Annotated in this window: 734 protein-coding genes, 5 tRNA genes, 12 pseudogenes and 1 riboswitch (1 of these 752 running past the window's edge); of the genes and pseudogenes, 317 read left to right on the top strand and 434 right to left on the bottom strand. The window is 65.6% G+C overall.

What is annotated here, in order from left to right; translation table 11 throughout:
* The 4 genes from AB4Z42_RS05460 to AB4Z42_RS05445 form a co-directional block, all read right to left on the bottom strand.
* Nucleotides 1-6,815 (bottom strand): amino acid adenylation domain-containing protein (locus AB4Z42_RS05460; protein ID WP_442008055.1); only part of this gene is annotated, 6,815 nt, incomplete at its 3' end.
* The gene (locus tag AB4Z42_RS05455; protein WP_442008054.1) at nucleotides 6,812-17,092 is read right to left on the bottom strand and encodes an amino acid adenylation domain-containing protein; all 10,281 of its coding nucleotides are present in this window, start codon (nucleotides 17,090-17,092) and stop codon (nucleotides 6,812-6,814) included. The genes AB4Z42_RS05460 and AB4Z42_RS05455, both read right to left, overlap by 4 nt.
* A gap of 25 nt (nucleotides 17,093-17,117) precedes the next feature.
* Nucleotides 17,118-17,348 (bottom strand): MbtH family protein, encoded by a 231-nt coding sequence (locus AB4Z42_RS05450; protein ID WP_442008132.1) that lies wholly within the window; start codon nucleotides 17,346-17,348, stop codon nucleotides 17,118-17,120.
* A 938-nt stretch (nucleotides 17,349-18,286) separates the two neighbouring features.
* Nucleotides 18,287-18,529 (bottom strand): hypothetical protein, encoded by a 243-nt coding sequence (locus AB4Z42_RS05445; RefSeq protein WP_442008053.1) that lies wholly within the window; start codon nucleotides 18,527-18,529, stop codon nucleotides 18,287-18,289.
* Between the two features lie 284 nt (nucleotides 18,530-18,813).
* On the opposite strand from AB4Z42_RS05445, the gene AB4Z42_RS05440 reads away from it, so the two are divergent.
* The 4 genes from AB4Z42_RS05440 (at nucleotide 18,814) to AB4Z42_RS05425 (ending at nucleotide 22,825) form a co-directional block, all read left to right on the top strand.
* Complete coding sequence (locus tag AB4Z42_RS05440; RefSeq protein WP_442008052.1) at nucleotides 18,814-20,076, top strand: glycosyltransferase; 1,263 nt, start codon at nucleotides 18,814-18,816, stop codon at nucleotides 20,074-20,076.
* A 273-nt stretch (nucleotides 20,077-20,349) separates the two neighbouring features.
* Nucleotides 20,350-21,297: an ATP-binding cassette domain-containing protein gene (locus AB4Z42_RS05435; RefSeq protein ID WP_442008051.1), complete on the top strand. Its 948-nt coding sequence runs from the start codon at nucleotides 20,350-20,352 to the stop codon at nucleotides 21,295-21,297.
* Nucleotides 21,294-22,037 carry an ABC transporter permease gene (locus tag AB4Z42_RS05430; protein ID WP_442008050.1) on the top strand — a complete coding sequence of 248 codons (744 nt, stop codon included), beginning with the start codon at nucleotides 21,294-21,296 and terminating at the stop codon, nucleotides 22,035-22,037. Before AB4Z42_RS05435 ends, AB4Z42_RS05430 begins: the two co-directional genes overlap by 4 nt.
* Nucleotides 22,037-22,825 carry an ABC transporter permease gene (locus AB4Z42_RS05425; protein ID WP_442008049.1) on the top strand — a complete coding sequence of 263 codons (789 nt, stop codon included), beginning with the start codon at nucleotides 22,037-22,039 and terminating at the stop codon, nucleotides 22,823-22,825. The genes AB4Z42_RS05430 and AB4Z42_RS05425 overlap by 1 nt, the downstream gene beginning before the upstream one ends.
* Before the next feature lie 60 nt (nucleotides 22,826-22,885).
* On the opposite strand, the gene AB4Z42_RS05420 is transcribed toward AB4Z42_RS05425, so the two are convergent.
* The 4 genes from AB4Z42_RS05420 to gmd all read right to left on the bottom strand — a co-directional run bounded on the left by AB4Z42_RS05420 (nucleotide 22,886) and on the right by gmd (nucleotide 26,598).
* On the bottom strand, nucleotides 22,886-23,710 hold the full coding sequence (locus tag AB4Z42_RS05420) for a glycosyltransferase family 2 protein (RefSeq protein WP_442008048.1): 825 nt from the start codon (nucleotides 23,708-23,710) through the stop codon (nucleotides 22,886-22,888).
* A gap of 89 nt (nucleotides 23,711-23,799) precedes the next feature.
* The gene (locus tag AB4Z42_RS05415) at nucleotides 23,800-24,531 is read right to left on the bottom strand and encodes an FkbM family methyltransferase (protein ID WP_442008047.1); all 732 of its coding nucleotides are present in this window, start codon (nucleotides 24,529-24,531) and stop codon (nucleotides 23,800-23,802) included.
* A 74-nt stretch (nucleotides 24,532-24,605) separates the two neighbouring features.
* Complete coding sequence (locus AB4Z42_RS05410) at nucleotides 24,606-25,568, bottom strand: GDP-L-fucose synthase family protein (RefSeq protein WP_442008046.1); 963 nt, start codon at nucleotides 25,566-25,568, stop codon at nucleotides 24,606-24,608.
* 7 nt (nucleotides 25,569-25,575) lie between these two features.
* Nucleotides 25,576-26,598, bottom strand: coding sequence for a GDP-mannose 4,6-dehydratase (gene gmd, locus AB4Z42_RS05405; RefSeq protein ID WP_442008045.1), 1,023 nt, complete (start codon nucleotides 26,596-26,598; stop codon nucleotides 25,576-25,578).
* A gap of 292 nt (nucleotides 26,599-26,890) precedes the next feature.
* Between gmd and AB4Z42_RS05400 the strand changes: the two genes are divergently transcribed.
* From AB4Z42_RS05400 to AB4Z42_RS05370, 7 genes are all read left to right on the top strand, one after another.
* Nucleotides 26,891-28,414 (top strand): glycosyltransferase family 87 protein, encoded by a 1,524-nt coding sequence (locus AB4Z42_RS05400; protein ID WP_442008044.1) that lies wholly within the window; start codon nucleotides 26,891-26,893, stop codon nucleotides 28,412-28,414.
* Nucleotides 28,415-28,420: 6 nt separating this feature from the next.
* Nucleotides 28,421-29,269, top strand: coding sequence for a methionyl-tRNA formyltransferase (locus AB4Z42_RS05395; protein ID WP_442008043.1), 849 nt, complete (start codon nucleotides 28,421-28,423; stop codon nucleotides 29,267-29,269).
* On the top strand, nucleotides 29,266-30,000 hold the full coding sequence (locus AB4Z42_RS05390; RefSeq protein WP_442008042.1) for a WbqC family protein: 735 nt from the start codon (nucleotides 29,266-29,268) through the stop codon (nucleotides 29,998-30,000). The genes AB4Z42_RS05395 and AB4Z42_RS05390 overlap by 4 nt, the downstream gene beginning before the upstream one ends.
* 67 nt (nucleotides 30,001-30,067) lie before the next feature.
* A complete protein-coding gene (locus tag AB4Z42_RS05385) occupies nucleotides 30,068-31,009 on the top strand; it encodes a glycosyltransferase family 2 protein (RefSeq protein WP_442008041.1) in 942 nt (313 codons plus the stop codon).
* 147 nt (nucleotides 31,010-31,156) lie between these two features.
* Nucleotides 31,157-32,308, top strand: a complete 1,152-nt coding sequence (gene rffA / locus AB4Z42_RS05380) for a dTDP-4-amino-4,6-dideoxygalactose transaminase (RefSeq protein WP_442008040.1) — start codon at nucleotides 31,157-31,159, stop codon at nucleotides 32,306-32,308.
* 11 nt (nucleotides 32,309-32,319) lie between these two features.
* Nucleotides 32,320-33,153: a methyltransferase domain-containing protein gene (locus AB4Z42_RS05375; protein WP_442008039.1), complete on the top strand. Its 834-nt coding sequence runs from the start codon at nucleotides 32,320-32,322 to the stop codon at nucleotides 33,151-33,153.
* Between the two features lie 80 nt (nucleotides 33,154-33,233).
* Nucleotides 33,234-33,782, top strand: coding sequence for a class I SAM-dependent methyltransferase (locus AB4Z42_RS05370; RefSeq protein WP_442008038.1), 549 nt, complete (start codon nucleotides 33,234-33,236; stop codon nucleotides 33,780-33,782).
* Between the two features lie 4 nt (nucleotides 33,783-33,786).
* Here the strand turns inward: AB4Z42_RS05370 and AB4Z42_RS05365 are convergent, their stop codons facing one another.
* The 11 genes from AB4Z42_RS05365 to AB4Z42_RS05315 form a co-directional block, all read right to left on the bottom strand.
* Nucleotides 33,787-35,961 carry an SGNH hydrolase domain-containing protein gene (locus tag AB4Z42_RS05365; protein WP_442008131.1) on the bottom strand — a complete coding sequence of 725 codons (2,175 nt, stop codon included), beginning with the start codon at nucleotides 35,959-35,961 and terminating at the stop codon, nucleotides 33,787-33,789.
* 159 nt (nucleotides 35,962-36,120) lie between these two features.
* Nucleotides 36,121-36,876, bottom strand: a complete 756-nt coding sequence (locus AB4Z42_RS05360; protein WP_442008130.1) for a TylF/MycF/NovP-related O-methyltransferase — start codon at nucleotides 36,874-36,876, stop codon at nucleotides 36,121-36,123.
* A 152-nt stretch (nucleotides 36,877-37,028) separates the two neighbouring features.
* Nucleotides 37,029-37,817 carry a TylF/MycF/NovP-related O-methyltransferase gene (locus AB4Z42_RS05355; RefSeq protein WP_442008037.1) on the bottom strand — a complete coding sequence of 263 codons (789 nt, stop codon included), beginning with the start codon at nucleotides 37,815-37,817 and terminating at the stop codon, nucleotides 37,029-37,031.
* 53 nt (nucleotides 37,818-37,870) lie between these two features.
* On the bottom strand, nucleotides 37,871-39,142 hold the full coding sequence (locus AB4Z42_RS05350) for a glycosyltransferase (protein ID WP_442008036.1): 1,272 nt from the start codon (nucleotides 39,140-39,142) through the stop codon (nucleotides 37,871-37,873).
* 305 nt (nucleotides 39,143-39,447) lie between these two features.
* Nucleotides 39,448-40,713, bottom strand: coding sequence for a glycosyltransferase (locus AB4Z42_RS05345; protein WP_442008035.1), 1,266 nt, complete (start codon nucleotides 40,711-40,713; stop codon nucleotides 39,448-39,450).
* Between the two features lie 59 nt (nucleotides 40,714-40,772).
* Nucleotides 40,773-41,576 (bottom strand): TylF/MycF/NovP-related O-methyltransferase, encoded by an 804-nt coding sequence (locus AB4Z42_RS05340; RefSeq protein WP_442008129.1) that lies wholly within the window; start codon nucleotides 41,574-41,576, stop codon nucleotides 40,773-40,775.
* Nucleotides 41,577-41,874: 298 nt separating this feature from the next.
* A complete protein-coding gene (locus tag AB4Z42_RS05335) occupies nucleotides 41,875-42,966 on the bottom strand; it encodes an acyltransferase family protein (RefSeq protein WP_442008034.1) in 1,092 nt (363 codons plus the stop codon).
* A 15-nt stretch (nucleotides 42,967-42,981) separates the two neighbouring features.
* Nucleotides 42,982-44,055 (bottom strand): NAD-dependent epimerase/dehydratase family protein, encoded by a 1,074-nt coding sequence (locus AB4Z42_RS05330; RefSeq protein ID WP_442008128.1) that lies wholly within the window; start codon nucleotides 44,053-44,055, stop codon nucleotides 42,982-42,984.
* Between the two features lie 106 nt (nucleotides 44,056-44,161).
* Nucleotides 44,162-47,140 carry an MMPL/RND family transporter gene (locus AB4Z42_RS05325; RefSeq protein ID WP_442008033.1) on the bottom strand — a complete coding sequence of 993 codons (2,979 nt, stop codon included), beginning with the start codon at nucleotides 47,138-47,140 and terminating at the stop codon, nucleotides 44,162-44,164.
* 7 nt (nucleotides 47,141-47,147) lie between these two features.
* Nucleotides 47,148-50,036, bottom strand: coding sequence for an MMPL/RND family transporter (locus AB4Z42_RS05320; RefSeq protein WP_442008032.1), 2,889 nt, complete (start codon nucleotides 50,034-50,036; stop codon nucleotides 47,148-47,150).
* Nucleotides 50,033-50,452, bottom strand: coding sequence for an MmpS family transport accessory protein (locus AB4Z42_RS05315; protein WP_442008127.1), 420 nt, complete (start codon nucleotides 50,450-50,452; stop codon nucleotides 50,033-50,035). The genes AB4Z42_RS05320 and AB4Z42_RS05315 overlap by 4 nt, the downstream gene beginning before the upstream one ends.
* A gap of 655 nt (nucleotides 50,453-51,107) precedes the next feature.
* On the opposite strand from AB4Z42_RS05315, the gene AB4Z42_RS05310 reads away from it, so the two are divergent.
* On the top strand, nucleotides 51,108-51,443 hold the full coding sequence (locus AB4Z42_RS05310; protein WP_442008031.1) for a hemophore-related protein: 336 nt from the start codon (nucleotides 51,108-51,110) through the stop codon (nucleotides 51,441-51,443).
* A gap of 90 nt (nucleotides 51,444-51,533) precedes the next feature.
* Here the strand turns inward: AB4Z42_RS05310 and AB4Z42_RS05305 are convergent, their stop codons facing one another.
* The gene (locus tag AB4Z42_RS05305; protein WP_442008126.1) at nucleotides 51,534-52,313 is read right to left on the bottom strand and encodes an alpha/beta fold hydrolase; all 780 of its coding nucleotides are present in this window, start codon (nucleotides 52,311-52,313) and stop codon (nucleotides 51,534-51,536) included.
* 349 nt (nucleotides 52,314-52,662) lie between these two features.
* On the opposite strand from AB4Z42_RS05305, the gene AB4Z42_RS05300 reads away from it, so the two are divergent.
* From AB4Z42_RS05300 to AB4Z42_RS05285, 4 genes are read left to right on the top strand one after another with little or no spacing between them, the layout of a single operon-like run.
* Nucleotides 52,663-53,958 (top strand): sensor histidine kinase, encoded by a 1,296-nt coding sequence (locus AB4Z42_RS05300; RefSeq protein ID WP_442008030.1) that lies wholly within the window; start codon nucleotides 52,663-52,665, stop codon nucleotides 53,956-53,958.
* Nucleotides 53,949-54,593: a response regulator transcription factor gene (locus AB4Z42_RS05295; protein WP_442008029.1), complete on the top strand. Its 645-nt coding sequence runs from the start codon at nucleotides 53,949-53,951 to the stop codon at nucleotides 54,591-54,593. Before AB4Z42_RS05300 ends, AB4Z42_RS05295 begins: the two co-directional genes overlap by 10 nt.
* Nucleotides 54,594-54,611: 18 nt before the next feature.
* A complete protein-coding gene (locus AB4Z42_RS05290) occupies nucleotides 54,612-55,109 on the top strand; it encodes a DUF6197 family protein (protein WP_442008028.1) in 498 nt (165 codons plus the stop codon).
* Nucleotides 55,106-55,612 (top strand): hypothetical protein, encoded by a 507-nt coding sequence (locus tag AB4Z42_RS05285; protein WP_442008027.1) that lies wholly within the window; start codon nucleotides 55,106-55,108, stop codon nucleotides 55,610-55,612. The genes AB4Z42_RS05290 and AB4Z42_RS05285 overlap by 4 nt, the downstream gene beginning before the upstream one ends.
* 105 nt (nucleotides 55,613-55,717) lie before the next feature.
* Here AB4Z42_RS05285 and AB4Z42_RS05280 read toward each other — a convergent pair whose 3' ends face one another.
* Nucleotides 55,718-55,963 carry a hypothetical protein gene (locus AB4Z42_RS05280; protein ID WP_442008026.1) on the bottom strand — a complete coding sequence of 82 codons (246 nt, stop codon included), beginning with the start codon at nucleotides 55,961-55,963 and terminating at the stop codon, nucleotides 55,718-55,720.
* A 130-nt stretch (nucleotides 55,964-56,093) separates the two neighbouring features.
* On the opposite strand from AB4Z42_RS05280, the gene AB4Z42_RS05275 reads away from it, so the two are divergent.
* Nucleotides 56,094-56,612: a hypothetical protein gene (locus tag AB4Z42_RS05275; RefSeq protein WP_442008025.1), complete on the top strand. Its 519-nt coding sequence runs from the start codon at nucleotides 56,094-56,096 to the stop codon at nucleotides 56,610-56,612.
* Nucleotides 56,613-56,684: 72 nt separating this feature from the next.
* Here AB4Z42_RS05275 and AB4Z42_RS05270 read toward each other — a convergent pair.
* The 3 genes from AB4Z42_RS05270 to AB4Z42_RS05260 all read right to left on the bottom strand — a co-directional run bounded on the left by AB4Z42_RS05270 (nucleotide 56,685) and on the right by AB4Z42_RS05260 (nucleotide 60,946).
* Nucleotides 56,685-56,758 (bottom strand) — tRNA-Met (locus AB4Z42_RS05270).
* Between the two features lie 63 nt (nucleotides 56,759-56,821).
* On the bottom strand, nucleotides 56,822-59,830 hold the full coding sequence (locus tag AB4Z42_RS05265; RefSeq protein WP_442008024.1) for a UPF0182 family protein: 3,009 nt from the start codon (nucleotides 59,828-59,830) through the stop codon (nucleotides 56,822-56,824).
* 93 nt (nucleotides 59,831-59,923) lie between these two features.
* Complete coding sequence (locus tag AB4Z42_RS05260) at nucleotides 59,924-60,946, bottom strand: YlbL family protein (RefSeq protein WP_442008023.1); 1,023 nt, start codon at nucleotides 60,944-60,946, stop codon at nucleotides 59,924-59,926.
* 94 nt (nucleotides 60,947-61,040) lie between these two features.
* On the opposite strand from AB4Z42_RS05260, the gene AB4Z42_RS05255 reads away from it, so the two are divergent.
* From AB4Z42_RS05255 to AB4Z42_RS05245, 3 genes are read left to right on the top strand one after another with little or no spacing between them, the layout of a single operon-like run.
* Complete coding sequence (locus tag AB4Z42_RS05255) at nucleotides 61,041-62,429, top strand: zinc-dependent metalloprotease (RefSeq protein WP_442008022.1); 1,389 nt, start codon at nucleotides 61,041-61,043, stop codon at nucleotides 62,427-62,429.
* Between the two features lie 57 nt (nucleotides 62,430-62,486).
* The gene (locus AB4Z42_RS05250) at nucleotides 62,487-63,314 is read left to right on the top strand and encodes a cyclodehydratase (protein ID WP_442008021.1); all 828 of its coding nucleotides are present in this window, start codon (nucleotides 62,487-62,489) and stop codon (nucleotides 63,312-63,314) included.
* 42 nt (nucleotides 63,315-63,356) lie between these two features.
* Complete coding sequence (locus AB4Z42_RS05245) at nucleotides 63,357-64,697, top strand: macrolide-binding ATPase MABP-1 (protein ID WP_442008020.1); 1,341 nt, start codon at nucleotides 63,357-63,359, stop codon at nucleotides 64,695-64,697.
* Nucleotides 64,698-64,718: 21 nt separating this feature from the next.
* On the opposite strand, the gene AB4Z42_RS05240 is transcribed toward AB4Z42_RS05245, so the two are convergent.
* The 3 genes from AB4Z42_RS05240 to AB4Z42_RS05230 form a co-directional block, all read right to left on the bottom strand.
* Complete coding sequence (locus AB4Z42_RS05240) at nucleotides 64,719-65,000, bottom strand: WhiB family transcriptional regulator (RefSeq protein WP_442008019.1); 282 nt, start codon at nucleotides 64,998-65,000, stop codon at nucleotides 64,719-64,721.
* Nucleotides 65,001-65,144: 144 nt separating this feature from the next.
* Nucleotides 65,145-65,336 (bottom strand): hypothetical protein, encoded by a 192-nt coding sequence (locus AB4Z42_RS05235; protein ID WP_442008018.1) that lies wholly within the window; start codon nucleotides 65,334-65,336, stop codon nucleotides 65,145-65,147.
* A 127-nt stretch (nucleotides 65,337-65,463) separates the two neighbouring features.
* A complete protein-coding gene (locus AB4Z42_RS05230; RefSeq protein ID WP_442008017.1) occupies nucleotides 65,464-67,566 on the bottom strand; it encodes an ATP-dependent DNA helicase UvrD2 in 2,103 nt (700 codons plus the stop codon).
* 81 nt (nucleotides 67,567-67,647) lie between these two features.
* On the opposite strand from AB4Z42_RS05230, the gene AB4Z42_RS05225 reads away from it, so the two are divergent.
* The gene (locus tag AB4Z42_RS05225) at nucleotides 67,648-67,890 is read left to right on the top strand and encodes a mycoredoxin (protein ID WP_442008016.1); all 243 of its coding nucleotides are present in this window, start codon (nucleotides 67,648-67,650) and stop codon (nucleotides 67,888-67,890) included.
* A 21-nt stretch (nucleotides 67,891-67,911) separates the two neighbouring features.
* Here the strand turns inward: AB4Z42_RS05225 and nudC are convergent, their stop codons facing one another.
* Together nudC and AB4Z42_RS05215 are read right to left on the bottom strand one after the other, a co-directional pair.
* Nucleotides 67,912-68,844, bottom strand: a complete 933-nt coding sequence (gene nudC / locus AB4Z42_RS05220) for an NAD(+) diphosphatase (protein ID WP_442008015.1) — start codon at nucleotides 68,842-68,844, stop codon at nucleotides 67,912-67,914.
* Nucleotides 68,845-69,019: 175 nt separating this feature from the next.
* Nucleotides 69,020-70,114 carry a potassium channel family protein gene (locus tag AB4Z42_RS05215; protein ID WP_442008014.1) on the bottom strand — a complete coding sequence of 365 codons (1,095 nt, stop codon included), beginning with the start codon at nucleotides 70,112-70,114 and terminating at the stop codon, nucleotides 69,020-69,022.
* A 46-nt stretch (nucleotides 70,115-70,160) separates the two neighbouring features.
* Here AB4Z42_RS05215 and AB4Z42_RS05210 point away from each other — a divergent pair, with 46 nt between their 5' ends.
* Entirely contained in the window at nucleotides 70,161-70,574 is a 414-nt protein-coding gene (locus AB4Z42_RS05210) for a DoxX family protein (RefSeq protein WP_442008013.1), read from the top strand.
* Here the strand turns inward: AB4Z42_RS05210 and AB4Z42_RS05205 are convergent.
* From AB4Z42_RS05205 to AB4Z42_RS05195, 3 genes are all read right to left on the bottom strand, one after another.
* On the bottom strand, nucleotides 70,561-73,818 hold the full coding sequence (locus tag AB4Z42_RS05205; RefSeq protein ID WP_442008012.1) for an ATP-dependent helicase: 3,258 nt from the start codon (nucleotides 73,816-73,818) through the stop codon (nucleotides 70,561-70,563). The two genes, AB4Z42_RS05210 and AB4Z42_RS05205, sit on opposite strands and share 14 nt — an antisense overlap.
* Complete coding sequence (locus AB4Z42_RS05200; protein ID WP_442008011.1) at nucleotides 73,815-76,955, bottom strand: ATP-dependent helicase; 3,141 nt, start codon at nucleotides 76,953-76,955, stop codon at nucleotides 73,815-73,817. The genes AB4Z42_RS05205 and AB4Z42_RS05200 overlap by 4 nt, the downstream gene beginning before the upstream one ends.
* Before the next feature lie 77 nt (nucleotides 76,956-77,032).
* Entirely contained in the window at nucleotides 77,033-77,401 is a 369-nt protein-coding gene (locus AB4Z42_RS05195; RefSeq protein WP_442008010.1) for a nuclear transport factor 2 family protein, read from the bottom strand.
* Nucleotides 77,402-77,504: 103 nt separating this feature from the next.
* Here AB4Z42_RS05195 and AB4Z42_RS05190 point away from each other — a divergent pair, with 103 nt between their 5' ends.
* Both AB4Z42_RS05190 and AB4Z42_RS05185 read left to right on the top strand, forming a co-directional pair.
* Nucleotides 77,505-78,266, top strand: coding sequence for an alpha/beta fold hydrolase (locus AB4Z42_RS05190; RefSeq protein ID WP_442008009.1), 762 nt, complete (start codon nucleotides 77,505-77,507; stop codon nucleotides 78,264-78,266).
* Nucleotides 78,267-78,563 (top strand): MGMT family protein, encoded by a 297-nt coding sequence (locus AB4Z42_RS05185; protein ID WP_442008008.1) that lies wholly within the window; start codon nucleotides 78,267-78,269, stop codon nucleotides 78,561-78,563.
* Between the two features lie 10 nt (nucleotides 78,564-78,573).
* On the opposite strand, the gene AB4Z42_RS05180 is transcribed toward AB4Z42_RS05185, so the two are convergent.
* From AB4Z42_RS05180 to AB4Z42_RS05170, 3 genes are all read right to left on the bottom strand, one after another.
* Nucleotides 78,574-79,428, bottom strand: coding sequence for a TIGR02569 family protein (locus AB4Z42_RS05180; protein ID WP_442008007.1), 855 nt, complete (start codon nucleotides 79,426-79,428; stop codon nucleotides 78,574-78,576).
* Nucleotides 79,429-79,464: 36 nt separating this feature from the next.
* Complete coding sequence (gene moeZ, locus AB4Z42_RS05175) at nucleotides 79,465-80,658, bottom strand: adenylyltransferase/sulfurtransferase MoeZ (RefSeq protein WP_442008006.1); 1,194 nt, start codon at nucleotides 80,656-80,658, stop codon at nucleotides 79,465-79,467.
* Nucleotides 80,659-80,766: 108 nt separating this feature from the next.
* Nucleotides 80,767-81,801 carry a DUF3152 domain-containing protein gene (locus AB4Z42_RS05170; protein ID WP_442008005.1) on the bottom strand — a complete coding sequence of 345 codons (1,035 nt, stop codon included), beginning with the start codon at nucleotides 81,799-81,801 and terminating at the stop codon, nucleotides 80,767-80,769.
* Between the two features lie 163 nt (nucleotides 81,802-81,964).
* On the opposite strand from AB4Z42_RS05170, the gene AB4Z42_RS05165 reads away from it, so the two are divergent.
* A complete protein-coding gene (locus AB4Z42_RS05165; RefSeq protein ID WP_442008004.1) occupies nucleotides 81,965-82,630 on the top strand; it encodes a TetR/AcrR family transcriptional regulator in 666 nt (221 codons plus the stop codon).
* On the opposite strand, the gene AB4Z42_RS05160 is transcribed toward AB4Z42_RS05165, so the two are convergent.
* Entirely contained in the window at nucleotides 82,617-82,868 is a 252-nt protein-coding gene (locus AB4Z42_RS05160) for a DUF3107 domain-containing protein (RefSeq protein WP_442008003.1), read from the bottom strand. The genes AB4Z42_RS05165 and AB4Z42_RS05160 overlap by 14 nt on opposite strands.
* A gap of 255 nt (nucleotides 82,869-83,123) precedes the next feature.
* Here AB4Z42_RS05160 and AB4Z42_RS05155 point away from each other — a divergent pair, with 255 nt between their 5' ends.
* The gene (locus tag AB4Z42_RS05155) at nucleotides 83,124-83,858 is read left to right on the top strand and encodes a hypothetical protein (RefSeq protein WP_442008002.1); all 735 of its coding nucleotides are present in this window, start codon (nucleotides 83,124-83,126) and stop codon (nucleotides 83,856-83,858) included.
* 10 nt (nucleotides 83,859-83,868) lie between these two features.
* On the opposite strand, the gene AB4Z42_RS05150 is transcribed toward AB4Z42_RS05155, so the two are convergent.
* Nucleotides 83,869-84,570: a ferritin-like fold-containing protein gene (locus tag AB4Z42_RS05150; RefSeq protein WP_442008125.1), complete on the bottom strand. Its 702-nt coding sequence runs from the start codon at nucleotides 84,568-84,570 to the stop codon at nucleotides 83,869-83,871.
* A 254-nt stretch (nucleotides 84,571-84,824) separates the two neighbouring features.
* Between AB4Z42_RS05150 and AB4Z42_RS05145 the strand changes: the two genes are divergently transcribed.
* Both AB4Z42_RS05145 and AB4Z42_RS05140 read left to right on the top strand, forming a co-directional pair.
* The gene (locus tag AB4Z42_RS05145) at nucleotides 84,825-86,276 is read left to right on the top strand and encodes a DEAD/DEAH box helicase (protein WP_442008001.1); all 1,452 of its coding nucleotides are present in this window, start codon (nucleotides 84,825-84,827) and stop codon (nucleotides 86,274-86,276) included.
* A 29-nt stretch (nucleotides 86,277-86,305) separates the two neighbouring features.
* A complete protein-coding gene (locus AB4Z42_RS05140; RefSeq protein ID WP_442008000.1) occupies nucleotides 86,306-87,520 on the top strand; it encodes an Rv3212 family protein in 1,215 nt (404 codons plus the stop codon).
* A gap of 54 nt (nucleotides 87,521-87,574) precedes the next feature.
* On the opposite strand, the gene AB4Z42_RS05135 is transcribed toward AB4Z42_RS05140, so the two are convergent.
* Entirely contained in the window at nucleotides 87,575-88,369 is a 795-nt protein-coding gene (locus AB4Z42_RS05135) for a ParA family protein (protein WP_442007999.1), read from the bottom strand.
* A gap of 58 nt (nucleotides 88,370-88,427) precedes the next feature.
* Between AB4Z42_RS05135 and AB4Z42_RS05130 the strand changes: the two genes are divergently transcribed.
* The 3 genes from AB4Z42_RS05130 to AB4Z42_RS05120 are packed head-to-tail and all read left to right on the top strand — an operon-like array spanning nucleotide 88,428 to nucleotide 90,624.
* On the top strand, nucleotides 88,428-89,039 hold the full coding sequence (locus AB4Z42_RS05130; protein ID WP_442007998.1) for an acid phosphatase: 612 nt from the start codon (nucleotides 88,428-88,430) through the stop codon (nucleotides 89,037-89,039).
* Nucleotides 89,036-90,133 (top strand): isochorismate synthase, encoded by a 1,098-nt coding sequence (locus AB4Z42_RS05125; RefSeq protein WP_442007997.1) that lies wholly within the window; start codon nucleotides 89,036-89,038, stop codon nucleotides 90,131-90,133. The genes AB4Z42_RS05130 and AB4Z42_RS05125 overlap by 4 nt, the downstream gene beginning before the upstream one ends.
* On the top strand, nucleotides 90,130-90,624 hold the full coding sequence (locus tag AB4Z42_RS05120; protein WP_442007996.1) for a GNAT family N-acetyltransferase: 495 nt from the start codon (nucleotides 90,130-90,132) through the stop codon (nucleotides 90,622-90,624). The genes AB4Z42_RS05125 and AB4Z42_RS05120 overlap by 4 nt, the downstream gene beginning before the upstream one ends.
* Here AB4Z42_RS05120 and AB4Z42_RS05115 read toward each other — a convergent pair.
* A complete protein-coding gene (locus tag AB4Z42_RS05115) occupies nucleotides 90,564-91,001 on the bottom strand; it encodes a hypothetical protein (protein ID WP_442007995.1) in 438 nt (145 codons plus the stop codon). The two genes, AB4Z42_RS05120 and AB4Z42_RS05115, sit on opposite strands and share 61 nt — an antisense overlap.
* Before the next feature lie 50 nt (nucleotides 91,002-91,051).
* Here AB4Z42_RS05115 and AB4Z42_RS05110 point away from each other — a divergent pair, with 50 nt between their 5' ends.
* The gene (locus AB4Z42_RS05110; protein ID WP_442007994.1) at nucleotides 91,052-92,005 is read left to right on the top strand and encodes a diacylglycerol/lipid kinase family protein; all 954 of its coding nucleotides are present in this window, start codon (nucleotides 91,052-91,054) and stop codon (nucleotides 92,003-92,005) included.
* Nucleotides 92,006-92,251: 246 nt separating this feature from the next.
* Nucleotides 92,252-92,506 (top strand): transcriptional regulator WhiB1, encoded by a 255-nt coding sequence (gene whiB1, locus AB4Z42_RS05105; RefSeq protein WP_014208822.1) that lies wholly within the window; start codon nucleotides 92,252-92,254, stop codon nucleotides 92,504-92,506.
* A gap of 118 nt (nucleotides 92,507-92,624) precedes the next feature.
* On the opposite strand, the gene AB4Z42_RS05100 is transcribed toward whiB1, so the two are convergent.
* Nucleotides 92,625-94,121: a sensor histidine kinase gene (locus AB4Z42_RS05100; protein ID WP_442007993.1), complete on the bottom strand. Its 1,497-nt coding sequence runs from the start codon at nucleotides 94,119-94,121 to the stop codon at nucleotides 92,625-92,627.
* 33 nt (nucleotides 94,122-94,154) lie between these two features.
* The gene (locus AB4Z42_RS05095) at nucleotides 94,155-94,370 is read right to left on the bottom strand and encodes a biotin/lipoyl-binding carrier protein (protein ID WP_006245864.1); all 216 of its coding nucleotides are present in this window, start codon (nucleotides 94,368-94,370) and stop codon (nucleotides 94,155-94,157) included.
* Nucleotides 94,371-94,509: 139 nt separating this feature from the next.
* Here AB4Z42_RS05095 and AB4Z42_RS05090 point away from each other — a divergent pair, with 139 nt between their 5' ends.
* Entirely contained in the window at nucleotides 94,510-94,605 is a 96-nt protein-coding gene (locus AB4Z42_RS05090) for a 50S ribosomal protein bL37 (RefSeq protein ID WP_006245863.1), read from the top strand.
* Here AB4Z42_RS05090 and rsrA read toward each other — a convergent pair whose 3' ends face one another.
* Both rsrA and AB4Z42_RS05080 read right to left on the bottom strand, forming a co-directional pair.
* Nucleotides 94,606-94,902 carry a mycothiol system anti-sigma-R factor gene (rsrA, locus tag AB4Z42_RS05085; RefSeq protein ID WP_442007992.1) on the bottom strand — a complete coding sequence of 99 codons (297 nt, stop codon included), beginning with the start codon at nucleotides 94,900-94,902 and terminating at the stop codon, nucleotides 94,606-94,608. It lies immediately after the preceding gene.
* Nucleotides 94,899-95,582 carry a sigma-70 family RNA polymerase sigma factor gene (locus tag AB4Z42_RS05080; RefSeq protein ID WP_442008124.1) on the bottom strand — a complete coding sequence of 228 codons (684 nt, stop codon included), beginning with the start codon at nucleotides 95,580-95,582 and terminating at the stop codon, nucleotides 94,899-94,901. The genes rsrA and AB4Z42_RS05080 overlap by 4 nt, the downstream gene beginning before the upstream one ends.
* Before the next feature lie 210 nt (nucleotides 95,583-95,792).
* Here AB4Z42_RS05080 and AB4Z42_RS05075 point away from each other — a divergent pair, with 210 nt between their 5' ends.
* Both AB4Z42_RS05075 and AB4Z42_RS05070 read left to right on the top strand, forming a co-directional pair.
* Entirely contained in the window at nucleotides 95,793-96,281 is a 489-nt protein-coding gene (locus AB4Z42_RS05075; RefSeq protein WP_442007991.1) for a YbaK/EbsC family protein, read from the top strand.
* A 102-nt stretch (nucleotides 96,282-96,383) separates the two neighbouring features.
* Nucleotides 96,384-97,232: an SDR family oxidoreductase gene (locus tag AB4Z42_RS05070; RefSeq protein ID WP_442007990.1), complete on the top strand. Its 849-nt coding sequence runs from the start codon at nucleotides 96,384-96,386 to the stop codon at nucleotides 97,230-97,232.
* Here AB4Z42_RS05070 and AB4Z42_RS05065 read toward each other — a convergent pair.
* Entirely contained in the window at nucleotides 97,217-98,404 is a 1,188-nt protein-coding gene (locus AB4Z42_RS05065) for an NDMA-dependent alcohol dehydrogenase (protein WP_442007989.1), read from the bottom strand. The two genes, AB4Z42_RS05070 and AB4Z42_RS05065, sit on opposite strands and share 16 nt — an antisense overlap.
* A gap of 58 nt (nucleotides 98,405-98,462) precedes the next feature.
* On the bottom strand, nucleotides 98,463-99,185 hold the full coding sequence (locus tag AB4Z42_RS05060; RefSeq protein WP_442008123.1) for a YqjF family protein: 723 nt from the start codon (nucleotides 99,183-99,185) through the stop codon (nucleotides 98,463-98,465).
* A gap of 34 nt (nucleotides 99,186-99,219) precedes the next feature.
* On the opposite strand from AB4Z42_RS05060, the gene AB4Z42_RS05055 reads away from it, so the two are divergent.
* Nucleotides 99,220-100,059, top strand: a complete 840-nt coding sequence (locus AB4Z42_RS05055) for a thioesterase family protein (RefSeq protein WP_442007988.1) — start codon at nucleotides 99,220-99,222, stop codon at nucleotides 100,057-100,059.
* Nucleotides 100,060-100,222: 163 nt separating this feature from the next.
* Nucleotides 100,223-100,456 (top strand): hypothetical protein, encoded by a 234-nt coding sequence (locus tag AB4Z42_RS05050; protein WP_442007987.1) that lies wholly within the window; start codon nucleotides 100,223-100,225, stop codon nucleotides 100,454-100,456.
* A 61-nt stretch (nucleotides 100,457-100,517) separates the two neighbouring features.
* Here AB4Z42_RS05050 and AB4Z42_RS05045 read toward each other — a convergent pair whose 3' ends face one another.
* From AB4Z42_RS05045 to AB4Z42_RS05030, 4 genes are all read right to left on the bottom strand, one after another.
* A complete protein-coding gene (locus tag AB4Z42_RS05045) occupies nucleotides 100,518-100,718 on the bottom strand; it encodes a hypothetical protein (RefSeq protein ID WP_442007986.1) in 201 nt (66 codons plus the stop codon).
* A gap of 43 nt (nucleotides 100,719-100,761) precedes the next feature.
* Nucleotides 100,762-101,625, bottom strand: coding sequence for an oxygenase MpaB family protein (locus tag AB4Z42_RS05040; RefSeq protein ID WP_442007985.1), 864 nt, complete (start codon nucleotides 101,623-101,625; stop codon nucleotides 100,762-100,764).
* A complete protein-coding gene (locus tag AB4Z42_RS05035) occupies nucleotides 101,622-101,843 on the bottom strand; it encodes a hypothetical protein (protein WP_442007984.1) in 222 nt (73 codons plus the stop codon). The genes AB4Z42_RS05040 and AB4Z42_RS05035 overlap by 4 nt, the downstream gene beginning before the upstream one ends.
* Before the next feature lie 78 nt (nucleotides 101,844-101,921).
* Nucleotides 101,922-102,695: an SOS response-associated peptidase gene (locus AB4Z42_RS05030; protein ID WP_442007983.1), complete on the bottom strand. Its 774-nt coding sequence runs from the start codon at nucleotides 102,693-102,695 to the stop codon at nucleotides 101,922-101,924.
* 68 nt (nucleotides 102,696-102,763) lie between these two features.
* Here AB4Z42_RS05030 and aroA point away from each other — a divergent pair, with 68 nt between their 5' ends.
* The 3 genes from aroA to AB4Z42_RS05015 all read left to right on the top strand — a co-directional run bounded on the left by aroA (nucleotide 102,764) and on the right by AB4Z42_RS05015 (nucleotide 106,980).
* A complete protein-coding gene (gene aroA / locus AB4Z42_RS05025; RefSeq protein ID WP_442008122.1) occupies nucleotides 102,764-104,017 on the top strand; it encodes a 3-phosphoshikimate 1-carboxyvinyltransferase in 1,254 nt (417 codons plus the stop codon).
* Entirely contained in the window at nucleotides 104,014-105,003 is a 990-nt protein-coding gene (gene rsgA / locus AB4Z42_RS05020) for a ribosome small subunit-dependent GTPase A (RefSeq protein ID WP_442007982.1), read from the top strand. The genes aroA and rsgA overlap by 4 nt, the downstream gene beginning before the upstream one ends.
* A 525-nt stretch (nucleotides 105,004-105,528) precedes the next feature.
* A complete protein-coding gene (locus AB4Z42_RS05015) occupies nucleotides 105,529-106,980 on the top strand; it encodes a diguanylate cyclase domain-containing protein (RefSeq protein WP_442007981.1) in 1,452 nt (483 codons plus the stop codon).
* A 101-nt stretch (nucleotides 106,981-107,081) separates the two neighbouring features.
* Here the strand turns inward: AB4Z42_RS05015 and AB4Z42_RS05010 are convergent.
* Nucleotides 107,082-107,230, bottom strand: a pseudogene (locus AB4Z42_RS05010) (fatty acid desaturase); the annotation flags it as partial.
* Between the two features lie 224 nt (nucleotides 107,231-107,454).
* On the opposite strand from AB4Z42_RS05010, the gene AB4Z42_RS05005 reads away from it, so the two are divergent.
* Nucleotides 107,455-108,081: a C39 family peptidase gene (locus tag AB4Z42_RS05005; RefSeq protein ID WP_442007980.1), complete on the top strand. Its 627-nt coding sequence runs from the start codon at nucleotides 107,455-107,457 to the stop codon at nucleotides 108,079-108,081.
* A 69-nt stretch (nucleotides 108,082-108,150) separates the two neighbouring features.
* Here the strand turns inward: AB4Z42_RS05005 and AB4Z42_RS05000 are convergent, their stop codons facing one another.
* The 5 genes from AB4Z42_RS05000 to AB4Z42_RS04980 all read right to left on the bottom strand — a co-directional run bounded on the left by AB4Z42_RS05000 (nucleotide 108,151) and on the right by AB4Z42_RS04980 (nucleotide 114,382).
* A complete protein-coding gene (locus tag AB4Z42_RS05000; protein ID WP_442007979.1) occupies nucleotides 108,151-109,395 on the bottom strand; it encodes a fatty acid desaturase family protein in 1,245 nt (414 codons plus the stop codon).
* A 68-nt stretch (nucleotides 109,396-109,463) separates the two neighbouring features.
* Nucleotides 109,464-110,621: a ferredoxin reductase gene (locus tag AB4Z42_RS04995; protein WP_442007978.1), complete on the bottom strand. Its 1,158-nt coding sequence runs from the start codon at nucleotides 110,619-110,621 to the stop codon at nucleotides 109,464-109,466.
* A gap of 52 nt (nucleotides 110,622-110,673) precedes the next feature.
* Nucleotides 110,674-111,171, bottom strand: coding sequence for a DUF6912 family protein (locus AB4Z42_RS04990; RefSeq protein ID WP_442007977.1), 498 nt, complete (start codon nucleotides 111,169-111,171; stop codon nucleotides 110,674-110,676).
* Nucleotides 111,172-111,180: 9 nt separating this feature from the next.
* Nucleotides 111,181-112,917, bottom strand: a complete 1,737-nt coding sequence (locus AB4Z42_RS04985) for a BCCT family transporter (protein WP_442007976.1) — start codon at nucleotides 112,915-112,917, stop codon at nucleotides 111,181-111,183.
* A gap of 55 nt (nucleotides 112,918-112,972) precedes the next feature.
* Nucleotides 112,973-114,382 carry a WS/DGAT/MGAT family O-acyltransferase gene (locus AB4Z42_RS04980; protein WP_442007975.1) on the bottom strand — a complete coding sequence of 470 codons (1,410 nt, stop codon included), beginning with the start codon at nucleotides 114,380-114,382 and terminating at the stop codon, nucleotides 112,973-112,975.
* 191 nt (nucleotides 114,383-114,573) lie between these two features.
* On the opposite strand from AB4Z42_RS04980, the gene AB4Z42_RS04975 reads away from it, so the two are divergent.
* A complete protein-coding gene (locus AB4Z42_RS04975; protein ID WP_442007974.1) occupies nucleotides 114,574-115,089 on the top strand; it encodes an Rv3235 family protein in 516 nt (171 codons plus the stop codon).
* 31 nt (nucleotides 115,090-115,120) lie between these two features.
* On the top strand, nucleotides 115,121-115,588 hold the full coding sequence (locus AB4Z42_RS04970; protein ID WP_442007973.1) for an SRPBCC family protein: 468 nt from the start codon (nucleotides 115,121-115,123) through the stop codon (nucleotides 115,586-115,588).
* Here AB4Z42_RS04970 and secA read toward each other — a convergent pair.
* From secA to AB4Z42_RS04955, 3 genes are all read right to left on the bottom strand, one after another.
* Nucleotides 115,585-118,425: a preprotein translocase subunit SecA gene (gene secA / locus AB4Z42_RS04965; protein ID WP_442007972.1), complete on the bottom strand. Its 2,841-nt coding sequence runs from the start codon at nucleotides 118,423-118,425 to the stop codon at nucleotides 115,585-115,587. The genes AB4Z42_RS04970 and secA overlap by 4 nt on opposite strands.
* A 100-nt stretch (nucleotides 118,426-118,525) precedes the next feature.
* On the bottom strand, nucleotides 118,526-119,212 hold the full coding sequence (hpf, locus tag AB4Z42_RS04960; protein WP_442007971.1) for a ribosome hibernation-promoting factor, HPF/YfiA family: 687 nt from the start codon (nucleotides 119,210-119,212) through the stop codon (nucleotides 118,526-118,528).
* Nucleotides 119,213-119,538: 326 nt separating this feature from the next.
* Nucleotides 119,539-120,177, bottom strand: a complete 639-nt coding sequence (locus AB4Z42_RS04955) for a ComF family protein (protein WP_442007970.1) — start codon at nucleotides 120,175-120,177, stop codon at nucleotides 119,539-119,541.
* Between the two features lie 81 nt (nucleotides 120,178-120,258).
* On the opposite strand from AB4Z42_RS04955, the gene AB4Z42_RS04950 reads away from it, so the two are divergent.
* On the top strand, nucleotides 120,259-121,566 hold the full coding sequence (locus AB4Z42_RS04950; RefSeq protein ID WP_442007969.1) for a DUF2252 domain-containing protein: 1,308 nt from the start codon (nucleotides 120,259-120,261) through the stop codon (nucleotides 121,564-121,566).
* A gap of 76 nt (nucleotides 121,567-121,642) precedes the next feature.
* On the opposite strand, the gene AB4Z42_RS04945 is transcribed toward AB4Z42_RS04950, so the two are convergent.
* From AB4Z42_RS04945 to AB4Z42_RS04895, 11 genes are all read right to left on the bottom strand, one after another.
* The gene (locus tag AB4Z42_RS04945; RefSeq protein ID WP_442007968.1) at nucleotides 121,643-122,098 is read right to left on the bottom strand and encodes a Rieske (2Fe-2S) protein; all 456 of its coding nucleotides are present in this window, start codon (nucleotides 122,096-122,098) and stop codon (nucleotides 121,643-121,645) included.
* 13 nt (nucleotides 122,099-122,111) lie between these two features.
* Entirely contained in the window at nucleotides 122,112-122,681 is a 570-nt protein-coding gene (locus tag AB4Z42_RS04940; RefSeq protein ID WP_442007967.1) for a DUF6529 family protein, read from the bottom strand.
* Nucleotides 122,674-123,318 carry a hypothetical protein gene (locus tag AB4Z42_RS04935; RefSeq protein ID WP_442007966.1) on the bottom strand — a complete coding sequence of 215 codons (645 nt, stop codon included), beginning with the start codon at nucleotides 123,316-123,318 and terminating at the stop codon, nucleotides 122,674-122,676. The genes AB4Z42_RS04940 and AB4Z42_RS04935 overlap by 8 nt, the downstream gene beginning before the upstream one ends.
* 102 nt (nucleotides 123,319-123,420) lie before the next feature.
* A complete protein-coding gene (gene lpqB, locus AB4Z42_RS04930) occupies nucleotides 123,421-125,163 on the bottom strand; it encodes an MtrAB system accessory lipoprotein LpqB (RefSeq protein ID WP_442008121.1) in 1,743 nt (580 codons plus the stop codon).
* An 8-nt stretch (nucleotides 125,164-125,171) separates the two neighbouring features.
* A complete protein-coding gene (gene mtrB / locus AB4Z42_RS04925) occupies nucleotides 125,172-126,806 on the bottom strand; it encodes an MtrAB system histidine kinase MtrB (RefSeq protein WP_442007965.1) in 1,635 nt (544 codons plus the stop codon).
* Between the two features lie 75 nt (nucleotides 126,807-126,881).
* Complete coding sequence (mtrA, locus tag AB4Z42_RS04920) at nucleotides 126,882-127,568, bottom strand: two-component system response regulator MtrA (RefSeq protein WP_442007964.1); 687 nt, start codon at nucleotides 127,566-127,568, stop codon at nucleotides 126,882-126,884.
* A gap of 149 nt (nucleotides 127,569-127,717) precedes the next feature.
* Nucleotides 127,718-128,407, bottom strand: coding sequence for a hypothetical protein (locus AB4Z42_RS04915; RefSeq protein ID WP_442007963.1), 690 nt, complete (start codon nucleotides 128,405-128,407; stop codon nucleotides 127,718-127,720).
* Nucleotides 128,408-128,512: 105 nt separating this feature from the next.
* Nucleotides 128,513-130,066, bottom strand: coding sequence for a serine/threonine-protein kinase (locus AB4Z42_RS04910; RefSeq protein WP_442007962.1), 1,554 nt, complete (start codon nucleotides 130,064-130,066; stop codon nucleotides 128,513-128,515).
* A 117-nt stretch (nucleotides 130,067-130,183) separates the two neighbouring features.
* Complete coding sequence (locus AB4Z42_RS04905; protein WP_442007961.1) at nucleotides 130,184-131,332, bottom strand: BTAD domain-containing putative transcriptional regulator; 1,149 nt, start codon at nucleotides 131,330-131,332, stop codon at nucleotides 130,184-130,186.
* Nucleotides 131,333-131,504: 172 nt separating this feature from the next.
* Nucleotides 131,505-132,608, bottom strand: a complete 1,104-nt coding sequence (locus AB4Z42_RS04900) for a hypothetical protein (RefSeq protein ID WP_442007960.1) — start codon at nucleotides 132,606-132,608, stop codon at nucleotides 131,505-131,507.
* 103 nt (nucleotides 132,609-132,711) lie between these two features.
* Nucleotides 132,712-133,338 carry a dTMP kinase gene (locus AB4Z42_RS04895; RefSeq protein ID WP_442007959.1) on the bottom strand — a complete coding sequence of 209 codons (627 nt, stop codon included), beginning with the start codon at nucleotides 133,336-133,338 and terminating at the stop codon, nucleotides 132,712-132,714.
* Between the two features lie 84 nt (nucleotides 133,339-133,422).
* On the opposite strand from AB4Z42_RS04895, the gene AB4Z42_RS04890 reads away from it, so the two are divergent.
* The gene (locus AB4Z42_RS04890) at nucleotides 133,423-134,109 is read left to right on the top strand and encodes a DUF899 domain-containing protein (RefSeq protein WP_442007958.1); all 687 of its coding nucleotides are present in this window, start codon (nucleotides 133,423-133,425) and stop codon (nucleotides 134,107-134,109) included.
* 112 nt (nucleotides 134,110-134,221) lie between these two features.
* Here AB4Z42_RS04890 and AB4Z42_RS04885 read toward each other — a convergent pair whose 3' ends face one another.
* Nucleotides 134,222-135,526: a lipase family protein gene (locus AB4Z42_RS04885; RefSeq protein ID WP_442007957.1), complete on the bottom strand. Its 1,305-nt coding sequence runs from the start codon at nucleotides 135,524-135,526 to the stop codon at nucleotides 134,222-134,224.
* 198 nt (nucleotides 135,527-135,724) lie between these two features.
* Here AB4Z42_RS04885 and AB4Z42_RS04880 point away from each other — a divergent pair, with 198 nt between their 5' ends.
* Nucleotides 135,725-136,090, top strand: a complete 366-nt coding sequence (locus AB4Z42_RS04880) for a heme-binding protein (protein WP_442007956.1) — start codon at nucleotides 135,725-135,727, stop codon at nucleotides 136,088-136,090.
* Nucleotides 136,091-136,235: 145 nt separating this feature from the next.
* Here AB4Z42_RS04880 and ahcY read toward each other — a convergent pair whose 3' ends face one another.
* From ahcY to AB4Z42_RS04850, 6 genes are all read right to left on the bottom strand, one after another.
* Nucleotides 136,236-137,696: an adenosylhomocysteinase gene (ahcY, locus tag AB4Z42_RS04875; protein ID WP_442007955.1), complete on the bottom strand. Its 1,461-nt coding sequence runs from the start codon at nucleotides 137,694-137,696 to the stop codon at nucleotides 136,236-136,238.
* A gap of 113 nt (nucleotides 137,697-137,809) precedes the next feature.
* The gene (gene alkX, locus AB4Z42_RS04870; RefSeq protein ID WP_442007954.1) at nucleotides 137,810-138,433 is read right to left on the bottom strand and encodes a TetR family transcriptional regulator AlkX; all 624 of its coding nucleotides are present in this window, start codon (nucleotides 138,431-138,433) and stop codon (nucleotides 137,810-137,812) included.
* A gap of 53 nt (nucleotides 138,434-138,486) precedes the next feature.
* The gene (locus AB4Z42_RS04865) at nucleotides 138,487-138,666 is read right to left on the bottom strand and encodes a rubredoxin (protein WP_442007953.1); all 180 of its coding nucleotides are present in this window, start codon (nucleotides 138,664-138,666) and stop codon (nucleotides 138,487-138,489) included.
* Between the two features lie 23 nt (nucleotides 138,667-138,689).
* A complete protein-coding gene (locus AB4Z42_RS04860) occupies nucleotides 138,690-138,851 on the bottom strand; it encodes a rubredoxin (RefSeq protein ID WP_442007952.1) in 162 nt (53 codons plus the stop codon).
* Complete coding sequence (locus AB4Z42_RS04855; protein ID WP_442007951.1) at nucleotides 138,848-140,062, bottom strand: alkane 1-monooxygenase; 1,215 nt, start codon at nucleotides 140,060-140,062, stop codon at nucleotides 138,848-138,850. The genes AB4Z42_RS04860 and AB4Z42_RS04855 overlap by 4 nt, the downstream gene beginning before the upstream one ends.
* 167 nt (nucleotides 140,063-140,229) lie before the next feature.
* The gene (locus tag AB4Z42_RS04850) at nucleotides 140,230-141,687 is read right to left on the bottom strand and encodes an amino acid permease (protein WP_442007950.1); all 1,458 of its coding nucleotides are present in this window, start codon (nucleotides 141,685-141,687) and stop codon (nucleotides 140,230-140,232) included.
* An 89-nt stretch (nucleotides 141,688-141,776) separates the two neighbouring features.
* On the opposite strand from AB4Z42_RS04850, the gene AB4Z42_RS04845 reads away from it, so the two are divergent.
* Nucleotides 141,777-143,153: an FAD-dependent oxidoreductase gene (locus AB4Z42_RS04845; RefSeq protein WP_442007949.1), complete on the top strand. Its 1,377-nt coding sequence runs from the start codon at nucleotides 141,777-141,779 to the stop codon at nucleotides 143,151-143,153.
* On the opposite strand, the gene manA is transcribed toward AB4Z42_RS04845, so the two are convergent.
* The 4 genes from manA to AB4Z42_RS04825 all read right to left on the bottom strand — a co-directional run bounded on the left by manA (nucleotide 143,150) and on the right by AB4Z42_RS04825 (nucleotide 147,382).
* Entirely contained in the window at nucleotides 143,150-144,376 is a 1,227-nt protein-coding gene (gene manA, locus AB4Z42_RS04840) for a mannose-6-phosphate isomerase, class I (RefSeq protein ID WP_442007948.1), read from the bottom strand. The genes AB4Z42_RS04845 and manA overlap by 4 nt on opposite strands.
* Before the next feature lie 4 nt (nucleotides 144,377-144,380).
* On the bottom strand, nucleotides 144,381-145,490 hold the full coding sequence (locus AB4Z42_RS04835; protein WP_442007947.1) for a TobH protein: 1,110 nt from the start codon (nucleotides 145,488-145,490) through the stop codon (nucleotides 144,381-144,383).
* The gene (locus tag AB4Z42_RS04830) at nucleotides 145,487-146,875 is read right to left on the bottom strand and encodes a phosphomannomutase/phosphoglucomutase (RefSeq protein WP_442007946.1); all 1,389 of its coding nucleotides are present in this window, start codon (nucleotides 146,873-146,875) and stop codon (nucleotides 145,487-145,489) included. Before AB4Z42_RS04830 ends, AB4Z42_RS04835 begins: the two co-directional genes overlap by 4 nt.
* 87 nt (nucleotides 146,876-146,962) lie before the next feature.
* Complete coding sequence (locus AB4Z42_RS04825) at nucleotides 146,963-147,382, bottom strand: DUF3499 domain-containing protein (protein ID WP_442007945.1); 420 nt, start codon at nucleotides 147,380-147,382, stop codon at nucleotides 146,963-146,965.
* A gap of 129 nt (nucleotides 147,383-147,511) precedes the next feature.
* Between AB4Z42_RS04825 and AB4Z42_RS04820 the strand changes: the two genes are divergently transcribed.
* The gene (locus tag AB4Z42_RS04820; protein ID WP_442008120.1) at nucleotides 147,512-147,934 is read left to right on the top strand and encodes a metallopeptidase family protein; all 423 of its coding nucleotides are present in this window, start codon (nucleotides 147,512-147,514) and stop codon (nucleotides 147,932-147,934) included.
* 9 nt (nucleotides 147,935-147,943) lie between these two features.
* On the opposite strand, the gene AB4Z42_RS04815 is transcribed toward AB4Z42_RS04820, so the two are convergent.
* On the bottom strand, nucleotides 147,944-148,360 hold the full coding sequence (locus AB4Z42_RS04815) for a WhiB family transcriptional regulator (protein WP_442007944.1): 417 nt from the start codon (nucleotides 148,358-148,360) through the stop codon (nucleotides 147,944-147,946).
* A 294-nt stretch (nucleotides 148,361-148,654) separates the two neighbouring features.
* Here AB4Z42_RS04815 and cofD point away from each other — a divergent pair, with 294 nt between their 5' ends.
* From cofD to AB4Z42_RS04800, 3 genes are read left to right on the top strand one after another with little or no spacing between them, the layout of a single operon-like run.
* Nucleotides 148,655-149,668, top strand: a complete 1,014-nt coding sequence (cofD, locus tag AB4Z42_RS04810; protein ID WP_442007943.1) for a 2-phospho-L-lactate transferase — start codon at nucleotides 148,655-148,657, stop codon at nucleotides 149,666-149,668.
* A complete protein-coding gene (locus tag AB4Z42_RS04805; RefSeq protein WP_442007942.1) occupies nucleotides 149,665-151,005 on the top strand; it encodes a coenzyme F420-0:L-glutamate ligase in 1,341 nt (446 codons plus the stop codon). The genes cofD and AB4Z42_RS04805 overlap by 4 nt, the downstream gene beginning before the upstream one ends.
* Nucleotides 151,002-151,538, top strand: coding sequence for an NUDIX hydrolase (locus tag AB4Z42_RS04800; protein ID WP_442007941.1), 537 nt, complete (start codon nucleotides 151,002-151,004; stop codon nucleotides 151,536-151,538). Before AB4Z42_RS04805 ends, AB4Z42_RS04800 begins: the two co-directional genes overlap by 4 nt.
* A 52-nt stretch (nucleotides 151,539-151,590) precedes the next feature.
* On the opposite strand, the gene AB4Z42_RS04795 is transcribed toward AB4Z42_RS04800, so the two are convergent.
* The 3 genes from AB4Z42_RS04795 to rfbD are packed head-to-tail and all read right to left on the bottom strand — an operon-like array spanning nucleotide 151,591 to nucleotide 154,463.
* Complete coding sequence (locus AB4Z42_RS04795; RefSeq protein WP_442007940.1) at nucleotides 151,591-152,667, bottom strand: sugar phosphate nucleotidyltransferase; 1,077 nt, start codon at nucleotides 152,665-152,667, stop codon at nucleotides 151,591-151,593.
* On the bottom strand, nucleotides 152,664-153,560 hold the full coding sequence (locus AB4Z42_RS04790; RefSeq protein WP_442007939.1) for a glycosyltransferase family 2 protein: 897 nt from the start codon (nucleotides 153,558-153,560) through the stop codon (nucleotides 152,664-152,666). Before AB4Z42_RS04790 ends, AB4Z42_RS04795 begins: the two co-directional genes overlap by 4 nt.
* Nucleotides 153,561-153,596: 36 nt before the next feature.
* A complete protein-coding gene (gene rfbD / locus AB4Z42_RS04785) occupies nucleotides 153,597-154,463 on the bottom strand; it encodes a dTDP-4-dehydrorhamnose reductase (RefSeq protein WP_442007938.1) in 867 nt (288 codons plus the stop codon).
* A gap of 67 nt (nucleotides 154,464-154,530) precedes the next feature.
* On the opposite strand from rfbD, the gene AB4Z42_RS04780 reads away from it, so the two are divergent.
* From AB4Z42_RS04780 to AB4Z42_RS04765, 4 genes are read left to right on the top strand one after another with little or no spacing between them, the layout of a single operon-like run.
* Nucleotides 154,531-156,000: an LCP family protein gene (locus tag AB4Z42_RS04780; RefSeq protein ID WP_442007937.1), complete on the top strand. Its 1,470-nt coding sequence runs from the start codon at nucleotides 154,531-154,533 to the stop codon at nucleotides 155,998-156,000.
* A 38-nt stretch (nucleotides 156,001-156,038) separates the two neighbouring features.
* On the top strand, nucleotides 156,039-156,713 hold the full coding sequence (locus tag AB4Z42_RS04775) for a TIGR03089 family protein (RefSeq protein WP_442008119.1): 675 nt from the start codon (nucleotides 156,039-156,041) through the stop codon (nucleotides 156,711-156,713).
* Nucleotides 156,710-157,363, top strand: coding sequence for a hypothetical protein (locus AB4Z42_RS04770; RefSeq protein WP_442007936.1), 654 nt, complete (start codon nucleotides 156,710-156,712; stop codon nucleotides 157,361-157,363). Before AB4Z42_RS04775 ends, AB4Z42_RS04770 begins: the two co-directional genes overlap by 4 nt.
* A gap of 49 nt (nucleotides 157,364-157,412) precedes the next feature.
* Nucleotides 157,413-158,810 carry a multicopper oxidase family protein gene (locus AB4Z42_RS04765; protein WP_442008118.1) on the top strand — a complete coding sequence of 466 codons (1,398 nt, stop codon included), beginning with the start codon at nucleotides 157,413-157,415 and terminating at the stop codon, nucleotides 158,808-158,810.
* Here AB4Z42_RS04765 and AB4Z42_RS04760 read toward each other — a convergent pair.
* The 3 genes from AB4Z42_RS04760 to AB4Z42_RS04750 all read right to left on the bottom strand — a co-directional run bounded on the left by AB4Z42_RS04760 (nucleotide 158,803) and on the right by AB4Z42_RS04750 (nucleotide 161,757).
* Nucleotides 158,803-159,966, bottom strand: a complete 1,164-nt coding sequence (locus tag AB4Z42_RS04760; protein WP_442007935.1) for an acyl-CoA dehydrogenase — start codon at nucleotides 159,964-159,966, stop codon at nucleotides 158,803-158,805. The two genes, AB4Z42_RS04765 and AB4Z42_RS04760, sit on opposite strands and share 8 nt — an antisense overlap.
* Before the next feature lie 65 nt (nucleotides 159,967-160,031).
* A complete protein-coding gene (gene purE, locus AB4Z42_RS04755) occupies nucleotides 160,032-160,544 on the bottom strand; it encodes a 5-(carboxyamino)imidazole ribonucleotide mutase (protein ID WP_442007934.1) in 513 nt (170 codons plus the stop codon).
* Nucleotides 160,537-161,757, bottom strand: coding sequence for a 5-(carboxyamino)imidazole ribonucleotide synthase (locus AB4Z42_RS04750; protein WP_442007933.1), 1,221 nt, complete (start codon nucleotides 161,755-161,757; stop codon nucleotides 160,537-160,539). Before AB4Z42_RS04750 ends, purE begins: the two co-directional genes overlap by 8 nt.
* A 93-nt stretch (nucleotides 161,758-161,850) precedes the next feature.
* Between AB4Z42_RS04750 and AB4Z42_RS04745 the strand changes: the two genes are divergently transcribed.
* Complete coding sequence (locus tag AB4Z42_RS04745; RefSeq protein ID WP_442007932.1) at nucleotides 161,851-162,534, top strand: GtrA family protein; 684 nt, start codon at nucleotides 161,851-161,853, stop codon at nucleotides 162,532-162,534.
* Here AB4Z42_RS04745 and AB4Z42_RS04740 read toward each other — a convergent pair.
* Together AB4Z42_RS04740 and AB4Z42_RS04735 are read right to left on the bottom strand one after the other, a co-directional pair.
* Nucleotides 162,489-163,007 (bottom strand): PH domain-containing protein, encoded by a 519-nt coding sequence (locus tag AB4Z42_RS04740; RefSeq protein ID WP_442007931.1) that lies wholly within the window; start codon nucleotides 163,005-163,007, stop codon nucleotides 162,489-162,491. The two genes, AB4Z42_RS04745 and AB4Z42_RS04740, sit on opposite strands and share 46 nt — an antisense overlap.
* Nucleotides 163,008-163,027: 20 nt before the next feature.
* Nucleotides 163,028-163,834 carry a biotin--[acetyl-CoA-carboxylase] ligase gene (locus AB4Z42_RS04735; protein WP_442007930.1) on the bottom strand — a complete coding sequence of 269 codons (807 nt, stop codon included), beginning with the start codon at nucleotides 163,832-163,834 and terminating at the stop codon, nucleotides 163,028-163,030.
* A 77-nt stretch (nucleotides 163,835-163,911) separates the two neighbouring features.
* Here AB4Z42_RS04735 and AB4Z42_RS04730 point away from each other — a divergent pair, with 77 nt between their 5' ends.
* The 6 genes from AB4Z42_RS04730 to AB4Z42_RS04705 all read left to right on the top strand — a co-directional run bounded on the left by AB4Z42_RS04730 (nucleotide 163,912) and on the right by AB4Z42_RS04705 (nucleotide 169,709).
* Nucleotides 163,912-165,552 carry an acyl-CoA carboxylase subunit beta gene (locus AB4Z42_RS04730; protein ID WP_442007929.1) on the top strand — a complete coding sequence of 547 codons (1,641 nt, stop codon included), beginning with the start codon at nucleotides 163,912-163,914 and terminating at the stop codon, nucleotides 165,550-165,552.
* A 14-nt stretch (nucleotides 165,553-165,566) separates the two neighbouring features.
* Nucleotides 165,567-165,800, top strand: a complete 234-nt coding sequence (locus tag AB4Z42_RS04725; RefSeq protein ID WP_442007928.1) for an acyl-CoA carboxylase subunit epsilon — start codon at nucleotides 165,567-165,569, stop codon at nucleotides 165,798-165,800.
* A complete protein-coding gene (locus AB4Z42_RS04720) occupies nucleotides 165,797-166,438 on the top strand; it encodes a nucleoside triphosphate pyrophosphatase (RefSeq protein WP_442007927.1) in 642 nt (213 codons plus the stop codon). Before AB4Z42_RS04725 ends, AB4Z42_RS04720 begins: the two co-directional genes overlap by 4 nt.
* A gap of 23 nt (nucleotides 166,439-166,461) precedes the next feature.
* Nucleotides 166,462-167,349 (top strand): sulfurtransferase, encoded by an 888-nt coding sequence (locus tag AB4Z42_RS04715; protein WP_442007926.1) that lies wholly within the window; start codon nucleotides 166,462-166,464, stop codon nucleotides 167,347-167,349.
* Nucleotides 167,350-167,377: 28 nt separating this feature from the next.
* Entirely contained in the window at nucleotides 167,378-167,788 is a 411-nt protein-coding gene (locus AB4Z42_RS04710) for a SufE family protein (RefSeq protein WP_442007925.1), read from the top strand.
* A 124-nt stretch (nucleotides 167,789-167,912) separates the two neighbouring features.
* Nucleotides 167,913-169,709: an acetyl/propionyl/methylcrotonyl-CoA carboxylase subunit alpha gene (locus AB4Z42_RS04705; RefSeq protein WP_442007924.1), complete on the top strand. Its 1,797-nt coding sequence runs from the start codon at nucleotides 167,913-167,915 to the stop codon at nucleotides 169,707-169,709.
* Nucleotides 169,710-169,715: 6 nt separating this feature from the next.
* On the opposite strand, the gene AB4Z42_RS04700 is transcribed toward AB4Z42_RS04705, so the two are convergent.
* A complete protein-coding gene (locus tag AB4Z42_RS04700; protein WP_442007923.1) occupies nucleotides 169,716-170,414 on the bottom strand; it encodes an SDR family oxidoreductase in 699 nt (232 codons plus the stop codon).
* Nucleotides 170,415-170,436: 22 nt separating this feature from the next.
* On the opposite strand from AB4Z42_RS04700, the gene AB4Z42_RS04695 reads away from it, so the two are divergent.
* Nucleotides 170,437-170,766, top strand: coding sequence for a hypothetical protein (locus tag AB4Z42_RS04695; RefSeq protein WP_442007922.1), 330 nt, complete (start codon nucleotides 170,437-170,439; stop codon nucleotides 170,764-170,766).
* A gap of 21 nt (nucleotides 170,767-170,787) precedes the next feature.
* Here AB4Z42_RS04695 and AB4Z42_RS04690 read toward each other — a convergent pair whose 3' ends face one another.
* Nucleotides 170,788-171,324 carry a nucleotidyltransferase family protein gene (locus tag AB4Z42_RS04690; RefSeq protein ID WP_442007921.1) on the bottom strand — a complete coding sequence of 179 codons (537 nt, stop codon included), beginning with the start codon at nucleotides 171,322-171,324 and terminating at the stop codon, nucleotides 170,788-170,790.
* 255 nt (nucleotides 171,325-171,579) lie between these two features.
* On the opposite strand from AB4Z42_RS04690, the gene AB4Z42_RS04685 reads away from it, so the two are divergent.
* Nucleotides 171,580-172,020: an STAS domain-containing protein gene (locus tag AB4Z42_RS04685; protein ID WP_442007920.1), complete on the top strand. Its 441-nt coding sequence runs from the start codon at nucleotides 171,580-171,582 to the stop codon at nucleotides 172,018-172,020.
* On the opposite strand, the gene AB4Z42_RS04680 is transcribed toward AB4Z42_RS04685, so the two are convergent.
* Together AB4Z42_RS04680 and AB4Z42_RS04675 are read right to left on the bottom strand one after the other, a co-directional pair.
* Nucleotides 171,991-172,713 (bottom strand): RNA polymerase sigma factor SigF, encoded by a 723-nt coding sequence (locus AB4Z42_RS04680; protein ID WP_442008117.1) that lies wholly within the window; start codon nucleotides 172,711-172,713, stop codon nucleotides 171,991-171,993. The genes AB4Z42_RS04685 and AB4Z42_RS04680 overlap by 30 nt on opposite strands.
* Nucleotides 172,714-172,775: 62 nt before the next feature.
* Complete coding sequence (locus tag AB4Z42_RS04675) at nucleotides 172,776-173,210, bottom strand: ATP-binding protein (RefSeq protein ID WP_442007919.1); 435 nt, start codon at nucleotides 173,208-173,210, stop codon at nucleotides 172,776-172,778.
* A gap of 121 nt (nucleotides 173,211-173,331) precedes the next feature.
* Between AB4Z42_RS04675 and AB4Z42_RS04670 the strand changes: the two genes are divergently transcribed.
* The 4 genes from AB4Z42_RS04670 (at nucleotide 173,332) to mbp1 (AB4Z42_RS04655) (ending at nucleotide 175,225) form a co-directional block, all read left to right on the top strand.
* Nucleotides 173,332-173,499, top strand: coding sequence for a hypothetical protein (locus tag AB4Z42_RS04670; RefSeq protein ID WP_442007918.1), 168 nt, complete (start codon nucleotides 173,332-173,334; stop codon nucleotides 173,497-173,499).
* Between the two features lie 81 nt (nucleotides 173,500-173,580).
* Entirely contained in the window at nucleotides 173,581-174,597 is a 1,017-nt protein-coding gene (locus tag AB4Z42_RS04665; RefSeq protein ID WP_442007917.1) for a DNA topoisomerase IB, read from the top strand.
* Between the two features lie 68 nt (nucleotides 174,598-174,665).
* A complete protein-coding gene (locus AB4Z42_RS04660) occupies nucleotides 174,666-174,869 on the top strand; it encodes a hypothetical protein (RefSeq protein ID WP_442007916.1) in 204 nt (67 codons plus the stop codon).
* Between the two features lie 116 nt (nucleotides 174,870-174,985).
* Nucleotides 174,986-175,225 carry a microaggregate-binding protein 1 gene (gene mbp1, locus AB4Z42_RS04655; RefSeq protein ID WP_442007915.1) on the top strand — a complete coding sequence of 80 codons (240 nt, stop codon included), beginning with the start codon at nucleotides 174,986-174,988 and terminating at the stop codon, nucleotides 175,223-175,225.
* A gap of 63 nt (nucleotides 175,226-175,288) precedes the next feature.
* On the opposite strand, the gene usfY is transcribed toward mbp1 (AB4Z42_RS04655), so the two are convergent.
* From usfY to AB4Z42_RS04635, 4 genes and pseudogenes are all read right to left on the bottom strand, one after another.
* Nucleotides 175,289-175,597: a protein UsfY gene (gene usfY, locus AB4Z42_RS04650; RefSeq protein WP_442007914.1), complete on the bottom strand. Its 309-nt coding sequence runs from the start codon at nucleotides 175,595-175,597 to the stop codon at nucleotides 175,289-175,291.
* Nucleotides 175,598-175,715: 118 nt separating this feature from the next.
* Nucleotides 175,716-175,808: pseudogene (locus AB4Z42_RS04645) on the bottom strand (flavodoxin); the annotation flags it as partial.
* Between the two features lie 21 nt (nucleotides 175,809-175,829).
* On the bottom strand, nucleotides 175,830-176,147 hold the full coding sequence (locus AB4Z42_RS04640) for a hypothetical protein (protein ID WP_442008116.1): 318 nt from the start codon (nucleotides 176,145-176,147) through the stop codon (nucleotides 175,830-175,832).
* A gap of 128 nt (nucleotides 176,148-176,275) precedes the next feature.
* Nucleotides 176,276-176,950 carry a PAS and ANTAR domain-containing protein gene (locus AB4Z42_RS04635; RefSeq protein WP_442007913.1) on the bottom strand — a complete coding sequence of 225 codons (675 nt, stop codon included), beginning with the start codon at nucleotides 176,948-176,950 and terminating at the stop codon, nucleotides 176,276-176,278.
* Between the two features lie 150 nt (nucleotides 176,951-177,100).
* Here AB4Z42_RS04635 and AB4Z42_RS04630 point away from each other — a divergent pair, with 150 nt between their 5' ends.
* Nucleotides 177,101-177,661, top strand: coding sequence for a restriction endonuclease (locus tag AB4Z42_RS04630; RefSeq protein ID WP_442007912.1), 561 nt, complete (start codon nucleotides 177,101-177,103; stop codon nucleotides 177,659-177,661).
* On the opposite strand, the gene lat is transcribed toward AB4Z42_RS04630, so the two are convergent.
* Both lat and AB4Z42_RS04620 read right to left on the bottom strand, forming a co-directional pair.
* The gene (gene lat / locus AB4Z42_RS04625) at nucleotides 177,658-178,995 is read right to left on the bottom strand and encodes an L-lysine 6-transaminase (RefSeq protein ID WP_442007911.1); all 1,338 of its coding nucleotides are present in this window, start codon (nucleotides 178,993-178,995) and stop codon (nucleotides 177,658-177,660) included. The genes AB4Z42_RS04630 and lat overlap by 4 nt on opposite strands.
* Before the next feature lie 52 nt (nucleotides 178,996-179,047).
* Nucleotides 179,048-179,500, bottom strand: a complete 453-nt coding sequence (locus AB4Z42_RS04620) for an Lrp/AsnC family transcriptional regulator (RefSeq protein ID WP_442007910.1) — start codon at nucleotides 179,498-179,500, stop codon at nucleotides 179,048-179,050.
* Between the two features lie 87 nt (nucleotides 179,501-179,587).
* Between AB4Z42_RS04620 and amaB the strand changes: the two genes are divergently transcribed.
* The 6 genes and pseudogenes from amaB to nei2 all read left to right on the top strand — a co-directional run bounded on the left by amaB (nucleotide 179,588) and on the right by nei2 (nucleotide 188,953).
* Nucleotides 179,588-181,132: an L-piperidine-6-carboxylate dehydrogenase gene (gene amaB / locus AB4Z42_RS04615; RefSeq protein WP_442007909.1), complete on the top strand. Its 1,545-nt coding sequence runs from the start codon at nucleotides 179,588-179,590 to the stop codon at nucleotides 181,130-181,132.
* Nucleotides 181,133-181,194: 62 nt separating this feature from the next.
* Nucleotides 181,195-181,887: pseudogene (locus AB4Z42_RS04610) on the top strand (NADPH-dependent F420 reductase); the annotation flags it as partial.
* A gap of 67 nt (nucleotides 181,888-181,954) precedes the next feature.
* On the top strand, nucleotides 181,955-182,596 hold the full coding sequence (locus tag AB4Z42_RS04605; RefSeq protein WP_442007908.1) for a TetR/AcrR family transcriptional regulator: 642 nt from the start codon (nucleotides 181,955-181,957) through the stop codon (nucleotides 182,594-182,596).
* A 32-nt stretch (nucleotides 182,597-182,628) separates the two neighbouring features.
* A complete protein-coding gene (locus AB4Z42_RS04600) occupies nucleotides 182,629-187,215 on the top strand; it encodes an ATP-dependent helicase (RefSeq protein ID WP_442007907.1) in 4,587 nt (1,528 codons plus the stop codon).
* 41 nt (nucleotides 187,216-187,256) lie between these two features.
* A complete protein-coding gene (locus AB4Z42_RS04595) occupies nucleotides 187,257-188,192 on the top strand; it encodes an SDR family NAD(P)-dependent oxidoreductase (RefSeq protein WP_442007906.1) in 936 nt (311 codons plus the stop codon).
* Between the two features lie 2 nt (nucleotides 188,193-188,194).
* Complete coding sequence (gene nei2 / locus AB4Z42_RS04590) at nucleotides 188,195-188,953, top strand: endonuclease VIII Nei2 (RefSeq protein ID WP_442007905.1); 759 nt, start codon at nucleotides 188,195-188,197, stop codon at nucleotides 188,951-188,953.
* Here nei2 and AB4Z42_RS04585 read toward each other — a convergent pair.
* On the bottom strand, nucleotides 188,900-190,051 hold the full coding sequence (locus AB4Z42_RS04585; RefSeq protein ID WP_442007904.1) for a fatty acid desaturase family protein: 1,152 nt from the start codon (nucleotides 190,049-190,051) through the stop codon (nucleotides 188,900-188,902). The two genes, nei2 and AB4Z42_RS04585, sit on opposite strands and share 54 nt — an antisense overlap.
* 28 nt (nucleotides 190,052-190,079) lie before the next feature.
* Nucleotides 190,080-191,132 carry a ferredoxin reductase gene (locus tag AB4Z42_RS04580; RefSeq protein WP_442007903.1) on the bottom strand — a complete coding sequence of 351 codons (1,053 nt, stop codon included), beginning with the start codon at nucleotides 191,130-191,132 and terminating at the stop codon, nucleotides 190,080-190,082.
* A gap of 69 nt (nucleotides 191,133-191,201) precedes the next feature.
* Between AB4Z42_RS04580 and AB4Z42_RS04575 the strand changes: the two genes are divergently transcribed.
* A complete protein-coding gene (locus AB4Z42_RS04575; protein ID WP_442007902.1) occupies nucleotides 191,202-191,885 on the top strand; it encodes a TetR family transcriptional regulator in 684 nt (227 codons plus the stop codon).
* Nucleotides 191,886-191,915: 30 nt separating this feature from the next.
* Nucleotides 191,916-192,701, top strand: a complete 786-nt coding sequence (locus tag AB4Z42_RS04570; RefSeq protein ID WP_442007901.1) for an enoyl-CoA hydratase/isomerase family protein — start codon at nucleotides 191,916-191,918, stop codon at nucleotides 192,699-192,701.
* On the opposite strand, the gene AB4Z42_RS04565 is transcribed toward AB4Z42_RS04570, so the two are convergent.
* Genes AB4Z42_RS04565 through AB4Z42_RS04555 form a run of 3 tightly spaced genes read right to left on the bottom strand, consistent with a single transcriptional unit; the run spans nucleotide 192,670 to nucleotide 194,707 of the window.
* Complete coding sequence (locus AB4Z42_RS04565; protein WP_442007900.1) at nucleotides 192,670-193,440, bottom strand: SDR family NAD(P)-dependent oxidoreductase; 771 nt, start codon at nucleotides 193,438-193,440, stop codon at nucleotides 192,670-192,672. The two genes, AB4Z42_RS04570 and AB4Z42_RS04565, sit on opposite strands and share 32 nt — an antisense overlap.
* A gap of 4 nt (nucleotides 193,441-193,444) precedes the next feature.
* On the bottom strand, nucleotides 193,445-194,341 hold the full coding sequence (locus AB4Z42_RS04560) for an NmrA family NAD(P)-binding protein (protein ID WP_442007899.1): 897 nt from the start codon (nucleotides 194,339-194,341) through the stop codon (nucleotides 193,445-193,447).
* A 15-nt stretch (nucleotides 194,342-194,356) separates the two neighbouring features.
* Nucleotides 194,357-194,707 carry an RNA-binding protein gene (locus AB4Z42_RS04555; RefSeq protein WP_442007898.1) on the bottom strand — a complete coding sequence of 117 codons (351 nt, stop codon included), beginning with the start codon at nucleotides 194,705-194,707 and terminating at the stop codon, nucleotides 194,357-194,359.
* A gap of 531 nt (nucleotides 194,708-195,238) precedes the next feature.
* Between AB4Z42_RS04555 and AB4Z42_RS04550 the strand changes: the two genes are divergently transcribed.
* Nucleotides 195,239-197,065 carry a glycoside hydrolase family 2 protein gene (locus tag AB4Z42_RS04550; RefSeq protein ID WP_442008115.1) on the top strand — a complete coding sequence of 609 codons (1,827 nt, stop codon included), beginning with the start codon at nucleotides 195,239-195,241 and terminating at the stop codon, nucleotides 197,063-197,065.
* A 3-nt stretch (nucleotides 197,066-197,068) separates the two neighbouring features.
* Here the strand turns inward: AB4Z42_RS04550 and AB4Z42_RS04545 are convergent, their stop codons facing one another.
* From AB4Z42_RS04545 to AB4Z42_RS04535, 3 genes are read right to left on the bottom strand one after another with little or no spacing between them, the layout of a single operon-like run.
* Nucleotides 197,069-197,911 (bottom strand): pseudouridine synthase, encoded by an 843-nt coding sequence (locus AB4Z42_RS04545; protein ID WP_442007897.1) that lies wholly within the window; start codon nucleotides 197,909-197,911, stop codon nucleotides 197,069-197,071.
* A gap of 59 nt (nucleotides 197,912-197,970) precedes the next feature.
* Nucleotides 197,971-199,710, bottom strand: coding sequence for a glycerol-3-phosphate dehydrogenase/oxidase (locus tag AB4Z42_RS04540; protein WP_442007896.1), 1,740 nt, complete (start codon nucleotides 199,708-199,710; stop codon nucleotides 197,971-197,973).
* A 57-nt stretch (nucleotides 199,711-199,767) separates the two neighbouring features.
* A complete protein-coding gene (locus AB4Z42_RS04535; protein ID WP_442007895.1) occupies nucleotides 199,768-201,180 on the bottom strand; it encodes an NAD(P)H-quinone dehydrogenase in 1,413 nt (470 codons plus the stop codon).
* Between the two features lie 92 nt (nucleotides 201,181-201,272).
* On the opposite strand from AB4Z42_RS04535, the gene AB4Z42_RS04530 reads away from it, so the two are divergent.
* Nucleotides 201,273-201,749 carry a gamma-glutamylcyclotransferase gene (locus tag AB4Z42_RS04530; RefSeq protein WP_442007894.1) on the top strand — a complete coding sequence of 159 codons (477 nt, stop codon included), beginning with the start codon at nucleotides 201,273-201,275 and terminating at the stop codon, nucleotides 201,747-201,749.
* A gap of 20 nt (nucleotides 201,750-201,769) precedes the next feature.
* Here AB4Z42_RS04530 and AB4Z42_RS04525 read toward each other — a convergent pair whose 3' ends face one another.
* Both AB4Z42_RS04525 and AB4Z42_RS04520 read right to left on the bottom strand, forming a co-directional pair.
* Nucleotides 201,770-202,939 (bottom strand): M20 family metallopeptidase, encoded by a 1,170-nt coding sequence (locus AB4Z42_RS04525; protein WP_442007893.1) that lies wholly within the window; start codon nucleotides 202,937-202,939, stop codon nucleotides 201,770-201,772.
* Nucleotides 202,936-204,117, bottom strand: a complete 1,182-nt coding sequence (locus tag AB4Z42_RS04520) for a M20 family metallopeptidase (RefSeq protein ID WP_442007892.1) — start codon at nucleotides 204,115-204,117, stop codon at nucleotides 202,936-202,938. The genes AB4Z42_RS04525 and AB4Z42_RS04520 overlap by 4 nt, the downstream gene beginning before the upstream one ends.
* 56 nt (nucleotides 204,118-204,173) lie before the next feature.
* On the opposite strand from AB4Z42_RS04520, the gene AB4Z42_RS04515 reads away from it, so the two are divergent.
* Nucleotides 204,174-204,968, top strand: coding sequence for a purine-nucleoside phosphorylase (locus AB4Z42_RS04515; protein WP_442007891.1), 795 nt, complete (start codon nucleotides 204,174-204,176; stop codon nucleotides 204,966-204,968).
* On the opposite strand, the gene AB4Z42_RS04510 is transcribed toward AB4Z42_RS04515, so the two are convergent.
* On the bottom strand, nucleotides 204,914-206,032 hold the full coding sequence (locus AB4Z42_RS04510) for an AbrB family transcriptional regulator (protein WP_442007890.1): 1,119 nt from the start codon (nucleotides 206,030-206,032) through the stop codon (nucleotides 204,914-204,916). The genes AB4Z42_RS04515 and AB4Z42_RS04510 overlap by 55 nt on opposite strands.
* Nucleotides 206,033-206,119: 87 nt before the next feature.
* Between AB4Z42_RS04510 and AB4Z42_RS04505 the strand changes: the two genes are divergently transcribed.
* Both AB4Z42_RS04505 and AB4Z42_RS04500 read left to right on the top strand, forming a co-directional pair.
* Complete coding sequence (locus AB4Z42_RS04505; RefSeq protein ID WP_442007889.1) at nucleotides 206,120-206,584, top strand: MarR family winged helix-turn-helix transcriptional regulator; 465 nt, start codon at nucleotides 206,120-206,122, stop codon at nucleotides 206,582-206,584.
* The gene (locus tag AB4Z42_RS04500; protein WP_442007888.1) at nucleotides 206,581-208,218 is read left to right on the top strand and encodes a phospho-sugar mutase; all 1,638 of its coding nucleotides are present in this window, start codon (nucleotides 206,581-206,583) and stop codon (nucleotides 208,216-208,218) included. The genes AB4Z42_RS04505 and AB4Z42_RS04500 overlap by 4 nt, the downstream gene beginning before the upstream one ends.
* A gap of 15 nt (nucleotides 208,219-208,233) precedes the next feature.
* Here AB4Z42_RS04500 and AB4Z42_RS04495 read toward each other — a convergent pair whose 3' ends face one another.
* The 4 genes from AB4Z42_RS04495 to AB4Z42_RS04480 form a co-directional block, all read right to left on the bottom strand.
* A complete protein-coding gene (locus tag AB4Z42_RS04495; protein ID WP_442007887.1) occupies nucleotides 208,234-209,112 on the bottom strand; it encodes an FAD-binding protein in 879 nt (292 codons plus the stop codon).
* 687 nt (nucleotides 209,113-209,799) lie between these two features.
* On the bottom strand, nucleotides 209,800-210,423 hold the full coding sequence (upp, locus tag AB4Z42_RS04490; protein ID WP_442007886.1) for a uracil phosphoribosyltransferase: 624 nt from the start codon (nucleotides 210,421-210,423) through the stop codon (nucleotides 209,800-209,802).
* An 80-nt stretch (nucleotides 210,424-210,503) separates the two neighbouring features.
* Complete coding sequence (locus tag AB4Z42_RS04485) at nucleotides 210,504-211,358, bottom strand: FAD-dependent oxidoreductase (RefSeq protein WP_442007885.1); 855 nt, start codon at nucleotides 211,356-211,358, stop codon at nucleotides 210,504-210,506.
* 24 nt (nucleotides 211,359-211,382) lie between these two features.
* The gene (locus tag AB4Z42_RS04480; protein WP_442007884.1) at nucleotides 211,383-212,573 is read right to left on the bottom strand and encodes a beta-ketoacyl synthase N-terminal-like domain-containing protein; all 1,191 of its coding nucleotides are present in this window, start codon (nucleotides 212,571-212,573) and stop codon (nucleotides 211,383-211,385) included.
* Nucleotides 212,574-213,441: 868 nt separating this feature from the next.
* On the opposite strand from AB4Z42_RS04480, the gene AB4Z42_RS04475 reads away from it, so the two are divergent.
* Nucleotides 213,442-213,738 carry a hypothetical protein gene (locus AB4Z42_RS04475; RefSeq protein WP_442007883.1) on the top strand — a complete coding sequence of 99 codons (297 nt, stop codon included), beginning with the start codon at nucleotides 213,442-213,444 and terminating at the stop codon, nucleotides 213,736-213,738.
* A 2-nt stretch (nucleotides 213,739-213,740) separates the two neighbouring features.
* A complete protein-coding gene (locus AB4Z42_RS04470; protein WP_442007882.1) occupies nucleotides 213,741-214,826 on the top strand; it encodes a C40 family peptidase in 1,086 nt (361 codons plus the stop codon).
* A gap of 5 nt (nucleotides 214,827-214,831) precedes the next feature.
* Here AB4Z42_RS04470 and AB4Z42_RS04465 read toward each other — a convergent pair whose 3' ends face one another.
* Nucleotides 214,832-215,281: an SRPBCC family protein gene (locus tag AB4Z42_RS04465; protein WP_442007881.1), complete on the bottom strand. Its 450-nt coding sequence runs from the start codon at nucleotides 215,279-215,281 to the stop codon at nucleotides 214,832-214,834.
* A gap of 228 nt (nucleotides 215,282-215,509) precedes the next feature.
* Between AB4Z42_RS04465 and satS the strand changes: the two genes are divergently transcribed.
* Entirely contained in the window at nucleotides 215,510-216,787 is a 1,278-nt protein-coding gene (gene satS / locus AB4Z42_RS04460) for a protein export chaperone SatS (protein WP_442007880.1), read from the top strand.
* 2 nt (nucleotides 216,788-216,789) lie between these two features.
* Here the strand turns inward: satS and AB4Z42_RS04455 are convergent, their stop codons facing one another.
* Nucleotides 216,790-217,137 carry a VOC family protein gene (locus tag AB4Z42_RS04455; protein WP_442007879.1) on the bottom strand — a complete coding sequence of 116 codons (348 nt, stop codon included), beginning with the start codon at nucleotides 217,135-217,137 and terminating at the stop codon, nucleotides 216,790-216,792.
* A gap of 54 nt (nucleotides 217,138-217,191) precedes the next feature.
* On the opposite strand from AB4Z42_RS04455, the gene AB4Z42_RS04450 reads away from it, so the two are divergent.
* Nucleotides 217,192-218,004 (top strand): alpha/beta fold hydrolase, encoded by an 813-nt coding sequence (locus AB4Z42_RS04450; protein WP_442007878.1) that lies wholly within the window; start codon nucleotides 217,192-217,194, stop codon nucleotides 218,002-218,004.
* Nucleotides 218,005-218,017: 13 nt separating this feature from the next.
* Here AB4Z42_RS04450 and AB4Z42_RS04445 read toward each other — a convergent pair whose 3' ends face one another.
* The 3 genes from AB4Z42_RS04445 to AB4Z42_RS04435 are packed head-to-tail and all read right to left on the bottom strand — an operon-like array spanning nucleotide 218,018 to nucleotide 220,854.
* Nucleotides 218,018-219,106: an adenosine deaminase gene (locus AB4Z42_RS04445; RefSeq protein WP_442007877.1), complete on the bottom strand. Its 1,089-nt coding sequence runs from the start codon at nucleotides 219,104-219,106 to the stop codon at nucleotides 218,018-218,020.
* Nucleotide 219,107: 1 nt separating this feature from the next.
* Nucleotides 219,108-220,424, bottom strand: coding sequence for a thymidine phosphorylase (locus AB4Z42_RS04440; RefSeq protein WP_442007876.1), 1,317 nt, complete (start codon nucleotides 220,422-220,424; stop codon nucleotides 219,108-219,110).
* A 7-nt stretch (nucleotides 220,425-220,431) separates the two neighbouring features.
* Nucleotides 220,432-220,854 carry a cytidine deaminase gene (locus AB4Z42_RS04435; RefSeq protein ID WP_442007875.1) on the bottom strand — a complete coding sequence of 141 codons (423 nt, stop codon included), beginning with the start codon at nucleotides 220,852-220,854 and terminating at the stop codon, nucleotides 220,432-220,434.
* Between the two features lie 232 nt (nucleotides 220,855-221,086).
* Here AB4Z42_RS04435 and sdhC point away from each other — a divergent pair, with 232 nt between their 5' ends.
* From sdhC to AB4Z42_RS04405, 6 genes are all read left to right on the top strand, one after another.
* Complete coding sequence (gene sdhC, locus AB4Z42_RS04430) at nucleotides 221,087-221,527, top strand: succinate dehydrogenase, cytochrome b556 subunit (protein WP_442007874.1); 441 nt, start codon at nucleotides 221,087-221,089, stop codon at nucleotides 221,525-221,527.
* 68 nt (nucleotides 221,528-221,595) lie between these two features.
* Nucleotides 221,596-222,015 (top strand): succinate dehydrogenase hydrophobic membrane anchor subunit, encoded by a 420-nt coding sequence (locus tag AB4Z42_RS04425; protein WP_442008114.1) that lies wholly within the window; start codon nucleotides 221,596-221,598, stop codon nucleotides 222,013-222,015.
* A 13-nt stretch (nucleotides 222,016-222,028) separates the two neighbouring features.
* Entirely contained in the window at nucleotides 222,029-223,783 is a 1,755-nt protein-coding gene (sdhA, locus tag AB4Z42_RS04420; protein ID WP_442007873.1) for a succinate dehydrogenase flavoprotein subunit, read from the top strand.
* A 2-nt stretch (nucleotides 223,784-223,785) separates the two neighbouring features.
* Nucleotides 223,786-224,565: a succinate dehydrogenase iron-sulfur subunit gene (locus AB4Z42_RS04415; RefSeq protein ID WP_442007872.1), complete on the top strand. Its 780-nt coding sequence runs from the start codon at nucleotides 223,786-223,788 to the stop codon at nucleotides 224,563-224,565.
* Nucleotides 224,566-224,622: 57 nt separating this feature from the next.
* Nucleotides 224,623-225,417 carry a hypothetical protein gene (locus AB4Z42_RS04410; protein WP_442007871.1) on the top strand — a complete coding sequence of 265 codons (795 nt, stop codon included), beginning with the start codon at nucleotides 224,623-224,625 and terminating at the stop codon, nucleotides 225,415-225,417.
* A gap of 153 nt (nucleotides 225,418-225,570) precedes the next feature.
* Entirely contained in the window at nucleotides 225,571-226,158 is a 588-nt protein-coding gene (locus AB4Z42_RS04405; RefSeq protein ID WP_442007870.1) for a carboxymuconolactone decarboxylase family protein, read from the top strand.
* On the opposite strand, the gene AB4Z42_RS04400 is transcribed toward AB4Z42_RS04405, so the two are convergent.
* Nucleotides 226,139-227,059 (bottom strand): sigma-70 family RNA polymerase sigma factor, encoded by a 921-nt coding sequence (locus AB4Z42_RS04400; protein ID WP_442007869.1) that lies wholly within the window; start codon nucleotides 227,057-227,059, stop codon nucleotides 226,139-226,141. The two genes, AB4Z42_RS04405 and AB4Z42_RS04400, sit on opposite strands and share 20 nt — an antisense overlap.
* Nucleotides 227,060-227,173: 114 nt before the next feature.
* Here AB4Z42_RS04400 and AB4Z42_RS04395 point away from each other — a divergent pair, with 114 nt between their 5' ends.
* On the top strand, nucleotides 227,174-228,682 hold the full coding sequence (locus AB4Z42_RS04395) for an APC family permease (RefSeq protein WP_442007868.1): 1,509 nt from the start codon (nucleotides 227,174-227,176) through the stop codon (nucleotides 228,680-228,682).
* Between the two features lie 8 nt (nucleotides 228,683-228,690).
* Nucleotides 228,691-229,551, top strand: coding sequence for a universal stress protein (locus AB4Z42_RS04390; protein ID WP_442007867.1), 861 nt, complete (start codon nucleotides 228,691-228,693; stop codon nucleotides 229,549-229,551).
* A gap of 35 nt (nucleotides 229,552-229,586) precedes the next feature.
* Here AB4Z42_RS04390 and AB4Z42_RS04385 read toward each other — a convergent pair.
* Nucleotides 229,587-230,945: pseudogene (locus AB4Z42_RS04385) on the bottom strand (amino acid permease); the annotation flags it as partial.
* A gap of 237 nt (nucleotides 230,946-231,182) precedes the next feature.
* On the opposite strand from AB4Z42_RS04385, the gene AB4Z42_RS04380 reads away from it, so the two are divergent.
* On the top strand, nucleotides 231,183-232,022 hold the full coding sequence (locus tag AB4Z42_RS04380) for an EamA family transporter (RefSeq protein WP_442007866.1): 840 nt from the start codon (nucleotides 231,183-231,185) through the stop codon (nucleotides 232,020-232,022).
* Nucleotides 232,023-232,035: 13 nt separating this feature from the next.
* Here AB4Z42_RS04380 and AB4Z42_RS04375 read toward each other — a convergent pair whose 3' ends face one another.
* Nucleotides 232,036-233,550: a gamma-aminobutyraldehyde dehydrogenase gene (locus AB4Z42_RS04375; RefSeq protein WP_442007865.1), complete on the bottom strand. Its 1,515-nt coding sequence runs from the start codon at nucleotides 233,548-233,550 to the stop codon at nucleotides 232,036-232,038.
* 122 nt (nucleotides 233,551-233,672) lie between these two features.
* Between AB4Z42_RS04375 and AB4Z42_RS04370 the strand changes: the two genes are divergently transcribed.
* From AB4Z42_RS04370 to AB4Z42_RS04355, 4 genes are all read left to right on the top strand, one after another.
* Nucleotides 233,673-234,182, top strand: coding sequence for an Lrp/AsnC family transcriptional regulator (locus AB4Z42_RS04370; RefSeq protein ID WP_442007864.1), 510 nt, complete (start codon nucleotides 233,673-233,675; stop codon nucleotides 234,180-234,182).
* The gene (locus AB4Z42_RS04365) at nucleotides 234,179-235,564 is read left to right on the top strand and encodes an aspartate aminotransferase family protein (protein WP_442007863.1); all 1,386 of its coding nucleotides are present in this window, start codon (nucleotides 234,179-234,181) and stop codon (nucleotides 235,562-235,564) included. Before AB4Z42_RS04370 ends, AB4Z42_RS04365 begins: the two co-directional genes overlap by 4 nt.
* A gap of 22 nt (nucleotides 235,565-235,586) precedes the next feature.
* Nucleotides 235,587-236,603: an SMP-30/gluconolactonase/LRE family protein gene (locus tag AB4Z42_RS04360; RefSeq protein ID WP_442007862.1), complete on the top strand. Its 1,017-nt coding sequence runs from the start codon at nucleotides 235,587-235,589 to the stop codon at nucleotides 236,601-236,603.
* A 103-nt stretch (nucleotides 236,604-236,706) separates the two neighbouring features.
* Nucleotides 236,707-237,939 (top strand): D-alanyl-D-alanine carboxypeptidase family protein, encoded by a 1,233-nt coding sequence (locus tag AB4Z42_RS04355; RefSeq protein WP_442007861.1) that lies wholly within the window; start codon nucleotides 236,707-236,709, stop codon nucleotides 237,937-237,939.
* Here AB4Z42_RS04355 and yhjD read toward each other — a convergent pair.
* Genes yhjD through AB4Z42_RS04335 form a run of 4 tightly spaced genes read right to left on the bottom strand, consistent with a single transcriptional unit; the run spans nucleotide 237,933 to nucleotide 241,636 of the window.
* On the bottom strand, nucleotides 237,933-238,967 hold the full coding sequence (gene yhjD, locus AB4Z42_RS04350; RefSeq protein WP_442007860.1) for an inner membrane protein YhjD: 1,035 nt from the start codon (nucleotides 238,965-238,967) through the stop codon (nucleotides 237,933-237,935). The two genes, AB4Z42_RS04355 and yhjD, sit on opposite strands and share 7 nt — an antisense overlap.
* Before the next feature lie 26 nt (nucleotides 238,968-238,993).
* Nucleotides 238,994-240,007, bottom strand: a complete 1,014-nt coding sequence (gene trpS, locus AB4Z42_RS04345) for a tryptophan--tRNA ligase (protein ID WP_442007859.1) — start codon at nucleotides 240,005-240,007, stop codon at nucleotides 238,994-238,996.
* 22 nt (nucleotides 240,008-240,029) lie between these two features.
* The gene (locus AB4Z42_RS04340) at nucleotides 240,030-241,385 is read right to left on the bottom strand and encodes an NAD(P)/FAD-dependent oxidoreductase (RefSeq protein WP_442007858.1); all 1,356 of its coding nucleotides are present in this window, start codon (nucleotides 241,383-241,385) and stop codon (nucleotides 240,030-240,032) included.
* Nucleotides 241,382-241,636, bottom strand: coding sequence for an endonuclease/exonuclease/phosphatase family protein (locus AB4Z42_RS04335; protein WP_442008113.1), 255 nt, complete (start codon nucleotides 241,634-241,636; stop codon nucleotides 241,382-241,384). Before AB4Z42_RS04335 ends, AB4Z42_RS04340 begins: the two co-directional genes overlap by 4 nt.
* A 45-nt stretch (nucleotides 241,637-241,681) precedes the next feature.
* On the opposite strand from AB4Z42_RS04335, the gene AB4Z42_RS04330 reads away from it, so the two are divergent.
* Entirely contained in the window at nucleotides 241,682-242,515 is an 834-nt protein-coding gene (locus AB4Z42_RS04330) for an alpha/beta fold hydrolase (protein WP_442007857.1), read from the top strand.
* On the opposite strand, the gene AB4Z42_RS04325 is transcribed toward AB4Z42_RS04330, so the two are convergent.
* Nucleotides 242,512-244,749, bottom strand: a complete 2,238-nt coding sequence (locus tag AB4Z42_RS04325) for an NADP-dependent isocitrate dehydrogenase (protein WP_442007856.1) — start codon at nucleotides 244,747-244,749, stop codon at nucleotides 242,512-242,514. The two genes, AB4Z42_RS04330 and AB4Z42_RS04325, sit on opposite strands and share 4 nt — an antisense overlap.
* Nucleotides 244,750-244,956: 207 nt before the next feature.
* A riboswitch (SAM riboswitch) is annotated at nucleotides 244,957-245,079 on the top strand.
* Between the two features lie 41 nt (nucleotides 245,080-245,120).
* Here AB4Z42_RS04325 and AB4Z42_RS04320 point away from each other — a divergent pair.
* The 3 genes from AB4Z42_RS04320 to AB4Z42_RS04310 are packed head-to-tail and all read left to right on the top strand — an operon-like array spanning nucleotide 245,121 to nucleotide 248,328.
* Nucleotides 245,121-246,467 (top strand): bifunctional o-acetylhomoserine/o-acetylserine sulfhydrylase, encoded by a 1,347-nt coding sequence (locus tag AB4Z42_RS04320; protein ID WP_442007855.1) that lies wholly within the window; start codon nucleotides 245,121-245,123, stop codon nucleotides 246,465-246,467.
* Nucleotides 246,467-247,603 (top strand): homoserine O-acetyltransferase MetX, encoded by a 1,137-nt coding sequence (gene metX / locus AB4Z42_RS04315; RefSeq protein WP_442007854.1) that lies wholly within the window; start codon nucleotides 246,467-246,469, stop codon nucleotides 247,601-247,603. The genes AB4Z42_RS04320 and metX overlap by 1 nt, the downstream gene beginning before the upstream one ends.
* The gene (locus AB4Z42_RS04310; protein WP_442007853.1) at nucleotides 247,600-248,328 is read left to right on the top strand and encodes a class I SAM-dependent methyltransferase; all 729 of its coding nucleotides are present in this window, start codon (nucleotides 247,600-247,602) and stop codon (nucleotides 248,326-248,328) included. Before metX ends, AB4Z42_RS04310 begins: the two co-directional genes overlap by 4 nt.
* Here AB4Z42_RS04310 and AB4Z42_RS04305 read toward each other — a convergent pair whose 3' ends face one another.
* The 5 genes and pseudogenes from AB4Z42_RS04305 to AB4Z42_RS04285 all read right to left on the bottom strand — a co-directional run bounded on the left by AB4Z42_RS04305 (nucleotide 248,329) and on the right by AB4Z42_RS04285 (nucleotide 252,107).
* Nucleotides 248,329-249,855: an FAD-dependent monooxygenase gene (locus tag AB4Z42_RS04305; protein WP_442007852.1), complete on the bottom strand. Its 1,527-nt coding sequence runs from the start codon at nucleotides 249,853-249,855 to the stop codon at nucleotides 248,329-248,331.
* Nucleotides 249,852-250,475, bottom strand: coding sequence for a TetR/AcrR family transcriptional regulator (locus tag AB4Z42_RS04300; RefSeq protein WP_442007851.1), 624 nt, complete (start codon nucleotides 250,473-250,475; stop codon nucleotides 249,852-249,854). Before AB4Z42_RS04300 ends, AB4Z42_RS04305 begins: the two co-directional genes overlap by 4 nt.
* 73 nt (nucleotides 250,476-250,548) lie before the next feature.
* Nucleotides 250,549-250,821, bottom strand: a pseudogene (locus AB4Z42_RS04295) (isochorismatase family protein); the annotation flags it as partial.
* A 138-nt stretch (nucleotides 250,822-250,959) separates the two neighbouring features.
* Complete coding sequence (locus AB4Z42_RS04290; protein WP_442007850.1) at nucleotides 250,960-251,253, bottom strand: DUF3017 domain-containing protein; 294 nt, start codon at nucleotides 251,251-251,253, stop codon at nucleotides 250,960-250,962.
* Nucleotides 251,250-252,107: a bifunctional methylenetetrahydrofolate dehydrogenase/methenyltetrahydrofolate cyclohydrolase gene (locus AB4Z42_RS04285; RefSeq protein WP_442007849.1), complete on the bottom strand. Its 858-nt coding sequence runs from the start codon at nucleotides 252,105-252,107 to the stop codon at nucleotides 251,250-251,252. The genes AB4Z42_RS04290 and AB4Z42_RS04285 overlap by 4 nt, the downstream gene beginning before the upstream one ends.
* Before the next feature lie 57 nt (nucleotides 252,108-252,164).
* Between AB4Z42_RS04285 and AB4Z42_RS04280 the strand changes: the two genes are divergently transcribed.
* The gene (locus AB4Z42_RS04280) at nucleotides 252,165-253,361 is read left to right on the top strand and encodes an NADH:flavin oxidoreductase (RefSeq protein WP_442007848.1); all 1,197 of its coding nucleotides are present in this window, start codon (nucleotides 252,165-252,167) and stop codon (nucleotides 253,359-253,361) included.
* Here AB4Z42_RS04280 and AB4Z42_RS04275 read toward each other — a convergent pair.
* Together AB4Z42_RS04275 and AB4Z42_RS04270 are read right to left on the bottom strand one after the other, a co-directional pair.
* Nucleotides 253,358-253,759 carry a hypothetical protein gene (locus AB4Z42_RS04275; RefSeq protein WP_442007847.1) on the bottom strand — a complete coding sequence of 134 codons (402 nt, stop codon included), beginning with the start codon at nucleotides 253,757-253,759 and terminating at the stop codon, nucleotides 253,358-253,360. The two genes, AB4Z42_RS04280 and AB4Z42_RS04275, sit on opposite strands and share 4 nt — an antisense overlap.
* A 101-nt stretch (nucleotides 253,760-253,860) precedes the next feature.
* On the bottom strand, nucleotides 253,861-254,436 hold the full coding sequence (locus AB4Z42_RS04270) for a TetR/AcrR family transcriptional regulator (protein WP_442007846.1): 576 nt from the start codon (nucleotides 254,434-254,436) through the stop codon (nucleotides 253,861-253,863).
* Between the two features lie 49 nt (nucleotides 254,437-254,485).
* Between AB4Z42_RS04270 and AB4Z42_RS04265 the strand changes: the two genes are divergently transcribed.
* The 3 genes from AB4Z42_RS04265 (at nucleotide 254,486) to AB4Z42_RS04255 (ending at nucleotide 258,478) form a co-directional block, all read left to right on the top strand.
* The gene (locus AB4Z42_RS04265; RefSeq protein ID WP_442007845.1) at nucleotides 254,486-254,893 is read left to right on the top strand and encodes a nuclear transport factor 2 family protein; all 408 of its coding nucleotides are present in this window, start codon (nucleotides 254,486-254,488) and stop codon (nucleotides 254,891-254,893) included.
* Nucleotides 254,894-254,957: 64 nt separating this feature from the next.
* Nucleotides 254,958-257,639 carry an FHA domain-containing protein gene (locus AB4Z42_RS04260; RefSeq protein ID WP_442007844.1) on the top strand — a complete coding sequence of 894 codons (2,682 nt, stop codon included), beginning with the start codon at nucleotides 254,958-254,960 and terminating at the stop codon, nucleotides 257,637-257,639.
* Between the two features lie 5 nt (nucleotides 257,640-257,644).
* Entirely contained in the window at nucleotides 257,645-258,478 is an 834-nt protein-coding gene (locus AB4Z42_RS04255) for a GNAT family N-acetyltransferase (protein ID WP_442008112.1), read from the top strand.
* On the opposite strand, the gene AB4Z42_RS04250 is transcribed toward AB4Z42_RS04255, so the two are convergent.
* Genes AB4Z42_RS04250 through AB4Z42_RS04215 form a run of 8 tightly spaced genes read right to left on the bottom strand, consistent with a single transcriptional unit; the run spans nucleotide 258,450 to nucleotide 265,703 of the window.
* A complete protein-coding gene (locus tag AB4Z42_RS04250; protein WP_442007843.1) occupies nucleotides 258,450-259,724 on the bottom strand; it encodes an amidohydrolase family protein in 1,275 nt (424 codons plus the stop codon). The two genes, AB4Z42_RS04255 and AB4Z42_RS04250, sit on opposite strands and share 29 nt — an antisense overlap.
* 50 nt (nucleotides 259,725-259,774) lie before the next feature.
* Nucleotides 259,775-260,131 carry a nuclear transport factor 2 family protein gene (locus AB4Z42_RS04245; protein ID WP_442007842.1) on the bottom strand — a complete coding sequence of 119 codons (357 nt, stop codon included), beginning with the start codon at nucleotides 260,129-260,131 and terminating at the stop codon, nucleotides 259,775-259,777.
* A gap of 17 nt (nucleotides 260,132-260,148) precedes the next feature.
* Nucleotides 260,149-261,015, bottom strand: a complete 867-nt coding sequence (locus tag AB4Z42_RS04240) for a pyridoxamine 5'-phosphate oxidase family protein (protein ID WP_442007841.1) — start codon at nucleotides 261,013-261,015, stop codon at nucleotides 260,149-260,151.
* Nucleotides 261,016-261,069: 54 nt separating this feature from the next.
* Nucleotides 261,070-261,672: a pentapeptide repeat-containing protein gene (locus tag AB4Z42_RS04235; protein ID WP_442007840.1), complete on the bottom strand. Its 603-nt coding sequence runs from the start codon at nucleotides 261,670-261,672 to the stop codon at nucleotides 261,070-261,072.
* The gene (locus AB4Z42_RS04230) at nucleotides 261,638-262,219 is read right to left on the bottom strand and encodes a GTP-binding protein (protein WP_442007839.1); all 582 of its coding nucleotides are present in this window, start codon (nucleotides 262,217-262,219) and stop codon (nucleotides 261,638-261,640) included. The genes AB4Z42_RS04235 and AB4Z42_RS04230 overlap by 35 nt, the downstream gene beginning before the upstream one ends.
* Nucleotides 262,200-262,556, bottom strand: coding sequence for a DUF742 domain-containing protein (locus AB4Z42_RS04225; protein WP_442007838.1), 357 nt, complete (start codon nucleotides 262,554-262,556; stop codon nucleotides 262,200-262,202). Before AB4Z42_RS04225 ends, AB4Z42_RS04230 begins: the two co-directional genes overlap by 20 nt.
* Before the next feature lie 7 nt (nucleotides 262,557-262,563).
* Nucleotides 262,564-262,983, bottom strand: coding sequence for a roadblock/LC7 domain-containing protein (locus AB4Z42_RS04220; protein ID WP_442007837.1), 420 nt, complete (start codon nucleotides 262,981-262,983; stop codon nucleotides 262,564-262,566).
* On the bottom strand, nucleotides 262,980-265,703 hold the full coding sequence (locus AB4Z42_RS04215) for a HAMP domain-containing sensor histidine kinase (RefSeq protein WP_442007836.1): 2,724 nt from the start codon (nucleotides 265,701-265,703) through the stop codon (nucleotides 262,980-262,982). The genes AB4Z42_RS04220 and AB4Z42_RS04215 overlap by 4 nt, the downstream gene beginning before the upstream one ends.
* A 322-nt stretch (nucleotides 265,704-266,025) precedes the next feature.
* On the opposite strand from AB4Z42_RS04215, the gene mbp1 (AB4Z42_RS04210) reads away from it, so the two are divergent.
* Both mbp1 (AB4Z42_RS04210) and AB4Z42_RS04205 read left to right on the top strand, forming a co-directional pair.
* Entirely contained in the window at nucleotides 266,026-266,268 is a 243-nt protein-coding gene (mbp1, locus tag AB4Z42_RS04210) for a microaggregate-binding protein 1 (protein ID WP_442007835.1), read from the top strand.
* Nucleotides 266,269-266,349: 81 nt separating this feature from the next.
* A complete protein-coding gene (locus AB4Z42_RS04205) occupies nucleotides 266,350-266,814 on the top strand; it encodes a tRNA (cytidine(34)-2'-O)-methyltransferase (protein ID WP_442007834.1) in 465 nt (154 codons plus the stop codon).
* Nucleotide 266,815: 1 nt separating this feature from the next.
* Here the strand turns inward: AB4Z42_RS04205 and AB4Z42_RS04200 are convergent, their stop codons facing one another.
* Nucleotides 266,816-267,454 (bottom strand): nitroreductase family protein, encoded by a 639-nt coding sequence (locus tag AB4Z42_RS04200; RefSeq protein WP_442007833.1) that lies wholly within the window; start codon nucleotides 267,452-267,454, stop codon nucleotides 266,816-266,818.
* Nucleotides 267,455-267,477: 23 nt separating this feature from the next.
* Between AB4Z42_RS04200 and AB4Z42_RS04195 the strand changes: the two genes are divergently transcribed.
* Nucleotides 267,478-267,894, top strand: coding sequence for a TIGR03667 family PPOX class F420-dependent oxidoreductase (locus tag AB4Z42_RS04195; RefSeq protein ID WP_442007832.1), 417 nt, complete (start codon nucleotides 267,478-267,480; stop codon nucleotides 267,892-267,894).
* Nucleotides 267,895-267,898: 4 nt separating this feature from the next.
* Here AB4Z42_RS04195 and AB4Z42_RS04190 read toward each other — a convergent pair whose 3' ends face one another.
* Entirely contained in the window at nucleotides 267,899-271,192 is a 3,294-nt protein-coding gene (locus AB4Z42_RS04190) for an error-prone DNA polymerase (protein ID WP_442007831.1), read from the bottom strand.
* A gap of 118 nt (nucleotides 271,193-271,310) precedes the next feature.
* Here AB4Z42_RS04190 and AB4Z42_RS04185 point away from each other — a divergent pair, with 118 nt between their 5' ends.
* The gene (locus AB4Z42_RS04185; protein ID WP_442007830.1) at nucleotides 271,311-271,997 is read left to right on the top strand and encodes a DUF899 domain-containing protein; all 687 of its coding nucleotides are present in this window, start codon (nucleotides 271,311-271,313) and stop codon (nucleotides 271,995-271,997) included.
* On the top strand, nucleotides 271,994-272,467 hold the full coding sequence (locus AB4Z42_RS04180; protein WP_442007829.1) for an ATPase: 474 nt from the start codon (nucleotides 271,994-271,996) through the stop codon (nucleotides 272,465-272,467). Before AB4Z42_RS04185 ends, AB4Z42_RS04180 begins: the two co-directional genes overlap by 4 nt.
* 17 nt (nucleotides 272,468-272,484) lie before the next feature.
* Here the strand turns inward: AB4Z42_RS04180 and AB4Z42_RS04175 are convergent, their stop codons facing one another.
* From AB4Z42_RS04175 to AB4Z42_RS04165, 3 genes are all read right to left on the bottom strand, one after another.
* Nucleotides 272,485-273,852: a 13E12 repeat family protein gene (locus AB4Z42_RS04175; protein ID WP_442007828.1), complete on the bottom strand. Its 1,368-nt coding sequence runs from the start codon at nucleotides 273,850-273,852 to the stop codon at nucleotides 272,485-272,487.
* A gap of 136 nt (nucleotides 273,853-273,988) precedes the next feature.
* Nucleotides 273,989-274,873, bottom strand: coding sequence for a universal stress protein (locus tag AB4Z42_RS04170; RefSeq protein ID WP_442007827.1), 885 nt, complete (start codon nucleotides 274,871-274,873; stop codon nucleotides 273,989-273,991).
* A gap of 55 nt (nucleotides 274,874-274,928) precedes the next feature.
* Entirely contained in the window at nucleotides 274,929-275,798 is an 870-nt protein-coding gene (locus AB4Z42_RS04165; protein WP_442007826.1) for a MaoC/PaaZ C-terminal domain-containing protein, read from the bottom strand.
* Nucleotides 275,799-275,873: 75 nt separating this feature from the next.
* On the opposite strand from AB4Z42_RS04165, the gene AB4Z42_RS04160 reads away from it, so the two are divergent.
* Both AB4Z42_RS04160 and AB4Z42_RS04155 read left to right on the top strand, forming a co-directional pair.
* Nucleotides 275,874-277,910: an SDR family oxidoreductase gene (locus tag AB4Z42_RS04160; protein ID WP_442007825.1), complete on the top strand. Its 2,037-nt coding sequence runs from the start codon at nucleotides 275,874-275,876 to the stop codon at nucleotides 277,908-277,910.
* A 25-nt stretch (nucleotides 277,911-277,935) separates the two neighbouring features.
* Entirely contained in the window at nucleotides 277,936-278,976 is a 1,041-nt protein-coding gene (locus AB4Z42_RS04155; RefSeq protein WP_442007824.1) for a nucleoside hydrolase, read from the top strand.
* Here AB4Z42_RS04155 and AB4Z42_RS04150 read toward each other — a convergent pair.
* Together AB4Z42_RS04150 and AB4Z42_RS04145 are read right to left on the bottom strand one after the other, a co-directional pair.
* Nucleotides 278,967-280,508, bottom strand: coding sequence for a DNA polymerase Y family protein (locus tag AB4Z42_RS04150; RefSeq protein ID WP_442007823.1), 1,542 nt, complete (start codon nucleotides 280,506-280,508; stop codon nucleotides 278,967-278,969). The genes AB4Z42_RS04155 and AB4Z42_RS04150 overlap by 10 nt on opposite strands.
* Before the next feature lie 49 nt (nucleotides 280,509-280,557).
* Nucleotides 280,558-281,250 (bottom strand): hypothetical protein, encoded by a 693-nt coding sequence (locus AB4Z42_RS04145; protein ID WP_442007822.1) that lies wholly within the window; start codon nucleotides 281,248-281,250, stop codon nucleotides 280,558-280,560.
* A gap of 168 nt (nucleotides 281,251-281,418) precedes the next feature.
* Here AB4Z42_RS04145 and AB4Z42_RS04140 point away from each other — a divergent pair, with 168 nt between their 5' ends.
* The 5 genes from AB4Z42_RS04140 to AB4Z42_RS04120 are packed head-to-tail and all read left to right on the top strand — an operon-like array spanning nucleotide 281,419 to nucleotide 286,605.
* Nucleotides 281,419-282,411: an alpha/beta hydrolase gene (locus AB4Z42_RS04140; protein ID WP_442007821.1), complete on the top strand. Its 993-nt coding sequence runs from the start codon at nucleotides 281,419-281,421 to the stop codon at nucleotides 282,409-282,411.
* Between the two features lie 5 nt (nucleotides 282,412-282,416).
* A complete protein-coding gene (locus AB4Z42_RS04135; RefSeq protein WP_442007820.1) occupies nucleotides 282,417-283,247 on the top strand; it encodes an SDR family NAD(P)-dependent oxidoreductase in 831 nt (276 codons plus the stop codon).
* A gap of 10 nt (nucleotides 283,248-283,257) precedes the next feature.
* Entirely contained in the window at nucleotides 283,258-284,178 is a 921-nt protein-coding gene (locus AB4Z42_RS04130) for a ferritin-like domain-containing protein (protein WP_442007819.1), read from the top strand.
* A 13-nt stretch (nucleotides 284,179-284,191) separates the two neighbouring features.
* Nucleotides 284,192-285,691: a flavin-containing monooxygenase gene (locus AB4Z42_RS04125; protein ID WP_442007818.1), complete on the top strand. Its 1,500-nt coding sequence runs from the start codon at nucleotides 284,192-284,194 to the stop codon at nucleotides 285,689-285,691.
* A complete protein-coding gene (locus AB4Z42_RS04120; RefSeq protein WP_442007817.1) occupies nucleotides 285,688-286,605 on the top strand; it encodes a MerR family transcriptional regulator in 918 nt (305 codons plus the stop codon). Before AB4Z42_RS04125 ends, AB4Z42_RS04120 begins: the two co-directional genes overlap by 4 nt.
* Here the strand turns inward: AB4Z42_RS04120 and guaA are convergent, their stop codons facing one another.
* On the bottom strand, nucleotides 286,606-288,165 hold the full coding sequence (gene guaA, locus AB4Z42_RS04115) for a glutamine-hydrolyzing GMP synthase (protein ID WP_442007816.1): 1,560 nt from the start codon (nucleotides 288,163-288,165) through the stop codon (nucleotides 286,606-286,608).
* A gap of 125 nt (nucleotides 288,166-288,290) precedes the next feature.
* Between guaA and AB4Z42_RS04110 the strand changes: the two genes are divergently transcribed.
* On the top strand, nucleotides 288,291-289,031 hold the full coding sequence (locus AB4Z42_RS04110; RefSeq protein WP_442007815.1) for a beta-phosphoglucomutase family hydrolase: 741 nt from the start codon (nucleotides 288,291-288,293) through the stop codon (nucleotides 289,029-289,031).
* The gene (locus tag AB4Z42_RS04105) at nucleotides 289,028-291,385 is read left to right on the top strand and encodes a glycoside hydrolase family 65 protein (RefSeq protein WP_442007814.1); all 2,358 of its coding nucleotides are present in this window, start codon (nucleotides 289,028-289,030) and stop codon (nucleotides 291,383-291,385) included. Before AB4Z42_RS04110 ends, AB4Z42_RS04105 begins: the two co-directional genes overlap by 4 nt.
* Here AB4Z42_RS04105 and phoU read toward each other — a convergent pair.
* The 4 genes from phoU to guaB all read right to left on the bottom strand — a co-directional run bounded on the left by phoU (nucleotide 291,382) and on the right by guaB (nucleotide 296,616).
* Entirely contained in the window at nucleotides 291,382-292,041 is a 660-nt protein-coding gene (gene phoU / locus AB4Z42_RS04100; protein ID WP_442007813.1) for a phosphate signaling complex protein PhoU, read from the bottom strand. The two genes, AB4Z42_RS04105 and phoU, sit on opposite strands and share 4 nt — an antisense overlap.
* Nucleotides 292,042-292,071: 30 nt before the next feature.
* Nucleotides 292,072-293,805, bottom strand: a complete 1,734-nt coding sequence (locus AB4Z42_RS04095; RefSeq protein WP_442007812.1) for a GMC family oxidoreductase N-terminal domain-containing protein — start codon at nucleotides 293,803-293,805, stop codon at nucleotides 292,072-292,074.
* 55 nt (nucleotides 293,806-293,860) lie between these two features.
* Nucleotides 293,861-294,982, bottom strand: coding sequence for a GuaB3 family IMP dehydrogenase-related protein (locus AB4Z42_RS04090; protein ID WP_442007811.1), 1,122 nt, complete (start codon nucleotides 294,980-294,982; stop codon nucleotides 293,861-293,863).
* Nucleotides 294,983-295,074: 92 nt separating this feature from the next.
* Nucleotides 295,075-296,616, bottom strand: a complete 1,542-nt coding sequence (gene guaB / locus AB4Z42_RS04085; protein ID WP_442007810.1) for an IMP dehydrogenase — start codon at nucleotides 296,614-296,616, stop codon at nucleotides 295,075-295,077.
* Between the two features lie 141 nt (nucleotides 296,617-296,757).
* Between guaB and AB4Z42_RS04080 the strand changes: the two genes are divergently transcribed.
* The gene (locus AB4Z42_RS04080; protein ID WP_014209027.1) at nucleotides 296,758-297,162 is read left to right on the top strand and encodes a DUF5319 domain-containing protein; all 405 of its coding nucleotides are present in this window, start codon (nucleotides 296,758-296,760) and stop codon (nucleotides 297,160-297,162) included.
* A 27-nt stretch (nucleotides 297,163-297,189) separates the two neighbouring features.
* Here AB4Z42_RS04080 and AB4Z42_RS04075 read toward each other — a convergent pair whose 3' ends face one another.
* The 3 genes from AB4Z42_RS04075 to AB4Z42_RS04065 form a co-directional block, all read right to left on the bottom strand.
* A complete protein-coding gene (locus tag AB4Z42_RS04075; protein WP_442007809.1) occupies nucleotides 297,190-298,371 on the bottom strand; it encodes an anti-sigma-D factor RsdA in 1,182 nt (393 codons plus the stop codon).
* Nucleotides 298,364-298,942 carry a sigma-70 family RNA polymerase sigma factor gene (locus AB4Z42_RS04070; protein WP_442007808.1) on the bottom strand — a complete coding sequence of 193 codons (579 nt, stop codon included), beginning with the start codon at nucleotides 298,940-298,942 and terminating at the stop codon, nucleotides 298,364-298,366. Before AB4Z42_RS04070 ends, AB4Z42_RS04075 begins: the two co-directional genes overlap by 8 nt.
* Before the next feature lie 92 nt (nucleotides 298,943-299,034).
* Nucleotides 299,035-299,823 (bottom strand): hypothetical protein, encoded by a 789-nt coding sequence (locus AB4Z42_RS04065; RefSeq protein WP_442007807.1) that lies wholly within the window; start codon nucleotides 299,821-299,823, stop codon nucleotides 299,035-299,037.
* A gap of 427 nt (nucleotides 299,824-300,250) precedes the next feature.
* Between AB4Z42_RS04065 and AB4Z42_RS04060 the strand changes: the two genes are divergently transcribed.
* Nucleotides 300,251-300,541, top strand: a complete 291-nt coding sequence (locus tag AB4Z42_RS04060; RefSeq protein WP_442007806.1) for a WhiB family transcriptional regulator — start codon at nucleotides 300,251-300,253, stop codon at nucleotides 300,539-300,541.
* Here AB4Z42_RS04060 and AB4Z42_RS04055 read toward each other — a convergent pair whose 3' ends face one another.
* The gene (locus AB4Z42_RS04055; protein WP_442007805.1) at nucleotides 300,542-300,850 is read right to left on the bottom strand and encodes a hypothetical protein; all 309 of its coding nucleotides are present in this window, start codon (nucleotides 300,848-300,850) and stop codon (nucleotides 300,542-300,544) included.
* Between AB4Z42_RS04055 and AB4Z42_RS04050 the strand changes: the two genes are divergently transcribed.
* Entirely contained in the window at nucleotides 300,747-301,082 is a 336-nt protein-coding gene (locus AB4Z42_RS04050) for a hypothetical protein (RefSeq protein WP_442007804.1), read from the top strand. The genes AB4Z42_RS04055 and AB4Z42_RS04050 overlap by 104 nt on opposite strands.
* On the opposite strand, the gene AB4Z42_RS04045 is transcribed toward AB4Z42_RS04050, so the two are convergent.
* From AB4Z42_RS04045 to pdxR, 5 genes are all read right to left on the bottom strand, one after another.
* A complete protein-coding gene (locus tag AB4Z42_RS04045; protein ID WP_442007803.1) occupies nucleotides 301,038-301,997 on the bottom strand; it encodes a DUF4349 domain-containing protein in 960 nt (319 codons plus the stop codon). The two genes, AB4Z42_RS04050 and AB4Z42_RS04045, sit on opposite strands and share 45 nt — an antisense overlap.
* Nucleotides 301,998-302,068: 71 nt before the next feature.
* Nucleotides 302,069-302,674 (bottom strand): HD domain-containing protein, encoded by a 606-nt coding sequence (locus tag AB4Z42_RS04040; protein ID WP_442007802.1) that lies wholly within the window; start codon nucleotides 302,672-302,674, stop codon nucleotides 302,069-302,071.
* Nucleotides 302,671-303,618: an NADP-dependent oxidoreductase gene (locus tag AB4Z42_RS04035; protein ID WP_442007801.1), complete on the bottom strand. Its 948-nt coding sequence runs from the start codon at nucleotides 303,616-303,618 to the stop codon at nucleotides 302,671-302,673. The genes AB4Z42_RS04040 and AB4Z42_RS04035 overlap by 4 nt, the downstream gene beginning before the upstream one ends.
* A gap of 5 nt (nucleotides 303,619-303,623) precedes the next feature.
* A complete protein-coding gene (locus AB4Z42_RS04030) occupies nucleotides 303,624-304,034 on the bottom strand; it encodes a cupin domain-containing protein (RefSeq protein ID WP_442007800.1) in 411 nt (136 codons plus the stop codon).
* A gap of 77 nt (nucleotides 304,035-304,111) precedes the next feature.
* A complete protein-coding gene (gene pdxR, locus AB4Z42_RS04025) occupies nucleotides 304,112-305,488 on the bottom strand; it encodes a MocR-like pyridoxine biosynthesis transcription factor PdxR (protein WP_442007799.1) in 1,377 nt (458 codons plus the stop codon).
* A 230-nt stretch (nucleotides 305,489-305,718) separates the two neighbouring features.
* On the opposite strand from pdxR, the pseudogene AB4Z42_RS04020 reads away from it, so the two are divergent.
* Nucleotides 305,719-305,808 (top strand): annotated as a pseudogene (locus AB4Z42_RS04020) (class I SAM-dependent methyltransferase); the annotation flags it as partial.
* 82 nt (nucleotides 305,809-305,890) lie between these two features.
* Here AB4Z42_RS04020 and AB4Z42_RS04015 read toward each other — a convergent pair.
* From AB4Z42_RS04015 to AB4Z42_RS04005, 3 genes are read right to left on the bottom strand one after another with little or no spacing between them, the layout of a single operon-like run.
* Nucleotides 305,891-306,289, bottom strand: a complete 399-nt coding sequence (locus AB4Z42_RS04015) for a hypothetical protein (protein WP_442007798.1) — start codon at nucleotides 306,287-306,289, stop codon at nucleotides 305,891-305,893.
* Between the two features lie 55 nt (nucleotides 306,290-306,344).
* Nucleotides 306,345-306,701, bottom strand: coding sequence for a hypothetical protein (locus AB4Z42_RS04010; RefSeq protein ID WP_442007797.1), 357 nt, complete (start codon nucleotides 306,699-306,701; stop codon nucleotides 306,345-306,347).
* An 11-nt stretch (nucleotides 306,702-306,712) separates the two neighbouring features.
* Nucleotides 306,713-307,384 (bottom strand): hypothetical protein, encoded by a 672-nt coding sequence (locus AB4Z42_RS04005; protein ID WP_442007796.1) that lies wholly within the window; start codon nucleotides 307,382-307,384, stop codon nucleotides 306,713-306,715.
* 155 nt (nucleotides 307,385-307,539) lie between these two features.
* On the opposite strand from AB4Z42_RS04005, the gene AB4Z42_RS04000 reads away from it, so the two are divergent.
* Both AB4Z42_RS04000 and AB4Z42_RS03995 read left to right on the top strand, forming a co-directional pair.
* A complete protein-coding gene (locus tag AB4Z42_RS04000) occupies nucleotides 307,540-308,049 on the top strand; it encodes a hypothetical protein (RefSeq protein WP_442007795.1) in 510 nt (169 codons plus the stop codon).
* A 29-nt stretch (nucleotides 308,050-308,078) separates the two neighbouring features.
* Nucleotides 308,079-308,720 carry a cutinase family protein gene (locus AB4Z42_RS03995; protein ID WP_442007794.1) on the top strand — a complete coding sequence of 214 codons (642 nt, stop codon included), beginning with the start codon at nucleotides 308,079-308,081 and terminating at the stop codon, nucleotides 308,718-308,720.
* Nucleotides 308,721-308,735: 15 nt separating this feature from the next.
* On the opposite strand, the gene AB4Z42_RS03990 is transcribed toward AB4Z42_RS03995, so the two are convergent.
* The 14 genes from AB4Z42_RS03990 to AB4Z42_RS03925 all read right to left on the bottom strand — a co-directional run bounded on the left by AB4Z42_RS03990 (nucleotide 308,736) and on the right by AB4Z42_RS03925 (nucleotide 321,242).
* Nucleotides 308,736-309,050: a hypothetical protein gene (locus tag AB4Z42_RS03990; protein WP_442007793.1), complete on the bottom strand. Its 315-nt coding sequence runs from the start codon at nucleotides 309,048-309,050 to the stop codon at nucleotides 308,736-308,738.
* Between the two features lie 290 nt (nucleotides 309,051-309,340).
* Nucleotides 309,341-309,820 carry a cupin domain-containing protein gene (locus AB4Z42_RS03985; RefSeq protein WP_442007792.1) on the bottom strand — a complete coding sequence of 160 codons (480 nt, stop codon included), beginning with the start codon at nucleotides 309,818-309,820 and terminating at the stop codon, nucleotides 309,341-309,343.
* Nucleotides 309,821-309,894: 74 nt separating this feature from the next.
* On the bottom strand, nucleotides 309,895-311,526 hold the full coding sequence (gene groL, locus AB4Z42_RS03980; protein ID WP_442007791.1) for a chaperonin GroEL: 1,632 nt from the start codon (nucleotides 311,524-311,526) through the stop codon (nucleotides 309,895-309,897).
* Nucleotides 311,527-311,607: 81 nt separating this feature from the next.
* Nucleotides 311,608-311,910, bottom strand: coding sequence for a co-chaperone GroES (groES, locus tag AB4Z42_RS03975; protein WP_046754122.1), 303 nt, complete (start codon nucleotides 311,908-311,910; stop codon nucleotides 311,608-311,610).
* A gap of 181 nt (nucleotides 311,911-312,091) precedes the next feature.
* Nucleotides 312,092-313,003, bottom strand: coding sequence for an alpha/beta fold hydrolase (locus AB4Z42_RS03970; RefSeq protein ID WP_442007790.1), 912 nt, complete (start codon nucleotides 313,001-313,003; stop codon nucleotides 312,092-312,094).
* Nucleotides 313,004-313,106: 103 nt separating this feature from the next.
* The gene (locus AB4Z42_RS03965; RefSeq protein WP_442007789.1) at nucleotides 313,107-313,586 is read right to left on the bottom strand and encodes a nuclear transport factor 2 family protein; all 480 of its coding nucleotides are present in this window, start codon (nucleotides 313,584-313,586) and stop codon (nucleotides 313,107-313,109) included.
* Complete coding sequence (tsaD, locus tag AB4Z42_RS03960; protein ID WP_442007788.1) at nucleotides 313,583-314,608, bottom strand: tRNA (adenosine(37)-N6)-threonylcarbamoyltransferase complex transferase subunit TsaD; 1,026 nt, start codon at nucleotides 314,606-314,608, stop codon at nucleotides 313,583-313,585. The genes AB4Z42_RS03965 and tsaD overlap by 4 nt, the downstream gene beginning before the upstream one ends.
* Nucleotides 314,605-315,057, bottom strand: a complete 453-nt coding sequence (rimI, locus tag AB4Z42_RS03955; protein WP_442007787.1) for a ribosomal protein S18-alanine N-acetyltransferase — start codon at nucleotides 315,055-315,057, stop codon at nucleotides 314,605-314,607. The genes tsaD and rimI overlap by 4 nt, the downstream gene beginning before the upstream one ends.
* Complete coding sequence (gene tsaB, locus AB4Z42_RS03950; RefSeq protein WP_442007786.1) at nucleotides 315,054-315,653, bottom strand: tRNA (adenosine(37)-N6)-threonylcarbamoyltransferase complex dimerization subunit type 1 TsaB; 600 nt, start codon at nucleotides 315,651-315,653, stop codon at nucleotides 315,054-315,056. Before tsaB ends, rimI begins: the two co-directional genes overlap by 4 nt.
* Nucleotides 315,650-316,117 carry a tRNA (adenosine(37)-N6)-threonylcarbamoyltransferase complex ATPase subunit type 1 TsaE gene (gene tsaE, locus AB4Z42_RS03945; RefSeq protein ID WP_442007785.1) on the bottom strand — a complete coding sequence of 156 codons (468 nt, stop codon included), beginning with the start codon at nucleotides 316,115-316,117 and terminating at the stop codon, nucleotides 315,650-315,652. Before tsaE ends, tsaB begins: the two co-directional genes overlap by 4 nt.
* A complete protein-coding gene (locus tag AB4Z42_RS03940; RefSeq protein ID WP_442007784.1) occupies nucleotides 316,110-317,201 on the bottom strand; it encodes an alpha/beta fold hydrolase in 1,092 nt (363 codons plus the stop codon). The genes tsaE and AB4Z42_RS03940 overlap by 8 nt, the downstream gene beginning before the upstream one ends.
* Complete coding sequence (gene alr, locus AB4Z42_RS03935) at nucleotides 317,198-318,355, bottom strand: alanine racemase (RefSeq protein ID WP_442007783.1); 1,158 nt, start codon at nucleotides 318,353-318,355, stop codon at nucleotides 317,198-317,200. Before alr ends, AB4Z42_RS03940 begins: the two co-directional genes overlap by 4 nt.
* A 59-nt stretch (nucleotides 318,356-318,414) precedes the next feature.
* Nucleotides 318,415-319,806, bottom strand: a complete 1,392-nt coding sequence (locus AB4Z42_RS03930; RefSeq protein WP_442007782.1) for a glutamate decarboxylase — start codon at nucleotides 319,804-319,806, stop codon at nucleotides 318,415-318,417.
* Nucleotides 319,807-319,820: 14 nt separating this feature from the next.
* A complete protein-coding gene (locus AB4Z42_RS03925) occupies nucleotides 319,821-321,242 on the bottom strand; it encodes an NAD(P)H-hydrate dehydratase (protein ID WP_442007781.1) in 1,422 nt (473 codons plus the stop codon).
* 77 nt (nucleotides 321,243-321,319) lie between these two features.
* On the opposite strand from AB4Z42_RS03925, the gene AB4Z42_RS03920 reads away from it, so the two are divergent.
* Nucleotides 321,320-321,946, top strand: coding sequence for a rhomboid-like protein (locus tag AB4Z42_RS03920; RefSeq protein ID WP_442007780.1), 627 nt, complete (start codon nucleotides 321,320-321,322; stop codon nucleotides 321,944-321,946).
* Here AB4Z42_RS03920 and glmS read toward each other — a convergent pair.
* Nucleotides 321,933-323,801 carry a glutamine--fructose-6-phosphate transaminase (isomerizing) gene (glmS, locus tag AB4Z42_RS03915; RefSeq protein ID WP_442007779.1) on the bottom strand — a complete coding sequence of 623 codons (1,869 nt, stop codon included), beginning with the start codon at nucleotides 323,799-323,801 and terminating at the stop codon, nucleotides 321,933-321,935. The two genes, AB4Z42_RS03920 and glmS, sit on opposite strands and share 14 nt — an antisense overlap.
* 55 nt (nucleotides 323,802-323,856) lie before the next feature.
* Here glmS and AB4Z42_RS03910 point away from each other — a divergent pair, with 55 nt between their 5' ends.
* The 4 genes from AB4Z42_RS03910 (at nucleotide 323,857) to AB4Z42_RS03895 (ending at nucleotide 328,770) form a co-directional block, all read left to right on the top strand.
* Nucleotides 323,857-324,702 carry a dienelactone hydrolase family protein gene (locus tag AB4Z42_RS03910; protein ID WP_442007778.1) on the top strand — a complete coding sequence of 282 codons (846 nt, stop codon included), beginning with the start codon at nucleotides 323,857-323,859 and terminating at the stop codon, nucleotides 324,700-324,702.
* Nucleotides 324,703-324,738: 36 nt separating this feature from the next.
* Nucleotides 324,739-325,779 (top strand): LLM class F420-dependent oxidoreductase, encoded by a 1,041-nt coding sequence (locus tag AB4Z42_RS03905; protein ID WP_442007777.1) that lies wholly within the window; start codon nucleotides 324,739-324,741, stop codon nucleotides 325,777-325,779.
* Between the two features lie 179 nt (nucleotides 325,780-325,958).
* Complete coding sequence (locus AB4Z42_RS03900) at nucleotides 325,959-327,242, top strand: DEAD/DEAH box helicase (RefSeq protein WP_442007776.1); 1,284 nt, start codon at nucleotides 325,959-325,961, stop codon at nucleotides 327,240-327,242.
* A gap of 76 nt (nucleotides 327,243-327,318) precedes the next feature.
* Complete coding sequence (locus AB4Z42_RS03895) at nucleotides 327,319-328,770, top strand: DUF222 domain-containing protein (RefSeq protein ID WP_442007775.1); 1,452 nt, start codon at nucleotides 327,319-327,321, stop codon at nucleotides 328,768-328,770.
* A gap of 9 nt (nucleotides 328,771-328,779) precedes the next feature.
* On the opposite strand, the gene AB4Z42_RS03890 is transcribed toward AB4Z42_RS03895, so the two are convergent.
* The 5 genes from AB4Z42_RS03890 to AB4Z42_RS03870 form a co-directional block, all read right to left on the bottom strand.
* Nucleotides 328,780-329,361 carry a diacylglycerol-binding protein gene (locus AB4Z42_RS03890; RefSeq protein ID WP_442007774.1) on the bottom strand — a complete coding sequence of 194 codons (582 nt, stop codon included), beginning with the start codon at nucleotides 329,359-329,361 and terminating at the stop codon, nucleotides 328,780-328,782.
* A 19-nt stretch (nucleotides 329,362-329,380) separates the two neighbouring features.
* The gene (locus AB4Z42_RS03885) at nucleotides 329,381-330,742 is read right to left on the bottom strand and encodes a hypothetical protein (RefSeq protein ID WP_442007773.1); all 1,362 of its coding nucleotides are present in this window, start codon (nucleotides 330,740-330,742) and stop codon (nucleotides 329,381-329,383) included.
* A 1-nt stretch (nucleotide 330,743) separates the two neighbouring features.
* Nucleotides 330,744-331,049 (bottom strand): type VII secretion target, encoded by a 306-nt coding sequence (locus tag AB4Z42_RS03880; protein ID WP_442007772.1) that lies wholly within the window; start codon nucleotides 331,047-331,049, stop codon nucleotides 330,744-330,746.
* Nucleotides 331,050-331,093: 44 nt separating this feature from the next.
* Entirely contained in the window at nucleotides 331,094-332,431 is a 1,338-nt protein-coding gene (glmM, locus tag AB4Z42_RS03875) for a phosphoglucosamine mutase (RefSeq protein WP_442007771.1), read from the bottom strand.
* A 142-nt stretch (nucleotides 332,432-332,573) separates the two neighbouring features.
* Entirely contained in the window at nucleotides 332,574-333,005 is a 432-nt protein-coding gene (locus tag AB4Z42_RS03870) for a hypothetical protein (RefSeq protein ID WP_442007770.1), read from the bottom strand.
* A 239-nt stretch (nucleotides 333,006-333,244) separates the two neighbouring features.
* On the opposite strand from AB4Z42_RS03870, the pseudogene AB4Z42_RS03865 reads away from it, so the two are divergent.
* Nucleotides 333,245-333,994 (top strand): annotated as a pseudogene (locus AB4Z42_RS03865) (AIM24 family protein); the annotation flags it as partial.
* A 53-nt stretch (nucleotides 333,995-334,047) separates the two neighbouring features.
* Here the strand turns inward: AB4Z42_RS03865 and rpsI are convergent.
* Together rpsI and rplM are read right to left on the bottom strand one after the other, a co-directional pair.
* On the bottom strand, nucleotides 334,048-334,551 hold the full coding sequence (rpsI, locus tag AB4Z42_RS03860) for a 30S ribosomal protein S9 (protein ID WP_442008111.1): 504 nt from the start codon (nucleotides 334,549-334,551) through the stop codon (nucleotides 334,048-334,050).
* A gap of 38 nt (nucleotides 334,552-334,589) precedes the next feature.
* Complete coding sequence (gene rplM, locus AB4Z42_RS03855; RefSeq protein ID WP_442007769.1) at nucleotides 334,590-335,033, bottom strand: 50S ribosomal protein L13; 444 nt, start codon at nucleotides 335,031-335,033, stop codon at nucleotides 334,590-334,592.
* A 332-nt stretch (nucleotides 335,034-335,365) separates the two neighbouring features.
* On the opposite strand from rplM, the gene AB4Z42_RS03850 reads away from it, so the two are divergent.
* Nucleotides 335,366-335,560, top strand: a complete 195-nt coding sequence (locus tag AB4Z42_RS03850; protein ID WP_442007768.1) for an excalibur calcium-binding domain-containing protein — start codon at nucleotides 335,366-335,368, stop codon at nucleotides 335,558-335,560.
* Nucleotides 335,561-335,678: 118 nt separating this feature from the next.
* Here AB4Z42_RS03850 and AB4Z42_RS03845 read toward each other — a convergent pair whose 3' ends face one another.
* The 4 genes from AB4Z42_RS03845 to eccCa all read right to left on the bottom strand — a co-directional run bounded on the left by AB4Z42_RS03845 (nucleotide 335,679) and on the right by eccCa (nucleotide 341,375).
* On the bottom strand, nucleotides 335,679-335,978 hold the full coding sequence (locus tag AB4Z42_RS03845) for a WXG100 family type VII secretion target (protein WP_442007767.1): 300 nt from the start codon (nucleotides 335,976-335,978) through the stop codon (nucleotides 335,679-335,681).
* Nucleotides 335,979-335,988: 10 nt separating this feature from the next.
* Entirely contained in the window at nucleotides 335,989-336,312 is a 324-nt protein-coding gene (locus tag AB4Z42_RS03840; RefSeq protein WP_442007766.1) for a WXG100 family type VII secretion target, read from the bottom strand.
* 78 nt (nucleotides 336,313-336,390) lie between these two features.
* On the bottom strand, nucleotides 336,391-337,578 hold the full coding sequence (locus AB4Z42_RS03835; RefSeq protein ID WP_442007765.1) for a type VII secretion-associated protein: 1,188 nt from the start codon (nucleotides 337,576-337,578) through the stop codon (nucleotides 336,391-336,393).
* Nucleotides 337,575-341,375, bottom strand: a complete 3,801-nt coding sequence (eccCa, locus tag AB4Z42_RS03830) for a type VII secretion protein EccCa (RefSeq protein ID WP_442007764.1) — start codon at nucleotides 341,373-341,375, stop codon at nucleotides 337,575-337,577. Before eccCa ends, AB4Z42_RS03835 begins: the two co-directional genes overlap by 4 nt.
* Before the next feature lie 116 nt (nucleotides 341,376-341,491).
* On the opposite strand from eccCa, the gene eccD reads away from it, so the two are divergent.
* Together eccD and mycP are read left to right on the top strand one after the other, a co-directional pair.
* On the top strand, nucleotides 341,492-342,829 hold the full coding sequence (eccD, locus tag AB4Z42_RS03825) for a type VII secretion integral membrane protein EccD (RefSeq protein ID WP_442007763.1): 1,338 nt from the start codon (nucleotides 341,492-341,494) through the stop codon (nucleotides 342,827-342,829).
* Between the two features lie 38 nt (nucleotides 342,830-342,867).
* The gene (mycP, locus tag AB4Z42_RS03820; RefSeq protein ID WP_442007762.1) at nucleotides 342,868-344,178 is read left to right on the top strand and encodes a type VII secretion-associated serine protease mycosin; all 1,311 of its coding nucleotides are present in this window, start codon (nucleotides 342,868-342,870) and stop codon (nucleotides 344,176-344,178) included.
* Here mycP and eccB read toward each other — a convergent pair.
* A complete protein-coding gene (gene eccB / locus AB4Z42_RS03815; RefSeq protein WP_442007761.1) occupies nucleotides 344,143-345,495 on the bottom strand; it encodes a type VII secretion protein EccB in 1,353 nt (450 codons plus the stop codon). The two genes, mycP and eccB, sit on opposite strands and share 36 nt — an antisense overlap.
* 53 nt (nucleotides 345,496-345,548) lie before the next feature.
* Nucleotides 345,549-346,100, bottom strand: a complete 552-nt coding sequence (locus AB4Z42_RS03810; RefSeq protein ID WP_442008110.1) for a CGNR zinc finger domain-containing protein — start codon at nucleotides 346,098-346,100, stop codon at nucleotides 345,549-345,551.
* A gap of 75 nt (nucleotides 346,101-346,175) precedes the next feature.
* Between AB4Z42_RS03810 and AB4Z42_RS03805 the strand changes: the two genes are divergently transcribed.
* Genes AB4Z42_RS03805 through AB4Z42_RS03790 form a run of 4 tightly spaced genes read left to right on the top strand, consistent with a single transcriptional unit; the run spans nucleotide 346,176 to nucleotide 349,372 of the window.
* Nucleotides 346,176-347,171 carry an EamA family transporter gene (locus tag AB4Z42_RS03805; protein WP_442007760.1) on the top strand — a complete coding sequence of 332 codons (996 nt, stop codon included), beginning with the start codon at nucleotides 346,176-346,178 and terminating at the stop codon, nucleotides 347,169-347,171.
* Between the two features lie 43 nt (nucleotides 347,172-347,214).
* Nucleotides 347,215-347,970 carry a cutinase family protein gene (locus AB4Z42_RS03800; protein ID WP_442007759.1) on the top strand — a complete coding sequence of 252 codons (756 nt, stop codon included), beginning with the start codon at nucleotides 347,215-347,217 and terminating at the stop codon, nucleotides 347,968-347,970.
* A 27-nt stretch (nucleotides 347,971-347,997) separates the two neighbouring features.
* Nucleotides 347,998-348,645: a cutinase family protein gene (locus AB4Z42_RS03795; RefSeq protein WP_442007758.1), complete on the top strand. Its 648-nt coding sequence runs from the start codon at nucleotides 347,998-348,000 to the stop codon at nucleotides 348,643-348,645.
* Nucleotides 348,646-348,694: 49 nt separating this feature from the next.
* Nucleotides 348,695-349,372: a cutinase family protein gene (locus tag AB4Z42_RS03790; protein ID WP_442008109.1), complete on the top strand. Its 678-nt coding sequence runs from the start codon at nucleotides 348,695-348,697 to the stop codon at nucleotides 349,370-349,372.
* Here AB4Z42_RS03790 and truA read toward each other — a convergent pair.
* The 8 genes from truA to infA form a co-directional block, all read right to left on the bottom strand.
* Nucleotides 349,369-350,238 carry a tRNA pseudouridine(38-40) synthase TruA gene (gene truA, locus AB4Z42_RS03785; protein WP_442007757.1) on the bottom strand — a complete coding sequence of 290 codons (870 nt, stop codon included), beginning with the start codon at nucleotides 350,236-350,238 and terminating at the stop codon, nucleotides 349,369-349,371. The genes AB4Z42_RS03790 and truA overlap by 4 nt on opposite strands.
* A 7-nt stretch (nucleotides 350,239-350,245) precedes the next feature.
* Entirely contained in the window at nucleotides 350,246-350,830 is a 585-nt protein-coding gene (rplQ, locus tag AB4Z42_RS03780; protein WP_442007756.1) for a 50S ribosomal protein L17, read from the bottom strand.
* 74 nt (nucleotides 350,831-350,904) lie between these two features.
* Nucleotides 350,905-351,957 carry a DNA-directed RNA polymerase subunit alpha gene (locus AB4Z42_RS03775; RefSeq protein WP_442007755.1) on the bottom strand — a complete coding sequence of 351 codons (1,053 nt, stop codon included), beginning with the start codon at nucleotides 351,955-351,957 and terminating at the stop codon, nucleotides 350,905-350,907.
* 96 nt (nucleotides 351,958-352,053) lie between these two features.
* Nucleotides 352,054-352,659, bottom strand: a complete 606-nt coding sequence (rpsD, locus tag AB4Z42_RS03770) for a 30S ribosomal protein S4 (RefSeq protein ID WP_442007754.1) — start codon at nucleotides 352,657-352,659, stop codon at nucleotides 352,054-352,056.
* Between the two features lie 14 nt (nucleotides 352,660-352,673).
* Nucleotides 352,674-353,093: a 30S ribosomal protein S11 gene (gene rpsK / locus AB4Z42_RS03765; protein WP_442007753.1), complete on the bottom strand. Its 420-nt coding sequence runs from the start codon at nucleotides 353,091-353,093 to the stop codon at nucleotides 352,674-352,676.
* Nucleotides 353,093-353,467, bottom strand: coding sequence for a 30S ribosomal protein S13 (rpsM, locus tag AB4Z42_RS03760; RefSeq protein ID WP_442007752.1), 375 nt, complete (start codon nucleotides 353,465-353,467; stop codon nucleotides 353,093-353,095). Before rpsM ends, rpsK begins: the two co-directional genes overlap by 1 nt.
* A 150-nt stretch (nucleotides 353,468-353,617) precedes the next feature.
* Nucleotides 353,618-353,731: a 50S ribosomal protein L36 gene (gene rpmJ, locus AB4Z42_RS03755; RefSeq protein ID WP_003879483.1), complete on the bottom strand. Its 114-nt coding sequence runs from the start codon at nucleotides 353,729-353,731 to the stop codon at nucleotides 353,618-353,620.
* A 28-nt stretch (nucleotides 353,732-353,759) separates the two neighbouring features.
* Nucleotides 353,760-353,981: a translation initiation factor IF-1 gene (gene infA, locus AB4Z42_RS03750; RefSeq protein WP_003418601.1), complete on the bottom strand. Its 222-nt coding sequence runs from the start codon at nucleotides 353,979-353,981 to the stop codon at nucleotides 353,760-353,762.
* Between the two features lie 283 nt (nucleotides 353,982-354,264).
* Between infA and AB4Z42_RS03745 the strand changes: the two genes are divergently transcribed.
* The 4 genes from AB4Z42_RS03745 to AB4Z42_RS03730 are packed head-to-tail and all read left to right on the top strand — an operon-like array spanning nucleotide 354,265 to nucleotide 359,261.
* Nucleotides 354,265-355,968 carry an FAD-dependent oxidoreductase gene (locus tag AB4Z42_RS03745; protein WP_442007751.1) on the top strand — a complete coding sequence of 568 codons (1,704 nt, stop codon included), beginning with the start codon at nucleotides 354,265-354,267 and terminating at the stop codon, nucleotides 355,966-355,968.
* 20 nt (nucleotides 355,969-355,988) lie between these two features.
* Nucleotides 355,989-357,494, top strand: coding sequence for an ATP-binding protein (locus tag AB4Z42_RS03740; RefSeq protein ID WP_442007750.1), 1,506 nt, complete (start codon nucleotides 355,989-355,991; stop codon nucleotides 357,492-357,494).
* 58 nt (nucleotides 357,495-357,552) lie between these two features.
* Nucleotides 357,553-358,398, top strand: a complete 846-nt coding sequence (locus AB4Z42_RS03735) for an LLM class F420-dependent oxidoreductase (RefSeq protein WP_442007749.1) — start codon at nucleotides 357,553-357,555, stop codon at nucleotides 358,396-358,398.
* 20 nt (nucleotides 358,399-358,418) lie between these two features.
* Nucleotides 358,419-359,261 carry an LLM class F420-dependent oxidoreductase gene (locus AB4Z42_RS03730; RefSeq protein WP_442007748.1) on the top strand — a complete coding sequence of 281 codons (843 nt, stop codon included), beginning with the start codon at nucleotides 358,419-358,421 and terminating at the stop codon, nucleotides 359,259-359,261.
* Here AB4Z42_RS03730 and AB4Z42_RS03725 read toward each other — a convergent pair.
* Nucleotides 359,258-360,286, bottom strand: coding sequence for a sulfotransferase family protein (locus tag AB4Z42_RS03725; RefSeq protein ID WP_442007747.1), 1,029 nt, complete (start codon nucleotides 360,284-360,286; stop codon nucleotides 359,258-359,260). The genes AB4Z42_RS03730 and AB4Z42_RS03725 overlap by 4 nt on opposite strands.
* 459 nt (nucleotides 360,287-360,745) lie before the next feature.
* Between AB4Z42_RS03725 and rfbB the strand changes: the two genes are divergently transcribed.
* The 5 genes from rfbB (at nucleotide 360,746) to mmsB (ending at nucleotide 366,015) form a co-directional block, all read left to right on the top strand.
* Nucleotides 360,746-361,732 carry a dTDP-glucose 4,6-dehydratase gene (gene rfbB, locus AB4Z42_RS03720; RefSeq protein WP_442007746.1) on the top strand — a complete coding sequence of 329 codons (987 nt, stop codon included), beginning with the start codon at nucleotides 360,746-360,748 and terminating at the stop codon, nucleotides 361,730-361,732.
* Complete coding sequence (rfbC, locus tag AB4Z42_RS03715) at nucleotides 361,729-362,337, top strand: dTDP-4-dehydrorhamnose 3,5-epimerase (protein WP_442007745.1); 609 nt, start codon at nucleotides 361,729-361,731, stop codon at nucleotides 362,335-362,337. The genes rfbB and rfbC overlap by 4 nt, the downstream gene beginning before the upstream one ends.
* Nucleotides 362,338-362,438: 101 nt before the next feature.
* Nucleotides 362,439-363,956 (top strand): CoA-acylating methylmalonate-semialdehyde dehydrogenase, encoded by a 1,518-nt coding sequence (locus AB4Z42_RS03710; protein WP_442007744.1) that lies wholly within the window; start codon nucleotides 362,439-362,441, stop codon nucleotides 363,954-363,956.
* Nucleotides 363,957-365,123, top strand: a complete 1,167-nt coding sequence (locus tag AB4Z42_RS03705; RefSeq protein ID WP_442007743.1) for an acyl-CoA dehydrogenase family protein — start codon at nucleotides 363,957-363,959, stop codon at nucleotides 365,121-365,123.
* Between the two features lie 16 nt (nucleotides 365,124-365,139).
* A complete protein-coding gene (gene mmsB, locus AB4Z42_RS03700; RefSeq protein WP_442007742.1) occupies nucleotides 365,140-366,015 on the top strand; it encodes a 3-hydroxyisobutyrate dehydrogenase in 876 nt (291 codons plus the stop codon).
* Here the strand turns inward: mmsB and AB4Z42_RS03695 are convergent.
* From AB4Z42_RS03695 to AB4Z42_RS03685, 3 genes are all read right to left on the bottom strand, one after another.
* Complete coding sequence (locus AB4Z42_RS03695; RefSeq protein ID WP_442007741.1) at nucleotides 366,012-367,205, bottom strand: serine hydrolase domain-containing protein; 1,194 nt, start codon at nucleotides 367,203-367,205, stop codon at nucleotides 366,012-366,014. The two genes, mmsB and AB4Z42_RS03695, sit on opposite strands and share 4 nt — an antisense overlap.
* A 15-nt stretch (nucleotides 367,206-367,220) precedes the next feature.
* Complete coding sequence (locus tag AB4Z42_RS03690; RefSeq protein ID WP_442007740.1) at nucleotides 367,221-368,462, bottom strand: serine hydrolase domain-containing protein; 1,242 nt, start codon at nucleotides 368,460-368,462, stop codon at nucleotides 367,221-367,223.
* A 98-nt stretch (nucleotides 368,463-368,560) separates the two neighbouring features.
* On the bottom strand, nucleotides 368,561-369,364 hold the full coding sequence (locus tag AB4Z42_RS03685) for an HAD-IA family hydrolase (RefSeq protein ID WP_442007739.1): 804 nt from the start codon (nucleotides 369,362-369,364) through the stop codon (nucleotides 368,561-368,563).
* A gap of 107 nt (nucleotides 369,365-369,471) precedes the next feature.
* On the opposite strand from AB4Z42_RS03685, the gene AB4Z42_RS03680 reads away from it, so the two are divergent.
* Together AB4Z42_RS03680 and AB4Z42_RS03675 are read left to right on the top strand one after the other, a co-directional pair.
* Nucleotides 369,472-370,137, top strand: coding sequence for a response regulator (locus tag AB4Z42_RS03680; RefSeq protein WP_442007738.1), 666 nt, complete (start codon nucleotides 369,472-369,474; stop codon nucleotides 370,135-370,137).
* A complete protein-coding gene (locus AB4Z42_RS03675; RefSeq protein WP_442007737.1) occupies nucleotides 370,134-371,369 on the top strand; it encodes a GAF domain-containing sensor histidine kinase in 1,236 nt (411 codons plus the stop codon). Before AB4Z42_RS03680 ends, AB4Z42_RS03675 begins: the two co-directional genes overlap by 4 nt.
* Here AB4Z42_RS03675 and AB4Z42_RS03670 read toward each other — a convergent pair.
* Nucleotides 371,355-371,867, bottom strand: coding sequence for a MarR family winged helix-turn-helix transcriptional regulator (locus AB4Z42_RS03670; RefSeq protein ID WP_442007736.1), 513 nt, complete (start codon nucleotides 371,865-371,867; stop codon nucleotides 371,355-371,357). The two genes, AB4Z42_RS03675 and AB4Z42_RS03670, sit on opposite strands and share 15 nt — an antisense overlap.
* Nucleotides 371,868-371,958: 91 nt before the next feature.
* On the opposite strand from AB4Z42_RS03670, the gene AB4Z42_RS03665 reads away from it, so the two are divergent.
* The gene (locus AB4Z42_RS03665; RefSeq protein WP_442007735.1) at nucleotides 371,959-372,312 is read left to right on the top strand and encodes a VOC family protein; all 354 of its coding nucleotides are present in this window, start codon (nucleotides 371,959-371,961) and stop codon (nucleotides 372,310-372,312) included.
* Nucleotides 372,313-372,322: 10 nt separating this feature from the next.
* On the opposite strand, the gene AB4Z42_RS03660 is transcribed toward AB4Z42_RS03665, so the two are convergent.
* The 9 genes from AB4Z42_RS03660 to secY all read right to left on the bottom strand — a co-directional run bounded on the left by AB4Z42_RS03660 (nucleotide 372,323) and on the right by secY (nucleotide 380,865).
* On the bottom strand, nucleotides 372,323-373,360 hold the full coding sequence (locus AB4Z42_RS03660; protein WP_442007734.1) for a pyridoxal phosphate-dependent aminotransferase: 1,038 nt from the start codon (nucleotides 373,358-373,360) through the stop codon (nucleotides 372,323-372,325).
* Nucleotides 373,360-374,370, bottom strand: a complete 1,011-nt coding sequence (locus tag AB4Z42_RS03655; RefSeq protein ID WP_442007733.1) for a 3-oxoacyl-ACP synthase III family protein — start codon at nucleotides 374,368-374,370, stop codon at nucleotides 373,360-373,362. Before AB4Z42_RS03655 ends, AB4Z42_RS03660 begins: the two co-directional genes overlap by 1 nt.
* 7 nt (nucleotides 374,371-374,377) lie before the next feature.
* Nucleotides 374,378-375,049, bottom strand: coding sequence for an SRPBCC family protein (locus tag AB4Z42_RS03650; RefSeq protein WP_442007732.1), 672 nt, complete (start codon nucleotides 375,047-375,049; stop codon nucleotides 374,378-374,380).
* On the bottom strand, nucleotides 375,030-376,760 hold the full coding sequence (locus tag AB4Z42_RS03645) for a thiamine pyrophosphate-binding protein (RefSeq protein WP_442007731.1): 1,731 nt from the start codon (nucleotides 376,758-376,760) through the stop codon (nucleotides 375,030-375,032). The genes AB4Z42_RS03650 and AB4Z42_RS03645 overlap by 20 nt, the downstream gene beginning before the upstream one ends.
* 79 nt (nucleotides 376,761-376,839) lie before the next feature.
* Nucleotides 376,840-377,568 carry an anti-sigma factor family protein gene (locus AB4Z42_RS03640; RefSeq protein ID WP_442007730.1) on the bottom strand — a complete coding sequence of 243 codons (729 nt, stop codon included), beginning with the start codon at nucleotides 377,566-377,568 and terminating at the stop codon, nucleotides 376,840-376,842.
* Nucleotides 377,565-378,089, bottom strand: a complete 525-nt coding sequence (locus tag AB4Z42_RS03635; RefSeq protein ID WP_442007729.1) for a sigma-70 family RNA polymerase sigma factor — start codon at nucleotides 378,087-378,089, stop codon at nucleotides 377,565-377,567. Before AB4Z42_RS03635 ends, AB4Z42_RS03640 begins: the two co-directional genes overlap by 4 nt.
* Nucleotides 378,090-378,167: 78 nt before the next feature.
* The gene (gene map / locus AB4Z42_RS03630; protein ID WP_442007728.1) at nucleotides 378,168-378,965 is read right to left on the bottom strand and encodes a type I methionyl aminopeptidase; all 798 of its coding nucleotides are present in this window, start codon (nucleotides 378,963-378,965) and stop codon (nucleotides 378,168-378,170) included.
* A gap of 17 nt (nucleotides 378,966-378,982) precedes the next feature.
* Nucleotides 378,983-379,531 carry an adenylate kinase gene (locus tag AB4Z42_RS03625; RefSeq protein ID WP_442007727.1) on the bottom strand — a complete coding sequence of 183 codons (549 nt, stop codon included), beginning with the start codon at nucleotides 379,529-379,531 and terminating at the stop codon, nucleotides 378,983-378,985.
* A complete protein-coding gene (gene secY / locus AB4Z42_RS03620; RefSeq protein ID WP_442007726.1) occupies nucleotides 379,528-380,865 on the bottom strand; it encodes a preprotein translocase subunit SecY in 1,338 nt (445 codons plus the stop codon). Before secY ends, AB4Z42_RS03625 begins: the two co-directional genes overlap by 4 nt.
* A 271-nt stretch (nucleotides 380,866-381,136) precedes the next feature.
* Between secY and AB4Z42_RS03615 the strand changes: the two genes are divergently transcribed.
* From AB4Z42_RS03615 to AB4Z42_RS03605, 3 genes are read left to right on the top strand one after another with little or no spacing between them, the layout of a single operon-like run.
* Nucleotides 381,137-382,069 carry a class I SAM-dependent methyltransferase gene (locus AB4Z42_RS03615; RefSeq protein WP_442007725.1) on the top strand — a complete coding sequence of 311 codons (933 nt, stop codon included), beginning with the start codon at nucleotides 381,137-381,139 and terminating at the stop codon, nucleotides 382,067-382,069.
* The gene (locus AB4Z42_RS03610; protein WP_442007724.1) at nucleotides 382,069-382,998 is read left to right on the top strand and encodes an SAM-dependent methyltransferase; all 930 of its coding nucleotides are present in this window, start codon (nucleotides 382,069-382,071) and stop codon (nucleotides 382,996-382,998) included. Before AB4Z42_RS03615 ends, AB4Z42_RS03610 begins: the two co-directional genes overlap by 1 nt.
* A gap of 6 nt (nucleotides 382,999-383,004) precedes the next feature.
* The gene (locus AB4Z42_RS03605; protein WP_442007723.1) at nucleotides 383,005-383,904 is read left to right on the top strand and encodes a class I SAM-dependent methyltransferase; all 900 of its coding nucleotides are present in this window, start codon (nucleotides 383,005-383,007) and stop codon (nucleotides 383,902-383,904) included.
* Here the strand turns inward: AB4Z42_RS03605 and AB4Z42_RS03600 are convergent.
* Nucleotides 383,901-385,238 (bottom strand): xylulokinase, encoded by a 1,338-nt coding sequence (locus AB4Z42_RS03600; RefSeq protein WP_442007722.1) that lies wholly within the window; start codon nucleotides 385,236-385,238, stop codon nucleotides 383,901-383,903. The two genes, AB4Z42_RS03605 and AB4Z42_RS03600, sit on opposite strands and share 4 nt — an antisense overlap.
* A 30-nt stretch (nucleotides 385,239-385,268) precedes the next feature.
* Here AB4Z42_RS03600 and AB4Z42_RS03595 point away from each other — a divergent pair, with 30 nt between their 5' ends.
* Nucleotides 385,269-386,246 carry an NAD(P)-dependent oxidoreductase gene (locus AB4Z42_RS03595; RefSeq protein WP_442007721.1) on the top strand — a complete coding sequence of 326 codons (978 nt, stop codon included), beginning with the start codon at nucleotides 385,269-385,271 and terminating at the stop codon, nucleotides 386,244-386,246.
* A complete protein-coding gene (locus tag AB4Z42_RS03590) occupies nucleotides 386,243-386,893 on the top strand; it encodes an L-fuculose-phosphate aldolase (RefSeq protein WP_442007720.1) in 651 nt (216 codons plus the stop codon). Before AB4Z42_RS03595 ends, AB4Z42_RS03590 begins: the two co-directional genes overlap by 4 nt.
* A gap of 12 nt (nucleotides 386,894-386,905) precedes the next feature.
* Here AB4Z42_RS03590 and sppA read toward each other — a convergent pair whose 3' ends face one another.
* From sppA to AB4Z42_RS03510, 16 genes are all read right to left on the bottom strand, one after another.
* Nucleotides 386,906-388,702 (bottom strand): signal peptide peptidase SppA, encoded by a 1,797-nt coding sequence (gene sppA, locus AB4Z42_RS03585; RefSeq protein ID WP_442007719.1) that lies wholly within the window; start codon nucleotides 388,700-388,702, stop codon nucleotides 386,906-386,908.
* 88 nt (nucleotides 388,703-388,790) lie between these two features.
* Nucleotides 388,791-389,138: a DUF732 domain-containing protein gene (locus AB4Z42_RS03580; RefSeq protein ID WP_442007718.1), complete on the bottom strand. Its 348-nt coding sequence runs from the start codon at nucleotides 389,136-389,138 to the stop codon at nucleotides 388,791-388,793.
* 120 nt (nucleotides 389,139-389,258) lie between these two features.
* Nucleotides 389,259-389,699 (bottom strand): 50S ribosomal protein L15, encoded by a 441-nt coding sequence (gene rplO / locus AB4Z42_RS03575; protein WP_442007717.1) that lies wholly within the window; start codon nucleotides 389,697-389,699, stop codon nucleotides 389,259-389,261.
* Nucleotides 389,696-389,881, bottom strand: a complete 186-nt coding sequence (gene rpmD, locus AB4Z42_RS03570; RefSeq protein ID WP_442007716.1) for a 50S ribosomal protein L30 — start codon at nucleotides 389,879-389,881, stop codon at nucleotides 389,696-389,698. The genes rplO and rpmD overlap by 4 nt, the downstream gene beginning before the upstream one ends.
* A 3-nt stretch (nucleotides 389,882-389,884) precedes the next feature.
* Complete coding sequence (gene rpsE / locus AB4Z42_RS03565; protein ID WP_442007715.1) at nucleotides 389,885-390,556, bottom strand: 30S ribosomal protein S5; 672 nt, start codon at nucleotides 390,554-390,556, stop codon at nucleotides 389,885-389,887.
* 25 nt (nucleotides 390,557-390,581) lie between these two features.
* Nucleotides 390,582-390,950, bottom strand: a complete 369-nt coding sequence (gene rplR / locus AB4Z42_RS03560; protein ID WP_442008108.1) for a 50S ribosomal protein L18 — start codon at nucleotides 390,948-390,950, stop codon at nucleotides 390,582-390,584.
* A gap of 47 nt (nucleotides 390,951-390,997) precedes the next feature.
* A complete protein-coding gene (gene rplF / locus AB4Z42_RS03555) occupies nucleotides 390,998-391,537 on the bottom strand; it encodes a 50S ribosomal protein L6 (RefSeq protein ID WP_442007714.1) in 540 nt (179 codons plus the stop codon).
* Between the two features lie 13 nt (nucleotides 391,538-391,550).
* Nucleotides 391,551-391,949: a 30S ribosomal protein S8 gene (rpsH, locus tag AB4Z42_RS03550; RefSeq protein ID WP_442007713.1), complete on the bottom strand. Its 399-nt coding sequence runs from the start codon at nucleotides 391,947-391,949 to the stop codon at nucleotides 391,551-391,553.
* Nucleotides 391,950-392,039: 90 nt separating this feature from the next.
* Nucleotides 392,040-392,225, bottom strand: a complete 186-nt coding sequence (locus AB4Z42_RS03545) for a type Z 30S ribosomal protein S14 (protein WP_006245130.1) — start codon at nucleotides 392,223-392,225, stop codon at nucleotides 392,040-392,042.
* A gap of 4 nt (nucleotides 392,226-392,229) precedes the next feature.
* Nucleotides 392,230-392,796: a 50S ribosomal protein L5 gene (rplE, locus tag AB4Z42_RS03540; protein ID WP_442007712.1), complete on the bottom strand. Its 567-nt coding sequence runs from the start codon at nucleotides 392,794-392,796 to the stop codon at nucleotides 392,230-392,232.
* Nucleotide 392,797: 1 nt separating this feature from the next.
* A complete protein-coding gene (gene rplX / locus AB4Z42_RS03535) occupies nucleotides 392,798-393,115 on the bottom strand; it encodes a 50S ribosomal protein L24 (RefSeq protein ID WP_442007711.1) in 318 nt (105 codons plus the stop codon).
* On the bottom strand, nucleotides 393,116-393,484 hold the full coding sequence (rplN, locus tag AB4Z42_RS03530; protein WP_014209128.1) for a 50S ribosomal protein L14: 369 nt from the start codon (nucleotides 393,482-393,484) through the stop codon (nucleotides 393,116-393,118).
* Between the two features lie 177 nt (nucleotides 393,485-393,661).
* A complete protein-coding gene (locus AB4Z42_RS03525; RefSeq protein ID WP_442007710.1) occupies nucleotides 393,662-394,552 on the bottom strand; it encodes a formylglycine-generating enzyme family protein in 891 nt (296 codons plus the stop codon).
* A 4-nt stretch (nucleotides 394,553-394,556) separates the two neighbouring features.
* Nucleotides 394,557-395,276 (bottom strand): hypothetical protein, encoded by a 720-nt coding sequence (locus AB4Z42_RS03520; RefSeq protein ID WP_442007709.1) that lies wholly within the window; start codon nucleotides 395,274-395,276, stop codon nucleotides 394,557-394,559.
* Nucleotides 395,277-395,283: 7 nt separating this feature from the next.
* Nucleotides 395,284-397,635, bottom strand: a complete 2,352-nt coding sequence (locus tag AB4Z42_RS03515) for an arylsulfatase (protein ID WP_442007708.1) — start codon at nucleotides 397,633-397,635, stop codon at nucleotides 395,284-395,286.
* Between the two features lie 11 nt (nucleotides 397,636-397,646).
* Nucleotides 397,647-398,327: a DUF2306 domain-containing protein gene (locus tag AB4Z42_RS03510; protein WP_442007707.1), complete on the bottom strand. Its 681-nt coding sequence runs from the start codon at nucleotides 398,325-398,327 to the stop codon at nucleotides 397,647-397,649.
* A 56-nt stretch (nucleotides 398,328-398,383) separates the two neighbouring features.
* Between AB4Z42_RS03510 and AB4Z42_RS03505 the strand changes: the two genes are divergently transcribed.
* On the top strand, nucleotides 398,384-399,085 hold the full coding sequence (locus AB4Z42_RS03505; protein ID WP_442007706.1) for a TetR/AcrR family transcriptional regulator: 702 nt from the start codon (nucleotides 398,384-398,386) through the stop codon (nucleotides 399,083-399,085).
* 64 nt (nucleotides 399,086-399,149) lie between these two features.
* Nucleotides 399,150-400,661, top strand: coding sequence for a glucose-6-phosphate dehydrogenase (gene zwf, locus AB4Z42_RS03500; protein ID WP_442007705.1), 1,512 nt, complete (start codon nucleotides 399,150-399,152; stop codon nucleotides 400,659-400,661).
* On the opposite strand, the gene AB4Z42_RS03495 is transcribed toward zwf, so the two are convergent.
* From AB4Z42_RS03495 to AB4Z42_RS03460, 8 genes are read right to left on the bottom strand one after another with little or no spacing between them, the layout of a single operon-like run.
* Nucleotides 400,658-401,977 carry an LLM class flavin-dependent oxidoreductase gene (locus AB4Z42_RS03495; RefSeq protein ID WP_442007704.1) on the bottom strand — a complete coding sequence of 440 codons (1,320 nt, stop codon included), beginning with the start codon at nucleotides 401,975-401,977 and terminating at the stop codon, nucleotides 400,658-400,660. The genes zwf and AB4Z42_RS03495 overlap by 4 nt on opposite strands.
* Nucleotides 401,974-402,321 carry a hypothetical protein gene (locus tag AB4Z42_RS03490; protein WP_442007703.1) on the bottom strand — a complete coding sequence of 116 codons (348 nt, stop codon included), beginning with the start codon at nucleotides 402,319-402,321 and terminating at the stop codon, nucleotides 401,974-401,976. Before AB4Z42_RS03490 ends, AB4Z42_RS03495 begins: the two co-directional genes overlap by 4 nt.
* Nucleotides 402,322-402,341: 20 nt before the next feature.
* Complete coding sequence (locus tag AB4Z42_RS03485; RefSeq protein WP_442007702.1) at nucleotides 402,342-403,907, bottom strand: sodium:solute symporter family protein; 1,566 nt, start codon at nucleotides 403,905-403,907, stop codon at nucleotides 402,342-402,344.
* Between the two features lie 45 nt (nucleotides 403,908-403,952).
* On the bottom strand, nucleotides 403,953-404,486 hold the full coding sequence (locus AB4Z42_RS03480; protein ID WP_442007701.1) for a methane monooxygenase: 534 nt from the start codon (nucleotides 404,484-404,486) through the stop codon (nucleotides 403,953-403,955).
* Complete coding sequence (locus AB4Z42_RS03475; RefSeq protein ID WP_442007700.1) at nucleotides 404,483-405,511, bottom strand: FAD-binding oxidoreductase; 1,029 nt, start codon at nucleotides 405,509-405,511, stop codon at nucleotides 404,483-404,485. The genes AB4Z42_RS03480 and AB4Z42_RS03475 overlap by 4 nt, the downstream gene beginning before the upstream one ends.
* Nucleotides 405,508-405,933, bottom strand: a complete 426-nt coding sequence (locus AB4Z42_RS03470) for an MmoB/DmpM family protein (protein ID WP_442007699.1) — start codon at nucleotides 405,931-405,933, stop codon at nucleotides 405,508-405,510. Before AB4Z42_RS03470 ends, AB4Z42_RS03475 begins: the two co-directional genes overlap by 4 nt.
* Nucleotides 405,930-407,093: a toluene hydroxylase gene (locus AB4Z42_RS03465; RefSeq protein WP_442007698.1), complete on the bottom strand. Its 1,164-nt coding sequence runs from the start codon at nucleotides 407,091-407,093 to the stop codon at nucleotides 405,930-405,932. The genes AB4Z42_RS03470 and AB4Z42_RS03465 overlap by 4 nt, the downstream gene beginning before the upstream one ends.
* A gap of 7 nt (nucleotides 407,094-407,100) precedes the next feature.
* Nucleotides 407,101-408,699, bottom strand: coding sequence for a methane monooxygenase (locus AB4Z42_RS03460; protein ID WP_442007697.1), 1,599 nt, complete (start codon nucleotides 408,697-408,699; stop codon nucleotides 407,101-407,103).
* A gap of 669 nt (nucleotides 408,700-409,368) precedes the next feature.
* Between AB4Z42_RS03460 and AB4Z42_RS03455 the strand changes: the two genes are divergently transcribed.
* The 4 genes from AB4Z42_RS03455 to AB4Z42_RS03440 all read left to right on the top strand — a co-directional run bounded on the left by AB4Z42_RS03455 (nucleotide 409,369) and on the right by AB4Z42_RS03440 (nucleotide 413,961).
* A complete protein-coding gene (locus AB4Z42_RS03455) occupies nucleotides 409,369-410,097 on the top strand; it encodes a GAF domain-containing protein (RefSeq protein ID WP_442008107.1) in 729 nt (242 codons plus the stop codon).
* A 122-nt stretch (nucleotides 410,098-410,219) separates the two neighbouring features.
* Nucleotides 410,220-411,761, top strand: a complete 1,542-nt coding sequence (locus AB4Z42_RS03450; protein ID WP_442007696.1) for a sugar transferase — start codon at nucleotides 410,220-410,222, stop codon at nucleotides 411,759-411,761.
* Nucleotides 411,762-411,903: 142 nt separating this feature from the next.
* Nucleotides 411,904-412,557 carry an undecaprenyl diphosphate synthase family protein gene (locus tag AB4Z42_RS03445; protein WP_442007695.1) on the top strand — a complete coding sequence of 218 codons (654 nt, stop codon included), beginning with the start codon at nucleotides 411,904-411,906 and terminating at the stop codon, nucleotides 412,555-412,557.
* 6 nt (nucleotides 412,558-412,563) lie between these two features.
* The gene (locus tag AB4Z42_RS03440; RefSeq protein WP_442007694.1) at nucleotides 412,564-413,961 is read left to right on the top strand and encodes an NAD(P)/FAD-dependent oxidoreductase; all 1,398 of its coding nucleotides are present in this window, start codon (nucleotides 412,564-412,566) and stop codon (nucleotides 413,959-413,961) included.
* A 10-nt stretch (nucleotides 413,962-413,971) separates the two neighbouring features.
* Here the strand turns inward: AB4Z42_RS03440 and AB4Z42_RS03435 are convergent, their stop codons facing one another.
* From AB4Z42_RS03435 to AB4Z42_RS03370, 14 genes are all read right to left on the bottom strand, one after another.
* The gene (locus AB4Z42_RS03435; RefSeq protein WP_442007693.1) at nucleotides 413,972-415,867 is read right to left on the bottom strand and encodes a hypothetical protein; all 1,896 of its coding nucleotides are present in this window, start codon (nucleotides 415,865-415,867) and stop codon (nucleotides 413,972-413,974) included.
* A gap of 198 nt (nucleotides 415,868-416,065) precedes the next feature.
* Nucleotides 416,066-416,389: a 30S ribosomal protein S17 gene (gene rpsQ / locus AB4Z42_RS03430; RefSeq protein WP_442007692.1), complete on the bottom strand. Its 324-nt coding sequence runs from the start codon at nucleotides 416,387-416,389 to the stop codon at nucleotides 416,066-416,068.
* On the bottom strand, nucleotides 416,389-416,622 hold the full coding sequence (gene rpmC / locus AB4Z42_RS03425; RefSeq protein WP_442007691.1) for a 50S ribosomal protein L29: 234 nt from the start codon (nucleotides 416,620-416,622) through the stop codon (nucleotides 416,389-416,391). The genes rpsQ and rpmC overlap by 1 nt, the downstream gene beginning before the upstream one ends.
* Nucleotides 416,622-417,038, bottom strand: coding sequence for a 50S ribosomal protein L16 (gene rplP / locus AB4Z42_RS03420; RefSeq protein WP_006245113.1), 417 nt, complete (start codon nucleotides 417,036-417,038; stop codon nucleotides 416,622-416,624). Before rplP ends, rpmC begins: the two co-directional genes overlap by 1 nt.
* 3 nt (nucleotides 417,039-417,041) lie before the next feature.
* The gene (gene rpsC / locus AB4Z42_RS03415) at nucleotides 417,042-417,908 is read right to left on the bottom strand and encodes a 30S ribosomal protein S3 (protein WP_442007690.1); all 867 of its coding nucleotides are present in this window, start codon (nucleotides 417,906-417,908) and stop codon (nucleotides 417,042-417,044) included.
* Nucleotides 417,908-418,543, bottom strand: a complete 636-nt coding sequence (gene rplV / locus AB4Z42_RS03410) for a 50S ribosomal protein L22 (protein WP_442007689.1) — start codon at nucleotides 418,541-418,543, stop codon at nucleotides 417,908-417,910. The genes rpsC and rplV overlap by 1 nt, the downstream gene beginning before the upstream one ends.
* Nucleotides 418,543-418,824: a 30S ribosomal protein S19 gene (rpsS, locus tag AB4Z42_RS03405; RefSeq protein WP_010908582.1), complete on the bottom strand. Its 282-nt coding sequence runs from the start codon at nucleotides 418,822-418,824 to the stop codon at nucleotides 418,543-418,545. Before rpsS ends, rplV begins: the two co-directional genes overlap by 1 nt.
* Nucleotides 418,825-418,836: 12 nt before the next feature.
* Nucleotides 418,837-419,676 (bottom strand): 50S ribosomal protein L2, encoded by an 840-nt coding sequence (gene rplB, locus AB4Z42_RS03400; RefSeq protein WP_442007688.1) that lies wholly within the window; start codon nucleotides 419,674-419,676, stop codon nucleotides 418,837-418,839.
* Between the two features lie 32 nt (nucleotides 419,677-419,708).
* Complete coding sequence (gene rplW / locus AB4Z42_RS03395) at nucleotides 419,709-420,011, bottom strand: 50S ribosomal protein L23 (protein WP_442007687.1); 303 nt, start codon at nucleotides 420,009-420,011, stop codon at nucleotides 419,709-419,711.
* On the bottom strand, nucleotides 420,011-420,688 hold the full coding sequence (rplD, locus tag AB4Z42_RS03390) for a 50S ribosomal protein L4 (RefSeq protein ID WP_442007686.1): 678 nt from the start codon (nucleotides 420,686-420,688) through the stop codon (nucleotides 420,011-420,013). Before rplD ends, rplW begins: the two co-directional genes overlap by 1 nt.
* The gene (gene rplC / locus AB4Z42_RS03385) at nucleotides 420,688-421,341 is read right to left on the bottom strand and encodes a 50S ribosomal protein L3 (protein ID WP_442007685.1); all 654 of its coding nucleotides are present in this window, start codon (nucleotides 421,339-421,341) and stop codon (nucleotides 420,688-420,690) included. The genes rplD and rplC overlap by 1 nt, the downstream gene beginning before the upstream one ends.
* 27 nt (nucleotides 421,342-421,368) lie before the next feature.
* Complete coding sequence (gene rpsJ, locus AB4Z42_RS03380; protein WP_003883485.1) at nucleotides 421,369-421,674, bottom strand: 30S ribosomal protein S10; 306 nt, start codon at nucleotides 421,672-421,674, stop codon at nucleotides 421,369-421,371.
* Between the two features lie 647 nt (nucleotides 421,675-422,321).
* Nucleotides 422,322-423,689 (bottom strand): WS/DGAT/MGAT family O-acyltransferase, encoded by a 1,368-nt coding sequence (locus AB4Z42_RS03375; RefSeq protein WP_442008106.1) that lies wholly within the window; start codon nucleotides 423,687-423,689, stop codon nucleotides 422,322-422,324.
* 91 nt (nucleotides 423,690-423,780) lie between these two features.
* Nucleotides 423,781-425,355 (bottom strand): carboxylesterase/lipase family protein, encoded by a 1,575-nt coding sequence (locus AB4Z42_RS03370; RefSeq protein ID WP_442008105.1) that lies wholly within the window; start codon nucleotides 425,353-425,355, stop codon nucleotides 423,781-423,783.
* Between the two features lie 122 nt (nucleotides 425,356-425,477).
* Between AB4Z42_RS03370 and AB4Z42_RS03365 the strand changes: the two genes are divergently transcribed.
* On the top strand, nucleotides 425,478-426,731 hold the full coding sequence (locus tag AB4Z42_RS03365) for a cytochrome P450 (RefSeq protein WP_442007684.1): 1,254 nt from the start codon (nucleotides 425,478-425,480) through the stop codon (nucleotides 426,729-426,731).
* Here AB4Z42_RS03365 and AB4Z42_RS03360 read toward each other — a convergent pair.
* Nucleotides 426,720-427,391, bottom strand: coding sequence for a TetR/AcrR family transcriptional regulator (locus tag AB4Z42_RS03360; RefSeq protein ID WP_442007683.1), 672 nt, complete (start codon nucleotides 427,389-427,391; stop codon nucleotides 426,720-426,722). The genes AB4Z42_RS03365 and AB4Z42_RS03360 overlap by 12 nt on opposite strands.
* Nucleotides 427,392-427,484: 93 nt before the next feature.
* Here AB4Z42_RS03360 and AB4Z42_RS03355 point away from each other — a divergent pair, with 93 nt between their 5' ends.
* Nucleotides 427,485-429,167, top strand: coding sequence for an MFS transporter (locus tag AB4Z42_RS03355; protein ID WP_442007682.1), 1,683 nt, complete (start codon nucleotides 427,485-427,487; stop codon nucleotides 429,165-429,167).
* On the opposite strand, the gene mftG is transcribed toward AB4Z42_RS03355, so the two are convergent.
* The 7 genes from mftG to mftA all read right to left on the bottom strand — a co-directional run bounded on the left by mftG (nucleotide 429,066) and on the right by mftA (nucleotide 435,600).
* Nucleotides 429,066-430,496 carry a mycofactocin dehydrogenase MftG gene (gene mftG / locus AB4Z42_RS03350; RefSeq protein WP_442007681.1) on the bottom strand — a complete coding sequence of 477 codons (1,431 nt, stop codon included), beginning with the start codon at nucleotides 430,494-430,496 and terminating at the stop codon, nucleotides 429,066-429,068. The two genes, AB4Z42_RS03355 and mftG, sit on opposite strands and share 102 nt — an antisense overlap.
* An 8-nt stretch (nucleotides 430,497-430,504) precedes the next feature.
* A complete protein-coding gene (gene mftF / locus AB4Z42_RS03345; protein WP_442007680.1) occupies nucleotides 430,505-431,917 on the bottom strand; it encodes a mycofactocin biosynthesis glycosyltransferase MftF in 1,413 nt (470 codons plus the stop codon).
* Nucleotides 431,914-432,657 (bottom strand): mycofactocin biosynthesis peptidyl-dipeptidase MftE, encoded by a 744-nt coding sequence (mftE, locus tag AB4Z42_RS03340; RefSeq protein ID WP_442007679.1) that lies wholly within the window; start codon nucleotides 432,655-432,657, stop codon nucleotides 431,914-431,916. The genes mftF and mftE overlap by 4 nt, the downstream gene beginning before the upstream one ends.
* Nucleotides 432,658-432,792: 135 nt before the next feature.
* On the bottom strand, nucleotides 432,793-433,986 hold the full coding sequence (gene mftD, locus AB4Z42_RS03335) for a pre-mycofactocin synthase MftD (RefSeq protein WP_442007678.1): 1,194 nt from the start codon (nucleotides 433,984-433,986) through the stop codon (nucleotides 432,793-432,795).
* Between the two features lie 2 nt (nucleotides 433,987-433,988).
* Entirely contained in the window at nucleotides 433,989-435,188 is a 1,200-nt protein-coding gene (gene mftC / locus AB4Z42_RS03330; protein WP_442007677.1) for a mycofactocin radical SAM maturase, read from the bottom strand.
* On the bottom strand, nucleotides 435,185-435,502 hold the full coding sequence (mftB, locus tag AB4Z42_RS03325) for a mycofactocin biosynthesis chaperone MftB (RefSeq protein WP_442007676.1): 318 nt from the start codon (nucleotides 435,500-435,502) through the stop codon (nucleotides 435,185-435,187). Before mftB ends, mftC begins: the two co-directional genes overlap by 4 nt.
* The gene (gene mftA, locus AB4Z42_RS03320; protein ID WP_442007675.1) at nucleotides 435,487-435,600 is read right to left on the bottom strand and encodes a mycofactocin precursor MftA; all 114 of its coding nucleotides are present in this window, start codon (nucleotides 435,598-435,600) and stop codon (nucleotides 435,487-435,489) included. The genes mftB and mftA overlap by 16 nt, the downstream gene beginning before the upstream one ends.
* A gap of 74 nt (nucleotides 435,601-435,674) precedes the next feature.
* On the opposite strand from mftA, the gene mftR reads away from it, so the two are divergent.
* From mftR to AB4Z42_RS03305, 3 genes are read left to right on the top strand one after another with little or no spacing between them, the layout of a single operon-like run.
* Complete coding sequence (gene mftR, locus AB4Z42_RS03315) at nucleotides 435,675-436,328, top strand: mycofactocin system transcriptional regulator (RefSeq protein WP_442007674.1); 654 nt, start codon at nucleotides 435,675-435,677, stop codon at nucleotides 436,326-436,328.
* 42 nt (nucleotides 436,329-436,370) lie between these two features.
* Entirely contained in the window at nucleotides 436,371-436,895 is a 525-nt protein-coding gene (locus AB4Z42_RS03310) for an RNA polymerase sigma factor (protein ID WP_442007673.1), read from the top strand.
* Nucleotides 436,892-438,169, top strand: coding sequence for a VOC family protein (locus tag AB4Z42_RS03305; protein WP_442007672.1), 1,278 nt, complete (start codon nucleotides 436,892-436,894; stop codon nucleotides 438,167-438,169). The genes AB4Z42_RS03310 and AB4Z42_RS03305 overlap by 4 nt, the downstream gene beginning before the upstream one ends.
* 7 nt (nucleotides 438,170-438,176) lie before the next feature.
* On the opposite strand, the gene AB4Z42_RS03300 is transcribed toward AB4Z42_RS03305, so the two are convergent.
* Nucleotides 438,177-439,355 carry an NAD(P)/FAD-dependent oxidoreductase gene (locus AB4Z42_RS03300; protein WP_442007671.1) on the bottom strand — a complete coding sequence of 393 codons (1,179 nt, stop codon included), beginning with the start codon at nucleotides 439,353-439,355 and terminating at the stop codon, nucleotides 438,177-438,179.
* Between the two features lie 45 nt (nucleotides 439,356-439,400).
* Nucleotides 439,401-439,847 carry an Lrp/AsnC family transcriptional regulator gene (locus tag AB4Z42_RS03295; protein WP_442007670.1) on the bottom strand — a complete coding sequence of 149 codons (447 nt, stop codon included), beginning with the start codon at nucleotides 439,845-439,847 and terminating at the stop codon, nucleotides 439,401-439,403.
* A 113-nt stretch (nucleotides 439,848-439,960) separates the two neighbouring features.
* Between AB4Z42_RS03295 and ddaH the strand changes: the two genes are divergently transcribed.
* Genes ddaH through AB4Z42_RS03275 form a run of 4 tightly spaced genes read left to right on the top strand, consistent with a single transcriptional unit; the run spans nucleotide 439,961 to nucleotide 444,511 of the window.
* Nucleotides 439,961-440,851: a dimethylargininase gene (ddaH, locus tag AB4Z42_RS03290; protein WP_442007669.1), complete on the top strand. Its 891-nt coding sequence runs from the start codon at nucleotides 439,961-439,963 to the stop codon at nucleotides 440,849-440,851.
* Nucleotides 440,824-442,074 carry an ornithine--oxo-acid transaminase gene (gene rocD / locus AB4Z42_RS03285; protein WP_442007668.1) on the top strand — a complete coding sequence of 417 codons (1,251 nt, stop codon included), beginning with the start codon at nucleotides 440,824-440,826 and terminating at the stop codon, nucleotides 442,072-442,074. The genes ddaH and rocD overlap by 28 nt, the downstream gene beginning before the upstream one ends.
* A 44-nt stretch (nucleotides 442,075-442,118) precedes the next feature.
* On the top strand, nucleotides 442,119-443,633 hold the full coding sequence (locus AB4Z42_RS03280) for an amino acid permease (protein ID WP_442007667.1): 1,515 nt from the start codon (nucleotides 442,119-442,121) through the stop codon (nucleotides 443,631-443,633).
* Nucleotides 443,630-444,511 (top strand): universal stress protein, encoded by an 882-nt coding sequence (locus tag AB4Z42_RS03275; protein WP_442007666.1) that lies wholly within the window; start codon nucleotides 443,630-443,632, stop codon nucleotides 444,509-444,511. Before AB4Z42_RS03280 ends, AB4Z42_RS03275 begins: the two co-directional genes overlap by 4 nt.
* On the opposite strand, the gene AB4Z42_RS03270 is transcribed toward AB4Z42_RS03275, so the two are convergent.
* From AB4Z42_RS03270 to AB4Z42_RS03250, 5 genes are all read right to left on the bottom strand, one after another.
* Nucleotides 444,508-445,359 (bottom strand): mycofactocin-coupled SDR family oxidoreductase, encoded by an 852-nt coding sequence (locus AB4Z42_RS03270; protein WP_442007665.1) that lies wholly within the window; start codon nucleotides 445,357-445,359, stop codon nucleotides 444,508-444,510. The two genes, AB4Z42_RS03275 and AB4Z42_RS03270, sit on opposite strands and share 4 nt — an antisense overlap.
* Nucleotides 445,360-445,449: 90 nt before the next feature.
* Nucleotides 445,450-446,694 carry an arginine deiminase gene (gene arcA / locus AB4Z42_RS03265; RefSeq protein ID WP_442007664.1) on the bottom strand — a complete coding sequence of 415 codons (1,245 nt, stop codon included), beginning with the start codon at nucleotides 446,692-446,694 and terminating at the stop codon, nucleotides 445,450-445,452.
* 22 nt (nucleotides 446,695-446,716) lie between these two features.
* Complete coding sequence (locus AB4Z42_RS03260; protein ID WP_442007663.1) at nucleotides 446,717-448,165, bottom strand: basic amino acid/polyamine antiporter; 1,449 nt, start codon at nucleotides 448,163-448,165, stop codon at nucleotides 446,717-446,719.
* A gap of 3 nt (nucleotides 448,166-448,168) precedes the next feature.
* On the bottom strand, nucleotides 448,169-449,020 hold the full coding sequence (locus tag AB4Z42_RS03255; protein ID WP_442007662.1) for an SHOCT domain-containing protein: 852 nt from the start codon (nucleotides 449,018-449,020) through the stop codon (nucleotides 448,169-448,171).
* 337 nt (nucleotides 449,021-449,357) lie between these two features.
* On the bottom strand, nucleotides 449,358-450,227 hold the full coding sequence (locus AB4Z42_RS03250) for a cutinase family protein (protein WP_442007661.1): 870 nt from the start codon (nucleotides 450,225-450,227) through the stop codon (nucleotides 449,358-449,360).
* Nucleotides 450,228-450,369: 142 nt separating this feature from the next.
* Between AB4Z42_RS03250 and AB4Z42_RS03245 the strand changes: the two genes are divergently transcribed.
* On the top strand, nucleotides 450,370-451,374 hold the full coding sequence (locus AB4Z42_RS03245; RefSeq protein WP_442008104.1) for an alcohol dehydrogenase: 1,005 nt from the start codon (nucleotides 450,370-450,372) through the stop codon (nucleotides 451,372-451,374).
* A gap of 59 nt (nucleotides 451,375-451,433) precedes the next feature.
* On the opposite strand, the gene tuf is transcribed toward AB4Z42_RS03245, so the two are convergent.
* From tuf to AB4Z42_RS03210, 7 genes are all read right to left on the bottom strand, one after another.
* A complete protein-coding gene (gene tuf / locus AB4Z42_RS03240; protein ID WP_442007660.1) occupies nucleotides 451,434-452,624 on the bottom strand; it encodes an elongation factor Tu in 1,191 nt (396 codons plus the stop codon).
* An 88-nt stretch (nucleotides 452,625-452,712) separates the two neighbouring features.
* On the bottom strand, nucleotides 452,713-454,818 hold the full coding sequence (gene fusA, locus AB4Z42_RS03235) for an elongation factor G (RefSeq protein ID WP_442007659.1): 2,106 nt from the start codon (nucleotides 454,816-454,818) through the stop codon (nucleotides 452,713-452,715).
* A gap of 78 nt (nucleotides 454,819-454,896) precedes the next feature.
* Entirely contained in the window at nucleotides 454,897-455,367 is a 471-nt protein-coding gene (gene rpsG / locus AB4Z42_RS03230; RefSeq protein WP_099037227.1) for a 30S ribosomal protein S7, read from the bottom strand.
* Nucleotides 455,367-455,741, bottom strand: a complete 375-nt coding sequence (gene rpsL, locus AB4Z42_RS03225) for a 30S ribosomal protein S12 (protein ID WP_353324097.1) — start codon at nucleotides 455,739-455,741, stop codon at nucleotides 455,367-455,369. Before rpsL ends, rpsG begins: the two co-directional genes overlap by 1 nt.
* 443 nt (nucleotides 455,742-456,184) lie before the next feature.
* Nucleotides 456,185-456,775, bottom strand: a complete 591-nt coding sequence (locus tag AB4Z42_RS03220; RefSeq protein ID WP_442007658.1) for a TetR/AcrR family transcriptional regulator — start codon at nucleotides 456,773-456,775, stop codon at nucleotides 456,185-456,187.
* A gap of 101 nt (nucleotides 456,776-456,876) precedes the next feature.
* Nucleotides 456,877-457,416: a DUF3558 domain-containing protein gene (locus AB4Z42_RS03215; RefSeq protein ID WP_442007657.1), complete on the bottom strand. Its 540-nt coding sequence runs from the start codon at nucleotides 457,414-457,416 to the stop codon at nucleotides 456,877-456,879.
* Nucleotides 457,416-457,955, bottom strand: coding sequence for a DUF3558 domain-containing protein (locus AB4Z42_RS03210; protein WP_442007656.1), 540 nt, complete (start codon nucleotides 457,953-457,955; stop codon nucleotides 457,416-457,418). Before AB4Z42_RS03210 ends, AB4Z42_RS03215 begins: the two co-directional genes overlap by 1 nt.
* An 88-nt stretch (nucleotides 457,956-458,043) precedes the next feature.
* Here AB4Z42_RS03210 and AB4Z42_RS03205 point away from each other — a divergent pair, with 88 nt between their 5' ends.
* Together AB4Z42_RS03205 and AB4Z42_RS03200 are read left to right on the top strand one after the other, a co-directional pair.
* Nucleotides 458,044-458,484 (top strand): DUF3060 domain-containing protein, encoded by a 441-nt coding sequence (locus AB4Z42_RS03205; protein WP_442007655.1) that lies wholly within the window; start codon nucleotides 458,044-458,046, stop codon nucleotides 458,482-458,484.
* Nucleotides 458,481-458,882 (top strand): DUF3060 domain-containing protein, encoded by a 402-nt coding sequence (locus AB4Z42_RS03200; protein WP_442007654.1) that lies wholly within the window; start codon nucleotides 458,481-458,483, stop codon nucleotides 458,880-458,882. The genes AB4Z42_RS03205 and AB4Z42_RS03200 overlap by 4 nt, the downstream gene beginning before the upstream one ends.
* A 5-nt stretch (nucleotides 458,883-458,887) precedes the next feature.
* Here AB4Z42_RS03200 and AB4Z42_RS03195 read toward each other — a convergent pair whose 3' ends face one another.
* The 16 genes from AB4Z42_RS03195 to AB4Z42_RS03120 form a co-directional block, all read right to left on the bottom strand.
* Nucleotides 458,888-459,601: a crotonase/enoyl-CoA hydratase family protein gene (locus AB4Z42_RS03195; RefSeq protein ID WP_442008103.1), complete on the bottom strand. Its 714-nt coding sequence runs from the start codon at nucleotides 459,599-459,601 to the stop codon at nucleotides 458,888-458,890.
* Nucleotides 459,602-459,732: 131 nt separating this feature from the next.
* Nucleotides 459,733-460,467, bottom strand: a complete 735-nt coding sequence (locus AB4Z42_RS03190; protein WP_442007653.1) for a PaaX family transcriptional regulator C-terminal domain-containing protein — start codon at nucleotides 460,465-460,467, stop codon at nucleotides 459,733-459,735.
* 3 nt (nucleotides 460,468-460,470) lie between these two features.
* Nucleotides 460,471-461,409, bottom strand: coding sequence for a crotonase/enoyl-CoA hydratase family protein (locus AB4Z42_RS03185; RefSeq protein ID WP_442007652.1), 939 nt, complete (start codon nucleotides 461,407-461,409; stop codon nucleotides 460,471-460,473).
* Nucleotides 461,406-463,034: an acyl-CoA dehydrogenase family protein gene (locus AB4Z42_RS03180; protein ID WP_442007651.1), complete on the bottom strand. Its 1,629-nt coding sequence runs from the start codon at nucleotides 463,032-463,034 to the stop codon at nucleotides 461,406-461,408. The genes AB4Z42_RS03185 and AB4Z42_RS03180 overlap by 4 nt, the downstream gene beginning before the upstream one ends.
* Nucleotides 463,035-463,082: 48 nt before the next feature.
* Entirely contained in the window at nucleotides 463,083-463,829 is a 747-nt protein-coding gene (locus tag AB4Z42_RS03175) for an alpha/beta fold hydrolase (protein ID WP_442007650.1), read from the bottom strand.
* Between the two features lie 12 nt (nucleotides 463,830-463,841).
* On the bottom strand, nucleotides 463,842-464,948 hold the full coding sequence (locus AB4Z42_RS03170) for a phosphatase PAP2 family protein (RefSeq protein ID WP_442007649.1): 1,107 nt from the start codon (nucleotides 464,946-464,948) through the stop codon (nucleotides 463,842-463,844).
* Between the two features lie 78 nt (nucleotides 464,949-465,026).
* On the bottom strand, nucleotides 465,027-465,779 hold the full coding sequence (locus AB4Z42_RS03165) for a deoxyribonuclease IV (RefSeq protein ID WP_442007648.1): 753 nt from the start codon (nucleotides 465,777-465,779) through the stop codon (nucleotides 465,027-465,029).
* 158 nt (nucleotides 465,780-465,937) lie between these two features.
* Nucleotides 465,938-469,891: a DNA-directed RNA polymerase subunit beta' gene (locus AB4Z42_RS03160; RefSeq protein ID WP_442007647.1), complete on the bottom strand. Its 3,954-nt coding sequence runs from the start codon at nucleotides 469,889-469,891 to the stop codon at nucleotides 465,938-465,940.
* Between the two features lie 66 nt (nucleotides 469,892-469,957).
* The gene (rpoB, locus tag AB4Z42_RS03155; RefSeq protein WP_442007646.1) at nucleotides 469,958-473,443 is read right to left on the bottom strand and encodes a DNA-directed RNA polymerase subunit beta; all 3,486 of its coding nucleotides are present in this window, start codon (nucleotides 473,441-473,443) and stop codon (nucleotides 469,958-469,960) included.
* Nucleotides 473,444-473,853: 410 nt separating this feature from the next.
* Entirely contained in the window at nucleotides 473,854-475,716 is a 1,863-nt protein-coding gene (locus AB4Z42_RS03150; protein ID WP_442007645.1) for an alpha/beta hydrolase, read from the bottom strand.
* A gap of 122 nt (nucleotides 475,717-475,838) precedes the next feature.
* Nucleotides 475,839-478,040 carry a molybdopterin-containing oxidoreductase family protein gene (locus AB4Z42_RS03145; RefSeq protein ID WP_442007644.1) on the bottom strand — a complete coding sequence of 734 codons (2,202 nt, stop codon included), beginning with the start codon at nucleotides 478,038-478,040 and terminating at the stop codon, nucleotides 475,839-475,841.
* Between the two features lie 20 nt (nucleotides 478,041-478,060).
* Entirely contained in the window at nucleotides 478,061-479,167 is a 1,107-nt protein-coding gene (locus AB4Z42_RS03140; RefSeq protein WP_442007643.1) for an ABC transporter ATP-binding protein, read from the bottom strand.
* Between the two features lie 436 nt (nucleotides 479,168-479,603).
* A complete protein-coding gene (gene rplL / locus AB4Z42_RS03135) occupies nucleotides 479,604-479,996 on the bottom strand; it encodes a 50S ribosomal protein L7/L12 (protein WP_442007642.1) in 393 nt (130 codons plus the stop codon).
* 46 nt (nucleotides 479,997-480,042) lie between these two features.
* Nucleotides 480,043-480,687 carry a 50S ribosomal protein L10 gene (gene rplJ / locus AB4Z42_RS03130; protein ID WP_442007641.1) on the bottom strand — a complete coding sequence of 215 codons (645 nt, stop codon included), beginning with the start codon at nucleotides 480,685-480,687 and terminating at the stop codon, nucleotides 480,043-480,045.
* A 277-nt stretch (nucleotides 480,688-480,964) separates the two neighbouring features.
* The gene (locus AB4Z42_RS03125) at nucleotides 480,965-481,825 is read right to left on the bottom strand and encodes an LLM class F420-dependent oxidoreductase (protein WP_442007640.1); all 861 of its coding nucleotides are present in this window, start codon (nucleotides 481,823-481,825) and stop codon (nucleotides 480,965-480,967) included.
* 26 nt (nucleotides 481,826-481,851) lie between these two features.
* Complete coding sequence (locus tag AB4Z42_RS03120) at nucleotides 481,852-482,280, bottom strand: anthrone oxygenase family protein (protein WP_442007639.1); 429 nt, start codon at nucleotides 482,278-482,280, stop codon at nucleotides 481,852-481,854.
* Between the two features lie 69 nt (nucleotides 482,281-482,349).
* Between AB4Z42_RS03120 and AB4Z42_RS03115 the strand changes: the two genes are divergently transcribed.
* On the top strand, nucleotides 482,350-482,685 hold the full coding sequence (locus tag AB4Z42_RS03115; RefSeq protein WP_442007638.1) for a winged helix-turn-helix transcriptional regulator: 336 nt from the start codon (nucleotides 482,350-482,352) through the stop codon (nucleotides 482,683-482,685).
* Nucleotides 482,686-482,729: 44 nt separating this feature from the next.
* On the opposite strand, the gene AB4Z42_RS03110 is transcribed toward AB4Z42_RS03115, so the two are convergent.
* From AB4Z42_RS03110 to AB4Z42_RS03095, 4 genes are read right to left on the bottom strand one after another with little or no spacing between them, the layout of a single operon-like run.
* The gene (locus AB4Z42_RS03110) at nucleotides 482,730-483,638 is read right to left on the bottom strand and encodes an ROK family protein (RefSeq protein WP_442007637.1); all 909 of its coding nucleotides are present in this window, start codon (nucleotides 483,636-483,638) and stop codon (nucleotides 482,730-482,732) included.
* Entirely contained in the window at nucleotides 483,638-484,276 is a 639-nt protein-coding gene (locus AB4Z42_RS03105) for a DUF7158 domain-containing protein (protein WP_442007636.1), read from the bottom strand. The genes AB4Z42_RS03110 and AB4Z42_RS03105 overlap by 1 nt, the downstream gene beginning before the upstream one ends.
* Nucleotides 484,183-488,364, bottom strand: a complete 4,182-nt coding sequence (locus AB4Z42_RS03100) for an NEW3 domain-containing protein (protein WP_442007635.1) — start codon at nucleotides 488,362-488,364, stop codon at nucleotides 484,183-484,185. Before AB4Z42_RS03100 ends, AB4Z42_RS03105 begins: the two co-directional genes overlap by 94 nt.
* 17 nt (nucleotides 488,365-488,381) lie before the next feature.
* Nucleotides 488,382-489,149, bottom strand: a complete 768-nt coding sequence (locus AB4Z42_RS03095) for an endonuclease/exonuclease/phosphatase family protein (RefSeq protein WP_442007634.1) — start codon at nucleotides 489,147-489,149, stop codon at nucleotides 488,382-488,384.
* 44 nt (nucleotides 489,150-489,193) lie between these two features.
* Here AB4Z42_RS03095 and AB4Z42_RS03090 point away from each other — a divergent pair, with 44 nt between their 5' ends.
* Nucleotides 489,194-489,745, top strand: coding sequence for a nucleotidyltransferase (locus AB4Z42_RS03090; RefSeq protein ID WP_442007633.1), 552 nt, complete (start codon nucleotides 489,194-489,196; stop codon nucleotides 489,743-489,745).
* A complete protein-coding gene (locus AB4Z42_RS03085) occupies nucleotides 489,742-490,560 on the top strand; it encodes a MerR family transcriptional regulator (protein WP_442007632.1) in 819 nt (272 codons plus the stop codon). Before AB4Z42_RS03090 ends, AB4Z42_RS03085 begins: the two co-directional genes overlap by 4 nt.
* A 3-nt stretch (nucleotides 490,561-490,563) precedes the next feature.
* Here AB4Z42_RS03085 and AB4Z42_RS03080 read toward each other — a convergent pair whose 3' ends face one another.
* From AB4Z42_RS03080 to AB4Z42_RS03070, 3 genes are read right to left on the bottom strand one after another with little or no spacing between them, the layout of a single operon-like run.
* Nucleotides 490,564-491,403, bottom strand: a complete 840-nt coding sequence (locus tag AB4Z42_RS03080) for an SDR family NAD(P)-dependent oxidoreductase (RefSeq protein WP_442007631.1) — start codon at nucleotides 491,401-491,403, stop codon at nucleotides 490,564-490,566.
* Between the two features lie 3 nt (nucleotides 491,404-491,406).
* Entirely contained in the window at nucleotides 491,407-491,619 is a 213-nt protein-coding gene (locus tag AB4Z42_RS03075; protein WP_442007630.1) for a hypothetical protein, read from the bottom strand.
* Nucleotides 491,616-492,605 carry a helix-turn-helix transcriptional regulator gene (locus AB4Z42_RS03070; protein ID WP_442007629.1) on the bottom strand — a complete coding sequence of 330 codons (990 nt, stop codon included), beginning with the start codon at nucleotides 492,603-492,605 and terminating at the stop codon, nucleotides 491,616-491,618. Before AB4Z42_RS03070 ends, AB4Z42_RS03075 begins: the two co-directional genes overlap by 4 nt.
* A 62-nt stretch (nucleotides 492,606-492,667) precedes the next feature.
* On the opposite strand from AB4Z42_RS03070, the gene AB4Z42_RS03065 reads away from it, so the two are divergent.
* The 3 genes from AB4Z42_RS03065 to AB4Z42_RS03055 are packed head-to-tail and all read left to right on the top strand — an operon-like array spanning nucleotide 492,668 to nucleotide 494,721.
* Entirely contained in the window at nucleotides 492,668-493,204 is a 537-nt protein-coding gene (locus AB4Z42_RS03065) for a DinB family protein (protein ID WP_442007628.1), read from the top strand.
* Between the two features lie 3 nt (nucleotides 493,205-493,207).
* The gene (locus AB4Z42_RS03060) at nucleotides 493,208-493,813 is read left to right on the top strand and encodes a DinB family protein (RefSeq protein ID WP_442007627.1); all 606 of its coding nucleotides are present in this window, start codon (nucleotides 493,208-493,210) and stop codon (nucleotides 493,811-493,813) included.
* Nucleotides 493,814-493,815: 2 nt separating this feature from the next.
* Nucleotides 493,816-494,721 (top strand): alpha/beta fold hydrolase, encoded by a 906-nt coding sequence (locus AB4Z42_RS03055; protein ID WP_442007626.1) that lies wholly within the window; start codon nucleotides 493,816-493,818, stop codon nucleotides 494,719-494,721.
* Here AB4Z42_RS03055 and AB4Z42_RS03050 read toward each other — a convergent pair.
* The 3 genes from AB4Z42_RS03050 to AB4Z42_RS03040 form a co-directional block, all read right to left on the bottom strand.
* Nucleotides 494,718-495,077 carry a hypothetical protein gene (locus AB4Z42_RS03050; protein WP_442007625.1) on the bottom strand — a complete coding sequence of 120 codons (360 nt, stop codon included), beginning with the start codon at nucleotides 495,075-495,077 and terminating at the stop codon, nucleotides 494,718-494,720. The genes AB4Z42_RS03055 and AB4Z42_RS03050 overlap by 4 nt on opposite strands.
* Before the next feature lie 237 nt (nucleotides 495,078-495,314).
* Complete coding sequence (locus AB4Z42_RS03045) at nucleotides 495,315-495,734, bottom strand: DUF6319 family protein (protein ID WP_442007624.1); 420 nt, start codon at nucleotides 495,732-495,734, stop codon at nucleotides 495,315-495,317.
* 27 nt (nucleotides 495,735-495,761) lie between these two features.
* Nucleotides 495,762-496,358, bottom strand: a complete 597-nt coding sequence (locus tag AB4Z42_RS03040; protein WP_442007623.1) for a TetR/AcrR family transcriptional regulator — start codon at nucleotides 496,356-496,358, stop codon at nucleotides 495,762-495,764.
* Between the two features lie 95 nt (nucleotides 496,359-496,453).
* Between AB4Z42_RS03040 and AB4Z42_RS03035 the strand changes: the two genes are divergently transcribed.
* A complete protein-coding gene (locus AB4Z42_RS03035; protein WP_442007622.1) occupies nucleotides 496,454-497,443 on the top strand; it encodes an oxygenase MpaB family protein in 990 nt (329 codons plus the stop codon).
* 22 nt (nucleotides 497,444-497,465) lie between these two features.
* Here AB4Z42_RS03035 and AB4Z42_RS03030 read toward each other — a convergent pair whose 3' ends face one another.
* On the bottom strand, nucleotides 497,466-497,759 hold the full coding sequence (locus AB4Z42_RS03030; protein ID WP_442007621.1) for a hypothetical protein: 294 nt from the start codon (nucleotides 497,757-497,759) through the stop codon (nucleotides 497,466-497,468).
* A gap of 201 nt (nucleotides 497,760-497,960) precedes the next feature.
* Between AB4Z42_RS03030 and AB4Z42_RS03025 the strand changes: the two genes are divergently transcribed.
* The 4 genes from AB4Z42_RS03025 (at nucleotide 497,961) to AB4Z42_RS03010 (ending at nucleotide 502,197) form a co-directional block, all read left to right on the top strand.
* Nucleotides 497,961-499,307, top strand: a complete 1,347-nt coding sequence (locus AB4Z42_RS03025) for an ABC1 kinase family protein (protein WP_442007620.1) — start codon at nucleotides 497,961-497,963, stop codon at nucleotides 499,305-499,307.
* A 1-nt stretch (nucleotide 499,308) separates the two neighbouring features.
* The gene (locus tag AB4Z42_RS03020; RefSeq protein ID WP_442007619.1) at nucleotides 499,309-500,211 is read left to right on the top strand and encodes an alpha/beta fold hydrolase; all 903 of its coding nucleotides are present in this window, start codon (nucleotides 499,309-499,311) and stop codon (nucleotides 500,209-500,211) included.
* Between the two features lie 140 nt (nucleotides 500,212-500,351).
* Nucleotides 500,352-501,221, top strand: coding sequence for a cyclopropane mycolic acid synthase family methyltransferase (locus AB4Z42_RS03015; protein ID WP_442007618.1), 870 nt, complete (start codon nucleotides 500,352-500,354; stop codon nucleotides 501,219-501,221).
* A gap of 79 nt (nucleotides 501,222-501,300) precedes the next feature.
* Nucleotides 501,301-502,197 (top strand): cyclopropane mycolic acid synthase family methyltransferase, encoded by an 897-nt coding sequence (locus AB4Z42_RS03010; RefSeq protein ID WP_442007617.1) that lies wholly within the window; start codon nucleotides 501,301-501,303, stop codon nucleotides 502,195-502,197.
* A 7-nt stretch (nucleotides 502,198-502,204) separates the two neighbouring features.
* Here AB4Z42_RS03010 and AB4Z42_RS03005 read toward each other — a convergent pair whose 3' ends face one another.
* Entirely contained in the window at nucleotides 502,205-503,932 is a 1,728-nt protein-coding gene (locus AB4Z42_RS03005; protein WP_442007616.1) for a PE-PPE domain-containing protein, read from the bottom strand.
* Between the two features lie 153 nt (nucleotides 503,933-504,085).
* On the opposite strand from AB4Z42_RS03005, the gene AB4Z42_RS03000 reads away from it, so the two are divergent.
* From AB4Z42_RS03000 to AB4Z42_RS02985, 4 genes are all read left to right on the top strand, one after another.
* On the top strand, nucleotides 504,086-504,787 hold the full coding sequence (locus tag AB4Z42_RS03000) for a YciI family protein (protein WP_442007615.1): 702 nt from the start codon (nucleotides 504,086-504,088) through the stop codon (nucleotides 504,785-504,787).
* A gap of 10 nt (nucleotides 504,788-504,797) precedes the next feature.
* A complete protein-coding gene (locus AB4Z42_RS02995) occupies nucleotides 504,798-506,045 on the top strand; it encodes an RNA polymerase sigma factor (RefSeq protein WP_442007614.1) in 1,248 nt (415 codons plus the stop codon).
* 46 nt (nucleotides 506,046-506,091) lie between these two features.
* Nucleotides 506,092-506,388, top strand: coding sequence for a hypothetical protein (locus AB4Z42_RS02990; RefSeq protein ID WP_442007613.1), 297 nt, complete (start codon nucleotides 506,092-506,094; stop codon nucleotides 506,386-506,388).
* Nucleotides 506,389-506,458: 70 nt separating this feature from the next.
* Complete coding sequence (locus AB4Z42_RS02985; protein WP_442007612.1) at nucleotides 506,459-509,203, top strand: AAA family ATPase; 2,745 nt, start codon at nucleotides 506,459-506,461, stop codon at nucleotides 509,201-509,203.
* Here AB4Z42_RS02985 and rplA read toward each other — a convergent pair whose 3' ends face one another.
* From rplA to AB4Z42_RS02930, 11 genes are all read right to left on the bottom strand, one after another.
* Entirely contained in the window at nucleotides 509,204-509,911 is a 708-nt protein-coding gene (gene rplA / locus AB4Z42_RS02980; protein WP_442007611.1) for a 50S ribosomal protein L1, read from the bottom strand.
* 98 nt (nucleotides 509,912-510,009) lie between these two features.
* Nucleotides 510,010-510,438, bottom strand: a complete 429-nt coding sequence (gene rplK / locus AB4Z42_RS02975) for a 50S ribosomal protein L11 (RefSeq protein ID WP_442007610.1) — start codon at nucleotides 510,436-510,438, stop codon at nucleotides 510,010-510,012.
* Nucleotides 510,439-510,472: 34 nt separating this feature from the next.
* Nucleotides 510,473-511,333 carry a transcription termination/antitermination protein NusG gene (gene nusG, locus AB4Z42_RS02970; protein WP_442007609.1) on the bottom strand — a complete coding sequence of 287 codons (861 nt, stop codon included), beginning with the start codon at nucleotides 511,331-511,333 and terminating at the stop codon, nucleotides 510,473-510,475.
* A 53-nt stretch (nucleotides 511,334-511,386) separates the two neighbouring features.
* Entirely contained in the window at nucleotides 511,387-511,812 is a 426-nt protein-coding gene (gene secE / locus AB4Z42_RS02965) for a preprotein translocase subunit SecE (protein ID WP_442007608.1), read from the bottom strand.
* Nucleotides 511,813-511,893: 81 nt separating this feature from the next.
* Nucleotides 511,894-511,966, bottom strand: a tRNA-Trp gene (locus tag AB4Z42_RS02960).
* Nucleotides 511,967-512,118: 152 nt separating this feature from the next.
* Nucleotides 512,119-512,658, bottom strand: a complete 540-nt coding sequence (gene hadC, locus AB4Z42_RS02955; RefSeq protein ID WP_442007607.1) for a (3R)-hydroxyacyl-ACP dehydratase subunit HadC — start codon at nucleotides 512,656-512,658, stop codon at nucleotides 512,119-512,121.
* A 3-nt stretch (nucleotides 512,659-512,661) separates the two neighbouring features.
* Nucleotides 512,662-513,090: a (3R)-hydroxyacyl-ACP dehydratase subunit HadB gene (gene hadB, locus AB4Z42_RS02950; protein ID WP_442007606.1), complete on the bottom strand. Its 429-nt coding sequence runs from the start codon at nucleotides 513,088-513,090 to the stop codon at nucleotides 512,662-512,664.
* Complete coding sequence (hadA, locus tag AB4Z42_RS02945; protein ID WP_442007605.1) at nucleotides 513,077-513,556, bottom strand: (3R)-hydroxyacyl-ACP dehydratase subunit HadA; 480 nt, start codon at nucleotides 513,554-513,556, stop codon at nucleotides 513,077-513,079. Before hadA ends, hadB begins: the two co-directional genes overlap by 14 nt.
* A gap of 18 nt (nucleotides 513,557-513,574) precedes the next feature.
* The gene (rpmG, locus tag AB4Z42_RS02940; RefSeq protein WP_006246868.1) at nucleotides 513,575-513,742 is read right to left on the bottom strand and encodes a 50S ribosomal protein L33; all 168 of its coding nucleotides are present in this window, start codon (nucleotides 513,740-513,742) and stop codon (nucleotides 513,575-513,577) included.
* Nucleotides 513,743-513,775: 33 nt separating this feature from the next.
* Nucleotides 513,776-513,849: transfer RNA gene (locus tag AB4Z42_RS02935), tRNA-Met, on the bottom strand.
* 36 nt (nucleotides 513,850-513,885) lie between these two features.
* A tRNA-Thr gene (locus tag AB4Z42_RS02930) sits at nucleotides 513,886-513,958 on the bottom strand.
* Between the two features lie 109 nt (nucleotides 513,959-514,067).
* Between AB4Z42_RS02930 and AB4Z42_RS02925 the strand changes: the two genes are divergently transcribed.
* From AB4Z42_RS02925 to AB4Z42_RS02880, 10 genes are all read left to right on the top strand, one after another.
* A complete protein-coding gene (locus AB4Z42_RS02925; protein WP_442007604.1) occupies nucleotides 514,068-514,934 on the top strand; it encodes an NYN domain-containing protein in 867 nt (288 codons plus the stop codon).
* Between the two features lie 13 nt (nucleotides 514,935-514,947).
* Entirely contained in the window at nucleotides 514,948-515,658 is a 711-nt protein-coding gene (locus AB4Z42_RS02920) for an MBL fold metallo-hydrolase (protein ID WP_442007603.1), read from the top strand.
* Between the two features lie 114 nt (nucleotides 515,659-515,772).
* Nucleotides 515,773-516,864 carry a DUF4352 domain-containing protein gene (locus tag AB4Z42_RS02915; RefSeq protein ID WP_442007602.1) on the top strand — a complete coding sequence of 364 codons (1,092 nt, stop codon included), beginning with the start codon at nucleotides 515,773-515,775 and terminating at the stop codon, nucleotides 516,862-516,864.
* A 134-nt stretch (nucleotides 516,865-516,998) separates the two neighbouring features.
* The gene (locus tag AB4Z42_RS02910; protein ID WP_442007601.1) at nucleotides 516,999-517,982 is read left to right on the top strand and encodes a hypothetical protein; all 984 of its coding nucleotides are present in this window, start codon (nucleotides 516,999-517,001) and stop codon (nucleotides 517,980-517,982) included.
* Between the two features lie 96 nt (nucleotides 517,983-518,078).
* On the top strand, nucleotides 518,079-518,777 hold the full coding sequence (locus AB4Z42_RS02905) for a crotonase/enoyl-CoA hydratase family protein (protein ID WP_442007600.1): 699 nt from the start codon (nucleotides 518,079-518,081) through the stop codon (nucleotides 518,775-518,777).
* A 9-nt stretch (nucleotides 518,778-518,786) separates the two neighbouring features.
* On the top strand, nucleotides 518,787-519,380 hold the full coding sequence (locus tag AB4Z42_RS02900) for a TetR/AcrR family transcriptional regulator (RefSeq protein ID WP_442007599.1): 594 nt from the start codon (nucleotides 518,787-518,789) through the stop codon (nucleotides 519,378-519,380).
* 138 nt (nucleotides 519,381-519,518) lie between these two features.
* Entirely contained in the window at nucleotides 519,519-520,256 is a 738-nt protein-coding gene (locus AB4Z42_RS02895) for a hypothetical protein (protein WP_442007598.1), read from the top strand.
* Nucleotides 520,257-520,287: 31 nt separating this feature from the next.
* On the top strand, nucleotides 520,288-521,856 hold the full coding sequence (locus AB4Z42_RS02890) for an HD domain-containing phosphohydrolase (RefSeq protein ID WP_442007597.1): 1,569 nt from the start codon (nucleotides 520,288-520,290) through the stop codon (nucleotides 521,854-521,856).
* A 48-nt stretch (nucleotides 521,857-521,904) separates the two neighbouring features.
* Nucleotides 521,905-522,654: a methanethiol S-methyltransferase gene (gene mddA, locus AB4Z42_RS02885; protein ID WP_442007596.1), complete on the top strand. Its 750-nt coding sequence runs from the start codon at nucleotides 521,905-521,907 to the stop codon at nucleotides 522,652-522,654.
* The gene (locus AB4Z42_RS02880) at nucleotides 522,651-523,640 is read left to right on the top strand and encodes a magnesium transporter CorA family protein (RefSeq protein ID WP_442007595.1); all 990 of its coding nucleotides are present in this window, start codon (nucleotides 522,651-522,653) and stop codon (nucleotides 523,638-523,640) included. The genes mddA and AB4Z42_RS02880 overlap by 4 nt, the downstream gene beginning before the upstream one ends.
* Here AB4Z42_RS02880 and AB4Z42_RS02875 read toward each other — a convergent pair whose 3' ends face one another.
* The 3 genes from AB4Z42_RS02875 to AB4Z42_RS02865 form a co-directional block, all read right to left on the bottom strand.
* Nucleotides 523,641-524,774, bottom strand: a complete 1,134-nt coding sequence (locus AB4Z42_RS02875; RefSeq protein WP_442007594.1) for an NAD(P)/FAD-dependent oxidoreductase — start codon at nucleotides 524,772-524,774, stop codon at nucleotides 523,641-523,643.
* Between the two features lie 61 nt (nucleotides 524,775-524,835).
* Complete coding sequence (locus AB4Z42_RS02870; protein WP_442007593.1) at nucleotides 524,836-525,204, bottom strand: VOC family protein; 369 nt, start codon at nucleotides 525,202-525,204, stop codon at nucleotides 524,836-524,838.
* Nucleotides 525,205-525,256: 52 nt separating this feature from the next.
* Complete coding sequence (locus tag AB4Z42_RS02865; RefSeq protein WP_442008102.1) at nucleotides 525,257-526,432, bottom strand: glycoside hydrolase family 3 N-terminal domain-containing protein; 1,176 nt, start codon at nucleotides 526,430-526,432, stop codon at nucleotides 525,257-525,259.
* A gap of 93 nt (nucleotides 526,433-526,525) precedes the next feature.
* On the opposite strand from AB4Z42_RS02865, the gene AB4Z42_RS02860 reads away from it, so the two are divergent.
* Genes AB4Z42_RS02860 through recD form a run of 5 tightly spaced genes read left to right on the top strand, consistent with a single transcriptional unit; the run spans nucleotide 526,526 to nucleotide 536,205 of the window.
* Nucleotides 526,526-527,311 (top strand): DUF3060 domain-containing protein, encoded by a 786-nt coding sequence (locus tag AB4Z42_RS02860; protein ID WP_442007592.1) that lies wholly within the window; start codon nucleotides 526,526-526,528, stop codon nucleotides 527,309-527,311.
* A 5-nt stretch (nucleotides 527,312-527,316) separates the two neighbouring features.
* Entirely contained in the window at nucleotides 527,317-527,934 is a 618-nt protein-coding gene (locus tag AB4Z42_RS02855) for an HD domain-containing protein (protein WP_442007591.1), read from the top strand.
* 47 nt (nucleotides 527,935-527,981) lie between these two features.
* Complete coding sequence (gene recC / locus AB4Z42_RS02850; protein WP_442007590.1) at nucleotides 527,982-531,230, top strand: exodeoxyribonuclease V subunit gamma; 3,249 nt, start codon at nucleotides 527,982-527,984, stop codon at nucleotides 531,228-531,230.
* A gap of 5 nt (nucleotides 531,231-531,235) precedes the next feature.
* Nucleotides 531,236-534,532, top strand: coding sequence for an exodeoxyribonuclease V subunit beta (gene recB / locus AB4Z42_RS02845; protein WP_442008101.1), 3,297 nt, complete (start codon nucleotides 531,236-531,238; stop codon nucleotides 534,530-534,532).
* Entirely contained in the window at nucleotides 534,529-536,205 is a 1,677-nt protein-coding gene (gene recD, locus AB4Z42_RS02840) for an exodeoxyribonuclease V subunit alpha (protein ID WP_442007589.1), read from the top strand. The genes recB and recD overlap by 4 nt, the downstream gene beginning before the upstream one ends.
* On the opposite strand, the gene AB4Z42_RS02835 is transcribed toward recD, so the two are convergent.
* Nucleotides 536,202-537,866: a purine-cytosine permease family protein gene (locus tag AB4Z42_RS02835; RefSeq protein ID WP_442007588.1), complete on the bottom strand. Its 1,665-nt coding sequence runs from the start codon at nucleotides 537,864-537,866 to the stop codon at nucleotides 536,202-536,204. The two genes, recD and AB4Z42_RS02835, sit on opposite strands and share 4 nt — an antisense overlap.
* A 148-nt stretch (nucleotides 537,867-538,014) precedes the next feature.
* Nucleotides 538,015-538,449, bottom strand: a complete 435-nt coding sequence (locus tag AB4Z42_RS02830; protein WP_442007587.1) for a nitroreductase family deazaflavin-dependent oxidoreductase — start codon at nucleotides 538,447-538,449, stop codon at nucleotides 538,015-538,017.
* A 56-nt stretch (nucleotides 538,450-538,505) separates the two neighbouring features.
* On the opposite strand from AB4Z42_RS02830, the gene AB4Z42_RS02825 reads away from it, so the two are divergent.
* The gene (locus AB4Z42_RS02825; RefSeq protein WP_442007586.1) at nucleotides 538,506-538,955 is read left to right on the top strand and encodes an SRPBCC family protein; all 450 of its coding nucleotides are present in this window, start codon (nucleotides 538,506-538,508) and stop codon (nucleotides 538,953-538,955) included.
* A complete protein-coding gene (locus tag AB4Z42_RS02820; RefSeq protein WP_442007585.1) occupies nucleotides 538,948-540,741 on the top strand; it encodes a sulfatase-like hydrolase/transferase in 1,794 nt (597 codons plus the stop codon). The genes AB4Z42_RS02825 and AB4Z42_RS02820 overlap by 8 nt, the downstream gene beginning before the upstream one ends.
* Before the next feature lie 9 nt (nucleotides 540,742-540,750).
* On the opposite strand, the gene AB4Z42_RS02815 is transcribed toward AB4Z42_RS02820, so the two are convergent.
* Nucleotides 540,751-541,692 carry an MBL fold metallo-hydrolase gene (locus AB4Z42_RS02815; protein ID WP_442007584.1) on the bottom strand — a complete coding sequence of 314 codons (942 nt, stop codon included), beginning with the start codon at nucleotides 541,690-541,692 and terminating at the stop codon, nucleotides 540,751-540,753.
* A 641-nt stretch (nucleotides 541,693-542,333) separates the two neighbouring features.
* On the opposite strand from AB4Z42_RS02815, the gene AB4Z42_RS02810 reads away from it, so the two are divergent.
* Both AB4Z42_RS02810 and AB4Z42_RS02805 read left to right on the top strand, forming a co-directional pair.
* Nucleotides 542,334-543,968, top strand: a complete 1,635-nt coding sequence (locus AB4Z42_RS02810; RefSeq protein WP_442007583.1) for a fatty acyl-AMP ligase — start codon at nucleotides 542,334-542,336, stop codon at nucleotides 543,966-543,968.
* 48 nt (nucleotides 543,969-544,016) lie between these two features.
* Nucleotides 544,017-544,817 carry a GAF and ANTAR domain-containing protein gene (locus AB4Z42_RS02805; RefSeq protein ID WP_442007582.1) on the top strand — a complete coding sequence of 267 codons (801 nt, stop codon included), beginning with the start codon at nucleotides 544,017-544,019 and terminating at the stop codon, nucleotides 544,815-544,817.
* Nucleotide 544,818: 1 nt separating this feature from the next.
* Here the strand turns inward: AB4Z42_RS02805 and AB4Z42_RS02800 are convergent, their stop codons facing one another.
* Genes AB4Z42_RS02800 through AB4Z42_RS02790 form a run of 3 tightly spaced genes read right to left on the bottom strand, consistent with a single transcriptional unit; the run spans nucleotide 544,819 to nucleotide 547,519 of the window.
* Nucleotides 544,819-545,574 carry a GAF and ANTAR domain-containing protein gene (locus AB4Z42_RS02800; protein WP_442007581.1) on the bottom strand — a complete coding sequence of 252 codons (756 nt, stop codon included), beginning with the start codon at nucleotides 545,572-545,574 and terminating at the stop codon, nucleotides 544,819-544,821.
* Nucleotides 545,575-545,601: 27 nt separating this feature from the next.
* A complete protein-coding gene (locus tag AB4Z42_RS02795) occupies nucleotides 545,602-546,309 on the bottom strand; it encodes a GAF and ANTAR domain-containing protein (protein ID WP_442007580.1) in 708 nt (235 codons plus the stop codon).
* 55 nt (nucleotides 546,310-546,364) lie between these two features.
* On the bottom strand, nucleotides 546,365-547,519 hold the full coding sequence (locus AB4Z42_RS02790) for a fatty acid desaturase family protein (protein WP_442007579.1): 1,155 nt from the start codon (nucleotides 547,517-547,519) through the stop codon (nucleotides 546,365-546,367).
* A 209-nt stretch (nucleotides 547,520-547,728) separates the two neighbouring features.
* Here AB4Z42_RS02790 and AB4Z42_RS02785 point away from each other — a divergent pair, with 209 nt between their 5' ends.
* Complete coding sequence (locus AB4Z42_RS02785; protein ID WP_442007578.1) at nucleotides 547,729-547,866, top strand: hypothetical protein; 138 nt, start codon at nucleotides 547,729-547,731, stop codon at nucleotides 547,864-547,866.
* Nucleotides 547,850-549,046 carry a N(5)-(carboxyethyl)ornithine synthase gene (locus AB4Z42_RS02780; protein WP_442007577.1) on the top strand — a complete coding sequence of 399 codons (1,197 nt, stop codon included), beginning with the start codon at nucleotides 547,850-547,852 and terminating at the stop codon, nucleotides 549,044-549,046. Before AB4Z42_RS02785 ends, AB4Z42_RS02780 begins: the two co-directional genes overlap by 17 nt.
* A 7-nt stretch (nucleotides 549,047-549,053) precedes the next feature.
* On the opposite strand, the gene AB4Z42_RS02775 is transcribed toward AB4Z42_RS02780, so the two are convergent.
* Complete coding sequence (locus AB4Z42_RS02775; protein WP_442008100.1) at nucleotides 549,054-550,190, bottom strand: glycosyltransferase; 1,137 nt, start codon at nucleotides 550,188-550,190, stop codon at nucleotides 549,054-549,056.
* 331 nt (nucleotides 550,191-550,521) lie between these two features.
* Between AB4Z42_RS02775 and AB4Z42_RS02770 the strand changes: the two genes are divergently transcribed.
* A complete protein-coding gene (locus AB4Z42_RS02770; protein ID WP_442007576.1) occupies nucleotides 550,522-552,126 on the top strand; it encodes an SLC13 family permease in 1,605 nt (534 codons plus the stop codon).
* Nucleotides 552,123-553,169 (top strand): tartrate dehydrogenase, encoded by a 1,047-nt coding sequence (locus AB4Z42_RS02765; protein ID WP_442007575.1) that lies wholly within the window; start codon nucleotides 552,123-552,125, stop codon nucleotides 553,167-553,169. Before AB4Z42_RS02770 ends, AB4Z42_RS02765 begins: the two co-directional genes overlap by 4 nt.
* A 13-nt stretch (nucleotides 553,170-553,182) precedes the next feature.
* On the opposite strand, the gene AB4Z42_RS02760 is transcribed toward AB4Z42_RS02765, so the two are convergent.
* Entirely contained in the window at nucleotides 553,183-553,977 is a 795-nt protein-coding gene (locus AB4Z42_RS02760; RefSeq protein ID WP_442007574.1) for a GAF and ANTAR domain-containing protein, read from the bottom strand.
* Nucleotides 553,978-554,236: 259 nt separating this feature from the next.
* Here AB4Z42_RS02760 and AB4Z42_RS02755 point away from each other — a divergent pair, with 259 nt between their 5' ends.
* Nucleotides 554,237-554,695: an STAS domain-containing protein gene (locus tag AB4Z42_RS02755; RefSeq protein WP_442007573.1), complete on the top strand. Its 459-nt coding sequence runs from the start codon at nucleotides 554,237-554,239 to the stop codon at nucleotides 554,693-554,695.
* Here the strand turns inward: AB4Z42_RS02755 and AB4Z42_RS02750 are convergent.
* The 8 genes and pseudogenes from AB4Z42_RS02750 to AB4Z42_RS02715 all read right to left on the bottom strand — a co-directional run.
* Nucleotides 554,598-555,092, bottom strand: a pseudogene (locus AB4Z42_RS02750) (fatty acid desaturase family protein); the annotation flags it as partial. The gene AB4Z42_RS02755 and the pseudogene AB4Z42_RS02750 sit on opposite strands and share 98 nt — an antisense overlap.
* A 117-nt stretch (nucleotides 555,093-555,209) precedes the next feature.
* Nucleotides 555,210-555,623 carry a hypothetical protein gene (locus tag AB4Z42_RS02745; protein WP_442007572.1) on the bottom strand — a complete coding sequence of 138 codons (414 nt, stop codon included), beginning with the start codon at nucleotides 555,621-555,623 and terminating at the stop codon, nucleotides 555,210-555,212.
* A gap of 54 nt (nucleotides 555,624-555,677) precedes the next feature.
* Nucleotides 555,678-557,156 carry a glycoside hydrolase family 130 protein gene (locus tag AB4Z42_RS02740; RefSeq protein ID WP_442007571.1) on the bottom strand — a complete coding sequence of 493 codons (1,479 nt, stop codon included), beginning with the start codon at nucleotides 557,154-557,156 and terminating at the stop codon, nucleotides 555,678-555,680.
* Nucleotides 557,153-558,175, bottom strand: a complete 1,023-nt coding sequence (locus AB4Z42_RS02735; protein ID WP_442007570.1) for a glycosyltransferase — start codon at nucleotides 558,173-558,175, stop codon at nucleotides 557,153-557,155. Before AB4Z42_RS02735 ends, AB4Z42_RS02740 begins: the two co-directional genes overlap by 4 nt.
* On the bottom strand, nucleotides 558,172-559,350 hold the full coding sequence (locus tag AB4Z42_RS02730; protein WP_442007569.1) for a glycosyltransferase: 1,179 nt from the start codon (nucleotides 559,348-559,350) through the stop codon (nucleotides 558,172-558,174). The genes AB4Z42_RS02735 and AB4Z42_RS02730 overlap by 4 nt, the downstream gene beginning before the upstream one ends.
* 400 nt (nucleotides 559,351-559,750) lie before the next feature.
* Complete coding sequence (locus tag AB4Z42_RS02725; protein WP_442007568.1) at nucleotides 559,751-559,912, bottom strand: DUF6307 family protein; 162 nt, start codon at nucleotides 559,910-559,912, stop codon at nucleotides 559,751-559,753.
* A 47-nt stretch (nucleotides 559,913-559,959) separates the two neighbouring features.
* Complete coding sequence (locus AB4Z42_RS02720) at nucleotides 559,960-560,163, bottom strand: cold-shock protein (protein WP_442007567.1); 204 nt, start codon at nucleotides 560,161-560,163, stop codon at nucleotides 559,960-559,962.
* Between the two features lie 80 nt (nucleotides 560,164-560,243).
* A complete protein-coding gene (locus tag AB4Z42_RS02715; protein ID WP_442007566.1) occupies nucleotides 560,244-560,693 on the bottom strand; it encodes a DUF5994 family protein in 450 nt (149 codons plus the stop codon).
* 310 nt (nucleotides 560,694-561,003) lie between these two features.
* Here AB4Z42_RS02715 and AB4Z42_RS02710 point away from each other — a divergent pair, with 310 nt between their 5' ends.
* Nucleotides 561,004-561,360, top strand: coding sequence for a hypothetical protein (locus AB4Z42_RS02710; RefSeq protein WP_442007565.1), 357 nt, complete (start codon nucleotides 561,004-561,006; stop codon nucleotides 561,358-561,360).
* 14 nt (nucleotides 561,361-561,374) lie between these two features.
* Here AB4Z42_RS02710 and AB4Z42_RS02705 read toward each other — a convergent pair.
* The 3 genes and pseudogenes from AB4Z42_RS02705 to AB4Z42_RS02695 all read right to left on the bottom strand — a co-directional run.
* Nucleotides 561,375-561,587: pseudogene (locus AB4Z42_RS02705) on the bottom strand (PAS domain S-box protein); the annotation flags it as partial.
* Nucleotides 561,588-561,670: 83 nt separating this feature from the next.
* Nucleotides 561,671-562,024, bottom strand: a complete 354-nt coding sequence (locus AB4Z42_RS02700) for a Fe-S protein (RefSeq protein ID WP_442007564.1) — start codon at nucleotides 562,022-562,024, stop codon at nucleotides 561,671-561,673.
* 152 nt (nucleotides 562,025-562,176) lie between these two features.
* Nucleotides 562,177-562,614, bottom strand: coding sequence for a DUF1942 domain-containing protein (locus tag AB4Z42_RS02695; protein WP_442007563.1), 438 nt, complete (start codon nucleotides 562,612-562,614; stop codon nucleotides 562,177-562,179).
* 112 nt (nucleotides 562,615-562,726) lie between these two features.
* Between AB4Z42_RS02695 and AB4Z42_RS02690 the strand changes: the two genes are divergently transcribed.
* The 5 genes from AB4Z42_RS02690 to AB4Z42_RS02670 all read left to right on the top strand — a co-directional run bounded on the left by AB4Z42_RS02690 (nucleotide 562,727) and on the right by AB4Z42_RS02670 (nucleotide 567,692).
* Nucleotides 562,727-563,743 carry a TIGR03617 family F420-dependent LLM class oxidoreductase gene (locus AB4Z42_RS02690; RefSeq protein ID WP_442007562.1) on the top strand — a complete coding sequence of 339 codons (1,017 nt, stop codon included), beginning with the start codon at nucleotides 562,727-562,729 and terminating at the stop codon, nucleotides 563,741-563,743.
* Nucleotides 563,744-563,868: 125 nt separating this feature from the next.
* The gene (locus tag AB4Z42_RS02685; RefSeq protein WP_442008099.1) at nucleotides 563,869-564,897 is read left to right on the top strand and encodes an esterase family protein; all 1,029 of its coding nucleotides are present in this window, start codon (nucleotides 563,869-563,871) and stop codon (nucleotides 564,895-564,897) included.
* 205 nt (nucleotides 564,898-565,102) lie between these two features.
* Nucleotides 565,103-566,482 (top strand): flavin monoamine oxidase family protein, encoded by a 1,380-nt coding sequence (locus AB4Z42_RS02680; RefSeq protein WP_442007561.1) that lies wholly within the window; start codon nucleotides 565,103-565,105, stop codon nucleotides 566,480-566,482.
* Between the two features lie 87 nt (nucleotides 566,483-566,569).
* Nucleotides 566,570-567,085: a hypothetical protein gene (locus AB4Z42_RS02675; protein ID WP_442007560.1), complete on the top strand. Its 516-nt coding sequence runs from the start codon at nucleotides 566,570-566,572 to the stop codon at nucleotides 567,083-567,085.
* The gene (locus tag AB4Z42_RS02670; RefSeq protein ID WP_442007559.1) at nucleotides 567,078-567,692 is read left to right on the top strand and encodes an RES family NAD+ phosphorylase; all 615 of its coding nucleotides are present in this window, start codon (nucleotides 567,078-567,080) and stop codon (nucleotides 567,690-567,692) included. Before AB4Z42_RS02675 ends, AB4Z42_RS02670 begins: the two co-directional genes overlap by 8 nt.
* A gap of 7 nt (nucleotides 567,693-567,699) precedes the next feature.
* Here AB4Z42_RS02670 and AB4Z42_RS02665 read toward each other — a convergent pair whose 3' ends face one another.
* Nucleotides 567,700-568,509: a DUF1206 domain-containing protein gene (locus AB4Z42_RS02665; RefSeq protein ID WP_442007558.1), complete on the bottom strand. Its 810-nt coding sequence runs from the start codon at nucleotides 568,507-568,509 to the stop codon at nucleotides 567,700-567,702.
* Between the two features lie 37 nt (nucleotides 568,510-568,546).
* Nucleotides 568,547-570,502 carry an MFS transporter gene (locus AB4Z42_RS02660; protein WP_442007557.1) on the bottom strand — a complete coding sequence of 652 codons (1,956 nt, stop codon included), beginning with the start codon at nucleotides 570,500-570,502 and terminating at the stop codon, nucleotides 568,547-568,549.
* A 269-nt stretch (nucleotides 570,503-570,771) separates the two neighbouring features.
* Between AB4Z42_RS02660 and AB4Z42_RS02655 the strand changes: the two genes are divergently transcribed.
* From AB4Z42_RS02655 to AB4Z42_RS02645, 3 genes are read left to right on the top strand one after another with little or no spacing between them, the layout of a single operon-like run.
* Nucleotides 570,772-571,737, top strand: a complete 966-nt coding sequence (locus tag AB4Z42_RS02655) for a metal-dependent hydrolase (protein WP_442007556.1) — start codon at nucleotides 570,772-570,774, stop codon at nucleotides 571,735-571,737.
* On the top strand, nucleotides 571,734-571,922 hold the full coding sequence (locus AB4Z42_RS02650) for a ferredoxin (RefSeq protein WP_442007555.1): 189 nt from the start codon (nucleotides 571,734-571,736) through the stop codon (nucleotides 571,920-571,922). Before AB4Z42_RS02655 ends, AB4Z42_RS02650 begins: the two co-directional genes overlap by 4 nt.
* Nucleotides 571,922-573,124 (top strand): NAD(P)/FAD-dependent oxidoreductase, encoded by a 1,203-nt coding sequence (locus tag AB4Z42_RS02645; RefSeq protein ID WP_442007554.1) that lies wholly within the window; start codon nucleotides 571,922-571,924, stop codon nucleotides 573,122-573,124. Before AB4Z42_RS02650 ends, AB4Z42_RS02645 begins: the two co-directional genes overlap by 1 nt.
* 3 nt (nucleotides 573,125-573,127) lie before the next feature.
* Here AB4Z42_RS02645 and AB4Z42_RS02640 read toward each other — a convergent pair whose 3' ends face one another.
* On the bottom strand, nucleotides 573,128-573,559 hold the full coding sequence (locus tag AB4Z42_RS02640; protein ID WP_442007553.1) for a hypothetical protein: 432 nt from the start codon (nucleotides 573,557-573,559) through the stop codon (nucleotides 573,128-573,130).
* Between the two features lie 123 nt (nucleotides 573,560-573,682).
* Between AB4Z42_RS02640 and AB4Z42_RS02635 the strand changes: the two genes are divergently transcribed.
* Entirely contained in the window at nucleotides 573,683-575,218 is a 1,536-nt protein-coding gene (locus AB4Z42_RS02635; protein WP_442007552.1) for an MFS transporter, read from the top strand.
* Between the two features lie 19 nt (nucleotides 575,219-575,237).
* Here AB4Z42_RS02635 and AB4Z42_RS02630 read toward each other — a convergent pair whose 3' ends face one another.
* Together AB4Z42_RS02630 and AB4Z42_RS02625 are read right to left on the bottom strand one after the other, a co-directional pair.
* Complete coding sequence (locus AB4Z42_RS02630) at nucleotides 575,238-576,098, bottom strand: transglutaminase-like domain-containing protein (protein ID WP_442007551.1); 861 nt, start codon at nucleotides 576,096-576,098, stop codon at nucleotides 575,238-575,240.
* A 127-nt stretch (nucleotides 576,099-576,225) separates the two neighbouring features.
* Nucleotides 576,226-576,441: a DUF3072 domain-containing protein gene (locus AB4Z42_RS02625; RefSeq protein WP_442007550.1), complete on the bottom strand. Its 216-nt coding sequence runs from the start codon at nucleotides 576,439-576,441 to the stop codon at nucleotides 576,226-576,228.
* 287 nt (nucleotides 576,442-576,728) lie between these two features.
* Between AB4Z42_RS02625 and AB4Z42_RS02620 the strand changes: the two genes are divergently transcribed.
* The 5 genes from AB4Z42_RS02620 to AB4Z42_RS02600 all read left to right on the top strand — a co-directional run bounded on the left by AB4Z42_RS02620 (nucleotide 576,729) and on the right by AB4Z42_RS02600 (nucleotide 583,182).
* Entirely contained in the window at nucleotides 576,729-577,052 is a 324-nt protein-coding gene (locus AB4Z42_RS02620) for a WXG100 family type VII secretion target (RefSeq protein WP_442007549.1), read from the top strand.
* 3 nt (nucleotides 577,053-577,055) lie between these two features.
* Nucleotides 577,056-579,341: a TPR repeat region-containing protein gene (locus AB4Z42_RS02615; RefSeq protein ID WP_442007548.1), complete on the top strand. Its 2,286-nt coding sequence runs from the start codon at nucleotides 577,056-577,058 to the stop codon at nucleotides 579,339-579,341.
* A gap of 134 nt (nucleotides 579,342-579,475) precedes the next feature.
* Nucleotides 579,476-581,392 (top strand): asparagine synthase (glutamine-hydrolyzing), encoded by a 1,917-nt coding sequence (gene asnB, locus AB4Z42_RS02610; RefSeq protein ID WP_442007547.1) that lies wholly within the window; start codon nucleotides 579,476-579,478, stop codon nucleotides 581,390-581,392.
* Nucleotides 581,393-581,443: 51 nt separating this feature from the next.
* Entirely contained in the window at nucleotides 581,444-582,988 is a 1,545-nt protein-coding gene (locus tag AB4Z42_RS02605) for a Na+/H+ antiporter (RefSeq protein WP_442007546.1), read from the top strand.
* A 41-nt stretch (nucleotides 582,989-583,029) separates the two neighbouring features.
* Nucleotides 583,030-583,182: a hypothetical protein gene (locus AB4Z42_RS02600; protein WP_442007545.1), complete on the top strand. Its 153-nt coding sequence runs from the start codon at nucleotides 583,030-583,032 to the stop codon at nucleotides 583,180-583,182.
* 1 nt (nucleotide 583,183) lies between these two features.
* Here AB4Z42_RS02600 and AB4Z42_RS02595 read toward each other — a convergent pair whose 3' ends face one another.
* Nucleotides 583,184-584,137, bottom strand: coding sequence for a PP2C family protein-serine/threonine phosphatase (locus AB4Z42_RS02595; RefSeq protein WP_442007544.1), 954 nt, complete (start codon nucleotides 584,135-584,137; stop codon nucleotides 583,184-583,186).
* Nucleotides 584,138-584,298: 161 nt separating this feature from the next.
* Here AB4Z42_RS02595 and AB4Z42_RS02590 point away from each other — a divergent pair, with 161 nt between their 5' ends.
* The 8 genes from AB4Z42_RS02590 to AB4Z42_RS02555 all read left to right on the top strand — a co-directional run bounded on the left by AB4Z42_RS02590 (nucleotide 584,299) and on the right by AB4Z42_RS02555 (nucleotide 591,059).
* Nucleotides 584,299-585,051 (top strand): phosphatase PAP2 family protein, encoded by a 753-nt coding sequence (locus AB4Z42_RS02590; protein ID WP_442007543.1) that lies wholly within the window; start codon nucleotides 584,299-584,301, stop codon nucleotides 585,049-585,051.
* A gap of 67 nt (nucleotides 585,052-585,118) precedes the next feature.
* Nucleotides 585,119-585,832, top strand: a complete 714-nt coding sequence (locus AB4Z42_RS02585) for a phosphatase PAP2 family protein (RefSeq protein ID WP_442007542.1) — start codon at nucleotides 585,119-585,121, stop codon at nucleotides 585,830-585,832.
* Entirely contained in the window at nucleotides 585,832-586,725 is an 894-nt protein-coding gene (locus AB4Z42_RS02580; RefSeq protein WP_442007541.1) for a diacylglycerol/lipid kinase family protein, read from the top strand. The genes AB4Z42_RS02585 and AB4Z42_RS02580 overlap by 1 nt, the downstream gene beginning before the upstream one ends.
* An 18-nt stretch (nucleotides 586,726-586,743) precedes the next feature.
* Nucleotides 586,744-587,775: a YihY/virulence factor BrkB family protein gene (locus AB4Z42_RS02575; RefSeq protein WP_442007540.1), complete on the top strand. Its 1,032-nt coding sequence runs from the start codon at nucleotides 586,744-586,746 to the stop codon at nucleotides 587,773-587,775.
* A 59-nt stretch (nucleotides 587,776-587,834) separates the two neighbouring features.
* The gene (locus tag AB4Z42_RS02570; protein ID WP_442007539.1) at nucleotides 587,835-588,449 is read left to right on the top strand and encodes a dihydrofolate reductase family protein; all 615 of its coding nucleotides are present in this window, start codon (nucleotides 587,835-587,837) and stop codon (nucleotides 588,447-588,449) included.
* 96 nt (nucleotides 588,450-588,545) lie between these two features.
* Nucleotides 588,546-588,863, top strand: a complete 318-nt coding sequence (locus AB4Z42_RS02565) for an ESX-1 secretion-associated protein (protein ID WP_442007538.1) — start codon at nucleotides 588,546-588,548, stop codon at nucleotides 588,861-588,863.
* Nucleotides 588,864-588,872: 9 nt separating this feature from the next.
* Nucleotides 588,873-590,216: a hypothetical protein gene (locus AB4Z42_RS02560; RefSeq protein ID WP_442007537.1), complete on the top strand. Its 1,344-nt coding sequence runs from the start codon at nucleotides 588,873-588,875 to the stop codon at nucleotides 590,214-590,216.
* 447 nt (nucleotides 590,217-590,663) lie between these two features.
* Complete coding sequence (locus tag AB4Z42_RS02555; RefSeq protein ID WP_442007536.1) at nucleotides 590,664-591,059, top strand: hypothetical protein; 396 nt, start codon at nucleotides 590,664-590,666, stop codon at nucleotides 591,057-591,059.
* Nucleotides 591,060-591,297: 238 nt separating this feature from the next.
* On the opposite strand, the gene AB4Z42_RS02550 is transcribed toward AB4Z42_RS02555, so the two are convergent.
* Nucleotides 591,298-591,852, bottom strand: a complete 555-nt coding sequence (locus AB4Z42_RS02550) for a TetR/AcrR family transcriptional regulator (RefSeq protein WP_442007535.1) — start codon at nucleotides 591,850-591,852, stop codon at nucleotides 591,298-591,300.
* Nucleotides 591,853-591,950: 98 nt separating this feature from the next.
* Here AB4Z42_RS02550 and AB4Z42_RS02545 point away from each other — a divergent pair, with 98 nt between their 5' ends.
* On the top strand, nucleotides 591,951-592,331 hold the full coding sequence (locus AB4Z42_RS02545) for a hypothetical protein (RefSeq protein ID WP_442007534.1): 381 nt from the start codon (nucleotides 591,951-591,953) through the stop codon (nucleotides 592,329-592,331).
* A 12-nt stretch (nucleotides 592,332-592,343) separates the two neighbouring features.
* Here AB4Z42_RS02545 and AB4Z42_RS02540 read toward each other — a convergent pair whose 3' ends face one another.
* From AB4Z42_RS02540 to AB4Z42_RS02510, 7 genes are all read right to left on the bottom strand, one after another.
* A complete protein-coding gene (locus AB4Z42_RS02540) occupies nucleotides 592,344-593,495 on the bottom strand; it encodes a serine hydrolase domain-containing protein (RefSeq protein WP_442007533.1) in 1,152 nt (383 codons plus the stop codon).
* Entirely contained in the window at nucleotides 593,485-593,835 is a 351-nt protein-coding gene (locus tag AB4Z42_RS02535; RefSeq protein ID WP_442007532.1) for a hypothetical protein, read from the bottom strand. Before AB4Z42_RS02535 ends, AB4Z42_RS02540 begins: the two co-directional genes overlap by 11 nt.
* Nucleotides 593,828-594,655: a slipin family protein gene (locus AB4Z42_RS02530; RefSeq protein WP_442007531.1), complete on the bottom strand. Its 828-nt coding sequence runs from the start codon at nucleotides 594,653-594,655 to the stop codon at nucleotides 593,828-593,830. Before AB4Z42_RS02530 ends, AB4Z42_RS02535 begins: the two co-directional genes overlap by 8 nt.
* Entirely contained in the window at nucleotides 594,655-595,287 is a 633-nt protein-coding gene (locus AB4Z42_RS02525; RefSeq protein WP_442007530.1) for a hypothetical protein, read from the bottom strand. Before AB4Z42_RS02525 ends, AB4Z42_RS02530 begins: the two co-directional genes overlap by 1 nt.
* The gene (locus AB4Z42_RS02520; RefSeq protein WP_442007529.1) at nucleotides 595,284-597,692 is read right to left on the bottom strand and encodes a nitric-oxide reductase large subunit; all 2,409 of its coding nucleotides are present in this window, start codon (nucleotides 597,690-597,692) and stop codon (nucleotides 595,284-595,286) included. Before AB4Z42_RS02520 ends, AB4Z42_RS02525 begins: the two co-directional genes overlap by 4 nt.
* Before the next feature lie 362 nt (nucleotides 597,693-598,054).
* A complete protein-coding gene (locus AB4Z42_RS02515; protein ID WP_442007528.1) occupies nucleotides 598,055-598,240 on the bottom strand; it encodes a hypothetical protein in 186 nt (61 codons plus the stop codon).
* Between the two features lie 111 nt (nucleotides 598,241-598,351).
* Nucleotides 598,352-598,525, bottom strand: a complete 174-nt coding sequence (locus tag AB4Z42_RS02510; protein WP_442007527.1) for a hypothetical protein — start codon at nucleotides 598,523-598,525, stop codon at nucleotides 598,352-598,354.
* 9 nt (nucleotides 598,526-598,534) lie between these two features.
* On the opposite strand from AB4Z42_RS02510, the gene AB4Z42_RS02505 reads away from it, so the two are divergent.
* The 5 genes from AB4Z42_RS02505 (at nucleotide 598,535) to AB4Z42_RS02485 (ending at nucleotide 602,447) form a co-directional block, all read left to right on the top strand.
* Nucleotides 598,535-599,311: an esterase gene (locus AB4Z42_RS02505; protein ID WP_442007526.1), complete on the top strand. Its 777-nt coding sequence runs from the start codon at nucleotides 598,535-598,537 to the stop codon at nucleotides 599,309-599,311.
* A 148-nt stretch (nucleotides 599,312-599,459) separates the two neighbouring features.
* Nucleotides 599,460-599,774, top strand: a complete 315-nt coding sequence (locus AB4Z42_RS02500; protein ID WP_442007525.1) for a type VII secretion target — start codon at nucleotides 599,460-599,462, stop codon at nucleotides 599,772-599,774.
* Nucleotides 599,775-599,783: 9 nt separating this feature from the next.
* Entirely contained in the window at nucleotides 599,784-601,586 is a 1,803-nt protein-coding gene (locus tag AB4Z42_RS02495; protein ID WP_442007524.1) for a hypothetical protein, read from the top strand.
* Nucleotides 601,587-601,588: 2 nt separating this feature from the next.
* Nucleotides 601,589-601,984 carry a hypothetical protein gene (locus tag AB4Z42_RS02490; RefSeq protein WP_442007523.1) on the top strand — a complete coding sequence of 132 codons (396 nt, stop codon included), beginning with the start codon at nucleotides 601,589-601,591 and terminating at the stop codon, nucleotides 601,982-601,984.
* A 169-nt stretch (nucleotides 601,985-602,153) separates the two neighbouring features.
* A complete protein-coding gene (locus AB4Z42_RS02485; protein WP_442008098.1) occupies nucleotides 602,154-602,447 on the top strand; it encodes a hypothetical protein in 294 nt (97 codons plus the stop codon).
* Between the two features lie 114 nt (nucleotides 602,448-602,561).
* Here the strand turns inward: AB4Z42_RS02485 and AB4Z42_RS02480 are convergent, their stop codons facing one another.
* Nucleotides 602,562-603,335 (bottom strand): SseB family protein, encoded by a 774-nt coding sequence (locus AB4Z42_RS02480; protein ID WP_442007522.1) that lies wholly within the window; start codon nucleotides 603,333-603,335, stop codon nucleotides 602,562-602,564.
* A gap of 375 nt (nucleotides 603,336-603,710) precedes the next feature.
* Here AB4Z42_RS02480 and AB4Z42_RS02475 point away from each other — a divergent pair, with 375 nt between their 5' ends.
* Both AB4Z42_RS02475 and AB4Z42_RS02470 read left to right on the top strand, forming a co-directional pair.
* Nucleotides 603,711-604,397 (top strand): sensor domain-containing protein, encoded by a 687-nt coding sequence (locus AB4Z42_RS02475; protein ID WP_442007521.1) that lies wholly within the window; start codon nucleotides 603,711-603,713, stop codon nucleotides 604,395-604,397.
* Between the two features lie 280 nt (nucleotides 604,398-604,677).
* On the top strand, nucleotides 604,678-606,303 hold the full coding sequence (locus tag AB4Z42_RS02470; RefSeq protein WP_442007520.1) for a peptide chain release factor 3: 1,626 nt from the start codon (nucleotides 604,678-604,680) through the stop codon (nucleotides 606,301-606,303).
* A gap of 102 nt (nucleotides 606,304-606,405) precedes the next feature.
* Here the strand turns inward: AB4Z42_RS02470 and AB4Z42_RS02465 are convergent, their stop codons facing one another.
* Together AB4Z42_RS02465 and AB4Z42_RS02460 are read right to left on the bottom strand one after the other, a co-directional pair.
* The gene (locus tag AB4Z42_RS02465; RefSeq protein ID WP_442008097.1) at nucleotides 606,406-607,152 is read right to left on the bottom strand and encodes an EcsC family protein; all 747 of its coding nucleotides are present in this window, start codon (nucleotides 607,150-607,152) and stop codon (nucleotides 606,406-606,408) included.
* Nucleotides 607,109-607,471, bottom strand: a complete 363-nt coding sequence (locus AB4Z42_RS02460; protein WP_442007519.1) for a hypothetical protein — start codon at nucleotides 607,469-607,471, stop codon at nucleotides 607,109-607,111. Before AB4Z42_RS02460 ends, AB4Z42_RS02465 begins: the two co-directional genes overlap by 44 nt.
* Before the next feature lie 101 nt (nucleotides 607,472-607,572).
* Here AB4Z42_RS02460 and AB4Z42_RS02455 point away from each other — a divergent pair, with 101 nt between their 5' ends.
* Complete coding sequence (locus tag AB4Z42_RS02455; protein WP_442007518.1) at nucleotides 607,573-609,363, top strand: GmrSD restriction endonuclease domain-containing protein; 1,791 nt, start codon at nucleotides 607,573-607,575, stop codon at nucleotides 609,361-609,363.
* Nucleotides 609,364-609,759: 396 nt separating this feature from the next.
* Here AB4Z42_RS02455 and AB4Z42_RS02450 read toward each other — a convergent pair whose 3' ends face one another.
* The 6 genes from AB4Z42_RS02450 to AB4Z42_RS02425 are packed head-to-tail and all read right to left on the bottom strand — an operon-like array spanning nucleotide 609,760 to nucleotide 627,721.
* Nucleotides 609,760-611,991, bottom strand: a complete 2,232-nt coding sequence (locus AB4Z42_RS02450) for a 3'-5' exonuclease (RefSeq protein WP_442007517.1) — start codon at nucleotides 611,989-611,991, stop codon at nucleotides 609,760-609,762.
* The gene (locus tag AB4Z42_RS02445; RefSeq protein ID WP_442007516.1) at nucleotides 611,992-618,294 is read right to left on the bottom strand and encodes a DEAD/DEAH box helicase; all 6,303 of its coding nucleotides are present in this window, start codon (nucleotides 618,292-618,294) and stop codon (nucleotides 611,992-611,994) included.
* Nucleotides 618,295-618,297: 3 nt separating this feature from the next.
* Nucleotides 618,298-618,990: a hypothetical protein gene (locus AB4Z42_RS02440; RefSeq protein WP_442007515.1), complete on the bottom strand. Its 693-nt coding sequence runs from the start codon at nucleotides 618,988-618,990 to the stop codon at nucleotides 618,298-618,300.
* 5 nt (nucleotides 618,991-618,995) lie between these two features.
* Nucleotides 618,996-623,588, bottom strand: coding sequence for an Eco57I restriction-modification methylase domain-containing protein (locus AB4Z42_RS02435; RefSeq protein WP_442007514.1), 4,593 nt, complete (start codon nucleotides 623,586-623,588; stop codon nucleotides 618,996-618,998).
* Between the two features lie 3 nt (nucleotides 623,589-623,591).
* Entirely contained in the window at nucleotides 623,592-626,807 is a 3,216-nt protein-coding gene (locus AB4Z42_RS02430; protein ID WP_442007513.1) for a helicase-related protein, read from the bottom strand.
* The gene (locus AB4Z42_RS02425; RefSeq protein WP_442007512.1) at nucleotides 626,699-627,721 is read right to left on the bottom strand and encodes a DUF1998 domain-containing protein; all 1,023 of its coding nucleotides are present in this window, start codon (nucleotides 627,719-627,721) and stop codon (nucleotides 626,699-626,701) included. The genes AB4Z42_RS02430 and AB4Z42_RS02425 overlap by 109 nt, the downstream gene beginning before the upstream one ends.
* Between AB4Z42_RS02425 and AB4Z42_RS02420 the strand changes: the two are divergent.
* The 4 genes and pseudogenes from AB4Z42_RS02420 to AB4Z42_RS02405 form a co-directional block, all read left to right on the top strand.
* Nucleotides 627,713-627,914: pseudogene (locus AB4Z42_RS02420) on the top strand (integrase core domain-containing protein); the annotation flags it as partial. The gene AB4Z42_RS02425 and the pseudogene AB4Z42_RS02420 overlap by 9 nt on opposite strands.
* A gap of 374 nt (nucleotides 627,915-628,288) precedes the next feature.
* Nucleotides 628,289-629,731, top strand: coding sequence for a DUF3375 domain-containing protein (locus AB4Z42_RS02415; protein WP_442007511.1), 1,443 nt, complete (start codon nucleotides 628,289-628,291; stop codon nucleotides 629,729-629,731).
* Complete coding sequence (locus tag AB4Z42_RS02410) at nucleotides 629,728-630,417, top strand: DUF4194 domain-containing protein (protein WP_442007510.1); 690 nt, start codon at nucleotides 629,728-629,730, stop codon at nucleotides 630,415-630,417. The genes AB4Z42_RS02415 and AB4Z42_RS02410 overlap by 4 nt, the downstream gene beginning before the upstream one ends.
* On the top strand, nucleotides 630,410-633,763 hold the full coding sequence (locus AB4Z42_RS02405; RefSeq protein WP_442007509.1) for an ATP-binding protein: 3,354 nt from the start codon (nucleotides 630,410-630,412) through the stop codon (nucleotides 633,761-633,763). The genes AB4Z42_RS02410 and AB4Z42_RS02405 overlap by 8 nt, the downstream gene beginning before the upstream one ends.
* A 2-nt stretch (nucleotides 633,764-633,765) precedes the next feature.
* Here the strand turns inward: AB4Z42_RS02405 and AB4Z42_RS02400 are convergent, their stop codons facing one another.
* Nucleotides 633,766-634,434, bottom strand: coding sequence for a DsbA family protein (locus AB4Z42_RS02400; protein ID WP_442007508.1), 669 nt, complete (start codon nucleotides 634,432-634,434; stop codon nucleotides 633,766-633,768).
* 161 nt (nucleotides 634,435-634,595) lie between these two features.
* Between AB4Z42_RS02400 and AB4Z42_RS02395 the strand changes: the two genes are divergently transcribed.
* On the top strand, nucleotides 634,596-635,576 hold the full coding sequence (locus tag AB4Z42_RS02395; RefSeq protein ID WP_442007507.1) for an alpha/beta fold hydrolase: 981 nt from the start codon (nucleotides 634,596-634,598) through the stop codon (nucleotides 635,574-635,576).
* Between the two features lie 57 nt (nucleotides 635,577-635,633).
* A complete protein-coding gene (locus tag AB4Z42_RS02390; protein WP_442007506.1) occupies nucleotides 635,634-637,109 on the top strand; it encodes a hypothetical protein in 1,476 nt (491 codons plus the stop codon).
* Between the two features lie 27 nt (nucleotides 637,110-637,136).
* Here AB4Z42_RS02390 and AB4Z42_RS02385 read toward each other — a convergent pair whose 3' ends face one another.
* Both AB4Z42_RS02385 and AB4Z42_RS02380 read right to left on the bottom strand, forming a co-directional pair.
* Nucleotides 637,137-637,688, bottom strand: a complete 552-nt coding sequence (locus tag AB4Z42_RS02385; protein ID WP_442007505.1) for a YceI family protein — start codon at nucleotides 637,686-637,688, stop codon at nucleotides 637,137-637,139.
* 48 nt (nucleotides 637,689-637,736) lie between these two features.
* A pseudogene (locus AB4Z42_RS02380) lies at nucleotides 637,737-637,820 on the bottom strand (GNAT family N-acetyltransferase); the annotation flags it as partial.
* Between the two features lie 77 nt (nucleotides 637,821-637,897).
* Between AB4Z42_RS02380 and AB4Z42_RS02375 the strand changes: the two are divergent.
* From AB4Z42_RS02375 to AB4Z42_RS02350, 6 genes are all read left to right on the top strand, one after another.
* Nucleotides 637,898-638,101 carry a hypothetical protein gene (locus AB4Z42_RS02375; protein WP_442008134.1) on the top strand — a complete coding sequence of 68 codons (204 nt, stop codon included), beginning with the start codon at nucleotides 637,898-637,900 and terminating at the stop codon, nucleotides 638,099-638,101.
* Entirely contained in the window at nucleotides 638,098-638,385 is a 288-nt protein-coding gene (locus tag AB4Z42_RS02370; protein WP_442007504.1) for a hypothetical protein, read from the top strand. Before AB4Z42_RS02375 ends, AB4Z42_RS02370 begins: the two co-directional genes overlap by 4 nt.
* 109 nt (nucleotides 638,386-638,494) lie before the next feature.
* On the top strand, nucleotides 638,495-638,686 hold the full coding sequence (locus tag AB4Z42_RS02365) for a hypothetical protein (RefSeq protein WP_442007503.1): 192 nt from the start codon (nucleotides 638,495-638,497) through the stop codon (nucleotides 638,684-638,686).
* A 7-nt stretch (nucleotides 638,687-638,693) separates the two neighbouring features.
* Nucleotides 638,694-639,902: a cupin domain-containing protein gene (locus AB4Z42_RS02360; protein WP_442008096.1), complete on the top strand. Its 1,209-nt coding sequence runs from the start codon at nucleotides 638,694-638,696 to the stop codon at nucleotides 639,900-639,902.
* Complete coding sequence (locus AB4Z42_RS02355) at nucleotides 639,899-640,783, top strand: sucrase ferredoxin (RefSeq protein ID WP_442007502.1); 885 nt, start codon at nucleotides 639,899-639,901, stop codon at nucleotides 640,781-640,783. The genes AB4Z42_RS02360 and AB4Z42_RS02355 overlap by 4 nt, the downstream gene beginning before the upstream one ends.
* 13 nt (nucleotides 640,784-640,796) lie before the next feature.
* The gene (locus AB4Z42_RS02350) at nucleotides 640,797-641,321 is read left to right on the top strand and encodes a hemerythrin domain-containing protein (protein ID WP_442007501.1); all 525 of its coding nucleotides are present in this window, start codon (nucleotides 640,797-640,799) and stop codon (nucleotides 641,319-641,321) included.
* Nucleotides 641,322-641,370: 49 nt separating this feature from the next.
* Here AB4Z42_RS02350 and AB4Z42_RS02345 read toward each other — a convergent pair whose 3' ends face one another.
* Complete coding sequence (locus AB4Z42_RS02345) at nucleotides 641,371-641,844, bottom strand: alpha/beta hydrolase (protein WP_442007500.1); 474 nt, start codon at nucleotides 641,842-641,844, stop codon at nucleotides 641,371-641,373.
* 413 nt (nucleotides 641,845-642,257) lie between these two features.
* Between AB4Z42_RS02345 and AB4Z42_RS02340 the strand changes: the two genes are divergently transcribed.
* Nucleotides 642,258-643,232, top strand: coding sequence for an AraC family transcriptional regulator (locus tag AB4Z42_RS02340; RefSeq protein ID WP_442008095.1), 975 nt, complete (start codon nucleotides 642,258-642,260; stop codon nucleotides 643,230-643,232).
* A gap of 188 nt (nucleotides 643,233-643,420) precedes the next feature.
* Here the strand turns inward: AB4Z42_RS02340 and AB4Z42_RS02335 are convergent, their stop codons facing one another.
* From AB4Z42_RS02335 to AB4Z42_RS02310, 6 genes are read right to left on the bottom strand one after another with little or no spacing between them, the layout of a single operon-like run.
* On the bottom strand, nucleotides 643,421-644,191 hold the full coding sequence (locus tag AB4Z42_RS02335; protein WP_442007499.1) for a TauD/TfdA dioxygenase family protein: 771 nt from the start codon (nucleotides 644,189-644,191) through the stop codon (nucleotides 643,421-643,423).
* Complete coding sequence (locus AB4Z42_RS02330) at nucleotides 644,188-645,204, bottom strand: D-alanine--D-alanine ligase family protein (protein WP_442007498.1); 1,017 nt, start codon at nucleotides 645,202-645,204, stop codon at nucleotides 644,188-644,190. Before AB4Z42_RS02330 ends, AB4Z42_RS02335 begins: the two co-directional genes overlap by 4 nt.
* Before the next feature lie 2 nt (nucleotides 645,205-645,206).
* Nucleotides 645,207-646,538 carry an ATP-grasp domain-containing protein gene (locus AB4Z42_RS02325; protein WP_442007497.1) on the bottom strand — a complete coding sequence of 444 codons (1,332 nt, stop codon included), beginning with the start codon at nucleotides 646,536-646,538 and terminating at the stop codon, nucleotides 645,207-645,209.
* A complete protein-coding gene (locus AB4Z42_RS02320; RefSeq protein WP_442007496.1) occupies nucleotides 646,535-647,359 on the bottom strand; it encodes an O-methyltransferase in 825 nt (274 codons plus the stop codon). Before AB4Z42_RS02320 ends, AB4Z42_RS02325 begins: the two co-directional genes overlap by 4 nt.
* Nucleotides 647,352-648,569, bottom strand: coding sequence for a sedoheptulose 7-phosphate cyclase (locus AB4Z42_RS02315; RefSeq protein WP_442008094.1), 1,218 nt, complete (start codon nucleotides 648,567-648,569; stop codon nucleotides 647,352-647,354). Before AB4Z42_RS02315 ends, AB4Z42_RS02320 begins: the two co-directional genes overlap by 8 nt.
* Nucleotides 648,570-648,604: 35 nt before the next feature.
* The gene (locus AB4Z42_RS02310; RefSeq protein ID WP_442007495.1) at nucleotides 648,605-649,270 is read right to left on the bottom strand and encodes an HAD-IA family hydrolase; all 666 of its coding nucleotides are present in this window, start codon (nucleotides 649,268-649,270) and stop codon (nucleotides 648,605-648,607) included.
* A 205-nt stretch (nucleotides 649,271-649,475) separates the two neighbouring features.
* Between AB4Z42_RS02310 and AB4Z42_RS02305 the strand changes: the two genes are divergently transcribed.
* Entirely contained in the window at nucleotides 649,476-650,063 is a 588-nt protein-coding gene (locus AB4Z42_RS02305) for a TetR/AcrR family transcriptional regulator (RefSeq protein ID WP_442007494.1), read from the top strand.
* A 25-nt stretch (nucleotides 650,064-650,088) separates the two neighbouring features.
* Here AB4Z42_RS02305 and AB4Z42_RS02300 read toward each other — a convergent pair whose 3' ends face one another.
* The gene (locus AB4Z42_RS02300) at nucleotides 650,089-651,297 is read right to left on the bottom strand and encodes an NAD(P)/FAD-dependent oxidoreductase (RefSeq protein ID WP_442007493.1); all 1,209 of its coding nucleotides are present in this window, start codon (nucleotides 651,295-651,297) and stop codon (nucleotides 650,089-650,091) included.
* Nucleotides 651,298-651,342: 45 nt separating this feature from the next.
* The gene (locus AB4Z42_RS02295) at nucleotides 651,343-652,158 is read right to left on the bottom strand and encodes a formate/nitrite transporter family protein (protein WP_442007492.1); all 816 of its coding nucleotides are present in this window, start codon (nucleotides 652,156-652,158) and stop codon (nucleotides 651,343-651,345) included.
* Between the two features lie 431 nt (nucleotides 652,159-652,589).
* On the opposite strand from AB4Z42_RS02295, the gene AB4Z42_RS02290 reads away from it, so the two are divergent.
* From AB4Z42_RS02290 to AB4Z42_RS02275, 4 genes are all read left to right on the top strand, one after another.
* Entirely contained in the window at nucleotides 652,590-653,036 is a 447-nt protein-coding gene (locus tag AB4Z42_RS02290; RefSeq protein ID WP_442007491.1) for an STAS domain-containing protein, read from the top strand.
* Between the two features lie 127 nt (nucleotides 653,037-653,163).
* The gene (locus tag AB4Z42_RS02285) at nucleotides 653,164-654,762 is read left to right on the top strand and encodes an aldehyde dehydrogenase (NADP(+)) (protein WP_442007490.1); all 1,599 of its coding nucleotides are present in this window, start codon (nucleotides 653,164-653,166) and stop codon (nucleotides 654,760-654,762) included.
* 32 nt (nucleotides 654,763-654,794) lie between these two features.
* Nucleotides 654,795-655,724 (top strand): 5-dehydro-4-deoxyglucarate dehydratase, encoded by a 930-nt coding sequence (locus tag AB4Z42_RS02280; RefSeq protein WP_442007489.1) that lies wholly within the window; start codon nucleotides 654,795-654,797, stop codon nucleotides 655,722-655,724.
* A gap of 2 nt (nucleotides 655,725-655,726) precedes the next feature.
* A complete protein-coding gene (locus tag AB4Z42_RS02275) occupies nucleotides 655,727-656,992 on the top strand; it encodes a glucarate dehydratase family protein (protein WP_442007488.1) in 1,266 nt (421 codons plus the stop codon).
* Between the two features lie 25 nt (nucleotides 656,993-657,017).
* Here AB4Z42_RS02275 and AB4Z42_RS02270 read toward each other — a convergent pair whose 3' ends face one another.
* The 3 genes from AB4Z42_RS02270 to AB4Z42_RS02260 form a co-directional block, all read right to left on the bottom strand.
* Nucleotides 657,018-658,487 (bottom strand): serine/threonine-protein kinase, encoded by a 1,470-nt coding sequence (locus AB4Z42_RS02270; protein ID WP_442007487.1) that lies wholly within the window; start codon nucleotides 658,485-658,487, stop codon nucleotides 657,018-657,020.
* 238 nt (nucleotides 658,488-658,725) lie between these two features.
* Complete coding sequence (locus AB4Z42_RS02265) at nucleotides 658,726-659,400, bottom strand: GNAT family N-acetyltransferase (protein WP_442007486.1); 675 nt, start codon at nucleotides 659,398-659,400, stop codon at nucleotides 658,726-658,728.
* A gap of 65 nt (nucleotides 659,401-659,465) precedes the next feature.
* On the bottom strand, nucleotides 659,466-659,849 hold the full coding sequence (locus tag AB4Z42_RS02260; protein WP_442007485.1) for a nuclear transport factor 2 family protein: 384 nt from the start codon (nucleotides 659,847-659,849) through the stop codon (nucleotides 659,466-659,468).
* A gap of 139 nt (nucleotides 659,850-659,988) precedes the next feature.
* Here AB4Z42_RS02260 and AB4Z42_RS02255 point away from each other — a divergent pair, with 139 nt between their 5' ends.
* The 3 genes from AB4Z42_RS02255 (at nucleotide 659,989) to AB4Z42_RS02245 (ending at nucleotide 662,415) form a co-directional block, all read left to right on the top strand.
* A complete protein-coding gene (locus tag AB4Z42_RS02255) occupies nucleotides 659,989-660,390 on the top strand; it encodes a lipoprotein LpqH (RefSeq protein WP_442007484.1) in 402 nt (133 codons plus the stop codon).
* A 131-nt stretch (nucleotides 660,391-660,521) separates the two neighbouring features.
* Nucleotides 660,522-661,751, top strand: a complete 1,230-nt coding sequence (locus AB4Z42_RS02250) for a cytochrome P450 (RefSeq protein WP_442007483.1) — start codon at nucleotides 660,522-660,524, stop codon at nucleotides 661,749-661,751.
* Nucleotides 661,744-662,415: a TetR/AcrR family transcriptional regulator gene (locus AB4Z42_RS02245; RefSeq protein ID WP_442007482.1), complete on the top strand. Its 672-nt coding sequence runs from the start codon at nucleotides 661,744-661,746 to the stop codon at nucleotides 662,413-662,415. Before AB4Z42_RS02250 ends, AB4Z42_RS02245 begins: the two co-directional genes overlap by 8 nt.
* A 1-nt stretch (nucleotide 662,416) precedes the next feature.
* Here AB4Z42_RS02245 and AB4Z42_RS02240 read toward each other — a convergent pair whose 3' ends face one another.
* Complete coding sequence (locus AB4Z42_RS02240; RefSeq protein ID WP_442007481.1) at nucleotides 662,417-663,178, bottom strand: CDP-diacylglycerol diphosphatase; 762 nt, start codon at nucleotides 663,176-663,178, stop codon at nucleotides 662,417-662,419.
* A gap of 92 nt (nucleotides 663,179-663,270) precedes the next feature.
* Between AB4Z42_RS02240 and AB4Z42_RS02235 the strand changes: the two genes are divergently transcribed.
* Nucleotides 663,271-664,197: a LysR substrate-binding domain-containing protein gene (locus tag AB4Z42_RS02235; RefSeq protein ID WP_442007480.1), complete on the top strand. Its 927-nt coding sequence runs from the start codon at nucleotides 663,271-663,273 to the stop codon at nucleotides 664,195-664,197.
* Here AB4Z42_RS02235 and AB4Z42_RS02230 read toward each other — a convergent pair.
* Nucleotides 664,133-665,071: a hypothetical protein gene (locus AB4Z42_RS02230; RefSeq protein WP_442007479.1), complete on the bottom strand. Its 939-nt coding sequence runs from the start codon at nucleotides 665,069-665,071 to the stop codon at nucleotides 664,133-664,135. The two genes, AB4Z42_RS02235 and AB4Z42_RS02230, sit on opposite strands and share 65 nt — an antisense overlap.
* A 57-nt stretch (nucleotides 665,072-665,128) precedes the next feature.
* Here AB4Z42_RS02230 and AB4Z42_RS02225 point away from each other — a divergent pair, with 57 nt between their 5' ends.
* Nucleotides 665,129-665,752 (top strand): TetR/AcrR family transcriptional regulator, encoded by a 624-nt coding sequence (locus tag AB4Z42_RS02225; protein WP_442007478.1) that lies wholly within the window; start codon nucleotides 665,129-665,131, stop codon nucleotides 665,750-665,752.
* A gap of 122 nt (nucleotides 665,753-665,874) precedes the next feature.
* Nucleotides 665,875-666,204, top strand: a complete 330-nt coding sequence (locus AB4Z42_RS02220; RefSeq protein ID WP_442007477.1) for a hemophore-related protein — start codon at nucleotides 665,875-665,877, stop codon at nucleotides 666,202-666,204.
* A 10-nt stretch (nucleotides 666,205-666,214) separates the two neighbouring features.
* On the opposite strand, the gene AB4Z42_RS02215 is transcribed toward AB4Z42_RS02220, so the two are convergent.
* On the bottom strand, nucleotides 666,215-667,585 hold the full coding sequence (locus AB4Z42_RS02215) for a serine/threonine-protein kinase (protein ID WP_442007476.1): 1,371 nt from the start codon (nucleotides 667,583-667,585) through the stop codon (nucleotides 666,215-666,217).
* 120 nt (nucleotides 667,586-667,705) lie between these two features.
* Entirely contained in the window at nucleotides 667,706-668,665 is a 960-nt protein-coding gene (locus AB4Z42_RS02210) for a 2-hydroxyacid dehydrogenase (protein WP_442007475.1), read from the bottom strand.
* Nucleotides 668,666-668,973: 308 nt separating this feature from the next.
* Between AB4Z42_RS02210 and AB4Z42_RS02205 the strand changes: the two genes are divergently transcribed.
* The 9 genes from AB4Z42_RS02205 to AB4Z42_RS02165 all read left to right on the top strand — a co-directional run bounded on the left by AB4Z42_RS02205 (nucleotide 668,974) and on the right by AB4Z42_RS02165 (nucleotide 678,416).
* Entirely contained in the window at nucleotides 668,974-670,554 is a 1,581-nt protein-coding gene (locus tag AB4Z42_RS02205) for an ABC transporter substrate-binding protein (protein ID WP_442007474.1), read from the top strand.
* Between the two features lie 21 nt (nucleotides 670,555-670,575).
* Nucleotides 670,576-671,505 (top strand): ABC transporter permease, encoded by a 930-nt coding sequence (locus AB4Z42_RS02200; protein ID WP_442007473.1) that lies wholly within the window; start codon nucleotides 670,576-670,578, stop codon nucleotides 671,503-671,505.
* 24 nt (nucleotides 671,506-671,529) lie between these two features.
* Nucleotides 671,530-672,519 (top strand): ABC transporter permease, encoded by a 990-nt coding sequence (locus AB4Z42_RS02195; RefSeq protein ID WP_442007472.1) that lies wholly within the window; start codon nucleotides 671,530-671,532, stop codon nucleotides 672,517-672,519.
* An 81-nt stretch (nucleotides 672,520-672,600) separates the two neighbouring features.
* Nucleotides 672,601-673,551, top strand: a complete 951-nt coding sequence (locus AB4Z42_RS02190; protein WP_442008093.1) for an ABC transporter ATP-binding protein — start codon at nucleotides 672,601-672,603, stop codon at nucleotides 673,549-673,551.
* Nucleotides 673,552-673,561: 10 nt separating this feature from the next.
* Entirely contained in the window at nucleotides 673,562-674,563 is a 1,002-nt protein-coding gene (locus tag AB4Z42_RS02185; protein ID WP_442007471.1) for an ABC transporter ATP-binding protein, read from the top strand.
* Entirely contained in the window at nucleotides 674,560-675,288 is a 729-nt protein-coding gene (locus tag AB4Z42_RS02180) for a sulfite exporter TauE/SafE family protein (protein ID WP_442007470.1), read from the top strand. The genes AB4Z42_RS02185 and AB4Z42_RS02180 overlap by 4 nt, the downstream gene beginning before the upstream one ends.
* A gap of 1 nt (nucleotide 675,289) precedes the next feature.
* On the top strand, nucleotides 675,290-676,108 hold the full coding sequence (locus tag AB4Z42_RS02175; protein ID WP_442007469.1) for an IclR family transcriptional regulator: 819 nt from the start codon (nucleotides 675,290-675,292) through the stop codon (nucleotides 676,106-676,108).
* Nucleotides 676,105-677,451, top strand: a complete 1,347-nt coding sequence (locus AB4Z42_RS02170; protein ID WP_442007468.1) for an enolase C-terminal domain-like protein — start codon at nucleotides 676,105-676,107, stop codon at nucleotides 677,449-677,451. Before AB4Z42_RS02175 ends, AB4Z42_RS02170 begins: the two co-directional genes overlap by 4 nt.
* Nucleotides 677,448-678,416 (top strand): 2-hydroxyacid dehydrogenase, encoded by a 969-nt coding sequence (locus AB4Z42_RS02165; RefSeq protein WP_442008092.1) that lies wholly within the window; start codon nucleotides 677,448-677,450, stop codon nucleotides 678,414-678,416. The genes AB4Z42_RS02170 and AB4Z42_RS02165 overlap by 4 nt, the downstream gene beginning before the upstream one ends.
* 115 nt (nucleotides 678,417-678,531) lie before the next feature.
* On the opposite strand, the gene AB4Z42_RS02160 is transcribed toward AB4Z42_RS02165, so the two are convergent.
* A complete protein-coding gene (locus AB4Z42_RS02160) occupies nucleotides 678,532-679,323 on the bottom strand; it encodes a bestrophin-like domain (RefSeq protein ID WP_442007467.1) in 792 nt (263 codons plus the stop codon).
* A gap of 169 nt (nucleotides 679,324-679,492) precedes the next feature.
* Between AB4Z42_RS02160 and AB4Z42_RS02155 the strand changes: the two genes are divergently transcribed.
* Nucleotides 679,493-679,960 carry a hypothetical protein gene (locus AB4Z42_RS02155; protein ID WP_442007466.1) on the top strand — a complete coding sequence of 156 codons (468 nt, stop codon included), beginning with the start codon at nucleotides 679,493-679,495 and terminating at the stop codon, nucleotides 679,958-679,960.
* A gap of 15 nt (nucleotides 679,961-679,975) precedes the next feature.
* On the opposite strand, the gene AB4Z42_RS02150 is transcribed toward AB4Z42_RS02155, so the two are convergent.
* From AB4Z42_RS02150 to AB4Z42_RS02135, 4 genes are all read right to left on the bottom strand, one after another.
* Nucleotides 679,976-680,437, bottom strand: a complete 462-nt coding sequence (locus tag AB4Z42_RS02150) for a cyclic nucleotide-binding domain-containing protein (protein ID WP_442007465.1) — start codon at nucleotides 680,435-680,437, stop codon at nucleotides 679,976-679,978.
* 349 nt (nucleotides 680,438-680,786) lie between these two features.
* Nucleotides 680,787-681,254: an RDD family protein gene (locus tag AB4Z42_RS02145; RefSeq protein WP_442007464.1), complete on the bottom strand. Its 468-nt coding sequence runs from the start codon at nucleotides 681,252-681,254 to the stop codon at nucleotides 680,787-680,789.
* On the bottom strand, nucleotides 681,251-681,772 hold the full coding sequence (locus AB4Z42_RS02140) for a hypothetical protein (protein ID WP_442007463.1): 522 nt from the start codon (nucleotides 681,770-681,772) through the stop codon (nucleotides 681,251-681,253). The genes AB4Z42_RS02145 and AB4Z42_RS02140 overlap by 4 nt, the downstream gene beginning before the upstream one ends.
* 63 nt (nucleotides 681,773-681,835) lie before the next feature.
* Entirely contained in the window at nucleotides 681,836-683,383 is a 1,548-nt protein-coding gene (locus AB4Z42_RS02135; protein ID WP_442007462.1) for a serine/threonine-protein kinase, read from the bottom strand.
* A 381-nt stretch (nucleotides 683,384-683,764) separates the two neighbouring features.
* Here AB4Z42_RS02135 and AB4Z42_RS02130 point away from each other — a divergent pair, with 381 nt between their 5' ends.
* Nucleotides 683,765-684,703 carry a cyclopropane mycolic acid synthase family methyltransferase gene (locus AB4Z42_RS02130; RefSeq protein ID WP_442007461.1) on the top strand — a complete coding sequence of 313 codons (939 nt, stop codon included), beginning with the start codon at nucleotides 683,765-683,767 and terminating at the stop codon, nucleotides 684,701-684,703.
* 35 nt (nucleotides 684,704-684,738) lie between these two features.
* On the top strand, nucleotides 684,739-685,614 hold the full coding sequence (locus AB4Z42_RS02125; RefSeq protein WP_442007460.1) for a cyclopropane mycolic acid synthase family methyltransferase: 876 nt from the start codon (nucleotides 684,739-684,741) through the stop codon (nucleotides 685,612-685,614).
* Between the two features lie 30 nt (nucleotides 685,615-685,644).
* On the opposite strand, the gene AB4Z42_RS02120 is transcribed toward AB4Z42_RS02125, so the two are convergent.
* From AB4Z42_RS02120 to AB4Z42_RS02110, 3 genes are all read right to left on the bottom strand, one after another.
* Nucleotides 685,645-686,895 (bottom strand): KasA/KasB family beta-ketoacyl-ACP synthase, encoded by a 1,251-nt coding sequence (locus AB4Z42_RS02120; RefSeq protein WP_442007459.1) that lies wholly within the window; start codon nucleotides 686,893-686,895, stop codon nucleotides 685,645-685,647.
* 222 nt (nucleotides 686,896-687,117) lie between these two features.
* Nucleotides 687,118-687,603: a DUF5994 family protein gene (locus AB4Z42_RS02115; RefSeq protein WP_442007458.1), complete on the bottom strand. Its 486-nt coding sequence runs from the start codon at nucleotides 687,601-687,603 to the stop codon at nucleotides 687,118-687,120.
* Between the two features lie 429 nt (nucleotides 687,604-688,032).
* Nucleotides 688,033-688,236 (bottom strand): cold-shock protein, encoded by a 204-nt coding sequence (locus AB4Z42_RS02110; RefSeq protein ID WP_014209407.1) that lies wholly within the window; start codon nucleotides 688,234-688,236, stop codon nucleotides 688,033-688,035.
* 334 nt (nucleotides 688,237-688,570) lie between these two features.
* Between AB4Z42_RS02110 and AB4Z42_RS02105 the strand changes: the two genes are divergently transcribed.
* Nucleotides 688,571-689,926: a DUF4185 domain-containing protein gene (locus tag AB4Z42_RS02105; RefSeq protein ID WP_442007457.1), complete on the top strand. Its 1,356-nt coding sequence runs from the start codon at nucleotides 688,571-688,573 to the stop codon at nucleotides 689,924-689,926.
* A gap of 30 nt (nucleotides 689,927-689,956) precedes the next feature.
* Nucleotides 689,957-690,652: a peptidoglycan recognition protein family protein gene (locus AB4Z42_RS02100; protein ID WP_442007456.1), complete on the top strand. Its 696-nt coding sequence runs from the start codon at nucleotides 689,957-689,959 to the stop codon at nucleotides 690,650-690,652.
* A 9-nt stretch (nucleotides 690,653-690,661) separates the two neighbouring features.
* Here the strand turns inward: AB4Z42_RS02100 and AB4Z42_RS02095 are convergent, their stop codons facing one another.
* On the bottom strand, nucleotides 690,662-691,360 hold the full coding sequence (locus tag AB4Z42_RS02095) for a DUF4333 domain-containing protein (protein ID WP_442007455.1): 699 nt from the start codon (nucleotides 691,358-691,360) through the stop codon (nucleotides 690,662-690,664).
* Nucleotides 691,357-692,727, bottom strand: a complete 1,371-nt coding sequence (locus AB4Z42_RS02090) for a peptidase (RefSeq protein ID WP_442008091.1) — start codon at nucleotides 692,725-692,727, stop codon at nucleotides 691,357-691,359. Before AB4Z42_RS02090 ends, AB4Z42_RS02095 begins: the two co-directional genes overlap by 4 nt.
* A gap of 235 nt (nucleotides 692,728-692,962) precedes the next feature.
* On the opposite strand from AB4Z42_RS02090, the gene AB4Z42_RS02085 reads away from it, so the two are divergent.
* A complete protein-coding gene (locus tag AB4Z42_RS02085) occupies nucleotides 692,963-694,522 on the top strand; it encodes a protein kinase domain-containing protein (RefSeq protein ID WP_442008090.1) in 1,560 nt (519 codons plus the stop codon).
* On the opposite strand, the gene AB4Z42_RS02080 is transcribed toward AB4Z42_RS02085, so the two are convergent.
* The 4 genes from AB4Z42_RS02080 to AB4Z42_RS02065 form a co-directional block, all read right to left on the bottom strand.
* Entirely contained in the window at nucleotides 694,519-695,478 is a 960-nt protein-coding gene (locus AB4Z42_RS02080) for a hypothetical protein (protein WP_442007454.1), read from the bottom strand. The two genes, AB4Z42_RS02085 and AB4Z42_RS02080, sit on opposite strands and share 4 nt — an antisense overlap.
* Nucleotides 695,479-695,585: 107 nt before the next feature.
* A complete protein-coding gene (locus AB4Z42_RS02075; RefSeq protein WP_442007453.1) occupies nucleotides 695,586-697,388 on the bottom strand; it encodes a bifunctional serine/threonine-protein kinase/transporter substrate-binding domain-containing protein in 1,803 nt (600 codons plus the stop codon).
* A 191-nt stretch (nucleotides 697,389-697,579) separates the two neighbouring features.
* On the bottom strand, nucleotides 697,580-698,926 hold the full coding sequence (locus AB4Z42_RS02070; RefSeq protein ID WP_442007452.1) for a cytochrome P450: 1,347 nt from the start codon (nucleotides 698,924-698,926) through the stop codon (nucleotides 697,580-697,582).
* A 39-nt stretch (nucleotides 698,927-698,965) separates the two neighbouring features.
* Nucleotides 698,966-700,468 (bottom strand): DUF4407 domain-containing protein, encoded by a 1,503-nt coding sequence (locus AB4Z42_RS02065; RefSeq protein ID WP_442008089.1) that lies wholly within the window; start codon nucleotides 700,466-700,468, stop codon nucleotides 698,966-698,968.
* Nucleotides 700,469-700,719: 251 nt separating this feature from the next.
* Here AB4Z42_RS02065 and AB4Z42_RS02060 point away from each other — a divergent pair, with 251 nt between their 5' ends.
* The 10 genes from AB4Z42_RS02060 to AB4Z42_RS02015 all read left to right on the top strand — a co-directional run bounded on the left by AB4Z42_RS02060 (nucleotide 700,720) and on the right by AB4Z42_RS02015 (nucleotide 713,452).
* Nucleotides 700,720-703,092 (top strand): lysylphosphatidylglycerol synthase domain-containing protein, encoded by a 2,373-nt coding sequence (locus tag AB4Z42_RS02060; protein ID WP_442007451.1) that lies wholly within the window; start codon nucleotides 700,720-700,722, stop codon nucleotides 703,090-703,092.
* A 92-nt stretch (nucleotides 703,093-703,184) separates the two neighbouring features.
* Nucleotides 703,185-703,571 carry a DUF2237 family protein gene (locus tag AB4Z42_RS02055; RefSeq protein ID WP_442007450.1) on the top strand — a complete coding sequence of 129 codons (387 nt, stop codon included), beginning with the start codon at nucleotides 703,185-703,187 and terminating at the stop codon, nucleotides 703,569-703,571.
* 46 nt (nucleotides 703,572-703,617) lie between these two features.
* Complete coding sequence (locus AB4Z42_RS02050; protein WP_442007449.1) at nucleotides 703,618-704,106, top strand: hypothetical protein; 489 nt, start codon at nucleotides 703,618-703,620, stop codon at nucleotides 704,104-704,106.
* Between the two features lie 6 nt (nucleotides 704,107-704,112).
* Nucleotides 704,113-704,910: an SDR family NAD(P)-dependent oxidoreductase gene (locus AB4Z42_RS02045; RefSeq protein WP_442007448.1), complete on the top strand. Its 798-nt coding sequence runs from the start codon at nucleotides 704,113-704,115 to the stop codon at nucleotides 704,908-704,910.
* A complete protein-coding gene (locus tag AB4Z42_RS02040; RefSeq protein WP_442007447.1) occupies nucleotides 704,907-706,532 on the top strand; it encodes a LuxR C-terminal-related transcriptional regulator in 1,626 nt (541 codons plus the stop codon). The genes AB4Z42_RS02045 and AB4Z42_RS02040 overlap by 4 nt, the downstream gene beginning before the upstream one ends.
* A gap of 144 nt (nucleotides 706,533-706,676) precedes the next feature.
* Complete coding sequence (locus AB4Z42_RS02035; protein ID WP_442007446.1) at nucleotides 706,677-708,269, top strand: MFS transporter; 1,593 nt, start codon at nucleotides 706,677-706,679, stop codon at nucleotides 708,267-708,269.
* Nucleotides 708,266-709,732 (top strand): APC family permease, encoded by a 1,467-nt coding sequence (locus AB4Z42_RS02030; RefSeq protein WP_442007445.1) that lies wholly within the window; start codon nucleotides 708,266-708,268, stop codon nucleotides 709,730-709,732. The genes AB4Z42_RS02035 and AB4Z42_RS02030 overlap by 4 nt, the downstream gene beginning before the upstream one ends.
* 15 nt (nucleotides 709,733-709,747) lie before the next feature.
* Nucleotides 709,748-711,103 (top strand): FAD-binding oxidoreductase, encoded by a 1,356-nt coding sequence (locus AB4Z42_RS02025; protein WP_442007444.1) that lies wholly within the window; start codon nucleotides 709,748-709,750, stop codon nucleotides 711,101-711,103.
* A complete protein-coding gene (locus AB4Z42_RS02020) occupies nucleotides 711,100-712,629 on the top strand; it encodes an APC family permease (RefSeq protein ID WP_442007443.1) in 1,530 nt (509 codons plus the stop codon). The genes AB4Z42_RS02025 and AB4Z42_RS02020 overlap by 4 nt, the downstream gene beginning before the upstream one ends.
* A 40-nt stretch (nucleotides 712,630-712,669) precedes the next feature.
* On the top strand, nucleotides 712,670-713,452 hold the full coding sequence (locus AB4Z42_RS02015; RefSeq protein WP_442007442.1) for a hypothetical protein: 783 nt from the start codon (nucleotides 712,670-712,672) through the stop codon (nucleotides 713,450-713,452).
* Nucleotides 713,453-713,476: 24 nt separating this feature from the next.
* Here AB4Z42_RS02015 and AB4Z42_RS02010 read toward each other — a convergent pair whose 3' ends face one another.
* Together AB4Z42_RS02010 and AB4Z42_RS02005 are read right to left on the bottom strand one after the other, a co-directional pair.
* Nucleotides 713,477-714,616 (bottom strand): class I SAM-dependent methyltransferase, encoded by a 1,140-nt coding sequence (locus AB4Z42_RS02010; protein ID WP_442007441.1) that lies wholly within the window; start codon nucleotides 714,614-714,616, stop codon nucleotides 713,477-713,479.
* An 85-nt stretch (nucleotides 714,617-714,701) separates the two neighbouring features.
* Entirely contained in the window at nucleotides 714,702-715,028 is a 327-nt protein-coding gene (locus tag AB4Z42_RS02005) for a hypothetical protein (RefSeq protein ID WP_442007440.1), read from the bottom strand.
* A gap of 222 nt (nucleotides 715,029-715,250) precedes the next feature.
* On the opposite strand from AB4Z42_RS02005, the gene AB4Z42_RS02000 reads away from it, so the two are divergent.
* From AB4Z42_RS02000 to AB4Z42_RS01990, 3 genes are all read left to right on the top strand, one after another.
* Nucleotides 715,251-716,498: a hypothetical protein gene (locus tag AB4Z42_RS02000; RefSeq protein WP_442007439.1), complete on the top strand. Its 1,248-nt coding sequence runs from the start codon at nucleotides 715,251-715,253 to the stop codon at nucleotides 716,496-716,498.
* 105 nt (nucleotides 716,499-716,603) lie between these two features.
* Entirely contained in the window at nucleotides 716,604-717,482 is an 879-nt protein-coding gene (locus AB4Z42_RS01995) for a DUF4344 domain-containing metallopeptidase (RefSeq protein WP_442007438.1), read from the top strand.
* Nucleotides 717,483-717,596: 114 nt separating this feature from the next.
* The gene (locus AB4Z42_RS01990; protein WP_442007437.1) at nucleotides 717,597-718,538 is read left to right on the top strand and encodes a DUF4436 domain-containing protein; all 942 of its coding nucleotides are present in this window, start codon (nucleotides 717,597-717,599) and stop codon (nucleotides 718,536-718,538) included.
* Between the two features lie 12 nt (nucleotides 718,539-718,550).
* Here AB4Z42_RS01990 and AB4Z42_RS01985 read toward each other — a convergent pair whose 3' ends face one another.
* The gene (locus AB4Z42_RS01985; protein WP_442007436.1) at nucleotides 718,551-719,696 is read right to left on the bottom strand and encodes a serine hydrolase domain-containing protein; all 1,146 of its coding nucleotides are present in this window, start codon (nucleotides 719,694-719,696) and stop codon (nucleotides 718,551-718,553) included.
* An 87-nt stretch (nucleotides 719,697-719,783) separates the two neighbouring features.
* Between AB4Z42_RS01985 and AB4Z42_RS01980 the strand changes: the two genes are divergently transcribed.
* From AB4Z42_RS01980 to AB4Z42_RS01970, 3 genes and pseudogenes are all read left to right on the top strand, one after another.
* The gene (locus tag AB4Z42_RS01980) at nucleotides 719,784-720,140 is read left to right on the top strand and encodes an aquaporin (protein WP_442007435.1); all 357 of its coding nucleotides are present in this window, start codon (nucleotides 719,784-719,786) and stop codon (nucleotides 720,138-720,140) included.
* Nucleotides 720,050-720,534, top strand: a pseudogene (locus AB4Z42_RS01975) (arsenate reductase ArsC); the annotation flags it as partial. The gene AB4Z42_RS01980 and the pseudogene AB4Z42_RS01975, both read left to right, overlap by 91 nt.
* Before the next feature lie 608 nt (nucleotides 720,535-721,142).
* Nucleotides 721,143-721,586, top strand: coding sequence for a hypothetical protein (locus AB4Z42_RS01970; RefSeq protein WP_442007434.1), 444 nt, complete (start codon nucleotides 721,143-721,145; stop codon nucleotides 721,584-721,586).
* 242 nt (nucleotides 721,587-721,828) lie between these two features.
* Here AB4Z42_RS01970 and AB4Z42_RS01965 read toward each other — a convergent pair whose 3' ends face one another.
* From AB4Z42_RS01965 to AB4Z42_RS01940, 6 genes are all read right to left on the bottom strand, one after another.
* The gene (locus AB4Z42_RS01965; RefSeq protein WP_442007433.1) at nucleotides 721,829-722,197 is read right to left on the bottom strand and encodes a nuclear transport factor 2 family protein; all 369 of its coding nucleotides are present in this window, start codon (nucleotides 722,195-722,197) and stop codon (nucleotides 721,829-721,831) included.
* Nucleotides 722,198-722,280: 83 nt separating this feature from the next.
* Nucleotides 722,281-722,607 carry a putative quinol monooxygenase gene (locus tag AB4Z42_RS01960; RefSeq protein ID WP_442007432.1) on the bottom strand — a complete coding sequence of 109 codons (327 nt, stop codon included), beginning with the start codon at nucleotides 722,605-722,607 and terminating at the stop codon, nucleotides 722,281-722,283.
* A gap of 10 nt (nucleotides 722,608-722,617) precedes the next feature.
* On the bottom strand, nucleotides 722,618-723,544 hold the full coding sequence (locus tag AB4Z42_RS01955) for an NAD-dependent epimerase/dehydratase family protein (protein WP_442007431.1): 927 nt from the start codon (nucleotides 723,542-723,544) through the stop codon (nucleotides 722,618-722,620).
* Between the two features lie 34 nt (nucleotides 723,545-723,578).
* Complete coding sequence (locus AB4Z42_RS01950) at nucleotides 723,579-724,076, bottom strand: nuclear transport factor 2 family protein (RefSeq protein WP_442007430.1); 498 nt, start codon at nucleotides 724,074-724,076, stop codon at nucleotides 723,579-723,581.
* Nucleotides 724,066-724,512: a VOC family protein gene (locus tag AB4Z42_RS01945; protein ID WP_442007429.1), complete on the bottom strand. Its 447-nt coding sequence runs from the start codon at nucleotides 724,510-724,512 to the stop codon at nucleotides 724,066-724,068. The genes AB4Z42_RS01950 and AB4Z42_RS01945 overlap by 11 nt, the downstream gene beginning before the upstream one ends.
* A gap of 116 nt (nucleotides 724,513-724,628) precedes the next feature.
* Nucleotides 724,629-725,276 (bottom strand): TetR/AcrR family transcriptional regulator C-terminal domain-containing protein, encoded by a 648-nt coding sequence (locus tag AB4Z42_RS01940; RefSeq protein ID WP_442007428.1) that lies wholly within the window; start codon nucleotides 725,274-725,276, stop codon nucleotides 724,629-724,631.
* A gap of 182 nt (nucleotides 725,277-725,458) precedes the next feature.
* Between AB4Z42_RS01940 and AB4Z42_RS01935 the strand changes: the two genes are divergently transcribed.
* The gene (locus AB4Z42_RS01935) at nucleotides 725,459-727,660 is read left to right on the top strand and encodes a molybdopterin-containing oxidoreductase family protein (protein ID WP_442007427.1); all 2,202 of its coding nucleotides are present in this window, start codon (nucleotides 725,459-725,461) and stop codon (nucleotides 727,658-727,660) included.
* 27 nt (nucleotides 727,661-727,687) lie between these two features.
* Here the strand turns inward: AB4Z42_RS01935 and AB4Z42_RS01930 are convergent, their stop codons facing one another.
* Nucleotides 727,688-728,491: an enoyl-CoA hydratase-related protein gene (locus AB4Z42_RS01930; protein ID WP_442007426.1), complete on the bottom strand. Its 804-nt coding sequence runs from the start codon at nucleotides 728,489-728,491 to the stop codon at nucleotides 727,688-727,690.
* A 424-nt stretch (nucleotides 728,492-728,915) separates the two neighbouring features.
* On the opposite strand from AB4Z42_RS01930, the gene AB4Z42_RS01925 reads away from it, so the two are divergent.
* The gene (locus tag AB4Z42_RS01925) at nucleotides 728,916-729,590 is read left to right on the top strand and encodes a hypothetical protein (protein WP_442007425.1); all 675 of its coding nucleotides are present in this window, start codon (nucleotides 728,916-728,918) and stop codon (nucleotides 729,588-729,590) included.
* Between the two features lie 98 nt (nucleotides 729,591-729,688).
* Here AB4Z42_RS01925 and AB4Z42_RS01920 read toward each other — a convergent pair whose 3' ends face one another.
* From AB4Z42_RS01920 to AB4Z42_RS01910, 3 genes are read right to left on the bottom strand one after another with little or no spacing between them, the layout of a single operon-like run.
* Nucleotides 729,689-730,114: a nuclear transport factor 2 family protein gene (locus AB4Z42_RS01920; protein ID WP_442007424.1), complete on the bottom strand. Its 426-nt coding sequence runs from the start codon at nucleotides 730,112-730,114 to the stop codon at nucleotides 729,689-729,691.
* 45 nt (nucleotides 730,115-730,159) lie between these two features.
* Nucleotides 730,160-731,098, bottom strand: a complete 939-nt coding sequence (locus tag AB4Z42_RS01915) for an SDR family oxidoreductase (RefSeq protein WP_442007423.1) — start codon at nucleotides 731,096-731,098, stop codon at nucleotides 730,160-730,162.
* A gap of 28 nt (nucleotides 731,099-731,126) precedes the next feature.
* Entirely contained in the window at nucleotides 731,127-731,777 is a 651-nt protein-coding gene (locus AB4Z42_RS01910; protein ID WP_442008088.1) for an NADPH-dependent F420 reductase, read from the bottom strand.
* A gap of 69 nt (nucleotides 731,778-731,846) precedes the next feature.
* Between AB4Z42_RS01910 and AB4Z42_RS01905 the strand changes: the two genes are divergently transcribed.
* The gene (locus AB4Z42_RS01905; protein ID WP_442007422.1) at nucleotides 731,847-732,329 is read left to right on the top strand and encodes a MarR family winged helix-turn-helix transcriptional regulator; all 483 of its coding nucleotides are present in this window, start codon (nucleotides 731,847-731,849) and stop codon (nucleotides 732,327-732,329) included.
* A gap of 124 nt (nucleotides 732,330-732,453) precedes the next feature.
* Here the strand turns inward: AB4Z42_RS01905 and AB4Z42_RS01900 are convergent, their stop codons facing one another.
* Nucleotides 732,454-733,059, bottom strand: a complete 606-nt coding sequence (locus AB4Z42_RS01900) for a TetR/AcrR family transcriptional regulator (RefSeq protein WP_442007421.1) — start codon at nucleotides 733,057-733,059, stop codon at nucleotides 732,454-732,456.
* A 128-nt stretch (nucleotides 733,060-733,187) separates the two neighbouring features.
* On the opposite strand from AB4Z42_RS01900, the gene AB4Z42_RS01895 reads away from it, so the two are divergent.
* On the top strand, nucleotides 733,188-733,922 hold the full coding sequence (locus tag AB4Z42_RS01895) for an SDR family NAD(P)-dependent oxidoreductase (protein ID WP_442007420.1): 735 nt from the start codon (nucleotides 733,188-733,190) through the stop codon (nucleotides 733,920-733,922).
* 50 nt (nucleotides 733,923-733,972) lie between these two features.
* Nucleotides 733,973-734,398 (top strand): nuclear transport factor 2 family protein, encoded by a 426-nt coding sequence (locus AB4Z42_RS01890; RefSeq protein ID WP_442007419.1) that lies wholly within the window; start codon nucleotides 733,973-733,975, stop codon nucleotides 734,396-734,398.
* Between the two features lie 461 nt (nucleotides 734,399-734,859).
* Here AB4Z42_RS01890 and AB4Z42_RS01885 read toward each other — a convergent pair.
* Nucleotides 734,860-734,942, bottom strand: a tRNA-Tyr gene (locus tag AB4Z42_RS01885).
* 105 nt (nucleotides 734,943-735,047) lie between these two features.
* On the opposite strand from AB4Z42_RS01885, the gene AB4Z42_RS01880 reads away from it, so the two are divergent.
* Nucleotides 735,048-735,539, top strand: coding sequence for a YajQ family cyclic di-GMP-binding protein (locus AB4Z42_RS01880; RefSeq protein ID WP_442007418.1), 492 nt, complete (start codon nucleotides 735,048-735,050; stop codon nucleotides 735,537-735,539).
* On the opposite strand, the gene AB4Z42_RS01875 is transcribed toward AB4Z42_RS01880, so the two are convergent.
* Nucleotides 735,536-736,339 (bottom strand): transglutaminase-like domain-containing protein, encoded by an 804-nt coding sequence (locus AB4Z42_RS01875; protein ID WP_442007417.1) that lies wholly within the window; start codon nucleotides 736,337-736,339, stop codon nucleotides 735,536-735,538. The genes AB4Z42_RS01880 and AB4Z42_RS01875 overlap by 4 nt on opposite strands.
* Nucleotides 736,340-736,500: 161 nt before the next feature.
* Between AB4Z42_RS01875 and AB4Z42_RS01870 the strand changes: the two genes are divergently transcribed.
* Nucleotides 736,501-737,526 (top strand): NAD(P)H-dependent glycerol-3-phosphate dehydrogenase, encoded by a 1,026-nt coding sequence (locus AB4Z42_RS01870; RefSeq protein ID WP_442007416.1) that lies wholly within the window; start codon nucleotides 736,501-736,503, stop codon nucleotides 737,524-737,526.
* A gap of 4 nt (nucleotides 737,527-737,530) precedes the next feature.
* On the opposite strand, the gene AB4Z42_RS01865 is transcribed toward AB4Z42_RS01870, so the two are convergent.
* The 3 genes from AB4Z42_RS01865 to grcC1 all read right to left on the bottom strand — a co-directional run bounded on the left by AB4Z42_RS01865 (nucleotide 737,531) and on the right by grcC1 (nucleotide 740,073).
* The gene (locus AB4Z42_RS01865) at nucleotides 737,531-738,055 is read right to left on the bottom strand and encodes a hypothetical protein (protein WP_442008087.1); all 525 of its coding nucleotides are present in this window, start codon (nucleotides 738,053-738,055) and stop codon (nucleotides 737,531-737,533) included.
* Nucleotides 738,056-738,145: 90 nt separating this feature from the next.
* The gene (htpX, locus tag AB4Z42_RS01860; RefSeq protein WP_442007415.1) at nucleotides 738,146-739,024 is read right to left on the bottom strand and encodes a zinc metalloprotease HtpX; all 879 of its coding nucleotides are present in this window, start codon (nucleotides 739,022-739,024) and stop codon (nucleotides 738,146-738,148) included.
* Between the two features lie 41 nt (nucleotides 739,025-739,065).
* On the bottom strand, nucleotides 739,066-740,073 hold the full coding sequence (gene grcC1, locus AB4Z42_RS01855) for a nonaprenyl/(2E,6E)-farnesyl/geranylgeranyl diphosphat synthase (protein WP_442007414.1): 1,008 nt from the start codon (nucleotides 740,071-740,073) through the stop codon (nucleotides 739,066-739,068).
* A gap of 21 nt (nucleotides 740,074-740,094) precedes the next feature.
* On the opposite strand from grcC1, the gene menJ reads away from it, so the two are divergent.
* On the top strand, nucleotides 740,095-741,315 hold the full coding sequence (gene menJ, locus AB4Z42_RS01850) for a menaquinone reductase (RefSeq protein WP_442007413.1): 1,221 nt from the start codon (nucleotides 740,095-740,097) through the stop codon (nucleotides 741,313-741,315).
* On the opposite strand, the gene AB4Z42_RS01845 is transcribed toward menJ, so the two are convergent.
* Nucleotides 741,312-741,779, bottom strand: a complete 468-nt coding sequence (locus tag AB4Z42_RS01845) for a hypothetical protein (RefSeq protein WP_442007412.1) — start codon at nucleotides 741,777-741,779, stop codon at nucleotides 741,312-741,314. The genes menJ and AB4Z42_RS01845 overlap by 4 nt on opposite strands.
* 21 nt (nucleotides 741,780-741,800) lie before the next feature.
* Between AB4Z42_RS01845 and AB4Z42_RS01840 the strand changes: the two genes are divergently transcribed.
* Nucleotides 741,801-742,235 carry a GAF domain-containing protein gene (locus AB4Z42_RS01840; RefSeq protein ID WP_442007411.1) on the top strand — a complete coding sequence of 145 codons (435 nt, stop codon included), beginning with the start codon at nucleotides 741,801-741,803 and terminating at the stop codon, nucleotides 742,233-742,235.
* Between the two features lie 125 nt (nucleotides 742,236-742,360).
* Entirely contained in the window at nucleotides 742,361-742,585 is a 225-nt protein-coding gene (locus AB4Z42_RS01835) for a hypothetical protein (RefSeq protein WP_442007410.1), read from the top strand.
* On the opposite strand, the gene AB4Z42_RS01830 is transcribed toward AB4Z42_RS01835, so the two are convergent.
* Nucleotides 742,582-743,640 (bottom strand): alpha/beta hydrolase, encoded by a 1,059-nt coding sequence (locus tag AB4Z42_RS01830; RefSeq protein ID WP_442007409.1) that lies wholly within the window; start codon nucleotides 743,638-743,640, stop codon nucleotides 742,582-742,584. The genes AB4Z42_RS01835 and AB4Z42_RS01830 overlap by 4 nt on opposite strands.
* 40 nt (nucleotides 743,641-743,680) lie before the next feature.
* Nucleotides 743,681-744,373 (bottom strand): demethylmenaquinone methyltransferase, encoded by a 693-nt coding sequence (locus AB4Z42_RS01825; protein WP_442007408.1) that lies wholly within the window; start codon nucleotides 744,371-744,373, stop codon nucleotides 743,681-743,683.
* Nucleotides 744,374-744,442: 69 nt separating this feature from the next.
* Here AB4Z42_RS01825 and AB4Z42_RS01820 point away from each other — a divergent pair, with 69 nt between their 5' ends.
* Nucleotides 744,443-745,267 carry an SDR family oxidoreductase gene (locus tag AB4Z42_RS01820; protein WP_442007407.1) on the top strand — a complete coding sequence of 275 codons (825 nt, stop codon included), beginning with the start codon at nucleotides 744,443-744,445 and terminating at the stop codon, nucleotides 745,265-745,267.
* Here the strand turns inward: AB4Z42_RS01820 and AB4Z42_RS01815 are convergent.
* On the bottom strand, nucleotides 745,264-746,391 hold the full coding sequence (locus tag AB4Z42_RS01815; protein WP_442007406.1) for a glycosyltransferase family 4 protein: 1,128 nt from the start codon (nucleotides 746,389-746,391) through the stop codon (nucleotides 745,264-745,266). The genes AB4Z42_RS01820 and AB4Z42_RS01815 overlap by 4 nt on opposite strands.
* A gap of 133 nt (nucleotides 746,392-746,524) precedes the next feature.
* Between AB4Z42_RS01815 and AB4Z42_RS01810 the strand changes: the two genes are divergently transcribed.
* Complete coding sequence (locus tag AB4Z42_RS01810; RefSeq protein ID WP_442007405.1) at nucleotides 746,525-747,202, top strand: DsbA family protein; 678 nt, start codon at nucleotides 746,525-746,527, stop codon at nucleotides 747,200-747,202.
* Between the two features lie 4 nt (nucleotides 747,203-747,206).
* Here AB4Z42_RS01810 and AB4Z42_RS01805 read toward each other — a convergent pair whose 3' ends face one another.
* The 7 genes from AB4Z42_RS01805 to AB4Z42_RS01775 form a co-directional block, all read right to left on the bottom strand.
* A complete protein-coding gene (locus tag AB4Z42_RS01805) occupies nucleotides 747,207-747,677 on the bottom strand; it encodes a DUF3592 domain-containing protein (protein ID WP_442008086.1) in 471 nt (156 codons plus the stop codon).
* Between the two features lie 41 nt (nucleotides 747,678-747,718).
* Nucleotides 747,719-749,371: a 2-succinyl-5-enolpyruvyl-6-hydroxy-3-cyclohexene-1-carboxylic-acid synthase gene (menD, locus tag AB4Z42_RS01800; RefSeq protein WP_442007404.1), complete on the bottom strand. Its 1,653-nt coding sequence runs from the start codon at nucleotides 749,369-749,371 to the stop codon at nucleotides 747,719-747,721.
* A 2-nt stretch (nucleotides 749,372-749,373) separates the two neighbouring features.
* Nucleotides 749,374-750,156 carry an alpha/beta fold hydrolase gene (locus AB4Z42_RS01795; protein ID WP_442007403.1) on the bottom strand — a complete coding sequence of 261 codons (783 nt, stop codon included), beginning with the start codon at nucleotides 750,154-750,156 and terminating at the stop codon, nucleotides 749,374-749,376.
* A 74-nt stretch (nucleotides 750,157-750,230) separates the two neighbouring features.
* Entirely contained in the window at nucleotides 750,231-750,731 is a 501-nt protein-coding gene (locus AB4Z42_RS01790; RefSeq protein WP_442007402.1) for a nitroreductase family deazaflavin-dependent oxidoreductase, read from the bottom strand.
* 57 nt (nucleotides 750,732-750,788) lie between these two features.
* Nucleotides 750,789-751,538 (bottom strand): DJ-1/PfpI family protein, encoded by a 750-nt coding sequence (locus AB4Z42_RS01785; protein WP_442007401.1) that lies wholly within the window; start codon nucleotides 751,536-751,538, stop codon nucleotides 750,789-750,791.
* 18 nt (nucleotides 751,539-751,556) lie between these two features.
* On the bottom strand, nucleotides 751,557-752,513 hold the full coding sequence (locus AB4Z42_RS01780; RefSeq protein WP_442008085.1) for a GlxA family transcriptional regulator: 957 nt from the start codon (nucleotides 752,511-752,513) through the stop codon (nucleotides 751,557-751,559).
* A gap of 62 nt (nucleotides 752,514-752,575) precedes the next feature.
* Nucleotides 752,576-753,538: an o-succinylbenzoate synthase gene (locus AB4Z42_RS01775; RefSeq protein ID WP_442007400.1), complete on the bottom strand. Its 963-nt coding sequence runs from the start codon at nucleotides 753,536-753,538 to the stop codon at nucleotides 752,576-752,578.
* 36 nt (nucleotides 753,539-753,574) lie between these two features.
* Between AB4Z42_RS01775 and AB4Z42_RS01770 the strand changes: the two genes are divergently transcribed.
* From AB4Z42_RS01770 to AB4Z42_RS01760, 3 genes are all read left to right on the top strand, one after another.
* A complete protein-coding gene (locus AB4Z42_RS01770; RefSeq protein WP_442007399.1) occupies nucleotides 753,575-754,066 on the top strand; it encodes a DUF427 domain-containing protein in 492 nt (163 codons plus the stop codon).
* Nucleotides 754,067-754,129: 63 nt separating this feature from the next.
* On the top strand, nucleotides 754,130-754,609 hold the full coding sequence (locus AB4Z42_RS01765; RefSeq protein ID WP_442007398.1) for a TspO/MBR family protein: 480 nt from the start codon (nucleotides 754,130-754,132) through the stop codon (nucleotides 754,607-754,609).
* The gene (locus tag AB4Z42_RS01760; protein ID WP_442007397.1) at nucleotides 754,609-755,235 is read left to right on the top strand and encodes an SOUL family heme-binding protein; all 627 of its coding nucleotides are present in this window, start codon (nucleotides 754,609-754,611) and stop codon (nucleotides 755,233-755,235) included. Before AB4Z42_RS01765 ends, AB4Z42_RS01760 begins: the two co-directional genes overlap by 1 nt.
* Before the next feature lie 11 nt (nucleotides 755,236-755,246).
* On the opposite strand, the gene AB4Z42_RS01755 is transcribed toward AB4Z42_RS01760, so the two are convergent.
* The 10 genes in view from AB4Z42_RS01755 to AB4Z42_RS01710 are tightly spaced (at most 45 nt apart) and all read right to left on the bottom strand, a layout consistent with a single transcriptional unit that may run on beyond the window.
* The gene (locus tag AB4Z42_RS01755) at nucleotides 755,247-756,791 is read right to left on the bottom strand and encodes a long-chain-fatty-acid--CoA ligase (protein ID WP_442007396.1); all 1,545 of its coding nucleotides are present in this window, start codon (nucleotides 756,789-756,791) and stop codon (nucleotides 755,247-755,249) included.
* A 30-nt stretch (nucleotides 756,792-756,821) separates the two neighbouring features.
* Entirely contained in the window at nucleotides 756,822-758,432 is a 1,611-nt protein-coding gene (locus tag AB4Z42_RS01750) for an amidohydrolase (RefSeq protein ID WP_442007395.1), read from the bottom strand.
* A 45-nt stretch (nucleotides 758,433-758,477) separates the two neighbouring features.
* The gene (locus tag AB4Z42_RS01745) at nucleotides 758,478-759,275 is read right to left on the bottom strand and encodes a mannan-binding protein (RefSeq protein WP_442008084.1); all 798 of its coding nucleotides are present in this window, start codon (nucleotides 759,273-759,275) and stop codon (nucleotides 758,478-758,480) included.
* Entirely contained in the window at nucleotides 759,275-759,907 is a 633-nt protein-coding gene (locus AB4Z42_RS01740; protein WP_442007394.1) for a DUF3329 domain-containing protein, read from the bottom strand. The genes AB4Z42_RS01745 and AB4Z42_RS01740 overlap by 1 nt, the downstream gene beginning before the upstream one ends.
* 15 nt (nucleotides 759,908-759,922) lie before the next feature.
* The gene (locus tag AB4Z42_RS01735) at nucleotides 759,923-761,173 is read right to left on the bottom strand and encodes an MlaD family protein (RefSeq protein WP_442007393.1); all 1,251 of its coding nucleotides are present in this window, start codon (nucleotides 761,171-761,173) and stop codon (nucleotides 759,923-759,925) included.
* Nucleotides 761,170-762,381: an MlaD family protein gene (locus tag AB4Z42_RS01730; RefSeq protein WP_442007392.1), complete on the bottom strand. Its 1,212-nt coding sequence runs from the start codon at nucleotides 762,379-762,381 to the stop codon at nucleotides 761,170-761,172. The genes AB4Z42_RS01735 and AB4Z42_RS01730 overlap by 4 nt, the downstream gene beginning before the upstream one ends.
* On the bottom strand, nucleotides 762,378-763,487 hold the full coding sequence (locus tag AB4Z42_RS01725) for an MCE family protein (RefSeq protein ID WP_442007391.1): 1,110 nt from the start codon (nucleotides 763,485-763,487) through the stop codon (nucleotides 762,378-762,380). Before AB4Z42_RS01725 ends, AB4Z42_RS01730 begins: the two co-directional genes overlap by 4 nt.
* Nucleotides 763,484-764,527 carry an MlaD family protein gene (locus tag AB4Z42_RS01720; protein ID WP_442007390.1) on the bottom strand — a complete coding sequence of 348 codons (1,044 nt, stop codon included), beginning with the start codon at nucleotides 764,525-764,527 and terminating at the stop codon, nucleotides 763,484-763,486. Before AB4Z42_RS01720 ends, AB4Z42_RS01725 begins: the two co-directional genes overlap by 4 nt.
* Nucleotides 764,520-765,575 carry an MCE family protein gene (locus tag AB4Z42_RS01715; RefSeq protein ID WP_442007389.1) on the bottom strand — a complete coding sequence of 352 codons (1,056 nt, stop codon included), beginning with the start codon at nucleotides 765,573-765,575 and terminating at the stop codon, nucleotides 764,520-764,522. The genes AB4Z42_RS01720 and AB4Z42_RS01715 overlap by 8 nt, the downstream gene beginning before the upstream one ends.
* A protein-coding gene (locus AB4Z42_RS01710; protein WP_442007388.1) for an MCE family protein crosses the window boundary here: on the bottom strand, nucleotides 765,572-766,272 show its final stretch. 895 nt of this gene lie beyond the right edge of the window; 701 of the gene's 1,596 nt are visible here — the last part of the coding sequence; its start codon lies off the right edge, out of view — the gene reads right to left on this strand; it ends in the stop codon at nucleotides 765,572-765,574. Before AB4Z42_RS01710 ends, AB4Z42_RS01715 begins: the two co-directional genes overlap by 4 nt.

Genomic DNA, 766,272 nt, shown 5'->3' with positions numbered 1-766,272 from the left:
GTGCCGACCACGTTGGGGCCGAACAACTCGCTGTAGGGCAGGACGCTGTTGACGAACGCCGCCGAGTCGATGATCAGATCCACGGACTCGGCCAGCCGCCGCCAGGTGTGCTCGTTGAGGCCCAGGTCGGCTTCGCCCTTGTCGCCGGCCACGACCTCCAGACGATCGGCGGCCAACTCCCGGAAACGGCGCAGCAGCTGCGCATCGCCGCTGTCGAAGGTCTTCTCCAGCCTCCGGTAGGCGTCCTCGTCGGACTTGGCGCGCACCAGGCAGACCAGCTTGCCGTCGACATGTTCCATCTGCTTGAGCAGGTCCAGCACCATGTAGCGGCCCAGGAACCCGGTCGCACCGGTCAGCAGCACCGTGCGGACCTCAGCGCTCGGGCCGGGCAGCGACGGCGCACCCGCCAGTGTCGGGGCATCGAGGAACTTGTCCAGCGTCAGATCGCGGGCATGCACCTCCGCGACGTCAGCGCCATGCACGAACGCAAAGCTCGGTCCGTGGGCCGCAGGCGCCTGCGCGTCGGCGTCCAACCGGTGGCTCAGGCCACTGACCGTCGGCGACTCGAATAAGGTGCGCACCGCAAGTTGGGCGTCGAGGCCTGTGTTGATCGCGGCGATCACGCGCATCGCAGAAATCGAATCCCCGCCGAGGTCGAAGAACGAGTCGTCGACCCCGACCCGGTCCACACCCGTCACCTGGGCGAAGATGCCGGCAAGGACCTCCTCGATCGCGTTCGACGGTGCCCGGTACTTCTGGGCGCTCTGGTACGCAGGCGCAGGGAGGGCGCGCCGGTCGAGCTTGCCGTTGACCGTCAACGGCATCGTCTCCAGGGCCATGACCGCGGCCGGAACCATGTAGGACGGCAGCCGCTTGCGCAATGCGCTGCGCGCCTCGGCCGGATCGGCGGTTCCGGTGATGTAGCCCACCAGACGCTTGTCGCCGGGGCGATCCTCGCGGGCGATCACCGCCGCCTGATCGACCCCGTCGAGTTCGGCCAGAGCGGCCTGGATTTCACCGAGTTCGATGCGATAGCCGCGGATCTTGACCTGATCGTCGACACGGCCCAGATACTGCAACTGACCGTCATCGCCCCAGCGCACGAGATCCCCCGTGCGATACATCCGGCCACCGGGGGCTCCGAAGGGGCACGCCACGAACCGCGAGGAACTCAGCCCGGCCCGATGCACATAGCCAAGGCCGACACCATGGCCCGCCAGGTAGAGCTCACCGACCACACCGGCGGCGACCGGCCGCAACCATTCGTCGAGGACGAACGTCGCACCGCCGGAGACCGGTGTGCCGATCGGGGCCACGTGCGAACCCGGCACCAACGGCGCGCTGATCGCGGCATAGATCGTGGTCTCGGTCGGGCCGTAAGCGTTGATCATCGTACGGCCGACGCCCCACCGGTCCACCAACTCGGTCGGGCAGGCCTCACCAGCCACCACCAGGGTCGTCTTCTCCAAGCCCTCCGGCGACAGCATTCCGGCCGCCGACGGGGTCTGATACAGGACGCTGACCTTTTCGGCGACCAACAGATCGTGAAGATCGCTCGGCGAGCCCGCTACTGCCTCGGGCACGATCACCAACCGCGCACCATGCAGCAGGGCACCCCAGATCTCCCACACCGACACGTCGAACACCAGCGAATGCCATTGCGACCAAACCTGTCCCGCGCCAGCGGGGATCTCGGCGCGCAGCGATTCGAGCACCTGGGTCACGTTGTGGTGGGTCACCGCAACACCCTTGGGCATACCGGTGGTTCCCGACGTGTAGATCGTGTACGCGATGTCGTCGGGCGCAGGCGTCAACAATGCGTTGCTCTGGACGTACACGGCAGCATCGTCGATCTCAACCACAGGAACATCGGACCCGTCCAGGCGCACGCGCAGATCAGCTGTCGTGAGCGCAGCGATCGGCTTGGCGTCGCCGAGCATGAACTCCAACCGCTCCTCCGGCACCGACGGATCGATCGGCAGGTACGCCGCACCGGTCTTGAGCACCGCGAGCATGCCGACGATCGCGTCGTCGGATCGGGGAACCAGCAGAGCCACGGATTCACCGGGGCCTGCGCCATACATGGCCAGCAGGTTCGCCATCCGGTTGCTGGCCTCGTCGAGCTCGCCGTAGGTCATCGATCGACCGTCGAAGGTCAGCGCCACCGCCCCCGGGTCGCGGTCGACCTGCGCTGCGAAGACCGCCGGAATGGACATGGGTGCCGTAGCCGCGTGGCTCAACACCACCCGGTTGGACCACACGTCCAGACGGGCGTGTTCGTCGATGTCGAGTACGTCCATCGACGACAGTCGCCGCGAGGGGTCGTCGATCATCGAAACCAGGAGCCGCTGGAATCGGTCGATCAACGATTCGATGCGGGCGACGTCAAAGACGGCGGAATCGAATTCGACGCGAAGCCCGATCTCGTGACCCGGCAGCACCATCACCGACAGCGGGTAGTGGTTGTACTCGCGGTTGTTGAACTCGGTGATCGCCAACTCGTGCACGCCCGCGAACGCGCTGGTGTCGATCGGGTAGCTCTCGTACAGGAACAAGGTGTCGAAGAGCTGATCGTGACCGGTGACATGGTGAATGTCGTTGAGCGCCAGATGCTCGTGCTCGATCGTGTCGTTGTGGTTACGTTGCAATTGACCCAGCAGGTCACCGACGGTGGTCGCGGCAGTCATGTCTGCGCGGACCGGCACGGTATTGATCAGCAGGCCGACGATCGAATCGGCGCCCGGCAGGTCGGCCGGTCGTCCCGACACCGCGGTACCGAACGCGACGTCGTGGTGGCCGGTCAGCGCCATCAGCAGCTGCGCCCAGGCAGCCTGCAGGACGGTGTTGACGGTCGTGTGGTGTGTGCGCGCCAGGTCCCCCAGCGAGCTGGTGAGTTCCGCCGACATCCGGTACGACTCCACGCCGCGCGGACCTGGAGGGGCCTGCGGGGCGACGAGGGTCGGAGTGTCGAAGCCGTCCAGCACCTGGCCCCACGCCACCCTCGCGGCGTCGCGGTCCTGGCTGTCCAGCCAGGTCACGAAGTTGCGATACGGCGCGGCGGCGGGCAGCCGCTGTCCGAAATAGCTGGCCAAGATCTCCTGCAGCAGTACCGGCAGCGACCAGCCGTCGATCACGATGTGGTGGAAGGTCAGGACGAACCGGTGTTGGTTGCCCGCGGTGCGGATCAACGCGGCACGAAAAGTCGGCCGGTCAGCGAGGTCGCACACCGCAATGCGCTCGGCAGCGCACAGCTGCTGAACCTCGGCGTCGGATTTGCGGTCGTCCCAGCGCAGATCCAGATAGCGCCATGCCATCACGGGATCGGCGGGAATGATCTGCACCGGCTCGCCGAATTGGTCGGAGAAGCGGGCCGCCAGGTTCGGATGACGGGTCACCACGTTCTGCACCGCGTCGCGGAAGCGGTGGGCGTCGAGCGCACCGGTCACGGTGATGTCCAGCTGCACCGCGTACAGGTCGTCGGCGATGCCCCGCGCGAAGGTGGAGTGGAACAGCAGTCCTTGCTGCAACGGGGTCAGCGGCAGCACGTCGCTGATGTCGTGTTGCTCTGTCAGCTCGTCGATCTGCCGTTGAGTCAGGCGCGCCGGCGCAAGGTCGGAGGGCGTGAGTCCGCCGCCACCGCCGCGCACGTGTGCACAGATGCCGGTCAGGGCCTCGAACCACAACTTGCTCAGCCGCCCGGCCTGCTCTTCGTCCAGCGCTGAGGGCGCCCATGTCCAGCTGGCCTGAAGCTGCGGACCGGCGTCGGTGTCGAGGGTGCCTGCGTTGAGTTCGACGGTGTGCATCAGCGGCATCGGCACCGCCGACGCCGCCGCGGCGACCGACAGACCGTCTTCGTTGATCCGCCAGAAGTCGTCGGCGAGGTCGCCCATTCCGGCACCGAGACGACCCAGGTAGTTGAAACCGATCGCCGGTTCGGTTCCGCCCAGATCGACCTCGGGGTTCAGGTAGCGCAGCAGGCCGTAAGTCAGCCCATCGGGCAACGCGCGCAGCTGCTCCTTGGCGGCCTTGACCACCGGGCCCAGCGCCGCGTCACCGGCCACGACCTGGTCCCAGGACAATCCACCGACGGTCAGGGACACGGGGTACTTGGTGGTGAACCAGCCCACCGTGCGCGACAGGTCGACATCGTCGGCGAGCTCCTCGTGGCGGCCGTGGCCCTCCACGTCGACGCCGATCGGCGTGTTGCCGGTGCCCAGGAACTCCGACCAGGCCAGCCCGAACGCGATCAGCATGATGTCCTGCACGCCGGCGTGGAAGGCGGCGGGTACCTCGCCGAGAAGCGGCCGCGTGGTGGCGGCGTCCAACGACACCGACAGTTCCTGCGCATTGATATAGGTATCCGTCGCGGGCTGCACCGCGGGAAGAATGATCGGGGCCGACGTCACCTGACGCCAGGTGTCGGCCAGCTCGAGGATCTCCGGTCGACGCGCATGCTCCTCGAGCAGCGCGGCCCAGCGCTGGAATGACGTCCCGCCGGTCGGCAGGTCCACCGGCTGGCCGCTGTGATGCTGGGCCCAAGCGATATTGAGGTCTTCGAGCAGAATCCGCCAAGACACGCCATCGACGGCGAGGTGGTGGATCATCAGCGCTAACTGGCCGGTCTCTTCGACCCACAGCGCGCTCAGCATCGCGCCGGCGCCCGGGTTCAGCCGCGACCGCGCAGCGATCAGCGCCTCATCCGAGAGTGAGTCGACAACCGACAGGCATGCACGGGCATCCACCGATCCCGGCTTGGGCACATGGAGTGACCATTCGCCTGCTCCGTCGTCCTCGACAAACAGCCGCAGTGTGGCGTGCCGATCCAGCAGCGCCTGCAGCACCGTCTGGACGTCGGCCTCGGTCACCCCGGCAGGAGCCTGCATCACGATCGTCTGGTTGAACTCGCCGACAGGACCGTCGACGCTCTGCAGCCACCGGATGACCGGGGTGGCCGACACGGCGCCGAGGCCCTCGTCGATGACCGCGGCCTCACCGCCGATCACCTTGGCCACGGACGCAAGGCGCGCCACGGTCTGCTCGACGAAGATGTCACGGGGGCGGCACAGCAGCCCGGCTGCGCGGGCGCGGGCGACCACCTGCATCGACAGGATGCTGTCGCCGCCGAGGTCGAAGAAGGAGTCGTCGACGCCGACCCGGTCGACGCCCAGGACCTGCGCGTAGATGGCGGTCAGGATCTCCTCGACGGGGGTGGCCGGGGCGCGGTATGTTGCGCCGTTACCGCGGAACTCCGGCGCCGGCAGGGCGCGTTTGTCCAGCTTGCCGTTGACCGTCAGCGGCAGCGACTCGAGCACCACCACCGCGACCGGGACCATGTACGCGGGGAGACGCGTGGCCAGCGCACTGCGCACCTCAGCCGGATCGGCGGTGCCGGTGAGATATCCCACCAGACGCTTGTCGCCGGGGCGATCCTCACGCGCGATGACCGCCGCGTGCTCGACTCCGTCCAGCCTGGCCAGTGCATCCTGGATCTCACCGAGTTCGATACGGTAGCCGCGGATCTTGACCTGCTCATCGGCGCGGCCCAGGTACTGCAGCTGGCCGTCATCGCCCCACCGCACCAGGTCGCCAGTGCGATACATCCGGGCACCGGGCGCACCGAACGGGCATGCCACAAATCGCGACGAACTCAAGCCAGCCCTGCGTAGATAGCCAGTCGCCACACCGGCACCGGCGATGTACAGCTCGCCGACAACACCTTCAGGCGCCGGCCGCAGCCACTTGTCAAGCACGATCAACGCCGCCTGCGGCACCGGCGAACCGATCGGGGCCACACCGGAGCCCGGCATCAACGGCGAGCTCATCGCCGCATAGATCGTGCCCTCGGTCGGGCCGTAGGCGTTGATCACGACTCGCTCAGTGGTCGCCCACCGGTCCACCAGCTCGGTCGGGCACGCCTCACCGGCCACGACCAGCGTCGTCGACTCCAGCCCCTCCGGCGAGAGCATCCCCGCCGCAGACGGGGTCTGGCAGAGGACGCTCACCTTTTCGGTAATCAGCAGATTGTGGAAGTCGATCGGCGAGCTCGCGACGGACTCTGGTACGACAACTAGTCGGCCGCCGTGCAGCAGGGCTCCCCAGATCTCCCAAACAGAAACGTCGAAGACCAGGGAGTGCCATTGCGACCACACCTGTCCCGGACCAGACGGCAGGTCGGCGTGCAGTTTCTCGACCAGCGATGTCACGTTCTGGTGAGTGACCGCGACTGCTTTGGGCACGCCGGTGGTGCCGGACGTGTAAGTCATGTACGCCAGGTCGTCGGGGGCCGGCGTCGAAAGTGCGGTATTGGGCTGGGCGGCAAGTGCGGGATCTTCGACGTCGATGACCGCGAGGTCCGATCCGTTCAGGCGCACGCGCAGGTCAGCCGTGGTGACCGCGGCGATCGGCGCAGCGTCACCCAGCATGAAGGCGATTCGCTCGTCAGGATGGGCGGGGTCGATCGGCAGATACGCCGCCCCGTTCTTGAGCACCGCAAGGATCGCGATGATGGCTTCCGCCGACCGAGGGATCAGCAGCGCAACAGATTCACCGGGGGCGGCGCCGTGGCTGGCCAGCAGGTTGGCCAGCCGGTTGGCGGCCTCGTCCAGCTCGCGATACGTCCACGTTTGCTCGCCACATACCAACGCCACCGCTTCAGGCGCCCGGACCACCTGCGCGGCAAACAGAACCGGAATCGACACCCGGGGGGCGGTCGAGTCGGTCAGCACCGACTGGTTACCCCACTCAGCTAACTGATCGTGCTCGTCGTCATCGAGAAGGTCGAACGACAAAAGTGTCCTGGTGGCGTCACCACTCATGACTTCCCCCTCGTGTCTACTGTCATCGCTTCCAGCACCCGTCGGAACCGGTCGACAAGCTTTCCGACCCGGGCGGTGGTGAACACGTCCATATCGAATTCGACGCGCAGGCCCAATTCGTTACCCGGCACGGCTTGCACCGAGAGCGGGTAGTGGTTGTACTCGCGGTTCGTGTACTTCGTGATCGCCATCTCGGGCACGTCCAACATGCCCGAGGTATCGATCGGATAGTTCTCGTATATGAAGACGGTGTCGAACAGTTGGTCGTGACCGGTGGCGCGGTGGATCTCGTTCAGCGCCAGATGTTGATGCTCTAACGTGTCAGTGTACGCGGTTTGTAGCTGGTTCAGCAAATCCGCAATCGTGGTCGTCGGAGTGACACTTGCCCGCACAGGAACGGTATTAATCAACAAACCGACCATTGATTCTGCGCCGGGCAAATCGGTCGGCCGTCCAGAAACGGCAGTTCCGAAGGCGACATCAGGTTGCCCAGTCAGCCACATCAGCATCTGCGCCCACGCTGCCTGAAGCACGGTGCTGATCGTTGTGTGGCATGAACGCGCCAACTCGCCGAGGGCCTGGGTGGTTTCGGCCGACACGTGGAACTCTTCGACGCCTCGCCGCCCGAGCGACAGCCGGCCGGGCGGACCCACCAAGGTGGGGGTGTCGAATCCCGCCAATGCCTTACGCCATGCGGCCTGTGCAGCTTCGCGGTCCTGTCGAGCCAACCAGCTGACGAACCTTCGGTACCCGACCGGTGCAGGTAACCGTGCGCCGAAGTAGCTGGCAAAGATCTCTTGCAGCAGGATCGGCTTCGACCAGCCGTCAAGCACGATGTGGTGGTTCGTGAGCACGAACCGGTACTGATCTGCTGCCGTCCGAATCAGGGCTGCCCGGAAAGGAGGCTGATCGGCGAGATCGCAGACCGCGGCGCGCTCAGCGGCGCTGAATTGATCGACCTGGGCCTCTACATCTGCGGCGTCACCGTCGAGCTCGACGTACTGCCATGTCAGCGGCGGATCATCCAGGATCACTTGCACGGGTTCACCGAAGTCTTCGCTGAACCGCACGACGAGGTTCGGATGGCGATTGACCATGGTCTGCACCGCATCGCGAAGGCGATCTGGATCGAGCTGACCGGTCACCGTGATGTCCAGCTGCACCGCATAGAGATCCTCGTTGCCCGGTGCGGCACCCGTGTGGAACAACAGGCCGGTCTGCAGCGGGGTCAGGGGCAGCACGTCGGCGAGCTGGAAGTGTTCCTGAAGCTCATCGATCTGCTGTTGGCTTACCCGGGCCGGCAGGACATCGGACGGGGTCAGCCCGCCGCCACCCTGACGCACATGCGCGCAGATGCCCGTCAGCGCGTCGAACCACAGCCGGCCGATCCGTCCGACCTGGTCTTCATCCAGGGCCGACAGCGCCCATGTCCACGTCGCGTGCAGATGCGGCCCGGTCTCGGTGTCCATCGTGCCCGCGTTGAGCTCGACCGTGTGCCCCAGCGGTGTGGGTACGGCCGTCGCGGCCGAGGTTATCGCCACACCGTCGTGGTCGATCCGCCACAACTCCTCGGAGAGGTCGGCCGCGGCCGCGCCCAACCGTCCCAAATAGTTGAAGCCGATCGCCGGGTCTGGCCCGGCCAAATCGACGTCGGGGTTCATGTAGCGCAGCACGCCGTAGGACAGACCGTCCGGCAGTCCGCGCAGCTGCTCCTTGGCGTCCTTGATGAGAGGACCGAGGGCGCCGTCGCCGGACACCACCTGATCCCAGGTCAATCCGCCGACGGTCAACGACACCGGGTACTTGGTGGTGAACCAGCCGACCGTGCGCGACAGGTCTACGTCGTTGGCCAGTTCCTCGTCGCGGCCGTGACCTTCAACGTCGATGCCGAGCGGTGCGCCGCCGGACCCCAGGTATTCCTGGAACGCCAACCCGAAAGCGATCAACATGATGTCCTGAACGCCCGCGTGGAACGCCGCGGGCACCTCACCGAGCAGCAGGCGGGTGATGTCGGTATCCAGCGACATCGAGAGCTGTCCGGCGTTGGCGTAGGTGTCGACGTCGGGTTGCACGGCAGGCAGTGCGGGCGGCACCGCCGCCACCTGCCGCCAGGCGTCGGCCAGCCCGACCACGGCGGGCACGCGTGCATGCTCATTCAGCACCGATGACCAGCGGGCGAACGATGTACCGCCTGTGGGCAGAGCCACGTCCTGCCCGCTGTGGTGCTGGGCCCAGGCAATGTTGATGTCTTCCAACAGGATTCGCCATGACACGGCGTCCACGGCCAGGTGGTGGACGATCAGCACCAGCCGGCTGGTGTCCTGCACCCACAGGGCGCTGAGCATCGTCCCGGCGTCGGGGTTCAGCCGCGAAAGTGCATCCTCCAGTGCGCCATCGGAGAAGGCATCAACGGATTGCAGGCAACTGCGCGCATCGACCGATCCGATATCGGGCACGCTGAACGCCCGCCCGCCTGCGCCGTCGTCATCGACGAGGAGCCGCAACATGCCGTGCCTGTCCAGCAGGGCCTGCAGCACGAGTGCCACATCGTCCTCGGTGACTCCCGCGGGGGCCTGCAACACCACCGTCTGGTTGAACTGATCGACGGGACCGTCGACACTGTCCAGCCATTGCATGATCGGGGTGGTGACCACCGGCCCGATACCCTCGTCGACCGTTGCATCGCCGTCGGCGAATACGGTCACCTGGGCCAGCCGGGCCACGGTCTGCTCAACGAAGATGTCGCGCGGCCGGCACACCAGCCCGGCCGCCCGTGCGCGAGCCACCACCTGCATCGACAGAATGCTGTCGCCGCCAAGGTCGAAGAACGAATCGTCGACACCGACCCGCTCGACGCCGAGGACTTCGGCGTAGATGCCGGCAAGGATCTCCTCGAACGCACCAGAGGGCGCGCGGTAGCTGTCGGCGTCGTTGAACTCCGGTGCCGGCAGGGCACGGGTGTCGAGTTTCCCGTTGACCGTCAACGGGAGTGCATCCAGCACCACCACGGCGGCGGGCACCATATAGGTCGGGAGGCGTTCGCCGAGCTTCGCGCGCGCCGCGATCGGGTCGACCGTCCCGGTGACGTAACCGACCAGGCGCTTGTCGCCGGGACGATCCTCGCGCACGATCACCGCGGCCTGATCCACCGCGTCCAATCCCGCCAGTGCAGCCTGGATCTCCCCCAGCTCGATGCGGTAGCCGCGGATCTTCACCTGCTTGTCGGCACGGCCTTCGTACCGCAGTTGCCCGTCCGCGCCCCAGCGCACCAGATCTCCGGTGCGATACATCCGCGCTCCAGGGCCGCCGAACGGGCACGCGACGAAACGCGTCGAGGTCAGGTCGGACCGACCCACGTAGCCAGATGCGAGTCCCGCGCCGGCCACATACAGCTCGCCGACGACACCCACCGGGACCTGACGCATCCACTCGTCCAAGACGAAGAAGGCGAGGTGCTCCAACGGCACACCGATGGGGCTGACATTCGTGTCGATGTCACCCTCGCCGATTTCCCGGAAAGAGGCGTGCACCGTGGTCTCGGTGATGCCGTACATGTTGATCATGCGCGGCAGTCCTGGATGGCTGTGCAGCCAGGTCGAAAGGCGCTGCGGCTCAAGGGCTTCCCCGCCGAAGACCACCGTCTGAAGCTTCAGCTGCTGTCCCAGCTCCGGCTGAAGCGCGTCAGCGGTCTGCAGCGCATAGAACGCCGACGGCGTCTGGCTCAGGACACTGACCTGTTCGGTGACCAACAGCGCGTGCAGGTCTTCTGGCGAACGGACGACCGAATCCGGCACGATCAGCAGACGGCCGCCGTACAGGAGCGCGCCCCAGATCTCCCAGACCGAGTAGTCGAAAGCCAACGAATGGCACTGCGTCCACACCTGTCCGAGCGAGAGCTCGACGTCGAGTGATTCCAGCAGCCTGGTGACGTTGCGGTGAGTGACCGCAACGCCTTTGGGCCTCCCGGTCGTGCCGGAGGTGTAGATGATGTACGCGATGTCGTCCGGAGTCGGCGCGACCAGGGCATCGCTGGGCTGCGGATCGACGGCCGGGTCGTTGACATCGACGAGGGGCACGCCGAACGGCTCCAGCCGCGAGCGCAGGTCCGCCGTGGTGATGGCGGCGATTGGCGCGGCGTCGCCGAGGACGAATTCGATTCGGGCATCGGGATGCGCGGGGTCGATCGGTAGATACGCCGCACCGGTCTTGAGCACCGCCAGGATCGCCGCGACGGCGTCGTCGGTACGGGGAAGAAGTAGCGCCACACGTTGTCCCGGGCCAGCGCCGCGGCCGGCGAGCAGATACGCCAATCGATTGGCGCTCTCGTCGAGCTCGCCGTAGGTCACCGACCGACCCTCGAAAGTGATCGCCACCGCCTCCGGGGAGCGGGAGACCTGCTCGTCGAACATCGCCATGATCGACACCGGCGTGGTGGCCGGACGGCGGAGCACCGCCCTGTTGCCCCATTCGTCGAGCTGGTCACGCTCGCCCGCAGCGAGCAGATCGATGGACGACAGCTGCGCGGTGGGATCGGCGACCATGGCCGCCAACACCTGGCTCAACCGGCTGATCAGAGTTTCGACCGCCGCGACTTCGAACATCTCGGTGTCGTATTCGACGCGAAGGATCAGCTCGTGACCCGGCGTCGCCACCACCGACAGCGGGTAGTGGTTGTACTCGCGGCTGCTGAACTCGGTGACGGCGAAGTCCTGCACGCCCAACAGCGCACCGGGATCGATCGGATAGTTCTCGTAGACCAACAGGGTGTCGAACAGTTGGTCTTGACCGACGGCCCGATGGATCTCGGCGAGCGCCAGATGCTCGTGGTCGAGGGTGTCGTTGTGGCTCCGTTGCAACTGGTCGAGCAGGTCGGCGACGGTGATCGCCGCAGTCATGTTGGCGCGCACAGGAACGGTGTTGATCAACAACCCGACCATGGAATCCGCGCCGGGCAGGTCGACCGGGCGCCCCGACACCGCGGTGCCGAAGGCGACATCCTGGTGGCCGGTCAGCCACATCAGCAGCTGCGCCCAAGCGGCCTGCAGCACGGTGTTCGCCGTCGTGTGCTGTGCGCGCGCCAATTCGCCCAGGGCCTTGGTGATTTCGGCGGAGAGCCGGTACGACTCCACACCGCGCGCACCGGCCTGAGTCGGCGGCGCCACCAGGGTGGGCGTCTCGAAACCGGCCAACACCTCGCGCCATGCCGCGCGGGCGGCCTCGCGATCCTGATCGTCGAGCCAGGTGACGAAGTTGCGATACGGCGCGGGCGCAGGCAGTCGGTGCCCGAAGTAGCCGGCGAAGATGTCCTGCAACAGGACCGGCAGCGACCAGCCGTCGATCACGATGTGGTGAATGCTCACCAGCAGTTGGTAATGGTTCTCGGGCGTGCGGATGAGCGAGGCCCGGAACAACGGCTTATCACCGGCGAGCTCGCAGACCGCGGCGCGTTCGCCGGCGCTTATCGCCTCGATCTGCGCATCGACATCGGTGCCCGCGTTCAATTCCACGTACTGCCAAGCAATCTCGGGATTCGCCGGGATGACCTGAACAGGCTCGTCGAACTGATCGGAGACGAAACGCGCCGCCAGGTTGGGATGGCGGCCGACCATGCCGTACACCGCGTCGCGCAAGCGATCGGGGTCGAGAGCACCGGTCATGGTGATGCTCAACTGCACCGCGTAGATGTCGTCGCTGGAACCCTCTACGAAGGAGGCTTGGAACAGCAGCCCCTGCTGCAGCGGGGTCAACGGCAGTACATCGGCGAACTGATACTGCTTGGCAAGCCCATCGATCTGCTGTTGATTCAAGCGGGCCGGCGCGAGATCCGACGGCGTCAACCCGCCGCCGCCGAGGCGCACGTGCGCACAGATACCGGCGAGAGCCTCGAACCACAACCGGCTCAGCCGGTCGATCTGATCGCCATCGACCGCCGAGGGTGCCCACGTCCAGTTGGCCTGCAATTGCGGTCCGGCTTCGGTATCGGCGGTGCCCGCGTTGAGTTCGACGGTGTGCGCCAGCGGCATCGGCACGGCCAGGGCCACATCGGTCGTCGACAGGCTGTCCGGGCTGATTCGCCACAGATCATCGGAGAGATCGCCCGCTCCTGCACCCAGCCGGCCCAGGTAGTTGAACCCGATCGTCGGATCGGCTCCGCCCAGGTCGACATCGGGGTTCAGGTAGCGCAGCAGACCATAGGTCAGTGGATCGGGAAGGGAGCGCAGCTGCTCCTTGGCGTTCTTGAGCACCGGCCCCAGCGCGGCGTCGCCGGCGACGATCTGCGCCCACGAGAGCCCACCGACGGCGAGAGCCACCGGGTACTTGGTGGTGAACCAGCCGACCGTTCGCGACAGATCGATATCGGGGCCCAGCTCCTCATGGCGGCCGTGGCCTTCCACGTCGAAACCGATCTGCGCCTTGGGCGTGCCCAGGAATTCCGCCCAGGCCAGCCCGAACGCAATCAAGAGGATGTCTTGCACCCCTGCGTGGAATGCCGCGGGCACCTCACCGAGCAGCGACCGCGTGGTGTCCACATCGATCGACACCGAGAGGCGGCCGGCATTGGCGTAGGTGTCGACGTCGTGTTGCACCGCAGGCAACGCGCTCGGAAGAGCCGCAATCTCGCGCCATGTCTCGGCCTGGTTCACGACCGCCGAACTGTGCGCGTGTTCTTCGAGCAGCGAGGCCCACCGCTGAAACGACGTCCCCCCCGTTGGCAGCTCCACCGGCTGACCGTTGTGATGCTGTGCCCACGCAATGTTGAGGTCTTCCAACAGGATTCGCCACGACACCCCGTCGACAGCCAGATGGTGAATCATCAACACCAGCTGGCTCGTCGGGGCCACCCACAACGCGCTGAGCATCAGACCGGCACCCGGGTTCAACCGCGACCGCGCCTCCACCAGTGCGTCATCGGTCAGCGCATCGACGACATGCACGCAACCTCCGGCGTCCACCGAACCGGGTTCGGGCACCGCCAGAGACCACCCGCCTGCGCCGTCATCGTCGGCGTGCAGCCGCAACGTGGCGTGCCGATCGAGCAGCGCCTGCAACACGATTTCGACGTCAGGCCGGCTCACCCCTTCCGGAGCCTGCAGCACAAGGGTCTGATTGAACTCCTCGACCGGACCATCGATGTCGTGCAGCCAACGCATGATCGGGGTGGGCACCACCGCGCCGATACCCTCATCGACCGTCGCGGCGTCGCCGCCGACGACAGTCGCTACGGCGGCCAATCGGGCCACGGTCTGCTCGACGAAGATGTCGCGGGGCCGGCACAGCACTCCTGCCGCCCTGGCCCGCGCCACCACCTGCATCGACAGGATGCTGTCGCCGCCCAGATCGAAAAACGAGTCATCGACCCCGATGCGGTCCGCACCCAATACCTGGGCATAGATGTCGGCGAGGATCTCCTCGATGGCGGTGGCCGGAGCACGATAGTCGGCTCCGAAGCCGCGGTACTCCGGGGCAGGCAAGCTGCGTGTGTCCAACTTGCCGTTGGCCGTCAGCGGCAGCTTCTCCAGCACCACGATGGCCGCGGGAACCATGTACGGCGGCAGCCGGTCGGCCATCCGGGTGCGGACTTCGGCCGGATCGGCGGATCCGGTGACGTAACCGACCAGACGCTTGTCGCCGGGGCGATCCTCGCGAACGATCACCGCCGCCTGGCTCACGCCATCCAGATCGGCCAGCGCGGACTGGATCTCGCCCAACTCAATGCGGTAGCCGCGGATCTTGACCTGCTCATCGGCGCGGCCCAGGTACTGCAGCTGTCCGTCGGGACCCCAAGACACCAGATCGCCGGTGCGATACATCCGCGTCCCCGGCTCGCCGAACGGGCATGCCACGAACCGCGACGACGTCAGGCCGGACCGACCGAGATAACCGTTCGTCACGCCCGAGCCGGCCACATACAACTCGCCGACGACTCCCGCAGGCACCGGCTTCATCCAGGTGTCCAGCACGAACAGTGCCGCCCCCGGTACCGGCCCACCGATCGGCGCCACACCCGACCCCGGCACCAGTGGTGCGCTGACCGCCGCACACACCGTGGTTTCGGTCGGACCGTAGCCGTTGACCATGATCCGGCCGGCCGTCGCCCACCGATCCACCAACTCGGTGGGAAGGGCCTCGCCGACCACCGCCAGCGCCATCGATTCCAGACCCTCCGGCGACAGCTGCGCCACCGCCGTGGGCGTCTGCGTCAAGACGGTGACGCGTTCCCTGATCAGCAGGTCGTGGAGATCCTCGGGTGAGGCTGCTACCGCCTCGGGCACGACCACCAGTCGTCCGCCGCGCAGCAACGGGCCCCAGATCTCCCACACCGACGCGTCGAAGGCCAACGAATGGCACAGCGTCCACGTGGCTGGATGCTGGAAGGAGGCATCCAGATTCCTCATCAGCTGGCCGGCGCTGTGATGCGTGACCGCAACACCTTTGGGAGTTCCGGTGGTTCCCGACGTGTAGATGATGTACGCGAGGTCATCGGGCGCCGGAGCCTGCAGCGCCGTGCTGGGCTTGCCGTCGATGGCAGGGTCGTCGACGTCGATGACCGCAACCCCGGACCCGTCCAGCCGCGACCGCAGGCCGGCGGTCGTCACCACCGCGACCGGCGCGGCGTCGCCGAGGATGAACTCCAGCCGCGCCGCAGGTACTGCAGCGTCGATCGGCACATATGCCGCTCCGGTCTTGAGCACCGCCAGAATCGCAATGACGGCTTCGGCGGAGCGAGGAACCAGGAGCGCCACGAACTTGCCGGGGCGTGCACCGCGGTCGACCAGTAGATGCGCGAACCGATTGGCGGCCTCATCCAATTCGCGGTAGGTCCATGACCGCTCACCGCACACCAGAGCCACCGTTTCCGGGGTGCTGTCGACATGTGTTGCGAACAACTCCGGAATCGAGAACCGGGCCGGTGGCGGTTCGGTCAACACCGCCCGGCTACCGATCTGATCCAGCCGGGCGTGCTCTTCGGCGTCCAGCGCGTCTAGCGACGACAGCGGTCGATCCGGATCGGCCGCCATCTCCACCACGATGCGCTGTAGGCGCTCCGCCAAGTTTGCGACTCCGAAGCCGGCGTACGGCTGCCCCGGACCGGCGGCGCCGAGGAACATCTGGTCACTGGCGCCGGAAAAGAACAAACCGAAGTGACCCATCGGACCGTGATTGGTGAAGGCCGCGGTCGCGGGAACACCGCCGAGGTCCAGCGTGAGCCGGGACGGTAGGAAGCTGATGGCGACCCGATCCGATGTCTGCCTGGGACCTCGAGACATTCCCTCGTCGTCGAGGCCGTGCACCGGAAATCGCTGATGCTGCAACAACTCTCGTATCCGAAGATCGACGTGCTTGCAGAACTCGCCAGCGGTGGCTTCCGGCGGGGCCGACAGCACCAGAGGCACCATTCCGGCGAGCATCCCGGGAATGATCTTCGATTCTTCGCCCACCCGCCTGCTGACCGGGAAATCCAGCGCGACCTCTGAGCCGTTTCCAGACCATGACCGCGCCAACAACGCCAGCGCCGCGGTCATCACCGTGTGCCGTCGAATACGCAGTGCCTTCGACAGCGATTTGATGCCGCCGATGGCGGCATCGCTCACCTGGACGTTCGCGGACGGCGCGTACGCGTCATGCCGGCTTGCCAGTTGGGATGCTCGCCGATCCAATCCACTCTCCGGCGGCCGATTGTTGCTCCAATAGGCCTGATCTTCGGCGAATTCAGCGGAGTTTACGTAGCCGGCCTCGAGGGCGACCAAATCTTGGAGTGAGCCGAAATATGCGGGCGGCACGGGGCTGCCCTTGGCCAGCGCCGTGTAAATCGATGCGATTCGGCGGCAGACCAGCGCCATGCCCACTCCGTCAACGGAAATGTGGTGGCCCAATCCGAACGCATAATATTGATCTGGCTGAGTTTTAAATAAGGCAAATGTCACCAGCCGGCCCGTGAGGGGCATCGGCGTGTGTTGAATTGAAGCCGCAATCTCGCGGACTTTTTCGTCGGGATCGGGCGAATCGCTGACGTCATAGAACGGTAACTCGAGATCCGAGTAATCCACCGGCTTCTGGACGACCTGGGCATCCTGCTCAAAAAAGGCGGCTCGAGCCGGTTCGGCTTCTTGCAGAGCCTGACGCATCGCCTGGTGCAGAAGATCCGGTTGAATTTCGCCGTCAACTCTTACCAAGAGGCCGAGCTGCCACTCGGTACCGACGAGGCCGCTTTCCTGGGAAAGCCAGATATCCAGCTGCCCACGCGAAAGCGGGAGTCCCCCGTCGTTAGGTTCCATGCCTCGACTTCCCCCGCCCAACCGGCTAGCCGTCAAGAGTCCCGCCCTGCGCCAACCTCTCGCGCAGGCTCTTCGGCCTTATGTCTGGCCAATGCTCCTCTACATACTCGAGGCACGCAGCGCGGTCGGCTTCGCCGTAGACCACCTGCCATCCTTCTGGCACGTCGGCAAAGCTCGGCCACAGGCTGTGTTGCTCCTCGTCATTGACCAAAACGAAGAAGCTGCCGTTGTCGTCGTCGAACGGATTCGTGCTCACGTCCCTCCAGGTTTTCGTCATGCGCCGCAAACTGTAAGTGAGCCTATCGCAAACCTACCGTTGGCCGCAGGGGTAGGCCAAACATTCTCACAAGGTTCCCAAGGTTGCCTATGCCAGCAAACAGTATCGAGCCAATCTTAAGAATTAACTCCGGCGTCAATAGACGCGGCTGTTCGCGCAGGTCACGCTTAGATCGTCAATCTATCTCTTTGTTGCGGAGATTGCGAGCTTGTGAGTCTTCTGTGGGCTCGCTAAGCCCAGCGGCGAATCCCGACGTGAAATCTGCCACAGAATACCGATTCTTCAGCAAACGAGCAGGCAAAAGCTTGGGGCGTAGCGCTGAAGTCGCTAAACCGGGGTGCCGAACGTCCTGGATTTTCCTCACGGCCGGGATGCAGCGGCGAGATGCGCAGCAACCGCGTACCGCGGCGACATGGGGTCGTCCATCATCGCCAATCGACCACAAAGTCTACAACACATGCCCTGGCAACAATCGTGCGAGCACCGTGCGTAAACGGCGTCCCCCATCGTGCATACGCAGGGGTGAGGCGCGCGGACGGCAAGATTTGTCGGCATCAAAATTCGCTAAATTCAAGACCGTGTTCCTTCTCACAACAGGGGCCGGGTACTCACTCACGCGAAGCGTCGCAGGGACACAACTTTCTGATGGCTTCGACCGTCGATTGCTAGCGCTTCATCTTCTTGTCGCGAAATTTGCATTCCGGACCGGCCGCCTCGAGCAATGCGATCGCTGTTCAGTCCTCCTTGTCCGCAGACCCGGTGGATGTGGCAAACAAAGGTACTTTCCGGGGCATCTGTTCCACAGGGTGACACGAATTTTTCACGCCCAAATACAGGAGGACTTGATTCGGTACCAGAACGTTGCCGAAAAGTAGCTCGATCAAATGGGAAATGGCTGGTCGGTAGACGAAAGGTTGCTATTCGCCCTGTTCCGAGCGCACATGTGTGCCCTCGATCGGAGACGAGCCGACCGGCAGAATGGCCACGAACACTGGGAGGGTCAGCTTCGCGCCGCCGGGGACCGGGACGCGGACCGTGAACGAGATGATCTCCAACTCGAGGCGCTTGCCTCGCCGGGTCTCCATCTCCATGCGACCCGGAATCCATCTGGGCGTCGACAGCCATGCAAGGCCGCGCTCGATCGACTCCACCAGACTCATGGACCCGACTATACCTGGCGGAACGGGTGGGCAAACACCGAAAGTCCCTGCACAGGGACATGTCATCGCCAGTCCCATTGCAATACAACGTACTTCGCAGAGTCTGCGGGACTTTGGCGCCTCATCCGCCGCGGGAGCAAATGTCTTACGCACGCAGTCGTATCGTTGCCCGCTGCGGGGCCTGGGCCACCTAGGTCAGCCGGTTCTACGCGACCAGAGATAATGACGCACACATCCATGACGATTCCCACCGTCACCACCAGCGAAAGGCTCGGACCCCCGCGATGAAATTCGTCCTGGCGTGCTGGGGAAGTCGCGGTGATGTCGAGCCTTCGCTCGCGGTCGGTGGCGAGCTGCTGCGCCGGGGCCACGAGGTGCACATGCCCGTGCCGCCCGATCTGACGGGTTTCGTCGAGGCGGCGGGGGTGGCCGCGGTGCCGTACGGCCCAGAGGTCGGCGCAATCCTCGACCAGGACTTCGTGCGCAATCTCTGGTCGAAGTTCTTCCGAAACCCGGTCGGACTGCTGCGCGAGATGTGGGCGGTGATCATCGACAACTGGGATGACGCCAGCACAACGCTGATGACGCTGGCAGACGGGGCCGATCTGCTGTCGACCACGCTCAATTTCGAGCAGGCCGCCGCCAATGTCGCCGAGTATTACGACATTCCGTTGATCGCGATGCACCACTTCCCGGTGCGGCCCAACGGCCAACTGATTCCGATGGTGCCATCGCCGCTGATCCGCTCGGTGAGCACGATCTCGGAGTGGCTGTTTTGGCGCGCGACGCGCACCGTCGAGGACGCCCAGCGCCGCGCGCTGGGCCTGCCCAAGGCCACCCACCGCTCACCACGGCGCATCGCCGAACACCGCTGGCTGGAAATTCAGCTGTACGACGCGGTGTGCGTGCCCGGCCTGGAAGCCGAATGGGCCAAGTGGGACGGCCGACGACCCTTCGTCGGCGCGCCGACCATGCAATTGAGCACCGCGGCCGATGATGAGGTCACGGCATGGATCGGCGCGGGAACGCCGCCGATCTGCTTCGCCACCGGCAGCATCCCCGTCGAATCGCCCGCCGACACGATGGCGATGATCAGCGACGCCTGCGCACAACTCGGCGAGCGAGGACTGGTCTGCGCCGGCGGAACCGATTACAGCGATGTGCCCCACCCCGATCACATCAAAGTGGTCGGCGCGGTCAACTACGCCGAGGTGTTTCCCACGTGCCGCGCCATCGTGCATCACGGTGGCGCAGGCACCACCGCGGCAAGCCTGCGCGCCGGGGTCCCCACGCTGATCCAGTGGAGCTCAGCCGATCAGCCGTATTGGGGCAACCAACTCAAACGACTGCACGTCGGCACCGCTCGGCGCCTGTCTGCCAACACCCCCGAATCGCTGGTGGCCGATCTGCGCAAGATCCTGGACCCCCAGTACGCCGTCCGCGCCGGTCGGCTCGCCAGCCAATTGACCACGCCCGCAAACAGCATCGCCCGCGCCGCGGATCTCTTCGAACACGCCGCGAGGACCACGCAGCCAAGCAAACGATGAATCCCGTCGCCAGAATGTGAAATTATTGCGGCGCATCGGCTTTCACTCGCCGTCTTCCTTCGATTTCGTCAAGGAATCGCCGGCGGGCAACTACCCTTGCAGCACAAAGCTTTACGCGATTTTATTGATTGCGGAATGGCGGGTATGACCCCGCGACCTGATCTTGATTGGCCGGCGGGAACGGAGATCACGTATTAGCTACCGAAAGACAAAATCTTTGCTCGACTACCCCGGACGGCAATCCGACGGTGCCCGCCATGAAATACTCCCCCAGTGAGCAATCTGGCGATCGACGTGGTCGACCTCACGAAGACGTTCGGGCGGGACACGCACGCATTGTCTGGGGTGAGCTTCTCGGTTCCGGCCGGGACGGTATGCGGAGTGCTCGGCCATAACGGCGCAGGCAAGACCACCACCATCAATATCTTGTCCACCCTCCTACGGCCCACTTCGGGCAGCGCCACCGTCGGTGGTTACGACATCGCACGCCAATCCGCCCGAGTTCGCGCCAGCATCTCGACGACCGGACAGTCCACTGCGCTTGACCCTTTCCTCACCGCACGAGAGAACCTTGTGCTGTTCGGAAGGCTGCGGGGACTGAATCGCCGCCAGGCAAAGGACCGCGCCGACGAGTTGATACACAGGTTCGACCTCGTCGAGGCTGCCGACCGGGGGATATCCACATACTCCGGAGGGATGCAGCGGCGGGTCGATATTGCCGCCGCACTGATGGTGCTGCCGAGAATTCTCTTCCTCGACGAGCCCACCGCGGGTCTGGACCCGCGTAGCCGTCGCGACGTGTGGGCGCTGGTGAGCTCGTTGACCGCGCAGGGTGTCACCGTGCTGCTGACGACGCAATACCTCGACGAGGCAGATGTGCTGAGCGACTCGATCGTGGTCATCGACCACGGAAGGGTGATCGCCAGCGGCACCGCCGAAGACCTCAAGCGCAGGGTGGACACGAGCTACTGCCAGGTGAGCCCGGCCAATCCGGCGGAGCTGTCTCGAGTCGCAGCGGCGCTGGCAGGCCTCCGCGGTGTGGACATCGACGTCGACACCAACTCGGTGTCGGTGTTCGCCCCCGACGGCGTGGCTACGTTGGCCACTGTCCTTCGCAGGGTGGACGCGCTCGGGATCGAACTCACCGATATCTCGTTGCGCAAACCATCGTTGGACGAGGCGTTCCTGCACCTCACCGACCGTACTGTCGCCCGACAGTGAGCGCTCTGGCCGCTCTGACCGAACGGTCGCTCATATCCGCCAGGCGCGATGGCGAACTGATCTTCGAAATCGTTTCTCCGATCGCGTATCTCGCGGGTTTCAGCGTGGCGCTGCAGGGCCTGATCGACACCGGCGAGGTGAGCTATTCGCAGTATCTCGTGCCCGCCGTGGTCGTGCAGTCGATGATCTATGTCGGGCTCGTCACCGCGGAACGCGCATTGCGTGACCGGGTGAGCGGATTCGGCAAGCGACTGCAGACGCTGCCGATCTCTGCGGCAGCCCCCGTGAGCGCCCGTATGGCCGCAACTCTTTTCCGGGCGGTGGGTGTCCTCACGGTGGCGATTCTCGGCGGGTTCGCCTTTGGATTTCGGATGACTGGCGGACCCCTTTTCGTCGTCGGCTTCGTGCTCTTAGCGCTGCTACTTTGCATGGCCGTAGCCCTGGGTGCCGACGCTCTCGGATCGAGCTCACGCAGCATCCACGGCGTTAGCTACCTTCTGTTTGTCGGTTCGCTGCTGCTGTTCATGCTGTCCACCGGAATCGCCCCCGTGAGCACCTTCCCCGATTGGTTACAGCCCTGGGTACGCAACCAGCCGGTGTCGCAAGTCGCCGAAACGCTGCGCGGACTGGGGAACGGTCACATAGACGTCGGCAATGTCACGTTGAGCCTGGCGTGGTGTGTGGGCATGGTGGTGGTTTTCGGAGCAATCACGGTGAAGCTGCAGAGGCGGGAACCGTAATGTCGCGCCATCGAATCCACGGGTCGCTGTCCACGGAGACCGTGTTACAAGCCGGCCGAATACTCACGCGGTGGCGACGTGACCGAGCCGTGCTTGTGGGTTCGCTGGCATTCCCGATCGGCCTTCTGATTCTTTACGACGTGGTGCTGGGCGAAAACGTACACAGGATCACAGGTAATGCCAGTGTTTACGGCCTGGTCCCGGTCTGCGCTGTGCTGTCAGCACTTTTCGGTTCCCTGGGCAACGCGATGAGCGTCACGATGGATCGCGAGTCGGGGATGCTCAGCCGAATGTGGGTGTTGCCGATTCACCGCGCAAGCGCGCTCACGGGACGGCTGACGGCCGAAGCCGCGCGCGCACTTATCGGGACTGTGCTGATCACCACCCTCGGGGTGATCATGGGACTGCGTTTTCAGAATGGCTGGGGCTGCGCACTCGTGTTTTTGCTGATTCCGTCGATAGTAGCGACCGCGTTCACGGCGCTGATCATGGCGTTCGCCGTGCGCACGAACGCCCGCACCATCATGATCCTGCTGGTGAATGTGACTGTCGCGCTGGCATTCGTCAATCCAGGATTCACTCCCATCGGGAATTTTCCGGAGTGGGTACAACCCTTCGTCCGTCTGCAGCCGATGGCGCCTCCGATCGAGGCGATGCGATCACTCGCCCTCGGCGGCCCGCTGCTGTTTCCCCTCGGCATGACGCTCGCCTGGGCGTTCGTGTTGGTCGCTGTGTTCGTCCCCTTGGCTGTACGCGGCTACCGGTCCGCCGCCGAAGCCGGCGCCTAAGCGCCATTGCCGAAGGTGGAATGACATGGTGCCCAACAGGTGTCGTGCAGGGTTCTGAACTTACTTACCCGGAATCGACGTCGACCCAGCTTCGGGGGCCTCGCCGCCGGCCAGCACCTTGCGCCTGATGAACACCTGACGGACGATCAACCGCCGGAGTTCCTTTTTCTTCAGATGCCCGAGCATTCTGCTGCTCGTCTCTCTGGCTCCGTGCCAGAAGTACATCGGTAGCCGCTTCCTGAATTCGGTGTCCGTGCCGGTCTTTCCGCTGAGTCCGGTCAGGTCGTTGTAGTTCGCGACAACCATGTCCATGTACCGGGTCACGAGTGCCGGATTGGAGAAGCAGCGGATATTGAAGTCCCAGTCGGCCCAGACGCGGTAGCGCAGATTGTAGGGGCCGATACCGGCGAAAAGTCCACGGCGGTAAAAGATCGCCTGATGGCAGATGTTCGTTTCGAACAGCAGACGATCAAGATCGAACTCGCCGGCATGGCGGGTGTTGGTTGAGCGGCGCATCACGTCGCCGTAGACGATGTCGCTGTGCTCGTGATCGCCGATGAACGCGGCCACCTGGGCGAGGGTGTCCGCTTCGCGCAGTGTGTCATCGGCTCCCAGGAACAGCACCCAGTCCCCCGTTGCCAGACCGACGCCACGGTTCATGGCGTCGTAGGGCCCGTCGTCAGGACCGCTGTGAATGACGAGACGATCACCGAGACTGGCAGCGAAGCTCTCCGCGACGTCGCGGGTTCCATCTGTCGAGTCTCCGTCGACCAGAACAAGTTCGAAGTCCGTGCAGGTTTGTCCGATGAGGCCATCGATGCAGGCACTCAAGGTCGCCGCCGCGTTGAACGTGGGGACGATGATCGAGAACATTGGCGTGGTCATGGCGAAAGTCACGTTAGCAGCGGTCGACCCGACGTACCGCTGTCATCGACCAATCTTCGAGCCGGGCGGTTATTCACCCGCAAACCGGGTCAATCGCCGTCACGGAGAAAAATGCCGTCGGCCTGCAACATCTGTCCATTGCGGGGATCCGTGAAACACGGCAGCATTCCCGTGAGCTTGAAGCCTTGGGAATACATGAGATCGACAGCTTCGGGAATGAGCATGGCGCCTTCGTACAGAGGCACGAACGACAGTTCGAGTTGCACGCCGGCGCACTTGTCTTTCACCGTGGATTCGCCACCGGCCAGCACCTGCTTCTCAAAGCCTTGAACATCGATTTTGAGGAAGGACACGTCGGCCGGTCCAATGATTTCGTGGGCGACCGTATCGAGTCTGCGAATCGGCACCACTTCGGTGGCGACGTAGTTTGCAGGCGGATAGGCATCCTGATGACGCTGCAGCATCGGAAGCACCGAGCTGCTCTCCCCGGAGTTGCCTGCGACGTTTATCGAGATGGTTCCGTCGGAATCTCCCAGCGCACCCTGCCGACATTCCCAGAGCGGATCGTTCGCTGCCCGGCCCTTCAGGGCAGAAAAGGGTTCCGACAGTGGCTCGAATGAGACGATGCGACCCTTGAATCCAGCCTTCCGGAGGCCGGCGCTGTACTGCCCTGAGTTGGCTCCGATATCGAGAACGACGTCGACATTGCGCGACTTCAGGTGCTGCACGAATTTGCGCTTGAAATCGCGCTCAGAATAGGAGCGCGACCCCTCCAACGCGGCGGCACGCGCCAGCAAACGGGCACGATCCAGCAAATGCATCGAGCAACACTAACACGCGAATACGTAAGGGGCACAGGGTCCTGCGCGCATCCGAGCCCGCTTCGCGCGGACATTCACATCCGCGCCGCGCTGACGTTTTCGCGGTACCACGCCACCGTTGATTCGATGCCGTCCCGCAGCGCGATCCGGGGCTGCCATCCCGTATCCCCAAGGAGCGTAACGTCCAGCAATTTTCGTGGTGTTCCGTCGGGTTTGTCTGAATCCCAACGGGTTTCACCGTCATAGCCCACCGCTTCGGCGACCATGCCCGCGATCTCGCCGATGGTGTGGTCCACTCCAGTGCCCACGTTGACGTGACCGGCACCGTCGAAGTGCTCGAGAAGGTAGAGAGACGCACTGGCCAGGTCGTCGACATGCAGCAACTCACGCCGCGGAGTTCCAGTCCCCCAGTTCGTCACGTCCGGCGCTCCGCCCGCCTTGGCTTCTTCATACCTGCGGATGAGCGCAGGCAGCAGGTGGGAGCCCTCCCGGGAGAAGTTGTCACCCGGTCCGTAGAGGTTGGTCGGCATCGCCGAGATCCACGACAGTCCATGTTGGCGCCTGACCGCCTGGACCTGCAGAATGCCTGCGATCTTGGCGATCGCATACGCATCGTTGGTCGGCTCCAGCGGGCCGGTGAGCAGCGCGCTCTCTGGAATGGGTTGCGGAGCGAACTTCGGATAGATGCAGGACGAACCGAGGAAGAGCAGTCTCGGCACCTTGGCGGCAACCGCCGCGTCCAGCAGGTTGACCTGAATCTGGAGGTTTTCGGAGAGGAAGTCAGCGGGGTAGGTGCTGTTGGCCATGATGCCGCCGACTCGGGCGGCAGCATCGATGACGACCGCAGGCCGTGACTCGTTGATGAAGTCGAACGTCGCCGCGCGGTCGGTCAGATCGAGTTCATCGTGTGACCGCACAAGAAGATTCGTGAACCCCTCGGCCTGGAGCTTGCGATACAACGCAGATCCGACAAGACCGCGGTGCCCGGCGATGTATACCGATGACTCCCGGTCAAGAGTGCCGACTGACGATGTCATCGAGCGCTCACGCCTGCTCGGACAGTATCGGCTTGTCGATCCACGGCCTGCCCTCGCACTCCAGCGCAGCGATGTCCGCGTCGACCATGATCCGTGCCAATTCCGCGGTGTGTATGGAGGCCTTCCACCCCAGTGCGTCGCCGGCCTTGCCCGCATCGCCTATCAGCGCATCCACCTCGGTGGGTCGCAGATAGCGCTCGTCGAATTTCACGAATTCCTGCCAGTCGAGACCCACGTGATCGAATGCGGACTGGGCGAACTCCCGCACCGTGTAGCCGCGGCCCGTGGCGAGCACGAAGTCGTCGGGTTCAGGCGCCTGCAGCATCCGCCACATCCCTTCGACGTACTCCGGCGCGTAGCCCCAGTCACGGACGGCGTCGAGATTACCCATGAACACATCCGACTGGATGCCGGCTTTGATCCGCGCGACGGCCCGTGTGAGCTTTCGGGTCACGAATGTCTCACCGCGCCGGGGTGATTCGTGATTGAACAAGATGCCGTTCACCGCGTACAGGCCGTACGCCTCTCGGTAGTTGCGGGTCGCCCAGTACGCGTAGACCTTTGCGGCACCGTACGGAGAACGCGGGTAGAAGGGCGTCAGTTCGTTCTGGGGTGGCGGAGACGCGCCGAACATCTCCGAGGACGACGCCTGATAAAACCGGCATTGGACTCTCGACAGTCGCACGGCTTCCAACAGCCGGACCGAGCCCATACCGGTGGTGTCGCCGGTGTGAACGGGTTCGTCGAAACTGACGCGCACATGCGACTGCGCGGCCAGGTTGTAGACCTCATCGGGTTCGATGGTGCTGAGCAGCGTCACCAATCGCGTGCCGTCGGTGAGATCGCCGTAGTGCAGGAATAAGTGCGCACCCGCTTCGTGCGGATCCACATAGAGATGATCGATCCGAGACGTGTTGAACGTCGAAGCCCGACGGATCAAGCCGTGGACTTCGTATCCCTTGGTCAGCAGGAGCTCAGCGAGATACGAGCCGTCCTGACCGGTGATCCCAAGTATGAGTGCTCGCTTCACTGGCTTCCCAATTCTTCCGGTGCACGCTCGTCACCACAGGTCATCAGTATCGCCCCCGGTTGAACGCCCCACCGTGCTTCCCGGGCGTCGATGTCGCTTCATAGTAAATGTCGAGTGCACGCCGACGTCGAACGACGGGCCCGGCATCCTCTGATCGCGGGTGAATTTCACCTGCCCGACCTCACAACACAGCGTTGCCGCGCCAGTCGGGTGTGCGACTACCAAAACCCTAAAGATCGCTCAGCAGCCGTAGGGCTCCTGCTAGCGTTTCACGCAAAATAGGGGGATACAGATGAATCGACGGCTTGATTCCCCGCGTCATGCGCGGTTTTCGACTTTCGCCGGCCAGTCTGAACGGACCATCCTCCTAGGCGCTGTCCTGCTCCTGTCGGCGTTTTCGGTCGCACTGTCCTACATCCTCACCCAGTTCTCGGTCGACGTGCTGTCCTCACTCCTCAATGTTCCCGAGGACTGCTGGCTCGATTGGCACATGAACATCGGCAGGCACTGCTTCAGCGACTACACGACAGTGGTGAGTGCCGGGCTACAGCCCAACCCCTGGACCTACGAAATGACGCTGCCCTGGGGGGATTACGCGCCGCTGAGGATCGGAGGCCCGGGCGCCGCATTTCTGCCACACCTCTTGTTCGGCTTTCCCGCGGCGTTGCTCGGCGTCCCGCGACTGGGTCTGATCGGCTACCTGCTCGCGCTGACGGTCGCCGTCCTTTCACCGGCGATCTGGGCGGCCAGAGGCGCGCGTGGTCTGGAGCGGGTGGTCGTGTTCGTCGCGCTGGGCGCCGCGGCAATCCCGGTGTGGGCGGTGATCGATCGAGGCAACTCGGCGGGGTTCATCGCGCCGATCGCGCTGGTTTTCCTGGTGTCGCTGCGCCGCAGGCATTGGCGGCTCGCCGCGATCATGGTGATCTTGGCGGCGCTGATCAAACTGTGGTTCGTCGTACTGCTTGTGCCGTTGCTCGCGGCTCGCCAATGGCGCGCGGGCACCCTGGCCCTCGGCGGCGTCGTCATCACCAATTTCGCGGCTTATCTACTGTGGCCGCGAGACTTTCCGCAGACGATCAAGCAGTCGATAGACAACCTCTCCAACATCAGCGGCTCATTCAACGATCTCGTCAGCCTGCGAAATGTGTCCTTCGGACGAGGGTTCGTGCTGCTTCCGGACACTTTCGAGTTCTTGCGTACGGGCGGAAAGATGGACGAGGGCTTTCTCGCAGCGCCACGATCTCTGTTCGGGTATGTCGTCCTGATCGTGGTCGTCGTGTGTGTTCTGGCGCTGGGGCGGCGGATCCCGCCCGTCATGGCCGGCATCGCCATGCTCGCCACCGCCACGCTCTTCCCGCCCCTGGCCTACTACTACTACCTCGTGTTCGTTCTGCCGATCGCGGCGCTCATCGTCCGTGACCCGGAAGGACCGCCCGGCTCTGGGATATTCGACGGGCTTTCATCGGATGGCGTCCGGCGTCGCGCGGTCGGCCTCTGGGTCAGTCTGGCCACGGCGCTCAGCATCGCGCAGATCGCGATTCCAGGTCTCGTGGTGAACGCCCCGATCTTCGGGCAGCTCGGAGAGAGAGGGGTCATCGGCACCACCCCGGTCGAATTCGTCACCTCGGTGATATTCCTGCCGTTCCTGTGGCTGATCGCATGCGCGGCGATCCTCATCTCGTACGCGCGAAAGCCTGTTCAATCCCACGAAGCTGACGAAGCGCCGCCTCGCGAGGACCCCCCCGACGCCGTGGTCAGCGCCACGCCGAGCACAATCGGGCCGACGACGCAGACTTCTCCGCAAGGAGAGCCGTAGGCGCTCATGCGAATCGTCTTGTTGGGCCTGACCGGCTATACGAACGAAGTTCTGCCGGCTATCCAGGCCGATGAGCGGCTGGAGTTGTGCGCAGTCTTCACGCGACGCTACGACAACCCCTATCCCTATTACTCGATCCCACAGGTGCACGAGGTGTGCGCCGAGCTCGGAATTCCGTGCCATACGAATCTCCGCGTCAGCTCCGGGCCCGGGTACGACCTGCTGCAGAGCAGCGAGCCGGACCTGATCCTCATGACGGGTTTCGACCAGATACTCAAACAGCCCGTTCTCGACCTGCCGAGGCTGGGCGTCGTCAACATGCACCCGGCGTTGTTGCCGCGGTTGCGCGGTGCCGACCCGATCCAGGCGGCCCTACTCGAAGAGGCACGTGAGACCGGAGTGACGTATCACTACGCCGTGCCCGAGATCGACGCCGGGAACGTCCTGGTCAGGGGGACGTATCCGATAGCTCTCGAAGAAACGAATGCGTCCTTGAGGCTTGGGCTCGCACGGCTGGCGGCAGATCTTCTTCCGCAGTTGATCGATCTGTTTGCCGACGGAACCCGGCCCGCAGGCACGCCGCAAGAAGGTTTGCCCACGTCCGCCGACCGGCGATTTGCCGAACGGGTGGCGCTGGATCAGTCGCTGGATCTACCCGAACTGCATAGAATCGTGCGGGCGGTGGTCCCGTACCCGGGCGCTACCGTTTCCGTTCAGGGCGTCGACCGCATCGTCGCGGGCTCCACTCTGATCGAACGGACCGCAGTCGCCGGCGCGGATGACCTTCCAATCGATGAGGAGCGCCAGATCGTCTGGGAAAAGAAAGGCGTGCGACTGATGCTCACACTCGGTTGAGCGCCAGTTCGGGGGCCACACAGATGATGAACTGCGTCATTCTTCAACCGTCGTACATTCCATGGCGCGGCTATTTCCATCAGATCCAAAAGGCCGACGTCTTCGTGTTCTACGACGATGTGCAGTACGACCGCGGAGGCTGGCGCAACCGCAACCGTGTCAAGACCGTCAACGGGCCGGTATGGGTGACGATCCCTGTCGCCAAGAAGGGTTCGGTCGACAGCGGCGCACCGATCAACACGATTCGGATCAACTGGGACCGGCCGTGGACGAAGTCACACTGGACGACGATCCAGCAGGCCTACAAGAAGGCACCGTACTTCGACACGTACCGCGAGGTCTTCGAAGACATCTTCAGCCGTCGGCCCGAGATGCTCGCAGATTTCACGATCGACACGACGATCGAGATCGCGGGACTTCTTGGGTTGGCCGACAAGCGATTTGTTCGTTCGTCGCAGTTGAACGCGGAGGGCACCAAGACGGACCGCCTGGTCTCGATCCTGAAGGAAGTCGAAGCCACGCACTACATCAGCGGGCCGTCGGCTCGCGACTATCTCGAAGAAGAGAAGCTTGCCGATGCGGGGATTTCGCTGGAGTACATGTCGTACGAGTACGAGCCTTACGACCAGCTGTATCCGCCGTTCGAACCGCAGGTGTCGATCATCGACCTACTCATGATGACCGGACCGGAAGCTCCGCGATTCATCTGGGGGAACGAGGGATTCCAATGACGGACCCGGTGGTCGTCGCTACGTTGCCGAGCCGTGGCACACTTCAGGTTGCCATTGGGGAGGTGCTGTGCAAAGTGTAAGTGTCGTCATTCCGGTTTACCGCGCAGCGGCCACTTTGCGAGAGCTGTACGGCCAGTTGAGCATTGCGATGCAGCAGATCGCTCCGACATTCGAGGTGATCTTCGTCGAGGACGGCGGCGGCGATGAATCATGGTCCATCATCGCCGAACTGGCCGCGGCGAACGAGCGTGTCCGCGGCATCCGCATGAGCCGCAACTACGGCCAGCACAATGCGCTGCTCTGTGGCATCCGGGCCGCACGATATGACGTCATCGTCACCATGGACGACGATCTGCAGCATCCGGTGAGCGAAATTGCACCGCTCCTGGACGCGCTTGGGCCCGATGTGGACGTTGTCTACGGCGCGCCCCGCGAGGAGCCACATGGCTTCCTGCGCAATCTTGCATCGCGCATGACGAAATGGGCGTTGGCGAGTGCGATGGGCGCCGAGACGGCACGCAGCGTGAGCGCGCTGCGCGCCTTCCGCACCCGCTTGCGGGATGGTTTCTGCGACTATCGCAGCCCGAACGTCTCCATCGATGTCCTGCTCACGTGGACGACATCTCGATTCGCTGTGGTCAGGGTGCGACACGATCCGCGGTCGGCCGGCGTCAGTGGCTATTCGATCCCGCGGCTCATTCGCCACGCGATCACCCTGATGACCGGCTTCAGTACGCTGCCGCTCCAGATCTCGAGCTTCATCGGGTTCGCTTTTGTGCTGTTCGGCGCCGCCATCTTCGCTTATGTCGCGATCAGCTTCCTGATCGACGGCAGCGCCGTCCCGGGTTTCGCATTCCTCGCCTCGATCATCGCCATCTTTTCCGGGGCCCAGCTGTTCGCGCTCGGAATCCTCGGCGAGTACCTCGCACGTATGCACTTCCGCATGATGGACCGGCCGACCTACCTGGTCAGCGAAACAGTGGCATCCGATGGTGCTGACGGCTCGTGACGAACCCATGAGCCGTGTCGGCTCAGGTTCGGCTACCAGGCAGCTTCGTCGCCGGGTTCGCCGCCCGCGGTTTGTCGAAGTGCGAAAGTATTGGGTACTGCCTGCGGCTGCCGACACCGCGGGTCGGATCTCGACAAGGAACGCTTGATGACCATCCGCATACCGTTCAACAAGCCCGCCGTGGTCGGGTCTGAGTTGACGTACGTCGGCCAGGCCGTCGCGGGTGGGCATGCCAGCGGCGACGGGCCCTTCACCAAACGGGCGCAGGCGATGCTGGAAAAGACATTCGACGCGAAGCGGGTATTGCTGACCACGTCGTGCACGTCCGCCCTGGAATTGGCGGCGCTCCTCTGCAATCTGCAGCCGGGCGACGAGGTGATCGTCCCCTCTTACACATTCGTGTCGACGGCCAACGCGTTTGTGCTGCGGGGGGCCAGGCCGGTGTTCGTCGATGTCAGGCCCGACACGCTCAACATCGACGAGCGGCTGATCGAGCAGGCAATCACCCCGCGCACCCGGGCAATCTTCCCGATCCACTACGCCGGGGTCGCGTGCGAGATGGACACGATCATGGACATCGCCAACCGCCATGGCCTTCTGGTCGTGGAGGATGCGGCGCAGGGCGTGTACGCACGGTACAAAGATCGGTGGCTGGGCACGATCGGGCACCTGGGCTGCTACAGCTTTCACGAAACAAAGAATCTTTCCTGCGGCGAGGGTGGGGCCCTCGTCGTCAACGATCCGACGATGGAACTCCGCGCCGAGATTCTGCGCGAAAAGGGCACCAACCGTAGCCAGTTCGCCCGCGGCAAGGTCGACAAATACACCTGGGTCGACGTGGGCTCGTCCTACCTCCCGTCCGATATGCTCGCCGCTTTTCTGCTTGGGCAGATCGAGAACGTCGAGAAGATCACCCGGCGGCGCGGCGAGATCTACCACCAGTACGCCGCCAATCTGGCACCGCTCGTTGAGCGCGGCCTGATTCAGATTCCGGTTGTGCCGCCGCACTGCGTCACCAACTACCACATGTTCTATCTGCTGACGTCAAACATCGAAGAACGTACGGCGCTCATCGCGCATCTACGTGACGTGGGCATCCTCGCCGTCTTTCACTACGTGCCGCTCCATTCGTCGCCCTACGCACAATCACTTGCCGTGCCGCATGTACACCTGCCGATCACCGAGGACCTGAGCGATCGGTTGTTAAGGCTGCCAATGTATTTCGATCTCACCGACCCCGAAGTGGAGGAGGTAACCAGTGCCGTGCTGGACTTCTATCGGACTCGTCACGACCAGTAGGCCTACGCCACATGACATTTGACCTCGCAAGTCTGGCCCCCAGTCTCGAACGCCACGACGACGGCATCTGGTTCGCGCGCGAGCAGGTCGCGGTGTCCTATCCCGAGCACGGCAACTCTGCGTGCCTGCAGATCGAGGATCAGTCGTTCTGGTTCCGCCACCGGAACCGCTGCATTGCCAGCGTGGTTCGCCGTTTCCTCCCGGAGGGCGCGCTGCTCGACATCGGCGGCGGAAACGGGTACGTCGCGAAGGGGTTGGCAGAGGCCGGAATTGCGTGCGCCCTGCTGGAACCCGGCATCGAGGGTGCTCTGGCGGCACGGGAGCGCGGGGTCGACCCAGTGATCTGCGCCCGGCTGGAGGACATCGACAAGGCGGCAGGCAGTGTCGACGCCGCCGGTATGTTCGACGTGCTCGAACACCTCGAGGACGAGGCCGGCGCCTTGAATCAGGTGCACGCCTTGTTGCGGCCGGGCGGGCGGCTCTTCCTGACCGTGCCCGCCTACGGCTTCCTGCACTCCGCCGACGATGTCATGGCGGGACATTTCCGGCGCTATACGCTGCGAAGCCTGAGGAAGGCCGTCGTCCGTAGTGGATTCAGGCCGGAATACGCCACATATCTGTTTGCGCCGCTGCCGCCGTTCGTATTTCTGCTGAGGACAATTCCCAGCCTGCTGCGGTTGCGGCGCCCCGCGGATGCCGAGGAACAATCCGCCGACGAGCTTTCACACCAAGGCATATCGACGCGTATCGTCGATCGACTGCTCGACACCGAGGCTCGTCGGATTGAGTCCGGTCGCACCATTCCATTCGGCACTAGCTGCCTTGCTGTCTGCATGAAGGATTGAGCACATTGGCCACGGAACGTAAACGCGGACTCTATGCGGCTCTCAGTCACCCGAAGTTGTACGAGACCGTGCAGCGCGTAATGGGAGCCGACCAACGGCGGCGCCACTTCGCGGACCTCTTCGTCCGCGCGCAGCCAGGGGATCGCGTGCTGGACATCGGGTGCGGGCCTGCGCAATTGCGCGCATACCTGCCTGACGTGGAATACATCGGCTGGGAGCCGAACGCCGCCTACGTGGAAAAGGCGCGCAATACCTATGGCGACCGCGGGTCTTTCAACGTCGGCCTTTTCGGACCGGAGCAGGCGGCCACGCTCGAGCCCGTCGATATCGCCATTGTCTCCGCGGTGCTGCACCATATGAGCGACGCCCAGGCGAACGAACTGTTCGTACTGCTACACCAGGTCCTCAAGCCCGGTGGACGCGTCGTCACGCTCGACAATGTGTTCATCGAGCGACAGAACCCCATCGCGCGGTTGCTGATCGGAATGGATCGTGGTCGGCACGTGCGATCGCCGGACGGCTACCAGGCATTGGCGAGCGACGTGTTCACCGGTGTGCACGGCACGGTCGTGCCTCAGGCGTTTCCCCCGTACACCTACTTCTATATGACGGCTGAGAAGGCGACGTAAGGCGTCACCCGTTGGCGAGCGTCCGGTCGATCAGAGTGCCGATCACCGGTCCGAGCAGCCGCGAGTATTCCAGCGTTAGGTGATACTCATCGAGGTACACCAGCGTGTTTCCCACGATGGGTGGGCATCGTTGCGCGGTGCAGAACAGCGAAGTGATGTCGGCGTACTGCCCGTCGCCCGCTTTGGTGGCAACAATCTCAGCTGCAATGCCGGATTCGTTCACCGCAACCGATCTCTGCGCCGTACAGGCCGCCACGTCATCGAGATGACCGGACAGGCAGACCGGCACCACGGAGCCCGGCTCCGGGATTGGCCCGAGCAGTAGCAACTCGGCACCGGTGCCACGCAACTGCTTCACAAGATGGGTCAGGGTTTCGATCCACCTCGGGTCGTATGACTCGAAGGTATCGCCGCGGTAGAGGCGGGAAAGGGCCAGCACGACGAGTTTCGGACGTTCGGCGTCTAAACGAGTGAGGATTTGATCGCGCCACTGATTGCACTCGGTGTAGTCCCGGCGAAGCGTGGGGTCGTAAATGGTCACGTCCAGCAGCGGGCAGCCGGCTTTGGCCATGGTCTCCAGCCGCCAGTGCCGCTGTTCGGCAACCTGCCGCAACGCCGGGTCCCACATCGCGGCGTTCGAATCGCCGACCAGGGCAATCGTCGTCGACGATGCGGTGTCACCCATCGCGCACTCAGGCTGTCCGACTTCCAAGACCGTCCGCATGCAGCCACCGAGAAGCATGGCGGTTTTCTCTGCTGCGGCGTCGGCCACCGGCGGCTCGAGATTCGACGGTACGGCCGTCAGGTCTGCAGATGCGGCGACTGCCGCCTCCACCTGGGCGAACGCACCTTGCACAGCGGTGTCGTAGACCTCGATGTTCTGACCGGGGGGAATCGGCGCGGCATTGACTGACACCGCAGGTGCTGCGGGTCCGCGGCCGACCGGGGCGGGCATCGTCACGAGCAGCACCACTGCCACGCATACCGCCACGGCGGTGGCGGCACCGCCGAGTGCAAGGCTCCAGCCAGCGGACCGTCGCACGCGCCCGGCGAAACGCAGAGGATTCTCGATGAGGCGCAGCGTGAGAACAGCCAAGACAGCGGACACGAGGACCGCCACCAGCCGCCACGGCAAGCTCAGCGGATGGCCCACCAGTATCGGTGCCAGCACCAGCACCGGCCAGTGCCAGAGATACCACGAGTACGACAACTCGCCGATCGCTCGCATCGGTCGCCACGACAGCACACGCCCGACCCCGCGGTCGGGTGCGGCACATCCCGCGCCGATCACCAGGGCGGTGCCCACCACGGGAATCAGTGCGGCTGTGCCAGGGAACAGCGTGGTTGCGCTGAATTGATAACAGGCGAACAGGACCGCCCCGATGCCTATCCATCCCACGATCGCCGCGACACGGAGGGGAATCCGACCCCATTGGCTGACAGTGAGGGCGACCAGGCCACCGAAGGCCAACTCCCAGGCACGGGTAGGCAAGAGGTAGAACGCCGCGGTAGGCCACAAGCGCGTGACGATCACCGACGCCGCCAGGGACGTCACCGCGATGAGCGATAGCACCACCAGGTACGGGGTCTTCGACGGAAGAGCGTGAGCGCCGCTGCGCCGTCGCATACGCCGGATCAGCCAAGCTGTGCAGATGATGACCAGGGGCCATACCAGGTAGAACTGCTCCTCCACGCCGAGTGACCAGTAATGCTGGAAAGGCGACGGGATGGTCTCGCTGGCGAAGTAGTCCGTGGCCTGCAGAAAAAACCAGAAGTTGCTGACGTACAGCGCGCTGGCGATGCCGTCGATGAGGAAGGTCTTGGCGAGCAGCGGTGGCACGAGGATGACCAAGGTGATCGCCGTGACAACACCCACGAAGGCCGACGCCGGCAGGAGCCGACGGGCCCTCGCTCCCCAGAACCCGCGCAGTCGGACGCTGTCGGTGCCCCCGACTTCACGCCACAGCAGGCCCGTGATGAGGAAACCTGAGATGACAAAGAAGACATCGACCCCGATGAAGCCGCCACCGATCCCCGGTATATCCGCATGAAAGAGAACGACAGCCAACACAGCGATAGCCCGCAGGCCCTCGATGTCTGTACGGAACCCGGGTTTGGCCAGGGGTGATCGGGGGGCAGCGGAGGGGTCCGGGATATTCGGGTCGTCACGGCTGGTCACCGGCGCGTCGGTCAAGTAGAGATCGTCCGTCCGCTACCCCTATGCCCCCACAGGACGCACGCAACTCAATGCGAGCGCGACGATGAATATAACTGAAGCAGTAGATGTACGCGAAGCCGATCGATCGGCTCGGCGCTGTCAGTCCGGGTTCTTCTCGGCTCAGCCCGGCGGCTTCATCAGCAAACCCTGACCGGTGGGCAACGTGCAGATCACCACACCCAATTCCCTGGCCACGTCGTCCATAGCCAGCCGCTGCTCGTCGCGGCCCCGTTGCGCATAATCGTCGAGGAGCACAAAAGCGCCGGGAACCAGCCGCGGCCAAAAGAAACGCAGGGCCGCAATCTCGGGCGGGGCACAGTTCATGTCGATATGGAGGTAGGCCACCTTCTGCGAGTCGACCTGATCCAGCGTCTCCGGCACCGTGCCGGCGATGATGCGCACGTTCTTCCACTCCGCGAAATTCTTGCGGACGCTGTCCACCGAATTCGCGTAGATACCGAAGTCCAGCGCCGCCTGGCTCTTGGCCAGCGACCCCGTCTCCCGTTCGACCTGCGTGACGAAGCGCGGATCCATCCCACCGAACGTGTCCAGTAGATAGAAGCACTTGCCCAGCCGGTCCCAGTCGAGGGTCTGCATCACCGCGCTGCTCAAAAACCCATGGCTGACACCGCACTCGACGAAATCACCCTCGAGCTTGCTGGCACTGACCGCTGCCCACAGCCCGACGTGGCACCGAAACTCCCAGTGATAGAAGTCCTCGCCACCCAGCGACTGCACGCCACGCTGGTAGGCGCGCCGAAACACCGGGTCATTCCGGAAATCGTCGCTGTTGAAACAGATCAACGCGTCATCGGAATAAACGTCGGGAAGGAAAGTACGGGGAATCGCATACCCCGTGCGCAGCGCAAGCCACATCAGGCGGAACTTGATTGGCCACTGTTTCGAAACCCCCACGCCGGTCACCATACAACTGGACGTAAGGCTGATGCGGTAAATACGACGGTTTTTCAGCAAACGCGAGTCTGTGACCCGAGTCGGCGCTTCTGCATTCGCGCAGAATGCGTTTTTCAGACAGCTGGCTTGATGATCAGTCCCTGCCCGGTGGGCAACATGGCGACGGAAACGCCCAATTCACTTGCCACTTCATCCATTGCCCGGCGCTGCTCGTCGCGGCCCCGGTTCGCATAGTCGTCCAGCAGCACGAAGGCCCCCGGCGTGAGCCGCGGCCAGAAGTAGCGCAGCGCCGCGACTTCTGGTGGAGCACAGTTCATGTCGATGTGCAGGTACGCCACCTTCTGCGCGTCGACCTCGTCCAGCGTCTCCGGCACCGCACCGACGATGATCCGCTGGTTCTTCCACTGCGCGAAGTTGGCGCGGACACTGTCCACCGAGCTCACGTACATTCCGGTGTCGACGTGATGCTTGCTGATTTCGAGCGCGCCTGCCTCGCGTTCGGCGGCCGTGACGAAGCGGGGATCGAGACCCGAGAACGTGTCGAGCAGATAGAACGTCTTGCCGAGCCGGTCCCAGTCGAGATACTCCATGATGGCACTGCTCAGAAAGCCGTAACTCACGCCGCACTCGACGAAATCACCCTCGAGCTTGCTGGCGTTGGATGCCGCCCACAACGCCAAATGCACCCGCCACTCCCACTGATACCAGTCCTCATCCCCGAGCGCCCGTGCGCCGCGCTTATAGGCACGCTGAAACGCCGGATCCTCCACGAACGCGTGGCTGTTGAAGCAAATCAGTGCATCGTTCGCGTACACGTTGGGTAGCAGAGTGCGCGCGAGCCAGTACTCGAAGCGCACCGCCTTGAGCCATATGCGCGTCTTAGCTGACAGTCCGGATGCCACGGCAGCAACCCTAACATCGGAGGAGGGCCGGTACCGGCTCGGTGGTGCGGTGGTTAGGCCAGACACCTCTTGCGGGCGAAGTCCTCGAGCAGATCGGCTGTGCGGCCTACGCTTTCGCTGGGCTTGGTCATCCGTGCGCCGAGGTCGCGTGCGTTCGCAGCGTATTCTTTTGTCAGAATCCGACGAAGGTCAGCGATCAACGTCTCGGGCGTCGTGCTCGAGAAGCGGCGACCGGAGCCCACTTTCAATTTCTTGAGCTGATTGGCGAAGAACGGTTGATCGCCCGCCGTCCACAAGATCAGTGTGGGCACCCCTGCGCGCAGACTGGCGGCCGTTGTGCCCGAGCCGCCGTGATGGACGATCGCGCGGCAAGCCGGGAAGACCCTCTCGTAATTTGCGGCGCCGACCACCAGGACGTGGTCGTAGTCCGGAACGCCGGTGAAGTCGGTCCACCCCGAGCAGATCAGCGCTCGCTCCCCCAGCTGCGCACAGACATCGGCGATCATCTTGACCGTGTCGGCGGGCGATTCCACCGGCATGCTGCCGAAACCGAAGCAGATCGGAGGTGTTCCCGAGGCGACCCACGAGGCGATGTCGTCATCGCGATCGGTGGTGAGCCCCATCGTCAACGCGCCGACAAACGGCCGCTGGCCATTCCACTTCGCCCACTCCCTCGCCAACCCCGGAAAGACCGCGTCGTCGTAGGCCTGAATCTCCAGGGATCCGCGCTCGGCGATCCGTGCCGGGGAAGCCTCTGTCGCCGCAGGCAATCCCAGTTCGCGGCGCTGTGCGTCCTCGGCTTTCTTGTTCATGCGCCAGCACATCCAGTCGTATGCCTTGAACCCCGTTCGGGCGAGAGGGGCCGGCACATACGGTATGAGGTGTCCGTTCGGCCGCATCGGAAAGTAGTGCAGCACCGCTAGCGGAATGTCGTAATACTCGCCGACATTGACGGCGAGATCTTGATAGAGCTGCCCGGTGAACAACAAGTCGGCCCCGTCGGCCAGTGCTGTCAGAGTCTTGCTCATGTCTGCCCAGTGCCGGAGGACCGGCTCCCAGGCTTCGCGCATCAACTTGATCGGTTCGCGGATGGTCCAGAAGTTGCGGTAAAACTTCGAAAACTTCAGGAGAATCTCGTCGTCCCAGAAATCGTGTGGCGGCGGGCCGTAGGGAACTGCCGTCAGCCCGACTTTGCCGGCGAGATCTATCAAATTGGGCGGGACGGCCATGCGCACTTCGTGCCCGCGGCCTTGCAGCTCGCGGCCCGCAGCAAGCAACGATTCGATATCGCCCCGCGTTCCGTACGCTGCCAGCACAAACTTCATCCGCGACCCCCATGCGCGCACCGTGCACGTACGCCGTATTTTATGGCCGACAGCTACGAATCACTTGTCTTCGCCCAGCGTCCATACCTTGCCGGAGTACCTCACCGCGAACGTAGCAGAACCAGGTCTACTTGGGGTGGGCAACCCTTCGAATTTTCCATTGTCAACGGCGGCCGAGCCGGTAGGCGCCGATGACCAGCCAAATCGGTCACCCCGCGTGCTCGAAGGCGCACCGACAATCTCGCCGACCACCATCACATGGGTGCCCTCTGAGCAAATATGCGGGATCGTCAATGAAGCGGCGGTTAAATTGCGGTGCGAGCTGCGAACTTCTCCACCAGATCGGCGGCGACGACGACATTTGCGGTGGGCTGGGTCATGCGGGCCGCGAGTTCGCGGGCCCGGCCGACGTATTCCGGCGTGAGGATGCGGCGTAGATCGGCGACCAGCGTTTCCCGCGTCGTGGTCGAAAAGCGCCGCGAGGTACCCACTTTCATTCGCTTGACCTGAGTCCCCCAGAGCGCCTGATTCGCATCCATCGAGAGGATCAGCGTGGGCACGCCCGCGCGCAGACTTGCCGCCGTGGTTCCCGAGCCACCGTGATGGACGACCGCGCGGCAGGCCGGGAAGACCGCCGCGTAGTTCACTCCGCCCACAACCTTGACGTGGTCGGCAAGCCGCACATCGCTGAAGTCGCTCCACCCGGCACACACCAGCGCACGTTCGCCCAGTTGCGCACAGGCCGAACTGATCATCTCGACCGCTTCAGCCGGCGACTCCACCGGCATACTGCCGAAACCGAAGCAGATCGGCGGCGATCCCGACGCGATCCACGACGTGACCTCCTCATCGACTTTGGTGCCGAGTTCCATCGTCAACGTGCCGACAAAGGGCCGAAGGCCATCCCACTTCGCCCATTCGGCCGCCAACCCGGGGAAAACCGCCTCGTCGTACGCCTGAATCTCCAGGGCGCCGCATTCGTCGATTCGCCGCGGCGAGGGTGCCGTGGCTTTCGGCAGTCCGAGTTCACGACGCTGCGCGTCCTCGACCTTCTTGTTCAAACGCCAGGAAAACCAGTCGAACACCGTCATCGCGGACCTGCGGACCGGTGGCGGCAGGAACGTGACGAGTTGGCTGTTGGGCCGCATCGGAATGTGATGCAGCGTCACCAACGGCACGTCGAGATGTTCTGCGACGTTGGCGGCGGTCTCCTGATAGGCCTGCCCGGCCAGGATCACATCAGCGCCCCGACCCAGCGACGTCAAGGTGGTGTTCATCTCCGCCCAGCACTCGTCGCTGACGTCCCACATCTGCCGCCACAACGCCCGCAGTTTCCGGACCTTCCAGAAGGTGTGGAAGGCGGACGCCCAGAAGTTGCGATAGATATCGAGCCATGTCCGTGTATCGAGTCCGTAGGCCACCGTGGGCAGACCGGCGCCCTCGGTGAAATCCATCAGGTCGGGCGCCACGGCCATACACACGTCGTGACCCCGGCGCTGCAACTCGCGGCCGATCACCAGGGAGGGCTCGACATCACCCCGAGTTCCGTAGCACGCCAGCACAAATCTCATTGCGAGCCAACACTATCGATTACGCCGAAGCGATGAACACGAAGAACGGACCGATCGTGTTAGGTCTTGCGCCAGTAGACGCCGGTTCCGTCCACTTCCACGATCTCTTCGGTGATTCCATGCTGCTCGCGGTAGTCCGTGACTGCCTTCTCGCATGCCGCGATCGCGCGGTAATCGTCGATGATGCAGAAGCCACCGGGAGACAGTCGCGGGTACAGCGCATCGAGCGCTTGGATCGTGGATTCGTACAGATCGCCGTCGAGGCGCAAGACCGCGATGCGCTCGATCGGCGCGTCGGCCAGGGTGTCTTTGAACCAGCCCGGGATGAAGCGGACCTGGTCATCCAGCAAATCGTAGCGCTCGAAGTTGGCCCGGACCTGTGCTTCGGAGACGGCCAGGGCCGCATACCGGTACAGCCGGTCGCCCTTGTCAGCCTTGTACTTTGCGGCGTCGGGGCGAGGTAGGCCCTCAAACGAATCGGCCAGCCAGACGGTTCGCTTCTCGTCGCCGTAGGCCGCCAGAATCGCGCGCATCAGAATGGACGCTCCACCGCGCCACACGCCACACTCGACCAGGTCGCCGGGAACATCGTCCTGGAGGACCGCCTCGACGCAGTGCTGCAGACTGGTGAGTCTCTGCATGCCGATCATGGTCAGCGCGTCGGCCGGCCAGTCGAGCCCCAGATCGCGAGCATGCTTGTCGAACGGACGCTTACGAACGAGCATCATGTTCTTCGTCTTGAACAGCGCGCGTCCCACGGTGTACCAGCCCACGGGCACGAGTTCGTCGGCTCCGTATCTGGTGAGGTCCCGTCGAAGCAGCTCCAGGTACGCAGATGTCGTATCGCGATCGGTCACGGTCAAGAAACGCCCCTGTCTGGCATCCGGCCTGCCCGCCGATTGGCGAGCGTTCATGAACTGACACTGTACCCGCTTCGCGGAGCGCGCTGTTGCTGGGCTCACGATGTGAGATGCCTCGATGCGGCTCATTTCCGGGCCGGAGGCTGGTCAGCACTGACGTCTTACTGGCATTCTGGCTGTATTCAGGCCCCTTGGAAGGTGACAGGTCTAACAATTTCGACCGTCGCGGCCGTTTGCCGGTCGCACTCGTTTCCTCGTGAAAAATGTTGGCTGCATCGAAGCTGCATCGAAAAGTTTGGACTCATGTCCGGCCTTCGTCCGTCTCCTCGAGCCGCGACTCCTGCGCGGCGGCTATATCCCTGCGCTTCAGTCGCGACTTCAGCGCCATCGCCCGCTTTTCCACCAGGAACCAGCTCAGCGCGGCGAGCGGCAGGGTGGCGACCGTTGAAACGATGAAGAAGACAACCGGAGTGAGAAAGGTGAGCCCGCAGATGGCCAGCAACTGCTGCACCGGGAATGCGTAAATGTAGACGCCGTAGGACAGATCCGTGCGCAGCCTCAGGCGCTTGTGCTGGATCAGCGCGCCCGCGACGATGACGGCATACGCCAGCGGCAGCGCGGCCACGACTCGATAGTCAGGCAGAAATACCGACGCCACAACGACGATGACCACGCTGACCGCGACAAACGACCACTTCGCAGGGATCTTGTCCCGCCACTGATAGATCACCGCCCCGGCCGCGAACATCATGGCGCAGCGCGCAAGCAGCTGAGGAGCGGTCCAAAGACCCGGAAATGTCAGCGGCGGCAACAACAACGCACCCACCACCGAGAGCGCCAGCAGCAGAGGCGAAATCCACCGACGCGCGGCGAGCCCGACGACGCCGAGAACGGCAACAGCGAAGTAACACAACACTTCCCAGAAGAGGGACCACAGCGAGGCATTCCAGTCTTCGGCGAATGGAACCCCTTGCGGCGTCCCACCGACGTCATGCCCGAGGTTGATCAATGCGATGTTTTTCAGGATGTACTCGATGGGCCCGGTGGACAGCAGCAGCTTCGCCACCGACCCGCCCTGAATCGCCACACCGATGGGGGCGATGACGAACGCCGTCACGATCAGACAAACGTAGAACCCGGGAAGGATACGGAGGGCTCGCGCAGTCAGATACTCGCGCAGGCGCGGGTTGGTGAGCCAACTCCTGGAGATGAGAAACCCTGAGATCGCGAAGAATCCGTCGACACCCACGGAGAAGAGAAGCTGGACGACGGCTGCGGGCGGCATCCGGCCCGTGACCGGAAACGAGTGGAAGAGAATCACTTCGGCCGCCAGCGCAAGCCTCAGGGCATTCAGAGCATTCTTCCGCGGATCGAAGACCTGCTCTAATTTCATTGCCGCACAGCCGTCCTAAGGCGACGCATCGGCATCAATTCGAGGCTGCTGGCCAATCCAGTCGAGCAACGCGCGCAGACCGTCGTCGAGTGTGAACTTCGGACGCCAGTTCAGCTCGTCTCTCGCCTGCTCTATCACGCAGCTCGCGGCGCGAACATCGCCGTCGCGGAATTTCGGTACGACTGCGGGTTCAGGGGCGCCACAGATTGCAGCGAGCTTTCGGGCCAGCTCGTGGATGGTTGTCCCTACTCCCGAGCCGATATCGAGGCAGCGCGACTCGGCCGCAGGCTTTTCCACCGCTGCGAGCAGCGCGTCGGCAACGTCGTCGATGAATACGAAATCCCGCACGATGTTGCCGTCTTCGTACACCTCCAAAGGCCGTTGCTCGCGCGCCAATCGTGCGAAGAGCGCGACTATCCCCGTGTACGAATTGGTCAGCGATTGGCCGGGTCCGAAAACGTTCTGCAGACGCAGGACACTGAGCTTCGTGTCATGGGCGGCCGTCCATGCCGCCAACATGTGCTCCTGCGCGAGTTTGGTCGCGGCGTAGATGTTGGTGGGTCGTGGCTCCGTCTGGTCCGCCCGGCTGGGAAGCGGCACCGCAGGCTCGTCCGTGGGCCCCTGGGGATCCCAGATGCCCGCCAGCAGTTGAGCATGGCTGCGGGGCCGCGGATAGAAGGTCTGCGCGCCGGCCCGCCAGGCGCCCTCACCGTAGACAGCCCTCGAGGACGCAATAACGAACTGGTCAGGAACCAGTCCTGCGCGAGTGAGGGCGTCGAGGAGCTGAGTGGTGCCCACCACGTTCACCGAACCGTGCCGCGTCGCTTCAGCGAGTGACTGACCCGTTCCCGTCTCGGCCGCCAAATGGACTATTTGGGTAGGACGGAACAACCGCAGCACAGCATCCAGGTCAGGCGCATGAGTGACATCGCCAGTGAATAACCGCACCGATTGCGGCAGATCGATCGGTTGATGTCCGGTGTGCACTTGCGGGTGCAGGACGTCCATCACGGCGACGTCGTTGCCGCCCTCGACCAGACGCCGCGAGAGCGCGGATCCGATGAATCCCGCGCCACCGGTGATGAGCACGGATGCTGACACGAACCGAAGCCTCTCATTCATCTGCGGGGGAAGCGCAACGCCCCCCGACAGCGTCGCCAGCGGTGCGGGTTGCACCGTATCGGCACTGGAAAACCTAGACGGACGGCCTCGGGATCTCGGTGGTGGGCGCGTCGTCGTCACCGTCGTAGCGGTCGTGTCCCGCACGACCCTCTCCCGACAGCAGGGACCGGACCATTGGACGGGTACCCAGCGGCTCGAGGAGTGCACTTGCGGGCCGGGGCCGCACAACTTGCGGCCACCAGAACCACCGTCCGAGAAGCGCGGCGATCGAAGGCGTCATGAATGCGCGCACCACCAGTGTGTCGAACATCAACCCCAAGGCGATGGTCGTGCCGATCTGGCCGATGATGCGCAGGTCACTGACCACCATCGCGGCCATGGTGACCGCGAACACGATGCCTGCCGTGGTGACGACCTTGCCGGTACCTCCCATGGCGCGGATGATGCCCGTGTTGATGCCCGCGCCGATCTCCTCTTTCATTCGGGATACCAGCAGCAGGTTGTAGTCGGACCCCACCGCCAACAGGATGATCACCGACATCATGAGCACCATCCAGTGCAGCTGGATGCCGAGGATGTACTGCCAGAGAAGCACGGAAACACCGAACGATGCGCCGAGCGAGAGTACGACGGTGCCGACGATCACCATCGAGGCAATGAAGCTTCGCGTGATGATGAGCATGATGGCGAAGACAAGGCAGATTGCGGCTATGCCGGCGATCAGCAGATCGTAAGTGGACCCGTCGTGCCAGTCCTTTGCCGTCGACGCGGCGCCGGCCATACTGATCTCGGCCTGCGACAACGGTGTGCCCTTGAGCGCTTCCTCCGCCGTCTCCCTTATCTGGGCGATCCGCGCAATGCCCTCCGGGGAAGCCGGGTCTCCCCGATGCGAAATGATGAATCGGGCGGCTTTGCCATCCGGGGACAGGAAGGAATTCATCGCTTTCTTGAAGTCTTCGTTCTTGAAGACGTCTGGCGGCAGGAAGAAAGAATCGTCGTTCGCGGCTGCGTCAAAGGCATTACCCATTGCCATGACGTTTCCGCTATTTGAGTCCATCTCGCCGAAATAGCCGGACATCGTGCTGTGCATGGTCAGCGACATCATCCGTAGGCTTTTCATGATCGTAATCAAGCGTGGCAACTGCTCGAGGATCTGCGGCAAGACCACATTCATTTTATCGAGGTTTTTCAACAGATCGTCCATTTTGAGGCTGATCGCATCTACACCGTCGAGGGTGTCGAAAATTCCCCTGACCGCCCAGCAGAGCGGGATGTTATAGCAGTGCGGTTCCCAATAGAGATAATTGCGGATCGGTCTGAAGAAATCGTCGAAGTTCGCGATCTTATCCCGCAGGTCGTCCAGGACATCTTTCAGTTGGTGCGTCTGATCGGTCATGGCAGCTGTGACTTTGACGATCTGCTGGAACAGCACATACTGCTCCGTCATGATGTTGATCATCTTCTGCATGTCTTCTGCTTGCGTGAGCATGTCGCCGATGCGCTTCTTCATGAATTCCATTTGCTGAACCTGGCCGGCGCTCTGAATGCTCATCAGGAACGGCAAAGAAGTACGTTCAATCGGCGTTCCCTCTGGCCGCGTTATTCCCTGCACTCGAGAAACTCCCGGAACGCGGAATACCGCCTTGGCCAGCTTGTTCAACGTGATGAAATCTGTCGGATTCCGCATATCATGATCGCTCTCGATCATGAGAATGTCCGGCATCAGCCGAGCCTGGGAGAAATGCTTCTCCGCGACGGTGAACCCCTCGTTCGCCGGAATGCTGTCAGGTACGTAGAGCCGATCGTTATAGCTCGTCTTGTAACCCGGCAATGCGAGCAGGCTGAGCAGGACGATGGCGCACGTCGCAGCCAGGATGGGCCCCGGCCACCGGACAATCGCAGCGCCGATTCCGCGCCACCGACGGACCTTCATCTTGCGCTTGGGTTCCAGCAGACCAAACCCGCTGGCCAGGGCGATTCCCGCCGGGACGACGGTCACGGCGACCGCTACCGCGACAACCATGCCTATCGCACACGGAATGCCCATCGTCTGGAAGTAGGGCAATCGGGCGAAGCTAAGACAGAAGAGTGCGCCTGCGATGGTCATACCGGACGCCAGAACCACCGGCGCGACACTGCGATACATCGTGTAATAGGCGGTTTCGCGATCTTCGCCGGCTTGCCGTGCCTCTTGATATCGGCCGAAGAAAAATATGCCGTAATCGGTTCCGGCCGCGATCGCGAGGAAGACCAACATATTGACGGCGAATGTGGAAAGGACGATCAAGTTATTGTGACCGAGGAGCGCGACGAATCCGCGAGCAGCCAACAATTCAACAGCGACCATGATCAGCAAAATGATGACGGTGGCGAATGAACGGTAGACAAAGAGAAGCACCGTGAAGATGATCACGGCGGTCACCGCGGTGATCCGCAGAATGGAGTGGTCGCCGGCGCGTTGCATGTCTGACGCCAACGGCGCAGCGCCGGTCAGATAAACCTTGACGCCGGCAGGCGGAGGAGTCCGGTCCACGATCGTACGCACCGCGTTCACCGATGCTTCGCCGGCGGCCGTGCCCTGGTTGCCGACCAGACTCAATTGAACATATGTGGCCTTGCCGTCCGGGCTTTCGACGCTCGACGATGTGAGTCGATCACCCCACAGATCCTGCACATGCTCCACATGCTCCGGATCGTCTCGCAGCTTCTGAATCAAGACGTCGTAGTACTGATGCGCATCCTCGCCGAGCTGTTCTTGGCCCTCCAACACGATCATCGCGGAACTGTCCGAGTCGGATTCCTTGAAGACCTTGCCCATGCGGGTCATGGCCTGCACCGACGGCGCATCCGACGGCATCACGGAAACGGAATGCTCCCGCCCGACCTTCTCCAGCGCAGGGATGAACGACCGCCAGCTCCCACTGACAGCGGCCAGAGTGGTGATCAGAATCAACGCCACCCAGACCAGGATGATGATCGCCGGGATGGCGCGGATGGTCCGCGCAACCCGGGGTCGGCGACGTTGTTCGTTGCTCACGCGATCGTTAATCATGCGACCGCTAGTCGTTCCTCAACAGCAAGGAACGCACCAGGGGACGGGGGCCGGTCGAGCGAAGCATTTGGCTGGCTGGTCGTGTGCGCACCGCAAGCGGCCACCAGAACCAGCGGCCGAGTAGTGCGGCGATCGACGGCGTCATGAATGCGCGCACGATCAAGGTGTCGAACAGGAGACCAAGGCCGATGGTGATACCAACCTGACCGATGGTGAGCAAGTCACTGACGATCATCGATGCCATGGTGGCCGCGAATACCAAACCTGCTGCCGTCACGACCTTGCCGGTACCACCCATTGCCCGAATGATGCCGGTGTTCAGGCCAGCTGGTATTTCCTCTTTCATTCGGGAGACCAGCATCAAGTTGTAGTCGGACCCGACGGCCAACAAGACGATGATCGACATTGCCAGCACGACCCAGTTGATCTGGATGCCGAGCAGATGCTGCCAGACGAGCACGGACAATCCGAAGGATGCACCCAGCGACATTGCGACGGTGCCGACAATGACCAGGGCGGCAACAAAACTTCGCGTCATCAACAGCATGATGATGAAGACCAGACAGGCTGCAGAGACTCCTGCGATCAAGAGGTCATACGTGGATGCATCCACCAGGTCCTTCACCGTCGACGCGGTGCCGCCGAGATAAAGCTTGGCGTTCTCCAGTGGCGTCCCTTTGAGGGCCTCCTCAGCCGCAGATTTGATCGGCTCTACGCGAGCGATGCCCTCGGGTGTCGCGGGATCACCCTTCTGCGCGATGAGCAATCGCGCAGATTTTCCATCGGGCGAGAGGAAGATATCCAGGACCCGCTTGAAGTCCTTATTGTCGAACAGCTCCGGCGGTATGTAGAAAGTGTCGTCATTCTTTGCCGCGTCGAACGCCTTACCCATGGCGGTCGCGGTATCGCTGTTTTCGTCCATCGCCCCGATGGTGCCGGACATGGTGCTGTGCATGGTGAGCATCATCGTGCGCGTGCTCTCCATGGTCGCGATCATCGCCGGGAATTGGGCCAACACCTGCGGCATCAGCGCATCCAATTGGTCGAGGTTCTTGACCAGACCTTCCATTTTGACGGTGACCGCATCGACACCGTCGAGGGCATCGAATATTGATCGCACCGCCCAGCAGAGGGGAATGTTATAGCAGTGCGGCTCCCAATAAAGATAATTGCGGATCGGCCGGAGGAAATCGTCGAATTGGGCAAGCGCATCACGCAGTTCATTGGTGACGTCCTGCAACTCGTGCGTGGTTTCGACCATACTGTGCGTGACGGCCACCATCTGCTGCATCAGTTCGTACATGCGCTGCATGATGGCGATGGTTTCGCCCATTTTATCGGCCTGGACCTGCATGTCTTCCATGCGGTCCTTTTGGAATGGCAGGTTCAGCAATTGGTTAGCCTGCCCCATACTGATCAAATACGGGAGCGTCGTGTGCGGGATCTGAGTTCCCTCGGGACGTGTGATCGACTGAACATCGGCGACGCCGGGAACGGCGAAGACAGCCTTAGCCAATTTGTTCAGGATCAGCATGTCAGCGGGATTGCGCATATCCCGATCGGTTTCGATCATCAAGACGTCGGGCGCCGCGAGTTTTGATATCGGGAAATGCCGGGCGGCGGCTTCATATCCCTTGTTGGCGGGAATGTCTTTGGGAATGAATTCCTGGTCGTTGTAGCTCGGGTTGTATCCCGGCAGCGTCAACAGCCCGACAAGTGAAATGGCCACCGTCGCCGCAAAAATGGGTGCGGGCCACCGGACCGTCGCCGTTCCTATTCGCTGCCAACCGTGAGTTTTGATACGCCGCTTGGGCTCGAACAAATTGATGCGACTGCCCGCGGCCATGACCGCCGGAATGAGCGTCAGGGCGACCGCGACCGCAATCAGAATGCCGAGTGCACCGGCCCTGCCCAACGGCTGGAAGAAGGGCAAACGGGTGAAACTGAGGCAGAAGATGGCGCCCGCGATGGTCAGGCCGGAGGCCAACACGACTTTGGCCACGCTGTGATACGCGGTGAAGAACGCCTGTTCCTTGTCCTCGCCGGCTTGACGCGCCTCCTGATATCGCCCGGCGTAGAAGATGCCGTAGTCAGTGCCGGCCGCAATACCCACGGACACAATGAGATTGACCACATAGGTCGTGAGACCAACGATGCCGTGGAGCCCAAGGAATGCGACCACTCCTCGAGCTACCTGTAGCTGTATGCCCACCATCACCAGCAAGAGAATGACGGTGGTGAACGAACGGAAGACCAGGAGCAACATCAGGAAGATCACGCCGAACGTGACCAACATGATCAGGAGGACCGTTGAGTTGCCGCTTTTCCCGATGTCCGCGACGATCGGTGCTGGGCCGGTGACAAACGCCTCGACGCCCGGCGGGGCCTTGGACTTCGCAACCATGTCCTGGATCGCCTGGACCGACATGTTTCCCTGAGCCGAACCGGGAGCGCCCTGGAGATTCAGCTGCACATACGCGGCTTTACCGTCCCCGCTCTGCGCGGCGCCCGCCGTGAGCGGATCGCCCCAGAAGTCCTGGACGTGCTGCACATGCTTCGTATCGTCGGTGAATTGACGAACAAGGTCCTTGTAGTACTGACGCGCATCGTCGCCGAGGGGTTGCTGGCCCTCCAGTAGCACGACGGCCAGACTCTCGGAGCTGGACTCCTGGAACAGCTTGCCCATGCGCGCAGCCGCCTGATACGACGGGGCGTCCGGGACGGACAGCGGTACCGATTTCTGAGCTTCGACGACCTCCAGCGGGGGCACGAAGACCGTCACCACGACGGTGATCGCCAGCCACGCCAGGATGATCAGGATCGAGAATCGGTGAATATTCCGCGCTACGAACGGTCGTTTGACGGGCTGCTCGACGGCAGTGTGGTTGCCGGTCATGCGGCCTCGAGCGAGCAGGATACGTACGCGTTGGTCTGGTTGGACGTCTTGTCCGCCTTGACCTCATCGTCGATCATGATGCGGCAGCCGATGCTGTCGGAATCGCCCTGCGCCACAACGCTGGCGACGGCCGTCGTCGAACCGATGTCGAACTGTATCGACCATGGCAACGTCGTATCCCTGGCAAATCGCGGTTCCGCGTCGCCGTCGAAATAGCTGACGGTGGCCACCGTTCCCGGGGGTCCCCAGACCTCATACCTCAGGTGCTTGGGGTCATAGGGCTTGGTATCGGCCTTTGCCGAGTCGGAGTAGGTGGGGCGATTGTCGGAGCCGAACATGCCGTGCAGCCGCGACACAGTGAAACCGCCAGCCACGACCACAATCAGGATGACAAGCGGAATCCACACATGCTTCAGAACCCTGAGAATCGTAGACCCCCTCCAGCTCGCTCCACGCCCGGTGCCGTGTCGTCGACCATGCAACTACATATCGGCGTCGACACGCCAGTCGGCACCCCCCCGCGTACGGTGTCGCCGCTGGACGGCGTGACGTTACCGCAAACACGAGGACCTAGGCGAGCGCAAACCGGTCCCGACGAGTAAACCATGCCGGCGCCCTCCATACTGGCCCGTTCCCAAACGCGATATGGGATCGCAACGCATAGCGCGAGCGTAGAGGTACGGTACGAATATTTCGCACCGTCCCGCAAATCACGATGTGCGTTATCTTCGCACGGCGGTGATGGGTAGTTCCGAGTGCACAACCGTCCGCAAACCACCGACGGACCTGGCCATGAACAACATTCAGGGCCAAGCGTCAGCAGTACCGCGGGCTGGCAATCCGAGTTATGGACGCCCAGCTCGCGGGGGAAATTACCGAAAGATGACAGACCGCTGGGCGCGGATGTAACGCAGCGAAAACTTGCGCCGATATGCGTTGTGCATCGCGGCGTGAGGTTTGAGGATGACGCGATGAAGGTAGTCGAGAGCCAGTGGCAGATATTCTGCGCAAGTTTTTAGCTGGGCAATTTAGAGTTTTGGTAATAAGTAGTGAGAGGGAGGGACCCCACACATGAAACTGTCCTTGACCAGAGTGGCTGCTGCGGTTGGCGGATTGGCCTTGTCGGTGACCGCCGGTGCCGGCATCGCATCCGCTCAGTCCTACGTCGATGCAATGGTCAACTCGCCGTGCACGTATGACCAGGCAATTGCCGCCGTGAACGCGGAGAATCCGACAGCTGCGGGGTACCTGATGCAGTCGCCGCCGAACCTTGAGTTCGTGCGTGTGTTCCTCAGCTCGTCCAAGGATCAACGCCTCTCGTTGCTCGATCAGATCAAGGGCAACCCCGGGATCGATCAGGCCATTCCGGTGTTCACCCAGATGATGACCAGCTGCGTCAACTACTGAGCACGCGTGCCCGCGGACACCCTCGCCATTGAGGGTGTCCGCCGGTGCCGCGCATCTCGTTGCACCACAAGCTGATTCGATCCAATGCCTCTACCGGGGGCCGTGCGCGAAGAACTCGAGGATCGCCGAGTTCACGGCATCCGGCCGTTCGAGAAACCCCAGATGGCCGGCATCAGCGATCTCCAGATAACGCCCACGCGGAAAAGCGCCTGCCACTTCGGCGCCCAGATGCGGGGGGATCACCAGGTCGTCGGCGAATCCGATGACCAACACAGACGTCTCGATGGCCTTATAGGCCTGTAGGCGGTCGTTTACCGGCGCGACGTCGTGCTGCGCGCGGATTCCGGGAGTCGAGTCCGTTGGCCACAACGTGAATGTGTCGATCCAGTCCGCGACCGCGGCGTCATCGTTCAGGGTTGTCGGTGAAAACCCTTCGAGCAGACGAATTTTCGCCTCATAGCTGGGCGGCAACCGGATGCCGGCCTCGACTAATTCCTCCTCGGCGATGCGGAAGAACTCGCGCGCGCGGTCGTGGCGTCCGCGGGTGGCCATCAGCACCGCCTGACTGACCAAGTCGGGACGAGCCACCATCAATTCCTGGGCGATGAAAGAGCCCATTGACGTGCCCACGACTCGGACGGGGCCGGCGCCGACCCGCTCGATCAGTTCCGCGGTGTCGGCCACCATGGTTTTCGTCGCGAAGCCCTGAGCGTTGGAAGTTGCGCCCACTCCCCTGTTGTCGAATGTGATGACCCGGTAACCCGCGGCTTGGAATGCCGGCACCTGGTGGAGATCCCACGTGCGGCCGGCGCCGCCCTGGCCCGCGATGAACAGAACCGGCTCTCCGTTGCCTCGGTCCGCGAACGCCATAGTCGCCACGGTGGGGACGGTACTACGGGCGGACAGCAAACTCGCGTGGAACGCGCCTGGGGGTTAACCCCCGCAAAACTGTCTGGCAAACATCGGGGGGATACCCCCCGCAAACTTCTCGGCTGCCGCGCCGTTTGTGCCCGTTGGGGTCCGCGGCATCTCGGTGGCGGGATCTGCACCGTCGCCGTACTCTCGGCGACGGCGTCGATCAACCCGCGTATACCCGTTCTGAGCCGGCGAACTCGGCGGTCCGACGGCCACTTTTATGGCGCCGTCCGGGGGTTAACCCCCCTGAAGTCGTCCGGTAAACGCAGTGTTGCCTCACCGCAGCGGTCCGTACGTTGACTGTATGGTCATTCTCGCGGATCAAAATGCTGAGCCAACCACGGCTGATACCACCACGCCGCCGACTCCGCGACGCATAGGCCTCGCGGCCAGCGCGTCGATGATCGCCGGCGCGGCGATCGGCGCGGTCTGGGTGTGGGTGCCGCTCATGCTCGTGATCTTCGGGATCTCGGCGATTCCCACGGGGGTCGGGTTCCTTCTCGCCCTGGTCGTGTTCGTGTACCTGATGCGCGGCGTGGAATGGCTCGAGCGGGTGCGCAGCGAGGCCGTGTTCGGCATGGGCCTGCAGGTGCCGCCCCGGCGGATGTCGCACCACACCGGCCTGACGCGCTGGGTCCACCAGATTTGGCTGGACCTCAACAGCACCCGGTTCTGGAAGGGCGCCACCCACCATTTCGTTCGGCTGGCCTACGACATGGCGGCCGCTGGCCTCGCGTTCGCTCTGCTCGCGTTCGCGTTCCTGGCACCGGCCGGGGCGATCTCGCTGACCCGCAGCGGCGACGAGGCCGGAGTGATCCTCATTCCGCCGATGCTGGCGTGGCCGCTGGCCGTCATCGCGTTCGTGGCCGCGGTCGCGATCGTGGTGTTCGCTCCTGCACTCGACGCCAAAATCGACAGCTGGTTGCTCCCGCCGTCGCCGACCGCGGTGCTCAAGCACGAGATGAACGTGCTCGCCGACGCCAGGCTGGGTGCATTGACCTCTGCCCAAACGGAGCGTTACCGCATCGAACGCGACCTGCATGACAGTGTGCAGCCGCGACTCGTGTCGTTGGCGATGACCATCGGCCTCGCGCAGACGAAGCTCGATACCGATCCGGCCGCCGCCAAGGCGCTGATCGCCGAGGCGCATGACGACGCGAAAACCGCTCTGGTGGAACTGCGTAACGTCGTGCGGGGTATCGCCCCGTCGATCCTCGCCGACCGGGGCCTGGATGCCGCGCTGTCGTCGGTGGTGCAGCGCGCCGCCGTGCCGACACTTCTGGACATCGACCTGCCCGGGCGAATCCCCGAGGAGACCGAGTCGGTCGCCTACTTCATCGTCGCCGAGGCACTCACCAACGTCGCCAAGCACGCACAGGCGTCGCGAGCCGTGGTCACCGTGCGGTTCGATCAGGCCGAAAACATGCTCCGCGTCTCGGTATTCGACGACGGCCGCGGTGGTGCGCAGATCACCGAAAGCGACACCGCCACCGGTCTGCGGGGCTTGGCAGAGCGGGTGCGCGCCGCGCGTGGCACCTTCACGATTTCCAGTCCCTCTGTCGGCTCCACCACCGTCACCGCGGAGCTGCCATGCGGATAGTGATCGCCGAGGACTCGGCGCTGCTTCGCGCGGGCATCGAACGCATCCTGACCGATGCCGGCCACGACGTGGTCGGCAGCGTGCCGGACGCTACGAACCTGCTGCGCCTGGTCAGCGACACCCGTCCTGATCTGGTGATCGTCGACGTCAGGATGCCGCCGACGTTCACCGATGAGGGAATCCGCTGCGCTGCCCTGCTGCGCAGCCAGAATCCCGAGTCGCCGGTACTGGTGCTGTCGCACTACGTCGAAGAGCGCTACGCGTCCGAACTGATCACCGCCGACACCCGTGGCTTCGGCTACCTGCTCAAGGACCGCGTCGCCGACGTGCCTGCGTTCCTGGACGCCGTCTCGGTCGTCGGCAGCGGCGGGACGCTGCTGGACCCCGAGGTCGTGTCCCAGATTCTGGCGCGGTCGCATAAGCGCAGCGCGCTCGATCAGCTCACGCCCCGCGAAATCGAGGTACTGCAGCTGATGGCCGAAGGCAGGACCAACTCGGCGATCGCCACGACGCTGCACATGTCGACCGGTTCCGCCGAAAAACACATCGCCTCCATATTCGCAAAGCTGGCACTCGTGCAAGACGACACCGAAAACCGCCGTGTCCTAGCCGTTCTGCGCTACCTCGAGTCCTAACCGAAAGGAATGCAGACCATGACGACCAACACCCCCCTTCGCACCGTTGACGGGATGAACACGAACACCGACCGCGAGGTCATCGAGGGCGCACTGGCCCTCCTCGAGGTCGACAACGGGTGGACCCAGGGCGCCTACTGCCGTGACGCCGCCGGCTATGAGGTGCTGCCAGCCGTCGACTCCCCCGGAGAATGGGTGCGGTTGCGCACCTTGCACGTTGGCGGGGGCGGCTACCGCTCGCACACCGACACCGGGGCGACGCCGTGCAGCTTCTGCCTACAGGGCGCGCTGCGCGCGGCCGCGGGCTACTGGCACTTCGGACATCCGGGCCTGGTGCACGAGCAGGTCGTTCGCCTGGAGGAGCTGCTGCTGGAGCTCGCGAATTCCATGGCGGCGCCCGGCTGGGCCACCATGGCTGCGTTCAACGACGACGCGCGTACCACCCAGGCGGACGTCGTGCTGCTCCTCAAGCGTGCTGCGGCACACCTCGAAGGTCTCGAGCACGGGCAGCAGTGAGCAGGACCGGCGTCGCATCCGAGGTACCGCCTGACGTTCCCGTTGGAACAGCCGCTACGTCCTCGACGGTGTCTGGGGGCAACCGCACCGCCATCCGCGCCGTGCTCGTCGTCATCAGCGTCGTGGTGGCCCTCGGCAGTCTGGTCAGCCTCGGCGTTCTTGCGGTCGGCGTCAGCAGCATTCGGGTCGTCAACGACACACAGGCACTGCCTGCCAACATGCGATCGCTGGCGATCGACACCGGCGGCGTTCCGGTCGTCGTCCGTCCTGTCACTGACGCCGACGCCCGGGAGCCCCGTATCGACCTGCGTATGGTCACGCGCGGCGACGACACGCGGCTCGCGGTCGCCGACAGCGCGGCCGGTAGCCGGGTCACGCTCAGCGACAACGGTTCCGGCTTTCTGTGGTTCAACCCGTCCGGCGAGATCAAGTTGGTTCTCCCGCCCGGCGTCGCACAGAAATTGAGCGTGACGGTTAACGACCAGGCCCGCTCGCTGACCTGAGTCGCTGGGCCAAATATGTTGTGAGGGACAGGTTCCCCCGAGAACGCATTCAGGCCCGGATCCGCATCGATCCGCGCCTGAATGTCGTTGTAACCCCGAAGCCGACTAGCCCGGGAGTCCCTGCTCCTCAAGGGGTAAGGGTGCGGGGCCCTTGATGCTGGGCTCTGCTACCGGGACCGGCAATCCGCTGGGCGCCGTGGTCGCCGTGACGGTGACGCCGGTGGTCATCTCGGATCCGGCAATGGCGTCCGATCCCGACTGTCCCTGCAGAACCGCCCCGGTGAGGGCGGCTGCGGTGACTGCGGCGCTTCCTCCGAAAATGGCGAAGGCTTTCATCAATCTTGTACTCAAGATCTCGATCTCCTCAATGTGCGTTTATGTTCTATAGGAACGTGGGTTACAGCGCATATGTCGGGCGCACTATTCCGTTTTGGGCGGCCTTCCAAAGACGAACCTCGGTCTGGGGCCCTACCCTTCGGTGATGAGATCATTCGCCGCCGCTCTATCGGCAGTGCTCTTCGCGACCGCATGCGCATCGTGCGGCATCGCCGACGGCGCGTCCAAGTCATCCACTGGACCGGCCGGCCCGGTCGCGGCAAGGACGGCCGCATCGGGAGGTGACGTGCCGGAGACACTCTCAGCCGCAACCGCCGCGGCGCAGGCCAACGTCGATCACTTCTCGTCGGGAGATTTCGCCGGTGTCTGGGAGCGCATGTCACGGGAAGTGCGTGACGGGATCACTCAGGACGACTTCGTGACCTTCTACGCAACCTGCAAGAAGCCGGGCACCAAGATTCGTGTCGCCGGGGTCAGCCTGGATCCCGCGGTCGGCGAAGCGATCGTGTCCATGAAACTTGACGGCACCGAACGACCTCGGATCATGCTCTTCGAAGACGGCGACTGGGTCATGAAGCCCACGCCTGCCTTCGCAGCGCATCTGGGTGAGCCGGTCGGCAAGATCATCGCCGAAGAGCAGTCCGCAGGTCTCTGCTCCGATTGATCCGCCAGAAACTCCCTCGCCCACCAACGAAATTGACCCCAGAGGTCGTACCTCTGGGGTCAATTCGTTTAGTAGCGGGGACAGGATTCGAACCTGCGACCTCTGGGTTATGAGCCCAGCGAGCTACCGAGCTGCTCCACCCCGCGTCGGGTGAACGCAAGGTTACCGAAGGCGCAGGTGCAGCTCCAAATCGAGTGCTCAGCGCCTCGCTAGCGGGTCGACTGGTACTTCTTCACCGCGTCGTCGAGGCGCTGCAGGGCCTGGCCGAACTCGGCGAAGTTGCCGCTTGTCTGCGCGCCCTGCAGCGCGTCCAGCGCGCTGTTGACGTCTTGCAGCGCTGCGGCTTTGGCCGCCGACAACTGCACGGGGCCACCCGGCGGCACCGCCGCGGGGACTTGCGCCGTCGGTGGTGTGCCCTGATTAGTGGGCGGCTGCGCGGCGGGCGGCCCGCCGTCGGGTGGCGTTGCGGCCGGAGGTTGGCCGTTCGCCGGTCCCGTCGGTGCAGGGCCGGTGGCGGTGGCATCCGCGCCGGGCCCGAACAGCTCGGTCAGCGCATCGCGCACCGTCGGGCCGTAGCCGACCTTGTCGTTGTACATCATCGCGACCCTGATCAGGCGTGGGTACGACGACGCCGCGTCACTGGCGCCGGGTGAGGCGTACACGGGTGCGACGTAGAGCAGGCCGCCCTGAGCGACCGGCAGCGTCAGCAGGTTGCCCCACCGGATGCGGTTCTGGTTGTCACGGCCGATGACACCAAGGTCCTGGCTCACCGCGGTGTCGGTGCTGATCGCGTTGAACGCCAGCTTGGGGCCGTTCACCTGGCCGGGAATGGTCAGCACCGTCAGCTTGCCGTAGGTGTCAGGGTCAGAACTTGCGCTGATATAGGCGGCGAGGAAGTCGCGGCGGAACCGGTTCATCGCACTGGTCAGCTGGAAGGACGCCGAATTATTGTTGGATGCAAGATTTTTGGCGACGATGTAATACGGCGGCTGATAGCTGCTCGCGGTGGGGTTCGGATCCAGCGGCACGTCCCAGAAGTCCGACGTGGAGAAGAACGTCACGGGATCGTCCACGTGGTACTTGGCAAGCAGAGCGCGTTGAACCTTGAACAGATCCTCCGGATAACGCAGGTGCTGTTGCAGTTCAGGGGTGATTTCACTCTTGGGCTTCACCGTGCCGGGGAACACCTTCATCCACGCCTGCAGCACCGGGTCCTGCTCGTCTTGTGCGTACAGCGTCACGGTGCCGTCGTACGCGTCGACGGTCGCTTTCACCGAGTTGCGGATGTAGGACACCTGCTTGTCGACCTGCAGCCGGTTGGTCGCCACCTCGCTGGAGTCGGCTGTGGCGCTCGACAACGTCGTCAACTGGGAGTACGGGTAGTTGTCGAGCGTGGTGTAGCCGTCCACGATCCACACCATCCGCTTGTTCACGATCGCGGGGTAGACGGTGGTGTCCGTGGTCAGCCACGGCGCTGCGGCTTCGACGCGTTCCGCCGGATCGCGATTGAACAGGATCTTGCTGTTCTCGCCGATCACGTTGGAGAACAAGAAGTTCCGCTCGGCGAACTTCGCGGCGAACACCGAGCGCGACAACCAGCTGCCGATGGGCACTCCACCGGTGCCGCCGTACGTGTAGTTCTTGGTCTCGGTGTTGGTCTCGTAGTCGTACTCACGGTCGACGCCGCTCTTGCCCACGATCGCGTAGTCGGCCGACGTGTCGGCGATCACCGGACCGTAGTAAATCCGCGGCTGATCCAGTGGGGCCGGACCCGGTGACACGACGCTGCCGTTGGCGCCGACGACGCTGGCGAGGAACTCCGGGTAACCGCCGTTCTGGTTGGGGTCGTTGGCAACTCCGCGAACGGTGTTGGCCGGCGAGGCGATGAATCCGTTGCCGTGCGTGTAGACGGTGTGCCGGTTGATCCAGTCGCGCTGGTTGTCGATCAGCCGGTCAGGGTTGAGCTCGCGAGCCGCGACCACGAAGTCACGGAGGTCTCCGTCGCGTCCCGTGTAGCGATCCATCGCCAGGTGATCGGGGAAGTAGTAGAAGTTCTTACCCTGCTGGAACTGGGTGAACGCCGGGCTGACGATTGTCGGGTCGAGCAATCGGATGTTCGACGTCGTCGCACGGTCGGAGGCCACCTGTTGGGCCGTCGTCTGAGCGTCCCCGCTGTAGTCGCGGTACGTGACCGTTTGGTCGGTGAGCCCGTAGGCCTGTCTGGTGGCCGTGATGCTTCGGCTGATGTATTCGCTTTCCTTCTGCGCAGCGTTGGGCTTGACGCTGAACTGTTCGACCACCAGCGGCCAGCCGGCGCCGATCACCAGCGACGACAACAGCAAAAGGACCACACCGATGGCCGGGATCCGCAAGTCCCGCAACACGATCGCGGAGAAGACCGCCGCCGCGCAGATGACCGCGATCGCCATCAGGATCAGCTTCGCGGGCAGTACCGCATTGATGTCCGTGTAGCCGGCGCCGGTGAACGGCTTGCCGCCGCGGGTGTGGCTCAACAGCTCGTAGCGGTCCATCCAGTAAGCGACGGCCTTGAGCAGCATCAGGATGCCGACCAACGTGATCAGCTGGATGCGCGCCGCGCGGCTCAACGCCCCGCTGCGGCCCGACAGCCGGATACCTCCGAAGAGGTAGTGGCCCACCAGGTTGGCGATGAACGCCAGGAAGGTGGCGACGAACAGGAAGCTCAGCACCAGTCGGTAGAACGGCAGATCGAACGCATAGAAGCCGAGGTCCATGCCGAACTGCGGATCTTTGATCCCGAAGCTGCCGCCGTGCAGGAACAGCTGGATGCGGGTCCAATAGCTCTGCGCGACAATCCCGGCGAGGAGTCCGATGAACACGGGAATGCCGATACCGACGAGCCGCAGCCGGGTCATCACTGCGGTGCGGTAGCGCGCGATCGGGTCGTTGGGTCCGTTGGTCGGGACGAACACGGGGCGGGTGCGGTACGCCAGCGCCAGGCCGGCGAACACGATCGCGCCGATCACCACCGTGGCGATCAGGAAAACCACGATGCGGGTGAACAGCTGCGTGGTGAACACCGAGCGGTAGCCGAGCTCGCCGAACCACAGCCAATCGACGTAGGTGTCGATCAGGCGTGGGCCGATCAACAGGATCAAGACGAATGCCGCGGAAACCGCGATGAGAATTCGGCTACGTCGTGTCAGCTTCGGCATTCTTGCCGCGGGCCGCATACCCACTCGTCAACTCCAGTTTCTAACCGTTCCCACACGCCTTCTGTGACGTGCCATAACTCTACGCATGTGAAAAGTGGCTTTGATGCCGCAGACGCCCTAGCAATGGGGCCGTTCGCCACCAGCTGACAATGTGTTGAGAGCGGCGACGGCCTGATCGAGGGTCTCGACCTTGACCAGTTCCAGGTCGTCGTCATGGGCCGTCCTGGCTTCCTCGCAGTTCTCGGCGGGAACCAGGAAGATGCTCGCCCCGGCGTCCTTGGCCGCCAGCATCTTGTGGGTGATGCCGCCGATCGGACCGACCTTGCCGTCGCCGGTGATCGTCCCGGTGCCCGCGACGAACTTGCCGTCGTTGAGATTGCCGGTGGTGAGTTTGTCGACGACCGCAAGGCTGAACATCAGCCCGGCGGACGGGCCGCCGACGTTGGCGAGATTGAAATCAACCGTGAACGGCGCCCACGGGGCGTCCAGCACGGCGATCCCGAGGTAACCCTGATCGCGTTCGGGGTGCTTACCCAGCGTGATCGTGGTGGAGCCGATGTCCCCGTTCCTGCGCCGGTAGTCCAGCACCACCTGCTCACCGGGCTTGGTGTCCTTGATGATCGCCTGGAACGCGTCGAGGTCGGGCACCGGCTTTCCGTTGACGTAGTCGATGGCGTCACCGTCGGTGAGCTTGCCCTTGGACGGGCCGTCGTCATTGACCGACTCCACCGTCACGGCCATCGGGTACTTCAGATAGAGCAACGCGGCGTATTCGGCGCTGTCCTCGGACTGGCGGAAGTCGGTGTTGTTGGCCTCGTCGACCTCGTCCTTCGACTTGTCCGGCGGGTAGACGAGATCTCGGGGTACCAGCTGTTCACGGCCCGACATCCACAATGTCAGGGCTTCGCCGAGGGTCAGCGCGTCACGTTGAGACACCGTGGTCATGTTCAGGTGTCCTGACGTGGGGTGGACCTCGGTGCCCTCGATGTCGACGACCTGCTTACCGTCGACCTCACCGAGTGTGTCGAACGTCGGTCCCGGACCCAGCGCCACAAACGGCACCGTCACCACCGACAGCGCAACTCCGAACGCGACAATGGGGACGAGCGCGACGAGCAACGTCAAAATGCGCCTGTTCACGCCGCCCAATGTAGAGGTCGACGTGGAAGGGCCCTCGATCGCGATCATCGCTTCGCTCTCGGCGTGACATGCCACGTCACATGAGACGGCGCCGGTGAGTACCGTTGAGGGCATGGCTGACCTGCCTTTCGGCTTCTCCCCCGGGGATGACCCCGAGCGAGACAAACGTAAGAACGACCCGGATTCGGGCTCCGGCGGTCCCACCCCCGGCGATCCGTTCGGTATGGGCGGGGGCGAATTCGACATGTCCCAGTTGGGTCAGATGTTCAGCCGTCTCGGGGAGATGTTCAGCGGCGCCGGGAACGTGACAGCCGACGGCACCAAGTCGGGTCCGGTGAACTACGACCTGGCACGGCAGCTGGCGTCGAGCTCGATCGGTTTCGTCGCGCCCGTCGGCGAGAAGACCAGCGCGGCGATCTCCGATGCCGTCCACCTCGCCGAGACGTGGCTGGACGGTGTGACGGCACTGCCCGCGGGCACCACCAAGTCGGTGGCCTGGACGCCGACGGACTGGGTCGACAACACGATGGCGACCTGGAAGCGGCTGTGCGATCCAGTGGCCGAACAGATTTCCACGGTGTGGGCGTCGTCGCTGCCCGAGGAGGCCAAGTCCATGGCCGGGCCGCTGCTGTCGATGATGACGCAGATGGGCGGCATGGCGTTCGGCTCGCAGCTGGGCCAGGCGCTGGGCACACTCTCGAAAGAAGTACTGACCTCCACCGATATCGGGTTGCCCTTGGGCCCCAAAGGCGTTGCGGCACTGATGCCTGGGGCCGTTGAGTCACTCACCGAGGGACTGGAGCAACCGCGCAGCGAGATCCTCACGTTCCTTGCGGCACGCGAGGCCGCGCATCACCGCCTGTTCACTCATGTGCCGTGGCTGTCCAGCCAGCTGCTCAACACGGTCGAGGCGTTCGCCAAGGGCATGAAGATCGACATGAGCGGACTCGAGGAACTCGCGCAGGGGTTCAATCCCGCGGCGCTGGCGGATCCGTCGCAGATGGAACAACTTCTGAGCCAGGGCATGTTCGAGCCGAAGGCGACACCCGAGCAGACTGTCGCGCTTGGGCGGCTGGAGACACTGCTGGCGTTGATCGAGGGCTGGGTGCAGACCGTCGTCACCGCTGCGCTGGGCGACCGCATACCCGGTACGTCGGCGCTGTCGGAGACTCTGCGCAGGCGACGCGCCACCGGCGGGCCCGCCGAACAGACCTTCGCCACGCTGGTCGGCCTGGAACTGCGACCGCGCAAGATGCGCGAGGCGGCGGCATTGTGGGAACGGCTGACCGAGGCCGTCGGCGCCGATGCCCGCGACGGCGTGTGGCAACACCCCGACCTGTTGCCCAGCGCCGAGGACCTCGACGAACCGGCCGGTTTCATCGACCGCATGATCGGCGGAGACACCAGCGGCATCGACCAGGCGATCGCAGATCTCGAGAAGTCCACCGAAAACGACACTGACACAGGCGATTCCGAACGCTGAATCGGAGCCTGTGGATAACTCGACGGGCTATGGCGGATAACGTGCCACACTCCTCGCATGGGGCGTTACGTCCTGGACCCAGCGAGGCCGGTGTTGTTGCGACCCGACGGCGTCGTACAGGTGGGTTGGGATCCGCGGCGCGCGGTACTGGTCCGTCCACCGTCGGGATTGACCGCAGGTGCCCTCGCCGATCTGCTGCGCCGTCTTCAATCGGGCGCCACCCTGCCGGAGATCCAGGGGCATGCCGACGAGGCCTCCGCAGACAGCATCGCCGAGGTGGTGTCGTCGCTCGTGGACGCCGGCGTCGTGACGAACACGGCGCGAAGGCGTACCCGCGCGGCGTCCATCCGGATCCATGGGCGCGGTCCGCTTTCGGATCTTCTCGCGTCCGCGCTGCGTTGCTCGGGCGCTCAGCTCACGCGTAGCAGTCGCACGCATGCCGGCGCGCCTGCCGACCTGGCGGTATTGACCGACGTCCTGGTGTCAGATCCGCGGGTGGTGCGCGACCTGCACTCCGCAGGAGTGCCGCATCTTCCGGTGCGGGTGCGCGACGGCGTCGGCCTCATCGGACCGTTGGTCATTCCCGGTGTCACCAGCTGCCTCGGGTGCGCCGACCTTCATCGCAGCGATCGCGACGCCGCCTGGCCGGCGATCGCAGCCCAGCTCCGCGACACCGTCGGCAACGCTGACCGCGCCACGGTGCTGGCGACGGCGGCGCTGGCCCTCAACCAGATCGACCGCGTCATCTGCGCCGTCCGCAGCGGCCACGGCGTTTCCCACTCCCCTGCGCCGCCGGCCACGCTGGACGCGACACTGGAGTTCGACGTCAACGTGGGATCCGTCGTGGCACGCCGCTGGTCACGGCACCCGCGCTGCACCTGCTGACAACGTTTGTAGGCAAGTCGCTGCAGGGCGTTCAGCGAAGTCATGGATGATGGTCTTGTGAGTGAGATCAAGCGGGGTGGGGCCGCGCGCAATGCCAAGATCGCAGGCCTTGGTGCAGGCATGGCAGGCCGGGCAGCGCTGGGCTTCGGCAAACGGCTGACCGGCAAGCCGAAGGACGAGGTCAACGCCGAGTTGATGGACAAGGCGGCCCAGCAGCTGTTCACCGTCCTGGGGGAGCTCAAGGGCGGCGCGATGAAGGTCGGTCAGGCGCTGTCGGTGATGGAGGCCGCCATCCCCGAGCAGTACGGCAAGCCGTACCGCGAAGCACTGACCAAACTGCAGCGAGAGGCCCCGCCACTGCCCGCGCCCAAGGTGCACCGGGTGCTCGACGGGCAGCTGGGCACCAAGTGGCGCGAACGGTTCACGTCGTTCGACGACACGGCGGTGGCGTCGGCCAGCATCGGTCAGGTGCACAAGGCGGTGTGGTCCGACGGTCGCGAGGTTGCGGTCAAGATCCAGTACCCCGGCGCCGACGAGGCGCTGCGCGCCGATCTCAAGACCATGCAGCGGATGGTCAGCGTGCTGCGCCAACTGTCCCCCGGCGCGGATGTGCAGGGTGTGGTCGACGAGCTGATCGAACGCACCGAAATGGAACTCGACTACCGGCTAGAGGCCGACAATCAGCGCGCGTTCGCCAAAGCCTATGAGGGACATCCCCGTTTCGTGGTCCCGCACATCGTGGCCAGCGCGCCGAAGGTGGTGATCCAGGAATGGATCGAAGGTATCCCGATGTCGGTCATCATCCGCGAAGGCACGCAGGAGCAGCGTGACCTGATGGGCACCCGGCTGTTCGAGCTGACCTACGACGCGCCCAAGCGCCTCGAGATGATGCACGGCGACGCGCATCCAGGGAACTTCATGCTGCTGCCCGACAACAAGATGGGTGTCATCGACTTCGGCGCCGTCGCGCCGATGCCCGGGGGTATTCCCATCGACATCGGACTGGCGACGCGCTACGCACTGCAGGACGATTACGAGAACCTGCAGGCGGCCATGCAGCGCATCGGATTCATCCAGAAGGGCGAGCAGGTCTCGAACCGGGAGATGGACGAGATGATGAAGCAGTACGTGGAGCCGCTGGAGGTCGAGGTGTTCCACTACACGCGAAAGTGGCTGCAGCGCATCACCGCCGCGAACATGAGACCCGACCGCGCAGCAGGCCAGATCAAGGCCGCGCGACAGATGGACATTCCGGCCAAGCTGGCGATCCCGATGCGGGTGATCGCGTCCAATGTCGCCATCTCCTGCCAGCTCGATGCGCACATCCCGGCCAAAGCGCTTGCGACGGAACTGGTTCCGGGCTTCGCCGAACAAGACGCCTGATCCGGGGAAACCCGGCAGCGCTTACGCGGCTGCCGGGCTGCCCTCGGTGTTCTTGCGTGGCCGGCCACGCGGACGCTTGCGTGCGATGACCGTGCCGCGGTCGAGAATCTCGCCGCCCCACACACCCCACGGTTCCTCCCGCTCGAGCGCGGCCGCCAGGCACTCACGCCGGATCGGGCAATCCGCGCACAGCGACTTGGCGCGTTCGAGCTCGACGGGACTCTCGGCGAACCACATATCGGGGTCGTACAAGTGACAGGGCACCGCAAGCTTCGTCTTTTGTCGGCATGTCCCGATTGACATGTCCAGTCCTCTGCTTCCTGGTCGAGGGTTGTCGCATCTGTCTTCTGATGGATCTGTGACCAGGGATTCTGAGGTCCCAAATAAATTGGCCACGGATCCGATGACTGCGGGTCCGTGGCCTTTGGGGCGAAATCGTGGGCTTCCTTAGGTGGTGCCCCGATCCACGGACATTCCAGTCGCGGCGGCGGTGCGGCGGCGCGTGGGCTGCGGCGAAATGGCAGCTGCGGCACCCGCGGCGGCATGCGCCTTGTATGCGGGATGCGCCGCGGCGGCGGCAGCCGGGACATGGAGGGTCCACGAAACGCCGGAAACGCCTACGCCGCTAAACGTATTCATGTTCGACATGATCTCGGAACCCTCCTTTCACACGACAAATCGCACGGCTGGTGTGTGCGATCTCGAGGCTAAGCGTAACAGGCCGAACTGACAACTGATTTTCTGACCTGCGGCTTTGGCACGATTTTTACGAGGATTGGCGGCCTTTGACCAACGCGAGAACGTCAGCGCCGTACTGCTCGAGTTTGCGTGCGCCGATGCCGGGGATCGCGACGAGTGCGGCGTCGTCGCCCGGCAGCGTCTCCGCGATCGCGATCAGCGTGTTGTCGGTGAACACCACATACGCGGGCACGCTCATCTCCTTGCAGGTGCGCAGCCGCCAGTCCTTGAGTTCCGCGAGCAGGTTCTCGTCGATATCGGACGGGCACCCCTCGCATCGGCGCAAGACGATCGCAGCCGGGGCGGTCAGTGCGGCATTGCACACCCGGCAGCGCGGCGCGGCGCCCTTGGGCCGACGGGTACGACTGGGGGCGTTGTCGCCGGATGCCTGCGGCGCGACGCCGTTGAGGAACCGTGACGGCTTTCGACCCTTTCGGCCGCCCGGTGCTCGAGCCAGTGCCCAGCTGAGCGCCAAATGTGTTCGCGCCCTGGTGATTCCGACATAGAAGAGGCGGCGCTCCTCTTCGACTTGCTCACTGTCGGGACCGTGCGTCAGCGCATGGGAGATGGGCAGGGTGCCGTCGGCGAGACCGACCAGGAACACCGCATCCCATTCCAGACCCTTCGCGGCATGCAGCGAGGCGAGCGTGACGCCCTGGACCACGGGTGGATGCCGTGCGTCGGCGCGCTGCCGAAGCTCGGCGAGCAGTGAACCCAGGTCCAACGACGGGCGCTGCGCGACTTCCTCGTCGACCAGTTCGGCGAGCGCGGTCAACGCCTCCCACCGCTCGCGTGCCTTGGTGCCCGTGGGTGGCTCGGCGGTCAGTCCAAGAGGCTCCAACACGGCACGAACGACCTCCGACAGTGGTCCGTCCACGTCGCGATCGGCTGCGCGTTGCAGCGCCACCAGGGACTGGCGGATCTCCTGACGGCTGAAGAACCCCTCGCCGCCACGCACCTGGAAGGGGACACCCGCCTCGGTGAGCGCCTCCTCGTAGACCTCCGACTGGGCGTTGATGCGGTACAGCACCGCGATCTCCGATGCCGGGGTGCCCGCTTCGATGAGCCGCTTGATCTTCTTCGCGACCGCGGTCGCCTCGGCGACCTCGTCCGGGTGTTCGGCGAACGTGGGCTCCGGCCCGGGGTCGCGCTGGCCGACCAGATGCAGCCTGCTGCCCGCCATCCGGCCACGGGCGGCGGCGATGACGCGGTTGGCCAGCGACACCACCTGCGGGGTGGACCGGTAGTCGCGTTCGAGGCGGACCACCGCGGCGTCGGGAAAGCGGCGCGAGAAGTCGAGCAGGTACTGCGGCGTGGCACCGGTGAACGAATAGATGGTCTGGTTGGCGTCGCCGACAACGGTCAGGTCGTCCCGGTCTCCCAGCCACGCGTCCAGCACGCGCTGCTGCAGCGGCGTTACGTCCTGGTATTCGTCGACCACGAAGCAGCGGTACCTGTCGCGAAACTCCTGGGCGACCGCCGCGTCGTTTTCGATGGCGGCGGCGGTGTGCAGCAGCAGGTCGTCGAAGTCCAGCAGCGTTGTGCCATCGCGGCGGGCCTTGAGCGTCTCGTATCCCGCGTACACCGCCGCGACCTTGGCGGCGTCGAACGGAATGTCGCGACCCACTGCGGCGACGGCGGTGCCGTAGGTCTCCGGGCTGATCAAAGATCCTTTGGCCCATTCGATTTCGCTTGCGAGGTCGCGGACGTCGTCGGTGCTGGCCTGTAGCCCGGCGCGGTTGGCGGACTGGGCGACGACCGCGAACTTGGTGTCGAGCAGTTCCCATCCGGTGTTGCCGACGACGCGCGGCCAGAAGTAGGCCAACTGGCGGCGAGCGGCGGCGTGAAACGTCATCGCCTGAACGGACGCGGTGCCCACTCCGTCATCGAGGGTGCGCAGCCGGGCACGCATCTCACCGGCGGCCCGCTGGGTGAACGTCACCGCGAGTACCTGCCCCGGCGCGACGTGTCCGGACGACACCAGGTGGGCGATGCGGCGGGTGATGGTGCGGGTCTTACCGGTGCCCGCACCCGCCAGCACGCACACGGGCCCACGCGGGGCGAGGACGGCCTCGCGCTGCTCGTCGTCGAGGTCGTCGATGATGCGCGAGCACGCGACCTCTACCGGCATGCCGACCATCTTGTCAGGGCGGACCGACAAACCGGGGCATGCCGCGGGCATGTTCGGACCATCGACTACGTTGACTGCGATATGAGTGCTGAGCTGACCATGTACACCACGTCGTGGTGTGGGTACTGCGCCCGCCTGAAGAAGGTTCTGAAGGCCGAGGGCATCGCGTTCGACGAGATCGACATCGAGGCCGACCCGGCCGCGGCGGAGTTCGTGGCCTCGGCCAACGGCGGCAACCAGACGGTGCCGACGCTGAAGTTTCCCGACGGCAGCACGCTGACCAATCCGAGCGGCGCCGAGGTCAAGAAAAAGCTCGCGCGCTAATCCGGCGCGTCGGCGGCGACATCAATCGAGCGCGGCCCACGATTCGATGATCTCGCGGGCAATCGAGATCGACCCGGGCAGCAGAAGCCGCGACGGCGAATCGCTGCTCCAGTCGCCGTCGGCCAGCGCGGCCCGGACCTCGTCCCTGGTGAACCAGGCCGCCTCCGCGATCTCGCCGTCGTTGAAAGAGAACTCCTGCTCCGGGTCACCGATCGCGTGAAACCCGACCATCAGCGACCGCGGAAACGGCCACGGCTGGCTGCCCAGATACTGGACATTGGTCACCGACAACCCGATCTCCTCGGCGATCTCGCGGACGACGCACCCCTCGAACGACTCCCCCGCCTCGACGAAACCCGCCAAGAGCGAGAACAGCCGCTCGGGCCACACCGTCTGACGGGCGAGCACCGCGCGGTCGTGCCCGTCATGGATAAGGCAGATCACCGCAGGGTCGATGCGCGGAAATTCTTCGTGGCCTGCTGTGGCGTTGACCCTCGACCAGCCGCCCTTGATCGCCTTGGTCGGTGCGCCGTCGATGGCGCTGAACCGTGCGCTGTCATGCCAATTCAGCAGTGCGGTGGCAGTCGCGACGAGCTGCGCGCTGACGTCGTCGAAGATCGGGCCCGCCCGGCGCAGATCGAGAACCTCGGTTTCGGTGTGCGGATCCTCAGGGCCCTCCAGCGCCGCGCGGATCCCCCACACGTGGGTGCCGTCGCCGAGCCGACCGAGGAAGACCGCGTTCTCCGGCGGCTTGGCGCCTAGATCGGCGGCCTTCCCGAGCACCACTCGGCCCGCGGAGATCAGCACCTGATTGCGACGGTCGACCCGCAGGACCGCCGCATCCGGCCAGCCGGCCAACGCTGCATCGACATCGGTGCGCAGTGCGTCGGCCCGGTCGGCGCCGACGCGCGACAGCAGCGGGACGTTGCGGAGCTGAAATCCTCCGGAGCTCATTGCTCTCTGTCCCCTCGCCTCCCCTGCGCTGCGCGCGTGGGCCCATCGGGCTGGGGTCCCCACTTCGCGCAAGCGCTCATCATTGCTCTCTGTTCTTCGCGCAAGCGCTCATCATTGCTCTCTGTTCTTCGCGCAAGCGCTCATCATTGCTCTCTGTTCTTCGCGCAAGCGCTCATCACCGCTCCGCGTCCGCGCTGCGGATGTACAGCAGCCGGTCGCCGTTTTCGAGCGCGTCGACCTGCTCGTCGTCGACGCGCACCAGCTTGCCGGCGCGGACGACGCCGAGCACGATATCTGTGTTGTGCCTCGGCGATCCGCCGACCTCTTTGGGGCTGACTTCCCGTTCGGCGATCGCGAAGCCGGCATCGGGGGTCAGAAGGTCTTCCATCATCTCGACAACGCTCGGGGTCTGTACCGCTATGCCCAGCAGCCGGCCGGAGGTCTCGGAGGTGACGACGGTTGAATCCGCGCCGGCCTGCTCGAGGAGGTGTTGATTCTCGGCTTCTCGCACCGCGGCGATGATCTTTGCATTGGGTGCCAGCTCGCGGGCCGTGAGGGTGACCAAGACCGCGGCGTCATCACGGTTGGTAGCGACGATGATCGCCTTGGCATGCTGGGCGCTGGCCAGCCGCAGGACTTCCGAGTCGGTCGCGCTGCCCCGCACGGTGACCAGGCCCGCGCTCTTCGCGCGTTCGAGCGCGACCGGGTCCTCGTCGACCACGACGATGTCGGCCGGCGCCACTTCGTCGCCGATCATCGCGGCGGCCGCCGTCCTGCCCTTCGTGCCGTAGCCCACGATGACGATGTGGTTGCGCACCTTGTTCCTCCATCGCTGGATTTGGTAGACCTGCCGCGACTGTGTGGTGAGGGTTTCGACCGTCGTACCGATCAGCACGATCAGGAACGCGATCCGCAGCGGTGTGATCACCAGGACGTTGACCAGCCGAGCCGACGCGGTGACCGGAGTGATGTCGCCGTAGCCCGTCGTCGACAGTGACACCGTCGCGTAGTACAGGCAGTCCAGGAACGACAGCGGATCGTTGGGGTTCGGGGAGCTTTCGACGTCGCGATAGCCGTGCCTGTCCAGGTACACGATCAGAACGGCGGCGAACAGCGCGCCGAGGGCGTAGACAACCCGCCGGATGATGCGCTGGGTGGGGCTGACCTGTTCGGTAGGAATCTGCACTGTGTCGGTCAGCGCATGGACCGGCTGATCGGCCAACGACTGGTCGAATCGGCGGAGCCGACGTCGCAATCTTCCCTTAGCCATCAGAACCCGTCATCGCTGAAGAGTCGGCGCACGCCATTATGTAACCATGACCACCACCCCGTTCGAACTTGAGCAGAGCGCCAGTCCCAGACGAGCACAGCTGATGGGTGCCGGGCTGCTCGGCATGGGCGTCCTGCATTTTGCGGCCCCCAAGCCGTTCGACGACATCATTCCGCAGGAGCTGCCGGGCACCGCACGCTTCTATACGTATGCCTCCGGCGTCGCCGAGCTGGGCGTCGGCGGTCTGCTGCTGGCGCCCAAGACGCGCCGCCTGGGAGCGCTGGCCGCCGTGGCCCTGTTCGTCGGCGTCTTTCCCGGCAACGTCAACATGGTCCGGATGTTTTTCAACGACCCCGACAAGACGCTTCCCATGAGGCTGGGTGCGATCGCCCGCCTGCCGTTGCAAATCCCGATGATCACCGAGGCGCTCAAGATCTATCGCTCGTCTAAGCCGCAGTAGTTTCCAACAGGGCCAGCAGGTCGTCGCTGCCCGGCAGGTCGTCCGGGGTGACGGTCAGCCCGCTGCGCACGTAGTGGAACGACGCGCGTACGGATTCGACCGGGCAGCCGTGTAGCGCGGCCCAAGCAAGCCGATAGACGGCGAGCTGAACGGCCGCATGCCGCTTGGCTTCCGGTGTGCCAGGTGGATCACCTGTCTTCCAGTCGACGACGGTGGCGCCGCCGTCGCCGTCTCCGAAGACCGCGTCGATGCGCCCACGCACCACTCGCCCGCCCATCACCATGTCGAAGGGCACCTCGACGTCGACCGGGGTGCGGGCGGCCCACGACGACACCGCGAATGCGGCCTGCAGCTCGCCGAGTTCGTCGGCGACGGTGGCGTCGTGATCGACGGCACCGGGCAGATCGTCCAGGTCGAACAACCGATCGGCGTGATAGAAGCGCTGTACCCAATCGTGGAAAGCGGTGCCCAACAAGGCATGCGGATCCGGTCGGCTGGGCAGCCTGCGTCGCAACCGTTGCGCGACTGCATCGGGGTCGCGGCCGAGTTCGACCAGAGTGCTGACCGACAACTGTGTCGGCAACGGCGGGACCGGACGATCGGCCGCTCGATTGCGTTCGGCCAGCAGCGCGTCGACGTCCGATATCCACCCTTCGTCACCATCTGCGAGTTCACCGCCGGAATCACCTGACATCGCCTGTGCGACAAGCGCGGCGCCCCGGCCCATATCGTCGCGGCGGGGACCCGCGGGGTCGGCGGGCCAGAGCGTCTCGACGACGTTGTCGCGCAACGGGTTGGGCTCGCCATCGGCCGGAGTCGGAGCCCACTGCTCGACGATGCCGCAGGGATCACCCGCGGCGTCCGCCCGCTCGATGATGTCCTTGAGCTCTTCGAGGAACGCCGACGGACCACGCGGCTTGGACTCGGCCGCTCCCCAGTGATGACCGGAGAGCAGCAGGGTGTTCTCCGCGCGCGTGATCGCCACGTACAACAGCCGTCGCTCCTCGTCGATGCGGCGCAGCGCCAGGCTGTCCTTGTGGTCAGAGATCTTGTCCGCGAGCTTCTTTCGATCGTTGACGTCGGAGGTGTCCAGGACCGGCACACCGTGCTCGGAAAGCGTCGCCCGATCCCCCCGCAGCAGCGGCGGCAGGTCGCCCGAATCGGTGAGCCATGTCCGGGCCGACGCGGTGGACGGGAAGACCCGGCCGCTGAGGTGGGGCACCGCCACGACCTGCCATTCCAGCCCTTTGGCGGCGTGCACGGTGAGAATCTGAACCCGGTCGTCCGCAACGGCGACTTCGGCGGGCGCCAGGCCGTTCTCCACCTGCTCGGCCGCATCGAGGTAAGCGAGAAGGCCGGACACTGTGGCGCCGGGACGGCTCGCGAAGTCGGCGACCACGTCGGCGAACGCATCGAGATGCTCGGTGCCCGCCCAGCCCGCAGACACCCGGCGCGTCGCGCGGACCTCGGTGTCCACGCCGAGCACCCGTCGCACCTCGGCGACCAGGTCGGGCAGCGGGTGCGTGAGATGGCCACGGAGCGCGGTGAGTTCACGACCCAGCTCCACGATGCGGGCGTACCCCGTCGCGGAGTAGGCCGCGGCGGAGCCCGGATCGCTGACGGCGTCCGCCAGGCACGCGGTGTCGGCGTCGGGCGCCGCCTGCGCCACGACCCGGTCGGCGACCGCACCGTCAGCGGGGCTACCGCAGTCGTCGAGTTCGACGGCACGACGCCACAGCGCCGCGACATCACGCCCACCCAACCGCCAACGCGGCCCGATCAGCACGCGCATCGCGGATGCGCCGGAGGTGGGGTCCGCCGCCATTCGCAGCGTCGCCACCACGTCGGCCACCTCGGGCACGCCGAGCAACCCTGAGAGTCCCACGACTTCGACGGGCACCCCTCGCGCGGTCAGCGCATCGGCAATCGGTGCGGCGTCCGCATTGCGCCGCACAAGGACCGCGGTCGTCGGCGCCGCGACACCGTCGGCGCGGGCTTGATGGTAGATCCGCGCCAGATGGTCTGCCATCCAATCACGTTCGGAGACAACGTCTGTCAGCAGTGCACATTTGACGGTGCCCTGGGTCGCGCCGGGTTTGGGCCGCAGCTCCCGGACCGCCACGGAACGGCGTCGCGCTTCTGCGGACACCGCATTCGCCAGATGCAGGGTGTCGGGCGGGTTGCGCCAGCTGGTGCGAAGCTCCAGCGTCGGGGCGGGGCTGCCGTCGGACCGAGGGAAATCAGTGGTGAAACGCGGCAAGTTCGTGGCCGACGCGCCGCGCCAGCCGTAGATCGACTGGATCGGATCACCGACGGCGGTCAGCGCCAAGCCATCGTCGACTCCCCCGCCGAACAACGCCGAAAGAGCGACCCGCTGGGCGTGGCCGGTGTCCTGGTACTCGTCGAGCAGCACAACCCGAAACCGGCTCCTCAGCTGCTCGCCCACCTGCGGGAATGCCGCCGCCAACCGGGCGGCCGAAGCCATCTGCATGCCGAAGTCCATGACCTTCTGCTCCCGCATCCGCAGGTGCAGAGCGTCGATCAGCGGGACGAGCTGGGTGCGTTCGGTCTGGGTCGCCAGCATGCGCAACAGCCATTGACTCGGTCCACGGTCCCGCTGATACGGCCCCGCGGGCAGCGTGTGTACGAGCCGTTCGAGCTCGACGTGGGTGTCGCGCAACTGCTCGGTGTCGACGAGGTGTTCGGACAGCGCACCGGCCAGTCGCAACACCATCGCGGTCACGGCGGCCGGGGTCTTGTCGGTATCCAGATGCTGCGGATGCTCGCACACCACCCGAAAAGCCAACTGCCACATCTCGGTTTCACTGAGCAGACGAGTGTCGGGTTCCACCGGGAGCAGCAGACCGTGCTCGCGCAACAGATTGCCTGCGAAAGCGTGATAGGTGCTGACGGTCGCCGGATCGTCGGCGATGTCCGGCATTCCGGGGCCGGCGGGAACGAGCCCCGCGCCCGCGAGCCGGGCCAGCCTGGTGCGGACACGGCGCAGCAGTTGTCCGGCCGCCTTACGGGTGAACGTCAGACCGAGCACCTCACCGGGCAGCGCGTAACCGTTGGCGACCAGCCAGACCACCCGCGCCGCCATGGTCTCGGTCTTGCCTGCCCCGGCACCGGCTATGACGACAAGGGGCCCCGGCGCAGCGGCGATCACCGCAGCCTGCTCATCCGTGGGTGCGAACAGCCCGAGCGCCGATGCGAGTTCGTCGGGGCTGTAGCGCGGGTTCACTGCTGACCTTCCGCACGCGTCTGGGCCGGGCACATGTTCCGCACAGGGCAATGGGCGCAACCGTCGTTGATCCGCGCGACGAACTGAGGGCCCTGGGTGGCCGCCGCAGCGTCCTGCACCTTGTTCCGCCAGGCGGCGTGCGATTCCGGCGTCAGCGCGTCCTGCTCGCGTTCGGCTGCGCGGCCGCCGCTGGTCCTGCCGAGATACACCAGCCGGCCGCCTCCGGGTTCCGTCCCGTGCGGTAGGAGCCCTTCGGCAATGGCCAGCTGATACATCGCGAGCTGGGCGTGACGCTGGGCCTCGTCCTTGGTGACCGGGCTCTTGCCGGTCTTGACGTCGACGACCACCAATCGTCCCTCGCCGTCGCGTTCCAGCCGGTCCAGTCGGCCGCGGACCTGCACACCGGGACCCTCGTCGCCGGGGCGGCAGACCTCTCCGGTGACCTCGATCTCGGTACCGACCTCGGTGAGCTGGTGGCGGGTCTGCGTGCGCCACTCTGCGAATGTCGACAACATCGACCGGTGCCTGTCCAGCTCATTGTCCGAATGCCACTGCGCATCGAACGGTAGTTGCTCCCAGACCTTTTCGAGCTCGTTGAGCATCTGGCTCTCGGTCTTGCCGGGATCGGCGACCAGAGCGTGCAGCAGCGAGCCGATGGCCGACCGGACATCTCGTGCGTCGCTGCCGCCGTGGCGTTCGAGCAGCCAGCGCAGCGGGCAGTCTGTCAGCATCTGAAGTGTCGACGGTGACAGCGTCACGGTGTGATCGTCACCGGACCAGAGGGGCTCGTCGGTGGACAGCGCCGTCGTGGCGTACCAGTGCCCAGGGTCGGCGCCCGGCACACCCCCCTGCGCCAAACGCGCCAGTTGTGTTGCCGCGCAGGCACGAACGTCCTCCTCGACGTCGTCCGGCGGTGCGCAGACCACCGCACGCAGGCGTCCGACCAAAGCGGTCGGCGCCAGCACCCGCGGTGCCTGCACCGGGGCAGTGGGCTCGGGGCCGGGATCGGTGGCCAGCGACATCAGTTCGTAGCAGAACGGCGAAGGCAACATCGACTCGTCTCCGCAGTCGCTGTCGACCGCGGTCACCAGCAGCCGACTGCGGGTGCGGCCCATCGCCGCGATGAGCAGCCTGCGCTCCTCGGCGAGCAGGGGCGCCCGCGTCGACACTCCCCTGTCGTTCGGAGCGACCACACCGTCCAGCACATCGACCAGCCGCTGTGTACCGAGCACGCCACCGCGGGGGATCATGTTGGGCCACAGCCCTTCCTGCAGTCCGGCGATGACGACGAATTCCCACTCCCCGCCGAGCGCCGCATGGGCGCTGAGCACCGCCACGGTGTCGGATTCGGGGCGTTCCTCGCGGGAGGCGGCCGATAGACCGAGCGCGGTGACATGGTCGAGGAGACCTTGCAACGAAGCCCCTGCGGTGCGGTTCACATACTGCTCGGCGGCATCGAAGAACGCGGTGACGGCGTCGAGGTCACGGTCGGCTTGTGCGCCCGCCGTCCCACCGCGTTCACTTGCCGCCAGCCAGCGCCGCTGCAGACCGGACCGGTGCCATGCCTGCCAGAGCGTGTAGCGCGGGTCATCACCCTGCGCCGCCGAGCGCCGTGCGGCGGCCAGGACGGCGCGGACCCGCCGTAGCGGACGGGCGAGTTCGGCGGAGAGTCCCTCGGCACCGCGCTCTTTCAGCAGGGCATCGACCAGCAGATCGCCGAGTTCTCGGGGCGGCTGACTTCCGTCATGGCGCCGCAGCGCCCGCCGCAGCTGTCGCAGCGACACCGGGTCGACCCGCCCGATCGGGCCGGTCAGCAGCGAAAGCGCCTGCGTGCCGTCGAGCGCCGCGCCCGCGGTGGCCTCGAGAACGGTGAGCAGGGCTTGCACCGCGGGCTGGTCGGCCAGCGGCGCAGTGGGCGTCGGCAGGTCCACGGGGACGCCCGCGGCGGCCAGTGTGCGCGCGAGTGCGGACCCCAGCCGAGGCACGGATCGAACGATCACCGCCATCGCCGACCACGGCACCCCGTCGACCAGATGCGCGCGCCGCAGGGCATCGGCGATCAATGCGGATTCGGCGTGCGACGAGGCGGCGATGCGCACCGTCAGCGAGCCCTGCGGTCCGTCGGCGCCGTCCACGCGGCGAGCGTCGTCGGCACCCGCAAGCCGTTGGGCGACCGCACTGATGGCACGCGCGACCGCGGGTGCGCAGCGGTGGGAGTCGGTCAGGGTGAGGGCGGGCTCGTCGCCGCGCAGCAGCGCCGGATCCGCTCCGCGGTAACCGAATACCGACTGGTTGGGATCACCCGCGAGGATGGTGAGCTCCGCACCACCGGACAACACCCGGACGAGCCGGGCCGCCTGCGGATCCAGATGTTGGGCGTCGTCGACCAGGAGCAGTTTGATGCGCGCGCGCTCGGCCCCCAGTAGCTCGTCGTCGGTGCCGAGGGCTTCCAAGGCCGCGCCCACCAGTTCGGCGGCACCCAGTGCGGGCACTGTGGCCTGCGGCGCTGCCATCCCGACCGCAGAGCGCAACAGCATTATCTGCTCGTAGGCCTGGGCGAACTGCCCGGCCGCCAACCACTCCGGCCGGCCCGCGCGCCGCCCGATACGTTGGAGCTCAACAGGATCCACACCGCGCTCTGTGCAGCGCGCCAACAGGTCACGAAGTTCGGTGGCGAACCCGACAGTGCTCAGCGCACGCCGCAGCTGTGCGGGCCAACCCACGGCCGATCTGTCGCCGTCTTCGAGGTCTCCCGCGAGCAGTTCGCGGATGATGCCGTCCTGCTCGGCGCTGGTGATCAACCGCGGCGGCGGATCACCCTTGCGCTGCGCGGCCAGGCGCAGCACCGCGAATGCGTACGAGTGCACGGTGCGGACCAACGGTTCGCGGACGACTGCGCGGGTGCCGGCTGCGAGCAGCGCCGACGTGATGGCGGCGCGGGCCTGCGCGCCGAGCCGCGCCGAACCCGTCAGCAGCAGAACCGATTCCGGGTCGGTACCCGCGGCGATGTGTGCGGCAGCGGTCCGCACCAGCAGGGTGCTCTTGCCGGTACCCGCGCCGCCGGTCACCCGCACCACGCCGCGCATTCCGGGTTCGGTGAGCGCGGCGGGCGTCAGATCGGTGTGCGGTGCGGACATGTCGAAATGACACCACGGGGGTCCGACAAGTCAGCGCGTTGGGCGCCTTGACAACCGGGTCCGCCTTGCGGCCCAACTCAGTTGGAGTCGTCGGGCGACCAGTAAGCCTTCATGGATGTGATCTTGCCGTCGTCGTCGAAGGTCATGATTTCGATCGGCGCAATGATCAGTGGATCCTGCGGGTCGATGAAGACCTTCATGCGGAAGTGGAACGCCGCCTGTCCCGGCACCACCTTGAGCGTGATGAGTTCGGTCTCCATACGCACGGCCGCGGTGCCCGCGTAGAACGCCAGGAGCGCGTCATGGCCGCGATGCGGCTCGGTGCCGACCGGATCCTCGACGAACCCGGTGTCTGCGTAGAGGGCCACGAGTTCCTCGGGGCGCAGTCTGCCCAGGCCGTCGACGTAGGTACGGACGGTTTGGGCGATCTGTTCGGGTGCGGTCACAACAGTGGCAATCTACGGCAATCTCACCGACAAAACTAGAACTTGTTCTAGTTTTTGTCACCGGCGAGTGTGGGCGTGCGCCGATGGACCTAGCATCGACGCCGTGACCGATCTGCATCTCCACCGCTTCGGCCCGGCGGGTCCGACACAGGTCCTGGCGATTCATGGGTTGACCGGGCACGGGAAGCGGTGGCAGGCCCTGGCCGACCGGCATTTGGCCGAATTCACGGTGACGGCGCCGGACCTGCTCGGCCATGGACGGTCGTCGTGGGCGGCACCGTGGACGATCGACGCCAATACCGCGGCACTCGCCGCGTTACTCGACGCGCCGACGGCCGTGGTCGGGCATTCATTCGGGGGCGCGATCGCGTTGGCCCTCGCCGCGTCGCGTCCTGATCTGGTGTCCGCACTGGTGTTGCTCGACCCCGCGGTGGGCCTCGACGGCGGATGGATGCGCGACATCGCCGACCTCATGCTGGCCTCGCCGGACTACACCGACCGCGCCGAGGCGCGCGCGGAGAAGTCGAACGGTTCGTGGGGCGACGTCGACGCCGACGAACTGGACCGCGAACTCGACGAGCACCTCATCGACCTGCCCAACGGCAGAAGCGGCTGGCGGATCAGCATCCCGGCGATGATGTCGTACTGGAGCGAGTTGGCACGCCCAATTGCCCTGCCTCCGCCTGCGATTCCGACGACGCTGGTGCGGGCCACCAAGACGGAGCCGCCCTATGTCACCGACGAACTCGTCAGCGGACTTGCCGAGCGCCCCACCTTCGCGTTGATGGACTTCGACTGCGACCACATGGTCGCCCAGGCGCTACCCGCCGACACGGCGACGGTGATCCGCGAGGCGCTGCGGTAGATGCCGGCCATCACCGACGAACAGGTCGAGACCGTGCGCGCTCTCGTCGCATCGATCCCGCCTGGACACGTCTCCACATACGGCGACATCGCCGAACTGGCAGGGCTTTCCAGTCCCCGGATCGTCGGCTGGATCATGCGCACCGATTCGTCGGACCTTCCTTGGCACCGCGTCATCCGGGCGTCCGGGCGTCCCGCGCCGCACCTGACCACCAAGCAGCTCGAGCTGCTGCGGTCCGAAGGTGTGCTGGCCGAAGACGGCCGCATCCCGCTGCGCGAGGTGCGTCACCAGTTCTGAGCGGCAAACCCTAAAGAACCAGGCGCACCAGTGCGGCGGTACGCGCAAGACCCGGGAAGGCCGCGTCCGTCGACCGCGGATGCAGCGCATGGACGGCAAGGCGGAACATCAAGGCGCGCAACAACATCTGCGGCCACTCCGGCAACGGACTCCACCGCTCGATGAGACCGTCATCGGCCTCACCCCATGACAGCGCGTCGACGACCACCACCCCGGCAGCCCACGAGGCGGGCCGCCAGTACGGCGTGATGTCGGTGATCCCAGGGGCGGCCGTACCGGCGAAAAGCACTGTGCCGTAAAGGTCTCCGTGCACCAGCTGGCTCGGGCTCTTGGTCGGCCTGCGCAATGCGGCCAGCTGACCGATCAACTCGACTGACCGTTGCCCGTCCGCCGAGCCCGGTGCCACCCGCGCTCCCGGCGGCAACGTATGCAGCGGCCGTTCCTCCCATGCGGCCCGGTCGGCCGCGATGAACACGTCGACGTCGGCCCACGGCGCGACGGGCGGCTGGGTCAGAAACCGCGGACGCTCGAGCTTGGCGGTCGCCTCATGCAGTCGCACGGCGGACGACACCACCTCGTCGTGACGCGGTTCCGGGGTGCCAGCGACGAAGGTGTCGGCCCGCCACCCGGCCACGACGTAGCGGCCGTCCGTCGACCTCACCGGCCGGGCCAGCCGCACACCATCGACGAACAAGGTCTCGCGGACCTTCGCCGACCATGCCGCACGTGCGTGATCGGCAACCATCGAGAGCACGACCTCGCCGCAGCGCCAGCCGCCCTCCCAGCTCGATCCGAGCGGCGCCGGCTCGACACCGGTCAATCCGAACCCCGCCAGCACATGATCAGGCGGCCGCTCGACACTCATTACGTCAGCGTAAGCGCAGGTCCCGCAAACGAGCGGTTAGTACATCACCATGTCGGGTTCGAGTTGCTTTCCCCAGGCGACGATTCCGCCCTGCACGTGCATCGCATCGGAGAAACCGGCCTTCTTCACGATGGCCAGCACCTCGGCCGACCGAACGCCGGTCTTGCAGTAGAACACCGGGGTGCGGTCGACCTGCAGTTTGGCAAGCGCCTCACCCGTTTCAAAGGCGCCCTTCGGTATCAGCTCAGCGCCCTCGATGCGGTTGATGTCCCACTCGACGGGTTCGCGCACGTCGATCAGCGCAAGCGGCTTGCCGGTGTCGATCATCTCGCGCAGCTCACGCGGGGTGATCGTGGAGTCGAGAGTCGCCTCGGTGGCCTCGTCCGACAAGACGCCGCAGAACTCCTCGTAGTCGATGAGCTCGGTGATCTTCGGCGTCGACGGATCCTTGCGGATCTTGATCGTGCGGTGGGTCATGTCGAGCGCGTCATAGACCATCAGGCGGCCGAGCAGCGGCTCACCGATGCCGGTGATCAGCTTGATCGCCTCGGTGCCCATCACCGACGCGATGGACGCGCACAGAATGCCCAGCACGCCGCCCTCAGCGCAGGACGGCACCATGCCCGGCGGCGGCGGCTCGGGATACAGGTCGCGATAGTTCAGGCCGCGCTCATTGCCGCCCTCGTCGGCCGGCGCGTCCTCCCAGAACACCGAGACCTGACCCTCGAACCGGTAGATCGAGCCCCACACGTACGGCTTGCCTGCCAGCACCGCGGCATCATTGACCAGGTAACGGGTCGCGAAGTTGTCGGTGCCGTCCAGGATCAGGTCGTACTGCTCGAAAATCTCGACGGCGTTGTCGGGTTCCAGCCGGACCTCATGCAGCCGCACCTCCACGAGCGGGTTGATCTCCAGGACCGAGTCCCGGGCGCTCTCGGCCTTCGATCGGCCGATGTCCGACTGCCCATGAATGATCTGGCGCTGCAGGTTGGACTCGTCGACCACGTCGAACTCGACGATCCCGATCGTGCCAACCCCGGCGGCGGCCAGATACAGCAGAGTCGGCGAACCCAACCCTCCGGCGCCGATGACCAGCACACGAGCGTTCTTGAGTCGCTTCTGCCCGTCCAGACCGAGGTCCGGAATGATGAGGTGACGGCTGTAGCGCGCAACCTCCTCGCGCGTCAGCTCGGCTGCCGGTTCCACCAGCGGCGGCAACGGTGTCGACACCGTGTATCTCCTTGATCACCTTGGTTTTGCGTCTGCTGACCATCTCAGCAGTTGTGCATAGGTACTGCAATCAACAGCACCGGGGCCCAAGTGCTTCCCGCCGGCGAATCAGGCGATCGGGTAGGGCCAGGGGTTGAATCGGCAGGTCTTGCCGTCGGGGTTGATGGTGCCCGGGTCGAAGCGGGCCGCATCGTTGTTGTTGGTCGAGAACGTCTGCTGCATCATGATCGGCGCCAGCTCGCCGTTGTTCGCGCACGCCTCGTGCCGCTGGTAGCCGATCGCGTGGCCCACCTCGTGGTTGATCAGGTACTGGCGATATGAGCCGACGTCGCCCTGGAACGGCACCGCGCCGCGCACCCAGCGCGCCTCGTTGAGGAACACACGCGGCTGGCCGTCGGCGAACGCCGGGTTGTAACACGACGCCTCGAGCGGAATGTCGTAACCGCATCCCTCACGGACGGTCATCGGCGTGCTGAGCGAGATCCGGAAATCGGGTTCGGCTTGGGCAGTTCCGTCGACGCGGGTGAACGCGAACTGCGGATTGTGCGTCCAGCTCTTCGGATTCGACAGCGTCTCGGTCACCATCCGGGCGAAGCCGTCGTCACCGCCGAAGGTGGTGGTGTCGATGCCGTCCTCGATCTCGACGGTGTAGGTGAAGACCTTCGCCGTGCCCTCACCGACCTGCGACGATGCGCCGGGGACGATGTGCCACGTCTTGGCGCCGGCCGGGGTGAACGGACCACCGTCGGGCAGGATCCCGGTCGGCAGATTCGCGTCGAACTGCGTCAACCCCTTTGGCGGCGCGCCGATGATCGCCGTGCTGGCCACCCCGATCGTGGGTGGGCCCTGCACCGGACCGTCCGGCTCCTCGGTCTGGGGCTCAGTGGAGCCTGCGAACGTCACGTAGAGAGCGACGGCCGTCCATACGACCAGCATGGGCAACGCGTAGGCCCGCCAACCGTAGGTGCGAATGAAACGGCCCAGCTTGCTCTGCTTGCGGGCGTTGCGATGCACTTCCCGATTTGACCTGGGCCGGCCCGACTCATTCGCCAGGGGGTCGCGCTGCGCACGTAGCGGCTCGCGCCACTCGTTGCGCAGCGCAGGCGGCGCGCCACCCCCGCGACGCTCCGAGTCGTAGGTCACCGACACAGGATGACACAGGCCAGAGCCTCGATACCTCCGGCGCGCCACCGACGGTGGTGAGCGCGCACGGCGCACCGCCGACCGCGCCACGACCACGGCTTTGTGTGCGGGCTTTGCCAACGGTAGTAACCTCGGTGCGAAACCACGCCAGATGAAGGACCTAATGAGCGATGTCGCCAACCCCGCCGCGAGGCGAGGTGCGCAGCCGGGCTCCGGTGCAGCGGGAACCCGGCGCGGTAACCGGCTGCCTCGTGATGAGCGCCGCGGGCAGTTACTCGTCGCTGCCAGCGAGGTTTTCGTCGACCGCGGCTATCACGCCGCCGGGATGGATGAGATCGCCGATCGAGCCGGTGTAAGCAAACCCGTGCTCTATCAACACTTCTCGTCGAAGTTGGAACTTTATCTGGCGGTGCTGCACAGCCACGTCGAGAATCTCGTCTCCGGTGTGCGCCAGGCGCTGCGCACCACGACGGACAACCGTCAGCGGTTACGCGCGGCGGTGCAAGCGTTCTTCGATTTCATCGAGCACGACGGCCAGGGTTATCGGCTGATCTTCGAGAACGACTACGTGACCGAACCGCAGGTCGCCGCGCAGGTCAAGGTGGCCACCGAATCGTGCACCGATGCGGTGTTCGACCTGATCAGCCGCGATTCCGGGCTCGAGGCGCACCGCGCCAGAATGATCGCCGTCGGCCTGGTGGCGATCAGCGTCGACTCGGCCCGCTACTGGCTCAACAACGATCGGCCCATCAGCAAGGACGACGCTGTGGAGGGCACGGTGCTGTTCGCCTGGGGCGGCCTGTCACACGTGCCGCTTACGCGTTCTTGACGGCCTCGGCGCCGACCACACCAAATCCGACACGGCGCGTATCCGCGGCGCCGATCTCGACATAGGTGATCTTCGACGTCTGGACCAGGAATCGCCGGCCCTTCTCGTCGGTCAGGCTCAACACACCGGACTCCTGGCCCAATGCGTCGGTGATCAGATTCTCGACCTCGGTTGGTGTCTGCGCGCTGTTGAACACGAGCTCGCGCGGGCTGTCCGTGACACCGATCTTGACCTCCACGCTGTGAACCTTTCCGTTACGCCACACCCTCGATGAACCTTGTGGCAAGGCTAGTGGACGCTACCGCGGTGATGCCGCGCCGGTGAGTTCGCGGTCAGCGAACCCGCGTCGAACGCAGGGTCCGCCGTTTCCTAACGGGCCGCGACCGAACCGAGTCCGGACCGTGACCGCACACACCCGCACAGAACCTCATCTGTCACTTGCACCTCTATAGCATCGGCCCGGTACATCAAAGAGACAACCGGGGAACCCCACATGAACAGGTCTTATACCGCACATTCACCGTATTCTCTGACCCCGACCGAGCGTATTGCCACCTATTCGGGTGATGACGTTGGCGAACTCGATTACGACGGTCTGGCGGACTACCCCGACGACGATGACTACACCGACGTCATCGAATACGACGAGGAGAGCATCGACCGCCGCTGGATGTGGATCGCCGGCGTGGCCGGCCTGATTCTGTTCCTCGCCATCGGCACGACGGGCATCATCCTCGGCGGCGGCGACAGCGGTTCGGTGACGGCCACCGGGACCTCGTCGGCTCCGACCGCCACGTCGGCGCCCGTCACGACGTCAGCACCCGCGGCCGCGACGCAGGCCCCCCTGTCGCCGTCGCTGCCTGCCGAAACGGTCACGACGGTGAGCCCGACCGCGGAGACCGCGGCTCCGGCACCGGCCCAACCCCAGGCGGTCGTCCCGCCCCCGGTCGCGCCCTCGCCCCGCACGATCACCTACCGCGTGACGGGCAACCGGCAGCTCATCGACCTCGTGACCGTCATCTACACCGATCAGCAGGGCGCGCTGCAGACCGACGTCAACGTCGCGCTGCCATGGGCGAAGACCGTGGTCCTGGACCCGGGCGTCGAGCTCAAGTCGGTGACCGCGACCAGCGTCGGCGGTCAGCTCAACTGCGGCATCTACGACGCGGCGGGCACGCTGATCGCCTACCAGACCAACAACTCGATGATCGCCACCTGCACCCAGTAGCCGCGCGCCCTCAGGCCAGGCCCAGCTCCTCCATGCGCGAGGCGTGCGTGCGCTGGAGACGACCGAAGAATTCGGTCATCTGCGTCAGGCCCTCGCCGCTGGCCATGACCAGATCGACGAGTTCGTCATGGTCGGCCATCACGTACTGCGCCTGCGTGATCGCCTCGCCGAGCAGGCGGCGCGACCACAAAGCCAGTCGATGACGTTGTTTCTCGCTGGCCGTCACCGCGGCCTGCACCTCGGCGACGACGAACTGCGAATGGCCGGTCTCCGCAAGCACGGCACGGACCACGTCGGCGACCTCCACGGGTAACGATGTGGCGATCTCGAGATAGAAGTCGGCGGCCAGCGCGTCGCCGACATACGTCTTGACGAGCGCTTCCAACCAGGTACTCGGAGTGGTCAGCCGGTGGTAATTCTCCAGGGCCGAGGCGTATTTCGTCATCGCGGGCACCACGTCGACTCCCCTGCGTTCCAGTGAGTCCCGCAACACCTCGTAGTGGTTCATCTCCGCGGCAGCCATGCTGGCCATGTTGATGCGGCCACGCAGGTTGGGCGCCATCCGCGCCTCGTCGGTCAGCCGATAGAACGCCGCCACCTCGCCGTACGCCAGCAACGCGAACAGCTCATTGACACCCGGATGTTCGGCCGACACGCCCGAGCCCGCCGAGTCGGTCATCTGCTCGGAGGGTTCCGGCGGCGCCGGAAACATGGGGGCAGTCATGGCCCCAACTCTAATCGTCGACCAGCGCGCACCCTGGGGCGAGCCCGCCAGCTATCATGAAGGTAGGCAGTGGCTCGTCAAAGGCACCTCTATGGTCGAAATGACCAGGCTGCTACCTAAGAAATGTGCGTGCACGCAGTCGGCCCGCCTACCTCAGCGCAGGGCCCCGGCAAAGCTTCGTCGAACTCGTGCGCGCGTGGACGCCATGAGGACTCGACAATTGAAAGGCTAAGCCTCCGCGTATGACGCATCTCAATCCAACCTTCGCTGAGCTGGGTGTTCGCGACGAAATCGTTCGCGCACTCTCCGAAGACGGCAAGGAACATCCCTTTGCAATCCAAGAACTGACAATGCCGCTCGCGCTGGCCGGTGATGACCTCATCGGTCAGGCCCGTACCGGAATGGGCAAGACGCTGGCGTTCGGTGTGCCTCTGCTGCAGCGGATCACCACCGACCCCGACCGCGAGCTGTCCGGCATCCCGCGCGCGCTGATCGTCGTACCCACCCGCGAGCTGTGCCTGCAGGTGTACAGCGACCTCGCGATCGCGGCGAAGTACCTGACCGTGGGCGACCGCAAGCTCAGCGTCACATCGATCTACGGCGGCCGGCCGTACGAGCCGCAGATCGAGGCCTTGCAAAAGGGCGTCGACGTAGTCGTCGGCACCCCGGGCCGGTTGCTCGACCTCGCTCAGCAGGGTCACCTGCAGCTCGGCGGGCTCTCGATGCTGGTGCTCGACGAGGCCGACGAGATGCTCGACCTCGGCTTCCTGCCCGATATCGAGCGGATCCTCAAGCAGATCCCGACGAACCGGCAGGCCATGCTGTTCTCGGCGACCATGCCGGACCCGATCATCACGCTGGCGCGTACGTTCATGAACCAGCCGACCCACATCCGGGCCGAGGCCCCGCATTCGGCGGCCACTCACGACACCACCGAGCAGTTCGCCTACCGCGCCCACGCGCTGGACAAGGTCGAAATGGTGGCCCGCATCCTGCAGGCCGACGGCCGCGGCGCGACGATGATCTTCACCAGGACCAAGCGCACCGCACAGAAGGTCTCCGATGAACTCGCCGAGCGCGGCTTCAAGGTCGGCGCGGTACACGGCGACCTGGGCCAGGGCGCCCGCGAGAAGTCGCTCAAGGCGTTCCGCACCGGTGAGGTCGACGTGCTCGTCGCGACCGACGTCGCGGCGCGCGGCATCGACATCGACGACATCACCCACGTCATCAACTACCAGATCCCCGAGGACGAGCAGGCCTACGTGCACCGCATCGGCCGCACCGGCCGCGCGGGCAAGACCGGTATCGCGGTCACGCTGGTCGACTGGGACGAGCTGCCCCGCTGGACGATGATCGACAAGGCGCTCGGGCTCAACACCCCCGATCCCGCCGAGACCTACTCCAATTCGCCGCACCTCTACGAGGAGCTCAACATCCCTGCCGAGGCCACGGGCGGCATCGGCGAAGCGCGCAAGACGCAGACCAAGCGCCCGCCGGCGGAGAAGTCTGCCGATCGTCCCGCCCGCAACCGCGACCGGAACCGTCGGCGCACCCGCGCCGGGGAACCGGCCGGCGCGCACGCCGCGGTGGCGCCGACCGATAAGGCCTCGCCGGACGCTGCGGAGAGCACCGACGGTGCGCCGAAGCGCAGGCGTCGTCGCCGTCCGCGCAAGGCCGCGGCCAGCGCCGGCTAGCTCGGAAAGAAAGAGCCCCCGCCACCCCGATGGTCAAACCCGAACGCCGCACGCGCACCGACGTGGTGGCGGCAATCACGATCGCCGCAATCATCGCGATCACGGCCGGTCTCGTCTGGTGGACGAGCGATGCCAGGGCGACGATCAGCAGGCCCGCACCGAATCCGATTCCGCCGCTGGCCTCCGCCAAGGCGGTGCCCTCGTCGCTCCGGCAGTTGTGGACCGCGCCCAGCCCGAAGACGACGGCACCTCTGGTGGTGGCCGCCAGCGTGGTCACCGGCGACGACCACACTGTCGAGGGTCGTGATCCGGTCTCCGGCAGCCCGGTGTGGACCTATGCGCGAACCGACCTCGATCTGTGCGGTGTCAGCTGGGTGTACCAGTACGCCGTCGCGGTGTACCCCGACTCCCGCGGCTGCGGTCAAGTCAGCACGATCGACGCCAAGACGGGCCTGCGCGGGCCCGCTCGCACGGCGTACGCAGACCCCGCCGTGAAGCTGTCGTCGGACGGCACCGCGGTGTTGTCGGCCGGCGACAGCCGCCTGGAGCTGTGGCGGTCGGACATGGTGAGAATGCTCAGCTACGGCTCCCTGGACGCGAAGATCAAACCCGGCACCCCGACGCCGCCGATCTGCCGTCTGGTGTCGGCCGCGGCCAGCTCGTCGGCCGTCTCGGTGCTCGAGTCATGCCCCAATCAGGCGGATCTGCGCCTGACGCTGCTGCGGCCCGCCGACGAAGAGGACACCCCCGAACTGAAATACGTGCCGCAAGAAGGCGTCACCGCGGATTCCGGCGCCCGCGTGGTGGCCGTCTCAGACACCACGACCGCGGTCTATGTCCCGACGCCGAAACCGGTCGTGAACATCGTCGACGAAACCGGCGCGACGATCGCGAGCACACCGCTGGCCAAGCCGGCGTCGCCGAACGCGACGGCGTCCCGAGCCGGCGATCTGATCACCTGGTGGACGGGCGACAGCGTGATGGTGTTCTCCGCCAACGGAATCAAGTACAAGTACTCGGTCTCACCCGCGGGCCACAACGTCCCGCTCGGACCCGCCACGGTGATGGCGGGACGCCTACTCGTGCCGGTCACGGGCGGCTACGACGTATTCGAGCCCGGCAGCGGCAAGGGCGATCACCATATCCCGGTGGGACGACCGCCGAGCGACGCCGCGGTCGTGCCTGCGGTGGCGGGCTCGACGTTGCTCGAGCAGCGCGGCGACGAGCTGGTCGCGCTCGGCTAGTTGCGATTTCGGCGTGTTGAGTCACGCTGAGCGAGACTGTGCACGCCGAAATCGCTAGACGTCCGGGGTGTAGGTCGCCAGCGCCTTGCCGTTCTTCCAGTGCTTGGTCAGCGCGGCCGCCAACTCGCGATACGCAGTGGCACCCTTGTTCTTGCGACCCGCGATCACCGAATTGCCCGAAGCGGTGGCCTCGGCGAACCGCACGGTGCGAGGAATCGGCGGGGCAAGCACCGGCAGGTCGTACCGGTCGGCGACGTCGAGAAGCACATCGCGGCTGTGGGTGGTGCGCGAGTCGTAGAGCGTCGGCAGCGCGCCGAGCAGCGTCAGGTCACCGTTGGTGATCTGCTGGACGTCGTTGATGGTCCGCAGGAACTGGCCGACGCCGCGATGTGCCAGCGTCTCGCACTGCAGCGGCACGATCACGTCGTCGGCCGCTGTCAGCCCGTTGAGCGTGAGCACGCCCAGCGAGGGCGGACAGTCGATGATCACGACGTCGAACCGCCCGTCGACCTTGGCCAGCGCACGCTTCAGCGCGTATTCACGCCCGGCCCGCATCAACAACATCGCCTCGGCTCCGGCCAGATCGATGTTGGCGGGCAGCAGCGTCATCCCCTCGGACGTCTCGACCAGCGCCGCTTCGGTCTCGACCTCCCCGAGCAGCACCTCGTGGATCGACATCGGCAGCTTGTCGGGGTCCTGGCCCAACGAAAACGTCAAACACCCCTGCGGATCAAGGTCGACGAGCAGCACCCGCTGACCCTTCTCCACCATCGCTGCACCCAGCGATGCCACCGTCGTTGTTTTAGCGACCCCACCCTTTTGATTGGCGACCGCAAGTACCCGCGTCACTCTTTCATCCTGGCACGCGCACGAACGCGGGGACCGCACGTGGGGCAGAATCGCCAGAGTGAGTGTCGAGCAGCACCGCCTGCTACTGCTTCGTCATGGCGAGACGGAGTGGTCGCTCTCGGGCCGGCACACCGGCCGCACCGAACTCGATATCACCGAAAAGGGCCGCGAACAGGCGAAGCTGGCCGCCGACGCGCTGGACGTGCTGACCCTCGACAATCCATTGGTCGTGTCCAGCCCGCGGCAACGTGCGCTGGTCACCGCTGAACTCGCCGGGCTGACGGTCGACGAGGTGTCTCCCCTTCTGGCCGAATGGGATTACGGCGACTACGAGGGCCTGACGACGCCGGAGATCCAGAAGAGCGTGCCCGACTGGCTGGTGTGGACACACGGATGCCCGGGCGGTGAATCCCCCCAGCAGGTCAGCGACCGGGCTGACCGCGCCATCGAGTACGCGCTGCAATACCTGGAATCGCGCGATGTCCTGTTCATCGGCCACGGTCACTTCTCCCGGTCCGTGGTGACGCGCTGGGCGCAGCTTCCGATCTCAGAGGGAATCAGGTTCGCGATGGTGGCGGCGTCGATCGCGGTGTGCGGACACGAACACGGTGTGCGCCAGATCATCGCGCTGGGACTGACGGGCCATCGCCACCCGTGCCTGCCGGCATGACTCGCGAACCGTCGTTCGTCCTCGCCTCGGGCGGCAGCGCCGTCATCGCCGAAGGTGTCCACACCGCATTCCCGAGAATCGCCGAAGCACGGGCGGCCCTGGCATCGCACAGCGCCCCAATCATTCTGGGCGCCTTGCCGTTTGACATGTCCAAGCCAGCAGCGCTCATCAGGCCGCAGGCGGTCCAGTTCCTCGACGAGCTGCCCGAGTGGCCGTTGCGCGCGCTTCCGTCGGTGCAGGTCGCCGAGACTCTGCCCGAGCCCGACGAACACCGGTCCCGTATCGCGACCGCCCTGGAACGCCTACGTGATCCGCAGAGCGGGCTGCACAAGGTGGTGTTGGCCCGCGCGTTGCGGCTGGTCGCCGACGGCCCGCTGGACGCACGCACGATCCTGCACCGCCTTCTCGCCGAGGACCCGGCGACCAACGCCTATCTCGCCGACCTGACAGCGGCGGGCGGCGGGTACTCCGGCACCGCACTCGTCGGAGCCAGCCCCGAGCTGCTGGTGGCCCGGCAGGGCGACCGCATGTTCTGCGCGCCGTTCGCCGGTTCGGCTCCGCGACTGCCCGACCCCGCGGCCGACGAGGCAAGCGGCGCGGCGTTGGCGGCGTCGGCGAAGAACCGTCACGAACACCAGCTCGTCGTCGATGCGGTGCGCGCGGTGCTGCAACCGCTGTGCACCGACCTGGACATCGCGCCCGAGCCGATGCTGAATAAGACCGCCGCCGTGTGGCACCTGTACACCCCGATCAGTGGACATCTCCGCGAAACATCAACCACCGCACTCGATTTGGCGATCGCGCTGCATCCGACCCCCGCGGTGGGCGGGGTGCCCGCCGAGGCGGCGTCCGGTCTGATCAACGAACTCGAGGGCGACCGCGGGTTCTATGCGGGCGCGGTCGGTTGGTGCGATCAGCGCGGCGACGGCCGATGGGTGGTGTCCATCCGCTGCGCCCAATTGTCGGCCGACCGTCGCACGGCATACGCCTACGCCGGCGGCGGCATCGTCGCCGAATCCGAGCCGGATGACGAAGTCGACGAGACCACAACGAAATTCAAGACGATGTTCGCGGCGCTCGGGGTCGAGACGTGACCGAGCTGATTCGCCTTGCCCGTCCTGGCGACGAAACCGAACTGACCGCGATGGTGTACGAGCTCGCGGAATTCGAGAATTCTGCAGACCAGTGCACGCTCACCGAGGCGCGGTTGACCGCCGCGTTGTTCGGCGATGTCCCGACCGCATGGGCGCATATCGCGGAGGTCGACGGCAAGGCCGCCGCATGCGCGATCTGGTACCGCACGTTCTCCACATGGGAGGGCGTGGCGGGTGTCTATCTCGAAGATCTGTTCGTGCGCCCCGAGTTTCGCAGGCTGGGCCTGGCCCGAAAGCTCCTGGCCGCACTCGCACGGCAATGCATCGACGCGGACGGCGCCCGCCTGGAGTGGGCCGTGCTGGACTGGAACGTCAATGCGATCGCGCTCTACGACGCCGTCGGCGGCAAGCAGCAGAGCGAGTGGATCACCTACCGCGTGTCCGGTCCTGAGTTGTCGGCACTTGCATCCTCGGCGGCCGGCGACGCCTGACCCCCGGCCCACTGCAGCGCCGACGGGCTGAACAGCAACGCCAATACGGCCAGCACGACGACCGCAACGGCGACGCCGGGGAGCCACTGGCCCGATCCGACGCCGACGTACCAGGCCACCCCGAGCAGGATCAGCTGGGCGAACACCGCCAACCCGCGGCCCCACCGCCTGCCGGTCCACAGCGCCCATCCCGCGGCCAATACCGCGGACCCCATGACGAGGAACCACCCGGCGGTGCCGAACACGTTCATACCGGGCACATCGGTTCCGAGCAGCCCGCTCACCACGTACCACGCCGCCGCGATCACGCCCGCGAGGCCTTCGAGCGACACCACGATGGCGGCCTGGCGCACGGTTGCCGGCGAGGGAACGGTCACGACCTCGAGCGTAGAGGTTCGATTTGCCCCTTTAGATAGGGTCGTCCTCTGTGCGCGCCGTGCTGATCGTGAACCCCAATGCGACATCGACGACACCCGCGACGCGTGATCTGCTGGCCCACGCGCTCGAGAGCCGGGTCAAGCTGACCGTCGTGCACACCGACCACCGCGGTCACGCGGTGGAGATCGGCCGCGACGCCGCCAGAGACGGCGTGGACGTGCTGATCGTGCACGGTGGCGACGGCACGGTGAACGAGGTGGTCAACGGAATCGTCGAGGTCGGCGGTCCGGGTGTCGCGGCTCCCGCTGTCGGCGTCGTTCCCGGCGGATCGGCGAACGTCTTCGCCCGCGCGCTGGGGATCAGCCCGGACCCGATCGATGCGACCAACCAACTCATCGACCTGTTGTCGGCCTACCGGCGGCGCAAGACCTGGCGGCGCATCGGACTGATGGACTGCGGCGAACGCTGGGCGGTGTTCACGGCGGGAATGGGCGTGGACGGCGACGTCGTCGCCGCGGTCGAGGCTCAGCGCGCCAAGGGGCGCAAGGTGACGGCGTCGCGCTATATCCGTGTGGCGATCCGCGAAATGCTGGCCAGCTCGCGCAGGGATCCCGCGTTGACGTTGCACATGGCCGACCGCGAACCGGTCGAAGGCGCGCATTTCGTCTTCGTGTCGAACTCCAGCCCCTGGACCTATGCCAACGCCAGGCCCGTGTGGACCAATCCGACGACCACGTTCGAGACCGGCCTCGGCGTCTTCGCCATCACCAGCATGAACGTGTGGGCCAATTTACGGCTGGTGCGCAAGATGCTGGCGAGACGGCCGAGGATCGAAGCCGACCATCTGATCCGGGAGGACGATCTGCCGCGGCTGCGAGTGACAAGCGCCACACCGGTGGCGTGTCAGATCGACGGTGACTATGTCGGCCTGCGCGACGACATGACATTCACTGCGGTTCCGAACGCCCTCGGCGTAGTGGCACCACCCGCAAATACACCCTGACCTGCAATAACGTCCTCGGATCGGTCAACTGAGGGCGCAGGTTGGTTGAGTGTAGTACAAACGGGTAGAGGGTTTGGTAATCGGCCCCGCTAGTGAGGTTGCCCACTTGTTAACTCACGAGTATTGACATCTGTTCAGCCTGTGAAAAACTCGGATGCAACAGTGCAGAAACATTTATGTGCACGCGTTAACAGCCGACGAAACGCTAGTGCGCTTGTGCTGCGCACAAGATAAGGAGTTAGAGCTATGGATTGGCGCCACAAGGCGGTCTGTCGCGACGAGGATCCGGAACTGTTCTTCCCGGTGGGAAACAGCGGACCAGCGCTCGCTCAGATCGCTGACGCGAAGCTTGTCTGCAACCGCTGTCCGGTGACCACAGAGTGCCTCACCTGGGCATTGGAGTCCGGACAGGACGCAGGCGTGTGGGGCGGCATGAGCGAGGACGAGCGGCGCGCACTGAAGCGGCGCAACGCCCGCACGAAGGCCCGCAGCGGGGTCTAGCCTCACCACCCAGCCAGACGATTACGGCCCCGACATAAGTCGGGGCCGTATCTTTTTGCCGATCGGAAAATTCACAGGAAATGGCGTCAGGCGATGCCATTTCGCATAAGGCGACAAATTACTGCGCAAGCCGGGCACGCCGGCCGATCGGCACGCGAAGCACCACATCCGTTCCACCCGTCGACACCTCGTGCATGCCCAGCGAGCCGTCGAGCTCCGCCGAGACCAGCGTCCGCACGATCTGCAGACCGAGTCGGTCGGACTTCTCGAGGCTGAAGCCCTCGGGCAGTCCGCGGCCGTCGTCGTGCACCACCACGTCGAGCCAGCGCGCCGACCGCTCTGCCCGAATCGTCACGGACCCCTGCTGCGTCGAGGTGTCGAAGGCGTGCTCGATGGCGTTCTGTACCAGTTCGGTGATCACCATGATCAGCGCCGTGGCCCGGTCGGCGTCGAGGACGCCCAGTTCGCCGACGCGGTTGATCCGGATCGGGGTGTCCATATTCACCGGGGCCGCAACATCATTCATGATCGGGATGATCCTGTCGACGACCTCGTCGAGGTTGACCTCCTCGTCCACCGACATCGACAGCGCGTCGTGCACCAAGGCGATCGACGAGACGCGCCGCACCGATTCGATCAACGCCTCGCGTCCCTCGGCGTTGTTCGTACGCCGCGCCTGCAGGCGTAGCAGGGCCGCGACCGTCTGCAGATTGTTCTTCACCCGGTGGTGGATCTCGCGGATCGTGGCGTCCTTCGACAGCAGCGCGCGGTCGCGGCGCTTCACCTCGGTCACGTCGCGGATCAGCACCCCGGCGCCAACGGCCTTGCCGTGCACCACAAGTGGGATTGTGCGCAGCAGCACGGCTGCGCCGCCCGCGTCGACTTCCATGCGCATGCTCGAACCGCCCGCCAGCGAGTCGCGGACGTGGTTGGCGAGCTCCTGCGCCTCGAACGGATCCGAGATCAGCGGCCTGGTGACCGTGACCAGGTTGTGGCCCTCCAGTTCGGCCGCCAAACCCATCCGGTGGTAGGCCGAGATCGCGTTGGGACTGGCGAACGTGACGGTGCCGGTTCCGTTGAGCCGGATGAAACCGTCTCCGACGCGCGGGCTCGACCGAGACATCGCCACGTCGCCGACATTCGGAAAGGTGCCTTCGGACAGCATCACCATCAAGTCGTCCGCGCAGTCCAGGTAGGCGCTCTCCAGCGGACTCGCGTTGCGTCCGGCGAGCGCGGTCTGATGCGTCAGAACCGCAACGACCGTGTTGTTGTAGCGCACGGGGACAGCCTCCACGTTGAGGCCGGGGGAGTCCTGTTGTCCCGCTGAGTTTTGCCTGGCGATGGCGCCGAAGTTGAACGCGTCGCTCACGACCGGCATCTCGTGGGCCCGGTTCAGGGTGCCCACGGCGTCGGCGAGCAGCACTGTCGGTGAGGTGTTGGGTCGCACCTGGGCCACGCAGACCAGCGCGTCGTCGTCGCGGCGCACCCACATCAGGAAGTCGGCGAACGACAGGTCGGCCAGCAGCTGCCACTCGCCCACCACCGCATGCAGGTGGTCCACGGCGTTGCCAGGCAGGACGGTGTGTTCGGCGAGCAGGTCACCGAGGGTGGACATCGGGCCTCACTGTCGCAGGCGTCGGACCCTCGTTCAGCTGATCACAGCGATGAGGTCGCCGGCCTGGATGACGTCGCCGACGGACACGCTCACCTTGCTGACGGTGCCTGCCACCTCGGCGAGCACCGGGATCTCCATCTTCATCGACTCCAGCAGCACCAGGGTGTCGCCCTCACCGATCTGATCGCCCTCGTGGACCACGACCTCGAGCACACTGGCCACGATCTCCGCGCGAACATCCTCGGCCATCTTCACCCCTTCCGGCATCTGCCGCTCTATCGAACCACACGACCAGCGTGTCAGCCGTGTCGCCAGGCCATGAGAGAATAGATCCGAGCGCCTGCCTGACGCGGGCCCCACAATCCGCAGAAACGACTGGAGGACGACCATGGCCAAGCGTGGCCGTAAGAAGCGCGACCGTAAGCACTCGAAGGCCAATCACGGAAAGCGGCCCAACGCGGGCTCGAAGTCAGTGGGTCGCTAACTAGCCGCGACGAATGATGGTGGTGCGGCTGATCTCGATGCGCAGCCGCTCCCGCAGGCTTTCCGGCGCCCTTTCACCACTGCATTTGTGAGCGATCAGGCTCTTGACCCGCTCCTCGACGCCGTATTGGCGCAGGCAGGTCGGGCACTCCTCGAGATGATGGCGCAGCTTGTCCTGCGTCTCAGCCGTGCATTCGCCATCGAGTAGCGTCCATACCTCGGCGATCACCGCGGCGCATTCCGGGTGCTCGGGGTCGACGGGACCTACCGGGGGCTGCCAGCGCTGCTCGTCGCTCATGACGAGACCTCCTCGGGTGCTTCAACGTTCCCGACCTGCTCGCCTCGCATGAATCCGCGCTCGCGGGCCACATCGGCGAGTAGTTCACGAAGCTGACGCCTGCCCCGGTGCAACCGGGACATGACGGTGCCGATCGGGGTGTCCATGATCTCGGCGATCTCCTTGTACGGGAAGCCCTCTACATCGGCGTAGTACACCGCCATCCGGAACTCCTCCGGCAGCGCCTGCAGGGCTTCTTTGATTTCGCTGTCGGGCAGCGCCTCCAACGCCTCGACCTCTGCCGATCGCAGGCCGGTGGACGTGTGCTCGGCATTGGCCGCGAGCTGCCAGTCGGTGATCTCGTCGGTCGGATACTCCGCGGGCTGACGCTGCTTCTTGCGGTAACTGTTGATGTACGTGTTGGTCAGGATCCGGTAGAGCCACGCTTTGAGGTTCGTGCCCTCGCGGAACGAGCGGAAGCCCGCGTAGGCCTTCACCATGGTTTCCTGCAGCAGGTCCTCGGCGTCTGCGGGATTGCGCGTCATGCGCAGCGCGCCGCCGTAGAGCTGGTCAAGCAGCGGAATCGCGTCGCGCTCGAACCGGGCGGTCAGGTCAGCGTCTGATTCATCCGATCTGGCAGGCGCCGAGTCAGGCACCGGCGCGGACGCCGAACCAGGCGTCGACCCGTCGATGTCGGTCATAGCGGGAAACACCGTCCCTTCCGTAGCGGCGCCACCCATCAGGCCCGGCAGATCCACCGGACGCTCCATCGCGAGTGTTGGCACCTAGCACCCTTCCTTCGATCGTAGAGGTAAAGACCGACTTCTTTTCGGGCCGCCGCTGCGAGCAGCCCCAACTGCCGTCAATAACAGCGTGACCAGTCCGGCTTGTTCCCGCACTAGGCTGAGCCCGTGGTCCGCGCGGCAACCCCGGCGATCGCGGCCCTGGTGGCCGCAGGGGCGGCGCACGAAGTGCTTCAGTACCACCACGACCCTCGCAACGACTCATTCGGCGAGGAGGCCGCCGAGGCGCTGGCCCGCGAGCAGGGCGTCGACCCCGAGCAGGTATTCAAGACGCTGGTCCTCGCGCTGCCGGAGGGTCTCGCCGTCGCGGTACTGCCCGTGCCCGCCAAGCTCTCGCTCAAGGCCGCCGCCGCCGCGCTCGGCGTCTCCAAGGCCACGATGGCCGAGCGCGTCGCCGCCGAACGCTCCAGCGGCTACGTGATCGGCGGGATCTCACCTTTCGGGCAGCGCAGGCCGCTGCCCACGGTCGTCGACCAGTCCGCACTGCGCTGGGACCGCGTGTTGTGCAGTGCGGGCCGGCGCGGCTGGGACGTTGCGGTGCATCCGCAGGTCTTGATCGGATTGACCAACGCGATCACCGCCGACATCCGCGCCTAGATTCCCGCCGAACGTGGGTTACCCGCACGCCTGAGACACCCAGGGCGTGACATAAGTCCACACTCGCGCCGGGGCCCGACGCGGGAGTCCTAGGGTGAGGTCATGTCGCTTTCAGGGAAGACCATGTTCATCTCCGGCGCCAGCCGCGGTATCGGGCTGGCGATCGCCAAGCGCGCGGCCGCCGACGGCGCGAACATCGCGCTGATCGCCAAGACGGCCGAGCCGCATCCCAAGCTCGACGGCACCGTGTACACCGCGGCCAAGGAGATCGAGGAGGCCGGCGGACAGGCGTTGCCGATCGTCGGCGACATCCGCGACGGCGAATCGGTCGCTTCGGCGGTGGCCCAGACCGTCGATCGGTTCGGCGGAATCGACATCTGCGTGAACAACGCCTCGGCGATCAACCTGGGTTCGGTCACCGAGGTGCCGCTCAAACGGTTCGACCTCATGAACGGAATACAGGTGCGCGGCACGTACGCGGTGTCGCAGGCCTGCATCCCGCACATGATCGGCCGGGACAACCCGCACATCCTGACGCTGTCGCCACCCCTTCGGCTGGAACCCAAGTGGCTCAAGCCCACGGCGTACATGATGGCCAAGTACGGGATGTCGCTGTGCGCCTTGGGAATAGCCGAGGAGCTACGGGATTCGGGCATCGCCTCCAACACGCTGTGGCCCCGCACGATGGTGGCCACCGCCGCGGTCCAGAATCTGCTCGGCGGCGACGAGGCGATGGGCCGGGCCCGCAAGACCGAGGTCTACTCCGATGCCGCGTACGTGATCCTCAACAAGCCCGCCCGCGAGTACACCGGCAACAGCCTGCTGTGCGAGGACGTGCTGCTGGAGTCCGGCGTCACCGACCTTTCGGTGTACGACTGCATTCCCGGCGCCGAGCTCGGCGTCGACCTGTGGGTGGACACCCCGAACCCACCGGGCTATTCAGGACCCTGATCGAATTCGATGATGCCGCGGATGTTTCGGCCCTCGCGCATATCGGTGATGGCCTCGTTGATTTGATCAAGGCGGTAACGCTTCGTCACGAGCTCGTCCAGCTTGAGGGTGCCGTTTCGGTATAGCGACAACAGCATCGGCATGCTCGCACGGGGATTCATGCCGCCGTACAGCAGTCCCTTGAGCGTCTTGCAGGATTGGATGAAGTCGATCAGCAACAGCGGCACGATGTTGATGTCGACCTTCGGAATCGCCGTCATCAGACACGTTCCGCCCTTGCGGGTCAACATCATCGCCGGCGCCAACAGTTCTGCGGGCAGCACGCTCGGCGTGAGCACCACCCGGTCGGCCATCACCCCGGCCGTCAGCTCCTTGACCATGGGGATGGCCTCCTCCGCGGACGCCACGGTTTCGGTAGCGCCGAAGAACTTCGCCGAATCTCGTTTGAACTCAACCGGATCCACGGCGATGACGGCTCGGGCACCGGCCGCGCGCGCTCCCTGCACCGCGTTGATCCCCACACCGCCGGTGCCGATGATGACCACGGTATCGCCGGGTTGCGTTCCCACCCCGACGGTCGCCGACCCCCACCCGGTGGTGACACCGCACGACACCAGTGAGGCGGCCTCGAACGGAATCGAGTCGTCGATTTTGATCACCGATTCCTCGGCGAGCACGGCATATTCGGCGAACGTGCCAAGTTGTGTCATCGCCGTCAGATCTTCGTCGCCGACGTGCCTGCGCGCGGTGCCGTCCGTGATCATCTCCTTGGCGAACATGTGGGCGCCGTTGTCGCACAGGTACGTCATGCCCGACACACACCACCGGCAGGTGCCGCATGCGGGGATGAACGAGAACGCGACGCGATCACCAGGCTGGACCGACCGCACTCCCGGGCCAACCTCTTCAACCACCCCGGCGCCCTCATGGCCGCCGAGCATCGGGAAGAACTCCGGCACCGATCCGCCGGTGCCTTCGATGATCGCCGCAAGCTGCGCCGAGGCGATCCCGTCACCGGTGGAGTAGTGATCGTCGGAGTGGCAGACGCCCGCGACCGCCATTTTCACCAGCACCTCGCCCTGGCGAGGCGGGTCGAGTGTGATCTCCTCGATCTGCCAGTCCTCGCCGATACCCCGCAACACCGCGCCTCGACACTTCTTCCCGCTTGTCATAAATGAAGCGTCACACCCTCGCACGCGCGGCGGGGGCGTATGGCACAACCGGTTTCGGTCAGTTCAGGGCCGACGGCCTGCCGAACCGGGCATGCACGCCGTTCGAGAACACGGCGCGCAGGGGCTCACCCGAGGGGACCACCCCGCTGGCGGCGAGCAGATCGTCATCCAGCTCGAGAATTTCGGCGGCTCGCAATGGCCATGGATCGTGTTCGTTGGGCACCCACCACGTCCGGCCGGCTTTACGGGTGTGCGCACCCCAGCGCGCGGTGAGCCAGACCTCCAGGGGCGTCGGAGTCACGTCGTCGCCGATGCGGACCCGCATCATGCTGTGCAGGCCGCGGCGGGGCCAGCGTCGCACGCTCTCGTAGGCGATGACGTCCTCGTCACGGGTCATGCGCATCCGCGCCCACGTGTAGGGCACCCCGAGTAGCGCACGGGTGAACCCCACCACTGCCAGTCGCGTCGTCTCCAGCGACCGGAACACCACGCCGTGACGGCCTGCGTCGTCGATCGAGTACAGGCGCACGTTGGTCTCGGCAAACGCGCCGATGTAGGGCAACCGCAGCGATGCACCCAACGCCGTGTGCAAAATCTCGAACGGCACCAACGCCACATAGGTCATCCCGTCGGAGAACACGTCGGGACGGGTGCCGCGCGGGAACAGGTGCGCGACGCGCTCCGGGTGCACAGGCCAGTGCACGAAGGTGAGGTCGGCCCAGAACTGGTCGAAGATCACCGGCCGCGGAATCGGCGGAGCTGTCTCGGGGATGCTCACGATGTCATCGTGGCACGGCGTCGGTAGCGTCCTCGGAGTGTTGAACGGACGGGACTTCGATCTCGATGGCGGACCGAGCGGTGACAGGGCGAGCCGCTACGTCCGGGAACTCCCCGATCGTTGGTGCATCGACGGCCGGGCGTTCGGCGGATACACCTCGGCACTCGCGCTCGCCGCGGTGTTCGCGCACAGTGGCCGCGCGGCCGCGGCGTCCCTGTCGGTGACGTTCGTCGAAGCGGGCGTGCCAGGGCCGCTCGAGTTCGACGTGCACACCATTCGCGGCGGCCGGGCGGCCGAGGCGGTCGAAGTGCGGGTCGGTCAGGCGGGCCGGACCATTCTCATCGCGAGCAGTTGGCTGGCCGACGGCTGGCTCGGTGCGCCGTCGGACGACGCCCCTGTCCCATTCGACCGATACGGCACCGCGTCGTCTCCGCTGCCCGACCCCGCCGAGGGCACCGACCTGGAATGGCTGCGCGATATGTGGCCGCCCATGCGGTTCGCCCACCGCAAGGGCGTCGACTATCCGGAGAGCTGGGACGGTGTCGGGGGCCGGCCCGAAGTCGCGTTGTGGGTGACGATCGACACCGGCGGCGGCGGCGATCCGCTTCTTCATCCTCAGGTCGGCGACGTGCTCCACGCCGACGCACATCTCTTCGACTCCCCCGGCCAGATAACGGGATTCGTGGACACCTGGCTGTTGAGCCTGGATCTCGGCATCATCTGGCAGCCGGGCGCGCACCTGGTGCCGTCGACCGCCTGGCGGCTGTTCGAGGGCCGTGGATCCGTGGCCACCAGCGCCGTCTCGTCCTACGGGTCGTTGCGCGCACGCGACGGCTCCCTGATCGCGGTACTGACCTCCCAGGGCCTGCTGCGCTGATCGCGTCTGCGCTGGGGTCCGCCGATTGGGGGACATCCGAATCCTCCGATGGAGCGGCTGATCGCCCGACATACAACGCCACCCCGGGGCGGCATTCTTAAGTCATCGCCGGCACACTCCGGCGGTCTGGCCCGAAAGGCCAACGTACAAAGGAGTACACGACATGAACACCAACACTTTTGCGAAGGCCGTAGCACGGATCGCCCTGCCGCTGGTCATCGGCGGCGCCGCCCTCGGTATGGCAGGCATCGCCAACGCCCAGACCGATCCGGTGGGCCCGGGCTACCAGTACGCCCCGACCTCCACCGCGCACCCGGCACCCGAGGCAGTGCCCGGCTGGCACAACCACCACGGCGCCACTCACGCCGAGATTGTGGTGCCCGGCTACCACCGCTGAACCCAGCTCAACACAGAGGCCCTCCCCGAACGGGGAGGGCCTCGTCGTTTTCGCTCGAGGATCACGCCACGCAGACCTGGGCGCCGAGCATCAGGTGCGGCCACATCACCGCCGTCTGCACGAAAGCCAGGACCTCGGCGCCTGCGGGCACCCGGGTCTGCAACGCGGTCTCGAACAACTGCACCTGTTCGACGTCGAAGAACGCCCATCCGAACCCGATGAGTAGATAAGGAATGGCCAGCCACATCGCGAGTTCGATCATCGCTGCGACACTCACCCGACGGCTGAGCACCCGGCGCAGCATCTCAGACCAGCGCGCTGTGTCGACGGACCCGGCGTCGAACATCCGCCAGCAGCACGTAGCTGCCGCCCTGACGGACGAACACCGGCAGGAATCTGTTCACGAAAGCGACCGTCAGAAACAGTCTTTCGAAAAGGCTCTGCCTGAAATCGCTCCAGCGCACGCCCATGGCGTCGCGGAACACCGGTGCAAGAAACCCGACGGTGAGGAACTTGAGCAGCGGCCGAAAAGGCAAGGCCAGCAACGGATTGATCATCCGTAGATTGAGCAGATCTTCAAGATAGCCACGGACACGATCATCGAGCGCGACCTGCCGGCATTGCTGCTCCCAATACGCATCGAATTCCGCTCGGGTGGGCGGCCATTGGTCCTCGCTCACCTGCAGCGTGGTCCCCAACGTCCACGCGGACCGGTAGAACTGTTCGGACTGCTCGGCGGTCATCTCGCCACGCAGCAGCTGATACGTGTCTTCAAGTCCGACGAACAGACAGGCGGCGACCCACATCTGGAGATCGCGGTCAAAGGCGTTGTAGCGCACGGGACTATCAGGCGTGGACCGGACGTGCCGGTGCGCGCTGTCGACGGCCTCGCGGAACGCGGCCCGGTCCTGCGGCGTTCCGAGGACCGCCACGGCGATGTACTGGAACGTCGTCCTGGCCCGCTTCCACGGATGCTTCAGCAGATTGCCGGATTCCACCTTGCTCTCGACTACGCCGTAACCGACCCCCGGCCGCGACAGCTGCATGATCACGTTGGCCGCGCCCGCCGCGAACCCCCAGAAGTCCAATGCCTCGCCCGCGGTCACCGGCTCGGTGTCCCAGCGCGCCGTCCGCCTGGCCACCGTGATGCGACATTCCGCGGCGGTCATATCGTGCACACCACCGCAATCAGCAGCGCCGGCCACGACACGATCGACGCGAGGATCGACAGGATCCTGGCATGCCCCTGGTAGCCGAGATGGTCGCCCGCCACCGCCGTCCACACCATGCCGATGAGGACATAGGGAACGGCGAGCATGGCCGCCGTGCCGAGCCATTCGGCGATCGTCATCTCGAAGGCGAGAACCTTCCTGGCAGCGGTAAGCACCCCTATATGTTAATGGTCATTCGCGCATTGAACGCACACTTTCGACCGAAGAGACCCGCAGGATGTAAGGGCTGGTTCCTACAGCAGCGTGGCTTGCTGCGGTTCCGGTTCGGCGGGCTCGATCAGCTCAGGACCGTTGTTGCGAATGCTGTTGACCAACCGGGACACCTCGCGGATCTCGATGCGGTCGAGATCGCCGTGGCCCCGCAGCAGTCCCTCGTCGATCGGTGCGTCGGGGTCGAGCCAGCGGTCCCAGTCGGGTTCGCTGATCGTCAGGGGCATCCGGTCGTGGATCTCGGCCAGCGGGCCCGCGGCGTCGGTGGTGATGATCGTGCAGCTCACCAGTGGCGACGCGTCCTTGGGGGCGTCTTTGGGCCGCCACGTCGTCCACAGGCCCGCCATGAACAGCGGCTCGCCGTCGCCGCCGTACATGTAGAAGGGCGTCTTGGGCGCTTTCTTGCCCGCCACCGCTTCACCGTTGGGCCGCCATTCGTACCAGCCGTCCATCGGCACCAGGCACCGCTTGTTCTTCGCCGAGCTACGGAAGACGGGCGAGGTGGTCAACTTCTCGGAGCGCGCGTTGATCAGCAACGGCCCCTTGGTGTCGGGGCCGCCGTCCTCGGTGGTCTTGGCCCACGGCGGAATCAGCCCCCAGCGCATCGAACGCACCCGGCGGGTCGACTGGTCGTCGGGTTCGCTGTGGCGTCTGACCACGCTGCTGATGGTCGTCGTCGGCGCGACGTTGTAGTTGGCGGCCGATGCGTCCTTCTGCGCCGAAACGCTCTCGTCGATCGCCTGGATTTTCTCGGCCAACAGCGCCGGGTCGGTGGTCACCGCGAATCGTCCACACATATATCCCATGGTGGCACGCCGAACCGACAGGGCAGGATGTAGGCGTGAGCAGCACCTGGCAGGCACCGATGACGTCGCGGCCGGTGCATGCCACCGTCACCGTGCCGGGGTCGAAATCGCTGACCAACCGCGCTCTTGTGCTGGCCGCGCTGGCGACGCGGAACGGCACGTCGACGATCAGCGGCGCACTGCGCAGCCGCGACACCGACCTGATGATCGGAGCCGTGGAGGCACTCGGCGTCACGGTCGACGGCGCAGAGACCGAGCTGACGCTCAGCGGTGCCATCGATCCGCAGCCGGGTACCCGGATCGACTGCGGCCTTGCGGGCACCGTCCTGAGGTTCGTGCCGCCGGTCGCGGCGCTGGGTACGACGGCGGTCACGTTCGACGGTGACGAGCAGGCCCGTGCCCGACCGATCGCTCCGCTGCTGGATGCGCTTCGCAGTCTCGGCGTCGACGTCGACGGCGACGCGCTACCGTTCGGCGTCCGTGGGACCGGATCGGCGGCAGGCGGCACCGTCGAGATCGACGCATCGTCGTCCTCGCAGTTCGTCTCGGGCCTCCTGCTCTCCGGCGCGGCGTTCACGAACGGGTTGACGATCGCGCACACCGGCGAGTCGGTGCCCTCGGCCCCGCACGTGGCGATGACGGTGGCCATGCTGCGCGACGCGGGCGTCGACGTCGACGACACCCAGGCCAACCGGTGGCACGTCTCCCCCGGCCCGATCGCGGCCCGGCACTGGATGATCGAGCCGGACCTCTCCAACGCGGTGCCGTTCCTGGCCGCCGCGGTGGTCACCGGAGGAGCGGTGCGCATCGCCGGCTGGCCGTCGGCCAGCGTGCAACCCGCCGACACCATCCTCAACATCTTGAAGAATCTGGGATCGGTTGTTCGCCACGGCGATTCCTATCTCGAGGTGCAGGGACCCGAAACCCATGCAGCGATCGATGTCGACCTGCACGACGTCGGCGAACTTGCGCCTGCGATGGCCGCGCTGGCCGCCCTCGCGCCGACGGGGTCGGTGTCGCGGCTACGCGGTGTGGCTCATCTGCGTGGACACGAGACCGACCGGCTGGCCGCACTGTCCGCGGAGATCAACGGTCTCGGCGGACTGTGCGAGGAGACACCCGACGGCCTGCTGATCACCGCACGGCCGCTGCACGCCGGGCTGTGGCGGTCCTACGCGGATCACCGGATGGCGACCGCCGGTGCCATCGTCGGGTTGCGGGTCGACGGTGTCGAGGTGGAGGACATCGGCACCACCGCCAAGACGCTGCCCGACTTCCCGCAGATGTGGGCCGACATGCTGGCGGGCGATTGAGCCCTCGCGAGTACGACGAGTCCGATGTCCGGGTCCGCCCCGGCAAGGGCTCACGGCCGCGCACCAAGAACAGACCCGACCACGCCGACGCCCATGCCGCCATGGTGGTGACCGTCGACCGCGGCCGGTGGGGCTGCGCGCTCGACGCCGACCCCCACCGTCTCGTCACCGCGATGCGGGCCCGTGAACTCGGTCGTACCCCGATCGTCGTCGGCGACGACGTCGGCATCGTCGGCGATGTCTCCGGTAAGCCCGACACCCTTGCCCGCATCGTGCGGCGCGGTGAGCGCCGAACAGTGCTGCGGCGCACCGCCGATGACACCGACCCCACCGAACGCGTCGTTGTCGCCAACGCCGATCAGCTACTGATCGTTGTCGCGCTTGCCGATCCCCCGCCGCGTACCGGCTTGGTCCAGCGCGCCCTGATCGCCGCGTACGCAGGCGGACTCGAGCCCATCTTGTGCCTGACCAAAACCGATCTCGCACCGGCCGAACCGTTCGCCGCCGAGTTCGCCGAACTCGATCTCACAGTCACCACCGCCGGCCGCGACGACCCGCTCGACGCGGTAGCGCCTCTGCTCACCGGCAAAGTCACCGTGCTGTTGGGACATTCCGGCGTCGGCAAGTCGACCCTGGTGAATCGCCTTGTGCCGGATGCGGATCGGGCCATCGGCGACGTGACCGGCATCGGCAGGGGCAGGCATACGTCCACACAATCAGTGGCGCTCCCACTGAGTGTCGGCGGCTGGGTGGTCGATACGCCCGGTATCCGCTCGTTCGGTCTGGCGCATATCGAACCCGACGATGTGATGCTTGCCTTCTCGGACCTGGCCGAGGCCATCGAGGACTGCCCCCGCGGCTGCGGCCACATGGGCCCACCCGCCGATCCCGGATGCGCCCTCGACGCCCTGACAGGACCCGCCGCCAGCCGGGTGGCGGCGGCGCGTCGGCTGTTGGCAGCGCTGCACGAGACGGCCGCTTACTGAGTCGTCACCGCCACTGCGGACTTGAGAATCCAGTAATTCTCAGGCCTGACCGGTACCGCTTGACGGGTGCGCGGCTTTCTCCGCCGCGTCCAAAGGTCCGTGAAGATGCCAGCAATGGAAACGCCTGCCCTCCATGATGTCTCGTCACCCGCGGATGAGTTCTGACCTGGACTGGCGCGTTGCATTGGTTAGCCGAACCTCGGATGACCTGAGGCCGCACCGGTTACCGCGGGACTTTGGTCGTGATGTTGGAAGTCAAAAGACCTCTGCGCCCCGCGCGGAGCCGTCTTCTGCCCATACGGGCGCCATACTGCCCAAACACCCAAGAGACCGCCCTCAAGACCCGCACCCGGATATTGACCGCGGACCTGGCCAGTGGAGGACTCGATGAATCCGCCGGATCTCGCAATTCCCGATAGGCACTCCGGGAGTAGCGGGTTCGCCGAATGCGATCCGGCCACCCCCGCAGTCCAAGGATGGGGGCGAGCGCCTCTTTGGCCCGTCGACGCGCGTTGGCGCGGGTTCATGCGGCTTTTCGTCATTTTCGGCGCCTATGCAGGCGCTGTCATGCTCTACCCATACCTCGAGTCAGATGGTGTCGCCTTGCTGTGGCTGCCTAATGGGGTGCTCGCCACGGCTCTGCTCAAGTATCGGCCACACGATTGGGCCTACATATATGCGGTGGCGCTCGTGGCCGAAGTTGTCGGGGACCTGACGTTCAATGTAGTCCCGCATCAGGCACTGTATTTCGGTCTCGTGAACGCTATCGAGGCCACCCTGTTCGTGTTCGTTGCGGCGCTGATCGGTGGTGGACGCAACAACATCGGGCTACTCTCCGTGCGTCCCGCCCTGGCTGTCATCCTCGCTTCCGTCATGGTTCCCGGGTTGACCGGAGCGCTCGGCGCTGTCGGCTCGGTCTGGACATTCGACGCGAGTTACTTTATGGCGTGGCGCAATTGGTGGTTCGGGGACAGTCTGGGGCTCCTGGTCGGAGTTCCGATCGGCTTGCTGCTGCGGGACGCCGGCCGATCGGTTGCTCGGCGTCGCCGGCGCCCACTCGCACTCGCAGCGGGCGGCGTAGGGGCTAGCTTCTCGGTGTTGTCCGCCATATTTGCCTCCAAGGCGAATCCGTGGGCTGCGCAACAGACGTCGTTGGCGACCGCTGTGGTCCTAACATTGACCTTCGGAGCAGTGGGGGCTCCAGTCGCCGCGGTGGTGACGTCAATCGTGACCTTGATCAGATTGGCCAACGGCGCGAGCATGGCTTCCGTCAGCAGTGACCAGACCCTGCTCTTCGTAGTTCTGGCCGCTGTCTACCTCATCGCCGCAGCATCAGAATCCGCAGACCAGGCGATGGTTCGCCTATCACGCGCGAGTAACGACCTTGAGAAGGCAAACGCACGGCTTGCGTATCTCTCACGGACCGATGAACTAACAGGACTGTCGAACCGCCGGAGGTTATCCGAGGAGCTCGAGCTGCTATGGGCATGGTGCGTTCGAGATTCGAAACCGATCGCGATGTTGATGGTGGACATCGACTTCTTCCACCAATACAACGCCACATGCGGCCACCTTGCCGGTGACGCCGTGATCAAGCGGATAGCGGGTGTCATAGAAAGCTGCTGTCGGCGCAGGACCGACCTGGCCGTGCGCTATGGCGGCGAGGAATTCCTGCTGATCCTGCCCGGGGTGTCCGTCGACCACGCCCAGGCCATCGCGGGTCAAATTCAGGAACAGGTAAAAGTCCTGAACATCCCACACACCGCCTCGCCCGTGGCTCCGACGGTGACGGTGAGTATCGGAGTCTTGGCACGAACGAGGGCGACTTCCAATTCGGCAATCGCCGACCTGGAGCGTTGCGACAGACTTCTGTACCAGGCAAAGCGGATAGGTCGAAATCGGATAGTCGTTGAACCGATCCCCTTCGATGGCATTCCGGAGGAGAAGCCAGCTCGAGTGCGAGATACGGAATCGTAGGGAGGTAAACGAGATTCCAAAGGCAGCCCTGATATCAGGCGGCGATATCGCGGCAGCTCTGCAGGCGGTTTTCCACGCGCGGCGCCGGATCCAGGCCAGTGAAACATCCACTCGTTGGGGGTCTCCGGCGCATCGTCGGCGGTGACACTAAGCACCTGTCCGGCAAGGGCGGCTTGGCGATTGTCCGCCATGTCTTGCCGTACTGCACGCGGAACGAGCCCGTCGCAAAGGGCAGGTCGTACTGGTGGCACTGCTCGCCGCTCTGTCCCTGTGTCACTCCGGCGGCCCGAAACCGCGACGAGTAACTGAGTACACGGCCGCCGTCCGTCACCCGGGCTCGCCGTCCGCGGCCATACCCAATGACAGCGGATTTGGGCTCCGGACGCGCTCAAGAATCCCTCAAGAATCCCAGTAGGGCGACGGCCGAATCTTTCCTCAACGCAGCCGACAACCGGCCCAACGAGAGGAAAGATCATGAAGAAGACCATCGCCAGCGCAATCGCAGCCGCCGCCCTCATCGGCGCCGCGCTCGGACTTTCGGGTATCGCCCACGCCGAGACTGTCGGCGATCCCGATGACATGGCCGGCTGGCACACCGCTCAGACCTACGACGACTGCGCTCTCATGTCCGCCGCCGACGTGGTCGGTCAGATGACCGGCAACGCGCCCACCGAGGAAGACATCATCGGCTTCGCGCAGAACACGCCGAGCGTGGCCGAGCCCGGCGACATGATCTACGACCAGGGGCAGACCGACGATGACCCGAACGCCGGAACCATCTTCAAGGACCTGCCGATCGTGCTCGCCCACTACGGCGTCGACGGACACTACGTCGGAGGATCCAACATGGACGCGCTCATGGGCGTGTTGCGAGACGGCGGAGCGGTGATCGTGAATCTCAACTCCCAGTACATCTGGGGCGGCGACGGTCAGAAGACTTCGCCCGACCACGCCTTGGTGGTCACCGGGGTCGACACCGACAACGGCATCGTGCACATGAACGACAGCGGCACCGAGGACGGCGCCAACGAGCAGGTCAGCATCGACACCTTTAACGCCGCCTGGCAGACCAGCGGCAACGAGATGGTGGTGACTAACTGACCCTCGCTCGCACAACCCCCGACAAGAAAGCCCTCCCGGCGACGGGAGGGCTTTCTCGTTCAGATCAACTCAGGCGGCTAGCTCGCGACCAGCCCGCAAGCGCTTCTCGACGCGTCGAGCACGCACTGCGGCGATGGCCGACTTGAGGCCACGTCGCTGCGCAGGCTCGAGTTCGTCGAACATCCGCTCGCTACGCGTCTCGGGCGCGTCGTCGCGGGTGTCGCGCAGGAGGTTGTCCGGAAACGACAGCTTCGCGATCGTGCGCCATGTCTTGCCGTACTGCACCAGGAAGTTTCCCGTGGTGTACGGCAGGTCGTACTTGTCGCAGAGCTCCCGCACCCGGATGGAGATCTCGTGATAGCGGTTGCTGGGCAGATCCGGGAACAGGTGATGCTCGATCTGGTGGCACAGGTTGCCGCTCATGAACCGCAGCGCCGGACCGTTCTCGAAGTTGGCGCTGCCCAGCATCTGGCGCAGATACCACTGACCCTTGGTCTCGCCGACCATGTCGGTCTTCGTGAATTTCTCTGCGCCGTCAGGGAAGTGGCCGCAGAAGATCACGGCATTCGCCCACACGTTGCGGATGATGTTGGCCACCGCGTTGGCCTTGAGCGTCGACTTGTAGGTCGCCCCAGGCGACAACGATGTCAGCGCCGGATAGGCCACGTAGTCCTTGACCAGCTGGTGGCCGGCTTTGACGCCGAACTCGCGCACGCGCACGAGGGTGGCTGCACGGTCGTCGCGGCCCTTGAAGATCTTGCCCAGCTCGAGATGCTGCAGGCCGACGCCCCACTCGAACATCGTGGAGAGCAGCGTGTTGAAGAACAAGTTCAAGAGGTTGAACGGCTTCCACTTTGCGTCGCGCGTAACACGCAGCACGCCGTAGCCCACATCGTCGTCCATGCCAAGGATGTTGGTGTACTTGTGGTGCATGAAGTTGTGGGTGAAGCGCCAGTGCTTGGACGACCCGCTCATGTCCCACTCCCACGTCGAGGAGTGAATCTCGGGATCGTTCATCCAGTCCCACTGGCCGTGCATCACGTTGTGGCCGATCTCCATGTTCTCGATGATCTTGGCCACGCCCAGGGTCACGGTTCCCGCCCACCACGCCGAGCGGCGCGAGCCGGCGGCCAGCATGACCCGTCCGGCGACCTCCACGGCGCGCTGGGCCGCGATGGTGCGGCGGATGTAGCGCGCGTCGCGCTCACCGCGAGAGTCTTCGATGTCCTGGCGGATCGCGTCCAGCTCAATAGCCAGACCCTCGATGTCCGCATCCGTGAGATGCGCGAATTCGGGAACGTCAGTAATTGCCATTTTGAAGCCTCCTCTCAGTGCCTACGTTACCGTAACCTACGTACCCGTAGGTTACTGACCAGTAAACCTTATATGTCCAGTACGCAATCGCCCGAAGCTGCGGAAATACAGGTCTGAATCCGCGAACCGGCCTCATGTTCGGCACCCGAGCGCAGATCGCGGACGTGCCCACCGACCAGGCTCACGACACAGGATTGGCAGATGCCCATCCGGCAGCCGAACGGCATCCGCACGCCGGCGTCCTCGCCCGCGTCCATCAGCGGCGTCGCGGCGTCCACGGTGACGGTCTTACCGCTGCGCTTGAATTCCACGGTTCCGCCCTGCCCGTGCGCCGCCGCCTTCGAGACGGCGAAACGCTCCAGATGCAGGGACTCGGCGATCCCCGATGCCGACCACGCACGTTCGGCGGAATCCAACATGCCTGCGGGACCGCACGCCCACGTCTGACGCTCGCGCCAGTCGGGCACCTCGTCGTCGAGACGCGAAAGATCGAGGCGGCCGTGGGTGCGGGTGGAGCGCAGACTCAGCCGGTAGCCGTCATGATCCCGCGCGAACTCGGACAGTTCCGCGGCGAACATCACATCGGATTCCGTTGGCGCCGAATGTAAGTGGACGATGTCGGTGATCTGTTCGCGGCGCGCTAGTGTGCGCAGCATCGACATCACCGGAGTGATGCCCGAGCCAGCGGTGATGAACAACACCTTTGCCGGCGCGGGGTCGGGCATTACGAAGTTGCCCTGCGGCGCGGCCAGTCGCACGATCGTGCCGGGTGCCACCCCGCCGACAAGGTGAGTCGACAGGAACCCCTCGGGCATGGCCTTGACGGTGATCGTGATGGTGCGGTTGGACCCCGTTTTCACGGCCGATCCTGCCGTCACCGGGCTCGACGTCAGGGAGTATGAGCGCCACCGCCAGCGTCCGTCGACCAGCAGCCCGATGCCGATGTACTGGCCAGACTGGTAGTTGAACGAGAAGCCCCATCCGGGCTTGATGACCAGGGTCGCCGAGTCCTCGGTCTCGCGGCGCACCTCCACGACGCGGCCGCGGAGTTCCCGCGCGGACCACAACGGGTTGGCGAGCTTCAGGTAGTCGTCGGGCAGCAGCGGCGTGGTGATGCGCGCGGCGACGGTGCGCAGCGCGTGCCAGGCCGGATGCTTCTCGCCGACGACGCCCGCCCGCTGCGTGTCGGCGACGTTGGCCGAGATCTTCACTTGGTTCTTGGCCACGTAACCTACGGTACCGTAACTTACGGTCCCGAACTCGCTGGAGTTGCCGCCGTCACAGTAATTCGAGCAGGAACGGCAGCTCCTGCGGTGCATACCAGGCCAGGTCGTGGTCCTGGGCATCGCCGACCACGAATTCCGCGTCTTCGTCACCGAGGTCAGCCTCGTCGACGGCCTCGATCGCGGCCACCACGGCGGGTTCGGCGTCGGCGTTGTCGACATACGCGGCGATCACGTCGCCGAAGATGATCGGCCCGGACAGCCGCACCACCGCGTCATCGAGATCCGGGCGGGGGCTGACATCGCCGACCTCGGCCTCCACCACCGCGCGCCGCGCCGGCATGTTCGATCCCTCGTCGGCGGCAAGCAGCCGCAGCGACGCCAGCGCCGCCTCGCGCAGCGCCACATCGGCCAGCTCATCGTCGTCGCCCTCGGCGTAGGCCTCACGCAGCGTCGGCGTCACCGCGAACGCCGTCCCGCTTCGGGCATGCAGCATCTGGTCAGCGACGAGCTGCTGCAGCATCGCCAGGGTCGCAGGCACATACACACGCACGCGGGAAGGTTAACGCTCTTTTACCGCGGGATCCTTCTCCACGGCGATCACGAAGTCGTCACCGTGCTGGGTCACGCCCGTGACGACCGCGTTGTTGACGGCTTCGGACGCGTACTCGCGGCGCACCACCTTCGGGTCGTTGCGCAGATCCTTCACCAGGGCCACCGCCAAACCGACCATGACGAGCAGGAACGGCAGCGCCGCGATGATGGTGATGGTCTGGAGTCCCGTCAGCGCATCCTCCCCGCCGACGAGCAGCATCACAGCCGCCACCGCCCCCATCGCGACACCCCAGAAGATGACGGTGCCTCTGCCCGGTTTGATCGTTCCCCGTTCGGACAGCGAACCCATGACAATCGAGGCCGCGTCCGCGCCGGACACGAAGAAGATCGCGACCAGCACCATCACCAGAACGCTCGCGATCACCGCGATCGGGTAGTGGTCGAGCAGACCGAACAGCTGCGCTTCGATGCTGCCCTCGCCTGCGAGGTCGACACCTTCCTGTTGGCTCCTGATCGCTGCGCCGCCGAAAACTGCGAACCACACGAGCGAGACCAGGCTCGGCACCAGCAGCACACCCGCGACGAACTGGCGGATGGTGCGCCCGCGCGAGATCCGCGCGATGAACATGCCGACGAACGGCGTCCACGACACCCACCACGCCCAGTAGAAGATCGTCCACGACTGCAGCCAGGTGTTGACGTCGGCGCCCTCGGCGCCGGTGCGCGCGGACATCATCGCGATGTCGCCCAGATAGCTGGCGATCGCGGTCGGTATCAGGTTGAGAATGAAAACCGTTGGGCCGACGACGAAGACGAACAACGCGAGCACCAAAGCGAGCACCATGTTGATGTTCGACAGCCATTGGATGCCGCGGGCGATTCCTGAAACCGCGGACAACACGAAGGCCACCGTGAGCACCGTGATGATCACGATGAGGATCGTGTTGCCGGTCTCGCCGATGCCTGCCACGATCTGCAGCCCACTGCGAATCTGCAAGGCCCCCAACCCAAGTGATGCCGCAGATCCGAACAGGGTCGCGAAGATCGCGAGCATGTCAATGACCTTGCCCAGAGGACCGTTCGCGCGTGACCCCAGCAGCGGCTCGAACGCCGCGCTGATCAGTTGCAGGCGGCCTTTGCGGTACACGCCGTAGGCGATCGCCAGGCCGACGACCGCGTAGATGGCCCATGGATGCAAGGTCCAGTGGAACAGCGTGGTGGCCATCGCGTTCTGCACGGCCTCGGGATTGCCTGCGGCGCCGGTGCCCGGAGGCGGGGTGGCGAAATGCGTCAGGGGCTCGGCGACACCGAAGAACATCAGGCCGATACCCATGCCTGCGGAGAACATCATGGCGACCCAGGACACACCGTTGAATTCGGGTTCCTCGCCGTCGCGGCCAAGCGGGATCGTGCCGTAGCGACCAAGCGCGAGCCAGAGCACGAAGACCACGAATCCCGATCCGGTCAGGACGAACAGCCAACCGGTGTTGTCCATCACCCAGGTGAGCGCGCCGTCAGAGGCCGCGGCCAGCGACGGGGTGCTGACGAAGCCCCAGACCAGAAACCCGATGGCGATCGCGGCGGTGACGCCGAAGACGACCCAGTCCACTCCACGTGAGCGGGTGTACGCGGCTTCTTCGACGGGTAAATCCAGGACCGGATGTGGAATGACCTCGTCAGTGGGCGATGACAGTGCCCGCCCCGAGGAAGGCTGCGTTTTTCGGTTTTCGGCGCCAATAGTCACCGAGGGTCCATTCCCCCCGGCCGCGAATCTCAATCAAGATCAGGAAACCTGCTGTTTACTGCGCCGCCTCCAGCAGTTCATCGAGTGATTCGCGAAGCAGGCTCGGCAGCATGTCGACGTCGCTCATCGCGTCGCGATCGGCGTTGATGCCGAAGTAGAGCATGCCGTTGTAGGAGGTCACTCCGATGGCCAGGACCTGGTTGTTCAGCAGCGGTGGCACCGAATACGTCTCGAGCAGCTTGGTGCCCGCGACAAACATCTGCTTCTGCGCGCCAGGCACATTGGTGATCAACAGGTTGAACTGCCGCGCCGAGAAGTCCGTGGCGACGCGAATTCCCATGGCGTGCAACGTCGGCGGCGCAAATCCCGACAACGTGACGATGGTTCTCGCGTCCACCAGGCTGGCGGCGGTCGAATGGGATTCGGTCGCGTGCGCGATCTGAGACAGCCGGACCACCGCGTTGCCCTCGCCGACTGGGAGATCCACCAGGAACGGCGACACCTCGCTGATCGCCTGTCCCGGTCCCGTCGTGTCCAGGTCGGCGTCGGGATAGACCGACATCGGCGCCATGGCGCGCATCGTCGTCGTCGCCGTTACCGGCTCACCGCGGGAGAGCAGCCAGTTTCGCAGCGCACCGGCCACCACGGCAAGCACGACGTCGTTGACGTCACAGTCGTAGCGGGCCCGAACCAGCCGGTAGTCCTCCAGGCTGCCGCTGGCCACGGTGAATCGACGGTTACGTGACACCCTGGTGTTCAGCGGACTGCTGGGCGCCGTGCCGCGGGCGACGGTACGCACCACGTCGACGAAGCGGCGGCCGACATCGGCCAACTGGCCGGCGTTGGTGACGACACCGGTGACGGCCGAACGCACCTCTGAAAGTTGTTCCGCGGGACGGGTCACCCACTCACCCACGGCACCGAACAGCAGTCGGCGGTCGCTGGGCTCGCGCGCCGGAATCCAGATGTCCTCGCCGAACTCCGGACGCTTTTGCGTGCGGTCGGCGATCACATGCCCGATCTCCAACGCCGTCATGCCGTTGACCAGCGCCTGATGGGATTTCGTGTAGATCGCGATCCGGTTCTTGGCGAGCCCCTCGATCAGATACATCTCCCACAGCGGTCTCGACTTGTCCAGCGGACGGGAGCCCAGTCGTGCGATCAGTTCGTGCAGCTGACCGTCACTACCCGGAGAGGGCAGCGCCGACCGGCGGATGTGGTACGTGATGTCGAAGTCGGGGTCGTCGACCCACACCGGCCGGGCAAGGCCGAGCGTCACTTCGCGAACCTTCTGGCGGTAGCGCGGGATCTGTGGGAGCCGCTGTTCGACGGTCGCGAGAAGTGTTTCGTAACTCAGGCCGTTCCGCGGCTTGCGCAGGATCGACAAGGAGCCCACGTACATCGGCGTCGATGAGTTCTCCAAGTGGAAGAACGTCGCGTCGGAGGCCGACAACCTGGTCACCATTACCGCGAATCCCCCTCATTGACTACGCGGTTCTTTCGTGGCCGCGGTGGTCCTCCGGACCCAACGGTAGCGACAAATCCTGTCCGCGCGCATCACGGGTGCGTCGAACCCCCCTGCCACCGTGCGATCATGAACGGGTCTGCAACTCTCCGGCAGGCGCCGTCCATTCCGCGTCGACCGCCGGAGAATCGATGACCACATCCCGAACCCCCGCAGCGGGGACCCCATTGGTTTCCCCGGTCGTCGATTGCGAGCCACCACCGGTCGGCATGGCGGTGTGCCGGGCGACTCCGGTTCTGCGCCGCCGGGTCCCGCGACCGTCGACGCGCCATCGAGTGGGACCGCATGCGGTTGTCCGGGAGGCACAGCCTCCGCGTGCCGCCATCGCTTTCGCCGACGCCGCGTTGCGCATGGTGCTCGAAGTGATCGACCGGCGCAGGCCCGTCACCCAGGTGCGACCGCTGCTGGCACCGGCGCTGATCGATACGGTCATCGACCTGAGCCGGTCATCGCACGACGCAAGGACCAAGAGTGTGCGCACGGTCGCGAAGCTGCGCCGGATGCGACTGCGCATGGTCGACGGCGCCGAAGACTCGCAGGCCGAAGTGTTCGGTACCTACACCAGTGGGCCGCGCGTGCGTGCGCTCGCCGCGCGCATCGAGCTCAACGGAGACCGCTGGCGCATCGTCGCGCTGCAGCTGGGTTGAGCCCCCGAGACTCGCCGATAAGGTGAGGCGCGTGGACGGTTACACCATCAGCGTGGAACGGGTCATCGACGCGCCGGCCGAGCGGATTTTCGCGTTGATCGCCGACGCGCGAAAGCATTACACCTTCGACGGCTCCGGGACGGTGGACCGTTCGGTGGAGCCATCGCAGCCGCTGACACTGGGTTCCACGTTCGGCATGTCGATGCGGGGCCGTCCCGAAACGTTGTTCCTGCCGTACCGCACCACCAACACCGTCGTCGAGTTCGAAACCGACCGCCGCATCGCCTGGAAGACCACCATGGGACCGCTCGGACTGATCGGCGGCAGGATCTGGCGCTATGAACTCGAGCCCGTCGCATACGGCACGCTGGTCCGCGAGACGTGGGACCTCTCGGGCGACCGGCAACGGCCGATGCTCAAAATGGGCTCGACACCCAAACAAGCCGAGGACGGCATGCGCGCGACGCTGGAGCGCATCGCCGCGTTGATGACGCCCTAGCCGCGCCGTTTGGTTTCGCGAGCCTGCTGGCGCGCGGCCTCCCGCCGTTCCTTGCGGGTGCTGCCAGTATTCCGGCCGGCACCGCCGGCGCTGCCGCCGCCACTGCCGGTGCGCTTGACCTCCGTCGAACCGTCCTCGGACGGACCGCTGTAGGTCATCGGCGGCGGCTCGTTGTCAATTCCCTTGGCGCGCAAGCCTGCCGGTGATCCATTACCCGCTGGTGCCGGGCGTTCCTTGGTCGCGACCGCGCCCTCCTGGGCCTTGGCGGCCGCGGCCTGTGCGAACTCGGCGAGCCCCTGCGGCGTGGCGACCGGAGCGACCGTCGGTGCGGGTGTGGCTTCGACCGCCACGTTGAACAGGAAGCCGACCGACTCCTCCTTCATCCCCTCGAGCATGCCGATGAACATGTCGTAGCCCTCACGCTGGTACTCGACCAGCGGGTCGCGCTGCGCCATCGCCCGCAGCCCGATGCCCTCCTTGAGGTAGTCCATCTCGTAGAGGTGTTCGCGCCATTTGCGGTCGATCACGTTGAGCAGGACGTTGCGTTCGAGCTGGCGCATCGCCCCTTCGCCCGCGATCTCCTCGAGCTCCTTCTCCCGTGTCGCATAGGCCCGCTCCGCGTCGGCGAGCAGCGCCTGAAGCAGTTCTTCGCGGGTCAGCTCGCCGGGCTCGCCGACGGCGTCGGAGTCGATGAGGTCGTGGTGGTCGATGCCGACCGGGTAGAGCTGGCGCAGCGCAGTCCAGAGCTGTTCCAGATCCCAATCCTCGGAGTACCCGTCGGAGGTCGCTCCGTTCACATAGGCGGTGACAACGTCGACGAGCATCTTGTGAGCCTGGTCGGCGAGATTCTCGCCCTCCAGAATCCGGCGGCGCTCGTCGTAGATGACCATGCGCTGCTTGTTCATCACCTCGTCGTACTTGAGGACGTTCTTGCGGACCTCGAAGTTCTGCTGCTCGACCTGCGTCTGCGCGCTCTTGATCGCGCGGCTGACCATCTTCGCCTCGATCGGCACGTCGTCGGGCAGGTTCAGCCGGGTCAGCAGCGACTCCAGGGTGGCGCCGTTGAACCGCCGCATCAATTCGTCGCCAAGAGAGAGGTAGAACCGGGACTCGCCGGGGTCACCCTGGCGTCCGGATCGACCGCGGAGCTGGTTGTCGATGCGCCGGGACTCGTGCCGCTCGGTGCCGAGCACGTACAGCCCGCCGACCTCGATCACGTCCTTGGCTTCGCCGGCCGCTTCGGCCTTCACCTGGGGTAGGAGTTTGTGCCACGCCGTTTCGTAGTCCTCGGGTGTCTCCACCGGATCGAGGCCCTGGTCGCGCAGCCGTTTGTCGACCAGGAAGTCGACGTTGCCGCCGAGCACGATGTCGGTGCCGCGGCCGGCCATGTTGGTGGCCACCGTGATCGCGCTGAGGCGCCCGGCCTCGGCGATGATGTTGGCCTCCTGCTCGTGGTACTTGGCGTTCAGCACGTTGTGGGGGATGCGGCGCTTGGTGAACTGGCGCGACAGATATTCCGAGCGCTCCACGCTGGTGGTGCCGATCAGCACCGGCTGGCCCTTCTCGTACCGCTCGCTGACGTCGTCGACGACCGCGATGTACTTGGCCTCTTCGGTCTTGTAGATGAGGTCGGACTGGTCGGCGCGGACCATTGACTTGTTCGTCGGAATGCTGACCACACCGAGCTTGTAGATCTCGTGCAGCTCGGCGGCCTCGGTCTGGGCGGTGCCGGTCATCCCGGAGAGCTTGTCGTAGAGACGGAAGTAGTTCTGCAACGTGATGGTGGCCAGCGTCTGATTCTCGGCCTTGATCTCGACGTGCTCCTTGGCCTCGATGGCCTGGTGCATCCCCTCGTTGTAGCGCCGTCCCAGCAGCACGCGGCCGGTGAACTCATCGACGATGAGCACCTCGCCGTCGCGCACGATGTAGTCCTTGTCGCGCGTGAACAGCTCTTTGGCCTTGATGGAGTTGTTGAGGTAGCTGACCAGCGGCGAGTTGGCGGCCTCGTAGAGATTGTCGATGCCGAGCTGGTCCTCGACGAGTTCGACGCCGACCTCGTGCACACCGATGGTGCGCTTGCGGATGTCGACCTCGTAGTGGACGTCCTTCTCCATCAGCGGCGCCAGGCGGGCGAACTCGCTGTACCAGTTCGAGGCCCCGTCGGCGGGCCCCGAGATGATCAGCGGGGTGCGGGCCTCGTCGATGAGGATCGAGTCGACCTCGTCGACGACCGCGAAGTTGTGGCCGCGCTGGACCAGGTCGTCCAATGAGTGCGCCATGTTGTCGCGCAGGTAGTCGAAGCCGAACTCGTTGTTGGTGCCGTAGGTGATGTCAGCGCCATAGGCGACGCGGCGCTCGTCGGGCGTCAGACCGGACAGGATGACGCCGACTTCCAGGCCGAGGAAGCGGTGAACGCGTCCCATCCATTCGGCGTCACGTTTGGCGAGGTAGTCGTTGACGGTGACGACGTGCACGCCGTCGCCGGACAGCGCGTTGAGGTAGGCGGGCAGCACACAGGTCAGGGTCTTGCCCTCACCGGTCTTCATCTCGGCGACGTTGCCGAAGTGCAGGGCCGCGCCGCCCATCACCTGGACGTCGAAGTGCCTCTGGTCGAGCACCCGCCATGCGGCCTCACGGGCGACGGCGAACGCCTCGGGCAGCAGGTCGTCGAGACTTAACCCGTCGGCGATCCGCTTCTTGAATTCGTCCGTCTTCGCCCGCAGCTCGGCGTCGGAGAGCTTCTCCACGTCGTCGGACAGGGTGTTGACGTACTCAGCCACCCCCTTGAGGCGCTTGACCTGGCGGCCTTCGCCGAGACGGAGCAACTTATCCAGCACGCTATTCCTCAGGCTTTCCAATGGGGTTGAATCTGATAAAGCTCAACCCATGGTAGCGACGTGGCACCTAGCCCTGCGGGACCGCGTCAGGGCGCGCGAATCAGGCTTCCGGCTCGGAGAGCCTAATCAAGCCGTAGTCGTAGGCGTGACGGCGATACACCACACACGGCTTGTCGCTCTCCTTGTCGTGGAACAGGAAGAAGTCGTGGCCGACGAGCTCCATCTGCGACAGCGCGTCATCGGTGGTCATCGGGGTCGCCGGATGCTCCTTGGTGCGCACGATCCGGCCGGGTTCGTGGTCGTCCAACATCGCGCCGTCGGCCTGCATTGATTCCGTGGACCCGTTGAGTGTTTCGGGCAGCGGGCCGATCGCGGTGGCCTCGGCCAGCGAAACAGGGGTCTTGTCGCCGTAGTGGATCTTGCGGCGATCCTTGCTGCGGCGGAGTCGGTTCTCGAGCTTGCACACCGCGGACTCCAGGGCGGCGTAGAAGCTGTCGGCGCAGGCTTCGCCCCGGACGACCGGCCCGCGGCCGCGAGCGGTGATTTCGACGTGCTGGCAGTTTTTGCGCTGGCGTCGGTTGCGTTCGTGGTCCAGCTCGACGTCGAAGAGGTAGATGGTGCGGTCGAGGCGTTCGAGGCGAGCCAGTTTGTCTGAGACGTAGACGCGGAAGTGCTCGGGAATCTCGACGTTGCGGCCTTTGACGACGATGTCGGCTCGCAGTTCGGCTTCGGGCGTCTCGTCTTCGATCAGCGTCGCTTGGTCGGAGTCAATGGAATGGGTTGACATGCTTGGCAACTCGTTTCTCTCTCGCGTCCGCACGCGTTCGCGTGCCCGGCTGGCTCTGGATACGCGCCGAGGGGCTCTGCATGTCTAATGCCTTTGTCGCGGCCCGCCGGCGCAAGGTGTCGTTTACTCACCTCCTACCGCTTGTGGGCGATGCTGGCGCTGTGTGGCTATTGCGCCGCCGTGAGGCATTCACGGGTGGTTGATGCCGACGGTAGTCCGTGTTCACCCGGTCGTGCCACAAAATCCACCCAATTTTCGGGACCCGTTTTCAGTTCTTCACATCATCTTGATGCCCGGGTAATTACCAACGACGTCACTTATCGCGGTCAGGCGTTGGCGAGAGCTAGCACGGCGGTCACGGTTGCCCCCGCTGATTGCAGGACGCGCACGGCTTCGCACACGGTGGCGCCGGTGGTCACGACGTCATCGACAACCATCACCTCGCCGGCCACCCCGGCCACGGAACGCATCACCTTCACCCGGCCTGCGATATTGCGCTGACGGTCGGCGCTGGACAGGCCCACCGAGTCGGCGACCATGGCCCGGGTGCGCAGCGCCTGCACCACGTTGATCTCGCGACGTCCCGCGACGGCGGCCACCGCGACACGCATTACCGGGTCTCCCCCGCGGCGCCTGGCCGCCCATCGGCGCGTCGGCGCAGGCACCACCGTCGTCGGCGTATCGACGACGCCCCAGGTCAGCAGCCGGGCCAGACCTGCGCGCAGCGCACCGGCGAGCGGTTCCACGAGGTCGGCGCGGCCGTGCTCCTTGACGGCGACGATCGCTTCGCGCCGCGCGCCCGCGTATCGACCGAGCGAGAAGACGGGCACGCCGGGCTCGACGCGGGGGCTGATCAGGTGCGGCTCGTCCGGTTTGACGGCCAGGTCGCTAGCGCAGGCGTCGCACCATCGCGTTGAGCGCGCACCGCAGCCGCCGCACTCCAGCGGAAGGACCAGATCCAGCACATCCGCAGTCTCGCGGACCGGGCTGACATCTCATCCGCGATTTTTGCGCCACCGGCGCGCACCGGGGGTACTCCACCCGGCATGCAGGACAAACGTGAATCGGTCATCGTCAACTGCCTCGTCGAGGCGTTCTCCGATCTGATGGAGGCAGATCCCGACGCATTCCGGACCAAGTTCCGCAAGATGGCCGCCGAACCGTTCGCTTTTTATCGGGGCAGCGCATGCGTGTTCTACGGCGACGTCGCGGAGCGGGAGGACAGGTGGGCGGATGAGCGGACCTCGCGCGTCTGGATCCAGGGCGACCTGCACGCCGAGAACTTCGGCACCTACATGGACGGCGCCGGGGTCCTCATCTTCGACGTCAACGACTTCGACGAGGCGTTCGTCGGCCATTTCACCTGGGATCTGCAACGGTTCGCGGCCAGCATCGCGTTGATGTGCTGGCAGAAGGCGCTGTCCGACGAGGTGATCCGCGACCTCATCACCACGTTCGTCCGGTCCTATCTCGAGCAGGTGCGGTGGTTCCGCCAGACGGAGGATGATTCGACCTTCTCGCTGAACCTCGACACCGCCCGTGGCGCGGTGCTGTCCGCGTTGCAGGACGCCCGGCTGTCCACCCGCCACGCGATGCTCGATCGGACGACCGGCGTCGATCAGTCAGACCGCCGGTTCCGTGAGGCCAGCGGCGTCCGGCGGCTCGACGACGCCGAATACGAGAAGGTGAATGCCGCGTTCGAGGCCTATCAGGAGACCATCCCGCAGTCGAAGAGGTTCCGCGAGGTCGCCTACGACGTCAAGGACATCGTCGGCAGGACCGGATTCGGTATCGGCAGTGCGGGGCTGCCGAGCTACAACGTGCTGATCGAAGGGTTCAACCAGGCTCTCGACAACGACATCGTGCTGTCGATGAAGCAGGGCAACGTCGCCGCGCCGAGCCGTGTGGTCGACGACGAGGCGGTGCACAAGTACTTCAAGCACCACGGGCATCGCACGGCGGTGTCGCAGCGCGCGCTGCAGGCGCACGCCGATCCGCTGCTCGGCTACACGGAGATCGACGGGGTCGGTTACGTCGTCGCCGAACTGTCACCGTACGAGTCGGATCTGGACTGGAGCGAGCTGACCGAACCCGACGAACTGACCGAGGTGATCGACCAGCTCGGTCGCGCCGTCGCGAAGGTGCACTGCGTGGGCGACGCCGACAGCGACCAGGAGCTCGTCTCGTTCCAGACCGAGGACGCGATCGACGAGGTGATCGGGGAACGCACAGACGATTTCGTCGACGACATGGTCGACTTCGGCCTCGAGTACGCCGCCGTCGTACGAGACGACCATCGCCACTTCGTCGAAGCGTTCCGCGAAGGCCGCATCCCCGGCGTCAGCTCTTCGTGAATTGGCCGAGTGTCCAGTTATGTGACATCTTTCGCGAATTCGCGTGCCATAACTGGACACTCGGCGGCTGGGCAGCTCAGCCGCTGACGATCGAATCCCCTTCCACCGCGACGGCGACCGACTCCAGCGGCTTGGTGGCCGGGCCGTGCGCCACCGAACCGTCCAGGTTGAACTTGCTGCCGTGGCAGGGGCAGTTGATGGTTCCATCGACTACCTCGTTGAGCGTGCATCCGGCGTGCGTGCACTTCGACGAGAAGCCCTTGAAATCGCCCGCGGCCGCCTGGGTGACAACGACGTCGCCGGCGATGACACCCGATCCGACAGGCACATCCGAGGTCTTCGTGATGACGTTGGCCGGTTGGGGAGCTGTCCCGCCCGTCGTCGCCGGGGCCTTCGTCGTCGTGGCGGTGTCGCCGGACGCCTCCGGCTTCTTGCCGTAGTTCGAACAGGCGGCAAGCACCGAGACGACCAGCCCGAGTCCGGCGCCGATCAGGACCTTTTGCCGGGGAATGCGCACATCTGTCAATGACATTGAAAGCCTTTCGCTAGAGCGTGATTCCGCTGGTCTGGAAGAACCACAGGGCTGAGGTCAACCAGACGTAGACAAGGCCGAAGAACAGCAACCCACCCGCGATCGGAATCACCCATGCGCGAAGGCCTTTTCGGGTCAACAGCATCATCTTCGCAACAAATACGCCGTAAAAGAAGCAACCGAACAGCGAGTGGAACAAAACTCTGCTGTCTGTCTCCTGGAATCCCAGCGCGTAGAGACAGTGGACAGCGACAGGAACGCTGACCAGTACCGCCAGCCGTCCCGACCACACATGCGCGGTCGCCATCCACGCGGGAGCCCTGCCGCCCGGAATCAGCCGATACATCGCGAAGGCCGACACCATCTGGAACAACGCCAGCAGCACCGCGACGGTCGCAAGCCACGACTTCACCGCCGTACCGCTGGAGAAGCCCGCGATGCTCACCGAAAAGAATTGAGGCTGATGCACTTTGCCGAACACGCCGAGTCCGACCGCGACAAGCGCACCGACGAGGACCGCCACCAGCACTCCAGCGTCTCCGCGCGACACGCTGATCCGTTCGGTTGCCACGGACTCAGACATCGCTGTCACCTTGCACCCGTGTCGCGGTGACGGTGCGCCCGTCGATGACTGCGCTGCGGTCGGCGTCCAGAGCCGGGGCGGGCACCGTCGTTCCGTCGTACTGCCTCAGCACGCCGGTCGCCTTACCGGATGAGTCGACGATCCAGCTGCTGCGGCTGGTGCCCTGCTCGTACACGTACAGCCCGGCGGGTGGCCGCACGACCCCCGCGGTGAAGTCCCACTTCTTCTCGCCGATCCACAGGGTTCCCACGACCACGGTGCCGTCGAGGCGACCCTCGAGTCGGCTGGTCCGGTCCTTGCTCGCGAGACTCACCGCGCCGTTGACCGCTGATCCGCGCAGCCACGACTCGATCGAGTTCCCGTCGCAGGCGTAGGCCACGGCTTTGTCGCCGTCGACGGCGATATCCAAGGTGATGACGCCGGTAGCCGTCGGGATCTTGCCGACGTAGTCGGCCTTGGCCGGAAATGCCGGCGCGGGTGGCGTCGTCGGTGCAGGTGAAGCAGCCGCGGGAGCCGGCGCGGCCACCGGCTGACCGGGGATCACGGGGTCTGGCTCCTGGGAAATGTTGACGGTCAAAATGCCTACGCCCAGTGCCGCCACCGCGGCGAGGGTGATCAGTGGACCGCGAACCTTCATCGTCGTCTCTCCTTGGCTGACGTCCAACGCTTCTAGCGTCGGTTCGTCTGCACAACGGGAGTCGACGGCGGTTGGTTCAGCCCAATTTCGAGGACGTTGGCCTCAGCCCGGCAACACCGGCAGCGCCCCAGGGACCATCAGCGCGCGAACCTCCGACCACACCGGGTCGTTGTCACCTGAGCCCGTGAGTTGCAGCACGCCGCGAGCGTCGGCGACGTAGACCGTCGACGGGTTGGCCGCCACGGTGGTGACGGGCATCAGCAGATTCCGGCTCGGTCCATCGGAGTTGACGCCGTCGAGATTGACGTAGGACACCGGATTCTGCGCATCGGTGCGACTCACGACGATGTCGTCGCCGGTGCGCCACGACAACGAGACGACCGTGTTGCCCAGCCCGAAGCCCAGACGTCGCGGATACGTCAGCGCGTATCCGCCGCCGGGGGTCTGCTCCACCCCGGCCAGAATCACCTGGCCGTCGATGACCATCGCGGCGCGGGTTCCGTCCCGGGACAGCTGCAGCTCACGGATCGCGCCGGGAAACCTCGACGACACCGGCGTCGAGTCGACCGGTATGCGCGCCGGTTGTCCGGACGCATCCTGGATGACGCGCACCACGTTGTTGCCGTCGACCACCACCCACACGGCCTCGTCGAGAGACCAGCTCGGGCGAGTCAGGTTGCGTCCATCAAGCGCCTGGGATGCGGTAGCACCGAGTGGACCGAGCCACAGCGAGGACGCCATATCGGGTGCGCCCGGCCGCAATGTCACGATCGACGCCACGTTCTGGCCGGTGCGCGATATCGCCGCCGCCGTTTGATCGGGCATCTGCCCGAACGCCCCCGGGACGCGTGGCGCGCGCGGGCCGTCAAGGAACACGAGCGATCCACCCACCAATGCATGCAGGCCCGCAGCCGCCCCAGGGAACGCTCCCGGATCGGTGGCCGCCACATCGGAGGTCTCCCATCCGTCGGCGAACCGGTCGTCGAGCGCGGCGCCGTCGGCGGTGATCACATAAGGACCGTTGATGCCTGCGCGCGACAATGTCCAAATGAGCTGCGCCGCAAGCAGTTGGCGACTGTGCGGATCGGTGGTCGACAGGTTGTCCAGGTCGATCCGCGCGCCGCCGTAACCCCGGCCGACGCCCGTCTTCCCGCCGTCGGCGCGGGTCACCGGTCCACGCAGTTTCAGCGGCGGCCCCAGCAGGTTGCGCACGCTGTTGGCCATCTCGGGGCGCGGCCCGGCGATCAGCTTGCTGACCAGTTCGGTGGCCAGCTGGTCGGGGTCGGAGACCGCGACGTAACGCGGATCGGGCACCACGGTGGTGCCGGTCGGATCGGCGAAATACAGGGTGTTGCGTTTGTAGGTCGACTGAAACTGTTGCCAGTCAAGGAAAACCCCGTTGGGCAGCTTGTCGATACGCCAGCCGTCGGGAGTTTTGACCAGTTCGATGGGCCCCGGATCGGGCAGTGCACCCTCGCCCGTCTCGAAGACACCCAGGTCCGACAGCGACCCCAGAATGTCGGAGCGCATGTGCACGGTGACCCGATCCACGCCGCGGGTTTCGACGAACACGACGTTGTCGATCAGTAGCGCGCTGCCGGCGTCATCCCATGCGCTCGAACCAGATTCGGTGAGGAACTGCCGCGCCGCCAGATGCCGGTTGGCCGGATCGGCGGTGGCCTTGAGGAACTCCCGCAACAGGACGTCGGGATCCATGCCGGGGGTGGGCTTGGGCAGGCTCGGCGGCGCGGGCCGATCGACGGTGCCGATCGCCTGCGGCGATGAGGAACTCGGCACGCCGGCGCAACCGACAAGTGCGAACATCAGCAGCCACAGCGCTGCCAGAACCCGCTTCACGCATTCTCCGATTCACGTGTACGGCGCGGGGCGCGTTCAGGACCAACGGGTTTGAGCGGCAGAGGGCTGGTCGTGACCTTGTGTCCGCGCACCAGCGGCAAGGTGAGCCGGAAGCAGGCGCCCTTCCCGGGCTCACCCCACGCCTCGAGTCGGCCCTGGTGCAGGCGCGCATCCTCGATGCTGATGGCCAAGCCCAGTCCGGTGCCGCCGGATTGGCGCACCCGCGACGGGTCCGAGCGCCAGAACCTGCTGAACACCAGCTTCTCCTCGCCCGGCCGCAACCCGACGCCGTAGTCGCGCACCGTGACTGCCACGGTGTCTTCGTCCACGCCCATCCGGATGCGCACCGGCTTGTGTTCCGCGTGGTCGATGGCGTTGGCGATCAGGTTGCGCAGGATGCGTTCGACGCGGCGCGGGTCGACCTCGGCGATGACGTCCTCGGCCGGCATGTCGACGATCAGCTCGATGTCGGCGTCGGCGGCCAGATGCCCGACGTTGTCGAGCGCGCTCTGCACCGTCGCGCGCAGATCCACCGCCTCGACGGACAATTCGGCGACGCCGGCGTCGTGGCGCGAGATTTCGAGCAGATCATTGAGCAGAGTCTCGAAGCGGTCGAGCTCGCTGACCATCAGCTCGGTCGAGCGGCGTAGTGCCGGGTCGAGTTCCTCGCTGTGGTCGTAGATCAGGTCGGCGGCCATGCGGACCGTCGTCAGCGGGGTGCGGAGTTCGTGGCTGACGTCGGAGGTGAACCGGCGCTGCAGATTGCCGAACTCCTCGAGCTGGGTGATCTGGCGGTGCAGGCTTTCTGCCATGTCGTTGAACGACACTGCGAGCCGGGCCATATCGTCCTCGCCGCGCACCGGCATCCGCTCGGTCAGATGTCCTTCGGCGAACCGCTCGGCGATCCGTGAGGCCGATCGCACCGGCAGCACGATCTGGCGCGCCACCACGAGGGCGATCGCCGCCAGCAGACCCAGCAGCACGACGGCGCCGGTGGCCATCGTGCCGCGCACCAGCGAGATGGTGGACTCCTCGTTGTTCAGCGGGAAGATCAGATACAGCTCCAGATTCGTCACCGGCGACGAGGTGGGACTGCCGATGATCAACGCCGGGCCCGAGAAGCCTTCGGTGTGCACGGTCGCGTACTGGTAGCTGACCTGGCCGGCCTTGACGAACTCGCGAAGGGCGTTGGGAATCTGTTGCACCGGACCTGCCGCGGTCGCGGCGCGCGGTCCGTCGCCGGGCACCACGAGCACCGCGTCGAAGGCGCCGGCCAGACCGGGACCCGCATCGGCGGTGCGATCGATCAATGTGTTGCGGGCCAACTGCAGGCTGCTGTCCAGCGAGCGCGTCTCCTCACCGCCGACGATGCCGCTGACGGTGCTGCGGGCTCGGTCGATCTCCTCGGTGGCCGCGCGCACCTTCACCTGGAGGATCCGGTCGGTGATCTGACTGGTGAGCACGAAGCCGAGTGCCAGGATGACGGCCAGCGACAAGCCGATCGTCAAGGTGACGACGCGTAACTGCAGAGAACGTTTCCACGCGAGGCCCACCGCGCGGCTCAACGCACCCAATCCGCGTAACAGTGGAGCGGAACGCCGATGAATGCGCCGCCTCGAACTCCAGATCACGGCGACCGCCGAGCGGCCAAGACGACGGCGACCGCCGAGCGGTCACAGGTCACGGCCACGGCCGAGCCGTGCATGTCACGGAGGTCCGGCCTTGTATCCCACTCCTCGAACAGTCAGCACCACCTGCGGGTTCTCCGGGTCCTTCTCGACCTTGGCCCGCAAACGCTGGACATGCACGTTCACCAAACGGGTGTCGGCCGGGTGACGGTATCCCCACACCTGTTCGAGCAGCACATCACGAGTAAACACCTGCCGCGGTTTGCGCGCCAACGCCACCAAAAGGTCGAACTCGAGCGGCGTCAGGGAAATCTGCTCTCCCATTCGCGTGACCTTGTGGGCCGGTACGTCGATGTCGACATCGGCGATCGACAGCATCTCGGCGGGCTCGTCCTCGTTGCGGCGAAGGCGAGCGCGTACCCGGGCGATGAGCTCCTTGGGTTTGAACGGCTTCATCACGTAGTCGTCGGCGCCGGACTCGAGCCCGAGCACCACGTCCACGGTGTCGGTCTTGGCCGTCAGCATGACGATCGGCACCCCGGAGTCCGCGCGCAGCACGCGGCACACGTCGATGCCGTTCATCCCGGGCAACATCAGGTCCAGCAGCACCAGATCAGGCCGCAGTTCGCGGACCGCGGTCAGCGCTTGAGTGCCGTCACCGATGACCGCGGTGTCGAAACCCTCCCCGCGAAGCACGATGGTGAGCATCTCGGCGAGCGAAGGGTCGTCATCGACAACCAGAATCCTTTGCCTCATGGAGTCCATGGTGTCACCAGATCGCGATAAACCCTGGCTACCACACGGGCGTTTTGCGTGTTGACCCGGCTTGGCGGCTCATCTGGCGCGCCCTCGAGGCCGATACACATGCAGAAGCCGCGGCGCGTCGAGATCGCGCCGCGGCTTCCTCACATCGATCAGGCGGCCTCCAGGGTGATGACCATGTCGTGGCCGCTGGTCATCCACGCGGCCTCGAAGACCTCGATCGGGACCTGCTCGTCGGCGCCGTCCCCGGTGCCGCTGTCGTTGAGGTGCACGATGCCGGCTTCGGTGTCGATGCCGGTGACCACCAGATCGTGATCGGCATTCGTGCGGTCGCCCTCTTCGTTCCAGATGATCTCGGCGTTGACCCCGGCGATGACCTTGTGGCCGTCGGCGATCGCATCCTCGAGTGCCGTCATACCGGTCGGGACTCCGATCTGGGCTGCGACGTCGTCGTCGGTGTACACCGCATGAATGCCGTAGTGCGACAGCAGGATCGGCAGATCCCGCGAATCGGTACCGTTGCCCGCATCCGGGTTGTCGGCGGGCGCCGGAAGGTAGATCGGGCCGTCGTGGTGAGCGCTGCGCGTGGCTCCTGCCAGGTCGACGATCTCCTGTTCGCTGGGCTGGTTGCCGGTCAGCTGCCCCACCACGTCGGCCGTGGCCATCAACGAGCAGTCATCGAGGCTCTGCTGGACCCAGTACGAGCTGGCGGTGTCGGGGTCGCCGTAGAGGACGCCCTGGGTGTCGGCGGCATTGGCGATCCCGCCGGCCAGCCCGACGGCGGCGGCGCCGATCAGGACGGCGGCGGTGACGGAGCGGATGTTGATCGTGAAGCTCTTCATGGGGTGTCCTTTTTCTCGGGGCGCCTGTCGCGCCGGTTGAGAAAAGGATCGAGCCAGCCACTGCTCAGATTCTTGAAGGATTCTTAACCCCGTTGAGCAGGGTCGTCAGGTGGTGGAGACCCACCAGTCATACAGCGCCTTGATGTCGTTGCCCTGCGCGGCGCCCAGCATCAGATCCGAGGTTTTGGTCCAGACGAGGTCGGCCCTGCCGTTGAGGGTGCCGCACGCAAGCGAGCCCTCCGCCTGATCAGGCGAGTTGTTGTAGTCCCAGTCGGCCGGGGAGCTCTCGCTTCCCGGGCACGCTTCGAGCTCGTCGTTGGCGATCGCCCCGTCGAAGTCCTCCTGCAGCCGGTCCGCATCGCTGTAGAGCGCATAGAGCGCACCCTCGTGACCGTCACCGCTCGCAGTCGGCTTGCAGTCCACCGCCGCAATGGCGTTGTCCCAATCCTTGTTGGGCTTGCAGGAGTCCGGGTCGGGTACCAGCGCCATCAGCTGCCGCTCAGCGGGGGTGAGATTGCTGGCCGTGCTGACCGGGTTCGGCGGCTCGTCGGGCACGGTGCGGGTGATAGTCAGCGTCGAAGACGTAGGAGACGCACCACCCTGTGGGCGCGCGACCAGCCACGCGACGCTGGCCGCGACGGCGATCACCACCAGGGCGCCCGCGCCGACGGCGATCAACGTCCGGTGATCACGTTTGCGTGGCTTCCTGTCCTCCCGAACCGCCGACGTCGGGGCATCCGGTGCAACCGCGCTCACCGGCATCGTCGCTTGCTGGGCTGGATGCGAGGAGTTCAGTACGTCGATCATCGGGTTGGAATCACCACCGCCCAGCACTGCCGCCGCGGCGCGGGCGAACTCTCCGGCAGTGTCGTAGCGGTCGGCGGCGTCCTTGGCCATCCCTTTCGCGACGATCGCGTCGAACGCGGGCGGTATATCGGGCCGCAACTCGCTCGGCCGCGGTGGCGGCTCGATCAGGTGCGCGGTGATCAGCATGCTGATGCTCTCGGCTGCAAACGGCTGCGAACCCGTGAGGCACTGGTGCAGCACGCACGCCAGCGCGTAGATGTCGGCCTTCTCGGTGACCGGTTTGGAGCTGAAACGCTCCGGCGCCATATAGGCGTATGTGCCTATGGCGGTGCCCTTTTCGGTGAGCGTGTGGTCGGTGACGGCGTTGGCGATGCCGAAGTCGACGAGGTAGGCGAAATCGTCGGCGGTGATCAGGATGTTCTCGGGCTTGACGTCGCGGTGCGTGATTCCTGCGGCGTGTGCGGCGTCGAGTGCGGCTGCCACCTGGCGGACGATCCAGACCGCCCGCGAGGGCGCCATCGCACCGTCCTGGACCAGCACGCTGCGCAGATCAGTTCCGTCGATCAGTCGCATGTCGACGTAGAGCACTCCGTCGATCTCGCCGTAGTCGTGGATGGGCACCACGTGCGGCTCCTGGAGCTGGCCAGCGGCGCGCGCCTCACGTTGCAGCCGTTCCCGGAAAATGGGGTCGTGCGAAAGGGAGTCGGGCAGCAGCTTGAGCGCGACGATGCGGCCCTTGACGGTGTCCTCGGCCTCGTAGACCTCACCCATGCCACCGCGGCCGATCAGGCTGTTGAGGTGATAGGGGCCTAACCGGGAGCCCACACGCGAGTTGTGCGGGGAATCGTTCATCGCCGCCTTTCCTCGCACGCGGCCCGGTCCCGCCAGGCCAGGTGTCCCCACTCAGCTATCCGAGCACCGTACTACTTCAGCAACTCATTCGGCGCGATCACGGCGTCGGTGTCGATGTCAGTCAGCGGGCGATGCGGAGGCGTCGTACTCGAACGTGAAGACGTGGCCACAGATCCGGATCTCATCACCGTCGGCCAGCGGGACGCTGCCGTGGATCCGGGCACCTCCCAACTCGACCCCGTTCGCCGAGCGCAGATCGCTTACCGCGAAACCCGTTCCGGTGTCGATGATCGCCGCATGGTGGCGGCTGACTTTCGCGTCGTCCAGCACGATGTCGTTGTCGGGCAGCCTGCCGATCTTCGTCGCGACCGAGCTCAGCGGGTGGCGATGGCCCGACGAATCCACCAGCCATACCGCCGCGCCGCCGGCCTGCACCTGCGTGCGCTGATCGAGCACGGTCTTCGCGCCGGCGGCTGTGGTGCGCGCCGCCGTCTTCACGTCCAGCGGCTGCTGGCGCAGGATCCTGTCGTGCAACGCCTGCACTGTCGGACCGGGGTCGATTCCCAGGTCGTCGGCCAGTGCGGTCTTCAGCCGGCGATAGGCGTCGAGCGCGTCGGACTGCCGTTCGCTGAGGTAATACGCACTGATCAGCTGCGCCCACAGCGGTTCGCGGTAGGGATGGTCGGCCACCAGGGTTTCCAGGCCGCCGATGATCATCGCGGCGCGACCACAGGCGAGTTCGGCTTCGGCGCGGGAGGTGGCGACGGTCAGTCGTTCCTCGTCCAGGGCGGTGGCGAACGGGTCGACGAACGGGAACTCGCGCAGATCCTCGAGCACGGCACCGCGCCACTGCTCCAGCGCGGCCGACAGGTGACGGCTCGCCCGCTCGAAGTCTCCGGCCGCGCCGGCGAGTACACCGGCGGCTTTCTCGGTGGCGAACCGGCCAAGGTCGCAGGCGCTGTCGGGGATGGCCAGCCGGTAGCCGGGTGGTGCGCTGGCCAGTGTGGTCTGCGGCGAGGGGTCCGCCCGGCCGAGAAGCTTGCGCAGGTTGGACACGTAGGAGTGCACGCTGCCGCGCGCGCCGGGCAGAGGCGACTCGCCCCACACCGCGTTGATCAGAGTGTCGACGGCGACCGCGCGGTTGCGGTTGATGACCAGCGTGGCCAGGATCGCGCGCAGCTTCGGTGTCCCGACAGCGACGTCGTCGCCGTCGATGGTCATCTGCAGCGGGCCGAGCACCCCGAAGCCGAGAGCTGAAACCGCCATGTGGTGCGCTGCCTTTCGCTCGTGGTGCCACTGCTTGGTCAATTGTGACGTAGCCGGCGCAGAAATCGGCGACCTGTCCGCAAACGCCAGCGGGGGGCGCGGGCTTTCGCCCGCGCCCCCAGAAGGGTCTTACCTCTTATTCGGTTGTCTTATTCAGTTGTCCGCCGTTCGCTTACCGCGCCGACATGGCGACGTTGTAACCGGGAAGCGGTGCCTCCGAGGGTGTGGCGAGACCGGGCAGTTGCAGCGTCTTGGTGATCTCGAACTGCTGCTCCCCGTTCGGGGTCTTCGACCACTGCCCCCATGCGGAGACGACGCCGTCGATCAGCACCCGGCGCGCACCCATGGCGGAATCGTCACCCAGATCGGCCAGCGTCTTGACCCGGAACGGTGCCGAGGTGCTTCTCGGGTAGTTCAGCTTGACCAGCACGTTGTTGAGCGCCGTGGCCGGTGCCGGCTTCTGGCCGGGCTGGGGCACGTTGAAGCTGCCCACAGACACCGTCTTGATGGGCCCCGTCGGCGACTTCACCACGGAGGTGAAGGGGTACACGCCAGTCGTCGGCACATCGAGAGCCACGCGCTGGCCGGCCGGCACGGTGACGATCCGCGGGGCGTTGTCGTAGGTGTAGAACAACTGCATCGCGGTGTCGTACGGGTTGAGGATGACCGGCCGGTTGTAGGCGTCGTAGGTGACCCAATCCGAATTCCACTCTGTCACTTCGTGATTCCACTCGTCGACAGATGTCGTGGTTTCGCTCGTCATCTCCTCGGTCACGAGCTCGGTCATCTCCTCGACCTCGCTCGCCTGCGCTGGCGCAGGATCGGCCACCATCGGCTCGGCGTCGTCGGCGCCCGGAGCGGTGTCCGGTGCGTCGGTGCCCGGGATGTCGTCCGGGGTGTCGGCGGCCGGGGTGGCGGGCTCGTCGCCGGTGGTGTCGCTCGCCGGGTGCTCGGGCGCCGGGTCGGACGGCTCGTCCGCCGGCTGCTCGGGCGCCGGCTCGTTGGCCGCCGGCTCCGCGTCGTTGCCCGCCGTCTCGCCGGAGTGATCGTCGCCCTCATCTTGGGCAAAGTGCATCGCGGCCACATCTTGGGCCCAGTACTCTTCCTGGTCGCCTCCGGCGCTCTCCTTGTGCCCGGCGAACAGCTGGGAATGAGCGGCCGAGTGCTGCGCAACGACTTCCTGATCGATGACGGCGGCGTTGGCAACGCCTGCCAGGCCGAGGGTCGCGCCGCCGATGATGCCGGCGACGATTGCGGCGCGGATGGTGTTCTTCATGTTCTTCTCCTGTTGTCTCCCCACGACCCGAGTGGTTCGTGGTGGTGAGAACAGGTTGCGGAAGCCGTCTCCCGGGATTCTTGAGGGATTCTTACGCGCGCCGTTAGGACAACCGTTTGCCGAGGTCGACCGCGTCGACCTCCGGAGGAACGACCTCCCAGCGGCCGCCCCAGTTGGCCGCAGCCAGCGCGGCGTAGACCTCCCCGGTGCGGCGCTGCAGGCCGTCGTCACGTTCGTAGGCGTCCTTCGCGCGGTCAGCGTCTTCGCGCGCACGGTTGTCGGCGCGAGCGGCGGCGAGCTCGATCGGCACCGCGAGCAGAATCTGGGCGTCGGGCGTCGGGAGCGCAAGGCGGTCGTACTCGAGAGCGCGCACCCATTCGACGACCTCACCGTCGGCGCCCTGGTGCAGCCGGGCCGCGCTATAGGCGGCGTTGGAGGCGACGTAACGGTCGAGGATGACGACGTCGTACGTGTCGGCGAGGACAGCGATCTGTTCCTTGGCGCCGGCGCGGTCCAGGGCGAACAGCACCGCCATGGCGTGCACGGAATCGGCAAGGTCGCCGTGCGCGCCGCGCAACGCCTCGGCGGCCAGATCGGCTTCGACCGAATCGCCGTAACGCGGAAAGGCAAGGGTGGCGACCGATTTGTGCGCTGTCTCGAAGGCGGTGCGCAGGCCGTTGGTCAGTGTGCGTTTGCCTGCGCCGTCGACACCTTCGATCACGATGAGCACGCGGGCAGCGTAGCGCGGGCGATGAGTTTCACCGCCGAGGACGGTCTGCTCCTATGACCATCCGTACTGCAGGAGGATGAGGAAATGACGACGCATGAGGTCGGGACCCGCGACCAGTGGCGGGCCGCCTACGAGCGGCAGCTGGCCAACGAGAAGGAGCTGACCAGACGCGCCACCGAGCTTGCGCGGGAACGGCAATCTCTGCCGTGGGTGCCGGTCGACAAGGAGTACACGTTCGACACCACGGCCGGCCGTCGCACACTCGCCGAACTGTTCGACGGCCGCTCACAGCTGATCGTGCGGCACTTCATGCTGGGTCCCAACACTCCAGAGGGCTGCCCGGGGTGCACGTTCGAGACGGACAACCTGGTCGGCGCGGTGCCGCACCTGGCACACCGAGATGTCACGTTCCTGCTCGCGTCGCGCTCGCCGCTGCCGGTCCTCACCGCGTACAAGCAGCGGATGGGCTGGGACGTCGAGTGGGTGTCGTCGGGCGGCAGTGACTTCGATGCCGACTTCTTCGAGTACATGCACGTGCGCACGCCTCGCAGGGACTACGGGACGGGCAGCGGCAGCATGCTCGACGTCATGGAGCTGATGGCGCTGAGCTGCTTTGCGTTCGAGGACGGCAAGGTCTTCCACACGTATTCGACCTACGATCGCGGCACCGAAGCACTGAACGCGACATGGCAGCTGTTGGACCGGGCGCCCAAGGGGCGTGGCGACGACTTCTCCGACTGGCCGCGCAAGCGCGACGAGTACGGCACGTAGCCCATCGCAGGTCCATTCTGAGCGCGATGCTCAGAATCAGCGCTTCGGCCCCCTGGCCGCGCCTGGGATACCGCCAACGGCGGCTAGTTGTGATGTCAGCAATTGGAGACGCCTAGATGTGGCCGCAGTTCGGCGTCGACGGCAATCCGTTGAAGCGGTCGGCGATCCACTGCATCGCCCGCTCGCCGTCCACCAGCATGGGCAGCGCGTGGTTGACCACGAGCTTGTTCAGAAACGGCGGCTCTTCGTTCGTCCAGAACTGCACATCGGCACCTTGAGCGCACCAATCAATCGCAAGCTGACGGGCCGGCCCATACGGCACCAACGGGTCGTAACGGTTGGAGAGGATCAGCACCGGCGCATTGGGTTTGTAGCGGCCGAGTTTCTGCATGTCGAAAAGCGTCTTGAACGGTTCCTCGTTGACCAGCGTGTTGATGTCTTCGTTGAAATACGGCTGCAGGTGCCGAAACATGAACTTCGTAATGGTCTCCGCGATGCACTGGTCCTGCACCTTGTTCAAGAGGTCCGCTCCCCGCGGCGTCATCTTCGACCGGATCGTCTCCGCGAATTCCGGATAGGTGGTGATCACGGAGTTCAGTGCGTATCCGACGACGCCGACGAGCGCGCTGCCGTCCGCGTACGGGAACAACTCCTTCAGATCCGCCGGTGGCGCGCCCGCGTACGTCCCCACGACATGCACGTCCGGCGCGTACGACGACGCCAACTCGGCCGCCGATGCCGCGGCGCCGCCGCCCTGCGAGTAACCCCAAAAGGCAACGGGGCCATGCGGATCCAGCGATGTGCCCGGCAGGCGCATCGCCGCGCGGCCGGCATCAAGCATTGCGTTGCCCTGGGCGACTCTGTTCACATAGGTATGTAGTCCGGGCGTGCCGAGTCCCTGATAGTCGGTCATCACGATCGCGAACCCGCGCGCAACCATCGTCGAGACGAACAGCTCCTCGTAGTTGAACGCCAGGTCCAGCCACGGCGACCAGTGGATGCCCTGATTGAACTGGCGCGACGGTGCGCATTGGTCGCCCTGGCCCTGGGTGCCGGGGCCGTACACAATCAGCGGACGAGGCCCCTGGCCCGGCCATTTGTTGAAGGGCTCGAAGTAGGTGCCTGTCACCGCCATCGGATTTCCGCGAGCATCGGTGCTGCGGTACAAGATTCGCGTCCCCGTGGCCATGATCATGCCCAGCTGGCCCGAGGGCTCGAGCACCAACCGTGACGGCTCCGTGCGGATCAGATCGCCCGGCGCTCCCGGCGGCAACGGATCCGGCGGCGTGTAGAAGGCCTGGTACTCGTCCTCGTTGAAATACGGATCGCGCTGGTCATTGCTCGGATCGGCGTACGCGTGCGGTGCGAAACCCGCTGCGAGAGCGACCAGAACACCGACGACGACCCCCCGCAGCACACAGGGACCGTAACAGAACCGTTATGGCCGACGGCGGGCGTCTTACCAGTCAGTAAGTTCGATGGCTTCCCAGCAACGAACTTGTGCGCCGGCTACGGGTTCCCTGTGCAAGACCTTGGGAAAGTACCCACCGGCAGTAGACCAGCGAAAGACTGGCAATTGATCGCGCTAATCCCGAATGGCACAAGGAGTCCTCCGATGTTGAAAGTTGGAACAACCCGTCGCCTGGTGATACCTGTATTCGCCGGCGCGGCTACGTGCGCCGCACTGCTCGGCATATCCCCCCTCGCCCAGGCGGACAACGGGCACAACCCGCCGGGCTGCACCGCCGCCGACCTCGAAGGGGTACGCGCCGGCGTGGATGCGTCGACCTCGGCCTACCTCTTCACTCATCCTGACCTGAACGGCTTCATGAACACGCTGCAGCACCTGCCCCGAGCGCAGGTCGCCGAGCACGTGACGACTTACATGGAAGCGCATCCCCAGGAGGACGCTGAGATGACCGGCATCCGCCAACCGCTGACGGACATCAAGAACCACTGCGGTGCACTGGTCTCTCCCTGATTGGCCATCAAGGTTGTTGAGCGATTCGACGCGCTACGACATAGCGGGCCAAAGCGGAATGCCCACCTGAGACGCCGAAACTGCGGTCAGATCGCGAATTTCTCCGTGATGGCGATCTGACCGCAGTCTCGATGGCTGGTAAATCTCAGTAGCGGTAGTGCTCCGGCTTGTACGGGCCGTCGACGTCGACGCCGATGTACTCCGCCTGCTCCTTGGTCAGCCTGGTGATCGAACCGCCGAGGGCCTCGACGTGGATCTTGGCGACCTTCTCGTCGAGGTGCTTGGCCAGGCGGTAGACCTCGTTGTCGTACTCGTCGTTCTTGGTCCACAGCTCGATCTGCGCGATCACCTGGTTACTGAAGCTGTTGCTCATCACGAACGACGGGTGACCCGTCGCGTTGCCGAGGTTCAGCAGCCGGCCCTCGCTCAACACGATGATCGAGTGACCGTCCTCGAAGATGAACTCATCGACCTGCGGCTTGATGTTGATCCGGCGGATCTTCTTGTCGCGCTCCAGGCGGGCCATCTCGATCTCGTCGTCGAAGTGACCGATGTTGCCCAGGATCGCCTGGTGCTTCATCGACTTCATGTGCTCGAGCGTGATGATGCCCTGGTTGCCCGTCGCGGTGATGACGATGTCCGCCCAGCCGATGGCCTCTTCGACGGTCTTGACCTCGAAGCCATCCATCAGCGCCTGCAGCGCGTTGATCGGATCGATCTCGGTGACGGCGACGCGCGCACCCTGGGCCTTGAGCGCCTCGGCGCAGCCCTTGCCGACATCGCCGTAGCCGCACACCAGCGCGGCCTTGCCGCCGATCAGCACGTCGGTGCCGCGGTTGATGCCGTCGATCAGCGAGTGCCGGGTGCCGTACTTGTTGTCGAACTTGCTCTTGGTGACCGAGTCGTTGACGTTGATGGCCGGGAAGGCGAGCTCACCCGCAGCGGCGAACTGATAGAGCCGCAGCACACCGGTGGTGGTCTCCTCGGTCACGCCCTGGACGGACTCGGCGATCTTGGTCCACTTGGTCTTGTCGGTCTCGAAGCGCTGACGGATCAGCGACAAGAACACCTTGTACTCGTCGGAGTCGTCGTCCTCACCGGGAGGAACAACGCCGGCCTTCTCGAACTGAGCGCCACGCAGCACCAGCATGGTGGCGTCGCCACCGTCGTCGAGGATCATGTTGGCCGGTTCGTTGGGCCAGGTCAGCATCTGCTCGGCAGCCCACCAGTACTCCTCGAGGGTCTCGCCCTTCCACGCGAAGATCGGAACGCCCTTGGGCTCCTCCGTCGTACCGTGCGGCCCGACGACGGTCGCGGCGGCGGCATGGTCCTGGGTGGAGAAGATATTGCACGACGCCCAACGCACCTCGGCGCCAAGAGCGACCAGCGTCTCGATCAGCACCGCGGTCTGCACCGTCATGTGCAGCGAACCGGAGACGCGGGCACCCTTCAGGGGCAGCACCTCGGCGTACTCGCGGCGGAGTGTCATCAGGCCGGGCATCTCGTGTTCGGCCAGCCGGATCTCCTTGCGGCCGAATTCGGCCAGCGACAGGTCGGCAACCTTGTAATCGATGCCGTTGCGCACATCGACCTTCAATTCAGTCATGGATTTCTAGAGCCCTTCATTCGTTCGTCTTTGCCAGTGGGCGCACAGATGTGCGCAGCGGCGACACCCTAGCCTGCGGGCTCGCGGGACAGGCGCTAACGGCGCTCTGACAGCTAAGAGGTGTCTACAACACCGTAGCGCTCGGCGAACGGCGTCATCAAACGGGCCAGGTCACGGGCGACATCATGGTCCGCCTCGGGCGGCATCGACACGTAGCTCATGGCGAGCCGGACGATCGCCCGGGCCAGGACTCCCGCGTCGTCCTCGCTGCATTTCACCCAGCTGTCAACGAATGTCGATGTCAGCCGTTGCGAGCAGTGCGTGATGATCGGCCCGCTGTCGGTGGTGATGAGCTGAAGCAGGTCGGGTTTGAAGTCGCCGGTCAGCAGTGAGATCACCAGGGGGTCGGCGGCCGACTCGGTGAAGAAGTCACGGAAGCCCGCAACGAAGGCGGCGTGGACGTCGCCCTCATTGCTCTCGATCGCACCCTGGATTTGGTCGACGAGCCGGTCGGCCAGACGCAGCGCGTAGGCCTGGGCCAGACCGTGCCGCGAGCCGAACTCGTTGTAGATGGTCTGGCGGCTGATACCCGCGGCCTTGGCCACATGCGACAGCGTGATCGCCGACCAGTCGCGGGTGAGCAACTCTTCGCGCATGCCGTCCAGAATCGAATCGCGCAGCAACACCCGGGACGCCTCGGCGTACGGGATGCGCTGCGCGCTTCGTGGGCGGGACACCCTCGCGACCCTATCTTTCCCCGTCGCTCCGCTCGCCCAGGTCACGCTCGTCGTCACGAACGAGCGACCTCCACCATCTCGAAGTCGGCCTTGGCCGCACCGCAGTCCGGGCAGCTCCAGTCGTCGGGGATGTCGTCCCAGCGCGTGCCCGGGGCGATGCCGTCTTCCGGCCAGCCCTTGGCCTCGTCGTACTCGAATCCGCACTGCACGCAGACGAACAGTTTGTAGTCCATGTCATTCCTTTCCGTATGGCGGGCTAAACGGTGGTGAAGTCGACCTTCTCGCGCACTGCACAGTCCGGACAGCACCAGTCTTCGGGGATGTCATTCCAGGCGGTGCCCGCGGGAAATCCTTCCCGCGGTGCACCTTTCGTCTCGTCGTACACGTAATCGCAGCCGGGGCAGCGGTAGGTGCTCATGCCGCGCCTCCGTGCTTGGCCATCACCTTGTCGCGCAGGCGAGGGTGCACGTTGACCCGAGTGATGTCGCCGTCGTAGTGCGCGAGCACCCGGTGATCCATCACGCGCCGCCACAGCGGCGGGAAGTACGTCAGTCCGATCATGGAGGCGTAGCCGCTCGGCAGGTTCGGTGCGCCGTCCATGCTGCGCAGCGTCTGGTAGCGACGCGTCGGGTTGGCGTGGTGATCGCTGTGCCGCTGTAGGTGGTACAGGAACAGGTTGGTCACGATGTGGTCGGAGTTCCAGCTGTGCGACGGCGCGCACCGCTCGTAACGACCGCTCTGCAGCTTCTGCCGCTTCAGCCCGTAATGCTCGAGATAGTTGACCGTCTCGAGCAAGGTGAATCCGAAGACCGCCGAGATCACGATGTAGGGAATGAGCGCCAGCCCGAAGACCGCGATCAGGATGCCGTAGAACACCACCGACATCGCCCATGCGTTGAGCACGTCGTTGGACCAGTGCCACGGACTCTTGCCCTGCCGGCGCAGCCGCGCGGCCTCCAGCTCCCACGACGACTTGAGACTGCCCCACACGCTGCGCGGCAGGAACTCCCAGAACGTCTCACCGAAGCGGGCCGACGCCGGGTCCTCCGGGGTGGCCACGCGGACGTGGTGACCGCGGTTGTGCTCGATGTAGAAGTGGCCGTAGCAGGTCTGCGCCAGCGTGATTTTGGCCAGCCACCGTTCCAGTTCGTCCTTCTTGTGGCCCATCTCGTGTGCGGTGTTGATGCCCACCCCTCCGAGCATCCCGACCGAGAGCGCCAGACCGATCTTGGCCGGCCAGCTCAGCCCACCGTCAAATCCCAGCCAGCCCAGGTCCGACGCCGTGAACAGGTACGCGCCGAAGATGACGCTGGCGTACTGGAACGGGATATAGATGTAGGTGCAGTAGCGGTAGTACTTGTCGTTCTCCAGCCGCTCCATCACCTCGTCGGGCGGGTTCTGGCCATCGGGGCCGAACCGCAGGTCCAGTGCGGGCAGCACGATGTAGAGCAGGATCGGGCCGATCCAGAGCGGCACCTGCGCCGCCACATGCCAGCCCCACTGGTTGAACGCCCACACCAGCGGCAGCATCACGAAGATCGCCGTCGGGGCGATCAGCCCCATCAGCCACAGGTAGCGCTTCTTGTCGCGCCACTGGGCGACTTCGAGTTCAGACATCTGCGTTGTCATTAGTCCTCCTGTGTGAGTGCCATCACGACCGCCTTTGACTATAGGGCCACATTTGTCGCTTGTCTAGACACAGAAGTATGTTTTGTAAAGTACCGCGCGCAGCCTCGGGCCGATTTCGGCGTGGAAAGTCTCGCTGAGCGTGACTCAGCACGCCGAAATCGCCCGGATTAGGTGAGTTGCGCGTCCTCGCGCGCAGCGACCTTCGAGTGCCGCCTGCCGTACACGAAGTAGATGACCATGCCGATCGCCATCCACACCACGAAACGGATCCAGGTCAGCGCCGTCAGATTCAGCATCAACCACAGGCAGGCGACGATCGCAGCGATCGGAAGCCATGGCACCCACGGCACCCGGAACGCGCGGTGCAGATCGGGACGGCTGCGCCGAAGAATGATCACTCCCGCCGACACCAGCACGAACGCGAAGAGCGTGCCGACGTTGACCATTTCCTCGAGTTTGGTGATCGGGAACAGCGCGGCGGCAAGAGCCACGACGACCCCGACGAGCACGGTGAGCCGCACCGGGGTTCCGCGATCACCCGTCCTGGCCAGCTGACCCGGTAGCAGGTGGTCTCGCGACATCGCGAACAACACCCGGATCTGGCCGAGCACCAGGACCATCACGACGGTGGTGAGCCCGGCAAGGGCGCCGATGCTGATCAAAGTCGCCGCCCAGTCGACGCCGTTCACGTTGAACGCGGTCGCGAGGTTGGCGTCTTCACCGGCATCCCTCAGATCGGTGTACTTGACCATTCCGGACAGCACCACCGCGACCGCGACGTACAGCACGGTGACGATGGCAAGCGTGCCGAAGATGCCGCGCGGAACGTCACGCTGCGGATCCTTGGTCTCCTCCGCGGTGGTCGCCACGACGTCGAACCCGATGAACGCGAAGAACACGATCGATGCACCCGCCAGCAGCCCGTACCAGCCATAGTTGCTGCCGCCCGCGCCGGTGAGCAACGAGAACAGCGACTGCTCCCCCGCGCTGCCGCCCGGTTCAGCGGGCGGAATGTACGGCGTGAAATTCGCGGCCTTGATGTAGAACGCGCCGACCACGATGACCACCAGCACCACGGCGACCTTGATGGCCGTGATGACCGCGCTCACGTTGGACGACAACTTCGTGCCCAGCGCCAACAAAGCGGTCACGATCGCGACGATCAGCACCGCGCCCCAGTCGATGTTCACCGGGCCGAGGGCGATCTCGCCACCCGCAAACCCGAACACCTCGCCCAGATAGTTCGACCAACTCTTGGCGACCGTCGCCGCCCCGACCGCGAATTCGAGTACCAGATCCCACCCGATGATCCAGGCCACCACTTCGCCGAAGCTGGCATAGGAGAAGGTGTATGCGCTGCCCGCGACGGGCACCGTCGACGCGAATTCCGCGTAGCACAACGCCGCCAGACCGCAGGCGACCGCTGCGAGGACGAACGAGATCGATATTGCGGGCCCGGTGATGCTGCCCGCAGTGGACGCGGTGATGGTGAAAATGCCGGCGCCGATGACCACCGACACCCCGAAGACGATCAGATCCCACCAGGTCAGGTCTTTGCGGAGCCGCGTTCCCTCTTCTTCGGTGTCCTCTATCGACTGCTCGACGGACTTGGTTCGCCGTGTCATTCCACTGCCAGCCATACGAGTCCCTTTCGCCTGCCGTCCGCCGTTTCGCCGTGTCGATCGCTAGGGAGTACCCAGTACTGTCGGGAACCATGGGGCGGAGTTATAAGCACGCGATCGTCATAGGGGCCAGCCTTGGGGGCTTGTGCGCGGCCCGGGTTCTGTCCGATGTGTGCGACCGGGTGACCGTGTACGAGCGCGACGAGCTGCCGGACGGCCCGGCGAACCGGGCGGCAGTACCTCAGGGCAAGCATGTGCACCTGCTGATGGCGCGCGGCGCGCAGGAATTCGAGAGCCACTTCCCCGGCCTGCTCGACACCATGGTCGCCGACGGCGTGCCGATTCTGGAGAACCGGCCCGACTGCATCCACTTCGGCGCCGCGGGTCATGTGCTCGGCACGGCGCATCGGCTGCAGGACGAGTTCACCGCCTATGTGCCCAGTAGGCCGATGCTCGAGTGGCAGATCCGCCGCCGCGTTCTGGCGATCGACAACGTCGAGGTCGTCAATGCGACTGTCGCCGAGCCGATCTACGACACCGCACTGCGACGAGTGACCGGCGTACGGCTGGATTCCGATGAGGAGGTCTCCGCCGATCTCGTCGTCGACGCGGCGGGCCGGGGAACCCGGCTACCGGTATGGCTCGAGAAGTGGGGTTACCCACGGCCGGTCGAGGAGACCGTCGACGTCGGCATCGCCTATGCCAGCCAACGGGTAAAGGTCCCCGACGGCCTGCTCGCCGAGAAGGTCGTGGTGGCCGGCGCCTCGCGCGACCAACCGCTCGGCGTCGGCATGCTCTTCTATGAAGACGGCGTATGGAACGTGACCACCTTCGGCATCGCCAGGGTCGAGCCGCCGCAGAACTTTTCGCAGATCTGCGATCTTGCCGACGATGTGCTGCCCGCGCACGTGTCGTCGGCCCTGCGGCAGGGCACACCCCTCGGCGAGATGGCGTTCCACAAATATCCGACCAGTCGGTGGCGCCGCTACGACAAACTGGACCGGTTCCCCGGCGGCATCTTCCCGTTCGGCGACGCCGTCGTCAGCTTCAATCCCACCTTCGGGCAAGGCATGACCATGACGGCCATCCAGGCCGCGAACCTGCGTGAGGTAATGGAGTCAGGGGAGCCTGACGTCGCCGCCCGGCTCGCAAAGGCCACCGCCAAGACCACATATCCGGTGTGGGTGATGACCGCGATCGGCGATCTGACCCTGCACAACGCCACGGGCGAGGCGCCGCGCTGGTTCAAGCCGGTGGGCGGGTTGTTCGATCAGTTCCTTGGCGCCGCGGAGACGGATCCCGTTCTGGCCGAATGGTTTCTGCGCAGATTCAGTCTCCTCGACAGTCTCTACATGGTGCCCTCTGCTCGTCTCGTCGGCCGTACGATCCGGCACAACATGAAGCTGTGGCTGGCAGAGCGGCGTTCAGGATCCGCAGTGCGGGAACGAGATCTCGTCGCTGGTCGCTAGATTCCTACGGTGGCCCGGAAAAGCTTCGTCGGACTGTCGGCGGTCAGGCGGATCGGTCCTTCGTCGGCAGCGACCCACGCGGCGGATCCCTTGCTGAGCGTGACGTTGCCCCCCTTGGCGTACACCACCGTCGAACCCTCGGTGCACAACAGGATCTGAGGTCCGTCATGGCGACTTGGGGCGTCGATTTCATGACCGAGCTGCCCGCCGTCGATACGCAGCTCCGAGACCGCGAACTCCGGAGCCGGGGTGTCGTACACCAGTTCCATTCCGTCCTCGATGATGTCGGGGCGGAGAAGATCCTCGCTCGCCGGTGTGAAGTCAAGCACCCGCAGCAACTCTGGCACGTCCACGTGCTTGGGGGTCAGCCCACCGCGTAACACGTTGTCGGAGTTGGCCATCACCTCGACAGCGATACCATGCAGATAGGCGTGCAGATTTCCCGCAGGCAGATAGATCGCCTCGCCGGGCTCGAGGGTGATCCGGTTGAGCAACAAGCTGGCCAGCACACCCGCATCACCCGGATAGCGCTCGCCCAGTTCGAGGACGGCCTTCGCCTCGGCCGCGAATTCCTTGTTGCGCGAACGTACGTAGTGGATCGCGCCTTCGATCACGGCGGGGACAAGCACGTCGAGGTGGGGCTGCGGCGCGGTGATCCACGTGGTGAACAGGGCCCGCAAGCCGTCCGCGTCGGGCTGGCCGGCGAGCAGGCTGACGAACGGGTCGAGGTCTACCACCGCCAGAGCGCGCATCAGCTCGACGGTGCGCTCCGCAGGACGGAAACCGGCGAGCGCCTCGAATTCGCCGAGGGCGATGACGATTTCGGGCTTGTGGCTGGCGTCGCGATAGTTGCGGTTCGGCGCCGTCACCGGGATGCCCAGCCTGTCCTCGCGTGCGAAACCCTCCGCCGCCTGCCGTGCACTGGGATGCGCCTGCAGCGAAAGCGGCTCGTCTGCGGCGAGAACCTTGAGCAGGAACGGCAATGTGTCGCCGAATCTTCCACGCACGCCCGCTCCGAGCTGACCCTCCGGATCTTCACGCAACGTATCGAGCAGCGACCGCTCACCGGTTTCGGTCTCCAGCCACGCGGGATCGCCCGGGTGGGCACCGAACCATAGCTCGGCCTCGGGATGCGCTGTGGGGCTTGGTCTTCCAGTGAAATTCGCAATCGCGGTGCGTGACCCCCACGCATACGTTCGTACGGCCCCCCGTAGCAGGTTCACTGACTCAACCCCGAACCAACTTCATATAGACGGCGGTCATCTCCATCCGAACGGCCAGCAGGGCAAGTTGTTCTTCCAGACGTCCGGGGCCTGCCGCGGCGGCTACCGGTACGCGCTCGATGTCTGAGCTGTCCAGCGCCTCCGGGACATCCTCGGCGTTGATCACGTCCACGTTGTCCATGCCTGCGACCCTGGCGGCGACGACCGGTCGCTCCGCGTCGGTCGCGAGCACGAACGTCCGGATCCGCGGCGCGATTGGACCATCGATCTGCTCGTCGTGGAATATCGACTGTTCACGATCGGCGTCCGACGCGTCACCCATTCCGCTGCGCAACGCGACCAACGCGTCGGCCAGGCCCACCGCGGCGACGGCCCGGTGGGCGATCCGCAGCATGACTGCCGCGACGTGTCGCGCCAACACCAGCGTCGCCGCGTTGTCACCGACGATGACGACGTCGTAGCCCGACATCCGCGCCGCCAGCGACTTCGCGGGATTCGTGAACAGGTCTCGTCCGGCGCTGTTGCGCAACGCTTCTGCGTCCAATTGGTCGGCCAGCGCCGACAGGTCGACCCGAAGCCCCGGGTCGACCGCGTGCAGTGTCGCCAGCCCGGCGGCGAGGTAGCGGCAGAAGCTGAACTCGTCGGGCACCCATACCCGAGGGGGCAGCGCGGCGGACCGTCCCGCGGTCGCGTCCCGCAGCGGTCCCTCGTATGGCGCGACCACGACGACGCGGGCGCCGCGACGCACTCCGGTGGCGGCGGCGGACACCAGTGCCGGATCTCCCGGGTCGTCGCCTGCGACGATCAGAACGTCCAATGCGCCGATCCACGGCGGCACCTCGGAGGCGACGACGATCGGTGCGGTCACCGAGCCGCCCAGTGCGGTCGCGAGCAACGAGCCTGCCGTTTCGGCGTTTCCGCGGCCCGCCACCCAAATCACGGTGCGGGGCGGCTCGTCGCTTTTCAGCTGATCCAGTTCGCCCTCGTCGAGTGCCGCCGCGGTTGCGCGCACCTGGGCGCCGGCCATCGCCGCCGCGCGCAGCGAGCCGTCCCGGTCGGCGGTGAGCAGTGCGTCCACATCGTCGAAGTCGACGATCGAACGGGTGGCGTTCACGTGGCCGCCTCGGTGCGAGCGGCGATTCCCGCGCTGATCTGCGCGACGATGGCATCGACGTCGTCGGTGGTCCGCGCCTCGACGTTGAGCCTCAGCAACGGCTCGGTGTTCGACATGCGCAGGTTGAACCAGGACCCGTCGCCGAGATCGACCGTCACGCCGTCGAGGTGGTCGATCGAGTGGATCCTCGCGCCGAACGACAACAACACGTCATCGACGCATCCCTCGGCGTCGGTGACGGTGAAGTTGAGCTCGCCGGACGCCTCGTACCGCTGGTAGTCGGCCATCAAGTCGGACAACGGCCGATTTGACTCCCCCAGTGCCGCCAGCACATGCAGCGCCGCCAGCATGCCGGAGTCGGCGCCCCAGAAGTCGCGGAAGTAGTAGTGCGCCGAGTGTTCTCCTCCGAAGATCGCGCCGGTATCGGCCATCAGCCCCTTGATATAGGAGTGGCCGACGCGTGAGCGCACAGGAGTACCGCCACGCTCGGCGACAAGTTCCGGAACGGCTTTGGACGTGATCAAGTTGTAGATCACCGTCGCGCCGATCTCACGACTCAGTTCGCGCGAGGCGACCAACGCCGTCACCGCCGACGGCGAGACCGGCCGACCCAGCTCGTCGACCACGAAGCACCGGTCGGCGTCGCCGTCGAAGGCGAGTCCGATGTCGGCACCGGTCCCCAACACGTACGCCTGCAGGTCGACAAGGTTGGCGGGGTCCAATGGATTGGCTTCGTGGTTGGGGAACGTGCCGTCGAGTTCGAAGAACAAGGGAGCGAGCGTGATCGACGGGATGGTTCCAAGCACGGCGGGGGCGGTGTGGCCCGCCATCCCGTTGCCCGCATCGACGGCGACCTTCATCGGGCGCAACTCGGCGAGACTCACCAGCGACCGCAGGAAGTCACCGTAGTCGGCGAGCACGTCGCGGTCGGATATCGCGCCGCGGGGACCGTCGTGGGCGGGCACCCCCGCGATGACGTCCTCGCTGATCGCAGTGAGCCCCGTGTCCTTGCCGACGGGCTTGGCCTCGGCCCGGCACAGCTTGATGCCGTTGTAGGCGGCGGGGTTGTGGCTCGCGGTGAACATCGCGCCGGGACAGTCCAGCAGACCCGATGCGAAATACAGCTGATCCGTGGATGCCAGTCCGATGCGCACCACGTCGAGGCCCTGCGCGGTGACGCCTTCGGCGAAGGCTTCGGAGAGTGCCGGTGAGCTATCCCGCATGTCGTGGCCGATGACGACCTGCGTGGCATTCTCGCCACGCATGAGCCGGGCGAACGCACCGCCGATCTCGCCGACGAATTGCTCATCGAGTTCGTCGCCGACGAGGCCACGCACGTCATACGCCTTGATGACACGGTGGACAGCCGCGGCGGGCCGGGACATAGAACTCCTCGAGACGTGGACTACTTTTCGCCAGCCTAGCCGTCGAATGGCCGCGACACTTCGACTAGTCCTCGCCTCGGCCCGTCGTTATTCAGGCGGGTCTGGCAACACCCGCAGATGACCCCGTCGGCGACCGTTGGTGTCGGACCGACGAACCGGCGGTGCCATCAGCGCCCCGCCGGACATACCGGTGACGGGATCGGAAAATCCCGCGGCGACGCCATTGACGGGTGGCGAGACATCGCGTCCTTCGCGTACCGCATCGGCCAGCGCCACCAGATCGTCCTCGTCGGGGTGCGACGGCAGCGGACCCGCATGGCGAACAAGCTCCCAACCACGCGGCGCGGTGATGCGGCCGGCATGCAGGACGCAGAGATCCCACGAATGCGGCTCGGACACCGTGGCCAGCGGACCGACGACTGCCGTCGAGTCCGAGTACACAAAGGTCAGCGTCGCGACCGCATAATGGGGGCACCCGGGCCGGCAGCAGCGACGGGGAACGTTCACAGCGAGAGGTTATCGTGCGCAAACGGTGCAAGCCGCCGGACACGCGCGCCGGCTGAGTGTCGATCTTCAACCGTTACGATCTCTTTCGTGCCCCAGCGTGGACGTCTGCGATCACGCCGCGGCCGCGAAATGCGCGGGTCGCTTCTTCCAGCGACGGTGCCCGGCTGGCGCAGCCGGGCCGAACTGTTCGACATGGCCGCGCTGGAGGCCTACGAGCCGATCGAACGCCGGTGGCAGGACCGAGTCTCGGGGCTGGACATCGCCGTCGACGAGATCCCCCGCATCGCACCGAAGGATCCCGAGAGCGTGCAATGGCCGCCCGAGGTCATCGCCGACGGGCCGATCGCGCTGGCACGGCTGATCCCGGCGGGCGTCGATGTCCGCGGTAACGCCACGAGAGCGCGAATTGTGTTGTTCCGCAAGCCGATCGAGCGACGGGCGAAGGACACCGTCGAACTTTCGGACCTGCTGCATGAAGTCTTGGTGGCACAGGTGGCCACCTATTTGGGCGTCGAGCCCTCCGTCATCGACCCGACGATCGACGACGAGTGAACCAGCTGTCTAAATCACGCCGCGCTTGAGGCGACGGCGTTCACGCTCGGACAGGCCGCCCCAGATGCCGAAGCGCTCGTCATTCGCCAGGGCGTAGTCGAGGCACGCGTCGCGTACTTCGCAGCCCAGGCAGATGCGCTTGGCCTCACGGGTCGAGCCGCCCTTCTCGGGGAAGAACGCCTCGGGATCGGTTTGGGCGCACAGCGCCTTCTCTTGCCAGAGGTCATCCTCCGGCGTGAGCATTGCCGGCATTGCCGGTATTGCCGACGGCACATCAATCGGGGCTGGCACCAGACTTAACTGGGGACGCCGAGGCGTCTCGAACGGTGCCGGTCCGGGATTGGTGTGCGGCGCGCTGTCAACTGAGCCGAGCAGTCGGTCGTCGAACCGGACCACATGATCGAAATCGCTGTACTCAAAAGACATTTTCCGCCTCCTCACCTGATGTCGTAGATCCGTAATAAGAGCCCCACTATTGTTCTGTGCGGCCATCTCGATTCGAACATATGATCGAATCTCGGTCTGCGACACCGAAACCGGCCGGCCAACCGCGAAATGACACTGGTGTGATTACACACTCGTTAGCTGCCGTGGTCAAGCGTTGGAACAGAAATTCATACCATTCCGTGACCCGAATGCGGCGCGTCGAGATATCGGCGTGTCTGTCACACGTTCGGCCACGTGTCCCCGCCGCGGCCCGACGGCCTAATGTCGGTCACTGTGAAGGTCACCGTTCTGGTCGGCGGCGTCGGCGGCGCGCGCTTCCTGCTTGGCGTCCAGCACCTGTTGGGGCTGGGCCAGTTCGAGGATTCTCAGAACCCCTCACCACACGAATTGACCGCCGTCGTCAACGTCGGAGACGACGCGTGGATGTTCGGCGTACGCATCTGTCCGGATCTCGATACCTGCATGTACACCCTCGGCGGCGGGATCGACCCGGAGCGCGGATGGGGTCATCGTGGTGAAACCTGGCATGCCAAGGAGGAACTCGCGGCCTACGGTGTGCAGCCTGATTGGTTCGGACTCGGCGACCGCGACCTCGCCACCCATCTCGTCCGCAGCCAGATGTTGCGTGCCGGATATCCGCTGTCACAGGTGACCCAAGCGTTGTGTGACCGATGGTCGCCGGGTGCGCGGCTACTGCCCGCAAGCGACGATCGCAGCGAAACCCATGTCGTCATCACCGATCCCGGTCCCGGTGAGTCGGCAGGCGAGAAGCGGGCGATCCACTTCCAGGAGTGGTGGGTGCGCTACCGCGCACAGGTACCGACACATAGTTTCGCGTTCGTCGGCGCCGATACGGCGGCCGCCGGTCCCGGTGTCGTCGAGTCCATCGAAACGGCTGACGTCGTGTTGGTGGCCCCGTCCAATCCCGTGGTGAGTATCGGGTCGATCCTCAACATCACCGGGATCCGCGGCGCGCTGCGTACGACGACGGCCCGCGTCATCGGCTACTCCCCCATCGTCGCCGGTAAGCCGTTGCGCGGCATGGCCGACGAATGCCTTTCGGTGATCGGGGTGGCGAGCACCTCCGAAGCGGTCGGCAGCCACTACGGCGCCCGCAGCGGAACCGGCATCCTGGACGGCTGGCTGGTACACGAGGGCGACCATGCAGAAATCGACGGCGTCGAGGTGCGTGCGGTGCCACTGCTGATGACCGATCCGGCGACGACGGCCGAAATGGTGCGCGCGGGCTTGGATCTCGCCGGGCTGAAACTGGACCCACCGCGATGACGGAGCACGGATCTGCCGCGGCCGTCGAAATGCTGCCTGTGCCAGGGCTTCCCGAGTTCCGCCCGGGTGACGATCTGGTCGCCGCCATCGTTACAGCGGCACCCTGGCTGCGAGACGATGACATTCTGGTGGTCACCAGCAAGGTGATTTCCAAGTGCGAGGGCCGCATCGTCGACGCACCCATCGATGCCGACGAGCGAGACAATCTGCGGCGCAAGCTCATCGATGCGGAGGCCGTGCGGGTACTGGCGCGCAAGGGCAAAACACTGATCACCGAGAACAAGATCGGCCTGGTGCAGGCCGCCGCAGGCGTGGATGGTTCGAACGTCGACTCCGCAGAGCTCGCGCTGCTGCCCACCGATCCCGATGGAAGTGCCGCGGCGCTTCGCGACGGCCTGCGCGAACGCCTCGGGGTGACCGTCGGGGTGGTGGTCACCGACACCATGGGCCGAGCGTGGCGCAACGGACAGACCGACGTCGCGATCGGCGCGGCGGGGTTGTCGGTGTTGCACGGCTACGAGGGGTCGGTGGACCGGCACGGCAACGAGTTGATCGTCACCGAGATCGCCGTCGCCGACGAGATCGCCGCCGCAGCCGACCTCGTCAAGGGCAAGCTGACCGACATCCCGGTCGCGGTGGTGCGCGGACTGTCCCTGCCGGACAACGGGACCAACGCCCGTCATCTGGTGCGGGCCGGTGACGAAGATCTGTTCTGGCTGGGCACCGAGGAGGCGATTGCGCTCGGCCGCAACCAGGCCCAGCTGTTGCGGCGGTCGGTGCGCACCTTCAACGGTGAGCATGTGGCGCCCGAGCTGATCGAATCCGCCGTCGCCGAAGCACTCACCGCACCCGCGCCGCACCACACCCGGCCGGTCCGGTTCGTGTGGATGCAGGATCCGGCCCGGCGGCTGGCGCTGCTCGACCGGATGAAGGCCAAGTGGCGCACGGACCTAAGCGGTGACGGCCGAACATCGGAGGCGATCGAACACCGCATCAGTCGTGGCACCATCCTTTACGACGCACCCGAACTCGTCATCCCGTTCATGGTGCCCGACGGCGCGCACAGTTATCCGGACGCCGAACGCACCGATGCGGAGCACACGATGTTCACCGTCGCGGTCGGGGCCGCCGTGCAGGCGCTGCTTGTCGCGCTCGCGGTGCGCGGTGTGGGCAGCTGCTGGATCGGGTCCACCATCTTCGCCGCCGATCTGGTGCGCGACGAGCTGGGCCTTCCCGCGGACTGGGAGCCGTTGGGCGCCATTGCGATCGGCTATCCCGAGGAACCGTCGGGGCCACGCGATCCGGTGTCGACGGATGACTTGCTGGTGCGAAGGTGAGCCTGCACGCCTCGGCGGTTGAAGTGTTGACCGAATGGCAGGCACCCGATCCCACGCAGGACACCCTGCGCTACGCCGTGCTCGCGTTTTTGGCCGCACGCCCCGATGGTTGCCTGCGCGCGTGCGAACCGGGTCATGTGACAGGTTCGGCACTGGTCGTCGATCACGCGGGAACTCATGCGCTGCTCACGCTGCACCCACGGTTCGGCCGATGGCTACAACTCGGCGGGCACTGCGAGGAGTCCGACGCCGACATCGTCGCCGCCGCACTGCGTGAGGCCACCGAGGAGTCGGGCATCGACGGCCTGACGATCGATCCGTCGCTGGCGGCGCTGCACGTCCACCCCGTCACGTGTTCCCTCGGTGTGCCGACCCGTCACCTCGACATGCAGTTCATCGTGCGCGCCCCGGCGGGTGCGGAGATCGTTCGCAGCGACGAGTCACTTGATCTGCGGTGGTGGCCCCTGGACGCGCTGCCCGACGATACGGACTTCGGCCTCACCCAACTCGCGGCGGCCGCCCGTAACCGGTGATTTCGGCGTGCACAGTCACGCTCAGCGTGACCAGCCACGCCGAAATCGCAACTCAGATGTCGGTGGAGTAGCGGATGCCGCCGTCGGGAATCGTGACACCCGGCCACACCCGTGCACCACGCAGCAGTTCGCAGCGCGCGCCGATGTCGGCGCCATCGCCGATCACCCCGTCGCGGATCAGCGCGCGCGGTCCGATGTGAGCGCCGAAGCCGATGATCGATCGCTCGATCACGGCGCCGGCCCCGACCTTGGCGCCGTCGAAGATCACCGCACCGTCCAGGCGTGCGCCGCCCGCGATCTCGGCGCCACGACCGACGACAGTGCCGCCGATCAACAGTGCGCCGGGCGCGACGCTCGCACCGTCGTGGACCAGCTCCTCGCCGCGGTGGCCCTTCAGCGCCGGTGACGGCGCGATACCGCGGACCAGATCGGCGGACCCGCGCACGAAGTCCTCGGGCGTGCCCATGTCCCGCCAATAGGTGGAGTCGACGTAACCGCACACCCGCAGGCCGTCGGACAGCAGCCCGGGGAACACTTCGCGTTCGACGGACAGTGCGCGTCCCTTCGGGATGCGATCGATCACCTCGCGCTTGAAGACATAGCACCCGGCGTTGATCTGGTCGGTCGGCGGGTCCTGAGTCTTCTCCAGGAATGCGGTGACCACACCGTCGGAATCGGTGGGCACACAACCGAACGCCCTGGGATCGCCGACCCGTACCAGGTGCAGGGTCACGTCGGCGTTGTTGTTCTCGTGGCTTTCCAGCAGCGCCCCGAGATCGGCACCGGACAGCACGTCGCCGTTGAAGACCAGCGCGGTGGGGTGCCGCAGCTTCGACGCCACATTCGCGATGCCGCCGCCCGTGCCGAGGGGCTCGGTCTCGACGACGTAGTCGATCTGTAGGCCCAGCTTGGATCCGTCGCCGAACTCGGATTCGAACACCGCGGCCTTGTAAGAGGTGCCCAGCACGACGTGCTCGATGCCGGCGTCGGCGATCCTCGACAACAAGTGAGTAAGGAACGGCAGGCCCGCTGTCGGCAGCATCGGTTTGGGGGCAGAGAGCGTCAACGGCCGCAGCCGGGTGCCCAAACCGCCCACCAATATGACGGCATCTACTTGTGCCGGGTTCATCCGCGCCGTCCTTTCGCCTGCTTTCGCCGGGCATTGCGGACCACCAGGCCCGCCCGTGTCACGAGAGCGGCCTTGATTGTCCACCGCAGCGGAGCCTGTGACCAGTGCGAATAGCGATCCGCCAGGAAAGTGTAGGTACTGGTGTGGTGGGCAGCCAAGTTGCGCGCCGGATCGCGCCCTGTCGTGTGGCCCTTGTCGTGCAAGATCTCGGCCGTCGGCACATAGACGTTCTGCCACCCGGCACAGCCCAGGCGATCCCCTAGGTCAACGTCCTCCATGTACATGAAGTAGCGCTCGTCGAATCCCGCCACCTCATCGAACGCTGCCCGCCGCAACAACAGGCACGAGCCCGACAGCCATCCGACGGGTCGTTCGCTGGGCACGAGCTTGGCCTGGCGGTAGGCCGCGGTCCACGGATTGGATCGCCACAGCGGTCCGACGACCGCGTGCATGCCGCCGCGGATCAGGCTGGGCAGGTGCCGCGCCGACGGGTAGACCGTGCCGTCCGGATCCCGGATCAGCGGCCCCAAGGCACCCGCCCGTGGCCAGCGGGCCGCCGCGTCGAGGAGGAGGTCGATGCTGCGCGGCCCCCACTGCACGTCGGGATTGGCAACGATGAAAAAATCCGAGATCGCTTCGGCTGCATCATCTTTCAAGAACTTGTCGACAGCGCGATTGACCGCAGTGCCGTAGCCCACATTGGCACCCGTGCGGAACAGTCGCACGTTGGGATAGTGCTCCAGCGCCTCTTCCGGCGTGCCATCGGTGGAGCCGTTGTCGCTCATGATGACCGTCACGGCCCGATCGGTGGCATGCGACAGCGACGCCAGGAACCGATTCAGATGTGGCCCCGGCGAATACGTCACCGTCACCACGACCAATTCGTCAGTCACGTAACGGCCACCAACTCGTCACTCACGGCGTAGAGGCTAATGGGCGTGCTTGGCGAGCGCGGCGGCCAGCGCCTCGCGCCACGGCCGCAGCGGGGTCAGCCCCGCCTCGGCGGACAACCGCGCGGACAACGCCGAGTACTCCGGGCGCGGTGCGGGCCGCGGATGCCGGTCGCTGCCGACCGGGCGCACCCGGGCAGGATCTGCGCCGACGCCCTCGAACACGGCCTGCGCCTGCTCGAAGCGGCTGGCCTCGCCGGCGTTGGCCGCATGCAGCACCGGCTCGCGGATGCTTCCTGCTGCCACCTCCAGCAGCGCACCCACCAGATCGGCGGCGTAGGTCGGCGAGCCGATCTGGTCGTCGACCACGTCCACTGTCTTGTCGCCGGCGGCCAGCCTGCGCATCACCGCGACGAAGTCGCCCCCGTCGCCGCCCTCGTAGATCCACGCAGTCCTGACTATGTGCGCGTCGGGCATGGCCGTGAGGACGGCGAACTCGCCCGCCAGTTTGGTGCGGCCGTACACCCCCACCGGCGCGGTCTCGTCATTGATCTCATACGGGGTGCGCTTGGGGCCGGAGAAGACGTAGTCGGTGGAGATGTGGATGAATTCGGCTCCCGCGCGCGCACAGGCCTGCGCGATATTGCCGGGACCCACGACGTTGACGGCGTGGGCACGTTCCTCGTCGGACTCGGCCGCGTCGACGGCCGTGTAGGCCGCGCAGTTGATCACCACGTCACCGGATTCGACGAATCGCTCAGCGGACGGTGCATCGGTGATGTCCCACTCAGACGACGTCAGCGCCAGCACGTCGCGCCCCTGCTTGCGTGCCTGATCAGCCAATTCAGTACCGACCATGCCACCGGCACCGGAGATAACGATTCGGGCAGACTCTCGAAAAGACATAGTGACGAGTCTGGCACGCCGACCCGCGCTCCCCACTCTGCGCCCTTTTCGCAAGTAGCCTGGGCTGATGCCCGCTCGCGTAATCCGTGTCATTGCCGTGTCAGTGGCGCTGGCGATCGTCGTCGGTACCGGTGTCGCCTGGGGCAAGATCCGGTCGTTCGAATCCGGCATCAACCACATTTCACCGATGTCTCTTGGCGGCGGCGGAGAAGACGGTGCGATCGACATCCTGCTGGTCGGCGTGGACAGCCGCACGGATGCGCACGGAAACCCCCTTTCCGAGGAGGAACTCGCGACGCTGCGGGCCGGCGACGACGAGGCGACCAACACCGACACCATCATCTTGGTGAGGATCCCGAACAACGGGGAGTCCGCCACCGCGATCTCGATCCCGCGCGACTCCTACGTCGAGGCGCCGGGAGCCGGGAAGATGAAGATCAACGGCGTCTACGGTTCGGCCCACTTCGAGAAGCTCGTCGAGCTCGTCGAACAAGACGGAATGGACAAGGCGCAGGCCGAGCCGCAGGCCGTCGAGGCAGGCCGCGAGGCACTGATCAAGACGGTGGCCAACCTGACCGGCGTCACCGTCGACCACTACGCCGAGATCGGGTTACTCGGATTCTCGCTCATCACCGATGCCTTGGGCGGCGTGGATGTGTGCCTGAAAAACGCTGTTTACGAACCGCTTTCAGGCGCCGACTTCCCCGCGGGCTGGCAGAAATTGAGCGGGCCCCAGGCGCTGAGCTTCGTTCGCCAGCGTCACGACCTGCCCCGCGGCGACCTCGACCGGGTGGTGCGTCAGCAGGCAGTGATGGCATCGCTTGCCCACGAAGTCATTTCGGGTAAGACGCTGTCCAGCCCGTCGACTCTGAACCGGCTTGAGGAAGCTGTGCAGCGGTCCGTGGTGCTCTCCGACGGTTGGAACGTCATGCAATTCGCGGAGCAGCTGCAGAAGCTCGCGGCGGGCAACGTCGCTTTCGCCACGATCCCCGTTCTCAAGGAGAACGGGTGGAGTGACGACGGAATGCAGAGCGTCGTGCGGGTCGACCCGACCGAGGTCAAGGACTGGGTCGCAGGACTGCTGCACGACCAGGACGAGGGCAAGACCGAGGAGCTCGCGTACACGCCGGAAAAGACGACCGCCGACGTCATCAACGCCACCGACATCAACGGGCTCGCCTCCGCGGTCTCACAGGTGCTGACCACCAAGGGCTTTGCCGCGGGCAGCACCGGCAATCTCGAGGACGCGTCGGTGACCAGCAGCCAGGTCCAGGCCGCCAAAGCCGATGACCTTGGCGCACAGGCGATCTCCGAGGATCTGGGTGGGCTGCCGATTGTCGAGGATGCATCGGTGGCCCCCGGGTCGGTGCGGGTCGTGCTGGCCACCGACTACACGGGTCCCGGCTCGGGTCTCGACGGTGCCGATCCGACGCTGTCCACCGCCGACCCCGTCGCAGCCGAGTCGACAGACGAGGCCCCACTGGCGCCGTCGCCGATCCTCACCGCCGGTTCCAACGACCCGGAGTGCGTCAACTAGACGTGCGCACACTCAGTTCGACGATCCTTGATCCGCTCATGGCGTCCGACCCTGCCGGGCCGCGGATCACCTATTACGACGACGCGACCGGTGAGCGGATCGAGTTGTCCACCGCCACACTCGTGAACTGGGCGGCCAAGACCGGCAATCTTCTGCGCGACGAGATGGGCGTCGGCCCGGGGAGCCGGGTCGCGGTGCTGTTACCGGCGCACTGGCAGACGGCATCGGTGTTGTTCGGCATCTGGTGGATCGGCGCAGAGGTCATCACCGGCGGACAAGCCGACGTCGCGTTGTGCACTGCCGAGCGACTCGGCGAAGCGGACGAGGCCGTCGGCGTCGGGGAGATCGCGGTGTTGTCGCTTGACCCGTTCGGCAAGCCGGTGCCCGATCTTCCTGTGGGCCTGACGGACTACGCCACCGCGGTGCGTGTGCACGGCGACCAGATCTCCCCCGAGCGCAATCCTGGCAACGCGCTGGATGGCCGGTCTGTCGACGACGTGCTCTCGGGCGCCCTGGCCTCCGCCGCCGCGCAGGGGCTCACGGCGGGCGACCGGGTGATGTCGACGGCCGACTGGACGAATGCGAACGATCTGACCGACAACATGCTGGCGCCCTTCGCGATCGGTGCGTCCCTCGTACAGGTGGCGAATCCGGACCCGTCCGCGATGGACCGTCGCAGGCAGACGGAGAAGATCACCCGGGACAACTCGTGAGTCCCACCGCCCGAACGCTCGAGGAGTTCACCACGTGCGGCGGTGTCTCAGCAGTATTCCGTGCCGGAGGTACGGGAGCCGGGCACCATTGGCAGCTGTTCGGCCAGAACGGGGCCCAACTGGCGCGCACGATGCGGGTGCACAACGGCGGCAAGATCGCGCAGATGTGGTGGAAGGCCGTCACCTATACCGGAATGGACGCCAAGAACGACATCCATGTCGAGCTGATCGGCGCCGACGGCAGTGCGCTGGCCCGCGCGAGTTCCAGCTACATGAAAGAAGCGGTCACCGTTTCCGACCCGACCGGCCGGCATTTGGGACACACGAAGCGGGACAAGAAGGTTGTCACCGTCTACGGGCCGGATGACGTCGCACTCGCAGAGTTCACCTGCGATGGGAAAGCGCCGTGGCCGGTACGAGGGCCGTCGGGCGACGACATCGGCGAGGTGCTCGCCGGCCAACCCGGCCCGTCGTTGTCGGCTCCCTTGTGGCAATGGGCGCTGGATACGCAGTGGGCGTTGAACACCACGACATACCGCCAAGCCATGCACCTTGGGCTCAGGCGCGTGACTCGGTATTCGTTCACACCGACGCGTCCCGTGGTCCCCATTTTGGCCTTGCTGCCGGTACTTTGCGGACTGAGCTACTAAACGCGCCGCAAAGTGCCACGCTGGGTTCGTGATCGGCCGACGGCAGTTCATGGTGCTGGGCGCTGTAGGCGTCGCCGGAGTGGCGGCCGCCTGCTCGCAGTCGCAACCACCGTCGGGCGAAGCCACAGCCCCTGACCTCACCCTGGCCGCCGGCGAGACGGACATCGACCTCGCCGGCGCCACCCTGAAGACCTGGGCGTACGGAAACGAGGTGCCCGCTAGGGAGATTCGCGTGCGCAAGGGTGACCGGCTGCGGGCGAACCTGTCCAACGCCATGCCGCAGGACGTCACCGTGCACTGGCACGGAATCGCCATCGTCAACGATATGGACGGGGTGCCGATCCTCACCCAGGACGCGGTGCGCAACGGGCAGACGTTCGCCTATGACTTCGTCGTACCGGACGCCGGAACGTACTGGTTTCATTCCCATGTCGGCACTCAACTCGACCGTGGGCTGTACGGTCCGTTGATCGTTGAGGACCCAGACGAGAAGGTCGACTACGACGGCGAACTCGTTGTCGTGCTCGATGATTGGATCGACGGCACCGGCACCGACCCCGACCAGGTGTTCGCCGACCTGCGCCGGACGGGCATGAAGCCGATGAAACCCGGCGGGCCTGGTGTGACGCCGACGAGCCCGCTCGGCGCGGACGGCGGCGACGTCACCTACCCGTACTTCATCATCAACGGCCGAGTCCCCGGCGATCCGCAGGTCGTCGATTACCGGATGGGCCAACGGATCCGGCTGCGCGTGATCAACGCGGGCTCGGACACCGCGTTCCGGGTGGCGGTGCCCGACACACCGATGCGGGTCATTCAAACCGACGGCTACCCGGTGGTGCCGGTGCAGGCGGACTCCGTGATCCTCGGCATGGGCGAACGCGTGGACGCGGTCATCACTATCAACGAGTCGCTGCCGCTGATCGCCGTACCCGAGGGCAAACAGGGCCACGCCCAACTGAACATGCGGGTCAACCACGCGCCCGCCGGGATGAACGTCGATGCGTTCGTCGCCTCGGTGCGCACCCAGGTGCCACTGAACACCGCAACGCTGTCACCGATTCCGGAGGTGACTCTGCCTGCACGGGCGCCCGATCAGTTGATCGACGCCCACCTGGCCGGACCGGTCAACGGTTACAACTGGCCGATCAACGGCAAGCTGTACAACCCGCCGCACGGAGGGGTGTCCGTCAGACCGAATCAGCGCGTCCGGATCCGCTACATCAACGACTCGATGATGTTTCACCCATTGCACCTGCACGGCCACACGTTCCAGGTGATGAACGGCGATATTCCTAAGGCGCGCAAGGACACTGTGCTGGTACCACCGATGCAGACTGTCGAGGTCGACTTCGACACGAACAACCCCGGGCGGTGGATCACCCACTGCCACAACACCTATCACCTTGAGGCAGGTATGGCGTTCTTCCTCGAATACGCTACTTGAGCAGCGCGCGCGACATCACGACGCGCTGAATCTGGTTGGTGCCCTCGTAAATCTGGGTGATCTTGGCATCGCGCATGAACCGCTCGACGGGGAAGTCCACCGTGTACCCGTAGCCGCCGAACAGCTGCACGGCGTCGGTGGTCACCGACATCGCGACGTCGGAGGCGTAGCACTTCGCGGCCGAGGAAATGAATCCGAGATCGGGTTCGCCACGCTCGGCGCGTGCCGCGGCGGTGTACACCATCAGCCGGGCAGCCTCGATCTTCATCGCCATATCGGCGAGCATGAACTGCACAGCCTGGAAGTCGGCGATGCGCTGACGGAACTGCTTGCGCTCCTTGGTGTATGCGATCGCCGCCTCGAGCGCGCCCTGGGCGATGCCGACGGCCTGCGCACCGATGGTCGGCCGGGTGTGGTCCAGCGTCGCCAGCGCGGTCTTGAAGCCGGTCCCCTCGTCGCCGATGATCCGGTCGCCCGGGATGCGGCAGTCCTCGAAGTACAACTCCGTCGTCGGTGAGCCCTTGATGCCCAACTTGCGCTCCTTGGCGCCGACGGCGAAACCCGGATCGTCCTTGTGCACGACGAACGCCGAAATACCGTTGGCGCCCTTGTCGGGGTCGGTCACCGCCATCACCGTGTACCAGGTGGAGTGCCCGCCGTTGGAGATCCAGCACTTGGCGCCGTTGAGCACCCAGTCGTCGCCGTCACGGCGCGCGCGGGTACGCATGGACGCCGCATCGCTGCCCGCCTCACGTTCCGAAAGCGCATACGACGCCGCCGCTTCGCCGGCGGCGATGCTGGGCAGCACCTGCTTCTTGAGCTCCTCGGAGCCGCGCAGCAGCAGGCCCATCGTGCCGAGCTTGTTGCAGATCGGGATCAGCGACGACGACGCACACACCCGCGCGACCTCTTCGATGACGATGCACGCCGCCACCGAGTCCCCACCTTGGCCGCCGTATTCCTCGGGGATGTGGATCGCGGCCATTCCGGCAGCGGTCAGCGCGGCCAGCGCCTCGTCGGTGTAGCGCGCCTTCTCGTCGACGTCCGCTGCGTGCGGCGCGATCTCCTTGTCACACAGGTCGCGCAGCACCGCGCGCAACTCGGTGTGCTCTTCAGAAAGCTTGAATGCGTCGAATGACGGGTTTGCGATGGCCATGGCAACTCCTTGCTACTCGTCGGTAACTTTACCGTCCCGGCGACGCCCCACCCCAATTGCGCAGCCTATGGCCCGAGCAGCCGTTGACGCAGCGCCGTGTCCTTCTGCAGCACCATGTCGGCGAGCTCACGCTGGAAATCCTCGACGCGCCCGCGCAGCGCGGTATCCGAGGAACCGAGAATCCGCACAGCCAGCAGTCCCGCGTTGCGGCCGCCGCCGATCGACACGGTGGCCACGGGCACACCGGCAGGCATCTGCACGATCGACAGCAACGAGTCGAGGCCGTCGAGTTTGGCCAGCGGCACCGGCACGCCGATGACGGGCAGCGGTGTCGCCGCGGCAACCATGCCGGGTAGGTGGGCGGCCCCGCCCGCACCGGCGATGATCACCTCGATACCGCGCGACGCCGCCGTCTTCGCGTAGTCGAGCATGCGATCGGGAGTGCGGTGCGCCGAGACGACTCCGACCTCGAACGGCACGTCGAACTCGGCCACCGCCTGCGCCGCGTCCTCCATCACCGACCAGTCGCTGTCACTGCCCATGATCACGCCGACGCGCGGCGTGCGGCTCTCAGTCATGCCCATTCCACCCGTCTGTCCATTCGGCGTGCGACAACCAGTGTGCGGCCCGCACCGCGCGTTCGCGCACATCCGCGACGTACGCCGCGTCGTCCGGCGACCCGCCTGCCGCGCCGAGCACGTTGACGTGGCCGATCTTTCGGCCGGGACGTTCACTCTTGCCGTACAGATGCACCTTGGCCTCCGGCATCCGCCCGAACAGATGATGCAGTCGCTCATCCATGCCCATCTTCGGGACATCTTGAGCACCAAGAACATTCGCCATGACAGTCACCGGCGCGATCGGCGACGTGTCCCCCAGCGGATAGTCGAGCACCGCGCGGATGTGCTGCTCGAACTGACTGGTGCGCGCACCGTCCATGCTCCAGTGGCCCGAATTGTGCGGCCGCATAGCCAATTCGTTGACCAACAACGATCCGTCGACGGTCTCGAACAATTCGACGGCCAGTACCCCGACCACACCGAGTTCGTGGGCCAGCCGCAACGCGAGACCCCCCGCAGCGCCGCCGAGTTCGTCGTCCAGGGTGGGGGCGGGCGCGAAAACCTCGACGCAGATGCCGTCGCGCTGCACGGTCTGCACCACCGGCCATGCCGCCCCCTGGCCGAACGGCGAACGCGCCACCAGCGCGGCGAGCTCGCGCCGCATCGCCACCTTCTCCTCAACGAGGATGTCGACGCCGGCCGCCAGATACTCGGCGGCGGCCTCGCGGGCGTGGGCGACGTCGCGTGCCAGCGTCACGCCACGTCCGTCGTAGCCGCCACGCACGGTCTTGATCACCAGCCCCGCGTCGGAACCCGCGGCGAACTCGTCCACGTCCGCGACAGACGTCACGGACGCGAAGCGCGGTACCGGCGCGCCGAGCGCCGCCAGTCGCCGCCGCATCACCAATTTGTCCTGGGCGTGGATCAGCGCCGACGGCGGCGGAGCGACGTTCACGCCTTCGTCGATCAGCTTCTCGAGCATCTCGGTCGGCACGTGTTCGTGGTCGAACGTCAGCGCGTCCGCGCCCACGGCCGCACGTCGCAATGCGTCGAGGTCATCGTGCGAGCCGATCACCACGTCGGGGGTCACCTGCGCGGCCGGATCCTGCGGTGAGGCGGCCAACACACGCAGCGTCTGCCCCAGCGCGATCGCAGCCTGATGGGTCATCCTGGCCAGCTGTCCGCCGCCGATCATGGTCACCACCGGGGGCGCACTCGGGTTGCGTGGCACGTGCCTATGTTGTCATGCGATGGACCCCGGGTTTACCGACGGTGACCTGCTCGGGTACGCGTGAGGTGGCCATTTTCCGTACACTGCCCTGTTGTGTCCTTCACTGATGCCACGATCGCGCGGCTACCCAGCCCGATCCGGCCTTACTTCGAACGGCACCATGAGCTGATCAAGTTCGCGATCGTCGGCGCCACCACCTTCGTCATCGACTCGGCGGTCTTCTTCACGCTGAAGCTCACGGTGCTGGAGCCCAAGCCTGTGACGGCGAAGATCATCGCGGGTGTCGTCGCGGTGATCGCGTCATACATCCTCAACCGCGAATGGAGCTTCCGCGACCGCGGCGGCCGGGAACGACATCACGAAGCGCTGATGTTCTTCGCGTTCAGCGCCGTGGGCGTGCTTCTCTCGATGGCGCCGCTGTGGTTCTCGAGCTACGTGCTGATGCTGCGTGTCCCCGAGGTCAGCCTGACGGTGGAGAACATCTCCGACTTCGTCGCCGCCTACGTCGTCGGCAACCTGCTGCAGATGGCCTTCCGCTTCTGGGCGTTCCGGCGCTGGGTGTTCCCCGACGAGTTCGGTCGCAACCCCGACAAGGCGCTGGAATCCGCTCTCACCGACGGCGGCATCGCCGAGGTCCTCGAGGATGTCCGCGACCCGGCTCTGCATCAGACCGGCGCCGACGGCACCGTCACGCCGCTGCGCAGGCCGACCCGGCGCGCGCGGCGACTGGATCAGCTCGGCGACTCCTCGGAACCCAGGGTGTCGAAGACTTCGTGATAGAGCAGCGAGTGGACCTGTTCCACTTGCGGGATGTCCTGAAATTCGAGGGGATCGTGCGACGCTGACTCGATGATCAGCGTGCCGGTGCGCAGCATGCGATCGAGCACACCGTGGCGGAATTCGACGCTGTTGATCCGCGCGAGTGGGATGTCGATACCCGAACGGGTCAGCAGCCCGTGCCGGAACATCACCCTACGGTCGGTGATGACGAAATGTGTTGTCCACCAGTTGAGGAACGGCCACACCGTCAACCACACGATGATGATCAACCAAACGACGGCGATGACGATCATCACGACGTTGACCGCGGTGTCGTCCCAGTCGGTGGTGTTGACGTAACCCGCTCCGAACGTAGCGACCGCGGTGGCAATTATCAGGACCAGAACCGGCCCGATCAGACGCTTCCAATGTGGGTGGCGGTGGATCACCACGTGCTCGCCGGCGGCCAACACTTTGTCTGGATATCCCATGGCGATGACCCTATGGGGTGTCAGCGGTCCGCGGGCCGCAAGTGGACGATGTCACCCGCGGCCACCGTCGTCGTCCTGCCGTCGGTGTCGATGGACAGCCGGCCCTGGTCATCGATGTCGCGTGCGACCCCGACGATCTCACGATCACCGGGCAGGATCGCGCGTACCGGCATGCCGAGGGTCAGGCTGCGGGCACGATAGTCGGCGATCAGTTCCGGGTCGGCACCGCCCGCGCTACGCCAAGCCGCGATGCGGCGACCCAACTCGCCGAGGAGCGCGACGATGATGCGCTCCCGATCCGGTGCGGTCACCCCGAGGCCGACAAGTGACGTGACGCCGGCGACGCCCACCTCGTCACCGGTGAGCGACACATTGAGGCCGATGCCGACGACGACCGCCCGCTGCCCGGCGGCGACCTCGGCGAGAATTCCCGCCAGCTTGCCGTCGCCGGCGAGCACGTCGTTGGGCCACTTCAATCCGGCGTCGGCGCCGAGGCCGGTCACCGTATCGACGATGGCGACACCGGTCGCCAGCGGAAGCCACCCCCAGGCGTCGGTGGGCACACCGTCGGCGTCGATCGCCACCGACATCGTGATCTGCGCGTATCGCGCCGCCGACCAGCTGCGCCCCTGCCTGCCGCGGCCCGCGGTCTGGTGTTCGGCGATGAGGACGGCACCCGCGATGGAGTCGCCGCGGTTGGCCCGCGCGATCAGGTCGGAGTTGGTGGAGCCGGTTTCGGCGACCACCTCGACCGATTGCCACACCGGGCCGCCGAGGATGCCGGCGCGCAACGCCGCTTCGTCGAGGGGAGCACGCTGTGGAGTCATCGGGGTTCACCCTAAAGCGTGTCGATGCGCGAGCCTGCCTAAGGAGATCTTAAGGACGTTCGTTAGCATCGACCCTCATGACGAGCGTTAGCGATCAGTCGGTCGAGCCCTCGGGCGAGCACGAAATCGACATCCACACCACCGCGGGCAAGCTGGCCGATCTGCGCAAGCGCGCCGAAGAGACGCTGCACCCGGTCGGCGAGGCGGCAGTCGAGAAGATTCACGCCAAGGGCAAGCTGACTGCCCGCGAGCGCATCCTCGCACTGCTGGACGAGGGCTCGTTCGTCGAACTCGACGCGTTGGCCCGGCACCGCAGCACGAACTTCGGCCTGGCCGAGAAGCGCCCGTTCGGTGACGGTGTGGTGACCGGCTACGGCACCATCGACGGCCGCGAGATATGCATCTTCAGCCAGGACGTCTCGGTGTTCGGCGGCAGCCTCGGCGAGGTCTACGGCGAGAAGATCGTCAAGGTTCAGGACCTCGCGATCAAGACGGGCCGACCGCTCATCGGCATCAACGACGGCGCAGGCGCGCGAATCCAAGAGGGCGTCGTATCACTCGGCCTGTACAGCAAGATCTTTCACAACAACATCATGGCGTCCGGGGTGATCCCGCAGATCTCGCTGATCATGGGCGCCGCAGCGGGCGGCCACGTGTACTCCCCCGCGCTGACCGACTTCGTCGTCATGGTCGACCAGACCAGCCAGATGTTCATCACCGGACCGGACGTCATCAAGACGGTCACCGGTGAGGACGTCACGATGGAGGAACTCGGCGGTGCGCACACGCACATGGCCAAGTCCGGCACAGCGCACTATGTCGCCACGGGCGAGCAGGACGCGTTCGACTACGTCCGCGAACTGCTGTCCTACCTGCCGGCCAACAACTACGCCGACCCGCCGCGCTACCCCGCGACGGTTCCGGCGGGCGCGATCGAGGACAACCTCACCGACGAGGACCTCGAACTGGACACGCTGATCCCCGATTCGCCGAACCAGCCCTACGACATGCACGAGGTCATCACCCGCATCCTCGATGACGACGAATTCCTCGAGGTGCAGCAGGGTTACGCGCAGAACATCGTCGTCGGGTTCGGCCGGATCGAAGGCCGCCCGGTGGGCATCGTGGCCAATCAGCCGACCCAGTTCGCCGGCTGCCTGGACATCAACGCCTCGGAGAAGGCCGCCCGGTTCATCCGCACCTGCGACTGCTTCAACGTCCCGATCGTGATGCTGGTCGACGTGCCGGGCTTCCTGCCGGGCACCGAACAGGAATACAACGGCATCATCCGCCGCGGCGCGAAGCTGCTCTACGCCTACGGCGAGGCCACGGTGGCCAAGATCACCGTGATCACCCGTAAGGCCTATGGCGGCGCGTACTGCGTCATGGGCTCCAAGGAGATGGGCGCCGACGTCAACGTGGCGTGGCCGACCGCGCAGATCGCAGTGATGGGCGCCGCAGGTGCGGTCGGGTTCGTCTACCGCCAGCAGCTGGGCCAGGCGGCCAAGAACGGCGACGACGTCGACGCACTGCGGCTGGAACTGCAGCAGACCTACGAGGACACCCTCGTCAATCCGTACATCGCCGCCGAACGTGGTTACGTCGACGCGGTGATCCCGCCGTCGCACACCCGCGGCTACGTCGCCACCGCGCTGCGCCTGCTCGAACGCAAGGTGACGCAGGTGCCGCCGAAGAAGCACGGGAACATACCGCTGTGAGCGAGGAGTCCACGGTGACTGAGGAAGCGCAGCCGCACCAGCCCGTCATTCAGGTCCTCAGGGGTAAGCCGACTCCTGAGGAGCTCGCTGCCGTGATCGCCGTGTTCGCAGCCGCTGCCGGCACGCCGGAGGAGCCGCGCGAGCAGGAAGAGAACCTGTGGGGCCATCCGGTGGACCGGCTGCGCTACTCGGTCTTCAGCTGGCAGAAGGTTTCCCTGCAGGAACGGACACACATGCGTCGTCGATGACGCGGTTCGTCCTCGCGTCAGCGTCGTCCGGTCGCCGTAAAGTGTTGCGCCAGGCCGGGATTGATCCACTTGTGATCGTGTCCGGTGTCGACGAGGACGCCGCCATGGCAACGTTGGACCCGTCGGCCACGCCCGGTGAGGTCACGACAGCGCTCGCATTGGCCAAGGCCGAGGCCGTTGCCGGAATTCTGGATGCCACCATCGCCGCCGATTGTGTTGTCGTCGGCTGCGATTCGATGCTGTACCGCGGCGGCGAATTGCGCGGCAAGCCCGCAACCACCGACGAGGCGCTGTTGGGGTGGCAGCAGATGGCGGGCAGCTCAGGTGAGCTCTACACCGGGCACAGCGTGATTCGGTTGCAGGACAACGCCGTAGCGTGGCGCGCCGCCGACGCCACCGTCACCACGGTCAGGTTCGGCGAACCCACCCCCGCCGATCTCGCCGCGTACGTGGGCAGCGGTGAGCCGACGGCCGTTGCGGGCGGATTCACACTCGACGGCCTTGGCGGATGGTTCGTCGACGGTGTCGACGGCGACCCGTCGGCGGTGATCGGCATCGGTCTGCCACTCATCCGGCGCCTGCTCGCGGATGGCGGCCTGTCGATTGCCGACCTCTGGTCCGCGAACCCGGTCCCCTAGCCGTCCTGGGTAGGCTCGGAGTCGTGCCGCTGCCTGCCGATCCCGCTCCCGCCCTGGCCGATTACGCCCATCCCGAACGCCTGGTCACCCCCGACTGGCTGTCGGGCAACCTGGGCCGGCCCGGGTTGGCCATCGTCGAATCCGACGAGGACGTGCTGCTCTACGACACCGGCCACATCCCTGGCGCCGTGAAGGTCGACTGGCACACCGACCTCAACGATCCTCACGTCCGTGACTACATCGACGGCGCGCAGTTCGCCGAGTTGATGGACCGCAAGGGCATCTCCCGCGACGACACCGTCGTGATCTACGGCGACAAGAGCAACTGGTGGGCGGCCTACGCGCTGTGGGTGTTCACGCTGTTCGGCCACCCCGACGTGCGACTGCTCGACGGCGGACGCAACCTGTGGATCTCCGACGGCCGCGATACGAACCTCGACGTACCGGCCAAGACGACCACCGGCTACCCCGTCGTCGAACGCGACGATGCGCCCATCCGCGCCTACAAAGAGGACGTCCTGGGGATCCTCGGCGCCCAGCCGCTGATCGACGTCCGTTCACCGCAGGAGTACACCGGCGAGCGGACCCACATGCCCGACTACCCCGAGGAGGGCGCGCTGCGCGGCGGACACATCCCGACCGCGAAGTCGATCCCGTGGGGTAAGGCGGCCAGGGACAACGGTCAGTTCCGCAGCCGGGCCGAACTCGACGAGCTGTACGGCTTCCTGTCCCCCGACGACAAGACCGTCGTGTACTGCCGCATCGGCGAGCGCAGCAGTCACACCTGGTTCGTGCTGACGCATCTGCTCGGCCGCGAGGGGGTGCGCAACTACGACGGCTCATGGACCGAATGGGGCAACGCCGTGCGCGTGCCCGTCGCCGTCGGGGAAGAGCCCGGCGAAGCGCCGTGAGCGACGCCTGCGAGCGAACGATGTGCCGATGAGCATGCCGGCCCCATTGGCCGAGGTGGTGTCCGACTTCAAGGACATGCAAGGGCAGGACAAACTGCAGCTGCTGCTGGAGTTCGCCGGCGAGCTGCCTGCACTGCCCGACGACCTCGAAGAGGCGGCGATGGAGCCGGTGCCCGAATGCCAGTCGCCGCTGTTTCTTCATGTCGACGCCACCGACCGCGACAACGTCCGGCTGTACTTCAGCGCGCCGGCGGAAGCGCCGACTACGCGGGGGTTCGCCGCGATCCTCGCCGCGGGTCTGGACGCACAATCCGCCGACGACATCCTCGCTGTGCCCGACGACTTCTACAGTGAGCTGGGGCTGGCGGCGCTGATCAGCCCGCTGCGCCTTCGCGGTATGTCGGCGATGCTCGCGCGCATCAAGCGCCACCTGCGCTGAGACCCGCGCCACACCGTGGGCCGGTTAACGGCACCGCTTCACCCCCGACCCGTCGGCGTCTCCTAAACTGCCTCCGATACATTCTTAAAGACGTTTCTTAAAAAACATGCCATCAGGAGGCGCAGTGGCCAGTCACGCCAGCTCAAAGATCTCCAAGGTGCTTGTCGCCAATCGCGGGGAGATCGCGGTCAGGGTGATCCGGGCAGCCAAGGACGCCGGGCTGGGAAGTGTGGCCGTGTACGCCGAGCCCGATGCCGACGCACCTCACGTGCGGCTCGCCGACGAGGCCTTCGCACTCGGTGGCCAGACGTCGGCAGAGTCCTACCTGGTGTTCGAGAAGATCCTGGAGGCCGCCGAGAAGTCCGGCGCCAACGCGATCCATCCCGGCTACGGATTCCTTTCGGAGAACGCCGACTTCGCCCAGGCCGTGCTTGACGCCGGGCTGATCTGGATCGGCCCCAGCCCGCAGTCCATCCGCGACCTCGGCGACAAGGTCACCGCACGGCACATCGCGGCCAAGGCCGACGCGCCGCTGGTGCCCGGCACGCCCGAGCCCGTCAAGGACGCCGAAGAGATCGTCGCGTTCGCCAAGGAGTACGGCGTCCCGATCGCCATCAAGGCGGCGTTCGGTGGCGGTGGCCGCGGCATGAAGGTGGCCCGCACGATCGAGGAGATCCCCGACCTCTTCGAGTCGGCCACCCGCGAGGCCGTCGCGGCGTTCGGTCGCGGCGAGTGCTTCGTCGAGCGCTACCTGGACAAGCCGCGTCACGTCGAGGCCCAGGTCATCGCCGATACGCACGGCAACGTCGTCGTCGCGGGCACCCGCGACTGCTCGCTGCAGCGCCGTTTCCAGAAGCTGGTCGAGGAGGCCCCGGCGCCGTTTCTGACCGACGCGCAGCGCAAGGAGATCCACGAGTCCGCCAAGCGCATCTGCAAGGAGGCCGGCTACTACGGCGCAGGCACCGTCGAGTACCTCGTCGGCCAGGACGGGCTGATCTCGTTCCTCGAGGTGAACACCCGCCTGCAGGTCGAGCACCCGGTCACCGAGGAGACCGCGGGCATCGACCTGGTGCGCCAGCAGTTCAAGATTGCGAACGGCGAGACCCTCGACATCACCGAGGACCCGACGCCGCGCGGCCACTCGTTCGAGTTCCGCATCAACGGCGAGGACGCGGGCCGCGGCTTCCTGCCCGCCCCCGGCCCCGTGACCCGGTACGACATCCCCACCGGGCCCGGCGTGCGCTTGGACTCGGGCGTCGAGGCCGGCTCGGTGATCGGCGGACAGTTCGACTCGATGCTGTCCAAGCTGATCGTCTCCGGCGCCACGCGCGAGGAAGCGCTGGCCCGTTCACGCCGCGCGCTGGCCGAGTTCCACGTCGAAGGCCTGGCGACGGTGATCCCGTTCCACCGCGCCGTGGTGGCCGATCCGGCGTTCATCGGCGACGGCGAGAAGTTCGACGTGCACACCCGCTGGATCGAGACCGAGTGGGACAACACCGTCGAACCGTTCACCGGCGGTGAAGCCATCGAAGAGGAAGACACCATTCCCCGGCAGTCGGTCGTCGTCGAGGTCGGCGGGCGCCGCCTCGAGGTGTCGCTGCCCGGCGACCTGGCAATCGGCGGTGGCGGCGCTCCCGCGGGCGGCGGCGTCGTGCGCAAGAAACCCAAGGCGCGCAAGCGTGGAGCGCAGGGCGGTGCGGCGGCATCCGGCGATTCGGTGACGGCCCCGATGCAGGGCACCGTGGTCAAGGTGGCCGTCGAGGAGGGCCAGGAGGTCGCCTCCGGTGACCTCGTCGTGGTCCTCGAGGCGATGAAGATGGAGAACCCCGTGACCGCGCACAAGGACGGCGTGATCACCGGCCTCGCGGTCGAGGCGGGTGCGGCCGTCACTCAGGGCACGGTGCTCGCCGAGATCAAGTAGGTCCCCTCAGCCGGGCGTGACGAGGCTGTCGCGCTGCAGCGGCGTGCCGAAGTAGCGGGCCTCGGGGTCGACGACGACGGTCTTCGTGTCGTCGCCCTGACGGGCCAGCGACTCGCGAGCCATCTGCTCGAACGGGATCTTGTCCGGCCCACCGATGTTCTCGACACCGTTGCGAGGCGCGGATACGGCCGCACGCGCGACGTCGGAGGCGACCTGGTCCGCCGCGATGGGCTGGATCAGCGCATCGGGAACGCGCACCTCGTCACCCACTGTCATCGATCCGGTGATGGCGTCGGTGAACTCGGCGAACTGCGTGGCACGCACGATCGTGTAGGGCACGCCGGATTCGGTGAGCACCTTCTCCTGGGCGACCTTGGCCCGCATGTAGCCACTGAGCGGAAGGCCGTCGGCGCCGACGATCGACAACACGACGTAGTGGCCGACGCCGGTGTTCTCCGCGGCGGCAACGAGATTCGTCGTCGCCTTGGTGAAGAACTCCATCACCGGGCCGTCTTCGAACGAGGGCGAATTCGTGACGTCGACGACCGCGTCGGCGCCCGCCAATGCCTCGTTCAACCCCTCGCCGGTGAGCACGTCGACACCCGAACTGCGCGCTGCGGCAACCACCTCGTGTCCGCCGGCCGTCAACAGACCGACCACTTTGGTGCCGATCAGACCGCTGGCACCGGTCACTGTGATCTTCATAGGCCATGCCTACCATCGACGTGTGGAGCCAGTCGAGATCAATGCAGGCGCTTGGTATCTGCGTGCTCTGCGGGACGACGAGCTGATCGACGACCGTCCAGCGCTGGCCGCGGTGGGTGAGTCCGACCCCGGCTACATCGCGCGGTGCAACACGCAGTGGGCAACCGAGACCGGCTACACGTGGGCGGTCTGTGAACCGACCACGGGCGAGATGCTGGCGGAGGTGAGCATCGATCCGGTGACGTCCACGTTGAGGACCAGAGCGCGCGACGGCCACGAGGACGCCGCCGCGGTCGCCGAGCAGTCGGTGCGCCGCTTCGCCACCGCGATGCTGGGGTTGACGATCACCTGACGCATCCGCCCGATTGCCGGCTCAGCCGGCGTCGATATCACGCCCGGTCGCCAGGTCGGCGCAATCCACCTCGACGACGTCGCGGCGAGCCGAGAGAAACGCCCGCGCACCCTCGTCGCCACGAAGTCCACGCAGCAGTTCGGGCCAGTGCCGGGCGGCCACCACGACCGGGTGGCCAGGCACGTGGCCGTAGACCGCCCTGGCAAGCCCTGAGGGCGACGACTGCGCAGCGGCCAGCACCCTTGCCACCACGTCGGCGCCCACATCGGGTGTGTCGACGGTGTGCAGCACCGCGAAGTCGGCCTCGATCGCGGACAGCCCTGCCCGCAGCGAGGCGGACAGCCCGTCCGACCAGTCGGTCGCGACGACGGCGCGGGCAGGCGCAGGCACATCGACGATCGCCGCACCCAATACGACGGCGACGTCGTCGCAACCTCCACGGCATAACGCGGCAATCGCTAGGGCCAGCCATTCGCCTTGTGCGGCAAGCGCTTTCGGCATACCGAACCGCGTGCCCGCCCCGGCGGCGAGCAGCACACCGGCGGCCGTTGGCGACATGCCACCAGTGTGGCCGCGAGCGGTGGCCCACACAACCCGACACACACTCCTGACCTGCAGTTAGCTCGGTTAACTGTCGTCAGGCAGCATTCAGGGGTAGGGTTCGATACAGGTTGAGGTAACAGCCAGCTGCAAACGTCATCGACGGGCAGGGCGGTCTGATCTCCCTGCAGCGAGGCTTTCAAAAACGCAGGGCCCAAATTTTGACGTGAGCCACAGTACGAATCAATGCATTCACCACTGATGGAGTCACAAATGTCCACCACACATACCCAGCCGGCTTCGCCGGAATCCCTGAACGAACGCGCCGAATCCAATATGGCGCATTTCGCCACCCGATGGTTGCCGCCGGACACCGCCGTGGTCACAGCGCACGGCGAGATCGACGCGGCCAACTCACAGGAGCTCGTCGACTACGCGCTGCGACACGACGCGCGCATCAACCGCTTGGTGCTCGATCTGAGCGGGGTCGATTTCTTTGGCACATCAGGCTTTTCGGCGCTGCACGCGCTGAACGTCCGCTGTGCCGGGGAATCCATCGCGTGGGCTTCGGTGCCCAGCGCCGCCGTGACGCGACTGCTGCGGATCTGCGACCCCGGTTCGACTCTGCCGTTCCACAGCGCCGTCGATACCGCGCTTTCTGCGGTGCGGGGCGAACCGCGGCGCCTACTGCAGCTGGTCCCGGAGGCGCGTTAGAGATTTCGCCAGCAGCCGGGACACGTGCATCTGCGAGATGCCCACCCGCTCGGCGATCTGGGTCTGCGTGAGCGATTCGAAGAATCGCAGCAGCAGCACCGTCCGTTCCCGCTCGGGCAACGCTGCGAGCAACGGCCGCAACGCTTCTCGGTTCTCTATCTGGTCGAGGCCAAGATCGACGTCACCGATCGTGTCGGCGATCGCCGGCGCGTCCTCGTTTCCTCCACCGCCACTGTCGATCGACAGCGTGTTGTAGGAACTGCCCGCCACCAGGCCCTCGACCACCTCGTCCCGGTCCATCTCGAGTTCAGCGGCCAGTTCCGAGGCGGTGGGAGCGCGGCCGAGTCGCTGGGAAAGCTCCGCGGTGGCGGCGCCCAGCCGCAGATGGAGTTCCTTGAGCCTGCGCGGCACTTTCACCGACCAGCTGTTGTCGCGAAAGTGCCGCCTGACCTCACCCATGATGGTCGGCACCGCGAAGGACACGAAGTCGGAACCGGCGTTCACATCGAAGCGGATCACCGCGTTCACCAGGCCCACGCGGGCGACCTGGACCAAGTCGTCGCGGGCTTCCCCGCGCCCGTCGAATCGGCGGGCGATGTGGTCAGCAAGCGGCAGACAGCGCTCGACGATACGGTCGCGCTGCCGCTGAAACGGCGCCGTGTTTTCGGGTATGCGCTCGAGTTCGCGGAACATGTCGGCGACATCCGCGTACTCAGAGTTCGATCGCGACGACGAACCCTGTGACGTCGACGGGCTCACTGCAACGAGCTCGCTCGCCTCGTTGTCATGGAAATCCCGAACACCTGTCCTTCCTCAGGGCCTTGCCCATCCTGGAAGGTCCGCACATCATCGGTCAGTGAACTCAGCACATGCCAGCTGAAGCTGCCGGGCGCCAGGATGTCGGGACTCTTGCAGGTCGCCGATGCGTGGATGATCACCGCATCTTCCCGCGGGTCGACGACAAGCAGCAGCGTCGAGTCGGGCACGGCGCAGCGGATCAGGCGCGTGCATGCTTCGTCGACCGCCAGCCGCAGATCTGCAACGGAGTCGAAGTCCAGATCCTCATACGTCGCGACGGCAGCCACGAGCGTGCGCAGCACAGCAAGATTTTCCAGTGTGGCGGCCACCCGAAGTTCGACCGCTCCTGTGTTTCGTTGGTGACCGTTGTTCGTCTTAGCAACGTCGGCCATTTGACCTCCCGACAATGTCGAAGCGAGATTACCCCAGGTCGATTCCCCGCTAACCACGAACGGTCTCGCGGTCAGTGAACGATGACGTGTGGCTGGCGCCCACGCCGGGTAATCCCCGGTCATGAAGCAGTTTGAGTCGCGCGGCCGGCTCGGCGATGCAGAACCGGGTGGCACCCGAGGGCTGCGTCGGATCGTCGTCATGGCCGGCCTTGCGGTAGTCGGACTCGTCTTGGTCCTGGCGGCGATTTACGTCGGGGTGTTCGTCATCCTGGCCCCGATGATGCAGTGAGGCCGAAGATGTGGTCGCCCGTTTCGGTTGGTGATTCGCCATGGTCACCGTTCCATACCCTCACCTGGTCGCGCGCCAAACATGCGGCTTCGCCGTAGTGAGCTGCGCGGACCCGGACTGCGCCGGGTCCGGAGAGGACAGGGCTTCTCCTACTACGATCCCGACGGCGCCCCGATCACCGACACTGAGACGCTGGAGCGCATCAAAGGCCTTGTGATCCCGCCGGCCTGGAAGAAAGTCTGGATCTCCTCCCACCCCAACGGCCACATTCAAGCGGTCGGAACCGACGCCGCCGGCCGGCGCCAGTACCTCTATCACCAGAAGTGGCAGGAGGAGCGGAACGAGGAGAAATTCGACCGGGCACTGCACATGTCGGCAGCGCTGTCCGACATGAGGCAACAGATCGCGTCGGATCTGCGCAAGCGGGGGCTCACGCGCCAGCGGGTCATCGCGGTGGCGCTGCAGCTGCTCGATCTGGGGTACTTCCGTTCAGGGTCAGAGCAGTACGCCGAGGAGAACAACTCGTTCGGTCTCGCGACGCTTTTGTGCGAACACGTGACGCTTGCGCAGAAGACGGTCGAGTTCGACTATCCCGCCAAGAGCGGGGTTCGCCGGACGCTGGTGATCGAGGATGCCGAGGTGGTTCGGGCGGTGCGCGCGCTGATGCGCAGACCGGATCGTTCCGAGCGGTTGTTCGTGTGCCGCAACGGTTCCGGGTGGACCGATCTGCACGCCGACGATCTCAACGGCCGATTCAAGGAGCTCGTCGGTGACGAGTACACCGTCAAGGATCTGCGCACGTGGCACGGCACGGTGCTGGCGGCCGGCGCATTCGTGGACGCCGACCCCCCCGACAACAAGACTGTGGTCAAGCGCGTGGAATCGGCCGTCATGAAGGAAGTCGCCGAAGAACTGGGCAACACGCCTGCCGTGGCGCGGCGTTCGTATGTCGATCCGCGGGTCGTCGAGGGATACGAATCCGGCCTCACCATCGCGGCGGGCGCCCGTCGGGCGGCACGCACCAGAGTCCCGGCCAAACGTCAGGCTATCCTCGACAGCAGCACCGCCCGCCTTATCCGGAAGGTCGCCAAGAGTTAACAACACGACCAAAGATGCCAGTGGCGAACCGTTTTCGGGATTCGCGGTGAGGGTATTCCCCGAACACCATGAGCGACAGAGAAGACCCGTTCGACCACGTGCCCGCCGCCGATGCCGCCGAGCAACTGCGGCCGGTCAGTGATCCGGGTTGGGACGAAGAAGCATCTGCCGAGTCGCCGACCGAACCGCCCCTCGAAGTCGCCGCCGCCGACTGGCAGGAGCAACTTGAGACCGTCGACGTCGACCCGGAAGAGCTTTTCCGGAACGATTGATCGTCGCGTTTAGCACCAGCGGGCCCGGGTTACCCCTTGACTACGGGGGATTTCCCCGCGGCCCCACGCTCAAGAAGTGGGCACGGCTATTCCACTACATCAGCGGAAAGGCAACTATGACTGAGAAGAACAGTGGTCCCGAAGAAGGCATCAAGGGCGTCGTCGAAGACGTCAAGGGCAAGGCCAAGGAGACGGTTGGCACAGTGACCGGCCGTGATGACATGGTCCGCGAGGGCAAGGCCCAGCAGGACAAGGCCGATGCACAGCAGGACGCCGCCAAGAAGGAAGCCGAGGCGGAAGCCGCCCGCGGCGGAGCCAAGGCAGCCGAAGAGCGCCAGAAGTCCGAGCAGCGGTAGTAACCCAGAGCAAGAGGGCCCAGTCGAATCCTTCACTTCGGCTGGGCCCTTTTCTGTGTGCGGTTAGCTACTTGGCCTTTGCCTCAGCGCGTCGGGATGCTCTGCGTACCAACGCTCTTCGATGCGTCGCACTCGGAGGTGTTCGACGAGCAGCCAGCCTCCGCCGACGACGAATCCCGCACCGGCAGAAGATGCCAGCACCAGGCCGACATCGTGGTGCCCGGTGGCGAACGCCGCCAAGCAGGAGACGAACAGCACGAGGGCCACTCCGATCAGGATGAGCCCCGGCATTATCTTGTTGTCCTTCATCGATTCCCCAGCGTGCGGACGGGTCGTCCTGGCGTGGTCGACGGGATCTTTCGGGCCTTTCATCGGTACTCCTCTCTCGGCATACCTGCGGCCGCCCTGAGTGGGCTGATTTCCACGGTAGGCCTACCCGGCGCCGATGTGCGAGAAACGAACATCACTGGTAGGGCGGGTATTGCCCCTCGCGCAGCTGTTCGCAGACACGCTCGGACAGCAGCTCGCTACTGGACGGTGCCGGATTTGGTTTGAGGCTGCACACCAGCGCGACTGCGGTCAGCGACGACTGCGCCGACGCAGGTCAGCCGCCGAATACCGCGGATCCCGCGAGCGGCGGCATGCTCATGGTCAGCACGAGCAGCATCATCGTCAGCAGGAACCAGCCGACACCCTGCCAGGCCCACCAGGTTTCGCGCTTACGCCACGTCTGGTAAGTCCGGAAGAAGGCACGCAGTCCGCCGATCAGCAGGATGACCGGTGCGCCGACCGCGAGCAGGGCGCGCTGCGGTACGCCGCAGGCCACCGTGTCAGCGGTCGCGCCGCTGCAGGTACTCACCCATACCGCGGCCGTGATCAGGAACGCGATGGCGACCACGGCAACGACCGCGCCGAAGCGCATGGCGTCGCGCACGTTGGCGTCATCTTGGCGCACACGCTCAGTACTCTGATACACGGACGGACTCTCCCGGATTCGCTGGTGGAGACGAAAAAGATAGTTCCCGGTGGTCGGGGCCGGTAAACCTCGGATTACACGCGGTCGTGCGCGGTGAGCAGCAGCCTGTCGTAGGCGCTGCGCGGTGGCAGCTCCTCGTCGTACCGCAACTCCAGGAAGTCCGTGGCGATCCGCTCGGCCAACGTCCGCAGCTTGGTGTTGGTCTCCTGCGAGCGCCACTTGAGCAGCTCGAACGCCGAGTCGGCGCTGATCCGGTAGATGACCATGAGCATGCCTTTTGCCTGCTCGATGACGCCGCGCGCCTCGGCGATCTCGGCGACCGCCTCGGTGACGATCCGGTCGTGGCGTTGCTCGATCGACGGGGTCACGTCCACGTAGAACCCGTGGGTGCCGATAACGGCCCCGGCGTCGTCGAAGAGCTGATCACCGGCAACGACCACGTGGTGAATGTCACCGTGCGTGTCGATGATGCGGTGTCGGGTGGAGAACGCCCCCGATGTCCGGCGGATCTCGTCCAGCGTGGCGGCGACCTGGCCGTAGTCGTCAGGGTGCTTGTGCGACAGCACCAGATCGGTGGTGGGATCTACGGAGCCCGGCTCATAGCCGTGCATGCGCTGCACCTGGGGCGACCACTCCCAGCGCTCTTCGGCGAAGTAGTACTTGAACGAACCGACGCGCTGCGGATCTCCGCCGGCCAGCGCGTGCTCGATGGGCGTTTGCCCACCGAGTTCGGCCAGCTCATCGCTCATACGATGCAGATTAATACGGCCACCCGCCATGAGCTATTACGGCTCGCACGACACTTCGCTTATCGGATAACCCGAGTCGAAGAGGGCTGGCCGCGGTGACACGCGGTGCGATTGGTGACCGATGTCGGTGCGCCGCCCTACCATTCGCGCGTGGCACTGAAGTGGCGTCTGCTCGCCGCGGCCGTCCTTGGCTCGGTCGCGTGGGCGCTTGGGGCGACGCCTGGGTGGAGCCTGGTGGTCGCCGCGGTCGCTCCGATGATCATCGCGGCGGCACCTCACTTCCTGCGCGGTGCGATCCATGGCGCGAGTACCGCGCACCCCCGTGAGGATGTGACCGCCGCGATGTCGGGCACGGAATTCGAGGACCACGTCGCGCGCATCGCGCGATCCAGTGGGGCGCCGGTGATCATGACGTCGATCACCGGCGACTGGGGTGTCGACATCATCGTCGGCAGGCGTCCGAATCGCCTTGCCATTCAATGCAAACGCCAGTCGCGACCGGTCGGTGCGGGCGCCGTCCAAGAGGTCGTCGCGGGGGCACCGATGCAGGATTGCGCCAGGACCATGGTGGTCACGAACCACGAATTCACCCCCGCGGCACGCAAACTGGCCGAGCTGCATGGCTGCGAGCTGGTCGGTGGCGGCGATCTGGTCCGCCTGCGTGCGACGATCCGGCGCCTGACCGACCCCGCGACGCCGACCGAGGTCTAACGCAGCGCGTTGCGCACCGCGTCGACCGCGGCATCGATCTCGTCGCGCGATACCGTCAGCGCGGGCCGGAACCTCACGCTGTCTGCGCCGCTTGCGAGCATGATGACGCCGCGATCCCACAACGTGCCTATCAGCTCGTCGCGCTGCGCGGTGCTGGGCAGGCTGAAGGCACACATCAGCCCACGTCCCCGGACGTCGAGCACCAGGCCGGGGAACTCTGCGGCGAGTTCGCACAGACGGTCGAGAAGATATCGGCCGGTGTTGGTCGCCCGGGTCATCAGCATGTCGGCTTCGATGACCTCCAGAATGCGCCGTGAGCGCACCATGTCGGCCAGGTTGCCACCCCACGTCGAGTTGATCCGCGAGCTGACCGCGAAGACGTTATCGGGTACCTCGTCGACTCGGCGGCCCGCCATGACACCGCACACCTGGGTCTTCTTACCGAATGCGACCACGTCGGGAGTCACTCCCAATTGCTGGTAGGCCCAAGGGGTTCCAGTCATCCCGCAGCCTGTCTGCACCTCGTCGAAGATCAGCAGCGCATCGAATTCGTCGCACAGGTCACGCATCGCCGCGAAGAACTGGGGCCGGAAGTGACGGTCCCCGCCCTCGCCCTGGATGGGTTCGGCGATGAAGCAGGCGATGTCGTGCGGATGGGCCTCGAATGCCGCACGGGCCTGACGAAGCGACTCCGCTTCCACCTCATCCATGTCGGCACCGGGCCGGATGTGAGGCGCGTCAATGCGGGGCCAGTCGAATTTCGGGAACCGGGCGACCTTGTTGGGGTCGGTGTTGGTCAGCGACAGCGTGTAGCCGCTGCGGCCGTGGAAGGCCCCGCGCAGGTGCAGCACCTTGGTCCCGAGCTCGGGGTCGAGCCCGTGCGCCTCGTTGCGCCTGCTCTTCCAGTCGAACGCGACCTTCAGTGCGTTTTCGACCGCCAGCGCTCCCCCGTCGACGAAGAACAGATGGGGCAGCGAGGGATCGCCGAGCACGCGCGCGAACGTAGAGACGAATCGCGCCATGGGCACGCTGTAGATGTCGGAGTTGCTCGGCTTGTTCACCGCCGCCGCGGCGAGTTCGGCGCGAAAGTCCTCGTCGCCGGCCAGCGCCGGGTGGTTCATCCCCAGCGCCGACGACGCGAAGAACGTGAACATGTCGAGGTAGCGCTTGCCGGTGCGGGCGTCGACGAGGTACGAGCCCGATGAGCGATCGAGGTCGAGAATGAGGTCCAAACCGTCGGCCAGGATGCTGCGGGCGAGGACGTCGCGGACGTCGTCGGGACGGACGCCGGAGGCCGCGACTTCGTGGGCAGATTGCGACAGGAGAGCGGTCATGGACCGATTTTAACAGAATTTTTACGGCGAACTAGCCATCTGGCCGTAACAGTTACGGCACTGAGTCGCGTCTATCGTAAAAAGTTTGTAAGATGATGGTGCTTCGGGTGCGAACGTTCGCCGCCGTCCGGATCCGTTGCAGCAGGTCTTCCAGCGCCCGCGCGGACTCGACACGTACGAGCAGGACGTAGCTCTCCTCGCCGGCCACCGAGTGACACGACTCGATGGCATCGATGCGTTCGAGCCGCGCAGGAGCATCATCGGGTTGAGAGGGATCGAGAGGGGAGATGGCCACGAACGCCGACAGCATGTTGCCGACGGCTTCAGGGTTGATCCTGGCCGAATACCCGACCACCACACCGCGGGCTTCGAGCCGTCGCACACGCGACTGGACCGCCGATACCGACAGACCCGCCGCTTCCGCGAGGTGGGCCAGCGTGGCCCGTCCGTCGGCGACCAACTCACGCGCCAGCACACGGTCGATGTCGTCGAGCGGTTCGCTCATGGCCCGCACTGTAGCCGAGCAGAGACACCAAATGAGCGCACGCACATTCACGATTCATCCGAGCTCAACGAGAAAGCCGCATCAATCATGACGACCATGCAGAAGACACAACTACCGACGGCCGACGATCTGCGCACCCAGGTCCGCAATGCGCTGGCTTCCGTGGGCTCGGACGTCGAACTGGGTGAGCCCGGACAGCATGGTTTGCACGCCAGCACTCCGATCACCGGCGACGTGCTGTTCACGATCGCCGAGACCACCGGAGAACAGGCCGATGTCGCCATTACCGAAGCGGCGCAGGCGTTTACCACGTGGCGGACAACGCCGGCACCGGTGCGCGGTGCGCTGGTGGCGCGACTCGGCGAGCTCCTGGTCGAGCACAAGGCCGATGTCGCGACGCTCGTCACGGTCGAGGCGGGAAAGATCACCTCGGAAGCCCTTGGCGAGGTGCAGGAGATGATCGACATCTGCCAGTTCGCCGTCGGCCTGTCACGTCAGCTCTACGGCAAGACCATCGCGTCGGAACGCCCCGGGCACCGGTTGATGGAAACCTGGCATCCGCTCGGCGTGGTCGGAGTGATCACGGCGTTTAACTTCCCGGTGGCCGTCTGGGCCTGGAACACCGCGATCGCCCTGGTGTGCGGCGACACCGTCGTGTGGAAGCCCTCGGAGCTGACCCCGCTGACGGCCCTAGCTTGTCAGGCCCTGATCGAGCGGGCGGCCGACGACGTGGGCGCCCCGCGCGAGGTCAGCCGGCTCATCCAGGGTGGCCGCGAGATCGGTGAGCGCCTCGTCGACGATCCGCGCGTGGCGCTGCTGTCGGCCACGGGCTCGGTGCGGATGGGCCAGCAGGTCGGGCCCCGGGTGGCGCAACGCTTCGGGAAAGTGCTGCTCGAGCTCGGCGGGAACAACGCCGCCGTCGTCACGCCGTCGGCCGACCTGGATCTCGCGGTGCGCGGCATCGTGTTCTCCGCCGCGGGCACGGCGGGACAGCGGTGCACGACCATGCGCCGCCTCATCGTGCATTCCTCGGTGGCCGACGAACTCGTCGACCGGATCACCTCCGCCTACCGGCAGTTGGCGATCGGCGATCCCGCGGCAGACGGCACACTGGTCGGCCCGCTGATTCACGAGACCGCATACCGGGACATGGTCAAGGCACTCGAACAGGCTCGAGCCGACGGCGGCGAGGTGTTCGGCGGGGACCGCCGCGAGCTCGGGGACGACAACGGTTACTACGTCGCCCCGGCCGTCGTCCGCATGCCGGCGCAGACCGAGGTGGTGCATTCGGAGACTTTCGCGCCGATCCTTTACGTGATGACCTACGACGAGCTGGACGAAGCGATCGCGATGAACAACGCAGTGCCGCAGGGCCTTTCGTCGTCGATCTTCACCACGGATATGCGTGAGGCGGAACGCTTCATGGCCGCCGACGGCTCGGACTGTGGCATCGCCAACGTCAACATCGGCACGTCGGGCGCTGAGATCGGCGGCGCATTCGGCGGCGAGAAGGAGACCGGCGGCGGGCGTGAGTCGGGTTCAGACTCGTGGAAGGCCTACATGCGACGGGCCACCAACACCGTCAACTATTCGTCCGAGCTGCCGCTGGCCCAAGGTGTGCACTTCGGCTGACGCGTCGCGCGGAATAGGGGTCGCGGACCGGACGTTGCGCGGACGGTGACCCAAACACCGCACGGAGGCGACACATGAAGGTCGGAATCATCGGGGCTGGACAGATCGGCGGCACGCTGACACGTCGGCTGCGCCAACTAGGACACGAGGTGAGCGTGTCGAACTCGCGTTCCCCCGAAACGCTCGCCGACCTCGCGAACGAGACGGGTGCGACGGCCGTATGGGCCAAGGATGCCGCGGCCGATGCCGACCTCGTGATCGTGAGCATCCCGCAGAAGAACGTTCCTGATCTCGCCGACGGGATCGTCGACGCACGAAAATCGGGCGCCCCGGTGATCGAGACCAACAACTACTACCCACAGCAGCGCGATGGTGAGATCGCGGCGATCGAGGACGGTCAGGTCGAGAGTGCGTGGGTCGCCGAGCAGATCGGTGCACCGGTCTACAAGGTGTTCAACGGAATCTGGTGGAAGCACCTGCTCGAGAACGGAACACCCAGCGGCACAACGAATCGCATCGCACTCCCGATCGCCGGCGAGGACGGACCGGGTCGTGCACTTGTTCACGGGATCGTCGATGAACTCGGTTTCCAGCCGATCGATTCCGGTCCGATCTCCGAGTCGTGGCGTCAGCAGCCAGGAACACCTGTTTATGGCAAGGATTTCGACGCGGACAACACCCGGAAGGCCCTCGCCGAGGCGACACGCGAGCGTACGTCCGAATTTTCTGCTCGTACGGCATCAGTCGTCGACTAGGCCGGGTTCGGTGGGCTTGGTACGTACACGTTGACGTTGTTGGACATGTGTCAATTAGACTGTCGGCATGTCTGAACCTCGCCGGCGGCTCTCTCCCGAAGATCGGCGGGCTGAGCTTCTCGCGTTGGGCGCCGAGGTGTTCGGGCAACGACCGTACGACGAGGTCCGAATCGACGAGATCGCCGAGAAGGCCGGCGTATCCCGCGCGCTGATGTACCACTACTTTCCCGATAAGCGGGCGTTCTTCGCGGCGGTGCTGCGCGCCGAGAGCGAGCGGCTCTTCGAGGCGACCAATGCCCCGCCCTCCCCCGGCCTGAGCCTGTTCGACCAGTTGCGCGAGGGCGTCATCGCTTACCTCCGCTACTACGAGGAGAACCCGAACGTCGCGTGGGCAGCCCACATGGGTGCGGGCCGCTCCGATCCCATCCTGCGCGGCATCGAGGACAGCGACAACGATCGCCAGGTCGATCGGATTGTCGAAGGCTTCGGCGGTGATCAGCTCGACGCCAAGGTCGAGCGCAACCTGCGCGTCGTCGTCTACGGATGGTTGGCCTTCATTCTCGAGACGTGTAGGCAGCGGATGCTGGACCCCTCGATCGAGGTCGACTACGTAGCTGACGCGTGTGCGCACGCCCTGCTCGACGCGGTCGCGCGGGTCCCGGGGATTCCCGAGGCGCTGGCAGAGTTCGTCGCGGCCGCGCACCCCTGATATTTGTCGGTGGGCTCCTGCACGATGGCTAGATGAGCACCACGCCCCTCGCCCGGTTCAGCCCGCTGACCCGCGAGTGGTTCACGGGCACGTTCGCCGAGCCGACACCGGCCCAGGAGCAGGCCTGGTCAGCCATCGCCGACGGCGATAACACGCTGGTCATCGCACCCACCGGATCCGGCAAGACGCTCGCCGCGTTCCTCTGGGCCATCGACCGCCTCGCAGCGTCGGAACCCCGTCCGGCCGCTGCGGGCACGCGAGTGCTCTACGTGTCCCCGCTGAAGGCGCTGGCCGTGGACGTCGAGCGCAACCTGCGGACGCCGTTGACGGGCATCGGCCGCCTCGCCGAACGGAGCGGCGTCTCCGCGCCCGACATCAGCGTGGGCGTGCGGTCCGGGGACACCACACCCGCCCGGCGCCGCGAGCTGATCACCAAACCGCCGGACATCCTCATCACCACGCCGGAGTCGCTGTTCCTGATGCTCACCTCCGCGGCCCGCGAGACGCTGACCGAGGTGCAGACGGTCATCGTCGACGAGGTGCACGCCGTCGCGGGCACCAAGCGCGGTGCGCACCTGGCCCTGTCCCTCGAGCGGCTCGATCAACTACTCGACAAGCCCGCACAGCGCATCGGGCTGTCCGCGACGGTCCGCCCGGCCGAAGAGGTGGCGCGGTTCCTGTCCGGCCAGGCGCGCACGACCATCGTCGCGCCGCCTGCGGCCAAAACTTTCGACCTGTCCGTGACGGTGCCCGTTCCGGATATGGCCAACCTCGAGAACAACACCATCTGGCCCGACGTCGAGGAGCGCATCGTCGATCTGATCGAGGCGCACAACAGCTCGATCGTGTTCGCCAACTCCCGGCGGCTGGCCGAGCGACTCACCTCGCGGCTCAACGAGATTCACGCCGACCGCTCTGGCTCGGGTGTATCCATGGAACACAACCCGAAGGTCGGCGGCGGTTTCCCTGCACAGCTGATGGCCAGCGGAGCGTCGTTGGGTGCTCCGACATTGCTCGCCCGCGCGCACCACGGGTCCGTCAGCAAGGAACAGCGTGCTCAAGTCGAGGACGACCTCAAGAGCGGCCGGCTCAAGGCCGTGGTCGCCACGTCCAGCCTGGAGTTGGGCATCGACATGGGTGCCGTCGATCTGGTGATCCAAGTCGAGGCGCCCCCGTCGGTGGCCAGCGGGCTGCAGCGCATCGGTCGCGCCGGGCACCAGGTCGGCGAAATCTCGCAGGGCGTGCTGTTTCCCAAGCACCGAACGGATTTGATCGGGTGTGCCGTCACCGTCAAGCGAATGCTGGCCGGCGAGATCGAGACCATGCGGGTGCCTGGGAATCCGCTCGACGTGCTGGCACAGCACACGGTGGCGGCGTGTGCCCTCGAGCCGTTGGATGCCGACCGCTGGTTCGACGCGGTCCGGCGCAGCGCCCCGTTCGCGACGCTGCCGCGCAGCGCCTTCGAGGCGACACTGGACCTGCTGTCCGGCAAGTACCCGTCAACGGAGTTCGCCGAACTGCGGCCGCGGCTGGTGTACGACCGCGACGCGGGCACCTTGACGGCCCGCCCCGGCGCGCAACGGCTGGCCGTGACGTCCGGCGGCGCCATCCCCGATCGCGGCCTGTTCACCGTCTATCTGGCCACTGACTCCGAGAAGCCTTCGCGAGTAGGCGAACTCGACGAGGAGATGGTCTACGAGTCGCGTCCCGGCGATGTGATCTCCCTCGGTGCGACCAGTTGGCGGATCACCGAGATCACCCATGACCGGGTGCTGGTCGTGCCTGCACCGGGACAGCCCGCCCGGCTGCCGTTCTGGCGCGGCGACAGCGTGGGCCGCCCTCCCGAGCTGGGGGCGGCGGTCGGTGCGTTCACCGGCGAGCTGGCGCAACTGGGCCGCGACGAGTTCATCGACCGTTGCCGCACAATGGGTTTCGACGACTACGCCTCCGACAACCTGTGGCAGCTGATCGATGAGCAGCGGCAGGCGACCGGGGTGGTCCCGACGGACAACACGTTCGTGGTGGAGCGCTTCCGCGACGAACTCGGTGACTGGCGGGTCATCCTGCACTCCCCGTACGGACTGCGGGTGCACGGTCCGCTCGCCCTTGCGGTCTCCCGCCGGCTGCGCGAGCGCTATGGCATCGACGAGAAACCGACGGCGTCCGACGACGGCATCATCGTGCGACTGCCCGACACTTGGTCTGATGTCGGAACACCCCCACCTGGTGCCGACTTGTTCGTGTTCGAGGCCGACGAGATCGAGCCCATCGTCACCGCGGAGGTCGGCGGCTCGGCATTGTTCGCCTCCCGGTTCCGCGAATGTGCCGCCCGCGCACTGCTTCTGCCGCGGCGCCATCCCGGCAAGCGGTCACCGCTGTGGCACCAACGGCAGCGCGCGGCGCAACTGCTCGATGTCGCACGCAAGTATCCGGATTTCCCGATCGTGCTGGAGGCGGTGCGCGAATGCCTGCAGGACGTCTACGACGTGCCCGCACTGACCGAGCTGATGCGCCGAGTGGCGCAGCGCCGGCTGCGGATCGTCGAGGTCGAGACCACCACACCGTCACCGTTCGCGGCCTCGCTGCTGTTCGGTTATGTCGGCGCATTCATGTACGAGGGCGACAGCCCGCTTGCCGAGCGCCGCGCGGCCGCCCTGTCACTGGACAGCGTGCTGCTGGCTGAGCTTCTCGGGCGGGTGGAACTGCGCGAACTCCTCGATCCACAAGTCATCGCCACGACCACGAATCAGCTACAGCACCTCAGCGAGGATCGCCGGGCCCGCGACGCCGAGGGCATCGCCGACCTTCTACGAATGCTGGGCCCCCTGACCGAGGCCGAGATCGCCGAACGGTGCACGACCACCGAAGTCGGCGGCTGGCTGGATGGTCTGCGGGCCTCCAAGCGTGCGCTGACGGTGTCGTTCGCCGACCAATTGTGGTGGGTCGCCATCGAGGACATCGGCCTGCTGCGCGACGGCGTCGGTGTGGCCGTGCCGGTGGGGGTGCCGACAGCCTTCACCGAATCGGTCGACGATCCGCTCGGCGAGCTACTCGGCCGCTACGCCCGCACGCGCGGACCGTTCACCAGCCACGACGCCGCGGCCCGCTTCGGACTCGGGCTACGGGTCACGGCCGATTTGCTGGGCCGGATGGCGATTGACGGCAAGCTGATCCGCGGCGAGTTCACCACTGGAGCCGCCCCGGCGGCGACATCCAATACAGCGACCGATTCCACCGAGTGGTGTGATGCCGACGTTCTGAAGATCCTGCGCCGCCGGTCGCTTGCCGCGTTGCGGGCGCAGGTCGAGCCAGTCAGCACCGCCGCCTACGGCCGTTTTCTGCCCGCGTGGCAGCAGGTCGGGTCGACCCACAACGCCGGAGTGGACGGCCTCGCGCAGGTGATCGAGCAGCTGGCCGGCGTTCCGGTGCCGGCGTCCGCGGTGGAGTCGCTGGTGTTCGGCCAGCGCGTCCGCGACTACCAGCCCGCGATGCTCGACGAGCTGCTGGCCTCTGGCGAGGTCACATGGTCGGGCGCGGGCCAGATCGGCGGCGGCGACGGCTGGATCGCCTTCCACTCCGCCGATTCGGCGGCGTTGACCCTCGCGGCACCGACGGAGATCGAGTTCACCGACACGCACCGCGCCATCATGGAAACGCTCGAGCGCGGCGGTGCGTATTTCTTTCGTCAGCTCGCCGACAATCCGAACGACGAGTTGAAACAGGCTCTGTGGGAACTGATCTGGGCGGGCTGGATCACCGGCGATACATTCGCTCCGGTGCGGGCGCTGCTTACGGGTCCCCGCCGATCATCGGGTCGCCACGGCGCCCCGGCGCACCGCCAGGCCCGTCGTCCACCGCGGCTGAGCCGCTACAGCGTCGCGCACGCCCAGGCACGGAGTGCCGACCCGACTGTCGCAGGCCGTTGGTCTGCGTTGCCCGCCGCCGAACCGGAATCCACTGTGCGCGCGCACTTCCAGGCCGAACTGCTGCTCAACCGCCACGGCGTGCTGACCAAGGGCGCGGTCGCCGCGGAGGAGGTGCCGGGCGGCTTCGCCATGCTCTATAAGGTGCTGACGGCGTTCGAGGACGTCGGCCGGTGCCAGCGCGGGTATTTCGTCGAGTCGCTGGGAGGTGCGCAGTTCGCGGTGGCCTCCACGGTGGACAGGCTGCGGTCCTACCTCGACAGTGTCGAGCCCGACCATCGCGAGTATCACGCCGTGGCGATGGCCGCCGCCGACCCGGCCAATCCGTACGGGGCGGCACTCCGGTGGCCGACTCGCAAGAGTGCCGACGCCGGCGGTGACAGCGCAGACATCGCGCACCGCCCCGGCCGCAAGGCTGGTGCCCTTGTCGCGGTGGTCGACGGCGAGCTGGTGTGGTTCCTCGAACGTGGCGGACGCTCGCTGCTGAGCTTCACCGACGACGCCGGCGCGCACCCCGCTGCGGCGGCCGCGCTGGTCGATCTGGTCAGCGCCGGCCGGGTCCAAGGCTTCCTGGTCGAAAAGGTCAACGGCGTCTCGGTACTGGAACCTGGCGCCGACGGCCAGCGCGCCGCCGTCCAGGACGCGTTGATCGGCGCGGGCTTCACGCGGACACCCCGCGGCCTGCGGCTGCGCTAGCGGGGGGAAGATCACCGCCTGCAATACCGTTGGAATAGCGCATGAAGTCTGTGCTGACGACACCCTTCGGATTCGAATCGACCGCCGCCGAGGTCATCGCGGGGGTTGACCTGCACGGCAAGACAGCCGTGGTCACCGGGGCGGCGTCGGGCATCGGCGTGGAGACCGCGCGTGCCCTCGCGGGCGCGGGCGCGCACGTCACGCTGGCTGTGCGCGACCCCGCCGCAGGTTCGCGCGTCGCCGCCGACATCGGCGACGACAACACCGACGTCCGTGCGCTCGACCTGAGCGATCTTTCGAGTGTTTCAGCCTTCATCCGCGGCTGGACAGGACCGCTGGACATCTTGGTCAACAACGCAGGCGTGATGGCCGTTCAGGAACTCACCATCTCCCCCAGTGGCCATGAATTGCAGTTCGCCACAAATCATCTCGGCCACTTCGCGCTCGCCGTCGGACTCTACGGCGCGTTGGCGTCGGCAGGCGCGGCGCGGATCGTCTCGGTGAGCTCCAGCGGGCATCTGCGCTCACCGGTCGTGTTCGACGACATAGACTTCGCGTTCCGTGAGTACGACCCGTTCAGCGCGTACGGGCAGTCCAAGACAGCCAATGTGCTGTTCGCGGTCGAAGCCACCCGGCGCTGGGCCGACGACGGCATCACGTCCAACGCACTGATGCCGGGTGGAATCGTGACCGCCCTCCAACGCCATATGGACCCGGGTTACGCCGCCGGGTCCGCCGAGCGTTTCCGCCGAGCGGGAAGCCAACTCAAGTCCGTCGAGCAGGGCGCCGCGACCTCGGTGCTGCTCGCTGCCTCCCCGTTGCTGGATGGCATCGGCGGCCGCTATTTTGAGGACTGCAACGAGGCCACGGTGGTGACGAGGCGCGACGAGTTCGGCCTGTCCGGTGTGGCACCGTATGCACTGGATGTGTCCAACGCCGAACGGCTGTGGGAGTTGTCTTTGAAGTTGACCGGATAGTCATGCCTGAGGGCGACACCGTCTTTCGTAGCGCGGCCAAGCTGCGCGACGCGCTCGAAGGCAAAACGTTGACTCGATGCGATGTCCGGGTGCCGAAGTTCGCCACCGTGGATCTGACGGGCTGTGTGGTCGACGAGGTGCTGAGCCGGGGCAAGCATCTCTTCATCCGCGCGGGTGACGCGAGCATTCATTCGCACCTGAAGATGGACGGCGCCTGGCTGATCGGCGGCCAGATTCGCCGGGTCCCTGCGCACAAGATCCGAATCATCCTGGAAACCGCGGATTCCCGTAGCGCGGGTGTCGACCTCGGCGTGCTGGAGATCCTCAAACGCGACAACGACATGGACGCCGTCGCCCACCTCGGCCCCGACCTGCTGGGTGACGACTGGGAGCCGCGCGTCGCGAGGGAGAACCTGACGGCCGACCCCGAACGGCCTCTCACCGACACGCTGTTGGATCAGCGGGTGATGGCCGGGGTGGGCAACGTGTACGCAAACGAGCTCTGCTTCGTCACCGGGTATCTGCCCACCACACCCGTCGGCGCCGTCAAGGATCCGCTGCGGATGGTGCAACGCGCGCGGGACATGTTGTGGCTCAACCGGTCCCGAGCCAACCGGACGACGACCGGAGACACCCGATCCGGCCGAGACCTTTGGGTCTACGGCCGGGTCGGACGTCCGTGCCGGCGGTGCGGTACCCCGATCAAGTCAGACAGCAGCGGGGACCGGATCAGTTTCTGGTGCCCGGTCTGTCAGACGTGACGGCAGCGCGAGTTTGAAGATCTTGCGCCAGACTGTGGCGATCTGCCGCGGCAGCGGTCCCTTGTTGTAGGGGATCCCGTAACGGTTGCAGATCTCCTGTACCTCGGGCGCGATCTCGGCATGGCGGTGCGCCGGGATGTCGGGGAACAGATGGTGCTCGATCTGGAACGACAGGTTGCCGCTCAAGATGTGAAACAGCTTGCCCCCGGTCAGGTTCGCCGACCCCAGGATCTGACGGAAGTACCACTGGCCACGCGTCTCGGCCTTGGTTTCTTCGATGGAGAACTCCTGCACGTCCTCAGGGAAGTGTCCGCAGAAGATGATCACGTTGGACCAGACGTTGCGCATCAGGTTCGCCGTCATGTTCCCGGCGAACACCCAGGGCGCGAACGGGCCGGCCAGTAGCGGGAACGCCACGTAGTCCTTGAGGGTCTGCTTCTTGGTCTTACGCCAGATCCCCTCGAGGATCTCGCGCTTGTCGGCGATCGAGATCTCCCCCGCGGTGATGCGCTCGGTTTCCATCTCGTGTAGCGCGACGCCGTATTGGAACAGCACCATCAGCAGGAATGCCCACACGGGATTGCCGAGGAAGTACGGCTTCCATTTCTGGTCCTCGCTGATCCGCAGGATTCCGTAGCCCACATCGCGGTCCATGCCGACGATGTTGGTGTAGGTGTGGTGCATGTAGTTGTGCGAGTGCCGCCACTGGTCAGCCGGGCAGGCGGTGTCCCATTCGAAGTTCTTGCCCGCCAACGTCGGATCGCCGGTCCAGTCGTACTGGCCGTGCATGATGTTGTGGCCGATCTCCATGTTGTCGAGGATCTTCGAGATGCCCAGCATCGCGGTGCCTGCGAGCCAGAACGGCGGGAAGATGCCGCCGAAGAGCATCGCACGGCCGGCGACCTCCAGACCGCGCTGCGCCTTGATGATCCGGCGGATGTAGGTGACGTCGCGCTCGCCGAGGTCGGCGATCACACGCTCTTTCAGCGCGTCGAGCTCTCGGCCGAACGCGTCGGCCTGCTCGGGGCTCATGGTGACGGTCTTGCCGCCAACGGTTTTCGAGATGGTCTTCGGTTGGGGGGTGGTTGCTGTAGTCATGGCTTGTCCTTTCTGGTCCGTTTCGGATCTAAAGCGCGATGTCGACGTCGCCGACGGGAGCGGACACACAGATACGCACGTCTTCTGCTTCGCTACTGGATACGGTTCCGGTGATCAGGTTCTTGACGACACCGCTGGTCTTGCGGCGGGTGCAGGTGCCGCAGATACCCATCCGGCATCCGCTTTCCGGCGCGAGGCCTGAGGCCTCGGCCTGCTCGAGCAGCGGCCGGCCGTCATCGGTCAGCTCGACACCGCTGTCGGTGAATGCGATTCGGCCGCCGGACGTCTCGGTCGACGGGGCGAATACAGGTGGGACGAAGCTCTCCGAGACCGCGTCCGGGTAGTGCGTGCGGACGGCCTCCACGAGCGCCTGCGGGCCACATACGAACACCGCGTCGGGCTCGGGCATCGCGGCGGCAAGGTGGTCGGCTCCGAAGTAACCCTCGAGGTCGCCATGCCCGTGGCGCGTGTAGCCATGCAGCACCCGTACTCCCGCCATCGCGGCGAGCTCGCCTGCATAGCAGGCTTCCTGCGCGTTGCGTGCGTAGTGGATGAAGGCGACCTCGCGATCGGATCCCTCGTTGCGCATTGTGCGCAACATGGACATCACCGGGGTGATACCGCTGCCGCCCGACACGAACAGAATCCGCCCGGGTCGCACCGTGGGCAGCACGAAGTCCCCGCCGACGGAGTCCAACCCGACGACCATGCCCGGGCGGGCGTGGTCATAGAGGTATGTGGACACCAGTCCGCCGTCGTGGCGGCCGATCGTCAGCTCGATGTACGGGGATCCCTCGGCGCTGGCCGGAGAATAAGGCCGGGTGCGACGACGGCCATTGATCTCGACCGTGAGATTGATGTGTTGTCCGGCCCGAAAACCGGTGAACGCCTGATTCGGTTCCAGCGTCAGCGTGACGCTGCGGGGGGTCTGCCGACGCACTGCGATCACCTTCGCGCGGGCGTCTCCCCGTGTCCAGGTCCGGTCGACCAGCTCGGTGTATCGGTCCACGCCGTGGGGGCCGGTCAGCAACTCTAGAAGAGGCGACCGTCGCACGCGGCGTGTCAAAGTTTGAGTGAACATGTGTATACCGTGCGCCGCTCCTCCGGGGCGCGTCAACAGATTCGCGCAGGTTGTGGTAGGTTTCACAAAGTGAACAACCGTACGCCCAGTTCACGAACGAGCCGTTCGAGCAGGTCAAGCAAGTCCCGGTCCCGTGACACGCTCTCCCGTGAAGAGCGCAAGGAGGCCACCAGGCGGGCCATCGTCGCCGCCGCCCTGCGCCTGCTGGAGGACCGCAGCTTCACCGCCCTGTCCCTGCGTGAGGTCACTCGTGAGGCGGGCATCGTGCCTGCGGCCTTCTATCGCCACTTCGAAACGATGGAGGCGCTGGGCCTCGTGCTCATCGACGAGTCCTTCCGCGCCCTTCGCGACATGCTGCGTGGTGCGCGAGCGGGCAAGCTCGATCCGAACCGCGTCATCGAGTCGTCCGTGGACATCTTGATCGAGGGCGTCAACGAACGTCGCGAACACTGGCGCTTCATCGGCCGTGAGCGCTCGAGCGGCGTGAGCGTGCTTCGGTACGCCATCCGCACGGAGATCCGCCTGATCACGTCGGAGTTGGCGATCGACCTCGCTCGCTTCCCCGGCCTCAATACGTGGAGCGGCGAGGACCTCAACATCCTGGCGAGCTTGTTCGTCAACGCGATGATCTCGATCGCAGAAGCCATCGAAGACGCCAACGACGCCGTCGCGCTCGATGAGATCAGGCGCATCGCGGTCAAGCAGCTACGCATGATCGTCGTCGGCGTCACCGGCTGGCGCAGCACCGTCTGAGTCCTTCCCTCAGGCGATAACGTGTCGCCCATGCCTCATCTCGAATTGACGTACCCCCGGCCTGAGATCGCAGTCCTGACACTGAACCGACCGGAAAAGCTCAACGCGCTCTCGTACGAGCTGGTCGAGGACCTGCACGCCACGCTCGACGGCATCCGCGCCAACAACGATTGCCGGGTCGTCGTGCTCACCGGCGCAGGGCGGGGCTTCTGCTCGGGCCTGGACCTGACGGAACCGAACCCCGACAAGGCGGGTGGAGGCACGGAGTTCCCCCGCGCCGGAATGCGTTGGCAGGAGCGCATCGCCGACCTCACCGCCAAGATCCATCACCTGCGGCAGCCGGTGATCGCGGCGGTCAACGGGGCGGCCTACGGCGGCGGAATGGGGATCGCGCTGGCCTGCGATATCCGCATCGCGTCCCAATCCGCGTGGTTCTGCACCCAGTTCATCAAGCTCGGTCTCGGCGGATGCGACATCGGCGTCAGCTACACACTGCCCCGCATCGTCGGCGCGGGCCCGGCCTTCGACCTCATTCTGACCGCGCGAGCGGTCGACGCCGACGAGGCGCTGCGGCTCGGCATGGTGTCACGTGTGGTTCCCGACGCGGCGGTGGTCGACGATGCGCTTGCGATCGCCGAAACACTCTGTAGCTACGGCAAGTTCGGTGTGGAGTCCACCAAGCAGGTGCTGTGGGCCAACCTGGACGCATCGAGCCTGGAAGCGGCACTGCACCTGGAGAACCGCAGCCAGATACTGGCGTCGACGGGTGGGGTGATGGCTGACGCTACCGAGGCGTTCCGCCACCGTCAGCGATGATCACGGTTCCGGTCATATAGCTTCCGGCATCGGACGCCAAAAGCAATGCGGCGCCTACCATCTCGTCTGGTGTGCCAAGACGCTTCATCAGGTTGCTGCCGGCCATCCGGTCGATGGCCTCCTGCGGGTTGTTCCGCATCATGTCGGTGTCGACGGGCCCCGGCGCGATGGCGTTCACCCGGATTCCTGCCAAGGCGTACTCGGCGGCCATCGATCGGGTGAAGGACATCAACGCCGCCTTATTGGACGAATAGATCGCCGTCCCCGGCGCAAAATTGAACGCACCGGTAGAGATCATGTTCACCACCGAGGCGTGCGCACTGGCCTTCAGATGCGGCAGCGCCGCCTGCACGAGGAACACCGGTCCGCGGAGATTGACCTCGTACGACTTGGTCAACGCGTCCGCGGTCATCTCCCCGACAGGCTGTGCCAGCGCATTGGCCGCATTGTTGATCACCACGTCGATGCCGCCGAACTCGTCGATGGTCCTGCGCACCAGCGCTTCGAGCGCGTCCACATCTCCCAGGTGGGTGGGGACGCCGATGGCCTCACCGCCGAGGGCGCGCAAGTGCTGTGCGGCCTGCTCACAGGCGTCGGCCTTGCGGCTGGCAACCACCACGCGGGCGCCGGCAAGCGCGAAGCCCTCCGCAAGGGCAAGGCCGATGCCGCGGGTACCACCCGTGACGATGACGGTGCGGTCGGTCAGGTCGAATAGGCGATCAAATGTTGTGCGGTCCACGCGGTCAGTCAAACAGACCGCGGTGTTGCCTCACGTACTGCGCGACGGATTGCGCCGGCCGGCCGAGGATGCGTTCGACGTCGCCCGAAAGGCGGTTGTAGCGATCCTCGCGATGCAAGCGCGCCATCGTCGCGATGTGCTGTGCGACGTGTTCGGGCAGCTCGACAGAATTCAGCAGTCTGCGCTGTTCATCGGGCGAGAGATTCTCGGCGGATATCGGTCGTCCGAGCGCACTGGCGAACTGCTCGGCGAGACCGTCGATGTCGAGCACCTCGGGGCCGGTCAACTCGTACACGTCACCGATGCGGTCGGCGGGATCACGCAGAATCGCCGCCACGACGGCGGCGACATCGGCCGCAGCGATGGGCGACGTGTGACCCGCCGCGAACGGCAACGCAAGCACGCCGCGGCGCTTCACCGTCTGCGCTCCCAGCATCGAGAACAGCGGGTTCTCCAAGAAAACCGTTGGGCGGACGTGGGTTACGGGCAGATTCGACCAATTGAGCACATGTTCGGCCAGCCAGTGCAAGCGCTGATGCTCGGACTCACCTGTACTGGTCAGGGTCATCTGTGACACCGTCATCTGCGACATGTTGACGATCGCATCGAGGTGGCCGCGCTCCAGCGCCGCCGCGCAGACCTCGGTAGTGGCCAGCAGGTAGTCGGCCGACACACTCATGTTGAAGAACATGCGGTGAACACCGGTCAGCGCGTCGACGATGTCGGCAGCGCGTGTCAGATCACCGACGACAACTTCGGCTCCCAACTCCCGAAGTTGTTGCGCCCGTTCGTCATCACGACGCACCATGGCCCGCACCTGTTCACCGTCACCGAGTAACGACTCGACGACAGTTCGACTGACGCTGCCGACCCCGCCACCGGCCCCGGTGATCAGGTACACCGAATCAACCGGTCGCTAGACGCAACCGCTGACGCTGATGCGCCGGCCCACGCTGGCGCACACATCGACGTTCGGGGCTGGCGGTACGTAGTACGCCGGCGGCGGAGGTGGAGGCGGCGGCGGGGGCGGGGGCGGAGGCGGCGGCGGCGCACCCGACGGTGGTGGAGGCGGTGGTGGAGGCGGGGGTGGTGGAGGAGGAGGGGGTAGTGCGTCGTTGAGGTAGGAGAACGGGTCGCTGCATCCGGAGACGTCGACAAACCTGCCGCCGACGGATCCACAGAATGTGGCGTCGGCATGGGGTGTGCCCACAGTGACCAGACCGCCTGCGAACAACAATGCCGCGCCACAAAGCCAGATCTTGCGCACGTTTTCGCTCCTTCAGGACCGTCGGCGGGAAGCCGTGGATGCGATTCTCGCAGTTCCGGTGCCCGGTGTAACCGGAAAGGCCCATGCCCGCCGGTGTGTGTCCGCTGACAAAGTCCCTCGGATCCGACCAGACTTTGCTGCGCAGCAGGCCCAGGAGCAGGCACGACACCGGGGCACCTCGACATGCGCGCCTCGTCGCCACCCTTTCGCATTTTGGATGGAAGATTGCCACGGCGTCATAGCTGCAGCCGGGGAAAATGCGCTTTTGCACCTAACGGGCGGTTCACACCCCCAAAGAAGATGTTTGCCGAGTGATGCCCAATGTCCCGCCCGAGCATTCTGGCCAAATTGCCAAGCTGGCCTACTTCCTTTGGCAAGAAGTTCCCGGTACGTTTGCTGCGACGCAACGGCGTGCCGGGGGAACCTTCGGGTTTGGCGCCGCCAAGTCGGTCCCGACTGTTCTGACCCTGGGGAATGTTCATGCCTGCTCGCGTCACCCGTCGTACCCGTATGCGGTTCATCCGCATCACCATGGCCATGGGAATGGCACTGCTCGGAAGCATGGTGATCGTGAATGCGCCGGCCAACGCGGCCGACGTCTGGCAACCGAAGAAACCGCCGTTGTCGACCAGGTGGACCCCGCTGGTCGGACCGAAGAATGCGCTCCCCGAGTATCCGCGGCCACAGTTGTCTCGGCCGAAGTGGTTGAACCTCAACGGCCTGTGGGGGTACACCGGCAGGCCCGCAAGCGGCGCGGCCAGCGGACCACCCGCGGAACGTGAATACCGCGATCAGATCCTGGTGCCCTTCCCCACGGAGTCTGCACTGTCGGGCATCCAGCGCCACGACGATCAGATGTGGTACCGCAAGGTTTTTCAGGTCCCTGACGATTGGGACAACCAGCATGTGCTGCTGCACTTCGGCGCTGTCGACCAGATCGCAACCGTATGGGTCAACAACAAGCAGGTCGCACGTCACGAGGGCGGGTACACCGAGTTCAGCGCCGACATCACCAGCGCGCTGCGACCATCGGGGCCGCAGGAGCTGACCGTGCGTGTCGAGGACCGCAACGAAAACAGCGGCTTCGCAGTCGGCAAGCAGCGCAACAATCCCGCCGGGCTCTTCTACACAGGAGCATCGGGTATCTGGCAGACGGTGTGGGTGGAACCGGTGCCGAAGTCATACATCGACAAACTCGACGTCACCCCGGATCTGACCAGTTTCACTGTGACGCCGCGTGTTTCGGGCGCGACGGATCAGCGCGCCGAGGTGGTCGTCTCCAAACCGGGCGGTGAGGTGGTGGCGCGCGCATCGGGAAAGCCGGGCGCCGCGCTGCGCCTGCAGGTGCCGTCCCCGCATCTGTGGACGCCCGACGACCCGTACCTCTATGACCTGAGCGCCAGGCTGGTGAGCCGGTCCGGCCAGGTGATCGACGAGGTTTCCAGCTACGGCGGCATGCGCACGATCAGCACGGTCAAAGATGCGCAGGGCAGGTCGCGTATCGCGCTGAACGGCAAGATCACGTTCCTGCACGGTCCGCTGGACCAGGGCTACTGGCCAGACGGGATCTACACCGCACCCACCGATGACGCACTGAAGTTCGACCTCGAGCAGATCAAGGCACTCGGAATGAACTCCGTCCGCAAGCACGCGAAGGTCGAACCTGCGCGGTGGTACTACTGGACCGACAAGCTGGGACTCCTGGTGTGGCAGGACATGCCGTCACTGGAGGTGTCCCTCGACATCCCCACGGGACCTGCGCCGACACCGCGTCGCGATGCGCAAGCGCATTTCGAAAACGAGCTGTCGGAAATGGTCCATCAGCTGAGCAGCGTCACGTCGATCGTGGGCTGGGTGCCGTTCAACGAGGGCTGGGGCGAGTACGACACGGCCAGAGTCGCCAGAGCGGTGAAGGCGGAGGATCCGACCCGCATGGTGATCCCCAACAGCGGGGCGAACTGCTGCAAGTCCCGCGGCGACAGCAGGGCAGGCGATGTCTTCGACGACCACACCTATGTGGGTCCGGGCCGGCCGGTGGTCCGCGACGGCAGGGTGACCGTGAACGGTGAGTACGGCGGCCTCGGCCTGGTCGCAGAGGCCAACCGGTGGCCCGGGCCGCCGATGGCCTATGAGATGACCGACAGCAAGGAGCGGCTGACGCAGCGCTACGTCGAGGTCAGCCTCGACCTCGAGAGAATCGAGCGAGAGATCGGCCTTTCGGGTGCGATCTACACGCAGACGACGGATGTCGAGAACGAGGTCAACGGCTACATGACCTACGACCGGCAGGTCATGAAGGTCGATCTCCCGGTCGTGGCGGGGCGAAATCGCGCGGTCATCGCGGCGGGATCGCAATAGCGATCAGGTCAACCCCAGCGAACGCCTGCTGACGAACGCACGCGGCACGCCCGAGATCGGATCGTCGAACTCGAGACTGTGCGCAATCAGTTGCAGCGGCTTCGAGAAGTCGTCGGGTGCCACATCGATCACGTTCGGGTACAACGGGTCTCCGGCGATCGGCAGTCCCAGCGACGCCATGTGGACCCGCAGCTGATGCGTACGTCCGGTGCGCGGCGTCAACCGATATGAACCCTCGCCCAAATGCTCGATGACGGACTCGGCATTCGGCTCACCCGGCACCTCGGTCGCTTGTAAGTGACCGCGCTGCTTGATGATCCGGCTGTGCACCACCGTCGGCAGCGTGACTTGCGGATCGGCATCGGCGCGCGCCAGATACGTCTTGCGGACCAGGCCACGCGCGAACAGGGTCTGGTACGCGCCCCGAACCTCACGCCTCGCCGTGAACAACAGCACACCCGCCGTCAGGCGGTCCAGGCGATGCGCCGGCGATAAGGCGGGCATATCGAGTTCACGGCGCAGTCGCACCAGCGCCGACTGCGCGACGTGCCTGCCCCGGGGCATCGTCGCAAGGAAGTGTGGTTTGTCGACCACGACGATATCGTCGTCGCGATGCAGGATCGGCATGTCGAAGGGCACCGGAATTTCTTCGCGCAGTTCGCGATACAGGTAGACGAAGGCGCCGGTAGGCAATACCGTTGCGGCGTCGACGACGCTGCCGTCGGATGTCACCACTTCGCCGCTGAGGACCTTGGCCGCCGCAGGTTCCCCGAACCGGTCAGCCAGTTCGACGAGAACGGCACCGCCCCGTAACCGCACCCGCGCCGGACCGAGTCCATCACGCACCGGCAGCGGCGCAACCCTCCTCCCCCGGGTCACTCCGTTCCTGCCCCCAGGGATCCGCCTCAATTGAGGGGCACCGGTTCGAGAATCTCCGCACGCGCCTCCGGGGCGGCGGCCCGCAGCGCATCGGCGGATTCGTCGTCGGGCTCCTGCTGGCTGCGCACCTCGGCCTCGACACGGGCCAGGTAGGTCGACACCTCGCGATCGATGTCCTTGTCGCTCCAACCCAGCACCGGCGCAACCACTTCGGCCACTTCGCGCGCACAATCCACGCCGCGGTGCGGGTATTCGATCGAGATCCTCATCCGCCGGGCGAGGATGTCCTCGAGATGGAGCGCCCCTTCGGCCGCTGCGGCGTACCACGCCTCCACCTTGAGGTACACCGGCGCCTCGGTGATCGGGGTGAGAAGCTCCGGCCTGCCCTCTGCCATCTGCAGCACCTCACCGATCAGCGAACCGTAGCGGTCGAGCAGGTGACGCACCCGATAGGGGTGCAGACCGTAATGCGCTCCGACGCTTTCGGTCTGGTTGATCAACGCGAAGTAGCCGTCGGCACCCATCAGCGGAACCTTTTCGGTGATCGACGGCGCCACCCTGGCCGGAACGTACTCGGCTGCGGCGTCGATCGCGTCGGCGCCCATCACCCGGTATGTCGTGTACTTACCGCCGGCGATGGCCACCAGACCGGGCGCGGGCACGGCCACCGCGTGCTCGCGCGACAGCTTGGACGTCTCTTCACTCTCCCCCGCCAACAACGGCCGCAGGCCGGCATACACGCCGTCGATGTCGTCGTGGGTCAACGGCGTCGCCAGCACCGTGTTGACCGTGCCGAGGATGTAGTCGATGTCGGCCTTGGTCGCGGCCGGGTGCGCCAGGTCGAGATTCCAGTCGGTGTCGGTGGTGCCGATGATCCAGTGCGTACCCCACGGAATGACGAACAGCACCGAATTCTCGGTGCGCAGGATGATCGCGACCTCACTGACGATGCGGTCGCGCGGGACGACGATGTGCACGCCCTTGGACGCCCGCACCCGAAAACGCCCGCGCTGCTTGGACAGTGCCTGGATCTCGTCGGTCCATACTCCGGTCGCGTTGACGACGACGTGGCCGCGCACCTCGGTGACGCCGCCATCCTCGGAGTCGCGCACCTCGACGCCGACGACCCGGTCACCCTCGCGCAGCAGCGACACCACCTGCGTGGAGGTCCGGACCACCGCGCCATAGTGCGCCGCCGTGCGCGCCACCGTCATGGTGTGGCGTGCGTCGTCGACGACGGTGTCGTAGTAGCGGATACCGCCGATGAGCGATGACCGCTTCAGCCCCGGCGCCAGCCGCAGCGCACCCGATTTCGTCAGATGCTTCTGCGGCGGAACGGATTTCGAGCCCCCGAGCTGGTCGTAGAGGAAGATGCCCGCCGCGACGTACGGCCGCTCCCACCATCGGCTGGTCAGCGGGAAGAGAAACGGAAGGGGTTTTACCAGATGGGGCGCCAGCGTGGTGAGCGAGAGTTCACGTTCATGAAGCGCCTCGCGCACCAGCCCGAACTCCAGCTGCTCGAGGTAGCGCAGGCCGCCGTGAAACATCTTCGACGAACGACTCGACGTGCCCGACGCGAAGTCGCGCGCCTCGACGAGGGCCACCTTCAGCCCGCGCGTCGCCGCATCGAGCGCAGCGCCCGCGCCGACCACGCCGCCGCCAACGACGACGACATCGAACTGCTCGCTGCCGAGTCGCGCCCAGGCTTCTGCCCGAGCCTCGGGACTCAGCAGGGTCTGCCCGTTCGCGGGGATCGGGTCGCTCACTGGAAATAGCTCCTTGTTACTGGTCGGTACACACGCCCGGTCCCAGGCTACGTGGACTCAGTCCAGATCGTCGTGCGCCATCAACCTTCGCGCCGCCTCCACGATGGACCCCGACAGTGAGGGATACACCGACAGCGTCTGCGCCAGGTCGGTGACCGACAGGTTGTTCTGCACCGCCAGGGCGATGGGCAGGATCAGCTCCGAGGCGATTGGGGCGACCACAACGCCGCCGATCACCACGCCCGTCGCAGGTCGGCAGAAGATCTTCACGAAGCCGAGCCGCAGCAGCGACATCTTGGCCCTGGCGTTGGTGTTGAGCGGCAGCATCAGCGTCCGTGCGGGCACGCTGCCGCTGTCGATCGCCGTCTGCGGGACACCGACCGCGGCGATCTCCGGCCTGGTGAACACGGCGGCGGAGACGGTGCGCAGCCGGATCGGCGTCACACCCTCCCCCAGCGCGTGGTACATCGCGATACGCCCCTGCATGGCGGCCACCGAGGCCAGCGGCAGAAGACCCGTGCAGTCGCCTGCGGCATAGATCCCCGACGCCGAGGTCCGCGACACCCTGTCGACTTTCAGATAATTGCCCGGGGCCAGCTCGATCCCGGCCTTCTCCAAGCCCAGTCCCGAGGTGTTGGGCACCGAACCGACAGTCATCAGGGCGTGGCTGCCCTCGACCGTTCTGCCGTCGGCCATCGTCACGACCACACCGTCGGCCGTCCGCGTCACCGAGTCGGCGCGGGCGTTCTTCACCAGCTTCACGCCGCGATCGGCGAAGGCCTCCTCCAGCACGGCCGCCGCATCGGAGTCCTCGTGCGGGAGGATCTGGTCGCGGCTGGCCACCACGGTGACCGGGACGCCGAGTTCGGTGTAGGCGTTGCAGAACTCGGCTCCGGTGACACCGGAGCCGACGATGATGAGGTGCTGCGGAAGTTCCGTCAGGTCGTAGAGCTGGCGCCAGTTCAGGATGCGCTCGCCGTCGGGCCTGGCGTTTGGCAACACTCGTGGGCTGGCCCCGGTGGCGATCAGCACGACGTCGGCTTTGAGCGTGCCGATGCGGCCGCCCGCGGTGGTGACCTTCACCCGGTGATGGGCCATACCGGAGGTGTCATCGACCAGCTCACCGCGTCCTTGCACGACCGTGACGCCCTCACGAAGCAGCTGGTGTCCGATGTCGGTGGATTGCGACTTCGCAAGAGTCTTGACGCGATTGTGGATCTGGTCCAGGGAGATCTTGGCGTCTTCGATCGCGATGTCGAAGCCGAGACCGGACGCGCGGCGCAGTTCGGTGCGCACGCCGGTGGATGCGATGAACGTCTTGGACGGGACGCAGTCCCACAGGACGCACGCGCCCCCGATGCCGTCAGAGTCGACCACGGTGACCTCGACGTCGGGTCCGCGAGCGGCGGCCACGAGTGCGGCCTCGTAGCCGGCGGGACCGCCGCCGATGATCACGATGCGCGTTGCCACGGCGTCAACGCTAGCCAAGCGAATGGTTGATCGCCCAGCCTGTGGGCGAAGCCGGTGGGAGAAGCCGGCCAGAAAAGCTTTAGAGTTTCCTGGTGCCGCTGTACGCCGCCTACGGATCCAACATGCATCCAGAGCAGATGTTGGAGCGGGCGCCCCATTCCCCCATGGCGGGGACGGGATGGCTGCACGGCTGGCGGCTGACGTTCGGCGGTGAGGATATCGGCTGGGAAGGTGCCCTGGCCACGCTGGTCGAGGATCCGCTGTCCAAGGTCTTCGTCGTGCTGTACGACATGACAAAGGAAGACGAGGCCAACCTCGACCGCTGGGAGGGTTCAGAGCTCGGATTCCACAAGAAGATCCGATGCCGGGTGCATCGGACCGCATCGGACACCAGCTTCGAGCCGGTGCTGGCGTGGCTGTACGTGGTCGACGCGTGGGAAGGCGGTCTGCCCTCGGCCCGCTATATCGGCGTCATGGCGGACGCCGCCGAAATCGCCGGTGCACCAGATGAGTATGTGCACAGCCTGCGCACCCGACCGGCCCGCAACATCGGGCCCGGCACCTCCTAGCCCCCGTTGCGCGAGCCAGCCTAGAAGGCCGCGGCCTGTTCGACGATGTTCACCAGGAACCGCACGCCCACCGCCATCGCCCGTTCGTCGATGTCGAATGTGGGCTGATGCAGGTCCAACTGCGGCCCGCGGCCTGACCAGACGCCCAGCCGCGCCATCGCGCCGGGGACGTCCTCGAGATACCAGGAGAAGTCCTCGCCGCCACCGGACTGGCGGGTGTCGCACAGCACGTCGGGGCCGATCGCCTCGATGGCATGGGTGACGATGCGCGTCGAGATCTCTTCGTTGACCACCGGCGGCACCCCGCGCCGGTACTGCAGAGTGTGCTCGATGTTCAGCGGGGCCAGCAGCGATGAAATCGCCTCGCGCACAATAGCTTCCAGCGTCTCCCAGGTCTCGCGGCTCGCGGTGCGGATGGTTCCCGCCAGCGTGCCGGTCTGCGGGATCGCGTTGGCGGCGGTGCCGGCGTTGACGGCACCCCACACCATCACCGTGCTGTTGCGCGGGTCGATGCGCCGGGACAGGATCCCGGGCACGCCGCTGATCAACGTGCCGATCCCGTAGACCAGATCTCCGGTGAGGTGTGGTCGCGACGTGTGCCCGCCGGGCGAGTGCAGAGTCACCTCGAGCTGATCGGCGGCCGAGGTGATCGGGCCCGGCCGGACCGCGACCTTCCCCACGGCCAGCCGCGGGTCGCAGTGCAGCGCAAAGATTCGTGACACCCCGGTCAACGCGCCCGCCGCAATCGCGTCGATCGCACCACCTGGCATCAGCTCCTCGGCGGCCTGGAAGATCAACCGCACCCCGACGGGCAGTTCCGGCACTGATGCCAGCGCCAGGGCGGTTCCCAACAGGATCGAGGTGTGCGCGTCGTGGCCGCAGGCGTGCGCGACGTTGGGGACCACCGACGCGTACGGCGCGCCGGTGCGGTCGGCCATCGGCAGCGCATCCATATCGGCGCGGAGCGCGATCCTCGGCCCGTGCTCAGGGCCGAAGTCACAGGTCAGACCGGTACCTCCGGGCAACACCTTGGGGTTGAGGCCAACATCGGCCAGCCGCGAGGCGACGAACTGTGTGGTGGCGAATTCCTGGCGGCCCAGCTCCGGGTGGGCGTGCATGTGGCGACGCCAGGCCACCAGATCCGCGTAATGGGTGTCCAGCCACACTTCGATGGCTTCGTGCAGACTCATGACGCCCGCCTCGTCTTGTGTTCCAGCACCCTGTCCCGCTGCGCCGGCGTCTCGGCCAGCGTCACCACCGTGCGGGCCAGCATGATCGCCCCTTCGACGACGGCCGTGTCCGCGCCGGGCCCCGCGGCGGCCTCGGCGAAGGCCGGCTGGTGCACGGACGCGCCGCCGGAGTCGATCCCGACGATCGGATGGATACCCGGCATCACCTGAGTGACGTTGCCCATATCGGTACTGCCCAGCGGGAATGCCGCCTCGACCTCGGCAGGCAACGGCGACCGACCGATACGCACCATCTCGTCCCGAAACACCTCCGCCAGCCAGGAGTCGGGGGCCAGCTCGTCGTAGGCGGGCTCGGTCGAAGACACCGAATAGTCGCAGCCGGTGGCGACCGCCCCGGCGAGGAAACAGTCGGACATGCGCTTCTCGAGTTCGCGCAGCGACGCGGCGTCGTTCGCCCTCATCGTGTACTCCATCTCGGCCCGGCCCGGAATGATGTTGGTGGCCTGGCCGCCATCGGTGACGATGCCGTGCATCATCTGACCGGGCATCAGCTGCTGGCGAAGCAGCCCGATCGCCACCTGGGCGACCGTGACGGCATCGACGGCGTTGACTCCGAGGTACGGGGCCACCGCTGCATGCGATTCCCTGCCGCGATAGCCGACCGCGACCTGGCTCAGCGCCAGCGAGTGGGCGGCGGCGATGTCCAGCGGCCCTGGGTGCAGCATCACGGTGGCGACCACGTCGTCGAACGTTCCCGCGTTGAGCAGCAACACTTTTCCGCCCCCGGCCTCCTCGGCAGGAGTTCCGAGCAGCGCAACCGTCAAGCCCAGCTCGTCGGCCACCTCCGCCAGCGCCAGAGCGGTGCCGACCGCCGACGCGGCGATGATGTTGTGCCCGCACGCGTGTCCGATGCCGGGCAGCGCGTCGTATTCGGCGCAGATCCCGATGACCAGCGGGCCGCTGCCGTAGTCAGCCCGGAAGGCGGTGTCCAGGCCGCCGGGCGCCTTGGTGACCTCGAAACCGTAGTCGGCGACCAGTGCCTGAGTCTTCGCGCAGCTGCGGTATTCGGCGAACGCGAGCTCGGGTTCGGCGTGAATGGAGTGCGACAGCTCGAGCAGATCGCCACGGCGTCGGTTGACGGCGTCGGTGACGCAACTCGACGCAGTGGCGGTGGGCATCCAGGAAGTATCTCACTGCGCCGGTGGGCGCCGGTTCGACGGCTAAGCTGCCCAGCGTGACGACGCCGGAAGCGGACGCCGCGACTTCGGCGGCAGAGATCCGCAGGCGCACGGGCGTGGACGAACATGACGTCGCGATTGTCCTGGGGTCGGGCTGGGCGCCTGCCGTCGAGGAACTCGGCGACCCGGTGGCGGTGGTGCCGGTTGCGGAGCTGGCCGGTTTCACCCCGCCGACTGCGGAGGGACACGGGGGCCAGATGTTGTCGCTGCGACTCGGTGACCGGAAGGTGCTGGCGTTCGTCGGCCGCATCCACGCCTACGAAGGGCACGACCTGCGCCACGTCGTCCATCCCGTGCGGGCCGCATGCGCCGCCGGTGCGCGCACCCTGGTGCTGACCAACGCCGCGGGCAGCCTGCGCGAGGACTTTGCGGTGGGACAGCCGGTGCTGATCAGCGACCACCTCAACCTGACGGGCCGATCACCACTGGTCGGAGCGCATTTCGTCGATATGGTCGACGCCTACTCCCCACGGCTGCGCGCCCTCGCCCGCGAGATCGACCCGGCACTGGCCGAAGGTGTGTACGCCGGGCTCAACGGACCGCAGTACGAGACGCCCGCCGAGATTCGGATGCTGCGCACCCTGGGCGCCGACCTCGTCGGCATGTCGACCGTGCACGAGACCGTCGCCGCGCGCGCGGCGGGCGCGCAGGTGCTTGCGGTGTCGCTGGTGACCAACCTCGCGGCGGGCATGACGGGTGAGCCGCTGAGCCACGACGAGGTGCTGGAGGCGGGCCGTCAGTCCGCGACGCTGATGGGTTCCCTGCTCGCCGGGGTCATCTCCCGGCTCTGACGACCGACGCGTCGGCTCAGCCACACCATGCTGCGAGCCAGCAGCGGTGCGGCGAACAACATCAGCAGGATCCGCACCACCTGCGCGGCGACGACGAACGTGACGTTGGACCCCGTTTCGACGGCTGTCGCCAGCACGGCGTACACACCGCCGGGGCTGGTGGCCAGATAGCCCTCCAGCGGGGTGAGTCCCGCGAAGTGAGCCAGCACGACACCCAGACCGGCCGTTGCGACGCTGAGCACGACGATGAGGCCGATGGCCGTCGGCAGCATGCGCCCCACTGCGCGCAACGAATCGCGGGTGAACGCCAGCCCGGCCTGCCACCCGATCAGCGCGTAGCCGACCTGCACCAGCACCATCGGGACCGATAAGCCGAACGACAGGCCGGTGACCTGCAGAAGCACGGTCAGCGCCAACGGCCCCAACAGGCCCGCGCCCGGCATCCGGACCCACCGGCCGACGGTGGCGCCGACCACCACCAGCGCGATGACCATGCCGATGCTCAGATACCAAGGGGCGGCATCGGATTGGGCCATCGTCGCCCCCGGATGTGACTTGTCGGCGTGATAGACCAGCGTCACGACGATGGGCATCGAAGCGGTCACCAACGCGACGCGCAGATACTGCACCACCGACACCACGCGGTCGTCGCCGCCGAGTTCGCGGGCGATCGCGACCAACCCGGACGCCCCGCCCGCCACCAGGGCCAGCGATCCCGTCAACGGGGTGATGTCACGGTGCATCGCCAGCAGCGCTCCGCACACGACGCTGAGCAGCAGGGTGGCGACCGCGACGGCCGCGACGATCGGCCAGTGCGGGCCGAGTGCGCCCACCGCGTTCTGGTCGACCATCGTGCCGATGTAGACGCCGAGCACGCCCTGGGCGGCAACGCCCGCGGGACGGGGTACGCGGCCGGGCGCCAGCGAAGTGAGGGCCAGCGCGATACCAACGGCAAGCGCGGCGAACAGTGCGGCCGATGGGACGCCGATCGCGCTCAGCGGGTATGCGACACCGACGGTCACCACCACCAACAGCAACCACCTGAGTACGCTTCTCATCACCATTGATAACAAGTATCCTCTTAGTAAGTTCTGCGTGCAACTCGCGATTAGTGGCGTGATTTGCGAGATTTACCAAGGTATAACTTGTATATGGATGAAGTTGAGCCGAGCCGCAGGTCGGCAGCCACCGAGCTGCGGGAATCGATCGTCGCGGTCAATCAGCAGATGCGCAGGCACCGCCCCGACCACGGATTGACGCTCAGCCAGATGCAGCTGCTCGCCGAGGTGAGCCGTGCCGGTGTCACCACACCGGCCGAACTCGGCACGCGGTTGCAGGTTCGGGTGCAGTCGCTGACCGACAGCATCAACGCCTTGGAGGGCCGCGACCTGATCACGCGCAGGCCCGACGAGATCGATCGCCGCAGGCAGCTCATCGAGATCACCGCCGCGGGCACCAAACTGCTCGATGCCGACCGCGCGGAGCGCGACGCATGGTTGCACGCGACGATGCGCGACAACCTCTCGGAGCTCGAGTTCGACTTGGTGATGCTCGTTGCGCCGGTGCTGCGCAAGCTGGCATACGCCGACTCCAAAGTGGGCACACTGACCGTATGACTCGGTCGCGGACCTCGACCATCGCCCAAGAGTGGATCGCCCACGATCCCGATCCATCGACTGCCGCCGAACTTCGCGAATGTACCGACCGCGATCTCGACGAACGGTTCGCGCATACCCTCACGTTCGGGACCGCCGGACTGCGCGGACCGTTGCGCGGCGGACCCAGTGGAATGAACCTCGCGGTTGTCTTACGCGCCTCATGGGCTGTCGCCAAGGTGCTCAAGGACCGCGGTCTGCACGGCCGCGAAATCGTGGTCGGTCGTGACGCCAGGCACGGCTCCGACGAGTTCGCGCTTGCAGCTGCTGAAGTTTTTGCGGCTCAAGGCTTTTCGGTCAATTTGATGTTCACCGCTGTCCCCACGCCGATAGTCGCGTTTGCGGTTCGCCACGGTGGCGCGGCCGCAGGCATACAGATCACGGCGTCACACAATCCGCCAACGGACAATGGCTACAAGGTCTACTTCGTCGACGGGTTCCCCATCGTGCCGCCGACCGACCATGAGATCGAGCAGGCCATGGCCGACGCGCCGCACGCCGACGAGATTCGGCGGCAGGCAGTCACCCCCTCTGGGGTCGACGTGGTCCAGCGCTACATCGAACGCGCAGCGCAGGTTCGCCACACACACGGGTCGGCGCGAGTCGCGGTCACCCCCCTGCATGGCGTCGGAGGCGAGTTCGTCCTCGACGCTCTCGTTCGAGCCGGGTTCTCCGATGTCCACGTTGTGGACAGTCAGTTCGCACCCGACCCGGACTTCCCCACTGTGGCGCTCCCCAATCCGGAAGAGCCGGACGCCGTTGACGCCGTACTGAAACTGGCCGCCGACGTCGACGCCGACGTCGCGGTGGCGCTGGATCCCGATGCCGACCGGTGCGCGGTCGGCGTGCCGACCCCCGATGGCTGGAGAATGCTCTCGGGTGATGAAACCGGTTGGCTTCTAGGCGATTACATTCTTTCGCAAGCCGAGCCCGGGCCAGTCATGGCGGCCACCGTGGTGGCGAGCTCGGTTGTCTCGTCGCGGATGCTCGCGGCCATCGCGCGTGAGCACGGCGCGTGCCACGTGGAGACCCTGACCGGGTTCAAATGGCTGTCACGCGCCGACGTCGACCTGCCGGCTTGCACGCTGGTCTACGCGTACGAGGAGGCGATCGGCCATTGCGTCGACCCCGCATCCGTGCGCGACAAGGACGGCATCAGCGCCGCAGTGCTGGTATGCGATCTGGCTGTCGCGCTGAGGCGTCGCGGCCACACGCTGCTCGACGCACTTGACGATTTGGCCCGGCGCCACGGTGTACACAGCACGACCGCAATATCACGACAGGTCGCAGATGCCGACGAGGCGGAGGCGGCGATGGGCAGGCTTCGCACGTCGCCGCCGGATGTGCTCGCCGGGTACGACGTGACCGTCACCGATCTGCGCGGCGCGACGGGCCCGCTGCGCACCGACGCGGTGGTGCTATCCGGCGGCGACGGCGAAACGACGTTCCGGATTGTCGTGCGGCCGTCGGGAACAGAGCCGAAGGTCAAGTCCTACATCGAGGTTCGCTGCGGCGACGTGAGCGACCTGGCCGAGGCGCGACTGCGCGCCGCAACGCTGCTGACCGGGTTGAAGGAGCACGCGCAGCGGTGGTGACAGCCGCGCGGAGGGTCAGGCCAACTGACCCTGCAGTGCGCAGGCGCTCATACTCTCCGTGTCGGTCAACAGTTCCAACCGCGCGAATCGACTTGCGTTCCTGCTCACCAGGGACAGCCGGCCATCGCGCAGGACAGACGCCGGGTGCCTGACGAGCAGGTCGTCGGCCATCGAGTTACTGGTGCCGAGCAGCACACCGCTGCTTGCCCGGACGTGGCGGATGCCATCGGGGGTCTCGAGCACCGCGCCGACGGGCTGGCCCTCGCTGAAGAGCAGACGCTGGATGGCGCTCGACCCGTGGATCCTGACCCCTCGCTCCTTTGCCATGTCTCGCAACCAATGGCGCAGCGTCATCCCAGATCGGCGAGACGGTGGGATCTCCGCGATGGCACGGGCTCTGATCATCGCGCCGTCCTGCATCCGCACCTCAGACAGCGGGAGCGGTGACAGACGGCTGAAAATTAGGCCGTACGGCGAAGTCAGGCAGTCGCGCGCCCACAGCCCCATCTCGCTGCCGCGGAACGGTGGGACGACCCCATGCCGGTCGATGCTCGCATCCTCGAACGATTCGACGGAACCGATCGGCAGGTGACCCTGCGCATGTGATCGACGTGGCGATCCCAGGTCGTGGGTGAGCTCATGGAGGTAGGCGGCCGTCGGTCCGTCGAACTCCTCGACGCCCCAATGCCGCTGGATCACGGTGACCCACGATTCGCCGTGGGTGTCGTCCGACCCCGCCTGCGATAACCGTCGACGCGGCTCGGCGACGAAGACGGACATACCGGCGTCGGCTGCCGCGATCGCGGCAGCCAGCCCGGCACTGCCGGATCCAATGCAGAGGACGTCGACATCTTCAGTGTTGAACATGGTCATGACCTCGATCGCGGCGCTCACAGGACCACCGCGGGTCCGGCGCCGACGCCTGACCACTTCGTCTCAAACTCAGTTTGGCTGCGCACTTCAGCAACGCTTCCTTCTCACAATCAAAGCTTTCGCCGGCCACTCTGCCGCCACGGTCAATATCTCGAATCGGAACTAACGGTAATGCAATTAATAGCTATTTTGGAGGCTAACAGTTAGATGGTCTTGTTGCACGCCGTGTGACGAAGGCAACTCCGGTGTCAGTGAGCATCTCAGACTTTGCCCGCACACCCCAGATCACGTCCTAGGCTATCTCGACCACGCTATCGATGCAATCACGATGCGGGCCCGCGATACCCGAGCAACATGTTATTTACGTGCGAGAACATTGCAGTCGACCACTGAGAATCGCGTTTTCACGCAGTTCGACGGCCTAGTTGCTACTCGGCAGTAAGTTAGCCGTGGCGTTGCCCAACCTTCACGACGCAAACAAACATGGGGTGGCCCGATGCCCACCGCGACATAATGAACATTGACGTTCACGTCCATTTTTAGCAAACATTATGTTTATAAGTGTTCTAATGTGGGCAGGGCGTCCCAGAAATGGGAATGACAGATGCGACGACCGCGCCAGCCAACAATTCAGCGTCGGTTGGACGCCATACCGGCTAACGCGCGGCGGATCGGAGTCTTCGAGACCGAGGACGCTCTCGCTGCGAGTCAGCGCGGTCCGAATTGGCGGTCGCCGGCATCGCCCAGGCCTGGGACGATGTAGGCGATCTCGTTGAGACGCTCGTCGATCGCAGCCGTGAACAGGCGCAGATTCGGGGCCACCTTCTCCAACACGGCCAGGCCTTCGGGCGCGACGACGACGCAAATCGCCGTCACATCGGCGACGTTGCGCGCTAGTAGCAGTTCGATGGTGTGCGCCATCGAGCCGCCCGTGGCCAGCATCGGGTCCAGCACGAATACGGGTTGGGCGCTCAGATCGTCGGGCAGCGATTCCAGATACGGGGTGGGTTCGTGTGTTTCCTCGTCGCGCGCGACACCGACGAAGCCGACACGTGCCTCCGGAATCAAGGCGTGTGCCTGGTCGACCATGCCGAGGCCGGCGCGCAGGACGGGCACGAGTAGCGGCGGATTGGCCAATCGATACCCGGTGGTCTCCGCGAGCGGCGTGCGGACCGCGACGGTATCGGTGGCCGCGTCGCGGGTGGCCTCGTACACCAGCATCAGGGTGAGGTCGCGAAGGGCGGACCGGAACGCCGCGTTATCGGTGGCCGCGTCGCGCAGCGTGGTCAGCCGCGCCGCGGCTAGGGGGTGGTCGACGACGCGCACATCCATGGGCCGCACATTAATGGAACGAATGTGGCCCGGAGCTCAAAGACGTGCAGCGGTGCAGCGGTCGTGTCCCGATAACGAAGTCACGCGAGACGACCCGGTGCCGCGCACTGGCTGTAAGACGCTGCGCTGCGAAGGAATTCCAGCCGGGCGAACCGACTCGCCGGCCTGCCGACCACACAGAGTGTGGTGCCGCCGCCCATCGCCATCGGCAGCATCGCCAAAGCGTCGTCGCCGGTAGAGCAGCTCGTGCCGAGCACGACACCACGCCGGGCCCGAACCGTTCGTACGCCCTCGGGCGTGTCGAACACCGCGCCGACAAGCTGGCCGTCGTGGAAGACCAGTCGCTGGACCGCTGACGACTTCTGTACCGTGACGCCTTTGTCCGAGGCCAGCTGGGACAACCAAAGCCGAACGGTCATCTCTCGGCTGCGGCTCGTTGGCACCGGCGCGATGAGGCCCGCCCTGATCTGCGGGCCGTCGACCTTGCGCATCTGCGTCAACATCGGCGAGCTCACCCGGCTGAACATCAAGCCATACGGCGAGGTGAGGCATTCTCGCGCCCACTTGGCCAGGTCCGCGCCGTGGAACGGCGGCACCGCCGCGGTCGGATCGACGTTCACATCGGCGAACGTCTCGACCGTGTCGATCGGAAGATGACGACTTGTTCTGGCGTTCCCCGGTGGCCCCAGGCTACTCGTCAACTCCTCGAGGTAGGTGTTGGTCGAGGAGTTGAATTCGTCTCCGCCCCAACGCTTCTGGAGCAGAGTCGTCCATGACTCGACTTGCGCGCCAAACGGCCGCGTCGGCGATGCGACCTCTCGATCCAGCTCGACGACCAACACCTTCGACCCGGCATCGGCCCCGGCTATCCCGGCAGCCAGTCCCGCGCTGCCGGATCCGATGCACAGGACGTCTACGAACTCAGCACGACTCATCTCGGGCACCCCAATCGCGGCCCATCAGATGGCGGCCGCAGGACCGACGACGACAGCCGAGTTGTATCCGCCCATCCCCATCGACGTCTTGAGGGTCAAACCGCCCTCCAGCGGGGTCAACCCATCGAGCAGGCGCGGGTGCGCGGTGCTGACGATCCGAGATGCCGGAACCTGCTTGCGCTCATAACCCATCAGGGTGCCCGCCAGTTCGATCGCCCCCGCGCCTGCCAGGCAGTGACCAACCAGCGGCTTGAGAGCGTAGATGTGCGGGATGTCCGCACCGAAAACCTCGTCGAGGAAATGGGTTTCGGCATCGGTGCACTGCTGGGTTCCGGTGCCGTGCGCGTTCAGGTAACGCACCTCCGTGGGATCGACCCCGGCATCGTCGATCGCCTCGGCCACACACCGGATCACCTCGCCATGCGACGGGTCCATGCCGGTGGCGTGGTGCGCGTCGCTCGTCATCGCGCCGCCCAGAAGCGCCGCATAAGGCGCTGCACGCGACACCGTCAGAAAGCCGGCGAGCTGCCGCGACGACATGACGAATCCGACGGCCGCCTCTCCGGGGCCAAAGCCCTTTCCGCCTTCCTGGAACGGCCTGCACGCTTCGAGAGGTTCGATATCGACGGCCGCCGCGCCGAGCCGAGTGAAGCCGGAGACGATCTCCGGCGTGAAGGAAAGATCCGCGGCCACGACCACCACGTCGTCCACCTTGTCGGCGTCCAACCACAGCTTCGCCACGAGCATGGCGTTGTTGGTCGATGCGCAGGTGGCCGACACCATCAATGACGGGCCGTGAAAGCCGAACTCGTGCATGAACATCGACACTGGGGTCGACGGCAGCACCCGCACGAAATCGCGCGAACGCCGTGCGCTGCCCGAGCTGAATTCGGTCCACCCGTACATGTCGTTGAAGCAGCCCACGCTGATCACTCCGACCCGCGCACCCGGTATCCATCCCCTTGCCTTCGCATCGGCGACGGCTTCCCGAGCCGCGGCCATGAACGAACGGCCGTAGAGCCCCTCACCGTCCTCCGGGTCGCCACCTTCCGGAACCAGCGCCAGCCATGCTGATTCCGATTTGTCTTCGCCGTAACCGCCGATCAGGCGGGCGGCGGGCTTACCGCCGGACAGACCCTCCCAGAAGGTTTCCCGACCCCAGCCGTAGCCGCTGACGACACCCAATCCGACGATGTCGATTCCGTTGTTGGACATGCTCTCTCTCCGATACGCCGTTAGCCGTGCAGGTGGTTTTGGTGCGAGCCGGAGCGACCGGCGATGGGGAACGACGCCGCCACTATCGGGCGAGCGCCCCGCTGGGCCAGGGAGAACCCCGGATACGACCCAACGACGCGATGATCGCACTGAGCAAACTGTGCTTGCCGTTGTACCTCTAGCAACGCTATCTCCATCTAGAAAACTCGGTGGGCTGGCGACGCCGCCTGGCCTGAATTTAACGCATACACGAAGATATAGAAAATTCTCCCTACTTTGCTGACCGTAGCATGCAGCTAGCGTGGTCGCACCCGGTGTGACCCAGCCAACACCGCGTTCAGGTTTAAAATCGAGCCCTCCCGCGTAGAGGTGACGGTACCTGAGTGCTCCCCCGATACAGCGGTCCCACAACCGTAGAGTTACCTGGAAACTTGGTATTAACCTGCTCGTCAAACGCGGTTAGCGGGCGGAGCGGCCTCCGCAAGCGAGCCGACGGCGAGACGCTCCAGACGCCACGAATCGAGATTCGTCCGCGCCCGGCTCACGGCACCCCCACGCAAACACCGCACCACCGGAGCCTCGCCGGGCCTGCGCAGCTCTTTTAGCCTGCTGTGCCAGTTATGGCAAATAATTTGTCCGTCTGCCTAAAGAACGACACCACGGCGAAGGAAGAACTCAAACTGTCACCAATCTGTCAGGTTTAGCAAACTTTTAATTATTGGCTGAATGCTCAAGGTGCTACCTACCGCCGCGCAAAGGGCGACGAGGTATCCGGCGAACGAAGCACCGGTTCATCCGCAACGCCCCGGCTACACCACCCCGCCGCGGATGGAAGGAACCGATAGGGGCACAAAGCCGTCATAAGCGCATGTACGCCGACACCGATGCCATCCGCACGCTGGGCTGCGCCAATTCGACTCACGCCGACGACCTCGCGGGTATCGCCATCAGCCTGTCCTCGCTGCCGGTCGCGGCGGCTGCGGCGTCGCTGGGTCCTGTCGGTGCCAGGTTCCTTTCCGCGCTGACCGAGGCCGTCGCAGACGGATCACGGCAGGTCTCGGCGATCGGCGACCACCTGGGGATGTCGAACACGACAGCGCACGCCGTGGCGTCCACCTACGACTCGGTCGACAGCGGCGCGGCCGAGCGCATCGCGGACGCCTAGTAGTGGCCACCGGCCTGGTCGCAGCGCTGGCGGCGCCGCTCAAGGCGGTCCAGTCGATGGTCGGACCCGGATGGTCCGCGAATTCCGCCAGCGACCCGCGGCCGGTGCTGACCCGGGCACGGGACGCGCTCGCCGATGTATCGGCGGCGACCAGGCAGTCGTGGCTGGCGACCGACTGGACCGGCGTGGGCGCCGACGGGGCCGCCGACTTCACGGCGAGGACCGTGGCGGCCATCGACGACCTCGCCGATCGAGCCGAGGCGATGAACGCGGCGGTCGGTGCCGCCGACGCCGCGGTGGCACGTGCCCATGAGCGGTTGCGCGACATCGTCGACGGCTTCGAGGCACGCGCCGCGGCGCTGGAACCCTTCCTGGACTCACCTGAGGTCGCCGCGGCGCTGCGGGTTGAAGCGCAACGATCACTCGCCGAGGCGGTCGTCGTGGTCGAGGAGCTTCAGGCCGAGCTGGACGGGCACACCCAGGCGCTCACCCGCACCGGGCCGCCTTCACCGGCCCCGACGGCGCCGACCGGCTTCGGGTCCTCCGCGCTGCCGTCGATGGGCTCGGGCTTCGGCGGTGCCACACCGATGAGCCCGATGCCCATCGGGGCGTCGAGTTCGGGGTTCGGCAGCCTTGCCGAGCTTTTCAGGCCGGAATCGCCCGCGCTGTCACCTGACGCCGCCATCTTCGGCGATGGGGTCGCCATCCGGCTTCCCGACGGCTCCACTGCGATGGCACCGAACGCGGTGGCGGCCAGTGCCGTTCGGCATGCCCTGACTCAACTGGGCGTGCCGTACGACTGGGGCGGCACGACACCGGGGGTCGGCCTGGACTGCAGTGGACTCACCCAGTGGGCATATTCCGAAGCGGGACTGAATCTTCCGCGTCTGGCGCAGGAACAGGACATCGGGGCGGCGGTGGCGGTGGGTGACCTGCGACCCGGCGACCTCGCGGTGTGGGACGGGCACGTCGCGATGATCGTCGGCAGCGGTCAGATGATCGAGGCGGGCGACCCGGTGAAGCTATCGCCGATTCGAACAGACAACGCAGGCCAGGGTTTCCAAGGCTTCTGGCGACCGACCGCATAACTGGCTCAAGCTTCGACGACGGCCTTGATGCGTTCGAGGGTGGTCCGCATGTCACGCAGATTCCGTCGCTTCCGCGGATAGCCCAGAAACTCGAGCGGCCGAAGAACGGCCGATTCGACGGTCCGGAACGACTCCGTCACATCGGTTCCCTGACCGCTGGGGGCGAATGCGTAGTGCCAGTTGTTCACTGCCCGGTCGCCGACCAACACGGCGAAGCCAAACTCCTTGCCCGGCTCACATGCGGTCACCCGGCAGGTCGTCCAGTACACGGGACCGATCTCGTTGCGCTTGACGTGCCCGCGGAATCGCGCGCCCAACGTGGGCTCGGTGACCCCGTCGAGCCATTCCGCTCCGAACGTCTCCGGCGAGAATCTCCCCGTGTTTCGGACGTCGGCGACGAGCGTCCAGATCTCCAGCGGGGACGCCTCCATGTGAACCGTCACCGCTCCATGCACCAGAGGATCGTAGCGGTCGCTCGCGGGCGGAACCCCTGATCGGTGTGTTGGCCCACGGCGGTTGCGACCAGAATCTGTGCACCGGCTTGGAAGATCCTCTACAAATCCTTCGCGCCCGGACGGGCCAGACAACGCAATTGGCCTGTTCGCGCCTCATCGGGTCCCATTCGAGCAGCTAGTCAGAGTCCCGCGAATGCCAATGGCTTCCCGATGGCTATTGTGTGCGCCATGGCTGCTGACATCGTGCCGATCCGGCTTGGGCTGACCAAGGGCGACCTCTACACGCTGTGGGCGCCGCGTTGGCGCGACGAGGGTGACGAGTGGGAGGCGTTCCTCGGCAAGGACGAGGACCTCTATGCCTTCGAGACCGTGGCCGACCTGGTCGCGTTCGTCAGGACCAATAAGGACAACGACCTGACCGACCATCCCGCGTGGGAAAAGCTGACCGAGGCCAACGCGCACCTGCTGGACCCCGCCGAGGAGCGGCAGTACGACGTCGTCGGAGTCCCGGAGCTGGCGGCCGAGAAGCCCAGCGAGGAGACGGTCACACAACTGCACCGGTCGCTGGCCATTGCGTCGTCCATCGGATCGGTGTGCGAGCTACCCGCGATCAGCAAGTTCTTCAACGGCAATCCGGGTCTCGGCCAACTGGGCGGCGGGGTCGACGCGTTCGCAGGCCGGGTCGGCCGCAAGCGGTGGGCCGAGATCGAATCGGCGATCGGCCGCAGCTGGGACAACGTCGTCGACGCAATCGATGACCTCGTCAGCACCCCCGATGTCGACGCGGCCGCTTCGAAGAAGGCCGCCGCCGAACTGGAAGAAGACGCTCCCGAAGTCGAAGAGGAGGAGATCGTCGAGGAAGCCTCAGAAACAGAAGACGGCGACGCCGAGGACGCCGAGGAGCCTGAGGAGTCCGACGAACTCGAGGACCACTCCGAGGGCGCGGTGCTCGGCAGCGACGACGACTTCTGGGTCAAGGTCGGCATCGACCCGGTGCGGATCATGACCACCGGCGGCACCTACTACACGCTTCGGTGCTACCTCGACGACCAGCCGGTCTTCCTGGGGCGCAACGGAAGAATCAGCGTGTTCGGATCCGAACGCGCGCTGGCGCGCTACCTGGCCGATGAGCACGACCACGATATTTCCAACCTCGCGACCTACGACGACATCCGCACCGCGGCCAACGACGGCTCGCTGCGGGTGAACGTCTCCGACGAGAACGTCTACGTGCTCACCGAGATCGTCGACTATCTCGCCGAAGGACCCGACGCCATCGACCGCGATCAGCTCGACCTGGCCGTCGAATTGCTCAGGGACGTCGGCGAATACGCCGAGGACAGCGTGGTCGAAGAATCGCTCGACGCCGACCAGCCGCTGGGCAAGATCGTCTCCTACGTGCTCGATCCCGACAAGGTCCGCAAGCCGACTCCGCCGTACGCGAAGGCCGTCGAACAGTGGGAAGAGCTGGAAACCTTCGTCGAATCGCGCCTTCGCCAAGAGTAGGGCTAGAGCTCGGTCGCTTTCGGGTGGCGCGGCTCGTAAAGGCCGAGGTCACCGCCGCCGGGGAGTCGGATGCTGGTGAGCAAGCCCCAGCCCTCGTCGCTGATTGGACCACACGTCACGCCCTTGGCCTTGAGGTCGTCCACCGTCGCGTTGACGTCGTCGCACATCAGGTACAGCTCGTGCGTACCTGCTCCCTCGGCTGGGTGCACGGCCACCTCGGCGGGCGGCAGTTTGAAGATCAACCAACCCCCGCCGGCGTCGACGCTGGGGTACTGCAACACATCCTCGAAGAACGCTCGGTCCGCTTCGGCGTCGCTGCTGTAGACGATGACATGGGCCCCGGTGATCACGAACCACACCGTACGCCGCGATGACTTTTCGCCCGCCCCACGGTCTGCACGCGTATGAGCCTGCCTATCGCCACCCGATCCGTCGACGTGCCCGGAGCGCTGCTGCACTACGAAATTCGCGGCGACGGACCATTACTACTGGTCATCGGCTCGCCGATGGCTTCGGCCGAGTTCGCCCCGCTGGCCGACGCGCTGGCGAGCGACCACACCGTCGTCACCTACGACCCTCGGGGCTACGCGGCCAGCACCGTCGATGACCCGGATGCGCCGTGCAGCGTCGAACAGCGCGCCGACGACGTCAACGCGATCCTCGACGACCTGCGCGCGGACTCGGCCGACCTGTTCGGATCCAGCGGCGGAGCCGTGACTGGGCTGGCGCTCGTTGCGCGGCATCCCGGGCGGATCCGCACCCTGGTCGCCCACGAGCCGCCGTCGCTGTTGCTGCTGCCCGACGCGACCGAGCAGCGTGCCAATACCGAGGCGATCATCGACACGTTCCATCGCGACGGGTTCGAAGCCGGATGGGCGCACTTCATGGTCAATGCCGGATTCGACGTGGCACCTGGCGATGCGCCGCAGTCCGACGCGGAGCCCTCACCCGACAGCCAGCGCCAAGCCGCCCGCTTCTTCGAGATCGACCTGCGCCCGACGTGCTACTACAAGCCCGATGTGGCCGCGCTCACGGCGGGTCCGACGCGCCTGGTCGTCGGTATCGGCGCGGATTCCGGCAAGCTGCTCACGTACCGGACCTCGACGGCGCTGGCCGAGCAGCTGGGCATCGCGCCCGCCTCGTTCCCCGGCGACCACGGCGGATTCATGGGCGCACCAATCGAGTTCGCCGATGTCCTGCGAGCGGTCTTGCAGTAATTCGTTAGCAGCGTCAGCCGATGAGTACCGCGAAGCGGGGCTTGATCACATCGTCGATGATGGCCAGCCGTTCGTCGAAGGAGATGAACGCCGACTTCATCGCGTTGATGGTGAACCGCTGAAGATCGCTCCACCCGTAGCCGAATGCCTCGACAAGACGCCACATCTCGTGACTCATGGTCGTATCGCTCATCAACCGGTTGTCGGTGTTGACGGTCACGCGGAACCGCAACCGGGCTAGCAGATCGAACGGATGCGCGGCGATGCTGTCGACCGCTCCGGTCTGCACGTTCGACGAGGGACACAGCTCGAACGGAATCCGTTTGTCCCGCAACAGCGAAGCCAGCCGCCCCAGCTTCGCGTCGCCGTCCGTACCGACGACGATGTCGTCGACGATCCGCACCCCATGGCCGAGGCGGTCCGCGCCGCAGAAGGCGATGGCCTCGTGTATCGACGGCAGACCGAAGGCCTCCCCCGCATGAATGGTGAAGCGGGCGTTGTTGTTTCGCATGCACTCGAAGGCGTCCAGATGCCGGGTGGGCGGGTAGCCGGCCTCCGCCCCGGCGATGTCGAAGCCGACGACACCTCTGTCACGGAACCGGATCGCCAGCTCGGCGATCTCCAGTGACCGCGCCTGATGCCGCATGGCCGTGACCAGGCATCGCACCACAATGGAGCGGCCCTCTGCGCTGGCGGCCTTCTCGCCGTCGGCGAAGCCCGCGAGCACGGCATCGACGACGGCGTCCAGGGACAGGCCGGCGTCGATGTGCAGCTCGGGCGCGAACCGGATCTCGGCGTACACCACGTTGTCGGCCGCGAGGTCCTCGACGCACTCATAGGCCACCCGGTGCAGGGCCTCCGGTGTCTGCATCACCCCCACGGTGTGCGCGAACGGCTCCAGGTAGCGCACCAGCGATCCGCTGTGCGCCGCGGTGCGGAAGAACGTCGCGAGTCCCTCGACGTCGGTGGCGGGCAGATCGCCGTAGCCGTTCGCCTCGGCCAGCTCCAGCACGGTCGCCGGCCGCAGCCCGCCGTCCAGATGGTCGTGCAGCAGCGCCTTGGGGGCCCGCCGGATCGACTCCAACGTCAGCGGCGTGGTCATGTCAATCTCCGCTCGTGATCCGATCGATGATCAGCGGGCGCTCGGGCGGCGCCTGGTCCCCGACGCTGAAGGCGCCGTCCAGCTCGTTCATCGCGGCCTCGAATCGCTCCGGCGTCTCGGTGTACAACGTGAAAAGCGGCTCACCAGCGGTGACGGGTTCGCCGGGACGGCGGTGGATGCGCATGCCTGCCCCGGACTGCACGCGCTCACCGGGGAGAGAGCGGCCTGCACCGAGCCGCCACACTGCAAGACCAACCGCCATCGCATCGATGCTTTCCATCGTGCCACCACGCGGGGCGGTGACGGTCTCGGTATGCCTGCCGATCGGTAACGCCTCAGCAGAGAGGGCGGCGGCGTCACCGCCCTGTGCGATGACCAGTTCGCGGAACCGGTCCATCGCCGTGCCGTCGTTCAAGGTCTGCGCCGGATCGACGCCGTCGATGCCCGCGGCGTCGAGCATTTCGGCGGCCAGCGCCAGCGTCAGCTCCACCACATCAGGCGGCCCGCCACCGGCCAGGACCTCAAGCGACTCTTCGACCTCGATCGCGTTGCCGACGGTACGGCCCAATGGCGTCGACATGTCGGTCAGCAATGCGCGGGTGTCCAGGCCGGCGTCGGTGCCGAGCGCCACCATCGTGCGGGCCAGCTCGCGTGACTCCGCCTCGGTGTCGAGAAACGCGCCGGAACCTACCTTGCAGTCCAGCACCAGGGCCCTGGTGCCCTCGGCGATCTTCTTGCTCATCACCGAGCTCGCGATCAGCGGAAGGGACTCGGTGGTGCCGGTGACGTCCCGGAGCGCGTAGATCTTTCGGTCTGCCGGCGCCAGCTCTCCGGCCGCGAAGATCACGGCCCCGATATCGCGAAGCTGTTGCCGGATATGGTTTCTCGACAATTCTGCGCTGAACCCCGGGATGGATTCCAGCTTGTCGAGGGTTCCGCCGGTGTGCCCGAGTCCGCGGCCCGCCGCCTGGGGCACCGCGCCGCCGCACGCCATCACGACCGGTACCAACGGGATCGTGATCTTGTCCCCGACGCCGCCGGTGGAGTGCTTGTCCACCAACGCCAGCGGCCTTCCGTCACGCCGCAGGTGGGAGAAGTCCATGCGTTGCCCCGAGGCCACCATGGCCGCCGTCCAGCGGGCGATCTCGGGCTGCGTCATGCCGCGCAGGAAGATCGCCATCAGCAGGGCCGACATCTGCTCGTCGGCCACCCGCCCGTGCGTGTAGGCATCGATCACCCAGTCGATCGCCGCATCGGACAGCACACCGCCGTCGCGCTTCATCCGGATCACCGTTGGTCCGTCGAACGTGAACTGCATCACCGGATTACGGCACTTCTTCGTGCGGGGTCTCCCGGCGGGCCAGGTCCTGCGGGCCGAAGGCGTCGGGCAGCAACTCATCCAACGTCCGTGGTCCGAGCGGATGGTCGATCACGAGTTCGGGGCCACCGTGCTCCAGCAGGACCTGCCTGCATCGGCCGCACGGCATCAATACCTCCCCGGCGGCGTCGACACACGAAAGCGCGATGAGTCTGCCGCCGCCGCCGGAATGCAGGGCGCAGACCACTGAACACTCGGCACAGAGACCTAGGCCATATGAGACATTCTCCACATTGCAGCCGGACACGATCCGGTGGTCGTCGACCAGCGCGGCGGCCCCGACGGAGAACCCCGAATACGGTGCGTAGGCGCGTGCAGAAGCTTCAGTTGCCCTGAGCCGCAACATTTTCCAATCGATGTCGGATGTCATCTCACTCCCGCCGGACCGACTCTGAATGCATTCCGAAGCTCCCGTTCCGCAGCGGCCCAAGTGAGGAAGGTAACCCTAACTTTTGTCGTTTTGCGTGCGCCGATGGCTAAACGGTAGTTCGTTTAGCAGTACAACTGGGATTAGAGTCGCCCCGAGGTTTGGGGCAGTGGTCCACGCCGACAGCCCGCAAGGACCCCCGCCCCGAGCGTCCACCGAAGGCGTTGGAGGCCAGATGAGTACTCAGACTGCCGGGCAGTCGCCGGGGGGCACCGCGGTGCCTGCTCCGCGATCCGAACCGTCGCGCAGACGCACCCTCTACCGCGGTGATCCCGGCATGTGGTCCTGGGTGCTGCACCGCATCACCGGCGCCACCATCTTCTTCTTCCTCTTCGTGCATGTGCTCGACACCGCGCTGGTACGCGTCAGCCCCCAGGCCTACAACGAGGTCATCGAGACCTACAAGACGCCGATCGTGGGGTTGATGGAGATCGGCCTGGTGGTCGCCGTGCTCTACCACGCTCTCAACGGCATCCGGGTGATCCTCATCGACTTCTGGCAGAAGGGCCCCAAGTACCAGCGCCAAATGCTGTGGGTCGTCATCGGCATCTTCCTGGCGGTGTTGATCCCCGCGCTCGGCATGATCGGGATGCACATGGTGGAGCGGTTCCTGTGAGCGCGGCAGAAGGCGGGCCATCCGGCGCCTGGACGCCCCATCACAAGGAGGGCCGTATCGCCCCGGTGATGGAGAAGGAACACGACCGCCCGGCGAGCCTCGACCATCCCCGGGCTCCCCGGCGTCCGCGGGGTATCCCCTACTTCGAGAAGTACGCCTGGCTGTTCATGCGGTTCTCCGGCGTCGCACTGGTGTTCCTGGCGCTCGGCCACCTGTTCATCATGTTGATCTGGGACGGCGGGGTGTACCGCATCGACTTCAACTACGTGGCGCAGCGCTGGGCGTCGCCGTTCTGGCAGATCTGGGACATGGCGCTGCTGTGGCTGGCAATGATCCACGGCGCCAACGGCATGCGCACGATCATCGGCGACTACGCCCGCAAGAACACCACGAAGTTCTACCTGAATTCGCTGCTGTTGCTGGCGACGGGTTTCACCCTGGTGTTGGGCAGCTACGTTCTGGTCACCTTCGACGCGAGCATTTCGTAAGGGGCGAGCGCACATGATTCAAGAACATCGCTACGACGTGGTGATCGTCGGCGCCGGCGGGGCGGGTATGCGGGCCGCCGTCGAGGCCGGTCCTCGCGCGCGCACCGCGGTGCTGACCAAGCTGTACCCCACGCGCAGCCACACCGGCGCTGCGCAGGGCGGTATGTGCGCGGCCCTGGCCAACGTCGAAGAGGACAACTGGGAGTGGCACACGTTCGACACCGTCAAGGGTGGCGATTACCTCGCCGACCAGGACGCCGTCGAGATCATGTGCAAGGAAGCCATCTATGCGGTGCTCGACCTCGAGAAGATGGGCATGCCGTTCAACCGCACGCCTGAGGGACGCATCGACCAGCGCCGCTTCGGTGGGCACACCCGCGATCACGGCAAGGCACCCGTGCGCCGGGCCTGCTACGCCGCCGACCGCACCGGCCACATGATCCTGCAGACCCTGTACCAGAACTGCGTCAAGCACGACGTCGAGTTCTTCAACGAGTACTACGCACTCGACATCGCGATCACCGAGACGCAGTCCGGTCCCGTCGCCACCGGTGTCGTCGCCTACGAGCTGGCGACCGGCGACATCCACGTCTTCCACGCCAAGGCGATCGTCTTCGCCACCGGCGGCTCGGGCCGGATGTACAAGACCACCTCCAACGCCCACACCCTCACCGGCGACGGTCTGGGCATCGTGTTCCGCAAGGGCCTTCCGTTGGAGGACATGGAGTTTCACCAGTTCCATCCGACCGGCCTCGCCGGCCTCGGCATCCTCATCTCCGAGGCGGTCCGCGGTGAGGGCGGACGGCTGCTCAACGGCGACGGCGAGCGCTTCATGGAGCGTTACGCGCCGACGATCGTCGACCTGGCCCCGCGCGACATCGTCGCCCGCTCGATGGTGCTCGAGGTGCTCGAGGGCCGCGGCGCCGGCCCCAACAAGGACTACGTCTACATCGACGTGCGACATCTGGGCGCGGATGTGCTCGAGGCCAAGCTGCCCGACATCACCGAGTTCGCCCGCACCTACCTCGGCGTCGACCCCGTCACCGAGCTGGTGCCGGTCTACCCGACGTGCCACTACGTCATGGGCGGCATCCCCACCACGATCAGCGGTCAGGTGCTGCGCGACAACACGACTCCCCTGCCCGGCCTGTACGCCGCGGGCGAGTGTGCATGCGTATCGGTGCACGGCGCCAACCGGCTGGGCACCAATTCGCTGCTGGACATCAACGTGTTCGGCCGCCGCGCAGGTATTGCGGCGGCCAACTACGCGCTGGGCCACGATTTCGTCGACATGCCTGCGGACCCCGCGAGCATCGTCGTCGGCTGGGTCGGCGACATCCTCTCCGAGCACGGCAACGAGCGGGTCGCCGACATTCGCGGCGCGCTGCAGCAGTCGATGGACAACAACGCCGCGGTGTTCCGCACCGAGGAAACGCTCAAGCAGGCGCTCACCGACATTCACGCGCTGAAGGAGCGCTATTCCCGAATCACCGTGCACGACAAGGGAAAGCGTTACAACAGCGATCTGCTCGAGGCCATCGAACTGGGCTTCCTGCTGGAGTTGGCCGAGGTGACGGTCGTCGGTGCACTCAACCGCAAGGAGTCCCGCGGCGGACACGCCCGCGAGGACTACCCCAACCGCGACGACACCAACTACATGCGCCACACCATGGCCTACAAAGAGGGCAACGAGCTGCTGTCCGACATTCGGCTGGACTACAAGCCGGTGGTGCAGACGCGGTATGAGCCGATGGAACGGAAGTACTGACGATGACGATCGCTCCCGAGGTACAGACCAAGGACCCAGAGCTGCCGCCCGTGCCCGAGGGCGCGGTGATGGTGACCCTGAAGATCGCGCGCTTCAACCCGGAGGATCCCGACACATCGGGCTGGCAGAGCTACCGGGTGCCGTGCCTGCCCAGCGATCGGCTGCTCAACCTGCTGCACTACGTGAAGTGGTATCTGGACGGCACGCTGACGTTCCGGCGGTCGTGCGCGCACGGTGTCTGCGGGTCCGACGCGATGCGCATCAACGGTGTCAACCGGCTGGCGTGCAAGGTGTTGATGCGTGACCTGCTGCCCAAGAAGGCGAGCAAGAAACTCACCATCACGATCGAGCCCATCCGCGGCCTGCCCGTCGAGAAGGATCTCGTGGTGGACATGGAACCGTTCTTCGACGCGTACCGCGCGATCAAGCCGTACCTGATCACCACCGGCAACGAGCCGACGCGCGAACGCGTCCAGAGCCAGACCGACCGCCACCGCTACGACGACACCACCAAGTGCATCCTGTGCGCGTGCTGCACCACCAGTTGCCCGGTCTACTGGAGCGAGGGCAGCTATTTCGGTCCGGCCGCGATCGTCAACGCCCACCGGTTCATCTTCGACAGCCGTGATGAGGGTGCCGCCGAGCGCCTCGACATCCTCAACGAGGTCGATGGGGTGTGGCGGTGCCGCACGACGTTCAACTGCACCGAATCCTGCCCGCGCGGCATTCAGGTCACGCAGGCCATCCAAGAGGTCAAGCGCGCGCTGATGTTCGCCCGCTGATCGGCGGTCACGCTCACCGTGACCCAGCACGCCGAAGCCGCGAGATAAGGAGCAGGCATGAGGCGCCCGATCAGCGCAGTGGCCGCCCTGACGTATCTGGTGATGGTCACGGCAAATGTTCTCGCAAACGCCCTGCCGCTCAACGGAGTACGGACCGGTGGCGTATCCGACGCCTATCCCAACCTGTTCGCACCCGCCGGATACGCCTTCTCCATCTGGAGCGTGATCTACCTACTGCTCGGCCTGCACGTGCTCTATCAGTTGGGCCTGTTCCGCACCGGCCCGACCACCAGCGACCGTGCGGCCCTGCTCGACAAGGTCGGCCTGTACTTCTCGGTCTCCTCGCTTGCCAACGCCGCGTGGGTGTTTGCGTGGCACTACGACGTGATCGCGCTGTCGGTCGTGCTGATCGCGGTGATTCTGGCCTGCCTGGCCTTGATCACCCGGGCGGTGTGCTCGGCGAACTTGACCCCACGGGAGACGCTGTTCATCGGCGTGCCGTTCAGCGTCTACTTCGGCTGGACCACCGTGGCTACGGTCGCGAATGTCACCGTGTTCCTGGTCAGCTTGAACTGGGGCGGCTTCGGTCTCGGCGATGCGACCTGGACCGTCGTCATCCTTCTGGTGACGATGGCTACAGGCACGGCGACAATGGTGCGCAACCATGACGTCGTCTACGGCGTCGTCTTGGTGTGGGCTTACACCGCCATCCTCGTCAAGCACCTGTCCGCCGCCGGCTTCGACGGAACATACCCGGCGGTGGTCACGACGGTGATCGCCTGCCTGGTGGCTTTTGTCGCGGTAGCCGCCGTCATCTTGGTCCGCCGCCGCGGAAAGCTCTCACGTCCCTGAGGTCAGGACGACCTTCAGGGCGCAGGCGCATCCGTCGTCCAAGGCGCCGCCTCGCTGTCGTGTACAGAGACTCGGCGGCGTCACGCTGAGCGTGACGCAGCACGCCGAATTCGCCAGCCGTCACACTTTCGCGGGCTGCGTCGTCTAATTCGTATGACAACGACACGCATCGAGCCCGTATCTCCGAAGAACGCATCGCTGATGACCAAGGTCTTCTACCGCGTCGCCAAACGAAAGTTCGGCGAGGTGCCCGAACCCTTCGCCGTGGCCGCCCACCACCCGCGGCTGATGCTGGCCAACGTGGTGCACGAGGGCATGCTGGGTTCGGCGTCGCGCAAGCTGCCCAAGAACGTGCTGGAACTGGCCGTGTTCTGGACCGCGCGCACGGTTGGATGCTCGTGGTGTGTCGACTTCGGTGCGATGCTGCAGCGCATGGACGGCCTCGACGTCGACCGGCTCAAGGAGATCGACGACTACGCCACGTCGCCGCGGTACACCGACGACGAGCGGGCCGCCATCGCCTACGCCGACGCCATGACCAGGGATCCGCACACCATCACCGACGAACAGGTCGCCGACCTCAAACGCCGATTCGGCGACGACGGCGTGATCGAGCTGACATACCAGATCGGCGTGGAGAACATGCGCGCGCGGATGTACTCGGCGCTGGGGATCACGGAGCAGGGCTTCAATACCGGCGACGCATGCCGGGTGCCGTGGGCTACCGAGAATCTGACCTGAGCGGAGACCCGGTGAACTTGTCGGGATTGGCGATATCCCAGATGGCGGACACCTTTCCGTCGCGCACGGTCATCGCCGTGACGCGCGGCATCATCTCCGGATAGCCGTCGCCTGCGGGCGTCCCGACGTAGTAGGTGCCGAGCTGACCGTTGATGTTCGCCGGCTGGCCCGACGACATCGCCCCTGGCCGGTAGCGTGCGGCCAGCCCGAACAGAAACCGCGCCACCTTGTCCGGACCGTGGATGACCCGTGCCGCGGTCGGGGCCCTGCGGTTCGAGTCACCGGTGAACGTCACCTCCGAATGTAGCAGGCGCACAACGGCTTCCATGTCGCCGGAGGCCAACGCCAGCATCAACCTGCCGACCACCTCATTGTGCATCTCATCGGTGACCGCGGGCGGCGCCCCGGCGACGGCCCGTCGCGCACGCGACGCCAGCTGACGCGCGGCGGCATCGCTGATCCCGAGCACCGAGGCGATCTCGCCGAACGGCACCGCGAAACCGTCGTGCAACACGAACGCCACCCTCTGATCGGGGTTGAGGCGTTCGAGCACCACCATCGCGGCGAACCGCGCGTCCTCCCCGGCCACCACCGCCGCGAGGGGATCGTCGCGATCCAGCGGGGTCACGACGGGCTCGGGCAGCCATTCGCCGTAGTAGGTCTCGCGCCGGTGGGTCGCCGAACGCAACCGGTCGAGTGCCAGCCTGCTGACCACCGTCGTCAGCCAGGCTCGCAGATCGACGATCGCATCGGCGTCCGAGCGGTCCCACCGCAGCCACGCGTCCTGCACGACGTCCTCGGCGTCGGCGACGGTTCCGGTCAGCCGGTAGGCAACGGACAGCAGGTGAGGCCGCAACTCCTCGAACTCGTCGACCCGCGTACTTCCCGAAAGCCGCGTCATGCGTCCCAGTCTAGAACCGCCCGAATCGTCACTGATTCCGTTGCGATGTAACCGACACGGGTCGATTCCCGAGTTGAAGCCACGTGGAAACGACGCAAACCGTATATTCCGCACATGGCAATCAAGGAACCCGACGCCCCCGCCGTCGGCGGCAAAGGGCTGCAGGCCGGCGCCCTCGGCCTCGTCGGCAACATCGTCATCGGTCTGGCCGCCGTGGCTCCCGCGTACAGCCTGGCCGCCACGCTCGGCTACGTCGTACTGGCGGTCGGCGACAAGGCGCCGTCGATGTTCGTGCTCGCGTTCATCCCGATGCTGCTCGTCGCCTTCGCCTACAAGGAACTGGCCCAGGAAACGCCTGACTGTGGCACCACGTTCACGTGGGGCACCAAGGCGTTCGGGCCGTGGATCGGGTGGATCGGCGGATGGGGCCTGGCCGTGTCGGCGATCATCGTGCTGGCCAACGTGGCCGAGATCGCCGCGATCTACCTGTTCAAGTTCCTTGGCCTCGACGACCTCGCCGAGAGCATCCTCGCCAAGGTGCTGCTCGGCTCGTTCTTCATCATCGCGATGACGCTGATCAGTGCGCGCGGAATCGTGGTGTCCGAACGGTTTCAGAACGTGTTGATCGCCATCCAGTTCGGAGTGCTGGTCATCGTCAGCATCATCGCGCTGGTGCGGGTGCTCTCCAACACTGCCGGGGCCCAGGCGATCATGCCGCAGTTGTCCTGGCTGTGGCCGAGCGGTCTGGACGTGTCATCGATCGCGCAGGCAATCATTTTGTGCATCTTCATCTACTGGGGCTGGGACGCCTGTCTGGCGGTCGGCGAGGAAACCAAGGACCCCGGCCGCACCCCCGGCATCGCCGCGGTGATCACCACGCTGATCCTCGTATGCACATACGTGCTCGTCGCCTATGCGGTGCAGTCGTTCTCCGGCTTCAGCGACGTGGGCATCGGCTTGAACAACCCGATGAACACCGACGATGTGCTGACCGTGCTCGGCAAACCGGTTGCAGGAACCATCGCGGCGTCACTGCTGCTGCTCACCGTTTCCGTGTCGGCGCTGTCGTCGACCCAGACGACCATCTTGCCCACCGCGCGTGGCACCTTGTCGATGGCGGTGTACGAGGCCATTCCCAAACGGTTCGCCCGCGTGCATCCGCGCTACATGACCCCGGCCTTCGGCACCATCGTGATGGGGCTGGCGGCGCTGTTCTTCTACCTATTGCTGACGTTCCTGTCGGAGAATGCACTCGCCGATTCGGTGGCGTCTCTTGGGCTTGCGGTCGCGTTCTACTACGGCATCACCGCATTCGCCTGCGTCTGGTACTTCCGCAAGACGCTGTTCTCCTCGGCTCGAAACCTGTTCTTCCGCGGCGTCTTCCCGCTGATCGGCGGACTCGCGATGGCGGCCGCTTTCTTCATCAGCGCCAAGGACATGATGGCGCCGGATTACGGCTACACCGCCTTCGGATCGATCGGCGGCGTCTTCGTGCTCGGCGTCGGCATGCTGGTGCTCGGTATCCCGTTGATGCTGCTGTGCTTCGCATTCGGCACCAAGCGGTTCTTCCGCGGCGAGACGCTCAACGCCGAAACCGAAGTCAAGGTTCCCGACGTCTTCTAGGAGAAGCAATGCATTTGACAGTCGGATACCTGGCCACGAGTACCGGAGACGACGGCGTCGCACTGGCGAGTGCGCTCGCCAAGACTTTCGACGCCGACGTGGACGTCGTTTTGGTTGTGCGGCAAGAATTTCCAGACGGGCATCCGGGTCGCGCTGAGTATCAGCAACTACTCGTCGAACGTGGCGAGGAATGGATCTCCCGGGCGATCGACCGGCTGACCGCCAACGGCGTCAGCGCGTCGTCGAACGTGTTGGTCGGTGAGTCGTTCGCCGAATCGCTCGTCGGATTCGCCGAGCAGAAGAATTCAGACCTCATTGTGGTCGGTGGCGCGCGCGACGGTTTCTTCGGCGGCCACACCATCGGCCCGGTAACCGGTGCCCTGCTTCACTCTTCGCCGATTCCGGTGGCATTGGCGCCGCGCGGATACGCCGACGACCCCGACGACGCCTTCGCCGCCGTGACCGCCGCGGTGCCGACCCGTCCCGGCGACGACAACCCGCTGCCGTTCACACTCACCCTCGCCGGCGCCGCAAACCTGGCCGTTCGGATGCTGTCGCTGGTGTCCGCCGAGAACCTCGCCGAGGCCGAGAGCGCGCGCGAAGTGCGCCAGCTTCAGGTACGCGCCGCCGAGGAGAACCTCGTGGTCGCGGCACGGGCACTTCCGGACGCACCCGAGATCGAATCGCTTGTCGCCGACGGTATGACGCTGGAATCAGCGCTCAAGAAGCTCCGCTGGGAAGACGGCGACCTGCTCGTCGTCGGTTCCAGCAGGTTCGCCGCACCACGGCGGATCTTCCTGGGTTCGACGGCCGCGCGCATCCTGGCCGGCGTCGACGTCCCGGTGATAGTGGTCCCCAGAGACGCCTAACGCGACGCGGCAATGTCTTTCGAAGCTGAATGGTGTCGGCGGTTGACGAACCGCTTAGCCACGAAGAACAGCACGAGGACCACACCCCACGACAGCAGGCTCAACAGCAGTTGCGAACGCAGCTTGTCGTCGAAGTACATCTGCACCAGGATCGCCAGCATCGCAACGATTGTCAGGATCGACAGCACTGGGAACAGCCACATCTTCAACGTCAGTTCCGCATCCCGGTTGCGGTAGCGCAACACGATCTGCGAGATGGCGATCAGGATGTAGACGAACAGGATGATCGCGCCGCTGGAATTCAGCAGGAACGCGAAGATGGTGTCTTCGGCGAAGGCGGCGGCGATGACGCAGGCGAAGCCGATGACGGACGAGAACAGGATCGCGTTCGCGGGGACGCCGCGACGGTTCAGGTGCATCAGGCGATCCGGCGCCTCGCTGCGGGCGGCGAGGACGAACAGCATGCGCGACGCCGTGTACATGCCCGAGTTCAGGCAGCTCAGCACGGCGGTCAGCACCACCACGTTCATGACGTGGTCGGCGTACGGGATTCCCATTGCGGTGAACGCGGCGACGAACGGCGAGCCCTCGAGGTCGTTGTTGTTCCAGGGCACGATCGTCACGAGCAGGAATATCGAGCAGACGTAGAAGAGCAGGATGCGCCAGATGACCGAATTAGCGGCCCTGGCGACCGCCTTCTCGGGATCCGACGATTCGGCTGCGGCGATCGTCGCGATCTCGGGGCCGACCATCGAGAAGATCACCGTGACGATGCCGACGGTGACGACTCCCGCGCCCAGCGGCAGGAACCCGCCGTGGGCGGTCAGGTTGGAGAAGTCCATCGACTTACCCGGCCACAGCCCGAGCACATAGCAGGCACCGATCGCAATGAAGGCCACGATCGCGGCCACCTTGATACCCGCGAACCAGAACTCGAACTCGCCGTAGGACTTGACCGAGAAGAGGTTGGTCACCGTCATCAGCACCATGAAGACCAAGGCGCACAACCACAATGGGACGTCCATCCAGTACTGCACGATCTTCGCACCCGCGATCGCCTCGAAGCCCACGACGATCACCCAGAAGTACCAGTAGAGCCAGCCGACCGAGAAGCCCGCCCACTGGCCGAGCGCATCGCGGGAATAGTCGGCGAAGGATCCGGTCGACGGCCTGGCCACGGCCATCTCGGCCAGCATCCGCATGACCATGACGATCAGCACCCCGGACAGGGCGTAGGTCAGGAAGACGCCGGGCCCGGTATCGGACATCACCACGCCGGAGCCGACGAAGAGCCCGGCGCCGATCACGCCGCCGATCGCGATCATTCTCAGCTGCCGCTGGCTGAGGGACCTCTTCAATTCCGGGCCGACCGGCTCCGCTGTCGTCGCACTCATCGCTCACCTCCGTCGCAGGACCGATGACGGGTACCCGCTTTGTGAGCTGGATTACACATGCGGCCGTCTCACATCCGCTGATAGGGTCGGCGACGACAGCGTCTAGGGTTCCGGCGTTCACGCGTGCCTGGTCCGAGCGACGCCACCGTGCCTCCCGACGAGATGCGGTCATCTGAACGGACAAAAGCCTGGAGGATCTCCGGTGGCGCGCCGCGCGCCGCCGAGAAGGTCCTATCCATGACTACGACAATCGTGCTGGCCGTGTTGTTTTCGGCGCTGTTGCACGCGAGCTGGAATTCATTGGCACACGCCGTCGATGACCGCTTGGTGGGATTCGCCCTCATCGGCGTTGTCGACTGCGTCGGCGGGTCGGCCATGGCCTTGATCGCCGGGCCACCGCCGTCTGGCGCGTGGCCGTTCATCATCGCCTCTGCGGCGCTGCACGTCGCCTACAACCTGATGCTGCTCGCCAGCTACCAGCTCGGCGAGTTCAGCCAGATGTACCCGTTGGCCAGAGGGACCTCGCCCTGGGTGGTCGCGCTGATATCGGTGACATTCCTGGGCCATTCGCTGCCGACGGTCCAACTGGCCGGAGTCCTGACGGTGTCCGCGGGACTCATCGCGCTGGTGTTGATCGGCGGCCGCCCGAGCCCCAGAGATCTGCCCGCCGTGGCGACGGCCGTGCTCACCGGATTGATCATCGCGGCGTACACCGTGGTCGACGGCATCGGCGTGCAGCAGGGACCGCTACTGGCCTACATCGGGTGGATGTTCTTTCTCCAAGGACCGCCGATCGCCGTTCTCGCAGTGGCGCGGCGACGCGGCCGACTGACAACCGCGCTCCGCACATCGGCGGTGTCGGGGATCGCCGGCGGAATCATCTCGCTGGCCGCCTACGCGATCGTCCTATGGGCGCAGACCAGCGGCGCCCTCGCGCCGATCGCCGCACTTCGTGAAACGAGCATCGTCTTCGGAGCGCTGATCGGTGCGGTGTTCCTCGGCGAGAAGCTGGGCGCCAGGCGTGCAATCGCTTCCGCCGTGGTGCTCGCCGGAGTCTTACTGATCAGCGCTTCGTGACGTGTCTGATGCTTCAGCTCCGCTGGCGCTTCGTGAAGATTGTCCGGTGCCAATCCTTTTCAGCGACACCGGTGATATCGCTCATCACGTGCTTGATGGTGAGGTACTCCTCGAGCGAGTAGTCGCTCATGTCCTTGCCGAACCCCGAGGCACCGACGCCGCCGTGAGGCATCTCGCTGATGATCGGGATGTGGTCGTTGATCCACACGCAGCCCGCGTTGATCTCGCGTGACGCGCGTTGCGCCCGGTACACGTCACGCGTCCACGCCGATGCCGCCAGGCCGAACGCGGTGTCATTGGCCTGGCGCAGCGCGTCGTCGTCATCGCTGAACGACCGCACCGTCAGCACCGGGCCGAAGATCTCGTCGCGGTAGATCTCGGAGTCCTCGGCCACATCGGCGATCAGCGTCGGTGAGTAGAACGACCCGGGCAGATCGGGCGCCCTACCGCCGGTCACCACGCGGCCGCCCTGGCCTGGCGCACGTTCCACCATCCCCGCGACTTTCGCGCGGTGCGCCGCGGAGATCAGCGGGCCCAGGTCGGTGTCGGAATCCTGCGGGTCCCCGACCACCACCTTGCTCATCACCTCCGCGACGCCCGCGACGAAGTCGTCGTAGAGCTCGCGAGCGACGATGGCGCGCGTCGCCGCCGTACAGTCCTGCCCGGTATTGATGAGTGACCCCGCGACGGCACCCTGGATCGCGGCATTCAAATCAGCGTCATCGAAAACCACGAAGGGCGCCTTTCCGCCCAACTCCAATTGCGTGCGATGACCGTGCACGGCGGCCGCGGCCATCACCTTGCGGCCCACCGGAGTTGACCCCGTGAACGTGACCACGTCGACGTCGGGGTGACCGGCCAGCGCGGTGCCCACATCGCCACCAGCCCCCGTGACGACGTTGAAGACTCCGTCGGGCAAACCCGCCTCGGTCGCCAACCGCGCCAGCGTCAGCGTCGTCAGCGGTGTCAGCTCCGCGGGTTTGATCACGACACTGCACCCGGCGGCCAACGCAGGCAGCACCTTCCACACCGCCATCTGCAGCGGGTAGTTCCATGGCGTGATCGTGGCGACCACGCCGACGGCCTCGCGCCGGATGCTCGACGTGTGATCACCGGAGTATTCGGCGGTGGCCTTGCCCTCGAGATGGCGCGCCGCCCCGGAGAAGAACGAGATGTTGTCGATGCTGCCGGGCACGTCGAACTCCGTGGCCAACCGCACGGGCTTACCGGTTTGGCTGACCTCCTCGGCGATGATCTGCTCGGCGTTGGCGTCGACGAGTTCGGCGAGCTTGGCGAGCACCCCCGAGCGGTCGACGGGAGTCGCGGTCGCCCAGCCACGCAACGCGGCGCGGGCGGACGCCACGGCCCGGTCGACGTCAGCGGACGTCGCCAACGCCATCTCAGCGACGGGCGCTCCATCGGCCGGGTTGATCACCTGATGCAGCCCGCCCCCGGTGACCACCGGGGCGCCGTCGATCCAGCTGCTCGCCACGGTCGTGGAGACGGTCTGCCGAGAAGACACAGTCATGGGCCAACGCTAACCGACACCAGGCCGCCAAGCTACGCATTCCTGCAGCGCGAGGCCCTCAGAACGCGTGATTTCATGGTGATAGTTGCTTGCCACGACGGATTCCGTGCACAATCTCATGCATGGCTAACCCGGGTCTCGGGCCCGTATCGTTCCGTGTCAACCAGTCTCGGCCTGGCGCGGCGTTCCAGCTCGATGACTTGTCGAAGCAGATCATAGAAAAACTGCAGCAGGACGGCCGGCGCTCCTACGCCGGCATCGGCAAGGCGGTCGGGCTCTCCGAAGCCGCGGTTCGGCAGCGGGTGCAGCGGATGGTGGACGCGGGGGTCATGCAGATCGTCGCCGTCACCGATCCGATGCAACTGGGCTTCGCCCGGCAGGCGATGATCGGCATCCGCTGCACCGGGGACACCACCCGCGTTGCCGAAAAGCTGGCCGCGATCGAATCCGTCGATTACGTCGTGCTCACCGCAGGCTCTTTCGACGCAATATGCGAAGTCGTCTGCGCAGACGACGACGACCTTCTCGACCTACTCAATACCCAAATCCGCGCATTGCCGGGAGTGATATCCACCGAGACACTTGTTTACCTGAAACTCGTTAAACAGCAATACAATTGGGGTACAAGATGACCGCTACCGATATTTCTCAAGACCTTACAACCGAACTCGGCGCCATCGCCGACCGTCACCTGTGGGGGCACTTCGCCCGCCACGGTGCAGGCATCACGCCGCCCATCATCACGCGTGGCGAAGGCGTCACCATCTGGGACAGCAAGGGCAAGAGCTACATCGACGGCCTGTCAGGGCTGTTCGTCGTCCAGGTCGGCCACGGCCGCAAGGAACTCGCCGAGGCCGCGGCCAAGCAGGCCGAGACGCTGGCGTTCTTCCCGCTGTGGTCGTACGCGACGCCTACGGCGATCGAACTGTCCGAGCGGATCGCCGGATACGCACCGGGCGATCTCAACCGCGTGTTCTTCACCACCGGCGGCGGCGAGGCCGTGGAGTCGGCGTGGAAGCTGGCCAAACAGTTCTTCAAGCTGACCGGGAAACCCGGTAAGCACAAGGTCGTTTCGCGCGCGATCGCCTATCACGGCACACCGCAGGGCGCACTGTCGATCACCGGTATCCCGGCGTTCAAGGCGCCGTTCGAGCCGCTGGTGCCCGGCGGCTTCCGGGTGCCCAACACCAACTTCTACCGGGCACCGGAGCCGTACGACACCGACCTCAAGGCATTCGGGGAGTACTGCGCCAACCGGATCGCCGAGGCCATCGAATTCGAGGGTCCCGATACCGTAGCGGCGGTGTTCCTGGAGCCGGTGCAGAACGCCGGCGGCTGCTTCCCGCCTCCCCCAGGGTATTTCGAGCGGGTCCGCGAGATCTGCGACGAGTACGACGTGCTGCTGGTGTCCGACGAGGTGATCTGCGCCTACGGCCGGATCGGCTCGATGTTCGCGTGCAGCGACTTCGGCTACCAGCCCGACATCATCACCTGCGCAAAGGGTTTGACGTCGGGCTACTCGCCCATCGGTGCGATGATCGCCAGCGACCGGTTGTTCGAACCGTTCAACGACGGCCATACGGTGTTCGGGCACGGCTACACCTTCGGCGGGCACCCGGTGTCCTCTGCGGTGGCCCTGGCCAACCTCGACATCTTCGAGCGCGAGGGACTCAACGACCGGGTCAAGGAGAACGCCCCGGCGTTCCGCGCGACCCTCGAGCAGCTGCTCGACCTGCCGATCGTTGGCGATGTGCGCGGCGAGGGCTACTTCTACGGAATCGAACTGGTCAAGGACAAGGCCACCAAGGAGACGTTCAACGACGAGGAGTCCGAACGGCTGTTGCGCGGCTTCCTGACACCCGCACTCTGGAACGCAGGCCTGTACTGCCGCGCCGATGACCGCGGAGACCCGGTCGTGCAGTTGGCGCCGCCGCTGATCAGCGGGCAGAAGGAGTTCGACGCCATCTACCAGATCCTGCACGGCGTCCTCGGCGAAGCGAGCCGGATGGTCTAGCCGACGCGCTAACGTCGGCGACGTGCCCACGTCGTCACGCAAGCCACCGATCGATCCCGTCCGCTGGACGCCGCCTCCGGTGGATCCGTTACCGGATTTTCCGGCGGCGGAACTCACCGTCGTCCCCGTGCCGGGCGATGCGCCCGAGGATGTGGTGGTCGACGGCGACGGCCAGATCTGGGCCGGGCTGATCGACGGCAAGATCGTGCGCATCGCACCAGGCGGTGGCGAACCCGTCGTCGTCGCTCGCCTCGATTCCCGACCGCTGGGCCTGGACGTGGCTCGTGACGGCCGGTTGTTGATCTGCACCAGCCCGGGCGGCCTGTTGGCGCTCGATCCCGCCACCGGCACCGTCGACAAGCTGGTCGGCGAGGTCGACGGACGCGAACTGCAGTTCTGCTCGAATGTGACCGAACTTGCCGACGGCACAATCTATTTCACCGAGTCGACCAGTGCATTCACCTATGAGCACTTTCTCGGGCCGATCTTCGAGGCGCGCAATCGCGGCAGCGTCTTCCGTCGTGACCCCGACGGCACCGTGCTCACCGCCGTCGCCGGTCTGTATTTCGCGAACGGCATCACGCCGACGGCCGACGGGTCGGCACTGGTGTTCGCCGAAACTCAGGCGCGCCGACTGTCGAAGCTCTGGCTCACCGGCGACAAGGCCGGGACGGTGACGCCGCTGGCGGTCAACCTTCCCGGCAGCCCCGACAACTTGTCGACGGGTGCGGACGGCCGGATCTGGTGTGCGATGGTGTCGCCCACCAACCCGATCGCGGAGTTGATGCCGAAGACCCCACCGGCATTGCGCAAGCTGCTGTGGCGACTGCCCGATCGGTTGCAGCCCAAGATCAGGCCAGTGGTCTGGGCGGTCGCATTCGACCCCGACACCGGCATACCCGTTGCCGGGGTGCGCACCGAGCACCCGCAGTTCGGCATGGTGACCGGTCTGGTGGAAGTCGGCGACAAATTATGGATGGGCTGCATCGGCGCCCCGGCCGTCGCGCACGTCGACCTGGCCGCGACCGCCCTACGCTGATCGCCGGGCGGTTCCCCATCTAGTCACTCTTGAAACTTCAATCACACCAGTCACAGCGCGCCTCCGCCGAAACCCGCTCGAAAACACCTAATCTGCGCTCACCATGGCGAAAGTTCGAACCTCGTCGCAGCGCGTAGCGGCCCTGGCAGCGGCCCTTTTCCTGTTGGCGTCCCCCGCAGTGGCGACCGCCCAGCCCGACGCTGCGCCAGATACCAACGCCTGCCCCTATAAGGAGACGACACCGCCCGCGGTGGACGCGTCCGAAGTACCCGAGCCCGGCGAGGCTCCTCCCGGTCCGCTCCCCGTGCCGGCCAAGCCGTTGGGCGGCGACGCGCTCTCGGGCTGCGGCGTCATCACCGCCCCCGGCACCCCACCGCTGCCCAACGACGTCTCCGCCGAGGCATGGCTGCTCGCCGACCTGGACACCGGCGAGATCATCGCCGCCAAGGACCCGCACGGCAGACACCGACCCGCGAGCATCATCAAGGTCCTGGTCGCCATGGAGGCCATCAAGGACCTGCCGATCCACAAGGTCGTGCCAGGCACCGCCGAGGATTCCGCTCAGGAAGGCACCAAGGTCGGCGTCGGCGAGAACGGCTTCTACTCCATCAACGACCTGCTGCACGGCCTGCTGATGTATTCCGGCAACGACGCGGCGCACGCGCTTGCCGCCCAGCTCGGCGGGATGGACACCGCTCTGGTCAAGATCAATGACCTGGCGGGCAAGCTCGGTGGGCACGACACGCGGGTGGCGACCCCGTCGGGTCTCGACGGGCCCGGTATGAGCACCTCGGTCTACGACATCGGCCTGTTCTACCGATACGGCTGGCAGAACCCGATTTTCAGCGACATCGTCAGCACCCGCAGCTTCGATTTCCCCGGCCGCGGTGACGCCGGCTATCCGATCGAGAACGACAACAAGCTGCTGCTCAACTACCCCGGCGCCCTCGGTGGCAAGACCGGCTACACCGACGATGCCGGGCAGACGTTCGTCGGGGCAGCGCAGCGGGACGGCCGGCGCCTGATGGTGGTGCTCATGCGTGGCACCCGTCAGCCGATCGCGCCGTGGGAACAGGCGGCGCACCTGCTGGACTACGGCTTCTCGACGCCGCCGGGCACCCAGGTCGGCACGCTGATCGAACCTGATCCCTCGCTCGTCGCGCCGAAGCCGGAGGCGGCCGACGGTGCCGCGGCGCTCAATGCCGCACCGCTGCTGCCCGGCGTCGACGCCACACCCGTGCGTGTGGGCGTGGGCATCGTCGGATCCCTCATCGTGTTCGGGCTCATCATGGGCGCCCGGTCGGTCAACCGCCGCCCGCAGCACTCAAATCACTGACGCCGGAACAGGCGCGAGATACCCAGCGCACCAACGGCACCCATGGCTGCCGCGGCAAGCGCGCCGCCGACCCCGAGGCCCTCGCGGTACTCCACGCGCGGCATGATCTGCGCGGCATACGGCGGGTCGACCGGCGCGGCCTCCAAGTTGTCTTTCGAGGTCGCGGCCCACGCCGTGGCGAACAGGATGAGCCGCGCGGTGATGTAGGCGAACACCATCAGACCCAGCACCGGGCCGAACGTCGCGCCTGCAGGACCGGTCACCACCGACCGCAGATAGATAGACGCCACCTGCTTGAAGATCTCGAAGGCCACCGCCGCCAGCAGCCCGGCCCGCAGCGCGCTGCGGAAGCTGACCGACTCCCGGGGCAGCCGCGCGATGATCCAGCTGAACAGCAACCAGGTGATGAGCACCGACACCGCCAGCGACGCCACCCGCAGCGCCACACTCACGCCCGGAACACCGTCGAGGCCAAACCATTCCAGCACCTGTTTCATCGCGCCCGAACTCCCCAGCACGGTGAGCCCGATGGTGAGGACCAGCGCGAGGAACAGACCCACCATGGCCGTCAGGTCCGACAACTTGGTGCGAACGAAGCCTTTCGACTCCTCGCGCGCCATTCCCCACATCTGACTCAGCGCTTCACGCAGATTCGCCATCCAGCCCAGACCCGCCCATGCGGCGGTGGCGAGGCCGATGATCCCGACCGAGGTGCGCGAGTCGACGGCCGAATCCATCAACTGGACCAGCTGGTCGCCGATGTCGCCGGACACCGTCGACTTGATCCGCTCCTGGACCTCGGCGAGAAGCTCAGGGTGGCTCGCCAGGATGAAGCCACCGATCGCGAACGCGACCATCAGCATGGGGAACAGCGCGAAGATCGTGAAGTACGTGATGCCCGCGGCGTAGAAGTCGCCCTTGCTGTCCTGGTACCGCTCCTGCGCGCGCATCACGTGGTCGAACCAGTGATACCGCGCACGCAGCCGATCGACGATCCCTGGTTTTTCCGGCTCGACCGGAGGTGTCATTCGAGCCTCCAAGGGAATTGCGGGCGTCAGCCAGGTCCGGGTAGAAACCCTAACCGGTCATATACCCGCCGCAGTGTCTTTGCAGACACGTCCCTGGCGCGCTCCGCGCCGGCGGCCAGCACCGACTCGAGCTCGGCCGGATCCGCCAGCAGTTCGTCGACACGCGCCTTGATCGGACCGACGAATTCGACGACGGCCTCGGCGGTGTCGGCCTTCAGGTCGCCGTATCCGCGCCCCGCATAGCCCTCGGCGACCTTCTCGACGTCGATGCCCGTGATCGCGGACTGGATGGTCAGCAGGTTGGACACGCCGGCTTTGGCGACGGGGTCGTAGCGGATCTCGCGCTCGCTGTCGGTCACCGCGGAGCGGATCTTCTTCGCGGTCTTCTTCGGATCGTCGAGCAGGCTGATCAGACCCGCATCGGTGGCAGCCGACTTGCTCATCTTCGACGTCGGGTCGGCCAGGTCGTAGATCTTGGCGGTGACCTTCTGGATCAGCACGTCCGGGATCACGAAGGTGTCGGGGAAGCGGGCGTTGAACCGCTGGGCGACGTCGCGCGACAGTTCCAGGTGCTGACGCTGATCCTCGCCGACCGGCACGAGTTCCGTGTCGTAGAGCAGCACGTCGGCGGCCATCAGCACCGGATACGTGAACAGCCCGACGGTGGTGGCCTCGCTGCCTTCCTTCTGCGACTTGTCCTTGAACTGCGTCATCCGCGATGCCTGCCCGAAACCGGTGAAACAGCCCAGCACCCAAGCAAGTTCGGCGTGCGCGGCGACGTGGCTCTGCACGAAGATCGTGCTGCGCGAAGGGTCGATCCCGAGCGCGAGGTATTGCGCGGCGGTGACCAGCGTGCGCCGGCGCAACTGTGCTGGATCCTGCGGAATGGTGATCGCGTGCAGATCGACGACGCAGAAGAACGCGTCGTAGGAATCCTGCAGATCCACCCATTGCTTGATCGCGCCGAGCGCGTTGCCGAGATGCAGGGAATCAGAGGTCGGCTGGACACCGGAGAATACGACGGGACGGGAAGTGCTCATGATGGGTCAATCTTGGCACGGGTCATCCAATGGATTTTTGGGCGCTCTGATCCCGGGATTGCTCTAGCGCTCTCCGCGCGAACACCCACCGTTCGGTGATCGCCAGCTGGCTGCGGCCGCGGCCGAGGAAGGTGATGAACCAGGAGTACACGGCGACGATGCGGTTGCGGCTGCCCACGAGGTAGTAGAGGTGCAGACCCAACCATGCGAGCCAGGCGAGGAACCCGCCGAACTCGATCTTGCCGACCTGCGCCACCGCGTTGAAGCGGGAGACGGTGGCCATGCTGCCTTTGTTCAAGTACTTGAACGGCTTTCGGTCCGCCGGCTCCGACGCTTTGAGCTCGCTCTTGATCTGCTTGGTGGCATAGACCGCGCCCTGGATCGCGCCCTGCGCCATGCCCGGCACACCCGGCACGCTCATCAGGTCGCCGATGACGAAGACGTTCGGATGTCCCTTGACCGTGAGGTCGGGCTCGACGACCACGCGGCCGGCCCGGTCGACCTCCGTGCCGTCGGACTGGTCGGCGATCTGCTTGCCGAGCGGGCTGGCCTGCACACCGGCGGACCACACCTTGACGGCGGCCTCGATTCTGGTTTCTTCACCGTCCTCTTTTACCGTCAAGCCCATGTAGTCGACGTCGGTGACCATCGTGTTCAGCTTGACCTCGACACCCATCTTCTCCAGCCGGCGCTGCGCCTTGAGCCCGAGCTTGGGCCCCATCGGCGGCAGGACCGCGGATGCCGCCTCGACCAGAATCACCCGGGCGGCGGTCGGGTCGATGGTCCGGAACGCCCCCTTCAGGGTGCGGTCGGCGAGCTCGGCGATCTGCCCGACGACCTCGACGCCGGTCGGTCCGGCACCGACGACGACGAACGTCAGCCGTCGCTTGCGCTCCACCTCCGACGTCGTCACCTCGGCAGCCTCGAAGGCGCCGAGGATCCGGCCGCGCAACTCGAGGGCGTCGTCGACGGTCTTCATTCCTGGCGCGAAGGCCTCGAAGTGATCGTTGCCGAAGTAGGACTGCTGCGCGCCCGCCGCCACGATCAGACTGTCGAACGGAGTGACCCGCTCCCAGTCGAGCAGCTTGGAGGTGACGGTGTTGTTCTTCAGGTCGATGTCCACCACATCGCCGAGCAAGACTTCGGCATTGCGCTGCTTGCGCAGGATGATTCGTGTCGCCGGCGCGATCTCACCGACTGACAGGATGCCCGTGGCGACCTGATAGAGCAGCGGCTGGAACAGATGGTGGGTCGTCTTCGCGATCAGTGTGACGTCGACGTCCGCGCGCTTGAGGTGTTTGGCCGCGAACAACCCGCCGAAGCCGGAGCCGATGATGACGACGCGATGACGTCGCGGAGCGATGTTGTCGACGGTCACGTACGGACCTTAACCGTATTCGACGGTGACCGGCGCGTGGTCGGACCAGCGCAGGGCATAGGCCGCGGCCCGCTCGACCCGGGCGGATACCGCACGCGCCGCCAGGCGCGGGTCTCCTGGAGGCAGACCACATCGGCGGCGGTGTCTGCGAGCCATGGCAGGAGTCCGAGGTTCTCGGCCGACCTCTCCTTGATCGCTGCGCGGATGCCGTTGACGTTGACGGTGGACACAATCACGGGACGAGACCCTATCGAGCGGCTTGCGGTACCGGCGGTATCACCTTTAGTCTCGGGCAGATGAGCGAGCGCGCACCGATACACCTGGGTTCAGGCGAGCCGATGCTTTTGCTGCATCCGTTCATGATGTCCCAGAACGTCTGGAAAGGCGTTTCCCCACTGATTGCTGAGACAGGCCGCTACGAGGTGTTGGCCCCGACCATGCCCGGCCACAACGGCGGTGTGAAGGGTCGGTTCTTCCTGGACACCACCGAGCTGGCCGACGATATGGAACGCCGGATGGATGCGCTTGGGTGGGGCACCGCGCACATCGTCGGCAACTCGCTCGGCGGCTGGGTGGCCTTCGAACTGGCACGCCGCGGCCGGGCCCGGTCGCTGACCGGCATCGCACCGGCCGGCGGCTGGACCCGCTACACCCCCGCCAAATTCGAGATCGTGTTCAAGTTCGTGGCCGGCTTGCCCGTCTGGTTGGGCGCCAAGATCCTCGGCCCGCGCGCACTGAAGCTGCCGTACGTCCGTCAGCTGGGCTTTGTGCCGATCAGCGCGACCGCGGATCGCCTCAACGACGAGCAATGGCTCGACATCATCGACGACGTCACCCACTGTCCGGCCTACTACCAGCTGCTGTTGAAGTCCCTGCTGATGCCCGGCCTGCTCGAACTCGCGGGGGCCAAGACGCCGACGCATCTGGTCATCTGCGAGAAGGACCGGGTGCTGCCGCATCCGCGATTCACCCGGCACTTCACGACACACCTGCCGGAGTCCACGCAGATCACGCACCTCGACGACGTCGGGCACATCCCGATGTACGAGGCGCCGCGCCAGGTCGCCGACCTGATCGTCGAGTTCACTGACCGCTACGCGACGCCCCCGTCGCAGGAGGCCATCGGCTAGCTCCTCGCGGACTCCAGCGTCGAGTTCAGCGTCTTGCTCGGCCGCATGATCGCGGTGGTCTTCTCCGGGTCCGGCCAGTAGTAGCCGCCGATATCCACCGAATCACCTTGCACCGCAGCGAGTTCGGAGACGATGGCGTCCTCGTTCTCCGCAAGCGACTTCGCGAGCGCGGCGAAGTGGTCGGCGAGCTCCTTGTCCTCGGTCTGATCGGCGAGCTCCTGCGCCCAGTACATCGCGAGGTAGAACTGGCTGCCGCGGTTGTCGAGCTCACCGGTCTTGCGTGACGGGCCCTTGTCGTTCTCCAGCAACTTGCCGATGGCGGCGTCCAATGTCTTGCCCAGCAGCGTGGCTCGCTTGTTGCTGGTCTTGTCGCCCAGATCCTCGAAGCAGGCGCCCAGCGCGAGGAACTCGCCGAGCGAATCCCACCGCAGGTGATTCTCTTCGACCAGCTGATGCACATGCTTGGGTGCTGAACCGCCCGCACCCGTCTCGTACATTCCGCCGCCCGCCATCAGCGGCACGATCGACAGCATCTTGGCGCTGGTGCCGAGTTCCAGGATCGGGAACAGGTCGGTCAGGTAGTCGCGCAGGATGTTTCCCGTCACCGCGATGGTGTCCTGCCCGCGGGTCGCGCGCTCCAGCGTGTACCTCATGGCCCACACCTGCGGCATGATCTGGATCTGCAGGCCCTCGGTGTCGTGGTCTTTCAGATACTCCTTGACCTTCTTGCGCAGCTCCACCTCGTGGGGGCGTTCGGTGTCCAGCCAGAACACCGCCGTCATGCCTGATGCCCGCGCGCGGGTGACGGCAAGCTTCACCCAGTCGCGGATCGCCGCATCTTTGGTGACCGGCATGCGCCAGATGTCACCCTCCTCGACATCCCAGCTCAGTAGCACCTCGCCGCTGTCGACGTCGACGATGTCGGCGACACCGTCCTCGGGAATCTCGAAGGTCTTGTCGTGTGAGCCGTACTCCTCGGCCTTCTGCGCCATCAGGCCGACGTTCGGCACCGTGCCCATAGTCGTCGGATCGAACTGGCCGTTGGTCTTACACCAGTTGATCATCTCCTGGTAGATCCGGGAGAACGTCGACTCGGGGTTGACGGCCTTGGTGTCCTTGGTCCGTCCGTCGGCGCCGTACATCTTGCCGCCGAGGCGGATCATCGCAGGCATCGAGGCGTCCACGATCACGTCGCTCGGCGAGTGGAAGTTGGTGATTCCCTTGGCCGAATCGACCATGGCCAACTCGGGACGGTGCTCGTGGACATCGTGGATGTCCTGGATGATCTGCTCCCGCTGGAACGAGGGCAGTGACTCGATCTTGTTGTAGAGGTCCACCATTCCGTTGTTGACGTTGACCCCGAGCTGGTCGAGCACCTCTTGGTGCTTGGCGAAGGCTTCTTTGTAGAAGACCTTCACGCAATGGCCGAAGACGATGGGGTGGCTGACCTTCATCATCGTCGCCTTGACGTGCAGCGAGAACATCACGCCCGTCTTGTACGCGTCCTCGATCTGCTGCTCGTAGAACTCGACCAGCGCCTTCTTGCTCATGTACATGGAATCGATGACGTCGCCGTTCTCCAGCTTCGTCTCGGGCTTGAGCACAATCGTGTTGCCGTTCTTGGTTTTCAGCTCCATCCGCACCGTGCGGTCGCTATCCAGGGTGATCGACTTCTCGCCGTGGTAGAAGTCGCCATCCTTCATGGTCGCCACGTGCGTGCGCGACGCCTGGGAGAACTCAGCCATGGAGTGCGGGTGCTTACGCGCGTACTCCTTGACGGCGTTGGGCGCCCGACGGTCCGAATTGCCTTCGCGCAGTACCGGGTTCACAGCGCTGCCCAGAATCTTGCCGTAGCGCTGGTTGAGCTCTTTTTCCTCGTCGTTCTTCGGCTGCGCCGGATAGTCGGGAATCGCGTAGCCCTTCTCCTGCAGCTCCTTGATCGCAGCGTAGAGCTGCGGGACCGACGCACTGATGTTGGGCAGCTTGATGATGTTGGTATCGGGCGACTGCGTGAGCTCGCCCAGCTTGCCCAGGTTGTCGGGCACACGCTGTTCTTCGGTCAAGTGGTCACCGAACTCGGCCAGGATGCGGGCCGCCACCGAGATGTCACTGGTTTCGATGTTGATCCCCGCCGGGTCGGCGAAGGATCGAATGATCGGCAGAAAGCCATAGGTCGCAAGCAGCGGCGCCTCGTCGGTCAGGGTGTAGATGATGGTCGGCTGCTCTTCGCTCATGTGATGTTCTCCCGGCGTCTTCTCGGTCAGTTCGACGAAGCTCCGCATCGTGTGTGCGGCGGCTACAAGTATTGCGTCGAACACGACGCTACGCGGGGGTAGGCCTCCTCTCGTGAGGGGCCACTACCCCTACTGACGGGTAGCTTTCGGGCCGACGGTAAAACAAGCTGCTGGCAAACACTCAGTGGCATGCGATAGTCTGTGGTCGGTCATGAGCGCCAGCATCAAGCCCCGGCTTGCTGGCCGGCAACCCTCCAACCGCGGTGGGGTGCTCCGGGTGAAGACCAGGTTGAGCAGCCACTAGCGAGTAGTTGCCGGCAAGCGCGGGTCCGTTTGACGGGCCCCCTGACACACAGATGGAGGGCCGTCCCATGAGCGCGCCAGAAGACCCCACCGCACAGTGGGCATTCGAAACCAAGCAGGTCCACGCGGGCCAAACCCCGGATATCGCGACGAACGCACGCGCGCTGCCGATCTACCAGACCACGTCATACGTGTTCAACAGCACCGAGCATGCCGCCGCGCTCTTCGGCCTCGCCGAGCCCGGCAACATCTACACCCGGATCATGAATCCAACCCAGGACACCGTCGAGCAGCGCATCGCCGCGCTCGAGGGCGGCGTCGCCGCGCTGTTCCTGGCGTCGGGTCAGGCCGCCGAGACTTTCGCGATCCTCAATCTGGCCAACGCGGGCGACCACATCGTCTCCAGTCCGCGGCTCTACGGCGGCACCTACAACCTGTTCCACTACACGTTGCCCAAACTCGGCATCGAGGTCAGCTTCGTGGACGACCCCGATGATTTGGATTCGTGGCGCGCGGCCGCGCAACCAAACACCAAGGCGTTCTTCGGCGAGACGATCTCCAATCCCAAAATCGATGTGCTCGACATTCCCGGCGTCGCCGCCGTCGCCCACGAGGCCGGCGTTCCGCTGATCGTCGACAACACGATCGCGACGCCGTACCTGATTCAGCCGCTCGCCCACGGCGCCGACATCGTCGTGCACTCGGCCACCAAGTATCTCGGCGGGCACGGCTCGGCGATCGCGGGTGTCATCGTCGACGGCGGCACCTTCGACTGGACCAACGGCAAATTCCCCGGTTTCACCACACCGGACCCGAGCTACCACGGTGTGGTGTTCGCCGAACTCGGTCCGCCCGCATACGCACTGAAGGCGCGCGTGCAGCTGCTGCGCGATCTCGGATCGGCGGCATCGCCGTTCAACGCGTTCCTGGTCGCCCAGGGGCTGGAGACGCTGAGCCTGCGTGTCGAGCGGCATGTGGCCAACGCGCAGCGCGTGGCGGAATATCTGGCCGGCCACGACGACGTCGTCTCGGTGAACTATGCGGGCCTGCCCACCTCGCCATGGTACGAGTTGGGAAAGAAGCTGGCGCCCAAGGGAACCGGCGCGGTGCTGGCCTTCGAGCTGGCCGGCGGCATCGACGCGGGCAAGGCGTTCGTCAACGCGCTCACGCTGCACAGCCACGTCGCCAATATCGGTGACGTCCGGTCGCTGGTCATCCATCCGGCCTCGACCACCCATGCGCAGCTATCGCCGGAGGAGCAGCTGGCCACCGGCGTCACTCCGGGACTGGTGCGGCTCGCGGTCGGCATCGAAGGCATCGACGACATCCTCGCGGACCTGGAACAGGGCTTCGCCGCCGCCAAGCCGTTCAACTCCGCCGGTTCAGCGGATCCCAAAGCCGCGGCGGCGTTCTGATGACTATCTTCGAATTGGACGTCGACGTGGAACCTGCATCTCTGCCCGCCGAAGGCAAAGTCGGCCATGTCAGCATCGGCGCACTCAAGCTGGAGAGCGGCGCGGTCGTCGACGATGTCACGATCGCCGTGCAGCGGTGGGGTGAGCTCTCCCCCGACCGCGACAACGTGGTCGTCGTGCTGCACGCCCTCACCGGCGACTCACACATCACCGGCCCGAACGGGCCTGGCGAAGAGACCGAGGGCTGGTGGGAAGGCGTCGCCGGACCCGGTGCGCCGATCGACACCGACCGCTGGTGTGCGATCGCCACCAACGTGCTCGGCGGGTTCCGTGGATCGACCGGTCCGAGCTCACTGCATCCCGACGGTAAGCCGTGGGGTTCGAGGTTTCCGCTCGTCTCGGTGCGCGACCAGGTCGAAGCCGATATCGCCGCACTCGCGGCGCTCGGCATCACCAGGGTCGCCGCGGTCGTCGGCGGTTCGATGGGCGGCGCCAGGGCACTGGAGTGGATCGTCGGCCATCCCGACACGGTGCGCGCAGCCCTGGTGCTGGCGGTCGGGGCCCGCGCGACCGCCGATCAGATCGGCACTCAGAGCACGCAGGTCGCGGCGATCAGATCCGATCCGAACTGGTGCAACGGCGACTACTACGACACTGGCCTCACCCCGGACACCGGCATGGAGATCGCCCGCCGGTTCGCACACCTGACGTATCGCGGCGAGACCGAACTGGACGATCGCTTCGCCAACGACGCGCAGGGTGACGAGGATCCGGCGACGGGTGGCCGGTATGCGATCCAGAGCTACCTCGAGTATCAGGGCCGCAAACTCTTGGCCAGATTCGACGCGGGCACGTATGTGGCGCTCACGGAATCGCTGTCCAGCCACGACGTCGGCCGTGGCCGCGGAGGTGTGGAGGCTGCACTGCGAAGCTGCCCGGTGCCCGTGGTGGTCGGCGGTATCACCTCAGACCGGTTGTACCCGTTGCGGCTGCAGGAGGAATTGGCCGCGCTGTTGCCGGGTTGTAGCGAGTTGAACGTGGTCGACTCGATCTACGGCCACGACGGATTTCTTGTCGAAACGGAGGCGGTGGGCGAATTGGTCCGTAAGACGTTGGAGTTGGCGTCACGCTCATGACAAGCAGCCGGCAGCGCTCGCTGTCATTCGGCGCAGAGGCGGCGGCATACGAGCGAGGCAGACCGTCGTACCCGCCGGAGGCGATCGACTGGCTGCTCCCCGACGACGCCGCCGACGTGCTCGACCTCGGGGCGGGAACGGGCAAGTTGACGACGCGGTTGGTCGAACGCGGCCTCAAGGTCGTCGCCGTCGACCCGATACCGGAAATGCTTGAACTGCTGAGCAATTCGTTGCCCGATACGCCTGCGCTGCTCGGCACGGCCGAGGAGATCCCGCTGCCCGACGAAAGTGTCGACGCGGTGCTGGTGGCACAGGCCTGGCACTGGTTCGACACCGAGCGTGCGGTCAAGGAGGTGGCGCGGGTGCTTCGACCGGGAGGCCGGCTGGGGCTGGTGTGGAACTCCCGCGACGAACGGCTGGGCTGGGTCAAGGATCTGGGGACCATCATCGGCCACGATGACGCCCAGTTCAACGAAAGGACGGCGCTCCCGGACGTCTTCACCGATGTCGAATTCCACCGCGTCGACTGGACCAGTTACCTGACGCCGCAGGCACTCATCGACCTGGTCGCCTCCCGCAGCTACTGCATCACGTCACCGGAGAAGGTGCGGACCCGCACGCTCGACCAGGTGCGCGAACTGCTGACCACCCACCCTGCGCTGGCCAATGCCAACGGCCTGGCACTGCCGTACGTGACGGTGTCCGTCCGCGCGACGCTGTCCTGACTAGGCCGCGCCGAACCAACGTGTCAGCGCCGCACGCAGCCGCATTTCATCGCCGGGCCCGAGTTCGGTTGCAGCCCATGCAACATAGCCGTCGGGCCGAATGAGCATCGCGGCGAATTCTGCGTCGGTCATGACCGCTGTCACGACGTCGACACGGCCCGCCCACGGGTCGGCCACCGAACGTGCGGCGCCGCCGGACACGTCGAGCAGCAGCGGACGTGCGTCGTGCAAGAGGTCGGCGACGCGTGTGCCGTCGTCGAAGACGAGGTCGGGAACCAACAGCCCTGACAGCGCATGGTCGTCGCCGACGTCGTAGCGCACATCCGAGCCGGCCAGTAGCCGGGCGAGGTGCCCTGCGACCTCCGGCATGTCCGCCAGCTCGCCGAAAAGGCCGCGCAGGGCGTTGACTTCGGGTCCCGGCGCGGCGAGCGCCAACTGCGCCTGTGAATGCATCATCACCCGCTCACCGACGGGATACCGTTCGGACTGATAGGTGTCGAGCAGGTTGTCGGGCACCAGGCCGTTGACGACACCCGCGAGCTTCCATCCGAGATTGACGGCATCCGCCATGCCGAGGTTCAGTCCAGGGCCGCCCATCGGCGAGTGCACGTGCGCGGCATCGCCGAGCAGCAGCACCCGGCCCGCGCGATACACCTCTGCCTGGCGCGAGTTCGTTCCGTCAAGCCGCCGTAGCGCGTGTACACCGGGGGCCTTCGGGGCTTCGAACGGGATGTCGATGCCGGTCAGCCGAAGGACGCTTTCGCGAAGCTCGTCGAGCGTCATCGCGCTTGTCGCGCTGCCCGGTGTCCAGCCGTACTCCACGGTGCCGAGCAATGGCCTTTCGGGCTCGAGCGGAAACAGGATGAGCGTGCCATCGCGGAATCTGTTCGGTCCGAACGGAATCAGGCCATGGCCGGGGATCTCATAGCCGCGGCCGGGAACCAGCAGCTCTTCGGGCAGGTGGACGTGTGCCAGCCGGCTCACGACCGGTGACGTGTGACCGGGAAATCCGATGCCCACGCTCTTGCGCACGGTGCTGCGGCCGCCGTCGGCGCCGACGAGGAAATCGGGGTGCAGCCGGTAGTCGTGCCCGCCGCAACGCACGGTCAGCGTGACGGCATCGGCGTCCGTATCGATCGACATCAGCTGATGACCCCACCTGATGTCGACACCGAGACCGCGGGCCCGCTTCTCGAGAAGCCGAACCAAGCGGGGTTGCGCGATGAGAAGCGCGTGCATCGGATTGTCCTCGACGCGCAGGAAGCTGAGCGGCATGCCTGCGAACTGCCAGCCGTATGCCGGTCGCGGCGGGCCGTCGTCACCGCCGAAAGCGTGGTAGAGCCCCCGCATGTCCAGCTGCCGAATGATCTGTCCGACAAGGCCGTTGGCCTTGGGCTCGTCACTGGGGCCCGGCAACTGGTCGAGCACCACGGCTCGCACACCCCCGAGCGCCAGCTCACAGGCGAGCATCAACCCGTTGGGGCCCGCGCCGACGATGGCGACCTGGGTGGTGTGGACATCGCTCATGACGTGACCCTCTGCGGTTCGGGCAATCCGGCGGCCACCTGCGCGAAACCCGCGCGGATCAAATCTGTGATCGCGACGGGCGGGTCTGCCCGCACGTACATGTCGGTCGCCGCGTCACCGACCGCTCGCACCACCGCCGCCACCAGGCGTGGATACATGTCCACCTCGGGGTCACTGCCGGTGCGCTCGGCGATCACATCGGTCCACTCGTCGAACAGCTTCTTCGAGACCACATCGCGGATCTCGGGCCTCATCAGCAGCTTTCGAATTTCGGCGAATTCCCGGCGGCTCGGGATCCGGTTTTCGGCGCCGTCGGCGTCGCGGAGGTCTTCTTCCAGCGGCGCGACAACGGATTCGGTGATCGACGTCCACAACGGCTCGTCGAAGGGACGACCGCGCAGCACGGTGATGCTGCGCCGCAGGCGTTCGGACTGGCGGTACGCCAGCGCCTCGTACTTTCCGGTGAAGTAGTTGTTGAACGTGCGCAGCGATACGCCCGCGAGTTCGGCGATGGCTTCGCGTGTCACGGTGTCGAAGCTGCCCTCGAGCGCCAGTTTCAGTGCCGCGTCACTGAGCGCGCGTCGGGTGTCGAGCTTCTTGCGCTCCCGGAGTCCGGTCATGCGGCCAAGGTAGCCAAATATTGCCTAAAGTGCAAAATTGCCTAGCGGGCAATCTTCGTGGGGAACCGCCCACTCACTGACCCAGTGCGGCATAGATGTCGTTGGCCTTGGGATCGGCATTGTCGCCCATGATCTCGACGATCATGGTCGCGTAGTCGGAGACCTCGACTCCCAGAGTCGTGAGGCCGGCCTCGCGTTTGTGATGCGAGAACGTTCCGCACGCATCCACCGCGACGACGGGATGAAAGCCGTTGCCTCGAGCCGAGATAGCCGGCAGGGACGCGCAGACTTCGAACGACAGGCCAGCGATGATCAGGTGATCGCGCTTCGTCGCCTCGACCAGAGCAACGAAGCGCTCGTCGTCCTATGCGTTGATCGTCGACCGGTCGAGTATCTCGGTCTCCCTGAGCACCTGCTTCAGCTCGGGAATCGTCGGGCCCCACATGCTGTCCCGCGCCGTTGTCACCGCAGTCGAATGACTCCGCTAGCTGGTACCCAGCGGGTCGATCGTCCATGCGATGTACAGAATCGTCGCGCTGACGCTGGCGGTCGTTGCGACGTCGATGCCGCGACTGCGCACGGCAAGCAGCCCGGCCCGGTCCTCGGGCAGCGTGAGCCTCAGCACGGCGGCCACAGCCACGCCGATCGCGAGCACCAGGGCGCCCCGGCGCCAATAGCCGGCGATCACCAGTCCGAACGCCGCTATCAGGATCACGCCGGGCAGCAGGATCGGCCACTGCCCGCCGAAGACCTTGCGCGCGAACTCACGCAATGTCACTGCGCCGCCAGCACCTCTGCGCGCTCGACCACGTTCGTGAGCAGAAACGCGCGGGTGAGCGGCCCGACGCCGCCGGGATTGGGCGACACGTGACCGGCCACGTCCCAGACGTCGGGGGCCACGTCGCCGACCAGCTTGCCTGCCGCGTCGCGGCTCACTCCGACGTCGATCACCGCGGCACCGGGACGAACCATCTCGGCGGTCACCATGTGCGGCACCCCCGCGGCGGCGATGATGATGTCGGCATCGCGGGTGTGCTGCGGCAGGTGCCGAGTCGCGGTGTGGCACAACGTGACCGTCGCGTTCTCGGAGCGACGGGTCAGCAGCAGGCCCAGTGGCCGGCCGACCGTCACCCCGCGTCCGATGACCACGACCTCCGCGCCGGCGATCTCGACCTCGTAGCGGCGCAGCAGGTGCACGATGCCGCGGGGAGTGCATGGCAGCGGCGCCGGCTCGTTGAGCACCAGCCGGCCCAGATTCGTCGGATGCAACCCGTCGGCGTCCTTGCCCGGATCCACCCGCTCCAGTGCGGCGTTTTCGTTGAGGTGCTTGGGCAGCGGCAGCTGCACGATGTAGCCGGTGCACTCGGGGTTGGCGTTCAGCTCGTCGATGGTCGCGTCGAGCTCGCCCTGACTGATGTCGGCGGGCAGATCGCGGCGGATCGAGTTGATGCCCACCTTGGCGCAGTCCGCATGCTTACCCCGGACGTATGCGTGTGAGCCGGGGTCGTCGCCGACCAGCACCGTTCCCAATCCGGGGGTGTGCCCTGCCTCGGATAACTTCGCAACACGTTCCTTCAGGTCGACGAAGATCTCGTCGCGTGTGGCCTTACCGTCCAAAGTGATCGCACCCACGGAGCTTTCTCCCGTCGCTTCGCTCGCCTGCGACGCCAGTCTGGCATGCTCGCCTCTATGAACACACAGCCCAATGTGTTCACCCCGGCCAAACTCGGCCCGGTGACGCTACGCAACCGCATTATCAAGGCGGCGACGTTCGAAGCTTCCTCGCCGAACGCGCTCGTCACCGACGACCTGATCACCTACCACCGGCTGCCCGCCGCGGGCGGGGTCGGCATGACCACCGTCGCCTACCTCGCGGTGTCGAAAGGCGGGCGCACCGAAGGCAACGTGATCTGGTGGCGTCCCGAGGCGATCCCCGGACTGAAGAAGCTCACGGAGTCCATCCACGCCGAGGGCGCCGCGATCAGCGCGCAGATCGGTCATGCCGGGCCGGTCGCCAATGCCCGCTCGACGAAGGCGACGGCCTACGCGCCGGTGCGGTTCTTCAACCCGCTGTCGATGCGTTTCGCCAAGAAGGCCACTCGCGACGACATCGACGACATCATCGCGGCCCACGCCAACGCCGCCCGGCTCGCGATCGAGGCAGGCTTCGATGCCGTCGAAATCCACTTGGGGCACAACTATTTCGCGAGTTCGTTCCTCAGCCCGCTGATCAATCGCCGTGCCGACGAATTCGGCGGATCGCTCGAGAACCGGGCAAAGGTGGCGCGCGGCATGGTGATGGCGGTGCGGCGCGCGGTGGAGAAGGAAGGCAACCCGATCGCCGTCACCGCCAAGCTGACCATGGCCGACGGAGTGCGCGGCGGCATCCCGCTCGAGGAGTCGCTTCAGACGGCGAAGTGGCTCGAGGAGGACGGCGGCCTCGACGCCATCGAACTCACCGCGGGCAGCTCACTGGTCAATCCGATGTACCTGTTCCGCGGCGACGCACCGGTCAAGGAGTTCGCGGGCGCCTTCAAGCCCCCGTTGCGGTGGGGTATCCGGCTGACCGGCAAGAAGTTCCTGCGCGCCTACCCCTACCGGGAAGCGTTCCTGCTGCGCGACGCCAAGCTGTTCCGCGCCGAGCTCAAGATGCCGCTGATCTTGTTGGGCGGCATCACAAATCGCGAAACGATGGACCTGGCCATGGCCGAGGGTTTCGACTTCGTCGCAATGGGACGGGCACTGCTGGCCGAACCCGACCTGATCAACCGCATCAAGGACGACGGCGACGCGCACTCGATTCGATCGCTGTGCACCCACTGCAACAAGTGCATGGCCACGATCTACAGCCATACGCACTGCGTGGTGACGGGCTCGCCCGGTTAGTGGGGCGGGGTGGGCATCTCCACCGGGGTCATCGGCTGCGCCCCGAACGCCACGACCGGCTCGGTGCGCACCCACTCGTCGGACTTGATCACCAGATCCTTTGCCGTGACCGTGTAGGTGACGCCGTCCTTCTGCGCGAAGAACTGTCCCGGCACAGTGGGTTCGGCGACGACGATGAGCACCGCATCGTCGCCCAGGCGGGCACCCCGGTATTCGTAGCGGCCGGCCTGGTCGACGCAGATCGCGACGATCGACTGTGCCGTGCGGATGAAGGAGACCGCCGACTGCGGCGCATCACAGCGCACCTGGGAGTCGAGGAAACCCCGATCGTCGGTGGGGTACGACTCCTGTGCAGCAGCCGTCGGCAACGTCACCATCGCCGCCAGACTCAGGGTCACCGCGGCACTTCTCACCAGCCCTGCAGGCGCCATAGACACCATGAGCAACGACACCACGAAGGTGCCTGCGGCCGCTGCCGACTCGCCGTACGGACCGGCACTTATTTGCGATTTCGGCCAGGTGGTATCAGAACCCTTGCGCAGTCCGCGACAATTCCGTCCGCGCTGGCGGGAATCACCTGTCCGGCGAGCAGGTGCCGCCGCACGACCGCGTAGGGAATGTCGACGATCGCAGCATTGATCCGATCGGGGTCGGCGGGCACCGCCGCCAGCAGCTGACGCAGCTTGCGGCGCAGCCGCCGCCGCGCCGCGATCAGGTGTTCGGGCCACTCTGGAGCACTCAGCGCATCGGCCCCGGCCAGCAGCACCTGCGCCTCGTTCGCGTGCTCGCGGCACCACTGCACCGTGAATCTGGCCGCGGAGACACATCGCGTCTGCGGGTCCTCCGATGCCGACAGGGCTGCGGCGATACCGGAATGGAACCGCGCCTCGGTGCGCATCCACAGTTCGCCGCACAGCGCGGCCCTGCTCGCGAAGCGGTGATACATCGACCCGCTGGGGGCGCCGACCGCGCGCGCGACGGCCGACATGGTCACCGCTGCCGGTCCTTCTTCGGCGAGCAGTGTCGCGGCGGCGTCGAGCAGTTCGTCGGCGGTGTATAGCGCGGGCCGTGGCATCGTCCTATGATAATAGAGATCACTCTCTAATACTGGTCAGGAGGCACTCATGTCTTTGCGGGAGTCCACCCCCACTGCCGTCGCGCAGCGCTTCTACGGCGCCATCGCCCGCTCCGACGCCGACAGCCTGTTCGCGCTGCTCACTGACGATTTCGTGGGCACGGTGAGCGCCGGCATGCCGCACGAGGTCGGCGGAGAACACCGGGGACCGTACGACATGATCGCCGGCGTCTGGGGACACATCGACGCGCTCTACGACATGCACGTAGATCCCGTCGAATACCTCGCGGTCGGCGACGACAGGATCGTCGTCATCGGCAGGTACTGGGGGTCGGCGCGAGACGGCGGAACCGCCGTCGACGCCGCCTTTGCACACGTCATCACCACGCGAGGCGAGCAGATGGCGGCGTTGCACCAGATCACTGACACTGCCCGATGGCGCATTCCCTGTCGATGACCGTCCGCTGACGACCGCCCAGACCCGCGCCGCGATCTGGGTCGTACCGATAGAGTTGGTCGCGATGAGCCGACCAGCCCCACCCGCGCTAACCGTTCGATACGACGGGTCCACCCGAACCTTCGCGCCGGGCAACGACGTTGTCGTCGGTCGCGATCTTCGCGCCGACATCCGCATCGCACACCCGCTGATCTCGCGCGCACACCTTGTGCTGCGGTTCGACCAGGGCCGGTGGGTGGCCATCGACAACGGCAGCCTCAACGGGATGTACGTCAACAACCGGCAGGTCCCGTCGGTCGACCTGCACGACGGTCAGACCCTCAACATCGGCAATCCCGATGGGCCGCTACTGAGTTTCGAGGTCGGGCGGCACCAGGGCGCCGTCGGGCGGACGCCGACCCAATCGGTGCCCATCGGCTCGCAGCGCCAGGCCGACACCTCATGGCCCACGCAGGGACCGTCACACCCACCGTCGGCTCCCTCCGCGCCACACGTGTCACGTCCGCAGCAGATGCCGCCGCCCACCGGGCCGCGTCCGCAGGGACCGCCACCGGCGTACCCGTCCGGGGCGCAACCGCGGTATCCCTCGGCGCCACAGCAGCCGGCCGCTCGCGGCGGCCAGTATTCGTCCGGCCCTTCGGCACCGGTGCGGCAACCTCAGATGTCGGCGCCGATGTCGCAACCGGCTCTCGAGTCCGTCACCGCGATGGGTCCGACGGCGGCGCCACGCGCGGCCGAGGGCAACCTCGCGACGAGCATGCTCAAGATCCTGCGGCCCGGCAAGCCCGCTCCCGCAGCGGGTATCGCGGGCGCCATCAAGATCGGCCGCGCAACCGATAACGACATCGTCGTGCCGGATGTACTCGCATCGCGTCACCACGCGACCCTGATCCCCACGCCCACCGGAACCGAGATCCGGGATAACCGCAGCATCAACGGCACGTTCGTCAATGGCGCGCGCGTCGACTCGGCGATGCTGAGCGACGGCGACACCGTCACGATCGGCAACATCGACCTGGTGTTCACGGGCGGCACGCTGGCCCGCCGCACCGAGACCGCCGCGGCCACCCAGACCGGCGGCCTGGAAGTGCACTCGATCACGTGGACGATCGAGGGCAACAAGACACTGTTGGACAACATCTCGATCGCCGCGCGCCCCGGCACATTGACCGCCGTTATCGGCCCGTCGGGCGCCGGCAAGTCGACCTTCGCGAAGTTGGTGGCGGGGTACACCCATCCGACGACCGGCACCGTGACCTTCGAAGGTCACAACATCCACGCCGAGTACGCCTCGCTGCGCTCCAGGATCGGCATGGTCCCGCAGGACGACGTGGTGCACGGTCAGCTGACCGTCAGACAGGCGCTGATGTTCGCCGCCGAGCTCCGGTTGCCACCGGACACCACTAAGGCCGACCGCGAGCGGGTCGTCATGCAGGTCCTCGAGGAACTCGAGATGACCAAGCATCTCGAAACCCGTGTCGACAAGCTCTCCGGCGGTCAGCGCAAACGCGCCTCGGTCGCCCTCGAGCTGTTGACGGGACCGTCTCTGCTGATCCTCGACGAGCCCACCTCGGGTCTGGATCCCGCGCTGGACCGCCAGGTCATGACGATGCTGCGGCAACTGGCCGACGCCGGCCGCGTCGTGGTGGTCGTCACCCACTCACTGACCTATCTCGACGTTTGCGACCAGGTATTGCTGCTGGCGCCCGGCGGGAAGACCGCGTTCTGCGGCCCACCCGACCAGATCGGCGCGTCGATGGGCACCACCAACTGGGCCGACATCTTCAGCTCGGTCGCCGGTGACCCGGACGGCGCCAAAGCGCGGTTCCTCGCCCAGCACGGGCCGCCAGCGCCACCGCCGCCGATCGAGACACCGTCCGACCTCGGCGAGCCGACCAAGACCAGCCTGCCCAAGCAGTTCTCCACGATCGCCCGCCGCCAGATGCGACTGATCATCTCGGATCGCGGCTACTTCATCTTCCTGGCGTTTCTGCCGTTCATCATGGGCGCATTGTCGCTCTCGGTACCCGGCGATGTCGGCTTCGGCATTCCCGTCCCCGCAATCAAGGGCGGCGAAGCACCGAACGAACCGGGACAGATTCTGGTGCTGCTCAACGTGGGCGCCATCTTCATGGGCACCGCGCTGACGATCCGGGCGCTGATCGGGGAGCGGGCGATCTTCCTGCGCGAGCAGGCGGTCGGTCTGTCCACGACCGCATACATGCTCGCCAAGGTCTTCGTCTTCTCCTTATTCGCCTTGATGCAGTCGGGAATCGTCGTCGCGATCAACATCTGGGGGAAGGGTTGGGGCCCCGGGGCCGTCGAGAGCGGCGCGGTGATACCCAACCGGTCCCTGGAGTTGTACGTCGACGTCGCGGCGTGCTGTGTCGGCGCAGCAATGGTCGGCCTGGCCCTTTCATCGATCGCCAAGTCGAACGAACAGATCATGCCGCTGCTGGTGATCGCGATCATGTCGCAGCTGGTGTTCCAGGGCGGCATGATCCCGGTGACCGGTCGCATCGTGCTCGACCAGATGTCGTGGATCACCCCGGCCCGCTGGGGATTCGCCTCGACGGCATCGACGATCGATCTGATCAGGCTGGTGCCAGGCCCGCTGACACCGCAGGACTCGCATTGGAAACACACCGCGGGCGCGTGGTGGTTCAACATGGCCATGCAAGGGATGATCTGCATCGGCTATCTGAGCGTGGTCCGATGGAAGATCCGGCTCGCCGCAGCCAACTGACTTCAATGTTCTGCAGCACGGCGTTGGCTGCGCGCGTCGAGTACGCGGAAGCTGGTCTCATCGTGGCAGGTACCGAGGCAGGACGGCGCCGCGGCGGCGACGGTTTCGTGATGCCGACCGCAGGCGGGGCGGCGTGTTTCGCCGGTCAGAACTCGCCGTTCAACAAGGTTGTCGGGCTCGGCTTCGCAGCCGTACCCGACGACGCCGAGCTGGATGAGATCGAGCGGGCGTACTCGGCTGTGGGCAGCCCCACCCAGGTCGAGTTGGCGCATCTCGCCGACCCGGAAATCGGCGCGCTGCTGACAGGACGCGGATATGCGCTCGTCGGCTTCGAGAACGTGCTCGGCCGTCCGCTGGACAGCACGGCGGACCGGATCGTGCCGCCGGGAGTCGAGATCCGGTCCAGCGGCGACGACGAATTCGAGACTTGGCTCGACGTCGTCGTCGACGGGTTCGCGCAACCCGACACCCAGGGCATCGCATCGCACGAGGAGTTTCCGCGCGACATGATCGCCGCCGCCACACGCGATATGGCCGCCGCGGGGGCGACCCGATACGTCGCGCTGCACGACGGTGTCATCGCGGGCGCGGCGAGCGTCCGGATGGCCGACGGCATCGCCCAACTCACAGGCGCGGCCACGATGCCCGCCCATCGCAGGCGAGGCATTCAGACGGCGTTACTGGCGGCCCGCCTTGCCGACGCGACCGCGCAGTGCGATATCGCCGTCGTCACCACCGCACCGGGGTCGAAATCGCAGGAGAACGTGCAGCGGCGCGGATTTCAGCTGCTCTACACCCGCGCGATCTTGGTCAAACCCGCGCCGGAGCCAACCGCTTGAGGGCGAGCCCACCCTCGAAGGGCCGGTAACCGAACGCGGGAGGCGAGACGTAACCCGTATCGCCGAGCGGCGTGTTCACCTCGTCGACGGTCGGCCCGATCTCGGCAGCGATCGGGGCGAGGGCGTCGAGATCGAAGCGGTAGAGGCGGCCCGCGTTGCCGCCCAGGATCTTTCTGCAGGTGTCCTCTGACTGATCGTGCAATGCCCACCGAATCGCGAGCTTGGAATGGGGAGCGAAGCCTTCCTCGTGTGGATAGTCGCTGCCCCACATCATGTGATCGGCGCCCATGTAGTCGATCATCGACGACTCGTACGGCGTCAACTCAGATGCCAGGTAGCAGTTGCGCTTCGCGTACTCACTCGGGCTCATGGTCAGCTCGTCGATCGACGACCCGCCGAACACGCCGTACGTGCGGTTGCCCGCATCCGTTCGCATGCTCGGCACCATGACGTCGAGCAGCGTCATCTGATCCCGCAACCACATCGTGCCCTGCTCCGTCGGCACGAACCGCAGGTTTGGGTGCCGCTCGAAGACCCCGGCGAGAATGAGGTGGTTGACCGTGCGCTGCGCCCATATCGCCATCTCGGTGACCAGCACGGCGTTGGACGCCGGCTGATCCATCGGCATCACCGGACTGCCGGCCCCCGCATGTTGAACCACGGTCAGGTCGAGGTCGGCGCAGAGCGCCCAGATCGGCTCGTACCGGGTATGGAAGAGCGGGGCGACGTTCGGGTCGCCGGGTGACACCGCAGGCACCAGCACGCCGCCGAAGCATTCCTGCGCTGCGCCCCAACGGATCTCGTCAAGGGCCTGCTCGATGTCGTTGGGAAAGATCTGAATCAGTCCGCGCCGCCGATCCGGTGCCAGCGAGCAGAAATCGACCTGCCACCGGTTGTGGGCCTGCACGCCGGCCCACCGCTGTTCGAACTCCTGGCGGGTGCCCGGCAGGCTGATGGTGATGTTCGGCGAGGTCGGGAAGAACGGCGGCACGGTGTTCGGCAGCAGCACCTCGGCGGCCACACCGTCGGCGTCCATCTCGGACATGCGCATCTCGTGGTCCCAGTTGCGCTTCGCCGTCGCGATGATCAGGTCGTCGAACGGGCTCTCGTACGTCTTCGCCCACGCGTCGAAGTCGTCATGCAGCCCCGTCGGCAGGTACTGCTTGTAGTCGTAGAGATCCGCGCCCGCATGCGTGTCGGTCGAGATGACCACGTAGCGATCGATCGTGTCCCAGGAAGCCGTCATCTTCCGATCATGCTCCACACCGACCGGCGCGCACGCGGGAATCGCGAGCGTTAGCGATCGTGCATGTCCGGATGAGTCTCTTCGAGCTGTGCACTGTCCCAATAGCCCCGCTGGTGCACGATCTGCCCGCAACGGACCTGGAAGAATCCGCATCCGCGGAAACCGTCCGGGTCGACCCATTCCAGCGCGCCCCACTCATCGTCGACGACGAGGTTGATCGGTGTGCAGGTGAGCGGGCCGCCTGAGAAGGTCTCGCGATGGAACTGTTCGATCGCGGCCCGGCCTACAACCGGTTCGAGCGCGATCTGGTGGTTCACCGCGTCGTCGGCGTAAAGTGCCGAAATCCCCTCGGCATCACCGGTGTTGAACAGCTCGACCCACTTTTCGATGGTACGACGTGTGCTCACCGCCGGTCCTTACGTTGTCACCGGGCGCTGTGCAGCCCGATGCGGGCTCCCCACACTACCGACTCGATCGTCAATCTCACGCGACGTCCCGTACCGCCGTCCATGTCACTGGGAGTCACCCATTCGACGGCGGCCTTCCCGGAGACGTGCAGCGTTGCGCCCGTGTCGAAGTCGATGAAGAGCAACGCGGCGCTCGGATCGACGGCCAGATTGCCGAAGCTGTTGAACATGTTGTTGCCCGGGTAGTCCGGCCACCACAGGGTGTCGCCGTCGACGTGGACGAACCCGGGTGGCCCGCCCCGATGGGAGGCGTCCGCGCCGCGAGTCGGATGGATGGTGCCGAGGAAGAAGGTATCGGCATGCGTGATGAGCTCGCGGTGCTCGGCGCTCAGCGTCGACGACCGTTCGACGGGCTGCCCAACAATGTCGGCGTGTTCCAGATGGCGTGGATGAATGTACTTGGGGCAGTTGCCGTATGCCTGATCGACCGACAGCAGCAGGTCATCGTCGCCGACACCGATGATGGTGCCGTTGACCCGCACCCTGCGACGGGTGGCGAACTCGATGGCGAGCATTCCGGCCTGCTGGTTGGCCGCGAGGTGATACAGCGGATCGCCGCTGCCCGGGACGGCGTGGACGCGCAGTTCCTGGTCGTGCGCTTCGAGAAATCCGGGCGACGAGAACAGCGGTGATGTCCACAACCGGCCATCGGCGTCGCGGGCGGTGAGGACGGCGAAGTCGCGGCCGGCAAGGAGTCCGCCGATTCCGCCGTTCAGATCGGGGGTTGAGAGCATCGCATTCCCGAGGCGGGCCGCCTGCGCACGAACGCCCGCGCGGTCCTGGACCGCGAGTTCTCCCGCGTGAAAGCCCGTTAGCGCGGTCATGACGCTGTCAACGTGCCCGTGCAGCGGTTATTCCCCGACGCCTGATCCGCGGGGTCAGCCGCCGGAGATGTCGAGCCCATGCGCGACGGCGTAGGCGAGGCCCTGGTCGACGTCGATCTTCGCACCACGCAGGACGGCGGTGGTCCAGAAGGTCGCGTCGGTACGCGCGCCCCGCAGATCGGCCTCCTCGAGACGGGTCTTCCCCAAGCGCGCACCTCGTAGGTCGGCGCCGCGCAACACCGCCTTGCGAAGATCCGTTTCGACGAGGCCGGCTTCCCGTAGCCGGCACCCGGACAGGTCGACACTCCTGAGATCGCAGCCGCCGAGGACGGCGAGCGTCATGTCGACCTCCACCAGTGTCAGCGGTCGCATCCGGCATCCGGTGAACACCGATCCGAGCATGCTGCAGTGCCGGAACGTGCTGTGGTGCAGGGTCGCCCGCTCGAATCGGCAGTTCCGGAATGCCGAGCCGACGTGTTCGGACTCGGTGAGGTCGACACCACGGAAGTCGCAGTCGTCGAACACCGCGCGCTCCGTGCGCAGCCGGCTGAGATCGTCGTCGCGGAAGTCGTGGGAGACGAACTCCCTGTCCGCCCAGACCTCGTCGTCGTCGTCCACCGAATCAGCCGGGCAGCGAGCTGAGGATGTTGAGCGCATACTCGGTGACCTCGATCAACGCGGCTCGGGCGGAGTGGCGGTCCCGAGCGTCGACCGACATCATCGGTATGTGATCCGAAAGGGCCAGCGCCTTGCGCACGGAATGGGTGGAATACTTTGGCGCGCCCTCGAATTCATTGATTGCCACCAGGAACGGAATACGGCGCGCTTCGAAGAAGTCCACTGCGGCGAAGCTGTCCTGGAGGCGACGGACGTCGACCAGAATGATGGCACCGATGGCGCCGCGGATCAGGTCGTCCCACATGAACCAGAACCTGCGCTGGCCCGGTGTCCCGAACAGGTACAGCACCAGGTCCTGGTCGAGGGTGATGCGGCCGAAGTCCATGGCCACCGTGGTGGTGGTCTTCGACGGGGTCGCTTCAAGGCCGTCGACGCCTGCGGACGCATTGGTCACCAGCGCCTCGGTCCGCAGCGGCATGATCTCGGAGACTGCGCCCACGAACGTCGTCTTACCGGCGCCGAACCCGCCGGAGATGACGATCTTCGTCGAAGCGGCGGCCCGCCTCTCAGAGTGCCCTGAGGCCACGCAGCGTCCTTCCTATGAGTTCTCGTCGTTCGTCGCTCGTGGACGAATCACCGAGGGTGGTGTGGACCTGCAGGTATCCCTGCGTCACCAGATCGCCGATCAGCACCCGGGCCACCCCGAGAGGTAGCGCCAATCCGGCGGCGATCTCGGCGACGGACGGGAGTCCGACACTCATGGTGAGGATCTGGCCCCGTACATCGTTGCCGGGCCACCGAGACGCCTTCGCAGTGGCGAGTTTCCCGATCGGCGCCTCCAGCGGCAGGTCAACCTGCGGTTCGGTGCGACCGGCCGTCAGCGTGTACGGCCGGACCAGATGCGGTTCTTCCTGATCGTCCATCGACCACTCACGAATGCTGTGGTGCGCGCCGCCGCGACGACTGCACCACGGCGCCCACCCGTTCCACCAGAATCGCCATCTCGTAACCGATTTGGCCGATGTCACAGTTGCGCGCGGCGAGCGTCGCCAGATTCGAACCGTCGCCGACGCGCATCAACAGCAGGTAGCCGTTCTCCATCTCGACGACCGACTGCATGACGTAGCCGCCGTCGAACAGTTGCGCGGCACCCGTCGACAGACTGGCGAGCCCCGAGGAGACGGCGGCCAGCTGGTCGGCACGTTCAACTGGGATGTGCTCACTGGACGCCATCAAGAGGCCGTCGGCGGAAACCAGAACCGCGTGGGTGACTCCCGATACTTCGCGGGCGAACCTGGAGACCAGCCAGTCGAGCGAATCGCGCTGCGTCGATCGTGACGGGTAGGTCATTGGCTATCTGTTCCTCTGGTCTCTCTCGCGTGCGACCGGCCCGCGTGGACACCGCCGAAATGACTGCTCATACTCGCGCGGACGGCTTCGGGGTCGCGCTGCGGCGGGGTCTTCGCGTCCGGCTTCTCGGAGCCGAACTCAGCCGCCGATGCTACCTCGTCGCCGCTGCCGGTGCCTCGGTGAGCGCCGCCGCTGCCGTGGCGCCCGCCCTCGCTACCTGCGGTTTCAGCCGAACCGGGGACCAGCCGGACGCCGGGCTGGCGCATCGGAAGGCCTTCCTCGGTGTGCTGCTCGACAGGGGTGTCGTCGGCCGCTTCCGCTGCTGACCAACCGCTGTCCCACACCGATTCCCAGTTCAGATCCGTGCTGTTGGCCAGGTCGTTCGGATCGACCAGCCATTCGGAGAGCATCGACTGGTAAATGGCGTCGTCGGAGCCGGCTGTCACCGACCGTTCGGGCGCGACCTGCGGCTCCTGCGGTTCGACGGTTTCGGCGGGCACACCTGCCGCCTGCTGCCTGGCGGCGAAGAACCCGGACGTGTCGGCAGGCCGAGCGGCCTGCGCGGGCATGGAGTCTTCCGGCCAGTCATCGGCGGGCCACTCGTCGGCGGCCTGGTCCGGCTGCGGGGCGGCCGACGGCCCCAGAGATGCCGGGAGGTCGGATATCCCGCTGGCGCCGGGATCGCGTTGTGGCAGCAGTGCGATCGGCACGTCGGAGTGGCCGTTGCGGTACTGCGCCTCCGGCACTTCCTCGTAGTCGTCCCAGGTGTCCTCGCGGTCGTGTTCGGGCGCGCGATACACGGGTTCGCCGAACTGGTGATGCGCGTCCGCTCCGCCGAGCAGCTCAATGGGCACGTGGACGCCGGCCGTCGTGCCCGAATTCGGTTCGCCCGCAATCGTGCTGCGCAACCTGACCACCAGACCGTGGTGCGATGCGAGTCGTCCGACCACGAACAGCCCCATGTGCCGAGCGGTGTACGGGTCGACCTCACCGCCGGACTGCAGACGCGTGTTGGCCACCCGCAGGTCCGAATCGGTCATACCGATACCTATGTCGCTGACCTCGATGACGAGTCCGCCGTTGCCGGTGTGCACGGCGGACACCCGCACCTGTGACATCGGTGGCGAATTGCGCAGCGCGTTGTCGAGCAGCTCGGCCAGCAGATGGACAAGGTCGCCCGCGACGGAGCCCGCGACGTCGCTGTCGGGGACCGTGGCGGTGATGACGCGGGTGTAGTCCTCGACCTCCGAAGCCGCCGCGTTGATGATCGCCGAAACGGGCACCGGCTCAGCTTGATCGCGGGGCACCTTCGCGCCGGCGAGCACCAGCAGGTTGGCGCCGTTGCGCCGCATGCGGGCGGCGAGGTGGTCGAGACGGAACAGGCTCTCGAGCCGCTCGGGATCCTCCTCGTTGCGTTCGAGCCGGTCGATGAGCGACAGCTGCTGGTCGACCAGTGAACGACTGCGCCGCGACAGAGTCTCGAACATATCGCCGACCTGGAATTGCAGCCGCGACTGCTCGCCGGCCAGCAGTACCGCCTGCTCGTGCAGCTCGTCGACGGCGTGTGCGACCTGACCCACTTCGTCCGACGTGTGCACCGGAATGTGTTCGATCGGCCCGGGGTCGCCGCCTGCACGCACCTCTTCGATCTCGCGAGCCAGATCGTCATGGGCAACCCGCAGCGCACTGTCACGCAGTCGGCGAAGGGGCCGCACGAGCGAGCGCGCCACCACGACGACCACGATCAGCGCCAGCAGCATCGCACCACCGACGACCGCCGCGTCGCGGATGGCCGCGCTGCGTTGCGCGGCGGCCCGCTGATCCACCGTGGACGTCACCGACTCGGTGGTATCGGTGATGACCTTCCCGGCGATCTGGTCGGTGAGAGCCTCCGATGCCCGCAGGTCTGGGTTGTTGACCAGGACGGCTGCCGGATCCGACATGATCGCCAACCGCTTGACCATCTCGCCCTGCAGCCGCTGGGCTTCGGCCGAGCCGACGCCGAGTACCTGACTTATCCCGGACAGCGTCGAGGGCTCGGTACCGGCCAGCGCGATCATCCTGGTCCGCAGCTCAGGTTCGGGGAGTTCATCGCCGAGATTCACCAGCAGCTGCTGCATCGTCATCTGACCGCGTGCACCGACCGCGCGGGACAACCCGAGAGTCTCAGCGGTGATCCGCTCATCGTCGACTCGGACCGACCCGTTGATGGCGTCCTCGGCGGACAGCAGGATCGGCGCGTAGGTGGTGATGCGTTCGAACAGGGTAATGCTGTTGGACGTGACCTTGTCCATCAACGCCTGGCCGTCAGCGATCATGCTCGTGACGCCCTTGTTGACGTCGGCCGCGATTTCGGTGTCCGACAGCCTGCGCTGCAATTCCCGCTTGCTGGAGTCGAACTCGGTGAGCGCGGCCTGCGGATCGCCTCCGGTGGAACTCGCCAGCATCGCACCGTCGAGTGCGGCCATGTAATTCACGATCGCCGGCACCATTTCGGTGCGGTCGGCGGCGCGGCGCAAATCGGTGGCTTCGGTGACGCTGCTGTATATGCGCAATCCGCCGAACACGCCGGCGAGAACAAGTGGCACCAATACGATCGCGAGCACTTTCCAGCGAACCGGCCAATTGGACACCGACAGCCGGTGCGGGCGCTTGGGCGGCGGCGCCGCTTCGGGTTCGAAATTGTCAGGCGGACCGTCGAAGTGCGTGAAGACGCTCATCGGCGCTCGACCGTGTTCTCGTGATTCATAAGCTTCCTGCGAATTCGCCCGCATCCGCGAGCTGGCGTTGTGCGCCTGGCAATTGCACGAGTATGCCAGCCTTGCGCGGTCGACTCCACGGTTCTTACTGAACAGACAGAGTTCGCAAACCCAACGTCAAGTCGGTCGTGGGAGCCCGAGCAAACAACCGGTATACGACTGCCCGCTGGCCCGAAAGTGTGCGATCTAAACCCTTTGTGAAGATGCTAACAAGTGCTTGCACGAGCAAGCACCTACGCGAAGTATCGGGAGTGCACGAAGCCATCGAAGTAGGAGGGGACTAATGGCGGAGAACAACAACGGCGCGATCGAGGCCGTGAGGGGCATCGTTTCAGGTGCCATCGGATTCACCAAGCAGGTCATCGGTTTGATCTTGAGCCGCGACGATCTTCAGGAAGAGGGTCGCGCGCAGGTCGACAAGGCCTCCAATCAACTCGAGGCAGCCGGTAAAGAGGCTGAGGCCGAGAAGGCTCGCGCCAAGGCCAAGGTGCAGGAGACCCGCCAGAAGGCGGCTAGCAAGTCCTGACATTCGAACGGTCGAAGCACCCCCGACTCCTGGGAGTCGGGGGTGTTCCTCGTTCCGGCGGGTCGGGGAAGATAGCGAGTTGTGTTCAACGTGCTGTTCTTTTCGCCGCGCATCGCACCCAACACCGGTAATGCGATCCGGATGGTCGCCGCGACGGGTTGCGAATTGCATCTGGTCGAGCCGCTCGGGTTCGACTTGTCCGAACCCAAACTCCGTCGCGCCGGGCTGGACTATCACGACCTCGCGTCGGTCACCGTGCACCGCGACCTGACCGCGGCATGGGAGGCGTTGCAACCGCAGCGCGTGTACGCGTTCACCGCACATGCCAGCGCACGGTTCGACGCTGTCAGCTACGAAGCGGGCGATGTGGTGATGTTCGGCCCCGAACCCACCGGACTGGACGCCGCGACATTGGCAGACCCGCACATCACCGCGCAGTTGCGCATCCCGATGCTCGCCGGAAGGCGGTCACTGAACCTGTCGAACGCCGCCGCGGTCGTCGTCTACGAAGCGTGGCGCCAGCACGGATTCACGGGTGCCGTCTGATTCACCATGAATTCCAGTGCGCGAACTGTTCGGCGGGCAGCCGCTTGGCGCGACGGAAATCGGTGCCCTTGGTGTAGGCGATCGGGAACAGCCCACCCTGCCGGTACTGGTCGAACGGGATGCCGAGGACTTCTGCGGCCAGCTTCTCGCCCTTGCCGACGAGGTGCAGCGTCGTCCACGCCGAGCCGAGTCCGCGCGAGCGCAGCGCAAGCATGTAGCTCCACACCGCGGGAAGCAGTGACCCCCAGAACCCGGCGCTGCCCGCTACCGCCTCGTCGGGACTGCCCTGCAGGCACGGGACCATCATCACCGGCACCTCGTGGAAATGTTCTGCCAGGAACATCGCGGAGTTCATGACGGCTCCGACCTGGTCATCACGGATGTCGCCGTGCGTCGGCCGCTCCCGGTCGAGGTAGCGCGTCGCGTTGTGCTTGTAGATGTCGGCGAGGGCCTTCTTCTTCTCGGGGTCGTCGACGAACACCCACTGCCAACCCTGAGAGTTGGAACCCGTCGGCGCCTGGAGCGCCAAGTCCAGACATTCCAGCAGTACTTCGCGCGGTACCGGCTTCTCCAGGTCCAGCCTCTTGCGCACCGAGCGGGTGGTGGTCAGGACTTCATCGGCCGACAAGTTCAGGGTCACGTTTCGAGACTACATTCGCCGGTATGGCAGTCGAATTCACGCAAGAGGTGTCCAGCAGGCTTTCAGCCGATCATTCCGGGTGGTTGACCACTGTCGCCAAATCCGGCCAACCGGTTCCGAAGTTGGTGTGGTTCTACTTCGACGGCAAGGACGTGTTCGTCTACACCGAACCGGGCGCCGCCAAGGTCCGGCACATCAGGAACCATCCCCGCGTCAGCCTGAATCTGGATTCGGACGGCACCGGGTCGGGCGTCATCGTGGTCGGTGGTGAGGCAACCGTCGACGCCGAGAACGCGGATCCGTTGCAGGACGAGCGATATCACGCGAAGTACGGTGAGCTGGCAGCCAGCCTCGGCTTCACCGACGAATTCCTCGGCGCCTACAACCTGCGACTGAAGATCAACGTCGACAAGGTCTGGACCACCCCGACCGCCGACTGACTCGCTACCTGAAGTCGCGGGACTTCGACGCCACCCGCATATCGAGTTTGCCCATGCGGTCGGCGACGATGGTGACCGCGCCGGTGGCGTTCTGTACCTGGCCGCGGACCAACAGCGCCGACGCCGTCTGCGCCAGCTTGCGGTGCCGCGCCCAAACCCCACGCGAGCACATGACGTTGACCATCCCGGTCTCGTCCTCGAGGTTGACGAACGTGACGCCCTGCGCCGTCGCCGGCCGCTGACGGTGAGTCACCGCCCCGGCCACCAGCACCCGGGTCCCGTCAGGAACCTCCAGCAGCTTGTTGGCCGGAACGACGCCGAGCGCGTCGAGGTTCTCGCGCAGGAACTGAGTGGGATAGCTGTCGGACGAGACACCCGTCGCCCACACATCGGCGGCAGCCAACTCGAGTTCGGTCATGCCGGGCAGCGAGGGTATCTGCGATGACGACCCCACTCCGGGCAGCCGGTCAGGTCGTTGGGTGGCTGCCGCGCCTGCGGCCCACAGTCCTTCGCGTCGGCTGATCCCGAAGCAGCCGAGCGCTCCCGCGGTGGCCAGCGCCTCGGTCTGCGGAACGCTCAGCTGAATCCGCTGGGTGAGGTCCAGCAGAGAGGTGAACGGTCCGTTGGCTTTTCGTTCGTCGACGATGCGTTCGGCCAGATCGTCGCCGATGTGGCGGATGCTGCCGAGACCCAGTCGCACTTTGGTGCCCGCGTTCTCCAGCGTCGCGTGCGCGAGGCTGGCGTTGGTGTCCGGTCCGTGGACGGTGACCCCGTGCCTGCGGGCGTCGGCCACCAGCGACTGTGGCGAGTAGAAGCCCATCGGCTGCGCTCGCAGCAGCGCGGCGCAGAACGCCGCGGGGTGGTGCAGCTTGAACCACGACGAGTAGAACACCAGCGATGCAAATGACAGCGAATGACTTTCCGGGAAACCGAAATTGGCGAACGCCTCCAGCTTTTCGTAGATCCGCTCGGCCACCTCCCCCGTGACGCCGTGCCGTTCCCGCATGCCGTCGAAGAACCTGCCCCGCAATCGCTGCATACGTTCGGTGGAGCGTTTGGATCCCATGGCGCGGCGCAACTGGTCGGCCTCGGCGGCGGAGAACCCCGCGCAGTCCACCGCCAGCTGCATGAGCTGTTCCTGAAACAGTGGCACACCCAAGGTCTTTCGCAGGGCGGTTTCCATCGACGGGTGATCGTAGGTGACGGCCTCTTCCCCGTTGCGTCGTTTGATGTAGGGATGCACCGACCCGCCCTGGATCGGGCCCGGGCGGATCAGCGCGACCTCGACCACCAGGTCGTAGAACACCCGCGGCTTCAGCCGCGGCAGGGTGGCCATCTGCGCACGGGACTCCACCTGGAACACCCCGACGGAGTCGGCGCGCTGCAACATCTCGTACACCGCGGGTTCGGACAGGTCCAGCTTGGCCAGGTCGACGTCCAGGCCCTTGTGCTCGCGCACCAGGTCGATGACGTAGTGCAAAGCCGAAAGCATGCCGAGGCCCAGCATGTCGAACTTCACCAAACCGATTGCCGCGCAGTCGTCTTTGTCCCACTGCAGCACGCTGCGGTTCTCCATCCGCGCCCACTCCACCGGGCAGACATCGGCGATGGGGCGGTCGCAGATCACCATGCCGCCGGAGTGGATGCCCATGTGCCGCGGCAGATTGGAGATCTGCTGCGCCAGGTCGATCACCGGTTCGGGAATGTCCTCGACGTGAGGCGACTCGGCCAGATTTCCCCACTGGCCGAGCTGCTTGCTCCAGGCGTCCTGCTGGCCTTGAGAGAACCCCAGCGCGCGGGCCATGTCGCGGACAGCGCTGCGGCCCCGGTACGTGATGACGTTGGCCACCTGGGCGGCGTAGTCCCTGCCGTAGCGGTTGTAGACGTACTGGATCGCGTTCTCCCGCAGATCCGATTCGATGTCGATGTCGATGTCGGGAGGTCCGTCTCGCGCCGGAGACAGGAACCGCTCGAATAGCAACTCGTTGGCGACCGGGTCGACATTGGTGACTCCGAGGGCGTAACAGACGGCTGAGTTGGCCGCCGAGCCTCTGCCCTGGGCCAGGATGTTGTTGTCCTTGCAGAACCGGGTGATGTCGTGGACAACCAGGAAGTAGCCCGGAAATGTCAGCTGCTCAATGATTTTCAGTTCATGCTCGATCTGGGAGTATGCCCCCGGCGCACGCTCCGGAGAGCCGTACCGGTGGCGTGCGCCTTCCATGACCAAATGCCTCAGCCAGCTGTCTTCGGTGTGGCCGTCGGGGACATCGAAGGGCGGCAACTGCGGAGCGATCAGGGCCAGCCCGAACGCGCACTGCTCGCCGAGGTCGGCTGCCGCCTCGACGATCTCGGGGCGATGCGCGAAATACCGCGCCATCTCCGCCCCCGACCGCAGGTGCGAACCCCCCAGCGGGGCAAGGTAACCGGCAGCCTCGTCCATCGAGTGCCGAGCCCGGATCGCACCCATGGCCATGGCCAGCCTGCCGCGGGACGGTTCGGCGAAGTGAGCCGCGGTGGTGGCGACGACTCCGAGACCGAACCTGGGTGCCAGTTCGGCCAGGACCTCGTTGCGCTCGTCGTCGCAGGGATGCCCGTGATGGGTGAGCTCGATGCTGACCCGGTCGCGGCCGAACCGGTCCACCAGGTCGGCAAGCGCCTTGGTCGCCGCCTCCGGCCCACCCGACGAAAGCGCCTGGCGGACATGTCCTTTGCGGCATCCGGTCAGGATGTGCCAGTGTCCGGCCGCGGCCTCGGTCAACGCGTCGTAGTCGTAGTGCAGCTTGCCCTTCTCACCGCCGGCCAGATGCGCCTTCGCGAGCTCGCGCGACAGCCGCCGGTATCCCTCCGGACCGCGGGCGAGCACCAGCAGATGCGGCCCCGGCGGGTCGGGGTCCTCGGTCCGGTCGCCCCCACCCAGCGACAGTTCGGCGCCGAACACCGTCGAAATGTCCAGTTCCCTGGCGGCCTCGGCGAAGCGCACCACGCCATAGAGGCCGTCGTGATCGGTCAGCGCGATGGCGCGCAGGTCGAGACGGACAGCCTCCTCGACGAGTTCCTCCGGCGTGCTGGCACCGTCGAGGAAGCTGTACGCCGAGTGCGTGTGCAGTTCCGCATACGGCACTGCTGAGGCGGGCCGATCGATGCCCTCCGCCTGGTAGGCCCCACGCTTTCGCGACCACGCCGGACTGTCGCCGCCGTCGCCGATCTGCTCGTCGATAGGCCAGCCGGCATGGCGCGGTTTGCCGTTGAGCACCCGCTCCATTTCCGTCCAGCTCGGCGGCCCCGTATGCCAGCCCACCATCACAGTGTATCGAACACATGTTCTAACAGCATCTCGGCGGAGGATGATCCGGCAGCGATGATTTCTGCGCGGGGATCCGGTCTACACAGGGAGCACACCGGAAGAGGAGGCCCGCATGACGTCCGCCCTGCCCCCAGTCGTCGACCAAGACGCCTGGCGCACCGCACTCGATGACCTACGCAAGCGGGAGAAGGCCGCGACGCGTGAACTGGACGCGATTGCCGCGCAGCGCCGTCGCCTGCCCATGGTCGAGATGCCCGACTACACGTTGATCGGCGAGGACGGCCCCGTCCGTCTGGTCGACGTGTTCGACGGCAAATCGCAGCTGATCGTCTACAACCACATGTGGTTCGACAACGAGGAGTGGCAGTGCCCCGGCTGCACCGGCCTCACGTCGAGCTGGACCCGACTGGAGTTCCTCGGCTACTTCGACGCCCGCATGGTGATCGTCACCAACGGGCCGATCGACGACGCGCTCGCCTACAAGGCCAAGGTCGGCAACACGATGGTCTGGTATTCATCGTCGGAGAGCTCCTTCGGCGCCGACGTCGACGCGGGCCCCGGCGAGGGATTCGCGGTCAACGTGTTTCTTCGCGACGGCGGCAAGGTCTACCGGACCTGGCACACCGACGGCCGCGGGACCGAGCAACTCACCCATACGTTCCCGCTGATCGACCTGCTGCCGTGGGGCCGCCAGGAAGACTGGCAGGACTCCCCCGAAGGCTGGCCGTCCGGCCCGGCCTGGTCACATTGGCCCGATACACCGGAGATCGCAAAGGCCTACGGAAAGGGCGCCGAATGACCGGCACAAGCGAGGAGCGCTACGTCGTGACGAGGACCATCGCCGCCGACCCCGCGAAGATCTTCGCGGTGCTCGCCGACCCGACCCGCCATAAGGACACCGAACCCGGCGACTGGGTCCGCGACGCGAAGGACACCGAACCCATCACGGCCAGCGGCCAGATGTTCGCGGTCAACATGTTTCTCGAGCAAGCCGGTGGCCACTACGTAATACACAATCTGGTCACCGAGTTCGAGCGCGACAAGACCATCGCGTGGCTGCCGGGCCAGCTGACCGACGACGGCGAACACAGCCCCGGCGGTTGGTGGTGGCGATACGACTTGGCTCCCAGCGCTTCCGGTACCGAAGTCACTATGACCTACGACTGGAGTGACACCGAACAGCAATTCCGCGACACCGTCGGGGTTCCCGTGTTCGGGCAGGATTTCATCGAGGCGTCGCTTGCATCATTGGAACGCGCCGTCCACTGATTCCATCCACTGGATCGTTACGGGTCCGGATCGCCGCGCAGGAATTCTGCAGGGTGATGCGCATGGTTGATATCCGGGGGCCGGGTGCCGTCGGTCCATGACAGCCGTCCACTGTCGGTGACGGTCGTCTGCCATCGCCCCTTGGTCACGGCCGCGTGATCGGGTCCGCAGGCGAAGAACAGCATGTCGGCGTCGGTCTTACCGCCGGCAGCCCAATCCACGGCGTGGTGCACCTCGCAGTGATAGCCGGGCTCGACGCAATTCGGCCTTGTACATCCGCCGTCGCGGGCATAACAGATGACGCGCTGATCGGCGGTGGCCACACGTTTCTGGCGGCCCAGGTAGATCGGGCGCTCGCCGTGATCGTCGAACACCGCCAGATAGTGGATGCCGCCGGCGGCCATCCGGATCAGGTCGCGCATCGGCAACGCGGTGTTGCCGCCGGTGCGCGCCGGCGAGGGCATCGGCACGCCGGGATCATTCACGGCGTGGGCGGCCTGGTTGAGCTCGGCAAGGGTGGTGCGCGCGATTACCGTGACGGCGTGCCCACGATGTGCGCCCAGCTCGCCGGACGCGATGCCGGCCTTGAGTCCGAGTTTGATGCCGTCATGGCAGCGTTGCGACGGGCTGCGGTCATCGGGTGCCTCGGCGATGCTGCCGTCTGGCAGATGGCGACCCGGGCGCACCGCGGCTGTAGCGGCCTCGACATAGCAGCGGGTTTCGGGGTCGATCCAGCCTGACAGCTGCGACATCCCGTCGGGACCCTGTGGTCCCAGCACCATGCCTCGCCGACGGGCGCGGTCGGCTTCGTCGAAATTGCCATCAGGATTGAAGATCTCCGCTATGTGGCGTCCGGCCGCCTTGACGATCTCGGCGTCATTCTTGACCGCTTCCCGGACCAGGCTCCGTTCCACCTCCACCCGATCGTCGGCCGACGCACACGATGGCAACCTGCCCATCGCGCCGGTGATCGCACGCAGGTGGTCCTCCCCTACGACACCCTCCGCAACGGCGTCGGCGACCAGTGGCAACTCCGGTGGCAGTTGCGGGCCGGAGAGCTGACGGCGCGGCCGGATGCGCTTGGCCACCTTCATGCGGCGCTTGATCTCGCTAGGCGGAATCCGCAGCCGCGCCCAGAGGCTGTCGATCAGCGCGCCCACCAATCCCGTCTCATCGGGCGGGTCGGCGATCTGACCGAACACCCGGTACATCAGCCCCCGGTTGGTGCGCTCCTGCGTCTCGAGGCGCTCGGCCATCTCCACCCGGAACAGACTGCCCACATCGTCAGACGACAACTCACGCATCTGGGCGTACGCGCCATCGACCTGATCCAGCAGCGCGCGCAACCTCTCGCGTGCCACCGCTCCGGTGATGAATTCGCCCATACCACAACGCTAACGACACCCACCGCCACAACCGGCCATTCCCGAACGCAGACCAACAAAGCCTGTGGATGAACACGCGATTGTGGATAATTGAGACGACTTGTCGGTGCGCCCTGCTAGCGACTCTCGCCATCGCTCACGGCAGATCCGCATCGTCGAACTGATCACGCGGAACGACCACCATCGGGACCTCCAGCACCCGCAGCATCTTCGCGGCCGTCGAACCGAGGAACAGACGCCTTGGCGCGCTGAGCCGACTCGATCCCACCATGATCAGATCACCGTCGTGCCACGCAAGCTTACTGACCGCCTCCTCGACCGTACGGCCGTCGACAACCGTCGATTCCACCGGAAAGCCTTCGGGGAGATTGCTTTTCGCCGTATCCAGAGTGTGCTTGGCGTGTGCGAGCGCACGTTCACGAACAGCTTCGTCGTCCCCACGGAGCGTGCCGAAGATCGGGTCCAGCGCAACCAGCGACGCCAGCCGCAGCGGAGTTCCGGCCGCGCTGCTGAACCGCACGGCGGTGTCGAGTAGCAGATCCGCGCCAACACGCTCGCCGATTGCGCATGTCACCTCGCGGACACGGTCGATCGACGATTCGCGGGTACCTCGCGGAGCCACGGCGACAGGCACGGGCGCCGAGTGAAGGAGTTCGTTGACGACCGAGCCCAACGAATAGCTGCCTGCAATGCCACCACCCGAGCCGCCGACGACGATGAGGTCGGCCTGCACGCGTGCCGCCTCTTTGATCAGCCCATCGGCGTACGAGTCGTCGAAGCTGACGTGCGTGCCCGCCGTGATGTCGGCGGGTATCGACGAACGCGCCTCAGCGAGCCAGTGCTCAGCCTGCTCGGCGAGGTGCTCGTCGTATCCGATCGGCACAAGCGAGGGCACCGCACGATCCGGCGGCAAGATGATGCTCACCCCGAGTTCGGCATCGAGCGTGCGGGCCAGCCGCACGCCCAGCGCCAATGCGTCGGCGCCGCCCGATGTTGCCAGGTATCCAACGATCAGCTTCATAGCTGGGATCCTGTCAACGCCCGGCCGCGGTTACCCGCGGTTTGAGACAAATTGCTCAGGCGCTGTATTCGGCGGCGCCGTCTTCGAGCACCAGGCGCGTGTCCGATCCGTCGGGACCGGAGGCCTCGGTGCGGAACACCGCATGCCCCGGTTCGGTCCGCCAGATCGACGTCGTCAGCGTCTCGCCGGGAAAGACCGGCGACGTGAACCGGGCTGCGACGGCGCTGACTTTCGTCGCGTCGCCCTCGCCGAGTTCCGCGACCAGCGCTCGACCCGCGACGCCGTAGGAGCACAGACCGTGCAGAATCGGCTTCGGGAAGCCGGCCAGTTCGCGCGCGAACCACGGATCGCTGTGCAGCGGATTGCGGTCGCCGGAGAGCCGGTAGATCAGCGCCTGATCCTCGCGGGTGGGCAGGGCAATCTTCGAATCCGGTTCGCGGTCAGGGATTTCCGGCGCGGACGGCCGTTGGCCCGGCTCGCCACCGAACCCGCCTTCACCGCGGATGACCGCTGTCGTATGTGTTTCGGCGATCACCTCGCCGGAGTCCGGATCGGTGCCCGTCGCCTTGAGCATGACGATCGCGTTCTTGCCCTCACCCTTGTCCTGGATGTCGGCGACCTCGGCGACGACGCTCAGCTTGCCCGCCGGGGGCAGCGGCTTGAACAGCCGGATCCCCTGCGAACCGTGCAGCAGCATGGCGAAGTTGAAGCTGCCGATCATGGCGGCCGCCGCGAACGGCAGACACGCGATGACCGCGTAGGTGGGCAACACCTGTTGCGGGGTGTCGTGACTGTTCTCTGTGGTGAATGCCAGATCGTCGAGTCCCGCGCCGACGCCGAGCGCATAGAGCATCGTGTCGCGGTCAGTCCATGTGAAAAGCTGCGGCTCCGTCTTCGCACCTACGGAATTCGGGTCGAGCGGCATCGAGACTCCCTTCGCTGATGTGTCGGACGATACACAGCATTGACCTTTCTCCCGCCAGGGGTGACCATGGCTCGCATGCGCTATGTCGTTACCGGCGGTACCGGGTTTATTGGCCGACGCGTGGTGTCACAGATTCTGGCGAGCCGCGAGGACGCCGAGGTGTGGGTCCTGGTCCGCCGCGAGTCGCTCGAGCGGTTCGAGCGCCTGGCCACCGACGGCGATCGCCCGTGGGGTGAACGAGCGAAACCGCTGGTCGGTGACCTCACCGCAGCCGACCTGGGGCTGACCGACGACGCCGTCGCCGAACTCGGCACCGTCGACCACATCGTGCATTGCGCGGCCATATACGACATCACCGTTGCCGAGGCGGACCAGCGCGCGGCCAATGTCGACGGCACCCGCGCGGTCATCGACCTGGCCCGCCGTCTCGACGTGACCCTGCACCACGTGTCCTCCATCGCCGTGGCCGGCACCTATCGCGGCGAGTTCACCGAGGATGACTTCGATGTCGCGCAGGACCTGCCGACGCCGTATCACCAGACGAAGTTCGAAGCCGAACTGCTGGTCCGTTCGGCGCATGGCCTGCGGTACCGGATCTACCGCCCTGCGGTCGTCGTCGGCGATTCGCGCACCGGCGAGATGGACAAGGTCGACGGCCCCTACTACTTCTTCGGCGTGCTGGCCAAGCTGGCGCGACTGCCCGGTATGACGCCGATGGTGCTACCCGACACCGGGCGCACCAACATCGTTCCGGTCGACTTCGTGGCTGACGCCTTGGTCCATCTCATGCACGAGCCCGACCGCGACTGGCAGACGTTCCACCTCACCGCACCGAAAACGATTGGGCTTCGGGGGATCTACCGCGGGGTAACCAAGGCCGCAGGTTTGCCGCCGCTGCTCGGCTCGCTGCCGCGCAGTGCCGCAACACCGATCGTGCGGGCCACCGGGCGTGCCAAGATCCTGCGCAACATGGCGGCCACTCAACTGGGCGTTCCCGCCGAAGTCCTCGACGTCGTCGACCTGTTCCCCACGTTCACGACCGACAACGCCGACGATGCACTGCGCGGCACCGGCATCACCGTGCCCGAGTTCGCCACGTACGCACCGAAACTATGGCGCTACTGGGCCGAGCACTTGGACCCCGATCGCGCACGCCGCGACGACTCCGCCGGACCCTTGGTGCGCAAGCACGTCATCATCACCGGTGCGTCAAGCGGGATCGGGCGCGCGTCGGCAGTGGCGGTCGCCGAACGCGGTGCGACGGTATTCGCGTTGGCACGCAACGCCGAAGCGCTCGATGAATTGATCGCCGAGATTCGTGAGGCAGGCGGGCAGGCGCATGCGTTCACATGCGACGTCACCGACTCGACGTCCGTCGAGACCACCATCAAAGACATCCTCGGCCAGTTCGGGCATGTCGACTATCTGGTGAACAACGCAGGGCGGTCGATCCGTCGCTCCGTGTCGGCGTCGACGGACCGCCTGCACGACTACGAGCGCGTGATGGCGGTCAACTACTTCGGATCCGTGCGGATGGTTCTGGCCCTGTTGCCGCACTGGCGGGAACGGAAGTTCGGCCACGTCGTCAACGTGTCCAGCGCCGGGGTGCAGGCAAGCAGCCCGAAGTACAGCGCATACGTCCCGAGCAAGGCAGCCTTGGATGCGTTCGCCGAAGTCGTTGGCAGCGAGACTCTTTCCGATCACATCACCTTCACGAGCATCCACATGCCCCTGGTGAAGACGCCGATGATCGCGCCGTCGCGGCGCCTGAACCCGATGCCGCCCATCACCGCCGAACACGCCGCGGCGATGGTGGTGCGCGGGCTTGTCGACAAGCCGTTGCGGATCGACACACCGGTTGGAACGTTGGCCGACGTCGGCATGTACTTCACCCCCAAGCTGTCGCGGCGCGTCCTGCACCAGATATATCTGGGCTATCCGGATTCGGCGGCCGCCCGCGGGGTCGAGCCGTCCGAGGCTCCTGGACAAGCGGCGCCGGAGCGCAGGCCGAAGCGACCCGCGCGCGCCACGGTGTCACGGGTGCGCGTCCCGCGTGCGGTGGCCCGACCGGCCAAGCGCGCGCTGCGCCTGGTGCCCGGAGTCCACTGGTGAGCGGGTTGGTCCTATCGTTGGCGGTGTGACGCTACCTGTATTCGTCGACGTCGACACCGGCGTCGACGACGCGATGGCGTTGATCTATCTATTCGCCAGCGACGACGCTGACGTCGTCGGAATCGCCTCGACAGCGGGAAATGTTCCCGCACAACAGGTCTGCAGGAACAACCTGGGACTGCTGGAGCTCTGCGGATTGGACATCCCGGTATCCAAGGGCTCCGATCAACCGCTCACCGAACCGTTGCGCACCGCCGAGGACACTCACGGACCCGAGGGCATGGGGTACGCCAGGTTGCCTGCAACCGATCGTGAGCTCACCGCGCACGACGCCGCCGACGCGTGGATCCGCGCGGCGCACGAACATCCCGGCGAGTTGGTGGCGATAGCCGTCGGCCCGTTGACCAACCTGGCGCTGGCCCTGCGGAAAGAACCGGCGCTGCCGAAGTTGCTTCGTCGGCTTGTCATCATGGGCGGCGCCTTCGACTACCGCGGCAACACCACACCGGTCGCCGAGTGGAACATCAGCGTGGACCCGGAGGCCGCCGCCGAGGTCTTCGGCGTGTGGGGAGCGGCGTGGGGACTCGACACTCCATCACATCTCCCGATTGTGCTCGGCCTGAACCTGACCGAGAACATCGCGATGACGCCCACGCTGCTGAGCCGGCTCGCGACGGTGGCGGCCTCGTCGTCGATTCCGATGAGCGTCCTGGACGACCGCGGCACGAGGTCGGTCGCATCCAATCCGCTGATCGCGGTGCTCGAAGACGCGATGCGGTTCTACTTCGAGTTTCACTTCGACCAGAACGAGGGCTACCTGGCGCATCTTCACGACCCGCTCGCCGCCGCGGTGGTGCTCGATCCCGACCTGGTCAGCTACCGGCCCGTCGCCGTCGACGTCGAACTGACCGGCACGTTGACGCGGGGCATGACGATCGCGGACTGGAGCAACCGGTGGGGCCGGGAACCCAACGCGCTCATCGGAGTTGGCGTCGACCCGGAGGCGTTCTTCGACCGGTTCATCGCACGGGTCGGCGCGTTCGCCAAGCGTCTGAGTTACTCGTAAATCCCCTCGATGTACCACCTCCCCTGCCGGTAGCACAGCAGTAAGGCCCGCTTATCACGGCCGTCGAGCAGCACCTGTGCCCGAGCCGTACGACCAGACTTCGGAAGCCCGGGATCCCACCACCGCTCATCGACCGGCCAGGGCCCGGCCCACCAGGTGAGGCGGGAGTCGTTGGAGCCCGGTGCGACCAGACGCGACGGGTCCGCGGAGAACAGTCCCCTGCCGGTCACCCGCACCGGATTTCCGCCGACATCGAACAGTTCGACCGGATCGTCGAGCAGCACAGTCGGCGACGGCTCGGGAAGTTGACCCGGCCAGGGCTGAGCAGGATCGGCGCGCGCCACCTGCTCGTCACCTAGCGGTGTGAAGGTGATGCGTTCGGCGGGTCCGCGACCACCGCTGAGCATCGGCACCTGCACCGCCTCGGGTCCGAGCAGACCCTGGACGCGCAACAGCGCCCGGCGGGCCCGCAGCCGGTCCTCCTCTCCGATGCCGCCCCACAACGGCAGCTGCAGCGCCTCGGCCGAAATCAGTTCCACCGGACGCAGCCGGATCACGGTGACCGGCGCGGTGGGCCGATCGCCCTGATTGCGCCTGTTCAGCCAGCCGTCCAGTTGCCAGCGCACCCGGTCGGCGGTGGCATCCTCTGTCAGCGGTTCCGCACAGCGCCAAACCCGTTCCAGCTCTTCCCCGTTGGCGGTGATGGCGTGGATGGCCAGGCGGGTGCATCCCACACCGGACGCCTCCAGGCTGCGGTGCAGGGCGCCTGCCAGCGAGCGACCGGCGAACGCAGCGGCATCCACCCGTTCGATCGGCGGGTCACAGTCCATGACCGCGTCGAGCTCCTGCTCGGGTTCACGCCCCGACGGACCTCGGGCGGGCTCGCCACGGGCGAACCGGTGTGCGGCCACCGCATCGGCGCCGAACCGCGACGCCACATCGCTGCGAGACAAATCCGCGAACTGCCCGATGTTGCGGATTCCCATGCGCCACAGCAGGTCTGCCAGGTCCTGTCGTCCGGGTTCGGCCAGACTGGGTTCGGCGGCCAGCTGCCGGATGGACAGCACCGACAGGAACAGTGCGTCCCCGCCGGACTCGACGATCCGTCCCGCTCGCGCGGCGAAGACCGCGGTGGGTAGTTGATCGGCGATGCCGACCTGACATTCGGCTCCGGCTGTGGCGACCGCGTCGACCAGCCGCTCGGCGGCGGCCTGTTCGGATCCGAAGTAGCGGGCCGCCCCGCGCACCGGCAGCACCAGCAGGCCGGGCCGCAGGACCTCGGCGCGCGGCACCAGGTCGTCCACCGCGACCGTCACGTCCTCGAAGTGGCGGGCATCGCGCGCCGGATCAGCGGTGACGACGTGCAGATCCGGACACCTTGCCTGCGATTCCCTGCGGCGCAACCCTCGTCGCACACCCGACGAACGCGCCGACGCCGAACAGGCGATGACCCGGTTGGCCAACGTCACCGCGACCGGGGCCGTAGGTGTCAGACCTGCCGCTGCTGCCGCGGCGACCGCGGGCCAGTCCATGCACCAGATGGCCAATACGCGAGACGACTGGGGCGACACAGCAGCCGGCTCACTGCGCAACCGTTGCCGGCCCGGTCCGGCCGCTGACGACTCGGCCACTGACGGAGTAGGTCAGCTGCACCTTGCCGATACGACCGAACCCCGGGCGAGCGCGTCCGGTGATCTCATAGCCGCAGACCCTGGCATCCAACCGGGCGGACGCACCCTGCCAGTCACCGTCGGTGACCAGCAGGGTGCAGCCCTTCTGCCGCGCACGGGCAACGACCGCCCGTGCGCGGGTGGCGGGCACCGAACGCCCACCCAGCCCGAGCACCACCATGTCCATGCCGTCCATCAGGACCGCGGCCACCTCGACCGGATCGCTTCCTGGGTTGGGAATGACCGCGATCCTGCTCAGATCCGCTCCCATTTCCACCGCGGCAAGAAGACCCGCATCGGGTTGGCCGACGATCGCGGCATGTCCACCCTCCGCCGTCACCGCCGCCACCATGCTCAACGACAGCGACCGGGCACCCGACAACACCGCCACCGTCCCGCGTGGCAACGGCGCGGGCAAGATGTCGCCAAGGGTTTCGGGCAGCGGCAGCAAACTTTCCTGGTCCGATAACCGATCGACGGCCGGTGCCGCCCCACGACGCCCGCCGCCCACTTTTCCGGACACTGCCGCCATCTTGCGGCGCAGGTGTTCTAGCTGTTCAGCGCGGTCTGGGCGGCGCTGATCCAGGCTCAAGGCAGCTGTCACAACAGCACCTCCCGCATCACCAGAATCATCCTATTTTCGAATGTATGTTCGATACGCCGAGTAAACACCTGCCCACCGACAACCGTCAAGCGGATCAGGACCTCGTCGGAGTGCCATCACTCGATGGTGACATTGACAAATGTCATCAGTCGGTGTTGTACTTCGGCGATGCTCAACGGAGAGCCCGCATTGCCCGAGCGTGGTTCGCTGCGCTCGCGCAGCGCGGCATCGATCAGCGGCGTAACCCTGCGGCAGATCAGCGCCGTGCTTCCGCCGGATCAGGCATGGGGCATATGGCTTTCGCGCCAGATCGTGGCCCGCATCATGGACACCTTCGGACCATCGCTGATCGGTACACACGTGCAACGCGTCGACACCAGGACATCCGGCGGCCGTCGCGTCATCGGGGAATGGGTTTACGGCCCGGGCGTTTCGCGTGGACGAACTGATACTGCGATCTACTTCGTCCACGGCAGCGGGTTCGTCCTCTGCTCACCACGCACCCACCGCCGCCTGACGTCCTGGCTTTCCCATCTGACGGGTCTGCCGGTTTTTTCCGTCGACTACCGACTCGCCCCCAAGCACCGATTCCCCACCGCGGCAGACGATGTCCGCACCGGATGGGACTGGCTGACACACGAGGGCGGCGTGGCACCGCAGCGCACCGTCATCGCAGGGGATTCCGCGGGTGGACATTTGGCCGTCGACCTGTTGTTGCAGCCCGATGCAGTCCATCCCGCGGCACTCACGTTGCTCTCCCCCGTTCTGGATCTGACGTTATCGCTGGCCCGCACCCGTGAACGGCTTCGTCGCGACCCGGCCATCCGCTCAGCGGACGCCGTCCGCCTGATCGAGTTGTATTGCGCGGGGATCGATTCGACGCATCCCCGACTGAAGCTCGACGTCGCAGTTGGCCGTGCCATGCCCCCGACGCTGATTCAGGCCGGCGGGGCCGAGATGCTGGCCGCCGACGCCATCGCCCTTGCCGAGCACATCCGCACCGCGGGCGGAATCTGCGAACTCGAGGTGTGGCCGGATCAGGTGCACGTCTTCCAGGCACTTCCACGATTGACGCCAGAAGCGCGACCGGCGATGCGCCGGATCGCATCGTTCATCTCACAGGCGTTGCAGGACAACACCATCGACCAGGCAGCGGGGTGACGGGCATGGGCCTGTTCGGATCGTCGAAGAAACGCAGCCGTGACGCAGCTGCGGTCATCACCGGGGCGGGCAGCGGCATCGGCGCGGCATTCGCGATGGAACTCGCCAAGCGAGGCGGCCGCGTGGTGTGCAGCGACATCGACGAGCACGCTGCCCGCACAACCGCCGACGCGATCGAAGCCGACGGCGGCGATGCGCTGGCATTGCGCTGCGACGTCTCGCAGATCGACGATGTCACGGCGCTGGCCAAGGAGGCCCAGTCCTGGTTCGGCGGCCCACCCACCGTGGTGATCAACAACGCCGGCGTCGGCGCAGGCGGCCTGCCCATCGGGGACATGAGCCTCGACGACTGGCAATGGGTCCTCGACATCAACCTCTGGGGACCGATCCACGGCTGTCATGTGTTCGCGCCCATCCTGCGCGAAGCCGGCTACGGCGGAATCGTCAACGTCGCATCGGCCGCGGCATTCGGTGCGGCGCCGGGCATGGCCGCCTACAACGTCAGCAAGGCGGGCACGCTGTCGCTGTCGGAGACCCTGGCGGCCGAACTGTACGGCACCGGCGTCAACGTCACGGTGCTGTGCCCGACATTCGTCAAGACGAACATCGTCGACGCGGGCCGGATCTCCGAGCGGTCAACGCAACTGGCCGACCGGCTGATGCGGTGGACCGGCTTCTCCCCCGAGCGGGTTGCCCGCACATGCCTGGACACCCTCGACCGCGGCGGCCTCTATTGCATGCCGCAGCCCGACGCCCGGATCGGCTGGGGCATCAAACGTTTCACCCCGACGGTGTACACCCGCGCCGTCGGCCTCACCACGCGTGTCACCACCTAGGAGGTTCGCAATGGCCATCGACATGGACGTCATGCTGGCGAAGATCAAGGATCGCCAGTGGGCACTGGCAGATATCGACTGGGACGCACCGGGTGCGGAGATGATCACCGACGAACAACGGCCCAAGCTGAAGGCCTTCATGGCCGACCTCTGCTGGATCGAGAACATCGGTGCCCGCGGTTTCGCGGCGCTGGCCAAGAAGGCTCCGACACCGACGATCGCCGAGATCTACCGGTACTTCCACGCCGAGGAGCAGCGTCACGCCAATGCCGAACTCGCGCTGATGCAACGCTGGGGCATGCTCGAGGAAGGTGAAGTCCCCGAGCCCAATGTCAACATCCGGCTGGCCATCGACTGGCTGGACCGCTGGGCGGACGATATGCCGCTGTCCCTGCTCGGCACGGTCATTCCGATGCTCGAGGTCGCTCTCGACGGCGCACTGCTGAAATTCCTGCTCGACGAGGTGGCCGACCCCGTGTGCCATCAGGTGTTCGAGAAGATCAACAACGACGAATCACGACACCTGGTAGTCGATTTCGAAGTTCTCGACATGATCGGACACGCCAAGATTCGGCGGCTGCTGATCGACTTCGTCGGCCACAACGCGACTCCGGGTCTCATCATCGGCGCGATCATGGGCGCACCGCTGATCAACCGGATCCGCAACGAGATCACCGCGATGGGCATGGAGCCTGAGCGCCTGTACCGAGCGGTGAAGCGGTTCAAGGAACTCGGCGATCGCGGCCAACACACCCACCGGGTACCGACGTACCTGTTCCTGCGGCGCTACGCCGGGGTAGTGACCAACCCGCGCCACCCCTACCATCTGCTGGCCAACTCCATGGTCTGGATCTCCGACCGGTATCCGCGGCCACTGCTGCCTTCGGTGCCGAGTTGGGTCAAAGAGGTCACCCACGAGCCGGCAGCCTGACGGGAACATGAACATGGACACCCCCATCCACGACACCCTCATCGTCGGCGCCGGCTTCACCGGAATCGGTACGGCGATCAAGCTCACCGAGGCGGGCGTCGACGACTTCGTCATCCTCGAGCGCGGCGACCGCGTGGGCGGCACCTGGCGGGACAACACGTACCCCGGTGCGGCCTGCGATGTTCCGTCGCTGTTGTACTCGTACTCGTTCGTCAAGAACTCGTCGTGGTCTCGGGCCTACTCTCCGGCCGGAGAGATCCGCCACCACATCGAGGACATGGCCGACGAGTTCGACATCACGCGCCGGATCCAGTTCGGCGTCGAGGTCAACGGTCTCGAGTTCGACGAGACGGCCGGTGTCTGGACAGTTAAAACCGAGGGCCGCAACCTCTTCCGCGCCCGCACCGTCGTGCTGGCATCCGGGCCGTTGCCCGACCACAAGCTGCCCGACATCCGCGGCCTGGACACCTACCAGGGCCACACCATCCACAGCGCCCGATGGGATCACGACTACGACTTCTCCGGTAAACGCGTCGCGGTCATCGGCACCGGCGCAAGTGCCGTGCAGATCGTGCCCGAGTTGGTCAAGCAGGCCGAGTTCGTCAAGGTGTTCCAGCGCACCCCGGGCTGGATGCTGCCACGACTCGACATCGCCACCCCCGCCGCGGCGAAGCTGTTGTTCGCCAAAGTGCCTGCCGTTCAAGAACTTGCGCGCCAAGCGCTGTTCTGGGGCCACGAGATCACCGCGACGGCGCTGGTCTGGGACACCCCGTTGACGGGTCTGGTCGCCCGGTTGGGCAAGGCCCACCTGCGCAGGCAGGTCAAAGATCCGTGGCTGCGACGCCAGCTGACACCGGACTTCACCCCGGGCTGCAAGCGGATGCTCATCTCCAGCGACTACTACCCTGCGCTGCAGCAGGACAACTGCAAACTCATCGACTGGCCGATCGCCACGGTCAGCCCGGTGGGCATCCGTACCAGCGACGGTATCGAGCACCATCTGGACTGCATCGTCTTCGCCACCGGTTACGACGTGCATCTGACCGGACCGCCCTACGAGGTCACCGGCATCGGCGGCCGCTCACTGTCACAGGAGTGGACCAAGGGGGCGCAGGCGTACAAGAGCATCAACGCCCACGGCTATCCCAACCTGTTCTTCATGACGGGGCCCAACTCCGGACCAGGGCACAACTCGCTGCTGGTCTACGTCGAGGGTCAACTCGACTACGCAATCAGCGGTATCACCACCATCCTGACCGAGAACCTGAAGTATCTGGATGTGCGCGAAGACGTTCAAGCGCGCTACAACGAGCACATCCAGAAGCGTCTCACCAAGACGACGTGGATGTCGGGATGCAGCAGCTGGTATCTGACGGCCGACGGCTTCAACGCCTCGATGTACCCGGGGTTCGCCACGCAGTATCTTCGTCAGATGCGGGACTTCCGGTTCGGAGACTATGTTGCCGTGGAGCACGGCGCGCGCACCGGCAGCGGTGCCCTCTCGAGCGCATGACCGATTCGCCCGACAGGCCGGCGCGCCAGCAGGCGGGCGCGATCTCGGCGATCCTCAAGGGTGTGCGGCGGGCACCTCGACGTGTGCGGCGCGGGTCTCGCGACGTCATCGAGACCGCGGTGTCGCAGTTGTTCGACGCCGCCGTGCATCCGCACGGGGTGGAGGCATCCGGTGAGTACCGTCTCGAGGAGCTGGCGCGGCTGGGCAACACCACCATCCGCAATATTCGGGTGTACCGCGATAGGGGGCTCCTGCACCCGCCGCTGCGGGTGGGCCGGATAGCGCTGTTCAATGACACCCATCTGACCCGCCTTCGGCTGATCACCTCGATGCTCGATCGGGGCTACAACATCGCCCATGTCCACGAAATGTTGTCAGCGTGGGAAGAGGGCAAGAATCTCGGCGACATGCTGGGCCTCGAGTCGGCGATCGCGGGCAGCTGGGCGACGGAGAAGCCTGAGCGGATGAGTATCGCCGACGCCAGGCGGCTCGTCGACGACGATCCGGGGTTCGACCGCATGGTCGGACAGGGGGTGATCAAGCTCGAGGACGGCGAGGCGATCGTCGTGCGGCCGAAGCTGATCGAGGCGTTCAACGAGATCCGTCAGTACGGTGTTTCCACCGATAAGCTCATCGACCTGCACGAACAGATCTCGCCGCTGGTCGATCAGATCAGCGGCCTACTGGTGCAGGCCGGCATCGAAGAGGTTCTGCACCGCGTCAACCCGGGCGCCGCGTTGCCACCGGACACCGAAGTAGCCGAACTGATCACGATGCTCGTGCGGTTTCGCACCCAGGCCGTATCGGCGGTGTCAGCCACGTTGGCGTTCTCGATCGAATCGACCATCGAGACAACCGTCGGTCAGATCCTCGGCGAACTCATCGAGAAGGCGCCGGACCCCGACGCCCCGTGATCACTCCCACTCGATGGTGCCCGGCGGCTTGCTGGTGACATCCAGCACCACGCGGTTCACCTCGCGAACTTCGTTGGTGATCCGTGTGGAGATGCGTTCCAGCACCTCGTAGGGCACGCGCGTCCAGTCGGCGGTCATCGCATCCTCGCTGGACACCGGTCGCAGCACGATGGGGTGACCATAGGTACGCCCGTCGCCCTGCACCCCCACCGAACGGACTCCGGCCAGCAGTACCACCGGGCACTGCCAGATCTGGTTGTCCAGGCCGGCCGCAGTCAGTTCCTCCCGCGCGATCGTGTCGGCACGCCGCAACGTGTCCAGCCGCTGCGCGGTCACCTCGCCGACAATGCGGATACCCAGGCCCGGACCCGGGAAGGGCTGGCGCGCAACGATCTCCTCAGGCAGACCGAGTTCGCGGCCCACCGCACGCACCTCGTCCTTGAACAGCAACCGGAGCGGTTCGACCAGTTTGAACTTCAGGTCGTCGGGCAGTCCGCCGACGTTGTGATGGCTCTTGATGTTGGCGGTTCCCGATCCGCCGCCGGACTCCACCACGTCGGGATACAGCGTGCCCTGCACCAGGAAGTCGACCTCAGAACCGCTGTCCCCCACGATATCTCGGACCGCACCTTCGAACGCGCGGATGAACTGCCTGCCGATGATCTTGCGCTTGCCCTCGGGGTCGGTCACCCCGGACAGCGCCTCCAGAAATCGGTCGGCGACGTCCACGGTGACAAGATTGGCGCCGGTGGCGGCGACGAAATCACGTTGTACCTGCGCCCGTTCACCGGCCCTCAGCAGACCATGGTCGACGAATACGCACGTCAGCCGGTCACCGATGGCCCGCTGCACCAGCGCGGCGGCCACCGCGGAGTCCACGCCGCCAGACAGACCGCAGATCGCTCGTCCGTCGCCGATCTGGTCGCGAACCTGTTCGACGAGCGCGTCGGCGATGTTCGCAGGCGTCCATGCCGAGTCGATACCGGCGAATTCGTGCAGGAATCGGTTGAGTATCTGCTGGCCGTGCGGGGTGTGCATCACCTCGGGGTGGTATTGCACACCGGCCAGCCCCTTGGCCCGATTCTCGAACGCCGCGACGGGTGCACCGGAACTGGTGGCGACCACGTCGAACCCCTCGGGCGCGGCGGTGACCGCGTCACCATGACTCATCCACACCGGCTGCGTGGTGGGCAGATCGGAATGAAGCTCTCCCCCAGTCACTTTCAGCTCGGTGCGGCCATACTCGCTGGTGCCGGTGCGGGCGACTGTCCCACCGAGCGCCTGCGCCATCGCCTGAAAGCCGTAGCAGATGCCGAACACCGGCACGCCCAGGTCGAAGACCCCGGCGTTCAGCTGCGGCGCACCGTCTTCGTACACACTCGCGGGGCCGCCGGACAACACGATGGCCTGCGGATCGCGCGCCTTGATCTCCTCGACGGTGGCGGTGTGCGGAATCACCTCAGAAAACACCCGCGCTTCACGGACGCGCCGGGCGATCAGCTGCGCGTACTGCGCGCCGAAGTCGACCACCAAGACGGGACGGGGAGAAGCTGTTGTCACCCGGACAGTCTAGTCAGCGGCGCCACGCACCGACCCGATGGCGAGGTATGCCCGCGGACGTTTTTGGGAATGGTGAACTGGAGGCGCGACCCCAAGATCGCCATCAGAGCAAAGCGAGGTAGCCCGTGCTCGGCCTTCCCGAACGGATTCGTGCCATCCTTTTCGACCTCGACGGAGTGCTGACGGACACCGCCAGCGTCCACAAAAAGGCCTGGAAGTCGATGTTCGACGACTTTCTGAAGGCCAATGCGGAGCGCGCGGGCACCAAGTTCGTGCCATTCGACACCGACACCGACTATTTGAAGTACGTCGACGGCAAAAAGCGCGAGGACGGGGTTCGGTCCTTCCTCGCCAGCAGGAACATCGAACTACCCGACGGCGGGCCGGACGACGGGCCCGATGCCCAGACCATCAACGGCCTCGGAAACCGCAAGAACGACATGTTTCAGCGCACCCTCCACACCGATGGGGTCGAGGTCTTCGAGGGGTCGCGCCGCTATCTCGAAGCCGTCGTCAAAGCGGGATTCGGCACCGCGGTGGTCTCGTCGAGCGCCAACACCCGCGAGGTGCTCGAACTGACCGGGCTCGACAAGTTCGTCCAGCACCGCGTGGACGGGGTGACCATCAGGGAGCAGAACATCGCGGGGAAGCCCGCGCCCGATTCGTTTCTGCGCGCCGCGGAACTTCTCGACGTCTCACCCGCGGAGGCCGTCGTCTTCGAGGATGCGCTCTCGGGCGTCGAGGCGGGACGTGCCGGCAACTTCGGCTACGTCGTCGGTGTCGACCGCGTCGGCCAGGCAGAAGCGCTGCGGCGCAACGGCGCTGACGTCGTCGTCACCGACCTCGCGGAACTGATGTCGCGATGATCAGTGGCGAGAATTTCACCGTCGAGCCGTGGCACATCCGTGAAGTCTCCCTGGATCTGGACCTTTTGGACGAGTCCGAATCACTGTTCGCCCTGTCCAACGGCCACATCGGCATGCGCGGCAACCTCGACGAGGGCGAACCACACGGTTTACCCGGCACCTATTTGAACTCGTACTACGAAGTACGCCCACTGCCGTACGCCGAAGCGGGTTTCGGCTATCCCGAGGCCGGCCAGACGATCGTCGACGTCACCAACGGCAAGCTATTGCGCCTGCTTGTCGATGACGAGCCGTTCGATCTGCGATATGGCGAACTCCTCGAACATGAACGCGTGCTGGACATGAGGGCGGGCACGCTGACCCGCACTGCCCACTGGCGCTCCCCGGCGGGCAAGCAGGTCAAGGTCGTGTCGACCCGCATGGTGTCGCTGGCACAACGCAGCGTCGCCGCGATCGAGTACACGGTGGAGGCCGTCGATGAGTTCGCCCGGGTCACAGTCCAATCAGAACTGGTCGCCAATGAAGCGCTGCCCGCCTCGGCAGACGATCCCAGGGTGGCCGCCGTACTCGACAAGCCGCTGGTAGCCGTCGGAAACGAACACTCCGAGCACGGTGCGATCCTGTTGCACCGGACGAAGGTCAGCGAACTGCTCATGGCCGCGGCGATGGACCACGACGTCGAGGTGCCCGGACGCGTCGAAGTGACCACTGGCTCGGGCGATGACTGGGCGACCAGCACCGTGATCTGTGGTCTGCGACCGGGTCAGCAACTGCGCATCGTGAAGTACCTCGCGTACGGCTGGTCGAGCCTGAGATCCCAGCCGGCTCTGCGTGATCAGGTTGCGGCGGCACTCAGCAGCGCCCGCTACACCGGGTGGGACGGCCTACTCGAATCGCAGCGTGAATACCTTGACGATTTCTGGGATTCCGCCGATGTCGAGGTCGAGGGTGACCCCGACAGCCAACAGGCGGTGCGGTTCGGGTTATTCCATGTGTTGCAAGCCAGCGCACGTGCCGAACGCCGCGCGATCCCGGGAAAGGGACTGACGGGCACCGGATATGACGGACACGCATTCTGGGACACCGAAGGTTTCGTGCTGCCGCTGCTCACCTACACCGCTCCGTACGCGGCGGCCGACGCGCTGAGGTGGCGCGCTTCGACTCTGGATCTCGCCAAGGAGCGCGCCGCACAACTCGATCTCACGGGCGCCGCATTCCCGTGGCGCACCATCCGCGGCGAGGAGTGCTCGGCGTACTGGCCCGCGGGCACGGCAGGCTGGCATGTGAACGCCGACATCGCGATGGCGTTCGAGCGGTACCGGATCGTCACCGGTGACGAGTCGCTGGAAGCCGAATGCGGACTGGCGGTCCTGGTCGAGACGGCCCGGTTGTGGTTGTCGCTGGGGCATCACGACCGGCACGGGGTGTGGCACATCGACGGAGTCACAGGTCCGGATGAGTACACGGCCGTCGTGCGAGACAACGTCTTCACCAATCTGATGGCGGCACAAAACCTTCGGACCGCCGCCGAGGCCTGCCTGCGCCATCCCGACGGCGCGGACGAATTGGGGGTCACCACCGAGGAGATGGCCGGTTGGCGCAATGCGGCCGACGACGCGTTCATCCCGTTCGACGACGAACTCGGGGTCCATCCCCAATGTGCGGGATTCACCACCCTGCGGGAGTGGGATTTCCTGACCAACAACCAGTACCCGTTGTTGTTGCACGCGCCATATGTGCGCCTGTACCCGGCGCAGGTGATCAAGCAGGCGGATCTGGTGCTGGCGATGCAGTGGCAGAGTCACGCGTTCACCCCGGAACAGAAGGCCCGCAACGTCGACTATTACGAGCGTCGGACCACGCGCGACTCATCGCTGTCCGCGTGCACACAGGCGGTCATGTGTGCAGACGTCGGCCATCTCGAGCTGGCGCATGACTACGCGTACGAGGCCGCGCTGATCGATCTGCGGGATCTGCACCACAACACGCGCGACGGTCTGCACATGGCGTCGCTGGCGGGAGCGTGGACGGCCCTGGTGGCGGGCTTCGGCGGGCTTCGCGACGACGACGGAGTGCTGACGCTCGATCCGCACCTGCCATCCGGCATCACCCGGCTGCGATTCCGGTTGCGGTGGAAGGACTTCCGGATCACGGTGGACGTCAACCACGAGAACGTCACCTACACCGTGCGCGACGGACCACACACCTCCCTGACGATCCGCCACGCAGGTGCGGACCTCGAAATCAGTACCGATGAGCCGTCCACCGTCACGATCGAGCCGCGAGAGCCTCTGCTTCCTGAACCGCAACAGCCTCCCGGCCGTGAGCCGTTGCGCCGCAAGGAGCAGAACTAGGCCATCTGTTTCGAGTCGGGAAGTCCGCCGGTCACCTCGAAAACGACGCGCCTGCCGATCTCGACGGCGTGGTCGGCGAACCGTTCGTAGTAGCGACCCAGAAGTGCGACGTCCACCGCGGAGCAGACCCCGTCCCGCCACTTGTGATCGATCAGCAGCGTGAAGAGCCGCTTGTGTTCGGCGTCGACGGCGTCGTCCTCATCACGTAGACGGGCGGCCCTGTCGTGGTCCCCCGACATAAGCACGGCTTGCGCGGAGCCGGCCAATTGCACTGCCCGGGTGCCCATTCTGGTGAAGCTGTCGCGGACGTCGTCCGGGAGCGCGCAGTCCGGATGCCGCAGCCGCGAGATCCGCGCGACGTGTACCGCGAGCGCACCCATCCGTTCGATGTCCGCGCCGATGTGGATCGACCCGACGATGGATCTCAGATCGCCGGCGACCGGCTGTTGCAGGGCGAGTAGTCGAAGCGCCTCGGCCTCGACCCGAGCGCTCATGACGGAGATGTGTTCGTGGTCGGCGATGACCTGTTCGGCGAGCGACAGATCGGCGTCGAGCAGGGAGCTGGTGGCGTGCTTCATCGCGGCGGCGGCCAGCCCGCACATCTCGGCGAGACGTGCGCGCATGGCTCCGAGTTGCTGGTGGTACGCGGTTCGCACCGGGGATCTGTACCCGCGACCGGGTGCCTTCTAACCTGCCGAGCTGACAGGCTCGATCGGCAGCTGCCTCAGCGCAGCGGGCGCGTCGGCGGGAACGACCGGATGTTGCGGCGGAATCGGCGCAAGACGCTTGTAGGGCTCGCCCTGCGCGGGACGCAGATCCGCCTGGCCCTTGTTGGGCCACAGCGACGCAGCGCGCTCGGCCTGCGCCGTGATCGAAAGTGACGGGTTCACGCCGAGATTCGCCGAGATCGACGCTCCGTCGTGGACCGAGAGCGTCGGATAGTTGTAGACGCGCTGATACGGATCGATGACGCCGTGCTCAGGACCGTCACCGATCGCGGCGCCTCCGAGGAAGTGCGCGGTCAGTGGGATGTTGAACAGCTCGCCCCACGTGCCGCCCGCGACTCCGTCGATCTTCTTGGCAATCCGGCGGGTGACCTCGTTGCCTGCCGGTATCCAGGACGGGTTCGGTTCGCCGTGGCCCTGCCTGCTGTCCAACCGCCGGAGGCCGAGCTTGGTGCGCCGCGTGAACGTCGTGATGGAGTTGTCGAGATGCTGCATCACCAGCGCGATCATCGTCCGCTCGCTCCAGCGGCTTGGGTTGAGCAGCCGTAGCAGGTTGCGCGGGTCCTCACCGGCCTGCTGGAAGAACTGCCTCCAGCGCGGGACATCGGATCCGCTCGGACCGACGCCATCGGTCATCAGCGTCTGCAACAGCCCCATCGCATTGCTGCCCTTGCCGTACCGCACGGGCTCGACGTGGGTGTCAGATGTGGGGTGGATCGACGAGGTGATGGCCACACCGTGGGTGAGGTCCAGATCGGGTGACACCTCGAAACGGCCTGCGCCGACGATGGATTCGGAGTTCGTCCGCGTCAACACGCCGAGTTTGTCGCTGAGCTTGGGAAGCTTGCCCTTGTCGCGCATCTTGAACAGTAGCTTCTGGGTGCCGTAGGTACCCGCCGCCAGCACCACGTGGGTCGCGGTGTACTTACGTCGCCGCAGCGACAGCAATCCTGTTCTCGCGGTGCGGATATCCCACAATCCGTCAGAGCGCTGCGTGAACCCGGTGACGGTCGTCATCGGAATGACTTCCGCGCCTGCCCTTTCCGCGAGCCCCAGGTAATTCTTGACCAACGTGTTCTTGGCCCCGTAGCGGCATCCGGTCATACAGGATCCGCATTCGATGCATCCGGTGCGCGACGGGCCGGCGCCGCCGAAGTACGGGTCGGGCACCGTTCTGCCGGGCGCCTTGGTGCCGTCGGGACCGAAGAAGACGCCCACCGGTGTCGGCACGAATGTGTCGCCGACACCCATATCGTCGGCGACCTCTTTCATCACGCGGTCGGCGTCGGTGAACGTCGGGTTGGTGACGACACCCAGCATCCGCTGGGCCTGGTCGTAGTGAGGGGTCAGCTCGGCCCGCCAGTCGGTGATGTGCTTCCACTGCGGGTCGGCGAAGAAGGGCTCCGGCGGCACGTACAGCGTGTTGGCGTAGTTCAGCGATCCGCCGCCGACGCCCGCGCCGGCCAGGATCATCACGTTGCGCAACAGGTGAATTCTCTGGATGCCGTACATGCCGAGTTTCGGCGCCCACAGGAATTTGCGCAGGTTCCACGAGGTCTTCGCGAACTCCTCGTCGGCGTAGCGGCGGCCCGCCTCCAGCACCCCGACGCGGTAGCCCTTTTCCGTGAGCCGCAGCGCTGTCACACTGCCGCCGAATCCCGAGCCGATGACCAGTACGTCGTAGTCAGGCTTCATGTCCCCAGTATCGACTTACTGGCGGGTAACGAGCTAGGTAGGGCACCCTAAGTGGTCAGGCCCCGACGGTCAGGCCGACCTTCTGGAACTCTTTGAGGTCGCAGTATCCCGCCTTGGCCATCGATCGCCGCAGGCCGCCGACCAGGTTCAGCGAGCCGAACGGATCGTCGGACGGGCCGGTGAGCACCTGGCCGAGCGACGGCCGTTCGCCGAGGGCGATTTGCAGCAGAGCGCCGCGCGGCAGCGACGGATGCGCCGCTGCAGCAGGCCAGAACCAGCCGTCTCCCAGCGCCTCGGCGGCCGTAGCCAGCGGGGTGCCGAGCACCACCGCGTCGGCGCCGCACGCAATGGCCTTGGCGAGATCGCCCGAGGTGTGGATATCGCCGTCGGCGAGCACGTGCACGTAGCGGCCACCGGTCTCGTCGAGGTATTCGCGGCGCGCGGCGGCGGCGTCGGCGATTGCGGTCGCCATCGGCACGCTGATGCCGAGCACCTCATCGCTGGTGGTGACCCCACTGGTCGACCCGTAGCCGACGATGACGCCCGCAGCGCCGGTCCGCATCAGGTGCAGGGCGGTGCGATGGTCGAGGACCCCGCCCGCGACCACGGGTATGTCGAGTTCGGAGATGAAGGTCTTGAGGTTCAACGGCTCGCCGACGCCGTGATCCTGGGCCACCCGCTCGGCCGAGATGATCGTGCCCTGGATGACCAGCAGGTCGACGCCTGCAGCGACGAGCACCGGCGTCAGCGCCTGGACGTTTTGCGGACTGACACGGACCGCCGTCGTCACCCCGGCATCGCGGATCCGCGCCACCGCTGCCCCGAGTAGTTCGGGATCGATCGGAGCGGCGTGTAGTTGTTGCAGCAGCCGAATCGCGGCCGACGGTTCTGGCTCCTTCTCGGCGGCTGCGACGACCTGCGCGATCTTCTCCTCGACGTCGGCGTGCCTGCCGATCAGTCCCTCGCCGTTGAGCACGCCGAGACCACCGAGGCGGCCCATCTCGATCGCGAACTCCGGCGAGACGAGTGCGTCGGTCGGGTGCGCCACCACCGGGATCTCGAACCGGTACGCGTCCATCTGCCACGCTGTCGAGACGTCCTGCGACGACCGAGTGCGACGTGACGGCACGATGTTGATGTCGTCGAGTTCGTAAGTGCGGCGGGCGGTTCGACCCATGCCGATTTCAACTGTGTCACGCACTGAGCCGTCTCTCCCCTACTCTTCGAGTGTGGCCCCACTTTGCGCAAGCGCTCATCGGTGGGTAACCCTTAGCGGGCGTAGTAGTTGGGTGCCTCGACAGTCATCGCGATGTCGTGCGGGTGGCTCTCCTTCAAACCCGCCGCGGTGATCTGTACGAACTGCGCCTGCTGCAGGTGCTCGATGGTCGCCGAACCGGTGTAGCCCATCGCGGCACGCAGACCGCCGGTGAGTTGGTGGATCACCGTCGACAGCGGGCCGCGAAACGGCACCCGACCCTCGATGCCTTCCGGCACCAGCTTGTCCTCGGACAGCGCATCGTCCTGGAAATACCGGTCCTTCGAGTAGGACTTCGCACCCGCACGCCCGGCCATGGCCCCAAGGGAACCCATGCCGCGGTAGCTCTTGAACTGCTTGCCATTGACGAAGATCAGCTCGCCCGGGGCCTCCGCGGTACCTGCGAGCAGCGAGCCCAGCATGGCGGTCGATGCACCCGCGGCCAGCGCCTTGGCGATGTCGCCGGAGTACTGCAGCCCGCCATCTGCGATCACGGGAATCCCCTTGGGCGCGCACGCGGCGACAGCCTCCAGAATCGCGGTGATCTGCGGTGCGCCGACACCGGCCACCACGCGGGTGGTGCAGATGGAACCGGGGCCGACACCAACTTTGACCGCGTCAGCGCCCGCGTCGACGAGCGCCGCGGCGGCCGCGCGGGTGGCGACGTTGCCGCCGATCACCTCGACGCGCTCGCCCACCGCCATCTTCACGCGGTGCACCATGTCCAGCACGCCGCGGTTGTGGGCGTGCGCGGTGTCCACGATGAGGACGTCGACGCCGGCGTCCGTCAGCGTCATCGCCCGTGTCCACGCGTCGTCACCGACGCCGACCGCGGCGCCGACGAGAAGCCGGCCATCGCTGTCCTTGGTGGCGAACGGGAACTGCTCGGTCTTGACGAAGTCCTTGACCGTGATCAGCCCGGTCAGCTTGCCGTGGCCGTCGACGATCGGCAGCTTCTCAATCTTGTGGCGGCGCAACAGACCTAGCGCCGCTTCGGCCGAAACACCTTCCTGCGCAGTGATCAACGGCGCCTTGGTCATCACCTCGGACACCGGCTTGGACTGGTCGACCTCGAACCGCATATCGCGGTTGGTGATGATCCCGACGAGTGAACCGGTGGCGTCGACGACCGGCAGCCCCGAGATGCGGAATCGCGCGCACATCGCGTCGACCTCGGCCAGTGTGTTGTCCGGCGAGCAAGTGACGGGGTCGGTGACCATGCCCGCTTCGGAACGCTTCACCGTTTCGACCTGGCCGGCCTGCTCGGCGACGGGGAGGTTGCGATGCAGGACGCCCATACCGCCGGCGCGTGCCATGGCGATGGCCATCCGGGATTCAGTCACGGTGTCCATCGCGGAGCTGACGAGCGGAACCCTCAACCGGATCCGCTTGGTCAGCTGGCTGGAGGTGTCGGCTGTGGCGGGCACCACATCCGAGGCGGCGGGCAGCAGCAGTACGTCGTCGAACGTGAGCCCGAGCATCGCGATCTTCGTCGGATCATCGCCGCCGGTCGGCACCGGAACGGCGAGGGGAAGGCTGCTTTCGGCGATCGACATGGGTGAGGGCCTCCCGGGACAGACGAGCTTGATTCCCCATCTTATCGGCATCGACGTCGCCGGTTCGGTGTCCCACTCCCGGTTGCGCCATGCCGGTGGACGGCTGGCGCGAGATGTGGGCGGCTGCGTACTGTGGGAGTCGTGCGCGACCACCTCCCGCCGGGTTTGCCGCCCGATCCGTTCGCAGACGATCCGTGCGACCCTTCGGCTGCGCTCGACGCCCTCGAACCTGGGCAGCCGCTGGACCCGCAGGAGCGGACCGCGGTCGAAGCCGATCTCGCGGATTTAGCGGTATATGAAGCGTTGTTGGCGCACAAGGGAATTCGTGGCCTGGTCGTATGTTGCGACGAGTGCCAGCAGGATCACTATCACGACTGGGACATGCTGCGGGCCAACCTGTTGCAACTGCTTGTCGACGGCACCGTCCGACCGCACGAGCCCGCCTACGATCCCGAACCTGACGCCTACGTGACCTGGGATTATTGCCGCGGCTACGCCGACGCCTCCCTCAACGAAGCCACCACGGACACCGACGGATATCGCTGAGAGCGAATACCGCCGGACGAACCAGGGTTAGCTGCCTGGGTCAGCAGCAGGCGCGGGCGCCTCGATAATCGTCGTGACCGCCGTTTTCGGCACTTCCCGCACTGTCGGCGGCGCCTGAACGGTCGGCGGCGCCTCAACGGTGGCCGGCTCTTCGGCAGTCGTCGGCACGTTTCTCGGCGCCTCCTGCTGCTCGATGACGGCCGTGGTGCTCACCGGCGGCTCCTCAACAACCGTCGACGGCGGCGCCTCGACAGTCGGGGGCACCTCCTCGGAGGTCGGCGGCTGCACCGTCTGCTGCACCGTCGTCTGCGTGACCGGCGGGAGCGTGGTCGTCACCGGCGGTAATTGCTGCGGTGCGCTCGTGGGAGGCGTCGTGGTCGCCGGCGGTGGCGTCGTGCTGGTGGCCCCGGGTGAGGGCGACGTCGTCGTCCCCGAGACCGGAGTCGTGGTGGCCGACGAGGTCGGTGACGTCGGCGAGGTCGGTGACGTCGTCTCCGATGACGTCGGCGACGTCGGCGACGTGGACTCCGCCGAGGTGATGTCGGACGACGTCGGGGTCTGAAGCACGACCACCTCGGGGAACGTCGGCGGCGGCACGTCAGGCGGAAGGGTTGCGGCGGCGTCCTTCGCGTCGACCTTCACCGTCAGGTCCTGCCATTGGCTGACCAGTTCCTGCTTTTGGACATCGTCGTTGACCGTCGCGACCGTCGTGGTGATCGTCTGCAGCTTCTGCTGCGCCGCGTCCCACTGTCCTGAGTCGACGAGTTGTTGGACCTCGGCAAGCTGCTGCGAGGCAAGCATCACGGCGTCGTCGCGGGTGGCCTGCTGCTCGCCGAAAATCATCGTGCGCAGCCCGTAGAGCGAGTCGCCCGGACCCGAACCCGCGACGACACTGACGAACCCGCCGAGACACAACACCGCCGCGGCGGTCGATCCGACGAGAGCCAGCGTCCTGCGTGAGCTATGGCGCGTCCGCTGCGCGGCGTCCAAGGCGATCACGGCGTCTCGCGGCGTCACCGGCGCCATCAACGGCGCTTCGCGAATCTCGTCGCGCCAACCCGACAACAGGTTGATCAGTTCGGCTTCGCCGGCATCGGTCGCATACACCTGCTGCTCGGTCGCGAGTGCGTCGAGGAACCGGTCAGAGCGGTTGATCTCGTTGAGCGACGGGTCGCCCCCATTGGAAGTCCAGCGTCCGAAGTCAGGCATGGTCGTGCCCCGTCGAGACGATTTCGTCCTTCAGCCGTGCCAATGCACGGTGCTGCGCGACACGGACCGCCCCCGCAGTACTTCCGACCGCCTCGGCAGTCTCTTCGGCACTCATACCGACGACCACGCGCAGGATCAGGATCTCGCGTTGCTTCTCCGGCAATATCGCCAGCAGTTTCTTCATCCGGGCCGATGCCTCGGAGTCCAGCGCCATCTGCTCGGGGCCCGCGTCCACCGAGAAACGTTCCGGCACGACATCCGTCGGGTCGGAACGGTTCCTGCCCGCTGCGCGATGTGCGTCAGCGACCTTATGCGCCGCGATGCCGTACACAAAGGCCAGGAAGGGTCGTCCCTGATCCTTGTAACGCGGCAGCGCCGTTATGGCGGCCAAGCAAACCTCCTGGGCAACGTCATCTGCTGAGAGGCCGCTTCGCTCAGTCGACCCAACCCTCGCCCGGCAATACCGAACGACGATGGGACGAATGGTCTCCAGCACCCTCCGGAGCGCATCTCGATTGCCCGCTACAGCCTCAGCAACGACAGCATCGAGTTGTTCTCCCGAAATTGTCATCGTGGGCGATCTCTCCAGCGTTACGTACAGGACACTTACCGGTGGCCGTTGGCTCAGCTAAACAATAACTACGAGGATGACGTGCTCCCGTCTCAGCGGGCGGCCCACACGCCGCCCCGTGACCGGACTGTGTCGGCAGCCTCATCTCGGATGGCTGCCACCTCTGCTTCTTTATGCGTCGCGCTGCCGATACCTGCCAGCAAGCTCGCCAACGCCCAGCGCAGCGGGATCATTCCGAGACGGTCGGTGTCGGTCAAGGCCGTGTCGGCGACGCGCCGAGAACCGTCCAGGTCACCGGCGCAGCACAGCGCCGCAGCCTTGACCACTTCTGATTTCACGGCGTGTCGTGCCGAACCGAGTTCGACGGCCTCCTGGACCGCCCGCTCGGCGTGCTCGACCGCCGCCGGGCCCTGCCCGCGACCCATGGCCAGCTCCGCGCGCACCCAGGCCAGCCGGACCCGCAACCGCGGCGATACCGATTCGGTCACGAGGTCCGCCGCACGGTCCAGCGCACGGGCCGACACCCCGAATCGGCCTACCCCCAGAGCGTCGGCGGCCAGCCCGATCAATGCGTCGGCACCCGCCTGGAGATCGGATCCGGCGGCGGCCCACGCCCGGCCGTCCCAAGCGCGGGCACGGTCATGCCAGCCGAGCTGCCGCAGAAACGAGGCGCGGGTGCTGTGGGCCAGCGAAACCAGTGGGCCGGCCGGCTCATGGCTCAACGCGGCGAGATCGGACAGTGCGCCGGCATAGCGACCCTGGCCGCCGGCTGCGACGGCACGCAACCACAGTTCGTGCGGAGTCGTCGCTGCGGGCAGTGGCCAGCGTTCCGGGTTGTCGCCGAAAGCGGCGTTGGACAGCACTGCGGTGGAGGTCGTCATCGGTGTCGCGACGGTACCAACGCGGAGGTGCGATACCCGGTACCGGTGGGCACATCGTGCAACAGTGGAAAATCACATTGGTTAACAGTTGGTGCTGTGAATGTTAATTCCATGTAAGCCGGGGGCTCGGCGAGAAAAGTTGCCGCAGGCGGCCATTGGGACGCGATCAGGTGATATGCGCGTCACCGACCGCCGCGACACGTTTGCTTAACACGCAACTCGTTGGCCGTGGGTCTCAATGATGAACGTGACGTAAATTCTGGACCTGCCGTTATGCCAATAAGCACATGCTCAGGCTATTGACGGATTTTCATGGGCCCCCCTAGTTTGTGTGCACGAGTAGTCATCGGCGACTTGTGCTCGGATCGGTTCCAGAACTCACGCACTCGCGTAGTTGCGAAATGGGTGTGTAGAGAGGGGTTTTCCAATGCCACAGCCGCAACAACTTCCAGGACCCAACGCTGACATTTGGGACTGGCAGATAGCCGGTCTATGCCGAGGCGTCGACTCGTCCATGTTCTTCCATCCCGACGGAGAGCGGGGCAGGGCCCGTGCGCAGCGCGAGATGCGCGCCAAGGAAATGTGCCGGAGCTGCCCGGTGATCGCGCAATGTCGCACGCACGCACTGGCCGTCGGAGAGCCCTACGGCATCTGGGGCGGCCTTTCGGAGTCCGAGCGCGAATTGTTGCTGAAGCGGGGTATCCGCCGCGCCTCGTAGTCACCCATCCAACACGTCCGACGAAAGGCCCCAATCCGGTGTACCGGGATGGGGCCTTTTCGATGCCGAGACAGCTGCGCGCACCTGACGCAGAATGGACGCCGTGCCGCACCCCGCAGACGCCAACGACCTCGTTCTCGAATCAGACGACCCGACGGCCAGCACCGCGGTCGCCGGGTCGGTGGCCACGGCGGCCAGCTCGGCGGTGGCCGGTTCGGTGGCGACGGTGGCGAGCACCGCGGTCGCCGGGTCGGCGGCCACTGTGGCCAGTACCGGCGTGATCAGTTCGGCGGCGACCGTCGCGAGCACCGCAGTCGCCGGGTCGATCGCGACGGCCGGAAGTGCCGCAGTCGCCGGAAGTATCGTCACCGCAATGTCACTCGCGGTCGCCGGATCCATCGCGTGTGTGGCGTGCGCGTTCTGCAAGAAGTGCGTCGCGTGCCTGGGCTGCGTGGGCTGCACAGACTGCGTCGGGTGTGTGGGGTGCTACAACTGCTCAGGCCTTCGGTTCGCCGTCGGGCTGCGCGACGTCCACGTCTGATTCCTCCGCAGGCTTGGTTGGCACAACGGTCTTGGCACTGCGGGCCCCGGCCACCCGGATCACGCCGTAGCCGATGCCGATGGCAATGGCCAGCAAGACGAGCCAGGGAAGCATCAGGCCGAACAGCAGCACCAGGTTACCGACGACGAAACCCATTGTGTCCCAGCCACGTTCCACCTGCCCTAGGAACCCCTGGTACTCCTTGGGCGCGGGCCCGCCGATCGACTCGGCCACGAAGGTGACGTTGACGGTGCTGTATTCGATGCGGTCACCGAGCGCGTCGCGCTGGGCACGCAGGCTGTCCAGATCCGCTTGCCGTTGCGAGAGTGCGTCCTCGGCGGTGATGAGCGCATCGGGGTCCCTGGCGTCGCGCATGATCGCCAGTAGACGATCCACCGAGGTCTGCAGGGCCTTGATGCGGGCGTCGAGGTCGACCCGTTGCGCTGTCACATCCTCGGATGTGGTTTCGGCCGACTGGACGGTTCCCAGAGTCTTGAGCTCCCGCACCACCTCATCGAGTTTCGCCACAGGAACTCGCAGCACGATCGACGTGCGGGCGAATCCCCGGTCGGATCCCGCATCCTCGGTGCGGCTGTCGACACGGCCGTCTGCCTTCTCGACCATGACGGCCGCCTTGTCCGCGGCCTCCGAGGTGTTGGTGACCGCGACGGTCATCGACGCGGTCTTCACGACGTCCCGCGTGGCGTCCTCCACCGGCAGAGGCCCCTGTTCCGGTGGGGCTTCGGGGGCGGCGACAGTGCCATCCGCCAGCCCCGACGCGGGCGCATTGGCCGGGTTCTCGGTGCGATGCGACGGCCCCGACCCAGAGCAGGCCGTCACGAGACCCAACGTCGCGATGCCCGCAATCGCCAACGTCACCCACTTGCGGATCAAACTGCAGGATGTCCGGCTCATGTGAGCCACCATGCCATTAGCTGTGAACTTCGACCATTTTCGCTGGTTGGATAGCCATGACTCGCCGTGATCTAGCTGTCGAGCGGATTGACCCTGATCCGGTCGGCACCATTACTGGCGATCGAGTTCGCGGCCGCGCTGCCCGGCTTACGCCGTGCCTGGTCTTCGAAGGACGCGATGAACTCGCCGCCGAATCCTCGTCGGGGGTGGCGCGCAAGTATCGCCGTGCGTAGCTCGTCCGGGAACTCCTCCGGCCGGCGCCCGGCGACGTCCCAGCTCGTGGCGACCTGCAACAGGTGCGCCTCGGGGTCTTCGGCCGCAGACACGTCGGGACGCATGTGCAGCACGATGACCTCCTCGGCCCTCGCGGCCCGCTCAGCCTGCCAACCGGCCGCCACCCCGAACACCCACGCGAGGTTTCCGCCCGCCACTTCGAAGTCGATCCGGTGACTGTCGAACGCGTCGGTCAGACCGAGGTCGTGGAGCATCGCCGACACATAGAGCAGTTCCTCGTCGAAGGCGATGCCATGCGCCGCCCCGTATTTCGCGGCCCACAGGTACGAGCGGAGGCAATGGTTGAGTAGTGCGGGCGAGTAGAAGCGGTCTGCCACCGACAGCGCGGCGATCGACGCAGGCGTCTGCGGATACGGGACGACCGGTATCGACGGCAACGTCATGAAACAGCTCTGTCGGCAGTGGTTTCCGATGCATCATCGACGACCCGGATGATCGTCTTGCCGCGACCACGCTGACCGAACGCGGCAGCGGCCTCTTCGAGAGGTCGTATCGCTCCGACGAGCGGACGCAGCCGCCCGTCCCTGAGCCGGTGCTCCAATTCGGCAAGGCCCGCACGATCGGGCTCCACCACGAAGAAGACGGCCCGGATGCTTTCGGGCGGTGTCGGTGGCGGTTCTGCGACGCTGACGAGCGCACCACCCGAACGGACCAATGCCGCTGACCGACAGAGGATCTGACCTCCGATCACATCGAAGACCATATCGACTTCTCCGATGCCTTCGAGGCGATCGCGGTCCAGGTCCACGAACGCTTCGGCACCCAGACTCAGGACAGTCTCTCGATTGGCAGCGCGGCCGGTACCGATCACCCGCGCGCCCGCTTCCCGCGCCAGTTGCACCGCTATCGAGCCGACACCGCCTGCAGCGCCGTGAATCAGGACAGTCTGCCCGGCCTCGAGGTGTCCGTGGGTGAACAGTCCCTGCCACGCCGTGAGACCTGAAATCGGCAGCGCCGCAGCCACAATGTGGCCCACCGTGGCCGACAGCGGCGCGAGGTTGCGCGCCTCGACCGCCACGAACTCGGCCAATGTGCCGTCACGGCACCAGTCGGTGACCCCGAAGACCCGCTGGCCGATGGTCAGGCCTGTCGTCCCATAACCGAGTTCGGCGACCACCCCGGAGACCTCGTGGCCGGGAACGCTCGGGGTCCGATCGCGCCCGGCGCGGTCTGTCCAGGCGCTCGGCCAGTCGAGTTCACCTGGCGTGAACCCCGCGGCGTGCACTTGGACGATGACGTCGTTCTCGGCGGCGTGCGGATAGGGCATCTCCCCCGCCGCAAGCCCTTCGATGCCTGCAGCGCGGTCACGCGCGATGATCGCCCGCATGGTCTTCATTCTGCGCCTCGACGGGCGCTGGGATGCCGCAATGAATCACGGGCCGCGATCTCCTCGGGGTCGAGCAGGGTGATCATGTCGACACCGGGCGCGCATATGCACACGGCCAGAAAGCTGCTCCACTCGTCGTCGACAAGGTTGCTCATCTGGTAGTGCACCACGTCGCCGCCGGGCTCCCAGAACGCCTCACCCGCGGTGATTTCCGTCGGCGCTTCGCCCTCGAGCTCGAAAAGGATCCTGCCTGCCAGCACGTAACCGAACACCGGTCCGGAATGTCGATGTGGACCGAGGCCTTCCCCGGCCGGGGGTAGTTCGACGAGCTGTGTCATCGCGTGTGCACCTTCTGGGATCGGCGGCGGTGTCACGCACAAGAGGTCGGTGATCTTGGTATTTCCCGTGGCGAGCATGCCTCAACGCTAATCGCGCAATGCCGGCGATTGTGGGCCACTCGGGTGCGCAGAGGAGGGGCCAGTTGCGCCCAGGGTCAGGGCAGCTGTGCGGTCAAGGCGTCCAGGGCCGCAGACCATGCGCTCGGCGCAGGCGACGCATAGCCGATCACCACACCGTCGCGCTCACCATCCATCCCGGGGTGGCGATAGAAGTCCAGCACCTGGACGCCGAGTCGCCGCCACGCGCGATGACCGGACAGCGCGCTGCCCTCCAGCGTCACGTGCAGCCCCGCAGGCATTCCCGCCACCCTCGTGGTCGGCGATGACGCGGCGACAGCGGCGACGAGTTGTTCACGCCTGCGCCGATATTCGGCGCGCATGGTGCGAATGTGCCTGTCGTAGGAACCCGACACGATGAATTCTGCCATCGCGAGCTGGTCGACAAACCCTGAAGTCTCTTCGGTATCGCCTTTCTGCCGCGCGACCGACTCGACGAGTCGGTCCGGCAGCACCAGCCAGCCGAGCCGAAGCCCCGGCGCAAGCGACTTACTCGCGGTACCCATGTAGATCACATGGTCGGGGTCACCGCCGTGCAGCGCGCCGACCGGGCTGCGGTCGTAGCGGAACTCACCGTCGTAATCGTCTTCGATGATCACACCGCCGGTTCGGCGCGCCCAGTCGATGACAGCCGCGCGCCGGTCGGAATGCAGGGGCACGCCCAGCGGGAACTGGTGAGACGGCGTGAGCAGCACACCGCCCACCTCGGGCATGGTGTCCAGCAATTCGATCTGAGCACCGTCGCCGTCCACAGGCATTGGCGGACAACGTAATCCCGCTCGCCGCAGCGACGCCCACTGGGAGGACAGTCCGAACCCCTCGACCGCCACGGCGCCGACCCCAACATCTGCCAGAGCGCGCGCGATGAGGTTCACTCCCTCGGCGGCACCGCTGCACACGACGATGTTGTACGGTCGCGCTCGGACACCCCGGGCGCGTGCCAGATACTCGGCGAGGGCGTGACGCAGTTCGGGTCGGCCGTATGTGTCGGCATAGCCGAACGCCTCGAACGGCGCCGAGTCCAATGCGCGTTTAACCGCCCGGCTCCACTCTGCTCGCGGAAACGACGACAGGTCGGGATGACCGGGCCGTAGGTCGTGATCCAGCCGGCGCGGTGCCTGTTCTCGCGGCGGCGAGGTGACGGAACCCAGAACCTGTTCGGCCCGTTGGGACACCAGGGTTCCCGAGCCCTGCTGTGATGTCAGCCAGCCTTCGGCGATGAGTTCCGCGTATGCGCGTGCCACCGTATTTCGCGCGACACCGAGGTCCGCGGCCAGCGCACGGCTCGACGGCAGCCGGGTGCCCGGCGCCAATCGGCCCGAACGGATGGCGTCGCGCACGGCGTCCATCACGCTGTCGCGCACCCTGCCGCCGTGGCGATCCAGGTGCAGATCCAATCCGGCGACTGGGCTCACGTGACGCGCAGAACCTTACCCAGGTAGCCGGCGATGGCGTGCCTGTTGCGGGTCGGCAGCCCGGCATCGAGCAGCCCCGCGAACTCGCCGATTCGCATGTGCTCGAGCCTACATTTGACCTTGACACCAATACACTCGCGAGGCCCCTGTTTCGTGACCCGTTCGCACGGGCTTTTCTCGACGCGGCCGGGTCGGGAATCTGGAATATATTCGACAGCAATGCATTACGCGCCACCACCGATGCGGGGCTGCGGCAGGTCGTGATTCTGACCGCGGGCCTGGACGCCCGGGCTTGGCGCCTGCCCTGGCCGGCAGGAACTCAGACGATCTGATGGCCGAGCACGGCCGGATCAACGATATCGACACAGCGCCGGCGAACGTCGTCATCTCGGCAGAACGTCGCTAGCCGTCCTTGTCCTTCTTCTTGTCCCTCTTCTTGTCCTTCTTCTTGTCTTTCTTCTCGTCCTTGTTCGCGTCGTCGTCCGAGTCGTCGTCCTCGTCCGAGTCGTCGTCCTCGTCCGAGTCGTCGTCCTCGTCCGAATCCTCGTCTTTGTCCGAATCCTCGTCTTTGTCCTCGGCGTCTTCGTCTTCGTCTTTGTCTTCGTCGTCCGAGTCCCTGTCGGACTCGTCCGACTCGCTGATCTTGTCGGCGTGCTTTTTCAGCAAGCGAGCCAACTGACGGGCTTCTTCAGGCGCCAACGCGTCGTCGAATAACTGCTTGTTGTCCTCGGAAACTCGCTCGAGGTACACCGTGTTCTTTTTCGTAGCGACGTTCCACTGGCCGCCCTCGTGTTCCACCATGAACCCCTGGGTACCCCGCTTCCCGGTTGTCACCCATTTCCAGAAACCAGGGTCGTCAGGGCACCCGGGTCCAGGGTTGGCAGTTCCGCGACTCGAAGGCCATCACCGTCGTATTGATATTCGCGAACATCGGACCGATCGACATGTTCGTCGCGACCACGTTGTCCTTGTTCGTATCCGGCGTGCTGTATGTGAACCACACACACATCGAGTCCTGCGTCGGCACATCGTTTATCCACACTCCGAACGTGGATGCGGTACCGCCCGTTTGATAGAGGCCCGGCGAGATGTCAGGCCCGACGAGAAAGAAGCCGTTCCCGGGGATCGGGTCCATCGGGGCGGCACCTGCCGGTGGCGCCCCCGCGACCGCAGCTGCAACCAGCCCCACCGCTGCGAAACGCCCAATCGTCATGTTTGGCCTTCCTAGATCCCCGACTTCGATGGCCCACGAAAACGGCGGAACCGGGCTTCCAGGCTCAGCGGTAAACCCTGTTTGATCGGTGGAGACGCGGGCATCGTCGCCACAGGGAGCGCGCGATTTTGGGCGCGAACGACAACCGGCACGTCGATCATCTTGCTGAGCACGCCGATCTCGCGCTTTGCCTGCTCTCGTGCAATGAACAACAAGTCGAGCGGATACCACAGGCCGACCCACGCGACGACGAGGAATACGCCGCTTCCGATCAGGTCGTTGGCGAATTCGCCCATCCCTGGTCGCGTGAACGCGAACGACAACGCGATTCCCACGATGAACAGCAGCGAGCCACTGAGCAGCGATCGCTTGCCCTGGCGCCAGATCAGGTCGTGTTCGCGCTTGGCTCGGCGCAGTCGCAGCTCGAAATAGCGGCGAACGGCCGCCACCACGTTGGCAGCCTCCTCGTCGGAGCAAACGCTGTCGATGTCCAGGAAAACGCGCTGATCAGCGTTGATCTCCCGCCGGGCGAGCATCCGCTCCACCAATTCGTCCATTCCGCTGTCGATGCGGCGCGCTCCGGTGAGTAGGCCGCTCGGATCGGCGTAGAACAGCTCTTCGGCATTGGCGACCTCGATCACCACATCGGCCGGGGGCGTTCGCCTGTTGCGTCGCAGGTTCATCGCACCTCCCCAGGGTCACCGACGGGCGCTGCTCGGAAATACTACGTACCGAGGTGCCCGTCAAGGCTCGGTTTGGGACTTGTAACTGCGACGATGCCAAACGCGAATACAGTTCAGTGACCCGAGCGGGTCGACGCACTGACCGAAGGACCCCGATGCCGATCGCTTGCAGCCGTCTCGTCGCCGGCGGCGCCACACTGTCTGCCGTTGCGCTGTCGGTCGGCCTGAGCATCGCTCCGGCTCAGGCTGACCCGCTGCCCGCATTTTGCGTCCCTTCCAGCGTCACCGACAACGTCTGCACCGTGCGGCTGACGTCGGTCACGGCCGACGTCATCAACGGCACGATCACCGGGGCGCCGGTCGGCGGTGGGACGACGATTACCCTTGCGGGACAAGGCGATGCCTACCTGAAGTCGGCGGGATTCGGAGATGCGCCGCCCGAGATCGTGCACCGCTGGGACGACACGATCGACAGCGTCGGCAGCTTGAGCGTCGACCCATCCGATCCGAATTGGTACGGCAACGCCAAGGCCAGGACCTTCCTACCTAGGACGCTGAACGACCTGGCCACCCAGTTTCCCCCCGACACCCTGATGGTCCGTTTCACGCCCGACGACGCCCAGCCGGGCTCGTTCCGCCTGGTCTCCGTCCAGCCGACGGGGTGAGCCGACGCTGGGTCTGCAAGACTTCGCCCATGCAAGCCCGCCTCCTGGCCGCCGTGGCGATCGCCGCTGCCCTGACTGCCGCCCCGATACCTGTCGCAACCGCGAATCCATGCTCAGATGTCGAACTGGTCTTCGCCCGCGGAACCGGCGAGCCACCCGGGATGGGTCGCGTAGGCGACGCACTGGCCGCGACGCTGGCTCCGCAGCTCGGCGGACGCACCCTGGGTACCTACGCGGTGAACTACCCCGCAAGCCTGAACTTTCTCACCACGGGGTGGGGCGCCGATGACGCGCGCGGGCACATCGCCTGGCTTGCCGGCGCATGCCCGGATACCCGGGTGGTTCTCGGTGGGTTCTCACAAGGCGCCTCGGTGGTTTCCATGCTGGCCGGCGTGCCACCCGTTGGCAACCGAATCGGATCCATCGGCTCAGCACCCCCGCTGGCCCCGGATCTGGCCGGCCACGTAGCCGCCGTAGCGGTATTCGGCAATCCCGGAGCTCGGTTCGGTTCCCCGCTGTCATCGGCCGGCCAATTTGCCGGCCGCGCAATCGACGTATGCAGTCCGGGCGACCCGATCTGTTCGGAGGGACGCGACCGGTCCGCTCACAGCAATTACGAATTGCCGCCCTACCCCGACCAGGCGGCCGGCTTTATCGCGGGCCTCGTGTAAACGAAGCCGCGTATCTCAGCCTTCGGTGTAGGTGTATGTGCTGGTCGTGCACACGTCGATGCCGTTACGCACCAGCTCCTGGCCGTCCTCGAACACGGCCTTGAAGTCGTACAGGCACGCCCCGCTGCCGTCATCGATGTTGATGTTTGCCGACTGACCTACCGGCAGAACGTTCTCGCCGAGAATGTCCTCCTCCCAGTTGGGGCGGTCGACGTTAGAAGCGAAGAACTGCACGATCCCCTGCTGCGTTTCATTGAGAACCTGCACGTGGCGGTCTTGTGCATTTGCCGGGGCGGCGGCCAGGCCAATCAGCGCGACAACCGCCGCCACGCTGCTGATCGTGAGTGTCTTCAAGACCCTGTGCATCTGTTGTCCCTCTCCTCGAATCAAGCCCCGCCGCGGACTGCGGCTGTCCCCGAGCGGCAACCTATCTCGATTTGCGTCGCACTGGTGCCGAACCAGCGCATTTGACGAACCAGACACCCCAGATTCGATGCATAGCAAACACCCCCGGCCCAACAGGACCGGGGGTTAAGCCGCGCGTTGGCGCAGGAGCGGCTTACCTGACACCGCTGACGCCCGAAATGGAGCCGCAGGTTCGGGCATCAGCGATCGGAGCGCTAGCGCGGTGGGCCGACAATGACCTGCCCAAACCTGTCCGCCCCTTCGGCCAAAAGCGCGGGCGAGATTTCGAAACCCTCCGGGCGTGGCGTTGCTCTGTCACGACCGGCATATCGGAACATGCCTTCGATTCCCGCAGGGGTGTTGATCATCAGCAGATCCGCTTTCTTGGATGTGATTCGGTATGCGTGCGGAATGTTCTTGGGCAAGAAAACGATTCCGCCTTCAGATAGTTCCATCTCCTGGTCGTCGTACCAGAGCAATGCGGTCCCCTTGATCAGCATGAAGACTTCGTCCTCACGCGTGTGCTTGTGGTACGGAGGTGCTTCACCCTCGCTGACATCGAATCGCCCGACCATCAACTGACCATCGGTGGCCTTGCCGTCGAGCAGGATCGCCAGCGTGCCGCCGTCGAGCCATTCCAGTTGTTGTTGCTGCTCCGGTTGCGCAAGGTAAGCCATGCTCACGTGGCCGAGCATACGACTACGTCATCACCCGTAAATAGCAAAACACCCCCGGCCCAACAGGACCGGGGGTGCTTCGTCAAAGCGACCTAATGCGAGTGGCCGTGATGCCCGTGACCGTGGCCATGGCCGTCGTCCTCAGCCTCGACGGGCTTGTCGACGATCGCGGTCTCGGTGGTCAGCACCATCCGGGCGACGGACGCCGCGTTCAGCACCGCCGACCGGGTGACCTTGACAGGATCCACGACGCCGTCGGCCGCGAGATCGCCGTACTCGAGCGTGGCGGCGTTGAAGCCATGCCCGGCCGGCAACTCGCTGACCTTGTTCACCACGACCGAGCCGTCGAGTCCGGCGTTGGTGGCGATCCAGTACAGCGGCGACGTCAGCGCAGCGGCGAAGACGCCGACGCCGAGTGCCTCGTCTCCCTTGAGGGACTCGCGCAGCGGGCCGAGCACCGAACCGGCCTGCACGAGCGCAGCGCCACCACCGGCGACGATGCCCTCCTCGACGGCCGCCTTGGCTGCCGAAACAGCATCCTCGACCGCTTCCTTGCGCTTCTTGAGATCGGTCTCGGTTGCCGCGCCGACCCGGATGACGGCGACGCCACCGGACAGCTTGGCCAGCCGTTCCTCGAGCTTCTCGCGGTCCCAGTCGGAATCAGAGGCCTCGATCTCGGAACGCAGCTGAGACTTGCGCCCTTCGATGGCGTCCTGCGTGCCGCCGCCGTCGACGATCACTGTGCTGTCCTTGTCGACCACGACCCGGCGTGCCGTACCAAGCACCTCCAGGCCGACCTCGCGCAGCACGAGACCGACGTCGGGGTTGACGACCTGTCCGCCGGTCACGACGGCCAGATCGTCGAGGAACGCCTTGCGGCGATCCCCGAAGAACGGCGCCTTGACCGCAACGGCCTTGAGCGTCTTGCGAATCGCGTTGACCACCAACGTCGAAAGGGGTTCACCCTCGACGTCCTCGGCCACGATCAGCAGCGGCTTACCCGCTTCGGCGACCTTCTCCAGCAGGGGAAGCAGGTCGGGCAGCGAGCTGATCTTCTCGCGGTGCAGCAACACCAACGCGTCCTCGAGCACAGCTTCCTGAGCGTCGAAGTCGGTGATGAAGTACGCGGAGATGTAGCCCTTGTCGAAGCCGACGCCCTCGGTGACCTCGAGTTCGGTGCTCAGCGTCGAGGACTCCTCGACTGTCACGACACCGTCGACGCCGACGGCGGTCATCGCCTCGCCCACCAGCTCGCCGACCTCGGCGTCGCGCGAGGAAACGGTGGCGACCTGGGCGATGCCGGTCTTGTCGCTGACTGGCGTCGCCGCGGCCAGGAGCGCCTCGGAGACGGCGTCAGCGGCCTTGGCGATGCCTTGGCCCAGGGCGATCGGGTTGGCACCCGCCGCCACGTTGCGCAGCCCCGCCTTGATGATCGCCTGTGCGAGCACCGTCGCCGTCGTGGTGCCGTCGCCTGCCACATCGTTGGTCTTGGTGGCGACCGACTTCACCAGCTGGGCACCCAGGTTCTCGAACGGGTCCTCCAGGTCGATCTCGCGGGCGATGGTGACGCCGTCATTGGTCACCACCGGACCGCCGTACGCCTTGGCCAGCACCACGTGGCGGCCGCGGGGCCCCAGTGTGATCCGCACAGCGCCGGCAAGCTTGTCGACGCCGGCTTCCATTGCCCGGCGCGCAGTTTCGTTGAACTCAATCTGCTTGCTCATAAATGTCCTTTTGACTCGAAAAGAGTGCCGCCCCGGAACTCACCCGTCGATACGGGAAGCTCCGGGGCGGGACACAGGTGCTTACTTGTTGACGACAGCCAGCACGTCACGGGCGGAGAGAATCAGGTACTCCTCGCCGTTGTACTTGATCTCGGTGCCGCCGTACTTGCTGTAGATGACGGTGTCGCCTTCGGAAACGTCCAGGGGGATGCGCTTCTCGCCGTCCTCATCCCAGCGGCCGGGGCCGACTGCGACGACGGTGCCCTCCTGGGGCTTCTCCTTGGCGGTGTCGGGAATGACCAGACCGGAAGCGGTCGTGGTCTCGGCCTCGTTGGCCTGAACGAGGATCTTGTCCTCGAGTGGCTTGATGTTCACGCTCGCCACGATGGAGCCCTCCACTAATTTCGGGTTGTCGGCCCCGGGGGATCCCGGGATCTCAATTACCAGGTGTTCGGCATAGCGTCCGTGCCTCGCGCCGTCGTCGCGGGTGCCGGCGCAGGGGTTGGTCGCCTGCCACCTAGCACTCTATACATGAGAGTGCTAGCACTCAAGATCGGCCTACTGCCTATCGCGAGTGGCGAACACGGAGGTCGCCGAAGAAGGCGTCCACCAGCGGATTGACAACGTCAGCGCGCTCCCACTGCAGAAAGTGGCCGGCACCCGGAACCACGACCGGTCCCGTGCGGTTCGTAAAAGCCACCTCGCAGGTGTGCAAGAAATCAGGGCCGATCGCCTGATCGTCCATGCCGTAGAGGATCAACGTGGGGACGTCGACCTTGCCGTCGATGATCGGCGGCTCGCTCATCGCCCGACCGTGCTGGAGCTGGTAGCAGGCCCAGCTCGCCCACATCCGTTCTGCGGAGGAGAACGGTTCGGTCATGAAGTCGACGTCCGCCGCGGTGAAGGTGCCAGGCGATGCCCACAATCGGTGCCCGTACATGCCGGCGACGTGCCGTCTGCGTTTGGCCGGTGTGTCCAGTTCGGCAGCCAACTCGTCCGGCGTCGCCCCCTGCAGGCGGCGATAGTCGGCCGTCGGCCCGTCTCCGAACGACCGGATCGACGCGAGGTCTATCCCCGCCGCGACGAAGTCGTCGAAGACGAACGGCGGCACGGTGTTGAAGTAGACGAGCTTCTCGACGAAACCCGGATAGCGATGCAGCAGGTCCACCGCGACCGCGCCGCCGAGGTCGCCCGCGACAACGCCGCACCGCTCGTGGCCCAGCACGTCATGCACGAGCAGGTAGAGATCGCGGCTCCACGCCGCCAGGTCATAGACGTCGGCCGCCGACAGGTCCGAGTCGCCGAAGCCGCGCAGATCGGGTGTGATCACCTCGTATCCCGCTTCGGCCAGGGCGCCGATGTTTCGCCACCAGATGCGTTTGGTCTCGGGCCAACCATGCAGCAGCACAACGGGATAGCCGGCGCCTTCGTGCACGAACGCGATCGACAGCCCGTCCCGGCCTTCGGTCGGTGGCACCTCACGACGATGGATCGTGAATGCATCAGGTGGCGGGGTCTCTGGTTGAGCGGGTCGCAGGCGCAGGTCGTAGTGCACGGCAGGGAGTCTGCCGCAGCGACGGTCAGAAGTTCGTCGGATCGACCATCAAGTGATCGGACACATTCCCGATCATCTGGATCTCCACCTTGCGTTCGGTGAAGTACCAACCCGCCGAGTCGCGGCCGAACGAATCGAAGTACCGCCCGACGACGATGGGCTGGATCGGTACGGACTCGGTGTCCTGCACGACGCAGAAGGTCGACCGTGCGACCGCCGTGTCACCGGTGAGCTCCACGATCGGGTTGAGCACCAGATGACGCGTCCGCGGTGTGTTCCCGTGGTCGGGGTAGCGCCGGGTCGTGGCCGCGAAAAGTTTGGCGATGTTCTGCGCACCGGAGACACCCTGTGGCCCAGTGCCACCGAACGACCCGCGCGACAACAGCTCGCCGACTCCGTCGAAGTCGCCCGCGTCGATCAGCTCGGCATAGCGGTACATCAGCTCGCTGATCTCGAGCTTGGCCAGAGACTGCGATCCGCCTTCGGCCTCTCGCGGGCGACTCATGCCACCTGTCCCTTCACCACGGGTAAACCGGGATCGCTGGCCGCGTCCAGGGGCGACGGCGCCGCACCCGCCGCGATCAGATGTGCGGCGAACGACGCGATCATCGCACCGTTGTCGGTGCAGAGCCGCGGACGCGGAATCCGCAGCGTCAGTCCGGCCTCCGCGCAGCGCTGCTCGGCCACTTCTCGCAGCCGCGAATTCGCCGCCACCCCACCGGCGATCAACAACGTCGACACCCCCAGGTCCTTCGCCGCCCGGACGGACTTGCGGGTCAACACGTCGGCGACGGCCTCCTGGAAACCAGCGGCGACGTCGGCCTGCAGTGCGTCCGGGTGGCTTTCGACAAAACGCGCCACGGCCGTCTTGAGCCCCGAGAAGCTGAACGCATAAGGATCGTCGCGCGGCCCGGTCATGCCGCGCGGGAACGCGATCGCGTCACGATCACCGGTGCGGGCGAGGTCGTCGAGCGCCTTGCCGCCGGGATAGCCGAGACCGAGCAGGCGTGCCACCTTGTCGTAGGCCTCGCCCGCAGCGTCGTCGACCGTGCTGCCGAGTTCGACGATCGGTTCGCCCAACGACCGCACGTGCAGCAGGTTGGTGTGTCCGCCCGACACCAGAAGGCCGACACTCTCCGGCAGCGGGCCATGGTCGTACACGTCGGCGGCCAGATGGCCCCCGAGATGGTTGACGGCGTAGAACGGCACCTGCCATGCGGCCGAATACGCTTTGGCGGCAGCGACTCCCACCAACAGCGCGCCGGCCAGGCCGGGGCCGATGGTCGCCGCGACGATGTCCGGCCGTTCGATTCCGGCGGTCTCCATCGCGCGGCGCATCGTCGGGCCCAGCGCCTCCAGGTGGGCGCGCGACGCGATCTCGGGCACCACGCCGCCGTATCGGGCGTGCTCGTCGACGCTGGAGGCCACCTCGTCGGCCAGTAGCGTCACCGAGCCGTCTGCTCCGAGTTCGGCGATGCCGACACCGGTTTCGTCGCACGAACTCTCGATGGCCAGGATGACTGTCATGACGGATCTCGTCGCATCGTATAGGCGTCGGCGCCGCTGGCACGGTAGTAGCGCCTGCGCAATCCGACGTTGACGAAGCCGAAGCTCTCGTAGAGCGCAATCGCGGGCGCGTTGTCGGTGCGGACTTCGAGGAATACCACGCTGTCGGAAGCCAATTCGAGGAGTTGGGTCACCAGGCGCCGCCCGATGCCCTGGCCCTGGTACACCGGATCGACGCCGATGGTGTGAATCTCGTACTCGTAGGGCCGTGTTCGGCCCAGCCGCGCGATCCCGGCGTAGCCGACGAGCTTGTCGTCACTGCGCGCGGCGACATAGTGAATGTGTTTGGCCTTGAGTTCGGCCAGGAACGCCCGCTCGGGCCACGGGTCGTCCCCCTCGAACAGCTGCGACTCCAGCTCGGCACACCGCGCGGCATCCGACGGTTTCAGCTTTCCGTAGACGACGGTCACCGAGTCGCCGCCCGCTCGGCCAACGTCTTTGCGTCGGGCCGACGAAGGTACAGGGGCACCAGCGGCGCAGGCGCCGAGTTCCAGTCGGCAACAGCACGCACCAGGCCCGCTGCGGTGGGATACAGAGGCGGCTGCGCCAGCGCCTCGTCCGCGCCGGGGACGTCGGCAGGAGCGGACACCGCGGGCCCCTCGACGCGCGCACCGTCGTGGTAACGCGCCCAGTACACCTCGCGGCGACGGGCATCCGTGACGATAAGGACGTCTCCGGCGGTGTCGACACCGATGGCGTCGAGGCTGCAGACGCCGTGCACCGGCAGCCCGAGCGCGTGACCGTATGCCGCGGCGGTGGCCATGCCGACACGCAGCCCGGTGAACGGCCCCGGCCCGCACCCGACGACGATCGCCTCGAGGTCTCCGACTCCGATCTCCGCATCGGCCAGCGCGCCGACCGCGTTGGGTGTCAGCTGTTCGGCGTGCGCACGGGCGTCGAGCGTGGCACGTTCGGCCAGCACCTCGATCGTGTCGCCGGCGCGGCGGACCACCCCCGCGGTGACCGCGGGTGTGGCCGTGTCGATCGTCAGGATCAGGCCGCTCACGGCGCGCTCCACTGCCACATCGCGGTGCGAACCTCGGTGTCGGTGCCGCGTTCGAGGCGAATGTCGAGATGGCTGTCCGACAGCCGCTCGGCCACTCCCTCACCCCACTCCACCACGACAACCGCATCCTCGAGGTCGGTGTCCAGGTCCAGCGAGTCGAGTTCGCCGAGGAGATCTACCGATGTCTCGTCGAGCAGACGGTAGAGGTCGACGTGAATCATGTCCGGAGCCTCGGCATTTCGAGCACGGTGCACGCGGGCCAACACGAATGTCGGCGAGATCACCGGACCCTCGACATCCATGGCCTGTGCGATTCCCTTGGCCAGCACGGTCTTTCCCGCGCCCAGCGGGCCGGACAGCACCACGACGTCGCCGGCGCGCAGTTCCTTGCCGAGTCGTGCACCCAGGGCGATGGTGTCGTCGGCCGTCGGTAGTTCAGCAGTCCCGGCGCCACGCTCAGCCATGGTGGCGAACCCGGTCCCGGACGCGGCGGGTCATCGCGACGAGCTTGGAGGGTGTGGCGCGTTCCACCAGGCGGACCAGCGCGTCGTCGATGATCTCGGGTTGTTCGAGCTGTACGAGATGCCCTGCGCCGTCGACGATGACGAGCTCGGACTTGGGCAGGGCGTCGGCCATGTCCTGCGAGTACTCCATCGGGGTGAGCAGGTCCTCGTCGCCACAGGCGACCAGCGTGGGCACCTTCGCCAAGGTGTTGAGCCCGTCGGCTTCGTCATGGACTTCGAGTGCGTGCAGGAATTCGACCAGCGTCCCGATCGGGGTGTCGTGCATCATCTTCTCGGAGAATTCGACGACGCTCGGGCTGACCTTCTCGTCGCCGTAGGAGGCCGCACGCAGGATCGGAGCGATCACCGACTTGGCGGCGCCGCGGGTGCGATGCACCGTCTTCGGCGCGTACCGGACGGCGAAGCGGACCGCCTCCAGTGCGGGGTTCTTCAGGATCTCCCCCAGCGGGGACCGCGAAACCCCCTCGGCTGCAGACGAAATCAGCGCAGCGCCGACGACCCGCGTCGGATAGCGCTTCGGGAACTGCCTGGCATGCGACAGGACGGTCATGCCGCCCATGGAATGGCCGACGAGTACGACGGGCCCGCGCGGCGCCATCACCGCCAGCACCGTCTCCAGATCCTTGCCCAACTGCTCGACGGTGTACGTATCCGGCGACGCCATGCCTGACTGACCGTGTCCGCGCTGGTCGTAGAACACCATCCGCACCTGCGGGCCCCACTCCTCCGTAAGCCGGGCGCGCTGAAAATGGAAGGCGCCCATGCGTAGACAGAAGCCGTGGGCGAAGACCACCGTCAGTGGGGCATTCTGGTCCCCCACTTCGCGGACCGCCAGGTCGACACCGTCCGGTGTGGTGACGACGACGCTGCGGTCGGCGTCGAGAAGGCTGAAATCCTCGTACTCGTAAGGGTCATCGCTGCTGACTCGCCGGCGCAGCGACCTGGCGACCGACACCGCCGTTGCGGTGCCGACGGCGGTGACGCCTGCCGCGCCCGCCAGCCAGCGGGCACCCTGATCACTCAACGCTGGGACCCAAGGTAGGTACGGACGACGCGGCCGCGGGGACTCGTGACGACCTCGTAGTTGATGGTGCCGAGCAGTTCGGCCCAGTCCTGCGCGGTGAGTTCGCCACTGGTGCCCGGTCCGAACAGAATCGCATCGTCGCCCTCGCTGACGTCACCGTCGGTCCCCACGTCGACCACCAGTTGGTCCATACAGACACGTCCGGCAATGCGGCGCGGCCTGCCGTTGATCAACACGTCGATGCGGCCGCTGAGGCTGCGGAAGACACCGTCGGCGTAGCCGATGGGAAGCAGTGCAAGGGTGGTGTCACGTTCGGCGATCCACGTGTGGCCGTAGGACACACCATCTCCCGCACGCACTGGCCGCACCAGCGCCACAGGGCATTTCAGCGTCATCGCCGGCTTCAACCCCATGTCACCACGCTCGGGAATCGGCGTCTGGCCGTAAACCGCGATTCCCGGACGGACCATGTCGAACGCAAGATCGGGACGCGTCAGCGCCGACGGCGAGTTGGACAGGTGCACCACCTCGTACCGCACGCCCTGGTCGCGAGCCTGGCCGGCCATCTCCTTGAGCCGTTGCGCCTGAACGTCGTTGAACGGATTCTCGGGTTCGTCGCCGAGTGCCAGATGCGACATGAGGCCACGCACCGCGAACGCTTCATCCGCGAGGGCCTGCTTCAGTGCCGTCAGCATCGCCGGATACTCCGCAGGGCTGGCGCCGTTGCGGTTGAGGCCGGTGTCGACCTTGACCGTGACCGTTGCGGTACGGCCTGTGCGCTCAACCGCGTCGCGAAGGTCGCCGATCTGGCGCAGCGACGATACGGCGATCTGAACATCGGCCTCGAGCGCGGGTGCGAAGTCGGTTCCCGGTGGATGCAGCCACGCCAGCACCGGATCCGCGATGCCGTCGCGGCGGAGTGCAACCGCCTCGTTGATGGTGGCGACACCCAGCTCCGCAGCACCCGCGGCCAGGGCGGCGCGGCCGGTCTGCGCCGCGCCGTGGCCGTAGCCGTCGGCCTTGACGACCGCCATCACCTGCGCTGATCCCGCGTGCTCGCGCAGCAGGGCCACGTTGTGTGCCACGGCGTCGAGGTCGATGACCGCCTCGGGGGCTGCCGCCGATGTCGTCGCTCCGGTCGTATGCATGGTCATGTCACCACTGCCGATTGTCCCAGACCGGAAATTGTGCCTTGGCCCACAGTGACGGCCGGTCAGTGCGCGAACGGCTGCAGCTCGTCGAAGTGGCCCTGTGGCTTCAGCGCGTCCAGGTGGGCGAGCACGGTAATCATGTCGTCGCGCAGCATCCTGGCCAGGTCAGCGGAGAAACCCTCCCGGACCACAATGCGTAACACGACGACGTCGCTGGCGTTGTCCGGCATCGTGTACGCGGGCACCTGCCAGCCGAATGAGCGCAGGGCGTGGGAGACGTCGAACTCGGTGTAACCGGGATCACCGGACAGCCGGAAGCTGACCACGGGGATGGCCGAGCCGTCGGAGATGATCTCGAAGTGTTGGCTCTCTCTGAGCTGATCGCCGAGCCAGCGCGCCGTAGTCGACAGAGATGACATCACCTGGGCGTAGCCGGCTCTGCCGAGCCGCAGGAAGTTGTAGTACTGGCCGATGACCTGGTTGCCGCCCTTCGAGAAGTTCAGCGTGAACGTGGGCATGTCACCGCCCAGGTAGTTGACCCGGAAGACGAGCTCCTCGGGCAGGTACTCGGCGCTTCGCCACACCACGAAGCCGATGCCCGGGTACGTCAGGCCGTACTTGTGGCCGCTGACGTTGATCGACACCACCCGGGGTAGCCGGAAGTCCCACACCACGTCCGGGTGCAGGAACGGCACGACGAAGCCGCCGCTGGCCGCGTCGACGTGCACGGGAACGTCGACACCGCCGTCGGTCGCCAACTTGTCCAATGCGGCGCAGATATCGGCGATGGGTTCGAGTTCGCCGGTGTAGGTGGTGCCGAGGATGGCGACCACACCGATGGTGTCCTCGTTGACCGCGGACAGCACCTGCTCAGGCGTGATGACGTAGCGCCCCTCCTCCATCGGGAGGTAGATGGGCTCGACATCGAAGTAGCGACAGAACTTCTCCCAGACCACCTGGACGTTGGAGCCCATCACCAGATTCGGCTTCCGGGTGCGCCAGCCGTCCTTTCCGTCGCCGACCTTCGCGCGCCACCGCCAGCTCATCGCCAGACCGGCGAGCATCACGGCCTCGCTGGACCCGACGGTGGAGACGCCGATCGCGCTGGCCGGGTCGTCGTCGCGCAGGTCTTCGGCGTGGAACAGGTCGGCCACCATGCACACGCATCGCTGCTCGATCGCCGCGGTCGCCGGGTATTCGTCCTTGTCGATCATGTTCTTGTCGAAAGTCTCGGCCATCAGTTTCTCGGCCTCGGGGTCCATCCACGTAGTTACGAAGGTCGCCAAGTTCAGCCGGCTGCTGCCGTCCAGCATCAATTCGTCGTGAATGAAGCGATAGGCGACGGCGGCGTCCATGCATTCGTCGGGCATCCGCAGCGCGGGAACGGGTGCCATCGCGAACCGCCCGGTGTACGCCGGGGAGATCAACGGAGCGTGAGTGTGCTTGCGCGACATGGCAAGACCTTTCGTTATAGAGATGCGATGGCCGCCCGGATGTGGGCGAGGATGCGTGATGCCGATGTCGGTGCCGGGCGCGGCCCGGGGTCGGAGGCGGATAGGTTGGCGGCTCGGGCATGGACGTACGCGGCCGCGGCAGCCGCCTGGCCCGGCGGTAACCCCGCAGCGAGAAGTGCGCCGATGACGCCGGACAGTACGTCGCCGGAACCTGCTGTGGCCGCCCATGATTGACCAGCGGAGTTTAGGTACACCGGCCCGCCGGGCTCGGCGATGACGGTGATGTTGCCCTTCAACAACACGGTGACGCCGAGGCGGTCGGCGAGCTTGCGGGTGGCGCCGACACGGTCGTCACCGGGTGGCGAGCCGGCCAGCCTCTCGAATTCTCCGGCGTGGGGCGTCAGCACCGTCGGTGCGGAGCGGTTGGTGACGAGGTCCGGATGGGCGGCAAGGATTGTCAGTCCGTCGGCGTCGACGATCACGGGTAGGTCGGTCTCCAGCGCGAACCACAGCGCGGACGCACCCGTCTCGTCGGTGCCCAACCCGGGCCCGACCACCCACGCCTGCACTCGTCCGGCAGCGGCGACACTCGGCGCGGCCACGACCTCCGGCCACTCTGAGATCACATGCTGTGCGGCACTTCCCGCGTAGCGCACCATCCCGGATGTCGCGGCGACGGCTGCGCCCGTGCACAACACGGCCGCCCCCGGATAGGTGGCCGAACCCGCCAGAACGCCGGTGACGCCCTGGGTGTACTTGTCGTCCTTCGGGCCTGGGATGGGCCATCGCGCGGCGACGTCGGCGGTCTCGAACTCGAAAACGTCGGACCGCGGCAGGTCGAGGCCGATGTCGACCAGCTCCACGCGACCGCAATCACCGAGCGCGTGAACCGGTTTGAGGCCACCGAAGGTCACGGTCAGCGAGGCGTTCACGTGTGGGCCGTCGGTGGCCCCCGTGTGTACGTCGATACCGCTGGGGATGTCGACCGCGACCACAGGAATCCCCGCCGCGTCGACGGCGTCGAACACCTCGGCGGCATCGGGGCGCAACGCCCCGGATCCGGAGATGCCGATGACACCGTCGACCACCAGATCGGTTGCTGCCGGGATGCTTTCGACGACCCGGCCGGCGGATGCGGTGAACGCCGCCAACGCCTTGGCGTGCGCGCGTTCCGGCTTGAGCAGTATCGCGGCGGCCGACACGCCCCGACGGCGCAGGAAGGTCGCCGCCCACAGGGCATCCCCACCGTTGTCCCCGGAGCCGACGACCGCGCAGATCCGGCGTCCGGCGACACCACCGGTCAGCAGGGTGAGTTCACGCGCGATCGCGGTGGCCAGGCCGTGGGCCGCACGGCGCATCAGTACACCGTCGGGGAGGTCCGCCAACAGCGGCGCTTCCGCCTCGCGGATTTGTTCGGCGGTGTAGTAGTGCCGCATCGCTGCCCACGTTACGTGCTGGTGGCCTTCCGCGGCCCTGGACGCCTAAAGTTCCTCGTGAGGATACTGTCGGGGGCGTGGAATCCCGGCCTGACGGCGAGCGGCGCGGCACTCTCACGTTCGCGTGGCTGTTCGTTCTGTTCGTCACCACCCGGATTCAGCGGTCTGCCGGCCGCTGGCGATCGCGACGCATCCAGCGCAGACATTCGACCAACCTGAACCGTCTGGACGCCGAACCTTCGCGGGTGTTGACGACTAGCCTGTTCTGGCTCGACGACCACAGATGGTGGCCGTACGTGCCGGTCTTCGTCGGAGTCGTCGCCCCCGCCGAACGTCGGTTGCGCTGGTGGGGTTGGCTTCTCGTGGGTATCGCTGCCCACGTCATTGCGACCTACGCCGGGCAGAGCTATCTGAAGTATTCGATCAAGAGGGCGCGCGCTCCCCGGCGGTTGGTGAATGCCCGCGATGTCGGGGTGAGCTACTTCGTCTTCGGGGTGGCGGGCACTTTGACGGGGTACGTCAGGCCGCCCTGGCGATCTCGAATTCAGATCGGGGCGGTTGCGACGTTAGCCGGCAATGCACTGCTGCGGCCGACCTTTACTGAGGTGGGGCACCTCACGGCTTTGGTCGTTGGTCTGACAGCCATCCCACTGGCGCCTGATCGCGAGGACCTGCCGTACCCGCCCTGGGCTATTCGACGGTGACGGACTTGGCCAGGTTACGCGGCTTGTCGACGTCATAACCGCGGGCCTGAGCGACACCGGCGGCGAACACCTGCAGCGGGATCGTCGACAACAGCGGCTGGAAAAGTGTTGACACCGCGGGGATCTCGAAGAGGTGATCTGCGTGCGGCCGGACGGTCTCGTCGCCCTCCTCGGCGATGACGATGGTGATCGCACCGCGGGCCTGGATCTCCCGGATGTTGGAGAGCAGCTTGGCGTGCAGCGTCGGGGAGTTCTTCGGCGACGGCATGACCACGATGACCGGCACGCCGTCCTCGATCAAGGCGATCGGGCCGTGCTTGAGTTCGCCGGCGGCGAAGCCCTCGGCGTGCATGTACGCCAATTCCTTGAGCTTGAGCGCACCTTCGAGCGCAACCGGATAGCCGACATGGCGGCCGAGGAACAACACCGTTTGCGACTGGGCGAATTGTCGCGCCAGCTCGAATACCGGCTCTACGGTGTCGAGTACGCGTTGGACGAGGTCGGGCATGGCCTCGAGAGCGCGAAACTCCCGTTCCACCTCTTCGGGGTACTTCGTGCCGCGAGCCTGTGCAAGCGCCAGTCCGACAAGGTAATTGGCGGTGATCTGGGCGAGGAACGTCTTGGTCGACGCCACCCCGATCTCCGGACCGGCGCGGGTATAGAGGACGGCGTCGCACTCACGCGGAATCTGCGACCCGTTGGTGTTGCAGATGGCCAGCACTCTGGCCTTCTGCTCTTTGGCATGCCGGACGGCCTCCAGCGTGTCTGCCGTCTCGCCGGACTGCGAGATTGCCACCACCAGCGTGTGGCGGTCGAGAACCGCGTCGCGGTAACGGAATTCGCTGGCCAGCTCAACCTCGACAGGCAGCCGGGTCCAATGCTCGATCGCATACTTGGCCAACAGTCCGGAGTGGTATGCGGTGCCGCAGGCGACGATGAACACCTTGTCGATCTCGCGGAGCTCCTGATCCGACAGGCGCTGCTCGTCGAGCACCACACGGCCGTCGTCGAAATGGCCGAGCAGCGTGTCGGAGACCGCAGCCGGTTGTTCGGCGATCTCCTTGAGCATGAAGTACTCGTAGCCACCCTTTTCGGCGGCCGAGACGTCCCAGTCGATGTGGAATTCCCGCGCATTCGCGGAATCGTCGTCGCCGTTGAAGTCGGTGATGCGGTAGCCCTCGGCGGTCACGACGACCGCCTGGTCTTGACCCAGCTCGACGGCATTGCGGGTGTATTGGATGAACGCGGCGACATCCGAGCCGACGAACATCTCACCCTCGCCGACACCGAGCACCAACGGGGTGGAGCGCCGGGCGGCGACGATCGTGCCGGGATCGTCGGCGTTGGCGAAGACGAGGGTGAAGTGGCCCTGCAGCCGGCGAAGCACGGACAGCACAGAGGCGGGAAAGTCTCCTGCCGTCTCGCCGTCGCGGTACTCGCGGGCGACCAGGTGGACGGCGACCTCGGTGTCGGTGTCGCTGGTGAATTCGACGCCCGCGGCTTCCAGTTCGGCGCGCATGGCGGCGTAGTTCTCGATGATGCCGTTGTGGACGACCACGATCTTCTCGGCGGCGTCGCGGTGCGGATGGGCATTGCGATCGGTCGGCCTGCCGTGGGTCGCCCAGCGGGTGTGCCCGAGGCCCGTACTGCCCACCAGCGTGCCTGCATCCGATTCGGCCAGAGCGGCCTCCAGGTTGGCCAGCCGGCCGGCCCGGCGGCGCACCGTCAACCCGCCGTTACCGTCGAGGAGGGCGACACCGGATGAGTCGTATCCGCGATACTCCATCCGCCGCAGCGCGTCGACGACAACGTCGCAGGCAGGGCGCTGCCCGACGTATCCGACGATCCCGCACATAGCCATTCAGGGTAGTGCAAGCGCGACGGGCGGCCCGCTGCGCTACGGTCGTCTGGTGGCGCGAACGAACAAGCTCTTCAACGAGTTGAAGCGCCGCGGTCCGCACCGCGTTTTGCGCGGTGACCTGGCATTTGCCGGACTTCCCGGCGTGGTGTTCACCCCCGAGTCGGGCAAGAACCTCGCGGGGGTGGCGTTCGGTCACGATTGGCTCACGAGTGACGATCGTTACTACGGAACGCTCGAACACCTGGCGTCCTGGGGCATCGTCGCCGCGGCGCCGGCCACCGAGACCGGCCTGGCGCCGTCGGTGCTCAACTTCTCCTACGACCTGGGCACGACGCTCGACATCATCGCCGGGGTGCGGTTGGGGCCCGGCAAGATCAGCGTGCATCCCACGAAGCTCGGGGTGGCCGGTCACGGTTTCGGCGGGTCTGCCGCGGTGTTCACGGCCGCGGGGATGCCCGGCAGGTTGAAAGCCGTGGTGTCCGCGTTCCCCACCCTCACCAAGCCTCGCGCCGAGGAGCCTGCGGCGTCGCTGCAGGTGCCCGGCCTGATCCTGGCCGATCCCGGCGACCCGATGTCGTTGCGCTCCAACGCCGTCGAACTGGCCCGGGTCTGGAAATCCGGAACGCTTCGAGCTGTCAGCAAGGTGAAAGCCGGTGGGCTCGTCGAGGGCCGCCGACTGGCAAAGGTCGTCGGGCTGCCTGGCGCCGACCGCGGCACGCAGAAGATCGTGCGCGCGCTGATGACGGGGTTCTTCCTGCACACGTTGGCGGGCGATAAGGCCTATCACGACTTCTCCGACCCCGAGGTAGCGCTGCCCAAGGCCCCGACGCTCGATCCGTTCTCCGATGATCCGGTGGATCTCGAGAACAAAGTCGTGGCGTTATTGAAACCCTGAGAGGGCCAACCAACCGGTTGGGTGTATAACTCGATGATGCGAACCGGGATCTTCCTCAACTACGCGGGTGGCTTCCTCGACGCCGTGGACCAGGTCGTCGAGCTCGAGAAGGCCGGTGTCGACATTGCCCTGGTCGCCGAGGCCTATTCGTACGACGCGATCAGCCAGCTGGGCTTCCTGGCGGCCAGAACGTCGACGATCGAGCTCGGTACGGGCGTCGTCCCGATCTACATCCGCACGCCCACTCTTCTGGCGATGACTGCCGCAGGCCTCGACTACGTGTCCGACGGCCGGTTCCGGTTGGGTATCGGCACATCCGGCCCGCAGGTTATGGAGGGCTTCCACGGCGTGCCGTTCGACGCCCCGCTCGGCCGCACGCGCGAGGTCGTCGACATCTGCAGGCAGGTGTGGCGTCGTGAGCGGGTGACCTACGACGGCAAGTACTACCAAATTCCACTGCCCGCCGATCAGGGCACCGGCCTTGGTAAGCCGCTGCAGCTGATCAATCATCCTGTCCGCGATCGGATTCCGATAACGATCGCCGCGCTGGGACCGAAGAATGTCGAACTCACCGCGGAGATCGCCGAAGGTTGGCAGCCGGTGTTCTTCTATCCGGAGAAGGCCGACGAGGTGTGGGGCGACTCGCTGCGCGCGGGGTTCGCCAAGCGCGACCCCTCCCTGGGTCCGCTGGACATCATGGTCAGCGCACCCCTGGCGATCGGCGATGACATCGATGACCGATTGAATTGGGTGAAGCCACAATTGGCCCTCTACCTCGGCGGTATGGGTGCACGCGGACAGAACTTCTATCACAGGCTCGCCACCCGCTACGGGTTCGGCGAGGTGGCCGACCACATCCAGAATCTCTACCTCGACGGCAAGAAAGCCGAGGCGATCGAGGCGGTGCCCGACGAACTGGTGCGCTCCGTATCGCTGGTGGGCCCGCGCGGGTTCGTCAAAGAGCGGCTCGCAGCGTTCAACGAGGCCGGCGCCACCACACTGTTGCTGCAACCGCTTTCGGGCGACCGCGCCGAAACGTTGACGTTCGTAGACGAAGTGCAGGCCCTGCTGCCGTAGCGATTCAAGGAATCGCCGGTCCACCTGTAGACTGTGTACAGCGGCATCGTCTGTTCTGCCTTATGCCGTTTCTCGATCGTCATACCGAGCGCCGCGGAATCGTCCGCGCCGGGCAGGACGACCACTCTTAGACTTTCGGAGTTTTGACCTTGTCTGTTCAAATCACTGGTGGCACAACCGTGTCCACCTTCGTCGACCTCGGCCTGCCGCAGGCTGTCGTCGACGTCCTTGCCGGTAACGGCATCGACACCCCGTTCCCCATCCAGGCCGCAACGCTGCCTGATTCGTTGGCGGGCCGCGACGTTCTCGGCCGCGGCCGCACCGGATCCGGCAAGACTTATGCCTTTCTTTTGCCGATGGTGACGCGACTCACAAACAGTTCCACCAAACGACTTCCGGGCCGCCCGCGGGCGCTCATTCTCGCCCCGACCCGCGAGTTGGTCGCCCAGATCGAGGCGTCACTCGCGCCGCTTGCCGCCGCGACGGGCCTGCGCTCCGTCGTCGTGTTCGGCGGGGTTGGCCACCAACCGCAGATCGACAAGCTGCGCGCCGGTGTCGACATCGTCATCGCCTGCCCCGGCCGCCTCGAGGACCACGTGAAGTCCCGGCATGCCGATCTGTCGGCGGTCGAGATCACCGTCCTCGACGAGGCCGACCACATGGCCGACCTCGGGTTCCTGCCTCCGGTCAAGCGCCTTCTGGACAAGACGCCGCGCAACGGACAGCGAATGTTGTTCTCCGCCACACTCGATGGCGGTGTCGACGTTATCGTCAAGCGCTATCTGACGGATCCGGTCGTGCACAGCGTCGACTCGGAACAGTCGCCGGTCACGGCGATGGAACACCATGTGCTGCATGTCGAGAAGGCCGCACGCGTCAGCGTGCTTGCCGACCTCGCCGCGTCGCCTGGGCGCAAGATCGTCTTCGCGCGGACCAAGCACGGTGCCAAAAACCTTGCCCGTCAGCTGAACTCACGTGGCGTTCCTGCCGTCGAATTGCACGGCAACTTGTCGCAGAACGCCCGCACCCGCAACCTGGCCGCGTTCTCGGACGGTTCGGCTTGGGTGCTCGTGGCGACGGATATCGCAGCGCGCGGCATCCACGTCGACGATGTGACCCTGGTCGTACACGCGGATCCGCCCGTCGAACACAAGGCATATCTGCACCGGTCCGGCAGGACTGCGCGCGCCGGCAATGACGGCACGGTCGTGACGCTGATGCTCGATGAGCAGGTGTCCGATGTGCGACAGCTGACCCGCAAGGCCGGCGTGAAGCCGACGATCACCCGCTTCCGCGGTGCGTCACATCCGGTGCTGCACGAGATCGCGCCGGGCGAGCGCACCTTCGGTGAGCCGATCGTGCCCGTCGCGCCCAGCCGTCCCGCACCGGCGAAGCCCGCCCAGGGCGGCCGTCGGCGCCGCCCGAACTCGAACAACCGTCGCAGGCGGCCGTCCAACGTGTAAGTGGTTCTACAACCACGTCAACTGACCTGTGGATAACTTGTTCGCTGTGTCAGTGGACTGAGGCATAATCGAATGTATGTTCGAATGCGAGTTCTCGAGTGCTGATGACGCAACTGTGGTCGCGGCGGTCGAGTCCTCGGCGCGAGCTGAGGCCGCAGCGGGGGCGCGTCGGTTGGCGGCGATCGCGGAGCTGACTCGGCGGCGTCTGCTCGATGACGACGAGCGCGCGTTGTGGGCGTGTGATTGGTGGGATTGCGCGGCCGCCGAGGTTGCCGCGGCGATGAATATCAGCCAGCGCCAGGCCTCGGGACAGATGCGCATCGCAGCGACGTTGCGCAATCACCTCCCCCTGGTGGGCGAGTTGTTCCGGCGTGGACTGTTGAGTGCGCGGGTGGTCTCGACGATCACCTGGCGCACCCGGCTGATCACCGACGACGCAGTGTGGGCGCAGCTAGACGCCGCGATAGCCCAGCGGGTCCGGCAGTGGGGGCCGATGCCCGAAGTCACCCTGATCGCCGCACTCGATGCCCTGGTATTGCGCTGGGATGCCGACGCCCGCATCGACAGCGGTGCCGCGGCACGTACCCGGGATTTCACGACGGGAGACCGCGAAGACGAAGCAGGGCTGACATCGGTGTGGGGCAAATTGCTGGCCCCCGACGCCGCCGTATTGAACAAGAAAGTCGCGGCGATGGCGGCCACCGTGTGCGCAGACGATCCCCGATCGCTAGGTGAGCGCCGCGCTGATGCGTTGGGCGCGTTGGCCAACGGCAACCACCACCTGCCGTGTGCCTGCACCAGCGCGACGTGCTCCGCCCGCACGGGTCAGCCCGCCCCGAAGTCCTCCGTGGTCATCCATGTCCTCACCGGCCAAATGCCCGCCCCCACAACCCCCGCGACCAAGGATGCCGGGACCGCGGTGCTGTCGGGTACCGAGGCGATCCCCACCCCGCTGTTGGCTGCGCTGGTGCGTGACGGCGCCAAACTACGGCCACTGCCCGCACCGGAGGAACTCTGCGAGCCGGTGTCGGGGTATCGGCCGTCGACGGCGATGGCCCGCCATGTCCGTAACCGGGATCTGACGTGTCGTTTCCCGGCGTGCACGATGCCCGCGGAGTTCTGCGATATCGATCATGTGGTCCCCTATCCGCTAGGGGCCACGCATCCGTCTAATTTGGCGTGTCTGTGCCGTAAACATCACCACCTCAAAACCTTTTGGGCCGGGGACTGGGAATTCACGCTGCGGCCCGATGGCACCGCGATATGGACATCGCCGACCGCGCGCACCTACACCACCCATCCGGGGTGTCGAAGTTACTTCCCCGACTGGGACACCAACACCGGGGAACTCCCACCCCCACCCACACAACCCGCGTTCGACAGCGACCGGGGATTGATGATGCCCCGCCGCAAACGCACCCGCGCCGCTGACCGCGACGCACGAATCAAAGCTGAACGCCAACACAACAACTCGGACCCACCCACCACACCCGACCCACCAAGCGGCTCCGATCCGCCGCCGTTCTAGTCACAGGCGCTACACGCTGATGCGTTCGGGTTGCCGGTCTTTTGCGGCGATCTCTCCGAGCATCGCAACGACGACACCGAACGCGAAATACAGTGGGACCAGCCAGGGTCCGACGCCAAATAGTTGGTCGCAGTCGGCGTTGTAGGCGAAGACTCCGACTTTGACGAGCACGATCTCGACGACAGGCCCGATGATCGCCGCCATTACGCCGCACGCCACCGAGGCCTTGTCGCCGAGTGCACACCAGGTGATCGCGGCCATCGCGACGATCAGGGTGGTGGCGGGCACCGCCGGCGCACTGTGCACCAGCGCGGTGGTGACGTAGGCGCCGATGACCGCGGCGATGCCTGCGAGCCCCTGTCGAGCGGCGACAGTGGTCCGCGGTGCGGGCAGATGCAGACGCAATTCGGCCAACGACACCGTCGCGACGCCGACCATCGCGGGAAACCAGATCGGGCTGCTCCACACGAACGGCACTGCGTCCGTGAAGTACTCCGTGGTGCCGGTGACGACGTGACTGTGGTCGCCGACGAGCGACGCAGCCGCCCCCAGCAGGAAGAGGATCAGCAGTTCGGGTACGCGCAGCTTCACGAAGCGGACGTTACCTCTGTTATTCGCCCACCTGTGGCAGTTCGTTGGCCGCGATCTCGCACGGCGTGCCCGCGGCCGACATGGGCTCCGGCGGTGGCGGCAGAGGTGCGGGAACCGGCGGCGGCGCGACCGGCGTTTCGGTCGGGACTGGTGGCAGCGGCTCCGACAGCGGCGCGGCGGGCTCCGATTCGCCAGTTACGCCGGCCGCAGGGTCTGTCTCGGCGCCGTCTGCCTCGTCTTCCTTTTCGTCGTCCTCGTCGAGATCGTCCTCGTCGAGATCGTCTTCGTCTTCCTCGGGCTTGTTCTCGTCGAGATCGTCGAGTTCGTCCGGCGCTTCACCCGCGTCGAGATCGCCCGGCTCCGGCAGATCAGACAGCGCGTCCTGCGACGTTCCCAGCAGGCCGCCCAACATGTCGCCGAGTTGGCTTCCGAACCCGGACAGTCCGCTTCCGATGTCAGGCATTCCTCCGCCGAGGGACGGCGCGGACGGCGGCGCCATGGCGGCAGGGTCGACAGGCGGTGCTGCCGGTAGCGGCGGCGAAGGCACCGGCGCAGCCGTGGGCGGTGGCGGCAGTGGCGCCGACATCGGCTGTGCTGCAGGCGGCATCGACCACACCGCGCCAGCAGGTGCAGCCCCACCACCCCCGACCAAACCCGCCGGCGTTGTCTCGACACCGTCGCCTGGTGAAGGAGACCACGACGGCCCGAGCTCGCCGGGCACGTCGAATGCGACGGCCGCCTCGGAAGTGAGCTCGTCCACGGCGGCATCGTAGGCGTCTGTCACGGCGGCGATCGCTGACTGCATCGCCGTCAACCACTCGGCCCGAATGTCTTTGTCGACGAACGGCTTGACCTCTCGATCGATGAGCTCACTGGCCGTCGCTCGATCGCCCGCGCCGCCCGTCACCGTCTGCACCGCGGTCCGCCAATCCGGCCGCGCGCCTCGTGCTTCAGCCGCCCCCGTCGCCGCAACCTTGCCATCGACGCTGTGCCACAAGCGATCCCGCAGCGACGCAAGCGATTCGGCCGCCTGAAGCACTGCGGACGCCACCGCCGCCGAGGCCTCACTGTGGCGGCGCAGAAAACCGCGGGACGCCTCGGCACCAGGACCCTGCCACGCGGCGGACATCAACGCGAGCTGAGCGTCCTGACGTGCCAGCGCCCCTTCGGCTGCTGCAGCGGCAGTCCGCAACGCCTCGCAATCGGCCTCGAGCACTGCCAAGTCGATTCCGTCCTCGCTGCCGTACCAGTCGCGTACCTGTGATGCGTGCTGAGTCAGGTCCGGGTTCTGATAGCCGAGCAGATGACAGGCCCATACGTAGTTCTGGACGGTGTCGGCGGCGGGCCGCCCCTCGGCCAATCGTGAAGCAGCGTCGAACATCTCATCCCACCAGACGGCCGGCGCGGATGTCCGCTTCGTCGTAGCGGCGCGCGGTGGTCCGCAACGTGGCCGCGATCTCCGCCGACGCCCGCGACCATGCCCGGAGCTGATCGGCCACACCGTCGACCGCAATCCGGACCGCCTCACCGCGTGCGGTGTGCACCCGGCCCGCAGTGGCACCGCCGAACTGCAGCCCCGCAAGCCGAGTGCGGACGACGGCGTCGACCGCGTCGGCTATGGCCTCGTACTCACCGGCGACACCCAGCAGCGCGGCGACGTCGACGCGCGCGACGTCTCGTTCCCCCATGTAGAGCTAGGACGCACGCGAACTCTCGCGGGTTCCGGCCGGGTTCAGCTCTGATCGCTGACCGATTCGGCCACCCGCACAGCGAGCTGGCGCGCGGTGTCCTCGTCGGCGGCCTCCACCATCACGCGAACCACTTGTTCAGTCCCCGAGGGCCGCAACAGAATTCGGCCGGAATCGCCCAGTGCACGTTCGGCTTCGGCCACTGCGGTACGCACCGAGGGCGCTTCGGCAACGGTCGCCTTGTCCGCGACCTCGACATTGATCAGGACCTGGGGCAGCGTCTGCATGGGCTCGGCGAGCGTGGCCAGCGATGCACGCGTCTGCGCCATCCGCGACATCAGCCGAAGTCCGGTCAGAACGCCGTCGCCCGTTGTCCCGAATGCCGGCATGACGATGTGACCCGATTGCTCACCGCCGAGCGAGTACCCCCCCGCGCGCAATTCCTCGAGGACATAGCGGTCGCCGACGCCAGTGGTGAGCACCTCGATACCAGCCGCGCGCATCGCGAGGTGCAGACCGAGGTTGCTCATGACCGTGGTGACGAGCGTGTTGGACGCGAGCTCGCCGGCTTCCTGCATCGCGAGCGCGAGGATCACCATGATCGCGTCACCGTCGACGCACTGACCGCTCGCGTCCACGGCCAGGCACCGGTCGGCGTCCCCGTCGTGCGCGAGACCGAGATCCGCACCATGGGACAGCACAGCGGCCTGCAGCACGTCCATGTGCGTGGAGCCGCAGCGGTCGTTGATGTTCAGTCCGTTGGGCTCTGCATTGATGGCGATGACGTTGGCGCCTGCGGCGCGATAGGCGCGTGGCGCGGCCGCCGAGGCGGCGCCATGCGCGCAGTCGACGACGACGGTGAGCCCGTCGAGGCGAGTCGTGACCGCCTTGCCGACGTGGCGCAGGTAGCGGTCCAGCGCGTCCTCGGCGTCGACCACCCGGCCGATGCCTGCGCCGGTCGGCCGCTGTCCGGGCCCTTGGTTGACCAGGTCCTCGATGCGGTCCTCGGTCGCGTCGTCGAGCTTGTGGCCGCCGGGCCCGAAGATCTTGATGCCGTTATCCGGCATGGGGTTGTGCGACGCGCTGATCATCACGCCGAAGTCGGCGTCGTAGGCACCCGCCAGGTACGCGACGGCCGGGGTCGGCAGCACGCCAACCCGCAGTGCGTCCACGCCCTCGCTGGTGATGCCGGCGATCACCGCTGCTTCGAGCATCTCGCCGCTGGCCCGCGGATCGCGCCCGACCACGGCCACGCGTCGGGCACGGCCGCCGACGCTGCCAAGCCGTCGAGCGGCCGCGGAACCCAACGCCAATGCCAGCTCAGAAGTCAGATCCTGGTTGGCGACGCCGCGCACCCCATCGGTGCCGAACAGTCGACCCATGCCGACAAACTTCTCATAAGAGGAGCCCAAAGAGCCAACCATGGACGCCGAGTCGCGCCGCGCCGCCGAAACGGTATCCAATCGCGACAAGAAAGACTCACCGCCCGCATCCGGGTGGATACGGGCGGTGAGGTCGTTTCGACTAGCTGACGTGCGCAGTGGACGGCTCCTGCGGCGTTGCGGGCGCCGTGGTCGGAGCCTCGTCACCGGACATGCCCGGAGTGCCCTCAGCCGGGGTGGCGGGCAGGCCCTCGACCTCGGCCGCACCGTTCTGCTGGATCAGGACGGACCCGAGGCTGTTGGTGCAGACGGTCTGCTCGGTGCCGTCGGCCTCAGTGGTCTGGGCCAGCTTGGTCACCTGGTCGACCTGCATGTCGCAGACACCGGCCGCGATCTGGGCGGCGTCGACGGCCTTCACGTCCTTGAGGACGCCGGCCTCGCCGATCGACACGTTGACCAGGCCATCGGGCGCTGGCGCGGGTACCGGCTGTGCGCTCGCAATGCCCAGTCCGGTGAACAGCAGCGATCCGCCAACTGCGGCTCCAACTGCGGTGGTCTTGAGGATGTTCCTCATCGATAACTCCCTTCATCAAGAAGGCGACTCCGGTGGCAGTTGCCCCTCCCGCGCACAAAAGCGCGCGCCGCCGCCTCCGAGTCCGAGGTATTCACGATCAGCCCCGAACTCAAACGAAAACATCAGTTTTGTGAGGTTGTCGTCATTGAATGCAAACCCGGCGGAATGTAGGGAAATCACCTATTTACCTGCGGCGAACCGGTCGATAACCTCGCCACAAACCTTCGAAAGGACCCTGAATGCGCAGCGACCTGTTCTCCCCGCAGAATGCCGAAGCCCAGTTGCAACAGCCGGGAATGAAGTTGCAGAACAGCAAGATGCTCAAGGTGGGACTGAATGGCGAAATGATGGTCCGCCAGGGGGCGATGGTCGCCTACCAGGGCAACATCCAGTTCCAGGGGCAGGGCGCCGGCGGAATCGGGAAATTCGTCAAGCAGCAGCTCACCGGCGAGGGCGTGCCGTTGATGAAGTGCACGGGCACCGGTGACCTCTTCCTCGCCGATCTGGCCTCCGACATCCATCTGCTGGACCTCGAGGGCCCGCACGACGGACTGACGATCAATGGCAAGAACGTGCTCGCCTTCGAGCCGACGCTGTCCTTTGACATCCGGCGGGTCCAAGGCGCAGGCATGCTGTCCAACGCGGGCCTGTTCAACTGCGTGTTCTCGGGTCAGGGCCGCATCGCGATCACCACGAAGGGCACGCCGGTGGTGCTGAACGTCGACCAGCCGACCTACGCCGACCCACAGGCCGCCGTGTGCTGGTCGACGTCACTGCAGACCGGATTCCACAGTGCCGAACAGTTCGGCCTCGGCACGCTGATGGGCCGCACCACCGGCGAGGCGTTCACCATGTCGTTCTCCGGCCAGGGCTTCGTCGTCGTACAGCCCTCGGAGGAGGCGCCCGGCGGGTTTGTCGGCGGCACCGGCGGAGGCCAACAGGCAGGCAGCGCCGCAGGCAACATCCTCGGCGGGTTCCTGGGCCGCTAGAAACGCATTCCGCCCGGTGCGCGAGTGCACACCGGGCGGAATGACTGAACAGATCAGCGCTTGCTGTACTGAGGCGCCTTGCGGGCCTTCTTGAGGCCGTACTTCTTGCGCTCGATGGCCCGCGGGTCGCGGGTCAGGAAGCCGGCCTTCTTCAGTGCCGGCCGGTCCTCGGGCTGAACGATGATCAGCGCGCGGGCGATGGCCAGGCGCAGCGCACCGGCCTGCCCGGACGGACCGCCACCATCGAGGTGGGCGTGGATGTCGAAGGCGTCCACCCGGTCAACGGTCACCAGCGGAGCCTTGATGAGCTGCTGGTGCACCTTGTTCGGGAAGTAGGCCTCCAGGGTGCGGCCGTCGAGGTGGAACTGGCCGGTGCCGGGCACCAGGCGCACCCGGACCACGGCCTCCTTGCGGCGGCCGACGGTCTGGATCGGACGGTCGATGATGATCGGCTCGCGCGCGGGAGCCTCTTCAGCCGCGGCCGTCTCGGTCGCAGCGGTCTCGGTCGCGGCCTCGTCGGTCGTGGGCGTCGCCTCCTCGGCGGGGGCCTCGGTCACGGCTTCGGTCACTTCTTCGGTCGTATCGGTCGTTTCGCTCACTGGGCCACCTGCTTGATCTCATACGGAATGGGCTGCTGGGCGGTGTGCGGATGATCCGGCCCCACGTAGACCCGCAGCTTCTTCTGGATCTGATGGCCGAGCTTGGTGTGCGGGATCATGCCGAGGATCGCCTTTTCGACGACTCGGTCGGCGTGCTTCTCCATCTCGTCACCGAGCGCACGCGCTCGCAGACCGCCGGGAAAACCCGAGTGGCGGTAGGCCATTTTCTTCGTGAGTTTGTCGCCGCTGATGGCGACCTTGTCTGCATTGATGACGACGACGAAATCGCCACCGTCGACATTCGGCGTGAATGTCGGCTTGTGCTTGCCACGCAACAGATTCGCTGCTGCAACGGCGAGCCGGCCGAGCACCACGTCGGTGGCGTCGATGACGTACCACGAACGCGTGGTGTCACCCGCCTTCGGCGTGTACGTAGACACAGCGCTACCTCTCCTCTATCGGGTTGAATCCCGGAGTGACCCGGGGGTCGGTCTGGCGTTGCGGTGGGAAACCTTCGGCGACCGACGTAGACCCGAAGCCCCGGCGTACCGCATGCCAACGAGGCAGCTTACCTGCGGACGTCCTCGCAGGTCAAAACGCCTTCCGTGGCCGCTGAACAGGGATTACGCGGACCCTTGCGCGACGGGAGCCTGTCAAAACGTAGGGAAACGCCTGATTTCGCCGTCCGTCATGCGGCCGTAGGTTCGTCTGCGTCGGTCACCGGGTGTTTGCCAGGGACCGCTCCCCACATCAAGATCATAACGGAGTGAACATGTTTCGTACTTTCATCGCCGCGACATTGGTTGCCGCGGCGGCTGCTCTCGGCGCCGCTTCTGTCGCACACGCCGACACCTACTACAAGAACTGCGCTGCAGCCCGCGAGGCCGGTGTGACGCCGATCCTGCAGGGCCAGGACGGCTACGACGAGCACCTCGACCGCGACGGCGACGGCGTCGCCTGCGAGTAACCGCAGCTCAAACAGGTTTGCGCACCGTGGCTGCCTCTCCAAACAGCCACGGTGGCGCAAACCGTCCCTGGCGAATCCCCTGGCTCCCCTCCAAGTGGGACCGCACAGAAGTCATGGGCTAGCCGCCGCCCCACGCATTCGCCGCCATCCGGTCGGTCGCCGCCACCTCGTCGGAGCCGTCGCGGACTGCGTTTCCCAACCGGATCAGAATGTCGTTCAGCGCACCTGCGGCCTGCTCCCAGTGGGCCTGCTCGATCCGATATGCCTCGGCGGCGTGTCGGGTCCAGATCTGCTGCAACGGCGCGATCTGAGCACGCAGGTCGTCCAGCGCGGCGTTGAGCCGGGCCGAGGTGGTGTGGATCTCCTGGCGGACGGTGTATTCGATCTCGCCGAAGTTGTACGAAAGCACGTTCTCCATATCGGACTCCTCAGAGGCTGGTGGCGACGGCGCTGATCTGGTGCGAATGGGTTTCCGCGGCTTCGCGGAGGGTCTGCTGATTCAGCCGGATGGTTTCGGCGATCCGCTGCAATGCCGCGTGGAGTTTGACCGACTCCGTGTTCCACCGATCCACGACATCGCGAAATCGGGATGCGGCCACGCCGCCCCACACCGAGTCCGGCACGCCGCCCATGCGTCCGATGAAGGACGCCAACATCGCCCGAATCTCCTCGTTGCGCGCATCCGTCTTCCCGGCGATCGCCGCCATCAGGTCGAAATCGGTATTGAGCGAACCACCTGCCGGTGCCGTCATCGGCGTCCTTCCGTTTCGTGCGTTGTTATGAAGTTCGACGCGACTGGCGCCCGTTCGGTTCCATGCGTTTCGATCGCCTCACGGCACAGCGTGCGCGGAGCGGATCGCTCGATCGCACGCCTCACGCACGAGCTGCTCACGACCCGGCATGCTCTGGCAGCCGACCGCGATGCGAACGGCCCCATCGACGATCACCGTCCACGCGACGTGGCGCTCTGGCCGAACCTCTCGATACGTCACCGCGTCCCTACCTACACGTCTATCGGACGGGTTGAACTCGACGAAGACGCCGTCGGCCGTTTCCGCCAATGCCGACACCAGAGAATCCGCCGTCGCCGCGAGGCTGGAGGGCTGCGAGGCCACGGACTGTGTGATGTGCAGGGCGACATCACCATTGGCCGGTGAAACCACTTGTACCCGAGCTGATCCCGGTCCAGATGTAATGCGCTCGGCGGTCCAGGCCGCCGGCACCATCACAGCGGTCCTGCCCTCGATCAACAACGTCATCGGCATGTCGCCGACAGATGGATCCGGACGGCTGTCGCGCGCGGCGGCGAGACCCCCGCACAGCACGACCACCGTCAGGATGCCGGCCAGCGCAGCCAGAGTCTTGCGAGCACGGAATACAGCAGACGCGCGAGTGACGGCATCCGTACCCGGAACGGCCGCCGATCGTTTCGCCGCGGCCGCACGTAGCACCCAATTGTCGTCCGCGATCATGACCCGCACGCCGATCGCCCGCATACGATCGGCGATCTTCGACGCGAGAAATTCGGCGCCGGGCACCGTGGCCGGAGCGTCCAGCAACACTGCCGACGGCACACCGACGGCCGCCGTCACCGCCCCTGCGTCGGTGACTGCTTCCGCCTGCAGCGGTACGACTGCGGCGATCGTTCCCAATACGGATACGACTGCGACATCCGCGGTGATCTCAACGATGGTTGTTTCAACCGAGATCCCCTCTCGCAGCATCGCTGTCCGCTCCAGCACAACGACTTCAGTCGCCGCGATCTGCGCCGCCTCACGGGCCCTGTCGATCCTGGCCGACCACCACCACGCGGGACAGATGACGACTGCGACGTCGACGCTCCCGCCTATGACCACGTTCATGACGTCATCCCATAGGTCCCGTACGGACACCGGACGGTCGTCGAGCAGCGCGATTTCGTCGTCGATGCAGTCGAGAGCAGTCGAAACCCATTCCGGGCGAACCTCGTTGGCTCCCCGGATCGTCGCCGGCCCTACCTCGATGACGACTTCGCTCACGGTGGGTCGGTCCAGGCCACCTGTATCAGCTGATCCGCGCCGCCTCTCGTGATCAACGTTGCCCGCCCGGGCGGTAACGCCGATGGCCGAACAGTCCCCAGCAGCACGCCCTCGTCCGGGCTGGCGCTCATCATCACGCCCATGCAGCCGAGTTCGCGCATCCTCGCCAGTACCGGATCGAACATCGCGCGCGCAGCACCACCCGAGCGCCGGGCGACGACGACGTGTAGTCCGAGATCCTTGGCGTGCGGAAGAAAGTCGGCGAGTGACGTCAACGGGTTGCCGGTCGCGCCGGCCGCAAGATCGTAATCATCGATGACCAGGTAGATCTCGGGTCCTGACCACCACGACCGCGTACGCAACTCGTGTTGAGTGACGTTCTCACCGGGCATGCGCGCCTCCAGGCGGCTGATGATCACTGCCAATCGTGATGCCAGCGACGCCGGTGACATCGCGTATCCGGTGAGGTGGTCGGACTCGACGACGCCGAGCAGCGCCCTGCGGAAGTCGACGAGCTCGAGCTCGACCTCATCGGCGGTGCGTTCCCGAATCAGCTCCCGGCACAGCAGCCGCAAGAGTGCCGTCTTCCCGCACCCTGCCTCACCGAGCACGAGCAGATGCGACTGTTCTGCGAAATCAATATGGACGGGGCTCAATTCGTGTTCGCCGATGCCGACCAACACCCGCGACGCGAGACTCTCGACATCGTGTGTCCGAAGGTCATCACGCTGGACCTGCGTCGGTAGCAGCTGGACAACGGGCGCAGCGCTCGGCGCCCACCGGTCGCGCAGGCGTTCGGTGTCGGCGGCGATCGCCTCGGCGAGGCCGTTCGAGGTGGCGCGCCCGTCCCACCGTGGCAATGCAATCGCGAATTCCCTGCGGTTGGCCGCGATGCCGCGTCCTGGTGGTCGATCCGAAAGGTCTCGCGCTCGCCTGCGGTCGATCTCCGATTCGGCGGGATCACCAAGCCGGAGCTCGATGCGCGTCGCGATCTGGTCCTTCAGCGCGGGTCGCAATTCTGCCCAGCGCGACGCAGTGACGACAACGTGGACTCCGAACGAAAGACCTTGAGCGGCAATCGCAGTGATCTGACCCTCAAGGGAATCGAACTCCTGACGCAGTGTCGACCAGCCATCGATGACCAGAAACACGTCACCGAACGGATCGTCCGGGGATCTGCGGCCACGGTAGTCGGCCATGGAGTCGATCCCCATGCGACGGAACAGCGACTCCCGCGCCCGCACCACTGAAGCCACCACCGAGACCGTGCGGCGACACAGTTCTGCGTCAGAGCGGCCTGCGATCGAGCCGACATGCGGGATCTGTCGCAGCGAGGACAAGGCTCCGCCACCGAAGTCGAGGCAGTAGAAGCCCACATCCGCCGGTCCATGGTGCTGCGCCAATGCCAGCAGCAAGGTGCGCACGGCCGTCGACTTTCCGGATCCCGGAGCGCCGACGATTGCGACATTGCCAGCCGCCCCGCCCAATTCGACGACGAGCGGGTCTCTGCGCTGCTCGTACGGATTGTCCACCACGCCGATCGGCACCGTGATGTCACACGGCCTCGGACCCGCCATCAGGACGTCGAGAGTCGGAGACTCGGTCAGCGGCGGCAACCACACCTGATGCGCCGGCGCACCACGGCCGGCCAACCGGTCCAGCATCGCGTCCATCACGGTCCGAGCGGCCTGTTGCCCCTGATCGGTGTCGGCCGGCGCGGTCATCGTTCCGACTCGCGTCGCCGTGAACACCACGGGCGTCACCGGCGCCGGCGCGGGTACGCCGCGCCGCCTGCCGTCATCGGCCGACACGAACGCGGTCTGAAACCGTACGAGCTCCCCCGAAGCCGTCTTGAGATATGCCGCCCCTGGTGTGCTCGGCAGGTGGTATGCGTCCGGAACGCCGAGGACCGCGCGAGATTCGCCGGCAGAGAAGGTCTTCAGGCAGATCCGATAGGACAGGTGCGTCTCCAGCCCCCGCAGCCGGCCTTCGTCCAGTCGTTGGCTGGCCAGCAACAGATGCATTCCCAACGATCGGCCCAACCGGCCTATCGCCACGAACAGTTCGGCGAAGTCGGGATGCTGACTGAGCAGTTCGGAGAATTCGTCCACCAGGATGAACAGCGTCGGCAGTGGCGGCAGACCCGCGCCGTGCGCGCGTGCACGGCGATACTCGGCCAGGTTCGCGAATCCCCCCGCCGCCCGAAGCACCTCCTGACGCCTGTTCATTTCGCCGGCCAGCGCATCGTTCATCCTGCTGACGAGGTGCGCCTCACCGGCCAGATTGGTGATGACGGCCCCGACGTGCCTGGCGCGCTCCAGCCCGAGAAACGTCGCGCCCCCTTTGAAGTCCACCAGGATGAGATTCAGGACATCCGGAGGGTGCGAGGTGATCATCCCGAGCGCCAAGGTGCGCAGCAGTTCCGACTTCCCGGAACCGGTGGCGCCCACGCACAAGCCATGCGGCCCCATCCCATTTCGCGCCGCCTCGTTGATATCGAGTTGCACATGCGTTCCGTCAGGCGCGACACCGATGGGTACGGCCCTGATATGCCCGTCGCCAGTTGTCCGCCAGTGCTCCTCGGGGGTTCGACCGTCGACGTCCATCAGGCCCAACCAGTCGAGCGGCGTCGACAGACCGCCGTCTTCCGTCCCTGCCGCGCATCGGAATGGTGCGAGACGCCGAGCGCATACCGATGCCTGCGCCTTCGTGAGGAGATCGGGTCTCGCTATCACCTCGTCGCCGTCCCGGCCGCAGACGGTCACCGTTTCGGCATCGACACGCAGCCGCAGACTCCGCGTGTTCTCGACGCCGCCGGGCGCGCCGACGACGATGGTGGTGTAGTTCCGCTCGCTGACGCCTCGGTCCAGTCCCGTCGAGTCGCCACCGTCCACGATCGTCACCGTGTAATGGTGTTCCCGCACCATGTCGTTCGCGGCCCGCACGACACTCGGGTAGACCAACCTCGCCGAACCCGCCCCGTCGGTGTTGCATGAATGCTGATGGTGTGGAAGCCATTTGAGCCAGTCCCACTCATCGCTCGCCTCGGGGCCGACGACGGCGCCGATCGTCACATGGTCCGGACCATGCAGGGCGGCCAGTTGACAGATGATCGACCGCAGGAACGCCCTCGCGACGTGTGCATCGCCGTCGATGGCGATCACCGGGTAGTGGCGTAGATCCAGCGCGGTCGGTGCATCGGCGACGATCGACCGGGTCCGAATCAATCGGCGCATCGCGGTCACAGTCACGGGATCCGGTTCTTCGACACCGCTCAGATCCGGTGCGGTCAGCACCGTGAACAGCACTTGGCCACCGATCCCCACCCGGACGAGGCCAAAATCCGGGTCCTCTGGCCGTCGCTCCCACATCCGTCGGCCACCGGCCATGGCCCACAGCGCGCGGGGTTCAGGGTGACTCCACCGCAACGACCGACGCTGAGCGTCGGCTGTGGCTGCGGTCTCACCATCCAGGGCGTCGATGTAGCGGAGATATTTCCGCCGGCCCCTGTTGATCTCAGCGGTGCGGTTGGTTCCGCGGGCACCGTAGACAAGCGTCCCGAGCACCGACGTCAGCATCATCACGGGAAAGAACACGTACATCGGGTGCCGCATCGCTTGGCCCGACGTCACGTACACCGCCATCATCCCGACAGCAGCGACGAGCATCGCAACCGGCATCAGGCGGGCGAGCGGGTTCACCTGCGCAGGTTCAGGTATCTGCGGGGGCGCTTCGACAGCGACGGGGCCGGACACCGTCGGCGGCACCGGCACTCGAGACCCTCGGACGAAGTCCATCGAACAATGGACGCCGCTGCCGGCGTTGGGGTTCCATCCCCAGCCGGTGAAGTTGACGCGTTCACGTTTCCGCGAACGGAGTTACGGTTGCTACGCGGCCGGGAAAGGGGGGACCGATGCCAGATTCACTGTGCCGAGTCACTATTGCGGCTTGCACCGAGGACGCACATCGTGCGGTAGATCTGGCATTGCCGGCCGGCATGCACATCGACCAGCTTCTGCCGCAGATCGTCGACATCCTTCAACCCGCAGGACCTGTGAGCGACTGGCGACTATGCAGGCTTGGCGATCCGCCGATGGATGAATCGATGACTCTTAACGACAACGCTGTTCGTGACGGTGAGGTGTTGATCCTCACGACCAGCGAGCCTCCGGTCGCCGAGTGGGCCGCTTGCGATCCATGCCGTGCCATGGTCTCGATCGGACCGGGGAGTGCTGTACCGGTCCCGCGGATGTTTCCGGCTATCTGCGGTGTGGTGGTCGGCGGATTCGGTGCAGCGGCACTGGCCTGGGCGGCGACGGGTAACCCCACGGCGGGTGACGCCATCACCGGGACCTTGGTGGCCGCGACCGCAGCGGCGGCGGCGGCTGTCGTTCGGCGCCTGAACGGAGACCCGCTGATCTCTGTGCCGCTGAGTCTCATCGCCGTGCTCTACGCAGGCGTCGTCGGATTTCTCGCCGTGCCGCCCGGCCCACCCGCATCCGGACTGCTGATGGCCTTCGCGGCCACATTTTCGGCATCCATTCTTCTGCTGCGCGTGACTGGCTGCGGCAGAACATGTTTGACGGCGGTAGCGACCCTGAGCGTGTTGACGGTGGCTGTCGCGGCTGTCGGCGCGACGTGGGAGCTGCAACTGCAGGCGGGCGGCGCGGCGCTTGCGACGCTGTCGCTCGCGACTCTCGGCTTCGCGCCCAGACTGGCGATGCTTCTCTGCGGCGCCGGCCCCTCGACACCGAGCATCGACGATCAGCATGCCGAAGAGACCGACGCCGTAACGCCCAATGCCGGGCGGTGTCAACGCACCTTGACCGGACTCGTGGTGGGATCGTCGATCGCCGCGACTGTCGGCGCCGCATCGGTCGCCGCGGATATCGCCGGGCCGGCGCTGCGCGACCTCACCTTCACCGCGGTCGTCGCGCTGGTGCTCCTGCTCCGCGGGCGCACTCATGTGCATCCGCATCGCCGTATTGGCCTGGTCGTAACCGCAGTGCTCACTGCCGCTGCGGGTTTCGCCGCCGCCACCGTATCGGCGCCGGCGCAGGCGCACGTGGTGAGTGTGCTCGCCGCCGCTTCCGGTGCGGCCGCACTGGGGTTCCTGATCAGACCGAAGGTGAGTCCAGTCGTTTCCCGCATCGTGGAGGTCGTCGAATATCTCGCGATCGCGGCCGTCGTTCCTGTCGCGGCGTGGGTGGCCGGAATCTACGGACTGGCGCGGGGAGTGAATCTGATATGAAGGCCGTGCGACGAACTGGCTGGAGCGCACTTGCGGTCATGGCGTTGTGGACAGCGCCCGCAGCCGCGGCGGTGGCGCCGCCGGCCATTGACATGTCGATACTGCCCAAACCGGGATCACCGGCCCCGCCACAGCGCACCGAACAACAAGGCCAATGTGCCTCTGGCACAGAACGGGCGGTTGAGAGCGGCGACGAACCACTGAAAAACCTCGGTTTGCAAGATGTCTGGCCACTCACGCGCGGTGCGGGCCAGACAGTCGCGGTGATCGACACCGGCGTATCGCAACACCGCCTGCTCCCCCACCTCATCCCTGGCGGCGACTATGTCTCGACCGGCGACGGCACCGCGGACTGCGACGGACACGGCACGATTGTCGCAGGCATCATCGGCGCATCCCCGGATCCCGACACCGCATTCGCGGGCATCGCACCGGACGCGACGATCATCGGGATCCGGCAGTCCAGCGATAGATTCCGGGCAGCTGATGACCCGTCCGGAGTCGGGTTCGGCGATGTCGACACCCTCGCGATGGCGGTTCGCACCGCAGCCGATCTGGGGGCGACCGTGATCAACATATCGACAGTCGCATGCGTCTCGGCGGAGGACGGATTCGACGACCGCGCGTTGGGGGCCGCGCTGGCCTACGCGGTCGACGTCAAGAACGTGGTGGTGGTGACGGCCGCCGGAAATGTCGGTACGTCGGGCCAGTGCTCCGACCAGAATCCGACGTCCGATCCGCTACATCCCGGCAAGCCCGATTGGGCAGACGTCAAGACGGTGGTGAGTCCAGGCTGGTATGACGACTACGTGCTGACCGTGGGCTCGGTGGGCCGGGACGGCACGCCATCACCCTTCAGCCTGGCGGGCCCTTGGGTCGACGTCGCCGCGGTGGCGGAAGGGGTGGTCTCGTTGGACCCCGACGGCGAGGGCCTGATCGACAGGCTCGTCGACGACGAGTCAGCGATTTCGGGGACGAGCTACGCGGCGCCGCTCGTCAGCGGAGTTGTCGCCCTGCTGCGGTCGCGATCACCTGAATTGACCGCGCGACAGGTCATGCAGCGTATCGAGGACACCGCCCACCGCCCTTCCGGCGGTTGGGATCCGGTGGTCGGACACGGGATGGTCGACGCCGTCGCGGCGGTGAGCGCCGGTCCGGGGCCGGAACCGGGGCACGGCGGTAGTAGACCCCGGCCGCTGTCGATACCCGCTCCCGGGCCCACCAAGGACCGCGGCCACGTCGCACTGCGGGGGGCCGCGCTCTGTATCGCGGTGTCGATCGCGCTGGTCGCGATGACCGCGTCGGCGCATCGCCTACGGCGTCGGTCCGACGCTGTCCCTCGTCGCTGACGCACCCTCGATGCTGAGTTCGGGGCCGCGCGGCAGGTGGGCGAGCAGCGCCCACGGCGCAGGCACCGGGTGGACTAGTCCCAGACGCTCGGCCGCCTGCGCATCACGGATCCCGAACAGCACACCGGCGTCGTTGACGAGAAATTGCGCCCCGGTCGCGGCGCCTGCGCCGGAGACACCGGCGGCGCGCACGAATGCGCTGCGCCCGGGCGGCATGGCGAAACAGTCGACAGCGGGTCCCGCATCATCGGCCTGCGCCAGTTCCGCTACGGCGCGGCCGTCATCCACGGGCAGTGAGTCAGCAACAAGGACGGCCCCACGTTGTGTGCAGAGGACCGAACTCTCGGTGACGCCACCGAGATCGGGGAAGGTGGCGACGGGAAGGTCACCGACAATCGGCACACGTCCGATCAGTGCCGGCGCGACCGTGACGATGTCACGTCGGAGCGAATAGGTGAACCGAATGAGATCGGCCGCGACCTCACCCACGCGCTGGACACCATCGCCGAGCGCGACGTAGTACTCCGCGGAACCGGCCCGCGCCAGCCGCACCACGGTGCCGACCGGGAGTCCCGGCAGCGCCGATGGCGATCCGATGCCAGGAACAGCGGGCACTGCGATTGCGGGCACCTCCGGTATCGCGTCGAGCAGTGCACGTGAAACCGGCCTTGGCGCAACCTCATCGAGCTTCAGTGCACGGACGACGGCGTTGTTGCGCAGATCCACCTTCGCTCTGTGCCCGTCGTACAGAAGGTAGGTCGTCGCCGCGCTCTCACCACGAGCGCTGACGAGTGCGCTCTTGTGCGAATCCATATCTGCGGGCGCCGGTCCGGCCAGCACAGTGGTGCGCTCCGTCGCGTCATCGCACACCGTCCAGACGGATTCGTCCGCGCCCAACGGGGGACCAATGGTGTCCGGGGCACCCGGAATACCGATGAGTGATCCGCGCTTGGCCCGATCCAGGGCCGACGTGCTGACCAGTTCGGGCTCGCCGGCCGCACCGGTGATCAAACGCGCCGAGGCCAGATTCAATGCGGGGTGCATGGTGTCGCCGATGCGCACATACAGCGCACCGGACTCACGCGCCATGACGATGGCGGCGTTCCCCACGTCGCCTTTCGGCTGCAGGAACGCGAGGACAGCACACACGGCGACGGCGATAGCCGCCAGCACGCATCCCGCTGCGAGTGAAAGTGACTGTGCACGTAGCGGATCGTCGAGCATGCGAACATCGCCACGCACCAGCGCGTGTTCCATCCGCCGCATCAAAAAGCGGTATCCGCTGACCTGGATACCGGTAGTCGTTCGCCCAGTCATCCCTCCCCCGCAGCAAGCCTAAGGGCCGCCCGGAGGCCGTTGCGTCACTGATTTCAGTCGGATTTGGCGCGGCGTTCCCGATAGGCCGCGACGTGTTGGCGGTTTCCGCAATTGCCGGTGTCACAGAACTTTCCGGAGCGGTTGCGCGAAAGGTCGACCAACACCGCATCGCAATCCGAGGCGGCGCAGATCTTGAGTCGGCGCAGCTCGCCGATGCGGATCAGGTCCGCCAGTGCCATCGCCATCTCCGCGCCCATCCGCTGCCAGAGCGGATCGCTCACCGATGCCAGATGCAGATGCCACTCCGGCATCTCCGGATGGCGGGTCAGCCACGGCGAGGCCTGCGTGTCGCTCAGCAGAGCGTTCACCTGATCCACCGCCCGCTCCTCGTCGCCGGCGACGGACCAGATCTTGCCGAGCCGCGCCCGCAGGCGGTGCACCGAGTCGAGTTCGGCGTCATCATGGTCGCGCCTGCCGGTCCACCCGAACCCGTCCAGGTACCGGTCGAGCGCCGCGAGGTCCGCGAGCTCTTCACCGTCGGTTCCGCTGTTGATCAGTACACACGCGGCACGCAGCGTGAGCTCGGTGTCATAACTGAAAAGCATTTGACTCATGACCCCCTTCCCGGCTAGCGTCATCACCAAAGCAGATTTTACTCATTACACGTCGGAGGTGCACCCATGGTCGCGAATCAGATCAACGAACGCGCCTCCGTGGACCATTTTCGGCTCGGCCTTCTGCTCGCCGTCGGCTCGGCGCTGTCGTTCGGATCATCGGGACCATTCGCCAAAGCCTTGATGGAGGCCGGCTGGAGCCCGACGGCCGCCGTGGTCGCGCGCCTTGCGGGCGGTGCCCTGGTGATGGCTGTCTTCGCGACCATCGTGCGGCCCAACTGGGTCCGCGAAGCGCTGGGCCACGCCAGGACCGTCGTCCTGTACGGAGTCATCCCGATCGCCGGGGCGCAGCTCTTCTACTACTGCGCGGTTTCGCATCTGTCCGTCGGCGTCGCACTGCTGCTGGAGTACACCGCGCCGATCCTCGTCGTCGGATATGTGTGGGTGAGAACCCGGCGCAGGCCGACCAACCTGACCCTTGCAGGCGTCGCCCTGGCGGTGGCCGGAATCATGTTGGTGCTCAACGTCTTCAGCGACGCCCACATCAATCTCATCGGTGTCGCCTGGGCGCTGGGTGCCGCAGTCTGCGCCGCGTGCTACTTCGTGATGTCGGCCAACGTCGGCACCGCCGACAATGACGGTGTCAACCCGATCACGCTGGCCGCGGCCGGTCTGGTGGTCGGCGCCGCTGCGGTCACCGTTCTGGGCGTCGTCGGCATCATGCCGCTGACGTTCACCACCAACGACACTGTCATCGCGGGGTTGACGACGTCGTGGGCGATTCCGGTCGTCGCGCTGGGAGTCGTGGCCACCGCGGTCGCCTACACGCTGGGCATCATGGGCATCTCGCGGCTGCGTCCCCGGTTCGCCTCACTGGTCGGCCTGTCCGAGGTGATGTTCGCCGTATTGGCCGCCTGGGTGCTGCTCGGCGAGGCGATGACGGCGATCCAGGCCGTCGGCGGAGTCATCGTGCTGGTGGGTTTGGCGCTGGCACGGCAGGGTGACCGGAGCGAGGAGTCGGCCGAGGTGACGCTGCCCGAAGGCGTGCCATCAGGGCGCTAGTCAATTCCCAGTGATTGGCCGCGGCCGGCACAGATGTGGAAAAATGACCGACGTGACTTTGCTCCGGACGCCAACACTGCTGGCCGCGGCCATCTCGGCCGTTGTCTGCGCCACGGCGCTTGTCGCCATCCCGGTCGCGATGGCCCAGCCCGACCATCAGCCCGGAGTGCCGGGGCCAGGACCTGCGCCGGGCCCGATAGCCGCGAACGCACCAGGTCCCGTCGCCAACCAGGCATCGTCATGCCCCGACATCGAGGTCATTTTCGCCCGCGGCACCGACGACACCCCGGGCCTCGGTACGCCCGGCTCGGCGTTCGTCAATGCGCTGCGCCCCCTCGTGGGCGGGCAGACCGTCAGCTCGTACGCGGTCAACTACCCCGCCTCGTACGACTTCCTTGCGGCCGCTGACGGCGCCACCGACGCCGAGAACCGCGTGGCATTGATGTCGCAACAGTGCCCCGACACAAGGCTCGTGCTCGGCGGATACTCGCAGGGCGCTGCCGTCATCGACATGCTGGGCGGCGTCCCGCCGCTCGGCAACAAGATCGGTGAAATCGGTTCGGCTCCCCCGCTGCCCGCGAGCCTTCAGTCCAACATCGCCGCGGTCGTCGCGTTCGGTAACCCCGCAGCGAAGTTCAGCAATCCGCTCACCAGCTCGGTGTTCGGCGGTCGGGCGATCGACCTCTGCAAGGACGGCGACCCCATCTGCTCGGGCGGCAGGAACCCGTTCGCACACAACGATTACGTGTCCGCCGGCCTGGTTCAGCAGGCCGCGAACTTCGTCGCTGGTCGGGTTTAGCCGCAATTCCGCTACCCTGTTGATCTTGTGACGTTAGATCGATTCCGCAGCGGGCTCATCGCCACCGTATCCGCCACTCTGGTCGCCTCGGCCGCGCTCATCGCGCCTGCCCCGGCATCGGCTCAAGGGTGCCCCGACATCGAGGTCGTGTTCGCGCGCGGCACCAATGAGGACGTCGGCCTCGGCTTGGTGGGCGGCACCTTCGTTGACCAATTGCGGGGCAAGGTCGGTGGCAGGTCCGTCGGCGCGTACGCGGTCAGCTACCCCGCGACCTTCGACTTCCTCCAGGCAGCGGCCGGGGCCAACGACGCCAGCGGCCACATCCAGTACATGGTCAACACCTGCCCGAACACCCGCCTGGTGCTGGGCGGGTACTCGCAAGGCGCAGGGGTGGTCGACGTCATCAGCGCCGTGCCGGTACCGGGCATCGGCTTCGACAACCCGCTACCGCCCAACGTGCCCGACCATGTCGCCGCAATCGCAGTGTTCGGCAATCCGTCCGCCAAGCTCGGTCTGCCGCTGACCGTGAGCCCCGTCTGGGGCGGCAGGGCCATCGATCTGTGCAATCCGGGCGACCCGATCTGCCAGACGAACGGCGAGGACGTCGCCGCACACCGGGCGTACGCCGGCGGGCCCACCAATGTGGCCGCCGATTTCGTCGCAGGGCACCTCTGACGTCGCCTTACATCGCTATCTAGCGGGTGCGTCAATCATTTCCACTAGCATCCGTGTGGTGATCCGCCGCCACCTTCTCACCGGTCTCGTCGCTGTACTCGTCTTCGGCGCCCTGCTCATCGCTCCTGCGACTGTCGCCTCGCTGACGCCGTCGGCGAGTGCCCAATCGTGCCCCGACGTCGAGGTGATCTTCGCGCGCGGCCGGTTGGAATCGCCGGGCGTCGGCAGGCTCGGCAATGCGTTCATCAGCGCGCTGCGCAACAAGACGAACAAGAACATCGATGTCTATGCGGTGGAGTACCCCGCCGACAACGAGATCGACGTCGGCGCCAACGACATGAGCGGCCACATCCAGTACATGATCAACACGTGCCCGAATACGCGGTTGGTGCTCGGGGGCTATTCGCTCGGCGCAGCGGTCACCGACGTGGTGCTCGCAGTGCCCTTCGGCTTCTTCGGGTTCGACGCCCCGCTACCTCCAGGCGCGGACACGCACATCGCCGCGGTGGCGCTGTTCGGCAACGGAGTCGCCTGGGTCGGGCCGATCTCGAATTTCAGCCCGATCTACAAAGACAGGACGATCGAGTTGTGCCACGGCGCCGACCCGATCTGCAACCCGGCCGATCCGAACACGTGGGAAGACAACTGGCCCGCTCACCTCGCCGGCGCCTACATCGACGCAGGCATGGCGAATCAGGCGGCCGACTTCGTCGCGGGCCGTCTCTAATCCAGAGACCGCAAATCGCGGGTGACGTTCGTGCGCGCCTCGAGCTCATCATCGGGCGGATAGTCGACGCCCACGAGCGTCAACCCCTGTGGCGGTGCCGCCGAGAAGTCGCTGGACCGGCTCGTCGACTCCAATAGCGTGGCGCACCAACCTGGTTCGCGGCGGTGCTCACCGACCGCCAGCAGTGCGCCCACCACCGACCGCACCATCGCCCAGCAGAACGCATCCGCGGTGACATGCGCGGTGACCCGGTCGCCGTCGCGTGTCCAGTCCAGCCTCTGCAGATCGCGGATGGTGGTGGCACCGTCGCGATGGCGACAAAATGCGGCGAAGTCATGCAACCCCACCAGATCCCGTGATGCCGCGGCCATGGCGTCGACGTCCAGCGGACGGGGCCATGGCGTCACGAAGCGCGTCTCCTGCGGCTCGACACCGTACGGCGCGGTCGACAAGCGATAGGCGTAGTGCCGGCGCAGCGCGGAGAAGCGCGCGTCGAAACCCGTTGCTGCGCGGCCGATATCGAGCACCCGCACATCCAGGGGCAGGAACCGGGCGAGACGTTGCACGAGCGGGCGAAACTCACTCTCGCCGGTACGGGTCGTGCGGGGATACGCGTGCGGCAACGCGTCCGTCGGAATGTCGACGTGGGCGACCTGACCCGTGGCGTGAACACCGGTGTCGGTGCGCCCGGCCGCGCGGGTGACAACCGGGGTTCGGAAAACCGTCGACAACGCGTCATCGATCACCCCGGCCACCGTGCGCTGTCCGGTCTGTGCCGCCCAGCCCGCGAACTCGGTTCCGTCGTAGGCGATGTCGAGCCGAAGACGAACGAGCCCGCCACCGTTGTCGATGGCGGGCTCATTCATTGCTTCACTACTTGGCGTCGTCGGCCTTCTCTTCGGCCTCGGCTTCGGCGACCTCTTCGGCGGCCTCGGCTTCCTGGCCCTCCTCGATCGCGGCGTCCTCGGCCTTCACGTCTTCGACGGTCTCCTCGGCGGGAGCCTCCTCGACGACGGCTTCCTCGGCCGGCGCCGCCTTGGCGGGCGCGGCCTTCTTCGAGGCGGCCGACCGGCGAGCGCGATTGGCCTCGTCGGTCACCGTCTTCTCCCGCACCAGTTCGATGACGGCCATCGGCGCGTTGTCGCCCTTGCGTGCCTCCACCTTGATGATGCGGGTGTAGCCGCCGTTGCGGTCGGAGAAGAACGGAGCGATCTCGGCGAACAGCGTGTGCACGACGTCCTTGTCGCGGATCTTCTTCATCACCTCACGCCGGTTGTGCAGCGTGCCCTTCTTGGCATGGGTGATGAGCTTCTCCGCGTAGGGCCGCAGCGCCCGCGCCTTCGGCTCTGTCGTCTTGATCCGGCCGTGCTCGAAGAGCGACGTGGCCAGGTTGGCCAGTAGCGCCTTCTGGTGCGAGGACGACCCGCCGAGGCGAGGACCCTTAGTGGGCTTGGGCATTGCGACTTCTCCTAAATGGGGCCGGCCCCCGTATCAGGTAGGACCGGGACGGTTCTCTTTCGAGATGTTGGGGCTTAGAGCTGTTCGGTTTCGGCGTAGTCCTGGTTGTCGTCCAGGTCGTAGCTTGCATCGCTGTTCCACGTGCCGGTGGCGACGTCGTAACCGGCGACCTCCGACGGATCGAACGTGGCCGGGCTGTCCTTGAGCGACAGACCGAGCTGGTGCAGCTTGATCTTCACCTCGTCGATGGACTTCTGACCGAAGTTACGGATGTCCAGCAGATCGGACTCCGTGCGGGCGACGAGCTCGCCCACCGTGTGCACACCCTCGCGCTTGAGGCAGTTGTACGAACGCACCGTGAGGTCCAGGTCGTCGATCGGCAGCGCGAAGCTGGCGATGTGATCGGCCTCGGCAGGCGACGGCCCGATCTCGATGCCCTCGGCCTCGACGTTGAGTTCCCGTGCCAGACCGAACAATTCGACCAGCGTCTTGCCCGCGGATGCCAGGGCGTCCCGAGCGGTGATCGAGTTCTTGGTCTCGACGTCGAGGATCAGCTTGTCGAAGTCGGTGCGCTGCTCGACGCGGGTGGCCTCCACCTTGTAGGTCACCTTGAGAACCGGGCTGTAGATGGAATCGACCGGGATACGGCCGATTTCGGCGCCCGACGCCTTGTTCTGCACGGCAGGCACGTAGCCGCGGCCGCGCTCGACAACGAGCTCGACCTCGAGCTTGCCCTTGTCGTTGAGGGTGGCGATGTGCATCTCGGGGTTGTGCACCGTCACACCGGCCGGCGGGACGATGTCACCCGCGGTGACCGCACCGGGGCCCTGCTTGCGCAGATACATGGTGACGGGCTCGTCCTCCTCCGAGGACACGACCAGACCCTTGAGGTTCAGGATGATGTCGGTGACGTCTTCCTTCACGCCGGGAACGGTGGTGAACTCGTGCAGCACGCCATCGATGCGAATGCTGGTGACCGCCGCGCCCGGGATGGACGACAGCAGCGTGCGCCGAAGCGAATTGCCAAGTGTGTAACCGAATCCGGGCTCCAGCGGCTCGATGACGAACTGGGACCGATTCTCCGACTTGGTCTCTTCGGACAATGTGGGTCGCTGAGAAATCAGCATTTTCTTCTTCTCCTCCTCGGCACCCGCTATTTGATGCCGTCTGAGATTTCCCCTGGCTTCGCCCGGGGACCCCAGCCGCGGCGCGGCTGGAAGCTTTTACTTCGAGTAGAGCTCGACGATCAGCTGCTCGGTGAGCGGGATGTCGATCTGCGCGCGTTCCGGCAACTGGTGCACCAAGATGCGCTGGCGTTCGCCGATGACCTGCAGCCAGCCCGGGATCGGGCGGTCGCCCGCGGTTTCCCGCGCGACCTCGAACGGCAGCGTGTTCAACGACTTCGACTTGATGTCGATGATGTCGTACTGCGACACCCGGTAGCTCGGGATGTTGACCTTGACACCGTTGACGGTGAAGTGGCCGTGGCTGACCAGCTGACGCGCCATGCGGCGGGTGCGGGCCAGGCCTGCGCGGTAGACGACGTTGTCCAGCCGGCTCTCGAGGATGCGCAACAGGTTGTCGCCGGTCTTGCCGGGCTGCCGGTTGGCCTCTTCGTAGTAGCGGCGGAACTGCTTCTCCATCACGCCGTAGGAGAAGCGGGCCTTCTGCTTCTCCTGCAGCTGCTGACGGTATTCGCTTTCCTTGATCCGCGCGCGGCCGTGCTGGCCGGGCGGGTAGGGGCGCTTCTCGAACGACTGATCGCCGCCGACCAGGTCGACGCCGAGGCGGCGCGACTTGCGGGTTGCGGGTCCGGTGTAACGAGCCATGTGTTCTGTTCCTCCTAGACCCGGCGCCGCTTGGGCGGACGGCAGCCGTTGTGCGGCTGCGGCGTGACGTCGGCGATGGCGCCGACCTCGAGGCCGGCGGCCTGCAACGAGCGGATGGCGGTCTCGCGGCCCGAGCCCGGACCCTTGACGAAGACGTCGACCTTCTTGACGCCGTGCTCCTGCGCCTTGCGGGCAGCGTTCTCGGCGGCCAGCTGTGCGGCGAACGGGGTCGACTTGCGCGAACCCTTGAAGCCGACGTGTCCCGAGGACGCCCATGCGATGACGTTGCCCTGCGGGTCGGTGATCGTCACGATCGTGTTGTTGAACGTGCTCTTGATGTGCGCAGCGCCGTGCGGGACGTTCTTCTTTTCCCGGCGACGGGTCTTCTGACCCTTCTTGGGCGCTCCGCCTGCTGCTTTCTTTGCGGGTGGCATTACTTGGCCTTCTTCTTACCGGCGATGGTGCGCTTCGGGCCCTTGCGGGTGCGCGCATTGGTCTTGGTCCGCTGGCCACGCACCGGCAGGCCGCGGCGGTGCCGCAGGCCCTGGTAGCAGCCGATCTCGATCTTGCGGCGGATGTCGCCCTGCACCTCGCGGCGCAGGTCACCCTCCACCTTGAGGCTGCCTTCGATGTACTCACGCAGCTGGGTGACCTGATCGTCGGTCAGGTCCTTGGTGCGCAGGTCCCGGTCGATTCCGGTGGCTTCCAGGATCTCCTGGGAGCGGGTACGGCCAATGCCGTAGATGTAGGTCAGGGCGATCTCCATGCGCTTATCGCGCGGGAGGTCAACGCCCACTAGACGTGCCACAGTGGTGTGTTCCTTCTCGTTGCGGAGGTCTTTTCCCAGTCCGTTCCCGACGGCGTCGGGGTCCGGCCTCCGTGCCGGACGTGGATGAGCGGCCTATCCGCTCAGTGGTACTGAGATTTCGTCATTGAGTTGTGGCAGCAAGCGCTTGAATTAGCCCTGGCGCTGCTTGTGGCGAGGATCAGAGCAGATCACCATGACCCGTCCATGCCGACGGATCACCCTGCACTTGTCGCAGATGGGCTTGACGCTCGGGTTCACCTTCACGGCTGTGTCGATCCTTCTGTGCTTCTAGTTACTTGTACCGGTAGACAATGCGGCCCCGAGACAGGTCGTATGGAGACAACTCCACGACGACCCGGTCCTCGGGCAGGATGCGGATGTAGTGCTGCCGCATCTTCCCGCTGATGTGGGCGAGAACCTTGTGACCGTTCTCCAGCTCAATGCGAAACATCGCATTGGGCAGGGGCTCGACCACGCGACCCTCGACCTCGATGGCACCGTCTTTCTTGGCCATTGTTTTTCGGAGATCCTCCGTGTCCTGACAGTTCGTTGGCGCCTTGTCGGCGCAGCATTCTTACCGACTTCAAAACGTGAGCCGGTAGCCAGAAATTCCAACAGGGGCACGCAAGAGTCGGCGCGTTTACCGCACCGTTGGTCCATACTACCCGCTCGGCCGTCGCTCCCAAAATCGATGAACTCGCAGCTCAGCATGGGGAGCGGGGCCGATCGGTTCGCTCACGGCGAATCCGGCGCCTGACCCTGATATCGGCTGGACGACGGGAGCATACTTATAACCGATGACCGCCCCCGTCGCCTCTGCCCGAAAACCCGTCATACTCACCGTCGACGACGACCCCGCAGTGTCGCGCGCGGTCGCCCGCGATCTTCGTCGCCACTACGGCGAGAGATATCGCATCGTGCGCGCCGAGTCCGGCGCCGACGCCATCGACACACTCAAAGAACTCAAGTTGCGCGGCGACGCCGTCGCGGTCTTCGTCGCCGACTACCGGATGCCGCAGATGAGCGGCATCGAGTTCCTCGAGAAGGCGATGGACTTCTTCCCGCTGGCGCGGCGCGTGCTGCTGACGGCATACGCCGATACCCACGCCGCGATCGACGCCATCAACGTCGTCGACCTCGACCATTACCTGCTCAAGCCGTGGGATCCGCCGGAGGAGAAGCTCTATCCGGTGATTGACGGCCTGCTCGAGGAATGGCGGGCGGTCGGCGATCGCGCCATGCCGTACACCAAGGTGATCGGCCACCGGTACAGCGATCGGTCCTGGGAGGTGCGGCAGTTCCTGGCGCGCAACGAGTACTCGTTCCGCGCCGTCAACGCCGAGGAACCCAAGGGCCGGCAGCTCCTGGAGGCCGCGGGCCTCGACGACAGCCGCCTGCCGGTCGTCATCACCGAAAAGGGCGAGACCCTGGTCGAGCCGTCGGACGTCGAACTGGCGACGCTGCTCGGCCTGTCGACCACCCCCCAGCTGGAGATGTACGACCTCGCGGTGATCGGCGGCGGGCCCGCGGGCCTGGCGGCCGCGTTGTACGGCGCCTCCGAGGGCCTCAAGACGGTGCTGATCGAGAAGGCCACCACCGGCGGGCAGGCGGGCCGCAGCTCAAAGATCGAGAACTATCTGGGCTTCCCCACCGGGATATCGGGCGCCGAACTCACCACGTCGGCACGCAGGCAGGCCGAACGCTTCGGCGCGGAGGTCATCACGACCCAGGAAGCGGGCAAGCTCGAGATCAACGGGGTGGGTGCGGCTCATTCGATCCGCCTCAACGGGGACAACAACGTCGGCGCACGCGCCGTCATCCTGGCCACCGGAGTCGACTATCGCCAGCTTCAGATATCGGGCTGCTGGGACGACCCCGACGATCCGGACTGCAACTACATCGGCCGCGGGGTGTTCTACGGCGCATCGGTGTCGGACAACAGCGAATGCGCGGGTGAAGACGTCTACATCGTCGGCGGCGCCAACTCGGCGGGGCAGGCCGCGATGTACATGTCGCAGACGGCCAAGTCGGTCACCATGCTGATCCGCGGCGCCTCGCTCGAGGCCGGCATGTCCCAGTACCTGGTCGACCGCATTCTCAAGACCCCGAACATCACGGTTCGCACCTGCACCGAGGTCGTCGACACCGTGTCCGAGGACGGCCACCTGTCCGGGCTGGTGCTACTCGACAAGCGCACCGAAGCGACTGAGACCGTGACCTGCGACCGGATGTGCTGCTTCATCGGCGCGACGCCCCGCACCGATTGGCTCGAAGAGGCGGGAATAGCCCGCGACGATCACGGCTTCATCCTGTCGGGGCCCGATCTGCGCGACAAGGTGGGCTGGACGCTCGATCGCCCGCCGCACCACTTGGAAACAAGTGTGCCGGGTGTGTTTGTTGCAGGTGACGTGCGTTCGGAATCCGCAAAGAGGGTTGCGGCTGCGGTCGGCGAAGGGTCGATGGCGGTCATGTTGGTGCACAGGTACTTGGCTGAGGCTTGATAGCCGGCGGAAGGAACACGATGGGCTCGCAGAGAGAAGACGAATGCGTGCGCGACGAGTTGCGGACGCTGTTCCTGTTCGAGGACCTGTCCGATGAGCAGCTCGACATTCTCTGCGCCGCCGGCCACATCGAAACGATCCCGGCGGGCCCCGCGGTGCACGAGGGCGAACCGGCGACCTGCTTCTACGTGATGATCGACGGCGAGTTAATCATGTCGAAGCGCTCGGGCGGTGTGGACATCCAGACCAACCGCACGTCTCAGCGTGGCGTGTACTTCGGCGCGTGGTCGGCCTACATCCCGGGTGAGGAGCAGGCCTACCAGGCCTCGGTGCGGCTGATGAAGCCGTCGCGCTGCTTCGTGTTGGACTCCAACGACTTCGCCGAATTCATGCGGACCCAGTTCCCCATGGCCGTCCACCTGCTCGAGGGTCACCTCGTCGGCGGGCGCAGACAGAGCCAGATCATCGGTCAGCGCGAGAAGCTACTGGCACTCGGCACCATCACCGCGGGGTTGACCCACCAGCTGAACAATCCGGCCGCGGCCACCGCGCGTGCGGTGGCCGACCTGCGTGAGGGCGTCGGCCACATGCGGCACAAGCTCGCGATGCTGGCCGAGGCCAAGTTCACTCCGGAAGCACTGCGCATGCTGGTGAGCATTCAGGACGAGGTCGCCGAGCAGGTCGCGAAGTCCCGCGATCACGAGCTGTCCGCGCTGGAGACCTCCGATCGCGAGGACCAGATCGGCGAATGGCTGGAGGACCACGGGATCGTGGGCGCATGGGACTACGCCCCGACGTTCGTGGAAGCCGGGCTGGACACCGACTGGTTCGAGCGGGTCTCGGCACTGGTCGACGACGTCGACGCCACGGCATCGCTGCAGGGCGCCATCGGGTGGCTGAAGTTCACGATCGACAACGAACTGCGGATGAACGAGATCGCCGAGGCCAGCAAGCGCGTCTCGGCGCTGCTCGCAGGCGCGAAGCAGTACTCGCAGATGGACCGCGGCTCGTACGGAAGCGCCGACGTGCACGAATTGCTGCGGAGCACGATCATGATGTTCGGCGACAAGGTCGGGTATCAGGGCAAGGGCCGACCGGTCACCATCATCAAGGACATGGACAAGACGCTGCCCGAATTGCAGTGCTACCCAGGCGATCTCAACCAGGTATGGACCAACCTGATCGACAACGCGATCCAGGCGATGGACGGACACGGCACGCTGACCATCCGGACCGCACGCGAGAACGACCAGATGATCCGCGTCGAAATCTGTGACGACGGCCCCGGGATCCCCGAGGACATCATCGACCGCATCTTCACTCCCTTCTTCACGACCAAACCGTTCGGTGAGGGCACCGGTCTCGGACTCGACCTGGCCTGGCGCATCGTCGTGGAGAAACACGCCGGGAACCTGTCCGTGCAGTCGGTGCCGGGCGACACCCGATTCATCGTGTGCCTGCCACTGGTAGCACCGGCGCCGATCGCGCCAACACCCGGCGAGCTGTCGGCTGCGGGCACGGAATAGTTCTACTCATGCTGCGCCGAGTGGAATAGGCTCGCACGCGCTCTAGGTTGGAGAAACTATGACGACCCCTGACCTCGGCAAGTACGGCGTATTCGGCCACTATTCGATGTGGCGCCAGCTCTCCGGCCAGCAACTCTCGGCCGTCGAATCGCTCGGCTACGGCGCCATCTGGGCCGGTGGCTCTCCGCCTGCCGAGCTGGACTGGATCGACCCCATTCTCGACGCAACCGAGTCACTGCAACTCGCGACGGGCATCGTGAACATCTGGACCGCCGAGGCAGGGCCGGTCTCGGAGTCCTTCCAGCGCATCGAGAATGCGTACCCCGGCCGGTTCTTGCTCGGCATCGGCGTCGGTCATCCCGAGGCGCACCAGGAGTACAAGAAACCGTACGACGCGCTGAGCGACTACCTCGACAAGCTCGACGAGTACGGCGTTCCCAAGGACCGCCGGGTGGTTGCCGCGCTCGGGCCGCAGGTGCTCAAGCTGTCGGCACGGCGATCGGCGGGCGCGCATCCCTATCTGACGACACCGGAGCACACCGCAACCGCCCGCGAGCTGATCGGGCCGGACGCGTTCCTCGCACCGGAACACAAGGTCGTGCTCACCACCGATGTGGACAAGGCCCGCACCGCAGGCCGTAAGGGACTCGACGTCTATCTCAACCTGCAGAACTACTTGAACAACTGGAAGCGGCTTGGCTTCAGCGATGAGGACCTGGCCAAGCCGGGTAGCGACCGCCTTGTCGACGCGGTCGTCGCCTATGGCACTGTCGATGCGATAGCGGCACGGTTGAAGGAGCATCTCGACGCGGGCGCCAATCATGTGCCCGTCCAGGTCCTGACCGGACCCGACAAGTTGGTCGACGCGCTCACCGCGCTGTCCGGGCCGCTCGGCCTGCAGTAGATCGCAATCGAAGGGACCCGATGACTGAGCTCAAACCCGACCTCGGCCGCTATGGCGTGTGGACCTTCGGAGTGCCCAAACCCGAACAGGCCGCCCAGATCGAGAAACTGGGCTACGGCGCCCTGTGGATCGGCGGGTCTCCCGCAGGCGATCTGAGCTACGTCGAGCCGCTCCTCGAAGCCACGGACTCACTTCAAGTGGCCACCGGCATCGTCAACGTCTGGAAGGCGCCGGCCGAACAGGTCGCCGAGGCCTATCACCGCGTCGAGGATGCATATCCGGGTCGGTTCCTGCTCGGGGTCGGGATCGGTCACCCCGAGCACACCGAGGAATACCGCAAGCCCTACGACGTGCTGGTCGAGTATCTCGATGTCCTCGACAACCTGAAGGTGCCGACGAGCCGACGCGTCATCGCCGCCCTGGGACCGAGGGTGCTCAAGCTTTCGGCGCAGCGCAGCGCGGGCGCGCATCCCTACCTGACCACCCCGCAGCACACTGGAGAAGCTCGAAACCTGCTGGGGCCGACGGTATTTCTGGCTCCCGAGCACAAAGTGGTGCTTGCGCGTGACGCGGAGGCGTCGCGACAGGTCGGTCGCGAGGCCGTCGACTTCTACCTCAACCTGTCCAACTATCTGAACAACTGGAAGCGGTTGGGATTCACTGACGACGATGTGGCCAAGCCGGGTAGCGACCGCCTGATCGACGCCGTCGTCGCCCATGGCACGCCGGACGACATCGCCACGAAGCTCAGCGAACACGTCGCGGCCGGGGCCGATCACGTGGCGATCCAAGTGCTCGGCGGCTGGGACAACCTGGTTCCGACGTTGGAAGAACTGGCGGGCCCGCTCGGGCTGAAGAACTAAGCCCAGGTGCCCTTGCGTAGGTGAGCCATCGCCTGAAGCCCAAGGGTTGCCTTCGCGACGGCAGGCCGGCCGAACCGGAAGCGCAAGCTGTTGGTGCGCCTTTGGAAATCCGCGAACGCTTCCCCGACGTCACCCTCGCCGACTGAGTACGAGGCGAAAGCACGATCCATCGTCGACAGGTCGAGTGGCTCGTCGCGTCCAGCCGCGCTGAGTGCTTCATGGACTGCCGGAATCCCGTCCATGCCGAACCGCTCTGTCGCTGGGCCGCCGGTCCGGTGGCGCCGAAGGTCCGGTGTCAGAAACGACTCGATTGCCGCGTCTTCCCCGCCGCCGAGGTCGATCTTCAGCGCCGCGGAAGTTCGCTTGGTTTCCCGTCGCCAATCCTCGAGAAGGTTGGAATAGTCGACGAACACCCGCGGGATGTCCCGGGTGAGGCGCTCGGCCAGCAGGTTGTATTTCAGCCACAACGCGCTTGCGAGCTCCCAGGAGAATCCCCAGGACGCCATCGCCGAGGAGATGACCTCCTGCGGATCGCGCACCGCGATCACCGCCGCCACGTCGTGTCCGGCCAGACGCGCCGCCTCGAACCACAGCTCGGACAGGGTCGTTATCCGCGGCTCTTTGATCACCACGAATGGCGCATCCGGAAGCGTCGTCAGATATGCCGCGATCTTGCCGATGCAGGCAGCCTTCTCCTGCGCTCCGAAAGCGTCATCCGCTTGTAGCCGCATCGAGGGGTCGAACCACGCGCTTTCATTTCGGTGCAGGATTTCTTCGTTGATACCGATCGCTTTACGCGGCTCCCAACAACCGCGCGGGTTTGCCGCATCCGCGCCGAGCATCCCGGTCGGCAGCGCACCGCCGCACAGTGAAAGCACCCGCGCAAGGGCAGATGTTCCCGACCGTTGCGCACCCACCACGAACAGCGCGACCGTTTTCGTGTTGGTACCGCGTTTGGCGATCTCCTCTGAAAGGTGCTCGCTTGCAACGCTTTCTTCGGGTCGGGCGATCCGATCGACACTCATTTGCGGATTCAGGCCTTCCCGTTGTCGCACGCGGAGGACCCGCGCATGCCGCAGCGTACCGGCTGACGTGCGGTGATAAAGGGCCATTCGGCCGTGTCGCGATCGCGTGGGCCCTTTGCGGTGGATTGCGCTCCTGCGCAAAGGAACACCGGCACAAGACGCAACATTTGCTGATCTGACGCGACGGTGCCGGGGGCGAATAGACTTATCCGATTTGCGAATCCACAGACTTTCTTCACTATGCCCGCCCAGCTGGATTCAATTGTTGTAGAACGACAGTCGCATGAGACTTCCGCGATTTCCACGTGAGTCATAAATTCGTTGCTGAATTTGCCGCCGAGGGTCCAGTGAGCAAATGTGCACGCTATTCCGACGACGGCGCGTTCGGCCGCGTCGTCGCACTGGCCGATCGTGACGCCGAATCCGGCGCCGAAGGGTCCTCGACTAGGGTTATGACCCATGCGGTTGCTGGTGACAGGCGGCGCCGGGTTCATCGGCGCCAATTTCGTCCATGACGTTGCGGGCGAACATGACGTGACGGTGCTCGACGCGCTCACCTACGCCGGCAGCCGCGAATCGCTGGCGCCCGTCGAGGACGAGATCCGGCTGGTCCAGGGCGACATCACCGACTCCGAGTTGGTCGGCAAGCTGGTCGCCGAGGCCGAAGTCGTCGTGCACTTCGCCGCCGAGACCCACGTCGACAACTCGCTGTCCGGGCCGGAGCCCTTCCTGCATACCAACGTCGTCGGCACGTTCACCATCCTGGAGGCGGTGCGCGCCCACAGTGTCCGGCTGCACCACATCTCCACCGACGAGGTCTACGGGGACCTCGAGCTGGGCAGCCCGCAGCGGTTCACCGAGTCGACGCCCTACAACCCGTCGAGTCCCTACTCCTCGACGAAGGCCGCGGCCGACATGCTGGTGCGCGCATGGGTGCGCTCCTACGGTGTGCAGGCCACGATCTCGAACTGCTCCAACAACTACGGGCCCTACCAACATGTGGAGAAGTTCATTCCGCGGCAGATCACCAATGTGCTGACCGGGCGGCGGACCAAGCTCTACGGGGCCGGCGCCAACGTACGCGACTGGATCCATGTGGACGACCACAACAGCGCGGTGCGGCGCATCCTCGCCGACGGGCAGATCGGGCGCACGTATCTGATCGGCGCCGCCGGGGAGCGGGACAACCTCACTGTGATGCGCACGATCCTGCGCCTCATGGATCGCGACCCCGACGACTTCGACCACGTCACCGACCGCGCCGGCCATGACCTGCGATATGCGATCGACGCGTCGACACTGCGCGACGAACTGGGCTGGAGCCCCGCACACACCGATTTCGAGGACGGCCTTCGTGACACCATCGACTGGTATCGCGCCAACGAATCATGGTGGGGGCCACTGAAGGACGGCGTCGAAGCCGGCTACGCGGGGCGAAGCCAGTGACGGTCCGTGAGCTGAGCGTCCCCGGTGCGTGGGAGATCACCCCCCGGGTGCACGCAGATTCCCGCGGCGCATTCTTCGAATGGTTCACCGACGCGGGGTTCACCGCGTTCGCCGGACACCGGTTCGATGTGCAGCAGGCCAACTGCTCGGTGTCGTCCGCAGGCACGCTGCGCGGGTTGCACTTCGCCCAGTTGCCGCCGAGCCAGGCCAAGTACGTCGGATGCCCACGCGGCAAGGTGCTCGACGTGGTCGTCGACATCCGCGTCGGGTCACCGACGTTCGGACAATGGGATTCGGTCATCCTCGACGACCGCGACCGGCGGTCCATCTACATCTCCGAGGGCCTCGGCCACGCCTTCTTCGCACTCGAAGACGATTCCACGGTCATGTACCTGTGCTCTGCGCCCTACAGCCCCGAACGCGAACACACGATCAACGTGCTCGACCCCGCGCTGGGCATCGTCTGGCCGGAGGTCGACGGCGGCCCGATCCTGTCGGATCGCGACCGTGTGGCGCCGACGTTGGCCGAAGCCGAGGCGGCGGGACTGTTGCCGACCTGGGACGAGGCGCAGGCGTTCGTCGCACAGCTGCGCGGCCAGGCTTAGCCACAGGCCACAGACCCCTCACCAAGACTGCCTAGACGCTGTTGACGACGCCATTCTGGCATTACTAGGATATCCAAGTATCTACAGCGAGGGACACGAATATGACCACACAGATTTCGCACTTCATCAACGGCGCGCGCACGAGCGGACAGAGCAAGCGCACCGGCGACGTGATGAACCCCAGCACAGGCCAGGTCCAGTCCACGGTGCCGATGGCCTCGGCGGCCGACGTCGACGCCGCAGTCGCCGGTGCGGTCGAGGGCCAGAAGAAATGGGCCGCCTTCAACCCACAGCGCCGGGGCCGCGTGCTGATGCGCTTCATCGACTTGGTCAACCAGAACGCCGACGAGCTCGCGACACTCCTTTCGCTCGAGCACGGTAAGACCCATGCCGACTCACTCGGCGACATCCAGCGCGGTATCGAGGTCATCGAATTCGCGGTGGGCATCCCGCACCTGCTCAAGGGTGAGTACACCGAGGGGGCCGGAACCGGCATCGACGTGTACTCGTTGCGTCAGCCGCTCGGCGTGGTCGCCGGCATCACCCCGTTCAACTTCCCGGCGATGATCCCGCTGTGGAAGGCGGGGCCGGCGCTCGCGTGCGGTAACGCGTTCATCCTCAAGCCGTCCGAACGCGACCCGTCGGTGCCCGTCCGGCTGGCCGAACTCTTCATCGAGGCGGGCCTGCCGCCGGGTGTGTTCCAGGTCGTGCACGGTGACAAGGAGGCCGTCGACGCAATCCTCGAGCATCCGGTGATTCAGGCCGTCGGCTTCGTCGGCAGCTCCGACATCGCGCAGTACATCTACAGCAACGCCGCGGCCAACGGGAAGCGCGCGCAGTGCTTCGGCGGCGCGAAGAACCACATGATCGTGATGCCCGACGCCGACCTCGACAACGCCGTCGACGCATTGATCGGCGCCGGATACGGCAGCGCAGGCGAACGCTGCATGGCGATCAGCGTCGCGGTTCCCGTGGGCGAGCAGACCGCAGAACGGTTGCGCGCCAGGCTCGTCGAGCGCGTCAACAACCTTCGGGTCGGCCACAGCCTCGACCCGAAAGCCGACTACGGGCCGCTGGTGAGCGAGGCCGCACTGGCCCGCGTCAAGGACTACATCGATCAGGGCGTGGCGGCAGGCGCGGAAGCGGTCGTCGACGGCCGCGAGCGCACCAGCGACGATCTGCAGTTCGGCGACGCGAACCTCGAGGGTGGTTACTTCATCGGCCCGACGCTGTTCGATCACGTCACCAAGGACATGTCGATCTACACCGACGAGATCTTCGGCCCGGTGCTGTGCATCGTTCGCGCCAAGGACTACGAGGAAGCACTGGCATTGCCGACCGAGCACGAATACGGCAACGGCGTCGCGATCTTCACCCGCGACGGTGACACCGCCCGCGACTTCGTATCGCGCGTCCAGGTCGGCATGGTCGGCGTGAACGTGCCGATCCCGGTCCCGGTGGCCTACCACACCTTCGGCGGCTGGAAGCGTTCCGGCTTCGGCGATCTCAATCAGCACGGGCCCTCCTCGATCATCTTCTACACGAAGACCAAGACGGTGACGCAGCGCTGGCCCGCGGGTAGCCACGGCGCCGAATTCGTCATCCCGACCATGAAATAGATGGACTACTTCGGGCTCGACGAGCACGAACGCGTCATCGCCGAGACGGCGGCCGCGTTCGCCGAGAAGCGGCTCGCGCCATACGCATTGGAGTGGGACGAAAGCCACCACTTCCCCACCGACGTGTTGCGCGAGGCCGCCGAGCTCGGGATGGCCGCCATCTACTGCCGGGAAGACGTCGGCGGCAGCGAACTGCGCAGGCTCGACGCTGTGCGGATATTCGAACAGCTGGCGGCGGCCGATCCCACGATCGCGTCGTTCCTGTCGATCCACAACATGTGCGCGTGGATGGTCGACAGCTACGGCACCGACGAGCAGCGCAAGTCGTGGGTGCCGCGGCTGGCGTCCATGGAGGCGATCGCGAGTTACTGCCTGACCGAACCGGGCGCCGGATCGGACGCGGGGGCGTTGCGCACCAAGGCGGTGTCGAACGGTGGGGACTACGTACTCGACGGCGTCAAACAGTTCATCTCCGGCGCAGGCACATCCGACGTGTACGTGGTGATGGCACGCACCGGCGGCGAGGGTCCGCGCGGCATATCGGCCTTTCTCGTCGAGAAGGGCACGCCGGGACTGAGTTTCGGCGCATACGAAGCCAAGATGGGCTGGAACGCCCAACCCACCGCGCAAGTGATCTTCGAAGGTGTCCGGGTACCCGCCGATGCGATGCTCGGCGGCGCCGACGGACAGGGAACGGGGTTCGGCATCGCGATGCACGGACTCAACGGCGGGCGCATCAACATCGCCGCGTGCTCACTGGGTGGCGCGCAGACGGCTCACGAAAAGGCACGCAGCTACCTCGCGGACCGGCAGGCCTTCGGAAGCTCGCTTCTCGACGAGCCGACCATCAGGTTCGCCCTCGCGGACATGGCGACAGCGCTGGAAACCTCTCGTGTTCTGTTGTGGCGTGCGGCGTCAGCGATCGACGAGGACCATCCGGACAAGGTCGAGTTGTGCGCGATGGCCAAGCGATACGTCACCGATGCCTGCTACGAGGTGGCGGATCAGGCACTGCAACTGCACGGCGGCTACGGATATCTGCGCGAGTACGGGCTGGAGAAGATCGTTCGCGATCTGCGGGTGCATCGAATCCTCGAGGGCACCAACGAAATCATGCGTGTGGTCATCGGTCGGGCGGAAGCCGCCCGGGCCCGCGCGTCGGCTTGAGGGAGAGCAACGAGCAATGAGCACAGTCGCGTTCTTGGGGTTGGGTCACATGGGCGGGCCGATGGCGGCGAATCTCGTTGCGGCGGGTCACACAGTGCGCGTCTTCGATCCCGTCGCCGCGCTCAAGGATGCCGCCGCCGAGAAGGGTGCGCAGGTGTTCGACAGCGTCGCGGAGGCGGCATCGGAATCCGACGTCGTCATCACCTCGCTGCCCAACGGCAACATCGTGAAGGCGGTATACGCCGACGCGCTGCCCGCGGCTCCGATAGGGACGCTGTTCATCGACACCTCGACGATCTCGGTCGATGACGCGCGCACGATCCACGCCCAGGCCACCGAGCACGGGCACGCACAGCTCGACGCCCCGGTCTCGGGTGGCGTGAAGGGTGCGGTCGCGGGCACACTCGCGTTCATGGTCGGCGGCGAGTCCGAGGCGGTCGAACGCGCACGGGCCGTGCTGGAACCGCTGGCGGGCAAGATCATTCACTGTGGCGACTCGGGCACGGGTCAGGCCGCCAAACTATGCAACAACATGGTGCTGGCCGTCCAACAGATCGCCGCGGGTGAGGCCTTCGTGCTGGCGGAAAAGCTCGGCCTGTCCGCGCAGTCGCTGTTCGACGTCATCACCGGAGCTACCGGCAACTGCTGGGCGATCCATACGAACTGCCCTGTACCGGGACCGGTTCCGACGTCTCCCGCGAACAACGACTTCAAGCCGGGCTTCGCAACTGCGTTGATGCACAAGGACATCGGTCTGGCGATGGCCGCTGTGCAGTCGACGGGCTCGACCGCCCCGCTGGGCACCCACGCCGCGGAGATCTACGCTGAGTTCAACGAGTCCAACGCGGACAAGGACTTCAGCGCGGTCATCGAACTGATCCGCAAGGGTTAGACCTGGGTCCGCGCACCCAGCACATCGCGGAACAGGGCTTGCCGCAGAGCGAGTTCTCTTGGATCGCTGTGGGCGTGATAGCCCAGCTTGTTCATCACGTAACCGAACCCGACGCCGGTGTCGGGATCGGCGAATCCGAACGAGCCACCGAGGCCGTTCCAACCGAAAGCCTTGCTGCTGGAACCGAACACGTACGTCGGTATGGGCTTGCCGAACCCCAGGGAGAACGACGTATCGATGTGCATCACCTTGTCGCGCGAACCACCGGGGGGCACTACCGCGGGAGCTTGCAGAGCGTCGCGGACGGTTGCGGTCAATCCCAGCCCGGCCCCTCCCGTTGCGGCGTCGCCATACAGGTCGGCAATCGCCGCGGCGGTGCCTGCCCCATTGACTGACGGCATCTCCACTTTGCGAACGTCGTCGCGGTTGAAGGCGCCGGCCTCTTTGACACCCTCGGCGACGACGAAGGCTCTTCCGGTCAGGCTCTTCGGATTGAACAGGCCCGCAACGAACAGCGGGGGCATCGTGTGTAGATGCCGCAACATCTCGCCTCTGGTGATCGCAAGCAGACGCGCGACCCGATCGCGCTTGTCCGAATCCAGCCCGATGAGGAAGTCGAGACCGAGCGGGCCTGCGATCTCTTCGGCGAAGAAACGGCCGAGCGTGCGTCCCTTCGGATCGACGCGGCGGATGAGCGCGGACTGATACCAGCCAAGCGTCGCGGCGTGATAGCCGTACCTCGTACCCGGAGCCCATGCCGGCACCTGCCCGGCGATCTTGGCCGACATCTTGTCTGGATCGGCGATCTCGGCGAGTGTCAGCGGTGGTTTGATCGCGACCAGGCCGGCCTGATGGCTGAGCAGCTGTCGCACGGTGACGTCACCCTTGCCGCCCTGCGCGAACTCCGGCCAGTAATCGGCCACTTTGGCGTCATAGTCGATCAGCCCACGTGACGCGGCGACGGCCACGGTCAGTGCGGCAACGCCTTTCGTGGTCGAGAACACGTTGACGATGGTGTCCTGCTGCCAGGGCTCTTGAGTGCGCCCGTTGCGATGCCCATCCCAGAGGTCGACGACCTTGCGGCCATCGCGGTAGACCGCCACCGCTGCGCCGATCTCCAGACCATTGCTGAAGTTGCGTCTGAACGCGTCAGCGACTTTTCCGTAACCCTCATCGGCGTCACCGCCCATGGGTGTCCTCTCGTCTCACGATTGAGGTCTGGCTCCGAGAACGTCACGGAACAGCGCTTGGCGCAGGCGAGTTGCCCGCGGGTCGCTGATCAGATGGAAGCCCAGTTTGTTCATCACATAGCCGAACCCGACGCCGGTATCCGGATCGGCGAAACCAACCGAACCGCCCGCACCTGGTGCCCCGAACGCCTTGTCGGAGGAGCCGATCACATACTTCGTACGCAACTCCGCGATCGGCCTGCCGAAGCCGAGCGAGAACAACGTGTCGACGTGTAACACCTTGTCGCGCAATCCCTTCGTCGGCCGCACCGGTGGTGCCGTCAACGCGTCGAAGACCTCCTTGGTCAAACCGATCTCAGGCCCGCCGATGGCCGCATCGCCGTAGAGCCTGGCCACCGATTCGGCCGTGCCGGTTCCGTTGGCGGCGGGTATCTCGACGACACGGACGTCTTCCCTGTTGAACGTCGAGAGGCCGTTTGCGCCTTCGAATGCGACGCCCGCTTGCGCCGTCAACGTCATCGGGATGAACCATGCGGTCGACAGCCTCGGCGGCAGAACGTGCAGATGCATGAGCGTGGCGAGCTGGGACGGCACATGAAGATGCGCCACCCGATCGCGGTCAACGGAGTCCGGCAAGCCGATGTAGAAGTCCAGCCCGAGCGGCCCTGCGATCTCGTCGGCGAAATACTTGCCGAGCGTGCGCCCCCGGGGGTCGGCATGCCGGATGAGTTCGGACGCATACCAGCCCAGTGTCACTCCGTGGTAGCCGTGCCGGGTACCTGGCGGCCAGGCGGGAACCTGCGCGGCGAGCCGCTCCGAGAGCCTCTCCGGCGCGGCGATGTCGGCGAGAGTCAGCAGTGGCTTGATCACCGGTAACCCGGCCTGGTGGGCGAGCAGCTGACGGACGGTGACCGCCTCCTTGCCGCCCTGCGCGAACTCGGGCCAGTAGTCGGCCACTCGGGCGTCGTAGTTCAGGAGCCCGCGCGAGACGGCCAGCGCGACGGTCAGTGCGGCAACACCTTTCGTCGTCGAAAAGGTGTTGACCAGCGTGTCTCTCGTCCATGGCGCCCCGGTGGTGCCGTCGCGGAATCCACCCCAGAGATCCACGACCTTGCGCCCGTCGCGGTAGATCGCGACCGCGGAGCCGACCTCCGCACCGCTGGCGAGATTCTGCCGAAACGCGTCCGCGACTTTGCCATAGCCCTCGTCGACATCACCGCATACGACCTCGGGCGGGACTCTGGTTTTCGGAGCCATGACCTAGTTCACCGCCTTTTACGGCGGTCCCAGCCATCGACACACCGCCATGCGCGCGAATTTTATCTGCGCAGACGGTACCGAACCTGCGATTTCGGCTAAGCGGCGGAGGCCTTGTGTGTCGCCCACCAACGGCCGTGCATGCGTTGGCAATCGGCCACGCTCAGCGGCGCGCTGCCGCCGAAGTCCGGACGCACCGCGACGGCGGCCGGGATATCGGGCACGCCCTCACCGGTGACGACGATGGTCGCCAGCCCGGCACTGTTGGCTGCGCGCAGCCCGCTCGCCGAGCCGCTTACCGCGAGCACGTTGTCCGCGGTGAGCCCGAGCTCGCCGAGTGCGAGCAGGTGAGCTTCGGGACTCGGCATCGACTTCTTGACGTCCTCGGCGGTCACGACGGTTTCGACGATTCCCTCGCCCATCAGCTGTCGCACCAGGGGGTCGGCCCAGCTCCGCTGACCGCTCGTCACGACAGCGACCTGCACACCCGCCGCGAATGCGTCCATGACGAAGTCGACAAGACCGGGGCGCGGCGCGAGATCGCGGTCGAGGATCAGCTCGTCGAACATCATCGTCTTCGTCGTGTAGACCTCGTCGGCGAGCAGCTTGGTGAGCACATCGGACTCAGTCGCCACGCCGCGCTTCCGCAGTTCGGCCGCGACGCGCTGCCGTTCGTCCGTGAGCGCCAGCAGTTGCCGGTAGCGCGTCACCGACCACTGGAAATCGAGACCGTGGTTGGCGAAGGCCGTGTTATATGCCACCCGGTGGCCGTCGCATTCGATGTCAGTCAGCGCGTCGAGGTCGAAGACCACCGCGCGCAGCGGGCATCCGTTGGCAGCCGGCGTAGCGGAGTCCCACCAGAAGCGGCCCGCGCGCCAAGTCGTCTCGTGCGTTGTCGGCATGCAGCTAGGGTGGCCCACATCACAGCGTTCCAACCTCCCCCATTTGGGGGATCGGCGATGCCAACTTTCTTCTGTCCAAGGAAATGCCAGGTCATAAGGTGGTGAACATGAGTACCGGCGGCCCTCCGGTGCGCCTTGTGCTCGTCGACGACCACGAGATGGTCATCGAAGGCCTCAAGGCGATGCTCGCGGCTTTTCAGGAGCGCGTCGAAGTGGTCGGACAGGCCATCGGCGCTGAGCGTGCGCTCAGCGTGGTTGATGAACTCAACCCCGACATCGTCCTCTCGGATGTCCGGATGCACGGTTCCAGCGGGCTGGACCTGTGCATGGAGCTGCGCGAGCGTGATCCCAAGCGCAAGGTCGTGATGTTGTCGGTCTACGACGACGAGCAGTACCTGTTCCAGGCGTTGCGCGTCGGAGCATCCGGATACCTCCTGAAGAGCATCAGCAGCGACGAGCTGGTCCGTCAGCTCGAGTACGTCCACCGCGGTGAGACGGCGATCGACCCGAGCATGGCGGCAAGGGCGGTGGACACCGCGGCCCGGATGCAGCGCGACGAGTTCTGGCCCGGCGCGCGGCAGGGGTTGACGCAGCGCGAGAGCGAGATCCTGTCCTACGTCGTGAACGGCCTGTCCAACCGCGCGATCGCCTCCAAGCTGGTGATCGGCGAGGAGACGGTCAAGACGCACCTGAGCTCCATCTACCGCAAGCTCGGAGTCAGCGACCGAACGGGTGCGGTGGCGACGGCGCTACGCGAAGGCATCTATCAATGACAGCGCAGGACCGTCCTCCGAACGCCGTCCGCGACCTCGTCGACACCGACCGCGAACTCGCGCTGCTGCGCGAACTGATCCAGGCCGCGTCCTCGGGGCCCGGGGTCGAGCCGCTGGCCGCCGCGGCGGCGCGGATGATCACCGCCGCCACCGCCAGCGATGTGTGCTTCGTGCACGTCCTCGACGACAGCGACCGGTCGCTGACGCTCGCAGGCGCGACGCCGCCGTTCGACGCGGAGGTGGGCAAGATCCGGCTTCCGCTGGGCCAGGGCATTTCCGGCTGGGTGGCCAGTCACCGCGAGCCCGTGGTGATCAGGCAGGACAAGGAGACCGATCCGCGCTACATGCCGTTCCAGTCGTTGCGCGGCAAGGACTTCACGTCGATGGTGTCGGTGCCGATGGAAACCGATCCGGGTGGACTGGTCGGCGTGCTGAACGTCCATACCGTCGAGCGGCGCGATTTCACCGACCGAGACGTCGAATTGCTTCTGGTGATCGGCAGGCTGATCGCCGGTGCGCTGCATCAAGCCCGGTTGCACCGCCAGCTGGTGGCCCGCGAACGGGCTCACGAGAACTTCGTCGAGCAGGTCATCGAGGCGCAGGAGCTCGAGCGGCGGCGGCTGGCAGGCGACATTCACGACGGCATCTCGCAGCGATTGGTCACCCTGTCGTACCGGCTCGACGCTGCGAGCCGCTCGGTACAGGGCGATCCGGCGGCTGCTGCCGAACAATTGGACAAGGCTCGCGAACTGGTCGACCTGACGTTGCAGGAGGCCCGCGCCGCGATCGGTGGGCTGCGGCCACCTGTGCTCGACGACCTCGGCTTGGCAGGCGGGCTCGCCAGCCTCGCTCGCTCCATCCCCCAGATCGCTATAGACGTCGACCTGATGGAAGCCCGCCTGCCCGACCACATCGAGATCGCGTTGTACCGCATCGCGCAGGAATGCCTGCAGAACGTCGTCAAGCATGCAAAGGCAACGTCCGCGCGGCTCACCTTCGCCGTCGACGCGGGAGATTCCGGAGATGTCGCCCGCCTCGAAATCGTCGACGACGGAGTCGGTTTCGACACCTTCGAGCATCCGCTGGGCAGCGACGAGATGGGCGGCTACGGCCTGCTGTCGATGGCAGAACGCGCTGAGATCGTCGGCGGCCGGCTCAACATCCGGTCACGCCCGGGTTCGGGCACCGCGGTGACCGCGACGATCCCGCTGCCGCGACTAGAAGTCACCTGAATTGCGGCGCAGCGTCTCTATCGATTCGGCAAGCGCACGAGATTGGCTATCGGACATCCCGATATCGGCGAACACCTCGCTGTTGAGCGTGACGGTGGCGTCTTCGACCGTCGACCGGCCGAGTTCGGTGATCTGCACCAGTGTGGTGCGGCCGTCGGTCGGATGGGGGGTGCGCGCCACCAGGCCGTCGGCCTCCAGTCGCCGGATGGCATGCGTGACACTGGTGACATGGACCTGCAGGCGGTCGGACGCCTTGGTGATCGGCAGCGCGCCGTCGCGGCTGAACGCCAACAATCGCAACAGCTCGTATCGGGAAAAGCTCAGGTCGTACGGCCGCAGCGCGTTCTCGACCCGGGCGAGCAGAATCTGGTGCGCCCGCATCACCGAGGTGACCGCGACCATGCCATCGGCGACCTCGCCCCAACCGAAGCGCTCCCAGTTCGTACGCGCCAGCGCGATCGGATCACGCTTGCGCGGCCACGGCGGTTGCGAGGGCACGCCTCTTCATACCGCACGTAGCAGGTCTGGGTCCCCGTGATGACTTTCGCGTGTTTGACGAGTCTGTCGCTGTGACAAGGAAGGAGATTCGATGTCGATCGAGCATGTACTCGCGGTCGTGCCAGTATCCGATCTGCAGGTGAGCAGCCGGTGGTACGAAGGCTTTTTTGGGCGCCCCGCCGACAACAACCCCATGCCGACACTCGCGGAATGGCAGGTTGTGCCCGGTGGTTGGGTCCAGATTTTCACCGACACAGCACGCGCGGGCTCCGGATTGCTGAACTTCGCCGTCGACGACCTGCAGGCACACGTGGCCGACCTTCGGCAGCGCGGACTCGAACCCGGCGACGTCACCGGCGCCAGCAAGGGTGTCCACCTGTCGGCGATCACCGACCCCGACGGCAACACGATCAGCCTGATCGGCGGCTTTCGGGTGCAGTACTGACGAAAATCCGTCAGTGAACTGCTGCGCGCACCGCGCCCACCACCGCGCGGGTGGACTGACGGCTACCGACGGTGATGCGCACACCGCCGTCGGCGTAGGAACGCACCTGCAGTCCGGTGTCGTCGAACACCTCCCGCCACTGCCGCCCGAACGACGGAAGGTAAACGAAGTTGGCGTGCGAGTCGGTGCTGTACACACCCAAGGCCCTCAGCCGCATGCGCAGATAACGACGTTCCGCGGTGATCATCCGGATACGTTGTTGCAGTTCACTTTCCGCATCGTACGACGCGGCGACCGCCACCAGTCCGGTGATCGCAATGCCGAACGGCGGCTGCATGGTCCACAGCCTGCGGGCCAGCTCGGGGGCACAGAAGCCGTAGCCGACGCGCAGGCCGGCCAACCCGTACGCCTTCGAGAAGGTACGCACCACAACGACATTCGGATACCGCGCGACGAGTGCCGGAGCATCGATCCGGTGATGCGGCGCGAGGAACTCCACATACGCCTCGTCGAGCAGGACCACGGTTTCGGCCGGGATGCGTTGAAGGAAACGCTCGATATCGGCCGCGGGTTCGACCGTTCCGGTCGGATTGTGCGGACGGCACAGCACGACAACCCGGGCGTTGTCGGCGGCGTCGGCCATGGCGTCGAGATCCTGGTGCCCGTGCGTGTCCAGCGGAACGGTGACCGACTCCAGCCGGGACATCTGCGCGAAGATCGGATAACCGTCGAACGTCGGCGACGTCATCACCATCCGGTCACCCGGGCTCGTCACGGCGCTCAGCACCTGCATGATCACGCCCGTGGCACCGACACCGATCACGACCTGCTCGTCGCGAACGCCGACATGTTCGGCGACCAGAGCGCGCAGCCGCTCGGGCAGGAACTCCGGATACCGGTTGCCTGCGTCGATCGCGGAGACAAGAGCCGAGCGCACCGTGGGAAGTGGTGTGAACGGATTCTCGTTGAGTGACAGCGCCATTGAGTTTACCGCGGGGGGTAGAGCGCCGACAGCGGCGCCGGTCACTTCGCGGTTCGGGGTGGCCATCAGCCCCGACCGCCCCATCGCACGGCAGCGGCTCCTGCGAAGTCCCCGGCGTGGGCGAACGCCGACATCATCACGATGTCGCCCTTCTTCAGCTGGCCCTCGGTGATGGCGCGGTCCAGATTGATCGGGATGCCCGCGGCGAACAGGTTCCCGCAGTCCTCGAAGGTGTCGCGGTGGCGTTCCTTGGGCAGCTCCAGTGCTTCACGCCAGTTCCGCAGAAACGCGCGGTTGGGCTGATTGGTGACGAGGAGGTCGAGATCCTTGGGTTTCACGCCGATTCGGTCGGCAACGGCATACGACACCTCGGGCACCTGACGGTTGCCACGGGCCAGCACCTTGGTGATCTTGCTTTCCGTGAAACCGATGTAGCCCTCCCCCGTGCCGGGCTGCCACCACTTCCGCGGCGGATCGACGGCGAGCGTCATATCGCCGGCGTACTCGCCGTAGGTGCGACATTCGATGTCGAGGATCGGCGACCGGTCCGACATGGTCACCAGCCCGACCGCGGCGCCATCGCCGGGAACCGACGACTGCGCCTTGCGCCGGACCGTCGGCTGGTCGAACGCCTGCCCGGCCGCGTTCTGGGCGATGGCGATCAATGCGGTCCGCCCTTCACCCGACTCGATCAGATTGCGCGCCACCTTCAGCCCGAGCACGAAGGCCGCACATCCACCGTTGTGCAGATCTAGCACCCAATTCGGCTTCATCCCAAGGCGATGCGCCATTCCACCGCCGCCGCCGTAGAACGGGATGTCGGGCATCTGGGTATGGGTGATCAGGATGTCGGCACCCGCGATCGTGTCGTGCCCGTGGCGTTCGATCAGACCGGCGGCGGCACGCTCCACCATGTCGATGGCGGTTTCATCCTCGGCCACGTGATGGCGGAACTTGGGCGCCCGGAACATCACGTTGTCCCGCAGGTCGTCGGACTCCGCGAACTGCGCGTAGTAATCCGCGGGGATCGGTTCCCCGGGTAGATATGTCGACACATCGATCAAGCTGACGCTCATCAGGTCCTCACTTCATCCAGTCCGGTGTGATGGAAAGCCCGTTGCGGTGCCGGTATTCGGCGATCGCCTTGAGGTTCTTCAACTCCAGCAGGTGCCCGGGGCCGAACATGTCCCAGAAGTCGCCGACCCAGACCGGCCGATTCGGCGGCGCGGTCTCCGGATACGGGTTCTTGTCGTAGAACGGGTGGTGGCAGTTCGTCCACAGCACCACCGAGCCCGGCTTGTCGAGCACCACCTGGGCATCGACGATGCGCATGAGGTAGATCATCCAGAGGTGCTTGCCCTGGTCCCACGCGCAGTGATAGTCGACCGTACCCGCCTCCTTGTTCGCGACGGTGCGGGTGAATATCGGGCTGCCGGTCTCCCCGCCGAGCTTGTCGTACGCGACCCACAGGCCGGGCTCCTCGGTGGGTTCGAACCCACGCAGGCTGTACGTCCACTCCTCGAGGCATCGAGTGTCGGACATGTACTCGAACAACTCATCGGGGGGACAGTCGACGTAATCATTGACGGTGCAATACGGTCCGTACACCTCGTCGTGCGGATAGACCGAACGCATCATCTCCATGATGATCGGCGTGGCCTTCTCCCTCGGAGATGTCTCGACGCGGATCACCCCGTCGATGGGATCGGCTGAACCTCGATGGACGGTGATGTCTTCAAGCGCGGGCAGCGACATTGCGTTGCTCCTTCTGTGCGATGTGCGGTTGACTCACTGCATCGGCGGCATTGCCGAGAAAGGCTGCGAAAGGCGGGATTTCATCTGCGGAGCATTCGATACTGACGACCGAGGGGCCGTCGACTTCGAATGCGCCTTCGAGCGCGTCGGGCAGCGCGTCGAGTTCGTGGACATCGGTTGATCGCAGCGCCGGGAACATCGCCGCCAGTCCGGCACCCAGCCGGCTGGGCCCGAACCGGTTGTAGCTGTAGACGTCGCCGTAGAACAGCTGCTCGCGTGTCACGCACATCGCGTGCGCGTGGTTGTCGAACAGCAGAAATGTGATGGGCAGCCGATATTGAAGCGCGGTGTGAATCTCCATGCCGTGCATGAAGAATGAACCGTCGCCCGAGATGACGACCGTGCGGCCGCCGGTGTCGGCAGCGCGGGCGAAGGCCATCCCGATTCCGGCACCGAAGCTGTATCCCATACCGCCCATGCCGAGGGCTACGACGAATCGTCCACCGCGACGGACCGGCAGGTGATGTATCGCCGAAGCGCCGATGTTGCCCGCATCGACGATGATGTCGGCGGTGTCGGGCAACGCGCGGTCGAGGACCGCGAGCGCGTCGCGGTATCGAATCCCGGGACCGTCGTGCGCAGGTGGGCGGAGTTCGGAACGCCGCATCGAATCGGGCACGTGCACTCGGGCCGGGCGACCGTGGCCCGACAGTGCCTCAATGAGAAGCGAAAGCGATCCGCGCAAGTCATCGGTGTGCACGTGCGTGCACGGGAGATACGGAGTCTCGGCGCCGATCGAGTAGACCTCCGCCGACCGCATCGCGTCTTCCAGTCCCGCGCGAGCGGTCACTGACATCCGGGTGCCGACCACGAGGCACACCGCACTCTCGGCGATGGCGCCCGCGACGCCGGGATGGCCCATCACACCGGTCACTCCGAGCGCGGACGACGAGCCCATTCCGGGCGTGCCCGCAACGTCTTTGGCGTCTGGCACGCATGCCACCCGTGCGCGCAGCAGCGCACGAAGCTGTTCGAGTTCTGCCCGGGCATCGTCGCGTGCCACCTGTTCGCCGGCGATGATCGTGACGGGCCCGCCGGCACGCCGTAGCGCAAGCGCAATCGGATGAGGATCGCCGATGTGGACGTCACGCTGATCGACCGACACGTCGCCACCGTTGTGTGCGGTCAGTGTCGCCTGCTGAATATCCTTGGGCAGCAACAGCACTGCGGGTCCGCCGGTGCGGGCGGCGGCAATGGCCTCCGGTAGCGCCGTAACGATGTCCTCGGGTGACGTCACGCGCCTGCAGTAGATGGACACCGCCGAGAACAGCGCCTGTGCGTCGAGTGCACCGTTACGTCCGCTGGTGTCCTGGAAGGACCCCCGGCCGTCGAGGGATGTCGGCGCCTGCCCGATCAGCGCCAGCACCGGCACTCGGCTTGCGAAGGCTTCTCCCAGGCCCGGCACAGTGTTCAGGCAGCCACCGCCCGACGTCGCGGCTACGACTCCTAGTCCCGCGCCGCTGCGACTGTAGCCGTCGGCCATTGTCGCAGCGGAGAACTCGTGCTTCGCGAGCACCGCGGTGATGTCCTCGCGGTAGAACGCCGCGTCGTAGAGGTCTTCGATATTGGCACCGTCGACACCGAAGATGTAGTCGACGCCCGTCGCGGCGAGATGGCCGACGATGTGGTCGACAACTCGATGCCTGCCCATTGGTCTCCCCTAGTGCTGTTCGCGCTGTTTCATAGAGGACACGTGTGGTTGATGGATTCGGTTCACCCAGTGGCTGGAATCACAGCTGTTTTTCGAGCAGTACCTCGCCCGAGTCAGGTGAAACCAGTTGCACAGCAGCGATTTCCTCCACAGGGAGGGGGGTGTTAGCGCTGGGCAGCGCCGTCGCACCGGACAGCCCGAGCCATGTTGCGACCTGGCTCGTACTGCCGTCGCGGCCGACGATGACCATCCCGAGGTTCTGCGGCGGTGCGTCGCGCCGGCCCCAGTCGCCGTATGTGCATGCCATGTCGATGCGGGTGCCCCAGCCGTAGCCGGTCAGGCTGATGGTCGCGTTGATCGGCGTCTGAGAAACCTTCGTCATCGCCATCGCGGATCCGGCGGCCTGGTCGGTGCCCGTCTGCATGCCCAGGCTCTCCGGGCGAATCGCGATCACCAATGCGACCGCCAGCACAGCGGCCGCGGTCGCCAGCACGGCGGTGGTCATCCAGCGGGAGCGCTTGCGCCGCGCGCTGACGCGGTGAATCAGCGAGTCGAGCACCTGAGGCGGTGGCTGCGACTGCTCGCCGCCGAGCGCCTCGACATCGGCGCTGTCGAGTTTGGACAGCAGCGCCGGTATTCCGCTCAGTTCCGCAACGGCGGCCCGGCAACGCGGACACGTCGACAGGTGCGCCTCGTATTCGCGGTGCTCCTCGGCCGACAACGAGCCAAGGATGTAGGCAGCGTCCCACGTCGCATAGCGATCGTCGTCGACCCCTTCAGGTCCTCTGGGTAGTCCGAATTGTGTCATCGTGTCACCCCCATCTCCTGCAGCTTGAGTCTCAGGGCTCGCATTCCGTAGTGCAGCCGCGACTTCACCGTGCCCTCGGCGATGTCGAGGTCCGCCGCGATCTGTGCGGTCGTGGCGCCCTGGTAGTACGCGCGGCTGATGACCGCCCGATGGTCCTCGGACAGTTGGGCCATGGCCTCGCTGAGCAACATTCGGTCCAGCGCCGTCTCCACCTCGTCGGGCCCCGCGTGGTCCGCCGCCTGCTCCATGTCGGGGGTGCCCGATTCGCTGCGGTACCTCGCGCTCCGTCTTTCGTCGATCACGAGATTACGCGCCACGGTGAACAGCCACGCCCGTGCGGATCTTTCTCTGTCCGCCGTCACCTCGGGATGGCGCCATGCACGCATCAGCGTCTCCTGCACGACATCCTCCGCCCGAGCTGTATCCCCGGTGAGCCGCACGGCATAGCGCCACAAAACGGCGGCGTGCTCCTGATAGAGCACCCGCATGACCTGCGCTTCTGCGGTCTCCGGGTTGTCCAAAATTCAACCTCCGTTGTTAATACGAGGTTGCCGGTCATCCGGTTCAGTGTCGAGTGTGCGCCGCGGCGCGTCGTCGCTCTACCGCGTCAGGATCCGCGGTCCGTCGTCGGTCACGGCGACGGTGTGCTCCCAGTGTGCTGCGCGCGATCCGTCGGCGGTGACGACAGTCCATTCGTCCTCGAGGACCACTGTCTTCGTGGTGCCCAGGGTCAGCATCGGCTCGATGGCCAACACGGATCCCGGTGCCAGGTGAGGGCCGCGGCCGGGCGCGCCCTCGTTGGGCAGGAACGGGTCCATGTGCATTTGCCTACCGATGCCGTGACCGCCGTAGCCCGCGACGATTCCGAATTTGCGGCCGTGCCGCGCCTCGGCGGCATGCGTCTCGACCTCGATCGCGTGTGACACATCGGTGAGCCGGTTGCCGGGCAGCATCGCGGCGATGCCCGCCTCCATGGCTTCGCGGGTGGCCGCGGACAGCGCTTCGTCGACGGGGATCAGCGCACCGATACCGAAGGTGATCGCCGAGTCACCGTGCCAGCCGTCCAGGATCGCCCCGCAGTCGATGGACACCAGATCGCCTGATGCCAGGGTTTCGGTCGCGGAGGGAATGCCGTGCACCACACGGTCATTGACCGACGAGCAGATGCTGGCCGGGAAGCCTTGGTAGCCGAGGAACGACGGGATACCGCCACCGTCGCGGATCACCGACTCGGCGATCTCGTCCAGCGCGAGCGTGGACACCCCGGGCACGGCGGCGTTTCTGACGGCGAGCAGCGCAGCGGCGACCAGAGCGCCCGCGGCGGCCATCGCATCGAGTTCAGCAGGGGTGCGCTGCGGGACGACCCGGCGGTTACGTAGCCCTGGCAGGCCCACCATCGGCGTATCCGTTCCGGCTAGCGGCCGAGTGCCTGCAATGCCCGGGCGAAGACCTCGTCCAGCGCACCGACGGCATCGACGCTCTTCAGGTTGTTGTGGGAGTAGTACTCGAGCAGCGGCTCGGTCTCGTCGCGGTACACCTGCATGCGGTTGCGGATCACGTCTTCGGTGTCGTCGGCGCGGCCACGGGCCTTGAGCCGCTTGAACAGCTCGTCCGCCGAAACCGCGAACTCCAGGACCGCGTCGAGCTTGGTGCTGTGGTTCTTCAGCATCTCGTCGAGGGCCTTCGCCTGCTCGACCGAGCGCGGGTAGCCGTCGAGGATGAAGCCGGATGCGGCGTCCTCCTGCTCGATCCGGTCTTCGACGAGCGCGTTGGTGAGGGTGCTGGGCACCAGGTCGCCGGCGTCGAGGTAACGCTTGGCCTCGACCCCCAATTCGGTGCCTTCGCTGATGTTCTTGCGGAACAGGTCCCCGGTCGAGATCTGCGGGATGCCGAGCTTCTCGGAGAGCTTCTGTGCCTGGGTTCCCTTGCCCGCCCCGGGCGGTCCGAGTAGAACGACTCTCACTTCAGGAACCCTTCGTAGTTACGTTGCATCAGCTGGCTCTCGATCTGCTTGACGGTATCCAAACCGACACCGACCATGATCAGAACCGCAGTACCGCCGAAGGGCAGGTTCTGTACGGAGCCGGTATTGCCGATCTGCAGGAACAAGTTCGGCAACACGGCGATCACGCCCAGATAGATGGAGCCCGGCAGGGTGATCCGGTTGAGCACGTATCGCAGATAGTCGGCGGTCGGCCGGCCCGGGCGAATACCGGGGATGAAGCCACCGAACTTCTTCATCTCGTCGGCACGTTCTTCGGGGTTGAACGTGATCGACACATAGAAGTACGTGAAGAAGACGATCAGAGCGAAGTACACACCGATGTAGACCGGGTCGGCGGGGTTCGTGAGGTACTCGGCGATGAACCTCGAGAACCACCCGTTGGCCGCGTTCTGGTCTCCGCTGGTGATGAGCTGGGTGATGAGGTGCGGGATGTAGATCAGCGACGACGCGAAGATGACAGGGATGACGCCCGCCTGGTTCACCTTCAGTGGCAGGTACGTCGACGTGCCGCCATACATTCGCCTGCCGACCATGCGTTTGGCGTACTGCACCGGAATGCGTCGTTGTCCCTGCTCCACGAACACCACGCCGACCACGATGGCCAGCGTGGCCGCGCAGACCGCGGCGAAGACCAGGCCACCGCGGCTGTCCAGGATCGACTTGCCCTCGCCGGGGATCGCCGACGCGATGCTGGAGAAGATCATCAGCGACATGCCGTTGCCGACGCCGCGCTCGGTAACCAGCTCGCCCATCCACATCACCAGTGCGGCGCCTGCGGTCATCACGAGCACCATCACGACCAGCGTGAAGATGTTCAGGCCTTCGCTCTGACCCTGGATGATGTCCAGCGTGCAGCCCTGCAGCAGGCCACCGTTGGCGGCCAGCGCGATGATGCTGGTGGATTGAAGCAGTGCCAGCGCGATCGCCAGATAACGCGTGTACTGCGTCATCTTGGTCTGACCGGACTGGCCCTCCTTGCGGAGCTGCTCGAACCGTGGAATCACGACGGTCAGCAGCTGCACGATGATGCTTGCGGTGATGTACGGCATGATGCCGACCGCGAATACCGACAGCTTCAGCAGCGCGCCGCCGGAGAACAGGTTGATCAGCGAGTAGACCTGTCCCGAGGCACCCCCACTGACATCTGAGATGCACTGCTGCACGTTCGGGTAGTTGACACCCGGCGACGGAATCGATGCACCGATCCGGTACAGGACGACGATGCCGATTGTGAAGAGGATTTTCCGCCTCAGGTCGACTGTTCGCAGTGACGAGATGAAAGCCGAAAGCACTCTTCCTCCTGCGCAGCCGACCTGTGACTAGCGGCATGCAAATGTGGCTGGTCTGACCAGCGAGTTCTTGGTTAAGTCGGGTGTGCCACCCCGTCAGGCTCGCAGCCTGCGAAGTCACGCGTCAAACAGTCTACGAGACTAACAGTTGCAGCTCGGATGCCCTGCATCATGCCGCCCGGACCGGCACTCACAGTCCGCTCTCAGCTCGGGAACATACCGTGGAGCCATCTCGTTAAATCTACTAAGTAAATAACTTCGTTAGGGGCAGATGATGGCAAGGACTGAGAACGACACCTGGGATCTCGCGTCGAGCGTCGGCGCGACGGCAACGATGGTCGCCGCGGCGCGCGCGATCGCGACGACCGCCGACGACGCGCTGATCAACGATCCCTTCGCCGAGCCGCTGGTGCGCGCCGTCGGCGTGGAATTCTTCACCAAGCTGGCGAGCGGCGAACTGCGTGCCGAGGACATCGATGCCGACAACGCTTCGGTCGGGATGGCGCGGATGACCGACAACATGGCGGTCCGGACCAAGTTCTTCGACGAGTTCTTCACCGACGCGGCCGCCGCAGGCATCCGCCAGGCGGTCATCCTGGCGTCCGGCCTCGATTCGCGGGCCTACCGGCTGGCGTGGCCCGCGGGCACCACGGTCTACGAGATCGATCAACCCGAGGTCATCGAGTTCAAGACCAAGACGCTCGCCGAGTTCGGCGCCGAACCGACCGCCGACCGCCGGACCGTAGCGGTGGATCTCCGTTTCGACTGGCCGTCGGCACTGATCGCGGCGGGTTTCGACCCGAGCCAGCCGACCGCGTGGAGCGCCGAGGGACTGCTCGGTTACCTGCCGCCGGAGGCCCAGGACAAGCTGCTCGACACGATCACCGAGCTCAGCTCCGCTGAAAGTCGCGTCGCAGTGGAGAGCACACCGGGCATCGACCCGGCCGACCACGAGAAGGCGATCGAGCGGATGCAGGAGGCCGCACAGCAGTGGCGGGACCACGGTTTCGAACTCGACTTCGCCGACCTCATCTACATGGGCGATCGCAACGAGGCTTCCATGTATCTGGCCGATCACGGCTGGCAGATCTCGTCGCAGAGCGTCAAGCAGCTGCTCAGCGAGAACGGTCTGCCCGAAATCATCGACGCCGATGAGGACGTCGCACGTTTCGGTGACCTGCAGTACGTCAGCGGCATACTCAAGTAATGAGCGGCACGGACAGTCGAACGGACGGGGACAGCTGGGATCTGGCGTCCAGCGTCGGCACCACCGCAACCATGGTCGCCGCGGCGCGCGCGGTGGCCAGTCGTGAAGACGACCCGCTGTTCGATGACCCGTATGCCGCACCGCTGGTGCGCGCGGTCGGCCTGGATTTCTTCACCCGCCTCGCCGACGGGGAGGTCGAACTGCCCGACGGCGGCAACCCCGGCGGCCCGGCGTTTCTGGCCACCTCCATCGCGGTGCGGACGCGGTTCTTCGACGATTTCTTCGTCGACGCCGGCACGGCCGGAATCCGGCAGGCGGTGATCCTCGCGTCCGGCCTGGATTCACGCGCGTACCGCTTATCGTGGCCGGACGGGACCGTCGTCTACGAGATCGATCAGCCGCAAGTCATCGAGTTCAAGACATCGACGATGGCGTCGATCGGCGCATCCCCCGCCGCGGAGCACAGGACGGTCGGTATCGACCTACGCGAAGACTGGCCGAAAGCGTTGCGTGACAGCGGCTTCGATGTGAATCAGCCGACGGCGTGGAGCGCCGAAGGCCTGCTGGTGTACCTGCCGCCCGATGCGCAGGACCGGCTGTTCGACGACATCGCCGCGCTCAGCGCGCCGGGAAGCCGGCTTGCCACCGAGTACCATCCCGATGCCGCCGCCAGTATCGGCGCGCGCCTGCAGGAGATGAAAGAGCACTGGGGCCCCGAACTGACCCAAGCCCCGGTCGACATGGACATCACCAAGCTGTTCTACAAGGGTGAGCGCAACGGCGTGATCGAGTACCTCACCGAGCACGGCTGGCAGGTGTCCGCCCGTCCTCGTCCGGAGGTGTTCGCCGGCTATGGACGCACATTCCCCGACACCGAGACCCTTGTGCCGCTGCGGGAGTCACTCGCTGTCGTAGCGACCAGAAAGTAGGAACTCATGCCCCGTACAGACAACGACTCGTGGGATCTGGCGTCCAGCGTGGGGTCGACCGCGACGATGGTCGCCGCCCAGCGGGTGCTGAGCAATCGTGAGGGACTCATCTACGACCCATACGCCGAGCCGCTGGTGCGTGCGGTCGGACTCGACGTCTTCATCCGCGCGCTCGACGGCGAGATCGACCTCGAGGAGGTCGACCCTCGTTTCAACACCCGCCGCGCAGCGGAGGGAATGGCTGTTCGCACACGCCATTTCGACACGCTGTTCACCGATGCGACCGCCGCGGGAGTGCGCCAGGCCGTCATCCTGGCCGCAGGACTGGACGCGCGGGCGTATCGGCTGGCCTGGCCCGCAGGTACCACCGTCTATGAGATGGACCAGCCCGAGGTCATCGCGTTCAAGAGCGAAACATTGACGAAGTTGGGCGCCGAGCCCGCTGCTGACCGGCGTGCGATCGCGATCGACCTTCGCGAGGACTGGCCGAAAGTACTGCTGGACAATGGCTTCGACCCGACGCAACCGACAGCATGGATCGCCGAGGGGCTGTTGATCTATCTGCCACCGGAGGCGCAGGACCTACTGTTCGACCGTATCGATGAACTCAGCGCACCCGGTAGCCGTCTGGCCACCGAGCACATTCCGGACGTCAGTGCATTCTTCGACGAGCGATCACAGGAGATGGCCGATCGACTCAAGCAGTACGGACACGACGTCGAAATGTCGGAGCTCATCTATCGCGACGAACGCAATGACGTCATCGAGTACCTGACAGCACACGGTTGGAACGTCACGGCCAAAAAGATGCGAGACGCTTACGCCGCCAATGGATTCGCGTTCCCCGAGGATGGAGCGATGGGGTTCTTCGCGGACATGAGCTACTTGACGGCAGTGAAGGCTTAGTTCTCCGAAGCCTCCGGAGCGGTCGCCAACTCCAAGAATCTGCCGTAGCGGTCCTCGACCGCCGCACTCCAAGCCGGGTCCGGCTCGACGACGCGTTCCACCGACGCCCACCGGGCGGCATCGTTGATTGACGATTCGAGCCCCACGGCCATCCGGCCTAGAAACGCCGCGCCCAGCGCGGCCCCTTCGGCGACGCCGGACACGCTGACAGGTAATCCGGTGGCGTCGGCGATGGCCCGCATCCACGGGGCGACACGCGTGCCTCCCCCGGTCGCGACGATACGGGTCGTTGTGGCGCCGCTCATCTCGATGAGTTGGCGCACAACGAATCCCGATGCCTCGAAGGCGGCCCGTCGCACCGACGCGCCGTCATGCGTGAGGTCCAACCCGTCAAGCACACCACGGCGATCCGGGTCGTGGAGCGGGACGCGTTCACCGCGCACATACGGCGACCACACCGGCACCCGTCCTGGTTCGGCGTCGTCACCCGGCCCGACGAGGCGGTCCACCCAGCCGAGGAAGAGACCACCCGCGTTGCTCGGCCCGCCGATCTGACACCTGCCAGGCACCGGATGCGGAAGCGTCCACAGGCCTGGAACGTCCCGAAATTGGTCGATGGTCACCCACACGATCAGCGTCGTGCCGCACATCACGAGCACGTCGCCGACCTGGTCGGCGCCGGCCACGATCTGTTCGCACACCGCGTCGACTGCCCCCGCCGCCAGGACGGCGCCGCCGTCGCGCACCCGGCCCGCCGCGGCGCCCGTCGTCTCCACCCGGGGCATCGCCTCGGGTGTCGTGCCGCAGTCGGCGCACACCGCTTCACTCCAGCCGTTGCCGTCGAACAACGGATAGGCGGTGCTCGCAGTGGAGTTGTCGATCATCGACTCGCCCGCCAGCGCCTCGTTGGCCACCGCCATCGCGGGCCAGTACCCACGTGCGCTGGGCGCCTCCCCCACCGTGAAGCGCAGGAATTCCACGGCCTCGCCGGACAGGAATGTGGTTTGCGGACCCGCGGCCGAACGGCCGCGCACGTCTCCGTAGAGCAGCCCCGGCGTCATCGGCCGCCCGTCGCCGTCGACGGCGGTCAGCGAGGGCACCATCGCGGTCACCGCGACCGCGGCGGCATCGGGTCGGCCCAGTTCGGACAATGCCGTCAGCGGGCCCTGCCGCCACGCCTCGCCGGCGTCGTGCTCGAGTCGGTCCGGGGCGGGCACCCGCAGCCGATGCGGAATCCGCGCCCTGGCCGTCACCTGCCCGTCTTCGTCGACGGCGACGGCCTTGACTGCTGTCGTGCCGATGTCGATGCCGATTGTGGCGGCTTCTGCTGACACGGGCGCTACCGTACGCCAGCATGTCCATTCGTGAGCAGACTTCGCGCGCTCGTGACGGCCCCCCTCCGCGGTCCGGGTTTCGACACGCTGAAGCAGTTGGTCGACGTCGTCTACGACCCGTGGATCGAGCAGCGCCCACTGCGGATTTACTCCGCCGAGCAACTTGCGGAGAGGGCCACCGCCGAGCACGCCGATATCCTTGTCGTGGAGGGTGATTCGGTCAGCGGCTCGGTACTCGACCTGCCGTTGCGTGCCATTGCATCCACCCGTGGGGATCCCAACAACGTCGACATCGCGGCGGCGACCGCAGCGCGTATACCGGTGCTGCACACACCCGGCCGCAACGCCGATGCGGTCGCAGAAATGGCGATCGCACTGCTCTTCGCGGCCACGCGGCACCTGCTGACCGCCGACGCAGACGTCCGGGCCGGCGAAGTGTTCCGCGACGGCACCATTCCCTACCAACGGTTCCGGGCATGGGAGATCGCGGGGCTGACGGCCGGCCTGGTGGGTCTCGGCGCCGTGGCGCGCGCGCTGCGCTGGCGGCTGCAGGGACTCGGGGTGACGGTGATCGCCCACGACCCGTACAACGACGAGGCGCTTCACAGCCTCGACGACCTCCTCGCCCAGGCCGACATCGTCTCGCTGCACGCACCCGTCAACGACGACACCGTGGAGATGATCGGCACCGATCAGTTCGCGAGAATGCGCGACGGCACAGTGTTCCTCAACACCGCTCGGGCTCAGCTGCACAACACCGATGCACTGGTGGACGCACTGCGCAGCGGCAAGATCGGCGCGGCGGGACTCGATCACTTCGTCGGCGAGTGGCTTCCGGTCGACCATCCGCTCACGCGCATGCCCAACGTCGTGCTCACTCCCCATATCGGCGGTGCCACGTGGAACACTGAAGCCCGGCAGGCGCGGATCGTCGCCGACGACCTCCAGGCGCTTCTTTCCGGGCGCGCGCCTACCCATATCGTCAACCCGGAGGTGCTGTCCTCATGAAGTTCGTCGAAGACCCCGAGGACGCGGTGCTCGCGACGGCCAAGGACATGCTGCGCCGCGGACTCGTCGAGGGAACCGCTGGCAATATCTCGGCCAGACGCAGCGACGGCAACCTCGTGATCACACCGTCGTCGGTCGACTATCGCGATATGGCGCTCGACGACCTCGTGCTCGTCGATCGCTACGGCAGCGTGCTGGCGGCCAAGGAGGGCCGGGGCCCGTCGACGGAGATGGAGCTGCACCTTGCGTGCTATCGCGCATTCGACGACATCGGCAGCGTGATCCACAGTCATCCGGTGTGGGCCACCATGTTCGCGGTCGCGCACCAGTCGATTCCGGCCTGCATCGACGAGTTCGCCGTCTACTGCGGCGGGGACATCCGGTGCGCGGACTACGCGGCATCGGGGACAGCGGATGTGGGGAACAACGCCGTCAAGGCGTTGGAGGGCAGGGCCGCAGCGCTGATCGCCAACCACGGCCTGGTCGCCGTCGGGCCGCGGCCCGACAAGGTGCTGCACGTCACCGCGCTGGTGGAGCGCACCGCACAGATCGCCTGGGGCGCACGCGCTCTCGGCGGGCCGGTGCCGATCCCCGACGAGGTCAACAAGAACTTTTCCGCCGTATACGGCTATCTCCGCAAGAACTGATCAGCTGGCTCGTCAGAAGCGATAGTCGCCCAACCACAGCGCGGTGATACCGGTCATGGATCGGTCCGCCTGGCTGAACACCCCGGCCACCGAGCGGCTCACCAACACCGCGAGCGCATCGGACAGCGATGCGGCGGCGGGCGCGGATGACGGCTTGGGCCGCAGGAAGTCGAGCACCGACGAGCCCGGATAGCTGACCAGCCGGACGTCGTCGTCGGGATCGAGCCCGGTCAGCACCTTGGCGCGCGCGATCGCGGTGCGAAGGCCGCCGAGTTCGTCGACGAGACCATGCTCGAGCGCGTCGGCTCCCGTCCACACCCGGCCACGGGCGACCGCATCGACGGCGTCGACGGTCATCCTGCGCCCCACAGCGACCCGCTCGATGAAATCGTTGTAGAACAGGTCGGCCTCGGCTTCGACATGCGCATGCTGCGCCTCGGTGAAGGGCTGGTCGATCGACCATGCGTCGGCGTTGGCGTTCGTGCGCACCGAATCGGAGCCAACGCCGAGACGGTCCTTCAGCCCGCGTGCGACCAGCTTGCCGGTCACGACACCGATCGATCCGGTGATGGTTCCCGCGTTGGCCACGATCGCGTCGGCGGACATCGACACGTAGTAACCGCCGGAGGCCGCGACAGCACCCATCGATGCGACGACCGGCTTGCCGCCGTCCCGGGCCCGGTTCACCTCACGCCAGATGGTTTCCGACGCAGAACCCGATCCGCCGGGACTGTCCACGCGCAGCACGATCGCGGAGACGGAAGCGTCGGCCGCTGCCTCGCGCAGCGCGGCGGAGATGGTGTCGGCGCCTGCGCTGGAATTGCCGATCGGCAACACCTGCGGCCCGCCCCGGCCACTGACGATCGGACCGTTGAGAGTGACGAGGGCGATCGTCGGCTTGCCCTTTCGGCCGGGCAGCGGCGGCATGGGTGGGGACGGCCGCGATGCGGTCGCCTTGGCGTAGCGCGACAGGTACAACCGTGGCGGTGCGTCGTCAGCATCCGGGTCCCCAGTTCCAGGCGAAATACCCGGTGCGCCAACGAGTTCGGCGATGCGCGCGTACGCCTCGTCACGGAATCCGATGCGGTCGACCAATCGGCCGGTGACGGCGTCGTCGCGCAACAGCGGCGCCCTGTCGGCGAGCGCGTCGACCTCCGATGACTCGAGATGGCGCGATTGGGCGACCGCCTGCCACACCTGCGCATGCAGACTCTCGATCAGTCTGTTGTCAGCCTCGCGGTGCGAATCGGTGTAGCTGTCCTGCGTGAAACGGTTTGCAATGGACTTGTATTCGCCGCGCGCGACGAACTGCGGCTCGATGCCGAGCTTGTCGAGCGCATCCCGCAGGAACATCGCGCTGGTGGCGAACCCGATCAGCCCGACCGTGCCCGACGGCTGCATCCACACCTCTCGGAACGCAGAAGCGAGGTAGTACGACAGCGTGCCCGGGTAGGTCTCGGCCCAGGCCACCGACGGTTTGACGTCACTGAATGCCGAGATGGCCGCGCGCAGCTCCTGCACCGGCCCGGTAGCGGCGGCGGGAAGTTCGACGCGCGCGATCAGCCCCGCCACCCGTGGATCGTCGGCCGCTCGATGGATGGCCGCGACGGTGTCGCGAAGCACCAACGGCCGGTTGCCGCCGGTGATCATCGCCATCGGGTCGAAGCCGCTGGTCTCCTGCGGCACAGATGTCAGATCGAGTTCCAGCACACACCCGTCCGGGATTCCGTGATGGCGGGCGGTGTCGACCCGCCTGCCGAGTGCGCGAAGGTCGTCGATCCCGGGCACGCCGGGCAGAAATGCGAACATCCTGTGAGCCTACCGATGGGTTGCCAGGCTCTACGGAGTCGCAGGCCGCAGAAGCGATTCCGTTATTGCAGCTAGCAGGCTGCGGACGTCAGCGTCCGATGTACCGGATGAACTGCGGGCAGTAGATGGCCACCGACGCTTGCATGAAGCCCACTGCCTGCTCACGACTCAGGTTGCTGTTCTGCAACGAGCTGACGATGCCCCGGACGACCGGCGGCGGATTGGGGTTACGTGCCATTTCCGTGGCCATCGTGTTGCACACGTTCTTGCCGAGCGCCGGGATGTCGGTTTCGTCACCCGCCGTGATGCCCAGGGAGTTCACGGCCTTTTCGAACTGCTCGTCCGCGTCCTGGGCGTGCACGGACGCGCCGCCGCCGAAGACTGCGAAGCCGGCGGCGACCATCACGACAGTGATGGCGCGACGGACAGTGGTCATGTCAGCTCCTGAACTTTCGGCACGCGGGATGTAGATCGCTCCCACAGCCGATTGCGTTACCGCATTCCGCGTACACAAGAGCCCCCACCGTAACGGCAGGGGCTCATGTGTACAACTCGGTCAGAGCTCGGTCGCGGATCCGCCTGCGGCGGTGATCTTCTCGCGCGCGCTCCCACTGAACTTGTGAGCGGTCACGTTCACCTTCGCGGTGAGTTTGCCGTCGCCGAGCACCTTCACCAGCGAGTTCTTGCGTACGGCGCCCGATGCCACCAGTTCGTCGACACCCACATCGCCGCCCTTGGGGAACAGCTTGTTGAGGTCGCCGACGTTGACGACCTCGTACTCGGTGCGGAACCGGTTGCGGAAGCCCTTGAGCTTCGGCAGCCGCATGTGGATCGGCATCTGGCCGCCTTCGAACGTCGCTGGGACGTTCTTGCGCGCCTTGGTGCCCTTGGTACCGCGACCGGCGGTCTTGCCCTTGGAGCCCTCACCGCGACCCACACGGGTCTTCGCGGTCTTCGAACCCGGCGCGGGGCGCAGGTCGTGCAGTTTGATTGTCATCCTGAGACCTCTTCTACTTCGACGAGGTGGTGGACGGTCTTGATGAGTCCACGGGTCTGCGCGTTGTCCTCACGGACCACGGACTGCCTGATCTTGCGCAGCCCGAGGGTCCGCAGGCTTTCGCGCTGCTTCCAGCGCGCACCGATGGTGCTGCGCACCTGGGTGATCTTGAGCTCTGCCATGGGTTAAGCCGTTCCTTCACGCGCGGCCGACGCGGCAAGCGCATCGGCTTCGCGACGCGCCCGCAGCATGCCTGCCGGCGCAACTTCCTCGACGGTCAGGCCACGCCTGGCCGCCACTTCTTCTGGACGCTGCAGCAGCTTGAGCGCGGCAACGGTGGCGTGCACCACGTTGATCGCGTTGTCGCTGCCCAGCGACTTGGCCAGGATGTCGTGCACGCCAGCGCATTCCAGCACGGCACGCGCCGCACCGCCGGCGATCACACCGGTACCGGGGCTGGCCGGGCGCAGCATCACGACGCCCGCAGCGGCCTCGCCCTGCACCGGGTGGACGATGGTTCCGCCGATGAGCGGAACGCGGAAGAAGCCCTTGCGCGCTTCCTCGACGCCCTTGGCGATGGCCGCGGGGACCTCTTTGGCCTTGCCGTAACCCACACCGACCATGCCCTTACCGTCGCCGACGATGACCAGTGCGGTGAAACTGAACCGCCGGCCACCCTTGACCACCTTGGAGACACGGTTGATCGCAACGACGCGCTCGATGTAGTTGCTCTTCTCGCCGCCGTCGCGGCCGCCTCGGCCGCCTCCGCGGTCGTCGCGACGACCCCGGCCGTCGCGGTCACCACGACCGCCACCGCGGTTGTCCTGCGCCGGAGCGGCGCCAGCCTGCTCGGCCATCATGCAGTCCTTCCGTAGTCAGTCATTAGAACTTCAGCCCGCCTTCGCGTGCTGCGTCGGCAAGTGCGGCGATGCGTCCGCCGTAGGTGTAACCACCGCGGTCGAACACCACCGCGTCGATGCCTGCGGCCTTGGCGCGCTCGGCGATCAACTGACCGACCCGCACGCTCTGGGCCTTCTTGTCACCGTCCACCGCGCGCACGTCGGCCTCGATCGAGGACGCGGCGGCCACGGTGGTGCCGTCGAGATCGTTCACCAGCTGCACGTGGATGTGCCGCGACGAACGGTTGACCATCAGGCGCGGCACCTCGGCCGTGCCCTCGATCTTCTTACGCAGCCTGGCGTGCCGGCGCAGTCGCGAGGTCCGCCGGGCCGCGGACACGCTCTGCCCCACGGGCTTACGCACCGACGTCGCGGAATCTTTTGTGTTGGTAGCCATTACTACTTACCTGTCTTTCCGACCTTGCGGCGGATCTGCTCACCCTCGTAGCGAATGCCCTTGCCCTTGTAGGGATCGCTCTTACGCAGGCGGCGGATGTTCGCCGCGATCTGGCCGACCTTCTGCTTGTCGATGCCCGTGATCGAGAACTTCGTCGGTGTCTCCACCGCGAACGTCACACCCTCAGGAGCGTTGATGAGCACGGGATGGCTGTAGCCCAGGGCGAACTCGAGGTTGCTGCCCTTGGCCACCACGCGGTAACCGACGCCGAAGATCTCCATCTTGATGGTGTAACCCTCGGTGACGCCGGTGACGAGGTTGGCGACCAAGGTGCGCGACAGACCGTGCAACGAGCGGTTGAGGCGCTCGTCGTTGGGGCGTGCCACCACGATGGCGCCGTCGTCGTCGCGCGACACCTTGATCGGTTCGGCCACCGCCAGCTCAAGAGTCCCCTTGGGGCCCTTCACCGACACGTTCTGGCCGTCGATCGTCACGTCGACCCCGGAGGGAACCAGGACCGGTTGCTTTCCAATTCGAGACATAGTTAGTTCTCCCTCACCACACGTACGCGAGGACTTCGCCGCCGACACCCTCACGGGCCGCCTGGCGGTCGGTTCTCAGGCCGGACGACGTGGAGATGATCGCCACGCCAAGGCCGCCGAGAACGCGGGGCAGATTGGTGGACCTCGCGTAGACACGCAGACCGGGCTTGCTCACCCGGCGCAGTCCCGCGATGCTGCGTTCACGGCTCGGGCCGTACTTCAGTTGCACCACAAGCGACTTGCCCACCCGCGCATCCTCGGTGTGGTAGTCGGTGATGTAACCCTCGCTCTTCAGGATCTCGGCGATGTTCGCCTTGATCTTGCTGTGCGGCAGAGTCACTTCGTCGTGGTACGCCGAATTGGCGTTGCGCAGACGTGTCAAGAAGTCTGCGATCGGATCCGTCATGGTCATGACAGCCGGTTCACCTTCCTCGCGGCGGTTCCCCTATGGGCTCAATCCCTTTGGGGCCTACCGCAACCTTTTTGGTCAGTAGTAGTGCTGTTACCAGCTGGACTTCTGCACACCCGGCAGTTCGCCGGCGTGCGCCATTTCACGCAGGCAGATGCGGCAGAGCCCGAACTTGCGGTAAACCGCGTGCGGGCGACCGCACCTGTTGCAACGGGTGTAACCGCGCACCTTGAACTTGGGCTTCTTGTTGGCCTTGTTGACCAGTGCCTTCTTTGCCATCTGCTCAGTTCTCCTTGAAGGGAAAGCCCAGCGCCCGCAACAGCGCTCGTCCTTCGTCGTCGTTCGTCGCCGAGGTGACGACGGTGATGTCCATGCCACGGGGGCGGTCGATGGAGTCCACATCGATCTCGTGGAACACCGACTGCTCGGTAAGCCCGAAGGTGTAGTTGCCGGTCCCGTCGAACTGCTTGGGCGACAGTCCGCGGAAGTCGCGGATACGCGGCAGCGCGATGGAGATGAGCCGGTCGAGGAACTCCCACATCCGGTCGCCGCGCAGCGTCACGCGCGCACCGATCGGCATCCCCTCACGCAGCTTGAACTGTGCGATGGACTTGCGGGCCTTGCGGATCTCGGGCTTCTGACCGGTGATCAGCGCCAGGTCGTTGACCGCGCCGTTGATCAGCTTCGCGTCGCGGGCGGCGTCTCCGACTCCCATGTTGACGACGACCTTGACGACGCCAGGGATCTGCATGACGTTGCCGTAGCCGAATTCCTTCTGCAGCGTGTCCTTGATCTCTTCGCGGTAGCGCTGCTTGAGGCGGGGCAGTGTCTTTTCTTCAGTGGAGGTCATCTCAGATGTCCTTGCCGTTGGTCTTGGCGATGCGGACCTTCTTGCCGGTGTCGTCGTCCTTGCGGTAGCCGACGCGGGTGGGCTTGCCGTCGGAGTCGACGACCATCACGTTCGAGACGTGGATCGCGGCTTCCTGCGTGACGATGCCGCCGGACTGCGCGCCACGCTCGTTACGCGAGATCGCGGTGTGCTTCTTGATCCGGTTGACGCCCTCGACGAGGATCTTGTCCCGCTCCGGATAGGCCTGCAGCACCTTGCCCTTGGCGCCCTTGTCCTTGCCGGAGACGACCAGAACGGTGTCACCCTTGTGGACCTTCATTTACAACACCTCCGGGGCGAGCGAGACGATCTTCATGAAGCGCTTCTCACGCAGTTCGCGCCCGACCGGGCCGAAGATGCGGGTGCCGCGCGGGTCGTTGTCGGCCTTGATGATGACGGCGGCGTTCTCGTCGAACTTGATGTAGCTGCCGTCGGCGCGGCGGCGCTCCTTGACGGTGCGCACGATGACGGCCTTGACAACCTCGCCGCGCTTGACGTTGCCGCCCGGGATGGCGTCCTTGACGGTCGCCACGATGATGTCGCCGATGCCGGCATAGCGCCGTCCCGATCCGCCGAGCACGCGGATGCACAAGATCTCCTTGGCGCCCGTGTTGTCGGCGACCTTCACCCGCGATTCCTGCTGAATCACTCGAACTCCTCGACCTGGTAAATGTGTGCACGGCAGATTCCGACCTGACGTGCGCGGTCTTGCTGTCACCGAAGAGCACGCGGGGCCTATCCCGAGGGATCGGCCAAGGTCTGCCCAAGGCAACCCGTTGATTCTAGGTGAGGACCTGCGCAGAACCAAATCGCTGCTGGTCAACCCTCAAACGACGTCGGTCACGCAGCGAAAGCCGATGTGAGTGGTGGCGCTGTCCTGCGACTGAGGTGAGCGGGCGGCGGGACGGTATCGGTGGCAGTACTCCGGCGCACACAGATGCGATCCGCCTTTGAGGGCCTGGCTGACGGTGGGGTCGCCCGTCGGACCGGGGGTGCAGCAGCCCTTCGTCGTGCCGAGCCGGTGATGCGCCGAGAACTCCGTGGTCGTCCATTCCCACACATTGCCGATCATGTCGACCAGGCCGAACGCGTTGGCGTCGAAGGTGCCGACGGGGGACGTGCCGATCCAGCCGGCCGCGCCCTCGTTGCGGTAGGGAAAGTCGCCCTGCCAGGTGTTGGCCATCAGCCGGCCCGCGGGCATGACGTCCTCGCCCCACGGATAGGTGGTGGTGACGCCCGCGCCGGCGGCGTACTCCCATTCGGCTTCCGTCGGCAGCCGGCGACCGGCCCACCGCGCATAGGCCGCCGCATCGGGATAGGCGACCTGCACCACCGGGTGGTCGAGCCGGTCTCCAAAGTTCCAGCTCTCGCTGTCGGCGCCGAATGGATGCCGCCAGCTCGCCTCCGGCTCCCAGGTCCACCACTGGCGCCAGTCCCGCAGGTCGACCGGCCCGCTCGTCTGCCGGAACACCAGCGCGCCGGGCACCAGCTCCTGCGCCGGCACCCCGGGAAACAGTGCAGGATCCAGCGGCTGCTCGGCGACGGTGACGTATCCGGTGGCGTCGACGAATTCGGCGAACTGCGCGTTGGTCACCGGATGACGTTCGACGGCGATCGCCGCCACGGCCGCGGTGTGTGCGGGCGCCTCTTCCGGATAGAACTGCGTCGAGCCCATCCGAAACGATCCACCCGGCAGCTCGATGAGCTCGGTGAGCATGACCTCAGGGTATTTCGATGCCGAAATCGTTCATCATCGGCGAGGTGAACGGGTCGAAATCCGGAGTGCTCGCCGGTCCCTGCACGTGCACCGTCACCAGGTAATCGCCCGCGTTCGTCCAGATGTGTGCGATACGGTCACCGAACTCCACGGCCTGCTCAGGGGCGTCCGACCAGGAACCGAGCAGTTTCTGACCGCTGTATCCGCACAGGTCGGCGGGCAACACGCTGACGCTGCTGACCGCCGAGGCCCCCATCGCATCGTCGGCGTACTTCTTGAAGGCCGCCGCCGGGTCCAACGTCGTCTTGGCGATCGTGACCGTCGCCCAGATCCCATCCGGGCCCGTCAGTTTCGCGCCGACGTCTCCGTCGCCCGGACCGCTCGACCAGCCTGCGGGCAGGGCCACCGTGATCGTCGGCGCCGCCGGATCCGCGACGGTCGCCGTCGCCACCCCATCGGGCGGCGGGTCGGTCAATTCACAGGTCACCGTGCCGGCAGGCACCGCTGTGCGCGTGGTGGGCACGACGCCAGGTTCGGTGAGGTCCGCCTCCGCCGTCGGGATGGTCCGCGTCGACGGCGCCGCCGCGGTCGCGGAGGTGGCCGACGGCATGGCGGACGACGCAGCCTCGTCGGCGATCGGCACACCCTCGCTGGTCTTGCCGCAGGCCGACACCACTACGGCCGTCAAGCACAGCCCGACGAGCGTCGCGGATCGGGTTCTCATCAGCGGTTCAGTCCCGCGCGAAAGCGCGCGCGAACTCGCGCTCCAGATTCACGTACGGCTGACCGGACACATCAACGTTCACCTGAGCGATGGTGCCACCTGTGAAGGCGAACGGGGCCTTGTATGCCCGTGAAACGGGTGATCCGGTGTTGCGGCCGACGCTCAGGGTGGCTCCGGCGAGACCGAAGGTACCGGGGTGGATTCTGACGCCCGACCGAGACGCCACCTCGTTGTCGTCGATGTAGAGCGCCGCGTCACCGGTCGGAGTATGACTGCCCTCGACCGTTCCGGTGCGGGTGTAGGCGACACCAAACGTGTGCGTTCCGACCGGAACGGGCCCCGGTGACGACAACACCTGTTCTTCCTCGCCGAGGAAGTTGTAGATGTAATGCAGCCGACCGTCCTGGATGAACAGGACGTGCCCACCGTGTGCGCCGCCGTGCTTGAACACCACGCCCTCGGCGCCGGTGGTGTCCACAGTCACCTCCGCCATCACCACGAACGACCGGCCGCCGATCTCGACCGCGGCACCCATGCCGACGTCTGCGGTGCCGGGATAGTAGGTGTACGACTCCCGGGCGCCGGTCAGATATGGGCGGAACCGTGACATCGTCTCGAGGATGTTCAGGTCCGACAACGGCAGGCCGTTGTACTTGTTGGCTTCGCTGAACCACAGGGCCTTGAGTTCTTCGAGCCGCTCGGCGTTTTCCGCAGCCACGTCGTGGCACTGGCTGCGGTCGGCCTCGATATGGAACAGCTCCCAGCGGTCCTTGTCGAAGTTCGACCAACCGGCAGGCGACGCCGCGTGCACGGTGTTGGCGAACCAGCCGTCGTGCCAGATGCCGCGCGTTCCCAGCATCGCGTAGAACTGGGTCTCCTTTCCCGTCGACTCCTTCGGATCATCAAGGGCGGCTTTGAAACTCACACCGTCGAGCGGTTTCTGTGCGATGCCCTTGACCGTGGCGGGCGGCGTGATGCCGAGCAGTTCGTACACGGTCGGGGTGATGTCGCAGACGTTGGTGTAGTTGTCGCGCACCTCGCCGTGCGCGGCGATGCCGTCAGGCCACGAGATGATCGCGGTGTCGGCGATGCCCCCCTCGTGCGAGGCGTAGCGCTTGAACAGTTTGTATGGCGTGTTGAACGCCATCGCCCAGCCGATCGGATAGTGGTTGTAGGTCTCCGGGCCGCCGAGGTTGTCCATGACGCGCAGACCGTCCTCGACGGTGTCGATGTATCCGTTGAAGAACTTGACCTCGTTCACCGAACCGTTGGGGCCGCCCTCACCGCTGGCGCCGTTGTCGGAGATGACGACGATGACGGTGTTGTCCAGCTGGCCGGACTCGTCCAGATAGTCCAGGACGCGGCCGATTTGGGCGTCGGTGTAGCTCAGGAAGCCGGCGAAGACCTCGGCCATCCGCGCGAACAGCCGCTTCTCGTCGTCGGCCAGCGAGTCCCACGGCCGCACGGTGTCCTGCGGCGGCCACGGTTCTCCGTTGGGGCCCTTGACATCCGCGTATGGATTGATCGGCGAGAGCTCGGTGTCGGGCGGCACGATGCCGAGGCGCTTCTGGTTCTCCAGCACGATCTCGCGGTAGCGCTCGTAGCCCATGTCGAACTTGCCCGCATACCGGTCCGCCCAGTCCTTGAACACGTGGTGCGGCGCGTGCCCTGCGCCCGGGCAGACGTAGGAGAACCATGGCTTGTCCGGCGCGATCACCTTCGCATCGCGGATGAACTCGATTGTCTTGTCGGCGATGTCCTTCGACAGGTGATAGCCGTCCTCGGGAAGCCCCGGCGGCGCGACGGGGTGGTTGTCGTAGACGAGTTCGGGATACCACTGGTCCGTCTCGCCGCCCATGAAGCCGTAGAACCGTTCGAAGCCACGCGCCAGCGGCCAATGCCGCCTGGTCGCAGCAAGATTCGACTCCTCCAGTGGCGTCAGATGCCACTTGCCGACGCAATAGGTGTTGTAGCCGTGTTCGGACAACACCTCCGAAAGCAGCGCGGTGTCATCGGGAATCCGTCCGTTGCAGCCGGGGAACCCGTCAGTGAACTCCTCGATGGTGGCCATGCCGACGGTGGTGGGATTGCGGCCGGTCAGCAACGACGCCCGCGTCGGTGAGCACAGCGCGGTGGTGTGGAACTGCGAAAGCCGGACACCGCGTTCGGCGATGCGGCTCATCGTCGGCATCTCCACCAGGCCACCGAAGCAGTCCCAGGTGGCGATGCCGGTGTCGTCCCACACGAGATAGAGGACGTTGGGTGCACCCTGCGGCGCTGTCGGTGCGGCGTAGGGGCCCCAGTCCGGCTCGGAGTCCCGGACGTCGAGTTCGATCTTGCCGCTGAATTCAGTCGCCATGGCCGGGGAGATTACCCCGGCGATATGAGCTCAGACTGAGAAACGGGCGACGGCGGCGCCAGCGGTCTGCGGGTCAGCCACCACTGCACGGTGGCCAGCGGAATCGTCCAGCCCAGCCATGCGCCAAGGCCGGCCACAAACCATAGATAGTGCTCTTCGTTGCCGCCAAAAACACTGTCCTGCAAGGGCTGCAGCGCGATGAAAAGAAGTGGCGTCCAGATCCGGTTGGTGATCGTCGACAGTGCGACCGTGGCGCTGCGGACCATGTGCCTGCGGTGGTCGGCGAAACGCCGCTGGCGCGCCGCCCGCAACCCGTTGACCGTGAACCACAGCCACACCGCGGCCAGCAGCACATTGCTGACCGCCAGGAACGGGCCGAACGGAGTCGCGGCCCCGATCACCATCGCCAATGCCGCGGCGGGGATCGCCGCGGCGACGTACACGCGGCCGGTGCGACGGTGCAGCGCGGGGTGCCGCGCGCGCAGCCGCGGCCAGATCTGCACGACGGCCGACACCATGGCGACGCTGCCGAACATGACGTGGGCGACCAACAGCGGATAGTGCCACCCGAACGTCGCGGGCACCCGGGTGCCGCCGGTGAAATACGGCGGAAGCGAGAAGAGTAGAAACCCCGCCACCACCAGGACCAGGACCGCGGTCAACGGAGTCGATCGCCGCGTTGCGTATGTCATACGCACGAAGCGTACGGCATACGCATGCCGACCACAATCGCCTATGCTGTCAACAAATGAGCGATCCCCTGCCCCGCGCGCTGGAGATCTTGTGGCATGAGCCGAGCACGCCAAGGCGCTCGGCGGGGCTCAGCCGCGAGCGCATCGTCGCCGCGGCCGTCGAACTGGCCGACGCAGACGGCCTCGGTGGATTGTCGATGGCGCGGCTTGCCGGCCGCCTCGGCTGCGGCACGATGTCGCTGTACCGGCACGTCGCCAACAAGGACGAGTTGGTGACCTTCATGCTCTCGACGGCGCCTGGTCCGCCGCCCCCGCCCAACGACCCCGCCGATTGGCGTGGGGCGCTTACGGATTGGGCCGCGGGTCTATGGGACATCTACCACCGGCACCCGTGGGTCCTGGCGGCCGCCGCAGCCGGTCCGCCCGCCGACCCCGGCCAGCTGGCATGGCTCGATGCGGGCCTGGCCGCGTTCGCCGGGACGAGGCTGCCAGAGCACGACAAGCTCGCCGCGGTGATGGCCGTGCTGCACTTCGTTCGCGGCGCCGCGGCGCTGAACATCGAGGCGGCACAGGTGCAGGGCCCGGACTACCCCGTCCTGCTCCGGCGGTTCGTGGACGCCGAACGATTCCCGGCGCTCAGTGCCGCGCTGGAGGCGGGCGTTTTCGACACTGCCGACACCGATCACCAGGCCGACTTCCACTCGGGCCTGCGGCAACTGTGCGACGGCGTGGCCGCGCGAATGGAAGCGGGTTTGTGACTTCGCGGTTGCGGCAACCCCGGTAGCCGTGCAGGAAAGTGGTCCCGGTGGGAGTATGCCGAGAGTGGCGACAAGCAAACCGCAGACCATCTCTTATCCGCACCCCGGCTCCCGTCCCGGCCGTCACGACGACTATGCGGTGGATCCACACGTGGTCGTTCTGTTCGGCGCGACGGGCGATCTGGCTCGACGCAAGCTGATTCCCGGCCTGGCCTATCTGGATCAGTCCGACCTGGCACCCCACATCGAGATCGTCGCGACATCCCTGGAGGACATCTCCACCGAGGACTTCCTGAAGCTGGCGAAAGAGGCCGTCGAGGATTTCGGCACCCACAAGCTCAGCAAGGAGCAGTGGACGCGGTTCGCCGAGACGGTCACCTACGTACCTCAGGGCGAAGGACCCGATGCGCTGGCCGCCGCAGTGGCGACCGCAGAAGAAAAGCTCGGCCCCGACGTCCGCCGGCTGCACTACCTGTCGGTGCCACCAAAGGCGGCCCGCGCGGTGATCACGATGTTGAAGGACGCCAACCTGGTGGACCGGTCCCGAGTCGTGATGGAGAAGCCATTCGGCACAGACCTGGCCAGCGCTGTCGAGCTGAACGCCTTTGTCCACGAGACCTTTGACGAACGGCAGATCTTCCGGATCGACCACTTCCTCGGCAAGGAGGCGGCACAGAACATCCTGGCCTTCCGCTTCGCCAATGGCCTGTTCGAGCCGATCTGGAACCGCAACTTCATCGACCACATCCAGATCGACATCCCCGAGACCCTCGGCCTCGATGAGCGCGCCAACTTTTACGAGAGCACCGGCGCCTACAAGGACATGGTGGTCACCCATCTCTTCCAGGTGATGGCGTTCGTTGTCATGGAACCGCCAACGGCATTGGAGCCGCGCGCGATCAGTGAAGAGAAGAACAAGGTATTCCGGTCAATGCTCCCGGTGAACTGTTCGGACGTGGTGCGTGGTCAGTACGCCGGATACCGCGACAACGAGGGTGTGGCAAAAGATTCCGATACCGAGACGTTCATCGCGCTGAAGGTCGGCATCGACAACTGGCGCTGGGCGGGCGTGCCGATCTATCTGCGCACCGGAAAGCGAATGGCCGAAGGCATCCGGATCATCTCGATAGCGTTCAAGGAAGCGCCACGGACAATGTTTCCGTCCGGATCAGGCGTCGGGGCGCAGGGCCCCGACCACCTCACGTTCGATCTGGCCGACAACTCCAAGGTGTCATTGTCGTTCTACGGTAAGCGGCCCGGTCCCGGCATGAAGCTGGACAAGCTGTCAATGCAGTTCTCGACGCAGGAGATCGATACCGCAGGCGACGTGCTGGAGGCCTACGAACGACTGATCCTCGACGCGATGCGCGGCGACCACACCCTGTTCACCACCGCCGACGGCATCGAATCACTATGGGAGCGCTCGGAACAACTGCTGAAAGACCCGCCTCCCGCGAAGGTCTATCAGCCGGGCACCTGGGGACCCAACTCGATCCATCAGCTGATCGCACCCAACGCATGGCGGTTGCCGTTCGAGCGGGCGTGGCGCGAGAAGAAGAACGGCGACGACGACTAGTACTCCTGCAGGCTCTCACGCAACGTCGTTCCCGGATAGCGGGTCCGGTACCGCCCTCGTCGCTGAAGCTCGGGGACAAGCAGTTCCGTCACATCGTTGAAGCAACCCGGAGTGTCGGAGGCCAGTAGCATGAAACCGTTGCAGCCGCCGTCATCGATGTACTGCTCCATCTGGTCGGCGACGTCCGACGGGGTGCCGACCGCGACGGGGGCGCCCATCGAGACGCCGTAGATCTGTGCGGCCTCGCGGACGGTGACGGGGGCGCCGTCCTTGGCTTCGAGGATCGCGTCGAACAGGCCGCGGATGCCCTGCACGTCGGCGTCGACGACGTTGTCGTCGAGCCCGAGTGTGGAGAAGTCGAAACCGGTATGGCCGGAAAGGATTCCGAGCGCACTCTCGATCTGCACCTTCTCCACGAACTCGGCGTACTTGTCGTTGGCGCGGGACTTGTCGCGGTCGATGATCGTCTGCAGGCCGTAGATCAGCTTTACCGAGTCGGGGTCGCGGCCGTGATCGTCGGCGCGGGTGCGGATATCGTCGGCGTAGGCACACATGCTCTTAGGTGTCGGGAAGATTCCGAACACGGATTCTGCGTGCTTGGAGGCGAACTCACGGCCCTGGTCCGACGATCCCGCCTGCCAGAGCACCGGCCTGCGCTGCGGCGAGGGCGTGACGAAGTGCCTGCCCTTCGAACGGAAGAACTCGCCATTGAAGTCGACTTCGCGCACCTTGGACGGGTCGGCGAAGACTCCGGTCTCGCGATCGTAGACGATGGCGTCGTCGTCCCAGGAGTCCCACAGCTGATACAGCAGCTGCATGTACTCCTCCACCACTTCGTAGCGTTTGTCGCGCGGTGTGAGGTTCTCTTTGCCCATCGCCTGGAACTCGCTCTTGGAGTACGACGTGACGATGTTCCACCCGACGCGGCCGCCCGTGAGGTGGTCGAGCGTCGACAGGTGGCGCGCCATCATGTACGGCGGGACAAAGGAAGTCGACAGCGTAATGCCGATCCCGAGGTGCTTGGTGAACGCCCCGACGATCGGCACAAGGCTGGCAGGTTCGTGCACCGGACACTGCCCGGCGTATTTCACGACAGGATCCGAATTGCCCTTGTATGTCGTATACGGCGCGAGTTCATCGGCGATGAACATCGCGTCGAACAAGCCCCGCTCCATGATGCGGCCGAGGTCGCGCCAGTACTCCGGACGTGACCAGTGGTAGCCGACCTTGTCGCGGGGGTGTGCCCACATCGTCGACGCGTGGTTCATCACCCCATGCTGGACGAAGCCCAGCAGGTGCATCTTCGTCTTGGTCATGAGGAGAGCACCGCGGGACGGTCACCACGCAGTTCGAGCACGAAGGCGACGATCACCGCCGCCGCGGTGCCCAGACCGCTCAATGCGAGCACGTACCAGAACGCACCGCTGTAAGAGGCGATGATCAGCAGGACGAACGATGTCAGGACGGCAAGGCCGGCCTTCCAGGTGAATCCTGGCACGAGCGCGACCTCGGAGGGATCGGACAGCTCCTCCTGTAGTACCTCGAAATTGTTACCTTTCAACAGTTCTCGGCGGATGCGTAGGAAACTCAGCGCACCGACGATCAGGTAGATCACCGCGAGGATCAGGCCGATGCTCGCGCCGATGTAGAAAATGACCACGACGTTCCTTTCTGAGAGTGTTACTGCTGGCCGGCGGTTTCGGGGAGCTGGCCGTCCACCGCATCGACCTTCGGCTCGTCCTTGCGCACCGGCTCCGCGGTGTTCCCCCGTGCCAGCAGCGCCGAGTTGCCCTCGGCCAGGCTGTCGAAGTCGAACCGCGTGTTGGACCGCAGGCTGACGAGGACGGAGACGATCGCCGATCCGGCGATCAGTCCGATGATGCCGAACAACGGGCCGTACGTCGGCCCGAGCGTCTCCCGCAACGGTCCCCCGACAGCGACTCCCGCGATGACGCCCCACACATACCCGGGTCCCGTCATGCGGGACCAGAAGATGCTGAGTGTCACCGGGATGAGCAGGCTGGTGCCGTAGAAGTACACGGTGGTAACGAGATTCACGTAGTCGATACCGGTCAATACCACCCCACCGGCGACCGCTGCAGCGACGATCATGCTGGTTTTGGTGACGGCGAGCAGCTTGCGTTCGGACACCTTGGGCCAGTACCGGTGCACGATGTCGACGGCCACCAGTGAGGTGACACCCGACAGCGCTCCGTCGATGGCCGCGAAGCAGGCGTTGACCACCACCAGGGTGTACAGCGCGACGATGACCACCGGCAGGCCGAGGCTGGCGATGACGTGCGGACCGACCGCCCCCGCACCCAGCGCACCGAGGTCGTCGAGGGTGACCCCGGCGGCCAGGCCGATGAAGCCGAGAAGCCCGAGCGCCAGTGGGATCGGGTAGAACCAGACACCCGCCCACAGGAAGCTTCGGCCGAGATCCTTCGGCCTGATCGCCCACACCCGCTGCCAGAACGACTGATCGGCGATGACGTTGGTGAGCAGACCCAGAGCCAGCGCAAGACCGAAACTTGCTGCGGTGACAGGGTTGAACGGGTTCAGGTGTTCACCGCCGGCCTTCTCGACCTCGTTGAACACCAACTGCGCTCCCCCGGCCTTGGCCAGGGCGTAGAGGACCACGACCGAAGACCCGACGCCGAGCAGCAGTGTGTTCAAAGTTCCCGTCACCGCCGATGTCGTCAGCCCACCGAAGTACGAGTAGACGGTCACGACGATGATGCCGGTGACGACGATGCTGAACGGTGTCAGCCCGAAGATCGTGTTCATGATCAGGACGAGCCCGGCCAGGTTGATCATGATGACGCCGAGCAGGGCACCGATGAGGAAGATGAGCGTGGCCACACTGCTGACGCTGTCCCTGAATCGGGCCCGGATGAACTCGGCGAGGGTGTAGCCGGCGGGCATCTTCTGGCGGACCTTCAGCCCGAACGGAACCATGATGATGACGGCAAGGCCGTTGGGGACGATGAACCAGACGAGTCCGGAGGTGCCCCAGGTGTAGGCCTGGGCAGAGGACAGCATCACCGCCATCGACCACGTCCACACCGAGATGAGCGACGCGACACCGAAACCGAAGCCCAGCAGGCGTCCGGAGATCACGAAGTTGTGCGTCGTCTTGACGGCTCCCTTGACGGCAAGGGCGATGAGCAGCAGCAGGAGGCCGGGGCCGAAGAGCAGCGCATACCCCAATGCGCCTGATTGCCTGATGAATTCGAGTTCGGGCACGAGCGGATCTCCTTGGATGGTTGGGAGTTGGTGTTGTCGGGACTGTCAATCCAGGACGACGGCCGCGCGGCGGCGTCGCAACTCGTCGAGCGGCTCGTCGTACCAGCCCAGGTTTCGGCGCGTGATGAGCAGTTCGGCGAGTTCGACCTCGGTGCGCATGAATGGCACCGTCGGCATGATGGGCGGTTTGTAGCGGCGGCGGAACTCCGCGACAATCGACTCGATCGCTGTCGCGTCGTCAGCGGATCTCGCATCGGACAACGCAGTTTCGGTGACCGATGCGATCGGCTCGCCGGTGAGCGTCGTGGTCTCGATGGATTCTCCCGACAGTTCGGCGAATCGCAGCACCGCGACCCGGTCCTCGATGCGCGACTCGATCCAGAGGAAGTCGGCCTCTTCGAGTGGATTGCCTCCGCGCCCGGCACGCCAGTCGATCAGCAGCGAAAGCGCCTCAGTCAACGTGGAAACCTCCGCGAGGCGACCCGCCCATTCGGCGCGCGACGTCTGGTTTCCAAAGGGTGGGTAGTCGGTGCGGGGCGTCGCGCCTGCGGCGGCGGCGACCTTGGCTGTGCGTGTCATGGCTGCTCGTCTCCTGCTTCGAGAAATCGCTCGACGTGAATGCGTTCGCGCGCAACGCCGTTGTCCAACAGCAGGACTTCGGCGGCGCTGACCATCGGAGGTGGGCCACACAGGTAGTACGACCGTCCCGCTTCGATCGGGCCGAGGTGGTCCGTCGCTTGCCCGACGGCACCCGACCATCCGGCGCCCGGTCGTTCGACAGTGGTCACCAGTTCGAGGTTGGGCAGCGCCCGACGCAGGGCGGACAGCTCCTCGGTGCAGAAGAGGTCCGATGCGTCCGCGACGCCGAAGACGACCTTCGCATGGGCGGCCGAATCGGTGTCGGCGAGTGCCCGCAGGATTGCAAGGATGGGCGCGAGACCTGTTCCACCGGCGACGAAGACAGGCTTCGAGCCGCCTCGGAATCCGAACTGCCCGTATGGACCTCGAAGTCGAACCGGCTCTCCCTTGGCCAGCCCGCGGGCGATGTGACCGGAGAACCGTCCCTGCGGCAGAAGCCGGATCAGGAACTCGAGTTCACGGCTGCCGTCGGGAGCGTTGGCCATCGAGTATGCGCGGGTCGCACCGACCGCGGGCAAGGTGATCTGAAGATACTGACCGGGTTCCCAATCGAACGGGTCCTGGGCCACATTGGTGCGGATGACAACTCGCGCCACCGTGCCGGAAAGCGCTTCGGCTTCGATGATCTGACCGTTGCGGGTTCCGTCCTCGTAGCGTCCGACCCGGTCCGCGGGGTAGTCGAAGTCGATCTCCAGGTCGCTCGAGGGCCGCAACCGGCAGGCGAGGATGAGGCCGTCCTCTTCCTCGGCATCGGTGAGGGCGTGCGGACTGTGAGGAAGCAACTGGTCGTAGTCGCCGTCAACGAGGAAGCCGCGGCAGGTCGAGCAACTGCCCTCGCGGCAGTCGCTGAGCAGCAAGTGGCCCTGGCGGAGGGCGGCCGTGATGATGTCCTCGTCGCTTCGGCAGGCGATATCGATGCGGTCGGCGCCTTCGAAGGTGAGCGCCACCTTGTGCTCCGCGCTCACCGCGGGACCTCGCGTTCCCAGCCGATGAGGTCGGTGGTGATGGCGAAGATGTTGCCGTCGACGTATGCCCGCCCGATCGTGGTCGAGACGTTCACCAGCAGGTCGTATACCGAGAACGGGCGCCCGAGCAGTTCGGCGATCTCGTCCGCATCGATCTCGAACCCCTCGAGGCAGTCGATGCGATAGAAGGTCCCGCAGTCCTCGACCCGGAAGCTGGGCTCGTCGGCGTACTGCTCGTTGAGCCACTCCACCGTTGCCTCGATCTCGTCGGCCTTGGTGAGAGCGAGCACGACACGCCGAGACTCGACAACCGCCCTGTCGCTGAACATGTTGGCGCGCACCTGGTCCACGTCCACCCCGGCGACACGGCGGTCGACCGCGGCGTGGTGTGAGTTCGTCCCGCTCACAGGAGCTTCCGTCATGCCGATTTCCCAACAGCAGAACGCTTGTCGTACAGCGCTATCAGGTCCTCGACCGTCACGTCCGAACCCCACACAGGCGCGATGTCACGAACCCAGTCGGTCGCCACCGTTTCGAATATCTCTCGCGGGGACTCGGCGGGGTTGTTTCGCAAGATGTCGGTGGACTCGAACAGGGCAGAGAAATCTGCGACCGCGTCCACCGCGCGTGGCAGCCATCGTCGGGTCCACCACGCCATGAGTTGCTTGTTGTAGGTGCCGAATTCGCTGTCCGCTCCCAGAATTCGGTCGAACAGTTCCTTCGTCCATGTGTTCGCCGCCTCTACCGAGCGGAGCGTCGGCCACAGGACCTGCGGCGTGAGCTGATCTCCGTGAATCGGAGCGAGACGGTAGAAGTACTCCTGCCGGGCGAACCGGCCGAACAAGGGCTCGTAGATCATCGCCAGCGCGAAGATCACCTCGATGTGGTCGTAGCCGTCGCGCCACAGGTGTTCGACGAATGTGCGCGCACCGACGTAGGCCGGGCCGTGCAGCCACAACTGCTTGGCCGGACCCAGCTCCGCGAGCGATTCCGAAACAGCCTGGCCGAGGTACACCTTCTCGGCCTGGATCTGCTGTGCACTGTCGAGGAAATCCAGCGCCCAGTTGACGATCGCCACCCGCAACGTGTCCACGAGGCTGTCGCGGATACCTGACGTGAGCGCCATGAAAATGCCGTAGTCGTGCAGCACGATGGCGCCGAGCTGCTCGCCGACGACCGTCTGGATCCACGTCGGGTCCGCTCGCCGGTGCAGCGAGTGGCTGGCGAAGGTCGAGAACAGCCGGGTGGTGGTCCGCCACTGGTCGGCTTTCTCCGCCACATAGGGCTTCTGCCAACGACCTTCGGGATCTCTGAACGCGAACCAGTCGGTGCAGCGGGCCTCGGTGAAATAGTTCTCCCACGCTCCCCGCCCACCGGGGAAGCGCGTGGACCACCCTCCGACGCCGATGCCTCCCCGGATCCAGTCCGGATTCGGCTGGGCGTAGAGCAACACCGACTCGTACTCCGAGATGCGGCGCCGGTAGGGGTTGGCGAAATGGACTGCGGTGCGCTGTGTCTCGAGTGGTTCGCGTGCGAGATCGTACTCGGGGTTGAGCAGGCTCCGACGGTAGGTGTTGCCCACGGCGCGGTCAGGCCTTCACGAAGCTGACACCGGCGACGTGTGGGTCGCGTATCACGATTCGGGTCGCCGCCAGATCCTCGATGGTCCACATCCGTTCGCTATTCAGATGCGGTTGTGCGATCAGGGTCTTCCCGTCGCTGCGCAGACCACCGGTTGCGCGGACGATCTCCGACAGCTCCCAGCCGTCGAAGATCTCCAGGAAGTTCTCGCCGGTGTAGCGCTCCGGTTCCTGCAGGTACATCCGCTCGCACCAGTCCGAGCACAGCGCGTGCTTGCGGCCGCCGTATTCGATGACCCGTGTGCGCACGGCGTTGGTGCTCTTCGGCGCCTCGGGCGCGACCTGCAGCAGCGGCGACTGGCATACCCGGCAGATGTGCAGCACCTTGCCGAGCTCGATCAGGTGCTCGATCGGACTGGTCCGGTTGGCCGGATCTTCGACGCCGATTTCCTTCCAGCGGTCGAAGATCCGGCCGATCGCGGTGTACCAACCCGGATAGTGGCGTTCGAACCATTCCTTATCGGTGTCGTTGGGGAGTTCCATCCGGTATCCGATGAACGGCCACAGCGCATAGGCGATCGCGAACGAATCGTGATGCGCCCAGTACGCGTCGCGGCTGGCGTCGGCAAGGTTCTTCGGTGACTCCAGGCCGAATTTGGAGAACCGGCCCATCCAGATGCCGCCCCAGTCCTCGATCACCCAGTCGTTCCACGTCTGCGCCCACGGCTCGGCCCGGTTGACCGCGCCGTACTCGAAGGTCCGCCCGACCATCGAGCTGAACCCGCGATGCTGAATCCAGAACGCGTTCTCGAGATCGGTTTGCAGGTATTGCATGTTGTGGTCGTTCTCGATCACCGAGACGATGGTCTGGTACCCGTTCGCCATATGGCGCAGCTCGTCGGACTGGATCGACAGGAAGACCGTCGGGGTGACCTCGTCGCCGTTGGCGGCGGCCCATTCGGTCATGGCCACCACGAGGGGGTTCGTGAAGCACGCCTCCGCGACCATCTGCAGGTTCAACGAGATCAGGACGGGGTCGCCCGACACAAACGTCTCGCAGGCCTGCTGGCGGTTGTTCCAGAACAGCGGATTGCCGTGACGGTGTCCGCGGGCGCCGGTGAATCCGGCAGGGTCGTAGTACTGCGACGCGAAGTACTTCTTCAGGTAGCCAAGCTGATTCGTGTGGCGAACCTCGTCCTCGACCTGCGCGAGATATCCGTTGCGCTGCTCGGGTGAGGTGACCGCGTCCAACAGCATCGCCGAACCGCCGATCGATGCGTACTCACCGAGCTCGAGGAAGGAGGTGACGAACTTCATCGCCTCCGCCCACCGGGGTTCGATGCGGCTGCCCGCCTGAAGCCGCGCCAGACTGTCCAGCAGCGAACCGTACTGCCGGTCGTCCTTCTCGGTCTCCATCCGGCAGTACTCGCCGACGATCAGCTTGAACTGTTCGCGGGTGCCGCCGTCGAATTGATACTTCGTCGGATATTTCGAGCGCCCCCCGGGGACCTCCCATCCCATGTCCTGGATCCAGCGATGCACATCCTGGGCGCCCACCTTGATATCGCGCGGTGTGGGCACCCTGAAGTCGCCCGGGGTGAGGGTCATCAATGCTCCTTATTCCGCGCGCAACCGCGGCGGGTGATCGAGGAGGCAAAGCTAGCCAACGTCGGGCACGTCGAATAAGGCTTTGAATCGCCATGAATTCAACGCCCACTCGATTCCGACGTTGTCTGGCGCACAACGCATTTGAAATCACGCTGAGCGAGAAGCTAGGCGAAGCCGCCGGTGAGATGTGTAACTGGCGAGTATCGTCACGTTGAGAGCACGGAGAACTGAACCGACAGAACGGAAGTCCTGCAAGGGGCCGCAGAGTGACCGGGGAACGAGACCGCCAGGAAGCAGGGGCGTCGACTCACTCCACATCAGACGGCGCGCGGCTTACGTTACGGATCGCAAAGCCGAGTCGACTCAGGCTGCTGTGGTCGTGGGCCCGCGAGAAAGCGGGCTGGACTCAGCCGGCACAGCACCGCGTCCCGTTGAGGCGTGCGGTCTCTTGGCATGTCGACGTCGATTTGGAGCGAGTGAACCTCGAGGCACGAATTGTTTCCATCTTGCTCACCACGACCATGGGTCCGCTAACGCACCACATGGTGGCTGCGAAGCCCCTGCACGGCATGCTGGCGGGTAGCCAAGGCTTACCGCACGAATCTGCGGGTACCCCGGCAAATATGCGGGGCCCAGCGCAGTTCGGATAACGTGGGTTATGTGCCTAGTCTGTTGCGGTTCGATGAGTGGCTGAACCGAGCCCTCGAAGAGTGCGCGCGCAATGCAGGCGAGGACGTCAGTACCTATGTCGCGCGCGCCGTGGCATCACAGATGGTCGCCGACCAACGCCGCCACGAGACCATTCCGATCAGGGAACTGGTCGCCCACCTCTCCGAGTCCGGGGTACTCGAAACTGACTCGATGCCGGACGTATCGGCCGTCATAACTGACCCCGATCGGCTGCGCTCGCTGAATGCCACCGGACTGCTCGATTCCCCTCCGGAGGAGGCTTACGACCGCATCACCCAAGCAGCCGCCGACGCGCTGGATGCCCCGTTCGCGGCCCTTGCCCTGATAGATGTCGATCGGCAGTTCTTCAAGAGCACTGTCGGGATGGGTGATATGTCCGCCCCGGCGGATCGACAGATCCCACTGAACCAATCCATCGGTCAGTACGCAGTGGCAGACCGCAATCCCGTGATTCTCGAAGACGCACGAACCGACCCGGTATTCATGAAGCACCCCGTGGTCCGTAGTGGCGCGGCCATCGCGTACCTCGGCATACCTCTGATCGATCACGACGGACACGCCATAGGCACGCTTTGTGTGTTCGACAACAAGCCGCGATCGTGGGGCACCGGCCATGTCCAGGTGCTGAGTGATCTGGCGCAGCTCGCCGTCGAGCGGATCTTCGGTCCCGCCCCTGCTTCGGGCGACTGGAAGCGTGGCTCCAGCTAACTGTTTGGCACCGTTTGTCGCGAACGCCAACGACTTCGACCCTGACACGGCTGTCCATTTGCCCCCCGGGCCAGCTCAGCACACATAAGATCAGTTGCCAGTTCTGTCCAAGGGGTTGACATATGCAGCTAGAGGCGAAGGTGACCACGCACTCGCCTAGTAGCCGACCGACCACGCCGCGACTGAAGGTCGCCCGGGTTCGAGAAACCGCACCGTCGCCGCCGCGCTTCGTCGAACTAATTCGTGTTGATCCATGGTATTCGGTGGTCACGTTGCTGATGGACGTCGCGTACGCCGCCCTCGCGGTTTTGGTCGCTCAGTGGTGGATCCCGGGCACGCTCGATCAAGAGCGCCACATCGCCATGTATTCGTGGATCTTCGTACCCGTGGTCGTCATCGTCATTGCCACTCGCGGGTTGTACCGGCAGCGGCTGAACCACGGTTTTCTCGACGAATTCGAACCAGTTGAGACGTCGATTGCGGTCGCTGCTCTGGCGACGTTGGCCCTCATGCTGTTTCTTGTTCCGCGCTTGGACACCGGCGACGCCGTCGGCCCCTATGTCCGCCCCAGCGAGATGATTCTGCGGATCTGGTTGGCCGCGGCGATCCTCATCCCCGCCGTCCGCCTGCTCAGATCGGTGCTGAACCGCGTCTTGCGACGCAGGTTCCATGTTGGCGTGCCCGCACTGATCGTCGGGTCCGGACCAGTTGCCCATCAACTCGTCTCGCGGATGCGACAGGTGCGGGAATATGGCCTGTGGCCCGCCGGAATGTTGGACGATATGCGGCCGGACGAAGAAGAGGCGAAGATGTTTGACGTGCCCTACCTGGGCACCACGGGCAATCTCGAGAGCGCCATGCGCGCCACCCGCGCCGAGGAGCTCATCTTCGCCCCGTCTACGTTGCCCGACGAGCAGTTGGCGCGGACCGCCCAGCTGGCTCAGAACCTCGGTATGCGGGTTCGCGTAGTTCCGCGACTCATGGACGCCGTCGGCGTCAACACCGAGATCGAGCACCTCGGCGGCGTACCTCTGATGGTGCTGAACCCAGTCAATCCAAAGGGTTGGCAGTTCGCCGTCAAGCACGCCTTCGACCGGACCGCCGCCCTGCTGGGGCTGGTGCTCATCTCGCCGCTGCTCATCGTGCTTGCAATCGCGGTCAAGCTCAGTTCGCCCGGGCCGATCTTCTTCAGTCAGCAGCGGATCGGGCGTGACGGGAAGGTCTTCGGCTGTCTTAAGTTCCGCACCATGCGTATTGCTGAGCCGGCCAAACCGGGCTTCAAATTGAGCGATGGGACGGCGCCCGGTGGGGTGGAAGGTGACGATCGGCGCACCCGGATCGGCAAGATTATGCGCAGGATATCGCTGGATGAGCTCCCTCAACTGTTCAACGTGTTGCGGGGGGAAATGAGTCTGGTTGGCCCACGGCCCGAACGGCCGGAGTTCGTCGAGTTGTTCGAGATGCACGTACGCCGCTACGGCCAGCGGCACAGGGTGAAGGCGGGCATGACGGGCTGGGCCCAGGTGCACGGCCTTCGCGGGCAGACTTCGATCGCCGACCGGGCCGAGTGGGACAACTACTACATCGACAACTGGTCGCTGCTGTTGGATTTCAAGATCCTCATTCTGACCGTGTTGGCGGTGCTGCGACCCACCGAAGACTGAAATCCCAGTCATTCGATTGGGGACAATCCGCGGGTGTCTCGCACGTTCTTCCCTTCGCAATTTTGCCATTCGCCTATGGCAGGAATGCTAGTTGCGCTACCTTTCCCAATAGCGCTAGTCGTGGGGGTTTGGGGGTTTGCCGGTGCATCCTGAACCGAATCATGTGGGTTTGATTCCCGACGGATTACGGCGCTGGGCGAAAGCCAACGATGTCACCCTGGGCGACGCTTATCTCAAAGGCGCCGAGAAGGTCACCGAGATTCTTTTGACACTGCAGCGAAACGGTGTGCAGACCGTGACGGTGTACAACTTGAGTCGTGCGAATCTGGGCAGGCGCACCGAGGAGTTGGATGCCGTATATGCGGCATCGACGCAATTCGTCACCACGCTGATACCCGACCACTTCGATCACGCCTCGTGCAGTGTGCGATTGCATGGCGATCGAACTGCGTTGCCGCACAAATATGTCGCTGCCGCAGAAGATCTGGAAGCGGCAATGAATGGCAGCGATTTCCGGATCAACATTCTCGCGGCCTACGACGCCTACGACGAGTTGCGAACCGCATATCAGCGGGCTCAGCGCGAAGGATGTGACATCGCTGCTGCACTCGACATTCCAAACATCGACCTGGTCGTGCGGACCACTCCCGAACCATTGCTCAGTGGATTCCTGCCACTGCAGACTCAATACGCCCAGCTGGTCTTCCTGCAGACCCCTCTCAACGATCTGTCCGTGCAGGACGTCGACGATCTCCTTGCTGCGTATCGGCAAGTTCCGCAGCTTCGTGGCCGGTAGGACGATATGGAGTCGACCAGGAATCCGTTGATCATCGGCGCTGGGCCCGCCGGTCTCACCGCCGCTCTCGAACTGGCGAAGAGGGGAATCACCCCTCGCATTTTCGAAGCGTCGGGACACGTCGGCGGTTTGGCCCGCACGCCTACCCACGGTGAATGGCGTGTCGATACCGGCGGTCACCGGTTCTTCACCAGGAGCGAAGAGGTCTCCGACCTGTGGAGGTCTCTGCTGCCCGCCGACCAGTGGATCTCGGTGCGTCGGCGCTCCGCCATGCTCGTCAACGGTCACTACGTGCGGTACCCGCTCGTTGGTCGCGATCTCTTGACGCAGATGGGCTTTGGAAGCGGGGTGCGCGGGCTCGCGAGTTTCCTCTGGTCCAGACTCCAGCGCGGGATGCATACCATCGACGCTTCGGAGAGCTTCCACAAGTGGGGCGTTCGCCAATTCGGTCGCTATTGGTACACGATGTTTTTCGACGGCTATGTCCGAAAGACGTGGCTCTCCGATCCCGATCACCTGTCGAGCGACTGGGCGAATCAGCGAATCAAGCCCATCGACTGGCGTCCGCCGAGCGAATCCGATCCCGCGGCCGCCGATGTCTTCAGATATCCGGTGGGCGGGCCCGGCCAGCTCTGGGAAGCCGCAGCGGCGGCGTTGGCGGATGCCGGAATCGTCCCTTTCCTGAACTCGCACGTGGCCAGCGTTCGGTACAACGGAAGATCCTGGACCGTAGAACTCCAGAATGGCGAGACCGCGTCCGGGGATACGGTGTTCTCGAGTATGCCGTTGCGTTTGCTGATCGAAACCCTGGAACCCGAGCCGCCGCAGCACATTCGGGCGATCGCCGCGTCGCTGCGGCACCGCTCATTGGTCACCGTTGCCGTCGCGCTGAAGCAGCGGTATGACATTCCCTACAACTGGGTGTACACCCCCGGCAAGAACTTTCGGGTGGGACGGGTCCAGAACTACAACCTGTGGTCGCGTGGGCTGGCTCCAGAGGGCTGGAGCGGTACGTACCTCGGCCTCGAATACTTCACGCTTCCTGACGACGATCTGTGGGTGGCGAGTAATGCGAGCCTGGGTGCCATCGTCGAACAAGACCTCCGCGGGCTGGGTTTCGAAGACTCCGCCCTCGACCACGTCATGATCGTCCGCTCGCAGTACGCGTATCCGATTTACAACCCGACGCGGGAACGCAGCGTCGCACGCATCAGGGACTACCTGCATCAGAATCACCCGTCGTTGCACGCGATCGGGCGTAATGGCAGGCACCACTACGACAATCAGGATCACGCGATGCTGAGTGCGATGCGCAGCGTCGACAAATATCTCGGTAAGAAGGTGGACCCCTGGCAGGTCAACACGGACCGCGGCTATCACGAGTCGGGGTTGACAAAGCCGTGAGTGTGCCCGCCTAGCTGCGACGCCTCCGGTGTATGGCCAACGCGGCCAGGCTCGCGCCGATGACCACACCCACGCCCGCCGCGATCCACCACACCGGGTTGTTGCCGCCCTCGTCCGCGGGTCCCGCCGGTGCGGCCGACTGGGTGTTGATGCTCACCGGATCGCTACCGGGAAGTGAGATCACCGCCGTTCCATCCAGCGCCGCCCACCGATGCACATCACCGCCGAGCCAGTCGAGTAGTGAATCAAGCTGTTCCGGCGCATTCTCCGACGTCGCAAACAGGATGGTCCTGTTACCGCTTCGGCCGGCCTGAAGAGATGCGAACGGCGTCGCCGGATCGAGCTTCAATGTGACGCTGCGGCCCCCACCGATGCGTTGGACTTCGACCGTGCCGTCCGTCGAACTACGCACCGGCGGAACCACTTTGTCATTGTCCCAGCCATCCGCCGAGATCAGGACTGCCGGCAAGTCACTGTCGATCGCGGCATCCAGGGACACCACCTCGGTGTCGATGCGCGACCCGCTGATCCGTTGCAACCCTCCCATGATCGAAACAGCGCGGGCGGTGTCCTTGAACGATTCCGGTTCGACTCCGATCTGAACCTTCGGCATCAGCGCCTGCGGAATCGACTGGAAACCAAGTGGATCGGGCGGGTCGGCCGCGCTGCTGTCGATGGTGGTGTCACCGTCGATCATCAACGTCACCGGCTGGAATTCGCCACACCGCCCGGAGTTGCCTGCGATATCGACGGAGACGGAAAGGTCTGTGTGGCGTACAAGTTCGGATTGCGGAACGCTGATCGACCGGTCGATCTTGCCGCTCGAGTCCGCTGCCCACTGGTCGATCGTCTCGCCTCCGACCGACACCACCAGCTGGCCGCCGACGGTGGATGGCAACGGCGTATACGAACCCTTGAGCTGCACGCGCACATCGCGTACCGGTCGTCCGATGCGGGTTTGGTCGATGCCGACGACGACCTGCGGTTTGAACGCCGTCGCGCTCACCCCGGGCTGACCGAGGTCGCGAATCGTGCTCTGATTGTCCGGAGGCACCGAGGCCGGATCCGAATCTGAATCTATAGGCCCTGTAACCACTTTCGACGATAACGCCAGCAGGGACAGTTCGCTGTTGAGCAACCGCACCTGATTGGTGAGCTTGTCGGCCGGCCCCGAGATCAGCAGAGCGGGCACTCCCCCATCACCGCCCTTCAGCGAGACGGCGGCATCGGATCCCTCACGTATGACGACGTTGCGTTCCAGCGGAGCCGAAGGCGGCGCCGCCTCGCCGTCACCCAGCGATTTGATATCGATCTCGGTGTTCTGCTTGCCGTATCGACTGACGACGGCCGTCGTCACCTGCACCGCCGAGTCGGACTCCGCGGCCGACGGCTTCTGCGGGGTGAAGATCGTCATCTTCTGCAGCACCGGCGGCAGGAAGTCGGCGACCGTGGTGGGCGCCGTCTCCTTGCCGGTGTAGTCGATCGTGGCGTCATTCAGCCGAAGCGGCACCGTCGGGTCGAACAGGCAGTCGCCCTCTTCAGGTAACAGCCGGCTGCGCACGGTGAACGTGACGGCATTGTCGACGACGAGTGCACCGGTCAACGGAATCGAGAGCGGCGTGTTCTCCGCCATCAGCAGTTCGATACGCGACAATGTCCGATCGCCCTGGCTGACGATGAGGGTTCCACCCTGCACGTACGGCGGCAACTCGACGTCGGCCGTCAATGCGCCGGGTGTCAATCCCTTTGGCACGGGGACAGTTATCGTCTGGGTGCCCTGCAGGCCGTACAGCGACACGTCTTTGTCGACACCCAGGGAGGTCAAACTGAGTGTCGGTGCATCCGCCACCTGCCCGGAGTCACCTGGTGCGGCATTCACCTGGGGTGTGACGGTCAGAGCAGCCACGACGGCCACGCTCGCCGAAACGAGCGTCGCCTTTTTCAGAACACGCGCAAGGCCAGCCCCCATATGGCCGAAGGTATAGGCACGGGCGTCGATCGACAAACTCGATGCCGCGATCGACGGGCAAAAGCAGCCGGATGGTGAGAGACGAAAAGCCCCCGACACGCCGTGTGTGCGGGGGCTTTCCTCTTGCGGTCCGGCCTATTTCGCCTTTTCGAGAACCTCGACCAGACGCCAGCGCTTGGTCGCCGACAGCGGCCGTGTCTCCATCAGCGACACACGATCGCCGATACCGGCGTCGCCCTGCTCGTCGTGCGCCTTGACCTTGGTGGTGGTGCGGATGATCTTGCCGTAGAGCGGGTGGCTCTTGCGAGATTCCAGTTCGACCACGATGGTCTTCTGCATCTTGTCGCTCACCACGTAGCCGATGACCGTCTTACGACGACCGCGGTTCTCTTCGGCGCGCGGAGTGTGCCGCGGTCCGGGCTCAGTGCCCTTGCCGCTCTTACCTTTTGCCTCAGCCATTACACTTCCTCACCTGCGGGCCCGGATGCCAGGCCCAATTCACGTTCACGCAGCACGGTGTAGACGCGTGCTATCTCCTGGCGCACTACGCGAAGCCGGCGGTTGTTGGCCAGCTGTCCGGTCGCCATCTGGAAGCGCAGATTGAACAGCTCTTCCTTCGACTCGCGCAGCTTGTCTTTCAACTCGTCGTCGGTCAGTTCGCGCAGCTCGCCCGGCGTCACTCCCACAGCCATCAGAAGTGCTCCTCTCGGGTAACGATGCGTGCCTTGATCGGCAGCTTGTGGATCGCGCGGGTCAGCGCCTCGCGCGCAGTCTTCTCATCCGGATAGCTGAGCTCGAAGAGCACACGACCCGGCTTGACGTTGGCGACCCACCATTCCGGCGAACCCTTACCGGAACCCATGCGGGTTTCGGCAGGCTTCTTGGTCAGCGGGCGGTCGGGGAAGATGTTGATCCACACCTTGCCGCCACGCTTGATGTGCCGGTTGATGGCGATACGAGCGGACTCGATCTGCCGGTTGGTGATGTACGCGTGCTCCAGCGCCTGAATGCCGTAGTCACCGAAGCTCACCGAGGTACCGCCGCTGGCGATGCCGCGCTGCCTCGGGTGATGTTGCTTACGGTGCTTGACCTTGCGGGGAATCAACATGGTTCAGCTCTCCGATGGGGTTTCCGTGGTGGCTGTCTCACCGGCAGCAGCCGAGGTGTCGGTTGCCGAACTTGAAGCCTCGGCAACTGCCGGGGCTTCCTCAGTGGCAGCGCGGCCTGCTTCGGTGCTCGTGGCGGTGGTGCCCGACGCGCCGCTGCGACGCGGGCGGGTGCCCGACGGACGCTCACGGCGCGGACGATCTGCACCGGCGGGGGCGGCGGCGGCGGTCAGCTCACGCTTACCACCGACGATGTCGCCCTTGTAGATCCAGACCTTCACACCGATGCGGCCGAAGGTCGTCTTGGCCTCGTACAGGCCGTAGTCGATGTCGGCGCGCAGCGTGTGCAACGGCACCCGACCCTCGCGGTAGAACTCCGAGCGGCTCATCTCGGCGCCACCGAGGCGGCCCGAGCACTGCACCCGGATGCCCTTGACGTTGGGCTGGCGCATCGCGGACTGGATGGCCTTGCGCATGGCGCGACGGAACGCGACACGGTTGCTCAACTGCTCGGCAACGCCCTGGGCCACCAGCTGAGCCTGGGACTCGGGGTTCTTGACCTCGAGGATGTTCAGCTGAACCTGCTTGCCGGTCAGCTTCTCCAGGTCGGCCCGGATGCGGTCGGCCTCGGTGCCGCGCCTGCCGATCACGATGCCGGGACGCGCAGTGTGGATGTCGACACGGACCCGGTCGCGGGTGCGCTCGATCTCCACGTCGGCGATGCCGGCGCGCTCGAGACCGGTGGCAAGCAGACGACGGATCGCCACGTCTTCCTTGACGTAGTCCTTGTACTGCTTGTCGGCGTACCACCGGGACTTCCAGTCGGTGGTGATACCGAGCCGGAAGCCGTGGGGATTGATTTTCTGGCCCACTACTCCGAGCCCTCCTTCGCTTCGTCAGAAGCTTCTGCAGTCTTTTTGGGTGCGGCCTTCTTGGCCGGAGCCTTCTTCGCGGTACCTGATGTCGCCGCCGGGGCGGCTCCAGAAGCCTTCTTCGCAGGCCCCGTTTCCACAGTCACTGTCTCGGCTGTTTCCGCTGCCGCCTTGGTGGCCGGTACCTTCTTCGCCGCGGCAGCCTTGCTGCCCTGCGCGCGGCGCGAACGTGCGGCACTGGCCGACGGTGCGGACGGGCCACCGCGCCCACCCTCACGGCTTGGCCTGCTTTCGACAATCACGGTGATGTGACTGGTGCGCTTGCGAATCCGGAAGGCGCGGCCCTGCGCGCGCGGCCGGATGCGCTTGGCGGTCGGTCCGCCGTCGGCGTACACGGTGGCGACGACGAGGGTCGACGGATCGAGCCCCTCGTTGTTCTGCGCGTTGGCCGCGGCGCTGGCGATCACCTTGGCGACCGGCTCGCTGGCGTCTTGGGGCGCCCAGCGCAGGATGTCGAGCGCCTCGGTCACCGACTTTCCGCGCACCAGGTCGATGACCCGGCGGGCTTTGGTCGGCGAGATGCGCACGAAGCGTGCGACAGCCGTCGCGGACGGATATTCAGTCGTCGTAGTCATTACCGGCGCTTAGCCTTCCGGTCGTCCTTGATGTGACCCTTGAACGTGCGGGTCGGTGCGAACTCGCCGAGCTTGTGCCCGACCATCGCCTCGGTGACGAACACCGGGACGTGCTTGCGGCCGTCGTGCACCGCGAAGGTATGCCCGATGAAGTCAGGGATGATCGTCGATCGGCGCGACCAGGTCTTGATGACCTGCTTGGTGTTCTTCTCGTTCTGGACGTCGACCTTCTTGAGTAGATGGTCGTCGACGAACGGGCCCTTCTTCAGGCTGCGTGGCATCGCTGGCTACTCCTAGCGCTTATTCTTGCCGGTGCGCCGGCGGCGGACGATGAGCTTGTCGCTCGGCTTGTTGGGCTTGCGGGTTCGGCCCTCGGGCTTACCCCACGGGCTGACCGGGTGACGGCCGCCGGAGGTCTTGCCCTCGCCGCCACCATGTGGGTGGTCGACCGGGTTCATGACGACACCACGGACGGTGGGGCGCTTGCCCTTCCACCGCATGCGGCCGGCCTTACCCCAGTTGATGTTGGCCTGCTCGGCGTTGCCCACCTCGCCGACGGTGGCGCGGCAGCGCACGTCGATGCGGCGAATCTCGCCGGAGGGCATACGCAGCGAGGCGTACGTGCCTTCCTTACCAAGCAGCTGGATGCTGGCGCCCGCCGAACGTGCCAGCTTGGCGCCGCCGCCGGGTCGCAGTTCCACCGCGTGGATCAGCGTGCCGGACGGGATGTTGCGCAGCGGCAGGTTGTTACCCGGCTTGATGTCGGCGTTGGCGCCGGACTCCACGACGTGGCCCTGCTGAAGTCCCTGCGGCGCAAGGATGTAGCGCTTCTCGCCGTCCAGGAAGTGCAGCAGTGCGATGTTGGCGGTGCGGTTCGGGTCGTACTCGATGTGCGCGACCTTGGCGTTGACGCCGTCCTTGTCGTTACGACGGAAGTCGATCACGCGGTAGGCCCGCTTGTGACCGCCACCCTTGTGACGCGTGGTGATACGACCGTGCGCGTTGCGGCCGCCCTTGCCGTGCAGCGGGCGAACCAGCGACTTCTCCGGATGGTCGCGAGTGATCTCGGCGAAATCGGAGACGCTGGCACCGCGACGACCCGGGGTCGTCGGCTTGTACTTGCGAATTCCCATGCTTCTCTAAGTCTCTCTGCTATCCGCCCCGGCTAGGCCGGTGCTCCGAACAGGTCGATCGGCTTGCTGTCCGCGGCCAACGTGACGATGGCGCGCTTGGTGTCCTTGCGCTTGCCGTAGCCGGCACGGGTGCGCTTGCGCTTGCCCTGCCGGTTGAGCGTGTTGACCGAGTCGACCTTCACCTTGAAGATCTTCTCGATCGCGATCTTGATCTGTGTCTTGTTCGAGTCGGGGTGCACGACGAACGTGTACACGTTCTCCTCGATGAGCCCGTAGGACTTCTCGGAGATGACCGGGGCCAAGATGATGTCGCGCGGATCAGTGACGGTCGCCATCAGGCCGACACCTCCTCGTCCTTGTTCGTGTGAGCTGAGATGTAGGCATCCAGCGCCTCGACGCTGAACACCACGTCGTCGGCCTTGAGCACGTCGTAGGTGTTCAACTGGTCCGGCGAAAGCACATGCACGCCGGGCAGATTGCGCACGCTCTTGGCGCCCGTCTCGTCGGTGCGGCCGATCACGATCAGCACTTTGGTGTTCTCGGCCGTGTTCTCGGTGAGAAGCGTCGCCAGGAACGTCTTGGCGCTCTTGGTCGACGGGTCCTGACCCTCGACGAGCTCGGTCACTGCGTGAATACGGCCGTTGCGGGCCCGATCCGAGAGTGCCCCGCGCAGAGCGGCGGCGATCATCTTCTTCGGGGTCCGCTGGCTGTAGTCGCGCGGCTGAGGACCGTGTACGACGCCACCACCGGCGAACTGCGGTGCACGCGTTGAACCCTGACGGGCGCGGCCGGTGCCCTTCTGGCGGTACGGCTTCTTGCCACCGCCGCGCACCTCGCCGCGCGTCTTCGTCGAATGCGTGCCCTGACGCTTGGCCGCCAACTGCGCCTCGACGACCTGGTGCATCAGCGCGATGTTGGCCTCGGCGTCGAACAGCTCGGCGGGCAGCTCGACAGAGCCGTCCTTCTTACCCGCAGGGGTATGAACGTCAATCTTCAAAGTCTTCTCGGCCATTACTTCTCGCCTCGCTTGATTGCGCTGCGCACCGTCACCAGTCCGCCGTTGCGGCCGGGGATGGCGCCCTTGATCAACAGCACGCCGTTCTCGGCATCGACCTTGTGCACCAACAGGTTCTGCGTCGTCACGCGGTCGCTGCCCATCCGGCCCGACATGCGCGTGCCCTTGAACACACGGCCGGGGGTGGCGCAGCCGCCGATGGAACCCGGGCGGCGGTGCACTGCTTGGGCACCGTGGCTGGCGCCCTGGCCCTTGAAGCCGTGACGCTTCATCGTGCCTGCGAAGCCCTTGCCCTTCGAGGTCCCCGTCACGTCGACATACGCGCCGTCGGCAAAGATCTCCGCGGTCAGTTCCTGACCAAGCTCGTACTCCGCGGCAGCGGCCTCGTCGTCGAGTCGGAACTCGGCGATGTGACGGCGCGGGTTAACGCCGGCAGCCGAATACTGGCCCGTCACAGGCTTGTTGACCTTGCGCGGACTGATCTCGCCGTAAGCGAGTTGCACTGCGCTGTAGCCGTCACGTTCCGGCGTGCGGATCATCGTGACGACATTGGGCCCGGCCTTGACGACCGTCACCGGCACGACCTTGTTGTTCTCGTCGAACACCTGCGTCATGCCCAGCTTGGTGCCCAGAATGCTCTTTCTAGCCATTTCTCTTGGGATCTCCTACTGCGATGACTATTGGATGTTGACGTCGACGCTGGCCGGCAGATCGATGCGCATCAGGGCGTCAACGGTCTTCGGCGTGGGGTCGAGGATGTCGATCAGCCGCTTGTGAGTACGCATCTCGAAGTGCTCCCGCGAGTCCTTGTACTTGTGCGGGGACCGAATGACGCAATACACGTTCTTCTCGGTCGGCAGCGGCACCGGGCCGACCACGCTGGCGCCCGTCCGTGTGACCGTCTCGACGATCTTGCGCGCCGAGGCATCGATCGCCTCGTGGTCGTAGGCCTTCAGCCTGATGCGGATCTTCTGTCCCGCCACGCTTCTCCTACCTCACTACTAACGGGCCCATACTCGGGCCTGGTCTGTTGCCACACGCCGAGAACAATCCGGTCGCGCAGCTATGCCGCCGCTGTTTACCTGTCTGTGGTTCACCGACCCCCGCGCTCGGGTGTGTCGCCCTAGCGCACGCTCGCCCGCGTCGGAAATCCGTCGCGATCGAGGTTGGGACCGGACGCGCCCGTGAGGGCGCAGGTCGTATGCCCCCTGCCAGGCAGTCCCGAAAATGGGCGCCGTCCCGGCTCGAGGCAACCCGAACAGTATGCCTCAGATCTGGGCCTGCTCCAAATCCCTGGCCACGGGAAACCCGGTCGGCCGGCTGGTCCGTCGCCTCCGCTACCTTACTCCCGAGTAAGGTAGCCCGGCATGGCTGCCCCGACCACGACGTATCGCACGTGATGCGGATGGAGCCCCGGCGTGAAAATTGGGGCCGAGGTCAGGTGCCGAAGTGGGCGAACTCTATCTGGATTCCGTCAGGATCGACGAAGTCGAACATTGTTCCCAGGTCCCCGGCTACTTTCCGGATCTCCGATCGCGCAACACCAGAGGTATCAAGCCAACTCGCCCATGCCCGGAGGTCATCCAAAGACTCAGCCTTCCGACGAGCTCTGGTGGTGCCAGCGGCGGAACTAGAGCTGGAGTAGTTCGGCCAACGCCACGGGAAATGCGTCGGCGAGGTCCCAGACGTCGGAGACGAGGTCGGGACACGAGATCACGCCGATTCCCAGCCGGCCGTTCAGCGACATCACGGTGACGTTCAGCCCCGCGCCGATCACGATGGGCCCAAACGGATACTGGGCCGTGATGGCACAGCCGAGGAAGTAGACCTGCTGCTGCGGTCCCGGGACGTTCGACAGCACCAGATTGTGGATCGGTCGGTCAGGCAGGGGAATGTTGCGAGCCAACCGAACGACCGCGTTCAGCACCGACCTACCGAGAAATTCGGTCCAGTCTTGGATGAGTGTGGGCGCCATATCGCCGCCGTGGCCTTTAGCGTGCGAGATGTTGCCGCAGATGGTCTCGAGCCGTTCAGCGACGTCCTCGATGTCGGTGGCCAGCCGGCAGAACATCCACATCGTGTGATTGCGCCCGGGGCGGTCCGACTTGTCCCGCGTCGACATCGGAACCGTCGCGACCAGCGGCTGCTCGGGCAGTTCGTCCTTGTCGAGCAGAAATTGCCGCAGAGCACCTGATGTCATCGCGAGCACGACGTCGTTGATGGTGATCCCGAATGCCTCCTTCACCTTCTTGACGTCCGCAAGGTCGACCTGGGTGAAAGCGACGTTTCGCCTGTTGGTGAATGGTGCGTTGAAAACTGTGGAGGGCGCCGCGAACGGCGGTGCCATGGCTTCGCCACTGGCCGCGCGCTGCACTGTGTGAATCACGGTGCGTGTGGTGTCGGGAATGACCGTCACCAGCCGCCAAGGCCGGCGGATCACGTCCGCGATTCCCGCCGCGGCCATCTCGAGTCGCCCGGTGGCAGCCGGTCCGTTCACATGCTCGGCCACCGGCACACCCGTATCGAGATCGCACAGCTGCATCAGCAGATCGGCGCCACCGACACCGTCGACCGCCGCGTGATGAGACTTCATCATCACCGCGACGGAGTCGACGTCATCCGGCCCTTCGATCACCCACATCTCCCACAGCGGACGTGAACGGTCCAGCGGCAGTGCCGCGATGTGACCGCAGATCTCAGCCAACTCGGATCGACCACCCGGCCGCGGCAGACCGATTCGGTGAACGTGGCGGTCGAGTCGGAAATCTTGGTCTTCGACCCAGACCGGGTTCGCCGGATTTAGTTGGCTGTCAGCAAGTTTGAGGCGAAAGTCGGGAGCGGCACCGACTCGCGCATCAAGCGCGTCGACGAGCCGGTGATAGCTGTAGCCCGCCGGCATGCTCGAGGTGTCCAGTTCGAGCAGACAGCACACATTCACCGGCTGGGTCGCCGACTCCAGTTCGAGGAAGAATGCGTCATATCCGCTGACCCGGTCCAAACCCGTCACGATTCCCCCTCGGCCAGCCACCTGCGCACGTCCCCCGCCGGTGATGCTAGTCCTGATTCGTCACCGGGGCGAGGCGGGAAGCTCAGCCTTTCAAGCCAGCCCAGAACGGGCATTTATGCGCCTGGGCGAAGTCGGTGATGACGCGATTTCCATCCGGCCGCAACGATATTCGTTCGCCCGCATGGTCGTTGAGCGACGGCCAGCCCGAACCCGGCGAGCCCGTCGAGATGAATCCAATCCAGTAATCGATCATCTCGTTGGACAGCCGCGCCTGAGCTGGATTCAGCGCGGGTGCCCCGCCCACGTCGAACAGATACCGCAGCTCGAGCGAGTGTCCCGCCCCGACGGGGAACGGCGCGGCGCGCAGTGGTTCGGGTGCCGGCGCATCGGGATCGTCGAACTCGGAGGAGTACACGGGCTGCGCCGCGGACAACGAGTCCGCGAGACGGTCCGCCACGCAGGCGAAGGCACCGTCGGTGACCGCGGCCGAATATGCGAGCGGCACACTTCCGCCGAAATGCTCGGGCGGATATTGCTTCGCGACGTCCGGCGCGTTCGGGCCGAACGCCTGACCGAGTAGCTCCGGATAGTGGGCGGCATCGACAGGACGTCCGCGAACGAATTGCATCGCGGTGAAGACGTTGAACTCGTCGGCCGTCGTACCGATCATCACCGGCACCTTGGCCGCCTGTCCCTGCGCCGCCCCGGTCATGGGATCGATCGGCAACGTCTTGGTTCCCGTCACGGGCCCGCTCAACTGTTCGCTCCCTATTCGGCCGTAGAGCACCGGCCGCTGCAGCCTCTCGCGTGGAAGGGCACGAAGACACGCCGCCGCCGTGGCGGGATCGCCGCATCCGACCTCCGCCGCATAGTCCTCACTCGCTTTCTCGGCGGCCGCCAAGTCGTATTGCGCAGCGCAGGGGCCACTTTGGATGATCGCCGCGCTGAACAGTCCCTGCGAATCGGGAGCGACGAGGTGATTGCACACCGACATTCCGCCGGCCGACTCCCCCGCGATCGTCACCTTGCCCGCGTCGCCGCCGAATGCGTCGATGTTGTCGCGAACCCACCGCAGCGCGGCCTGCTGGTCGGCCAGACCGTAGTTGCCCACATCGCCCGCGGGCCCGAGCGCCGGGTGCGCGAGAAAGCCCAGCGCACCCAGGCGGTAGTTGATCGTGACGACGACCATGTCACCGCGGCTCGCCATCAGGCGCGCGTTGTAGATATCGCCGCTGCCGTTGATGAAGCTGCCCCCGTGAATCCACACCATGACCGGCCGCTGCTTGCCCGACGGCGGCGGCGTCCACACGTTGAGCGTCAGGCAGTCTTCGCTGGTTTCGCTCTGGTCGGCGTCATTGCCGACGTCCTGAGTGCATCGAGGGCCGGGGCGGGTCGCATCGCGAAACCCGTCCCATTTGGCCACCGGCGCCGGCGGCTGCCACCTCAATGCTCCGACCGGCGGTGCGGCATAGGGGATTCCGGCGAAAAAGCGATGATCTGCGGCCACCATCCCGCGCACCGCGCCCGCGTCGGTGCGCACCACACCAGGATCGTCGGGCACGTCGATGGTGGCGGTCTCTCCGCGCCCGCACCCGGCCAACAGCACCGCCAGGGCGCCGAGCAACGCGACGGCGACGCGGCCTCGGCTTCGGGACATGGCGGACGACACGACTCCCGAGAGTACTGAGGGCGTTCCCTTCCCCTGCGTGGCCTCCGTCACATACACTCGCAACTTGACACCCGTCAAGTTTCGACAGCCCCGGACGTGAAGGAGCCCGTATGAGCACGCCGACGATGGATGACGCCGCGAAAGTGCTGGCAGACCCGACGGCCTATGCCGACGACGCACGGCTGCACGCGGCGCTGACCCAACTGCGGGCGACCAACCCCGTGGCGTGGGTCGACAATCCGCCGTACCGGCCGTTCTGGGCGATCACCAAGCACGCCGACATCATGGCCATCGAACGGGACAACAACCTGTTCCTGTCCGAGCCCCGGCCGCTGCTCGCGACCGCCGCGGCCGACGACCTGGGCAAGCAGCAGCTGGAAGCCGGCATGGGATTGCGGACACTGATCCACATGGACGATCCGCACCACCGCAAGGTGCGCGCCATCGGCGCGGATTGGTTCCGCCCCAAGGCCATGCGCGATCTCAAGGTCAGTGTCGATGCGCTGGCCAAGCGCTACGTCGACCGGATGCGCGACATCGGGCCGGAATGCGACTTCGTCACCGACATCGCGGTCAACTTTCCGCTTTACGTGATCATGTCGCTGCTCGGCTTGCCCGAGGAGGATTTCCCTCGCATGCACCAGCTCACCCAGGAGCTGTTCGGCGGTGACGACGAGGAGTACAACCAACGCGGCCAGACGCCCGAAGAGCAACTGGCGATTCTGGTCGACTTCTTCACCTACTTCGGCCAGCTGACCGCGTCGCGTCGCGAGCATCCCACCGACGACCTGGCATCGGCCATCGCCAATGGCCGCGTCGACGGTGAACCGCTGTCGGAGGTCGACACCGCGTCCTACTACGTGATCGTGGCCAGCGCGGGTCACGACACCACCAAGGACGCCATCTCAGGCGGACTGCTCGCGCTCATCGAAAACCCCGGCGAGCTGGATCGCCTGCGCAAGGACCCGGCGCTGATGGGCACGGCGGTCGAGGAGATGATCCGGTGGACGACGCCGGTCAAGGAGTTCATGCGCACGGCAGCCGAGGACACCGAGGTTCGTGGCGTGCCGATCGCCAAGGGCGAATCCGTTTACCTGGCTTATGTTTCCGGCAATCGTGACGAAGAAGTCTTCACCGAGCCGTTCCGATTCGACGTCAGCCGCGACCCCAACAAACACGTCGCCTTCGGCTACGGTGTGCATTTCTGCCTCGGAGCCGCGCTGGCGCGGATGGAGATGACCAGCCTGTACTCCGAGCTGATCCCGCGACTGGAGTCGATCGAACTCGCCGGCGAGCCGGAACTGGCGGCGACGACCTTCGTCGGCGGACTCAAGCACCTGCCGATCCGGTACTCACTGCGCTGACGGCGCTTCCCCGCCTTTGCGTGGGCCCAACTTCTTGGCGTGCGTGGCCAGGAAGCCGTCGACGGCGGCCTCGGCACAGGTGCGGTAGTCGAAATCGGCGACCGTGCTGAGTCTTCCGAGAACCAACGGACCGATCAGCAGCGCGATCGCCTGCATGCGGTCGGGAACCTCGATTTCGGCCGCCGCCTGCGGGCTGTCAAAAATGGCGTCGAAGGGCACGGAGTAGAGCGTGATGATGCGCGCACGCAACGGGCCTGCGCTGTCCGAATCCGCTTGGCGCACATCGGAATAATCTCCGGCATCGGGCCCCGAGGCCAGCCACGTCAGTGCCGTGAGCATGGCGGGCACCTCGGCGATGGCCGCGGTCCAGCCCTCCACCACCGCGATCAGCTGATCCCGCAGGGCGCCTTCCGCAGGCGGCATCGGTGCGGGCTGCAGCAGACTCACGAAGGCGGCGCCCAGCAGATCGTTGACGCTGGCAAAGTGGCGATAAAGCGTGGCCCGGGCCACGTTGGCGCTTCGCGTCACGGCGTCGATCGTCACGGCGCTCGGACCGCCGGCACGCAGCAGCGCGGTCGCGGCCTCGAGCAAGCGGGCCCGCGATCGCGCGGGCCGCGGGTCCGTCCTTCCCGGGCCCTCGCCAGGGTCGGCGACGGCCATTGTTTACGCCACCTCCTCGATGGGAACAAGACTGTTGGTCTTGCTACGAGACTGCTAGTCTCAAAACTATCTCCGCTGAAGGGAGCGCGACCAATGGTCCACACCCTCGACCGGTACAACCAGACTATCGACGCAAACCTGGCAAACCTTTCAAGGTTCGGCCGCATCTGGTTGCTCACGGTCGCCGGACTCGACGTGCTCCTGGTCATCTCGTCGATGGTCGCCCTCAACGCCGCTCTCCCCGATATCGCCGTGGAGACCGCCGCCACGCAGACGCAACTGACCTGGATCGTGGACGGATACACCCTCGTGCTGGCCTGCCTGCTTCTGCCCGCCGGCGCCATCGGCGACCGGTACGGCAGGAGGGGCGCTCTTGTGGCCGGGTTGGCGATCTTCGGCGTGGCATCGATCGCTCCGGTGTTCTTCGCCAGTCCGGTCCAGATCATTCTTGCTCGCGTACTCGCCGGTGTCGGAGCGGCATTCATCATGCCTGCGACGCTGTCGCTGTTGACCGCTGCGTTCCCGAAGAGTGAGCGCAACAAGGCCGTCGGGATCTGGGCAGGAGTCGCGAGTTCGGGCGCCATCGTCGGCTTCATGGGCACGGGTTTGCTTCTGCAGTTCTTCTCCTGGCAGTCGATCTTCTACGCATTCGCGGCAGCGGCCGTCGCCTTGATCCTCTGTACGTTCACGATTCGCTCATCGCGCGACGAGACCTCGACGCCGATCGATGGCATCGGCGCAGTGCTGATCGGCTCGGCGGTAGCCGTCTTCGTGTTCGGTGTCGTCGAAGCGCCGGTACGCGGCTGGACGCATCCGGTGGTGTGGGGTTGTATGACAGCGGGTGTCGGACTTGCCGCGGCGTTCGCCGCGGTGGAACTGCGGCGCCGTCATCCCCTCCTGGATGTCCGGTTGTTCGGCAGGCCCGACTTCGCCACCGGGTCGATCGGCATCACCATCCTGTTCCTCGGCAACTTCGGGTTCTTCTTCGTCGAGATGCAGTACCTGCAACTGGTTCTCGACTACAGCCCGCTGCAGACCGCATTCGCGCTTGCGCCGCTCGCGGTGCCGATCATGATTCTCGGCGCGACGATGCATCTCTACCTGCCGAAGGTCGGGTTGCGAATCGCGGTCGCCCTCGGCCTGTTTCTCATCGGGGCCGGCCTCTTCTTCATGCGCTACCTCGACGCCGGGGCGTCCTACATCGACATCGTCTGGCCGATGCTGATCACGAGTGCCGGGATCGGCCTGTGCGTCGCGCCGACCACTTCCGCGATCATGAACGCCGTTCCGACCGAGAAGCAGGGCGTCGCGTCGGCGGTCAACGACACCACGCGCGAAGTGGGGGCCGCTGTCGGTATCGCGGTCGCCGGTTCGGTGTTGGCAGCGCAGTACGGCGCAGCGCTTTCGCCTGCGCTGGCGGAGTTTCCCGACCAGATCCGCACCGGTGCGCTGGAATCCCTTGCCAATGCACTCGCCATCGCCGACCAGATGGGCCCGCAGGGCGCACGTTTGGCGGACCTCGCCACGTCGGCGTTCGTCGACTCGATGAGCCTCGCGCTGCTTGTGCTGTCCATCGTGCTGGTCGTCGCGGCTGCCTTCGTCGCGATCTGGGCCCCCGGCCGCGACGGGCGACAGTCGCGCTTCGCGCGGCGGCTCAACGCGCGGTGGTCGACCTCAGACGATGAATCCGGCGGCCCGGTGGCCGAGCATGACGATCGTGGCGTGCGGGCCGCGGCTGGTGATGGCGGGAAGCACCGCGCCGTCGACAACCCATAGCGCGTCGATACCGCGTACCCGGCATTGTTCGTCGACCACTGCCCCCTCGTCGCCCTCCCGCCCCATCGGTGCGGTACCGCACAGATGTTGCGACGTCGACCACGAGGTCGTCGCGGATTTCGCTTGCGCACCGGCTAATTCGAGCGCGAGGCTCGCACCGGCGCGCAACGCCGCGACGTCTGTGGGCTCACTATCGTACCGATGCGCGATGACCGGAAGGATATCCGGATCGGCGGAAACCAACCGGACGCTGCCACGTGACTTCGGCCGCATCAGCGCGACGCCGATGTGCGGGTGGTCGGCAGGGTCATCGCGGCGCCCGCTCACCATCGCACCGAAACCTGCGGTGTACGGCCTGATTTCGAGGCCGCCGTCGGTGGTGAGGACGGCTTCCAGAGGAGGCAGGCCGTGAGTCTCGGTCCAGTCCACCGGCAGCACCCACTCAGGGTGGTCCGACGATGCTGTACCGACCGGTAGATCGACCTCGACGGGTACTCCCACTCCCCTCAGCGCATCATGCGGGCCGATTCCGGAAAGCATCAACAGGTGTGCGGATCCAATCGCACCTGCCGACAACACGATTCGGTCAGCCGTCAGGTCGGTCGGACCCGCCGGTCCGACGCACTCGACGCCGACCGCACGGCTACCGGCGATCCTGATTCGCCGGACACGGGTGTCGGTCAGCACCGTGAGGCCCGCGCGATCCATCGCCGGCTTCAGGAAGGCCCCACCCGGTCCGACTCGGGTACCGCCGTTGATATTCAGCGGTACCGCACCCACTCCCGACGGCAGTGGCGCATCCGGCGTCGATCCGTTGAGGTCATCGACCCACTGATACCCTGCCTCCATCGCGGCGTTGACGAAAGTAGCTGTGCAACCGTCGAATTCGTCGACGCGCTGAACCTGGATCGGACCGGCTCCGCCGTGCAGCGGACCGTCGAAATCGGTATCGGTCTCGATCGCCAGGAAGTGCGGGAGCACGTCGGTCCAGGCCCATCCCGGCACGCCCCAACCGTCGAAGTCCGTCGGCAGTCCGCGGCAGAAATATCCGCCGTTGACCGCGCCGGATCCGCCGACCACCGCTCCCCTCATGATCTGTGCGTGCCGTTCGGGGTCGTCGGTCAGCAGCGTCGGGTAGCGCCGGACCACCGAGCTGGCGGTGCCGATCGGCAACCGCAGGCCGTCACTGATCTGGGTCAGCACCGACGGATCGGATGGGCCGGGCCCGGCTTCGACTACGGTGACCCGGCAGCTCGAGTCAGCCGAAAGGCGTTCCGCTAATACAGATCCGGCGCTGCCGGCACCGATGATCAGCACATCGCTGTGCAAGGCCGGCTTCAGGTCCGAATCTGGGGTTTGAGCGCGCCGACATGCCGCTCACGCACGACGCCGGTCCAGAGTCCCACGCCGTAGGCGATGTCGTCGAGCCGTTTCAGCAGGATGTAGGTGAGCAGGCCGACGGGTTTCGTGTCGTCGTCCCCGTTGCCGTTGCGGGTGATCCAGTCGACCACCCCGTCGACGATGGCCGCCACGAGCACCACTTGGCGGCATCGTCGCGACAGGAGTGCGGCGACGAAGGCGATGGGCCAGTAGTGCCTGCAGATGGCCGACGCAAGCTGCAGCGCGGCGGACCACAGTCCGTGGGCGGCCACCACGGCCACTTCCTTCGGCTCGGTCTCGACGGTCGACAGGGACCGCGCGATGCGCCTCCCGGTGACCGCGGCTACCACCATCGACGCCAGGTAGCCGATGCCCGAACCCATCGCCATCAGCATCCAGGCGACGAGCGTCCATCCGGAGATGACCAGCGGTGCCGTCTTGCCGGGATGCCGGACCGACAACGGTGCGGCGGATTCTCCGTAGAAAGACTTGCGCGCGAGCCACTCTCGCATCTGCGTACGGTGATCGTGTGCGACGAGAGCGACGGGCTCGTACCGCAGCCGGGCACCTGCCTCGATCAGCCGCCAGCACAGATCGACGTCTTCGCCGGACTTGAGCGTCTCGTCGAAGCCGCCGAGCTCCTTGAGCACGGTGGTGCGGCAGATGATCGCCGCACTGGGGACATAGGAGACGGTCCCGTAGGGAATCACAGGCGCTTCCCGCAGCCCGAGGTCCAGGGAGGATCTCACGGCCTCGTAGCGCGCCACCAGGTTCTCCGGCTCGCGCAGGCCGATGATGCGCGGCGCGACCAGCGCCACGGCCGGATCGCAGAAGTGGCCGAGCAGCGCCTCCAGCCACCCGCGCCGCGGCACCACGTCGGAGTCCAGGAACGCGATGTAGTCGGTGTGGCAGGCGCCGATGCCGGTGTTGCGGGCGGCGGCGGGGCCCTTGCTGCGGTCGTGCCGCAGGATCTGGACATCGCTGTACATCTGCGCGAAGTCCGCTTGCTGGACCGGGGTGGCCGACCCGTCGTCGACAACGATGATCTGCATACCGCGAAGAGCTGCCACCAGTCTGCGTAGTCCAGCTGCATTGTCCCGCACCGGAATAACGACCGTGACATCACGATGCGACGGTCCGGTCGCGGGCCGGGGATGCGCGACCGTCGCGTCGAGAAGGGTGCGTGCCAACTGTGCACTGACCGCGTCGTGGACCTCGAGCCGTCCGCCGGTCAGCATGGTCTGCGCCGCCGGCGCCAGTCGAAGCAGCCGAGTCGGCGACCCGCCCAGTAACGCCGAGCCCTCGCCGAGAACCTTCACCCGGCGATCCACCTGGACGGCGAACCCGTCGGGTAGCCGTGGTCCGGTCATGTCAGCATCCCGTCCCGGTCAGGCGTCCACCGGGTGACGCGCCGCAAACATCCGCCCACCATCTCCGCGAAGATGCGTGCGCCCTCCTCCGCGGTCGCAGTGGTGGGGTCACCGAGAATACCCACTTCACTGACCGCGGCGATGCCGCCTTGGCGCATTGCAGGCATCAGTTCCCCCAGCGGGGCCCTGTTGCCGGGAACCCGCTCGTCAATCCACACGTCATTCGGCGAAATATGTAGCAATACAGAGGTTTCGGTATGGCCCGCGTGAGCGTCCGCGCCTGCGGCACTGCAGGAGCACCAGCCCACGTCGCGGCCCTCGTACCGAAGCAGGGCCACGGCCGCGGCCAGCGCCTCCACGTTGCCGCCATGACCGTTGACGAAGAAAAGGCGCGACGCCCAGCGTGCCGCCGACCGCCCGAACTCCACCAGCAACAGACGCAGGGCGGATGTACCGATCGAGACGGTGCCGCTGAACTCCTCGTGCTCGCCGCTGGCCCCGTATCCGATGGCGGGAGCGACCAACCATTTCGATTCATCCCCGGTCGCGAGCTGGTCGGCGACGGCGTGGGAGACGGCGACCGCGATGCGCGTGTCGGTGTCCAGCGGCAGGTGAGGCCCATGCTGCTCGGTGGAACCGACGGGAATGATCAATGCTGATGACGTGCTCTGCAGCTGCCGCGACGTAGCGTTCGCGAGCTCGCTTCCATAGGGCACCCGCCGATGGTAGGCCGAATTCACCTGGTGTGCGCCAATTGTTGGCGCATGCGCAGCAATTGATTTCCAGAAATTTTCGCGCGGGACAATCAGCGATTCACGTCAGTCCCCTGAGCCCCGCCTGTACCAGTAGCTTTGCGCGAGGGCCGCCGGCTGCGGTCAGACGGTCGGATTACGGGGCACGCCCAGCACCCGGGCGAAGCCGTCGGGGACCAACACGTCGTCGGCGCACAGGTCGTGGACCGACGAGTGACCGAGGCCCATCAGCGCCGAGTCGATACCGCCCCGGAGGACGTCGAGCACGTTCTCGACGCCTGCCTGACCGTTGGCGGCCAGGCCCCAGAGATAGGCCCGGCCGATCATCACCGCGCGTGCGCCGAGGGCGACGGCCTTCACCACGTCGCTGCCGCGCCGAATGCCGCCGTCGAGCAGCACCTCTATGTCGTCGCCGACAGCGGCGGCGATGGCGGGCAATGCCCGGATCGACGCCGGTGTGCCGTCGAGGTTGTTACCGCCGTGATTCGACACCGAAATCGCCGAAACACCCGCGTCCACTGCACGTTTGGCGTCATCGACGCGCATCACGCCCTTGAGCATGAACGGACCACCCCACAGCTCTCGCAGCCAGGCGATGTCCTCCCACGTCGGCGGCGGGGTGCCCATCCACTCGCCGTACGCCGCGAAGAACGGAGGCCCCTCCTCGCCGCGGGCGCCCTGGTTGGGCACCCGCAGGCTCGGCGGGCTCATGGTCTTGGCCCACTGCAACAGCCACCTCGGCCTCGTCAGACCCTCGGGCATCATCCGCACGGCGGTCCGCAGATCCATCTGCTCGGGGATCTTCGGGCTGCCCCAGTCCCGGCCGTGCGAGAAGCTCCAGTCAGTCGTCACGATCAGACCGACTGCGCCGGCTTCGCGTGCCCGTTCGACGCGGGCCGCGATCGCATCCCGGCCGCCGAGCCAGTACACCTGGAAGAAGAGCTTCGGGTTCGCCTCGATGACCTCTTCGATCGGCTTGCTGGCGAACGACGACAGACCCATCGCGGTGCCACGCGCGGCGGCGGCCCGTGCGACCGCGGTCTCCCCTTCGGGGTGCACTGCCTGCACGCCGGTCGGTGAGATGACGACGGGCAAGGAAATATCCTGTCCCATAACGGTTGTCGCGAGATCACGCTTCTCGGTCGCACCGATGACGTGTGGTGCGAACCCGAGCTCGGCGAAGGCGTCGACGTTGTCGGCGATGGTGACGCCTCTTTCGCTGGCGCCGAGCAGTGCCGAGTACGCCGACTTGGGAAGCCGCTTCTTCGCCAACTGCTGGGCGAAGGCGACGGTTTCGAACCAGGTATCTCGTGCCATGACTACACCGGACTTTCGTTGCACAGCCGCGCCGGGGGCTTTGTCAGAAGCTTCAGCATGACCGGCCCATCCCCCTGCGCTCCGCGCGGGCGGTCCCCCCAGCGCGAGTGGTCGACACTGGACTTGGGCTTGACGCGTTCGCGCGACAGCGCCGGTGCGCCGTAGCCCTCGACGCATTCGGGGTCCGGACCGTCCATCGGCAGCCCGGTGAAGAACTTGGCCGCCATGCATCCGCCGCGGCAGCTGTCGTAGTGCCCGCAGCTCCCGCACGCTCCGGCGGACTGAGGTTCACGCAGCTCGCGGAACAACGGCGCGTTCTTCCAGACGTTGTCAAAACCGTTGTCGGTCAGGATGTTTCCCGCAAGAAAGCGGTCGTGGATGGCGAACGGGCACGCATACACGTCGCCGACCGGGTCGATCAGGCAGACCACGCGGCCCGCTCCGCACAGATTCAGACCGGCCAGCGCACCCGGCTCGCCCAGCCCGGACAGGTGGAAGAACGAGTCACCGGTGAGGACGCCGTCGCCTCTGGCGACCAACCAGTCGTACAGCTGCACTTGCTGTTCGGCGGTCGGATGTAATTCATCCCACACGTCGGCGCCGCGACCCGATGGGCGGAGGCGGGTGATCCGCAAGGTGGCGCCGTAACGTTCGGCCAGGGCGGCGAAGTCGTCGAGCTGGTCGACATTCTCGCGCGTCACGACAACAGAGATCTTGGCGTCCTTGAAGCCCGCGTCGGCGAGATTCTCCAGCGCCCTGATCGCCATCGCGAACGACCCGGCCCCGCGGACGGCATCGTTGACTTCTGCCGTCGCACCGTCCAGCGAGATCTGGACGTCGACGTAGTCGCTCGCGGCCAATCGCGCCGCCACCTCGCGGTTGATGCGCACGCCGTTGGTCGAGAACTTGACCCCGACGTGGTGGGCGGTGGCGTAGTCGACGAGCTCCCAGAAGTCCGACCGCACAGTCGGTTCCCCGCCGCCGATGTTGACGTAGAACACCTGCATGCGCTCGAGTTCGTCGATGATGTCCTTGCACTGCTGGGTGCTCAGCTCGCGCGGGTCGCGCTTGCCCGATGAGGACAGGCAGTGCACGCACGCCAGGTTGCACGCGTACGTGAGCTCCCACGTCAGGCAGATGGGCGCATCCAGTCCGTGCTCGAACTGCTCGATGAGCCGGGGAACGGGTTGTGTAGATGTCATTGCGGCACCAGCATTTTCGATTGGGCGAGCACGCGTAGTGCGTGAAGGTAGGGGGCCTGCTGCGCGTCCTCGACGCCGGCGGCTCGGCAGGCGGACCGGACGTCGGGGTGGTCGGCCAGCGAGTTGACCACCTCGACGATCGTCCGGTTCTTCAGAAATGACAGCTTGCGCGTGCCGAAGTGATAGAGCAGCGCACCGAACGACTCGGGCCGCACGGCCACCTGGGGGTGGAGCCGCCAACTAAGCCCGGGGTCGAACTCCGTGTCGTCCCCGGTCTCAGCCCTTGACGCGGTCACGGTCAGTAGACCCCGCACATCCCGTCGATCGACACTTCTTCGACCAGGATCTCGGTGACGAGCTCATTGTCTGAAGTCGCCGCCGGAGCGGCCTCTGCTGTCTGATTCGGCTCCATAACCCGCACCTTTCCTTGACAGTGGTCTCGACAACTGTGATCGAGATCGCAATAATATGGCATCCAGTGCCAGAATGAAAGCCGACCCCGGAAAAGGAGCGGACGTGCAGCCGGATTCCCAGCACAGAGTCGGCCGACGGCGGTCGACGAGCTGGGAACACATCAGCAACATCGCGATCGATCTCTTCACCGCCCGCGGGTTCGATGACGTGAGCGTGGACGACGTCGCCGAGGCCGCGGGCATCGCCCGGCGCACGCTGTTCCGCTACTACCCGTCCAAGAACGCATTGCCGTGGGGTGACTTCGATTCACACCTTGCCCACATGCGGGACCTGCTCGCGGGTCTCGACCCCGACGTCGGAATCGACGATGCATTGCGCACGGCGTTATTGGCGTTCAACACCTTTGACGATGCCGAGACCGCGCGACACCGCCAGCGGATGCGCGTCATCCTCCAGACCGAAGCGCTTCAGGCGTACTCGATGACGATGTACGCGGGCTGGCGCGCTGTCGTCGTCGCGTTCGTCGCGCGCCGGCTGGACACGAAGGAAACCGACCTCGTCCCGCAGACGGTGGCGTGGATGATGCTCGGCGCGGCGCTTTCGGCCTACCAACATTGGCTCGACGACGAGTCGGTTTCGCTTCTGCAGGCGCTCAGCGATGCCTTCGACGCCGTCAGCGACGGGCTGAAAGCGCTGGACGATCCCACCCGCCGGAAAAAGTCGTGATTTGGGCGTCGGAGTTTCGGCTGCGACGGCGACGATAAGGGTGTGAGTGCCGAACCGGATGGCGACGATGCTCCGCGCAGGCTGCTGGCGATGTACGACGAATCGATGCCGGTCGTGTACGGGTATTTCGTCAGGCGCTGCAGTGACCGCGGAACGGCCGAAGATCTGACGTCGGAGACGTTCCTGGCGGCGATGGACGCCGCGCGCAAGGATGTGCCGCCGCCGATGACGTTGCCGTGGCTGCTCGGAGTGGCGCGCCACAAACTGGCCGACCACTACCGCCGTCGCCACGACCGGTTCAACATCCCCGTCGCCGAACTGCCGGAGCCCGTCCACGTGGGCGACGACTGGGACGCCGAGCTCGACCGCATCGTCGCGGAGAGCGTCATGGCCAGGCTGCCCGAGCACCATCGCACCGTGCTGGCGCTGCGCTACATGGACGACTGTTCCGTGCCGGAATGCGCGGAGCTGATCGGACGTACCGTGCACGCCACCGAGGCGCTGCTGGTGCGGGCGCGGCGGGCCTTCAGATCCCACTATCCGGAGCCGGAAGGAGGGAAGTCGTGAACAACAGCCACGATCCGTTCGCAGTGCTGCATGGCGACGAGCTTGTCGTTCAACCCGATCCGGCGTTCGCGGCTCGGCTGCGCTCACGTCTTGAAGGTGCGCTGAATCTGCCCAATCGAACCGAAGGAGTTGACATGAGCGGCACCGATACCGCGATCGCCGAACTGACCGAACCCATTAAGGGTGGCCTGCCAAGGCCCGCCGCGCTGCCGTACCTGACGGTCGCCAACGCGCGCGACGCGATCGCCTGGTACGTCGACGCGTTGGGGGCCGTCGTCGTCGGCGAACCGTTCGTGATGGCCGACGGCCGGATCGGCCACGCCGAGCTCGCACTCGGTGGCGGCGTGCTGTATCTGGCCGACGAGTATCCGGAGATCGGCTTGAGAGGCCCAGCGCCACAAGCGAACTCCGTCAGCTTGATGCTGGAGGTGCCGGACACCGATGACACTCTGGAACGTGCACGTGAGCTAGGCGCCCAGGTCCAGCGGGAACCGTACGAGGACCACGGGTCACGAGGTGCGGCGATCATCGACCCGTTCGGACATCGCTGGATGCTCAGCGGTCCGGTGACCGGCGCCGTCGTACCGATCCAGCACGGCGACGTCGGCTATGTCTCGGTGTGGACGCCCGACGCCGAGCGGGCGGCGGCGTTCTACGGTCACGTCCTTGGCTGGGAGTACGACCCGGACACCCATCAGGTCACCAACACCACGCAGCGCATCGGCATCTACAGCGTGCCGGAGCAGGCCACGTTGTTCTGCAGCTATGCAGTGACCGATCTGGCCGGTGCCAGACAAGCGATCGTCGACGCGGGCGGCACCGTCGACCAGCTCGAGGAGTTCGACTTCGGCGTGCTGTGCGGTGCGACGGATCCGGCAGGAACCAGCTTCGCGGTGTTCCAGCCTTCGCCGGGTATCGCCCGGCCGGAGTTGAACGGGTCTGGGCCCGGGGAGGTTTCGTACATCACGTATGAGGTGCCGGACTCGGCAGCCTTCAAGGCGTTCTACAGCGGGCTGCTGTTCTGGACGTTCGAGCCCGGTCGCATCGGCGACGGCTGGCAGGTGCAGGGCACTCACCCGATGGCAGGCGTCGCGGGCGGCGCTGCACGGGCGGTGACGGTGCCGATGTGGACCGTCACCGATGTCGACGCCGCCGTGACGCGAGTACGTGCCGCGGGCGGCACGGTCATCGACGAACCGTCACAGCAGGCGTACGGGAAGTCGGCGCTGTGCACCGACGACCAGGGCACCCGGTTCTATCTCGGCGAGCACTGAGTGTGACTTAGTTGCCGAGGACGTCCGCGATCGGTGCGCCCGCCGCGATCTTTCCGCGGGCCTTCATGACCTTTCCGGGCATGCCGCCGCCGACCACCCCTGCCACCACGCCGTCGCGCTCGTAGTAGGCCAGGAACTTGCGGCCGTCATCCAAGACGACGTGGACGATGTCGTCGGCCTCAGGCTCGCCGAGGCACTGGATCTTGACGTCGTACTGGTCACTCCAGAAGTACGGCACGGTGACGGTGGCCGGCAAGTCCTTGCCGAGTATGGCGGCGACCATGCCTCTTGCCTGATCTGCGACGTTGCTCCAATGTTCCACGCGCACTTGGTGTCCAAGGGCATGACGCCACGACGCGACATCTCCGATCGCCCACACATGGGGTGCGCTTGCACGGCCCTGGTCATCACAGACGATGCCGTTGTCGACCTCGAGGCCGCTGCCGTCGAGCCATTCGGTGGCCGGATGCGAACCGATGCCGACGACCACGAGGTTCGCGTCGAGTTCGGTGCCATCGTCGAGGATGACCTTCTCAACCCGGTCGGTTCCGCGGACTTCCGACACTCCGACACCGCAGCGCACGTCGACGCCTTCGGCGCGGTGCAGCCGGGCGACCAGTTCGCCGATCCGCCCGCCGAGCACCGACGCCAGCGGCGATGGCTGCGGCTCCACAAGTACGACGTCGACTCCCATCCCGCGCAGGCTCGCCGCCACCTCGCAGCCGATGAATCCCGCACCGATGACGACGGCTCGTTGCGCCGAGCCGGCCTCCTTACGCAACGCGAGGCTTTCGTCGAAGTTCCGCAGCACGTGAATTCCCTCGATGTCGGGGAATGACCGGATGCGCTTGGGCACCAGGCCGGTGGCGATGATCAGCTCGTCGTACGAGACCTCGGTGCCGTCGGCCAAGGTCAGTGTCTGCGCCGCGGTGTCCACCGACCGGGCGCCGTTGCCGAGCAGCACCGTGATGTCGTTCTCGGCGTAGAACTCCGCAGGCTTGAGCGTGACGTCGTCGGTTTCGGCGCGCAGCACTTCCTTTGACAGCGGTGGCCGGTCATACGGCAGATGGTCCTCGTCGCTGACGATGGTGACCGGCCCGGTGTATTCGGAGCGCCGCAGCTGTTCAGCCGTGCGGGCAGCTGCCAAGCCGCCGCCGACGATGAAGATTCCCCCACTGGTGGACATGGGCAAATTTTGCACGATGCCCGCAGCCAATAGGAGGCCACCCCGTCAGCCGCGGTCCCTGTCGATGATGTTGGTCAGCACCACGATGCTCTCGCTGCGTTCGACGTCGGCCGCCGAGCGGATCCGCTCCAGCGCCTCTTCGAGATGGCGCATGTCGCGGGCGAGCACGTGCAGCATCGCATCGGCAGTTCCGGTGACGGTGGCCGCGCCGATCACCTCAGGAATGTCGATCCAGGCCGCGCGCAACTGTTCTGGCGCGATGGTGCCGTGTCGGAACACCTGTACGTACGCCTCGGTGTTCCAGCCCAGCGCGCTGCGGTCGACCACCGTCGTGAAGCCCCGGATGACCCCGTTGTCGAGCAGCCGGTCGACCCTGCGCTTCACCGCGGGAGCGGACAGGTTCACCCGGTCGCCGATCTCGGCGTACGTGGCACGAGCATCGTTGGCGAGTGCAGCCAGAATGCGCTCGTCGGTCTCATCCAGACGGTCCATGAGCCTCTCCACACAACAAATCTTCGCAATTCTAGCTCAGGCACAACAGATAATAGGTCATTACGCAATGAACGGCGATTGATTGCAAAATCGTTCGGCCATATCGTTGATTTATGACGATCTCAGATCTCGCCGCGACCGCGGCGCAGGTATCCGATGTCGCCGCAGCACGGAGGCGCTCTGGCGCCGACAGATCACTTGCGCGCGTGTCCCGCCTTCGCCATTACGCCATGACGGCGCCGACGTTCTTCGCCGTCGAATACGCGATCAACCCATGGATGGACACGTCGGTGTCAGTCGACACCCATGTCGCCCTCAGCCAGTGGGAAGCCCTTCGTCAGACTTACAAGGAACTCGGCCACACCGTCGAGCTGGTCGAACCCGTCGAGGGCCTGCCGGACATGGTCTATGCCGCCAACGGCGGCCTGCTTGTCAACGGCTATGCCGTCGCAGCGCGGTTCGCCTATCCACAGCGCGCCGGTGAATCGGCGGCCTACGCCGAGTGGATGACTCGCCACGGCTATCACGTCGCCGAGACACGCCATACCAACGAAGGCCAGGGCGACCTATTGGTCGTGGGCTCGATCGTCTTGGCGGGATTCGGATTTCGCACCGAGCGGCAGGCACACGACGAGATCGCCGCCGTCGTCAAGATGCCCGTCGTCAGCCTCGAATTGGTCGACCCGCGCTTTTATCACCTCGACACCGCACTTGCCGTGCTCGACGACACCACCATCGCCTTCTACCCGCCCGCATTCAGTGACGAGTCGCGGGCGCGGTTGCTCGAGCTGTTCCCCGACGCCATCGAGGTGGGCAGTGCCGACGCGTACGTCCTTGGCCTCAACGCCGTGTCGGACGGCCTCAACGTGGTGTTGCCCGCCGCCGCGATCGGCTTCGCCCAACAGCTGTCCGATGCCGGATTCCGGCCCATCGGTGTCGATCTGTCCGAGCTGCTCAAGGGCGGCGGATCCGTCAAATGCTGCACATTGGAGGTACATCAGTGACCGTGGTCGACACCAGGAGCGCCACCGAGGACGCCATCGCGATCGACAACCGCTACGCCGCACACAACTACGCACCGCTACCCGTGGTCGCCGCCAGTGCGGAGGGCGTGTGGATCACCGACGTGGAGGGCCGTCGCTACCTCGACTGCCTGGCCGCCTACTCGGCGGTGAACTTCGGCCACCGCAATCCGGAGATCACCGCAGTCGCCCACGCCCAGCTGGACAGCCTGACGCTGGTGAGCCGGGCGTTTCACTCCGATCGGCTTGGCCCGTTCTGCGAGGCGTTGGCGCAACTGTGCGGCAAAGACATGGTGCTTCCGATGAACAGCGGCGCCGAGGCCGTGGAGAGCGGCATCAAAGTCGCGCGAAAGTGGGGCACCGACGTCAAGGGCGTGCCCGCCGGGCAGAGCAACATCGTGGTGGCGCACAACAACTTCCACGGTCGCACCACGACGATAATCAGCTTCTCAGACGATGAGACAGCACGACGCGGATTCGGTCCCTACACGCCCGGGTTCCGCGCGGTTCCCTTCGGTGACGCCGACGCTCTCGCTGCCGCGATCGACGAGAACACCGTCGCCGTTCTGCTCGAACCGATCCAGGGCGAGGCCGGGATCATCGTTCCACCCGCCGACTTCCTTCCGCGGGTGCGCGCGCTGTGCACCGAGCGCAATGTGCTGATGATCGCCGACGAGATCCAATCGGGTCTCGCGCGAACAGGACGCACCTTCGCGTGCGACCACTTCGGCGTCGTGCCCGATGTCTATTTTCTCGGCAAAGCCCTCGGCGGCGGCGTGGTTCCGTTGTCGGCGGTGGTCGCCAACCGGGACATCCTCGGTGTGCTGCACCCCGGTGAGCACGGTTCGACGTTCGGCGGCAATCCACTCGCCGCGGCGATCGGCACCACCGTCGTATCGATGCTGCGGCGCGGTGAGTTCCAGTCGCGTTCAGCAGAACTCGGTGAACACCTGCACCGGCGGCTGCGTGCGCTCACCGGGTCCGGCGTCGTCGCCGTACGGGGAATGGGGCTGTGGGCAGGCGTCGACATCGATCCTGCGCTCGGCACCGGAAAGCAGATCAGCCTGAAGTTGGCCGAACGCGGCATCCTGGTCAAGGACACCCATGGTTCGACACTTCGCTTCGCGCCACCGCTGGTGATCACCGCGGAGGAGATCGACTGGGCGATTGATCAGTTCGCCGACGTTCTGGCCGATCTGGGTTAACACTAGTCGGGTATCTACCTAACTCTAGGTATGCAGGAGGCAGCATGACGTCACCCACGGTGTCCCTGTCCGAGCAGATGCTGCGCCGCCGCCCGGTTGTCGGGGCAGCGGTCGCGCACGGCGCCGACGACCACTTGAAACGGACGATCGGTACGTTCCAGCTGACGATGTTCGGTGTCGGGGCCACGGTCGGCACCGGCATCTTCTTCGTCCTGCAGGACGCGGTACCGATGGCAGGCCCCTCGGTGGTCGTCTCGTTCATCATCGCGGGCATCGCGGCTGGCTTGGCAGCCCTCTGCTATGCCGAGATGGCCTCGGCGGTACCGGTTTCCGGGTCGACGTACTCCTATGCGTACACCACGCTCGGCGAGTTCGTCGCGATGGGTGTCGCAGCATGCCTGTTGCTCGAGTACGGTGTCTCCACCGCAGCAGTGGCCGTGGGATGGAGCCAATACCTCAACAAACTGTTCGCCAACCTCTTCAACGGTTGGCAACTACCGGACCAGATCATCGCCGCGCCGTGGGACGAGGTGGCGGAAGGGCACGCGCAGGGCTGGATCAACCTGCCCGCCGTCGTCCTCGTCGTACTGTGCGCACTCCTTCTGATCCGCGGAGCCAGCGAGTCCGCGGTGGTGAACACCGTAATGGTGGTCATCAAGCTGGGTGTCCTGGGACTGTTCGCGATCATTGCGTTCACCGCCTTCAATGCCGACCACTTCGCGAACTTCGCGCCGTTCGGAGTCGCGGCGGTTGGGGCCGCGGCCGGCACGATATTCTTCTCCTTTATCGGCTTAGACGCGGTATCCACTGCGGGCGACGAGGTCAAGAACCCGCAGAAGACCATGCCGCGCGCCATCATTGCGGCACTGCTGATCGTGACCGGCGTCTACGTCCTGGTGGCCATCGCCGCGATCGGCGCACAGAAGTGGGAAATGTTCGACGGTCAGGCGGCCGGTCTCGCGCAGATCCTCGACGACGTCACCGGATCCACCGGGTGGAGCACAGTGCTTGCCGCAGGGGCGGTGATCTCGATCTTCTCGGTCACGCTCGTCACGATGTACGGGCAGACCCGCATCCTGTTCGCGATGGGCCGCGACGGCCTGCTCCCCTCGATGTTCGCCAAGGTGAATCCGAAGAGCATGACGCCGGTGAACAACACGATCATCGTCGCGATCGTGGTCAGCCTGCTGGCGGCTTTCATCCCGCTGGACAAGCTGATCGACATGGTCTCGATCGGCACGTTGACCGCCTTCATCGTGGTGTCGATCGGCGTCATCATCCTGCGGGTGCGCGAACCCGACCTGCCTCGCGGATTCAAGGTGCCGTTCTACCCAGTCACGCCCGTTCTGTCCGTGCTGGCCTGCGGCTACATTCTCTACAGCCTGCACTGGTACACCTGGATCGCCTTCAGCGCATGGGTTTTGGTGGTGTGGGCGTTCTATCTTCTGTGGGGACGAAAGCACAGCGCGCTCAACGACGGTGGTGACGGAATCATCGAATCGGCCGCCCCCGGTGTCGACGAGGTCGAAATCGTCACTCCGCCAAAGGATGCGCCGTGACGGTCATCGTCGGATTCCTCGCCGGCAAGGCGGGCATCTCCGCGCTGCACCTCGGCGTGGAGGCAGCGCGCACCCTCAAGACGTCGCTGTCCGTCGTCACCGTGGTGCCCAAGCCTTGGACGACGGTGTCGCTCGCGCGCATCGACGCCGAGTACGCGCAGTACGCCGACAAAATCGGTGCCGACTCGGCGGCCCAAGCAAGGGAGTGCGTGGCGAAGCTCGATCCCGACCTCGAGGTCAGCTTCCACAAGTACGCCCACCGCTCCGCAGCCGGCGGACTGCTGGATGCCGTCGAAGAGCTGAAAGCCCAAGCGCTGGTGTTGGGTTCGGCCGCCGACGGCAGTCTTGGACAGGTAGTGGTCGGATCGACCGCCGACCGGCTGCTGCACTCGTCGCCGGTACCTTTGGCGATCTGCCCGCGCGGCTATCGCGGATCCAAGTCGCACCGGCTGACCCGGCTGACGGCCGCGTATCCGGGTACCGAGGAGTCGCGCCACGTCGTGGAGCGCGTCGCGGCGCTGGCGGCACAGCTCGAGGTACCGATGCGGGTCATCATATTCGCGGTGCGCGGACGCACCATGTACCCGCCGGAGGTAGGGCTGCACGCCGAGGACTCGCTGCTTTCGGCTTGGGCGTCGCAGGCTCGAGAAGCGTTGGCCAAATTGAAGTCCGACGGCATCGTCGGTGACGACGTCGAGCTCCAGGTCGTCACCGGTAACGGCTGGGACCAAGCGCTCGACGCCGCCGAATGGGACGACGGGGAAGTTTTGGCCATCGGCACGTCACCGCAGGGGACGATCGCCCGGGTCTTCCTGGGCTCGAAGGGCACCAAGATCGTCCGGCACAGCCCCGTGCCCGTCCTGGTGATGCCGAACTAGAACTTCGCCGTTCCGCGGTCGACGGCGATCTGGCTGCCCGAGATCGTGGCCGAGCCGTCGCTCGCCAACCACGCGACGACGTCCGAAACCTCTTCGGCCGTCATGAAATCCTGCAGGCTCGACATGCCCTGCTGGCTGACGGGTTTATACGGGAACGGCGAGAAACTGTGGATGAAGGTCGGGTGCTTACCGAAGAGCTCCATCATCGCGTCCTTCTCGACCATCGGGGTGTCGATCGAATACGGGTGGATGGAGTTGACCCGGATCCCGAACTCCCCCGCTTCGATTGCCAATGCGTTCGTCAGTGCGACGAGACCGTGCTTGGACGCCGAGTAGTGTCCGTTTCCGGGAGTGGCCTTCAGCCCCGCTGAGGAACTGACGATGATGATCGATCCGCCGTTGCCCGCCTCGATCATCGCGGGCACCGCCGCGCGGATGGTGCGCCACGTACCGTTCAGGTTGACGTCGATGACCGTGTCCCACTGCTCTTCGGACATCTCGAACATCCGGCCCCAGCTCAGGACCCCTGCGTTGGCGACGACGACGTCCAGCCTGCCGAACTGCTCGATGCCGTCGGCGACCACCTGCTGCTGGCCCGCCAGATCGCGGATGTCCACCTCACGCGCGAGCACTTTGCGGCCGGTGGCCTCCACCTCGCGGACTGTGTCGGCGAGATCCTCTGCCGTCGGCATCGGGTAGGTGACGGTGTCCGACACGGGCGCGCAGCGGTCGATGGCGATGACGTCGGCACCGTCTTTGGCCAAGCGGATCGCATGGGCGCGACCCTGACCACGTGCGGCGCCGGTGACTAATGCCACTCGGCCTTCCAGAGGTTGACCAGATGCCATGACCACTGCTCCTTTTTCGCGAGGCTGCGGACCAGGCTAACAGCCGAACTGGAACGTGTTCTAGCAGCCGTCAGTCCGTGCTAGTCCGTGCTAGTTCAGGGCGTCGCGGACGATCGGGCAGGTCATGCAGTGCCCGCCGCCGCGCCCGCGGCCGAGCTCGGCCCCCACGATCGTGATCACCTCGATGCCTGCCCTGCGCAGCAAGGTGTTGGTGTGGGTGTTCCGGTCGTAGGCGAACACCACTCCCGGCTCGACGGCGACCAGGTTGTTGCCGCTGTCCCACTGCTGGCGTTCCGAGTCGTATTTCGTGCCACCGGTTTCCACCACCCGCAGGGCGTCGAGTCCGAGCGCGTCGGCGACCACTTCGACGAACGGCTTGAACGCCTCCTCCACCTCGACGCCCGGATCGGCATCGCTGGGGTGCAGCACGAATGTCTGAATCGAATCGACGATGTCCGGATACAGCGTGACGACGTCGCGGTCGGCGAAGGTGAACACCGTGTCGAGGTGCATGGCCGCGCGCAATTTGGGCATTCCCGCGACGATGACCTTGCTGGCGGTGTTCTCGGCGAACAGCTTGGCGGCCACCTGAGTGATCGCCTGACGCGACGTCCGCTCGCTCATCCCGATGATGACGACACCGTTGCCCGGTACCAGGACGTCGCCGCCCTCGATGGTCGACATGCCCCACGACTGTTCCGGATCACCCCACCACACGGTCGATCCGACGAAGTCGGGGTGGAACTCGTAGATGGCCTTCATCAACAGTGTTTCGTCGTGCCGCGCCGGCCAGAACAGCGGATTGAGCGTCACGCCTTGATATATCCAGCATGTCGTGTCGCGCGTGTAGAGCGTATTCGGCAGGGGTGGCATCAGGTACTCGGTGACGCCGGTCGCCTCCCGGGCCAGCGCACGATATCCGGACTGGATATCCGAGGGCAGGTCGCGGGTCGACATGCCGCCGATGAGCAGCTCGGTCAACCGCCGTGTGGTCAACGAGTCCAGGAAGCCGCGCGTGTCGTCCACGAGGCCGAGACCGACTTCGTTCGGCACGATCTTGCGGTCCAGCAGCCAGGCCTTCGCCTCGGGGATGTCCATCGTCTCGGCGAGGAGTTCGTGCAGTTCGACCACCTCGATGTCGCGGTCGCGCATCTTGTCGATGAAGTCGAAGTGGTCACGTCGGGCGTTCTGCACCCACAGCACATCGTCGAACAGCAGATCGTCGCAATTGGTCGGGGTCAGCCGCTCGTGCGCCAGACCGGGCGAGCACACCAGCACCTTCCGTAGCTTGCCAACCTCGGAGTGAACGCCGTAGTTCTCCGACGGATTCGTCACTTCAGCTCCTCTCGCGCGGGCGCTAGATCTCGATCGCTCCAGTTGCCAAGGACACCACACCCGCGACGGCGCCGAGGAGGATCACCGCGAACAGCACCGCCTCGGCAGGCCGGAATACACGAAGACCACGCTCGCGCCGTGCCTTGTAGTAGAGCGCGGCGGCCGGGGCGTACAAGATGCAGGACAACAGGAGTTTGTCGACACCGGCGGCGTAGATCAGGAACAAGGTGTACACCGTCGCCAGGCCGGCGATCACCGTGTCGCCGACCAGCGACCTACCGTTGCCATACGTCTCGCGGGTGGCGGTCAGCTTCAGCGCGTACGCCGCTGCGAACAGATACGGAATCAGCGACAGTGCCGCGGTCAGATCGAGCATGAAATCCAGTGCGTCCGCCGCGAACAGCAATGCGATGAGGAGCAGCGAGATGAGCCCGGCGGCCATGACGAGCGCGGCGACGGGCGCACCGTGCCTGTTGGTGCGGGCAAGGAACCGCGGCATGTCCTCGGACTTGGCCGGAATGTAGAGAACCTCCGCGGACATCAAGGTCCAGGCCAGGTAGGCACCGAGCACCGACACGATCACGCCAACGCGGATGAAGATCGATCCCCAGTGCCCGACAATCGATTCCAGCACCGCGGCCATGGACGGCTGGCTGACTCCGGCGAGTTGGTCCTGGGGCATGACGCCGTAGGACACCATCGTGACGAGTGCGAAAACACTGAGCACGCTGAGGAATCCGATGACCGTGGCGCGGCCGACGTCCTCCCGCTTACGCGCCATCCTCGAATAGACACTGGCGCCTTCGATACCCAGGAAGACGAAGACGGTGATCAGCATCGTGCCCGTGGCCTGGTCCCAGATCGCCGACAACGAATAGCCGTCTGCGCCACCCCAGAAGTTGTCGGCGAAGACATCGGCCTTGAATGCGATCGCCGCGATCACGATGAACGTCAGGATCGGCACCACCTTGGCAATGGTGACGATGTAGTTGATGACCGCGGCATCCTTGACTCCGCGCATCACCAGAGCCGCGAACAGCCACACACCGATCGCCGAGACCACGACCGCGAGCACCGTGTCACCGGCGCCGAACCCGGGCACCACGGCGCTCATCGTCGCCGTGATCAGCACCCAGTACGACGTGTTTCCCGCGCAGGCCGACGCCCAGTACCCGATGGCTGAGTTGAAGCCGATGTAGTCTCCGAAACCCGCCTTGGCGTACGCGAAGATACCGGCGTCGAGGTCGGGCTTACGTGTCGCAAGTCGCTGAAACACGAACGCCAGCATCAGCATTCCGAAGCCGGCGACGATCCACGCGATGATCGCCCCGAGCACACCTGTCTCGGTCCCGAACCGTCGCGGCAGAAGAAAGACACCGGATCCGATCATCGAACCGACCACCATCGCGGTCAGCGTCGGAAGGCTGACCTTCTGGTCGTTCTGCTCGGTCTGGGGCTCCGTGGAGGTCATCTCCTAGAGGTCGGAAAGAATCTGCTGACGCTTGGCGGCGTACTCGTCGTCTGAGATCGCACCGGTGGCACGAAGCGTTTCCAGCTCCTGCAACCGTTGTGCCGTCGACGGTTCGGGTGCGGAGGGATACGGCGCGGAGGGATACTGCCCCGGCGGGGGTGGAGGCGCCTGCGGCGCGGCCGCGGGAGCCTGGGCGGCTGCGGCCCGTCGCACGACGGCCTGCACCTGTTGGCGGGCCGCCGGATTCGAGCGTAGGTCGATCATGCTGTTCATGCCGATGTTGTTGGCCTTGAGGATCTGCAGGATCTCCATCAGCGGCCCGACCTGTCCGCTGAGGTCGTAGGTCCTGTTGTCCTCGGCGATCGTGAAGGTTGCAGGCATTACGCCGCTGACCAAACCGCTTCGGTCCCAATCGATCTGATACTGCATGGTGGTCGGATCCACGAGGGCGACCAGTTTGCGGTTGGTGATCATCGGCAGGCGAGTGATGGACGCGAGCACCCGGTCCTGGCTGGCGAACGGGGCGATACCCGGTCCCGAGATCTGCAGATCGATCTTCACCAGAGGCTGCTCGTTGATGCGTGTTCCGGTCTCGTGAATGCCCACGACCTGCGCAAGCGCCAGCACGCCGGTCTGTTCCAGCGCCTGCGTCTTGGCGGCCGACCGCGCACCCATGCTGGTGATACCCAGGGCGATCAAAACATCGAGGACGGTGATGGCCAGACCCCCCCAGAACATCCACTTCATGATGGGTTGCGCCCCGGAGGTGAAATAGATGGCGAGGAAGATCGGCCCGACGATTCCGCACAACAGGACGAAGGCCTGAATCTTGACGTACCGCAAGAAAGTGGACATAACCCAAGCTCCTATGGAATGTGGTCGTCGCGCTCGCATGTCAGATTAGCGTCAAACCGGCGGTTGGGAGCCTTATCGTCGGGCGGTGGCCACCGCTGACGATTCGGGCGAATCTGTGAAGCCGCGGTGGGTCCTTGCGGCCGTCTCGATGGCGCTGTTCTGCGTGCAAGTCAATTACTTCGCCACGAATCTCACGCTTCCGCGGATGGCCACGGATGATCAATGTCTACATGCTCACGCTGGGCGCGCGCGGTGAGATCCGGCGTTCATCACGGTCGGAATCGGCTTGTTCGCGTAGACATTTGACCGAGCGCCGCAGTGTGGATCGCCCGCGCGCCTAGGGCGTCGGTGCGCTCGCGCTGAGCGGAACTACCGGCTGCGGAACGACCGGCTGTGCCTCCGGCGCCTGCGGTGCGGGGCCGAGCAGGAAGTACAGCGGCGACGTCCAGTCCGGGCCCGCGGTCGTCCCGTAGCTGGTGTGGATGGCCACGCCACGTGCGTAGGACACGGACGTCTCTTCGTCGTCGGGGTTGTAATCGCAGACGGCATCGCCGAGGTCGCAGACGCTGATCGTGCGGGCGCCGACGGCCGGCGGCATCGGACCGGGTGCATGCGCCAGGATCGGCCAGTCCTGCGCCGCCCCCTTACCGCGCTCCGGAATTCCGCTTGCCGTCCCCAGGTTCAGGGTCGGATCCGCCGGCAGGCGATCGCCGTCGGCAACCAGCAGCACCGCCGCCAGATTGGGGCTGGCCGCCAGTGCCTCCAGATTGCGGTGCACGACCATCGCCCCCTGCGAATAGCCGGCCAGCACCACCTTCGATGCCGGGCAGCGCTGGACAAACCCCTCGTATTGCTTGCCCAGCGCTGCGGATCCGGCGTCGACGCTTCCGATGAAGCCGAGCCACTCGCCAACGCCGCCGTCTTCGCCCGGCGCTTCGACAGCGGGATACTCGACTGCTTCGGCGGTCATGGTGCGGCCGTCCTTTGCCACCTCTGCGGACAGCTCCTGCAGGGACTGGTACACAACCCGGCCCATTCCGTCGTTCTGCGCCAACTCGGCGGGTGTGCGCTCGCCCGAGCCTGCGGCGCCGATCCAATGCACATCGGGACAGGAGGCGGGCTGCGCACTGGCGATGCCTACCGACAGCCCGACGAATGCGGCGACGGCGACGGCAGCGCTGGCAACCGTGGTGACGCGACGGAACATGAAAACCCCTTACATTTGCCCCGACCAGGGGATACGCGTTCTAAATCGCTCTGGTCGCGGCCGGTGTTACAGCTAACTGCGCTCAGTGTCGGCCGAAGTGATACACCTCACACCCTGCGGTAATGTCCGCGACGTGGCCACCATGAAGATCGCCCGCATTCCTGCGGCAAATGCGAAGTTCGAGATCACCGACGTCGACATCCCGGAACCGGGTCCGCGGCAGGTCCGCGTGAAGGTACACGCGTGCGGCGTCTGCCATTCCGACGTCCTGACCGTGATCGGCGCGATGGGCAATTCGTATCCGCGCGCGCCGGGCCACGAGGTCGCAGGCGTGGTCGACGCCGTCGGAGACGGCGTCACGTCATGGGCGGTCGGAGACCGCGTCGGGGTCGGCTGGTTCGGAGGTTGCGACTTCACCTGTGAGTCCTGTCGGCGAGGTGATTTCATCTCATGCGAGAACGGGGAGGTTCCCGGCATTGCCTACGACGGCGGCTACGCGGAGTACATGGTGGCGCCCGCCGAGGCCCTTGCCCGCATCCCCGACGACCTTGCCGACGTCGATGCGGCACCGCTGATGTGCGCGGGTATCACCACGTTCAACGCCCTGCGCGAATCCGTGGCCCGGCCGAGCGACCTTGTCGCGGTCCTCGGTGTCGGCGGCCTCGGGCACCTCGGCATCCAGTTCGCGGCGAAGATGGGTTTCGAGGTGGTCGCTATCGCTCGCGGTACGGACAAGGAGCCGTTGGCCAAAGAGCTTGGCGCACATCACTACATCGACTCCAAGGCCGTCGACGTCGCCAAGGAACTCAATAAGCTCGGCGGCGCGCAGGTCATCCTCGCCACCGTGACCGTGGCCGACGCGATGGCGGCGACGGTCGGCGGCCTCAAGGCGCGCGGTCAACTCGTCGTTGTCGGTGCGCCCGCCGATCCGCTGCAGGTGCCGGCGTCGGCGTTGATCTTCAAATCCACTGCGGTGCAAGGCCATGCGTCCGGTACGTCGCAGGATTCCGAGGACACACTGCGCTTTTCGGCAATCACCGGCGTGCAGCCGATGATCGAGACGATGCCGCTATCAGAAGCTCAGGCTGCTTTCGACAAGATGATGAGCGGCGATGCGCGGTTCCGTATGGTGCTGACGATGACCTAGGCCCAAACGAAAACGGCGCCCACCTGAAAAGGTGGGCGCCGCTTCGCGGTGTTTCTAGATCACTTGACGATCTTGGTGACCCGGCCTGCGCCGACGGTACGACCACCCTCGCGGATCGCGAACCGAAGGCCCTCGTCCATGGCGACGGGCTGGATCAGCTTGACGGAGATGTCGGTGTTGTCACCGGGCATCACCATCTCGGTGCCCTCCGGCAGCGTCACTACGCCGGTCACGTCCGTGGTGCGGAAGTAGAACTGCGGACGGTAGTTGTTGAAGAACGGCGTGTGCCTGCCACCCTCGTCCTTGGACAGGATGTAGACGCTGCCCTCGAAGTCGGTGTGCGGCGTGGTGGTGCCGGGCTTCACGACGACCTGGCCGCGCTCGACGTCCTCGCGCTTGATGCCGCGAAGCAGCAGACCGACGTTGTCGCCGGCCTGGCCCTGATCGAGCAGCTTGCGGAACATCTCGACACCGGTGACCGTGGTCTTCGTGGTCGTCGGCTTGATACCGACGATCTCGACTTCCTCGTTCACGTTGACGATGCCGCGCTCCACACGACCGGTGACCACGGTGCCGCGGCCGGTGATCGTGAAGACGTCCTCGACGGGCATCAGGAACGGCTTGTCGGTCTCACGGACCGGGTCCGGGATCGACTCGTCGACGGCGTCCATCAGATCCTCGACGGACTTGACCCACTCCGGGTCGCCCTCGAGTGCCTTGAGTGCCGACACCTTGATGACGGGAGCGTCCTCGTCGAACTCCTGGGCGCCCAGCAGCTCGCGGACCTCCATCTCGACGAGCTCGATGAGCTCCTCGTCGTCCACCATGTCGGCCTTGTTCAGGGCGACGAGGATGTAGGGCACACCCACCTGACGTGCGAGCAGTACGTGCTCACGCGTCTGCGGCATCGGGCCGTCTGTCGCGGCGACCACCAGGATCGCGCCGTCCATCTGGGCGGCACCGGTGATCATGTTCTTGATGTAGTCCGCGTGGCCAGGTGCGTCGACGTGCGCGTAGTGGCGCTTGTCGGTCTGGTACTCCACGTGGGAGATGTTGATCGTGATGCCGCGCTGACGCTCTTCAGGCGCATTGTCGATCTGGTCGAATGCGCGCGACTCGTTCAACTCGGGAAACTTGTCGTGCAGAACCTTGGTGATTGCTGCGGTCAGCGTGGTCTTGCCGTGGTCAACGTGACCAATGGTCCCGATGTTGACGTGCGGCTTCGTCCGCTCGAACTTCGCCTTCGCCACTTCTGTGTCCTCCTGGACTTGTTGGTGCTTTTGCTAAAGCAGTTTTGATCTTTGCAGTTGTGTGGTCCCGCGGAACCAACGGGTCAGGTTACTGACCCGTTGCCTTCGCGATGATCTCCTTCGACACGTTCGCAGGAACTTCGGCGTACGAATCGAAAACCATGGAGTAGTTCGCCCGGCCCTGGGTCTTCGACCGAAGGTCTCCGACGTAACCGAACATCTCCGACAACGGTACGTGCGCCTTGACGACGCGTGCACCGGACCGCTCCTCCATGGCCTGGATCTGACCACGGCGGGAGTTCAGGTCGCCGATCACATCACCCATGTACTCCTCGGGTGTGGTGACCTCGACGGCCATGACCGGTTCCAGGATGACCGGCTGCGCCTGTGCGGCAGCCTTTTTCAGCACCTGGGAACCGGCGACCTTGAATGCCATTTCCGACGAGTCGACCTCGTGGTAGGCACCGTCGAGCAGGGTGACCTTCAGGTTCACCAGCGGATAGCCGGCGAGCACGCCGTACTGCATGGCGTCCTGCGCACCCGCATCGACCGACGGGATGAACTCGCGGGGGATGCGGCCACCGGTGACCTTGTTCTCGAATTCGTAGGTGGCACCGTCCTCGCCGGTGAACGGCTCGATGGCGATGAGCACCTTCGCGAACTGGCCCGAGCCACCCGTCTGCTTCTTGTGGGTGAACTCGACCTTTTCGACCGCGCGCTTGATGGTCTCCTTGTAGGCCACCTGCGGCTTGCCGACATTGGCCTCGACCTTGAACTCGCGCTTCATCCGGTCCACGAGGATGTCGAGGTGAAGCTCGCCCATACCGCCGATGACGGTCTGGCCGGTCTCCTGGTCCAGGTGCACCTTGAAGGTCGGATCCTCCTCGGCCAGCTTCTGGATGGCCGTGCCGAGCTTTTCCTGGTCGCTCTTGGTCTTGGGCTCGATCGCCACCTCGATCACCGGATCGGGGAAGGTCATCGACTCCAGCACGACCTGCTGGTTCGGATCGCTCAGCGTGTCGCCGGTGGTGGTGTCCTTGAGGCCGATGACGGCGTAGATGTGCCCCGCGGAGGCCCGCTCGACCGGGTTCTCCTTGTTGGAGTGCATCTGGAACAGCTTGCCCAGCCGCTCCTTCTTGCCCTTGGTCGCGTTGATGACCTGGCTGCCGGACTCGACAGTGCCGGAGTAGACGCGGACGTAGGTCAGCTTGCCGAAGAACGGGTGCGTGGCGACCTTGAACGCAAGGCCCGAGAACGGCTCTTCGGTCGACGGCTTGCGCGTGACCTCCTCGTCCTCCTTGCCCGGGGGGTGTCCCACGGCCGCAGGCACGTCCAGCGGCGACGGCAGGTAGTCGATCACCGCGTCGAGCATGGGCTGAACACCCTTGTTCTTGAACGCGCTGCCGCACAGCACCAGGTAGGCCTCGGAGTTGATGGTCAGCTTGCGCAGCGCGCCCTTGATCTCCTCGACCGACAACTGCTCGCCACCGAAGTATTTCTCGAGCAGCGATTCGTCGGTCTCGGCGACCGCCTCGAGCAGCTTGGTGCGGTACTCGTCGGCCTTCTCGGCGTATTCGGCCGGAATGTCGATGGTTTCGTAGGTTTCACCGAGCTTGGTCTCGCCGCGCCATACCTTGGCGTTCATCTCGACCAGGTCGATGATGCCCTCGAAGTCGCCCTCGGAGCCGACCGGCAGCTGGATCGGGATGACGTTGGCGCCGAGGCGATCCTCCATCGTCTTCACCGAGAAGTAGAAGTCCGCGCCGATCTTGTCCATCTTGTTGACGAAGCAGATGCGGGGGACGTCGTACTTGTCGGCCTGACGCCAGACCTGCTCGGACTGCGGCTCGACACCTTCCTTGCCGTCGAAGACGGCGACGGCACCGTCGAGCACGCGCAGGCTTCGCTCCACCTCGACGGTGAAGTCGACGTGTCCCGGGGTGTCGATGATGTTGATCTGGTTGTCGTTCCAGAAGCAGGTGGTGGCCGCGGAGGTGATGGTGATCCCGCGCTCCTGCTCCTGCTCCATCCAGTCCATGGTGGCGGCGCCGTCGTGCACCTCACCGATCTTGTAGCTGATACCGGTGTAGTAGAGGATGCGCTCGGTCGTCGTCGTCTTACCGGCGTCGATGTGCGCCATGATGCCGATGTTGCGCACCTTGGTCAGGTCGGTCAGCACGTCCTTCTGTGCCACAGAAGTCTTCTCTCTCGCTTGGTAGTTGTTCAGCCTTGACTCGCCGGCACCCCGACAGCTCTGCCGCGGGTGGCTAAGTCACCAGCGGTAGTGCGCGAAGGCTCGGTTCGCTTCGGCCATCTTGTGTACGTCTTCGCGTCGCTTCACTGCGGCGCCCAGACCATTGCTGGCGTCGAGAAGTTCGTTCGCCAGGCGCTCAACCATGGTCTTTTCGCGGCGCTGCTTGGAGAAGCTGACCAGCCAACGCAGGGCGAGCGTGGTCGAGCGCTCCGGACGCACCTCGACGGGCACCTGATAGGTGGCGCCACCGACGCGGCGGCTGCGAACCTCCAGCGCGGGCTTGACGTTGTCCATAGCGCGCTTGAGTGTGACCACGGGGTCGGTGCCGGTCTTTTCGCGGGCCTGTTCGAGCGCACCATAAACAATGCGTTCGGCCAGGGATTTCTTCCCGTCGAGCAAGACCTTGTTCACCAGCTGGGTGACCAGCTGCGATCCGTAGACCGGATCGTTGACGAGCGGGCGCTTAGGCGCGGGTCCCTTGCGCGGCATCAGCTCTTCTCCTTCTTGGCGCCGTACTTGCTGCGCGCCTGCTTCCGCGCCTTGACACCCTGGGTGTCGAGCGAGCCGCGGATGATCTTGTAGCGCACACCCGGCAGGTCCTTCACACGACCGCCACGCACGAGCACCATCGAGTGCTCCTGGAGGTTATGGCCTTCACCGGGGATGTAAGCGGTGACCTCAACCGCGCTCGTCAGCTTGACGCGCGCCACCTTCCGAAGTGCCGAGTTCGGCTTCTTCGGGGTGGTGGTGTACACGCGAGTGCACACACCGCGGCGCTGCGGGCTGCCCTTGAGGGCCGCCGTCTTGACCTTGGCGATCTTGTCGCGGCGACCCTTGCGGACCAGCTGCTGAATGGTTGGCATCTACCGTCTCTCTGTGTTGCTCGTTGTTCTCTAGGTCGTGCTGAAAGTCTCTGTACTGCTGTTATGTCCCGCTCGCGTACCCCGCGATCGGGTGTGTCGCACGCGCACGCCGCGAAGATATTCTCTAGGCTTCGTGGACACGCGAATTGGCCGGCGTGCAGGCATGCTTGCTGACCTTTCCTGAGGTCCGGTCCGCAATGCGCCTTATCTGCCAGGCACGATCGTCCACAATACCAGGGTGGCGCGCGCCGACCAAACCCGTCGCTGATCGGCTAACCGCAGGTCAAAGCGCCTACCGCCCCCACTCTTCGCGCAAGCGCTCATCTCAGCCCACACTCTTCGCGCAAGCGCTCATCTCAGCCCACACTCTTCGCGCAAGCGCTCATCTCAGCCACACTCTTCGCGCAAGCGCTCATCTCAGCCCACACTCTTCGCGCAAGCGCTCATCGTCGTTCCATTCCTGCCGCCAGCCGCAGCATCATGTCGGTGAATACCGCATCGGTGTCGATCCCGTGCATCGCGCCGGTCATCTCGAGCAACACGAATCCATGCATCGCCGACCAGAACTCCAGCGCCGCATAGAACGCGTTATCGCCCAGCAGTCCATAGGACGCCAAGACCTCGATCACCGGCGCCGCCGTCGCTCGGGTGGCCTCGGTGAATTCGGGGTCGTCGCCACCGAGCGGCATCCGGGTGAACGCCGAGTAGCGGCCTGGATGGTGGTGGGCGTAGCTGCGATAGGCGGCGGCCATCGCCATCACCGCGTCGTCCCGGGTACGACCCTGCGCGACGGTATTGAGCATGTCGATGATGTCGCCGACCACCCGCATCCGCACGGTGCGCCGCAGGTCCTCGAGGCTGTGCACGTGGTTGTACAGCGACGGGCCCTTGGTGCCCAGCTGGGTCGCCAGCGCGTTGATCGTGAGCGCGTCCCAGCCCTCGCGGTCCAGGAATGTCAGCGCCGCGTTGACGATCGCATCGCGGCTCAGCCTCGCCGGGCGCCGGCCCGAAGTACTCGACGGCTGAGCTGCCATGAACGCGTCGCCCCCTCTCCGGGTTTCGCCGTAGACCGCAGAAACCGGTGAGGCAAAACTAACACCTCTAGTTTTTCCAGCTCAGACTCTGTCCGGTGAAGTCAGTTGACGCGCTCTTGGCTGAGTTCGGCGAGTTGTTCGGTGATCCCACACAGATCGGACAGGGTCGCGGGGTTCAGCGTCTGGATCGACCAGGTGATGACGTCACCGCCCTTGGCGACGTAAATACTGCAGGCATTGCCGTCGTAGGCCTTGAAGCCCTTGTTGCCGTCGAGCGACAGTTCCGTGATCGTGCGCCCCGCACTCTGTTCCAGCGACCGCTCGGTGTCCATATCGCTGCCGCGGTACCACCACGTCGAGATGCCCATCCCGGCGCCGACCGTCCCGAACATGGAGTCCTCCTGCCAGAAGCACCCGGCGTCGCTGACCACGGCCTTGGTGAACTTCGCCTTCCCGGCGGCCGCGGAGATGTCGGCGTCGGTGATGCCGTTGCAGTCACCACTGCGGAAGCCGGTGGCCTGGGCGGCCACAGGTGCGGTCGACGGCGCCGGGGCCTGCTTCGAGGAGTCGCAGCCGACGAGAAAGGCCGACGTCGCGGCCGCCATCGCGAACCACGAAGCACCCTTTCGCGCGCCCGACATCACAAGTCCGATCGCAGGGTGGCCGAGAGCAATTCCTCGGCGTCCCGGCACGGGTCGGCGCCGCCGCCGGTCTGCCCGCGGAACTGCACCCACCAGCTCAGCACTCCGGGGCCGGCCGCCGCCGTGGCCGAGCACGCCGCGCCGGTCGTGTCACGCCGGGCCAGAAACGCCTCGTGCCGTTCGACGTCCGTGCCGGTGATCGTCGCGCCCCGTTCGGTGGCCAGGGTCTTCTCACGGTCCAGGCTCCCGGACTCGAACCAGGAGAACGTCACGTCGATGGTCTTGCCGCCCCGCGTCAGCACGTATTGGCAGACGGCACCGCTGTAGGGCCGAACCACATCCTCTGCGGCAAGCGTCTCCTGGACAGAGGAGTCGAGCAGAAGTCCGCAACGGTCATCGACATAGCCGTAGCTGCGGTCGGGATCGGGTACGACCGGATGCGGCCGTCGCGCGGTACCGCTGACGGTCGAAGAACATCCTGCAACGATCGCCGCCGCCGTGACCGCCGCGACAACAAGCTGATTGACACGCCAACGCATCGCACGTGACACGCTACCCAGCACCGACGTGAATAGCGACTTGGACGAACACCGCCATCACCTGCGCGCAACGACGTAATCTCTCCCCATGATGTGGACTGTGATCGGCCGGTCTTTGGCGGCATGCGCGGTTTCGCTACCGGTCGCATTGACGCTCGGAGCGCCAGCCGCCGATGCGGATCCGTTCGTCTGCAACCCGTATTTGCGCCAATGCGCCGACAACGCTGTCGTCGGACAAGATCCGGGACAGGACACCCACATTCAAGGGATCGGACTCGTTCGGACCATCGACTGCAACAACTCCACACTGCTGGTCAACGGCTCGGGTAACCAGGTCACTGCCCTGGGAACCTGCTACGGCGTGACTCTGCAGGGCAGTGGGAACTTCGTCGTCGCCGACAACGTCACCAATGACGTGACGGTGTACGGCTGGGACCAGACCGTTCTCTACAAGAACGGCGCACCGTACGTCTGGGACCGCGGCCGTGAACTGGGCATGACGAACAACATCAGCAGGCTCGCCGGATGAGGCGCGCCTACGCCCTCGCCGTCACCGTGGCGGCGGCAGCCCTGATGCTCGCCGGCTGCGGCTCGGAGAGCTCCGACACCAAGACACCCACCGCGACCGCGGGCTCCTCCGGTGCGCAGGTCGAGGTCGGTAACACCATCAACTACGGGTCGTTCGGTACCACCGCCGACATCGATTGCGCCGACGGAAAGTCGCTCAACATCGGCGGGTCGAACAACACCCTCACCGTCAAGGGCACATGCGCCAACGTGAACATCGGCGGCGCCGACAACAAAGTCACCTTCGACCGCATCGACAAAGAGATCAGCGTCGTCGGCCTGAACAACACCGTGACTTACAAAGACGGCGACCCGAAGATCAACGACACCGGTTCGAACAACAAGATCTCCAAGGGCTAGCTCGACTACTCGCTCGCGCCGTGCCTGCCCGCTCCCGAAGCGAACCGCGCTGCGCCCTCGAGTGATTCGGCGGCCACCCGCGACATACTGCCGAACTCGAAGTCCATCGCCTCGGCTTCTCCCATCCCCCACTGGTTGAGCATCGACAGGCGGTCCGCGCGCATACATTGCTGAGGCAATGCGGCGAGTTCGGCCGCGAGTTCCTCGGCCCGTTGGCGCGCTTCACCTTTGGGCACGACCCGATTTGCCAGTCCGATCGCCAACGCCTCGGCGGCGTCGACGGCGCGGCCGGTGAGGATCAGGTCCATCGCCCGGCTGTGCCCGATCAGCCGCGGCAGCCGGACGGTGCCACCGTCGATGAGTGGAACCCCCCAGCGCCGGCAGAACACGCCCATGACGGCGTCCTCCTCGACCACTCTCATATCGCACCACAGCGCCAACTCGAGACCACCCGCGACGGCGTAGCCACTGACGGCGCCGACCACCGGCTTGGACAACACCATCCGGCTCGGTCCCATCGGCCCGGGGCCGCTGCGGTGTACCGGATTGGCGTCCGGAGTGCCGAACGCCTTGAGATCGGCTCCTGCACAGAAGGTTCCGTTGTCGCCCCAGAGCACGGCGACGGCGGCCGAGTCGTCCTTGTCGAACTCGTCGAACGCGGCGTACAGACCTGCGGCCGCCGGTCCGTTGACGGCGTTGCGCGCCTCGGGCCGGTTCATGATCACCGTCGTCACCGGACCGTTCTTCTCGACCCGCACGCCACCGAACTCCCCGGTCGTCCCCTGCCCTTCGGGCGTGGGCCCATCGCTATCCCCTGGCCCTTGGCCGTGGCCCCAGCCCGCCGGACCGCTCATGTCGCCTCCATCAGTCTCTCGCTGTCCCGCCGCGAAATCAGTTCCGTGGCGAAGGTGTTGTACGTCTCGCGCAGTGCTGGGCCGGGCCAGTCGCCCGGTAGAAGTTCGGCGGGGAGCACCGGGTCGGTGCGCAGGTGACGAACCATCGCGGCGGCGATGACGAACTGACCGGGTACATCAGCGGCAGAGTTCATGTCGTCGAGCAGCTGATTCCCGACGCGTACCCAACCTGCGAGGTCCCATAGCCGGGCGGCGAGATCCGCGGGGTCGTCGTCGCGGGTGTGCAGCTCCCGCCCCCGTTGCAGAACCTCGTCGGGCAACACCGTGTCGAGGTTGTCGGGACGAAGCCACACGCCTTCGCGGAGTTCACCGAACCTGTTGTCCTGCAGTGTGGTCCGCAGGGTGGCACGGGTGCGGGCGTCGGTGCCGATGCTGGTGATCACCAGCGTCCTCCACTCGCCGTCCCACGTATGCAGCCGGGGGTTGATCGCGTCGTCCTGACGCCGCTGCCTGGCCAGCAGCCGGTCGGACAGCCGATAGCCGTCCTCCGACCGCACCAGGTCCCCCGCGCTCACCATCCTGGTCAACGCCACCCGCACCGTCGGCTCTTTGATGTCGAAATCGGTAGTGAGCCTGATGAGTTCACTCGCGGTGGCCCATGCCGGGTGCGCCCCGAGAAGCACGCTCAGCACCACCGAGCGAGCCGTCATCCGCGAGAGCGCAGTTGGCATTCCTCAGACCCCGGACGCCTTCCGGCCATGGTCGCCGAACGGCTCGTCACGCTGGCGGACCGCATCCCGGAAACCGTGCTCGCGGGACTGCGCGACGAACGCATGCCCCTCCGGAGTGTGGCGGGCGACGCCGTCGAAGACGGTCGAGATCATCGCACTGTTGGACACCCCCTGGTTGAGCAGCGCAGAGTTCATGGCGAGCTTCACCATGATCAGCTGGTTGATCGGGACGGCGGCGATGCGCTCGACCAGTCGCTCGGTGCGTTCGTCGAGGTCCTCGGGTTCGGGCGCCTCAATAGCGAGCCCCCACTCGGCGGCCTGCGCTCCGGTGATCGAATCCCCGGTCAGCAGAAGGCGTTTGGCGCGTTGATCGCCGATCCGGTGTGCCCACATCCCTGCTGCGGGGACACCCCAGACCCGAGTGGGCGGATAGCCGATCTTGGCGTCGGCCGCCGCGATCACCTGATCGGCGTGCAGCGCGATGTCGGTGCCGCCCGCCACACAGTAACCGTGGATCTTGACCACCGTCGGCTTGTCCGCATGCAGGAGACTCGAGAAGCCCCTGACGAAGCGGCTCATCATCTGGTAGTCGATCATCGGATCCCACGGCTGATCGGGCAGATGGTTGATCGCCTGCGTCTTACCCGACAGCACGGTGTCCTTGTACGGGCTACCGCCGCCTGCCGACGAGGATCCCTCGGCGTAGGCGGACAGGTCGAAGCCCGCGCAAAACCCTTCGCCGCGGCCGGAAACGAGGATCACGTGCACATTGGGGTCGAGGTCCGCACGCTCGACGAGCGCCGACAACTCCAGTGGCGTGTCGGCGACGATCGCGTTGCCCTTTTCGGGGCGGTTGAAGGTGATGCGCGCAACCCGGTCGGTGACCTCGTAGGTCATCGTCTTCAGGTTGTCGAAATCCACAGGTCTGATCGCGTGCGTCATCCCTTTACCAAAGCACGTTCCAGGATCGGCGCCAGATCCAGTCCGGTGGGCATCGTTCCGAATGCGCCGCCCCATGAACCGCCCAGCCGTGTCGCGAGGAACGCCTCGGCGACGGCGGGGTGGCCGTGGCGCACCAGCAGCGAACCCTGCAGTGCCAGGCTGATGTCCTCGGCGACCTTGCGGGCCCGGTACTGGATGGTCTCGAGGTCGCCAAGCGCCGGCCGCAGCCCGTCGACGTGGGCGTCCAGGCGGGGATCCTGGCCAGCGGTTCGAGACAGTTCGTCGAACAGCACGTCGACGCACTCCGGGCGGGTTGCCATGGCGCGCAACGTGTCCAGCGCGCTGACGTTTCCGGAGCCTTCCCAGATGCCCATCAACGGTGCTTCGCGGTAAATCCTGGGCATACCGGATTCCTCGACGTAGCCGTTACCGCCCAGGCATTCCATCGCCTCTCCGGCGTGCGGGGTGGCGCGCTTACAAACCCAGTACTTGCCCGCAGCAAGGCCGATGCGGCGCAACATCGCCTCGCGCTCGTCGCCGCGCACCACGGCATCGGTGGCGCCGGCCATGCGCATCGCCAGGATGGTCGCCGCCTCGGCCTCGACCGCGAGATCGGCCAGCACGTTGCGCATCAGCGGCTGATCAATCAGATACTCGCCGAACGCCTTTCGATGCTGTGCATGGTGGATCGCGCGGGCCAGACCGCTGCGCATACTGGTCGCGCTGCCCAGCGTGCAGTCCAGCCGGGTCAGGTTGACCATCTCGATGATCGTCGGGACTCCGCGGCCTTCCTCACCGACAAGCCACGCGGTGGCGCCGTCGTACTCCACCTCGCTGGAGGCGTTGGCGTGGTTGCCGAGCTTGTCCTTGAGACGCTGGAGGAACATTCGGTTGCGGCTGCCGTCGGGCAGGATCCGCGGCAGGAAGAAGCAGGACAGACCGCCGGGCGCCTGTGCCAGAACCAGGAAGATGTCGCACATCGGCGCCGACGTGAACCATTTGTGGCCGGTCAGGCTGTAGCTTCCGTCGGCGTTCGGCGTCGCCGCCGTGGTGCCCGCACGCACATCGGACCCGCCCTGCTTCTCGGTCATCGACATGCCCGCGGTGATGCCCACCTTGGTGGCGGGCACCTTCAGTTCGGGGTCGTACTGGCGACTCGTCAGCAGCGGCTCGTAGACCGTGGCGAGTTCGGCGTTGGCGCGCAGCGCCGGGACGACGGCGTAGGTCATCGAGATCGGGCACACGTGGCCGGGCTCGGGCGTCCAGACCGACATCTTGGCGGCGCGCACGACGTGGGCTCCTGGCCGGTCATCGGCCCACGGCGCGGCATGCAGACCGTGACCGATCGCCGTCGTCATCAGCTCGTGGTAGGCGGGGTCGTACTCGACCTCGTCGACGCGGTGACCGTAGCGGTCGTGGGTGTGCAGGATCGGCTGGTTGCGGTCGGCGAGTTCACCCCAGCGCTGCGCCTGCCTTGAGCCCGAGATCGCACCGAGGTCGGTGACCTCGTCGACGCCCCATTCGCCGCCCTCGCGAATCAGCGCCTCGGTGAGCACCGGGGAGGTGGCCGGGTTGAAGTCCTCCAGCAGCGGAACCTGATTGGTGACGACGTGCGTGTCTGACATGCCGCCGATATTACACTTTCTCAACAGCCGCACGCCAGATGTAATGCGCTAGAGGCGCGAGGCGACCACTCTCAATACCTGTTCGGCGGCAGAGAAAAACGAGCCGATATGCGCCTGGCCGGCGATGACATCGACGGTCGCGTTCAGGGCCTCCGCGTCAGCACGCACATGGGGCACGATCCAGTCCTCAGAACCCACGTAATACGTTGCGCGGCAGCCGACCGCGACGGGGTCGACGAACCGTGTGGGACGCAGAGAGCCCAAGATCGCGGCGGCCACGCCAAGTGGATCATTGTCGGCCTCGAACATCTCCTGCAGGCCGCGGTCAGTTACGCCGAGTGCCTGCCAAAGCGCCGACCAGTCGCCGCGTCGTAGGAAGTCCGCTAACGGCCGCAGCAGGCGCTCGGCCTCCTCTTCGTGGGCATGCATCGCGTAGGCGCCGACCACAATGTGATTCACCCGTTCGGGATAACGGCTGGCGAGGTTGCACGCAAGCCATCCGCCGCGCGAATAGCCCCACGCGGTCACGCGCTCGATGCCCTCTGCGTCGAGAACGGCGACAAGGTCCGCCGTCACCCCCTCGGCAACATAGGCGTCCGCGTCATGTGGGGCGTCGCTGGCGCCATGCCCGAGCGGATCGACATTGATGACGCGCCAATCCCGGACAAGCGCGTCGGTGTACCCGAAGTCCTGCCAGTGTCGTGCCGCGCACAACGTTCCGGCAATCAACAGCAGAGGGGGTCCGTCGCCGTCCACCGTGTAATCGATCCGGTAGCCGCGCGATTCAACAGCCATGCTCGGATCAGATCACGTATTGCTCACCAGATCCGGACCTTCTTCCGCGTTGCGTCTGGCCCGCCGCGCCAAATGACGGTTGAGCGCGAGGATCATCACGATGGCGAGCGTCCAGCCGAGCAGGATGTCGATGACGTAGTGCTCGGCGGTGTACACCAGCGTGAACGCCATGATCAGCGGATAGAGCACGAGCAGCGGTCGCCAGCCCCGGTGCACGCGGTTCCACAGGAACATCGACACTGCGGCCGTCATGCCGGCGTGCAAGGACGGGATGGCGGCAACGAGGTTGACGCTGGCCTGACCCTGATCGAGCAGGGCCGTGGCCGAATGCAGATTGAGGTTGCCCCAGCCGCGGCCGACGATCCGCTCGATCCAGTTGTTCGCGCCGTCATGCGTGGATTGCATCGCGCCGAGCACGCCGCCGTCGGGCACACCACGCGCCGACCTGAACATGCACTGCGGGTTGGCGGGTCCGCCCGCGACGTCGGCTGGGGTGCAGCGCGCCGCCGCCCATGGCGGTGCGGCAGGAAGTATCGAGTAGATCGCCAATCCCGCGACATTGAGTCCGACGAACAGCTTGACGAACGACTTCCATTCTTCGCGATCCCGCAGCCACAGCACCGCCGCGACCACATAGGGAAGGATGAAAAACGACATGTAGACGCTGCTGATCACCACCTCCCACCAGGGCGGCTCGGGCAGCTTCAGGTGCTCCTGCAGCCACACGGTCGGCATCGTGCCGGAGAAGAGCCAGCGGTCGACGTCAGCGGGCCAGTGCCACATCGTGGACCGGCCGATCATGTCGGCTGCCCCCCTGGTCAGGTCGTAGGCGATGAGCAGCAGGGCGAAGGGCAGCCAGTCCCGGATGATGTACAGCATCCGGCGGCCCTGACCGATACTGGCGGCGGCCAGACCCGCACAGACGTAGAGCAGCACCAACTCGCGGTTGAACGCGAAGCCATCGGTCGCGGTGCGATAGATGATGGCGGACGCCCAGATGGCGATCGCGACATAACGCAGGACCCGCAGCGATCGCCCCGAACGTCCCGGACCGGGAGTCGCCTCTATCGTTTCGACGGCGCGCGGCGGTGCAATTGACGACTCGTCAATTGCGGACACCTCGATGAATGTAGTTCACGATGGCGTTACCGCCAGTTCGCGGGGTGTTTCGGTTAGCAGATCGTGATCGAAGGCCCGTCAGCCGAGGTGTTCGCGGAGGAACGCGATGTCGTCTTTGCGGCCCGCGTCGGCGGTCTCGCAGATGACCGGGGCATCCGCGGCACCGACCACCGCGACCAACAACTGCGGATCGATCTGACCGGTGCCGAAATTGGCGTGCCGGTCGGCGCCCGAGCCCGCAGCGTCGCGCGAATCGTTGCAGTGCACCAGGTCGATGCGGCCGGTGAGCGCCTTGATGCGGGCGACGGCGTCGATCAGCTCCTCGCCTGCAGCCCAGGCGTGGCAGGTGTCCAGGCAGAAGCCGATACCGGTATCGCCGATGCGGTCCCAGAGCTTGCCGATGACGTCGAAGTGGCGCGCCATCGCGTGATCACCGCCCGCGGTGTTCTCGAGATACACCTGCATGTCGGTCTCAAGGTAGTCCAGCGCCTTGACCCAGCGTTCGAATCCGGCCTCGTAGTCGTTGTCGTCGGCATGGCCGCCGTGCACGATCACCGCGGCCGCGTTGATCTCCGAGGCGGCGTCGCACGTGTCCTGCAGGATCTTGCGCGACGGGATGCGCACCCGGTTGTTGGCCGAGGCGACGTTGATCAGATACGGCGCGTGGACGTAGAGCGGCATGCTGGCCGCCTTGAGCACATCGGCGTCCTCACGCGGCTTGGGTTTCTTCCAGCTCTGCGGATTGCCGAGGAAGAACTGCACCGCGTCGGCACCGTCGGCGGCCGCGTCGGCCAGGGGATCGTCTCCGTGTACATGCGAACCGATAAGCACCCGGCCAGTCTAGTGAGGCGACCCGACAAGACCGCGAGTGGGAAGTCATCAGGCGCGAAACGCGAAAATCGGCACGACAACTGGCCATTCGGCGCCACGGGCGCACGAAAAAGCCCCCGCACATGGCGGGGGCCTCTCCGTATTGCTTGGCGGTAGTCCTACCGATAATCCGAGTAGCCGTAATCGTCCAACGGCACTGCGGCACCGGTCGCCTGACCGAAGTCCGGGCTGTAGTACTGATCCTCGTAGGACGGGATCGTGTACGCCGCAGCGCGGGCTTCCTCGGTCGGGTTGACCTGGATGTTGCGGTACCGGTTGATACCTGTACCGGCCGGGATCAGCTTGCCGATGATCACGTTCTCCTTCAGACCCTGCAGCTTGTCGCTGCGGCAGTTGATCGCCGCATCGGTAAGCACGCGCGTGGTCTCCTGGAACGACGCCGCCGACAGCCACGAGTCCGTGGCCAGCGATGCCTTCGTGATACCCATCAGCACCGGACGACCCGCTGCGGGCTCGCCACCCTCGGCGACGACCCGACGGTTCGCGACCTCGAACTCGCCACGCTCGGTCAGCGAGCCGGGCAGGAACTCCGTCGCACCCGAATCGATGATCGTGACGCGACGCAGCATCTGCCGGACGATGACCTCGATGTGCTTGTCGTGGATCGACACACCCTGAGCGCGGTACACCTCCTGGACCTCCTTGACGAGGTGGATCTGCACCTCGCGGGGGCCCTGGACACGAAGCACCTCGTGCGGATCGGCGGAGCCTTCCATCAGCTGCTGGCCGACCTCGACGTGGTCGCCGTCAGACAGCAACCGCTCGGAGCCGTCATCGTGCTTGAACACCTTCAGGCGCTGACGACGAGACAGCTTGTCGTACACCACTTCCTCGCCACCGTCATCCGGGATGATGGTGATCTTGTAGAAGCGCTCGCCCTCTTCGAGTTGCACGCGACCGGTGACGTCGGCAATGGGCGCCTTGTCACGCGGGATGCGGGCCTCGAACAGCTCCTGCACGCGAGGCAGACCGCCGACGATGTCGCTGCCGCCGGAAACGCCGCCCTGGTGGAACGTACGCATGGTCAGCTGCGTGCCGGGCTCACCGATGGACTGCGCCGCCACGATGCCGACCGCCTCGCCGATGTCGACGAGCTTGCCCGTCGCCATCGAACGGCCGTAACACATCGCGCACACGCCGGTACCGGTCGCACAGGTCAGCACGGAGCGGACCTTGACCTCGGTGATACCCGCGGCCAGCAGTGCCTCGATCGCGGGGTCGCCCAGGTCGTGACCGCGCTCGACGACCACGTTGCCCTTGGCGTCGACGGCGTCGGTCGCCAGCGTCCGCGCGTAGGCCGACGTCTCGATGTGCTGATCGCGCACCAGCGTCTTGTCCTGCAGCTCGGCCAGCGTGATGTTGACACCGCGCTCCGTCTCGCAGTCCGTTTCGCGCACGATGACGTCCTGGCTCACGTCCACCAGACGACGGGTCAGGTAACCCGAGTCAGCAGTACGAAGTGCCGTGTCCGCCAGACCCTTTCGGGCGCCGTGGGTGTTGATGAAGTACTCCAGCACCGTCAGGCCCTCGCGGAACGAGGACTTGATCGGACGCGGGATGAACTCACCCTTCGGGTTGGTCACCAGACCCTTCATGCCCGCAAGTGTGCGGGTCTGGGTCAGGTTGCCCGTTGCGCCGGACTTCACGATCGTGATGATCGGGTTGTCCTCGGGGTAGTACGCCTCGAGAGCCTTACCGACCTCTTCGGTGGCGTCCTGCCAGATCTTCACCAGCGCTTCGTTGCGCTCGTCGTGGTTGAGCGCGCCGCGCTGGTACTGCTTCTCGATCCGGTCGGCCTCGGCCTCGTGACGCTCCAGGATCTCCTGCTTCTGCGGCGGCACCAGCACGTCGGACATGGCGATGGTGACACCCGAACGGGTGGCCCAGTAGAAGCCGGCGTCCTTGAGCTTGTCCACCGTCTGCGCGACGACGATCATCGGGTAGCGCTCGGCCAGATCGTTGACGATCCGCGCCTGCACCTTCTTGTGCATCTGCTCGTTGACGAACGCGTACGCGGTCGGGAGCAGCTCGTTGAACAGCACCCGGCCCAGCGTGGTGTCCGCCGTCCAGGCATCGCCCGGCTTCCAACCCTCGGCGCCGAACAGCTCGGCTTCGATGTCGGCAGGCGGGCGCAGCTGGGTCAGCCGAATCCGGATGTTGGCCCGGACGCTCAGCGCGCCGCGGTCCAACGCCATGATCGCCTCGGCCGGTGAGCTGTACACACCAAACTCCGGCCTGTCCTTGGCAGCGGCCACGTACTCGCCGGTGTCGCCCTCGATCAGAGTGGTCAGGAAGTACAGCCCGGTCACCATGTCCAGACGCGGCATGGCCAGCGGGCGGCCCGACGCAGGCGACAGGATGTTGTTCGACGACAGCATCAGGATGCGTGCCTCGGCCTGCGCCTCGGCACTCAGCGGCAGGTGCACCGCCATCTGGTCACCGTCGAAGTCGGCGTTGAACGCCTCACACACCAGCGGGTGCAGCTGAATTGCCTTGCCCTCCACCAGCTGCGGCTCGAAGGCCTGGATGCCGAGGCGGTGCAGCGTCGGTGCGCGGTTCAGCAGCACCGGGTGCTCGCCGATGACCTCTTCGAGGACATCCCACACCTGGGGACGCTGACGCTCGACCATGCGCTTTGCGCTCTTGATGTTCTGCGCGTGGTTCAAGTCGACCAGGCGCTTCATCACGAACGGCTTGAACAGCTCGAGTGCCATCAGCTTGGGCAGGCCGCACTGATGCAGCTTGAGCTGCGGGCCGACCACGATGACCGAACGGCCCGAGTAGTCGACGCGCTTGCCGAGCAGGTTCTGACGGAACCGGCCCTGCTTGCCCTTGAGCAGATCGGACAGCGACTTGAGCGGACGGTTGCCCGGCCCGGTGACGGGCCGGCCACGACGGCCGTTGTCGAACAGCGCGTCCACCGACTCCTGAAGCATGCGCTTCTCGTTGTTCACGATGATCTCGGGCGCACCCAGATCGATGAGTCGCTTCAACCGGTTGTTGCGGTTGATGACGCGGCGGTACAGGTCGTTGAGGTCCGACGTGGCGAACCGGCCACCGTCGAGCTGCACCATGGGGCGCAGCTCCGGCGGGATCACCGGAACCGCGTCGAGCACCATGCCCAACGGCGAGTTGCTGTTCGACTGGAACGCCGCGACGACCTTGAGACGCTTCAGCGCACGAAGCTTCTTCTGGCCCTTGCCGCTTCGGATGACCTCGCGCAGCTCCTCGGCCTCGGCATCGATGTCGAAGGTCTCGATGAGCTTCTTGATCGCCTCCGCGCCCATGGCGCCGGTGAAGTACTCGCCGTAGCGATCGATGAGCTCGCGGTAGAGCACCTCGTCGACGATGAGCTGCTTGGGAGCCAGCTTGGTGAAGGTGGTCCAGATCTCGTCGAGCCGGTCCAGCTCACGCTGGGCACGATCACGGAGCTGACGCATTTCGCGCTCGCCACCGTCACGCACCTTGCGCTTGACGTCGGACTTGGCGCCCTCGTCCTCGAGCTCCTTCATGTCGGCCTCGAGCTTCTGCGCCCGGGCCTCCAGGTCGGAATCGCGCTGATCCTCGACGGCCTTCTTCTCGACGACCATCTCGGCCTCGAGCGTGGACAGCTCGTTGTGACGCATCTCGTCGTCGACGGCCGTGATCACGTACGCCGCGAAGTAGATGATCTTCTCGAGATCCTTGGGCGCGAGGTCGAGCAGATAACCGAGACGGCTCGGCACACCCTTGAAGTACCAGATGTGCGTGACGGGCGCGGCCAGCTCGATGTGGCCCATCCGCTCACGACGCACCTTGGCGCGAGTGACCTCGACGCCGCAGCGCTCGCAGATGATGCCCTTGAAGCGGACGCGCTTGTACTTGCCGCAGTAGCACTCCCAGTCGCGAGTCGGTCCGAAGATCTTCTCGCAGAACAGGCCGTCCTTCTCGGGCTTGAGCGTGCGGTAGTTGATGGTCTCCGGCTTCTTTACCTCGCCGAAGGACCAGTTGCGGATGTCGTCCGCGGTCGCAAGACCGATGCGGAGTTCATCGAAGAAGTTGACGTCTAGCACGTAACTCCCTTTCCCCTTTCGGGATTTGTAGCCAATAACACTTAGTGCCCGCGGCGGTGCCGCGAATCAGGCTAGATCTTCGACGGACGCGGATTCGTTGCGCGACAGGTTGATTCCGAGGTTGGCAGCTGCGCGCTCCAGATCCTCGTCGTCACCGTCGCGCATCTCGATCGCGGCACCGTCAGAAGACAACACCTCGACGTTGAGGCACAGCGACTGGAGTTCCTTGAGAAGCACCTTGAACGACTCGGGAATGCCCGGCTCGGGGATGTTCTCGCCCTTGACGATCGCCTCGTAGACCTTGACGCGGCCGACGGTGTCGTCGGACTTGATCGTCAAGAGCTCCTGCAGCGTGTACGCCGCGCCGTAGGCCTGCATGGCCCAGCACTCCATCTCGCCGAACCGCTGACCACCGAACTGCGCCTTACCACCCAGCGGCTGCTGGGTGATCATCGAGTACGGACCGGTGGAGCGGGCGTGGATCTTGTCGTCCACCAAGTGGTGCAGCTTCAGGATGTACATGTAGCCGACCGTCACCGGGTACGGGAACGGCTCGCCACTGCGACCGTCGAACAACTTCGCCTTGCCATCGTCGTTGACCAGCGTGACGCCGTCACGGTTGGGCAGTGTCGAGGACAGCAGACCCTGCAGCTCACCTTCCTGAGCGCCGTCGAACACCGGTGTCGAGACGATGCTTCCCGGCTCGGACTCCAGCAGCTCCTCCGGCAGGTTGGCAGCCCAGTCCGGCGACCCGTTGACCTTCCAGCCCGCCTTGGCCACCCACCCGAGGTGGGTTTCCAGGATCTGGCCGATGTTCATCCGTCGCGGCACACCGTGCGTGTTCAGGATGATGTCGACGGGCGTGCCGTCCTCAAGGAACGGCATGTCCTCGATGGGCAGGATCTTGCCGATGACGCCCTTGTTGCCGTGGCGTCCGGCGAGCTTGTCGCCGTCGGAGATCTTGCGCTTCTGGGCGACGTACACCCGGACCAACTCGTTGACACCGGCGGGCAGTTCGTCGTCATCCTCGCGTGAGAACACGCGGATGCCGATGACCTTGCCGGACTCACCGTGCGGCACCTTGAGCGACGTATCGCGAACCTCACGCGCCTTCTCACCGAAGATCGCGCGAAGCAGTCGCTCTTCCGGAGTCAGCTCGGTCTCACCCTTCGGGGTGACCTTGCCGACCAGGATGTCGCCGTCGCGGACCTCGGCGCCGATGCGGACGATGCCGCGCTCGTCGAGATCGGCCAGCACCTCATCGGAGACGTTCGGGATGTCCCGGGTGATCTCCTCGGCGCCCAGCTTGGTGTCGCGGGCATCGATCTCGTGCTCTTCGATGTGAATCGAGGTGAGCACGTCCTCTTCGACCAGGCGGTTGGAGAGGATGATCGCGTCTTCGTAGTTGTGGCCTTCCCACGGCATGATCGCCACGAGCAGGTTCTTGCCGAGCGCCATCTCGCCGTTCTCGGTACAAGGACCGTCGGCGATCACCTGGCCGCTCTCCACCCGGTCGCCTGCATCGACGATCGGGCGCTGGTTGGCGCAGGTGCCGTGGTTGGAGCGGGCGAACTTACGCATCCGGTACGTGTGCCGGGTGCCGTCGTCAGCCATCACGGTGATGTAGTCCGCGGAGACCTCCTCGATGACGCCTGCCTTGTCGGCGACGACGACGTCACCGGCGTCGATCGCGGCACGAAGCTCCATGCCGGTGCCGACCAGCGGCGCCTCGCTGCGGACCAGCGGGACCGCCTGACGCTGCATGTTCGCACCCATCAGGGCGCGGTTGGCATCGTCGTGCTCGAGGAACGGGATCATGGCCGTCGCGACCGACACCATCTGGCGCGGCGAGACGTCCATGTAGTCGACCTCGGTGGAGGAGACGTACTCGACCTCGCCGCCCTTACGGCGAACCAGGACGCGATCCTCGAGGAACCGGCCCTTCTCGTCGGTCGGCGAGTTGGCCTGCGCCACGACGTGGCGGTCCTCCTCGTCGGCGGTCAGGTAATGGATCTCGTCCGAGACCACACCGTCGTCCGCTTTGCGGTACGGCGTCTCGATGAAGCCGAACGGGTTCACCCGCGCGTACACCGACAGCGAGCCGATCAGACCGATGTTCGGGCCTTCCGGTGTCTCGATCGGGCACATGCGGCCGTAGTGGCTCGAGTGCACGTCGCGAACCTCGAGGCCGGCGCGCTCACGGGACAGACCGCCGGGGCCCAGCGCCGAAAGGCGGCGCTTGTGGGTGAGCCCGGAAAGCGGGTTGTTCTGGTCCATGAACTGCGACAGCTGCGAAGTGCCGAAGAACTCCTTGATGGCCGCCACGACGGGACGGATGTTGATCAGGGTCTGCGGCGTGATCGCCTCGACGTCCTGAGTCGTCATCCGCTCGCGAACCACACGCTCCATGCGGGACAGGCCCACGCGGATCTGGTTCTGGATCAGCTCGCCGACGGTACGCAGGCGACGATTGCCGAAGTGGTCGATGTCGTCGACCTCGACGGGCACCTCGGCGCCACCGGGAGCGGTCATCGAATTGTCGCCCTGGTGCAGACGGACGAGGTACTCGATGGTCGCGACGACGTCTTCTTCGGTCAGCGTCGAGCTGGTGATCGGCTTACCGACGTTCAGCCCGAGCTTCTTGTTCACCTTGTAGCGGCCCACGCGAGCAAGGTCGTAACGCTTCTCCTTGAAGAACAGGTTCTCCAGAAGGGTCTGCGCGGACTCCTTGGTCGGCGGCTCGCCCGGGCGCAGCTTGCGGTAGATGTCCAGCAGCGCCTCATCGGTGCCTGCGGTGTTGTCCTTCTCCAGCGTGCCCATCATGATCTCGGAGAAACCGAAGCGCTCCACGATCTGCTCGTTGGTCCAGCCGAGCGCCTTCAGCAGCACGGTGACCGGCTGACGGCGCTTGCGGTCGATGCGCACACCGACGGTGTCGCGCTTGTCGACGTCGAACTCGAGCCACGCGCCGCGGCCCGGGATCACCTTGACGCTGTGCAGCGTCTTCTCGGTGGACTTGTCGATGTTCTCGTCGAAGTACACACCGGGCGAACGGACCAGCTGGGACACCACGACACGCTCGGTGCCGTTGATGATGAAGGTGCCCTTTTCGGTCATCATCGGGAAATCACCCATGAAGACCGTCTGGCTCTTGATCTCACCGGTGTTGTTGTTGATGAACTCCGCCGTGACGAACAGCGGGGCCGCGTAGGTCATGTCCTTGTCTTTGCACTCGTCGACCGGGGCCTTGACCTCGTCGAAGCGCGGGTCGGAGAAAGACAGCGACATGGAGCCCGAGAAGTCCTCGATCGGCGAGAGCTCGGTGAGCACCTCTTCGAGGCCGCCAACGGGATCGACGGCGTCGCCGCGAGCCTTGGCGTTTTCCTTCCAACGCTCCGAGCCGATCAGCCACTCGAAAGAGTCGGTCTGTACGTCAAGTAGCCCCGGAACCTCGAGCGGTTCACGGAGCTTTGCAAAGGAAATTCTGTTTGGTGCTCCTGGTACGGAGTTATTGGTTGCTACTGCTGACTTGGATTGGCGGGACCCTGCCAAGATGCATCCTTCCAGCACCTCATGCGATCTCCGGAGGGCCTCAAAAGAGCTTGAGCGCCGCTTCCTTCGTATCGCGTTATCTGCGTCGGTTTGGCTGACTTACTCAAGCCCAAAAGCCCCCGAACGCAGGACACACGACTAGATCACTGAGCGGACTCAGGCTAGGAGGTGTCAGGTTGCCGGGTTAAGGAGGGCAGGATGCAGCCAGCGCAACGTCCAACAGTACCGCAGGACGGCGTATTCCTCAACCACCGCATGCAAAAGCCACGGGGCGCTGGCTGGCGTCCTGAACCCTCACATACATGCTGACCAACAGATTGGCGTGTCGGAGCCCTTCCGTCAAGAGATAACGCGGTGTTTGGTGTGGAGTTTTACGTTAAATCTCGGTTTGCGCCGCATCGGTACCGGCATCAGGCGGCCACCGAAGCCGTGCAGCTGGCGGCGGTCCCGGTCGTCTCGCGCAGACAACCCGGCTGGAGAGTGAAGAGGCCGCCGCTCAGCGCCATGAACGGTTCCAGGAAGTTGAGGAGGTACGGCCTGCGCAGCGAATTCGGCAGGTCAACCAGGGTGGCCTGGCCTCCCGGAGTGTTGATGGTGCGCGTCTCGCCGCTGTCCAGATAGATGCCCTCGGCGCGGTCGCCGTCGAACATGTCGTTGACCCAACCGACCATCAGGATGCTGGCCGCCGCCACATTCTGGGGCTTGGAGAAGCCCGCCACGAGTTGCTGCGAGAACTGGATGAGCCAATTGCCGCCGCGCATCGAGTCGACGTGCGAACCGCCGACCAGTGTCACGCCGTAGAAGTCGGCGTCGGGTCGCGCCTCGATCAACGCCGAGGTGCCGCTGCCGAACATGTTCCACATGTACTTCGGCGCCGCGAGCTGGTAGATCGGGATGTCGGCGTCGACCTTTCTCAGATCGTTGGCCATTTGGCCGTTCATACCGACCCCATCGAGCAGCACCACACCGGCGAGCCGATCAGCGCTTCCGTTGTCGGTCATGTATCCGGCGATACCGGAGACCGCGGCGCCGCCGGCTGAGTGGCCCATCAACACGACCCGGTCCGGAATCGGCCCGGCGTAGCCGGCCGCCGCCGCGCTGTCGGCGAGGGCCGTGTTGCCGTCGGCGAACAGGCCTGCCATCGCCTGGTGCATCGGCGCCCCGCCGAGCCAGCACTGGTCGTACTTCAGGAAGTTCGAGGTGATCGACGGGGCGACGACGATGCTGTTGGTCTGCTCGGCCAGCGTCGCGGCGGTGTAGCTGTACCAGGGACCGGCTGCCAGGAATCCGTGCTGCAGGTAGATGAGCCGAGTCGGCTCCTCCCCTTCGGCGTGTTGGGGGATGTACCAGTCGGCGGGCACGCTCTCCCCGGACCCTGGTGCACAGCCGCAGTCGATCCGAAGCCGCGAGCTGGACACCGTCACCGTGCTGCCGGGCGGGAGCATCGGCGGCCCGCCGAACAACTGGATGACGAAGCCGTACAGACCGAAGACGATCGTCCCGATCACGTCGAGCAGGATGTTCAGCGGGTTCGCCGTGATCGTGGCGGCGACCGGCACGGCTGCGGGCGACTGGAGCGACATTGTCGCGAACTCGGTGGTTTCGGCCTGCTCTGTCACGTCCTCGAACGTGGTCGCCAGAGGAACCACCTCGAGGTCCTCGCCAGGGTCGGCTTCGGTATCGACGAACACGGCGTTCTTCTGCTCGCCGTCCGGCGCCTGGATCTTCGCCGCGGGACCGAGATCGTCGACGGCGGCAGGATCGAATCCCAACCGCTGCGGATCGTCGGTGTGGATGTCGTTCGAGCCCGGTCCGGTGCCGTTTCCGTCAGCCGGGTCGACGAGTTCGATAGTTTCGTCGTTGGTGTCGATGACGTCCTCGTCGATCGCGCCCTCGTCCGTCGCCTCTTCGTCGATCGCGCCGTCCGCGGCCGTGTCCTCGTCTTTGGCGTCCTCGTCTTTGGCGTCCTCGTCCCTGACGTCCTCGTCCTTGACGTCTTCGTCCTTCTCGCCGCCGTCTTTCGCGTCGCCCGCGTTGACGTTGTCGCCCTGTGTGTCCCCCGCGGCGTCCTTCGCGCCGTTCGGTGACGTCTGCCCGGCTCCCGACTCGTTGTTGTTTCCGGCGTTATCCGACGATTCCGACGTCTTGCCGCCATCGCCGTCGGAGGATGCACCGTCGGTCGCCACCGCGACACCGGCCCCGGCCACCACCGCCGCCGAGATACCCGCGGTGATGACACCTGTGCCCAACCAGACCAAGAACCGGTCGACCATGAGCCCTCCTGTTCGCTGAACGCGAGAAAGATAACGCATTTGCCAGCTCGTGAGGGCGATTGTCACGATTCCGTCAGATCTGAGCGTCCGCTCGAAAACCGCCTATTACTTCGGATTCGACGCTACAGGGCGACTCGTTCGACGCGGATCGGCACTCCGGTCAACCGCGCCATACCGGCCAGGCGCTCGATGTGTTCAGGGTTGCTGGACATCAGTGTGTTGACGTTCGCGCCGCCCGCTCGGTTGGCCAACCGCCAGCCGGCCGTGCCTTTGTGGCCCCAGCCATGCGGGACCGCCACGACGCCGGCGACGATGTCCTTGGTGACGATGACGGGCACTTCGATCTCGCCGTGCTCCGACGCGATGCGCACGATATCGCCGTCGACGATGTTCGCCGCGGCCGCGTCGTCGACATGCATGCGGGCATTCTGAGTCCGTTCGCCGCGCATCAGCAGCGGCGCGTTGTGCATCCAGGAATTCTCGGATCGGGCCTCGCGTATGCCGATCAGCCGCATCGGATATCCGTCGGGAGTTTCGCGTCGCGCCAGCTTGGCGATTTCGGCGGCGATCTCGTCGTGCCGAAGCCGTACTCTCCCGCCGCGATAGACGACGGTGTCCTTAAGCACGCCCTCGCGCAGGTGCGGCGCCAGCACGACGCCGTGGGGATGTTCGGCGGTCAGGCGGGAGAAGGACAGCCCGCCGCGACGCAGTCCGAACCGGTCGCCGTCCTCCCCCAGCCGAATGATCGCGTCGACGAGCAGCCGCGGAGTCAACCGAACACCGAATAGCGACAAGGCCTTTCGTGCGGTGGCCAGCATCGCGAACCCCGGCGTTCGCCGCCTCAGCCGCGAGGTGAGGTCGTCGATGATCTCCCACTCGGCGCGGGCCTGGCCCATCGGCGCGATGACGGCTTCAGTGGCCTGCCGGAACGGGGTGGGCTGCAGAGTCTGGAACGGCAGCGGAAAGTCGTCGCGCTCGTACATCGACGTCGCGGGCAGCACGTAATCGCAATGCGCCAACGTCTCGTTGACGTACAGGTCGATGCCGACCATCAATTCGAGGGCGTCGAGCGCCGTCTCCAATTCATTGCCGTTGGGCACCGACAGCACCGGGTTGCCCGCGCTGACGAGCAGCGCCCGGACCTGACCCCACCCTGCCGTGGTGATCTCCTTGGCCATCACCCCGGCGGGTTCTGACCCCAGCACCGACGGGAAGTCGCCGATGCGTGAACGCCGGCGGGAGTAGATCGTCCGCAGCAGTGCGCCGCCAGCCTTGCCGAGCCAGCGCTCGCCGGGAAGTCCGAAGCGGCCGAACATGCTGCCGCCCGCCACATCGAGGTTTCCTGCCACCAGGTTGACCGCGTCGAGCAAATACGTTGTGAGTGTGCCGTTTTCGCCGATGCTGGTGCCGACCCGTCCGTACACCGCGGCACGCTCGGTGCACGCCAGGTCGCGGGCCAGTGAACGCACGGTCTCCGTGTCGATCCCCGTGCGCAGCGCCGTCGCCTCGGGACTGAACGGCCTCGCCAGCTGCTCGAGCCACACACCGCCGTCGGCCTGGCGCGCGATCCGGGCCCGATCGACGAGGTTCTCGCCGAACATCACATGCAGAAGCGACAGCAGCAGGTAGGCGTCGCCGTCGGGAACAATGCCCAGCCATTCGAACTGTGCGGCGGTCTCCGTCTTACGCGGATCTACGACAAGTACCCGGCCGCCGCGTTTGACGATGTCGTGCATGCGGTCCTTGATCCGCGGCACCGTCAGCACGCTGCCGTGAGACACGACGGGATTGGCCCCGATCACGACGAGTAGATCGGCGCGAAGGACGTCGGGCACGGGCAGCGCCAGGGGTGAGCCGTAGAGCAGTTGGCTGGCCACGAACCGGTTGTTGACGTCCTGGCTGCCTGCCGTGAACACGTGGAGCCTCGGGCCGAACCCGAGCATCATCGTGGTCAGGCTCAGCGTGTGGCTATAACTGAAGGCGCCGGGATTGCCGTAGTACCAGCCGATCGCACCCGACCCGTGCCTGCGATGGATGTCGGTCAGCCGGGCGGCGATATCGGACATCGCGGTGTCCCAGCCGACCGGTTCGAACTTGCCATCAACCGTCCGCCGCAGCGGTTCGGTCACCCGGTCGGGATCGTTGACGATCTCGCTGAACGCGACGCCCTTCTGGCAGGCGAACCCAGCCGAGAGCGGGTGGTCCTTATCGGGGCGCAGCGCGGTGAGGCGGCCATCCTCGACAGTCGCGATCATGCCGCAGAGCGGCTCGCAGATCCGGCAGAACGTGGTTTTCTGAACGCCAGGCTTGTGCTGGGTGCTCATCTTCCGACGTTCACGAGGGACTACCTCTCGACGGTCCTGGTCTCGACGGTTGGGCTGTCGACGGTCGGGATGACGCCCGTCGGGGCGTCGTCGTCATGACGATGCCTGCTGCTGGCGGTTCCGGCGAACTCATTGGACTGATACTTGTGGGTGCCTTCGAGGTCGTCGCGGATCGCCTCCTGCGCGGCCGGCGGCAGCGTGTGAAGGATTTCGCGGACGCGGGCCTGACGACGGCCAACGGCCTGACGTTCCGGCATACCCGGGGTCGCCATGATCTGCGGCGGCACACCTTCGATCTCGTCGGTACCGCCGTCGTGGTGACCGGCATCTACCATGGCCTGCTCCTCGGCCATTGTCGACTCGTCCTTCTCCTCCGACATGCCGATCGGTCCGATGCGGCGACCGTTGAGGAACTGTTTGACCACCGGCTCGTCGCTGGTCAACAGCACCTCGCGAGGACCGAACATCACCAGGTGCTTACGGAAGAGCATGCCCATGTTGTCCGGCACGGTCCTGGCGATGTTGATGTTGTGCGTCACGATCAGGATGGTGCAGTCGATCTGCGCGTTGATGTCGATGAGCAGCTGGCTGAGGTACGCGGTACGAACGGGGTCCAGACCGGAGTCCGGCTCGTCGCAGAGGATGATCTGCGGGTCGAGCACCAGCGAGCGGGCCAGGCCTGCGCGCTTGCGCATACCGCCGGAGATCTCGCCGGGGAACTTGTTCTCGTCACCGCCCAGACCGACAAGGTCGAGCTTCTCCATAACGATGTTGCGGATTTCGCTTTCCTTCTTCTTGGTGTGCTCACGCAAGGGGAAAGCGGTGTTGTCGTAGAGGCTCATCGAGCCGAAGAGCGCGCCGTCCTGGAACATCACGCCGAACAGCGTGCGGATCTCGTAGAGCTCCTTGGCGGTGCACTCGATGATGTTGGTGCCGTCGACGATGATCTTGCCGCGCTCGGGGCGCAACAGGCCGATCAGCGACTTGAGGAACACCGACTTACCGGTACCGGACGGGCCCAGCAGAACGCTGACCTCGCCCGCTGGAACCTCCATCGTGACGTCTTCCCAGATTCGCTGGGGGCCGAAGGACTTGGTCAGTCCCTCAACTTGAATGCCAATGCCCACGCGCGCGATCCTTCCGCCAATGTCGCAGGCCACATGCCTCCCGCCTGTGGCTTGAGTCACTGTAGCGCACGCCGATACGCAGCACTGCGGATGTGTCACGTCCGTAATCTCGGATGCCGGCGGACGGAATTAACCTGCACGTCAGGCGGGGTGTGGATGTCGCCAAGCCGACGAGCTATGCGCTGCTGCGACGTCTTTCGGCGTAGTTTGCGGTACTCGCGCGGCAATGGTCGTTTCCTGGCGCGGCGCCGCGACGACCAATAGCTAAGGCCATCAAACGGCCGCCGGCTCCGACGCGGCGCGGTCGGCTGGAGCTGCAGTTCTGACTACGTGCGGTGAATCACACTCCGAATTTTGCGAGCCGGAACGCGACCCTGGCTGCAGACGCAGAACCGCCCGGGACCGTGTGATCCCGGGCGGTTCGTGACGTGCTGAGTTACTTGACGGTGACCGTCGCGCCAGCGGCCTCGAGCTTGGCCTTGGCCTCCTCGGCAGCCTCCTTGGCGACCTTCTCGAGCAGCGGCTTGGGAGCGCCGTCGACGAGGTCCTTGGCTTCCTTGAGGCCCAGGCCGGAGACGATCTCGCGGACGACCTTGATGACGCCGATCTTCTTCTCGCCGGCGCCCTCGAGGATGACGTCGAACTCCGACTGCTCCTCGGCGGCCTCGGCAGGAGCGCCACCCGCGGCGGGACCGGCAGCCGCGATGGCGACCGGAGCGGCGGCGGTGACCTCGAAGGTCTCCTCGAACTTCTTGACGAACTCAGAGAGCTCGAGCAGCGTCAGTTCCTTGAACGCATCGAGCAGGTCGTCGGTGGACAGCTTGGCCATGATTGGTCCTTCCTGATTTCTTCTTGGTTATCGGTGTGTGGTTCGGCTACTCGGCCGCGTCGGCCGGTGCCTGGTCTTCGGATGACGCCTCGGCGGGAGCTTCGGCTGCTGACTCTGCGGGAGCTTCGTCGGCGGGTGCCTCGGCGGGAGCTTCGTCGGCGGGTGCCGCTCCAGGCTCCGAGGCCTTCTTCTCTTGCAGTGCAGCAAACAGCCGTGCGGCCTGAGACGCCGGAGCGTTGAACAGACCGGCTGCCTTGGACAGATTCGCCTTCATCGCGCCGGCCAGCTTGGCCAGCAGCACCTCGCGCGATTCCAGGTCGGCAATCTGCTCGACCTCGGAAACGCTCAGAGCGCGGCCGTCCATGTAGCCGCCCTTGATGACGAGGGCCTTGTTGTCCTTGGCGAACTTCTTGATCGCCTTGGCGGCGTCGACAGCCTCGCCCTTGACGAACGCGATCGCGGTGGGTCCGACGAACAGCTCGTCGAGACCCTCGATGCCCGCCTCCGCCGCGGCACGCTTGACCAGCGTGTTCTTGGCAACCGTATAGGTGGCGGACTCACCGAGCGAACGGCGCAGGTCCTTGAGGTTGGCAACCGTCAGCCCGCGGTACTCGGTGACGAGCGTCGCCGTCGAGTCCTTGAACTTTTCGGCGATGTCGGCAACCGCGGTGGCCTTTTCAGCCTTGGCCATGCATGCCTCCTCGTAGATGGGGACCGAGGGAGCCGAGAAGGAATCACGTCCGGAAATGACGAACGCCCCGACGCAGACAGGTCGGGGCGCACAAACATGTACTAGCCTCGTCCCCCTGCGTGGGCCGCCTGGCAATCCAGGACCTTCAACCGATTTCTCGGTGACCAACGGTCTTCGGTAGAACGTCGCCAAGAATAGCCGACCACCCGCCGATCAGCCAAAACGCGTGCGATTTCGGCGTGCGCAGTCTCGCTGAGCGTGACCCGTCACGCCGAATTCAGCGGGGCAATCGCTCAGCGACGCCTGCCAACGCGGACAGATGGTCGTCGACGGTCTTCAGGCCCTTGCCCATCGTGTTGATCGACACATGGCTGGCGCCCACCTCGGCCCAGGCCGCCAACCCGGCCGCGACGGTATCGGGATCGGCGGCGTCGACCCTGCCCTCCAGCCCGATCGCCTCGGGGTCGCGGCCCGCGGTGATCGCCGCGTCCCTGACGATCGCGCGGGCGTCGTCGAGCTTGGGCCCGGGACCCGTCATCGGGAACCACCCATCGGCGATACGCCCGATCCGTTCGTAGCCCTTGGCCGATGCGGAACCGATCCACACGGGGATCGGTCGCTGCACGGGAAGTGGTGCGATGCCGGCTCCTGTGACGGTGTCGAACCTGCCATCGAATGTGACGCTGCGTTCCGTCCACAGCCGTCGCATCAGTTCGATCTGTTCCTCGGACCGCGCGCCCCGAGTCTTGAAGTTCTCACCAAGCGCCTCGTATTCGACGGCGTTCCAACCGATTCCGACGCCGAGGCGAAACCTGCCCTGCGACAACAGGTCGACTTCGGCGGCCTGCTTGGCGACCAGCGCGGTCTGGCGCTGCGGAAGGATGATGATGCCGGTGACGAATTCGAGAGTCGTGGTGGCCGCCGCGAGGTATCCGAACATCACGAACGGCTCGTGAAACGTGGTGTCGATGTCGTACGGCCCATTCCACCCCGCGTGCACGGCGGTATCGGCACCCACGATGTGGTCGTAGGCGAGCAGGTGGGCGTACCCGAGGTCTTCGACTCCCTGCCCGTAGGCGCGCACGGCACCAACGTCGCCGCCCAGCTCTGTTTGGGGAAACACCACGCCGATACGCACGCCCCTATGACACCACGGCCGCAGGTCTATTCCGCCATACCCGTCGCGAGCAGCACCACCATCGCGAGCAGCAGGGTCACCCGCAGCCAGTGCAGCCGATCCCACCGCCGAGCAAGGTCCCGGTCCACGGCGTCGGTCCAGCCGCCGATGCGGTTGTTGATCGGCACCATCAACGTCACCGTCATCAGGACGACGGCGGCCATCACCGCGGTCGCGGCGAACAGAAGCCAGTTCGGCCACGTCACGACCGTCGCCGCGATGAGCACCACCAGCGTGGCGACGTACCAGAACGGCATGACGCGGCCCAGCACCCGGCTGGCGTGGCTGCGGGCTTGCCGGAACGCGTCGTCGGGCAACCGCCCGAAAGCCGGATTGGTGAAGGCGCCGACGGCGAACTCGACGCCGACCATTGGACCGGCGATCACCAGCGCCAGGATTTCGATGATTTCCCTCATGCTTCGACGGTGCGCGTTATGCTGACAAAAAACAAGGTACTGACAAATTTGTCAGCTGGAAGGCGTGCGATGGCGGTATCCAAGAAGGGCATCAACGAGTGCCCGATCGACGCCGCGCTGACGGTCATCGACGGGCGATGGAAGGGCACGATCCTGTGGCGGCTCCAGGACGGCCCGATGCGGACAGCGGAATTACGACGCAGCATCCCCGACATCACCGAGCGGATGCTGATCCGCCACCTCCATGAACTGGTCGACGCAGGCATCATCAACCGCCACGATGCCCAAACGGTGCCGCCGTGCGTGCACTACTCGATATCGAAGTACGGCATGACCCTGGCTCCCGTACTGGAGAGCTTGTGCGACTGGGGCCGAAAGCACATGGCCGGCGTCGGCTCCGAGTGATTTCGGCGTGCTTGAACACGCTCAGCCACGCCGAGCGTGACCCGTCACGCCGAAATCACCAATGCCGCGGCGCCGACGAGTCCGGCGTCGCCGCCGAGTTCGGCGGGCACGACCCGCAGATCGCGGATGAAGTCCAGTCGCGCGTAGGAGTCCAGCGCCTCGCGTAGTGGGTCGAACAGCAGCGCACCGGCTTTGGCCACACCTCCGCCGATGACGACGAGATCGAGGTCGCAGACCGCGCCGACCGAGGCGATCATCGCCGCCACCGCCGTCGCACCCCGCGTGAAGGCCCGCAGCGCGATCGCGTCACCCGCGGTCGCGGCGTCGGCCAGTTCCTTGGCGTCGGCTTCGGCGGGTGCATCCCAGCCCTGCTCTCGCGCCCACTGCGCCATCCGCGGACCGCTGGCGATCGTCTCGACGCAGCCGCGCCCGCCGCATGCGCACGGCCCGCCATCCGGGTCGACGACGACGTGGCCGACGTGGCCGGCGTTTCCGGTGCGACCGTCGTACGGCGCGCCGTCGAGCACCAGCCCGCCGCCGACGCCGGTGGACACCACCATGCCGAGCAGGAACTCAGCGCCACGCCCCGCGCCACGCCACCGCTCCCCCATCGCCATGCAGAGCCCGTCGCCGCCAAGCCGCACGGGCGCGCCGACGATCCCGGACACTCGGTCGACGATCGGAAAGCGTTGCCACTCAGTGATATTGATCGGGCTGACTGTTCCCGAAGGCACGTCGATGGGGCCGGCCGATGCGATGCCGACACCGCGCACAGCACCGCCCGCCGCCGCCAGCGCCTCGGTGGCCAACGAATCGATCACCGCCCATATCGCTTCGGGATCCCCCTCGGGCGTCGGCTGCTTCGCCTGGTGGACCAGCGTGCCGTCGTCGTCGACGAGGCCGACGGCGATCTTCGTACCGCCGATGTCGATGGCGAGCGTCGGTGTCCTCATCAGTGCCGGTGGGTGTTGTCGGGCTGCCGCGGATCGCCGGGATGCTCATATCCCGGGGCCAACTCGACGACCGCGGCGCACCGGGCGTCCAGCCACAGCCGGAATGCACGGCGCCGGGCCGCGGCACGAAGGTGTTCGGCGACGCCGGCAGTGTCGGCGAAGCGCGACGGATTCCGCGCCGCGTAGTCGGCCACCGCATGATCGGTCACGTCGACGGTGTCCGTCACGCTCGCGAACAACGAGCGCGCGAGCGGGTCGCTCAGCACCGATGCCGCCACGCTGCCGATCTCGAGCCGCACGGTCATGTCCGGCAGCAGAGCGTCCTCGGACGGCGCATCGTCGGCGCTCAACCCGCGCGCGGTCGCCTCGGCGGCCACCACGCGTTCATTGACCAGAAGCTGTGTCAGCCAACGTCTCAGCTGTCGTCCCTCACTGGTACCCGGACGCGGTAGCGACGACGCGGACCGTGACTCACGCAGCCGTGCTTCGCGCGCGTCGACCTCGTCAACCGCGACCGGGACGCCGCCGACCGTCGCTGCGACGCTCATCGGACCGTCACCCTGACCGCGGGCGAGTACAGCAGCTGCCCGGCGGCCGCGACGCGGACCAGTGCCCACCACTCGCCGGGTTCCACCCATGACGGCGGCGCGACGTCGAAGCTGAGTTCGGAGGTGCCGCGAGCCGCCAGCTCGACACCGGAAGCCCCGGGCCCCATCCACTCCCACGTCCCCCACGGACTGATCAGGTGGGCCTCGATCGCGATGCCCGCGTACGCGTCGGTGGCGACGCCGACTGTCAGCTGCGCTTGCTCACCGGCCTTGACGTCGAGGGGCTGCGGGTCGGCGACGAACCGCAGCAGTCGGTCGCCCTCCGGCGCGGACACCGATACGACGCACACGTCCTCGACCACCTGGCGCCACGAGGGCGGCATCGACACGTGGTGGCCGGTCAGCGCGAGTTCGGCGCGTATGGGATACAGGCCCGGCGAAACCTCCGCAGGCGCATTGAGCTCCACTTCGGTCGCCAGGTGCCCACCCGGGGGCAGCATGAACGGGAGCTCGGCGGGGTCTGCGGTCCATCCTTCCGGACACAGCAGCCGCACCCTGCCGTGCAGCACCGCATCGCTGCAGTCGCTGGCGAGCGTAAGCCGCAGCTGCGCTTGCGAATTCGGCTCGGCCGCGACGTGCTGTGGATGCAGGTATGCCACGGCGGGCAGCCCACCGAGCGGCGCGGGTCCTCGGTTGTGCAGCCAATAGCGTGCGTACAGCGGTTGTGCCGCCTCGGCGTCCGGCGCCAGCACCGAGTGATCGGCTTCCAGAACCTTCGGTAGGTTCAGCCGCGTCAGCACGGTGGCGATCTCGAATCCGTGCAGGGTGAGGCCGTCCGGCGAAAGATGTTGGACGCGGGGCCGTTCGAGGAGGTCGACGCGCGCATCCGCCGAGACGCGGTGCAATCCCGCGCGAACCTCCACATGGGTTGCCGCTCCGGAGGTCTCGACCAGGCGCACTGCCACCCCGTCCTCGGGATGAACGTGGCGAGCGCTGCCACCTGCCAGCGGGTTGCCCGCGGCCTTCAGTGCGCCGAGCTGCACCGTGCCCGCGGGCTCGATCTCCAACAGCGACCCCCACGGCGGTAGACCGCCTGCGGCACTGGAGGTCTCGGTGACCACCTGTGGCGGTCGGGAGAACTCCGCGCTGCGGGCCGGGATCGCGGTCTGGCGCCAGTCACCGTCACCCGAGACCACTGCGTAGTCAAAGGTGTGCGTCCAGTGCTGCAGCTGGAAGTTGGACCCGTCGGGTGCGGTGCGACGGGGCGGATCGATCCAGGTACCCGACGGCCATCCGGTGCACGACCGCATCAGCGAGGTGTGCAGGGTGCCGTCCGGGTCGACGGCGAATCCGGGCACTCCGCGGTTGAGCACTGCGACCGTGCGTGATTCGAAGGGCTCCAGGCCGGCGGGCGCGTTCTGGTCGACGACGATCTCGAAACCGGTGAGGTCCTCGACGACGGACTCCACGGCGGCGTCGAGCTCCGATCCGGCGATGACGAGCACCGGTAGCGCACGCACCGGACGCAGATCGGCACCAGGTACCCACTCGTCAGCAAGCGGCGCCGCGGCAGGCACCCAGACTCTGGCTCGGCCAGTGGCTTGCAGCTGACGCTCGAGCTCCTCGGTGTAGATCGGGTCGGCTTCGGCCAAAACCGTTGCAGTGAAAGAGTTCTGGTCAGATCCGCCAAGCGCGATCCGCGCGTCGGGCAGATTGGAGTCGACGCCGAGATCGCCGTAACGCGGATGGTCGGCAGCACTGCAGGTCGCGGTGACCCCTGCACGGACGAGCGCAACCATCAGCGCGCGAGCCATCGGCTCCGAAGCCGAACCCGTCGGAGCCACCACCTCGGCCACCGACACCGCACGCACGCCGTCACCGACTCGTATCCGCACGGCCGACGACAACCCGAACCAGCCGTACGCCGGGTTGTCCAGCGTCCACGGATGTGTCGCCGCGTCGACGGCCGACTCCTCACCCTGTCGGTGCAGCAGCCCGAACCCACGGCCGATCACCGCATCTCCGACCTCGCTGACCGGCAGCGCGCCCGGTACCGGACAGGGCCACCGCAGCCGCAACAGGCGGTCTGCGCCGGTGAACTCGTCGATGGTGGTGCGACATTCCACGCGTGCGACGTCGTGCCACAGCGTCAGAGTCTGCGTGTAGCGCAGGAGATCTCCGATTCGGCCGTGGACGACGATCCGCTCACCCAGGGGTCCGCGATACGCCTGAACCTCGGCCCGGCCCGCTGACGAGCAGACGACAGGTCCCTTGGGCAGCAGATGCCACGGGCCTTCGCCTGCCTGCGGATGTGCGGGGTATTCGTCGTAGACGGCGAGCTCGTTGCCGACCTTCGCATCGGCGATCAGCTCACGTTCCGACGGGGCCTCGATCAGTGAGCTGACCCCACCACCGCGTTCCGGGTCCACCCGGAGGCGGTAGTGGGTATTGCCGATCTCGTTCCCGTCCAACGGCTTCCAGCTCTCAGCGGACGATGCGGGGACGAGTCGATAGGACTGCCAGCCCAGCGACGGCACGTCACGCGCCAGCCAGCTGACCACCCGCCCGCCGTGTTCGACATGGGCGGGCAGCTCGGCGCCCTCGGCGTCGAACACGTGAACACCTGCGCCGACGGGCTCGTCGAATCTGGCGGTCACGACGTCACTGCGTTTGTGCGCCAACGCGTTCCAGACGACGACGGCGCCGTCGACAGCGCTGGACAGCAGGGCCAGTGCATTGTCGCGGGCCGTCGTGCCGAGTTCCCAGGCGTCGCGCCACCCCGTCAGCAGGTCCAGGTAGACCTGATCGGATTCCGAGCCGGTGATCGCGTCATGGTGCGCGCCGTAAATGAGCTGCACCCAGGCCTTCGCCAAGGCGGCCTGCGGATAGGTCGCGCCACCGAGCAGGCCCGCGAACACGGCGAACTTCTCGGCGTCGAGCACCGCGTCCTCGGCCGCCCGGTTGGCCTGTTTGGTGTCGATGTAGGACACGTGACAGCCGGTGTAGATCGGATTCATGTCGCGTGTCTGCGGAGACGCGGCGACGCCGCGTTCCGTGAGTTCGTTGCGTACCGCAGCGAAGAACTCTCTTGGCAACGCGCACACGAACTTCGGCCACGTGTAGCGCGCGTTCCAGTCTCGGTGGATCTCGGTGACCCATTTGTTCGGCGGCGTGTAATCCGTACCGACGGGCAGCAGCACGTTGCGCGTCAGCGCCACCTTCTTCAGTCCCGCGAACAACGCGTGCGTCGCGGCCTCGGCCTCCTCGAGCGTGGCCGCCGAATCCATCCACCACCCCGCCGCGTAGTGGGCGGGCATGTAATGGGTGAGCAGGCCGCGCCCCGACGGTGCTATCCACTCGAACTCGCTGCTGAACTGCATGCGTTCGGGGTCACCGCCGCCGGCCATCGGGCCCCACTGGTGATGCGGACCGCGCGCCCACGAGCTGGAGGTCAACCCGGAGTCGGCGGCCATGCCGGGGAACTGGGGGTCGTGCCCGAAGGCGTCGAGCTGCCAGGCGGTGGCGGGGTCGGCTCCCAGAATGTCGCGCTGAAAACCTATGCCGTGCACGAAGTTCCGGATGGTGGTTTCAGGGCTGGTCAGGTTGGTGTTGGGTTCGTTGTAGGTGCCGCCCATGATCTCGACGCGGCCGTCGGCGATGAACCTGCGCAGGTCGGCGCGGTCTTCGGGATGGGTGTCCCAGAACGGTTTGAGATAGTCGACTTCGGCTAGCACGAACTTGTATTCGGGTTCGCGCCGCGCCATTTCGAGGTGGGCCCGCACCAGGTCGAAGCCGTTGGTCTGGCGGCAGCGGCCCGGCGGGTCCTCAGTCCAGACGCTGGTGTACGCCGCCTGGGTGTTCCACCACACCGGGTCGTAATGGAAGTGGCTGATCATGTGCATGGTCCAGCCGGGCTCGGCGACGGTGAACACGAACGGGGTGATGCTGTCGCCGGCGACGACCCGCGCGTCACGCACCTCGCCGACGACCGGATCGATCACCGCGACGGGCACCTCGACGCTGCCGTCGCCGGGCTCGGCTTTCACACGTCCGCTGAGGCGATCACCTTCGATCCGCACGCTCCCGGTTCCACCGGTGTAGGTGACCCGCACCAACTGCTGCGGCGTCTTCGATGGCCCGGTGAAAAGCTCCGTCGACTCCGCGGAAATGACCTGCACGCCAAAACCCTACGGCGTCAGGCCTTCGAGATGTCGACGACCAGGGCACGGTGATCCGAGATCGGCAGCCTGGGCGCGTAGCAGTTGTCCACCCGCAGTCCCCCGTCGTCGGTCAGGATGTGATCGAGTTGCGTCTCTGGTCCGTCGGCCGGGAACGTCGTCGCAGCGCCGAGCGCTCGCAGCCCGCTCAGGCGGCCGACCTTGGCCGGCGCCATGTTCAGATCGCCCATCAGCACGTACGGACCCGGGAACGCCCGAAGGTCCCTCATCAGCAGCCGCATCTGCCTGCGATTCCACCCGGGCACGAACGACAGATGGGTGTTGGCGACGGTCAGCGGACCCACCGGGGTGTTTAGCCGCGCGACCACGGCCGCCCGGGGTTCCTCTTTGACGACCAGCACACGGTTGGGTCCCCGCAGGTACATCGGGAACTTCATCGGGATTCGAGGCAGCCGCACCACCTGCCAGTCCTCAGCGGGATATCGCGACAGCAAGGCGATGCCGTAGGCGGCCGTACCCGGCTGTTCACGGCCCGTCGCGGCCATCCACGTCGCGCCGGGCGTGCCCGAGATCGCGGCGACGAACCGATGGCTCACGGCGTCCATGGCCTCCGCGGCCACCGCGGTCAGATCGGCCATTCCCGAGCGGGGCTGGTCGAGGTCGACCTCCTGCAGCGCGAGGATGTCGGGATCGAGTTGCCGGATCGATTCGACGAGTCGGTCCGGGTGAACAACGCCGTCGTGGACGCTGCGACCGTGCAGGATGTTGAAGGTGGCCATCCGCATGGGTACTCACATACCCGCAATGGCCCCGGACCACCAGGAGACATGTGCCCGCACGAAACGACGATCTACGCGATGCGCTCAAACGTGCCGCGTCGGCCCTACGCGCACAGGGCCCGGATTTCGCCCTGGGGGGCAGCTATGCGCTGTGGGTGTTCGGCGGACCCGAACCCGTCCACGACGTGGATTTCGTCGTCGCCGAGGCCGACACGGAGAAGGCGGCCGCCACCCTGCAGGCCGCTGGGTTCAATATCGAGCGAACGCCCGAGGACTGGCTGTTCAAGGCGTGTGTCGGCGACGACTTCGTCATCGATGTGCTGCACCGGCTCAACGGTGTGCCGGTCGAACCGGAGACGATCGAGGCGGCTGAGGAGTTCGACGTGCTCGCGGTCAGGATGCGCGTCATGGCGCCGACCCACGTACTCACCGAAAAACTCAACGCCCTCAACGAGCACAACTGCAACCTCGCGGCGTTGATGCCCGGCGTCCGCGCGGTCCGCGAACAAGTCGACTGGGACCATGTGCGAACCGCGACGAAAGACAACGATTTCGCGGCTTCGTTTCTGTTCCTCGCCGATCGGCTCGGACTGACGTCGTGACGGCGGCCTCCGGCCTGACCATCGGAGAGTTCGCCACGTTGACGCGTCTGAGCGTGCGGACGTTGCGTCGCTATCACGCGGCCCGACTCCTCGAGCCGAACACAGTGGATCCGTTCACGGGCTACCGGTACTACACGCCGGAGCAGATACCGACTGCGCAGGTCATCTACCAGTTGCGGCAGCTCGACGTGCCGCTGGCCGAGGTGGAGTCGATCCTCGCCGCCGACGACCCGCAGCAGCGCGCCGAGGTGATCGCAGGCCATTTGCGGCGTCTCGAGGATGAGCTCGACCGAACACGGACGGCAGTCGTATCGCTGCGCCGGCTGCTGCGTCCCGATCCGGCCGAGATCGAGGTCGAGCTGCGATCCGTCCCCGCGCGTACCGTGGCGGCGGTCAAAGGGCATGTGCGGCTGGATGAATCACTCGAATGGTACGACTCCGCGATGGCGGAGCTGGACGCCGCGTTCCCTCCAAAGGAACGCACCGGACCGCCCGGCGGTCTGTACGCCAACGAATTGTTCACCGACGGCGCCGGGGATTTCGCTGTCTTCCGACCGGCTCGGGCGCCCCGACCGTCCGGCCGGATCGAGGTCGTCGAGCTGCCTGCGGCCGAACTCGCTGTCACGGTTCACCCGGGGCCGCACGACGACATCGACGTGACCTACGGTCGGCTCGGGGCATGGGTCGTCGCGCACGCACTCGCCGTGGATGGCGGTATCCACGAGGTCTACGTGGTCGGCCCGCGCGACACCTCCGACCCGGCGAGCTGGCGCACCGAGATCGGCTGGCCCGTGTTCCGTCTCGCCAGCGACTGAGTTTCAGCGAGGGAAATCGGCTCCGCGCGAGAGCGTTTCGTTGGCGCGAATGTCGCCCAGATTCTCTTCGATGGCACCGATCACAGCGTCGAATCCATCACCGCCGAGGACCAGTCGTCGCGGAGGCGGGTCCTGGGCCATCGCCGCTATCACCGTGCGTGCCCCGCGCCGCGGATCGCCTGCCTGCGCACCGTCCTGGTCGATCATCGACGAACGGACTCGCGCCAACATGTCGCTGTACTCGGGGATGGATTCCTTGACCGGTTCGTCGGCGAAGCCGGCGTAGGCTCGTGTGCGAAACGCTCCCGGTTCGACGGCCATGACGTGGATGCCCTGCGCCGCAACCTCTTCGCGGAGCACCTCAGTGACGGACTCGACGGCGGATTTGGCGGCGCTGTAGAAGCCGAAGCCGGTCACCGGACGAAGGCCCGCCACCGACGACATGTTGATGATCCATCCGCCCCCTCGGGCACGCATGCCCGGCAGAACCGCACGGATGACCGAAAGCACGCCGAAGAAGTTCAATTCGAACATCGCACGCACATCGGCATCGTGCATGCCCTCGATGGATCCGTACCAACCGCGGCCGGCGTTGTTGACCAGCACGTCGATGCCGCCGAAGCGTTCCTCGGCCGCACCTATCGCCTCTCGTACCTGCGCGGCATCGGTGACGTCCAGCGGCACGACGATCACGCGGTCGCCGTGCTCGTCGGCCCACGAATGCAATTCATCGGGCCGGCGTGCGGTGAGCACCACTCGGTCCCCGATCTCGAGCGCGGCGTCGGCGAAGGCCATGCCGAACCCGCCCGGTGTGCCGCCGGTGATGAACCACGTCCTCGTCATGGCTCAGGGCTCGATCACGAGTCGGCTGAGCAATGCGCCGTCCAGCGTGAAGCGGAAGTGCGAGTCCGCCGCTCCGCCCGGAAAGTCCCCGGCATTGCCCGCGAACACGGTGATCGCCGAGGCGACATCCTTGGTTCTGTGCGCAGTCAGGTAGTTCCTGACCGTCGTCGGCAACTGATTCCACGTGATGGGTGTGTCTGGTCTGTCTGATGTCATGCCTCGACGATGGGGTCTCCCGCAGGGAGAGAGTCAAGCCCTGTTGCGCGGCGCAACCGGTCGGCAATTGCGTCGACCGCTGCTATCGCCTCGGGTGGTTCGAGGATCTCGAAGTCGTAGCCGACCGTGGCGAAGTAAAGCACCATCCGTTCGGGGTCGTCGGCGCCGGCAGTGACGATGCAGGCGTCGGGCCCGTCGGCCTCGATGCTCACCGATGCCGGGGAAAAGTGCTGCGCCAGAATCTGTTCGGATGCCTGATAGCGGACCCGTGCGACATAGCGGTACGGCGAGCTGCTGATCGACTTTTGGATGTAGGTCGCCGCGTCCGGCGCATCACGCTTGACGAATGTGCTGCCCAGCGCGCGAACGTCGGCCATCCGGTCCAGCCGCAGGCTGCGCCAGTCTTGACGGTCGCGGTCGTAGGCCAGCAGGTACCAGCGCCGCCCAGTCGTCACCAATTGATAAGGCTCCAGCCGTCTTTGCGTGGCATTGCCCCGAATGTCGACGTATCCGGAGCTCACGTGCTCGCGGTCGCGGCAGGCGCGTGCCAGCGTCATCAACACGTCGGGTTCGACCGCTTCGTCCGACGGCGAAGTCAGCGTGACGGTGGCGTCGTGCACCGCCGACACCTGCGACCGCAGCCGCGCCGGCATCACCTGATCGAGCTTGCTCAACGCGCGCAGCGCGGACTCACCGACTCCCGCGACGGTGCCACCCGCCGCCAGCCGAAGGCAGACGGCCATCGCTACCGCCTCGTCGGGATCGAGGAGCAGCGGAGGCAGCGCCGCGCCCGCGCCGAGCTGATACCCGCCGCCGTGGCCCTTGCTTGCGTGTACCGGATAGCCCAGGTCGCGCAGCCGGTCGACGTCGCGGCGCACGCTGCGCGTGGTCACGTCCAGCCGCTCGGCGAGCTCTTCTCCAGTCCAGACCCGTCGGGACTGGAGCAGGCCGAGCAGCTGAAGCACCCGGCTCGTCGTTTCCGCCATACTTTCGACTCTGTCGCAGTTATAGGACCGAAACTGTCCTATATGTGATTGAGGGTAGTCCTATGACCATGACGACGACCTTCACCAGCCAGTTGGTCGAGCAGCTCGACTTCCACTGGACGAATTCCCTGCGGCCCCGGTTCGAGGGCCTGACCGACTACGAGTACTTCTGGCAGCCTGTGCCGGACTGCTGGACCGTCCATCCCGACGGCGGCGTCGACTTCGCCTATCCGCCGCCCGAGCCCGCGCCGTTCACGACCATCGCGTGGCGACTCGCGCACGTGATCATCGGTGTGTTCGCGATGCGCAACCACAGCCACTTCGGGGCGCCGGAAGCGAGCTACGAGACCTGGCCCTACGCCACCGATGCGGCCACGGCCCTGCGTCAGCTCGACGAGCAGTACCGACATTGGATCGACGGTGTGGGTGGGTTGTCCGAGGATGATCTGTGGCGGCCGTGCGGGCCCGCCGAAGGACCGTACGCCGACTACCCGATGGCCACCCTTGTTCTGCACATCAATCGAGAGGTCATCCACCACGGTGCCGAAATCGCTTGTATCCGAGATCTATACGTGCACACCAACGAGAAGGGAAACTGAGCCATGGCAGCGATGCCCCCACCCATTGCCGACGAGCGAGCAGGACTACGCGAGTACGTCGCCGCCCAGCACCATGCGTTTCACGCGGTGGCGTTCGGCTTGACCGACGAACAGGCCCGTTCCACGCCGACGGTCAGCGCACTGTGCATCGGCGCCCTGATCAAGCACGTCACAGGAGTCCAACGCAGCTGGATGGCACGGGTGGCCGCCGCGCCGGAGATGACTGAAGGCGACAAGCGACCGATGGAACAGCAGTCGGCGGACTACCAGGACGAGTTCGTGATGCGCGACGACGAGACACTGGCGGGCATCCTCGCCAGATTCGACGAGCAGAACGCCGAGACGATCCGGCTCATCGAGACCGTCGACCTGGGCGCCGCGGTGCCGATTCCGCAGCACGTGCCGTGGTTTCCCAAGGATATTCCGGCATGGTCGGTGCGGTGGGTGCTCTTCCACTTGATCGAGGAACTGGCGCGGCATGCCGGGCAGGCCGACATCATCCGCGAAACCATCGACGGGGCAACCCTTTACGAACTGCTGGCTGGCCTGGAGGACTGGGAGCCGACGCCGTGGCTGACCCCGTGGGGCAAGGAACCGGTAAACAGTTAGGTATGCAAGCGCGCAGCGGGACGGCGGTCTGCGGGGAAGTCGAGCTTTATTACGAGGATCTCGGCGACCCCGCGGCACCGCCTGTGCTGCTCATCATGGGTGTCGGCGCCCAGCTGCCGATGTGGCCCGACGGCTTCTGTGCGCAGCTGGTCCAGCGCGGCCATCGGGTGATCCGGTTCGACCACCGCGACATCGGCCTCTCCACCAAGCTGGCCGGCCACCGGGCAGAAGGCTCGGTGTATCGGCGGGTCGCCCGCTACGCAGTCGGGCGGACCAGCCCGGTCCCCTACACCCTGATTGATATGGCCGACGACGCCAAGGCGCTGCTGGACCATCTGCAGATCGACCGCGCACATGTGGTCGGCGCATCCATGGGAGGCATGATCGCGCAGGTGCTCGCGGGCAACCATGCGGATCGGGCGCGCTCGCTGGGCATCATCATGTCCAGTTCGGGCAAGGCGTTCTCGGCATTGCCGCGGTGGCGCGTGATCAGGCTCGCTATCGGCGGGCCGGGCAAGGACGCACCGTGGGAAGAACGGCTAGCGGCCGAAGTACGCAACATCTCGATCATCAACGGCCCGAACTTCCTTCCGCCCGTTGAACAATTGCGCCGACGTGTCGAAGACCTCCGCGCGCGCAGCGACTACCCGCAGGGCATGCTGCGTCAGTTCGACGCGATCCTGGGCACGGGGAGTTTGATTCGCTTCACCCGCAGTATCGTCGCGCCGACCGTCGTCATCCACGGCTCGGAGGATCCGATGGTTCGGCCACGCAACGGACGCAACCTGGCCCGCATCATCGACGGGGCCCGCTATGTGGTCGTCGACGGCATGGGACACGATCTGCCCGAACCGGTTTGGCGGCCCGTCGTCGAAACGCTGATCGAGAACTTCGCGGCCGCGCCCTAAGGCCGATCGGCCATTGCCTTCCAGAAGGCGTCGTCGTCACGACCCATGCTTCGATCGGCTTCGTCGCGGAGCGCGGCAGCTCGCTTGTGGATGTATTGGTGAGTGGAGCGTGGCATCTGCCCGGGCCCGTAGACGCCGCGTCGGATCCGGCGGACCCGGCCGCGGCGCATTTCCCAACGCAGGGCATCAGACACCGTCTTCGATGCGCGTCCAGGGATCGAAAAGCCTTGGTAATCGAGCTGTTCGATCAGCTCGAAAATGGACGCCGGACCGTGGATGTCGAGGTTTACCGCGAGTACGTAGCGGAGCTCGATGCCCAGCAGCACCCTTCGCTGCGGGATTCCCGATGTCGTCATGGCACGAGCGTGACATTGCGCACCGACAGCGCGGGTGCCTGCGGACGCCCGTAACTCGCCCCCTGTGGATAGCTGCCTTCGCGGAGACTTCCCCAACGCGTCCGAGGCCAATATGACTGTGTGCCAACCTCGACGCGACATTGTCGCTCGGCTACTACGGCCGAGACCAACATCACCGACAAAGTCGCGCGTAGCTTGGCACTACGTCATATTCCCCCGCGACCAACGCCGGCCAATTCACTCCAGTTCGGCGAGCGCCCTGCGCGCGGCTTCCAGTTCGGCTTCCAGGGCAGCGACCTTGGCGGCCTGCTGGGTGCGCGCCTCCTCGATCAGCTCGTCGATCGGCGCGGACAGGTCTTCGTGCAGTTCCTTCGCGGCGCGGGACACGGCGGCGGCCGCGACGGCAAGATTCCGTGCCCGGTAGGTGGTGCCCTGCTTCAGTTCGGCGCGCCATTCCCCGTCGGCGGTACCGGTGACGGTGAGGGTCAGCTCGAGTGTCTTCGGCTTCTTGGCTGCCGGCTTCTTGGCAGGAGCCTTCTTGGGCTTCTCCTCGACAGGGCCTTCTGTGACGTCTTCTTCTGTGACAGGCGGAACTACCGCGTCCGGCGTGTCGAAATAGGTGGACCGCGCTTCTGGTGTCAGAGTGTCTAGGGTCATGACTTCATTAGAACATATGTTCGATGCCTACCGCAGGACCGTCTGCACTGCGTAGTCGACCACCGCGTCCAGGTCGCTTCCGAGGTTGCCCGCCAGCCACTGTTGAGCCAGCTCGGCCATCGCGCCCGTGTACAGGGCGGCACCGACTTGCGCGGCAACGGCATCCGAGCCGGGGTTCAGCCGCCACCCTTCGGTCAACACGCCCTCGCGTAACAGGTCCTGCGTGGCGGTCCGACGTGTCGCGAGCACCGGATTGGCGCGCGCGTCGGTGAACAGAATCCGGCCGCGACGTGGATCGGCCGAACTGAACCCGAGCACGGCGGCGATCCCGGCCCGCGTCCGATCCCGCAGTGAGTCGCCCGCCGCGGCGATCGCCGCCTCCACCTGCACCCCGAGCTGTGCGCTCACCTGGTCGTAGACCGCACCGAGCAGATCGTCGGTGTCGGCGAAACTCTCGTAGAAGTAGCGGGTGTTCAGCCCGCACTCGCGACAGACCGACCGCACCGCCACGGCGGCTTCACCGCCCTCGCCGAACAGGCCGAACGCGGCGTCGATCAGCCGCGCACGCCGTTCGGCGCGCCGGTCGGTCAGCGGCACGCCGGCCCATCGGGTCGGACTGGACATCACCACAGGGTAAGCCGAGTCGGCCAACTCTGGTCACATCCGTGTCCAAATAGTATTCTGGCTACAGCTGTGACCAGACCCGCGAAGGAGCCACCGTGTACCTGCCACATCAGATGGTCGGGCAGTTCGTGAACCAGCGCTTCGACCAGGACGTACGTAAGCATTTCTTCCGGGGCATGGAATTCGCGGCACCCGTTGCCGATCCCGGTTGGTTCGGGCCCGGCAGCGCCGTTTGGCACGTGCACTCGCACATGCACGCCCTGATCTTCGGCCTGCAGTGCGCGGCGTACCTGGAGCGGCTGGACCCGTCGATCTACTGGATGGGCATGCACCATTCGCGGTTGGTCAAACGCGACAAAGACGGAACGGCCGTCCCCGAGATCGACCCCAAGGGCGCCTCGGTGCGACTCGGCCACTCCGTCGCGTTCTTCATCGGGACCGCATACGGCTCGAGCGAGACCGCCGATCGGCTCGCCCAGTCGGTTCGCGCAATGCACCACACCATCAAGGGCGTCCGGCCCGACGGAGCGCGGTATGACGCGGACGACCCGGACTGGCTGCGCTGGAATTACGCCACCGTCGTGTGGGGTCTCGCGACCGCACACGAGCTATATCACCCGAATCCGCTGCGCGGTAAGAAGATCGACGACTACTACGGCGAGTTCGTGCGCGTCGGACATGCGCTCGGCGGAACCGATCTTCCCACCACCAAGGCCGACACCCTGGACTGCCTGAAGTCCTACCTGCCCCGGCTTGCCGTCACGCACGGCATGGCGATGTCGACAGGCGCCAACCTCCCGATGCCGCACAGTGCGATCGACTGGGCCATCCGCGACACGATGCCGAGATGGGCCAAGGAATTGATCGCGCATCGCGACCCCAACATCGTCCAACGCACGGCACGGCGCGCCGCGGTCTGGAGCATCATCAACGGTCTGCACGTCGCGGCGGGCACCGCACCGGAGTTTCGGCAGGCGCAGGCAAGGGTGAAGTCCGGAACCACCGTGTCGCACACCCTGCCGACCTACGTGCTCGGCGACGACCCAGTCCGCACACGCAACGAGGTGGAACTCAGCTTCAGCTGAAACTTCACCTCGGCGGCAGAAGTCACATCGCACCGCCCTTTCGCTGCGGCATGTGATGCTGCGGCGGTTCACCCGGTGCGGCCGGACGACGCTGCGGTGCCGATTCGCGAGGCGGTATCCGCGTGCCCTCCTGCCGACGCGCAGCGGGATCGGTCTTTGCGTGCATAGCGCGCTCTTGCTGCGCCTGCACCTGCACCGTCGGGCTCGCGTGGGCGCCCGCCGCCAGCCCCAGCGCGGCACCTCCGAAGATGCTGCCCGCGGCCATCGTCGCCGCCGCGAAGCGAGCGATGAAGTTGCGGAATTCCTTGTCGGCCATCTCAATTCTCCTGTCCATTTACCGTCATCAGACGCGTTTCTCGATTCCGAAGTTACGGACGAAAGACGGCCGTGGCACGCTTGTGCGCACTAGTCGCCTAACCCTCGATGTGCAGGTTTTGCGCATTGTGCTCAGGAGGCGATCTGTGACCCGATCCACACGTTTTCGCGGCTCATCGCCGATTTTGAGACACTGGCCCCTATGAGTACGACTAAACCCCGCGAGATGGCCAAGTTGGGCCGGGTGCCATTGCCGGTCGAGGCTGCTCGCATCGGCGCGACGGGTTGGCAGATAACCCGCACCGGCGCGCGAGTCGTCACGAAGCTCGCCGGCAAGGGATCGTTGCAGCAGAAGATCCTCAAGCAGATCCCGCAGGCATTCGCCGATCTCGGACCCACCTACGTCAAATTCGGCCAGATCATCGCGTCGAGCCCCGGCGCGTTCGGCGAGCATCTGAGCCGCGAGTTCCGCAGCCTGCTCGACGCCGTACCCCCGGCCGACCAAGATGCGGTACACAAGCTGTTCAAGGAAGAGCTCGGCGACGACCCGGCCAACCTGTTCGCCACCTTCGACGAGAAGCCGTTCGCATCAGCCTCGATCGCGCAGGTGCACTATGCGACCCTGCACACCGGCGAAGAGGTCGTCGTCAAGATCCAGCGGCCCGGTATCCGCCGACGCGTCGCCGCCGACCTGCAGATCCTCAAGAGGGGCGCCCGTCTGGTCGAGTTCGCCAAGCTCGGCCAGCGGCTCTCGGCGCAGGACGTCGTCGCGGACTTCGCCGACAACATCGCCGAAGAGCTGGACTTCCGGCTCGAGGCCCAGTCGATGGATGCGTGGGTGTCCCACATGCACGCCTCCCCGCTGGGCGAGAACATCCGGGTGCCGCAGGTCTACTGGGACCTGACCAGCGCGCGGGTGCTCACCATGGAGCGGGTGACCGGTGTCCGCATCGACGACGCCGCGGCGATCCGCAAGGCCGGATTCGACGGCACCGATCTCGTAAAAGCCTTGCTGTTCAGCGTTTTCGAGGGCGGGCTGCGACACGGGCTGTTCCACGGCGACCTGCACGCGGGCAATCTGTTCGTCGATCCCGACGGCAAGATCGTGTTCCTAGACTTCGGCATCATGGGCCGCATCGACCCCCGCACCCGCTGGCTGCTGCGCGAGCTGGTGTACGCGTTGCTGGTCAAGAAAGACCACGCCGCGGCGGGCAAGATCGTCGTGCTGATGGGCGCGGTCGGCACCATGAAGCCCGAAGCCCAGGCGGCGAAGGATCTGGAGAAGTTCGCGACGCCGCTGACTGCTTCGTCGTTGGGCGACATGAGTTATGCCGAGATCGGTAAACAACTTTCGACGCTGGCCGACGCGTACGACGTCAAGCTGCCGCGCGAACTGGTGCTGATCGGCAAGCAGTTCCTCTACGTGGAGCGCTACATGAAGCTGCTCGCACCGAAGTGGCAGATGATGTCGGACCCGCAGTTGACGGGGTACTTCGCCAACTTCATGGTCGAGGTAAGTAGAGAGCACAGCACAGAAGTCGAGGCCTGAGTTGCAGACGCGCACCGGCACCGCCAAGTCGGGTGAGCTCGATATCCACTACGAGGACATGGGCGACCCGAACGACCCGGCGGTGCTGCTCATCATGGGACTCGGTGCGCAGCTGTTGTTGTGGCGCAAGGACTTCTGCGAGAAGCTTGTCAATCAGGGGCTCCGCGTCATCCGCTATGACAACCGTGACGTCGGGCTGTCCTCCAAAGTCACCGGACAGCACTCCGGTGCCGCACTGGCACCGAGGATGGTGCGCTCGTTCCTCGGCCTGCGCAGCCCCGCGCCCTACACGCTCGAAGACGTAGCCGATGACGCCGCCGAGCTACTGGACCACCTGAACATCGACACCGCCCATATCGTCGGAGCGTCGATGGGCGGCATGGTCGCTCAGGTCTTCGCCGCACGGCATGGCGTGCGCACCAAGACGCTTGCCGTGATCTTCTCGAGCAACAACCAACCGGTGTTGCCGCCGCCTGCGCCCAAACAACTGCTCGCAATTCTGCAGCGGCCGAAGGACACAACCCGCGAAGCGATCATCGCGAACGCGATTCGCGTCAGCAGAATCATCGGTAGTCCCGGCTATCCCGCGCCGGAGGATCGCATCCGCGCCGAGGCCATCGAGGGCTACGACCGCTCGTACTATCCCGCAGGCATCGGTAGGCAATTCGCCGCGATCATGGGCAGCGGCAGCCTCCTGCACTACGACCGTCAGATCACCGCACCAACCGTCGTCATCCACGGCAAGGCCGACAAGCTGATGCGCCCGTTCGGCGGCCGCGCTATCGCCCGCGCGATCAAGGGCGCCCGCCTTGTGCTCTTCGACGGCATGGGTCACGAGTTGCCACGCGAGCTTTGGGACGACATCGTCGGCGAGCTGAAAACCAACTTCGCCGCGGCTGTGTAGGGGCTGTGATCCCCCTCTCGTAGTTAGTTAGCTACTGCGATTCGCGTTAGCATGCGAAGGCGAGTGCTTCAGGGCCTTTGCGAGCTGTCAACGGTGACGACGGCCGAGCTACTGATCCGCCCAAGAAAGGCACCGACGCAATGGCTGCTGCACGCAACTTAAAACCGCATTTCGAAGACGTCCAGGCGCATTACGACCTGTCTGACGAGTTCTTCCGGCTGTGGCTGGACCCAACCCAGACCTACAGCTGTGCTTATTTCGAGCGCGATGACATGACGCTGGAAGAAGCGCAGCTGGCCAAGATCGACCTGGCCCTGGGCAAGCTGGGCCTGCAGCCCGGCATGACGCTGCTGGACGTTGGTTGCGGCTGGGGTTCGACGATGATGCGAGCGATCGAGCGCTACGACGTCAACGTCATCGGACTGACCCTGAGCGAGAACCAAAAGGCTCATGTGGAAAGGGTTTTCGCGGAATCCGACAGCCCGCGCGACAAGCAGGTGCGGCTGCAGGGCTGGGAGCAGTTCGACGAGCCCGTTGACCGCATCGTCAGCATCGGGGCGTTCGAACACTTCGGTTTTGACCGTTACACCGACTTCTTCAACATGGCCTACGCCGTGCTTCCCGACGACGGCGTCATGCTGCTGCACACCATCACGGCGCTGACGCTGCCGCAGATGGCCGACCGCAAGATTCCGCTGACCTTCGAGGTGGCGCGGTTTGTGAAGTTCATTCTCACCGAGATCTTCCCGGGCGGGCGACTGCCGTCGATCGAGAAGGTCGAGGAGTATGCGACTCCGGCCGGATTCACGCTGACCCGCCGTCAGTCGCTGCAGCTGCACTACGCGCGAACTCTGGACACCTGGGCCGGGGCGCTCGCGGCGCACAAGGACGAGGCGATCGCCGTGCAGTCCGAAGAGGTCTACGACCGTTATATGCACTACCTAACGGGCTGCGCGCACGGCTTCCGCACTGGCTATATCGACGTCCACCAATTCACACTCGCCAAGTAAGTGGCGAATTAGGGAAGAAACCGGGCCAAACGCTAGGGTGTACGACCAGATCCACACTACGAAGGGCCCACTAGCGCTTATGTCTGACAACTCGACCGGCACGAAGGATATGACTCCTCATTTCGAGGACATCCAGCACCACTACGACCTGTCAGACGACTTCTTCGGCGTGTTTCAGGACCCGACCCGCAAGTACAGCTGCGCGTTCTTCACCAGCCCCAATGTGACGCTGTCGGAAGCCCAGATCGCCAACGTCGACCAGCACCTCGATGCGCTCGACCTGAAGCCCGGCATGACCCTGCTCGAGGTCGGCTGTGGCTGGGGCCTGACGCTGCAGCGGGCGATGGAGAAGTACGACGTCAACGTCATCGGCCTGACGCTGTCGAAGAACCAGAAGGCGTATTGCGACCAGCTGCTGAGCAAGCTCGACAGCAAGCGGACGTTCGACGTGCGGTTGGAGGGCTGGGAGCAGTTCCACTCCCCCGTCGACCGGATCGTGTCGATCGAGGCCTTCGAGCACTTCGGTTTCGAGCGGTATGACGACTTCTTCAAGACGTGCTTCGACATCCTGCCTGACGACGGCCGGATGACCGTCCAGAGCAGCGTCGGCTACCACCCCTACGACCTGGCCGAGCGCGGTAAGAAGCTCACGTTCGAGTTGGCCCGGTTCGTCAAATTCATCATCACCGAGATCTTCCCGGGCGGCCGCCTCCCGACCACGCAGATGATGGTCGAGCACGGCGAGAAGGCCGGCTTCGTGGTGCCCGAGCCGAAGTCCCTGCGCAACCACTACATCAAGACTCTCGGCATCTGGGCCGACCGGCTCGAGCGCGACAAGGAAGCGGCGATCGCGGCCACCGACGAAGAGAACTACCACCGGTACATGCGGTATCTGCTGGGCGCGCAGTATTACTTCATCGACGAATCCATCGATGTCAGCCTGGTCACGTACCTGAAGCCGGGCGCCGCGGCCTAGGCTGCCGTCAGGCAGCGGCCTGGGCGGGATCTTCCGAACCTTCGGCGCCTTCTGCATCTGCGGCGGGTTGCGGTTCAGCGACGGGATCCAGCTGAGACGGGCCCTCGCCGCCACCCGTCGGGCCCTCGGCCGGCTTGTTCGGCGAGAAGTTCAACGACACGCTGCCGCCGTTGGCGTCGACCCTGTTGTCTACGGGATCTTTATTCTCTTCGGGGTCCTTGTTGAGCACTCCCACGATCTCGTGGCCCTGATTGGCTTCGTTCTCGTGCTCGCCGTTCTGACCCTCCATCGGCTCGATGGGCGTCTCTTCGATCGGCGTCTGCTCGGGCAGCAGGGTCCCCTCAGGCACGGTTCCCTCGGGCATAGTCCCCTCTGGCACGGTTCCCTCGGGCACGGTTCCCTCAGACACCGTCAGGTCGCCCTCGGTCTCGCCCTGGGCGAGCAACTGATTCTCTTCGCCTTCGGTGCCGCCCTCCTCTTGGGCGCCGTTGTCCTGCACCAGTGACATCCGTGCCGCGGACGAATCGTCTGCGTTGTCCTCGGGCTGCTGTTGTTCGTCGAGCGACGAAACCACCGGAGCCACCGGTGCGGGTACCGGAATATTCGGCGTCAGCGGGATCGCCGTCGTCAATCCGAAATTCGCGAGGAAGTTGTTGATACCCACGAAAACTGCCGGGATCAGCTTGAGGAAGAGCGTAATCGGATTGAAGATCGGGATCAGCCCGGTCCCGATGGGCGCGCCGAACGGAAGCCAGCGGGCGTACCCGGTCTCTTCGATGAGCACGCGCAAAACGGGCTCGAAGAGGTCTGCGATCGGCTTGCCGATCAACGGAATGAGGTGCAGTGGCCGCACGAGCGGCAGTGTCTTTGGCGTGACGGTGTAGTAAGTGGTGTCGCCGTACTGCTGAATGTTGACGTTGTCGGGGTACAGCCCAGGGTTCGCAGTCAGCTCGCGCCACTCGTCTAGCGTGTATCCGGCAGGAGTCTCCCCCGGATCGCTCTTCGCGTTGAACGCCAGGTAGGTGCCGTGGTCGTAATAGAAGCCGAGGAGCGAGTTGACCACCGCCAACGGGTTCAAAATGTATGTCGGCCAGTCGGCGATGCCCTCCCACCGGATCGCCCAGTCTTCGGTGGGGACATCACTGTTCGTGGGCGTGGGCTGGCCCGTCGTGATGTTGAGAATAGGGATGTAGGGGATGAAGCCCAACCGCGAAAGCAGGCCACCGTTCGGACGGTTGGGGTTGCCGATGAAGACGAACGCTTCCGGCGTCTGGCCCGCCCACTCACCGTTGACGTACCGCATCTTCGCGATGCTGGCCACCCGAGCGCCCTGCGAGTAGCCGGCAATCAAATACGGTTGAGCACCGAGGTTCTGTGCGTCGGTTTCAAGGTTTTGCACCCCCTTCGCCACCGACACGTTGAACGTGTCACACGACAGGTTTGGACACCAACCAGGCAGCGGGATCGGCCAGAACGACGCGGGATAGTTGACCCCGACCAAGCCGTTATCCGGACAACCGCCGGGGGCGGTACTACAAGGCGTCTGCATGTAGTAGTTGCGGAAGTTCGTCATGTACCCGCTGATGCCGTTTGCGTCCGGAGTGCCCGTGCCCGGCACGATCAGCACGGTGGCCGCCAGGCTGACGGCCGATAGCACCACCGTGGCGGCGGTGAGCACGGCCGTGCTGACCAAGCTCAAGAGGAACAGAACAACAACCCGACCGGCCTTACGCATGTGTCAACAATCACATAACGCACCGCCCGGATCCATGGAATTGAAAATTTGCCCCAAAGGTGTGTCGCATGTGGTGTCGGATTTCCGCGGCGCCGTTCGTCGACCTGGTAGAGAGTGGAACACAGGGTTCTGCTCGCATCGAAAGGTGACACCATGTACTACTTCGCCCTGTTGCTAGGACCCGAGTCCGCCGACCCGCCCGCCCCCGAGGCGGCGGCCGCTGAGATGGCGGCGTACGGGGCCTTCCACGCCAAAGCGGCGTCGGCGATTCGCGGCGGCGACGCGCTCACCCCGTCGGCGACCGGCCTACGGATCACCGGAGGCCCCGACGCGCCGATCGTGACCGACGGCCCGTTCGCCGAAAGTGCCGAGGTGGCCGGCGGCTACTACGTGTTCGAGGCCGAGAACCTCGACGAGGCGCTGGCCCTGGCGCGCGACATCCCCGCCGCCAAGTACGGCGCAGTCGAGGTATGGCCGATGGTGCATCACTCGCCGCCGACCAAACCACTCAACAACAACTGGATCGCGCTGCTGCTCGAGCCGGCGGCCGGCGCCGTCACGCCGGGCACGCCGGAATGGGATGCCGGGATCGCGGCGCATCAGAAGTTCGGCGAGGCAGCCGGGGACCGCACCAACGGCGGCGCTCCCCTGCATCCGCCCACCACAGCGACAACGGTGCGCGTGCGTGACGGCGAGGTGCTGCTGACCGACGGCCCGTACATCGAGGGCGCCGAGGTGGCCAACGGCTACTACATCCTCGACGTGGCCGACCGCGACGAGGCCATCAAGATCGCCTCGATGATCCCCGCGACGACTGTGGAGATTCGCCAGCTCATAGGCGTTTCCGGCCTGTAGCGGCCGCCGAATGACCAGTCTGGACGGCGTCTTTCGGCGCGAATGGGGCCCGGCAGTCGCGGCATTGGCGCGATGGTCCGGCGACCTCACCGTCGCCGAGGACGCCGTCCAGGAGGCGTTCGCCGACGCTCTTCGGACCTGGCCCCGCGATGGCGTGCCCGCCAATCCCGGCGGATGGATAGTGACGTCCGCGCGTAACCGTGCACTCGATCGGCTGCGTCGCGAATCTGCAAGACCCGGAAAGGAACTCGCCGCGGTGCTCGACGACATAACAGCCCGCACCAATCGGCAGGGTGTGCCGCACCGGATCCGTGACGACGAACTGCGGATGATGTTCACCTGTGCGCATCCGGCACTGGACTCGCCGTCGCAGCTGGCCCTGACGCTGCGGCTGATCTCCGGGCTCACGGTCGCCGAGATCGCAAGGGCACTACTGCAGTCCGAGACGGCAGTGGGTCAGCGAATCACTCGGGCCAAGAACAAGATTCGGCACGCCAACATCCCGTTACGGGTGCCGCCGCCCGAATTGCTTCCCGAGCGCACACCGCACGTGCTCGCCTGCATCTATTCCGTCTTCACCGAGGGCTACTGGTCGACGGCCGGACCGTCGGCCATCCGCGACGAGTTGTGCGACGAGGCGGTCCGTCTCGCGGGCGAGGTGTGTTCGTTGATGCCCGACGCGCACGACGGACACGCACTGACCGCGCTGATGCTCCTGCACGACTCACGGCGGCAGACCCGTGTCGACGCCGACGGTGCACTCGTACCGCTCGACGAACAGGATCGTCGCCTCTGGGACCGCTCCCGTATCACCCGCGGGCTGGACCGCCTTCGGGATGCTGCGGGTGCGACGGGCCCGTACCTGCCGCAGGCCGTGATCGCGGCGATGCACGCGACCGCCCCGCGATGGGAGGACACCGACTGGGGCACGATCTGCCTCGCATACGACAGGTTGATCGCCATCACCGACTCACCCGTCGCCAGGGCGAACCGCGCTCTGGCGGTCGGATTCCGCGACGGATTCGACGCAGGCCTGAGCGTGTTGGACGAGGTTGCCGACGATCCGAGACTGGCCCGGTCGAACACCGTCGCGTCGATCCGCGCCGATCTGCTTCGCCGCGCGGGCCGGTACGTCGAGGCGCAGCACTGGTACCTGCGGGCGCTGGACCGCGCGGGCTCGAACCCGGCACGACAGTTCCTGCGCCGACGCTTCGACGAATGCGGGGACAACATTGATGCGTCGGCACCGCATCGATAGGGAAACCCCCGATTCCTTGTGCGTTATTCGCCGATACGGTCGTCATATGGAGGCCGTTGCCGAACCGACGTGCTATCTCGCCGAGTGGTACCTGCCGGAGCTCAGCGAGCAACTCGTCGACGATCTCGTCGCGCGCCTCGATGCCGCCGCCGCCATCGTGACCGACGAAGGCACACCCGTCCGGCTGCTCGTCACGCTGTCGGTGCCGACGGACGAAGTCCTCTACGCCGTGATCTGCGCTCAATCCCGAGACATCGTGTCGAGGACGTGCACGGAGGCCGGAGCGCCGCACCAACGTCTGTCCGACGACATCGGCACACGGATACGCCAGGGCCATCCCTAGCTAGCGCGACGATGCCGTCAGGACGGCATCGAGATATCCTCGATTTGCCTTTAGGCAGGGGGATCGGGGTATGGCTTCCGGGGATATCGAGCGTCCGGCTGAGTTTCGGGCGGTCTCGGAATTCCTGCTCGCCGCGGACCGCCACCCGTCGGGACTCGTCATCGAGGGCGCGGCGGGCATCGGCAAGACCACTCTCTGGCTCGCCGGTGTCACCGAGGCGCAGGAGCGCGGTTTCACGGTGTTGTCGGCGCGTGCGGGGCAGGCCGAAACGGTGCTCACCTACGCCGCTCTGGCCGACCTCCTTGGCGGCGTCGACCCCCTCGTGCTGGCCGAATTGCCTGACGTGCAACGGATCTCCGTCGACCGTGTGCTGCTGCGCGCCACCGCCGAAGGGCCCTCGACCGACGAAGGTGTGGTCGCGGCAGCCTTCGCCTCGATCGTCGACCGCCTCTCGGCGCGGGCGCCGGTCCTGCTGGCAATCGACGATGTGCAGTGGCTGGACCCGTCCAGCCAAGCGGTGCTGGCAGTCGCGGCCCGCCGGTTCACGGGCCGTGTCGGACTGCTGATCACCGAACGCACCGAGCACGAGGGAGCAGGCGCAGCGGACTGGCTGCAGCTGACGAGCCCCGACGGCATCGGGCGCATCCATGTCGGCCCGCTGAGCCTCGGCGGCCTGCACGCGCTGGTCTCATCGCGACTCGGGCGATCGTTCCCGCGCCCGACGATGGTGCGGATCGCGGAGATATCGGCGGGCAATCCGTTCTACGCACTGGAGCTGGCGCGCGCGATCGACGCGGGCAGCTCGGGAGCGGTGCTGCCGGCAACGCTGGCCGAGTTGATGCGGATGCGGATCGGACGTCTGGACCCCGAGATCCAGCATCTGCTCCTGGCCGTGGCGTGCGCGTCGAACCCCACCGTCGAGCTCCTCGCGCAGGTAACCCGTATGAGCGTCGAGCGCACCACCGAATTGTTCGAAGAGCCTGCGGCCAAAGGAATCATCACCTTCGACGGTGATGTCGCGCGGTTTTCGCATCCCCTCCTGGCGCGAAGCGTGTACACGGACGCGACCCCCGGTGCGCGACGTGCGATGCACCGGGGGCTGTCGGAAACGGTGATGCTGCCCGAGCTGAGGGCCAGACACATGGCGTTGGCCGCCTCGAGCGCAGACCCGACGACGCTGAGGTCCCTCGACGTGGCCGCGGCCGCGGCGTCCGACCGTGGCGCTCCTGCCGCCGCCGCCGAACTGGTCGAACTCGCGATCGGCCTCGGCGGAGACACCCCGGAGCGCCGAATTCACGCCGCCGCCCACCACATGCACGCTGGCGACCTGGCCCACGCCTCCGCCCTGCTGCACAGGGTCGTCGACACGGTGCCACGTGGCCTGGATCGAGCCAGAGCGCTGAACTTGTTGGCAGGTATGCAGATTCACCTCAATAGCTTCGCCACAGCGGTCGACATGCTCAAAGAGGCTCTCGACAACGCCGCGGAGCAACTCGAGGTGCGCGTGCGCACCATGCTGCTGCTGTCCTTCGCGCAGCTCAATGCGGGCGAGTTCGTACACGCCATGCGGCACTCCGAACGTGCCGTGATCCTCGCCGAGCACATCGACGATCCGGATCTGACGAGCCAGGTGCTGTCCATGCGGGCGATGGTGACGAGCATGTGCGGCAACGGGTTCGACGAATCGGCTCTGCGCCGCGCGAGTACCCTCGAGGATCCCGACAGCGATGCGCCGATCACGTTGCGCGCCAGCGCAACCTATGCCGTGCTGCTCTCATGGACGGGACGGCTCGACGAGTCCGCAGAGCGGATGTCGGCGGTTCGCCGACGATGCATGGATCGCGGCGCCGAATCCGATCTGATCTTCGTCGCGTACTACACCACGCTGAACGATGTCTGGCTCGGCAGGTACGCCGACGCGGCGTCGGTCGCGGTTGAGACGGTCGAGCGGGCACAGCAACTCGGCGGTGATCACCTGCGGATCTTGGCGATGACGGTGCAGGCGGTGGTCGGTGCCCACACCGGGCGTGAAGCCGAAACCCGCACGGCCGCAGTCGCCGCCATCGAACTCGCGCAGCGGTGCGGCTCGCCCCGACTGGCCGACTGGGCGTCGATGAGCCTGGGATTCCTGGAACTCTCGCTCGGCAACCATGCCGAGGCGCTCGTCGCTCTGGAGCCGCTGATCGTGAGATTCGATCAGGTACCGGGTACCGAGATCGTGACATCGGGTTACGTTCCCGACGCTGTCGAGGCGCTGGTGTCGCTGGGTCGTCACACCGATGCCGACGCGATGATCGATGCGATCGAGGCCAACGGCCGCTTTCTCGACCGGCCGTGGATGCTCGCCGTCGGGGCGCGGTGCCGCAGCATGTGGCTTGCCGCACAAGGGGATGTCGCGGGCGCTGTCGGCTTGGCCGAAGTGGCGCTGGTCCACCACGAGCGGCTGCCGATGCCGTTCGAACGTGCCCGCACTCTCCTGCTCCTTGGTCAACTCCAGCGTCGACAACGCAAGAAGGAGAACGCACGCGCCATGCTGCGCGACGCTGCCGCCACCTTCGATCAGCTGGGTTCACGCCTGTGGGCGCAGCGAGCCCGTGCCGAACTCAACCGCTCCAGCGGTGCGCAGGCCCGAGGGCTCGGGCTGACACCGTCCGAGCAACGCGTCGCCGAACTCGCTGCGTCGGGGATGACGACTCGCGATGTCGCCGCCGCATTGTTCATCAGCCCGAAGACCGTCGAATCGAACCTGGCCCGCGTCTACCGCAAGCTCGGTATCAAGTCGCGGGCCGAACTCGGCCGCCTGATGGGCGAGTGACTACGCCTCGGTGAAGTTGCGGGTGACCGCCGGGTCGACGGGGATTCCGGGTCCGGTCGTCGTCGACACGACGACCTTCTTCAGGTAGCGCCCCTTCGACGACGACGGCTTGGCACGCAGGATCTCATCGAGCGCAGCGCCGTAGTTCTCGGCCAGCTGCTTCTCGTCGAAGGATGCCTTGCCGATCACGAAGTGCACGTTGGCCTGCTTGTCGACGCGGAAGTTGATCTTGCCGCCCTTGATGTCGGACACGGCCTTCGCGACGTCCGGGGTGACGGTGCCGGTCTTGGGGTTCGGCATCAGGCCACGCGGGCCGAGCACGCGGGCGATCTTGCCGACCTTGGCCATCTGGTCCGGCGTCGCGATCGCGGCGTCGAAGTCCAGGAAGCCGCCCTGAATCTTCTCGATCAGATCGTCGCTGCCCACCTCGTCGGCGCCTGCGGCCAGCGCCGCCTCGGCCTTGTCGCCGACCGCGAACACCACGACGCGCGCGGTCTTGCCGGTGCCGTTGGGCAGGTTGACGGTGCCACGCACCAGCTGGTCGGCCTTACGCGGGTCGACGCCCAGCCGGATGGCGACCTCGACGGTCGCGTCCTGCTTCTTCGACGACGTGTCCTTGGCGAGCCGGACGGCTTCGATCGGGGAGTACAGGTTGTCCTTGTCGATCTTCTCCGCGGCTTCGCGATATGCCTTGCTGTTCTTGCTCATTGGTGTCTCCTAGTTGATGAGTTGTGGTGCGATGAGCGCTCGCGAAGAGCGTCCATCTAGTCGGGCCGTAGCTGGCCCTCCCACTGGATCGGCCGAAACTATACGACCGTGATCCCCATCGACCGGGCCGTCCCGGCGATGATCTTGGACGCCGCATCGATGTCGTTGGCGTTCAGGTCTTCCTTCTTGGTCTCGGCGATCTCGCGCACCTGGTCCCAGGTCACCTTGGCGACCTTGGTGGTGTGCGGCGTGCCGGAACCCTTCTGCACGCCTGCGGCCTTCAGCAGCAGCTTGGCGGCGGGCGGGGTCTTCAGGGCGAACGTGAAGCTGCGATCCTCGTAGACGGTGATCTCCACGGGGATGACGTTGCCGCGCTGGCTTTCCGTCGCGGCGTTGTACGCCTTGCAGAACTCCATGATGTTGACGCCGTGCTGGCCCAGCGCCGGACCCACGGGCGGGGCGGGGTTGGCCTGCCCGGCCTGGATCTGGAGCTTGATCAGCCCGACAACTTTCTTCTTCGGGGCCATGAGTGTTCGGTTTCCTTTTCTTTCTTGCTTGTCTTTAGATCTTGGCGACCTGGTTGAAGGTCAGTTCGACGGGTGTCTCGCGACCGAAGATGGACACCAGCACCTTGAGCTTCTGCTGTTCGGCGTTGACCTCGCTGATCGACGCGGGCAGCGTCGCGAACGGGCCGTCCATGACGGTGACGGACTCGCCGACCTCGTAATCAACGAGGATGACGGGCCGTTCAATTCCGCCGGTCTCAGAAGACGCGGCGGACGTCGAAGCGGCCTTGCCGGGCTTCTTGGCCGCGGCGGGCGGCAGCAGGAACTTCACCACGTCGTCCAGCGACAGTGGCGACGGTCGCGACGTCGCACCGACGAAGCCGGTCACGCCGGGGGTGTTGCGCACCGCGCCCCACGACTCGTCGTTGAGTTCCATCCGGACCAGGATGTAACCGGGCAGCACCTTGCGGTTGACCTGCTTGCGCTGGCCGTTCTTGATCTCGGTGACCTCTTCGGTCGGCACCTCGACCTGGAAGATGTAGTCGCCGACGTCGAGGTTCTGCACGCGGGTCTCGAGGTTGGCCTTCACCTTGTTCTCGTAGCCGGCGTAGCTGTGGATCACGTACCAGTCGCCGGGGCGCAGCCGCAGATCCTTCTTCAGCGCGACCGCCGGGTCCTCGTCCTCATCTTCCACAGCCTCGGGGGCGGCGTCGTCCGGAGCCGCCCCGGCGGCGACATCGTCGTCCGCAGGCGCTTCGGCAGCCTCGTCGGCGGGCGCCGCGTCCTGGACGGCTTCAGCAGCTGTGCTGTCCTCCAGATGCTCGGCTGCCTCGTCTGCAATCACGGTCGCTGGGTCCGCTGCCTCTGCGAGCGCATCGGACACAGCCGAAGGCGTATCGCCCTCGAAGGAAGTCACTAGTCAATCCTCTCTCAATACTTCGTCCCCTGCCCTTCGGGCGTGGGCCCACGTCAGCCGAACACCAACATGATGAGCTTGCCCACGCCGAGATCGACCCCGCCGATCAGCGCGACCATGAACGCCAGGAAGACGAGCACCACGGTGGTGTAGCTGATCATCTGCTTGCGGTTCGGCCAGATCACCTTGCGCAGCTCGGCGACGACCTGCTTCAGGTAGTTCCACACGAAGGCGATCGGGTTGCGGGAGGGGCCGTCGGCGCCCTTCTTCGCGACCTTCTTCGCGGTGCCCGAGCCGTTCTTGGTCGGGGCGGCTTCAGTGCCGGTCTCAAGGTCGACAGCGCCGCTGGCGCCCTCGCCGGTCGCCACGGCCCGCGATCGCTTGCCGCTGGGGCGAGCAGGCCGGGTTACGACCGCGCTGCTGACGTCGTCGGTGTCGTCGGCTCCTGCGGAGCCGTCACGATCACGTTCGTCGCTCACCGCATGCCTTCCTTGTTCTGATCGTCTGGTCTTCTGTGGGACACCATCCAGTGTCCACGTTTGTCGAGTATTCAGTTCGAGCAGGGGCGACAGGACTTGAACCTGCAACCTGCGGTTTTGGAGACCGCTGCTCTGCCAGTTGAGCTACGCCCCTTCAGGATGGCACTGCCGGCGAGCAGAGCCACCCGGTTTCCGGGGCTCACACAAACCACGCGCTCCCCGTTCGGTCGATCTAAAACCGACGGACAGCGCGCTGGACTGGGAAAACCCCGAGTTGCGAGTGTAGCGCGCCACCCGCGGAAGGTACTAATCCGCCTCGTGGCTGTTCGGGCTGACGTCATCACCCACGGCGGTGCGGACGACCTGCCCCGACTCGGGATCCCATTGCGCCGAGATCGAGTTGTCGCCCTCGTGCCCCATCAGCGTAGTGAACGCCTCCATCACGACCTTGCCGTCTAGGTCGGTCAGCACGTTGCGGGTGGTGACAATATCCGCGCCAAACCGCTCGTCGACCGACTCGACGCACATCTTTCCGGTCAGCCGGTCACCCTCCTTGATCGGCCGGTAGAACTTGAACTTCTGGTCGACCTGGACGATCTGCAGCGTCTCCAGGCCTACGTCGACGTGCTGGAAGAAATGCCGCTGGATCATCACCGCGAAGATCGACATGAAAGTCAGCGGTGCAACCAGGCCGCCGTGACCGGCTTCGGCGGCGGCCGCCTCATCGTGTGTGGTCGGGTCGAGGGCCTTGACCGCGTTTGCGTACTGGCGCACCTGTTCGCGGCCCACGACGAACGTGTCGGGGTACTTCCAGACCATCCCCCGGATGTCAGTCTTCAGGGCCATCGGTTACGCCAGCTTCGCGGTGGCAACCGCGCGGCCGAAGATCTTCTTTCCCCCCGAAGTGGCCGTCAGCGCGATGGTCACCGACTTGGTCTCGGGTTCAATGGATTTCACACGACCATTGAACACGATTTCGGCGCCCACGCCATCGTTGGGCACCGGGACCACGGCAGTGAACCGCACGTTGTATTCGGTGACAGCAGCGGGATCACCGATCCAGGACGTGACGTAGCCGCCACCCAGTCCCATGGTGAGCATTCCGTGGGCGATCGCGGTGTCGAGGCCGACCTGCTTGGCGATCTCGTCGTCCCAGTGGATGGGGTTCAGGTCGCCGGACACGCCGGCGTAGTTCACCAGGTCGCCCCGCGTCAGTGGAATCACCTTCTCGGGAAGCTGGTCGCCCACCTTCACAGAATCGAACTCACGCAGTGCCATCGCTGAAACCCTCTTCTCCGTCTTCGCCAGCACGACCCGCGAGCGTCGTGTAGGTCTCCTGGACCACGTCACCCTTGTCGTCGCTGATGATGTTCTTCGTCACGATGATGTCGGTGCGGTGCGCCTGCCTAACGGAGTCGACGTACACGTCGCAGTACAGCGTGTCGCCGGCGTGGATCGGCTTGCGGAACTTCACCACTTGGTCGACCTGCACGATCTGCATGTCGTTGATGCCGATGTTGGCGCTCTCGAAGAAGGCCGACTGCGCCTGGTAGCCGAACACCGAGAGGAACGTCAACGGCGCGAGAATCGACGCGTGACCGAGTTCGGCGGCGGCTGCGTCGTCGTGCAATGCGGGGTGCTCGTTTTTCACCGCGATGGCGTACTCACGCAGCTTTTCCCGACCCACGACGTAGTGATCGGGATGACGATAGTGCATCCCGACGATCTGTTCTGACAACGCCACAGTTCGTCTGTGCGCGCGTTAGCGCGATTCCTTGTGCGCCTGGTGCTTGCCGCAATTCGGGCAGAACTTCTTCAGCTCGAGGCGGTCCGGGTCGTTGCGACGGTTCTTCTTGGTGATGTAGTTGCGGTGCTTGCACACCTCGCAGGCCAAGGTGATCTTGGGCCGTACGTCTGTACTGGAGGCCACTTCTTCGTCCTTCGTCTAACAGTTGTCGTCTTGTAGCGGTGGGGGGGCTCGATCCCCCGACCTCACGATTATGAGTCGTGCGCTCTAACCAGCTGAGCTACACCGCCCCGATAGTCCGGGTCGGCACACCGTCCCGTCCACCGAGCCCCCTAACGGAATCGAACCGTTGACCTTTTCCTTACCATGGAAACGCTCTACCGACTGAGCTAAGGGGGCCTGCACTTCTTCGATGCCCAACAACCGTGCCGTGGGCCTTAAAGAGGGTACATTCTCGGCGTTTGGCTCGCCAAACCGCTCGTCAGCCAACTGGTGATAGGACCGATGTGTGACTGAACCCAGCGCCCCGCGCGTGGCTGTCTATCTCGATTTCGACAACATCGTCATCTCAAGGTACGACCAGATCCACGGTCGCAGCTCGTTTCAACGCGACCGGACAGCCGGTTTCCACAAGAAGCCCGGCCGCCTGACCGAGGCGACGGTCGACGTCGGCGCGATCATCGACTTCTCATCGTCATTCGGCACCCTGGTGCTGACGCGGGCCTATGCCGACTGGTCGGCGGACGTCAATGCCGAATACCAGGGTCAGCTCGTCGGCCGCGCCGTCGACCTGGTCCAGCTCTTCCCCGCGGCGGCGTACGCCAAGAACGGGGCCGACATCCGGTTGGCGGTCGACGCGGTCGAGGACATGTTCCGGCTGCCCGACCTCACCCACGTGATCATCGTGGCCGGCGACTCCGACTACATCGCGCTGGCCCAGCGCTGCAGACGGCTTGGCCGCTACGTCGTCGGCATCGGGATCGCCGGGTCGATCAGCAAGTCGCTGACCGCCGCCTGCGACGAGTACGTCACCTACGACGCGCTGCCGGGTGTGCCCGTGACCGAGCCGCCGAAGCGCAAGCCGCGCAAGAGCAGCAAGGCCGACGATGCCGATCCCGAGCCCGACTCACCCGATCCGCAGGCCACCGCGACCGCTCTGCTGGAGCGTGCGCTGCGAATCGGCCACGGCAAGGATGATGCGGACTGGCTGCACAACTCCGCTGTCAAGGCGCAGATGAAGCGGATGGACCCATCGTTTTCGGAGAAGTCGCTGGGATTCCGTTCGTTCAGCGACTTCTTGCGCTCCCGCTCCGAGGTCGCCGAACTCGACGAGAGCAGCACCACCCGCATGGTGCGGCTGCGCCAGCGCGACTGAATAGTCTTAGGGCATGACGGACCGCCTGTACTTCCGCCAGTTGCTCTCCGGAAGAGACTTCGCCGCCGGAGACATGATCGCCGAACAGATGCGCAACTTCGCCTATCTCATCGGCGATCGCGAGACCGGCGACTGCGTGGTGGTGGATCCGGCATATGCGGCGGGAGATCTGGTCGACGCGTTGGAGGCCGACGGCATGCACCTGTCGGGCGTGCTGGTCAGCCACCACCATCCCGATCACGTCGGCGGCTCGATGATGGGCTTCGAACTGAAGGGTCTCGCCGAACTCCTCGAGCGCACCAGCGTGCCCGTCCACGTCAACAGTGTTGAGGCGGAATGGGTTTCACGTATCACCGGGATCGCCCGCAGTGAGTTGACCGACCATGAGCACGGCGATGTGGTCACGGTCGGCGACATCGACATCGAGCTTCTGCACACGCCAGGTCACACGCCGGGGAGCCAATGCTTCCTGTTGGACGGCCGGCTCGTCGCGGGCGACACGCTGTTCCTCGAGGGTTGCGGCCGCACCGATTTCCCCGGCGGCGATGTCGATGAGATGTTCCGCAGCCTCCAGGCGCTGGCGCAGCTGTCCGGCGATCCGACCGTCTTTCCGGGCCACTGGTATTCGCAAGAACCCAGCGCCGCACTGTCGGAGGTACGGCGCACCAACTACGTGTACCGCGCCAGCAACCTGGACCAGTGGCGCATGCTGATGGGCGGCTGACCGGGCGCGACCTGGAAGTTTGGCTGGCGCAAAAGTGGTCTTGTTCCGCCGAACCTGCGTTATTCTCCGTTCGCTAAGCGCCTGCACGGCGCGCGATTTGGAGGATCCGACTCGATGACGACACCGCCGACGCCCGCTGGCTGGTATCCCGATCCCGACGGCAGCGGCGGTCAACGGTATTGGGACGGGCTCTCGTGGACCGAGCACCGCTACCCCGCAGCGCCTGCAACCCCTGCTGAGCCCGTCGCACCGGCCGAACCCGTCGCGTCCGATCCTGTCGAGAGCGCCCCAGTCGCGAGCGAGGAGCCGACGGCGATCGTGCGACTGCCGCCCACACCGAGCGAGGGCCGCGTCGGCGGCGCGCACCGCAGGCCCGACAGCGAGCCTGACGAGGCGCCTGAGCCCGCGCCGGTGCCTGAACCCACGCCCCCACCCACACCGGTGTTCGAGGCGCCGCCAGAGGCCGTCACGGAGACGTACACGCAGAAGACCGAACCGGTGGGTCAGCGGTTCGACCTTCCACCGGCTCCGTCGCAGTCAGACCCCTTCCCGTCGGCGCCAGGGTTCGACACGTACGCGCCCGAGGCGACACCGCCGCCCCGCAAGAGCAAGCTCGCCCTCTGGTACGGCGTCGCATGCGCGGCCCTGCTGGCGGTGCTGGTCGCTGTGGCCGTCTACGGGTTCGCCATCAAAAAGGATCCGGGAGTACAGATCTCGTCCGGGACCACGACTGAGGCGTCGCCCACCGACGACTCCTCTTCCGAAACCACGGAACCATCGGAGACCGCGACCGAGGCGCCGACCACTGCGGGCCCGACCACCGTGGGACCGACCGGAGACGTCACCGACGGGCCGCTGTCGTTCACCGTCCAGGGCATCGAGATCGGCCCGACGGTCGTCATGTCGGACGCGCCGCTGGAGAAGACCGCCGTCGGCGAGTTCATCGTCGTGCACATGACCGTGACAAACGTCGGCACCGACCCCGCGACGTTCGTCGGGATGTTCCAGACGCTCCACGCCGGGGGCACCACGTTCCCGCTGGACGACGAGGCGACGGCCTATCTCGAGGGCACGTTCGCCGACCTCGCGCCGGGGCAGTCCGCAGATGTGTCCATCGCGTACGACGTACCGGTCGACACACCGCCCGAGTCCATCGAGCTGCACGCCGATCCGAGCACCCCCGGCGCCGAGGTCCCGTTGTCGTAGCCGTGCAGTTTCTGCAAACCTCGATTGTTACTTCCGTCTCTGCTAACTCAGTTTCCTGGGCTTTTCCAGCAAATGACGCAGGCGCAAATATCTTCAATTCTGTGGTCGTGACCAGACCGTGATAAAACCGGTGCGTGGAACAGGTCGACCTCCGCGCGCTCAGCGTGTCTGACATATCGGCCACCGGGTGGACGGCACTTGCCGCCTGGGTGGCGGTCATGCTGCTCATCGCGGCACTGGTGTACGCGTGGCGCGCATATCAGCGCGCCAGGGCGCACGCCGAAGAGCTGATGCAGCCGAACGTGGCGATGTACATGGAGCCCGCTGCCAACGACTGGCATCTCGTCGAACTCGTGGTGCGCAACTACGGTCAGACGCCGGCGTACGGCATCCGATTCGAGTGGGCCCACGCCCCGACCGTCGGCAAGTACGAGAACGTGTACGAGGAGCGATACGTCGACATCGTGCCACTGAACCTGCCTGCGGAGATTCCGTACCTGGCGCCGGGGCAGGAATGGCGGATCGTGTGGGATTCGGCGCTGGACCGCCGCGAACTCGGTGAGGCGATCGCGTCCCGTTTCGACGGCGCCGTCACCTACTCCGACCAGCCGACCAACAAGCCGGGATCAAAGCGTGCCGGCAACCAGTTCCGGTCGGCGGCCGTATTGGATTGGGCCACACTGCATCCCGTTGAGCGGTTGGAGTTGTTGACCACTCACGATCTGGCGCGCCAGGAGAAGCAGAAGCTCGAACTGCTGCGCAATCTGCTGACGTACTACCGCTATGCGACGAGTGAGAGCCGCGAAGAGGTTCTGCGCAGCGAGATCAACAGGGTCCGCAATGCCGCCGACAAGATGCGCGAGCGTCTGGCCTCCGCCCAATTCAGCCCGCCCGCGGAGGAAAACGTCCCCCCACGCGAGGTTCCGCGCGCCGAACCTCCGCGGGAGGCGCCGTTCATCGCGCCGCCGCGAGACGCCGCATACAGCGCGCCGCAGCGGGAGATGTCGTTCAACGAGCTGCGAGAGGTTCCCCAGGAGAACGGCGCGGATTACGACGACGATGACGCCCACACCCAGGTGATCAACGGAGGACCGAGGCACCGACGGGACCTCAACTAGCTCGACGGCGCGCGCAGCTCCGCTCCGGCGTGCTTCCCATTCGTAACGGTGTTACGTAACATCGATCTGATACCTCGATGGCTTAAAGGAGAGGCAATGACCAGCACGGTTGGCTACGAGCTCAATGATTCAGTCGCGACGATCACCATGGACGACGGCAAGGTCAACGTCCTGGGTCCCGACATGCAGGCCGCGATCAACGAGGCCCTCGACCGCGCCGAGAAGGACTCCGCGAAGGCGGTCGTGATCGCGGGCAACGAGCGCGTGTTCAGCGGCGGCTTCGACCTCGCGGTGTTCCAGTCCGGCGACGAAAAGGCGGCGCTGGCGATGTTGTCCGGTGGCTTCGAGCTGTCGGTGCGGTGCCTGACGTTCCCCGCGCCGGTGATCATGGCGGCGACGGGTTCGGCGATCGCGATGGGATCGTTCCTGCTGCTGTCGGGCGACCATCGGGTCGGACAGCCGAAGACAAAGTGCCAGGCGATCGAGGTGGCCCTCGGAATGACGATTCCGATCGCGGCGATCGAGATCATGCGGATGCGGCTGACACCCGCGGCCTTCCAGCGCGGCGCCGCACTGGCGTCGATCTACGTCGGCGACGAGACGATCACGGCGGGCTGGCTGGATGCGATCGTCGACAAGGGCGATGTACTCGCCAGCGCCCAGGCGGCCGCCGCCGAGGCAGCGCAGCTGCACACCGGCGCCCACGTGGCGACCAAACTCAAGGCGCGTGAGTCGGGGCTGAAGGCAATCCAGGCCGGAATCGACGGATTGGCAACGGAATTCAGTCTCGGCTAGGCCGCTGAGATGCCCAGGGTCAAGCAACGCACGCCGCAACTTCGCCAGCACCTGCTCGAGGTCGCGATCGAGACGCTGGCCGCCGACGGCATCGCGGGGTTCACGACGCGACGGGTGGCCGAGCGGGCAGGCACGTCGGTGCCCGCGGTCTACGAACTGTTCGTCGACAAGGCCGGCCTTGTGCGGGCGATGTTCTTCGAGGGTTTCCGGCTGCTGGGGGCCGAGCTGGCGCAGGTGTCGGTGAGCGACGATCCGCTGGCCGACCTGGAACGGCTGGTGCCGGTGTTCCGGCTCTTCTGCCGCACGTACCCGAGGCTGGCGCAGGTGATGTTCTCGCGGCCGTTCACGGACTTCGAGCCGGGACCCGACGAATTGGCGGCGGGAGCCTCCGTGCGTGAGGTGTTCATCGGGCGGATTCAGCGGTGCGTGGATGCGGGGCTGCTGGCGGGTGACGTCGCGGACATCGCGCACGTACTCCTCGCGCTGGCGCAGGGTTTGGCGGTGCAGGAGCTGGGCCGATGGCTGGGTCCGTCGGGGCCGTCGGTCGAGCGGCGATGGAAGCTGGGCGTCGGATCGCTGCTGAAGGGCTTCCGCGGCGCCTGATCACGCCGAAATCGCACTTTTGTAGGGATGTACTCGAACTTCCTCTGCAAAAGGCGGATTTCGGCGTGGCCCGTCTCGCGCCGAACTTGGGGCAATTGCCCCATGTGACGGGCCGCGCCGTCGACACACGATGACGGCATGACCACGACACCCCAGGCGGCCGCGACCGCGAGCAGGATTCTGCCCCTCCCCGACGGCGACGAGGAACGCGTCGTCGGCTTCGGCGTGATGGGCCTGCCGTTCGCCAACGGGCACTACCTCGCGTTCCGCGACTTCCCCGCGACGTCCTTCTCCCCCGCGTATCTGTCGGTATGGCATCGCACGCCGGACGGCGTGTGGACCTTCTACGCGACCACACCGGGCCCGCAGAGCTGCTCGCGATACTTCAGCTCTGCCACCCCCGTCGACCCGGTGGTCTGCGACATCACGTCACGCTGGGTCACGCCGTGGTCCCTCGCGATTTCCATTGACGCCGTGCTGGATTGGCGTGTCGACATCACGGCGACCCCCGCGACGCGACTCATGAGCGCGATCGGATCGCACCTACCCGTACGGGTGTCCAGGAGCCGCAGGGCGCTTGCCGCGATCAGCCCCGCCGTCGGACCTCTATTGGGTATCGGCAGGATGAAGCTGACCGGCCACCTGCCCAACGGCCAGGAATTCCGCATCGCGCCGAAGCGTGTGTGGGCCGTCGCCGACTCGAGCGCCGTCGTGCACGGCGAGGATCTCGGATCCGTCGGACCTCACCCCGTGCAGGGCAATCTGGCGGATTTCCAGCTCCCCCAGCGCGGCATCTGTGTGGTCGCACAGGGCCGTTTCGAGGCATTCGACGTCACGCGGCATCGCGACGGCGACCGTCTTGACCTATCCAGCTGACCCGCCGGTGACAACAGCGCAGAATCGGCACATGGCTTCCCGTCAGGCGCCGCCAGACCTTCCGACACGTGCGGAGGTGTTGGCGGCGCTGTCGGTCGCGATCGACCTGGGGCTGGGGCAGCCTGCCGAACACATGCTGAGGTCGGCGCTGATCGCGACCCGGATCTCCGACCGCCTGGGACTTGCCGCATCGCAGCGCGATTGCATCTACTACGCGACGCTCATCATGTGGATCGGCTGCCACGCCGACTCCCATGAGTACGCGCGGTGGTTCGGCGACGACATCGCCGTGCGCCGAGGTTCCTACCTCGTCGACTGGTCCGGGCTGCCGTACCAGCGCTTCCTGCTGACGAACGTCGGGCGCGGGGAGTCGCTGCTGTCACGGCTGAAGACGGCGGCGACGCTGTATGCCAATGCGCGAGGCCATATTTCGCAGCTCATCCACTCACACTGCACGTCTGCAGCGCTGTTGGCCGAACGGATCGGACTGTCCGACGACGTGCAGACGGCGTTGCGGTTCACGTTCGAGCGGTTCGACGGTGGTGGTCTGCCTGCGGGGTCCTCGGGCGAGGCCATTCCGATCGAGATGCGGGTGGCCCAGCTAGCCGACATGGTCGAGGTGCATCAGCGCGAATACGGCATCGAGGGCGCCGCCACGATGGCCCGCAGCCGCCGGGGCGGGCAGTTCGACCCCGCGGTGGTCGACGCGTTCGTCGCCGACCCGTCGGGCGTGTTGGCGGTACCCTCCGCAGGCGACGTGTGGGCGACCGCGCTGCAGCATGCACCGGACCGCAACACCCGGCTGGACGGGCCGTCGCTGGACGCGCTGTTGGTGGCGCTCGGCGATTTCGTCGACCTCAAATGCCCCTTCACGCTCGGGCATTCACGTGCGGTGGCTCAGCTGGCCGGCGATGCCGCCGTGGTCGCCGGCCTGGACGAGGACGCGGTGACGTTGACCCGCAGGGCGGCGTGCGTGCACGATATCGGCCGCATCGGCGTCTCCAACCAGATCTGGTCCAAGTCAAGCGGTTTGACGATGGCAGAGTTCGAGCGGATGCGCCTGCACCCGTATCTGTCCGAACGCATCTTGTCGCGAGTGCCCGGCCTCAAAGAGGTCGCGGGCGTCGCGGCCAATCATCACGAATACCTCGACGGCTCCGGGTATCCGCGGGGGCTGGCCGCGCGGCAGCTGTCGATGCCCGACCGGCTGTTGGCGTGTGCGGTGACCTACCAGAGCGCGCTCGAACCGCGGCCCTATCGTGAGGTGCTCGGACCGGCAGGTGCGGCGCGACGGCTGCGTGAACGTGTTCGGGACGGGGAGCTGGACTCGGTGGCCGCCGACGCCGTGCTGTTCGCATCCGGTCAGGCGCCGGGCAGGCCGAAGACGCGGCCGCACGGGCTCACCGCACGCGAGGTCGAGGTGCTCCGACTGGTCGCTCAGGGCGCCAGTAACAAGGAGATCGCCGCCAAACTCGTGCTCAGCGAGAAGACGGTGCGCAATCACGTGGAGCGCACGTACATCAAGATCGGCGTCTCCAACCGGATCGGGGCCAGCATGTACGCCCTCGAGCACGGACTCGCGGAGCCGGCCCAGAGTTGAGGCATTCGCCTCATGCGCCACACCACCGCCAGGGCGGAAAGTCGAACCATGAACCGATATCTCGCCGTCGTGTACGGAACGCTCAGCTACACCCTGTTCCTCGCCGTATTCCTTTACCTGATGGGCTTTGTCGGCGGTCTGGTCCCGCGCAGTGTCGACAACGCCGGCACCGCTCCCGTGGGCTTGGCCGTCCTCATCGATGTCGCGTTGGTGACGCTTTTCGCGGTGCAACACAGTGTCATGGCACGCCCCGGGTTCAAGAAATGGTGGACCCGCATCGTCCCGACGCCGATCGAGCGGAGCACCTATGTGCTGGTGGCGAGCCTCGTTCTGGTCGTTCTCTACTGGCAGTGGCGCGAGATACCCGCCGTTCTGTGGGACGTGTCGTGGCAGCCTGCCCGGCTCATCGTCTGGACGCTCTTCTGGCTCGGCTGGGCGATCGTGCTCGGGTCGACATTCATGATCAACCACTTCGAATTGTTCGGGCTGAAGCAGGTATTCGAAGCGTGGCGGGCACGGCCATCTGTCGATACCGGTTTCCGGGTGACACTGTTCTACCGGGTGGTGCGCCATCCGCTGATGCTGGGCTTTCTGATCGCCTTCTGGGCCGCACCGACCATGACGGCGGGTCATCTCGTGTTCGCGGCGGCGATGACCGGATACATCCTGATCGCCCTGCAGCTGGAGGAACACGACCTGATCGCGGCGCTCGGCGCGCGGTACGCCGAATACCGGCAGCGTGTCCCCATGTTGATCCCGGGTCTGCGCAAGCGGGGCACTGACATCATGGTTCCGTGACCCATGTTCATGGCCGGGTGTGGCGAGACGGGAAGCCGCAGGATGACTTCGAGTTCTCGTCGATCTCGGATTATCTCGCCGAGGACGACACGCTGGTCTGGTGCGACATCTACGACCCCGATCACGCGATCCTCAAGGACCTCGCCAACGAGCTCGAGCTCGACAACTGGGCGGTCGAGGACGCGATCGCCGAAGCCGAACGCACGAAGGCGGTCGTCTACCGCACGCACACTTTCTTCACCGTGTATGGCGTAGCGGTCAAGGATCCGGTGCCCGAGGACGATTCCGTGTCGATGCTCGACATCCACCGCATCTCGGGCTTCGTGCTGCCGCGCGGATTGATCACCGTCAGGTTGTCTCCGGATTTCAACATCGACGCCGTCTCTCAGCGCTTCGACGAACTCGGCGGCCAGGAACATGGGGTGGGTGCGTTGGTGCACGGACTGCTCGACGTCGTCGTCGACGGTCACTTCGACGCGGTGCAGGCGCTCGACGACGGTATCGAGGCGGTCGAGGACGACCTGTTCGAGAATAACGCCCGAAAAGGACTGCAACGTAAGACGTTCCGGCTGCGAAAGGACCTGGTCGAGCTGCGGCGGGTGGTGTTGCCGATGCGCGAGGTCGTCAACTCCATTCAGCACCGCAGGCTGGACGCCAAGACGTCACCCGAACTCGACCCGTTGTACGCCGACCTGTACGACCACGTGCTGCGGGCGTCGGAGTGGACAGAGTCGTTGCGCGACATGATCACCACGGTGTTCGAGACCAACCTGTCACTGCAGGATGCGCGGCTGAACACGGTGATGAAGAAACTCACCGGCTGGGCGGCGATCATCGCGGTGCCGACGGCGATCACCGGGTTCTACGGGCAGAACGTGACCTACCCCGGGATCGACACGTTCGGCGGCTTCGTGACCAGCACGTCGATCATCGTGCTGCTGGTGCTCTTCCTGTACTGGATGTTCAAGCGTCGGGACTGGTTGTAGTCAGCTCGCGCGCCGCAGCAGGTCGTCGGCGTGTCGGTGGTCCTCGTCGGCGTTGAGGGTCAGCGCGCCGACGACCTCACCGTCGGCCTCGTACCAGACCGTGAACCCGTTGTGGTGCTCTTCCAGCCGCCAGGTTTCGTAACCGCCCCAGCCGCGGTACTTGAGGACCGAATCGCCGATGGTGCAGGAGAATCCGGGTATCTGGTCCCATGCGGCGGTGAAGCCGGCGGCGGTCAAGCCCGCGACGAGACCTTCGTGGGCGGCGTCGCCCCAGTGCTCGGCGCGGATGCGGCGTCCGGCGGTGACGTTGTGGGCCAGCGCCACGTCGCCGGCGGCGTAGACGTTGCGGGAAGACGCGTGCATGTGCTCGTCGACGACGATGCGCCCGTCGCGGGTATCCAGGCCGGCCGCCTCGGCAAGCCTGATGTCCGGCTGGACACCGACCGCCGAGACGATGAGTTCCGCCTGGACCGTGGTGCCGTCGTCGAGCACCACGCCGGAGGCGTCGATCTCGGCCACGGTGGTCTCACCGACGAAGCCGACTCCGTTGTCGGAGAGGATCTTCACGACGCGTTCGCCCGCGTCGAGGCCGAAACGTCGTTGCAGGGGCACGGCTTCGGCGGCCACCATCGCGGTTTTCACGCCGCGAGCGGCCAGACATGCCGCGGCCTCGCAACCGATCAGGCCGCCACCGATCACGACTGCCGATTCCGCGTAGTGGGCGGCCATCTTCAGCGAGACGGCATCGGCGAAGGAACGCAGGGTGAGCGCGGCGTCAGCGCCGGGGACCTCCAGCTTCACCGGTCGTGCACCCGACGCGACGACGAGATGCCAGTAGGGATAGCGCTGCCCGCCCGCGGTGATCACTTCTTGGCCGGCGGTGTCGATGCGGTCGACGGCGATTCCGCGGATGAGGTCGACGTTGTTGCGGTCGAACCAGCCGGCGCTGTGCAGGTCGCGCTTGTCCTCACGCCCGCGGAGGAAGCCTTTGCTCAGCGGAGGCTTGGCGTAGGGCAACGCAGGGTCGACGGTGAGGATGCGCACGGGAATGTCGGGGTGCTTGCTGCGGAACGTCTCCGCTGCACTCACCCCCGCGGGACCGCCGCCAATGGCGATGAATCCTGGTGCCGCCACATGTTCTGGATACCACTTCAAGGCGCGTCTCAAATCTATCGTCAGGGTTCTGTCACATTTGCTAGTCGGTGATTCCCCAGGCCAGGCAGAAGGTGTGACCGGCCGGGTCTCGATACACACGGAACAGGTCGTCCTCGGTGGCGTCAGCCACTCGGGTGGCACCGAGCGCGAGCACTTCGGGTTCCGCAACGTCGATGTCCTCGACGGCGATGTCGAGGTGAAACTGTTGCGATCCGCGCGGGTCCGGGAATCGCGGCGGCTCGTGTTCGGCCGAGAGCTGGAATGCGAGTCGATACCCGGACGGATCCGTCAGCACCACCCAGGTGTCGTCCTCCTCGTGGAGGGTGCCGCCGAGCAGACCGGCGTAGAAGGTGGCCAGCTGCCGGGGATCCCGGCAGTCGACGACGGTGGACCGCAGCTTTCCAATCACGGTCAAAGGGTTGCCGCTATCGCGACGCTCAAACGGGTGTCGACCCGTGCGCCTACCCGCCGCAGTTCGGGGTTGCGCTCTTCGAGGCCGCCACCCGCGTCGCCGATTCGTTGACACGGTCCATACTCAGTTGACCCGAATTGACCGCCTGCTCAAGTGAATCCAGCACCGCGGGCACTTCGTCGGTGGTGATCCACAGCGCAACATCGGCGCCGGCCTGCAGAGCGCGGAGTACCGCATCGGGGACGCTGTAGCGTTCGTTGATCGCGGCCATGCTGGACAGGTCGTCGGTGTACACCAGCCCGTTGAACGGTGGGGCGCCGTATTCGCCGGACCGCAACAAGTCGTAGGCGGGTTTGGAGAGGCTGGCGGGGTCGGTGCCCGTCAGCCCGGGCACCTGGAGGTGGCCCAGCATTACCGCGACGGGCCGTTGTGTGGTCAGCGTTCGGTACGGGATCAGATCATCGGTCTTCAGCTGATCGATCGGTGGCGTGCTCACGCCACCGGTGTGTGAATCGCCTGAGCCGTGCCCGTGTCCGGGGAAGTGCTTGAGCACCGGCAGCAGTCCGGCGTCACGCAGCCCGCGTGCGTACTCGCCGGCATAGGTGGTCACGGTCTCGGGGTTCGAGCCGAACGACCGGTCGCCGATGACGGTGTCGTCGGGAGCGTCGGTGACGTCGACCACCGGGGCGAAATCGACTGTGATTCCAAGCTCTTTCATCGCAAGGCCGCGTTGGAGGGCGATGTTGTACACATCTTCCGGCGTGCTCCCGGCGGCCAGTGTGCGCGGCGGAGGCTGCGACCCGATGATGCTCGACAGTCGCTGGACGCGGCCGCCTTCCTCATCGGTGCTGACTGCCAGCGGCAGCGGGCCTGTAGAAGCGGAGATCTCGCGCAGGGAACCGTCTTGCAGCATCGACAGATCGGTCCAGCTTCCGATCATGATGCCGCCGATGTGATGGTCGGCAGCCACGGCGCGCGCATCGTCGGCGCCGGTCACCCCGACCATCAGCAGCTGCGCGAGCTTGTCGCGGGTGGACATGGTCTTCACGACGGCCTCGGCGTCGCTGCACGTCGGCGCGACGGCCGACGGAGGGCTCGGCGCCGTGGGGTTCGCCGATGCCTCGGTCGAGGGTGATGTCGAGGTGCTCGACAGCCTGGGCATGATGACCAGCACCACGGCGCCGACGAGTAGGGCGACGGCGAGCACCGCGAACGCCACCGGCATCCACCGCGACGCCTGAATCCGCTGCTTGGCGCCGCTCAGGATCTTCGCGAAACCCGGGCTCGACGGCATGGCAAAGAAAGTACCCCGGCATGGATGCTTCAGCGCCCAGCCTCGGCCGTCGTATGGGAGCATCTGCGCATGGGTCAGCAGGACGATCCCGAGGAACGAATCCGCCAGCTCGAACAGTCAGCCGCCTCGTACGGGGCCGTTGAACTGGGCGGGCAGCCGCCGACGTCGCAGTTGCCGCCGCCCCCGAACTACGGAAATCCGCCCCCAGCGCCGTACGGGACCCCACCGCCGGCCTACGGAACACCGCCGTCCTACGGCAGCAACCCGTACCAGCCGCCGTTCGGCACCCAATACACCCAGGTACACAAGAAGGGCGCCCCGGTCGGGTTGATCATCGGGCTGCTTGCGGTCGTATTGATCGCCGTTGGCGGCGGGATCGCCGCGTTCGTGTGGAACGTGTCGTCGACGGTCGAAGAAGTGGCCGGAGGCGGCGGGAAGGTCGACCGGCCCGGCGACGCATCGACCTACAGCCCGCCGTCGATCGTCATACCGACTATCCCGAGCATTCCGGGGATGCCCGGCGGCCGAACAGAGGAGACCGCGACACCCGGCGGGCAGCTCAGCGTGGCGGGCATCGACGAGACCAAGACGGTGGCCTGCAACGAGGCCAACATCAGCGTCAGCGGTGTCAACAACACCGTCATGCTGACCGGACATTGCTTGAGCGTCACCGTATCCGGCGTCGAGAACAAGGTCACCATCGACAGCACGGACAAGATCGGCGCATCGGGCTTCAACAACAACATCATCTACCGTTCCGGGGATCCGAAGGTCGACTCCTCCGGGTCGAACACGGTCTCGCGAGGCTGAGCTCCGTGAGTGAGCAAACCTCGACGCCGACGTTGACCGGCCAGTTCTCCAAGGCACTCGGATACGCCGAACTCAAGCACCACAACCAGGTCCGCAAGGGCGGTCACATCCCGTACATCGGGCACCTGCTGTCAGTGGCGAGCCTGGTGATCAATGACGGCGGGTCCGAAGATCAGGCCATCGCGGCCCTGCTGCACGACACTGTCGAGGACCAGGGCGGTCCGCCGACGCTGGATGAGATTCGGAAGAACTTCGGCGACGAGGTCGCGCGCATCGTCGACGAGTGCAGCGACACCGACGAGGTGCCGAAACCGCCTTGGCTGCAACGCAAACAGAACTACATCAACCATCTCGCCGACGTCGGCCAGGACACGTTGCTGGTGTCGGTGGCCGACAAACTGGACAACGCGCGATCGATGCTGAGGGACTATCACGAACACGGCGCCCAGCTGTGGGAGCGGTTCAACCGGAAGAATCCGCAGGACCACCTCTGGTACTACGGCGAACTGCTGGCCGCCTACCGCAAGCGCGGCCTCGACAGCTGGATGGTCAACGAACTCGGCCGCGTGGTCGACGAGTTGAAGCGTCTGGTCGAGGGCGGCGACCGGGTCGTCTTGGTCTGACCGCGTATCCACCCCCGGGTGGTTCGGAACTTCTATGGTGGACCTTGATGGCACTGCACCTGCACCGTGCTGAACGCACCGATCTGCTCGCTGACGGGCTCGGTGCCCTGCTCTCCGATCCCCTGCCCGATCCCTTCGCCGAAGAAGTCGTCATCGTCCCGGCCAAGGGTGTTGAACGATGGCTGAGTCAGCGGCTGTCGCACGTTCTCGGGCGTGGGCATGGCGCCGACGGGGTGTGCGCCGGCATCTCCTTCCGCAGCCCGTACTCGCTGATCGCCGAAATCAGCGGCACCGACCGTGACGATCCGTGGTCGCCCGATGCGATGGTGTGGCCACTGCTCGCTGTGATCGACGAGAGCTGCGAGCAGCCGTGGTGCAGGACTCTGGCCACCCACCTCGGCCATTTCGAAACGGGCGACGAGAAAGAGCTGCGGCAGGGGCGGCGCTACACCGTCGCCCGACGCCTCGCCGGGCTCTTCGCTTCCTACGCCCGCCAGCGGCCACACCTGCTCATCGACTGGGAAAACGGTGCTGACGGAGGGGTCGACGCCGACCTGCTGTGGCAGCCACCTCTGTGGCGTGCGCTGGTCGACCGGGTCGACGCGCCAACACCGCATTCCCGTCACGCGAAAACCGTTGCCATGCTGCAGGAGTCCCCCATCGAACTGCCGCAGCGCATCTCCCTTTTCGGCCATACCCGGCTGCCGAGCACCGAGATCGAACTGCTCGACGCGCTCGCGACGCATCACGATCTTCACCTGTGGCTGCCGCACCCCAGCGACGAACTGTGGACGACACTCTCCGGCGACACGGGTGCCATTTCCCGCGGCGATGACACCACGCACCGCCGGGTCCACCATCCGCTGTTGGCGACCCTCGGGCGAGATCTGCGCGAACTGCAGCGCGGTCTGCCCGCCGATGCGCACGTCGACGAATATCTCGGCGGCGCGGCCAATCCCGAGACGCTGCTCGGTTGGCTGCAATCCGATATCACCGCGAACGCCGTTCGCCCGCAGGGCCGTTCGCTGGCGGCCGCCGACCGCTCGGTGCAGGTGCACAGCTGCCACGGCCCGGCCCGCCAGATCGACGTCCTGCGCGAAGTGCTACTCGGCCTGCTGGCCGATGACAACACCCTCGAACCGCGCGACATCCTCGTGATGTGCCCGGACATCGAGACCTACGCACCGCTGATCGTCGCCGGCTTCGGGCTCGGCGATGTCGTGGACGGGGCACATCCGGCGCATCAGCTTCGGGTCAAGCTCGCCGATCGCGCTCTGACGCAGACCAATCCGCTGCTCGGTGTGGCGTCACAGCTGCTCGCCCTGGCCGGTGGGCGTGCCACGGCGAGCGAGGTCCTCAATCTCGCGGAGGCCGCTCCCGTCCGGGCCTGCTTCAAATTCAGCGACGACGACCTCGACGCCGTCGCCGACTGGGTCCGCGAAGCCAACATCCGCTGGGGCTTCGACCGCGCGCACCGGCACCCGTACGGCGTCGACTTCCTCCAGAACACCTGGCGATTCGGTATCGACCGGGTGCTGGCGGGTGTCGCGATGTCCGACGACTCGCATGCGTGGCTCGACACCGCACTCCCGCTCGACGACGTGGGCAGCAACCGTATCGAACTCGCGGGGCGGCTGGCCGAGTACGTCCAGCGACTGCACACCTGCGTCGAATCCCTTTCTGGGGCTCGGCCGCTGCGGGAATGGCTCGCCGCGCTTGCCTCCGGCATCGCCTCGTTGACGGCGGTGCCCGACGCTGACCTGTGGCAGTCCAGCCAGGTCGAGCGCGAGTTCAACGATGTGCTCGCCAAGGCCGGCGCGCACGCGGAAACCCTCATGCGCCTGCCCGACCTCAAGGCGCTGCTGGACCGCCATTTCGCCGGCAGGCCGACGCGCGCCAACTTCCGCACCGGCACACTGACGGTGTGCACGATGGTGCCGATGCGTTCCGTGCCGCACCGGGTGGTCTGCCTTGTCGGCCTCGATGACGGGGTGTTCCCCCGGCTCGGGGTGGTCGACGGCGATGACGCGCTGGCCCGCGATCCGATGACCGGCGAACGCGACATCCGTTCGGAGGACAGGCAATTGCTGCTCGACGCCGTCGGTGCGGCGACCGAGAAGCTCGTCATCACATACACCGGAGCCAACGAGTATTCGGGGCAGCGCAAGCCCCCCGCGGTGCCTCTCGTCGAGTTGCTCGACACGCTCGACGTCACCACGCCGGAGAAGGTCCGCGACCGGGTCCTCGTCGAACATCCGCTGCAGCCGTTCGATCTTCTCAACGTGACACCGGGTGCGCTCGGGATGCCACAGGACCGGCCGTTCACCTTCGACCCGACAGCGCTGACCGCGGCCCAGGTCGCGACGGGCCATCGCGCGCAGCGCCCGGGCCTGATTCCCCACCCGCTTCCGGCACGGCCACCGGACGACATCGCCCTCGACGACCTGATCGGCTTCTTCAGGGATCCGGTCAAGGGGTTCTTCCGGGCGCTGGACTACACACTGCCGTGGGACGTCGAGGCCGTGGAGGACGCGATGCCCGTCGAGATCGACGCGCTGCAGGAGTGGAAGGTCGGCGACCGGATGCTCGACGACATGCTGCGGGGCATGAAACCCGACGATGTCCGTGGGGCGGAATGGCGGCGCGGAGCACTTCCGCCGGGCAAGCTCGGATGGCGTACGGCGACCGACATCTGCGTGACGGTCGATGCGCTGGCCTCCGCCGCCAAACGTCACCGTACGGAGGAACCGCACGCGTACGACGTCGACATCGATGTGGGGTCCAGGCGTGTCACGGGCACCGTCCCTCGCCTGTACGGCGACAGGATGGTCGCGGTCACGTACTCGAAATTGGATGGCCGGCATCTGCTGGAGTCGTGGATTCGGCTGGTGGCGTTGACGGCTCAGTATCCGGGCCGCGAGTGGACGGCGGTGTGCATCGGACGGCCCAAGCGCGCGGGGCCACCAAGGGAGCGGCTGCTCGGTCCGCCGGAGGGCGCCGCGGAGATCTTGAGGGATCTCGTCGCGATGTACGACGCGGGACGCCGCGCGCCGATTCCCCTGCCCCTGAAGACGTCCTACGCCTGGGCGGAGACCGACCACCACCGCGGTGCCCCCATGCGGGACGCGGGCTGGAAATGGAAGACCGGTAAGTACCCCGGCGAGGACCAGGAGCCCGCGCACGTGCGGGTCTGGGGCCACGGCTTCGCACTCGAGGATCTGGTGGCCGCCGGGCTGCCCGACTACGCGACGCGGCTGTGGTTGCCGATGCTGTCGGCCGAGAGGGATACCGACTGATGGATATGGTGCCGTTCGATCTGCAGGGTCTGCTGCCGACGCCGCGGTCCACGACCGTGCTGGAGGCCAGCGCGGGCACAGGTAAGACGTTCGCGTTGGCGGGCCTGGTGACTCGCTACGTCGCCGAAGGGGTTGCGACGCTCGACCAGATGCTGCTGATCACCTTCGGCCGGGCGGCCAGCCAGGAATTACGTGAGCGGGTGCGCAGCCAGATCCTCGAGGCGGTGGTGGCGTTCGACGACCCCACCACGGTCGGCGACAACCAGGTGGTGAAGCATCTGCTCGAGGGCGATCCCGACGAATTGGCGCAGCGCAGACTCCGGTTGCGCGACGCGCTGGCCGGCTTCGACGCCGCTACCATCGCCACCACCCACCAGTTCTGCCAGCTGGTGCTCAAATCGCTTGGGGTTGCCGGTGATACCGACGCGGGGGTGCAACTGGTCGAGAGCCTCGACGATGTCGTCACCGAGATCGTCGACGATTTGTACCTCGCACATTTCGGCCAGCAGAAGGAGGATCCGCCGCTCACTCGCCAGCAGGCACTCGACCTCGCGCGGGAGGTCGTCGGAAACCCGCACACCGAGCTGCGCCCGCTGAACCCGCCAGCGGATTTCGAGCCCGCGGTGCGTGTCGACTTCGCGAAGGCGGTGTGCGCGGAGTTGGAGAATCGCAAGCGAAAGCTCGGCATCCTGCACTACGACGACCTGCTCTCCCGGCTCGCAAATGCATTGGAGGCCGCCGATTCACCGGCGCGTGCCCGCATGCAGCGCCGCTGGTCGATCGTCATGGTCGACGAGTTCCAGGACACCGACCCGGTGCAGTGGCAGGTGATCGATCGCGCGTTCTCCGGTGCCTGCACGGTGGTCCTGATCGGCGATCCGAAGCAGGCGATCTACGCGTTCCGCGGCGGCGACATCGTCACCTATCTGCACGCCGCCGACAGTGCCGGTGAGCGCCGGACCCTCGGCACCAACTGGCGCAGCGACGCGCCGCTCGTCGACAGCCTTCAGGCGGTGATGCGCGACGCGCAGCTCGGTGACGCCAGAATCGTCGTGCGGGAGGTGGCGGCCAACCATACGGAGCACCGACTCAAGGGCGCGCCGCACAACGATCCGTTCCGGCTGCGTGTGGTGTCGCGAGACACGTTGCGCACCAAGCCCGACCGCGTCATCACGATGGACAGATTGCGCGCCCACATCGGCAAAGACCTGGCCGCCGACATCGCGGCGCTGCTGTCGAGCGGGGCGACGTTCTGCGACAGGCCGTTGAAGCCGGGTGACATCGCGGTGATCGTCGAGACGCACCGAGACGGCCGGGTGTGCTTCGACGCGCTTACGGCCGCGGGCATCCCCGCCGTCTACACCGGCGACTCCGACGTGTTCAGCTCGCAAGCGGCCGACGACTGGCTGTGCCTGCTCGAGGCATTCGATCAACCGCACCGCTCAGGGCTGGTTCGCGCGGCGGCGACCACCATGTTCTTCGGTGAGACCATCGAAACCCTTGCCGCCGAAGGTGACACGTTGACCGATCGCATCGCCGACACCCTGCGTGAGTGGGCCGATCATGCGCGCGAGCGTGGCGTGGCCGCCGTGTTCGAGGCCGCACAGCTGCGGGGCATGGGCACGCGTGTGCTGTCGTGGATCGACGGTGAACGCCATATGACCGACCTGGCGCATCTGACGCAGGTCCTGCACGACACCGCCCACCACGAGCACTTCAGCCTGCCTGCACTGCGCGACTGGCTGCGGACGCAGCGCGAAGAGCGCAGCGGCGCAACCGAACGCAACCGGCGGTTGGACAGCGACGCGGCGGCCGTGCAGATCATGACGGTATGGGTGAGCAAGGGGCTGCAGTACCCGGTCGTGTACCTGCCGTTCGCATTCAACCGCAACATCCAGACCCGCGACGTCGTGCTGTTCCACGACGGTGACACCCGCTGCCTGCACATCGGCGGTGAACAAAGCCCCGACTACAACAGCGTGCAACAGCTGGGCAGGCGCGAGGCGGCCAGTGACGATGTCCGGCTCACCTACGTCGCGCTGACCCGCGCACAGTCTCAGGTTATCGCGTGGTGGGCGCCGTCCTGGGACGAACCCAACGGCGGGCTGTCGCGGCTGCTGCGTGGCCGTCAGCCCGGCGATCCGGTGGTGCCCGACCGCTGCGACCCGCCGAAGGTCGACGACGCCGACGCGATGGCGACCCTGCGGGCGTGGGAGACCGTCGGCGGGCCCGTCCTCGAAGACTCGGTCATCGCGCCGTCCGCGGCGGTCGAATTGCCGGCCACCCCATCGGGTCTCGCGGTGCGCCACTTCCATCGGCGGATCGACGCATCGTGGCGACGGACGTCGTACTCGGGGCTGATCCGGGCGGCCGAGTCCTCGACGGGGGTGACCAGCGAGCCGGAGGTGATCGAACTCGACGACGAGGTCGGCGAGGTGCCGGTGCACGAGCGGACCACTGTCGGATCTGACGTGGTATCCCCCATGGCGAATCTGCCGACCGGCGCGAAGTTCGGGACGCTGGTGCACGCGGTACTCGAAACCGCCGATCCGTTCGCGCCAGACCTCCCGGCCGAACTGGAGTCGGAGATCCGGGAGCACATGGTGTGGTGGCCCGTCGACGCGGCGCCGGAGGATCTGGCGGCGGCCATGGTGCCGCTGCACGACACCCCGCTGGGCCCGCTGGCGCCTGGCACCACACTGCGACAGATCGGTCTTCGAGACCGGTTGCAGGAGATGGACTTCGAGTTTCCGCTGGCCGGTGGCGACGTGTTGCGCGGTGTCGCGGCGCCGATCACGTTGGCCGACATGGGCCGGCTGCTGGCAGCGCACCTGCCTGCCGACGACCCGCTGGTGTCCTACGCCGAGCGGCTGTCGGGCGGAGCATTGGGTGCGCAGTCGTTGAAGGGCTATCTGACCGGCTCACTGGATGTGGTGCTGCGGATCGACGGCCGATACCTCGTGGTCGACTACAAGACGAACTGGCTGGGCGAGCCGGAGCGGGAATTGACGGCCGCCGACTACAGCCCGTCGCGGATGGCCGAAGCGATGTTGCACTCGGACTATCCGTTGCAGGCGCTGTTGTATTGCGTGGTGTTGCACAGGTTCCTGCGCTGGCGGCAACCGGACTACTCGCCCGAAACCCATCTCGGTGGGGTGCTCTACCTGTTCGTACGGGGTATGTGCGGTGCGCAGACGCCGGTCGTCGACGGGCACCCGGCAGGGGTGTTCAGCTGGCAGCCACCGGCCGCGCTGATCGTGGCGATATCGGATCTGCTCGACGCGGGGACGGTGGCGGCGTGACGCTCGAGGCGTTCGCGGAGCTGTTCGAGCCGGCCGATGTTCACGTCGCACGGCGGCTCACCGCGTTGGCCAAGGAGCCCGACGAGTCGGTCGCGTTGGCCATCGCGATCGCGGTGCGCGCGCTGCGCGGCGGGTCGGTGTGCGTGGACCTCCGGTCGATCGCCGACCAACTCGAGATGCCGGACCTGCCGTGGCCGTCGCCGGACGGCTGGTTGCAGGCCGTGCAGGCGAGCCCACTCGTCACCGAGAAGCCGGTCGTGCGGCTGCTCGGCGACCTGTTGTACCTGGACCGGTACTGGCTTGAAGAGCAGCAGGTGTGCGACGACGTGCTGACGCTTCTGTCGTCGACACTTCCCGGCACGGTGCCGAGTCTCGAGCGGCTGTTCCCCGAAGGCTGGGAGGAGCAGCGCGCCGCAGCAGAAATCGCACTGACACAGTCGCTTACGGTGTTGACGGGCGGCCCGGGCACGGGCAAGACGACGACGGTCGCGCGGCTGCTGGCACTGTTGGCAGAGCAGGCGTCGCTGTCGGGCCGCCCGCCGTTGCGCATCGCTCTTGCGGCGCCGACGGGCAAGGCCGCGGCACGGCTGCTCGAGGCGGTCCAGTTGGAGGTCGACAAGCTGGACGCCGCCGACCGCAACCGCCTACCGGAGCTCACGGCGTCGACGCTGCATCGACTGTTGCGGTCACGGCCGGACAACTCCTCGCGGTTCCGACACCACCGGGAGAACCGGCTGCCGCATGACGTGATCGTCGTCGACGAGACGTCGATGGTGTCGCTGACCCTGATGGCGCGACTGCTCGAAGCGCTGCGTCCCGACAGTCGGCTGATGCTCGTCGGCGACCCCGACCAGCTGGCGTCGGTCGAGGCGGGTGCGGTGCTGGCCGACATGGTCGACGGTCTCGGTGAGCGCTCCGACGTCCGCATCGCGGCGTTGAAGACCTCGCACCGGTTCGGTGAGTCGATCGGCAAGGTGGCGTCGGCGATCCGCATCGGCGCCGCCGACGAGGTCATTGCCCTGCTGCGGGCCGGTGGCGACCACATCGAGTGGCTCGAGACCGACGACCCCGGCGAGCATCTGCGCAAAGTGCTTCTCCCCCACGCGTTGCGGCTGCGGGAGGCAGCGATCCTCGGCGATGCGCAGGCCGCGATGTCGACGCTGGATGAGCACCGGCTGCTGTGCGCGCACCGGCGCGGTCCATACGGGGTCCGGTTCTGGAACCACCAGGTGGAGCGCTGGCTGACCGACGCGACGGGTGAGCCGCTGTGGACGCAGTGGTACGCCGGGCGGCCCATCCTCGTGACGGCGAATGACTACGGGCTCGGCCTGTACAACGGCGATACCGGGGTGACCGTGGTCCGCGGCGACGGGTTGCGCGCCGTGGTGGCCGCGGGCGCCGAGCCGATCGACTTCGCGACCGGCCGGCTCTCCGACGTCGACACCATGCACGCGATGACGATCCACAAGTCGCAGGGCAGCCAGGCCGACGAGGTCACCGTGCTGCTGCCGCTCGAGGATTCGCGCCTGTTGACCCGCGAGCTGTTCTACACCGCGGTGACGCGGGCCAAGGAGAAGATCCGCGTCATCGGGACCGAGGCCTCCGTGCGCGCGGCGGTCCAGCGGCGCGCCGTGCGGGCGTCCGGCCTGGCACGGCGACTGAGTGCGGTCTAGTCGACCTGCGCGGGCAGCACGTGGTCGGCGACCTTGTCGGTGCTCAGGCACAACGAGCAGACATGCGCGTCGTGCGTCTCACACCTCATCATGTCGGGTCGCTCGTAATCGTGATGGCAGACATGGCATTTGAGGTGCTCACCGGACGGATTGCCGTGCTCGTCGTACATGGGCAGGTCGATGCCGTCATCGGTGCGGCGCAGGTAGTACTTGCCCTTGGTCGCGATGGCGATGATCGGCGGGAGCACCAGGGCCAGGCCGATGGCGACCAACGGCGAATAGGGACGGATAGCCGCGCCGAGCCCACCGAAGAACGCGAGGACGGACACGCCCGCGGCGATCAGCATCGACCCGAAGCCGACCGGGTTGAACGCGTAGAGCATGCCGCGCCGGAACTCCGGCTGCTTCGGTGACAGCTTGAGCAGGTACTTGTTGAACACGATGTCGGACGCCACCACGACCACCCACGCCATGCCGCAGTTGGCGTAGAAGCCAAGGATCGTGTTGAGGAAGTCGAACATGTTGGCTTCCATCAGGATCAACGCGATCAGCAGGTTGAAGCCGAGGAACACCAGGCGACCCGGGTAGGTCTTGGTGACACGCGTGAACGAGTTGGTCCACGCCAGCGATCCGGAGTAGGCATTCGTCACGTTGATCTTCACCTGGCTGATGACCACGAGCACCACCGCAAGCGTCATGGCCAGCCACGGCGGCAGGAAGTTCTGGTAGATCTCCAGGAACTGATGCACGGGCTGGTTGGCGATGCCTGCGCTGTCGGCGACGTTGGCGATCAGGTACACCGCCAGGAACAGTCCGACGATCTGCTTGATCGCACCGAAGATGACCCAGCCCGGTCCCGCGAGGAACATCCACGTCCACCAACTGCGCTTGTTCTCCGGTGTCTTGGGCGGCATGAACCGCAGATAGTCGTTCTGCTCGGCGATCTGGGCGATGAGCGAAAGACACACGCCGGCAGCCAGCAACGTCGACCCGAGATCGAACCCTTGTACGCCCTTCTCACCCTGGTAGGCGAAGAACTGGCCCACCGACTCGGGATGGCTCACCACGAGATAGACGAACGGCGCAACCATCAGCACCAGCCAAAGCGGTGTCGTCCAGACCTGAAGTGTGGAAAGCACTTTCATCCCGTAGATGACCAAGGGGAAGATGATGAGCGTAGAGGCGGCGTAGCCGATCCACAGCGGAATTCCGAGCCCGAGCTGCAGGCCCTGCGCCATGATCGAACCTTCGAGGGCGAAGAAGATGAACGTGAACGTCGCGAAGATGACGTTGGTGACCACCGAACCGTAGTAACCGAATCCGCTGCCGCGGGTGACCAGGTCGAGATCGATGTTGTATCGCGCCGAGTAGTAGGCCACGGGAAATCCGGTGGCCATCACGACGACCGCGAAGATCAGGATGCCCCAGAGCGCGTTCGTGGTTCCGTAGGCGATGCCGATGTTCGCCCCGATGGCGAAGTCGGCAAGGTAGGCGATGCCGCCAAGAGCCGAGATGCCGACCACGCGAGTGGACCACTTGCGATAGCTCCGCGGGGCAAAGCGCAGCGTGTAGTCCTCGAGAGTCTCCTTGGTCGCGGTCATGGTGTCGAGGTCGGTCACGACGGCCTCGTTCACCGGGTCGCTGCTGAGCTCTTGGGTCATTCGGCAAAGTTAGGACCGCTCTGTTTCCGGACTGTCACCGTTGTGTTCCGGACGCGAGAGAACGCCGAGGTCAAGATCATTCGTCAACTTGATGCGGTTTCGGCGTGCTAAGTCACGCTCAGCGTGACCAGGCACGCCGAAATCACAACTAGACGTCGGCCACCAGCTCGAAAACAGGAATCACGCGATCGGTGCGCTTCTCGTACTCGCCGAATCCCGGGGCGCGTTCGACGATGATCTTGTAGATCCGGTCGCGGTCCTCCCGCGTCAACTCACGGGCGACGACGGGGCGTTTCGGATCCGAGCCGATCTCGACCTGGACGTGCGAGTGGGCGCGGAGATTGAATACCCATGCCGGGCTCTCGTCGCGGCCGGCCGCGGAACCGACGATGTAGATCTTGTCGTCGATGTCGAAGTACCCCACGAGGTTGACGCGCTCGGCGCCGCTCTTGGCGCCCGAGGAGGTCAGCAGCAGCAGCGGGAAGCCCTCGAACTGCCCCCCGACTTTTCCGCCGTTGCGGCGGAACTCCTCGATGTTGTTCTTGTTGAATTCACGTTCATCGGCCATTGCGTCGTCGGTCATGCTCCCATCGTGGCACTTTCACCCGTCGGGCAATCGAGAACGCGTAGCGTGAAGCGGTGGCCGACATCGACCGCACCCGCACCATCGCGGCTGCCCCGCAGGAAGTCTGGGATGTCCTCGCCGACTTCGGCGCCATCGGCACCTGGGTCGACCGGATCGACCATTCGAGCATCCTTGTCCACGGCGCCGACGGGAACCTCATCGGCACGACCCGGCGGGTCCAGCTGGGGCGCAACACGCTCGTCGAACGGATCGTCGAGTTCGACGCGCCGCACGCCCTGGCCTACGACATCCAAGGCCTGCCCAGGCGGCTGCACAGGGTCGCCAACCGCTGGACTTTGCGACCGTCAGGTGAGTCGACCGTCGTCACCCTGACCACCACCATCGAAATCGGCTCTGGCCGAATACAACAGCTGGCCGAACGCGTCGTATGTCGCGTCATCACCAAGCAGTCCGACGACTTACTCGCCGGACTCGCACAGCGATTGGAGAGGTCTCGTGTCTGACAGGCCCGACATCGTCATCCTGATGACCGACGAGGAACGTGCGATACCCCCGTACGAGGCACCCGAGGTGCTCGCGTGGCGGCAACGCACGCTGGCCTGCCGCAAATGGTTCGACGAGAACGGGGTCAGCTTCGGTCGCCACTACACCGGCTCGTTGGCCTGTGTGCCCAGTCGCCCAACGATTTTCACCGGGCAATACCCCGACCTGCACGGCGTCACGCAGACCGACGGAATCGGCAAGGTCTTCAATGATTCCCGCATGCGATGGCTGCGCAGGGGCGAGGTACCCACACTCGGCAACTGGTTCCGTGCGGCCGGATACGACACGCACTACGACGGCAAATGGCACATCTCGCATGCCGATCTGACCGACCCCGCCACCGGCGATCCCCTGGCGACCAACGACGACGACGGCGTCATCGACCATGTTGCGGTGGAGAGTTACATCGAGGCCGATCCGCTTGCGCCGTACGGGTTCTCGGGTTGGGTCGGTCCAGAGCCGCATGGCGCGCTGCTGGCCAACGCCGGTGTCCGCCGCGACCCGCTGATCGCCGACCGCGTCGTCGCCTGGCTCAACGACCGCTACGCGCGGCGCCGTGCAGGCGACGCGGCGGCGCTGAAGCCGTTCCTGTTGGTGGCCAGCTTCGTCAATCCGCACGACATCGTGCTGTTCCCGGCGTGGTCGCGCAAAAGTCCGGTGCAGCCGTCGCCGCTGGATCCGCCTCAGGTGCCCGCCGCGCCGACCGCGGACGAGGACCTGTCGACAAAACCCGCCGCGCAGATCGCCTTCCGGGAGGCCTACTACTCCGGCTACGGGCCCGCACCTGCGATCGATCGGACCTACAACCGCGGTGCCCAGCGCTACCGCGACCTCTACTACCGGCTGCACGCCGAGGTCGATGCGCCGCTGGACAGGGTGCGCCGCGCGGTGACCGAGGGTGGTTCGGACAACGCAGTGCTCGTGCGGACCTCCGACCACGGCGATCTGCTCGGCGCCCACGGCGGCCTGCACCAGAAGTGGTTCAACCTCTACGACGAGGCCACCCGGGTTCCGTTTGTCGTGGCGCGTATCGGCACGGGTACGACGTCGGCACGCGCGGTGTCGGCGCCGACCTCGCATGTCGACCTCGTCCCGACGCTTCTGGGCGCCGCAGGCATTGATGTCCAGGCGGTGGCGTCGACGCTGCGGGAATCGTTCTCCGAGGTGCACGACCTGCCCGGGCGCGATCTCATGCCGGTGGTCGACGGCGCGCAGGCTGACGACTCGCGTGCCGTGTACCTGATGACCCGGGACAACATGCTGGAAGGCGACACAGGCGCGTCGGGCCTGGCACGCCGCTTGAAGCTGACGGCGAACCCCCCTGCACCGCTGCGTATTCAGATTCCCGCGCACGTCGGCTCCAACTTCGAAGGGCTGGTCGTCAGGGTCCCCGACGCCGACGGCGGCGACGGTCACCTCTGGAAGCTGGTGCGCACGTTCGACGATCCGGCGACCTGGACCGAGCCCGGGGTGCGTCACCTCGCAGCCAATGGACTCGGCGGTGAGGCGTACCGGACGTCGCCGCTCGATGACCAGTGGGAGCTCTATGACCTGACCGTCGATCCGACCGAAGCCGTCAACCGGTGGAGTGACCCGGAGCTGGACGAACTGCGCAGGCACCTGAGGATGCAGCTCAAGCAGGCACGGACCGATGCCGTTCCCGAGCGGAACAATCCGTGGCCTTATGTGTCCCGCCGGCCACCGCCGAAGCGTCGGCGACTGTTCGGGCGCCTACTCAGGCGGTGATGTCGGCGCTCAGGCCATGCAGCTCAGTGGCCGCCCTCCGTTGTAGGTGACCATGTCGGTCAGCGCCGCGGCGACGTCGATGCGCGCACCCAGCGGGGCGCCGTCGAGTTCCGCATACGCCCGGTGCAGATTGCCGACGATGCGCTCGCGATCCAGGAGGTCGGCGTACTGACCGAGGTTCAGTTCGCGTGCGGCCTCGAGCGGCGACAGTCCCGCCTCGCGGCCGCTACGCGCACTCGACTGGACGAACCGCAGGTAGCCCACCACGTCATCGATGAGCGCTGGTCCGGTTACCGCGCCGTGTCCCGGCACGATCGTCTGCGCGCCGAGCGGTTTGAGCACCTCCTCCAACACCTTGATGGCGCCGGCCACTGATCCCTGCACCAGAAACGGCGTTCCGCCGTTGAACAAGAGGTCGCCGCAGTAGAGCACCTTGCGTTCCGGAATCCAGACGATCGAGTCGTTGGTGGTGTGCGCGGGCATACCGACGTGACGCACGTCGGCGCGCAGCTCGTCGACCCACACCGTCACCGAGTCGGTGTAGGTGAGGAAGGGCGGCTCCAGGACGACCTCGCCCCAGTCGACCTCGGTCCAAAAGGGGGCCGACTGCGGTTCGCCCCAGTCGAGGATGCCGGTACGCGTTGCCTCGTGCCCGACGATCGTCGCACCGGCCATGAGGAAATTCCCGAACGTGTGGTCGCCATGGTGATGAGTGTTGATCAAGGTCCGAACCGGTTGTGCGGTCACCGTTTCGATCGCGTCGAGGTAGGCACGGGTGCGTCGGACAGTCGCGCAGGCGTCGACGCTGATCACGCCGCGCCGGCCGACCAGGAAGCCGGTGTTGTTGATCCACCAGGTTCCGTCGGGCTGGATGTAGGCGAAGATCCCGTCATCGACCTCCCGCAGCTCCGGCGGGGCGGGGATCGCGATGTCATGGTGAACGGTGCTCATACCAACCCAACTATCAGAAGTAATTGTCAGACGAGACGAATCCTCGAAAAGAGTTGCGCGACCGCTTCGGCTCCCGACCGCCTCGATCTCGACGCAAATGCCATCAAGAAATAGAGATGCGGAGCCGAATTTCAACCCAAAGGCCACAGATGCGCTTGAACACCACGTGCAGCAAATTTGTGAATCCGCACCGTCGACGCGGTAAAGTTTGCGCAGGTTGATTTTCCAGCCTCTCGGAAACGTCTCGGCGGCGAGTGACTCCCCGCCGGATTGGGTGCTAATCCTGACGTCAGCCGACGATTTACGGGTACGAATTTCGAGCTGGGGGGCTCGTTGCCTGCACGTACACAGTTCATAACGACTTGGGCCCATCTCGGCGTGCGCGAGTTGCCGGCAATGAATAGGTCTGTACAGTCAGTGCGTCCGACACGCACGGCACGCTGCTCCGACCGGGGCAGCGAACCATCTGGGGAGAACACAGAGGAGATGCGCGCCTCCACAGTCATCGTCGGCTCCCACCGGGGCTGCACGACGGTCGCACCCCAGCGGCTCCAACATCACCTGGCGCATGAGCAATTTCGCGCCGGGTCACTACAACAGCCAATTAGTGGCGTCTTTGCGCCTAGGCCAAAGGGATTGTCGTGAGTCGATTCACAGAGACGATGTACAGCAACGCCCAGTCGAGTCGCAAGGGCATGGTCACCGGGGAGCCCGGTGAGCCAGTCCGCCATACCTGGGCCCAGGTGCACGAACGGGCCCGCCGCGTGGCCGGTGGGTTGGCCGCAGCGGGCATCGGGCCTGGTGACTCCGTCGCGGTGCTGGCCGGCGCCCCGGTCGAGATCGCGCCGACCGCGCAGGGCATCTGGATGCGCGGCGCGGCCGCGACCATGGTGCACCAACCCACTCCCCGCACTGACCTGGTGCGTTGGGCCGAAGAGACCACCGCCGTGATCGACATGATCTCGGCGAAGGCAGTCGTCATCTCCGACCCGTTCATGCCGGCAGCGCCGGTGCTGACGGAACGCGGTATGACGGTGCTGACGATCGAGTCGCTGTTGGCGAACGCACCGATCGAGCCACTGGAAACCTTCGATCACGACGTGGCGCTGATGCAGCTGACGTCGGGTTCGACGGGCTCGCCCAAGGCCGTGCAGATCACACACGCCAACATCGTCGCCAACGCCGAGGCGATGGTCGTCGGATGCAACTTCGACATCGACACCGACGTGATCGTGAGCTGGCTACCGTGCTTCCACGACATGGGCATGACGGGTTACCTCACGGTGCCGATGTACATCGGGGCCGAGCTGGTGAAGGTCACGCCGATGGACTTTCTGCGCGATACGTTGTTGTGGGCCAAGCTCATTGACAAGTACAAGGGCACGATGACGGCCGCGCCGAACTTCGCCTACACCCTGTTCGCCAAGCGGTTGCGCAGGCAGGCCAAGCCCGGGGAGTTCGATCTGTCCTCGCTGCGGTGGGCATTGTCGGGCGCCGAGCAGGTGGACCCACTCGACGTCGAGGATCTCTGCGAAGCGGGGGCACCGTTCGGGCTGAAGCCCGAGGCCATCATCCCTGCCTATGGGATGGCCGAGACGACGGTGGCCGTGTCGTTCTCCGAGTGCGGCGGCGGCATGGTCGTCGACGAGGTCGACGCCGACCTGCTGTCGGTCCTGCACCGTGCCATTCCGGCGACCAGGGGGCACACCCGGCGGTTGGTCTCCCTAGGCAAGCCGCTGGAGGGCCTGGAGGTCCGCGTCGTCGACGAGGACGGCTGCGTGCAGTCGGCCCGTGGCGTAGGCGTCATCGAGGTCCGCGGCGAGCCCGTGACCAGGGGCTACACCACGGTGGCCGGATTCCTCCCCGCACAGGACGAGCGCGGCTGGTATGACACCGGTGACCTGGGATATCTCACCGAGACCGGCGAGGTGGTGGTGTGTGGGCGTCTCAAGGACGTGATCATCATGGCCGGGCGCAACATCTACCCGACCGACATCGAACGTGCCGCCGGCCGCGTCGACGGGGTGCGGCCCGGTTGTGCCGTCGCGGTGCGACTCGACGCCGGGCTGTCGCGGGAGACCTTCGCCGTCGCCGTGGAATGCAAGGACTACGCGGATCCCGTACAGGTGCGCCGCGTCGAGCGGCAGGTTGCCCATGAGGTGTTCGCCGAGGTCGACGTGCGGCCCCGAAATGTGGTGGTGCTGGAACCCGGGATGATCCCCAAGACAGCGTCGGGCAAGTTGAGGCGGGCACACGCGCTGTCGCTCGTGGACTAACCGGACGGGCTAAAACTGCCGCAGCGGGCGGGTACATTCATAACTCATATGGCTGAATACGACGCCCAGCCCGGCCGAGCATCGGAACACGATTTGTCTGCCGCTCAACGCGAAGCAGACGATGTCGACCTGTACGACGGCCTTCGAGGCGTGGCCGGACTGGTGGCAGGCGCCCGCGGGGTGGTCGACCTCCTCGCCGACGTGGCGGAGTTCGCGGCCCGGGCCATTCCCGGTGTCGACGGCGCCGGCGTCACGGTGATCGATGTGTCCGGGGATACCCCGTCGGTCAAGACGTGGGCGGTCACCGAGCAGTTCATCGAGCACATCGACAAGTTGCAGTATGTCGACGTCCGAGAGGGGCCGTGCATCACGTGTATGCAGACGCGGCGGCCGACTGTCAGCGGCTCGCTGGGAAGTGACCGCCGGTGGCCGCGCTTCGGTGGCGGCGTGGCCCGGATGGGCGTGCATTCCGCGCTGGCACTCCCGATGCTGGTCGGCGACCAGTTGATCGGCGCCATAAATACGTATGCGCGAAGCCGCGACGCGTTCGGCGAGCACGCCGTGGAGCTGGGCTCGCAGTTCGCCGGGCCAGCGGCGGTGTCTGTGCATAACGGGCAGCTGCTCGAGCACGCTCAGGAGCGGACGAAACAGTTGCAGGGCGCGCTGGGCACCCGCGCGGTGATCGACCAGGCGATCGGGATCATCCGCTCCCGCTCCGGAGCAGGCGCGGAGGAGGCGTTCGATCGCCTTGTGCGGATGAGCCAAGCGGAGAATGTCAAGCTCCACGTCGTGGCCGAACGGCTGGTCGACGAGGCGGTGCGGCGCGCCAAAGCGCGGCAACGCAGCTGAGTCAGATTGCCGGCGAAGAGAATTCGGCGATAGCGGAGACCAGGACTGCACGGGCGTGCCGATCGGTCATCAGCCGCCGTGCGACGTCGGTCATATGCTCGCCGTTGGCGCGGGCGTAAGCCCGCAGCAGAGTGAAGCCCTCCTCGACTGAGATGTCGAGGGTTTCGCGAAGCAACCCCTTGGCCTGCTCGACGATGACGCGGCTCGCGAGCGCGGATCGCAGCGGCGGTATGACGGACGTCGGCGTCGGCGCATGCTCCTGCAGGACCGCCACGCACGCAATGTGCGCGAGTGTCTGTGCGACGAGTCGATCGGCCTCGTTGAGCTCGCCGGGTTGGGAGCCGAAGAGGCCGAGGGTGCCCAGGACGATGCCTGCCGCGCGCATGGGGACGGCGTGCACGGAAGCGAAGCCGCCGTCGAGCGCGGCGGGCACGAATCGGGGCCACCGTGCGCCTGCGGCATTCAGGTCGGCGACTGACACGGGTTGGCCGGTCGAATAACAGTCGACGCAGGGTCCCTCGTCGGCCTGCAGCTGGAAGAGCTCCAACTCGCGGGCCTGATCGGTGGTGGCGGCCAGCACGCGCAGCTGGTCGAGCGGGTCGGCAAGGAGGAATCCGGCGGCGGCGACGTCGAGCAGCTCGGCACAACGTTCTGTGAGTTCGGTCAGCAGGTCGACGACGTCGAAGTCCTCCAGCAGGGTATCGACGAGGGAGACCACCGCGTCCAAAACGCGGGTTTCACGCGGGGTTTCGGTCATTTCACGCTCCGTCCCTGGATGGGTGCATCAGTCGGCCTCGAGCCTGAGTTCGCGGTCCAGGATGTCGCGGGCGACATCGCTGGCGCTGCGGCCGGTCGCGTAGGCGTGGGCGCGCAGGCGGACCAGCGCCTCGGCGGGCTCGACCTCGAGCTGCGCGACGAGCATGCCGGTGGCCTGGCTGACCTCGGAGCGCGACAGCGTGTGCAGCTCGGCCCAGGCGTTGCTGGCGGGGTCGGCGGCGGCGGCGTGTAGATCACTGTCGAGGAGGTCAAGCAGGGGGATGCCGGCCAGCTCGGCGGCGACGACGGCGCCGGTGAACTGCGTGTGCCCAAGGGGCCCGGGGTCGGCGCGGAAAAAGTCGAGGGCGCCAACGTACTCACCAGCCACAACGACGGGCATCGCGAAGACGCCGCGGATGTGCAGGTCCAGCATCGCCGGGCCGTAGATGGGCCAGCGCGCATCGTCTGGGTCGGCAAGATCCATGACAAGGACGGGTGCGCGCCGGGTGACCGAGTCCAGGCACGGACCCTCGCCGAGGAGGAACTGGAGTTCGTCGCACTTGCGCGCGTGTTCGCCGCTCGATCCGAGGGTTCCGGTGTTGGCGCCGTCGAACACCAGGGAGATCGCCGCCGCGTCGACGCCGAAGAGCGCCACACACGCCTCACAGAGCCGGTCGGCGGCATCCGTCCCTCGCCGACCGTCGACTGCGGCAAGCAGCTGTTCTTGGAATGCCACATCTAACCGAACGACAGCTGGGCGTCAGCGTTGCCCGCGGGTCGCGGCGTAGTAGTCATCTTTCCAGCGTCCTCTCCTGCGGAAGGTGCGGAAGCGGCGGGGTCGTACCCACGGCTGCGTCGCCAGTTGTGATCGACAGAAAGCGATCGGGCAGCGCCAGCGTGTGAATGGTTCGCAGCACCTGAAGATACTGGCGCACAAGCGAACCGGTGGTGTAGGGCAAATCGTACTTGTCGCACAGCTCCCGTACGTGCACGGCAACCTGCGGAAGGCGATTACTCGGCAGGTCGGGGAACAGGTGGTGCTCGATCTGATAGCACAGATTCCCGCTCGCGAATGCAAGAAGCGGTCCGGCCCTGAAGTTTGCGGCACCCAACATCTGCCGCAGGTACCACTCAGGCTTGGTTTCGTTTTCCAGGACGTCGGCGGTGAATTTTTCCGCGCCATCGGGGAAGTGTCCGCAGAAGATCACCACATAAGCCCAGAGGTTGCGTAGCAGGTTCGCCGTCGCGTTGGCGCCCAGTGTTCTGCGCCAGCGCGATCGGCTCAACGCCGGGAAGAACACGTAGTCCTTGAGTGATTGCCGGGCGATCTTTCGTACGAACGCGCCCCTCGCCTGGGCGACCTTTCCCTCGTCCGGCACCACGCGGTCGCGCTCCGAATGGATGCCGTGAAGGCCGATCCCCCACTCGAAAATACTGGCCAACAACAGATTACGAGCTGGCTGCAGCAGATGTTCGCGCTTCCACGGCTGGTCGCGGGTCATTCGTATCACGCCGAAGCCGAGATCGTCGTCTACGCCGACGATGTTGCTGAACACGTGATGGCGGTAGTTGTGCGAGTAGTTCCATTGCGATGAAACGCCGACCATGTCCCACTCCCACGTGCTCGAGTGGATCTCCGGGTCGTTCATCCAATCCCATTGGCCATGGCCGACGTTGTGGGCGATCTCCATGTTCTCGACGCTTTTCGCGAAGGCCAGCGACACGGTCCCCAGCAGCCAGCCTGCCCTGGACCGGGTGCAAGCGATGATCAGGCGGGCAACGACGTCCAGCGTCCTTTGGAACATGATCGTGCGCCGGATATAGGCCGCGTCGCGTTCACCGAGTGATTCCTCGATCTCGGTGCGGATGGCGTCGAGTTCACAAGCGAGCGCGTCGATATCTGCATCGCTTAGGTGCGTATACGCGGCAACATCGGCAATTGCCATCAAAAAAGTTCCCGTAGGCCGGCGGTGAATCAGGTCCGGGCTCTTGAGCGAACCCACTGAGTATGCGGACGAGCAGTCGTGATCGAAGAAGACGGTTGCGCGTCGGCGTACAGCCAGCCTACCCCGATGAGGCCTCGAGTAATCGCACTGCGCACGGGGTAAGGTCAGGTGACCGGGACCATCCAGGCCCCCACTATCAAGGGGCCATGATGTCTGATAAATCTCCTCGACAAGCCATGGGGAAGAAGTCCGGCAAGTCATTGAAAGAGAAACGCGCGGCCAAGCACGAGAAGGCGGCGGCCAAAGCGTCGTCCGCCGAGGCTTTGTTCCATGACAAGAAGCGCTGAGGCGCCAACGCTTTCGCTGGGAGTTCTTGCTCGTTCACGCAAGCCGAACGAGCGCCGATTGCCGATTCACCCGGCACATTTCAACCGGATTGATCGCCGATTCCGGCAGCGGATCTTCCTCGAGCACGGCTACGGCGCGGACTTCGGCGCCACGGACGACGGACTGGCCGAATTCGTCGGCGGAATCCGAACCCGGGAACAGCTGATCGCCGAATGCGACGTCATTCTGTTGCCAAAAGTGCAGTCGGAAGATTTGGCCGAATTCAGGACAGGCCAGGTCGTGTGGGGCTGGCCGCACTGTGTGCAGGATCCCGCCATGACCCAGATCGCCATCGATAAGCGACAGACTCTGGTCGCCTTCGAGGCGATGAATCATTGGCAGTCCGATGGCGGGTTCGGGCTGCACGTCTTTCACAAGAACAACGAGCTGGCGGGCTACTGTTCGGTCCTGCACGCCATGGCTTCCATCGGGATCACCGGCATTTATGGCCGCCGGCTGCGCGCCGCCGTCATCGGGTTCGGCGCGACCGCCCGCGGAGCGGTCCACGCCCTGAACGCCCATGGCGTTGACGATGTGCGCGTGTTGACCAACCGGGACGTCGCGGCCGTCGGGTCGCCGATTCACTCCACTCAGATCATTCAGATGGCGTCCGACCCTGACGCACCGGACCAGATATCGGCCGACACCCCGGACGAGGGGCTGGTCCCGGTGGCCGATCTACTCGCGGACAACGACATCATCGTCAACTGTGTCCTCCAGGATCCCGACGCACCCCTGGTCTTCGTCACCGAGACGGACTTGGCCGCCTTCACTCCTGGCACTCTCATCGTCGACGTCTCCTGCGACGTGGGCATGGGCTTCAGCTGGGCACAGCCGACATCATTCGTCCAGCCGATCGTTGAGTTGGCCAATGGCATCCACTATTACGCCGTCGACCACAGCCCGTCGTATCTGTGGAACTCGGCGACCTGGGAGATCAGCGAGGCGTTGTTGCCCCACGTCGAGGCGCTTCTGGTCGGCCCAGCGGCGTGGGGCGAGAGTCCGACGATCGCCCGAGCGATCGAGATCCGCGACGGCGTCGTCCTCAATCCCGCGATTCTGTCGTTTCAGCACCGCGACGATGCCTATCCGCATGCGGTCCGAGCCGCCCGCACCGAGCAGGCAGATTCAGCGCGTTAGTTCGCGGTCACGCCATTGCACGTGTCGAAGTGAGGAGGCGTTGCGCCAGCTCGACATACGCCGCGGCGACGACCGGCCACGCCACCGTCGGCGCCTGTTGCCGAACCTCGGCCGCCATCGAGCCGGCGAGTCGCGGCTGAGTGATGATCTGTCGCAGTGCCGCCGCCAGCGCGGCGGAGTCGTCGTGACCGACGACCATGCCCGCTCCGCTGCCCAGCAGCTCGACCGCATGTGGAAATGCGGTCGCCACTATAGGTCTGCCGTTCGCGAAAGCGTCGATCAGCACACCGGAGCTCACCTGCTCCGTGGAGTCGTAGGGCAACACGACCACGGAGGCTTGCTGGATCAGTTCGGCCAGTGATGATTTGTCGTAGTAGCGGGGGTCGAATGAAACCGAATCGGCGACACCGAGACGACGGGCCCGTTCGATCAGCTCATCGCGATACGCCTCGCCCTCGCCGACCGAGATCGCAGGATCCATTGGACCGGCGACCACGTAGCGAGGTCGGCCGGGGACATCGGCGAGCGAAGGCATCGCGTCGATGACCCTTTCGATGCCCTTGCCCGGACGCAGCAGGCCCCACGTCAGGATTGTGGGTCTGCTCGGGCGCTTCACCCGGGGAATGGTCGGCAACGTAGCGCCGTGCGGGATCGTGGTGACCTTCCGGCGGTCGACGGCGTAGGTGAGATATAGGCGTTGTCGCGCCGCCTCGGACAACACGACCACATGATCCGCCGAGGCCGCGATCGTCTCGAGCGCCGAACGCTGTTGTGCGGTAGGGGTTTTCGGAACCGTGTGAACGACCACAATCGACGGGACCCGTAGCCCGTCGACGATGTCGACGACGGCGTCGCCGGTGGTGCCGTCTTGGTACTGCAGAATCGCGACGTCGACCTGGCTGAGAAGGGCTTTGAGTGCCACGGCGGAGGGGGCCGAGGTGGTGGCCGCTCCCTCGTAGAGCGCCGGTCCGTCGGCCACCCAGCTGACCATCGACCCATCAGCGCCCAATGCGCCGGCCAGGCTCGCGGTGAACCTCGCAAGCCCACACGGTGGGGGCGTGTGAGTACTGACGATGCCGAACTGGACAGCGCGCGAAACTCGTTGCGGCGCGGCGAAAGAAAGGATCGGCTCGTAGATTGGCAGAGCGTTCAAGGATGGTCCAGACTTGCGGTCAGTTCCGGCATGTCCGGCGTGAGCGGTTGCTCGGCGGATCAGCGAAGATCGGCTGAAACATCCCGGACTGGCTGGGCTCCCAACAACTTGACGTTACACCCTGGCAGGCCGCTGTTTTGCCTTCCACGCCGCGTCCGCCTGGCCAGTCGGCGTCGCCAACCACGCAACGGCGACCGTCGTATCGCAGGTCAGCGCCCGATCCGAGCCAGTGATACCTGCCATGTTTAGGGTGCGCTATCAACAGGCAATCCCCCCTTCCACGAGTGTGGTGCAGGACACAGCGCAGTGGATGGAGCCGCTCATGACCACGGAAAGCTCGGTCAAAACGACCGACGTCGACAAGGCGCTCCTCGGGAGCGCCACCTATCGCAGTCTCGGCGAGCAGAAGCTCTCCCCCCAGGAGGAGCGGTTCGAGAAGGGTCGACGCACGGTCGGCCTCTTCCTCGCTCCGCTGCTGACCGTCGCCTTCCTCGTTCTGCCCCTCGACATCCCCCGCGAGCAGCAGGTGCTCGGCGGGGTGTTGCTCGGCGTCATCGCGCTCTGGATCAGCGAGGCGATCCCGATTCCCGTCGGCGGTCTGCTCGGTGTGGCGGTCGCCGTCTTCCTCGGCGTCGCCCCGGTCGACGACGTCCTCGGACCGTTCGGTTCGTCGACGATCTTCACCTTCATCGGCGCGTTCATCCTGGCGCAGGCGATGCTCAAGCACGGTCTCGCACGGCGATTCGCGTTCCGGATCCTGTCGCTCAAAGGTGTCGGCCACTCCACCACCGGGGTGATCCTCGCGTTCGGCGCGATCACGTGTCTGCTGTCTGCGTTCGTGTCGAATACAGCCACGGTCGCCATGCTGCTGCCGACGGCGATCGGCATCCTCGGCGTCATCGCCAAGCTGTTGCAGAAGCGCGGTGACGTCGAACCCGACTTCGACCCGCAGCGGCTGCGGGTCGGGTCGGCGATCATGCTGATGCTGGCCTACGGCGCCAGCGTCGGTGGCCTGCTGACTCCGGTGGGCAGCCCGCCAAACCTGATTGGGCGTGGCCTCATCGAGGAGGCCACCGGCGAGAGGATCAGCTTCGGGCAGTGGATGGTGATGGCCGTCCCGATCTGTCTGCTCATGTTCGTGCTCCTGGCGTTCATTCTGTTGCGGCTGAACAAGCCGGAGATCAAGCGCATCGACGGCGTCGCGGAATACGTGAAGGAGGAGCGCGAGAAGCTGGGCTCACTGTCGCGGGCCGAGAAGAACACTCTCATCGCATTCGGTATCACTGTCACGCTGTGGATCCTGCCCGGCATCGTCGCGTTGATCGCCGGCACCGAGTCAAGCGCCTACGAGTTCATCAGCGACCGTTTGGACGAGGGTGTTGTCGCCGTGTTCGGGGCAGCGCTGCTGTTTCTGCTGCCTACCGACTGGAAAGAGCGCGAGTTCACGCTGCGCTGGAGCGACGCCGCTGAGATCGACTGGGGCACAATCATTCTCTTCGGGTGCGGCATCATCTTCGGTTCGCTGATCTCGTCGACCGGACTCGCCGAGACCATCGGCACCTCCATCAACGACGCTCTGGGGTTGTCCAGCATCATCCCGATCACGATATTCGCGGTGATCCTCGCCATCGTCGTATCGGAGACTACGAGTAATACGGCGTCGGCCGCGGTGGTGGTGCCGATCATCATCCCGGTGGCGGTGGCCGCGGGCGTCAACCCGTTCGTACCGGCACTGGCGGCGACGTTCGCGGCGTCGTTCGGGTTCATGCTGCCGGTGTCGACGCCGCAGAACGCGATCGTCTACGGGTCCGGCGTCGTCAAGATCACCACCATGATCAGATCCGGTATCACGTTCGATTTCGCCGGCGCGCTCCTGATCATCGTCCTGTTGCCGTTGATGGTGTCACTGCTCGGGTTGGGCGGATGACGTCGATCGCTGTCATCCCGGGCGACGGGATCGGCCCGGAGGTCATCACATCGGCGCGAGCGGTACTCGACGCGGTCGCGGGCAAGCACGGAATCGAGTTGTCCTACACAGACTTCGACTGGTCCTGCGAACGATACACCCGTGAGGGCGCCATGATGCCCGCCGACGGCATCGAGACACTGCGGGAGTTCGACGCGATCCTGTTGGGCGCCGTTGGTTGGCCGGGCGTGCCCGACCATGTGTCGTTGTGGGGGCTGCTGATCCCGATCCGGCGAGCGTTCCGCCAGTACGTCAACCTGCGCCCGATCAAGGTGTTCGAGGGCGTCGAGAGCCCGCTGCGCGTCACGGGCGAAGTGGACTTCGTCGTGGTGCGGGAGAACGTCGAAGGCGAATACAGCGAGATTGGCGGCCGGCTCAATCGCGGGTTCCCCGACGAGATGGCAGTCCAGGAGTCGGTTTTCACCCGCGTCGGGGTGAGCCGGATCGCAGACTATGCGTTCGAATTGGCGCGGTCACGGCGCGGGTACGTGACATCGGCGACGAAGTCGAACGGGATAGTGCACACGCTGCCGTTCTGGGACGAGGTGGTCGCGGAGCGGGCGGCACTGTTCCCTGACGTGCGGATGGACAGCGAGCATATCGACGCGCTGGCAGCGAAGTTCGTATTACAGCCGCAGCGTTTCGACGTCGTGGTGGGGTCAAACCTGTTCGGCGACATCCTCTCTGACCTCGCAGCGGCAGTCGCGGGGTCGATCGGCATCGCGCCGTCGGCCAACTTGGACCCGACGAAGGAGTATCCGTCGATGTTCGAACCGGTGCATGGTTCGGCGCCCGACATCGCGGGGCGCGGGATCGCCAACCCGGTGGGCGCGGTGTGGTCGGCGGCGTTGATGCTCGAGCACCTTGGTCACACTGTCGCGGCCGGTGAGGTTTTGGCGGCGATGGAGGCCACCTTGGCGAAGCCTGAGACCCGCACTGGTGACCTGGGCGGTACCGCGTCGACGGTCGAGGTTACGGAGGCACTCGTCGCGCAGTTGGGTTGAGGGCTGGGGTGCCCTACTCGCTCGGTTTGTGCCGGGCGCGGGCGCGGCGCACGGCTTCGTCGACCATTTGTTGAGCCACGTCAGCCACCTTGCGATGTTCCGCTTGGCTTATCGCCCGCAGGTGGGTGAACGCGTCCTCGACGCTGCGTCCGGTACGTCCCCGGATGAGGCCGATGGCCTGATCGATCACCGGGCGCGTGGCAAGCGCCGCCTGCAGTCGCACGGTGAGAGACAGCGCGTCGTCCAGGACCTGTGCGTTGTGCACAGCGACCGCCGCAGGTTTGGCGAACAATTCGCCGAGTTCGGCCGCGTGCTGATCGAAGACGTCTTTGCCATGGGCGTACACGTTGATCGCCCCCACCACCTGATCTGGCAGCAGCAGTGGCAGCGACAGTGCACTGTGCACACCCAACCTGCCCACGCGCGGACCGAACCGTGGCCACAACTTCTCTCCACCCAACGATCCGGAACGCACTGTGCGACGTTCCAACGCCGCCGTGATGCACGGCCCCTCACGGACGGTCACGTACTGGATTTCGTCGATGTCTGCGACAAATTGAGCACTCGACGCCAATGCCGCGACGATGTTGTCCGGCTGATCGAGCCGCAACAACGTCACACCGGCACCGTCGGCACCGGGTATCGCGCGCACCGCGAACGTGGCCACCTCAGCCAATAACGCAGGCAGCCCGAGACTGCCCGCCACCAGGCCCGCCAGGTCGCCGATACCGGCTTGCAGATCGGCGTCATCGGCACTGATCTGATCCGGCGTCCGTGAGCCGTTGTCGCCTGTCGTCAACTCTGCCATCGCCGGCACCTGCGCTCACCGTCCAAGCTCGTGGCGTATTCGCCGCGAGATGGCTCCTACACTAGTCGGCCTGAGGTGCAGGTTCCTGACTCCGACCAGGTTGCTGAACACCACCGTGCAGACCATCCAACGGGTGTAGCGTCCTAGGCGCTGAGAACCCCAGCTGGTCCGGGATGAGTTCGGCCGTCCGCCGCCGAGCCCAAGGAGCATTGGCTCCGAGCCCTCACACACCGGTCATCGCCTGCCCGCTGGGATCACCATGACTGAACCATTTGCCTTTCCAACCAACCCTCCTTCACTCACGAAGCGCCCTGTGCTCCGATTCGACACTGAGTGGATGACGTCGGCTGCGGCCGTCGTCAGCGTGCGTGGCCAGATCGACGGCTCAAACGCAGATACCCTCACCGACTATGCACTCGTGGAGGCGGTCTGTTGCCGCGGTTTGGTTCTTGACCTCAGCCGTCTGAAGTTCTTTGGCACCGAAGGTTTCTCGGCTCTGCACAGGATCTCGGTTCGGTGTGCGGACGCCGACATAGGATGGATATTGGTACCTGGTGCAGCGGTCGCCCGAGTACTACAGATTTGCGACCCTGACGGAGCGCTGCCAGTCGTGGACACCGTCAGCGCGGCATTCGCCAACCTCCGGGCGCAGCCCTGTTCCCGAAGGCCCACAGCACCGTTCGCATTCCTGCCATCGTCTGACCGCCGCATCGGGTAGCGGGCGTAGCAGCGTTACCGAACTTCCGTTCCGAGGAAGTTTCCGGCGCGTCGTCGCACGTGGCTGTCAGGAATCCGTCGGGGAGCGCGAGTTTGTGGATGGTTCGTAGTGTCAAGAGATACTGGTGTACAAGCGAACCACTGGTGTATGGCAGGTCGTATTTGTCGCATAGCGCCCGAACATTGACGGCGATCTGCGCATAGCGGTTGCTCGGCAGGTCAGGGAACAGGTGGTGCTCGATCTGGTAGCACAAGTTTCCGCTCGAGCATCTGTCGTAGATACCACCCAGCCCGGGTCTCTTGTTCGAGTACATCCTCAGTGAATTTCTCTGCGCCGTCTGGGAGGTGCCCACAGAAATCACGACATATGCCCATATGTTGCGCACGAGGTTGGCGGACGGCGCGCAACCCGTAGTCTAGTTTCTACAACGGCATACGTATGGAGGCCGAGCCACCTGGGCGCGGCCCGCCCATCTCGGCGTGGTTGCCGATAACACGTGAACCGGTGATGTGCGTCATGACAGATGGGCGATCTCGGGCGGTGCGCCCGTGTCGGGATGCCTGATCGTCGCGTCCCGGAGCCGGCGGTTGCGCATCGGTTCGCGCTCCGACTTCTGGTGTTCGAGTTGCCCGATCAACTCGCGCTTTGCATCGCACAGAGCGCGAGTGAGGTCCGGGTTGTCGGCGACCGCTACCAGCTGCGCACGGCCGGGCAGGCTCGTCCGCAGGGTGACCCGTTGCTGCTTGCCGCCGCGGTCCTGCAGGGTGACTTCGATGTCCACCTGGCTCGGATCCCACCTCCCCAGATGGGGCGCCAACGTCGCCAACGTGTCCAACACGTGCGGATGTTCCTTCGCTAAGAAGCCCGATCCCACGTGGATCACGTACTCGCGGAAGGCTTTTTGTTGTTGATCATCAGCATTGCTCATCGTGGACTCCGTCTACTCAGATGGTGATGTTTCCGGTTACGGGGACTGCCGTCATCAGCGGCTCATCGCGTCGAGGAGTTCTGACAGTGGCACGGTCGCGAATCCGATGGCGGCGTCACCGATTCCGTAGGGAACGACCAGCGTTCCGGCATGCAGGATCCCGCCGCACGAGTAGACGACGTTCGGGACGTAGCCGTCCTGCTCATCGTCACCCGGACTCAGTAGCGGCTCCCGGAGTTGTGCGACTATCCGTGACGGATTCTCCAGATCGAGCAATATCGCCCCGATCCGGTACGTCCGCATCGGACCGACGCCATGGGTGAGCACTAGCCACCCAGCCTCGGTTTCGATGGGCGGCCCACAGTTTCCGAGCTGCAGTGCCTCCCACGCCTGAGTCGGCTGCTGACAGGGCACAGTCTCCGTCCACACAAACGGGGTATCCGAGAACGCAAACGAATTCGATTCGCGGTCCGACCTCGACATGGCGGCAAAATGACCGCGGACCCGGCGGGGAAACAGCGCCAAACCCTTGTTCGCGGCGGCGTTTCCGACCATCGGCGTGGAGGTGAACGAGTTGAAGTCCGTCGTCTCGAGCAGCTGTTGGCGGATGTGCGTTCCGCTGTACGCCGTGTAGCTCGCGTAGAAGGTGACCGAGCCGTCGTCGTCGACGAACCGAACGAAGCGCGCATCCTCCATACCAGCGGCCTCCGCACCCATCGCGGGCCACAGAATCCGCTCCGAGAGCGGAATGGCGTCGGCGAATTCGACGCCGTATGTCCGGTCGGCGATGGTCCGAATCAGCGAAATCGTTTCGGTCGTATGGCCACGCGTCCTGCGGTGCTTCTGAAGTCTGTCGAGTTGTTCCTCGAGGTCGTTTCGGGTGAATTGGTTGCCGAGCGAGTCGAGGACGTAATGAGCACCCTCTCCGTCATCGTGCAATCGGGAGAGCTCACTACGCAACACCGCAGCGTCCAGCAGTGCGGGAACAACTTCTCCCACGGTGGCGTACGGACCCACAGCATCGATCGTCACGCCACCTGTTGCGTCGATGACGCCGGTTCGGAATCCGATTGACGATATGTGGCCCTCCCCGATCCCCCGCACACTCATCACGAATCGCAGGCTGCCGGCCGCGGTTCCCGTCTGGTCTGGGTGAGCGACCATGCTGGGGTTGCACAAGGCTGCCCCTTCGATGGCGTACTCGCTCGTGAACGTAGCGCCTAGCAACATCATTCGCGCATCGGACAGCTCGGGTGCCGCGTCCAGCCGATCGGCAAGTTCGCGGGCATGCCGGCGAAATGTGCCGACCAGGTCGCGATGACGCCGGTCGAAGCGCGTGACGACATCGTCCAGCGACGTGCGGACCTCGTCTTCGTCCAGTGCCAAGATGCGCCTCAGCACCGCTCCCGTGCGGGAGTCCTGATGCTCGAAGCCCTCCTGCCCGGGGACGAACAACCGGCTGACGACCCTTGACGGATCAGCCGCGAGTCGCCGCGGGCTGCGCGTGACAAGACGAGACCGCACCGAAGTCATTGCGGCACTGCAGAAAAACGCTGCGCATGCTGCAGCGTCGAGAGCAGAGCCAGCGTCGACTCTGCGCCCTGGTTGCGGTTCACCCCATCGGCGTGCAGGCCGTCGAAGCCGCCACCGGTGTCGGTATCCCACATCACCTGTGCTGCGTCGTTGGCCCCTTGGAACCACGCCGCTGCAGCCCGAACGCCGTCCGGCCACATCGAGTCGCTGTCGACGGCGGCGGCACGGGCGCACGCATCGGCCAGCGAGGACACCTCGATCGGCTGCTGGTCGAAGGCAGGCCCTTGGTCGCCGGGCCCTTTGCCTTCGACGGGAGTGACTGAGAGGTGACCATCCGTCGTTTGGTTGTCGAGAAGCCAGGACAACAGATCCAGACCGCGCTGCCGTAGGGACGTGTCTTCGAGCACGACGCCCGCGGCGATCATCGCCTCGGGAATGACCGCGTTCGCGTAGGTGAGTCGAGGCTCGGGCCACGGCCATGACGGGTCACCGTTGGGTTCGGCGACCGATGCCGCGTAGTCGATGATCAGTAACCGCGCCTCCCGATGTTCGGGGTCGAACGTGAGCATCTCGGCGGCGCCCAGCGCCGCGAACGCCATCGCCCGCGGCCATGGCGACCGCTCCTGGGCGCCGCGCTCGAACTGCAAGATGGCCGACTCTCGGGCCCAGACGACGTCACTGCGCGCGGCCGCAGTCCCCAGACCCCAGAGGGAGCGCCCCCAGGCATCCTCGACGGCGGGCTCGTCGACCCAATTGCCGTCGCTGTCCATCCTGTTGCGACAGGCTCCGGTGAGAGCTTGGGCTCCGTTCAGGAATTGCAGGGCAATTCTGGCGACACCGTTCAGTGTTCGCTCCAGACCGGGCTCGCGGGTGGCAACGACGAGCACCCGGGCCATGTCGTCGGTGCAATAGCCGTGCTCGGGGTCGGGCACGGCGAGACGCGCGTGTTCGAATGTGCCGCGACGATCCGTCATTCGCAGCAGGTGGTCGAATACCAGTTCCGGGGTCTGGGCGTTCACACGAGTGCCGGTCGCTCTGCGAGCACGCGGTGAGCCAGACGCACATACGAATTCGCCACGACCGGCCACGCCATGGCCGGGGCCAATCGGCGTGCCTCTGCGGCCATGGAGCCGGCCAGACGAGGATCGGTGAGCACCCGCCGCAACGCGCGTGTGAGCGCGTCGGGATCGTCGTGATTGACCACGATTCCCGCACCACTGGCCAGAAGTTCATTGGCGTGGGGAAATGCCGTGGCCACGACCGGCCGGCCACTGGCGATGGCGTCGACCAGCACACCGGAGGTCACCTGATCGGTGGAGTCGTACGGCAGCACCACAACGCTCGCGGACTGAGCGAGGGAGGTCAGTGAGGCGACGTCCCGGTAGGCGGAGTCGAAGGACACCGAGTCGGCCAGTCCCCCGCGACGCGCCTGCTCGATACGTGCCTGGCGATACGCCTCACCGTCGGCCGCGCGCACCTTGGGATGTGTCTGACCTGCGACCAGGTAGCGCGGGCGACCCGGAAGGTGCGCAAGCGCGGCCATCGAGCTGATCACCCTCTCGATGCCCTTTCCCGGACCCAAAAGACCCCAGGTCAACAGGGTCGGCCTGCTGCCGAGCTTCGACCCGGCTGACTTGGGGAGTGTGGCGCCGTGTGGGATCGTCACGATTTTGCGACGGTCGACGGTGAAGTGCCTACACAGTCGCTGACTGGCCGCCTCAGACATCACCACCACTCGATCCGCGGCCGCCACAACGGTTTCGAGTACTGAACGCTGGTGTGCGGTGGGATCTTTGAGGACGGTGTGAGCGATCACGATCGCTGGCACGCGCAGTCCGTCGATGACGTCGACGACATCAGCGCCGTCGGCACCGCCGTATATGCCGTACTCATGCTGGATGATGGCGACGTCGCTCTGGTTGAGCAATTCGGAGGCGGCATAGACAGACGCCGGCGAGTCGGCGATCAATTCGCCGATGACCTCGGCGCCGGAAGGCGGCGACCCGTCGGCCACTCGGACCACGCTGACGTCCACATCATTTGCCGCCAAACCTTTGGCGAGGGCCGCGCTGAAGGTCGCTAGCCCGCATGCTGTCGGCGGATGTGTACTGAGAATGCCGAACCGCATTGGGCCGGAGGAAGGTTCATTTACAAGGGAAGTAGTCAATGAAGGAAGGGTCGATATTAATTTCAAGGTGATCCAGACGCGCAATTGTCACCTGCATGGCCGGCGTGAGCGGTTGCTCTGCGAGATCAGCGGCGGACGGCTGCCTCATTCCGGACTGGCTGGGTTCCCAACTCCTCTAACCCTACACCTCATCGTCTGCGCTTGTGCCACGAGCTTGTCGACGTGCACGTCCGCGGTGTGGGTGGCAACTTTCACCGAAAGTCCCTGTTAGACAAATCTTTCCGACGCACGCAGCGACCCCGCGGCGCCGCGTGCGCGCCACCTTCTTGGTCTTCAACGCCGTAAGAAGCCTTTCTTCCAGCTCTTTTGGTGACCTTCCACAACGGTCCAGGCCCCCGACGCGGAGTGGAAAGACTCTTTGGCGCCGTCGGGGAGTGTCACGGCAACTGTCTTAGTCGATCCGTGCTCAGCGCATCTTTTCGGGGATGGAATCCAGCGCGTGCAGAACATGCTCGGCTAGGTCGCGCGCATCCTCGTCACCCAGCTTGGAGCGAGCCGTGATCGCGTCCCTGACAAGGTCGACACGTTTCTCGTAGGGCGAGCGGATTGCTGCGGTTTTTGTGGCCATTTCAATGTCCCTTTCGGCATGTCGGTGCGGGTCAAATGATGGGAGAGCTAGATGACGGTCACTCCGACTGCCTGTGGGCCTTTGGGGCCCTGGGTGATGTCGAATTTGACGCGTTGATTGTCGTCAAGCGAGCGATAACCGCTCGACTGAATCTCCGAATGATGAACGAACACATCCTTTGCGTCACCGTCCGGAGTGATGAAGCCGAAGCCCTTATCGCTGTTGAACCACTTGACGGTTCCCTCTGACATTTCTTTCTCTTTCTTTCACGATGGATGCAATTCGTTACATCCAAGACTGGTTGAGGCCGCTGACAGCGGCGTTCACGTTTCTACCGAGCGGAGCTCGTGAGCAGACCGTCGACGCTCGAGGCGTCGTCCGGGCTCGCGGCGGCCATCAGGGTGTCGTGCGCCATGGCCGGGTCGGAGTTCGGCGGCACCACCAGCAAGGCGATCCTGCCGCGGTTCAGACCGATGACTTCGACGGTGTTGATCGGCTGATGTAGGTATCCGTCGAGCCGTACCGCTCGCCCGCCAGTGGAGAGTTTTGCGGGATGCCTCGCCCATTCATTGACGTTGAACATCACGCGCTCAATGGGTCCAAGCCGAATCGATAACACCGCCAACAGATCTGGCAGCTGCGCGGTGAGGTCGTCGCTGTGTGGCCACCAAGCCCCATCTACGTACCCACTTATGCGACCCTTGGGCTTCAAGCGCAGTCGAGGCGTGTGTTCCGGAGAAGTGCGCGGCGCGGTGGCGGCGGAAGATTGGTTCAGCGTCATTGCGACGCTCCCGTCTTGACCGTGAACCGGCCAGATACTGCGAATCGACGACGACACGACCTTGAACGGTCATATGACGAAATACCGCCGATGTTCCCAGTCTACGCTGCCAGTCCAGCCGTCAGCCCAGTCGCCCTAAATTATTTGGGGCGCAGTCATTTTCCGGCGCACATTGGCCCCTCGGCCAGGTCGCTGTTGACATCAGGCCTGATCAGGCGTGTACTGAGCCCCTACTTGGCGAAGGGAGGCGTCGGATGCCTCTCATTGAGATCGCAGCCCCGACGCGACATCGCCACAGTTCCCGCCGAACTTGGCGCTTCCGAACAAAGGGGCCGACATCGCAACCAACACAATTATTTTGATCGTTGTTACCGCAGCGGCGCTATTTGTACTCGCCGGCGTAATCAAGATCGCGAGCTCCAGAATGTCGGTCCCGCGTCACCGTGGAAAGAGTGCGACCATCCACGATCGGTTCGCGGAAGACGCGCTACGACTCCGCCGACAAGAAGCGGTAGCCGACGAGTTGGACGCAAGAGCCCATGCGGCCGAAGTGGAGATCGACATCAAGACGGCCCGTGCGTGCCGTCTGCAACAGCAGGCGACGGACAGTCGCATTGAAGTAGCCGCCGCCCGCGACCACCTGAACGATCTGAAGCAGGCAAACTAAGCAATTGCCGTGAGTCAGCTGTCGAGCGGAATCGTCATCGTCAGCGTCGTCCCTGCACCCACCGAACTGTCGATCTCCAATCGACCCGACACGGCGTCGACGCGGTCCTTCAGCCCGATCAATCCCGTCCCACCGCTGGTCGCCGCGCCGCCGATGCCGTCGTCGCTGATCGTCATCCGGAATTCAGCGTCTCCACACGTTGCGTGAATCTGAATCTCCGACGCCTGGGCGTGTTTCGCTGTGTCCCCTTGCGATTTGTGTGCGCTCGAGAGCGCTCACCGCTCCTGAACGCACACAACTCGCACGATGGTCACCACACGACGGCGATGGCGGCCGCGCAGAACGACAGCAGGCCCACGGTGACGAACAGTGGTCGGGCAACGGGGTTGCCGGTGCGCTTCTGCCGTGCGCTGCCCATGCCGAGCAGCCCGCCGATCACGACGAGGATGACGATCTTGACGCCGATCTTCGGGTAGTTCAGGTCGATACCGGCGGGCCACGGTGCGGCCAGCGTGAGTCCGGTGATCAACGAGAGCAGCAGGCCGTAATCCATGATGCGGGTGAATCGGAACCGTTGCGCGGCAGCTTCGGTCGCCCACGCGCCGAAGGTGACGGCGAAACCGACGATGTGCAGCAGCACGACTACGTGACGTAGTAGTTCCATGCGGCGAGCGTACGGCGGCGCGATCCGACTTAGCGGCGATTGTGACGACGCGGCAAGATCCCGTCGCCAAGTCGTCACATAGACGGCGGAACGCCTCGGCCCGAACGGTATACACGTTTGTTGCTGTGCACCCGCTTGCCGGCCGCTATGCCCTAGGGGCGCGTACCACCCTCTGGTGGTCCGGGAATCCAGGCCAGAAGATCCTGGACACCATCGTTGTAGACGACGCTGTTCGGCACTGGGCCGACGACGTCGAAGAAGATCGTGCCCGGTACCGAGCCGCCGATCACGCGGTAGTTCGCTCCGTGTTCAGCGCGTGCGTTGAAGAACCCCATGTTCGGAATTCCGCCACCCTCGACGTTGACAACCGCCTCATACAACTGGCCGTTGTGCGGAACCGGAGCGGAACTCGGATTCAACCCTTGGACGATGTAGGTGATCTGCGGGGCGCCGTTGGGACCGATCAGGGTCTCGCCCTGACCGAACGGCTTGATGTTGCTGGCCGCCGACGCCGGAACGACAGTGCCGGCAGCAACGCCGATCGCGACCGCGGCGATCCCCATCGGTACAGCAATTTTCTTGATCCTCACTTCTGCTCCCCTCGAGTGACGACGCTATACACAAAGCGAAGTTACCCCGCCAAATCACTGGTCAAACGCGAAATCGCAGCACCTCGACCGCCCCCGGCCGTACTGTTCCAGCGTGCGTGTTGACGCGATGACGACTCCGCAGCCAATGGCAGAGGTCGGTGACCTCGCCAAACGAACGCAGGAGGCGGGGTTCTCGGGGCTGCTCCTCACCGAAACGGCTCGCACGCCGTATCTGAACATCGCGGTGGCGTCGCAGGCCGCGCCCAATCTGGAGTACTCGACGGGCGTCGCGGTGGCGTTCCCGCGGAGCCCGTTCGTGACCGCGGCGACGGCATGGGAGCTGCAGGAGGCGACGGGCGGGAAGTTCCGGCTGGGGCTGGGCACGCAGGTGCGCACGCACGTGGTCCGGCGTTACGGCGTGGAGTTCGAGCGTCCCGGTCCGCGGCTGCGGGACTACGTGCTGGCGGTGAAGGCGTGCTTCGCGGCCTTCCGGACCGGAAAGCTCGATCACCACGGCGAGTTCTTCAACCTCGACTTCATATCGCCGCAGTGGAGTGCGGGACCAATCGATGCGCCGGATCCGAAAGTCGATGTGGCAGCGGTCAATCCGTGGATGCTGCGCATGGCGGGCGAGGTGGCCGACGGCGTCCATGTGCATCCGCTCGGCGAGCCCGGTTACATCGCGCGGCACGTCGTGCCGAAAGTGTCTGAAGGAGCGGCGAAGTCGGGCCGGTCGCCGTCCGACATCGCCGTGATCGTGCCGGTGATGACGATCGTCGGCGACAGCGACGAGGAGCGCGACCGCGAGCGTGAACTGGTCCGGGCCAGCATGAGCTTCTATGGCAGCACACCCAACTATGCGTTCATCTGGGACGAGGCGGGGTTCGAGGGGACGACGGCGCGCATCCGCGAGAAGCAGAAGGCCGGCGACTTCAAGGGCATGGCGGCGCAGATCAGCGACGAGCACATCGCGACCTTCGTCACCGAGTCGACGTGGGACGGCCTGGCCGACGCGCTGATCGCCAAGTACGGGGACACCGCGACGCGCATCGTGCTCTACAACGGGCTGGCCGATCCGGACCGCATCGAGCGCTACGGCGCAGTGGCGCGCAGCATTTCGACTGGTTGAGCGCTCTATAACAAGGTGATTACTGCCCCGCGCGGGAGCGTGGATAGTTGCGGCGGCACTGTTAATTTCGCGACGTGGCTGGAGATCGGGGACGTCGCGTCGGGGTGTTGATCGCCATTGTGGTGATGGTGGCCGCTGCAGTGCTGGTGGTGAGCCCGGCACCGCAGGCATCGGCGTATTCGCGTGAGGGCCTGCCGGTCGAGACGCTGATGGTGCCCTCGCCGTCGATGGGCCGCGACATCAAGGTCCAATTCCAGGGCGGCGGGCCGCATGCGGTCTATCTGCTCGACGGGCTTCGCGCGCAGGAAGACTTCAGCGGGTGGGACATCAACACCGCGGCGTTCGAGTGGTTCTATGAGTCCGGCGTATCGGTGGTGATGCCCGTCGGCGGCCAGTCGAGCTTCTACAGCGACTGGTACGCGCCGGCGAGCGGCTCCAGCGGAACGACTACATATAAGTGGGAGACGTTCCTCACCAATGAGTTGCCGAGCTGGCTGATGGCCAACAGGCAGCAGGATCCGCGGGGTAATGCGGTTGTAGGACTGTCGATGTCGGGCGGCGCGGCGCTGACGTTGGCCGCATGGCATCCGCAGCAGTTCTTCTTCGCCGCATCGCTGTCGGGATACCTGAACCCGTCGAAGGGCATGTGGCCGACGCTGATCGGCTTCGCGATGATGGACGCGGGCGGCTACAAGGCCGCCGATATGTGGGGGCCGCCGAACAATCCGGCGTGGCAGCGCAACGATCCGATGCTCAACATCAATCGGCTGGTGGCCAACCGCACGGCGCTGTGGGTGTACTGCGGCAACGGAACGACGTCCGATCTGGACGCCGGCGGCGGAGGTTTCGGAACCCAGTTCAGCGCGAGCTACCTGGAGAACATCACGCTGAGTACGAACAAGGAGTTCCAGCAGAATTACCAGGCGGCGGGCGGGCGCAACGCGGTGTTCAATTTCCCGCCGAACGGCACGCACAGCTGGGGGTATTGGGGCGCACAGTTGCAGCAGATGAAGCCCGACATCCTGCGCATCCTCAACCCTCCCCCGCCGCCGCCTCCGCCGCCGGCTCCGGCGCCAGGGCTGCCCGCTGTCCCGGGAGTCGCGACGCCCGGACTGGCGGCGGTTCCCGGCGTCGCCGCAGTGCCGGCGCGGTAGAGACCTCTTCGCGATCATTCGTCAGGCTTCGCGGTAAGAAGCTGGTCAGCGACCTTTCAGGCTCCTCACAGGCATGTCCTGAAGATTCGTTGAACCTTGTCGATTCCACGGGTCGGTCTATTGACACTCGTGCTAATTGGGCGTATGTCTAATATCTGTTGGACGCACGTCTAATAATGGGAACGACACACAGCAGGGGTATCTCATGGATGTTGATTTCTGCGTGGTGGGCGCCGGGTTCGGCGGCCTCACCACAGCACTGCGGTTGAAGCAGGCGGGTCACTCGGTGGCGCTGCTGGAGGCGCGCGACCGCGTCGGCGGCCGCACGTTCACCGAGACCCGTGAGGACTTCTGGGTCGATCGGGGCGGCGCCTGGGTCGGGCCGGGCCAGGACGCCATCTACGGCCTGATGAAAGAGTTCAACGTGCCGAGCTACAAGCAGTACACCGAGGGCGAAGCCATGATGTACATCGACAAGAAGGCGTACAAGTACAAGGGCACGATCCCGTTGTCGATGAGCCCGTGGGCGGTGGCCAACATCGGCAAGGTCTTCCTCGAGCTGACCTCGATGTGCAAGACGATTCCGGTCGACGCTCCCTGGGACGCGCCGAAGGCGCAGAAGTGGGATCAACAGAGCTGGGCGACTTGGTTGGACCACAACACGCTGTCGAAGCCCGCGCACCAACTGCTCGACTGTTCGATCGCCGGCCTCTATACCTCTGCAGCGTCGGAGATTTCGCTGCTGTTCGTGCTCTACCAGATGGCAGCGGCCGGTGGTCCGAGCTTCGTGCTCGGGGTCAAGGACGCGGCCGAGGATGCACGGCCGGTAGGCGGTATGGGTGCGATCCACCGTGCGATGGCCGCCGAACTCGGTGATGCGATCCATCTGTCGCAGCCGGTGCGAAGCATCACGCAGGACGGCGACGGCGTCACGGTCCGATCCGATGACATGGTGGTGCGTGCACGGCGGGCGATCGTGGCGGTCCCCGTGAGCATCGCGAGCCAGATCCACTACGAACCGATGCTTCCGATGGATCGTTCGTTCCTGCACCAGCGGATGCCGTCGGGAGCGGTGTTCAAGATCGCGTTGGTCTACGACGAGCCGTTCTGGCGGAACGACGGCCTGTCCGGTCAGTCGTTCGCACCGGGGTCGATGGCCAACTTGACGATCGACTCCTGCACGGACAAGGGGACACCCGGCATCCTGACGGTCATCACCGAGGGACCCGTCGCGCGGCAGATGACGAAGCTCAGCGATGCCGAGCGCAAGGAAGGGGTGCTCAAAGAGGTCGCCGAGAGATTCGGCGACAAGGCGTTGACGCCGGTGGAGTACCTCGAGCAGAACTGGAGCGTCGACCGCTATTCGGGTGGCGGGATGATCGCCCACACACCCACGGGTGTGCTCACCGAGTTCGGGCCCGCGTTGCGGGAACCGTGCGGCCGTATCCACTGGGCGGGCACCGAGAGCTCGGCAATCATGTACGGCTTCATCGACGGAGCGGTGCGTTCCGGCGAGCGCGCAGCTGCCGAGGTGATGGAGCACGAAGCGATGAATGTCACCGACTCACCGTCGCTGTCCAGCTGAGGTTCCCTATCCGGGGTCCAAAGAACCGCGAGCTGTGGCACCTTGTTTCGATTGTTTCGATTGCTACCGCGGGCGTATGCTTGACGCATGACTACCGCTGCCGCCCCACTCGCTCATCAGGTGGCGGCTCGGGCGCTGAAGGACTCGCGATTCGCCAGGGTCCTCGATGCGTTGCTCACCGCGCCGACGGTCCCGCAGGGGACCCTGGAACGCGTCGCCGCGCGCAAGCTCAGCGATCAGCGCCGCGCAGCGCTGGTCGAGGACTTCGTCGCCGGGTCGATGCGGACACCCGACGTGCAGAAGCTGCTGAAGTTGCAAACCCCGCAAGCGGTGCATCGACTGAGGAGCCGCGGCAAGCTGATCGGCAGCGCCGTCGGTAACCAGACATGGTTTCCGGCTTGGCAATTCGATGGTGGACGGGTGCGCGAAGACCTTCCGCAGATACTCGAGCAGCTGACCCGCTTCACCTCGGATCCCCTGGCAGCCGATCGGGTCATGCGCCTCAAGCATGACGAACTCGGCAACGCGTCGATCACCGAGGCGTTGCGCAAACCCAAGACCGCTGACACCGCGTGGCGGATGCTGACCTCGCTCGGTGCCTGAGCTTCCCGCGGGCTACCTCGGCTCGTTCCCCGGCGACAGGCCCGCGGGCCTACGCCGTCGATCCATTCCCGCCGGCAGCGAAATCTGGCGCCTCGACGCGACCGCACCCAAAGCCTGGGACTGGACCGGCTTCCCGGCACCCCGCTACCGCTTCGATCCTGAATCGGGTTCCTTCCGCACCCGCTACGCCGGAGCCACACTCGTCGGTGCGTTCCGCGAGCGCTATCGATCGACCGGACTCGTCATCCCCGCCGACCACCGAACACATCACCTGGTCCGACTGGTGGCGTCGCGCAACCTCCGCGTGCTCGACCTGCGCACCGAGCGGAACCTCGACATCCTCAAGGTGGACGACCAGATCAGCACCGGACAGCACCCTGACGTATGGGCGACCTGCCAACGGCTCGTCGACGCCGTCAGACGCTGGTGGCCCGATATCGATGCCATCGCCTACCGGTCACGCACCACCCCCGAGACATCGCTGAACTACGCGTTCTTCGGCGACGACGGGTTCGACGTCAAGTCCAGGACACTCGACAAGCGGGTCGCCGAACTCACCGGCCTGGTCCTGCACGAGGGCTTCACCGTCAACTGGGATTTCGGCTGACCCGCGATCACATCCGTGAGTAGCGCGCCAACGCGACACAATACAAGCCGTAGGCCGCGAAACCCGTTGCCGCAGCGAGCAGGATCGCCGTACCGAACGGAGCGCGGCCCAGGGACTCGACGGCGGCGTCGAGCCCTGTCGCCCGCGCCGGATCACTAAGGTACGTCGCCGCGATCACCGACAATCCGGCAGCACACAGCACCGCGCCCTCGGCCATATGACCGATGACGCCCAACATGGTGATCAGCCGCCCGCCGGGAACCGTCAGATCCTTGAGGAACTTCCGTGTCGCCCCCTTGTGCACGTAGTAGGCACCGATCACGGCCATCACCGACCCCGCGATGACCAACAGCGCTTTGCCGCCGCCGGATTGCATCAGCCTGGCGCTCAATCCCGCAGTGGTCGTGCTGCCATCCCGTGAGACGCCCAACGCGAACTGGACGGCGGTGAACGCGACAGCACAGTAGACGAGTGCAAGTCCAAAAGCTTTGAGCCTGTTGCCTATCGGCGATCTGCGTTTGTCCGCGTGAGTGTGCTCGCCGGGATGTAGGCCCAACAGCGTTTCCGCCAGTCGCCACGTCGCCAGCGCGATCAGTCCGCCGGCGACGATCCACAGCGGAAGAGCCCCGCCTCCGCTCCCGGCGAGGGTCGCCAACGCGCCCGTCTGGTCGGCCTCACCGCCGAAGCCCAGTGCGATTCGCACGATGAGGTAGGCGATGAGCAGATGCAGAAGTCCGCTGACCGGGTACCCGGCACGGGCGACGGCTTGAACAGCTCGATTCTGGGTGGCGTCGTTGACCGCACCCTTGACGCTCACCCGGCAGTTCTACCCGACGGCTGTGCTGACGAAACGGTCAGCGGCACGGCGCCTCGGGGATGAGCATCACCGGGACCGTCGAATGAGCCACGACCGCCGCCGCCACGCTGCCCTGCAAATGCCCCAACAGTCCGCTGCGCCGATGTGGGCCCAACACGATCAGGCTCGCCCCATGATCGTCGGACGCCGTGACGATGCCCTTCCACGTCGGCGCCGCCTCGACCGCGACGCATTCGGCGCGCAACCCTGCCTTCGACGCTAGCGACGCTCCATGTGCCGCAGTGGCTTCCGCCGCGCGTCGCACCTCCCCCGCCTTGTCGGCATCGAAGCGCTGCCCGTTCACGGGTGTGAAGCCGACATCCGCGGTCTGCCACACGCAGACCACCAACGCACACCGGCCAGACTCCAACTGACCAGCTGCCTGCTCGATCGCGCACGCCGCCAGGTCCGACCCGTCATACGCGAACACCACCGGCCCGGCACCCGTCGTCTCACGCACCGTCATCCGAGGCAGCGGTGCACTCGTGAGCGCAGGACTCGTCGGCAGACCGCGCAACCGCGCGAGCAACGGTGGCGAGTACCAGGCCGGCGCCTCACCGTCGAGGAAAGCGTCGAGGTCCGGCTTCTGCGGCCGCGCACCGCTCAGTGCGTAGATCGCCACCCCGAAGACCGCGCCGCCGACCGCCAGCCCGAAACCGATCCACAACGTGATGCCCGTGCCCACCGCGAGATCGCCCGGCAGCGCGTCGGCGATGTGCGCCAGGATCGGCGCCACCATGAAGGCCGCCACCGCGCGCAGCAGCTCGATGATCGCGAATACCCTTTGCAGACTGGCTGACTCCAGCGAGAAGCCCGCAACGAACAGTGCCGGGGCCACCGCCGCGCCCAACGCCAGGCCCGTCAACAACGAACCGACCAGTGCCAGCGGCACATTCGCGGGCAGTGCCATCCGGAACACGAAGATCCCCGCGGCCAGCAGCGCCATGCCCACCAGCGGCAGGTAGTGCATGGCCCGCCGCGTGATGACGAGCCCGAACACCACCGCCATCACGAGCGCGCCGCCGAGCTCCGGCAGATACAGCAGGCCGACCTGCACCGGGCTGTAGCTCTGCAGTAACACGTTGGCCGTCAACACCGTTGCCGCCACCGACGCCGCGGCGGCAAACAGCGCGACGCCCACCCCGGCGACGGGGATCGCGCTCGTCAGTACGGTTCGGACCGTCAGCAGCGGTCGTCGTGCCCGGAACTGGTAGACGATCAGCACCACGATCAACACCAGGCCGCCCAGCATCGGGGCCGTCGCCGCCAGATCGGTCAGCCCGTGCGTGGTCAGCTGCGCGGCGCCGACGAACGCGGCGGTACAGCCGACGGCCGCCAACGCGATCGCCGTCAGATCCCGCGGCGCGTCGCGATCGGCGGCGGGAGCGTCCTCAAATGTCAACGCCGCCATGATCAACGCCAGGACAGCGATACCCGCGACGATCCAGAACAGCGGCCGCCATGCGTTCGCCTCGGCCTGCACACCGCCGATGAACGGGCCGAGTGCGACCGCGCCGAAGACACACATGTTCATGATCACGGCGGTGTTGCGCAGCTTGTCGCGCGGGAAGCCGATGGTCAGCGGCGGCGCGGCGGCGATCAGCAGCATGCTCGTCGCCAGCCCCTGCAGCACGTGCCCGCCGATGTACATGCCCGCGTTCAGCGCGGACGCGGCCAGCACCGACCCCGCGACGAGCACCACCGCGTAGCCGAGCAGCATCCTGCGTTGCGGCAGATGCTGCGCGAACTGCACCGCGAGCACGGTGCCCACCGCGTAGGCCGCGTTACCCAGACCCGACGCCAACGTCATCGCCTGGGTGGACATGTGCAATTGCTCGGAGATGATCGGCACCAGCGGGTCGATCGCCGATGACAGCGCGAGGTACGGAATCAACGCGAGGGTGACCATGGCGGCCACGGCCGGATAGCGTCCGGCCAGGGGTCCTTGACGCATCAGATCAGCCGGGAGTCGGCCGTCGGGTCCCGTCGGCGCCGCGACACCACGTCGGGGCGGTTGCTCAATCGGACGGGAACGCGCACGGGTCGGAGGAACCTGCGGATCCCAGACTTTATTCCTTCACAGCGAAAATCCAGCTTTCATTGCGGGACTTCACAGTTCGATTCGCTTCGAGCCTCCCCCGAAAACTAGTACCGCCGGTACGCATAACCCTCATTCGAGTCGGGTAGTCAGCGAGACAGCTGTCACATCTCGGGGAGGATTCGATGCCAGAAGTCCAACTGCACCACGACGGACATCCGAAGTATCGCCGCATGGTCCGCTTCGACTGGTCGGAGACGCCGCTGCACTGGGTTCCCGACGACCCGTTCGTCACACACATGATCAACGTCCTGCACCTGCTGCTTCCTGAGGGCGAGCGGCACTTCATCAAGGCCGTGCTGGAGGCGTCGTCACTGGTCGACGACCCCGAGTTGGAAGCGGCGATCAAACCGTTCGTGCAGCAGGAGTCCTGGCATGCGTGGGCACACCAGGTGGTGCTGGACCACCTAGCCGACCAGGGCATCGACACCAAGCGCTACACCGACCGCCTCGGACGCACCCTGTCCGTCACGCTCGGTGACCCGCCAAAGCTGCTCCCACCGCCGCTGCGTCGGTGGTGGCTCTATCGCCGACTGGCCGACGTGGCCGCCCTGGAGCACTTCACCGCCATGTTGGGCCAGTGGGTGCTGCAGAACCGCACCCTCGACGACCTCGGCGCCGACCCGATGATGCTCGACCTGCTGCGCTGGCACGGCGCCGAAGAAGTCGAACACCGTTCGTTGGTTTACGACGTCTATCAACACGTCAGTGGCAATTACTTCATCAGAGCGTTCTCGATGCTGATGACCGCGCCGCTGTTCATCGGCTGGTGGGTCGCCGGGGCGCGTTACCTGATGGCTGCCGACTCGACCATCGACCAGAAATGGCGCTGGCGCGACTGGGTGAAGGCCGCACGCCAGGACAAGCTGCCCGGGCCGTGGACGCTCATGGTGACGCAGCCGCTGCGCTACATGCGGCCCAGCAACCATCCCAGCCGTGAGGCCTCGACCCAGATGGCCATCGAGTACCTGGAGTACTCACCGGTAGCGAAAGCCGCCCGCGAACGGGCCAATGGTCGACAGCGACCCCAGGGTGCGGAGATGACCAGCGGCCAGCAGATCGCCGACACGGAAGGGGTTGCAGCGCAGTGAAAGTAGCGGTCGACCTCGACACCTGTGACGGCAACGGAGTCTGCATGAGCATCTGCCACGAAGTGTTCGACGTCCAGGAAGACGGTCTGCACGTGCTACAGGACCGCCCGAGCGACGACCTGCGCCAAAAGCTCAGGGGTGCGGAAGTGTCCTGTCCCACCCAGGCGATCACGGTGGAGGACTAATGCCCACCGACCTTCGCGAGATCGTCGTGGTCGGCGCCGGGCTGGCGGGAATGCGCGCCGCCGAGACGCTGCGGCAGGACGGCTACGACGGCGCCCTGACCGTCGTCGGCGACGAGCGGCACGCGCCGTATCACCGTCCGCCGCTGTCGAAGAAACTGCTCAGCGGGCTGATTCAAAGGGCCGGCATCGACTTGGCGCTGCAGTTCGATTTCGACGCGCGTGTACTGCGCGGAGCATCCGCCGTCGGGCTCGACCAATCGTCGCGCACCCTCGACGTCGACGATGACGGCACGCCGCTGTCGCTGCATTACGACGGTCTCGTCATCGCCACGGGCGCGACTCCGCGTGCCTGGTCCGGCGGCGCCGTGCCGGCAGGGGTCCTGTTGCTGCGCACCGTCGACGACTGCCTTGCCATCCGCGAACGACTGAAGACGCGTCCCCGGGTGGTCGTGGTCGGCGGCGGGTTCATCGGCGCCGAGGTCGCCGCGACGTGCCGGATACTCGGGCTCGAGGTCACACTGGTCGAACGCAGCGACGGGCTTCTGTTGTCCGCGCTCGGACCGGACATGGCCGCGTGCTGGGCGCAACTGCACAAGCAGCACGGCGTCGACCTCAGGGTCGGTGTGGACGTCGACTCGTTCGTCGGCGACAAACGGGTCGAAGCCGTGAGGCTGAGCGACGGCTCACAGGTTGTCGCCGACCTCGTGATCGTCGGCCTGGGTGTCACTCCCGCCACCGACTGGCTCGACGGCTCCGGACTGCGCGTCGACGACGGGCTCGTGTGCGACGCGACGGGCGCGGTCGAAGGCGGCAGCGATGTCGTGGCCGCCGGCGACATCGCGCGCTGGTGGCATCCACGCTTTCAGCGCCATCTACGCATCGAGCACTGGGACCACGCGGGCCGGCAGGGCGAAGCCGCGGCCCGAACTCTGTTGGCCGGACCGGGAAACGCCGACGAGTACGATGAGCTTCCCTACTTCTGGTCAGACCAGTACGACGTCAAACTCCAGATGCTGGGTGTGCCAAACGATTACGACGCCTTCACCGTCGTGGAGGGTCGCCCGGACGACTGGGAGTTCACAGCCGCCTACGGCCGCGACGGCCGCACGGTCGCGGTGCTGTCAACGGTTCCGGGCCGGGTGCTCGCCTATCGTAAAGCTCTCTCCGACGGTGCAAAGTTTCCTCCGACTTTGTCGGCCTAACACTCAGTAGGGCGTGACGACGTTTCCATCGATGGAGACGTTCATACCGTGGTCGTTGCCGACCCTCGACAGGCGCGTTCCTTCGGTTGTCAACAGCGCGACCCATCGATGGCTGGGGTACGGGAGGCCGTTGGCCATCGCGATCGTTGAGGCGTTGGACGGCCCGATACCGGCCTCGTCCCAACTGAACTTGCCGTCGGCGTCCACGGACGCGGTGGGCCAGTGGCCGCCGCCTTGACTCACCGGAGCGGCGGGAAAACCACCCGGCCGTTCGCAGGCAGCCCTTTCCGCACTGACCACGCAGCGCACGCCGCTGGTGGTCAGGAAGTACTGAAGCGTCGGGTAGACATCCAGGTCGGCCGAGGCCGACGGGGTGATTCCAGCCGTCACGGCCATCGCCACCATGCCGATGACCGCAGCCGATTGTCGTGTCATGGAATCCCCTTATCGCGGACGGTTGACAACCACCTAGGTGATTGTGCGTCTTCCGACGGTCACCCACATACGAATTACCCGGGTAAGCCATACGCTTAGGCAGACGCCAGTAGCATCCAGCGCGTGCCGACCGATCCACCTGCGCAAACCAGCGATCGCCACGTCTCGGGGCTGGCCGCCGCGATGACCGTGGTGGCGATGGGGATCGGTTATGGCATCGCCATCGGCGACCCGACCACGCTGTCGGCCAATCTGCAGGTCGTCGCCGCCGGTCTGAATATCACGGGCAGCACGTCCACGTTCGTCGCCAGCCTGGCCACGCTGACCATGGCCGCGACGGTGCTCAGCGCCGGCGCACTCGGCGATCTGTACGGCATGCGCCGCCTGTACCTGCTCGGACTGTTGGGCGTGATCGTGTTCAGCTCACTCGCAGCGGCCGCGCCGACAGCGGCGGTGCTGATCATCGCCCGCGCAGGCGTCGGCGTGGCATTCGCGTTCCTGATCGGGTTGTCGCTGGCGCTCACCAACGCCGTGTTCCCACCGAAACGACGGGCCGCGGCGATCGCGGCCTACTTCGGCGTCGGTTACGCCATCGCGACTCCGATGCCGGCGATCAGCGGTGCGCTGGGTCACGCCATCGGTTGGCGCGCATGCTTTTTCGTCGTCCCGCTCATTGCCGTCCTCGGGTTGGCCATCACGTGGCGCTATGTGCCCGAAACGGTGCGCGCCACACGTCATCTCGACCTGCCCGGCCTTTTTCTGTTCGCCGTCGCGCTGCTGGGTCTCATCTTCGGCACGTCGCGCATGGAGACCGGGATCGACATCACGGGCATTGTGTCCGTCGCGCTGGGCATCGTGGCCGCGGCCGGATTCGTGATCCGAGAACTGCACACCCCGGACCCGGCACTGGACATGCGGGTGTTCCGCTCCGGCCGGTTCAATGCCGCGGTGACCGCCGGAGTGATGTTCAACATCGTGCTGGGCGGCTCGATGGTGCTGCTGGCCTTCTACCTCGTGACGATCCGCAAGGAATCCCACGAGCTGTTCGGCTTCCTGCTCATCCCCGCGACGGCGATGGCCGCACTGGCCGCGACGGCCGCGGGCCCGGCCACCAACCGGTTCGGCGCCCGCAACGTCATGATCAGCGGGCTGTTCATCATGCTGACCGGCCTGCTGGTGCTGCGGTTCTTCGACCTGAACACCACGCGCACAGTCGTTTTCGTCACCGCCGCGCTCATGGTCGTCGGCGGTGCGCTCGTCACGACACCGCAGGCGACGATTATGATGAGCAGCGCACCCGACGATCTGGGCGGCGCGGTATCAGCGGTCAAGAGCGCGGTCAACGAGGGCGGCTACTCACTGGGCCCGGCCCTTTTCGCGCTCGTCGGGATCAATCTGTTCCTCACCGACAGCGTGCATGACCTGTCGCGGTCCGGCATCAGCCGCACGGAGACGCGCGAAGCGCTGGTGACGGCGCACGGCGGCCAGCAGGCCCACCTCGTCAACCCTGAACAGGCGCGCCTGGTGGTCGAACAGGCGCCGCACAACGCGATCGACGCGATTCACACGCTGAGTCTGGTGATGGCCGTCGGGCCGATCATGGCGATCGTGCTAGCGCTGTGGCTCATAAAGCCGAACGCCACTCACTCGTCGGAGTAGTCGCGCATTCCGTTCGGCGTCAGTGCAGCGAGACCAGGTCGTGCACGGAATCATGAGGCAGCGGGCCGTCGACGACGGCAGTGACCTCCATATTCTTCAGCGTGATCGCGCCCTTGAAGTTGTCGAGGAACGCGGTGTCGGCGGCGTCGCGCCCGGTGGAGATGCGCACCATGGACTGCCGCGGCGACAGACAGGTCGCATCGACAACGCGCCAAGCGCCGTCGACGTAGGCCTCGGCGACGGCATGGAAGTCCATCGGATCACAACCCGGGGCGTAGACCGCGACCAGGCGGGCGGGCACGTTGACGGCGCGCAGCAGTGCGACCACCAGATGGGCGTAATCGCGGCAGACGCCTGCCCCGGCGAGCAGGGTGTCCACCGCGCCGTCGATCGGATCGCTGGATCCCGGCACGTAATTCAGTCGGGTGCCCACCCACGAAGACACCTTCTCGAGCAGGGTCTCCGAATCGACGTACTGCTCGAATTCCGTTGCGGCGAAACCGAAGAACTTGTCCGCTTCGGCATAGCGGCTGGGCCACAGATAGGTGATGAGGTCGATGTCGCGCACAGGGGCAGGATCGGCCTGCCCCAGGATCGTCGCCCGATAGGAGGCGGTGAAGGTGCCCTCGGGCGCGGCGAAACGGTGGATGCGGTTGCCGTGTTGGCCGATGATCTCGTCGGGGGTGACGACCTTGCCATTGGACGTGAAGGTGAGCGACTCGGTTTGGCTCGCACCGGGATGCTCGGCGACAGCGATTTGAAACGCGAGCGTGGTCGGCGAGGTGACGTCCACTTCGATCTCGGCCCCGACGTCGCGCTTGAGCTCTGTCGTCGGGGGGTCTTCGGGCGCCGCATCCTGTGGTCGTCGCCAAAGAGCCATCGGGCACCGCTTCCGTAGAAAGTTCCAAAGTGATCGCCGCAGATGTCGACGGCGGTCTGCTGAACCGTGCACGCGGATGAGTGCCAACCCTAGTGGTCCTGGCCGCAACCGGCAGAGCTGTCAGTCGCTACCCGGTGCCGCGACCGGTCTGCTGCTGCAACTCGTCGATGATCTCGGAGGCCTGCGCCTTGGTCAGGTCGTCGGGAATGTCGCGCCCGGCCTCCTGCGCGAGGGTGTTCAGATAGCTGCGCTGAGGCCCTGTCATCGGCTCGTCTCCGGTCACCCAGTCGGATGTGTCTTTCTCGGCGTTCTGCATCGGGGCCTGTTGAGTGTCGTTGGTCATGCCCCCGGTATTGCCGTCGCACATGTGTTCGAAACCTCGTATCTTCCGACCACCCCAGCAAACCCAAAATATCGTCCCTGAAGGGTCGAACAGCGTGCAAATGCCGCGCCCAGCCGCCCACGATGCCGAAAGTGCTCCCGACGACAGCCGTGAGAACTCGCGTCACCAGCATCGATACGCGGACGTGAACCGGCACGCGAAAATTGGCGCACAGGGGGTGTCCCGGAGACTGGTAATGTGACCAGCAAATAAGAATCGTGCGCGGACGAGGGTGGGGGTTGATCTGAGTGGGCAAGGATCTGCGTGTTGATCCGGCCGAGGTGCGGATGGCCGCCGATCATGTCGATGTGGCCGCCGAAGGGCTGAAGTCGGACCACGGCACGGCCCAGGAGCGCATCGGCACCGCGCAGGCGGGCTGGATCGGCACGAGCGGGGACGCGTTGTCCAAGCTGGCGACGAAGTGGGAGCAGGACTCCGCCGCGCACTACACCGACCTCGTCGGGCACGTCGAAGGATTCAAGGCAGCGGCGGCGCAGTATGTCGGAACCGACGATCAAGAGTCAGCCGACATCGACGCCGCCACATCGAATCTGGGCTCCATGGGGCTGTAACCCGTGGGGATAACACTGGCCGACGTTCAGGGTTGGCAACCCGAGCAGATCGACGAGGTGTCCCAGGCGGCAGCACAGCGCGCCCGCACCAGCGGTCAGACCGCGGAGACTCTGCGCAACTTGTCGGTGTTCGGGACGTGGAAGGGCGAAGCCGGCGAGGCCGCGCAACAGGCGATCAACCAATCAGCCACCACGCTGGCCCTGTCCCAGAAGGAGGCGTTCCTCGTCGCGCTGGGCGCGGGGCAAGCCGCCGCCGATGTCCGCAAGGTCAAGAACGACCTGCAGAGCCTCGTGGACTACGCGAACGCCGCACCGGCGGTCCAACTCGACCTGGCCTCCAATTCCGTGATCCCGCCCGACACGACCGGGATGACCGACGAAGACGTCGAAACGCTGCGGAAGAAGACCGAAGAGATCGAGAACAAGATGGCGGCCGTGCTGGCCGCCGCCGACGAAGCCGACGCAGACCTGGCGCGGGTGCTGACCGCGGCGACCGGTGGCGACCCCGAGCTTCCCGGCGAGCAGGGCACCAACGATGGAACGTCGCTTCAGGACGGGCAGCTCACGCCCGAGGAAATGGCGCGCCTGGAGGAGAACACCAACCTCACGCCCGAGCAGCAGGAGGCGTTGGTGCGCGGCGATCTGGTGTTGCCCGCCAGCCAGATGGAGTACCTCAACAACTTGTCGCGGTCGCTGGATGGCAAGAGCCCGGCCGAGATTCGCTCGATGATCGACCAGATGAACGCCAACGGCCAGAACGGCGGCGCCGTCAGCGACGCGCTGCAGCTGCTGGGCAACGAGAACATCACCACCGCAGGCGAGGCCACCGACGGCGTGCCAACCCAAGGCGGCATGCAGAACCTGCCGTCGGGTATCCGGGAGACGTTCGAGCGTCCGACGCGCGGGCCCGCCGTGCCGACGCCGGGCACCAACGAGCAGGGCAACCCGACCATCGAGATGCCCAACATGGAGAAGCCGTTCCCCGAGATCGACAACTACCGCGACGTCGCGGCGATCGTGTCGGCCGGCGACGCCAACCTGCAGCAGGGCACGGCGATGGATGAAGCCCTTCTGAACAAGTCGGAAGAAATCCTGCACGGCATGCACAGCCCTCCTCACATCCCGTGGGAGGACAACCCTGACATGTCGCAGAGGTACATCGACCCGGCGGTGCAAGACATGTTGTCTGCTGCGGGGCGCGACCAGATGGCCGTGCACGACGAGCTCGCGGGCGCCAACGGGGCGACACCGAACAACGAGTTCATCGGCGATCTGCTCAAACACCAATGGGCCGACGACGGTGCCGCGGCAGGCACCTTGCTCAACGGCACGGGCGCGGTGCCGACCGATCTGACCGACCCCACGCAAATGGCGCAGGCCACCCGCGCCGGCGAAATCATGCACGCCGTCGACCAGTACGTCGGCAACGGCGCCAACGCCGATCAGTTGCTCGACATCCCGGGCACCGAAAACCAGTCGCTGGGCCAGGTCAACCCCGAGCTCACCCAGGCACTCGCGGAGGCCAACAAACCCTTCATCGACGACATGCTCGGCAACAAGCTCGACAGCAGCCAGGGATTCAAACCCCTGGACGACCTGCTGAACCCGGAGATGCCGGTCATGCGTGATCTGTTCGCGGTGATCGACACCAATCCGGAGGCCGCAGGCATCCTCAATGGCCAGGCCTATGCCGACGGCCTGCAATATCAGGCCAACTTCGAACAGTCCGTCATCGACGGCGGCCCCGCCAACGCCGGCGATCTGCATTCGGCGGGCACCCTGAAGGGTGTGATCGACACTGCCGCCAGAATCGCCGACAACGACGCCATCGAGTACGGCAACCTGCAGGACGTGAAGGCCTACGAAAGCCGCGGGCAGTGGTTTGAGATGGCGAAGACCATCGGCGGTGAGATCCCCGGCGTCGATGCCCTGCTGGACTGGAACGGCAAGATGCCCGGTGATCCGCTGCAGCAGATGTTCGTCGGCGATGCGCCCGTGGGCGCGGACCCCGAGCACGTCAGGACGCAGACTGCCGAGTTGATGCAGTACACCGCCGCCCAGCGGTTACTCGAGTCAAACATCGGGAACCCGGATGTCTTCAAGCAATTGGGTCTGATCGATCCCAACACCAACCAATTCCTGCCGCTCACAGCCAATCTCGACAACTTCCGAACCGCGTTCAACAGCTACTTCCTCGGCATCGACCCGACGGTGAAGGCGGCTATCGACAGCTACGCCGACGGTTACCGGTACGCGCTGCCCACCGGTGAGCCGCACACGGGAGGCTGACCGGAAGGTCGGTCGCGCGGTGGGTGCGGCTGGGAATGGTTCGCTAAACCCAGGCGTTTAGCCTCGTTGAGGCGCTACGCCGACTCACAGGTTGGTGCGCGACGATGGCAAAGATGTAGCCGGAGGACACAACGATGTGTGGAATTTTTGGGGCGATGACTCGGGACGGCCTACCGAGTGATCGGTGCGATGAGGCGCTCAAGCGCCTGGAACACCGAGGGCCGGACGGCACCGGCCTGTGGACCTCGCGTGACGGGCAGTGGACGCTCGGGCACACGCGGCTCTCGATCATCGGGCTGAACAACGGCAGCCAGCCGATGACCAGTCCGGACGGCGCGGTGCACATGGTGGTCAACGGCGAGTTCTACGGCTACCGCGAGATCCGCGAGCGTCTGCGGACGCGCGGTTATCGTTTCGCCACCGAGAGCGACAGCGAGATCGCGCTGCACCTGTATCACGAGCGCGGCATACAGGCGGCGACGGAGCTGCGGGGCGAGTTCGCGGTGATCATCGCCGACGAGCGCCAGCGGGCGATGTACGCGATCCGCGACCGCTTCGGCGTCAAGCCGCTGTACTACGCGGTCATACGCGGCGAGGTGTTCTTCGCGTCGGAGATCAAAGCACTGTTGGCGCTCGGTGTGCCGGCGGCGTGGGATCTCGAGGGCGCGACGGGTGGCTTCGGAAGATCGCACGAGATAACGGAATTCGCCGGGATCAGCGCGGTGCCGCCGGGCTGCTACGCGATCGCGCGCGACGGCGAGGTGCGCATCTATCCTTACTGGGACTGGGAGATCCCGACCGCGGAGCAGATGCAGGCCGATACGCGAAGCGAGGCCGAGGTCGTCGACGACTTCCGGGAGGCGCTGCGGGATTCGGTGCGCCAGAGACTGGTCGCCGACGTCGAGGTCGCGTCGTACCTGAGCGGGGGCATCGACTCGTGCGCCGTGCTCGGGATGGCGCAGCAGGAGACGGCTCGGCCGATCCGCGCGTTCACCCTCACGTTCGAGAATCCTTTGTACGACGAGGCCCGTATTGCTGAAGAGCAGGCGAAACTTGTTGGCGCGACGTATCACCCAATTCCGATCGCGGGACGGGAGATCGCCGACTCGTTCGCCGATGCTGTGTGGCATGCCGAGACCCAGATGTTCAACGGCCACGGTGTCGCGAAGTTTCTGCTCAGCCGTGCGGTGCGAGATGCGGGCATCAAGGTGGTGTTCACCGGCGAAGGTTCCGACGAAATGCTGGGCGGTTATCCGTACTTCCGGGTGGACGCACTGAACGACGACCCGACGTTGGGTGCCACAGAGCGAGCGAAGCTCCTCGACGAGATGCTCGGCGCCAATGCGGCGACGCGGGCGTTGATGATGCCGGAGCAGGTCGACAGTCCGGAGATGCAGGCGGTCGAGCGCAGGCTGGGCTGGTTGCCGGCGACGCTCAATGTGGCTGCGGTGCAGACGAATAGCGTGGCGCCCTTGTTCCGCGATGAGCTGTCGGTGTCGGTTCGTGGGTTCCAGCCGCTGGTGTCGGCGCTGGATCGGCTGCCGATTGCGCAGCGCGTCGCGGGCCGCGATCACCTGAATCAGATGCTGTACGTCAACGCCAAAACGATCTTGCCGAACTTCATCCTGAACTATCTGGCCGACCGGATGGAGATGGCGCATTCGATCGAGGGGCGGGTGCCGTTCCTGGATCACCATGTCGCGGAAGCGGCGGCGCGGGTGCCGGTGGGCATGAAGGTGAAGGGAATTCGAGAGAAGCACGTGCTGCGGGAAGCGGCGAAGGATGTGTTGATCCCGGAGGTCTACGACCGGCAGAAGCATCCGTTCACGACGCCGCCGACGCGCAACCCGAACGATCCGATGCTCGAGTTCTATCGGGACACGTTCGCATCGCAGGCCGCGAAGGACCAGCCGATCTACGACATGAAGAGGGTCGGCGAAGCGCTGGATCAGCTGCTGGAGGTTCCGGACGATCAACGCATCGCGGTGGAGGGCGGACTGCAGCGCGCGGCGAGCGTCGTGGTGATGCAAGAAATGTTTTCCATGGGGTGAGGCTGCGCACACGGGAAGGTTCCGGGGCGTGGGACTGGGTAATGAACCCAGGTGGCTGAGCTAACCCTGTTGCTGGTGCTGTTCCTGGCCACTGTCGTGCTCGCACCGCTGGCCGACCGAATCAGCGTGCCGTATCCGGCGATCATGCTGGTGTTCGGCATGGGGTTGGCGCTGTTGCCTTTTGTGCACGTACCAGCGCTCGATGCGAGCCTGCTGCTGCCGCTGATCCTGCCGCCGCTGCTATTCGCCGCGGCACGGCGAACCTCGTGGCGGGAGTTTCTGGACAACCGGCGCGCGATCGGCCTACTCGCGGTGGCGTTGGTGGCGGTGACGGCGTTCGTCGTCGGCGGGGTGCTGCAGGCGTTGGTGCCGGGCTTGCCTTTGATCGCGGCGGTGGCGATCGGCGCCGCGGTGGCACCGCCCGATCCGGTGGCGGCGACGGCGATCGCGCGGAAACTGCGTCTGCCGCGTCGGCTGCGCACGATTCTCGAGGGCGAGGGCTTGTCGAACGACGCGACATCCCTGGTCCTGTACGAGGTGGCGGTCGCGGCGGCGATGACGGGGGCCTTCTCGCCGGCGAAGGCCGGCATGCAATTGGCTTTGGCGACCGTTGTCGGCGTACTGGTGGGACTCGCGGTCGCGTTGATGGCGCGGTGGCTGTTGAACAAGTTGCCTGCACATCCGTCGGGCAGCGCGTTCGTGCTGTTGACGCCATTCGTCGCCTATGTCGCATCGGATGCGGCGCACGGCAGCGGTGTGGTGGCGGTGGTGACGTTGGCGCTGTCGCTGAGTCGGTACAGCGATAAGGAGTCGGCGCAGACGCGAGCCGTGTCGATGACGATGTGGGAGATCGTCGAATTGTTGGTGACGGGTGCGGCTTTCGCGTTCGTCGGTTTGGAGTTGCGCGCGATCGCTTTGGAAGTCGACGAGCCGGTGGGCAGCCTGCTCACGCAGGCCGCGATCGTCACCGCGGTGGTGATCGTTGTCAGGTTCGTCTGGATCTTCCCGGTCGCGACGATCGACGAACGGGTCCGTCGACGGCGAAATCAGACCGGGGAACCGGTGGGGTGGCGCGAGATGACGGTGTCGTCGTGGGCGGGGATGCGCGGTGTGGTCACACTGATCGCGGCGATGGCCTTGCCGCCGAACTTTCCCGAACGGGAGCGGCTGGTCTTCATCGCATTCGTGGTGGTGGCGGCAACCCTTCTGCTGCAAGGGCTTACGTTGCCGTTGTTGGTGCGACGACTGAAGGTGACCGCGTCAGGTGACGACGAAGAGGATCTGGCGCAGGACCTGATGCGGCAGGCGCAGGAGGCGGGCCAGCGACGGCTGGACGAATTGCGGGAGGACGACAGCATCGACTCCGACGTCATCGACCACGTCGAGGAGGGCGCGGAGCGGATGTGGCGCGCGATGGGGCGGGCAGACTCGGACGACGGTAGTGAACGAGCGGACGAGATCCGCGCCGTCAAGGATGCGATGCTGACGGCGGCGCGCGAGGAGGTTCTCAGCGCACGTTCACGTTCGGGAACGGATCCGACGGTCGTCGACGATGTGCTGCGCCGGCTGGACGTACGAGGCATTCAGGTCGAGTAGACGCATGGTTCGACCATCGCCGACGGGGTAGTCCTGACAGCATGACCAATCGCGGTATGGCTGACGACTCTTCGGAACAAGTGCCCGGCCAGCAACCAGGCGAGAGCTCGCGCGACGACACCGCCGACGACGGACCGAGCGCGGCCGAGGGCCTCGGCCAAGGCCCGCACGCCGGTGAAGGCGATTCAGGTTAAGTCAAAACTGCTGTTGCTCAACGGAAGCCATGGCGCCTCCGACCGGGATGACGATCACCGTGATGTTGTCGTGGCCGCCGGCCCTCAAGGCGTAGTCGACCAGCGCGCGGGCGGCCTCGGTCGGTGCGGTTCCGTGGCAGACGTTCGCGATGTCGGCGGCCTCGGGCAGGTAGTTGTGCAGGCCGTCTGAGCACAGCACCACGACGCCGCGGTCGGTGGTGGTCATCGTGCGCACGGCCGACTCGTCGAACAACGGCGGTTCGGCATCGGCGCCGAACCACCGCGTCAGGGTGTGCGCACCTCGCTCCACGGCGGGCGAGTCGGCCGGTATGCCCCCGGAGATCAGTTCCTGCGCAAGGGTGTTGTCGACCGTGAGACATTGCGGCTGCGCGGGCGGATCGGGCAGCCAGTACACCCTGCTGTCGCCGACGTTGGCGACGGCGATAAGTACCTCGCCGGCGGTCAACGGCACGACGACCGCAGCCGTATAGGTACATGACGACGCCCGAGTCAATTCGTCACCGCTTGACTCGACTTCCGCCGCCGCCTTCGCCCCGTCGGAGAGTCCGGCCATCATCACCGATGTCAGGTCGGCTGACGCGGCGAGCGCGTCCATCATGGCGTCGACGCCGGCGACAGACGCGGCGCGCGCAGCGTTCTGACCTTCAGACGAGGTGGATACGCCGTCGCACACGACTGCCGCAATCGCGGACTCCCCCGGTGCCAGGGTTCCTGCTGCGGCGGCGTCTTCGTTGCGCGTGTGCTGGATTCCCCGATCGGTGATCAGCACGACCGCGTCGAGATGGTCCTCGTCGCGATCGGGCTCAGTGCCGCCTGGAGCGTGCCGGGGCACGGCGACGCGGCGGATCGCCGGAGAGCCGCAGTCCTCACAGAGCATTCCCGCCGAGGTGACACCCGCCCCGCACTGCGTGCATGTCGACACTGCGCTCCTCATACCCTCGTCGTTTCGTCCGCCAGCGTGCGATAACAGACTCCCATCCGCGTGCGAATCCACGCTGCGGACACTCGGCACCGGGACAGATTCGGTTCGTCACCTCGCCGATGAGTTTGTCGAAAACGGTGTGCCAACCCCGCGGCCGGGGAACACAAGACGGCATGCCTCGGAAGCTGTGGGGGCCTGTCCACCACCACCTTTCCGCCGCCGATGAGCGATTCGGGTTGCGGCTCGGCGCAGGTCTGGTCGGCACGTTCGTGGCAGCAGTGACTTTCACCCTCCTCCTGTTGCTTGTCCGTGCGGGCTGGATGCCGTTGCGCGTCGTCGACACCGGCACCGCACAGGCATTCAGGCGGATCGACACCGCGCATCCCGAACTGGTCAAAACAGCCGAGGTCCTCAGCCGCGTCTTCGACCCAAACGTGTTCCGTGTCGTGCTGACGCTGATCGCGTTCACGTACCTGATTCGCGGCGAACGCCGTCATGCAGCATGGCTTCTCACCACCGTGTTCGGAGGCGCCGCGCTAGGAGTCGTGCTGAAGGTGCTCGTCGGCAGAGCCCGTCCGGCGCTGCCCGATCCGGTCTCGACGGCGGGGGGATCGTCGTTCCCGTCCGGCCATGCGCTCGGCGCGTCGATCGGCTGCTGCCTGTTGCTTCTGCTCACGCTTCGCTTCCTGTCGCCCCGCGGCCGCATCGCGGCGATCATGACGGCCGCTGTGGTCGTCGGCGCTGTCGCTCTTGCCCGGGTGGTGCTCGGCGTCCATTTCGTCAGCGACGTGTTGGCCGGAATCATGCTCGGCATCGCCTGGGTCGCCGTGACGACCTGGGCCTACGTGGCATGGCGGCGCGAGACCGGGCAGCCGGTCTTGGGCCCAGCTGACGTCGGTAGCGCCGAACAGCCATCGCCGCGGTAGCGCTGAGCTCGCTCCCTTGGATATTGACCCGAGAGTAAACGAGCACGTGAATGGGTACTTCGCTGTAATGCGTTCGCTAGGTGTGGGCGGCGTTCTACGGGATGTTCGGTGGCTTGTCGTCCCGGCACTCTGCCTTGCCGCATTGATGGTCCTGCTGGGGTATTTCGTCACCGGCGTGCTTCCGTCGAGTGCCATCGGCCGATGGGACGCGGACGTGCCGCGGCGGCTCGTGGAGTACCGCCAGCAAGACGGCGTATCGGAGAGCAAAATCATTACGACGTTGTCGGCCACCCCGACGATCATCGTTCTCACAGCGCTGGCCGCGGCGGGGTTCCGCTTGGCGTTCGGCCGCTGGCGTGAGTCACTGGTGGTCATCTACGCGGTGGTGGGTGAGACCGCCATCTTCATGACGACGACACTTTTCATCGACCGCCCGCGGCCGCTTGTCACGCATTTGGACGTCGCGCCGCCGACATCGTCGTTCCCGTCGGGCCACACCGCTGCGGCCGTGTGCTTCTACGGCTCGGTCGCCGCGATCGTAGCCTGGCACAGCCGAAAGCGGTGGGTCGCGGTGCTCGCCGTAATCGTCTGCGCGGCAGTCCCATTGACGATCGCGATTAGTCGCGTGTACCGCGGCATGCACTACCCGACCGACGTCCTCGCGGGCGCGCTCCTCGGGGCGATCTGGTTGAGCGTCGTGATCTTCTGTGTGCGTACTCGTGACGCCGGCCGCCGCCGAGAGGGTGCCGTCGACGCTGAGAGCAGGCTGGTGAACGGGTGATGCGTGCAGCGATCATCGTCAATCCGGCGAAGTCGGACGTGACCGAAACGCGCGAGCAGATCGACACGACCCTGGCGGCCGCCGGCTGGTCGCCGTCCGTGTGGCTGGAAACGACGCCGGAGGATCCGGGCCGTGGCATGGCGGAGGCCGCGGTCGGGGCGGGTGCCCAGCTCGTCGTGATATGCGGCGGCGACGGCACCGTGATGGCGTGCCTCGGCGCACTGTCGGGCACTGACCTGCCCGTTGCGATCATTCCGGTAGGCAGCGGCAATCTGCTCGCCCGTAATCTCGGGATTCCGCTTGAGCTCGACGACGCGTTGGCAGCCGCCGTCAACGGGGTGGACCGCCGCATCGACCTGGGGCTGGTCGACGACCAGCCGTTCGCGGTGATGGCCGGAATGGGTTTCGACGCGGCGATGATGGCCGACACCACCGAAGGCATGAAGCGATTTGCGGGCTGGCCCGCCTACGTGGTCAGTGCCCTGCGGCACCTGCGGGACCCCATGATGCGTGTGCGGCTGCGCATTGACGGCGGACCGCCGCTGCGCCGGTCTGCGCGCACGGTGCTGGTCGGCAACGTAGGTCAGCTGGAGGGCGCCCTCGAGTTACTGCCCGCCGCCGCGGCCGACGACGGCATGCTCGACGTGGTCATCGTTGCGCCGCAAACACTTCGCGATTGGCTTCGGGTGGCTCTGCGGATCGTGCGCCGGCCGCACACGCGGGATCGTCATCTGGAACGGTTTCGGGGACAAGACATCTCGATCGAGGCGGACCGTCCGGTGCCTCGCCAGATGGACGGCGAGGTCATCGCCGACGGTCACCGCATCGACGTGCGCGTGGCGCCGGGAGCTCTCGTCGTGCGGGTGCCGCAGCCGACGGCGGCGGCCGCATGACGCACTAGGGAGGATTCGATGGGAACCGCGAGTCGCGTGCCGGAGACGATCACCATCGCCGGTGATGAACTCTCCGCCGACGACGCCGTGACGGCCCTGCGGCGATATGGCCGGTGGAACCTGGTCAAGAATTCGTTCATCCGGTTCCGTTACGGCGACGGCTTCTCCCATGCGCGCGCGTTGGCGCTGCAGTTGTGCCTGTCCTTCATCCCGCTGATCATCGCGGCCGTCGGGCTGGCGAGTGCACTGCATCAGGAGAAGATCGGGCAGGTGATCATCCAGACCGTGGCCGGAGTGCTGCCCGGCAAGGACCAGGGCGACATGGTGGAGCAGGCCGCGCAGCGGACTCAGGAGCACGGCGTGGACGGCGGTCAATTCGCGTTGTGGCTAGGTTTGCTCGCCGCGATCGTCGCGTTGACGACGGCGATGGGCCAGATCGAGCGGGGTGCCAACCGCATCTATGGCATCGAACGCGACAGGCCGGCGCTGCGGAAGTACGGTCGGGCACTGTTGATGGCGTTGACCGCCGGCCTGCTGTTGCAGCTGGGTTTCGTCGTCATCATCGCCGGCGATGCCCTCGGCGAGTCGCTTGCAGAGACGTACGGCTTTGGCAGCACGTTCCAGACGCTGTGGACGATCGGCAGCTGGCCGGTCGGAATCGCTCTGGCCTGGGCATCGTTCACCGTCATACTCGAACGCGCGCCGCGCCGGCGGCAGCCCGGGTATTCGTGGCTGGCGTTTGGGTCCGGAGTCTCGCTGGGCTTGTGGCTGCTGTTGACCGGGCTGTTCGCGCTCTATGTCGTCAAGAGCGCCGCGTTCGGCAGCACGTACGGACCCTTGACCGGAATCTTCGCCCTGCTGCTGTGGGCGAACCTGTCCTCGGTCGCGCTCTTCCTCGGTGTCGCGTTCGCCGCGCAGCTCGAGGCGGTACGCGCAGGCGAGTCGGAGCCGACATCCGGGGATCCGCTGGACGCGGACGCGAACTCGGCGCCAACGGATTTCGTCCCAACTGCAGGACACCCGGGCCACCTTGCGTCATCGGCGCCGTAATCGGAACGATCGCGCGCCCTCGCCGATGAGTTTCGTTGGCCCTGGTGGTCTGCTTAAGCATGACGCGAACCAACCTCTCGATGTCGATCTCGGCGGACGGCTATGTGGCGGGGCCCGACCAGAGCGAGGACAACCCTCTCGGCGTGGGCGGAATCAACGTTCACCAGTGGCATATCGGGCCAGCCAGCGATCACCCGGTCAACCGGCAGGTGATGTCGGAGATGCTGGACGGGATGGGCGCAACGATCATGGGCCGCAACATGTTCGGACCCGTCCGCGGCGAGTGGGCCGATTCGGATTGGAAAGGCTGGTGGGGTGACACCCCGCCGTATCACTGCCCGGTCTTCGTCCTCACCCATTACGCGCACGATCCGATCGAAATGGCGGGCGGCACCACCTTCCATTTCGTGACCGACGGAATCGAAGCCGCGTACGCACAATCCCTGGAGGCTGCCGGCGATAGGGACATCTCGATCGCTGGGGGCGCGTCCTGCGCCCGGCAGGCGATCAACGCCGGCATCGTCGACGAGATCGACCTGCAGGTGTCGCCGGCGATCCTCGGTTCTGGCGAGCGCCTGTTCGACGGCTTCGAGGCCGGCGTCCCCGAGCTGGAACTGGTCCGCGTTCTGCACGCTCCCGGGGTGGCCCATCTCCGGTACGCCGTCATCCGGTAAACGAGAGGTCCGTGCGTCATTTTGGTATCCAACACGGCCCGCTGAGGGCGGTACGGTTGGCTATCGGCTGCAGTTTGCTGACAAGGGGGTACGGGGGTGTCGAATCCGAACGAGCCGTTGAATGTCGATCCGACTGAACTGCATGCGGCGGCGGCGGATCAACTCGACGGGCACGCAAGCGAGTTCCTGGCAAGACATGAGACGGCTCTATCGCGGGCGAATCAGACGAACCTGGGGTCGGGCTTGTCGGCTGTCGCGTTGCCGCGGATGTTAACGGCCTGGGAGACGGGCAGCGCTCGCTTCACCAAGCACTTCGCGACGAACGCGGCGGGACACCGCGAAGCGGCGACGCGCTATGTGGCGACGGATACTGCCAGCGCCAACGGGATCGACGACGCGGGTGCTGCGCTGTGAGCTGACGCCGTGGCGTTGAACTTGAGGGAGCTGCGGGAGTGGCCGCCTGAGATCGCGGATCTCGCCGGGTCCACCCGTGAGGCTGCGGCGAACCATACGAACTCGGCTGACTTCTATCGGTCCTTGGCGAACGCCTCCACATGGCAGGGAGACGGCGGAGATGCGGCGCGGGCGGCGATGGTGGCCACCGCCGGCGAGCACGACGGGGTGGCGGAGAACCTCGGCCAAGCCGTCGCCGGTATGGATCAGGCCCAGCTGCAATCCGAGGACGTCGCCCAAAAGATCACGGACATTCTCAATTACGCGGCCGAGGCGCCCGCAGTTGAGATCGATGAGTCGACCAACCAGGTAATCCCGCCGGACACTACGTATTTGGATAACGAGGCAGCGGCGAAGGTCGCGGCGAAGGTCGCCGATTTGCGAGCGCAGATCGCGGCGACCCTTGCCCAGGGCGAAGAAGTGGATGCCGACTTGGCGGCGGCGATTGTCACGGCCACCGGCACTCCAGCTCCCGAGGCGAAGACGCCGTCTTCGGTGGAGGACCTCTTGCTGCCCGGCACTGGCGAGCGGTCGGCACCGCCGACCGAGGACAGCGCATCGCAACCCGACAGCCTCGATAGCGCGTTCAATCAGCTCGCAGGCCAGCCCGCTCCAGCCTCGTCGGGCGCACAGGAGGCCGGTTCTGCGGCACCGGTGCCGTTGGACCGGGCGAAGGTCGAACAGTTCAAAGCGTTAGCCCGACAGACGATGCTTCGCGACGGGGTGCCGCCGGATCAGATCGAAACACGCCTGAACGCGATGGTCGAAGCGGCACGACAACCGCTGAAGCCCTACACCGCATCGGAACCGGAAGAGACGCCGCCACCAGGCTTCGCAGAGGGGTTCGCCGACCGCTGGTTCGACACCGAACAAGGCGTCAAGAACCTCATAGGGCAAGGCGGACCGGGGGCACCGGCTGTGTGGGAGTCCTGGCGTGACTTGATCAAATCCACTAACGACCAGTTCGCCAACCCGGTCGGAACAGCTGTCGATGACGTCAAGATTGCGCTGGACTCGCCGAGCGCGGCCTACTACCTCGGCGGGAAGGCAGCCGACGGTGCCATCGCCGCACCCGGACTCATCTTCGGCGGCGAAAGTGCGCTCGTCGCACGAGCAGGAGCGCTCGACGATCTCGCAGGCTTGGGCGCCCATCCCACATCGTGGACGTGCCTAGTGGACACCACTCGCCTGTCGCCGGGGATCTTCCAACGCCGCTGGCGGGAGAGCATTCAGCACCGGGCGTATGGGATTACTCCGACGCTTACCCGCCTCACGCTCCAGACGTCGCATCCAAGCTCAACGACGCCTTCGTGAATGGACAGCCGACAGTTGAACTTGCCCAGCAAGTCGCAGACCTGTCCACACACCACATGCCGGGTCCGCCCGACACGGGGAATGCGGACCGAGTCGTTCTAGGCAAGTGGGCCGGAACGGATACATCGGCGAAGCGCGGAGCAACGGTGGGATCTACTTCGACACTGGTGACGCAACCTGGAACGCCCTTGGGCACGGGCTCAACGATGAGCAAACGAGAACTGTCACATGGCAGGTGAACGAGCAATTCCTACGCACGCAGCTGGAAAGTGAAGTGCCACGTATCGAATACGTGCTACCTGACGGATTCGACAGCGTCGAACAGGTCGCGGCGGTACAGAGGCGATCATTCTCGGCTCTCGAAATCAATTTCCTCAAAGAAAACGCAGCCGCATATGGTTACAGGCAGCACGGAAACTCATGGGTCTATGAGGGAGGCACGTAGCGATGAGGCCTGGTGAGGTAGACCGTTTTTTGGAGCCAACGCTGCTCAATGCCGGATTCAAACTCGATGAGGTCCAGGAAGCCATTGTTTACGGCAACCGTCCAGCGTGGGCGGTGTACTACCGCGATAATGACTGCAAGGTCCAGGTCTGTTGGTCAGCCCGCGACGGCGGTATCGACTTCATGGTCGCTCCCCTGGATGCACCAAATGAGTTTGGGCTCACCAACAATTCGAAAAAGTGGCACTTCATGCTTCTCCTCAGCGGTGCGCAAGATAACTTGGTGACGCCGGGGTTGGAGGCCGGGGATGACGCGGTATTGCCGTGGCTCAAGGCGCTTTTCGACATACACTTTGAGCCCGCACGCAGGGCGTTGCTACAAAGGGGCACTCTCAATTAAGGCCAACACCGTATGGCCGGGTTCTGCCGCCGGCGGCTCAAGGGCTGCATCCCGGTGGATCTTTCTGTGACGATCATTGGCGCGGTGGAAAGCGGCCTGCAGCGTGTTGTGAGTGTGGTCGTGACGCACGAATTGTTTTCATAATGGAACTGGTGCGCGTCTTGCATGCCCCAGGCGTGGCTCATCTCCGGTACGCCGTCACACCCGGTAAACGAGCGGTCCGCCACGGGCCCGTTGTTCAAGACGATTCAGGTTGCACGATCGGCCAGAAGAGGTCGAACGACCGCTCCTCCCATCCTGCGGCGATCCGACCGGTGCGGGAGCGTTCGGCGATGTATGCACCGACGATGGCGTCGACGAGAGTCGCGCCGTCGACATCGGCGTGAAAGGCCCCGTCGGCCTTCGACTCGTCGACCATGGACTCCAGTTTGGTCCGCTGACGAGAAAGGATGCGGCGGAAGAGCTTGGTGAAGTCGGGGTCGTCGTCGGTGAGCAGGGACGCCAGGCCACCGAAGCCGATCCCGACATCGATGGTCTTGACGGATTCGCGGATGAGCCACCGCAAGCGATCGGGCGCGGGAGCGTCGGCGGCGAGCGGTTCCGGAGTCGTCACCCGCGACAGCGCGGCGGACAGCATGTCGCGGCGGTCGCGATACCTGCGGTAGATCGTGGTCTTGGCGATGCCGGAGCGCGCCGCCACCGCCTCGACCGTTACCGATCGTGGCCCCTTGGAACGCAGGAGCGCCAAGGTGGCGTCGGCGATGCCCTCGTCGACGTTTGGGCGTTGCGCCATGCGGTCCTTTCTCCCCGCGGGGAATAACCGCAGTCGCGGAAACGCTACACTATACGTATCGCTACGATACGCGTAGCGTTGCGACGGAGGTGATCGACATGTTGAAGGCTCTCCGCAGGGTGTCTGCCACGCACGTGGCGTACGTGTGTCTGCTATTGACGTTCGTTGCGCTCGGCACGTTCGTCTACGCACTGGCCGCGGGAAGTCCGATTGCAGGAATTATCGGCGCCGCGCTGATTGTGTTGATGGTCGCGACGGTCGCGGGGTTCCGCATCGGTGCCCGGACGCGAGCGGCGTCCAACGACAGCGGCATGGACATTCCCGGAGAGAACATCTGGGCGCGACCGCTGCGACGTGAGCAGATCGACCGGTATCTGCAGAGCTACCGCGCTGTTCGCGAGAACCATGAGCAACTGCTGCAGGCGGTTGCCGTCCCCTTTGGTACGCCGACGAATCTTGAGGACCGCCGGGCCGCCTGATGATGACTGCGCTCAGGACACCGACGCGGCAAGCTCCGCGTAGACCGCGGCCTCGAAGCCGAGGATCGTCTCGACCATCTTGAGGTCGAAGAACGGCAGCAATTGCGTCCCGATCACGGCGCCGATCCCCGCGGCGCGGTCGATCCAGTAGAAGGTGTTGAACAATCCGGACCAGTCGCCGGAGCCGGCGCTGCGCATGCCTGGCAGATCAATCAGATACACGTGGAACCCGAGTCCCCACCCCTGCGGCACGTCGAGCAACTCGACCGGGTTCGCCAGCTCGGGAACAGTCGACGCCAACTTCTTCGGCAGCGGCGCCCCATCGAGGTGGTCCCGCAGCGCGAGCTCCACCGTCTCCTCTTTGAGGATGCGCCTGCCGTCGAGCTCGCCGCCGTTGACCCACGCGCGCACAAAACGCCCGTAATCCGCGATGGTCCCGTAGGACCCGTGGCCGGCTGCATCCCATTCCTGCTCGACATCGAGGTCAATTTCGGTAGGCGCCAGACTGCCGTCCGGCGCTCTGGAGAGGGTGGGCAACAAGCGCGCGCGCTGCGCGTCGCTCGGGGCGAACGTCGAGTCCGTCATGCCGAGTGGGCCGTAGACGTTCTCTGCGAGATAGTCGCCCAGCGTCTGACCGCTCACGGCCTCGACGACCTGGCCGAGCCAATCGGTGCTCACGCCGTACTCCCAGACCGTGCCGGGATCGTGGACCAGCGGCGCGCTGATGCTCTGCTTCTTCCCCGAAAGCACGTCGGGCCACCCGTAGTCGGTGCAGTACTTGAAGAGCTTCTCGTTGAGGAAGTGGTAGCCGCAGCCAGACGTGTGGTTCATCAGCTGGCGCACGGTCGCCTGCGTCTTGGGCGCGCGTAGGACCGGCTCACCGCCGTCGAATCCGTCGAGCACCTGGAGCTCGCCGAATTCGGGCACGATCGACGCCGCCGTCGCGTCGAGGTCGAGGCGCCCCTCCTCGACGAGCTGCAGCGCCGCGGTGGTCGCGACGGCCTTGGTCATCGATGCGTTGCGGAACATGGTGTCGGGCCCCGCGTCTCCGGCGGCGCCCTCGTAGAGGACACCGTCGCGGTTGACGATCGTGGCAGCGATGCCATGCAGGGACCCATCGGCCGTCACGCCGTTCAGCAGGTCGTCGATTCGCTCAAACGCCATCTGAACCTCCACCGCTCTCGGCCGCGTCCTCCCGATGGAAATGCCGCCAGAGCCGGGCACCGCCGGACAGCGCGACCAGCACCCCGACCCCGCCGATCACGATTCCGATGAACAGCGAGATGAACATCGGGTCGACCGAGTCGCCTATCGCGCCGGCTCCGAAGGAGCCGCCGACCAGGAAGCCCAGGAGTGGCGCCAGCACGCCGACCGCCGATCCCAGCAGTGCCCGCCACATCCCCGGCGGGGTGGGCTCCAGGACTACGGGCCGGCCGACCCCTGGGCCACCGAGATCCTCATCGAGGGACGCGCTGACGGCCGGATCGGGTGTTGCGCTAGTCATCGGATCTCACCCTCCTGAAGTGGGGGACGGCATCGCCGCCACCGCTCGCCTCGTCCTTCGAGGTGGCTCGTCCGGCTTCGAGGAAGGGCCGGATGATGTCCATCGGTATCGGGAACACGACGGTCGAGTTCTGGTCGGCGCCGAGTTCGAGCAGCGTCTGCAGATAGCGCAGCTGCAGCGACGCCGGGCTCTCGCTGAGGGTGATTGCGGCGTCGCGCAATTCCGCCGACGCCTGCAACTCGCCGCGCGCGCTGATCACCTTGGCGCGTCGTTCCCGCTCCGCCTCGGCCTCGCGGGCCATCGCCCGTTGCATCATCTCGGGGATCTCGACGTCCTTGATCTCGACGACCTCGACCTTGACCCCCCACGGTTCAGTCTGGCTCGCGATGGACGCGGCCAGGTCCTCGTTGAGATCGGCGCGGTGGGCCAGCAGCGTGTCGAGTTCGGCACGTCCGACGACTGAACGCAGCGTGGTCTGGGCGATCTGGGAGGTGGCGACCGCGAAGTTCTCCACCGCCATAACGGATTTGGTGGGGTCGGTCACCCGGAACAGCACGACGGCGTTGACGCGCGCGGTGACGTTGTCGCGGGTGATGACCTCCTGGGGCGGGATGGTCAGGGTCACGGTGCGCAGGTCGACACGCACGAGTTTGTCGATGCCGGGCAGCACGACGACGACTCCCGGTCCCAGCGGCCCGCGCAACCGGCCGAGGCGAAAGGCCACCCCGCGTTCGTACTCCTTGACGATGCGCAGCGACGCGATTACCACAGCGACGAGCAGCACGACCAGGAGAACGACGGCCACAGTCCACGGGCCCATCAGGGCGCCTCCCGCCGGTCGGATGCATACGAGCTGCGGCGACGGATCTCAGCTTCAGCCAACCGCTTTCGCTCCTCGATGTTGTCGTCGAGCGACTGGAACACCACGCTGGGCGGCACGGCCGGGGTGCGGCGAAGGTGCGACCACAGCGGCAGCGACACCACTGCGACCGCGAGTGCGCATCCCAGCAGCAACAGCGTCTCCAGCACGGTGGCGACCGCCAGCGCCATGGCCAGCGGCCAGATGACGGCGATAGCACCGACGGCGCAGGCGATCCCGCGGTGAAAGCGTGCGGCCTCCGAGGCGGGCCAGGTGTCGATCGCCCGGCTCACTTCGCGGCCGTCGCTGGAGGTGGTGCAGGTGTGCTTGACCGGGCAGGCGTTGCACACCGTCGGGCTGCCCCGGTAGCGCATGACCCGGTTGTCGGGGTCAAATGACTTGGGCCACAACCACTGATCCTGCGGGCACAACCACGCGTCGTGGTCCTGGTGGTAAACGAACGCACCGGTGCGGTGCTGCTCCACCTTGGCCGCGGCGCGGCGGGCGAACGTGTCGATGCCATAGGCGATCACGACGAGCAGGCCGGCGTATCCGATCGTCAGCCAGGTTTCGATGGCGATGCCCGCGGTCACGGGCTGCCCCCGGGAGTTTCGGAGTCGTCGGGCAACCGACGGTCCGACGCGTAGCGCGACGACCCACCGCCGGCCGTCGCCGCCAGCCCGGTCCGGTCCTCCTCGGCCTCGGCGTGCTCCTCGACGAACAGCGTCTCGGCCGGCATCGTGTGCGTGGTCGCCTTGATGCCGTATCGCACACCGAGCCAGGCGATCCAGACGAACGGCAACACACCGCCAAGGATGAACAGGAAGTCACCGGGCATCCGCAGCCACTCGAGCACGACGTTGCCCGACTGGGTGATGTAGCCCAGCGTGCGCGCTTCGTAGTAGCCGTCGTTGACGGAATGCCACAACTGCAGGACGCCCAGCGGCAGCAGGGTGGCGAACACCATCCACGCCAGACCGATGTTGAGCGACCAGAACGACAGCTTGGCCAGCTTGTCGGGCCATCGCTTCGGCGGGATGATGTAGCGCAGCGCGAACAGCGCCAGACCGACGGCGAGCATCCCGTAGACGCCCATCATCGCGCCGTGTGCATGGTTGGCGGTCAGTGCCGTGCCGATCTGGTAATAGGACACGATCGGCAGGTTGATCAGGAAGCCGAAGATGCCCGCGCCGACGAAGTTCCAGAAGCCCACGGCGACAAGGAACATCACCGCCCAGCGGTGCGGGAACGGTGCGCTGCTGCGCGACTGCTGGCGCGAGCCCAGTTGCAGGAACGTCCACGCCTCGACGGTGAGGAAGGTCAACGGGATGACCTCCATCGCGGAGAAGAACGCGCCGAGGGCCATGTGTTCCACGGGGGTGCCGGAGAAGTACAGGTGGTGCATCGTGCCGATCACGCCGCCCACCGAGTAGAGGATGACGTCGAGGAAGATGAGCTGGATGGCGATCCGGCGGCGCACCACGCCGAGCATCACGAAGATGTAGGCGACCATCACCGTCGTGAACAACTCGAGAAAGTCCTCGACCCACAGGTGCACCACCCAGAATCGCCAGAACTCGGCGACGGTCAGGTGGGTCTGGGTGCCGGCGAGCATGCCGACGGCGTAGAACGCGGGGATGGCCAGGCCGGCATAGAAGAACAGCCACGGCATGTTCAGCTTGCTCTCGGTCTTCAGGCGCGAGCGGATCGCCCGGTAGATGATCGCTATCCACAGGAACAGCCCGATAACGAGCAGGATCTGCCAGAACCGCGGCAGGTCGAGATATTCCCATTGTTGGTCGAAGAAGATGGAGCCCTTCGCCCAGTCGACGCCGAAGGTGCTCAAGGCGGTGCCGGTCAGGGTTCCGGCGACGACAATGAAAAGCGCGCCGAGCAGCCCGTAGCTCAGCCAGGACTGTCGGCGCGGTTCGCGGCCGGAGATGATCGGCGCGAGGAAGATACCGGCGGCCAGGAAGGCCGCCGCGGTCCACAGCAGCGACAGTTGCACGTGCCAGGTCCGCGCCAAGTTGAACGGCAGGACCCGGGCAAGGTCGAAGCCGAAGAAATTGCTCAGCTCGGCGCGGTAGTGCTCGATGGCGCCGCCGAGCACCGCCTGGCCGAGGAAGAGGACGGCCACGACGAGGAAGAACCAGGCCGTGGCTTTTTGCGACGGCGTGATCTCGACCTCGCCGGGTTGGCGGAAGGCCAGCGACGGGGTTTCGGTCGAGTGCCAGCCGATCTTGCGGCTCCACCGACCGTAGAGGGCAAACAGTGCGCCGAGCCCGGCCAGCAGCGCGATCAGTGACATCGCCGACCAGACCAGGATGTCGGCCGTCGGGGTGTTGTTGACGCGCTGTTCGGGCGGCCAGTTGTTGGTGTAGGAGTAGGAGTGTCCCGCGCGCTCGGCCGCGCTGGCCCAGGCGGTCCAGCTGAAAAACGCGGTGAGGTCGTGGATTTCCTGCGGGTCGGTGATGACCTGTGGGATCAGCCCGTGTTCGGTCGAGTCGGTGCCGAAGAAGTCGGCGTAGTAAGCGCGAATCTTGTCGAACGCGGCGACTTGCTCGGCGGTGAATTGCAGTGTGCCGGTTGCCTTGTCGTAGCGGTTGGTCCGCATCATCGTGACGAGGTCGGCCGTCGGGTCGGGCGAGCCGGAGTCGCGCAGTTGCTGGCCGACGTCGACGGCGGACCGCCGCAAGTACTCGGCCGTGTAGTCCGGGCCGAGGTAGCCGCCGTGGCCCATCACCGAGCCGTACTGCTGCAGGCCGCGGCGCAGGAAGATCTGCTGTCCCGCGGTGACCTGTTGTTCGGTGAAGACGGTCTGGCCGTCCGGGCCGACGACGCGCTGCGGCAGCGGCATCGAATCCGAATAGGTGCGCGCGGCCAGGATGCCCATGATCATGAAGCCGAAGACCATGACCAGAGCGACGCCCTGGACCCATCCTTTGGAGATCGCCAACTCGGCTTTTGCCGGAACTGGCAGGAAGGACTGCTCTGTCATTGCCGCACCCCCGGGAGAGTCGCCGTCATAGCGTCGTTCGTCGTGGGAGCGAATCGCCGCCGTGGGCTATCAGTGCTTCTCATCCGCTGACGATCTCGTCGTCCGCGCTGATCAACTACTTCACGTAGTAGCTGCACGGCTGGAGCTTAGCGCGAGTCTCGGCAACGGTGCGAGATTTGGAGGGTAAATCTCCGGTCAATTCACGACGGCCGAGTAGGCGGCGTGCCACCGACCTGCTGACGCCGTTGGACGGTGGTAGATCCGCTTGGCGACCACCCGACTATCTGACCGGACTCGTTCTGCACGGCAAGCTGTCATTATTCAATTGATGACGGCCTCCGGCGGCACCACTACGAGTTCATTCAGAACGGATCGACGCCGACGAACATCCCGCGCCCGGTGGCGTCGTTTGTGACGCGGGTTTCGTCGAAAGACGGTGCCTCGGTCCCGCCCTTGAGTGGTGGGGCTGGTCGTAGCGCAGCTGTCACCTCTCCCCTGCTGCCCCCGATAATGGCCAGTCCATAGTTGAATTCGCCGTCGGGTTCCACGCGAGCGAGTTTAAATTGCGCCGCTCTCACTCGGCGGAGTGCCGGGAAAGCCTTCGGCGCGTTCACAACTGACATGCTAGGAGCCGGAACCGAGCGACCCCGCCTGGACTCCTACCGGCAGCGCTTGATGGACTGCTTGAGGTCCCAGACGATCAGCGCATCGCAGAGGAAGGTGGTCTGCAGCCGCGTCGCAAGCATCGTCGCGATGCAGGAGCTGCCCGCTATGGGGTGAGCCGCGGTGCGAGGATAGCGAACCGGCCGTGCCGCTGATACCAGGTGAGGCATGCTCCATGCATGAAGAAACGGCACCTCGTGATGGCGGTCGCGGTGATCCTCGCCGCGGCGGCGTGCGACAGCTCCTCCAAGCCGGCGGCGTCGTCGGAGGCCGTGACGACGCCGCCGACAGCGTCGACGTCAGCGACGACCACCACGTCCGCCGCGCCGACCACGACGGCTACCGCATCCTCCGCGTGCACCGAACTCAAGGGGAAGGTTGGCGACGCCAAGCTCTGCACGGTCCACACCGAGACGCCGAACTACACGATCGACATGAGCTTTCCGGTCGACTACCCCGACCAAGGTGCGGTGGCAGATGTCCTGACCAAACAGCGTGACGGGTTCATCGAGCTCGTCGAGGAGCCGCCGGTCCGCGATGTGCCCAAGGCGCTCGACATCAAGTCGCAGACATTCCGATCGGGGACGCCGACCACGGGTACCGAAAGCCTGGTCTTCGAGGAGTACAGCAACTTCGGCGGCGCTCATCCGGTGACGAACTACGACGCCCTCAATTACGACCTGGCTAAGAAGGCGCCGATTACGTTCGACACGTTGTTCAAACCGGGGGCCGACCCCGTCGCTGTGCTCGATCCCCTCGTGCAGGACGAGTTGAAGAAGGCGCTGCCGGGCGCGCCCATCGACGCCAACCCCGTGGGCGCGGAGATGTACAAGAACTTCGCCCTCACCGATGACGCGGTGCTCTTCTTCATCAGCCAGGGCCAGTGGACCATCTCGGCCGCCGGACCGCAGACGGTCTCGATACCCCGCACCGAACTCGCGTCGATCCTGGCCTGACGCATCGGCGATCGCGGGGACACCGCGCGCAAGTCGTGGCGTCAGCCGTCACCAAGCGACCCGGATCCGCGTCTCATCTTGGTGTCGATCACGGGTTATTGAGAGCGGTAAGGTTGGCTATCGGCTGCAGTTTGCTGGGGGGTGCGGAGTGTCGAATCCGAACGAGCCGTTGAAGGTTGATCCAAAAGAACTGCACGCGGCGGCGGACCAACTCGACGGACACGCAAGCGAGTTCTCGGCAACCCAGGAGAAGGCACTCTCGCGGGCCAGCCAGGCGAACCTGGGGTCGGGATTGTCGGCTGCCGCAGTGCCGCAGATGCTGGCAGCCTGGGAGACCGACAGCGCCCGCTTCGCCAAGCAATTCGCCACGAACGCGCAGGGACACCGCGAAGCAGCGACGCGCTATACGAAGACGGATACCACCGGCGCCGACGGGATCGACGATGCGGGTGCTGCGTTGTGAGCTGACACCGTGGCGCTGAACTTGAGGGAGCTGCGGGAGTGGCCGCCTGAAATCGCGGATCTGGCCGGTTCTACGCGTGAGGCCGCGGCCAACCATACGAATTCGGCTGACTTCTATCGGTCGTTGGCGACGGCCTCTACGTGGGAGGGCGACGGCGGAGACGCGGCGCGGGCGGCGATGGTGGCCACCGCCGGTGAACACGACGGGATGGCAGAGAGCCTGCGCACAGCGGCCACCGGCATGGAGCACGCCCAGCAGGAAGCCGAGCAGGTTGCCCAAATGATCACGGACATTCTCGATTACGCCGCCGAGGCACCCGCGGTACAGATCGACGAGTCCACGAACCAGGTAATCCCGCCGGACACTACGTATTTGGATGACGAGGCCGTGGCAAAGGTAGCGGCCAAGGTCGCCGACCTGCAGGCGCAGATCGCGGCGGCCCTGGCGCGGGGGGAAGGAGTGGACGCCGACCTGGCGGGGGCGATTGCCACGGCCACAAGCACACCGTCTCCCAAGGTGACGACGGCGTCCTCGGTGAAGGACCTTTTGCTGCCCGGCTCTGGGGAACAACAAGCACCACCGTCCGGCGACAGCGCGTCGCAACCGGACAGCCTAGACAGTGCGCTCGATCAGCTCGCCGGAACACCCGGCCCAGCCTCGTCAGGCGCCCAGTTGGTCGACGGTTCTGCGGCACCGGTTCCGTTGAATCCGGCCAAGGTCGAACAGTTCAGGGCGTTAGCCCGGCAGACGATGCTTCGCGATGGCGTGCCGCCGGATCAGATCGAAGCGCGCCTGGATGCGATGGTCGCCGCGGCACGACAACCGCTCAAGCCCTATACCCCGCCGGAACCGGACAAGATGCCGCCGCCCGGCTTCGCAGAGGGGTTTGCCGATCGTTGGTTCGAGAGTGAACAGGGCATCAAAAACCTGATCGGACAGGGCGGTCCGGGGGCACCGGGTGTGTGGGAGTCCTGGCGTGACCTACTCGAGAGCACCAACGACCAGTTCGCCAACCCGGCTGGAACAGCTGTCGAGGAAGTCAAGAATGCGCTGAACTCGCCGAGCGCGGCGTATTACCTCGGCGGGAAGGCAGCCGAGGGTGCCATCGCCGCACCTGGCGTCATCTTTGGCGGCGAAGGTGCTCTCGTCGCACGAGCCGGCGCACTCGACGACCTCGCGGGCTTAGGCGCTATTCCTCATGAGGTCATCGACGTGCCCAGTGGACACCACAACTCTGCCGCTGGAGATTTTCCAACACCGCTGGCTGGAGAGTATCCAGCAACTGACATTTGGGATTACTCCGACGGTTACTCGTCTCACGCTCCCGAAATCGCATCGAATCTCAACGATGCCTTCGTCAACGGGCAGCCGACAGTTGACCTTGCCCGGCAAGTCGCAGACCTGTGCACACACCACATGCCGGGTGCATCCGACATGGCGAACGCAGACCGAGTGGTTCTGGGGAAGTGGGCTGGAATGGATGATGGATACATCGGTGAAGCGCGGAGCCACGGCGGTATCTACTTCGACACCGGTGACGCAACCTGGAAAGCCCTTGGGCACGGACTCAGTGATGAGCAAGCGAGAACTGTCACATGGCACGTGAATGAGCAGTTCCTGCTCACGCAGCTGGAAAATGGAGTTCCTCGTATTGAATATGTTTTGCCTGATGGATTCGACAGTGTCGAGCAGGTTGCGGCGGTGCAGAGGCGATCATTCTCAGCACTCGAGATTAACTTCCTCAAGGAAAACGCGGCCACATATGGTTACACCCAGCGTGGAAACTCATGGGTCTATGAGGGAGGCAACTAGCAATGAATCCGATTGAGCTAGACCGTTTTCTGGAGCCAACGCTGTCGAAAGCCGGATTCGTACTCGACGAGATGCAGGACCCCATTGTCTACGGAAACCGTCCAGCGTGGGCGGTGTATTACCGCGGCAGTGACTGCAAACTCCAGGTCTGTTGGTCGGCCCGCGAAGGCGGTATCGACTTCATGGTCGCACTCCCTGATGCACCGAATGAGTTTGGGCTTACCAACAACTCAAAGAGGTGGCACTTCATGCTTCTTCTCAGCGATGCGCAAGATAACTTGGAGACGCCGGGACTGGGCGCAGACGATGACACGATATTGACATGGCTCCAGTCGCTATTCGACACACACTTTGAGCCCGCACGCAGGGTATTGCTTCAGAGGCGTGCACGAGAGTAGTGCCAGCGAATGTGTGACCGGAATTGGTCGTCGGTGGCCGGCAGGGCACAGCCTGGTGGGTCTTCTTGTCAGGTTCCTTGGATGTTGACTGCGGCCATGGTGCATCTAGTTTCGTTGCATCGTTATGGTGGCAGCGCTGGGTGTTTCGACCGTTAGGGCGACCCATTTGATGGACGCAGACCGGATCAACGAAGCAGTCGTTGCCAGTATCGGGGGATCGGCGATACCGCGAATTGATCGCCAAACGCTCATCGACCGCTACGGCGAGAGTGAGGGAAAAGCTGTCGCAGATCGGGTCGTCGAGATAGTCCGGGAAGCCGTTGCTATGCCAATCGATTGGGGCAACATGACCTTGGCCGAAGGCGTCAACGACATCATGGGGAGATTCAGCCAGCTGCATCCCGAACTATCGTCCGAGGCGCTGGAGGAAATTGGCCGATGCGTCGGCTGGAACCTCCGGTGAAACCGTGCGGGCCCTCGACGTCGACGCCCAGAAGGCAATTGCGGCTGACTGCCTGGCCATAGCCTGATCAGTCGCGTCTGACGCATCATCGAGTCTGCTACTGAATTACATTCCTCAACCAGACAAGCCGGAGCCGATTTCGATTTCGTCCTTAGAGAAGGTAATTGATGGCCCAGCAGGGTTTATGACTAGTCCGCTATACCCATCCGCGCGAATCATGTCGAGCACTTCTTGTGTGGGGCGCGCAAAAAAGGCATCCGATACGTTGAAAGCAACGACCTCCGGAGCGCTGGTGAAGCACAGGAGGGCGCGTGAGCCGTCGGCTAATAGCGTCGAACGAACCCTCACACTGCCCGGGACGGATGCTTCGTCCGCGGCCAGCAGCATCTGGCCCTCCGCCAGGAGCACCTGCAGGACACCTTGCCTGTCCGTATGGCCCGCGTGCATCACGGCAAGCGCTGTCTTCAGTGGCTCATTGTTCGGATTCCGCAGGGCAAAATCGATGTGTGCGGCCGCTAAAGCGCACGTTGGACCTGCGGGATCGATATAGAGCCAGTCATCGCGTTGTCGCCGCGCCAGCTCCAGCGCGCCAGTCGCCGGCGTGACCATCGACTGAGTTTGAGTCTCCGGCGAATACAGGCGCGCGATCTCCTCCTGGCACGTGAATGCGAACAGCGCCCGACCACCACGTGGCCCGGTGCCGCCGCGGATCTGCAGCCGAGACCCTCGACGAAAAGAACCGTCTACGGGCGCGTCTGATCCAGTGACGTCGAAGAGCAGTTCGCCGTACATGCATGACCGGAGCACGTCTAGAGCGCGTCGCTGCTCAGGCTGGGCCGCGAACTCGCCGACAGCTCGGCGGACGGTCGCATTGTCAACCAGACTCATGATCTAGCCCACCTTCCTACCCCGGATCCCTGCTGCAACCAATAGCACTAACGGTGCCCGCACCGCGTTCAATAGCGGTGACGCATTTCCGCCGATCGACAATCGAACAACGTCGGTGCGCAGCGACCCCAGCAATACAACTATTGCCGCAACGTTCCAGCAGGGTCTGCAAATAGCACAGCTGCAGCGACACCGCACGCTCGCTGAGTTATTGCGCGCCGTGCTCGACCCGTTATGAAATGCATTGGTCATCGTGACCAGGAAACGCCGTTCGACCTCGCTTAGGCGTCAACGGTGCTGCTGCATCATTTCCTCACGCGCCATTGGGGGATCGCGCTACGAATCGGTTGCGCACGCCTTGGCGGGAGGGGACATATGCGCCGACCCACGACCGCACTTGCGGTTGCAGTCATCTCCGTTCTGGTCACCGGCTGCGTCAGCAATATCGGCAACGCCGAGTCTGTGACCCCCACCAGAACGATGATTCCGCGCCCGCTCGTCGAGCGTGAACTGGTTGAGTTGCTGCTGCGCCCCGACCAGGTGAACGTCGCGATGGGCACGGTCGGGATGACGGTAACAAGCGCCCAGAGCTCGATGTCCGACAACAGCGCCACCATGGCGCCCGCGGAATGCCTGGCCGTCGACGGCGCGGCGGAGGCGCCGGTGTACGCCGACAGCGGCTTTCGGGCCGAGCGTGATCAGAGCCTCAACAACGGCGATGACTTCACGCACTATCTCAAGCAGGCGGTGGTGTTGTTTCCCACGGTGGAAAAGGCCCGTGCGTTCCTGGATGCCTCCGCCCAGCAGTGGCCGGTCTGCAGCGAGTACACCCATACGCAGAGCGGGTCGCAGTGGTCGGTCGGGCGGATCTCCGTCGCGAACGACACGTTGAGAACCATTGCGGTGCAACGGGATCACGCTGCTCCCGGTTGGGCCTGTGGACGCGCGCTGGAGCTGCGGAACAACGTCATCATCGACATCAACACATGCAGCGCCAATCCCGGCGACTCGGCGGTGAGGATCGCCGACCAGATCGCTGCCAATGTCAGCGCGCGGTGGTAGGCCGGGTACGACGAATTGGCCGCAAACGGCCTGGACTTTATAGCGACTGGCGCTTAGAACTGCTCGACGAGAGCGAGCGTCGGCTGATCGCGGCGCTTCGTGACTGGGCGCCGGTTCGTGGCCGATCGCGTAACGGTCAATCCAAAGGTGCTCTCAGCCCGGTAGTTGGTCGAGCCAGTCGGATTCCCCGTCGACGGGTGCGGCGTTGATCACGATGGTCGGGACACCGCTTGGCTCGATTACTGGTTTGCACTCCGGAGCCAATACCATCGCGGGTGTTATGACCGACAACGCCGTGGCCGCTGCGCCGACCGCCGACGCCTCGCGACCTGGGCGTATCTCCGCTGAGGCGGGCCGCCGGAGGACGTTCGCAGTCATCAGCCATCCCGACGCCGGCAAGTCCACGTTGACCGAGGCGCTGGCGCTGCATGCCCGGGCGATCACCGAAGCGGGCGCGGTGCACGGCAAGGCGGGCCGTCGCGCGACGGTGTCGGACTGGATGGACATGGAGAAGGCCAGGGGCATCTCGATCACGTCGACGGCGTTGCAGTTCCCGTACCGCGATTGCGTCATCAACCTGCTTGACACCCCGGGCCACGCCGACTTCTCCGAGGACACCTATCGGGTGCTGACGGCTGTGGATTGCGCGGTAATGCTCATCGACGCGGCGAAAGGCCTTGAGCCGCAGACGCTGAAGCTGTTCCAGGTGTGTAAGCACCGTGGGATCCCGATCATCACGGTGATCAACAAGTGGGACCGTCCCGGGCGCTATGCCCTAGAGCTGGTGGACGAGATCCAGACGCGGATCGGGCTGCGGCCGACTCCCCTGACGTGGCCGGTCGGCATCGCCGGAGACTTCAAGGGCGTGCTGGACCGCCGGTCCGGGGATTTCATCGGGTTCACCCGCACTGCGGGTGGTGCCACTGCGGCGCCCGAGGAGCACATCTCGGCGGCCGACGCGCATGCTGCCGCCGGCGTCGATTGGGATACCGCGGTCGAGGAGTCCGAGCTGCTGTCGGCGGACGGCTCTGATTACGACCTTGAGTCGTTTTTGGGCGGTGAGTCCACCCCGACATTGTTCACGTCGGCGGCGTTGAACTTTGGGGTGAATCAGCTTCTCGATGTGCTGGTCGGTTATGCGCCGGCGCCGAGCGGAGCCGTCGACGTCGACGGGGGGCCGCGTGCCATCGAATCACCGTTCAGCGCTTTCGTTTTCAAGGTGCAGGCCGGGATGGACTCCTCGCACCGCGATCGCATCGCCTACGCGCGGGTGGTGTCGGGGACGTTCGAGCGCGGGGATGTCCTCACTCATGCGGCGACGGGCAAGCCGTTCGTCACGAAGTACGCGCAGTCGGTGTTCGGCCAGCAGCGCGCGACGCTGGACAGGGCGTGGCCGGGTGATGTGATCGGGTTGGCCAACGCCGCGGCGCTGCGGCCAGGCGACACGTTGTATGTCGATGTGCCCGTACAGTATCCGCCGATACCGAGCTTCTCGCCGGAGCATTTCGCGGTGGCTCGCGGCGCGGATCCGAGTAAGCACAAGCAGTTTCGCCGCGGGATCGAGCAGCTGGAGCAAGAGGGCGTTGTTCAGGTGCTGCGGTCAGACCGTCGCGGCGAGCAGGCGCCGGTACTGGCGGCGGTGGGTCCGATGCAGTTCGAGGTGGCAACGCACCGGATGGCCACCGAATACAGCGCCCCGATCTCGCTGGAGTCGCTGCCGTATCAGGTTGCGCGGGTCGTGGATCCTGCGGACGCCGAGTTCATGAGCAGGCAGGTGTCATCGGAAGTCATGACGCGCACCGACGGCGTCATGCTGGTGCTGTTCTCCACGCCGTGGCGACTGGAGGGTTTCCAACGCGACAACCCCGATGTGAAGCTTGGGTCGCTGGTGGCGGCTGAGGGTTAGGGCGCGACGTTTCGCCCGCCTGTGTCGGCGACGCGGGATCGACGCAATCGTGCTGAGATCAAGATCGTCGATGGCGTCGGGTCAGATATGCTATGACGACCGTCAGCGGTCGAGATCCATCGGAATATGCGACGGGTCAGGGCCCGGCGCGTCATCGTTAAGGTCGTCCGACGCGCGTTCGGCGTCGACAATTTCATCGACTAACGGCATCTCGGTAAATTCGAGGTCGAGGACGTCAGGAGCCCACTCCGACGGATCGAGCCCGTACTTCTCGGCGAGGAACCGCAATCGGTAAGCGGCCTGGGCCCTATTAAACGTGTTCTGTGCGAGGCGGGCGTTGAGGCCGCCGTTGATAACGGCCCCGGCAACTGGAACTACCTGCGCGAGCTTCTTTTTCGTCAAATTGAATCCGAGCGATGTCACCACCTTGTGGATGACGTTCACCATCTGGTGCCGCTGGAGTTGCCTCCACGTAGCTCGACGCATCATGTCTTGCGTTAGCCTCGAAAGCGCCGCCAACGACGCGGCTTTCTCGGCGGCACTCCCAGCCGATGAGTAACTGAGCACGCCCGATGCGAAAACTTGCTCCTCTGGCTCACGTACGTCATACCCGTAGTGAGCGGCGACGAGGGCGACGATCCTCCCCATGCCGACCATGACAGCGGTGACGTCGACAACGATGGCGCCCACAGCTACGCCAAGAGTGGTCCCACCCGATACGCTCGACGCGACAGTAGCTCCTGTAACAGCAAGAGAGGTCGCGGCTCCTTGGCTTGCCGCAAGGGCGACGTATTTCTCTTTGCGTCTAGGGACCGATCGATCGCAAAATTTGAGGTCGAGTTCTCGGATGCCGTCGTACGACGATTATGTCCATGCCTTCCGACGCGAACGTCGCGAAGATCGTGGCGGGGCTCACCGAATTGAGACCTCGTTCGACGAACGTGGTGTGCAGACCTGCCAACGCCTTCTGCATTGACGCATCCAGTACGTCGACCGCCTTGTCGGCCCCCGGCACACTGTCGGTGATGCCGTTCTTCGCCTTTGCGGCGACATCCTTTACCTGTGACCTTGCGGCGTCGGCTAGCCGTCCGAGTCGGCTTGCCTCCGGCGACTTCTTCGCTGCTTCCTCAAAGAGTGAAACCCAAGCTTTGCGCTTATAGTCGGACATCACTGATTGCTCACCCGCGGGCATCAGGGGAGGTTACCCACAGCGGGCGACAGCAACACCCACGCCTACACATCGGCGCCAACTCCTGATATCCAAGACGCATGGCCAAATACACGGTGACCCAGTCCGCGGTGTCTCACCTGCTCTCGCAGGTGGCCAGTGAGCAAATTGCCATACCTGAACTGCAACGGCCATTCGTGTGGGACAGCGTGAAGGTCCGTGATCTCATGGACTCGCTGTACAACGGGTACCCGGTTGGCTACCTCATCACGTGGCAATCGATCGGCGCAGCACTCAAGGGCGGATCGGTCGCAGCCCATCAGCAAATTCTCATCGACGGCCAGCAGCGGGTGACGGCCTTGCGTGCGGCGGTGGCAGGACTCCCGGTAATCGACAAGAAGTACAAGAAGGTTCGGATCGTCATTGCGTTCAATCCCCTGACGGAAGAGTTCGCCACACTGACGCCGGTGCTGAGGAAGGACTCACAGTGGATCTCCGACATCAGCGAGTTCTTCAATGCACCTTCGACATATGGCTTGATCAGCGAGTACTTTGCGGCCAATCCGGAAGCCGACAAAGCGACTGTCGAACACAACATCCAGCGGCTCGCAGACATCCGCAACGCCCAAATCGGGATCATCAATCTCGCCGACGACCTCGACGTCGAAACTGTGTCCGAGATCTTTATCCGGATCAACAGCAAGGGTGTGCCGCTCAGCAACGCCGACTTCGCCATGAGCAAGATCGCTACGTACGGGGAGCGCGGTCGCAGTATTCGCAAGCTCATCGACTACTTTTGCCACCTGGCGATCGCACCCCACGTCTATGACGACATCCGCGACAACGACCCAGAATTTGCGTCGACTCCGCACTTCGATGCGATCGCTTGGTTAAAGAACGACTCAGACGACCTGTTCGACCCGACCTACGGTGACGTGATCCGCGTAGCAGGCCTGGTCGGCTTCAGTCGTGGTCGAGCAGCAACAATCGTAAGCGAGCTATCTGGGCGCGATCCCGAAACGCGGACAGTTGACGAGGAGCGCATCCCCGTGGCCTACGACCGACTTGAACAAACACTTCTCGAGATCGTCAAGCGGTACAACTTTGAGAACTTCCTGATGACGATCAAGTCGGCGGGCTTCATCGCGCCGAAGATGATCGGCTCGAAGAATGCGCTGAACTTCGCTTATGCGCTCTATCTCCGGCTGCGTGCCGATGGCGACCTCTCTGAGGGGGAACGTAAACATATCGTGAGGCGATGGTTTGTGCTATCGCTGCTTACGGGACGCAGCACCGGGAGCTTTGAGACGATCTGGGAGCTCGATATCAGGCGTATTGCACAGCAAGGAGCCGTGAACTATCTCAAGCAGCTCGAAGAGGGCGAGCTTTCCGACGCATTTTGGAATGTGGTGCTCCCCAACGCGCTTGAGACCACTAGTGTCACGAGCCCTTACTTCCAAACCTTCCTCGCATCACAAGTATCAGCGGGCGCTCGGGGATTCTTGTCCAAGCACATCTCGGTCAAAGAGATGACCGAGCTCTCGGGTGACATTCACCACGTCGTTCCCAAGGATTATCTGCAGAAGAACGGCTATCCCGACCGGGGAGACTACAACCAGGTTGCGAACTTCGCACTCACGGAAACCTCGATCAACATCGCTATCAGCAACAAGCCCCCGCAGACATACCTCGCAGAGGTCGACACGCAGATACAGGACGGCTTCCTCAAGCTTGGCGAGATCAACGACCGCGACGACCTTGCTCGAAATCTAAGCGAAAATGCCTTGCCCGCAACGCTTTCTGAAGTCACGAGCGCTAACTACAGCGAGTTTCTTTCTGAGCGGCGAAAGCTCATAGCCAACAAAATCCGTGCGTACTACGAACAGCTTTGATTCGAATCGCTTTCGGGGGTAGGTAGTGACTGGCGCATGGCGCCGGCTTAGCTCAGGATCACGTCTTAATGGCTACGCCGGCGGAATGAGTGCACAGCTCGGTAATCTGCGTTCTTGACGAATCTCCGGGTACGGTTTACAGATGGCGCTCATACGGTCGATGAAGCCCGACACCGAGCCGGCTCGTCCGCCGCGTACAGAGGTCGACTGCCTCTACACGACGGTTATAGACAACGGAGGTCGCAAGCTCCTCCGACTGGCGACCTTGGGGTCAGACCACAGAAAGCGCGAGCCGAAGCCAAGTCAAATCATTGAGCTAAGCCAAGAAATTGCCGCAGAACTAGTGGCGGTCATAGCTCAGACATTCCCGGGTATTCAAGAATCCGGCAGTCAGGTCTAAAAAACGGATTTCGAGGAACTTGCCCCAAGCAGCTCCGACCGTTGTCCGCTCCACGTCACTACAAGCGCATCTCGTGCACGGCTGCTAGCGACGTAAAGCAGAGAACGTTCCCGCAACATTGCTTCTTCGCGTTCCTCGTCAGGGACGTGCCGCAACGCCGCCGGCGACGGCACATGCTTGTCGTCGGCGCCCGATAGAATTACCCGCGAGAACTCCATCCCCTTCGCGCGGTGCATCGTCAACACCAGCGGCTGACCCGGAACCGCCGCCGACCTGTCGACCGCACGAACCTGAACACCACGTTCGCCTAGCCCGCGCACGAATCGATCCCGCTCCTCTTGGCTTCGCGTCAGGACCGCAATGCTCTCCGGCACAACGCTTTCCTCGTCGAGCCATCTCTTGATCAAGTCCGCAACTGTTTGGAGCTCAGCGGTTTGGTCAGCACAGGCGATCAACTCAGGCTCGGGTCCGCTTCGCGCCGACCGATAGTCACTCGTCTTCTCGTCCTCTTGCTCCAGATCCGTGTAGTGAGCTCCGGACAGGACACCCACTGCGAAGGCAAGATTCTGTGCAGTGGTCCGATAGTTCAACGTCAGTCGTCGAGAACGACCAACAATCTTGATCCCGAAGCGGCTCAGGATAACTGGGCTCCCATAGATGCGCTGATGCGAGTCCTCAGCGATGAAGAGGTCGTTCGGCCCCTCTGGCGCCAGCGCCCGGAGCAACGCCCAGTGAGTGGCGTGGAGATCCTGTCCCTCGTCAACAATCACGTGATCAGCGAGGTGGCCGCCATCCGATTCCGATCTTATCCGCAACGATTCCGCCGCTAGCGCAAGTACCTCAGGGAAGCTAAGCGTCTCGTCCATGTCACTTTGTCGTCGATAGGCTTCGACGAGGTTCCACACCGCGATGCGCTGGGGGCGGCTTAGCCGCACTCCTCGACCGGGTCGCGGAATCTTTGCGTACTGCTCGAGCGTGGTGATGCGGTTCGCGAGAACCACGGCAATGTACTCACTCTCCAAAAACCCGGGTGTCGCCAACTTGGCGTCCAATCCCGGTTGGACTGTGGCGGCGACGTCACGCCAGACGGCGTAGGACGAGGTGCGCTGCGGCGGTACAACACCGCTGCGTCCAAACACTTGTTGAAATGCAGTGTTGGCGTAGGACCAGTTGTTGTCGACGACCGCTTTCGCTAGGGAGTCGATTCCCGCTACGTAGACGCCGACATCCCCAGGCATGTCAGCGATCACGACATCTGGGTCAAGCGCTGACAAGTCTGCCTTAAGCCCGTCAGCAAGCGCGGTATTGAATGTCGTCAGAATGATGCGCGCCTTGGAATTTGACTTCGCCAATCGCCGCGCGCGGTGAATCGCCACGACCGTCTTTCCGGTGCCGGCTCCCCCGGACAGCCTGAACGCGCCGCTTGTGTCTGCCTCGACGTACTTCCGTTGTTCGGGATGAAGGAATATCCGCCACGCCGCGAAATCACCGCCTTCGATCACGCGGCGCAACTCGTCGTTGTCCTCGATATAGGCGAACTGCATCTTGGAGGCTGGCCGGTCAAGAGCCTCAATGATCTTTGCGTCTTCGTCCAGGTTGGTGTCGACAGGTTTGTCCGTGAAGCCGTGTTTTTCGCGAATGGTGTCGATCGCGATGCCAGTCGCCAAGTCGAGTAGCGCACTGCCTTCCCAGTCCAGTGCGCCTTCCGCAGCATCGACGAGCGCCGATTCGTTAGGCGCCGCCATCGCTCGCTCCGCCACCGCGGTATTGATACCCAACCTGTCCGTCAAGTCAGACAGGGCGTACCCGACACCTGCGAGATAGGAAAGTTCGGCGGCAGGCGTCGGGGGTGGTGCGGGCGTGTCTGCAGCAGGCAACGTCGCCGCCGGTTCACCGATCAATCCTTCGAGCGTTCCATTGATCGGATTGACCCGAAGCGTTGCTCGTTCAGCGAGTTTGATCGCCTCATCGTGTCCCCACGTTCCCATGTAGATGTACGTGGGTCCGCTCGACTTGTCGTCCACCCGGAACAGCACCGCGCGATAGTGCAGATCGACACGCCCTGTACGAACCCGGGAGTCGACGGCAGCCTTCATCGGTTCGATGTGCAGCGAGGGTTGGGTGTCATCGGCACTGAGCTTCTCGAAGAAGTCGTACACCTTATTCTTGATTGAGCCGTCCAGCTTGGACATCGCCTTGCTGTTCGACGCAATGACTAAGTTCGCCACTTACATCACTCCATTCGATTGCAACATCGCGACGACCTGCTCGACATCCGCCGGACAAAGAGTCCAACCGCGAGGAGTTTCGCCGGACTCGAAGGACACGCCGATCCGGGCATCAACCCAAGCCATGTCAATGACGTCACCGCGATCGGTCTCATAGCCCAACTCCGGGACTGCAACCCCGGCATCGGCGAGCGCAATAATGAGCTCTCGCTCGGTATCTGAGACAGCTTCATCGAAGATTGTCTGCCACTCTGGTGCCAGGTCAACCGTTTCAGTGACGTCGGGAGCAGATGGCGCCGCGACGAGCAATGAGTGGGTGGTGACCCTGTGTCGGTCGCTGACCCCCAGCCAGTTCGACAGCCGTAACCACTCCTTCCACGCTTGGCCGTCAAGCAACTCCAGACGGTCCTCGCGATCGTCGACGGCGAGGACTGCGCGCGGCGGTTCGGTGGTGCTGTGGACACCTGTCGCGACCGTGACTCCACCAGCCACGTAGGTCCAGCAGACATCGATTCCCGCCTCGGTGAAGGGGGGCGATCCTTCGAGCACGGCCCGTGCGGCAACGGCGACGCAGTCGGAGTCGGAGTGGATGCGGTTGTCGTTGCGCACGAATAGATATGGCATCCAGGAACTGAAGTGCTGCCATGCCTCCACATCTGGAGCGACGATGAACTCAAGTAGTTGTGATACCGGGTCCTTAGACAGAAGGCGGATCAGGCCGGGCTGCACGTGGAACCGGCTGGTGACAAAGCTCGCCGCCTTCTGGTCGAACCAGGCGGGCTCTTCGGTGTCACCGGCTTTGAAGCGTTGCAGGTCTTCGTGGCCGAACGACCACACGAGGTAGCCCGCGCTGCGGAGCGCGGCCCGCTTGTCGGCATCATCGGCGACTCGGTTGCGGTCTTCGGTCCCGGCGTGGAAGGCGCGCCCGTCGGCGAAGATAGCGATTCGCGGAATCTCGGGATCAGCCGTCTGCAGCACGAAGTCGGGCTTGACGAAGCCAAGCGAAATCTGCGGCCGCAGTGACCATTTGCGCGGTGTGCTGCCCTGCAGCGTGATGGTCGCCGACGGCCCGTACGTGCCGGGCTTCTCGACGACGGCTGCACCCATGAACTTGAGCCGAGCGATGAACGCGCTGTAGAAGTCTCGTTCAAGGAACGACTCGTCGCTGAGCGGCGTGGGTGGTGGCGCCGTTTCAGTGACCTCAACCGTCCAGTCCGCAAGGTCGGGCGTCGCGTGGGAACCAACGTCGAGAATGTCGTCGAGGAGCTTGAGGGCGGTTAGCCGGGACACCTTGTCCATGTCGTAGGGCGCGGCGAACGGCAGCAGACAGCGGTGGCAGGCGAGACGGGCCTCGTCGCGGCACGGACATTCGCGTACGATCTGGCGGGCGGCGACGAGCACCGCGAAAACCTTTGTGTGATCAGAGAACTCGGCGAGATAACCGGTGCCACCAGGGACGGTGTCGTGGATGAGCAGTGCGCGACGGTCCGGTGCCCACAGTGCGTCGCTGATGGTAGCGACGTCGAGATGCTCGGGCGATCCGCCGATCACCTGGCGCAAGCCCAGCAGGATCGCAGCGGCGAGGCTGGGGTGGGCGAAGTTGTCGTACTCCATTTGCGGCGGCAGGTGCAGCAGGACACCCTGCGTTCGCAGCCGGCGCGCCAGGGCGATGTCACGGATGTCCTCACTGGGCGAGTCGCGCAGCCGGCACCAAGTGCGGTGCTCGTAGCGGCTATTGCGGCCTGCGGCCGCGTCGAGTTGGCCGCAGGCTGCGCACACACGAAATAGGCCGCTTGCCGATTCCTGCCCGGCGATCAGCCGCTTCTTGCCCTTCGACGTGCGCTTGCCCAGGTTGATCCACCGAATGTCCAAGCGGTGCAGGTACTCCGCGCCGAACGCCGAACTGGACCTGAACCAAGTGCGGCCTACTTGGGTGGGGTCGACATCGGCGGCGGTGACCACGGTGAACGGCTCGCGTTTGCGGTTGTCGCGCATGTCGTTGATGGTGGCCTCGTCGCGGCGGACCTCGGCCGAGACCCGTGTCATCTCGACGACGGGCAGGTGCTGGTTGACGTCGGCGATAGCGGTGCTGTGGCAGCGGGGACAGCTCGCTACCGGTGCGGGCGCGGCGCCGGATGGCCCGGTGCCGGCCCACCCGCACTGCGGGCAGACCTGCCAGGCGTGGATGTTGGACTCACCGGTGCCCAGGTCCACGGCGTCGATCGTTACGGCGAGACCCTGCGCGTAGAACGTGGCACCAGGGGCGAGTTCGGTGAGCGCCACGCGTGAGCCGCGCTGGTAGCTGAGCTCCTCGCCCATGTACTCGTTGCTGTCTGGGTCGATCCAGGTGACGCCCACGTCGAGCGTGACCGCGTCGTCGAGCAGCGTGTAGTTCGGCAGCACGCCGTAACGTTCCAGCACCGAGATCCAGTAGTCCCGTGTCAGCGAGTTGATCTGTGCACCAAGGAGTTTGAGTGATCCTTTGGCGATCTTGTAGGCGCGCCGGTCGTCGTCGGTGGCCGCCGGTGACGAGGCGCGGCGTTCGAACTCGGGCAGGTCGGCATCGACGGCTATCCGGCGGGTAGTGAGTTCGTCGAGGTCCAGTCGCCACTGATGGTTCGCGGCCATCAGCCGTTGTGTGAGACCACTCGGTCCTCCTTCGGGCGGGCCGCTGGCCCAGGCCCGCAGGCTCGCAACCGAATGCGCGCTCAGGTGCTCGCCGAACTGGCCCAGGAAGCGGTCGAGCAGTGCGGCGCTGTCGGTCGCTGCGGTCTCCAGTAGGCGCGAAAGCCAACTGTCCTCGCCATCGTCGCCAAGGACCGAGCGCGCATCGGTCGGTGGCTCGACCTGCGGGTCGCGGGCGAACTGGTCGACGATGTGGGCGACGTACTGGCGCTGCAGAATCTCCTCGGCGCTGAGGAACGTCGCAGGTGGGCGAACCTCACCCTGGATCACGGACAGCGGCTCGAACAGCTTCGGGAGGTGTTCGCCGCGGCCGCGGACATACGCCAAGATCAGCGAGTTCCCGGTGAGCCGCCCGGCGCGGCCGACGCGCTGCAGGTAGGACGACACCGACCGGGGCAGCGATCCGAGCATGACGGTGGACAGGTCGCCGATGTCGATGCCCATCTCCAGCGTGGGTGTCGCAACAAGCACGTTGGGCGCCTGTGGGTCAGTGCCACCGCGTTTGAAGGCGGTCTCGTAGTCGAGCCGCGTCTTGGTCGGGAGCAGACTCGTGTGCTCGCGCGCGACGACGCGCTTCATCGCGGTCGAGTCGTAGAGTCGCCGGTAGAAGTTGTCGGCCTTGGGAATTCGGCGGAGCCGGCCGGGGCAGCGGATTAGGATGCACGGTGCGCCATCGAGTTCCTCGACGGTGGTGGTGCTGCCGGGTACGGGTGTCTGGCAGATCTCGCACGCGAGCAGATGCCGAGCGTCGAGCAGCTCCGGCACGGCAGGCGCGCTGACGTGCACGGTAGCGGGCGCCAAACCGTAGACCGTGGAGCCGGTTTCGGTGGTGAGGGTCGCCAGCAGCATCTGCTCGGCGAGTTCGGCGAACAGTGCCTTCGCCAGGAAGGTGCCGTCCTGCGGGCTGACGTCCAGGCATCGCGACGTCCATCGGGCGTACCAGGACGAGGGTGCGGTGATCGGATCGAAACCCTCAGGCAACCCCCCGGTTCCGGACTTCACCGCCGGAAAGGCCGGTGCTGGACGGCCCTTCGGGAACGCGGGCATGCCCTGGCCGCGCGGCCGGCCGCCCCAGACGTGGTAGCGGTTGGCGTTCTTCTCAAGGTATGGCCGCAGCCACTCGTGGTGAATACCGCCGCGCGTTCGCACCCGCTCCACCGTGCCGCGCACCCAGCGTGCCAGTGCCTGGTCGGGCACCCTGGTCAGCGGGAGCTGGGCTGAATCGGCACGCTCGAGCGCGCGGCGCCCGAGAATCGGCGCCTTCTGCGGCGAACCCAGATACACCTCGGCGGCGACACTGCCGGTGAGTTCCAGGGTGCGGCCGGTGCGGGACTGCAGCCCGAACTCGAGGTCGATGTCGAACCGCAGCCGCCGTTTAGCTTTGTTCTCCGCGGCGCGTCGCGAGTTGGAGTGGGCGTTGGCCTGCCAGAACGCGACGAACTCGTCGCGGTCCACGATGTCGGGTGGCAGCAGCTGGTAGCGCAGCATGGGGTCGGTACCCGCGCGGGCGATGACGGCCTGGCTCAACTCATCGAGGTCGAGTTCACCATCGCCGAGTGCACTCCGCAGTGCGGTGCGCAACGTAAGGGTGTGCGAGCGGGCCTGCACGAACCCGGCACGGTGCGCGGCGTCCTGCACGCTGTCGGTGAACATCAGCGCCTTCTTCTCGGCGGCGTCGAGGTTCTCGTCGCCGAACAGGTTCGACAGCGTGACCGACAGCTGGGTCGCGACCGCACTGCCCAGGAACCGGATGCCGTCGGTGGCCCCGCAGGCCGGGCACACGTCCTCCTTGGACTGCTCGTCGGCCTCAGTGCCGACCAGGGTGAGCACCGGCAGCAGCCGTCCGTCGACGATGTCGGCGCTCTCGGGATCCGGTGTGGTGTCTAGGAGTTCGCGGTGATCCAGGTGGAACCACCGCAGCCCTTCGACGCCACCTGGCACCTGTGCCTCGGCCGGCGCGGAGATGAGCGCGCGGAAGCGGGACGCGCCCGCGGCGTGGTCGGCGCGGATCGCCTCGTCGGTGACGTCAAGCGCGGCACCCGTCGGCGCCAGGCGGACTCCCCATCCAGAGCGCCCGCAATGTCGGCAGTAGACCGCAGGAAGGTAGAGCTCGTGGTCGTCGGCCAGCGAGCCATCGTCGGACCAGCGGTATTCGGTGGCGGCGCGCACGGCCCGGTCGACGCGGCTGAGTTCCCGGATCCACAGGTGGACATCGACGCCGAGCGCCCCGCGGCCCGCCTCCGCGCGGACGTGCGAGAGCATCGCGAAGACGAACTCCAGGAAGCGGACTCGCGTGGCGTGCGTGCGTGCGGCATCGCGGTCGACGGCTACAGCCGGGAACACCCGGTCGGCCAAATCGGAAAGCGACACCGCGTCGACGGAACCCTCCAGAACCGCTTGGATGAATCGGTGGCGCTTGAGCTGGTCGAGTATGTCCGCAACGTCTAAGTCCGATCCGCTCGCAGGGGTGGTTGGCTGCGTAGGTTTCTCGAAGAGTTCGGCGAACACCGCGGCGGCGATGGCCTGGTTGTCGCTAGCGGTGTCAGTTGCGGCCTTAATCCGTTCGAGGGCGTCGGGTAGCCCTGGTTCGACGGGCCTCCACTCGGCGTCGCGGCTCCCGAGGCGTGCGCTGCGCCACTGGTCCGGGGTCAGTCGCGTCTCGTCGATCACCGCGTTGGCGTTGAAGGCCTCGCCGAACACAGTGTGCGCGAAGTCGCGCATGGCCGTCGGCGCCGCCCGCGAGCCGAGCGTCGCCGACGTCGCCACCGGGGTGATCCGGCCGAGCGGGCGCGCTCTGTCGGCGTCGGTCACTCGCGACGTCGCGGTCCAGTGACTCTTCAGCGTGAGGCCCAGCCGACGCAGCAGCATGGCGACGTCGGTGCCCTGCGCTCCGTCGTAGGTGTGGAACTCGTCGAGCACCAAGTACTGCAGTGATTCGGCGGATAACCGCCACATGTCGGCGCGGCGCGGATGCAGCAGCATGTGGTCGAGCATCTTGTAGTTGGTGAGCAGGATGTCTGGCGGCGCGTCGTGCATGAGCGCGCGGTCGGTGATCAGCCCGTCAGCCGACACCCTGGTGCGCCCGCCGCTGGACTGCTCGCCGGTGTATAGCCCCGCGGTGACGGCGGCCAGCGCGGAATCGTCAGCAATGAGTTTGGCGAGCCGCTCGGCCTGGTCGTTGGCGAGCGCATTCATCGGATAGAGGATCAGCGCCTTCATCCCCGTGACGCCCGACTTCCTCGCGCGCAGAACGTGATCGAGGATCGGGAAGAGGAAAGCCTCGGTCTTGCCGGACCCGGTGCCTGTGGTTACTAGCGTAGGTTGCGGGCGGTCCCCCTGCTTGGTCGATAGTTGCGCGAAAGCGCTAGCCTGATGTCCGTACGGCGTGAAGTCTTGCGGCCACCAGTCCAGGTGCTCGGCCCAGTCGTCTCCGGCCGGGGCGAACGGCAGCCGCAGCCGCACGTAGGGCCCCTTGAACATTCCAGTGTCGGAGTCGCCGACGAAGTCCGTCAGCGCTGACTGCGCGTCGGGGTCGGTGAGCGCGAACGTTGTTGCGAGGTAGTCGGTAAGGCCTTCACGGAGGTGTTCGGCCTGCAGGGTAGGAAGGAGTGCGCCCATCGGTTACATACCTCGTCCGGCGTTCCACAGTGTGTGATCGATCTCCCATGCGGTGATTGGTCGTTTCAGCCTGTCGCTAACGGCCGGTACGAGCGCGGCGATGAGCTCGCGCGCACCGATCGGGTCGACGACCACTCCCTGATGCTTGAACCAGCGCAATACCATTCGGTCGGGCTTGATCAGATCATCCTGACCGATGAGCATCCAGAGATAGTTACGCCGCACCGCGTGCGCACCCTCACCGGGGATCGTTCGCAGGTCCGCGTTCACGATAGTGAAGCGCTCTTCATCGTCGAACAACGCAATCGCATCGGCCAGGCCAATGACGCCGTGCGCTCGGAATACGTCGATGTGGCGGAGTACAGCGTCGGCTTTTCGAATTCCACCCCTGGTTGATGTGTTCTGCCAGTTGGTGAGTCGAATCAACTCATCGGCACTCAAGTCGACCAAGCGAGTAAGCGGCAATGGGTCAGTGCCGATCGGTTCGCTCATCGGGATGGTCGGCTGCTCGACGCCGAACTCCTTGGCGAGGCTGCGGACCAGCGGTACGACGACGTTGTCGTAGTGGGCACCGATACTCCACACCGCATCGACAATGCACAGGCTGAGGCCGACCCACCGTTGCTTCCGCGGTTGCGGATCGAGCGCGACAACGGCGTCGACGAGTTTCTCGAACTTCGCAGCGTCTACGGACACGTTGTTCATGCGCCCGCGACATCGCTGAAGTGCTTATGCGCCAACTCCATGTCGCGCTCACGGTCAACACCAACGAACGGCTCGACATACGTGACGCCATCGACCGTCAGGTATTCCGCCTTAACCGCTCCCTTCTTGCGGTACTCCGACGCCAGCTTGCCCGGCAGTTGGCGGCCGTTCACGTCGTAAAGTGCATCGCGCTCATACTTCTGCAGCACCGGGAACTGGGTGCGGTAGATCGTGAGCAATTCCTCGGCCGTGATGCCGAGCATGATCGCGACGATGGCATCGATCTCGACCAGAGCTTGGCGCCTGTCGCTGGCGCGACGCAACGGGGTCGCCCACTCCCACTTAGGGTTAATTGCGCCAAGCGGCGACCGGTGAGGGGAGTCGACGCCGATGTGAGGGACCCACGAATCTTGTTGCCATGCCTCGACGTATAGCCCTTCCCAGAGGGGTGCGTAAGGGCGAATGAGACAGTTCAAACGAAGGGTACGGAGGATGATCTGCGGTTCAAGACGGTGGTCGCGAATGTGCGGCAACTTCGAAAAGTTGCTCGACTTCAAATGCCCAGAGCTCGAGACCTTTACGAAGAAGTCCGAAACAATTGAGGCCTGGATTCCTGAAGACACGACGAGATCAACTAGCGGAATGCAACCAATTGAGTGAATGGTGTGTATGTGCGTTGGCCCCGGCGGGATCAACGCCGAGTGCAACGTGCGCACTGTGGCGACATCGCACATCTCGCGCCATGCTAGACGGTAATAGCTTGCACTCGGCTTTCCGGCCCAAATAGCATCTGCAGCCTTAAATTCGGCAAAAGACGTACTGACCTGGTAGTTAGTTCGAGGGACGAAATCCTCATTGACCTCATCGAGGTCGATGAGAGAATAGTCTTGGTTGCTCCGCATGGTCTCGTTTGACTGTTTGAAAAGCGGCATCCCCACTGTTAGATTCGGGCCCTGAAGGATCACCCGATCCCACGTGTCAGGAATGGCTGAAGCGGACTCGAAATATCCGCGCTTGCGGTCAGCCGACTCATGCCATCCGGCAGTCCATTCGAACTTGATCTCACCGAGCCGCGGTGCCCCCGCAATCTTGTCGAGTACTTCGGCGCTTTCTCGATTCACGGGATACAACATGCGGGCCTCATCCGGCGGAGTTCCAGGCTCGTCGATGAGAGCAGCCCAGCCGGCTAAGTGTGCTTGATCGACACGAACAATCCGGTCGCCATGCGGCGAAGAATCCCACTTATCTTCGGCATTCTTGATTCCTGGCGCAGGGCCGGATCCATCATGCAGGAGTGAACGAGTGGCAGTCTCGGGGTGGAAGAGCGAAGCGCCCTGAAGGAATTCAACGTTGCCGCGATCAACTCCGTAGATGTTGACACCGTACTGCCGCGTATCCTTGATCTCGGCAAACAACTTGTCCTCGTTTCGAAATTGCCAATGCCGTCGCAAACGTCGATACGTCTCTCGGCGAAGGCTCTTTGCCCGAAGCTCAGTGAAATGACTTTCAGGGTGAATCAGCGCGACGATGCCGGATGAGGCCATCGACCGCCAAGTCCGCTCCATGAAGCAGCGATACAGGTCGGGCTGCAAGGCAGTCAAGACTGGCCGATCCACACCAGAGCCAAGATGATCCGTAATCCCAGCCTGAGTCGCACGTTCGTCGAGCAAGAATCGAAGAGGCCCGGGCTGTTCTAGCAACGCCAAGCGCTTGGCCCCCTTTACCGCTTCGCTGGGCTTGTCGGCAAGTTGCCACCAAGGGTCGAATTCCGCGAGTACGCCGCCTTCGTCCCAGTCGGGCCGCACCCACGGTGGGTTGCCGACCTGCAAATCGAAGCCCCCACGCGTGAACACGGGCGCGAGATCCAACTCCCAATGGAAGAAGCCTTGCGCCTTGCTGATCGACTCGGCGACCTCGAGCCAAGGAAATCCACCGAGCGCTTTCTCGATCGAAAGTGCCTGCGCAAAAGTATGATCGGTGTCTTCGGCGAGGTCGAGTTCTTCCCAGCTGAGGTCGCCCGCGAGGCTGATCTGTCCGTACTTCTCGAACTTGCCCGCTTTCGGCGGCACGCCCAGGATCGCTTCGAGTCCACCAACCCACTGATCCCAGTCCGGCGGCTCAATGTCGACTGTCAGGGGCCAGGACCAGAGCCCGCACCAGGCGTCCATCACGCGGCGTAGACGTCGGTAGGCGCCGTTCTCGTCGTGCAGCACCCTTTCGATCTGTTCGCGGGTGACAGCCTTCTCGGCCGACTCATTCGCTTCAAGTCCCCACACATCGATGCTCCGGCGGATCTCCGACTCGGCGATGATCAACCGCCGTAGCGTGAATCCCCACAGCGTCTCGACGCGTTCGGCAAGGGACGCTAGACGCTTCTTGATCGCGGCGCTGGGGTTGCCGCGAATCCCGTTACGCCACAACCGCAGTTCTTCGCGCTTGTCCCGCGCGTACGTCTCAGCCTCGCGGGTGTCGATGACCCCACCCCAGCCGTGTGACGGCACCAGAAAGTGATGGATGCCCGCACCGATCTCATCGCCCAACGGGACGTCGTTCGGGGCAGTGGTCAGCCACGCCTTCTTGGCCAGCAGCGTCGGTGCATAGACCGCACGGCGTGCGCCGATCAGCGAGTTGCCGCGGCGAAGGTGCAGGCCGAACCACGGGGCCTGAAGGCCGGCGACCATCGTGTCCAACCACAAAGAGATCTCAGCCAGTTCCACGGCGGTCGCGTTGAGGTCCACCCCGTACACCTGGTGAAGGGCGATGTGCGCCTTAACCTTCTGCAACTCCTCCTGATACTTGTCGGCATCGATCACCTCGTGGCGATCCTCCTGTTGACGCTTGAGGTACTCAGCGGCGAGTTGGCGCACCGCCTCGATCGCGAACGCCCCCGATCCCAGCGCGGGCTCGCAGATCGTTAGGCCCAGGATCTGTTCGGGAGTGGTGCGCTCGTCGTTCTGGTCGAGCAATTCCTCGAGCGCCTGAGAGACGACGAACTTCGTCAACACCTCGGGCGTGTAGTACGACGCCGACTGCTGACGCTCGCGCCCGGCGAGCCGGAAGACGAAGGTGCCCTTGGCGTGGACGACCGGGAACTGCTCCCCCGTCGCCTCGTCCAACGTCGTCACGAAGTCCGACTTCGACAGGTGATCAGCACGCGAAACCGGCACCACCCAGGACCCCTTCTCCGGATCGCCGTTCTTGGCGACCTCATAAAGGTCTTCGGCGGCGAAGAACCCGGTGTAGGACATCAGCCCCTCGTACACCGCTCCGAGCTGGTTAATGCCGAGTTCGGCATAAGAGATGAACCCGCGGTCGGATCCCTTGCGGCCCTTCGACTCCTTTGACAGCAGCAAGTGCTGCAGCACATGCTGGGTAGCCTCGTTACTCAGGCCGACGTGGTCGATGAGCGCGGTGGCCTGCGGGCTGAAGAGGTCCGCGCGTAGCGCGTTGAACTCGAGACCGGGGGCCGGATCGTCGCCGCCGGTGGCTTCCGCGGTGCGCGGAGCGTGGCCGACGTCGACGAGCCGAAACAGCGTCGCCAGCGACTGGTAGAGGTGCGTGCCGGACTTCGCAGTCGGTGACACCAGCTCGGTCAGGGTGAGTTCGCGCAGCCGATCCAGACCGTAGCCCTCGCCGTACTCCGGTGCGCCTGAAGGCAGCACGCGCAACTCGGGGGACGCTTCGGCGTAGAGCAGGAACAGGATTCGGTAGAGGAAGCGCAGCGCGTGCTTGGCCAACTGCTGGGCGTCGATCTGATCCAGTGGCATGTCCTTCGCTGCCCGACGGCGCACCACATCGTTGGCGATGATCTCGATCGACAGCCGAATGCCCTCGCGCAAATCCTTCGACACCCCGACGGTGTGCTTGACCGAATCCTCCAGGACGCCAGTCCACCACATGTTGCCGTCGGCATCCGGCACCAGAGCCTGCCGGCCGAGAATTGCTGCGGTGCGGTCGAGTTCGCCACCGCGTTTCTCTTCGCGCCGCTCGGTGACCACCAACAGGTCGACCGCCAGGTACCGCCCTTCAGCCCAGCGTTGCGCCTCGGCCAGCAGCACCCACTGACCGGCCTGCACCACAACGAAGGCGGGTGGATCGTCGGCGCGGAACGCCGCGGACACCGCCTTCGACACCGAGACGATGGGCTTGTTGTCCTCCTCGCCCGCTTGGAGCAGAAGCCCGGCCCCCGGGTCAAGCAGGTCGTCGATCGTCTCGACGGGCGCGGCTTGCAGGAATAGCGTCCTTGCCACGCCCGCGAGTTGCGCGAGCGGAAGACGCAGTTCGGTGCCTGCGCGCTGACCGGTGTAATCGACCAACGGTTCGGGGAAGCCGAGGGCGCTCCGGATCAGGGTGTGCGCCGCAGCGGCACCGTCGGGGTTCTCGGCCAGCGTCGACAGCGCCGTTTGCACCTCACCGGCCATTCCCAGCAGCCGACGGCGCACCGTGTCCCTGCCTTCGGCGGCCTCGGCATCCCACTGCTTGCGCAGCTCGATCACCTTGCCTTGGAAAGACTCCCGTGGCGAGTCGGTGGTGAAGTAGTGCTCACTGATCCAGTCCTCGCCAACGACGATGGAATCGTAGGAGGGCACGGTTCAGTCGTCCTTTCCGGTGACGGGGGTATCGACCCCCACCACGACGAGCAGCGGCCGCACCAGCTGCTGTGTCGGTACCAACAGGTCGGCGAGGCGCTGCTCCTCGTCGATGCGCTGACCGAGGCGCCCAATGCGCGAGCGCTGCGCACCGCGTAGGTCGAGCGTGTCGGCGTCGGAATGCCAGCGCTGCGCTCGCTGCCGCCAGCGCGTAAGCCGTTCGGTCGTAGCGGCCTCCTGCGCGTCGAGCACCCAGCGCATCTCGCGGCGGGCGTGCTCGACGGCGACGGGGATGAGGGGCTGGTACCGCTCGGGTTCAGCTACCGCGCCGGGATTCGATGAGCCGGGTCGCAGCGCCGTCTGCGTCGTCAGGAAGGTCAGGTCCTCCAGCGTTTCGACGAGGCAGAAGTCGGTGTTGGCCGGGTTGGGGAACACCGCGGTCGAAAACACCCGTGAGATGAGTTGCCCCCGCTTGTTGGTCAACGTGCCCATGAGCAACACGGTCGGCGCGTCGACGTCACCGCGGATGACGAACACCTGGTTGCGGCCCAGCGCGGTCAGCGCGCGATCACTGGCCCAGTCCAACACCGGGTGCAGCGGACCGAGGTAATGCGCCTCGGGCCAGGTTGTGTTGTTGACACCCTTGCCTTCTCGCGCTGCGCGCAGCTGGGCGTTGCCGACCGCGGTGTTGGTGGCGAGCTTCAGCTTCTCCAGCACCCGGCCGTGGTGCAAGTAGTTCTGTGGCAGCTGCGCCAGGCGCTGGCGCAGGTCGGGCGGCGGGGCGAGTTCGGCAATGCCGTGCGGAGCGCTGACCGTCCAGCCGATCCCGCCCTGCTCGGGGGCGGCGTGCGGGGTGTCGTGGAAGGCCGCGTGCAGGGCCTCGTCGAGGAAGGTCAGGTCGTTGGGATAAAGGCTCTGCCGCGGTGTCGCGGGCAACGGCGCGGTTACGTCGTCATCTGTGTCGAACTGGGCAAAGAACGCGTTGAGATCCTCGCCGGCCGCGACCTCCTCGGCGGTATGCACGACTTCGTCGAGGTCGAGACCCTTGGCGAGCACGTCGCGGATCGCGTTCTCTTCTCCAGTGACGCTGTGCTCGCCCATGAGAGAGGCCACGTCGCCGAGCGTCGAATGTGCCTGATTCTCGCGTACCAGCAGCTTTGAGAGCACCCGCAGGTCGCCGGAAAAATGGGGATCAGACGGTTCGAGGATCAGTGACGAGATCACCGGCGGGTGCTTCTGTCCATAGCGGTCGATGCGGCCATTGCGCTGCTCGATGCGGATCAGGCTCCACGGGATGTCGTAGTGGATGAGGTGATGACACTGCGCATGCAGGTTCACGCCCTCGGAGGCAACGTCCCCGGTCACCAACACGCGGATGGGCGAGGTCTCCAGCTTAAACCCGTCGACGATCTCCTGTTGCTCGACGTCGGATAGCCCACCGTGCAGCATCGCGACATTGTCAGCAGACAATCCGACGGCCTCGGGGAGATGGTCGCGCAGCCACGTCAACGTCGCGATCCGCTCAGCGAAGACCACAGCGCGCGTGGACGATCCGTTGCCGACACCGATGCCCTTCAGGCGATGCACCAGAGCGGCGAACTTTCCCGCCTGTTCTTGCAGCGCAGAGGAATTCAATTCGTTCAGGGTGGTCAACGCGGTGAGTTCGGCGCGCTGCATTGGATCGCCTTGATCGAGCTTGCCACGGCGTTGCTTGATCGACTCGGCGAGCGCGGCGGGCGAAGACAGGAACGCCTTCGCCAGCGTCCAGGGGAACAGCGCCTTGGTATCGCCAGAGTACGGTGCGGCTCCGCCTTCGGGGTGCAGCCAGGTCTGCGACAACTCTGCGGCGACCGCGTCCTCGGCGGGTGAGGGTTTGACCAGGATATGCACGGGCTCGGCGCGCTCGGCCCAGTCGCTGCCGACCTCCGCGGCGACGTCGGGGCTGTGCCGGTGTCGACGAATCAGTAGCGATTCGATACCGGCTTTGGTGAAGGTGCCGTCGGCGTGGACGACCGTCGGGTCCAGCAGGCGCAGAAGTTCGGCGAATGCGTCGTTGCGACCGTTGTGCGGCGTCGCCGACGCCAGGATCAGCGCCTCGGTGTTCGGGGCGAGAATGCGGGCCAGCTCGTTGTTCTGAACCCCGACATTCGTGATGTTGTGCGCCTCGTCGATGACGACCGCGTCCCACTGCTGCCGCTCAAGGTGTGCCTTGTAGCGCGGGCTCTTCAGCGTGTCGATGGAGATGATCGCGCGCTTGAAGTACGTGAACGGGTTGCGGGTGGCCGGCAGCTTCTGGCGTACCTTCTGGATTCCCGTCGAGTCGAGCCGGACGAATGGCAGAGCGAAGCGGCACCACAATTCGTGCTGCATTTGCTCCAGCACGTGCTTCGGTGTGACGACCAGGATGCGTTCCCCGCGGCCACGCCGCACCAACTCAGCCAGGATCATGCCGATCTCCAGCGTCTTGCCGAGGCCTACCGCGTCGGCGATCAAGATGCGTGGACGGATGTGCTGCGGGTCGAGCGCCTTTGTCACCGCCGCCTGTTGATAGGCCAGAGGATCGGCCAGCATGTGCGTCGAGACGGTCAGCGCCTGATCGCCGTAGGGCACCGGCGTCTTGCGCAGCAGCGCTTCGAGCCACAGTCGGGAATCGCGGTATCCGGAGGAGCCATCGGCGACGACCTTCGCGGCCTTCGGGTCCTGCACCTCGATCGTGTCGAGGCTCGAGTAGAACGCAGCCGTGGTGTCGGCAACTAGTTCGGAGAGCCCACGTACCCGGACAAGCCAACCATCGGCGCCCTGCTCGGCGGAGGTGACCAGCCATTCCTCGTCGCGGATGACCACGATGGAACCAGGGGCGACGTTCAGGTCTACGGGGCTGTCTACGACGGCAGTCAATACGTGATCTCCGGTCGGTTGTCTTGGCGGTTTGGGCGCGCGGGTCTCTGGGGGTGTCGTGGGCGGGGGTGAAGAATCGCCATCGACTTGGGGTTCTTGCTGGTCGCGATCCGTTTCACCGAGCTCGACAAACGACTGCAACACAACCGAGCGCAGCATCTTGGCGTTCCGTAGTTCACGCAGAAACTCCATCTGAGCTCGGCGATTGGTAATCAGCCCATCTTCGTGTCGCAGTTCGCGCAGAGTTGCGACCACTTGGTCCCGGGAGGGCTTGTCGTGGTGCAGCCACTCCTCCCGCAGCAGATCCCACGCTTCCGCCACGAACTCGTCTTTTGGCCGCGCGCCGTAAGCCTGTTGGAGTGCATCGCACGCGTCGAGCCCGGTGGCGTCTTCAAACAGTCCACAGCAGAGTTCATCAAGAAGCGCTGTGGGCAGGTTCGACCAGCGGAACTTGTATCTAGGCACTGCACTTCCAACAGGTAACCGTCGAAAACACCCCCAAGGCTTTCCTGCTTATGGACACTAGCGGCGCGAGTCCTCCCGCATGCCGATACCGAAGCAAGTAGTTGCCGGCGAGTGCCTCCATGCTCACGACCGACCTTCAGCACCCGCGAGCTGTGCGGACAACGCCTCCAGCGAGAGCACCGTCCATCCCTCGGCCTCAAGCTCTGCACGATCGGCCGTCTCAATCCCAAACTCGCAGCGATAAGCCGGTCAGGCCAAGCGACAGAAATAGGGATACCACCTGCGCTTTCGAAGCCGAGCTCCGGGCGAATTACGCCCGCTTCCGCGAGTGCCAGGACCATGTCTCGCTCTGAGCCGACCGCTGACCGATATGCCGGCACCCAATCCGGTGGCAACGAGTCCGGAACCGCTGCTTCCGTGATCTGGACGTCCACCGCGCCTTCGTTCTCTACCAACCGCCGAAGTACTTGTTCGGCGGCCCCACGCGAGAGGTAATCGTGGTCGCGTTGGTTTTGATAGCTGCGAAGACACCCATAGCAAGAGGTCTCCGGTCCACACTCGCAGTCGCTCACGCGGCGGAGTGCTACGCGCAACACTCGTTCGAGGTTTTCTTCGACCTGAAGTACGTGCCCGGCTCCACCAGGCACAGCGTCGAATAGCGTGATCGACCAGCGGTCCGCGCCGGAAGGGGTCAGCGAACCCCCGATGTCCTCGCGCGCGATCTCCAGCGTCTCCGACGCAGCTTCGACGATGGCGTACAGCGGCCCCACCGTCCACAGACCAACGGGAGAGTAGAGCGATTCAACCGCACCCTCAACCAGGAATGGCCTACGCCCAGACCTACTTTTCCGAGGAAGCCCGCGCAGCGACCTACCAGGACTGGCTACATCATTACAATCACTGTGAACCCACACCGGCATCAAAGGTAAGACACCCATCGACCGCCTACGCGTTCACAACCTGCCCGTGAAGAACACCGTAAATATTCGCCGACTATCTTCGCCGACTTCAGCGAGGTGCTGTTCGGCTTCACCGTCGCGACCCGAGCATCGGCGTCCCCCTGAGCCACCGGCACTCGGGAGCACTCGCCGCCCTCGTCGATATCCCGCAGATGTCAGCCGGAAGGCTAGCATCAGCACCACAAGCAACATTTTTCACAGGGGCACCACGCAAACATGTCGCAGCACAATCCCCCTGTAATCAAAGCAATTCGCTGACGTCGGCAAATGCCGAATCAACGAAGATCCCGCCGACACTCCCTCGCCGCGCACTAAAGATGTCGCCCCCGTCGCCTATGTTGAGGCCTCCAGACCAACGCACTGAATAGAGGAACGCGGGTGGACGACAACACGGGGCTGTCGGCGCCCGCGTTGCTCGAGCTCAACCGCGACCTTCAAGGCTCCCAGGCCATCCGCCTGCTCGCCGCGACCAACCTCAACCTCTACGCGACGCTCATGGAGCGTCACCTCAGCGACGGCGCCCTCCCCGAGACTGAACTCGTCGTCCGCCTCGAACGCGACCTCAATGAGCTGAAAGACCCCCAACAAGGACTCGCCCTCATCAAGTCCTGGGCCGCCCAGGGCTGGCTGCACCGCATCGTCGACGAACGCCATGACCAGAACGTCTGTTACCTCACCCAGGACACCCGCCGCGCCCTGGACTTTCTCCGCGGCATGCGCCGCCAGGACACCATCGCCACCGGCGGCTCCATCACCGGCATCGCGACCCGCCTCAAGCAGGTCGCCCTGCGCGTCGACAACGATCCCGCCCGCGTCCGCAAGCACATCGAAGCCGAAATCGCCGCTCTCCATGAGGAACTCGACCAGCTCGACGCCGGCCAACGCCCCCAACCCGACGTCACCGACTGCTACGACGAGGCCCGCGCCATCGCCCTGCAGATGGAACGCCTCATCACCGACATCGGCCAGTACGGCACCATGATCGAGCAGGCCACCGCCGCCCTCGACGAACCCATCGACTCCAACATTGAGTACCGCGACCGCCAGCGCCAGATGTACACCGACTACCAGACCGCCTGGGACTCCCAAGGCCGCGACTCCCACCGCGCCTTCCTGCGCATGATCAACGACCCCGACCAGCGCGCCGAGTTCGAGACCGACGTCGCCGCTGTCGCCGAAGCCCTGCCCGCCCTCGACCCCGCCCTGCGCAAGGTCATGGCCGGCTTCTTCGAACTCGTCGGCCACCAGATCGACGAAGTCGAACGCATCCAGCAGCGCTGCGCCCAACGCGTCAAACGCTTCACCGCCTTCGGCACCATGGAGCAGAGCCGCGGCGTCGCCCGCCAACTCAACGAGGCCATCGGCGCCGCCCGCGCTCTGCTTAAGTCCAGCTTCATCGACTCCCGTCTCGACATCGACGTCCCGCTGACCCGCCACGCCATCAGTTCCGTTGGGGCACTTAGCTTCAAGATCGGCGACCTGTCCAACCCCAAGCCTGCCGAACACGCCGCGAGCGATGTCGACCTCGCCAGCTTCGCCGCCCTCACCACGCAGGTCGATGCACCCGCCATGTCCGACATGCTCAACCACGCCCTGCGTGACGGGCCCGTCGAACTCCCCGACGCCGTCGCCATGCTCGACACCGCCTACCTCGGCCACGTCATCGTGTTGTGGTCCTGGGCGCTTACCCAGCCCAACAAACCAGACGCCGAATCCTCCACCGTCCGCTTCCGGTCCCTCGACGGCCGCGACCGCGAAATCGCCGTTCCCCGTTTGACCTTCACCGAACCCATCACCACTATCGCCGGAGCCAGCACATGACCACCGACGCCGATATCGACTTCTCCTCACTCCCCGAGGTCGACCAACAGACCGCACGTCCGCCCGGCGTCCGCCGTCCGCGGTTCGACGGTGACGTCTCTGAACTCCCCGACCGCGCCTGCTGGACACTGCAGCACCTGCTCACCCGCCGCTACATCAGCGCCGAGGCCGACGCCGACATCTACAGCTGGGTCCTCGAATACCGCAAGGAACTCGCCGTCCGGCTCTCCGAACTCGACCTGATCCTGCGCATCGTCGACGGCACCGATATCGCATTCATCGAGCAGGCGCGCTACGAATCTGCCAGGGGCATCAAGGTTCTGCGCCGCGAGCCTCTTGGCACCTACGACTCCATCCTCGCGCTGCACCTCGCCCAGATGATGCGCGCCGCCGCCGGACAGAGCGTCCTCATCAGCCGCGAGGAGATGCACGGTTTATTCTCCGCGATCCTCAACGACACCGACCGCGATGCCGTCACCTTCGCCGCCCGCATAGACGCCGCCATCGCCCGACTCACCGGCCTGGAGATCCTGCGCAAGAGCCGCGACGACGAAGACAGCTACACCATCTCCCCCGTCATCACCGCCATCATGACCGCCTCGGTCATCACCGAACTGCAACAGCAATTCGAACAACTGCTCAACGGCGGCGCACCGGCCGAGGACGAAGAGGCCGACGATGACTGAACAATTCCATCTGTCCCGGCTGCAGGTCATCAACTGGGGCGTGTTCGACGGCTATCACTCCATCCCGTTCAGCAGCGGCGGCGCACTGATCGCCGGCGCATCCGGTAGCGGCAAATCATCACTGCTGGATGCTATTTCGCTCGGCTTCCTGCCGTTCAACCGCCGCAACTTCAACGCCTCCGGCGACAACACCGCCGCGGGTTCCAGCGCCGGCCGCCGCACCGTCGACAAGTACGTTCGCGGCGCCTGGGGCCAGCGCAGCGACGGCGGCTCCAGCCGTGTCATGTACCTGCGCGGCGACGGCACCGCCTGGTCGGCCGTCGCGGTCACCTACGCCAGCGACTCCGGGCGCACCGTCACCGGCCTGGTGCTCAAGTGGCTCACCGGTGAATCGCGCAACGACTCGTCGAGCCGCTTCATCCTCGGTGACGGCGACCTCGACATCGAGGACGTCTGCAACCGATGGGCGGCCGGTCGTTTCGACGCGAAAGTCTTCACGGAGGACTGGCGGTTCTCCACCAAAGTTGAATCCCAATACCTCGCGCAGCTGTACGCGACCATCGGCATCCGCGCCTCCGATGCCGCCCAGCAGTTGCTCGGCAAGGCGAAGTCGCTGAAAAGCGTTGGTGGACTGGAACAGTTCGTCCGCGAGTTCATGCTCGACGAGCCCGACAGCCTGGCCCGGCTGCCCGAGGCGCTCAAACAGATCGACCCACTCGTCGAGGCCCGCGAACTGCTGGCCGTCGCGCAGAAGAAACGCAAGATTCTCGGCGACATCGAGCAGATCCAGCACCGCTACACCTCGGAGTCGTCCGACCTCGGCATCATCGACCTCGTCGACGCGCCGATGGTGCGCGCGTTCACCGACCACGTCCGCCTCGCTCAGTGCCCCGAGCACATCGCCACGCTCGACAGCACCATCGACCAGCTCGAGAACGAGTACGAGGACGTCACCCGCAGCCTGAATCTGGCCAAAGCGGAAGCGGATTCGCTCAACGCACAAATCAGCGGATCCAGCGCGAATCTCGCGCCGCTGCAGTCCCAGGTGACCGCTGCCGAGGCCGAAGCCGAGCAGGTGGAGCGCCGCCGCTCGGCCTACGAGGACATGCTCACCGCCCAGGACATCGAGCACCCGGACACCGCCGACGAGTTCTGGAACCTGCGCGAGGAACTTCTGTCACAGGCCACCGAACTGCTCGCCAAGGTCGAGCGCAACCGCGAGGCGTCCACCGACGCCGAGTACGCCCAGAAGTCGGCCCGCATCGCCCGCGACGACGCCGCCAAGGAACTCAAACGCGTCGAGCATGTCGGCTCGGCATTGCCAGAGTTCGCCATCGCGATGCGTGACCACATCTGCGCGGCGATCAAGGCCGACTCCACCGAACTGCCCTACATCGCCGAACTCCTCGACCTCAAGCCGGACCAGACCCGCTGGCGCACCGCCGTCGAGAAAGTCCTCAGAGGCGCAGGGCTGCGACTGCTGGTGCCCGACCAGCACTGGGAGAAGGTGCTGCGGTTCGTCAACGACACCGACATGCGCGGCCGCCTGCAGCTGCACCATGTGCGCGCCAAGTTCCTGGGCGCCGAACCTGTCGCCCCCGAGCCGAACACGTTGGCGGGCAAGCTCTTCGCTGTCGATCCCGCGCATCCGTGCGCGGCCGAAGCCGTCGACGTCATCACCAACGCCGGCGATCACATCTGTGTCGACACCCCTGACGTGTTCGCTCGCTTCCGGCGCGCGGTCACCGACACCGGGCTGTACAAGGACTCCGACCGGCTCGCGGTCAAGGACGACCGCAAGGCCGTTAAACAATCCGAGTACCTGTACCAGGGCGACGTCACCGCCAAGATCAACGCGCTGACACTGGAACTCGCCACCGCCGAGGACACGTACCAGAAGGCCCGCCGCGTCGCCGACGACATCGCCGCACAACGCCAACAGTGGCGCGACCGCGCGACCGCCTGCAAGGCGATCTGCGAGCAGTACCCGCAGTGGAGCCAGATCGACACCGAGACCGCCGACGGCCATGCCGAGCGACTGCGCGAACAGTACGAGCTGCTGCTCGCCGAGAACCCCGACCTGGACAAGCTCAACGGCCGCGCTGACGAATGCTGGTCGCAGATCCAGAAATTCATGACGCGCCGCGGTGCGATCCAGACGCGGCGCGACGGCCTCGACGAGCGCCGCACCCGGCTGATGGAGCTGGCCGAACGGTTGTCGCCGGCGTTCGTGTCCGAGCCGCTGACCGAGCTGCTGCACCGCTACGCCGCGGCGCTGCCCGTGTCGCTGGAGCTGCTCGATCCCGAACCGCACCGCGATGCGTTGTTCACGTCGATCAAGAAGGATCGTGAGTCGTTGCGCGAGAGTCGGCGGCGGTCCTACGACGAGCTGGCCCGCATCCTCAACACGTTCGACACGTCGTTCCCCGACGCGATCCCCAACGACAGCGAGGACTTCGACGAGCGGGTGCACGACTACGTCGCGCTGTGCCGCCACATCGACGAGCGTGAGCTGCCCGACGCCTATGAGCGGATGATGCGTCTGGTCACCGAGCAGGCGCCGGACGCGATCCTCACGCTGCACCGCGTCGCCGAGCAGGAGACGAGGCGCATCGCCGAGCAGATCGACCGCGTCAACACCGGATTGGGCTCGGTGGAGTTCAACCGTGGCACTCGGCTGACGCTGCGCGCGACGCCGCGCGTACTGCCCGCGGTCGCCGAGCTCACCGAGATCGTGCGGTCCATCTCGCGGCGCATCGCCGAGGTGGGGCTGGGCGACAAGCAGGCGATCCTCGATCAGTACGCCGACATTCTGCGGCTGCGCAACCGGCTGGCGTCCACCGCGCCGGAGGACAAAGCGTGGACGCGGGACGCTCTGGACGTACGCAACCGGTTCACGTTCGACTGCGCGGAGTGGGCGGGCGACGAGCTGATCCGCACGCACAGCAATGCGGGCGATAACTCCGGCGGTGAGCAGGAGAAGCTGATGGCGTTCTGCCTCGCCGGTGCGCTGAGCTTCAACCTGGCCAGCCCCGAAAGTGCCGACAACACACCGGTTTTCGCGCAGCTGATGCTGGACGAGGCGTTCTCCAAGTCCGATCCCCAGTTCGCGCAGCAGGCGCTATCAGCGTTCCGGAAATTCGGCTTCCAGCTGGTGATCGTGGCGACCGTGCAGAACGCGACGACGATTCAGCCCTACATCGACAGCGTGGTGATGGTGTCCAAGACCGAGGCGACGGGCCGCAACGTCCGCCCCGTCGCGACGGTCGCCACCCGGACCATCTCGGAGTTCACATCGATCAAGCAAGAGATGCGCAGGAGCGCGAAAGTGCCCGTCAGCGCGTGACCTCAGCCCGGTAGTTGCTCGAGCCAGTCCGTGTTCCCGTCGACGGGCTGACCATTGATCACGACGGTCGGGACGCCGGGCTCGGGAAACTGGCGCAGGAGCGCGAGGTTGTTGGCCGCAATGGTGTGCGCGTCGTAACCGATCGGCAGGCCGAGCCTGATGAGATCTTGGGCCGGTTGCGGCGCACCGGCGACGCCGGCCAGATCGGCGAGCTGATTGTTGTCGAGATCCGTGGGCCCCTGCTCTTCCGGCTGATTCTCTACCGAGAAGATCTGCTGCACAAAGCGCCACGAGACGTCGCTTGTCCGCGACTGATCCGCAATCACGAAGGCCGCATAGATCGCTCGAATGTCATACGTCTTGCTGGCCGAGTACTTGTCCAGGAAATCCACGAATCGGAGGTTGACGCGAAGCCTGCCGTCCTCGATGCGTCGGCCGATTTCGTCGCCCTGCTCCTGGACCATCTGCCCGCTGAACGGGCACATCGGATCCACGTACAGATCGACCACCCCGAGTGCATGCGGATCACCGATTGCGACGACATCCCCCGCTGGCGCGGCAACGGCCGCCTGGGCAACCCCTGTGGTCGGTCCGCACAACAGCATTGCCGCGATCAGTCCGAGGACTGCCCCGACGGCACGCACCGTCCGGCTCAACCGTGTTCCGTTCATGGCACCCATCATGTCGTAACGAGATGCACCAAGGCGGCGCCGAAGGCGCCCGCCGGGGTGTGACGGCGTTTCCACGCCCTGTCGAGTCAGCAGCAGCGGACCCCTGAATGCGGGCCGTTGGGCTCTAGCCCGAGCAGGCCGCCAGAGGCAGGGTGCCAAGGATGAGCAGGCCTGGACGCACACGACCATTTCGCACGGCCGACGGCGGCGTCCTGCCGGAAAGTATCGCCGAGCTCGGCTACTGCCGACTGGGCGGCGTCGACCAGTGGGTGTTGATTCGCGGCCAGAACCTCGCCAACCCGCCGCTGATTCATCTGCACGGCGGACCCGGGTTCAGCGAGACTCGATTCTTTCGCCACTTCAACTCTGACCTGGAGAGACGGTTCACCGTTGTCTATTGGGACCAGCGTGGTGCGGGCAAGTCGTTCGACCGAGACATCCCGCGGTCCTCGATGACGGTCGAGCGATTCATCGCCGACCTCGACGAGCTGGTCGACACGGTTTGCGCCCGCCTCGGTCAGGAGCAGGTCGTGCTGCACGGACATTCGTGGGGTTCGGCGCTCGGCGTGCTCTATGCAAGCCAACACCCGCAGAGGGTGGGAGCCTACGTCGGCACCGGCCAGATCGGTGATTGGGCCGCCGCGGAATCGGCCTCCTACGCATACGGTCTTGCCGAGGCGTGGCGTCGCAAGAACCGCAGGGCCGTCGAAGGCCTGTGCGCGATCGGACCGCCGCCGTACCCAGCGTCCAGCGTCTTCAAGGAACGGACCTGGCTGCAACGCCTCGACGGCCAACTGAGCCCGAAGTCGCTCTGGAAATTCCGACACGTCGCGCTCGGCGGCACCGAATCATCGATACTCGAACTGCCGAACGAGTACCGCGGCTTCCGATTCACCATGGATGCGATGTGGGACGAGGTCTCGTCGCTAAACCTCTTGAACACCGCACCGGCGTTGCAGATGCCGGTCTTCTTCTTCCTCGGACGTCGTGATCATTGGGTGCCGCCCGAAACGAGCGTGGCCTACTTCGACGCGCTGCATGCACCGTCGAAGGAGCTGCTCTGGTTCGACCGGTCTGGGCACGAGCCCTTCGTGGACGAAGCGGCCAAGTTCAATGACGCCGTGGCTGGGACAGCGCAGTGAGAGCGTCGTCGCGCCGGTCGACGCGCTCGAATAACGCCTGCGTATCAGGAGGGTGCCATGGGTGAGCGGGTCGAGCCCTCCGCCCTCGCTGTCGGCGACGACCACGCTGTGCGACGCCGACTCGAGCAATGCGTCGCCGCGCTGCGGCGGATGGTGAACGACGATTGGTTCGACGCCCACGAAGACACCATCGGCATGGAGGTCGAGTTCGATCTCGTCGACCCATTGGGCCGGCCGCGGCTGATCAACGACGCGGTCCTGACACGCCTCGGTCGCACGGACATGCAGCACGAGCTCGGCCAGTTCAACGTCGAGCTGAACCTGGCTCCCCTGCCCCTGCGGGGCCCGGTCTTGCGCGATTCCGAATCCGCCCTTGTCGACGTGCTCGACAGGTGCAGGGCCGCGATCGAGGGGCTGGGCGTTCGGATGATCGCCGTCGGCATGCTGCCCACCCTGAGCGCCGACCAGCTGACCGTCGAGCGCATCTCACACAACCCGCGTTACAAGCTGCTGTCGCGCCGGATACGCGCCGCTCGCCACCGCCCCTTCACGGTGCGCATCGACGACGGATGCGAGCCGGTGGAGTTCAGCACCGACTCCGTCGCCCCCGACGCCGCCACCACCAGCCTGCAGCTGCACCTGCGGGTGCCGCCGAACCGGTTCGCCGCCTACTACAACGCCGCCCAGACGATCGCCGGCGCTCAGGTCGCGGTGGGCGCGAACGCGCCATACCTGCTCGGGTACCAGGTCTGGCAGGAAACCCGAATCACGTTGTTGGAGCAGCTGCTTGACACCCGCCGTCCTAAAGAGGTCCGCGCGGGTGCTCCGGCGCGCGTTCGCCTGGGCGACCGGTGGATCGACGGCCCGGTCGAGCTGTTCGACGAAGTCGTCCGCGACTTTGCGCCGCTGGTCCCGACGCTGGAGGCCGAGGATCCCGACGCCGCGCTCGCGGCCGGGCGTACCCCGGGCCTGCGGGAGCTCCGCCTGCACAACGGCACGGTGTGGCGCTGGAACCGTCCGGTCTACGACGTGCAGACCGGGCGTCCGCAGCTGCGCATCGAAAACCGGGTCCTGCCCAGCGGGCCGACCGCCGTCGATATGATCGCCAACGCCGCGTTCTATTACGGGCTGATCCGCACCATCGCCGACAGCGATCCAGCGCCGTGGGAGCAGATGCCGTTCGAGGTCGCCGAGCGGGACCTGCACCGCGCGGCGCGCGACGGCTTGGCGGCGCAATTGTTTTGGCGGGGCGCCGATCACCCGGCCGATCGACTCACCCTCGAGGTCCTGCTGCCAGCCGCCGCAGCCGGCCTGGACGCCTGGGGCGTGGACACCCATGACCGCGATCGGTACCTCGGCATTATCGAAGCGCGGGTTCGAAGCGGCCGTACCGGTGCCGCCTGGCAGATGGAAACGGTGCGCGGTCTGCAGGAGAGCGGGCTCGAGCGCATCGCGGCGCTGCATGAGATGACTCGGCGGTATGTCGAGCACGCGCACACGGGTGCCCCGGTGCACGAATGGCCCCTACCATGACCGCAGCCGCGCTCCGGGCCGGTTGATTCAGCCTTTCGTTGCCCGTTCGGCGGTGAACGACACCGTCACGGAGTCAACGACTTTCATCGATCCCAACAGCATCGAGTACGGTTTTACACCGAACTCGGATTGGCGAACGTCAGCCTCGCACGACAGTCGCCACGCCTTACCGAGATCCTCGACGCACAGGTCGATCTCGCGCTCCTGGGCCACACCATGGATCTCCAGGGTGCCGGTCAGCAGATAGCCGTTGTCCGACTTCTCGATGCCGCTGGTCAGGAAGCGGATCTTCGGGAACCGTTGCGCGTCAAGGACTCCCAATGCGTTCGACCGTGCCAGCGCTTTCTCCGGTCCCGACAGCGATTTCAAGCCGCCTTCACCCTTCACCACTTCAAGGGAATCCACCTCGACCGTCAGTTCTGCCTCCACCGGCTCGCCTCCGCTCCACCGCACCGTGGCCAGCCAGGTGGTCATCGCGATCGTCAACCGGTGGCCCATCTTGGCCGCCCTGCCCGTGACTCCGGTGTGAACCAGCAGCCGACCATCCGAAGCATCCAGGTTCCACACGTTGGCATTCATCGGCCGGAATCTACTCGGCACCCAGTGCCCAGCACGGGCGAAGATGACTCACCCGGTGGCGCCGGGTGCGCGAACGACCCTCGGGACCGCCGGGAAATAGGCCGCCATCTCGGCGCGCGCCTTGCGCAGGGCCGGTGGCGAGGTGAACGTTCGGATCTGGATTGATCTAGCTCGGCCGCGATCCGCCGGCGCGAGTCCTTGGTGAGGCGATGAAACGGCATCCCCAGCACCGCTTGAGCCCCCGTCGGCGTCGTGCCGAGCAGCGCCGCACGTTGCACCGTGCCGCCGAGCAGATCAACCGCGTCAACACCGGCCTGGGCACGGTGGAGTTCAACCGCGGCACCAGGCTCATACTGCGCGCCGCTCTTCCGCTGGTTTTCCACGGGTCCGTCGTGGGCATCCCGGCGGCATGAACAAGCTGACCCGGCTCCGGCGTGCAGAAAAACAGATCGTCAAGGCCCAGCGGCGCATCTGGCTCGCTCAAGCCTTGGCGTGGCCGACGGTGATCGCGGCCGGGGCGACGTCGGTGGGCGTACTGGTGTGGTTCCTCCGACGAGACGCGGCAGGTAATCGCCATGAGATGCCCGACCTGCCGGGCGCCCATGAGGACGGCACCGTCCACGTGGAGCCAGACGGACAGCTCACTAACACTTCTAACGCGAGCGACCCTCAGGATCCGCTCAACGCTCATCGCTGATTCGCCCGCCTGATATCGACCAAAAGATTGCCCCCGCTACGGCGTTTGGGCAGCGCTTGGCGGGTGAACACCCGAAGAGCATGATTGCAGCCCAAGAAAGGAAATCATCATGGCACTCGACGATGACGACATGACGACAGCAGGCGGCGGCGGAGAAGGTACGGCCGACGGCGGCTCCAACCCCGAAGGTCACGACGGCGGCGCCGACGGAACCGCGGACGACGATAAGAGCGGCGAGGGCACGGCCGACGGCGGCTCCAACCCCGAGGGTCACGACGGCGGTGCCGACGGAACCGCCTGAGGCCGGCATGCTGAGCCGGTGCGTAGCCACTGATACCGGTGCGTTCGCCACCGAATATTGGGGCCGCAAACCCCTGCTCAGTCGCAGCACCGCGCTACCCCGCGACTTCAGCGATCTCCTCTCACCAACTGCGGTTGACGAGCTCATCGCTGAGCGCGGGGTACGCGCGCCCTTCATCAGGATGGCCAAGACGGGCGACGTGCTGGCCCGCGGCTGCTACACCGGACCGGCCGGCTTCGGCGCCGAGATGCCCGACCAGGTCGACTCAGCCAAGGTGCTGACCGAATTCGCCGCCGGTGCGACGATCGTCCTTCAGGGGTTGCACCGGTTGTGGCCCCCGCTGATCGATTTCGTGCGCGGCCTCACCGACGACCTGGGTCACCCCGTGCAGGCCAACGCCTACATCACCCCGCCGGACGCTCAGGGATTCGAGCCCCATTACGACGTCCACGACGTGTTCGTCCTGCAAGCCGCCGGCCAGAAGCGTTGGACGGTGCACGAACCTGTGCACCCGCACCCGCTGGACTCCCAGCCGTGGACCGAGCACCGCGACGCCGTCACCGCACGCAGCCGCGAGACCCCGACCATCGACACCGTCCTCTCACCGGGCGACGCGCTGTATCTTCCGCGCGGGTGGGTGCACTCCGCTCGATCCGAGGACACCACGTCCATCCACCTGACCATCGGAGTCTCGGCGCTGACGTACCTCGACGTCGTCCGCGCGGTCGTCGACACGCTCGCCGCGGACGAAGAGTTCCGGAAATCACTGCCCATGGGCATCGATGCCACCGATCGCAGTGAAATGGCCTCGACGACAAGCAAAGTGATGGCTCAGCTGACCGACGTCCTACGCGATCACGCCGCCGACCTCAGCGACAGGGCAGCCACGAAGCTATCGGATCGTCACGCGCAAAAGACCCGCCCCGTCGCCGTACGGCCCTTGGCCACGCTGGACGCCATGGCCACCGTCGACACGTTGCGAGTTCGATGGCGCCACGGGCTGATCGGCACGCTGGAGCACCTCGGCGAACAGGTGTGCCTGCGGCTGCCGGATCGGACCATCACGTTTCCCGACTCGTGCGCCGCTGCTCTCGAAGCGCTGCAACACGGACTCGCCGCGGACGCAGAAACACTGCCGGATCTCGACCACGCCGACTCGACGGTCCTTATTCGCCGACTCTTGCGCGAGGCCGTCGTCGTTGAGGCACAAGGGTGAGCCCCGAACGCATACCGTGCAGCGACCAATCGCTGACACGCAACGACCCCATGTACGGCACGGCCGGTGCAGGACGGTCCTGGGCGATGCTCGAACTGTGCGGCGGCTGGGGCCAATCGGCGTTCCTCGACTCCCCCTCCCTCATCGAGCGCGAACTCGGACGAAGCATCTGCCGCCGCATCGAAACAGAAGGCCTGCGGGTCACCGCGATACGCCGGCCGGGACGCCGGGACGAGACGCCGCGCTGGCGATGGTTCATCGCGCATTGCGAGGAGGGCAGCGAGGCGCTCTACGGCGGAGAGGTCGACGACGCCCGCGGGTACCTGGACATCGCCTTGGACGGCTCGGACGGCCAGCGGGTCGACGGCCCGCTGGTCGCCGTCTGCGCGCATGGCAAGCACGACCAATGCTGCGCCGTGCGGGGACGGAGCGCGGCGTCGGCCATCGCGGCCGAATACCCCGAATTGACTTGGGAGTGTTCACACTTGGGCGGCGACCGGTTCGCCGCCACCATGCTGATCCTGCCCGAGGGCCTGCTCTACGGGCGCGTCGACTCGACCGACTCCGCCGAGCTGGTGGCCAAGTACCTCGACGGTCGGCTGGACCACAGATATCTGCGCGGACGCACGTCCCTCCCACACCCTGTGCAGGCCGCGCAGTACTTCGCGCGCGAGTCGCTGGGTGACGACCGCATCCACGCCCTGTCACCGCTGAAGGTCGAACACACCGAACACCAGATCCGCGTCGAGCTGTCCACGGACCCGGGTTCGGTGAACGTCGTTCTCGCGGAGAAGATGTCGGAGCCGCTGCTATCCATGTGCCGCGCCACGGTCGCGGGTGCGGTGCGCACGTTCGAATTAGTGTCACTCTCGTCGGACTGAGGAGACTGTTTGTATGGCGGACATCATCGAGCTGGTATACGCCGACCACGATTGGTTTCGTCGTCAATTCTTCCTGCTGGACGACGCGAAGTCCGACGCCGAGCTCGCCGCGATCTGGAATGCCCTCGGCGACCGCCTCGATGTCCACGCCGAAGCCGAGGAGGCCGTGTTCTACCCGGCACTGCTCAAGCACGGCGGCAGCGAGGACCGCGGCAATCCCGAGGGTGACCCGGAAGACGAGACCGAGGACGCGATCACCGACCACAACGCGATCCGCGACGCGATTCGTCGCTCTCGCCAACACAAACCGGGCACGAAGGAATGGTTCGACGCCGTTTTCGAGGCCCGTAAGCAGAACGGCGAACACCTCGACGAGGAAGAGCGCGAGGCGATGCCGGACTTCATCAAGAGCGCTTCCCTGGAGCTCCGGCACGAGTTGGCGATGCAGTGGCTGCAGTTCTATGCCGATCGCGAGACGACGGTCAACGTCGACAACCGCGACAAGGACGCCGACGACTACATCGCCAAGCACTCCTGAGGAACCTGGCCGTCGTCATTCACGGTGCTTGCGGCGACTCTCGTCGGGATCAGGTCGTTTCCACCGTGGCCAGCACGTGCGCGCGCAACCGCGCACCAAGCTCGGCCAGCGCGAAATCGGCGTCGGCCAACACACCCGCGTAGAGGTGGATGTCGTGCCACAGTCCGTCGAACTTCTGGTGCTCGACATCAGTTGCCCCGCTGACGATCGTCTCCACCAGCGCATCCTCGCCCGCGCTCTGCAACACAATCGGCGGCAGATCCTCGAAGTCCCCACACGCCGGAGACACTGACGATGTGATCACCGGGTGGATCAAACCCAATGCCGCCGGTCCTGGGATTCCCCTGTCCCGCAACGTCATCGCCAGGGCCAGCGCCAGCCCGCCACCCGCTGAATCACCCGCGATCACTGTCATGTGGGGGTTCATTCCGGCTGCCAACAACGCCGTGTAGACCTCGACCATCTCCTCGAGTGCCACTGCCTGCGGCGCCAACGAGTAGTCGGCAACACGGTCGCCATCCACGCCGCCTCGGCCAGCCTGCCCGCGACACCCCGGTAGCCGTACGCACTGCCCAGCCCGTACGCTCCGCCATGCAGATAGACCAGCGTCGCGTTGGCTCCCGGGCTCACCGTCCGTTCCACCGGCACCCCGCCGACGACCTCTCGCTGCCACTGAAGGCCTTCGAGCGGTCGCGTCAACGCGGTGACGGCGTCATACATCTTTCGATCAACGCGCACCGAGGTCCGATGCGAAGCTAACGGCGAGCGGCACCCCCTCAGTGCCGCTTGCACGATCTCGCGACGAATCCTCACCATGCGTCGCTTCATGCATTGAGAATGGCGGTCAGCAGATCCTCGGGTCTTGACCAAAGCCGACAATTTTTTACCATTTTCCGACAGGGGGCAACGGTGGGCAACCTCATCCGGGCCACGGCGATGTGGGGCTACCCCGGGCTCGTACGCGAGCTCGGGGCCGACCCGGCGGTGTTTCTGGACCGCTTCGGCATCCCTTCGGGCACCGAGCTAGAGGAGGACACGTTCATCCCTTTTGCGTCGCTCGTCCGGATACTCGAAGCCACCGCCGAGGAGCTGACTTGCCCCGACTTCGGGTTGCGCCTATCGGGCCGCCAAGGCCTGCACATCATCGGGCCCATCGCAGTGATCGTGCGCAGCGCGTCGACGGTGCTCAGCGGTATCGAAGCCGTCGAGCGCTTCCTCTACATTCATTCCCCCGCGCTCACGCTGGCCGCCCAGCCACGCGACGATGGCGGCGTGGAGTTCAGCTACGAAATCGTCGAGCTGGGAGTTCCTTCAATCCAGGCATACGAGCTGAGCATGGGCATCGCCGCGCAGATCGTCCGCATGCTCGGCGGGCCGTCAGCGCGTCTGGACGCCGTCTCATTTCCGCATCCCCAACAGGGCACCGACGCCGCCTACCGTGACGCACTGGGCTGCCCTGTGTACTTCGAACGGCCGCGGGCCGGCTTCGAGCTGTCGGCGGAGCTGGCCGCCCGTGGCAATGAGAACGCCGACCCGCAAACACAACGCATCGCCACCGAATACCTCGAGGCTACGTACCTTCCGACCACTGCCACGCTGTCCGATCGCGTCGCGGAGCTGGCACGCCGACTGCTACCCACCGGGCAATGCACTGCCGAAGCGATCGCCGACGAGCTCCACATGCATCCGCGAACGCTACAGCGGCGACTCGGCGACGAGGGTGCCCGCTGCCAAGACATCATCGACCGCGAACGCCGAGCACAGGCCGCACGCTACCTCGCCGAACCGGACCTTCATCTGTCACAGATCGCCGGTCTGCTCGGGTATGCCGAACAGAGCGCGTTGAACCGGTCGTGCCGACGCTGGTTCGGCAGGACACCGAGGCAGTATCGGTCGGGTGCCCTGGTGTAGGAGCTACCCGGCCGTAAAGTTTGAATTCGAAATGGTTTGATCGCCGGACAGCGAGGGCACAGACCCGTGGGGCCCAGCCGCCATCAGGGTAAGTCGTTGGTGGTAGACGTCCCAGCGAAGCCCCCGAAGCGCCCGACGTCCAGCAGAGTGGCGTCGTCCTATGAGCCTCGGGGGCTTCGTCTACTGGGTCAACCGACGTCCGCCACCATCCCGCGGTGCATGACCCGGTTGCCGACGACTCCGGCGTGATCCGCTCTGTGCATCACGCAGCGGTTGTCCCACATCACCACGTCGCCGGGTGCCCACGCGTGCCGCATGACGTTCTCGTCTCGCGTGCAGTGCGCAATCAGATGCTCGACCAGCGCCCGCCCATCCTCGGGCGTCAGGCCGCTGACCGTCGCACATCGCGCTGGGGAACTCAGATACAGGGCCCGACGTGCCGAGACCGGATGCTTACGCACGACGGGGTGCACCGCCGACGTCTCATCACCTTCACTCACCTCCACTCCTGTGACGACATGAGTGATTGAACGCAACGCGACGTCTTGGCGGACCTCTTTCGGCAGGCCCTCATACGCCCGATACTGGTTGGAAAACAACGTCTGCCCGCCACTTTCCGGTACGTCCACGGCGCGCAACGCCGTGTACGCCGGCGGAATTCGGACGTAGCTCGTGTCGACGTGAAACTCGGAGCGCGGCGGCGTCTCACGGCCGACGTTGCTCACGACGTTGAGGTCCGGGTGTCCGTCGACCGGCGTCTCCCCCGTCGTGAACATCAATTCTCCGAAGCCGCGAAGGAACCGTGCGAACGCCGTGTCATCGATGTTCTGTTCGCGGAATACCAGCACGCCGTGCTCGCCGAGCAAGCGCTGCAGCACGTCGACATGAGCCTGCCTGAGTGCGTCGACGCGCACACCGTCCACGACGGCACCGAGCGGATTCAGCGCGGTGACTTTCATGCGATGCTCATCTCGCGGTCCAGTTCGGCCACCGTGTCGGTGAACAACTGCTCGACCGAAATTCCCGCCGCCGCTGCCATCACCGCGATCACGCTCGTCGGCGCGAACGAGCAGTACAGCCCCGCCTCCAGGAACCACGGCTCGCCGTTCGGGTCGATCCGGAAGTCGAACAGGCTGTAGTGCCGGCACCCTAACGCCTCATGGGCGCGACGCGCGACCTCCCACACCCCCTCAGTGATCGGGTCGTCGGTGCCGACGATCCACGCGCGCTCGTCGTCCTTGGCCACGAGATAGAGCGAGCCGTCGTCGCGGCGCGCCAGCTTGTCCGCTTCCTGGCGAACGCTGTTGACGGCGTACTCCTCGAGGGGCAAGCCGATGAGCTCGCCGTCGCGAACGATGATGCCGCACCGCACTTCCCGACCCAACTCGACGTACGACTCGACGAGTGCTGTGTCGCCGTGCGCCAGCGCGGCGCGTACAGCTCCGGAGTAGTCCGATGCGGAACGGACCAGCGTCACCCCGACAGAGTTATCCGCGCCGACCGGCTTCACCACCACCGGCAACCGAAGGTCCACTGGCGTCTCGTCACGCACCACACGACCCTCCGGCACGCGAACACCGGCCGCAGCGACGACCGCGCGCGTCTTGGCTTTGTCCGCGGCCACCGCCATGACGGACGCGGGGTTGCCGACGAACGGGATGTCCAAGGCGTACAGCAGCGAGCGGTACGACGTCATACCGGGTGGGCAGAACATCTGCGGCACAGCGACGCTCACGTTTAGTTGCTCGAGATGCACGACAGCGTCGGCGGTCTTCAACAACGGAGCGTCGGCGAGCGCGGCCGGTGAGAGATCCGAGGGAAACTGCCACTTCCCGCCCGGCGACACGTACGCGACGCGGTTGTCGCACAGGTCCTGCAGGACAGCCAGACACCCTCCCGCATAAAGCGCCGACAGCTCGGCGTGAAAAGCGTCGACCGGCGAGCCGACGAGATGCAGAACAGAGCCGGCCATCGCTAGTCGCCGCCCGTCTCGACCAGCTTGCCGATGTTGAAGTCCATCCGTGTCCAGCTGTGCCGCCGCCGCAGGGTCTGCCAGAGCAGCGACGGCATCTGCACATGGTGAACGGCGAAGAACGGCAGCGGATCCCAACGAGTGAAGATGGCGTCGGTCCCGCGAAGGATCGTCCGCAGCCGTGCCCACCGATCAGGTTGCGTGAGCAGCCGCCACACTTCGTGGTACAGCCAGTACGTCGGCCGCGAGGACGTCGTCGGCGTGATCATCGGATGTGCGTCGCGCAGATAGGCGTCGGCCACGTCAGGATGGTCGTAGAACATCGTGATCGCCGAGTGCGTGCGCGGATTGCACTCGATGGCGTAAGCATGCCCGTCGTGAGCTTCGATGAAGTCGAACGACAGCTGACCGGTCACACCCAGCGCACCGACGAAGCGCTCGACCCACTCCAGGATCTCCGGCTTGTCGACGTGCTCGTAGTTGATCTGGAACGCCGACGACTCGCAGCAGGCGTACACCTGTAGTCGCCCGTCGCGCACCATGCCGTGCGTGCAGTACTCGCGGCCCTCGATGAACTCCTGCAGAATCCACGGGTCCCGCGCCGAGATATCAAGGCTGCGGGCGAAGTCACCGTTGCGCGACCGGGTCTCGGCGGACAGGCGGGTGAGGACCATCCGCCCTACCGGGTTGTACGCGATGCGCTTGAGGATGTAGTCGCGGCCCGGCGGGAAGTCGAACTCGTCGATCTGCGACGGGTCAGTGATCCGGTGTGAGTCCGGCACGCGCAGGCCGAACGATCGCGCGATGCTCGAGAACTCGACCTTGTCGTCGACCAGTCGCACCGCGGTCCTATCACCGTGCACGACCTCACACACCTCGTTCAGCAGCGCCCGCGCCTCGGCGTCCGGCACGCTCGCCGCCGGACTGCACACCGGCACGTAGACATCGACCTTCTCCCGGCGGGCGATGTCGAGCAGCGCCTTGGCGTACCCGGGAGACGTGCACTCGGGCACCACATAGAACCGGTCGACGGCGCGGGAGAACCGGTGACCGGTCAGGCGGTACTTCTTCGATTCGACCAGCACCACCCGATGACCCGCGGTGTAGAACGACCTCGCCAGCTGCAACGCCTTCGTCATCTTGCCGCCGCTGATGAGCACCGTCCGCGGCACATCGGGAACACTGCGCGACAACGGTTTCCGCACCAGCAGCGCCAAGCCGACCAGTGCCAAGTTCACCGGCGCCACGAGGCTCAACACCAGGAGCGCCAAGACCGTCCGGCCGGTGCTCGGACGCGCCACCACCGGTGTCGGAGCAACGACAGTCGCGGTCACGTCACCCTCCGGATGAGCGTCAAACCATCGCGCAGGGGCAGCATCACCTGCTCGATCCGCGGATCGGCGGCCACCGCCTCGTTGAACGACGCGATCGCCTGCCCGTTCGCGGTCACTCCGACACCGGTGTACGGCTGGCCCTGCAACAGCGTGTTGTCAACGGCGATCACTGCCCCCGGCGCCAGCAGCGCGCAATCGAGCAGCATGTCCAGATAGGCCAGATATCCCGCCTTGTCCGCGTCGATGAACACAAAGTCGAACGGCTCACTCGTGCCATCCAAGCGACGCAGCGTGTCCATCGCAGGACCGACTTCAATAATGATGCGATCACCGACCGGCGAGTCGTCAAAGCATCCGCGCGCGAACGCCGCAACGTCGGCATCGACTTCACACGCCACGACCACACCGTCTTCGGGCACGGCTTCGGCGATCGCCAGTGCCGAATACCCGGTGAACATGCCGATCTCCAGCACGTACCGGGCACCGGTCATCCGGACCAGGAAGTTCAGCAGTTGCCCTTCGACATGGCCGGACAACATCTCCTGCTCCAACGTTCCCGCCGACCGGCTCACCCAATCGGTCGCACTGGTCCGCCGTGCCAACTGGGCCAGCGCCGGCGACGCGGGCGTCGTACACCGCTCCAGATAGCCGTCCAGACCGTCGGCGAGATCCCGCACTCGCGCCAACCGTTCGAGCACCCGCGGCGGCGCCCCACCCGACGCGTCCAATTCTGCGTAGACATCGGACAATTCGGCGGCCAGGATGGTCGTCGGCGTGACCGGACGCGCGGGCACGGTGAGCGACTCGTCGAGATCAGACACGGGCGACGGCCACGTCGATCGGCGCCCACATGTCGACGCCGTCCCCGCCGCGGTCGAACTCCAGGCACAGCTTCTTGTGCAACGTCATCGTGTCGACGAGTTCCTCGACGGTGACGTCGTTGAGGAACGTGCACTGTCCGATCGGGTCTGGCACCGCGGCGCGCAGCTTGCCGTCGCGGGTCTTGAGGATCGCGGCGGTGGCCGTGCTGAGCAGTTCGGGCGTGAGGTGCTCGCTGTCGAGCGCCAACCCCAGAGAGCTCATGACATCGAGGACCCGGTCGCGGTCGGTGGCCGATAAGAGCCCTCGCTGCTCGGCCAGGGTGACCGACAACGCCATGTCGATGTTGATGGCATGCCCGTGGAAGAACGGCGTCGGCGGCGCGAGTTCCAATGTGGGACTCCACGTGTGGCCGAACGCGATGACCCGGTCGAGGTCGATCTCGTGCAGGTTGGGTGACTCGAGTTCGAGCATCGCGGCGATCGCCTCATACGTCAGCCGGTGCCCGACACTGCGCAGCTCGGCGGACCCGTCGAGATGGCCGAAACGGGTCCGCAGCAGATCCGGACCATACGTCTCCAACAGAGTGAAGATGCCCTCGTGGCCGACCACGGCGATCTTGATCAGCTCGGCCATGCCGTTGCGCACCTGGTCGGTGGGCAGCGTCGCGAGGAACGAGAAGTCAAGGAACACCTTCTGTGACGCGTGGTAGGCGCCGAGCCGGTTCTTGTTCTTGCCGTGGTTGACCGCGACCTTGATCGACACACTCGCATCGATGAGTCCGATCAGCGTGGTGGGGATCCGGATGTAGGGCGTGTTGCGGCGATAGCTAGCACACGCGAAACCCGCGACGTCGGTGGTGAGTCCGCCGCCGACGACGAGCACCGGTTCGGTGCGCACCAGGCCGTAGGCGTCGAACTCGGTGACGATCCGCTCGAAGGTGTCCAGCGACTTCGCCGTCTCGCGGATCTGCACCGGCACCACCGTGAGCGCGATCCCGTGACAGTCGAAATAGGTGTGGATGCGCTCGCGGTAGAGCTCGTAGACCGTCTCGTCGACGACCATCAACGCGCGTCCGTAAGGGCGGTAGCAGTCGGCCAGCGCGTACTGGGCGGGGTGGAAGATTCCGTCGACGTATTCGAGGTCGTATTCGATCTTCTCGTAACCTTCGACGTGAAAGCCGTTGTCGTCGCCGGTGACTCGAGCCTGCATGTTGCTCACGATGTTCTCCTCAGGTCTCTGGGTGGTCAGGCGGTGACCAGCTCGGACAGGCGGTCGAGGTCGATGGCGTCGACCGTCTCGGTGGCGTCGCTGAAGTCGCCGCCCGCGGTGTTCTGGTTCGGGAACGCGACACAGGCGATGCCGGCCGCCACCGCGGCCTTGAGTCCACCTTCGTTGTCCTCGATGGCGACTGCGTCCGCCGCGTCGACCCCGAGCTCGCTCAGCGCGAAGAGATACGCCGAGGGCGAGGGCTTGGGCTCCTCGACGGCCGACTTGTCGACGACGATGTCGAAGTCGCTGGTGTCGATCTCACCCTGCAAGGCGTTGAGTAACGCGGCGATGTTCTCGCTCGAGGTGGTCGTGACGAGGCCGATCTTGTGCCCGCGCTCTCGGGCCCGCTTGATCGTCTCGGTGACACCTGGGCGCGCCGTCACCTGCTGCGTGCCGAGCAGCTCCTGGAAGATCGACGACTTGACGGCGTGGACCTCCGCGGCGTCGACGTCATCACCACATGAGGCGGCGTGGTCGGCGATGCGTTGCGCGCCGCCGTTGGACCGGAGCATCTCCCGGTAGTCGTCGCGCGACCACTCCCAGTCGAGGCCGTGCGCGGCGAACGCCTCGTTGAAGGCGCGGCGTTGCAGCTCAGAGGTGTCGGCGAGCGTGCTGATGGATCCGAACAGGATTGCGGACATGGGAACGGCCTTTCGTTTGACTCAGCGCGATTGACTTCCAACGGCACGAGCCATGTGCTCCAGACCCGCGCCTCAAGGCGCTGAATCCCCGGTCCACTATTGGCCTAAACGTCCAGTTTTGATTAATTCTTCCAATATTGGACACTCCGTCCATTAGATAACTTCTAGGCCAGTGTCAAGGGCCAACTCGTGAAAGGGCATCATCGTGACTCCTGCCGAGCGCGTCGCCTCAGGCGACGCCGCGCAGGACGCGCGGGTATCCCGCACCAGGGCCGACATCTCACGCGTCGCGCTGAAAGTGCTGACGGACGAGGGCGCGGATGCCTTGACGCACGGTCACGTCGCCGAGCGCGCCGGCTACTCGAAGACGACCCTGTACACGCACTGGCCGTCGCGGGTCGATCTCATCCTGCTGGCGCTCGACGCGATCGGCGACATGCCCCATCAGGAGCCGACGGGTGACCTGCGCGCTGACCTCGTCGGCGAGCTACGCGTTTTCCGCGGGGTGGTACTCGATTACCGACTGGATCAGATCCTCGCGGTCATGGCGCAATGGGCGTCGGTCGACGAGATGGCGCGCGTCCGCGACCAGATCAACACCGACGGTCAGAAGCCGATCCGGGGCATGCTCGCCGAGATCTTCAGCGGCTCGGATTTGGAAGCGGCGATCTCCATGCTCGCGGGTGTGGTCGCGTGTCCGACGATGATGTTCGGTTCGGTGCCCGACGACGACGTCATCGACGCGGCCGTCGACCTGGTGTTGCGGAGTTCGAAGGGTAAGCGGTCGCGCTGAGCCCTCAGCAGGCGGCAAACCGTCGTCAGAGTCGCCCTTTGAGGATGAAATTCCAGTACATCTGCGGCAATCCGTAGCGGTCGAACGCCCAGGCCGTCCGGCGCGGCTTCAGCGGATCGAGAAACGACGGCAACGAACTACTCAGCGATCCCGTCCGGTCGAACTCGCCGAACATCAGCCGGTGCGCGTCGGTCGCAATGGGCGCCACCGTGTACCCGTCGTACTCCTGGAGCCGCCCACCGCTGCGCGCCGCCAGCAGGTTGTCGACCAGGATCGCCGATTGACGTCGAATCGCTCCGCCCGACGGGTCCGTGCCGATGTTCGCCGCGTCGCCCAACGCCCACACATTGCCGTGGACCCGGTGCCTGAACGTCTTCGAGTCGACGTCGACGACTCCGTGCGCGTCACCGTCGGCCAAACCCGACGCCTCGATCCATCGCGGCCCGCGAAACGGCGGGACAAGATGCAACAGGTCATATGGCAGCTTCTCCTCGACGCCGCCCGCTACACGGACCGCCAGCTTCCGCTCCGCGGGATGCACTGCGGTCACGGTGGCGTTGTTCAGCACCCGCACGCCGATCTCGTCGAGATACCGTCGCAGCCGGTCGTCGATCTCCGCGACGCCCAGCAGGTCCGGCCGATCGACGATCAGCGTGATCTCGATGTCATCGAGTCGCCCCATGCGCCGCCAGTACGCCGCCGCGAGGAACAGCGGCTTGAGCGTGGTACCCGTGCAACTCACCGGCGGCCGCGGCACCGTGAACACCGCATGCCCCGCCGCCATCAACTCCACGAGCTGCCATGTCTTCTCGGCGTGGTCGAGGTAGTTGCTCGCCACTGCATCGGTGTCGAGCACGGTGAACACGTCGGCCAACTCATCCTCGTCGGGCACGAGTCCCGGCGCGAGGACCAGATCGGTGTACCTATAGACGCGACCGCTCCTGCACCGCACCGTCTGCGTCTCGGCAGCCGCGCCGACGGCAGAGTCCTGCAGCCACGTACACCCATCCGGAGTCACTGACGCCTGGGTGCGCTCTGCGCTGCTCCGTGACGCCTGACCACCTCCGACATACGACAACAGCGGCCGATACGTGTGCACCGCAAGCGGTTCCACGACTCCGACACTGACTACCCCGCGCCGCAGCAGACGAGCCGCCACGCTCAGTCCCGCGTTGCCGCCACCGACGACCAGGACGTCGAAAGTGTCCTCGCTGTACTCCGGTGTGGCGTCCATAGCTGAGCACTACCCGGTTCGACGCCCGCCAATCAGCCTGTGACTTCACGATTCCGCGTCACCGCGTTCCTCCTTCAGCCGATCCTTCGACCGGATGAGGCGCAGCAGGGTCACCAGAACAAGGCCGCCCACAATATTCGCGGCAACGGTATAGCCGAACCACGCCAGCCAGTCGAGGTACCCGAACGGTGCGTCACCGGACTGCAAGGCTCCGAAGATCAACAGCGAGTCGAGAATCGAGTGAAACATCTGCAGGCCGGCGAGGAGGAACGCCCCCGCGACCGCCGCCGCGATCTTCCCGGGCACCGAGTCGGTGCCGTGCTGCATACGGGTCATCAGGGTGATGGCCATCCCGCCGAGCACTCCCAGCGCCACGGTCTCCGGCGACAGCGGAGCCTCGACGAAATGCCGGGCCGATTCGATCGTCTGCTCACGCAACTTCGGGAACGCCGTCATGACGAGCCACATGATGAGCCAGCCGCCCACCAGGTTCGCCGCCAGCGTCCCGCTCCACAGCTTCAACAGCTGACCGATGCTCGCTCGTTTGGCCACCACGGTCGTGACGGGCACCAGGAAGCCTTCGGTGAAGAGTTCGCTGCGACCGAGCAGCAACGCGAGGAAGCCGATGGAGAACGCCAGACCGGCGAGCAATGGGTTGTGCGTGACATTGAGGACGGACAGGTAGGCAAGCACTCCCATCGACACCTCGGTGCCGCCGAAAAAGCCGGTGGTGAGAATTTCGCGCCACGGGCGATGCAGGCGTTGCGTGCCTTCGCCGATCATCCGCTGGAACGCGTCTTCAAGTTCGTCCTCGAGTGGGCTCTCGGTGTCGCCGAGGTCGCGCTGATCGGTCTCGCTCATATCGTCCTCACCTCGCTGCAGACAGGAACACCTACTTACCCAGCGGTGAGCTCCCCTACGCACAGCCAGCCGCTTCGCGATGCGCGCACACCTCGAAGTTTCAGCAAACGGCCACGTCATGACCCAACCCAAGGGGAGCAGGGGATTGGCTGACGGAGCTCGCATCAACCGCAACGAATTCCGTTGAGTGTAGGTGCGCTAACTGACGCGCACGTCACATCGACGTTAGCTGTGCTGACCAAAACCGGTGCAAGAGGGCATTTCTGGGAGTTTCCCAAAGCTGCAGACATGCTGCGGAATCCGTACTATCCTTAAGCCTGGTTGAGCTCCCAGCCCGCCAGCAGCGCCTCGAAGGCGACGCGGCGTCCCTGGACCTCACCAGGCACGCACTCCGGCGACACCTATATATACGACATCTTTGGAGTTGTGCGATGACCGCGGTTCTGCCCGTACGTATCGGTCGTAGAGATCCTGCGTCAGTGGACGAGCACCGGCAGTGCGGCAGAGCGACGTTCGCCGTGCGACGGCTGTCGTCGTCGCGAATCGCCGTCGCGGTCGTGGGCGAACTTGATGCCCGCAATGGACGTGAACTCGGCCGATTCGTCGAACAGCACACTGGAATCTCGCGCCAACTCGTGCTCGATTTGCGCGCCGTTGACTTCGCCGGCACTCAGACCTTCACCGCGCTGTATTACATCAGCGTGCATTGCGCGCGCAGCGACGTCGATTGGATCATCGTCGGCAGCCACCCGGTACGACGCCTTCTCTCGATCTGCGATCCGGACGGCGAGCTTCCGCTCGTCGACGAACTGACCTCGGGACTCGAGCAGCTCACACGCTCAGCGCGCTGCCACCAGGCCGCTCGCGCTGCGGTCTAGCGTCCACTCCTCAGCGCTTCATTAATCCATATCCTGCATTAGTCATGCCTAAAACAGTCTTGGACAGGCATCGATCGGGCTCCTAACGTAAGTGGCAGACCAGAGACCCTCGACGGCCTAGGAAGTCATGACTGCCACCATTCCCGAGACCACCGGCCTCACCGGACAGATGCTCATCGCCGGCGAACCCGTCCGCGGATCCGGCAAGCCCATCAACGCCTTCGATCCGGCGGCCGGAGAGACCCTCGAGCCCGCCTATCAGTACGGCGACTCTTCTAACGTCGACGCCGCCTGTTCCGCCGCCGCACAAGCCTTCCCCGTCTACCGCGCCACCACCTCCGAGGAACGTGCCCAATTCCTCGAAGCCATCGCCGACCGCATCGAGGCGGTCAAAGAGGCGATCATCGCCCGCGCCACCGCCGAGTCCGGTCTGCCCACCGCCCGCATCACCGGCGAGGTCGGTCGCACCACCGGCCAGCTCCGCCTCTTCGCCTCCGTCCTTCGCGAAGGCTCCTGGAACGGCGCCCGCATCGATCCCGCCCAGCCCGACCGCCAGCCCGCGCCCCGGCCCGACATCCGCCAGCGCACAGTCCCCCTCGGCCCCGTCGCCGTCTTCGGCGCGTCCAACTTCCCGCTGGCCTTCTCGGTCGCCGGGGGTGACACGGCCTCTGCGCTCGCCGCGGGTTGCCCCGTCATCGTCAAAGGCCACGACGCCCACCCCGGCACCTCCGAACTCGTCGGCCGCGCCATCACCGAGGCCGTCGCCGAATCCGGTCTGCCGAAGGGCACCTTCTCCCTGCTCTTCGGATCCGGCCCCGACCTCGGCATCGCCCTCGTCACCGATCCGCGCATCAAGGCTGTCGGTTTCACCGGATCCCGTTCCGGCGGAACAGCTCTCGTCAAGGCTGCCGCAGCCCGCCCCGAACCCATCCCGGTCTACGCCGAGATGAGCTCCATCAACCCGGTCTTCCTCCTCGACGGCGCCCTCACCACCCGCGGCGCCGATCTCGGCAAGGCGTTTGTCGGCTCACTCACGATGGGCTCGGGCCAGTTCTGCACCAACCCCGGCCTCGTCATCGCCGTCGACAGCCCCGGCCTCGACGACTTCATCGCCTCCGCCCGTGACGCGCTCAGCCAGTCGCCGGCCACTCCGATGCTCACGCCGAACATCGCCGACAGCTACGCCGACGGCGTCACCGCGCTGAGCAAGGAAGCCGATCTCCTCGGCCGCGGCGAGGCCAGTGACAACCAATCCTCTTGCCGCGCCGCCCTGTTCGCGACCGACGCGTCCAGCCTCTTCAAGTCCGAGGGCCTGCAGGCCGAGGTGTTCGGATCGTCCAGTCTCATCGTCCGCTGCAAGGACGCCGCCGAGATGCAGACCGTCGCCGAGAACATCGAAGGCCAGCTCACCGCGACGGTCCACGCCGACGAGTCCGATTACGGCGACGCCGCCAACCTGCTGCCGATCCTCGAACTCAAGGCCGGCCGCATCCTGTTCGACGGCTGGCCCACCGGCGTCGAGGTCGGCCACGCCATGGTCCACGGCGGCCCCTACCCCGCCACCTCCGACTCGCGCAGCACTTCGGTCGGATCGCTCGCCATCGACCGCTTCCTGCGGCCCGTCGCCTACCAGGACGTGCCGAAGTCGTTGCTTCCCAGCGCGATCGCCGACGGCAACCCCGACCACCTGTGGCGCCGCATCGACGGCCAGCTCACTGCCGACTGACCCACCACCACTCACCAAGGAGCCCCTCCGCGATGCACCCCAATTTCGACGGCGTTCTGTTCTTCCCCGTCACACCCTTCACCGAGACCGGTACGGTCGACCTCGAGCTGCTGGCTCAGCACATCGCCAAGGGCGTCGACGCCGGACCCGGTGGTGTCTTCATCGCCTGCGGCACAGGCGAATTCCATGCCCTCGAGCCGCAGGAGTTCGGCGACGTCGTCCGCGTCGCGGCCGAAACCGTCGCCGGGCGCGTTCCCGTCTACGCCGGGGCCGGCGGCTCCGTCGCCCAGGCCAAGCTCTTCGCGCAGTCCGCCAAGGCCAACGGCGCCGACGGCTTGCTCCTGCTTCCCCCGTACCTCGTCGAGGTGCCCGCCGCCGGACTGATCGCCTACACCCGCGAGGTGGCCACGGCCACCGACCTGCCGGTGATCGTCTACAACCGCAACAACGCGCGCTACAACGAAGCCTCGGCCATCGAGGTCGCCAAGATCCCCAACGTCATCGGATTCAAGGATGGCACAGGCGATCTCGACCAGGTCGCCCGCATCGTCCGCGCCGTCACCAACGCCGTCGGCAAGGACTTCCTGTTCTTCAACGGCCTGCCCACCGCCGAGACCACGCAGCAGGCCTACCGCGCCATCGGCGTACCGCTGTACTCGTCGGCCACCTTCGCCTTCGCCCCCGACCTCGCGCTCGCCTTCTACAACGCACTCGAGTCTGGCAACGACGAACTGGTGAACGCACTTTCGGCGGCCTTCTTCCACCCACTCGTGCGCCTGCGCGACACCGTGCCCGGCTACGCCGTCTCGCTGGTGAAGGCCGGCGTTGCGATGGAGGGCATTCCTGCGGGGCCGGTCCGCCCGCCGCTGATCATGCCGACCTCAGCCGACCTCACCGAGCTGCAGTCGATCATCGCTGCCGGACGCGCCGTCCTGTCCGACGCGCTCGCCCAGGCCCGCTAGCCATGGCGCCGAGCCGGATTCGCATCACCGGCGCCCGCATCACCCCGGTCGCGTTCGTCGACCCGCCACTGCTCAACACCGTCGGTGTGCACCAGCCTTTTGCGCTGCGCGCCATCATCCAGCTCGACACCAACGCCGGACTGGTCGGCCTCGGCGAGACGTACGCCGACTCGACGCACCTGATCCGGCTCGAAACCGCCGCCGATGCGATCACCGGGCTGGACGTGTTCTCGCTCAACACGATCCGCGCCGCGATCGCCGATAGGCTGCGCGGCGACACCCGGGCCATCGGCACCGCAGGCATGATCACCACCGCCAGCGCCGTCGACCAGGTCTTCTCACCGTTCGAGGTCGCGTGCCTCGACATCCAGGGCCACGCCACCGGACGCCCGGTCTCCGACCTGCTCGGCGGCAAGGTCCGCGACACCGTGCCGTTCAGCGCCTACCTGTTCTACAAGTGGGCCGGGCATCCCGGCCAGGATGCCGACGCGTTCGGCGAGGCGCTGGGCCCCGACGGCCTCGTCAAGCAGGCCAAGCGCATCATTGATGAATACGGCTTCACCGCAATCAAACTCAAGGGCGGCGTCTTCGCTCCCGAGGAGGAGATGGCGGCGATCGAGGCGCTGCACCGGGCGTTCCCCAACCATCCGCTGCGACTCGATCCCAACGCCGCGTGGACACCGGAGACGTCGCTCAAGGTGGCCGCCGGCCTGCAGGACATCCTCGAATACCTCGAAGACCCGACTCCGGGCCTCGATGGGATGGCCGAGGTCGCGCACCAGGCACCGATGCCGCTGGCGACCAACATGTGCGTCGTCGCGTTCGATCAGCTCAAGTCCGCCGTCGCCAAACGCTCGGTGCGCGTGGTCCTTTCCGACCATCACTACTGGGGCGGATTGCAACGTTCGCGACTGCTCGCGGGGATCTGCGACACGTTCGACCTCGGGCTGTCCATGCACTCCAACTCGCATCTGGGGATCAGCCTGGCCGCGATGGTGCATCTCGCAGGCGCCACCCCGAACCTCACCTACGCCTGCGACACGCATTGGCCGTGGAAGACCGAGGAGATCGTGAAGCCGGGCGCCCTCAACTTCAAGGGCGGCGCCGTCACCGTGCCGACGACGCCGGGCCTGGGCATCGAGATCGACGACGACTCACTGGCCGCGTTGCACGAGCAGTACGTCAAATGCGGAATCCGCGACCGCGACGACACCGGCTATATGACGTCCATCGATCCCGGCTACGAGTTCGTCAGCCCGCGCTGGTAAGGGGACGTCGGGTAACCCACCGCGCTCATCTGGCTGCCGCGAATTGAATCATCGGCTCGGTGAACACCTGACCATCTGGCGTCGTGATCGACAATTTGTCGGGTGTCACCTGGTACCAGGTTCCGTCGGTCGGATTGGTGACGTCGAACCCACCCGAAGACCGCACGGCGTTCGCCAGCTCGATAGCAGCGCCGTCGCTCAAGCGGACACCGCGGTAGTAATAGTTCGCAGGACCGATTTCACAGACCACAAAGACAGATTGGGTGGTGCGCCCCATGACCGTCGCCGTGCTTCCAGAGCCGCATCGGGCCCCCGCGTAATCGACGAAGCCCTGCGCGTCGGTGCCGGGCAGGCTCGGCAGCTGCGGTGGCGTTGCGGTCGTTCCAGATGGTTTCGACGTCGTTTCAGCGTTGGTCGAAGGCACAGGCGCGGGCAGGCTTTGGTCCGTGTCGTTATTGCGAGCGATCAGAATGGCGCCGATCAAAGCGGTGGCACCAAATGTCGCTACCGCAGCTGCGGCGAGGATCAGACGCCCGCGCCCCTGCTGTCGGACCGGTTCTGGGCGAGCAGGTCCGACATATGCCGGGTCAACGGGTGAGGCCGGATTCCGCCATGGAGTCGTCACCTGATGAGCCCCTGGCAATGGTCGGGGGGCCGGGTTAAGGCTGGGCGGCATCGGGCGCGATGCCGCCACAGCACTTGCGGCCGTGGCGAGTTCGCCCGTTGAGGAGAAGCGCGCCGCTGGATCCTTGGCCATGCCTCGGGCAATAACCGCGTCGAACGCCTCGGGGATCGTCCCGTTCAGCCGGGAGGGTTTCGGTGGGTCTTGTGTGAGATGTCCGGAGATCTGTTGTTCGGCGCTGTCGCCGGGGTAGGGCTGCATGCCGGTGAGGCATTCGTGCAGCACACACGCCAGGGAGTAGACGTCGGCGCCGGCGTCAGCACTGCCGGTGGTGAACCGTTCGGGAGCCATGTAGGCCAAGGTCCCTACGAGCATTCCGGTTTTGGTCAGCTTCGCCCGCGAAACGTCCGTGGCGATGCCGAAGTCGATCAGGTAGGCGTAGTCGTCCTGGTCAACCAAGATGTTGGACGGTTTGACGTCGCGGTGCACCAGCCCGACCCGGTGCGCGGCCTGCAACGCCTTGGCGATCTGTCCGACGATTTCGACCGATCGAGCCGGCGGCAGCGGCCCGGCGGCAAGCACCTCTTGTAGATCGCGGCCCTCGATGAGCCTCATGTCGACATAGAGCCTGCCGTCGATCTCGCCGTAGTTGTGGATCGGAATGATGTGCGGATTACTCAGCCGCGCGGCCGCATCAGCCTCCCGACGAAAGCGCTGCACGAAGACGTCGTCCGCGGCCAATTGGGGCGCGAGCAGTTTGATGGCGACAGTTCGGTTGTTGGTCTCGGTATCCAGCGCGCGCCACACCTCGCCCATGCCGCCCTGCCCCAGCAGTTCGACGAGGCGGTAGCGACCGAACGGCGTGCCCTCCACATCGGCCTCCCGACAGAACTCCGCTTCAGGACACGATATAGAAGTGCCGAGTCCGGCGTGGGGCAGCGTGGGAAGTATCGAGGCGCCCCCCGAGCGTGTCCCCGGTAAGCGAGATCTTGTGTGCCAGGCTCGTAGCGACAACGTCGCTCATCTACTACCGCGCATCGCGAGTTCGCCGACTTTGTCGCTCGTAGCTTGGCAACCGCAATAGTCGTTGGCGAGCTGAGGCTGAATACCTTCAGCCCGCGCTGGTAGCCCCGGGAGCGCGGACCACCACCGGCACGGCTGGGAAATAGCGCGCCATCTCGGAACGCGCCTTGCGCAGGGCCGCGGTGCCGTAACCGTGCTGTCTGTGGTCGGGATGGATCCAGATCCGGACATTCACTTCACCGCCGGCCAGTTCCCCGAAAACCATTCCGACAGTTTGGGTTCCAATTTCGGCGACCAACCACACCGCATCCTCGGCGTTGATCCGTCCGACGGCTGAACCGATCTCGTCGTCGAGACTGTCTGCCGGCCCGCTGGAGCCGTCACCGTGTGTACCGATGTCGGCCGTCCGGGCTCCGAAGAGGTCTCGGTCGGCCTCGCCGGAGAACTCCCGCAGCTCCAGATGCTCTCCCGAGCTCTCGGGCCGTTCGATCAGCGTGAAGGTCAACCGGCTGTTCAGGTCGTCGAGTTCCGCCGCAATGCGGCGGCGCGCGTCCTTGGTGAGTTGATACAACGGCATCCCCACCACCGCTTCGGCTCCTACGCGCGTGGTCCCGAGGAGCGCGCCCACCGCGTCGACCGCCGCGCCTCGGTGCTCGGCGTCGACAATCACGTCGAGTACGTCGTGGCGGCGGTCAAGAGCGGCGATCAGGGCGTCAGCGATCTCACGGCGCGAGGCGGCGAAGTCGTGGTCATTGTCGGCCATGGCGCCAGCGTAAACGCTGGCCGGAAGATCCGCGGACTACAGGTCCACGGTCCACGCGGGCGTGCTCAGTCGGTGATCGCGGTCTGTTGATACAGGGCCAGCTTCCAGCCCCCCGCGCCGCGCGTGTACACCGACGACATCGCACCGACAAAGGGTTCGTCGGCACCTTCGCGGTATCCCGTGCCCTTATAGACGAGCGCGGCGGTGTCGGAGTCGATCTCGACGAGCTTCGCGTCCTCGATCTCGTACCGAGTCCACGGCGGCGACTGGCCCAGGGCCGACGTCACCGCATCGCGGTCCATGACCATTCCGTTGGCGAGCACCATCAGCGCGCCATCGGTCATCGCATTGCCGTAGAACTCGTCGCCGGTGCCATTGCTCAGCGACTTCCAACCGGCGTGCTCGAGTTCGAGAAGGGCGTCCAAGGTGCTGGATGATTCGGTCGTCATGAAGTGTCGGTTACCCGCCGACGCCGCCGTGTATCCGCATGGTCTGGACCCGCAGGCACCTGCTGAGCGATTGCCCGAACCGCGTTCGGGGTAGCCCCCGTTGTCAGGGGAGGAACTCATGCACACTCGGCTCACAGCGGTGCTCGCCGTGACGACTATCGTTTCAGGATGCGGCCTGACCGGACCGGCGCCTTCGGAGGCGTCCAAGCAATCCGGCAAGGTCACCGTGGGGGATAAATCGCAATCCACGAAATCGGTCAAGTGCACGCAGGATCAGTTTGGGCTGTCGATCGACGCGATCACGGAGAACGGCCGTGCCCGGGCCTACCTTCAAATCGGCGGTGAAGTACCGATCGTCAGGACGGTCAACCTCGAGAACATCGACGGCCTCAACGGCGTCTCCGGCGGTGACGTCGCCAAAGCCGAAGCCTCCGTCACCAAAGGCAACACCTACAAAATCACCGGCACCGCCGTCGTCTCCGACCCGGCCACACCGGGGAGCACCACAGACATGCCGTTCTCCATCGAGACACCCTGTTAAGGCAACGAACGATACGTTTCCGAAATTTTGTATGACCAGGCGACGCGAAGCGGCCTGAATTCGTTGACTTGGGCCTGATTCAGTCATACATTCTGTGCATTCTGTCGTCTCAGCCCCTGATAGGTGGCCGCATGACCGTCGACGTTCTTTGCCCCAATGTCTTCGACGCCGGCCTGCCGCCGCTGGACTACGGCGTCACAGACACGCCCGCCGAGGTCTATCCGCGGATTCGCGAGGCACAGGCGCAGGCCCCGATCGCCATCGGACCGTTCGGGCCCGAGATCATCTCCCACGAGCTGGCGCGGACGATGCTCCGCGACCCGCGCTTCGTGATCCCGCCCGGAATGAACCTGATGGTGCAGGGCATCACGTCGGGACCCCTGTGGGACAAGATCGTCAACAGCCTGCTCGGCCTCGACGGCGAACCGCACCGCCGGTTGCGCAGCCTGGTGTCCAAGGCCTTCACACCCCGGGCCAGCGCGCGTATGCACGACACCATCGTCGAAGTGATCAACACACTGATCGATGATGTTGCCGCCCAAGGACATTGTGACATCGTCACCGATATCGCCCGGCCGTATCCCGTGCCGATCATCTGCGCACTGCTCGGCGCGCCCCGCGAGGATTGGGAGAAGTTCTCGCGGTGGGCCGACGAGATCTTCACCGCCTTCACCTTCAACCCCGACGGAGTCGACCAAGCGTTCGTCATGCACGCGTGGGGCGAGCTCGACGACTACGTCGACGAGATGGTCGCACGTCGGCGTCACAGCCCGACCGACGATCTGCTCTCCGACTTGATCCGCGCTGAAGACGAAGGAGATCGCCTCAACGCCGCCGAACTGCGCATGCTGGCCGGGGGGCTTCTGCTGGCCGGCACCGACACCACCCGCAACCAGCTGGCCGGATCCATCGATGTCCTCGTCGACCATCCGGACCAGTGGGCGCTGTTGGCCGAGCACCCCGAACTGGCGGCCAGCGCGGTGGAAGAGACGATCCGCCATTCGCCCGTCGGATCCGGCACGCTGCGCACCGTCGCCGACGACACAGAGTTCGCGGGCCATCTCTTCCCCGCCGGGACCATGGTGATCGTCAATACGTTGGCCGCCAACCGGGATCCAGCGCTCTACGACGACCCCGACCGCTTTGACATCACCCGGTCCGACGCGCCGTCGGTGCTGACCTTCGGTGGCGGCATCCACTATTGCCTCGGCGCGAACCTGGCCCGGCTGGAGCTCGCCGAAGCCCTGAAGATCGTCACCCGGCGGATCAAGGATCCAGTGCGCAGCGGACCGGCGCCGTGGAAGCCGATGATGGAGTTGAGCGGGCCGCGGACGCTGCCGATCGAGTTCTCCTGTGCCTAGCCGCGGTTGGTCGGGCAATCCCCCGGCGACGGACGAGGAGGCGATCGACCGGATCCTCGACGTGGCCGATGACATCATCGCCGAACGAGGATCTGCGGTGCGCATCGCCGACGTCGCGCGCACGCTGGGCGTCACCCGTCAGACGGTGTATCGATACTTCCCGAGTTCCGAAGAGCTGTTGATGGCGAGCGGAATGCGCTCTGCCGACGGCTTTCTCGACCAGCTCGCCGAGCACACCAGCGGGTTGACCGAACCCGCCGCGGCCATGGTCGAGGGGATCGCGTTCGCCGTGGAGACACTCGCCGACGACCCTCAGTTCGCCAACGTGCTACGGCACGGATCCAAGGGCAGCTCGATGGTGTCGCTGACCTCCGACACCGCCAAGGCGTTCAGTCGCTCGATGCTTCACCGCTGCGATGTCGACTGGGAGAGCCACGGTTTCGACGAGGAGTCGCTCGACGAGTTGGCCGAACTCGGTTTGCGCACGTTTCACTCGATGCTCGTCGACCCGGGCCAGCCCGCCCGTGACGGATACGCGTTGCGCCGCTTCATCTCCCGGTGGTTGGGCCCCGCCGTCGTCTACCCGCGACTGGCCCAAGTCATGGAAGCACTGCAACCCGTCGGCACGCGGCCCAAGCGCAGTCGGCCGACCGCCGCGTCCTGACCTACTTCCCCACGACCGGGGCCGCACACACCTGGTGGTCCTGTACCGCCTCCCCGCCGCCGGTGTCGCCGGTCGCCGGATCCACCAGCCCGGCAAGCACGATGAAGCCGGGCCGACCGTCACCGAGAATCGCGCCCACGACCACCAGCGTCCTGCGTGCCATGTCCGCACGCGCCCCCGGCAGACCGTCGGCCAACAGATCGAACGGGTTGGCCGCGCCGAGGTCGTCGCCGGCGACCGCCATCGCGCTGTAGGGGTCGCCCGCGAGTGGCTCCGGGAACGACGCCCATGTCGGCCCGATATCGGCGACGTGCCGCAAGACCGCGTCGTGCACATCGGCACGGAGGCAATCGATGTGGATGTGGAGTTGGTTCTGCGACCGCGCGAACTCGGAGTTGATGGCCAGGCTCATCCAGTCGCGCGGCACGCTGCGGCCGAGCCGGTCGTCGACGAGGGAGCGCTCCTGCCATGCCTCCGCGAAGTAGTTGGTGGCGTCCGGCGCGAGCAGCTCGGGGCTTTCGATGCCGCTGATCCGCGCGGTCGGTATCAGGAGGTACTGCGCCGGGCCGTCGATGTCCTTCAGCAAAGCGACGCCGCTACCTTGATTCACGAGCGCACACGGGGCGGGGTCGTCGCTCGCCTGCTCGTGCGGCACGCACTGATCGTTCACAATGCGCCACAGCACGTCGGGGTCCGCACCCGCCAATCCGTTGGTCGCGAGAAGGATCGATACTGCGAGGATCAACGCGCGCGTCCATGCCACGACGGAATTCTTGCAAATGATGGCCTGCCCGGCGCCTAGACTCATGCACCATCGCCGCGCAAATTGCGTGTAGTGATGCGAGGAGTGCATCAGTGTTTTCACTCGCCCGGCTGTCCTGCTTCGTCGCCGTCGCCGAAGAGCTGCACTTCGGCCGCGCCGCCGAACGCCTCCACATGACCCAGCCCCCACTGAGCCGCCAGATCCAGCAGCTCGAGAGCGAGCTCGGCGTCCAACTCATCGACCGCACCACCCGAACCGTCACGCTCACCCCAGCCGGCGTCGCCTTCCTCCCCGACGCGCGACGCATCCTCCAACTCGCCGAAGGCGCCGCCCAGACCGTCAAGCGGATCCCGGAAGGGGATCTCGGCACGGTGGTCGTCGGCTTCACCGCGGCGTCCGCCCACGTGGTGCTCCCGCGACTGCTCAGTGCGGCGCGCGAGAAGCTGCCCGACGTGAAACTCGACCTGCGCGAGATGGTCACCGCCGTCCAGCTCGAAGGTCTGATGAGTGGTGAAGTGGATCTGGGCATGGCGCGCCCGCCGGTGAAGCGCCCCGGGCTGGTTTCGCGTCCCCTGCTGCACGAACAGTTGATCGCCGCACTCCCGGAAGAACATCCGCTCGCGGCGATCAACCGTCAGCTGACGCTCAACGACCTCGACGGCCAGGACGTCATCATGTATTCGCCGGTCCAGGCACGGTATTTCAACGAGTTGCTCATCAGCACGTTCACCATCGCCGGGGCGTCGCCGCGCTATGTGCAGTATGTGACGCAGGTGCACACGATGCTGGTGCTGGTGCGCACCGGTATCGGCATCGCACTGGTTCCCGCGTCGGCTGCGACGCTGCATCCGGACAACGTCGTCTTCCGCAGCATCGGCGCCTTCCGCGAACGCCCCGTGGAGCTCGACGCCGTATGGCGCGGGGACAGCAGGAATCCGGCCCTGCTGCGTCTGCTCAGAGACGTTCTGCCGCAACGGGAGTGGACGACCGACGATCTGGTCGAGGACGTGCTGAGCTAAGAGTCGGCTCAGCCCGAGGGCGGGTCAGGAACTCGAGCCAGGCGAGCCATCGCTGCGTCGGCGGCGTCCACACGTGTCGTTGATCGGCGGGCCATGCGTAGGCGGGTGTGCCCTCGTCGATGAGATCGAGGAGGCGCGGCTCGGCGAGGACGCGCGCCGAGGCGGCATAGAGCGCGTCGGCCCGCGTGGCGATCACTCCGAAGTCCACCATCCGGAAGAATCTGTTCTCGGTGGCGACGATTTCGTCGATCTCGACGTCGGCGATCGGGTAGCTAACGGGCAGAACGTCTTTCATCGACAACAGCGTCTGCGGTCCACGCGCCCGCGGATGACCCACGAGCCTTGCGACGAACGCGAATCGGCCGAGCGCCAGATCGGCGTCGATCACCAACGCGTGTGCGTACAGCACCCGCACCAGCACCACGTTCATGAAGAACCGCTCGGCCTGCGCTTCCCGCGCGGCGAGGTCCACGTGCGACAGGTAGCCGGCGACAACGCTCGCGTTGTGGGCCAGATACCACGACCGCGCCGACGGTGCGCGGAAGAAGTCGACCCAGTGCTGCACGGTCGCACTGGATGCCACCGAGTCCTCACGCTCCACCAGAAGTCGAGCTTCGAGAGTGTCTCGCAGCAGGTCCTCGTTGACGGCGCGCCACCACGGACTGCCCGGCGTCTCGGCATCCAACGCGTTGAGCACACCCCGCGCCTGCTGCCATCGCATGAACGCGACGACCGCCCGTCGGTACGTGCGGTAGGGCCGACGCACGTTGCGGAGCGCGTACGTGTCCGCGACGAGACGAATTCGAGCGGCGGGGTCGTCGCGGACCTCGGCAACCATCCGCTCGGCGTCACGCGCTGCGGTCGCCTGCTCCATGTCCCGCTCCCATCCATGTAAACACTATTAACATCATTCGATGTTAGCGTTGTAAACATGCCTCGTCCAGTGGAGATTCCCGACACCGCGGGATCGGCCCGCGGCAGCTACCACCACGGGGACCTGAAGCGGGCGCTGACGGACGCTGCGCTGCAGTTGGTGCAGGAAAAGGGGCCTAAAGGGTTCACGCTGCGCGAGGTGGCCCGGCGCGCGGGGGTCAGCGCCGCGGCGCCGTACCGGCACTTCGCCGACAAGACGCAATTGCTGGCCGCCGCGGCCGCTCAGGGCTTCGTCCAGCTCCACGAGGCGCTGGACGCCACGGTCACAGCCACGGACGACCTTTCCGAGCAAGTGTTCGCGATGGGCAGGGCATATGTCCGGTGGGCCGTCACCCATCCCGACTACTACCAGGTCATGTTCGGCTCCGAGCTCGACAACACCGAGAGTCCCGAGGTGCGAGCAGCCGGTGAGCGGGCCTTCAAGGACTTGCTCGACACGATCGTGCGGTGCCAGGAGGCCGGGCTGCTGCCCGCAGGTAATCCGCGCGACATCGCCGGGCCGGTTTGGTCACTGCTGCATGGTGTTTCGACGCTGACGATCGGAAGCCACCTCGCCAACGTCGGAATCCGTGAGGAACCTGAGAAACTGGTCGAACGATCTCTGAGCGAACTGTTGTTCTGAATTCTTATGAGCGACACCTATTTCTTAGACCTTGCTCAGAGATGTTCTGCCGCAAGCGGAATAGGCTTTGGCTAGCTCACCAAAATCTGGCGAGCGCAGCTAAGCCGTGCTAACTTCGCGGTATGCGGTCTATAGCGAAAGTTCTCGTCGTCTCCGGCGGTCTGGTGTTGTCGTTGACCGCTGGCGCCGGAATGGCGTCTGCACAGGATCTCTCCCCGATCATCAACACCACATGCACCTACCCACAGGTGCTCGGCGCGCTCAACGCGCAAGACCCCGCCGCTGCGGCCGATCTGACCAGCTCGCCCATGGCCAACGGCGTCGTGCAGGACTTCCTTGCTTCCCCTGTTCCTCAGCGTCAGGTGACGGCCCAGCGGCTCTCAGCCATGCCGGCCGCCGCGCAGTATCTCGACACGATGCTGGCGGTCGCGGGCACCTGCAACAACTACTGACCCGAGAACGCTAGGCGGGCCCCGAGAGGTTGCCGTCGCGGACGTCCTGGCGGCATTCAGCTCGGGTCTTGTCGGTTTGAGTCACGCAGACCTGCACCTGTTCCTCGATGCCCGGCGGAAACACCTCATCGGTAGACGCGGGCGCGGCCGTCGGATCCAAGCTCGTCACGGCGCCCTGATACACCGACCACAGCTGGGCATTGGTGGCGGGGAATCGCGAGCAGTACGCCTGCTGCCCGCTCGTCGCCACACCGGCGGAACCGAGGGGGTCGCAGTCCGCACCGATCCGGACCACGGGAACGGCCGGGGAATTGACCGTCGGCTGGACCGGTGGACGCTGCGCAGCGGGTTGCTCATCCTTTGTCGTGATGGCCAGGCCGATCGCGATCGCCGCGCCGCCGAGCACCGCGACCACACCCGCCGCCAGCAGGGCGTACCGCAAGCGGTGCGACTCACCAGCACCCGTTGACCTCTGCTTTTTCCGCTTTCCCGACGGCAGTGCCTGCACCGTTCTGTCCGTCGCGCCCAGCCCCTGCGCCGCCGCAGACAGGCCATGGGCCATCGCCTCGGCGAATTCGGTGCACGAGTCGAAACGGTCGGCGGGCGACTTGGCCAACGCGCGATCGAACGCGGGTCCCAGCCCGGAGAGTTCGGGAATGCGGTCGCCGATGGAAGGCGGGCTGGCCGTGAGGTGATTACTGATGACCACCGCGGGATTGTCGTGCTGGAACAACTGCTGGCCGGTGAGGAGATGGAACGCGGTGGCGGCCAGCGCGTACTGGTCGGCCCGACCATCGAGAGCGTGTCCCATGAGCTGTTCGGGCGCGGCATAGGCCACCGTGCCGACGGTCATGTCGGTGGCCGTCAGACCTGCCGTGTCCTTCACCATACGGGCGATCCCGAAGTCCGCAAGCAGCGCGCGGCTGAACTTCGAGTTTGACTGAGCCAGAAGGATATTCGACGGTTTGACGTCGCGGTGCAGCAGCTCCTGCTGATGCGCATAGTCCAGCGCGTCGGCCACCGCCGTCACGATCCGCACGACATCCTCGGGTGGCAGACCGCCGCCCCCACGCTCGGCGAGCATCCTCGCCGCGTCGGTGCCTTCGACGAAGTCCATCGTGATCCACAGCTGGCCGTCGTACTCGCCGCGGTCGTGGACGCCCACGATGTGCGGATGCCACAGTCGCGCAACTACGTTGGCCTCGCGGTTGAAGCGCTCCGCGTACTCGCGGTCGGTCGTCAGCTCCATCGGCAGGATCTTGAGGGCGTCGTACCGCGGCAACCGGGGATGCTGGACGAGGTACACCTCGCCCATGCCGCCTGCGCCCAGCTTGCGCACGACGGTGTAACCGGCGAAGACGTCGCCTTCGGCTAACGACATGGACTCGTGCCCCCCATAGTGCCGCTATCGCCGTTTTGAGCCATCCGCAAACCTTCGCACGCGGGACCGCCGCCGTCGCTGTGGGGCTCGCCAAATCCTCGACAATTACCCGCGACCGAGCTAGCCCGAGGCTGTGACCGGCATCGGGACGGGAGTGACGAGCACTCCCGACTCGAGGAAGCTGTTCAGGTTGCGCAGCGTGAGGTCCTCCATCGCCGCGCGGGTCTCGACGGTGCCGCTCGCGACGTGCGGCAGCACGACGACGTTGTCCATCGACAGCAGCGCCTCCGGCACGTTCGGCTCATCCGCGAAAACGTCCAGGCCTGCGCCGGCCAGCCGACCGTCGACCAACGCCGACACCAATGCCTCTTCGTCGACGACGCTGCCGCGGGCGATGTTGATCAGGTATCCGCGTGATCCGAGCGCGTCGATCACCTCGCTGCTCACCAGTTTCTGGGTGCCCGCGCCGCCTGCCGCCGCCACGATCAGGACGTCGACCGCGGCAGCCAACTCTACCGGCGAGCCCACATACGTGTAGGGCGACTCGTCGACCTCACGCCGGTTGTGATAGGAGATCGTGCATCCGAAAGCACTGAGCCGCTTGGCTATTGCGCTGCCGATGCGGCCCAGCCCGATGATCCCGACGCGGGTGTTGCTCACCTGACGCGTCAGCGGATAGCTCCCGTCGACCGGCCACCGGCCGGCCCGCACGTAGCGATCCGACGCCGAGAACTGGCGCAGCGTGTCGAGCATCAGCCCAACGGCCGTATCCGCCACGCAGTCGGTCAGCACGTCCGGGGTGTTGCTCACGGCCACGCCGCGAGCAGCTGCCGCGTCGACATCCGTCGTGTCGTAGCCGACGCCGAAGTTCACCACCGCGCCGAGATTCGGCAGCGCCGCCATCAACGCCGCGTCCACACCGGTGCGTCCCGACGTCACCACCGCGCGGATCTCGGCACCGTGCTCGGCGAGAAAATCCGCGGGCTCATCGGGCAGTACGTACGCCGCGTAATCGTCGCGCAGCGTCTGCGCCAACGACGGCTTCAGCGGGCCAACCTGCAATACGGATCGAGTGCTCATAGTGCTGCCCACGCTACGACGACCTGCGGATACCCGTCCAACATTCAATTCGCATGGACTTATATCGAAAGCGCATCACTGACCGACCGTCGACCGCCGTGGGGTATCGGAAGGTTGCCCAGGGCGGCAACACTGCAGCTCAGAAACGCTATCTGAGGGTCGCCACGAGTTGAACGACCGTCCCAAAAACAGTCGATTTCGCCATTTGGCCGGGGTTGACGCTGTCGAAAGACCGTCCTTACCGTGTGTCTGCGATCACAAGTGCCATCCACATACGTGGACGTCACCCCACAGCCCGGGAGGAACGCATGCTTTCCAGGAGCCCACGCTCTGCCCGCCGACGCCGCATCCTGGCCGTCGCCCTCGCGGGAGTCACCGTGGCTGCCTCCGGCTGCACCGTCGCCAACTCCCGCCACGGCGGCTACGACCCCAACACCCTGCGCATCGTGCTGGCCCAGGAGCCGCCGACCCTGGAGCCGTGCGAGAGCTCATTGACCTCCACCGGCATCGTCGTCCGCTCCAACATCACCGAACCGCTCATCGAGCGCGACCCCAACTCGGGCGACTTGCAGCCGCTGCTCGCCACCGAGTGGCGCCAAACCTCGCCGAACCAGTGGACGTTCAAGGTCCGCGACGGCGTCACCTTCTCCAACGGCGCGCCGATGACGGCCAAGGACGCCGCCTACTCGATCGACCGGGCCGTGAACTCCGACCTGAACTGCAACGTCGACGGCTACGTGTTCGGCGACGACAAGCTCGAACTCAGCACCCCCGACGACAACACCCTGGTCGTCGGCACCAAGACGCCGGATCCGATTCTGCCGCTGCGTATCTCGTTCGTCGAGATCGTGCCGACCGCCACTTCCATGACCGAAAAGGTTCGCGAACCGATCGGCACCGGTCCCTACACGATCGACGACTGGGAGTACGGGCAGAAGCTGTTCCTCAAGCGCAACGACACCTACTGGGGCGAGAAGCCGGCATTCGCCAAGGCCGAATACCAGTGGCGCAGTGAGGGCAGCGTCCGCGCCGCGATGATCACCAACGACGAGACCGACATCGCCGTGAGCCTCGGGCCCGAGGACGGCGCCGAAGAACTCGGCGTGCCGTTCCAGAACAACGAGACCACCGCCCTTCGCATGCAGGCGACCGAGCCGCCGCTCAACGACATTCGTGTGCGGCAGGCCATCAACTACGCCGTCAACCGCGAAGGCATCGTCAAGGCGCTGTTCCGCGGTCTCGGTGACCCCGCCTCCCAGCTGATCCCCTCCGGCGTCGTCGGCTACAACTCGGACCTGCAGCTGTGGCCACATGACGCCGACAAGGCCAAGCAACTCATCGACGAAGCCAGGGCCGACGGTGTGCCCGTCGACACCCAGATCCGCCTCATCGGCCGCACCGCGCAGTTCCCGAAGATCAGCGAGACCATCGAGGTGCTGCAAAGCGAGTTCTCCGAGATCGGGCTGAACGTCAAGATCGAGATGATGGACACGTCCAACCAGCTGCTGTACCAGCTGCGGCCGTTCCCCGAGGGCGCCGGCCCCTACCTGCTGATGATCATGCACGGCAACCAGGCCGGTGACGCCGCGTTCACCATGGACCAGTACATGCTGTCCGACGGTCCCCAGGCTGCCTACGGCACACCGGAATTCGACACGAAGATCGGCGCCGCGGAAGCCCTCACCGGACAGCAGCGCCAGGATGCGTTCGCCAAGCTCTTCGCCGAGGAGCCGCAGGAGATCATGCAGATGGCCTACATCGCCCACATGAAGGGCATCCTCGGAAAGTCGCCCCGCGTGAACTACACCCCCAACTCCGCCACCGGTGACGAGATGCGGCTGGCCGAGATGACGCCCGCCGGTTCCGCCACCCCCACGGTCGCCCAGTAGCAGTAAGGAAGGCCAGCCCCCATGTTCTCCTTCATCCGGCGCCGGACATACACCAGCGCACTGCCTTTGATCATCGTGCTGCTCGGCGTGTTCCTGCTCGCCCGTCTCACCGGTGACCCCACCAACCTGTACATGCCCGAGTCGGCGACACCCGAACAGCGCGCCGCCTTCGCACAGGCCAACGGTTTCGACCAGCCGGTGTGGACGCAGCTCGTCGAGTACTTCAAGGGCGTCATCCATTTCGACTTCGGCACCTCGCTGCGCACCGGTGAGTCCGCCTCCGAGATGGCCTTCCGCGCGTTCCCCGCCACGCTGCAGTTGGCGTTCACCACAATGCTTCTCGCCGTCGTAGGTGCCATCGTCATCGGCTGCTGGGCCGCCTACCGGCCCAACTCGCTGGCCGACCGATTCTCAAGCCTGCTGTCCATGACCGCCGCATCGATCCCCGATTTCTGGTTCGCCATCACCGGCGTCTGGCTCTTCGCGGTGCTCCTCGGTGTGCTGCCCACCTCCGGTGTCGACAGCGGCATCCTGTCCTGGATCCTGCCGATCGCCACCCTGATGATCCGGCCGCTCGGCGTGCTCACCCAAGTCGTCCGCGGCGCAATGGTTTCCGCACTCTCGGCGCCATATGTGCGACTGGCCCGCAGCAAGGGCGCCAGCGACTTCCGCGTCGTCAGCCACCACGCGCTGCGCAACGCGGCCGCCCCGGCGCTGACAGTCGCAGGCGACCTGGCCGTCGGCCTGATCAACGGCGCGGTGGTCGTCGAAGCCATCTTCGGCTGGCCCGGCATCGGCAAGCTGATGATCGACGCGATCCTGCAACGCGACTTCGCCGTCCTGCAGGCCGCCGTCCTGCTGACCGCCGTGAGCATCTTCCTGCTCAACATCCTCATCGACGCCTGCTACGCGCTGCTCGACGCTCGCGTCCGCGAACCGGCCCGGATCTAGAAGGCGATAGGGAGACCTAAGACAATGAGCTCTGGAATCGATCTCGTACCCGTCAAGCCGACCACCGCCATCGTCGGCGAGCCTGGGCAAGACGGCGCCAAAAAGGGCATTGCATCGAAGTGGTTCAGCATGCTGCTCAACGACCGCGTCGCCGCCGTCGCGGCCGTGATCCTGAGCTTCGTCTTCCTCACAGCGATCTTCGGGCCCATGCTCGTCGGCGATCTCGCCACCAAGATCGACCTGGACAACTCCAACCAGGCGCCGTTCACCTTCGCCCACGGCTGGGCCAACTTCCTCGGCACCGACCCGCTGGGCCGCAGCATGCTGGCCCGCCTGATCGTCGCGTGCCAGACGACGCTGTCCGTCGCGATCCCCGCCGTCGTCCTCTCCGCGGTCGTCGGCTCGGCCATCGGCATGTGGGCCGGCTTCTACCGCGGCTGGCGCGAGACCGTGGCCATGCGCATCGCCGACGTCATCATGAGCTTCCCGTCGCTGCTGCTGGCGGTCGTCGTCCTGTACGTGTTCTCGCCCAGCGCCGCGAACATCGTTCTCGTGCTGGCGATCACCCGCATCCCCGTGTATCTGCGCACCGCCCGCGCCGAATCCGCCGAACTGCAGAGCCGGCTGTTCGTCGACGCCGCCCGCACGTTCGGCGCTCCCGCACGCGACATCATCTGGCGCCACGTCCTGCCGATCGTGCTGCCGACACTGCTCACCGTCGCGACACTGGACTTCTGCTACGTGATGCTGGCGGAGAGCTCCTTGAGTTTCCTGGGTATCGGCATCCAGCCGCCCGACGTCAGCTGGGGCCTGATGGTGTCGCAGGGCCGCACCTACCTGCACACCGCGTGGTGGCTGTCGTTCTTCCCCGGCCTGGCCATCGTCATCACCACCGTGTCGGCCACCATCCTGGCCGCATGGGCCCGCATCGCCACCGATCCCGCACAGCGGTGGCGCCTGACCGTCCCGCAGAAGAAGCTGTCCCGCTTCGCCAAGACCACGAAGCGCATCTGAGAGGCCGCCATGACCGCTGCAATAGACCACAAGCCGACCGTCGGACAGACCGACGACAAGCCCGTGCTGGACGTCGACGGCATGAGCGTCGAGATCCGCACCATCAGCGGCACCGTCCGCGCCGTCAACGAGGTCAGCTTTCAGGCCCGTCGGGGTGAAACCCTGGCCCTGCTCGGCGAATCCGGCTGCGGCAAATCGATGACCGCCACCGCGCTCGTCGGTCTGCTCGAACCCGTCGCCGAGGTCGTCGAAGGATCCGCCGCCCTCGGCGGCGTCGACCTGTTCACCGTCGGCCGGGCCAAGCGGCGCGAGATGGCGGGCACCGAACTCGCGATCGTCTTCCAGGACGCGCTGACGGCGCTCAACCCGCTGTACACCGTGGGAACTCAACTCGCCGAACCGTTCCGGATTCACCACAACCTGTCCGCCAAGGAAGCCAAGCGCAAGGCCGTCGACCTGATGACCCGTGTCGGCATCCCGCAGCCCGAATCCCGGTTGAACTCCTACCCGCACCAGTTCTCCGGCGGTATGCGCCAACGTCTGCTCATCGCGATGGCCGTCGCACTCAACCCCAGCGTGCTCATCGCCGACGAGCCCACCACCGCACTCGACGTCACCGTGCAGGCGCAGATCATGGCGCTGCTGCGCGACCTGCGCACCGAGTTCGACATGGCCGTCGTCCTCATCACCCACGACCTGGCCCTGGTCGCCGAGGAAGCCGACCGCGTCGCGGTGATGTACGCAGGCAACATCGTCGAAACGGGCGCGGTATCAGAGGTTTTCGCCAACCCCAAGCATCCCTACACGAAGGGCCTGCTGAACTCGGTGCCCGTCAACGCACGCCGCGGCGACGAGCTGAGGTCCATCGGCGGGTCCCCACCCGACCTGCAGGCCATCCCCGAGGGCTGCGTGTACCAGGCCCGCTGCCCGCTGGCCCGCGACATCTGCGCCACCAAGCGCCCGACGCTCGAAACCGTGGCAGCTGGCCGTATGGCCGCCTGCCACTTCCCCGAAGAGGTGCACAGTGTCTGATCAAAAGACGATGGATGAAAACCCTTTGCTCGAGGTCCGCGACCTCCGCAAGACGTTCCGCGTGCAGGGCGCCGGCAAGAAGCGGCTGTGCGCACTGGACGGCATCACGCTCGACCTCAAGCGCGGCGAGACGCTGGGCCTGGTCGGTGAGTCCGGCTGCGGAAAGTCCACGCTGGCAAGGACGTTGCTGATGCTGGAGCGCCCGGATGAGGGGTCCGTACGCTTCGACGGCATCGATCCGTTCAGCCTGCGCGGCAAGGAACTGCTGAACTTCCGCCGCCGGGTGCAGATGGTGTTCCAGGACCCGTACGCCTCGCTGAACTCGCGCATGTCGGCCGGCGACATCATCGCCGAGCCGTGGCGCAGCCACAAGGGTATGTACAAAACCCGTAAGGACCGCGATATGCGGGTACGCGGCCTGCTCGACCTCGTCGGTCTCGGCGCCAAGGCCGTAGACAAATACCCGCAGGAATTCTCCGGCGGCCAGCGTCAGCGCATCGGCATCGCCCGCGCGCTCGCACTGGACCCCGACGTGATCATCTGCGACGAGCCGGTGTCCGCGCTCGACCTGTCGGTGCAGGCGCAGGTGCTCAATCTGCTCAACGAGCTTCAGCAGCAGCTGGGCATCGCCTACATCTTCATCAGCCACGACCTGTCGGTGGTCCGGCACGTCGCCGATCGCGTCTCGGTGATGTATCTGGGCCGCATCATCGAAAACGGCCCAACCGAAGCGGTTTTCGACCGCCCCAACCATCCGTACACCGCGGCGCTGATGTCGGCAGCCCCCAAGCTCGACAGCGCCCTGCGCAAGGATCGCATCCTGCTCAAGGGCGAGGTGCCGTCACCCATCGACCCGCCGTCAGGCTGCCGGTTCCGCACCCGCTGCTGGAAGGCCACCGAGATCTGCGCCACCACCACACCGCCCAGTGCGGCAGACCCGGACGTCGCGGGGCATGTCGCCGAGTGCCACCATCCCCTGTTGTCCGAGGGGTCCCTGCTGGCGACCGTATGAGCGTCTGGGGATACTGCATAGTGGCGGCGGCGATCATGTTGGCATCGGCATTACAGGCGTCGATCGGGTTCGGCATCGGCATGCTGGCCGCGCCGATCGTCGCGCTCGTCGACCCCGCCCTGATCCCTGGCACGCTGATCATGGTCGCAACCCTGGTCACGCTCATGGTGTTGGCGCGGGAACGTCAGGACATCGACCTGCACGGCGCCAAATGGGCTCTCGTCGGCCGCGTTCCGGGCACCATCGCCGGTGCGCTGCTGCTGGCGATGCTGCCCGAGCGCGGCCTCGCGATCATGCTCGCCCTGGTCGTACTGGTCGGCGTCGGGTTGACCAGCTTCGGCTGGATCCCGGTGGCGCGTAGGCGCAACGTCGTACTGGCCGGGGCGGCCTCCGGTGTGCTCGGCACCGCGACGGCGATCGGTGGCCCGCCGATGGCCCTGGTGTGGCAGCGCAAGGAGGGCGCGCGGCTGCGCAGCACGATGAGCGGATTCTTCCTCGTCGGCTCCATCATGTCGATCGCCGCGCTCGCCGCCACCGGCGCCGTCAACGGTCACACGATGGCGATGTTCGCGATCCTCGTCCCCGCTGCAATAGCCGGCTATGTGTTGTCCCGCGGGCTGAACCGATTCCTCGATCCGAAACGGCTGCGGTGGTTGGCAATCGGTGTCTCCGCGGTGGGCGCCGTCGTGCTGATCGGCCGCGAACTGCTGGCGATGGGAGGCTGAGATGTCCGAAGAGCTCGTCGTCCGCAAGGTGAAGTCGGCCGTCCGCACTGTCGAACTGCTGGAGTTCCTGGCCGCCCGCCATGACGAACCGGCGCGACTGCGCGAGATCAGCCACGCACTCGACATGCCCCGCAGCAGCGCCCACGCACTGCTGCGCACACTCGTCGCGCAGGGCTGGGTGCGCACCGACGCGACGGGCACCTTGTACACGATCGGCGTGCGGGCGCTGCTCGTCGGAACCAGCTATCTGGACAGCGATCCATACCTTCCCCTGATCACGCCGTTCCTCGACGACCTGCGCGCCGACCTGGACGAGACCTTCCACCTCGGCCGCCTCGACGGGACCGACATCGTCTACCTCGCGACGCGTGAATCCAAGCAGTACACCCGGGCCTCGAACCGCGTGGGCCGACGATTGCCCGCCTACGCCACCGCGCTCGGAAAGTCGCTTCTCGCGGAACGATTCGGCTCCGAGCGCGACGAGCACGTGCCGTCAGCGCTCAAACCGTTGACCGACAAGACGATCGTCGACCGCGCCGTACTCGACGCCCACCTCGACGAGGTGCGCATCCGCGGCTACGCCACCGACGACGAGGAGAACACCACGGGGTTGCGCTGCTTCGCGGTGGCCCTACATTACTGCCAGCCCGCGCAGGACGCGATCAGCGCGTCCATACCTCTCGACCGACTGACCCCGCAGCGCGAACGTGAGATCGCCGACGCGCTGCGCACCATGGGAGACAAGGTGTCTCGCGTGGTCAAACCCCTGGCCAATGGCGACAAGTGGTTCGCAACACAAGTATCAGGAGATTCACTGTGACAACCCCCAAGACCACCCCCGTCGTACGCGACGTCACGGTGATCCCGGTCGCCGGGCGCGACAGCATGCTGCTGAACCTCAGCGGTGCGCACGGCCCCTTCTTCACCCGGAACCTGCTGATCCTCACCGACTCCGAGGGCAACACCGGGGTCGGCGAGGTCCCCGGCGGCGAACCGATCCGCAATACCCTCGAAGACGCCCGCGCGATCATCAGCGGCCGCAGCATCGGCGACCACCACGCGATCCTCAACGACATGCGGCGCGCGTTCGCCGACCGGGACGCGGGCGGCCGCGGCGCGCAGACGTTCGACCTGCGCATCGCCGTCCACGCCGTGACCGCCGTCGAGTCCGCGCTCCTCGACCTCCTCGGCAAGCATCTCGACGTCCCGGTCGCCGCCCTGCTCGGCGACGGCCAGCAGCGTGACCGCGTGCAGGCACTGGGCTACCTGTTCTTCGTCGGCGACCGCACCAAGACCGACCTCGCATATCAATCGCCGTCCGACGAGGCCGCCGACAGCGACGACTGGCTGAAGGTCCGCCATGAAGAGGCGCTCACCCCCGACACCGTCGTCCGCCTCGCCGAAGCGGCTGCCGCCCGGTACGGCTTCCGCGACTTCAAGCTCAAAGGTGGTGTGCTGCCGGCACCGGACGAGGCCAAGGCCGTCATCGCCCTCAAGGACCGTTTCCCCGACGCGCGAATCACCCTGGACCCCAACGGTGGATGGCTGCTCGCGGATGCGATCAAGACCTGCCGCGAGCTCAGCGATGTGCTCGCCTACGCCGAGGATCCGGTCGGACCCGAAGGCGGGTTCTCCGGTCGCGAGGTGATGGCCGAGTTCAAGCGGGCCACCGGCCTGCCCACCGCGACCAACATGATCGGCACCGACTGGCGCGAGCTCGGACACGCGATCCGCGCCAACGCCGTCGACATCCCCCTCGCCGACCCGCACTTCTGGACGATGGCCGGATCCGTTCGCGTCGCGCAGCTCTGCGATGCATGGGGCCTGACGTGGGGATCGCACTCCAACAACCACTTCGACGTTTCGCTGGCGATGTTCACCCACGTCGCCGCCGCAGCGCCCGGAAACATCACCGCCATCGACACGCACTGGATCTGGCAGGACGGACAGCGCATCACCAAGCAGCCCTACGAGATCGTCGACGGCTACCTCACGGTGCCCGAAAAGGCCGGGCTGGGTGTGGAACTCGATGACGAGGCCGTCGCCGCCGCACACGAGCTCTACCAACAGGAAGGACTCGGCAGCCGCGACGACGCGATCGCCATGCAGTACCTGATCCCCGGCTGGGCGTTCGACAGCAAGCGTCCGTGCCTGCAGCGATGAAGATCGCTGTCGCCGGCACCAACCTGGAACCGCACCGCGAACGGTTCGAGGCAGCACTGCCTGCGAACGCTGTGGTCGAGTGGTATCCCGGCGGGGTACCGACGAATGCCTTGCGTGATGCCGACGTCTACGTGGGGAGCCGGTTCACCGCGCAGATGGCGGCGGCAGCCGAGAAGCTCCGGCTCATCCACTCCGTCGGGGCAGGGACCGACAAGATCGACTTCGATGCGGTGTCCGATGACATCCTGGTGGCCAACACCTTTCACCACGAAGCATCTATCGCGGAGTACATCCTCGCCGCGGCGGTGATGCTGCGCCGCGACTTCCTGGTGCAGGACCGTCAGCTACGCCGGGATGTGTGGGCGACGTCCGTCTACGACCCGGCGATACCGCAGGCGCCGACACTTCGGGATGCGCGCATCGGTTTCGTCGGGTTCGGGCACATTGGGCGCTATACGTGGAACCTGTTCCGCGCCTTCGGTTGCAGCGGGGCGGCCGTCACCGGATCCGGCCGGGTGCCCGACTGCGGGCTCTCGTGGGCGGGCGATACCCGCGACTTGAACCGGCTGATGTCGGAATGCGATGTGGCGGTGGTGTCGGCACCGCTGAACGAGCACACGGTCGGCATGATCGGCGAGGAGCAGCTGCGCCTGCTCGGCGCCGACGGCGTGCTGATCAACGTCGGCCGAGGCCCGCTGGTGCAGGAGCAGGCACTGTATGACGCTCTGGCCGACGGGGTGATCAGGGCCGCCGCGATCGACGTCTGGTACCGCTACCCGTCCGGCGACGGGATCAGCGCCCCAAGCGATCTGCCGTTCGCCGAACTGCCGAACATCCTGATGACGCCGCACTCCTCGGGCGTCACGAGCGACACCTTCGCCGGTCGCGCCGACGACATCGCCGACAACATCGCACGGCTGGAACGCGGCGAGCCTCTGCACAACGTGGTGTTCGGCGGGAAGTGACGAACGCCTCTCCAGGGCAGTGTGTCGAAGTGCCAAGCTACGAGCGACAAAATCGCTCACCTAACAAAGTGCGTAGCGAGTTCAGCGACGTCGTCGCTCGTAGCTTGGCAGGGTCTCACGTGCCCTTGTCGATCGAGTCGAACGCATGCTGCGATTGTTCGAACGGCTCCGATGTCACACCCAGCTGGTTGCCGAAGGGGTGATCCAGCCAGAAGACGATGAACAGCAACAGACCCAGCAGGACGGCGACGGCGCTCAACAGCCCGAAATGCGCGCGGGTGCTGCCCAGTCGCATGAAGCCGCCGAGTCCCAGAAGGACGACGCCGCCGAACAGCAGGCCCGACCAGAGCAGGCCGGGTATCCGCGGCTTGGTGTCCAGGATCCGCTGATTGCGCTCCGACGCCAGGGTGGTCAGCTGGCCGAGGAAATTCTGACTGATCGGGCTCGACGACAAGCTGGACTGCTCGCTGCCGAGTACCCGGTACATGTCGTTGAGGGCGTCGCGCGCACTATCGGTCCCGGTGCCGCCACCTATCGCTTCCTGCCATTCGGGGCCGGCGACGGCGTCGGTGTACTTGCGAATCAGCACCCGCATCTGCGCCTGCTCGGGGGCGGGCATCCCTACGGTCTGCCGGTACATCGTGATCACCGTCGACGCCTCATTGGAGACGTTGGCCTCCGCCGAGGAGAACTGCTCCCAGGCGACCACGATCACGAACCCGAGCAGGGCTCCGTAGACGAGGCCGACGCAGGTAAGAAATGGCGACAGCGCGCCATTGTGTCCTTCGCTCACTGGGTCAGAAAGCGTGCGATGCGCCAACCACATGCCGGCCGCCGCGATCAGGACCGCCGCGACGAGAGCCAGCGCCAGAAGCGCCCAGAGCCCAGCGATCCCGTACTCACCCATGGTGTCCTCCCCCGGATTGACCGCCGGTGGCCGCGCCGTGCCGGATCGGGTACCCGTCAAGATGCACACGTACGCGGTGTTCGGGTGGCCGATCCCGCCGAGAACAGAAGTCTGACCGACTTCGGTGGATGTGATCGCTCACTGGCGTCGCCGGTGCTAGGCAAGACGGGTGGATTTCGCGAGTTGGAGCCTGGGCCTGGCGCTCATTGTGCTGACCATCGCGATTCACACGACCGCGGTGGTGCTGATGGCGTTCGGACTGGAATCGAGGATCCGAGCGCGTAACCCATCCCCCGACAGGCGACGGGCGGTGCCCGTCGTGATCGCCCACATCGGCGCCGTTGCGGTGATGCTGGCCGCCTTGCACGGCGTCGAAAGTGTCCTGTGGGCGCTGGCGTACCGGTGGCTCGGTGCGCTCGATTCGTTCACCCAGGCGACGACCTACGCAGTGGCCACCCTGACGACGTTTGAGGTGCCGGGACTGGTTCTGCCGCAGCGGTTTCAGATGTTCAGCGCTCTGGAAGCGGTGAACGGTGTGCTGCTGTTCGGGATCAGCACCGCGTTCCTGTTCGCGGTCATACAGGTGCACTGGCGACTGCTGTTCCCCCACAGTCCCTCGGTCGCCGGCCGCGAGTAGCGTACTTCGGCAACGCTATTCAGCGGTGGCCGACGACGGCACGTGGCGCGCCACGGTGTCGTCCAGGGCTTCCCGCAGTGCACGGATGTCGGTGATCAGGCGTTCGAGGTCGTCACGCTCGATATGCAATACCTCGGCCCTGCCTGTCGTCGTCACGGTGGCGTTGCGCAGCTTTCCGTGGCGAAGTGCGGATTCGCCGATGATCTCGCCCGCCCCGACCAGGGCGATGCGCTCTTGGCCGACGTACACCCCGGCCTCCCCGCTGAGCAGGATGTAGCAGGCGTCCGACGGGGTCTGCTCACGAATCAGCGGCCACGGCCCGGATGTCGAGGTGCGATGCGCCGCCTGGACGAGACGCTTGAGGTCCTCGTCGGAGAACTTCTCGAACGTGGGAAATTCCCGTAATCGGCGGGCGCTCTCCTGCTGCTCCTGCTGGAGCGCCGCGGCGCTTTCGCGCTCGTACTTGCGATTGTCCATGGTGGGTCCCCCGATCGGCGATGTGACCCTGACGTCGACGAGCCTATCCACCGAGAGCCGCCCACAAGATCGAAACGGGGAGAAACGGGTCGACGACCGATCGCGTCGACGTCAAGGATTCGACAAGGATTCGACAAGCACCGCGGACGAGTCTTTGGATGTCACCACCGCCGACCCCTAAGGAGCAGTTCACATGGTCGATCGCATCCGCGCCCTCGCCGTTGCGGCCACCGGAGCGGTCTTACTGCTCTCGGGCCTCGGACTGGTCGCGGTCGGACTCTCCGGCATGGCCTAGTCGGCGCAGTCGAGTCGCCCGCGCGCCTGGTCGCGGGCGGCCCGTCCGCACCGCCTAGGTCTTGACCAAGCCTGCGGATGGCCGTGAGTAGACCACCCGCGTGCGTAAGACGATGTCCTGCAATGACCTTCGCCTCGAGTCGATCACGACCCACAGCAGGCCGATCGGGAAGAATACACAGCCGACCGCACGTAGCAAGCCGACAAGCAGGCTCACCCGCTGCGAACGTCGCCCCACGACCCGCAGACCCATCGCCACCGAACCCACGGTGGATCCCGACACGGACCAACATCCCGCGGCGTACACGACCGCGACGACGAACGTGACCAGCGTCGAGAACACGACGCTCAGCGACGGCAGGGCGAAGGCCGCAGGCGAATAGACCAACCTCACCAACACCAAGCCGCCGTAAAGCACACCCATGATCACCAGGACCACCAGCAGGTCCAAGATTGCGGCCAATCCGCGGGTGATGATCCCCGCCGGCCGCTCGGCGTCAACTGCCGACTCCTCTACGGTCACCGATTTTCCCGGTCACGCCGCAGCATGCGGTTGACGATTCCCGCCACGACGTCATCGGCGCGTTCACCCTGTGTGCGCACGTCGGTCATCACCTCGGCGGTCATCGAATTCGTCGATTCGCGGATGATCGCGGGCAGGTCAACACCCTCGATCACCTTGTCCGCCAACGTAATCAGATCGATCCGGTTGATGATCGCGTCGATGTCGATGTCAGCGGCGAGCGCATCGATGTCGACGCGCTCGCTGACGAGGGCGTTCAAATCCATCTCGTCGAGTACCAGGTCCACCAGAGCGACCGCAATCGCGGCGACCAGAGCCTTGAGCTGATCGGCGCTCTCGGTCAGCCAGCGGTCGCCGTGCCCGGACAGACCGTCGACGCCGCGCCGCATCAACGGCCCGAAAACCGGCACCTTCTCGGCCACGCGGTATGCGATCCCGGCCGCACCGACCGCCACGGCAACCGTGCCCACCGCGGCGGAGACCACCGGGTGTTTCAGCAGGTCGACCTCGGTTCCCACCACCGCATCGTAGTTCCTGCGCGGTCTATCTCAGGTGAGACGCGCGGGCCGCGGGCAGCAGCGTTACCGCTGGTCGGAGCCGTATTCCAGCGCGGGCTCCGCAGAATCCACGCCACCCCTGCTCAGAATCGTCAACATGTCCGGCTGCACCTCATAACGGGCGCCGTCGGCGGGATTCGTCGCGGTGTATCCACTCCCCGACGGAGAGGCATTCGAGAGCTGAAGATTGGCGCCGTCACGCAGACGTTCGCCCCGGTAGTAGTACGTGCCGGGGGCCGTCTCGCACACCACAGCGAGCGAATTCGAAGTTCTGATCGCCGCCGCAGGTGAGCTTCCCGCGTCACAGCGCGCCGTATGACCGACAAAGCCCTGCGCATCGGTTCCCGACACCCCCGCAATGGGCCCGGAACTCGTCGTGGGCGTCGTGCTGGTCGATGTCGATTCCGACGGCGACTCCTTCGTCGGCGTGGTCGTGATCGTCGTCGTCTCAGGTGCTGGCGCAGCGAGCCCGGTCTGCGGTGCCGACCCGCCACCGTGGTCGCCGAACACCAGCACCGTCGCGAGGATCACGGCCGCGGCGAACATCACGACGGTCGCCGCGACCAGCCCCACGTGCGTCCGGCCGAACCGCGATGTCTTCTTCGGCGGGGCGGGCGGCGGCCCCGGTCGGTACAGGTGTTGGAAGCCCGTCCCCGCCGGGTTCGGGTCGACGGTCGAGAACTGCCTGGTGTGGTGCGGCGGGCTCGGTGGAACGGGGACTGCGACCGACGACGTGTCCGACAGCGCCTCTGCACCTGCCTTGGCCAATTCACCGGCCGATGCGTACCTGTCGGTCGGTTGCTTCGCCATGCCCTTCTCGATCACGTCGTCGAAGGCGCGGCTGATCCCGCGGCGCATGATGCTCGGCCGTGGTGGCGGGGAGAACATGTGCGCGCCCATCATCTGCCGAACGTCACCCGCCTCGAACGGCGCACGGCCAGTGAGGCACTCGTAGAGCAGGCATGTCAGGGAGTACACGTCCGCGGCCGGGCCTGCGCGCTCACCGCTGAACCGTTCGGGGGCCATGTAGGCGCACGAACCGATCACCAGGCCGGTGCTCGTCACACTCGCCTCGCCGCCGCCGTGCGCGATGCCGAAGTCGACCAGATAGGCGAAGTCGTCCGGTGTGAGCAGGACGTTCTCCGGCTTGATGTCACGGTGCACGAGACCGTTGCCGTGCGCCGCGTCCAGCGCGGCAGCAACCTGGCTGATGATCGACACCGACCGCGACGGCGGAAGTGCGCCCTTGACCCGCAGTTCGTCCTTCAGGCTGGCGCCCTCGACCAGGCGCATGTCGATATAGAGGACCCCGTCGATGTCGCCGAAGTCGTGCACCGGGATGACGTGCGGTTCCTGCAGACGTGCGGCGACGCGGGATTCGCGACGAAACCGCTGCTGAAAGCTCTGGTCGGCGGCCACCTCGGTGCGCAGCAGCTTGATCGCCACCAGACGCTCTCTGACGGTGTCGTAGGCGCGGTACACCTCGCCCATTCCGCCGACGCCGATCAGCGACTGGAGCTCGTAGGGACCGAATTGCGTACCCACCCGAGCGCCGCCGTTCGGGGAACCCATATAAAACTTCCGCCCTTTCCGTCGTGCGTGCTTGCAGGTCGGCCCGTTGCGCCTATCGGAGTTCCCGCAACGCCGTCGTCCATAACCCGCTCCCCGCGGCGGGCGAAATGTGGCACAGGTAACACGCCACTGAATACAAAGCAGCACAAGCGATTTGCGTAGTGGCAAGTCTACAAAGGGCGGCCCGACATTGCGACCCGACCATGTCACACCCGCGTGCTGCTGTCCTCTGCGCGAACAGCCATTGACCTGCAGAGCGGACGCATCGGAGCCCCCTCGGTACGCCGGCTCAAACTCATAGGAATAACGTCTGGCGTGAGGGGGAACCCCCATTTGTCGACGCGAGGTCGGCCCAGATTCGAATGCACGACGGGAGCCACGGTGGCTGATTCAAACGCCAAGGAACAAACGGGTACGCCAACAGCACAATCGAAGTGGCTCTCGGAGTCAGCCGCTCAGACCCGCGGGTCTGACAAGGGCGAGGTCCAGTTCCACTACGACATCTCCAACGATTTCTTCAAGCTGTGGCAAGACCCGACCCAGACCTACAGCTGCGCATACTTCGAGCGCGACGACATGTCGCTCGAAGAGGCGCAGATGGCCAAAGTAGATCTCTCGCTCGGCAAGCTGGGTCTGCAACCGGGAATGACGCTGCTCGACATCGGCTGCGGCTGGGGTTCGACGATCCAGCGCGCCGTCGAGAAGTACGACGTCAACGTCATCGGTCTGACGCTGTCGGAGAACCAGAAGCAGCACATCGAGCAGAATCGGTTCCCGAGCATCGACACCAGCCGCAACATGGAGGTCCGCCTGCAGCCGTGGGAGGACTTCGACGAGCCCGTCGACCGTGTGGTGTCCATCGGTGCGTTCGAGCACTTCGGATTCAACAAGTACGACGACTATTTCAAGAAGACGTTCAACCTGATGCCCGACGACGGGGTGATGTTGCTACACACGATCATCATTCCGAGCGACGAGGAGATCAAAGCCAAGAAGCTGCCGCTGACCATGTCGAGGGTGCGGTTCATCAAGTTCATCATGGACGAGATCTACCCGGGTGGGCGTTTGCCGCTGGCCGCGATGGTCACCGACCACGCGACCAAGGCCGGCTTCAACGTGACGCGGGAGCAGCATCTGCAGCCGCACTACGTCCGTACGCTGGATACCTGGGCGGCAAATCTCGAGTCGAAGAAGGACCAGGCCATCGAGATCACGTCCGAACAGATCTACGAGCGTTTCTACAAGTACCTGACCGGTTGTGCCGACCTGTTCCGCGCCGGATACACCGATGTGTGCCAGTTCACCTGCGAGAAGGCCTGATTCGTTTAGTAGACTGACCTTTTAGGATGACTCAGATGAAAACGGGGCCGACCGATATGCAACCTCACTTCGAGGAGGTGCAGGCCCACTACGACCTGTCAGACGAGTTCTTCGGACTCTTCCAAGATCCCTCTCGGACCTACAGCTGTGCCTACTACGAACGCGAGGACATGAGCCTCGCCGAGGCGCAACTCGCGAAGATCGACCTCGCACTCGGCAAACTCGACCTCCAGCCCGGCATGACCCTGCTCGACGTCGGGTGCGGCTGGGGTTCCGTCATGAAACGTGCGGTGGAGAAGTACGACGTGAACGTCGTCGGCCTCACCTTGAGCAACAACCAGGACAGCTACTGCCAACAGCTGTTCGACACAATCGACACCGACCGCACGACCCGCGTCGAGCTGCACGGCTGGGAGCAGTTCGACGAACCCGTCGACCGCATCGTCAGCATCGAGGCGTTCGAGGCCTTCCCCAAGGAGCGCTACGGCGCCTTCTTCGAGACGTGCTACCGGATCCTGCCCGACGGCGGCCGGCTGGTGCTGCAGACGATCATGGGCCATCCGCTCAAGCGCTGGCCCGACCTCGGCATCCCCATCGTCATGTCCGACCTGAAGTTCATGCGGTTCATCGCCAAGGAGATTTTCCCCGGCGGCTCGATCCCCTGCGACGAGGACATCATCGGGCTCTCCGGAGACGCCGGCTTCTCCATGCAGCATTTCGAGACGCTGAATCCGCACTACGTCCGCACCCTGGAGACCTGGGCCAAGAACCTCGAGGCCGCGCACGACGAGGCGGTTGCGGCCACCTCCGAAGAGACCTACGAGCGCTACATGAAGTACCTGACCGGATGCGCTGACTTCTTCCAGCGCGGCATCAGCGAACTCGGTCAGTTCACCCTGACCAAGGGCTGACTCAAGCCCTGCCTGATGGCCTGACCGCCGTCAGGCCGCGCCGAACGCGAGCACGACGTTGTTGCCGCCGAGACCGAACGAATCGGAGACGGCGTATCGGTACTCACCGTGCCGCGGCCGGTCGGCCACGACGTCCAGATCGATCTCGGGATCGAGGGTCTTCAGGTTGCGGGTCGCCGGTATGACGCCGTCGCGCAGCGCCTGAACCGTCAGCACGGCCTCCACCGCGCCCGCGGCGCCCAACGAATTGCCCAGTGCCGCCTTTGGCGCATACACCGCCGCCGAATGGTTGCCGAGCGCGCGCCGGATCGCGCGCGCTTCGGCCAGGTCGCCGAAGGTGGTGCCGGTGGCGTGCGCATTGACGTGGTCGATGTCCGTCGGCGCCAGGCCGGCCAGCTCGATCGCCCGGCTGATGGCGTCGCCGGCGCGCTCTCCACTCGGGTCCGGGTTCACGACGTCGTAGCCGTCGGAGTTGATGGCAGCGCTCATCAGCCGGGCCAGAATGGGAGCGCCGCGCGCCTTGGCGTGTTCTTCGGTCTCGATGAGCATCAGCGCTCCGGCCTCACCGAACACCATGCCGTCGCGGTCGGCGTCGAACGGGCGGCACGCACCTGCCGGATCGTCGTTGTTGGCCGTGAGCCACCCGAGATTGTGGAATGCCGCAACGGGCACGGCCTCGATGCAGTTGTCGACTCCCCCGCAGATGGCCACGTCGGCTTCGCCGAGAACGATGCCCTGCCAGGCTTCCGCGATCGCCGCGGCACCGGAGGCGTCTGCCAGCACCGGCGAGGTGATTCCCGCCTTGGCCTGGATGTCCAGCCCCACCGAGGCGGCAGGCGCGTTGGGCATATGCATCTGAACCGCCAGCGGGTTGGCTGCGCGCAATCCACGTTCGTTGAAGTCGTAATACAACTTGATCATCGCCTCGGTGCTGGCCAGCGCCAACCCGATCGACACCAGGAGCCGACGGTTGTCGACTTCGGGGGATCCGGCGGCCTGCCACAGCCTGCGGCCGAGTACTCGCGACATCTTTTGCATGTACGACAGTCGGCGCAGCTCGACTCGGTTGAGGTGCTGGTCGAAATCTTCGCGGAGTTCACCGCCGATGCGCACGGGCATGCTGTATTCGTCGACGAACGGTTTCTCCAGTCGCCGAATCCCGCTCTGCCCCTCCAGCAATTGCTGCCAGGTGTCCTCCGCGTTCGTTGCGAGCGCATTGCTCGATACGAGGGCGGTAACGACGACATCGGGAAGACCGTCGCCGGTGGTCTTGCTCGCCATGGGTCACCAAAGTCCTTCACTCATCCAGCTGCCCTGGTCGAAATTCCCCGATCTACGTTCGAATATGCACCGCAGCATCGACTTTTTCAACGCTTCGGCAACTGCCAGGATTCCACCCAGGATTCCATGGAGCATCGACACGTGCCCATGCATGTCGAATTCGTCAGGTACGCATCGATGTTCGCTGCGACCGGTACCGACATGGGTCGTTGGGTCGTCGGGTCAGACCTCGACGGCGCCCTTGGTGGCAGACTCCTGGGCCAGGCGCCCAGCCCACGCCGCACTCTCGGCCTTCGCGACGCTCATCACGTTGTGAGCGGTCTGCCACAGCTGGCTGTCGCGGTCAGCGTGGGCCGCGGGCAGTCCCGCTGCGCAGCGCATCACCATCGCACCGAGGTTCGCCGACGTCATATAGGGCACCACCAACAGCTTCGCGCTGGCGCCGCGGCCCTCGACCACCATGAGGCGGGGACGTCGCGGACCGGGCCGGTCGACGGTCCGGGCGCCGGTGACGATCGAATCGAGGTCGACGGGCCCCTCGGTGGGCGACCAGTTGATACAGATATCGATGATCTCGCCGAGTGGCGCATGCAGAACGCCGATGAGTTCAGGCAGCTCCGAGGCGACCGACGCGGTATGTGGCCACCAGGCGCCATCGATGTCGGCGCCCAGTTGGCGGGAGAGCAGAAGCCGTACGGGGCGCGCCATTCGCCGCGTCCCCGATAGGCCGTTCACGACGAAGGCTTAGAAGAAGGTGATTTCTCTCGGTCATCATCCGAGAACGTGGGGTTCTTGGTCGGCTCTGTGGAGGCCTCACGCTTCTCGGAGACCTGCGGTTTGTAGGGGTGTGAAAACAGGTCCGACGAATCCATAGAACACGTCCTTAAACGTACGGGTACAGCCCATACATACGATGTGGGCGAACGGCGATCCGTCCGCAGGCTGATCACAGGGGCAGCGGTGAGAATCGGTAAGAGAGTGCTGGGGCGATACGGCCTGAGCTCCAATTTACCCGATCATCGGCGGGCGCAGTGAGTCGCCTCTGTTCCGTTATGAAAGATTCTGCGTTTCAACACCCCTGAAACGCACTGTGGGCTGGTGGGAATCAACCCACCAGCCCACGTGACGAAGATCTGGTTAAACGGCGGTCACACCGACTGCCTGCGGACCCTTGGCCCCCTGCTCGACGGTGAACTCAACGCGCTGGTTCTCCTCGAGCGACTTGTAACCACTTCCCTGGATTTCGCTGAAGTGAACGAAGACATCGTCCGCTCCGCCATCCGGGGCGATAAAGCCAAAGCCCTTATCGCTGTTGAACCACTTCACAGTTCCCTGCGTCATACTCTTACTTCTCTCACTCTGAAACGGATGTCGAACAGACATCCCAGCAAACAGTAGCACGGTCAGCAGCCAAAACGTATTCCGTTGTGCTGAACAGCTTTTCGCAAAATCGGCGGCAGCACTCTGCGGCTTTTATTGAGCGGCAATGCTTCTGGGATGCCGAGGAGCAGAACCCCCTCTAACCGGCGCCTCGTGAATTTCACCCAACGGTTGCGACACGGTCACGGATACATACCCATTCGAGTATCAGTAGTCCCAAAAACCCCACTGATCACTATGGTCACATGGACGAACTGAAGACGTCAATGCGACGTCGTGTCCTGAAAGGTGTGACATGGCGCCGCGTCGGATTGCCTCGCTATCGGTTGCGTCGGCGACGGCGCTGAGCGTGGTCATCGGCATCGCCCCGCCCGCCTTCGCCGCACCCTGCACCGGCGCCGCCGCGGCCGTCCAACCCCCTCGGGCGTCGAACACCGGCGAGACGCCTGATCTGCCCGGCGACGGTCGACCGAGAGGTCAGCGGCCCACCGGCACCAATGACGGAGCGGCACTGCCGAGCCTGGGGCAGATTCCGGGACTTTCGCAGCTCGGACAGGTGGAACAACAAGCCGCGGTCGTACCTGACCCCGCCCAACCGGTCCCCGATGCAAACGCCATCGCACCGCCGGCTCCCCCGGCGCCGTCGCCGCCCGGCACATCGCTCGTCGGCTGGGTGACCGGACCGGAAAGCCCGAACGACACCGTCAACCGGTTCGCGATCACCGGCACCGACCTCGGCATCATGTGGGACAACGGCAGCGGCGAGGTGCTGATGGCCTTCGGCGACACCTACGGGTATTGCGGCGTAAAAGGCCAGCAGTGGCGCTACAACACGCTCTTCCGCAGCCGGGATGGCCAGTTGTCCAAGACCGTGTCCGCCTCGAGTTCGCCCCTGTGGTCTCAGGGGCTTTCCAAGCAGGTCATCAACAGCATCAAGTTCTCGCCGCAGGAGAAGGGCATCATCCCGACCGCGGGCATCTCGGTCAGCGGCACCCAGTACGTCAACTTCATGTCGATCAAGAGCTGGGACAGCGACGGCCGCTGGACGACGAACTTCTCGGCCATCGCGGTGTCGCCCGACAACGGTGAGCGCTGGGGTGTCTATCCCGATTCCGTCCGGCCCGCCCGGCCGGGCGAAACCGACCGGGTCCAATACGTCGCAGGCAACGAGAAGTTCCAGCAGGGAGCCTTCCTGAAACCGGGTCCCGGCGATCCCTACATCTACAGCTTCGGCACCCCCTCGGGGCGTGGGGGTGCCGCATACATTTCGCGCGTGCTGCCGGCAGGTGTGCCGGACCTACGCAGGTACGAATACTGGAGTTCGGATTCGAACAGCTGGGTGCCCGGCGATCCCGCTGCTGCGACGGTGGTGATCCCTGGGCCGGTCAGTGAGATGTCGGCGCAGTACAACACCTATCTCAACCAATACCTGGTGCTCTACGGCAACGGCGCCAACGACATGGTGATGAGGACAGCGCCCGCGCCGCAAGGGCCGTGGAGTCCGGAGCGGTTGATCGTGCCGTCGATGCAGTTCCCCGGTGGCATCTATGCGCCGTTCCTGCATCCGTGGTCAACGGGCAAGGAGCTGTACTACAACGTGTCGCTGTGGTCGGCGTACAACGTGATGTTGATGAAAACCGTTCTGCCGTAACGACGCTGATTGCACCGTATCCTGGCCGTCATGGATGAGGGGCCAGGCGCGATCAGTCGTCGCCGGCTGCTCTGGCTGGGCGGCGCCGGACTGGCCGCCATGGTCCCCGCGACTTCCACTGCTGCGGCCGCCCCCGCCTCGCGTGCGATTTTGTGCCGCGACGCCTGGGGCGCCGCACCGCCCCGCGGTCCTGGCCGGCCACAGGTCCCCGACCGCCTGACGCTTCACCACACCGAGGTGGTTCTCGGGCCGAACAGCAATGCGCCGGCCCGACTGCGTCAGCACCAGCACTACCACCAGGACACGAAGGGGTGGATCGACATCGCGTATCACCTCAGCGTCGACCGCAACGGAAACATCTATCAGTTGCGCGATCCCCTGCTCGCGGGCGACACCGCGACCACCTACGACACGACCGGTCACTTCCTCGTCGTGTGCGAGGGAGACTTCGACAAGGAACAGGTGACGGAAGAGCAGGTCGACGGAGCTGCGCTTGCATTCGCCTGGGCTGCACAACAATTCGACATCCCCACCGATACGATCGCGGGCCATCGGGACGAATTCCCCGACATCACCTGCCCCGGTGCGAGTCTCTACTCCCACATCGCGTCGGGAGACCTCCGGCAACGGGTTGACGATCTGTTGGCCGCCGGTCCCGTTGGGCTCGCCGAGATGTGCGGTCCCGAGGCGGACGCTGCGGTCGCCGACATCGAGGCCGGTGCCTGACCCGCCGAGCTATCGCGGTCCGTCAACCTCGTACGTGCCCAAGTCGTCCTGGAAGACCACCTGCACCTGTCGTTGCGCGCCGTTGATCTCGACCTTGCACGAAAAGCCCGCGCCCTTCTCGACGGTGGGGTCCTCACCGTTGTTGCAGTCCACCTTCGTCACGTCGTTCGCGCCGTAGCCGTTGATCGGGTCGCTGAGGATCTGTTGTACGCCGGCCTCGGCCGCGCGCACATTGAGCACCGTGCCACCGCCCCCGAAGAATCCCGTGAACCAGAGACCGCCGACCAGTGCCAGGCCGCCGATCACGGCGATGGCGACGACCATGCCGGCGATCATCGGTGTGCGCGACGGCTTGGACGGCGGCCGAGTGCCGGAAGGCTGCGGCTGGCCATACTGCTGCGGCTGGCCGTACTGCTGCGGCTGGCCGTACTGCTGAGGTGCGTACTGCTGAGCCGGCTGAGCGGCGGGCGGCCATGACTGCGCGGGATAGGGCTCCTGCTGCGGCGGGTAATAGGGCCGCTGCTCTTGCGGCGGCGGGTAATACGGCCGCGGCTCCTGCGGCGGCGGATATTGCGGACGCGGCTGCTGTCGCGGTGGGTACTGCGGCGGGCGCGGCTGTTGCGGCGGTGGATAGCCAGGCCGGCCCGGTTGCGCGCCGCCCGGACGCGTCCACCACGGTTCGCCACCTTGTTCTGGAGGGCGCGTCATGAGAACCGCTCGAAGCACTCGTCGATGGCACTGGACAGTCCGAGCCGGTAGGCGAGGATGCGGGTGAACCCCGCGGGCGCCGGGATCCCGTTGACGTCGCTGGCGACCATCCCGTTGGCCAGAAGTCCCGCCACCGCCTCGTCGGTGTCACCGGGCGACAGAACGAAATCCGCGCCGTCCTCGTTGGTCATCCGCCCTTGCGCCACCCCGGTCAGACAGGCTGTGCGCAGCGCCGCGACCGGCGTATCGATCTTGACGCCGCGCTCCTTCTGGACAGCCAGGACATAGCGGGACGTCACCATGGAGAACGCGCTGTTGTCGCCTTGAACCAGAACTTCATCCTGATCCTCGTTCTTGGCCGCGCCGGCTGCCGCAAGAGCGGGCATGTCGACGAAGATGGTGTTGGACTCGGGACAGTACGACGTCGGTTCGGTGATCGTCGCACCGGTGCAATCGGAGCGCTCGGAGGTCACCTTCGGCTTGTCGGATGGCTTAAATGTCGTGTCCAGCACATTCATCAACTGCGAGAGGGTGTCGTCGTTGATCGGGCTGTCCAGGGTCGTGCTGTCGTAGCCGGATGTCACGTGCTCGGGAAGATCGCCCTGGCGCCTGGTGATCTCGTCGACGTCGATCGCGGCGCACTGGTCGGCTCCACCACTGAAGCCCATCTGGAACGCGCTGACGCGGTCGAGGGCGGAACCGTGTGGATCTTCGGCGGGTCCACCTTCCAACCGGTCGCGGATGTAGATCACGCCGGCGAGCACATGGTTGAGACCGTCGGCGGTGCTCAATGTGAATCGCGGTGAATCCCCGGCCGCCACCCAATGCAGATACACGCCTGCGAAGCAGTCGGCCTGCTGTTCTCGGACCAGGCCCGGGGTATCGAGGTCGGACAGCCCGGCCATCCATTGCAGCGCATGCCCGTACTCGTGGGCGATCACCCCGACGACACCCATGTCACCGAAGTACTGCTGCGCGACGGGAAGGAAGGCGCCGCGGTCCCAGATCATCGTGTTGAGCTTGAAGCAGAACGCGGCGTTGGGGCTTTGATACGTATCCGACCCGCACAGCGGCGGACTCGACGGATCCGTCGAATCGTACGAGACCAGGGTTTTCACCGGCTCGAAATTCCCGGGTAGATAGTTGGCGTAGTTCTTTCCCCAGAAATCCTGAATGTCGTTGACCGCCAACAACGCCAGGTGATCCATGGGGCCGTTGTCAGTGTCCTCGACGGTGCCCTCCGTCGCGGGCGCATCCGGCCGGGGACCGCTGGGCCCGTCCGTGACAGGCAGGCCTCCGACACGGTCGGGGTTGAACAGCATGGACGTCGCGCGGCCGTCCACCACGCTCGAGGCGCAGCCGGTCATCAGCAACGCCGTACACGCCAGCGCGATCACCGACCTCGCGGCACTGATGCGGCGTCGGCCGGTCACCAGGTCGTTCACTCGCTATTGCTCCTCGTCATGGCCACGTGTTGGCCCCTACTTTGCCTGTTTCGTCCTATTTCAGCAGAGGGAATAGGCGAACAATCCCATCGCTGAGACGGATACTCGTCCCGAGGAGGAGACAGCGGTGGCATCAGGGAGCTCACGTGTTGGCCAGATGTTCGGCCACTACAGACTTACCGGTCTGCTTGGCCGCGGCGGCATGGGCGAGGTGTACCGGGCGGATGACACGAGAAAAGGCCGGACAGTCGCACTGAAGATCCTCGCGGAGCAGTTCTGGCAGGACGAAAAGTTCAGGACCAGATTCCAGCGCGAGTCTCGTGCGGCCGCAGTTCTCCAGGAACCACATGTGATCCCCATACACGACTGGGGTGAAATCGACGGGCATCCGTACATCGACATGCGTCTAGTCGAGGGTCAGACGTTGCAGGAGTTACTGAGTCCCGGACCGCTGGCACCCGCACGGGCGTCGTTCATCATCGGCGGGGTCGCTGCCGCTCTCGACGCGGCGCACACCGCGGGTCTGGTCCATCGGGACGTCAAGCCGCAGAACATCATCGTCACACCCTCGGATTTTCCCTATCTCGTCGACTTCGGCATCGCAGAAGCCAAGGGCGAAAGCGGGCTGACGATGACCGGTATGCAGATCGGCACATTCGCATACATGGCTCCGGAGCGGTTCCGCGACCGGGACGCCACTCCGGCGGTCGACGTCTACGCGCTCACGTGCGTCCTCTATGAATGCCTTACCGGCGATGCCCCATTCGGTTCCAGCAGTCTCGAGCAGATCATGACGTCGCATCTGTTCGTGCCGCCACCGCAGCCCAGCACAGCGAACCGGGCCCTGCCACCGGCCTTAGACGACGTGATCGCGCGCGGCATGGCCAAGGAACCCGATGACCGCTATGGAAGCTGTGGGGCATTGGGCAGGGCGACCCAGCGCGCACTGGAATCCGACACCAATGTCGGATGGACGCCAGGCCCGACGGTGCAGCTGCCACCCCGTCACCCCGGCTACGCCGGGACCGTTGCAGGATTCAGTGGCCCCACAGTTCAGCGGCCGACCGACGTCGTGCCGCCCCAGCCGTCCTACGGCGCTTCGCCGCCCGCCGCGCTGACTTCGGCTGCTCCGGATTCGACGTCGCGCAAGTGGTTGATGCCGACCATCATCGCGGCCGTCGCAGCGCTGGTTCTGGGCTGTATCGGGATCGTGATCGGAGTGCTGAGCAAGGAGGATTACCCGCCGGTCGCGTCTGCACCCGACACACCCGATCCGTCGGCGCAACCGCCCGCCCCAGATACCGATACGAAGGGTCCGGGCACGACCGACGACCCGCCCACCGGGAATCCATTGGGCGTCGGCGCACCACCGCCGCCACCGCTGGTCGGGAGAGACACCAGCGCAAACCCGAAGAGCTGCACGGGCGACTACTCGCTGCCGCGCCGCAACGATGTCGGCACGCATTCGCGGAGAGGCTCAGCCGATACCTCGTGCCTCTTCACCGAGAGTGTTCTACATGCGTACTGGCGAACGTTCAACGACGCCAGTCGTGATCGCCGACAGGTACTCGCTCCCGGAGCCGTCGACTGTCGCACTGTATTAGGCGACGGAACCGGCTGCAATGGACCGAATTTCGTGATGGAGTGCGTCGCGCGCCCCGGCGACGCGTTCATCACTTGCACCGGCGGCAGGGACGCCGTCGTCTATCTCTATTAACAGCGGCCGACCGGCAGCAGGTCGGCGCGCTCCTGAAGCCAGACGGCTATCCGGCTCAATTCCTGTGTCCCATCCTCGAATGCGCCCGAATTCGGCTCGACCGCCACGGCGACTACCGCCAGGCCATCATTGACCGGGATGACCCCGAACTGCCGGACAAGGTAATTGCCGGCCGGCGATGGGCCCCAACCCCCTTTGAATTCTGCGCCCGGAATCTGGCCGAGTCCCCAACTCTGATCCGGCGCGATTTGTCCCATCAGGTCCATGATCGGCTGGTTCCGGGGATCACATGCCGCCGAGGAAAGAAATGTTGCCTGGTCGTTCAGGGACCACGTCGTTTGACCGAATGCAGTGAATTCCGTTCGCAACTTTTGTGATTCGACCACTGCTGGGGCACCAGCGTCGGCCAAAACCGCTTCCACTTTCTGCGCAGCGACGGCAGGATCGCCGAGCCCCGCCCAGATCGATTCGGCGGCGTCGTTGTCCGACTGGGTGATTGCCGCACGCATCGCTTCGGTGACGCCAGGCGAATCGGGGGCGCGGAGACCGGCGATCGCCAGCGGTACCTTGATGGTCGACCATGCGATCCCAGTGGACCATTCGCCAGCCGTCACCGACACCGGTCCTGCGCCCAGGGGTCGGACAACGATACCGACTTTCGCTTCGAGCTCAGCCGCGAGCGATGCAAACGCCGCAGCGAACGGTTCGCTTCCGGCAGCCGGGGGCGTACCCGGCGCGAGTGCGATGGGCGACGGAGGCGCCGCCGTTGGTTGCGTGGATGGCCCCCTCTCCGTCGACGAAGGCGCCGAGACGAGATGGCTGCCGATGACGAAGCCGCCTCCGACGATTCCGATGGCGAGGGCGACGATCAGCACAACCAGCAGAAGGGATCGGCGGGGGCGATTCCCTTTCGTGCGCGAGCGCCGCACAGGCGGGCTGTTCGTCGTTATGGCCATCTCCCCCAGTATTACCGCCGATGACGCGGGGTTCCTGCATCAAGACGGCAAGCTGTTGATAACAATGTCGTCACCGCCCGGCAACCGATGAGCTCAGACGGGTCGAATCAGCTTGGTGCGCCATTGATCGTCGGCGAGATGATCATGCCCTTCTCGACGCCCCACATTGTCGAGATGGTCTTGTACTCGCCGGTCTGCATCAGGTGCTCGAGCGCCTGGCGCAGCGATTCCGCCAGGCCTGAGCCTTTGGGAACCGGCCAGCCGTAGGGGGCGGAGTCGAACATCTCACCCGCGGCCTCCAGTCCCCCGCCGGACGTCTTGATCGCGAACGACGTCACCGGGGAATCCGCCGACATCGCATCGACTTCCCCGTTGATCAGCGCCGCGGTGAGGTCGTCCTGGCTGACGAACACCTTCTTGGTGATCGGCGCCTGTCCCGCGGCTTCACACCTGCCGCTCTTGGCCGGAATCTCCTCGGACTCTTGGAGAGACGGGTAGGCGACACCGACCGACAGGCCGCACGCATTGTTCGGATCGATCTCGGCACCGGGTCGTTGCGCCCACAGCGTGCCCGCCTCGAAGTAGGTGACGAAGTCGACTGCTTCCTCGCGCTCCTTGGTGTCGGTGAACGACGACATCCCGACGTTGAAGTCGCCGCCGCGCACTGAGGGGATGATCGCCTCGAACGCCGTCTCCCGGTAATCCGGCACGAGTCCCAGCGTTCGGGCGATCGCGTTCATCAGGTCGACATCGAAGCCGACGATCGCACCGCTGGCATCCTTGAATTCGTTTGGGGCATAAGGCACATTCACGCCGATGATCAATCGGCCCGTCGACTTGATGTCTTCGGGCACCGTGGCCGCGATCGATTCCACCGCGCCGGGCCGTGGTTCGGGAGTCGCCGTCGACGAACTCTCCGCGACGCTCGCGGGCTCGGCGCCTCCGGACCCGCCCCGCCACTGCCAGACCCCGACGCCGCCGGCCACCACCGCCAGGGCCACCGCCATCGCGACCGCGACCAAGCGGCCGGACACCCGACGACCGGTCGGGGCGGCGCGTCGCGCGGAATGCCGTCCGCTGCCTGCCATCCGCACCGGAGCGTTGAGGGCACGGCGTGCGGCCGCGGCCAGTTCACCGGCCGACTGATACCGCTTTGCGGACTTCTTGGCCATCCCCTTTTCGATGACCTCGTCGAACGCCGCGAGCCTCGGGTCGATCGCCGACGGCCGCGGTATCGGCTTGGTCATGTGCCCGGCGATCTGCTGTTCGAGACTCTGTGCGGGATAGGGCCGGTCCCCGGTCAGGCATTCGTAGAGCACGCACGTCAATGCGTAGATGTCGGACGTCGGGTCGACCGGCTTGCCCTCGAACCGCTCGGGGGCCATGTACGCCATCGTCCCCAGCGTGCTGCCCGCCGTCGTCAATCCGACTTCACCGGCGCTTCGCGCGAGGCCGAAGTCGATCAGGTACACGAAGTCGCGGTTGGTGATCAGGATGTTCGATGGTTTGACGTCGCGGTGGATCAGCCCCGCGGCGTGGGCGGCGTCCAGCGCCATCGCGACCTGCTCGGCCACCTTGACCGAGAAGTCAGTTGGCAGAGCGCCTTTCGTCTCGGTGAGCACAGTCCCGAGGTTGCGGCCCTCGATCAGCCGCATGTCCAGATAGAGCCGCCCGTCGATCTCACCGAAACGGTGGATCGGCACCACATGCGGATCGTTGAGTCCTGCGGCGGCCTGCGATTCGCGCCGAAACCGCGCCTGGAACGTCTCGTCGGCCGCCATGGTCGGCGGCAGCACCTTGAGCGCGACGATCCGGTCGGTCTTGGTGTCGTAGGCCCGATAGACCTCGCCCATTCCCCCTCGGCCTATCAGCTGCTGCAGCTGATAGTGCCCGAATGGTGTCGAATCCACCGTTAACTCCTCGGCAGCGGACCCCGCGTCGCTGTGTCGACCGAAACTACATCAGGTTTGCCAGAAAGTCTTAATAGTCGCCATAGCACCGCGGCGCCCGTGAACGTTTCGTCTCCCGCAGACGCATATCCAAGTAGGTAGCCCCGCTGAAGGGTCACCGGAATCGCGCTGCCGTCGCTGGAACTGGTGAATCAGCTCGCGGAGTGCATCGCGGCTTCCGTGGACGCCACCTTCTTGACGGCACGGACCGTGATTCGTCCGCCGCGCTTCGGCGTCATGATCACGTGTTTGAGTTTCGTCTTCTCGCCGGGTTCGGCAGTCGTGCTCAATTCGACGCGACGCAGGATCTCGCGCAGCACGATGCGCAACTCCACCATCGCGAAACCCGCACCGAGACAACGTCGATTGCCGCCGCCGAACGGGAACCACGTCGTCGGGCTCAGCGTCGCGCCCCCCATCCGGTCGGGATCGAACTTGTCCGGTTGCGGATACACGTTCGGGTCGAGGTGCACGGAGGTGATGCTCGGCACCACCATCACCCCGGCCGGCAGCTGATAGCCCGCCACCTCGACGGGTTCCTTCAGAATCCGGCCGACATCGGGCACCACCGGGCGGATGCGCAGCGTCTCCTTGCCGATCGCGTCGAGGTACTCGTCACCCGCGTCACCGGCCTCGGCCGCGGCCACCGCCTTCGCCAGGATCTCGGGGTGGCGGGTCAACCGCTCCAACGCCCACGCCAGCCCGGTGGCCGTGGTGTCGTGCCCGGCCACCAGCAGGGTGATGAGCTGGTCGCGCAACTCCTTGTCGCTCATCGCGTCACCGCTGGCCTGGATCAGCATCGCCAGGGCGTCGGTGCGCTCGGCGATATTCGGATCGGCCCGACGTTCGGCGATCTCGGCGTACAGCAGCCGGTCGGCTTCGGCCATGTTGCGCGCCAACCGCCGCCACGGCCGCCGACGCTGCAGGCTCGGCTTCGCGATCGCGAACGACTCCCAGGCGCCGACGCTCAGCAGCCGCGGCATCACGTCACGCAGCGCCGCCAGCCGCGCCGGGTCACTGGCCCCGATCACCGTCCGCAGGATCACCTCGAGCGTGATCTCCGACGTCTTCGGTGCCACCGGGAACGGCTTGCCGACCGGCCAGCCTGCGATGTTCTCCGCCGCGATCTCGGCCATCAGGTCGGCCTGGCGTGCGACGGCGTCGCGATGGAACGGCGCCATCATGTGTCGGCGGCGTTCGCGATGAACATCGCCGTCGATCACCAGCACCGAGGTTTCACCGAGCAACCCGCCGAGCATCGAATTGGCCTCGCCCGCATGGAAGATTCGCGGGTCACCCGCGAACACGGTCTTGATGTCGGCCGGATCGGTCAGGTAGACCATTTTGCCCATCATCGTGTTGCTCAGCGTGAAGACGTTTCCGTAGCGGCGTCGGCACACCGCGACGAACTCCTGCCACCACCGCATCATCAGCACGAGCTGGATCGCGCCGTGCAGCGGTGGTCCCGGCGGAAGTGACGTCTTCGTTGTTGAACTCACGCCTAATAGACTACGAGGATCGAGCGCCGCTGGGAATGGCTAGCCCGATTTCCCGACGCTCGGGGGCAACTGGCGTGGCCCGTCGGCGCCAGGCGTGATCGAGGGCGCGGTCCGGGCGCCGACGTTGCCGCGCTGCGACGACACGACAGTCCTGGTCGTCCCCGCGGAAATGCGTTGCTCTTCGGGCTCGACGACCTGCTCGTCAGCCTCTTCGGTGTGGACGGTCACCGTCCGACTGCGCCTCATGGAGAAGTGGACTTCCTCCTGCTCTTCGAAGATCTGCCGCACGCCACGCAGCGGTTTGGTGGCCGTCTCGACCGCGGTCGCCACGATCGGGGGCACAAACGGCCGGATCCAGCGGGTCGCGGCCTTCGTGACGTGCGGAATCGTCGGGACCAGCGAGCCCGGGCCTTCGCGGCGAGGCTCGAGCTCACCGGCCGATTCGGCGGGCGCCGCCAACTCCGGCGCCGCCGTTTCCGGCTCGGTCACCCGCTCGGCTTCCACGGACAACGGTTCGCTCACCGCCTCGATGACCCGGCGTCGATGCTGCTCACGGTCGATCTCGGTCTGCGCCTCGACGGCGAGCCGGGCGCTCGCGAGCTGCTGCTCGGCCCACATCGTCTCGACGGCGGCCCGCACCTCGGCCTTCTTCACCGCGATCGCCGTGTCGGCCTCCAGCTCCGCCTGTTCGCGGGTTGCTCGCGCGGCCGAACCGCGATCGTGGGTCGTTTCGCCGCGCCACAGCTTGAGGATCAGCGGAAGCAGATACACCAGCACACAGAACGCGATCGCGAGCAGCCGCAGCAGCATCGCGGTCGGAGCGGCGAGCGTGTGATCGTTCATGGTTGCCCAACGCGCACCCAGACCGTGGTCTACATCCGCTGACGCTGTTTCGCGGGCCTGCGTCAGCGCCTGTTCACCCGCGGCGATCTCGGATGCGAGCTCGGGTGCGCGACGGTCGCGTTCGGCCACCGCACTGTCGAGCTGTCGCGTCGTATCGGTGAGAAACTCGTTGGCCGTGCGGTTTTCGGGCCCCGCACCGGGCAAACCGGTGATGTGTGTCTGCGGGCATTCGGGTGAGGCGTTGAATTCGCAGCGCGCCACGATCAGCGCCTCGTCGCGCCGTTGCAGCGCACGGGTCACCGCATCGTCGAGTCCGGCCCGCGCGTCAAGGCTGCGCTGAACTCCCGCGGCGGCCTGCGTCACCGCGGGTGTGGCGTTGGCGCGCACGGCAGCCTCGTCGTGCAGCGAGCGGTCGATCATGCCGGAGAGCAGCGCCACCGTCGCGAGTTCGCCGACGATCACACCGAGTCCGACACCGACCGCGGCACGTCCGGCGACACTCACCCAGCGACGTGTCGGACGACTGGAGATCGCCCAGCTCACCGCCGCTGCGAGCACGCCAAACACCGACGTCGCGGCGATGACGGCCGCAGTCGGTGCGTCCGTGGAACCCGCGACGGCCAGCGCGGCGATCAGCCACGCCAGCGCCGCCCCGAGAAGGACTGCCACACCGGCGGGCGTAATTCTGTTGGCGTACATCGAAACCCCCGAGTTCTGGCGCGACGGCACGACGACCACACATCAACTCGACGACATCGGTGTTGTGGTCAGGCGGAACGCAAACCCCCGCGGATCGCGCCGTCACGCCGGCTGCGAATACACGAAAATCCTCTCACAGCGCCATCGGGTGCGCCGGGCTCGGTGGCCGGTGCCGCACCTCGACTGTTTTGCCCGGTTAAGGTATCGGCGAGTCGCGCACCGGCGCGCCGCATCGGAAAGATCCTGGATACATGCGAGTTGACGGACGGGACATCACCGTCTCGGGCGACCTGCTGCAGCCGTTGACCCGTCGGACCAACGACATCATCCGGGTGGTCCTGTCTGCGGTGTTCCTCGCGGTCGTCATCACCAGCTCGCTGATCACCCGCAACGAATGGGTCGCGCTCGAACGGTCGGTCTCCGAGATCGTCGCCGTCCTCACCCCCACCCAGGCCAACCTGGTGTATCTGGCGTACGGCGTCGCGATCCTGGCGTTGCCGTTCGTCATTCTGGTCAGCCTCATCGTCGCCCGCCAGTGGAAGCTGCTGGGCGCGTATGCGGCCGCGGCCGCGATCGCCGGGCTGGCGCTGTCGATCACGAACGCAGGCATCGCGGCGCCGCAGTGGCATTTCGACCTCTCCGAGCGCCTCGACAGCCTGCCCTCCCAATTCGTCGACGACCCGCGCTGGATCGCGATGCTCGCCGCGGTGCTCACCGTGTCCGGCCCCTGGCTGCCTGCGCGGTGGCGGCGCTGGTGGTGGGGTCTGTTGCTGGCGTTCGTGCCCATTCACCTGGTCATCAGCGCGGTGGTACCCGCACGCTCGCTGTTCGGGCTGGCCGTCGGCTGGTTCGTCGGCGCGTTGGTGGTGCTCGTCGTCGGCACACCCGGCCTCGACGTCCCCCTGGAGGGCGCGGTTCGCGCGATGGCCCGCCGCGGCTGCGTGGTCTACGAACTCAAGGTGCTGCGGCCGACGGGCGCCGGACCGCTGATCATGCAGGCCTCATGTGAGGACCAGCAGACGACGGCGGTGATGGAGATGTACGGGCCACACCAACGCGGCGGTGGCGTACTTGTGCAGATCTGGCGCAAAGCGCGGTTTCGCGACAGGGAGACCGCACCCCTGCACGCGTCGTTGCGCCGCGCCGTCGAACACCGCGGGTTGATGGCCATCGCGATCGGTCAGCTCAAGGTCGCCAACATCTCGACGATCGCCGTGGCGGCGCTCGAGCGCAGTTGGACGTTGTACGCCCACACTCCAGTGCGCGGGACACCGATCGGCGACTGCACGGCGGCCATTCCCGTGAGCTGGGTCTGGGAATCGCTGCGCGAACTTCACGACTGCCAGATCTCGCATGGAGACCTGCGCGCCAGCGAGATCACCGTCGACGAGACCGTGTTGTTCGGCGGCTTCGACAGCGCCGAATACGGCGCGACCGAAGCACAACTGCGGTCCGACATCGCACAGCTGCTCGTGACGACGACCCACCTCTACGATGCCCCTTCGGCGGTGCGGGCCGCCATCGACGCCTTCGGCAAGGACACGGTGCTGTCCGCGTCACGTCGACTCACGAAAGCTGCTGTCCCGTCGCGCATCCGCCAGTCCGTGCGCGATCCCAAGGCTGTCATGGCGGCCGCACGCGATGAGGTGATGAGCCAGACTCGCGTCGACGAGATCCGCACGGAGACGGTCACCCGGTTCACCCGCGGCCAGCTGATCCAGCTCGTGCTGTTGATCGCGCTCGTCTACGTCGCGTATCCGTTCATCAGCTCGGTGCCGGCGTTCCTCACCGAATTGAGCACTGCGAACTGGTGGTTCGCGCTACTGGGGCTGGCGGCGTCGGGGTTGACGTATCTCGGCGCCGCGGCGTCGCTGTGGGCCGCCGCCGACGGTGTGGTCAAGCTGTGGGGCCTGATCGTCATGCAGGTGGCCAACAAGTTCGCCGCCACCACCACCCCTGCGGGCGTCGGCGGCCTCGCGCTGAGCGCCAGGTATCTGCAGAAGGGCGGCCTCACGCCCATGCGCGCGACGACCGCGGTCGCACTGCAGCAGTCGGTGCAGGTGATCACTCACGTTCTGCTGCTGATCTTCTTCAGCACCGCGGCGGGCGTGTCCGCCAACCTTTCTCGTTTCGTTCCCAGCATCAACGTGCTGTACCTGGTCGCCGGCCTGCTGCTCGGACTGATCGGAACCTTCCTGCTGGTGCCCAGGCTGCGGCACTGGCTGGCGACGTCGGTGCGGCCGCACCTACAGGAGGTGCTCGGCCACCTGATGGAACTCGGCCGCGAGCCCAAGCGTCTGGCGGTGATCGTGCTCGGTTGCGCGGCAACCACTCTCGGGAATGCCTTCGCGCTGTGGGCCGCGATCGAGGCGTTCGGCGCCAACACGTCGTTCATCACGGTCACAGTCGTGACGATGATCGGTGGCACGTTGGCGTCCGCGGCGCCGACACCCGGCGGCGTCGGCGCTGTCGAAGCGGCACTGATCGGTGGCCTGGCCGCCTTCGGGATGGCCGCAGCGGTCGCCGTTCCGTCGGTGCTTCTCTATCGCGTGCTGACGACCTGGATGCCGGTGTTCGTCGGTTGGCAGGTCATGCGCTGGATGACCAAGAACGCCCGAATCTAATTCGCCGAACGTGGGTTACCCGCACGCTTTCGGGCGTGAACACGTGCGGGTAACCCACGTTCGCGACGGACAGGAGAAGTCATACTGGGCCGGTGGGTGAACTCAACGTCTTGGGCGGACCGTTGGAGCCGTGCGGCACCGACCCGATGACCGGCTTCTACCGCGACGGCTGCTGCTCGACCGGACCTCAGGACGTCGGCAGGCACACCATCTGCGCCGTGGTGACCGCCGAGTTCCTCGAGCATCAACGCTCCATCGGCAACGATCTGTCGACGCCGATGCCGCAGTACCGCTTTCCCGGCTTGGAGCCCGGCGACCGCTGGTGTGTCACCGCGGTGAACTGGCTGCGGGCGTACCAGGACGGCTACGCGGCCCCGGTGGTCCTGGCATGTACCCACGAACGCACGCTCGAGGTGGTGCCGATCGAGGCGCTGCGCGAAAACGCCGTCGACGTTCCCGACGACCTCGGCAGCCTTTGACGCAATATCCTTCAGCCCGCCCCTGATCAGGAATACCGTGGGCGCTATGACAGACCAGGTACCCGCGGTCTCGACGGGGCATCCGCCTGAGAAGCTTCTCAAGATCGCCAACCCGATGCTGCGTTTTCTCCTGGGCACGCCCCTTGCGGGTCCGTTGCGCGGCCAGCTGATGGTGATGAACTTCAAGGGCCGGAAGTCGGGCCGCGAGTTCTCGATTCCGGTGAGCGCGCACCACATCGACGGGGTGCTGTACGCCATGGCCAACGCGGGGTGGAAGGCCAACTTCCGCGAGGGTCTCGACGCCGAGATTCTCCACGCGGGGAAGACGACCAAGATGCACGGCGAAACGATCTCCGACCCGACCGTCGTCGCCGATCTCGCGCACCGGTGCGCGGAGGGCTACGGCGTCAAGAAGGCGCAGACGATGATGGGGCTCAAGTTCCGCGACAACCGGATCCCGACCGTCGAGGAGTTCGCCGAGTGTGTCGTCCGCGAGAAGATGGTCGCCGTCAAGTTCACCCCGCGTCAGGCGTAGTACGACATGCAGCTAACGGGTAAGACGGTTCTGCTCACCGGCGCCACCGGCGGCCTCGGACAGGCGATCGCGACGGCACTCGCCGCACGCGGTGCGCGGCTGATCCTTAGTTCGCGCAAGCAGGAGGAACTCGCACGGCTCGCGGACTCGCTCGCCGGAGGTGGCCACCGCACGATCGTCAGCGACCTCGCGGAAGATGGCGCGTCGCTTGCGTTGCTGGCCGAGGCGGGCGACATCGATGTGCTCGTCGCCAACGCCGCCCTGCCGGCGTCGGGCAAGCTCGACAGCTTCACCCCGCAACAGATCGAGCGGGCACTGCGGGTCAACCTCGAGGTCCCGATACAGATGACGCGTGAGCTGATCCCCGCGTTCACGACGCGACGGTCGGGACACTTCGTCTACATCTCGTCGATGTCCGGCAAGGCGGCAACAGCCGGCGCATCACTCTATGCCGCAACGAAATTCGGTCTGCGGGGCTTCGCGCTGTGTCTGCGCGACGACTTGCATCCCGCAAGTGTCGGCGTATCGGTGATCTGCCCCGGGGCCATCCGCGACGCGGGCATGTACGCGGAATCGGGGGCGCCGCCGCCGCCGCTCATCGGCACCGGCACACCCGAGCAGGTCGGCGACGCGGTCGTCACCGCAATCGAGCGCAACCGTGGCGAGATCGACGTCGCTCCGCTGCGGCAGCGTGTGTTGGCACGGTTCGCGATGAACGCCCCCGCGATAGCATCCCGCATTGGAGGCGAGGTCGCCGCCAAGGCCGCCGCAGAGATCGCCGCTGGACAGACGGAGAAACGTTGACGCCCGCTGACGACGACGAACTTGTCGCCGCACGAGACGCGTACAGACGGGGCGACTGGCGCTCTGCCTACGACCATTTCGGCCGAGCGGTCAAGACCGCGGAGCTGACCACCGATGACCTTTCGTCGCACGGCATGGCGGCGTGGCGGCTGGGCTACGGCAGGGAATCCATCCGGATGTCCGAGGAGGCCTTCAACCGATTGGTGGCCGAGAACAACACGCGGACCGCCGCCATGAAGGCCGCCGATGTCGCACTCCAGTGGCTCAACGGTGGTGACGTGACGATCACCCGGGTGTGGGTCAATCGCGCGCGCAGACTGCTCGAATCGTCCCCCGAGGACGAGGCCTTCGCCTATCTGCTGTACGTGGACTCGCAACTGTCGGTTGTCGAAGGGCAGTACGACGCGGGAGTGCAGCGCGCCCTGGAGCTCGAGGAGTTCGTCAGTCAGCGCAACTCCCCCGGACTGACCGCACTGTGTTTGACCGCCAGTGGCCTGTCGAAGCTCCCGTTCGCACGCACCAGCGAGGCCCTTGCCGACCTGGACGAGGCGATGATGCCGGTCCTGGCGGGCCAGGTTCCGGTGGATTGGGCCGGCGACATCTACTGTGCCGTGATCCACGAGTGCTATCGACTCGGAGATCTGAGCCGCATGAAGACCTGGACCAACGCGATGGACAAATGGCGCCAGGGCCCAGAGGTTGCCGCATCCTGGTATGGCACCACTTGTGAAATCCACAAATGGCAATTACTCAGCGCCACAGACGATTACCGAGAACTGGAGCAGCGGCTGGTCAAGGCCCTGGACGCCATCGAGGATTTCCACATCTCGGCGGCCGGTGAAGGCCACTACGAACTCGGCGATATCCGTCGGCGAATGGGCGACGTCGACGGTGCCCGTGTGGCGTTCGCGAAGGCACGGGAGCTCGGCTTCGATCCGCTCCCCGGCGAGGCGCTGTTGCGGTCTCAGCTCGGCGAGGACGCCGCCGCGGCAGGCGACTTGCGGATGCGCATAGATGCCGAGTCCGACGAGATCACCCGCATTCGGCTGCTTCCCGCGGCGATCGAAATCGCGCTGGCTCGCGACCGCATCGACGAGGCGGACCAGTACTGCGGCGAACTCGAGGAGGGCGCCGAAAGGTTCGACTCACCCGGGTTTCGCGCGTGGGCGCTGCACGCCCGCGGAGCCTTGCTCGTCAAAAAGGACGCCCCAGCTGAGGCGCTGCCCCTCCTGCAGGACGCGCTGCGTCGGTACCGAAGCACGCAACGCCGCTATGAGATGGCGCAGGTCTGCGAGTGGATGGCACGGGCCCGCCAGGCGACCGGAGACAGCGCCGGCGCCGCATCCGACGCGGCCACGGCCGAATCGATGTACCGCGAACTCGGGGCCCGGTCGACGCTGACGAACAACGCCGAGCTGCCCGGCGGCCTGACCAAGCGCGAAGTCGAGGTTCTCGCGCTCATCGCGGCCGGCGGGTCGAACCGCGATGTCGCAAAACAGCTGTTCATCAGCGAAAAGACCGTCGGCAGGCACCTGGCCAATATCTTCGTCAAGCTCGACGTCTCCTCGCGCACGGCCGCTGCGGCATGGGCACACGAGAACAGGGTGCTGCCCAGCGCGTGAGCGCGTCTACATCATTTGCCCCATACGGCATGTAGCGAACACATCTTTCGCCTGATGTTCCGGCCCCTGTGAGGGCCATAGCTTTGTGATCAGCCGCTTCAACAGGAACAGATCACCGAAAGCCAGGGACGAGGTGTAGCCGTGATGACACGCAGCTGGACGGCTCTCGGGGTCCTCACCCTCGGAGTGCTGCTGATCGGTGTCGACGGCACGGTGCTGGCGGTGGCGGCCCCGTTCATCAGCAGGGACCTCGGGGCGACCGCCACGCAGATGCTGTGGATCGGCGACATCTACTCGTTCGTGCTGGCCGGTCTGCTTGTCACGATGGGCGGTCTCGGCGATCGCATCGGTCACAAGAAGCTGTTGCTCGGTGGTGCAATCGGCTTCGCGACCATGTCGTTCGCAACCGCATACGCGCCGACCGCGGAGCTGCTGATCGGTGCGCGCGCGCTGCTCGCCGTTGCAGGTGCGACCCTGGCTCCGGCGACGCTCGCGTTGATCCGGGCGTTGTTTCCCGACTCGCGGGAACGCATTGTGGCCGTGGGCATCTGGGCGGCCGTCTTCTCGGCCGGAACGGCGCTGGGTCCGGTCGTCGGCGGGCTCCTGCTGGAGCACTTCTGGTGGGGCTCGGTGTTCTTGATCAACGTTCCGGTGATCGTCGTGCTGCTGCTCGGCGGCGCGAGATTATTGCCGGAAATGCGAACCCCCAAGCCGGGGCCGTGGGACCTGCCGAGCGTCGGGCTCTCACTCGTCGGAGTACTTGGCCTCGTGTATGGCCTGAAGGAGTTCGTCCACAACGGGTTTCATGTCGACGCCATCGTTGCCGGCTTGGTCGGAGCCGCGGCGCTGACACTGTTCGTCCGACGGCAACTACGGCTTCACGATCCGTTGATCGACATCCGGCTGTTCTGCAATCGCACCTTCTCGACTGTCGTCGCCGCGAACGTGCTCTCGGTACTCGGCCTTTCGGGCGTCGTGTACTTCCTGTCCCAATACTTCCAACTCGTGCACGGGTACAGCCCGTTCCATGCCGGGCTCGCCGAGCTGCCCGCCGCGGTGGCGGCGATGGTGTTCGGCCTTCTGGCCGGCGTCGCCGTGCGCCTCTGGTCGCGACGCGCGGTCCTGTCGACCGGGTTGGCGCTCATCGGTTTCGCGCTGGCGTCGATGGCGACGGTCGGCCCGTCCACCGGCTACCCGCGACTCGGGATTGCTCTGTTCGTCGTCGGCGCCGGCCTCGGCCTGGCGTACACGGTCGCCAACGACTTGATCCTCGACAGCGCGCCGCCGGAGCGAGTGGGTGCCGCAGCCGCCATCTCCGAGACCGGCTACGAGCTGGGTATGGCGCTGGGCATCGCAGTGCTCGGTTCCATCGTCGCCGCCGGGTACCGCGGACTGACGATTCCGCCCGGCATCCACGACGACGTGGCGTGGCATGCAAAGCAGACGCTCGGCGCGGCGCACGAAGCAGCGCTCGCGCTGCCGGCCGAGTCGGGTCACGCTCTGCTGACTTCCGCCCAAGGCGCCTTCACCGAAGGTCTCGCTGTCGCGGCAGGTGCGGGCTCAATTCTGTTACTGGCATCGTCGGCGGCGGTATGGCTGTTGCTGAAACCACGCCCAGCGCGGGAGATTCCGGCGCGGGGTCGCGAGAACTGTCGGAAACGTCAAAGCGTGCGAGTATGCGGTTCCGGCTCGCTAAGGTCTGGGCACCCATCAGGGCGACAGGAGGCACGGAGATGACAGAGGTTGCTCCAGAGGAGAACGTCGCCGACGAGTTCTGCGAGGACTGCGGGTACGAACCCGAACTGAAACGGTCGCTCAGCCAGTTCCAAGTGTTCGCGATCTCGTTCGCGTTCATTTCGGTCGCGGTCGGCGTTTTCGGTACCTACGACGACGTGCTGCAGAACGCCGGGCCGGTCGGAATCTGGCTGTGGGTGATCGTGGCGATCGGGCAGACGCTCGTGGCGCTCGTGATCGCGCAGTTCGCCGCCCGCATCCCCCTCAGCGGCTCCTCCTACCAATGGGGTTCGCGACTGGCCAACCCGAAGGTCGGCTGGTGGTTCGGGTGGGCCAACTTCTGCATCCTGGCATTGGGCGTGGTGGCCATCAATAACGCGCTTGCCCAAATGGCCCTGATGCCGCTGCTCGGCATGGCAGAGGACGAGGGCACCGCGCGCGTGATCACGGTGGTGCTGATGATCATCGAGGCAGTGATCGTCATCGCGTCGACCCGGCTGTTGGCGATGATCAACAGCGGCGCGGTGGGTCTGGAACTGACGCTGGTGATCGTATTGACGATCGCGCTTCTGGTGGCTGTCGCGGTTTCGGGCAAGGGATCCGTCGACAACCTCATGTCCCGAGGTATTACCGAGGGCGCCACCAACTATTTCGGTGTCGGCGGTGGATTGATGCTCGCGACGGTCATGGGCATGACGACCCTCGTCGGTTTCGATGCCGCAGCCAACCTCGCCGAGGAAGCCAAGAACCCCTACCGAACAGTCCCGCGTGCGGTCGTCGGCTCGGTGATCGCGGCCGGAGTGCTGGGACTGTTATTCCTGATCGCGCTCACCGTCGCCATCGACGACATCCCGCGAATCAGCCGCAGCGACTCACCCGTGGTGTTGATCCTGCGCGATCAGCTCGGCCCGGTCGCGGAGCACATCCTGCTCGGTGCGATCGCCTTCGCGTTCTTCGGCGCCGGGATGGTGACCCTGGCCACCTGCTCGCGGATCGTCTACGCGATGGCGCGCGATAGCCGCTTTCCTGCGCACGGGTTGATGCGCCGCGTCAACCCACGCACCCAAACGCCGATTCCGGCGACGATCCTGATCGTTGTCTTGGGGATCGTTCTGATGGTCGTGATGCCGGGTGACGCCCTGCTGGAGCTGATCACCACAGGGACGATTATCGGGCCGCTCCTTTACGGCGCGACCATCGTCCTCTACCTGTGCGTACGCAAGGGACTTGGCCGCGAGGAGGGCGCGTTCGACCTCGGCCGCTTCGAAATGCCGGTCGCGATCAGCGCCTTGATCTGGTCGGTCATCGCGGTGTTCTTGATCGTGGCCCCCGAGTCGGCGAGGGTGCCCATCGTGATCGTGGTCGCGCTGTTCCTCATCGGCGCGCTGTACTTCGTGAAGCTGTGGAAGTTCAACCGGGAGGCCCTGGAGACCGCGCCGGGTGACACCGAAATGTTCAAACACTGATCGAGAGGTTGTGCATTGACTACCACATTGACGGGTGACGTTGTCCGCCAGGGAGATTCGGGCTACGACGAGGCCCGGACCAGCTACAACCATTTGTTCCGCCACCATCCCGAGGCGATCGTATTCTGCACCGAGACGCAGGATGTGGTCAACGCCCTGACGTGGGCACGGCAGAACGGAGTTCCTTTTCGGATCAGGAGCGGTGGGCACAGCCTGGAAGGTTGGTCCACCGTCGACGACGGTCTGGTGATCGACGTGAGCCGGCTGAAGTCGGCGCAGATAGATCCGGCGTCGAACACCGCCACGGTCGGCGCCGGACTCAACCAGATGGAAGCGGTGATCGCCCTCGGTGAGGTCGGCTTCGCCGCGCCGACCGGCACCGAAGGAACGGTGGGGCTGGTCGGTGCGACGCTGGGAGGTGGCTTCGGTCTGCTCACCCGGAGTTTCGGTATGGCCTCCGACAATCTCGTCGCGGCGGAGGTCGTGGTGGCATCGGCCGACGGTGGCGCTACGGCAATTGTTGCTGACCAGCAGAACAACCCAGATCTGCTCTGGGCGTTGCGCGGCGCGGGCAACGGTAACTTCGGGATCGTCACCTCCCTCACCTACAAGATTCATCCATTGACGCAGACCAGCTATGTGGTCGCGGCCTGGCGCGGATTGGCCGACCTGCACGAGGTTTTCGAGGCGTGGCAACGCAGCGCCCCGTATGCCGACGATCGCCTCACGAGCCAACTCGAAATAGGACGCGATGGGATCGGGCTGTCCGCGGTCCTTGCCTCCGGCTCGGAGGACGAGGCCAAACAGATGCTGGAGTCGGTTCTGTCGGTCGGCGAGCCAGCCGTCACGACCAAGGACGCGAGCTGGACGGATGTATACGAAGGATTTCAGATACCGCCCGCCGGCGAAGCTGCGAACTGGAAGTTCGTCTCGCAGTTCATGTCCGAACCATTCCCGCCGGAAGCGATCGATCTCATCGCATCGTTCCTGGCCAACGCACCGACCCCGGACTGCAACTATTTCACCAATGCATTCGGCGGAGCCGTGAAGACGAGCGAGCCTGCCGGCGGCTCGGTCTTCGCCCACCGCAATGCCCTTTTCTACGCCGAGCCGGGTGCAGGGTGGGGAGTCCGTGGTGGGGCTCCCGCATCCGATGACCCCTTGACCGCCAAGTGCGAAGCCTGGATCGCGGAGTTCGACGAAGCGTTGCGGCCCTACGTGAATGGGGCATACGTCAACGTCCCCAATGCCGGTATGCCGGACTGGGAGACCGCGTACTGGGGATCCAACGTTGACCGATTGCGCACCGTCAAGGCGAAGTACGACCCTGACAACGTGTTCAGCTATGAACAAAGCGTGCGGCCTGAATGACCACGGAGGACATCGCGGGCACCCGCAGCGATGATGACGGGGTTCGCAGTTCCGGCTATGCACCGGAACTGAAACGCACCCTGGGCCCGTTTCAGGTATTTGCCGTCGCGTTCGCATTCATCTCGGTCGTGGTCGCCGTCTTCGCGACCTACGGCTCCGTCCTACAGAATTCCGGACCGGTGGGGGTCTGGCTGTGGATCGTGGCTGCGGTCGGGCAGACGTTGGTGGCACTGGTCGTCGCACAGTTCGCGGCCCGCATCGCCCTCAGCGGGTCCTCCTATCAGTGGGCGTCGCGGCTGGCGAATCCCAAGGTGGGCTGGTTCTTCGGGTGGGTGACGTTCTGGTACCTGGCCATCGCCGTGGTGGCGATGGACAACGCGTTGGCAAGCCAAGCGCTCATGCCACTGGCCGGCATGGCCCCGGACGAGGACGTCGCGCGCCTGATTACGTTGGCGGTGTTGCTCGTTCAGGCTGTACTCGTCATCGCCTCAACGCGCCTGCTCGGCATGATCTCGTCCAGCGCCGTGGGAGTCGAACTGGCGATCCTGGCGGTGTTGGTGATCGGCCTTGGTGTCGTGATGGTGTTCAGCGGCAGCGGCACGGTCGGCAACCTCACCTCGCGAGGCGTCACCGCCGATGCACCCAACTACTTCGCAATCGGCGGCGGCTTCATGTTCGCGATCATCATGGGGCTCACGACGCTGGTCGGCTTCGATTCCGCAGCGAACCTCGCCGAGGAGGCCAAGGACCCGTTTCGCAGTGTCCCGCGCGCAATCGTCGCTTCGGTGGTGACATCAGCGGTGCTCGGATTTCTGTTCGTCATCATCCTCACCTTGGCGATCAAGGACGTCGCCGCCGTGACCGCCAGCGGATCGCCGGTTGCGGCAATCATCCGCGAGCAGCTCGGACCGGTGATGGAGCGAATCTTGTTGGCGGCGATTGCGTTTGCGATGTTCGGCTCGGGGATGGTGATCATGGCCGCTGGCTCGCGACAGGTGTTTGCGATGGCGCGCGATGAACGCTTCCCCGGCTACAAGCTTCTGCGCCGGGTCAATCCGCGCACCCAGACGCCGATCCTCGCCACCATCCTGATCCTCGCCATCGGCGTCGTCCTCATGGTCGCGTTGCCGGGTTCGGCGCTCCTGCAGCTGATCATCGCGTCCTCAACCCTGCCCGCCCTCATCTACGGCGCGGTCACCGTGCTGTACCTCGCGGTGCGAAAACGGCTGGAACGCAAGGAAGGCAGCTTCAGCCTCGGGCGCTTCGAGGTACCGGTGACGGTTGCCGCGATCGTCTGGGTGGTGATCGCCTTGTTCGCGTTGGTGTCACCCGGGAGCTCATTGGTTCCCGACCTGGTCGTCGTCGGCTTGATCCTCGCCGGGGCGCTCTACTTCGCCAAGATGCTGATCTTCAATCGCGACGTTCTCGACCACGAGCCGGGCGAAGACTCCCCTGACGCGCTGGCGTCAACTGCGGCTCCGGCCTCCACTTCGACACCCGAAGGTGCGGCGAATGCCGACCACTGATCCAGTCCCAACAGGCCTGCACGCACGTAGCGTTGAGCCCATGGCACATACGGCGATAACTATGGCGGAACAACCCGAGCTGAAGAATCAATCGATTCCCGACACGGAGATCTGGCCGGAGTTCAACCTTCACGGCGACACCTACTTGCTGTCGTGGTCGCGTCTGACCGACGACCTCCCGGAGTATCAGTTCGCGATGTGCGATGCGCAGACCGGGGAGGTCATCGCGGACGCGCACACAGTGCCCTGCTGGTGGGACGGCACACCCGAGGGGCTGCCCGGGGGTTTCGACGCGACTATCGCCGACGCTTTCAACCGGCTCGAAAATAATCTGCCGGTCAACACACTGTGTGCCATCGCAGCCGAGATTCCCAAGGATGGCCGCGGGACCGGCCTCGCCGCCGAGATACTGAAGGAAATGGGTGTCATCGCCGCCCGGCACGGCTTGGAGCACATGATCGCGCCTGTGCGGCCCACGTGGAAGGACCGCTATCCGATCACACCGATCGAGCGCTACATGACGTGGCGTCGTGACGACGGTTCGCTGTTCGATCCGTGGTTGCGACTGCACGAACGCATGGGAGCGCACATGGGACCGTCTGCCCCGGCCTCTTACCGCATCGATGGCACAGTCGGGGAATGGGAGTCCTGGCTCGGGATGGCGTTTCCGGAATCAGGTGACTACGTATTTCCCGGCGGGCTCTCACCACTGGTGGTTGACCGCAGGGCCGACCGCGCCACCTACCTCGAACCCAACGTCTGGATGATTCACAACGTGTCAGCGATCCAGAACTACGAAGTGCCGCAGTCTAGTTCGCGATAGGCCTGGAGCAGCGCTCGAAAACGATCACGCCTCGGTGTATGTGCCGGTGTGGTCGTACCTCTTGAGCCACTCCGGACCGCCTTGTTCGGTGTTGCGTCCCTTCTCGATGAGCGCAAGATTGTGGTACAGATGCATTCCGGTGATCGTCGACTCGGTCATCGAAGGTTTCTCGTCGGCGTCTCGGATCTGCTCGGAATGGTGCAGGCCGTCCACGAGGCTCTTGATGAACTCGATCGACTTGTACTGAGCCGACGGATCGGTCGCACCGCCCCAGGCCGGCCAGTACGCGGTCCCTAGGTCTTCTACGACGTAGATTCCGCCTGGCTTCACGTGGGGGAACAGGGCATTGAACGACGCGAGGACGTGATGGCTCATGTGGCTGCCGTCATCGATGATGATGTCGAACGGCCCCAGTTCGCGGCCCAGCGAGTCGAGAAAGTCCTCGTCACCCTGGTCCCCTTGCACCACGTTCACTCGGCTCTCCTCGACGCCGGTCTTCGTGAAGATATCCAGCCCATAGATCAGGCCGCGCCGAAAGAAGTGCTTCCACATACGCAACGACTCACCGCCGGCATCGATCGCGTCGTAACCGCCGATTCCGATCTCGAGCACCTTGACCGGTAGCTCGCGGTAAGGCTCAAAGTGCTTCTGGTAGTGCGGCGTATACCAACGCCCTCCCCACTTGTCGGAACCGAACCGGGCAGCGAGTTCGGAAAGATCCTTGGGGCGCTGCGCCATCGAACCGATGATTGGCCAGATCGCGGCGGCGATAGCTGGGGAGTACTCCGAATTCACGTACTCGGTTGCCGAGACCTCGCGGGTGGCTCCATACGGTCCCACTGGGCCGAAGAGTTCACGCAGTAGGTCTATCAAGTCCTGACGGATGGTCACGGCAGCGTCGGTGTTCCAACCCTTTTCGACGCGGGGATCGCCGTCGCCCAGCACCAGGATGTAACCGAGTTGTTCGCCACCGAAGCCGAGATCGCATTGAATCTCGAACCTATCGCTCGGGCCATTCAGCAGTGCGGCACGACTGGCCACTTCGGCCAGCACCGCATCGGCGACAGCATCCGGGCCGATGTCGGCAACCCGCATCGCGATCTCAGCATCGGGCAGTCCGGCGGCGAGGAGGACACTTTCGATCACGGTGCTATGGGTCGACATGGGGTGGTATTACCTCCGAAATTGTTGAGGACCTGAGCGTATGCCGACTGCAGGGATGCCTCGGTGTGTCTCGCCAGATCGGTTGTCAGGCGGCGGGTGGGCAGTAGGCGTCGACGTAGACGGTGACCAAGTCGTTGGTGCGGCCGTGGTGCTGGTGGCGTTCCTGGCGGGTGGAGATGACAGAGCACTGGTCCAGGGGGGTGGCTCCGTTGCTGTTGACGGTGACGCGGAAGCCCGCGTCCTTCAGATCGTTCACGGTGTCTTGAGCAGTGGGCGCGGTGGGGGCGGCGCCGTCGGTGGAGGCGGGGTCCGCGTCGGCGTGGGCGCCGGCGGCCAGGCCGACGGCCAGGGCGGTCAACACCGGTGCGGCCAGGGCGGCGAGTGCGATCCTCTTGGTTGCGGTGGTGTTCATGGTGTCCCTGGCTTTCGGTGGTCCGTTCCGGTTGAACCGGCTGATCACAAAGCTATGGCCCTCATATGGGGCCGGACATCAGGAGAAAGATGTGTTTGCTACATGCCGTATGGGGCAAACGATGCAGACACTGAATCAGCCGCCGTCGTATCGGCTTCAAGAATTTGTCAAGAATCCTTCAAGGTGTTGCGCGCACCATTCCACGACTGGAAGGGAACGCGCATGCATCAGATGTTCTTTCGCGCCGCGGTTGTCGCGGCCACGGTCGGGGTGGCGGTCGGATGCTCGTCGTCCACCGAACCCGGCGCGCAGCGCGGCACACCTGCCCCGCAGACGTCGCAGTCTGCAACCCCGACCGCACAGATGGCCGGCCACAACACCGAGGAGCCGATCCAACAGGTGCCGTGGTCAGAGGTGGGCCCGGGCTGGATGCTCGCGATGTGGAACGCGGCCTCACCGTCGAATTCCGGCGATGATCTCAACCCCGACGAGCCGACACCGTACGACGCGGAGACGACGCTGTACCTCGTCAACCCCGAAGGGGGCCGTTACGCGATCACGACGTTCGAGGCGCCCGGCGAGAACGGTTCGCTGCCCACTTTGGCCGACTGGTCCAGCGACGGCAGCCGGGCCCTTTTCTATCGGCAGGGTGACGACTTGACCGTGATCGAAGTCGACCTGCGCACCGGCGAGCGGACGTCATTCATCGTGAAGGGCGGCTACGCCGTGACCCCGCGCTACACGCGGCCAGAAGGCAGGGCAATACTCTTGGTGAAGTCGAACGACGTCGACAGCTCGGCATCGCTCACACGCGTGGATCTCTCTGGCAAGCAACAACTTACGTACCCGGTGGACAAGCTCGGGCATACCTTCAACGCTTCTGTTCTTTCCGCGCCCGACGGCACGCGGCTGGTGCTCGGCACTGACGCCGGTCTCTCGCAGATGAGCAACGACGGGACATCGATCAAGCCCTTGCCGGTTCCCGACGCCAGCGACTGCACTCCGGTGCGATGGTGGAAAACCGACGTCGCCCTCGCGCGTTGCTACGGACCGGATTTCAGCTACTCGCGGCTGTGGCTCGTGCCCACCGACGGTGCGGCGCCGACACCACTGACCGGAAAGAACGACGGAAGTAGCGGCCAGGATCTCGGCGATCTCAACGCCTGGCAGCTGTCGGAAGGCACGTTCGTACAGGCGGCGGGCGGCTGCGGTGTCGTGTACCTCGCCAAGCTCAACGCTTCCGACGGAACGACCACCCCGGTGTCCGTGCCAGATGTGGACGACCACCGCAGCATCCGAGTGCTCGGCGTCGCCGACGGCCAACTCCAGCTGCAGGCAACGATGTCGTGCGGGAGCGGCGAATCGCTCCTGAACTACAACCCGGCATCGGGAACGTCGACGGTGCTGCTCGGCGGCGACGTAAACGGAGGGGGTGTCGTCGACGCGGTGCCCTTTGCGGATTCTCAATAGGCCAGCGGTTTACGGACCATAACGATGGTGTCGCCACCATTTACTTCGCGGTCGAAATCTGCGACCGTGTCAATTGCAGGGGTCACATCTAAGGGGTTAGGTGTTATGCGAATTCAATTTCTGCCGGTGCTGGCGGCTGCGCTGCTCGTTGCCGGATGCGGTGGTGCTCCCAAGGAGGAGCCCAAATCTCCGGAGTCGTCAGCGGCGGCGCAATCGTCGGACGAAGACGTCGATTCGAAGAACGGCCCCGCCCCCGAGGCTCCTGCCGACGGCGACGGCGGCGGAACGATGATCGTCACCTACGAGGACGCCAGCACACCAGAAGCGATCAACGGGCGCAAGATTCAGCAGGAAAATCACATGCTCGAAGACCTTGCCGAGGACATCAACCAGTCGCTCAAACTTCCTCACGACATCGCGCTGAAAGGTTCGCAATGCGGTCAGCCAAACGCATTCTGGAGTGAGAGCGACAACGCGATCACCATGTGTTACGAGGACACCGACTGGAGCGAAGGTGTTTTCAAGAAGGCGGGCGATGCTGATCCCATTCAGTCGGCGCTCAACTCCGAATATGCGACCTTCTATCACGAGGTCGGCCACATGACGATCAGCATCTACGACCTGCCCGTCACCGGCCGCGAAGAAGACGTTGCCGATCAGGCTTCCGCGTTCATCCTGCTGACGCCAGGCGAGGACGGCCAGGATCCGGAGTCGGTGGATTCCGTGAAGGACTTCGCACGAGGCTTCGCCGCCAGTGCCGAGGTACAAACCGAGTACAGCGACGATCAAATGGCCGACGAGCACTCGCTGGATCTGCAGCGCGTGTACAACCTGGAGTGCTGGATCTACGGGTCCAATCCCGAGGCGAACGGTGACCTGGTGGCCAACGGCCAACTGCCCGAGGACCGCGCGCAGGGCTGCCCGGCAGAGTGGGAACAGCTCGACCAAGCCTGGTCGACATTGCTCGACCCCCACTGGAAGTAAAGAACACGCTCACAGATGTGATCTTGATAAATCGCTGGTAGTCGGTTTGCAGCGGGCGGGTGAACAAAATGACATCAGTGTCGACCGCTATCCGGAAAGCGAAGACAGGAACCTATGAGCACCCCTAACATTCCGTCCGTGGAACCCCAGAACCCGCAGGCGCCAGAGCGCCAATCGCGCCACGGCGCCAAGCCCCGGTCCGCAGGACGGCGCATCGTCGCGATTCTCAGCGTTGTCGTGCTCTTCGTGTTGGCCTACGGGGTCACGCTGTTCGCGTACTGGGAGCTCTCCGGCTCGTCCACGGAGTTGGGCCCGGCCGATGTCGGCGACGGGTCGGAGACCGTCGTGCTGATCACGGTGAAGGCGTTGCGTACCGTCGACTACCAAGCCGATATCAAGGTGCTCGTCATCCCCCAGGACGACCTCACCGATGAACGTCTCGAAGTGCTCAACACCGACATCTCGGTACGCCTGTTCCCGTGGAACACGTTGGGCGACCTGAACTTTCCAGCGGGTGAGTCCCCAGCTGAGAAGACCACCACTCTCGACCTGGACGGCGACGTGAACAACTGGCCGTTCGATCGGTACACCACCGAACCCATCAGTGCCACGTTGCTCGTCGGCTCTGGCGAGGACCGGCAGTACATGCCGGCTCGGGTGGAAGTCGAAGGGGCGTTGCAGGGTTGGGACATCACCTCCGAAGAAACCGCCCCGGGTCCCAACGATTCCGGCACCGACGTAGCGACCAAGCTGACGTTGAAGCGGTCGCTCGGCCCGCTGGCGTTCGATCTCGGCATCTGCATCGTGCTGATCACCCTGCCAACGCTGGCAATCGTCACGGCGCTGCAGGTGATCACGAGGCGTAAGGCATTCCAGATGCCGTTCCTGACGTGGTATGCCGCAATGCTGTTCGCTGTTGTGCCGCTTAGAAATATCCTGCCTGGCGCACCACCGCCGGGCGCATGGATAGACGTTGCCCTCGTGTTGTGGGTGCTCGTCGCCTTGGTCACCGCGATGGTGATGGCTGTGGTCTCCTGGTGGAAGCAGGTCGACTAACACCCGCGAGAGCTATAGCCAGAACTTGGCGAGTTCCTCGGCCATCGCCTCCGGGTCCTGGTCGCCGGTGTTGCAACTGATCGCGATGGATGTCCGTCGGTCGTCGCTGATGCGGAAGGCGGTGACGGACCCCGACCAGGATCCATCGTGGCTGAGCCCTCCGTCGGCGAGTATGTAGATGCCTGCGCCATAGCGGTCGTCGCCGCCGGGGTCGGTTGGCTCTGCGCCTGCGACTTGAGCGTCGAGAAGTTTCTGGCCTCCCACCTTGCCGGTTCGGTAGTTGTCCGCCCAACGGACAAGCTGAGTAGGCGTGGTTTGGATCGCACCGTCGCCGATCTGCTCCCACGCAGAGACCGCCACGGAGTACTCGCCGGTGCTCTCGTCGAAGTCATAGGGCAACGCGGCGCCCGGAACGCCCTGGGTGGCATTGACAACCATCGCCAAATCAAGCGGCTTGAAGACCTCTGCGGACAGGAAGTCGGGCAATGACTGCCCGGATACCTGTTGCACGATATCGGCCAGCAGCAGGTAGTTGGAGTTCGAGTAGTCGAACTGGGCACCGGGCTCGAACTGCAGGTCCGGCACCTTTGCCAACACCTGCACCGCCTCCTCCTGCGTGGTCCGGTCGGTGTATGCGTAACCCTCGTCCTCGAGCAGCCCGATGTAGTCGGGGATGCCGCTGGTCTGATGCATCAGCTGCCCGACGTTCACAGTTTCAGCCCATGCGGGCAAGCCGGGCACGTGGGATGCGAGTGTGTCGTCGAGCGACATCTTGCCGTCGTCCACCAACAGCAGGATCGCGGTAGCGGTGAATTGCTTTGACACCGAGGCGATGTCGAACGCGGTGTCCTTCGTGATCTTGGCACCGGTTTCTAAGTCAGCGAGGCCACGAGTGCCGGCCCAGACAACGTCTCCTTCGATTCCGACTGCAGCCGAGCAGCCCGGCTTATCGGCCTCGACGGCAGCATCCAGCACGCCCTGGCTTTGCGCCGCGATGGCGGGGTCCGATTCTGGTTTGCGCGACGTGGCCGCCTGGCTCGATTGCGTGGTTGGGGCCGGCGCGTTTGGAGCGTCGCCCTCCTCAGCGCACGCCCCAAGTAACAGCACGGCCGCAATAAGCGCGAGCCCGCCCTTAATCATTACCGCGCCCCAATTCATCGACGCGCCGAACCCACGCGACTGTGTAGGTCACCATATGGCCGCCTCCCGCGCCGACGATACAGCGTCACACCACCCTGAATCACCTTGGCGTGGAGGTGGAGTCCCGGCATTGCGGCCCAACAGCTCTCACCAAATGACGTCGGTCTGCAGTTCCTTGAGAACTCCACGGCCACCGCGCTGGGGCTGGCGGCTTTGATACTCGTGTTCGGCCCGGTGTCTGGTGCGCATCTCAATCCTGTTGTTTCGGTGGCGGATTGGATCCTGGGACGCCGCGGGGGGACCGGCATCAGCGGCAGTCATGTCGCCTCCTACGCCATCGCTCAAACTCTTGGCGGCACTATCGGTGCGATCTTGGCGAACGTCATGTTCGACCGAGGGTGGTCGAGATCGCAACCAAGAACCGCATCACCACCGGCCACCTGCCAGAGGAGTGCGAGATGAGCGACCACAAGCCCACCGTTCTGTTCCTCTGCACAACGCGGGCCGTTCGCAAAATGGCTCTCGGGTACTTCAATCACCTCGCTGGAGAGCAAGGGGTTGCGTGGTCCGGAGGCTCTGAACCTGGTGGCGAGATCAACCCGTCCGCCGTGGCCGACATGAACGAGGTCGGCATCGACATCACCGGCGAATTCCCCAAGCCGTGGAGCGACGAGGTCGTCCAAGCCGCCGACGTGATTGTCACCATGGGATGTGAGGACGCCTGCCCGGTCTACCCCGGCAAGCGTTACGAGAGCTGGGACTGCCGGACCCAGCCGGAGAGAGCCTCGACGCGGTTCGACTGATCCGCGACGATATCGAAGATCGGGTTCGGCGATTACTTGCCGGACTCGGAATCACTAGAGCCTTCCGAGTTCAGCCCGCCAGAAAATCAATTGACTGTGTTTGGCGAAACCGAACCCGCAGGACCGTGTGCGGCGCAGATGGCGTGGTCATGACGCTGAGGATGATGTGCGCTGGTGCAAACAGTCGCTGGCGTCATGGTTGGACGAAGCCCACCAATCCCGATAAGTCCCTGCTCACGACGCACTCGGCGCCGAACATGGGGCGCATCGTGGTGGCGGCGAACCCGCGGGACGGCTGGAAGTCACGTTCTGAGACGGCGCGCCGATCCCCCTGCAGTCGCCTGCTCGATCGAGCACTTGCATTGCCTTCATTTATAAACTGCGCTATTTCGGCACCCTGTGTAACGGAATATTTCGGCACCCCGTGTAACGGAATGGATAACGCCGCGTCCGCTATTTCGGCACCCTGTGTAACGGAATAGATAACGCCCAGTTAAGCCCGGCAATCGCCATGCGCAGGCCGCCTGAAGTAAACCCTGAAAAAATTTTGTGAAAATTGGGTTTGGATTTTTCCCATTCGGGGCAAACTCCGCGGACTGCATGCTGTGATAGGTATCACAGTCGAATGAAGTGGACTTTCCACTTCATTGAGGGGGTAGGGGTGGACCCGAAGTTGAGTCTCATCGGGATCGCGGTTTTCGCACCGGCCGTCATTCTGGTCGTTGTGGCAATGGTTGCCGAGCTGTCGCAGCGCTGGCGAGATCGCGCCGACGATGTGCTCATGACCTGGGACGATCTGCGTTTGACCCCCAGTCATCTGATCGTCGGATCCCGCCGTGACGCCGAGAGGATTCCGCTCAACGGCCTCACTGCCATCGTCGACATGGTCGGCTCCCCAGGGCAGGACGGTGTGGACACCGTCCACCTGACTATCGAGAACGCCAGTCACGAAATTCGCCGCTCACAGCCTTATTCGTATGGCGCCAGCGGTAACGCGCAGGCGTTCGCAATCCGGTTCAACCTGCTCAGCGATCTGGCGCTCGCACAGGCCGCCGTTCCGGACAATGTCGTGCGTGTTGCGCGGTGGGATCGCCGCGCAGCTTGACATCGTGCTGCATTTCTAGCAAACCTTCGCCTGCACCATTCCGGGCTTCCGGGCACGCGGTTCCGCCCGGAGACCGTCGCACCGGTAACGATGGCCGTTCGGCGCGACCAATTCCAGGGAAGCGTTGGGTCGGGTCGGGAATGCCAACAAATAGTGAATGGCGGAGATCTTTTCGTGATTCGCAAAATGCCATACCCGCCGCAGCCGGCGTCGCCATTGACCCGGCGACATGTGACTGGCCCTCAGTCAGTTGGTGACGCCAGAAGGGCCGCCACTGCCGACGGGTCCTTGTAGTACACGTCGAGCTCGGTGATCCGACCGCCTCGGACGCGATAGATCTCGACCACCCCGAATTCAACGCTCATCCGCGAGCACCGTGCGGTGAACGTCAACCGAAATCTCGCGACCACGGTGTCAACGGCGAGTGACTGCTCCACGATGGGCCCCGGTGCAAGCTCCAGGACCTCGTTCATCGCCGACATCAGCTCAAAGAAGCCGTGGGGACCCCGATATTCACCCGAGAACGGCAGCCCCCAGGCGGTGTGGACGACGCATTCGTCGTGCAGCAGGGCCCGCCTTACGGCTTGACCGCCCGGACCCGATGCATCCATGAAACTACGAACGACGGTCCGGTTGGCCTCTGCACTGTCACTGGACGACATCGCCGCGCAATTTCATCCGGCGAACGAGTGATTCACGTCAGATCCTCGAAACGCGACTCGACGGGAACGAATCCAGGACTGACGTACTGGGCAAGCTGTGGCATACCTTCGATCAGCTCCAAGGACTTTGGTACCGACTCTCGGACCCACGCGGTATCGCCGTGCGCCACCACGGCCTCTTGGTCGCGGTAGATCTCAATGACCACGTAGGTGTCCGGTTCCTCCACACTCCGCGCGAAACCGTAGTAGATGACCCCTGGTTCGTTGGCAGTGGTCGTCGTCGCAACCGTCGTCATCAACTCTTCGAACGCCGACACGTTTTCGGCCGGTACGCGCAGGTGCGCAATGAAAGTGATCATGGATTCCGTCTCATATCTTCGCGGGTGCGCCAATGACGTGGTGGGATGTATGCAATCGGTGCTGGGCCGATTCGATTACCCGGCGTACGCCTTCGCGCACCGACACCTTGTTATGCCCTAGGACCTCAACCATTTTGGTGGTGTCAGCCCATATCGGCCAAGCCCTGCTGTTTTCGACGAATGTCGGTTCCTTGCCCAGGATCTCGCCCGCGATCTGGCAGTACTCTTGTGTCGTCACCGCTTCAGTCCCGCCGACGTTGACGATCTCGCACCCGACTTTGGCGATGCCGGCCGCGGCGATGGTCTTATCGACGTAGTCATCTTCGTACAGCGGAGTGTGAACGTTGCGCACACCTGGATAGACACTGACGGCCTCACCCCGGATGATCTGATCGACCCGCTGAGTCACGCCGCCACCGCGTGGGCCGTAGAACGAGAAGATCCGCACGATCGTCGTCGGCAAGTTGTAGTCGACGCTGAGGTGCTTCAACAGGAATTCGGCCCCGATCTTGCTGGCCGCATAGTTTTCCGCCGAGCTATGAAGGCCGTACTCGTCGTCCTCGCGCAAGGGTCGCTCACCCTGGTAGGCGTACAAGGACCCCGTGCTGCCGTGGACAAACGCTTCGCACTCTCGGTAACGCCGCGCAAGCCGCCCTGCGGCACCGGTATTCACCTCGTATGCATTTGGTGACGGCGGTAGCACCGCGTAGTTGATCACCACGTCAACGTTTTTGGGGAGAGGGCTCAGATCCGGGTCGGCGAGGTCGCACACAACCGGACGGACGCCCGCCTCCGCGAGGATCTGCTTCTGCACGGGATCCGAAAATCGCGCCGCGCCAAAGACCTCGTTCGATTCCGCAAGCGCGCACGCAACCGGAAACGCGACAACTCCGCTGACACCCGTTACCAGAATTCGCTTGCCCGACAACTCGTTCATCTCTTGCAGTGCACCTCTCGATAGGCCGTCGATGTCAGGAGGTTCGGCGCGCGACCGCCATGGCAGCGGCGCGGAGTCGCTTGGCGTTACAGAACGTGAGCACGGGTGTGGCGACATCCTCGCGAAGACGAGTCAGTTTGAGCGACGTGATACGCCAAGTACCTTCGTATTTGGCGTAGCTCTCGTGGTAATGCCCATATCCCTTCAGCGTGATCGCCGGGACCATGCGTACGACGTCGTTGAGAGCCCAGACCCCTTGAGCGGCGGTCTCGGACTCGATGACGATCTCCGGGTTGTGCACTTGATGCACGGTCAGCTGCGAGGGCTTGCCGATCGCGCGGCGGGTATATGCGACGAAGTCATCCGCGCTGGCGAGCACAGATCCGCCGGCGCCGGCGATGTCGCTGACAAAGTCATTGGAAAACAGTTCCCGCCACGCCGCCCAGTCCTTGGCGTCGAGCAGACGGCAGTACTGAGCCTTGAGTCGCTTGATCGACTCGATGGCCACGAGCGTCGCGCAGTCATCCATCATCAGAGGTGACTGCCGCCATGGCATCGGCTTCGTAACTGCCCATGAATTCCACGGGCACACCGCCGATGGTGCAGAAGAACAGGTCGATACCCGGCAGGCCCGTGTCGATCGGCGTCACGTCGCTGGCGAACTTGCGGGCATTGGCTTGGACAGTGTCGTAGTCGTCCACGAGGAACGACAGAGCGGCGAGCCCTTCCGGTGCCACGTCGCGCAGATGCTCGGGAACGTCAAGCACCTCGACCAGCCCCACCGTTCCGTTGCCGAGCATCGTCACGTCCGCACCGTCACTCGGTGGCCAACCGAGCGTTGTCTGGAGCACCTCGCCTGGCACTCGGAAGCGGAGCTGCACGTCCATGCCCACCACCTCGGTCAGGAATTGGACGAATGTGTCCGCCGAGTGGCTTCGCATCACCACGTGATGGAGTTGATTCGCCATTCGGGTCTCCTGTTCGGGGAGTGAAGGACTGTGTACCTCGGACGGATGTTAGACAGTCCGGGTGTCGGCGGGCGCAGTTTTAGAGGATTTTTTTCCCGATCAGAAAAAAATCCTGATCAGGTGAGTTTCTCCTGCAATCCGGAAATCACCACATCCAGGCTGTACTCCAGCTGCTGGTCGTTGCCGGCAGTCACGTCTTGCGCAGCGACCACCTGACGCAATAACGGAAAGGCGTCGTCGGCTGCCGCGCTGAGGGCCGTCGCGATCTCGGAGACATTGGGCAGCTCGCGACTCTGCGACACGAACACCGCTTCTCGGCCCGCGGCATGACCCAGCTCGCTGACGAGGCGAAGCACATGGCCCGCGTCATCGACGGAGAATCCCGCCTCCCGCAGCTTCTGGAGCACACGCTCGACCGGCTCGAGTGCTCCGAGGCCGGACGCAGGCAACCGGAAGTAGGTGGCGAGGAGGCCCAGTTTCACCGTTGCGTCGCGAAGCGCCGTGGAATAGGCGCGCAGCACCTCACGCCAATCGCCGTCGGTGGCGATGGCAACCTGACGGAGCTCAGCCGCGAAAGCGTCCACGGCCACCAGTTCCCGCAGTCCGTCGCGATGTCCGACGTGGTAGTTGAGCGCCTTGGGGTCGACCCCGAGTACATCCGCGACTGCCTGCATCGTCAGCGCCTCCGGCGGCAAGCTGCGCGCCGCAGAGACGATCCGCTCACGGGTTATCCGTGGCGGTCGCCCCCGCTGCCGCGGGCTCATCGCACCATCTGCCGCTTCCGACACGTAGTCGAGCCTCTCATTCCAGACACCGCAACACAGACATTTTTCCCGTTCGGGAACAAAAACCGTTCGCAGGGCCTACCCTCAGCGCGATGGGGTCAGCTTAGGGCGGCTAGGCCTCGACGAGCAGGGTCACGAACCCTTCGCGAGGAGGGGATGTCATGTCGACCACCACACGGCCGGGTATCTGCCGCATCTGCTCGGCGCACTGCGGGGTCTTGGTGACCATCACCGACGGCAAGCTGTCCAAAGTCGCAGGAGACCCGGACAACCCCTTGTTCAAGGGCTACACGTGCGCCAAGGGCCGAGCCCTACCCGAGATACACAACAACCCCCAACGACTCCTGCACAGTCAGAAGCGGCAGGCCGACGGGACATACGCGCCCGTCGACGCCGAGCGCGCGATGGACGAGATCGCCTCTGCACTTCGCGATCTGATGGACCGATACGGACCACGTTCCGTGGCGCTGTATCTCGGTACGAATGGTCTGCCCTATCCGGCATCCGCCCTGATGGCCAATGCATTCATCAGGGCCATCGAGTCCCCGATGTTCTTCACCGCCAACACAATCGACCAACCGGGAAAGCAGATCGCGCTTGCCGCCCACGGCCACTGGCTGGGTGGCGATATCAACTTCCACGAAGCTGACAGCTGGATACTGGTCGGCACCAATCCGCTCGTGTCCAAGGCGATCGGCATTCCCGGTCAGAACCCCGCGCAGGGCCTCAAGAACGCAATCAGCCGCGGGATGAAACTCATCGTCATCGACCCCCGCCGATCACAAACGGCCGCGCGTGCTGAGATGCACATTCAGCCCCGGCCAGGTGAAGACTCTGCGATCCTCGCAGGAATCATCAACATCATCATCACCGAAAAGCTATGCGACTGGCAGTTTCTCGACGAGAACGTCGACGGCTTCGACGAGCTAGTTACCGCGGTGTCGGACTTCACCCCCGCGTATGTCGCCGAACGCGCCGACATCCCCGAGCAACAACTGATCGACGCCGCCCACCTGTTCGCGTCGTACGGTCAACGTGGTGGCATGGTGAATGCCGGTACGGGCGCCAATATGGCCATGCACGGCAACCTCGTTGAATACCTGTGCCTGTGTCTGACGACGATATGCGGGCGTTGGCAGCGCGCCGGCGAGCCCGTGACACGACCGAACACCTTGCTCCCGGCATTTACGGCCAAAGCTCAGGCGCATCCGCCCTATGAGGGCTGGGGATACGGCGAGCGGCTGCGGGTCCGCGGTCTGACCGATGCGGTGTGCGGAATGCCCACCGCGGCACTGGCAGACGAAATCCTGCTCGAAGGTGAGGGGCAGGTGAAGGCGCTCATCTGCATCGGCGGCAACCCGATGGCGGCATGGCCGGATCAACGAAAAACCCTTCAGGCGCTCGAAAGTCTTGAATTACTGGTCACTCTCGACACCGAGATGTCCCTGACCTCGCGGCTGGCTGACTATGTGATCGCGCCGATGATGCAGATGGAAACACCGGCCATGACGATGGGCAGCGAACTCATCAAGTACTACACCAGCGGCACCGGCATCCCCGCCCCCTACGCCCAGTACGTGCCGCGTCTCGTCGAGCCACCGCCCGGTTCCGACCTGACCGAGGAGTGGCAGTTCTTCCTCGGCCTGGCCAAACGCATGGGACTGGAACTCTGGTTCGTGAACTTCTTCGGCGGTGGCGGCGGAAAGTTCATGGAATCACCGCCGGTGGTAGCCAATTTCAACGGTGACACCGAAATCACCACCGAGGAGATCTTCGAAACGATGTGCTCGACGTCGCGCATCCCGCTCGACGAAGTCCGCAGTCACCCGCACGGCAAGATCTTCGACGTCGAGGCGGTCGTCGAGGACAAGGATGCCGACTGCACCGCCAAGTTGGACGTCGGCAACCGCGATATGCTCGCGGACCTCGCCGATTATCGCGCCGAGGACTTTCACACGGCGAGAAGCGATGCCGCGTTTCCCTTCCGGCTGGTGCCGCGACGCCACAACAACTTCATGAACTCGTCGGGCATCAACCTGGCCAAGCTGAACCGGGGCACGCCCTACAACCCCACTTACATGCATCCGGATGCCATCGCCGCATTGGGACTGGAATCCGGTGACCTGGTGACGATCACGTCACCGCACGACAGCATCCCCAGCGTGCTCGAAGCCGACGACAGCCTGCGCCGCGACGTCGTCGCAACCCACCACGCGTTTGGTGGCATGCCTGCCGAGGACGACGAAGTCCGTTCCCGGGGAAGTACTGTGGGTCGACTGATTCCAACCGAGACCGATTATGACCGCATCACCGGCCTACCGCGCCAGGGAAACATCCCCGTAAGCATCACGCCGCGAAACTAGTTGACAGCGGATCATCCCGAAAAGTGTCTATTCGCCAGTGAATTGGGGCGCCCGTCTGGCGGCAAAGGCCGCTAGCCCTTCTTTGGCATCTGCCGATCGCATGACCTCCACGACGAGGCGCTGCTCGATTCTTCGGGCGTCTTCGTCATCGAGCCAGCCGCTGAGAAGGATCGATGCCTTGGCATTGCGAACTGCCAGCGGTCCGTTCGCGGCGACCCGCGCGGCGAGCTGCCGCGCCTTGTCCAGCCCTTGTCCGGTGGGCACCACGTGTCCGACCAACCCGAAGTGATACGCCTCCGCCGCGGAGAGCGGGTCGCCGGTCAGAATCATTTCCATCGCCTTGGTGTACGGGATCTGCCGCTTCAGCCGGACCGTCGAACCTGCCCCCGCGATCAGCCCCAGCTGCGCCTCGGGCAGCCCGAACGTCGCGTGCTCTTCGGCCACCCGAATATCAGTCTGTTGAAGCATCTCGCACCCACCGCCCAGGCACGGACCGTTGACCGCGGCGATCAACGGTTTCGCGAGCGACCGGCTCAGTAACAAACCCTCACTGATGATGGTGCCGACCGGTCTATTGTCAGCCGACGGCGCCGGCTTGGCTCCCTTGACCATCCATCCATCGGCCAAATCACCGCCGACGCAGTACGACGATCCTTCGCCGGTCAGAATCGCCACCCGGATGCCGTCATTGGCGTCGATCTCATCCCAGGCCTGCGCCATCAGCGTGATCATCTGCGGTGTCAGCGCGTTCTTGCGGCGCGGGTTGTTCATGGTGAGGATCACGACGTCGCCGTCGCGCTCGAACTTCAGGTGCGGCTCGAGGTCTGCCACGTCTACTCCTTCGTCGGTCGTTCCCGGCGCACCAGGCTGACATGCCCTTTTCTGGTCGTCAAACAGATGAGACCACTCATTTTTCGTCTCCTTGTCGTCTCACGTCTGCCCGCGAATCTTTAACTACGCAAAAGGCGCGAACCCAACCCTCATCATCGGAGCTGCCATGACCGGCCTGGGCTTCAGAACACCGGAAGGCATTTCCGCACACCCCAAACCAGTTGCAAATAAATACATTCGACAAAGGAGGGTCACATACAGACTGTGGCAGCGCAACATCCGCGCGCGTGGTTTGGCTGACGATCGCTTCGACTCGTGTTGCTCCAGTCGGCTTAAACCGAGAGTGGAATTGCGATAGCCGACATTTCGGGCGCCGATCGGACTTACTCTCGTGACGCGCAGGATCGCACATCGGGGGAATTCGATGACTCGCTTCGGTTGGAATCGCACCGGCGGCGTCGCCGGAATCGCCTACGTGCTCATCGCCGCCGTCACGCCGGCTCTGACCGGTCAGCCGCCAGGCGGCGAAGCAAGTAGCGCGGCGGTTCGGACCTTCTTCATCGACCACCGCGGCTCGGTGGTCGCCCAAGGCTGGCTCTACGCGCTGGCCACTATCTTCATTGTCTGGTTCGCGCTCGCCGTGCGGCGCGTCCTCTACACGTCCCCCACCGGTCGTCATCTCAGCGACATGTTCTTCGTGGCCACGGTGGCGGTCGCCACGTTGTCGTTCGTGTCGATGTCCATCCGGATCGTCGCGGCCGGAGCGGCAGATGAGTTGTCGCCCTCGGCAGTACGGGCGATCGGAGCCGATTTCAGTCTCGTCCTGCTGGCACTCAGCGGGTTCATGGTCGCGGTCGCCGCCATTGCGTACGCGGCCTGTGTCCTCGAGCAGGGTGTGTTGGCCCGGTGGACGGTCTGGTTGGCCGTCATCGCCGCAGTGGTCAACCTGGCGGGAACGGCCAGTGTCTTCATCCCCAACGGCCCGTTCGCCGTCGAAGGTGGACTCAGCACGTGGTTCCCGGTGGTGGTCACTGCGGTGTGGTACCTCGGAACCTCGATCAGTTTGTACTCGGCGCAGGAGACTGCGCGCCTAGGCTGAGAACGCCTGGCAGTTCAGTGCACGTGCGGCCGTGCGCCGGTGGCCCGGGTGAGGATGCTCGCGGTGTCGATCGAATCACTCAGCGAACGTCCTTCGTGCTATTCCTCGTTCGTCCGCAATTCCCAGGGCCGCATTCCTATTGCACCGGCAAGGTTGCGCTGCAGCGCGACGCCGGACGGCAGCGTGCGGTAGAAGATAGAAGCCTCGGCAATCTTGCCGTCCGCATCGAGCCGGACGAAGAATATGCCGTTGACCGCAGCGTCTCCGACTTCTAGCCGAAAGTGTGCGGCGTGGTGGGTGTCGCCGCTGAGAACTTCCATGTAGGTGTCGTCGGACGACAGACCGTTAGCGGTCAGCATGGCTTGCACTACGGCCTCGCGGCCGGTGACTGGCTCATCTCCGAACGGGCCGTACAGCACTACATCCTCGGCGAGAAGACGGGCGAGTGTGTCGTGATGTGGGCCACCGTTGATGCAGTCGACGAAGAACTCTAACGTGGCGCGGTGCGGTGCGAGCGTGGTCATGGTTACTCCTCTTAACGTACGAATGTTGTTGGTGCGCCGAGGCCGTCAGCTGGCGGCGAAGTAGTGACCGTTGTCCAGGTCGGCCATCAGCGTGGGCTGAGTGGGTTCCCAGCCCAGGGTCTGACGGGTGATGAGGTTGGCGGCCGGGTAGTTTTTCGTGACAAGGCTCGCGAGGGCCCCGAAGTACCCCGGCACCATCAGTTCGTCCACGGGAACGCTCACGACGGGCAAGTCGAGACGGCTGCCGATGGCCTCGGCGATCTCGCGGAACGAGATGCCCTCGTCCTGGACCGCGTGCCAGTATCTGCCGGCCGGACCCTTCTCCAGCGCCAAGCGGAACAGGGCGGCGACATCGCGGATGTGCACGGCGCTCCAAGCGTTCGCGCCGTCTCCCGGGTATCCGGCGAAGCCCTTGTCCTTCGCGAGAGCGATCAGCTGCGGGAGGAAGCCGGCAGTATCGGTCGTGTCGTGCGCGATGAGCGGAAGCCGCACGATCGAGGACCGCACCCCTCGCTCGGCGAGGCCGACGGCCGTGATTTCCACGACATTGCGCGCCCGCAGGGTGCCCTTGTACTCATCGCCGCTGCGAAGGGCCGGGTCCTCCTCGGTGGCCGGCCGGCCCAGGCCCTGCCCGGGGCCGCCGATGCTGCCCGCCGCGACCAGCGGCTTCCCTGTCCCCTGCAGTGCCTCTCCGTAGGCCAGCATGATCGGGAGCTCCGCGGCGGCCACGGCGTCCATCCCGCCGGAGGGAAGCAGGTCCTGCCTGTGGGCCACGTGGATGACACCGTCGGACTCCGCGGCCGCCTCCCTGAGCCCGTCGAGATCCTCGAGGTCACCGCGACGCACCGTCGCGCCCAGCGCGGACAGGGCCGCTGCGGAGGCGTCCGACCGGGCCAGCCCGGTGACCTCGTGCCCGGCGGCGATGAGCTCGGGAATGATGTGCGAACCGGAATGGCCGGTCCCGCCAGTGACGAAAACGCGCATGTGACAGTCCTTTTCGGTGCCGTGTCGCTCAACTGAGAACGTTGACGCCCAGGGCGAAGTTGGTGTGATTGAGGAAATGGTTCGCGAGGCTGATCTCCAGCAGGCCCGCGTTCTCCAGCGCCCGCGCCATCGGCAGCGGCCCCGCGTCCATCGGACGCAGTCCCAGGCTCTCGATGAACGCCGACACGTCGACCTTCGCCCGCGTGTCGTCGCCGGCGATGAACACGTCCGCGGAGGAGCCGGCCGCCAGCACATTGGCGAACACGGTGTTGAACGCCTTGACGACGTGCGCGCCCACGGGGGCGGCCTTGGCGATCTCCTGCGCGGCGGAACTGTCATCGGGGGTGACGAAGCCCGTCATATCGGAGTTGACGGGGTTGGTGACATCGACGATGACCTTGCCGCGCAAGGCATCCCCGTACTCGCCAACCACCGCTACCGCGCTGGCGTACGGCACGGCGAGTATGACGATGTCGCCGGCCGGGGCGGCGCCGACCGCTCCGGCACTGGCACCGCCGAGCGATTCGGCCAGCGCATTGACCTTGGCCTGGTCGCGGCCGACGAGCTCAACCGTGTTGCCGCCTGCGAGCGCCCGTGCGGCGAAGGCGCCGGCCATGGTCCCGGTGCCGATGACGCTGATGCTGCTGCTCATGAGATTCCTACTTCGTTGACTGTTGATTTGGTTGACGCATCAACCATAGCCTTCGAATTGGTGATGCGTCAACCAAATCGAGTAACATGATGGCCGATGGCACCGAACTGGCTGAACGCTCGTGAAGACCGCGCCTGGGCGGCCTTCATACACGCGCATCAACAGATCGAAGTCCAGCTGAATCGACGCTTGCAGGAGTCCGGCCTGTCGGGGGCTGACTACGAGGTCCTGGCGGTGCTCTCGGCCCTCGACACAGACCGCATGCCCGCACACGCCCTCTGCAACGCGCTGAACTGGGAGAAGAGCCGCCTCTCCCACCATCTGCGGCGCATGCAGAACGACGGGTTTATCAGCCGCGAGCCCAACCCCGACGACGCCCGAAGCACTATGGTCTGCCTGCTACCGGCCGGCCTCGCCGCAATCGAGACGGCGGCCCCCGGACACGTGGAGGACGTCCGCCGATACTTCATCGACCTGTTCACCCCGGCTGAGCTCGACATGTTGGCCAGCTTGAACGAACGAGTCCTGCATCACCTGGCCGCGGACGGCGACTCGCCCGCCGAACACGAGCCTTCCTAACCTGCAACGGCGGTGCACACACACGCGACCGGTACTGATTGACTGCGGATATCGAAGTCGCCGTACCTATTGGCGCATAACAGGATTCACTCGAGCCGAACAACCTGGCGCGGGACCCTCAGCGTCAACGTTGACTGAGCTCGCCGCTGCATCCGGCGTGCGGCGCAGGCCCACTAGGAATGGCCTTGTCGATGAGGACGACTGCGATGGCGGCAGCGGAGGCTTCGGCGTCGAGGACTCGGCTGCGTGCCGAGGCGCCATCGAGCAGCAGCGCCAGCTGTTCGCCTAGCTGTTCCGGGTTGGTGGCACCGGCCTCGCGGGCCGTTTCGGTGAGCCGCGCGGCGAAGGCTTTCTTGTAGTCGCGGGCGTGTACGCGTGCCGGGTGGCCCGGATCGTGGATTTCCACGGCCGCCGCGATGAACGGGCACAGCGGCGCGTGAATGTCGAACGCGGCGAGGAGTCGTTCGCGCGGCGTGAGGTCAGTGCGGTCGAATACGTCGGGCAAAATGTCGGGATCGAATCGGCGTAGGTGTTCGGCGATCAGCTCGTCTTTGCCGGTGAAGTGCTGGTAGAACGTGCGCTTGGACACCTTGGCCACCGCGCAGAGCTGGTCGAGGCCGGTGCTGTTAATGCCTTTATCGCGGAACAGTTGTCGGGAAGCGCCGAGGATGCGTTCTCGCGCGCCCCTGCCGCGGCGCAGGCCTCGCGGCCCCTTCCCTAACTCCGTCATAGAACTAGGTTAGCTCAGTTGGGTACAGATCGGTGTACATAGCTTGCGCTCCGTCTCGTCGTCCATTACGTTAAGCACTCTGCTCGGTGTACATAACATCGGCACCTTCGCACAGAACGGAGTTGATCATGGGGAAGCTCGACGGCAAGGTCGCGGTGGTCACCGGCGCGACGAGTGGGATGGCGCTGGCCGGCGCCAAGTTGTTCGTTGACGAAGGCGCTCACGTCTTCATCTCGGGCCGACGGAAGGACGCACTGGACCAGGCCGTCGAACAGATCGGCCGGAACGTCACTGCTGTGCAGGGCGATTCGGCCGACCTCGACGATCTGGACCGCTTGTTCCACACGGTCAAGCAGGAAAAGGGCGCGATCGACGTGTTATGGGCGAGCGCGGGGGTGGGCAAGCAGGGCCGGCTCGGTGAGATCACCGAGGAGGACTTCCACGACGCCTTCTGGTTGAACGCGCGCGGCACGCTGTTCACGGTTCAGAAGGCGTTGCCGCTGTTCAACGATGGCGGCTCGATCTTCATGACCGGGTCGAACGCTTCGCTGCGGGGCTACCCGAATTGGAGTGTGTACGCGGGAAGCAAGGCCGTGCTGCCCGCCTACGCACGGGTGTGGGTGTCGGAGTTGAGGGACAGGAAGATCCGCGTGAACGTGTTGACTCCGGGCCAGGTCGCCTCACCGATGCTCGAAGAGGTGATGGACGAGGAGATGAAAGCGAATTTCGAGTCGGTGATCCCGCGGCGAGAGATGGGCCGCCCTGAGGAGATCGCGTCGGCCGCGTTGTTCCTCGCCTCGGAGGACTCGAGTTACGTCAATGGCATGGAGCTGGTGGTCGACGGCGGCACCACGGTGATCTGAGTGAACGCATCTCTCACACCCAATGGGCGAGAAGGACAACAGGAGTAACCATGACCACGTTCGCCCAGCACCGCGACACGGTCGAATCCTTCGTCAACTGCATGCGCGGTGGCGCAGACAAAGACGCGCTTTCCGGCATCCTCGCCGAGGAGGTGGTGCTGTACGGTCCGCTCGGCGACGAGCCAGTCACCGGCCGCGAGGCAGTTCTCAATGCCATCAGCATCGTCGGCGCGGTAGCGACCGACCTCACCTATGAGGAAGTGCTCAGCGGCGAGACGCACCACGCCGCGCACTTCCGGCTGCAGATCGGAGACACCGTTGTCAACGGAATGGACCGTTTCCTGCTCGACGCGGACGGCAAGATTGCCGAGGTGACCATATGGTGGCGCCCGCTGCCGGCCGGCGTCGAGATGCAGGGGCACCTTGCGGGCCTCCTCGGCACGCAACCGTGGAAGCTCTTCACCGATGTGGAATGACGGTGAGGCCACGCCGGCTTGCCACCAATGATGGAAATGCGAAGGGGGCAGAGCAACAACCACTGGGCGCCCGAGTGTTACCTATCCTTTGCCACTCCTCGAATTCGAGCTCCCCGCAGGAGTTCTCGAATACACGACGGGACACAACGTTACGGGCGGCACGGAGGAGCGCCCCACCATCCAGGCTGGCACGCTGGACCTGACTAGGAGTTAAGTCACGCGGCGGCTCGCGACTTGCGGTCGACTGTGACTCGATCGCGGGGAGCGCCCGCAAGAGGCCGACCGTGAGGGAAACTTCTATGCCCACTCCGGTGGCGTTGATTTCGGCATGGCTTTGGGCATGGCATCGAAGGCGTTCACGTTTCAGACGTCCGCGCCCTTTCATCCTGACGGCGGCACAGAGTCCACGCGAGTTGTGAGTAAACGCAATCAGGCCCCCTCGAAAGGGGGCCTGACATGCGTGGCAGGTACAGGATTCGAACCTGTGTAGGCGTTAGCCGACGGATTTACAGTCCGCTCCCATTGGCCGCTCGGGCAACCTGCCGGGGTGCTGCACCACCCGGGTACCGGTTTGGTGCGAATAGCAGGGTACAACGAGGATGGTGCTAAGACGAAAACGCACCAGACATAACGAGGAGGGCCCAGTCCAATGGCGGATTCATCGTTCGACGTGGTCAGCAAGGTCGACCGGCAAGAGGCGGACAACGCGCTGAACCAGGCGGCCAAGGAGCTGTCCACCCGCTACGACTTCCGCGGCACCGAAACCTCCATCGCCTGGCAGGGCGAGGAGACCGTCGTCATCACGTCCTCGACCGAGGAGCGGGTCAAGGCCGCGATCGACGTGTTCAAGGAGAAGCTGATCCGCCGCGACATCTCCATGAAGGCCTTCGACGCAGGCGAGCCGCAGGCTTCGGGCAAGATCTACAAGGTCAGCGGTCAGATCAAGCAGGGCATCAGCAGCGAGGACGCCAAGAAGATCACCAAGATCATCCGCGACGACGGCCCAAAGGGCGTCAAGGCCCAGATCCAGGGCGAGGAGATCCGCGTCTCCTCGAAGAAGCGTGATGATCTGCAGGCTGTCCAGGCACTGCTGAAGGGCGCCGACCTGGAGGTCGCCCTACAGTTCGTCAACTACCGCTAGCCGATCGACACCAGCCCGTCGATCGAGTCCGAGGGCAGGTCGCCGTCCACGACGGCGGTCACGTTCATCCAGTTCAGGTTGATCCCGCCCTTGTGGTTGTCCAGGAACGCGGTGTCAGCGGCGTCGCGCCCGGTGGCGATGCGCACCAGCGTCTGCCGCGGCGCCAGGAGGGTGGCGTCCACGACCCGCCACTGTCCCTCGACGAACGCCTCGGCGACCGCGTGGAAGTCCATCGGATACAGCCCCGGCGCATACACCGAGACGACGCGGGCCGGCACGAAGACGGCCCGCAGCAGCGCCACCACCAGGTGGGCGAAGTCGCGACAGACCCCTGCGCCGGCGAGCAACGTATCCGCCGCGCCATCGATCGGGTCGCTGGATCCCGGCACGTAATTCAGCCGGGTACCGACCCAGGAGGACACCTTTTCCAGCAGCGTCGTCGAATCGACGTACCTACCGAACTCCGTCGCCGCGAAGCCGAAGAACTTGTCGGCCTCCGCGTAGCGGCTCGGGCGAAGGTACATGGACTTGTCGTACTCCGTCACCGGAGGCGGGCCCGTTCGCCCGATGATGGTCGCCGCGTAGTCGACCCTCAGCAGCCCGCCCTCGACGTCCAGTTTGTGGATGCGGTTCCCATGCGTTCCGCTGATCTCCAAGGCCTGCAAGGGTTTTCCGTCGAGGACGAAGGACAACGACTCCGTCACTTCGGCATTCGCATGGGGCGCGACAGCGATCTGGAACTCCAGTTCGGTCGGCTCGATGATCGAGACTTCGAGCTGTGCGCCCACGTCTCGCTTCATGGTGCTGATGATGCGCCTCTCGGTCGTGATACGCGAGCCGTGCGACGGTGCCGGCTTGGTAGTCGGACACCTACCCGGAATGGTTGGCCGCCAACCGCCCGACCAGCCGCAGTTGCTCAACTGCCGGTGCAACCGCCGCCGTCAGTCATACCCTGATCGGCATGGCACCTGTACAGCGCGAACCTAAAGTCGTCGTCCTCGGTGGAGGCTCCTGGGGCACCACCGTGGCATCCATCTGCGCCCGACGCGGACCGACGCTGCAATGGGTGCGCTCCGATGAGACGGCCAACGACATCAACGAGAAGCACCGCAACAGCAGGTACCTCGGTGACGAGGTCGTACTGTCGCCCACTCTGCAGGCCACCACCGACTTCTCCGAGGCCGCTGACTGCGCCGACGTCATCGTCATGGGCGTGCCGTCGCACGGGTTCCGCGGAGTCCTCGAACAGCTGGCCAAGGAACTACGGCCCTGGGTGCCGGTGGTGTCGCTGGTGAAGGGTCTCGAGCAGGGCACCAACTACCGGATGAGTCAGATCGTTGACGAGGTGCTGCCGGGTCATCCGGCGGGCATCCTGGCCGGACCGAACATCGCACGCGAAGTTGCCGACGGATATGCCGCCGCCGCTGTGCTCGCGATGCCCGATCAACATCTGGCAGCCAACCTGGCGGATCTGTTCCGTACCAAGAGGTTTCGGACCTACACCACCGATGACGTCGTCGGGGTGGAGATGGCGGGTGCGCTGAAGAATGTGTATGCGATCGCTGTCGGAATGGGCTACTCGCTCGGCATCGGCGAGAACACCCGCGCGATGGTGATCGCCCGTGCGCTGCGCGAAATGTCCAAGCTCGGTGAGGCGATGGGCGGGCACCGCGACACGTTCGCAGGCCTGGCCGGCATGGGCGATCTGATCGTCACGTGCACTTCGCAGCGCAGCCGCAACCGTCACGTCGGCGAGCAGTTGGGTTCCGGCAAGACGATCGACGAGATCATCTCGTCGATGAACCAGGTCGCCGAAGGCGTCAAGGCCGCGAGTGTGATCATGGAATTCGCCAACGAGTACGGCATCTCGATGCCGATCGCGCGTGAGGTCGACGCCGTCATCAACCACGGCGCGACGGTCGAGGACGCCTACCGTGGGCTGGCCGCCGAGAAGCCCGGCCACGAGGTGTACGGCTCGGGGTTCTGAGCGCTCAGTTCATGAACGGGTTGGTGCCCTCAGGCCGGTCCAACAGCGGGTTGCCTGCCGCGTTGATGATGAAGCTCCCCGCGGGGCTGAGAACGAATCCGGACTGGTTGCGGCTGTCCGAACAGGTCGTCACCGACCCGTCGCTGCCGCAGCTGACCGTCTGATAGCTCATCCGCGAACCCGCAGGCAGCGGCCTGGCGTTCACACTGGCGAAGACATCGCCGGCCGACGCGGCGAACGACGGAACGCCGGGCCCGCCGCTGACGAGGTTCGCACCCTCCGGCGCTGCGGGGATCGGCCCGCTGCAGCCGTATCCGCCGTTGCGCTGCATCACGCAGGTCAGACCGTCGGGCGTCTTGAAGGCGTACCACTGGTTGTCCATCACGGCGTACTCCGACAACTTCACCGGCGCGTACGCGTTCACGTTGGGTGGCGGCGGAGGAGGTGGCGGTGACGGCGGCTGAGCCATGGCGATGCCCGGCAGCCCGATCAGGGCAGCCGCCGCAGACCCGACGACACCGATGGCCATTCTGTTCAGCACGGTCCACACCCTAAGCGGTGCGGTTGTGACTCGCAGCATGCCCTTTGCATCGCCGGTCAGAGCAGCGGCGTTACCCGTCTAGTAGCGGTCGGGCCCGCGGCCGGCCATCGCCTCCAGGCGCGCGATGCGCTCTTCCATCGGCGGGTGCGTCGAGAAGAGCTTGCCGATCTTCTCCCCCGACCGGAACGGGTTGGCGATCATCAGGTGCGCCTGATCGGCCAGCTGCGGCTCCGGCGGCAGCGGAGCCTGCTGCACCCCTGAACTGATCTTGCGCAGTGCGCTCGCCAACGCCAGCGGATCGCCCGTCAACTCCGCGCCCGACTGGTCGGCCTGGTACTCACGCGACCGCGAGACGGCCAGCTTGATCACCGTTGCGGCGATCGGGCCGAGAAGCGCAACCAGAAGCATCGCAAAGGGATTGGAGCCACCCTCGCGGCTGCCGCCGAACATGCCCGCGAACTGTGCGACGAGGGCCAGCGCCGTCACCACCGACGCCATGGCGCCTGCCACGCACGAGATGAGAATGTCGCGGTTGTACACGTGGCTGAGCTCGTGGCCGAGCACCGCGCGCAGTTCCCGTTCGTTGAGGATCCCCAGGATGCCCGTCGTGCAGCACACCGCCGCGTTGCGCGGGTTGCGTCCCGTCGCGAAGGCATTCGGAGCAGCCGTGTCGCTGATGTAGAGCCGGGGCATCGGCTGGCGCGCCGTAGTCGCCAGTTCGCGCACGATCTTGTACATCATCGGCGCCTGCATCTCGTTCACCGGCTGCGCGTGCATCGCCTTCAATGCCAGCTTGTCGCTGTTGAAGTACACGTAGACGTTCATGCCGACGGCGAACAGGACGGCCAGATACATGATGTTGCGCCCGAACAAAGCGCCGACGAACACGATCAGCGCAGAAAAGCCCGCGAGCAGCAGAAACGTCTTGGCCGTGTTTGCGTGCGGATGCCAAGTCATGCTGGTCTAACGCCTACCCCGGCTCTGCAAGTTCCGCCGCCCTAGCCGTGGCGATTTGCCGTGTAGTCCGCCAGCGTCGCCAGTGCCTGGCGGCCGGGACCCTCGGGCAGATTCGCCAGCTCCTCACGTGCCTGCGCGGCGTATTCGGCGACCGTCTCCTTGGCCCGCACCATGCCCTGCGAGGCCCGCAACAGGCGCAGCGCCTCGGCCAGATCGTCGTCGTCCTCGATGGGCCCGGCCAGCAGCTGACGCAGGCGGTCGGCGTCGGGACCCGTATCCCGCAGCGCGTACAGCACCGGCAGCGTATGCACGCCCTCGCGCAGATCGGTGCCCGGTAACTTGCCGGATTCGTCTGGATCGCTGTCGATGTCGATGATGTCGTCGGAGATCTGGAATGCCGTGCCGACGATGCCGCCGAGGCGGCTGAGCCGCTCGATCTGCTCTTCGTCGGCGCCGGAGAACGTCGCACCGAACCGACCCGAGGCCGCGATCAGGCAGGCGGTCTTCTCGTACACCACCTTGAGGTAGTGCTCGACGGAGTCGACGTGGTCGGCCGCGCCCCGGGTTTCGCGCATCTGGCCCGTGACGAGCTGGGCGAAGGTGTCGGCGATGATGCGGACCGCCTCGGGGCCCAGCCGGGAGACCAGCCGCGACGCCGTCGCGAACAGGTAGTCGCCGGCCAGGATCGCAATGTTGTTGCTCCACCGTGCGTTCGCGCTCGGCGCACCGCGACGCACTTGGGCCTCGTCCATCACATCGTCGTGGTACAGCGTCGCCAGGTGCACCAGCTCGATGACGGCACCGGCGACGTCGACCTGCCATGCGTCGGGTTCGGGGCCCAGCCGCGCCGCCAGCACGGTGAACAGCGGGCGGAAGCGCTTGCCACCGGCCTGGAACAGGTGCTGAACCGCGTCGGCCATCAGCTCATCGGCTTTGCCCAGCTCAGTGGCCATCAGATCTTCGATGCGGGCCACCGCCTCGCGAACTTCCTGCGCAAACGCGGGGTCTCCGAAATCAACCCCTGCCACCACACTCGCGGGCGTCCTCACCCTGCCAACATACTGGGACCTATGGACATGCGAGCCGACGTGGTCGTAGTCGGGGCCGGACCCGCCGGTTCGGCCGCCGCGGCGTGGGCGTGCCGCGCCGGACGGGACGTCCTGGTGGTCGACTCGGCCCAGTTCCCCCGCGACAAGGCGTGCGGCGACGGGCTGACCCCACGGGCAGTCCAGGAGATGGAGCATCTTGGGCTCGGTTCGTGGCTGGATGGCCGCGTGCGGCACCGCGGGCTGCGCATGTCGGGGTTCGGCGCCGACGTAGAGATCGAATGGCCGGGTCCGTCGTTCCCTGCGACATCCAGCGCTGTCCCCCGCACCGAGCTCGACGAGCGCATCCGCATGGTGGCCGCCGACGAAGGCGCCAAGATGCTGCTCGGCGCGAAAGCCGTTGATGTGCAGCATGATTCGACCGGTCGGGTTTCATCGCTGACGTTGGACTCGGGTGCCGAGATCGGCTGCGGCGAGCTCATCGTGGCCGACGGTGCACGGTCCACACTCGGCCGGGTCCTCGGGCGTGAGTGGCACAAGCAGACGGTGTACGGCGTGGCGATCCGCGGATACATCGAAACGCCGCGAGCCAGCGAGCCGTGGATCACGTCGCACCTGGAGCTGCGCTCGCCCGAGCGTGAGGTGCTGCCCGGCTACGGCTGGATCTTCCCGCTGGGCAACGGCGAGGTGAACATCGGTGTCGGCGCGCTGGCGACGTCGAAGCGGCCCGCCGATGCGGCGCTGCGGCCGCTGATGTCGTATTACACCGACCTGCGCCGCGAGGAATGGGGCTTCACCGGGCAGCCGCGCGCGGGTCTCTCGGCGTTGTTGCCCATGGGCGGCGCCGTATCCGGGGTCGCCGGGCCCAACTGGATGCTCATCGGCGATGCCGCGGCCTGCGTGAACCCGCTCAACGGCGAGGGCATCGACTACGGGTTGGAGACCGGGCGGCTGGCCGCCGACCTGCTGGGCACCGGGGATCTGACGGCGGCGTGGCCTGCGGTGCTCTCGGAGCATTACGCGCAGGGATTCTCCGTGGCGCGACGCCTGGGGCTGCTGCTCACGATCCCCCGGTTCCTGCCCGCGACAGGGCCGCTGGCGATGCGCTCGTCGTTCCTGATGACGATTGCGGTGCGCGTCATGGGCAACTTCGTCACCGACGAGGACGCGGACTGGGTCGCGCGGCTGTGGCGGCGGGCGGGGACGGCTTCGCGCCGCATCGACGAACGGCCGCCGTTCACCTAGTCAGACGACGAGGACGATCCCGAGTCACTCGACGACGAGCCGAAATCGCTCGACGACGATCCCGAGTCATTTGACGAGTAGTCATTCGACGATGAGTAGTCGCTCGACGATGAGTAGTCGCTCGACGGTGTGTAGTCGCTCGACGGTGTGTCGTTGGAGAAGAAGGTCAGGCTCGTCGACGAAAACGGGTCGAAGCTGCTCGACGTGCTCGACGGGTCGCTCGCGCGCCCACGGCCGCCCTTTGCAGGAACGGCCTTCGGCCCCTTGGCGTCCGGCGCCGACCCGGCGGCGAGCCACAACGCGATGAGGACGTCACCGGTGGTGATGAACAGACCCCACCAGTACGCCCATCGGAGGGCAGGGTCGGGCTGCGCCACGAAGAACATGATCAGAAAGATCGGGCCGACGATGCCGAAGACGAACATCATCGCCTGAAACATCAGATATCGCTTGAACGTAGCCATTTCGAGTGCAGAATATCGCGCGTGCCCGATGTGTACCGCGCTCCGATGCGGTCCCGCCGCGACGACATCGACCTCCAGCCGACAATCGACCGCGCGCTGGCGATGGGGCTCGTCGGCTTCGGCGACGCCGAGCCCGGCGAGCGACTGGACCGTCGGATCGCCCGGTTCGCCGACGTGGCCGACGGATCCTTTGTGTGGACCCGCGACGCCGACGGCCTCTACTGGCTCGGCCGCATCGATGGCCCGCTGCGCCGCGACGACGACGGTGCCCCCGTCGATCTCGTCCACGTCCGCCCGTGCCGCTGGGTCGCCGAGCCGGTGCTCGAACCTGACGTACCTGCCGCAGTGCTCGCGACTTTCGGGCGTGGAGGACGCAACTTTCAACAGACGCACAGCCCGGTCGTCGGTGAGCAGACGGCCGCGGTGTGGCGAAAGCGTGGCGGTGAAAACCGTTGAAAGCCGGGAGATTTGCGAAGCCGAACTAAATGTAAGCCCTGCTAGACGACCTGTTCTCAATCATCCAGCGGGATTACTCTGGAGTGCACGGGCGTTCCAGGAAGCATCGGCGGAAGGAATCCACGATGCACAAGCTGACAGTTCGATCAGCATTGGCGGCGATGGCGATTGCCGCTGCCGCGCTGGGATCGGCCGCCGTTGCGAGCGCCGCACCCATGGGTCCGTGTGAAGAAGTCACGTATATCGGCCAATGCGACACGGTCCGCGATCAGCAGCGCACGCCGCCACAGCAGGGCATGGGCGAAGTGGTCCTGCCGGGTGTCGGCAACAACCCCGTCGCCGTCGGTTAGGCGAGCGACTTCGCGAACCCGCTGACGTCACGGATGCTGGCGTCGAAAACCTCCGGCATCACATGCGCCAGCAGCAGGTCGCCGCCGTGGCAGGTGCCCGCGACCATCCGGCCCACCGTGGGCACACCGGCACGGACGAGCCGGCGGTAGTACTGCAAGCCCTCATCACGCAGCGGATCGAGTTCGTTGACCGAGATGACGTGCGGCGGCATACCCGCGAGCTCTTCGTCGGAGGCCACCGCCGCCCAGCAGGTCGCGTCGTCGGAATGACTGTTGGTGGGGTCGTAGAGCGAACCGAGCAATGCCAGTTGCTGGCACGTGACGAAGTACTCGTCGTTCTCGGTGAGCGACGGCAGATCCTCGCAGTCTTCGAGCCAGCGGTTCGAGATGTACGGGCACTGTGCGTAGAAGCCCGCGACTTCGTCCAGCCAGCCTTCTTTTTTTGCCTTGTGCGAGACGGTGAGCGTGAGGTTCCCGCCGCCGGACTCACCGTTGACGATCAGGTGCGTGATGCCGAGCTCGTCGCGGTTGGCGAAAGCCCATCGGACACCCGCCGCGCAATCGTTGAGTCCCGCAGGAAACGGGTGCGGTCCCAGCTTGCCTCCGGAGTTGCGGAATTCCACGCCGACGACGACAACCCCTGTCGCGGCGAGTGATTCGCGCAATTTCATGTATCCGACGTCGGCGGCCGTGCTGATCGCCATCCCGCCACCGTGTAAATGCACCACACCCGGCAGCGGTCCGGTGGTGTCGTCAGGACGGCTGATGTAGAGGGTGATGTCGTTGCCGTCCACACCGGTGATCGTCGTGGTCGTCGTGGTGACCCCGGTGACCTCTGCGGTGGACTGCGTGAAGACGTCGAAGACCGCGCCCATGCCATCCTCGCTCATCGTGGCGAAGGCCACGCGCTCCTCCAGCGGGGCGTCGACGCTCAGCGGTATCGGCGGCTGTCGGCCGTCGAGCCCGAATTCGGCGAGCGCCTTGACCATTCGCGGGTCCGAGCGGGGGTCGGCACCGAGTGTCGATTCCGGGTCAGCGTGACGTCCGTAGGCCATGGCGCGACCGTACAACGGTGTGTAGTCGCGTACGCGCGCTTTACCGCGATGGTTTGGTCGCGGCGTGCAGCGCCACGATCCCGCCCGACAGGTTGCGCCACCGCACAGCCGACCAGCCCGCGTCGGCAATGCGACGCGCAAGGTCGGGTTGGTCGGGCCATGCGCGGATCGATTCGGCGAGATAGACGTAGGCGTCGGGATTCGACGACACCGCGCTCGCCATCCGCGGCAGCGCCTGCATCAAATACTCCTTGTAGGCCGTCGCGAAGAGTCGGTTCGTCGGCGTCGAGAACTCGCACACCACCAGCCGCCCGCCCGGTCGGGTCACGCGGGCCATCTCACGCAGAGCGGCGGCGTGGTCGACGATATTGCGCAGCCCGAAGCTGATGGTCACTCCGTCGAAGACACCGTCGTCGAACGGCAGCTTGGTCCCGTCCGCAGCGACCTTCGGCACGTTACGGGCGCTGCCCGCGGCGAGCATGCCGACAGAGAAGTCCGCGGCCACACACCAGGCACCCGACGTCTCGAGTTCCACCGTCGACACCGCGGTGCCCGCCGCGAGGTCGAGCACCTTGTCGCCGGGTCCGATGCGCAGCGCCTGGCGCGTCGCCCGCCGCCAGAAGCGGTCCTGACCGAGGGATAACACGGTGTTCGTCAGGTCGTAGCGGCGCGCAACGGCGTCGAACATCGACGCCACCTCGTGGGGGTCTTTGTCCAGCGTCGCGCGGCTCACCGGACCGACGCTACCTGTGGACTTGCTCGCAACGGGAATGCGCGGCGCTGTTCTGGGCATTCTGGGGAGGTGACCGAAAAAGTTTGGTTCATCACCGGGACATCGCGAGGGTTCGGCCGAGAGTGGGCCATTGCGGCCCTCGAGCGCGGCGACAAAGTGGCCGCGACCGCACGGAACACGTCGACGCTCGACGATCTGACAGAGAAATACGGCGATGCGATATTGCCGATCCAACTCGACGTGACCGACCACGACGCGGACTTCGCCGCGGTCAAGAAGGCGCATGACCACTTCGGACGGCTCGACATTGTGGTCAACAACGCCGGCTACGGCCACTTCGGCTTCATCGAGGAGTTGACCGAGCAGGAGGCACGCGACCAGATCGAGACCAACGTGTTCGGCGCCCTGTGGATCACCCAAGCGGCGCTGCCCTATCTGCGGGCTCAGCGCAGCGGGCACATCCTCCAGGTGTCGTCGATCGGCGGGATCACCGCGTTCCAGAACGTCGGCATCTACCACGCGTCGAAGTGGGCCCTGGAGGGCTTCTCGCAGGCGCTGGCGCAGGAGGTCGCGCCGTTCGGTATCCATGTGACGCTGATCGAGCCCGGCGGCTTCTCGACCGACTGGGCGGGCTCGTCGTCGAAGCGCTCAGACCCGTTGCCCGACTACAAAGAGGTGCACGAGGAAGCGGACCGGCTTCGCAGCCAACGCGTCTCGACGCCGGGCGACCCGCAGGCGTCTGCGACGGCGGTTCTGAAGATCGTCGACGCCGAAAAGCCTCCGCTGCGAGTCTTTTTCGGCGAGTTGCCGCTGCAGCTGGCCAAGGCTGACTACCAAAGCCGAATCGAGAACTGGGAGCAGTGGCAGCCGGTCTCGATCGAAGCGCAGGGCTAGGCAGCCTTGAGGCGCCGCATGCCGATGACCTCATCGTAGTGGCCAAGCAGCTCGTCGCAGATCGCCGGCCACGTTCGGTTCAACACGCTACGACGCGCAGCCAGCGAGTAACGCTGCCGTTCGGCGATCAGGTGCTCGACGGACTCGGGCAGCCTGGCCTCGAACTCGTCGACCGACAGCAGCAGCCCCGTGCGGTAGGGCGCGACGAGGTCACGCGGCCCACCGGCGTTCGGGGCGATCACCGGAAGGCCCGACGCCATCGCCTCCTGCACGGCCTGACAGAAGGTCTCGTGTTCGCCGGGGTGAACGAAGACGTCCATGCTGGCGTACGCGGCGGCCAGCTCCTCGCCGTAGAGCGCACCGGCGAAAATCGCTGAGGGCAAAAGAGTTTCGAGCTTCTGCCGGTCGACACCGTCGCCCACGACGACCACCTGGAGGTCGTTGCGTGCCGACAGTACCGCCAGTCTCTCGACGTGCTTCTCCGGTGCGAGACGACCGACGAACCCGACGATCGGCTTACCCTCGGGCGACCACAGGTGGCGCAGGCCGTCGTCGCGCGCCGACGGTGCGAAGCCCGTGATGTCGACTCCACGCGCCCACTTGTGCACCCGCGGGATCCGGTGGGCCGTCAGGTTTTCCATCGCCGCGGTGGACGGCGCCAGCGTCCGGTCGGCCCTGCTGTGCAGGTGCCGCGTCCATGCCCACGCCGTCCTGGCGGCAAAGCCCATGCCGTAGCTTTCGGCGAAACCCGCAACGTCAGTTTGGAATACCGCGACCGTCGGCACACCGAGGTAGCGCGCGGCGTGCAGCCCGCCGTAGCCGAGCAGCGCCGGAGACGCGAGGTGCACGACGTCCGGCGCAAACCCGCGGAGGACACCGACCATGCGCGGGCGTGGCACACCGAGCGGAAGCGAGTTGATCTTCGGAAACATCCTCGACGGCACCCGGTGAACGCGGATACCTTCGTAAATCTTGTCGGCCGGTGGCTCACCCCGCGGCGTATCCGGTGCGATGACGAGGGCCTCATGACCCGTGCAGCGGAGATGCTCGATCACCCGAAGCACCGAGTTGGTGACACCGTTGACATTCGGGAGGAAGGATTCTGCGACGATTGCAACGCGCACGACTCGAGAGTCCCATCGACGGCTGTCGACAAGGTTTCGTACAGGGATATGTCATGCAAACAGCTCGTGCCGGTGAACCGATTCTGCGCACGGCCGGTTTCAAGTATCGTTCGCACAGAGAAGGGCGGTTGACATGCGGATATCCCGGACGGCGCTGGCGCTGGCCATCACGGTGATGCTGGCCGTCGCCGGTTGCTCCTCAAAGGTGGAAGGCACCGCTCAACGGGACCCCGCGCAACCTCCGCTCACGGTGAGCAAAGACGGTTACGGGATCGTCGCAGGGTTCGACGACGCGCCGACACACATCGAGATATACACCGAGCCGCAGTGTTCGCACTGCGCGGAACTTCAGGCCGATTTCGGCGATCAGTTCGCGTACTACATCGGCGTCGGCGCGCTGAAGATCACCTACCGGCCGTTGACGTTCCTGGACACCGACTCCGACGGCTACTCGGCGCATGTAGCCAACGCACTGTTCCTTGCCGCCGAGGGCGATGCGACGGGAACGCAGTTCCAGCACTTTGTCCAGGAGCTGTACGGCCATCAGCAGCGCACCAAGGGCGGCCAGGGCCCCACCGACGACGAGATGTCCGACATGGCCAAGACCGCGGGCATGCCCGACAAGGTCGCCGAGCGCATCGCCGGCGCCGGATCGGCGGTCAACGTCGCGGACCTGGAGGAGTCCAACTTCGGGTACCTGTATGGGATCGACTCGATGAACACCGGCACGCCAACGGTTTACGACGTTCAGAAGGACGAGAAGATCGACATCTTCGACAACGACTGGTTGACGAAGCTGATGCAGACCTGACGGTCTATGCGACAGCTTGCGCCGAAACGTCTGTTCTGGCGCGCCTGCGCTCGATGAACGCCAGACCCGCCAGCGCCGCCCCGGCGATCAGCCAGCCGACCACCGCGATGGAGCCCGCAGGGATGATCGCCAAAGACGCGTTGCGGTCCTGGACGCGCACCAGATCCGGGTTGTTCGTGTCGTATTCGACGTAGATGCGCATACCCGTCTCCAGTTCGGACGGGTACAGCACACCGAGCTCGGGACGATAGGTCACACGGTCGGGCGTGACGAACTCGATCGTCGACCGTCGCGGCCCGGCGCTGAGCACCTCGGCGGCGGCCACACCCATATGCCGCTCGATCTGACGGTCATCACGCCAGGCGCCCATCACCATGAGCACCGACTGCAATGTCACCAGACTTGCGATGAGCACGATGGCGATGCGAAAGCGCCGGAACCGTCGTTGGGCCCGGGTCTCCTCGGGGTCGGGCATCAGGCGCGGAACCAGCTTGCGCCACAACGCCTTTACCCGGTTCACAGGGCAGCCTTGATCGATGCGTGCAGCGCTCGCAGCGACGACCGATCGGCCTTCACCTCCAGCACCCGCATCCCGTCGAACGGTTCGTTCAGCGCATCCACCAGGCCGTCGACCTCGATCTGGCGGCTCTCGACGTGATACGCGCGACATAGTGCGCCGACGTCCACATCGTGCGGTGTACCGAAGATCCGCTGCGACACATCGGAGAATCGCGGATCGCCCTGCTCGAGCAGTTCGAAGATGCCGCCGCCGTTGTCGTTGGACACCACGATGGTCAGATTGCGCGGTGTCGGCTCCGTCGGGCCGATCAACAGTCCGGAGCTGTCGTGCACGAACGTCAGGTCGCCGATCAGGGCGACGGTCCGGTGCGGTCCGCTCCCCTCGCCCGCCCGATCGTGGGCCAGCGCCGCGCCGATCGCCGTCGAGACCGTGCCGTCGATGCCCGCGACGCCGCGGTTGGACCGCACCTTCAGCCCCTGCGTGTTCAGGCCGACCAGCGCCGCGTCGCGCACCGGGTTGGATGCGCCGAGCACCAACTGGTCACCGGGACGCAGCGCGTCTGCCACTGCGGCCGCGACGTGCAGTCCGGTCTTGAGCGGATGCGCCTCGAGCTGGGCGCGCACCGCGTCGACAGCGTGCTGGTTGACCTCGGCGCAGCGCTTCAACCAGGCGGGATCCGGGGTGCCGCTCGTCACCGCACGGGTACCGGTGGCCGCCGAGTTCCCGGATACGTCGGGCCAGCGCGGGCCGGTCGTCAGGGCGAACACCGGGACCGCCGCGTCGGCCAGCAGCGTCGACACCGGTCTGTGCAGCGTCGGGCGGCCGAGCATGATGACCTGCTTGGGACGGACCAGTCGCAGGGCGTACGGATGCAGCGGATTGGCGGCAGGTGGTGCGGTCGGCTCGGCGACGGTCGGGAGCGCGGCGAGGTCGGGGTGCACACCGGCGCCGTGGCCGGCGATGACGACGGTGTCGGGTGTCAGGTCGATGTCGAGCGGCTGATCGAAAACGACAGGCGGCGTGTACGTCCACGGCCTGCCGTCGGGGCGTCCCTCCGGCGCGTAGCCCGTCGCCGACTCCTCCGCTCCCGGGATCAGCGGTTCGCGCAGCGGGATGTCGAATTGCACGGGGCCCGCGTTGGCCGACCGAGATCCGGTGGCGGCAGCCAAGACTCGGCAGGTCGCCGAGCGCCACTGCGCGTTCAGCGAGTCCATCCGATCGGGTGCATCCTCCGCCAGACCGAGGCTGACGTTGGCGCGCATCTGAGTGCCGAAGTACCCGAGTTGCTCGAAGGTCTGATTGGCACCGGTGCCGAGCAACTCGTAGGGGCGGTTGGCACTCAGCACGATGAGCGGCACGCGTGCGTAGTTCGCCTCCACCACGGCGGGGCCGAGGTTGGCCACCGCGGTGCCCGACGTCATCGCCACGCAGACGGGTGCGCGCTCGGCGACGGCTAGCCCGATCGCCAGGAAGCCGGCGGTGCGCTCGTCGATCCGCACGTGCAGCCGCACCCGGCCGGCGCGATCGGCGTCCTGCAGGGCAAAGGCCAGCGGTGCGTTTCGCGAACCCGGGCACAGCACCACGTCACGGACGCCGCCGCGGATCAGCTCGTCGACAACCACGCGGGCCTGCGCAGTCGAGGGGTTCACCACTACAGACTATCGGCGAAGAATTTCAGCACCGCGGCGTTGATCTCCTGCGGCTTCTCGATGAACCCGAGATGGCCGACGTCGGGGAACTCCAGGTAGCGACCCTTCGGCAGCGCATCGGCGACCTCACGGCCGAGGTGCGGCGGCAGCGCGAGGTCATCGCTGAACCCGACGACGAGCACCGGCGTCGTAATACTTCGGTAAGCAGGCAGCCGGTTCCCGTTCGGGGCGACATCGAGCTGCGCCCGCATGCCGGGCGTCGACTTGTTGGGCCACATGGTGAACATGTCGATCCAGTCGCGTACCGCGTTGTCGTCGTCGAGTGTCTTAGGCGAAAAGCTCTCTATCAGACGGAGTTTCGCGTCGAAGGAGGCGGGCAGCTCGATGCCGGCGTCAGCCAGCTCGCGTTCGGCCGAGCGGAAGAACTGGCGGGTGCGGTCCTCGCGGCCTCGCGTGGCCATCAGCACCGCCGAGTGGACCAGTTCTGGGCGCGCGAGCATCAGCTCCTGGGCGATATAGGAGCCCATCGACACCGACACAATGCGCGCAGGCGCTGCGTCCAGCTTCTCGATCAATGCGGCCGTGTCGGCGACCATCTGCTCGATGCCGAAGTCGCCGGCCTGCTCGGTGGCGCCGATCCCGCGGTTGTCGAAAGTGATGCAGCGGTACCCGGACCGCTGGAACTCCGGCACCTGGTGCAGGTGCCAGGTGCGGCCCGCACCGCCTCTACCGGCGATGAACAGCACCGGATCGCCTTTTCCGCGGTCGTCGTAGGCCAAATTCACGCCGCCGACGCTACTTGACCGCGCGATTTGTGCGCGTTCAGGAGCGCTGTGCGCGCTCGAAGGCACACAAATCGCTAGTCGACCTTGGTGAACGCCACCACCGGGATGCGGCGTCCATTCGTCGTCTTCTGGTAGCCCGCGTAGTTCGGCATGAACTGCGTGGCCAGCCCGAACAGCCGGTCGCGTTCGTCGCCGACCATCTCCTCGCCGAGGAACGCGCCTTGGTAGCCGCGGGATGCGAGCGTGACGCGGGGATTCGCCTTGACGTTGTGGTACCAGCCGGGATGACGCACGTCGCCGTAGTTGGACGCGATGACGATCACGCGGCCACCGTCGGTGAAGTAGGTCAACGGCGTGCTGCGCTGCTGACCGGACTTCGCGCCGGTGTGCGTGAGCAGCACCTCCGGCAGCGACATCGACATCGACAAGTGGCCGTTGGTCAGCTTGATCAGTGCGCGGTCGATGCGCCAGCCGTACCGCCGCAGAAACGCCTGCGCCGGACCTGTCGCCATGAAACGTGCGCCGGCCCTGATCATGGGTGACGGCGGATTGGGCGGAACCTCGGGAATTCCCACGCCTGTGACCGTATCGCCTGCGATTTCGGCGTGGTTAGTCACGCTGAGCGAGACTCGTCACGCCGAAATCGCCTCGCGGTCGCGTTTGCGGGTCTTTCGCGATCGCACGCGGCGGATCGCGGCGTCCCACAGCAGCTGCACCGTCGGCACCAACTGCCCCTCCTTGACGGTGTCGATGGTGAGCAGCGCCGAGGCGGTCGCCTTGGTCGCGGCCGACGCCTTCGACATGTGACCGGAGTCGTACGGCGGTTGGGGGTCGTACTCGATCACGAGCTGGACCGCCTTGGCCTTGGCATCGCCGCAGATCTGACCGAACAGCCAGATCCCGAGGTCGATCCCCGCCGAAACCCCCGCCGCCGTGGCGATCTTGCCCTCGTGCACGATGCGCTCGTCACCGACGGCCTCGACGCCGAACGGCTTGAGCATCGGCAGGCACATCCAGTGCGACGTGGCGCGCCGGCCGTCGAGGATGCCGGCTGCGGCGAGGATCACCGAGCCCGAACACACCGACGTCGTCCAGGTGGACGTCTCGTGCACCCTGCGCACCCAGTCGAGCACCCTCTCGTCACGGGCGTGTTCGAACGTCCCTCCGCCGCCAGGCACCAAAACAATGTCCGGACAAGGGGTCTCATCAAAGGAATGCGTGGCGCCGACGAGCAGCACACCCGAGTCCGCGGTGATCGGTCCCGGCTCATGCCAAACGAACCGCACCTCCGCGTCCGGCAGATTCCGCAGTACCTCGTACGGGCCGATGAAGTCCAGGGCGGTGAACCCGGGGTACACCATGATCGCGATCTGCTGGGACATTTGGAGCATCTCCTTTGGTTAGGCGAACGTCTTTCGATACAGGTCGGGCGAAATGCCGAGTCGTCGAACGAAATTGCGGCGCAGCGTCTCGGCGCTCCCGAACCCGCAGCGCGCGGCGATCACCGTGACGGTGTCATCGGTCTCCTCCAGCTGGCGGCGGGCGGCCTCGGTGCGGATCCGCTCGACATAGGCACCCGGCGCCTCACCCACCTCATCGGTGAACACGCGCGTGAAGTGTCGTGGGCTCATCGCCGCGCGGCGGGCGAGGTCGGGAATGCTGTGCGCACCACCGGGTTCGGATTCGATGGCATCCTGCACGTCGCGGATCGGCGCCCGCTTGGCGCGCGGCATCCACACCGGTGCGGCGAACTGCGTCTGACCACCCGGTCGCCGGAGGTACATGACCAGCCAGCGCGCCACCGTCTGCGCGACGTCGGTGCCGTAGTCGTCCTCGACGAGCGATAGCGCGAGGTCGATGCCGGCCGTGACGCCCGCCGCCGTCCAGACCTTCTCAGAACTCTTCACGAAGATCGGTTCGGGGTCGACGGTCACGGCAGGGAATTCACGCGCCATCTGCGGAGCGAACGCCCAGTGCGTGGTCGCCACGCAGCCGTCGATCAGACCTGTCTGGGCGGCGATGAACGCCCCGGTGCAGACGCTGACCACGCGACGCGTCTGCTCGGCGGCGATCTGGATCCATCCGATGGTGTCGGGATCGCGCCGCGCGTCGTCCACGCCGGCACCACCAGGCAGGACCAGCGTGTCGATCGGTTCACGCGGGTCGGGTAGAGACTCAGCGACAAACGCGAGGCCGGTGAGCGTTGTGGCCGGTTCGCCGTCGCGGGTCACGACGCTGACGGAATAGCCCTCATCGGAGCGCCCCGCGGCGGCCAGGCAGACGGTGGCGCCGGTGAACACATCGAAGGGGCCGACCAGGTCGAGAGCCTGGACGCCCGGAAAGCCGAGGATTACCACCGATCGCACGCATCCAGTGTTGGCGAGCACCCGCGTGGCGTCTAGGCCGTGCTCCCCACAAATTAGGACATCAGCGCGTGGCAGGCCCGAATGCGGTCGATCCACCACTGTCGGCGTTCGGACGCAGCGGCCAAATCGGCCAGCCGCGCCGGATCCGGTGTCACGGCTGCGACAGGCAGGAACCCGTCGATGGGTACGGCAGGCTCGGCGATGTCGTCGACGAAGAGTCCGCCCGTGCCCAGGCCACAGGCATACCGCAGAGCGGGCAGTGCGGCGGCCGCCAGCAGCCCGCGTCCGATGCCCACCGCCGAGTCCAGCGCGCTGGACACCACGATCGGGATGTCGATCTGTGCGGCGATCTCGAGCATCCTGGTGACGCCACCCAGCGGAGCGACCTTGAGTACGGCCACGTCCGCGGCGCCCTCGCGGACGACGCGTAGCGGATCGTCGGCCTTGCGGATGCTTTCGTCGGCGGCGATCGGCACGTCGACCCTGCGCCGCAGTGCAGCCAGCTCGGGCACCGTCGCGCACGGCTGCTCCACATATTCGAGGGGACCGTCGGCGGTCAATGCGGCGATCGCGGCGGCGGCGTCGTCGACGCTCCAGCCGCCGTTGGCGTCGACCCGCACCGTCGGCATCAGTGCGCGAACGGCGTTGACGCGTGCCACGTCGTCGGCGAGCGACTGGCCGGGCTCGGCCACTTTCACCTTCGCGGTACGCGCGCCGGGAAACCGGTGCAGCACCTCGGGCACCTGGTCCGCGGCGACGGCGGGCACGGTCGCGTTGATGGGGATCCGGTCCCGGTGGGTCGCGGGCGGGTTGTCGTAGGCGGCTTCGATCGCCGACGCCAGCCAATGCGCCGCCTCGGGCGGCCCGTATTCGAGGAAGGCGCCGAACTCACCCCAGCCCACCGGACCTTCGATGAGCGCGACCTCCCGAACGGTGATGCCGCGGAACCGAACCCGCATCGGCAGCGACACGACGTGCAGACGCTCCAGCAGATCGTCGAGCGGCGGGGTCACCATCTCATACTGCACCGGACATCGGCCTACAGTGGTGACGTGCCCGTCCCCGACAAGCCGCGTCCCGGTCAGGAGTCGGTGTGGGATTACCCCCGTCCACCGCGACTGGAGGAGTTCGCCGGTTCGATAACCGTTGAACTCGGGGGTCAGACCATCGCATCGACAACGCGGGCGTGGCGCGTGCTCGAGACCAGCCATCCACCGACGTATTACCTGCCACAGGACAGCTTCACCGAGGGCAGCCTGCGTGTCGCCGATGGGTCGTCGTGGTGCGAATGGAAGGGTCGGGCCAGCTACTTCGACCTCGTGACGGTGTCGGCGGTGGCGCCGCAGGCCGCGTGGACGTATCTCACTCCGACTTCCGGTTTCGAGGCAATCGCGGGAGCCGTCGCGGTGATGGCAGCACAGGTCGACCGCTGCACGGTCAACGGTGAAAAGGTCACGCCACAACCCGGGAACTTCTACGGCGGGTGGGTGACGAGCTGGGTCGCCGGACCGTTCAAGGGCGTGCCCGGATCGATGGGCTGGTGAGGTTTAGCGTCGGGCGCTCCTGGTAATATTTCAGATACTTAAATATCTAAGAAGGAGCCGGGCGTGCAGATCCGAACGTTGTTACCGACCGCCCTCGCGGTGACGGCCACCGCTGTACTCGGTGGCCTGGCAAGCCGTCCGGCGCAATCAGCATGGTACGAGAAGCTGAAGAAACCGCCGTATCAGCCGCCGCGACAAGCCTTTCCGATCGTATGGCCGGTGCTGTACGCGGATATCGCCGTCACCTCGGCGACCACGCTGGATCATCTCGAGGCACGCGGGGAGAATCGGCAGCGACGCGCCTACATCGTCGCGCTGGTGACGAATCTGGTGCTCAACGGCAGTTGGTCGTGGCTGTTCTTCAACCAGCGACGGCTCGGGACCTCCGCGATCGCCGCAGCCGCGCTGACAGTCAGCAGTGCCGACCTGACCAGGCGATCGATCGCCGTGCAGGGAGCCAAGGCCGCACCTCTGGCCGCCTATCCGGCCTGGTGCGCATTCGCGACCGCGCTGTCCACTCACATCTGGGCGCTGAACCGCTGATGCGACTCATCGAGATTCCCGGCCAGGTCGCCGAATCGCTCTTGTCGATCGTCGGCATCCGCTTCGGCACCGAGGAACCCCACTACCTGGCGACCAAGCTGACCGACGGGGTGGAGATTCGGCGGTACGGCCCTCGCATCGCCGCGCAAACGACGGTCGTCGCCGACGACGAACGGGCCCGCAACATCGGCTTCCGCCGACTGGCGGGCTACATCTTCGGTGCCAACCACCGCAACGAGTCGATCTCCATGACTGCGCCCGTCGGCCAGGACTCAGGTGATCGCATCGCGATGACCGCACCCGTCGCGCAGGTCCCCGACGGCGAGAACCGCTCGGCGATACGCTTTTTCATGCCATCCAAATGGACGATGGAGACATTGCCGAAACCAGACGACGAGCGCGTCGAGCTGGTCGAAGTTCCCGCCGCGGTCTACGCCGTCCTGCGCTTCACCGGTGACCGCAGCCCGGCAGCCGTCGCCGCCAAAACTGACGACCTGCAAAAAGTCCTGCGCGACAACGACGTCGAATCGACGGGGCCGCCGACCGCGTGGTTCTTCGATCCGCCGTGGACACTGCCGTTCCGCCGGCGCAACGAGATCGCGATCCCGGTTAAGCCACAGACCTAGGCCGTCGCGCCTTACGAGTACTGCTTGCGCAGATCCTTCTTGAGGACCTTTCCGGTCGGGTTCCGCGGTAACTCATCGTGGAAGTCGACGGATTTGGGGCATTTGTACGCGGCCAGCCGTTCTCTGGCGAAGGCGATCAGTTCGGCTTCGGTGGCTTCACCCTCAAGCTGGACAACGGCTTTGACCACCTCGCCCCACTTGTCGTCGGGTATTCCGATGATCGCGACATCAACCACCGCGGGATGCTCGGCGAGCGCCCGTTCCACCTCGATGGAGTAGATGTTCTCACCACCGGAGATGATCATGTCCTTCAGCCGGTCCTCGACGAAGATGTAGCCGCCGTCGTCGACGCGACCGATGTCACCGGTGCGGAACCAGCCGTCCTTGGTGATCGACTCCTCCGTCGCCTCGGGCTTGTTGTGATAGCCCTTCATCAACTGCGGTGAGCGGAACCACAATTCGCCCTGCTCGCCCTCCGGCACTTCTTCGAGGGAGTCGGGGTCGACCACCCGCACCTCAGCGTTCGGAACCAGCGTCCCCGCGCTGGACAGCCGCTCCTCCTTGCCGGGGTCACGGTGGGCCTCGGGAAGCAGATGGCTGATGACGCCACACAATTCGGTCAAGCCGTATGCCTGCATGAAATCCGTGTTGGGCCACGCCTCCAGCGCCCGACGCAACAACGGCAGCGGCATCGGCGACGCGCCATAGGCGAACGTCTTGAGCGAACCGAACAGCTTGACGGCATCCTCACCGGAATCGAGCACCTTGGCCAGTACCGCGGGAACCAGGAAGGTTCTGTTGGCGCCCTTGAGAATTGCGCCGGCCAGTGACGCACCGTCGACCTCGCGGGTCATCACGCTGGGGAAGCCGTCGTGGATTCCGAACTGCACATAGGATGAGCCGCCGACGTGGAACAGCGGCATCGACACCATGTTCTTGTCACCCTCGTCGAACTCGAACCCCTCGTGTGCATTCAGCGTGTGCGCAATGAGGTTCGCCTGAGTCAGCTGCACACCCTTGGGCTGGCCTGTCGTGCCTGACGAATACATGATGATCGCGACGTCGTCGGGTTCGACATCATCCGCTCGCCCGGTTGCGGTAGCGGCTGCCAGCATCGCCTCGTACTCGTCGGCCTCACCACCTTCAGGCGTGACCTCGATGACGTGCTCGACATGGGTGAGCTTGTCGCGGATCTTGTCGATGTTGTCCTTGAGGTCCTTGCCCACGATCAGCACCTTGGCGCCGGAGTCGTTGAGCACATAGTCGAGTTCAGAGGCGGCGAGCCGAAAGTTGATGATCGCGGTTGCCGCGCCCAGCGAGGCCGCGGCGAACGTCATCTCCACGCAGGCAGGGTGATTCTTGTCGAGGAACGCCACCACATCGCCGCGCTTGATCCCGCGCTCCTTCAGCGCACCCGCCAGCCGGCGCACGCGGTCGTTCCACTCCGCCCACGTCCACGATCGGTCGAGGTAATCGAAGGCCTCGTCATCCGGTTTGGTTTCGGCCCAATGGGCGGTGCGGTCGTCGAGGAAGCGGGGATCAGCCAGGTCAGACATGCCACGAGCGTAGTCAGCGCCGGCGCGGTGTCAGTTGCCTTTCGGATAAACCTGTCGCCCAGCCAGGTATGTCGCGCGTACCTCGAGATCAGCGATCGTTTCCGGCGGTACCGATCGCGGGTCGGCCGACAACACGACCATGTCGGCGTACTTGCCGACCTCCAGCGAACCGATCACATCGTCGGAGTGCAGCTGCCAGGCCGCGTCGATGGTCTGCGCGCGGATGGCCTGATCGACCGTGATCCGCTGCTCCGGACCGATCACGCGGCCGCTGGGCGCGGTACGGGTCACGGCCACGCTGATGTTGCGCAGCGGCTCCTCGGGCGTGACGGGCGGGTCGTTGTGCAGCGAGATCCGCATGCCCGTGGCCACCGCCGAACCGCACGGCATCCAGCGGTTGCCGCGCTCGGGCCCGAACAGGCCGTCGACGACGATGTCACCCCAGTAGTGGATCTGGTCGACGAACAGGCTGCAGGTGACGCCGAGATCATGGGCGCGCTGCAGTTGGTCGTCGCGGATCGCGCCGACGTGTTCCAGCCGCAGTCGGTGATCGTCGCGGGGATGTTGGCGCAGGGCTTCCTCGTAGACGTCCAGGATGGTGTCGGCACCCGCGTCGCCCTGGACGTGGCAGGCCATCTGCCAGCCCTTCGGGAAATAGGCGCCGACGATCTCGGTCAGCTGCTCGCGGGTGTAGTTCGCGCAGCCGCACGAACCCTTGGGGATGCCGATGCTGCGGGTCGCCGCGGTGTCCAGATACGGGAACGACAGGTCGATGTTGCCGATCCACGGTGACCCGTCGACCCAGATCTTGATGCCGGCCTGGCGGAACATGTCGTCGCCGTTGTCGGGCACCATGTCGGTGGTCATCGCGGCGGTGGACATCTCGTAAACGCGCAGCCGCACCGTCAGGTCGGCATGCATCTGCTCGACCATCGATCGGAAGAGCGGATCGAACGCCATCTCCGAACACGTCGTCAGCCCGGCCCGATTCAGCCGGGCCAATTCCTCGCGCAGCATGGCGGGGTATTCACTGGGCTGAATCGCGCCGCTCAGCAAGGGGAAGACGGCCTGGATCTCCTGGGCGATGCCGTTGAGGTCGCCGTTCGCATCGCGACCGTAGGACGCGCCTTTGGGATCGGGAGTGTCGCGGGTCAGGCCGACGCGTGCGGCGGCCGCGGAGTTGAAGTAGGCCTTGTGCCCGGAGTTGTGCACGATCACCAGCGCGGTGTCGGGGGCGACGCCGTCGAGCCACGCGAGTGTCGGGTCGGGCAGCCCCTCCTGCAACAACGCATCCCAGCCGTTGAGGTAGGCGCCGTCGGCCCCGCGCCTGGCGACCTCCGCCTCGATCGCCTTGATGACGTCGTCGGCGTCGGGCAACGTGACAGGGCGGATGTCGACCATGCGGTCGGACAGCACGATGGCCTCCATCAACGGGTGGCCGTGCGCCTCGACGAGGCCGGGCATCACACACGCCTCACCGAGGTCCACGGTCTTGGTGTCGGGGCCGATCCAGGTGTCGACCTCCGACCGTGTGCCGACCGCGACGATGCGGCCGTCGGTCACGGCGAGCGCTTCGGCGGTGGGCTGTGATTCGTTGACGGTGACGACAGTTCCGATGAGCACGAGATCCGCAGCGGGCATCCGCCCAGTATGGCGGTGCGCGATTGCGGCGGTGGGAATTTCTGCTCAGGCTCCGCCGAACTCGGGACGCAGGATCGGGCTTAGCGCGGCGAGCGGGATGTGCACCTGCACGGTGCCGCCGTCCATCGGCCACTGCATATGCCCTGGCGTGTAGTCGAGCGGAGTGTCGTGTCCGACAGGGTAATCCGGCAGATACAAGATCAGCTCGTCCCCGCTCAGCGCCCAGGCCCGGTAGCCGCCGGAGTACACCTTGTCCGGGCTCCAGCGGTCCGGAGTGAACGGATAGGTGCCAGGTTGGTGTGGCGGCGGCGCCGCATCGAGGGCCGTGACGATGAACGGCGCACCTAGACGCGCGATCTCGGCCCCGTGGTCGACTCCCGGTTTGAACAGGTCGGCCAGCTTCAACTGACGCCCGCCCGCGAAGGTGAACGTGCGGTAGGCGTCGCTGATGATGGGCGCGTTCGGGTGCGCGAGGGCGTCGGTACCGACGGTGCCCGAGTACATCTCGTGGAAGACGACCGTCATCGCGTCGCCGTGCTGGAAGATCTGGAACTGCTCCTCGCCGAAGCTGTTTTGGACCATCTTGGCGGCGGCCGTACGCCAATTGTTCATCAGGGTGGTCAGGTACTCCCGGATGGTGGGGTTCTCCACCAGATCGCCGGGCAACGCCATCTTGATGTTGCGAACCGCCTTGCGCTCCGATTCCACCGACGTGCTGCAGAACTGCCCGTCCCACTGACCGCCCAGCTCACCACACAAGTCCGGCGCTGACGCCGACGCGGTGGGTGCGATGCAGACCACCGACGCGAGTGCCGCGAGACCCGCGATGGCGGAGCGCAGGATCACGGCAGCTCTACTTTGCTTGCCCGCCAACGACCGTCGACGTATTCCATCGTCATCTTGATCCTGCTGCGGTCGACCCGCGGATCCGGAACGCTGGTGTTGGACACCGACTGGTCGACGAACAGCAGCACGACGACCTTGTCCTTGGACGCGGACTGCACGGCTGAATCGAGGACGACACCATGTGCGTTCGCCTTGTTGTCGACGAGCAGTTGGCGCAACTGCACGCTGGATTGTGAGTACATGTCTTTGAACTCGCCGGTCGAGCCGTCGAGGACCTGGGCGAAGTTCTCGTCGACCCTGTTCGAGTCGATGCTGGTCAGGATTCCCGCATATGCGACGGCCGCTTCCTGGGCTTCATGGCTCGCCTGTTCGACCTGCCGGTCCTGCCAGAGTTGCCACCCCAGAAATCCCGAACTACCCAGTGCGGCAATGAGGATCGCCACGACAGCGCCGATCCGCAGTCGACGTGGCCACCGCCGGTCCTTGGTGTCCTCGATGTCCTCGGTGCTCTCAGAGTCGTCGGTGCCGGCGTCGATGTCCTCATCGGCATCCTCGACTGCTTGATCCGCTTCCAGTTCGTCAGCGGTGTCGGTATCGGTGTCTTTATCGGTCGTCACGGACATGGTCATCTCCTTCTGGGTAATTCAACGCGGTGGCTCGATGGGCAGGGTGGGCCCGCCGTAGGGGGTCGGAATCGTGAAGCGGCCCTTGGGCGTCGGGTCGGTCTGGCGGCCGAGGTCGGCGCCGGGAGGCGGGCCCGCGGTGTCGTCGTCGGCGGGGCGCGGCGCGTTCTTCGCTCCGCGGACCATCACCCCCGGGTGGTCGTCGCGGCAGTACGTATACATGAACGGTTCCGGATAGTCGGCCGACGACGGTGGCCGTCGAGGCGTTCCGTAGTCGCAGGCGTACTGCGGGTAGATGTCCCCCGTCGCCCACAGTCCGTGATCGTGCATGGTGCTGCCGATCGCATCCAGTAGCGATGTGCGGTAGGTCGGGAACAAGGCGTTCAGTGCGGGCACCCGAAGGTAGAGCAGTCGCGACGTGGTCGTCAGGTTGCCGAGCAATTGCACCATGGTGTCGGAGTTGTCGGCGAACAACGCGTCGACGTCCGACAACGTTTGTGGCGCCTCGTTGGTGAGCCTGCGGTAGCCGTCGCGCATATTGGTGATGCCGGTGAAGCTCTCGTTTAGATTGCCTGCGGCGACGTCGATTCCGGCGCTCTTGTCGGCGACGAGGGTGAACACCGTGCGACCGTTTCGCAGGATGCTGGTGGTCTCCGGCAGCACCGAGTCGAGGGTGGACAGCAGGAACGTGCCGCCTTTGATGATGTCGGCCAGCTTGCGCGGTCCGTCCTTGCTGAGGCTCAGTTCAGCTTTGATCAGCTCGATCTTGGCCGGGTCGATCTGGGCCAGCGCACCGTCGGCGTCGGCGAGCAACTCCGCCAGGCTGACGGGCACGGTGGCCCTGCCCTGGGCGATGCTGCTGCCGTCGTGGAGATAGGGGCCGTCATTGCTCTGCGCCACGAAGTCGATGTACTGCTCGCCTGCCGGCGAAAGCCCTGATACGCGTACGTCACTGGACTGCGGGATCGGGACGGACGAGTTGACGTTGACGACGGCGTTGACGCCGGAGGGCGTGATGTCGAGCCTGTCCACCCGACCGATCCGTACGCCACGCAGTGTGACGTCCTGATTGGGGAGCAGTCCCGCGGATTCCGGGAGTTCGATGGTCACCCGGTAGGTCGACGCCAGTGGATTCACCTGCAGCGCAGCGAAAAACAGATAGCCGACGGCCACGACCAACGTCAGGATGAGGGCACCCGCCGACAACCATGCCCGCCTGCGGTGACCCGCGCGCACCACGGCAACAAAGCGGTCGGCGACCGCGGCGATCATCGTGGCGCCTCTGCCGGTGGTGGCGGCGCCGGTGCGGGAGGGACGACCACGACCTCTCCCGGTTCGGTCGGGCTGGGCACCACCGGCACCTGTGGGACACCGGGTCCCTTGCCGACGATCCGTTCCTGCAGCCGGTAGAGCGTGTACTGCACCGACCCGACAAGCTGGTGCCAGTTGTACCGCTTAGGGCCGTGCAGCCCTGGGTCACCGGCGAAGCCGATGTCCGGGATCGACCCAAGGACCAGCCGGTCGACGCTGGCATTGACCGCGATGGCGTTACTGGTGGTCGACTTGACGAACGGCGGCATCAGCCGGTTCAGCGCGTAGAGCGTCGCGTCGGGAGTGAGCGCCACGTCGTTCCACGCCCGCGCGACCTCGTTGGCGTCGGCGATGACGCTGCGGCCACTCGTGTCGGTGCCCGCGATGGACGGGAACTTACGCAGCTGAGCGGAAACGTCGCCGGCCTGCACAACGAGGTCGGCGATTTGACTGGTGTGAGCGGCCAGCGTGTCGGTCGCGGGACGCGCCTCGGCCATGACATCGGAGATGATCTGGTTCTTCGCCTCGATGGCGTCGACGAGTCGCGACGTTTCGGTCATAGCGTCGGCGATCTGGTCCGACCGCGCGTTGAGCTTGCCGAGCGTGTGGTTCGTCTTGCTGATGAGCGTGCCGAACGCCGACCCCTGATCGCCGGTCGCCTTGCCGAGGCCGTTGACGATGTTGGTGAAGTTCCGCACCGCACCGCCGTTGACGAGGATCGCCGCCGAGCCGAGCACCGACTCGACAGTCGCGGCCGCGGTTGTGGAGTCCAGTGCGATGGTGTCGCCGTTCTTCAGAAGTGACGCACCGGGTCGTGGCGGATTCGGCGGCTTGACGGCGATGAACACATCACCCAGCGGAGTCGCAGACCGCAGCTCGGCGGTGCTGCCCGCCGGAAGCTGGACCCCGTCCATGATGCGCAACGTCGTCACCGCGGTGTAGTTGCGGGCCACCATCTTTTCGAGTTGGCCGACGTCGGCGCCCGCCAGCTTCACCTTCGCGTTGGCGGGCAGGTTCAGCGCGTTGGAGAACACCGCCGTCAGCGTGTAGCCACCCGAGCCCGCCCCAGGTGCGGGCAGCGGCAGGCTGGCCAAACCTTCAGAAGCACAACTGGATACGGTCAGACACACGGCGACAGCCAGCGCGGTGACCCGTGGACCGGCCTTCACTTCTGCCCCATCGCAGCGAGCCCATCGAGCATGTAGGTCAGGCCGTAGTCCGGTCCGAAGTCCTGCAGTGTGCCCGTGCTGCACCCCAACTGGCGCAAGCCCATCATGTTGCAGACTTCCTTGATCGTCTGCGTGTCGAAGAGCACGCGGTCGGTGAGCACCTTGACCCGGACAGCACCGTTGTTCTGGTCGACGATGTTGTAGAGGTTGTCCAGTGTCATCGGCGCCAGATCAAGGAACTCAGCCAGATCCCGCTGATGATCGACGGTCGTGCCTGACACGGTGTTGGCGTTTTCGACGATGCCCTTGATGGCTTCGCGGTTCGCCGCGAGCACCTCGCCCGCCTGCACGAGCACCTCGTTCAGTTTCTTCCCGGTTGTCCCGCTTCCGAGGTCCTCGTCGGCCAGAACCTGGCTGAGCACGCGGACATTCGAGCCGAAGTCCCTCAGCGTCGCGTCGTTGGTGGTCGCCGCGTCGAGCAGTGAGCTGACGTTTCGCACGATCGTTGTCAGCTGATCGCGTGTCACTGCACCGCCGTCGGCGCTGAGGCGCAGGGCATTCGACAGTTCGCCGAGCGAGTCCTTCATCTGCTGACCGTTGCCGTCCGCGATGGCGGCACTGGCATTCACGAGGTCCGCGACCGGACCGTTGCCCTTACCGTCACCGCGCAGCGAAACCGACAGCTTGTCGATAACGTCGAGCACTCGCGCGAACTCGACGGGAGTCTTCGTCCGACTCAGCCCGATGGTGTCGCCGTTCTGCAATGTCGGGCCTCCACGATACGGCGGCGTCAGCTCGATCTGGCGATCGGTGAGAATCGAATTGGAGATCGTCACCGCCTGGGCATCGGCGGGTACCTTGACGTCCTTGTCCACGGTGAACTCGACTTCGACGTATCCACCCTTTGGCGTGATCTTGGTGACCTTGCCGACCGGCATGCCGAGCACCGCAACGGTGTTGTTCTCGTAAAGCCCGGCAGCACTGTCGAACTGGGCGGTGAATGTCACCGTGGTGAGCTGGTCCTTGGCGAAGGTCCACACCACCCCGACTGCCACCAGCGTCAGCGCAAGGACGACGGCACCGACCAACAGCACTCTGCTTCTCATTTGCAGTCCTGGAAGTAGGGAATCATGTTGAACTGCTCGGCGCGCTCGCTGATGGCGCACATCCACGAGTCGACGAGCAGGCCGTTGGGCGCGTTGAAGCCCACCGCATTGCCGGTTCCGCTGGCGTTGGCCAGGCCGCGTAATGCGATCGGACCGGATTGCAAGGTGCTGCGCAGCAGGTCGTCGTGGTCTGCGAGCATGCCGGACAGCTCGTGGACATTGCGCAGCAACTCCTCGAACTCAGGCCGGTCGTCGATCACGATTCCGCTGAGCGTTTGGACGAGGTTGGTGAGCGCGCTCATCATCGCGTGGAAGGTCTCACGCCTGGCGACGAACTCTCCGACCAGCGAGTTACCCTGCCTGACAAGGCTTCCCACTGTGGCCTGTTGGCGGCGCAAGGTATTTGTCACGGTTTCAGTGGTTTTCAGCAGCGAACCCAACTGATCGCGTCGCTCGGCGATGATCATGGACAGCGTCTGAGTGTTGGCCAGTGCCTGCGGAATGACCGGTGGCAGCGTTTGCAGTTGTTTACCGAGGACACTGAGCGTTTCCGCGAACTGGTCCGAGTCAACCTGTTCGTACGTGGTGGTGACGTCGGCGAGTGCCTCCTGCAGATCATAGGGAACCTCGGTGTGCCCCAGATCAAAGGTGTTGTCGGGCACCGATCCTTCCCCCGCCGGCTGCAAGGACAGGTATCGGGATCCGAGGATGGTGGTGATCTTGATGGAGGCGCTGGACTGCGCACCGAGAGGTATGTCGTCGCGCACCTTGAGGCCCGCCTCGACGTGGTCTCCGGCCAGTTCCATGCTGGTGACTTCGCCGACAGGGATGCCTGCGATCGTGATCGGATTGCCCACTTTCAGCGCCGCCGCTTGCAGGAACTGCGCCGTGTAGTGGCGGTAACCCACATTCGCGACCTTGACGAGCAACATCGCCCCGATCAAAACCGCCACCACCGCGACCGCGATGATTCCCAGCCAGGTCTTGTTGCGGTCCTCCAGCGGACGACGTACACGTCGCCGGGGTGATTGATCAGCCATTGGCCATGTTCCTGCACTTCGGCGAGTACTGCGTGCCCGGTCCTGGCGAAGCCGCGTCGACGATGATCGGGATCACGTCGTTGAGCCCGGGGAAGAAACCCTGAATGTTGAGGTCGCACGCATACGCGTTGGCGTATGGACCTTCGCTCGTGATCCGGGCGAATCCCTTCAGCAGCAGGGGAAGATTGGCGCCGGTGAACGCCAGCTGCGGCTCGAGGCCGACCATGTGTGAGGCGAACCCCGGCTCTCGGGTGACGAGCTCGTTCAGCGACGGATACACCTCGTCGGAGATCGACGACAGCTGCCGGACCACCTTCGCCATCGATCCCATCGAATCCACCAGCTCTGGACGCCTGGCATCGAAAGTGGAGACGACGCTGCGGGTTTCGGTGATGACATGGTCGAGGTCCTCGTTGTGCCTCGCCAGATTGGCCACCACGGTGTTGAGATCGGTGATGACGCCGCCGAGTTCCTGATCGCGACCCGCGAATGCGTCCGTCAGCTGCGAGGTCTGATCCACCAGTGCGGTGATTGAGCCGGTGTCACCTTGTAGCGACTGGACGACGCCCTTGGTGAGGTTGTCGGCGTCGCGCGGGTTGAGCAGGCTGAAGAGTGGCTCGTAGCCGTTGAGGAGGGTGCCCACGTCGAAGGAGGGATCAGTGCGTTCGACCGGGATCACACTGCCCGGCGGCAACGGGCCCGGCTCACCCAGGTTGCCGAGCGATAAACCGAGATAGCGCTGGCCGACGATGTTCTGATAGGTCACCGACGCAACCGTGGTCCCCAGCACCTGTTGATCGGACTGCACGACGAACGACACCTTCGCCTGATCACCCTGCAGTTCAATGGCTTCGACTCGGCCAACGCGAACTCCGGCCATCCGGACGTCGTCGCCCTCGCGCAGCCCGAACACGTCGGTGAACACCGCCGCGTAGGGCACTGTCGTCCCCGCGACGTCGCGCCGCAGCGTGACATACACGAGCCATGTCAACGCCACTGCCACGATCATGAACAACGACAGACCGATCAGGGCGCCGCGGTGTTTCATCCCGCCTCCTGCACAACAGACACCGTCGTCCCGCGAGCGAGCGGGCCGAGCAGCAATTGGGTGGCGCTCGTCGCCGGTTGCCCGGTGAGGAGGCCGAGTTGGGCACGTTCCTGTGGGCTGCCGACCGGCCCCACGTTTCCGCCGTAGGACGCGGGCGCAGCCTCAGCGGGCAGCACCGGCGCAGGCGGCGCGTTTCTCGAATTGGGTGCCGTCGGGTCCTGCCACGGTTTCGGGGCCACCGGGGCAGGTGGCGACAGCGGAACCGGTGGAGGGGGCGTGGGCACCAGCGCAGGGTTTGCCGTTCCCGGTACCGGCGGCGCTGGCGACATCCAGGGCGGTAGTGGGGGATTCGGATCTACCAGGCTCGGGTTCGGGTTGATCAACGGCGGACCGACGGCGACCAGGTTGCCGTCTTCACCGAGCACCGTGCCGGGTGGCGGCGTCAGATCCGGGGGCGGCTGGTAGTTCTGCGGCAGCAATACGTCGGGCAGTTCGGGTCGCGTCGGAACCAGCGGCGCGGTGAAGCAACTCGGCCCCTTCAGCTCTCCGTACTGCGGGCAATCCGCCCGGCTGTAGGTATAGCTGGGCGTGAACGACAGGTTGATCCGCATATTGCCGATATCGCGGTCGCCCATCCACACGTTCTCGAAGAACTTGTCCGCCAACTGATTGAGCTTGACGAACGCCGGGACGAAGT

Origin of the sequence: Mycobacterium sp. 2YAF39, from assembly GCF_052114565.1 — a bacterium.
Taxonomy (GTDB): Bacteria; Actinomycetota; Actinomycetes; order Mycobacteriales; family Mycobacteriaceae; genus Mycobacterium.
This window is presented reverse-complemented; position numbering and strand designations above follow the sequence as displayed.

Coding starts and splice junctions, on each gene's coding strand:
- AB4Z42_RS05455 (WP_442008054.1), bottom strand. CDS start 17,092: ATGGAACCTAACGACGGGGGACTCCCGCTTTCGCGTGGGCAGCTGGAT.
- AB4Z42_RS05445 (WP_442008053.1), bottom strand. CDS start 18,529: ATGAGTCTGGTGGAGTCGATCGAGCGCGGCCTTGCATGGCTGTCGACG.
- AB4Z42_RS05440 (WP_442008052.1), top strand. CDS start 18,814: ATGAAATTCGTCCTGGCGTGCTGGGGAAGTCGCGGTGATGTCGAGCCT.
- AB4Z42_RS05425 (WP_442008049.1), top strand. CDS start 22,037: ATGTCGCGCCATCGAATCCACGGGTCGCTGTCCACGGAGACCGTGTTA.
- AB4Z42_RS05420 (WP_442008048.1), bottom strand. CDS start 23,710: ATGACCACGCCAATGTTCTCGATCATCGTCCCCACGTTCAACGCGGCG.
- AB4Z42_RS05415 (WP_442008047.1), bottom strand. CDS start 24,531: ATGCATTTGCTGGATCGTGCCCGTTTGCTGGCGCGTGCCGCCGCGTTG.
- AB4Z42_RS05410 (WP_442008046.1), bottom strand. CDS start 25,568: ATGACATCGTCAGTCGGCACTCTTGACCGGGAGTCATCGGTATACATC.
- AB4Z42_RS05400 (WP_442008044.1), top strand. CDS start 26,891: ATGAATCGACGGCTTGATTCCCCGCGTCATGCGCGGTTTTCGACTTTC.
- AB4Z42_RS05395 (WP_442008043.1), top strand. CDS start 28,421: ATGCGAATCGTCTTGTTGGGCCTGACCGGCTATACGAACGAAGTTCTG.
- rffA (WP_442008040.1), top strand. CDS start 31,157: ATGACCATCCGCATACCGTTCAACAAGCCCGCCGTGGTCGGGTCTGAG.
- AB4Z42_RS05375 (WP_442008039.1), top strand. CDS start 32,320: ATGACATTTGACCTCGCAAGTCTGGCCCCCAGTCTCGAACGCCACGAC.
- AB4Z42_RS05370 (WP_442008038.1), top strand. CDS start 33,234: ATGGGAGCCGACCAACGGCGGCGCCACTTCGCGGACCTCTTCGTCCGC.
- AB4Z42_RS05360 (WP_442008130.1), bottom strand. CDS start 36,876: ATGTGGCTTGCGCTGCGCACGGGGTATGCGATTCCCCGTACTTTCCTT.
- AB4Z42_RS05350 (WP_442008036.1), bottom strand. CDS start 39,142: ATGAAGTTTGTGCTGGCAGCGTACGGAACGCGGGGCGATATCGAATCG.
- AB4Z42_RS05345 (WP_442008035.1), bottom strand. CDS start 40,713: ATGAGATTTGTGCTGGCGTGCTACGGAACTCGGGGTGATGTCGAGCCC.
- AB4Z42_RS05335 (WP_442008034.1), bottom strand. CDS start 42,966: ATGAAATTAGAGCAGGTCTTCGATCCGCGGAAGAATGCTCTGAATGCC.
- AB4Z42_RS05325 (WP_442008033.1), bottom strand. CDS start 47,140: ATGATTAACGATCGCGTGAGCAACGAACAACGTCGCCGACCCCGGGTT.
- AB4Z42_RS05320 (WP_442008032.1), bottom strand. CDS start 50,036: ATGACCGGCAACCACACTGCCGTCGAGCAGCCCGTCAAACGACCGTTC.
- AB4Z42_RS05310 (WP_442008031.1), top strand. CDS start 51,108: ATGAAACTGTCCTTGACCAGAGTGGCTGCTGCGGTTGGCGGATTGGCC.
- AB4Z42_RS05305 (WP_442008126.1), bottom strand. CDS start 52,313: ATGGCGTTCGCGGACCGAGGCAACGGAGAGCCGGTTCTGTTCATCGCG.
- AB4Z42_RS05300 (WP_442008030.1), top strand. CDS start 52,663: ATGGTCATTCTCGCGGATCAAAATGCTGAGCCAACCACGGCTGATACC.
- AB4Z42_RS05295 (WP_442008029.1), top strand. CDS start 53,949: ATGCGGATAGTGATCGCCGAGGACTCGGCGCTGCTTCGCGCGGGCATC.
- AB4Z42_RS05290 (WP_442008028.1), top strand. CDS start 54,612: ATGACGACCAACACCCCCCTTCGCACCGTTGACGGGATGAACACGAAC.
- AB4Z42_RS05275 (WP_442008025.1), top strand. CDS start 56,094: ATGAGATCATTCGCCGCCGCTCTATCGGCAGTGCTCTTCGCGACCGCA.
- AB4Z42_RS05250 (WP_442008021.1), top strand. CDS start 62,487: ATGGGGCGTTACGTCCTGGACCCAGCGAGGCCGGTGTTGTTGCGACCC.
- AB4Z42_RS05245 (WP_442008020.1), top strand. CDS start 63,357: ATGGATGATGGTCTTGTGAGTGAGATCAAGCGGGGTGGGGCCGCGCGC.
- AB4Z42_RS05240 (WP_442008019.1), bottom strand. CDS start 65,000: ATGTCAATCGGGACATGCCGACAAAAGACGAAGCTTGCGGTGCCCTGT.
- AB4Z42_RS05235 (WP_442008018.1), bottom strand. CDS start 65,336: ATGAATACGTTTAGCGGCGTAGGCGTTTCCGGCGTTTCGTGGACCCTC.
- AB4Z42_RS05230 (WP_442008017.1), bottom strand. CDS start 67,566: ATGCCGGTAGAGGTCGCGTGCTCGCGCATCATCGACGACCTCGACGAC.
- AB4Z42_RS05225 (WP_442008016.1), top strand. CDS start 67,648: ATGAGTGCTGAGCTGACCATGTACACCACGTCGTGGTGTGGGTACTGC.
- nudC (WP_442008015.1), bottom strand. CDS start 68,844: ATGAGCTCCGGAGGATTTCAGCTCCGCAACGTCCCGCTGCTGTCGCGC.
- AB4Z42_RS05215 (WP_442008014.1), bottom strand. CDS start 70,114: ATGGCTAAGGGAAGATTGCGACGTCGGCTCCGCCGATTCGACCAGTCG.
- AB4Z42_RS05210 (WP_442008013.1), top strand. CDS start 70,161: ATGACCACCACCCCGTTCGAACTTGAGCAGAGCGCCAGTCCCAGACGA.
- AB4Z42_RS05200 (WP_442008011.1), bottom strand. CDS start 76,955: ATGTCCGCACCGCACACCGATCTGACGCCCGCCGCGCTCACCGAACCC.
- AB4Z42_RS05185 (WP_442008008.1), top strand. CDS start 78,267: ATGCCGGCCATCACCGACGAACAGGTCGAGACCGTGCGCGCTCTCGTC.
- AB4Z42_RS05180 (WP_442008007.1), bottom strand. CDS start 79,428: ATGAGTGTCGAGCGGCCGCCTGATCATGTGCTGGCGGGGTTCGGATTG.
- AB4Z42_RS05165 (WP_442008004.1), top strand. CDS start 81,965: ATGAGCGATGTCGCCAACCCCGCCGCGAGGCGAGGTGCGCAGCCGGGC.
- AB4Z42_RS05155 (WP_442008002.1), top strand. CDS start 83,124: ATGAACAGGTCTTATACCGCACATTCACCGTATTCTCTGACCCCGACC.
- AB4Z42_RS05150 (WP_442008125.1), bottom strand. CDS start 84,570: ATGTTTCCGGCGCCGCCGGAACCCTCCGAGCAGATGACCGACTCGGCG.
- AB4Z42_RS05145 (WP_442008001.1), top strand. CDS start 84,825: ATGACGCATCTCAATCCAACCTTCGCTGAGCTGGGTGTTCGCGACGAA.
- AB4Z42_RS05140 (WP_442008000.1), top strand. CDS start 86,306: ATGGTCAAACCCGAACGCCGCACGCGCACCGACGTGGTGGCGGCAATC.
- AB4Z42_RS05125 (WP_442007997.1), top strand. CDS start 89,036: ATGACTCGCGAACCGTCGTTCGTCCTCGCCTCGGGCGGCAGCGCCGTC.
- whiB1 (WP_014208822.1), top strand. CDS start 92,252: ATGGATTGGCGCCACAAGGCGGTCTGTCGCGACGAGGATCCGGAACTG.
- AB4Z42_RS05100 (WP_442007993.1), bottom strand. CDS start 94,121: ATGTCCACCCTCGGTGACCTGCTCGCCGAACACACCGTCCTGCCTGGC.
- AB4Z42_RS05095 (WP_006245864.1), bottom strand. CDS start 94,370: ATGGCCGAGGATGTTCGCGCGGAGATCGTGGCCAGTGTGCTCGAGGTC.
- AB4Z42_RS05090 (WP_006245863.1), top strand. CDS start 94,510: ATGGCCAAGCGTGGCCGTAAGAAGCGCGACCGTAAGCACTCGAAGGCC.
- rsrA (WP_442007992.1), bottom strand. CDS start 94,902: ATGAGCGACGAGCAGCGCTGGCAGCCCCCGGTAGGTCCCGTCGACCCC.
- AB4Z42_RS05080 (WP_442008124.1), bottom strand. CDS start 95,582: ATGACCGACATCGACGGGTCGACGCCTGGTTCGGCGTCCGCGCCGGTG.
- AB4Z42_RS05070 (WP_442007990.1), top strand. CDS start 96,384: ATGTCGCTTTCAGGGAAGACCATGTTCATCTCCGGCGCCAGCCGCGGT.
- AB4Z42_RS05065 (WP_442007989.1), bottom strand. CDS start 98,404: ATGACAAGCGGGAAGAAGTGTCGAGGCGCGGTGTTGCGGGGTATCGGC.
- AB4Z42_RS05050 (WP_442007987.1), top strand. CDS start 100,223: ATGAACACCAACACTTTTGCGAAGGCCGTAGCACGGATCGCCCTGCCG.
- AB4Z42_RS05045 (WP_442007986.1), bottom strand. CDS start 100,718: ATGATCGAACTCGCGATGTGGCTGGCCATTCCTTATCTACTCATCGGG.
- AB4Z42_RS05040 (WP_442007985.1), bottom strand. CDS start 101,625: ATGACCGCCGCGGAATGTCGCATCACGGTGGCCAGGCGGACGGCGCGC.
- AB4Z42_RS05030 (WP_442007983.1), bottom strand. CDS start 102,695: ATGTGTGGACGATTCGCGGTGACCACCGACCCGGCGCTGTTGGCCGAG.
- aroA (WP_442008122.1), top strand. CDS start 102,764: ATGACGTCGCGGCCGGTGCATGCCACCGTCACCGTGCCGGGGTCGAAA.
- AB4Z42_RS05015 (WP_442007981.1), top strand. CDS start 105,529: ATGCGGCTTTTCGTCATTTTCGGCGCCTATGCAGGCGCTGTCATGCTC.
- AB4Z42_RS05005 (WP_442007980.1), top strand. CDS start 107,455: ATGAAGAAGACCATCGCCAGCGCAATCGCAGCCGCCGCCCTCATCGGC.
- AB4Z42_RS05000 (WP_442007979.1), bottom strand. CDS start 109,395: ATGGCAATTACTGACGTTCCCGAATTCGCGCATCTCACGGATGCGGAC.
- AB4Z42_RS04980 (WP_442007975.1), bottom strand. CDS start 114,382: ATGGTGACCAGGTTGTCGGCCTCCGACGCGACGTTCTTCCACTTGGAG.
- AB4Z42_RS04975 (WP_442007974.1), top strand. CDS start 114,574: ATGACCACATCCCGAACCCCCGCAGCGGGGACCCCATTGGTTTCCCCG.
- hpf (WP_442007971.1), bottom strand. CDS start 119,212: ATGTCAACCCATTCCATTGACTCCGACCAAGCGACGCTGATCGAAGAC.
- AB4Z42_RS04950 (WP_442007969.1), top strand. CDS start 120,259: ATGCAGGACAAACGTGAATCGGTCATCGTCAACTGCCTCGTCGAGGCG.
- AB4Z42_RS04945 (WP_442007968.1), bottom strand. CDS start 122,098: ATGTCATTGACAGATGTGCGCATTCCCCGGCAAAAGGTCCTGATCGGC.
- AB4Z42_RS04940 (WP_442007967.1), bottom strand. CDS start 122,681: ATGTCTGAGTCCGTGGCAACCGAACGGATCAGCGTGTCGCGCGGAGAC.
- AB4Z42_RS04935 (WP_442007966.1), bottom strand. CDS start 123,318: ATGAAGGTTCGCGGTCCACTGATCACCCTCGCCGCGGTGGCGGCACTG.
- mtrA (WP_442007964.1), bottom strand. CDS start 127,568: ATGGACTCCATGAGGCAAAGGATTCTGGTTGTCGATGACGACCCTTCG.
- AB4Z42_RS04915 (WP_442007963.1), bottom strand. CDS start 128,407: ATGAAGAGCTTCACGATCAACATCCGCTCCGTCACCGCCGCCGTCCTG.
- AB4Z42_RS04910 (WP_442007962.1), bottom strand. CDS start 130,066: ATGAACGATTCCCCGCACAACTCGCGTGTGGGCTCCCGGTTAGGCCCC.
- AB4Z42_RS04905 (WP_442007961.1), bottom strand. CDS start 131,332: ATGGCGGTTTCAGCTCTCGGCTTCGGGGTGCTCGGCCCGCTGCAGATG.
- AB4Z42_RS04900 (WP_442007960.1), bottom strand. CDS start 132,608: ATGAAGAACACCATCCGCGCCGCAATCGTCGCCGGCATCATCGGCGGC.
- AB4Z42_RS04890 (WP_442007958.1), top strand. CDS start 133,423: ATGACGACGCATGAGGTCGGGACCCGCGACCAGTGGCGGGCCGCCTAC.
- AB4Z42_RS04880 (WP_442007956.1), top strand. CDS start 135,725: ATGTTGAAAGTTGGAACAACCCGTCGCCTGGTGATACCTGTATTCGCC.
- ahcY (WP_442007955.1), bottom strand. CDS start 137,696: ATGACTGAATTGAAGGTCGATGTGCGCAACGGCATCGATTACAAGGTT.
- AB4Z42_RS04865 (WP_442007953.1), bottom strand. CDS start 138,666: ATGGACTACAAACTGTTCGTCTGCGTGCAGTGCGGATTCGAGTACGAC.
- AB4Z42_RS04860 (WP_442007952.1), bottom strand. CDS start 138,851: ATGAGCACCTACCGCTGCCCCGGCTGCGATTACGTGTACGACGAGACG.
- AB4Z42_RS04855 (WP_442007951.1), bottom strand. CDS start 140,062: ATGACAACGCAGATGTCTGAACTCGAAGTCGCCCAGTGGCGCGACAAG.
- AB4Z42_RS04850 (WP_442007950.1), bottom strand. CDS start 141,687: ATGACACGGCGAACCAAGTCCGTCGAGCAGTCGATAGAGGACACCGAA.
- AB4Z42_RS04845 (WP_442007949.1), top strand. CDS start 141,777: ATGGGGCGGAGTTATAAGCACGCGATCGTCATAGGGGCCAGCCTTGGG.
- AB4Z42_RS04830 (WP_442007946.1), bottom strand. CDS start 146,875: ATGTCCCGGCCCGCCGCGGCTGTCCACCGTGTCATCAAGGCGTATGAC.
- AB4Z42_RS04820 (WP_442008120.1), top strand. CDS start 147,512: ATGCGCGGGTCGCTTCTTCCAGCGACGGTGCCCGGCTGGCGCAGCCGG.
- AB4Z42_RS04815 (WP_442007944.1), bottom strand. CDS start 148,360: ATGTCTTTTGAGTACAGCGATTTCGATCATGTGGTCCGGTTCGACGAC.
- AB4Z42_RS04805 (WP_442007942.1), top strand. CDS start 149,665: ATGACGGAGCACGGATCTGCCGCGGCCGTCGAAATGCTGCCTGTGCCA.
- AB4Z42_RS04795 (WP_442007940.1), bottom strand. CDS start 152,667: ATGAACCCGGCACAAGTAGATGCCGTCATATTGGTGGGCGGTTTGGGC.
- rfbD (WP_442007938.1), bottom strand. CDS start 154,463: ATGTCTTTTCGAGAGTCTGCCCGAATCGTTATCTCCGGTGCCGGTGGC.
- AB4Z42_RS04780 (WP_442007937.1), top strand. CDS start 154,531: ATGCCCGCTCGCGTAATCCGTGTCATTGCCGTGTCAGTGGCGCTGGCG.
- AB4Z42_RS04775 (WP_442008119.1), top strand. CDS start 156,039: ATGGCGTCCGACCCTGCCGGGCCGCGGATCACCTATTACGACGACGCG.
- AB4Z42_RS04765 (WP_442008118.1), top strand. CDS start 157,413: ATGGTGCTGGGCGCTGTAGGCGTCGCCGGAGTGGCGGCCGCCTGCTCG.
- AB4Z42_RS04760 (WP_442007935.1), bottom strand. CDS start 159,966: ATGGCCATCGCAAACCCGTCATTCGACGCATTCAAGCTTTCTGAAGAG.
- purE (WP_442007934.1), bottom strand. CDS start 160,544: ATGACTGAGAGCCGCACGCCGCGCGTCGGCGTGATCATGGGCAGTGAC.
- AB4Z42_RS04740 (WP_442007931.1), bottom strand. CDS start 163,007: ATGGGATATCCAGACAAAGTGTTGGCCGCCGGCGAGCACGTGGTGATC.
- AB4Z42_RS04735 (WP_442007930.1), bottom strand. CDS start 163,834: ATGACTCCACAGCGTGCTCCCCTCGACGAAGCGGCGTTGCGCGCCGGC.
- AB4Z42_RS04730 (WP_442007929.1), top strand. CDS start 163,912: ATGACGAGCGTTAGCGATCAGTCGGTCGAGCCCTCGGGCGAGCACGAA.
- AB4Z42_RS04720 (WP_442007927.1), top strand. CDS start 165,797: ATGACGCGGTTCGTCCTCGCGTCAGCGTCGTCCGGTCGCCGTAAAGTG.
- AB4Z42_RS04710 (WP_442007925.1), top strand. CDS start 167,378: ATGAGCATGCCGGCCCCATTGGCCGAGGTGGTGTCCGACTTCAAGGAC.
- AB4Z42_RS04700 (WP_442007923.1), bottom strand. CDS start 170,414: ATGAAGATCACAGTGACCGGTGCCAGCGGTCTGATCGGCACCAAAGTG.
- AB4Z42_RS04690 (WP_442007921.1), bottom strand. CDS start 171,324: ATGTCGCCAACGGCCGCCGGTGTGCTGCTCGCCGCCGGGGCGGGCACG.
- AB4Z42_RS04685 (WP_442007920.1), top strand. CDS start 171,580: ATGTCCACCACACATACCCAGCCGGCTTCGCCGGAATCCCTGAACGAA.
- AB4Z42_RS04680 (WP_442008117.1), bottom strand. CDS start 172,713: ATGTTCCGCGAACTCGAGCGCATACCCGAAAACACGGCGCCGTTTCAG.
- AB4Z42_RS04675 (WP_442007919.1), bottom strand. CDS start 173,210: ATGGCCGACGTTGCTAAGACGAACAACGGTCACCAACGAAACACAGGA.
- AB4Z42_RS04670 (WP_442007918.1), top strand. CDS start 173,332: ATGAAGCAGTTTGAGTCGCGCGGCCGGCTCGGCGATGCAGAACCGGGT.
- AB4Z42_RS04665 (WP_442007917.1), top strand. CDS start 173,581: ATGCGGCTTCGCCGTAGTGAGCTGCGCGGACCCGGACTGCGCCGGGTC.
- AB4Z42_RS04660 (WP_442007916.1), top strand. CDS start 174,666: ATGAGCGACAGAGAAGACCCGTTCGACCACGTGCCCGCCGCCGATGCC.
- mbp1 (WP_442007915.1), top strand. CDS start 174,986: ATGACTGAGAAGAACAGTGGTCCCGAAGAAGGCATCAAGGGCGTCGTC.
- usfY (WP_442007914.1), bottom strand. CDS start 175,597: ATGAAAGGCCCGAAAGATCCCGTCGACCACGCCAGGACGACCCGTCCG.
- AB4Z42_RS04640 (WP_442008116.1), bottom strand. CDS start 176,147: ATGCGCTTCGGCGCGGTCGTTGCCGTGGTCGCCATCGCGTTCCTGATC.
- AB4Z42_RS04635 (WP_442007913.1), bottom strand. CDS start 176,950: ATGAGCGATGAGCTGGCCGAACTCGGTGGGCAAACGCCCATCGAGCAC.
- lat (WP_442007911.1), bottom strand. CDS start 178,995: ATGACCGCTCTCCTGTCGCAATCTGCCCACGAAGTCGCGGCCTCCGGC.
- AB4Z42_RS04620 (WP_442007910.1), bottom strand. CDS start 179,500: ATGAGCGAACCGCTCGACGACATCGACCGTGTGCTGGCGCGTGAGTTG.
- amaB (WP_442007909.1), top strand. CDS start 179,588: ATGACGACCATGCAGAAGACACAACTACCGACGGCCGACGATCTGCGC.
- AB4Z42_RS04605 (WP_442007908.1), top strand. CDS start 181,955: ATGTCTGAACCTCGCCGGCGGCTCTCTCCCGAAGATCGGCGGGCTGAG.
- AB4Z42_RS04600 (WP_442007907.1), top strand. CDS start 182,629: ATGAGCACCACGCCCCTCGCCCGGTTCAGCCCGCTGACCCGCGAGTGG.
- AB4Z42_RS04595 (WP_442007906.1), top strand. CDS start 187,257: ATGAAGTCTGTGCTGACGACACCCTTCGGATTCGAATCGACCGCCGCC.
- nei2 (WP_442007905.1), top strand. CDS start 188,195: ATGCCTGAGGGCGACACCGTCTTTCGTAGCGCGGCCAAGCTGCGCGAC.
- AB4Z42_RS04585 (WP_442007904.1), bottom strand. CDS start 190,051: ATGACTACAGCAACCACCCCCCAACCGAAGACCATCTCGAAAACCGTT.
- AB4Z42_RS04580 (WP_442007903.1), bottom strand. CDS start 191,132: ATGTTCACTCAAACTTTGACACGCCGCGTGCGACGGTCGCCTCTTCTA.
- AB4Z42_RS04570 (WP_442007901.1), top strand. CDS start 191,916: ATGCCTCATCTCGAATTGACGTACCCCCGGCCTGAGATCGCAGTCCTG.
- AB4Z42_RS04550 (WP_442008115.1), top strand. CDS start 195,239: ATGGCCATGGGAATGGCACTGCTCGGAAGCATGGTGATCGTGAATGCG.
- AB4Z42_RS04525 (WP_442007893.1), bottom strand. CDS start 202,939: ATGAGTCTGCACGAAGCCATCGAAGTGTGGCTGGACACCCATTACGCG.
- AB4Z42_RS04520 (WP_442007892.1), bottom strand. CDS start 204,117: ATGCCCACCGCCACTGCGTCGAGTTGCGTCACCGACGCCGTCAACCGA.
- AB4Z42_RS04510 (WP_442007890.1), bottom strand. CDS start 206,032: ATGGTGATGAGAAGCGTACTCAGGTGGTTGCTGTTGGTGGTGGTGACC.
- AB4Z42_RS04505 (WP_442007889.1), top strand. CDS start 206,120: ATGGATGAAGTTGAGCCGAGCCGCAGGTCGGCAGCCACCGAGCTGCGG.
- AB4Z42_RS04500 (WP_442007888.1), top strand. CDS start 206,581: ATGACTCGGTCGCGGACCTCGACCATCGCCCAAGAGTGGATCGCCCAC.
- upp (WP_442007886.1), bottom strand. CDS start 210,423: ATGGATGTGCGCGTCGTCGACCACCCCCTAGCCGCGGCGCGGCTGACC.
- AB4Z42_RS04485 (WP_442007885.1), bottom strand. CDS start 211,358: ATGAGTCGTGCTGAGTTCGTAGACGTCCTGTGCATCGGATCCGGCAGC.
- AB4Z42_RS04480 (WP_442007884.1), bottom strand. CDS start 212,573: ATGTCCAACAACGGAATCGACATCGTCGGATTGGGTGTCGTCAGCGGC.
- AB4Z42_RS04475 (WP_442007883.1), top strand. CDS start 213,442: ATGTACGCCGACACCGATGCCATCCGCACGCTGGGCTGCGCCAATTCG.
- satS (WP_442007880.1), top strand. CDS start 215,510: ATGGCTGCTGACATCGTGCCGATCCGGCTTGGGCTGACCAAGGGCGAC.
- AB4Z42_RS04450 (WP_442007878.1), top strand. CDS start 217,192: ATGAGCCTGCCTATCGCCACCCGATCCGTCGACGTGCCCGGAGCGCTG.
- AB4Z42_RS04445 (WP_442007877.1), bottom strand. CDS start 219,106: ATGACCACGCCGCTGACGTTGGAGTCGATCCGGCGGGCCCCCAAGGCG.
- AB4Z42_RS04440 (WP_442007876.1), bottom strand. CDS start 220,424: ATGCAGTTCACGTTCGACGGACCAACGGTGATCCGGATGAAGCGCGAC.
- AB4Z42_RS04435 (WP_442007875.1), bottom strand. CDS start 220,854: ATGACATCCGACATCGATTGGAAAATGTTGCGGCTCAGGGCAACTGAA.
- sdhC (WP_442007874.1), top strand. CDS start 221,087: ATGAGTACTCAGACTGCCGGGCAGTCGCCGGGGGGCACCGCGGTGCCT.
- AB4Z42_RS04425 (WP_442008114.1), top strand. CDS start 221,596: ATGGAGAAGGAACACGACCGCCCGGCGAGCCTCGACCATCCCCGGGCT.
- sdhA (WP_442007873.1), top strand. CDS start 222,029: ATGATTCAAGAACATCGCTACGACGTGGTGATCGTCGGCGCCGGCGGG.
- AB4Z42_RS04415 (WP_442007872.1), top strand. CDS start 223,786: ATGACGATCGCTCCCGAGGTACAGACCAAGGACCCAGAGCTGCCGCCC.
- AB4Z42_RS04410 (WP_442007871.1), top strand. CDS start 224,623: ATGAGGCGCCCGATCAGCGCAGTGGCCGCCCTGACGTATCTGGTGATG.
- AB4Z42_RS04405 (WP_442007870.1), top strand. CDS start 225,571: ATGACAACGACACGCATCGAGCCCGTATCTCCGAAGAACGCATCGCTG.
- AB4Z42_RS04400 (WP_442007869.1), bottom strand. CDS start 227,059: ATGACGCGGCTTTCGGGAAGTACGCGGGTCGACGAGTTCGAGGAGTTG.
- AB4Z42_RS04395 (WP_442007868.1), top strand. CDS start 227,174: ATGGCAATCAAGGAACCCGACGCCCCCGCCGTCGGCGGCAAAGGGCTG.
- AB4Z42_RS04390 (WP_442007867.1), top strand. CDS start 228,691: ATGCATTTGACAGTCGGATACCTGGCCACGAGTACCGGAGACGACGGC.
- AB4Z42_RS04380 (WP_442007866.1), top strand. CDS start 231,183: ATGACTACGACAATCGTGCTGGCCGTGTTGTTTTCGGCGCTGTTGCAC.
- AB4Z42_RS04375 (WP_442007865.1), bottom strand. CDS start 233,550: ATGACTGTGTCTTCTCGGCAGACCGTCTCCACGACCGTGGCGAGCAGC.
- AB4Z42_RS04370 (WP_442007864.1), top strand. CDS start 233,673: ATGGCTAACCCGGGTCTCGGGCCCGTATCGTTCCGTGTCAACCAGTCT.
- AB4Z42_RS04365 (WP_442007863.1), top strand. CDS start 234,179: ATGACCGCTACCGATATTTCTCAAGACCTTACAACCGAACTCGGCGCC.
- AB4Z42_RS04355 (WP_442007861.1), top strand. CDS start 236,707: ATGGCGAAAGTTCGAACCTCGTCGCAGCGCGTAGCGGCCCTGGCAGCG.
- yhjD (WP_442007860.1), bottom strand. CDS start 238,967: ATGACACCTCCGGTCGAGCCGGAAAAACCAGGGATCGTCGATCGGCTG.
- trpS (WP_442007859.1), bottom strand. CDS start 240,007: ATGAGCACTTCCCGTCCCGTCGTATTCTCCGGTGTCCAGCCGACCTCT.
- AB4Z42_RS04330 (WP_442007857.1), top strand. CDS start 241,682: ATGAGCGAGCGCGCACCGATACACCTGGGTTCAGGCGAGCCGATGCTT.
- AB4Z42_RS04325 (WP_442007856.1), bottom strand. CDS start 244,749: ATGAGCGAAGAGCAGCCGACCATCATCTACACCCTGACCGACGAGGCG.
- AB4Z42_RS04320 (WP_442007855.1), top strand. CDS start 245,121: ATGAGCGCGCCAGAAGACCCCACCGCACAGTGGGCATTCGAAACCAAG.
- metX (WP_442007854.1), top strand. CDS start 246,467: ATGACTATCTTCGAATTGGACGTCGACGTGGAACCTGCATCTCTGCCC.
- AB4Z42_RS04310 (WP_442007853.1), top strand. CDS start 247,600: ATGACAAGCAGCCGGCAGCGCTCGCTGTCATTCGGCGCAGAGGCGGCG.
- AB4Z42_RS04305 (WP_442007852.1), bottom strand. CDS start 249,855: ATGAGCGATGTCCACACCACCCAGGTCGCCATCGTCGGCGCGGGCCCC.
- AB4Z42_RS04300 (WP_442007851.1), bottom strand. CDS start 250,475: ATGACCGGACTCCGGGAGCGCAAGAAGCTCGACACCCGACGCGCGCTC.
- AB4Z42_RS04280 (WP_442007848.1), top strand. CDS start 252,165: ATGAACACACAGCCCAATGTGTTCACCCCGGCCAAACTCGGCCCGGTG.
- AB4Z42_RS04270 (WP_442007846.1), bottom strand. CDS start 254,436: ATGCCACGGCCCGCGCTATACACCGCCGACGAACTGCTCGACGCCGCC.
- AB4Z42_RS04265 (WP_442007845.1), top strand. CDS start 254,486: ATGTCTTTGCGGGAGTCCACCCCCACTGCCGTCGCGCAGCGCTTCTAC.
- AB4Z42_RS04260 (WP_442007844.1), top strand. CDS start 254,958: ATGAGCCGACCAGCCCCACCCGCGCTAACCGTTCGATACGACGGGTCC.
- AB4Z42_RS04255 (WP_442008112.1), top strand. CDS start 257,645: ATGTTCTGCAGCACGGCGTTGGCTGCGCGCGTCGAGTACGCGGAAGCT.
- AB4Z42_RS04250 (WP_442007843.1), bottom strand. CDS start 259,724: ATGACGGCTTCCTGGGACACGATCGATCGCTACGTGGTCATCTCGACC.
- AB4Z42_RS04240 (WP_442007841.1), bottom strand. CDS start 261,015: ATGACCGCGCTAACGGGCTTTCACGCGGGAGAACTCGCGGTCCAGGAC.
- AB4Z42_RS04235 (WP_442007840.1), bottom strand. CDS start 261,672: ATGCGCTCAACATCCTCAGCTCGCTGCCCGGCTGATTCGGTGGACGAC.
- AB4Z42_RS04225 (WP_442007838.1), bottom strand. CDS start 262,556: ATGGACGATCAGGAAGAACCGCATCTGGTCCGGCCGTACACGCTGACG.
- AB4Z42_RS04220 (WP_442007837.1), bottom strand. CDS start 262,983: ATGACCTACCCGTCACGATCGACGCAGCGCGATTCGCTCGACTGGCTG.
- AB4Z42_RS04215 (WP_442007836.1), bottom strand. CDS start 265,703: ATGAGCGTCTTCACGCACTTCGACGGTCCGCCTGACAATTTCGAACCC.
- mbp1 (WP_442007835.1), top strand. CDS start 266,026: ATGGCGGAGAACAACAACGGCGCGATCGAGGCCGTGAGGGGCATCGTT.
- AB4Z42_RS04195 (WP_442007832.1), top strand. CDS start 267,478: ATGGCAGTCGAATTCACGCAAGAGGTGTCCAGCAGGCTTTCAGCCGAT.
- AB4Z42_RS04185 (WP_442007830.1), top strand. CDS start 271,311: ATGACGTCCGCCCTGCCCCCAGTCGTCGACCAAGACGCCTGGCGCACC.
- AB4Z42_RS04180 (WP_442007829.1), top strand. CDS start 271,994: ATGACCGGCACAAGCGAGGAGCGCTACGTCGTGACGAGGACCATCGCC.
- AB4Z42_RS04175 (WP_442007828.1), bottom strand. CDS start 273,852: ATGGGCGAATTCATCACCGGAGCGGTGGCACGCGAGAGGTTGCGCGCG.
- AB4Z42_RS04170 (WP_442007827.1), bottom strand. CDS start 274,873: ATGAAGCTGATCGTTGGATACCTGGCAACATCGGGCGGCGCCGACGCA.
- AB4Z42_RS04165 (WP_442007826.1), bottom strand. CDS start 275,798: ATGCCGCTCGACCCGAATTCCGTAGGTGCGAAGACGGAGCCGCAGCTT.
- AB4Z42_RS04160 (WP_442007825.1), top strand. CDS start 275,874: ATGCGCTATGTCGTTACCGGCGGTACCGGGTTTATTGGCCGACGCGTG.
- AB4Z42_RS04150 (WP_442007823.1), bottom strand. CDS start 280,508: ATGGACTGGCCCGCGGTCGCCGCGGCAGCAGCGGCAGGTCTGACACCT.
- AB4Z42_RS04140 (WP_442007821.1), top strand. CDS start 281,419: ATGCTCAACGGAGAGCCCGCATTGCCCGAGCGTGGTTCGCTGCGCTCG.
- AB4Z42_RS04135 (WP_442007820.1), top strand. CDS start 282,417: ATGGGCCTGTTCGGATCGTCGAAGAAACGCAGCCGTGACGCAGCTGCG.
- AB4Z42_RS04130 (WP_442007819.1), top strand. CDS start 283,258: ATGGCCATCGACATGGACGTCATGCTGGCGAAGATCAAGGATCGCCAG.
- AB4Z42_RS04125 (WP_442007818.1), top strand. CDS start 284,192: ATGGACACCCCCATCCACGACACCCTCATCGTCGGCGCCGGCTTCACC.
- AB4Z42_RS04120 (WP_442007817.1), top strand. CDS start 285,688: ATGACCGATTCGCCCGACAGGCCGGCGCGCCAGCAGGCGGGCGCGATC.
- AB4Z42_RS04105 (WP_442007814.1), top strand. CDS start 289,028: ATGATCAGTGGCGAGAATTTCACCGTCGAGCCGTGGCACATCCGTGAA.
- AB4Z42_RS04095 (WP_442007812.1), bottom strand. CDS start 293,805: ATGAAGCCTGACTACGACGTACTGGTCATCGGCTCGGGATTCGGCGGC.
- AB4Z42_RS04090 (WP_442007811.1), bottom strand. CDS start 294,982: ATGGGTCGAACCGCCCGCCGCACTTACGAACTCGACGACATCAACATC.
- guaB (WP_442007810.1), bottom strand. CDS start 296,616: ATGTCGATCGCCGAAAGCAGCCTTCCCCTCGCCGTTCCGGTGCCGACC.
- AB4Z42_RS04075 (WP_442007809.1), bottom strand. CDS start 298,371: ATGCCTGACTTCGGACGCTGGACTTCCAATGGGGGCGACCCGTCGCTC.
- AB4Z42_RS04070 (WP_442007808.1), bottom strand. CDS start 298,942: ATGACAATTTCGGGAGAACAACTCGATGCTGTCGTTGCTGAGGCTGTA.
- AB4Z42_RS04065 (WP_442007807.1), bottom strand. CDS start 299,823: ATGACGACCTCCACCGCAGTGCTGTCCAACGCCGCTTTCGGCGACAAC.
- AB4Z42_RS04060 (WP_442007806.1), top strand. CDS start 300,251: ATGCCACAGCCGCAACAACTTCCAGGACCCAACGCTGACATTTGGGAC.
- AB4Z42_RS04045 (WP_442007803.1), bottom strand. CDS start 301,997: ATGAGCCGGACATCCTGCAGTTTGATCCGCAAGTGGGTGACGTTGGCG.
- AB4Z42_RS04040 (WP_442007802.1), bottom strand. CDS start 302,674: ATGACGTTGCCGTCGATACCGGTCGTCCCGTATCCGCAGACGCCTGCG.
- AB4Z42_RS04035 (WP_442007801.1), bottom strand. CDS start 303,618: ATGCGGGCGATCATCGCGCGTGACCGCGCTGCAGGCATCGAAGGGCTT.
- AB4Z42_RS04030 (WP_442007800.1), bottom strand. CDS start 304,034: ATGCTCGCCACGGGAAATACCAAGATCACCGACCTCTTGTGCGTGACA.
- AB4Z42_RS04015 (WP_442007798.1), bottom strand. CDS start 306,289: ATGGTGGAACACGAGGGCGGCCAGTGGAACGTCGCTACGAAAAAGAAC.
- AB4Z42_RS04010 (WP_442007797.1), bottom strand. CDS start 306,701: ATGACGATTGGGCGTTTCGCAGCGGTGGGGCTGGTTGCAGCTGCGGTC.
- AB4Z42_RS04005 (WP_442007796.1), bottom strand. CDS start 307,384: ATGAACCTGCGACGCAACAGGCGAACGCCCCCGGCCGATGTGGTGATC.
- AB4Z42_RS04000 (WP_442007795.1), top strand. CDS start 307,540: ATGCCGATCGCTTGCAGCCGTCTCGTCGCCGGCGGCGCCACACTGTCT.
- AB4Z42_RS03995 (WP_442007794.1), top strand. CDS start 308,079: ATGCAAGCCCGCCTCCTGGCCGCCGTGGCGATCGCCGCTGCCCTGACT.
- AB4Z42_RS03985 (WP_442007792.1), bottom strand. CDS start 309,820: ATGCTCGGCCACGTGAGCATGGCTTACCTTGCGCAACCGGAGCAGCAA.
- groL (WP_442007791.1), bottom strand. CDS start 311,526: ATGAGCAAGCAGATTGAGTTCAACGAAACTGCGCGCCGGGCAATGGAA.
- AB4Z42_RS03965 (WP_442007789.1), bottom strand. CDS start 313,586: ATGAGTCGCCCGCGAGAGGCCGAAGGCGGATCGCAGTCTCTGGCCAAG.
- tsaD (WP_442007788.1), bottom strand. CDS start 314,608: ATGACAGTCATCCTGGCCATCGAGAGTTCGTGCGACGAAACCGGTGTC.
- tsaE (WP_442007785.1), bottom strand. CDS start 316,117: ATGGCTGAGCGTGGCGCCGGGACTGCTGAACTACCGACGGCCGACGAC.
- alr (WP_442007783.1), bottom strand. CDS start 318,355: ATGACCATGCATACGACCGGAGCGACGACATCGGCGGCAGCCCCCGAG.
- AB4Z42_RS03930 (WP_442007782.1), bottom strand. CDS start 319,806: ATGTCGCGCAAGCACACTCACGCTCCGTTGATCTCCCCGGCGTACACC.
- AB4Z42_RS03925 (WP_442007781.1), bottom strand. CDS start 321,242: ATGCGGCACTACTACACCGCCGAACAAATCCGCGAGGCGGAAGCGCCG.
- glmS (WP_442007779.1), bottom strand. CDS start 323,801: ATGTGCGGGATCGTCGGATACGTCGGGCAGCGCCCTGCCTGCGACGTT.
- AB4Z42_RS03905 (WP_442007777.1), top strand. CDS start 324,739: ATGCGAACCGGGATCTTCCTCAACTACGCGGGTGGCTTCCTCGACGCC.
- AB4Z42_RS03895 (WP_442007775.1), top strand. CDS start 327,319: ATGTTCGAATGCGAGTTCTCGAGTGCTGATGACGCAACTGTGGTCGCG.
- AB4Z42_RS03885 (WP_442007773.1), bottom strand. CDS start 330,742: ATGTTCGACGCTGCTTCACGATTGGCCGAGGGGCGGCCCGCCGCCGAC.
- AB4Z42_RS03880 (WP_442007772.1), bottom strand. CDS start 331,049: ATGGGGGAACGAGACGTCGCGCGCGTCGACGTCGCCGCGCTGCTGGGT.
- glmM (WP_442007771.1), bottom strand. CDS start 332,431: ATGGGTCGACTGTTCGGCACCGATGGGGTGCGCGGCGTCGCCAACCAG.
- AB4Z42_RS03870 (WP_442007770.1), bottom strand. CDS start 333,005: ATGAGGAACATCCTCAAGACCACCGCAGTTGGAGCCGCAGTTGGCGGA.
- AB4Z42_RS03850 (WP_442007768.1), top strand. CDS start 335,366: ATGTTTCGTACTTTCATCGCCGCGACATTGGTTGCCGCGGCGGCTGCT.
- AB4Z42_RS03845 (WP_442007767.1), bottom strand. CDS start 335,978: ATGGAGAACGTGCTTTCGTACAACTTCGGCGAGATCGAATACACCGTC.
- AB4Z42_RS03840 (WP_442007766.1), bottom strand. CDS start 336,312: ATGACGGCACCGGCAGGTGGTTCGCTCAATACCGATTTCGACCTGATG.
- eccCa (WP_442007764.1), bottom strand. CDS start 341,375: ATGGACTTCGTCCGAGGGTCTCGAGTGCCGGTGCCGCCGACGGTGTCC.
- eccD (WP_442007763.1), top strand. CDS start 341,492: ATGCCAGATTCACTGTGCCGAGTCACTATTGCGGCTTGCACCGAGGAC.
- mycP (WP_442007762.1), top strand. CDS start 342,868: ATGGCGTTGTGGACAGCGCCCGCAGCCGCGGCGGTGGCGCCGCCGGCC.
- eccB (WP_442007761.1), bottom strand. CDS start 345,495: ATGACTGGGCGAACGACTACCGGTATCCAGGTCAGCGGATACCGCTTT.
- AB4Z42_RS03810 (WP_442008110.1), bottom strand. CDS start 346,100: ATGCTTTTCAGTTATGACACCGAGCTCACGCTGCGTGCCGCGTGTGTA.
- AB4Z42_RS03805 (WP_442007760.1), top strand. CDS start 346,176: ATGGTCGCGAATCAGATCAACGAACGCGCCTCCGTGGACCATTTTCGG.
- AB4Z42_RS03800 (WP_442007759.1), top strand. CDS start 347,215: ATGACCGACGTGACTTTGCTCCGGACGCCAACACTGCTGGCCGCGGCC.
- truA (WP_442007757.1), bottom strand. CDS start 350,238: ATGAATGAGCCCGCCATCGACAACGGTGGCGGGCTCGTTCGTCTTCGG.
- rplQ (WP_442007756.1), bottom strand. CDS start 350,830: ATGCCCAAGCCCACTAAGGGTCCTCGCCTCGGCGGGTCGTCCTCGCAC.
- AB4Z42_RS03775 (WP_442007755.1), bottom strand. CDS start 351,957: ATGCTGATTTCTCAGCGACCCACATTGTCCGAAGAGACCAAGTCGGAG.
- rpsD (WP_442007754.1), bottom strand. CDS start 352,659: ATGGCTCGTTACACCGGACCCGCAACCCGCAAGTCGCGCCGCCTCGGC.
- rpsK (WP_442007753.1), bottom strand. CDS start 353,093: ATGCCACCCGCAAAGAAAGCAGCAGGCGGAGCGCCCAAGAAGGGTCAG.
- infA (WP_003418601.1), bottom strand. CDS start 353,981: ATGGCCAAGAAAGACGGTGCCATCGAGGTCGAGGGTCGCGTGGTCGAG.
- AB4Z42_RS03745 (WP_442007751.1), top strand. CDS start 354,265: ATGACCGCCCCCGTCGCCTCTGCCCGAAAACCCGTCATACTCACCGTC.
- AB4Z42_RS03740 (WP_442007750.1), top strand. CDS start 355,989: ATGGGCTCGCAGAGAGAAGACGAATGCGTGCGCGACGAGTTGCGGACG.
- AB4Z42_RS03735 (WP_442007749.1), top strand. CDS start 357,553: ATGACGACCCCTGACCTCGGCAAGTACGGCGTATTCGGCCACTATTCG.
- AB4Z42_RS03730 (WP_442007748.1), top strand. CDS start 358,419: ATGACTGAGCTCAAACCCGACCTCGGCCGCTATGGCGTGTGGACCTTC.
- AB4Z42_RS03725 (WP_442007747.1), bottom strand. CDS start 360,286: ATGAGTGTCGATCGGATCGCCCGACCCGAAGAAAGCGTTGCAAGCGAG.
- rfbB (WP_442007746.1), top strand. CDS start 360,746: ATGCGGTTGCTGGTGACAGGCGGCGCCGGGTTCATCGGCGCCAATTTC.
- AB4Z42_RS03710 (WP_442007744.1), top strand. CDS start 362,439: ATGACCACACAGATTTCGCACTTCATCAACGGCGCGCGCACGAGCGGA.
- AB4Z42_RS03705 (WP_442007743.1), top strand. CDS start 363,957: ATGGACTACTTCGGGCTCGACGAGCACGAACGCGTCATCGCCGAGACG.
- mmsB (WP_442007742.1), top strand. CDS start 365,140: ATGAGCACAGTCGCGTTCTTGGGGTTGGGTCACATGGGCGGGCCGATG.
- AB4Z42_RS03695 (WP_442007741.1), bottom strand. CDS start 367,205: ATGGGCGGTGACGCCGATGAGGGTTACGGAAAAGTCGCTGACGCGTTC.
- AB4Z42_RS03690 (WP_442007740.1), bottom strand. CDS start 368,462: ATGGCTCCGAAAACCAGAGTCCCGCCCGAGGTCGTATGCGGTGATGTC.
- AB4Z42_RS03685 (WP_442007739.1), bottom strand. CDS start 369,364: ATGCCGACAACGCACGAGACGACTTGGCGCGCGGGCCGCTTCTGGTGG.
- AB4Z42_RS03680 (WP_442007738.1), top strand. CDS start 369,472: ATGAGTACCGGCGGCCCTCCGGTGCGCCTTGTGCTCGTCGACGACCAC.
- AB4Z42_RS03675 (WP_442007737.1), top strand. CDS start 370,134: ATGACAGCGCAGGACCGTCCTCCGAACGCCGTCCGCGACCTCGTCGAC.
- AB4Z42_RS03665 (WP_442007735.1), top strand. CDS start 371,959: ATGTCGATCGAGCATGTACTCGCGGTCGTGCCAGTATCCGATCTGCAG.
- AB4Z42_RS03660 (WP_442007734.1), bottom strand. CDS start 373,360: ATGGCCACCCCGAACCGCGAAGTGACCGGCGCCGCTGTCGGCGCTCTA.
- AB4Z42_RS03655 (WP_442007733.1), bottom strand. CDS start 374,370: ATGAGCGTCAGCTTGATCGATGTGTCGACATATCTACCCGGGGAACCG.
- AB4Z42_RS03650 (WP_442007732.1), bottom strand. CDS start 375,049: ATGTCGCTGCCCGCGCTTGAAGACATCACCGTCCATCGAGGTTCAGCC.
- AB4Z42_RS03645 (WP_442007731.1), bottom strand. CDS start 376,760: ATGGGCAGGCATCGAGTTGTCGACCACATCGTCGGCCATCTCGCCGCG.
- AB4Z42_RS03640 (WP_442007730.1), bottom strand. CDS start 377,568: ATGACACAATTCGGACTACCCAGAGGACCTGAAGGGGTCGACGACGAT.
- map (WP_442007728.1), bottom strand. CDS start 378,965: ATGGTGGGCCTGCCAGGGCTACGTAACCGCCGGGTCGTCCCGCAGCGC.
- AB4Z42_RS03615 (WP_442007725.1), top strand. CDS start 381,137: ATGGCAAGGACTGAGAACGACACCTGGGATCTCGCGTCGAGCGTCGGC.
- AB4Z42_RS03610 (WP_442007724.1), top strand. CDS start 382,069: ATGAGCGGCACGGACAGTCGAACGGACGGGGACAGCTGGGATCTGGCG.
- AB4Z42_RS03605 (WP_442007723.1), top strand. CDS start 383,005: ATGCCCCGTACAGACAACGACTCGTGGGATCTGGCGTCCAGCGTGGGG.
- AB4Z42_RS03590 (WP_442007720.1), top strand. CDS start 386,243: ATGAAGTTCGTCGAAGACCCCGAGGACGCGGTGCTCGCGACGGCCAAG.
- sppA (WP_442007719.1), bottom strand. CDS start 388,702: ATGTTCGCATTTCTGCCCGGCGTGCCCGGGATCGACGACCTTCGCGCA.
- AB4Z42_RS03580 (WP_442007718.1), bottom strand. CDS start 389,138: ATGACCACTGTCCGTCGCGCCATCACTGTCGTGATGGTCGCCGCCGGC.
- rplO (WP_442007717.1), bottom strand. CDS start 389,699: ATGACAATCAAACTGCACGACCTGCGCCCCGCGCCGGGTTCGAAGACC.
- rpmD (WP_442007716.1), bottom strand. CDS start 389,881: ATGGCAGAGCTCAAGATCACCCAGGTGCGCAGCACCATCGGTGCGCGC.
- rpsE (WP_442007715.1), bottom strand. CDS start 390,556: ATGGCCGAGCAGGCTGGCGCCGCTCCGGCGCAGGACAACCGCGGTGGC.
- rplF (WP_442007714.1), bottom strand. CDS start 391,537: ATGTCTCGAATTGGAAAGCAACCGGTCCTGGTTCCCTCCGGGGTCGAC.
- rpsH (WP_442007713.1), bottom strand. CDS start 391,949: ATGACCATGACGGATCCGATCGCAGACTTCTTGACACGTCTGCGCAAC.
- AB4Z42_RS03545 (WP_006245130.1), bottom strand. CDS start 392,225: ATGGCAAAGAAGGCACTGGTCAACAAGGCCAACAAGAAGCCCAAGTTC.
- rplE (WP_442007712.1), bottom strand. CDS start 392,796: ATGACCTCCACTGAAGAAAAGACACTGCCCCGCCTCAAGCAGCGCTAC.
- rplX (WP_442007711.1), bottom strand. CDS start 393,115: ATGAAGGTCCACAAGGGTGACACCGTTCTGGTCGTCTCCGGCAAGGAC.
- AB4Z42_RS03525 (WP_442007710.1), bottom strand. CDS start 394,552: ATGCTCACCGAGCTCATCGAGCTGCCGGGTGGATCGTTTCGGATGGGC.
- AB4Z42_RS03520 (WP_442007709.1), bottom strand. CDS start 395,276: ATGAGAACCCGATCCGCGACGCTCGTCGGGCTGTGCTTGACGGCCGTA.
- AB4Z42_RS03515 (WP_442007708.1), bottom strand. CDS start 397,635: ATGGCGACTGAATTCAGCGGCAAGATCGAACTCGACGTCCGGGACTCC.
- AB4Z42_RS03510 (WP_442007707.1), bottom strand. CDS start 398,327: ATGACATACGCAACGCGGCGATCGACTCCGTTGACCGCGGTCCTGGTC.
- AB4Z42_RS03505 (WP_442007706.1), top strand. CDS start 398,384: ATGAGCGATCCCCTGCCCCGCGCGCTGGAGATCTTGTGGCATGAGCCG.
- AB4Z42_RS03495 (WP_442007704.1), bottom strand. CDS start 401,977: ATGACCAAGACGAAGATGCACCTGCTGGGCTTCGTCCAGCATGGGGTG.
- AB4Z42_RS03480 (WP_442007701.1), bottom strand. CDS start 404,486: ATGACACGCACAGCCAAGGTCGCCGCCGCCGCAGGCGCGACGCCCCGC.
- AB4Z42_RS03470 (WP_442007699.1), bottom strand. CDS start 405,933: ATGACGGAAGCTCCTGTGAGCGGGACGAACTCACACCACGCCGCGGTC.
- AB4Z42_RS03460 (WP_442007697.1), bottom strand. CDS start 408,699: ATGACCCTCACCCCGGGCGACTTCAGGGTGCCCACACCGCGCGATATC.
- AB4Z42_RS03450 (WP_442007696.1), top strand. CDS start 410,220: ATGCAGCTAGAGGCGAAGGTGACCACGCACTCGCCTAGTAGCCGACCG.
- AB4Z42_RS03440 (WP_442007694.1), top strand. CDS start 412,564: ATGGAGTCGACCAGGAATCCGTTGATCATCGGCGCTGGGCCCGCCGGT.
- rpsQ (WP_442007692.1), bottom strand. CDS start 416,389: ATGGCTGAGGCAAAAGGTAAGAGCGGCAAGGGCACTGAGCCCGGACCG.
- rpmC (WP_442007691.1), bottom strand. CDS start 416,622: ATGGCTGTGGGAGTGACGCCGGGCGAGCTGCGCGAACTGACCGACGAC.
- rplP (WP_006245113.1), bottom strand. CDS start 417,038: ATGTTGATTCCCCGCAAGGTCAAGCACCGTAAGCAACATCACCCGAGG.
- rplV (WP_442007689.1), bottom strand. CDS start 418,543: ATGACTACGACGACTGAATATCCGTCCGCGACGGCTGTCGCACGCTTC.
- rpsS (WP_010908582.1), bottom strand. CDS start 418,824: ATGCCACGCAGCCTGAAGAAGGGCCCGTTCGTCGACGACCATCTACTC.
- rplB (WP_442007688.1), bottom strand. CDS start 419,676: ATGGGAATTCGCAAGTACAAGCCGACGACCCCGGGTCGTCGCGGTGCC.
- rplW (WP_442007687.1), bottom strand. CDS start 420,011: ATGGCGACCGTCACTGATCCGCGCGACATCATCTTGGCCCCGGTCATC.
- rplD (WP_442007686.1), bottom strand. CDS start 420,688: ATGGCCGAGAAGACTTTGAAGATTGACGTTCATACCCCTGCGGGTAAG.
- rplC (WP_442007685.1), bottom strand. CDS start 421,341: ATGGCTAGAAAGAGCATTCTGGGCACCAAGCTGGGCATGACGCAGGTG.
- AB4Z42_RS03370 (WP_442008105.1), bottom strand. CDS start 425,355: ATGTCCCGAAGCCGAGGCCGCGTCGCCGTCGCGTTGCTCGGCGCCCTG.
- AB4Z42_RS03365 (WP_442007684.1), top strand. CDS start 425,478: ATGAGCACGCCGACGATGGATGACGCCGCGAAAGTGCTGGCAGACCCG.
- AB4Z42_RS03360 (WP_442007683.1), bottom strand. CDS start 427,391: ATGGCCGTCGCCGACCCTGGCGAGGGCCCGGGAAGGACGGACCCGCGG.
- AB4Z42_RS03355 (WP_442007682.1), top strand. CDS start 427,485: ATGGTCCACACCCTCGACCGGTACAACCAGACTATCGACGCAAACCTG.
- mftF (WP_442007680.1), bottom strand. CDS start 431,917: ATGACCGGACCACGGCTACCCGACGGGTTCGCCGTCCAGGTGGATCGC.
- mftD (WP_442007678.1), bottom strand. CDS start 433,986: ATGGCACGAGATACCTGGTTCGAAACCGTCGCCTTCGCCCAGCAGTTG.
- mftC (WP_442007677.1), bottom strand. CDS start 435,188: ATGACATCTACACAACCCGTTCCCCGGCTCATCGAGCAGTTCGAGCAC.
- mftA (WP_442007675.1), bottom strand. CDS start 435,600: ATGGAGCCGAATCAGACAGCAGAGGCCGCTCCGGCGGCGACTTCAGAC.
- mftR (WP_442007674.1), top strand. CDS start 435,675: ATGAAAGCCGACCCCGGAAAAGGAGCGGACGTGCAGCCGGATTCCCAG.
- AB4Z42_RS03300 (WP_442007671.1), bottom strand. CDS start 439,355: ATGTCCACCAGTGGGGGAATCTTCATCGTCGGCGGCGGCTTGGCAGCT.
- AB4Z42_RS03295 (WP_442007670.1), bottom strand. CDS start 439,847: ATGGACCGTCTGGATGAGACCGACGAGCGCATTCTGGCTGCACTCGCC.
- ddaH (WP_442007669.1), top strand. CDS start 439,961: ATGACGATCTCAGATCTCGCCGCGACCGCGGCGCAGGTATCCGATGTC.
- rocD (WP_442007668.1), top strand. CDS start 440,824: ATGCTGCACATTGGAGGTACATCAGTGACCGTGGTCGACACCAGGAGC.
- AB4Z42_RS03280 (WP_442007667.1), top strand. CDS start 442,119: ATGACGTCACCCACGGTGTCCCTGTCCGAGCAGATGCTGCGCCGCCGC.
- AB4Z42_RS03270 (WP_442007665.1), bottom strand. CDS start 445,359: ATGGCATCTGGTCAACCTCTGGAAGGCCGAGTGGCATTAGTCACCGGC.
- AB4Z42_RS03260 (WP_442007663.1), bottom strand. CDS start 448,165: ATGACCTCCACGGAGCCCCAGACCGAGCAGAACGACCAGAAGGTCAGC.
- AB4Z42_RS03255 (WP_442007662.1), bottom strand. CDS start 449,020: ATGTCCACTTTCTTGCGGTACGTCAAGATTCAGGCCTTCGTCCTGTTG.
- AB4Z42_RS03250 (WP_442007661.1), bottom strand. CDS start 450,227: ATGTTCCGTCGCGTCACCACGGTTGCCAGCGCTGCCGTCGCCGTCGCC.
- AB4Z42_RS03245 (WP_442008104.1), top strand. CDS start 450,370: ATGAAGATCGCCCGCATTCCTGCGGCAAATGCGAAGTTCGAGATCACC.
- rpsG (WP_099037227.1), bottom strand. CDS start 455,367: ATGCCGCGCAAGGGACCCGCGCCTAAGCGCCCGCTCGTCAACGATCCG.
- rpsL (WP_353324097.1), bottom strand. CDS start 455,741: ATGCCAACCATTCAGCAGCTGGTCCGCAAGGGTCGCCGCGACAAGATC.
- AB4Z42_RS03220 (WP_442007658.1), bottom strand. CDS start 456,775: ATGGCAGCTCAGCCGTCGAGTACTTCGGGCCGGCGCCCGGCGAGGCTG.
- AB4Z42_RS03215 (WP_442007657.1), bottom strand. CDS start 457,416: ATGTCGGGCGCGCGAAAGGGTGCTTCGTGGTTCGCGATGGCGGCCGCG.
- AB4Z42_RS03210 (WP_442007656.1), bottom strand. CDS start 457,955: ATGCGTTGGCGTGTCAATCAGCTTGTTGTCGCGGCGGTCACGGCGGCG.
- AB4Z42_RS03205 (WP_442007655.1), top strand. CDS start 458,044: ATGATGTGGACTGTGATCGGCCGGTCTTTGGCGGCATGCGCGGTTTCG.
- AB4Z42_RS03200 (WP_442007654.1), top strand. CDS start 458,481: ATGAGGCGCGCCTACGCCCTCGCCGTCACCGTGGCGGCGGCAGCCCTG.
- AB4Z42_RS03195 (WP_442008103.1), bottom strand. CDS start 459,601: ATGAACCGGCCCGAGGCGCGCAACGCCGTCAACGGACCGGCGGCCGCA.
- AB4Z42_RS03190 (WP_442007653.1), bottom strand. CDS start 460,467: ATGCCAACTGCGCTCTCGCGGATGACGGCTCGCTCGGTGGTGCTGAGC.
- AB4Z42_RS03185 (WP_442007652.1), bottom strand. CDS start 461,409: ATGACGCACGCGATCAGACCTGTGGATTTCGACAACCTGAAGACGATG.
- AB4Z42_RS03180 (WP_442007651.1), bottom strand. CDS start 463,034: ATGTCAGACACGCACGTCGTCACCAATCAGGTTCCGCTGCTGGAGGAC.
- AB4Z42_RS03175 (WP_442007650.1), bottom strand. CDS start 463,829: ATGGCTGTTGAATCGCGCGGCTACCGGATCGATTACACGGTGGACGGC.
- AB4Z42_RS03150 (WP_442007645.1), bottom strand. CDS start 475,716: ATGGTCGACCGGTTCTTGGTCTGGTTGGGCACAGGTGTCATCACCGCG.
- AB4Z42_RS03145 (WP_442007644.1), bottom strand. CDS start 478,040: ATGAGCACCCAGCACAAGCCTGGCGTTCAGAAAACCACGTTCTGCCGG.
- rplL (WP_442007642.1), bottom strand. CDS start 479,996: ATGGCCAAGCTGTCCACCGACGACCTGCTCGATGCGTTCAAGGAACTG.
- rplJ (WP_442007641.1), bottom strand. CDS start 480,687: ATGGCCAAGGCTGAAAAGGCCACCGCGGTTGCCGACATCGCCGAAAAG.
- AB4Z42_RS03120 (WP_442007639.1), bottom strand. CDS start 482,280: ATGAGGGAAATCATCGAAATCCTGGCGCTGGTGATCGCCGGTCCAATG.
- AB4Z42_RS03115 (WP_442007638.1), top strand. CDS start 482,350: ATGGCGGTATCCAAGAAGGGCATCAACGAGTGCCCGATCGACGCCGCG.
- AB4Z42_RS03110 (WP_442007637.1), bottom strand. CDS start 483,638: ATGAGGACACCGACGCTCGCCATCGACATCGGCGGTACGAAGATCGCC.
- AB4Z42_RS03105 (WP_442007636.1), bottom strand. CDS start 484,276: ATGGGTGGAACCCGGCGAGTGGTGGGCACTGGTCCGCGTCGCGGCCGC.
- AB4Z42_RS03095 (WP_442007634.1), bottom strand. CDS start 489,149: ATGCGGATGGCCACCTTCAACATCCTGCACGGTCGCAGCGTCCACGAC.
- AB4Z42_RS03080 (WP_442007631.1), bottom strand. CDS start 491,403: ATGACGAGGACGTGGTTCATCACCGGCGGCACACCGGGCGGGTTCGGC.
- AB4Z42_RS03075 (WP_442007630.1), bottom strand. CDS start 491,619: ATGACATCAGACAGACCAGACACACCCATCACGTGGAATCAGTTGCCG.
- AB4Z42_RS03070 (WP_442007629.1), bottom strand. CDS start 492,605: ATGGCGGAAACGACGAGCCGGGTGCTTCAGCTGCTCGGCCTGCTCCAG.
- AB4Z42_RS03065 (WP_442007628.1), top strand. CDS start 492,668: ATGACCATGACGACGACCTTCACCAGCCAGTTGGTCGAGCAGCTCGAC.
- AB4Z42_RS03060 (WP_442007627.1), top strand. CDS start 493,208: ATGGCAGCGATGCCCCCACCCATTGCCGACGAGCGAGCAGGACTACGC.
- AB4Z42_RS03055 (WP_442007626.1), top strand. CDS start 493,816: ATGCAAGCGCGCAGCGGGACGGCGGTCTGCGGGGAAGTCGAGCTTTAT.
- AB4Z42_RS03050 (WP_442007625.1), bottom strand. CDS start 495,077: ATGACGACATCGGGAATCCCGCAGCGAAGGGTGCTGCTGGGCATCGAG.
- AB4Z42_RS03045 (WP_442007624.1), bottom strand. CDS start 495,734: ATGACCCTAGACACTCTGACACCAGAAGCGCGGTCCACCTATTTCGAC.
- AB4Z42_RS03040 (WP_442007623.1), bottom strand. CDS start 496,358: ATGTCCAGTCCGACCCGATGGGCCGGCGTGCCGCTGACCGACCGGCGC.
- AB4Z42_RS03030 (WP_442007621.1), bottom strand. CDS start 497,759: ATGGCCGACAAGGAATTCCGCAACTTCATCGCTCGCTTCGCGGCGGCG.
- AB4Z42_RS03025 (WP_442007620.1), top strand. CDS start 497,961: ATGAGTACGACTAAACCCCGCGAGATGGCCAAGTTGGGCCGGGTGCCA.
- AB4Z42_RS03015 (WP_442007618.1), top strand. CDS start 500,352: ATGGCTGCTGCACGCAACTTAAAACCGCATTTCGAAGACGTCCAGGCG.
- AB4Z42_RS03010 (WP_442007617.1), top strand. CDS start 501,301: ATGTCTGACAACTCGACCGGCACGAAGGATATGACTCCTCATTTCGAG.
- AB4Z42_RS03005 (WP_442007616.1), bottom strand. CDS start 503,932: ATGCGTAAGGCCGGTCGGGTTGTTGTTCTGTTCCTCTTGAGCTTGGTC.
- AB4Z42_RS03000 (WP_442007615.1), top strand. CDS start 504,086: ATGTACTACTTCGCCCTGTTGCTAGGACCCGAGTCCGCCGACCCGCCC.
- AB4Z42_RS02995 (WP_442007614.1), top strand. CDS start 504,798: ATGACCAGTCTGGACGGCGTCTTTCGGCGCGAATGGGGCCCGGCAGTC.
- AB4Z42_RS02990 (WP_442007613.1), top strand. CDS start 506,092: ATGGAGGCCGTTGCCGAACCGACGTGCTATCTCGCCGAGTGGTACCTG.
- AB4Z42_RS02985 (WP_442007612.1), top strand. CDS start 506,459: ATGGCTTCCGGGGATATCGAGCGTCCGGCTGAGTTTCGGGCGGTCTCG.
- rplA (WP_442007611.1), bottom strand. CDS start 509,911: ATGAGCAAGAACAGCAAGGCATATCGCGAAGCCGCGGAGAAGATCGAC.
- rplK (WP_442007610.1), bottom strand. CDS start 510,438: ATGGCCCCGAAGAAGAAAGTTGTCGGGCTGATCAAGCTCCAGATCCAG.
- hadC (WP_442007607.1), bottom strand. CDS start 512,658: ATGGCCCTGAAGACTGACATCCGGGGGATGGTCTGGAAGTACCCCGAC.
- hadB (WP_442007606.1), bottom strand. CDS start 513,090: ATGGCACTGCGTGAGTTCGATTCTGTGAAGGTGGGCGACCAGCTTCCC.
- AB4Z42_RS02920 (WP_442007603.1), top strand. CDS start 514,948: ATGACGGACCGCCTGTACTTCCGCCAGTTGCTCTCCGGAAGAGACTTC.
- AB4Z42_RS02915 (WP_442007602.1), top strand. CDS start 515,773: ATGACGACACCGCCGACGCCCGCTGGCTGGTATCCCGATCCCGACGGC.
- AB4Z42_RS02905 (WP_442007600.1), top strand. CDS start 518,079: ATGACCAGCACGGTTGGCTACGAGCTCAATGATTCAGTCGCGACGATC.
- AB4Z42_RS02900 (WP_442007599.1), top strand. CDS start 518,787: ATGCCCAGGGTCAAGCAACGCACGCCGCAACTTCGCCAGCACCTGCTC.
- AB4Z42_RS02895 (WP_442007598.1), top strand. CDS start 519,519: ATGACCACGACACCCCAGGCGGCCGCGACCGCGAGCAGGATTCTGCCC.
- AB4Z42_RS02890 (WP_442007597.1), top strand. CDS start 520,288: ATGGCTTCCCGTCAGGCGCCGCCAGACCTTCCGACACGTGCGGAGGTG.
- mddA (WP_442007596.1), top strand. CDS start 521,905: ATGAACCGATATCTCGCCGTCGTGTACGGAACGCTCAGCTACACCCTG.
- AB4Z42_RS02865 (WP_442008102.1), bottom strand. CDS start 526,432: ATGCCGGTGGCGTTCGCGGTGCTCGCCGTCGCCCTACTCGTCGGCGCC.
- AB4Z42_RS02860 (WP_442007592.1), top strand. CDS start 526,526: ATGCTTCAGCGCCCAGCCTCGGCCGTCGTATGGGAGCATCTGCGCATG.
- recC (WP_442007590.1), top strand. CDS start 527,982: ATGGCACTGCACCTGCACCGTGCTGAACGCACCGATCTGCTCGCTGAC.
- recB (WP_442008101.1), top strand. CDS start 531,236: ATGGTGCCGTTCGATCTGCAGGGTCTGCTGCCGACGCCGCGGTCCACG.
- AB4Z42_RS02835 (WP_442007588.1), bottom strand. CDS start 537,866: ATGACCCAAGAGCTCAGCAGCGACCCGGTGAACGAGGCCGTCGTGACC.
- AB4Z42_RS02830 (WP_442007587.1), bottom strand. CDS start 538,449: ATGACCGACGACGCAATGGCCGATGAACGTGAATTCAACAAGAACAAC.
- AB4Z42_RS02815 (WP_442007584.1), bottom strand. CDS start 541,692: ATGAGCACCGTTCACCATGACATCGCGATCCCCGCCCCGCCGGAGCTG.
- AB4Z42_RS02805 (WP_442007582.1), top strand. CDS start 544,017: ATGGCTGAATACGACGCCCAGCCCGGCCGAGCATCGGAACACGATTTG.
- AB4Z42_RS02800 (WP_442007581.1), bottom strand. CDS start 545,574: ATGACCGAAACCCCGCGTGAAACCCGCGTTTTGGACGCGGTGGTCTCC.
- AB4Z42_RS02790 (WP_442007579.1), bottom strand. CDS start 547,519: ATGGCAATTGCCGATGTTGCCGCGTATACGCACCTAAGCGATGCAGAT.
- AB4Z42_RS02785 (WP_442007578.1), top strand. CDS start 547,729: ATGTCTGATAAATCTCCTCGACAAGCCATGGGGAAGAAGTCCGGCAAG.
- AB4Z42_RS02780 (WP_442007577.1), top strand. CDS start 547,850: ATGACAAGAAGCGCTGAGGCGCCAACGCTTTCGCTGGGAGTTCTTGCT.
- AB4Z42_RS02770 (WP_442007576.1), top strand. CDS start 550,522: ATGACCACGGAAAGCTCGGTCAAAACGACCGACGTCGACAAGGCGCTC.
- AB4Z42_RS02765 (WP_442007575.1), top strand. CDS start 552,123: ATGACGTCGATCGCTGTCATCCCGGGCGACGGGATCGGCCCGGAGGTC.
- AB4Z42_RS02760 (WP_442007574.1), bottom strand. CDS start 553,977: ATGGCAGAGTTGACGACAGGCGACAACGGCTCACGGACGCCGGATCAG.
- AB4Z42_RS02755 (WP_442007573.1), top strand. CDS start 554,237: ATGACTGAACCATTTGCCTTTCCAACCAACCCTCCTTCACTCACGAAG.
- AB4Z42_RS02745 (WP_442007572.1), bottom strand. CDS start 555,623: ATGAGCAATGCTGATGATCAACAACAAAAAGCCTTCCGCGAGTACGTG.
- AB4Z42_RS02740 (WP_442007571.1), bottom strand. CDS start 557,156: ATGACTTCGGTGCGGTCTCGTCTTGTCACGCGCAGCCCGCGGCGACTC.
- AB4Z42_RS02725 (WP_442007568.1), bottom strand. CDS start 559,912: ATGGCCACAAAAACCGCAGCAATCCGCTCGCCCTACGAGAAACGTGTC.
- AB4Z42_RS02720 (WP_442007567.1), bottom strand. CDS start 560,163: ATGTCAGAGGGAACCGTCAAGTGGTTCAACAGCGATAAGGGCTTCGGC.
- AB4Z42_RS02715 (WP_442007566.1), bottom strand. CDS start 560,693: ATGACGCTGAACCAATCTTCCGCCGCCACCGCGCCGCGCACTTCTCCG.
- AB4Z42_RS02700 (WP_442007564.1), bottom strand. CDS start 562,024: ATGGAACTACTACGTCACGTAGTCGTGCTGCTGCACATCGTCGGTTTC.
- AB4Z42_RS02685 (WP_442008099.1), top strand. CDS start 563,869: ATGGTGGCCGCTGCAGTGCTGGTGGTGAGCCCGGCACCGCAGGCATCG.
- AB4Z42_RS02680 (WP_442007561.1), top strand. CDS start 565,103: ATGGATGTTGATTTCTGCGTGGTGGGCGCCGGGTTCGGCGGCCTCACC.
- AB4Z42_RS02675 (WP_442007560.1), top strand. CDS start 566,570: ATGACTACCGCTGCCGCCCCACTCGCTCATCAGGTGGCGGCTCGGGCG.
- AB4Z42_RS02660 (WP_442007557.1), bottom strand. CDS start 570,502: ATGCGTCAAGGACCCCTGGCCGGACGCTATCCGGCCGTGGCCGCCATG.
- AB4Z42_RS02655 (WP_442007556.1), top strand. CDS start 570,772: ATGCCAGAAGTCCAACTGCACCACGACGGACATCCGAAGTATCGCCGC.
- AB4Z42_RS02645 (WP_442007554.1), top strand. CDS start 571,922: ATGCCCACCGACCTTCGCGAGATCGTCGTGGTCGGCGCCGGGCTGGCG.
- AB4Z42_RS02640 (WP_442007553.1), bottom strand. CDS start 573,559: ATGACACGACAATCGGCTGCGGTCATCGGCATGGTGGCGATGGCCGTG.
- AB4Z42_RS02630 (WP_442007551.1), bottom strand. CDS start 576,098: ATGGCTCTTTGGCGACGACCACAGGATGCGGCGCCCGAAGACCCCCCG.
- AB4Z42_RS02625 (WP_442007550.1), bottom strand. CDS start 576,441: ATGACCAACGACACTCAACAGGCCCCGATGCAGAACGCCGAGAAAGAC.
- asnB (WP_442007547.1), top strand. CDS start 579,476: ATGTGTGGAATTTTTGGGGCGATGACTCGGGACGGCCTACCGAGTGAT.
- AB4Z42_RS02600 (WP_442007545.1), top strand. CDS start 583,030: ATGACCAATCGCGGTATGGCTGACGACTCTTCGGAACAAGTGCCCGGC.
- AB4Z42_RS02595 (WP_442007544.1), bottom strand. CDS start 584,137: ATGAGGAGCGCAGTGTCGACATGCACGCAGTGCGGGGCGGGTGTCACC.
- AB4Z42_RS02590 (WP_442007543.1), top strand. CDS start 584,299: ATGCCTCGGAAGCTGTGGGGGCCTGTCCACCACCACCTTTCCGCCGCC.
- AB4Z42_RS02585 (WP_442007542.1), top strand. CDS start 585,119: ATGCGTTCGCTAGGTGTGGGCGGCGTTCTACGGGATGTTCGGTGGCTT.
- AB4Z42_RS02580 (WP_442007541.1), top strand. CDS start 585,832: ATGCGTGCAGCGATCATCGTCAATCCGGCGAAGTCGGACGTGACCGAA.
- AB4Z42_RS02575 (WP_442007540.1), top strand. CDS start 586,744: ATGGGAACCGCGAGTCGCGTGCCGGAGACGATCACCATCGCCGGTGAT.
- AB4Z42_RS02570 (WP_442007539.1), top strand. CDS start 587,835: ATGACGCGAACCAACCTCTCGATGTCGATCTCGGCGGACGGCTATGTG.
- AB4Z42_RS02555 (WP_442007536.1), top strand. CDS start 590,664: ATGAGGCCTGGTGAGGTAGACCGTTTTTTGGAGCCAACGCTGCTCAAT.
- AB4Z42_RS02550 (WP_442007535.1), bottom strand. CDS start 591,852: ATGGCGCAACGCCCAAACGTCGACGAGGGCATCGCCGACGCCACCTTG.
- AB4Z42_RS02545 (WP_442007534.1), top strand. CDS start 591,951: ATGTTGAAGGCTCTCCGCAGGGTGTCTGCCACGCACGTGGCGTACGTG.
- AB4Z42_RS02540 (WP_442007533.1), bottom strand. CDS start 593,495: ATGGCGTTTGAGCGAATCGACGACCTGCTGAACGGCGTGACGGCCGAT.
- AB4Z42_RS02535 (WP_442007532.1), bottom strand. CDS start 593,835: ATGACTAGCGCAACACCCGATCCGGCCGTCAGCGCGTCCCTCGATGAG.
- AB4Z42_RS02530 (WP_442007531.1), bottom strand. CDS start 594,655: ATGGGCCCGTGGACTGTGGCCGTCGTTCTCCTGGTCGTGCTGCTCGTC.
- AB4Z42_RS02520 (WP_442007529.1), bottom strand. CDS start 597,692: ATGACAGAGCAGTCCTTCCTGCCAGTTCCGGCAAAAGCCGAGTTGGCG.
- AB4Z42_RS02510 (WP_442007527.1), bottom strand. CDS start 598,525: ATGCCTCACCTGGTATCAGCGGCACGGCCGGTTCGCTATCCTCGCACC.
- AB4Z42_RS02505 (WP_442007526.1), top strand. CDS start 598,535: ATGAAGAAACGGCACCTCGTGATGGCGGTCGCGGTGATCCTCGCCGCG.
- AB4Z42_RS02490 (WP_442007523.1), top strand. CDS start 601,589: ATGAATCCGATTGAGCTAGACCGTTTTCTGGAGCCAACGCTGTCGAAA.
- AB4Z42_RS02485 (WP_442008098.1), top strand. CDS start 602,154: ATGGACGCAGACCGGATCAACGAAGCAGTCGTTGCCAGTATCGGGGGA.
- AB4Z42_RS02480 (WP_442007522.1), bottom strand. CDS start 603,335: ATGAGTCTGGTTGACAATGCGACCGTCCGCCGAGCTGTCGGCGAGTTC.
- AB4Z42_RS02475 (WP_442007521.1), top strand. CDS start 603,711: ATGCGCCGACCCACGACCGCACTTGCGGTTGCAGTCATCTCCGTTCTG.
- AB4Z42_RS02470 (WP_442007520.1), top strand. CDS start 604,678: ATGACCGACAACGCCGTGGCCGCTGCGCCGACCGCCGACGCCTCGCGA.
- AB4Z42_RS02460 (WP_442007519.1), bottom strand. CDS start 607,471: ATGTCCGACTATAAGCGCAAAGCTTGGGTTTCACTCTTTGAGGAAGCA.
- AB4Z42_RS02455 (WP_442007518.1), top strand. CDS start 607,573: ATGGCCAAATACACGGTGACCCAGTCCGCGGTGTCTCACCTGCTCTCG.
- AB4Z42_RS02445 (WP_442007516.1), bottom strand. CDS start 618,294: ATGGGCGCACTCCTTCCTACCCTGCAGGCCGAACACCTCCGTGAAGGC.
- AB4Z42_RS02410 (WP_442007510.1), top strand. CDS start 629,728: ATGACCACCGACGCCGATATCGACTTCTCCTCACTCCCCGAGGTCGAC.
- AB4Z42_RS02405 (WP_442007509.1), top strand. CDS start 630,410: ATGACTGAACAATTCCATCTGTCCCGGCTGCAGGTCATCAACTGGGGC.
- AB4Z42_RS02400 (WP_442007508.1), bottom strand. CDS start 634,434: ATGAACGGAACACGGTTGAGCCGGACGGTGCGTGCCGTCGGGGCAGTC.
- AB4Z42_RS02395 (WP_442007507.1), top strand. CDS start 634,596: ATGAGCAGGCCTGGACGCACACGACCATTTCGCACGGCCGACGGCGGC.
- AB4Z42_RS02390 (WP_442007506.1), top strand. CDS start 635,634: ATGGGTGAGCGGGTCGAGCCCTCCGCCCTCGCTGTCGGCGACGACCAC.
- AB4Z42_RS02385 (WP_442007505.1), bottom strand. CDS start 637,688: ATGAATGCCAACGTGTGGAACCTGGATGCTTCGGATGGTCGGCTGCTG.
- AB4Z42_RS02375 (WP_442008134.1), top strand. CDS start 637,898: ATGAAACGGCATCCCCAGCACCGCTTGAGCCCCCGTCGGCGTCGTGCC.
- AB4Z42_RS02370 (WP_442007504.1), top strand. CDS start 638,098: ATGAACAAGCTGACCCGGCTCCGGCGTGCAGAAAAACAGATCGTCAAG.
- AB4Z42_RS02365 (WP_442007503.1), top strand. CDS start 638,495: ATGGCACTCGACGATGACGACATGACGACAGCAGGCGGCGGCGGAGAA.
- AB4Z42_RS02360 (WP_442008096.1), top strand. CDS start 638,694: ATGCTGAGCCGGTGCGTAGCCACTGATACCGGTGCGTTCGCCACCGAA.
- AB4Z42_RS02350 (WP_442007501.1), top strand. CDS start 640,797: ATGGCGGACATCATCGAGCTGGTATACGCCGACCACGATTGGTTTCGT.
- AB4Z42_RS02340 (WP_442008095.1), top strand. CDS start 642,258: ATGTGGGGCTACCCCGGGCTCGTACGCGAGCTCGGGGCCGACCCGGCG.
- AB4Z42_RS02335 (WP_442007499.1), bottom strand. CDS start 644,191: ATGAAAGTCACCGCGCTGAATCCGCTCGGTGCCGTCGTGGACGGTGTG.
- AB4Z42_RS02330 (WP_442007498.1), bottom strand. CDS start 645,204: ATGGCCGGCTCTGTTCTGCATCTCGTCGGCTCGCCGGTCGACGCTTTT.
- AB4Z42_RS02315 (WP_442008094.1), bottom strand. CDS start 648,569: ATGCAGGCTCGAGTCACCGGCGACGACAACGGCTTTCACGTCGAAGGT.
- AB4Z42_RS02310 (WP_442007495.1), bottom strand. CDS start 649,270: ATGTCCGCAATCCTGTTCGGATCCATCAGCACGCTCGCCGACACCTCT.
- AB4Z42_RS02300 (WP_442007493.1), bottom strand. CDS start 651,297: ATGGACGCCACACCGGAGTACAGCGAGGACACTTTCGACGTCCTGGTC.
- AB4Z42_RS02295 (WP_442007492.1), bottom strand. CDS start 652,158: ATGAGCGAGACCGATCAGCGCGACCTCGGCGACACCGAGAGCCCACTC.
- AB4Z42_RS02290 (WP_442007491.1), top strand. CDS start 652,590: ATGACCGCGGTTCTGCCCGTACGTATCGGTCGTAGAGATCCTGCGTCA.
- AB4Z42_RS02285 (WP_442007490.1), top strand. CDS start 653,164: ATGACTGCCACCATTCCCGAGACCACCGGCCTCACCGGACAGATGCTC.
- AB4Z42_RS02280 (WP_442007489.1), top strand. CDS start 654,795: ATGCACCCCAATTTCGACGGCGTTCTGTTCTTCCCCGTCACACCCTTC.
- AB4Z42_RS02275 (WP_442007488.1), top strand. CDS start 655,727: ATGGCGCCGAGCCGGATTCGCATCACCGGCGCCCGCATCACCCCGGTC.
- AB4Z42_RS02265 (WP_442007486.1), bottom strand. CDS start 659,400: ATGGCCGACAATGACCACGACTTCGCCGCCTCGCGCCGTGAGATCGCT.
- AB4Z42_RS02260 (WP_442007485.1), bottom strand. CDS start 659,849: ATGACGACCGAATCATCCAGCACCTTGGACGCCCTTCTCGAACTCGAG.
- AB4Z42_RS02250 (WP_442007483.1), top strand. CDS start 660,522: ATGACCGTCGACGTTCTTTGCCCCAATGTCTTCGACGCCGGCCTGCCG.
- AB4Z42_RS02230 (WP_442007479.1), bottom strand. CDS start 665,071: ATGGAGCAGGCGACCGCAGCGCGTGACGCCGAGCGGATGGTTGCCGAG.
- AB4Z42_RS02225 (WP_442007478.1), top strand. CDS start 665,129: ATGCCTCGTCCAGTGGAGATTCCCGACACCGCGGGATCGGCCCGCGGC.
- AB4Z42_RS02220 (WP_442007477.1), top strand. CDS start 665,875: ATGCGGTCTATAGCGAAAGTTCTCGTCGTCTCCGGCGGTCTGGTGTTG.
- AB4Z42_RS02215 (WP_442007476.1), bottom strand. CDS start 667,585: ATGTCGTTAGCCGAAGGCGACGTCTTCGCCGGTTACACCGTCGTGCGC.
- AB4Z42_RS02210 (WP_442007475.1), bottom strand. CDS start 668,665: ATGAGCACTCGATCCGTATTGCAGGTTGGCCCGCTGAAGCCGTCGTTG.
- AB4Z42_RS02205 (WP_442007474.1), top strand. CDS start 668,974: ATGCTTTCCAGGAGCCCACGCTCTGCCCGCCGACGCCGCATCCTGGCC.
- AB4Z42_RS02200 (WP_442007473.1), top strand. CDS start 670,576: ATGTTCTCCTTCATCCGGCGCCGGACATACACCAGCGCACTGCCTTTG.
- AB4Z42_RS02195 (WP_442007472.1), top strand. CDS start 671,530: ATGAGCTCTGGAATCGATCTCGTACCCGTCAAGCCGACCACCGCCATC.
- AB4Z42_RS02190 (WP_442008093.1), top strand. CDS start 672,601: ATGAGCGTCGAGATCCGCACCATCAGCGGCACCGTCCGCGCCGTCAAC.
- AB4Z42_RS02185 (WP_442007471.1), top strand. CDS start 673,562: ATGGATGAAAACCCTTTGCTCGAGGTCCGCGACCTCCGCAAGACGTTC.
- AB4Z42_RS02180 (WP_442007470.1), top strand. CDS start 674,560: ATGAGCGTCTGGGGATACTGCATAGTGGCGGCGGCGATCATGTTGGCA.
- AB4Z42_RS02175 (WP_442007469.1), top strand. CDS start 675,290: ATGTCCGAAGAGCTCGTCGTCCGCAAGGTGAAGTCGGCCGTCCGCACT.
- AB4Z42_RS02165 (WP_442008092.1), top strand. CDS start 677,448: ATGAAGATCGCTGTCGCCGGCACCAACCTGGAACCGCACCGCGAACGG.
- AB4Z42_RS02160 (WP_442007467.1), bottom strand. CDS start 679,323: ATGGGTGAGTACGGGATCGCTGGGCTCTGGGCGCTTCTGGCGCTGGCT.
- AB4Z42_RS02150 (WP_442007465.1), bottom strand. CDS start 680,437: ATGGACAATCGCAAGTACGAGCGCGAAAGCGCCGCGGCGCTCCAGCAG.
- AB4Z42_RS02135 (WP_442007462.1), bottom strand. CDS start 683,383: ATGGGTTCCCCGAACGGCGGCGCTCGGGTGGGTACGCAATTCGGTCCC.
- AB4Z42_RS02125 (WP_442007460.1), top strand. CDS start 684,739: ATGAAAACGGGGCCGACCGATATGCAACCTCACTTCGAGGAGGTGCAG.
- AB4Z42_RS02120 (WP_442007459.1), bottom strand. CDS start 686,895: ATGGCGAGCAAGACCACCGGCGACGGTCTTCCCGATGTCGTCGTTACC.
- AB4Z42_RS02115 (WP_442007458.1), bottom strand. CDS start 687,603: ATGGCGCGCCCCGTACGGCTTCTGCTCTCCCGCCAACTGGGCGCCGAC.
- AB4Z42_RS02110 (WP_014209407.1), bottom strand. CDS start 688,236: ATGACGCAGGGAACTGTGAAGTGGTTCAACAGCGATAAGGGCTTTGGC.
- AB4Z42_RS02105 (WP_442007457.1), top strand. CDS start 688,571: ATGGCGCCGCGTCGGATTGCCTCGCTATCGGTTGCGTCGGCGACGGCG.
- AB4Z42_RS02100 (WP_442007456.1), top strand. CDS start 689,957: ATGGATGAGGGGCCAGGCGCGATCAGTCGTCGCCGGCTGCTCTGGCTG.
- AB4Z42_RS02095 (WP_442007455.1), bottom strand. CDS start 691,360: ATGACGCGCCCTCCAGAACAAGGTGGCGAACCGTGGTGGACGCGTCCG.
- AB4Z42_RS02090 (WP_442008091.1), bottom strand. CDS start 692,727: ATGACCGGCTGCGCCTCGAGCGTGGTGGACGGCCGCGCGACGTCCATG.
- AB4Z42_RS02085 (WP_442008090.1), top strand. CDS start 692,963: ATGTTCGGCCACTACAGACTTACCGGTCTGCTTGGCCGCGGCGGCATG.
- AB4Z42_RS02080 (WP_442007454.1), bottom strand. CDS start 695,478: ATGGCCATAACGACGAACAGCCCGCCTGTGCGGCGCTCGCGCACGAAA.
- AB4Z42_RS02065 (WP_442008089.1), bottom strand. CDS start 700,468: ATGTACGCCAACAGAATTACGCCCGCCGGTGTGGCAGTCCTTCTCGGG.
- AB4Z42_RS02060 (WP_442007451.1), top strand. CDS start 700,720: ATGCGAGTTGACGGACGGGACATCACCGTCTCGGGCGACCTGCTGCAG.
- AB4Z42_RS02050 (WP_442007449.1), top strand. CDS start 703,618: ATGACAGACCAGGTACCCGCGGTCTCGACGGGGCATCCGCCTGAGAAG.
- AB4Z42_RS02045 (WP_442007448.1), top strand. CDS start 704,113: ATGCAGCTAACGGGTAAGACGGTTCTGCTCACCGGCGCCACCGGCGGC.
- AB4Z42_RS02035 (WP_442007446.1), top strand. CDS start 706,677: ATGACACGCAGCTGGACGGCTCTCGGGGTCCTCACCCTCGGAGTGCTG.
- AB4Z42_RS02030 (WP_442007445.1), top strand. CDS start 708,266: ATGACAGAGGTTGCTCCAGAGGAGAACGTCGCCGACGAGTTCTGCGAG.
- AB4Z42_RS02020 (WP_442007443.1), top strand. CDS start 711,100: ATGACCACGGAGGACATCGCGGGCACCCGCAGCGATGATGACGGGGTT.
- AB4Z42_RS02015 (WP_442007442.1), top strand. CDS start 712,670: ATGGCACATACGGCGATAACTATGGCGGAACAACCCGAGCTGAAGAAT.
- AB4Z42_RS02010 (WP_442007441.1), bottom strand. CDS start 714,616: ATGTCGACCCATAGCACCGTGATCGAAAGTGTCCTCCTCGCCGCCGGA.
- AB4Z42_RS02005 (WP_442007440.1), bottom strand. CDS start 715,028: ATGAACACCACCGCAACCAAGAGGATCGCACTCGCCGCCCTGGCCGCA.
- AB4Z42_RS02000 (WP_442007439.1), top strand. CDS start 715,251: ATGCATCAGATGTTCTTTCGCGCCGCGGTTGTCGCGGCCACGGTCGGG.
- AB4Z42_RS01995 (WP_442007438.1), top strand. CDS start 716,604: ATGCGAATTCAATTTCTGCCGGTGCTGGCGGCTGCGCTGCTCGTTGCC.
- AB4Z42_RS01990 (WP_442007437.1), top strand. CDS start 717,597: ATGAGCACCCCTAACATTCCGTCCGTGGAACCCCAGAACCCGCAGGCG.
- AB4Z42_RS01985 (WP_442007436.1), bottom strand. CDS start 719,696: ATGAATTGGGGCGCGGTAATGATTAAGGGCGGGCTCGCGCTTATTGCG.
- AB4Z42_RS01965 (WP_442007433.1), bottom strand. CDS start 722,197: ATGGATGCATCGGGTCCGGGCGGTCAAGCCGTAAGGCGGGCCCTGCTG.
- AB4Z42_RS01960 (WP_442007432.1), bottom strand. CDS start 722,607: ATGATCACTTTCATTGCGCACCTGCGCGTACCGGCCGAAAACGTGTCG.
- AB4Z42_RS01955 (WP_442007431.1), bottom strand. CDS start 723,544: ATGAACGAGTTGTCGGGCAAGCGAATTCTGGTAACGGGTGTCAGCGGA.
- AB4Z42_RS01950 (WP_442007430.1), bottom strand. CDS start 724,076: ATGATGGATGACTGCGCGACGCTCGTGGCCATCGAGTCGATCAAGCGA.
- AB4Z42_RS01945 (WP_442007429.1), bottom strand. CDS start 724,512: ATGGCGAATCAACTCCATCACGTGGTGATGCGAAGCCACTCGGCGGAC.
- AB4Z42_RS01940 (WP_442007428.1), bottom strand. CDS start 725,276: ATGAGCCCGCGGCAGCGGGGGCGACCGCCACGGATAACCCGTGAGCGG.
- AB4Z42_RS01935 (WP_442007427.1), top strand. CDS start 725,459: ATGTCGACCACCACACGGCCGGGTATCTGCCGCATCTGCTCGGCGCAC.
- AB4Z42_RS01925 (WP_442007425.1), top strand. CDS start 728,916: ATGACTCGCTTCGGTTGGAATCGCACCGGCGGCGTCGCCGGAATCGCC.
- AB4Z42_RS01920 (WP_442007424.1), bottom strand. CDS start 730,114: ATGACCACGCTCGCACCGCACCGCGCCACGTTAGAGTTCTTCGTCGAC.
- AB4Z42_RS01915 (WP_442007423.1), bottom strand. CDS start 731,098: ATGCGCGTTTTCGTCACTGGCGGGACCGGCCATTCCGGTTCGCACATC.
- AB4Z42_RS01905 (WP_442007422.1), top strand. CDS start 731,847: ATGGCACCGAACTGGCTGAACGCTCGTGAAGACCGCGCCTGGGCGGCC.
- AB4Z42_RS01900 (WP_442007421.1), bottom strand. CDS start 733,059: ATGACGGAGTTAGGGAAGGGGCCGCGAGGCCTGCGCCGCGGCAGGGGC.
- AB4Z42_RS01895 (WP_442007420.1), top strand. CDS start 733,188: ATGGGGAAGCTCGACGGCAAGGTCGCGGTGGTCACCGGCGCGACGAGT.
- AB4Z42_RS01890 (WP_442007419.1), top strand. CDS start 733,973: ATGACCACGTTCGCCCAGCACCGCGACACGGTCGAATCCTTCGTCAAC.
- AB4Z42_RS01880 (WP_442007418.1), top strand. CDS start 735,048: ATGGCGGATTCATCGTTCGACGTGGTCAGCAAGGTCGACCGGCAAGAG.
- AB4Z42_RS01875 (WP_442007417.1), bottom strand. CDS start 736,339: ATGAAGCGAGACGTGGGCGCACAGCTCGAAGTCTCGATCATCGAGCCG.
- AB4Z42_RS01870 (WP_442007416.1), top strand. CDS start 736,501: ATGGCACCTGTACAGCGCGAACCTAAAGTCGTCGTCCTCGGTGGAGGC.
- AB4Z42_RS01865 (WP_442008087.1), bottom strand. CDS start 738,055: ATGGCCATCGGTGTCGTCGGGTCTGCGGCGGCTGCCCTGATCGGGCTG.
- htpX (WP_442007415.1), bottom strand. CDS start 739,024: ATGACTTGGCATCCGCACGCAAACACGGCCAAGACGTTTCTGCTGCTC.
- menJ (WP_442007413.1), top strand. CDS start 740,095: ATGGACATGCGAGCCGACGTGGTCGTAGTCGGGGCCGGACCCGCCGGT.
- AB4Z42_RS01845 (WP_442007412.1), bottom strand. CDS start 741,779: ATGGCTACGTTCAAGCGATATCTGATGTTTCAGGCGATGATGTTCGTC.
- AB4Z42_RS01835 (WP_442007410.1), top strand. CDS start 742,361: ATGCACAAGCTGACAGTTCGATCAGCATTGGCGGCGATGGCGATTGCC.
- AB4Z42_RS01830 (WP_442007409.1), bottom strand. CDS start 743,640: ATGGCCTACGGACGTCACGCTGACCCGGAATCGACACTCGGTGCCGAC.
- AB4Z42_RS01810 (WP_442007405.1), top strand. CDS start 746,525: ATGCGGATATCCCGGACGGCGCTGGCGCTGGCCATCACGGTGATGCTG.
- AB4Z42_RS01805 (WP_442008086.1), bottom strand. CDS start 747,677: ATGCCCGACCCCGAGGAGACCCGGGCCCAACGACGGTTCCGGCGCTTT.
- AB4Z42_RS01785 (WP_442007401.1), bottom strand. CDS start 751,538: ATGTCCCAGCAGATCGCGATCATGGTGTACCCCGGGTTCACCGCCCTG.
- AB4Z42_RS01775 (WP_442007400.1), bottom strand. CDS start 753,538: ATGGTGACCCCGCCGCTCGACGATCTGCTGGAGCGTCTGCACGTCGTG.
- AB4Z42_RS01760 (WP_442007397.1), top strand. CDS start 754,609: ATGCGACTCATCGAGATTCCCGGCCAGGTCGCCGAATCGCTCTTGTCG.
- AB4Z42_RS01755 (WP_442007396.1), bottom strand. CDS start 756,791: ATGTCTGACCTGGCTGATCCCCGCTTCCTCGACGACCGCACCGCCCAT.
- AB4Z42_RS01750 (WP_442007395.1), bottom strand. CDS start 758,432: ATGCCCGCTGCGGATCTCGTGCTCATCGGAACTGTCGTCACCGTCAAC.
- AB4Z42_RS01740 (WP_442007394.1), bottom strand. CDS start 759,907: ATGACCATGTCCGTGACGACCGATAAAGACACCGATACCGACACCGCT.
- AB4Z42_RS01735 (WP_442007393.1), bottom strand. CDS start 761,173: ATGATCGCCGCGGTCGCCGACCGCTTTGTTGCCGTGGTGCGCGCGGGT.
- AB4Z42_RS01725 (WP_442007391.1), bottom strand. CDS start 763,487: ATGAGAAGCAGAGTGCTGTTGGTCGGTGCCGTCGTCCTTGCGCTGACG.
- AB4Z42_RS01720 (WP_442007390.1), bottom strand. CDS start 764,527: ATGGCTGATCAATCACCCCGGCGACGTGTACGTCGTCCGCTGGAGGAC.
- AB4Z42_RS01715 (WP_442007389.1), bottom strand. CDS start 765,575: ATGAAACACCGCGGCGCCCTGATCGGTCTGTCGTTGTTCATGATCGTG.